Origin of the sequence: Pseudomonas helmanticensis (assembly GCF_900182985.1) — a bacterium.
GTDB lineage: Bacteria > Pseudomonadota > Gammaproteobacteria > Pseudomonadales > Pseudomonadaceae > Aquipseudomonas > Aquipseudomonas helmanticensis.
The window spans coordinates 1-914,099 of the sequence record NZ_FXUY01000001.1; the positions used below are offsets into that span (position 1 = coordinate 1).

Consider the following 914,099-nt stretch of genomic DNA (forward strand, 5'->3'; position numbering starts at 1 on the left):
AGCTAGTCTAACCTTCGGGAGGACGGTTACCACGGTGTGATTCATGACTGGGGTGAAGTCGTAACAAGGTAGCCGTAGGGGAACCTGCGGCTGGATCACCTCCTTAATCGACGACATCAGCTGCTCCATAAGTTCCCACACGAATTGCTTGATTCATTGAAGAAGACGATAGAAGCAGCTTTAAGCTCCAAGCTGATAGCTCCAAGCTAACAGTTACGCGCTCGAAATTGGGTCTGTAGCTCAGTTGGTTAGAGCGCACCCCTGATAAGGGTGAGGTCGGCAGTTCGAATCTGCCCAGACCCACCAATTTTGTTATGGGGCCATAGCTCAGCTGGGAGAGCGCCTGCCTTGCACGCAGGAGGTCAACGGTTCGATCCCGTTTGGCTCCACCATATAACTGCTTCTGAAAGTTTAGAAATGAGTATTCCCTTGAGAATATTGATTTCTAGTCTTTTGATTAGATCGTTCTTTAAAAATTTGGGTATGTGATAGAAAGATAGACTGAACGTTACTTTCACTGGTAACGGATCAGGCTAAGGTAAAATTTGTGAGTTCTCTTAATTGAGAAATTCGAATTTTCGGCGAATGTCGTCTTCACAGTATAACCAGATTGCTTGGGGTTATATGGTCAAGTGAAGAAGCGCATACGGTGGATGCCTTGGCAGTCAGAGGCGATGAAAGACGTGGTAGCCTGCGAAAAGCTTCGGGGAGTCGGCAAACAGACTTTGATCCGGAGATGTCTGAATGGGGGAACCCAGCCATCATAAGATGGTTATCTTGTACTGAATACATAGGTGCAAGAGGCGAACCAGGGGAACTGAAACATCTAAGTACCCTGAGGAAAAGAAATCAACCGAGATTCCCTTAGTAGTGGCGAGCGAACGGGGACTAGCCCTTAAGTGGCTTTGAGATTAGCGGAACGCTCTGGAAAGTGCGGCCATAGTGGGTGATAGCCCTGTACGCGAAAATCTCTTAGTCATGAAATCGAGTAGGACGGAGCACGAGAAACTTTGTCTGAATATGGGGGGACCATCCTCCAAGGCTAAATACTACTGACTGACCGATAGTGAACTAGTACCGTGAGGGAAAGGCGAAAAGAACCCCGGAGAGGGGAGTGAAATAGATCCTGAAACCGTATGCGTACAAGCAGTGGGAGCCCACTTTGTTGGGTGACTGCGTACCTTTTGTATAATGGGTCAGCGACTTATTTTCAGTGGCGAGCTTAACCGAATAGGGGAGGCGTAGCGAAAGCGAGTCTTAATAGGGCGTCTAGTCGCTGGGAATAGACCCGAAACCGGGCGATCTATCCATGGGCAGGTTGAAGGTTGGGTAACACTAACTGGAGGACCGAACCGACTACCGTTGAAAAGTTAGCGGATGACCTGTGGATCGGAGTGAAAGGCTAATCAAGCTCGGAGATAGCTGGTTCTCCTCGAAAGCTATTTAGGTAGCGCCTCATGTATCACTGTAGGGGGTAGAGCACTGTTTCGGCTAGGGGGTCATCCCGACTTACCAAACCGATGCAAACTCCGAATACCTACAAGTGCCGAGCATGGGAGACACACGGCGGGTGCTAACGTCCGTCGTGAAAAGGGAAACAACCCAGACCGTCAGCTAAGGTCCCAAAGTTATGGTTAAGTGGGAAACGATGTGGGAAGGCTTAGACAGCTAGGAGGTTGGCTTAGAAGCAGCCACCCTTTAAAGAAAGCGTAATAGCTCACTAGTCGAGTCGGCCTGCGCGGAAGATGTAACGGGGCTCAAACCATACACCGAAGCTACGGGTATCACCTTCGGGTGATGCGGTAGAGGAGCGTTCTGTAAGCCTGTGAAGGTGAGTTGAGAAGCTTGCTGGAGGTATCAGAAGTGCGAATGCTGACATGAGTAACGACAATGGGTGTGAAAAACACCCACGCCGAAAGACCAAGGTTTCCTGCGCAACGTTAATCGACGCAGGGTTAGTCGGTCCCTAAGGCGAGGCTGAAAAGCGTAGTCGATGGAAAACAGGTTAATATTCCTGTACTTCTGGTTATTGCGATGGAGGGACGGAGAAGGCTAGGCCAGCTTGGCGTTGGTTGTCCAAGTTTAAGGTGGTAGGCTGAGATCTTAGGTAAATCCGGGATCTTAAGGCCGAGAGCTGATGACGAGTGTTCTTTTAGAACACGAAGTGGTTGATGCCATGCTTCCAAGAAAAGCTTCTAAGCTTCAGGTAACCAGGAACCGTACCCCAAACCGACACAGGTGGTTGGGTAGAGAATACCAAGGCGCTTGAGAGAACTCGGGTGAAGGAACTAGGCAAAATGGCACCGTAACTTCGGGAGAAGGTGCGCCGGTGAGGGTGAAGGACTTGCTCCGTAAGCTCATGCCGGTCGAAGATACCAGGCCGCTGCGACTGTTTATTAAAAACACAGCACTCTGCAAACACGAAAGTGGACGTATAGGGTGTGACGCCTGCCCGGTGCCGGAAGGTTAATTGATGGGGTTAGCTAACGCGAAGCTCTTGATCGAAGCCCCGGTAAACGGCGGCCGTAACTATAACGGTCCTAAGGTAGCGAAATTCCTTGTCGGGTAAGTTCCGACCTGCACGAATGGCGTAACGATGGCGGCGCTGTCTCCACCCGAGACTCAGTGAAATTGAAATCGCTGTGAAGATGCAGTGTATCCGCGGCTAGACGGAAAGACCCCGTGAACCTTTACTATAGCTTTGCACTGGACTTTGAATTTGCTTGTGTAGGATAGGTGGGAGGCTTTGAAGCGTGGACGCCAGTTCGCGTGGAGCCAACCTTGAAATACCACCCTGGCAACTTTGAGGTTCTAACTCAGGTCCGTTATCCGGATCGAGGACAGTGTATGGTGGGTAGTTTGACTGGGGCGGTCTCCTCCTAAAGAGTAACGGAGGAGTACGAAGGTGCGCTCAGACCGGTCGGAAATCGGTCGTAGAGTATAAAGGCAAAAGCGCGCTTGACTGCGAGACAGACACGTCGAGCAGGTACGAAAGTAGGTCTTAGTGATCCGGTGGTTCTGTATGGAAGGGCCATCGCTCAACGGATAAAAGGTACTCCGGGGATAACAGGCTGATACCGCCCAAGAGTTCATATCGACGGCGGTGTTTGGCACCTCGATGTCGGCTCATCACATCCTGGGGCTGAAGCCGGTCCCAAGGGTATGGCTGTTCGCCATTTAAAGTGGTACGCGAGCTGGGTTTAGAACGTCGTGAGACAGTTCGGTCCCTATCTGCCGTGGACGTTTGAGATTTGAGAGGGGCTGCTCCTAGTACGAGAGGACCGGAGTGGACGAACCTCTGGTGTTCCGGTTGTCACGCCAGTGGCATTGCCGGGTAGCTATGTTCGGGAAAGATAACCGCTGAAAGCATCTAAGCGGGAAACTTGCCTCAAGATGAGATCTCACTGGAACCTTGAGTTCCCTGAAGGGCCGTCGAAGACTACGACGTTGATAGGTTGGGTGTGTAAGCGCTGTGAGGCGTTGAGCTAACCAATACTAATTGCCCGTGAGGCTTGACCATATAACACCCAAGCAATTTGCATGCTCCGAGCTGAAAAGCGAGAGAGACCAGATTGCGGTGTGTGAAGACGAAACGAACCGAAAGTTCGATGTTTACAAACACCGAAAGCTGTCACATACCCAATTTGCTGAAGCGAGGCCATCTGGCCACGATTCGGTACCCGAATTTCTTGACGACCATAGAGCGTTGGAACCACCTGATCCCATCCCGAACTCAGCAGTGAAACGATGCATCGCCGATGGTAGTGTGGGGTTTCCCCATGTGAGAGTAGGTCATCGTCAAGATTAAATTGCAAAACCCCAATTGCGAAAGCAGTTGGGGTTTTGTTTTGCCTGCGAAAAAGTTTTTGAACACTTGCGGACCATCCCAACCGTCGCAAGAGCGGCCATTGGGGAAAAACCTTCTGAAGTGACCGGGCAGTTTTTGGTATGGTGCAGCTCGTTTTTTAATGGACTGATGTCATGCCCACGGATCGGCACTCATTTATGTCAAAGAGTTGCTGTAGAAATGCCTGAACCAATCCCGATCAAGGATCACGAAAAAGAGACGCGCCTGGTCAACAAGCGGTTGATCGCCTGCGCCTTGTTCGTCTTCGCCGTCAGCTGTGCGCTGGTGGTGCGCCTGTACATCCTGCAAGTGGTGGAATTCGACTACCACTCGACCATCTCCGAAAATAACCGTGTTCATGTCCTGCCTATTGCGCCGACACGTGGGCTGATCTACGACCGCAATGGCGTGTTGCTGGCCGATAACCGTCCCAGTTACAACCTGATCTTCACCCGTGAACGAGCGACTGACGTCAATCAGGAGCTGGACGAGGTGATCAATCTGCTGCATTTACCCGCAGAAGATCGCACAGTCTTCGATAAAGCGATGAAGCAGTCTCGCCATCCGTTCACGCCAGTCACGCTGTTCTACGAGCTGACGGAAGAGCAGATCGCCGTCCTCGCGGTCAACGAGTTCCGCTTGCCCGGCCTCGATGTCGAACCCCAATTCGTTCGCCACTATCCGCTGGGCGCACATTTCGCTCACTCGATCGGCTACGTCGGCCGGATCAACGAAAAAGAATCCAAGAGCCTCGATTCGGTTGAATACCGCGGCACGCAATCCATCGGCAAAACCGGTATCGAACGTTTCTACGAGGCGCAGTTGCACGGCCACGTCGGATATGAAGAGGTCGAGACCAACGCCCAAGGTCGTGTACTGCGTGTGCTCAAACACACCGATCCGGTACCCGGCAAGAACATCGTCCTGAGCCTCGACGTCAAACTGCAGGAAGCGGCGGAGGCGGCACTCGGTGATCGTCGCGGTTCGGTGGTCGCGCTCGATCCGTCTACCGGCGAAGTGCTGGCGATGGTCAGCAACCCGAGTTTCGACCCGAACCTGTTCGTCACCGGCATCAGCTCCAAGGAGTATTCGGCGCTACGCGACTCGATTGACCGGCCGCTGTTCAACCGCGTCTTGCGTGGCCTCTACGCACCGGGTTCGACAATCAAGCCGGAGGTTGCGATTGCTGGTCTCGATGCCGGTGTTGTAACGCCGCAGACTCGCGTCTTCGACCCGGGTTACTACCAACTGCCGGACTTCGATCACAAGTACCGCAACTGGAACCACAGTGGCGACGGCTGGGTAGATATGGACGCAGCGATCATGCGATCCAACGACACATACTTCTATGACCTCGCGCACAAGCTCGGCATCGATCGCCTGCACGACTACATGGCGATGTTCGGCCTCGGTGAGAAAGTCTCGCTGGACATGTTCGAAGAGTCACCCGGCCTGATGCCATCTCAGGCGTGGAAACGTGCCACGCGTCGACAGGCCTGGTTCCCGGGCGAAACCGTGATTCTCGGTATTGGCCAAGGCTACATGCAGGTCACGCCGCTGCAACTGGCCCAGGCCACCGCACTGATCGCCAACAAAGGTGTGTGGAACCGTCCGCACCTGGCCAAGACGGTCGACGGCATAGCTCCGGTTGATGAGAATCCGATGCCGAATATCCTCCTCAAGGATCCGCGCGATTGGGAGCAGGTCAACCATGGCATGCAGATGGTGATGCATGACGCGCGTGGTATTGCCCGCGCGGCAGCGGTGGGTGCGCAATATCGCATCGCCGGCAAGAGCGGCACGGCGCAAGTGGTGGCGATCAAGCAGGGCGAGCGTTACAACCGCGAGAAAACCCTGGAACGGCACCGCGACAACGCCTTGTTCGTCGGTTTCGCTCCGGCGGAGCATCCAAAGATCGCGATTTCGGTAATGATCGAAAACGGTGAGGCCGGTGGCCGTGTTGCCGGTCCGGTGGTGCGGCAGATCATGGACGCCTGGTTACTCGATCAGGACGGCCATCTCAAGCCGCAATACGCGGCGCCGACCAAAGCGCCGGGTGACCCGCACGTTTAATCGTCAACAGCTTTCCAGCACCGGCTCATGCAAGCTCGGCCGGTGCTGTGAAATGCCTATTTGCAACGATAACCCTCGGGCATCGTGACGGTGTAGGTGCGCTGCACACGGTCCTCGAAGTTCAGGTTCTGCAAGCCTTGCTCCACCAGAAAGGCTTCGACCCTGGCTGCCTGGCAGTCTTCGTTATAGGACGACGCGCGAAGCAGGTAGACCGGGCGCTTGCTGACTTCATCCCGGGCGGTGGCAATGAACGTACTGAGCGTGGTGTAACCGGTGCGCTCCGAGCTACCTATCGGGCCATAGGTCGTGTTGGGTGTACTCGTGCAGTTCAGCCGGTCGTCTTTTTTCTTGCTGTTCTTGCACACGGTAGAGGTGCTGGTCGGCACCTGCCCATAATCGGTAGCGGTATAGCGGTAGGTCACTTGTCGACTACCAATGTCGAGGCTGATGGTCATTTTTATCGGCGCGTGGTTCTTCGGCAGACTGACATCGGTATAGACCTGCTGGTAGCCCATGTCTTTCAGTGCACTCACCATGTCGCGGAGATAGTAGCGAGCGTTAAGTGCGTTTTCGTCGCTGCCACCCGCAGACGTCACGAGTACCGTCGCCTTTCGGTCAAAATGATAATCCGGATCAGGTGTGGCATTCAGCGCTACGTCCATTTGCGTGGCGCAGCCGCTGATCAACGCGGTCAGTAAAAACAGCGCGGAGAATAAAAACCGGGTCATGAAAAAGCCGCCTTGCAACTAAGGATTGAATAAGAGTTAAACGCTGGGGACTGGCGACAATTAACTCGCGCTGCTGCGCAAGGTTCAGTCTTTCTGGTATTCCAGCAGATCGCCAGGCTGGCAATCGAGTGCTGCACAGAGTTTGTCCAGCGTGGCCATCTTCACGCCCTTGACCTTGCCATTCTTCAGTAACGACAGGTTGGCCTCGGTGATGCCCAGCAGGCTGGCTAACTCTTTCGAGCGAATTTTTTGCGTGGCCATGACAACGTCAAGGCGGACGATAATGGTCATTGTATTGTTCTATATGTATTGGCTTTGCTCATCGCTGAGTACTTTTGCATCGCGCATGATAATTGAAAATAAACAGAGCAATACGCCTTTGACAATCTCGTATGCAGAAGAGGAAGACAGGCCGATCGAGAATTGAAAAATGCGATCCCCGGGCGGCAGATCGATAGACAGGGTCAAACCCTGCAAAGTCTCCACCAGTGGGTAGGCCGCCGGAGAAATGATGCACAGAATCCCTACTCGCCACAGAACCTTGATATTGCGCTCGGTCCAAGTTTCACCGCGGGACAAGCGCAGAAAAAACAACCCGGTCAGGCAAAGTACGTAAGTCGAAAGTAGAACGGGCAGGAAATCCAACACCACCAGCAATGCAATGACCAGTGGCGACAGCCATGTGTCGGGTGCAAGCAGCGCACCTTCGACAAACGGGTCAAGCAGTTGCGGTGAGTTTTCCGCAAAGGCGTAGAGCAGCGCCGCGAGCATTTCATCGGTTTTGAAGAACCAGATCGAAGCGGTACTGCCGACCTCGGTGACCGCTAGGACCCAGACCAGAAGCGCCGCCAACAATCCCACCCAATGCATGCGTTGCAGTGCCAATCCGTTGATACGAGTACTCATGAAAATTCCTTGCGGTGTCATTGGGAGTGACGGATTCTCGATGTTTAATTATCGAATGGCAATAATAAATTGTTCTTGTTTTGTGAAGGTCCCCGTCGGCATCGAGGTGCTGGGGCCATAGAATGATTCTTCAATTCAATCGATTTTCGGGGATTTGCAATGTCGACAGGCTCTCGGATTCGTAGCAAGTCGAGAGCAGGGAGGGACGCGAGCCACTGGGGGGGCGCCGGTATCGGTGACGGGTTCAGGGAATGATGGGAGCGGGGGACACACACCACAGGCATGCTTCAGTCCCCCCGCTCTGATAAGGCTTATTTGATCTCGGTGACGAAGTTTTCCCGCGAGCGACGAACCTTCTTCAAGTTCACCAGCCAGTCACCTTCAGCGGCTCGATGGCCCAATGGCAGAATCACCACGCTACGCAAGTTGCGAGCCGCGAGGCCGAGGATTTCGTCGATGGCAGCCGGGTCGAAGCCTTCCATAGGTGTCGCATCGACTTCTTCAAATGCTGCGGCAATCAGCGCCGAGCCAAGACCAATATAAGCCTGTCGCGCCGCCGCCTGGTAGTTGGCTTCCTTGCCACGTGCAGCGACGATGCCCAAGAGCATTTGACGGTAGTTTTCCCATCCTTCGTTAACGCTGCCGCGCACTTGGTTAGTCAGGTCGAACATCATGTTGACCCGCTCCGCCGTGATGTCGTCCCACGCGGCGAACACCAGCAAATGCGAGCAGTCGGTGACCTGCTCCTGATTCCAGCTGACAGCTTTGATCTTTTCGCGAACCTCGGCATTGGTCACTACGAGCAATTCAAAGGGCTGCAACCCACTGGATGTTGGCGTTAACCGGACCGCTTCCAGGATGCGTTCAATTTTCTCATCGGCCACAGTCCTGGCAGAATCGAACTTCTTCGTTGCGTAGCGCCATTTCAGCAGTTCTGTCAGTTTGCTCATCATTAAATTCCGTAAAGGTGAAAGATGTTCAGGTGGGTCAATAACGACTGGCTGTCGTGCTGAACCTGGGCTTATGCTAATGATTAAAGCCAACTTTAAGGTCAAGCACTTTTTATGAAGATCGGAGAGGTTTCCAAGCGCACAGGTGTTGCCGCGTCGGCGATACGCTATTACGAGGAGCAAGGTTTGGTTGAGCCTTCTACCCGTGACGCCAATGGATATCGGCACTATGGCGAGGCGGCTGTTGCGCGATTGATCCTGGTGCGCGATGCCCAGCGACTGGGTTTTTCTCTCGACACCATTCGCGGTCTGTTCCTGCAGGATGGCAGTTGTTCGAAATCGCTGACCATTGCGCAAATCGATATCCGCCTGGATGAGATTCGGCAGATCGAGGCCAACCTGGCGCTGCAAAGTCAGGGGCTGCTGAGGCTGCGGCATACACTTGAAGAAAGTCTGCGCACCGGCGTTCCTCCCGTTTGCGCGAGCGGGCACCGGGCCGAATCGTATCGGCATGAACAGAGCCTCGCCCCGCGAAGCGCATTGCCTGAGCAGCCGGCCAGTAGGTGATAGCGCCCTACGGTGCTTGCCATCGCCCTGACGTTAACGTAAAGATTGCCGTCAGGGCGCTGAAATACTGAAAGCGCCAAGCGGACCGCTGCGGAGCGCTTGATGACTCTTATAAAAACAACTGATCCCAAGTCACCCCACGAAGCCCGGCTCGCCCGGGAAAAGTTGCACCAGGAAGGGCAAGTGCCCGACGGTGTGCTGCGTGCGGAAATCGATGCTTCTTGGCGACGCAGTCTCAGCCACGGCGTGCTCTTCAACGGCAAACACGAGCTGATGCTGGAATCGAGCGCCAGCCTCGACGTGCTGCTGGCGAGTAATCGCCTGCTGATCGACGCCGCGATGCCCGCCATCGATTACCTTGCCGAACGTCAGGGCAAGGAAGGCTTGATCATCCTCGCCAACTCCGACGCAACCATTCTCGCCGTCGAGGGCCGCGCTGACCGGCTCAAGGGCAGTGGCCTGCAGGACATCACCCTTGGCGCCTGCTGGAGCGAGGCCGCCCGAGGCACCAATGCCCTCGGCACCGCACTGGTTGAAGCCCGGCCGACGCTGATCGATTGCGGCGAACATTACCTCGATCGCCTGACTGATTTTTCCTGCACCTCGGTGCCAATCCATTGCCCGCAAGGCGAGATTCTCGGTGTCCTCGATCTGACCCGCGAAGGCCCGCTCGGTCGGGTGCATGACAGCACCGCGCTATTGAGCATGGCGGTCAGTCAGATCGAAAGCCGGGTGTTCAATAACAGTTTCCCTGATCAGATCGTCCTGGCGTTTCACAGTCGCCGGCAGTATCTGGAATCGCCGTGGCAGGGCTTGCTCGCAGTCAGTCTCGGCGGACAGATCCTCGCGGTCAGCGCGCAAGCCTGTCAGTTGCTGCGGGCCGAACGTTCGGCCTTGGTCGGACGCCGCTGCGAAGAGTTTCTCGGTGTCGATGGCGTGCAACTGCTCAGTCGTTTGCAGCAGGGCGGCGTCGGCAGTCTGCAAACCGCCAAGGGCGAGTTTTTCTACAAAACCCTGCGTGCGCCGGCGCGCTCGGTCAACGTTGGCGGCGCGCCACGCAGTGTGGCGAAAACCCTTAAAGCGCCAGCGGATCTCGATGCACTGGCCGGCAGCAATGCCCGCTATGCCCGCGCCTTGCGCATGGCAAGGCAAGGTCTGGCCAATGAGCTGCCGGTGTTGCTGCTCGGCGAAACCGGCACCGGCAAGGAAGTCATCGCCCGCGCCTTGCACATGGCCGGCAGCCGTTGCGACAAACCCTTTGTCGCGGTGAACTGCGCGGCCATTCCCGAAGGTCTGATCGAATCGGAACTGTTCGGCTACCGCGAAGGCGCGTTCACCGGATCACGGCGTGGCGGCATGATCGGCCGCTTGCAACAGGCCCATGGCGGCACACTATTTCTCGATGAAATCGGCGACATGCCACTGGCGTTGCAAGCGCGCCTATTGCGGGTGTTGCAGGATCGCAAAGTCGCGCCGCTCGGTGCCGGTGAAGAGCAGGACATCGACGTCGCACTGATCTGCGCCACCCATCGCGACCTGAAAATCCTGGTCGCCGACAAGCAGTTTCGCGAAGACCTGTTCTATCGCGTCAACGGCATCAGCGTGATGCTGCCGGCGCTGCGCGAGCGTGATGATTTCGCCGCGCTGGTGGCAAGACTTTTAAGCAAGCTCGAAGCGCCGAACGTAGTGCTGCATGACGACCTCGACCGCTTGCTCGCCGGCTATCACTGGCCGGGTAATATCCGCCAATTGGAAATGGTCCTGCGCACCGCGCTTGCCATGCGCGAACCGGGCGACAGCGTGCTGACCCTCGAGCACTTGCCTGACAGCATGCTCGACGATCTGAGCGCCAGTGAAAAACCGCCGGCTGGCAGTATTCGCGAGAATGAATTGGAGATGATCCGCCAGTCCCTTGATAGCCATCAGGGCAACGTCTCGGCTGCTGCCGACGCCTTGGGTATCAGCCGCGCGACCCTGTATCGCAAACTCAAACAGTTGCGCTCGTGATGTTGCGTTTTATTGTTCGGCTGATCGACAGCCGTGACCCTGCCGCGCTGCAAGCGGCGTTGCGCTGGCTGTATGGCTTCGTCCGCCCGCAACGTCTGGCGATTGCCGGTTTGCTCGGACTGTCGGTGTGCGCCTCGTCGCTGGTGCTGGTGCAGCCATGGCTGGTCAAGCTGCTGATCGACGATGGTCTGCTGGCGCGTAATTTTCCGATGCTGGTGCTGATCGCGGTGCTGATGATCATCGCCGGATTGCTCGGTACCGCGTTATCAGGGATCAACCGTTATCTGCACACGCGCTTGTCCGGGCGGATTCTGTTCGCCCTGCGCGATGACCTCTATCGGCATTTGCAAACCTTGTCGCCGAGCTTCTATGGGCAGCGGCGGATTGGCGATCTGATGTCGCGGCTCGATGGCGATGTCGCGGAGATTCAGCGCTTTGCCGTGGACTCGCTGTTCTCCGCCGTCTCCAGTGTGATTGGTCTGGTGGTCGCAATCGCGATGCTCTTGACCTTGTCTTGGAAGCTGTCGTTGCTGGCGCTGGTGCTGATTCCCCTCGATGTGTTGTGGCTGCGCTGGATGCGGCGCAAGGTCGAGCGTGATGTGCGGCAGTTGCGCGAGCGTTCGGCAGACATGTCGTCGTTCATGGTCGAGACGCTGCCGGTGATGAAATTCATCCAGGCCGCCGGGCAGCAACAGCGAGAAGCGCGGCGCCTGGAGAACCTCGGCCAGGGTTACATGAATCAGTTGCTGCGGCTGCAAATCACCGAGTTTTTCACCCAGGCAGTGCCCGGCACGTTGACCTCGTTGTCCCGCGCTTGCGCGTTTTTGATCGGCGGTTATTGGGTGGTGCAGGGCACTTGGCAGCTCGGCGCATTGATCGCGTTTTCCACCTATCTGGGCATGGCGGTTGGCCCGGTGCAGAGCCTGTTGGGATTGTATGTGGCGATTCAACGGATGACTGTCAGCCTCGGTCGGGTGATGGAATTGCGCGGCGAAGAACCTACCGTGCGCTCGCCGCTTGCGCCGCAACCTTTGCCGGCCTCGGGCGAGCTGCGTTTTGACAATGTGCACTTCAGTCATCCTGGCCGGCCGAGCACCTTGAGCGGCATTGAAGCGACGATTCCCTACGGTTTGAAAGTCGCCCTGAGCGGTGGCTCCGGCGTTGGCAAATCGACCTTGATCGACCTGTTGCAACGTCATCACGATCCGCAATCGGGGCGGGTGCTGCTTGGCGAAGTCGATCTGCGCGAACTCGATCTGTTCGAGCTGCGTCGACGCATTGCGGTGGTCAGTCAGGACATCGTGCTGTTTCGTGGCAGCCTCGCCGACAACCTTGCCTATGCAGTGCCGGACGCCAGTCGCGAATCAATTGCCGAAGTGGCGCGGCTGGCGCAGCTCGACAGCCTGATCGGCTCACTACCCGAAGGGCTCGACAGTCCGTTGGGCGAGCGCGGCCAGCAGTTGTCCGGCGGGCAGAAACAACGCATCGCGATTGCCCGGGCGCTGTTGCAGGATCCCTTGATTCTGGTGCTCGACGAAGCCACGTCGGCTGTCGACGAAGCCACCGAGCGCGATGTGATCGAAGCCATCGACCGCTTGTTTGCCGGGCGTACGCGCATCCTCATCAGCCACCGGCCGTCGACCCTGGCCGATGCCGATCTGCGCTTCGAATTGCTCGACGGCGTGCTGACCTCGAAAACGGTGCTGCATGAAGCCTGAGTTGCGGATCGGCGTGGTCGACAGCGGGCACTCGGCGGCGCAACGGGTGCAGGTGATTGCCGGGCAGCGGTTCTCGTTGCTGGAGGACGGCCTGGCGCAGAGTGATTTGCGCGAGGATCCGCTGGGGCATGGCAGCGCGGTGATCGAAGCGATCAGTCGTCGTGCGCCGGCCGCGCAGATTTGCGTGGCGCAGGTGTTTGATCAGCGTGGCGTGACCAGTGCTTTGCAGATTGCCACGGCGATTGATTGGCTGGTGACGCAGGACGTTCGCTTGATCAATTTGAGTCTGGGATTACGCCAGGATCGCAGCCTGTTGCGCGAGGCTTGTGCGACAGCGGTAGCGCGTGGCGTGTTGCTCTGCGCGTCGAGTCCGGCGCAGGGCGCGGCGGTGTTTCCGGCGAGTTATCCGCAGGTGCTGCGGGTGACAGGAGATGCACGTTGCACCGAGGAGCAATGGTCTTGGCTCGACAGTGCACAGGCCGATTTTGCCGCGTGCGTGCACGGGACGTATCCGGGGCAATCCGGCGCGAGTCTCGGCTGCGCGGCGTTGAGCGGGCATATCGCCGGGTTTCTGCTGGAACATCCGCAGGCGAGCAACCATGAAGTTATCGAGTGGTTAAAACACAACGCGGGTTATCGCGGCCCTGAACGGCGGCTTGGGCCATGACTGCCATTGTGATTCTCGGTGCCGGCCCGGCAGGTGCCGCAGTGGCGTTGGGGCTGCGGCGGCTGGGCTACGACGTGACACTGGTCAGCGAGTGGCGACGTTTTTCTGCCCTCGAAGGCGTCTCGCAGCGGGTACTGGAAGCCTTGCATGGTGCGGGCCTGCACCAGGCGCTGGCGCAGGCGATATTGCCTTCGCAACGGCAGGTGAGCTGGAACGGACAGCAGCATGCGCAGAACATCGAATTTCTCCTCGATCGGCCGACCTTCGATCGCGGTTTGCGTGGGGCCTTGCACGCCGCCGGAGTGGTGCTGATCGAAAAACGCGTGCTCAACGTACAGGCTTCAGTAAGCCCCCATCGAATCGAACTGGATGGCGGTGCGACGTTGCACGCCGATTTTCTGGTGGAAGCACGCGGGCGCCAGGCGCCGACGCTCGGCAAAGGCTTGCGCGGGCCAGAGACCGTCAGTTTGCTCAACCGCTGGCAAGGCGCGCCGGGCACGACCGCCAGCGCGGTGGAAAGCCTTGCGAACGGTTGGGCGTGGATGGCACGCCGGGCCGATGGGCAATGCTACTGGCAATGGACGGTGGACGTGGCCAGCGCTGATCTGCCGGCCAAGGCCCAGTTGCTCGATTACTGCCGTCAACGGCGACACGCCTCGGCTTTCGCTCGGAGTTTTTTTGCCGATGCAACCGAAACCGGACTGCAACTGCACGCGCGCAGCAGTACGGCGATTCTTTCAAGCCAGGTGTGTGGCGGTAACTGGATTCGGGTCGGCGATGCCGCAATGGCGGTGGATCCGCTGTCAGGCAACGGGATTTTTCAGTCGCTGTCCTCGGCGTTGCAGGCGCCGATGGTGATCAACACTTTGCTGCGCAAACCCGAGCGAGCGGCATTGGCGCAACGCTTTCATCAGCAACGGGTGGAGCAATTGTTTTTGCGCTTTGCGCGGATCGGCCGGGACTTTTATGCCGACGAGCAACGTTGGGCTGAACAGCCATTCTGGCGGGTGCGGCGGCAGTGGCCGGATGCTCAGGTCGCGCATGCTGAGGCGGATTTTGCAGCGTTGCGGATCGAGCGTATGCCAGTGCTGCGTGACGGTTTTGTCGATGAGGCTGAGGTGGTGATTAGCGCGGATCAGCCGTTGGGGATCTGGCATGTGCAGGGTGTCGAGGTGGCGCCGCTGGTGCGGCGGTTGCACACGGAATCGGCGGAGCAGGTGTTGGCGGGGTTGAGTGAAGAACAGGGCAGGGTGATCCGGGGGTGGTTGCTGGCTCAGGGGTTCAGCCCTTGACTGGGCTGACGCCTTCGCGAGCAAGCCCGCTCCCACTTTGGAATCCGATCAACTGTGGGAGCGGGCTTGTTCGCGAAGGCGGCCTGAAGGTTGCCGCTATTACAACTTGATCAACACCGACTTCAGCTCGGTGTAATGCTCAATCGCCGCATACCCCATCTCCCGCCCGACCCCGGACATTTTGTACCCGCCAAACGGCAGTGCCGGATCCAGCGCGCTGTGGCAGTTGACCCACACCGAGCCTGACTTGATCCGCGGAATCATCCGGTGCACCGCCGCCAGATCATTCGACCAGATGCTCGCGCCCAGGCCGTAAGGGCTGTCGTTGGCCATGCGCAATGCATCAGCTTCGTCATCAAACGGAATCGCCACCAGTACCGGGCCAAAAATCTCTTCCTGCACCAGCGAATGCTTTTGATCGACGTCGACAATCACCGTCGGTTTGACGAAAAATCCTGGCCCGAACTGTTCACCACCGCAAGCGATGGTTGCGCCGCTCTCACGACCCATCTCGATGTAGTTGTAGACACGCTCTTGCTGGCGCGCGGAAATCAGCGGGCCCATTTCCACGCTTGGGTCGAGGCCGTTGCCCATCTTCATCGCGTTGGCGATATCGCTGATATCGGCGACGACATTGTCGAAATGTTTGCGCTGCACATACAGCCGCGAACCTGCGCAGCAGACCTGGCCTTGGTTGAAGAAAATCGCACTGGCCGCGCCGGCTGCGGCGGATTTCAGATCAGCGTCGGCCATCACGATGGTCGGCGATTTGCCGCCCAGTTCAAGGGTCACGCGGGTCATCGAATCCATGGCGATCTTGCCGATCTGCTTGCCGACAGCGGTGGATCCAGTGAAGGTCAGTTTGTCGACCAACGGGTTGTGCGTCAGCGCAGAACCGGCAGTGATCCCGGTGCCGGTGACCACATTGAACACGCCTTCCGGGTAACCGGCTTCGAGTACCAGCTCCGCCAGTTTCAGTGCAGTCAGTGGGGTTTCATCCGCAGGCTTGAGCACCACGGTGCAACCGGTGGCCAGCGCCGGGCCGAGTTTCCAGCAGGCCAGCAACAACGGAAAGTTCCAGGCAACGATGGCGCCGACCACGCCGACGGCTTCGCGGCGAATGAAACTGTGGAACTGCTCATTCGGCATCAACGGCAGTGACACCTCGACGCTGGATCCTTCGATTTTTGTCGCCCAACCGGCCATGTAACGCAGAAAGTCGATGGCCAGTTGCACGTCCATCACCTGCGCCACTGCTGCGCTCTTGCCGTTGTTCAGGCATTCCAGTTGCGCGAGCATTTCAGCATCGCGCTGCATCAGCTCGGCGAGTTTCCACAACAGATTCTGCCGCTCGCGCGGGCGGGTGCGGCTCCAGGCGGAATCGTCGAAGGCCTGACGTGCGGCGAGCACCGCGCGGTCGACATCGTCCGGCGTGGCGCGTGGCACCACGCACAGCACTTCACCAGTGGCCGGATTGTGTAATGGCATGGTCTGACCGTCGGCGGCCTCGACCCAATCGCCGCCAATCAACATACGTGGCTTGCGCTGGATGAAGGCAGAAGTGGCAGGGAGCAAATACGGGAGGGACATGGCACAGCCTCTTGTTGTTCGTTGTCGTTCAGAGGGCTTTCGCAATGGCTGTGCCAAATGCTTCAGGAAGGCTTGCGAGCCTGTTGTGCTAGGCGTGAGAGGTGGACGTTGAGGCGTGCGGTACGGTGAATTTGTCGCAAAAAGCGACAGTCGTTGAGATGCAAGATACGGATCGGAGTAGTGCTGGCGGACTCCGGACAAAACGGTGACCGAACTGCTGTAGGAAGAGTCGCTAAGCTGCCGGTTTACGTTGGCTGGTGGATTGAAGAGGTTCGAGCTAAGTTCTTTATCCAGCGGCGTATCGAAAGTGGATAGGCAGTATTCGGCACCGAGGGCGGAATTATCGCAGCCGTTTTTCAGTTTTCCTGCCATGGAATCGGCAGGCTCAGTTCTTCACAAGGATGTCGATGAACAACAAAAGCATTCGATGGATAACCAGTTTAATGATGGGCATCGGTACTGGATTTATGGTGACAGGGGGAGCTTCGCTGGTGATTGGCGACGGAAGCGATGCCAATACGATTCGGGCAAGTGCAGTGATGGCTGTCAGTAGCTTTTTCGTACTTGTTGCCTCTTATGCTGTTGCTTTGTTCGAGGAGAAATCATGAGTTTTTATATCATCATGGGTCTATGGTCACTCAGCATGATTTTGCTGATAGCGTTTGCGTTTTGGTGGGGTAATCGGCTCGAAATTGCTTCGCGAAAATCCAAGGAGTTAGCGGCCAGAGATTACGCTCAACGTACGTGCCCAATGTGTTGCCAGTCTTGCGGGCGATACCCTATTCAGCCGGACAATTCCGTTCGCTGACCCATTCTCTTCATCCCGCGACAACTATGCTTGTCTCACACTGCAACAGTTGTCGCGAAATTGGACGCCAGTCGACCTCCCCGTCACTCCTGCAACGCAGTGATCTTCACGTAAATGCTTGATTGAAAAGCTTATCCGCAAGCTGGCACGCTCCGTGTATTGCTCATCACAGACGTTTCTCTTGCCTCCGTCGGCGTGACACCGCCGACGGCAGAAACCATAAAAACGATAAGCGACAACAATAAGAAAGCACCGTGCGAGGTTCGACGTTGATGAAGAGAAGACTCCGATCAGGCATGAGCGCCAGCCTGCTGGCCGTTGCCGCTTGCGTGGCGTTGCATTCGCCGCATAGCCTGGCTGCCCGCGATGCCCAGACCATCCTGAAAGAAACCTGTCAGGGCTGTCACACCCCCGAGGCTGATAATGCCTTGAGCCGCATCAGCCACCAGCGCAAGACCCCGGAAGGCTGGCTGATGAGCATCGCCCGCATGCAGACCATGCACGGTTTGCAGATCAGCGATGACGACCGTCGCACCCTGGTCAAATACCTGGCTGACACCCAAGGTCTGGCGCCGAGCGAAACCGATGGCGTGCGTTATGCGCTGGAACGCCGGTTGAACACGGTCGAGCAGTTCGATGAGAAAACCAGTCAGATGTGCGGCCGCTGCCACTCCGGCGCGCGGGTTGCGCTGCAACGGCGTCCGGCGCAGGAGTGGGAGCGTTTGGTCAACTTCCACCTCGGCCAATGGCCGTCGCTGGAGTATCAGGCGCTGGCGCGTGATCGCGACTGGTTCGATATCGCTCGTAAAGAGATGGTGCCGTTGTTGGCCAAGCGTTATCCGCTGGACAATCCGGCGTGGCAGCAATGGCTGAAAACTGCGCCGAAAGCCGCAGCGCTGGTTGGCGACTGGAGTTTCAGCGGCCACCTGCCGGGCAAAGGTGAACTGGCCGGCGTGATGAGCGTGACCGCCGATGGCAACGACACCTTCAAGGTCAGCGTCAAAGGTCAATACGCCGATGGCAGCGCATTCAACGGCGACGGCAGCGCAATCCTCTACAGCGGCTACGAATGGCGCGGCAACGTCACCGTCGATGGCGTGACCATGCGCCAGGTATTCGCCGCGCAGGGTAATGCCATGCAAGGGCGCATGTTCGACGCCGAGCACGATGAACGCGGTCTCGATTTCGTCGCCGCCAAACAAGGCTCGCAGCGTTTGCTCGCCGTGCAGCCCGGTTACGTGAAGTCCGGCAGCGAAACCGAAGTGACCCTGATTGGCACAGGTCTGAGCGGTAAACCGAACTTCGGCAAAGGCGTGGAAGTCGTCGAAGTGCTTGAGCAAAACGCCAAGCGGATCAAGGTCAAAGTCAAAGCCGCCGCCAATGCCCAGCCGGGTCTGCGCGCCGTCAGCGTCGGTGAGTTGAAAGGCCCGAGCCTGTCGGTTTACAACAGCATCGCCTCGGTCAAAGTCGTGCCGGAATTCTCCGTGGCGCGGATCGGCGAGGGCGGTGGTTCGACGCCGAAAGTCCAGGGCCGTTTCGACGCCGAAGCCTGGGGCAAGGGCGCCGATGGCAAGCCGTATCGCATTGGCGTGTTCCCGGCGCAGTGGAAGGTCGAAGCCTTCGACGATCGCGCCAAAGCGGACGAAGACGTCAAGTTCGCCGGCACCATGCAGGCCGACGCGGGTGTGTTCACCCCGGGCGATGCCGGGCCGAATCCGGCGCGCAAAATGTCCACCAACAATGCCGGCAATCTCAAGGTGATTGCCGCCGTCGACGATGCAGGGAAATCCCTCACCGGCGAAGGCCACCTGATCGTCACCGTGCAACGCTGGAACAATCCACCCATTCCTTGAGTTGCCTTGAACGCACACGCTTCAGACACTTTTCGGAATGACCGCAAGCCTCGCCAAGCGGGGCCTGCACAGGAGGTTTGCAATGGGCGCTATCTTGAATCTGGTCGAACGCAATCTGCACGAAGTGCACGTCGACGCCGACCGCATGCTGTTTCACATTCCCAGCAGTTCGCTGTTTGCCAGCGATGAGCTGACCGGCACCATCATCGACACCTTGCGCGGTCCCGGCTGCTCCTCTGAAGACTTGATCGAGCGCCTCGCCGCCCGCTTCAATGGCGAGGAAATCAACGAGACCCTGCGCGAGCTGATCTCGCTGGAACTGGTCAGCGACGGCTCGCCACTGACTCCGGATATCGCGGTCAAACGCGTCGAGCGCACGGCGATCAATACCGTGGTGCTCAACGTCAATACCGGCTGCAACCTGAGCTGTACCTATTGCTACAAGGAAGACCTCGACAAGCCATCGGCCGGGAAGAAGATGGACGTCGAAACCGCCATCGCTTCAGTGGAAATGCTTTTGCGTGAATCGCCGGATGAAGAGCGTTTCACCGTGGTGTTTTTCGGTGGCGAACCGCTGAGCAATCGCAAGCTGATCGAGTACATGGTCGACTACTGCGAGAAGCGTTTCAGCGAGGCTGGCAAGTTTGTCGAATTCGTCATGACCACCAACGCCACGCTGCTGACCGAAGACACCGTCGACTACCTCAACGCCCACCGCTTTGGTTTGTCAGTGAGTATCGACGGGCCAAAAACTGTGCACGACCGCAACCGCATTACCGTGGGCGGGCAGGGCACTTACGACGTGGTGCGGCGCAAGGCCGAAATGCTCCTGTCGCGCTACAACAGTCGTCCGGTCGGTGCGCGCGTGACGCTGACCACCGGCGTCACCGATGTCGAAACCATCTGGGATCACCTGTTCAATGAACTGGGTTTCGCCGAGGTCGGTTTCGCCCCGGTGACCTCGGGCGATATCAGCAGCTTCAACCTCAGCAGCGACGAACTGATCGAAGTGTTCGCCAGCATGAAACGCCTCGGTCGGCGTTATCTGCAAGCGGCGCTGGAGCACCGCAACATCGGTTTCTCCAATCTGCACCAACTGATCACTGACATCCACGAAGGCCACAAAAAGGCCCTGCCGTGCGGCGCCGGGCTGAAGATGCTGGCGGTCGATCACAAGGGCGAACTGAACCTGTGCCACCGCTTCACCGGTTCAACGCTGCCGACTTTCGGCAACGTGCACAGCGGCGTGAAGCAGGTCGAATTGAACGACTTTCTGTCGCAGCGTCTGGATCGCACCAACACCGGTTGTGAGGATTGCCAGATACGCAATCTGTGCTCCGGCGGCTGCTACCACGAGAGCTACGCGCGCTACGGCGACCCGACTCACCCGACCTATCACTACTGCGAACTGATGCGTGACTGGGTCGACTTCGGCATCGAGGTCTACACCCGGATCATGGCCAATAACCCTGCGTTTATCAGCAGCTACATCACTCCGCGCAAGGCTCACTGATATGAAACATCTCAAGGCAATCAATAACAAAGCGTTGAAGCTCGATCAGGCCGCGGCGGAAAACCGCATCGAAGAAGTGGTGGCGATGAGTTCGGTGGCGGGCTGTGCATCGACTACCGATCCGGGCTGGGAGATCGATGCGTTTGGCGGCGTGTCATCGCTGTGCCAGCCGATGGAAGCTGACCTGTACGGCTGCTCCGACCCGTGCTGGTGGCCGGCGCAGGTGCCGGACATGATGAGCACCTATCCGGACTGGAACAAGGATGCCCAGGCGTCCAATGACAACTGGCGCAACCTCGGTACGGTCTTCCCGAAAGACAAGTGATCGCCCCGGACAAGAAGAAGGATTCCAGTATGCGTAGCATAAAAGCCTGCGGCCTGGCCGCGTTCGCCGCGCTGAGCGTCTGCTCGTTCAGTGTTCTGGCCGATGAAAACACCGCGCTGCAAGACGGTCACGAGTACATGGTGACCACCAATTATCCGAATAACCTGCACGTCCTCGATCTGGCCACCGACAGCCTGTACAAGACCTGCAAGATGCCTGATGCGTTTGGCCCCGGCACAGTGCAGTTGTCGCCGGATCGCAAAACCGCCTATGTGCTGAACAATCATTACGCCGATGTCTACGGTGTCGAACTCGACACCTGCAAACAGGTGTTCCACGCCAGCATCACCCAGCAACCGGGCGAGAAGGCGCGCTCGATGTTTGCGTTTACTGTCAGCCACAACGGCAAAGAGCTGTACACCATCGCCAACCCGACGCAGATGCTCAACGACCGTTATGAGGTGAAACAGCCGCGTCTGGATGTCTACGCGACGGATGCCGGGATGAACGCCAAGCCTGTGCGCAGTTTTCCCGCGCCACGGCAACTGACGATCATGCAAAGTGGCGATGACGGCACGCTCTATGTGGCGGGCGCCGATGTATACAAGGTCGATGTGCAGGGCGGCAAGTTCGACGTGCTGATCCCCAGCCGCCATTGGAAACGCGCGAACTACAGCGCGCCCGACGTTCTGTATGTGTGGAATCAGCAGACCTTCCGCCATGATTTTTCGCTGCTCTATACCACGGCGAAATTCAAGGACAAGAAGCAGGATCCAGCGACCGCCGAATATCTGTACGGGCTGTTCAGCATTGACCTGAAAACCGGCAAGACCGAAACCACCGACTTCGGCCCGTTGACCGAAATCTACTTCAGCGGCATGCGCTCGCCGAAGGACCCGAACCTGATGTTTGGCGTGCTCAACCGGCTGGCCAAGTACGACATCAAGCAGAAGAAACTGATCCAAGCGGCGACGCTGGAGCATTCCTACTACTGCATTTCGTTCAACAAGGAGGGCAGCAAGATCTATCTGGCCGGGACGTTTAATGATGTGGCGATTTTTGATGCCGAGACGATGAAGCAGACGGGGAGCATCAAGTTGCCTGGGGGAGATATGGCGATTACCACGGCGCAGATATTTGTCCGGTAATTTGTGGCGTCCGGACTGACGCCATCGCTGGCAAGCCAGCTCCCACAGGGTCTCGGGGGGTTCACACAATCGGTGAATCACTGAAATCCTGTGGGAGCTGGCTTGCCAGCGATGAGGCCCTTGAAATCACTAAAAGATTCAGGCCCCCGGCACCGGGCAACTCATGTCACCTTCCTCACACTTCAAATACTCCTTCAGCGCTTCGACCCGCACCTTGGTCACCCCAGTCAGGCAATTGCTGTAAATCAACGGATAAACACTCCCGCCCGTTACCCCGGATGCAGAAAACTTGCACTCGGCATCACGAAACCCCACCCACGCCCGCTGCGCGCTGACCAAAAGCTTCTTCGCATCAGGGTTGTCCTTCAAGCGTCCGGTAATCTGCTGATACACCGCATTCAGTTCTTTATCCGCCGCTTTGAAATCCTGCCCGGCGCACTGGTTCATCGTCGCCTGATCGCTGGCGTTGGCGCAGTCGACGGCGGCGTGGGCGAGGGGAGTGAACAGAAAAGGGGTCAGGGCCAGGAGCAAACGTGGGGACATGGTCAGGTCTCGCAGTGAATGTCGGAAATAGCAGCCATTGTAGCGAGCAGGTTCAACTGCCGCTGTAGCCGCGCAGGCGCATGCAGTCATTGGTCAGGTCAATCTGTTTCTCGGCTACCACGATGCCATCACCGACTCCGGCGCCGACGGCCGCTGACATGCTTTTGTCCGACGGCGTGCTGTTGTAGCTGGCGGTTGCCGACTTGGCTTGATACTGGCACTCGGCTTTGTCGTGATCGATCGTCGCCTGGCTCGCACCGGGCTTGTTCCAGTGATCGACGGAGGTGACGCAAGCGGACAGCGTCAGCAGTGCTGCCCACAGACCGAGGTTCGATAGCCGCATGTCTTTCTCCCACCGCCCATTGGATTGACCCTTGAGTCTAGACGCAACTTCTTCTGTTGCGGACGACCAAATAGCTCCTTGATACAACTTCACATTGGACATGTGGTCATACAGGCCTAGTGTTCAGAACAGGAGGTGACGTATGAAACCAGTACCCAATAGTTTCGAACGCAAAATCACGCTCAAGGCGCCGCGTTCTCATGTCTGGCGTGCATTGGTCGATGCCGAGGCGTTTGGCCAGTGGTTTGGTGTGGCGCTGGAGGGCAGGCGGTTCATTGCCGGTGAATGGACGCAAGGGCAGGTCACGTATCCGGGCTATGAACATGTGTTGTGGAATGTGCTGATCGAGCGGGTCGAGCCGCAGCAGTTGTTCTCGTTCCGTTGGCATCCATATGCGGTCAATCCGAAGATCGACTATTCCCAGGAACCGACGACGCTGGTCAGGTTCGAGCTGCAGGATTACGAGGACGGTACGCTGCTCAAGGTTTCCGAGTCGGGTTTCGCGCATATCCCCGATGTGCGTCAGAAAGAGGCGTATTTCATGGACAGTCGCGGCTGGGAAGAACAGTTGAGCCGGCTCGAACAGTTTCTCGCCGAAAGCGCCAAGGCTCGCGAGCGTGACGGTGGCTGAGCGCTTTGAACCGTGGCTGAAACGCTGGTCATTGATAGCGGACGGCGCGCCGATCATCACCCCGGGCAGCCGTTTGCTGCCGGTGCGCATGGGTGACACCCCGGCCATGCTGAAGCTGGCGGAAGATGCCGAGGAAAAGTACGGCAACCTGCTGATGACGTGGTGGGACGGCGAGGGTGCTGCGCGGGTGTTGGCGCACCACGGCGATGGGCTCCTGATGGAGCGAGCCATGGGTCAACGTTCGCTGATGCACATGGCGCTCAATGGCGAAGATGATGAGGCCAGCCGCATTTTGTGCACGGCGCTGAAGCGGCTGCACACCCCGCGTGCAACGCCACCACCGCCATTGGTGGAATTGGCGCCATGGTTTGCCTCGCTACGAAGCGCTGCCGCCCAACATGCCGGACTCTATGCACTTTGCCTGCAAACCGCCGAAGCCTTGCTCGCTACCCCGCAGGACGTGGTGGTGCTGCACGGCGACATGCATCACGACAATGTTCTGGATTTCGGCGTGCGCGGCTGGCTGGCGATTGATCCCAAACGGGTGAGGGGAGAGCGTGGTTACGACTACGCCAATCTGATTTGTAACCCGGATTTGCCAACGGCGACGGATCCCAAGCGTTTGCGTCGCCAGCTTGAAGTGATCAGCGACGCTGCCGGCCTGGATCGTCAACGATTGCTGCAATGGGTGCTGGCGTTCGCCGGTTTGTCGGCTGCATGGTTTCTGGAGGATGACGCTCTGGAACAAGCCTCAGGGCAGCTGAAAGTCGCGCAGATCGCGGCTTCCATGCTTGATGGCTGAAACGTCTAAGGGTTTTCGGAAGGGCAGGTATAGCGAATGTCTTACACGCGTTGGTAGCTTTTACGACTTTTGTCGATTGGATCCACTGCGTAATCTACACCCATCAACTGAGACACAGGGAGTGTTTCAGGATCAAGGATGATCGACCATTTGCAAGGATCGCTGCCGACAGGGAGTCGATAATGGTCTTGGGAAAAACCCGCTTCGGCGGGTTTTTTTTCGCCCCCGGAAAAGCACAATGCCCCTGTAGGAGCTGCCGCAGGCTGCGATCTTTTGATCCAGATCCGGGTTTAAAAAAACAAGATCAAAAGATCGCAGCCTGCGGCAGCTCCTACAGGGGGCATGCGTTACGAGGCGATCAGCTGGCGCAGGACGTAATGCAGGATCCCGCCCGACTTGAAGTACTCCACCTCGTTCAACGTATCGATCCGGCACAGCACCTCGATTTTCTCCTGGCGGCCATCCTCACGAGTGATCACCAGCGGCAAGTTCATCCGCGGCGTCAGTTCGACGCCGGTCAGACCCTGGATCTCAAAAGTCTCCTTGCCCGTCAGGTTGAGGCTCTTGCGGTTCTGATCGAGCTTGAACTGCAATGGCAGCACGCCCATGCCCACCAGGTTGGAACGGTGGATCCGCTCGAAGCTTTCCGCGATCACCGCTTTCACCCCCAGCAGGTTAGTGCCCTTGGCCGCCCAGTCGCGACTGGAGCCGGTTCCGTATTCTTGGCCGGCAATCACCACCAGCGGCGTATCCGAGGCCTGATATTTCATCGCCGCGTCGTAGATCGCCAGTTTTTCGCCGGTCGGAATATAGATCGTGTTGCCGCCTTCTTCGCCCCCGAGCATTTCATTGCGGATACGGATGTTGGCGAAGGTGCCGCGCATCATCACTTCGTGGTTGCCACGGCGAGAGCCGTAGGAGTTGAAGTCTCGCGGCTCAACACCTTTTTCACGCAGATAACGCCCGGCCGGGCTGTCGGCCTTGATGTTGCCGGCGGGGGAGATGTGGTCGGTGGTCACCGAATCGCCGAGCAAGGCCAGCACCCGCGCGCCTTTGACGTCTTTGATTTCCGGCAGCGGTCCGGAAATATCGTCGAAGAACGGCGGATGCTGGATGTAGGTCGAATCGTCCTGCCACACGTAAGTCGCCGCTTGCGGCACCTCGATGGCCTGCCATTGTTCATCACCGGCAAACACTTCGGCGTATTCCTTGTGGAACATCGCCGTGTTGACCTGACTCACCGCGTCGGCGATCTCTTTGCTCGAAGGCCAGATATCCCGTAAATACACCGGATTGCCTTGCTGATCCTCGCCCAGCGGTTCGCTGCTGATATCGCTGCGCACGCTGCCGGCCAGGGCATAGGCGACCACCAGCGGCGGCGAGGCCAGCCAATTGGTTTTCACCAGTGGATGCACGCGACCTTCAAAGTTGCGATTGCCGGACAGGACCGAAGCGACGGTGAGATCAGCTTTCTGAATGGCTTTCTCGATGGGCTCGGGCAACGGACCGGAGTTGCCGATGCAGGTGGTGCAGCCGTAACCGACCAGCGAAAACCCGAGCTGGTCGAGGTACTGCGTCAGCCCCGCAGCCTTGTAATAGTCTGTGACCACTTTCGAGCCCGGGGCCAGCGAGCTCTTCACCCACGGCTTGCGGGTCAGGCCTTTCTCAACGGCTTTTTTCGCCAGCAACCCGGCCGCCATCATCACGCTCGGGTTGGAGGTGTTGGTGCAGGAAGTGATCGCAGCAATGACCACGGCGCCGTTTTTCAGGCGATAAGTGTGGCCTTCGTATTCGTAATCGGTTTCGCCGACCAGATCGGCATTGCCCACCGCGACGCCACCACCGCCTTCACTTTCCAGGCGTCCTTCTTCTTTGCTGGTGGGTTTGAATTGCAGATCGATGAAGTCGCTGAAGGCCTGCGGCACATTCGGCAGCGATACGCGATCCTGTGGGCGTTTTGGCCCGGCGAGGCTCGCTTCGACGCTGCCCATGTCCAGCGCCAGACTGTCGGTAAACACCGGCTCCTGACCGGGCAAGCGCCACAGGCCTTGCGCCTTGGTGTAGGCCTCGACCAGTTTCACCGTTTCCGGTGGACGACCGGACAGACGCAGGTATTCCAGCGTCACGTCATCGACCGGGAAGAAACCGCACGTCGCGCCGTATTCCGGAGCCATGTTGGCGATGGTCGCGCGGTCGGCCAGCGGCAGGTCGGCGAGACCGTCACCGTAGAATTCGACGAATTTGCCCACCACGCCTTTTTTGCGCAGCATCTGCGTGACCGTCAGCACCAGGTCGGTGGCGGTGATGCCCTCCTTGAGCTTGCCAGTGAGTTTAAAACCGATCACTTCTGGAATCAGCATCGACACCGGTTGCCCGAGCATCGCTGCTTCCGCCTCGATCCCGCCGACACCCCAGCCGAGTACGCCGAGGCCGTTGATCATGGTGGTGTGGGAGTCGGTGCCGACCAGAGTGTCAGGGAAGGCATAGATGCGGCCGTCTTCCTCTTTGGTCCACACGGTGCGGCCGAGGTATTCAAGGTTGACCTGGTGGCAGATGCCGGTGCCCGGCGGCACTACGCTGAAGTTGTCGAAGGCGCTTTGGCCCCAGCGTAAAAATGCATAACGCTCGCCGTTGCGCTGCATTTCGATGTCGACGTTCTGCTCGAACGCACTGGCTGTGGCGAACTTGTCGACCATTACCGAGTGGTCGATCACCAGATCCACCGGCGACAACGGATTGATTCGCTGCGGATCGCCGCCGGCCTTGGCCATTGCTGCGCGCATGGCAGCAAGGTCGACCACGGCGGGGACGCCGGTAAAGTCCTGCATCAGGACGCGGGCCGGGCGGTATTGGATTTCCCGGTCGGAGCGACGCTCCTTGAGCCAGGCGGCAAGCGCTTTGAGGTCGGCGCCGGTGACAGTTTTTTCATCTTCCCAGCGCAGCAGGTTTTCCAGCAGGACTTTCAGCGACATCGGCAGCTTGTCGAGGTCGCCCAGGCTTTTGGCGGCATCCGGCAGGCTGAAATAGTGGTAGGTCTTTTGGTCTATCTGCAGTGTTTTGAGGGTCTTCAGGCTATCGAGGGACGGCATTACGATCACTCCTTTGAATCCGCACGGCTACGGATCGGGGGACGAATAGAGCTTTAAACCTAGCCCTGTTTCAGGTAGCTGGCTAATAACTGGACTCTATGAGCGGAACCAAGGTTCCGACATCGGCTATCATGCGCCGGTTTTCGTGACAGGCTTTGCTGCAACCCAAAGTCTGGACATCGCGCAGGGGCCGAATGATCGCCCGCTGCCCAGGAGTAAGAATGAACACCCTATTCATGCATTGCCGGCCAGGTTTCGAAGGCGAAGTCTGTTCGGAAATTTCCGATCTCGCCGCCCAACTCAACGTGGCCGGTTACGCCAAGGCCAAAGCGGCCACCGCGTGCGCCGAGTTTGTCTGCACCGAAGAAGACGGCGCCGAGCGCCTGATGCGCGGCCAGCGTTTCGCCGAGCTGATCTTCCCGCGCCAATGGGCGCGTGGCGTCTTCATCGATCTGCCGGAAAACGATCGCATCAGCGTGATCCTCGCGCACATGGCGGATTTCCCGGTGTGCGGCAGCCTGTGGCTGGAAGTCGTCGACACCAATGACGGCAAGGAATTGTCGAATTTCTGCAAGAAATTCGAAGGCCCGCTGCGCAAGGCGTTGACCGGCGCCGGCAAACTGGTGGAGGACGCCAGCAAGCCGCGTCTGCTGCTGACATTCAAAAGTGGTCGTGAAGTGTTTCTCGGTATGGCCGATGCCGGTAACTCGGCGATGTGGCCGATGGGCATTCCGCGCCTGAAGTTTCCGCGCGAGGCACCGAGCCGCTCGACCTTGAAGCTGGAAGAGGCGTGGCACCATTTCATCCCGCGTGATCAGTGGGATGATCGCCTGCACAGCGACATGACGGGCGTCGACCTTGGCGCCGCGCCGGGCGGCTGGACCTGGCAACTGGTCAACCGCGGCATGCTGGTGACCGCCATCGACAACGGCCCGATGGCCGAAAGCCTGATGGACACCGGGTTGGTGCAGCATTTGATGGCGGATGGTTTTACCTTCAAACCGCGTCAGCCGGTGGACTGGATGGTCTGCGACATCGTCGAGAAACCGGCGCGCAACGCCGCGATGCTCGAAGAGTGGATCGGCGAGGGGCATTGCCGCGAAGCGGTGGTCAACCTGAAGTTGCCGATGAAGCAGCGCTATGCCGAAGTGAAGCGCCTGCTCGAACGCATTGCCGATGGCTTCAAGGCACGCGGGATCAAGGTCGATATCGGCTGCAAGCAGCTCTATCACGATCGCGAGGAAGTGACCTGCCACCTGCGCCGTCACGATATCAAAAAAACAAAATCCCGCTAAAGCACCGCAATACCCTGTAGGAGCTGCCGCAGGCTGCAATCTTTTGATGTTGTCTTTCTGAAAGATCAAGATCAAAAGATTGCAGCCTGCGGCAGCTCCTACAGGGGAGTGTGGTGTAACGCCCCGGCAATGCGCGACAATGCCGGCCAGTTTCAGGAGTGAATCATGAGTGAAATGATCGATACCCCGGTCGACGGCACGCTCGATGCCACCGGCCTCAATTGCCCGGAACCGGTGATGATGCTGCACCAGCACATCCGTGACCTGGTGCCCGGTGGCCTGCTCAAGGTGATCGCCACCGACCCGTCGACCAAGCGCGATATCCCCAAATTCTGTGGGTTTCTCGACCACGAACTGGTGGGCCAGCACGAAGAGGCCGGTACATACCTGTACTGGATCCGCAAGAAACACGCGTAATCGCGGCTATACATAAAACAACTGTGGGAGCGAGCTTGCTCGCGAAAGCGGAATGTCAGTCACTGTAAATGTCGACTGAATCACCGCATTCGCGAGCAGGCTCGCTCCCACATTTTTTTGTCCTGTGTAAAACCTTCAGCCCGCCGAGCGACTCATCCGAATACGCTTGCGCGCACTGCGCGTCAAGCGGATCGACAACATGAACGCCGCGCAGCTCAAACCAACGATCAAGCCCTGCCACAGGCCGCTCGGGCCGCGTGGCGCGCCGAGCCAATCGGTCAGGCCGAGGGCGTAACCCACCGGCAGGCCGATGCCCCAATACGCGAACAGGGTCAGGATCATCGTCACCCGAGTGTCCTGATAACCACGCAGCGCACCCGCGGCGGTAACCTGAATCGCGTCAGAAAACTGGAACAGCGCCGAGTACACAATCAGCATCGCCGCAATGTGAATCACCGTCGGGTCAGCGGTATAGATCGCCGCAATCGGTTCACGCAGCAACAACATCATGCTTGCCGACAGGCAAGCGTAAGCCAGCGCAGTGCCCATGCCGACGCCGGCCGCAAAACGTGCCTCGCGCGGTTCTTCACGGCCCAGTGCCTGACCGACGCGCACGGTCACTGCCATGCCCAGCGAATACGGAATCATGAACACCAGCGAGCTGACGTTCAGTGCAATCTGGTGCCCGGCGACCACGGTGGCGCCGAGGCTGCCGATCAGCAGAGCGATCACCGCGAAAATGCTCGACTCGGCAAACACCGCGATGCCAATCGGCAGGCCGATCGCCAGCAGCCGCTTGATCACCGCCCATTGTGGCCAGTCGAAACGGCTGAAAATCTCGCTCGAACGATAGGCCGGGGCCCAGCGCTCATAACCGGCCAGGCCCAGCGCCATCACCCACATGACGATCGCCGTGGCCCAACCGCAACCGACGCCGCCCATGGCCGGCACGCCGAAGTGGCCATAAATGAAGATGTAGTTCAGCGGAATATTCAGCGCCAGACCGCACAGGCCCAGGACCATCGCCGGGCGGGTGCGGCCGATGCCGTCACTGGTGCAGCGCAGCACGTGATAGAACGCTACTGCCGGCAAGCCGCTGGCGATGCCGTGCAAGTACTGCATGCACGGGCCGATCAGTTCGGGATCGACCTTCATCAAGTGCAGCACCGGTTCGGCGGCGACCAGCATCGCGGTCGCAATCAGACCGACCACCAGCGCCAGCCACAATGCCTGACGCACGATCGGGCCGATTTCGCTGTGGGTGCCGGCGCCGAAACGCTGGGCGACTTTCGGTGTGGTTGCCAGCAACGTGCCGGTCATCAACAGAAACACCGGCACCCAGATCGAGTTGCCCAGTGCCACTGCCGCAAGATCTTTTGGCCCGACGCGCCCGGCCATCACCGCATCGACGAAGCCCATGGCCGTGGTCGCCAGCTGCGCGATGATGATCGGCAGCGCGAGGGCGAGCAGGTTCTTGAACTCCAGTCGAATCCGCGCAGGGCGGGTCAGGGAGACGGCGACAGGTTGGTCAGTTACGGAATTCACAGGCAAAGCGTCCACAGAGATTGATGCGCAGGGCGGCGCATTCTACGCCGCTGACGCCTTGGTCAGGAAAAATCCTCTGTTGCGGATTTGTAATCTGGAGCTGCCGCCGGCTGCGATCTTTTTGCTGGTGATTGTTAAAAACAAGATCAAAAGATCGCAGCCTGCGGCACCTCCTACAGTTAGACTGCCGATTCGCCAAAGGAGCCCCCTATGCTGATTGTTGCTGACGAAAATATCCCGCTGCTGGATGCTTTTTTTGCCGGTTTCGGCGAGATTCGCCGGGTGCCGGGCCGTTCCATCGACCGTGCGACGGTCGAGCAGGCCGACGTGTTGCTGGTGCGTTCGGTGACCAACGTCAACCGCGCATTGCTCGAAGGCAGCAAGGTGCGCTTTGTCGGGACCTGCACCATCGGTACTGATCATCTGGATCTCGACTATTTCAACGAGGCGGGTATCACCTGGTCCAGCGCCCCCGGCTGCAACGCCCGAGGCGTGGTCGATTATGTGCTGGGCAGCCTGATGACCCTCGCTGAAATCGAGGGTGTCGATCTGCCCCAGCGTACTTTCGGCGTTGTCGGCGCCGGCGAAGTGGGCGGTCGACTGATCAAGGTTTTGAAGGGCCTGGGCTGGAACGTGAAAGTCTGCGATCCGCCGCGTCAGGCTGCCGAGGGCGGCGATTACGTCAGCCTCGAACAGATCATCGAGCAGTGTGATGTGATCAGTCTGCACACGCCGTTGACTCGCCACGGCGATGGCGCGACCTGGCATCTGTTCGATCAGCAGCGCTTGCAGCAACTCAAGCCCGGCGCGTGGCTGATCAACGCGGCGCGTGGTCCGGTAGTGGATAACGCCGCGCTGCGCAATGTGCTGCTGGAGCGTGAAGACCTGCAAGCAGTGCTCGATGTCTGGGAAGCCGAGCCGGAAGTCGATGTCGCACTGGCTGAACTCTGTGTGTTGGCGACCCCGCACATTGCCGGTTACAGCCTCGACGGCAAACAGCGCGGGACGGCGCAGATCTATCAGGCGTACTGCGAATTCATCGGGCAACCCGCGAGTATCCAGCTCAGTGACTTGCTGCCGGCGCCGTGGTTGTCGGCAGTTTCCCTGCATGCCGACAGCGATCCAGCCTGGGCGCTGGCGATGTTGTGCCGAGGCGTGTACGACCCGCGCCGCGACGATGCGGATTTTCGTCGCAGTCTTGTAGGCAATGTCGGCGAGCAGCGTGCGGCGTTCGATGTGTTGCGCAAGCAGTATCCGGTGCGTCGTGAGATTGAAGGACTGAAGGTGCGGATTGAAGTGGAGTCGCCGGCGTTGCAGCAGATTGTGGCGGCGCTGGGTGCAATCGCAATCCCGTAACCACACAACCCCGTGTAGGAGCTGCCGCAGGCTGCGGTCTTTTGATGTTGTTTTTTACAAGCAAGATCAAAAGATCGCAGCCTTCGGCAGCTCCTACACGGTTACTCGGCGAATTACGGACAGAAAAAACCCGGCCAAAAAGAGCCGGGTCAGGAAGACGGTGGCTATATCACTCTTGTTCGGCAGGCTTGACCAATCGCTTTTCCAGTTCGCGGCAAGCGTCCTGGATCATGTCTTCAGTGATCGGTACTTCGCGCCCATCCTTATCGATAATCGAGCAACCCAGAGTCTGGCCGGGCTTGGTGCGGATCACTTCAATCTTGTCATCGCTGCTGTGTTGCAAGGACATGGCCTGTCTCCTCATCAGGTTGTACGCCTACGTTAAAACCGCCACGTGACCGGGCTGTGACAACTCCCTGCGGTCTGTCGATGGTGGCAACTCCACTCAACCAGAAATGACCGCTCGTCTCAACCCGGACATTAGACCAATAGCAACTATGGCCTAGTCTTTGGGGGCATAGTTAACCTGACTCATTGTGATTTACAGAGTTCCACCCCATAGAAGGTTTACGCTAACCCTTTCATCAACACGGATGTGTACCTGAATGACCCCGAAGCTTTCCTCAAGGCACCGTCGCGCCTTGCGTCTGACCAGTCGATTTCTGGCCCCTTACCGCTGGCAAGTCATCGGTGCGCTGCTGGCGTTGATCGTCACCGCTGCCGTCACTTTGTCGATGGGGCAGGGGATCAAGCTGCTGGTCGACCGCGGATTCATGACCCAGTCGCCGCACCAGCTCAACCAGAGCATCGGCATCTTCATGTTGATGGTGTTGGGCCTGGCGGTGGGCACGTTCGCGCGATTTTACTGGGTATCGTGGATTGGCGAGCGCTGCGTCGCGGATATTCGCCGCGAGGTGTTCAACCATCTGGTGTATCTGCACCCCGGCTTCTACGAGAACAACCGCAGTTCGGAGATTCAGTCGCGGCTGACGGCCGATACCACCTTGCTGCAATCGGTGATCGGCTCGTCGCTGTCGATGTTCCTGCGCAATCTGTTGATGGTCATCGGCGGCGTCATTCTGCTGTTCGTCACCAATGCCAAACTCACCAGCATCGTGGTGATTGCCTTGCCGTTCGTGGTCGCCCCGATCCTGATTTTCGGCCGGCGGGTGCGCAATCTTTCGCGGTTGAGCCAGGATCGGGTCGCCGATATCGGCAGCTATGTCTCCGAAACCCTTGGCCAGATCAAAACCGTGCAGGCCTACAACCATCAGGTGCAGGATGAGCGACGTTTTGCGGCAACGGTCGAGGAGGCTTTCGACACCGCGCGCAAACGCATCTTCCAGCGCTCGTGGATGATCACCATGGTGATTGTGCTGGTACTGGGCGCCGTGGCGGTGATGTTGTGGGTCGGCGGCATGGACGTGATCGCCGGGCGCATCACCGGGGGTGAACTGGCTGCGTTTGTCTTTTACAGCCTCATCGTCGGCAGCGCCATTGGCACCTTGAGCGAGGTCATCGGCGAATTGCAGCGTGCTGCAGGCGCGGCGGAGCGAATTGCGGAGCTGCTTGGTTCGCAAAATATCATCCAGCCGCCAAGCACGGGGCTGATGACCCTGCCGGAGCGCGTCAGAGGTGAACTGCAATTGCAGGATGTGCGCTTCTCCTATCCATCGCGCCCGGAAAGCTATGCGGTAAACGGCCTGAATCTGACCATCAGGCCCGGTGAAACACTGGCATTGGTGGGGCCGTCCGGCGCTGGCAAGTCCACAGTCTATGATCTGTTGCTGCGTTTTTACGACCCGCAGGAAGGGCAGATTCTCATTGATGGAGTGCCGCTGACCCGCCTCGATCCGCTGGATCTGCGCCGCCACTTTGCGTTGGTATCACAATCGCCGGCGCTGTTTTTCGGCAGCGTTGAAGAGAATATTCGCTACGGCAATCCAGAGGCGACGCTGGCGCAAGTGATGGACGCCGCGAAAATTGCGCATGCCCACGACTTCATCGAAAAAATGCCCAACGGCTACCAGACTCATCTGGGCGACGGCGGCCTGGGACTCTCGGGCGGCCAGCGCCAACGCCTGGCGATAGCTCGCGCGTTGCTGGTTGACGCACCGATCCTGCTGCTCGACGAAGCCACCAGCGCCCTCGATGCACAGAGCGAACACCTGATTCAGGAAGCCCTGCCGAGCCTGATGCAGAACCGCACCACGCTGGTGATTGCACATCGTCTGGCCACGGTGAAAAACGCCGACCGCATCGCGGTGATGGATCAGGGCCAACTCGTCGCGATTGGCACCCATCAGGAACTGATTGCGAGCAATCCGCTGTATGCGCGGCTGGCGGCGTTGCAGTTCAATGATGGCAAAGTCACGGCTGATCAACACTGATGGGCAGTGCTCGCATCGGGCATGAGTCGCTAGCGGTCGCTCAGCTATAGGCACCTGTAGGAACTGCCGAAGGCTGCGATCTTTTGATCTAAAAATGCCCGCATGAAAATGCGGGCATTTTATTTGGAGCAAGATCAAAAGATCGCAGCCGGCGGCAGCTCCAGGTCATTGGTCGTCGAAGTAGCGCTCATGCCAATCCACCAGCGGTTGCGGCGAGTTGAGTTTCTGGCCGTAGATCACCGAATACGACAGCACGTTCTGCACGTACTGACGGGTTTCGTCGAACGGGATGCTTTCTACCCACACGTCGAAGCTCAGGTGATCGGCGCCACGTAGCCATTGGCGCACGCGACCGGGGCCAGCGTTGTAGGCGGCGGAGGCGAGGACGCGGTTGCCGTTGAACTGGCTGTGCACCTGGCTCAGGTAAGCGGCGCCGAGCTGGATGTTCTTGTCCGGATCGAGCACTTGTTGTGGCGAGGCCAGTGGAATGCTGAACTTGCGTGCGGTTTCCTTGGCGGTGCCGGGCATCAGTTGCATCAGGCCGCTGGCGCCGACGCCGGAGCGGGCATCGTCCATGAAGGCGCTTTCCTGACGGGTGATGGCAAACACCCAGCTCGAGTGCAGGCCGCGAACCTTGGCTTCACGCACGAGGGTGTCGCGGTGGGCCATCGGGAAACGAATATCCAGGTCGTCCCAATACTGCGCCTGGCTAATGGTGCGGATCGCCGGGAAGTACCATTTCAGTTCGTAGGCCAGTTTGGCTTGGGCGACCATTTCGTCGCGGTTGAAATGCCGGCTGACGTGATACCACTCGCGGCGACCGTCGACGATCTGCCCGCGCGCATGGAATTCCAGCGCACGACGTACGCCCGGTGTGTTACGCACTTTGTTGATAGTTGCCTGGCTGAGTACCAGCGGTCTGTTCACCAGCGAGTAAGGCGACTGGGAACGGTCGGCAGCGAGAAAGCCGTAGAAATCACGTTCGCGCGCAAGGCTCTTGTACAGCGTCTGCGCTTCCGGGTTCTGCGGTTGTGCCAGTTCGAGGCTGCGCGCCTGCCAGTAGCGCCAACGGTTGGTGGTGGCGAGGTCTTGCGGCAGACGTTTGGTCAGTTGATAAGCGTCGTCCCAACGGGCCAGACGCAACAACAGGCGCAGGCGCCATTCGGAAACCGTGTTATCACGCAGCTCCGGGTCGTATTTGGTCATCACGTCCAGCGCGCGGCTGTCGAAACGCCGAGCCAGAGTCAGGCCGATTTCCCGGGCGATCGCGACTTTCTCATCGCGGGAGAAATGCATGCTGCTGGCGTAACCGTCGAGCAGGGCCATGGCCTTGTCCGGATCCTGACGGGCGAGGCGGCGCAGGCCGAGGCTGACCACGTCGGACATCGGCTCATCCGCCGGAGTGAAGCGCGACGGTTGGTTGAGCAGTTCAGGTTTCTGTGCGACATCGACCAGCAACCGACCACGCGGGGCGAGGGTGGTCAGGCCGTTGACCAGGCTGTTGGCCAGCGGATAGTTGCGCGCCTGAGCGGCGAGTTTGGTGCGCTCCCAGCGTTTCTGTTCGGTGAGCTGGCCATCAGCGGCCCAAATGCCGAACAGCGCGTCACACGCGGCGGGCTGCGATTTACCGGTCAGCCAGAGCTTTTCGGTGTTGGCGTAACCCTCGGCTTTCTTGTCGTGGGTGATCTGGTATTGCGCATTCAGGCAGTCCAGTTCGGTGAAGTTGAGTTTCGGGTCGTAATACTTGACGAAAGTTGCCCAGTCGCCACGGTCGGCGAGCCAGCGCAACCAGCGCAGCTTCATCCAGTTGGCTTGGGGCAGGTCACCGTGTTCGGCGAGAAATTTCTCGATTTCCGGGTTGCTCGCGGACTTCAGGCGCGCGGTCAGCTCGTCGTAAGCCAGGTACGGCTCCAGCGGATAATCGGCCAAGGCCTGGCTGTAACGGAAATACGGGCCGGTATCGCCTTTGGCCAGCGCGCGCTTGGCCTCATCGTAATACTGGCGTTGGGTGGACAGGTCCACCGCCTGGGCGGATTGAACGGCAGCGGCGGTAAGTAGCAAACAGGACAAAACACTGAAAAGGCGACTGCGCATGAGACATCCGGGCAGAGAAATCATGACAAGTACCGACCTCGGTCAGCACTGAATTGTCTGTAGCTTAGCCTTTTGCCAGCAAGGGGCGAAAGCTTTGCCGGCCTTGCAGCACAAGTTCGCAACAAATGTTGTGCAGAGTGCTTCGACAGACAAATTGCCGGCCTGCTCAAGCCCTAACTCAGGTAGAATGCGCGCCCGGTTTTTGGAGAAGCTCATGACCCTGCTCAAATTCAGCGATGTGTCCCTTGCGTTCGGCGCTATGCCGTTGTTGGACAAGGTGTCCTGGCAGATCGCCCGTGGTGAGCGGGTGTGCATCATCGGCCGCAACGGCACTGGCAAGTCCAGCATGATGAAACTGGTCAAGGGCGACCAGAAGCCCGATGACGGCTCGGTGTGGCGTGCCCCCGGTCTGAAAATCGGCGAGCTGCCGCAGGAATTGCCAGTGGCCGACGATCGGACGGTGTTCGACGTGGTCGCTGAAGGCCTTGATGGTGTAGGCGCGTTGCTCGCCGAGTACCATCACCTGGCGCAGAACTGCGTCACTGAAGAAGACCTGAACAAGCTGATGCACGTTCAGCAAGACCTCGAAGCCCGTGACGGCTGGCGCTTGCAGACTCTGGTCGACAGCACCCTGAGCCGCCTGCAACTGCCGGCCGACAAGACCCTCGCCCAGTTGTCTGGCGGCTGGCGTCGTCGCGTGCTGCTGGCGCAGGCGCTGGTGTCCGAGCCGGATCTGCTGCTGCTCGACGAACCAACCAACCACCTGGACATCGGTGCGATTGCCTGGCTCGAAGAAGCGCTGAAAGATTTCCAGGGCGCTGTGCTGTTCATCACGCACGACCGTTCCTTCCTGCAAAACCTTGCCACGCGCATCCTCGAACTGGACCGCGGCGGCCTGATCGACTGGAACGGCGACTACGCCAGTTTCCTCGTGCACAAAGAAGCTGCGCTGGCCGCTGAAGAAACCGCCAACGCGCTGTTCGACAAGAAACTGGCCCAGGAAGAAGTCTGGATTCGCCAGGGCATCAAGGCGCGCCGTACCCGTAACGAAGGCCGCGTCCGTGCGCTGAAAGCCCTGCGCGTTGAGCGTAGCGAGCGTCGCGAGCGTACCGGCAAAGCCAACATTCAGCTGGACACAGCCGACAAGTCCGGCAAGCAGGTGATGGTGCTCGAGAACGTGAGTTTCGCTCACCCGGGCGGCCCGTTCCTGATCAAGGATTTCTCGATGGTGCTGACGCGCGGTGACCGTATTGGTCTGCTCGGCGCTAACGGTACCGGCAAGACCACTCTGCTGAAACTGATGCTCAGCGGTCTGCAACCGACCAGCGGCAAAGTGGAAGAGGGCACGCGCATCGACGTGGCCTACTTCGACCAGTTACGTCATCAGCTCGATCTGGAAAAAACCGTGATCGATAACGTCGCCGAAGGTCGCGACTTCATCGATATCGACGGCCAGAGCCGCCACGTCCTCAGCTACCTCGGCGACTTCCTGTTCAGCCCGCAGCGTGCCCGCACGCCGGTCAAGGCGCTGTCGGGTGGTGAGCGTGCGCGTCTGTTGCTGGCCAAGTTGTTCAGCAAGCCAGCAAACCTGCTGGTCCTCGACGAACCGACCAACGACCTCGACGTGGAAACGCTGGAGTTGCTTGAAGAAGTGCTGCTGACTTTCAACGGCACTGTGCTGATGGTCAGTCACGACCGGGCATTCCTCGACAACGTGGTGACCAGCACGCTGGTCTTCGAAGGCGAAGGCAAGGTCCGTGAGTACGTCGGCGGCTATCAGGACTGGATCCGCCAGGGCGGTTCGCCGCGCCTGCTGGGCGTGACTGAAAGCAAATCCGGTAAAGCAGACCTGAATTCGGCTGTAGTGACCGCTGAGCCGGCTGTGGTGGCTGAACCTGCCGTTGCCGCCCCGGCGGCCAAAAAGAAGCTGAGCTACAAGCTGCAGCGCGAGCTGGAAGCGTTGCCGGGTGACATCGATGCCAAGGAACAGCAGATCGCTGCCGTGGAAGCCGAAATGGCTGACGCCGGCTTCTATCAGCGTCCAGCGGCTGAGACTGCCAAGGTGATTGCATCGCTTGAGCAGTTGCAGGCTGAACTGGATGTTTTGATGGAGCGTTGGGCTGAGCTGGATGCCTGATTGATCCGGCAATAAAAAAGCCCGGCCTCATTTGCGTGAGGCCGGGCTTTTTGTAGGAGCTGCCGAAGGCTGCGATATTTTGACTTTGTTTTAAAAGAACAAGATCAAAAGATCGCAGCCTTCGGCAGCTCCTACGCGGGTTAGCGTTTGACCAGGTGGACAGCGAGCACATCGCACGGCGCGCCGTGCAGTACGTCATTGGCAGTCGAGCCGAGCAACAGCGCCAGACCATGACGACCATGGCTGCCAACCACAATCAGATCGCATTGCTGTTCTTTGGCGAAGTGATGGATTTCCTGACGTGGCTGGCCGTAGGTCAGGTGGCAGTTGGCGCCTTCGAGCTCGGAGTACTTGAGCTTCAGACGCTCCAGGCGTTCCTTGGCCTGATCGAACTGCTGTTGTTGCAGTTGTGACAGATCCATCGGCACGTCGCCGCCGAACGCCATGGCCATCGGCTCGACGATATGCACCAGCGACAGCTTGGCGCCGTTGCTCACCGACAGCTCTCGGGCGCGGTGTATGACAGGGTCGCACTCTTCGGTCAGATCTACAGCGACCAGGATGTGGTGGTAGGGCATGAGGTGCTCCTCGTGACGGTTCAATATTGGTAAGTATGGCTGGTTTCAAGCGCATTGGTTCCAAAGTGACACAATGCGCTCATCAAAAAACGGGAGTACTGATATGACGGTCTGGTTGGTGGTGTCAATCCTGCTGGTGGTTTTGAGTCCGCTGGCATGGTTGCGTCCATCGCGTGCGCAAAGTGGCCGAATCGCCCTGCGCATGGAGGCGCGGCGCATTGGCCTGGCCATGCAGCTGGCGCCTCAGGAGTGGCCGCACTGGCTGGCGCAAGAGCCGCCGAGTCCGTGCGCGCAGTACCATCGACCGCGCCGCAGCAGTAAACCGCTGTGCTGGACCTACTGGCAGAAATCACCGGGCGTGTGGGTCAATCAGTGGCAGGAAGTCTGTGAGGATCGGGCGCTGCTCAATCATTTCGAGAGGTTGCCGGACAACGTCTTCAAGATTGAGGCCGACAAGCAGATGATCGCCTTGTATTGGGGCGAGAAAGGCGAAGCGACAGTGCTGTTGGATATCGACGCGACACTGAAAGCTCTGGCATGACGCGCGGATTTTTCCCACTGCAACGGTGGGGGACGTCCGGCAGACGCGCAATAAAAAGCCCGACATGATTCATCGGGCTGGGTTGGCCAGGCAGGCCGGTAAACTTTTCCACTGATCAGGCTTCGAATGGTCGGTGCCTTTCCCTGTAGTCCAGCCAGCGTAGCCCGTTAAACAAGGCTCGACGCGAATTAGGGCGAATTTTCTAACTATTGATTCTATGAATGGCTTTGCATGCAGGCGCGTGTTGCAGGTCTGCGTGTTACGGAAATGACCGCAAAGTCGTATTTCAACCCGTATTTTGGGCGATTGACAATTGTCGGAAATTCCGTGAAGGTGACGTACCCAAATCAAACGGGCGTATGAATTGAGCGTTTGTCTTACTGACCGCTCCTACAGAATCCCGACTATCGCGTTGGCGGGTGTGCCGGGTGGATTGGCGTTAGCATCGACGAAAAAGCGTCCTGCCGAGCCATTCGCCTGCGTCCGACGTGTACTGTTCAGCTTCCATATCGTGGAGATCAGTTGATGATTTACGAAGGTAAAGCCATCACGGTTAAAGCTCTTGAAAGTGGCATCGTCGAATTGAAATTCGACCTCAAGGGTGAGTCCGTCAACAAGTTCAACCGTCTAACCCTGAACGAACTGCGTCAGGCCGTAGACACCATCAAGGCAGATGCTTCGATCAAGGGCGTGATCGTCAGCAGTGGCAAGGACGTCTTCATCGTCGGCGCCGACATCACCGAATTTGTCGAGAACTTCAAGCTGCCGGATGCCGAGCTGGTTGCTGGCAATCTCGAAGCCAACAAGATCTTCAGCGATTTCGAAGACCTCAACGTTCCGACCGTAGCGGCCATCAACGGCATCGCCCTGGGCGGCGGTCTGGAAATGTGCCTCGCAGCTGACTATCGCGTCATGTCCACCAAGGCCAAGATCGGTCTGCCGGAAGTCAAACTGGGCATCTACCCAGGCTTCGGCGGCACCGTGCGTCTGCCGCGCCTGATCGGTGTCGACAACGCTATCGAGTGGATTGCCTCCGGCAAGGAAAACCGCCCTGAAGACGCGCTGAAAGTAAGCGCCGTCGACGCTGTGGTCGCTCCAGAGAAGCTCCAGGAAGCTGCCCTTGAACTGATCAAACGCGCCATCTCCGGCGAGTTCGATTACAAGGCCAAGCGTCAGCCGAAACTTGAAAAAATCAAGTTGAACGCCATTGAACAAATGATGGCTTTCGAAACCGCCAAAGGTTTCGTTGCAGGGCAAGCTGGCCCGAACTACCCGGCGCCGGTTGAAGCGATCAAGACCATCCAGAAAGCCGCGAACTTCGGTCGTGACAAGGCGCTGGAAGTGGAAGCCGCCGGTTTCGTCAAACTGGCCAAGACCTCTGCCGCGCAGAGCTTGATCGGTCTGTTCCTGAACGATCAGGAACTGAAGAAAAAGGCCAAGGCCTACGACGAAATCGCCAAAGACGTGAAGCAGGCTGCCGTACTCGGCGCCGGCATCATGGGTGGCGGTATCGCTTATCAGTCGGCTTCCAAAGGCACGCCGATCCTGATGAAGGACATCAACGAGCACGGTATCGAGCAGGGTCTGGCCGAAGCCGCCAAACTGCTGGTTGGCCGCGTTGATAAAGGTCGCATGACCGCCGCGAAAATGGCTGAAGTGCTCAACGCCATTCGTCCAACCCTGTCGTACGGCGACTTCGGTCACGTTGATCTGGTGGTCGAAGCTGTCGTCGAGAACCCGAAGGTCAAGCAAGCCGTATTGGCGGAAGTTGAAGGCCAGGTCAAAGAGGACACCATCCTCGCGTCCAACACTTCGACCATTTCCATCAGCCTGCTGGCGAAAGCCCTCAAGCGTCCGGAAAACTTCGTCGGCATGCACTTCTTCAACCCGGTGCACATGATGCCGCTGGTGGAAGTGATCCGTGGCGAGAAGTCGAGTGAGCTGGCGGTTGCCACCACCGTTGCCTACGCCAAGAAAATGGGCAAGAACCCGATCGTCGTCAACGACTGCCCGGGCTTCCTGGTCAACCGCGTACTGTTCCCGTACTTCGGCGGTTTCGCCAAGCTGGTCAGCGCCGGTGTGGACTTCGTCCGTATCGACAAGGTCATGGAAAAATTCGGCTGGCCGATGGGCCCGGCGTACCTGATGGACGTGGTCGGCATCGACACCGGTCACCACGGTCGTGACGTGATGGCTGAAGGTTTCCCGGACCGCATGAAGGATGACCGTCGTTCGGCCATTGACGTACTGTACGAAGCCAAGCGCCTGGGTCAGAAGAACGGCAAGGGCTTCTACGCCTACGAGGCCGACAAGAAAGGCAAGCAGAAGAAAGTCGCCGATCCGTCGGTACTCGAAGTGCTCAAGCCGATCGTTTACGAGCAGCGCGAAGTCACTGACGAAGACATCATCAACTGGATGATGATCCCGCTGTGCCTGGAAACCGTGCGTTGCCTGGAAGACGGCATCGTTGAAACCGCCGCTGAAGCCGACATGGGTCTGGTCTACGGTATCGGTTTCCCTCCATTCCGTGGCGGTGCGCTGCGCTACATCGACTCGATCGGTGTTGCCGAGTTCGTTGCCCTGGCTGACCAGTACGCTGATTTGGGCGCGCTGTACCACCCGACCGCGAAACTGCGTGAAATGGCCAAAACCGGCCAACGGTTCTTCGGTTAAGCGTCCCAACTTTTGAGCGAGAGTGAAATTTTATGAGCTTGAATCCAAGAGACGTCGTGATTGTCGACTTCGGTCGTACTCCGATGGGCCGCTCCAAGGGCGGCATGCACCGCAACACCCGCGCTGAAGACATGTCGGCGCACCTGATCAGCAAACTGCTGGAACGCAACGTCAAGGTTGACCCGAACGAAGTCGAAGACGTGATCTGGGGCTGCGTAAACCAGACCCTGGAGCAGGGCTGGAACATCGCGCGCATGGCGTCGCTGATGACCCAGATCCCGCACACTGCTGCCGGCCAGACCGTCAGCCGCCTGTGTGGCTCGTCGATGAGCGCGCTGCACACTGCTGCGCAAGCGATCATGACCGGTAACGGTGACGTGTTCGTGGTTGGCGGCGTCGAGCATATGGGTCACGTGAGCATGATGCACGGTGTCGATCCGAACCCGCACATGTCGCTGTATGCGGCGAAAGCCTCGGGCATGATGGGTCTGACCGCTGAAATGCTCGGCAAAATGCACGGCATCACTCGCGAACAGCAGGACGCTTTCGGCGTGCGTTCCCACCAGTTGGCCCACAAGGCAACCGTGGAAGGCAAGTTCAAAAACGAAATCATCCCGATGCAGGGCTACGACGAGAACGGTTTCCTGAAACTGTTCGACTACGATGAAACCATTCGTCCGGAAACCACCCTGGAAAGTCTGGCGGCCCTCAAGCCTGCCTTCAATCCAAAGGGCGGCACCGTGACTGCCGGTACTTCGTCGCAGATCACTGACGGTGCTTCGTGCATGATCGTGATGTCGGCGCAGCGCGCACAGGACCTGGGTATCCAGCCAATGGCGGTTATCCGTTCGATGGCAGTGGCGGGTGTGGATCCGGCGATCATGGGCTATGGTCCAGTTCCGGCGACACAAAAAGCGCTGAAACGCGCGGGTCTTGGCATCAACGATATCGACTTCTTCGAGCTCAACGAAGCTTTCGCTGCACAGGCCCTGCCAGTGCTGAAAGATCTGAAAGTACTCGACAAGATGAACGAGAAGGTTAACCTGCACGGCGGCGCGATCGCCCTGGGTCACCCGTTCGGTTGCTCCGGTGCCCGTATTTCCGGCACCTTGCTGAACGTGATGAAGCAGAATAGCGGCACCCTCGGGGTGGCCACTATGTGCATTGGTCTCGGCCAAGGCATCTCCACCGTCTTCGAACGCGTTTAAGCGTCTCGTCGATGGAAGCCGGGGCCAAGTGCCCCGGTTTTTGTTTTTGTGGATTTATTTTGTTTTTATTTTGAAAAAATTTGAGTGAGGGCCAAAGCATGCCGATACAACCTGGGCTCTATCAACATTACAAAGGTCCGCAGTACCGCGTATTCAGTGTTGCGCGGCATTCCGAGACCGAAGAAGAAGTGGTCTTTTACCAAGCCCTGTATGGGGATTACGGCTTTTGGGTGCGCCCTCTGAGCATGTTTCTCGAGTCGGTCGAGGTTGACGGCGAGCAGGTGCCACGCTTTGCTTTGGTGCAAGCCGAACCGAGCCTTTTTTCCAAGGCGTAAGGGGAGTGCGCACAGAACCCTGTGCTTGACCTCACCTTGTATCAACTATATATAGCGGTGCCGCGTCAGGCGCCAACCGCCTTTCACTTCTAGAATTCAGGAATTTTCTGATCCATGGGCAAATCGCTGGTCATTGTGGAATCCCCGGCTAAGGCCAAGACCATCAACAAGTATCTGGGTAACCAATACGTGGTGAAGTCGAGTATCGGCCATATCCGAGACCTGCCCACCAGCGGTTCGGCTAGCGCCAGCAAAGAGCCCGCCGCCAAGCGCGGCAAGGCTGCTGCGGGCGAAGGTCCGGTGCTCACGCCGAAAGAGAAAGCGCGCAAGCAGCTGGTCTCGCGTATGGGTGTCGATCCCGATCATGGCTGGAAAGCCAAGTACGAGATCCTCCCGGGCAAAGAGAAAGTCATCGAAGAGCTGCGCCGGCTCGCCAAAGATGCTGACACCATCTATCTCGCAACCGACTTGGATCGCGAGGGGGAAGCCATTGCCTGGCACCTGCGCGAAGCCATCGGTGGTGACGACAGCCGCTACAAGCGCGTGGTGTTCAACGAAATCACCAAGAAGGCGATTCAGGAAGCGTTCTCCAAGCCGGGCGAGCTGGACATCGATCGTGTCAACGCTCAACAGGCGCGTCGCTTCCTCGACCGCGTTGTTGGCTACATGGTTTCGCCGCTGCTGTGGGCAAAGATCGCCCGTGGCCTGTCCGCCGGTCGCGTGCAATCGGTTGCCGTGAAACTGGTAGTGGAGCGTGAGCGCGAAATTCGTGCGTTCAACCCGGAAGAATACTGGGAAGTGCATGCCGATCTCGGCACCACCAAAGGCTCGACCGTGCGTTTCGAAGTGGCTCGCGAGAAAGGCGAAGCTTTCAAGCCGCTTAATGAAACCCAGGCCATGGCGGCGCTGGAGAAGCTCAAGTCTTCCAGCTACAGCATCGTCAAGCGCGAAGACAAACCGACCAGCAGCAAGCCGTCGGCACCGTTCATCACCTCGACCCTGCAACAGGCTGCCAGTAACCGCCTGGGCTTCGGCGTGAAGAAAACCATGATGATGGCCCAGCGTCTGTACGAAGCCGGCTACATCACTTATATGCGTACCGACTCGACCAACCTCTCGGCTGATGCCGTGACGATGGCGCGTGCCTATATTGAAGACGAGTTCGGCAAGAAGTACCTGCCGGAAACGCCGAACGTCTACAGCAGTAAGGAAGGCGCACAAGAGGCTCACGAAGCGATTCGTCCGTCCGACGCCAATACCATTCCAAGCAAGCTGGCGGGCATGGAGCGCGATGCAGAGCGTCTCTACGAGCTGATCTGGCGCCAGTTCCTCGCTTGCCAGATGCTGCCGGCACAATATCTGTCGACCACTGTCAGCGTCGGCGCTGGCGATTTCGAGCTGCGCGCCAAGGGCCGCATCCTCAAGTTCGACGGTTACACCCGTGTCATGCCGCAGATCGCCAAACCAGGCGATGACGACGTTCTGCCAGATATGGCGCAGGGCGACGTGATGAAGCTGATCAAGCTTGATCCGTCCCAGCATTTCACCAAGCCGCCGGCGCGTTATTCGGAAGCGAGCCTGGTTAAAGAAATGGAAAAACGCGGCATCGGTCGTCCTTCGACGTACGCCGCGATCATTTCGACCATTCAGGATCGCGGTTACGTGACCCTGCACAACCGTCGTTTCTATTCGGAAAAGATGGGCGATATCGTTACCGAGCGTCTGTCTGAAAGCTTCTCGAACCTGATGGATTACGGCTTCACCGCCGGCATGGAAGAGAACCTCGATGACGTGGCTCAGGGCGAGCGCGACTGGAAAAACGTGCTGGACGAGTTCTACGGCGACTTCAAAAAGAAACTCGAAGTGGCCGAAAATCCGGACAGCGGCATGCGTGCCAACCAGCCGGTCATGACTGATATTCCGTGCACCACTTGCGGCCGTCCGATGCAGATTCGTACCGCATCGACCGGCGTGTTCCTCGGTTGCTCGGGCTACAGCCTGCCACCGAAAGAGCGCTGCAAGGCCACCGTCAATCTGGTGCCGGGCGATGAAATCGCTGCTGATGATGAGGGCGAATCGGAATCGCTGGTGCTGCGCGGCAAGCATCGCTGCCCGATCTGCAGCACGGCGATGGACGCTTATCTGCTCGACGAGAAACGCAAGCTGCACATCTGCGGTAACAATCCGGACTGCGCCGGCTACGAAATCGAAGAGGGTAGCTATCGCATCAAAGGCTACGAAGGTCCGAGCCTGGAATGCGACAAGTGCGGCAGCGAGATGCAACTCAAGACCGGCCGCTTTGGCAAGTTCTTCGGCTGCACCAACCCGACCTGCAAGAACACCCGCAAACTGCTGAAGAGCGGTGACGCGGCGCCGCCGAAGATGGACCCGGTGAAGATGCCTGAGCTGAAATGCGAAAAGGTCAACGACACCTACATCCTGCGCGACGGTGCCTCCGGCCTGTTCCTGGCGGCCAGCCAGTTCCCGAAAAACCGCGAGACCCGTGCTCCGCTGGTGATCGAGATTGTGCCGCACAAGGACGAAATCGATCCGAAGTACCACTTCCTCTGCGACGCTCCGAAGAAGGATCCTGACGGTCTGCCAGCGGTCATCCGCTACAGCCGCAAGACCAAGGAGCAATACGTGCAGACCGAAGTCGACGGCAAGCCTACCGGTTGGAAGGCTTTCTACGACGGCGGCAAGTGGACGGTTGAAGACAAACGTACAAAGGCCAAGGCCGAGTAAGCGTTAGTCCGATACTGCAAAGGCCGCATGAGAACCCTCGGGTTTTCATGCGGCCTTTTTGTTTTGTGCTTGCGGTTGGATCAACTGATCCACGACACTGTCCGGCCTGTATGAAGCAATTATTTCGTTGTGGAGACTGCCTTCATGGCCCACGAACTCTATACCCGTACCAACCAGAAGATCTATTTCGCCGGCCTTTCGCTGGAAGCCTTGGCTCGCGCTGAAGAAGGGCGGGCAATGAATTCTCTGGCGCTGATTCAGGCTGGTCGTGAATCGGCGTTGTTTCACCTCTACGGCGCGCTGTTGGGGCTGTGTCATGAGATTGCCGGCTTCTATCGCCTGCCTCAGGCTAGCGCGCCACGAGCGGAGGCGTTATTGACGCGTGAAGTGCTGGAGTCGATCGCGATTCCCGAACTGGCTGAAATGGTCGAGTTGGCGGGTAATCCGGAAACCTGGCTGGCGAAGCTGTTGGCGGCACACTCGGCGCTGTTCCAGCCACCACGGGTCCCGCACAAGCCCAAGGGTGATGTGACACAGCCGTTGATTCAGGCGGTTAATCTGGATGAAGCAGAGCCGCCGCAGGAATTGAGCCGGGAAGAGCTGGAGAGCTGGCGGCAGAACCTCAAGGGGCTGGCCATCCGGTTTCGCGAAGGTTTGAACGAGTGCTGACAGGGATTGACTCGGTGGCAATCTGAAACATGCTGCTGGTCAAGATCCCGAGCGAAGCCTGAATGATGTCTATATAATCCCTGCCTTTCGTGGAGAACAGACCTATATGCCAACGTCCTTTCTAGAAATTGTCGAGTTACCAGACGGCCGAATCGAACTGCGCAGGGCTGAGGACGAAGGTTCTCTGGTGACTCTGGATTTCTCCGAGGATGCCAAGACCTTCCTGCAGGGCCAGCACGTGGAAATCGCCAAGGCGATGTTGAGCGTCGGCGTGCAGATGGCAGGTCGAATGATTGAAGGCGAATTTGATAAGGACGAGGGGCCGCGGGTTCTTCATTGATCCCCGCCTGTTTTCAGCTTTTTGTCATTGCCGCTTCAGATCGGCTTCTCTGTCCCTGGAGAAGCCCTGCGCTTCACACAGCGCTTTTTAATCGCTAATCAGCCCAAACGAATATTCAGGCTTTGAGCGTCGCCCGTACGTGCAGCGCTGATCAGCTGTTGCCGCGAACTGCTGTTCAACGGATTCAGCCAGGTGACCACTGTGTGGCTGCGGCCCAGGCGCAATGCTTCGCACGCCAGTTGCTGGGCGCTCTGAGTGCCTCGCGGTTGCAGCAGCAGAATGCGTTCACGATTCAGGCCGGCATCTCGCAGCCAGGTTTGCGTCAGGCTCGCTGGCGGTGCAATCAGCGTCAGCCAGCGGGCGTCCTGATCTTCGCTCAGTTCGCGAAGGATCGGGGCAAGCAGGTTCAGACAGTTCCCGGCCGCACCGCGCAGTGACAGCTCACTGAATACTTCAGGTTCGGCATTCCACGGGCGCTCGACCACTTCTTTGAGGGTCGGTGCCATCGGTTGCGCCAGAAACGCTTCGAATAAAGGCAGTTGTGTTTGCTGAGGTATGTGTGGGAACTGCATAAAGCCTCCTTTAGCGGCGGATTACGCCGACACTCAAGCCTTCGATCACCAGTTCCTGATCTTTCAGGTCGACTTCGATAGGGGCGAACTCAGGGTTTTCGGCCATCAGCCAGACCTTGCTGCCTTCACGCTTGAAGCGTTTGACGGTCACTTCATCGCCAATGCGGGCGACGACAACCTGGCCATTGCGCGCTTCGCGAGTAGTGTGGACGGCCAGCAGGTCACCATCGAAAATGCCGATGTCCTTCATGCTCATACCGTGCACGCGCAACAGATAGTCGGCACGCGGGTGGAAGAAGGCGGGATTGATGTTGCAGGATTCTTCGATGTGCTGCTGAGCGAGGATCGGCGCGCCGGCAGCGACACGGCCAATGATCGGCAGGGTAGAGTCGTCAGCCTTGGCTTCGAAGCCAGGAATGCGAATGCCTCGCGAGGCGCCCGGGGTCATCTCGATGGCGCCTTTGCGGGCCAGTGCCTTGAGGTGTTCTTCTGCCGCGTTCGGCGACTTGAAGCCCAGTTCCTGAGCGATTTCCGCACGGGTTGGCGGATAGCCATTGTCTTCGAGGCAACGTTTGATAAAGGCCAGAATCTCGGCTTGGCGTGGCGTCAGCTTTAGCATAATGATCGCTCTGTCTTTTTATACAGTGACTGGGATTATATACAGTGAAACGGTCTTGGCAATGCCCGTTTTTTTGCCCGCCGCCGGACGGTCGGCAGCCGCGCTTATTAATGCGTGGGCCTTGTGTGGTTAAATAGCTGACCGACCATTCCCAAAACGAACCGGCAGGCTTGACAACGCACAGGCTGAAACGTATGTTTCAAACAAGTGTTTGTCAGGCGGAGTAGCCATGGCCCAGTCGGAAACCGTTGAACGCATTCTTGATGCTGCCGAGCAGTTGTTCGCGGAGAAAGGTTTCGCTGAAACCTCATTGCGTTTGATCACCAGCAAGGCTGGCGTCAACCTGGCAGCAGTCAACTATCATTTCGGCTCGAAAAAAGCCCTGATTCAGGCGGTGTTCTCGCGCTTCCTCGGGCCGTTCTGCATCAGCCTCGACAAAGAGCTGGAGCGTCGCCAGGCCAAGCCTGAAAACAAGCCGACGCTCGAAGAACTGCTGGAAATCCTCGTCGAGCAGGCCCTCGTGGTTCAGCCTCGCAGCGGCAACGATCTGTCGATCTTCATGCGCTTGCTCGGCCTCGCATTCAGCCAGAGCCAGGGCCACTTGCGCCGTTATCTGGAAGACATGTACGGCAAGGTGTTCCGCCGCTACATGCTACTGGTCAACGAAGCCGCGCCACGTATTCCTCCGATCGAGCTGTTCTGGCGTGTGCACTTCATGCTCGGCGCCGCCGCGTTCAGCATGTCCGGCATCAAGGCCTTGCGCGCAATCGCCGAGACCGATTTCGGCGTCAACACCTCCATCGAACAAGTGATGCGCCTGATGGTGCCGTTCCTCGCCGCTGGTATGCGCGCAGAAACCGGTGTCACTGACACTGCCATGGCCACCGCACAACTGCGTCCGCGCAGCAAATCAACGCCGGTCGCCGCCAAGGTTTAACCGCGCACGGGTGGGCGCGGCAGCTGGTATCCGCTAAGCTAGCCGCCCATGCCGACTCTCGTTCTGAACCCGATCCAAACAGAAATTGCCGACCTGCCGAGCATTGCTCACGGTAGCGATTTTCTGCGCATCGGTTTTTTCGTTTTCAAGGAATCTCTATGACTGCTGGCCTGCAAGGCTCGTTGATGGTGGACGTCGCCGGTACCTGGCTGACGGCTGAAGATCGCCAATTGTTGCGTCAGCCCGAAGTGGGCGGCCTGATCATTTTTGCGCGCAACATTGAGCATCCGCGTCAGGTGCGCGAGCTCAGCGCAGCGATTCGCGCGATTCGCCCGGATTTGCTGTTGGCCGTCGATCAAGAGGGCGGTCGCGTGCAGCGCCTGCGCCAAGGCTTCGTACGCCTGCCAGCGATGCGCGCCATTGCCGACAACCCGAATGCCGAATACCTCGCCGAGCAATGCGGCTGGATCATGGCCACCGAAGTGCTGGCCGTCGGCCTAGACCTGAGCTTTGCCCCAGTGCTTGATCTGGATTACCAGCGCAGCGCCGTGGTCGGCACCCGTTCATTTGAAGGTGACCCCGAGCGTGCCGCACTGCTCGCCGGTGCATTCATTCGCGGCATGAACAGCGCGGGCATGGCGGCCACCGGCAAGCACTTCCCCGGTCATGGCTGGGCCGAAGCCGATTCCCACGTCGCGATCCCGAATGATGAGCGCAGCCTCGACGAGATTCGCGCCAACGACCTTGTGCCTTTCGCCAAACTCAGCAAGCAACTGGCCGCAATCATGCCGGCGCACGTCATCTATCCGCAGGTCGATTCACAGCCTGCCGGCTTCTCCCGGCGTTGGTTGCAGGACATCCTGCGCGGCGAATTGCAGTTCGACGGTGTGATCTTCAGCGATGACCTGTCGATGGCCGGTGCGCACGTGGTCGGCGACGCCGCGAGCCGCATCGAGGCCGCGCTCACCGCCGGTTGCGACATGGGCTTGGTGTGCAACGACCGCGCCGCTGCCGAACTGGCCCTCAGCGCGGCGCAGCGCATGAAGGTCAAGCCATCGGCCCGAATCGCGCGGATGCGCGGTCAGGCATTCGCCAGCACCGATTATCGCCAGGATCCGCGCTGGCTCACCGCTATCGGCGCGCTCAAAGACGCTCAACTGATCGATTAAGGATTTTTCGCTATGACCGTTTACGCAATCATCGGTGGCACCGGCCTGACCCAGCTCGAAGGCCTGAGCATTCGTCAGTCGCTGGCAGTCGACACGCCCTACGGCGCACCCTCAGCCGAAGTACAGATCGGCGAATACGCTGGCAAGGAAGTGCTGTTCCTCGCCCGTCACGGCCACCCGCACCGCTTTCCGCCGCACAAGGTCAACTACCGCGCCAATCTGTGGGCGTTGAAGCAGGCGGGTGCCGAGGCGATCATCGCGGTCAACGCCGTGGGCGGGATTCATTCGGCGATGGGCACCGGGCATTTCTGCGTGCCGCATCAGATCGTCGACTACACCAGCGGGCGTGAACACACCTATTTCGCGGATGATCTGGAGCACGTCACCCACATTGACTTCAGCTTTCCTTACAGCGAGCCACTGCGTCAGCAATTGATCGCTGCTGTAGCCGCCGAAGGTTGCGAGTACAGCGATCAGGGCGTGTATGCCTGCACTCAAGGCCCGCGTCTGGAGACCGTGGCCGAGATCGTGCGTCTGGAACGTGATGGCTGCGACATCGTCGGCATGACCGGTATGCCGGAAGCGGCGCTGGCACGTGAGCTGGAGCTGGATTACGCCTGTCTAGCGCTGGTGGTGAACCCTGCTGCGGGCAAGACCACTGAAGTGATTACCATGGCCGAGATCGAGCAGGCTTTGCATGACGGCATGGGCAAGGTGAAGTCGGCGTTGGCGCGGGTACTCAAGGGCTGAGTCCGGCCGAGACCGAGTTGACCCCATCGCTGGCAAGCCAGCTTCCACAAGAATCGAGTTGAATCACATTTTTGTGTACGACTCGTAACCCAGTGGGAGCGGGCTTGCTCGCGAAAGCTATCTAACAGACGAAAAAGATCTCAACGCTTCTCGAGCTTGTCCGGCAACGGCGCAAACAACGCTTCAATATCATCACTCTGCAACTTCCAGTCCCCGGCCTTGCGCCCATCCAGCACGCCCGCCGCCAAGTCGGATTTTTCCTTCTGCAGATGCTGAATCTTCTCTTCCACCGTGCCCCGGGCAATCATCTTGTAGACGAACACCGGTTTCTCCTGACCGATCCGGTAAGCGCGGTCCGTCGCCTGATTCTCGGTCGCCGGGTTCCACCACGGGTCGTAGTGAATCACCGTATCCGCTTCGGTGAGGTTCAGGCCAACACCACCGGCCTTCAGACTGATCAGAAATATCTGACGCTTGCCGCTCTGGAATTCCTTCACCGGCGTACGACGATCGCGGGTTTGGCCGGTCAGCAGCGCGTAGGAGACATTGCGCTTTTTCAGCTCGTCTTCAATCAATGACAGCATCGAGGTGAACTGCGAAAACAGCAGAATCCTTCGGCCTTCCTCGAACAACTCTTCCAGCATCTCCATCAAACTGTCGAGCTTGCCGGATGTACTGCCGCGCGCGGGCAGGGTGGCGTCGTTGACCAGGCGCAGATCGCAGCAAACCTGACGCAGTTTCAACAGCGCTTCAAGAATGATGATCTGGCTGCGCGCGACACCCTTGCGGGTGATCTCGTCGCGGACTTTCTTGTCCATCGCCAGGCGCATGGTTTCGTACACATCGCGCTGCGCTTCGTTGAGATCGACCCAGTGGATGATTTCCGTCTTCGGCGGCAACTCGGTAGCGACCTGTTCCTTGGTGCGACGTAGCAGAAACGGTTTGATTCGGCCGTTGAGGTGCTGAAGCCGGACTTCGCTGCCGCGCTTTTCAATCGGCACGCGGTAATCGGCGTTGAAGCTTTTTACGTCGCCAAGCCAGCCCGGCAGCAGGAAGTGAAACAGCGACCACAGCTCGCCCAGGTGGTTTTCCAGCGGTGTACCACTCAGGCACAGGCGCTGACGCGCATTCAGCTCGCGCGCTGCCTGCGCCGCTTTGCTGTTCGGGTTCTTGATGTACTGCGCCTCATCCAGCACCAGCACATGCAGCGGCTGCTTTGCCAAACGTTCGACGTCCTTGGGCAGCAGCGCGTAGGTGGTGAGAATCAGGTCAAAATCCGCCAGATTGTCGAAGTGCTTCTTGCGAGTGGCGCCGTACAGCGCGACCACGTTCAACTGCGGTGTGAAATGCGCCGCTTCATCCAGCCAGTTCGGAATCAGACTGGTCGGCATCACCACCATGCACGGGCGATCGAGGCGACCGGCGATTTTCTCACTGAGAATATGCGCCAGGGTCTGTAGGGTTTTGCCCAGACCCATGTCATCCGCGAGAATCCCGCCGACTTCCAATTGCCGCAGCGACTGCATCCAGCTCAAGCCTTCAAGCTGATACGGGCGCAGCGTCGCATTCAAGCCTTCCGGCGCTTCAACGCTGAAATCACGAATGTCGCGCAGGCGTTGGGCGAAGGTGCGAATCTGCTCGCCACCCTCCCACAGGAGCGGAATGCCTTCCAGCGAGTTCAGGCGTATGGCGTCGGCCTTGCTCAGGCGCAAAGTGGTTTCGCCCGGCTCCTGCAAATAGAACTCGCCGAGGGTCATCAGCACCGGTTTCAACCGGCCCAACGGCAATGCCACCTGCAATGGCCCGTGCTCGCTGTTGCGTTGCGGGACGTTGACCAGAATCAGCTCGTCATCACGACGGCGCGCAAGACGTTCCGGGTTGAGAATCTCCGCGTGCGAGCGCATCAGGTTGAGCAGGATCGGCAGCAAACTCAGGCGTTCACCGTTGACGATGATCCCCAACTCCAGATCGAACCAGTCACGTTCCGGTGCCTGTTCGACTGTGGCGTACCAGTCATCCACAGCGGTCAGGTCAAAGCCGAACTCTTCGTCAATCTGCAATTCCCAGCCTTGGGTGCGCAGCTTCGGCAGATCGTTGAGAGTGAACGTCAGCCACGCGCTGTCGTTGACCATCTCATACAGCTCGCCGGCACTTTCCGGCAGAGCTTTGCTCTGTCGCGTAGCGATGCGAAAGCCGAGGATTCGTAACTGTTCGCGGTAGGACTGTTCGACATCCGGGTGACGTTTTATCCGCAGCGTCTGGGTTTCCTGGCGGATCAGGATGTCACTGTTCTTCTGCCCGCTGACGTATTCGTCCAGATAACTGAACGACAGCGCCGCACGATGCTGGATGTAGCGCTGCATCTTGCCGTTGCGCGGTTCGAAAGCGCTGAACTCGACACTGGCCAGCCACAGGCGCGGCATTGGCTGAACGTTATCGACCAGCACTTGCGGCGGTGCTTTCGGGCCGCGGTTTTCCAGCACAGCCTGGAGTTTTTCCAGCAGTTCGGCGTCTTTGGCGGCGGCGGGGTAGTCGAGGGTTTCCTGAACTTTCAGCAACACCGCTGCGCAGTGTTTGCAATTGGTGCGAACCGGGCAGGTGCAACCGGCATCGACCAGCAGCAGAGTGCCTTTGGCTGACTCGCGCAGGTGAATGGTCTGGCGGTAAACGTTGCCGCCAGAGCCTTCGCAACTGGCGGTGATGGTTGCATCGCCGACCTGGGCGATGCGTACCCGGTTTTCCAGGGCGTAGCGGCGGCCACGCTCCAGGCTCTGTTCCTTGAATCGGCTGACCCAGGAGGGTGCCAACGGTTTACTCAGCGGCGGGTTCATAAGGACTTCGATCAGTCCGGAATCGCTTCAGGCGCTTCCCGTGGCGCAGGTGCAGTCAGGGAAGTGATCTTGATCAGCAACGCCAGGTGGCCGTTGTCGAGGTAGTTGAGCTGGCCGTTTTTGGTGTGGCTGTCCTGTTTCAGGCGTTCACTGGCGGTGACCAGGCCATTGGCGTCGAGCTGATTGACCCAGAAGTCGGCGGCGACATCGGTGAAGCGTCCGAGCTTCAGCTCCAGCGTGCCTTCGATCGGGAACTGGCCGAACTGCTCCTTGCCGTCACTGACCGCGACTTTCGCCGGTGCTTCGCCGAGGGTCTGTTGCCAGGCCTTGTGCATCAGCACGCTGTACTCGCCGCTGGCGGTGAGTTTGCTGGCGACATCATTGAGCGCCGGTGTCCGCGTGCTGTTCTCAGCCAAGCGCTGGGCGCCGGCGGCCCAGTCTTCCGGTGCTGCGCGGCTGACAATCGCCGGCACAGCGTTCTGGCGCACCAGAATCATCTCGACCTGATACAGGTCATCGGCAAACGCCGTAGGTGCTACCAAAGTCAGTAGCAAAGTCAGTGAGCGAAACAGGCGCATGCGGCGTCCTTCAAACAGTTTTCGGGATGAGGCGCTCGAACAGCGCCTCTACAGTATTAAAGCGCTCTTCCGGGCGTTCCATCGGCACCTGGAATTTAAACATCGTGGCGCCTTCGAATTTGTAGCGTTTTGGCTGGCTCTGGATCAGTTTGATCAGGGTCATCGGGTCGACCGGCGTCTGCGCCGCGAACTCGATTCGTCCACCTTGCGGCCCTCCGTCGACCTTCTTGATACCGAGCTGTTCAGCCTGCAACTTCAATGCAGTGATGCGTACCAGGTTTTTGGTCGGTTCCGGCAGCAGGCCGAAACGGTCGATCATCTCGACTTGCAGATCCTTCAGGCCTTCCTCGTCGGTGGCCGAAGCGATGCGCTTGTACAGGATCAGGCGCGCGTGAACGTCCGGCAGATAGTCTTCCGGAATCAGTGCCGGCACCCGCAGGTTGACTTCCGGACCACCGCCGAGCGGCTGGTCGAGGTTCGGCTGCTCGCCCTTACGGATTGATTTCACCGCGCGTTCGAGCATTTCCATGTACAGCGTGAAGCCCACAGCCTGAATCTGACCGCTCTGGCCATCGCCGAGCAGTTCGCCGGCGCCACGGATTTCCAGGTCGTTGGTCGCGAGCACGAAACCCGCCCCGAGATCCTGGGTATTGGCGATCGCCTCCAGACGTTTTTCTGCGTCCGAAGTGATTTGCTGGCGCGGCGGCGTCAGCAGGTAGGCGTATGCCTGGTGGTGACTGCGGCCGACACGGCCACGCAACTGGTGCAGTTGTGCCAGGCCAAACTTGTCGGCGCGCTCGATGATGATGGTATTGGCGCTCGGCACGTCGATGCCGGTCTCGATGATGGTCGAGGCGATCAGCACGTTGAAACGCTTGTGATAGAAGTCGCTCATCACCTGTTCGAGTTCGCGTTCGCGCATCTGTCCGTGACCGATGCCGATGCGGGCTTCCGGCACCAGTTCGGCGAGATCGGCGGCGCATTTCTCGATGGTTTTCACATCGTTGTGCAAGTAGTAAACCTGACCGCCGCGCAGCAGTTCGCGGAGCAGAGCCTCTTTGACCGTGCTCTTGTTCTGCTCCATGACGAAAGTGCGCACCGACAGGCGTCGCGCTGGCGGCGTGGCAATGATCGACAGATCGCGCATGCCCGACACCGCCATGTTGAGCGTGCGCGGAATCGGTGTGGCGGTCAGAGTCAGAATGTCGACTTCGCTGCGCAGGGCCTTGAGCTGTTCTTTCTGACGCACACCGAAGCGGTGTTCTTCGTCGATGATCACCAGCCCGAGGTTTTTGATTTTTACGTCGTCGGACAACAGCTTGTGCGTGCCGATGACGATGTCGATCTTGCCTTCCGCCAGGTCGGCGATCGCCGCGTTGACCTCCTTGGTCGACTTGAAGCGGCTCATCACTTCGACAGTCACCGGCCAGTCGGCGAAGCGGTCGCGGAAACTGTTGTAGTGCTGCTGAGCGAGCAGGGTGGTCGGCACCAGAATCGCTACCTGACGACCACCGTGCACGGCGATGAACGCCGCGCGCATGGCCACTTCGGTCTTGCCGAAACCGACGTCGCCGCAGACCAGTCGATCCATTGGTTTCGGCGCGAGCATGTCGGCGCGCACGGCTTCGATAGTGGTTTGTTGATCCGGGGTTTCTTCGAACGGGAAACCAGCGCTGAACGTTGCGTAATCGGCTTTCGGGTCGGCGAACGCATAACCTTCGCGAGCGGCACGACGGGCATAGATGTCGAGCAGTTCAGCGGCAACGTCACGCACTTGTTCGGCGGCTTTGCGCTTGGCTTTCTGCCAGGTCTCGGAGCCGAGGCGGTGCAGCGGCGCCAGTGCATCGTCGCTGCCGGTGTAGCGCGCAATCAGATGCAGGTTGGCCACCGGCACATAGAGCTTGGCGTTCTCGGCGTATTCGAGGGTGAGGAATTCGGCGGCCTGATCGTCGATTTCCAGAATGGTCAGGCCGAGGTAGCGGCCGACGCCGTGATCGATATGCACCACCGGCGCGCCTTCGCGCAACTCGGTCAGGTTCTTGATCACCGCATCGTTGTTGCCATCGGCACGCTTCTCGCGGCGGCGACGCTGCATCACGCGCTGGCCGAACAGCGGACTTTCGGCGACCAGTGCCAGCGCCGGATCGTCGAGCATCAGGCCTTCGTCGAGCGGCGCAATAGTGATCGCCAGACGATCCTTGCTCGCAACGAAGTCTGGCCAGCTGTCGACGGTTTTCGGCCGCAGCTTCAGGCGTTCGAGCAACTCCAGCAGCACTTCGCGACGCCCCGCGGATTCGGCGGTGAACAGCACGCGCCCGGGGAATTCGTCGAGGAATCCGGCCAGTGCCGCCAGCGGTTGCGTGGCTTTGGCTTCGATCGCCAGATTCGGCAGGGCTTGCGCCGGAAAGCGCTCGCGCCCGGCACCGCTTTCGACGTCCTGTTGGCTGGCGACCACGCGCGGCCAGCTCTTCAGGCGCGCGAAGCAGTCTTCCACCGGCAGGAACAATTCAGCGGGTGGCAATAAAGGACGCGATGGATCGACGCGGCGCTCTTCATAGCGATTACGCACATCGTTCCAGAAGTTTTCGGCCGCTTGCTCGATGCCCGGCAGCGAGAACACTTGCGTGTCCTGCGGCAGGTAATCGAACAGGGTCGAAGTTTCGTCGAAGAACAGCGGCAGGTAGTACTCGATGCCGGCCGGGGTAATCCCGCTGCTCAGATCCTGAAAGATCGGGCAGCGCCGGAAGTCGACGTCGAAACGCTCGCGGAAACGTGCCTTGAAACGGGTGACTGCGTCTTTCTGCAACGGAAATTCGCGTGCCGGTAGCAGCTTGACCGATTCGACCTTGTCGATCGAGCGCTGGTTTTCCGGATCGAATGTACGCAGGGTTTCGATTTCGTCATCGAACAGGTCGATGCGATAGGGCAGTTTGCTGCCCATCGGGAACAGGTCGATCAGCGCGCCGCGCACGGTGAATTCGCCGTGCTCATAAACCGTGTCGACGTAGCGATAACCGCTGGCTTCGAGCCGCGAGCGCATCTGTTCAACGTCGAGCTTCTGGCCGACATCGAGTACCAGGCTGCTGCCGAGCAGAAATTTGGTCGGCGCCAGGCGATGCAGGGCCGTGGTGATCGGCACCACCAGCACGCCATGCGCCAGTTCCGGCAGCCTATATAAGCTGGCGATGCGCTGGGAAATGATGTCCTGGTGCGGCGAGAACAGGTCGTACGGCAGGGTTTCCCAGTCGGGGAAATGCAGGACGGGCAAATCCGGGGCGAAGAAACTCAGCTCCTGTTCCAGTCGTTCAGCGCTCTGGCTGTCGGCGGTCAGTAGCAGGGTGAAGCGCTTGGCAGCGCTGGCAGCCTCGGCAATCGCCAGACTGAGGGCAGCACCGGGCAAATTGCCCCAATGCTGTTTACCTGCCTCGGCAGGGAGTAGCGGTAGACGCAGAACGGGCACGGAAGGTTGAGCTCCAGGCTTTGCGACAAAGTCGGTAATTGTAGCGGCGTCCGGTGTCACCTGTCAGTTGCAGACTGTGTCTATCTTCGCTGTTTCGGCGAAATGTAGTGGTAACCATAAAAAGCAGGCGTTTTTTAGCGATTATGTAGTGCCGAAATTGGCTCGTGTTACGGAGGGTTACAGACATCGTCTAACAGTCGACGAAAAATTGACTGCGCTGGAAGCCGCGTATTTACTGGGCTGGCGCGAGGCGTGATTTTTTTGAAAGGAATTTTGTTACCGATTTCGCGACAAGCGCGCATTGCTGAATGAGGTTGTGGGCGGCATAATGTAGCCCCTTTTTTCTGCCCCTACATGTGGAAGGTTACCGTGACTCAGAAGCCCGACCAGTGTCTTGGTGAATGGATCGACCGTGAAGCTCTCGCAGAAGCGATGATTCCGCTTATCGGTCAGCTCTACCGCAATAACAACGTGGTGAGCTCGATCTATGGCCGCAGCCTGATCAACCAGTCTGTCATCGCGATTCTCAAAGCTCACCGCTTTGCGCGTCACCGTTCTTCCGACGACAGCGAACTCTCCGTCCACGAAACATTCCCGCTGCTTAAAGCCATGAGCGAGCTCAAGCTCGGCGCGGCTTCGGTAGATCTGGGCAAGTTGGCGTTCAAATTCCGCAACGAAGGCAACGGCCGTACCGCCGAGCAGTTCGTGCGTGAAGAAATGGCTGACGTGGTTGGCCAGCAAAACGCTTCGGCCCGTAAAGGCACCGACGTTGTGCTGTACGGCTTCGGTCGTATCGGTCGTCTGCTGGCGCGTATCCTGATCGAGAAAACCGGTGGTGGCGACGGTCTGCGTCTGCGTGCCATCGTCGTGCGCAAAGGCGCCGACAACGACCTGACCAAGCGCGCCAGCCTGCTGCGTCGCGATTCGGTGCATGGTTCGTTCAACGGCACCATCACCATCGACGAAGAAAACAACACCATCACCGCCAACGGTAACCTGATCCAGGTGATCTACGCCAAGAACCCGACTGAAGTGGATTACACCCAGTACGGCATCAAAGACGCGCTGCTGGTGGACAACACCGGTGTATGGCGTGACGCCGATGGCCTGGGCCAGCACTTGCAGTGCCCGGGTATCGACCGCGTTGTTCTGACCGCGCCAGGCAAAGGCAAGCTGAAGAACATCGTTCACGGTATCAACCACAGCGAAATCACCGCTGACGACAAGATCGTGTCCGCCGCTTCCTGCACCACCAACGCCATCGTGCCGGTGCTGAAAGCTGTGAATGACAAGTTCGGCATCATCAACGGTCACGTCGAAACCGTTCACTCGTACACCAACGACCAGAACCTGATCGACAACTTCCACAAGGGCGATCGCCGTGGTCGTAGCGCTGCGCTGAACATGGTAATCACCGAGACCGGTGCTGCCACCGCTGCTGCCAAGGCCCTGCCTGAGCTGGCCGGCAAGCTGACCGGTAACGCGATCCGTGTGCCGACGCCAAACGTGTCGATGGCCATTCTCAACCTCAACCTTGAGAAAGCCGCTACCCGTGAAGAGATGAACGAGTACCTGCGCTACATGGCGCTGCACTCCGATCTGCACAAGCAAATCGACTTCGTTAACTCGCAGGAAGTGGTTTCGACCGACTTCGTTGGTTCGCGCCACGCCGGTGTGGTCGACGCTGAAGCGACCATCACCCAGGATAACCGCGTTGTTCTGTACGTCTGGTACGACAACGAGTTCGGTTACAGCTGCCAGGTGATCCGCGTGATGGAAGACATGGCCGGGGTAAACCCGCCAGCGTTCCCGCGCTAAGCGATAGCTGCACATGAAAACGCCCCGACTTTGGTCGGGGCGTTTTTGTTTGTGTGCCTTTTAGAGCTGTGTTGTCAGTACCGGCCTCTTCGCGAGCAGGCTCGCTCCCACACTGGATCTGTGTCGCTCAGAAAATTCCCTGTGGGAGCGAGCCTGCTCGCGAAAGCGTTCTATCGAGCGCCGCCGGGTATGGCCGCTTGCGCGGTGCGCAGTTCATGCTTATTGCCGCGGAACAACACCAGCGTCGCAATCAACCCCAACACCGCCGCGCCACTCAGCCAGATCCCCGGCGCAGCCTTGTTATCCAGCACATGGATCAGATAAGTACACGCCGCCGGCGTAAACCCGCCGAAGGTTGCCGTCGCCAGGCTATAGGCCAGCGAGAACCCGGTCGTTCGCACTTCCACCGGCATGATCTCGGTCAGTGCCACCACCATCGCGCCGTTGTACGAGCCGTAGAGGAACGACAGCCATAACTCGACGATCAGTAAATGGCTGAAGCTCGGATTCGCCACCAGCCACGACAGCGCCGGGTAAGCGGTAAGAATCGCCAGAATCGTCGCCGCCAGCAGTAGGGGTTTGCGCCCGATCTTGTCGGACACTGCGCCCATCACCGGCAGCCAGAAGAAGTTCGACAGGCCGATACACACAGTCACCAGCAACGCATCGAAGTCCGACAAGTGCAGCTCAGCCTTGCCGAACGTCGGGGTGTACGCGGTAATCAAGTAGAAGGACACCGTGGTCATCACCACCAGCGCCATGCCGGCGATGACGATGCCAAAGTTCTGACCGATCGAACGGACAATTTCCCGCAGGGTAGGGCGATGTTTCCGCGCCTGAAATTCCGGGGTTTCTTCCAGCGAACGGCGAATAACGAAGATCACCGGCACAATCATGCAGCCGATCAGGAACGGCACGCGCCAGCCCCAGTCGCCCATCTGTTCCGGACTCAGCCAATGGTTGAGACCGACCCCGAGCAATCCGGCGAAAACCACGGCCGCTTGCTGGCTGGCGGACTGCCAACTGACAAAGAAGCCCTTGCGTCCTGGTGTGGCGATCTCTGCCAGGTACACCGACACGCCGCCCAGCTCCACGCCCGCCGAGAAACCTTGCAGCAAGCGGCCAAACAGTACGATCAGCGGTGCGGCCACACCGAGAGTGGCGTAGCCCGGAACGCAGGCGATCAGCACCGTGCCGGCAGCCATCAACGCCAGAGTAATGATCAGGCCTTGGCGACGGCCATGACGGTCAATGTAGGCGCCGAGGAAAATTGCCCCCAGCGGCCGCATCAGGAAGCCGGCGCCGAAAGTGGCCAGCGAAAGCATCAGGGAAGCGAAGGCGCTGTCGGCCGGGAAGAAGGTCTTGGCAATGGCCGTGGCGTAGAAGCCGTAGACCATGAAGTCGAACATTTCGAGGAAGTTGCCGCTGACAACGCGAAAAATCGCTTTGCCTTTGCCCGTGGTGGTGGACATGTTCAGTTACTCATTATTGGATTTTTATAAACGCGTAGCATCCGTTGGGAGCGAGCGGGCCCTTTAATCCATAATGGCCGTCGTGGTTTTGCAGGGAGATGAATAATTGTTCACTGGACGTTGGCTGAGTGTTGTGATGCTGGTCGCCGTATTGTCCGGCTGCGGCAACGGCGATTCGATGGAAAGTTTTGGTGGCCCGACCATGGGCAGCACGTGGTCGATCAAATACGTGCGCCACGCCGGTCTAGCTGATTCGGCGCAAGTTCGCGGCGAAGTGGAGGGTATCCTCGCTGAAGTAGACCGTCAGATGTCGACTTACCGCAACGATTCGGATATCGAGCGCTTCAACGCCCTGCCCGCCAACAGCTGTCAGATCATGCCCGCCTCGGTGCTCGAATTGGTCCGCGTCGGCGAACAGCTGTCCGTGAAAAGTGAAGGTTCCTACGATCTCACCGTCGAACCGCTGATGAATCTGTGGGGGTTTGGGCCGCAAGGGCGCGAAGAAAAAGTCCCGAGCGCCGCCGCACTGGCCGCGGTGCTGCAGCGAGTCGGTCATGAGCATCTGCACATCGATGGCAGTCAACTGTGCAAGGACGCCGCCGTCGAAGTCGATTTCAACAGCATCGCCGCCGGTTATGCCGTCGATACCATTGCCGCCCGGCTCGACGCACTGGGCATCCACGATTACCTCGCCGAAGCCACCGGCGAATTGAAGGCCAAGGGCCGAAAGCTCGACGGTTCAGCGTGGCGTATCGCCCTGGAAGAGCCCCGTGATGATCAACAGGTCGCCGAACGCATCATTAATGTCGACGGCTACGGCGTCTCCACCTCCGGCGATTACCGCAACTATTTCCTGCAGGATGGCCGACGCTATTCCCACACCTTCGATGCCCGCACCGGTGCACCTGTCCTACACGACCTGGCGTCAGTCACGGTGATTCATCCTTCAGCGTTGATGGCCGATGGACTATCGACGCTGCTGATGATTCTCGGGCCGGAAAGGGCGTGGGACTACGCCGAAAAACATGACATTGGTGCATTCTTTGTGATTCGTGCCGATACAGGTTTTGTGATCCGCACCAGTGCGGCTTTCGCACGCCTCAGTGGCGCAAAAACTGACTGAGAACAATACGAAAGCTGGCGTTGTAGTGCAGGCAAAAGTAGCCTACGACGCGACCAAGGGTTAATGTGCGCGGCGTTGACGCTTCTATAGACTGTGTCCGGGTTCTTGATTGACCCCCAATTGTTCCTTCGCGCCGCCGTTCGGCGTGATTTAGCCGCCGGTGCTGCTGGCACCGCGGCCTGTTCTGAGGAGTACGCATGGCTGTCTACAACTACGACGTGGTGGTGCTGGGTTCCGGCCCGGCGGGAGAAGGCGCGGCAATGAACGCCGCCAAAGCAGGGCGCAAGGTCGCGATGGTCGACAGCCGTCGCCAGGTCGGCGGCAACTGCACCCACCTCGGCACCATTCCGTCCAAGGCACTGCGTCACTCGGTGCGGCAGATCATGCAGTTCAACACCAACCCAATGTTCCGGGCGATCGGCGAGCCGCGCTGGTTTTCCTTCCCGGACGTGTTGAAAAGCGCCGAGAAAGTCATTTCCAAACAAGTCGCTTCGCGCACCGGCTACTACGCCCGTAACCGTGTCGACGTGTTCTTCGGCACCGGCAGCTTCGCCGACGAGCAAACCATCGAAGTGGTCTGCGCCAACGGCGTGGTCGAAAAACTGGTGGCCAAGCACATCATCATCGCCACCGGCTCGCGCCCGTATCGCCCGGCGGACATCGATTTCCACCACCCGCGTATCTACGATAGCGACACCATCCTCAGCCTCGGCCACACCCCGCGTAAACTGATCGTTTACGGCGCTGGCGTGATCGGTTGCGAATACGCCTCGATCTTCAGTGGTCTGGGTGTACTGGTTGAGCTGGTCGATAACCGTGGTCAGTTGCTGAGCTTCCTCGACTCGGAAATCTCCCAGGCGTTGAGCTACCACTTCAGCAACAACAACATCACCGTGCGCCACAACGAAGATTACGATCGCGTTGAAGGCGTCGACAACGGTGTGATCCTGCACCTGAAGTCCGGCAAGAAGATCAAGGCCGATGCCTTGCTCTGGTGCAACGGTCGTACCGGTAACACCGACCAGTTGGGTCTGGAAAACATCGGCGTCAAGGTCAACAGCCGCGGCCAGATCGAAGTCGACGAGGCTTACCGCACCTGCGTACCGAACATCTACGGTGCCGGTGACGTGATTGGCTGGCCAAGCCTGGCCAGTGCCGCCCACGACCAGGGTCGTTCGGCCGCTGGCAGCATTGTCGATAACGGTAGCTGGCGCTTTGTGAATGACGTGCCGACCGGCATTTACACCATTCCGGAGATCAGCTCGATCGGCAAGAACGAGCAGGAGCTGACCCAGGCCAAAGTGCCGTACGAAGTCGGCAAAGCGTTCTTCAAGAGCATGGCGCGTGCGCAGATCGCCGGCGAGCCGCAAGGCATGCTGAAGATCCTGTTCCACCGTGAAACCCTGGAAGTGCTGGGCGTTCACTGCTTCGGTTATCAGGCGTCGGAGATCGTGCACATCGGTCAGGCGATCATGAGCCAGCCGGGCGAGCTGAACACGCTGAAGTACTTCGTCAACACCACGTTCAACTACCCGACCATGGCTGAAGCCTATCGGGTAGCGGCGTACGACGGCCTCAACCGGCTTTTTTGACGGGCTCCGGCCGGTGGCCTGAGCCGGCCGGGGAGACCGATTTCAGCAATTCTCGAGCGTGGCAGTGGCCAAACCGGGAAAGTCTGTAATCAGGCTGTCAACGCCGAAGTCGGCGAGTCTGCGCATCAGCGCAGGCTCGTTGACGGTCCACACCGACACATGCAGCCCCTGACGCTGCGCCTTCTGCAGGCGTTCCGGCGTACACAGGGTCCAGTTCAGCGCGAGAATCTCACAGCCATAACTGGCCGCGACCTTCAACGGGTCGAGCCAGGCATATTCGGCGACCAGTCCGCGCGACACATCCGGCACCAGATCCAGCGCCGCTTTCAATACTTCCCGTGAACTCGAGGTGATTGTCACCTTGTCGAGCAGGCCATGCCGCTGGGCCATTTCACGAATCGCCAGCACCGTGGTGGCGGCGCGGGTGCGTGAAGTGCTTTTGACTTCCAGTTGCCAGTGCTCGAAATCACACTTCTCGAACAACTCTTCCAGCGTCGGAATCGGACACGGCTTGATCCAGCCCGGGCCACCCTTGCGCGCGTCGTAGGTCACCAGATCGGCGGCGGTGTGCTCAACGACTTTGCCACGGCGGTCGGTGGTGCGCTTGAGGGTCGGGTCGTGGATGACCATCAACTCGCCGTCCTTGGACAGGTGCAGATCGAGTTCGCAACGGCGCACGCCGTGCTTGAGACATTCCTGAAAGCTGCTCAGGGTATTTTCCGGTGCTTCGCCCTTGGCGCCGCGGTGGCCGTAGATGAGGGTCACGGTTCTTCCTTAAATTAAATGCCTGATTCGTTTTGTTCGCGGGCCAGGCGTCGTTCCTGGGCCTGCTTCTGCAAGATATAGCGGGCGAGCAACTGACGCTGGGCATCGGTCAGGTGTTCGAACTCGGTGCCGACGTCATAACCGTCGCCCTTGCGGTCGCAATGGGTCACGCGCGCGCGCAGCAACAGGCCCAGCGCTTGCGGCATCAGCACCAGTTTCACCGACAGGTGTGCGCCGGTGGCAATCGGCGTCGGGTGCTGGAAGTCGATCCCGCCCTCGGAGATGATCACCGGTTGTGGCTCGCCGATCTGGCCGAGCACGGTCAGGGCGACCACCTGGCTGAGCAGGTCGATGCGTTTGTTCTGCGATTTCAGGAACGCGGCGATAGCCCGGTCGCGCTCGCTGATCTGGCGCAACAGGTGCTGCGACTCGAATTCGCTCAGGTGCAGTTCGCTGAGCAGGTTGAACAGCGGGGAAGCATCCTGCAACACTTCCTGGCCTGCGGCTTCGGGAGCAGACAGGGGCCGAATTTCCAGTGCGATCGTGTCCTCGATACGGTAGTATTCGCGGCGATCTTCTTCATCTAATGTCGACATGGCGAACCCATGGTAGCGGCGGTGGTCTGAGTGTAAAGCTGGTTATCGACCCCCGCCACAAGGACGTTCCTTTTCCCTCCGAACAAGCCCCGACATGTTCAGACCTCTCTTCGTATTTATCGGCACGCGTTATACCCGTGCAAAGCGTCGCAATCATTTTGTGTCATTCATTTCCCTGACTTCGATGATCGGGCTCGCCCTTGGCGTGGTCGTGATGATCGTCGTGCTGTCGGTGATGAATGGCTTCGATCATGAGATGCGCACCCGCGTGTTGGGCATGGTGCCCCACGCGACCATTGAATCCACTGAGCCGATCAACGATTGGCAAAGCCTGGCCACCAAGGTCAAGCAGAACCCGCAGGTGACGGCCGTTGCGCCGTTCACCCAGATGCAGGGGCTGCTGACCAACAACGGTCAGGTCTCCAAGGTGTTGCTCAATGCCATCGACCCTGCGCTCGAACGCAATGTGTCGATCATCGACAACTTCATGAAGCAGGGCAAACTCGACGATTTGACGCCGGGCAGTTTCGGCATCGTCATCGGCGACAAGGCCGCGACCAAGCTCGGTGTCGGCATTGGTGACAAGGTCACCTTCGTCGCGCCGGAGGTCAGCGTGACCCCGGCCGGGATGTTCCCGCGCATGAAGCGCTTCACCGTGGTCGGCATTTTCCATGTCGGCGCTGGCGAACTCGACGGCTATCTGGGCGTGACCAATCTGCAGGATCTGGCGAAGATGCACCGCTGGAAGCCTGATCAGGTGCAGGGCATCCGCCTGAAGTTCGATGACTTGTTCCAGGCGCCGCGCGTGGCATGGAACATCGCCCAGCAACTTGGCGAAGACCATTATTACGCCCGCGACTGGACGCGCACCCACGGCAATCTGTATCAGGCGATCCGCATGGAAAAAGCCATGATCGGCCTGCTGTTGCTGCTGATCGTTGCTGTTGCCGCGTTCAACATCATTTCCACGCTGGTGATGGTGGTCAACGACAAGAAGGGCGACATCGCCATTCTGCGTACGTTGGGCGCAACGCCGGGCACGATCATGCGCACGTTCATGGTGCAAGGCACGGTGATCGGCGTGGTCGGCACGGCCATCGGTGCGGTGGTCGGGATTTTCGCCGCGCTTAACGTCAGCGCAGCCATCGCGGCATTGGAAGGCCTGATCGGCCATAAATTCCTTAATGCTGACGTGTATTTCATTGATTATCTTCCGTCGCAGGTGCAGAGCCAGGATGTGGTCATGGTCTGCGCAGCGGCGTTGGTCCTGAGTTTCCTCGCCACCCTGTATCCAGCCTGGCGTGCCGCGCGCACCCAGCCGGCGGAGGCGTTACGTTATGAGTGAGTCGGGCATGAGTGAACAAGCAATCTTGAGCTGCCGCAACCTGGGCAAATCCTACGAGGAAGGCCCGGAATCGGTAGAAGTACTGGCCGGCCTGCAACTGGAGTTGCACCCGGGTGAGCGCGTGGCAATCGTTGGCACCTCGGGTTCGGGCAAAAGTACTTTGCTCAATCTGCTCGGTGGTCTCGATACGCCCACCAAGGGCAGTGTCTGGCTCGACGGCGAAGAGTTGTCGGCGCTGAGCGAAAAGAAGCGTGGCCTGCTGCGTAACCGTTCGCTCGGTTTCGTTTACCAGTTCCACCATTTGCTGCCGGAATTCACTGCGCTGGAAAATGTGTGCATGCCGCTGCTGATCGGCAAGACGCCGATCCCTGAAGCGCGTCAGCGTGCGACTGCTTTGCTGGAACGAGTCGGCCTCGGCCATCGCCTTGAGCACAAGCCATCCGAACTGTCCGGTGGTGAGCGTCAGCGTGTCGCCATCGCCCGCGCGCTGGTGAACAAGCCAGGCCTGGTGATGCTCGACGAGCCGACCGGCAACCTCGACTCCCACACCGCGCAAGGCATTCAGGATTTGATGCTGGAACTCAGCACCTCAATGCGCACCGCGTTTCTGGTGGTGACTCACGACATGAACCTGGCCCGCCAGATGGACCGCGTGCTGCACCTGCAAGAAGGTTGCCTCACGCCTGTCTGATTGGCTGCAACCCGACGTCTGCAAAGGCGTCGGGTCTTTTATTTTTATACGGTGCCCCAGCGAATGTTCAGACCGTTATCGATCTTTATCGGCACGCGCTATACCCGCGCCAAGCGCCGCAATCGCTTTGTTTCGTTCATTTCGATGACCTCGATGATCGGTCTCGCCCTCGGCGTGCTGGCGATGATCGTGGTGTTGTCGGTAATGAACGGCTTCCAGCGCGAGATGAGCTCGCGCATCCTCGGCATGGTGCCGCACGCGACCATCGTTGGCGTAAAGCCGATCGATGACTGGCAGCCGGTTGCCGCCGCCGCGATGAAGAATCCCGAAGTGACCGCCGCCGTCCCGTTCACTGAAATGGAAGGCATGCTCTCCTATAAAGGGTTGATGCAGCCGATCCAGATCAGCGGCGTTGATCCCGCCCAGGAAGGCAAGGTGTCGATCGTTGCCCAACACATTGTGCAGGGCCGTCTCGATGACTTGAAACCGGGCGAGTTCGGTGTGGTGATCGGTGAGATTACTGCGCGTCGTTTCCGTCTCAACGTCGGCGACAAAATCACCCTGATCGTCCCGGAAGTCAGCACCGCACCGGGTGGCATCACCCCGCGTATGCAGCGGCTGAACGTGGTGGGCGTGTTCAAGGTCGGCGCCGAACTGGACGGCTCGATGGGCCTGATCCACGTGGCTGACGCCGCGACCATGCAGCACTGGCAGCCGAATCAGGTGCAGAGCGTGCGTCTGGCGGTCAAGGATCTGTATGCCGCGCCGAAGGTGTCCTCGGACATCGCCGCCAGTTTGGGCGCGGAGTTCAAGGCTGACGACTGGACTCACACCCAAGGCAGTCTGTTCAGCGCGATGAAGATGGAAAAAACCATGATCGGCCTGCTGTTGCTGATGATCGTCGCGGTGGCGGCGTTCAACATCATCGCGACGCTGATCATGGTGGTGAACGACAAGGGCGCGGACATCGCGATTCTCCGTACCATCGGCGCCACGCCACGGCAGATCATGGCGATCTTCATGGTGCAAGGCACGGTGATTGGCATTGTCGGCACCATTATTGGCGGCGTACTGGGCGTGATTGCTGCGCTGAATGTCAGCGAGATGGTTGGCTGGATCGAGCGCGTGAGCGGGCAGCATATCTTCAGTTCTGACGTGTACTTCGTCAGCAATCTGCCGTCGGAATTGCAGGCTGGGGATGTGCTGTTGATCTGCTCGGCGGGGTTCATTCTAAGCTTCTTGGCAACGGTGTACCCGGCGTGGCGAGCGGCGAAGATCGAGCCAGCTCACGCCCTGAGATATTCGTAAGCGACCTCCATGCTCGTTCCCACGCTCTGCGTGGGAATGCCTCAACGGACGCTCCGCGTTCGGCTCTGCAGGGGACGCGGAGCGTCCCGGGCGGCATTCCCACGCAGAGCGTGGGAACGATCAGGTTCGAGGCAACTCGATCACAAAGCGCGTCCACCCCAACTCTGATTCGCAATGAATCTGCCCACCATGGGCCCGGACGATCGACTGTGTAATCGCCAACCCCAGCCCCGCATGCTCACTGCTGCCTTCCTGTCGCGCCGGGTCGGCCCGATAAAACCGGTCAAACAATCGCGGTAACAATTCTGTTGAAATCCCTTTTCCACTGTTTTCAACCGAAATACGCACAGCGCCCGGTTGATCAACGATCCGCACGCTCAAATCACCCCCAGCCGGGGTAAACCGCAGCGCGTTATCGAGCAAATTCGACAAAGCGCGGCGCAACATGTTGCGGTCACCTTCGATCCGCGCATGACCCTCACGTGTCAACGTCACTCCGGCGTCCTCCGCCAGCGGCGCAAAAAACTCCAGCAACACATCAGCCTCATCCTTCAGTTCCAGCGGTTCACGCTTGGGCATCAGCAAACCGTGGTCAGCTTTGGCCAGGTACAGCATGTCGTTGACCAGTTGCGCCATCCATTGCAGCTCTTCGAGGTTGCTGTGCAGCGCTTCGCGGTAATCCTCGATCGGCCTTGGACGGGTGAGGGTGACTTGCGTGTGGGTCAGCAGGTTCGACAGTGGCGTGCGCAATTCATGGGCAATGTCAGCAGAGAACGCCGAGAGGCGCTGAAACGAGTCGTCGAGTCGTGCGAGCATGGCGTTGAAGCTGTGGGCCATTTCCGCAAGCTCTGGCGGCATTTGCTCTTGCGACAGGCGGGCATTCAGCGACTGTGCGGAAATCCCACGGGCCACCGCGCTCATGCGCCGCAACGGGCGCAAACCGCTGCGTGCCGCCCAGGCACCGAGCAGCGCCGTCGCCAATGCCGAGAGCCCGACCGTGAGCCAGATCAAGTGCTGCATGCGTTGCAGGAAGTGTTGGTGATGGGTGATGTCGAGCAGCAGGCTCAGTTGTGGCGAATCGGTTTTATCGGGATAGAGCGGGGCGTTGAGCACGCGGTAATCGGTGCCGTCATTGCTGATCGTCGACAAGCCGGTTTGTTGGGGGAAATTCCTGGGAATCTGCGTCGAACTGTCATACCAGCGCTGGCCATCAGCGCCGGTGATACGTAGCGACAAATCGGCTTGACGACTGAGCTCATCCGCGAGTCGCACTTCACGCTGAGCAGGCTGAAGATCCTGCAGGGCGCGGCGCAGGCCAATCAGTTTGCCATCCAGTTGTTGCTGGTCGAGTTCGATGAAATGCGCCTCGCTGGCACGGTTGAACAACACCCCGGCGAACAACGAAACCACGGCGGTGCAAGCGGCAAACAACAAGGCCAGGCGTGAACTCAAGGACAGTCGGCGCATCAGACTGCGCGCTCTTCAAGCACATAGCCCATGCCGCGTACGGTGTGGATCAGTTTGTTGGGGAAGTCGTCGTCGATCTTCAGACGCAAGCGGCGAATTGCCACTTCGATGACATTGGTGTCGCTGTCGAAATTCATGTCCCAGACCTGCGAGGCGATCAGCGATTTCGGCAGCACTTCGCCCTGGCGACGCAAGAGCATTTCCAACAGGGCGAATTCCTTGGCGGTCAGGTCGATGCGCTGGCCACTGCGTTCGACCCGGCGACGGATCAGATCCAGGCGCAGATCGGCCAGTTGCAGACTGGTTTCCTGCGGCGTGCCGCTGCCGCGACGCAACAGGCTGCGTACCCGCGCCAGCAGTTCGGAGAAGGCGAACGGTTTGACCAGATAATCGTCGGCACCCAGTTCGAGGCCGTGAACCCTGTCCTCCACTGCGTCTTTGGCGGTCAGAAAAAGTACCGGCGTATCCAGCCCGGCACTGCGCACCGCGTGCAGAATCTGCCAGCCATTGCGCCCCGGCAACATCACATCGAGGATCAACAGCGCATACTCACCGCTCAAGGCCAATTGCTGGCCGCTGTTGCCGTCGGCCACCAGCTCGGTGTTGAACCCGGCCTCAGTCAGGCCCTGGCGCAGGTATTGGCCGGTTTTTGCTTGGTCTTCGACGATCAACAGTTTCATGGGCGACTCGGGTTGTCCGGGGTGATTCGGGTTCTGGTAACGAAAGCTTTATAGCGTGACAGCAGACGACAGGCGCCAACCTGACAAAGTTGTAATCTGCCTGTCAGCTTGATGCCAGCGCAGGCCGGCTAAAGTTTCCCACAAGCTGAACCTTATCTTGTTGGAGTACGACCATGTTTTTGCGTAAATCCCTGGCCTTGTGTTTGTTGGCGTTGAGTTCGCCGGTGTGGGCAGCCCCCGCGCACACCTACGACTTCGGCCAGCCGGCGCCCGCCGCCCAAGCCACGCGCAGCGTTGAAGTGGTGCTGAACGACATGTCGTTCGACCCGAAGGCGATTCAGGTCAAGGCCGGTGAGACCGTGCGTTTTGTGCTGGTGAATAAAGGCCAGTTGTTGCACGAGTTCAACCTGGGTGACGCGGCAATGCACGCCAAACACCAGCAGGAAATGTTGCAGATGCAGCAAAGCGGCATGCTCACGCCTACTGGCATGAAGGAAATGTCCCACGACATGGCGGGCATGGATCACGCCGCAATGGGCCACACCATGAAACACGATGACCCGAACAGTGTGCTGGTCGAACCGGGCAAGTCCGCCGAGCTGACCTGGACGTTCAGCAAGGCCACGAGCCTGGAATTCGCCTGCAATATTCCCGGGCATTACCAGGCGGGCATGGTCGGCAAATTGACTGTCAGTCAGTAAGCACTCAAAGGCGCGCGCAAAGGCTGGTAGAATCCGCTGATTCTTCAGTCAGGTTTCCGCCATGCATCCCGCAGCCGAACACTCGCCGCTGGGCAAATCCAGCGAATACATCGCCACGTACACGCCGTCCCTGCTGTTCCCGATTCCGCGCACCGCGAAATGGGCCGAACTGGGCCTGACCGCCGAAACCCTGCCGTATAAAGGCGTGGATTTCTGGAACTGCTTCGAGCTGTCGTGGCTGCTGCCTTCCGGCAAACCGGTGGTGGCGATCGCTGAATTCAGCATCCCGGCGGATTCGCCGAACATCATCGAATCGAAGTCGTTCAAGCTGTACCTGAACTCGCTGAACCAGACGCCGTTTGCCGACGTTGGCACGTTGGAAGCGACGCTGGTCAAGGATTTGTCGGCCGCCGCCGGCAAACCGGTGGGCGTGCGCGTGCGTAGTCTGAAGGATGTAGAAGCGGAAGGCGTCGTGGCATTGCCGGGCGTGTGCATCGACGATCTGGATATCAGCGTCAGCAACTATGAGCATCCGCGCCCGGAACTGCTGCGTTGCGATGACTCGCGGATCGTCGAGGAGACGGTTTACAGCCATTTGCTCAAATCCAACTGCCCGGTGACCAGTCAGCCGGACTGGGGCAGTGTCGTGGTGGAATATCGCGGATCGGCGCTGGATCATGCGAGCTTGCTCGAATACATCGTCAGCTTCCGCCAGCACTCAGATTTCCATGAGCAGTGTGTGGAGCGGATTTTCCTTGATCTGCAGCGCCTGCTGAAACCGGAAAAGCTGACCGTGTTTGCACGTTACGTGCGTCGCGGAGGGTTGGACATCAACCCGTACCGCAGCACCGAAAGCGTACAGCTGCCGAATCACCGGCTCGTGCGTCAATAAAGATCAACTGTAGGAGTGAGCCTGCTCGCGATAGCGGTGAGTCAGTTGACGATGATGTTAACTGACACACCGCTATCGCGAGCAGGCTCACTCCTACAGGGGATTGCATTGCCAGTCCGGAAGTGAAAAAGCCCTGCCAGTGATGGCAGGGCTTTTTTGTATGGCTGGGGAATCAGATCCCCATGCTACCCAGCGCGTTGACGATATTGCGCAGGGTGCCGGCAATGGCCGGGTGTTCGACTTCAAACCGTTCGACCGCAAGGTTCACGCCGTCGGCAATGCTGGCGTCCTGAGTAGCATTCTCCAGTTGAATTTCCGATTCGATCTGCGCCATCAGCGCGTGCAAATCTTCCCGTTCGACTTCCGACAGCGGCGGATTCTGTTCCAGCTGCTCGCGCAGGGTTTCGAGCTGTTTTTGCAGTTCTTGGGCGGGCATGGTGTTTTCCTTTTATCGAGAGGCACTGGCATTGACCGCAGCCGCGCGCCAAAGGTCTATGGCTGACCTTTAGATTAATCCACTCTCGTCAGGTGTGCATGATCCCGATCAGGGCTTTTCGCCTTTGAGGCGGCGCAGGCGGATGTCGGCGAGACAGTTGTCGAGCTCGCCCAGGTGATCGATCACCGAATGTACGCCGAGCCCGAACAGCTGCATCGTGGCCTTGCCGCGCAGTTGCTCGCGTTCTTTCTGGCTCAGGGCCTGCCACTCGTTTGGCGCCAGGCCGCACAGCGAACCGCACGACGCCAGGCCAATGGTCCACAGCCCGGCATTCAGGCCCGATTGCAGCAGGCGCGGTTCGCCGCTGACCAAGACGCAGCCATCGAGACTGCTGACGTTGAGATCCATCAAGGCTTGCCAGCAGGCGTTGGGCGCCGGCCATGGATTGATTGTTGCCGAATGTTGCGGTGATTTGATCCAGGCCGGCAGCGCAGCCGACAGCGGTTGTGCGAGGGTAGGGGGCAAGTCATCGAGCCAGGCACAGGGAATCTGCTGCCGCTGCAAGCTGTGCAAGCTTTCGAGCGCACCCGGTGTGGCATCGGCGTGTGCGGACGCGGCGGGAGTCTGTTGCCGGGCGCGGGCGCCGAAATCCACCAAGCAACCGCTGAGTCCGAACAGCACGGCGGTCAGACTGGGCGCAGCGATAGGCAAGGTTTCGGCATGTGACATGGCAACGTCCCTGAAATAGCCACAAGGCTAGGGTTTGTCGGTGACAGTTGGATGACAGCCGCGTGAAAGGGCGTGCAGGAAATGTCCTACAAGTCAGTGCATTCCCGGACTGCCCAAATGGGCTTTTGCGCTTATACTAGCGGCCTTAATGCGTGAGCCCAGTTGCCCGCGACAGTACAAATCCAAGGAGTTTTTCTATGCGCTGGAGCCATCCGCTCGCTCAGCTTTGTGTCTATGCCGGCCTGTTGCTGGCGCCGTTCGCCACTCAGGCCGCAACGGAAGAAGACCCTTGGGAAAGCGTCAACCGTCCGATCTTCCAGTTCAACGACTTCGTTGATACCTACGCGCTGAAGCCTCTGGCGCAGGGTTATGAGTTTGTCACGCCGCAGTTTGTCGAAGACGGCATCCACAACATGTTCCGCAACGTCGGTGATGTCACCAACCTGGCGAACAACGTTCTGCAGGGCAAACCGGCCGCCGCTGGCGTCGACACGGCACGCCTGATCTTCAACACCACTTTCGGTCTGCTCGGTTTCTTCGACGTCGGCACCAAAATGGGCCTGAACCGCAGCGATGAAGACTTCGGTCAGACCCTCGGCTACTGGGGTGTCGGCAGCGGTCCGTACGTGATGCTGCCATTGCTCGGCCCAAGCACCCTGCGTGATGCACCGTCGAAATACGTCGACAGCTACACCGGCATGTACCGCTACATCAACGATGTGCCAGCGCGTAACTCGATCTTCGGCCTGAACATCGTCGACACCCGCGCCAGCCTGCTGTCGAGCGAGAAACTGATCAGCGGCGACAAATACACCTTCATCCGCAATGCCTACCTGCAGAACCGCGAGTTCAAGGTGAAGGATGGCCAGGTCGAAGACGATTTTTAATCTCGACCGGTAAAAACAAAGGCGACCTCAGGGTCGCCTTTTTTGTGTGCAGCTATTTCATCGCAAGAATGCTCAGCCCGAGCCTCTGGCTGTCGCCATCCTGCGCCTTGACCCAGACCACTTCGGTCTCCGCTTCGAGGCCGCTGAGCGCCGCGTGATCGGAGTCGATGCGCACCCGCAAACGGTCGCCAACCGTGAACTGTCGCGGTGCTTCGACCTGCATGCCGCTGCTGGACAGATCGATGCAGGTCGCTGAAACCTGATCGCCTGCATGAATCAACACGACATCGGCATCGACCCGCATGCGGATGAAATCGCGCTTTTCGCTGTAGTCCCGACCGGTTTGACTCATGCTTGCGTCCTTCCATTGGGTTACGGTTTGAGCTGTTCTTATAACTCTCGGTGATTTGACAAGTAAAGTCGTCAAGCGACCATCGGCGCATGCTTGAAACGCTCTGCGGATGGGAGTACCGTCTGCGCCTTAGAAGGGCACCTCTGGTGTAACCGTGTGCAGGGCGAACGCTCGAAAGCGGTGCAACAGAGTGGCTAGAAAGCGAATCCAGTAGTCTGCGCAGGGCCAAAATGCCCAGCCAACTACGCCAACCTAATTCTGGCGCCGTTTGCCCACATGCCAAAAACCAGTGCCACGCTGCTGATAATCGATGATGACGAAGTAGTGCGCGCGAGTCTCGCGGCCTATTTGGAAGACAGTGGTTTCAGTGTCCTGCAGGCCAGCAACGGCCAACAGGGTCTTCAGGTATTCGAGCAAGACAAGCCCGACTTGGTCATCTGCGATCTGCGCATGCCGCAGATGGGCGGTCTCGAACTCATCCGTCAGGTCACCGAGCTGTCGCCGCAAACGCCGGTGATCGTGGTTTCGGGTGCCGGCGTGATGAACGACGCGGTCGAGGCCCTGCGCCTGGGCGCGGCGGACTACCTGATCAAGCCTCTCGAAGATCTGGCCGTGCTCGAGCACTCCGTGCGCCGGGCCCTGGATCGTGCGCGCCTGCTGCTGGAAAACCAGCGCTACCGCGAGAAGCTGGAAAAGGCCAATCGCGAGCTTGAGGCGAGCCTGAACCTGCTCCAGGAAGACCAGAACGCCGGTCGCCAGGTGCAGATGAACATGCTGCCGGAAAGCCCGTGGAGCATCGACGAGTTCAAGTTTGCGCACCAGATCATCCCGTCGTTGTATCTGTCGGGTGATTTTGTCGACTATTTCCGTGTCGACGAGCGCCGGGTCGCGTTCTACCTGGCGGATGTATCCGGTCATGGCGCCTCTTCGGCCTTTGTCACCGTGCTGCTGAAGTTCATGACCACGCGCTTGCTGTTCGAATCCAAGCGCAACGGCACTTTGCCGGAATTCAAGCCTTCGGAAGTCCTTGGTCATATCAACCGGGGGCTGATCAGTTGTAAGCTGGGTAAACACGTCACAATGGTCGGTGGAGTCATCGACGAGGAGACCGGTTTGTTGACCTATAGCATCGGCGGCCATCTGCCGTTGCCTGTGTTGTACACGCCTGACAGTGTTCGTTATCTCGAAGGACGCGGTCTGCCGGTTGGCCTCTTCAATGAAGCCACCTACGAAGATCACGTGCTTGAGCTGCCGCCGACGTTCAGCCTGACGCTGATGTCGGATGGCATTCTGGATCTTTTGCCAGAACCTACGCTCAAAGAAAAAGAAGCCGCTTTGCCTCAACGGGTGAAGTCGGCGGGCGGCAGCCTGGATGGTCTGCGGCAAGTGTTTGGATTGGCCACGCTAGGGGAGATGCCGGATGATATCGCCCTGTTGGTGTTGAGCAGGAATCTTTAATGAGTACCGGTAGAATCCAGTTCGCCGAGCAGGACGGCACCTTCGTCCTGAAGTTCGTCGGTGAAGTTCGCCTGACCCTGTGTTCGGCGTTGGATGCGACTATTGAGAAAATCTTCACCGCGTTGAATTTCAACGCGATCGTGATCGATTTGACCGAAACCCGCAGCATCGACAGCACGACGTTGGGCCTGTTGGCCAAACTGTCGATCCTGTCGCGGCAGAAGGTCGGCTTGTTGCCGACCGTCGTCACCACCCACGATGACATCACCCGTCTGCTGCAATCGATGGGCTTCGAGCAGGTGTTCAACATCGTCAATCACCCGGTGCCATGCCCCGAGTGCCTGGACGACCTGCCGGATCAGGACCAGTCGGAAGAAGTGGTGCGGATCAAGGTGCTCGAAGCACACAAGATCCTCATGGGGCTGAACGATTCCAATCGTGAAGCGTTCCATGATCTGGTGAATGCCCTCGAAAGACATTGATGGTCTGAAATGGGGTAGGGGCTGCTGGCCCTATCGCGAGCAGGCTCACTCCTACAGGTTCTTCATTAGCCACATAATCGCAATCGCTCCACAGATCCCCTGTAGGAGCGAGCCTGCTCGCGAAAGCGGCCGCAAGATCACCACGAATTTCCCCGCAGGCACAAAAAAGGGCGAACCTTAACAGGTTCGCCCTTTTTGCATTTCGCCAGCTCAGATCACAGCTTGGCCTGCAACAACGCCTCAAGCTTCTCCTGGTCGCGGGCAAACTGACGAATACCCTCAGCCAGTTTCTCGGTAGCCATCGCGTCTTCGTTGGACAACCAGCGGAATTGCGCTTCGTTGAGGTTCAGACGCGCTTCACCGGCGTGGCCCGGAGCCAATTTGCGCTCCAGCTTGCCCGTGTCGGCTGCCAGCTTGTCGATCAGGTCCGGGCTGATGGTCAGGCGGTCGCAGCCCGCCAACTGCTCGATCTGATTCAGGTTGCGGAAGCTCGCGCCCATGACCACAGTCTTGTAGTCATTGGCCTTGTAGTAGTTGTAGATGCGCGTTACCGACTGTACGCCCGGATCATCAGCGCCGGTGTAGTCGTTGCCGTTGGCCTTTTTGTACCAGTCGTAGATGCGGCCCACGAACGGCGAAATCAGGAACACCCCGGCGTCAGCGCATGCGGCTGCCTGGGCGAAGGAGAACAGCAGGGTCAGGTTGGTCTGGATGCCTTCCTTTTCCAACACTTCGGCGGCGCGGATGCCTTCCCAGGTCGAGGCGATCTTGATCAGGACGCGGTCGCGGCCAACGCCGGCCTTGTCATACAGCTCGATCAGGCGATGCGCGCGTTTCAGCACGGCATCCTTGTCGAACGACAGGCGCGCATCCACTTCGGTGGAAATACGGCCCGGGATCACTTTGAGAATTTCCTGGCCGACCGCAACGCCGAAACGGTCGCTGGCCAGGCCGACATCACCCTTGCAGTCGCTGACACAAGCATTCAGCAGCTCGGCATACGCCGGAATGGCCGCGGCCTTGAGCAGGAGCGAAGGGTTGGTGGTGGCGTCTACCGGCTTGACCCGGGCGATCGCTTCGAAGTCGCCAGTGTCGGCAACCACGGTGGTGAACTGTTTGAGTTGTTCCAGCTTGGAAGTCATGGGCGTGCTCTATCCTATGGGTCTGATGACATTACCCGAGCGCTGACAGTCACTCAAGGGCGCGTGCGTGTATCGATGGCCCCTGCGGCAACAACCTGAAAACGATTGTTTGAAAGGTCGGGGCGGCTATCGATGAATACGATGCCAAAACAGCCAACAGGTTCAAAGCAACCGACCTGCGTACAGGTCGGTTGTGCGGGCGCTATTGGGCGTTCAACAGGGCTTCGACCGACATGCGCGCCGGTTTCGGTTGCCCGTCGGACGTCAGCAGGCCGAAGTTCTTCTCGCGTTCATTGCTGCCCGTTTCACTGTTCTTCCATTCATAGATGGAGGTCAGCGGGATGTTGAGTCTTTTGACATCGCCGATAAACGCGTTGATCTTGCTCGCTTGCCCTTCAGGCCCGCCATTGGAGGCGAGTGCCGAGATGCCCCATTCACTGATGACCCCCGGCAGATGGAAGTTCTGCTGGATAAACGCCTGCGCATTGCTGATCTGCGTGGCCGTCATGCCATAGGGGTGATAGGACACCGCGCTCAGGCATTTCGGGTATTCGCTGACGATACGATTAAGCGCCACGGTAGAGGCCGAGCCTGCGCTGGGTGGCCGGGCGAAGCCGTAACCGATTACCGGCGTCGAAGGCGGTTGCCCTTGCAGCGTCTTGCACACGGCGCTCATGAACGGCACAAACGTGGTGTCGAACTTGCCCGTCGGCCAGTAAGTTTCCAGATCCGGCTCGTTCCATAACTCAATCGCGACCATTTGCGAGCCGTACGTCTGTTCCAGGCCGGTCACCGCTTTGGCGAAGCCTTCACCGGCGCTGGTCAGTTCGGCGTTCGATGTGGCGGGCAATGGCTTGATCGCCCGCACCGTCAGCAAGACTTCCAGCCCTGCCGACTTGGCCGCCGCAAAAGCGTCGCTGACTTGTTGTTGATAAGCCTTGGCAGTCAGGCTATCGCTCCACACGCCGAAGCGGACAAAACCGAAGCCTGCCGTTTTGATCTGCGCGGCGTCGGCTGCCGTGAAGTTCTGGATTTTCACCTGAACGCCGATGTTCTTGGCTGGAAGGTTAGGGAACAGTTCGCTGGCGTGAACCTGAGTGGCACCCAGCATCAGTAGCGCCAGGGCGCCGAGTTTTTTGAGATGTACGGATTTCATGTCTGCTCTCCCGAAGAGAAGTGACAACAGCGAATATTTATCTCGTTTCTCAATTTTCGATAAGGATGATGGCACTTAGTGCGCGAATGTTATTTTTTGTCGGAAATCAATCGGCTGAAAATCACAGTTATTTTTAGTCCGCTAATTGTGGTTGGGGCGCTATAAAACGCTGTGGTACTTAATGCTCCGGTACTAACACGGCGAGTCTATTTCTGAGTGCAGAAAGATCTAGAGGGTTCACTAAAGTTCTCTCGCATGTTGGCCGTTTGACATTACACGGGAAAGTAAAACCTTGTTCAGAAAGATCCTAGTTGTCTGCGTGGGCAATATTTGCCGGAGTCCGACGGCAGAACTGTTGCTGCGTAACGCGCTGGCCTCTTCAGCGATCACCGTGTCCTCTGCGGGCTTGTCCGCCAGGGTCGGCGAAGGCGTCGAGCCTTCGGCCCGCGAGGTCCTGGAAAACCATGGGCACAGTGCCGAAGCGTTCAAGGCGCGGCAACTGACTTCGGACATCGTCAACGAATCAGACTTGATTCTGGTGATGGAAAAACAGCATGTAAATCAAGTACTGAAGATTGCCGCTCACGCGAGGGGCAAAGTGTTTCTACTCGGCAAATGGCAGAGCGAGCGCGAAATACAAGACCCGTATCGTCAAGGCCAGGCCGCTTTTATTCATGCTCATGCATTGATTGAAGATGCTGTTAGTTCATGGGCGCAGCGCCTCGGGCATTGATCAATATTCTTCAGAACAGTGAATGGTAAGAACAGACTTATGCAGTTACCGTCAGTAATCGGCACCCGTGACAACGATCAAGACAGTATTGATCTGCTCGGCATATTCGGCAGCCTGATCGACCAGAAATGGCTGATCGGTGCGCTTACCGGTGCCTTCATGGTCACCGGCGTGGCCTATGCGGTTCTGGCCACCCCGGTGTACCTGGCGAATGCGCTGGTGCAGGTCGAGCCGAAAAAGAACGACATGCTCGGCTTCTCCGACCTCAACAGCATGCTCGGTGGGCAATCGCCGTCAGTGACCGAAATCGGCATCATCAAGTCCCGCGCGGTGATCGGCAAAACCGTTGACGATCTGCGTCTGGATATCGATGTCACGCCGAATAACTTCCCGGTGATTGGCGGTTTTCTTGCCCGTCGTTATCGCGGCGAGACCGAGACCAGCGTCGCTGCGCCGCGTTTCGGATTGAACAGTTACGCCTGGGGCGGCGAGCGCCTGGAGTTTGCCCGGCTCAATCTGCCGAAAGAGCTGCTCGGCAAGAAACTCACCCTCATCGCTGGTGAACAAAAGCGCTTCCGGTTGCTCGATGACAACGACAACCTGCTGGTCGACGGCGTTGCCGGTGAAGCCTTCGCGCAGGACGGTGTGGAAGGGCAGATCACGCAACTGCAGGCCAACCCCGGCACGCGTTTCGAAGTGGTGCGCAATCCACGTATCGTGACCATCCAGGGTTATCAGGATGCGTTGGATATCTCCGAGCAGGGCAAGGAATCGGGGATTATCAAACTGGCGCTGGCCAGCAGCGACGCGGCTGAAGCGGTGAAAATCCTCAACAAGATCGCTGCGCTGTACGTCGATCAAAACGTCCGTCGTACTTCGGCGGAAGCGGCGCAAAGCCTGGCATTCCTGCAAAGCCAGTTGCCCCAGGTCAAGCGTGATCTGGCCAAGGCCAGCGACGCGCTGAACGCCTATCAGACCCACGGCAAAACCGTGAACATCTCGCTGGAAACGCAATCGGTGCTCGGTCAGTCCGTCGCGCTCGAAACGCGGATTTCCGAGCTGAAAATGCAGCAGGCGGAGATGGACCGCAAGTTCACCAAACAACACCCGGCCTATCGCGCGTTGATGAGCCAGATCGGCGAACTGACCCAGCAACAGAAGTCGCTGGAAGGCAAGGTCGGCGATCTGCCCGCGACCCAACAAGAGCTGCTCAACCTGACCCGCGATGTCGAAGTGGCCTCGCAGATCTACACGCAGTTGCTGAACAAATCCCAAGAGCTGGACATCGTTCGCGCCGGTGCCGTGGGTAACGTGCGTCTGGTCGATGCGGCGGATGTCGACCTGACCAGCCCGGTCAAGCCGAAAAAAGCCCTGATCGTTATCATCGCCACATTCCTCGGTGCCTTCGTCGGCGTGGTGCTGGTGCTGCTGCGTAAATCCCTCAGTCGTGGTCTGGAAGGTCCCGAAGCCATCGAGCAGCTTGGCCTGCCGGTGTACGCATCGATTCCCTACAGCGCCTTGCAGCAGGAAGAGGACAGCAAAAAAGGTCGTGCGCGCGACGGCGTCGATAAGCCTGCTTACCTGTTGGCCTTGCGCAACCCGACCGATCTGTCGATCGAATCGATTCGCAGCCTGCGCACCTGTCTGCACTTCGCCGGCCTCGATTCAACCAACAACCGCATCATGATTTCCGGGCCGAGCCCGCAGGTCGGCAAAACCTTCGTCTCGTCCAACCTCGCTGCCGTCATGGCGCTGAGCGGCCAGCGCGTGGTGCTGATCGATGCCGACATGCGCAAAGGGCATCTGCACAAAACCCTTAACACACCGATCACCAATGGCCTCTCGGACCTGCTGGTCAAACGCTGCAGCATCGAGCAGGCGATCAACCGGGTCGAAGTCGACAACTTGCACTTCATCAGTCGCGGCCAGGTGCCGCCGAATCCTTCGGAACTGTTGATGCACGCCAACTTCCGCGAGCTGCTCGCCGAACTGAGCGAGCGCTACGACCTGGTGATCATCGATACGCCGCCGCTGCTGGCTGTGACCGATGCGGCAATTGTCGGCCGTGAAGCCGGGATCAGTCTGATCGTCACGCGCTTCGGGGTGAACCCGGCCAAAGAGATCGAACTGACCATTCGCCGTTTCGCACAGAACGGTATCGAGTTGAAGGGCGCGGTATTCAACGGTGTCGAGAAGCGCGCGGCCAGTTACTACGGCAACGGCGGCTACGGCTATTACAACTACGAATACGCGTCCGACAAATCCTGACTGTCAGCGATTGTTCTTTCCTGTTTGAAGTGGGTGAGTTGTGAAGAAAATACTGCACGTGGCAGAGACGATCAAAGGTGGCGTCGCGACCGTTATCCGCACGATTTCGGCATCCCCCGAGGATGATGCGGCGAACTACGAGCTGGTGTATCTGGTGCCGGACGATCAGGCAAAAGAGCTGCACGGGATCGGCGCAGAACAGATTCGCACGTTCGCTCGTACCGGCCGCAATGGGCCGTCGTTGCTGCGCTTCGCCTGGCGCCTTAGCCAGGTGCTGCTCAAGGAAAAACCCGATGTGGTGCATTTGCACAGCACCTTTTCCGGGGTGATCGGCCGTTGCGTGTGCGTGCTGTTGCGACCGTGGCGCAAGCCGAAAATCGTCTACTGCCCGCATGCGTTTTCGTTCCTGATGGAAAGCTCGCCGATCAAACAGAAAGTCTATGCGTGGATCGAGCGGGTGCTGCAAAAGGTCACCGACGTGATCATTTGCGTCAGCCAGTACGAACTGGATAAAGCCGCGCGCTTCGGCATTGAACGCAAACGGATGAAGCTCATCTACAACGGCATTCATCACAAGGACGAGGCACCGAAAGCGGCGAGTCCCGAGCCGATTCACCTGCTGTTCGTCGGCCGTCTCGACTACCAGAAAGGCTTTGATGTGCTGCTCAAGGCCTTCGCCAAGGTGCAGCGCAATGACCTGAAACTGACGGTGGTCGGCAGCGCGGTGAACGAGGACTCGGTCGAGTGCCCGCCGATGGACGCCGTCGAATATTTACCTTGGGTCACCCCGGGCGAAGTGCAGGCGCTGTATCAAAAAGCCGATGCGCTGATCGTGCCGAGTCGCTGGGAAGGGTTTGCCATGGTGCCGCTGGAAGGCATGGCGATGGGGCTGCCGGTGATTGCGAGCAATTGCACCTCGCTGCCGGAACTGGTTACGCACGGCGTGTCGGGCTACGTGTTTCCGTCCGGTGATCACCAGGCGTTGGCCGATGTGCTGGCGCAAATCCAGAAGCCGCGGTTACTCGACCTCGGCACCGAAGGGCGCAGCATTGTCCGTGAGCGCTTCAGCGCCGCGTTGATGATCCGCCAGACCTACGACGTGTATTGCGCTCCCACTTATTAAGTAGAACTCAGCTTATGAACGTAACGATTTTGCATGGCTACAGTGCGTCCAACTCCGGTGACGGCCTGCTCGTCGATCTGGCCATTGCCCTGGTGCAGCGCAACTTTGGCGATGACACCGCGATCAGTGTGGTGGCGTCCGACCCGGACTCTTTCAGCTACTTACCGCACCCGCGTTTCGATGCGCCGGTGATGGCGGCCAAGGGCCTGGGCCGGGTCAAGCAGGCAGTGTTTCTCAACCAGTCCTACGCGGGGCTGGCGGACCTGTTGCGCAAAACCGATCTGATCGTCGGCGTCGGTGGCGGCTACATGCGCTCGAAAAGCGCTTTCGAACACATCAAGTTGAAGCTCGGCCACGCCAAGCAATTGGAAACCGCGATCCTCAGCAAAGTGCCGTCGGTGTACCTGCCGCAAAGCATCGGCCCGTTCCACGGCGAGAGCAGCCAGATCGTCGAGCATTACGCCAGCGCCGACGCGGTGTTCGTGCGCGATAACCGTTCCTCAGCGATCTTCGACGCCTGTGAAAACGTCTACCGCGCGCCGGATCTGGCAGTGCAGTCGCTGGCGAGCAAAATCCTCCAACAGCCGAAGTTCACCCGCTGCGCTGCTTCGCCCGCCACCGTCTGTGTGGTGCTGCGCAAGCCGCCGGAGTGGAGCAAGGAAAAGAAAGTCGCTTACGTGGCCAATCTGAAGTTGCTGCTGCAGCGCCTGAAGAACAAAAGCAAAGTGGTTTGCGCCGTACAGAGCGCGGTGCGTGGCAACGATGACGGTGCGTTCTATCGCGAGCTGGGCATTACTGAAGACTTGCTGTCGCTGAAGGCGACGATCGCCAAATATCAGCCGGACCTGGTGATTTCCGTGCGCTTGCACGGCGCCATCGAATCGCTGCTCTCTGGCGTGCCGGCGTACCACATCAGCTATGAGCGCAAAGGCTTTGGCGCCTATCAGGACATGGGCGTGGAAGACTGGGTGATCAATGGCGGCGACATCGATGTCGATAAGATCATCGACACGGTTTACGCCCCGGACGCGCTGACTAATTTCGGCAAGCGCCTGACCGACACCTGCCGTGAAATCGAAGCGAAAACCGTGGCCATGGACGACATCATCAAGGGTGTCGTTCGATGATATTTCGGCTGCTGCTTCGCGGCGGAGCCTTGGGCGCGAAGTTTTTGCTGGTATTGGCGCTTACCCATTACCTCGGTTACGAGGCGCTGGGTTTTTACGGCGTGGTGGTTGCCGCGTCGTTGATCGCGTCGAAGTTCTACAGCGTCGGTTTCAGTTCCGAGATCAATCGGCTGATCAGCGTCGGCGGCAGCTCGCGTCGTGTCGTCGACAAAGTGCTGTTGCTGTACCTGACCGTCGGGCTGCTGTTGTCGGTGGTGACGGTGCTGATCTATTCACTGTTCCAGCAGGTTGAAGCGACGGCTGCGCTGATCCTCTGTGTGACCCTGGTGTTGCTCACCGAACACCTGTCGTTCGAGATCAACTCTTTCGTGTTTTCTGCGCAGAAAGCCACGGCCGGCGCGTTGCTGTTCTTCATCAAGACCGGTTTGTGGGCGATGTTGGCCGTAGCCGGAATGATGTTCGGCTGGGTGTCGAGCGTCGCCAGTGTCTTGTGGTTGTGGGTGGCGGCCAACGTGTTGGTGATCATCGCCGGTTACCTGATTGTGGTGAACGTGCACAAGGGCCGAGTCGCCGGGACCTTGGCCACGGCGACGGTGTGGAAGGCCGGCTTGCCGTTCTATCTCGGCACCGGTCTGATCGCGTTGAGCCAATACGCCGAACGCTTTCTGATCATCGATCTGGAGCCCTACGCCAGCCTCGGTAAATACGTCTACGCGTGGTCGGCGGCCAACACCTTGCAAGCCTTGTCGTATGCGGTGGTGGCGGTGGTCGGGATTCCCGTGTTGGCCAAGCGTTTTCAGGCCGACCAGCAGGCATTCACGGTCAAGCAATTGTTCGTCAACAAGTGGGTCATGCGTTCGCTGGTGGTGTCGGCGGCGGTGGCGGTGGCGATTTATCTGTTCTTCAACGTGGTGCTCGATTACGTCGCCACCCGTGTGCCGCGTCCGGACAATGCGATCCTCGGCGTGTTGATCTTCTCCTTTGCCTTGCGTGCGATTGGCGACATCGTCTGGGGTGGTTTGATCGCCTCGAAAAACAGTCGTGTCTCGCTCGCCAGTGCGGCGATCTGCCTGCTGGTTTCGGTGCCGGTCAGCTATGTGCTGATCAAGCATTACTCGATCTATGGCGCCGCGTGGGGCAACGTTTTTGCGATCGTCGTGCAGCTCGGCGTGATTGCTTTGCTGACCCGCGTGACCGCTGCGAAAAAGGCTGCGTTGTCATGGGCCTGAAGTTGCCGTGCATCGAGTTTCGCGGCAAGAAACTCGACTCTTCGCTGTCGTTCCTGATCCTCTTCACCGGGCTGTTTCTGTCGGTGGCCATGCCGTTGTTGATTCCTCGCGATCCGGGGCCGGATGCGATGACGTTATGGTCGTCCTACGCGCGGGCCGACAACTGCAATTTCTGGAACCCGTTCTCACCGGATCGCTCGTCCTACGAGTGTTCGGCGTTCCTGTTGCGGCCCACCGGGATCAACCTGACCAATGCCTGGGCCTACGGCATGTTCTGCAATTTTTTCCTCACGGCGATTCCAGTGGTGGTGTTCCGCCGCATGCCGTTGGCGATCTTCGGCACCCTCTGTCTGTGGGGGATCGTGCGCTCGTTCTTTCTGGAAAACCTGACCAAGGAAATCATCGTCTCGGTGGCGGTGTTGAGCATTTTGCTCAGCTCGTTATCGCGCAAATACCGTGGCGGTTTTTTCCTCTCGGCGGTGATCTACGGCGTGCTGATTCGGCCTTACTGGATCCTGTTTTCGCTGTCGTGGGTCGGTGTCTGCGTGATGAAAAAGTACGTGTCGCGCACGACCTTCTTCCTGATGCTGTTCCTGTTCTATCTGGCCGTGGCGATGTCGATCCAGCTTGCGCTGGGCTTCCCGGTGTCGTCGATTCGTGCCAGCAACAACGAACTGCGCACGGCGGGCGAGGAGGGCTCGAAGTCGTTGATCGTCTCGTGGCTCAGCGGCAGCGATTTCGTCTCGCAAGCGCTGGACTCGATGATCATTTTCTTCCGGCTGTCGTTCCCGGTGGAGCTGATTCTGCTGTCCGGACCAGGCCAGGTGATCTTCGTCGCGTTGATGATCATGACTGCGTTGCTGCTGTTCAAAGTCATCACCTCGACCGATTACAAGGGCGCGCCGATCCAGACCAAGCCCAAGGAACTGATCGCGATCCCGCTGGCGTTTCTGCTGGTGCAAGGTTTGTTCGAACCGGACTTCGGCTCCTTCGCCCGGCACTTTTCAATGGTGGTACCAGTGTTGTTCGTCGGCCTCGGATTGATGCTGCGGGCAAACAAACCGGTGCAGGTTGAATCAAGAATTCTGAATTGAGGCGGGTGCTTTATGTCGAGCAAGAAAAAGTCCCTGGAGATCGAAACCCTGCGTGGCCTGGCGTGCCTGCTGCTGGTGCTCTATCACGTCATCGGGCCATTGGGTGGCGGGTTGAAGATCGACATCGGCTCGCCGTTCCGGGTGATTGCCGATTCGATGGTGTATGTGCGCATGCCGCTGTTCACGTTCATTTCCGGGTACATCTATTCCATCTACAAAATTCGCGGCAATGACTTTTCGGCGTTTTTCTCCGGCAAGGTGCGCCGCTTGATCGTGCCGCTGTTTTGCGTCGGCGTGCCGTTCTCGGTGCTGCAAGCGGTCGGGCCTGGGGTGAACAAGGACGTCGGGGTGATCGACGCGTTGTTGTCGTTCTGGGTACCGATCAACCACTTCTGGTTCTTGCAGGCGGTGTTCATCATTTTCATGTTCGTCGGGCTGCTGGAATGGCGCGGGATGTTGCGTTCGGCGACGCGCTTGTATGGGTTGTTCGCGTTTGCCGCCGTATTGTTTTTACTGCCGCCGTTCACGTTCGATGCATTCGGGATTAACGGCGCGATTTACCTGCTGCCGTTTTTCGTCGCGGGGATGATTGGCCAAGAGAACGTCGATGCGTTGAAGCAGCGCTTCAAGGTGATCGGGCCGCTGGTGTTTGTGCTGATCTCGCTGACGCTGCTGTATGTGGCGGCGATTGATCGTGAGTTGATTGTTGATCGTCGTAGCCTGGTGGGTCTGACTGTGGGTTGCGTGTCGTGTATCGCTTTGCTGTCGAGTGATATGCGCTCGAAGGCGCTGACGTGGTTGGGCGGTTATTCCTATGCGATCTTCCTGTTCCATGTGCTGTTCGCGGCGACTTCGCGTTTTGTGCTGGGGCGCTTGGGGATTAAGGATGAGGGCTTGCTGGTGCTGGGTGGCTTGAGCTTTGGCTTGCTCGGTCCGGTGGTGTTGTCGATGATTTTCAGTCGGTTCAATTTCACTTCCGTGCTGTTCCTTGGCGAGCGTGCGGCGAAGAAGAAACCATTGGCACCGATCACCCCAGTGCCGCAAACCTGATCCGTAGGAGCTGCGGCACGCTGCGATCTTTTGATCTTGTCTTTGAATGTCAGGATCAAAAGATCGCAGCCTCGTTTCACTCGACCGCTCCTACATGGATCTTTGCCAGCCGCACAATCCCTGTGGAAGATGCAGCGTCATTGCCAGAGCCACCGCCATCGCTGGCAAGCCAGCTCCCACAATTTTCCCTGTGCACAAGGGTTTCGCCGATGACCACAATCCCTGTGGGAGCGAGCCTGCTCGCGAAGGGCCATTCCAGACTGTAGGAAATTTGTATGTTGGCAGTGAATGACGCGCAACCCGCAGCAGCAGCGGTGGTTGAGGTGGGCGATGCCCGCGAGCGTTTTGCGCAGTGGCGCGAAGGCAAGGCCGGCGCGGTGTTGTCGGTCTCGGTGATCGGCGATAGCTACAGTGCCGGGCAGGATTTTTATCTGAACAAACTGGTGCAACGCGTGGCCGGGGAGGTGGGTTTTGCCGGGCCGGGTTATGTCGGCTTCAACCACGGCGCGGCGCTCGGCGGGACGCATTTCAAGTACACCCGCAGCAGTGAAAAGTATTTTGGCGGAGACTGGAAGGTGTCAGACCTGGGGCAGGCCAGCCCGGACAGCCGCACCGTGACGGGTAAACCGGGCGCATGGTTGCAGGTCGATGCAAGCCCGTCGCCGGCAATTAATACGGCGGTTACCCAAGCGAAATTGCTCTATCTGGGCAACGGCGAAGCCAGCGAAATCCGGTACCGCTGGGCGCCATCGCAAGACTGGCAACCGTTGAAGCTTGAGGGTTCGGGCGTTCAGGAAGTGCCACTGACAGGCCTCTCGGCAGCGAAAGACTGGTCCTTCAAACTGGAAGTTGTGAAGGGCGCGCCGACGTTGTTCGGCTTATGGATGAGCAACGATCAGAAAGGCGTTCGGGTGTCGAAACTGGCGGCATCGGGTGCGGCTTCTGCGGATTTCTATCACCAGGATCCGCAATGGCAGGTGCAGTGGAAAGCCGCTGTGTCGAAGATTCCTGCGGATGTTTATCTGATCATGCTCGGTGGCAACGATCAGGGTTTCGGCGTGAAACCGGCGCAGTATCTGCAGAATGTTCAGGGCTTGGTGGGGATGCTGCGCGAGATCCAACCGCAGGCGAGCATCAACCTGATCATGCGTCAGGACACCACACGCTCGAGCGCTTATCCGATGTCGGCGTATGCGCAGGTACTTGAGCCGTGGGCACGCGAGCAGCATCTGGGTTACACCAACCTGCAATGCGCATTCGGCCCCGACGTCAAACGCTACGCGGCGGCGATGATCGGCCCGGACAAGATTCACCCCGTGCCGGCCACGGGCGGCAAGGTGATTGCCGATTACTTCTACGCCTGGATCACCGGCACCAAGGACCGCTGCGACGCCTCCATGAAATAACGCGCAAACCCCGGCGCGATGATCGTTCCCACGCTCCGCGTGGGAATGCATCCTGTGACGCTCTGCGTCACTCAGCGAAGGGACGCGGAGCGTCCCGGGCGGCATTCCCACGCGGAGCGTGGGAACGATCAGGCGTCCGGTGTGAAACTGTCGACCTGGCTCAACAACTCTGCAATCTTCTGCGGCATCAATCGCGTATCGCATCGAGTCTCAACGTTAATGATGATCGCCGGATCGTTGCAGCAAATCCGCACCCGGAAGCGCCAGTCACCGAAGATCACTTTCAGCCCGTCACTGTCATCCATTTCCAGCGCCTGCTCGCCATACAGCTTTTTCAGATGAGCGAGCAGGGGATAGGGATCGCGCATCGGCCGGCGGATATCGCCGGACGCGGGAAACACGCCAATGCGTTCGACCAGCAAGATCGTCCCCAGCCAGGTTTCATTGGCGCTGGGCAATGGCTGATGGCGTGACAACCAGCTCATCACCCCGAGGTTACCCACCTCGCGTTCAATCTCTACGGAATGTTGTGCAATGTTCATGGTGGCCTGCCTGAAGTGAAGAGTGGGCGTGGGGTGGCGTCGGGGCCGTCTCAGCGGCCCTTGAGGTAAACGTTCTCGTAGCAGAAGTTGGTCGCCTGCAAATAACCCTCGGCGTCGCCGCAATCAAAGCGCATGCCTTTGAATTTGTAGGCCAGCACGCAACCGTTCTGCGTCTGTTTCATCAGCGCGTCGGTGATCTGGATTTCGCCGCCCTTGCCCGGTTCGGTATCGGCGATGAGGTCGAAAATATCCGGCGTGAGGATGTAGCGGCCGATGATCGCCAGGTTCGATGGCGCGTCTTGTGGTGCCGGTTTTTCCACCATGTTGTTGACCCGGTAGATGCCGTCGGATATCAGCTCGCCGGCGATCACTCCGTACTTGTGCGTCTGATCGGCCGGGACTTCCTGGATGGCGACGATCGAGCAGCGGAATTTCTTGTACAGCTGGATCATCTGCGTGAGCACGCCGTCACCTTCCAGGTTCAGGCACAGGTCATCGGCCAGCACCACGGCAAACGGCTCGTCGCCGATCAACGGACGGCCGCTGAGGATCGCGTGGCCGAGGCCTTTCATTTCGACCTGACGGGTGTAGGAGAAGGTGCAGGTGTCGATCAGCTCGCGGGTGCCGGCGAGGAACTTCTCTTTCTCGGTACCGCGGATCTGATGTTCCAGCTCGTAACTGATGTCGAAATGGTCTTCCAGCGCGCGTTTGCCCCGGCCGGTGACGATGGCCATGTGTTGCAGGCCGGCGTCCCGTGCTTCTTCAACGGCGTATTCGATCAAAGGCTTGTTGACGATCGGTAACATTTCCTTGGGCATCGCTTTAGTTGCCGGCAAGAAACGTGTGCCATAGCCGGCAGCGGGGAACAAACATTTACGAATCATAAAAGTATCCTGGACAGTCATGGAACACAGGCGACGAATGCGCGCACTCATGCAAGTGGGCAAGTTTCAATAGTATTGAACGATTGCTTTAATACCTGAGTCAGGTTGTTCATGGCAATTAATCGTGAGGGTAAAACATGACAATGTTATGAGATGTCGGTTAGAGCCTTTTTAGTTATTTTTAGTCGGTATCCGTTGATAGTGATGGGTGCACTTGAAGTGCTAATAAGTACCTGGCAATACAGTTTGAACTGGAAAAATATTTATTGCCAGTCGTTGAACTAATTTTGTTCGAGGTTGTTGTCGGCTTGTTTATGTGGATTGCAGCACAACTCCGATAAATCAGGCTTGACACGCTACCGGGTACTTATCCATTGACGGACCGCGCTATGAAGATTCTGGTAACGGGTGGTGCTGGCTATATCGGCTCGCACACCACACTTGCATTGCTTGAAGCAGGTTATCAAGTTGTCGTACTGGATAATCTTTGTAACAGCAGCGATGCGGCATTGCACGCCGTTGAAGCCATCTGCGGCAAGAGCGCGCAGATGATTCGTGGCGATGTCTGCGATCGCGCTTTGCTCGACCGGATTTTCCGCGAGCACAGCATCGAAGCCGTCCTGCATTTCGCCGGGCTGAAAGCGGTGGGCGAGAGCGTGCGCAAGCCGCTTGAGTACTACGAAACCAACGTCAGCGGCAGCATCACGCTGTGTCAGGCGATGGCAGCGGCGGGGGTGTTCCGGCTGGTGTTCAGCTCGTCGGCGACGGTGTATGGCGAGCCTGAGCAGATGCCGATTCGCGAGGATTTCCCCACCGGCACGCCGACCAATCCTTACGGCCAGTCGAAACTGATCGTCGAAAACGTGCTGCGCGACCTGTGTCAGTCCGAGCCGCGCTGGAGCATCGCTTTGCTGCGCTACTTCAACCCGATTGGCGCGCACGACAGCGGGCATATGGGCGAAGATCCCAATGGCATCCCCAACAATCTGCTGCCTTACATCAGCCAGGTCGCGGTGGGCAGCCTGCAAGAGCTGTCGATCTTTGGCGATGATTATCCAACCGTGGACGGCACCGGCGTGCGCGATTACATCCATGTCGTCGATCTGGCGGACGGCCATTTAAAGGCGTTGCAGTCGATCAGCGGGCGCACCGGCATCCACACCTGGAATCTCGGCACTGGCGATGGCTACAGCGTGCTGCAAGTCCTGCGCGCCTTCGAACAGGCTTGCGGGCAGCCGGTGCCGTATCGGGTGATGCCGCGTCGTTCCGGGGATATCGCCGAGAGTTGGGCGGATGCTTCCAAGGCGGCGCGAGAACTTGGCTGGACGGCCACGCGCAACTTGCAGGACATGGTCACCGATACTTGGCGCTGGCAGTCGAATCATCCCAAAGGCTATCTGCAATGATGGCCATTTAGTCCAATGTTATTTTCAGTCAGGTTGTTAGATTACGTCGGGAAATTACACTGGCAATGCCTTTTGCAAGTCCGTAGATATAAACCTGCCGTTCGACTTTTATCAGTTGGGTAAGACTGTGAAAGAACAACGGATCTTGTTCGCGCTTTTTGCGGGCTTGAACTCTACCACCGCTAACACAGACCGGTTTTTTAACAGGTCGAATGTTAGAAAGGAGTTGATATGAAGAAAGTGATGGCAATTGCCCTGTTGACGATGTTGAGCAACTGGGCTGCCGCTGCTGAAGCGCCGCTGACAGCGGTAACCAATGTAGGTGGCAATGTAGCGGCTTCTCAAGCGCCTGCAGCCAGTACTGCAATGGTTGCCAGTGCTGTAGCGGCGTCCAACAGTGGTGGCAGTGCCAACGGCGGTACCACCGGTACGACGGGTACCACCGGTACAACCGGCACGCATAACTAACAGGAAGTTCTGTTAGTGCAGTACAAGGTCGCCCGACGCAAGTCGGGTGACTTTGTTTTTGGATTCGCCCTTGAATAGCGTAGTGCCATTATGACTCGTAGTGTTTATCTTTTAATGTTGGCAAGTCTCGCTTTGCAAGGTTGCATGTTTTCCCCCGGTCAGTACCTGAGCACCGGCAGCATCACTCGCCAAGGCGCCAGTGAAAGCAGCCGGGTCGAGTTGATCCCGATCACCCCCAAACTGATCTCCATGAACCGTGCCACGCAAAAGCGTGAGTCAGTGCCTGCGGAACTGTTGGCGACACCCGCCGAATACCGCATCGGCAACAACGATGTTCTGTACATCACCGTGTGGGATCACCCGGAGCTGACGGCCCCGTCCGGCGCGCAGCAACAGATCGATGCCAACGGCCGCCTGGTGCGCTCCGACGGCACGCTCTATTACCCGTTCATCAAGGAAGTCCAGGCCACCGGCCGGACCATTCAGCAACTGCGCTCTGACATTGAACAGCGGCTCTCGGCGTTCATCGCCGAGCCGCAAGTGGATGTCGCGGTGTTGCGTTTCGCCAGTCAGAAAGTCGTGGTCACCGGCGCGGTGACCAAGGCTGGTCCACAAGCGATTTCGACCAATCCGCTGAGCGTGGTCGAAGCCTTGGGTTCGGCCGGCATCGACACCAATAACGCCGATTTGTCCGGACTGCTGCTGACCCGCAAGGGACGGGTTTATCCGCTGAACCTGGACTCGCTCAACCAACCGGATTCCGAGTTGCAGAACGTCTACCTCAAGGGCGGCGATCAGCTGTACCTGCCATACAACGACAACAAACGCATCTACGTCATGGGCGAAGTCAACCAGCCGCGTGCATTGAGCTTCAAGACGGCGACGATGAACCTGTCCGACGTACTCGGTTCGGTCGGTGGCTTGAGCCAGACCACTTCCAATGGCAATGCGGTGTACGTGATTCGCGGCGTGGAAAACCTCGATGTCGAGCCGGCGAAAATCTATCAACTGGAAGCCGAATCGCCGACCGCCATGGCGCTCGCTTCGCACTTCGAAGTGCGTCCTCAGGACGTCGTCTATGTCGGGCCTGCCAACGTGACTCGCTGGAACCGCTTCATCAGTCAGTTGGTGCCGTCGGCATCAATTGTCGGTACAGGCGCTTCCGCTGCGAAGAACTGGAGCGAATTCAGTAACAACAGCAAATAAGGTTGCCGACTTTGAACATCTTGAAAGTTGGCGTCTGCCTGATGGCGGCCTCGTTGCTCTGTGGCTGTAACCCGTTGATGAGCGCTTCGTTGAACAACCTGAAGGCAGCGGTCGTCGGCCCGGATGAGGTGGACGTTACGGCGGCCGAAGTGGCTGCGGTCAACTACCCGCAACTGAAACTGACCACGCCGTCCGGTTCCGGTGTGCTGGCGCTGATGCGCGAGCGCGAGGACCTGCAGTTCTGGGTCGCTTCCGGCAAACAGGTATTGCTCCTGCGCGATGGCCTCGCCGTACGCAGTGTCGGCCTCGGGCTGGAAGGCGACCTGGATGGCACGCGGCTGGCCGATGACGCGCCGTTCAAGCAAGGTCTGCATCGGGTCGCCGATGGTTTCACCACGCGGCGCTGGATCGATCTGTACAAGGGCCAGGAAGTCGGGGTGATCGTCAACAGTCGGTTCTCGCGGCGATCGGAACAAACCCTGCAGATTCTCGACAAGCAATACACCGTGCTGCGTGTCGATGAACAGATTGACGCGCCGGCCATCGGCTTGAACGCGACGAATCGTTACTGGGTCGATCCGCGTGACGGTTTCATCTTGCAGAGCGAGCAGCAACTGACTTCGCAACTGCGCGTGAAAATTGTGCAGCTGACTCCTGATCGCAGGCACCTGCCGTGACGCGCCGGGGTTTGCTATCGGCGTGCCTGATGCTGATCGCTGGCATGAGCCACGCAGCCGTCACTGTCACCGGTGACGTGGCCAATCCGGGTCCCGTTGAACTGCCGCCGGGCGGGCGTTTGCTCGATGTGATCAGCGTTGCGGTGCCGAATGCGCAAGGCTATTGGCTGGCGGGCGGATTGCTGCGTCAGTCGCTGGTTGAGGAGCAGACACGGCTGAAGGTCGGCGTGCTGTTCGATCTGGACGTGCTGCAGCGCATGTCGATGCTTTTCGACCGGCCGAGTCGTGCGGCGCTGGCGCAGCGCATGGCTGAAGAAGTGCGGCAGATGCCGGTCACCGGACGGCAGATCGCCGATCTCGATCCGGTCGCACTGGAAGTCGGCTTCGCACGCAACATTCGTCTCGGCGATGGCGATCGCCTGATCTACCCGAAACGCGTCGATGAAGTGCAAGTAATCGGTGCCGTCGCCGAGCCGTGCCACTTGCCGTATCAGCCGTTGCTGGAGGCGCGTGAATACCTGCAAGGCTGCACAATTCTGAGTGACGCCGAGGCCGATTACCTGTGGCTGATCCAGCCCAACGGCGCTTCGCAGCGCGTCGGCATTGCCCACTGGAATCGCGAGAGCGGGCACTTTCCCGTGGCTGGCAGCAAGATTCTGGTGCCGGTTAAAAATGACGATCTTGATCCGCCTATCCCTGAGCTGAATCAGCAGTTGGCTGAATTTATTGCCACGCAGCTGGCCGAGGTGGTTCGTTGAAGTTACGTTTTGCAGCTGTGTTGTTATTGCCGTGTGGTTTGGTTCATGCAGAGCCGCGCATTACCCAGAATGACTTCGGTGGCACCGGTCTGTTGCAGACGCCAACGGCGCGCATGGCCCCGGCCGGCGAGTTGAGCGTCAACGCCAACCGCACCGAACCGTACAGTCGCTACAGCGTTTCGTTGCAGCCGCTGGATTGGCTCGAAGGCTCGTTTCGCTACACCGCGATCACCAACCGGCCTTACGGCTCGGAGGCCCTTAGCGGCAGCCAAAGCTATAAGGATAAGGCGGTCGACGTCAAAGTCCGGCTGTGGCAGGAAAGCCACTGGCTGCCCGACGTGGCGCTGGGCTTCCGAGACGTCGGCGGTACAGGTTTGTTCTCCAGTGAATTTTTCGTCGCCAACAAACGCTACGACAACTTCGATTTCAGCGCCGGGATTGCCTGGGGCTACCTCGGTAATCGCGGCGATATCGACAACCCGTTGGGCTACGTCAGCGATCGTTTCGATACCCGGCCAGCTCTTGAAGGCACCGGTGACGTCAACTCGGGCTCATACTTTCGTGGCCGGCCGTCGTTTTTCGGTGGCGTGAGCTATCAGACGCCGTGGGATCGCCTCAGCCTGAAACTCGAATTCGAAGGCAACGACTACAAGCACGAGCCGAAGGACAACGAGATCAAGCAGGACTCGCCGATCAACCTTGGCGCGGTGTTCAAGGTCACCGATTCGATCGACCTCAGCGCAGCGTGGGAACGCGGCAACACGGCGATGTTTGGTGTGACGTTGCATACCAATTTCGTCAGTCGCAAGGCGCCGGCCAAGACCTACGACCCGACACCGGAACCGCTGCCGGCGAAGGTGCCGACCGCGTCGATGGAACAGGTCGATTGGGCCAACGTCTCGCAGCGCCTGCAGCAGAATGCCGGCTATAAAGTCGAGCGTATTGCCCAGCGTGATTCCGAGCTGATCGTCTATGGCGAGCAGCAGCGTTACTTCCATTCTTCGAAGGCAGTCGGGCGGGCGAGCCGGATTCTCGACAACAGCGTCAATGACGATATCAACTGGTTCACTGTGGTCAACAAGCGCTATGACTTGCCCCTGGAAGAAACCAGTGTGCCGCGCCAGACTTTCCGCGAAGTGATCAACAACGAGGAACCGTTGCAGTCACTGCACCGCACCACCGAGATCAACCCGGCGATGCCGCACAACGAGAAAACCCTCTACACCGAAGCGCCGCAGCATTTCAGTTATGGCGTCGGGCTGGGCTTCAAACAGAACGTCGGCGGCCCAGATGGTTTGCTCTATCAATTCACTGCCGATGCGGACGCCGAATATCGCTTCAATCGCAACACCTGGTGGAACGGTTTGCTCAGCGCCAACCTGGTGAACAACTTCGACAAATTCACCTACGATGCGCCGAGCGGTTTGCCGCGCGTGCGCACGGATTTGCGTCAGTACCTGACCACGTCCAACACGACGATGCCGCTGTTCCAGGTCAGCCATGCCGAGCAGTTGGATAAAGACCTGTATGGCATGGTTTACGGCGGCTATCTGGAGTCGATGTTTGCCGGTGTGGGCGGTGAGGTGTTGTTCCGTCCGACGGGCGAGCGCTGGTCGGTGGGCGCGGATATCAACTGGGTGCGCCAGCGTGATTTCGATCAGGGTTTTGCCCTGCGTGATTACTCGGTGGTGACCGGGCATATCACCGGGTATACGGATTTGCCGTTCGATACGTTGGCGGCTGTCAGCGTTGGTCGTTATCTGGCTGGGGATTGGGGTGGCACGTTGGATATCTCGCGGGAGTTTTTCAACGGTGTGCGCTTTGGTGCGTGGGCGACGATCACCACCGCGAGCAGTGCCGAGTATGGCGAGGGTAGTTTCGACAAGGGCCTCTACCTGTCGATTCCGTTCGACGAAATGATGAGCATGTCGACCATGCGCCGCGCCAACCTGGTCTGGGCGCCGCTGACCCGTGACGGTGGTGCACGACTCAACCGCAGCTTCCAGCTGCACTCGATGACCGATAGCCGGGAAGGGGACGTGTTTTATCGGAATTTCGAGAAGATCACGGAGTAAGCGCGGATCTCCCGAACACCCTGGAACCTGTAGGAGCGAGCCTGCTCGCGATAGCGCTCGCATAGTCGACATCTTGTTGCCTGACACACCGCCATCGCGAGCAGGCTCACTCCTACATTGGATATTTACTACGCCACAGATCCCGAGCCAACCACAAATCCCCGGTAGGCCTTCGCCTGCTCGCGATAGCGCCCGTACAGTCGACATCCCTGTTGCCTGACCCACCGCCATCGCGAGCAGGCTCACTCCCACATTGGTTATTTGTCATGCCACAAATCCCGAGCCAACTACAAATCCCTGTGGGAGCGAGCTTGCTCGCGAAGGCGCCCGTACAGTCGACATCCCTGTTGCCTGACCCACCGCTTTCGCGAGCAAGCTCGCTCCCACAGTTTTTGCATTCCTCTGCAATCCACTCACGCCGGCAAATCCCGCGCACAAAAAAGGGGACTTTCGTCCCCTTGCGGTGTGCATCGTTGAATCTCAGTAAATATCCTTCGACAGCAACGTAAACGGTGTCTTCACCAGGATCTTCAGATCCAGCCACAACGACCAACTGTTGATGTACTGCAGGTCAATCTCCACGCGCTTCTGCATCTTGTCGAGGGTGTCCGTCTCACCGCGGCAGCCGCTGATTTGCGCGAGCCCGGTGATGCCCGGTTTAATCCGGTGGCGCGCCATGTAGGCGAGGATTTTCCCCGAGTAGAAATGGTTGTGCGCGACAGCGTGCGGGCGCGGGCCAACCAGGGCCATATGCCCTTGCAGCACGTTGAACAATTGCGGCAACTCGTCCAGCGAAGTGCGACGGATAAAGCGCCCGACCGATGTAATGCGCGAGTCATTGCGGCTGGCCTGTTTCACATCGCGGTCATCGTGCACGCTCATCGAGCGAAACTTCCAGACCTTGATCACCTTGCCGTTCCAGCCATGGCGATCCTGCTTGAAGAACACCGGCCCCGGCGAGTTGAATTTCACCGCCAGAGCGATGATCAACAGGATCGGACTCAGCGCGATGATCGCCAGCAACGCAACGGTTTTCTCCACCAGACTCTTGCTCAAGGCAGCGGTCGGGCGACTGGTCAGCGGGCTCTCGTTCAGGTAGATCGCCGGCAGGCCATCCACGACTTTCACCGAGTGATTGAGCAGCGTCAGCGCGTTCAGATCCGGCACCCAGACCACATCGACGTTGGCCCCGAGCAAATCGACATACATCGCTTCGATCTTCGCCGCTTCGCACAGTGGCAGGGTGATGTACAAACGGCGGATGTCGTGTGCTTCGATCAGCTCCAGCAACTGTTCCTGAGCGCCCACTACGCGCGGTGCATCTTTACCTAGCGCGGACACGTCGCCGTTGCTGACCAGGCCCACCAGCGGCAGATTCTCCAGCTGGCTGAGCTTCTTCGCCAGACCCAACGCCAGTTCACCGGTGCCGACAATCAGCGTCTTGTGCTCACTTTTGCGCGAGCGCTGATAGAACTTCGAAAACGCATGCAGCGGCGCATACAAAAACGCCTGGCCGAGGAAGCCATACACCGCCCAGCTCAGGATCACCTGCCGCGAAAACAGCTCATCGGCCTGGCAGATAAACGCAATGCAAGCCAGCGCCGCCATCGTCATCGACCAACCCATGAACAGCCGGCCCAGCCCGGTCAGGTAGTTGTCACGCTTGCGATAAACACCGCTGAAGGTATACGCCGGCACCGAAGCCAGCACCGCCAGCGTTGCACACATACGGTAGTAAAACGCGACCGTCCCGGTGTGCTGCTCGGCGAGGATAAACAACAGCGTTACAACAAAGCCCTGCGCCAGCGCCCATTGGCCCCAAAAGGTCAGTCCCTTGAGGCCTGCGCTTCGATTGATACTAAGAGAAAGATCCATACGATATCCCCAAAAGACGTCCATTCAGGTTTCAACAGTTGAAAGCCGAGTTGTTATGCAGACTTATTGTTTTTGTTCTAGCGAGTGTCTTGAGATAACAACATCGATATGCCGAACTGTCGTCAGTCAATAGACTAAGTTATCGACGGAAATGGTGTCTGACGAGTTCTAACAAGATGGCACAGTGCCAACTTTTTAATAATTAAATAGAAGAGTGTTAGAAAAGGTCGCAGAGCAGGGGGTGAATAAGTGTTGTCGTATTTGTTACTGTTGGAGGGGTGGAGGCAGGGAGTTTCTATTATCAAAGGGAGGTGAACCCAAACAGAGTGCTCTTGTTGTTTTTGTAATCGCACTTGAATCTGTTTGTTTTGTTCGCGGTGTCGGTTGCGCGTTTAAGCGACGATTTCCTGAATGAGGCAATAACCGCGATTTCTTACGGCACGAAACAGGCGCTCGCCATTACTGGCGCTTTTGAATTTGTCTTGAAGGCGACTCAGGCACATTTCCAGGCCGCGATATTGCTCCGGCTCTCGACCGATACTGAGGATCAACTCGTCTCGGCTGACAACGCGCTCTTCATGATTGAGCATTTTCCTGACCAGTGCTGTTTCCAGGCCAGTCAGACTGATCTCGATACCGTCCTTGACCAGTGCACCTTGATCGTTGTCGAGATGCCAGGTTTCGCTGCAAGGCAGATCGCCTTCGATGGCCGGTGGCATATTGCTGCTTTCGCCGGTCAATGCCGGGATACTTTGAAAAGGATTGGCGGTTTGCGCTGCCAGCCATTCGGACTCAAGAGTCGCGAGAATTCGCTGGGTGTCATGTTCAATGCTGCGAGCAACATTCTTTCGACTAACGCTTGGATATGTGAACTCCATCACCATTGGCGCGGAGGAGGGCGACGCAACACCTTCAGAGTTGCCAAACGAATTGAAGCGTTCGCTGGCGAGGATACTCTCGAGTTCACGTTGCGACGTTGTGCTGTGAGTCACGACAACAAAATATTTCCTTGGGAGGGTTGTACTAGTTTCCATGTCTCTCTCCTAAATACACACCAAAATTGGCTAAAAGATAAATCGGCAGGCGAGCAATGACTTCCTTGGAAGTAATCGATAGGCAGGGTCTGGGCCCAATAATGGCCCTCGATAAGTTCCACTCGAACTGCTGCTATGTTATGGAGTTTTATTTTTATGGGTCGTGTTGCCGCGCTCATTCAATTGCTTGATTTCTAATAGGCGTGAGATGCAGATAGAACGATATGGTTGCATTGGACGATCCTTCGTACGTTGCAAAAGGGATTGGCTGCCCGTGACTCAGGCAGTCGATATCAGACCCCGCAGCAGGCGATAGCCATAGCCGCGAATGCTCTGAATCGCGTTTGTACCATACATGTCCTTGATTTTTCCACGCAAGCGGCTGATCGATTTTTCCAGCGCTCGAGGGTCGTAGAAATTGCTGTTCAGGCCCATGATGCTGGCGATTTCATCATGGCTGAGAATGTGGTTGCTGGTTTGCGCAAAGGCTTCCAGGATCTTCATCTCGGCGAACGAGATGTCGAGTTTCTTGCTGGTGTCCATCAGGCAGATCCGCGTCGGATCAAGCGTGAGATTGGTATCGCGCTGCCACTCTTCACTGCTGAAGAATTCGCTGAGCAAGTCGGCGCCATCGTCGGCAAGGGTATTGAGCTTGATACAAGCGTCCGCGCCGGCAAGATAATATTTGATCTTGTTGAAGGCGCCGCGACCGGTGATGACCGCGCAAATGATCGGTTTCAAATTACCCGAGCGCAGGTTCTGCACCAGCGCCAGATTGTCTTCAAGCGCCTGTGGATTGTCGATGACCAGGAAGATGGCCCGATAAGAGCCGCAATATTCATTTAGCTGATAAGAACTAGTGTAGGAACTAGCCTCAAGTGCCATATCGGTGTGCACATGCTTGGCGACCAGCGCACTAAAATGTTCAGCCACGCAACGGGTACGACCCAGAGTGAGAACACCAGGTTCGTCATTTGTCGGGCGCGGGCTTCTAGTCGCTAAGTTCCCTGAGAGCATCATGCATTGACTCGAATTAGTGCTGACATCGGGATGTTAAAGCACCGGTTCTCATCTGTGACTGACAATTGGTAACATTTGCGCGGATTTTAGACGTGTCTCGCGAGTTTTCTAACAATAAATAAGCTTTTCAAGCTTTTAGTTGATTTTCGCGGAGCTGTGAACTAGTGATTAGATAGTGGCGATATGCAATGGTGCCACTATTTTGAGTCTATTGCGATGGCTTTGTCTATGTCCTTTTGCCACTGTCTGGCCATCTCGGGATTGTGTGATATTGATCACACTTTGTTGGTTGGGCAAGTTTTTTTCCAGGGAGGGCTTAAATATTTTCCTCTTAGTTCGTCGGCCGACGATTACTAACATGGCTTGAGTGTGGCAATTCATAAGACCTATTCTTCAAGAGCAAAAGATCGCAGCCTGCGGCAGCTCCTACATTGCATACGTTCCCCCTGTAGGAGCTGCCGCAGGTTCGGGCCGCGATCGGACGATCTTTTGCTCTTCAAACAAACCAATTGTGTAACTTCAGATACTCAACCCCTGAGTGTTACTACCCGGTCGCTCATCAAGAGCGCTCTGACGGAGGATTAATGGATTTCTGGACCCTTTTCCAGGTGTTGATATTAGGTGCGGTAGAAGGTCTGACTGAATTCCTGCCAATCTCAAGTACCGGCCACCAAATCATCGTAGCCGACTTGCTCGATTTCGGCGGCGAACGCGCCATGGCGTTCAACATCATTATTCAACTGGGTGCCATTCTTGCCGTCGTCTGGGAGTTTCGACCGAAGATCTTCGATATCGTCAAAGGCCTGCCCACCCAACGCAACGCACAACGCTTCACCCTCAATCTGCTGATTGCGTTTCTGCCAGCCGTGGTACTCGGCGTACTGTTTGCTGACAAAATCCACCAATACCTGTTCAACCCGATCACCGTCGCCGTGGCATTGGTGGTGGGCGGCGTCATCATGTTGTGGGCCGAACAGCGCAATCACGTGATCAGCGTCGAGCACGTCGACGACATGCGCTGGTCTCACGCACTGAAGATAGGTTTCGTACAATGCCTGGCGATGATTCCGGGCACCTCGCGCTCCGGCTCGACCATCATCGGCGGTCTGCTCTTCGGCCTGTCGCGCAAAGCCGCTACTGAGTTCTCGTTCTTCCTCGCCATGCCGACCATGGTCGGCGCCGCCGTCTACTCCGGCTACAAATACCGCGACCTGTTCCAGCCCAACGACCTGCCAGTCTTCGCCTTAGGCTTCGTCACCGCATTCATCTTCGCGATGATCGCCGTGCGTGGGCTGCTGAAGTTTATCGCCAACCACAGCTACGCCGCGTTCGCGTGGTATCGGATCGGCTTTGGTTTGTTGATTCTGGCGACGTGGGTATTTGGCTGGGTCAATTGGACCGCAGCAGCGGCCGCCTGATCACTGGCTGCTGATCAACGCCGCAATGGCCAGATCGTTTAGCGCCGAATCCGGCGACTCCTGGCGAAAGCGCTGCAAGGCCGACGTGAAATACGCGGCCTGCAGCATGCCGTCGCTGGCCAGATAGAGTCGCGCGTCTTCCTGTTCTTCAACAGAGTAAACACGCTTGTGACTGTCGGTCGTTTCCTGGCTAGACGAAATAGGTGCGAGGATTAAAGACACCAAAGTGAAGCCGGAAAACTGCGTCACCTCCCACGGCGTATCGGTACGGCCCATGCAAAAGCCATCGCAGTGCGCATAAACGTCGCAAGTGAAGCTGAACAAGGCGAGGAGGGTGAAACGCTTGAAAGCAGAAAAAGTAAACGCGGGCATAAACAAAAGACATCCTGTCGGTACAACAAAACAACGGGCAACGCTCATGCGTCGCCCGCACACTCAAAATTTCAATCAACGACCTTCAAGCAACTCAGCCGCCTGATCCAGCAACGCCAGCGGATCCTTTGCCTTGTGAATATCCACCGACAACAGTTGACGGAATTTCCGCGCCCCCGGGAACCCCGTGCCCAAGCCCAGCACATGGCGCGTGATGTGATGCATCGCACCTCCGGCCAACAAATGCTCGGCTATATAAGGACGCAACTGCGCCAACGCCTCAGCCCGACTGATCACCGGCGCCGAACTGCCAAACAACTGCTGATCCACCTCCGCCAGCACATACGGATTGTGATAAGCCTCACGCCCCAACATCACACCGTCGAACGTCTGCAAATGCTCATGACAAGCCTCCATCGTCTTGATCCCGCCGTTCAGCACAATCTCCAACTCCGGAAAATCCGCCTTCAGCTGCGCCGCCACGTCATAGCGCAACGGCGGAATGTCACGATTCTCCTTCGGCGACAACCCCTCCAGAATCGCAATCCGCGCATGCACGGTGAAACTGGTGCACCCGGCATCGCGCACGGTGCCGACGAAATCACACAGCTCCGCGTAACTGTCCCGACCGTTGATGCCGATGCGATGCTTCACCGTCACCGGAATCGACACCGCGTCTTGCATTGCCTTCACACAATCCGCCACCAGTTGCGGGTGACCCATCAGGCACGCGCCGATCATGTTGTTCTGCACACGATCGCTTGGGCAGCCGACGTTCAAGTTCACTTCGTCGTAGCCATGCTCCTGGGCCATGCGTGCGCAGGCGGCCAGATCGAGCGGAACGCTACCGCCTAACTGCAGCGCGAGAGGGTGCTCGGCTTCGTTGTGACGAAGGAAGCGTTCGTGATCGCCGTTGAGTAGCGCGCCGGTGGTGACCATTTCGGTGTAGAGGAGGGCGTTCTTCGATAGGAGGCGTAGGAAGAAACGGCAATGGCGGTCGGTCCAATCCATCATCGGCGCCACACTGAAGCGGCGAGACGGCTCGGAACGGATAGGGCTACTGTTTACGGGCGCTTCAGCTTTTTCGAAATTCATTGGTACTGATCTTTTATACAGCGGTTTTTACCCATTTTTCCTTGTTTTCTGAGGTCGGTTGCTACAATGTAGCAAGCGAATTCAGCAATGTAGCAACTGGAAATGGGCACGATCACATCACGCAAGCGCAAGGACAATTCGACTGCCTACACGGCGCAGATACGGATCAATCGAGACGGGCGCACAGTTTATCAGGAAAGCCAAACCTTCGACCGCAAGCAGGTTGCCCAGGCCTGGATCAAACGGCGGGAGACGGAGCTGGCCGAGCCTGGTGCGATTGAGCGCGCTAACCGTAAGGGTGTGACGATCAGGAAGATGATCGAGCAGTACCTGGACGAGTACGAAAAGATCCGGCCGTTGGGTAAGACAAAGAACGCCACACTCAATGCGATCAAAGATACCTGGTTGGGCGACCTTGATGACTCGGCACTGACCAGCCAGAAGCTGGTGGAGTTTGCGCAGTGGCGTATGGGTAAGGAAGGCGGCGGCGTCCAGGCGCAGACGGTTGGCAATGATCTCTCGCACCTAGGCGCAGTGCTATCCGTGGCGAGACCAGCATGGGGCTACGAAGTGGATCCGCTGGCCATGCCTGACGCACGCAAGGTCTTGCGCAAACTAGGTATGGTGAGCAAGAGCAAAGAGCGTAACCGCCGGCCGACGCTCGAGGAGTTGGACAAGCTCATGGCGCATTTCTTCGAAATGCAGGAGCGCCGCAAGGCTCAGATCGACATGCCGAAGGTGATCGCTTTCGCGCTCTTTTCGACACGTCGGCAGGAAGAAATTACAAGGATTCGCTGGGATGATCTCGACGATTCGCGACAGGCTGTACTGGTGCGCGATATGAAGAATCCCGGTCAGAAGATCGGCAATGACGTGTGGTGTCATCTACCGGATGAGGCTTGGGCAATTCTGCAGAGCATGCCCAAGGTCGAACGAGAGATCTTTCCCTACAACGCAAAGTCGGTCTCCGCCTCTTTCACCAGGGCGTGCCCTATGCTCGGCATTGAGGATCTGCATTTCCATGATTTGCGGCATGAAGGGGTGAGCCGGCTGTTTGAAATGGACTGGGATATTCCGAGGGTGTCAAGCGTGTCTGGCCATCGAGATTGGAACTCACTTCGTCGCTACACGCATATGAGAGGTCGCGGGGACATATATAAAAGCTGGGCATATCTTGAGCGAGTCCTGTCGGGCAAGAGGAAGGCAAGAGTTCCCATCTCCTCCCTCACGGTCGATAGTCATGATCAAGTATAAAAAGATTGACATGTTTTCGTTTTGAAGTGATATCGTAATGATGTCATTGAGCTGCGCATCTCGTCTCAAAGTTTGATGGCGCTGGAGGAAATCTTGCTAAACTGCGAGGTTGGCGGCGCTGTTTATGAGTAACGCCCGTTTTTAGGGGCTTGAGATGGGTCTGAAAGGTAAGCATGAGATGTTGAGTACCAAGGACGCTGCGAAAATTTTCAGCAGCAAAGGTATAAATGATGTTGCTCATGGCGACTTTGATTTTGTATTAAAGGTTGCAAACGCATTTGGTGATGCTTTGGGGGACGTTTTCAGTGTTGAAGACGTATTTCAAGAGTGCTATCGGCGGCTAAAAAGTAGCTATAAGTTTGAGTACTACATAAAGAATATAATCGCCGAGAAAATTTTACTTGGGCGGTACTCCATGAATACGGCAACTCTCTTAAATGAGTTTCGTGTTGGAGAAAGTAAGGCTGATAGTGTGATTCTAAATGGCATTAGCACCTGTTATGAGATTAAGTCTGAGTACGACAGCCTTAATCGGCTAGAGCTTCAGTTATCTTCTTACTTGAAAATATTTGACAAGGTTAACGTTGTCACTACAGAAGCCCACCTTGGCAAGGTTGAGAAGATCGCTCCTGAATCTGTAGGGATATTGCGTTTAGGTAAAAATGATGTATTGACTCCGATTAGACCTGCATTACTTTCTTCAGAGCCCATGGATGTAGATATTCTCATGGCCTCATTGCGGCGTAATGAGTATCTTTCGTTGGTCTATGAGTTGTGTGGGCAGATTCCCGCCTCAACAAATACGGGGATTTATGATGAATGCCGCACGCTCTTGCGTACCGTGGATTCCTCTAAGTTGAGACCGGCATTTTGCCGCATCGTCAAAAAGTCGCGCAAAATCGACAAGGGTTATGTCGAATGTTTGCCAAAAAGTTTATTGGTTGCGGGTATCGAGTATCGCGTTCCGGTCGCCAATAAGGCTCAGTTGCTGCAGAACTTGAAAATACATTTCAGTAAGGAAGCTCTATGTACTACCCCATACTCAAGGCGAAGCGTCACGAACTGAACACTTTATTCGATCTCGCTCCGATTTTGCCTGCAGCGAAATACAGGCCCGTAATTGAGCCAGTGAATGCGAAGTATAAACCACTTATCGCAACCATTGAGCAATTACACAGTAACTCTGTATCACCTCTTGTAGTGATCAATCCATCGCAGGGGAATTTTGCAAAGAATACCTCTGCTGGCCTTTTTGGTCAGCTGCAGGCGGATCCTAAGTCTGCAAACAAATTTGTTCCCTGTATTAAAGTAAAGGATGCTGCGGATAGTGCAGCACTAAGTTTGCTCGCGTCCTATCCTAATGCCGCCATATACCTAGAGAACGATATCAGTGTCGGCTCTTTAAGTATTTTGAATAGTGCATCTTGTGTGTTGCTTAATCAGCAAAAGGTTGATGACAGTATCGTTGATCAACTGAATAACGTAGTAGTGTATTCGGACAGTTTTGCGAAAAAGAAGCGCAACGCCGACTATACGTCGAAATCCTTTTACTCTGGATTGCATGTTTCTTATAAGAAAAAAAGCAATGTATCTGGATTTGGCGACTTTACTATAATGGGTGAAGAGTATTTAGATTCAGGCGGCCCGGCGTATGTCGTGGCTATACACGTGTCATATATTGATAATGCTGCTCCGAATTCAATGCACGTACATCATTACTGTTCGACGGTTGATGATAAGCTTCCTACGAACGCCGGCAGTAAGTACAAAGAAGCGTTGGTAAAAATGTTTACATTCATCGCTGCCAATCCAACGGTGTATGACAATACATTAGGATTGGGCGAGTTTCGTGCGTCTCATTCTGTGATGCATTTTCCGGGACTGGGGTTGGTCAAGGAAATGTCTATGAAGCATCACATCGAAAGCCTTTGTAATTATATTTAAAAATGTAGGAGGCGTTTATATAACGCCTCCTTGTTATCTAACTGCGGTTCATTAGTTTATTCTGTTCCGTAGTGGCCAGTTCACGCTGTCGATCGATATAAATTGCCAAGTCGTTTAAGTGGATTCCGAGCGCTGCCTTCTGGGATTTAGTGCCCAGGCGCATTAGCGGGATATCAATATCGCCACTCAGTCTCTTGAGCTTAAACTTCTCCACGGTAAGATGCAGGTAGTCTCGACAGACTACCTCAATCGGGATTACAGCCTGTCCGCTGTATTGAGCCATCAGAAGAAAAAGTGTGTTCATGGTTTTGTCTGCTTTGTCCGTTTTCAGTTTGACTGTAGGCAGGTGTATCAGCAGCGTGGAGTATCTAGTGCATCCAACGCTTCTTGAATTGTGTTTCCATATGCTTTATCACAAGGTTCGTCACTATCCCAATAACGCCAAATGTGACAACCTCCTTCGTACTCCCACGTCAGACATATGCGCTCAGTCTGGATTTTATGAATGAGATCGATTGTTCCTTTACCTTGTGTTGAAGGTTCTTCTTTTATGCTCTTAGAGCGGCCATCAATTTTCCCAGTACGATAGCCCGACCAATAAATCAGGCCTGAGAGCAAGAAGAGCGCAATCAACGCGCCTATCTGTATTGCTGTCATATTTTTTACTCCTCATATATCCCGCAGCGGTAAAGTTGGTTGCCCCCCCTGTTGAGGGGGGGGGCTTAAGTTCAGTCAAGCCGCTACCTTCGTTGCTTGGGCGTCGAGATACTCGGCCAGGTTATGCAAGTACACCACCGGCTTTGCACGTGTAGAACAGTGCAGGCGCGTTACTACCAAGGCTATGCGCCCGGCCTTAATCTCAGCTAGCAAGTAACGGTCGGTACGGATGTGTGCGAAGTACTGCTCGCGTACTGCCGACAACGTTGGGCACGGGGTGGTGAACTGTTTACGTAGTTGATCAAGGGTATGGCTCACGCTGCGTTCTCCCCGAACCCCTCCGAAGGGGGCAGCAACTTGAGACGAATTAACTCGGCGAGGCCTTCCTTACTTTTGCCCATTGCAGCCGCGCAGATGTTGCCCTTGGCATCAGCCACCACCGCGCCGAATGGGAACTCAGGCGAGTTGGTCGGCGTAACGTAGGCGACTTGCCCTTCAAGGATCACGTTGTTAATGCAGCGAAATACTTCGGCCAGCTCGGTGCTTAGTACAGGCATGCTTTCCAGCAATTGAATGGCTTCCGTCGAAGCGCCAATGAGCGTTGAGCGACTGACTACCCCCGGGCAGTTCAAGTAGATCGGGATTAGTTTCAGGGCGCCGAGGGCTTGCGTGTAGGCATTGAGGTTGTTTGTTTTCATGCAGCGGCGTCCTTTTTGGTGATGATGATTCCCAGTTTCTTGGCCAGCCATTCAATCCCTTCTTCCTTCACCATCACCACGGAGTAATGACGGCACTTGTTGAGGGATGGAATCAGGGTGCTGCGCGGATCCGAATACAGATAGCCGCGATCACGGTGCTGGCTGGCTAGATCGCCACTGCTGTTGAGAATGCCCAGCTCGCGCAACCTGGCGCGGAAGGCGCGGGGCTTGAGTCCGAGCAATGCGGCTGTTTCGTCCAGGGTGCGGTTCGTCATTGTGCGATCCTCAGACGACTGCTGCGCGTGTGTGTAGCGTGTCCACAATCTCGTTGAGATTGATTTGAAGGGCTTCAATGGTCCCGTCATTCGGTAGGAACCAGTCGCCCTCGGTACCCCAGATGCCGCCTTCGCTACGATGCGGCGCCACGGCATCTGCTGCGGTGCGCTGGATATGGATCACAATTCCGCCGCGCTGGCGGATGAATGACGCTTCATTCTCGAATCGCAGGTCGCTGACTACGAAGCCGCGAGCGGTGTCGTAGGTACGGGCCATTAGGTCGAGATTTTGCGAAGCCAGTAGCAGCCATAACTCGGGGTGCACTTTGTCACGGCCCCACTCGGTGCCGAGTGTCTGCATCAGGTAGCGTGGAGAGCGACCCAGCCACGGTAGAACTCGTTCCTTTTGCTCTCCTTCGAAATCGCACGGACTCAAGTTGAGGATATTCATCAAGCCGTCACGGAGCGGGTCGGCGAATGCGTAGGACTGGAACCCATGATGGTTGACCAGATGCTGCGCGGCTGTGTCTTTGCCAGAACGAGCAACGCCAGCGAGGCCTATTAATAGAGGCTTCATGCTGCATCACCCCCGAATGGTTCGGGTTTGTGAGCGACGACATTTGCTTTCGAAGGTGCCAAGCGAGTGCCCGGCGGCGTGACAATTACCAGTAGGCCGGTGTGCTTTTGAATCGCTTCAACGGCTGCTGGGCTAGTGCAAGCTGCTGGGTGTATGTACACCGGGCAGCGAGTGTTGCTGTGCTGTGTGGTTCGCATGATCGTACTCTTTGGTGAGAGATTTACGATGCAAACGATACAAATACGTATTGATTGAGTCAATACGTATTTGAATTGATTTTTGCTTGTACCAAAAAAAACCCGCATCGCTGCGGGGCTTTTTTTGTGGAATGTATTAGAAAATTTCGAGCTTCGAGAATACTACGCCGCAAATTATGGCGTCGGGCCCTAACTCAATGATTGGCTCCGGCCATGCTGGATTCAACGGTTTTAGAAACCGGCGGCTGCCCTCCATGACTAACTGCTTGAATGTTGCTTCTTGGCTATCCAAGAGTTTTGCAATCACGAGAGAACCATTTTCCGCATCTTTCGCGGGATCAACAAAAATGATGTCTCCGTCTCGGAAGGACCTCCGTTCATGTTGATTGAACATGGAAAGTCCGCGTACTCGAAGGGCATAGCTTTGGCTGCTGTGGGAAGCGGCGCATGGCAGCCATAACTCTGCATCATCAAGGGTTCTAACGTCCTCAATCTCACACCATGCGCCGGCTTGAACCCATGAAATTAGAGGGACGTAGCCTTTAATTGCTGGCCCAGGTTCGACGTTAGTTTCATTCGCAGATGGAGCGCCCTGATCAATAATCGGGTCTTTGTGTTCGCCTCCCTTCCAAAGCCAGTTGCTACTGACCTTCAAGGCTCTGCTGATCTTTTCGATATTTTCATGGCGTGGACTGGCTACCGCGTTCGTCACAATTCTATGAATTGTCGGTTGCGGAACACCGGAGCGTCGGCCGAGTTCGCCTTCTGACAGCCCCAATTCCTGCATGCGTTGGGCGATGCGGTCTCCGATCACTTTTTCTATGCCTTGATTCAAAAACGTATCGGCAAGTGTATTGAATCATTCAATACGTTTGTGCATTGTTGCGGTCAATGCGAAAGCGCATCGGTGAACGATATGACTATCCAAGAAATGCTTGCGGAGCTGCTGCGGTCTGGTTTGTCCCAGAGAGTTATTGCAGATCGCGTAGGAACAACACAGCCGACTATCAATCGCGCCGCGAAAGGTGCAGATGTTCGATACGTAACGGGTAAGGCAATCGAATGCCTATACACCCAAGAGAAAGAAGCGGCCGATCTTAAGTCGGCTGCTTAAAAGGTGCTGAGCTGGGGCCTCTCACCAAAGAATCCCCCAGCCCAGCTACGACGATACACAGCACATGCACATCGGTCGTGGTCGTAGGATAGGGTTTACCTTGGGCTATGGCTACACCGTAAACAGGGGATTTACGGTTATGAGTCGCACAGATCTTTTGCCGGACGCTGGTCCGGTCCTGCCACTACGCCAAGCGATTTATCGCGCTGGTCGTGACTACAAGGGCGGAATCACCGCCCTTGCCTTTGAAATGGTGTTGGACAACGACACCCTCCAGAAGAAACTCAAGCTCGATGAAGAACGCCGCTGGCTGAATCCAGATGAGCTTGAGGAAGTGATCAGGCTGACCGCTGATCCACGCTTGCTGGACGCATTGATGCGTCCAGCAAGTGCGGTTTGGTACCGGCCCGTGCCCGTACCGGCAACCCGTGATGCCTTGAAAGCGGTTGGTAAGCTACTCGGAGAAACCGGTGAATTCGTGGCCAAGATGCACGACGGCGCGGCGGACAACGTCTGGGAGCTTCATGAAGTCGTGGATCTCGAAAAGCACGGAATGGATGTGATACGCGAAGTCCTTGGAATCATGGCGGGCGCTCGTCAGGCGATGGAGGATCGCATCAATGGCTGATGATATCGACCGCGCAAACGAGCAGGCGCAATACCTGCTTGATGTTGCTATTCATCGCAGTCGCCGCGTGCCATCGAGCCGCCCTAGCGCGCAGTTCTGTGACGACTGCGACGAACCAATCCCGTTGCTTCGACAGCAGAAGGTTGAAGGTTGCGAGACCTGCGTCTCTTGTCAGGAGTTGCGGGAGGCCCGGCGATGAGTGAATCGGGCAAAGGAACAGCCATCGCTATATGGGCAAAGCGTTACATCAGTACTTTTGACTTGGCACTCGTATCGATTGATCCAGGTGAAAAGGCTCCGAAAGGCCTAGGGTGGAATAAGCCCGGAGGCTATATCACCGACGCCGACATGGCCGAGGCGTTCTGGCAACGAAACCCAAATCACAACCTTGGCGTCGTGCTGGGGCCGAGCCGCGTTTGTTCACTGGATGTTGATGACGTTCAATGGACGCGACATGTTCTGTATGAACTGTTGGGGCTTGACCTTGATGCGATGGCAGTAGTGTTCCCGACTATCGTCGGGAATCCGCTGCGATTCCGGGTGGTGTTCAAGGTGCCGGAAGGCATCGAACTCACGCGTCATTCACTTTCATGGCCGAATGAAAAAGACCCGGACGGTTCGATTTTCAAAGGGTTGATGGACAAGGCTAAGGTTGCGAAAGAACAGGGTGATCTTGCCGCAGAAGCTGCTGCACGAACCGAAGCCGAGCCGTTCAAACGCTTCACGGTCTTTGAACTACGTGCGGGATTGGTGCAAGACGTATTTCCACCATCAATTCATCCCGGTACCGGCAAACCTTACATCTGGAAAACTGCTCCAAGTGCTACTGACGGGCTGCCGACACTGACCAACGAGCTGCTTACCATTTGGCAGAATTGGGAGTTTTTTAAGCGAGATGCTGAAGCTGCGTGTCCATGGGCGGTTGCGCCACCAAAGCCACCGGTCAAAGCCCAAAAGCGTCCTGCACTCGGTGGCGGCAAACAGCCCTCGGTAATTGATGAATTCAACCGTTGTCACGATGTTGCGGAGCTTCTTCGTGCCCATGGATACATCAAGCGAGGCAATAAGTGGCTGTACCCTCAAAGCAGCACCGGTCTGCCAGGGGTGACGATCAGTGAGGACAAGGTTTATTCGCACCACGGTGCTGACCCTCTCGCGAACGGGCATCAGAACGACGCCTTTGAAGTGTTCTGCTTACTCGAGCACGGTGGCGACCAGTCGAAGGCTGTGAAGGATGCTGCGCGAATGTTGGGCATGCAATACGCCGCCCGTCCAGATCCGAATGATCTTCCCCCGACCCCATCCGGAGAATTGAGCGGGCCGATCTCCGACGAAACATGCCCGTCCAGCGAGGCCGCTCCTGCTCCTGACGGGGGGGCGGGGGAGGTCATAACGTTGGATCACATTCTGCGTCGTTTTGCGTTGGTCGAGGGCACCACGCACGTGTGGGACTGCGACCAATCGAAGGTAATGAAGAAGTCCGCCTTCGAAGCTCGCGTGGGCAAGCCTCTAGCTAAAGCCTGGTTGGACGACACCGGAAAGAGGCTGATTTCTGACGACCATGTTCGCGACATCGAGCAGGCGCGCCGCATGGCCGGGAAGAAGGGCGGCGCATTCGGGATGTCTCCAACCGATCGATACGTTTACATCGATGGCACCAAAGACGTTTGGGATCGCGAAAAGAAGCGGCGCATAGCCGAGGGCGCGGTGAAGATGGCTCTGGGAGACACTTATCCGTTGTGGTTGAACAGCAGCGAGCGCCGCACCGTCGATGTTGAGCACATCGTGTTTGATCCGACCATGACGAAGGATCCTGCGGTGTACATCAATACCTTTGACGGGTTGCCGCTTGAGCCAGTCAGGGATGATGCAGCGTGTGCCAACCTGCGTTGGCTGATCTCATTTCTTTGTAACCATGATGAGGCGGCAACCGATTGGTTAACTCGCTGGCTGGCGTATCCGCTTCAGCACTTGGGCGCCAAGATGGATACCGCTGTGTTGATGCATTCGATCATGGAAGGTTCGGGCAAGAGCCTTTTGTTCGCTGACGCGCTCGGCATGCTTTACGGCCAATATGCGGCGACTGTTGGTCAAACGCAGTTAGAAAGCAGTTTCAACGCTTGGCAAAGCCGAAAATTGTGGTCGGTCTTTGAAGAAGTCGTCAGTCGCGATCAACGTTACAACCAGGTGGGCAAGATCAAGCACCTGATCACTGGTAAAACTGTGCGGATGGAGTCGAAATTCATTAATGGCTGGGAAGAAGCCAATCACATGAACGCGGTGTTTCTCAGTAACGAGATTCTTCCGTGGCCAATCAGCGACAGTGATCGACGAATGCTGGTCATGTGGCCTATGGAGACCCTGCCAGCCGCAAGGCAAAAGGCGATTGGTCGTGAACTGGAGCAGGGTGGGGTGGCGGCGCTCTATGGTTGGTTATTGTCGGTCGATCTCGGGGACTTCAACCAGCGCACGCGGCCGCCATCGACCGAGGCGCGTGAGCGTTTGGTGGCCTTGAGCCGGGCCGGCTGGCAAACATTCTTGCATCTGTGGAAGTACAGCGAGCTGGGGCATGGGCTTTGGGCGCCGTGTCTTTCGACCGACCTCTATTCGTTGTTTCTCGAATGGTGCCAGCGCAACAAAGAGCACGTGATGAGTCAGACCAAGTTCTCTCTATTCATCAGTTCCGAGGTGGATAAAACGCGGGCGATACCCTGGACTGACGGCAATAACCGTCGCTTCGGCGCGTTTTTCTTTCCCGTGGATCTGGATGCTTCCCCGCCCCCATCACTCAAGGCGGCAGAGCTGGGCAAGCAGGTGGAGAACTGGCGGGCGAAGGCCAAGCTGGCGGGCTGGCACGTGGACAGCTGGGATCACATCAAGGCGCTTGCAGCATGACTATTTTCAAAAGTGTGTTGGGTGTGTTGAGTGTGTGTCGAGTTGATTTTGAATACCCCACACAATTTGAGTGCCCTAATTACATGCCTTCGCGGGTGTTGTGTGGGGTGTGTTGGGTTTTGTGTCGCGCACGCGCATGCAAGACGTTCTTTGCAACGAATTCAACGGAAGGAATTTTTTCTTATGCGAAGACTGATAAACCCAACAAACCCAACACACTCAACTCAAGTTTGATTGAAGCATTGAATTTAAAGGGATTTATCTGTGTTGGGTTTGTGTCAGGTTGCGGTTTTTCTGTGTTGGGTTCGGTTTTTCGGGGGGAGGAGCAATGATCGATGACATTGAAAGCCTGATGCGGCACTGGGGGGAGCAGCAAGCCCGGTTCGGCCATGAGGCCAGCTTGGGCAGTCAAATGGGCGTCATCATGGATTGGAAGGGGAGTGCACCACGCGGAACACTTGGCCCCCGCCCGCTTCTCGGGGGCGGTACCGGCATGGACTACGCGGCCGCGGAGGTCGACGCGGCTATTGCTGAGATGGAGAGTGGTGCAGGGCGTGGGCCAGCCTTGGCGAAGTTAGCTCGGTTTCGATACCACTACGGGGTATCAGTGCGTGAGCAGATGCGTGAAGTTGGTTTGTCCGAAGGCGCTGACCGGACTTACCGAAACTGGGTGCAGGCACTGCACCAGAAGGTGATGGTGATCTTGATGGCGCGTATGGGCGTTGCTCATGGCTATACCGTTCGTCGGCGTAATTTACCTCAGAGTTGCGTCAAGGTTGCGTCAAAGTCGCGTCGAGGCGGATGACCGAAAATAGCCTCTTTTCGGTTTTTCCGGAGGCGGGTAAAAAGTCACCACGATATGGAATTTGCGCCTCGGCGCTGACCTCGCACGTGCTGTGCAGCTTCACTCGGCCTTCCCTGTGCCGGTCACCCAACCCCGCTTCGGTGGGGTTTTTTATGCCCGACTCATTTTGCTCAACAATTCTTCACGCAGATATTTTTTGAGCACCAACGCCACGAGGAACAGTACGAGTAAACCAATGGCGGCTAGGTTCAATGCGGCATACCGCACCCAGAACTCCATCTGACTATTTGTGAAAAGCAAATAGATGCTGTGAATGTGGCTCGTAATCAGCACCAGTAGTCCGGTCCAGATGACACAGACTTTGAAGTCCACGAGCCGCTCTCCACTGATCGTGAAGTAACCAATTACAAGTGGGAGGAATAGTTGAGCTGCTTCGATTTTAGTCATTGCGACACCGTGCTGGAGTTGAGTTGAGTGCTCAGCTTAAGGCCACTCACGAGCGCCAACAAATCAAAATACAGGCCATAAATTCACCCCAGTTCAAACTAACTATCGAATGCAAAAATTGGTTTAGGAGGAGTAATGACAAGCGAGCAGCATGCGTTGGCAGAGATGCCTATTTGGCTGGTGATCGTGCTGGCCTTGGTCGGAGGCGTATCGGGGGAGATGTGGCGAGCCGACAAGGATGGGGCGCGGGGTTGGGCGTTGTTGCGCCGTCTCGCGCTTCGGTCCGGGGCCTGCATTGTCTGCGGTGTGTCGGCGATGATGTTGATGATCGCCGCGGGCATGACGATCTGGACGGCGGGCGCCTTGGGTTGCCTCACGGCAATGGCCGGCGCGGATGTGGCCATCGGATTGTACGAACGCTGGGCCGCCAAGCGGCTTGGCCTTTCCGAGTCGGCATCGACCGACCGAACCTAGGTGCGGGGCCGACCGGGGGAGGCGATTTTTCCGGGTCCTCCCCGAGGGTCGCCCCCTACACGGGTTACGGAACTCACGATCAAGCGCGGGCTAGGATGTACCAGGGCTGTCTGACTTATTTTCGAGGACGACCTAGTTTTGTTGGCAGGTGTAACTGAATTGAGCGGATGGTCTGGAGATCTTCGTGAGTCTCAGTGTGCAGGTATCGTCCAAGATATTTACGGACTTGTAGTTACCAATATTCAGCCTGACAGTCTCGTTGTTGATATTCCCAACCACCCATGTTGGATAGATGTCCTCAACGCCGAATGTGATGTGATTCTTCACGAGTTCAGCGCTTGACCCAGCGGTCAGCACAAGCTCCTGCGGAGTAATCGAGACTTGCTTCAGCTGTTCGGTGAGCAGCTTTGACTTCGCGCGAAGGTCATCGTTTTCGGCTTTCGCTGTATTGAGCTTCTCAGTTAGCTGATCGTTGTTTTTCTCAAGCTCTTCGTTTTCATTTCCGAGCTTGACAAGGTCGCCTTGAGTCTGGAGTTGCTTATCTAGCTTCTCGCTCACGGAATTCAGCTGCTTCAACGTTTCTGGGAGTTTCCATGTGCTGGACTTCTCATACGCCTTTATCTGGTTGTTAAGGTCGTTGATATGGTTTTGAGTCGAGCTTTGGTTGTGCTGGTCTAGCCAAACTCCCAAGGGAATCAGAACGAGGAGTGCCGCCCCAGTTCGTTGCCACGTAATGTTGATCTGCATCGCTTCTCAATTCTGTGAAAAAGGCCGGAATATACTATGAAACCTGATAGGAAAGTATTGGTTGCAGCACCGCGTTCGTGGGGACCCTGGCAAGTTACGTCAGGTACGGGGTCGGAAACCCGCGGGACTGTGTTAGCGGACGGTTCACCAGCTTAGTGAACTGAGGTGAACAGGTGAACTCGCGGGGTGAACTGGAGAATTAATCATGACAATCATCAGCAAAACGGAGTTTGCGGCCCGGCGCGGTTGGGCCAAATCCTATGTCTCAAAATTGGCCAGTCAGGATCGGCTGGTGCTTACCGAGAACGGCAAAATCGACCTTGAAGCCACCGAGGCGCTGCTTGATAAAACCAGCGATCCCAGCAAGGTCGCCGTTGCCGAACGTCACCAGCAAGACCGGATTCAGCGTGACGTATACAGTCAACTGTCCCACGTCAGCGAGCCGACCTCCACGGCTGCGCCGCCGCAACTGATACCCGTGGACGGCAAGCACCCTGACTACCAGCGGTCCCGCGCACTGCGCGAGCACAACATGGCCAAACTAGCCGAAATCGAGCTGGGCAAGGCGCAGGGTTCGTTGGTGTCCAGGGAGGCAGTCGAGACCGGTGCCTACGACGCAGGCAGATTGTTGCGCGACCAGTTGTTTGGGCCGCTTCCGCAGCTGTCCTATGATTTGGCGGCGATGACGGATCCTTGGCAAATCGAAAAACACCTGACGGCAACGATCCGTCGGACGCTGGAAGAGGCAGAGCGCCTCTCTTCGGCGGATCTTGAACATGCCATGACAGCGGATTGACCCCATGCACACGGAATTTTCTGACGGTGCAAAGGTGTACCGTGAGAACTACTTCCGTGGACTGCGCCCTGACCCCGATCTCTGGATTGATGAATGGGCCGATGAGTACATGCGAATCCCGCGAGACACCGGCGCACCTGAGCCAGGCCAGTACCGCACCTCACGCACACCTTATGCCCGAGAGCCGATGCGCTGCCTGTCGCCGGCTCACCCCTGCAGGCGCGTGGTCACCATGATGGCCTCGCAGTTGATGAAGACCCAGATCGCTCTCAACTGGATGGGCGGACTGATCCACATGGCACCGTCGAACATCTTGGCCTTGCTGCCCAGTCTTGGATTGTCCAAGCGGGTTTCGGGGCGGATCAGCAAGACCATCAAGGCCACCCCGGTGTTACGCGAGCGCGTGGCAACGAGCCGCTCACGGGACGCGCGCAATACGATGGACACCAAGGAATTCGAAGGTGGTTCGCTGTACGTCACAACTGCAGGTTCTGCGGCCAACCTTTCGGAGCTGTCGGCACGTTACATCTACGGCGACGAAGTCGATCGCTGGGAGAACGATGTTGGCCAGGAGGGTGATCCCATCCGGCTGGCCGAAACTCGGGCAACCAACTTCGGTCGCAACGCCAAGATCTATTTTTCCAGCTCGCCGACAATCAAAGGCGCTTCGCGTATCGCAGATTTGTTCGAATCCAGCGACCAGCGTCACTACTACGTGCCATGTCCTACGTGCGGTCATATGCAGGTACTGGAGTGGGAACGGCTGCACTACAGCGCGGACTACGCCACCGTGCATTACGAGTGCGCCGCCCCTGAGTGCGACGTGCTGATCGAGGAGCACCACAAAAGCGACATGCTCGCCCGAGGTGAATGGCGTGCGCATGGTCGTGGCGATGGTAAGACCGTCGGGTTTCATCTCAGTGCGTTGTATTCGCCGACCGGCTGGATGGATTGGGCCTCGCTCGCCGTCGAGTTCGAGGACGCGAAAAAAGCCCAGGCGCAAGGCGATACCAGTCTCATGCAGGTGTTCTACAACACCCGACTGGCCAAGGTATGGGACAGCGCGCTCGAACAGACCAAGGCGGAAGTGTTGATCGCTCGGGCGCGTTTGGAAAAATACACCCTCGGCGCTATGCCGCTGGGCGTGCTGATGCTGACCGGCGCCGTCGACGTTCAGGCCAACCGCCTTGAACTGATGGTGATGGGCTTCGGCGTCGGCATGGAGCGCTGGGTGGTGGATCACCAGATCATATGGGGCGACCCGGCGGATGAGCGCACCTGGGCAGTGCTGGACGAAAAACTCAAGGCGCGGTACCGGCATCCCTGCGGTGTCGGCTTGGGGATTCTCGCCACTGGTGTCGACTCCGGCGGTCATCACACCGACGAGGTTTACCAGTTCTGCCGCGCCCGTCGTTGGCGTAACGTCTTCGCCATCAAGGGTGCGAGCAAGCCGGGTAGGCCGGTGATCGCTCAGCGCCCGTCCATGGTCGACGTGACCTGGAAGGGCCAGACCGAACGCAACGGCGCCGAGCTGTGGTTCGTCGGTACCGACACCGCCAAAGACTGGATCTACAACCGCTACCCGTTCCCGGATGGGCCGGGATCGCTGCACTTTGCCAACGACCTGCCGGATGAGTTCTTCGCTCAATGCGTGGCCGAACGTAAGGTCGCCCGTTACGTGCGCGGTCACAAGCGTATCGAGTGGGTCAAGGGCAAGGCGGAGCGCAACGAAGCGCTCGACCTGATGGTGTACTGCCTGGCCATGGCCCATTACTTGGGTATCAACCGGTATCAGGAACACGATTGGGAGCGGGTCCGACAGTCACTGTCACAGGCCGGTTTGTTTGATGACACCGCAGCTATAAAACCCGTTCAAAGCGAACGTATTGCCATCGCATTGCAGCAGTCATCTAGCAATGCGAAAGCGGCACTCGTACCCGCACCGCAACCCGCTGCACCGGTCGCAACGCCGCGACCGGTAGCCGCACCCCCTCAACGCCGCAGCTCTGCCAGCGGCTATCTGAAGAGACGCTGATATGTCCTTTACAAAAAAGCACCTCGACGCGGTTGAGGCGGCCATTGCTCGCGGTGAGAAAACTGTGCGCTACACCGACCGTACCGTGGAGTACCGCACGGTCGATGAACTGCTCAAGGCGCGCGAGGAAATACGATCGTCGTTGGCAAGTGCAGCTGGGCCACGTTCGCGCGTGGTCCGGCTGTACCATGCAGGGAAGGGGGTCTGATGGCTCGACACTTCCCAACGCTGACCCGTAACGGATTCGTCCTGCCGTCCAACATCAAGGCCAGTTACGAAGGCGCTGGAGAAGGGCGCCGCTCCGCTGGCTGGGACGCTCCCGACAACGGGATCAACAGCATCAATACTCCGGCTCTGCGCAATTTGCGGTCGCGCTCCCGGGCGGCGGTTCGCAACGACCCTTACGCCTTCAACGTCATCGACAAGCGCGTCAGCAACCTGATCGGCACCGGCATCACGCCTAGGCCAACGACCGATGATGATGCCTTGCGCAAACTGCTCCAGGAGCTGTGGGGAGATTGGGTCGATGAATCCGATGCAGATGACCGTACCGACTTCTACGGCCAGCAGGCACTGGTGGCGCGTACGGTGGAAACCTCGGGCGAATGCTTTGTTCGCTTGCGGCCACGCGGTCTGGATGAAGGCTTAGCAGTTCCGCTGCAGCTCCAGATCCTCGCACCGGAATTCGTGCCGCACGACAAATTCGAGAGCACCAAGAACGGCAACGTCATCCGTGCCGGCATTGAGTTCACGCCCGGCGGCAAGCGGGTGGCGTACTGGATGTATCTGGCGCATCCGCGCGATGCAGCCTCGCTGAACGCCGGCTACAACCAGCTAGTGCGCGTGCCGGCGGCTCAAGTGCTGCACATCTTCGAACCGGTTGAGCCAGGACAACTGCGCGGTGTGCCGAGACTGTCGCCGGTGCTAAAGCGCCTGCGCAGTTTGGACAACTACGACGACGCGGTGTTGTTCCGCCAAGAGGTGGCCAACCTGTTTGCCGGATTCATCAAGCGTCCCGCACCGGAGTCGGGACCGGTTCCACGCGATCCCGTCACCGGCCAATTGCTTGATCTGGATCGCGACGGCTTCACGCCGATGGTCGCGCTTGAACCCGGCACCATGCAGGAGCTGGGCGCGGGCGAAGAGGTGGAGTTCTCCAAACCGCCAGACGCCGGCAACAACTACCCGGACTTTATGCGACAGCAATTGATGGCTGCTGCAGCGGGGTCGGGTACGCCTTACGAAATCCTCACCGGCGACATGCGTGGGATCAACGATCGAGCGCTGCGAGTGGTGCTCAACGAGTTTCGGCGCCGCCTGGAACAACTGCAATTCAGCGTGTACGTCCATCAACTTTGCCGCCCCGTGCGGGCCGCGTGGATGGACATGGCGGTGCTGTCGGGTGTTCTGGTGCTGGACGATTACGCACAGAAGCGCCGCCAGTACCTTCGCACTCGCTGGGTTCCACAAGGCTGGGCCTATATCCAGCCGGTTCAGGACGTGCAAGCACGAGCGATGGAGGTGAGAGCCGGTTTTTCGTCGCGCAGCGAGATGGTCCTGCGTACCGGCTACGACGCCGAAACGGTTGATCTGGAAAACGCCGCCGATCTGGCGCGCGCCACCTTATTGGGCCTCAACTACAACACCCTTGATGCCGTCGAAGACACCGACGACAAGGAGCAACCATGAGCAAGAGCGCGAAACCGCGTATTTACAACCGCGCCGGCAAACGCGTCGAGGTCAAGGACAAGACCTGGTACGCCGTTCATGCCAGCGGCGAGGCCACCGAGCGAGTGATCGAAGTCTTCGTCTATGGCGAGATCGGCGCGTGGGGTATCACTGCCAATCAGTTCGTGCAGGATCTGCGCGCCATGGATGATGGTGTGTCGCCGGTGGTCGCCGCGTTCAACAGTATCGGCGGTGACCTGTTCGACGGTCTGGCCATGCACAACGCGCTGTCGCGGCTGGGCGAGCGCTGCACCGGCCGGATCGATGCACTGGCCGCGAGTGCGGCCAGTGTGGCCGTGTGCGGCGCACACCGCGTGGTCATCGCTTCCAACGCGATGTTGATGATCCATAACCCATGGACTTACGCCGCCGGTGATGCGGAGAACTTCCGCAAGGTGGCCGACGTTCTCGACCAGACCATGGAAGCGATCATCTCGGCGTACAAGGCCAAGGCGCCCGACATTGATGAGGTGGAACTGCGGCGTTTGGTTGCGGCTGAAACCTGGCTGACCGCCAACGAAGCGGTGGCATTGGGGCTGGCCGATGAAGTGGGCGACGGCGTCAAGGTCAAAGCCTGTCTCGGTCAAGGCGCGGTGCTGCAACGATTCCAGAACGCACCGGCTGATTTGCTGGCCCAGCTCGACGAGGCACCCGAACCGGATCCGGATCTTGAGCCTGTCGAACCGCCGCTGGTACCGCCTGTAGTCGACTCGGCCAAGTTGGCATTGATGGTCACACAGCGCTGCACGGCGGCGGGCATCAGCAACCTGATCGAGCCGCTGCTGAAGTCCACCCAGCTTGAAAGTGAAGAGATCGTTTTGGCGGGTCTGGCACGCGCCAAGGCGATTAACGACCTCTGCGTGGCCGCGCGGCTGCCGGAATTCAGCGCCGAGTATGTCGCTGCAGGTCTGGATGGGCCGGCGGTGCGGGGGCGTCTGTTCGACAAGATTGTCACCAGCGGTAAGGGCTTTGAAATCGACAACAGTCTGCCGCTGGCGGACGACCTAGCGCCCAAGGTGCTGGCCAAACAACCTGATCCCAACTCGATTTGGGCCGCTCGCCAAGCGGCCCAAACTGGAACCGCGCAAAGCGCAAAAGGAGCACGAGCATGACCATCAAACAGGAACCGATGCACGCAGGTGAATTCCTGCTGTCCGAAGGCGCGGGCAATATTTCGCGTGAAGCGATCAACGTCGCGGCCGGCCCAGCGTTGTGGCCCGGGCAAATTCTCGGACTGGTGACCGCCTCCGGCGAATTTGCACCCTACGAACCGACTGCCGAGGACGGCACCGAAAACGCTGTCGCCATTCTCTACGGCCCGCTTGGCGAATCCGATGTGGTGCGTCGCGGTCGTGCCGTGGTGCGGTTGGCCGAAGTCAGCGAAGCGCATTTGACCGGTCTGGATCTGGCCGCCGAGAAAGCACTCGCCACTCATTTCGTGATCGTTCGTTAAGTCGATCCTTTTTTTGTATGCATCCCGCCGCGTGCGGGATTTTTCGTTTCTGGAGAGTACCCATGGCCGATATCGCCATTTTTGAAGACGAAGCGTTTACCGTTACCTCGCTGACCGCTGCACTCAATGATCAACCCTACCTGCCGGGCCGCATCAGCGCCTTGGGCCTGTTCCGCGAGGAAGGCATTACCACCCTGACCGTACAGATTGAAAAGGACGGTGACACTTTGGCACTGGTGCCGGCCGGTGAGCGCGGTGGTTCTGGCCTGGTGGTTGCTGCGAGCAAGCGTAACTTGATCCCGTTCAACACCGTGCACCTGCCGGAGCGTTTCACCATCAAGGCGGATGAGATCCAAGGCATCCGCGCCTTCGGCACTCGCACTGAGTTGCAGGCGGTGCAGGACGTGGTCAATGCACGTCTGGCCAAGGCGCGTCGTCAGTTGGATGCGACGCATGAGTTCCAGCGCATGGGCGCACTCAACGGCCAGATCCTCGACGCTGATGGTTCGACGGTGCTGCTGGACTTGTATGAGCGCTTCGGTGTGCAGCGTCAGAAGTTGTCTATGGGGCTGACTGAGGCCGGTACCGAGCTGCGGGTCAAGTGCGGTGAGGCGCTGGACATGCAGGAGGATGCGCTGGGCAGCGTGACCAGTACCGGCTCGCGCGCTTTTTGCGGCAAGAACTTCTGGAACAAGCTGATTGTTCATAAATCGGTCAAAGAAACCTACCTTAACAGTCAGCAAGCGGCGGCCTTGCGTGGTGATGCACGCGAAAGTTTCGAGTTCGGCGGCATCATCTGGGAGCGTTACCGTGGCAAGGTCGCCGGCGTTTCTTTCGTCCATGACGACAAGGCGCTGCTGGTTCCGGAAGGCGTGCCCGATCTGTACATCTCCGTGTTTGCACCGGCCGACTACATGGAAACGGTCAACACCCAGGGCATCCCGTACTACAGCATGATCGAGCCGCTGCCCTTCAACAAAGGCATGGCCGGTGAAGCACAGTCCAACCCGCTGCACCTGTGCACTCGACCGCGCGCCCAGATCCTGCTGGAACTCTGACCATGGGCTTTCGCGATCTGATCGCCGAAGTCGACGCGGTGGTGTTCGAAACGCTGGGCGATACCGCACGGATCGAAGGTCGCGAAGAGCCAGTGTTCGGCATGTTTGCCGCGCCCTGGCTGCAACCCAAGTTCGGCAAGCTCAACACCGGGTTGCGCGAGCCGCGCTTCGAAATCCGTGTCAGCGATTCGCAAGGTCTGGAACAGGGCATGTTGGTCAGCGTCGACTTGCCTGCTTTGGATGGCGGCGGTGACTACGATCTGCTGCAACTGGAGCCGAGCGGAGACGGTTTGGTCGCTTTGATCTTGAGGATGCGAGCATGAGCGTCGGCAGTTATTACAAGTCCTCGGCAAGCGGCGGGATGCTGACGATTCAGTCTTCGGCGGCAGATTTGCAAGCCTTTGAAGGTTTCGCTGCATTGGTGCCGAAAGCTGCCGCTGCTGCTCAGCGTCGAGCCATCAACAAAACGTTAGGGTGGCTGCGCACTCACATTGCGCGTGCGGTGGGCCGGCAGGAGCGCATTGCCGTAGCAGCGGTGCGTCAGCGCTTGCGCAGCTACCCGGTCGCCGGCAGAGCCGCAAGCGGTAAATTGTGGTTTGGACTGAACTCCATTGAGTCCAGCCGGATCGGTCGCGCACGGCAAAACGGCGGCGGCGTGTCGGTGGCGGGGCGCCGTTATCAAGGCGCTTTCCTCAAACAGGTCTACGGCAACAAGCCCGACATCTGGATCCGTACCGCAAGCAAGCACTTCAATTCGAACGACTACCCCGATACGACAGCGTCGGCGAGGGGCGGTGCCAGTTCTGGATGGGTCGCGGAGAACGGCAGTCGCTTTCCACTGGCAAAGGCCAAAGTTTCGCTTGAGGGAGCCCGTCCGCACTTCGACGAGTGGGTCAAGCGCGCCCATGGCCGTTTGCTGGAAATCCTGCAGCAGGAGCTGAACTTTGAGTTTCAAAAGTACCTGAAGGGGGCGGCCAATGTCTGACGAACCATTCACCCTTGATGAGCTTTATCAGGCAATCGAACGGCAGCTATCAACCCATCTGCCAGGTGTCAAAGCAGTCACCGCATGGCCCAACATCAAGGATCGCATTGCGCTGCCTGCAGTGTTCATTGAAATGGCAGAAATGGAACCCGGTACTGACATCGGTACCGGGCAGACATCTCTGATCTGCAGGTTTGAAGCGCGGATCATCGTCGATCCGATTCGTGCGCAGCATTGTCAGCAGGCCGCACACTTAGCCGCCCAACTGGCGGTGCTGTTGCGCCTGCAAACGTGGGGCGTTGCGGTCGAGCCTGCCGAGTTCGTTCAGGCCATGCAGGACTGGACCAAGCCGGAGCTGGATGGCTACACCGTATGGGTCGTTGAATGGACCCATAAGCTGTATTTGGGTGCGGAGGATTGGCCTTGGTCAGATGATCCCGAAGTGGTTCCCGAGAACGGCGGCTTTCCGGTGGAAATTGTGTTGGCACCGGAGGACTTGCCATGAGTTACGCCAGTGCAGAGCATGACCGCATGATCGCGGCCATGCTGATGCCGTGCGTAGTGGTGGGGGTCGATCTACCGGCAGGAACTGTGCGGGTGTCGAGTGGCGAATGGACAAGTGCCTGGGTGCGCTGGCACAGCCTCGCCGCCGGCAAGGCGCGGCACTGGCGCGCACCGAGTCCTGGTGAGCAGGGGGTGCTGTTCAACCCAAGCGGTCAGGCCGGCATGGGCACTTTCATTCCGGGGCTGTACGGCAATGCCGGCGCCCAGCCAGACAACCGCGACCACGTTGAGGTCTGGCGTTTTGATGATGGCGGTTCGCTGGTCTACGACTGGCAGGCCAAGAGCTACACCATAACCCTGCCGACCGGCACGGTGACGATCAAAGTCGGCAGTACAGAACTCGTCGTTACGGATAACGCGGTGACAGTGAAGTCGGGAACGATCGATGTTGAGGGCGCTGTGAACATCAAGGGGCCGGTCAATATCGACGGTACGTTACACGTCACCGGTAACATCGACGGCGACGCGAACATCATGGCCGTCGGCAGTAGCGACAATCACCACAAGCATTAATCACCCATCCAGCCCGCTCAGTGCGGGCTTTTTTATGCCCGGAGGAAACCCATGGCCAAGAACAATGAGCAAGCGATCGATGAGCCACTACCGTCACCGATTCGTCAATCAGTGACCTCTCAACTTCAAACGCCGGATCTGCTGTTGAAGTTCCGCGATACGGTCTTCACCTCGCGCACCTTGTGCATCCCTGGAACGAATCGAACGCTGTCGGTGGTCAAGGCCACTGTCGAGGTGTCGGCGTCCGATGAACAGGCGTTCACCTACCTGAAATCCCATCCCGAAATTGAACCCCTGGAGTGACGTAGATGATCGGAATGGATCGCCACACCGGCCAGCCCATTGCCGATTTGCCGAGCGTCATTCAGTCCATCGGCGACATCCTCAGCACGCCGATCGGCAGCCGCCGGGTGCGTCCTGAATATGGCAGCAAGGTGCGTAGTTACGTGGACTTGCCGGTTAACGCCGGGTGGAAAAGCTCGGTTCAAGCCGAGGCCGCACGCGCGATTGAGCGTTGGGAGCCGCGCGTGCAGCTTGGGAGCGTCCGCGTGAAAGCGGTGCTGGGCGGGAAGATTGATTTTGTTGTTGCCGGCAAGTACCTGGGCAACGACTTCGTGGCCGAGGTGAGTACATGAGTGTCTTGGATCTGTCCGCCCTGCCGGCGCCGGACGTGCTGGAACCGCTGGATTATGAGCTGACCTATCAAGATTGCCTCAGCACCTTTCGGGTCGACCTGGGCGACAACTGGACGGCCAACATGGAATCCGATCCGGTGGTCAAGCTGCTGGAGACGGGGGCCTATATCAAGCTGGGCAACCGCGCCCGGGTCAACGACGCGGCTAAGGCGCTGCTGTTGGCCTACGCGATCAAGAGTGATCTTGATCAGCTTGGGGGCAACGTCAATCTGCCGCGCCTGGTGATTCAAGCCGAAGATCTGACCGTCACGCCGCCGGTGCCTGAAGTGCTGGAGGAAGACGACCCGTACCGCGAGCGCATCCAGTTGGCTTACGAGGGGTTGACCACGGCGGGGCCGCGTAACAGCTACATCCTGCACACACGCAACGCCTCGGGGCTGGTGGCTGACGCCTCGGCTGAAAGTCCATCACCGTGCAACGTTACGGTAACGGTGCTTAGCACTGAGGGAAAAGGCGAGGCCAGCGCCGAGCTGCTGGACGTGGTGCGGTTGGCAGTGAATGACGAAGACGTTCGGCCGCTCGCCGATCGGGTCACGGTGCAAAGCGCGGAAATCCTCGACTACAGCATTGATGCCATTTTGCACATGAGCAGTGCGGGGCCTGAGGGCGAAGCCAGCCGGGCGGAAGCCGAGCGACGACTGGCGGCATGGATCAATCCACGCAAACGGCTGGGGGTTGAGGTGGCCCGGTCGGCGGTGGATGCGCAGTTGCACATTGCCGGCGTCTCGCGGGTTGAGCTGATCGGATGGGTCGATCTGGCCCCCACGAAGGCGCAGGCGGCGTTCTGTACGGGTTACGCGGTGAAGCTGGCGGGGGAAGCATGAAGAGCCTTCTGCCGAGCAATAGCACGCCACTGGAGCGGGCAATCGAGGCGGCTTTCTACGAGCGCACAATTGTCCCGCTGCGCACGCTGTACGACCCCGACACTTGCCCGGCTCAGCTGTTGCCGCATCTGGCGTGGGCGTGGTCTGTCGATCGCTGGGATTACCGATGGTCTGAGGCAACCAAGCGCGCGGCCATCAAGGCGTCTTTCTACATCCACAAGCACAAGGGCACGATCGGCGCGCTGCGCCGGGTCGTCGAGCCGCTGGGCTATCTGATCGAGATTGTCGAGTGGTTCAACACCATGCCCGAGGGTGTGCCGGGCACCTTCGCGCTGAAGGTCGGTGTTCTCGACACCGGCATCACCGAAGAAATGTATCAGGAGCTAGTGCGCCTGATTGACGACGCCAAGCCCGTCACGCGGCATCTGACCGGGCTGGCGATCAGCCTGGAAACACAAGGCGATTTGAATATTGCCGTGTCCCTTTACGAAGGCGACGAAATCGACGTTTACCCGCCCGTTATGCGTGACATCGAGGTCACCGGCAGCTTCGGCGTGGTCGGTCGCGAACACACCATAGACACCCTGGACGTTTATTATGATTGATGCGAATTCGCAGTTTTTCGCGATCCTCACGAACGTGGGGATGGCCAAGCAGGCGAACGCCGACGCGCTCGGCATTCCCTGGCTGATCACGCAAATGGGCGTGGGTGATGCCAACCCAAACGGGCTGGCTGATCCGCCCAACCCGGTGCCGGCGGCCGGACAAACCAAGTTGCTCAACGAGTGGCGCCGCAAGCCGCTCAACCAACTGAAGATCGACCCGGTCAACCCGGCCGTGATCATCGCCGAGCAGATCATTCCCGCCGATGAGGGCGGTAAGTGGATCCGCGAAATAGGTCTGTATGACGCGGACGGGGATCTGGTGGCGGTGGCCAACTGCGCGCCGAGCTTCAAGCCGCTGCTGTCGCAGGGTTCGGGGCGCACGCAAATCGTGCGCATGAATTTCATCGTAACCAGTACCGGCAGCATTCAGCTCAAGATTGACCCAGCGATCGTGCTGGCCTCGCGGGCCTACGTCGATGCGGCCATTCTGGAAGTGCTGCCGAAGAACAAGACGCCGGGACAGTGGACGCGGATCAAGACCAACGATCGGGGAATTGTGGTGTCGGGTGATAACCCGGAAACGCTCGCCGGCATGGGCATTAAAGACACTTACACCAAGACCGAGATCGAGGCGATGATTGCCCAGGCCTCGGCGTTGCCAGTGGGCGCCACAGTAGCGTTTCCGCTGGACAAGGTCGCGCCCGGCTTTCTGGAGCTGGATGGCAGTGTCAAGAGCATTGCTGTCTATCCCGATCTGGCGGCGTTCCTCGGAACGGCCTTCAACAAGAGTAATGAAGGGGCTGGCAATTTCCGCCTTCCGGAGTCGCGCGGCGAGTTTCTGCGTGGCTGGGATCACGGGCGTGGTGTCGATGCGGGCCGTGCGATTGGTAGCTGGCAAAAGGCATCCGAACACGTCTTTGACATAGGCACTGCGATATCGACAGTCTCGGACAGGAACGCCGCCACGTCACCGGACACGGCGTTGTCTGATATGGGATACGACGCGGTAAATGCTGCGGACTATCCGGGCGCCCAGTACACCGTGTCGACTATCAATGCCAGCTCGCCAATTATTAACAGCGATCAATTAGCCTTTGGCGGAACACGTCCGCGCAACTTGACAGTGATCTGGTGCATTAAGGCCTGGAATGCGCCGATCAATCAGGGAAACATTGATATCGCCGCGCTCGCGGCGCTGGCTACGCAGGCGACCGAAATCAAGCTCGGCACGGCCAAGATCGCAACGCAGGCACTGACAGACGCGGGTGTCGATGACGCCACGATCGTCACGCCGAAAAAACTGCGATTCGGCTTCTCCGTGAATCGGGGGGCCAATGGGTATATCGCGTTTCCGAGCTGGCTCGGCGGACTGATCATTCAGTGGGGTGTGAAGGCGACGTCGACGACTGTGGGTAACAACCCGGTGGTGTTTTACACGGCGTTCCCTAATGCGTGCCTGGGCGTGACTCTGGGGTTCTGGCTGACCTCTCCAGCCAACTATTACATGACGGGCGTGAATACGCAGACGCTGAGCGGGTTCAACATCTACAACCCGCAGGCCGCCCCATTGGTGCACAACTGGCTTGCCATCGGCTACTAAGGGGTAGGTATGTATTCTTCGAAGCAAAAACGCGGGTTCTATGATCCCGCAGTGCACGCCGTCATGCCGGCGGACGTGATTGAAATCTCGGCCAAGTATCACGCCGAGCTGCTCGCTGGGCAGGGTCAGGGCAAGGTTATTGAGTGGGGAGACGATGGCGTCCCCGTGCTGGCTGATCCGCAATTGCCTGCCCCTGATGAGTTGGTCGCTGCTGAGCGTATGTGGCGTGATGTTCAATTGGCTTTGACTGATCCGCTGGTGGCCCGCAATCGCGACGAGATCGAGCAGGGTGATCCGACCTCGATCACTGCCGAGCAATATGCCGAGATGCAAGCGTATCGCCGGCAGTTGCGCGACTGGCCACAAGGGGAGCAATTCCCGCTCGCTGATCATCGGCCGATTGCCCCGCTCTGGATGACCGAGCCGCTTCAATAAACGCCCCGCACTGACGGGGCGTTTTCTTTTCCGTTACGCGTAACACGAACACCCTCACAGCCTCGCTAATGCGGGGCTTTTTCGTTTCTGGAGATTGACCCTTATGAGTGGTTTTTTTCACGGCGTCACGACCACGCTGATTGACACCGGTGCGCGCACTATCTCGCTGCCGTCGTCCTCGATCATTGGTCTGTGCGACACCTTTACCCCGGGCGTTCTCGGCGGCGGCACGGCCAAGGCCGGCGAGCTGATGCTGATCACGACCGTGCGCGAGGCGATCGCGGCCTTCGGTGCTGACTCGGCGATCACCAAGGCCTGTCAGGCGATCTATGTGCGGGCCAAAGCGGTGATCGTCGCCATCGGCGTGCCCAAGCTGGAAGACGCCGCGCTGCAAACCTCGGCGATCATCGGCGGCGTGCTGGCCTCGGGTCAGCGTACCGGCCTGCAAGCGCTGCTCGATGGCAAGAGCAAGCACAACGCGCAACCCAAGCTGCTGATCGCCCCGAAGCATTCGGCAACCCAAGCGATCGCGACGGCCATGGATGCATTGGCCGGCAAGCTGCGCGCGATCGCGATCATCGACGGCCCGAACACGACTGACGAAGCGGTCATTGAGTACGCCGAAAACTTCGGCAGTAAGCGCCTGTATCTGGTCGATCCGGGTGTGCAGTTCTGGGACACGGTCATCAGTGCAACGATCGACGCGCCGGGTTCGGCGTGGGTTGCGGGGCTGTTCGCCTGGACTGACGAGACTTACGGCTATTGGGCCTCGCCATCGAACAAGGAATTTGTCGGTATCACCGGCACCTCGCGCCCGGTCGAGTACCTGGACGGCGACGCCACTTGCCGGGCGAACCTGCTTAATAACGCCAATATCACCACGATCATTCGCGACGGCGGTTATCGCCTGTGGGGCAACCGCACGCTGTCGAGCGATTCGAAATGGGCGTTCGTCACCCGTGTGCGTACCTGCGACATCCTGATGGATGCGATTCAGGCGGGGCACAAGTGGGCGGTCGACCGCTCGATCACCAAGACCTACGTCAAGGACGTGACCGAAGGCCTGCAAGCGTTCATGCGCGACCAGAAGAACGCCGGCGCGATCATCAACTTTGAGGTGTACGCGGACACCGAGCAGAACACGGCCAGCCAGATCGAGCAGGGCAAAGTGTATTGGCGTATCCGCTTCACCGACGTGCCGCCGGCGGAAAACCCGAATTTCATGATCGAGGTCACTAACGAGTGGCTGACCGAAGTGCTTGAAGCCTAAGGGGGCTTATCAATGATTCCTCAAGTTCTGAAGAACATGAACCTGTTTGTCGACGGTGTCAGCTTCTCCGGCGACGTGCCGACGCTGTCGCTGCCCAAGCTGACCCAAAAAGTCGAGGACTACCAAGGCGGCGGCATGTTCGCCCCGATCGAGTTCGCTGTGGGTCTGGAAAAAATCGAGTCGTCCTTTACCACCAATGGCGTGCGCCGCGAGGCGCTGAAGTTCTTCGGTCTGGCTGACCAGACGGCGGCCAATCTGGTGTTCCGTGGCGCCTTCGCGGATCTGAAAGGCCGCGTGACGCCGGTGATCGTCACCATGCGCGGCGGTTTGAAAGAAGTGGACATGGGCGACTGGAAGCCGTCGACCGTGGGTGAAATCAAGCACGGCGTGAAGATCACCTATTACAAGCTCGAAATCGACGGGCGTGTGATGTTCGAAGTTGATCCGCTCGCCGTGATTTTTGTGGTGGATGGCGTTGATCAATTGGCTGCCGAACGTTCGGCCCTGGGCATGTAAGGAATTAGAAAATGACTGAAGTAAACGCAAAAAAACCTGCTCCATCGTGGCTGTCTGTGTCCGACGAAGGGGCGGTTATCACCTTCAAAGGCGCTGTCGAATTCGGCGGCGTCAAGGTCGAAAAAATGACCATGCGCGCGCCGACCGTGCGCGATCAGCGTGCCGCTTCGGCGGGCGCGAAGGGCGACTATGAGCAGCTCGAAATCAACATGTTCTGTAGCCTGATGCAGGCGACCGAGGCCGAGATTGCGGCACTGACTACGCGCAACTACAACCGCCTGCAGGCCGGCTATTTTCGCTTGGTCGAAGAGGATGAGCTTTAACGCCGAGACCCAACGGGTAGCGGCCAAGACTTTGGCGAGAGAGACGGGTTTCTCTGCTGCCGAGATCGAGGCCATGCCCTTTGACCGGATGCTGTGGTGGCTCAGGGATTGAGCCGCTTTCGACTGAGCAAGGTAGGGCACGCACATGAGCAATAAACTTGCGCTCGGGCTGGTCATTGGCGGGGCGGTCAGTTCCACGGTGGGAGCGGCGTTCAAGGACGTCACCGGCCGCATCAAGAAACTTGAGGAAACCGGCAAGCGCGCCCGGGTTCTTGAAAAGACCATCGGCGACACCATGCGTCTGCGTGACGAGTGGCGCAAGGCGCATTTGGCGGGTGAGAAGGGTGCCGATGCCCTGCGCAAAAAGCTGGAAGCCAATCTCGCCGCGCTGAAGAAAGAAGGCGTCGAAGTCCGCAATCTGAGCAAGGCTTACACTCAGATGGGCAGGACGGCGCGCGGGGCCGAGCTGAAAGCCAAAGGGCACATGCAGCTCGACGAAGGCAAGAAGCAGATGCGCAGCAGCGTCGGGCAGGCTGTCGCCGCGTCGGCCGCGATGGCGATTCCGGCCAAGATCAGCGCGGACTATGGCGCGATCATTCGTGACATTGCGATCAAGGCCAACATTGCCAACACGCCCGGAGAGGCGACGCTTTCCAAGACCGTGATCGACACGTCGCGCGATACGGGCATGGCGCGCAATCAGGTGGCTGAGGTGGTGAACGCCCTGGTGGGCGCCGGTATGGAGCTGGACAAGGCCATGTCTTACGCGCCGACGGCGGCGAAGTTCGCCGTGGGTCAGGGTTCGGACGGTACTGAAACCGCGCGGATGATCAACGCTCTGGGGCAGAACGCCAAGATCACCGACCCGGCGATGATGCAGAAGGCTCTGGAGGCGATCGCCTACCAAGGTCAGGCGGGTAGCTTTGAAGCGGCCGACATGGCGCGCTGGTTCCCCGAACTGCTTGCCGGCATGGGCAAGCTGGGCATTACCGGCATGGACTCGGTGACGCAACTGGGGTCGATGCTGCAAGTGCAGATGAAGACCGCCGGCGGCTCGGACGAGGCGGCGAACAACCTCAAGAACTGGATGGAGAAAATCGGCTCCGGCGAAACCGTCGCGGCCTACAAAAAGGCCGGCATCGACTATCAAGGTTCGATGAATACCGGATTGCAAAGCGGCAAGTCCACTTTGGAATCCAGCTTTGCGCTGGCCCAAAAGTACATCGAAGCGACCGACCCCAAAAAGGCCGCCGAGATGGCCAAAGCCACGGCTGCGATCAGCCAGGAATCTGATCCCGAAAAAGCCAAGGCCATGATCGCCTCGCTGGAATCGGCATTGCGCACCGGTGACCTGTTTGCTGACATGCAGGTCAAGGGCGCCTTGACCGCGTTCATGCAGAACAAGGATCTGTACGAGAAGCTGAAAAAGGAGTCGGTCAGCGCGACCGGGATTCTGGATAAGAACCTGGAAGAGCGCCGGCAGTCTTCGGCGCAAAAGCAGTCGGAAATGGTGCAGAACCTTGACGACTCGATGCGCGCGATCGGCGACGCCATGCGTCCGGTGACGGATGCCGTGACGGAGGGGATCGGCTCTGTGGCTGGCAAGTTGGCCAGGTTGGCCGACGAGTCGCCGCGACTGGTATCGGGTATCGGTCTGGCCACTGCCGGCTTGATTGGTCTGTCGACGGCGATGAGCGGTCTCAAGATGGCCAAGGGGCTGCTGAACATCGGCCGTGGCTCGCTGATGGGCAATCCGAACATTCCGCAAAAGGTGATCGTGACCAACATGGGCGCCGGTGGCGTTGGCGGTGGTGGGCTGGATGCGGGCGACTTGGATGCGGGCGACGGCAAAAAAGACAAGAAAGGCAAAAAAGGCGGGAAGGGCGGCAAAGGCGGCGGCAAAAGTTTCAATGCCGGCGGTGGCGGTGTCGGCGAGTTTGGCAAGGTCATGAAGGGAACGGCGGTGGTCGCGGTGGTTGACGCGGGCTTCAAGGCCTATGACACCTATCAGAACGCCGAGACTCAGGACGAGAAAGCCGAGGGGTATGGGGCGGCCGCCGGTGGTTTGGCGGGCACGCTGGCCGGCGCGGCCGCCGGTGCGGCAATTGGCTCGGCCATTCCTATCATCGGCACAATCGTTGGCGGCTTGATCGGTGGTTACCTAGGCAGCCAGGGCGGGGATGCCCTCGGCGGTTTCATGGGCAAGAAGATGTTCGGCACGCCCGAGGAGCTGAAGAAAATCCCGGACGCCGGGCCGTTGATGATGACCGATGCCGGCAAGAACATGGCGCCGAAGTTGGGCGATACCTCGTTGGGCGCTACGGCCAAGGCGTTCGCGCCGGCGGCCACTGGTCCCTTGATGCTGACCAATCCCGGCAAGGGGCTGGATGTCGGTGCGACGATGGCGCCGACCGTTCCGGAGGCGCCGCCGGTGTCGTATGACCCGCACGACCTGAATTCGAAAGACGCCATGCTGTTGCCGCACTTTGCCAACAAGGTGCGCTTTCCGGGTTCGGAGTTGCGGCGACCGAAGGTGATCCGCTCCGGACTGGAGGAGCCTGCGCCACCGCCGCAGATCGGTTTGGCGGCTAAAGACATGATGATGCCACCGGCCAGCGCAGACGCGGCGGCGGGGGCATTGGTCAAGCCGATGGCGGCAGCGCCGGCGGCGCCAAAAGTCGAATCCAACGTGGCGATTCAGGCGCCTTTTTCGCTGGTGGTCAACGGCGACGTGAAGGATGGCAATCAGCTTTTTGCGCAGATCAAGCCAATGCTCGATCAGCACTATCGCGACATGGCCAAGCAGATGGGGGGCAATCAGCTCTATGACACGCCACACGTTTGATAAGGGGGGCACATGGAAGCATTGGGGCAGTTGCAATCGGGGCTGAAGTATTTGGCCACGGCGGGCGAGACCGGCCGGCGCAGCCTGGACGGAATGCTGTCACCGGTGAATGGCGCGATCGGCGAAATCACCGGCGCCGCGTCCGAGCTGGAAAGCCTGCCCTTTGTCGGGCAGGCGATCGGGGAAAAGCTGCAGCGGGCCATGCGCGGGATCAACGCCGCGCAGGCGCAAGTGGGGCGGGTGGTGGCCATGTACGGCACGGCCACCCGCGCGGTCGCCCAGGTGGAGGAACGTTTGGGCGTATTGAAGGAACAGGCCGGCAAGGCCGCCACGGCCATTAACAAGATCGCCGGCAAGATCAGTCCGTCACTGGCCAACATCGTGCCCACCGGCGCCTTTGCCACGGATCAGACGCCGGCGCCGGAAGCGGTGAAGCCGTTCCCGCACCTGCTGATCATTCAGCCGCAAGACCCCAAAGCGCAGCCGTATTTCTTCAATCTGGACACGGCAGCGTTTGATGAGCTGCGCCGATCGACCAAGTTTCGCTGGGCCTCGCAAGAGCGCCTGTCGCGGCGACCGGCGCAGCAGGGTGTGGGCATCGGTGACGAGAAAATCACCCTCAAGGGCGTGATCCTGCCGGGCCTGAAAGGCGGGTTAAAGCAACTCGACACCTTGCGCGCGATTGGCGGACACCTTCAGCCACTGACCCTGACCACCGGTTATGGCGACGTGCTGGGGACGTGGTGCCTTGAAAGCGTCGATGAAGAACAGAGCGCGCTGATGCAAGGCGGCATCCCGCGCAAACAGGCCTTTACCTTGGAATTGGTACGCTATGGCGATGACATGCAGAACATCTGACGGGGATCTGCTCGATACCATCTGTCACAACTATTACGGCCATCTGAATGGCTGCGTCGAGGCGGTGCTGGATGCCAATCAGGGGCTGGCCGATGAAGAGCAGCCCTACCGCGCCGGTGTGGTGATCGTGTTGCCGGATCTGCCGCAGCCGGTGACCGAGGCGATTACCTTGTGGAACTGACCCCGTCCGGAGTCCTCGCCGGCGAATCTTTGCGTTACGCGTAACGCTCCGCTTATTTGGCCCGCCTTGTGCGGGCTTTCTTTTGGGAAAAATTCATGACGCCGCGTTTTCGTATTGTGGTCGACGGGGTCGACATCACGGCCCTGTTGAATGACCGCCTGATTCAGTTGAGTGTCACCGACAAGGCCGGTATGGAGTCCGACGAATTCGAACTACGCATTGACGATCGGGACGGGCTGGTGACGTTGCCGAGCAAAGGCGTGGGCATCGAGATCTATCTGGGCTATCAGGAGACGTCGCTGGTCCGGTTGGGCCGCTATGTGGTCGACGGGGTCGCGGTGTCTGGCCCGCCGGATACGATCGTGATCAAGGGCAAGGCGAGCGACATGCGCGGCAGTGGCAAGACCGTGCGCAGCGGCAGTTGGGAGGACGTGCCGCTGTCGGCGATCGTTGGCGATATCGCCGCGCGCAACGGCTGGTCGCCGGCGTGTCCGGTCGGCACGAAGGTCGCGCGGGCCGATCAGCTCAACGAATCCGACTTCAATTTCGTCACGCGCCTGGCTAAGCAATACGACTGCACGGCGAAGGTTGCCGACGGCAAGTTGTTGGTCATGCCGCGTCAAGGCGGGCAGAGCGCAAGCGGCAAGGTGCTGCCGCCGATCGTGATCAACAAAAGCGACGTCAGCCGCTGGCAATTCAACTTTGAGGATCGCGATTCGCACAAGGCGGTCGGGGCCAAGCATCAAGACAAAAAGACCGGTGCGCTGGCTGTGGTGTCGCTGGAGAACGACGACGCCCCGGCCGGGCTGCCAGCGGTGCATACCGATCGGCATATCTACCCGAACAAGACCGCCGCCCAGGCAGCAGCTCGGGCGCGCTTGGCGGCGTTCAATCGCTCTACCGCCGGCGTGCGGCTGGAAATGGCCGGGCGTACAGATCTGTTTGCGGAATGCCTGATCATCGCTCAGGGCTTCAAGGTCGGGCTTGATGGCGAGTTTCTAGCCGAATCGGTGCAGCAGACGTACACCCAATCCGGCTGGTCGACCACCGTTGAATGTAACGGCGGCAAGAAGGGCAAGGCTAACGCCAAGGGCAAGAAGGGGAAAAAGCCGGCCAAGCCGGTCAAGGTCGTCAGCCTCGCATAAAGCGCTTAGTCGCATCCATCCGCCGCCTTGAGCGGCTTTTTCATGTCTGGAGTTTGTATGTCAATTACGGAGCAACAGCTGCAACGCATCATGCCCAACGCCCGACGCCAAACGGGCGTGTTTGTATCCGCCCTCAACGCAGCCATGGCCCACCGGCAGATCAACACCCCAAAGCGCCAAGCCGCGTTTCTGGCGCAAGTCGGTCATGAGTCGGGCCAGCTACAGTACGTCCGGGAGTTGGGTGGCGATCAATACCTAAGCAAATACGACACCGGCAGCCTGGCTGCGAAACTGGGCAACACACCGGCAGCGGATGGTGATGGCCAGCGCTATCGGGGTCGCGGCCTGATCCAGGTCACTGGCCACGACAACTACTTGCGCTGCAGCTTGGCGCTGTTCGGCGACGAGCGATTGCTGCGTACGCCTGAGCTGCTGGAGCTGCCGCAGTGGGCCGCCGAGTCGGCCGCATGGTTTTGGTCTGTGAATGGGCTGAACGCGCTGGCCGATCAAAACGAATTCAACACGATCACCCGCAGGATCAACGGTGGCCTCAATGGCCTGCAGGATCGGCTGGAGTTATGGGGGCGGGCGAGGGCGGTGCTATGCGTCTCAGCGAACTGATCCCGACGCCGTATCGGCTGCTGGCCAAAGGCATGCTGCTGGCCATTTTAGCCGGTGCCTCCGCCGCCATCGCATGGCAATTACAGGATTGGCGCTACGGCAAACAGCTCGCAGAGCAGGCCCGACTGCACACCGAAACCTTTAACCAGTTGGCCCTGGCCACGGTTGCGCAGCAGCGTGCCGAACAGGACAAACGCCTTGCGCTCGAGCAGCGCCTGGCTACCAGCGAACAAAACCATTACCGAGCCTTGAGTGATGCCCAACGTGATCAAGGTCGCCTGCGCGACCGCCTTGCCACTGCTGATCTGCGCCTGTCAGTCCTACTCGACGCCACCACCGGCGCCGGCAACGGAACGCTGTCAGCCACCACCGCCACCGGCGGCGTGGTTCATGGCCCCACAAGAGCCGAACTTGACCCAGCGCATGCTCAACGAATTATCGGCGTCACCGATGACGGTGACCGGGGGCTGATAGCCCTCGCGGCCTGTCAGGCATACGCAAAAGAAGTCTCAACACCGAAGTGAAAAAGAGCGGCCGGTCCGGATGCGTCAACATCCAGATCGACCGCCTTCCCTGCAGATGGTCCCTGCAAGTCCAGCCAAGGCTCTTGCTCCGTGCACAAAGCGCGGCGAGCCTAGCACCTGTTCATCCATACAGTAAAGGTCTTGCTATCAATGTCTACACCCATCATCCCTTGGATGGGCGGCAAACGCCGCCTGGCCGACCGCCTCATTCCGCTTTTTCCGCCACACGAATGCTACGTTGAAGTCTTTGCCGGCGGTGCCGCGCTGTACTTCATGAAGCCCCAGTCATCGCCGGTCGAAGTCCTCAACGACATCAACGGCGACCTGGTCACGCTTTACCGCGTCGTGCAGAACCATCTCGAAGAATTCGTACGCCAGTTCAAATGGGCGCTCAGTTCGCGACAGGTGTTCGAATGGCAGAAGATGGCCCGCCCTGAAACCCTTACCGACATCCAGCGCGCCGCCCGATTCTTCTACCTGCAGCACCATGCCTTCGCCGGCAAGGTCTCCGGTCAGACGTTCGGTACGGCGACCACCGCACCGGCCATCAACCTGCTACGCATCGAAGAAAACCTCTCGGCCGCGTGGCAGCGCCTGTCCGGCACCTACGTCGAAAATCTCCCTTGGCTTGAATGCGCAGAGCGCTACGATCGCGCTCACACCTTTCACTACATGGATCCGCCTTATTGGCAGACCGCCGGCTACGGCGTGGACTTCCCGTGCGAGAACTACGAACGGATGGCGGACTTCATGCGCCGCAGCAAAGGCAAAGTGATGGTCAGCATCAACGACCATCCCGACATCCGTCGCGTTTTCGAAGGCTTCCACTTCGAAACTTTGGACATCCGCTACAGCAACACCAACCAGCGGCAAGGGAAGGCTGAAGTCAGTGGCGAGCTGGTGATCATGAATTGGGAGCCGATAGCGTTGGGCGGATTGTTTTAACTGTCACCATGCCCTCGCGTGATGTTTTCAGCGTAGAACTGCTAGCGCTGGCTTTTTTACAAAGCCTTTTCCCTCGCAAGTTGGGCAGTCATCACGTGCACCGAAGCGATCGAGGCAGGCAGAGCAAATGCAGAAAGCTGCCGACTCGATGTAAGGTCGTACTTTTTCGAAGGCGCGCAGATCGCGCTCTTCTTGAGCGACCTGCGCTGTATCTATTAACGCCCGGTAAGTGTCAGCATCAGAAAGCGGGTGGTGGGTGACGCCAGCGATCATTCGTTCAGTCTCAACCAACTGGTAACGGCGACCATTCATTTCCATTACCAAACCGGAGATCGTCCCGACCTTCCGTGAAAGACCGAGCGTTAGTCTTATTCCGTCCGAATCTGAGTAAATTTTTCCGTCATAGGCGAATGACGCTCCTAGCGGTTGGTCATTGGCAAAATTGAAGATGGATCGGCTGATCGTGCCTAGTAGTTTCCCATTATCGATCTGTACAACGTCGTACGTCGATGCACCGCGGTAGTGACCTGGCGAATTCTGCAGCTCTTCGACGGCGTGCCAATAGGCGGCGTTTGCCCTGTCGTTCAAGTCGAACTGTTCCAGTTGGTCGATCAGACCTTCATCGAGTAGCGCCGCCGACATTTCGTGAAGTGTTTGCCGATGGCCTTCCGGGTTTTGCATACGGAAGTCCTGATCGTTGAGTGTCGTGCGCCAACGCTGGAGTCGGAGAATTTTAGCTTGGTCGAAATTCATAAAGCGGGATTCGCTGCGAGTGTGCTGTATATGCATACAGTAAAGGAGCTAGTGCTACCTGGCGACAGGCAGGCGACGAGTTGCTTTGTCGGGGCTGTTTCGGTGCGGAATTCGAGACTTCCAAAAGCGTCATTGATCTTCGTACGCCCTACGATGACCAGGCTTCCGTGTACCGAACTCTCCATGAGGGCTCACATCCATATGACTCAGACCTCGCCATGGCCGAAGCGCTGACATACATTCTGCATAACCAACATGCCCTAGGCGCGGCCATAGAAGAGGTCAGCAAATGGGGCAGGGGACAATGCCGTTCATGCGACAACGGCGATGGAACTCTTGGCCAAATTGCAGCGGTCCTCACAGAGGCGATCAGGAAACGACGTAGGCTGTAAATTCTTCTCTGATTTTCACGCCACGACCCGCTGGTCTCATAATCGATGATGACTGTGACCCTATCAAAGCGGCGAAGGTGATCTGCTGCGAATAGATCGTCGGACAATTTCTTTGAATTTTTTTCTGCAGCGGAAATCACTTGAACATGAGGAATAGGAGGGCTCATGAAGCAAGTGGATTTGTATGTGATCGATTACCGGTTGCACGGTAAACCGAAGAGCTTTGTCATCAGGACTAAGCTGATGAACAATGTAGAAGCTTGGCAATGGGCGAGCTGTGACGCTGGCCTTACACCCATCCCAAAGCCTGGTCGCCCTCCCTTAAAGCGGTTCTCAAAACCTATGGCCGAACGTTTTGGAGTGACAGATGTGCAATGGAGAGAATCGGCGTCGCTCGCCTGGGAGGAGGAACAAGCTACATGAATAACGAGGGGGGGCCGTCGTAAAGGCGTTTTCCGTGCAGGTGAATTCGAATCTCTCCTTCACCGCCACATTCAGTAAACGCAAACCCCTGATTTTCCTAGAGAAAGTCGGGGGTTTGTGGTTTTTGACGTCCGAAAAAAGGCCATATGGGACTGAGATGGGACTGGTGCATTGTTTTGGTGCAGAAATGGCGCCTGCCGAATGTGTGGCTGAGTTTCGCCGGTGATGCCATGAGCTAAGCTTTGCGAACCCAACTCAAAGGATGAATTCCATGCCATATGATTCTGACTCCAACATTGCCACGGCTGATGCTCTGACTTTGATTCTGCAGAACCAGCATGCCTTGGGGGCGGCGATAGAAGAGGTCACCAAATGGTTTTCAGAGAATGGCGTGGAGAATGTGGCTGCTAACGCGGTTACGGCTATGGAAACCTTGGACGCAAACGCGAAAGCGCTTACAGCTGCGATTATGCGACTAAGGCGGTTATAGGAGTTTGGTTGACCTTCCAGCAAATGTGAGCGACAGAAGTTACATGCAGAGTTTGCAAGCCTAGGTCAAGGAGTTTTATGAAAGCACCTGGAAGAAATGAACCATGTTGGTGCAATTCAGGAAAGAAGTATAAGCACTGCCACCGAGATATTGAAAGTAAACCTCCTGTAGAGTTTCATGCTGTAATCCAAGCTCTCAAATCCTTCGAAAAAAGTATGAAGAAGTGCAGCGTCCCGATATCACTGTTGCACGAATGTTCCAGTAAGATAATTAATGCACATACTGTTTCGAAGAGTTCGTCCTTAAAGGCGATATCTAAAGATGGGCATGTGCTAGAAACATCCGTGGATTCTAAGACTAGTGCCGCCTCTAAAATAGTAATTAAAGAAATTGGGATTAATAAAGCTTCGGTGTTTTCCGGGTTTTGTTCCGTTCATGACAAAAATTTATTTGCGCCAATTGAGGATGGACCGTTTAGAGTTATACCGCTGCATTGCTTTTTAGTAACATATCGTGGAATTTCAAAAGAGTTTTTCAGTAAGAACTATGCTTCAAAAGTGTTTGAGTTGATGAAAACCCTCGATAGAGGAAAAAGCTTACATCACCAGATAGCTATTCAAGCCGAGGCTGGCCGGCTTGGTACTAATAACGATCTAACTACAAACGATCTAAAGTACATAAAATCAAAGCTCGATGACATGTTGATTTCAAATGATTATTCGGGTCTGAATTATGCTGTATTTACGCTTGATTCTCCTCCTCCAATTATGGGGAGTGCTATCGTTGGGCCGACGTTCGATTTTAACGGAAATGAAGCTCAAAAAATTTCGAGTTCTCCAAGTCAAATTCCAGATTATATGGCTATCAATTCTTTTTCTAGTGAGGGTGACGGATATGTAGTTTTGTCTTGGTTGTCAGAACACTCTAAAACCTGCAATAAATTAATGGCGCAGTTTTTGGAGAAAAAGTTGACGGCGGATAGTCTTGCGGTTTTTATGATACTTCTGATTGAAAACTTTTATATCTCTCCGAGTTGGTGGCGCTCGCTTGATGACGAAACGCAAAGCCTAATAATAAGCCTTTATGCGCAAGGGGTTGAGGATGATACGTACGGCGACTCGATAGAAAATCGTCGCCCCCTAAATTTCCCTTCTATTAAAAATATTCTAATGTCGCCAATGATCTAGGCCGCGTCTGTCAAAAGATGCATGTCTGCCGCAGAGCCCAACGAATTTTTTATTCAAATTTCTCAGCACATTGAGAATGCTTAGGTGTTTCCATAATTCCAGCCTATGTTCAATCGGCCCCCACACCTCGCCCAGGTGTGGGGGCCTTTTTTTCGCCGCGTGGCAACCAGGCCCCAGGGGGCTGGTCTACCATTACCTGACCTCTTGGTTTTCCCATCGACGCCTACTGACTCGCTTAGGAACTCGACTCATGTCTCACGTCTTTGAAGGCTTGGCCACCGTTGCCGTGATTGCCCGCTACGAAGGGCGTCCGCCCGCCGAGTTAACGACGCTCGAGTGCCCGGTGCGCTTGAGCAAAATTGCCCCCGATCGCACCCGTGTCGAACTGGCGCATTTTCTGGAAGGCCCCAAGGACGCCAACATGCTGCGGGTGATCCTGCCTGACGGGCTGATGGTGCAGGGGCTGATCGTTGGTGGCAGCAACCAACCGCTGGGCGGCTGGCTGCTAATCGATGTGGAATCGGGCGAGTTGGGGTTTGCGCCGCCGGTGAACGGCGCTGAGTCGAACGAGGGGCAGCATGGATAAGGCACTGTCCGCATTGAACCTGCCGAACGCGGTGGAGGTGCAAACCCTGAAACTGCTGCACCAAATCGAGCTGGCGCACACGGCGGACGATCTGTTTCGCGCCAGTGATCGCGCCGAAGGTTTTGTCTTGGGCTTGGAGACGGTCAAGGTACTGAACGCGGCCAGTATCGAAGGTTTGTACAAGACCTTCGAGGCGGCCGCCACGGCGCGGCGCCTGGAGCACGCACAGTGATCGGCGAAGGCATTCACGAAGAAGTGTTGCGCGCCCTGGTCGAACAACACGCGGTGCGCGAATGCCTGGTGGCCAGGATCGACGGTGGCCCCGACTGGGGCCTATCGATACGCCTCGGCGGCAGCGGCGCACGCTGGGTGCCGGTGCGCTCGCGACGTGAGTCACTGCGCACCTGGGCCAGCTTGACCGCCGTGGGACGTTTTGCCGACAGCGTGGGCCTCAGTGGATTCAAGGTGGAGTTGTAAAGGATTTCAGCGTCAGCCGAAACATCATAAGCGAGTGGCTGCTTTCGGCCAAAAGCGGACGCTCATTCCCATTTGAGTGTCTACACACTCATTGGCGTGCTGCAACTCCCCGACAAGCGATATCTAGGGACGAGTGCCGAGCATATCGTAGCCCACCAGTACCTCAGGATTAAACGTATCAAACTGCCAGCGAGGCAGTTGAGACTGCGGACCCTTGAAATTAAGCAGCAGCGCACCAAGCTCTCGCTTATCCGCAACTCCTATTAGGGGTTTGACAGAATCAAAATATTTCTGCGACATCGATCGTGCGAATATTTCGAAAGGACCATACGACCTGCTTGCATACAACAGTGTATTAGGGAACCAACGCTCACCATCTTGAGTCCCCCTCAAGAAAAGCACCAGGTCAGCCTGCATAAGCTGATTGAAGTCCAGGCCCGATGACTGTGAACGGTCCTTCAGCAGGTCTGCTGCCAGTGATAGTCGGCCGAGACTTAAACGTTGGCTACGATAATCGAGCGTCCGGACGTACTCGTAAAACGCCTGATATCCAAACGCCCCTGTTTGCCCATTCCTACTTCTTTCATGAATATAGTAAGGCGTAGACAGCAACATTTGTATCGAATCAAATCTTTCGTACTTCAAGAAAACTGCAACGACATATAAAAATATTTCATTAATTAAAAATTTAAAATTATCGAAGTCACCTTCTCTGTACTGGGTGATATGTGCAGGTCTATCAACATACGGCAACAATGACTCCAAGAATCGATGAATTTTTTGATCCATATTTGGCAGCGCATTGTATTGTGCAATCGCAACAATCAAGGAAACTATTTCATTACGATAAGGAATGAAGGCTTCAATGTTTTCAACAAGCTGGTCATCGAACTCTTTTTCGTTTTCTTTCTGAATCCTAATCTTTTCAAATCCTTCCGAGACCGCGCGAAAGTATTCGTCAACAGCGCCGGCTGCAAACGGCTTGCCTTGCTTTACCGCATCCAATGCTCGCCGATAAGCGGCACTCGCTCCCAAGTTGATAGCGGTTGACTCTGACAAAAACGCTGGAAGCGCGCCGATTTCTGGTTTGACATGTAGCGGTTTATCAAAGATCCATCTAAGCAGCATTTCAAAGTTTTTTGCGTAGTCTTCAGCTTCGCTTAGGTCTATATATTTACGCTTTCCATAGAACGTTGGCAAACAAGCTTTACCGTCCTCTTTTTCAGCAATCACGGCTACAAACTTATCTTGCTTCGCCGTCTCATACACTTTTGCTGATATGATCTGAGTCTCTGTGCCCACCCCTCCTGCACGTCCATCGGCTTTCTGAGCGTACATTTTATCCGAAACCATAATAACTTTTGTGACAGTCTCATCAGTCACCATTGATTCCATAAATTGGATCGAATCGTGCCCGTCTTTAAGGTCCCATTTATCGAGTATCACATCAACGCCAGACTCCCTGAGTTCAGTAGCTAATGCCATCACCCACACTTCATGATCCGGTGTAGACCAACTGTATGAGATGAATAGCTTCGGTGATTGCGCGTCACTCATGAATTAATCCTTCTTGTAGCGGTGGGTTTTCTGGCTGTACGTTATACCAGTCTCCCGAAATTATCAGATAGCCACTACGGATTGGTAGAGAATACACGTTATTTTTTACACCCCTCCAATTGCTCTTCAGAAAAGGGTACCGAGAGAGTAGATATCGACGACCAGCCCCGAGGCCGCCGTATATTTTCCACAAGGCCGAACGACTACCGCAGCGCTTTGAATCGTCAATGCTGCGTGTGACCAATCAGGTCGTCACGGGGTGGCAAGCGTGTCAGACAAACCCTGTCTGCTGTTCACTGAGAAATTACGGAATAATCTTTAGGACAACGATGGGGTAGTTTAAGGGATAGGTTCAGATATTAGCCGCCCCCTGCGAAAGTTCTCTATGGACCGCTAGCAACTCGAGATTGAGCGACCGCTTCTGGCCGAAAGGAGTCACTCCTGTTAACCCAAGTGAATCATCGACGCTTGTGGTTTAGGGCAGAATTAGGGCAAACGAAGGGCCGTCGTAGACCGTCACACGCCACTGAGGAGTAGAGGAAAAGCTTTATTTACTGGTCGTGAGCGGCCTATGTCTGCATTGGAAGGGGTTCGAATCCCTTAGCCATTCATTTCTGCCGGAGCGTCTAATTTGCCCTCTGATATTTTGGGAGAGACGCTAAGGGGCCAAACGGGGCAAGCCATAAGTCATTCAACGCAGATGAACTGTCCGTAAATTGTAAAAACACCAGCAGTCCTGTTGCTCACGGGAATCGTTACTTATTTCAATTCGCTCGTCGTAGAGGACGGATTAGCTGAGATCTTTTCCATGGCTGTTTCTCAAATAGGTGTTAGCGCTTTGAGCAGTTTCATGAAAGAGCTGGCTTAAAACGGCGCTTAAAAGCGTAATTGCGCTTGTCGATTCTCATATTTGCCTGACACAATAAGGGTAATGCCGGCTTCGGTAGTCATTGAAAATTCGAATATTATTTTTGGGAATATGCCTCTCTATGGAAATTTTTGCGACTTGCATCGAATGTATGCAAACGAAAGGTAAGCCACTGTTTAAGCCATTTAACGCGCCATATTTCGACGGCCGTGTTTCCATCGTAACGTGTGAATTTGGGCATGAAATGGCCATAGTTCTTAAGGCGCAAAAATTTGAGCTGCTTCTAGAATCCGGAGCAAATGCATTAATTGCAAATTTCACTCTGGAAGCATCAGCAAGTTTTTCAGCATCGCTCGAGAGATTTTTCGAGTTTTGTATAAGAGTTATGCTGAACCACCTTAGGGTTAGTGATGAACTCTTCGATTCTATGTTTTCTGAAATGTCTCGGCAGTCAGAGCGTCAAACTGGAGCTTTCTTAGCTCTTTACGCACTTGTATTTGGGGTGTCATATAAGCCCAACAGAAAATTAACGGAGTTTAGAAATTCTGTCATTCATAAAGGCACCATTCCAGATGTTGAAAAGGCTCATTCGTTTTGTGAAAGCGTTTATAAGGAGATATTCTGTATTTCTGAGTTGTTGAGAGAGTTTTGTTCTAATGCTGTTGACGAGGTTTTGAATAATGATTTTGAATGCCGAGTTAATAAAGTTCCTGCGGGGGTAAGGGTGCATAGCGCGCAAACCAACTCGATATTTTCAATCAGTTTTGATAAAAACAAAACTACATTTGCTGAGTCTCTTGAAAATTATAAAGAATTCAAAGCGAAGCTGGTGGAGATGTCTGATGTTTTTCAAAAGATGCTAGCGGAGTTAGGTAAGCAGGAGGGATTTACAACAATACTTGATAGTATACGTCCAAAGTAACGGTTGCTACTTGAGGTCGGCAAAAGTTTACGATCATTCTCTAGCCGACCCTGCCATTTTGTAGGAGAGGATTGGCCGTGTTGAAAAGAGTGTTTCTACAACTGACACATCCTTCTACGATCTAGGCGGTTCTCTGCCCTGTAGCCTGGCCAACCCCTGCTTGATGTGGCCGGAATTCTCGCCAATTATCCATAGTGCACCACGTACGTTTTCACCTATCTCGGTCAACCCTTCCTTTTCAGCAAGAAGCGTCAGCTCCATCAAGGCGGCCTCCAGCCCAAGCTGATTCTGGTACATCCTCTTCAACACATCTGATAACGAATACTCGTCCGACATTGCGCCGACTCCTTTCGGGAAATTACAAGCATAGTAGCAATAGTGCCTTGGGCAGAAGTAATTGCAGCCTGCTTAAAAATTGCTACACAGCGGAAAAAATTAAGCAGATGAGCCAGTCAACATGGGGTGTCGGCGGAGCTCTGCGCCCAATCCATCATCGCAACGACAGACAGCACTTGAAAAAGCAATGCTTCCTGCAATTGGCGGCTGTTTTTGGTTCGATCACTAAACTCGTCGAGCTTGTTCTAAACGCAGAAATCTGGAGGTGTTTAAACGTAGTCTGTTTTTGCAGTCCTTGGCCTACACCTCCTTGCGCCACCCCCTACACCTAAGACAGAATCCGCCGGCTTGTGCGTCTAGCTAGCGGGTTCTATCGTTCCTGGGTCACTGAAAACCAGTGATCGGGTTTGGTAGACCCGCAGCACTGATGCATCGCGTCACCCCATGCAGTCGCATTTTTGCGCCTGGATTATGGTGGCCATGCTCAGGGCTTCTTCGGAAGCGCCGGTTCCAGTGCTCCGGTCTACCAACCTGTGTATGGTCACCACCCTTCGTTTGGTAGCGAGAGTGGATGGCTCCCATTCTTTAGTGCTGGAGTTCCATCTATGTTCAAAGTAACGCCCAACCCACCAGAAACCGATCCCGCATCCCCCTACGAATCCCTCAACCCCAAAAAACTCCACGAAGCCGCCGAGCGCGCGCTCGATCACTACCTCCTGCCCGCCGGCCACATCATGTCCAGCGTCAACGAACCCGAGCGCATGTACCTCGCCAACCCCAAGTACGACTCGGAATCCCTGCTGGCCAACACCAGTGAGACGCTAAGTTCCGCCTCGGAAATGCTCAACAACTTCGCCGCAGTGCTCGACCCCTCGCACCGCAAAACCGCGCTGGGTATTGCGCAGGTGGTGATGTTGGGGGAGTTGGCGGTGAATCAGGCGTTGGATAACGTTGAGGTGAAGGCGTAAAGCCTGTCCCGCCGTGGGCAGGTGAGATGCTCGTTCACTGATAATAAAAAGCCGTCACTTCCAAGTGACGGCTTTCGCTTGCAGCTCTAGCCAAACTGCCCCGCCGACTCAACCGCAGATTTCGGCCTCCTCAACCGCGTCAACTGATAAGCAATCCCCAGCCAAACAAACCACCCCGGCATCACCATCAGCGCAGTCCGCGTGTCAGGCCGCAACGCCAGCAACCCCAGCACAAACCCCAAAAACGCCAACGAAAACCAAGCCATCGGCACGCCGCCGGGCATCTTGTAAGCCGACTTCGCATGCAGATCCGGGCGCTTTTTCCTGTAGGCGATGTAAGACGCGAGGATGGTCGACCAGGTGAAGATCACCAGAATCGCCGACACGGTGGAGACGATGGTGAATGCGGTCATGACTTCCGGCACGATGAACAGCACCAGCACGCCGACCAGCATCAACAGTGTGGTAAACGCCAGGCTCAGCAGCGGCACGCTGTTGGTCGACAGTCGGCGGAATAGGCCGGGGGCGTTGTCCTGATTGGCCAGTCCGAACAGCATGCGGCTCGATGAGAACACGCCGCTGTTGGCCGAGGAGGCCGCTGACGTCAGGACCACGAAGTTGACGATACCGGCCGCTGCGGGAAATCCGGCGACGAGGAACAGTTCGACAAACGGGCTTTTGACGGGGGAAACCTGTTGCCAGGAGGTCACGGCGATAATGCAGGTCAGCGCGAGGACGTAGAACAGGATGATCCGCAGCGGAATGGAGTTGATCGCTTTGGGCAGGGTCTTTTCTGGCGAGCGGGTTTCGGCGGCGGCGGTGCCGATCAGCTCGGTGCCGGCGAAGGAGAAGATCGCCATTTGAAATCCGGCGAAGAAGCCGAACAAGCCGTTGGGGAAAGCCGCCTGTTTGTCCACCAGGTGACTCAGAGACGCGGTGACGCCACTGGGCGAGACGAAGGAGCTGGCGATCAGCACGGTGCTGACGCCGATCAGGGTCACGACGGCAATGATCTTGATGATCGCGAACCAGAATTCCACTTCACCGAACAGCCTGACGGTCAGCACGTTGAGGGCGAAGAGGGTCGCCAGCATGCCGACGGCGGGTATCCACGCCGGTACGTCGGGGAACCAGTACTGGAAGAATCCGCCCACCACGACGGCATCGCCGATCACCGCCACGCTCCAGCTCAGCCAGTACGACCAGCCGAGGAAGAACGCCGCGCGCGGGCCGAGGTAGGCGCCGGCGAAATCGGCGAAGGTTTTGAAGTTGAGGTTGGACAGGAGCATTTCGCCCATGGCGCGCATGACGAAAAACACGAACAGGCCGATGATCATGTAGATGAGGATGATCGACGTTCCGGAGAGGGCGATGATCTTCCCGGAGCCCATGAACAGGCCGGTTCCGATGGCACCGCCCATGGCCATTAACTGGATGTGACGATTGCTGAGCGTGCGCTGCAGCGCGGGCTGTTCAGGCAGCCCGGAAGGGGTCGATTTCATTGCAAAACCTCTTGATTTTATGTTTTTGAGTTTTGGCAGAAAGTAGGTGTCGAGCGTTCTTGTTAGTGGTGCAGCGGCTGATCACAAGGTGAATCGCCCCCTGTGGTTTGGGGGCGGCGATTACCGATCAACTGACGGTGCGCAGACACGAGGCTTTGGCCGGTTGCGGATCCAGCAGTTGGAAGAGGTTTTTGATGTTGGCCGGCGTCGGCACCAGGTGGATGCGCTGGCCGATTTGCTGTGCCTGAGCCAGGTCTTTCAGGTAGCGCAGGGAGGAAAAGTCTTCCAGAGCAAAACCCACCGAATCGAACACCGTGACCTGCGCATTGTTTTCGCGTCCGGCGACTTCGCCCTGCACAATCCGGAAAAACTCGATCACCGGGGAATCGGCGTCCAGTTGCTGAATGTCGCCTTCAATACGGGTTTGCGGCTCGAACTCGACGATGACCCGGGCGTTGCGCAGGATGTCGGCGTGCAGCTCGGTTTTACCCGGGCAGTCACCGCCGACCGCATTGATGTGCATGCCGGGCTCGATCATCTCCGGCGTCAGAATCGTTGCGTAGGCTTTGTCGGCGGTGACCGTGGTGACGATGTCCGCGCCCTTGACCGCGTCCTTCACCGAGCTGGCCAGAATCACTTCGATGTCCGGGAACGCGGCGAGGTTGTGCTTCAACTTGAGTGACGCGTCGCGATCAATATCGAAAATGCGGATTTCACTGATGCCCAACATTTCATGAAAGGCCAGTGCCTGAAATTCACTTTGCGCACCGTTGCCGATCAGGGCCATCGAAGTCGCACCCGGACGAGCCAGCGATTGCGCGACCAGCGCGGAGGTTGCGGCGGTGCGTACGGCGGTGGTCAAGGTCAGTTCGCTGAGCAGGGTGGGATAGCCACTCTGCACATCGGCCAGCAGACCGAAGGCCATGACCGTGAGCAAATTCTGCTGGCCGTTGTTCGGGTGGCCGTTGACGTATTTGAACGAGTACTGCTGGCCGTCGTCGGTGGGCATCAATTCGATCACGCCGTCTGCCGAGTGATTGGCCGTGCGCGGCGATTTATCAAACTGCGCCCAGCGTGCGTAGTCCGCTTCGATGTAGCCGGCCATTTCGCGAATGGCGCGGCGGATACCGACCTGGGTGAACAGGCGTGCAGCATCATCGACATCAATAAAAAGCGTCATGGTCTTGTTCTCCGATCCAGTCATTGAAAGGTTTTAAAGCGGGTGCGGTTCAGCTGCGTTTGCTCTCGAAACCGTGCAGCACGTTGACGGCATTGATGCCGATCTCATCGACCATGTAGCCGCCCTCCATGACGAACAGGGTCGGGCAGCCGACGCTGGCGATCAGTTCACCGATGCCAATGAAGTCATCGCTTTCGAGCAGGAAGTGGCTGATGGGGTCGTCCTTGAACGTGTCGACACCGAGGGAAATCACCAGCACTTCAGGTGCGAACTGCTGGAGTTTTTTGCAGGCGTGGAGCAGGGCGTTGCGATAGCTCTCCCAGGTGGTGTTTTTCGGCAGCGGATAGTTGAGGTTGTAACCCTCGCCGAGACCCGCGCCGACTTCGTGGCTGTAGCCCGAGAAGTACGGATAGGACACCGCCGGCTTACCGTGCAGCGACACGAACATGACGTCGCTGCGCTGGTAAAAAATGTTCTGCGTGCCGTTGCCGTGGTGGAAGTCGACGTCCAGCACCGCGACACGTTTGGCGCCCTGAGTGATGGCTTGTTGTGCGGCGATGGCGGCGTTGTTGAGGTAGCAATAACCGCCCATGTATTCGCGCGCGGCGTGATGGCCGGGCGGGCGGCACAAGGCGAAGGCGCTGTCGTGGCCTTCATCGATCAATGCCAGGCCGGTGAGGGCGATATCGGCGCTGGTTTTCACCGCTTGCCAGGTCGTCGCGGTGATTGGCGAGCCGGCATCCATCGCATAGAAGCCGAGCTTGCCGTCGATGAACGTCGGCACCTCTTCGCCGGCCAGATCGCGCACCGGCCAGACCAGCGGCAAGGCGTCGAGAGTGCGACCGGTGGCGCACCATTCGCTCCAGGCCGTTTCGAGAAAACTGACGTAGCGCTCGCTGTGTGCGTTCACGTAGCACGAGCGATCAAATGCGCGCGGTTCGACGATCTGCCCGAGGCCGACCTGTTTGACGCGGTTGTGCACGGTGTCGGCCCGACTCGGTTGTTCGAACGACGGTTTGAGCACGCCGTCTTTCAATTCGGTGCCGTGGTGCAAACGGTGGGAATCACTGAAAACTGTAAACATTCTGCGCATCCGTTATTGTTAGCCAGTGCAAATATTCTGTTCCGGCTGGGCTGCGCTTTCTTTGCTTTGTGTTCGTGATTCAGTCGATTATTCGGGTGTTTTTACTCAGGAATGGCGTTATGCAGAAAAAAATATCCAAACGCATCAGCCTCGACGAGACCGACCTGGCGATTCTCGAGTTATTGCAGGAAGACGCCAGCATTTCCAACGCTGAACTCAGCGAGCGACTGTCGCTGAGCCTTACGCCGTGCTGGCGGCGGCGCAAGCGCATGGAGGAGGCGGGGGTGATCAAGGGCTATCAGGCCAACCTTGATCGGCGAATGCTCGGGCTGGATATCATGGCGTTTGTGCACATTCGTTTTTCCACCCACGCCGACCACGCCCCTGATGCCTTCGAGGCAGTGATTGCGCAATTGCCGCAGGTGGTGGCCTGCCACAAGATCACCGGCGATGCCGATTATGTGTTGCAGGTGTTGGCGGAAGATCTTGATAGTTACAGCGACTTTATCGAGCAGGTGCTCAGGCGTCAGGTGGGGATTGCGTCTATTCAGTCCAGCCTGGCGTTGCGCGAGGTCAAGACGGGTAGCCGTATTGCGATCCCCAAACCCGGCAAATACTGAGAGGGCTGGCGTCTTTTCAGCTTGCAGTGATCCGCTCGATCACAGGCGCCAAAGCAGGGCGCTTGTGTTGCCATTCGTCTTTGGTAATACCTAGCAGAACAACATCTATCCGCGCTCCATCCCTGAAGATGTTCTGCCGTCGCACACCTTCAATCTCAAACCCAAACTTCTGATGCATCTTCACCACCGCCGAATTCATCGCCAGCACTTCACAATTCAGCTTCTCCAGCCCCACCACGCCAAACGCGTAATCGAGCATCCAGAACTCGACCACACTGCCCAAGCCCTTACCCTGCAACCCCACGTCCAGATAAAACGCCCAATCCGCGCTCTTGTGCAAAAAGTTGATCGCATTCAACGAAACAACCCCCACCGCTTGCTCATCCTTGATCACCACAAACACTTGCTGGCGTGGATTGCCCTTTAACGAGTTCAGCCAGTTCGCATGTTCCTGCTCGGAGATTTCGTGCGAGGTGTACATGTATTTGCGCACGTCGGGCTGGTTTCGCAGGGTGCGGACGTAAGCCTGAATGGCGGGGCTGGCGTCGGTGAGAGGGAGCAATTGCATGGGATGTCGTTGTCTGGCAGGGAGGCGATTCTGAACCCGCGCTGTCGATCCGCAAAGTTTCATGTTGCCGCGTGCGGGGCGGGCCTAGGATGTTGGCACAAGATCGTCGCTTTTCATCCCGAGGGGTATCGTGCCATGAGCGCCAGTGTCGTCAAAGTGCTGTTGATTGCTGCAGCTGTATCGGTGTTGAGTGCTTGTTCGGGGGCGGGTGGGCTAACGACTACGAGTTGTTTTTCCTCGGATTGTCAGTCGCAGGAAGGGCGTAGTAATGCCAATACGCTGAAGTTTGGCGGGAACAGTATTGGCAGCAGCTTGAATCAGTACAGCTCTGGCATGTTGCATGAGGATTGATCACACATGACCTGTGGCGAGGGAGCTTGCTCCCGCTGGGTCGCGAAGCGGCCCTTTCTTTTGCCTTGAAAGATTGGGCCTGCTGCGCAGTCCAGCGGGAGCAAGCTCCCTCGCCACAGGGTTATTGGGCGGTAGGTACGGCAATCCATTCGCTTAGCGTTTGCTGATATTTGCCGGTGGCCTTGCTCAGGTGCAGCCACTGATCAACGTACAGTTTCCAGCTGATGTCATCGCGCGGCAGCAAGTAAGCCTTCTCCCCATACTGCATGAACTGATGCGGATTCACCGCGCACAGCCCCGGTTTGAGTTTCTGCTGATACAGCGCTTCCGAGGCGTCGGTGATCATCACGTCGGCTTGGTTGTCGAGCAGTTGCTGGAAGATCGTCACGTTGTCGTGCAAGGCCAGTTGCGCCTTGGGCAGGAAGGCGTGGACGAAGGCTTCGTTGGTGCCACCGGCGGGTTCGACCAGGCGCACGTTGGACTGGTTGATTTGCTCGACGCTCTGGTACTTGCTGACGTCGGCGCAGCGCACCAGCGGGATCTTGCCGTCGGTGTCGAGGGTGTTGCTGAAGTAGGCTTTTTTCTGTCGCTCCAGCGTCACCGAAATACCGCCCATGCCGATGTCGCATTTGCCGGCCTGCATGTCCGGCATCAGGGTTTTCCAGGTGGTCTGCACCCATTCGACCTTGACCCCGAGGCTGTCGGCCAGCGAACGGGCCATGGCGATGTCGATGCCTTCGAAGTCGCCGTCGGTACGTTTGAAGGTGTAGGGCTTGTAGTCGCCGGTGGTGCAGACGCGCAACTGGCCTTGTTGCTGGATGCTGTCGAGGTGTGAAGTGCTTTCCTGCGCCTGAACGGCGGTGGCCAAAGTGAGCGCACCGCAGAGGATCATCGTGCTTTTTAGAATTGTCATTGCGATCGGGTTTCCGAGAAGGAAGGTGGCCCAGTGTAGTGAAAGGCTTTTGTGGGTGTCACCCGGCCCGCGCGAGACGATCAGCCAGATCCCGCGCCTGTTGTGAGGCGAGCAGTCGCGAATCGCGGTCGAGGTCTTCACCGAGAATGGTCTTTTCGACGATCAACGCGTGCACATCGGTGATCCCGACAAAGTCGAGCCACGCTTCCACGTACGGTTTCTGAAAGTCGAACCGCTCGGCGGGCGTGGTCGATTGCGCCGAAAAATCCAGGCCACGGGCATACGCGACCACAGCAGTTTTGCCGTGCAGCAAACCTTGCGGGCCACGCTCGGGGTCGAAGCTGAAGAGGATGTCTTTCTGCGACACCAGGTCAATGTAGTGCTTGAGTTTGTAGGGAATGCTGTAATTCCACAGCGGCACTGACATCACCAGAATATCGGCACGATGCAAGTGGGCGGCGAGTGTCTCGAGTTCTTCCCAGGCCGATTGTTGGGCCGCTGTACGCGCTATTCCGCTGAGGCCTGCGTACTTGGCATTCATCGCCTCTTCACCGAACTCCGGCAGCTGCAGGCTCCACAGATCGAGGGTTTCGACGTGCGTCTGCGGATGGTGCTGGAGATGACGATCGATAAAGCTGCGGGCCACTTGCAGGGACGCGGAGCGTTGTTTGCGCGGTGAGCATTCGATGTGCAGAAGGGTGGTCACGCTAAGCCTCGACAGTTCGGGTGGACAGTGCGAGGCATTGCAACATAGCGCGCATCAAACTATAAATCGTGAATAAATCCACCATTGATCACGTATCTCACTATGTTTGACGCACTGCTGCTCAAGACGTTTGTCACGGTTGTCGATGAGGACGGCTTCAGTCGTGCCGCCGAAAAACTGCACCTGACCCAATCGGCGGTCAGCGGTCATCTGCGCAGGCTGGAAGAGCAAGTCGGCAAACCTCTGCTCAAGCGCACCACGCGCTCGCAACAGCTCACGGCTGACGGCGAGCGCCTGATCGCTTATGCGCGGACGATTCTGGCGTTGCACCGCGATGCCTGGACGCAACTCACGCGCACGCCGTTTCAGGGGCGGGTGCGAATTGGGGTTTCCGAGGATTTTGTCGAGGCGCGGTTGTTGCGCGCATTGCAGGATTGCGCGGCGCAGCACCCGGGAATGGAGATCGATGTGCAGGTGAGCATTCCGGGGACTTTGCTCAGCCAGATGCAGCAGGGCAACCTGGAAATGGTCATCGGCTCGCTGTGTGAAACCGGCGAGTCGGGGCGCTTGCTCTGGCAGGAGCCGCTGGTGTGGGCGTGGGCCGCGCAACCGCTTACGCAACTGCCGACGCCATTGCCGCTGGCGTTGTTCCCTGAGCCGTGTCCGTATCGTGAAGCGGCGCTGACCCGTTTGGCCCAGTCCGGAATCGCGCAGCGCACCGCCATGCTCTGCTCCAGCAATGCCGGTTTGCGCGCAGCGGCGCTGGCGGGATTTGCCGTGGCACCGATGCCATTGAGTCAATTGGGCCAAGGGCTGGCGGCGCTGGATGCGGAACATGGCTTGCCGGCGTTGCCGGATGCGCAGTTCCGCTTGTTCACCGCGGCTGATGCCGATCCGCAGATGATCGAAGCGGTGTCTCAGGCGATCTTCGATTTCTGTGCGGCGCGGCGGCAATAGTCGGCGCTACAGGCCGAGACCTTCCTGTACCGCCAGCAAAAGATTGTTTTCCGTCAGCGCGATGGCGTCCAGCTGCTGCCCGGTTTCAATCGACTGCATCCACCAATGGCTTTCGCCATGCTCATCCACGGTACGTAGCAAATAGGTGTCCGTGGCTGACGGATTGATCTGTACCCGTCCGGCGCCATCCTCGGTAAACCGGGCAATGGGATCAAATGTCAGGCTTTGATGATTGGCCTCGATCACCAACTGGTCGATGGCGTAATCGTGACTTTCGCCATCGGGCGAGGTTTCGCAAACGTGGGTCGGATTACGCCGAATTTTCAGGCCGACCTCGGTGACCGGTTGCAGCCACGCCTCGATGCGGTGATACAGGTCGTAGACCTGCGCCGGCCAACAATCGATCTCCAGCGCCGCATCCGCGTGGGTGTGCCGGGTTTGCTTGAGTTTGGCGGCGAGTTCGTCTGCTTTACTCATTTCGGATCCCTTGGTTTGATGTCTGCCTGTTAATCGTAGACCTTTCAACGGCGTACGGCCTTGCCTTGCGTCATGCGCTTGCAACACAAGCGTGTCGAAATCAGCACTGGCCAAGTCTGGCCAGGATCGAAAACCACGGACGCAGGCGTCCCAAGGAGCGGGTAGATGAAAAAGCTGTTTACAATTTTGGCAGTGATTGCGCTGACAGCCGGTAGCATCGGCTTGAGTTCGGCGCGTCAGTCGCAATCGAGCAAGGTGCAGGCAGAAGCAGTGGCGGGGGTGTTCGATTACTACCTGCTGACGTTGTCCTGGTCGCCGACGTTCTGCTTGACCCACAAGGATGATTCACAGTGCACCGGCAAGGGTTACGGCTTCGTGCTGCACGGTCTGTGGCCGCAATACGCCAACGGCGGCTGGCCGGAATCCTGCCCGCCGCTGACGACATTGTCGGCGGCAGAAACCGCTAAAGGCCTGACACTGTTCCCGACGAAAAAACTGCTCGATCACGAATGGTCCAAGCACGGCACTTGCAGCGGCCTCGGTGCGATGGGCTATCTGGATGAAGCGGATAAAGCCGTCGCGGCAGTGAAGGTCCCGGACGAACTGCAACCGCTCAGCTCCTCGTATTACTTCGAAGCCCAAGAGATCGCCGACCTGTTCCGCAAGGCCAATCCCGGGATTCCGGCAAACGGCATTGCGGTGATTTGCAGCGGCCCGGAACTGTCGGAAGTGCGCGTGTGCATGGGCAAGGATCTGCAGTTTGGCGCGTGTGGCAAGGGCGTGAAGACGCAATGCCGGGCGGGGGATATTCGGGTGCCGCCGTCGCGCTGATGTGAGCGGTTTCCACGTATAGAGAAGGCGCCCAATCGGGCGCCTTTTTTCTGTAGGTTTGAAGCCCCCGGCGAATTCACGCATGCTTGCGCACCTGAAAGGATAATCACGCAACATTGCAAGGAGCCTACTCATGAGCGGAAAGCCCGCCGCCCGCGTCACCGATCCGACCGCCTGCCCGCTGCCGGGACATGGCACCAATCCCATTGTCAGTGGCTCTCCAAATGTAAATTTCGACGGTCTGGCGGCTGCAAGAATGACTGACAAATCCGCCTGCGGCAGCCCGATCACGGGCGCTGTTGCGTCGACGGTGTTCATCAATGGCTTGAACGCCGCGACGTTGGACAGTACCGGGGGACACGGCAGCGTCGTCATCGGCGGTTCAGGCACTGTCATCATCGGTGACACAGTGACATCGGCTCCCTTCAGTGGCTTGCTGCCGATGCCGGTACATTTCACCGACAGGTTGAAACTGGTAAATGACGTGACCGGAGATCCCATGCCCAATCATCCTTACGTTATCCAGCGCGCTGACGGGCGCCTGGAACATGGGGAGTCTGACGCTAACGGATTTACCCACGAAGTCAGCTCGCACCTGCCTGAAACCATCAAGTTGTTTTTGGAGGAGTGAGGGATGGCTGCTGAAACGGTAACGTGCGCGAAGGGTAATAATTACAAACTTCACAAGGAGCATGCGCTGACGGATAAGAAAGATGTCAGTGACAAGTCTGTTCTGGTGGAGAGTACCAAGGCGATTGTTGTTCAGGAAAACAGGATATTCAGCGGCATGTCCTCAGTCTGATTCCCTACAAGAGCTGTCCTGTCTACATCGTCGGTCATAGCCTCGGCGGGTGGAATGGTGCGCATCTGACAAAAATCATGTCGGAATGGGGTTACAGGGTTCAGATGCTGATTACCCTTGATCCTGTTGGGGAAGGGGCTTTGGTCTGGTTAGGTTCGGATATATATCGCGAGCGTCCCGATCCGGTGACTGCGGACTGGGTCAACATCAAGGCGATGCCTACCAAAAAAGATTCCTCAGATGGGGTGGCTGAATTTGGTGAGAAGTGGCTCATCTCCTGCGGCCCTTCGTTGAATGTCAATGTAGACGCAAATCATGCAAATGCATTGGGGTTGTTTACTGCTCGTATCGCCGGGAGCAAATCGGCAGGCGATATGCTTTTTGACTCAATCATGAGGGAGTTTCCTTGATGTACAGGTTACTTCTTTGCGGGTTACTCACTATTTGCTCTGGTTGTGCGAAAGATCACGTTAAGCCTCCGGCAAACCTGAGTTTCGAATCTGTTGAAAGGGAAAACTCCTCGCTATATGTTATCCGGTATCAGTCGGATGTTGATGTGCTGGATCTTTTTGATCGCGGAGAACGAGTCGGGATGATTTCGGGCATGCTTCATTGTTCCTTGGCGGATGATCATGATTTTTCCGTGGGCAAAGCCATTCAGTTCTCTGCATTTGGCTTGATAAGATCGGAAAAAAATGAAGACGCCACAGCAAAATTTTCCTATCTCACTCGTGCATTCCTGAGTGAAACCTCCAACGACCGAAGTTCGGAAAGAGATCTGTCAGTAACAGAGCTGAACCACTTTCTCTCCGACAAACAACAAGTCCCCTGCAAAGTCGTCGTCACTGCCTACGGATACAAACCCTACTATTCAAACATCATGAATATCCCCGTCGCGGATCTACTACGGGAAATCAATAAACCCCGGTAACAGAGGCCGAGGATGTCAGGCAAATCCCCCGGCATCCACACCCAACTCCCCACGCAAAAACTCCACTAACCCCCGCTGCAACCCACTCACGGCTGACCAGCGCCAACTCCGTCGGCGCCAGTTCAGGCAAGTCCGTACACACTTGATGCTCCGGCAATACCGCCGAAGCCGGCAACACCGAACCCCCCAATCCTGAAGCCACCGCCGCTTGAATCCCGGCCAAACTGTGGCTGCCAAACGCCACCCGCCACGGCCGTTGCGCAACATCGAGCAAGCGGATCGCCCGCTGCCGATACAGGCAACCTTGCGGAAACAGCGCCAGCGGCAGCACGCCACTGGACGAATCGAAATCCGCGCCTTTGACCCTACACCAGCCGTTCCGGCCAGGTCGCCCACGCCGGGCCGCTGTCCGGTTCGCGTTTGATCAGGGCGACGTCGATGTCGCCAGCATCGAGCCGTTGGCGCAGGTGCAGGCTCATGCCGCTGATGGTTTCCAGGCGTGCGTGCGGGTGGTTGCGGGTGAAGCCGGCGAGGATCAGCGCCATGCGGCGGGCATCGAAGTCTTCCGGCATGCCGATGCGCAGGATTGCCAGATCGAAGTCGCTGGCCAGCGCTTCACGGCACAGTGCGATGCGCCGGCTGGCACTTCACAACGGACTAACCGCAAAGAACAATCGAAAATAAATCTGCGAACAGCGATCATCGAAACTCGCTGTGCGCCGATACTACTAGGCGGGACCAGGGCGTTTGCCCGGTGTATCCCGGTGGGCTACGCTCACCAACACAAGGGTTTCGGGCGTTTGCCCCTGTCGTAACTGCCCAGGACACGCTTTTGCCAATCCCCATTCACGATCCTCATCAGGCTCCCGGCGCACTCAAACGATTGCCGCTGCGCAAAGCGGCGGCGCTGTTTATCGTTGCGATATGCCTGTGCCTGTTCGGTTTGTTGTATCTGCAACTGGAGCAGTCGCACCGCCAGGATCTGGCGATGGCGAAGATGGCGTCGAGCAACCTGACCCGCGCCATGGCGCAACAGGCCGAGGACACCTTTCTGGCCGCTGATCTGGTGCTGACCAGCCTGGTCGACTGGATCGAGGACGATGGCTACGGTGCCGGCCAGAAGCCGCGTTTGCAGAAAACCTTTGCCCGACGGGTGCAGCAACTGGATCAACTGCACGGCATGTTCCTGTTCGATCGCGACGGTCAGTGGGTGATCACCTCGTTTACCGATCTGCCACGTGGCAACGGCGTGGCGGATCGCGAGTATTTCAAGTTCCACCAGCAGAACGCCTCGACGCTGGCGCACATCGGCCCGGCGATTCGCAGCCGCGAGAATGGCGAATGGATCATCCCCATCTCGAAACGCATCAACGACCGCGCCGGCAACTTCCAGGGCGTGTTGATGGCCGGGATCAAGATGTCGTACTTCGACAAGTTCTTCGAAAGCTTCAGCCTGGACAACAACGGCATCATGTTCCTCGGCCTGACTGACGGCACGCTGTTGGCGCGTCGACCTTTCGATGAGGGCCTGATCGGCTCTTCGCTGGCGCAGGGCCGGATTTACAAGACGTTGATGCCTGAGGCTTCAGCCGGTACGGCGATGATCAACTCGGTGGTCGATGGCGTCGTGCGTTTGTATGGCTACCGGCAACTGGCGTCGTATCCGTTGGTGGTGGCGGCAGCGACGTCGCGTGACGCAATTCTCAAAGGTTGGTACGAGCGCGCGTTTCAGTCCAGTGTGATCATCGCGTTGGTGATTCTCGGCGTTGGTTTGTTCGGCTGGGTGTTCATCCATCAAGTGCGCGACGGCGAACGGATCGAGAAGAACCTGCTCCGGGCGCAACGGGCACTGGAGCAGATCGCCACCCATGACAGCCTTACCGGGTTGGCCAACCGGCGGTTGTTCGAACGCTCGCTGGAAATCGAGTTTGCCCGAGGTGCGCGGCAGTCGAGTCCGGTCAGCCTGATCATGCTCGACATCGATTTTTTCAAGCGCTACAACGACGCCTATGGCCATGTCGCGGGAGATCATTGCCTGACTCAGGTGGCGCAGGTGGTGAAGAGTTGCTGTCAGCGCAAGGCTGATCTGGCCGTGCGTTATGGCGGTGAGGAATTTGCCGTATTGCTGCCGGACACCGACATCAATGGCGCACTGGCGATTGCCGGGCAAATCCGCCGTAGCGTGATGGACAAGCGCATCGCCCACAGCGGATCACCTTCGGAATATCTCACTGTGAGCCTTGGCTGCTACTCGTTCATTCCGCTGGGCAATGACAGCCCCGAGATGTTTATTCAGCGTGCCGATGCGGCGCTGTATCAGGCGAAAAACGCCGGACGCAATCGCGCCGCCGTGTTGTCGATGGACACCGTGTTCGGGGAGCTGATGCGCTCGGATCGTTGATCAGCGCGCAAACAAACAGGCCATGGCGCTTACCATGGCCTGCTCTTGTTCGTTCAGCCGCCAGTGCCACCACCCGCGCCGCCGGTGCCGCCGCCCGCTGCTCCGGTGCCACCGCCGGCACCTGAGCCCGAGCCGCTGGCGCCACCGTTAGTGCCGGTGCCGGACCCCGAAACGGAGCCGTCATTGCCATTGCCGGTGCTGCCGGAAGGTGCGCCGGGCGTACTGTTGGGCGGCATGTTCGTACCGCTGGTGGCGCCGGATTTGGTGCCGGTAGCGTCCGCGCCATCGTTGGCGGCGAAGGCTGCGGCGGAAGTGGCTGCCAGCAGGCCGGCGAGCACGAGTGAAGTCAGGGTGCGGGTAGTCATGGTAGGTCTCCAGAATAGGGCTGGTTACCTGACGTTGGTCTGAGACGCGCCACACTTGGTGCCTGCCGGGTGACGAGCGGTCGCTTCAGCCGTACGCCGCCAACTTGTGCTCAAGGCGCTGACGCACCTGGGGCCACTCGTCATCGATGATGCTGAAGCGCACCGAGTTGCGCTTGCGGCCATCCGGCATGATCCGTTCATGGCGGACGATGCCTTCCTGTTGCGCGCCGAGACGCAGGATCGCGTTTCGTGATTTCTGATTGTTCTCATCGGTGGTGAACTGCACGCGCACGCAGTCGAGTACGTCGAAGGCATGACGCAGCATCAGGTATTTGGCTTCAGTGTTGACGAAGGATTTCTGCCAGCGCGCGGCGATCCAGCTGCTGCCGATTTCCAGTTTGCGATTGAGCGGATCGATCTTCCAGAACCGCGTTGAGCCGATCACTTCGCCGCTGTCCTTCAAGACGATGACAAACGGCATGACCGTGCCGGCGTCGCGGCCATCGAGGGCTTTTTTCAGGTAATTGTCGATGGTGCCAGGCGACGGCACGACGGTGACGGTGAGGTTCCACAATTCGCCGTCAGCGGCGGCGTGGAGGAGGGCGTCGGCGTCGGCATACTGAAGCGGGCGCAGAACGATGCGCTGGCCTTGCAGCGTGGTGGGCATGGATTCGGTTCTCGGCAGTGCGGGCGAATGACGAGCGCCTATTACGCCGCAGCGGGCCGATCCGATGCAACCGGCGCGAGTATCGTGGGGTCAGAATTTTTACAGCCCATGGGCAGGAGCCTCAGCCGATGAAAAACCTGCGGATCGCCACCTACAACGTCAACGGTTTGCGCGCCCGATTGCCAAACCTGCTCGAGTGGCTCAAACGCGAGCAACCGGACATCGCTTGCCTGCAAGAACTCAAGTCACTCGACAGTGCCTTCCCCGCTGCCGAACTGGAAGCCGCCGGTTACGGGGCGATCTGGCAAGGGCAGGCGGCTTGGAACGGGGTGGCGATTCTGGCCCGTGATGCGCAACCGCTGGAGAGTCGGCGCGGGCTCCCCGGCGACCCTGATGACAAACACAGCCGTTATCTGGAAGCGGCGGTGCACGGGGTGTTGGTTGGCTGCCTGTACCTGCCCAATGGCAATCCGCAGCCGGGACCGAAGTTCGATTACAAACTGGCCTGGTTCGAACGGCTGATCAGCTACGCGAAAGATCTGCAACAGAGCGATCACCCGGTGGTGCTGGCCGGTGACTACAACGTCGTGCCCACTGACATGGACATCTACAACACCCGTTCCTGGCTCAAGGACGCGTTGCTGCAACCCGAGAGCCGCGAGTGTTACCAGCGTTTGCTGGATCAGGGCTGGACCGATTCATTGCGCCATCTGTACCCCGAGGATCGCCTCTACACCTTCTGGGATTACTTTCGTCAGCATTGGCAAACCAACTCCGGTTTGCGCATCGATCATCTGCTGCTCAATCCGGCACTGAGTCCGTATTTGCATGAGGCCGGGGTAGACGCCTGGGTGCGCAACGAGCCGCATGCCAGCGATCATGCGCCGACCTGGATTCGTATCGCTTCGCGCAAGAAGCGCTAACGGGCGATTGGCGAAATCAATTATCGAAACAGCTGCTCGATCCCGTATACATGGCGACCATCAACGCAGTGACCTGCGGCCCCATGCATAAGGATCGAGCAATGAGTGAGCCCCGCCTGAACGATGTGAAACTGTATCTGCAACGCCTCGGTTTCGCTGAGCCGCCGGCGCCGACCCTGGCCACCCTGCGCGAATTGCAATGGCGTCACACCAATGCCTTTACCTTCGAAAACCTCTCGACCATTACTGGCGCGCCGGTACTGATCGATCTGCCGTCCATCGAGCAGAAAGTCCTGCATGACGGGCGTGGCGGTTACTGCTACGAACTCAATCACCTGTTTTTTGCCCTGTTGCTCGAACTGGGCTTCGACGCGCGTGCCATCAGCGGTCGAGTGGTCATGAACCAGCCCGAAGGCACCTGGACCACGCGCACTCACCGTTTGAGTCTGGTGACCATCGATGATGTGCGTTACATCACTGACGTCGGGTTTGGCGGCATGGTGCCGACCGCACCGTTGCTGCTCGATTCCGAAGCCGAGCAAATCACCCCCCACGAACCCTATCGCATCGAAAAGCAGGTCGATGGCTACATGCTGCGCGCCAAGGTCGCCGGCGAGTGGCGGTCGATGTACCTGTTCGATCTGCAGCGCCAGGAAGACACCGACTACACCGTCGGTAACTGGTACGTCTCGACTCACCCGGAATCTCCTTTCGCCAAGCGCCTGATGGCTGCGCGCACTGGCGACGGCTGGCGCAAAACCTTGAACAACGGCAGTTTCGCCCTGCATCGCATGGGCGGTGACAGTGAGCGCCGGGAAGTCTGCGACGTCGATGAGCTGATCGAAGTGCTGCAACAGGAATTCGGTTTGCGCCTGCCGGATCAGCCACATGTGCGCCAGTCGCTGGCGCGAATGCTTGTGCCTGTCTGACGGTCAGGGTTTTGCGTCCGGCTCGAGTACGCGGCGGATTTCACCGACGGCCGCCGACAGCTTTTTCTCGAGGCTCTTGAGGTCGGCGGCGGTAATGCCTTGTTTGAACTGCCCGGAAATGGCCGGGTCATCGGCCGGCTTTCCGGCACCCTCCAGCAACACCTGGCGCAGCGTGTTGTTGATCACTGTCTGATAGCCGAAACCTTCGTTTTCCGCGACGTTGCGCGCCGCCTCGATGACGGCGTCGTCGAGCATGATGGTGATGCGGGTTTTACCCTTGGCCGGCGCCAGTGCGCCGCGTTTGCCTTGGGAGAAGTCATATTCATCTTTCATCGATCAAGCCTCTGGAAAGTACGCGCAACGTTCGCTCGGTGTGGCGACACGTGCAGAAATGATTCGTACGACATTCGCGCCGCGATAACTGTAAGCAACGACCAGCAAACGTCCCTTGCCGTCGAGACCAAGGGTGATCCAGCGTTGTTCATCGTGATCGTTGTCCTCGATCGTCAGTGCTCGTTCGTCGTGAAAGACCGGTTCGGTCTCGGCGAGGCTGACGCCTTTGTGCTTGAGTTTGTTGGCTGCGTTCTTGCTTTTGTCGTACTGAATGTCCAATGACTTCATTATGCATACTTTATATGTATAAAAAACGATGCGACCGTACCGTCGGTCGCCATGAACAGTTCAGCCTAGTGGGGGCGAGCGAAGACGCAGGAAGGGATGTGTTGCCGGATTTGTGGGGGATACAAGCCGCGGGCTAGAAGGTTGGGTGGCTACCTATCCATTATGTGACTGATAAGTTGTATACAACTCTATGGACATTTGTCCCGAGTATTGAATACAGTGTGCGCATAACAAAAACCAGGGAACCCCCCACCATGAAAACGCCCCATGTTTCACACCAACGGCCCGAGGACGAAAATCTCGGGGTCGGCGCGAATATGGCTTACGGCCTGCAACATGTTCTGACCATGTACGGCGGTATCGTTGCGGTGCCACTGATCATCGGCCAGGCGGCCGGCCTGTCGCCGGCAGACATTGGTTTGCTGATTGCTGCTTCATTGTTTGCGGGGGGGCTGGCAACACTGCTGCAAACCCTGGGTCTGCCGTTTTTTGGCTGTCAGTTGCCGCTGGTACAGGGCGTGTCGTTCTCCGGCGTAGCGACCATGGTCGCGATCGTCAGCAGTGGCGGGGAGGGCGGCTTCCAGTCGGTGCTGGGCGCAGTGATTGCCGCATCATTGATCGGCTTGCTGATTACGCCGGTGTTCTCGCGAATCACCAAGTTCTTCCCGCCGCTGGTCACCGGCATTGTGATCACCACCATCGGCCTGACGCTGATGCCGGTGGCCGCACGCTGGGCCATGGGTGGCAATAGCCACGCGCCGGACTTCGGCAGCATGCAGAACATCGGTCTGGCGGCGGTCACGCTGGTGCTGGTGTTGCTGCTGAGCAAGGTCGGCAGCTCGACCATCTCGCGTCTGTCGATCCTGTTGGCCATGGTGATCGGTACGGTGCTGGCGGTGTTCCTCGGCATGGCGGACTTCTCCAGTGTCACCACTGGCCCGATGTTCGGCTTCCCGACACCGTTCCACTTCGGCATGCCGACATTCCACTTCGCCGCGATCCTGTCGATGTGCATCGTGGTCATGGTGACGCTGGTGGAAACCTCGGCGGATATCCTGGCGGTCGGTGAAATCATCGGCACCAAGGTTGATTCCAAGCGTCTGGGCAACGGCCTGCGTGCCGACATGCTGTCGAGCATGTTCGCGCCGATCTTCGGTTCTTTCACCCAGAGCGCCTTCGCCCAGAACGTCGGGCTGGTGGCAGTGACCGGGATCAAGAGCCGCTTCGTGGTCGCCACTGGCGGTGTGTTCCTGGTGATCCTAGGCCTGCTGCCATTCATGGGGCGGGTTATTGCAGCGGTGCCGACTTCGGTGCTCGGCGGCGCCGGTATCGTGCTGTTCGGCACGGTTGCCGCGAGTGGGATTCGTACACTGTCGAAGGTTGATTACCGCAACAACGTCAACCTGATCATCGTGGCGACGTCGATCGGTTTCGGCATGATCCCGATTGCTGCGCCGAACTTCTACGATCACTTCCCGAGCTGGTTCGCGACCATTTTCCACTCGGGCATCAGCTCGTCGGCGATCATGGCGATCCTGCTCAACCTCGCGTTCAACCACTTCACCACCGGTAACTCCGATCAGCAGTCGGTGTTTGCGGCAGCGGAAGAGCGCACCCTGCGTTATCGCGATCTGGATGCGTTGCGCGAAGGCGACTACTTCAGCGACGGCAAACTGCATGACTGCGATGGCAAGGAAGTGCCGGTGATCGAGCCGGATGATCACGACCACGGACATGGCGCGCCGAAAGCGCAGGCGAAGAGCAGCGAGCATGTCTGACCGCTGTGCCTGAATAGAAAAGGGCCGATCTGTTTTGAACAGATCGGCCCTTTTTCATGTGAAGATCAAAGGATCGCAGCCTTCGGCAGCTCCTACAGGGATCGGTGGTCTGCGATCTTTTGATCTTTTCGGCCGCCCACAAAAAAGCCCCTGAATCTTTCGATTCAGGGGCTTTGCTATTTGGCTCCACAACCTGGACTCGAACCAGGGACCCAATGATTAACAGTCATTTGCTCTACCAACTGAGCTATTGCGGAATTGGTGTGTATGTTACTGATTCAAAAAGAGAAGTCAAGCGCGAGGTGGAAAAAACTGAAATTCATCAGGACAGACGGTGGTTTGTCAGCGATTGGCGGTTACCAGAACCGTAGCAGAGGTCTACCATGGCCGCCCGGAAGTGGTAACACGCGCTGCCGGCCATTCGCCGAAAAGGTACGCGCCATGAACCAGACAACCCGCAAAAACCAGGTGTTCGCATGAGCATCGCGCAAATCAGCCTGCCGAAAGGGGTAGGGCCTCACGCCGAGAAACTCTTCGACGCGATCACTCAGGCCAGCACCGCTGAAGAATTGAACCGTGCCGGCGGTAAGGCCGAGGGTTTTGTCCTTGGGCTTGAAAGCGCCAAGGCGATCAAGAGTCAGATCGCCGAATCGCTCTACGTCGCCTATGACGATGCGGCCAGTCAGCGCGCGAGTGAACTGGCTTAACTGCCGAAGGTGATCGTGCCGAGCAGCAATTTGGCGTAGGCCGCAGTCGCCGCCAGTTGCACCAGCCACAAGGCCAGGCCACCGAGAAACACCCCGGCGGCAACTTGCAGCACCAGGCTTTTTTCGCGTTTGGCCGATGCGCGAGGGATGAAGTCATCCAGATCGTCACGGTCGGCGCGCAGGTTGTCGTTTTTCATTTGGTTTCTCGCAGAATTCTCGGATGTACACAAACCCTGTAGGAGTGAGCCTGCTCGCGATAGCGGTGTGTCAGGCAGTGAAGCGTCAACTGATCCGACGCTATCGCGAGCAGGCTCACTCCTACAGTTTTGATTTGTGTGCAGTTTAGAGGGAATGTTGCATTCCTTCGGACAAATAAAAAACGGGAAGCCCAAGGCTTCCCGTTTTTCATCACGCAGCGAAATCAGATGACCTGAACGATCGCATCCGTCACAGCCTTGATGTTGCTCTGGTTCAGTGCGGCCACGCAGATGCGACCGGTGTCCAGGGCGTAGATGCCGAACTCGTTACGCAGACGATGCACTTGTTCAGTGGTCAGGCCCGAGTAGGAGAACATCCCGCGCTGACGACCGACGAAGCTGAAGTCGCGGCCCGGTGCTTTTTCCGCCAGCAGGGCAACCATCTGCTCGCGCATGCCGCGAATGCGCAGACGCATTTCGGCCAGCTCGGCTTCCCACTGCGCACGCAGTTGCGGGCTGTTCAACACCGCAGCGACGATGCTTGCACCGTGGGTCGGCGGGTTGGAGTAGTTGGTGCGGATCACGCGTTTGACTTGCGACAGTACGCGCGCGCTTTCTTCTTTCGATTCGCTGATGATCGACAGCGCACCCACGCGCTCGCCGTACAGCGAGAACGACTTGGAGAACGAGCTCGAAACGAAGAAGGTCAGGCCGGACTCAGCGAACAGGCGCACGGCAGCGGCGTCTTCGTCGATACCGTCGCCGAAACCCTGGTAAGCCATGTCGAGGAACGGCACATGACCTTTGGCCTTGACCGCTTCCAGCACGTTGTTCCAGTCCGCCGGGGTCAGGTCGACGCCGGTCGGGTTGTGGCAGCAAGCGTGGAGGATAACGATCGAGCCGTTCGGCAGGGCGTTGAGGTCTTCGAGCATGCCGGCACGGTTAACGTCGTGAGTGGCGGCGTCGTAGTAGCGATAGTTCTGCACCGGGAAACCGGCGGTTTCGAACAGCGCACGGTGGTTTTCCCAGCTCGGGTCGCTGATCGCGACGACGGCGTTCGGCAGCAGTTGCTTGAGGAAGTCGGCACCGATTTTCAGGGCGCCGGTCCCGCCGACGGCCTGCGTGGTGATGACGCGACCGGCGCTGATCAGCGGCGAGTCGTTACCGAACAGCAACTTTTGCACGGCCTGGTCGTAGGCAGCGATGCCATCGATCGGCAGGTAACCGCGCGAAGCGTGTTGAGCGACGCGAATCGTCTCGGCTTCGATAACGGCGCGCAAAAGTGGAATTCGCCCCTCTTCGTTGCAGTAAACACCCACGCCCAGGTTGACCTTGTCGGTCCGGGTATCGGCGTTGAATGCTTCGTTGAGGCCCAGGATTGGATCGCGGGGTGCCATTTCGACAGCGGAGAACAGGCTCATTATTACGGCGGCTCTGAATGGATAGTGGAGGGACGTGTGGCGCTCCAGCCGAATGCACTAGAGCGGTGCACAAACGGGGAGCTAGTATAGAGGCCATCTGCGAGCAATGGCGACAGGCGAATCGGCTTTTCAGGTAAGTTTTTCCGATTATTTCTCGACCGTTAGTCGATTGGCCGTGTCAGAGTCTTTACCGGATGTAGGACGTTTGCCTTGAAAGGTGAGGCAATCGCCACCACATTGAGCACAATCCAGGTTTTTTTTTGCGCGACACCGGTCGTTTGCGGTCGTCCCCGTGGTGTTCCGCTTTGCTCGGAGTACCGCGATCCCAGAGGTGTATATGTCCGAATTCCAGCTCGTCACCCGCTTCGAGCCCGCCGGCGATCAGCCGGAAGCCATTCGCCAACTGGTCGAGGGTATCGAAGCCGGGCTGGCGCACCAGACGCTGCTCGGTGTGACCGGCTCGGGCAAGACCTTCAGCATCGCCAATGTCATCTCGCAGATCCAGCGCCCGACGCTGGTGCTGGCGCCGAACAAAACCCTCGCTGCGCAGTTGTACGGCGAGTTCAAGGCGTTCTTCCCGAACAACGCCGTCGAATATTTCGTTTCCTACTACGACTACTATCAGCCCGAAGCCTACGTGCCGTCGTCCGACACCTTCATCGAGAAGGATGCGTCGATCAACGACCACATCGAACAAATGCGTCTGTCCGCGACCAAAGCGCTGTTGGAGCGCAAGGACGCGATCATCGTCACCACGGTGTCGTGCATCTACGGTCTGGGTAGTCCGGAAACCTATTTGAAGATGGTCCTGCACGTCGATCGCGGCGACAAGCTCGATCAGCGTGCACTGCTGCGCCGTCTGGCCGACCTGCAATACACCCGCAACGACATGGATTTTGCCCGCGCGACCTTCCGCGTGCGTGGTGATGTGATCGACATTTACCCGGCGGAATCCGATCTTGAAGCGATCCGCATCGAGTTGTTCGATGACGAAGTCGAAAGCATTTCCGCATTCGACCCGCTGACCGGCGAAGTCATCCGCAAGATGCCGCGTTTCACTTTCTACCCGAAGAGCCACTATGTGACGCCACGGGAAACCCTGCTCGATGCCATCGAACACATCAAGGTCGAATTGCAGGAGCGTCTCGAATACCTGCGCAGCAACAACAAACTGGTCGAGGCTCAGCGTCTGGAGCAGCGCACGCGTTTCGACCTGGAAATGATCCTCGAACTGGGTTACTGCAACGGCATCGAAAACTACTCACGTTATCTGTCCGGACGTCCGGCCGGCGCGGCGCCGCCTACGCTTTACGATTACCTGCCGGCGGATGCCTTGCTGGTGATCGACGAGTCCCACGTCAGCGTGCCGCAGGTCGGCGCGATGTATAAGGGCGACCGTTCGCGCAAGGAAACCCTGGTTGAATACGGCTTCCGCCTGCCGTCGGCGCTGGATAACCGGCCGATGCGTTTTGACGAGTGGGAAGGGGTTAGCCCGCAGACCATTTTTGTCTCGGCGACACCAGGTAACTACGAAGCCGAACATGCCGGGCGCGTGGTCGAGCAACTGGTGCGTCCGACCGGTCTGGTCGACCCACAGATTGAAGTGCGCCCGGCGCTGACGCAGGTCGACGATCTGCTGTCGGAAATCTCCAAGCGCGTGGCAATCGAAGAGCGCGTGCTGGTCACCACGCTGACCAAGCGCATGGCCGAAGACCTCACTGATTACCTCGCCGACCACGGCGTGCGTGTGCGTTATCTGCACTCGGACATCGACACCGTTGAGCGCGTGGAGATTATCCGTGACCTGCGTCTCGGCACGTTCGATGTGCTGGTCGGGATCAACCTGCTGCGTGAAGGTCTGGACATGCCGGAAGTGTCGCTGGTGGCGATTCTCGACGCCGACAAGGAAGGTTTCCTGCGTTCCGAACGCTCGCTGATCCAGACCATTGGCCGGGCGGCGCGTAACCTCAATGGCCGGGCGATTCTCTACGCCGATCGCATGACCGGTTCGATGGAGCGGGCGATTGGCGAGACCGAGCGTCGTCGCGACAAGCAGATAGCTTTCAACCTGGAAAACGGCATCATCCCGAAAGGCGTGTTCAAGGATGTCGCCGACATCATGGAAGGCGCCACCGTGCCGGGCTCGCGCAGCAAGAAGCGCAAGGGCATGGCCAAGGCCGCCGAAGAGAACGCCAAGTACGAAGCCGAATTGCGTTCGCCGAGCGAGATCACCAAACGCATTCGTGCGCTGGAAGAGAAGATGTATCAGCTGGCGCGGGATCTGGAGTTTGAAGCAGCGGCGCAGATGCGCGATGAGATTGCCAAATTGCGCGAACGCCTTTTGGCTGTGTAAGGATGATCGTTCCCACGCTCTGCGTGGGAATGCAGCCCCGGACGCTCCGCGTCCGCTGTGACGCAGAGCGTCACCGGAGTCATTCCCACGCGGAGCATGGGAACGATCAGTTGCAGTTAGTGGGATTCCCCAGCCTTCAATCCTTGTGGCAATTTCTTGGTCAACAAAATCGCCAGCATGCTCACCCCCAGCGCAATCCCGACAAAGTGAAACGCATCGTTGTAAGCCATGATCGCCGCCTGCTGATGGACGATCTCACTCAACTTGCCCAGCGCCGCCGTATCACTGCCAAACCGATCCGTCATCGACGCCAGTCGCTCCGCCACCTGCGGATTGGTCGGCACTACCGCTTCACGCAAATAATCAAAATAAGTCTTGGTGCGCGCATCCAGTAATGTCGCGAGCAAGGCAATACCGATCGCTCCGCCCAGGTTGCGCAGGATATTAAAGAGGCTCGACGCCGAGCCCGCATCCTGCGGCAGGATGTACGCCGTGGCGATCAGCGAAATGGTCACCATGATCAATGGCTGCCCCAGCGCCCGAATAATCTGGATCTGATTGAACTGTGGCCCGGCGAAGTCCGGGTTGAGCACCCCCGACGAAAAACTCGCCAGACCAAACAATCCGAACCCGAGCGTGCACAGCCATTTCGGCGAGACGAACTTCATCAGCTTCGGCACCAGCGGAATCAGGAACAACTGCGGCACGCCCATCCACATGATCACTTCGCCGATCTGCAGGGCGTTGTAGTTCTGGATCTGCGCAAGGTACAGCGGCAACAGGTAGATCGAGCCGTACAACCCGACACCCATGCCCAGGCTGGAAATACTCGATAAGCCGAAGTTGCGGTTACGCAGAATGCCGAGGTTGATCAGCGGATTCGGTTTGGAGATCTGCACGATCACAAAGGTGATCAGACTCACCAGCGCAATGCTGCCCAGCGTCACGATCAGGCTCGATTCGAGCCAGTCCTTGCGATGGCCTTCTTCCAGAAATACCTGCAAGCAACCGAGGCCAATCCCTAGCGTGAGGATGCCGGTGTAGTCGGTGCTTTTGAGCAATTCCCAGTGCGCTTCTTTCTTCTCCAGCCCGTACATCAGGCCGGCGATCATGATCAGGCCCGGCGGGATGTTGATGTAGAAGATGTATTCCCAACCCCAGTTTTCCGTAAGCCAGCCGCCCAGCGTCGGGCCGATGGACGGCGCAAAAGTGGCGGTCATGGCAAACATCGCCATGCCTTTGGCGCGGTGATGTTCAGGGAGTTTGATCAGGGTCAGGGTGAACGCCAGCGGGATCAGCGCGCCGCCGGTGAATCCCTGCATGGCGCGAAAGACGATCATGCTCTCCAGGCTCCAGGCCATCGAACACAGCAGCGAAGACACCAGAAACCCCAGCGACACCCACACCGCCAAGCGCCGCGCCGAGAGCAGCTGCACCAGCCACGCGGTCAACGGGATCATGATGATTTCCGCGACCAGATAAGAGGTGGAAATCCACGAGCCTTCTTCCAGCGTCGCCGACAACGCACCCTGAATGTCTTTGAGCGATGAGTTGGTGATCTGGATGTCGAGCACGGCCATGAAGGCGCCGAGCATCACGCTCATCACCGCAATCCAATCGCGCCGGGTCGGTTCGCCGACCGGGCGGATCAGCGAATCACCGGCCATTGTCCGGGGCGTCTTTGATGTTCACGGTGGCGGTGGCGGACATGCCCGGGCGGATTTTGCCGTGCAACGGGTTGTCGGCCTTGAAGGTCAGTTTCACCGGAATCCGCTGCACGACTTTGGTGAAGTTGCCGGTGGCGTTGTCTGGCGGCAGCAGGCTGAACTGTGCGCCGGACGCGGCGAACAGACTGTCGACCCGCGCTTCGATCGGCGTGTCGCCGTACGCGTCGAAGGTCAGCTCGGCTTTTTGCCCGGGCTGCATGTGACCGATCTGGGTTTCTTTGAAGTTGGCCTGCACCCAGATGTCTTCGTCCGGAACGATCGACAACAGGTAAGCGCCGGCCTGCACCACTTGGCCGTTGCGCGCGGCACGCTGGCCGACGAGGCCGCTGATCGGCGCGTGGATTTCGCTGCGGGTCAGGTTGAGTTCGGCTTGCGCGAGATCGGCGCGGGCGTTGGCGATCTGTGCATCGAGGCGTTTGATTTCCGCGTTCAAGGCGTTGACCTGTTGGCGCTGACCTTGCGCATCAGCCTGCGCCTTGGCCACTTGCGAGCGGGCAATGTGAGTGTCGGCGGAGAGGGTGGTCACGCGTTCCTCAGAGACATAACCGGGTTTGCGCAGGGTTTCCGCCCGCGACAAATCCATTTGCGAACGGCCCAGCGTCGCTTGTGTGGTCGCCACTTGCGCATCGCTGGCGGCGATCAGGCTCGATTGCTGGGTGAGTTTGCTTTGCGCTTGCAAGCGTTCGGCTTCGCGGGTGGCGAGGGCGGCATTGGCGCGGTCCACGGCCAGATGGAAATCGTTCGGCTCAAGGCGTACCAGCAATTGGCCTTTTTCGACGTGTTGATTGTCCTGCACCAGCACTTCATCGATGCGCGCGCTCAGTTGGCTCGACACACGGGTGATTTCGCCCTGGACATAGGCGTTGTCGGTGCTTTCAAAAAAGCGTCCCTTGAAAAACCAATGAGCGAAAAAGCCCCCGGCAATCAGCAGGACGAGCAGCAGGAAAATCAACAGGCGACGCTTGAGTTGGGCAGGCATGGGCAAACTGTAGTCGAGGAATTGTAAGGAAAGTTATCAGCGGCTGAATCTCGCATACAGCCGATAAACGGTAAATGCCCACGGTTGATATTCGGCCATTCACTGCGGCTTACGCGCGTTACAGACGCAAACTTGGCTTAAATGCCCTGTCTGCTGGAGCGGGGCGGGTGTCGCCTGTTACCATTCGCCGCTTGATTGTTTTGCTTTTCATTCTTTTCGAGACATGCCATGACCACCGTCCGCACTCGCATCGCGCCATCGCCTACCGGGGATCCCCACGTAGGTACCGCTTACATCGCATTGTTCAACTACTGCTTTGCCAAGCAGCATGGTGGTGAGTTCATCCTGCGGATCGAAGACACCGACCAGTTGCGTTCGACCCGCGAGTCCGAACAGCAGATCTTCGACGCCCTGCGCTGGTTGGGTATCGACTGGAGCGAAGGCCCGGACGTTGGCGGCCCGCACGGCCCGTATCGCCAGAGCGAGCGCGGCGACATTTACCAGAAGTATTGCCAGCAACTGGTTGAAATGGGCCACGCGTTCCCATGCTTCTGCACCGCTGAAGAGCTGGATCAGATGCGCGCCGAGCAAATGGCTCGCGGCGAAACCCCACGCTACGACGGTCGCGCACTGCTGTTGTCGAAAGAAGAAGTCGCGGCCCGTCTGGCGGCTGGCGAACCGCACGTGATCCGCATGAAAGTGCCAAGCGAAGGCGTCTGCGTGGTGCCGGACATGCTCCGTGGCGACGTCGAGATCCCGTGGGATCGCATGGACATGCAAGTGCTGATGAAGACCGACGGCCTGCCGACGTACTTCCTCGCCAACGTGGTCGATGACCACCTCATGGGAATCACCCACGTATTGCGTGGCGAAGAATGGCTGCCATCGGCGCCGAAACTGATTCTGTTGTACGAATACTTCGGCTGGGAACAACCGGAGCTGTGCTACATGCCGCTGCTGCGTAACCCGGACAAGAGCAAGCTGTCCAAGCGCAAGAACCCGACTTCGGTAACGTTCTACGAGCGCATGGGCTTCATGCCGGAAGCGATGCTCAACTACCTCGGTCGCATGGGCTGGTCGATGCCGGATGAGCGCGAGAAGTTCTCGCTGCAGGAAATGGTCGACAACTTCGACCTCAAGCGTGTCTCGCTCGGCGGGCCGATCTTCGACATCGAGAAGCTCTCGTGGCTTAACGGTCAGTGGCTGCGTGATCTGCCGGTGGAAGAATTCGCCAGCCGCTTGCAGACCTGGGCGCTGAACCCGGAATACATGATGAAGATCGCACCGCTGGTGCAGGGTCGCGTTGAAACCTTCAGCCAGGTTGCTCCGCTGGGCGGGTTCTTCTTCGCTGGCGGCGTCAATCCGGATGCCAAGCTGTTCGAATCGAAAAAGCTTTCGGGCGATCAGGTTCGCCAGTTGATGCAGTTGATCCTGTGGAAGCTGGAAAGCCTGCGTCAGTGGGAGAAGGACAACATCACCGCAACGATTCAGGCGGTGGTTGAATCGCTGGAGCTGAAACTGCGTGATGCCATGCCGCTGATGTTTGCTTCGATAACCGGTCAGGCAAGCTCGGTGTCGGTGCTCGATGCGATGGAAATCATCGGCCCGGATCTGACCCGTTTCCGCCTGCGTCAGGCGATCGACCTGTTGGGCGGCGTGTCGAAGAAAGAAAACAAAGAGTGGGAAAAGCTGCTGGCCGCTATCGCCTGATAGCTTAACCCCCCTGTAGGAGCTGCCGAAGGCTGCGATCTTTTGATGTTGATCTTTAAACGGCAACGTCAAAAGATCGCAGCCTGCGGCAGCTCCTACAGGGGCATGCTTTATCCCAAGTCCCGGATTTTCGGGAGGAGGGCGGTAAGTGGTTGTTATGCCGACGAAAAGTTTTGATTTTTTTCAAAAATAAGTTTGACAGGCTTTCGATACACCCTTAAGATTCGCCCCGTCCTCAGCGATGACATCAACGATGAGGGGCTATAGCTCAGCTGGGAGAGCGCCTGCATGGCATGCAGGAGGTCAACGGTTCGATCCCGTTTAGCTCCACCAATTTTACACTTCGAGGTCTGGCCACACCGGCCTTGAAGCGATCAACACTCAGCGTTGATCAGTTGTATAGAAGGGTTTGCGTCCCCTTCGTCTAGTGGCCTAGGACACCGCCCTTTCACGGCGGTAACAGGGGTTCGAGTCCCCTAGGGGACGCCAGTTTTACAGAAGTGATGTTGCAAGATGTCACTCCGCCGCGAGGCGAAAAATCCGGGGCTTTAGCTCAGCTGGGAGAGCGCCTGCATGGCATGCAGGAGGTCAGCGGTTCGATCCCGCTAAGCTCCACCAATTTTACAAGTTCAAGGTCTGGCCACACCGGCCTTGAATCGATCAGCTCTCAGCACTGATCAGTTGTATAGAAGGTTTGTGTCCCCTTCGTCTAGTGGCCTAGGACACCGCCCTTTCACGGCGGTAACAGGGGTTCGAGTCCCCTAGGGGACGCCACGATTACCCGCTCTGCGGGATTTATAAGGGTCATTCAATTATTGAATGGCCCTTTTGTTTGTCTGGCGTTTGGCCAACTCTCCTTTTTCCTTACACTGTGCTTCAGACCAGCGGTCATATTCTTGACTTGCGGAATATTATTATGCGAATAATATTCTAGTCGTAATATTCGGAGGCAACGATGAACGATAAAAAAGCTCAAACCCGCGAACGCATCCTCAAGGCTGCCAGCTCCGCACTGATTCAGCGCGGCCCGGCAGACCCTAGCGTGGGCGAAGTGATGGGCGCGGCCGGCCTCACCGTCGGTGGCTTCTATGCGCACTTCGAAAGCAAGGACGCGATGATGCTTGAAGCGTTCAAGCAATTGCTCGGTCGCCGCCGCGACCTGATTGCCGACATGGACAGCGAACTGACTGGTGAAGAACGCCGCGCGCTGGTCGCTGCGTTCTACCTGTCGCGCAAGCACCGCGACTCCAGCGAGGCGGCGTGCCCGATTCCTGCTTCCATCGGCGAACTGGGGCGTTTGCCGGATTCGTTCCGCCTCGCGCTGAACGAACACCTGGAGTTGATGGTTGCGCAGTTGGCGGCCAGTCCTGAGGACACCGATAAAGCTCTGGCCGACATGGCCTTGATGGTGGGTGGTCTGGCCCTCGCAAGAGCGCTGGGCCCGGGAGATTTATCCGATCGATTGCTGCGCGCTGCCAAGTCGGCGGTGCGTTGACCTGAAGGCAACAGGCCTGAGGAGAGAGCGATGAGCACGTTGAAATGGGTTCGTGGCGTTAATGGCACCTTGGGCTGGATTGCACCGAAGCGGGTAGCGAGCAAGATGCGTTCGGTATTCATGACGCCGCGCGCGCTGCCGTTGCGCGATTGGGAATTGCCGCTGTTGGCCAATTCCGAGCGGATTACCCTGCGCTTCGGCCTGTCGGCGCTGCGCTGGGGCCAAGGTCCGACCGTGCTGCTGATGCACGGCTGGGAAGGCCGGCCGACTCAATTCGCGTCATTGATCACCGCGCTGGTCGAAGCCGGCTACACCGTCGTCGCACTCGATGGTCCGGCCCACGGTCGCTCGCCGGGGCGTGAGGCCAATGTCGTGCTGTTCGCTCGGGCGATGCTCGAAGCGGCGGCCGAGTTACCGCCACTGCAAGCCGTTATCGGCCACTCCATGGGCGGTGCCAGTGCCATGCTCGCCGTGCAATTGGGCTTGCGCACCGAAACCCTCGTGAGTATCGCCGCACCGGCGCGCATTCTGGGTGTGCTACGCGGATTCGCCCGCTACATGGGCATGCCGCCGCGAGCGCGCTCCGCGTTCATTCGTCAGGTCGAGCAGGATGTCGGCATGCGTGCCGCCACGCTGGACGTTGCGCACTATCAACTGGATATGCCCGGGCTGATCGTGCATGCCGAGGACGATACCTTCGTCTCGGTCAAAGAGTCACAGCTGATCCACGAATCCTGGTTCGACAGCCGCTTGTTGCGCCTTGAAGGCGGCGGTCATCAGCGCGTACTCGCCGACCCTCGGGTGATTGATGGAGTGTTATCACTGCTGGCCGGCCGCAGCCTTCAGGCGCGCCAATCGGCGTGAGCTCCGTTACACTGCCCCGGTTGAATACATTGACCGGGAGTGGGGCATGGGCTGGGATCGGGCAACGCCGTTTACCATTGATCTGCAAGTAGGCGCCGAAGACATCGACGGTCTGGGCCACGCGAACAACGCGGTGTACGTGACCTGGCTCGAACGCTGCGCCTGGCGCCACTCGCAGCGTCTGGGGCTGGACCTGGTCGAATATCGGCGGCTGGACCGGGCGATGGCCGTGGTCCGCCATGAAATCGATTATCTGGCGGCGGCCTATGAAGGCGACGAACTGCAATTGGCGACCTGGATCGTCGATTGGGATCAGCGCCTGAAAATGACCCGGCATTTCCAGCTCAAGCGTCCGAGCGACAACACCACGCTGTTGCGCGCGCAGACCACGTTCGTCTGCATCGAACTGTCCACTGGCAGGCCCAAGCGCATGCCGGCCGAGTTTATCGAAGGCTACGGCCCGGCGATCCAAATCCCCGCCTGACCCGATCCCTGTAGGAGCTGCCGCAGGCTGCGATCTTTTGATCTTGATCTTTAAAAAACAACATCAAAAGATCGCAGCCTGCGGCAGCTCCTACAGGGGTTACCGCTTTGTGGCTGCAATCCAGTAAACTGCGGCACGTTTTTTCTTCAAGTAGTGTTTCCCCATGCAAATTGCTCTGGCGCCCATGGAGGGGTTGGTCGACGACATCCTCCGCGACGTGTTGACCCGCGTTGGCGGCATCGACTGGTGCGTGACCGAATTCATTCGGGTCAACGACCAGTTGCTCACGCCGGCGTACTTCCACAAGTTCGGCCCGGAGCTGCTCAACGGCGCCCGTACCGCATCCGGCGTGCCATTGCGCGTGCAATTGCTCGGTTCCGACCCGGTCTGTCTGGCGGAAAACGCGGCACTGGCCTGCGAACTCGGCTCTGAAGTGATCGACCTCAACTTCGGTTGCCCGGCCAAGACCGTGAACAAATCCCGTGGCGGGGCGGTGCTGCTCAAGGAGCCTGAACTGCTCAACCAGATCGTCGAGCATGTGCGTCGCGCAGTACCGGCGCACATTCCGGTCACCGCGAAGATGCGCCTCGGTTTCGACAGCCCGGATGGCTCGCTGGTCTGCGCCACGGCGTTGGCCGAAGGCGGCGCCGAACACATCGTGGTTCACGCCCGTACGAAAATGGACGGCTACAAACCGCCCGCACATTGGGAGTGGATTCCGCGCGTACAAGACGTGGTCAAAGTCCCGGTGTTCGCCAACGGCGATATCTGGAGCGTCGAAGACTGGCGCCGTTGCCGCGAAATCAGCGGTGTCGAAGACATCATGCTCGGTCGCGGTCTGGTGTCGCGCCCGGATCTGGCCAGACAGATTGCCACTGCCCGCGCCGGCGAAGAAGTCATTGAGATGAGCTGGGCCGAGCTGATGCCGTTGATTCAGGACTTCTGGCTGCAAGCCAAGGCGCAGATGACCGCGCGGCAATCGCCGGGCCGTTTGAAGCAATGGCTGGCGATGCTGACGCGCAATTATCCCGAAGCGACCGAGCTGTTCACGGTGTTGCGCCGTGAAACCGAACCCGATCATGTCTCGCGCTTGCTCGGTCTACCGGTCGCTGAAGCGGCCTGAAAAAATCTGTAAATCCGCTGCAAAGAAAGGACGCCAATGGCGTCCTTTTTTATGCTCGCTATTCCAGCATCAATTTCAGATCTTCCAGCGCCATCGGTCGACTGTGCAGATAACCCTGATACAAATGGCAGCCCAAACCTTGCAGGAATGCCAGTTGCTCCGGCGTTTCCACGCCTTCGGCAATCACCTCAAGTTCCAGGCTGCGCGCCATGGCAACGATGGCGCGGATGATTTCGGCATCGTTCGGATCAGTCGTCGCATCGCGAATAAACGACTGATCGATTTTCAGCGTGTCCACTGGCAGGCGCTTGAGGTAGGTCAGCGATGAGTAACCGGTGCCGAAATCGTCCATGGCAAAACTCACGCCGAGCTTTTTCAAACGACGCATTTTGCTGATGGTGTCTTCGAGGTTCTGGATGACGATGCCTTCGGTGATTTCCAGTTTCAGCAGCGAGCAGGGCAGGCCGTGGCTGGTCATGCTGTGTTCGATGCGTTCGACGAAGTCGTTCTGGCGGAACTGCCGTGGGCTGATGTTGACGCACAGGCTGAAGTTGAACGGATCGACCAGTTTCAGGGCGATCAGTTGTTTGAATGCTTCGCAGGCTTCATCGAGGATCCACGTGCCGACTTCAAGAATCAGCCCGCTGTCTTCCAGCACTTTGATGAACTCGGTGGGCGATTGCGCGCCGAGCTCTGGGTGATTCCAGCGCACCAGCGCTTCGGCGCCGATGATGCGATTATCCCGCGCGTCGATCTGCGGCTGGAAGTGCACATTGAATTCGCCGCGTGACAACGCCAGGCGCAAGTCGGTCTCCATGCGCAGCCGTTCGCTGGCGGCCTTCTGCATGGTGTTGTGGTACATCTGCGTAGTGTTGCGCCCGGAATCCTTGGCCCGGTACAGGGCAATGTCGGCGCGTTTGAGCAGGTCGGTCGGGGTCGAGCCGTGGTCGGGAATCAGTGCCACGCCGATGCTCGGGGTCACTTGCAGGCGCTGGCCGTCGAGGAACATCGGCTCCGAGAGCAATTCACGCAGGGTGTCGGCCAGCGAGCGGACTTGCGCGCTGACTTCGTTGCGCGAACCTTCGAGGCCACTGAGCAGCACCACGAATTCATCGCCGCCGAGGCGCGCCACCGTGTCTTCCATGCGCACGCTGGCTTCGAGCCGCGCGGTGATGATCTTCAGCACCGTGTCGCCGACCGGATGGCCGAGCGAATCGTTGATGTGCTTGAAGTGATCGAGGTCGAGAAACAGCAGCGCGCCGCGCAGGTTGTGGCGTTTGAGCAGGGCGATCTGCTGGCTCAGGCGATCCATCAGCAGGGCGCGATTCGGCAGGTTGGTCAGCGGGTCGTGGTACGCCAAGTGACGGATCTGCGCTTCGGCGTTTTTCAGCAGGCTGACGTCCCGCGCCGTCAGCAGCAGGCAGGCGGTTTCATTGAGGGTGATCGGCTCGACCGAGACTTCCACGGTCAGCAGTTCGCCGCGTTTGTTGCGCCCGAGCATTTCCTGATGATGCACGCGGCCCTTGATCTGCAACTCGGCGAGTAACGCCGAACGCTGTTTCTCTTCGGCCCAGATACCTACCTGATAAACCGTTTTGCCGACGACATCTTCAGCGCGATAGCCGGTGAGGCGGCAGAAGCCGTCGTTGACCTCAAGATAACGTCCGGTGTCGCGCTCGGTGATGGTGATCGCGTCGGGGCTGGAGTGGAATGCTTTGGCGAATTTCTCCTCGCTGGCCTTGAGCGCCGCTTCCGAACGCTGCTGCTGGGTAATGTCGCGCAGGGTGGTGACGATGCACGGCTGATCGCCGACGCTGATCTGCCGACTGGAAATCACGCAGGTCAGCGACTGGCCGTCCTTGTGCTGAACGATGATCGCGACGTTGCTCAAACCTTGTTCGCGAATCACCCGTTCAATGCGTTGCAGGCTTTTCGCCGAGGCGTCCCACAGGCCGATTTCTTCAGCGGTGTGGCCGATGACGTCGGCGGCGCTCCAGCCGAAGGTCTGACTAAAACTGGAATTGATCTCGATGAATTCGCCGCTGTCCTGGCGCGTGACGCAAATCGGGTCGGGGCTGACCTGGAACAGCGTGGCGAATTTTTCTTCCGAGGCCACCAGGCGTTGTTCGCGCTCGACCTGGTCGGTGATGTCGAGCAGCGTGCCGGCCATGCGCAACGGTGCGCCGCTTTCATCGCGGTAGAGGCGGGCGCGGCTTTCCAGATAACGTGAGCTGCCGTCCGGCAGTTGCACGCGATAGGTCAGTTGATAATTGCCTGCCGGGCCTTCGCGCAGGCTGCGGTAGGCGTCGCGCATGCTGTCGCGCTCTTCGCCGGGCACGCCTTCGAAAAACTCGTCGAACGACTCGTGGAACGGTTTTGGCTCCAGCCCGTGCAATTGCGCGGCCCGCGCCGAGCCGTAGAGCATGCCGCTGGGAATATGCCAGTCCCACGTGCCGAGTTGCGCCGAGTCCAGCGCCAGATCGAGACGTTCCTGGCTGTCCTTCAATGCATGTTCGGCGGCTTTGCGTTCGGTGGTGTCGAGGAAGGTGCTGAGCAGATACGGCTGACCTTCGAGTTCGACCTTCTGTGCGCTGAGTATGCCGTCGTGAATCTGCCCATTGCTGGCGCGAAACTGCACCTCCATGCTGATCAGTTCACCCTTGGCCTTGGTTTTCTTGACCAGTTCGGCGCGTTGCTCCGGGTGCACCCACAGCCCCAGCTCCAGCGTGGTGCGGCCAATCGCGCTCTGCACCGGCCAGCCGAAGAGGCTTTCAAAATACTGGTTGGCTTCACTGATCAGGCCGTCTTCCTGACGGGTCAGCAGAACCATGTTCGGGCACAGATGAAACAGTGTGGCGAAACGTTTCTCCGAGCTGCTCAGGGCTTGCTCGCGCTGACGCTGGTGGGTGATTTCACGAATCACCCCGATCATTCGGGGGCGGCCGTTCTTGTCGGGTAACAGGCTGCCATTGATCTCCAGCCAGTGCAGGCTGCCATCCGGCCAGCGAATGCGGTGGTGCATCGCCTGTTCCAGCGGGGCGCCGGCGATGACGGCGTGGAAGGCGCGGACGGTTTTTGCGCGGTCTTCCGGCGGCAACAGGTCGAGGTATTCGAGGTCTTCGGGCAACGGTTGGCGCGGATCGAAGCCGAACAAGGCCTGGGTGCCCCGTGACCAACTGATCTGCCCGCGCTCAATGTCCCAATACCAGGCGCCGAGCCGCGCGCCGTTGAGCGCGGCGAGCAATTGCGGCGCACTCTCCCAGCTCTGCTCGGATCGTCGCGGGTCAATGGCCTGAATACGCGGCATCGGCGGAATTCGGTCAACAGATTTCGGCATCGTTAACAGGCCTTGAGCTGATGGTGGCATTAGGCACAGGGGCAGCGGCTCTATAGGAGTAGCACAAGTTGGCCTTATGTCCCTGGCAGATCGATTTGTGCATCCAGCAAGGCCATAAACGCTCTTGCCGCATTCGATAGCGTCCGTTCAGTGTGCAAGATATAGCCTAGCTGGCGACTGAGCTGTATGCCCGGCAATACGATGCTCGCCACTTGATCGTCGAGCATGGTGCGCGGCAAAACGCTCCAGGCCAGGCCGATCGAGACCATCATCTTGATGGTTTCCAGGTAGTTGGTGCTCATGGCGATGTTCGGCGTCAGCCCCTGAGCTTCGAACAAGCGTTGGACAATATGGTGGGTGAAGGTGTTGCCGCCGGGGAAAACCGCCGGATGACCGGCAATGTCGGCCAGACTGACGGCGCCGTTATTGATCAGCGAATGCTCCGGGGCGACCACGAAATCCAGCGGGTCATCCCACACCGGCGTGGCTTTGACCAGCGCGTGAGGTTCCGGCGCGAGGGTAATGACCGCCAGTTCAGCGCGGCCATGGAGAATTTCCTCGTAGGCCACTTCCGAATCGAGGAACTGAATATCCAGCGCGACCTGTGGGTAACGGCGGGTGAACTCCCGTAACAGCGGCGGCAAACGGTGCAAACCGATGTGGTGACTGGTGGCCAGGGTCAGGCGACCGCTGACTTCACCGGTCAGGTTGGTCAGCGCGCGGCGGGTGTCATCCAGCACATTGAGAATCTGATATGCCCGTGGCAGCAGGGCGCGGCCGGCCTCGGTCAAACCGACTTCACGGCCGAGCCTGTCGAACAGCCGTACCTTCAATTGTTGCTCCAGCCCGGCGATGCGCTTGCTGATTGCCGGCTGTGTCAGGTGCAAGCGTTCGCCGGCATTGGAGAAGCTACCGGTCTCGGCAATCGCGATAAAAGCGTTGAGGTTGGCCAGATCCATGTTCGTATTCCATTTGGTTATCCAAAGCATAAAAAATATGAATTTGAGTTATTTAATCTAACCCCATAGGATCGGCCTCACAAGCCAAAGGGTTATTGAAAAGCCCAGGGCATAGAAACAAGCTGATGAGGAACCGTCTGATGGCCGGCAAAACGCTCTACGACAAGCTCTGGGATTCGCATTTGGTCAAGCAGCGCGACGATGGCTCGGCGCTGATCTACATCGATCGTCACATCATTCACGAAGTGACCTCGCCGCAAGCCTTTGAAGGTCTGCGTCTGGCCGGGCGCAAGCCTTGGCGCATCGATGCCAACATCGCGACCCCGGACCACAACGTACCAACGACTCCAGAGCGCAAGGGCGGCATCGAAGCCATTGCCGATCAGGTCTCGCGTTTGCAGGTTCAGACCCTCGACGACAACTGCGATGAATACGGCATCGTCGAGTTCAAGATGAACGACGTGCGCCAAGGCATCGTCCACGTGATCAGCCCGGAGCAGGGCGCGACCTTGCCGGGCATGACCGTGGTCTGCGGCGACTCGCACACCTCGACCCACGGCGCGTTCGGTGCCTTGGCCCACGGTATCGGCACTTCCGAGGTCGAGCACGTGCTCGCCACCCAGTGCCTGGTCGCCAAGAAAATGAAGAACATGCTGGTGCGCGTTGAAGGGCAATTGCCGTTCGGCGTGACCGCCAAGGACATCGTCCTCGCGGTGATCGGCAAGATCGGCACCGCCGGCGGTAACGGCCATGCCATCGAATTCGCTGGCAGCGCGATCCGCGACTTGTCCGTCGAAGGCCGCATGACCATCTGCAACATGTCCATCGAAGCCGGCGCCCGTGTTGGCCTGGTGGCTGCGGATCAGAAGACCGTCGATTACGTGAAAGGCCGTCCGTTTGCACCGAAAGGCGCGGAATGGGACATGGCCGTCGAGTCCTGGAAAGACCTGGTCTCCGACGCCGACGCCAAGTTCGACACCGTGGTTGAACTCGACGCTGCGCAGATCAAGCCACAAGTCAGTTGGGGCACTTCGCCCGAGATGGTCTTGGCCGTTGACCAAAACGTGCCGGATCCAGCCAAAGAAATGGATCTGGTCAAGCGCGACTCGATCGTCCGTGCCCTGAAATACATGGGTTTGACCGCCAATCAGGCGATCACCGACATTCAGTTGGATCGCGTGTTCATCGGTTCCTGCACCAACTCGCGGATCGAAGATTTGCGCGCTGCGGCGGTGATCGCCAAGGGCCGTAAAGTCGCTTCGACCATCAAGCAGGCGATCGTGGTGCCGGGTTCGGGTCTGGTCAAGGCGCAGGCTGAAGCTGAAGGTCTCGACAAGATTTTCCTCGAAGCCGGTTTCGAATGGCGTGAGCCGGGTTGCTCGATGTGCCTGGCGATGAACCCGGACCGTTTAGAGTCAGGCGAGCATTGCGCCTCGACCTCCAACCGTAACTTCGAAGGCCGTCAGGGCGCTGGTGGCCGTACCCACCTCGTCAGCCCGGCCATGGCGGCGGCGGCAGCGGTGAACGGTCGTTTCATCGACGTTCGCGAATTGATTTAAGGAGCGCAGCATGAAAGCTTTTACCCAGCACACTGGTCTTGTCGCGCCTTTGGATCGTGCCAACGTCGACACCGACCAGATCATTCCGAAGCAATTCTTGAAGTCGATCAAACGCACCGGTTTTGGTCCGAACCTGTTCGACGAATGGCGTTATCTGGATGTCGGCCAGCCGTATCAGGACAACTCCAAGCGTCCGCTGAACAAGGACTTCGTCCTCAACGCCGAGCGTTATCAAGGCGCCAGCGTGTTGCTGGCTCGCGAGAACTTCGGTTGCGGCTCCAGCCGTGAACACGCGCCGTGGGCGCTGGAAGAATACGGTTTTCGCAGCATCATCGCGCCGAGCTACGCCGACATCTTCTTCAACAACAGCTTCAAGAACGGCTTGCTGCCGATCATCTTGAGCGACGCTGAAGTTGATGAGTTATTCAAGCAGGTCGAGGCTGAGCCGGGTTATCAATTGCAGGTCGATCTGCAAGCGCAGACCGTGACGCGTCCGGATGGCAAGGTTTACAGCTTTGAGATCGATGCGTTTCGCAAGCATTGCCTGTTGAACGGTCTGGACGATATCGGTTTGACCTTGCAGGACGGTGATGCGATTGCGACGTTTGAGGCCAAGCATCGGGTTAGCCAGCCGTGGTTGTTCCGCGACGCATAATTTGCGTATGGCGAATGGCGCCATCGCGAGCAGGCTCACTCCTACAGGGGAGCGCATTCCAAATGTAGGAGTGAGCCTGCTCGCGATGAGGCCCTCAAAAGCACCACAAGACTCACCCTAAAAAGGAAGTCCCATGACCAGTACCGCCCAACACACCCAGGTCGTACAAAAGCAATTCGGTGAACAGGCCGCCGCCTACCTGAGCAGCGCCGTTCACGCTCAAGGCACCGAATTCGCGCTGCTACAGGCTCAACTGGCCGGGCAGGGCGAGGCTCGCGTGCTGGACTTGGGTTGCGGCGCCGGTCACGTCAGTTTTCATGTGGCATCGCTGGTCAAGGAAGTGGTCGCTTACGACCTGTCGCAGCAAATGCTCGATGTGGTTGCCGCCGCTGCCGTTGATCGCAACATCTGCAACATCGCCACGGTCAACGGCGCCGCCGAGCGTCTGCCGTTTGCCGATGGCGAGTTCGACTTCGTGTTCAGCCGTTATTCGGCGCATCACTGGAGCGATCTCGGTGTGGCCTTGCGCGAAGTGCGTCGGGTGCTGAAACCGGGCGGTGTGGCGGCGTTCGTTGATGTGTTGTCACCGGGCAGTCCGTTGTTCGACACTTACCTGCAAAGCGTCGAAGTGCTGCGCGACACCAGCCACGTGCGCGATTATTCAGGCGCTGAATGGTTGCGTCAGGTCAGCGAGGCCGGTTTGCATGTGCGCAGTACCACGCGCCAGCGCCTGCGTCTGGAATACACAAGCTGGGTTGAACGCATGCGCACGCCTGAAGTGATGCGCGCGGCGATCCGCCAGTTGCAGCAGTCGATGGGCAACGAAGTGCGCGAATATTTTGAGATTGATGCCGACGGCTCGTTCAGTACAGATGTGATCGTACTGATGGCTGAGTGCTAAGAATTTTTCCGGGCGCGCCTAAGATGGCGCACCGACTGAAGACACGAGGAAAGCATGAGCAAGCAGATTCTGATTCTCCCAGGTGACGGTATTGGTCCTGAAATCATGGCCGAAGCGGTCAAGGTGCTGGAGCTGGCCAACGACAAGTACAGCCTGGGTTTCGAGCTGAGCCATGACCTGATCGGTGGCGCTGCCATCGACAAGCACGGCGTGCCGCTGGCCGACGAAACCCTCGACCGCGCCCGCGCTGCCGACGCTGTTCTGCTGGGCGCCGTCGGTGGTCCGAAATGGGACACCATCGAACGTGACATCCGCCCTGAGCGCGGCCTGCTGAAAATCCGTGCGCAACTGGGCCTGTTCGGCAACCTGCGTCCGGCGATTCTGTACCCGCAACTGGCCGAGGCTTCGAGCCTGAAGCCGGAAATCGTTGCCGGTCTGGATATCCTGATCGTCCGTGAGCTGACCGGTGGCATCTACTTCGGCGCACCGCGCGGCACCCGCACCCTGGAGAACGGCGAGCGTCAGTCCTACGACACGCTGCCGTACAGCGAAAGCGAAATCCGCCGCATCGCTCGCGTCGGTTTTGACATGGCCATGGTGCGTGGCAAGAAGCTCTGCTCGGTGGACAAGGCCAACGTGCTGGCGTCCAGCCAACTGTGGCGTGAAATCGTTGAAGAAGTGGGCAAGGATTACCCGCAAGTCGAACTGAGCCACATGTACGTCGATAACGCCGCCATGCAGCTGGTGCGCGCACCGAAGCAGTTCGACGTGATCGTCACCGACAACATGTTCGGCGACATTCTGTCCGACCAGGCGTCGATGCTCACCGGTTCCATCGGCATGCTGCCGTCGGCCTCGCTGGACACCAACAACAAGGGCATGTACGAGCCTTGCCACGGTTCGGCGCCGGACATTGCCGGTAAAGGCATCGCCAACCCGTTGGCGACCATTCTGTCGGTATCGATGATGCTGCGTTACAGCTTCAATCTGCAGGACGCCGCCGATGCCATCGAAAAAGCCGTCAGCGTCGTGCTCGATCAAGGGCTGCGCACCGGTGATATCTATTCGGCCGGTTGCACCAAAGTCGGTACGCAGGAAATGGGCGACGCAGTAGTCGCCGCGCTGCGGAATCTGTAATCTCTCGGGCCCGCTGCGAAATTCAATACAAAGCAGCGGCCCACTTTTCAAGAAGGTGTAGTTGCGATGAAACGTGTAGGTCTGATCGGTTGGCGCGGGATGGTCGGTTCCGTGCTCATGCAGCGGATGCTGGAAGAGCAGGATTTCGATCTAATCGAGCCGGTGTTTTTCACCACTTCCAATGTCGGTGGCCAAGGCCCGTCCGTGGGCAAGGACATTGCTCCGCTCAAGGATGCTTACAGCATTGACGAGCTGAAGACCCTCGACGTGATTCTGACCTGCCAGGGTGGCGACTACACCAGCGAAGTGTTCCCGAAGCTGCGCGAAGCCGGCTGGCAGGGTTACTGGATCGACGCGGCCTCCAGCCTGCGCATGAACGATGACGCAGTGATCATTCTCGATCCGGTCAACCGCAAGGTTATCGACCAGCAGCTCGACGCGGGCACCAAGAACTACATCGGCGGCAACTGCACCGTCAGCCTGATGCTGATGGGCCTGGGCGGTCTGTTCGAAGCGGGTCTGGTCGAATGGATGAGCGCCATGACCTATCAGGCGGCCTCCGGTGCCGGCGCGCAGAACATGCGTGAGCTGATCAAGCAAATGGGCGCGACCCACGCTGCTGTCGCCGATCAACTGGCCGATCCGGCCAGCGCGATCCTCGACATCGACCGTCGCGTGGCCGACGCCATGCGCAGCGACGCGTACCCGACCGAAAACTTCGGCGTACCGTTGGCTGGCAGCCTGATCCCGTGGATCGACAAGGAACTGCCGAACGGCCAAAGCCGCGAAGAGTGGAAGGCCCAGGCCGAGACCAACAAGATTCTCGGTCGCTTCAAGAGCCCGATCCCGGTCGACGGCATCTGCGTGCGCATCGGTGCCATGCGTTGCCACAGCCAGGCGCTGACCATCAAGTTGAACAAAGACGTGCCGATCGCCGACATCGAAGGGCTGATCAGCCAGCACAACCCTTGGGTCAAACTGGTGCCGAACCAGCGCGATATCAGCATGCAGGAGCTGAGCCCGACCAAGGTCACCGGCACCCTGAATGTTCCGGTCGGTCGTCTGCGCAAACTGAACATGGGCTCGCAGTTCCTCGGCGCGTTCACTGTTGGCGACCAGCTACTGTGGGGCGCGGCCGAGCCGCTGCGTCGCATGCTGCGGATTTTGCTTGAGCGTTGATCGTTTGATGCAATGAAAGAGCCCGCGCCTTGAAAGAGGTGCGGGTTTTTTTATGCCTTGGATTTCTCGGTTGCCTAGTCTGGCCTCTTCGCGAGCAGGCTCGCTCCCACAGGGGTTATGCATTTTAAATGTGGGAGCGAGCCTGCTCGCGAAGGGGCCGGTGCAAGCACCGCAAATCCCCGGCAGAAATTGCCTGTGCGGCGGTCACCCGGTAAAGTGCCGCTCCCCCCGTTTCGCCAGAGGCTCGCACCATGACCCAGACCCTAGATATTGCCGTAATCGGCGCCACCGGTACTGTCGGCGAAACCCTCGTACAGATTCTCGAAGAGCGCGACTTCCCGGTCGGTAATCTGCACCTGCTGGCGAGCAGCGAATCCGCCGGCAGTTCGCTGCTGTTCCGCAACAAGAACGTGCGCGTTCGCGAAGTCGACGAGTTCGATTTCAGCAAGGTCAAACTGGTGTTTTTCGCCGCCGGCCCGGCGATCACTCTGAGCTATGCCGCCCGCGTGCAGGCTGCCGGTTGCTCGCTGATCGACCTGTCTGGCGCGCTGCCGGCCGATCAGGCGCCACAAATCGTTCCGGAGGCCAATGCCGCCCGGCTCGCCGGTTTGAAGGCGCCGTTCCAGGTCAGCAGCCCAAGCCCGTCGGCCACTTCGCTGGCTGTGGTGCTGGCGCCGCTGCTCGATCTGCTCGACCTGCAATCGGTGCATGTCACCGCCAATCTGGCCGTTTCCGCCCAAGGCCGCGAAGCCGTTACCGAACTCGCGCGGCAAACCGCCGAGTTGCTGAACATGCGTCCGCTGGAGCCAACCTTCTTCGATCGGCAGATGGCTTTCAACGTGCTGGCACAGGTCGGTACGCCTGACGCGCAGGGCCACACGCTGCTGGAAAAACGTCTGGTGCGCGAGTTGCGCCAGGTGCTGGCGCTGCCTTCATTAAAGATTTCCGCAACTTGCGTTCAAGCCCCGGTGTTTTTTGGCGATAGCTTTAGCGTGACCTTGCAGTCAACGCAGGCTGTCGACCTGGTAAAGGTCAACGCCGCTCTCGAAGATGCGCCGGGTATCGAGCTGGTCGAGGCCGGTGATTATCCGACAGCGGTCGGTGACGCAGTGGGTCAGGATGTTGTCTACGTCGGGCGCGTGCGCAGTGGCGTCGACGACCCGGCGGAACTTAATCTGTGGCTGACGTCAGATAACGTACGCAAAGGTGCAGCCCTTAACGCTGTGCAGGTGGCTGAATTGTTGATAAAAGACCTGCTGTAAAAGATACTTGGCAACAATTTGTCGACTGATTCTAGGTGAGCGCTATGCTTGCCCGGAGCGCTTGATAACGTGTCACCCTCCGGGACTTTCCGGGGCATCAAAGAAATGATCGCGCGCGACATCTGTCGTCGTCGCGCGCAATGCCTTACGGCAGCGACAATCAATATCTTCTCGCTGGCCGAGGAACGTTCAAACAAAGGATGAGGCTATGGTTCAAGTTCGCAAACTGGTGTTAGCAATAGCGGCCGCCTCGGCGCTGTCCTCCGGTATGGCGCATGCCCTCGGGCTCGGGGAGCTGACCCTGAAGTCGACCCTGAACCAGCCGCTGGTGGCTGAAATCGAGCTGCTCGACGTCAAGGATCTCACCGCTGCCGAAGTGGTACCGAGCCTGGCTTCAGCCGAAGATTTTGCCAAGGCCGGCGTTGATCGCCAGGCCTTCCTCAACGATCTGACCTTCACCCCGGTGCTCAACGCCAGCGGCAAAAGCGTGCTGCGCGTGACGTCGAGCAAGCCGCTGTCGGAACCGATGGTGAAATTCCTCGTCCAGGTGATGTGGCCGAACGGCCGTCTGCTGCGCGACTACAGCGTGCTGCTCGATCCGTCGAAGTTCTCGCCGCAGACCGCTGATGCCGCCGCGCAACCGGCACCATCGCAGACCATCGCTGCGCCGACCACTGGCGCCACGCACCCGACGCAATACACCACCACGCCGCGCGATACCCTCTGGGAAATCGCCGCGAAGGCGCGCACCGGTGGTTCGGTGCAGCAGACCATGCTGGCGATTCAGGCGCTGAACCCGGACGCGTTCATCGGCGGCAACATCAACCGTCTGAAAACCGGTCAGGTTTTGCGACTGCCGGACGCGGTGCAAAGTACCGCGTTGCCGCAGAACAAAGCGATCGCCGAAGTGGCGGCGCAGAACGAAGCCTGGCGTCAGGGCCGTCGTTATGTGGCCAAGCCGGGCAGCGGCCAGCAGCAGCTCGATGCGACCAATCGCGGCCGGGCGAACACTGGTGCTGCATCAAACGCTCAGGACAACCTCAGCCTGGTCTCTGCCGAAAGCGCTAAAGGTCGCGGTAAAGGCCCGGCGGGCGACGCCAAGGCGTTGAGCAACAAACTGGCGGTCACCCAGGAAAGCCTCGACACGACCCGTCGTGACAACGAGGAACTGAAAAGCCGCATGACCGATCTGCAGAGTCAGTTGGACAAACTGCAAAAGCTGATCGAGCTGAAAAACAATCAACTGGCGAAGTTGCAGGCCGAAGGTTCGGGCGCAGCGCCAGCGGCGAATGGTGCGGCAGCAGCGGTTCCGGCGATCACCGCCGAATTGGCTGCCACGCCACCTGCGACGCCGACAGACGCTGCGGCGGCATCGCCGACGCCTGAATCGGCGATCGCACCACCGGTCGAGACACCGGCCGAACCGGTGGTCGCGCCGACACCTGCGGTCGATGACGAGAAGACGTTCAACGAACTGCTGACCAATCCGATCCTGCTGGGGCTGATCGGTGGCGGTGCGGTGGTCCTGCTGCTCCTGCTGTTGTTGCTGGCACGTCGCCGCAAAGCTCAGCAGGAAGCCGAGAAGCACGTGCGCATGGCGCGTGCGCTGGCCGAAGAGCAAGAGTTCTCCGCCGAACAGGATCTGCCGGAAAGCAGCTTCGAAGGTCTGGAAACACCTGCCGCCAGCGTCAAGCTGAATACTCCGGCGCCAACCCCGGCTCCGGCTCCTGCACCAGTCGTGGCGCCCGTGGTAATGGCCGAACCGATTGCTGCGCCGCTGGTGGCACCGGCCGCCGAGCGTTCCGATGACGTGCTCGACAAGGCGCAGTCGCACATCAATGCCGGTCGCCTGAATCAGGCTGCGGCGTTGCTGGAGGAGGGCGTCAGCCTAGAGCCACAACGTAGTGACCTGCGCCTGAAACTGATGGAAGTCTATGGTCAGCAGGGCGATCGCGATGCGTTCGTCGGCCAGGAGCGTCAGTTGGTGGCCAACGGCGACAACTTTGCCAAGGTCGAAGAACTGAAAAGCCGCTTCCCGGCCATGGCCGTCGTCGCTGCTGCCGGTCTGGCGGCTGCCGCCGTCGCTGCCGAGCTGGACGCGCAATACGTCAAGGACTTGCTGCTGGATGAGCCTGAAGCACCGGCGCCGGCGCCAGTGGAAGACGATCTCGACAGCGCGTTTGACCTGAGCCTGGACGATCTCGACAACATCACGCCGGTAGAACCCGCGCCGGTTGTTGAGCCTGAGGCGCCGGTCGAGCTGGACGAATTTCCGTCGGACGACGACCTGAGCTTCGAGTCGGTGCTGCAACAGCAGACCGAGATCAAAGAGAACCTCGACGATTTGTCGGACTTCGACCTCGATCTGGACCTCGGTGCTGATCCGGCTCCAGCTCCAGCGGTTGACCTGGCGGACGACGATTTCCTCTTGGATCTGGACGAGGGCGTGAAAGACCTGTCGCCGGTAGAACCACCGGTCGTGGCCGACTTGCCGCAGGATGATCTGGAATTGCCGGCTGATTTCGACCTGTCGCTGGCAGACGAAATGGACAGTAACCCGGCGGCTGAGCCTGATGCCTTCTCAGCGGAGCTGGATGACGTCAATGCTGAGCTCGATCGCCTGTCGCAATCGGTTGCCGAGCCGACCTTCACCGAAGCCGATGCAGCGATGGGTGGCGATCTGGGCGAAGACGATTTCGACTTCCTTGCCGGCACCGATGAAGCCGCGACCAAGCTCGATCTGGCTCAGGCCTACATCGACATGGGCGACAGCGACGGTGCGCGTGACATCCTCAACGAAGTGTTGACCGAGGGTGACGAGAAGCAGCGTGGCGAGGCCAAGGAAATGCTCTCGAGCTTGTAATCAGTCCAGCGGTAAACGAAACGGCAGCCCACAAAGGCTGCCGTTTTTTTTGGTTTTCAAGGTCAAAAGATCGCAGCCTTCGGCAGCTCCTACAGGGGAATGCGGATTTCTGTGTAGGAGCTGCCGAAGGCTGCGATCTTTTGATCCTGAGGCCTTATAATGCCCGCCTTTGCAAAAACAGCAGGCTGTCCCACCTTGGCAAACATAGATAACCCGGTCGCCGAACTGGCCCCCGACGGCTTTTACCGCGTTGCACTGGGCGTTGAGTACAAAGGCTCGCGCTACAGCGGCTGGCAGCGTCAGCTGACGGGTGTGAAGACGGTGCAGGAAGAGCTCGAAAAAGCCTTGTCAAAAGTCGCCAACTCGCCGGTTTCGTTGCAGTGCGCCGGGCGCACTGACGCCGGCGTGCATGCCTGTGGGCAAGTGGTGCATTTCGACACTCAGGTCGATCGTTCGCTGAAAGCCTGGGTGATGGGCGCCAATATCAATCTGCCCCATGACATCAGCGTCAGTTGGGCGCGGGTGATGCCGGCGCATTTCCATGCGCGGTTCAAAGCCATCGCCCGGCGTTATCGCTACGTGATTTACAACGATCAGATCCGCCCGGCGCATCTCAACGAAGAAATTACCTGGAACCACCGCCCGCTCGATGTCGAGCGCATGGCCGAGGCGGCGCAGCACCTGATCGGTACTCACGATTTCAGTGCGTTCCGCGCCGGTCAGTGCCAGGCCAAGTCGCCGATCAAGAAAATGCATCACCTGCGCGTGACCCGTCACGGCAAGATGATCGTGCTCGATATCCGCGCCAATGCCTTCCTGCACCACATGGTGCGCAACATCGCCGGTGTGTTGATGACCATTGGCGCGGGTGAGCGTCCGGTCGAGTGGATGAAGGAAGTCCTCGAAAGCCGTGAGCGCCGCTCCGGTGGGGTGACCGCGCATCCGTACGGCTTGTATCTGGTGCAGGTCGAGTATCACGATGAGTTCCCGTTGCCCGAGCGTTTTGTCGGGCCACATTTCCTTACGGGTTTCTCCGAACTGGACGGCTGACGCCCTCGAACGCTTTTGTTACCATCCGGGACTTTCCCGGATTTTGCCTTGGAGTTTTTCTCGACATGTCAGCCGTTCGCAGCAAGATCTGCGGGATTACCCGCATGGAAGATGCGCTGGCCGCCGTCGAGGCCGGGGCGGATGCGATCGGATTCGTGTTTTACGCCAAGAGCCCGCGCGCAGTGTCGGTGCAACAGGCGCGGGCGATCATCAAGGCGCTGCCGCCGTTCGTGACCACGGTGGGCCTGTTCGTCAATGCCAGCCGCTGCGAGCTGGGGGAAATCCTCGACGCCGTGCCGCTGGACTTGCTGCAGTTCCATGGTGACGAGACCGCCGAAGAGTGTGAGGGCTGGCATCGTCCGTACATCAAGGCGCTGCGGGTCAAGGCTGGCGATGATATCGCTGCTGCCGTCGATGCTTACCCGAGCGCCAGTGGCGTTTTGCTCGATACCTACGTTGAAGGCGTGCCCGGCGGAACCGGTGAGGCGTTCGACTGGTCATTGATTCCGCAAGGCTTGAGCAAACCGCTGATTCTGGCGGGTGGTCTGACGCCGGAAAATGTCGCAGGCGCCGTGGCGCGGGTAAAACCTTACGCGGTAGATGTCAGCGGCGGGGTAGAGGCGAGCAAGGGCATCAAGGATCACGCAAAGATTCGCGCATTCATTTACGCCGTAAAAGGAATATAGGGACCTGCCGGTTCCGATATTGATGTGACGGCTGGCAGTCTGCCGCCGTCCATCAATGCACTTGCACAAAGCAGGCGCGGCTGAGGGTTTCTGGAGGGCACGCAGGTCATGTTTCGCGCTGACCGTGGTCACCCAGGCACCATCGCCACACACATGAATTTAGCTGAAGGGCATACGCGGGGTTGCGAACCAGAGCGTTCGAACCGCCGGTACTGGAGAAAGAAAGCATGAGCAACTGGCTAGTAGACAAACTGATCCCTTCGATCATGCGTTCCGAGGTCAAAAAGAGCTCGGTGCCTGAAGGTCTGTGGCACAAATGCCCGTCTTGCGAGGCTGTGCTGTATCGCCCGGAGCTGGAAAAGACCCTGGACGTTTGCCCTAAGTGCAACCACCATATGCGCATCGGCGCACGTGCGCGTATCGACATTTTCCTCGATGCCGAAGGTCGCAACGAACTGGGCGCCGATCTGGAGCCGGTTGACCGTCTGAAATTCCGCGACGGCAAGAAGTACAAGGATCGCCTGGTCGCTGCACAGAAGCAGACCGGCGAAAAAGATGCGCTGATCTCCGTCAGCGGCACCTTGCTGGGTATGCCGGTTGTGGTTTCGGCCTTTGAATTCGCCTTCATGGGCGGTTCGATGGGTGCCATCGTCGGTGAGCGCTTCGTACGTGCTGCCAACTACGCGCTGGAAAACCGTTGCCCGATGATCTGCTTCGCCGCTTCCGGCGGTGCACGCATGCAGGAAGCACTGATCTCGCTGATGCAGATGGCCAAGACCTCGGCTGTACTGGCGCGTCTGCGTGAGGAAGGCATTCCGTTCATCTCCGTGCTGACCGACCCGGTCTACGGCGGCGTTTCCGCCAGTCTGGCGATGCTCGGCGACGTGATCGTCGGCGAGCCGAAAGCCCTGATCGGTTTCGCCGGTCCGCGTGTGATCGAGCAAACCGTACGTGAAAAACTGCCGGAAGGCTTCCAGCGCAGCGAATTCCTGCTGGAGCACGGCGCGATCGACATGATCATCCACCGTCAGGAACTGCGCCCGCGTCTGGGTAACCTGCTGGCACAGATGACTGGCAAGCCGACGCCGAAATTCGTCGCGGCGCCAATCGAACCGATCGTGGTTCCGCCGGTACCTGCTGGCCTATGACCGAGCGCACCCTTGGCGAATGGCTCGCCTACCTTGAGCAGTTGCATCCGTCGGCCATCGACATGGGCCTGGAGCGTTCGCAACAGGTAGCGTCCCGTATGTGGCTGGGCCAGCCGGCGCCTCGGGTGATTACGGTCACCGGCACCAACGGCAAAGGTTCGACCTGCGCATTCGTGGCTTCCTTGCTACGCGCGCAGGGCCTGAGCGTTGGTGTCTACAATTCTCCGCACCTGCTGCGTTACAACGAGCGGGTGCAGCTCAATGGCGTCGAAGCCACTGACGCACAGCTGTGCCAAGCCTTTGCTGCGGTCGAGGCCGGCCGCGGCGACACTTCCCTGACTTACTTCGAAATGGGCACCTTGGCGGCGTTCTGGCTGTTTCAACAGGCAAAACTTGACGCAGTGGTGCTCGAAGTCGGTCTGGGCGGGCGTCTGGATACGGTCAATGTGGTCGATGCCGACATCGCGCTGGTCACCAGTATTGGCGTCGATCACGCCGATTACCTGGGCGACACCCGTGAATCCGTGGCTTTCGAAAAGGCCGGGATCTTCCGTCAGGGCAAGCCTGCGCTGTGTAGCGATCTGAATCCTCCGCAACCGTTGCTCGACAAGGCGCATGAGCTGGCCTGTCCATTCTTCCTGCGCGGGCGAGATTTCGACCTCGGCATCACTGATCAGTATTGGCAATGGCGTGGCACCGATGCGCAGGGCCAAGCGGTTGAACTGCATGACTTGCCGCTGCTGGATCTGCCGATGGAAAACGCCGCGCTGGCGTTGCAGGCCTATCTGCTGCTTGGTTTGCCATGGGATGCGCAGCAGATCGTCGCGGCGTTGCAAGCGACGCGTGTGGTCGGACGTCTCGATCGCCGCGGGTTCGACTGGAACGGCAAGCGCCTGAATTTGTTGCTGGATGTTGGGCACAATCCGCATGCGGCCGAATATCTGGCCCGTCGTCTGGCCTCGCGGCCACCGGTCGGCAAGCGCCTGGCGGTGTTCGGGCTGCTGGCGGACAAGGATCTCGATGGTGTTGTCGGCGAGTTGAATGCTAGTGTCGAGCACTGGGCCGTGGCGCCACTGGATTCGCCGCGTGCGCGCCCGGTGAGTGAGTTGCATGCGGCCCTGCACAACCTTGGCGCGTCCGTCACGTCTTACGACAGTGTCGCCGACGCGCTGGAAGGGCAGTGTGCAGTAGCTACCAGCGACGACGAGATTCTGTTGTTCGGATCATTTTATTGTGTCGCCGAGGCCCTTGAATGGCTGGCCCGGCACTCCACGGAGGAAGCGGCAAATGGCTTTGCTGGATAAAGCGTACAAGCAGCGCATGGTTGGCGCTTTGGTGCTGGTGGCGCTGGCAGTGATTTTCCTGCCGATGCTGTTTTCCCGTCAGGATGAGCAGCGTCAAGTGACTGTCGAAGCCCCGGCCGCACCACAGGCGCCCGTTGTGCCGCAGGTGCAAATGGAAACGGTGGCCGTGCCTGAACCGCAAGCCTTGCCGCAAGAGCCAGTGCCAACGGATGAAGAAGTCGCCGAAGACACGGCGCCTGCTGCGCCCGTTGCAGCAACGCCGACGGCGCCCATCATGATCACCAAGCCTGCTGCGCCGCCTGCGGTGGCCAAGTCGATTCCGGCGCCTGCCCAGCCGATCGCGGCTGCGTCGAGCAAGCCTGATACCACGCAAAGCCGCGTCGATGCCAACGGCCTGTCGGTGAGTTGGTCGGTGCAACTGGCGAGCCTGTCGAGCCGTGCCAGTGCCGAGAGCTTGCAGAAAACCCTGCGCAGCCAAGGCTATAACGCGTATATCCGTTCGGCCGACGGCAAGAATCGGGTGTTTGTCGGGCCGCTGATCGAGCGCTCCGAAGCCGATCGTCTGCGTGATCTGTTGGGTCGTCAGCAGAACCTCAAGGGTTTCGTCGTGCGCTTCCAGCCTGAGCGTGGCTGAAAACTATCGCCTCGATTGAAATGCACTGACAATCGCAGCTTACCGAGAGGCATGCGCTCTGCTAAAATGCGCCGCCTTATCCGTCTGTAGGCTGCACTGTGCCATTTACCTGGGTTGACTGGGCGATCGTTGCAATCATCGCCATCTCCGCTTTGATCAGTTTGAGCCGCGGCTTCGTCAAGGAAGCATTATCGCTGGTGACCTGGATCATCGCAGGAGTCGTCGCCTGGATGTTCGGTGGCTCATTGTCCGAGTACCTCGCCGGATACATCGAAACCCCATCGGCTCGCGTGATCGCGGGCTGTGCCATCATGTTTGTCGCCACACTGATCGTGGGCGCAATGATCAATTATCTTATCGGCGAGTTGGTTCGCGTCACCGGGTTGTCCGGGACCGATCGATTCCTCGGCATGGCCTTCGGCGCAGCGCGTGGCGTGTTGCTGGTGGTCGTGGCGGTCGGGCTGTTGAGCCTGGGGCCGGTACAGCAGGACGGGTGGTGGAAAGAATCACAGCTCGTACCAAAATTTCTATTGGTCGCCGATTGGTCCAAAAACCTGATCCTTGGGTGGAGCAGTCAGTGGCTTGCCAGCGGAATCAGCGTACCCGCTGATATTCCGTTCAAGGAGCAGCTCTTGCCGTCGGCGAAAACGCCTCAGTGAGTGTTGTTCAGTTCAGATCCATTAAGTAGGGGTTGCGTCGCATGTGTGGCATCGTCGGTATCGTCGGTAAGTCGAACGTCAATCAGGCGCTGTATGACGCGCTAACCGTGCTCCAGCACCGCGGCCAGGACGCTGCCGGTATCGTGACCAGCCATGATGGCCGGTTGTTCCTGCGCAAGGACAATGGCCTGGTGCGTGACGTGTTTCAACAGCGTCACATGCAGCGTCTGGTCGGCCACATGGGTATCGGCCACGTCCGTTACCCGACTGCGGGCAGCTCGACTTCGGCCGAAGCCCAACCGTTTTACGTCAACTCGCCTTACGGCATCACTTTGGCGCACAACGGTAACCTGACCAACGTTGAACAGTTGGCCAAAGAGATCTACGAATCCGACCTGCGTCACGTCAACACCAGTTCCGACTCGGAAGTGTTGCTCAACGTGTTCGCTCACGAGCTGGCCCAGCGCGGCAAGCTGCAGCCGACCGAAGAAGACGTGTTTGCCGCCGTGACCGACGTGCACAACCGTTGCGTGGGTGGCTACGCGGTTGTGGCGATGGTCACCGGTTACGGCATCGTCGGTTTCCGCGACCCGCACGGCATCCGCCCGATCGTGTTCGGCCAGCGTCACACTGACGAAGGCGTCGAGTACATGATCGCCTCGGAAAGCGTTTCGCTGGACGTGCTCGGTTTCACCCTGATTCGCGACCTGGCGCCGGGCGAAGCGGTCTACATCACTGAAGACGGCAAGCTGCACACCCGTCAGTGCGCGACCAACCCGTCCCTGACCCCATGCATTTTCGAACACGTCTACCTGGCGCGTCCGGATTCGATCATCGACGGCGTTTCGGTGTACAAGGCGCGTCTGCGCATGGGTGAAAAACTCGCCGAGAAGATCCTGCGCGAGCGTCCAGAGCACGATATCGACGTGGTCATCCCGATTCCGGACACCAGCCGCACCGCTGCGCTGGAGCTGGCGAACCACCTGGGCGTGAAATTCCGCGAAGGTTTCGTCAAGAACCGTTACATCGGCCGGACCTTCATCATGCCGGGCCAGGCGGCTCGCAAGAAGTCGGTTCGCCAGAAGCTCAACGCCATCGAGCTGGAATTCCGCGGCAAGAACGTGATGCTGGTCGATGACTCGATCGTGCGTGGCACCACGTGCAAGCAGATCATCCAGATGGCTCGTGAAGCCGGCGCGAAAAACGTCTACTTCTGCTCGGCGGCGCCGGCTGTGCGTTTCCCGAACGTCTACGGCATCGACATGCCAAGCGCGCATGAACTGATCGCACACAACCGTTCGACCCAGGACGTGGCGGATCTGATCGGCGCTGACTGGCTGATCTATCAGGACCTGCCTGACTTGATCGAAGCGGTTGGTGGCGGCAAGATCAAGATCGAGAACTTCGATTGCGCAGTGTTCGACGGCAAGTACGTCACCGGCGACGTCGACGAGGCGTACCTGAACAAGATCGAACAGGCGCGTAACGACTCCTCGAAGATCAAGACTCAAGCGGTCAGTGCGATCATCGATCTGTACAACAACTGAGTTTCTACCGGCCCTGAGGGGCCGGTTTTGTATCTGAATTTCAATTTTTGCGAACAGGGCAAGGAGTGACAGCATGAGTCAGGAATGGGATGCCGGTCGGCTGGACAGCGACCTTGAAGGCGTAGCGTTCGATACCCTGGCCGTACGTGCCGGTCAGCACCGTACGCCGGAAGGTGAACACGGTGATCCGATGTTCTTCACTTCCAGCTACGTGTTCCGCACCGCCGCCGACGCGGCTGCGCGGTTTGCCGGGGAGGTGCCGGGCAACGTTTACTCGCGTTACACCAACCCGACCGTGCGCGCGTTCGAAGAACGTATTGCTGCGCTGGAAAGCGCCGAGCAGGCCGTTGCGACCGCAACCGGTATGGCGGCGATCATGGCGGTGGTGATGAGCCTGTGCAGTGCCGGTGATCACGTGCTGGTCTCGCGCAGCGTATTCGGCTCGACCATCAGCTTGTTCGAGAAGTACTTCAAGCGTTTCGGCGTGGAAGTCGACTACGTGCCACTGGCTGACCTTTCGGGTTGGGATGCGGCGATCAAGTCGAATACCAAGCTGCTGTTCGTCGAATCGCCATCCAACCCTCTGGCCGAACTGGTCGATATCGCCGCGCTGGCGGAAATCGCTCACGCCAAAGGCGCGATGCTGGTGGTCGACAACTGCTTCTGCACACCAGCGTTGCAGCAGCCGCTGAAAATGGGCGCGGACATCGTCGTGCACTCGGCGACCAAGTTCATCGACGGCCAGGGCCGTTGCATGGGCGGTGTGGTAGCCGGTCGCAGCGAGCAGATGAAAGAAATCGTCGGCTTCCTGCGCACCGCCGGGCCGACCCTGAGCCCGTTCAACGCGTGGATCTTCCTCAAAGGCCTGGAAACCCTCAACCTGCGGATGAAGGCGCATTGTGCCAACGCCCAGCAACTGGCCGAATGGCTGGAGCAACAGGACGGTATCGAGAAAGTCCATTACGCCGGTCTCAAGAGCCATCCGCAGCACGAGCTGGCCCAGCGTCAGCAGAAGGGCTTCGGGGCGGTCGTAAGCTTTGAGGTCAAGGGTGGCAAAGAGGGCGCCTGGCGCTTTATCGATGCCACTCGCCTGATCTCGATCACCGCTAACCTTGGCGACAGCAAAACCACCATCACCCATCCGAGCACCACCTCCCACGGCCGTCTGGCGCCGCAGGAGCGTGAGGCGGCGGGTATTCGCGATAGCCTGATCCGCATCGCGGTAGGTCTGGAAGACGTTGCTGACCTGCAAGCCGACCTGGCGCGCGGTCTGGCAGCGCTGTGATCGAGTTGTCGACGCCGAAAGCCGGTACCCATGGCCGCGTTGCGCTGGTCACGGGTGCCGCGCGCGGTATCGGTCTGGGGATCGCGGCGTGGTTGATCAGCGAAGGCTGGCAAGTCGTGCTGACCGATCTGGATCGTGCGCGCGGTTCGAAAGTGGCGAAGGTGCTGGGCGAAAACGCCTGGTTCATCGCCATGGACGTTGCCGATGAGGGCCAGGTTGCGTTGGGTGTTGCCGAGGTGTTGGGGCAGTTTGGTCGTCTCGATGCACTGGTGTGCAACGCGGCGGTGGCTGATCCGCACAACATCACCCTGGAAAGCCTTGATCTGGCTTACTGGAATCGCGTGTTGGCGGTGAACCTCAGTGGGCCGATGTTGCTCGCCAAGCATTGTGCGCCGTATCTGCGCGCGCATAACGGTTCTATCGTCAATCTGGCTTCGACCCGTGCGCGGCAGTCGGAGGCCGATTCCGAGGCGTATGCGGCGAGCAAGGGCGGGTTACTGGCGCTGACGCATGCGCTGGCGATCAGCCTGGGGCCGGAGATTCGCGTCAACGCCGTCAGTCCGGGCTGGATCGATGCGCGCGATCCTTCTGCGCGTCGAGCCGAGCCTTTGGCCGATGCCGATCATGCTCAGCATCCGGCGGGCAGGGTAGGGACGGTCGAAGATGTGGCTGCGATGGTCGCCTGGTTGTTGTCGAGGAATGCCGGGTTTGTTACCGGGCAGGAATTCGTCGTCGACGGCGGCATGACCAAGAAGATGATTTACAGCGAATAGCAACCGAAGCGGCGATCTCCTGTAGGAGTGAGCCTGCTCGCGATAGCGGTCTGACGGTTGATGGTATCTGGAGGAATGAAGCAATTTCGTCTTTTTTAGAAAAACTTCAATCCTGCTATTGACTTAGGTTCGCTACCTGCGTAAATTTCGCGGCCTCGGAGATGCAAACGGGTGATTAGCTCAGCTGGGAGAGCGTCTGCCTTACAAGCAGAATGTCGGCGGTTCGATCCCGTCATCACCCACCACTCCCCGAGAACTTGCTTAAGCAAGAACGTAGGCTGAAAGTGCCTGCACCGACGCGCAGCGGTAGTTCAGTCGGTTAGAATACCGGCCTGTCACGCCGGGGGTCGCGGGTTCGAGTCCCGTCCGCTGCGCCATATTTAACGAATCAGATTTATCTGGTTCGCGATTGCCAAGCACCGAAGCTAGCAGTCAACGAGTTACTTGAGCGCAAGCTCAAAGCGATACGCAGCGGTAGTTCAGTCGGTTAGAATACCGGCCTGTCACGCCGGGGGTCGCGGGTTCGAGTCCCGTCCGCTGCGCCATATCTGCTTCAAGGACCACTGAACGCCTTGAAGCACCGAAAACAACCTTTGGTTGATTCGGAATCGATAGCAAAGACCCTGGTCGAAAGACCGGGGTTTTTTGTGTCTGAAATTTGACCTCCACTCCCATCACGCAACCCGGCTCCTGTAGGAGCTGCGGCACGCTGCGATCTTTGATCTTGATCGGTAAAAGCAAGATCAAAAGATCGCAGCCTCGTTTCACTCGACAGCTCCTACAACAGCTCCTGTAACAGCTGCTGCAGGGGGAGTTGCGTTTGTATTTTCGGGTGTGTGGCGGGTGTGTCAATTGACCTCATGCGCTACCACGTCGCATTGTCTTTTTTGATTCTTTAGTCAGAAATTTGTATCTGGTTGTTTGCTGCGAGCGCAGAAACCTTTAAAGTTAACCTTTCGGTCAGCTTTGCACTGTCATCACGCCTTTCGTTTAGCCAAGAAGGGCTTCTGCAAGACTCGAGATTCCCCAGTAGATAACCAGAAGGGCGGACGTATAACCGCCCAGAGGATGATCCATGTCCAACCGTGATATATCCCGGCGCTCGTTCCTCCAGGGCGGGCTGGTGGCGGGTGTGAGCGTCACGCTCACGCCGCTCAGCAGTCAGGCGCTGGCTGCCTTGATGGAAAACAGCGTCACCGTGCCGTCCGAGAAATGGCTCGGCAACAACGGCAAGGCGCGTCAGCGTAACGATGCACTGTCCAAGGTCTGCGGCAGCAAGGTCTTTGCCCGCGACATCCGCTCCAAGGACATGCCGGGCTGGCCTGAGCAGCAAGGCCACGCCATGTTGCTGAAAACCATCAAGGCTGACCGCATCTACGACGGCTACGACCTGTCGTGGCTCGGCGCCGAGTTGCAGCCGGACCGTATCGTCACCGCCGCTGATCTGGACAAGGACGGCATCGTCTTCCCGGAAGAGCACGCGCCGGATCCGCTGCTGCCGGAAGGCAAAGTGCCGATGTTCATCGGTCACCCGGTGGCGATCCTGATCTGGAACGATTTCGAGCGTTTTCGTCAGGCCAAGAACAAACTCAAATTCAATGACAAGGCGATTCGTTACGGTGCACAAGTGCCGTTCTACGAAGGCGACCCCTATGGCAGTTTCCGCTACGTGCGTGTGGGTGGTGCGACCTCGGCCGACGAAGATGAGTTCGCCAGCCTGAAGGACTCGATCCTCTTTCCGATGCTGAAAAACCGTCGCCCGGTGTGGAATTCCCAGCCCAACCTGCACGGCAACCTGACCGAGCGCGGCCTGTTCTACGCCGACCGCATGAAGAAAGAGATCGATACCCCGCCAGACAACTGGCTGGTGTTCGACGAACGCTACAAAACCCCGTCGATCGAACCGGCCGCGATGGAGCCGGACAACGGCAACGGCTGGTACGACCCGAAAACCAAGACCCTGCACTTCGTCGTGGCCACCCAGTGCCCATTGGAAGCTGCGACCGAGACCGCGAAAATGATCGCGCCGTCGCGCTTCGGCCTCGACAACCTGAACATGCACCCGGGTTATACCGTGGGCTACGGTTCCAAAGACCACAACATCTTCGTCTACTACGCAGCCCTTGCCGCGCTGTACGGCGCCGGTGTGCCGGTACGCTTGGCGAACGACCGCTACGAGCAGTTCCAGAGCGGCATCAAGCGTCACCCGTTCGACATCCGCTACCAATTGGCCGTGGACAAGAACGACTACAGCTTCAAGATTTTCCGCGCGGAAATGAGCGTCGACGGTGGTGGCCGGATCAACTACAGCCCGTCGGTGGCTGCGGTTGGCGCCACCGCTGCGCAGTCGATCTACTACATGCCGCAGAACGATTTGCAAGTTACCGCCTATCACTCGCGTGGCGTTGAAGCCGGTTCGATGCGCGGTTACGGCACTCTGCAAAGCATGGCGTCGACCGAAATGATGGTCGACGAAATTGCTGATCGTCTCGGTGTCGATGCGATCGACCTGCGTCGCAAAAACGCCCTGCGTTCGGGCATGAAAAACACCCAGGGCGCGATCCCGGCCGGTGCCCTGCGCCTGCACGAGATTCTCGACAAAGCCTCGGTGCACGAAGTCTGGAAAAACCGCGACGCGATCAAGAAACAACGCGAAGCCGCAGACCCGGACAACTGGTACGGCGTTGGTTTCGCCATTTGCCAGAAAGACTTCGGCACCGGCTCCGAAGCGCCGATGGCCAGCATCGAATTCACCGCCGACGGTCGCATCAGCCTGCGCCACATCGGTATCGAAATCGGCACCGGCATGTCCACCTCGCAGGCCTTGGTCGTTGCCGATTTCCTCGGCAGCCCGGCGCACGAAGTGAAGACTGGCGAAACCGAATGGAAGGAAATGCAGCTGATCACCAGCGGCAACCCTTACATCATGAGCCAGGCCGAACAGGACAACTTCCTGCGCAACCCGCGTTGGGTCGGCAAATTGGCTTCGGCCTCGTCGGCGACCAACTCTGCGTACTACTTCAGTCACGCCACCCGTGAAGCGGCGCGCGTGCTGTTCAACCACGGTTTGTGGCCGGCGGCGCTGGAGATCTGGCGTCAGGGCCCGTTCGGCGGCCAGGCCAACCCTTACGTGGTGCGTCGCGAAGATGCGCATTGGGTCGACGGCAAACTGACTGCCAACGGCATGCAGCCGTTGAGCTTCGAAGAGCTGGCCAAACGCGCTCACGAGCGGGGTCTGGTCACCGCTGCCACCGTCCACGGTTTCAACCGCTGGAGTTGGGCCGAAGCTGAATACAGCATCGACGGCGTGCGCGAGCGTCTGCCGCTCGACGGTCTGGCGGTGAAGTACGGCGATGGTGCCCCGAAAGCCAAGCAAGCGCTGATGAGCACGGCCGGTTTCCACCTGCTCGATCGCCAGAACATCAGCTACCCGGCGACTCAGTTGAACAACGCTGCCGTGACTTACTACAGCCCGGTCGCCACGCTGGTCGAGCTGAAGGTCAACAAGGGTTCTGCTGAAGTTGAAGTGCTCAACCACCATTCGTGGGTGGAGTGCGGTCGTGTGCTGGTCGAAGAGTTGGTCAAGGGCCAGATGGAAGGCGGTATCGCCATGGGCATCGGTCACGCACTGATGGAAGAGATGCCGTTGTACGAGGGCGGGCCGGGGGAGGGTGACTGGAACTTCAACCGTTACCGTCTGCCGATGGCGCGTCACGTTGCCGTGTGGAAACAGACGTCGGAAATTCTCCCGGCGCTGTCGCCAAGCGATCCGTCCAAAGGCATCGCCGAAGTGGTGATGATCCCGATTGTCGGTGCCATCGGTAACGCCGTGGCGCATGCCATCGGTAAACGTGTTCGCGATCTGCCTATCACTCCAGCGCGCATCAAGGAGGCCCTCAATGGCTAACCGTCCGTTTCAACTGACCCTCAATGGTCAATCCGTCGGTCCGGTGGACATCCCTGATGACCTGCCGATGATCGACTACCTGCACGAATACAAAAACCTCACCGGTTCGCGTCTGGGCTGCGGCCAGGGCATCTGCCACGCTTGCGTGGTGATCGTCGACAACCCGGACGGCACCAGCGAAGAGGTACGCACCTGCATCACCGGCGCGCATTACTTCGAAGGCAAGAAAGTCCGCACCATCGAATCCCACGCCAAGCGTGACGAGAGCGGCCAGGTCACCGAGCTGAACCCGATCCAACAACGCTTCGTCGACGAGTTCGCTTTCCAGTGCAGCTACTGCGCACCCGGTTTCGTCAACGCCGCGACCGTGTTGGTGGAGAAACTGCAGCGCCAGCCGATCGTCAAAAGTCAGCTGGAAAAAGTCATCGAGGACAGCCTCGGTCATCACATCTGCCGTTGCACCGGGTACGTGCGTTACTACAACGCCACCCGCAACGTGCTGACCGATCTCGGCTTGGTCAAGGAGGGTTAAGCATGAAGCTTTTTCTGACCCGCCTGACCCTAGCGGTCGGCCTTGCTGCGCCGGTGTTGTTCGCTCACGCCGATGATCAGGTCAAGCGCGGCGAGTATCTCGCTCGCGCCGCCGATTGCATGGCTTGCCACACCGCTCCCGGTGGCGCGCCGTTTGCGGGCGGCCTGCCGATTGTCTCGCCGTTCGGCACGATTTACGGCACCAACATCACCCCGAGCAAAGAGCACGGTATCGGTTTGTACAACGATGACGAGTTCTTTGCTGCGCTGACCGAAGGCAAGCGTCGCGACGGCGCGAATCTTTATCCGGCAATGCCGTACACCTCGTATCACCTGATGCCGCGTGAAGATTCGGACGCGATCCATGCTTACCTGAAAACCATCGAACCAATCGAGCGCGCAGCACCGGTCACCAGCCTGAGCTTTCCGTTCAACGTGCGTCCGGGCCTGATCGGCTGGAACATGATGTACGGCAAAGACCTGAAACTGCAGCCGGCCGAAGGCAAAAGTGAAGCGTGGAAGCGCGGCCAGTACATGGTCGAAGTCCTTGGTCACTGCGGCGAATGCCACACGCCACGCGGCCTGCCGGGCGCGATGCAGTTGGATAAACGCCTCACCGGCGGCATTCTCAATGGTTACCTGGCGCCGAGCCTGCTGGCCACCGACCTGGCTGCTCGCGGCTGGAACGAGCAGGATCTGGGCACGTTCCTCAAGCACGGCATGAGTGCGCAGGGGACGATGTTCAACGAGATGTTCCCGGTGTTCCACAACAGCACGCAAGGCCTGAGCGATACCGATCTGGCGGCGATGGCAACGTTCCTGCTCGGCGACAAGCCGCCAGCAGCCAAAGCGCTGGTTGAAGTGCCAGTCGAGAAACTCAGCGCCAGTGCCCAGCGCGGTCAGCAGGCATATCTGAACGTCTGCGCCGGTTGCCATGCGGTCGGTGGCGAAGGCAAACCGCACATCGCGGTGGCCATGCGCGGCAACACCACGTTGCGTCTGGAAGACCCACGCAACCTGTTGCGCGTGATCGAAGATGGTATCGGCGAGCAGAAGTTTTCCGGGTTCGAGCGCATGCAGCCGATGCCGGGTTTCGCCGACAAGCTCAGTCCTGATCAGCTGACCGATCTGCTCAACTACCTGCGCCAAGGTTGGGGTGGGCAGTCCGCCGAGCTGGCAGTGAGTGAGGTGCAAAAGCTGCAAGCTGACGCACCGTCCATCGAGCACAAGGCCCACTGACATGCAGCATCTCGATCTACAAGTGGTGCGAAGGGCGCTGGAGTGGTCGGTGGTGGGGCAGCGCATCTGGCTCTGCACCGTGCTGACGACTTACGGCTCGGCACCGCGTGCGCCAGGTTCGCTGCTGGCGGTGAACGATGGCGGACAGTGGATCGGCTCGCTGTCGGGTGGCTGCGTCGAGGAGGATTTTCTCGAGCGCGTCGCCGAGGGGGCGTTTCTCGATGCGGTCAACGTCGTGCGCTACGGCGAGGGTGACGATCCGCGTTCGCGGGTCAGCCTGCCCTGTGGCGGCATTCTCGATGTGCTGGTAGAGAAATTTGACGCCGACTGCGAAGTGCAGGCGCATCTGCGTGAACTGGAATCGGCGTTGCTCGGTCAGCGTCGGCTGATTCGCGAAGTCGATCTGGCCAGCGGTGCACGCAGTCTGTTCGCTGATCGCGAGCAGGGTGCGCGGATCGAACGCGAGATTGATCGGGTACGCATCCGCGTTGGCGCGGCGCAGCGTCTGTTGCTCGCCGGGTATTCCAGCGTGGCGCAGGCGTGTGCCGAGTTTGCTGTCGGCCTCGGGTTTGAAGTGATTCTCTGCGATCCGCGTGATGAAGTGCTAGAAGGCGTGGTGCTGGATGGCGTGGAGATTCGTCGGCAATTGCCTTCGGTGTTTATCGCCGATGGCGGCTGCCACCGCGATACCGCCGTTGTCGCGTTGACCCATGATCCACGCATCGACGATCTGGCGATGATGGAAGCGGTGCGCACCGAGGCGTTCTACATTGGCGTGATGGGTTCGCTGCAGACCTCGCAGAAGCGCTTCGAACGCCTGCGGCGGATTGGTGGGCTGGGGGAGAGTGAGCTGGCGCGGATTCATGCGCCAATCGGTCTGAACCTGGGCAGCAAGACGCCGGCAGAAATTGCCTTGGCGGTGCTTGCGGATATTCTGCGGATCCGCAGCGGCATTGCTCGCGATCAGCTCTGATTAAGTGGTAGATGCATTTGTGGCGAGGGGATTTAGCGAAACGTCGCACCGCCCCGTTGGGGTGCGAAGCGCCCCCTCTTATATAGAAGGGGACTGCTACGCAGCCCAACGGGGATAAATCCCCTCGCCACATTGGTTCCTATAGCTCGAATTTAAAAACCGTACTTATCTCGCAACCCGTAATACCAGGCCCCCAACGCCGCAAACGGCGTGCGCAACATCTGCCCGCCCGGGAACGGGTAATGCGGCAAATCGGCAAACGCATCAAAACGCTCGGCCTGACCGCGCAACGCCTCCGCCAACACCTTGCCTGCCAAATGCGTGTACGTCACGCCATGGCCGCTGCAGCCCTGCGAGTAATAAATGTTGTCGCCCAGGCGCCCAACCTGCGGCAAGCGCGACAAGGTCAGCAGGAAATTTCCTGTCCAGGCGTAATCAATCTTCACGTCTTTAAGCTGCGGGAACGCCTTGAGCATTTTCGGGCGGATGATCGCCTCGATGTTCGCCGGATCGCGCGCGCCGTAAACGACACCGCCGCCGAAGATCAGACGCTTGTCGCCCGTCAGGCGGTAATAGTCGAGCAGGTAGTTGCAGTCTTCGACGCAATAATCCTGCGGCAGCAACGCTTTCGCCAACTCGTCACCCAGCGGCTCGGTGGTGATCACCTGCGTGCCGCACGGCATCGATTTGGCCGCCAGTTCCGGCACCAGATTACCGAGGTAAGCGTTGCCGGCGACAATGATGAACTTGGCCCTGACCTTGCCTTGCGGCGTATGCACGACCGGGTTGGCGCCGCGCTCAATGCGCACGGCAGACGATTGCTCATAGATAGTGCCGCCGAGGGACTCAACCGCAGCCGCTTCGCCCAGCGCCAGGTTCAGCGGATGTATATGGCCGCCGCTCATATCGAGCATGCCGCCGACATACTGATCGCACCCGACCACTTCGCGGATGCGGCGCTGATCGAGCAGTTCCAGTTGCGTATGACCAAAACGCTCCCAGAGACGCTTCTGCGATTCCAGGTGCCCCATTTGCTTGGCAGTCAGGGCAGCAAACACGCCACCATCTTTCAGATCGCACTGGATATTGTATTTGGCCACCCGCTCGCGAATGATCCGGCCGCCCTCGAAAGCCATCTGCCCGAGCAACTGCGCCTGCTTCGGCCCAACGGAGCGTTCGATCACGTCGATGTCACGGCTATAACTGTTAACAATCTGCCCGCCATTACGCCCGGAAGCGCCGAAACCGACCTTGGCCGCTTCCAGTACCGTCACCCGAAAACCGTTCTCCAGCAGAAACAGGGCAGACGACAAACCGGTATACCCGGCGCCGATCACACAGACGTCCGTCTCCACATCATCCTGCAAGGCAGGGCGGGGCGGTACGGCGTTGGCCGACGCAGCGTAATAAGACTCTGGGTAAGGGGTGTTCGCCATCCTGCAGCCTCTGTTTAATATATTTTACGAGTGCACCGATCCTACCCGAGTTGAAAAACCTCCGCCAGCCACCGGAAAATCTTCCTCAGCGACCCGAAATTAAATATTTTGCATATTCATAGGCTTAGGTGAAAAAAAGGTGTTGACACCCCTCCGGAATTCCGTAGAATGCCGCCTCACAGCAGGCACGTAGCTCAGTTGGTTAGAGCACCACCTTGACATGGTGGGGGTCGTTGGTTCGAGTCCAATCGCGCCTACCAAACAAAATCCGCTCTGCTGGGCGGTCTGGAAGGGCTCACCGAAAGGTGGGCCCTTTTTTGTTGTCTGCGATTTGTGCGGAGCGCTCAAAAGGTCTCGGGTGTGTTCACTTGGACGGTGTGGGCGATTGTGTCTGGAAGGATTATTGGCATTCAAAATCCCAGGCATCAATGATCAGGTCTTCTACCTCTTCTTCTGTCGTCGTGAGGCCCAGGCATTCGTTGTCTTTTTTGTAATGGAATTCGCAGTACTGCACTCCTTGGGTGCACCGCTCGATTTCTACAATTCCAATGTTTTCAAGTTCCAGTGCCGTGCCAACCGGCTGCATCTCTTTCGCCGCACTTGGCTTCCAGTCGTGCTGGAGTAATACGCTCCGTGCCGCTAAGAATGGCATGCCTTGCTTGATTGGAAGATCTGAAGCGCAGGCAATGGCGCTGGAGAAATAAAACAACATGCAAGCACAAGGGGCGAATCTCATCGTGAGTCGCCCTTAATCGGTGTCAGGGCATTTGAAGCCCCAATTGTTGATTCTCATGTCTTTGACCTTTTCGCCTGTTGTACTGACGACCAGGCATTCGTTGTTCTTTCTATAGTCGAACTCGCAGTATTGAACGCCTTCCGTGCATCGCTGCACTTCGCTGACCCCCATATTTCTAAGTGTTTTCATTAGGCCGTCGGGGTTCATTTCATCCGTCAAGTTTGGTTGCCAGCCTTGCTTGAGCAGCGCTTTTCGTGCGCTCAGAAACGGCATTCCCTGTGTAATGGGTAACTCGGCTGCACAGGCAAAAAAACTGAAGCAGCCAAAGATGCTCAAGACGTTGGCAAAATGAATCATGGCAACGCGCGGCTTACGGAAAAGGCTCAATCCGGTTCAGTCTGATTTTTTGGCGCCACTGAAGCTTCTGCAGCTGGCTAACCCTTCCTCCGCAATCAAGTCTTCTGTTCCGGGGGCGAAGTCGGGCTCAGGGTGCGTGGCGCATGGAATGCGCAGGCATTCACGACGAATAGGGGGGAGAGCTGGCTGTCCATGGGCGAGAATTTTCCAATTGTTACTGTCCGTCTAAATTTGCGCTCGAACAATCCTCCGGAGCAGAGGTATTGATCAACAATTCTTAGAGTGCCGGGATGGTTGATTTTTGACCGTCCGTCGCCAGCATCCTTTAAAATAGTGTGGATATTTAACGACTTACGATGATTTTTAACCGACCGGTTATCAAAAATAAGTTGTTAGGTGCAGCATGATTCAGTAAGATCCGCCCCGCGTTCACCACCACGGTTTATGCATTTTTAAATCCCAAGCTTCCATCAGCTGCTTGGGATTTTTTTTGCCTGCGATTTGCCTCTGCCGGCTGAGTTTTCTTCTGTCAATCTCTCCTGTATGCCTGGCGACACCCTCCGCGGGCAAATCCTTGCTTTTTCAACTACTACTGACTGGCCAATTTTCAACTCTTTCTGATGAGGGTTTATCGATGCTGGTTCATTGGTTTCTTGCAGCTGTTCATCTGCTGGCATTTGCCTTGGGTTTTTGGGCGGTACTGACGCGTGGAACGGCGTTCAGTCGCCTGGCGGCCGGGACCGGGGAGGCGGGACGGGTTCTGCTGGCTGACAATGTCTGGGGGATGTGCGCGCTGATCTTGTTGATCACAGGCGGAATGCGTGCCTTTGGCGGCTACGAAAAAGGCACTGACTATTATCTTCATCAGCCGCTGTTTCATCTGAAGATGACGCTGTTCGTGCTGATTCTGCTGATAGAGCTTGCGCCGATGATCACTCTGATCAAATGGCGGATCGCCAAGGCGCGGGGGGTGGTACTCGATACCGGGCGAGCAAAGCTGTTCGCACGCATCAGTCACGTCGAGGCGTTGCTGCTGGTGCTGATGATGGTTGCTGCCACTGGCATGGCGCGAGGTGTGACGTTCGGATAGGAAGGCGAATTCCCTGTGCTCTATCGGAAATGTCCGACAGCCAGCCTTGAGAATGCTCGGTAGTATCGATCAGCAGAAAGGGCGGGAGGTTAACGCGGCGGGGGCATGTGTCAGGCGCCGTACCCAAGGAGCTTGGGAAGCGGATGGCAAAACGGCGCGTGAATCTTTAGCCAGTCATTGCGTGCAGGCAAACGAACTGGCTACTGACTGCGATGCGTCTCAGGGAGTTTGTGGCTTGTCCGGGGCGGTCAGGCCTGCCTGAATGCGCTGGTAAATCTCCTCGCGGTGCACGGCAACGTTTTTCGGAGCATTGATACCGATGCGAACCTGTTGGCCGCTTACGCCCAGAATGGTGATAGTGATGTCATCACCAATGTTTATGCTTTCACCGACTTTGCGGGTGAGTATCAGCATGGTCTTCTCCTTGATTGCTTTGTAGGGCACCTGATTCAGACAGTGCAGAGGTCGGTGGTACGTATAGATTAGTGCGAAGTCTCACGGTTTGGGTGCCTCTTTCTGACGCGCAGATGCGGCATTAATTCCCAGGGCGTAACTATACAGAGGCTGCAATCATCAATCTCGTTGTTTTGTGCCCATTTTGCGGGGCTCGCGAAGTATTTATGAATGTTAAGATCGCCGCTTTGAGAATTCCGAGGGAAGCGTTGTGCGCAAATTGGTCTGGTTGGTCGCGGCACTGGCACTGGCAGGGTGTGGTGAAGGCAAGAGTGTAGACGAGCAAAAGCCGAAAACGGTGGTCGCGACAGCTCCTGCCGCGGCATCTGCTCCGCAGTGGGATCTCGAAGTCCGTGGCGAAACGCCTCAGGCCGTCAGCGATCTGAGCGGCTGGTTGATCGAACACGCTTTTGTTCCAACAGTTGTCAGGGACAGCAGCGGCAAAACGCGCATTCTGATTGGCCCGTTCAATTCCCAGGCCGAAGCTGAAGCCCGTAAGGTGCAGGTAGATGCGGCGTTGGTGAAAGCCAAAAAACAAAACATTGAATCGGTCATCATCGAGCATCCGATCACGCCGTAACACGCTCCATTCGGCGGAGCTGCCTAAAGGTCATCAAGCGCGATTCGTTCCTTTGTAATCGCCGAAGATTTCCAGAAGGAGCTCCCCATGGCCTCCGCCAATCCTTACAAATTGTTCGATGTCACCTTGCAGCGCAAAACCCGATTGAGTCCGCACATGATGCGCCTCACTCTGGCGGGCCCGCCCGTTACCGAAATGGCCACGTGGGCGCCGGATCAACGGGTAAAGCTGTTTTTCCCTGCTGCTGACGGTTCGCACTCAAAGCTTGCCCAGGACGAAGGTTGGTACGCGCGCTTCAAGTCGATGCTGGTCGATCGACGCCCCGCGATGCGCACCTACACCATTCGCCACCTGCGCGCCGAGCAGGGCGAAGTGGATATCGATTTCGTTCTGCACGGTGAAACCGGTCCGGCATCGCGTTGGGCCTTGCGCGCGCAGCCAGGCGATTCGATGCAGATTCTTGCCCCTGACAAGCGTTTTTCAGCGCAGGAAACCGGCGGGTTCGAGTGGAAACCTCCGCAAGCGCTGAAGCAATTGCTACTCGTCGCCGATTCCACGGCGTTGCCGGCGGCCATGGGCATTCTCGACGAACTGGCGGTCCTCGCCGAGCCACCACAAACCCAGGCTTTCTTCGAAGTCGACAGTGCGCAAGACATGCTCGCCGTGCCCGACTGGCCTGGGTTGTCGGTGCAATGGTTGATCCGTGATGAGGCCAATGCTGAGGTCGCCGGTGCACTGATGGTCGATGCCGTGCGGCAAGCGACCTTGCCCGTGCATAAATCTTCAGAGGGGCAGGCCGTGGAGCTGGCGGATGTCGATATCGATAAAGACATTCTCTGGGAAGTCGCCGACACTGCACCAGCTGGTTTCTATGGCTGGATTGCAGGAGAGAGTGCGGCGGTCATGAGCTTGCGCAAATACCTGATCAAGGAGTGCGACATCCCACGCGAAGCGCTCAACCTGATGGGTTACTGGCGCTACAACAAGTCTGGCAGCTAGGCATGAAAAAAGGCCTCGAACATAACGTTCGAGGCCCTTTTTGTATTGCATGGCCGATTAACCGCAGGCTTTCAGATTGACTGGCCCGACAAACTCATTGCCGCGTCCCATCACGCACGCCACGCTTTGATTGCGCTGGCGCTCCCAGTCCTGCACGGGATAGGTCTTGTCCCACGCCTCGTACAATTGCCGATCCTGTTTCGACAGACGCAAGCCATATTGCTTGCTCATGTAGAAATAGGTGCGGGCGATCATGCCGCGAATCGACGGGCGGGGCATGACCTTCTTCGCCTTGAAGTCGACCTGGGTCAGGCACGAGCCGTACTGGCCGGATTGCACCGGTAGCCAACCGTAACTGAAGTTGCTGCGGTCACCATTGACCTCGCCGATGCTCGGCACCAGGTTGTGCAGGTCGGCCTCGGCTTTCTGGTAGGACGGGTCATAGCGTGTGCAGTTCTTGCGTCCGCCTTCCTGCCAGCATTGGCGCTGATGGCCAAACTGCCAGGCCGGCACGATGTGCTCCCACTCGATGCGCGAAGCGCGTTTGGCGTTTTTGCGCGGTACGTAACCGCAAGCTTTCAAATCGACCTTGTTGCCGGTGTATTTGCATCCGCAGTAGAACTCGGTGGACTGCGGCGCATACAGCTTCCAGGCGACCTTTTTGGCTTCGGTGAATGTGCGGGGTGCGCCGGCCTGGGCCCCCATGGCGACGAACAACAACAGCAAAGCGAAACAGCGGACACTCATTGAATCAATCTTCCTTCGGCACAACCCAAAAAATCTGCACGCCGCCATCGTCTCGGTAGGCGAGGGTGACGTTGTCGTTCTCGTCGATTTCCTCGAGCAGGCGCTCCCACTCATCCATCGGCTCATCCGGCAAACGGAAGATCAGCGCGGCTTTGGCTTTTTGTGCGGTGGGGGAGTTGATTATTTTCTGAACGCGCATACCCATGCGTTCGTAAGCGTCAGGAGCATCAGGAGAGGTGGCCACGAGGTTATCCTTATTAAGCTGTACGTGCATACAGTATTTAACTGTAAGCATTTTCGCAACTGCTTAAAATTCAAGAAAATCCTCTGACAGCGGTTTTCTGAATTTGGTGTAGGTCGTGTCGAATTTTTTGTAGGAAAAATGCAGAAGGGTTGTAAGCAGTGCACCACCCGCCAGGCAGGCGAGTGGTGAACCGAGTGCCCGATCGAGAATCGACCGGGCGAAGGTCAATCAGTATTCCCAGAACATCCGTTGCAGCTCTTTGCTGTCGTTGGTTTTGGTCAACGCGACCATCGCCAGGATACGGGCTTTTTGCGGGTTCAGGTCGTGCGCGACGACCCAGTCGTACTTGTCATCAGGCTGTTCGGCGTTACGCAGGACAAAACCGCCGGCGTTGACGTGGGACGAACGAATGATCTGTACGCCATCCTTGCGCAGGGCTTGCAGGGTTGGCACCACGCGGGAGGACACCGAACCGTTGCCAGTACCGGCGTGGATAATCGCTTTGGCGCCGGATTGGGCCAGTGCTTTGTAGGCGGTATCGCTTACGTTGCCGTAGGAATAGGCGATTTCTACGTCAGGCAGGCTCTTGATGTTCTTGATGTCGAATTCGGAATCCATGGTGTGGCGCTTGGCTGGCAAGCGGAACCAGTAGGATTTGCCTTCGACCACCATACCCAATGGACCCCAGGCGCTTTTGAATGCCTCGGTCTTGATGTTGATCATTTTGCTGACGTCGCGACCGGACTGGATTTCATCGTTCATGGTCACCAGTACGCCTTTGCCGCGAGCGTCTTTGCTGCTGGCGACAGCGACGGCGTTGTACAGATTGAGCATGCCATCTGCCGACATGGCAGTGCCCGGACGCATCGAGCCAACGACGATGATCGGCTTGTCGGTCTTCTCGACCAGATTGAGGAAGTAGGCGGTCTCTTCCAGAGTGTCGGTGCCGTGGGTGATCACGATGCCGTCGACGTCTTTGCTGTCAGCCAGTTCGGCGACACGACGACCCAGTTGCAGCAGGTTGTCGTTGGTGATGCTTTCCGAAGCAATCTGCATGACCTGTTCGCCGCGCACATTGGCCAGTTTGTTCAGCTCGGGAATACCGGCAATCAATTGCTCGATGCCAACTTTGGCAGCCTGGTAGGTGGCGCTGTTGGCAGCGCTCGCGCCGGCACCGGCAATGGTGCCGCCTGTGGCAAGGACCACGACGTTGGCGAGTTTGGCCTGGGTTTCGACTTCTTTTGCCTGAAGGGCGGTGGGCAGGAGCAGGAGAAGGGCCAAAGCGCCCGGAACCAAAGTGTTAAAAGCAGATTTCATTATTTTTCTCTCTAGTAGTGAGACGGTGCTGGTGCAGGTTCATCTAGATGCGCTCCGGGCTGATCTGAATGCCTGGAGTGCTATGGGAAGAGCAGGATCTGTACCAGCCGTACTTTGCTTTAGAGAAATGTTTAACCTGATGATTTAAATCAAGTTTTTATGATTGAGTAAAAGGTGATGCAAAGCGCTTGTCCGGGTTTCCGAACAATGGAGACTTTCGCGTTCGGTTCACCGAAAAGGACTACCGATCCTGTCGAACGTATCCGCTTGCCGGATTCGATTGTTCTGCTAAAGAAACCCTCACTCAGGCCGATGCTGGTTCAAGGAAACTAAAATGTAGGGAGTCCACATGTCACTGACGATCGGTTTGGCAAACCCCGGTGCCGTCACCATCGGCGGCAAAACCGCAGCAACCATCAATGCCTTGAGCGAGGGGCAGACAGACGCGTCCGCTGAGGCGTTGGGTACTGACAAGGGTGAAAACAACCAGGTCAGAACCGGCGGCGCCGCACCAGCAGACAGCAAGACTGAAAGCAGCGATAACCTGAGCGTCACGGTCAAAATGCTTCTGAAGCGCATGCAGGAATTGCAGAAGCAGCTTCAGGAGCAGCAACAGCGCTTGGCTGCGGCCCAGGCCCAGAGTTATCCGACGCCGGAAGCGAAGTCGCAGGCGGTGATGTCCATTCAGGGGCAGATGGCGCAAACCAGCGGTGAGATGATGGAGGTCGCGGCGGCACTGCTCAAGGAAATGACCAAGGATTCCACCAGCGGTAACCTGGTCAGCACCACAGCGTAAACAGCGAGGGGCGAGTCAGCAGATTCGCCCTACAACAAATGACGATTTCTGATTGTTGACAAATGTCGGCGGGATTCGCATAGTTCGGTCTACGCAAACGTTTGCGCGGCTTTCCCGATGCACTGTCTCTCGGCTGAAAGCGACGTAGCTTACGCCAGCGCAAGCGTTGCTCACAATAATCATAAGATCGGAGTGAACCCATGAAGCTGCCATTTGCTGGACGTCTTCTCGCTGTCGCTATGCTGGCCGCCGCCGCTGCCACGCTCCCTGTCTCTTCGGCGTTCGCCGAATCCCCTGAAAAACCCAAAGTCGCGCTGGTCATGAAGTCTCTGGCCAACGAATTCTTCCTGACCATGGAAGACGGCGCCAAGGCTTATCAAAAAGAACATTCCGCCGATTTCGATCTGATCTCCAACGGCATCAAGGACGAGACCGACACCGCTGGCCAAACGCGGATCGTCGAGCAAATGATCCTCGCCAAGGTCAATGCCCTGGTCATCGCGCCATCTGATTCCAAGGCCATGGTGCCGGTGATCAAGAAGGCCGTCGACGCCGGTATTACCGTGATCAACATCGACAACCAGCTCGATCCGCAAATCGTCAAAAGCAAGAACATCAGTGTGCCATTCGTAGGCCCGGATAACCGTAAAGGCGCACGTCTGGTCGGTGAATACCTGGCCAAGCAGCTCAAGGCCGGCGATCAGGTCGGCATCATCGAAGGCGTGTCGACCACGACCAACGCCCAGCAGCGTACCGCTGGCTTCAAGGACGCGATGGACGCGGCGCAGATCAAGGTCGTTTCCCTGCAATCCGGTGATTGGGAAATCGACAAAGGCAACAAGGTTGCCGCTTCGATCCTCAGCGAATACCCGGACGTCAAGGCTCTGCTGGCCGGTAACGACAGTATGGCTGTAGGCGCCGTTTCCGCCGTGCGCGCCGCCGGCAAGGCCGGTCAGGTGCAAGTTGTCGGTTACGACAACATCAACGCCATCAAGCCAATGCTCAAAGACGGTCGCGTGCTGGCGACTGCCGATCAGTTCGCCGCCAGGCAGGCTGTGTTCGGTATCGAAACTGCGCTGAAAATCATCAAGGGCGAGAAGGTCGACAGCGGTGCCAACGGCGTGATCGAAACACCGGTCGAGCTGGTCACCAAGTAAGTCTTCTGGCGACACAACGGCGCTCGTCCGTCCGGGCGAGCGCATGGAGAGTTTTTTATGTCAGTTTCCGCCCCGAACGCCGTCCTCTCGGTCAGCGGTATCGGTAAGACCTATGCGCAACCGGTGCTCACCGGCATCGATTTGACGCTGATGCGCGGTGAAGTGCTGGCGCTGACCGGCGAGAATGGCGCCGGTAAAAGCACCCTTTCGAAGATCATTGGTGGGCTGGTTACGCCGACCACCGGCCAGATGCAATTTCAGGGCAAGGAATATCGCCCTGGCAGTCGCACCCAGGCAGAAGACCTCGGCGTGCGCATGGTCATGCAAGAACTCAATCTGTTACCGACGCTGTCGGTGGCGGAGAACCTGTTTCTCGATAACCTGCCAAGCAACGGTGGCTGGATCAGCCGCAAGCAATTGCGCAAAGCGGCGATCGAAGCCATGGCGCAAGTCGGGCTCGACGCGATCGATCCGGACACGCTGGTCGGCGAGTTGGGTATCGGCCATCAGCAGATGGTCGAAATCGCCCGCAACCTGATCGGTGATTGCCATGTGCTGATTCTCGACGAGCCGACCGCGATGCTGACGGCGCGTGAAGTCGAAATGCTCTTCGAGCAGATCACTCGTCTGCAGGCGCGTGGCGTTTCGATCATTTACATCTCTCACCGTCTCGAAGAACTGGCGCGCGTTGCCCAGCGCATTGCCGTGCTGCGTGACGGTAACCTGGTGTGCGTCGAGCCGATGGCCAACTACAACAGCGAGCAACTGGTGACGCTGATGGTCGGTCGCGAGTTGGGCGAACACATTGACATGGGGCCGCGCAAGATTGGCGCTCCGGCGTTGACGGTCAAAGGCCTGAGCCGTTCGGACAAAGTGCGCGATGTTTCCTTTGAAGTGCGCGCCGGTGAGATCTTCGGGATCTCCGGGCTGATCGGGGCAGGGCGTACGGAGCTGCTGCGGCTGATCTTTGGTGCAGACGTTGCCGACAGCGGCACGATTGCCCTTGGCTCGCCTGCGCAAGTGGTCAGCGTGCGTTCGCCCGTCGATGCGGTGCGCAATGGCATCGCCTTGATCACCGAAGACCGCAAGGGCGAGGGCCTGCTGCTCAGTCAGTCGATCAGTGCGAATATCGCGCTGGGCAACATGCCGGAAATTTCCAGTGGCGGCATCGTCAACAGCAACGATGAGAACTCCCTGGCGCAGCGGCAGATCGATGCCATGCGTATCCGCAGCTCGAGTCCGACACAACTGGTTTCCGAGTTGTCTGGCGGTAACCAGCAAAAAGTCGTGATCGGCCGCTGGCTCGAGCGTGATTGTTCGGTGCTGCTGTTCGATGAACCCACGCGTGGCATCGACGTTGGCGCCAAGTTCGACATCTATGGTTTGCTCGGCGAATTGACGCGCCAGGGCAAAGCGCTGGTGGTGGTGTCCAGTGACTTGCGTGAACTGATGCTGATCTGCGACCGGATCGGCGTGTTGTCGGCAGGGCGCCTGATCGACACCTTCGAGCGCGACAGCTGGACCCAGGATGATTTGCTTGCCGCCGCGTTCGCCGGCTACCAAAAACGTGATGCGTTGCTCAACGAAGCGGCGCCTAGGGATCTCCCATGAAAACTGCATCTCCTGCCGGCAAACGTAGTGGCAACTTCTACGGCCTCGGCACTTATCTGGGCCTGGCCGGTGCCTTGTTGGCGATGGTTGCGCTGTTCTCGGTCTTGAGCAGCCACTTTCTCTCCTATAACACCTTCAGCACCCTGGCCAACCAGATTCCCGACCTGATGGTGCTGGCGGTCGGCATGACCTTCGTGCTGATCATCGGCGGTATCGATCTGTCCGTGGGTTCGGTTCTGGCTTTGGCAGCATCGACGGTCAGCGTCGCCATGCTCGGCTGGGGCTGGGGCGTGTTGCCGGCGGCGTTGCTCGGCATGGCGGTGGCGGCACTGGCCGGCACCGTTACCGGTTCGATCACTGTGGCATGGCGAATTCCTTCATTTATCGTTTCCCTCGGTGTGCTGGAAATGGCCCGGGGGCTGGCGTACCAGATGACGGGGTCGCGCACGGCCTACATCGGTGATTCATTTGCCTGGCTGTCAAACCCGATCGCGTTCGGTATTTCGCCGTCGTTCATCATTGCCTTGCTGGTGATTTTCATTGCTCAGGCGGTTTTGACCCGCACGGTGTTCGGCCGCTACCTGATCGGTATCGGCACCAACGAAGAAGCGGTGCGCCTGGCCGGGATCAACCCGAAACCCTACAAGATTCTGGTGTTCAGCCTGATGGGCTTGCTGGCCGGGATCGCCGCGCTGTTTCAGATTTCCCGTCTTGAAGCTGCCGACCCGAACGCCGGCTCCGGCCTTGAACTGCAAGTGATCGCCGCGGTGGTGATCGGCGGTACCAGCCTGATGGGCGGGCGCGGCTCGGTGATCAGTACGTTCTTTGGCGTGTTGATCATTTCCGTACTGGCGGCCGGTCTGGCGCAGATTGGTGCGACCGAACCGACCAAGCGCATCATCACCGGTGCGGTCATTGTGATTGCCGTGGTGCTCGACACTTATCGCAGTCAACGCGCCAGTCGACGGGGCTGATATACCAATATGGCAACGATCAAGGATGTAGCGGCGCTTGCAGGCATTTCCTACACGACCGTGTCGCATGTGGTGAACAACACGCGGCCGGTCAGTCAGGAAGTGCGCCTGAAAGTCGAAGCGGCAATCAAGAGTCTCGATTATGTGCCGAGTGCGGTGGCGCGCTCGCTGAAAGCCAAGACCACCGCAACCATCGGTCTGCTGGTGCCGAACAGTCTCAACCCGTACTTCGCCGAACTCGCGCGGGGCATCGAGGATTATTGCGAGCGCAACGGCTACTGCGTGATTCTCTGTAACTCCGACGATAACCCGGAAAAACAGCGCAGCTATTTACGTGTTCTGCTGGAAAAACGCATCGACGGTTTGATCGTTGCCTCGGCCGGCGGTGACAGCGGTCTGGCGCAAGGGCTGGCAGGTGTGAAGACGCCGATGGTCATTGTCGACCGCGGTCTGGAAGGTGTGGACGCCGATCTGGTGCGCATCGATCACGAATACGGCGCGTATCTCGCCACTCGACATTTGCTCGAGTTGGGTCACCGCGACATCGCCACCATCGGCGGCCCGGCCAGTACCAGCGTGGCGCAGATGCGTCAGGCCGGATATTGTCGGGCGCTGCAAGAGGCGGGTATCGAAGTGCGTCAGGCGCGCATGCTGGAAAGCGATTTCACCAGCACCGGCGGTTACAACGCGGCGGCGGTTCTGCTGGAAAGCAATCCGCCGAGCGCGATCTTTGCCGGTAACGACATGATTGGCATCGGTGTGCTGCGCGCGGCGGCCGAGCGCAATGTGCGGGTGCCGAGCGAGCTGTCGGTGATCGGCTTCGACGATATCCAGATGAGCCGTTACGTGTATCCGGCGCTGACCACTGTCGGCCAGTCGATTCTGCAACTGGGCGAGATGGCGGCCGAAGTGCTGCTGCGAAGGATTGCTACACCGGATCTGGGCACCGATCAACGCATCGTGACCCCGAGTATTGTCTTGCGCGAATCGACCGCGCCGCTGTCCGGCGTGTTCACCGAATACCGCTGAAACCGAATTGACGAGTAGTGATGTATGCCAGCAAATGTAGTGGTAATAGGCAGCCTGAACATGGATCTGGTCACCCGCGCGCCACGGCTGCCGCGGGGCGGTGAAACGCTGATCGGTCATTCCTTTGCCACCGTTTCTGGTGGCAAGGGCGCCAATCAGGCGGTGGCGGCTGCACGTCTGGGCGCACAGGTCGCGATGGTCGGCTGCGTCGGCAACGACGACTATGGTGTGCAACTGCGTGACGCGTTGCTGGCCGAGCAGATCGACTGCCAGGCGGTGAGTACCGTCGAGGACTCCAGTGGTGTGGCGCTGATCGTGGTCGATGACAACAGTCAGAACGCCATCGTCATTGTCGCGGGTGCCAACGGTGCAATGACGCCGGCAGTGATCGACCGCTTTGATGCGGTGTTGCAAGCCGCCGACGTGGTGATTTGCCAGCTCGAGATCCCGGATGCAACCGTAGGCCACGCACTCAAGCGTGCACGCGCGTTGGGCAAGACCGTGATCCTCAATCCGGCGCCGGCCAGTCGGCCGCTTCCGGCAGACTGGTTCGCCGCGATTGATTATCTGATTCCCAACGAGAGCGAAGCGGCCGCATTGAGCGGGCTGCCGGTCGATTCGCCGCAAACGGCGGAAAATGCTGCCAGTCATCTGATCGCCATGGGCGCGGGCAAAGTGATCATTACCCTCGGTGCTGAAGGTTCGCTGTTCGCCAGTGGCAAGGGCTTTGAGCACTTTCCCGCGCCGAAGGTGAAAGCAGTCGACACCACTGCCGCCGGGGACACCTTCGTCGGTGGTTTTGCAGCTGCGCTGGCGGGCGGCAAATCCGAAGCCGAGGCCATTCGCTACGGGCAGATCGCCGCGGCGCTGTCGGTTACTCGCGCCGGCGCGCAACCGTCCATTCCAACCATGTCCGACGTACAGGCTTTTAAACCCGCATGAAAAAGACTCCTTTGCTCAACGTCGCGCTATCGCGACTGATCGCCTCCCTGGGCCATGGCGACATGGTCGTCATCGGTGATGCCGGATTGCCGGTACCGCCCGGTGTCGAGCTGATCGATCTGGCGCTGACCCACGGTGTCCCTGATTTCGTCAGCACGCTGAAAGTCGTGCTAAGCGAGATGCAAGTGGAAAGCCATGCGCTGGCCAATGAAATCTTCGACAAGCAACCGACGGCGCTGATCACGCTGGAGGCGCTGAATGATGAAGGCGAACTGGGTCGTCGCGACCTGCTCAGTCATGAGCAATTCAAGGTCCTCAGCCGCCAGGCACGGGCGATTGTGCGTACAGGCGAATGTCAGCCGTACTGCAACATCGTGCTGGTTGCCGGGGTTACGTTCTAAATTTCGATGTCTACCTGCACAAGGAATGCGCCATGCAACGCTATGCTCACAAACTGCATCAATTAATCCGGGGTCTGCTGCTTTTGTCCGTGATAACTGCGACCGGCGCTCAGGCGGCGGAAAAAATCGACCTGATCATCGACACCGATCCGGGCGCAGACGACGTGGTCGCCTTGCTGTTCGCCCTGGCCTCGCCCGATGAACTGAATATTCGTGCACTGACCACCGTGGCCGGCAACGTGCGTCTCGACAAGACATCGCGTAACGCGCGGCTGGCTCGCGAGTGGGCAGGGCGCGAGGACGTTCCGGTCTACGCCGGTGCGCCGAAGCCGCTGATGCGCACACCGATCTACGCCGAGAACATTCATGGCAAGGAAGGCCTGTCGGGTGTTACCGTGCATGAGCCGAAAAAAGGTCTGGCAGAGGGCAATGCGGTCAATTACCTGATCGATACCCTGAAAAAAGCCAAGCCACACAGCATCACCATCGCCATGCTCGGTCCGCAGACCAACCTGGCGCTGGCACTCATCCAGGAGCCGGAGATTGTTCAGGGCATCAAGGAAGTATTGATCATGGGTGGCGCGCACTTCAACGGCGGCAACATCACCCCAGTGGCTGAATTCAACCTGTTTGCCGACCCGCAAGCGGCTGAAGTGGTGCTCAAGAGCGGCGTGAAACTGACGTATCTGCCGCTGGACGTGACGCACAAGATTCTCACCAGTGATGCACGCCTGAAGCAGATTGCCTCGCTCAATAACAATGCAGGCAAGATCGTTGGTGACATCCTCAACGAATACGTCAAGGGCGATATGGAGCACTACGGTATTCCGGGTGGTCCGGTGCATGACGCCACCGTCGTGGCTTACCTGCTCAAGCCTGAGCTGTTCACCGGTCGTTCGGTGAATGTCGTAGTAGATAGTCGTGAAGGGCCGACTTTCGGTCAGACCATCGTCGACTGGTATGACGGCCTCAAAGCACCGAAGAATGCATTCTGGGTGGAAAATGGCGATGCTCAGGGCTTCTTCGATTTGCTCACCGAACGCCTGAAGCGTTTGAAGTAAACAGCCCGCCCGCAGGTGCCAGCCTGCGGGTTTTACCCCTTCTGCGCATGCTCGTGCTCGAACTGTTCGGTCGGGTAACGCTCAAAAATCTGCTTGATGAATTGTTGGGCGGCTTCGGTGCCCAGCTCTTTGACCAATAAATCGATACCAATCAGCGCCAGCTCTTCGGTGGTCCCCGGGCTGTAGGAGCTGTGTCCGTCTGCCCATTTGGCTTTGATGTCGGCATCGATGCTGATGGTGGTCATGAGAGCGCTCGAAAAGTCGGGAAGTCTGAGTTTCGAGTTAACCATTTTGTCGGGCGTTTGGCACTGCGACTTAGGCATGAATGGAACGCTATGCGACACTTGGTCTTTTCCGGCGAACCAGGGAACGTACTGTGCAGATTGATTTGAATACCCCCGACGGCCTCACGCTCGACGCTGTGCGCCAATTGCTGGCTTCGGCCAGTGATGACGAGCACACGCAATTGCGCGTGACCAAGGGCGGTATTGCCTATATTTCTTCGGGCATCACTGGCGGGCAGGACATCGACGGCCTGCAGTTTCGCCTTGAGACTTGGGCCAAGGGTTCGGGTTATGTGGGAAATGTCGCAGCCAGCGACGAGGTGTGGGTGATGCAGATTTTCAACGCACTGAAGGACAACTGGCCGAATCCGCCGTTTGACTACATCGACGTCTACTGAGCATTGTTAATATTCAGTCACGATTGATTGCGCAGGGGAGCGCCACGCTCAGGCAAACTCGGCGTTTTTCCGATGGTGCGGCAAGGTGATGGCATCTGCCATGAAACCAAACGCCGGATTGGCGGTCGCACAATCTCAGCTTAACTATTTGAAAACAAGGAGGCTTCATGCCTTTGAAGTTCGCGACACTGGGTGCACTCTTGGCCGCTGCGATGTTGGCCGGTTGCAGTACGAACTCCAGCGAGTCGGCAAAGGATGCAGTGGCGACCGAGTCCGGTCACAGCCGCTGTGAAGCGACGGCAGCGGAATTCGCCATCGGCAAGAAAGCATCTCCGGAGCTGCTTGAGCAAGCGCGAGCCAAGGCCGGTGCGCAGAACGCCCGCTTCCTCAAGCCAACCGACATGATCACCCTGGAATACCGTTCGGATCGCCTGAACCTGAACACTGATACCAACCTGGTCGTCACTCGCGTCAACTGCGGCTGATCGCAGAACGCTTTTGCCGCAGGCATAAAAAACCCCGTCACATGGACGGGGTTTTTTTAGTGCGCCGAGAAATTACTCTGGGCGAACCTGTGCAGCTTGCATACCCTTTTGGCCTTTCTCAGCCACGAAGGAGACAGTCTGGCCTTCTTTCAGGCTTTTGAAACCGTCGGATTCGATAGCTTTGAAGTGTACGAACAGGTCGTCACCGCCACCTTGAGGAGTGATGAAGCCGAAGCCTTTTTCATCGTTGAACCATTTAACGGTGCCGGTTTGGCGATTAGACATGGTGTATCTCCAAGAAACATATATTTTCAGTAGTACTGTGCTGCTCAGGCCAACTGGGCACACCGGAGTATCATAGTCGAAATGTTCGCTTTGGTAGCCCCCCGGACGTGCTGTTTGCCAATCAGTCGTGTTTTCTTTACTGCCAATTTCGGCTGGAGGCCCCGGTTTAAAAGGCTTTGAGCGAAAAGTAAAGACAGTAAAAAAACCTGTAAAACCTGCATAAATCGTCTGAAAAGGCTCATTTCTGGCACTTTTTTCCAGCCTTTAGCCGATCATGAAGGCCTTTTTCATCACTTTTTAGCCGGGGTATTCGCCTTGCATTTGGCGATTTGGCCCAGGGCTTTCTGCTGCAGTTCAGGCGTCGCCTTGTTGTCCATCAATGCCTGAATGTCGCTCGCTGGATAAGACTTGATTGCATCCGCGCCACAGGCACAGTGGGATTTCGCCGCTGCGGCGCCAATCTGTGGGGTAGCCGCCTGGGTGCACTGGGCCATGTACTTGTCACGCTCGCCCTTCGGCCAATCGGCGTGAGCGCTCAGTGGCAGCAGCAGGACAATGGGGGCGACTACGGCGAATAAAGTGTTCAGACGCATGCGAGGATGCTCCTTGTGGGTCAATGTCTTGTTATCTGAGGGCTGAAGGGCCGATCAAGTTCAGCACTCTGGCATAAAAACGGACGATTTGCCTTCTGGCGAAACAGAGGCATAAGTGACCGCTCATCTGTGCTAGCATGCCGGGCTCAAGCGTTCTCAGGCTCCGGTGACCTTCAGTCCCGGCAGCGGTCAGCGTGTGAATATTTCGATTTGAATCCCAGTCACTCTGGTTCGGTTTTCCGGTTGGCCGCAAGGCTCCTGCCGCTGTAAGGCAGGCGTTCGTCATTGAATGGCCTGGATCGGATCTTGTACTGGCTCATCCCAACCCACGTGACCTTTGGTAGGGGTCACCACTAGGAGAGGAGGCGCCATGCCAACTATTACTCTTCCCGACGGCAGTCAACGTTCATTCGATCACCCGGTTTCCGTAGCCGAGGTCGCTGCATCCATTGGTGCAGGTCTGGCCAAGGCCACCCTGGCCGGCAAGGTCAATGGCCAACTGGTCGACGCCAGCGACATCATCAGCAGCGACGCGACCCTGCAAATCATCACGCCAAAGGATGAAGAGGGGCTGGAGATCATTCGCCACTCTTGCGCTCACCTGGTTGGCCACGCGGTCAAGCAGCTGTACCCGACTGCGAAAATGGTCATCGGGCCGGTCATCGATGAAGGCTTCTATTACGACATCGCCTTCGAACGTCCTTTTACTCCGGACGACATGGCTGCGATCGAACAGCGCATGCAACAGCTGATCGAAAAAGATTACGACGTGATCAAGAAAGTCACTCCGCGCGCCGAAGTGATTGAAGTGTTCAAGGCTCGCGGCGAAGACTACAAGCTGCGTCTGGTCGAAGACATGCCGAACGAGCAGGCCATGGGTCTGTACTATCACGAAGAATACGTCGACATGTGCCGCGGTCCGCACGTGCCGAATACGCGCTTCCTGAAATCCTTCAAGCTGACCAAGCTGTCCGGTGCCTACTGGCGCGGCGACGCCAAGAACGAGCAACTGCAGCGCGTTTACGGCACTGCCTGGGCAGACAAGAAGCAGCTGGCGGCTTACATCCAGCGCATCGAAGAAGCTGAAAAGCGCGATCACCGCAAGATCGGCAAGCGTCTGGGCCTGTTCCACACCCAGGAAGAATCCCCGGGGATGGTGTTCTGGCATCCGAACGGCTGGACTCTGTACCAGGTGCTCGAGCAGTACATGCGCAAGATCCAGCGCGACAACGGCTATCTTGAGATCAAGACCCCTCAAGTCGTTGACCGCAGCCTGTGGGAGAAATCCGGGCACTGGGCCAACTACGCCGACAACATGTTCACCACGCAGTCGGAAAACCGCGACTACGCCATCAAGCCAATGAACTGCCCATGCCACGTGCAGGTGTTCAACCAGGGCCTGAAGAGCTACCGCGAGTTGCCGATGCGTCTGGCCGAGTTCGGTGCCTGCCACCGTAACGAGCCGTCGGGTGCGCTGCACGGCATCATGCGTGTACGTGCGTTCACTCAGGACGACGCCCACATCTTCTGTACCGAAGAGCAGATGCAGGCCGAATCAGCAGCGTTCATCAAGCTGACCATGGACGTTTATCGTGACTTCGGCTTCACCGATGTCGAGATGAAGCTGTCCACTCGTCCGGAAAAACGCGTCGGTTCCGACGAGTTGTGGGATCGCGCCGAAGCAGCATTGGCTGCAGCCCTTGATTCTGCGGGCTTGCCGTACGATCTGCAGCCGGGGGAGGGTGCGTTCTACGGTCCGAAGATCGAATTTTCGCTGAAAGATTGCCTCGGTCGCGTCTGGCAGTGTGGTACCTTGCAGCTCGATTTTAACCTGCCTGTCCGTTTGGGCGCTGAATACGTCTCTGAAGACAACAGCCGCAAACACCCGGTGATGTTGCACCGTGCGATCCTCGGTTCCTTCGAGCGTTTCGTCGGAATCCTGATCGAGCACTACGAAGGTGCGTTCCCTGCCTGGCTGGCGCCAACCCAGGCGGTGATCATGAATATCACTGATAAACAGGCAGATTTTGTTGCAGAAGTTGAAAAAACTCTCAACGAAAGCGGATTTCGTGCCAAGTCCGACTTGAGAAATGAAAAGATCGGCTTTAAAATCCGCGAGCATACTTTGCTCAAGGTTCCCTATCTCTTGGTTATCGGAGATAAGGAAGTCGAGATGCAGACTGTCGCTGTGCGTACTCGTGAAGGTGCTGACCTGGGCTCGATGCCCGTCGCCCAGTTCGCTGAGTTTCTCGCGCAAGCGGTTTCCCGGCGTGGTCGCCCAGATTCGGAGTAATTATTATTAAGCGTGAAATGAGACAAGATAAACGAGCTGCACCGAAAGCCCCGATCAACGAGAATATCTCGGCACGCGAGGTTCGGTTAATTGGTGCTGAAGGTGAACAGCTTGGGATTGTGTCAATTGAAGACGCGCTTCTTAAGGCTGAAGAGGCCAAACTGGATCTGGTGGAAATTTCCGCCGATGCAGTACCACCTGTTTGCAAACTGATGGACTACGGCAAATCGATCTTCGAAAAGAAGAAGCAGGTTGCCGCAGCCAAGAAAAACCAGAAGCAGATTCAGGTTAAAGAAATCAAGTTTCGTCCAGGGACGGAGGAAGGGGATTACCAGGTAAAACTGCGCAACCTGGTACGTTTCCTGAGTGATGGGGACAGGGCCAAGGTATCCTTGCGATTCCGCGGCCGTGAGATGGCCCACCAGGAGCTGGGGATGGAACTCCTCAAGCGGGTTGAAGCTGACCTGCTCGAGTACGGTTCGGTCGAACAGCATCCTAAGATGGAAGGACGCCAGCTGATCATGGTCATCGCCCCGAAAAAGAAGAAGTAATCAACAGGGCACGGCAGGCCTTCTGATTATGTTTATCAACTGAATGCGGAGTATCCGAACATGCCAAAAATGAAAACCAAAAGTGGTGCTGCTAAGCGGTTTCTGAAAACTGCTAACGGTATCAAGCACAAGCACGCTTTCAAGAGCCACATCCTGACTAAAATGTCGACCAAGCGTAAGCGTCAACTGCGCGGTAGCAGCTTGCTGCATCCGTCTGACGTGGCAAAAGTCGAGCGCATGCTGCGCCTTCGTTAATTTTAGTCAAGAATAGAGGAAGTAACTCATGGCTCGTGTAAAGCGTGGCGTCATTGCCCGTAAGCGTCACAAAAAAATTCTGAAACTTGCTAAAGGCTACTACGGTGCACGTTCGCGCGTATTCCGTGTTGCCAAGCAAGCGGTAATCAAGGCAGGCCAATACGCCTACCGTGACCGTCGTCAGAAAAAACGTCAGTTCCGCGCTCTGTGGATCGCTCGTATCAACGCTGGTGCTCGTGTTAACGGTCTGTCCTACAGCCGTTTCATCGCTGGCCTGAAAAAAGCGTCCATCGAGATCGACCGTAAGGTTCTGGCTGATCTGGCAGTGAACGAAAAAGCGGTGTTTGCTGCGATTGTCGAGAAAGCTAAAGCCACCTTGGCTTAAGTACCCCCGACAATCACCCGGCCTCACTTCCGTGGGGCCAGGTGGTAAACGTCTTAAATAGGGGAAGAGCCTTCAAGCTCTTCCCCTATTTTGTATCTGGAGTCTGTACATGGAAAACCTGGATGCGCTGGTCTCTCAAGCACTAGAGGCTGTGCAAAGCGCTGAAGATATCAATGCCCTGGAGCAAATCCGGGTTCAATACCTTGGTAAAAAGGGCGAATTGACTCAGGTGATGAAGACCCTGGGGAATTTGCCGGCAGAAGAGCGTCCGCAAGTCGGCGCGCTGATCAACGTTGCCAAGGAACGTGTAACAGGCGTTCTCAATGCGCGCATGGCTCTGTTTGAGGAAGCCGAACTGGCTGCCAAACTGTCTGCCGAATCCATTGACGTGACGTTGCCGGGCCGTGGCCAGACCTCCGGTGGTCTGCATCCGGTTACCCGGACTCTGGAACGTGTTGAACAGTTCTTCACCCGCATCGGCTACGGCATTGCCGAAGGCCCTGAGGTCGAAGACGACTACCACAACTTCGAAGCGCTCAACATCCCAGGCCATCACCCGGCCCGGTCGATGCATGACACCTTCTATTTCAATGCCAACATGTTGTTGCGCACCCATACCTCGCCGGTACAGGTCCGCACCATGGAATCGAAACAGCCGCCGATCCGCATCGTCTGCCCAGGCCGTGTGTACCGCAGCGACTCCGATATCACCCACTCGCCTATGTTCCACCAGGTCGAAGGCCTGCTGGTCGATCGCGACATCAATTTTGCCGATCTCAAAGGCACCATCGAAGAATTCCTGCGGGTGTTCTTCGAGAAAGAACTGGCCGTACGTTTCCGTCCTTCGTACTTCCCGTTCACCGAGCCATCCGCCGAAGTCGATATGGAATGCGTGATGTGCAGCGGTAAAGGCTGCCGCGTCTGCAAGCAGACCGGCTGGCTGGAAGTGATGGGCTGCGGCATGGTTCACCCGAACGTGTTGCGCATGTCCGGCATCGACCCGGAAGAATTCTCCGGCTTTGCCTTCGGCATGGGCGTCGAGCGTCTGGCCATGCTCCGTTACGGCGTGAACGACTTGCGTCTGTTCTTCGACAACGACTTGCGGTTCCTCGCGCAATTTCGCTAGTCGTAACGAATTCTTAGGAGAGCAGGATGAAATTCAGTGAACAATGGCTGCGTGGCTGGGTTAGCCCGCAGGTAAATCGCGACGAGCTGGTTGCTCGCCTGTCGATGGCCGGTCTTGAGGTCGATAGCGTTACGCCGGCCGCCGGCGTATTCAGTGGCGTAGTGGTGGGCGAGGTGCTGAGCACCGAGCAACACCCTGATGCCGACAAGTTGCGCGTGTGCCAGGTCAGCAATGGCGCGGAAACCTTTCAGGTCGTGTGCGGAGCGCCAAACGTGCGCCCGGGCCTGAAGATTCCGTTTGCCATGATCGGTGCCGAACTGCCGGGCGACTTCAAGATCAAGAAAGCCAAGCTGCGTGGCGTCGAGTCCAACGGCATGCTGTGCTCGCAAGCCGAGCTGCAGGTCGGTGAAGGCAACGACGGTCTGATGGAGCTGCCAGCCGATGCGCCGGTGGGCGAAGATTTCCGCGTGTATCTGGATCTGGAAGACGCCAGCATCGAGGTTGACCTGACCCCGAACCGTGGCGATTGCCTGTCCCTGGCCGGTCTGGCCCGTGAAGTCGGCGCGCTGTACGACGCGCCGGTCACTCGTCCGGTGATCATGAGCATTCCTGCCGTGCACGATGAAGTGCGTTCGGTAGAAGTGCTGGCCCCATCGGCATGCCCGCGTTACTTGGGTCGAGTGATCCGTAACGTTGACCTGTCCAAGCCGACCCCGTTGTGGATGGTTGAGCGTCTGCGCCGCGGCGACGTGCGCAGCATCGACGCTGCCGTCGACATCACCAACTACGTGATGCTTGAGCTCGGTCAGCCGCTGCACGCCTTCGATCTCGCCGAAATCAATGGCGGCATCCGTGTGCGCATGGCAGAAGAGGGCGAGAAGCTGGTGCTGCTCGACGGTCAGGAAGTCAGCCTGCGTAGCGATACGCTGGTGATCGCCGACCACACTCGCGCTCTGGCAATTGCCGGTGTGATGGGTGGCGAGCACAGCGGTGTGTCCGCAACCACTCGCGACGTTTTCCTTGAGTCTGCGTTTTTCGACCAGATCGCTGTTGCTGGCAAGGCTCGTTCCTACGGTCTGCACACCGATGCCTCGCACCGCTACGAGCGTGGCGTTGACTGGCAACTGGCCCGTGAAGCCATGGAGCGCGCCACTGGCCTGCTGCTGGAAATCACTGGTGGCGAAGCCGGTCCGATCATCGAGACCGTCAGCGAGCAACATTTGCCGTCGATCGCGCCGATCACCCTGCGTGCCCAGCGCATCACCCAGATGCTTGGGATGGAAATGGACTCCGCTCAGATCGAGCGTCTGCTCGGCGGCCTGGGTCTGGGCATTACCGCCGACGGGGCAGGGCAGTGGCGCGTAGAAGTGCCAAGCCATCGCTTCGACATCAGCCTGGAAGTCGATCTGATCGAAGAACTGGCGCGTTTGTACGGCTACAACCGTCTGCCGGTTCGTTACCCGCAGGCGCGCCTCGCGCCGCAAGCCAAGGCTGAAGCGCGTAGCGATCTGCCTGAACTGCGTCGCCTGCTGGTGGCCCGTGGTTATCAGGAAGCGATCACTTACAGCTTCATTGATCCGCGCCAGTTCGAACTGTTCAATCCGGGCGTCGAGCCGCTGTTGCTGGCCAATCCGATCTCCAACGACATGGCTGCCATGCGCTCGTCGCTGTGGCCGGGTCTGGTCAAGGCGCTGCAGCACAACCTCAACCGTCAGCAGGATCGCGTGCGTCTGTTCGAAAGCGGTCTGCGCTTCGTCGGTCAACTCGAAGGCCTGAAGCAAGAGCCGATGCTGTCGGGTGTTGTCTGCGGCAGCCGCCTGCCGGAAGGTTGGGCGCAGGGTCGCGATACCGTGGACTTCTTCGACGTCAAGGCTGACGTGGAAGCGGTACTGGGCTTTGCCGGTGCACTGGATTCCTTCACTTTCGCTCCGGGCAAACATCCGGCGCTGCACCCGGGTCAAACCGCGCGCATCGAACGCGAAGGGCGTGAAGTCGGTTTCATCGGCGCCATTCACCCGGAATTGTCGAAAGCCTTGGGTCTGGATCGTCCGGTCTTCGTTTTCGAGCTGGTTCTGGCTGAAGTGGCACTCGGTAAAATGCCGAAATTCCACGAGTTGTCGCGCTTTCCTGAAGTGCGTCGTGACCTTGCACTGATCGCGCACAAAGACGTCGCAGCCTCGGCTGTACTGGACGTAATCCGTGAAAATGCAGGCGAATGGCTCACAGATCTCAGGCTGTTTGACGTATATCAGGGTAAAGGCATTGATCCTGATAGAAAAAGCCTTGCAGTTGGCTTGACCTGGCAGCATCCATCGCGCACTCTTAATGACGATGAGGTGAATTCGACGACGCAAAATATCCTCACCTCGCTCGAACAAAGGTTGAACGCCACGTTAAGGAAGTGACGTATGGGGGCTTTGACGAAAGCTGAGATGGCGGAACGTCTGTATGAAGAGCTGGGCCTGAACAAGCGGGAAGCCAAGGAATTGGTAGAACTGTTTTTCGAGGAAATCAGGCACGCTCTTGAAGACAACGAGCAGGTCAAATTGTCCGGTTTCGGCAATTTCGACCTTCGGGACAAACGCCAGCGGCCTGGCCGCAACCCGAAAACGGGGGAAGAAATCCCGATCACGGCTCGCCGTGTGGTCACCTTTCGTCCAGGGCAGAAGTTGAAGGCCCGAGTTGAGGCTTATGCTGGAACCAAGTCATAACGACGAACTACCCGTCATCCCGGGCAAACGCTACTTCACCATTGGTGAAGTCAGCGAGCTGTGTGCCGTAAAGCCACACGTGCTGCGCTACTGGGAGCAGGAGTTTCCTCAACTCAACCCCGTCAAACGCCGCGGAAACCGCCGGTATTATCAGCGCCAGGACGTGCTGATGATCCGGCAGATCCGCGCGCTACTTTACGATCAAGGTTTCACCATCGGCGGCGCACGCCTGCGCCTGTCCGGCGACGAAGCCAAAGACGACACCACCCAATACAAACAAATGATCCGGCAGATGATTGCCGAGTTGGAAGACGTGTTGGTGGTTCTCAAGAAATAAAAAGCTGCTTTTGAATACTTCCAGTTTTCAAAAGCTTGCGCTATATTCTTGAGCGCTCTTCGAGGTGAAGAGCGAGTTGAAAGACCAGTCGGGGCGTAGCGCAGTCCGGTAGCGCACTAGCATGGGGTGCTAGGGGTCGAGTGTTCGAATCACTCCGTCCCGACCATATTTTTCAATGACTTAGCCCAACTCTAGCCAGTTGGGCTTTTTCATTGGTGGGGAGTTTTTCGGGACTTCATCCAATTTTCCTTTTCAAAATCGTCAGCACCACCAGGCGCTCGTCGCCATTCTTCACGCCAGACCGTTCGTGTCTGCCGCCAATGTCCGCCGGGATCAGGAACACACTGGTGCCGAGCTCCGGCACCGAAATCTCCCAGTCCCACCTCAGCTTGCAAGCTTCCTGCTCGCGACAGCCGGTTTTCACCTTGAAAAGCGCCATCGTTTGCAGGTGAGTCGGCAACTCCCCGAAAAGAGTCGACTGACGCACAGCGAAGCACTTGATGCAGAGCTTCATCGATGGGCTTGCAACTATCTATAACGCTGCCTTTGGATAGTGATAAATTGCTGCGATCAATTTAGAGAGGTGAGTATTGGAAATGTTGGACATCGGAATGGCTATAGTTCTCCTCTTCTTGATGATCGCCACATATTTTTTGCCTTCATTCAATGCTTTCAGTCGAAAGCACCCGGAAAGATGGCCTATTTTTATGCTGGATCTTTTTCTCGGCTGGACCATCATTGGCTGGGTTGTTTCCCTCGTTTGGTCCGTCTCCTCAACACAATCTGCAGACACGATCCATGTTCAGCCTCAGCCTCAGCCTCAGCCTCAGTCTGAAGAAGACAAATATCAGAAGCTCGAAAGAATCGGTAGCCTGAAGGAAAAGGGCCTGCTCACTGAGAGTGAATTTGAGGCTGAAAAGGCCAAACTCCTGCAAAGCTAGAATAGAGTGAAAAGATCTCGTTCTTTTTCTTTACTTTTAGTGAGTTGCCGCTTTAGCAGCTATCAAATTCATATGAGGGAGAGGTATCGTTGCGGCCTTTAAAAAATGGAGGTGTGACGTGGTCGTACACGGAGTCGAATATCGGTTTTGCTGCGCTTCAAGCGTCGTTGAAGGACACGATGGCCTTGCGCTTGAATGCTGGAGAGGTAACGACGGCCTGTTATTTGAGATCTTTCGAAACGACGAGACACTCCGCTTTGAGGTGACCCTGTTCGTGCAGGACGTTCCCCTTGAGCTGCTTGAATACGCCGTACCGATCGCCCGAGAACGATTAGGGGATTTTGTTCCTTATCCCTGACACTTCGACCTTGCCGCTATAGCGGCTGCCTTTGAAGGGGGGGAAAGAGTTGTTGTGCTTTATTGATGCATTCAGTGCCAGCGCTCGCAAGCACCAAAGGACGCTCAGAGTTGATCAGATACTTCCTGTTTATAGGGGCGTTGCCCTTTACAAGGGTTTTTTCTGACCCCGTAAAACGATTGGAATACTGGAAACAAAAGCAGGACTGATCAGTCTGCAATCTCCATTGCTACCAGCGTTTTTTAAGCCGGAGCGGGAATAGCCGATTCGAGTCATAACTGTGCGCATTGCAAATACCTCCATGGGTGATCCAACAAAATTCGAATGCACTCATCCGCTCAGCTGGTTGCCGTTGGGCGTGGAGGGGAGCGCATTCGGGTGGTGTCGGGGAAGGTGACTAACTTTCCATGATGGCGTCTACAGATCACACAATGGAAAAGTGATAAGGAAGTTACGTGCTACGGAAGCTAATTTTGATGTTGGTCATTTCGCAGTTGAGTGGCTGCGCTTGGCTTGGCGCAGTTACCAATCGGAACAGCTCGTATGATTGCTATGACGGCGTCAAGGATGAATATGTGCTCGCGCAGTTTCTCGGTCCGCTTGTAATCATTGACCTACCATTCACCTTCATAGCTGACACTGTCTCGCTGCCTTTTTGCGCGCTTTGACGCTTGTCCCTATTCATCGATTCGACACTTGCGTCGTTGCAGGCGGACACTTAACCATGTCGTCCTCCAACGATCCAGAAACAGCCGCTGTCACGGTAAAATTCCATGACGTCAGCGCACTGCACCTGAAATGCTTCGGCGGTGGACTCACTCAATTCATGGACCTGATCGCGACTCGAATCGACAATGGTCTCGACAGAATAAGATATGAGCTGAGGGATGTTGAAGAAGAAAAAATCTCGTTCTACTTTTTCAGCTTCTGCACAACTGTTCAAAAGGTATGAACATGCGGAATTTAACAGGATCCTCGCGCCAACTGCAGGCGCGCATTCAGCGACGATTCACGCCCGCCACCGACGCATTGTCGGTATTGCGCTGCTCGTTGGCTGGGCTGTCGGGATGGTGGTCCATCCCGGCCAATATCTGCTTTATCCCGCTATATGCGGGATCATCACCTTGTTCAGCATCATGGATAGCGCATCGAAATAAACGACTTTTCCAGCGCCTTCGCTGATGCGCCGGCAGGGGCCATTTCACCGTTGAGGTCTAGCGACTTGATCGCCTGACTCACAAAAAAACCCGCCTCGGCGGGTTTTTTCTGTCTATTGTTCCGCATCACCCCTCAGGTAGTTTTGCCCTAGGTCTTTTGCGCGGCATCGATGCAGAGCGAGTAATACGTCTTCTGAAATTCAGCGACCAAGCCCTGTTGCATCTTGGCGTCGGGCTGCTGCGGGAATTCGTAGGCCTTTCCGATCAAACTTTTGTACAAACTGCCTACGTATTCACTTTCTTTTCCGGCGGCGTCGGCCATTTCCAGCACGGTCGTAAGGGGCACGCCTCCTTGTCTGGCATTCATGATTACTCTAGCCGCGTTTTCTACTCGTTTGCACTCTTCCAACAGTTCGTTGGACAGATTGGCGCTGTTAGCCGCAAGGCTGGTGAACATTAGCGTTACTGCTACAAAAACTCGTTTGATCATGACGCGCCATCCCTGATTTAGAGCCTGAACTTTACCATTCATGGCTCAGCGCCACCACTTGCCGAGTTTGCTCAAGTTAACGCCCAGAGAAGATTCATTGCCCGGACTTTTTTACATCTTTTGAATCACTCGAGCTGTCGGCATCCTTCTGCGTCTCATGCGACTCAGCCCCTGAGTTGGAACCCGAAGCTTCTTCTCCCTTTTTGTCCGCTTTTTCTTCTTTCGACTCCGACCCGCCCTGATTCACCCCCGGAATAGCGGTCGGCGGTACCGAGGATCCGCCGGTTTTTTCCACGGCAAGGGCGAACTGCGGGCAGATCGAAATCAGGCCAGCCAGCCCGATTACAGCCATTTTATTGTTCATGAGAGGGTCTTCCGAGCAAAGGCATGTACTGCATTGGAAGAACCCAAAAGCTGATCGTGCGAGTCATCAGACCGGCGGCATCCCCGATCTGACTATTCAGGCACGCAACGCGCAGCATTCGCCAAGGCATGCCCCCGCCGAGCTGGCGGCGCAAGTATTTGCGGCCATCGCCGCGAAACGCTTTTTGGGTGTTGTCGCACAAGGGCTTTGAAGCGGCACTGCCGCTTCGTGTACAAAGCATCCTCGAAGAATCCAACCCACAATTTCAAATGTTCGATGTTAAGGAAGACGTCCATGCCAGTCGATAAACAGATCGCCCCGATCCTCCAGCAATTCAGCGAGCTGCCGGCACCCGATTACAGCCAGCTCGATGCCGCGCAATACCGACAGTTTTTCGACGACATGCAGCCGGTCATTCCTGGTGAACCGATGAGCGAGGTGCGCAATCTGCGCGTCGCCGGCACCGTCGGTGAACTCGATGCGCGACTGTATCGACCTTCGCAAGAACACAATTTACCGCTGTTGGTGTATTTCCACGGTGGCGGTTTTGTCGTTGGCAACCTCGATACCCACGACAATCTTTGCCGCTCGCTGGCGCGCCAGACCGAAGCGGTGGTGGTGTCGGTGGCTTATCGTCTGGCGCCGGAGCATCCATTCCCGGCAGCACCGCTGGACTGCTATCAGGCGACATGCTGGCTGGTTGAACACGCGGCCGAACTGGGCGTCGATGGCAGCCGTCTCGCTTTGGCCGGGGACAGCGCGGGCGGCAACATGGCGCTCGCGGTCAGTCAATTGGCGGCGCAGCACCAACGGCCGAAAATCAGCTACCAGTGCCTGTTTTATCCGGTGACCGATGCACGTAATGACAGTCCGTCCTATGCGGAATTTGCCGAAGGGTTTTTCCTCACGGCGAACATGATGGACTGGTTCTGGCAGCAATATCTGCCAGAGGCCGGGCAGGGGGATGATCCGCTGGCCTCGCCGTTGCGCGCTGCAAGCCTGGCGCAGATGCCGCCGACCACGTTGATCACTGCCGAATTCGATCCGCTGCGCGATCAGGGCGAGGCGTTTGCCCGGCGCTTGCGCGAGGCTGGCGTGAGCGTCCGTGAACAGCGTTGCGACGGCATGATTCACGGGTTCATCAGCATGGCGCCGGTGGTCGAGCGCGCCGCGCAAGTGCTGTCCGAGGCTGCCGCCGATTTGCGTCGGGCGCTCATCTGACGCACTTCAACTGGCAAAACGAAACCAGTGCAGGAGCAAAGCTTGCTCGCGAAAGCGTTCGTTCAGCCAATGATGAATTGACTGAACTGACGCCTTCGCGAGCAAGCCCGCTCCCACAGGTTTGCAGGGTGTACTCAATTCCTGTGTTCACAACAAAACTCTGTGGGAGCGGGCTTGCTCGCGAAGGCTTCAGGTCAGTCGGCAAAGATCTTGCGGGCTTAATTGCTTGCTTTCGTGAGCAAGCCCACTCCCACCCGGAGCCCTTGTCCGTGACGGAATGTTTAAAACTTGTTTCAAATTTGTCGAACCTTCCCACAATGTTTTCAGGTTGTCCGTCGGACGTGCGGCCTCTAGCCTGTGTTCGTCGCTGCCAAATCAGCGATCGGGCATGGAAACCCGAGTAACTACAGAGCGCACAAGCGCCACTCATAACGTATCCTTGCGCACCCTACGGTATGCACTTTGTTATGGCGGCTGTGCGTGGGAGACCTCGTGTCTGCCGGGTTGCCTCTGTCCCGGGTTTCCAGCCTGCGTACAGCTGCCACCTATTCGCTTGGAAACCGAATGGGGGCCAGCTATAACCGTCATACAGGGTAAATAATTGTGAAAAAACCAACACCCAACCCCCCAGAATCAGACGCCGACTCCACATCCCCCTACGCCTCAGTCGACAGCAAAAAACTCCACGAAGCCGCCGACCGCGCCCTCGATTTCTACCTCAATCCCGCCGCCCGCATCATGTCCAGCCGCAACGAGCCGGAGCCCATGTACCTCGCCAATCCCAGGTACAACACCGAATCCCTGCTCGCCAACGCCAGCGAAACCCTCGGCTCGGCCAGCGAAATGCTGATCAACTTCGCTGCCTCGCTGGAAACCTCACAGCGCAAAACTGCACTGGGCATCGCACAAGTCGTCATGTTGGGCGAACTGGCGGTGAATCAAGCGCTGGATCACGTCGAGTTGAAGGATGGCTGATTGATCGTTCCCACGCGCAGCAAAGGAATGCAGCCCTTGAAGCTCTGCGACAAATTCGCGAGCTGGAACGCGGAGCGTCCCGAGAGGCATTCCCACGCAGAGCGTGGGAACGATCAAGATACAAAAAAACCGTACCTCCACCGGAAGCACGGTTTCTTGTGTTGAGACGAGGAAGAGTTCTTAACCGGGGTCGCGTCGAGGGTACTCCTGACGCGCATGCAAGATGCTCACAATCTCAATGTGGTCCGCCACTTGATAAACGACGAGATAGTTCGGGCGGGCACAGTGGGTCGATCAAGGACGGGTCGATCATAGAACCTCCGGGTTTGGTGCCTCGAAGTCTATTCGTTAACGGTATCGCTGTCGTCGCTGTCTGGATGAATTGCATGTAGGCCAAGCTCCATGAAGATCAAGTTGTCCCGGTAAATCCTAGAGCCTGCACTTCCGACGGCCAACCGCCAGAACTTGTCAGAAAACTCCCCGAATTTCTGAAAATGTTCCGTTTTCCGTAGGACGCAACTCAAGCGTCAGCGCAAAAAAAACCGCGATCCCCTTCACCAGAGAATCGCGGCCCATCAACACCCAACCCCTACTGCTGCAAAACCGTCGCCTGGTTAGCCGAGCCAAATTGCTGAATATTCGCCGTTTGCGTCATCCCGCTCTGATCGACATTGGCAATGTTCCCCGTCCCGCCTTGGGTCACGTACGCCACGTTCATCGTATCCGCCTGTTTCACCGTGATCATGTTGTCGCTGCCATACAACTGCGCGGTGTACGCCTGGTTGCCGGATCCCGACTGATCAAACTCGGCGCTGTTGCCCGTGCCGTTCGATGAACCCTGCACCAGGTTGCCGGTGCCGCGCTGATCGGAGATCAAGAGGTTGTCGCTACCGTTCTGATCAAAATACAGCTCGTTATACGACTCAGCCTGACTCACGGTGGTTTTGTTGCCCGTGCCGGTCTGATGCGTGGTCATCACGTGCCCGACGCCATCCTGAGTGAAGCTGGCAACGTTGCCATTCCCCGCCTGAGTCACCGTCGCACGCTGGTTGCTGCCGAACTGGCCGCCCGATTGCGGGCCTTTCCAGTTGCTCGCGTAGACCTTGTTGTCGTTGCCCACGGAGGTGGCGCTGAGCACGTGGCCGTCGCCACTTTGATAGGTGTAGTGCACGTTGCCGTTGCCCACCTGGTATAGCGCCAGCGTCGAGTTGACCGATTCGAACTGGTCGGCGTAGATCGCGTTAGTGTTGCCGACCTGGGTGACGGCGGCGTTATTGTTTTCGCCGAAGCTTTGGTCGACCACGGTTTCGTTGCTGTCGCCGTATTGGTTGACGGTGGCCTGGCTGGCGAGTTGGCTGTCTTGCCAGATTTCACTGCCGTTGAGGTTGCCGAACTGGTTGATGGTGATGTTGCCGCCGGTGCCGTTGCGCTGGTCGCCGTAGGCGTAGTTGTTTTCGCCGGCCTGGTTGATGCCGATCTGCCCGCCGTTATGAGTGACCTGTTCGGCGGTGCCGTAGTTGGCGGTGCCGTATTGGGTGATCACCGAGCTGTTGCCGCTGCCTTCATAGAGTTGTTCGATGTTGGCTTCGTTGCTGTCGCCGAACTGGAAGGTTTTGCCTTCGCTGCCGTTCTGCGAGTCCTGATAGATGAACGAGAAGTTGCCGCTGCCTTGCTGCTGTTGCAGCGCACTGTTTGGTGCGCCGAAACCCAGCGACTGGCTGGCGTGGGCGGTGTTGAAGGCGCCGACCTGTTGCTGGGTGATGGTGGCGTTGTCTTCGTAAAGCTGTTCGGCGTAACCGGCGTTGTAGTCGCCGACCGCGTCCTGGGTGATCACGCTGCTGGCGTGGTCTTGCACGGCGGCGGCGTCGTTGCCCTGGCCCAGTTGGGTCTGGGTGGCGGTGCTGAACGGCGCTTGGGTCTGCTTCACGTCCGCGATGTTGGCGGTACCGGCCTGACTCTGGTTGGACAGGCTGTCGTCGGCCATGGCCTGGGCACTGATCATGACCAGGAGGGCGGCGGTGAGGGGCGTCAGTTTGAACATGATGATCTCTCCGATGATTTTCAGTGTTTAGCGATATTGCTTGACCGAAACGCTCATGCCGTTGCCCGACTGGGTCACGGCGCTTTGCAGCCCCGTACCGGCCTGCTCGATGCTGGCGTCGTTGTTGTTGCCGTTTTGCGAAATCTGCGCGCGGTTGTGGCTGCCGTTCTGGATGATCGAGGCGGCGTTGCCGGAACCGTTCTGGTTGATCAGCGCCATCAGGTCGCTGCCCTGTTGCAGGATGTACGCCTCCTGATTGCTGCCCGACTGCACGATCTGCCCGAGCAGCGACTGACCGTTCTGTTGCAGCAGGGCGACGTTGGCCTGGCCGAGCTGATCGATCAGGGCTTGCTGACCCACGGGTGGGGGCAGTTCGCCGAGGTCGCTGCTGGTCGGGGCCAGGTCGTCGTTGTCCATCAGGTCGTCGGCGCGCACGCCCGCGCTGCTGCACAGCAGAAGCAGGCAAAGCAGGGCGGCGGTCGGCGTGTTCATGGCTCAAATCCTGTCAGGCGTTAACCGGTTCGAAGTCGGTTCCGGCCACCCGAAAGTGGCCGGGGATCAGGCTTACAGCGTGGTCACCGAGACCGTGCGCACGGTGCCCTGGGAGGAGCGGATCGTCGCGGTCGGGTTGGCCGATGGCACTACCGTCGTGTTGTTCAGCGTCAGCCGCCAGCGACCGGTCACCGGTACGGTGGTGGTGCCGAGGGTGACCAGCCCGGTCGGGGTGGTGACCTGCACAGTGATAGTGTTGCCGGTGGTCACTGACGAGGTGCCAGTGAAGTCCCAGTTGAAGCGCCCGCCGGAGCGTGCTTGCACCGTCGACGCGGTGACGGCGAAGGTTTCCGCCGCTGGCCGTGGCGACACTTGCACCGTGACCGTGGCCGGCGTCGACAGGGCGCCGAAGCTGTCCCGGGCGATGTAGGTGAAGGTCGTGGTGAACGCCGTGGTCACGGTGGCCGGTGGGGTGTAGGTGATCACCGTGCCGTCAGTGCTGACCGTGCCGCGGCCGGCGGCCGGTTGGGTCAGACTGGCGACGCCGAGCGGCACGTTGCCTTCCGGATCGGTGTCGTTGGCCAGGACGTTGATCGGAATCGCCACACCCAACGTGGCGACGCTGTCGGCGACGGCGGTCGGTGACCGGTTTGGCGCGACGCTGATCGTCACGGTGGCCGGCGTGGTCGAGGCCAGGCCTTTGGCGTCCTGCGCTTTGTAGGTGAAAGTGGTGGTCAGTGGCGCGTTGACCACCGCTGGCGGCGTGTAGACCACGGCGGCGGTGCCGCTGAGGGCGACCGTGCCTTGGCCGGCAGCCGGTTGGGTCAACGCGGTGATGCTCAGCGGCGTGTTGCCGTCGGGATCGCTGTCGTTGGTCAGCAGGCTGAGGGTAATCGGCACGCCAAAGCTGGTGCTGCCGGTGTCGGCATTGCTGATCGGTGCCTGGTTTTCCCCGGTGTCGGGCGCGGTGCCGAGCACGACGACGGCCTCGGTGTCACTGCCGCCGGCGGCGGATTTCACCGTCACCGTGGCCGGTGGTTGGGTCAGGTCGGCAACGGTGATGCGTTGCAACGTGCCGGTTTTCGACAGGCGTCCGTAACCCTGGGCAACCATGTCCGGGATCGCCACTTCATCGGTCGATGTCGCTTCGATCAACAGGCTGTGATTGGCCCAGCTGTAGCGTGCGGTCTGGATTTTCACCACATCGGTGAGCTTGGCCGAAACGGCGGTCGGCCGCGTGGTGCCGGCCGGATTGGTCGCGGTCACGACGACGACCGAAGGCAGCGTACCGTTGCCCAGGCGCTGACCGAAAAACAGACCAGTATTGTCACCCGTCAGGCTGGTCTGGCACGGCGTTGGTGGCGGGCCGGGCAGCAGCGCGACGGTTTCGCGAAAGCACAGCGTCGAACTGGTGTCAGCCTTGGCGAACACTTCGGCACGCACACCGGCCGAGGTCCGGCGATAGGTGGCGCGGTCGATGTCGACATGGGTTTGCTGACGGCTGTCGAGCACCTTGCCGGCGACCGTGAACAGGGTGGTCTGAATGGTCCCGGCGCCGGACGGCCCGACGATGCGCACGAAGTTAGTGTTGAACGGGCTGCCGGTCACCGCTTCGGTGAGGTTCGGGTCGCCGACGAAAGTTTCGACCCCGCCGGTGTCCGGGTTCACTTCGGTGTAGGGGCCGTTGAGGCTGCGCAGGAACGGGCCGATGGCGCCGTTGAGCGTGCCGCTGAAATCGCCCGGCGCACCGATGCCGATGTCCTTGGTGATGTTGATCGCGCGCCGTCCCGGGGTGGTGACATTGACGGTTTCGACGCCATACGGGTGGGTGATGACGTAGGTGCCAGCCACGGGAACGTTCACCCGAATGCGGATCCGCGCGAAGCTTTGCTGATCGCCATCCACCGGGTTTTCCGAGGCAAACGCCGCTTCGATCCCGGCAACATAAGCGTCCATGCCATAACCGGCGCCGTTGTTGGGGATATTGGTTTCGGCGAGGAACCAGAAGGCTTCCGGCGGCCAGTTGTCGGGGAACACCATCGGCAGGCTGTCGTCGTAGATGCCCGGTTCTGCCAGCAGGGTGCACATGTAGGCGGGTGGCGTGGTGACGCCGACGCGCGAACTGGCGGCGCGCGACTGGCACAGCTCCATCGACAGGTTATTGCTGTCCTGGTACCACATCGGGAATTTCCCGGTGGCAAAGGTGTAGGGGCCGGGGTCGACGGCGGCGAGTTGCGCATAGGCACTGCCGGTCAGCGAGAGAGCGAGCCCGAGCGCGTTGAGCGCAAAGCGTGGCCACTTGTTCATGATGCCTCCTGATGCGGATCTGGGCATGTGAGCGTTCATTGCACGATGACCACTTCTTCGGTGTCGCTGCCGCCGTTGGACGACGTCACGCGCACCTTGGCCGGTGGTATCGGCGAGATCCCGGTGGCGAGGCTTTTCACCGCGCCGTCGCCACTCAGCGCACCAATCGCGGCGCCGCTGATCGAGGTGGCGGTGAGTACCGGCGGCGAGGTTTCGTCACTGGTCGAAGCCACCAGCGTCAGTTGCCCGGAGCTGAGGCTGTATTCGGCGCGCGAAATCACCACCAGGTCGGTCAGGGTCATGGGCAGGGTGGTCGGCGTGCTGCTGGCGATGGCCAGGTGGTTGTCGGCGGTCACCTGCAGGACGCTCGGTACGGTCGGGTTGGCCGACGATTGCGCGTACCAGGCACCGGTGGAGTTGGCTTCGGTCATGTTCAGCACCGGGGTGAAACTGGTCACGGCGACGGTGCCCGGGGCTGGCGGTGCGAGGACGAACACGTCCTGCTGGGCGACCGGCGCGCTAGTCCCGGCTTTACGCGAGTAGGTGCTGCGCTGGGTGATCATTGGCGTTGGCCGGACCACGGTCGAGAGCTTGCCGGAGACGGCAAACGCAGTCGTACGCAAGTCAATCCCGCCGGGGCCTTCGATGCGCACGTAGTTGGTGTTGAACGGGCTGCCGGTGACCGCCTCGCTGAGGTTCGGGTCGCCGACAAATTGTTCGGCGGCACCGGTCACCGGGTTGGTCTCGGTGTAAGGGCCGTTGACGCTGCGCAGGAACGGGCCGATGTCACCCTTAAGCGCGCCGTCGTAGGTTTTCGGCGTGCCGATGCCAATGTCGCGGGTCATGTTGATCGCGCGGCGGCCGGGGGTGTCGATATTGAACACGTCGACACCGTACGGGTGGGTGATGACGTAGGTGCCGGCGGTGGGCACGTCGACGCGAATGCGGATACGCGCGAAGCTGACTTGATCGCCTTCGACCGGTTCTTCGGCGGCGAACGCGGCTTCGACGGCGCTGACATAAGTCAGGTCGATCCCGCGTGCAGCATCGACGAGGGTGGTTTCGCCGGTGAACCAGAACGCTTCATCGGGGAAGTTGCTCGGGAAGGCAATCGGCTGGGTGTCGTCGAACACGCCGGGGGTCGGCAGCAGCGAGCACATGTACGAAGGTGCGCCCGGAGCGCTGGGCACGCGAGAGCTGAGGGCTTTGGACAGGCACAGATCGAGGGTGCGACCGTGGGTGTCCTGATACCAATTGGCGAAACCGCCATTGGCCGGCGTATACGGACCTGGATCAACAGCAAACAAAGCGGCCTGGGCAATGCCCTGGGCCAAGGCGCTCACGACCAGGACAGTCGCGGTTTTGGACAGTAAAGGGTGCATGAGTTAATCCCTCTATCAAAGTACCTGCCCCTTGGGGATGGGTCAGTTGCAGAGGGCCTGTACACCTTCCATGCCAAGGTGCGGTGAACGGGCGGGAGAGAGCCGGGATAGAGTGCTTTCGCCGTTGCGAAGTGCTGAGCGCGACAGGCGGGAAAAGGGCGCAATTCCCCAGAATCGGGGACGATGGGGATGAACACAGAACCTCTGTAGGAGCTGCCGAAGGCTGCGATCTTTTGATCTTGATTTAAAAACAGGATCAAAAGATCGCAGCCTTCGGCAGCTCCTACAGGGATTTGGGGTGGGTTTGGGATGGGTGCATCGGGTCGATATCCCCGCAACCGGGCAAACACCCAACCGTGGGCTATAACCCTATAGGGACGTATCGGGAAGTCGCCGCCATGAACATACAGTCGAAATCGCTTGCGCTCGAGGAGGGCAATCTACGGTTGAGCTCGCGCAAGCAATCGTTCAATCTGCTGCGCTGGTTTTCGCTGATCAGCATGGCGGTGATCGGCACGGTGGCGGTGGCGCTCGGGGCGGTGTCGACACGATTCGTGATCGAGGAAAGCGTGCAGCGCGATGCCTTGCTCACGGCGCAGTTCATTCAGGCCATCGCTTCCGCCGAAGTGCGCCATGTGTCCATTCCCAACATCCGCACGATGGGCGAACTGCTCGATCCACGTCAGGACAAGGATTTTCCCGATGTCGATCCGCAGGCCCGGGCGGGCGCGAGGGGTGAATTTCTCGACCACATCGAACACCTGCCGGACGTGATCCTCGCCAATATTTATGCCCCCGACCGCCAAGTGGTCTGGTCGACCAACCCGGTTCTGATCGGTACCAGCATTCATGCCGACGAAGACCTCGATCGCGCCTTCAACGAAAAAATCCCGGTGTCGGCCAGCTACCACGACGTCGACAAGGCGCGTGAAGAACAGAAGTTCATCATCCCGCCGGATTACATTTTCATCGAGAACTACATCCCGCTGTTCGACGCCGACGGCAAAAACGTCACCGCGATGGTCGAGATCTACAAGGAACCGAAAGACTTGATCGCCCGGATGGAACGCGGGCTGACGCTGATCTGGCTGGCCACCGCGCTCGGCGGCGGCCTGATTTATCTGGGGCTGTACTGGATCGTCCGGCGCGCGGCGATTCTGCTTGCAGCCCAGCAAAAACAACTGATCGCCAATGAAACCTATGTTGCGCTGGGCGAGATGTCCTCTGCCGTGGCACACAGCCTGCGCAATCCGCTGGCGACCATTCGCTCCAGCGCCGAGTTGGCACTGGAGTTCGATGCCGGCCCGGCCGAGAAGAACATCAAAGACATCATCGGTCAGGTTGACCGCATGTCGAAGTGGGTGCGCGAGCTGCTGCAGTCCCTGCGTCCGCTCAACGATGATCCGGAACCGGTCAACCTCGTCGCGACACTGCACGAAAGTCTTGTCGCCTTCGAACAACAGATCGCCAGGGCCGGGGTGCAAGTGGTGTTCCACCCGCAGCACACACCGATGGTGCTCAGTCAGCCGGTGCAACTGACGCAGATCCTCAACAGCCTGCTGGCCAATGCGCTGGAAGCGATGGACAAGGGCGGCACATTGACCGTCAGCCTTGAGCCAGCGGCTGACGGCGGTGTTTGCGTGGCGCTCAGCGACACCGGCAAAGGCATGAACGAAGAACAGCGGACCATGGCCTTCCGGCCGTTTTTCACCACCAAGGCCGGCGGACTTGGCGTCGGCCTGGTGCTGGTCAAACGCATCATGGAACGCTTCGGCGGCGGCGTGACGCTCGACAGCCGCGAAGGCGAGGGCACCACCGTGCGCCTGGCCTTCCAGCTAGTCCCCTGAGCCACATTTCCCATCTGACATTCCACCACTCCCTGTAGGAGCTGCCGAAGGCTGCGATCTTTTGATCTTGAAAACAGAATCAAAAGATCGCAGCCTTCGGCAGCTCCTACATCGGCCTTATAAGCTGAAAAAAATTGTGAACTTCCCCCATCACTGGGTGTCAAGCCCCGGTCACCGGGGAGTGGGGGACACCACAGGCATCGCAAGTCACTGTTACAACTCGAAATGATTTCTTGGCGCGCTAGTTGCAAAACACCATCACCCCTTCCTTGATGAGGCGGCTGGTGATGGACAGAACAACGCGTGACCCAAGCAAAACCTTTCTGCTGACGCCCTTGAGCGTGTTTCTGATGTTGACCCTCGGCACGATGGCCGGCGTTCGCGCCAGCCCCATCGATGATGAGCGTCAGCCAGAAACCTCCGATCCATCGGCGTACTACGACGAACCGACGGACGAGGCGACGGCGCTCAACGCTATCCTGACCATGCCCGAGGCCAACGAAGATTCCTTCGATTTGCCCGACGGTGTGAAAGGCTCGCGTGATACCACTCGCGCAGAAAACATCCTGCCGCCGACCGTGCAGACCAGTTTCAACTACCCCACCAACGGCAAGCCGAGCCCGCTCTATGGCGCACAGCCGTTCACCCAGCAGTTGACCCTGTTCGAAGAGTTCGGCCCGGAAAAACTCGACCCGACCACCCCGGCCGCGCCGCTGCCATTCCCGCCGGCAGCGATTGGCCCGGCGCCGGCGCAAGACCCGAACAACGTCGCGCGCAGTGCGCCACCCGGCACTGCGCTTGATGCGTTCTTGCGGCAGCCTGGGCTGACACCATTCCCTAGTCAGTTTTCCAACGTGGTCGACCGCAACCCGTGGCAGGCGCAGATCGAAGTGTTCCTCAACCGCCATATCGGCTCGTCCGCTGAAGGGCGGCCGCCAGGAAAAGGCTGGGCGCACCAGCGCTGGAACGAGTTCTACCCGCAAGTCGCCTACAAAACCGCGCAGACTGGCGCGCGGCTCAATGGTGGCCTGCGTGACAGCGTGCAGATGCACCATTACGCAGTGGGCGAATTCGGCGCCGGCGGCCTGTACCACAACGTCGCGGGTGTACCGCTGACGGACGGCACGGCCAAAGGCGTCGATGCGCGCTTCCACCCGAACATGCCGGTGCAGAACCACAACGCGGTGTGGACCTTCGACGGCACGCTGCCGCCGAAACTGTTGATGGTGCGTTACGGCCAGCCGGTGATGATGCGTCACTACAACGGCCTGCCGATCGATCCCGCGGCCAACCGTGGTTTTGGCCTGCACACGATCAGCACCCACGAACACAACGGCCACGCGCCGGCGGAAAGCGATGGCTATGCCAACGCATTTTTCTTTCCGGGGCAGTTCTACGATTATCGCTGGCCGATCCAGCTCGCCGGTTACGACAGCATCAACACCAAGGCCGAAGATCCGCGCGCGGCATTTCCTTGCGCACCGGGCGAAACCCTGTGGGTCAACGACCTGGCGCCGGCGAAAAAGACCTGCGACCACGGCACCATCAAGATCCGTGGCGACTGGCGCGAAACCATGAGCACCCACTGGTTCCACGACCACATGCTCGATTTCACCGCGCAGAACGTCTACAAGGGCAACGCGGCGATGATGAACTATTACAGCGCCCTCGATCGCGGTAACGAGTCGGTGAACGACGGCGTCAACCTGCGCCTGCCCAGCGGCAGTGCGCTGCCGTGGGGTAACCGCGACTATGACGTCAACCTGGTGTTCGCCGACAAGGCCTGGGATCAGGAGGGGCAGCTGTGGTTCAACCCGTTCAACACCGATGGCTTCCTTGGCGATCAGGTGTTGGTCAACTGGCAGTGGAAACCGACGCTGGACGTGCGCGCACGCAGCTACCGTTTCCGTATCCTCAACGGCTCGGTGTCGCGTTACTTCAAACTGGCGCTGGTGCGTGAAATCAAAGGCAGCGGCGGCGAGTTCCAGGGGCCGAAAAACTCCGGCGTGTCGTACAGCCGTGTACCGTTCCACATGATCGCCAACGACGGCAACATCATGGAGCACAGCGTACCGTTCGACGGCACGATGGACCTGGACGCCGATGGCGATAAACAGAACCACAACGCGATTCTGCCGACCCAGGGCATCGCCGAGCGCTTCGACATCATCGTCAACTTCGGCAAAAACGGCATCAAGCCTGGCGACAAGGTGTTCTTCCTCAACCTGCAGGCCCACGACGACGGCAAAGGCCCGAAAGAAGTGATCTCGCTGGCCGACGTGCTCTCCGAGAAATACCTCGCGGTGATCAAGCAGAGCAGCAAAGGCCCGCAGTGGGACAAGGGCGATCCGGCGGTGGGCAAGGTCTTGCAGCTCAACGTGAAGGCCTACACCGGCCAGGATCTGGCCATGGACCCGGCAGCCTACGAACCGGCCAAACCGGGCAAGGCGGAAGGGCTGGTGATGATCCCGCTGAAGATCCATCGCGACAACGCTGCCGATAAAGCCCTGCTGGCCAACGCCCGTCACCGCACCTTCACCTTCGGCCGTTCCGACGGCACCGATGAAGCGCCGTGGACGGTCAAGACCGATGGCGGTTTCGGCTTCCACATGGACCCGCGTCGCCTGAATGCTTCGACGCAACTGTCCAGCGGCCCGACCGATGCCGGGGTCACCGGATTCGGCACCCTCGAAGTGTGGAACATCAAGGCTGGCGGCAAGGGCTGGAGCCATCCGGTGCACGTGCACTTCGAAGAGGGGATCATCCTCAGTCGCGGCGGCAAGGCACCGCCAGAATGGGAAAAATGGGCGCGCAAGGACGTCTATCGCATCGGTTCGGAAAACGATGGGCTGGACAGCGTCGAGATGGCGATCAACTTCCGCGAGTTCGCCGGGACCTACATGGAGCACTGTCACAACACCCAGCATGAGGACAACTCGATGCTGCTGCGTTGGGACCTTGAGAAGCCCGGGCAATTGCAGTTGATGCCGACGCCTTTGCCAAGCTGGGACGGTGTGCGCTACGTCAACTCCGCCGCGCTGCCAACCTTCCGCAACGGCGATGGCTTCGGCCCGCAAGTGACCGTGAAAAAATGAACCGCGAGCGCGCCGTCATGCCAACACAAACTCCGCGTTCCCGCGCGCTGGGCATGCACCTGGTGCTGATTCTGGTGGTCTGTGTGCTCGGCAGCCGCGTGCTGCTGGCGCACCAGGCCAGTGTCGGTGAACCGCCAGCGGCCAGTGAATCCGCCACCCCGTGGGGTGGCGACTACTTCCCCAACACTTTGCTGACCGATCAGGACGGTCAGCAGGTGCATTTCTTCGATGACCTGATCAAAGACAAAGTGGTGGTGATCAACTTCATCTTCACCTCGTGCAGCGACTCCTGCCCACTGGAAACCGCACGCTTGCGCCAAGTGCAGAAACTGCTCGGCGATCGCGTCGGCCAAGACATCTTTTTCTACTCGATCAGCATCGATCCGCTCAGCGATACGCCCGAAGTGCTCAAGGCCTATGCGCAGCGCTTCAAGGTCGGTCCCGGCTGGAAATTTCTCACCGGTGAATTCGAAGACGTCACCGACCTGCGCAAGAAGCTCGGGCTGTTCATCGAAGGCGTCGACAACGGTCGCAGCAAAGACCACAACCTCAGCCTGATCGTCGGCAACCAGAGCACCGGGCGCTGGATGAAAGCCTCGCCGTTCGAGAACCCGTGGATCCTCGCCGATCAACTGGCCAACACCCTGCAAAACTGGAAACAGCCCAGCGTCGAAGAAAGCTACGCCAACGCCCCGGACATCCGCCCGCCGAGCAATGGCGAAGAGTTGTTCCGCACCCGTTGCGCGTCGTGCCACAGCCTCGGCCCGCAGGACGGTCAGGGCATCGGCATGCGCAGCATCGGCCCCGACCTGATCGGCGTAACGCGCAATCGCGATCCGCAATGGCTGAATCGCTGGATTCGCGAACCGGATCGCCTGCTCGCGGAAAAAGACCCGATTGCCCTAAAACTGTATGAACAATTCGAGCGAATCCCGATGCCCAACCTGCGCCTCGACGAAGCGTCGGCGCAGTCGATCATCGACTTCCTCAGTGACGAAACCGAGCGTCAGCAAACGGCCGCCAAAGCCATGGCCGACGGCGGCTTGACGCCAGTAACACCGGGCGATAGCGCCGCGACAGTGAGTCGGATGCAGTAGCGGCGAAAGAGCATCATTGAACCGTGTGTCGCGGTCAGAGCCACCTACACTGATGGCTGTAACCGGCTCGATACAAATACTCCAGGGCACTCCCATGCAGCGACTGGAAGCACAAAAAACACCTGCGCCGCACGCACCGGCAGCAGTCAGCAAGGGATGGCGCGAGCAGTTCAATCTGCTGCGCTGGTTCTCGCTCGCAAGTTTTTTCATCATCGCGGCCGTGGCGCTGGGGCTCGGTTACATCTCCACGCGTTTTGTCGTCACTGAAAGCGTCGAGCGCGATGCGCTGCTGACCGCGCAATTCGTCCAGGCCATCGGCGAAGCGGAAATGCGCCACGCCGGCATCAACCCGGCGCGCACCATGGGTGAAATGCTCGATATGCGTCAGGACGGCAAATACCCCGATGTCGATCCCGAAGCGCATGCGGCGGCGCGCAGCGAGTTTCTCGATCACGTCGAACATCTGCCGGATATTTTGCTGGCCACCGTGTATGCGCTGGATCGCACGGTGATCTGGTCGACCAATGCCGAGCTGATCGGCGTGCACATCGAGGACGACGACGAGCTCGACGAGTCGTTCGAAATGAGAGTGCCGGTCTCCTCCAGCTATCACAAAATCGACGACGAACGCCCCGAGCAACGTCTGCTGCGCGAACCGAAATACCTGTTCATCGAGAACTACATCCCGATGTTCAACGCCGACAAAAGCAAAGTCATCGCCATGGTCGAAATCTACAAGGAACCGGCGGATCTGGTTGATCGTATCGACCGTGGTTTCGCTTCGATCTGGGCGGCGACGTTTTTTGGTGGTGCGGCGATCTTTCTCGCCTTGTTCTGGATCGTCCGCCGTGCGGCGACATTGCTGCAGAGCCAGCAGCAACAACTGATCAGCAACGAAACCTTTGTCGCCCTCGGCGAAATGTCCTCGGCGGTGGCGCACAGCCTGCGCAATCCGCTGGCGACCATTCGCTCCAGCGCCGAACTGGCCCAGGAAGTGGCCAGCTCCGGCGCGCAACGCAACATCGGCGACATCATCAGCCAGGTCGACCGCATGTCGCGCTGGGTGCGAGAACTGCTGGTGTCGCTGCGGCCAATGAATGACGACGGCGAGGCGGTCGATCTGGTGCTGGCGGTCGAGGACACCTTGGAAGCCTTCGATGCGTTGATCCAGCGCAGCCGCGTCGAGGTGCGATTCAATCCGCAAATCTGCCCGCCAGTGGTCAGTCAGAAAGTGCTGCTCACGCAAATCCTCAATAGCCTGTTTGCCAACGCCCTGGAAGCCATGCCCAAGGGCGGTGTGCTCAGCGTCGAATTCGCCACGCCGCAGCCAGACTGCGTACGCATGACCCTGAGCGACACCGGCAAGGGCATGAGCGCGCCGCAGCAACTGCTGGTGTTCAAACCGTTTTTCACCACCAAACAGGGCGGCCTCGGGGTCGGCCTGGCGTTGGTCAAAAGAATCATGGAGCGTTTCGCAGGTTCGGTCGTGCTGACCAGTCGCGAGCAGGAAGGAACCCGCGTCAGTCTCAACTTCAAAGTGGCATCGGGAGGGGAATATGGAGCACAGCATTCTGCTGGTCGAAGATGACGAACTGCTGGCCGAAAATATTCAGACCTACCTGGAGCGCAAGGACTTCGAGGTGACGGTCTGCCATTCGGCCGAAGACGCACTGGAGCAGTTGGGCAGCTTCATGCCTGACATCGTGCTGACCGACAACTCGCTGCCGGGCATGAGCGGTCATGACCTGATCCAGAAGCTGCGCATCAGCGCGCCGGATCTGAAAGTGATCATGATGACCGGTTACGGCAACGTCGAAGATGCGGTGGTGGCGATGAAGGAGGGCGCCTTTCATTACGTGACCAAACCGGTGGCGTTGGCGGAACTGAAACTGCTGCTCGACAAGGCGTTGGCCACCGAGCGCATGGAGCGCACGCTGTCGTTCTATCAGGAACGCGAGGCGCAGAAATCCGGGGTGCAGGCGCTGATCGGCGACTCGGCGCCGATGCAGTATCTGAAAAACACCATCGGCCAATTGCTCGATGCCGAGCGGCGCATGGCCAACACCGATTTGCCGCCGGTTCTGGTCGAAGGCGAGACCGGCACCGGTAAAGAATTGGTGGCCCGTGCGCTGCACTTCGACGGCCCGCGCAGCAAAGGCCCGTTCATTGAATTCAACTGCGCGTCGATCCCCTCGAATCTGGTCGAGTCGGAGCTGTTCGGTCATGAGAAAGGCGCGTTTACCGACGCCAAGGATCGCCGTGTCGGACTGGTGGAAGCGGCGGATGGCGGCACGCTGTTTCTTGACGAGATCGGCGAGATGGACCTGCTGTTGCAGGCGAAGATTTTGAAGTTGCTCGAGGATCGAACGATTCGCCGGGTCGGTTCCGTGAAGGAGCGCAAGGTCAACCTGCGGGTGATCAGCGCGACCAACTGCAACCTTGAACAGATGGTGCAGCAGGGCAAATTCCGCCGCGATCTGTTTTTCCGGCTGCGGATCATTTCGATCAAAGTGCCGCGTTTGTATGCCCGGGGCGAGGATATTTTGCTGTTGGCGCGGCACTTCCTTGCCAGCCATGGCAAACGCTACGGCAAACCGAACCTGCATTTCAGCCAGCAGGCTGAGGAGCTGCTGCTCAGCTACACCTGGCCGGGCAACGTGCGCGAACTGCGCAACATGCTTGAGCAGACCGTGTTGCTGGCGCCGAGCGACACCATCGCCGCACATCAGTTGAACGTGTGCATGAGCCTGGTCGATGAACCGCCGATGCATTTGCACGAAACCCCGCTGCATTACGAACCACGGCCGGCGAGCAATACCGAATCGATGAACCTGCCGGAAGTCGAACGCGACATGGTGCGCAAGATGCTCGACAAGACCGACTGGAACGTCACCAAATCCGCGCGCCTGCTGGGCCTGAGCCGCGACATGCTGCGCTACCGCATCGAAAAACTCGGCCTCGCCCGCCCCGACAAACGCCAGTGGTAACGGGCGTACACGACAATGTAGGAGCTGCCGCAGGCTGCGATCTTTTGATCTCGTTTTTAAGATCAAGATCAAAAGATCGCAGCCTGCGACAGCTCCTACAGTAGGCGTTCGGTATTCAGTGTTGCTGCTGCCGGCTCAGACACTCCAGCAAACACCCCGGATCCAGTACCTCGTCATTCACATATATCCCGCGCTCGGCATCGTACGTGCGGATAAACACCCGCACCGTCGCATCCGCCACCGTCGGCAATTGCGAATCGGAGAACTCGTGGTCACCCGGGATCACCACAAAATCCTGCGGCGCCGTATCGTCATAAGGCTTGGGCGGCGTGGAACTCAGCGAATACGGGGCAGGGTGAGCGAAGGGCTGGTTCGGCCCGTAGTAAACAAAATTGCTGTCCAGCGCTTGCGCCTGACTGGCAGCAAGCAGACAACCCATCAACAGCAGCCGATCGAGCCTATACATGGCGGCACCTGCAAATACGGTTTTCCCCAAGGCTATTAACTATAGCTGCCCCCACGAAACCGATGTAGGAGCTGCCGAAGGCTGCGATCTTTTGATCTTTTGATCTTTTGATCTTTTGATCTTGAAAAGAAAGATCCAAAGATCGTCCGAACGCGGCCCGAGCCTCCGGCAGCTCCTACACTCAGGAAATCGGGTGGCTCACGTGCCCCGGCTGTGCGTAAAGATCGATGCCAAGGGCATGAATAACTTTCAAAACCGTGTCGAAGCGCGGTTTTGCACCCGGTGCGAACGCCTTGTACAGACTCTCGCGACCCATGCCAGAAATTTTGGCTATCTGCGTCATCCCGCGCGCCTTGAGCACGTAGCCGATTGCGCGAAGAAACTCTTCGTTATCCCCGTCTGCGAGTACCTGAGACAGGTATTCGCTGATGGCTTCGTCACTGTCCAGCAGTGCTGCCATGTCGAAATTCGTCAACGTCTGGCTCATGGTTAAACCTCCTTAGCCATTTTTTGTGCGCGTCGGATGTCTGCGTTTTGTGAAGATTTGTCGCCTCCAGCCAAAAGAACGATGACTGCACCGTTACGCATCGCGAAATACACCCGAAAGCCCGCACCCACATCTACGCGCATTTCAGAGACGCCATCACCCACCGATCTGACGTCGCCGAGATTTCCTGTTGAAGCCCGATCAATGCGGCGGGCGATGGCCACCTTGGCCCGCAGGTCTCGAACCGATTGGTGCCAAGCCTGAAATACCGCTGTTTGTCGAATAAGATAATTCATTGCCCGACTGTATCCAAGTAGATACAGGCGAGCAGTCAGCCAAGTCTTCTATCAAACCTTGAAAAATCGTCGGCATTTGTAGGCAACGATCGCTTCATTTGTAGGAGCTGCCGAAGGCTGCGATCTTTTGATCTTGATCTTAAAAACAAGATCAAAAGATCGCAGCCTGCGGCAGCTCCTACAGGGGGGTGGTTTACAAGTTTGTAACAACCGGGATTGGCGGGCTGAACTAGACTCGGATCCGCTCAATCACGAGCATCGTCCGGAGTGCGCCATGGAAGTGCCCAACAATAAAACCGCCATCGACAGCAATCGACAGGCGTGGAACGATTCCGCCCGCCATCACCAGGATTCGCCTGACTGGCGGGCATTACTCGGCGAAGTTGCGCAGGCGGATTTTTCTTGCCTCGATGAGACGTTGAGCGGGTTGCTTGAGGTCGACGGCAAGGATGTGATTCAACTGGGCTGCAACAACGGTCGCGAGAGTCTTTCGTTGTTCGCGCTCGGCGCGCGCAGTGTGGTCGGTGTCGACCAGTCGGCGGCGTTTCTCGAACAGGCGCGGGAGCTGAACAAGCGTTCGCCGCACAACGCCGAGTTCATCGAAAGCGATATCCATCACCTGCCAGCGTCCTTGCACAATCGCTTCGACGTGGCGCTGATCACCATCGGTGTTCTCAACTGGATGCCCGATATCGGCGAGTTCTTCGGCCACGTTGCGAAGACCCTGAAACCGGGCGGCAAACTGGTGATCTACGAAACTCATCCGTTCCTGGAAATGGTCGACCCCGATGGCGAAGATCCGTACCGACTCGCCAGCTCGTACTTCCGCGCCGAGCCGTTTGTGCAGGAAGAGCCGATTGTCTACGTCGGCAAGGTCGAGCAGCAGGCGGCGAAGTCGTATTGGTTTGTGCATAACCTTGGCGCCATCTTCAGCGGTGCGATTGCGGCCGGGCTGAACATCGCGCACTTCAAGGAGTATGCGCATTCGAATCGGGAAGAGGTGTATGACCGCTATTTAAATCAGGAAGCGCAGTTGCCGATGTGTTTTACCCTGGTCGCCACTAAAATCTGAAACCTGTAGGAGCTGCCGCAGGCTGCGATCTTTTGATCTTCAAAGTCAAAAGATCGCAGCCTGCGGCAGCTCCTACAAGGGTCTCCGGCGCACAGCAGCACCCTTGTGGGAGCTGAGCTTGCTCGCGAAGAGGCCTCATGATCGCCCCAACATTTCAGATCTGAATCAAGCCCGCGCCGCCGCACTCACCACCGGCCGCCCCGGTTTGCGCAACGGTTCCAGCCGCGAACCCTCATACCGCGTCTCCCGGAAAAACTTCCAGCGGCCGAACAGGCAGTAGACGTTCATCACACGCCCCTGCTCGTGATAGCCCATGCGGATATGCAGCTTCAGCGCCGGAATATTGTGCGTCTCGCAAACATCCACCACCTTGTTGCAGCCTTTGGCCGCCATCGCTTCCCACAATGCCACCTGCACATCTACCGACAGGCTGCTGCCGAAATACGCGCGGGTCATTTCACCGCCAAACTCAAAGAATTCCCCGGGCTTTACCGCGAATGTGCAGCCGTAATAATGACGGTCGTGATAATCACGCAGACTGCCCCAGATAAACCCCACCGCATGCCCATCCGCATCGAGGTACATGTGCCCGGTGTGACCCTCGGCCGCCAGCTCCGCCATGGTCTCCACGCGATCACCAAAATGTTTGGCGAACGCCCCGGCATTTTCCGTGGTGATGTCGACTTTGCGCAGCCCATCGTAAGGGCGCAGTTTGTGCGGCGGCACCGGGCTGACCAGGTCGCGTTCCATCCACAACAGTTCCCAATGGAAGAACACGTAGCGTTTCCACAGCGTGCCGAAAGTGCGGCCCAAGCCTTTTTGCCGGATGCGTTCTTGTAGTTTTTCGATGACGCTCATGATGCCCTCCGTGGCCGTAGCCCGGGTGTTGTGGATGGTGCTTTGAGGGTATAGATCACCTGTGCAAATTCATTTCAAAGTGCCATCTTCGAAAGTATTGCAAGGTATGTAACTCAATCGAGTGCTGCGGCACCGCGTAGAAAATCCTTGTTCAGATCGGTGTAGGAAACCCGTGCAACCCCGGCCAGCCGCTGCTCTAGCACGCGGCTCAGGGATTCGTCGGGATTGAGATAGGCATCACCAAAATCGCTGCCGAGCTGAGTCGGATGAGCGACGATTTCCAGCACGCCGTCGGTCGGCGAAGTGTCGTTGCGCAGGTCAATCGGCGTGCACACATAGTCGGCCGTCACACCGGCCAGATTCTGCAAGCGCCAATTGAGCAAACCCTTGAAGACGCGCTTGGGCAGGCTGAGGTTGCGCCCCAGATTGCGTGCCAGGCGAATCGGTACACCCTGATGCGCGGCGAAGCGCGCGACGATCTCGCCAATCGGCCAGATGTTGTGCACGTGCTGGTGAGAGTCGATATGGCTGGGGCGCATGCCGTGATCGACGCAACGCTGCCACTGCGCCTGCAACTCTTCGCGCACCGCTTCACGATCCTCGCGGCCCAGCCAGAAGCTGTGGCGCGGCAGGCTCAGGTCGAACACACCGAAGTCATCGCAGAAGGTGCGACGTGCCAGAATCGCTTGGCTCAAGGGGCGACCGTAGGTCAGGTTGAAGTGCAGGCCAACCCGGCCTTGCAGGCTCGGATGGCGGGCCATCGCGCAGGCTGCTTCAAACGCCGGCATGTTGGCCATGGCCGTGGCGGAGCTGATGACCCCGGCCTGAAACGCAGCGAGGATCACCGCGTTTTCGTTTGGGCTGAGGCCGAAATCGTCAGCGTTGACTATGACTTGGCGAGGCATGTTCGCCCTCCGTGGTGACTGCGACAGGTTTCAGTGTGGGTTTCGCATGCTCGGCACGGCGCGCGCGCCAGGCTTGCACGTGCGGTTTCAGTCGATGCCACAGGCGCAGGCCCAGACCGAGGACGATGCCGCCCGGACGCCAGGAATAAAAACTCCAGCGCCAGTGTTCCAGTTGTCCGCTCATGCGTTCGTGCAGTTGATGGCTGGAGTTTTCCAGACTGACGCGTGAAGCGTCGATCCAGCGCCAGTGGTCATCCAGGCCCCAGCGAATCCACTCTTCCAGCAACACCCGACCGCTGCCCAGATCGGCGTATTGCGGCAGGAAGGCGAGGTTGTAATCGTAGAGCCGACCCTGTTCGAGCAGACCGAGGCGATAGCTGATGCAACGCCCGTTCAACTCCAGCGTCACCACGCGCACCAGACCTTGGCCGGCGAGGGCGGTGAAGGCGCGTTCGATCAATTGTCGACTGCGTTCACCGGCGAAAATCCCCACACCTTCATCACCTTTCCAGCTCACTGCTTCGACTTCGCTGATGACCTGCAGCAGCGGCCCCATGCTCATCGCATCGGGAATGATCCGGTGCACTTCGGCACCACACGCGGCAATTCGCTTGCGCGCCCGCCGCAGCTTGTAGCGTGGGTCACCGGAGACTTCCTGATGATCGGTCTCACTGATCAGGTGCACCGGCACCCGACAACTCAGCCTTCGTTCACCGGTCGAGCTGCGCGCCATCCATTCGGTCAGCGCACTTTCTTCACCGACAGGTTCGGACAGCTCATTGAGTTGCAGCATTGCGTGGGGCAGACGTTGGCGAATCAACACCAGCGCCTTGCCCATGTCTTCGCTGCCCAGCAAAGACAACAGCGCCAGGCGATCCGCCAGCGGATAGCCCAAGTGATGCAAGACCCGAAACGGCACGCCAGCAAAGCGCTCGCGACTCGCCACCAGCGGCAGGCACAGGCGTAATTCGTCCGCCTCCCAACTCAGCAGGATGTGCAGACGCTCACCCTCGCCAAGGGCCTGCTCGGCCGCACACAACCAGCCAAGGTTGTTGAACGGCGTGTGATCCGTCACCTGCAGGCGCAGCGCTTCATACGCAGTTGCCGGGAAGTCGGCGGCGCACAGCGAAGTGCGCCATTCGAATCGCGTCAGCATAGGCTCAGGCCGCCGTGGCTGTTACGGGTGGACGGGACGGTTTGCGCAGCGCATCGAGGCGTGAGCCGCTGTAGCGGCTTTCACGGTAGAAGCGCCAGCGGCCGAACAGGGTGTACACATTCATGATGCGGTTCTGCTCGGTATAGCCCATGCGCAAATGCAGCTTGAGCGCCGGAATGTTGTGAAATTCGCAGACGTCGACGACCTTGTCGCAGCCTTGCGCGGCCATGGCTTTCCACAGCTCCAGTTGCAGATCCACCGACAGCTCGGTGCCCCAATAGGCGCGTGTCAGTTCACCGCCAAACTCGAAGAACTCGCCGGGTTTCACCGGGAACATGCAGCCGTAGTAATGCCGGTCGAAATAGTCCCGCGAGCTGCCCCAGATGAACGCCACGGCATCGCCCTGATCGTCCAGGTGCATGTGCCCGGTGTGGCCCTCGTTGGCCAGTTCGGCCATGGTGCCGACGCGGTCGCCGAAGTAGCGCGCGAAGGCACTGGCGTTGTCCGGTGTGATTTTCACCACCCGCAGCGGCGGGTAGGGTTTGAGGCTGTGCGGTGGCACCGGGCTGACCAGATCGCGCTCCATCCACAGCAATTCCTGATGGGAAAAGATGTAGTGCTTCCACGCTTTCGCGAGGGTCGCGCGCAGGCCTTTTTGCTTGATGTGTTCGTTGAGTTTGCTGACGATGCCCATGGTGTGTGCTCCTGAACCTTTCGGCGCAGCGACCCCAATTGTTGAGAGAACTCCTGTGGCGAGGGGATTTATCCCCGTTGGGCTGCGAAGCGGCCCCGCTTTAACAGGATAAGAAGCGACGACTGCTGCGCAGCCGAACGGGGATAAATCCCCTCGCCACAAAAGCTCAATCACATCGGGGTTAAAGTTCGCCTGGCCTTTCTCATGAATGTTCGCAATTGGCTTCATGACGCGATCCAGCTGAGTGCAAACAGGGTTTGTCCCGGCAACTCAAAGCTCACGCGTCCATCGCGGCAGGTAAACGGCGCGTCGCGACTGCGGTTGTCGGCGCCGAAGTAGCGCAGGGCGCCGTTGTTCAGCGGGCATTTGGCGCCGCTCAAATCGACACGTTGCAGACGCGTGCCTTTGTTCACCCCGAGCAAGCCGCGTTGATCGTCGCCGGCCATCGCCAGAACATCGACTTCGAACGCATCGTTTTCCAGCCACAGCACCTGATGCAGCCAGTGCTGTGCGATGAATTGCTGGGCCAGACCGACCGGTTTCAACTCGAAATGGTCGTCGCCCACAACCCGCAACATCCCCTTGGGATACTGTGGCTCATCGGCGGCCTGGAACCAGTTGAGCATGCTCAGCAAGCCATCCTGCGAAGCGTTGATCACCACCGATGCCCACCACAGCGAAGCGTAGTGGGTTTCCTGATCGTAGGGGCTGAGGCTGGAGCCGCTGGACATATTGGTCTGGTCGAGCAGCAAGGCTTTGCGCGGCTGACCCTTGGCGTCGAGGCCGACCAGTTCGGCGGCGCGATGCACGCTGTCGCGGTAGACGCGGGTGGCGAGCAGGTCGCGAATCATCCATTCGTGCCACGCCAGCGCATCGACCTGATCGCCCGATTCGCTGAGCAACCGCCGCGCCCAATCAATGCCGCGCTTGCTAGCCGCGTTATCGGCGAACGGCCCGTTGACCAAGCGCGAACTGGCCGGCATGGCGATGCGTACGCCAGCCTTGGCATTCGCCAGATCGCTGCGCACCTGGCGGGCCATGCTGGTGAAAATCGCCTGATATTGCGCGTAGCTGGAATAGTTGAGGTTCGGCTCATCGGCAAAGCCGATGTAGTGCGTACCTTTGCCACCGAGCGCACGAGTGCCGGCCAGCCACGCATCGAGGCCGCTGTTGCTTTGCACATCGGCACGCAAATCGGCCTGACGCTGACTGCCGGCCAGCAGGGTAATGTCCTGCTTGATGCCGAAACGATCCTGATACACCCGACGAAACGCATCTTCGAAATGTGCATTCTTCGCCATCACATCGACAAAACTGTAGTAACTCGCCGCCGTCGGTTTCAGCGTATCCAGCGCAGCATGACTGGCTGGCGGCGGCATCACGTAGGGCAGGGCGATGCCGAGATCCGGCGTGCGCCCGAGAACTTTATCGTGCAGGGTCAAGCGGGTCTGCCCGGCGTCTTCACGCAGCGCTTTCAGTTGCTGCGGATTCTGCGCAAACAGATTGGCCGTGCCATCGAGCCAAAAAGCCGCTTTGCCGCTGCCTTGCAGGCGCAGGCGCCAGATCTGTTCGCGTTCGCTGACCGGCAGGGCAAGTTGATCGAACTGCCAATAGGCGCGATAGGGTTTCAGCGCCAGCGTCAGTTGCTGATCATCGCCGACCCGCTGCGCCTGCAAACCACTGACGCCGCCATGAAACTTGCCCGCCAGCACCGCGTATTCACCCGGCGCGACCTTGAAATACAACTCGTCGCCATTGTGCGTGTCGGCGCTGAAATGCACTTTTGCCGGGGCGAACAACGCCACCGTGCGCTCGTCGTGTTCGACGCGGTAATTGCGGAAGCTGTAGCCAGGAATCTCCAGCCGATAACTGGCCGCGCCGGGCAGCAACGGCCAGCTCTGACTGCCACGCACTTCGCTGGCCTTTATAAAGCGATCACCCGCCAGTTTGCCCTGACCATCGAGCAGATACAGATGCTCTTCATTGGCCTCGGCCTGCCACGCCGGCGTCCAGCGTACGGTCACCGTGTCCGGCCGATCGGCTTGCAGATACAGACTGCCGTCGCGGATCTCGCCCCAGCGCATCGACGCCGCAAAGGCGTCCAGCGACAGGCCGAGACCGAGCAGCAGGGCCAGGCCTTTCATGCGGTTTTCCGTTGCAGCATCAGCCACATCGGCATGACGTCGCGCGGCAGAATGATCAGCGTTTGCCAGAACGGCACGCCGCTCAAACGGCAATAAAGCACCAGCATCGCCACGGTCACCGCCAGATAGGCAATCGACGAAGCCGCCGCCGCACCGACAATCCCGTAAGCCGGAATCATCACCAGGTTCAGCGCCAGATTCAGCAGCGCGCCCAGGCCCATCAGCAACGACACCGTGCCGGGACGATTCTTGCCGAGCAAATCGAGACGCAGGATGCTCGCGTAGCACAGACCCAACAGCCCCGGTAGCAAGGCGAGCAGCGCCGGATACGCCGGTTGATAAGCCGCACCGAACAGCGTGACGATCAGCCATTCGCCAATCACTGCCATGGTCAGGCAGGCGCCGAGCATCACCGTCGCAGTCAAGCGCAGAGCCAGCGGCGTGACCTTGTCCATGCCTTCGTCCTGTTGCAGCAGGCGTTTCATCAGTGGTGTGGTCACCGCTTCCGGGACGATCAGCAGCAATTCGGCGGCAGCGCTGGCCATCGCATAATGACCGAGCGCGGTACTGCCGAGCAGGGCGCCGATAAACAGGTAATCCGAACGCAGGATCACTTGCTGGAAGAGCAGATCCGGATGACTGCGCGCGCTGTAGCGCAGCAGTTCTTTCTGGCTGGCGCGGTCCCATTGCAACTGCAACGGCTGCGCACGTTTGAGCCAGACCCAACCGACCAGCACCACCAGACTGATGCCGGCCAGCCAACTGATCAGCGCCGCTTCGAGGGCAGCGCTTTTCCACATCCAGAACAGCGCAAGAAACAGCAGCAGCGGCGCCAGCGACTCGACCAGACGCAAGGCATTGAACGCCACCACGCCGCCGGAGGCGTTGTGCAGTGTCAGCAAACCACTTTTCAATACGGTCAGCGGCACCGCCAGCAGCAACAGCCAGGCGAGCAAGCCAAGCTGCATCGTTATATCCAGTTCAGTGCCGAATTCGCGCACCAACGCCACTACCAGCAAGGTCAGCAACGCCGCCAGCAAACAACCGAACACCAACACCTGACTGAGCAGCAAACCCATCGGACGTTGCTTGGCCGCTTGATAGCCGACCGCCGAATTCAAGCCGCCACTGGTGGCCGCGCTGATCAGATCCGGCAAGGTGCTGAGCAACGCAAACAGCCCGCGCTCACTCGGCCCGAGAATCCGCGCCAGCAGCACATTGCGCAGCAAGCGCAGGGCGATCATCGCCAGTTTGGTGCCCATGCTCAGCGCCAGATGCCTGAGGTAGTTGCCTCGGCTCATGGCCGCGCCCCGCGAAATATCCGCCACGACAGCAGTTCGGGATTGCGCGCGGTGCGCTGGCTGACACCGAAACGCGGCAGGTTCAGCGGATCGCCTTCGCCGCGATAAATGCCGGTGCCGGTGCCCAACGCAAACGCATAGTCATGGCTGGCGATCTGTTGGCGTACGCGTTCGTCGTTGTCGCCATTGGGGTAGCAATACACCGGCAATGGCCGGTTGCAGCCGTTGTACAGGGCATCGCGGCTGCGAGTGATTTCTTCGTCCAAACGCACATCGTCGAGGCCGGTGAGGATCGCGTGGCTGGCACCGTGCGGGCCGAAGCGCACCAGACCCGAAGCCTCCAGCGCGCGCACTTGATGCCAATCCAGCGCTTGCGGTTGCGACTCCTGTGGGCATTCATCGGTCAGCCGTTCCAGTTCCTGCGGGTCAATCGACTTCAACCCTTGCAGGTAATGCAGCAGCGCCAGGCTGCGCCGGTCGACGTCGATGTCATCAAGCAATACCGGCAACGGGTGATGCAGGCTGTGCAGGCATTCGATCAAATGCATCCGCGCCTTGTCGCCGTGGCTGCCCCAGAGGGTTTCGCCGAGGCTTTCCCACCAGAAACGCTGACGGCTGCCAATGAAATCGGTGGAGAGAAAAATGCTCGCCGGCACCTGATGTTTTTGCAGTAACGGGAAGGCATTGACCGCATTGTCGCGCCAACCGTCGTCGAAGGTCAGCGCCACCCGTGGGCGCTCGGTACGCAGCGAGTTGGGCTGGAGGATTTCCATCAGCGGCACGCAATCGAAATGTTTGCGCAGCCACACCAGCAAATGCTCGAAGGCTTTCGGCCCGACGCACAATTCGTTGCGATGCGGCAGGTCGGCGGCGCGGTCGTTGGCCAGCACCCGGTGCAGCATCAGAATCACCCCGGCGCCGTGCAACTGGTTGCGGCCCACGGATGAGTTGAGATAGAGCCAGCCACTGGTGCGTTTTATCAGTTGTTTGATCGCCATGGCTTCGGTCCTCTTAACGGTTCTGTTCAGGATTCCACTGGGCATACCGCTGGCCGCGCAGGAACTGCCACAGGCCGAGACTCATCCCGGCAAGGGTGACCAGCAGAAACGCGGCGAGGCGGAAGGGTTTCGGCAAACGGTGTTGCGAATCCAGCAGCCCGGCAATCGCGATGGCGTAGCCGAACAGTTGCGCGATCAGGGCGAGGCGATAGAAACCGTGGTCGTCCCACAGCCAGAAGTTGCTCAGCAGCAGCGGCAGCAACAGGATCGGTGCGAGTCGGCGGATCAGTTTGTGGCTGATCAAGGCAATCGAATACAGGCCATATTTCAACGGATTGAGCAGCTCGCGACGCTGGGCGATGCTTTGCAGACCGCCGACGGTGACGCGCTGACGGCGACGGAATTGCTTGTCCGCTTCATCGACGCCGTGATCGATCACTTGCGCTTCGGGCACGTAGACGATGCGTTTGTGCGCCACCGGTGCGCAGGTGCTGATGAAGAAATCGTCGTTGACCTCGGCCGGCACGTTCTGGAACAACTCGCGGCGCAGGGCGAGCAGGGCGCCATCGGCGGAGACCATGCAACCGGTGCGGTTCTCGACCCGGCGCAGCCAGCCTTCGTAATGCCGATAGAGACTGTCGCCGACGCTCAAGCCACCGCCAGTGACCGGGATGACCATGTGCCCGGCGCAACCGCCGACCTGCGGATCATTCAGCGGCGCAAGCAAGTAGCCGAGGGTTTCGCGCGACCATTGGTTGTCGGCGTCGGTGAACACCAGAATGTCGCCAGTGCTCAGCGCTACGCCGGCATTCAACGTCGCCGCTTTGCCCTGGCGCGGCAGGTCGAGGACGGTGATGCGCGGGTCAACGACGTTGTGCGCGCAAGCCACGGTGTCATCGGTTGAACCGTCGCTGGCGAGAATGATTTGCAGGGTTGCTGGCTGATAATCCTGCGCCAACAACGTGCGTAATTTGTGCTCGATATGCCGCGCCTCGTTGTGCGCGGCAATCACGATGCTGACATTCAGCGGCGGCGCCGGGGTGTGGCGCCAGGCCGGGAACAGCGGCGCCACCAGCGTCAGCAGCAGTGGATAGCCGACGTAGGCGTAGACCGGCAGCAACAGGCACATCCAGAAAATGAACTCAGCCACGGGCAGGCCTCCTGGCGTTCCAATGACACAGACTCAAGATGAATGCAGCCCCGGCCAGATGCAGACGCACCCAGTGCAGGCCCCACAGTTGCAGAGTCAGGCCGATATCGTGGTGTTTGGCGCTCTGGCGCAGGCTGAGCACCAGCCCCGGCAAACTGGTGATCGCGACCATGATCACCGCGTGATGCGGAAAGCCATTGAATAACGCCGAAATCGCCAGAAAATCCAGCAACCAGACCAGCAGCGACAGCATCGGGAAACGCAGCAGGCGCAGGCTGAAGCCATGGGTGCGCAGCAGTTGCAGATGACTGCCCTGACGCCACAATTCCTTGCCCATCCACTCGCGCCAGTTCATTTCGTAGCCCCAGTGCAGGGCGACGCTGTTGTTGATCGACAGCAGCCGCGCGCCTTGTTCGTGCAGGCGCAGGGTGAACTCTTTGTCTTCGCCGGTGCGCAGGGTTTCGTTGAAACCGCCGACCTTGTCGAACCAGCGGCGGCGCATCAGCAGGTTGGCGCTGGGCAGCCAGTCGACGACGTGCGAGGTCTGTGACGATACGCGCAAGGTCCGGCGCTGCCATGCGGTGGCGTACCACGGCGCTTCGGCGGGGGTGTGCAGATCCAGGGCGAAAACATCGGCCTGACCGCTGGCCTCCAGTTCGAACAGCGACTTGAGCCAGTCTTCGGGCATTTCGATGTCGGCATCGATGAACGCCAGCCACTCACCGCTGGCGATGGCCGTGCCGCGATTGCGCAGCGCGCCGATCAACAACCCCGGCAGTTCCAGCACCTGCGCGCCGAACTGGCGGGCAATGTGCGGGCCGTCATCGCTTGAGCCGTTATCGACGACGATCAGCTCGCACTCGACATTGGCGGCGAACGCGGCTTTTTGCGCGGCGAGCAAGGTCCGGCCAATGTGCCGGGCCTCGTTGAACATCGGGATGACGATGCTGATCCGGCTCATGCCTTCGCCTCCGTGGTCAGCGGTGCCTGCTCGGCTTTCAGGCGCAGCACGCTGGTCAGCGCGAGCATGATCCACACGTATTTCTGGTTCGGCGCGCTGAGGAACATCAGGAACAGCGTCAACGACAGGAAGCTCACACCGAGGTGGGTCATCAGATCCGCCTGATACGAATCGCGGCGCAACATCCACGCCGCCCGTGCGCGAATCAGGTTGTACAAACCGAGGCCGAGCATGCCGACGAACAACAGCCCGGCAGGAACGCCCAGCTCACTGAAAATTTCCAGATAAGTGTTGTGCGCGCGGCGGTACAAGTCGCCGATCTTGCGGTTGGCGGAAAACGCCTTGGCGTAGCCAGTGGTCGCGTAATGCAGCGGGAAGGTGCCGGGGCCAGAGCCGAGCAGAGGGTTCTCGCGGATCATCTGACTGCCGACGACGATGTACGACGCACGGCGGCCGAGGGATTCGTCATCGTGACCCTTGGCGCCAGCGCTCAACACACTCAGCGACTGGATACGCGCGAGGTAACCGGCGGGCATCGCGTAAATCGCCAGCGGAATCACGATGGCCGCGCCGAGCATGGCAAAGCCCAAATGCCGTGGGCGAATCCGCGTCAGTTGCGTGCGGTAATGCCAGCAGCCGATCAACAGGCTCAAGGCCAACACCACCAGACCCGAGCGCGATTCGGTCTTGGTCATGCCGCCGAGCAACAGCAGGCAGCAACCGCCCCAGAACAAGCGGTGCAGCAGGTTCGGGCTGCGAATCACCAGCAGCAGGCCCATCGGCACGGCAAAAGCGATCAGCAGGGCGAAGGCGTTGGGGTCTTCGAGCAGGCCGGCGGCGCGGCCCTGATCCTGGAATTTGGTCGAGAACATCGCCATCGCACAGGTGGTACTGACGGCGAGGGTGACGAGGCGGGCGAACAGGTCGAGGTTGAGCTCGCGGCCGATCAGCAGGGTGATGACAAACAGAATCAGGCCGACGCTGAGCTCACGCAGATGCCCGAGCGACATGCCCATGTCATCGGTATTGAGCAGGCTGAGAAAGTACAGAACCATGAACCAGATGAGGTAGCGCCAGATATTGCTGCGCAGACGCTCCGACGGAATCTGGTGCAGCGCCAGTTGCAGCATCAGGATCACCGCCAACCCTGCACCGAGCAATTTGCTCCCGGAAAACGAACTGTCCTTGAAGAAGCCTTCGAACGGCACCAGTGCGGCAATGCCCAGCAGGCCCCAGGTCGGTTTGCGATACAGCACAGCAAAACCCACCAGGCCGAGCACCACTCCCGGCGCCAGATACGGATAAGGGCTGGCCAGCAGGGCGATGCAGACCAGACCGAGCAAACTGACGATCGAGAGCGGGAAAATCATGCGCGTGCCTCCCGTGCCGTGCGGATGTACAGCTGCGACCAGCGTTCGGCCAAGGCCTTGAGGTCGTAGCGATCCTGTTGCGTGCGTTTTGCGTTGTCGCGCAGCTGTGCGGCCAGCTTCGGCTCGGTCAGCAGCGTGTCGAGCTGCCGGGCGAGGGCGGCGGTGTCGGTCGGTGCGGCGAGCAGACCGTTGTGGCGGTCTTGCAGCACGTCGGGAATCCCGCCGACAGCGAACGCCACCACCGGCACTCCGGCCTGCATGGCTTCGAGCAAAATCATCGGTGTACCTTCGGTGCGCGAGCTGATCACCAGCGCATCGAGTTGCTGCCACCACGGTTGCATGGCGATCTGGTAACCGGGCAAACGAATCCTTTCGTGCAGACCGGCGTTGTCGATTCGCGCCTGCAACGCCTCACGCTCCGGGCCATCGCCGAGCATCACCGCGTCCAGTTGCGGGTGTTGATGACACAGCGCGATCAACGCATCGAGAAACAGATCCGGGCCTTTCTCGCTGCTCAAGCGGCCGACATAGCCGGCCAGCCAGCGTTGCCGATCGGCATCCGGCACCAGCGCCGCAGCCGCCGGCAAGCCGTTGGGGATCACCTGTAACTTGTCCGCCCGGACGCTGGCCTGACGGTGCAGCGTGGCGATGCTTTCCGCCACGCAGACCACCCGATCCACCGACGCCGTGCGACACAGTTGCAGGCTCAGCCAGGTGTAGAACTTCTGCTTGCGACTGCGCGGGGTAAAACCGTGCTGAGTAATCACCAGCGGCAGGCGCCACAGCGTCGCGCCCACCCAGCCGAACAGCAGACCTTTGAAGTTGTGCGTATTGATCAGCGGCTTTTCACCGCGACGCTGACGCAAGTGCCGCAGCAACTCCCCAAGCCCGGCACAGCCGCGACAGTCCACCCCGGCCTCGCGAAAGCGCTGGATCAATTCTCGCGGCGCGTCGAGGAACAGCACCTGATGCTGCCCCGGCGTCGCCAGGCAATGATCCAGCAACATCCGCTCGGCCCCATAGAAACCGCCGCTGCTGAGCAAATGAATGATCGGCAGCGCGGCAACAGGGGTTGGCGCGGTGTTCAATTGCGCACCCAGTGCAGGAAGCTCGGCACTGTCCAGTTCTTGTGCGGATTGCTTGGCAGCACGTTCTGATCGTTGATCACCAACAGCACCGGTACGCCCAGCTCGTGGCTGATTTGCGCCGGGTGTTTGAAACGGTGATCGAAGAACTCACGCACGTAGACCAGGGCAATCGCCAGCAACAACCCGGTGAACAAGCCGAACGGAATGATCAGGCCCGGTTTCGGGAACGCCGCTTCGGTCGGTTCGAACGGTGGGCTGAGCACCCGCGCGTTGGACAGATCGTCGCTGAGCGAGCGGGTGGTGCTGCTTTCCGCGAAGCGCTGGGCGTAGGTCGAGAACGCGGCGTGCATCGCATCGATCTCGGTGTCCATCTGCCGCAGTTTGCTCTGGGTCTGCTGCAACTCGTGGATGCGGTTCTTGAACTCAGTGATGCGCGCGGTTTTCTGATCGATCACCTGTTGCACCACGGCCAGATCGTTGGTGCGTTCCTGAATGCGGTTGCTCACCACTTTGAGGAACTGGCCACGGGTGCGGGCAATCTGTTCACGGGTCAGCAGCATCGGCTCACTGCTTGGCTGGAACACCGCCAGATCATTCATGTAGCGGCTGACCTGGGTGGTCAGTTGTTCGCCCATTTGCTTGATCTCACGATCCTCGAACGCGACGTTGTCGACGGTGGTGGTGAAGGTGTAGGGAAAGGTGTAGTCGTTGAGCTTGTTAGTGCTCGCAGCGGCCAGCGCGGTTTTCAGGTATTCGAGCCAGCGCTGGCTTTGCAGCAGGCGATCGCGGTAGAGGTTCAGCGCTTGTTCTTCGGTATTGATCGCGTTGAGGCGGAAGGTGATTTCTTCCTTCGGATCCGACGCGCCGACACTTTCCAGCAAGGCCTGACGATTACCTTCCAGACCATCGATGCGCACTTGATACAGATGCTTTTTGGTCTCGTAGAAGGACTGCGGCAAGTCGATCGATTGCAGCGCCTGACGGCTGACCAGATAGTTCTGCAGCAGCGCACTGACAAACGTCGTGCCCTGATGCGGATCGGGGAAGCTGTAGACGATCGAGATCACGTTGGAGCCGGGCAGGGTCTCGATTTTCAGGCTGTCGATGGCTTGTTGGGTGAGGGCGTCGAGCGCCGTGTCACGCACAGGATCGGTCTCCAGCCCAAGCACGCTGCGCACTGGATTGATCACATACTGGCGTAGCGGCGAACTGATGTAGCGCTTGAACGGTTCGGCCACCAGTTTGCTGAAGATACCCGGCGAAGGTGTGTATTCACCCTTAGCGCGCAGTTCACTGATGGTCTGGCGGATCAACGCTGGGGAACGGAGGATGTTGCTTTCCGTTTCCATGTCCGCCAGCGACGGCGGAATGAACGTGGCGTTGTCCACCGTGAGCGACGTGGTGGCGTCACCCTGGGAGAGTTTTTTCGACTGCACGATGACCTGCGCGGTGATATCGAAGCTCTGTTTGAGCACCAGCGGCAGGAGCAGGGCGATCACTGCAAAGATCAGGAAGACACGCTTCACCAGTTGCTTGTTGGCAAAGAAGATCCTGAAGAACTCATGCAGGTAGTTTTCCTTTGGATTCATGTCGGTCACCTGAGAGTCAGTTGCTGTTGTCGTCTTTGTTGTCCAGGCGATAGCCGAAACTCAGGCCAACACCCTGGAACAACACAACGTCTGCCAATTGCCGGGCGAGTTCGCCGGCGCTGGCCAGTTTGGTTTTCGGCACGTAGAGCATGTCGTCCGGTTGCAGGTAGGCGATTTGCGGCGCCTCGCCCGACAGAGCCTTCTCGACGTCATAACGCACCGCCTGCACCTGATTGCCGTTGCGGCGCATGATCACCACCGAATCGAGCCGCGCCTTGGCATTGGTGCCACGCGCCAGCGTCAGTGCTTCAAGCACCGAGACCGGCCGGCGGATCGGGTAGGAACCCGGTTGGCCGACTTCGCCGAGCACATAGATTTCGTTGCCAGCGGTGGATTTCAGCAGCACGTCCACGGTCATCCGACCGGGCAGTTGCGCGTACTTCTTGTTGAGGAAGGTTTCCAGTTGATTGACAGTCATGCCTTGCAGCGGCACGGCGCCGATTTCCGGGAAACTCGCATAGCCGTCAGTGCCGACGGTGATCTCGCGGCTCATGCCGGTGGCCGGGTGGTTCAGCGCGCTTTTCAGGTTCTGCTCATTGGTCAGCGGGCTGATAATCTGCACGGTCAGCTGATTGCGGTTGGGCTGGAACAGTTGTTTGCGCTGATAGGCGCGCTGGATTTCCTCGCGCGCCTGATCACTGGTCAGCCCGGCAATTTTCACCGAAGTGTTGGCGCCCGGCAGTTCGATGGTGCCGTCGGGCAGCACCAGTTGATTGCCGTTGAGCTGGCTGGCAGCGGTAAAGTTGAGGCCGATCTGGTCACCCGACTGCACGCGATAAGCGTCCGAGCCGCTGGTGCTGATATGGAAGATCACATCCAGCACATCCTGCGGGCGCAGGGTCTGCTCGATCTTCGGCATATCGGTGGCCTGGGCGTTGGCCGGGGTGGCGGTGAGGATATTCACCGGCATGTTCTGGGTTTCGGAATTGCTGGAGCAACCTGCAAGCGGCAGCATCAGCAGCACAAGAATCTTGGCGTTCATGGCGTCATCCTTCGCGTTCGCTTAGAGGTTTTTGTAAAGCCATTTGGGCATGTAGTACTTGCGCCGGTTGAACACGCTGCCGACCACTTTTGCCCCGGCCTGAGTCAGGCGTTGCACGGCGGCCTGGGCGACTTCCCAGCGGGTGTCCTCGGCGCGCACGACAAACACCACGCCATCGACCTGGGTGCTGATGACCAGCGTGTCAGCGGCGGAATACACCGCGTCGCCGTCAATCACCACGAAGCGGTACTGGCTGCCCAACTGGTCGAGCAACGGGCTCAGGCGCTCGGCGGTCAGGTGTTCCATGGTGCGGATCGGCCGACCATTGGGCAGCACGTGGAAGGGCAGGCTCGACACCTGCACCACGCAGTCCTGCAACAGCGGCGGGTTGTCCGGGTTGAACAGCAAATCGCGCAGGCCGCGCTCCTTGCTCAGGTTCAGTTGCTGGGTGAGGTTGCTCGCCGACTGGCTGGCATCGACCAACAGCACTTGGCCGCTGCTCATTTGCGCCAGTTGGCTGGCCAGCGCCAGCGCACTGGTGGTGGTACCCGCGCCGGGGTTGGCGGCGGTCAGGAACAGGATCCGCAGATCGAGATCCAGCACGGTCGAGGTCAGGTTCGATTCGCTGGGATTGGCAATGCTCAGGCTTTTATTCGTTGAACCGTCCATTAGCTTGCTCCGTGGCCGCTGAATACTTTGAAAGGGGTTTTCAACAGGATCTTCAGATCAAGCAAAAGGCTCTGCTCGGCGATGTAGCTGAGGTCCAACTCAACGCGCTGGTCGAAGTCGATGTTGCTGCGCCCGGAGATCTGCCAGAGGCCGGTCATGCCGGGGTAAATCGCCAAACGGGCGAGGTGGCTGTCCTTGTAGCGGTAGGCGTTGAACGAGGTCGGACGCGGGCCGACCAGGCGCATGTCGCCGGTCACTACATTGATCAGGTTGGGCAGTTCGTCGAGGCTGGTGCGCCGCAAAAAACCGCCGATGCCGGTGATGCGTGGGTCCTGGTCAATCTTGAAGTCGATGGCGTCGGCACCGTGTTTGTTCAGGTGACGCAGCGACTCTTTCAATTCTTCGGCGTTGGCGACCATGGTGCGGAATTTGTACATGCCGAATTTGCGGCCGCGGTAGCCGGTGCGTTTCTGCACGAACATCACCGGGCCTTTGCTGGAGTATTTGATGGCCAGCGCGAGGCCCAGCAGCAGCGGCGAAATCAGCAGCAGAATCATCAGCGCACCGAGGCAGGCGACCACGCGGTTGGTGCGTGACAGTTGCCATGGGCGACCGCCATCGCGGCCCGTGAACCAACCGCGACCCTGGCGATGAATCGCTGCGTCGAGGCGCATTCGCTGCTCAGGATCCATGCGCTTGTCGCGCTGCAGTTGTTGGATCGGTACACCTTTTTCATGTCCAGTCATGGAGTCCTCCGCTGATGTTCAGCCGCGAGCGGCGCGTGGGCGATAGGCAGTCGGGTAGTAGTCGCGAAACCATGCGATGAAGCGTCCAAGTCCTTCATCCAGCTCTATGCGTGGCTGGAATCCGGTGGCCTGGGCCAGATCGTCGGTCTCGGCACAGGTGTTGAGCACGTCGCCCGGTTGCAGTGGCAACAGCTCGACAAGGGCTTTCTGGCCGAGGTGTTTCTCCATCAGCGCCAGATAGGTTTTCAGTTCCACCGGGTGGTGGCCGCCAATGTTGAACAGGCACCACGGCGCCATGCTGGTGCCCGCATCGGGATGTTCGCGGTCCCATTCCGGATGGGCGTGCGGCGCATGTTCGACAAGGCGGGCGATGCTTTCGACGATGTCGTCGATGTAGGTGAAGTCGCGTTGGTGTTCGCCGTAATTGAACAGCTTCAGTGGCGTGCCGTCGGTGATCGCCCGGGCGAACTGGATCGGCGACATGTCCGGCCGGCCCCATGGCCCGTACACGGTGAAAAAGCGCAGCCCGGTGCTGGGAATGCCGAACAGGTGGCTGTAACTGTGCGCCATCAGTTCATTGGCTTTTTTCGTCGCCGCGTACAGCGACAGCGGGTGATTGACGCCGTCCTTTACCGAGTAAGGCGTGTGCTGGTTGGCGCCGTACACCGAACTCGACGAGGCGTAGATCAGATGCTCGACCGGGTGATGCCGGCAGCTTTCCAGAATATTCAGGAAGCCGCTGAGGTTGCTGTCCAGATACGCCCGTGGATTTTCCAGCGAATAACGCACGCCGGCCTGCGCCGCGAGGTGAATCACCACTTGCGGGCGTTCGCGGACAAACAGCGCTTCGATGGCCGAGGCATCGGCCAGGTCAACCGTGGCGAGCGGGAAATCGCCAACCTGCTCGCGCACCCATTGCACGCGATCATGCTTGAGTTGCGGGTCGTAGTAGGCGTTGAAATTATCCAGGCCGACCACCGCGTGGCCATCGCGCATCAGCCGCAACACGCAATGGGCACCAATGAAACCGGCCGCACCGGTGACCAGAATTTTCATGGCCGCAGCCCTTCGGGAGCGATGTGGCGCAGGCCGATGCCGCTGTAGTGCAGGCCAGCGGCGGCCACTTGTTCGGGGTTGTAGAGGTTGCGGCCGTCGATGATCACCTTCGAGCGCAGCTTTTGCGCGAGCAGTTCGAAATCGACCACGCGGAAGTTTTTCCATTCGGTGCAGATCACCAGCGCATCGGCGTCTTCGAGGGTGTCGTCGCGGGTCGCGCACAGATGCAGGTCATTGCGGTAGCCGTAGAGGCGTCGGCATTCGGACATGGCTTCCGGGTCGTAGGCCTGCACGCTGGCGCCCTCGGCCCAGAGCGCATCCATCAGATAACGGCTGGGGGCTTCGCGCATGTCGTCGGTGTTCGGTTTGAACGCCAGGCCCCAGACCGCAATGGACTTGCCGGCCAGGCCTTGGGGAAATTGCGCTTTCAGTTTGCTGAACAGGATGTGCCGCTGGCTGTCATTGACGTCGGTGACGCTGCGCAGCAATTTCAACGGCATGCCGTTGTGTTCGGCGGTGTGCAGCAGGGCGCGCAGGTCTTTGGGAAAGCACGAGCCACCGAAGCCGCAGCCCGGATAGATGAAGTGGTAGCCGATGCGCGGGTCGGAACCGATGCCTTTACGCACCGCTTCGATGTCGGCGCCAAGCAGTTCGGTGAGGTTGGCCAGCTCGTTCATGAAGCTGATGCGCGTGGCGAGCATCGCGTTAGCCGCGTACTTGGTCAGCTCGGCGCTGCGGTTGTCCATGAACATCAGTTTTTCGTGGTTGCGGCAGAACGGCGCGTACAGCTCGCTCATCTGCTCGCGGGCCTCGTCGTCGCGGGTGCCGACGATGATCCGGTCCGGGCGCATGCAATCGGCGAGGGCGCTGCCTTCCTTGAGGAATTCCGGGTTGGAAACCACACGCACGGTCAGCTCGGTTTTGCCGCGACGCAGCAGTTCGCTGGTGGCCGTGGCCAGCACCTGATCGGCCGTGCCGACCGGCACCGTGGATTTGATGATCAGCGTGCGATCCGCTTCCATGTGCGAGGCGATCTGGCGAGCAACGTTGAGCACGTGGCTGAGGTCGGCAGAGCCATCCTCGTCGGCCGGCGTGCCCACGGCGATGAAGATCAGCTCGGCGTGCTCGACGGCATCACTGGCCTGGGTGCTGAACAACAAACGCCCGGCTTTAATGTTTTCTTCCAGGGTGCTGGATAATCCCGGTTCACTGATTGGTGGAACTGCTTGTTGCAGTTGCTTGATTTTATTCGGGTCTATATCCACGCAAAGAACACGATGTCCAACATCGGCAAGTGCCGCTGCTTGTATCAGGCCAACATAGCCCGTACCAAATACGCTCACGTCCATATTGGCGTGCCTCGTAAGACGGTGGAAAGAGTTCGAAATGAGACTGTCAAAAGGGGTATAGCGCAGGGTGGGAAAAGCGTGTCAGCAAAATGACATGTTGCACCTGTATAACAGCCCCAATTTTGGGGGCGATTGGCCATCAAGTACTTGCTATTGCTGGATTTGTCCCGTCCTTGACGCTTTTTTCACATTTAAAAGAAAGCGATAAACGGTCGAATCCCGCGAAATTAAAGGCTTTCAGCAACTTGAGTGTGTCAGATTTGAGTCATCGGTTTTTTGACGCTTTTACGAAAAGTCAGCCATTTCTTGCGCTTTGATGGCCGGGTGCTAGTGTCAGATTTTGACCGACAATCTCTTGACCCTCTGCCGTTTTTGCGCGAGCGGAATGCCATGTTTCGATATTTGAAAGAACTGCTTTTAGTTATTTATTTGCTGCTTTATTGCGAATATTACATTGATCGGTTAAATGCTATCGGCTTCGGTTTTGCTGCACTTCTTTTTGGCGCAATGTTTTTGGCGCTGACTTTAGCGTTATATCTAACGGCGTATATACGGCAGACACTCATTCGGCATTTATTCGCATTGGCGATGTTTGTCTCAGCAGTGTTTTTTGATGTCTATACGCGGGTCACGGCCGATTACCTCAGCTATAGCAGCTTCGTCTCGCTGGTCTACTCCGGTGGCTTCATCCAGGAAGCGGCGTATCAGTACCGTGACGCGATCCTGCACGGTGCGCTCAGCGGTTTGTTGCTGTTGTTGGGCATTGGCCTCAAACCGCGGCATGCACTGGTGGTGCCCAATGCCCTGCGCGTAGCGGCGCCGGTGTGTGGCGTGCTGCTGCTCAGCGCGGTGCTGTTTTTGCGGGCGGGCGAGGGCGCCCGTGGCCTGCCGATCATGTACACGCCGCTGGCCTATCTGAACCTGTTTGCCTACGAAGCGCTGCACAACACCGTCGGCCCGCGTGAGCCGGTGACGCTGGCGCGCGCTTCGACGGCGGTCGGGCATGACATCGTGCTGATCATCGACGAAAGCATCTCCGGCAATTACCTCGATATCAACGCGCCGTTCGGTGTGCACAGCAACCTCAACCAGGCGCACCCCGGCGTCGCCATTTTCAACTACGGCTATGCGGCATCCATCGCCAATTGCAGCGCCGACACCAACGTCACGCTGCGCTACGGCGGTACTCGCGCCGACTACATGCGCATCAACAGCACGCTGCCGTCGATCTGGCAGTACGCGAAAAAGGCCGGGCTGCGCACGGTGTACATCGATGCCCAACGCACCGGCGGCAATCTGCAGAATCTGATGACCGATACCGAGAAGAAGGACATCGATGAGTTCGTGCAATTCGACCAGACCAGCGTGCGCGATCGCGACATGGCGGCTGCGGCGAAGCTGATCCAACTGCTCAACGACGACCAGCCGGAACTGGTGGTGATCAACAAGGTTGGCGCGCATTTTCCGGTGCACGATAAATACCCGGATGCGTTCATGGCCTACCGCCCGACCTTGCCGCGCGGGCAGTTCACCGAAGTCGCCGACACGGGCGAACGCACCGGTTTCAATGGCCAGCCGGATGACTGGGTGCTGTATCGCAACGCCTACAAGAACACCGTGTTATGGAACGTCGGCGAATTCTTTGCGCGGGTGTTTGCCCAAGCCCATCTGAATAATGCGTTGCTGATCTACACCTCCGATCATGGTCAGGATCTGCATGAACGCGGTAATCCCGGGCTCAATACCCATTGCGGTGGCGACCCGGTGGAAGAGGAAGGGCTGGTGCCATTGGTGGTGATTCAGGGCAATGATCTGAAGACACTGGACTGGTCGGCGCAACTGCCGGCGAACAAGGACCGCTCCAGTCACTACAACATCTTCCCGACGCTGTTGCAGTTGATGGGTTATGACCTGGCGGGGATCGAGGCGGTATACGGCAAACCGCTGAGCGTGCCGACGGCGGATGAGTTCACTTTCAACTATCGCTTCAATGCTCGGCTCGGGGCTAAACCTGAGTGGAAGCACATTGATCTGGGCAGTATTGTCACGCCGACGCAGGCGCCCGCCAGTGTGGCGGCGGGAGAGTAGATTTTGAGTTGGCTGGGCTGACGCTTTCGCGAGCAGGCTCGCTCCCACAGGTTGCCTGTATTCCAAATGTGGGAGCGAGCCTGCTCGCGAAGAGGTCGTGTGATTCACCGCAAGATTCTGGTCTGTCATCGGCATCCGCTATCCTTGCCTCACTCTGACCGATCAGGTGGCGGCATGCTTCGCGTTGAAAACGTCTTCAAAAGCTACGTTACACCCCAAGGCTCGCTGCCGGTGCTGCAAGGCGTCGACCTGACGCTGCAAGCCGGCAGCAGCCTGGCGCTGATGGGCGAATCCGGCAGCGGCAAAAGCACCTTGTTGCACTTGGTCGCCGGCCTGGACAAGGTCGATCGCGGCAGCATCAGCAGCGGTGAGCATCGGCTGGAAGAGATGAACGAGGCGCAACTGGCCAATTGGCGGCGTACGGAAATCGGTCTGGTGTTTCAGCAGTTCAACCTGATCGGCAGTTTGCGCGTCGAGGACAATCTGGCGTTTCAGGCGCGCCTGGCCGGGCGTCATGAGCCGCGTTGGCAGGCGCATCTGGTGCAGCGCCTGGGGCTGGGTGATTTGCTCAAGCGTTATCCGGAACAGCTTTCCGGTGGTCAGCAACAGCGGGTTGCATTGGGCCGGGCGCTGGCGTCGCAACCGAAACTGTTGCTGGCTGATGAACCCACCGGCAGCCTCGACGAAGCGACCAGTGATGAAGTGCTGCGTCTGTTGCTGGAATTGCTCGATGACACGTCGACCACTTTGCTGATGGTCACCCACAGCCAACGGGTGGCGGCGCGGTTGGCGCAACGGCTGGTGCTGTCGAAAGGGCGGCTGACGTGAACGTTTTCCGCCAGACCCTGCGCGCGTTGCTCAGCCATTGGCGACGTCATCCCGTGCAGTTTTTCAGTGTGTTGACCGGGTTGTGGCTGGCGACCAGCCTGCTCACCGGCGTCGAAGCGCTGAACAGTCAGGCTCGCGACAGCTACGCCCGCGCCAGCCAGATGATCGGCGGCGAACCGCAGGCCAGTCTGAGTACGCCAAACGGTGCGACGTTCAGCCAACAGTGGTTTGTCGATCTGCGTCGACAGGGCTGGCCGGTGTCGCCGCTGTTGCAGGGCCGTTTGCTCCTCAAGGGTGAGGAAAACCAGCGGCTGCAATTGATCGGTATCGAACCGGTGTCGTTGCCGGCGGACTCTGCTGTGGCCGGGCAGGCGATGCCGATCGAGCGCATCGTCGAATTCTTCACGCCGCCGGGCACTACCTGGGTTTCCCCGGAAACCTTGCAGGCCTTGAACCTCGCCGAGGGCGCCACACCGCAGACTATCAATGGGCTGACGTTGCCACCGTTGCGCGTGCAAAAGGACATGGCGCCGGGTGTCTTGCTGGTCGATATCGGCGTGGCGCAAACCTTGCTCGAACAACCCGGACAATTGTCGCGGCTGTTGCTGCCCAAGGATTTTCACCAGCCGCTGCCGTCGGCGTTCATAGGCCAGTTGCAGTTGAAAAGCAGCGGCGAGGAAAACAATCTGGCGCGGCTGACCGAGAGCTTTCATCTCAATCTCGATGCCTTGGGTTTTCTCTCGTTTGTGGTGGGATTGTTCATCGTCCATGCCGCCATCGGCCTCGCATTGGAACAGCGCCGAGGCTTGCTGCGCACCCTGCGGGCCTGTGGTGTCAGCGCGCGGATGCTGATTTTTTGCCTGATTGTCGAATTAGGTGTGCTGGCGCTGATTGGCGGATTGTTCGGTGTGATCAGCGGCTACTGGCTGGCCAGCGTGCTGTTGCCGGACGTCGCCGCCAGCCTGCGCGGTTTGTACGGCGCGGAAGTGGCGGGGCAGTTGCGGCTGAGCCCTTGGTGGTGGTTCAGCGGCATTGGTTTGAGCCTGCTCGGCGCCTTGCTCGCCGGGGCCAACAGTTTGCTGCGCGCGGCGAAGTTGCCACTGCTGGCGGTGGCGGACCCGCAAGCCTGGCACCAGCAATATGCGCTGTGGCTGCGCCGCCAATACTGGCTTGCCTTGCTGTTGGGAGCGCTGGCACTGGCTGCACTGGTGTGGGGCGACAGCCTGGCCAGCGGATTTGTGCTGATGGCCGGGTTGCTGCTCGGCGCCGCGCTGGCGCTGCCGGTGTTGCTCAGCGCTATCTTGAATCAGTTGCTGGGGCACAGTCGCTCGGTGCTCGGGCAGTGGTTTCTCGCCGATTGCCGTCAACAATTGCCGGCGTTGAGTCTGGCGCTGATGGCGTTGCTGTTGGCCCTCGCCGCGAACATCGGCGCGGGCAGCATGACCGCCGGTTTTCGCCAGACCTTCAATGACTGGCTCGAACAACGCCTGAGCGCCGAGCTGTACATCAACCCGAGCAATCCGGCGCAGGCGCGCGAGATGTACAGCTGGCTCAGGCAGCAACCGAACGTCGCGGCGGTGCTGCCCAACTGGCAAGTGTCGGTAACGCTGCAAGGTTGGCCCGCCGAAGTGTTCGGGGTGATCGATCACCCGCATTATCGCCAACACTGGCCGTTGCTCGATGCCAGTGGCGGCGACCCGTGGGGGCACCTGGCGACCGACGATGCGGTGATGCTCAGCGAACAACTCGCCCGGCGCCTGAAGGTGCGCGCGGGTGACCACCTGACCATTCCCACACCCAACGGCGCATGGTCGCCGCGCATCGTCGGCATCTACGCCGATTACGGCAATCCCAAGGGACACTTGCTGGCCAACGTCAATCACCTGCTGCGCGGCTGGCCGCAACTGACGCCGAACCGTTTTAACCTGCGCATCGACCCAGCGAATATCCCGCCGTTGTTGAGCGCGTTGCAGGCGCGTTTTCAGCTGGATGACAGCCGTATCGTCGATCAGGCCCGCCTCAAGGGCTGGTCGGTGCAGGTTTTCGAACGCACCTTTGCCGCGACGGCAGCGTTGAACAGCCTGACCTTGGCCGTCGCCGGTGTGGCGCTGTTTATCAGCCTGCTCACGCAGAGCCAGAGCCGTCTCGGACAGCTCGCGCCGCTGTGGGCGTTGGGCGTGACGCGCAAACAATTGATGCTGCTCAATCTCGGTCAAACCTGGCTGTTGGCAGTGCTGACGCTGGTCTTGGCGCTGCCATTGGGAATCGCATTGGCGTGGTGCCTGGATGCGGTAATCAATGTGCAGGCATTTGGCTGGCGTCTGCCGTTGCGGGTATTCCCTTGGCAGCTTTTGCAGTTGATGGGTTTGGCATTGTTGGCGACATTGTTGGCTTCGGCGTGGCCGCTGTATTCGCTGTACCGCACGCAACCGACGGACTTGCTCAGGACGTTTGCCCATGAGGATTGACGCCGTTGTATTGCTGCTGGTTGTGTTGCTACTCGTTGGCTGCGATCAATCGGCGCCGGAGCAGAAGGGCTTTGCCGGGATGGGCGATCAGGCTTTGGCGTTCACCCCGGTGGTGCCCGGGCGAGTGTTCAGCTTCCCGGCGGATCATGGCGCGCATGCCGGTTTTCGCATCGAATGGTGGTACGTCACGGCCAATCTGAAGGATCAGCAGGGCAATCAATTCGGTGTGCAGTGGACGTTGTTTCGCAGTGCCCTGAAACCTGTGGCAGAGCAGGCCGGCTGGGCCAATCAGACGATCTGGCTGGGGCATGCGGCGGTGACCTCCGCTGGCGTACATCACGCCGCCGAACGTTATGCCCGCGGTGGCATAGGGCAAGCGGGTGTGCGCGTGGCGCTGTTCGAGGCGTGGATCGACGATTGGCGTTTCGCCAGCGAGGCACCGGATCCTTTGAGCGATCTGCAATTGAGCGCCCGCGACAAAGACTTCGCCTATCAACTGCACCTCACCTCCAGCCGTCCGCTGGTGCTGCAAGGTGATAACGGTTTCAGCCGCAAATCCGCAGAGGGGCAGGCGTCGTATTACTACAGTCAGCCGTTTTTTCAGGCCAGCGGCACCTTGCAGATCGACGGCCAGAGCTACACCGTCAGCGGCCCGGCATGGCTCGATCGCGAGTGGAGCAGCCAGCCGCTGAGCGCCAACCAGACCGGCTGGGACTGGCTGTCGCTGCACCTCGACAGCGGCGAAAAGGTCATGCTCTTCCGCACCCGGCAGAAGGACGGCGTGCCGTACCTCACCGGCACCTGGATTGCCGCCGACGGCCAGACGCAAACCCTGCGCAGCGAGCAGATCACACTGACTCCGCAAGATACCGCCACGGTCGCCGGCCGCTCGATGCCGGTGAAATGGTCGATCAGTATTCCCGACAAACACTTCGACATTCAGCTCAACGCCCTCAATCCCAACGCCTGGATGAACCTGCGCATCCCCTACTGGGAAGGCCCGGTGCGCATCACCGGCAGCCATCCCGGCCAGGGCTACCTGGAAATGACCGGCTACTAACCCCCCCCTCTGTGTAGGAGTTGCCGAAAGCTGCGATCTTTTGATCGTGTTTTTTCAGGGCAAGATCGAAAGATCGCAGCCTCGTTGCACTCGGTAGCCCCTACAAGGATCGGTTTGAACTTGGGCTGCGGTGTTGTCCTCTACAGGGAAACCTGTCGAGAATTTGCCATGAGCGACGACCTGCAACCCCCGGATCTCAACACCTGGCAGCGTTTGTTCGACGACGAAAGCTACTGGCAGCAATCGCCCGACGCGCATTACTTCGATCTGCAGCGCATCGCCGACGACCTGCTCGGCCAAGGCGCCATCGACCTCGAACAATGGCAGATCCTGCGTGCCAAGGCCGCTGATCTGCACAAGGATTCCCCCGCCATCAACGTCGCCCGTGAACTCGACGATCCCGAAGCCTGAGGACTACCGCCATGAAACCGATCACCCAAGGTGAACACCCCGATGAACCCCGGCCACCGGGCGAAACCGAACGCGACAACGATGCCCTGCGCCCCACTGATCCCAAACAGCGTGAAAACAGTGGCAAAGGCACGCCCAGTGGCGAATCAACTGCGCAAGACACCGCCAAGCAACACACCTCGCCGTCACAAAACAAAGCCAAGCCCTGAACAGCGTCTATGCTCAGTGGCACGTCCGCCGCCAAGCCACGTTGGCGCCGGGCGCTGCCATTCATCACAGGGAAAGTATTGCTTATGAAGCTCGACGCACTGGCCAAGGCCATCACCCTCGCAACCTTACTGTCCGCCACCAGCTTCGGCGCCCTGGCTGCCGATATCCCGTTGTCCGCCACGGTTGAGGCGGATCAGGTCACCACCAAAGTGTTGTCCGTCGATGCGGCCAATCATCAGGTGGTTCTGGAAGGCGCCGAAGGTAAGCCGGTTCACGTACAGCTCAGCGACAAAGCGAAAAACCTCGCCAATCTGAAGGTCGGCGATCAGGTCAACATCGAAGTGCAGCGTTCGGTCGCCGCTTATCTCGATACCGATGTGGATAAAGGTTTGCCTGGCTCCACCGAGCGAACCGGTGAGCTGCGCAAGGCGCAAGGCAGCGATAACCCCGGCGGCGAAGCATTCCGTCAGGTTCAGGTGCAACTGAAAATCACCAAAATTGATTTGAAGAAGAATCAGGTGACCCTGGAAAACCCGGCCGGCGTATCGAAAACCCTCGACGTGAAAAAGCCTGAAATTCAAGCCAAATTGAAAGATTTGAAAGAAGGGCAGAGCGTCATCGTCACTTACACCGATATCTTGAAAGTGACCAGTCAACACGAAAGTTGAGCATTAACTCTACAGGGTGATTGTTCTTGTACAGGTTTAGGTATGAGAACAATCATATAAAAGTGTGTTGTCGGAAGTTTCTCGGTAAATATCGGCGATACACACTTTTTAACTTTCTAGTACATAAAATTCATCATTATCAATGACGACATAACCGCCAACTTCTATTAAAATCCCTCTCGTTCGCCCAGTGTCAGGGCTCTTTACCGGTGCATGGATTGCCAGGCCATTACACTGGGCGAACACCTCTTTGGAGGTTGTATACAATATTTGAAAACAAAAAGGGCGACTCTAGAGTCGCCCTTTTTTGTTCACCCTTGATTTAAGCAGTGCCCGGCTACGCTTGCTGTGCCTGAATGCGCTTGAGCGTCGCCTGATACATTTTCGTGCGGCGGTGATCCTTGCCGTACGTGCCTGCCGCCGCGACCGTGCCGGACTGGATGTGATCCAGATAATGAAAGATCTTGCGCGGAGAAAGGAACTTGATGCCGTAGCCCAACGCCGACATCCGGTCCTGCAGCGTATAACCCGGCACTCGATCATCCATACAAAAGTGCAGTCCTTGCGACTTCATCAACCGCGCATTCCACAACGTACAGAAACTCTTCAGATGGGTTTCCCTATACGGTTTCGGCTCTTTGGTTTTTAGTCCCAACTGCGTCTTTGCCCGGCGAACATAGTGTTTGCAGAAGCGCGAAGTTAAACGCCAGGTATCTCGCACAACCCCACGATTGATTTGCTCGACACAACCGACCGCAGCGATATCCGGCGTTTTCGTGCACTCGCGCATCATCATGGCAAACACTTCCTTGTCGTAGACAAAAGTGTCGGTGTGCAGCAGAAACAGGTAATCGGTGGCAACTTGGTCCAGCGCCAGATCCAGCGCTTTGCCGTGGGCAATATGCCCGGCCTCTTTGCCCGGCGAAGGCCGTTCGATCAAGTTGATCCAGTCCAGCGAGCGCAAGTAATCGAGACTGGCATCCGCCGAATCGTTGTCCACCACCCACACGGGAATTTGCCGCTCCTGAACGTGCTCGCGCAAAAGCTCCAGGCACATTCGGGTGAGATCCGCAGTTTTGTAATTTACCAAGACAAGGCTGAAGTTCGACGCTGGCTGGGTTGGTAAATCAAACGATTTCATGTCAGAAGGACTCATCTGCGATTCAAGGGCGACAGGGTTTCGTGGCCGTGATCGTAGCGAGGCAACCTTAGGCGAACCTTAATTTGCGGATTGGGTGGCCGGCAGAGTGTGTCGAATTGAGACCGCTGGTGGTATGAAATGCCTGCGGTGCTGCCGGTCATTACCGGATAAAATGCGCGCAACTCTCACTGTTCAAGGAAGAAACGGCGCACGCCGTTGTGTCACGGATGAAACCACTCTCCCTCTACCACCCAGCCTTGTATTGGCTGCGCGTGTGGCAAAAAAGACTGTTCCGCCAAATTGCCTGGCGCTGTTCCAGCAAACGCTACGCACGCCCCGTTGCTATGGCCGAGCGCCTGCCATTTCGCTACCTCAAACACACCTCGAAACTCATCCGCAAACTCGGCGACTCCGACCTCGCCCTGCAACACAACAAAGTCATCAACCTCAAACTCGCCGTCGCCGCGATCGACGGTGTGATCATCGCCCCCGGCGAACACTTCTCCTTCTGCCGCCTGGTCGGCCGCCCGACGTTGAAGCGCGGCTACGTTGAAGGCATGGAACTGTCTTTCGGCGAGGCACGACGCGGGGTAGGCGGTGGTATTTGCCAACTGAGCAACCTAATTCACTGGATGGCGATTCACTCACCGCTGGTGGTGGTCGAGCGCTCCAACCACAGTTTCGATCCATTCCCGGATGAAGGACGGGTGCTGCCGTTCGGGTCCGGGGCGGCGATTTTCTACAACTACGTTGATTTGGTGCTGCATAACCCGACGGATCGGATTTTTCAGCTGAAGTTGAACGTCGGCGAGACACAACTCGAAGGGGAGTTGTTGTGTGATCGGGTGAGGGCGTATCGGTATCACGTGTTTCAGGAAGGGCACCGGTTTGTGCGAGAGGGGGAGCGGGTGTATCGGGAGAATGAGATCTGGCGGGAGGTGAGGGAGAAGGGGCAGGTTGGGGAATTGGTGGAGCGGGTGAGGTTGTATCGGAATCGGGTGGTGGTTAAGTACGAGGTGATGGAAGAGTTGATCGGGTAGGGCGCACAAACAGCTTCGTCGCTGGCGGTATTAACGGACGTTTGCAAGCTCGTTTAAATTACACAAACCGTTACGCCACAAAGGCTACAACGCCTTGCGCCGTTGCCTACGCGTACTCCAGAATCCGCCGGCATACGCGCCTATAGGGCGGGCTATATCGTTTTCCTGTCACTGCAAAACAGTGAACGGGTTTGGTAGCCCGCTTCGGTATGGCCGTATGGTGCCACCTTATTCAGCCTCTTTTTTGCGGCTGCGTTTTAATGGTGGGCATGCGTGGGGCTCATTCGTGAGCGCCGGGTTCCGTATCGACCGGTCTACCAACCCGCGCATGGCCGCCACCCATCGTTTGGTAGCGAGAGTGATGGCTTCTATTTTCTTGATACGGAGCTTCATCAATGTTCAAACCAACGCCAAACCCACCGGACGCCGATCCGATCCCGTACGACCCATCGCTAGAACCCCAAAAGATAAAAGAGGCGACCGACCGCGCCATCAACTTCTATCTCAACCCCGGCTCACTGAAGCTCTTAATCCCGATCCGCAAAACCAGCAGCCGTCATCGCCGAACTCGATTTTCTTCAGCAACTGGCCGTTGAGGTCGTACTCGTAGGCAGTGCGTCGACCGTCAAAACCAGTTTCCTGCTGGATCAGGCTATTCGAGTAGTAGTCGAGTTGGTAGCGTTCGCCACGCTCGTTCTCGATCTCGGTGAGGTTGAGTTGCGAGTTGTCGTAGCGATAACGCAGTTGGCTGCCGTAAAATTAATCAGGGACGGACCACGTTTAAAGTGCGAAACGGAAAAATATAGCCTGTCTCCTATTGCGCGGAGCTCGCAAGTGAAAAAGTTGCTCATATATCGTTTTTGATTTTATTCTGTATCAATGAGTTTTTTGTATCGGTTGAATATAGTTATGCAGGCTCGATCTTCGTTAACTAGGTTCTCATAAAAACTGTCGTCTTCAGCCCATTCTGGAAAAACAAATTGAGTCTTGTTTTTGTTGTTGTGAGTTTCTTTGGATTTCAAAATCCAGTGAGATGAAAGCTTCTTTTCAGAAATTTCAAAAAAATCAAGGGCAAACGGTTTTGGGTACTCGTCATAAGGCTCTGTGCAAATGTAAAGCCAAGGGCAGTTATCCCAAAGCTCAATGCCATAAACTACATATTCTTTTCCAATTTCGATTTCCAGTTCATCGTCGCCAATTGAAATGTAGCACTTTAGTCTTGATGCTGTTTCTGTCGAGAAGTTTTCGCCTATCTTGTTTGTTTTGCATGTGACTTTCACTTTTTGTCTCCAGGTGGAACGCTTGGATCGTTACCCCGTAGAAAATAAATCTGTCCCTTTTTAGTTTTTTTAGTTTTTTTAGTTTTTTTAGTTCTTTTTAGTCTGCTTTTTAGCCTAACGTTTTCGGGAGTGGTGTTTTTTACGAAGGGTCTATTTTACGCCTGCGTAAAGATTAAGGTTTTTTTATTTTATTCAGAGTGTGATCTAACGCTATTTCAAGTTCAGTCCAAGTTTTCGCGCTTTCGCTGTGTGTGGGCGACTCCCAGTTTTGATCTGTAATTAGCGAGATTCTAAAGGAGCCTTTTTCGCTGAATTCTGGGTACCATCCAATATCAATTATTTGTTCGAGTGGCAGTGATGCCTGTAATAGATCTTCTTTTAAATCGTCGGTAATAAGTTTGATGTCGCTTCCAACTAATGTGGAGAGTTCATCGAAAGTAATTGTTCCGCCGAGCGTTATTATTTTATTAATGTTCATCGCTTATTTTTTCTTCTTGGTTAGTTTTTTGAAGGCTTCTTCAGATATCGGATGTCCATGTATGGTGTTCGCACTCAATTCCACCCTCATGTACCGGGTTTCTTTTCCGTCGTTAGCGCCGATAGTTTTTCCCATATCAATGACTTTCCATGGTTTTCCATTATTGACATCTTGTCCGTTTGCAAAAGCGTGCCGTTCTAATGCTTCTATATCTGTGCCCGGCACATATTTCGCTGCACCTCCATTGGCAGTGGATTTTACGACAGAAGGCCAAGGAGCCTTAGGGGCCACATGTTTATTTCCATGGTTTGTCCACTGAACGTCTGGAGGAGGCGGGGATCCATCGCTAACCTTGGCTTTTTGCTCTGGAGGTTCGGCACCTTGGCCAGGAATGCATTTATCCCCACCAGGGCAAGTGTTTAGACCAAGCGGATCCACCCACCCCGTAGGGTTAGGCACATACTGGTAGCTATTCAACCCACCCGCAAGCTTGATCGGATCCGGCGTCAAAAACCGTCCAGTACTCGGATTGTAGTAGCGGTGTCGGTTGTAATGAAACCCTGTCTCGGCATCGAAATATTGACCCTGAAACCGCAACGGGTTATCGATCTCGCTGACGTCCAGCTCGGCGAGATTACCGTAGGCTCGGTACTTCGCCGACCACATGATTTCACCGCTGTAGTCGGTGAGCTCCTGCGGTGTGCCGAGGTGGTCGAGTTGGTAATAGAACGGCGTTGCTTTACGTGGGCCTTCGCCATCTAGCATCGCCAATGGGCGGAAGCTGCCCGGTTCGTAGATGTAGCTGCGGTAGCGGTTTTCGGCGCTTTCCGCAATCAGGCGTTCGCCTTGCCAAAGGAATTCGGTGATGTGGCCGTCGACGGTTTTTTCAAAACGTCGACCGAATGCATCGTACTTGTAGGTTGCGGTGCTGCCACCCGGCAGGCTTACGCCGATCAAGCGGTGTTGGCAGTCGTAGCGATATTCGGTGACGAGTTTCTGCCTGGTACCACGGCGTTCGCGACTCAGGTTGCCGTACGCGTCGTACTCGTAGTGACGATCACCCTGCATCAGCAGGCGGTTACCTTTGACGTTGGCGAGGTTGGCAGTGCCTTCGTTACTTTGGCCCAGCAGGTTGCCGGCCGGATCGTGGGCGAAGCTTTCTGGGATAGCGCCACGCACGCTGATCAATCGATCGAGCGGGTCATAGTGGTAGCTGCGATTGCCTTTGCGGCTGTCATCAATGCCAGCGAGGTTGCCGTTGGCATCGTAATTATAACTACGCTGGAACAGGTTCTTGTCTCGCTAGCCAACAGTGTGGGCTTGCAGGCGGCCTTGTTCGTCGTACTGGTATTGGCTGAGCAGCAAACCTTGCTGACGTTTTTGTTCGCGCCCAGCACTGAACTGGTGAGAGGTCAGGCGTGAGCCGTTGAGGTCGATGCTGCTCAGTTGCCCGCCCGGTTGGTGACGGTAATCGAGTTTGCTGCCGTCAGGCAGGCGGCAGTGTTTTAGTTGGCCGACGCTGTCGTACTCGTATCGCAGGGTGCCCCAACCTTGGTGTTCTTCGATGAGGCGGTCTTGCAGGTCGTATTTGTAGGCGAGCGGCCAATGACCGTCGTCGACGTTGACGAGGCGACCGAGGGCGTCGTAGCCGTAGTGGATTTCTTCGCCATCGGCCAGGGTTTTCACCAGTAGTCGGCCAGCAGCGTCACGCTGATATTCAGTGACCCGTTCGCTGCCGTCGTCGCCGAACTCGGTTTTCTTCAGCAGTTGGCCGTTGAGGTCATATTCATAGGCCGTACGACGACCGTCGAAGCCGGTTTCCTGCTGGAGCAGGCCGTTGGCGTAGTAGTCGAGGTGGTATTGCTCGCCGCGCTCCTTTTCGATTTCAGTCAGCAGCAGGCGCGAGTTGTCATAGAGTGGAGAAAAGGGAAAAGATTTATTTTCAATGCGTAGAAAATAAAACTGAAAATCCCTTCATTAGCATATGGAAATGAAGATTGCTCTGGAGAGGCCTAGTCGGAAAATTTGCCAAAGTCCAAGTATAACTCTGGAATACTTACGCTAAATAGTTTTTCTACTTGAGAAGTTTTATTGGTTTCCACTGAGAATCTCTGTTCAATCCCAAAGGAACTCCATTCAAAAATTCATATCCACCCTCCGTGGAAAATAAATCCTTCCCCGGTTTTGCCACTTTTTACCTACTTTGTTTTCTATGTTTTCTGAACTGGATACGTTTCGCCCGTGATTGTAATTGATGTTCCATCTGATTTTATGTTTTCGATGCTGTTTATAACTATCTTGAGTTCTTTTGAGTTTGGGAATAGAAAGTAAAAAAGCTCGAAATAAAGATAGTCTTTTATAAGGCTTGCAGCCAAATTGTGATAGTTGTTTAAAATTTCATCAAAGGTTGGGTATTCTATTTTTTCTAGTTCGGGAATGTCCGCATAGCCTTGCTCAGAGTCATCAATTTTGCATTCGGCAATAAATGAATTTGCATGGCTGATAAATTGTTCCGGAAACTCATCGTTGTTTATCGTCATTTCGTATTTTTTTGTTTCAAGAATTGACTTTTCTCCGAAGCCAAGGCTCCTGTAGGTGACCGTGTTTAGATTGATTTCCGTGCCGGCTGATCTAAATATCATGGAAGTTCTCCCGGTGGTATGAGCGTGATCGTACCATCCTCTTTAAGCGTTATTGAACCTGATGGTCTGTACGCTTCACCTGCTTTCTGATCCTGCTCTGAACGTTTACCTGAGCGTTGGAAAAATTCTTCTGGAGATTTTATTTCTTCAATGGATGCAGTTCTGTTGCCAGGCGCGATTTTAGTTTCTTCGAGCGACAAAAAAGAAAAGGGGACAAATTTATTTTCAGTGTTTAGAAAATAAATCTGTCCCCTTTTTGTTGGCTGTTCAGGGTAGATATGGACTGTCCCCACTTACCGTTGTTCTATTGTTTGTATACTCGATAACCCGCATCAAAATCGCTAACGGTGTGCATATTGCTGTAGGTTGTGTCGAATATTCCCTGGATTGGAGGTTGGACACGATTTGCTTGTAAATTTAAGAGTTTTACTGAATTTTGGAGTTCTTCGTATGTTGCTATATAAGTAAGGTTCGAAGGGGTGAACTCGATAGTTACTTTTTTTGGTGAGATTATGGCAAGATTGATCAATAACTGTGGTGTTGAGAATGATCTCCCTCCGACGTCGTAGATTTTATCTTCGTTCGCTAATTTGGGGCCGTAAGACTCGTGCGTCAAGTAACCTTCATCTTGATTTAATAGGCGTATTAGTTTTTCATGACCCTTCATCTTCTCAAATGTAATGATTGCTTTCTTGAGTATTAGGAAACCGTCCTCGTCCATGTTGTCTAGGAATTTTGAATTCTGAAGTTTTATTGAAGAGACTACTGGTTCGTCTATTAGGTTAAGAACGACATTAAAAATTTCGAGTTGAAAGCTATTATGAATGTTTTCAGTTGGAGGAATATTTATATAGGATATGACTCCGCCGGCATTGTCGAAATCGATAGCGCCAAAGGATTTTGTAATGTCAATTAAAAAATTCATTTTGCTCTCTCGATTATAAATTGATCAAGTTGTTTTGATTCTATTTGATTGCCATCAATGGTTTTAAAACCTTTTGGGTCGACTTTTGTTTGCGAGACTATTCTTCGAGAAAAGGGGGGCAGGTTTATTTTCGGTTTGTAGAAAATAAATTTGTCCCACTTTTTATGTTTTATGTTTTATGTTTTATGTTTTTCTTAGATTGCGCCATCATTGTTGTATGCTTTGATGTTGTTTATAAATATGCCACTGGCTTTGCACGTAATATTGCATAGAGAGTTGATTGTCGCCTTTATTTCGAATTCACTGTTGTTTTTGTTGATATTTAGTTCTAGTGGGCCGCAGAGGTTGAAGTTTTTAACCTCTAATGTTGTTGCATTGTTAATGATTAGGTCAAAGGAAAACTCATTATATTCATTTTTTATCCACTTATCTGGGTAGCTGTTGTCTTTCATGCGGCTGAATAGTTTTAAAGTTATCGCATTGTCTCTAAGTATGGCGTGGGAGATGTTTAAGTCCGTTGGCGCGTAGCCATTTCCAAAAATGGCTAGCCATTGTTTTTTGTCTGAAATGTAGTTTGTCCACATTTTATTTTTCACTCGAAAACATAATGGGTAGAAACACTTTTAAGGTGGAAAGTTCTATTGCGGTCAGCATTGCCTGTTTCCGGATCATACTCTCTTACATTGAAATGCGGTTTGTGCGAAGCATGGTCGCTTGGGAAGTCTTCATGCCCATATGAGTGCTCTTGAATTACTACGCGCTCATTGTCAATGTTTTTGTAGTGGTATTCTCTAGTGTAGACAATGTTGCCATCCGCATCGAGAACGTTTTGTTTTCCTACTCCATGCTCACCCGCTTTTGTGAGGGCAACTTGGTTTACTTCCAATGGTTCAGCTGACTTGGGTATTCTTGCATCACGTTTTGCATCTTGAAAGGCAGCTCTGCGAGAGCCATAAAATTTATCATTTCGGGTAAATTTCTTTTGTCCCGGACACCCATTCAACCCCAACGGATCCACCCATCCCGTAGGATTAGGCACGTACTGGTAGTTATTCAACCCCCCAGCAAGCTTGATCGGATCCGGCGTCAAAAACCGTCCAGTCCCCGGATTGTAGTAGCGGTGTCGGTTGTAATGTAACCCCGTCTCGGCATCGAAATACTGACCCTGGAACCGCAACGGGTTATCGATTTCGCTGACATCGAGTGCCGCCAGGTTGCCATAAGCTCGGTATCTGGCCGACCACATAATCTCGCCGCTGTAATCGGTGAGTTCCTGCGGTGTGCCCAAGTGATCGAGTTGGTAATAGAACGGCGTGGCTTTACGTGGGCCTTCGCCGTCGAGCATAGCCAACGGACGGAAGCTGCCCGGTTCGTAGATGTAACTGCGATAGCGATTTTCGGCGCTTTCAGCGATCAAGCGCTCGCCTTGCCACAGGAATTCAGTGGTGTGGCCGTCGACGGTTTTTTCTATACGACGGCCGAAGGCGTCGTATTTGTAAGTTGCAGTGCTGCCGCCCGGCAGGCTGACGCCGATCAGACGATGCTGGCAGTCGTAGCGATATTCGGTGACGAGTTTCTGGCCGGCGCCACGACGTTCACGGCTCAAATTACCGTAAGCGTCGTAGTCATAATGGCGGTCGCCCTGCATCAGTAGGCGGTTGCCTTTGACGTTAGCCAAATTGGCTACGGGCAGGTCATTCTGACCGAGGAGGTTGCCTGCTGGATCGTGGGCGAAGCTTTCCGGTGTTGCACCACGCACACTGATCAGTCGATCCAATGGATCGTAGTGATAGCTGCGATTACCTTTGCGGGTGTCATCTACGCCGGCTAGGTTGCCATTCGCGTCGTAGTTATAGCGTCGCTGGAACAGGTTTTTGTCGCGTTGGCTGACGCTATGCGCTTGCAGGCGACCTTGTTCGTCGTACTGGTATTGGCTTAGGAGCAAACCCTGTTGTCGCTGTTGCTCGCGACCGGCACTGAACTGGTGAGAGGTCAGGCGTGAGCCGTTCAGGTCGATGTTGCTCAGGCGTCCGCCGGGTAGATGACGGTAATCGAGCGTGCTGCCATCTGGAAGACGGCAGTGGCTCAGTTGGCCAACGCTGTCGTACTCATAACGTGTGGTGCCCCAACCCTGATGCTCGGTGACAAGCCGATCCTGCACGTCGTATTCGTAGGCGAGCGGCCAGTTACCGTCGTCGACGTTTACCAGACGCCCCAATGCGTCGTAGCTGTAGTGGATTTCTTCGCCGTCTGGCAAGGTTTTGACCAGCAGACGTCCGGACGCATCACGTTGGTATTCGCTGACCAGTTCGCTGCCGTCATCGCCGAACTCGATTTTCTTAAGCAACTGACCGTTGAGGTCGTACTCGTAGGCAGTGCGGCGACCGTCAAAACCAGTTTCCTGTTGGATCAGGCCATTCGAGTAGTAGTCGAGTTGGTAGCGTTCGCCGCGCTCGTTCTCGATCTCGGTGAGGTTAAGTTGCGAGTTATCGTAGCGATAACGCAGTTGGCTGCCGTCAGGATTGATGCGGCGGCTGACCAAGTGCAGGTTGTCGGCGTACTCGTAACGAGTGATACGCCCAAGCTCGTCGCGTTCGGCGGTGACGCGGCCATATGGGTTGTAGGTGAACGCGCGAGTGGCGCCGCCGGGCAGGGTTACTTGGGTCAGACGATCAACTGCATCCCATTGGTATTGGGTGATAGCACCGAATTCGTCCTGACGGGTAATTTGTCGACCTAGCGCGTCATAGCGGTATTTGCGCTGACCGCCATCTGGCAGGCGCTCTTCCAGCAACTGACCTAGGTTGTTCCAGCCGAGTTGATGACGACTACCATCGGGATGACGAATTTCCAGCAGTCGGCCCTGACGGTCATAGCTGTAATGGGTTTCGTTGCCATCCGGATCGCTTTGTTGGGTAATGTCACCCTGACGATTGCGCTCGTATTTCCAGCGGGCTTTGCCGCGCTGGACATCAATGAGTTGACCATTAAAGTAGTTGTAGCGGGTCGGAATACCCTCTGGCGGGATAACGACGATCAAGCGCCCAGCTTCGCTGTACTGATACTCAGTGATCGCGCCCATCGGATCTTTTACGGCGACCAGACGTCCCTGATCGTCGTACGCGTTCTGCGTTTCACCGCCGTCGGGCGCGGTCTCGCTGACCAGCCGCGCATTTTCGTCATGCACATAGACAAGTTGGCTGCCGTCAGCGTTATGGACGGTGACCGAGCCTTTGTCATCCCACTCGTAACGCGCTTCCATTTGCACGTAGTTGGCCCAGTGGCGTATGCAGCGGGAGTGTTTGCCTTCACGTTCCCATTCCCAGAAGAAACTGGCGCCGCCGGCCATCTGTCGTTCGAGGATGACATGCTGATCGTTGTAACGGTAATGCTCGGTTTCGCCTGCCGCATTGGTAGAAGAAATCAGTTGATTGCGTGCGTTGTATTGGTAGGTGACGAGCGTTTGAATGGTCAGCCATGGATCCTGACGTTCACCGCGGTCATTGTATTCCTGGCGTTGTTGCTGCTGATCGACGGCCACAATGTGTCGGTCGTCGTAACGCATTAGCAGGGCACGGCCTGCACCGTTATCGATGCGCTGGATACGGTCAACGAAGTCATAACTGATATGTAACCGGTTTTCGTAGGCGTCGCTAATCGTGGTTAGGCGACCGGCTCGGAAATGGTAGAAGCGTGTTTTTGCCCCGGCCTGAGTCAGGACAAGTTCACCGGGAGCATCACCTAGATAAATTGCGGCCTGTGCCAGACTATTGGTGATGGCGGGGCGCTGGTCGGTCGGCATCGGGAATCGGGTCTGCCGATTCTCGTTGTCTGTCCACAGCACACCTTCATCGTCGATTTGCAAGCGATGGGACAGTGAATGGCTCCAGCCATGGCCGAGACGGCTGTCGAAATCAACCGCACTGCTTCGGTATAGGCGGGTCCACTCGAAGGGCAGCAAACCACCCATTTCACCATCGGTCAGCGTGAGTAATTCCTCACCGGTCACCATCGACACGGGGTCGCCACCAGAGCATGTATCGTCAACACACTGTGCGGGTTTGTCGGCCGGGTTTTTCGATTGATCTGGCGCGTTGTCGACGTGTTCTACCTGTTCGACACGCGAGGCGGGCTCATCTTTTTTACGTGCTTGAATCTGCGCATCGGACTCCACTTTTCCGCCGCTGACCGGTGGCTTGTTTTTCGGTGCTGTCGCGGTTTCGGCAGGTTTGGGTGCCGCAATCTGCACATCCGCTTTACGTGCCGGATTGAACTTCGAATCGCCATTTAGCAACAAAGGCTTCGACGCTTCGGTGTGTGGCGTGGCCTTGGATTTGCTGACCTTCATCAGCATGCCAGTGAAATCTTCGATCAGTTTTATGACCTTGCCGCTACTCTGGACTCCCTTGATTGCCTTTGTCCCCACGCGAACGGCCAAGCCGAGGCCTCCAGTCAGGACGACGCCCACCAGAATGTTCAGCAGGAACTCTGTGGACATTTGGGCCAGCACTTCCGTGCAGGTCTGCGGAGGCAGCATTTGCACCCAGGCCATGATTGCCGCGACATAGATCCACATCAGCGGCTCATCGCTGGCAATTAGCAAAGCTGTGTGAATGGCTTCGGCTGAAGCGTCGTAAATCTTCTTGATCTGCTCTTCGGTGAAAAACTTTTTCAGTTTTTCGTAGTTTTCGCGAGGGTGAGCGACGAGGTCGTAGAGGCTCTTGATATCGCCCCACAAGCCCATGATCGCCTTCATGAAGCCTTCCCACGCAGCTTCCAGCTCCTGCAGGGCACGACCGCCCAGTGATGCATCAGTGTGTGCCTGCCACAACGGCAGGAAACTTGTGCTCCATTCGGTTTGCAACCAGCCACCGAGTTCACCGATCACGCCTTGGTAGGAGTTGAACAGGCTATCGATCTGGGCAGGAGTTGGATTAGGGAAAAATGTAATTTTGTACTGCTGATTGGGTGTGAGGCCGGAGACTTCCAGAATTCCGGTCGAATCGATGGTTTTGTTAATCGTCGGACCGACTTCGTTCTTGCCGATGAAGCGGCCATCGACTACCGGAGTCAGTCGAACCGGCGTATTGCCAATTGGCACGAAGCGCGCGGATTCGAAGCTGTGAACGAGCACGAGTTTGCCGTTAGCGGGGCAGTTGGCATAAAGGGTGTTTTCCTTTTTGATGTCCTTGTCTGCCGTGCCGACTTCGTCCCCGACCTTGAACTGCTGCTCGGCATCCAGAATGCCGCCATACCAGGCTTCGGCATGCTCACGGTAGTCTTTCAGACACTTCTTGAAGTCGGCAATGATCGCCTGAGCATCAGGTTGTTTTGCCGTGAGGCCACCAACGATCCCACCCATCAAAACGCTCATACAACCACCTCATTTTCCAAATAGGCCTTCAACAGACCGGCAAAATTTTCTTCCGTGAGCGGCGTGCGCTTTACGAAGCGCGCCACTTTTTGTTTCAAGTTTGATTCTGGGAACGAGAAGTACAGATCGGCATGTTCGTCCAATAGCCACTGCATCATGTTGCCGATCACGGTCGACGGGTTCTCGGCCATCAAGCTGTCTAGCAGATCTTTCGGCACCTCCCACCACGGCCAATCCTTCGCCTTCGGCACCACCCGCGGCCCGACCTCCAGGCTCCGCCCGTTGATCAGGTAACGCTGAAACACCGGCAACACTTCCCCAGCCGTCTCACCCAACCCTTCAAGAATCGGGTAGATATGCCGTCCATCCCAAAACCGGAAAAACACCTCGGTCCCGTCCGGCATCTTCACCTGTGTCAGGCTGCGCAGATGCTCGAACACTTCGTTCGGTTCCGAGCGCGATACCGCCAGCCAACCCCAATCGAGGGCGTCCGTTTCGGCGATCCATGGCAAGAATGCCGAGTTGCCCTTCAGTTCGGTGACGTAGGGCATCACCGGTTGCCAAGTGGAGTAGGGCGTGTCGCCCCAGATCGGCAAGAGTTGGGCGGTGGGTTCGGTGAGGTAGAGGTTTTTCAGCGCGTCGGAATCACTCGCCGCGCTGATGATCAAGTACAGGCGCTCGCCAGTCTGCAACGGCTGTTGCGCCAGCCAATCCTTGGGCGTAATTCGATCAGATGGCACAGGCACCTGCCTTGCATTTTTCGCATTCTTCGCAGAATGGCGCGTTACGTTTGAGGGTGTTGATCTGGGCCGGGGTGAGGACCTGGCCGGCTTTGTCAGCGTCGGCCTGTTTCAGCACGCCGGGTATCAATGGCGCCGCACCGGTGCCGCTGCCCGGCCCACCGCCGGAGTTCATGTTGATCACCGGCCCGCTCATGGTCACGCCACCGGCATCGATCTTGATGAAGCTGCCGCCGCCGATCAGCGTCAGTTCGGCGCCAGCCTCCATCACCACTTTCATGCCGCTGCTGAGATGGATTTCCTGCCCCGCGTCGATGAACTGCCCAGTGCCGATCTTGACGTGCTGGTTCACGCCCACAGTCAGGTGGTCGTTGGCGCGGGCTTCGACTTTGCGGTCTTCGTAGACGGTGTGGTGTTCTTCGGCTTTGAATTCGCTGTAGCTGTTTTTTTCGACGGTGTCGTGGCGTTCGTTGCCGACGCGGATCTTCTGGTCGTGCTCGATGTTTTCGTCCCAGTCGCGCTGGGCGTGCAGGTAGATCTGCTCCTGACCTTTTTTATCTTCGATGCGCAGTTCGTTGTAGCCGCCACCGCCCATGGAGCTGAGGGTCTTGAAGGTGCTGCGGGTCTTGTTCGCCGGCAGTGGATAGGGGACGGTGTTTTCCTTGTGGTACAGGCAGCCGCTGATCAATGGCTGGTCGGGGTCGCCTTCAAGGAAGGTGACGAGCACTTCCATGCCGATGCGCGGGATGGCGATGCCGCCGTACTGGGCGCCGGCCCAGGCGCTGGAGACGCGTAGCCAGCAACTGGTCTTGTCGTCGGCCTGGCCTTCGCGGTCCCAGTGAAACTGGACTTTGACGCGGCCGTATTCGTCGCAGTGGATTTCTTCGCCTTTGGGGCCGGTGACCACGGCGCTCTGGCTGCCGAGGATGCGCGGTTTCGGGTGGCGCAGGGGCGGGCGGTTTGGCACGTCCCATGGCGTGGCCTGGAAACGGTTGCGGTAGCCCTGATGGAAATCGTCTTTCAGCGCGGTGGTGTCGCTGGTCACCGACTCTTCCAGCACTTGCGGCTGCTTGCCTTCATGGTGGACTTCGGTCAGCAACCAGAGGTCGTTCCATTTGGCTTTCGGGTGCGCGGTGAGGGCGAGGAAATGGCCGCTGACCAGCAGTGGCTGATCGCTCTTGCCTTCGGCGAGCTGGAAGTCGCTGCGATGGCGTTCGAGGGCGCGCTTGGCCAGGTGTTTGCCGCGCTCGCGGTCGATGAAACGACCTGGGTAATCGTAATCCTCAAGGTCGGGCAGAGCGTCGCCACGGTTTTCGCTTTCGAGGGTGATGCGCGGTTTTTCGAAGTCGTAATCGCGGCGGGTGGTGCGGCTGGTGCGGGTTTCCAGGCGCAGGTCGAAGCGCTTGATCACCGGGTCGCTGGCGACCATGCCGGAGTCTTGTTGATAGGCCACGGGCGTCAGCTTCGGGAACACCGTCTGGTCATCGCCGAAAATCAGTTTGTGCGCCGTGGCGGTGTGTTCGAAGTGGTAGTGGATACCTTCTTCTTCGCACAGGCGCTGGATGAAATGCAGGTCCGACTCATCGTATTGCACGCAGTAAACGCGCTCGGGATAAATCGAACCGGTCTTGAATTCGTAGGCGTTGCTTTGAATGCCGTGTTCTTCGAGGACCTTGCCGATGATTTTCGGCACCGTGAGGTTTTGGAAGATGCGTTGGTTGATGCGGTGCGCGAGGTACGCCAGTTGCGGGCGCAGGGTCAGCGAATAGCGCGTCAGGCGTTTGCCCGAATCGCCTTGAGCGGCGCGATAGATCTGGCCGTGGATGCCGCTGCCGTCGGGCGACAGTTGCAGGAAGGCCGGTTTGTGCAGCAGGGTTTCGAGGTCCAGCGACGGCTGCTCACTGACCAGCTCCACCTCAAAGACAAAAGGCTGGCTGATGGCTTCCCGGCCTTGCAGGGTAAACACCTGAAAGTCAGCAGAAAGACCTTCGATGGTCAGGGCAAAGTGGGTTTCATTGGCCGGCGCGAACATCCGTTGTTCCTCGTGCTGTCACAAAAATCTGGAGTTGCGAAAACAACATCGACCAGCAGAGCTGGCCGATGCTTGTAACGATCAGCCGTAATTAAACGACTGGAGCACGCCAGTCATCGGAACCCGAAGTACCGGATACTTCGTGGGTCCAGGTGATTTTGCGGTAGGTGAACTGCACTTCTTCCAGGTGGGTGAAGTGCGAGTTGCCTGGATCCTGGCAGTTGTGCATTTTGTTGTTGATGGCGACGATGATCGCGTCTTCCAGTTTGGTGGTGTAGTAGTGCTCTTGGGTACCTTGAGCAGAAGTACGGAACCACTGGATAACGATTTCGCTCATGCGCTCGCCGGAGGTCAGAGCGGCTTGCAGCAGAGGCGAAGCCTTGTCGTAGACCTTGGTGATCACAACTGGCTTGTGAACGCGCTGACCGGTTGGCTGACCGGATTGCGGGTCACGCGGGATGATCACGTCGTGGCTGAAAGCCTGAACCATGACCTGGTCTTCGTGGCCTTCCTGGTAGGTGTTGCCTACGGAGTCAGCGGTGAATGCGCCTGCAGTGATCAGGCCTTGTTTTTCGCCGGTAACCGACATGTACGCTGGTGTTGCCATGGGGTGCTCTCCTTGCGGATAAATTTAGGGTGCCCGGGAGGCGAAATCGCCCGGTGGGTGCCTGACTGTTATCAAGGAACGTGCCAACAAATGCGGCGCCCTTATGGATCAAGGGGATAGCGGTTTTTTGCCGGCGATTCTGCGAAAAAAGCAGGGAGGCGAAGTTAAAAGTGCGCAAGAAGTTGCGCAGTACTGCGCAACTTCTTGCGCACTTGGCTGCAGGCCACGTCTGGCGAGGATTCCAGCGTGTTTCGCCGGGTTTTTTTGAAAACAAGTGCGCAACTTCTTGCGCAGTTGGCCAGAGGCCAGCTTTGATCCGGTTGAAACGATCCGTCGCTCCTCAGGGTCAATCACTGACACCCGCGCCATTGGCGTCTGCACACCCCCCAAATCGAGTGAGAACGACATGAAAATCCTGATGGTTCTGACGTCCCACGATCAACTGGGCAATACCGGCAAGAAAACCGGCTTCTGGCTGGAGGAATTCGCCGCGCCATATTACGTGTTCAAGGATGCTGGCGCGCAACTGACATTGGCGTCGCCCAAGGGCGGTCAACCGCCGCTGGATCCGAAGAGTGACGAGCCGGACGCGCAAACCGCCGCCACCGAACGTTTTCGCCAAGACTCGGCGGCTCAATCGGCTTTGGCTGCGACGGTCAAACTGGATTCGGTAAAAGCTGCGGATTTCGATGCGGTGTTCTATCCAGGCGGGCACGGCCCGCTGTGGGATCTGGCCGAGGATCGCCATTCGATCGCGTTGATCGAGGCTTTCTACAACAGTGGCAAACCGGTCGCGGCGGTGTGCCATGCGCCGGGTGTGCTGCGCCATGCCAAGAGTGCGGACGGTCAGCCGTTGGTCAAAGGCAAACAGGTGACCGGGTTTACCAACAGCGAGGAAGAGGCGGTGCAGTTGACTAAAGTCGTGCCGTTTCTGGTGGAAGATGAGCTCAAGGCCAAGGGCGGGATTTTCTCGAAAGGTGCGGATTGGTCGAGTTATACCCGTGAAGATGGGTTGCTGCTGACGGGGCAGAATCCGGCTTCTTCTGAAGAGACGGCGTTGGCGTTGTTGTCGCGGTTGCGTTGATGGCGATTAAAAGATCGCAGCCTGCGGCAGCTCCTGCAGGAGGCGGTTGGCTGCGATCTATGTGGTGGTTATTTTGAAATCGCGGCAAGGCATTCGTTGAGTGAGCGTTGTTGTGTTTCGGCATACAACTGAAGCTCATCAATAGTTGTTCGTCCCAGAGCTTGTTCGAAGGCTTGGCGGTTGGAGTGTTCGCCATAGTGTGTTTGGGCAGCGTCGCCGAGGTTTGATTGAAAAATCCCTGCTGCGCTGACCGGCAGGAAATCTTCGTACACCAGCGGCTCCGCTTTCACATGACCATCGCGGAGCAAATACTCCAGCGAGGTCTGCGCAAGACTACCTGCCGCGAGGCCTTTTTCCGTGGCGAAATAGCGAAAATACGCCAGCCCTTGCTCGCGCATGCCTTCGATGCTGTCAGGGAATTCGCCAAAGTGCTGCGTCATCAGCGCGTTGTAGCGTGCGGCGTTGCCTTCGTTGGGGAAGTCTCCCAGCTCATCTCGCGCGGCATTCAGCAAACGGTCGTACAACGCGCGACCCTTGGGCGTCAGCGCCGCGCCGCGTTGTTCGATTTCGCCGAAGCGCGCGCTGTGACTGCCACGGGTCTGGTTCTGGTCGGTGAAGGCGATGGGCTCCTCCAGCGCCTTGAAACTGGTCTGGCGCAACAGGATCGGGCACTGCCGACGCGGCGGGCCTTCGATGACTGCTTTCGGCGTAATGCCATGCGCCGGCATCTGTGCCTGGACGATGTCGATGTCGAGGGTGCGCGGCGTCAGGTGGTTGATGTGCGGGCCTTTGAACGCCACCACGTCGGCGATCAAGCGGTGCTGGGCACTCAGCGTCTGATACTGCGCAGCGCTGACCGTTGCGCTGTGATGCCAGCGAAAGGTCTCCAGTGCCTGTAGGACAAACTCCTCAGACTCGTCAGCGTTTAAGCCTCCGATGGTTTCGGCGCGCTCGATCAGTTGCAGCGCGGCGGGGGTGAAGATCGTTCGCTTGGCCAGCACCGATTCGGCGAAGGCGCGCAGCTCAGGGTCTTCAATCAATTCCAGGCGCAGTAACGAGGTAAACACTCGAAATGGACTGATTTGCAGCGCGTCCTCATGCACCGCGCGAAATGCCGTGGAATGCACCGGCACACCCGCTGGCGTGAGGTCGTAATAACCCACCGGTTGCATGCCCATCACGGCAAACAGGCGGGCGAGGGTGGCCAGTTCACTGGCGGTGCCGACGCGAATCGCGCCATGGCGTTCCATGTCCAGCCGTTCGATTTCCCCGCTGTTGTGCAGTTGCGCGGCGATCTGCGGCTCGCGTTCGAGCACGTCGTGATTGGTCTGCTCGACCAGTTGCAGTAGCGCGCCATACAGCGGCACTTCTTCGCGGTACATGTCGGACATCGCTTTGGAGAAGCGTTGGCGGATCAGGTCAGGGCTGACGAAAGGCTGCACGGTCATGAAAAAAATTCCTGCCACGGTCACGTAAAGGATGCTGGAAAAGATCGCAGCCTTCGCTGACGTCGGCAAACGAAGAATCCTACGAACTTCATTCTGCCAATGACTGATCCCGCGTTCTGTCAGTGCACCTGTTGCCCGAGAAACTGCCGATACAGGCGCGCAGTGCTGGCCGGATGTTCGACCATCGGCATGTGGCCCACGCCTTCCCAGACTTCCACCTGCAGATTGGCGATGCCTTTGCTCCAGATCGGCACACTGCTGACGTCGATCAAGCGGTCTTTGCGCCCCCAGAGCAGGAGTGCCGGGCATTTGATGTCGGCCAGTTTCGGCTCCATCGGCGGGCTGGCGCGAAAATCGCGGAAGATTTCTTCGAGATCATCGCGTTGTTGTTCGTAACGCTGGGCGATGGCGTCCAGCACCAGTCCAGGCACCCATGGCGGCGACGCCATGGTCATCGCATAAAAACGCCGGAATTCTTCGCGGGAGTTGATCAGGAACGGGTTATGCCCGCGTGCCAGATGGCGCTCCATGTCGCTGACTTCCGGCGCCGTGACGCCGGCCGGGTCGATCAATGCCACCGAGGCAATCCGCTCCGGGTAAGTCGCCGCCAGCCATGCGGCGATGTAGCCGCCCATCGAGTTGCCGATGACATGGACTTTGTCCACGCCGCAGACGTCGAGCAGTTGAATCATGCGCTTGGCCTGCAGCGGAATGTCGTAGCCGCCGCCGGCCTTGAAGCCGGTTTCACCGTGGCCGGCGAGGTCCGGGATGATCACCCGATACTGGCGGACAAAATGCCGCGAGAAGCGCAGCCAGAGGTTTTTTTCGGCGCTGTAACCGTGCAGCATCAGGATCGCGCTGGCGGCTTCGTAAGGCCCGCCTTGCCAGGTCGAGACAGTCATTTCGGCGATCGGCACTTCGATCTTGTGCAATTTGTACAGCTTGGCCTCGACGGCCATGTTCAGGTCATACAGCCAATGACCGACCGCCGGATAACTCAACCAGCTCCAGGCCACGAAAACCGCGAGGGCAACAAACAGCAAAAGCATCGACGTCTTCCTTTTACGTGTTCAGGAGAAAATGTGGTCGGCCGGTTTCAGCGCCCGGGTCAACCGGTGATAACTGAAACTGAAGCCGGGAAACATTGCGATCACATGACCGCTCTTGCTTTGGTACCAACTGTGGCAGCCGCCGGACTTCCAGACCGTGCGCTGCATTTCCCGATGAATCATTGCAGTGTAGGTACGTTCCGCTTCGGGGCGTACTTCGATGCTGCGCAGACCTTTGGCCTGCACGGTGCGAATGCAGTCGAGGATGTAGTTCATCTGCGATTCGATGATGAACAGCGCCGAAGTGTGGCCAATGCCGGTGTTGGGACCGGTGATGAAAAACAGATTGGGAAAATCCGGCAGGCTGGTGCCGAGGTAAGCACGCGGATACTCGGCCCAGACGTCCCTGAGTTGCACGGCGTTTTTTCCGCTGACCGGGTAGGAAATTACCCCGTCAGTGGCGTTGTAACCGGTCGACCAGACGATCAGGTCAACATCGATGTGCTGGCCATCCGTGGTGTTGATTCCACTTTCATCGAGCGACGCGATGCCCTGTTCGCGGGTATGCAGCATCACATTGGCGCGGGTCAGCGCCGGGTAATAGGTGTTCGAGAGCAGGACCCGTTTGCAGCCGATGGTGAAGTCCGGCGTGAGTTTGGCCCGCATCACCGGATCCGGTACCTGACGTTCAAGCAGGCGCATGGCCTGGCGTTGCACCATGTGGATCGCTGGTCGCGAATATTTGAAGGCGATCACCCGGGTTTCGAATTGCCAGTAGATCAACCAGCGCAGCAGTTTGTAGGCCGGTTTCAAACCAAGCAGCCAACGCTGGAACGCGCCGAAGCGGCGGTCGGCACGCGGCAACAGCCAATGCGGGGTGCGCTGGAACACGTGCAACTGCTCGACCTGCGGCGCAATCGTCGGAATGACCTGCACGGCGCTGGCGCCGCTGCCGACAATCGCCACGCGTTTACCGCGGTAGTCGTAGCTGTGATCCCAATTGTTGGTATGAAATGTCCTGCCCTGGAAGCGATCCTGGCCAGGAATCTGTGGGATGACCGGCTGACTCAGCGGCCCGCTGGCATTGATCAGGAACTGCGCGTAGAACGTGCCTTTGCTGGCGGTGTGCACGGCCCAGCGTTTTTCCGTGTCGTCCCATTCGACGCGCTCGACGTTGGCTTGCAGTTCCACGCGCTCACGCAGGTTGAATTGCTCGATCACATGTTCGGTGTAGCGGTGCAGTTCGGCCTGCTCGGCAAACATCTGCGACCAGCGGTATGGCGCGAACGACAGCGAATACAGCGGCGACGGCACGTCTACGGCGGCGCCGGGGTAGGTGTTCTGGCACCAGGTGCCGCCGAAGAAGTCCCTGCGCTCGAGCAGGCGAAAATCCTCGATCCCGGCCTTGAGCAGGTTGACCGCCGCGCACTGGCCGCCAAATCCACTGCCGATGATCAACACTTGGTAGGTCTGCATGGGCCTCCTTCTTATAGTTGTTTTTCCGTTTTAGTCCTTTCATGTATAGCCAAATATTCGCCCTGTAGGAGCTGACGAGTGAAACGAGGCTGCGATCTTTTGATTTGGATTTTGAAGATCAAAAGATCGCAGCCTCGTTTCACTCGACAGCTCCTACGGGACAGGGGAGGTTGTTAAGGGGGCGCTGGCCGGTGATGGCTATTTAACGTCGCCCTGATAGACTTCCAACACATCCGTCCTACGGTGCGCAGGTTCCGTCGAGTGTCGAGGCCCTTATGGGAAACACGGGAGGAAAGGGACTTTCATTGGCCAGGAGGCTTTATACATCGCGGACCCTCGGGCTGGCTCTGGGGCTCATGTGCGTGAGCGTGGCGATGTACCCGCTCGATCCGCCGCCGTGGGTGTGGGCACTGATGCTGTTCAACGGTCTGGTGTGGCCGCATCTGGCCTTTCAATGGGCGCGCCGCTCAAGCGTGCCTTACCACGCCGAACACCGAAACCTGTTGGTCGACTCCTTTCTCGGTGGCTTCTGGGTCGCCGCCATGCATTTCAATCCACTGCCCAGTGCCACGACTGTGTCGATGATGGCGATGAACAACGTTGCCATCGGCGGGTTGCGTTTTCTCTTGGCCGGCGCGGCGGCGCAGATTCTCGGCGTCGGTGTCGGGCTGGTGGTGTTTGCCCCGGCATTCATCCCGCAGACCTCGCCCTTGCAGCTGTATGCCTGCCTTCCGTTACTGATGCTGTATCCGCTGGCATTGGGCTGGATCTGCTTTCGTCAGGCCTACACCCTTGGCCAGCATAAGCGTGAATTGCTGGCGTTGAGCCGTACCGACAGCCTCACCGGTTTGCTCAATCATGGCGCCTGGAAGGATCAGCTGGAGATCGCTTTCCAGCGCTGCAAACGGCAGCAGCAGGGCGCGGCGATTGCTTTGATCGACATTGATCACTTCAAGTCGATCAACGACACCTACGGCCACGTCGCCGGCGATATTGTGTTGCGACAGCTGAGCAAGATGCTCCGGCAGAACCTGCGCGCCACCGATGTGGCCGGGCGTTATGGCGGTGATGAATTCTGCGTGATTCTTCCAGAGCTGCCGCTGTTCAATGCTGCCCAGGCGATGGAGGCGTTGCGCGAGCGTTTTGCCACGCTGGGTTATGAGCAGAATCCAGCGTTGAAAGTCAGTTTGAGCATTGGTCTGGCGGCTTACGATCCGTCGCACGCCGATGCGACGCGCTGGCTCAACGATGCCGATCAGGCATTGTATGAAGCGAAGGCGAGCGGCCGTAACCGGGTGATCTGCAATTGCGACAAACCCCGACGCGAACTGCTCGACTCAGTCTGACCTAATCCCCGCTGTAGGAGCTGCCGCAGGCTGCGATCTTTTCGCTCTTTTTAAAAAACAAGATCAAAAGATCGCAGCCTGCGGCAGCTCCTACGGTGTTTGGTGTTTGGTGTTTGGTGTTTGGTGTTCGTTTTGGGTTTTGGGAGTGTCGTATTCGGTGTGGAGCCTTGCGTCGATGTCGGGTACGGTTCAAGTCCCCCGACGCGAAACAAGGATCGATTCATGACGTTTGCATTCTCTCGCTCTCTTCTCGCCGCCAGCCTCGGTCTTGCCCTTGCTCTGTCAGCCGCCAATGCCTTCGCCGAACCGCACAAACAAGTCCTCGCCGACGCCGAGCAATACCAACCCGAAGCCTTGAAGCTGCTGGAGCGCCTGGTCAACATCGACTCCGGTTCCGGTTATGAACCGGGCCTCAAGCAGGTCAGCGAAATCGCCATTGACGAGTTGAAGAAGCTCGGTGCAACCATCGAGCTGGTGCCCAATACGCCGGAAAAATCCAACCATGTACTGGCCACGTTCAAAGGCACCGGCAAGGCGAAAATCCTGCTGATGGCGCACATGGACACGGTATTCAAGGAAGGCTCCGCCGCCGAACGGCCATTCCACATCAAGGACGGCCGCGCCTACGGGCCGGGGGTGATGGACGACAAGGGCGGTATCGTCGCCGGGATCTATGCGCTGAAAGTCCTGAAAAATCTCGACTTCAAGAATTACGCACAAATCACCTTCCTGTTGGATGCCAGCGAGGAAACCGGCTCGGAGGTCGCCACCGACCTGATCAAGAAAACCGCCAAACTGCACGACGTCACCCTCAACCTTGAGCCGGGCCGTCCCGCCGATGGTCTGGTGGTGTGGCGCAAGGGCAGCGCGACCGCGCTGGTCGAGGTCAAGGGCAAGGCCGCTCACGCCGGCGTCGCCCCGGAGCTTGGGCGCAATGCGGCGATGGAAGTTGCGCACCAGATTCTGCAACTGGGCAAACTCGGCGACGAAGAAAAGAAAACCACGATCAATTTCACCGTGCTCAAGGCGGGGGATCGTACCAACGTGATTCCGGATCAAGCCACGGCCAAGGCTGATGTGCGCGCGGCGGTGCCGGAAGAATTCGACCGGATCGAAAAAGATCTGGCGCGAGTTTCCCAGGACAAACTGATTGCCGATACCGAAGTGAAGACGTCTTTACAGCGCGGTCTGCCGCCGATGCCGCAAACGCCCGAATCGGATCGGTTGATGGCAATGGCGCAGGGGATTTACGGTGAAATTGGCCGCAAGTTGACTGAAGAGGGCAGCGGTGGCGCTGCGGATGCCAGCCTGTCTGCCGGAGTGGGCACGCCGACGCTGGATGGTTTCGGGATTGTCGGCGGCAATATCCATACGCCTGAGGAATACGCCGAAGTGGCGAGTGTGGCACCACGCATCTATCTGCTCTCGCGGATGATCATGGAGTTGGCAGGCAAGTAAGCGTTGAACCATTCATGCTCGCAACGAAGGCGGCAGACCCATGGGGTCTGCCGCCGATGTCGCTTGGGCTGAGCAGGACTCAGGCTGCTTGTGGCACGCTCCAGAGTTGTTTGATCTCGTGAATGTTGCCCACGTTGTAACGGGGTATGAAGCCGGCGCACGGTGATGCAGCGGTCGTCTTCACAGGTGTGTTGATGACATTGGTGCTGGCACGCAGCAGAGGGGTTTGGTTCCAGTTGTTCAGTTGCTGATTCATACAGATTTCCTTTCTGATTGAACGGGCAGTGAAGTCTGCCCGTGTTGTAAACGCGACAGCATGCTTTCAAATAGCGCTGTCTCGGGTGCGGCGATGCCGGGATAAGTCGGCATCAAATTGTCATCGAAGCACCAGGCTTCTTCGGTTTTACTTTCTTGTGGCGGATGTATAAGCAAACTCAGCGACGCGGACATGGTTTCAGGCGGAAGTTGCTTGTGTATTTCTCGTAGCGCCAGCATGTGTATCACTGCGCCCGGTTCAAGTTTGAAAACCAGTTCCTCACCGAGCGCAGGAACTTTCCCTGCTTGTATTGGGGTGTCTTGCAATATCTTTCGCGTGACAGTGGTGTAACCATCACCGCTGTAACCCACGCAATAGAGTTCGAAGTCATGACTGTGATAAAGGTCATAGATGAACGTTTCACGCTCATCCTGTGAGCTGACCGGAGACCAGAACCCCAAACGTACGGTAAAAAGGTCGTTGGAGTGCAATACGAAAGCATAAGCGCTGTACAAGCTGTTTTTGCTACTGAAGCCGTCTCGCTGAATCGTTGTGTATAGGTGCTCGCTCAACAATGTACGGTTGGTCGCCAGTTGCCGCAGATCTGCTACGATTTTTAGCGTGTCTCGCGTTAAATCGTAAGTGGCCATTTGTGCAATGAAAGTTTCCAGTTTCATGCCGCTTGACTCTGTTCGAGTAGAAAATCCAAGCGTCTGTTCTGTAGGTTTTTCAACAGTGGTACATATTCCGAGGCGGTGCGCTGATCAGTGTTTCTGATCAGCTGAAAAGCTTTCCAGGCAACGGCGGGATGGTAGTGATAAATCAATTCTTTGGCCACTTTGATAGCGTCCGGATCCGCAGTAGCTTCCAGCAACTCAAGACTCACCATATACCGTGCCGCGCTGTCGTCATGCGGGAACCATGCGACTTTGCTCAATGTCTCGCGGTCGAACACGCTGATGTCCGCACTCCTGACTGGCAGGTTGACGCTACCAATAAACGCCGGATGCCCGTCCCCGGTTGGATTGCTGTCGAACAACACTTTCGTACCATCAATGAACAAAGGGTTGGCGGCATCGACCATGACTCGCTCTGCAAGTACCAAATGCTCATCGTCCAGTTCATAAAGCTGGATGGGAAAAGACTCCGAATTGATTGCGAAAAGAACGCTGTTGCCGGGTACAGAATAAAGCTGTGCTGACGGCGGTGCAGTATCCGGAACCTTTAGGCTGATGTTTCCATGTTCGTTACAGTGCAAAGTCAATGTGCCTGTATGAGTGTTTGTCAGGCTCATGATCGCAGCGCGGTAAGCAGGGTCGAAAACGTTCGCGGTTTGTTTGGAGTTGAGGTTCGCCAGATTTTTTATTTCGGCACTCATGTTGAGTGTCTTGATAGAGTTTGTAAGTTGTGATGGTGTCAGGTCAGGGTTGAGCAGGTTGTTTATCATGGCGAACTCGATGTTGTTGTTTTGTTGGTTGGCAGGGTGGTTTCCGCTTGCCGACTGAAAATATTATATGGTTTGTTTTGTTGTTGTTTGTTTTTTGTTTGAAAGTGCGGATTTTGTGTTGCGCACTCGTTGTTCAGTGGATTGAACTTATAGTGGGCAGGGTTGGGTGGCAACTAACGAGTTGTTAGTTGATGTTGGAGTGTGTTTATTCATGTGTAAGGCGGGGCGTATCAATACAATGCTACTCGCAACTCGACCGGCGACATTGCGTCTGCCGGTCGAGTTTCAAGTTTAAGTCGGGCGTTGATTATTCTTTTACGCTCATGAACTCTTCAGCCCAGCGAATATATTCTTCCGGCTGGGTGTAGGTGTGCGTCAGTTCAGTTGCATTCAAGTCCGCAGCCTGAGTGAAAATCTGCCGCTGTTCGCGCAGGCTGTCATAGGTCGCCTTGATCGCCGCAAAGTACGCGCCGTGGCCATCGATGGTGACGCGCACGCCCAGTTCCGCCAGGCGTTTGTCGTCACGCAGCAGCGGGTTGCCATAGGTCACCAGCATCAGCGGCACGTTGAGGTTTTCGGCAATCTGTTCGAGGTGATCGAAGTCGCGTACGCCGACCATGCAGATGCCGTCTGCCCCGGCATTCTGGTACTGCAGGGTACGGCTGATGATTTCCTGCGTCGGCAGAATGCCGGCGTTGGTTCGGGCAATGATCGCCATTTCCGTATCGACGCGGGCTTCCAGCGCTGCGCGGATCTTGCCGACGCCTTCGGCGACCGTGATCAGATCGGTGGATTTGCGGCCGAACTGGGCGGGCAGCAAGGTGTCTTCGATGGTCAGCGCGGCGACGCCGGCGCGTTCCAGTTCGACGATGGTACGCATCACGTTGAGGGCGTTGCCGTACCCGTGGTCGGCATCGGCAATCACCGGCAGTTGGGCGACGCGGCCGATGCGGGTGGCCTGTTCGGCGAACTCGCTGAGGGTGATCAAGGCAAAATCCGGTGCGCCCAGTACCTGCAACGAAGCGACGGAGCCGCCGAGAATCCCCACTTCAAAACCCAGGTCAGCGGCGATGCGGGCGGACATCGGGTCGAACACCGAAGCGGTGTGATAGCAGGTGTCGGATGCCAGTAGCTGACGGAAACTACGGCGCAAATCTTGATGAGAAAGCCTGGTCATACGAGTTCCACCAATACAAAGGAATGGAAAGGCTTGAGCAAATGTGTCAACGCCGAAGAATGAAAAGGCTATCACGCGAATGGGTCAAGGATCATGACGAATTTGCAAGGCGGGTGTTTGCCGGTGAACGCTTTGCTGAAAGGATTAATCTGAACGGGCGAAATTTAGCTGTATCAAGAAGACACAGCCTGGCTGCACAGGTTGAGGCGGGGCGGTCACTCAGGCCGCCACCGCCTGTCGCTGTTGATTGGGCAGCATCACCGCGCGCACCGAATTGCCCGGCTGCAATTGCAGGCGTTGGGCAGTAGCACGGTCGATTGCCAGGCTGCTGCCGACGCGACGGGCGCGGGCGACGGTGATGCGGCAGTTTTCCAGGCGACGGTTGTGAATCAGCCACAGCGGCGCCTGTTCATCCGGGGTGCCGAGGCTCAGGGTCAGTTCGAGGCTGTCGCGCACGGTGCGGATACTGCGCAGCGGCGCTTCAATGACTGGTCCGCCGTCAAAAATGTCGATGTAGCCCTTGTGGGCAAAGCCTTCGGCCTGAAGAATCTTCAGCGCCGGTTCGGTATTCGGATGCGTCTGACCGATGGCCGCCTGGGCCTGTTCGGTGAGCAGGCAGGTATACAGCGGCTGACGCGGCATCAACTCGGCGATGAACGACTTGTTGCCCAGGCCTGAGAGATGATCGGCATGGCTGAAATCCATCTGGAAGAAATGCCGGCCGAGGCTGTCCCAGAATGGCGAGCAACCTTTTTCATCGGCACTGCCGCGCAGTTCAGCGATCATCTTCTCGCCAAACAGCTGCGGGAACTCGGCAGCGAACAGCAAACGCCCGAGCGACAACAGGCGGCCGTTGCTGCCGGTGCGTTGATCGTGGCGCAGGAACAGCGAACAGAGTTCGGATTGCCCGGTCAGTTCGTTGTTGAGGAACAGCGTAGGGATCTGCCGTTGAATGCCCAGATCCGGCGCCGAACTCACCGTCAGTCCGACCCGATAGTTGTACCAGGGCTCGCGCAAGCCAACCGCGCCGGCCAACGCACTGACACCGACCACGTGTGTGTCATCGTCTTCGAGGACGAACAGATAATCGGCGTCAGCACGCTCCACTTGCTCGGCGAATGCACGTTGCGCCCAGCGCACGCGATGGGCCAGGCGATCTTCGTTGGCCGGCAGGGTGGTGAACCCCGGGCCGGCTTGTTGGACCAGCGTCATCAATGCTGGCAGGTCGCTGACGTTGACCGGGCGGACAATCATGCTGTAACTCCTTTTGCGCGCCTGTTCGGGCACTGTCGTTGGCGGCGGAACCGGGCGCGGTTCAAAGGGCAATCAGCCGGATCTGGCTGCCATCGGTCACGTTCAACGCCGCACACATTGCAGGCGTGAGGGACAGCGGTTGATCGGGTTGGTAATCCAGTTCGGCAACGATGGCCCGGTAGCCACGCCACGCGTCGTTGCTCAGCAGGTAGCGGCCACGCGCATCGATCTCCGGCAATTGCTGCACCGGAGCAGTCTGGCTACGCACAATCGAGCGGATATTCGCGGTGCGCGCGTACAGGGTCGGGCCAGCATCGAACAGATCGATGTAGCTGTTGGTTTCAAAGCCTTCGCGCTCAAGGATATCGAACGCCTCTTGCCCGTCCGGGTGAATGCGCCCGATGCATTCCTGTGCGGCCAGCGGCAGCATCGGCACGTAAATCGGGTATTGCGGCATCAGTTCGGCGAGGAATGAGCGGCTCTGCAAGCCGCATAGACGCTCGGCTTCAACGTACGGCAGATCGAAGAAGTGCTTGCCCAGCGCATCCCAGAACGGCGAATGCCCTTCTTCATCGCTGTAGCCGACGATTTCGGTAATCACCGCTTCGGCGAAACGTGGCGCGTGGGCGGCAATGAACAGCAGCCGCGCCCGCGAGAGCAGTTCCGAGAACGGCGTGCGCACCAGCGCCTTGTCGATGTGAAAGCCGCGCAGCAACGTGTGGTCGTTGAGGTCATGGCACAGCGATAACGCCGGTACACCGTGCTCGATGTTCAGCTCGCGCGAGGCGCTGGTGAAGTGACGATTGCGCAGGCTGTAGAACGGTTCTTTATAGCCTGCGGTCGCAAGAATTTCCGAGCAACCGACTAGCCGTTGCGCAATGCAATCTTCCAGCACGAAAAAATAGTTTTCCGGCCCCTGCGTCTGCGCCTCGCTGTCGAATGAGGCGCAGGACGCGGCGATTTTGTCGCACAGGCGCTCGCTGTCATCCGGCAGCGAGGTCACACCGACCATGCTGTCGCGGGCCAGTTGTTGCAATTGCGGCAGGTCGGTTGGCTCGACTGGGCGTAAGACCAGCATGGATGCACTCCTGTATCAAAGGGTTCGGCGAATTCACGAACCTGACTATCACTGTCGGTTTCCACGCGTTAAATCGGCGGTCGCCTGATTTGTTGTCAGACGCCGCTCTTTTTCTTGTCAGCCATTGCTCGGGTCAGGCAACGCGGTACTGGCGCCGAGCTTGTTGAGAAAGAACAGGTACACCAGGCCCAGAACGATCCAGATCAGGCCGAGTTTCTGCGCATCGACGCCCATGTTGTACATGATGGCCGCCACGATGATGAAGCCTATGACCGGGCAGATCAGGTGACGCACAACCTGACCGGACTTTTGCCGACGCCAGTAGTAGTTGATCACGGTCAGGTGCAGCAGCATGAAACCGCTGAGTGCGCCGAAGTTGACCAGCGACGTCAGGGTGTCGACCGAGTTGATGAACAGGTAGCAGATGATCAGTGACAGCACCGCCACCAGATAAATGCTCAGATACGGCGTGTTGTGTTTCGGGTGAACCTTAGCCAGCACTTTTGGCAGTTTGCCGTCGCGGGCCATGCCGAACAGCAGGCGCGAAACTGCGGCTTGTGAAGTGATCGCCACGGCGACACCCCAGGCCAGGGCGGTGGCGACAGCGGTCAGCGTGGCCAGCCAGCTACCAGCAGCGATTTCGGCAATTTCATAGAACGCGGTATCGGCGGATTTGAAGCCCATGCCCGCTGCCAGATCGGTGGCAATCCAGGTTTGTACGACGAAAATCACACCCATCACCACCAGGGTGATCAATGCGGCTTTGCCGACGCTGCGACCCGGGTCGCCTTTGATTTCTTCGGCGAGGGTAGAAATGGCATCGAAACCGAGGAACGACAGCACCGCAATCGATACCGCTTGCATCAGCAGGGCGAAGTTGAAGGTTTCCGGGTGATACAGCGGCGCGAGTGTCAGCTCGCCATTACCGCCACCGTTATGGAGGGCGTTCCATGCATAGAACAGGAAGATCCCCAGTACCACCAGTTGCGCCAGCAGGAAGATGATGTTCATCCGCGCAGTGAAAGTGATGCCGCGCAGGTTGACGAAGGTGGCGCTGACAAGGAACGCGAGAATGAAACCGACCTTCGGAATGTCCGGATACAGATGGTTGAGAGCCATGGCGGCGTACACGTAAAGCAACGGCGGAATCAGCAGGTAATCGAGCAGCATCAGCCAACCGGCGATGAAACCGACGTGTGGATTCAGGCCGCGTTGTGCGTAGGAATACACCGAGCCGGCAATCGGAAAGGCGCGGGCCATGCTGCCGTAGCTCAATGCGGTAAACAGCATTGCCACCATGCCAATGATGTACGCCAGCGGCACCATCCCCGGTGCCTCGGCATTGACGTAGCCATACACACCGAACGGGGCGATGGGGATCATGAAGATCATCCCGTAGACCACCAGGTCGGTGAGCGTCAGGCTACGTTTCAACTCCTGCTTGTAGCCGAATTCTTCAATTTCCATGAAGCGCAACTCCTTGTCAGCCAATCGTTGTTTTAGTTGTTATGTCGGTCCATCGTTTACAGCGTCAGCAGTCGATAAAGCAGTGATTACAGCAATGGCGCGAGGTATCCGGCCCAGCGCGAAACCGCTTGCGGGCTGCGCAGCAAATCGTTGCGCACCTCGACCAGCACCGAGTCCAGGCCCCGGGCATCGCCATGCACCGGCACGGTCATGTCGCCCAGCGGGTCGATCTTGTACGGCTGATTGCCGGCCACTTGCAACGGGTGTTCGCCGAGACCGTCGAGCAACCTTTGCGCGTACGCCTTCGCCTGACCGAACAGCACGCCAACCTCCAGTGTTCGCGGCTGGCCGTAATACACTGGAGTGAAACTGTGAATCCCCACCACCCGTACCGCCTGACCCTTGGCCAGGCGTTCGTCGATCAATGTCTGCAAGCGCGCATGGAACGGCTTGAACAGTGTCTGGCGGCGGTACTCGCGAGTGGCTTCGTCCAGCTCGCGGTTGCCCGGTATCTGATAGATCTCGCTCTGTGCCGGAATGCTGTCGGGCGCATGCCGTGGGCGATTCAGGTCGATCAGCAGCCGCGAATAGTTGGCGCTCAACAACGTTGCGCCAAGTTTTTCCGACAACTGTTCGGCCAGTTGCAGCGCGCCGATGTCCCAGGCGATGTGTTCACCGGCAGCGGCATCGTCCAGACCCAGATTGTCGAGGGCCTCGGGGATGTAGCGGCTGGCGTGTTCGCACACGAGGATCAACGGATTTGTCGAGTCCTCGCGGCTCAGGTTGTAGACCGGTCGGGTGTACAACCCAAGCTCGGCGGATTCAGTACAGGCGTGCATAGTGCTCACACAGGTCAGCGGGCGAGAGCTGTTCCGTCAGCGCCAGTTCCTCGGTTTTAAGGGCGTGATAGGTGTCGAGCAACGGCTTGGGCAGCCATTCGTTGAAGGCGCCACTGTCGCGCAGGCAATCCAGTGCCTGGGCCAGCGAGGCGGGCAGGGCGACGATGCCCCGGGCCTTGCGTTGCTCGTCGTTGAGTGAATCGGGAACTTCATCGGTGATCGCGTTCAGCGCCAGGCGCTGTTCGATGCCCAGACGCCCGGCGATCAACAGCGCGGCCATGGCCAGATGCGGCGAGGCCGTGGCATCCATGGCGCGGAATTCCAGGTTGAACTGCGTCGCCACGGATTTGCCGCCGAGGGTCACCGTCGGGCAGATGCGCAGCGCCGCTTCACGGTTCTGTTGACCCAGGCACGCGTAAGACGCGCTCCAGTGGTGCGGCTGCAAGCGCTCGTACGACACTGGCGTCGGCGCAGTGAACGCGCACAGCGCCGGCAAATAATGGAGAATCCCGGCTGCCCAATGCTGGCCGAGGCTCGACAGGCCATTACTCGTGCCAGCGTCGTAAAGCATCGGCTGGCCGGCCAGATCGAGCAGGCTGACGTGCAGGTGCACGCCGTTGCACACAGCATCGGCGGCGGTCTTCGGCGCGAAGCTGAGGTCGAGGCCCATCTGCCGGGCGATCTCGCGGGTGATTTCGCGCACGTTGACCGCGCGGTCGGCTGCGGCGACACCGAGCGTCGGCCGACAGGTTATTTCGTATTGGTGCTTGCCGTATTCGGGGAGGAACATTTCCGGCTCGACACCGCCGGCGCGCAACGCACTGAGCAACCAGCCGCCGAATTCTGCGCCTTGGCGCTGGGCCTCCAGCGAAAACGCCAGATGCTCGGCGAAACCGGCGTGCAGGTTGAATTCGTGTTCGAACGCCGCGTTGACCTGCAAGCCCAGTTCGTCGCGATAACGTTCGATTTCATCGCGCAGCAAGGTGCGTGGGCAGGCGCCCCACGGACGGCCATCGGTTTCACGAATATCGCCGTGGATGAAGTCCAGCGCCGGCGCGTCGGCATCCGGGCCGTTGGGCACGGTGACGCGGCTGGCCAGATCCGGAATCAGGCGCAGATCGCCGTAGGCGCCCCACGGATTGCTCGAGGCAATGATGTCTTGCGGGGTCAACGCGCTGTTGGCCGGCACCCAGCCACAACCGGCCGCCTGATAATGCTCAAGTTCATCGGTGGGAAACGAACGGCCGCGAGTGATACCGATCAGGTCGGTGGTGACGATGGTGGTCATCGGCAGCGGCATCAGGCGCGAAGTCATGCCTGCATCTCCCGCAAGCGGCCGAGCACGGTAGCGGTGTCGGTGATCCAGCAATAACCCTTGATCGCGTTGAGGCAGGCCTGATGACGTTCGGCGCTGTAGGTGGCGCAGGCGTCTTCGACCAGAGTCACCAGATAACCACGGTCGGCAGCGTCGCGCACGGCCATGTCGACGCATTGGTCGGTGACGATACCGGCGATGATCAGATGACGGGTTTCGAGGTTACGCAGCACGTAATCGATAGTGGTCGAGTTGAATACGCCAGACGAAGTTTTCGGCAGGACGATTTCGTTTTCGCCCGGGGTCAGTTCGGCGATCACTTGTGCCTGCGGACTGCCCTTGGGCAGGTGCATGTCGGACAGCTTATGGTCGAGCGAGCGATCGCGACCATCGGCGGTGAGGCTTTCGATCAGGGTATGCAGGACATTTTGCCCGGCCTCGCGAAAAGCACTGAGCAGCCGTTGCTGGTTGGGCACCACCTGCGTGCGCGCGCGGTTGAGGAAATACTCGGCGTCCGGGCCACTGAGGTGCGGATCGAACTGCGGTTCGAGCCAGGCGCGCTGCATGTCCACCAACAGCAACGCGGTGTGGTCGGTGACAAACGGCAAGTCCCGCGGCGAGCGGTGGGGAAGGCTGAACATCCTTATTTGTCCTCCAGCAGATGAGTGGCGAAGTCGTTGCGCAGGGCATCGATGCCCTCAAGACGATCGGCCAGATCCGGGCTGCGCAGGGTCAGGCAGGCAATCAGCGCCTCGACCTGAGCCAGCGCCGGGACCATGGTGTCGAACGGCGAGGCCGATTCGACCGGAGCGCTGATGATCAGGTCGGCCATTTCGCGCAACGGCGAGGCATAGATGTCGGTGAAAAGGACCACGCGGGCATTGTTGTTTTTCGCCGCCGTGGCGACACGCAGTGCCTGGGTCTGATAACGACGGTAATCGAATACGAGGACGACGTCCTGACGTTGCAGGTCGAACAGGCGGTCGGGCAGCAGCGCGTTGTCTTCCAGAGCAAAACAGCCGGGGCGCAGCAGGCGCAAGTGATTGAGTAGGTAAGTCGCCATCAGGCTGCTGAAACGGCCACCGAAGCAGTACACCTGATGCCGGGCATCGAGCAACCAGTCGGTGAGGATTCGCACGTCTTCGGGCTGGGTCAGTGATTGCGTGTCGACCAGCAGGCGATGGCTGTCAGCGAGGTAATGGGCCCAAGCGTCGTCCTTGTTTTGCTGCGCGCGTGGCTGCAATAGTGTGCGCGGCGAACGCAAGCGGTGGTCCATGTCGCTGAGCAGGGCTTCCTGGAATTCGGCATAACCGCCGAAACCGAGTTTTTTCACCAGGCGCACAATCGTCGGATCGCTGACGCCGGCATGTTCAGCCAGGCGCGCCATCGGTCCAAGACCATTGCGCGGATACTGATCGAGCAAAGCGCGAACGACTTTGCGCTCCGACGGCGTGAGTTCCAGGCCGGGATCGGTGATCAGGTCTCTAAGAGGGGGCATCCGGGCTCCTGCTGGATGGGGGGGGGGTGTCGAATTCGCTTCATAATCCGTTAAAACAGTATTTATGTAACTGACGCTACATGTCTAGTGAATTTTTCGTCGTGTTTAAAAGGCGCCAAAATGGCGCAGGACGCCCGTGTCATAAGGGCTACACGGAAGTCGACAAGCCTTGTAGTCCATTGCCCATAGCTGTGTCAGATATCACCGCTTTTCTAACATTCACCGTTGGCGCAGCAATGCATCGATACACCCGGCAACCCTCGGTTTACGGCACAATTGCCTGCAACCCGGCGCGACGCCGTTGCTGTTCATGACCTTCGGCAGAGTGATTCATCGTGCAGACCACCCGCTTGACACTGATTTGCCACGCGCGAACCGTCGCACAGAAATTGGCGCGTTTTCCTACGAATGAGCCTGTTGAAAATAGTGCTTTGGCGCCTGACAGCTTGGCGGCTCGCTTCGCTGCGGCTCGACGTTTGATCTGCGGCCCCGAATTGCGCACCCGGCAGACGGCGGCCTGGTTCGGCGCGGATGCTCAGGTTGACGAGGCATTGCGTGATTGCGACTGGGGGGATTGGCACGGGCGTTCGATCAAGGACTTGCAAACGACGCAAGCGCAGGCTTTGCAGGCATGGCTGACAGATCCGCACGCAGCGCCCCACGGCGGCGAATCAGTCACGGACCTGGCCACGCGAGTCGCGGCATGGCTGCAAGGTTTGCAGGCGACGCCGGGGCATGTGCTGGCGATCACTCACCCGTACGTCGTGCGGGCCGCGCTGATGCAGGTGGTGCAAGGCGCGGCGTTCAATGCAATCGACGTTGAACCGCTGTCTGTCATCGAGTTGCGCTTCAACGGGATCTGGCGGCTACGCTTGCCGGGCATCGACATCGAGGGAGCACACTGATGAAACAACTGCTGGTGATCGGCATCGGTGCCGGTAATCCGGACTACATCACGATGCAGGCGGTCAAGGCGCTGAACCGCGTCGATGTGTTCTTTCTGCTGGATAAGGGCCACAGCAAGGACAAACTGCTCGATCTGCGCCGCGAGATCTGCGAACGCTACATCCCCGATCCCGCCTACCGTTTCGCCGAAGCCGCGAGCCCGGAGCGTGAGCGCGGTGATGTCGACTACGGCGCCAGCGTTGATGAACTGAACCGCGCCAAGCAAGCGACCTTCGAGCGGCTGATCAATGACGAATTGTCTGACGGCCAGTGCGGCGGTTTTCTGGTGTGGGGCGACCCGGCGTTGTACGACAGCACTGTGCGTATTCTTCAGGCGATTCTGGATTCGGGTCGTTGTCATTTCGAATTTGAGGTCATCCCCGGCATCACCAGCGTTCAGGCGCTGACGGCGCGGCATAAAGTGCCGTTGAACAGTATTGGCCGCTCCGTCGAGATCACCACGGGCCGGCGTCTGGCGGCGGGGCAGGTGAGTGATGCCGACAGCGTGGTGGTGATGCTCGATGCCGAGGATTCCTACCACCACGTGGCCGACCCGCAAACTGCGATTTACTGGGGCGCGTACCTGGGCACGGCGGATGAGATTTTGATCAGCGGCAAGCTTGGCGATGTCGCCGATGAGATCGAGCGGGTGCGCAAGGCTGCCCGGGCCGAGCATGGCTGGATCATGGACACCTATCTGTTACGCAAGCCCTAGATTTTCGCTGCCCTCATCGCAGCAAGGCGTTCATAAAAAAACCTGTGGGAGCGGGCTTGCCAGTGATGAGGCCCTGGAGAAAACCTCAAGACCTGGCAATGGTCCCACGCCCGAACCGCTCCCGATACACCGACGGCGGCACGCCCACCACGCCACGAAACGCCACGCGAAAACTCTCCACCGAGCGATAGCCGCAACGCTGCGCAATCTGTTCGGTGTTGTCCGCCGTGCTCTCCAGCAACTCCCGCGCCCGCGCCAGTCGCTCATGCTGCAACCACGCCTTGGGCGACTGCCCGCTGGCTTCCCTGAAACGCCGCAAGAACGTTCGCTCGCTCATCGCCGCTTCGCTGGCCAGTTCGCGCACCTCCAGCGGTTCATGCAGGCGTTCGCGCGCCCATTGCATGACCCGTGACAGATCGTTGCGCGGCGTCGGGCTGACCGGCGTCGGAATGAATTGCGCCTGACCGCCGGTGCGCTGCGGCGACATCACCAGTCGCCGCGCCACCGTGTTGGCAACCTGAGTGCCGAAGTCTCGGGCCACCAAGTGCAGGCAGGCATCGATCCCGGCAGCACTACCCGCCGAGGTGATCAACTGTCCCGCGTCGACGTACAGCACATCGGCGTCGACGGCAATCATCGGGAAGCGTTGCGCCAGTTCTGCCGCGTAGCGCCAATGCGTGGTTGCAGCATGGCCGTCGAGCAGACCGCTGGCGGCCAGCACAAACACCCCGGAACAGATCGACAACAGCCGCGCACCCCGGGCGTGAGCCTGGCGCAGGGCGTCAAGCAACGCTGGCGGCACCTCGGCGTTACGGTCGCGCCAACCGGGAATGATGATGGTGCGTGCCTCGGCGAGCAGTTCCAGACCGCCATCGGCCAATACCTGAATGCCGCCCATGGCGCGCATCGGGCCTTGATCGACCGCAGCAATCGCGTGCTCGTACCACGGGAACTCGAACTCCGGGCGCGCCAGGCCGAAGATTTCCACGGCAATGCCGAACTCGAAGGTGCAGAGGCCGTCGTAGGCCAGAATCGCGACCAATCCTGGTGAAGTGGGCATTTGGCGGAAAATTCCCGATGAGTGTCTTGTGCGCCACTGTAGCGATTCGCGGTGCCTCGATAAAGTCTGTTCATTCCCCTCAAGACGTAGGAGCAACACCCCATGCCGAGCCTGGTTCGCGAAATTCCTGCCGCCCCTTCGGCGATTGCGCTGATGCATTTCAGCAATCGTCTGACCTTCGAAACCGATTGTTCCGACGTGTTCAGCAGCCAGCAGGGCGGCGAGATCGACTTTGTGCTGGTGGACGTACGCGGACCACTGGCGTTTGAACGCGGCCATGTACCCGGCGCGATCAATATTCCCGGACGGTTGCTGACGGCAGAAGGCTTGGCTGGCTACCCAAAGAGCGCTCTATTCGTGGTCTATTGCGCCGGCCCGCACTGCAACGGCGCGAACAAGGCTGCGGTGAAACTGGCGGCGCTGGGTTATCCAGTCAAAGAGATGATCGGCGGCATCACCGGCTGGCTGGATGAAGGCTTCGAACTCAACGTGCCCAAAACTGCAAACACCCCCATCAACTGCGCCTGCTGATCACCTGTAGGAGCTGCCGCAGGCTGCGCTCTTTTGCCGTTGTTTTCAAAAAAGCACCAGATCGCAGCCCCCGCGCAGGGCTTGTCCTACAGCCTTTGCACCACGACGGAGCAGCCCTTGACCCCGGTCAATGGTTGCGCCGAATTTCTGTAAGTATTTGTCGCTTAAACACAATTTACCCTGTGCGCGCCGCCATAGACTGCCGGCCACTTCGGTATTTGCCGCTAAATGGCCATGACCGAACGCTGAATCGAAGCTGCCAATAAAAGCCTCCGCACACAGGAGTTATAAATGAACAAGCTAGTGATGTTCGGTGCCCTGGCACTGTCGATGTTGTCCCTGACCGCTGTGGCCGAAGACGCCAAGCCGATCCGCATCGGTATCGAAGCCGGTTACCCGCCATTCTCGATGAAAACCCCTGACGGCAAGCTGACCGGTTTCGACGTCGATATCGGCGATGCGCTGTGTGAGCAGATGAAAGTCAAATGTACCTGGGTCGAGCAGGAATTCGACGGCCTGATCCCAGCGCTGAAAGTGAAGAAAATCGACGCGATCCTGTCCTCGATGACCATCACCGACGATCGCAAAAAGAACGTTGATTTCACCATCAAGTACTACCACACCCCGGCGCGCTTCGTAATGAAGGCAGGCTCGGGCGTGAAAGACCCGTTGACCGAGCTCAAAGGCAAGAAAGTCGGCGTGCTGCGTGCCAGTACCCACGACCGTTATGCCACCGAGGTGCTGGTTCCGGCCGGGATCGAACTGGTGCGTTACGGCTCGCAACAGGAAGCCAACCTGGACATGGTCTCCGGGCGTATCGACGCGATGCTGGCCGACTCGGTCAACCTCAGCGACGGTTTCCTGAAAACCGACGCCGGCAAAGGTTTTGAATTCGTCGGCCCGACCTACGAAGACGCCAAATACTTCGGCGGCGGCGCCGGCATCGCGGTGCGCAAGGGCGATACCGCGCTGGCCGAGCAATTCAACCAGGCCATCACCGAGATCCGCGCGAACGGCAAGTACAAGCAAGTGCAGGACAAATACTTCGACTTTGACGTCTACGGCCATTAATACGCCGTAATAAAAGTGGCCCTGTGTACGCGGTGGCCACTTTTTTTACGCCCATGATTTATCCTGCCGACACACATCCCAATGTAGGAGCTGCCGCAGGCTGCGATCTTTTGATCTTGTTTTTGGTATCAAGATCAAAAGATCGTCCGAACGCGGCCCGAACCTGCACCAGCTCCTACAGAAATAGCGGAGTTCTCTCATGCAACGTATCGACCATGTTCTACCCTGGAGCCACTTGGGCAGCGAGCGCTCTCTCAGCGTCTTCCGCTATGGCGCTGGTGACCGCAAGGTGTACATCCAGGCCAGCCTGCACGCTGATGAGCTGCCGGGCATGCGCACCGCATGGGAGCTCAAGCAACGCCTCAACGACCTCGAACAGCAGGGCCGCCTGCATGGCGTGATCGAGCTGGTGCCGGTGGCCAATCCGATCGGGATGGACCAGCACCTGCAAGGCAATCACATGGGCCGCTTCGAAATGGGCAGCGGCAAGAACTTCAACCGCGCGTTCGTCGAACTCAGTGCGCCGGTAGCCGCCATGATCGGTGCGCAGCTGGGGGCCGATGCCGAGACCAACATCGCCCTGATCCGTCAGGCCATGGCCCAGGTGTTCGAACAACTGCCGGCGCCGGCCTCGCAACTGGAAGCACTGCATCGACTGCTGCTGCGCCATGCCTGCGACGCCGATATCACCCTCGATCTGCATTGTGATTTCGACGCGGCGATTCATCTTTATGCGCTGCCGCAACACTGGCCGCAGTGGCAATCTCTGGCGGCGCGTTTGCAGGCTGGCGTGGCGCTGCTGTGCGAGGATTCCGGCGGTAGCTCGTTCGATGAATCCTGTTCGACGCCCTGGCTGCGTCTGGCGCGGGCCTTTCCCGCTGCGGCGATTCCGCCGGCGAACCTCGCCACGACGCTGGAACTGGGGAGCATGGGCGACACCCGCGTCGATCAGGCTCAGGCCAATTGCGAGGCGATTCTCGGTTTTCTCGCCGAGCAGGGTTTCATCAGCGGTGAATGGCCGGCGGCACCGAGCGAATGCTGCGAAGGCATGCCGTTCGAAGGCACCGAATACCTGTTCGCGCCGCACCATGGCGTGGTGAGTTTTCTGCGCCACGCCGGCGAATGGGTAGAAAAGGGCGATGCCTTGTTTGAAGTGGTTGATCCGTTGCAGGATCGCCTGAGCACTGTGCACGCCGGCACCAGTGGCGTGTTGTTCGCGATTGATCGCGGGCGCTACACCGAACCCGGGATCTGGCAGGCGAAAGTGGCGGGACGCGTGCCATTTCGCACGGGCAAGCTGACGAACGACTGATCAGCGCCGAGGCTTTTTTAGCGGCAGCAGTACCGTACGCACCGAGTGTTCGACGACTTCACGCAGAACAATCCGGGCAATGCGGTAAACACTGCGCCGCTGTTTCGCCTGCCATGCCGGCAGATCTTTGTAAAAAGCGGCAAATTGCTGGCCCCCAACCCGCGTTTTCATCGGCAAAATCGCCTTTTTTCAAAAGGTTAGGTTGGCTATATGCGGACGATTGTCATAACCGTTGCAACGCTTTCCCTGGCTGTTCTTGCCTCGGGAGTTCAGGCGAAAGAGTTAAGCAAGAGTCACCGGTTTGCCTGCACCTGGGGTTCCGATATGGCCGCCGGTGCACAGCAATCGAAACTGTCGGGCATTTCCCTGTATGGCGCGCGCAAGCAATTGCAGGTGCGCAAATTCCAGCAGCCGTGGATGCGCATGACCGCAATGGGCATCACTGAGCAAACCTACAACAGCACCTCGAAGCTCAAGCCTGCGGCGGTCAAGCAGACGTACTACGAGCAATGCGTCAGGCACGAACTGGCGCAGCGTTGAAATGCCCAAGCCCAACCCGTAACGGTTGGGCTTTTTTTCGCCCGAGGAAATCTCAAGGCTATTTTTCACTCTCGCAATTGACCATCCACGACACGCCGAAACGATCCACCAGCATGCCGAAACGCGCGGCCCAGAACGTCGCTTCCAGCGGCATGTCGACGCGGCCGGCCTTCGCCAATGCATTGAACAGCCGTTCGGCCTCGGCAATGCTGTCGACGTTCAGCGAGATCGAGCAGCCGCTCATGCCTTGGGTCGGCCGGTCGGGCGTGGTGTCCGAGGCCATGATCATTTGATCGCCGACTTTCAGGCAGGTGTGAATGACCAGGTGGTGATGCTCTTTCGGCACATGCTCGGCGGCGGGGGTTTCGCCGAAGGTCATCATCGCCTCGAGTTTTCCCTGCAAGGCTTGCTCATAAAAAGTGAAAGCCTCGCGGCAGTCACCGTTGAAGATCAGGTACGGGCTGATTCTCATGTCTCTGCTCCTGGCAGTCAGGCGCGGAGCGTGGCGGGTGTTCGCCGGGTTCCGCGTTCGGCGGTTAAAACATAGCAGAGCGTTGGACGTCGCAAGGGCTGGAGTTCTCCAGACGTTTTACTTCTAAAAAGCTTCGTGCCTACTACTGAACAGGCCTTCTTGAATGAATGCGCCGTGTGAAATTCACTCACGGCGCTGGAGTACCATGAGCCACCGCCATCACCTGCTGAGTCCCGTGCCCCATGCCTGATCTATCGCGTATCACGTCCTTGTTCGATCAGGCGCAGCGAGCCATGCGGCTGGTCTGGGGGACATCGCGCGGCTTGTTTCTGGGGCTGGTGCTGGCGACATTGGTGGCCGGGCTTTTGCCGGCACTGGCGGCTTGGCTGGGGCAACGGATTGTCGATGCCGTGGTGGCAGCGATGCAGTTGCACGCACAAAACGGCAGTGCACCGCTGTGGCCAGTGTTGCGTTATGTGTTGCTGGAAGCCGGGGTGTTGGCGCTGTTGTCGGGCACCCAACGGGCACTCTCGGTGCAGCAGTCGCTGTTGCGGGTGCAACTGGGGCAGAAGGTCAATACGCTGATTTTGCAGAAAGCACAGACCCTCTCGCTGGTGCAGTTCGAGAACTCCGAGTTCTACGACAAGCTGGTGCGTGTGCGTCGCGAGGCGTCGACCCGGCCATTGGCGCTGGTCATGAAGTCGTTGGGCCTGGTTCAGAATCTGATCATGCTGATCAGCTTTGGCGTGTTGCTGGTGCACTTTTCCCCTTGGGCGCTGGTGCTGCTGGTCGTGGGAGCGTTGCCGGTGTTCTTTGCCGAGGCGCATTTTTCCGGTGACGCCTTTCGCTTGTTCACCCGCCGTGCGCCGGAGAGTCGCCAGCAGAGCTACATCGAAACCTTGCTGTCCCACGAAACCTATATCAAAGAGGTCAAGCTGTTCGGCTTCGCCCCGCTGTTGCTGCAACGTTACCGCGACACGTTCGCCAGGCTGTATGCCGAAGACCGGCGCCTGACGTTGCGCCGCGATGGCTGGGGTTTCGGCCACGGCCTGCTCGGTACTGCCGCGTTTTACCTGGCCTATGCCTGGGTGGTGATCGATGCCGTGCATGGCCAGATCAGCCTCGGCCAGATGACCATGTATCTGGTGCTGTTCAAGCAAGGTCAAAGTGCGGTGAGCAGCAGCCTGAGTGCGATCAGCGGTCTCTACGAAGATGGCCTCTACCTGACCAGTCTTTATGAATACCTCGCCGAACCGGTGCAGGCGGATACCGGCCACCTGACGGTTGGCGCCTGCCCGGGCGATGGTTTGCGTTTCGAGAACGTCGGATTCCGCTATCCGGGGGCCAGTCGACCGGCCCTGGAAAACATTGACCTGCAACTGTTGCCAGGCAAGAGCATTGCGTTGGTCGGGGAGAACGGTTCCGGCAAGACCACGCTGATCAAGTTGCTGACCCGGCTCTACCGTCCTGATCAAGGGCGCATTCTGCTCGACGGCAGCGATTTGCAGGATTGGCAGGAAACCGCGTTACGTCGGCGCATTGGCGTGATTTTTCAGGATTACATCCGCTATCAGTTCAGCGTCGGAGAAAACATCGGCGTCGGCGATACCCTGGCGTTCAACGACCCGCAACGCTGGCAGGAAGCCGCTGCCCAAGGCATGGCCGCACCCTTCATCGAAGGTCTCGACAAGGGTTATGCCACGCAGTTGGGGCGCTGGTTTGCCGGTGGCCAGGAATTGTCCGGTGGGCAGTGGCAGAAGATTGCCTTGTCGCGCGCGTACATGCGCCGTGATGCCGACATTCTGATCCTCGATGAGCCGACTTCGGCCCTCGACCCGGCGGCCGAGGCGGCGGTGTTCGAGCATTTCAGCCAGCATACTGAAGGGCGCATGACGCTGCTGATCTCCCACCGGTTTTCCAGCGTGCGCAACGCCGACCACATCATCGTGCTGCAACAGGGGCGGATTCTCGAGCAGGGTGCTCACGAGCAACTGATCGCCGCTGGCGGGCATTACGCGCAACTGTTCGACTTGCAGGCGCGCGGTTACCGCTAGGTGTCGCGCCCGCTGCGCACGGTCGCCGGCCCGGCCACCCTTGGGGCGGGTTTGCTCTGCATCAGGCTGTCGAGTGCCTTGCGGTAGTTTTGCCCGCCGAGCGCCATGCTGTTGTTGTGCGTGGCGCCCGGCACCAGCAACAGGCGTTTGGGCTGTTGGGCGGCGTTGAACAGTTGCTCGCTGAAACGCGGCGGCACGAACGCATCGGCCAAACCATGCACCACCAGCAGCGGCATATGGATGTCGGCGATCTTGTCGATCGAATCGAATTTCTGCGACAGCAGCCAGCGCACTGGCAGCGAAGTATTGGCCACGGCAGCGGCGACGTCGGCGAGCGAGGTGAAGGTCGATTCGATCACCAGCCCGCGCACCGGTAACGGCGTGTGCTCGCGAGCCGCGTCCTGGCCGAGTTCAGCGGCGAGATCGATGGCGACGGCGCCACCAAGTGAATGCCCATAGATCAGGCGCTTGTCCGGATCCGGTTGCAGCAGCTTGAAACGTTCCCACGCTACCCGTGCGTCTTCATAAACACTGCCTTCCGACGGCAGATCGCCGTGACTCTGGCCGAAGCCGCGATAGTCGATGGCCAAAACCGAATAACCCGCTGCGCGCAGTTGTTCGATGCGGAACAACTGCCCGGTGAGATTCCAGCGCACGCCATGCAGATAGAGGATGGCCGGGGCATTGGCTTTCTCGGCCGGCCACCACCAGGCGTGGATGTTTTGCCCGGCCTTGAAGCTTTTCGGTTGCAGATCGAGTTCCTGCACGCTGCTCGGCAAGCCGTGGTACCAGCCAGCCGTTCCCGGTTCGATGCGAAACAGCAATTTGCGTTCGGTGTGTTCGAGTACGGCACAACTCGTCGGCACGCCGATGATCAGCGCGGTCATGCAGGCGAACGCCAGACGGCGGCGTCGCAGGCGAGTCATGAAGGCAAGGAACATTAAACGTTTCACCAAGGCGCAGACAAAGAATGCTTTTTAACAGATGCCTTGCGTTGCGCGCGACATATTCGACCAACGTGCCCGCGCAACGATTACAAAATGCTGCAACGACTCAGTCGACGCGCAGCACGATCTTGCCGATGTGGTCGCCGGCCTCCATGTGCGCATGGGCCAGGGCGGCGTCGGCCAGCGCGTAAACCTTGTCGATGATCGGCAGGCAACGGCCGGCGGCCAGCACCGGCCAGACGTGTTCGCGCAGTTGCTCGGCGATTTCGGCTTTTTCCGCCGCCGTGCGGGCGCGCAGCAGTGATCCAGTGATGACCGCGCGTTTGGCCATCATCGCCAGCAGATCGAACTCATTGGCCTTGGCGCCGCCAAGGAAACCGAGCATCACCACGCGGCCATCCATCGCCAGGGCGCGCACATTATTGTTGAGGTACGAACCGCCCATGATATCGAGCACCACGTTCACCCCTTGGCCGCCAGTTTTCTCGGCGATGACGCCGGCGAAATCCTCTTCACGATAATTGATCGGCTGGCCACCCAGCTCGCGGATTGCTGCACATTTGTCAGGGCTTCCGGCAGTGGCAAAGGCTTCGATGCCGAATTCATTGCAGAGCATCAGCGCGGTGGTGCCGATGCCGCTGGTGCCGCCGTGAATCAGCGCGCGTTGGCCGCGGCTGGCGCCCCCGAGGCCGAACAGGTTGGCCCACACGGTGAAGAAGGTTTCCGGGATGGCAGCGGCCTGAATCCAGTCAATTCCCTCGGGAATCGGCAGGGTCTGGCCGGCCGGGACGTTGCAGTATTCGGCATAACCGCCGCCATTGGTCAGCGCACAGACTCGATCGCCAATGGCGAACTGACTGACGCCTTTGCCAAGCGCGACGACTTCGCCAGCCACTTCCAGGCCAGGAATCGGGTTCATCCCGGGTTTCATCGGGTATTTCCCGGCGCGCTGCAATGCGTCGGGCCGATTGATACCGGCGGCGTGTACGCGGATCAGCACTTCGCCTTCAGCTGCGGCCGGCAACGGCACACGTCTGGCTTGCAGAACTTCGGGGCCGCCGGGTTCGGTGATTTCGATGCGGGTCATTTCGTTGGGCAGGGACATGTTGGTTCCTCCTGATAAGGGTGTGTGTAGATGGGAGTCGTGCATCGCTCGATAAATTCAGGACAATCGCTGTGGGAGCGGGCTTGCTCGCGAAGGCGTCGGGTCAGGCAGTGCAGCGTTGGCGGATAAAGCGCTATCGCGAGCAGGCTCACTCCAGGGGGATGCGTGATTCCATAAAATCATCGCTTGCTCCAGCAGCAGCGCCACCCCAATCGCGCCCGCTGCAATCACGAACAACAGCGCGTGATGGCCGCCCGAGGCATTGAACAGTGCCGAATACGCAAATCCGGCCAACGCCTGAAACGTCGCAAACGATACTGTCGCGCGGCTCCAGGCAGTTTGCTGGCGATGATGCTCCGGCACCAGTTCATGCACCCGGGCCAGCGCCAGCGGCACGATGCCTGGCGGGAATGAGCCGAGAATCACCGCGAGCAACGCCAGCGCAATAAAGGAATGGCACACCGCCAGCAAGCCAAGCGTGATCGCCTGCACCACCAGCACCAGACGAATGCTCCAGAGCGCGCCGAAGCGATCCGCCAGAACGCCATAGCTGACCGGCCCGACAATCGCGCCCAGGCCATACATCACCCACACCAGCGCACCGACATGCGCCCCGGCGCCGAGTCCGCGCGCCACGTAATCGACCAGAAACACCATGGCTGGCACCAGACCGGCGGCCATGAACGCATATTGGGCGAACAACAGATAAACCCCGGGCGGTGTCGGCTGAACCACCGCGCTGTGCTGCGCTGCAACAGGATGCGGCAGATCAACTGGCCAAGCGAACCAGCTCAGCGCCGTCAGTAACAGCGACAACGCGCCGAGCCCCAGCCAGGTGGCAGGCAAACCCAGGCTCAGCAGCGGCGGGACAATCGTCCCGGAACCGGCGATGCCCAGGCCGATGCCGAGAAAGATTGCCCCACTCGCCAGCCCTCGACGAGGCACCGGCACATGCGGCAAAACGGTGGCGGCGACCAATACCATGATCGCGCCGCCGGCGATCCCCGACAGCAACCGCCAGCCGAAGAACCAGCCTACCGAGAGCGGGTAGGCACAGGCGAAAAATGCCGCCGTCACGGCCAGCATCATCAAGCGCAGCGCGGTTTTATTGCCGAGTTGACGCGCCAGCGGTCGACCGAGCAGGGCACCGATCAGATATCCGATCAAATTGGCCGCGCCGAGATAGACCACATCGTTGGCCGCGAACCACTGCGCCTGAATCAGCGCAGGAATCAGCGGTGTGTAAGCAAAGCGCGCCAGGCCGATGCTCACCAGACTGGCGCAGAGCCCGGCGAAGATCGGCAGCCAGATCCTGCTGGATGTTGAGTTACGCATGATTGCGATCCCGTGAATGGTTTATGGCGCCCAGCATATCGGCTATGGTTGCTGCGTTAATGCAGCGATTTGGCATGGTTGTGATGCGTAATTGCATCACTTGGAGGCTGGATGAATTGGGATGATGCACGGGTGTTTCTCGCCGTCTGCCGCGAGTCGACCTTGCGCGGCGCTGCGCGGGTGCTGGGCGTTGATCAGGCAACCGTCGGACGGCGAATCAGTGCGCTGGAAAAATCGCTGGGCGCGACGCTGTTTCTGCGGACTTCCGACGGCTATGCGCTGACGGCGGTCGGCGAAGCGGCGCTGAAAAACGTCGAGAAAATGGAGCATTCAGCGCTTGAGCTGGAGCGGCAGATCCAGGGGCTGGATGATCGTCTGACCGGCACTGTACGGATCAGTACCACCGATTCGCTGGCCATCGACTTTCTGATCCCGGCGATTGCCCACCTGCATGAGCTGCATCCCGATATACGGGTGCAACTGGATGCTTCTACGCAAATCCTCAGCCTGGCCAAGCGCGAAGCCGACATCGCCGTGCGCAATACCCGTCCGGACAATCCCGATCTGATCGCGCGACGCATTGCCCGTTGGCCGGTGGGGTTGTTTGCTTCACAGGCCTACATCGACGCCAAAGGTATCCCGCAGCAGGGCGCCGCGTTCGAAGGCCATGATCTGGTGGTCTATCAGCCGTATCTGCAAAGTCAAAAAGACCTGACCCTGGTATGCGAACCGGTGAGTCGCGGGCGAATCGTTGCCAGCCTCGGCTCCAGCCTGTTGCTGCGGCGCTCGATTGCGGCGGGCATCGGTGTAGGAGAAATGACCGTCTATATGGGCGAACGCGACGGTCTGGTCAGGCTCTGGCCGGAGCGAACCCGCCCGCAACCCTACGAAGTGTGGCTGGTGACCCATGCGGATTTACGCCACACCGCGCGGGTGCGAGCGGTGATCGCGCAGATCGTCGAGGCATTTGCGCAGGAGAATGAATAGCCCGATAGTCTGTTTTGACGGGGCTACATCGGCTGACGAAACGGCCTACACACAGGTCGGAATCAGCCGGCTTGTAGACGTTGGAGATGGGTTCTATTGTTTCAGCAGCCCGGTAAAAGGTTTCAGGCTTGCACCGGGGTGATGGACCACGGAAGGTCTCGGTAGACCCAGGAAGGTGTCGAATGAAAGCCACGGAACTCAGTCGGAATCCAGTCAGTGATTTATCGAGCAAAGGTCGGAATACTCAAGCCATGAACGCTATCAGCCGCGAAGAATTCAATGCCAGGATCGAGACCATTGAGGCACGGATGGATGCTCGGGTTGAGGGTGTGTCGGCGAAAATAGATGCCTATATTTCGGTGCAGACCGAGCGTGATAAACGCTACGACCTGATCTCGCTGGATATGCAAAGAATCGCCAAAGGCGCAGAGGAAGCCGCCAGGCAAGGTGCCACTGTCAAAGCTAACGTCTGGGCTGCAACGGCTGTTCAGTTACTTGGTTTGGTCGCCATCGTCGTTGGTGCCTATTACGCGAATCAGGCGAACATGTATGTAGCGATACAAACGAAGCTCGCTGCGGTTCAGGCGGGGAAGGACATCCGTGTACCGAAGCAGTTGCTACTGCCATCGCTTACACCGCCCCAATAGAAAGCGGCCTTCAAGGAAGGCCGCTTTTTTATCGCCGTTGGAAAGCACCACTTCATGGCATCTGCGGCAACTCCTGCGGCCGCAAGTCGAACACCAGCACCTCGGCGTCCACGCCATTGCTCAAGGTCAGTGCCTGCTCTTCACGAACCCGCACGCCATCGCCTTCCTGCAATTGCACGCCATTGAGTTCAACACTGCCACGCGCCACATGCACGTAGGCATAACGGTCGGCCGCCAGTTTCAGCGTGGCGCTTTCCTTACCGTCGAACAGGCCGGCAAACACCCGTGCATCCTGACGTACTTTCAGCGAGCCATCGGAGCCGTCCGGCGAAATGATCAACTGCAGGCGACCACGTTTTTTCTGCGCGCTGAAGTGCTCCTGTTGATAGCGCGGTTTGGCGCCACTGACTTCCGGCACGATCCAGATTTGCAGGAAGTGCACCGGCTTGCTCGCTGAATGGTTGAACTCACTGTGCGCGACGCCGCTGCCGGCGCTCATCAGTTGCACATCGCCGGGGCGGATCACCGAGCCGGTGCCGAGGGTGTCCTTGTGTTCCAGCGCACCCTCAAGCACGTAGGAAAAAATCTCCATGTCGCGATGCGGGTGCTGGCCGAAGCCTTTGCCGGCGGCAACACGGTCATCGTTGATCACCAGCAGGTCGGAGAAACCCTGTTCACGCGGGTCGCGGTAGCTGGCGAAGGAAAACGTGTGGAACGACTTCAACCAGCCATGATTGGCGAGGCCACGATCGGAGGCTTTGCGAAGGGTCAGCATGATGAAATCTCCTTGCGGGACGTGAATTCGTCCGAGTGAGGAGAAGGTTACTGGTTACCGCTCTGCGCAATAAGTAGATGGAAATTGAAATACTGTCCTGATCTGGTTGACAGTATTGTGGCGCCGGTCACGCTTTCTTTTGCAACGGCAACCGACTCTCTGGCCATAATGCGCGGTCTGTTTCCTGCGCAACTTTCTTTGATTTCGTGAAGTCCTCCCATGAAAACCGTGGCAATGGTGCTGTTTCCCGACTTTCTCCTGCTCGACATGGCCGGGCCGCTGGAAGTGTTTTCGGTTGCCAACCGCTTTCTGAAAGCTGAATCGCACTATCAACTGATTACCCTCGGTACCGAGCGCGGGGCACTGCGAGCATCCAACGGCGTATCGGTGCTGCCCGACCGGCACATCGAAGAGGCTTCTGATCGCTATGACCTGTTGCTGGTGCCCGGCGGGCCAGGTGCCTACAACGAAAAATTCCCGGCACTGTTCGCCTGGCTACAAAGCGCGGTGTCACGTGCCGGACAATACGGTTCGATTTGTACCGGTGCCTTTGTGCTGGGCAATGCCGGGCTGCTCGACGGTTATCGGGTCACCACTCACTGGAATTACACCGAGCGGCTGATCAAGGGATTCCCCAAAGCCACTGTTGCGACGGACCAGATCTATGTCGAAGACCGCAACCTGATCACTTCGGGCGGGGTGACTGCCGGCATCGATCTGGCGTTGGCGGTGGTCGCTCGGGATCACGGCAAGAAACTCGCTCAGGATGTGGCGAAAGTCCTGCTGGTGGTGATGAAGCGTCAAGGTGGGCAGGCGCAGTTCAGCCCGTTGATGGCAGCCGTGGCCCCACAGGAGACGCCGATCACCCGCGCGCAGAATTACATCCTCGAACATCTCGACGAGGCGTTCACCATAGAACGCATGGCCGGGTTGGCAAACATGAGCGCGCGGCATTTTGCGCGGGTGTTCACCCGCGACATCAACATGACGCCGATGGAGTTTCTGCAAAGCGCGCGCATCGATTTTGCGCGAAGCCTGCTGGAAACCAGCGACCTGCCGCTGAAAACCGTGGCCTATAAAAGTGGTTTCGGCAGCGTGCGGCACATGCGCTCGGTGTTCGCGCAAAGGCTCGGCCTGACCCCTGCGCAGTACCGCGAACAGTTCAGCTAGAGCGGTTCTGTCCGTACCGCGCACTCCTATGTCCGTGTTGCGCCCTGTGTGGCGGTTGTACCGTCACTCAAGGCTGCCAAGATGTTTGGCATGGATAATCACAACGATTCGAACCCGGCATCGGTGCTGCGTTTCGGCCCGTATGCGTTTCATTTGCGTCAACGCCTGATCCTCGAAGGGGATCGGCAATTGCGCATGGGCGGTCGTGCCCTCGACATTCTGCAGTTGCTGGTAGAACGCGCGGGACGGGTGGTGACAAAGGAGCAGTTGATCGCCTGGGTATGGCCAACGTCGGTGGTCGAGGAGATCAACCTGCGCGTGCACATTGCTGCGCTGCGGCGTGCGTTGCGTGACGGCGAAAACGGTCAGCGCTACATCGTCAATGTGCCGCAATGCGGTTACAGCTTTATCGCCCCGGTGCATCACGACAGCATCGGGCAAGTAGTCTTCGAAAGCCTGCAGGCGCCGCAACACAATTTACCGGCGCGACTGACCCCGGTGACCGGACGTGACGCGCTGGTCGGTGGGCTCGTGCGCCAAATGCCGCTGTGCCGGTTGATGACCGTCACCGGGCCTGCCGGCGTGGGTAAAACCACGGTTGCCCTGCGTGTGGCGGAGCTGTTGCTGGAACACTTTCGCGACGGCGTGTGGCGGGTCGACCTGGCGCTCGTCGACGACACCACGCCGCTGCTCGAACACATCCTCAACACACTGGATGTCGACCTCGCGACATTGACCTCTCGGCACGCGTTGCTGGTGCTCGACAATTGCGAACACTTGCGCGAGCAATGCCGCGCAGTGGTGCGCCGATTGCTGGATGCCGGGCCACGGCTGTCGGTGCTTGCCACCAGCCGCGAGGCTCTGCAACTCGGTCTGGAAACACTGCAACCCTTACGACCTCTGACAGTGCCGAAATCATCGGCACTGCTCAGTGTGCAAGAGGCGATGAGCTATTCGGCGGTGCAGTTGTTCGTCAGCCGCGCGCGCACTCGTCAGCAGGGCTTTACTCTGCGTGAACAAGACCTTGCAGCGGTCTGCGACATTTGCCGAAAACTCGATGGTTTGCCGCTGGCGATTGAACTGGCCGTGACACAGATCGATGCATTGGCGCTGGTCGGGTTACAGGCGCAACTGGGCAATTGCCTGCAACTGTTGAGTCACGGTCGCCGCACCGCCGTGCCGCGTCACCAGACGCTGACAGCGGCGCTGGACTGGAGTTATCAATGCCTGGGGGAGCAGGAGCAACTGGCCTTGCAACGGTTGTCGATGTTCAAGAAGGCTTTCACGCTGGAAGACGCCTTGAGTGCGAGCACCTGCGCGCAATTGCCGGCCTCGGCGTTGGTCGCTGTCATCGCGCAACTCGCGGGCAAATCGTTGCTGGCGGTGGAGCAGGGCAGTGCGCTGGTGCGCTATCGAATGCTCAATACCACCCGCAGCTATGCCAGCGCACAAATAGCCCCCAGCGATTTCGACTATCGCCATGTGCAGTCTGGCAGCCGTGCTTCAAGCGGGCTGCTGGCAGAGCAGTTCGTCGAGTAGCAGGCGCACTTTGCGCAGGTCCGGGGTGGCATAGCCTTCGGTAAAGCGCTGGTAGATCGGCGTGAGCAGGTCCAGCGCTTCGCGATAACGCGACTGGCGCTGCCACAGTTGGGCCAGCGAGGTGGCGCTGCGCAGTTCCCAGGCCAGCGCACCTTGGGCCTTGGCGATGGACAGGGCTTGTTGCAGGGTTTTTTCAGCTTCGAGGAAAATTGCGTTGTCAGCGCGGGCCTCTTCGCGGGCGAGCCCGCTCCCACAGGGTTTCGTGCTGAGTTGAGCTTTTGGATTTAACACAGATTCATTGGGGGAGCTGGCTTGCCAGCGATGGCGGCCTCCAGTCTCACCTGATTCTTCAGCCAGCAAGGCATTTGCCCGCGCGCGCAAAATCTCCGCCGTGCTCCATCCGGCATCACCGCGCCGGGCGCGCTCCAGCAACGCTTCATCAACAAAACGCTCATCCAGCGTGACCATGATTTCCCGGATCAAACCGCTACCATCTGCCGGTATCGGCGCGGCGTTATCGGCATCGATCACCTGCGCGTAATGCCGCGCCCAGTGATGGAACAGCAGCACCGAATGCTTCTGCGATTGCTCAAGCAGCAGATGCAACAACGCCCGGGCATTCTGCCGGTCGCCGTTGTAATGGGCGATCAGGCAACTGGCCAGCGCCAATGTGTAGCAGATCGAAGTGCCGTGATTGATCTGCACGGCAATGTCCAGCGCCTGGCGCGCCGTGCGCCATGCCTGTTCTGGAAAACCCTGCACCCACAACACCCGGGCGAGCACGGTCAGCGAGGCGACGCTTTGGTCGTATTGCACGCCAAAACCATGGGTAAAACGGTTGAGATGACCGCTGTGGGCCATGCGCTCGATGACCTGCTCGGCATGCAGGCGTGCCTGCGGCTGATCACCGGCGTAGTGCAGAGCCAGCACGCGCAAACGGTGGGTACTCAGCGATAACAGCGGGTCGCCGTGCAGGCCGAGGCGATCGAATTGCTCGCTTTGTTCGAGTGCCATCCGGTAATGCCCGCAACTGAGGTTGACCGCCATATGTCCGGACACCGCGCGCAATTGCCCGGCAAGATCGCCGTGCTGTTGCGCGAGCAGACGGGCGTTGACGAAGGCTTCGACAGTTTCCGGGATACCGCCCCAGGTGTGGTAACAAGCGCTGCCGAGCGCCAGATTCAAGGCGATTTGCAGGCGCGGGCAAGGCTTGTCGCTGGTTTCCAGCAGATGCAATGCCTGACGCACATGACCGCCGTATTCGCGCAATAGGGACAGCTCCTGCCATAACGGCGCCGAGGTCGCGGCCAGATCAATCCCCAGTTCGCGGGTTGTGCAGCCGTTCAGGCTCCAGTCCAGAGCGCCGCGCAAATCTTCCAGGCCCCGTGCATAACGCTCGATCCACAAGGTTGTCGGGGTGTCTTCCCACGCTTGCTGTGCTTGCTGCATCAACGTCAGGCAGCGCTCGGCATGACGGCGGCGGGTGTCGTCGAGTTCGGCGGCGAGGTCGAGTTTTTCCAAGGCATAGCGGCGGGTGGTGTCGAGCAGACGGTAAAACACTTCTTCATCGCCGACCTCGACACAGAGCAGCGATTTGGCCACCAATTGGGTGATCGAGGCAAACACCGCGCCGGGTTCGATGTGTTGACCGACGATGACTGCTGCGGCGGATTCCAAGGTAAATCCACCGCGGAACACACCCAGGCGACGCAAGCAGGTTTGCTCGCAGGCCGTGAGCAGATTGAAACTCCAGTCCAGCGTAGCGCGCAGGGTCAGGTGTCGCTCCAGACTGGTTTGATTACCCGCGACTAACGGGGGCAATCGACCCTGCAACTGCGCGAGCAAACCTTCCAGCCCCAGCTCGGTGACCTGCGCCGCCGCGAGTTCCAGTGCCAAGGGCATGCCGTCGAGTCGATGGCAGATTTCAATGGCCTGCGGCAGTTGCGCGTCGCTCAGCTCGAAGTTTTCCTGCGCCGCCAGCGCCCGCTCGAAAAACAACTGCAAGGCAGAAAAACCCAGCGCTTGCTGACGGTCGAGCACCGTTTGCAGCGGCGGATAGTCGAGGGATTCCAGACGCTGGACGAACTCGCCTTCAGCGCGCAGGCTCTCGCGACTGGTGGCGAGGATATGCACCTTCGGCGCACCACGCAAAATGCCTTCGCTGAGTACCGCCACGGCATCGATCAAGTGTTCACAGTTGTCGAGCACCAGCAGCATCTGCCGTTCGCGCAGGCCATTGACCAGGCATGCCAGCGGATCGCCGTCGAGCAACGCCAGATCGAGCAGCGTCGCCAGGTGTGAGCAAATCAGCCGGGGATCGTTGAGCTGCGCCAGGTCCACGAGGCGAATGCCGTCACGGTAGTGGCCGATCAACTGCTCGGCGACGCGCAAGGCCACGGTGGTCTTGCCGATCCCGCCCGGGCCGACCAGAGTGATGCAGCGCTGGCGTGGCAATTGGCTCATCAGGCTGTCGACCAGCGGCTGGCGGCCGATCATGCGCGTGCGCCGCAGCGGCAGGTTGTGCCGGCTCGCGGTAGCGCCCGGCGGACGTTGCTCGATGGATTCGTGCAGCACCGGCGCGACGAAACTGTAGCCGCGTTGCGCCACGGTGATGATATAGCGCTGGCCGGCCTGACCGTCGCCCAGTGCCTTGCGCAACGCCGCCATGTGCACGCGCAGGTTGATGTCTTCGACAACGCTGTCCGGCCAGACCCCGGCCATCAATTGCTGCTTGCTCACCACCTCGCCAGCATGGGCCAGCAGAATCAGCAGGATATCCATCGCCCGTCGGCCCAGTCGCAGCGGCTGGTTGCCCTCAAGCAGCAGCCGTTGCCCGGGATGAATCCGGTAAGGGCCGAAACCGAGGGCCTGATTCGGCGGAAGACTCAACAGCTCACTCCTGCGATGCGACGGCGGACAGGCGGAATTGGAAGCGCGTGCAGGCCTTCTGGTTCGCGGTGTCCGGGCATAATCCTCAGGTTTGAGCATCAGTGCAACGGCTGGCGTGAGCGGCGGATTCAAAATAGCGCGGGCAGTGAGCGGATACTCTTCAGTTCACGCATGACCTGACAGCGCCAGGCAAACGGATTGATGCCTTCGCTGCGGGTGAACATGTGGCAAAAATGCGCTTGATCGCAAAAGCCGCATTCCAGACTGATTTGCGTCAGGCTCAGGTCGGTGTGCTGGATCAGCAGTTTCGCCCGGGCAATCCGCTGGGCGCGGATCCAGTCCTGCGGCGAGAGGCCGGTGCTGCACTTGAAGGCGCGAGAGAAATGGCTGCGCGACAACGAACAGGCGCGGGCCAGTTCGGTGACTTCGAGGCTGTCGCCGAGGCGTTCGAGGATCAGTTGTTTCACTTGCCGTTCGCGCTGCGGACTGAGTCCGCCGATGCCGCTCTTGCGCGGTGCGCTGTCAGGGGCGAGGGCGACGGTTGGTTGTAAGTGAGCCATGGCCAAGGTCCGTGTCGGTGAGGAAGGCGCGCTCGGCACTTTCCCTCTGGTCAAAAAACAACGCTGCGCAGAGGCATTCATTGTTGGCTCGAGGCTTGAAACTGACGAGTTAATCGTTGTTAATTCTGCGGGCCAACCCGCCATCCAGACGCCCCTGATCGCGTATAGTGCAGAGCACTTGCGTCTGCCAGGCTAAAAGGAATCCGTGCCCATGAACCGTAACGATCTGCGTCGCGTCGACATGAACCTGCTGGTGATTTTCGAAGCACTGATGTTCGAGAAGAACCTGACCCGCGTCGCCGAAAAACTGTTCATGGGCCAACCGGCAGTGAGCGCGGCACTCGGTCGCCTGCGTGATCTGTTCGACGATCCATTGTTGCTGCGCAACGGTCGGGGCATGGAGCCGACAGCGCGGGCGCTGGCGATTCTCGAAGAGCTGCAGCCGGCGATGGACGTGATTTCCGGAGCGGTCAGCCGGGCCAAGGAGTTCGACCCGGCAACCAGTTGCGAGGTATTTCGCATCGGCCTGTCGGATGACGCTGAATTCGGCCTGTTTCCGCCATTGCTGCGCCAGCTTCAGGAGGAAGCACCGGGCATTGTCGTGGTCGTCCGTCGCGCCAATTACCTGCTGATGCCGGCATTGCTGGCGTCCGGCGAAATCTCTGTCGGCGTCAGCTACACCACCGATCTGCCGGCCAACGCCAAGCGCAAGAAGCTGCGCGATATTCCGTGCAAAGTTCTGCGTGGTGATGATCGCCCGGGGCCGCTGACCCTCGACGAATACTGCCAGCGCCCGCACGCGATGGTGTCGTTCTCCGGGGATTTGAGCGGCAATATCGACGTCGACCTGGCCAAGGTCGGCCGCTCGCGCCGCGTGGTGCTGGGGGTGCCGCAATTCAGTGGTTTGCGGGCCTTGCTCGCCGGCACCGAGATGATCGCCACCGTGCCGGATTACGCGGCGTGCGCGTTGGTCGAAGGTTGTGCGTTGCGCGCCGAAGACCCGCCGTTCCCGATTGATGCAGCGCAGCTATCGATGGCGTGGAGCGGCGTGCATGACAATGATCCGGCCGAGAAGTGGCTCAGATCGCGGATTGCGCAATTCATGTCGGCTGCGCTGGATATCGAGCAGAAATGAGGCTGTGCATAGTCCCCGGATCAACCTGCGCTGTTCGTCGGGAGCATACCTTGACCTGTAACTTCTGACAGTAGCGCCAATGCACATTCCAGTGTGTGATGAGGTGGTGTCCTTTGGGGCCATATCAATCATGCAAGGAGTGAATGATGAACCGTCCATTGGCCACGATCACCACTGACGACTTGCCACCACCTTTCGTTCGGGAGAGCTCGGCTCCCGCCCTCTTGAATCCGGCGCATGCCAGGTATTCGCTGACGATCGTCGTGGAAGCTGTCCTCGAGTCCACCGACAGAATCAGTGTCAAATGGCAGGGCGCACCGGGTACTCCCGCCGAGGGCTCATACACCTCGGGCTTTTCGGAAGTGGGCGACAGACGCCCGGTAGAGCAAAGTTTTTCGTTTTCGTTGGTGTCTATCAACCAAGGCAGGACGGTCACGCTGACCTACGACATCATTCGCGGCAACGCCGCGCCAGTCACGTCTCAACCGCTGATTCTGTACGTGTTGCCGTTGGCACAGAGTGATCTGCCCAGGCCGTTTATCGAGCAGGCAGAACACGCCGGTGAGGGACAGCTGCTGTTTGTGCACGACCTGAGCCTGTTTGCGTTGAGAATCAATGCGTGGCTGCTGATCAGGCGAGATCTTTTTTTCTGGGCCTGGCTCAAAGGCACCAACGCCAACGGCAGCGTATTTGAACAACGTTACTGGTTTGCTCCCGACAACCTGGTCGGCCAGGACTTCTTCCGCTTTGGCTTTTTCAGGCAAAACTTCCCCGCTGATCCGCTTAAGGGACTCAAGGATGGCAGTGTGCTGACTGTCGAGTTCAGTGTTTCGTTCGATGGTAGTCAGGTCGAGGCTGATGCAATCCGCTTCGCACCGCGCCACTACATTGTCAGAACCCGTGCGTCTCCCACTCCGGGAAAACCCGCCATCCTCTCGGTTAAAGATGCCGCCGGCCAAGACATTGCCAATGGTGGCGAGACGACCGATACCGGGATAACAATCAGCGGCAGCGCGACGGCCGGCGAACAAGTGGAGGTTTTTGACAGGAGTGACTCCAAGGGCATGGTTCGCGCCGATTCCGGTATTTGGCAGCTTCCCTTGTCTCCTCTGAGTGTCGGTCCGCACCCGTTAAAGGCACAGGCATTGTATGGCGATGGAGAGATCTCCGACCTATGGACGATCACCGTCAAGCAGGTTCAACGTGGTGAGCTGTCCATTCAGGAGTCTGCCGATAGCGTCAATCTCGACCCGCTGAATGCCACCGCTTCCCTGACCGCAGTGCTGGATTACGACCAGCAACCCACCGATATGGTTTCTGTCACGGTGAAGGCCGCTGACGGTACCCCTGCTGCGGGTTCACATACCTCCACGCCGATTGCGGCGGGCACTACAACACCTTTGAAGATCAATTTGCCGGTGTCGCTGGTGGCATTCAGCATCGGAAAAATAATGGAGGTGACCTTCACCTATACCCGAGGCGCTTCTGCCCCGGTGACTTCGCAACCTCTACGCCTCAACGTCTTGCCGATTGCCCGTGATCGACTCACGGCGCCACTGATCACTCAGGCCAACGGCACCGATATTCTCGATCTGAAAGACGTTCAATCCGGCGCAAATCTGTTGTTTGGTGCCTGGCCGCACATTTCTGTGAGTCAACGTATCTGGCTTGATCTGGAAGGACAGAAAGACACCGGGACGCACAACCTGCGGATGTGGGCGGGGACGACGAACATGGTGCATCGAGCCTGGGCTACCAATGGCAGCTACAGTTCGCTGATATCGGCTAATTATCTGCGGCTGCTGAGGGATGGCAGCAAGCTGGTCATTCGCTTCAGGGTCAATCTGGATCAGGTTGCGAACCTCGATACGGCAGCGATCTTTCAAACGCGTGAGTACACGATTCGTGCTGTGCCTTAGCCAATTCGAAACCTGTCCGTTCTACTGTGTGATGAGCCGGGGAGATTTGTCTTTCCAGACGATACCGTTCGTCTTGAGTAGGCACACAACTGTCAGAACTGTCAGGTGCGCAATGCACTGAATCGCGTTCTGCTAGGACCTGTCCACACCTCACTGCACAGGAACCAGGCACATGAGTACTTCGCGATCCAATGACGCCGGCGTATTGGTAATTTATCCACCCGACATTCCTCAGGCAGTCCACTCGGTGGTGGGCGCAGACGTTGGCATATCGTTGAAAATATCCGATCAGGTCGCCGACGGGCTCGGGGCAACGGTCCGCGTTGACCCGATTGCAAGTGGTACGGTAACTCCAGGCGACGTCATTCAACTGTTTCGCGTGGGGGAGTCGGCATTGCTGGACAGTCAAATCATCTATGATGTCAATGCGGTGATTTTTCTGCGCATTCCGAATGGACGGCTGTCTTTCGACCTGGTCAATCAGCTGTTCTTCAATATCGTGCGCGGTAGTCAGAACATCGCCAGATCGCTGGATCTGACTGCGCTGTACAACAAGATTCGTCCAGGACTCAAAGACAAACAGCCTACGGTCGAAGGCCATAGCGAACTGAACTTGTTGTTACCCGATGAAATTCTCAAAGGCGTTGGCGCGGACTTTTCCAGTGCTCAGGTTTGCGTCAGTTATCCGTATTGCCGGGCTCACGACGTGATCACCTTGAAGTGCAACGCCAGCCTTCTGCACTACACCGTCAAGCCGACTGAGGCGCCACCGCCACCCAATCCGGGATCGGCCGTTCCCATCACCGTTTGTTTCCTCGTGACCCGGGCCTTTCTCGACAGCGCCAAGCGGGCGGACCAGACATTGGAGTTCGTTTTTACCGTCACCGATCAACTTGGCAACACCGTGGATCCCGACGCACTCTGGTCGGCTTCGCAGATCGTCGACGAGAATCTGGATGGCACCCGGTTCGCGCCCCTGATCTTTCGGGAGAACCAGACGGACAGCGGCGATGTCTCGGAAATTGTCGACCTGGAAAAACTCGGTAAAAACCCGCTGCTGTTGATTGTATTCACCACCGATAATCGTCTGCGCTCAGGCGACATCATTCGGGCGACTTTTCTTTCCGAGGTTGCAGGTCAGCCGAACGTGGTGGTCGAGGGCAAGATCGAAGCCGACGATTTCGGCCAGCTCAAGCCCGTCATCTTGCCAGTGGCCAATGAAAAAGTGATTTCCGGTGATGCGGTAAGTGCCAGTTATGAGGTATGGCGCAACGGTGTGCTGATTGGCATTTCCAGCACCGCTACGGCGCGGGTGGTGGGCGAAGGCTTGCCGGAGCTGCAACCGCCGCGATTGCAGAAGTCAGTTGACGGCGTGTTCGATCCAACGGATCCGGCCAACCTTCAAGGGGCGAACGGCCAGGTTGAAGTTCTTGGGTTTCAGCCGGGCGATACGGTTCGGCTGATTGTCGAAGGCGCTCCGGGCGCAGGATCGCCAGTGTTTGAGGCGAAGTCACTGAACGCCAACAGCCGGGCGAACTTTCCTCTGGGTCTGGCCTTTGTCGCAGCGAACAGGGGTAAATCGGTCAAGCTTCATTTCTTGTTACTGCGCAATGGCCGGATATTCGAATCGCCATCGTTGTCGGTTTTCATCAGTGAAGCGCCGAGTCTCGTTGTGCCTCTGGTCATTGGCTCGCGCGGGACCACGGTCAGGTATTGGTCGAATAAAGGCAGTTCGCGGTTTCTCTCGGCGCTTGATCCGGTCAGCCTCCAGCCGCTGGAAACAGTCTGGCAGTACGAAGGCGATAGCCAGCAGTTTCGCGGTCAGCGCTTCGATGATTTACAACCCCAGCGTTTGCTTCGGGTTGGCAGCGCTGGATATCAGGTGGTGTTGCAACGCTCCAATATCTTCGGCAACGGGTGGGGTGATCCCGCTACGCCTCGCGAAGGACATGCGGTGCTTGTCGCCCTGCGGGATTCCGCCAGTCTGGTGGCATGGGGCGATCGCGGCTACGGGGGGATTCTGCCGCCAGCCATTGCTGCGCTGCGCGATATCACTGAGGTGTTCGGTGGTGCACGGGCTATTGCGGCATTGCGCGCTAATGGTTCTGTCGTCGGCTGGGGCGACGCCGGTTTCGGTGGTGTGGTGTCCGCCGAAGTTTCGCGCTTGACCGACGTCATCAAAGTCACCCCTGGCGGCTATGGCTTTGCGGTCATTCGCGCCAACGGTCAGGTGCAGGCATGGGGGGACGCCCGCTTTGGCGGGGCAGTACCAGCGGCCATCGCTGGCCTGCGCAATGTCGTCAGTGTTTTTGCCACGGTCTCCGCTTTTGTGGCGCTATTGGCCAATGGGCAAATTGTCGCTTGGGGCGATGCCCGTTTTGGCGCTGCCTTGCCGGCAGAGATCGCCGCGCTGCGCGATATTGTCGCCGTCACCTGTAACCACAACGCGTGTGTGGCGCTCAGAGCCAATGGCACTGTAGTGGGTTGGGGGAAGGCCGCTCTGGAGGGGATGTGCCCGCCGACATCGCCCGACTCAGCAACATTGTAGACGTGACCAGTTCCGGTTCGTCGTTTGCGGTGCGGCTGTCCAGCGGGCGAGTCGCTGCGTGGGGCAATCCGGCCGCCGGTGGCTTGGTGCCGTCACGCATTTCCGCCTACACCAACGTTATCGAGATCATTGGCGGCGGTTATGGTTTTGCAGTACGCCTGGACACTAACAGGATCGATACGTGGGGCGATCAGGACCAGGGCGGCAGGGTTCCCGATGCAGTGGCGCGGCGTGACGACATTGTGCAAATCGCCAGTACCAATGGCGCCTATGCGGTGCTGTATGCCGACGGCACAGCCGATGCGTTCGGCAATCCGCTCTGGGGGGGCGATGTCCGTTCAGTCGCCAGTCAATTGACCGGCGTCAGGGCAATAATCGGTAACGCCCAGGCATTTGCCTTTCTGACGGCTGACCGCCGAGTGGTGACCGCCGGACTGGCGGGCGGCGGTGGCAATAGTGATGGGGTTCAGAATCAACTGCTCCGGCAGCTTTCCTATCACCTCGGTTAGCCAACAGATTGTTTACGTTGCAGGCACTGCCGAAGCTTTCGGCAGTGCCCGCAGCGGGTCATGGCTTTCACTTTGAAGAGAGCACGTACGTTCAAGTTTTCCCCTCCCGGCCTCGGCATTATTACGTTCGATAATAATTCAAGGGCGTGAGGTCATGAACACTTCGCAACAGGATGAACGGGCGCGCGACCTCGGTCTGCTGTTCCTGCGGGTCAGCGGCGGGCTGTTCCTGTTATGGGTGCACGGCTTGCCCAAGCTGCTGGATTTCAGCGCGCAGCTGCAACTGATCGAAGACCCGTTCCACCTCGGTGCCCACCTCACGTTGATCCTGGCGATCTTCGCCGAAGTCGTCTGTCCGTTACTGATCGTCGCCGGATTACTGGCGCGATTGGCCTGCGTGCCTATTCTCTTTGTGCTGCTGGTGGCGCTGTTGGTCGTGCATCCGCAATGGAGTGTGGCCGAGGGGCAGTTCGGCTGGTTGCTGTTGATCCTGTTTGCCACTGTATTGATCGCCGGGCCGGGACGGCTGGTGATTCCTGTTCGTTTGCCCGGAGCGCTGCGTTATGCCTGAAGTCCTCAATCCACAAGCGCCGGGGGCCGATGAGACGGTCACGCTGATCGTCAAGCACCGGGTCAAGGCCGGTTTCGAGTCGGCGTATGAAGCCTGGCTGCGCAATATCGTGCGGGTGGCGGGGCTGCGGGAAGGGCATCTGGGCGTGGACGTGGTACGCGGCAAACGTGCCGGTCTCGATTTCTATACCTGCGTGCTGCGTTTCTGTTCGACCGAAGCGATGCAGCAATGGCTGGAGTCATCCGAGCGGCAGGCGTTGGTCGACGAAGCTGCGCCAATGCTGGCGGATGGCGACCAGACCGAAATCGCGCCGGTCAACGAATTCTGGTTCTCGCCGCTGGCCGAAGCCGCCTCGCCACCGCCACGCTGGAAACAAGCGGTGATCACGTTGCTGGTGATTCTGCCGCACACCTTGCTGGTGCCGCTGATCTGGGGGCCGCTGCTCAAGCTGCACCCATTGCTTTCCAACTACGTGGTCGCGACGTTCTTGATCACCCTGACCATCGTTGTGTCGGTGGTGTACGTGTTCATGCCTCGCGTAACGCGATTGTTCGCACCCTGGCTTGAAGCCGGTCAGGCCCATGAACACCTCGATTCCCAAGAAACCTCGCCACGCTGAGCGCGCGGGGTTTGCTCCTTTTTACTTTGCTTGAGGAACTGCGATGAGCGCCGATCTGATTCTGTTCAATGGCCAATTTCATACCGTCGACCGCACCAAACCACTGGCGAGTGCGGTGGCAATCACCGACGGCCGCTTCGTCGTCGTCGGCAACGACAATCAGGCCATGGCCCTGCGCGGGCCGAACACGCAAGTGGTCGATATGCATGGCCGCTGCGTCATTCCCGGCCTCAACGACTCGCACTTGCACCTGATCCGTGGCGGTTTGAACTACAACCTCGAACTGCGTTGGGAAGGCGTGCCGTCGCTGGCCGATGCGTTGCGCATGCTCAAGGATCAGGCTGACCGCACGCCGACCCCGCAATGGGTGCGTGTGGTCGGTGGCTGGAACGAATTCCAGTTCGCCGAAAAACGCATGCCGACGCTGGAAGAAATCAACCAGGCCGCGCCGGACACCCCGGTGTTCATCCTGCATTTGTATGACCGCGCGCTGCTCAACCGCGCCGCATTGCGCGTGGCCGGCTACACCCGCGACACGCCGAACCCGCCGGGTGGCGAGATCGTCCGCGACAGCAACGGCAATCCGACCGGCATGCTCGTTGCGCGACCGAACGCGATGATTCTCTACTCGACGCTGGCCAAGGGGCCGAAGCTGCCGCTGGAATATCAGGTCAACTCGACCCGTCAGTTCATGCGCGAACTCAATCGTCTCGGCCTGACCAGTGCGATTGATGCCGGCGGCGGTTTCCAGAATTACCCGGACGATTATCAGGTCATCGAGCAACTGGCCAAGGACGACCAGTTGACCGTGCGTATCGCCTACAACCTGTTCACCCAGAAGCCGAAAGAAGAGCTGAGCGACTTCCAGAACTGGACCGGCAGCGTCAAGTTGCATCAGGGCGACGACTACCTGCGCCACAACGGCGCCGGGGAAATGCTGGTGTTCTCGGCGGCGGACTTCGAAGATTTCCTCGAGCCGCGTCCGGACCTGCCGCAAACCATGGAGCAAGAGCTGGAACCAGTGGTGCGTCACCTGGTTGAACAGCGCTGGCCGTTCCGTTTGCACGCGACTTACAACGAATCGATCAGCCGCATGCTCGACGTGTTCGAGAAGGTCAACCGTGACATTCCGTTCAACGGCTTGCCATGGTTCTTCGACCACGCCGAAACCATCACCCCGCAAAACATCGAACGGGTCAAAGCGCTGGGCGGCGGCATCGCGATCCAGGATCGCATGGCGTTCCAGGGCGAGTACTTCGTCGACCGCTACGGCAAACAAGCCGCCGAGGCGACCCCGCCGATCAAACGCATGCTCGCCGAAGGTGTACCGGTCGGTGCCGGCACCGATGCCACCCGCGTTTCCAGCTACAACCCGTGGACTTCGCTGTACTGGATGGTCAGCGGTCGCACCGTCGGTGGTCTGGCCTTGTACGAAGAAGGTTTGCCACGCACCACCGCGCTGGAACTGTTCACCCACGGCAGTGCCTGGTTCTCATCGGAGCAGGGCAAAAAGGGCCAGATCAAGGTCGGGCAACTGGCGGATCTGGCGGCGTTGAGCGCGGACTTCTTTCATGTCGAAGAAGAAGCGATCAAGTGGATCGAGTCGGTACTGACCGTGGTTGGCGGCAAGATCGTCTACGCCGCCGGCGACTTTGAAGACCTCGGTCCGCGCTCGATTCCAGTGCTGCCGGACTGGTCACCGGTGGTGAAAGTCCCGGGCCACTGGCGGCCGAATTCGCCATTGCAGGCGCAGGTTCACCAATGCAGCGGGCCGTGCGCGGTGCACACCCACAGCCATGAAAAAGCGCGGATGTCGAACGCGCCGGTCAGTGACTTTGCCGGTTTCTGGGGCGCGTTCGGCTGCTCCTGCTTCGCCTTCTGATTTTCCCCAAAGCGCCGGCCATGCGGTCGGCGCTGCACGTTTCAACCATCCGTCCATCCAGGAGTTTTCCCATGAGCGTTCCTTACACACGTCTGAACAAAGATGATGCGGTTGTGCTGCTGGTCGATCACCAGACCGGCCTGATTTCGCTGGTACAGGATTTCACCCCGAACGAATTCAAGAACAACGTGCTGGCGCTGGGCGACATCGCCAAGTTCTTCAAGCTGCCGACCATTCTGACCACCAGTTTCGACGCCGGCCCGAACGGCCCGATCGTGCCTGAATTGCGTGAGCAGTTCCCGGATGCGCCGTTCATTCAGCGTCCAGGCCAGATCAATGCCTGGGACAACGAAGACTTCGTCAAGGCGATCAAGGCCACCGGTCGCAAGCAACTGATCATCGCCGGTGTGGTGACGGACGTTTGCGTAGCGTTCCCGACCCTGTCGGCAATTGCTGAAGGCTATGAAGTGTTTGTCGTGACTGACTCTTCCGGCACTTTCAACACCACCGTGCAGCAAGCGGCGTGGGCGCGGATGTCGGCGGCGGGTGCACACCTGTTGAACTGGTTCTCGGTGGCGTGCGAGCTGCAGGGCGACTGGCGCAACGATATGGAAGGCTTGGCGCATTTGTTGTCGGAGCGTCTGCCTAACTACCGCAACCTGATTAACAGCTATACCAAGTTTACTGCCAAGTAATTTGTGTCAGCTGGAAGAACCCCTCATCGGAACGCCGCCCGCCTAACCCTCTCCCGGAGGGAGAGGGGACTGACCGAGGGGTTCTTTCGAAGTACGCCGACGTGCAGTACCGAGTCGAACTCCGATCTTGAAATACATGGAAATCGGCTCCCTTTCCCCTCGCCCCCCGTGGGGGAGAGGGCTGGGGTGAGGGGGAGGCTTTTGATCTTGATCTTGCCGCTTCAACGCTTTTGCAACCAACCCAGAAACCCACCTTTCCTCACCGCCACCGGTTTGGCCATCAACGCGAGGCGACTGTTCTGCTGACGCACCGCCTGCAACTTGTTCAACGCCCGGCCAATTTCAGTGCGCTGTTCCATGCACTGGCGAGTGAGGTTTTTGTCGAGACGATAAATGATGCTCGACGTCAGCGCCGTGAACGTGGCTTGCGATGGAGTATCGGCGAGAATGCTCTGCTCGCCCATGACTTCGCTCGGTCCCATCCGTCCGGCTTCGATCTTGCTGTCACCGTCCGGCACGGTGGCACTGACCACGCCCGTGGCAATCACGAACAAACTGTCCGGCACTTCGTCCAGATCCAGCACCACCTGGCCCGCTGCGTATTGCTGCGCGACCATCGATTCGGCCAGGCGATCACGTTCGTCGCTACTCAGCGAACGGAAGATTTTCACTTCATCGAGCAACGCACGGGCGCGGGTCGACGGTTCGATCACGCCGTCCGGATGCCGCGAAATACCTGCCGCTTCCAGATGCCGGTGGGCGAGGTCGAACAGCTGATTGCGCACTTCGCTTTTCTTGCCAAGCTCGGCAATGAAACCGCTGGCGACGTATTCGGACATGGTTTCACCGGCCTCTTTCAGCACGGCTTTTGGCGCCGGCGTCAGCAACAGCGAGCTGCTCCCTTGCAGCGTACGATCCAGAGCATCGAGCACCCGACGTGGGCGAATGTGATTGGGTACCTGAATGCTGATCGACACGCCGTGCATGTTGGTCGGACGGCTGAGGTTGACGATCTTCGCCTTCGCCGCCACCGAGTTCGGCACCACGGCCATGGTCCCGGCGCTGGTCAGCAGATGCGTGGCGCGCCAGTCGATGTCGAACACTTTGCCTTCGACGCCGTCGATCATCACCAGATCATCGACCTGATAAGGTTTGGTGGTGTTGAGCACGATCCCGGAAAACACGTCGGCCAGGGTGCTCTGCAGCGCCAGACCGACGACGATCGCGACCACGCCGGAGGTGGCGAGCAAGCCTTTCACCGGCAACTCCAGCACGTAACCGGCGGCGGCAACGATGGCCACCAGAAACACCAGCGCACCGATGACGTCCTGCAACAAACGACCGCTGTGACCGATACGGCGCATCAGCGCCAAGCCAATCACCTCGGTCAACACCCGCGCGGCGTACAGCCACCAGAGAATCCCCAGCGCAGTGGCACCCAGTTGCGCGACGCGATCATCGGCGAACAGCGGTGCTTGCAGCGGGCTGACGCCGGCGTTGATCACCAACGCGGTGAAGGCCAGAAACAGCGCCAGTCGCACAGCCACTCTTGGCGCACGATGGGTGAAAGGCGTGAAGTGCCAGAGCACGGCGTCGAGAAGCAGCAGGGCGGCACTGAGGGACAGCAGGTGGGTGAGGAGGAAGGACATGACAATCTCCGGAGCTGCAGCAGTGTTGAAGAAGTTTCTGGTGGGGAGGAGGTTTTTGTGGCGAGGGGATTTATCCCCGTTCGGCTGCGAAGCAGTCGTCGCTCTTTAGTCTGAAAAAGCGGGGGCCGCTTTGCAGCCCAACGGGGATAAATCCCCTCGCCACAATTTTGGTTGTGGCGAGGGCTTGGGCTCAGTTCAAATGCGTCTTCAGCTCAGCCGCCGCCTGACGCACCGCCGCCTTCACTTCAGGAATCTGACTCAACGGATTGAGCAGACCAAAATCATGAATCATCCCGTTGTAACGCACCGCAGTCACCGCCACCCCGGCCGCATCCAGGTGCCGCGCATAGCCTTCGCCTTCATCACGCAACACGTCGAATTCGGCGGTTTGCACCAGTGCGGCAGGCAGGCCTTTGAGCTGTTCGCTGCTGGCGTTGAGTGGCGAGGCATGGATCTGCGCACGCTCGGCCGGGTTGGTGGTGTAGTTGTCCCAGAACCACTGCATCATGCCTTTGGTGAGGAAATGGCCTTCGGCGAATTGCTGGTACGAGCCGTCGTCGAACTGCGCATTGGTCACCGGCCACATCAACAGCTGGAAACGCAGTGTCGGGGTTTTCTGCTCCTTGGCCATCAACGCCACGACCGCCGCCATGTTGCCGCCGACGCTGTTGCCGGCCACCGCCAGACGCTTGCCGTCGACACCGATGTCCTTGCCGTGCTCGGCCACCCATTTCGTCGCGGCGTAGGCCTGGTTGATCGCGGTCGGGTACTGCGCTTCCGGCGATGGCGTGTAGTCGACGTAGACCGCGACGGCGCCAGAACCCACCACCAAGTCACGGATCAAGCGTTGGTGAGTCGGATAATCACCGAGCACCCAGCCGCCACCGTGGAAGAACATGAACACCGGCAAGTCGCCTTTGACCTTGGCCGGACGCACCACTTTCAGGTTGATCGTCTGGCCGTCGACCTTGATTGCCTTGTCGCTGACTTCAACACCGGACAGGTCGACCTTTACCGAAGCCTGCGCACCGGTCAGCACCGCACGGGCGTCTTTCGGGCTCAGTTGCTCAAGGGGTTTGCCACCGCCGGCGGCGAGGGCATTGAGGAAGGCCTGGGTGTTGTGTTCGACGCCGGAGGTCTCGGCGGCGAAAGCGTTACCGATAGAGAGTGCGAGCAGGGAAGCGGTCAGGGTCTTTTTAATGTTCATGTTCAATTCCATTTTCGAATGTGTGAGGTAGGAGCTGCCGCAGGCTGCGATCTTTTGATCCTGTTTTTGCCTTTACCCGATGTCAGCGCAGATCAAGATCAAGAGATCGCAGCCTGCGGCAGCTCCTACCGGTAAGGGGTTGTTTTCAAACAGTGAACACAGATTAATAGGCTGCTGAAAAGTGAAAAAGCGGCTATAAAGCGTTTAACTGTCTACCAGAGAGTGACAATGAACCCGTTCGAAGACATGCGTATTTTTTGCCAGGTCATGGACTCCGGCAGCTTCACGTCGGCGGCTGATCAGTTGGGGCTGTCCAAGCAGTTCGTCAGCCGTCGGTTGATGCAGCTGGAGGAGCGCCTCGGTGTGCGGTTGTTGAATCGCTCGACCCGGCGCCTCGACGTCACCCCGCTAGGCCAGAGCTATTACGAGTCGGCCTTGCGCCTGCTGGGCGAAGTCGAACAGGTCGAGCAGGGTATCGCCGGGCAGACCGCCGAGCCACGCGGAACGATTCGTCTGAGTGCGCCGTTGTCGTTTGCCGTCGCGCATCTGGGCTGTCTGCTGCCGGTGTTTTTGCAGCGCTATCGCGACGTCACGGTGGAAGTGGATCTGAGTGATCGGCCGGTGGACTTGCTCGGTGAGGGCTACGACCTGGCACTGCGGATCGGTGTGCTGGAAGATTCGACGCTGATTGCCCGGCGCATTGCTTCCATCGAACGGGTGTATTGCGCCAGCCCGGCCTATCTGGCCGAACGCGGCATGCCGCTCAAGCCTGAAGATCTCCACAGCCATGACTGCCTGCCTTACGGGCATGGACGTTCGGTGCAATGGCGATTCAATGCGGGGCAGGGCAAACCGGTGTTGGTGAATGTCACCGGGCGCATGCGCGTGAACAACGGCGAGTTGCTCCGGGACGCGGCGGTGCAGGGGATGGGGATTACTTATCTGCCAACGTTCATAGTCGGCGCGGCGCTGAAGGATGGCCGGCTGGTGCCGGTGCTGGATGATTTGCGCCCGGAGCCGCTGACGTTGTCGGCGGTGTATCCGCAGCATCGGCAGGCCTCAAGGCCGGTGCAGGCGCTGGTCGAATTTCTGCGCGAACGCCTGAACCAGAGCAATGTCGCCCTCTGATTTATACGCAGATCAAATTGTAGGAGTGAGCCTGCTCGCGATAGCGTTTCGTCTGTCACAGCTTCAGTGTCTGAATGACCGCTATCGCGAGCAGGCTCACTCCTACATTGGGATTATGGTTGTCTGCGGAATATGTAAACACCGCAACCCTTTTGGGAGCTGGCAAGCCAGCTCCCAAAAGGGTTGCGGTGTTTTCAGGATTGATCAGTTGGCGCGCTTGTCATCGCCCGGCTCACCGCCGACATGTACACCGCGATCGTCGCCCGGTTCACCTGCTGCGTGCAGGCCCCGGTTATTGCCGACTTCACCGGCGCGGTGGACGCCGTGATCATCGCCGACTTCACCGGCACGATGGACGCCATGGTCATCACCCGGTTCGGCATGGGCGCCGTTGCGGCCGGAGGAGGCGCTGTTGCCGGAGTGCCCCGAGCCATGGTCGCTGCCGCTGTGGCCACTGTTGCCGCCGCCACCGCTGCCGCTATTGCCTCCGCCACCGCTTCCACCACTGCCGCCGCCGTTGCCGCCGCCACCCCCGTTTCCGCCGCTCCCTCCGCCGTTGCCGCCGTGGCTTCCACCACCGCCATTACCGCCACCGCCACCGCTACCACCTCCGCCGCCACTCCCCCCATCCTTGGCGTGAGCACTGGACACTCCGGACAGGCTGTCCGGAATCAATACCGTGGACGCGGACAGAACTGCGCCGATGGCCATTGCGAGCACGAGCTTTTTAATGTGCATATCGTTCTCCGTCTTTGTGGTCTTGTTGGGAACGTCGATGAGCGTTGTGACACAGATCCAACCCGTTCCCGGGGTCAGTGAATACTTGAAGCCAGTTCGAAAATCGGGATGTACATCAGGATCACGATGACCCCGATCAGCAGGCCGATGAAGGTCATCAGCAGCGGCTCGAACAACTTCACGAACCACTCCAGCCAGCGACTGATTTCCTCGTCGTAGAAGTCGGCGCTGCGTTCCATCATCTGCCCGAGGTTGCCGGACTGCTCACCCGCCCGCAGCAGTCGCAGGGACACCGGCGTCACCAGTTCATTGAGTTCCAGCGCGGTGGACAACGATTGTCCCTCGCGCACCCGCTCGCAGGCCTGATCCAGTCGCGTCCGCGAAGCCACGGTGAGCAAGCCACGGACCATGGCCATGGCGGTCACCAGCGGAATCCCGCCTTGCAGCAGAATCCCCAGCGAACGATAAAACCGCGCCAGCTCGTACATGAAAATCCGTTGATGCACCGCCGGCAATTTCTCCACCAGCCGGTCCAGCCCACGGCGAAACGCCGGTTGTTTTTGCAGCACGGCGAGGGCGGTCACCAACGCGACCAGCGCGCCGAAAAACTCTGCCTGATGCGCGTGCAGAAACATGCCGCTGCTCATCAAAACCTGCGACAGCCACGGCAGGTTATTGCCCAGACCTTCAAACACCAGACTGAAACGCGGCACCACGTAACCCATCAAGAACAGCACCACGCCACCGCCGACTATCAGCAACAGCATCGGGTAAATCGAGGCGCTGATGATCTTCTGCCGCACCTCGTCCATGCGCTGGCGATAGCTGACGTAGCGGCCCAGCGCATCGCCGACCGCGCCGGTCTTCTCGCTGGACTGTACCAGCGCCACGTACAACGGCGGGAACACCGCCGACAACTGGCCCAGCGCCTGCGAAAACGATTTGCCCTCGTACAGCAGGCGCACCAGCTCACTCAAGGTTTTCCGGGCAGCGGGGGCGGATTCTTTTTCGGCGAGGCTTTCCAGTGCATCGATCAACGGTAGGCCGGCGTTGAGCAGCGTGGTCAGTTCCTGGCTGAACAACACCAGATTGAACGTCTCGCGCTGACGCCAGCGCAGTGAGCGCCAATGTTTCTCCGCATGCAGGCTGACTACGCGCAACCCCTGATCCTCGGCAATCCGCCGCGCTTCGCTGTCGCCCGGCGCTTCCACGCTCAAGGACACCACGCCAGCCTTGCCGACCGCCTTCAAATGAAATCGCATGGGCTGCGCTCCGCTTACTGCCAGTTGGTCACTTCGGCGTTTTCGCCTTCGCCACCGGGCTGGCCGTCCTTGCCCATCGACAGCAAGTCGTACTCGCTGTTTTCGCCGGGATAACGGTAAGCGTAATTACGCCCCCACGGATCCTGCGGCAGCTTTTTCTGCAAGTACGGGCCGGTCCATTTCGCCTCGTCACTCGGTGCGGTGACCAAGGCCTGCAAGCCCTGTTCGGTGGACGGGTAGTGGCCGACTTCCAGTCGATACAAATCCAGCGCCTTGCTCAGCCCTTCGATCTGCGCCTTGGCCACTTTGACTTCCGAGCGACCGAGTTGAGCGAAGTATTTCGGCGCGACGATCCCGGCCAACAGGCCGAGCACCACCAGCACCACAAGCAATTCGAGCAGGGTAAAACCGCGTTGGCCACGCGGACGAAATTGCAGCTTCATGATGACCTCCCGTGAGTGGCAGCCGTGTCGCCAACAGGGCTTATGCAATTGCCATGCTCAGCCCCGTCGAAAAGCTGATGATTGGCTGCAAGCCTTGTAATACGTGCATCTCACGAGTCGGCACAGTGCTTGCGTATGGCTCAAGCGTGATCGGCCATTGGGGCATTTCCCCCAATTTATCGGGGTCGATCCGGGGAGGCCCGACATGAAATTTCTCGCCAGCGGATTGCTCGGTTGTGTGCTGCTCAGCGGCGCCGCGCAGGCCGATGTATTCATCTCCGTGGACGCCAAGGGCAGCTACGTGCTGTCCAACGTTCACCGGCCCGGCCGCACTTACGAACGGGTGATCCATGAGGCTGAAGCCGCTGTGGTCAGCCTCGATCAGCAGCCGCAGATGATCGCCAACCAGCCCTACGCGGAATTGGTTTCGGCGGCGGCCAAAGTCAACCAATTGCCTGAAGCGCTGCTGCATGCGGTGATCAACGCCGAGTCGCATTACAACCCCGGCGCGACCTCAGCCAAAGGCGCGGGCGGGCTCATGCAATTGATGCCCGACACCGCGCGTGAACTCGGTGTGACCGACGTCTACGACCCCAAGGCCAACATCCAGGGCGGCGCTCGATACCTCAAGCGTCTGATGACCTTGTTCGACAACGACATTGCCCTCGCCGTGGCGGCTTACAACGCCGGGCCCGACGCGGTGCTCAGCCGTGGCCGGGTGATTCCGCCGTTCGCCGAAACCCAGCGTTATGTGCCCAACGTGTTGCGCCAATACCGCCGCCTGCAAGGGCTGGCGGCAGATTCACCGTTGTAGCCCTACACAGGTTTTCCCCACTTTCGGGGTAAACCGGACAGACCCGGAAAGTGGGGAAAACCGGTGGGGAATATCCCCCGGGTTCTCAAGTGGTCGCGGTAACTGATTGAACGCTAATGCAATTTTTTTGTGGCACGCGGATTGCTCCGAGGCATTTGTCGAGAAGTGTTCCCAAGAGCACCCACTACGAGGTTACTGATCATGGTTGGCATTCATCACGCTCCGTCTCTGTTGAACTGGCTGGTGATTCTGGCCTCGATGCTCAGCGTCGAGCTGGCCAGCGCGGCCGTGCGTTGCGAGCGCAACCTGGTAGCCAACGTCGTCGCCTTCGATCAACCGCTGATGTTCAACCGCCTCGGCGCGCAGAACATCAACGGCATGATGTTCGCCCTGCGCCGCGACGTCGTTGATGACCGCAATATGTCGCTGGCCTACGGCGGTTCAGCAGTGCCGGGCAAGGTTTCGCTGCGGCCGGACAAGCGGCCACGGCCATTGGTACTGCGGGTCGCCGCCGGGGATTGCCTGACGATCAATCTGCAGAACCTGCTCGACTATCAGGCCAACCCGAACAAGCACTTCGAGAATGAAGGTGAAGAAGAGGAAGGCGTCGAAAACGCTAACGCTGGCGAAGACTTCAAAGTCGATGAGCAAGTCGCTGACCGCCACGTTGGTTTTCAGGTCAACGGCCTGCAAGCAGTGAACAGCATCGATGACATTTCCTCGTTCACCGGACGTAACGCCAACACCTTGGTACCGCCGGGCGCGAGCCGTTCTTACACCCTGTATGCCGAGCGCGAAGGCGCGTTTGCCGTCAGCAGCCGTGGCGCAACGTTCGGTGGCGAGGGCGCGGCCGGCAACGTCGCCAATGGTTTGTTCGGCCAGGTCGTCGTCCTGCCCAAGGGTGGTCGCAGCTATCGCAACACCCTCACTGAAGAAGAAATGCGCCTGGCCACCACCGGCCGCGCACCCACCGGCCAACCGATCGTTGATTACCAGGCGCGCTACCCGCAACGCGAACCGTGGTTGCGTGAGGGCAAGGCCGGTACGCCGATAATCGGCATGGTCGACGGCAACGAAATCATCTCCAGCGAAAGCGATGCGATTGTCATGGGCAGCAACGCCGATGGCAGCTTCCCGCCCAGCACCTATCCGCTGGAATCGATCGGCAAACGCAACCCGGCGATCCCTAATCGACTGGAAGCGTTCCGCGATTTCGCCTCGCAATTTCAGGACGAAACCGCCGCCACTCAAGCATTCCCGGCCTATTGGGCCGACCCGGTGATGGCCCACGTGCTGGAGCCGACTCGCGACTCGTTCATGATCAACTACGGCTCGGGCGGCATGGGCGCCGAAGTGGTGGCCAACCGTCTGGGCGTCGGGCCGATGCACGATTGTCTGTCCTGCGCCTACGAAGAATTCTTCCTCAGTTCGCACACCGTTGGCGATGTGGCGATGCTGGTCGATGTGCCGGCCAACGCGGGGCTTGAGAACATCGCCCCCGGCCAGATACCGCGCGCCGATCAGATCGGGGTGAAAGCGACCATGGCGCTGTATCCGTCGGAGCCGTCGAACGTCAATCACAGCTACATCGGTGACTTCGTCAAATTCCGCAACACCCACAATGGCCATGAGCAGCACATCTTCCACTTGCACGGCCATCAGTGGCTGTTCAACCCCAACGATGACAACTCCGATTACGTCGACGCCCAGGGCATTGGTCCGGGTGCCGGTTACACCTATGAAATCGCCAATGGCGGTTCGGGTAACCGCAACCGTGTGGCCGGCGATGCGATCTATCACTGCCATTTCTATCCGCACTTTGCCCAAGGCATGTGGGCCATGTGGCGGGTGCACGATGTGTTTGAAGAGGGCACCCGGCTCGACGTTTCCCAGCAGGGCGCCGACGGTTACCACAGCGAACCGTTTGCCCTGCGCAGCGGTAAACCTGCCGCCGGGGCACGCGCCTTGCCGGACGGCGAGATCGTCGCCGGCACACCGATTCCGGCGATTGTGCCGCTGCCGGGCAAAGCCATGACGCCGATGCCGGGCAAAGTCGTGGTCGTGCCGAAAATCGGTGAAACCCTGATCGCCGGTAATGACGACGATGAGGAAGAAGAGGGCGATGACGACGGTGATCACCATGGCGGCAATGCCGGCGGTCAAGCCATCGGTTCGCTGGCGCTGGTCGATCGCAGCGAAGCCAACCGCAATGCCGACGGCAGCCTGAAAAACCCTGGCTATCCATTCTGGATCGGCGGCATGGAAAGCTCGGTCGGCCAACGTCCGCCAACGCCGCCGCTGGACATGCTCGACGCCGCCACCGCGCAGTCGCTCAAGGCCAGCGGCAAAGCGCTGTGGGCCAACCTTGATCCGGCGCAATCCGGTGGTTGGAATGGCGGCTTGCAGCGGCACGCACTGGATGGCGTCGCGGCCGGTGGCGAAGCGCACACCGTGACCACTTCGCTGGACTTCTCCAAGGAAGTCACTCGCGCCAAACCGATTTACCTGCCGGAAGAGGGCACCGAAGTAGAACAAGCGGCGATGGCTTTCCACGCGAAAAAAGATCACCCAAGCTATGCCTTGCTGCCCGGCAATCAAGTGGTGGCCAAGGCGTTCCGCACCAACGGTGCCTTGCCGATGGCCGGTGCGCCGTACTACGAACCGTGCATGGACGACCGGCAAAAACGCTTGACCAGCAGCGCTGGCAGTGGCGAATTCAATAGTGGTGAACGCATCGACGGTCTGTCCTTTGTTGGCGCCTCGAGCTTCACCGCCGACCGCCCACGGATCTACAAAGCCGCCAACATCCAGTTCGATGCGGTGTACAACAAGGTCGGTTATCACTTCCCGCAGGCGCGCATTCTGGCACTGTGGGAAGACGCCTGGCCGGTGATCAGCAAGCAGCGTCCACCAGAGCCGCTGGTGATGCGCATGAACACTTTCGATTGCGTGCAATACCAGCAAACCAACCTGGTGCCGGCCACCTATGAGATGGACGACTATCAGGTGCGCACGCCGACCGATGTGATCGGTCAGCACATCCACTTGCCGAAGTGGGACCTGACCTCGGCGGACGGCTCCTCCAACGGCTGGAACTACGAGGACGGCGTGCTTTCACCCGGCGCCGTGCAGGAACGCATTCACGCGATCCGCGAGTTCAACCAATGCGCCGGCACCGATCCGCGTGACGGCACCCAGACCTGCCCGAAAGCCAAGAACCATCCGTTCTTCGGCCAGTACGGCCGCGCCGACTGGGTCGGTGCGCGCACGGCGATGCAGCGCTGGTTCGTCGATCCGGTGGTCAACGCCAAAGGCGTCGATCGTGGCCTCGGCACCATCTTCACCCACGACCACTTAGGCCCATCGACGCACCAGCAGATCGGTCTGTATGCCACCGTGTTGGCCGAGCCGGCCGGTTCCACCTGGTTCCACGCCGAAACCGGCGAGCCGTTGTACAGCGGCGCGCGGCAGGATGGCGGCCCGACCTCGTGGCAAGCGGTGATCAATACCGGCGACCTCGATGGCGACGGCAAGAACGACAGCTTCCGCGAGTTCTTCCTCGAATACAGTGACTTCCAGCACGCCTATGAAGCCGGCGTCTATGTCGGCGCAGGTCCCAACGGTGTGCCAAATACACAAGCGTTCCCGGCCACCGCCGACAGCTTCCGCTATGCGATCAATCCGCCAGTGCGCAACAACGCCAGCAATCTGCTTGAAGGCGTGCTGGAAGTGCAGGGCGGTCAGGTGCCGGGCTGCCCGAGCCGGCCTTGTCCGCAGGCGATTTCGGTGGATGATCCGGGCATGTTCGTCGTCAACTATCGCAACGAGCCGCTGGCCCTGCGCGTGTACGACCCGAACAAGGTCGGCCCGGACGGCAAGCGCGGGATGCAGGCCGACGGCCTCGGCGGCGATCTCTCGTTCGCCATGCAAAGCCGCACCGACCGGGCGATCCCGGCGATGAACCTGGCGCCGAATCTGCTCACCGCGGCCACCGGCCCAACCGGCGGCACCACGCTGTTCCCGCCGCACATCAACAAGGGCGGCGCTGAACCTGGCGATCCGTTCACGCCGATGCTGCGTACCTACACCGGCGACAACGTGCGGTTGCGGGTGCACGCCGGCGGCCATGAAGAGGAGCACAACGTCACCCTGCACGGTGTGAAATGGCTGCAGAGCGGTTCCGGTTTCGGCAACAGCTCCAACTCTGGCTGGCGTGCTTCGCAGATGATCGGCATTTCCGAGCAGATGGGCTTTATTGCGCCGGTGTCGATGCTCTCCAGTTCGGCGGCGACCACGGGTGATTATCTGTACTCGATGGACGCTTCGATTGAAGGTTACTGGAGCGGTATCTGGGGCGTGATGCGCAACTACACCGCCAAACGCAATGACCTGTTCGCCATCCCCAACAACCCGAATCCGGCGGGCATGCGCAACACTGTGGCGTTCGAGGGCAGTTGCCCACGGATCAGCGCCAACCCCAATGGCATCGGCACCCGGCCGACGGTGCAGCGCAACTATGAAGTGGTTGCGGCGCTGGCCAACGACATTCTCGGCAATGCGCTGGGCCTGACCATCGGCGACCCCGAAGGGCTCGGTCAGCATGTCGGCGGGCCGTTGAATCCGGCGGGCGGCACCCTGGTGCTGAACTCGCGCACGGTGAGCATTCCACAAGTCACCGTGACCGATCCGGAGGATGGCGAAACCATCACCATCGGTGGGCAGAGCGGGCCGCTGCATGATCCGACCGCGATCCTCTATGTGCGTAAATCCGATCTGGATCCGCTCAGCGGCAAGCTCAAACCCGGCATCCCGGTCGAACCGTTGGTGCTGCGCGCCGCAGCGGGGGATTGCCTCAACATCACCCTGGAAAACCGTCTGCCGAGCGTGATGCCGGACCTGACCCAGACCGCTGTGATGCAAGGCATGGTCAAGCGTGATCGCAACAGCGGGCTGGGCTCGACCACCTTCAGCAACAACCTGATGCGGCCGTCCAGCCACGTCGGCCTGCACGCACAACTGCTGGCGTATGACATCACCAAATCCGACGGCGCCAACGTCGGCGCCAACCCGATCCAGACCGTGCCACCGCGCGTCGGCAACAGCGGCGCGTACCCGACCCGTACCTATCAATACTACGCCGGGCACCTGGAACGCGAAGGCAAACCGGTGACTCAACTGGGCCGCAGCGTCGACAACATCAACGCCACGGCGGTCGAGTTCGGCGGTTTGAACATCACTCCGGCGGACGTGATCAAGCAGCCGCAAAAAGGTCTTGGCGGGGCGATGAGCATTCTGCCGATCGGCGCGACCTGGGTCGACGATGCGCGCAAGGTCAACGCCACGGTCACCGCGCCGGGGCAGACCAGCTATCGCGACTTCGCGATGGTCTGGCACAAGGCGCTGAACACCCGTTGGGCCAATGGCCGGCCGGTGGAAGGAATTGCCGCTGAAGGCTTCGGCGTGCCGACCGATCCGCAGGACAACTCGAGCATGGCGATCAACTACAAGACCGAGCCGCTGTGGTACCGCTTCGGCCTTGCCCCGGATGCACCGTTCGGGCATGCCGATGGCGCGGGTTATGGCGACATGACCAATGCGCACATGGCTTACAGCAATGCGCTGGTGGGTGGCGACCCGCAGACGCCGGTGCTTTACGCCAAACCGGGGCAGCCGTTGCGTACGCACATTCTGATGCCGAGCGGTGGCAGTCGCGGCACCACGTTCCAGCTCGACGGGCATGTCTGGTCGGTGAACCCGTTCCAGGCCGAGAAGAGCGATGTCGGTGGTTATCCGATGGGCTCGCCGGGCGTCGGCTCGGTGCGCTTCGGCTACAACCCGATGTCGATGTACATCGGCGCCCACGAAAGCGTCCTGCCGGCCGCGCACTTCAGCTTCATGATCCCAAGCGCCGGCGGCAGCAATGCGATCCCGGGGGATTACCTGTTCCGCGACTACGCCGCCTACGGCAACACCTCCGGGTTATGGGGTTTGCTGCGCGTGACCAACGAACCGGAACCGGCACCGCAGGGGCAATAGGCCCAACGGTAATGCCCCGGCGGATGGAGGTGGCGGGATGAATGCAAATCCCGTGTAGGAGTGAGCCTGCTCGCGATTGGGACAACTCGGTTTCGGACGGTGCGGCGGATGACGCCATCGCGAGCAGGCTCACTCCTACAGGGAATGGGTTTGCAAATCAGGGGAGGGTGGTATGAACAGGATCATCAACATCATTGGTATTTGCTCACTGGCCATGGCCGGGGCGGTGCTGACGCTGAGTGAGATTGCGCTGGCACAGACCGGCAGCGGGCAGACGCTAAGCCGTGATGGCGTTTCGGTGGATTTCAAGCTTCAGCCACTGGCCGCCGACGGCAAACTGCGCGAAGGCGAATTCGCCGATGTGCAGTTTCGCATCAGCGACAGCGCTTCCGGCCAGCCTCTATCTGGTGTGGCGCCGGGCGCCTGGGTCGATCCGCAAACCCTCGCCGCCGATCAGGCGCAAGGCCGCGACAAAAACTGCAAATCCCGCGTCGGCGTGTTCCTCAAATCCAACATCGGCGCGCGGCCATTGCTCGACCTCAACAGCTATTTCCTGCTGGTAATGAACCGCGACGCCAGTATTGCAGTGGTCGATCCATCCGTGTCGGTTGGCGGCATCACCAGCACCCTCGCGCGCATCGAACTCAAGCAACCACCGATGGATTGGGTCACTCCCAAAGACAATAAACGCGTCTTCGTTTCCATGCCGACAGCGGGCGAAGTCGCCGTCATTGACAGCGAACAATTCAAAGTCCTCGATTCGATCAGCGCCGGCAGCCAACCGTTTCGCGTCGCCCTGCAACCCGACGAACGCCTGCTCTGGGTCGGCAACAATGCGAGCAAAGCTGAAGACTCCGGCGTCACGGTGATCGACAGCCAAAGCCTCAAACCCCTCAAACATCTGCAGACCGGACGCGGTCACCACGAAATCACCTTCAGCAAGGACAGCCGCTTCGCCTTCGTCAGCAATCGCGACGACGGTACCGTCAGCGTGGTCGACATCGCCAGCCTGAATATCATTCAGCAGATCAAAACCGGCGCGCATCCGCTGTCAGTCGCCTATTCGCCGCTGTCCGGCGCGGTCTACGTGGCCGATGGCAAGGACGGCACCGTCACCGTGATCGACGCCAGCACCCACGCCATCCGCCGGGTGATCAAGCTGCAACAAGGCCTCGGCCCGATGGGCTTCAGCGCCGACGGCCGTTTCGGCATGGTACTCAACACCGTGGAAAACCGCGCGAGCGTCATCGATGCCGCGACCAACAGCGCGATCCATGATCTGGACGTCAGCGCCGAACCCTACCAGGTGGTGTTCACCCAGGCCTACGCCTACATCCGCGGACTCGCTTCGCCGAAAGTCACCATGATCAACCTGTCCTCGCTGGGCGAAGGCCGCCAGCCGATCAGCCAAAGTTTCGAAGCCGGCCCGCAAGCACCGCGCCTGGCCGGGGATCTGCCGCTGGCCTCAAGCCTCGCGGTTTCACGCGACGACAACGCGGTCTTCGTGGTCAACCCGGTCGACAACACCACCTACTTCTACGCCGAAGGCATGAACGCGCCGATGTCCGGTTACCCCAACCGTGGCCAGATCGCCCGCGCCGCCATGGTCATCGACCGCAGCCTGCGCGAAGTCTCGCCGGGCCTCTACAGCGCCAGAGTGAAACTACCGGCGGCGGGGCGTTTCGACGTGGCGTTCCTGCTCAATCAACCGAACATCATTCACTGCTTCACCGCGCAGATCGATAGCGACGGCAAACCGCAAAAACACCTCGGCCAGCCGAAAGTCGAGTTCCTCCTCGACAAGACTGCCGTGGCGCTCAACGACCCCTACGTCGTGCGTTTTCGCATCGTCCAGGGCAAAGACAAAACCCAGCGTAGCGGCGTCAAAGACGTCCAACTGCGCTACTACCTCGCGCCCACCTCGCATCCGCGTGAAGTGGCGGCGCTGGAAGTCGCCGACGGGGTTTACGAAGCACCCATCACCCTCGACCGCAGCGGCGCCTGGTACCTGCACGTGCGCGCGGCATCGCTGGGCGCCGCTTTCGATGACAAGACCTTTGCCAGTGTCCGGGTAACCCCCGAGCCGATCCGTTGAAGAGGAATGTCGACATGAACCGATTTGCATCCAGTGGCCTGCTGACCCTATGCCTGTTGAGCCTCGGCCTCCAACAAACCCAGGCCCATTCGGCAGACGAACACGCCGGGCACAAGGCGCCGGCGAGCAACACCCAAGAACACACCCAGGTGAAGTTCGCCAACGTGCCGCTGCTCGACCAGACCGGCAAAACCGTGCGCCTCGAACAAGACTTGGTGCAGGGCAAAATCGTCGTCATGAGTTTTATCTACACCAGTTGCACCACGGTGTGCCCGGTGGTCTCGTCGATCATGGGCAAAGTGCAGAAACAACTCGGCGCACGAGTCGGCAGCGAAGTGCAACTGGTGTCGATCAGCATCGACCCGCAACGCGACGACCCGAAACGCCTGCAGGATTACGCGCGCACTTTCCAGCGCGGGCCGGGTTGGAGCTGGCTGACCGGTTCGCCGCAATCGATCAACGAAACCCTCAAAGGCCTCGGCAGTTTCAGCGGTGACTTCAAGAATCATCAGCCGTTGATCCTCGTCGGCGACGGCAACAACCGCCACTGGATGCGCTACTACGGCTTCACCGATCCGGCGCTGCTGGCCAAGGAAGTCGAGAAACTCAGCGGCCTGCGCACCCACGCCAAACACACCGCCATCGCCATGGAGCAACAGCCATGAGACTGCTCGACTGGATCTCCCTGAGCGTGTGTTTCTGGATCTTCAGCACCGTCGCGTTCGCCCACGAAGGCCATGCCCCTGAGGCACCTGCGACGGTTGCCGCCGCGCCGGCCCAAGGTACCCACGACGCAAAAACCTGGTTCACCGACACGCCGTTGCAGGATCAGAACGGCGAGACGCTGCGCTTCTACAGCGATGCGCTGCAAAACCGCATCGTCCTGCTCAACGTGATTTTCACCCGTTGCAACGATGCCTGCCCACTGATCACGCAAAAGCTCAAAGAGGTGCGCGAGCTGTTGGGCGACAAGGCGCAGGACATCACCTTCATTTCCCTTACCAGTGACCCGCTGCGCGATACGCCGGCGGTGCTCAAGGCTTACACCTTGAAGCAGGGTTCCGATGACCCTCATTGGCTTTTTCTTACCGGCGACAAGGCGCAGATGGACCTGGTACTGAGTCGCATCGGCCAGATCGTGCCGACCCCCGAGCAACACTCGACGCAGTTGATCGTCGGCGACGTCGCCAACAAACGCTGGAGCAAAATCCGCCCCGATGCCCCGGCCGCCGCCATTGCCCAGCGCTTGCAGTTGCTGACAATGCCCGTGGCTGGCCGCTGAGCCCGTGCCATGAACCGCTGCCGCGTTTTACTCGCCCTGATCCTGCTCGCTGGCCTCAGCCTTGGCGCGGGTGCTGCGCCGCTGACCCCGGAAGAGGCGGCGGGCAAGCGCCTGTACCGTCAGGGCTTGTCGGCCAGTGGCGAGGCGATCATGGCGCGGGTCGGTGCGGCAGATGTGTTGCTGCCGGCGACCAGCCTGCCGTGCGCCAATTGCCACGGCGCCGATGGCCTCGGGCGACCCGAAGGCGGGGTGCGTCCGCCGCCGTTGAACTGGGCGCGGCTGACCAGCACCTACGGCCAGCAACAGGTCAACGGCCGCAGTTATCCGGCGTACACCGAGAGCAGTCTGGCGACCGTCATCGAGCAAGGACGCGACCCCGGCCACAATCGCCTCGACCCAAGCATGCCGCGCTTTCTGCTGTCGATGAAGGATCAGCGCAACCTCACCGCGTACCTCAAACGCCTGGCCGATGAACGCGACCCGGGCCTTGAGGCGCAAACCTTGCACCTCGGCACCTTGCTGCCCAGTCAAGGCCCGTTGGCGGAGGAGGGCATGACCATCGCGGCAGTTCTTAACGGCAGCGTCGCGCGGATCAATCAGGCCGGTGGTATTCATGGGCGGCAACTGCGCTTGACCGTGATCGATCCCGGCCCGGATCGCGCCAGCGCCGAGCAAGCCCTGCAGCAGTTGATTGAGCAAGAACAAGTGTTCGCCCTGATCGCGCCGCTGGCGCCGGCCCTCGACAGTGAATTGGCAAGCCGTCTGGAACAGTCCGGCGTGCCGCTGATTGGCGCTTTGTCGTTGCTCGGCTCGATGCAGGCCAGCCCGCAGATTTTCGAACCGTTGCCGGGCTTGCGCGAGCAGTTGATCGCGCTGGCCGATTACGCCACAGCAAGCCTGCGCGTGCTGCAGGGGCCGACATTGATCGCGTATCCCGATGACCCGGCACAAACGCTGGCCGCGCAAAACCTCGGCCAGTACTTGCAGGATCACGGCTGGCAGAAAGTTCATCTGCAAGCCTACGACCCGGCGGCGGAGGCACTGCCGTTGGGCTCGCGCTCGGTGTTTTATCTGGGCAATGGCGGTGGTTTTGGTCGATTGGCGACACGCCTGCAAAGCGCCGGGCAAGTGCCGTATCTGTTCGCCGCTTCGAGCCAGGTTGCTGGTGAGTTGCTGCAAGTGCCGGAGGGATTCTCGCGGCGGGTGTTTCTCGCCTATCCGTTTGTGCCCAGCGACTGGACCCAGGCCGGGCGCATGGCCCTGACGTTGCTGCGTGAACACCAAGGTCTCGGCGCCCAGCACGCGGTGCTGCAAGTCGGCGCCTATGCCTCGATGTTGTTGCTCAGCGAAGGCATGAAGCAGGCCGGCCGCGACGCCAGCCGCGAAAAACTGGTGGCGGCGCTGGAAGGCCTGCACGACTTCGACACCGGCCTGACCCCGCGCCTGAGTTTCGGCCCCGGCCGACGCCTGGGCTTGAGCGGCGCCCATGTGGTCACCATGGATTTGCCCGATCAGCGTTTCTATCTGGTCGCGCCCTATAAACCGATTGTTGCCAGCCCCTGAACGGAGGGCCCGATCATGAAGCTCACAAGTCTGATAGTGCTGCTGACCTGCTGGTTTCCGCCGGTCTGGGCCAATAACGAGCCGGCGGTGGCGCGGGTCAATGGCGAGGAAATCTCTGGCTATCGTTTCGAGCGCTTTTTCGCCGAATACCTCGAAGATCAGGGCCGCGCGGTGACGAGCATTCGCAGTCCCAAGGCCTACAAGGAACTGCGTCAGGCGGCGTTGCAAATGCTGATCGACAAAGAATTGCTGTGGCAGGAATCGCAGAAGCGTGGCCGGCACATCGACGAGCAAGCGCTGCGTCAGCAAATCGAGCAAACCCGCATGGCCATCGGCGGCGCGGATAAATTCGTCCGTCGCCTGCAGGATGCCGGTTTCGATGAGGCGTCCTTCACCGAGTACACCCGCCGCGAGCTGGCGGCGCAGCAGATGTTCGCCGAGCTGATCCGCGCTAATACCTTGCAACCCCGCCACCTGTTGATCCGCGTGCCCGCGCAAGCCGATGCAGCCACAGTGGCCGCAGCGCGTCTACGCTTGATGCAGATGCGCGCCTCGATCATCAACGGGGCGACGTTTGCCAGCCAACCGCTGCGTTCACCGTTCGGCTGGCATGTGATTTATTTGCAGAACCACTTGGAGGCCGCCGATGTCCCAGCTGTGCAGGGGCTGGATACAGTCAGGGCACAGCTTGCCCGACAGCAACAGACCCAGGCTCGTCGTCAGGTGCTCGCGCAATTACGGGTGCAGAATAGGATCGAACGAATTGACGACGACTGAAGGTTCCCCCCCAATAGTGGGGAATGGCTTCGATGCCCATTCAGGTGCTTCCCCGTTTCTGGGGAACGGGGTACCGGGACGAGCGGGCATTGTCATTAATTTCAAGGACATGAAGAGATAAAATTACCGGCACTCAGCCTGGCATGAAGTGTGCGTTACCGATGGTAAGGCGCACTCTCAGGGCGGGGTCATCGGACCTGCTGTTTCAAGGAGTCGACCTTGGTTAACAAAGTACTGGTTGTCGAAGACGAACAGCTGCTTGCACAGAACCTTCAGGATTATCTGTCGGCGCAGGGGCTGGACGTCCGGATTGCACATGACGGAGCGACGGCTATCGGTTTGGCCGAAACCTTTGCCCCCGACGTGCTGGTGTTCGATTACCGCTTGCCCGATATGGAAGGTTTTGAGGTGCTCGACGCGGTCCGCCAGAACAGGACGTGCCATTTTGTGCTGATAACGGGTCACCCGACCGCTGAAGTCTGTGAGCGGGCGCGGCAACTGGGGGTCAGCCACATCCTGTTCAAACCGTTTCCCTTGGCGGAACTGGCGCGGGCGGTCTGCGACCTTCTTGGCATCAAGCGCGAAGCGAAACCCGGTGCGAGCCCTTCCGAGGGCTTTGTCGAACGACGCCAGAGCAGGACCGAGAGCTTCCCGTTGCAGTTGTACGATGGCAGTTGGGTGTTGGCGGATCGGCGACGACAGTTGCACGCCATGGCACCGGACGACGATCAAATGCTCACCGGGGAGTAATGGCGCGAACAGACGTTCCGGCACTTGCCGCCAAGGTTTGCCGCGCCGACAGGGCTCTGAGCCCCGGTTGGAGAGCAAGCCATGGAACGTCTGTCCGTTGTCGTCGAACCACTGCCGGCCGAAAGCGCCCCCGCGCGTTTTTCCAGTGAACAGCTTGCCCAGGCCCGGGCGCGGGCCGCCACTTCCGGCGAACGCGTCCTCGATGCTCTCGGCGTGTTGTGCGAACTGGCAGCGATGCCGTTCATTCAAGCCCTCGGCGCCACCCTGCATTACCCGGTGCTCGACACCGACAGCCTGTTCGCCGCGACGCCGGTATTCGACCGGGTCACCCTCGCACAATGCCTCAAACGTGAATTCATCCTGCTGCGCCACAACGACGAAGTCATCGGCGTGTTTGCCGACCCCTTCGACCCGGCGCGCCTGGCCTGGATCGACGATTGCCTGCACGGCGCGCCGCTGTATCTGGTGCACGCCGATGACCTCAAGGCCTATCTGGCCCGCCACGAAGAAAGCTTCCACGCCGTCGAATCGCTGAACGCCCAAGGCGACACTCACCACGAAATCGATACCCTGCAAAGCCTGTCGCTGACCAGCATCAGCGAAGACGCCAGCAGCGTGGTGAAACTGGTCAACTCGACCCTCTACGACGCGCTGAAAATGCACGCCAGCGACATCCATCTCGGCACCACCGGCCACGGTCTGGTGATCAAGTACCGCATCGACGGCGTGCTCAACAACATCAGCAAAGTCCAGGGCAACGAGTTCGCCGAGCAGGTGATCTCGCGGGTCAAGGTCATGGCCGAACTGGACATCGGCGAGAAACGCGTACCGCAGGACGGTCGTTTCAAGATCGGTATCAGTGGCCGGCAGATCGACTTTCGCGTGTCGATCATGCCGAGCATCTTTGGCGAGGACGCCGTGTTGCGGGTGCTGGATAAACAGGACCTCGCCGACAAGGTCTGTGGTGTGCAATTGCAGGCGCTGGGCTTTGAAGACGAAACCCTGCGCCAGTTGCGCCGCCTCGCCGCCGAACCCTACGGCATGGTGCTGGTCACCGGCCCGACCGGCAGCGGCAAGACCACCACGCTGTACGCGATGATCACCGAGATCAACCACGGCGTGGACAAGATCATCACCATCGAAGACCCGGTCGAGTATCAATTGCCGGGGGTGCTGCAAATCCCGGTCAACGAGAAAAAAGGCCTGACCTTCGCCCGGGGTTTGCGCTCGATCCTGCGTCACGACCCGGACAAGATCATGGTCGGCGAAATCCGTGACCCGGACACTGCACAGATCGCCGTGCAATCGGCGCTCACCGGTCACCTGGTGTTCACCACCATCCACGCCAACAACGTCTTCGACGTGATTGGCCGCTTCACCCAAATGGAAATCGACCCCTACAGCCTGGTCTCGGCGCTCAACGCGATTCTCGCCCAGCGCCTGATCCGCCTGGTGTGCGCCAGTTGCAGCGCGCCGGTCAGCCCGAGCGATGAAGAGCTGCGCGCCTCGGGCCTCGATCCACAGAAAGTCGATCACTACCACTTCGTCCACGGCAAAGGCTGCGGGCACTGCCGGGGCAGTGGCTATCGCGGGCGCACGGCGATTGCCGAACTGCTGCACCTCGACGACGAACTGCGCCAGATGATCGTCGAGCGCCAACCCATCACAAAAATCAAAGCCCTGGCCTGCGCCCGTGGTTTGCGCCTGCTGCGCGAATCGGCGCTGGAGCTGGTGGAACAAGGTCGCACCACGCTAGAGGAGATCAATCGTGTCACATTTATCTCGTGAGCGTTTTGTCGCCGTGCTCGGCGCCATCGGTGTTGGCCTCGGCCAGCGGCGCGGCAGCGACACCTTGTGGCTGGGCAGCGTCGGGTACATCGACGAAGGCTTCCAGAGCTACGCGGTGGCGCTGGACACCCTCGACCGCCTGCTCGGTGAACACGCCCGCGCCGGTGGCGAATTGAGCGTGGTCATCTCCGGGCACTTCAGCCGTTTTTGCCTGGTGCCATGGAGCGCGCAGATCAGCAGTCCTGAAGAGCTGCGCGGCTTTGCCCAATTGTGTTTTGAAGACTTGTTTGGCGCGCCGACCCAGCCGTGGAGTCTGGTGCTGTCCGCTGAGCCGGCCGGTTACGACCGCATCGCCAGCGCCTTGCCGCAAGATTTGCTTGATCGCCTGCGCACGCTGGTCAGCGCTCGCGGTTTGCGCCTGCGCTCGGTGCAGCCGTACCTGATGGCGGCATTCAACCGCTTCGATAAAAGCTTCGATGCCGGCGATTTCCTCTTCGTCGTCGCCGAGCCGCAACGCAGTGTGTTGTTGCTGGCGAGGGAAGGGCGCTGGGCCGGCGTGCGCTCGGCGGGCGGTAGCGACAGCGATGCCGCGTTAAATGCCCTGATCGGTCGTGAACGTCAGCTGCAAGCCTCGACCAGCGAACGTGCCTTCAACGTTTATCTGCATGCGCCGGCGCGCCTCGATGCGCATCCGGACGTGGCGGGTGTGCAACTGCGCACCCTTGAAGATGCCTCGATGACCGTGCGTGACGGCTTGTACGTCATGTCCCGGGCGGTGGCCTGAGATGCGCGCGCTCAACCTGGATTTTCAGCCACGGCCACGTTCCGGCCCGTTGGGTTGGAGTTTGCTCGGCGGCGGCGTGCTGCTGGCGCTGCTGTGCTTCGGCGTGCAACAGCACCTCGACGCGCACACCGAACAGCAACAGGGCCACTTGCAAACCACCCAGCGTCAGCTCACCGGCGACAGCGGTGCCAAGTCCACCCTGAGCCCGGCAGAAACCCGCGAGCAAGCAGCAAACCTCGCCGAGATGCGCAAGGTCTCGCAGCAACTGCGCCGGCCGTGGGAACGCCTGTTCGCCATGCTCGAAGCGATGCCGCGCGATGACGTCGCGCTGCTGAGCCTGACCCCGGACGCGCGCAAAGGCCAAGTGCGGATCAGCGCTGAAGCGCGCGATCTGCAAGCGATGCTCGATTTTCACAAACGTCTGGAAGCCAGCGACGAGCTGTCCGACGTGTCGCTGCTCAGCCACGAAATCGTCGTCAAATCGCCGGAGCAACCGGTGCAATTCAACCTGTCGGCGACCTGGGAGATGGGCGATGCGAATCCCTAGACTGATCGTCCACGAATACTTGCAAGGCCTCGGCATTCCGGGCCTGGCCGGGCTGGCACTGCTGCTGATCGCCGTGGCTTGGGCGCTTGGCGGTTTGCTGCCGGGCTGGCAATCGTTGCAGCACCTCAGCCAGCAAACTCAGGAAGCTACCGAATATCTGGCCAAGGTTGAAGACGGCAGCATTGCGCCGCCGGTGGTGCCGCAGCGTCAGCTGGACGACTTCCGCAACAAACTGCCGGCGCAGCCGCAAGCCACGGTCGCCATCGACCGCATCTACGCCCTCGCAGCCCAAGAACACATCACTTTGGCACGCGGCGAATACGCCCTCGGTGTCGACCCGAAAACCCATCTGGCGCGCTATCAGATCCTCCTTCCAGTGCGCGGCAGCTATCCGCAACTGCGGCGTTTCGTACACGCCTTGCTCGGCCAGTTGCCGGCGGTGGTGGTGGAAGACCTCGAGTTGCAACGCAAGAAGATTGGCGACACCGACCTCAATGGCCGGATCCGTTTGACCCTGTACCTGTCGAGGTCGTGATGAATACCAAGCGCGTGACAGGGTGGCTAGCGTTCTTCGGTGTGGCGGCCGCACTGGCGTGGTTGCCGGAGTATTTCTCGCCGGGCGAAGACGCCGATTCCGCTGAAGTGAGCGTGACCGCGCCGGCAAAAAACGCCAACCGTGGCGCGCTACCGGCCAGTAACGCCAAGGCCAAAGAGGCGCCGATCATGGACCTGAGCCCGGCTGGCGATCTGTTTGCCGCCAAGAGCTGGAAGGCCGCGCCAACCCTGGCCACGGTCACCGAAATTGCCGTCAATCCCGCAACAGTGGTGCAAGCCCCGAGCCTGCCACCGGTGCCGTTTCAGTTCGTCGGCCGGCTGCATGACCGCAGCGACCTGCAAGTGTTTTTGCAGAACGGCGAAAAGATCTACGTCGTGCGCAACGGGGATGTGATCGACGACACCTGGAAGATCACCGGCATTTCCGATGTGGAATTGAGCCTGGTCTACCTGCCTTTGCATTTGTCGCAGACCCTGTCTGTGGGGAGTACGCAATGAACCGTTGCCGTTTGCTGATGAGCCTGGGCCTGTGTGCCGGGCTGGCCGCGTGCAGTTCCGCGCAAGTGGCCAACAAGGAAGCCGCCGACCTGATTGATCAGGGTCAGTACGAGGCGGGGCTGGCCCGGATCGAAGATGGCCTGCGCGAGAATCCGCGCGACACCGAATTGCACCTGTTGCTCAACACCGGTCGGGCCAAGGCGATCACTTCGTTGCTGACGGCCGGCGACATCGACCGTTCGCGTCGCGATTTTACTTCGGCGCGCACCGCGTACATGCGCGTGCTGACCATCGAGCCGAACAACCGTCGCGCCCAGGATGCCCTGAAGCAGATGGAATACCTGCGCAGCATGGACGAAAAGCTCGAGTTGGCCCGTGGCGACCTGCGTCGCGGCGACATCTACGGTGCTGATCGTCAGGTCAAGCAGATCCTCGAACTTGATCCGGCCAACGAAGGCGCGCTGGAGCTGCAAGGCAGCATTCGCCTGGTGCAGAGTCGCAACGTCATTGCGTATCCGCAACTGCGCACCAAGCTCGATCGGCCAGTGACTCTGGAATTTCGTGACGCCAACTTGAAGACCATTTTCGAAGTGCTGTCACAGGTCGCCGGGCTGAATTTCATCTTCGACAAAGACCTGCGCCCGGACATGAAAGCCACGATCTTCGTGCGGGACGTGCGCATCGAAGACGCGGTGACCCTGCTGCTGCAACAGAACCAGTTGCACCAGAAAGTGGTGAACGAAAACACCTTGTTGATCTACCCGGATTCGCCACAGAAAGTGAAGGATTACCAGGAACTGGTGATGCGCACGTTCTACCTGACCAGCATCGACGCCAACACCGCGCTGAACATGGTCAAAACCATGCTCAAGACCCGCGACGTGTTCGTCGACGAACGCCTCAATACCCTGACCATGCGCGACACCGAAGACGCCGTGCGCATGGCCGAGAAACTCCTGCAATCGCAAGACCAGTCCAACCCCGAAGTGGTGCTCGAAGTGGAGGTGATGGAAGTCGCCACCCAGCGCATTCTCGACCTTGGCCTGCAATGGCCGAGCACCTTCGGCGTGGTCAACACCGATGGTTCTCCGGTCACGCTGCTCGGCCAACTCAAGGGCATCAATTCCGATCGCATCTCGATCGGGCCATCGCCGCAGGCCAAGATCAACGCGCAGGACAACGACATCAACACCCTCGCCAGCCCGGTGATTCGCGTCAGCAACCGCGAGCAGGCGCGCATCCACATTGGTCAGCGCGTGCCGATCATCAGCGCCACTTCGGTGCCGTCGACACAGGGGCCGGTGATCACCGAAAGCGTGACGTATCTGGATGTCGGTCTGAAGCTCGAAGTGACCCCCACCGTGCACCTGAACAACGAAGTGGCGATCAAGATCGCCTTGGAAGTGAGTAACGCCACGCCGCTGGAACCGACCCGCCAGGGCACGATTCCGGTGCAGGTCGATACCCGCAACGCGCAAACCTCGCTGCGTCTGCACGATGGCGAAACGCAAATCCTCGCCGGGCTGGTGCGCAACGATCACGGCGCCACTGGCAACAAGATTCCCGGCCTCGGTGACATTCCCGGGCTGGGCCGTTTGTTCGGCAGCAACAAAGACACCATCGGCAAATCCGAACTGGTGCTGTCGATCACCCCACGGATCGTGCGCAACCTGCCGTACCAGAGCCCGTCGGACATGGAGTTCTCCACCGGCACCGAAACCAGCATGCACATCCAGGCCCCGGACCGTTCGCAGAGTTACGTGATGCCGTCGCCTGCCGCGCAGCCGCGTGCCGTCGCTGAATCGGCCGTGGCCACCACCCGCGTCACTGTCGAGAAGCCTTGATCATGAACGCCTGCCAACGCGGTTTCACCCTGATCGAAGTCGTGGTGACGCTGGCCCTGATCGGCCTGTTGGCGAGCATGGCTGCGCCACTGACCGAGACCCTGGTGCGGCGTGGCAAGGAGCAGGAGTTGCGCGCCGCGCTGTACCAGATTCGCGATGCCATCGACGCCTACAAACGCGCCTTTGATGCCGGTTACATCGAGAAGTCGCTGAACAGCAGCGGCTATCCGCCGAACCTGAAAGTGCTGGTCGAAGGCGTGCGCGACGTGCGCAGCGCCAAAGGCGCCAAGTTCTACTTTTTGCGTCGTATCCCGCGCGATCCGCTGGTGCCGGCCAAACGTAATGACGAAGGTGGGGGTTGGGGCGTGCGCGCCTACGACAGTTCGGCTCAGAACCCGCGCGATGGCGAGGACGTGTTCGACGTCTATTCCCACGCCCGGGGCAAGGGCCTCAACGGCATCGCCTATCGCGAGTGGTGAACCTCATGCGTCGGGAAAAAGGTTTTACCTTGCTGGAGCTGATGGTGGTGATGGCGATCATCGCCACGCTGATGACCATCGCGCTGCCGCGCTACTTCAACAGCCTCGAAGCGTCGAAGGAAACCACGCTGCGCCAGAGCTTGTCGGCGATGCGTGAGGCGCTGGATCACTTTTACGGCGACACCGGTCGCTACCCGGATTCCATCGAGCAACTGATCGAACAACGTTACCTGCGTAACGCGCCACTCGATCCGATCACCGAACGCAAAGACCAGTGGGTGTTGATCGCGCCACCGGACGGCGTTGCCGGCGGTGTGGCTGACATCAAAAGCGGTGCTACCGGGAGGGCGCGTGATGGCAGCCAGTATTCCGAGTGGTAACCGTGCGCAGCAGGGTGGCTTCACTTACCTGGGCGTGCTGTTCCTGATTGTGGTGATGGGCATGGGCCTGGCCAGTGCCGGCGAGTTGTGGTCGACCGCATCACGCCGCGACCGCGAGCGTCAGTTGCTCTGGATCGGCACCCAATACGCTCAGGCGCTGCGCAGCTATTACCGCAGTTCGCCGGGGTTGGCGCAGTACCCGAAGGAGTTGGTCGATCTGCTCGACGATCAGCGTTTTCCTGAGGCTAAGCATCACTTGCGTCAGCTCTATCCGGATCCGATCGGCCAAGGTGAATGGGCGCTGCAACGCGGTTTCGATGGGCGCATCACGGGTCTCAATAGCCCTTCGACCGAGCTGCCGTTGAAGCAAGCGGACTTCCCGACGCAGTGGTCGGATTTCGAAGGCATGCAGCGTTATTCCGACTGGCAATTCGTCGCCGAGAAAGCATTCCTCGAGGGCAGCAATGGCCCGGCGAAAGGCCAGTCGAATTTGCCGCAGGCGTTGCAGCCATGACTCGCCACTGGTGGTGCGCGTTGGTCCTCACCGTCGTGGCGTGCTGCGCCCATGCCGGTGAAGAAGACGAAATGATGGGCTTCATCGTCGACGACACGATCTCGCACATCGGCCACGACTTTTACTACTCGTTCAGTGAACGCCTGCGCGACACCAGCCCGATGGATTTCAACCTGGTGGTGCGCGAGCGGCCCGACGCGCGCTGGGGCAGCCTGGTGACCGTGGAATATCAGCAACGCCTGGTTTATCGGCGCTTCCTGCCGCCGAACACTGTGGAACTGAAGGACGAGGCCTATGAGGCCGCCGATCTGGTTCGACTGGAGGTTGTCCGGCGCAAGCTGGAAACCATGTTGCAGGACACCACCGACCTTGAGAAGGACGAACTATGAACAGCACAACGTTCTCACGGCGCAGCGGATTCTGGATCTCGGGGTTGTTGATCGGGCTCGCCAGCGCCGCTGCTGTCCAGGCCACTGAACTGGTCTACACGCCGGTCAACCCGTCGTTCGGCGGCAACCCGCTGAACGGCACCTGGCTGCTCAATAACGCCCAGGCACAAAACGACTACGACGATCCCGACCTGAAAAAACGCACCACGGTGGCCGGCACGTCGGCACTCGAACGCTTCACCAGTCAATTGCAATCGCGGCTGCTGGGGCAGTTGCTGGACAACATCTCCACCGGCAACACGGGGAGCCTGTCCACTGACGCTTTTATCGTCAACGTCGTCGACGACTCGGGGGCACTCACCATTGAGGTGACCGACCGAGCGAGCGGCGAAGTTTCGGAAATTCAGGTGAACGGCCTCAACCCATGACGGGCTGACGGTTCCGGGGAGAGACGGACATGAAAAGAATAATCGCGCTAGGGCTGCTGTTGGCGACATTACAAGGGTGCAGTCTGCGTGAGCCGATATCGGCCGAGCAGGACACCGAAACCCCGACCCTGACCCCCAGGGCCTCGACCTATTATGACTTGCTGAAGATGCCACGGCCCAAGGGGCGGCTGATGGCGGTGGTGTACGGCTTCCGTGACCAGACCGGGCAGTACAAACCGACCCCGGCCAGCTCGTTTTCCACCAGCGTGACCCAGGGCGCGGCGTCGATGTTGATGGACGCGATGCAGGCCAGTGGCTGGTTTGTCGTGCTGGAACGCGAAGGGCTGCAGAACCTGTTGACCGAGCGCAAGATCATTCGCGCCTCGCAGAAGAAGCCGAATACGCCAGTGAATATTCAGGGTGAGCTGCCACCGTTGCAGGCGGCGAACATGATGCTCGAAGGCGGGATCATCGCTTATGACACTAACGTGCGCAGCGGTGGGGAAGGGGCGCGGTATCTGGGGATTGATCTGTCGCGTGAATATCGAGTGGATCAGGTGACCGTTAACTTGCGCGCGGTGGATGTACGTAGCGGGCAGGTGTTGGCGAATGTGATGACCAGCAAGACGATTTATTCGGTGGCGCGCAGTGCGGGGATTTTCAAGTTTATCGAGTTCAAGAAGTTGCTTGAGGCTGAGGTTGGGTATACGACGAATGAACCGGCGCAGTTGTGTGTGTTGTCGGCGATCGAGGCGGCGGTGGGGCATATGGTGGCGCAGGGAATTGAGCGGCATTTGTGGCAGGTGGCGGGGGACGCTTCTACGCCTGGGCAGGATGATGTTTTGAATCGGTATTTGACTCAGAACAAGATTGATCCTGAGGCCGAGTGAACGTGGCGGCCTTCGGGCCGACCAGGTTCTGGTTGGGTGGTGAGTTCTGGTTGACTGGGTGCATATCCGTTGCTGCGGTAATGGCTGCTTAGGGTTCCGCCCTTACGGCGGGTCACTTTTTCCAGACGCCGAAAAAGTAACCAAAAAGGCTTGCTCCTACGTGCGGCCCGCTCGCTAAGGCTCGGGGTTCCTTCGCTCCGGGATCGATCCGGGCGCAGCGCCTACGGTTTGCTGCGCTGCACCTCCTCTCGCTGTATTTGGCTGCGCCAAACGGTCGCTGCGCTCCCACCCCCGGATCAATCCCTTCACTCAGCCTTCCGACGTCGCTAGTGGATCAAGATCAAGGGCTGCAGCCGAGCTTGCGCTCATCCTGCGAGTGGGGCGGCTGCGCCGCGAATTCCATGTAGGAGCTGCCGAAGGCTGCGATCTTTTGATCTTGCCTTTGCAGGAGCAAAGCCCGCTCGCGAATGCTACCTGACAGCCAACCCATCCCTGGCTGACCGCTCACGATCCAACTGTAGGAGTGAGCCTGCTCGCGATGGCAACCTGGCAGCCAACCAATCCCTGGAAGATTGACTCAATTGCGTGGGAACCGGCCCGCCAGCAATAACGACCCCCAACCTCCCCAAACATTTGGATCTCCACCCCGGAATGTTAGGCTCCCCCCAATCCCTGCATTCTGTGAAGGAAGGCTTATGTTGAAGGTGTTCGCTCTACTGACGCTGCTGGCGTCTACCGCCGTTCAGGCGCAAACCACGCTGCAATCCGATCTCCCGCTGAAGTACCTCGAGCAGGTTCACCCTGACGCCGAGCCGCGGCCGTTGGTGATTTTTCTGCACGGCTACGGCAGTAACGAAGCGGATCTGATCGGAATGAAATTCCAGCTTCCGGCGCAGTACAACTATCTGTCGGTGCAGGCGCCATTGTCGTTGGGCGAGGATCGCTATCAGTGGTTTCGCAAGAAGGGCGAGGGCGCTTACAACGGCGAGACGGATGATTTGCAGGCCAGCGGGCAGAAGCTGCGCGACTTCATTGCGCAGGCGGCGAAGAAGTATCACGCTGCGCCGGACAAGGTCTACCTGATCGGTTTCAGCCAGGGCGCGATGATGACGTACGAGGTCGGTTTGCGTGCGCCGGTGGCGGTGGGCGGGATTGCGGCGTTGAGTGGGCGTGTGTTGCCGGTGTTGAAAAACGAGTTGAAGGCTGAGCGACAGCCGCTGCCGCTGCACATCTTTATCGGCCACGGTACCGCCGATGATCGTGTGCCGTATCACGACGGCACCGCGGCCAATGACTTGCTGCAAAAGCTTGATTACAAACCCGAGTTCCACGCTTATCCCGGTATCGGCCACAGCATCAGTGCGGCCGAACTGCGGGATTTGAATGGCTGGTTGCAGCAACTCAATCCTTGAGGATGGTTTTAACCACGGCATCGTGACCTTTCTTGTCGCTGGCGCGGGAGATCACCTGAACCAGCGCCATTTTTGTGCCGGAGCCGGCCATCAATGTGGTGTTGAGGGTCTGGCCGCCGCCTTGGGTGGCGGTGCTGTCGACCTGGCGCAGGCCGAGGCCGGTGCCTTTCTGGGTCAGGCTTTTTTCGCTGAGTTTGTTGAAGTCCGGCAGGGCTTTGCGCTGGTCTTCGATGAAGCTCGCGACGCTGCCGTCGAGGAATTCGCCGTCGTTGTCCTTGACGTTCTGGCCTTCGGCGATCTGGTTTTCGGCGGCGATCACCACGGTTTTGGTGGACTCGTTCGTATACATCGTGCCGGTGGCGCCGCCGGGGCTCGCCGGTAACGGATCAGCCACAAAGCCTTTAGGCAGAGTGAACGTGAACTTGCCGCCGAGCAGCGAGACTTGCTCGGTCGTGGTTTTTTCCTTGGCTTTGGCAGCCTGAGCGTTGATGGCGCCGAGACCGGCGACGGCCGCCAGCAACACGATGACGGCTTTCTTGCTCAACAATGACATTCGAATCTCCGAGGGATGGACGCGCTAGGCGGGCGATCATCCCACGCAGCACGCTGTCACTCCAGCGCGGTTCGTCAGGGTTACTGTGCCTGCTGCTGTTTCGCCACCGGCCGGGCCAGCAGTTGCCGGGTCACGCCGAGCATGGCCACGGAGACGGCCACGCCGACCGCGAATCCGCTCAGTCCCAGGGTGGGCAGGGTCAATGCCGCCACCAGGCAGAACGCCGAAAACGAATACATACCCGTCGCGGTTGCCCGTAACAGCACGGCAGTAAACGCCGGGCCACGGGTTTGCTGGGAAAACACCGCCATCACGCTGCCGAGCACCGGGAACACCGCGAGCAGGCCGCTCCAGCGTTCGCCGACGGTGCTGGCCAGCAGGGTCACCAGCAGCGTCAATGCGGCGCCGGCAATCATTCGCCAGATCAGTTTGTCCGACTTCGGCGCCGGGCCACTGAGCACCGGCTGCACGTCGGGAAACAGGTACGGCGCCGCCAGCAGGGCGATCGCTGCGGCGGCTATCGAGAACGGCAGCGACGTCGGAAGCAACGACAATACCAAGGCCAACAGCGCCCAGACCGACAGCGAAATCACCAGCGCCCAAGGCCAGTTTGCCCGTTGCGCGACCTGCGCGTAGGTGATGCAGAAGGCAATCATCGCGAACATCGCCGACAACGCCGCCACGGCCGATTGCGCGGCAAACTGTGGGCCCTGTTCGATGGCAAGGAAAAACAGAATCGGCCCGACCACCACCGGCAATCCCGACAGCCATCCGGCCACGCTGGGTCCCCAGCGCTTGCCAGCGAGGGAAATCAGCAGCAGAAAACCAGGAATCAGCAGCAGTTTGAGAATCAGCACGCGCAAACCTCCGTCGGACGAGTGAGGGCCACGTTAGCATTGCCGCCGGCAGATTGCTGCATTGTCAGACAGAAATTGTATACAAAACTATAGCGATGAAGCCGGCTATGCTCTGATTATCAGGGCTTGCCGGAGTCGCTACCGCGATGAACAGAACACCCAAGGTGTTGCGTGGATGCTGCGGCATCGGCTTGTGGGCCTTGTTGTTGACGCCGACGTGGGCCAATTGGCAGGACGCGGTGCCTGGTGCGCAGATCATCGGTTCCGGCGACTTCAGCGTGTTCGGTTTCGATGTGTACAACGCGCGGCTGTGGAGTGCCGCGCGACCGTTGGCCGAGGGGCAGCCGTTTGCCCTGGAGCTGATTTATCGCCGCAGCATCTCGCGCGAGGACCTGGTGAACGCCAGCGTCGACGAAATCAAACGCTTGGCCGGCGCCAACGTCAGCCCCGCGCAACTGGCCGGCTGGCAGATCCAGATGCAGCAATCGTTCATCGATGTGCAGGCCGGCACGCGGATTACCGGGGTGTATCTGCCGGGGCAGGGCGCGCGGTTTTTTGTCGGTCAGCAGTTGCAGCATGAAATCGATGATCCGTTGTTTGCCCGGGCGTTCTTCAGTATCTGGCTTGATCCGCGCACACGCAGCCCCGAATTGCGGGAGCAGTTGTTGGGTGTGAATCGCTAAGGTCAAAAGATCGTCCGAACGCGGCCCGAGCCTCCGGCAGCTCCTACATTTGAAATGCGTACCCTGTAGGAGCTGCCGCAGGCTGCGATCTTTTGATCTTCTAGCCAGCAACTGAAACGTCTAAGCTGCATCTTTCCGACTTGTTTCTGGATGTGTGCGTGAAATTCAGTTTGCCCAAAATCGCCACCGCGCCGTTTTGTCCGCCGGAAGTGGCCGGCAGCGTCGCGGTGGATCCGAGTGCCCCATTCTTCAAGCGCGTGTTGCGTTTCGCCGGCCCCGGTTTGCTGGTGTCGATCGGCTACATGGATCCGGGCAACTGGGCGACCGCCATCGAAGCCGGTTCGCGTTTCGGTTACAGCCTGTTGTTCGTGGTGTTGCTGGCGAGTCTGGCGGGCATGGTCGTGCAATGTCTGTGTTCGCGCCTGGGCATCGCCACCGGACGCGATCTCGCGCAGCTGTCGCGCGAACGCTACAGCACGCCGGTCGCCCGCTTGCAGTGGGTGTTGGCGGAGATTTCGATCATCGCCACCGACCTTGCCGAAGTGCTCGGTTGTGCGCTGGCGTTTCACTTGTTGCTTGGCTGTTCGCTGACCTTCGGCATTGCCCTGACGGCGTTCGACACCTTGCTGGTACTAGCCCTGCAGAACCGTGGCTTCCGCCGACTGGAAGCGATCATGCTGGTGCTGGTCGCGACCATCGGCGTGTGTTTTTTCGTTGAGCTGATGCTGATCAAACCCTATTGGCCGGACGTCTTTCAAGGTTTCAAACCCTCTCTGTCAGCCATCAGCGATGCCGCGCCGTTGTACCTGGCCATCGGCATTCTCGGCGCGACGGTGATGCCGCATAACCTCTACCTGCACACCTCGATCGTGCAGACGCGCATGATCGGCAAGGATCTGGCCAGCAAGCAGGACGCTGTGAAGCTGGCGCGCATCGACACCATCGGTTCGCTGGCGCTGGCATTGCTGGTCAACGCGGCGATTCTGATTCTCGCGGCAGCGGCGTTTCATCAGTCGGGGCATACCGAGGTGGTCGATATCCAGGACGCCTATCACTTGCTCGATCCGCTGGTTGGTGGGGCATTGGCCAGCGTACTGTTCGGCGTGGCCTTGCTCGCCTCGGGGCAGAGTTCAACCTTCACCGGCACCATCGCCGGCCAGGTGATCATGGAGGGTTACCTCAACCTGCGGATTCCGTGCTGGCAGCGGCGCCTGATCACCCGGGGGCTGGCGCTGATTCCGGCGTTTATCGGCGTGTGGCTGATGGGCGATAACGCGGTGGGCAAGTTGCTGGTGCTGAGTCAGGTGGTGTTGAGTTTGCAGCTGCCGTTCGCGTTGTATCCGCTGATCCGCATGACCAATGACCAACAGCTGATGGGGCCGTTTGTGAATCGGCTGCCGACGCGGGTGTTGGCGTGGGGGTTGTTTGTGGTGATCAGTGGGGCGAATGCGTGGTTGATCCTGCAATTGGCTGACTGAGGTTTTGTGGTGTGAGGGCTGGCCCCATCGCGAGCAGGCTCACTCCTACAGGATCGGGTTCACAAATCCCTTGTAGGAGTGAGCCTGCTCGCGATGGCGTCAAAACATTCAACAAATATTTCGAACAGACAAAAAAATACCCGGGGCAACGCAAGTCGCCCCGGGTTTTTTGTTGCCGAAAAACGGCGGATGTCGTGGATCCGCCGCCCTCCGTTGAACCCTTTGCTTAAGCCCGTTCCAGTGCCAAAGCCACACCCTGACCGCCGCCGATGCACAGGGTCGCCAGACCCTTTTTCGCATCACGCTTGATCATTTCATGCAGCAGCGTCACCAATACACGGCAACCCGACGCACCGATCGGGTGACCCAGTGCGATGGCGCCACCGTTGACGTTGACCTTGTCCAGATCCCATTGCAGATCCTTGGCCACCGCCAGCGATTGCGCGGCGAAAGCTTCGTTGGCTTCGATCAGGTCGAGTTGCTCGATGTTCCAGCCAGCCTTGTCGAGGCAACGGCGGGTCGCCGATACCGGGCCGATGCCCATGATCGCCGGGTCAACGCCCGCGTTGGCGTAAGCAGCGATTTTCGCCAGCACCGGCAAACCGAGGGCTTTGGCTTTTTCCGCGCTCATCAGAATCACGGCGGCGGCGCCGTCGTTCAGCGACGAAGCATTACCGGCGGTGACGCTGCCGTCCTTTTTGAACGCCGGGCGCAGTTTCGCCAGCGATTCGGCGCTGGTGTCACCGCGCGGTTGCTCGTCGACCTTGAACGCAACCGGATCGCCCTTGCGCTGCGGAATCAGGATCGGGGTGATTTCATCGACAAAGCGACCGGCCTCGATGGCGGCGGCGGCTTTCTGCTGCGAGGCGGCAGCGAAGGCGTCCTGCTGCTCGCGGCTGATCTCGTACTTGTCGGCGAGGTTCTCGGCGGTGATGCCCATGTGGTAGTCGTTGAATGCATCCCACAGACCATCGCTGATCATGGTGTCGACGATTTGCGCGTGGCCCATGCGCAAACCGGTGCGGGCGCCCGGCATCACATAGTTGGACAGGCTCATGTTTTCCTGGCCGCCGGCGATGATCACGTCGGCATCGCCGCAGCGGATCGCTTGCGCGCCCAGGTGCAGAGCCTTGAGACCCGAACCGCAGACCTTGTTCAGGGTCATCGCCGGTACCGCGTGGGGCAGGCCAGCCTTGATCGCCGACTGACGCGCCGGGTTCTGACCGGCGCCGGCGGTCAACACCTGGCCCATGATCACTTCATCGACCTGCGCCCCGTCCAGACCGGTCTGCTCAAGCAACTGGCGGATCACCGCCGCGCCCAGATCCACCGCGGAAACGCTGGCCAGGGATCCCTGGAAACTGCCGATCGCGGTACGCGTGGCGGCAACAATTACGACGTCTTGCATTTTCGAATTCCTCACTCGGCAGCGAACTGCATTTCCGGTACGTGATCCGGGACGATCAGTTTACCAGCGGTTTTGGCGACGATTTCCTCGACGCTGACGCCAGGTGCGCGTTCCTTGAGGACAAAAGCGCCATTTTCGATTTCCAGATAGGCGAGGTCGGTCAACACGCGTTTGATGCAACCGGCGCCAGTCAGCGGCAGACTGCATTTGGCCAACAGTTTCGACTCACCGTCCTTGGAGGCGTGGGTCATGATGACGATGATGTTGTCCGCGCCGGCCACCAGATCCATCGCGCCGCCCATGCCCTTGACCAGTTTGCCGGGGATCATCCACGAGGCGATGTTGCCTTCGACGTCGACTTCGAACGCGCCGAGCACGGTCAGGTCGACATGGCCACCGCGGATCATCGCAAAGGATTCGGCGGAGTTGAAAATTGACGCGCCGATGCGTGCGGTCACGGTCTGTTTGCCGGCGTTGATCATGTCGGCATCGATGGTGTCTTCAGTCGGAAACGGACCCATGCCGAGCAGGCCGTTTTCCGATTGCAGCATGACTTCCATGCCTTCGGGAATGTAGTTGGCGACCAGGGTCGGAATGCCGATGCCGAGGTTCACGTAGTAGCCGTCCTGCATTTCGCGGGCGACGCGCTGAGCCATTTGTTCGCGGGAAAGTGCCATGTTTTTATTCTCCGTCAGCCTGAATTATTTGCGGATGGTGCGCTGTTCGATGCGTTTTTCGAACGTGCCGCAAATGACCCGATCGACGTAGATGCCCGGGGTGTGAATGTGCGCCGGGTCGAGTTCGCCGGGTTCGACGATTTCTTCGACTTCAACCACGGTGATCTTGCCGGCGGTGGCGGCCAGCGGATTGAAGTTCTGCGCGGTGTGGCGGTAAACGACGTTGCCGAAGTGGTCGGCTTTCCAGCCTTTGACGATGGCGAAGTCGCCAGTGATGGATTCTTCCATCAGGTACTTGCGACCCTTGAATTCACGTACTTCCTTGCCCTCGGCAACCGGGGTGCCGACGCCGGTGGCGGTGAAGAAGGCGGGGATGCCGGCGCCGCCCGCGCGCATTTTCTCGGCGAGGGTGCCTTGCGGGGTCAGGATGACTTCGATTTCGCCTTTGAGCAGTTGCTCTTCGAACAGCTTGTTTTCGCCGACGTAGGAGGCGATGACTTTGCTGATCTGGCGATCGGTGAGCAGCACGCCGAGGCCAAAGCCGTCGACGCCGCAGTTGTTGGACACGACAGTGAGGTCGCGGGTGCCTTTGCGCTTGATCTCGGCGATCAGGTTTTCCGGAATGCCGCACAGACCGAAGCCGCCGGCGATGACGGTCATGCCGTCCTCAAGCCCGGCCAGGGCTTCCTCATAGGAACTCACGCGCTTGTCGAAACCTGCCATATGCACCTCTTTTATTATTTGCGGGCGGCTGGCTAGCCGAATGGTTGGAGTGTCTCGCTGGCGGATATATTTGTTAAGTTGATTTTTAAGGTTAATTGATAGATAAAACTCAATAGTCGCGTTATGGCGTGCTGCTTTGATCGTTCCCCACGCTCGGCGTGGGAATGCCTCTAGGGACGCTCCGCGTCCAGTGATGCGGAGCGTCACGGGCTGCATTCCCACGCAGGAGCGTGGGAACGATCATAATCAACATCAAAAGATCGCAGCCTGCGGCAGCTCCTACATGGCCCACAGGTATGTCCTGAGGTTTGAGTATATGACCATCAAACAGATCCGCGCCTTTCTCGCCGTCGCGCATAGCCTGAGTTTCGCCGTGGCCTGCGAGCGGTTGCACCTGTCGCAATCGGCCTTGAGCCTGACCATCAAGGCGCTGGAGGAAGGTTTGGGCGGGCGCCTGTTCAGCCGCAACACGCGCAACGTCGCGCTGACCCCGGAAGGCGAGTCGCTGCTGCCATTGGCCCGACGGTTGATCGCCGACTGGGACAACGCCGGAGACGAAATGCGCCAGCGCTTCAGCCTGCAACGCGGGCGGGTGACGCTGGCGGCCATGCCGTCATTTGCCGGTAACCTGCTGCCACCGATTCTGAAAACCTTTCGTGCGCGTTATCCGAACGTCAACGTCACGGTCAACGACGTGATCAATGAGCAGGTGCTGGAAATGGTCCGCGATCGCCAGGTTGAACTCGGCGTGGCGTTCGAACCGATGCAGAACACCTCGATGACGTTTACGCCGTTGTACATGGATCGTTTTGTGGCGGTGGTGCCAAAGGATTCGCCGCTGGCCGGGCGCAACGAGATCGATTGGCAGACCTTGTTGCAGGAACCGTTCATTACCTTGCAACGACCGTCGACGGTGCGGGTGATGCTCGAGGAGCACTTGCAGGCGCGCGGGAAGAAGTTGCCGGTGGAGTTTGAAAGTCATCAATTGGCCACGGTCGGCAGGATGGTTGCCAGCGGGCTTGGGGTCAGCGCGGTGCCAGCGTTGTGCGCCGAACAGATGCTGGAACTCGGCGCGCACTGCCTGATACTCAACGACTCGGTGGAACGGAACATCGGCGTGCTGACCGAACCGGGCAATGAACTCTCGGCAGCGGCGCAAGCGCTGTTCGATATCCTCCAACAGGAACACTACGCCTGAAACACACCCCACCGTGTAGGAGCTGCCGCAGGCTGCGATCTTTTGATGTTGTTGTTCAAGATCAAAAGATCGCAGCCTGCGGCAGCTCCTACAGGGGGACGTTCAGGTGGTGGGCGAGCAGGGGCAAAAGTTGTTCGCAGGAGGCCTCGATTTTCAGGTCGAGCAGCGCATCCGCGCGGGTCTTGCCGAGGTTGATCGCGATCAACGGTTTGCCGCGATCGGCAATCACCCGGCACAGGCGAAATGCTGAATACGCCATCAACGACGAGCCGACCACCAGCATCCCGGCGGCATTCTCGGCCGCAGCCATTGCCCGGGCGGCGGTGGGCTGCGCGACGTTTTCGCCGAAAAACACCACATCCGGTTTCATCCGCTCTCCCGCGCAATAGGGGCAGTGCGGCACTTGAAACCGCGCCTCAAAGGCCGGATCGAGCAACGTATCGCCATCCGGCGCCTGCACGGCATCGACCCCCGCCAGATAGGGATTGTGCATTTCCATCAAGCGTTGAATCGAATCGCGCTCACTGCGTTGACCGCAATCCAGGCATACCACCCGGTGCAGGCTGCCGTGCAATTCGATCACGTCATGGCTGCCGGCCTGATCGTGCAAGGTGTCGACGTTCTGCGTGATCAAGGCGCGCAGCAAGCCATGTCGCTGCAAACCGGCCAGCGCTTCGTGCGCCGCATTCGGTTGCGCCTGGCGCACCCGTGGCCAGCCGAGCATCGCCCGCGCCCAGTAGCGGCGGCGCGATTCGGCGGCAGCGAGGAACTCCTGATACATCATCGGTTGGCGACCACGGCGCACGCCGTCGCTGTCGCGGTAATCAGGTATGCCGGAGGGCGTGCTGATGCCGGCGCCGGTCAGCACGATGAAATCGCCATCGGCCATCGCCTGTTGCAACGTGTCGAGGTGTTTGCGGGTCGGGCTGTCGAGCATGGTCAGCGCTCCGGGGGCGGGATGCCATGCAGATTAGCACTGACCCTGTGGCGAGGGGGCTTGCCCCCGTTGGGTTGCGTAGCGTCCCCAAGTCAGGGGCCTGCTTTGCAGTCCAACGGGGGCAAGCCCCCTCGCCACAGGTTTTTTTGCAGGGCCAAAGGTCTTGCAAAACCACAGGCTTTTGCAGAGTCACTGGTTTTGCAAGACCATGCAAAGCCTCAGGTTTATGCAGGCCTACTTGCGTGCCTCCAGTATCAGGTTGAACGGCGTTTGCGCCGCGCGGCGGAATGTTTTGAAGCCGGCCTCGTTGAAAACTTTGCGCAGGCGCATTTCCCCGGCCTGCGCACCGAGGCCCAGGCCGACTTCCTGTGACAGCGAATTCGGCGTGCAGATGAACGTCGACGCGGCATAAAACAGGCGTCCGACCGGGGTGATGTTGTCGTCCAGTTTATCGTTGGCGAATGGCTCGACCAGCAACACGGTGCCGTCATCCTTCAACGAGTCGAAGGCATGTCGCGCGGCACCGATCGGGTCGCCCATGTCGTGCAGGCAATCGAAATAGCAGATCAGGTCATAGTCATCGCCCGGATAATTTTTCGCTGTGCCCTGGAAGAATTCCGCCCGGCTGCTGACGCCGCCTTCTTCCGCGCGCTGGGTGGCGACGGTGATCGACGGCGCGTGATAATCGAAGCCAACAAAGCGCGAGTTGGGGAACGCCTGCGCCATGATCACGGTCGAGGCGCCATGGCCGCAGCCAATGTCGGCGACTTTGGCACCTTTTCCGAGTTTGTCGACGACGCCCTCCAGCGCCGGCAGCCATTCGGCGATCAGGTGACCTTTGTAGCCCGGACGGAAAAACCGTTCGGTGCCGCTAAACATGCACGGATGGTGATCGCCCCAGGGCAGGGCGCCGTTGCCGCGCATGGCTTTGACCAGTTTGTCCTTGTCATGGAAAAACGACGCCACCACGCCCAGCCCGCCGGCGACGTACACCGGTGAATCTTCCACGGCCAGCGCCAGTGCCTGTTCTTCCGGCAAGCGAAACTGGCCGTCGCGGTGCTCCATGTAGCCGGAGGCGGCGTGCGCGCTGAGCCACTCGCGTACCAGCCGTGGGTTGCAGGTGGTTTTTGCCGCGAGGGCTTCGGGGCTGATCAACTGACTGTCGGCCATCGCCCTGTACAGTCCGAGTTCCTCGCCAACAATGACATTGGCGAGCATCGCCGCACCGCCCATGTCGTTGACCAGTTTGCCCATGAATTGGTTGAGTTTGAGTTCGTCCATGATGATGCTCCTGTGCCTGGATCACGATCCAGAGGTCTTGCTTATCCCAGGCATACACCTCTGGGGTGTGGTCGTCTTGGATTCGAGCGAAAGCCGCGTCCTGCGTGCCATCGCCCCGGTTGTCCTGTGTGTGAACAGGGTACTCAGGAGTTTAGTCGCCCGGGGCAATTCGGGGGCATTTCAAGTGCGCAGTTTGCACTTCCTCTCTAATGGTCACGCCGCCCGTTGGAGCACCACTATAAGAGGCACATTTGTCCGTCCGATACTGTCAACTTTGACAGGTATTAAAAGGTGGCTTTTTATCGCGTTTGCGCTAAATGGCGTCAGCGCCGTGTATCTCCGTGTATATCCATGGGCGGGGGATACGCAATGTGGCAAAAGTCGGTGGGCTGGACACAGCTCCGATACAGCCAGCATTTCTACTGTCGGGGTCAGCCATTACTCGAGGTGCCCCATGTCAAACTTCAAAACATCAATGCACTCATGCGTCGGACTCGGTCTGCGCCGTGGCCTGCTCAAGGATCTGCAAGCCGCCAGCGCAGGTGATTTCGACTTCCTTGAAGTTGCCCCGGAAAACTGGATCGGTGTCGGCGGTGCCCACGGTGCGGCTTTGCGCGAGTTGGCCGAGCGTTATCCGTTGTCCTGCCACGGCTTGTCGCTGTCGCTTGGCGGCTCGGCGCCGCTGGATGTTGGATTCCTTCAGGAAGTCCGCGCGTTTCTCGATCATTATCACGTGCCGCTGTACAGCGAACATCTGAGTTATTGCAGCGATGACGGTCATCTTTATGATCTGCTGCCGTTGCCATTCACCGAAGAAGCCGTGCACCACGTCGCGGCGCGGATTCGTCAGGCTCAGGATATTCTCGGCCGGCGTCTGGCGGTGGAAAACGTCTCCTATTACGCCGCTCCGCGCCAGGACATGGACGAAGTGGTGTTCACCAATGCGGTGTTGCGCGAGGCCGATTGCGACCTGCTGCTGGACGTCAACAACGTCTACGTCAACTCGATCAATCACGGTTTCGATCCGCTGACATTTCTCGCCGGGATCGAGCGCGGCAGGGTGGTCGGCATGCACGTCGCCGGGCACTTCGATGAGTCCGCGACGCTGAAAATCGACACCCACGGTGCTGCGGTGAAACCTGTGGTTTGGGCGTTGCTGGCCGAGGCGTATAGACGTTTTGGTACGCAGCAGACCTTGTTGGAACGGGATTTCAACTTTCCGGCATTTACCGAGCTCGTCGCAGAACTGCAGACCATCCGCCAACTGCAATCCCGGGAGGCCAGCCATGGCTAACCTCTTGCAGCAACAACAGGCGCTGACCCGATATCTGCGCGATCCTGACAACCAGTCCCCGCCGGCCGGGATGAACATGGCGCGGGTCAATGTCTATCGCGATCTGCTGTTGAATAACGTTTCGGCGTTGTTGAGTCCGACCTTTCCGGTGCTGATACGGATCATCGGTGCGGCACGCTGGCAAACGCTGGTGCGCGGGTTTCTGCGCGACTACCGCGCACAGACGCCCAAGTTTGCCGAGATCGCCGAAGAGTTTGTCGGTTTTCTCGCCAGCGCACTCGAGATCTTGCGCACGGGCGAATGGCCGGCATTTGTGCTGGAGCTGGCACATTACGAATGGGTGGAAATGGCCTTGCAGCAGGCCGACGCTAAACCATTACCGGTAGGCGACCCGGAATTTTTACTTCAGCGGCCATTGCAGGTTTCGGCGCTGGCCTGGCCATTGGCTTATGCATGGCCGGTGCAGCTGCTGTCGCCGGATTATCAGCCGTCGATTGCGCCACCACAGCCGACGCTGATTCTGGTGCGGCGAACGGCTGATTTCAGTGTGCAGTTTTCCGAACTCAGCCCGTTGGCCTGGCGCTTGTTGCAGCGCATCACCGAGTTTGCGTCTCTGACCGGGCGTGAGCAGTTGCAGGGAATGGCCGAGGAGGCTGGCGAGGTCGGCAACACCTCGTTCATCGACGCTGGCCTGGCGTTATTACAGCAGCTGCAAGCAGATCAGGTCATCGGCCTGGCAACCTGATCCACTGTAGGAGTGAGCCTGCTCGCGATAGCGTTCCTACAGTCGAATGTATATTGACTGACGGGACGCTATCGCGAGCAGGGTCACTCCTACAGGTTTTGCTGCAGCGGCAATTTCAGCTCGGCGCAGAGGCCGCCACCCTGGCGATTGCTCAAGGTCAACGAGCCGCCCAGCGCCATCGCCAATTGCTGGGCGATGGCCAGGCCAAGCCCTGTGCCGCCAGTGCTGCGATTGCGCGAATTTTCCACGCGATAGAACGGTTCCATCACTTTTGCCAGTTGCGTTTCGGCGATGCCCGGGCCGCGATCCATGACGGTAATCGCCAGGCTGCCCTTGTTCGCTTCGACCCAGACTTCGGCGCTGCCGGCGAATTTCAGCGCGTTGTCGGTGAGATTGACCAACACCCGGCGCAGCGCATGCGGGCGGGTGTCGACCACCACTTCGCTCTTGCCCACCAACTGCACATTCTTGCCCATGTCCTGATAGTCGAACACCAGACTTTCGAGGAATGAATCCATGTTGGTGCGCCGGCTTTCTTCGGTCGAGCCATGAATGCTGCGGGCATAGGCCACGCCTTCGCGCACCAGATGCTCCATCTCGCCGAGGTCATTGCACAGTTTGTCTTTTTCCACTGAGTCGTCCATGAACTCGGCGCGCAGTTTCATCCGCGTGATCGGGGTTTGCAGGTCATGGGAAATCGCTGCCAGCAGTTGCATGCGTTCCTTCAGATACGCGGCGATCCGCGCCTGCATCGCGTTGAACGCACGCGCCGCGTACACCACTTCAGTCGGGCCTTGTTCGTGCAGATTGATCGGATGCGCATTGGGGTCGAGGGTTTCCACCGCATTGGCCAGACGCGTGAGCGGACGGATGGCGATGCGCACCGCCAGCCAGGTGCAGGCAATCATCAACGCCAACTGCCCGAGCAGCACCACCGGCAACCACGGCGACAGCGGCACCATCGCCGGGCGCACATCGATGGTCACCGGGCTGCCGTCGCTCAGGCGCAAATGCCCCTGAAAATGTTTTTGCGCGCCGGCAATATCGCTGAAGGTCAGCGGGTATTGCTCACCGATGGCCTCGGTGATCGAGGTGACGGCAATCGGCACATTGTCTGAGGCAATCGGCGTGCCCGCTTCGCCCTCGCTCAGCAGATAGCCGTAATTGGCCCGCGCCAGACGTTGCAGCCAGGCCGGACGCTCTTCGGCGGGCAAACGGTCGAGGATGGCGATCGAGGTCGAAACGTCGGTTTCGAGGTTGCCGAGCATGGTGTTCTTCGCGCTCTGGTAACGCTCGTAATACTGCGCGCCGAATGACAGCGCCTGGGCGAGGATCAGCCCTATCAGGAAAATCAGCGACAGCCGCGAGGCGAGGGTGCGCGGCCAGTGCAGGTTCAGCTTCATGCCGGGGCACCGAGGATCTCGACCGGCAGCGAAAACACATAACCTTCGCTGCGCACGGTCTTGATATAGGCCGGCTCGCGCGCATCGTCGAGCAGACGCTGACGCAAGCGGCTGACCAGCAAATCGATCGAGCGGTCGAACAGGTCGGCGTCGCGGCCCTGGGTCAGGTTGAGCAACTGATCGCGGCTGAGCACACGTTGCGGATGATCGAGAAACACCCGCAGCAAACGGTATTCGGCGCCACTCAGCGCGACCATGGTGCCGTCCTTGTCGAGCAAATGGCGCGCCGAGGTGTCCAGTTGCCAACGACCGAACGCCAGTAACCGCCCGGCTTCGGTAACCACCAGATTGGGCGGCAGCATGCGCGTGCGCCGAAGCACAGCGTTGATCCGCGCGAGCAGTTCACGGGCGGCGAAGGGTTTGGTCAGATAGTCATCGGCGCCCATTTCCAGACCGATGATGCGATCGGTTTCATCGTTGCGCGCGGTCAGCATCAGCACTGGCGTGGCTTTGTGTTTGCCCACGCGCAATTCCCGGCACAGCTGCAGGCCATCGTCGCCCGGCATCATGATGTCGAGGACGATCAGGTCGACGGTATTGGCTTCGAGAAAACTGCGCATCTGTCGGCCATCGGCGACCACCGTGGTGCGCAGGCCGTTTTTCTTCAGGTAGTTGCCGACCAGCTCGCGGATCTCGCGGTCGTCGTCAACGATGAGAATGTGATCGACATGTTCCATCGCCCAGAACCTCTATCAAAGGGAATGCCGTGCAGTCTACCGAGCCTTTGCCGGCGCGCCTGCCTGCCTTTGTATTGCAGTGTATCTGCGGTGACAACCGATACACGGAAACGCAAATACCTGGTTTTTTCAGGGTTCTGTATCGCTGTGTATCCCCGCTCGGCATGGATACACAGCGATTTACCCGCGCCGTTTGCCGACACATCCGTGATACCTCGCGGGCTTCAAATGAGCGCCATCGAGGCCTCCACCGAGCGCCTCGACTCAACTCCACTGAAGCCTTGAGGAAAACGCCATGAACAAACTCTCACGTTTATTGACCGCCAGCGCTTTTGCCTGCGCCGGTTTTGCCGCCCATGCCAACGCTGCGGTTGAACAGCATAGCTGCCACAGCGGCAGCTGCTTTCAACTGACGCCGCTGGTCAATGCTGATGACCTGGTTGTCGAAAACGGCGCAAGCCGCACGCCGCAGAGCCTTTGGCTGGAAAGCCAGAACGCTTGAAGCCCTGGCCTCAGTCAGACCGTGCCCATTCACCTTGAGTGATCGACCATGTACCTCATCGCATTTCTCGGCGGTCTGCTGACCGTCCTCAGTCCCTGCATCCTGCCGGTGGTGCCGTTCCTGTTTGCCGGCGCCAATCGCAAGCGCTCGGCGATCCTGCTGACCTTGGCCGGCATGGCCCTGACTTTTGCCCTGATTTCCAGCCTGGCCGTGGTCAGCAGCGAGTGGGTGATTCAGGCCAGCAACAGCAGTCGTCACCTCGCGTTGATCGTAATGATGTTGTTTGCCTTGTCGTTGATTTCCGCACGCATCGGTGACTGGTTGACGCGGCCGTTTGTGGCGCTCGGCAACTGTCTCGATGCAGACACGCGCAAAAACGCCGGGCCGCTGACATCGCTCCTGCTCGGCGTCGCCACCGGTCTGCTGTGGGCGCCCTGCGCCGGGCCGATTCTCGGTGTGATCCTGACTGGCGCGATGGTGCATGGCGCCAATGCGCACACCAGCCTGTTGTTGCTGGCTTATGGCGCGGGCAGCGCCTTGTCGTTGGCAACGCTGATTTTTGCCGGTCGCGGCCTGGTCAATCGGCTCAAACCGTCGATCCCGCTTACCGGTTGGTTGCGGCGCGGAGCCGGTGTTGCAGTGCTTGCTGCAGCAGTGCTGATTGCCACGGGAGCGGACAAAACCCTGCTTGCCGGCACCTCTTCGACAGGCGTCGCGACGGTCGAGAGCAGCGTGCTGGAAAACCTGCCGAAAGCGCTCGACTACTTCATCAGCAAAGTGAAGGCCGATTCCATGCCGCACGCAAGCAAGGGGGGGATGCCGCCGCTGTCCGGTGCTGTGCAATGGCTCAATTCGCCCGAACCGAGCGCGCAATCGCTGCGCGGCAAAGTGGTGCTGGTGGATTTTTGGACCTACGACTGCATCAACTGCCAGCACACGCTGCCGTATGTCAAAGACTGGGCGCAGAAGTACCAGAAGGATGGCCTGGTGGTCATCGGCGTGCACACCCCGGAGTACGGCTACGAGCGGATCATCGACAACGTCAGGGATCAGGTCGCGAAACTCGGCATCACCTACCCGGTGGCGATCGATAACAACTACGCGATCTGGCGCAGCTTCGACAACCAGTACTGGCCGGCGCATTACCTGATTGATGCCAAGGGGCAGGTGCGCTACAGCCACTTCGGCGAGGGACGTTATGCAGAGCAGGAACAAATGATCAGGCAACTGCTGCAAGAGGCCAAAGCACCATCCGCCTGATCAAAAGCTCAGAGGTCGCGCACCATGAGCCAATGTTGATTATCCCAGGCGCGGAAGTCTTCCAGCGTCTGCCAGCCGCGTTTGGCGTAGTAGTCCTGTTTGTTCTGCGTGTGCAAATACAGTCGTTTCAGTCCGCGCCTTTGCGCTTCATCGCAGACGCCTTCGATCAACTGTTCCGCCAGACCTTGTCCGCGCGCCTGTGGGTCGACGAAAACGCAGGCCAGCCACGGGCCGAGGTCAGGCCGATGGGCGAGATCATCACGAGCCAGCGCGGCACCGCCGATCAATCGGTCACCGTCGAAGGCGATCAGGCACGACCACTCGCCATTGCTCTGGCCATCGGCAAATTCGCGCTGCCATTCGGCCAACGGTTGATGGGCATATTCGTAGTGGAACTGCTGGTGAATCCAGGCGGCATACGTGTCGCTGTGATGCATGTGGCCGGTGAGCCAGTCGAGTTGCAGTGACATCGGTCGAGTCCGTTGCGTTGGCGAACGCGCATCAAAAACCAATGTCCGGCACTTGGCAATCCCGACGGTGTTGCAGCGGCTTAACAGTTTGCCGCCACTCATCGGCAAAGCCGCTGTTTTGCGCGGTTGCCGGACGATTGGCAGGGACGCCGAGCGGCCTCGGCGCGATAGTGCTGAAGCAGGGTCACTGCCGGCTCTGCCACATAACAAGACTGCGAGGTTGCCATGCCGAAATTCGTGATTGAACGCGAGATTCCAGGGGCCGGAAAGCTGTCGGAAGCAGAACTCCAGGCCGTGTCGCAAACGTCCTGCCAGGCGTTGCGTCAACTTGGCCCACAGGTGCAGTGGCTACAGAGTTACGTCACCGCCGATAAAATCTACTGCGTCTATATCGCCCCTGATGAGGAGCAGGTGCGCGAGCACGCCAGGCTCGGAGGATTCCCGGCCAATAGCGTGGCGCGGGTGATAACGGTCATCGACCCGACCACCGCCGAATGACCATCGTCCCGACTTGCAGCGGAGCTCGACCTCATGAGTACACCGATTGATCTCACTGCCTTGAAGGAACGCCAGAAAGTCGCTTGGGCCAGTGGCGACTACGCCGTGATCGGCACCACGCTGCAAATCGTCGGCGAAAACCTCGCCGAAGCCTGCAACCTGCTGTGCGATGAAGCGGTGCTGGATGTCGCTGCCGGCAATGGCAATGCGACGCTGGCGGCGGCGCGGCGTGGCTGTCTGGTGACCTCGACCGATTACGTCGCAGGCCTGCTGGAAAGGGGCCAGGATCGCGCCCGGGCCGAGCATCTGGACGTGACGTTCCAGGTCGCCGATGCCGAAGCCTTGCCGTTTGCCGATGACAGTTTTGATGCCGTGCTGTCGACATTTGGCGTGATGTTCGCGCCGGATCAGACCAAGGCTGCTGGCGAGTTGGGGCGAGTTTGTCGCCGAGGCGGGCGTATCGGTCTGGCCAACTGGACGCCGGAAGGCTTCGTCGGCCAGATGTTCAAGATCCTCGGCCACCATCTGCCACCGCCCGTCGGTGCGCAACCGCCATCGAACTGGGGCTCGGACGCTTGGCTGCACAAACACTTCGATGACCGCGATTTTCTGGTGCGCGTAACCCGGCGCGAGTTCAACTTCCGCTATCGCTCGGCGGCGCACTTCATCGACATCTTTCGCCATTGGTACGGGCCGGTGCACAAGGCTTTCGCGGTGCTGCCGCCGGAAAGCGCGCAGGCGCTGGAAAGCGATCTGGCGGATTTGCTCAATCGCATGAACCGGGCGGGGGAGGGATCGCTGGTGGTGCCGAGCGAGTATCTGGAGGTGGTGATCAGTAAACGCTAACTCAGAACGCACGAAGATCCCCTGTAGGAGTGAGCCTGCTCGCGATAACGGTCTTTCAGCTGAATATCTTTGATAGACAGACCGCTATCGCGAGCAGGCTCACTCCTACATCTGAATTCAGGTATGGCTGCGAGGTTATTTCACGGGCGGCCGCTCAAACCATTCCAGCGCCGTGCGCCAGATGCAGATCCCGAGGAAATATGCCGACATCAGCAACCACAGCCCCATCACCAGCGGGTTTATCACTGGGTGCTGGAGCACCAGCGACAGGCTGCACAGCAACCAGATCGCCGTCACCGCGATGTTGATCGGCATGAAGCGGCGCACGCGGAAGGGGTGCAGAAATTTCATTTGCGTTACGGTCAGCAGCGCCAGGCCGATCACGGTCAGAAAGGTGATCCACGGCTCCGGGCCGATGATGTACAGGCACAGGGCAACGACATTCCACGCGGCCGGGAACCCGACGAAATAGTTGTCCTTGCTCTTCATGTTGACGTTGCAGAAGCAGAACAGCGACGACACCAGAATCAGCGACACCGTCAGCAGCAGGGTGTAGTCGGGCAGGGGAATGTAGCGATAGATGAACAGCGCCGGAATGAACACGTACGTCAGGTAATCGATCACCAGGTCGAGGATCGAACCGTCGAAACTCGGTAGCACCGATTGCACGTTGACCTTGCGTGCCAACGCACCGTCGAGGCCGTCGACGATCAGCGCGACGCCGAGCCACATCAGGCAGTGGGTCGGCTGGTTTTCCAGCAGGGCGAGGGTGGCCAGGAATGCAGTGACCACGCCAGTCGCAGTAAAACCATGGGCGCCCCATGCTTTGAGCCTGGCGATGTGTACGGTCGATATCACGGGGGCGTTCTCCAGAAAAATGAAGCAGGCCGGGTATCACCCTTGGGCAGCAAGGGCGCCGGCAAACCGGGTCGGGGTTGCAGCTATCGACCGGTTTGGCCGGGATAAGGTTCACCCTCCTTGAATCTTAGCTGGCCACGGAAAAATTACGCGAGGGAAATACCCTGGCGGATTCAGCGTCAGCCCAACGGTGCTGGCGCTCCGGCCGCAGCGGTCTATCGTTGCCAGACGCAGTCACGGCCTTAGCCTGAGGATGACGTCATGAACACCAGCGATTTGCTCGAACAACTGCTGCGAGGCCAGGCCTCGGCGGGACAACAAACCAGCGCCTCGACCGGTGATGGCCTCGGCGGGCTCGGCGGCTTGCTGGGCGGTCTGCTGGGTGGCGCTGACGCCAGCGGCTCGCGCGGTGGTTCTGCGGGCGGTGGGCTTGGCGGTCTGGGTGGTTTGCTCGGCGGCCTGCTGGGTGGTGGTGCTGGCGGGTTGGGCGGCGCCTTGGGTGGCGGAGGCGGTACGCAAAGTCGCTCCGGTGGCAGCAATTACGCGGCGCTGGCATCACTGGGGATGATGGCGTACCAGGCTTATCAAGCCTGGCAACGCAGCCAGGCGAGCGCGGCGCCGCAACAGCTGCCGCAAACGGCCAATCTGCTCGCCGGTCCCGATGTCGAAGAACACAGCCACGCGGTGCTGCGCGCGTTGATTGCGGCAGCCAAGGCGGACGGGCGCATCGATGAAAACGAGAAACACCTGATCAGCAGCGAAATCGGCAAGCACACCGACGACCCGCAGTTGCAGCAATGGCTCGATGCGGAAGTCGCCAAGCCGCTGGACGCGAGCGAAGTGGCTCAGGCAGCGAATGGCGATCCGGCAATCGCCGCTGAGATGTACGCGGCGAGTGTGTTGCTGGTGGATGATCAGCAGGACGCTGAGCGCAGTTATCTGGACGCGTTGGCGGCGGCGTTGCGGATTGATCCTGAGTTACAGGTGCATCTGGAGCAGCAGGCCAAGGGGCAGGCCTGAGGCGAAAGTCAGAAGTCAAAAGATCGCAGCCTTCGGCAGCTCCTACAGGGGGAGCGTGTTCGCGCAAAACGCGGCTGCGATCTTTTGATCTTCAAATCCAAACCGCATCCCAGAGCGGGTAATCCCCCAACCGCTGCACCAGCCCGGCCCGCAAAGGGTTCATGACGATATATCGCGCGACACTCTTGAGATTTTCCTCCCGACGCAACGCCCGTTCGTGATAACCGCGCTGCCATAACCGCCCCTGACTATTGCGTTTGAGATTGATAGAACGGCAACTCCGCGATTTGACCCGGCACATAAGCGCCGCCAATGTGCCTCGTCTCAGTTCAACCAGCCAATGCAGATGATCTGGCATCACAACGAACGCCAGTGACTTGACCATTCCCTCGTCATTGGCCGCACGCATCTGTTCAACCAATAGTCTTCCCAACTTCCAATCTGAAAACACCGACTGACGTTCGTGAACAACTGCAGTGAGCAGATAAATATGTCCAACCTCGCTATATCGTCCTTTGCGCAATCCACACGCTTTTGCCGCTACAGGCATTCCTTTGCCCTCCAAAACCTAACGTCCCTAAACCATAGCCAATCCTCACCTACACACCGATCCAACCCATTGCACGATGTAACCCTGTAGGAGCTGCCGCAGGCTGCGATCTTTTGATCTTGATTCTGATTTTAAAAAACAGGATCAAAAGATCGCAGCCTTCGGCAGCTCCTACAGGGGGAGTTCGGTGGCCGTCCGTCCGGGCAATTTTCACGTCGATTGAATTTTTCGCAGGCGCAGCCTCTCTGCTGCTGTAGAGGCGTGTGAATCAGCGCCCTGCCAACCGACCGAGATCATTGCCATGACTGTCCTGACACGCCTGCAAGCTGCGCCGGCCCAACTGCAATCGATGAATTGCGCGGGGAACATACGGCCGATTTATCAAGCCCTGTTGGACGAGGAAAACCCGCAACCGCTCGCTCAAGCGTTCTTGCAGGAGCACCTGCAACACGCCGCGCAACTGCCCGACCCGCTGCCGCAAGACCCCGCCACGTGGCACGCCTGGGTGACCGCGCATTGCGCTGATGTCGCCGGGCAATACGCCCAATACCTGCAACAACGCAAAGCCGGCGGGCCACGGCAGTTCTTCGCCTGCAAGGCGCAGGCGCTGTATTTTCTGCAAGCCGTGGCGCCGACCAAACTGGTCGACGGCGCGTGGCTTTGCGGCCTGTTGCCACACTGGCAGGATCCACGCTTCGCGGGCTTGCTGTGCACCTATCTGGAAGAATTGGGCGAGGGTAATCCTGCGCAGAATCATGTGGTGATCTACCGCAAACTGCTGGCTGAACACGATTTGCAGGACAGCACTGCGATTGCCGATGAGCGCTACCTGCAAGGTGCGTTGCAATTGGCCCTTGGCGCCTGCGCGGCGGATTATCTGCCGGAGGTGATCGGTTACAACCTCGGCTACGAACAGTTGCCGTTGCACTTGTTGATCAGCAGTTATGAACTCAGTGAGCTGGGCATCGATCCGTATTACTTCACCCTGCATGTGACCATCGACAACGCCAGCACCGGCCACGCGCAAAAGGCCGTGCAGGCGGTACTCGACCTGCTGCCGATCGAGGCGGATCGCGCCGATTTCCTGCGCCGGGTGTCGTTGGGCTATCGACTCAATGACCTGGGGCAGGGCAGCCGCGCGATCATTGAAGGGTTTGATCTCGAACGTGAGCTGCTGGCGATGTTCGAGCGCAAGCGCCCGTTCGGCCAGCACATGCATTCCGACTATTGCCGCTTCGAAGGGCAGACCGTCAATCAATGGCTGAGCGCTCCAGAGCGATTGCCGGGGTTCCTCCAGGCGTTGCAGAACAAGGGCTGGATCAAGCGCAATGAAGACCCGCAAGGCAGCCGCTTCTTCCAACTGATCGACGGCGATGGCGCGGCGATGTTCGGGGTTTTCAGCGCTTATGAAAAGCAACTGATCCACGACTGGATTGCCGCCGACTGGACGAGCCCGAACGCACCGAAAACCGTGCGGCGTCACACCCAGTCTTCGGCGCCATTGCCGGTCTGCGATGAGGATCCGGATGTCCAGCAGCTCAACGCGTCCCTGGAGGGCAAGGACGGAATCGCGCAAATGCCGATCCTGATTCCCTGGCTCGCGCCCGCGCGTCACGCGCATCCGGCCGGGCTGCTCGCCACCCGCCGGTTTATCGAACTGAAATCGCGACTGCCTTAAGGACCTTGCCCATGAATCAGGAAGAACAGCTGTGCGCCAACGATCTTGCGCTGCTGCAATTGGGCCGGCGTTTGCAGGCTGACAACTATCGTTTCATCACCCCGACGCCGCTGACTCATCAGCGCGTCAACCAACGCGCCGAGGGCCAGCCGGCTGACTGCCTGCGTGATGTCTTTGGCTGGTCGCGGCCGTTCGAGCCGGGCTTGTTGTCTGCCGATGAACAACGCCAATTGCAGGACGCGCAGATTCTCGATGCCTGCGAGGGGCGCTTGAAGAGTCGCGTGCGCTGGTCAAGCCTCGATGACTTGCTGTTCGTGCATTCTGCGTTTCCCACCGATGCGGCGGACGCGGTGTTCTTCGGCCCCGACACTTACCGTTTCGCCCAACTCATCCAAGCGCATCTGCAGCAGAACTTCGCAACGATCCGGCGTGCGGTAGACATTGGTTGTGGCGCTGGCGTCGGTGCGATCCTGATTGGCCGTGCCCGCCGCGAGGCGCAAGTGCTGGCGCTGGACATCAATCCCGCCGCGTTGCGCCTGACCACGATCAATGCCGCGCTGGCGGAGGTGGCCAATGTCGAAGCACGCGCCAGCGATCTGTTGCAGGGGGTCGATGGCGAGTTCGACCTGATCGTCGCCAACCCACCGTACATGGCCGATCCGGCAGCTCGCGCCTATCGCCACGGCGGCGGCACGCTGGGCGCAGGGCTGTCGCTGCGCATCGTCGAACAGGCGCTGAATCGGCTGACCCCCGGCGGCTCGCTGCTGCTTTATACCGGGGTGGCAATGGTCGACGGCCGCGATCCGTTTCTCGACACGGTGTTGCCACGGCTGGACGCCAAGCGCTTCGGCTGGACTTACCGTGAACTTGATCCCGATGTGTTCGGCGAGGAGCTGCTCAATCCTGGCTATCAACGGGTCGACCGGATCGCCGTGGTTGCGCTGACCGTAACCCGAATTGGCTGAAGCAAGGCAGGTGCGCGATGAACAGGAACCTCGATGATTACAACCGCATGCGCGATTTTTCAGCGACTTCGGAACCGGCGGCAGTCAAGCGCTCCGGCAGCAAAAGCGCCAAGGATCACGCCTTGCAGTTCTGTATCCAGAAGCACGACGCTTCGCACCTGCACTACGACTTTCGCCTGGAACTCGATGGCGCGCTGAAGAGTTGGGCGGTACCGAAGGGGCCATCGCTCGATCCCAAGGTCAAGCGTCTGGCGGTGCATGTCGAAGACCATCCCCTCGATTACGCGACCTTCGAGGGCTGCATTCCCGAAGGGCATTACGGTGCCGGAGATGTGATCGTCTGGGATCGCGGCGTGTGGATTCCGCAGGAAGATCCGCACAAGGCCTACGCCAAGGGCAAGCTCAAGTTCGAGCTGCAAGGCGAGAAGCTCGGCGGGATCTGGAACCTGGTGCGCACGCACATGCCGGGCAAGAAGGAGCAGTGGTTTCTGATCAAGCATCAGGACAGCGCCGCGCGGCCGCAGGATGACTACGACGTGTTGGTGGCCGAGCCGAACAGTGTGTTGAGTGAGCGCACGATAGTCGGTAAACCCAAACTCGCTGCCGAGCAAAGCAAACCGGCGAAGCAAGTCCCGGCCAAGCCCCGCAAGCAGGCCAGTGGAAAACTGACCGGGGCGCACAAAGCCAAACTGCCCGCGCAGCTCAAACCGGAACTGGCGACGTTGGTCGACAGCGCGCCGCAAGGGCAGTGGAGCTATGAGATCAAGTTCGACGGCTATCGGATCATGGCGCGCATCGATCATGACCAGGTGCAACTGTTCACCCGCAACGGCCACGACTGGACGCATAAACTGCCGCAACAGGCCGAGGCCCTTGCCGCGCTGGGGCTGGAGTCAGCTTGGCTGGACGGCGAAATGGTCGTCGCCAACGAACACGGGGTGCCGGACTTTCAGGCGCTGCAAAACGCCTTCGAAGTCGGGCGTAGCGCTAACATTCTCTACTACCTGTTTGATCTGCCGTATCTCAACGGCGTCGACTTGCGCGAAGTGCCAGTCGAGGAGCGGCGCGCCGCGCTGGCGACCATCCTCGGCACGCAGAAAAATCCGCTGCTGCGCTTCTCCGAAGCTTTTGACGAAACCCCGGACGCCTTGCTCAACAGCGCCTGCCAGATGCAGATGGAGGGCCTGATCGGCAAGCGCCTCGGCTCTCCTTATGTCTCGCGGCGCAGTAGCGACTGGATCAAGCTCAAGTGCAAACATCGGCAAGAATTCGTCGTGGTCGGCTACACCGAACCGAAAGGCTCGCGCAGTGCCTTCGGGGCCTTGTTGCTGGGGCTGCATGATCGCGACAGCGGCGAGCTGCGTTACGCCGGCAAGGTTGGCACCGGGTTCAACGAGGCGACGTTGAAAAGCATCCTCGCCAAACTGAAACCGTTGCAGGCGAAGACAGCGGCAGTGGTCAATCCACCCAGTGGCTTCGAAGCCAAAGGCGTGCACTGGCTGAAGCCGAAGCTCTTGGCAGAAGTGGCGTTTGCCGAGATGACCAAGGACGGCTCGGTACGCCATGCTGTGTTCCATGGTCTGCGTGATGACAAACCGGCCAAGGACATCACTGAGGAGCGAGCGAAGCCCGTGAAGACTTCAGAGAAGAAAACCACCGCGAAAAAACCAGCGAAAGAAGCCCCCGCCAAACAAGCTTCTACGGCTGACACCAGCAATGCGCCGTCGCAACTCGGTGTGGCCAGCGGCAAAGTGCGCATCACCCACCCGGATCGCGTGATCGACGCTGTCAGCGGCATCACCAAAATGCAATTGGCCGAGTATTACGCCAGTGTCGCCGAATGGATTCTGCCGCAGCTCAAAGAGCGCCCGGTGGCGCTGGTGCGCGCTCCGGACGGTATTGCCGGCGAACTGTTTTTCCAGAAAAACGCCGAACGCCTGGCAATCCCCGGCATCACCACCCTGGACAAAGACGTTACCGGTCAACCGGTGATGCTCATCAACAACGCCGAAGCCTTGATCGGCGCCGTGCAGATGAGCACTGTCGAGTTGCACACCTGGAACGCTACGACCGTCGATCTGGATAAGCCAGATCGCTTCGTTCTCGACCTCGACCCGGATCCGGCACTGCCTTGGAAAAGCATGGTTGAAGCCACCGCGCTGACCCTGACCGTGCTGGATGAGTTGGGACTCAAGGCGTTTCTCAAGACCAGTGGCGGCAAGGGCATTCATCTGGTCGTGCCAATCACGCGCAAACTTGGCTGGGATGAGGTCAAGGACTTCAGCCATGCGATTGTCAGCCACATGGCCAAGCTGTTGCCGGAGCGGATTTCGGCGGTGTCCGGGCCGAAAAACCGTGTCGGGCGGATCTTCATCGATTACCTGCGCAACGGTCTTGGCGCCACCACCATTTGTGCTTACTCGGCGCGCACGCGTGAAGGTTTGCCGGTGTCAGTGCCGTTGTTCCGTGAGGAAGTCGCCGAGATCAAGGGCGGTAATCAATGGAACGTGCACAACGTCCATGAGCGCCTGGCTGAAGTCGGTGATGAACCGTGGGCGGACATGAAGAAAACCCGCCAGAGCATCACCGCCGAGATGCGCAAACGGGTCGGCATGAAGAAGTGATCAAGTGTCGCGCAGCAAGTCGTGCGCGTTGAGCAGTTCGAAAGCAATTTGCGGATGATTTTCCAGGCCGCGGCGAATCGCTGCCGGAATCGCCGCGCGGGTCTTGCGACACAATCCTGGCAAGGCGTCGATCTGAATGGCGATGCCGCGCATCGTCCGCACTTCATTGAATCCCGGCGCGACTTCCACGCGAATGCCCAATTGGTCAAACATGCGCTGTTGCAGTCGTTTGAGGTCGTCGAGATCCTTGAGCATTTCCAGACGCGCGAGCAAGCGTTTTTCTTCCTCGCGGGTCAGGCGCAGGATGCGCAAGTCCGCACCGGGCGTCTCCAGCAACGGGTCGCGCCCGCAAATGCAGGCGCCGGGCGGGCAGGGTGAGCGCAATGGCGCAGTGGTCGTCATGGCCTCCATCATAGAGGCCGTCGGACAGTTTTGCCTATGCGCGTTCAGCGGCCGTCCATCGGCTGCCGGGTCCCTGAACGCTACTGATTGAGGCCTTCGTAATGCACCAGAATCGCGTTGGCGAGGTCTTCATCGCTGGCGTTGAGGCCAGGGTTGTCCTGGCGCACCTGCTGCAGCACCGACTCGAGATAAACCCCACGGATGGCCCCGCCACTGGCGACAAATGCAGACAAGTCGTCACGGGCCGGGATCACCATTTTGTGATCCTTGAAGGTCGAGTACAGCGACGCGGAGACACCGGCCGAAGTGGCGACATCGCCCGCGTCGACGCGAGCCAGCGCCGAGCCGACCGGCAGGCATAAGAGTAAAGAAGAAACGAGCACTAACTTGCGCATGACGGTGTTCCTCCACAAGCGCGAAGCAAAAAGGGAAGGACTACATAATGTGAGAGGGGCGCGTTGGAGCGGAGTTCCGTGGCGTGAAAAAGTCCGTGTGATTGCAAAACCGACGCGGGCAACGCCGTTGCGGGTTGCCCGCGTCTTCATCGCGGGGAAATCAGATGACTCCGCAGGCCATGCGATCGCCGCCACCACCCAAAGGTTTTGGCATGTCCGAATGATTGTCGCTACCGGCATGGATCATCAGCGCGTGGCCTTTGACTTCGGAGATTTTCTTCAGGCGCGGCGCCAGCACCGGATAGCTGGCGATGCCGTCAGCGCTGACATAGACCGCCGGCAAGTCACCCAAGTGGCCATCGGCATAAGGGCCGAGGTGTTTGCCGGTTTTCTGCGGGTCGAAGTGCCCGCCGGCAGCCAGTGCGGCGCCTTTGACGCCATCCTTCATGCCGGCTTCGCAACTGCCGTTTTCATGCACATGAAAACCGTGCACGCCGGCCGGCAACGATTTCAGCTCGGGCGTGAACAACAGACCATACGGCGTCTCACTGATGGTGATGGAGCCAATCGCTTGCGGGGCGCCATCGGCGCTGACCAGATTGATGGCAACTTTTTCCGTCGCCGCCTGAGCGGTGCCGATGGCGAAGGTACCGAGCAAACCCAACCACAGTGCGCGTTTCATAAGCGTTTCCTTTTGCTGTAACGAGTTTTTTGAACGGGGGACTTGATAGCCCAGCGGTATTAACCAGCGATGAAGGCATGTCCGGGGGCGTTGCAAAGTGAGACTTGCCGCTCAATCCGAAAGTTTTATGGCGGTTACCGCGTCAGGCGGACATCTGCTGACACGCTCTGGCGCAGCAGACCGGTGCAAATAGGCTTAACTCAAGGTCTGACGAGCGTTTTCGGGCGCACCCCAAGGAGGAAAACACGGTGTCGATCAAACTGCGTTTAGTGTTGCTGATTGTTACCAGCCTGCTCACGGCCTTGATCGTCAGCCTGGTCAGCTACGTCGGCAACCAGCGGATGGCCGCCGCGGTGAGCGACAACGCGGTCAGCATGAGCGCGCTGCGCAACCACATGGAGGCGGACATGATGCACGACGCCCTGCGCGCCGATGTCTACTCGGCGATGCTGGTGGGGTTGGGCAAGAGCACCAGCACGGCGGCAGAAGTGCGCAAGTCGATCGACGAACACGCGGGGCATTTTCGCGAAGTGCTCGACGAAAACCTCAAGTTGCCGATCAATCCTGCGTTGCGCACGGCGCTGGAGCAGATAAAGCCAAGCCTCGACACCTACATCAACGCGGGCGAGCGGATTGTCGGCCTGGCGCTGGACAACCCGGATACCGCGCAGCAGGAACTTGGCACCTTCAATAACGCATTTGGCCAGCTCGAAGAGCAGATGGCGGCTTTGAGTGAGCTGATCGAAACCAATACCCGGCAGACCAGCGCTGGCACTGAAGCCGCGATCCGTAATGCCAACCTCGCGCTCGGTGTGGTGTTGCTTGCCGGGCTGTTGCTGCTATTGATCGAAGGACGCTGGGTGATCCGCAGCATCATGGGGCCACTGAAAACCGCCAGCCGTATCGCCGAAAGCATCGCTCACGGCAACCTCGGCGAAGCGATTATCGAGCCGTCCGGCAAGGATGAGGCGAGCGCGCTGATTCGCACGTTGGCGACCATGCAGCGCGACCTGCGCAACATGATCGACGTGGTGCGCAGCAATGCCCACGGCGTCAGCGGCATGAGTGCACAGCTCAGTCAGGGCTGCCATCAGGTCGCCGACAGCAGCCAGCAACAAAGCGTTGCCGCGAGCACCATGGCCGCGGCCGCCAGCCAGATGACCGCGAGCATCGAGGAAATCACCCGTCACGCCGAGCGCGCCCTGAGCATGGCCAACCAGGCCGAATCCCTGGCGAAAGAGGGCGGAGGGGTGATTCATCAAGTGGTCAGCGACATGGACGACATCGCTCGCTCGGCGCAACAGTCGGCGCAGGTGATTCGCACGCTGGATCAGGAATCGGAAGGCATCTTCAACATCATTCAGGTGATCAAGAGCATTGCCGACCAGACCAACCTGCTGGCGCTCAACGCTGCGATCGAGGCGGCTCGCGCCGGTGAACAGGGTAGGGGCTTTGCGGTGGTGGCGGATGAGGTGCGCAGTCTGGCGGCGCGCACCAGTGCCTCGACGCAAGAGATCGCGGCGATGGTCGCGCGCATTCAAAACAGCACCCGTGAGGCGGTCAGCAGCATGGAGGCGGGGGTGGCACAGGTCGACAAGGGCATGGCGGTGACGGCTGACGTCGAACGCGCGATCCGCGAAATCCTCGAAGCGACCTTGAGCACCACGCAACTGGTCAATGACATTACCCGCACGATTGGCGAGCAGAGTCAGGCCAGTAACGAAATCGCCCATCAGGTGGAAATGATTGCCGGGATGTCCGAGGGCAACAGCCGGGTGATCGGGCAGACGGCGAATACTACCGATGAGCTGTCCAGCCTGGCGGGGCAGTTGGCGCAATCGGTGGACCGGTTTCGGTTGTGACCGGAGATTTGTATTGTCTGGGTGGCCGCCATCGCGAGCAGGCTCACTCCTACAAGGGGCGCGGCGGTACGTATATCCCATACACGCCCCCGATTCCTTGTAGGAGTGAGCCTGCTCGCGATGACGCCAGCCCAGTCAACATCCATTCAGGCCAGATAAATTTCAATCAAAACTTGAACGCCTGCCGCCCCACCAGCAGCCACTTGCCATCCTGCTTCTGCCAGACCTGAAAGTTCTCGATCTCGGTCGGTATCACTTCAGTGCCCTTCAATGCCTGCGCAGAAAAGTGGTGGCGCACCAACGCGGTATCGCCAGACAAGGTGATGGTCTGCTTCTGCATCTCTAGCGTTTTGAACGCACTTTTGCCGGTTTCGATATCTGCGATGAATTCTTTCTTGTCCTGAATCTTGCCGCTGGAATGGCCGTAAGTCAGGTTGGGCGCGGTCAGGGCATTCAGCTCGGCGATGTTCTTGTGCAGCATCGCCTGGGTCAAATGATCGACGGCCTGGGCGACGTCATTCTCCGCCGGAGCAGGGGCGGCCAGGGTGTAACCGCTGAAGGCGCAGAGAAAACCGATCAGGAGGCGGGTGTTATTCATGGAAGGTATTTCCTTGTTGTTATGGGTTTGATGACTGATTGATTCAATATGTGAATTCATCAGTCATCGTACAACTTAGCAGCTTCTTGATTGATTGGGCAGCGTTGCCAGGGGCTTGGACGGCTATAACCACAGCCGCAACGCTGAAAGGCTTCAGTCAGAGCCTGCACCAGGGTCATGTTCGGCGATTGACGGCCGATAAGTCCCTGAGCGGAAAAGGACTCTCAAGTCGGGAACAGACGCGCGGGTTTGCCCTGACGTGATATTCTTCGCGCCAACTTGGTTTGACCTAATTCAGTTTGCTTGCCTTCGGGCGGGCTGACGGAATCCCTGTCGCTCAAGTAGCTGAAGCCAATAATGATAAGAAGTCAGTTCAGAAGGGACATTAACTGAGGTCGATGCAGCACGTCGGCCTTGTGTGCCCACCCGTCAAAATTGAAGTGTGCCGCAATCCCAGACGCTAGCCTGAGCGTCATCAAAGCGGATCGCATACAGATAACAGCGGCGGGCGGAAGGCGTTTTATCATAGGTGCAACAGATGTTTAAAAAAGTGAACACAGCCCTGCTGGGTCTGGCCTTGGCGATGGGGATGACATCCGCCAATGCTGACGAAGCAAAGAAAGTCGACGTTCTGCTGATCGGCGGCGGCATCATGAGCACCACCCTGGGTGTGTGGATCAATGAGCTGGAGCCAAGCTGGTCGATGGAAATGGTCGAGCGCCTCGATGGCGTCGCCCTCGAAAGCTCTAACGGCTGGAACAACGCCGGTACCGGTCACTCGGCTCTGGCTGAGCTGAACTACACCCCGGAAGACGACAAAGGCAACGTGACGATCCCGAAAGCGGTCGAGATCAACGAAGCGTTCCAGGTGTCGCGTCAGTTCTGGGCGTGGCAGGTTCAGCAAGGCGTTCTGAAGAACCCTCGCTCGTTCATCAACACCACTCCGCACATGAGCTTCGTGTGGGGCGATGACAACATCAAGTTCCTGAAAAAGCGCTACGAAGCCCTGCAAGCGAGCCCGCTGTTCGCCGGCATGCAGTACTCCGAAGACCCGGCTGTGATCAAGAAGTGGGTTCCGCTGATGATGGAAGGGCGTGACCCGAACCAGAAAATCGCGGCCACCTGGAGCCCGCTGGGTACCGACATGAACTTCGGCGAAATCACCCGCCAGTTCGCTGCCCACCTGCAAACCAAGCCTAACTTCGATCTGAAACTGTCGAGCGAAGTCGAGGACATCACCAAGAACGCCGACGGCACCTGGCGCGTCAGCTACAAAAACCTGAAAGACGGCACTAAAACCGAAACCGACGCCAAGTTCGTGTTCATCGGCGCTGGCGGCGGTGCACTGCACCTGCTGCAGAAGTCGGGCATTCCTGAAGCCAAGGAATACGCTGGCTTCCCGGTCGGTGGTTCGTTCCTGGTGACCGATAACCCGGCCATCGCTGAACAGCACCTGGCCAAGGCCTACGGTAAAGCTTCGGTTGGCGCACCGCCGATGTCGGTTCCGCACCTGGACACCCGTGTTCTGGACGGCAAGCGCGTGATCCTGTTTGGCCCATTCGCGACCTTCAGCACCAAGTTCCTCAAGGAAGGCTCGTACCTGGACCTGCTGACCAGCACCACCACCCACAACATCTGGCCTATGACCAAGGTCGGCATCAAGGAATACCCGCTGGTCGAGTACCTTGCTGGCCAACTGATGCTGTCGGATGAAGACCGCATGAACGCGCTGAAGGAATACTTCCCGAACGCCAAAGCCGAAGACTGGCGCCTGTGGCAAGCCGGCCAACGCGTGCAAATCATCAAGCGTGATGAAGCCGCTGGCGGCGTCCTGAAACTGGGCACCGAAATCGTTGCCGCGCAAGACGGCTCCATCGCCGGCCTGCTGGGCGCATCGCCAGGCGCGTCGACCGCTGCACCGATCATGCTGAGTGTGCTGCAGAAAGTCTTCAAAGACAAAGTGGCTAGCCCAGAGTGGCAAACCAAGCTGCACCAGATCGTTCCAAGCTACGGCACTCAGCTGAACAGCGATCCAGCCAAAGTGGCTGCAGAATGGGCTTACACCGCCAAAATCCTCGAACTGCCGACGCCTCCGGTGATCGGTCAGGTAGCTGCTCCGGCCGCACCGGCCGCTGGAAAAGCTGAAGCGCCGAAGGAAAACGCTGCACGTGACATGGCTCTGTAACTAGACGCCATTCGCACAAAAGCCCACTGAACCGGTAACGGTCAGTGGGCTTTTTTGTGGGCCAGATTAATGAATGATCTGGATCTTGAACATCATGAAATGGGAAGGTTTCATTGTTTTCTATGGGTAGACAGGATCTGTAACGTACCACTGTGAATAGATTGCCGCCGTTCCTATTCTATCTCCTCTGTCTTTTTTGCAAAGATCGCAAATACAGGTGAATTTGTGTTCCTGTTTAACTGGTTTTTCCGCGAATCGGTTGCTGGATCCGCCTGATTCTTCGACGGGTTGTTTCACGCCTGGGGCTTGTTTCCAAATATCTTCTTCGAAGAATGACATTTTTATTCTCCACGTTATTACGGGCTGAAAAACAGTCGAAGTTCTGGCATGGAATTTTCGACTTAATCTGAGAATATCCAAGTTTGTTTTTTTTACACCTGTCATATTTGACAGGTTTTTATACTGGTTTCATGTGTGAAGGTTTTTTAATGGAATAAGTAATGTGAGAGGCAAAGTGGTCTTTGGTAAAGTTGCGTAGTGTTCAAGCATCAAGTTCACGGAACCGGCGGCGGTCAGGGTTTTGCGTTTGCCAGATACGCACCAAGGCGACGCCCCATTTCTTCGCCGAGGGCCTGCAACCCGCTCAACGGCCGCACCATCACTTCAAACTCGACGATCTTCCCGGCCTCATCAAAGCGAATCATGTCGATGCCCTTCAGCTCCTTCGTCCCGACCTTGGCACTGAATTCCAGAACCACGTTCAGACCATCGGCCGTCACCAGTTCACGGTGGTATTTGAAGTCTTCGAACACGTTGAACACGGTATTGAGGATCATCGACACCACTTGCGCGCCGGAGTAGGGCGTATGGGCCATGGGTGAGCGGAATACCGCATTGGGGTCAAGCAGTTCGGGCAGGGCTTTGAGGTTGCCGGTGCGGATCATCTGGTGCCAGCGGTTCAGGGATTCGGCGACGTTGGCTTGCAGATTGAGGTCGGTCATCTTCACTCCGGTTTTTTTCCAGTTGTTCTCGCGGTGACCAAGACTCTAGAGCAAAGCGCCGACAGGGCAACCTTGTCATGGCAACCTGAATGTCACCCTATGAAAAGCCTATGTAGGAGCTGTCGAGTGAAACGAGGCTGCGATCTTTTGATTTTGTTTTTCAAGATCAAAAGATCGCAGCCTCGTTTCACTCGACAGCTCCTACAGGATCAGATGTGCATCTGATATGTATTTTTCAGTGCGATCTGCCTCTGTAACCGGCGCAGTCATCGGCTCAGAATAGCCCCGTAGTCCGGTCACTCGCGGCAGTCCTTCATCCCGAAGCGTCCGGTGCACCGCAAGCTCGGCATTGAGGAGAGCAATATGAACAAGATGGCGTTTTTTCTGGGTGGATTCCTGACACTGACCATTCTGATCGGCTTGCTCGCGACCATTTCTCCGGTCTGAGCCTTCAACAGTTGAATATCGGGAAATAGCGCTCTTCGCGTTTCTTGAAATGGATCGGCGCGGTGTTGATTTTCTCACCGTTCAGGTACAGCTCGGGCAACGTCAGGATGAAGTCGCCCAGATCACCTTTGCCCAAGGGGCTTCCGGGGTGCTGGACATCGCGTACTTCAGGGGCGCGCGGATCGAAGCCGGTTTTCAGGCGTTCGATACTGAATTGATAGGTTTTTCCGTTGGCCAACTGCACGGTTGCCATCGGCGAAGAGGCGCTGATCCACAGCGGTACTTTGAGTTGTGTCTCGGATTGACCCTGAGGGGGAAGTGCACGGCGAGGCGAATATTCCATATACAGCTGTGTGGAAAGTCGTACCTCGGTTTCCGTCACTGCGGCTCCTGGCGGCCAGGTCTCGCCTCCCGGCAACGAGACGTGAACCAGCAGGAAAACCCAGTTCAGCTCGTTTGATGTCGTTGTGAAACGCATCGCCGTTTGCGGCCCAGGGCAGGTCGGATAAAGGAGCGTCGGGCGACCTGCTGTCGATTCGGGATACATCAGCGGGCCAGCGCTACAGGCGGCGAGCAGCGGAAACAATAGACAGGCGAGACGTTTCAAACGGCCACTCCGTGATGGTTATCTTGCCGCTCGAGGGTTTTCCAGAGCGTATTACCCAACCGCATCAGCCGACGGCCAGCCACTGACTCGCGCCGCTGGCCCGCCGGCGGGATCCGCCGGGTACACAATCAAGGAATTACCCGTATTGGTTTCGGCGATGAGCTTGCTCGCCGGGCCAAACATCGCGGCGCGCTCTTGCGCGGTGCAGGTCGGCAGGTAAACGCGCAGGACTCTGGGGTCGTAGAATCGAAACACCAGAAGGTTGCCATCCGGATCGGTCACCCGCAGCAGCGTGCGAAAGTGGCTGCGCAGGTCGTCCAGCGACACGTGCGCCGGGGCGATGACGAAACTGCCCCAACTCTGCCCCCAGCCTTCCTCGAACAGTCGCCATGTATACGGCTGTTGCGGGTCGAGCTGCAGCAGATAAGGCGCTGCGGCCGACAGGCACGGAGCGAGTTCGCCCGCGTACAGGCAGGAAAATTCCGCGCCGCTGCTGCGCACCAGCGGTTCGATGCGTGGGTCGCGGGCACCGTCCAGCAGGGCATAGACCTTCGGCGTGCCTGGCTGCATACCCTGCGGCCAGAACTCGGCCGTCAACCATTCGTTGAGACTGGGGCGAAACTGGCTCATTGGTTGCAGATCTCGCAGAAGGGCACGCCGCTTTTCGCGGCAGCTACCAGGGTTTGCGCCTGCATGTTCTGTTGGATCAGTCGGGTTTCTGCAGCCGTTGGCGCAGCGGGTGCGGCGCCGGATGACGGTGCGGCGAGCAGCTCCGCAGGCGTCGGCGTGTTGATCGGTGCCGCGCTGAGGAGTTTGCCGGCAGCATCGGCGTCGGCGGGGGTCAAGGCGATCGGCAACTTGATCGCGATTCCGGTGCCCGAGCCTGGCGAACCGCCGGAGTTGGTTTTTACCTCGGCGCCGCTGATGGTCACGCCGCCGGCATCCACCTTCACAAAACTGCCGCCAGCCTTGGCGGTGAGTTCCATGCCACCTTCGATCACGACCTTGGCGCCGGCGTGATAGTGGATCTCGGTGCCAGCCTCGACAAATTGCGCGGTACCGACCTTCAGGTGCCGGGTGGCGCCCACCGTCAGATGGTCATCGACCCGTGTTTCCGTCTTGCGATCGAGATGCGTAATCCGGTGCTCTTCAACCTTGAATTCGCTGAGGGTGTTGGCTTCAACCGTGTCATGCCGTTCATTGCCGACACGAATCTTCTGGTCGTGTTCGATGTTCTCGTCCCAATCGCGTTGGGCATGGATGTAGATCTGCTCGACGCCTTTCTTGTCTTCAATGCGAAACTCGTTGTAGCCCTTGCCGCCCGGTGAACTCAGGGTCTTGAAGGTGCTGCGGGTCTTGTTCGCCGGCAGGTCGTAAGGGACGACGTTTTCCTTGTGGTACAGGCAACCGGTCACCAGCGGCTGGTCGGGATCGCCTTCGAGGAAGGTAACGAGGACTTCCATGCCGACACGCGGGATGGCGAGGCCGCCGTACGCGGCGCCAGCCCAGCCACTGGCGACGCGCATCCAGCAGGTGGTTTTGTCGTTGGACTGGCCTTCGCGATCCCAGTGGAATTGCACTTTGATCCGGCCGTATTGGTCGCAGTGAATCTCTTCACCTGCCGGGCCGGTGACGACGGCGGTCTGGCTGCCGAGGACTTTTGGTTTCGGGTGTTCAAGGGCAGGGCGGTAGTGCGCGTCCCATGGCGTGGCGAGGAAGCTGTTGCGGTAGCCCTGGTGGAAATCGCTTTTGTGGTCGGTGACGTCGCTGGTGACGTTTTCGCCGAGCACTTGCGGTTGTTTGCCTTCGTGGAAGACTTCCAGCAGCAGCCACAGATCGTTCCATTCGGCGCGCGGGTGTTCGGCGAGCGTGAGGAAATGGCCGCTGGTGAGGGTCGGTTCATCACCTTTGCCTTCGGCGAGTTTGTAGTCGCTGCGATGGCGTTCCAGGGCGCGGGTCGAGAGGAATTTGCCGCGCTCGCGGGTGGTGAAACGACCGGGGTAGTCGTAGTCCTCAAGGTCCGGGGCGAAGTCGGATTTGACTGCGCCTTCGGGGAGGATTTTCGGTTTTTCGAAGTCGTAATCACGACGGCTGACGCGGGTGGTGCGGGTTTCCAGACGTAGATTGAAGCGCTTGATCACCGGTTTGTCGGCGCTCATGCCGGAGTCTTGCTGGTAGCTCACGGCTTTGAGTTTGCGGAATACGGTCTGGTCGTCGCCAAACACCAGTTTGTGGCCGCTGCTGCTGTGCTGGAAGTGGAAGTGAATGCCTTCCTCTTCGCACAGACGCTGGATGAAATGCAGGTCGGACTCGTCGTACTGCACGCAGTAGTCGCGTTGCGGGTATTCGGCGCCGAGCTGGAAATCGTAGGCGTCAGCGAGAATGCCGCGATCTTCGAGGACCTGGGCGATGATTTTCGGCACGCTCAATTGCTGGAAAATCTGCTGGTCGTGGTTGTGGCGCAGGTAGGCGAGTTGCGGCACCAGACTGATGCTGTAGCGGGTCAGGGTCTTGCCGGAATCGCCTTGTTCGATGCGATACACCAGGCCATGAATCGTGCCTTCGCCGGTGGCGCCGAAGGTCAGCACGCCGGGTTTGTGCAGGAGTTCTTCGAGCTTCAGGTCGGGGCGGGCGCTGACCAGTTCGAGGTCGAAGCAGAAGGGTTGGTTGATGGCTTCGCGGCCAACAAAACTCAACACATGCAGATCGGCGGAAACGCCTTCGAGCGAAAAGGTAATGTGGGTAGCGTTTGCGTCCAGCATGCCTGACTCCTTCCGTGGAAAAGCTGTGCCGATGGTGCAGGAATACTAAAGTGCTATCAAGGGATTTTAAACGCACATAAACAGCGAAATTAAACTCGATTTCAGCGCTGTACAGCGCAGTGGCCGCGAAGATGAACTCACCATGGACTCGCTGATTACCGCCGCCGGCCGGGCACTCGCTGCTGGCGATCCACTGACCGCGTTGAACTACGTGGCTTTGCGCGAAGACCCACCCGCGCTGGCGCTACGCGGCATTGCCATGGCTCAGCTTGGCGATTTACCGCGCGCGAAAACGTTGCTGCAGAGGGCGGTGAAAGCGTTCGGCGCGAATGAACCGTTGTCGCGAGCACGCTGTGTAGTGGCCGAGGCAGAAGTGGCATTGGCCGTGCGGGAGCTGGGTTGGCCGGTCAAGGCGCTGGAGACCGCGCGGCAGGTTTTACACAGTCATGGTGATTGGTTAAACGCCGCTCACGCGCGTTATCTGCAAATTCGCCGGTTGTTGCTGATCGGTGAGCTGGACGCGGCCGAAGCGCTGCTCGGTGAACAGGATCCGGCGCCGCTGCCGCCGGCATTGCGTGCGGCCCATGAACTGGTATCGGCGGGCATCGCTTTGCGCCGAGTGCAGGCGCGCAAGGCCGAAGCGGCGCTGGCCCGAGCGCAGCAGGCGGCGCAACAGGCCGGCATCGCCTCGCTGACGGCGGAAATCGAACACGCCAGTCAATTGCTCTGCGCGCCCGCAGCCCGCTTGACGTTTGCCGGTCAGTCGCGGGCAGTCACGCTGGCACAGGTCGAGGCACTGTTCACGTCGGACAAATTGCTCGTCGATGCCTGTCGCTACAGCGTGCGTGGCGCCGGCATGACTGTGCCGCTGGCAACCCGGCCGGTGCTGTTCAATCTGCTGCGTACGCTGGCCGAAGCCTGGCCGGCAGAGGTGACTCGCGAAGTGCTGATAGCCAAAGCCTTTCACTTGAAACTCAGCGATGAATCGCACCGCGCGCGTTTGCGCGTCGAAATCGGGCGCTTGCGTGCGGCGTTGCAACCGTTGGCGAAAGTGACTGCGACCCGCCAGGGTTTCGTATTGCAGGCCACGGCTGTGGCGCTGCTGACGCTGCCCGTCGAGGACAAGCACGCCGCGCTGCTGGCGTTGCTCGCTGATGGTGAAGCCTGGTCGAGTTCGGCACTGGCGCTCGCTCTCGGCAGCAGTCAACGCCAGGTGCAGCGGGCGCTGGAAAATCTCGCGGGGCAAGACAAGGTGCAGGCTTTCGGTCTCGGTCGCGCGCGGCGCTGGATGACACCGCCGGTGCCGGGTTTCGCGACGATCTTGTTACTCCCGGTGTCGCTGGGTAATGGCTAGTCTGGCCTCACACACCCATGAGGAAGTCAGCATGAAACAGGCAAAGGCAGAAGTGCTTCGCGAATATGGTCCGTTTGAGCATATAAAAGGCATTCATGGCGTCACGTTCGATGGTCGGCAAGTCTGGTTTGCCAGCGATGGTCAGCTCAACGCACTCGACCCGGCCAGCGGTGAGACTGTGCGCACGCTCAAGGTCGGCGCCGACGGCGGCACCGCGTTCGACGGCAAGCATCTGTTTCAGATCGCCGACCGGCAGATCCACAAGATCGACCCGGCCACCGGGCGTGTATTGCACACGATTCCCGCCCCCGGCGGCGGTGGCGATTCCGGTATGGCCTGGGCCGAGGGCTCGTTATGGGTCGGCCAGTATCGCGAGCGCAAGATTCATCAGATCGACCCGGAGACCGGGAAGATCCTGCGCACGCTGGAATCGAACCGCTTTGTTACCGGCGTGACCTGGGTCGACGGGGCGCTGTGGCATGGCACCTGGGAGGCGGATGAGAGCGAGTTGCGGCGCATCGATCCGCAGGATGGCGAAGTGCTGGAAAGTTTGAAAATGCCCGACGGCATGGGCGTTTCCGGGCTGGAAGCGGACGGCGCTGAGCGGTTTTATTGCGGTGGCGGTGACAGTGGGCGGGTGCGGGCTGTGCGTCGGCCTGAATAAATCACGGTGCCAGATCAGGCCCCATCGCGAGCAGGCTCGCTCCCACAGTGGTTCGGCGTATACCTGAGCCACTGTGGGAGTGAGCCTGCTCGCGAAAATTCATCCGCATCGCCATAAAATCAAGGCGCACCCAACACCATCGTCCAGTAAACCCCTTCATCGCTGCGCGCCTCACTGGCAAACCCCGCGCCGACCTGAGTAAACATCGGGTTCATCAAATTGGCGCAGTGCCCTGGGCTGGCCAGCCAACCCGCCATCGCCATGCCCGGCGAGCTCTGTCCGCCGCGATGTTTTCGCCTACCTGACGCCCTCGATAACCGGCTGCCCGGGCGCGATCCGCGGGCAGGTCGCCGTCGGGATCACGGTGCGCAAAGTAATTGCCGTAAGCCATGGCTTTACTGTGCCCCTGCGCTGCGGCGCCCAACGCTGGATTCCAGCTCAACGGCCGGGCTGCGGCGAAGCGTTGGCGTCCGCACATTCGCGGCCGTGCGCGGGCGGCGTTGACCTCGGCCAGCAGCGCCTTGCCGACACTGCGGTTGTCGCCGACACGGCTGTCGAGCACCGGTTGCGCCAGCACCACTTGCCATTCATTGCGTGCGCGGCTGATGCCGATGTCGGCGTAGCTGGCGTCCAGCAGTGCGCCACAGTAATCACTCTGCAATCGGTCGAACGCTGCCTCGGCATCCTCGGCGCCGACAATGCGAATGCTGCGCACCGCCACCGCTGAATACCCTGAAGCCTTCAAGGCTTCGCGCATTCCGCCGCCATAGCGATAGCCGATCGACAATGCCAGGTTCGATTTCAGCGCCAGCGGTGACAAGCGCTGCGTGGGACGTCGATCACAGCGTTGCGGGTGGGCGCGGTAATCGTTGATGGCGGCCACCAATTGTCGTTCCGCTCCAGCCAGGGCGGTATCGGCGAACAAAGGTGAAAGGATCAGCAGGCACAGCGAAACGAAGCGAGACGAACGAACGGCGTGGCGCATGGGACGGACAGCTCTGAAGAGGGCAGCGCTAAAAGGAGGTGAACCGCAGCGAGCGGCGCGTGTAGGACTGGGTTTTCAGGGCTTGGTTCAAGGCTCGGTGAGGGCTTTTATTGCGGGGCGACGAAGGGCTGGATGAGGCACAAATGATGGTTGAGTTGAATGACGCCATCGCGAGCAGGCTCACTCCTACATTTGAAACGCGCTCCACTGTAGGAGTGAGCCTGCTCGCGATAGCGTCATCGCCCGCCACAACCCCAATAGGCAGAAAAACATCAATGATTCAGCACATCGCCCATCCACTGCAAATACTGCACACGGTCGGAAATCGAGTTATGCCCTGAATCCGGCACCACCTTGAGCACCGCCACGCCTTTGGGGAAATTCTCCAGCAATCGCTGGGTGCTGGCCCGCGCAATCACCTCATCGTCGCTCGCCGCCAGCAGCAAGGTCGGCACGCGGATGTGCGCGGCGTACTTGCCCGACTCGTAGCGGTCTTTCAGTAACCACTGCACCGGCACCCACGGATACTGCCGCGCGGCGATTTCTTCGAGGCTGTTGTAAGGCGTCACCAGAATCAGATTCTGCACCGGCCGCTGGCTGGCCAGGCGCACCGCGACACCGGAGCCAAGGCTGCGGCCGACCACGGCAATCTGCGGATGACGCGCATAGACCTGATCGAACAGCGCCAGCGCATCCTCGGCAATCGCCTCTTCGGACGGCGAACCGCCACTGCCACCAAAGCCCCGGTAATGCAGGAAATACAGTGCGTAATCAGGAAACGCCTCGCTGAACTCCGGCAGATTGCGCGACACATCCTCGGCATTGCCGCCGAAATAGATCAGCGCCCGCTGCCCGACGCGCTCGCGGGTGCTGACCCAGACATCCGCATCCGGCATCGACAGTTTCAACCGTGAGTCCGCCGAATCCAGCGCTGCGGGCTGCGGAAAATAGATCAGCGAACGCTGGAAAACGAACAGCGCGGCGCACAGCACCAGGTAAACGGCGACGATCAAAACGACGAGTGACATCAGGGTTCGGGACATTCGGCTACTTTTAACGGGTAAGCAGGTTCGCTGTCGCAGTGTAGTCCAGCGATTCGGCCAGGCAGCCTGCGCACACAACATGCAACAGATCCATGCAGCAGGGGAACCAGCATGAGCCACACTGAGGGTTACTCCCGTCGCCGATTGCTCTCGCTGGCTGCCGGGGTTTCGGCGGTCTGCACCTTGAACCGGGCGTTGGCCACCACGTCCGCCGTCACGCTGCCCAGTGCCGCAGGAGACCAGACCATGCTGACCCGCGCCATCCCCTCCAGCTCCGAATCGCTGCCCATGGTGGGGCTCGGCACTTATCGCGGTTTCGACGTGGCCCCGGGCGACCCGGTGTACCGCCAATTGCCGGCGGTGCTCGATGAATTGTTTGCCAAGGGCGGCACGGTTATCGACAGCTCGCCGATGTATGGCCGCGCAGAACAGACCACTGGTGAATTGCTGTCGATCCACGAACCCAGCTCTCCGGCATTCCTCGCCACCAAGGTATGGACGCGTGGCCGCGACGAAGGCATCGCGCAAATGGAGCAATCGTTCAGCCTGCTACGCACCGAGCGCATCGACCTGATGCAGATCCACAACCTGCTCGATTGGCAAATTCACCTGCCAACCCTGCGCGAATGGAAAGAGCAAGGGCGCATTCGCTACATCGGCATCACCCATTACACGCCCTCGGCCTATGACGAAGTCGAAGCGGTGTTGAAAGCCGAGCAAGTGGATTTCCTGCAAATCAATTACGCCCTCGATGACCGTGGCGTGGAGAAACGCATTTTGCCGCTGTGCCGCGAGCGCGGGGTGGCGGTGATCTGCAATCGGCCGTTTGGCGGTGGCGGCCTGCTCGGCAGAGTCAAGGGCAAACCGCTGCCGGCGTGGGTCTCGGATGTTCAGGTCAACAGTTGGCCGCAACTGTTATTGAAGTTTCTCCTGACGAATTCGGCGGTAACCTGTGTGATTCCGGGGACGAGTAATCCGCGCTACATGGCCGACAACGTCAAGGCCGGATTCGGGCCGATGCTCACCGATGCGCAGCGGCATCAGTTGATTGCGTTGGTCGGTTGATCGCAAGTTATGTCGGTGAAAGATCGTTACTAGCGATAGCGCAACGCCTCCAGCAACAACGCAAACGCCGGGGCCGCCTGACGCCGGCTCGGGTAATACAGGTGATAACCGGCAAACGTCGGGCTCCAGTCCTCCAGCACTTGCAGCAAGCGACCATCGGGCAGATACGGTGCGACGATGTTTTCCGGAATGTAGCTCAGACCGAAACCATCCAGCGCTGCATCCAGTAACGGATAGACGCCGCTCAAGGTGACTTGCCCGGTCACGCGCACTTTCAGGCGTTCGCCATCCTTCTCGAACTCCCAGCTATAGAGTCCGCCATTGGTGGGCAGGCGCAGGTTGTTGCAGGCGTGCGCGGTGAGGTCGCGCGGGGTTTGCGGGGCAGGACGGCGGGCGAAATAGGCTGGCGAGCCGACCACGGCCATGCGCAGGTCCGGGCCGATGCGGGTGGCGATCATGCCTTGCGCGACGTCTTCGCCCAGGCGCACGCCAGCGTCAAAGCCTTGCCCGGCGATGTCGACGAAACCGTAATCGCAACAGACTTCGACGGCGATGTCCGGGTACTTGGGCAGGAATTGCTTGAGCACCGGGCGTAGCAACCAGTCCAGCGAATGGTCGGTGGCGCTGATGCGAATTTTGCCTGCCGGGGTTTCGCGCAGATTGCTCAGGGCTTGCAGTTCCAGCTCGATCTCTTCGAAACGCGGGCCAATGGTTTGCAACAAGTGTTCGCCGGCCTCGGTGGGGGAAACGCTGCGAGTGGTGCGGGTCAGCAGACGCAGGCCAAGGCGCGCTTCCAGTGCCCGAATGGTATGGCTCAGCGCCGATTGCGAAACGCCGAGCCTGGCCGCCGCTTTGGTGAAACTGCGTTCGCGCGCCACGGCAAGGAAGGCGAGCAGGTCGGTGGCGTTTTCCCGGAGCATTGATGATTTTCCTGCATAAGTTTTTTCGAATTCTAGTCGAATATCCGCAGAGCGATTAACCCACCCCTGTAGGAGCTGCCGCAGGCTGCGATCTTTTGATCTTGAAAACAGAATCAAAAGATCGCAGCCTGCGGCAGCTCCTACAGGGGAGATGTTTAGAGCATCGGGGGTAGGGAGGAGAGGATTTTGTCGAGGGTGATCGGGTAGTCGCGAACCCGTGCGCCGGTGGCGTTGTAGATCGCATTGGCGACGGCCGCACTGACGCCGCAAATGCCCAGCTCGCCGACACCCTTGGCCTTCATTGGCGAAGAGATCGGGTCGGTCTCATCGAGGAAAATCACCTCCTGATGCGGAATGTCGGCGTGCACCGGCACTTCGTATCCGGCCAGGTCATGGTTGACGAAAAAGCCGAGCTTTTTGTCCACCGCCAGTTCTTCCATCAACGCCGCACCAACGCCCATGGTCATCGCGCCGATGACCTGGCTGCGCGCCGCTTTCGGATTGAGAATCCGCCCGGCTGCACACACCGCCAACATTCGCCGCACCCGCACTTCTCCAGTCGCCGCATCTACGGCGACTTCGACGAAATGCGCGCCGAATGTCGACTGCTGATACTGCTTGGCGAGGTCGGCGAATTCGATACTGTCCTCCGCCGTTACTGCGCCGTTTTGCGCCGCGTTGCGCATCGGCAGGCTTTTGTTGCCTACCCGCACCTGACCGTCGACAAACTCGGCCTGATCAGCCGCCATGCCCAACTTGCTGGCCACCGCTTCGCGCAATTTCATGCACGCGGCGTACACCCCAGCAGTCGAGCAATTGGCACCGAATTGGCCACCAGATCCGGAGGACACCGGAAAGCTCGAATCGCCCAGATACACCGTCACCTCTTTCAGGCTCACGCCCATCATTTCGGCGGCGGTCTGGGCGATGATCGTGTAGCTACCAGTGCCGATATCGGTCATATCGGTTTCGACGGTGATCTTGCCGTCACGCTCCAGGCGCACGCGCGCAGCGGATTTCACCAGCAGGTTGTTGCGGATCGCCGCCGCCACGCCCATGCCGATCAGCCAGCGACCTTCACGGCGAGAACCGGGCTGCGCATTGCGTTTGTCCCAGCCAAACTTGTCGGCGCCGGTTTGCAGGCATTCGATCAGCCGTCGCTGGGAAAACGGCCGCTCGGTTTTCACCGGGTCGACCTGAGTGTCGTTGAGGATGCGCAACTGCACCGGATCAAGCTTGAGCTGCTCGGCCATTTCGTCCATGGCGATTTCCAGCACCATCAGCCCCGGGGTTTCACCGGGCGCGCGCATGGCGTTGCCTTCCGGCAAATCCAGCGGTGCGAGGCGCATGCTCACCAGGCGATTTTCGGCGGCGTACAACAGCTGACTGGGTTGCGCGGCGACTTCGACTTTGCCTTCAGCGAGGTTGCCCGACCAGCCTTCATGGGCAATCGCAGTGAGCTTGCCGTCCGCCGTCGCGCCCATGCGAATGCGCTGGATCGTTGCCGGGCGATGGGTGGTGTTGTTGGCGATCTGCGGGCGGGCGAGGGCGACTTTCACCGGTCTGCCGGCCATGCGTGCGCCGAGGGCGGCGAGGATCGCGTCGGCGCGCACGAACAGCTTGCCGCCAAAGCCGCCGCCAATGTACGGCGAGATCAGGCGGACTTTTTCCTTGGGCAGGCCGAGGGTGGTGGCGATGTCGGCAACGCTCCAGGCGATCATCTGGTTCGACGTCCACAGGGTCAACTGATCGCCTTTCCAAGCGGCCAGTGTCGCGTGCGGCTCCATCATTGCGTGGGACTGATCCGGCGTGGTGTAGGTCTGATCGAACTGCACTGGCGCGGCGGCGAAGGCTTTGGCGAAATCGCCGTGTTTGACATCGGGCAACTCGTCTTTCGGTTCTACGCCTTTGTCACGCACGCTGGCCAGATCGAACTCGCCCTTGTCAGCGAGATAATCGACCTTGACCATTTGCGCAGCAGCACGGGCCTGTTCGAAGGTCTCGGCGACCACCAGCGCGACGGCCTGGTGATAGTGCTGAATCTCTGGCCCCGCCAACAAATGTGCGGCGTTGTACTTGCCCTTGCCGAGTTTGCCGGCGTTGGCGGCGGTGACGATCGCCAACACGCCGGGCGCGGCTTTGGCGGCCGCCAGATCGATGTTGTTGATCCGCCCCTTGGCGATGGCTGAACCGACCATGAAGCCGTAAGCCTGATTGGCCACCGCTTCATGTTGCTCGTAAGCGTACGGCGCCTGGCCACTGGTTTTCAGTGAGCCTTCGACGCGGTCGGTGGGTTTGCCGATGACTTTCAACTGGTCGATCGGGTTGGTGGTGGCGGGCGTGTCGAATTTCATGCTTCGTCCCTCGCTTGCGCCAACACTGAACCGAGCGTGCGCTCGACCAGGGTCAGTTTGAATTGGTTATCGTGCGTCGGCGTGGCACCGTCGAGCAGGCGTTCGCTGACGGCTTTGGCGCCTTTGGGCAGCAGCGCTTCGGCGGCTTCGACGCGCCAGGGTTTCGGCGCGATACCGCCGACGGCGATGCGCCCGCTGCCGTCTTTTTGCAGAATCAGACCCACCGAGACCAGCGCAAAGGCGTACGACGATCGATCACGAACCTTGTGATAGACGTGCGTGCCGCCAAGCGGTGCGGGCAAGGTCACCGCCGTGATGAACTCGCCTGGCGTCAGGCTGGTTTCGATGTTCGGCGTGGTGCCCGGCAGCTGGTGGAAATCCGCGATTGCGATGCTGCGCGTGCTGCCGTCGGGTTTCACCGTTTCAATCTGTGCATCGAGTGCGCGCATGGCAATCGCCATGTCGCTCGGATGGGTGGCGATGCAGGCATCGCTGACGCCGATGATGCCCAGTTGCCGACTGACGCCGCCAATCGCTGCGCAGCCGCTGCCGGGATTACGTTTGTTGCAGGCTTGATGGGTGTCGTAGAAATACGGGCAACGCGTGCGTTGCAGCAGGTTGCCGGCGGTGCTGGCCATGTTGCGTAATTGCCCGGAAGCCCCGGCAAGCAGTGCGCGCGAGAGCAGGGCGTAATCCTTTCTGATGCGTGCGTCGGCAGCCAGATCGGTGTTGCGCACCAGCGCGCCGATGCGCAGTCCGCCTTCAGGCGTGGCTTCGATCTGGTCCAGTCCGAGGTGATTGACGTCGATCAGGTGCAGCGGGGTTTCGATGTCGAGTTTCATCAGGTCGAGCAGGTTGGTGCCACCGGCGATGAACCTTGCGCCTTCGACTTGAGCGGCTTGCGCAGCAGCGGCGGCAGGCGAGTCGGCGCGGCTGTAATTGAACGGTCTCATGCCGGCACCTCCGCGATTTCAGTGATGGCTTCGATGATGTTCGAGTAGGCGCCGCAACGGCAGATATTGCCGCTCATGCGCTCCTGAAATTCCGCCGCGATCAGTTGCGGCGGTTCGGTCAGGCTGGCACTGGCGTGGCTGGGGATGCCGTCGCGAATTTCCTTGATGACGGCGACCGCCGAGCAAATCTGCCCCGGCGTGCAATAACCGCACTGGTAACCGTCGTGTTTGATGAACGCCGCTTGCATCGGATGCAGGTTGTCCGGCATGCCGAGGCCTTCGATGGTGGTGATTTCACTGCCTTCGTGCATCACCGCCAGGGTCAGGCAGGAATTGATTCGGCGGCCATCGGCGATCACCGTGCAGGCGCCGCACTGGCCGTGGTCGCAGCCTTTTTTACTGCCGGTCAGGTGCAGGTGTTCACGCAGCGCATCGAGCAGGGTCGTGCGCGTATCGACATCCAGTTCACGCGGTTTGCCGTTGACGTTGATCGTTACTTTGCTCATGGCCGGTTGCTCCAGGTTGGCCGCGTAGGCCTTGAGGCTGATAAACGGCGGCATGGCGAACGCCGTCGCGGTGACGGCGCCAAGGATCAGAAATCTGCGTCGGGAAATCGTCATGGTTCGATTCCTTTTTTCTCAATCAGGGCAGCAGGGTCAAATGGCCCAAACGGGCGTGCCGGCGTGAGCGCCGGTCTCGTTAAGGAGTGACTGCTGGAGAGAGGAAAAGGTTTTTGCGGATTTGCGCTATAGAGTTATGTGTTTTGCTCATCAATCGGGTGTTGGAGGGGGAAGATCAAGAGATCGCAGCCTTCGGCAGCTCCTACACGAATCCCTGTAGGAGCTGCCGAAGGCTGCGATCTCTTGATCTTGAAATTGCAAAAAAAAACGGCACCCGAAGGTGCCGTTTTCATGTGTAGCCAGCCGAGCAATCAGCCCGCCAGACCCGCCTGCTGAACCAGTGTCAGCAATGGCTGCGGGTACACACCCAGGAAGAATGCGACCAGGGCGATGGCCAGCAGCATTACGCCGCCTGCCTTCTGTTCCCAGTGCAACTGGGCGTCGTGGCGACGCAGGTTTGGCTCGATCAGGTACAGAGTGACCATCACGCGCAGGTAGTAGAAAACGCCGATGGCGCTGCCCAGCACCAGCGAACCGACCAGCCACCATTGGTGCGATTCAACACCGGTAGCGATGATGTAGAACTTGCCGATGAAGCCAGCAGTCAGCGGGATACCCGCCAGCGACAACATCATCACGGTCAGTACGGCGGTCAGGTACGGACGGCGCCAGAACAGGCCGCGGTATTCGTACAAGGCATCAGCGTCACGACCGTTATACGGCGAGGACATCAGGGTGATCACGCCGAAAGCGCCGAGGCTGGTGATCACGTAGGTGACCAGGTACACGCCGATGGCTTCCACCGCCAGACCCTTGCTTGCCACCAGCGCGATCAGCAGGTAGCCGAAGTGCGCGATGGACGAGTAACCGAGCAGACGCTTGAGGTTGCTCTGGGTCAGGGCCAGCAGGTTACCGAACAGTATCGAGGCGATGGCGATAACGGTCAGCACGTCGCTCAGTACACCACTGCTGGCGGCAGGGGAGATCTGGAACAGACGCACCATCACCGCAAACACCGCAACCTTCGACGCGGTCGCGAGGAACGCAGCCACTGGAGCCGGAGCACCTTCGTAGACGTCCGGCGTCCACAGGTGGAACGGTACCAGCGACAGCTTGAACGCCAGACCGATCAGCATCATGCCCAGGCCCAGTTGCGCCAGCGAGCTAGGCAGGCCAGTAGCAGCCAGAGCCTGACCGATACCGACGAAGCTCAGCGAACCGGAGTCTGCGTAGAGCAGCGCCATACCGAACAACAGGAACGCGGAACCTGCGGCCGACAGCACCATGTATTTGATGCCGGCTTCCAGCGAACGCTTGTTGAAGAAGGCGTAAGCCACCAGACCGTAAACCGGTACCGAGAGCAGTTCCAGACCGATGAACAAACCGGCCAGGTGCTGCGCGCTGACCAGAACCAGGCCACCAGCGGCGGCCATCAGGATCAGCAGGTAAAGTTCTTCACGGTTGCCCGGGTAACCCGTACCGCCATCACCCAAATAGGCGTGGGCGAGGGTGACGCAAGCGAGGGTGGCGACCAGGATCAGCGCCATGTACAGGCAGGCAAAGGAGTCGATCTGCAGCAGTGGAGTCACGGCCAGAGGCGCGACTTTCAAGGCCGGCAGGATCGACAGCAAGGCCAGGTTCAGACCGGCGACCGAGATCAGGAAGGTCTGCGAGTGGTTGCGGCGCCAGGCGATTGCCAGCATCACCACGATAATGGTGAGGCTGGTGATCAACAGTGGCGCAAGCGCAATAAAGTGTTGAATCGTGAATTCCATAGCGCTCTTACCGGGCCGAAGCGAGTTGAGTGAAGGCGGTGCCGAGCCACTGCTGTACGCCATGCATCGTGGCGGCAGACGTGTCGAGGAACGGTTGCGGGTACACGCCGAGGTAAATCAGCAGCACCGCAAGGCCCAGCACCATGATCAGTTCGCGAGCGTCCATACCGTGCAGGATCGAATCCGATTTCGACGGACCGAAGTAGGCACGGTGGATCATGATCAGCGAGTAGACCGAACCGAACACCAGACCGGAGGTAGCAATCGCGGTGATCCATGGCGCGCTGGCGAACGTACCGATCAGGATCAGGAACTCACCGACAAAGTTACCGGTACCCGGCAAACCCAAGGACGCGGCCGCAAAGAACAGGCTGATCGCCGGCAGGTAAGCGATATGCGACCACAGACCGCCCATCTCACGCATGTCACGAGTGTGCAGACGCTCGTACAACTGACCGCTGAGAATAAACAGTGCCGCCGCCGAAACACCGTGCGCCAACATCTGGATCACTGCACCTTGCAGGGCCAGTTGGCTGCCGGAGTAGATGCCGATCAACACGAAGCCCATGTGGGAAACGGAGGAGAAGGCGATCAGGCGCTTGATGTCGGTTTGCGCGAACGCGAGGAACGCACCGTAGAAGATCCCGATCAGACCGAGGGTCATGGCGATCGGCGCGAACTCGGCCGAAGCATTCGGGAACAACGGCAGGGCGAAACGCAGCAGACCGTAGGCAGCGGTTTTCAGCAGAATACCGGCGAGGTCGACGGAACCTGCAGTCGGCGCCTGGGCGTGGGCATCAGGCAACCACGAGTGGAACGGTACGACCGGCAGCTTGACCGCGAAAGCGATGAAGAAGCCGAGCATCAGGATGTACTCGGTGGTCATCGACATCTTGGTTTTCAACAGGTCGGCGTAGTTGAAAGTAATCACGCCCGTGTTGTTGAAGTTGACCAGCACCAGACCGAGGATCGCCACCAGCATGATCAGGCCGGAAGCCTGAGTGAAGATGAAGAACTTGGTCGCCGCGTAGATCCGGGTTTTCTTGCCGTCCGAAGAACTGTGACCCCAGAGCGCGATGAGGAAGTACATCGGCACCAGCATCATTTCCCAGAAGAAGAAGAACATGAACAGGTCGAGGGCGAGGAACACGCCGACAACGCCGCCCAGGATCCACATCAGGTTCAGGTGGAAGAAGCCAACGTGACGTTGAATCTCTTTCCACGAGCAGAGTACCGAGAGGATACCCAGCAGACCGGTCAGCAGGATCATCAACAGCGACAGGCCGTCGAGGGCCAGGTGCACGTTGATGCCGAAGCGCTGGATCCAGACATGCTTGAACTCAAGCGCCCAGGTCGGATCGGCGCCAGGCGCCGGAGCAAATGAATAGTCACCGTGGGCCCACAGCCAGAGGCCGAGGGCGAGTTCCAGGGTCATGGTCAACAGCGCAATCCAGCGGGGGAGGGTAGCGCCGAAGCGCTCACCCATCCAGCACAGCAGGCCGCCGATGAAGGGGATCAGGATTAGCCAAGGCAGAATCATGACGGGCTCGTTTCCTTTCGCAAATTCGCAAGGTTCATATCAGACCGCTACCAGCACGATGGCGCCAATAACCAGCACGGCACCAGCAGCCATCGAAGCAGCGTACCAACGCAGTTGACCGGTCTCGGTGCGGCTCAGGGCAGTGTGACCACCCTTGGCCATACGCGGGATCAGACCGATGGTCTGGTCGAGCGGGTCTTTGCGCAGTACGTGGCTGATCGCCAGGTAAGGCTTGACGAACAGTTTGTCGTAGATCCAGTCGAAGCCCCAGGCAGCGAACCACCAGGCCGAAAGGAAACGGCCGATGCCGCTGTTGGCTATCGCCGTGACGAAGCGACGCTTGCCGAGGAACAGCAGCGCTGCCAGCAGGATACCGGCCAGTGCAATAGCACCCGAGGCGATTTCCAGACTGTGCTTGGCTTCGCCGCCAGCATGGCCAACGCTTTCTGGCAGAACGCCGTGCAGCGGTGGAACGATCATCGCGCCGACGAAGGTCGACAGCACGATCAGTACCGACAGCGGCAGCCAGTGAGCGATGCCGTGACCGGCGTGGGCTTCAGTCTTGGCTTCACCGTGGAACGTGATGAAGATCAGGCGGAAGGTGTACAGCGACGTCATGAATGCGCCGACCAGACCTGCGTAAAGCAGACCGTGGTTGCCGCTGGCGAACGCTTCCCAAAGGATTTCGTCCTTGGAGTAGAAGCCTGCGGTGACCAGTGGCAGGGCCGACAGTGCCGCGCCGCCGACGATGAAGCTGGCGTAGGCCAGTGGCAGTTTTTTCCACAGACCGCCCATCTTGAAGATGTTCTGCTCGTGGTGGCAGGCAACGATCACCGCACCGGAAGCAAGGAACAGCAGGGCCTTGAAGAAGGCGTGGGTCATCAGGTGGAAAATCGCGCCATCCCAGGCGCCAACGCCCAGCGCCAGGAACATGTAGCCGATCTGGCTCATGGTCGAGTAGGCGAGGATACGTTTGATGTCGGTCTGTACCAGTGCGGCGAAACCTGCCAGTACCAGGGTCACACCACCGACGATGCCGACCAGGTGCAGGATGTCCGGCGCCAGGGTGAACAGGCCGTGGGTACGGGCGATCAGGTAAACACCCGCAGTAACCATCGTTGCAGCGTGGATCAGTGCCGAAACCGGGGTCGGGCCGGCCATCGCGTCCGCGAGCCAGGTTTGCAGCGGCAGTTGCGCCGATTTACCGACCGCACCACCCAGCAGCATCAGGGTTGCCAGGGTGATCCAGAAGTCGCCGACCTGGAATTTCTGCGGTGCCAGCACCAGCAGTTCCTGGATGTTCAGCGTGCCCACTTGCTGGAACAGGATGAACAGGCCGATGGCCATGAACACGTCGCCGATCCGGGTCACGATGAACGCCTTGAGTGCGGCGTTACCGTTGTTGCGGTTGCTGTAATAGAAACCGATCAACAGGTACGAGCACAGGCCCACGCCTTCCCAGCCGAAGTACAGGAACAACAGGTTATCGCCGAGCACCAGGAACAGCATGCTGGCGATAAACAGGTTGGTGTACGAGAAGAAGCGCGAGTAACCCGCTTCGCCGCGCATGTACCAGGACGCGAACAGGTGGATCAGGAAACCGACGCCAACCACCACGCCGAGCATGGTGATCGACAAGCCGTCGATGTAGAGGGCGAAGTCAGGCTTGAAGCCTTCGACCGCCATCCACTGCCACAGCACCAGGGTGTAGTGACCGCCTTCCGGTGGCGCGACGTTGAATTGCCAGATGATGTAGGCGGTGACAATCGCCGACAAGCCAATGGAACCCACGCCGATCAGCGCCGAGAGGTTTTCCGACCAGCGTCCACGGGAGAACGACAGCAGCAGAAAACCGAGCAGAGGGAATACGAAAGTCAGAAAGATCAGGTTCATCCGCGCATCTCACTGGCAGCGTCGATATCGAGCGTGTGGAAGCGGCGATACAGTTGCAGCAGGATCGCCAGACCAATACTGGCCTCGGCAGCTGCAAGGCTGATCACCAGGATGAACATGATCTGTCCATCCGGCTGGCCCCAACGGGCGCCCGCGACAATGAACGCCAGTGCAGAGGCGTTCATCATCACTTCCAGACTCATCAACACGAACAAAATGTTGCGGCGGACCATCAGGCCGACCAGACCAAGGCAGAACAGGATGCCGGCAACGGCAAGTCCATGTTCGAGAGGGATAGCAGGCATGACTTACTCCTTCGCCTCGTTACGGCCCAAATGGAACGCCGTGACGGCTGCAGCGAGCAGCAGCATCGAGGCGAGTTCGACCACCAGCAGGTACGGGCCGAACAGGCTGATGCCCACGGCTTTTGCGTCTACGGTGGTGTGGCCGATGGCCTGGCCGCTCTGGTGAGCGAACAGCACATACAGCAGTTCGGCCAGCAGCAGCGCGCCGAGAATCACCGGCCCGGCCCAGATGCCGGGCTTGAGCCAGGCGCGTTCTTGCTGAACCGCGGCGGGGCCGAGGTTGAGCATCATCACCACGAACACGAACAGCACCATGATGGCGCCGGCGTAGGCGATCACTTCCAGCACGCCGGCGAACGGGGCGCCGAGTGCGAAGAAGGTCATGGCCACGGCGATCAACGAGATGATCAGGTAGAGCAGGGCGTGCACAGGGTTGGTGTTGGTGACCACACGTAGCGTGGCCACAACAGCGATACCCGATGCGAAATAGAAAGCGAATTCCATCGTTCTTCCTTAAGGCAGCAAGCTCTTCACGTTGATCGGTTCGGCTTCGTTCTGTGCGGAGCCTTTCGGCTTGCCAGCGATTGCCATACCTGCAACACGATAGAAGTTGTAATCAGGGTTTTTGCCGGGGCCGGAGATCAGCAGATCTTCTTTCTCGTACACCAGGTCCTGACGTTTGAACTCGGCCATCTCGAAATCCGGTGTCAGCTGGATTGCGGTGGTCGGACAGGCTTCCTCGCAGAGACCGCAGAAAATGCAGCGCGAGAAGTTGATACGGAAGAAGTCGGGGTACCAGCGACCGTCTTCGGTTTCAGCTTTCTGCAGCGAGATGCAACCTACCGGGCAAGCCACGGCGCACAGGTTGCAGGCAACGCAACGCTCTTCGCCATCGGGGTCGCGGGTCAGGACGATGCGACCACGGTAGCGTGGTGGCAGGTAGACCGCTTCTTCCGGGTATTGCAGGGTGTCGCGCTTGCGAAAGCCATGGCCGAAGACCATGACCAGGCTGCGCAACTGGGTACCGGTACCCTTAATGATGTCGCCAATATATTTGAACATGGGTCAAATCCTCACTGAACCGCGACTGCAGGCGTGTTCAACAACACGACCGCAGCGGTCACCAGCAAATTGATCAGGGTCAGTGGCAGGCAGAATTTCCAGCTGAAATCCATCACCTGGTCATAACGCGGACGCGGGATAGACGCGCGCAGCAGGATGAACAGCATGATGAAGAACGCGGTCTTCAGTGCGAACCAGAGGAAAGCCAGTTGCGGCAAGATGCCGAACGGACCGTGCCAGCCACCGAAGAACAGGGTGACCAGCAGCGCCGAGATCAAGATGATGCCGATGTATTCACCGACGAAGAACATGCCCCATTTCATACCGGCGTATTCAATGTGGTAACCGTCGGCCAGTTCCTGTTCCGCTTCCGGCTGGTCGAACGGGTGACGGTGAGTCACGGCGACGCCAGCGATGAAGAAGGTACAGAAGCCGAAGAACTGCGGAATGATGAACCACAGGTTCTGCGCCTGGTACTCGACGATGTCGCGCATGTTGAACGAGCCAACCTGGACCACGATGCCCATCAGGGCCAGGCCCATGAACACTTCGTAGGACACGGTCTGCGCCGAAGCACGCAACGCGCCGAGCAGGGCGAACTTGTTGTTACTCGACCAGCCGGCGAACAACACCGCGTAGACCGACAGACCGGCCATGGCGAAGAAGAACAGCAAGCCGATGTTCAGGTCCGCGACGCCCCAGGTCGGGGTGATCGGGATGATCGCAAACGCGACCAGCAAGGCGGACATGGCCACCACCGGTGCCAAAGTGAAGATCACTTTGTCGGCAAACGGCGGGGTCCAGTCTTCCTTGAAGAACATCTTCAGCATGTCGGCGGCGATCTGGAACATACCGAACGGGCCAACGCGGTTCGGACCGTAGCGGTCCTGCCACCAGCCCAGCAGGCGACGTTCGACAAAGCTGAGCAACGCGCCTGCAACCACCACGGCCAACAGAATCACGATGGCTTTGACGACCGAGAGGATCACATCGATCACTTCAGGGGTGAACCAGGTCATTGCGCTGCCTCCTGCAGACCGTCGACGGATACGCCGGCGAATGCCGGTGGAATGCCGGCGATGCCCGCAGGCAATGCCACCAGACCTGCGCCCAGTTCTTCATTGATGCGCAGCGGCAGACGCAGGGTCTGGCCGGCCACGTTGAGGCTCAGCAGGGCACCGTCGTTGACGCCCAGACGATCCGCTTCGGATTTCGCCAGTGCCACGTAAGCCGCCGGAATACGCTCTTGAACCGGTGCGGCTTTCGAAGAGTTTTCTTCGCTGCCGAACAGGTGGAAGAACGGCACGGCTTGCCAGGTACCCGGCGCCGGGTTGAACGCACGCGGTGCTGCAGCGAACCAGTTCAGCGAATCGCCAGTGCTTTCGATCAGGCGGGTGCCCGGGTCGCCAGCACGGATGTGACCACCGACTTCGTCCTGGAACTTGTTCCACGCTTGTGGCGAGTTCCAGCCCGGCGACCAGGCGAATGGCACCTGCTGACGCGGTTCAACCGAACCCGAGTAACCTTCCATGGAGAAGGCGAACGCGGTGTCTTTGTCTTGCGGGGTGCGTGGTTCGTGAACGCTGATGTCGGCGCGCATCGCGGTGCGACCGGAATAACGCAGCGGCTCACGCGCCAGTTTCAGACCCTTGATGCGGAACGCCGCCGACGGTGCAGCGTCGACGATACGCGCCAGTTGCTCGGTGCTCGAAGCAACGGCAGCGGTGACGTGGTCGAGTTGCGTCCAGTCGATCGGCTGGTTCAGCAGGGTCGCGCGCAGGGCGTGCAGCCAGCGCCAGCCTTCGTGAACCAGAATGCTCGCGTCGAGGTATTGCGGATCGAAAACCTGGAAGAAGCGCTGGGCGCGACCTTCCTGGCTGACCAGCGTACCGTCGCCTTCAGCGAAGCTCGCCGCTGGCAGAACCAAGTGCGCGCGGTCGCTGGTAGCGGTCTTCTGATGGTCAGCAACGATCACTACTTGCGCAGCGTTCAGTGCAGCATCGACTTTTTCTTTGGCGGTGCGGGTGTACAGATCGTTTTCCAGCACAACGATCGCGTCAGCCTTACCGTCGATGACGGCTTGCAGCGCCGCGTCGACCGATTCGCCACCGAGCATGGCCAGACCGAGGCTGTTGGCTTCCGGCACGATCAGGCTGATCGAACCGTTCTTCTCGCGCAGCTTCAGTGCCTTGGCGATGTTCGCGGCGGCTTCGATCAGGGCTTTGGAGCCCAGCGAAGTACCGGCGATGATCAGCGGACGTTTGGCGGCGAGCAGGGCGTCGGCGATGCGCTGAGCCAGTTCCAGTGCTTCGGCGTCCAGACCTTCAACGGCCGGCGCGCTGGCGTCCAGTGCGTGAGCAACGGCGAAACCGATGCGCGCCAGGTCGTCCGGAGCGGCGTGAACGCATTCTTCAGCGATGTCGTCGAGCTTGGTTTCCGCCAGGCTGGCGATGAACAGCGGGTTCAGCGCGTGCTGACCGATGTTCTTCACCGCAGCATCCAGCCAAGGCTGAACGCGCATGGCTTCGGCCATGTCTTCAGCTTTGCCCTTGACCGATTGACGCAGCGACAGCGCCACGCGAGCGGCGGTCTGGGTCAGGTCTTCACCGAGGACGAAGATCGCGTCGTGGTCTTCGATGTCGCGCATGTTCGGCACAGGCAGCGGACTGTCGTTCAGCACTTGCAAGACCAGACGAATGCGCTCCAGTTCGGACGCTTCGATGCCCGAGTAGAAGTGCTCGGCGCCGACCAGTTCGCGCAACGCGTAGTTGCTTTCGAGGCTGGCACGCGGCGAACCGATACCGACGATATTGCGACCGCGCAGCAGGTCAGCGGCTTTATCCAGTGCAGCATCCAGACCGAGCTTGGTGCCGTCGGCCAGCAGCGGCTGACGTGGACGGTCGGTGCGGTTGACGTAGCCATAACCGAAACGGCCACGGTCGCACAGGAAGTACTGGTTCACCGAACCGTTGAAACGGTTTTCGATGCGACGCAGTTCGCCGTAACGCTCGCCCGGGGAGATGTTGCAACCGCTCGAGCAGCCATGGCAGATGCTCGGCGAGAACTGCATGTCCCACTTGCGGTTGTAGCGCTCGGAGTGAGTCTTGTCGGTGAACACACCGGTCGGGCAGACCTCGGTGAGGTTGCCGGAGAACTCGCTTTCGAGGGTGCCGTCTTCAACGCGACCGAAGTACACGTTGTCGTGGGCGCCGAATACACCGAGGTCGGTGCCGCCAGCGTAATCCTTGTAGAAACGCACGCAGCGGTAGCAAGCGATGCAGCGGTTCATTTCGTGGGAAATGAACGGGCCCAGTTGCTGGTTCTGGTGGGTGCGTTTGGTGAAGCGATAACGGCGCTCGTTGTGGCCGGTCATCACTGTCATGTCTTGCAGGTGGCAATGACCGCCTTCTTCGCACACAGGGCAGTCGTGCGGGTGGTTGGTCATCAGCCATTCGACAACACTGGCGCGGAACGCCTTGGATTCTTCATCTTCGATGGAGATCCAGGTGTTGTCGGTGGCAGGCGTCATGCAGGACATGACGATGCGACCACGGGTGTCGTTCTCGTCGGTGTACTGCTTGACCGCGCACTGGCGGCATGCCCCGACGCTACCGAGCGCGGGGTGCCAGCAGAAATATGGAATGTCGAGGCCCAGCGACAGACATGCCTGTAACAGGTTGTCTGCCCCGTCGACTTCGAGCGCTTTGCCGTCTACGTGGATAGTGGCCATGGTTCAAAGGTCTTCGTTGGCCCGGTGTCAGCGGGCGTGGCTAATGGAATCTTGTTATCCGTGCGAATCAAACCAGCCTCGAAAGGCGTCATCGCAGGAGGCGAAGGGCCCGGGCCCTTCACCTTTTAAGCGTTTACGCGCCGATTACGATCGGCCTTGCCAGAGGCGGGACGGCGGCGCTGACTGGCGCGATACCGGCTTCGAACTCTGGACGGAAGTATTTGATGGCGCTGCCCAACGGTTCCACGGCACCCGGTGCGTGAGCACAGAAGGTCTTGCCCGGGCCGAGGAAGTTGACCAGACCCAGCAGGGTCTCGATGTCGCCTGGCTGACCGCGGCCTTCTTCGATGGCCATCAAGAGCTTGACGCTCCATGGCAAACCATCACGGCACGGGGTGCAGAAGCCGCACGACTCACGAGCGAAGAACTGCTCCATGTTGCGCAGCAACGAGACCATGTTGACGCTGTCATCCACCGCCATGGCCAGGCCGGTACCCATACGGGTGCCCACTTTGGCGATGCCGCCGGCGTACATTTGTGCGTCGAGGTGCTCAGGCAGAAGGAAACCGGTACCGGCGCCACCTGGCTGCCAGGCCTTGAGCTTGAAGCCGTCGCGCATGCCGCCGGCGTAGTCTTCGAACAACTCGCGACCGGTGACGCCGAAAGGCAGTTCCCACAGGCCCGGGTTCTTGACCTTGCCGGAGAAGCCCATGAGCTTGGTGCCCATGTCTTCGCTGCCTTCGCGAGCCAACGATTTGTACCAGTCAACGCCGTCGGCAATGATCGCCGGCACGTTGCACAGGGTTTCAACGTTGTTCACGCAGGTCGGCTTGCCCCACACGCCAACAGCGGCAGGGAAGGGCGGCTTGGAGCGCGGGTTGGCCCGGCGACCTTCGAGGGAATTGATCAGTGCGGTTTCTTCACCGCAGATGTAACGCCCGGCGCCGGTGTGGACGAACAGCTCGAAATCGAAGCCGCTGCCGAGGATGTTTTTACCCAGCAGGCCCGCAGCCTTGGCTTCTTCCACGGCACGGTTGAGGTGCTTGGCGGCGGTGGTGTATTCGCCACGCAGGAAGATGTAGCCACGGTAGGTTTTCAGCGCGCGAGCACTGATCAGCATGCCTTCGATCAGCAGATGGGGCAGTTGCTCCATCAGCATGCGGTCTTTCCAGGTATTCGGCTCCATCTCATCCGCGTTGCACAGCAAGTAGCGGATGTTGATGGATTCGTCTTTGGGCATCAGGCCCCACTTCACGCCCGTGGGGAAGCCTGCACCGCCGCGACCTTTCAAGCCTGCGTCTTTCACGGTCTGGACGATGGCGTCCTGATCCATGTCGGCGAAAGCTTTGCGCGCAGCGGCGTAACCGTTCTTGGCCTGGTACTCGTCGAGCCACACGGCTTCGCCGTCATCACGCAGACGCCAGGTCAGCGGGTGAGTCTCGGCCGAACGCTGAATGCGGTTGGCAGGACCAAAAGATGTCAGGGTCATACGTAGCCCTCGAGCAGTTTGGCGACGCCAGCAGGCTGTACATCACCAAAGGTGTCGTCGTCGATCATCAGCGCCGGTGCCTTGTCGCAGTTGCCGAGGCAGCAGACCGGCAGCAGGGTGAAACGACCGTCGGTGGTGGTCTGACCCAGGCCGATGCCCAGCTTGTTCTGGATTTCGCTGACCACCGACTCGTGGCCGCCGATGTAGCAGACCATGCTGTCGCAGACGCGAATGATGTGACGGCCAACCGGCTGACGGAAAATCTGGCTATAGAACGTCGCCACACCTTCAACGTCGCTGGCCGGGATGCCGAGGATCTCGCCGATCGCGTACAAGGCGCCATCCGGCACCCAGCCACGTTCTTTCTGAACGATCTTCAGGGCTTCGATCGACGCCGCGCGCGGGTCTTCGTAGTGATGCAGCTCGTGCTCGATGGCCGAGCGCTCGGTTTCACTGAGGGTGAAACGGTCTGTCTGGATAAGCGTGCTGTTCATGCTTAGCGGTCCACGTCGGCCATAACGAAATCGATACTACCCAGGTACGCAATCATGTCCGCGACCATGCTGCCTTTGATCACCGAAGGGATCTGTTGCAGATGCGGGAAGCTTGGAGTGCGGATCCGGGTACGGTAGCTCATGGTGCCGCCGTCGCTCGTCAGGTAATAACTGTTGATGCCCTTGGTCGCTTCGATCATCTGGAAGGATTCGTTGGCCGGCATCACCGGGCCCCACGAAACTTGCAGGAAGTGCGTGATCAAGGTTTCGATGTGCTGCAGCGTGCGCTCTTTCGGCGGCGGCGTGGTCAGCGGGTGATCCGCCTTGTACGGGCCTTCCGGCATATTGCGCATGCACTGATCGATGATCTTGATGCTCTGGCGCATTTCTTCAACGCGGACCATGCAGCGGTCGTAAGCATCGCCATTGGCGGCCAGCGGCACTTCGAACTCGAAGTTCTCGTAGCCGGAGTACGGACGCGCTTTACGCAGGTCGAAGTCGCAACCGGTCGAACGCAGGCCGGCACCAGTGACGCCCCATTCCAGGGCCTCTTTGGTGTTGTATTGGGCGACGCCGATGGTACGGCCCTTGAGGATGCTGTTCTGCAGGGCAGCCTTGGTGTATTCGTCGAGGCGTTTTGGCAGCCATTCAACGAAGTCTTTCACCAGTTTTTCCCAGCCGCGCGGCAGGTCGTGGGCAACGCCACCGATGCGGTACCAGGCCGGGTGCAGACGGAAACCGGTAATGGCTTCAATCACCGTGTACGCCTTCTGGCGGTCGGTGAAGGTGAAGAACACCGGAGTCATCGCGCCGACGTCCTGGATGTAAGTCCCGAGGAACAGCAGGTGGCTGGTGATCCGGAAGAACTCGGCCATCATGATGCGGATGACGTCGACCTTCTCGGGCACCTTGATGCCGGCCAGCTTCTCGACCGAGAGCACGTACGGCAGGTTGTTCATCACGCCGCCGAGGTAATCGATACGATCGGTGTACGGGATGAAGCTGTGCCACGACTGACGCTCGGCCATCTTCTCGGCACCACGGTGGTGGTAACCGATGTCCGGCACGCAGTCGACGATCTCTTCACCGTCCAGCTGCAGAATGATGCGGAACGCACCGTGCGCAGAAGGGTGGTTCGGGCCGAGGTTGAGGAACATGTAGTCCTCGTTCGTCCCGGAGCGCTTCATGCCCCAGTCTTCAGGACGGAAGCGCGCGGCTTCTTCCTCGAGCTGTTGCTTGGCGAGGTTGAGGCTGTATGGATCGAATTCGGTGGCGCGCGCCGGGAAGTCCTTGCGCAGCGGGTGACCTTCCCAGGTCGGCGGCATCATGATGCGCGACAGGTGCGGGTGACCTTTGAAGTCGATGCCGAACATGTCCCAGACTTCACGCTCGTACCAGTTGGCGTTCGGCCAGATGCCGGTGACGGTCGGCAAGCTGAGGTCGCTCTCGGACAAGGCGACCTTGATCATCACGTCACTATTACGCTCCAGCGACATGAGGTGATAGAACACGGTGAACTCGGCGTCGCTCGGCAACCCTTGACGCTTGGTGCGCAGGCGCTCGTCCACGCCGTGCAGGTCATAGAGCACGACGTACGGCTTGGGCAGGTTGCGCAGGAAGGTCAGGACTTCGACGAGTTTGGCGCGAGCGACCCACAGCACCGGCATGCCGGTGCGGGTCGACTGAGCGGTGAACGCTTCGGCGCCAAAACGGTTGTTCAATTCAACGACCACATCCTGGTCGTCTGCCTTATAAGGCGGGATGTACAGAGCACTGCCTGTAGTCATGGTTATTTTTTCGCTTTCGGTCAACGTAAAGAATGAAGCCAGCTTCTCGTTTCTTTGTCAGAACAGATCTGGATCAGACTTCGTCAGGGCTGCGCAGGTTGGTGACTGCGATTCGCTGTTCGCGGCGCTGTTCCTTCTGCGAAGGCATGTCGGCGCGATAAACGCCTTGATCACCAACGACCCAGGAAAGCGGACGACGCTCCTGTCCAATCGATTCCTGCAACAGCATCAAGCCTTGCAGAAAAGCTTCTGGACGAGGCGGGCAGCCAGGTACGTAGACGTCCACAGGCAGGAACTTGTCCACCCCTTGAACCACCGAGTAGATGTCGTACATGCCGCCGGAGTTAGCGCACGAACCCATGGATATAACCCACTTCGGCTCGAGCATTTGCTCGTAGAGACGCTGGATGATCGGCGCCATCTTGATGAAGCAGGTACCGGCGATAACCATGAAGTCGGCCTGACGCGGCGATGCCCGGATAACCTCGGCGCCAAAGCGCGCGATGTCGTGGGGCGCCGTGAAGGCGGTGGTCATTTCCACGTAGCAGCACGACAGGCCGAAGTTGTACGGCCACAGGGAGTTCTTACGTCCCCAGTTGACCGCGCCACTCAGCACGTCTTCCAGCTTGCCCATGAAAATGTTTTTGTGGACTTGATCTTCTAACGGATCGGAAACGGTTTCCCGTTCGCCAATCGGATACTGCTCGTTAGGAGCATCGGGGTCGATCCTGGTGAGATTGTATTGCATTGCCAAAGCCTCATTGTTTCAGCTTCGCCTGCCGCTTGCGACGAGCTTCCGGAGCCCAGTCAAGGGCGCCCACTCGGAACAGGTAGACAAGACCTGCCAACAGAATTGCTATGAAAACGAGAGCTTCGACGAATCCGGTCCAGCCGCTTTCGCGGACGGACACAGACCATGCAAAGAGAAAGAGGGCTTCGATATCGAAGATCACGAAGAGCATCGCGACCAGATAGAATTTGGCTGAGAGCCGCAAGCGGGCGCCACCGGTAGGTAGCATGCCCGACTCGAACGGTTCGTTTTTGCTGCGGCCCCAGGCTTTTGACCCAAGGAGGCTGGAGACGCCAAGCATGAAGGCACACAGGCCGACTACACCCAGAAGGAAAATGGCAAAGCCCCAGTTGTGGGCCATGAGTCCTGTCGCTTCGGGCATGCTGGTAATCCTTAACAGAGAGCAAAGGTCTCTGAGCTTGATAAAGAAATAAGGCAGTGACGATATGTCGCAGCAATCAATCGCGCTGATTTTATGGCTAAACACCCTGCAAGTAAAATTCCTATAGCGAAATTATTTATTGGAATAAGCACATAGCGCATCTCCAATGCCCTGCAGCCCATGCGTAGCGGGCATTAGGCGGTTTTCTGCGAATAATGTTTTGTAGGGAATGTAACGAACATAGTTGCGGCTAAATGATAATTGATATCGTTTGAGGTGGTTTTGTAACTGTTTAACGGGGTGCCAGTTGGGAAGTTGTCTTACTTGCACGTTACTGCAAGTAGCGACGGCGCCCGTTTTAGCCGATTTTTCTGATGCGTGTACCGCTCTGGATCAATGTTTTTGTCCGGGCGACGCCGATCCCTGTAGGAGTGAGCCTGCTCGCGATAGCGGTGGATCAGCTTGCACATGCGGAGACTGACCCAACGCTATCGCGAGCAGGCTCACTCCTACAGGGATTTGTGGTGTTCATCAAATCCTGGGCAAAAAAACGCCCCGAACCAGTCGGGGCGTCAGTTTTGCGGCTCTGCGGTTAGCTTTCTATCCGATCCGCAGGGGCCGTTTGCTCAGGCGAATCAGATCAGTGGAACTGTTCTTCTTCGGTCGAACCGGTCAGTGCGGTTACCGAGGACGAGCCACCTTGAATCACAGTGGTCATGTCGTCGAAGTAGCCGGTGCCCACTTCCTGCTGGTGAGCCACGAAGGTGTAACCCTTGGCGGCGTCAGCGAATTCCTGCTCTTGCAGCTTCACGTAGGCAGTCATGTCGTTGCGGGCGTAGTCGTGCGCCAGGTTGAACATGCTGTGCCACATGTTGTGAATGCCGGCCAGGGTGATGAACTGGTGCTTGTAACCCATGGCGGACAGTTCGCGCTGGAATTTGGCAATGGTCGCGTCGTCGAGGTTTTTCTTCCAGTTGAAGGAAGGCGAGCAGTTGTACGACAGCAGTTGGTCCGGGTATTCCTTTTTGATCGCTTCGGCGAAGCGACGAGCCTCGTCCAGATCCGGCTTGGCGGTTTCGCACCAGATCAGGTCGGCGTATGGCGCGTAAGCCAGGCCACGGGCAATGGCCTGGTCCAGACCGGCACGTACCTTGTAGAAACCTTCCTGAGTGCGCTCGCCAGTCACGAACGGCTGGTCGTACGGGTCGCAATCGGAGGTCAGCAGGTCAGCGGCGTTCGCGTCGGTACGGGCCAGAATGATGGTCGGGGTACCGGCAACGTCGGCAGCCAGACGTGCAGCGGTCAGCTTCTGTACGGCTTCCTGAGTTGGAACCAGTACTTTACCGCCCATGTGACCGCATTTTTTCACGGAAGCCAGTTGGTCTTCGAAGTGAACGCCGGCGGCGCCTGCTTCGATCATGCTCTTCATCAGCTCGTAGGCGTTCAGTACGCCACCGAAACCGGCTTCAGCGTCAGCCACGATCGGCGCGAAGTAGTCGATGTAGCCTTCGTCGCCCGGGCCTTTGCCGGCTTTCCATTGGATCTGGTCAGCACGACGGAACGAGTTGTTGATGCGCTTTACAACGGTTGGAACCGAATCCACCGGGTACAGCGACTGGTCCGGGTACATCGATTCGGCGGAGTTGTTGTCCGCAGCCACCTGCCAGCCCGACAGGTAGATCGCCTGGATGCCGGCTTTGACTTGTTGCACAGCCTGGCCGCCGGTCAGGGCGCCCATGCAGTTGACGAAATCTTTCTCAGGACGGAAGGACGGCTTGGCACCCTGGGTGACCAGGTTCCACAGCTTCTCGGCGCCCAGTTTTGCAAAAGTGTGCTCAGGTTGAACCGAGCCACGCAGGCGGACGACGTCAGCAGCGGAGTAAGCGCGTGTCACGCCTTTCCAGCGCGGGTTTTCAGCCCAGTCTTTTTCGAGGGCTGCAATTTGCTGTTCGCGTGTCAGTGCCATGGAGATAAACCTCGTCGCGTCTTTATGAAAAGTTGTTCTGCGGTGGAAAATTCCTGCGCTCGCTGACCAGAAGCTTAGGTGGTCAAGTCGGATTCGGCGGGGTAGGCGACGGGATGAACGATGGGCTCGAGGGGAAGTGAGCAGGTAGTGGCGGACTGCGGGCGCATTCGGGCGTCGTGGGCCTCTATACGTTCTACAGTGTGGAGCCGGGTTACCTAATTACGCTTCCGTCCCTCGGGACAACTTCGTTCCAGTCGGCAACCTCGTCAAACACACCTTGTGGGCGGTACAGACACGAAGCGGTTCGCGGGGTAGGTGCGAACATCGCTTCGAAGGCCCTTGCCAGGGCCTCTGATTAGCGGGAGCGAGGCCATCATGCCTTCGCTTTTTTGCCTCGTCAAACGTTTTGTAGTGCTTTTTTTCAGGCACTACATCTTTCGTCTAATACGACTAATCAGTCAGTTTTCGGTGCTTTAGTCCAGCGTGTCGACTTTGACCCGCAAGGTCATGTCATCCCGGCCTTGAGTCGAGTAGCTGCGGGCCAGGCCCTGTTTATCGGCCTGCGTCTGGCTGTTGACGCCGGCGAGAGTGATCCATTCACCGAGGCGCCCGCTGACCGTTGTGTCGGTGCTTTGCACGTTCACTACATCGGGACGTTCCTGGCTCATGCGGTCATGGTTGGTACTGATCGCCAGGTGAACGATGTCGCCGGTGACGCTGGCGGTGACATAGAAACCCTGGGTGACGTTGCGGTATTGAGTCTGGCTGCTGTAATCGCCGTAGGAATTGCTCTGGCTGCTGGTGATCGGCACGCTTTGCCCGACTTGAATCAGCGCCGGCATGCCTTCGCTGGCCTGAACCTGCTGGACGCCGCCTTCGCGGCTGGTGGTGCTGCGGCTGATGATGCGGGTCTGGTTCGGCTGAGCGCCGTTGACCGAATAACCTTCGTCGCCACGGCCATTGTTTTCATTGGTGTCGACGGTGATCAGCAAGCGCTTGGGCGCAGTGTCCAGTTGGATGATCAGCGCCTTGAGTTCCTGAATCTTGTCCGGCTCGGCTTTGATGATCAGTTGGTTGCCATAGGCGCTGACCTGACCGTCCTTGCCGAGGAAGTCTTGCGCCATCGGCAGCATGTCAGTGCTGGTGCGGTAATTGAGAGGCACGATTTCTGTGGCTGCCATCACCGAAAAACTGCAGCCGAGCAGCAGGGTGGTGAGCAGGGTGCGTAGGGACATGTCCGTTATCTCCGCTTTCGAAAGGCTTGATATTGCCAGTTTGTCGGCCTGGGGTGGGGCAAGTTGAATCGTAGACAGCAAAACGCCCCGGCATCGGAAGATGGCGGGGCGTGATCGTTCCCACGCTCGGCGTGGGAATGCAGCCAGTGACGCTCTGCGTCACATGCCGCAAGGGACGCGGAGCGTCCCAAGAGGCATTCCCACGCAGAGCGTGGGAACGATCAGGGCAGGGTTCAGGCCGAATGACGAACCATATCGACATGCGGAATCCCTGCTTCCAGGAACTCCTCACTGACCAGGCTGAAACCCAGGCGCTCGTAGAACGCCGTGGCCTGCACTTGCGCGCTGAGCATCTGCTGCTTCAGGCCGCGCGCTTCTGCTTCAGCGATAACCGCTTGCATCAGCGCATCACCGACCTTCATCCCGCGCCAGTCTTTCAGCACCGAAACCCGGCCGATGTGCCCATCCGGCAGCAGGCGTGCAGTGCCGATCGGAAAGTCGCCTTCAAACGCCAGGAAATGCACGGCGGTCGCGTCATCCGCGTCCCATTCAAGCTCGGGTGGCACCGATTGTTCGGCGATGAACACCGTTTCACGAATGCGCCGGATTTCGGCGATGTCCTTCTGCCAATCTGCGACACGTACGCGAATCTTATTCATCCGCGAACCCCAGGCTGCCTTGCTTGACCAGCTCGCACAGCAGGCCGCGACCGTCTTCGTCGTTCAGCCACTCACCGAGGTTATCGGTGTGCAGGGCGTCAGCGGCGCAGATCAGTTTCAGCAGCTCGCGCAGTTTGCCCGGCAGGTAACGGCTCTGGCCGCTGGCGAACAGCAGCAGGTCGTCATCGACTTCCGACCAGGCCAGGCGCGCGCTCGGGTTGCGGATCAAGATCGCGCCATCCTGCAGAGCGCTGAGGAAGTCTTCTTCTTCGACTTCTTCCGGGCCAACCACCAGCTCCGGATAGCGCGGCTCGGTCATGTACTGGCCGAACCAGGTCAGCAGCAGGCGCTCGTCGCTCATGTGTTCGGCGAGCAGGCTTTTCAGGCGGTCCAGCGCATCGTGCTGAATCTGATGCGGATCGGCTGCCGGTTGCGCGTCGGCATCGGTGTAGCGCTCTTCGTCAGTCAGGAACTGGCTGAGGAAGTCGGTGAAGTGGGTCAGCACTTCGGAAGCGCTCGGCGCACGGAAACCGACCGAGTAGGTCATGCAATTGTCGACCGCGACACCGCAGTGAGCCAGGCGCGGCGGCAGGTAGAGCATGTCGCCCGGTTCCAGCACCCACTCTTCGGTCTCGTGGAATTCAGCGAGGATGCGCAGATCGGCGTGTTGCAGCAGCGGGCTCTCGGAATCGCACATCTGGCCGATTTTCCAGTTGCGCTTGCCGTGGCCTTGCAGCAGGAACACGTCGTAGTTGTCGAAGTGCGGACCGACGCTGCCACCCGGGGCGGCGAAGCTGATCATCACGTCGTCGACGCGCCAGCTCGGCAGGAAGCGGAAGTTTTCCAGCAGCTCGCTGACTTCCGGGACGAATTGGTCAACCGCTTGTACCAGCAGGGTCCACTCTTTTTCTGGCAGTTTGCTGAACTCGTCTTCAGCGAACGGGCCGCGACGCAGTTCCCATGGGCGCTCGCCGTGCTCGATCACCAGACGCGATTCGACTTCTTCTTCCAGGGCCAGGCCGGCCAGTTCGTCGGCGTCGATCGGGCTTTCGAAGTCAGGAATTGCCTGACGGATCAACAGTGGCTTTTTCTGCCAGTAGTCGCGCAGGAATTCGCGCGCCGTGATGCCGCCCAGAAGTTGAAGAGGAATATCGGAATTCATATGTAACCTATTGAAAAAAAGCACTTTTCAGACGGGAATAAAAACGCCCGGCGCGGCCGGGCGTCTCAAACGGGTCAAACGGTCGATCAGATACGTTTGGCTTGCGCTACAGCGTTGCCGATGTAGTTGGCCGGGGTCAGTTGCTTGAGCTCGGCTTTCGCTTCGGCAGGCATGTCCAGACCATCGATGAAAGTCTGCAACGCTTCAGGGCTGATGCCCTTGCCGCGAGTCAGTTCTTTCAGCTTCTCGTACGGGTTTTCGATGTTGTAACGGCGCATCACGGTCTGGATCGGCTCAGCCAATACTTCCCAGCAAGCGTCGAGGTCGGCAGCAATCTTCTGAGCGTTCAGCTCAAGCTTGCTGATGCCTTTGAGGCTGGCTTCGTACGCGATAACGCTGTGGGCGAAGCCGACACCGAGGTTGCGCAGTACGGTGGAGTCGGTCAGGTCGCGCTGCCAGCGGGAGATTGGCAGTTTGCTCGCCAGGTGCTGGAACAGTGCGTTGGCGATGCCCAGATTGCCTTCGGAGTTTTCGAAGTCGATCGGGTTGACCTTGTGCGGCATGGTCGACGAACCGATTTCGCCAGCGATGGTGCGCTGCTTGAAATAACCCAGGGAGATGTAGCCCCAGATGTCGCGGTCGAAGTCGATCAGGATGGTGTTGAAGCGCGCGATCGCGTCGAACAGCTCGGCGATGTAGTCGTGCGGTTCGATCTGCGTGGTGTACGGGTTGAAGCCCAGGCCCAGCTCGTCTTCGATGAAGGCGCGGGCGTTGGCTTCCCAGTCGATCTGCGGGTAGGCCGACAGGTGTGCGTTGTAGTTGCCGACAGCGCCGTTGATCTTGCCCAGCAGCGGAACGGCAGCGACTTGAGCAATTTGACGCTCAAGACGGTAAACCACGTTCGCCAGCTCTTTGCCCAGAGTGGTCGGCGAGGCTGGTTGGCCGTGAGTGCGCGACAGCATCGGCACGTCAGCGAAACGGATCGCCAGTTCGCGGATGGCTTCGGCAGTCTGGCGCATCAGCGGCAGCATCACGTCGTCACGGCCTTCGCGCAGCATCAGGGCGTGGGACAGGTTGTTGATGTCTTCGCTGGTGCAGGCAAAGTGGATGAACTCGCTGACATTGGCCAGCTCCGGCAGCTTGGCCGCCTGCTCTTTGAGCAGGTATTCGATCGCCTTGACGTCGTGGTTGGTGGTGCGCTCGATCTCTTTGACGCGCTCGGCGTGCTCCAGCGAGAAGTTTTCAGCCAGTTCATTGAGAACGGCGTTGGCCTCGGCGGAGAAGGCTGGCACTTCAGGGATACCAGCGTGGGCGGCCAGACGCTGGAGCCAGCGCACTTCAACCAGAACACGGGCACGGATCAGGCCGTACTCGCTGAAAATCGGGCGCAGGGCCTGGGTTTTGCCGGCGTAGCGGCCGTCAACAGGGGAAACCGCAGTGAGCGAAGAAAGCTGCATGGGGTGTTCTCGGACAGTCGGGCAACGAAATGGGGCGCGTATCATACATGAAAAAATCCGCCGATCCGTTGCCAACTGACCGGCGTATTACGCGTTACAGACTACAAAGCTTTTATTGCGCGGCGTTTACTCGCTGCGCATCAACGGATACAGCTCTTTGAGCAGCTTGCGCCGGCTGATCACCAACTGCCAGCGATGGCCGCCGAGCTGCCGCCACAGGCGCGCCGAACGAATGCCGGCGAGGAGCAGGGCGCGAATTTTCGAGGCGTTGCTCGGTTGCTGCAGGTTGCGCATGTCGCCGTGCACCTGAATGCGTTGGCGCAGGGTACTCAGGGTGTCCTGATACAGAGCTCCGCAAGCCGCAACCACGTTTTCATGGGCCGGGCCGAAATGCTCGACCTGCGACTGAATCTGCGGCAGACGTTTGCCGATGGTGTCGAGCATGTCGTTGCGCTTGGCCAGTTGCCGCTCGAGGCCGAGCATCGACAGGGCGTAGCGCAGTGGCTCGCGCTGCAGAGTGCTCGGGTCGCGTTCCAGTGCCCCGATCAGCGCGCGGTAACCCTCGCGCAGATTGAGGTCATCGCCGCCATAGACGTCCAGCGTGTCTTTCGGGTCGCGCACCAGCAGGCTGCCGAGCATGCAGGTCAGGCCGGCTTCGCTGGTCTGCCCGGTCTTGGCGATCCGGTCGACCAGCACGGCGGCGAGAAATACCCCGCCGAGCGCCGTCAGTTGTTCCTGAGTCGGGCTCATGCCTGGCCGCTCCACGGCTCGGCGACTTCGATCACGCCGCCGCCGAGGCAGATTTCACCGTCATAGAACACCACGGACTGGCCCGGCGTCACCGCGCGTTGCGGCTCGTCGAACACAGCGCGGTAGCCGCTGGCGGTTTTTTCCAGAATGCAGGCCTGATCGCTCTGGCGATAGCGAACCTTGGCAGTGAGGCGCAGCGGCTGGCTCAGGTCGATCGGGTTGACCCAATAGATTTCCGAAGCGAGCAGGGCACCGGAGAACAACCACGGATGGTTGTTGCCTTGGCCGACGATCAGCTCGTTGGTGTCGAGATCCTTGCGCAGCACGTACCACGGCTCATCGCCAGCGTCTTTCAAACCGCCGATGCCGAGGCCCTGACGCTGGCCGATGGTGTGGTACATCAAACCGTGGTGACGGCCGATGACTTCGCCTTCGGTGGTTTTGATCTCGCCCGGTTGTGCCGGCAGGTATTGCTTGAGGAAGTCGCTGAAACGACGTTCGCCGATAAAGCAGATCCCGGTGGAATCCTTCTTCTTGGCGGTCGCCAGTTCGTATTTTTCGGCAATTTTGCGAACTTCGGGCTTTTCCAGTTCGCCGACCGGGAACAGGGTCTTGGCGATCTGTTCGCCGCCGACGGCGTGCAGGAAGTAGCTCTGATCCTTGTTCGGGTCGAGGCCTTTGAGCAGTTCGGTACGGCCGTCGATGTCACGGCGGCGCACGTAATGGCCGGTGGCGATCAGGTCGGCGCCGAGCATCATGGCGTAGTCGAGGAACGCCTTGAACTTGATTTCGCGGTTACACAGGATGTCCGGGTTCGGCGTGCGCCCGGCCTTGTATTCGGCCAGGAAGTGCTCGAACACGTTGTCCCAGTACTCGGCGGCAAAGTTGGCGGTGTGCAGCTTGATGCCGATTTTGTCGCAGACAGCCTGGGCATCCGCCAGGTCGTCCATGGCGGTGCAGTATTCCGTTCCGTCGTCTTCTTCCCAGTTCTTCATGAACAGGCCTTCCACCTCGTAACCCTGCTCGATCAGCAGGAGAGCGGAAACGGAAGAGTCCACGCCGCCGGACATGCCGACAATGACGCGCTTCTTGGATGTGTCAGAAGGGGCTGGATCACGCATAGGGATTCAATGAGTGTCTTGAAAAAGGACGCGATTCTATCAGGCTCACGGCCTCAAGGCTAAAGAGAAGGGCGGATCAGTTCGAGGCCGAAGTGATTGCCCGCCAGATAATCGTCGATGCAACGGATGATCAGCTCACTGCGCCAGTGGTCGCGCTGGGCGATTAATTCGTCGCGGGTCAGCCACTTGGCGCCGACGATGCCGTCGTCGAGCTGGTAATCCGGGTGATGTTTGACGGCTTTGGCGCTGAAACACACGCGCTGGTAGGTCACGCCGTTGCTCGGTGCGGTGTACAGGTAAATGCCGATGACGCCGGTGGGTTCGACGTCCCAGCCGGTTTCTTCGAGGGTTTCACGCACGGCAGCTTCGATCAGGGTTTCGTCCGGGTCGAGATGGCCGGCGGGTTGGTTGAGCACGTTACGCCCGGCCTTGTGTTCTTCGACCATCAGGAAACGACCGTTGTCCTCGACGATGGTGGCAACGGTGATGTGGGGGAGCCAATCCATAAAACCTTCCTCAATTCTGGGATTGAAATGCAATCCCTGTAGGAGTGAGCCTGCTCGCGATAGCGCAATGTCAGTCACCATAATTGTTGAATGGTATACCGCTATCGCGAGCAGGCTCACTCCTACAAGGGAATTGTGTGAGCTCTGGAAACACAAACCCCGGCACAGGGCCGGGGTTTGTTTACCGCGCTACAACCTTAAACCAGCGCAGCAATCGCCGCGTTGAGGGTTGCGCTTGGGCGCATGGCCTTGCTGATCAGCTCGGCATTGGCGTGGTAGTAACCGCCGATGTCGACTGGCTTGCCCTGAACGGCGTTGAGCTCGGCAACGATGGTTGCCTCGTTCTCGGTCAGGGTTTTTGCCAGCGTCGCGAACTGCGCTTGCAGTGCAGCGTCTTCAGTCTGGGCGGCCAAAGCCTGAGCCCAGTACATTGCCAGATAGAAGTGGCTGCCGCGGTTGTCGATGTTGCCGACTTTGCGGGATGGCGACTTGTTGTTGTCGAGGAACTGGCCAGTGGCCTGATCCAGAGTCTTCGACAGCACCAGTGCTTTCGGGTTGTTGTAGTTCACGCCCAAGTGCTCAAGGGACGCTGCCAGTGCGAGGAACTCGCCCAGCGAATCCCAGCGCAGGAAGTTCTCTTCAACCAGTTGCTGCACGTGCTTCGGAGCCGAACCGCCGGCGCCGGTTTCGAACAGGCCGCCGCCGTTCATCAGCGGCACGATCGACAGCATTTTGGCGCTGGTGCCCAGTTCCATGATCGGGAACAGGTCAGTCAGGTAGTCGCGCAGTACGTTGCCGGTCACCGAAATGGTGTCCTTGCCTTCGCGGGTGCGCTGCAGGGTGAACTTCATTGCGTCGACCGGCGCCATGATCTGGATGTCCAGACCGGCCGTGTCGTGATCCTTCAGGTACGCCTGAACTTTCTCGATCACTACGCCGTCGTGAGCGCGCATCGGGTCGAGCCAGAAGATCGCTGGCGTGCTGCTGGCGCGAGCACGGTTGACGGCCAGTTTGACCCAGTCCTGGATCGGCGCGTCTTTGGTCTGGCACATGCGGAAGATGTCGCCGGCTTCAACAGCCTGTTCCATCAGCAGGGTGCCTTTGCTGTCGGTCACGCGAACCACGCCGTCAGCCTTGATCTGGAAGGTCTTGTCGTGCGAGCCGTACTCTTCGGCTTTCTTCGCCATCAGGCCAACGTTTGGCACGCTGCCCATGGTGGTCGGGTCGAAAGCGCCATTGGCTTTGCAGTCTTCGATCACCGCCTGGTAGATGGTTGCGTAGCAACGATCCGGGATCACAGCCTTGGTGTCGTGCAGCTGACCGTCGGTGCCCCACATTTTGCCGGAGTCACGGATCATCGCTGGCATCGAGGCGTCGACGATAACGTCGCTCGGCACGTGCAGGTTGGTGATGCCTTTGTCGGAGTTGACCATCGCCAGCGATGGGCGAGCAGCATAGACCGCCGCCATGTCAGCTTCGATCTGCGCTTGCTGCTCGGCCGGCAGGGCCTTGATGCGCGCGTACAGATCGCCGATGCCGTTGTTCAGGTTGAAGCCGATCTCGGCCAGCACGGCTGCGTGCTTGGTCAGAGCGTCTTTATAGAACTCGGCAACGATCTGGCCGAACATGATCGGGTCGGAGACCTTCATCATGGTCGCTTTCAAGTGAACCGACAGCAACACGCCTTGGGCCTTGGCGCTGTCGATTTCAGCAGCGATGAACGCGCGCAGGGCGTTTTTGCTCATCACGGCGCAGTCGAGGATCTCGCCAGCCTGAACGGTGGTTTTTTCTTTCAGAACGGTCGCAGTGCCGTCTTTGGCGATCAGCTCGATCTTCACAGCGTCAGCGGCGTCGATCAGGGCAGCTTTTTCGCTGCCGTAGAAATCGCCGGTGCTCATGTGAGCGACGTGGGACTTGGAGTCTTTGGCCCAGGCGCCCATTTTGTGCGGGTGCTTGCGCGCGTAGTTCTTCACCGACAGCGGTGCACGACGGTCGGAGTTGCCTTCGCGCAGAACCGGGTTCACGGCGCTGCCCTTGATCTTGTCGTAACGCGCCTTGGCGTCTTTGTCGGCGTCGCTGGTTACGGTTTCCGGGTAGTCCGGCAGGTTGTAACCCTGAGCTTGCAGCTCTTTGATCGCGGCTTGCAGCTGTGGAACCGAAGCGCTGATGTTCGGCAGCTTGATGATGTTGGCTTCAGGCGTAACGGCCAGGTCGCCCAGTTCGGCGAGGTGGTCGGCAACGGCTTTGTCGCCCAGTTGCTCGGGGAAGCTTGCCAGGATGCGTGCTGCAAGAGAGATATCGCGGGTTTCCACGGCGATATCGGCCGAGGCGGTGTAAGCCTCGATGATCGGCAGCAGGGAATAGGTGGCGAGGGCAGGAGCTTCGTCGGTGAAGGTATAGATGATCTTCGAGCGGGTGGGCATATTCGGATTAACTCTCTCTTCTTTGCTAAAGCGTGCGCAGAAACTCGAGGGGCGCCGGGTAAGCGCGTTCGTTCAAAGTCATCCATGAACCGAATGTCGAGATTCTTCGCGGTGATGTTGGGTGCATCAGTAGAGCGTCAAGCAGTCAGGCTGCGGTAACAACCCGACCAATCAGGCGGAAAGTCTCGTACTAGAGAGGCCAGCCGTCGTGACCCTGTGGTCAGCGGGCGGCATTATACATAGGTAGCTGGCAATCTGCCGATGGTTCATATGCAACCAATCTCGTCCATTGGTCTAAAGGTCGCAGGGCAGGGTGGCGCGTAGAGTCGTTGCGAATGCTTGAGTTTGGCGCTTTTCCCTTTGCTTTCAGGCTTGTACGAAACGAGTTGTGCGATTGCCGGGAACAGAGGGTTTGCGTGTTGATTTAACTGGGTTACGCTCGAACCAAGCCAGATGTTCAATCCAAACAATGGAGTTCAGCATGGGTTACAAGAAGATTCAGGTTCCAGCCGTCGGCGACAAAATCACCGTCAATGCAGACCATTCTCTCAATGTTCCTGATAACCCGATCATCCCCTTCATCGAAGGTGACGGCATTGGTGTCGACATCAGCCCGGTGATGATCAAGGTTGTCGATGCTGCAGTTCAAAAGGCATACGGCGGTAAACGCAAGATTTCCTGGATGGAAGTCTACGCCGGGGAAAAAGCCACTCAGGTTTACGATCAGGACACCTGGCTGCCGCAGGAAACCCTCGACGCAGTCAAGGATTACGTGGTTTCCATCAAAGGCCCGCTGACCACGCCGGTCGGTGGCGGCATTCGTTCGCTGAACGTGGCCCTGCGTCAGCAACTCGACCTGTACGTCTGCCTGCGCCCGGTGCGCTGGTTCGAAGGCGTGCCGAGCCCGGTGAAAAAGCCTGGCGACGTCGACATGACCATCTTCCGCGAGAACTCCGAAGACATCTATGCCGGCATTGAGTGGAAGGCCGGTTCGCCGGAAGCCACCAAGGTCATCAAATTCCTTAAAGAAGAAATGGGCGTCACCAAGATCCGTTTCGACGAAAACTGCGGCATCGGTGTCAAGCCGGTTTCGCTGGAAGGCACCAAGCGCCTGGCACGCAAGGCCCTGCAATATGTGGTCGACAATGACCGCGATTCACTGACCATCGTGCACAAAGGCAACATCATGAAGTTCACCGAAGGTGCCTTCAAAGAGTGGGCCTACGAAGTGGCCGCCGAAGAATTCGGCGCGACCCTGCTCGACGGCGGCCCGTGGATGCAGTTCAAGAACCCGAAAACCGGCAAGAATGTTGTGGTCAAGGATGCCATCGCCGACGCCATGCTCCAGCAGATCCTGCTGCGCCCGGCCGAATACGATGTGATCGCCACCCTCAACCTGAACGGCGATTATCTTTCTGACGCCTTGGCCGCAGAAGTGGGCGGTATCGGTATCGCGCCGGGCGCCAACCTGTCCGATACCGTGGCCATGTTCGAAGCGACCCACGGTACCGCGCCGAAGTACGCCGGCAAGGATCAGGTCAACCCGGGTTCGCTGATTCTCTCGGCAGAAATGATGCTGCGCCACATGGGCTGGACGGAAGCGGCGGATCTGATCATCAAGGGCACCAACGGCGCGATCTCGGCCAAGACAGTGACCTATGACTTCGAACGTCTGATGGACGGCGCCAAACTGGTTTCCTCTTCAGGCTTCGGCGATGCGCTGATCTCGCACATGTAAAACGCAGGCACACAAAAACCGCCTGACTCGATGAATTGAGTCAGGCGGTTTTTTTATTGCCGGTATTCAGAGGTAAATCAGTCAGCTCATCGCTTTGGCAGTCGCGGCAGCGGCAGCAGCAGCGGCGCCGACAGCCGCGCCTTCAGCGGCACTGGATGGTTTCTCGATGACAGCATTGATGCCGACCGCATGCAGTCCTTTGGGGCCTTGAACAATATTGAAAACCACGGCTTGTCCTGCCTTGAGGGTTTTATACCCGTCCATTTCAATGGCGGAGTAATGGGCAAAGAAGTCGATCTCTTTCCCGTCCTCGTCGCGGCCTTCGCGGGCGTCGGTATTGATAAAGCCGAATCCCTTGGCATTGTTGAACCATTTCACCTTGCCGACAGCCATGCTCAAATCCCTCTGCAACAGACTCCATCGCTGGAGTATCATCCAAGTCATCCGCAATCTAATCCGTTAAAAGGATTGACTCCGCGGATCTTTTTTACCCACTGTGGGCTCTATTGGTTGTAACACCGTTTTCCCGATAGTCAAGGTGACCGGGCAGTCGGAGTTGAAAACGTGGACAACCGCCCCCACCACTGTATTTGCACAACTGACGAACCTTTCTTTCCATGCATGCAATCAGCCAGATTCGACTAACATTCAATCAGGATCGCCCGACTCTCCAAAAGGATCACCCGGAGGAACACGACGACGATTCGGCGGGCGTTGCTGTTCAGGAAGCAAAGCCTGCATTACAGGCGCCGCCGATGTACAAGGTGGTTTTGTTCAACGATGACTACACACCGATGGATTTCGTCGTCGAAGTGCTCGAGGTGTTTTTTAACCTGAATCGCGAGCTGGCGACCAAGGTCATGCTGGCCGTCCACACAGAAGGACGGGCAGTATGTGGAGTGTTTACCCGCGACATCGCCGAGACAAAGGCCATGCAGGTCAACCAGTACGCCAGGGAAAGCCAGCATCCGCTACTCTGTGAAATCGAGAAGGACGGTTAATCGCCGACCACTTGGGTATGAGGTGAAGCTATGTTAAACCGCGAGCTCGAAGTCACCCTCAATCTTGCCTTCAAGGAGGCTCGTTCGAAGCGTCATGAATTCATGACCGTCGAACACCTTTTGCTGGCCTTATTGGACAATGAGGCTGCCGCCACCGTTTTGCGTGCCTGCGGCGCGAACCTCGACAAACTCAAGCATGACCTGCAGGAGTTCATCGACTCCACCACGCCACTGATCCCCGTTCATGACGAAGATCGCGAAACCCAGCCAACCCTGGGCTTCCAGCGTGTACTGCAACGTGCTGTTTTCCACGTACAGAGCTCGGGCAAACGCGAAGTAACTGGCGCCAACGTGCTGGTTGCAATCTTCAGTGAGCAAGAGAGTCAGGCAGTGTTCCTGCTGAAACAGCAGAGCGTTGCGCGCATCGATGTCGTCAACTACATCGCTCACGGCATTTCCAAAGTGCCTGGGCATGGCGATCACTCTGAAGGTGAACAAGATATGCAGGACGACGAGGGCGGTGAGTCTTCTTCTTCAGGCAATCCTCTGGATGCTTATGCCAGCAACCTCAACGAACTCGCACGCCAGGGTCGCATCGATCCGCTGGTAGGCCGCGAATCGGAAGTCGAGCGTGTCGCGCAGATTCTCGCGCGTCGACGCAAGAACAATCCGCTGCTGGTCGGTGAAGCAGGCGTGGGTAAAACCGCGATTGCCGAAGGCCTGGCCAAGCGTATTGTCGACAACCAGGTGCCGGATCTGCTGGCCGGTAGCGTAGTTTATTCGCTTGATCTCGGTGCTCTGCTCGCGGGCACCAAGTATCGCGGTGATTTCGAGAAGCGCTTCAAAGCGCTGCTCAATGAACTGAAAAAACGTCCGCAAGCCATTCTCTTCATCGACGAGATCCACACCATTATTGGTGCGGGCGCTGCGTCGGGCGGGGTCATGGACGCTTCGAATCTGCTCAAGCCGCTGCTGTCGTCTGGCGACATTCGCTGCATCGGTTCGACCACGTTCCAGGAGTTTCGCGGAATCTTCGAGAAGGATCGTGCCCTGGCGCGTCGCTTCCAGAAGGTCGATGTCGTCGAGCCATCGGTGGAAGACACCATTGGTATCCTGCGCGGCCTGAAAGGGCGTTTCGAGCAGCACCACAACATCGAATACAGCGACGAAGCGCTGCGTGCCGCTGCTGAACTGGCATCGCGCTACATCAATGACCGGCACATGCCGGACAAGGCCATTGATGTGATTGACGAGGCGGGCGCCTATCAGCGTCTGCAACCGGTCGAGAAGCGCGCCAAGCGTATCGAAGTGCCGCACGTCGAAGACATCGTCGCGAAAATCGCGCGGATTCCGCCGAAGCACGTCACCAGTTCCGACAAGGAACTGCTGCGTAACCTGGAGCGAGACCTGAAGCTGACGGTGTTTGGACAGGACGCCGCGATCGATTCGCTGTCGACTGCAATCAAGCTGTCGCGTGCCGGGCTTAAATCGCCTGACAAGCCAGTCGGATCGTTCCTGTTCGCAGGGCCGACCGGTGTCGGTAAAACCGAAGCCGCGCGGCAACTGGCCAAGGCGTTGGGGATCGAGCTGGTACGTTTCGACATGTCCGAGTACATGGAGCGTCACACCGTATCGCGTCTGATCGGTGCGCCTCCGGGCTATGTCGGTTTCGATCAGGGCGGTCTGTTGACCGAAGCGATCACCAAGCAGCCGCACTGCGTATTGTTGCTCGATGAAATCGAGAAGGCGCATCCGGAAGTCTTCAACCTGCTGTTGCAGGTCATGGACCACGGTACGCTGACCGACAACAACGGGCGCAAGGCGGACTTCCGCAACGTGATCGTGATCATGACCACCAACGCCGGTGCCGAAACGGCGGCGCGTGCTTCGATCGGTTTCACCCATCAGGACCACTCGTCCGATGCGATGGAAGTGATCAAGAAGAGCTTCACGCCGGAATTCCGTAACCGTCTGGACACCATTATCCAGTTTGGTCGCCTCAGTCATGAGGTCATCAAAAGTGTGGTGGACAAGTTCCTTACCGAGCTTCAGGCGCAACTGGAAGACAAGCGTGTGTTGCTGGAGGTTACCGACGCGGCGCGCAGTTGGCTCGCGGCCGGTGGTTACGACTCGGCAATGGGCGCACGTCCAATGGCGCGTCTGATCCAGGACAAGATCAAGCGTCCGCTGGCAGAGGAAATTCTGTTTGGCGAGCTGGCCGAGCATGGCGGTGTGGTGCACATCGACATCAAGGATGGCGAGTTGACGTTTGACTTCGAGACCACCGCAGAGATGGCCTGATGGTTTTTGGCTGATGCTGTAAAGCTAAAGGCGCCTTCGGGTGCCTTTTTGCTTTTGGGTATATATCCGTTGCTGCGGCAACGGCTGCTTAGGGTTCCGCCCTTACGGCGGGTCACCTTTTCCAAACGCCGAAAAGGTAACCCAAAAGGCTTGCTCCTACGTTCGGCCCGCTCGCTGGAACTCGGGGTTCCTTCGCTGCGGGATCGATCCGGGCGCAGCGCCTACGGTTTGCTTCGCTGCACCTCCTCTCGCTGTGTTTGGCTGCGCCAAACGGTCGCTGCGCTCCCACCCCCGGATCAATCCCTCCACTCAGCCTTCCGACGTCGCCTTACAGATCAAAAGCTGCAGCCGAGCTAACGCTCATCCTGTTGAGTGGTGAGGGGTACAGCGTGGTCGGCTTTGGATTTGCGTTGGAGCTGCCCCTCATCGGAACGCCGCCCGCCCAGCCCTCTCCCGAGGGAGAGGGAGCCGATTTTTGGGCCTTTCAAAATCTGAGTTCAACGCGGTATCGCACGTCAGCGTACCTCTCCCAAACCACTCGGTCAGTCCCCTCTCCCTACGGGCGGTCCGACGTTTCGGGAGGGCTAGGGTGAGGGGCTATTGATCTGGCTTTTGATCTGGCTTTGGCTTTTGATTTTTTGCCCCATCGGCAGGCCGAGCGTAGGTGTCCATCCGGGGGTTAGGCGCGCAGCGCCGTGCGGCGCAGCCGCATTCATCGAGAGGAGGTGCAGCGAAGCAAACCGTAGGCGATGCCCCCGGATGGACATCGTAGCGAGGGAACACTGAGCCTCGGCGAAGTGCCGTACGCCGGGGCAAAGCCTTTTGGGTTACCTTTTCGGCGTTTGGAAAAGGTGACTCGCTGTAAGAGCGAAACCGCCAGCGGCAGCACCCGAAAAAACGGATATGCCCCCAACTCCAACTCCAAGCCTAACCCCCAAAACGCAGACACAAAAACGCCCGGCATAAACCGGGCGTTCTGTATTGACTTGATTAACGAGCGCGGTAAGTAATGCGCCCTTTGCTCAAGTCATAGGGCGTCAGCTCGACGCGCACTTTGTCACCGGTAAGAATACGAATGTAGTTCTTGCGCATCTTGCCGGAAATATGCGCGGTTACGACGTGCCCATTTTCCAACTCCACACGAAACATGGTGTTGGGCAGGGTGTCGACGACAGTGCCTTCCATTTCGAAGCTGTCTTCTTTCGACATGCAGTAAAGCCCTCGGTATCCAATGAATGGCCCGGTGCAACTGCGCCAGGCAAAAGCGGCGTGCATTGTGCCCGAAAAATGGGGTTTACGCCAAGGGGTTTAGGGTGCGGGTTTAGTTGAGGATGACCCAGCGCTGATTAATCAGCAATTCGATGGGCCGATATTGCGTCTTGTAGTTCATCTTTTTGCAGTTCTTGATCCAGTAACCCAGGTAAACCGCTTCAAGCCCGAGACGCTGGCTCTCGCCGATCTGCCACAGGATCGCGAAACGCCCGAGGCTGCGCCGCTCTTCGTCAGGTTCGTAGAAGGTGTACACCGCCGACAAACCGTTGGGCAGCAAATCGGTCACCGCCACAGCCAGCAACCGTCCGTCGAGTCGGAACTCGTAAAAGCGCGAGAAGGGCAGGTCGCGCACCAGAAACGTCGAGAATTGATCACGGCTCGGCGGGTACATATCGCCGTCGGCATGGCGTTGTTCGATGTAGCGCTGGTACAGATCGAAATATTCTTCGCTGAACTGCGGCTTGGCCGGGCGCACTTGCAAATCGGCATTGCGTTTGAAAATGCGTTTCTGCTGACGATTGGGGGTGAACTGCGCGACCGGAATGCGCGCAGGCACGCACGCATTGCAATTCTGGCAATGCGGCCGGTACAGATGATCGCCGCTGCGACGAAAGCCCATTTCCGACAGGTCTGCGTAGACGTGCACATCCATGGGCTGACTCGGGTCGAGAAACAGGGTCGTGGCCTGCTCCTCGGGCAGATAACTGCAAGAGTGAGGCTGAGTGGCATAGAACTTCAAACGCGCCAACTCGGTCATGATCAACCCTCGGGATAAGCTGGTGAATTAAGTGTAAGCCACGCGCGCAAAAGTCGCTCAGCAAACCCAGGTGGCGCGACTGGGTTGATCCAGGTGGCGGGCCAGATAATCAGCGAATTCGTCGCGGGGAATGGCCCGGGCGCCGAGACTGTGCAGATGATCGGTCGGCATCTGGCAATCGATCAGCACGAATCCCGCGTCTTTCAGGTGCTGTACCAGCGTGGCAAAGCCATATTTCGAGGCATTGTCGGCGCGGCTGAACATCGACTCGCCGAAAAACAGTCGGCCCATCGCCAGTCCATACAGGCCACCGACCAATTCGCCCTGATCCCAAACCTCGACCGAGTGGGCAAAGCCGCGGCGGTGCAGTTCAATGTAAGCGTCTTGCATCGCCTCCGTGATCCAGGTGCCGTCGGCGTAATCGCGGGGCGCGGCGCAGGCGCGGATCACCGCATCGAAGTCCTGATCGAACGTCACTTGATAGCGTTGCTGGCGCAACAGTTTACCGAGGCTGCGCGAGACATGCAGTTCGTCGGGAAACAACACGGTGCGCGGGTCCGGCGACCACCAGAGAATCGGCTGGCCTTCGGAAAACCACGGAAAACAGCCGTGGCGATACGCTTGGATCAAACGATCGGCAGACAGATCTCCGCCAGCGGCGAGCAGTCCGTTGGGGTCGCGCATGGCCTTTTCCAGTGGCGGAAAAGTCAGGGAATTGCGTTGTAACCAAGTCAGCATGGCATCCAGGCTTGCAGAAGGGGAGGGCAGTGCGGACCGTTCGGCCCGCGATAAAGTGTGCCGTTAAATGACAGGAATGTCGTCCAGATACTTCTCGGCATCAAGCGCGGCCATGCAGCCGGCGCCGGCTGAGGTGACGGCCTGGCGATAAACATGGTCAGCGACATCGCCGGCGGCAAACACACCGGGGATGGCGGTGGCGGTGGCATCGCCGTCGCTGCCGCCCTTGACCTGCAAATAACCGTCACGCATCGGCAGTTGGCCTTGAAACAGGTCGGTGTTGGGTTTGTGGCCAATCGCGATGAACACGCCGGCCAGCGCCAGCTCGCGGGTTTCGCCGGTGTGGCTGTCGCGCAGACGAGCGCCGGTCACACCGCTGGCATCACCGAGCACTTCGTCGAGATTCTGGTTCCAGTGCAGGCGCACATTGCCGTTGGCGGCTTTTTCGAAGAGTTTGTCCTGGAGGATTTTCTCTGAGCGCAACTTGTCGCGACGATGGACCAAATGCACTTCTTTTGGCGATGTTCGACAAGTACAGCGCTTCCTCCACGGCAGTGTTGCCACCACCAATGACCGCGACCACCTGATTGCGATAAAAGAATCCGTCACAGGTCGCACAGGCGGAAACACCCTTGCCGGCGAAGGCCTCTTCCGACGGCAGGCCCAGATACTGCGCCGAGGCGCCGGTGGCAATGATCAGCGTGTCGCAGGTGTAGGTGCCGCTGTCGCCGACAAGCTCAAACGGGCGCTGCTGCAACTTGGCGGTGTGGATGTGGTCGTAAACGATCTCTGTGGCAAAGCGTTCGGCGTGTTTCTGCATGCGCTCCATCAGCACCGGCCCAGTGAGGCCTTCGACGTCGCCGGGCCAGTTGTCGACTTCGACCGTGGTGGTGAGCTGGCCACCGGCCTGCAGACCGGTAATCACCACCGGTTTGAGGTTGGCGCGGGCGGCGTATACGGCGGCGCTGTAACCGGCCGGGCCGGAGCCGAGGATGATCAGGCGTGAATGCTTCGCTGCGTTCATCAAATACACCTCATAAGCCTTTGTCACAAAAGGTAATGCATGCTCAAATTGGCCCACAGGTTTGTGTGCTTGACTATGCTTTACCCTGGGGTTTGAAGCATGGCATCGCACGTACAAACCCGTACAATGCCGGGCTGTTACAGAATATTCGCGTTGTGCCGTGTTTTTAAAAGCCTCGGCGCAGTGTTAAAAGTAGTCCCAGTTGCGCTCGCTCACTTTGTTACCTGCCTGGATTGGGCAGTTTTTTATCGTCATTCAATAGATGGACGCGCCTCGGGCGCAGGAAAAGTAGCGTTTTGAAGAAATCCACCGCAGCACCTAAAACAGTCGTTCCGCTCTGGCGCCAACAGTTGCACTACCGGCTCAAGGAAGGTGCATTGATCGCCATTGGCGCCTTGTGCCTGTTCCTGATGATGGCCTTGCTGACCTACGGCAAGGACGATCCGGGCTGGAGCCACAACAGCAAGATCGACGACGTACAGAATTTCGGCGGCCCGGCGGGCTCCTACAGCGCCGACATCCTGTTTATGGTGCTCGGCTATTTCGCCTATATCTTCCCGTTGCTGCTGGCAATCAAGGCTTATCAGATTTTTCGTCAGCGTCACGAGCCGTGGCAGTGGAGCGGCTGGCTGTTCTCCTGGCGCCTGATCGGTCTGGTGTTTCTGGTGCTGTCCGGCGCTGCGCTGGCGCATTTGCACTTTCACGCGGCGTCGGGTCTGCCGGCGGGTGCGGGCGGTGCGCTGGGCGAAAGCCTCGGCAATCTGGCGAAGAACGCGCTGAACATTCAAGGCAGCACACTGCTGTTCATTGCCCTGTTCCTGTTCGGCCTGACCGTGTTCACCGACCTGTCGTGGTTCAAGGTGATGGACATCACCGGCAAGATCACCCTCGACCTGTTCGAACTGTTCCAGGGCGCACTCAACCGCTGGTGGTCGGCGCGTACCGAGCGCAAACAACTGGTCGCGCAGCTGCGTGAAGTCGACGATCGCGTGCATGATGTGGTCGCGCCAACGGTCACCGACAAGCGCGAGCAAGCCAAAGTCAAAGAACGCCTGATCGAACGTGAGCAAGCCCTGAGCAAGCACATGTCCGACCGCGAGAAACAGGTGCCGCCAGTGATTGCCCCGGCGCCGGTCAAGGCCCCAGAGCCAAGCAAGCGCGTACAGAAAGAGAAACAGGTGCCGTTGTTCGTCGACAGCGCCGTGGAAGGCACCTTGCCGCCGATCTCGATCCTCGATCCTGCGGAAAAGAAACAACTCAATTATTCGCCGGAATCCCTGGCAGCGGTCGGCCACTTGCTGGAGATCAAGCTCAAGGAGTTCGGCGTCGAAGTCACGGTGGATTCGATCCATCCTGGCCCGGTGATTACCCGTTACGAAATCCAGCCGGCTGCTGGCGTCAAAGTCAGCCGCATTGCCAACCTGGCGAAAGACCTTGCGCGTTCGCTGGCCGTGACCAGTGTGCGGGTGGTCGAGGTGATTCCGGGCAAGACCACCGTCGGTATCGAGATTCCCAACGAAGACCGGCAGATCGTGCGCTTCTCCGAAGTGCTGTCGACGCCCGAGTACGACAACTTCAAATCGCCGGTTACCCTGGCGCTGGGCCACGATATCGGTGGCAAGCCGGTGATCACTGACCTGGCGAAGATGCCGCACTTGCTGGTGGCCGGTACCACCGGTTCCGGTAAATCGGTGGGTGTCAACGCGATGATCCTGTCGATCCTGTTCAAGTCCGGCCCGGAAGACGCCAAGCTGATCATGATCGACCCGAAGATGCTGGAATTGTCGATCTACGAAGGCATTCCGCACCTGCTCTGCCCGGTCGTGACCGACATGAAGGACGCTGCCAACGCTTTGCGCTGGAGCGTTGCCGAGATGGAGCGCCGCTACAAGCTGATGGCGAAAATGGGCGTGCGTAACCTGTCCGGCTTCAACGCCAAGGTCAAGGAAGCCCAGGACGCCGGCGAGCCGTTGAGCGATCCGCTGTACAAGCGCGAAAGCATCCACGACGAAGCGCCGCTGTTGCAGAAGCTGCCAACCATCGTTGTGGTCGTCGACGAATTCGCTGACATGATGATGATCGTCGGCAAGAAGGTTGAAGAACTGATCGCCCGTATCGCGCAGAAGGCGCGTGCGGCGGGTATCCACTTGATCCTCGCGACCCAGCGACCGTCGGTGGACGTGATCACCGGTCTGATCAAGGCCAACATTCCGACGCGTATGGCGTTCCAGGTGTCGAGCAAGATCGACTCGCGGACCATCATCGACCAGGGCGGCGCCGAACAACTGCTCGGCCACGGTGACATGCTCTATATGCCGCCGGGCACCAGCCTGCCGATCCGGGTTCACGGCGCGTTCGTTTCCGACGAAGAAGTCCACCGTGTGGTGGAGGCGTGGAAACTGCGCGGCGCCCCGGAATACAACGACGACATCCTCAACGGTGTCGAAGAGGCCGGCAGCGGCTTCGAAGGCAGCAGCGGAGGCGGCGATGGCGATGATCCGGAAACCGACGCGCTGTATGACGAAGCCGTGCAGTTCGTTCTCGAAAGCCGTCGTGCATCGATTTCTGCGGTACAGCGCAAGCTGAAGATCGGTTACAACCGCGCTGCGCGGATGATCGAAGCCATGGAAATGGCCGGCGTCGTCACCTCCATGAACACCAACGGTTCGCGTGAAGTCCTGGCCCCGGGCCCGGTTCGCGACTGATTGCAAAAGCAAGAGGCGGGACAATGATGTTCCGCCGCTCTCCCACGAGTATTCAAGAGGACTCCCATGCGTCTTATCCGCATGCTGTTGCCAGTACTGGCGTTGACCACCCTCACGGCTCACGCCGATGACAAGGACGTGGCACGTCTGACCCAATTGCTGGAAACATCCAAGACCCTGAGCGCGAACTTTTCGCAGCTGACCCTCGACGGCGGCGGCACGCAGTTGCAGGAAACCACTGGCGACATGACCCTGCAGCGTCCGGGCCTGTTCTACTGGCACACCAATGCGCCGGCCGAGCAGACCATGGTTTCCGATGGCAAGAAGGTAACGCTGTGGGATCCGGACCTGGAACAGGCCACCATCAAGAAGCTCGACGAACGCCTGACCCAGACCCCGGCGCTGCTGCTGTCCGGTGACGTGTCGAAAATCAGCCAGAGCTTCGACATCAGCGCGAAAGAAGCGGGCGGCGTGATCGACTTCACCCTCAAGCCGAAAACCAAGGACACCCTGTTCGACAACCTGCGTCTGTCATTCCGCAACGGTCTGCTTAACGACATGCAACTGATCGACAGCGTCGGCCAGCGCACCAACATCCTGTTCACCGGGGTCAAGGCCAACGAGCCAGTGCCAGCCTCGAAATTCAAGTTCGACATCCCCAAGGGTGCGGACGTCATCCAGGAATAAATTCAGGCCCCTTGTGTCAGGGCCTTTGTGGTGAGGGCCTGCTGTTGAGGGGCTTTTGTGGCGAGGGGATTTATCCCCGTTCGGCTGCGCAGCAGTCGTCGCTTTTGGGGCAGCTTCGCAGCCCAACGGGGATAAATCCCCTCGCCACACGGTTTCACACAGTATTCGAAAAAATAGAGGTTTCAACGCTACGTGATGGATCTGTTTCGCAGTGCACCGATTGCCCAGCCACTGGCCGCGCGTTTGCGGGCGACCAATCTGGATGAGTACGTCGGCCAGGAACACCTGCTCGCTCGCGGCAAGCCTCTGCGTGAGGCGCTGGAGCAGGGTGCCCTGCATTCGATGATCTTCTGGGGCCCGCCCGGCGTGGGCAAAACCACCCTGGCGCGATTGCTCGCGGAAGTCTCCGATGCGCACTTCGAAACGGTCTCGGCGGTGCTCGCCGGGGTCAAGGAGATCCGTCAGGCGGTTGAAATCGCCAAGCAGCAAGCCGGCCAGTACGGCAAGCGCACGATTCTGTTTGTCGATGAAGTGCACCGCTTCAACAAATCCCAGCAGGACGCGTTCCTGCCCTACGTTGAAGACGGCACGCTGATCTTCATCGGCGCCACCACCGAAAACCCTTCGTTCGAACTCAATAACGCCTTGTTGTCCCGCGCGCGCGTCTACGTGCTGAAAAGCCTCGACGAAGCAGCGCTGCGCAAACTGGTGCAGCGCGCACTCAGCGAAGAGCGCGGCCTGGGCAAGCGCAACCTGACGCTTAACGATGAAGGTTTCCAGATGCTGCTGTCCGCCGCCGATGGCGATGGTCGGCGCCTGCTTAATCTGCTGGAAAACGCCTCGGATCTGGCCGAAGACGACAGCGAGATTGGCACCGAGCTGCTGCAAAGCCTGCTCGGCGACACCCGTCGACGCTTCGACAAAGGCGGCGAAGCGTTCTACGACCAGATCTCGGCGCTGCACAAATCGGTACGCGGCTCCAATCCCGACGGCGCGTTGTACTGGTTTGCGCGGATGATCGACGGCGGTTGCGATCCGTTGTATCTGGCCCGGCGCGTGGTGCGCATGGCCAGCGAAGACATCGGCAACGCCGACCCGCGCGCACTGAGCCTGTGCCTCGCGGCGTGGGAAGTGCAGGAACGCCTCGGCAGCCCGGAAGGCGAGTTGGCGGTAGCGCAAGCCATCACTTATCTGGCGTGTGCGCCAAAAAGCAACGCGGTGTACATGGGTTTCAAAACCGCCCTGCGTGCCGCCGCCGAACACGGCTCGCTGGAAGTGCCGCTGCATTTGCGCAACGCGCCGACCAAGCTGATGAAACAGTTGGGTTATGGCGACGAATACCGCTACGCCCACGACGAACCGGATGCCTACGCTGCCGGCGAAGATTATTTCCCGGAAGAACTCGAGCCGATTGCGTTCTATCAACCGGTGCCTCGCGGCCTGGAATTGAAGATCGGCGAGAAGCTCAACCACCTCGCCCAACTCGATCGTTTAAGCCCTAGGCAGCGGAGAAAATAGTGGTTCCACTGATTATTGCAGTCTCCGTCGGCGGCATGGCCGGCACCTTGTTGCGCTTCGCCACCGGCAATTGGATCAGCGCCAATTGGCCGCGGCACTTCTATACCGCGACGCTGGCCGTTAATATCGTGGGCTGTCTGTTGATTGGCGTGTTGTACGGCCTGTTTTTGATACGCCCGGAAGTGCCGATCGAGGTGCGCGCCGGGTTGATGGTCGGCTTCCTCGGGGGCCTGACGACTTTTTCATCCTTTTCACTGGATACGGTGCGCCTGCTGGAAAGCGGGCAAGTACCGCTGGCCCTGGGCTATGCGGCACTCAGCGTATTCGGCGGGCTGCTCGCAACGTGGGCTGGCCTGTCTTTGACCAAACTTTGATAACGAGAAACCGACATGCTCGATTCCAAACTGTTACGTAGCAACCTTCAGGACGTAGCGGACCGCCTGGCTTCCCGTGGCTTTGCCCTGGATACCGCGCGCATCGAAGCGCTGGAAGAACAGCGCAAGACCGTCCAGACCCGCACCGAAGCACTGCAGGCTGAGCGTAACGCGCGTTCCAAATCCATCGGTCAGGCCAAGCAGCGCGGCGAAGACATTGCTCCGTTGATGGCGGACGTCGAGCGCATGGCGGGCGAACTGAGCGCCGGTAAAGTCGAGCTGGACGCGATCCAGACCGAGCTGGACTCGATCGTGCTGGGTATTCCTAACCTGCCACACGAATCCGTGCCGGTCGGCAAAGACGAAGACGACAACGTCGAAGTGCGCCGCTGGGGCACGCCGACGGCCTTCGATTTCGAAGTGAAAGACCACGTTGCCCTGGGCGAGAAGTTCGGCTGGCTGGATTTCGAAACCGCCGCCAAGCTGTCCGGCGCCCGTTTCGCCCTGCTGCGTGGCCCGATCGCCCGTCTGCACCGCGCACTGGCGCAGTTCATGATCAACCTGCACGTCAACGAGCACGGCTACGAAGAGGCTTACACGCCTTATCTGGTTCAGGCGCCGGCACTGCAAGGTACCGGTCAACTGCCGAAGTTCGAAGAAGACCTGTTCAAGATCGCCCGCGAAGGCGAAGCCGATCTGTACCTGATCCCGACCGCCGAAGTGTCGCTGACCAACATCGTTGCCGGCGAAATCGTCGATTCGAAACTGCTGCCGATCAAGTTCGTCGCTCACACCCCGTGCTTCCGCAGTGAAGCCGGTGCGTCGGGTCGCGATACGCGCGGCATGATCCGTCAACACCAGTTCGACAAAGTTGAAATGGTCCAGATCGTTGAGCCGTCGACCTCGATGGAGGCGCTGGAAGGCCTGACCGCCAACGCCGAAAAAGTCCTGCAACTGCTTGGTCTGCCTTACCGCACCCTGGCCCTGTGCACCGGCGACATGGGCTTCAGCGCGGTCAAGACTTACGACCTCGAAGTGTGGATCCCGAGCCAGGACAAGTACCGCGAAATTTCCTCGTGCTCGAACTGCGGCGACTTCCAGGCCCGCCGCATGCAAGCGCGTTTCCGCAACCCGGAAACCGGCAAGCCTGAGCTGGTGCACACCCTGAACGGTTCGGGTCTGGCGGTCGGTCGTACGCTGGTGGCCGTGCTGGAAAACTACCAGCAGGCCGACGGTTCGATCCGCGTACCGGACGTGCTGAAGCCGTACATGGGTGGCCTTGAGGTCATCGGCTAAATGAAATATCTGCCGCTGTTTCACAACCTGCGCGGCAGTCGTGTGTTGGTCGTCGGTGGGGGGGAAATTGCCTTGCGCAAATCCCGCCTGCTGGCCGACGCCGGTGCGCTGCTGCGGGTGGTCGCACCTGAAATCGAAGCGCAACTGCGCGAACTGGTCACAGCCTCTGCTGGCGAGTGCCTGTTGCGCGGTTACGTTGAAGCGGATCTGGACGGTTGCGGGCTGATCATCGCCGCCACCGACGACGAAACGCTGAACGCACAAGTCTCTACCGATGCTCATCGGCGCTGCGTGCCGGTCAACGTGGTCGACGCGCCTGCCTTGTGCAGCGTGATCTTCCCGGCGATCGTCGATCGCTCGCCGCTGATCATCGCAGTGTCCAGTGGCGGCGATGCGCCGGTGCTTGCGCGGTTGATTCGCGCCAAGATCGAAACCTGGATTCCATCGACCTACGGCCATCTGGCCGGGCTCGCGGCACGTTTCCGTAATCAGGTGAAAACCTTGTTTCCGGATGTGCAGCAGCGCCGTGGCTTCTGGGAAGACGTGTTCCAGGGCCCGATTGCCGATCGGCAACTGGCCGGGCAGGGCGCCGAAGCCGAGCGTTTGCTACAGGCGAAGATCGATGGCGAATCCACGGTCACCACTGGTGAAGTGTATTTGGTCGGGGCAGGGCCGGGCGATCCGGATCTGCTGACCTTCAAGGCCTTGCGTCTGATGCAGCAAGCCGATGTGGTGCTGTACGACCGCTTGGTCGCGCCGGCGATACTTGAACTGTGCCGTCGCGATGCCGAGCGCATTTATGTCGGCAAGCGTCGTGCTGATCACGCCGTGCCGCAGGATCAGATCAACCAGCAACTGGTCGATCTGGCCAAGGCCGGTAAACGTGTGGTGCGTTTGAAGGGCGGTGATCCGTTTATCTTCGGCCGTGGGGGCGAAGAGATCGAAGAACTGGCCGCCCACGGTATACCGTTCCAGGTCGTGCCGGGCATCACCGCGGCCAGCGGTTGCGCGGCGTATGCCGGAATTCCGCTGACCCATCGTGATTACGCGCAGTCAGTGCGTTTTGTTACCGGGCATTTGAAGGACGGTTCCACCGATCTGCCGTGGGCCGACCTCGTCGCGCCGGCGCAGACGCTGGTGTTCTACATGGGCCTGGTGGGGTTGCCGGTGATCTGCGAACAACTGATCAAGCACGGTCGCTCGGCGCATACCCCGGCGGCGTTGATTCAGCAGGGCACCACGGTCAATCAGCGGGTCTTTACCGGCACGCTGGCTGATCTGCCGCGATTGGTGGCGGAGCATGAAGTGCATGCGCCGACACTGGTGATCGTTGGGGAAGTGGTGCAACTGCGCGAGAAACTGGCGTGGTTTGAGGGGGCTCAGGCGCAGGTCTGAAGCAGATCAAAAGATCGCAGCCTTCGGCAGCTCCTACATGAGAATGCGCTCTCCTGTAGGAGCTGCCGAAGGCTGCGATCTTTTGCTGTTAGCCCTTCAACCAAACCCCTTTGCCAGCCAACCGCGCCCGATCATGGGCCACGGTGAAATCCTGTTCCGGCCCCTTCGGCACAACCCCTGTCGGGTTGATGGTCTTGTGGCTACCGTAGTAGTGATTTTTGATGTGCTGAAAATCCACCGTCTCGCCAATCCCCGGCAACTGATACAACTCACGCAACCAGTTCGACAGATTCGGGTAATCGGCAATCCGCCGCAGGTTGCACTTGAAGTGCCCGTGGTACACCGCGTCAAACCGAATCATGGTGGTGAACAGACGCACGTCCGCTTCAGTCAGGTATTCCCCGCTCAGATAACGGTTGGCGCCTAACACGCGCTCCAGATGATCGAGTTCGGCAAACACCTCATCGAACGCTTCTTCATAAGCCTGTTGCGACGTGGCGAACCCTGCGCGATACACGCCATTGTTCACCGCCGGATAAATCCGCTCGTTCAGCGCATCGATTTCACCGCGCAACGGCGCCGGGTAGAAGTCCAGATCGTTGCCGGTCAAGCCATCGAACGCGCTGTTGAACATGCGGATAATCTCCGCCGATTCGTTGCTGACGATGCGCTTGAGCTTTTTGTCCCACAGCACCGGCACGGTCACACGCCCGGTGTAGTCGGCGGTATCGGCGGTGTAGCGTTGGTGCATGAAGTCAAAGCCATCGAGTTTGTCGCCGGTCGAGCCGTGCGACTTGTCGAAGGTCCAGCCGTTTTCCAGCATCAACCAACTGACTACCGAAACGTCGATGAGACTTTCCAGGCCTTTGAGTTTGCGCAGGATCAGCGTGCGATGCGCCCATGGACAAGCGAGCGAAACGTAGAGGTGATAACGCCCGGCTTCGGCGGCGAAGCCACCTTCACCGCTCGGGCCGGGCTGGCCGTCTGCGGTCACCCAGTTGCGGCGCTTGGCCTGTTCGCGCTGGAACGCGCCGTCCTTGCTGCTTTCGTACCACTTGTCCTGCCAGTGGCCGTCGACGAGTAAACCCATGATCAAGACTCCGTAAACCAATAATAATCGTTGGAGTCGAGTCTATTCCGATGAGTTCGAACAAAAAGCGCAAAGATCGGGCGTGAATGATCGGTTAAATCGATTTGTCCCGAGCGGCCCAATATTGCTCGGCGGTGGCGAAAGCCTGTTCACGGTTTTGACCGAGACCGCGCAATGCCAGGGCCATGGTCGCAATCAGGGCCATTTGCGGGTAGCTGTCGACCACGTCGCCGCGCCACACGGCCTTCAGGTGTTCGACCTCCAGCGAGGCCGGTTTGACGTGACGTTGCGCCGACAGTTGCGGCCATTCCTCGTCCCAGCTCTCGCCGCCGGTAGTACCGTAAAGGTGACTGTCGGCATCCGGGTTGATCTCGATTTCGCCGCCGTCGCCCTTGACCACAATCGCCGTGTCGCCAAGCAGACCGCTGGCATCGCGGTGCACAGCCTGATAGCCGGGGTGGAAGATGCTTTGCAGCCCGCAACGTGCGCCCAGCGGATTGAGAATCCGCGCCAGCGAATGAATCGGTGAGCGCAGGCCCAGCGTATTGCGCAGGTCGATCATCTTTTGCAGCTGCGGCGCCCAGTCCACCAGCGGCATGAACGCCAGACCACCGTTATCCAGCGCCGTGCCAACCTGCTGCCAATTGCGGCACAACGCAATGTTCAGCTCGCCGAGCAGTTGTTCGCTATACAGACGCCCGGCGGTGTGTGCGCCGCCGCCATGCATGAAAATGCGCAGGCCGTTCTGCGCCAGGCACTTGGCCGCCAGCAGATACCACGGCAGATGGCGCTTCTTGCCGGCATAGGTCGGCCAGTCCAGATCGACATTCAAGGCCGGCGCCTGCAAACGTGCGCGCAGGGCTTCGGTGAAACCGGCCATTTCCTCGGCGCTTTCTTCCTTGTGCCGCAGCAACATCAGAAAGGCGCCGAGCTGGGTGTCTTCGACCTTGTCGTCGAGGATCATGCCCATCGCCTCGCGAGCCTCTTCGCGGGTCAGGTCGCGAGCGCCGCGTTTACCCTTGCCGAGAATGCGCACGAATTGGGCGAACGGGTGCTCGACGGGTGTTTCGAGGGTCAGCGCTGGAAAGTCGGTCATAAGCAATTCGTCGGTTTGGGCAGGCCCGCCAGTTTCGCGGCGAGTTTGGCAGGGGTGCCTTTGAACAGTCGGTTCAGGTGCAGGCTGTTGCCTTTGTCCGGGCCGAGTTTCAGCGCGGTGTACTTGATCAGCGGACGTGTGGCCGGCGACAGCTGGAACTCTGCATAGAAGCTGCGCAGCAGTTCGAGGACTTCCCAGTGTTCAGGCGTCAACTCGATCTCTTCTGCGGCGGCGAGGGCGCTGGCGACGTCGGCCGACCAGTCGCTCAAGTCGACCAGGAAACCGTCCTTGTCCAGTTCGATGGCGCGGGCGCCGACGGTGATCGAATTCATAGCCAGCTATTGACCTTGTCGTGGTGGATCGACAGCTCGACGAAGGCCGGGTAATCGATGGCTTCGGCCCAGTCCGGGATCTCGATGGCGCGGGCCTGCGCGTCTTCCGTGAGGATGAACAGCTTCACCTGACGGCTTTGCAGCGCATTAAACGGCGCAGTGCCGGGTTGCAACGCATAAGCCGCGTCGCCGGACAGCAGCAACGCGTCTGCATTGCCGATGATACGCAGGCAACTGTTCAAGCGATCGTCGCCGAACGGGGAATGAGACAACACGTGCAAAGTCGACATCAGAGGGTGATCACTTGGTCGTAACGGTCAATAAGGGCGGTGATTTGCTCGGCGGCCAGCGCCTGCGCTTCGTCCAGCGACAACTGGTCGAGGCCACGGGCGCTGGCGCTGTCGGCGCAGTAGAACAACTCTTCTACACCAAACATCGGCAGCGCTTGCAGGTTGGCGCTGAGGTCTTTCTGTTGCAGGGCCTTGGCGTTCTGCCCGGCAGCGAGTTGCAACACACCGTCATCGAGAAACAGCAGACCGATCGGCAGATCGAAGGCACCACCGGCGAGGACGATGTCCAGCGCTTCGCGGGCAGCCGGGCCGGACCATGGCGATTGGCGGCTGATGAGCAGCAGGGATTTGGCCATGTTACGCACCTCCGAAGCAGATCAGACGGTCGGCGTCTTGCACCGCGTCGTGCAACTGACCGAGACCGGACAACTCCCACGGCGCGCTGACTGAGACCGCTTCACGCTGATAACGCTGGGCTTCCTCATTATTCAACACGCCACGACGCAGGGCAGCGGCGATACACACCACGCCGTCGAGCTTTTGCTCACTGATGAATGCGCGCCACTGCTTGGGCAGGTCGAGTTCGTCCTGCGGCGTGACCACCGCGTCCGAGGCGTTGTAGACGCCGTCCTGATAGAAAAACAGCCGGACAATTTCATGCCCACCGGCCAGCGCAGCCTGAGCAAACAGCAGGGCGCGGCGCGAGGAGGGCGCGTGGGCGGCGGAAAACAGCGCGATGGCGAACTTCATGACGGACTCGATCAGCAAAACTGCGGCCATGATAAAGCATTGCGGCCGCCAAAGGATCGCGCAAACCCGATCCCTGTAGGCACTGCGGCACGCTGCGATCTGTTGATCTTGATTTTAAAAAACCAGATCAAAAGATCGCAACCTCGTTTCACTCGTCAGCGCCTACAGGGGATTTGCGGTTAGCGGGGCATGTAGCCGAGTTGCCAGCGCCGCGGGATTTTCAGCGAGAGCAGCCCGATCATCGCGGCCAGTAAACCGCTGGCAAACATCGCCTTGAGTCCGAAATGATGTTCCAGCACCGCTCCCAGAATCGCGCCGATGAACATCCCGCTCCACGGCACCAACTGCACCCGCCAGCCGCTGCGCCGTTCGCCAAGCATCCAGCGGCCCAGTCCGCGTCCGAATCGCGACAACGCGCCGGTGACATAGGTGAGTCCGACCGGTAAACCATTCACTTCTTCGACCGACGCGTTGAGCATGCCCATCGCAATGATCGCTGCGAGCAATGCCGGCAGTTGCGTGTCATACGGCCAGGCTGCCGCCGCACAGAGCAGGGTGGCGATGCACAGCAAAAGCGGCAGCGCGCGTCGTCCGGCCAGACGCGCCACGACAACCCCCAAGGCGTTACCGACCACGAACGTGGTGACAAGAATCACCAGGCGCATGGTCAGTCCGATGTCACCAACGCTGATTGCCACGGCCAGTCGGGTAGTGTTTCCGCTCATGAACGAGACGAAGTCGCCGCTGGCCATGAAGCCGATGGCATCGGTCATTCCGGCCAGTACCGACAGGCTCGCCACCAGTGCCAGACCCACGCGGCCGCGCCACTTTTGCGTGTGCAGATGGCCAGGGCTGGCGCGATGAGTCGAGGCGGATGGCAGCATCGGTGCAGGTGTCCTTGAGCGGCAGTTACGGTTCTATCCCATACAAATCGCAATATTCCAGCCAATCCATCCCGGCCATTTCTGCGACTTCACGATGCACTTCCAAACGTTGCACCTGATATTCCTCGGGCGAATCAGCCGTCAATTGCAAGGTCAATTCCCAGGCAAACAGTCCGAGATTTTCCGCCTCGGCCTCAAACGCTTCATGCAGGCGCTCTTCGCGATACTGTGCCTGGGTTTCGCCCTTGGCCTGGGCCAGCAACGGGTTGAGATGATCGAGACTTTCGCGCAGCTCGGGGCGGGCATCGAGAAATATTTTCAGGGCGTGTTCATGTCGTTGGTCGGTAGGCGCCATGGGTTTTCCTTGTGAGGCTGATGTCCTTAGGTTGCCGCAGCGGCGGGCAGGTGTCGCGCTATAAATGCAGTAAAGCAGAACGATTTCCCGCGTTGCAGTGATACAGTCCGCTTTTTTCTGAATGAGCGAATGCAATGCGAATTCTGATGGTAGCGCTGGCCGCGACGATGCTGGCCGGTTGCGCGGGTTCGGCGATGGACGATGCTCGCACTCAAGCCCCTTACAAAGTACTGACCTCGGACAAAGCCGAGAAAGTCGTGGCCCAGTGCGTGCAATTCGGCTGGCAGGACGAGGCGGTGTTCGGTGTCGATGCGGCGGCTTATCTGGAGCCACGCAAGCTTGGCGGGACAACGGTCTATACGCGTTCGGCGGAGTCGTTTGTCGACGTGATCACCGAGGCGTCGGGCACGACGTTGAATTACTACGCGCAGAAGGATGATTTTGTTGCCAAGCGGCGCCTGGCGGCGTTGGCGACTTGCCTTTGATCGTGCGGTGATGCTAAAGCCGCCATCGCGAGCAGGCTCACTCCCACATTGTCCGTGTCGTGCACAAATCCAATGTAGGAGTGAGCCTGCTCGCGATGGGGCCGCTTCATTCAACCGATAAGCCGCTTCTGAAAGAAATGCCGCTTATGCCCCAGCGGATAATCGACAATCTCGCCACACTCGCTAAATCCCACCTTGCGGTAAAACTCCGGCGCCTGAAACGAAAAGGTGTCGAGCCAGATCCCGACGCAATCGTTGTCCCGGGCAAAATCCTCGGCCATCTGCATCAACTTTGATCCGATGCCCTGGCCGCGCCCTTGCTCCGGCACTGCCAGCAGCTCAATGAATAACCAGCGATAGAACGTGTGGCCATACAGGCCGCCGAGAATCGCGTCGTGCTCGTCGCGCACCAACAGCGCCAGCGGCTCCTTCTTCGAGGCGCCGGCCTGGGCGATGTTATGCGCGCGCAGCGGCGCCAGAATCGCGTTGCGTTGTTCTTCGTTGGGGTTCTGCGACAACTCGATACGCAAGTTCATGCATGACTTCCTTGTGGTCTGAATCAACAGCCTATCCTGCCCGACGGCCATCTTCCAAACGCTTCTTCAACTCGGTGGAACTGCCGCTCTCACGCCGGGGTCTAGCCTTTACAGCGTCATTCCAGCACGCGGTTGATGAGGACATCCCATGAACATTTTCGAAGCCCTTCGCGAAAGCCACGACCGCCAGCGCAGCTACGCCAAAACCCTGATCGAGACCAGCGGTGACACGCCGGAACGGGTCGAGGCCTACAAACAGCTCAAGGCTGAACTGCAAGCTCATGAAACCGCCGAAGAACGGCACTTCTACATCCCGTTGATGGAGTTCGACAACGGCGTCGATCTCAGCCGTCACGCGATTTCCGAACACCATGAAATGGACGAGATGATGGAAGAACTCGACGAGACCGAGATGTCCAGCCCCGCGTGGCTGGCCACGGCGAAAAAACTCTCGGACAAGGTTCATCATCATCTCAAGGAAGAAGAGCAGAAGTTCTTCCAGATGGCCGGCAAACTGCTCAACGAAAAGCAGAAAGAGCAGCTGGCCGGGCAATACGAAAAGGAGTTCAAGGCGCAATTGCCGTGATGGGTGAATGCAAGATTTCGTAACATCGACGTGTACGCCTTTGGCTACACGTCAGGTACGAATCGTTGCAATGAACTGTTTATCCATCCAGTATTTTCGCCGTTTCAGTGGTTTTCGACGTCAGGCTGCGACAAAAGCGCCGATGGACAAAAAATACCCCTCCGTTAGCTTGAAGGCCTCTCCTCGGACAGGAGAGTTCTTAAATCAACGGAGTGAAAAACATGAATCAACCACAAGCACAAACCCAACTGCGACACGGTCGTGTCATTTCCCCTGCCAGCCGCGGTGCGGTTGCCATCGAGCAAGGATTGCTCGGTGCCTGGCAGGTCAACGAGATGGAAGGTGGCAAGAACTTCCCGGCACTGACGGCGGGGCCTTTCCCGGCGCCGTATCAGACCGACTCTGACAGTGTCACGCCGCCAGCCGACGGTTACATCCTCAGCGGTGGCAAGACCGATGCCCGCGACTGCGTGAACTTCACCAGCGAGGAAATGAGCAAGAAACTCGCTCGTCCGTTCACTTGGCCGCTGCTTAACGTCACCCCGGGGCAGACCCTCGAAATCAAATGGGAATACACCGCGCCGCACACCACTCGCGGCTATCGCTGGCTGATCACCAAGGATGGCTGGGACCCGAAACAACGCATCACCCGCGCGCAACTGGAAACCCAACCGTTCTTCGAGGATTTCTACCCGCAGGTGCCTTACTACAGCTATCCGAACGAGCTTAAGGCCAAGGTCAATCACGCGGTGAAACTACCGGCCAATAAAAAGGGTCATCACGTTATCGTGCTGATGTGGATCGTCGCCAACACTGGCAACGCTTTCTATCAGGCTTTTGACGTCGACTTCAAATAGCGTTCGTAACGCCAAATCCACACGTTCTGAAGGATTAGAACATGTCAAACATCGATTTTTCTTTAATGCACAACGCGGCGAGCGATGCTGCCTCGCTGATGCCGGACATTGCCGGCAAGAAGATCCTCATGGGCTTCTGGCACAACTGGTCGGCGGGGCCTAGCGATGGTTATCGCCAAGGCCGTTTCGCCAGCCTCGCGCTCGAAGAGGTGCCCAAGGAGTACAACGTGGTTGCGGTGGCCTTCATGAAGGGCAGCGGGATTCCGACCTTCAAACCGTTCAATGTCTCCGATGCCGAGTTTCGCCGCCAGGTCGGTGTGCTCAACAGTCAGGGGCGGGCGGTGCTGATTTCCCTCGGCGGTGCCGATGCGCACATCGAGCTGCGCGCCGGCCAGGAACAACCGCTGGCCAACGAGATCATCCGGCTGGTGGAAACCTACGGCTTCGATGGTCTGGACATCGATCTTGAACAGAGCGCGATTGATTTCGCTGCCAACAAGACTGTCCTGCCGGCTGCGCTGAAACTGGTCAAGGATCATTACGCCGGCCAGGGCAAGCACTTCATCATCAGCATGGCCCCGGAGTTTCCCTACCTGACCAGTAACGGCAAATACGTCGGTTACCTGCAGGCACTGGAAGGCTACTACGACTTCATCGCGCCGCAGTTCTACAACCAGGGTGGCGACGGCGTCTGGGTGCCTGAAGCGAATAACGGTGCGGGCGCGTGGATCGCGCAAAACAACGATGCGCTGAAGGAGGACTTCCTCTATTACCTGACCGAAAGTCTGGTAACCGGCACGCGTGGCTTCACCAAAATCCCGGCGGACAAGTTCGTCATCGGTCTGCCAGCGAACAATGATGCGGCTGCCACCGGTTACGTGATCGATAACACCGTGGTCGGCAATGCGCTGAAGCGTCTGGCGATCAAGGGACATCCGATCAAAGGCTTGATGACCTGGTCGGTCAACTGGGACAACGGCGTCAGCAAGGATCGCGTGCCGTACAACTGGGAATTCAGCCGGCGTTATGGGCCGCTGATTCATGGGGCGCGGTTGTCTGATCAGGCGTTTGATGCGCTCGTGGAGGGTATTGCTCATCAGCGGTAAGTGAACAAAAAGCCCGGTAGCGCTGCCGGGCTTTTTTGTGGGTTGGTGAAGATCAAAAGATCGCAGCCTGCGGCAGCTCCTACATTTAGAAGCCTTCCAAACGTCCGGTGGTTCCTGGCCACTGCCCACCTTCAAGCACCAACAGCCGCTCTTTTGCCTCAAGGCCTCCGGCAAATCCGGTCAGTTTTCCGGATGCGCCAATCACCCGATGACACGGCGCGACGATGGAGATCGGATTACGCCCGTTCGCCGCACCCACCGCTCTTACCGCTGCAGGATTGCCGATCTGCTCGGCGATCTGGCTGTAGGTGCGTGTTTGGCCAAACGGAATGGTCAGCAATGCGGCCCAGACCTGTTTCTGAAACGCCGTGCCGGCGAAGTCCAGTTCAAGATCGAAGCAATCGCGCGTACCGGCAAAATATTCTTCGAGCTGCCGGGCGGTTTTCAGCAGGATCGGATTGTCCGGCGCTGCGCTCATCGGCCCGAGGGGCACGCGGTTCGGTTTGTCGTTTTCCCAGAGGATGGCCACCAGTCGTGCGCCGTTCGCGACCAGCTTCAGCTCGCCGACCGGCGAGGGCAGGGTGATGAACGTGTAGGGCATGACGACAGGCTCCGGCGCAAAGTGTGAACGGCGTCCAGCATAGCGCCCGTGCAGGGAGGCGCAATACGCAAAGCCGACCATACTGCTTGTTGCTCTTGAAGCGTTCCCCTGGGTTTTGCCCAACTCCTAAAAACAAAAAAAGAGATCGACTCATGAAGTACGAACCTTTGGCCAAATCGCTGATAGCGACCTCACTGGCACTCAGCTGCCTCATGGCTCACGCCGCCTCGGTGGCACCGGTTGCCGCCGAAAACGGCATGGTGGTCACCGCGCAACACCTCGCCACTCACGTTGGCGTCGACGTCTTGAAGAGCGGCGGGAATGCCGTGGATGCCGCTGTTGCAGTGGGTTATGCGCTGGCGGTGGTGTATCCCGCCGCCGGTAACCTGGGCGGTGGCGGTTTCATGACCATTCAATTGGCGGACGGGCGCAAGACCTTCCTCGACTTCCGCGAAAAAGCTCCGCTGGCAGCGACCGCCAACATGTATCTCGACAAGGACGGCAACGTCGTCCCGGATCTGAGTACGCGTGGCCATCTGGCCGTCGGCGTGCCGGGCACCGTGTCCGGCATGGAGCTGGCCCTGAGCAAGTACGGCACCAAACCGCGCAAGGAAATGATCGCGCCGGCCATCAAACTGGCTGAAGACGGTTTTGAACTGGAGCAGGGCGACGTCGAACTGCTGGACTACGCCACCGATGTGTTCAAAAAGGACATGCGCGATTCCGGTTCGATTTTCCTGCACAACGGCGAGCCGATGCAGGTCGGGCAGAAACTGGTGCAAAAGGATCTCGGTAAAACCCTGCGGACGATTTCCGAAAAAGGCGCCGACGGGTTCTACAAAGGCTGGGTGGCCGATGCCATCGTGACCTCCAGCCAGGCCAACAAGGGCATCATCACCCAGGCCGACCTCGACAAGTACAAGACCCGCGAACTGGCGCCAGTGGAGTGCGATTACCGTGGCTATCACGTGGTCTCCGCGCCACCGCCAAGCTCCGGCGGTGTGGTGATCTGCCAGATCATGAACATTCTTGAAGGCTATCCGATGAAGGATCTGGGCTTCCATTCGGCCCAGGGCATGCACTACCAGATCGAAGCGATGCGCCACGCTTACGTGGATCGCAACAGCTACCTCGGCGATCCGGATTTCGTCAAGAACCCGATCGAGCACCTGCTCGACAAGAACTACGCGACCAAACTGCGCGACGCCATCCAGCCACAGAAGGCCGGTGTGTCGGCTGAGCTGAAACCCGGCGTCGCACCGCATGAAGGCAGCAACACCACGCACTATTCGATCGTCGACAAGTGGGGCAACGCAGTCTCGGTCACCTACACCCTCAATGACTGGTTCGGCGCCGGCGTGATGGCAAGCAAAACCGGGGTGATCCTCAACGACGAAATGGACGACTTCACCTCCAAGGTCGGCGTGCCGAACATGTACGGCCTGGTGCAGGGCGAAGCCAACGCCATCGCCCCGGGCAAGGCGCCGCTGTCGTCGATGAGCCCGACCATCGTCACCAAGGACGGCAAAGTGGTGATGGTGGTGGGCACACCGGGTGGCAGCCGGATCATCACCGCGACCTTGCTGACCATGCTCAACGTCATCGACTACGGCATGGGCTTGCAGGAAGCGGTCGATGCGCCACGCTTCCACCAGCAGTGGATGCCGGAAGAAACCAACCTCGAAGACTTCGCCGCCAGCCCGGATACGAAGAAGATCCTCGAAAGTTGGGGGCACAAGTTTGCAGGTCCCCAGGATGCCAACCACATCGCCGCGATTCTGGTCGGCGCGCCGTCACTGGGCGGTAAACCGGTCGGCAAAAACCGCTTCTACGGCGCCAACGATCCACGGCGCAACACCGGGTTGTCACTGGGTTACTGAGGGGCGTAAAAAGGGGGCGGAGTCATATCCGCCCCTGTCTCAAGGACTGATCAAGGAAGGCACACCATGACCACCGCATTGCTGATCATCGACGTCCAGCGCGCCCTCTGCTCGGGCGAATACCAGTGTTTCGACATTCACCGCGTGATCAATACGATCAATGACCTCAGCGGCCGTGCGCGCAAAGCCGGCGTGCCGGTGGTGTTGATTCAGCACGAAGAAAAGGGCAGCCCGCTGGCCCATGGTGCTGACGGCTGGCAATTGGCCGAAGGCCTTGAAACAAGTGCGAAAGACCTGCGCGTGCGCAAGACCACCCCGGATTCGTTCTACCAGACTGATTTGCGCAAGCTGCTGCCCGGCGAAGATTTCGAGCAACTGGTCATCTGCGGCCTGCAAACCGATTACTGCGTCAATGCCACCGTGCGACAGGCCCATCAACTGGGTTATGACGTGGTGCTCGCCGCCGATGCGCATTCGACCATCAACAACGGCAACACCAGCGCCGAAGACATCATCGCCGAACACAACAAGGACCTCGCCCACCTGACCGGCTCCGTGGCCCGAATCGACGTAAAACCCGCCGCCGCCATCACCTTCAAATAACCTCCCGAGCCACTGCAGGAGCAACGCGTGCTCGCGAAACCGGTGTGCCTGTAACGCATGTGTTGGCTGACACGACGCCTTCGCGAGCAAGCCCGCTCCCACAATAAATGGGGTATTCACTGATTCCTGTGCCCGGCCTAAGCCCACTCCCACAACAATGGGGGTGTTTACAGATTCCTGTGCCCAGCATAACTCCCCTGTGGGAGCGGGCTTGCTCGCGAAAGCGGTATGCCTGTAGCGCATGTTTTGGCTGACACGACGCCTTCGCGAGCAAGCCCACTCCCACAACAATGGGGGTGTTTACAGATTCCTGTGCCCGGCAAAACTCCCCTGTGGGAGCGAGCCTGCTCGCGAAGGCGGCAGCACTGACAACACTCCGCTGGCATAATGCCGCCGCCCCGAAGAATGGAATCTGTCGATGTTGTCTTGCAAACTCTGCTACGTAGCGTCGAAACAGTCGCTGTCGATTGATTACGACCTGCTCAGCCTAGGCGTGGCGCGGACTGAGCAGGAAAACGAGCTACCGCACACGCTGCTCAAAGGCGATTATCAGACGTTGTTGCAAAAACGGACGGTGAAACTTTGCCGCTGGATTTCATGCCCTGACACCCTGCGGCGAGGTACTTGGCGAACATCCTTGGGGCTGCCTCGCAGCCCCGCGTCATTCACGTCGCAAACAACCATCCACGTGCACTCTCCACGGGTTCCGACACCACCCCCTCCAGCACCATTCGCGTAATCGTCTCCGCCGCCGTCTGGTAATCCTCATCCTGCGGATCGGGTCGACCGGTGATGCAGCCCATCTGCCAGCCGATGTTGGTGTACGTGCGCGTCGCCGACCAGATGAACAGCATCAAATGTTGCGGATCCACCGGCGCGAGCAAGCCGCGCTCGATCCAGCTGCGCAGGCATTCGACATTGCGCCGCGCTTCGGCGTGCAACAGGTCGCGACATTCGTCGGGCAATTGTCGGCCACCGAGCAACAGTTCGCCGCTGAACACCTTGGCAATCGCCGGATGTTCCCGGGCGATGCGAATCCGCGCCGCCACGTAGGCACGCAGACCAATCAGCGGATCATCGCTTTCACGTAGCACCGCCGAAGCTTCCAGCAGCGGTTCGACAAAACCCAGCAGCACTTTGCCGTAGAGGTTTTCCTTGGTCTGGAAGTAGTAATACAGGTTGGCCTTGGGCACCCCGGCACGGGCCGCGATGTCGCGAGTCTGGGTGGCGTCGAAGCCTTTGGCGGCGAATTCTTCGCTGGCGGCGGCGAGGATCAACTGCTCGTTACGTACGCGTATGGCACTCATGGAGACACGAATTGATTGGACGGCATGGAAAGCTTCTGGCGATTTCGGTTTCGCAATATACAAAACTATATAGCGGTGAATCCAGCATACTCGACGCGCAGCGCTATGCTGGTTCGATCATTGATGTAAAAAAGGAGGGGAAATGGCCATTCAGGCATTGCGCGCGGGCGCTGCACAGCTGGACGCGGTGGCGCAGTTATTCGACGCCTATCGAGGTTTTTACCAGCAACCGCCGAATCTTGAGCAATCACGCGCGTTCATCGCCGAGCGCATGGCCGGCAATGAATCAGCGATTTTTCTGGTGCAGGATGAGTCCGGCGCGGCGCTGGGATTTGTGCAGTTGTACCCGACGTTTTCGTCGATCGACGCCCATCGCACCTGGTTGCTCAGCGATCTGTTCACCACGCCCGCTGCCCGTGGTCGCGGGATAGGTCGCTTGCTGATGAACACGGCGCGAGAGTTTGCACTGCAGACCGGCGCCAAAGGCCTGATGCTGGAAACCGCCACCGATAACGTCACGGCGCAGGGTTTGTACGAGTCGCTGGGGTACGTGCGCGACAGCGGTTACTACACCTACCTGCTCGATTTGCGTCAGGGTTGAGTGGCTTCGCGCAGTAACGTTTCGATCTGCGCCAATTCCCAGGTGCTAAGCAAACTCACCGGATCGGTGCCGTAACGCTGCCAAGTGTCGAATGCGCCATGCCTGCCATCGCCAGTGCGGGCGTGTTCACAGTGATGTAATCGGCCATCTGCAAAATCCAGCAGCAGAGACCAGCCGTCGATGTCGACCGCGACCATCCCGGCCGCGTTCGGCCGCTCGCAGACGTTGAACGCCAGCACGCCGAGCGCAGCGTCACGCAAACGCTGGCACACTTCGCGGGCGGTAATAAAAGAGCCCATGTTTCAACTCGACGAACAGAAGAGCGCGCCAGCATAAAGCCGAAGTCGACAAGTGTCAGCGATCACTGGCCCGATCCCGGACATTTCCGTAACATCCGCACCCCTCAAATCCCGCGAACATCTGCGGCCGCGCACGGCGGCCGCTCAGTCAGGTACAGCATGAAACCGATTCGTCTGCGCGCCGATGTCCTGGCCGGACTCACCACCTCGTTTGCCCTGTTGCCCGAATGCATTGCGTTCGCGCTGGTGGCGCACCTCAATCCGTTGATGGGCCTGTACGGCGCCTTCATCATTTGTACATTGACCGCGTTGTTCGGCGGACGGCCGGGCATGGTCTCCGGCGCGGCCGGTTCGATGGCGGTGGTGATCGTTGCGCTGGTGGTCCAGCACGGCGTGCAATATCTGCTGGCGACGGTGCTGCTCGGCGGCTTGATCATGATGGCGTTCGGACTGTTGCGCCTGGGCAAACTGGTGCGGATGGTGCCGCACCCGGTGATGCTCGGCTTCGTCAACGGCCTGGCGATCATTATCGCGCTGGCGCAACTGGAGCATTTCAAAAGCGGCGAAGCGTGGCTCAGCGGTACGCCGTTGTACTGGATGACCGGGTTGGTGGCGCTGACCATGGCCATCGTTTACGTCCTGCCGCGCCTGACCAAAGCGGTGCCGCCGGCGCTGGTGGCGATCCTCGGCGTCGGTCTGCTGGTCTACCTGTTCGGCCTTCCGACGCGCACCCTCGGTGACATGGCGCACATTGCCGGCGGCTTGCCGACGTTGGCCTTGCCGGACATCCCGTTGACCTTCGAGACCCTGCGCATCATCGCCCCGTACGCGATTCTGATGGCGCTGGTCGGCCTGCTGGAAACCCTGCTGACGCTTAATCTCACCGACGAAATCACCGAAACCCGTGGCTACCCGGACCGCGAATGCGTGGCGCTGGGCGCGGCGAACATGGTCTCGGGTGCATTCGGTGGCATGGGTGGTTGCGCGATGATCGGCCAGACCGTGATCAACCTCAGCTCGGGCGGGCGCGGGCGTCTGTCCGGGGTGGTCGCGGGCGTGCTGATTCTGTTGTTCATCCTGTTTCTGTCACCGCTGATCGAGCGCATTCCGCTGGCGGCGTTGGTCGGTGTGATGTTCGTGGTGTCGCAGCAGACCTTCGCCTGGGCGTCGTTGCGCGTGATCAACAAAGTCCCGCTCAACGATGTGCTGGTGATCATCGCGGTGACTACCATCACCGTGTTCACCGATCTGGCCACCGCCGTGCTGTGCGGGATCATCATTGCCGCACTGAATTTCGCCTGGCAGCAGGCCCGCGAGCTGTACGCCGATGAACATCTGGAGGCGGACGGCAGCAAGCTCTATCGCCTGCATGGCACGCTGTTCTTTGCCTCGACCACGCCGTTTCTCCACCAGTTCGACCCGGCCAACGACCCGCAAAAGGTCACGCTGGATTGCCGGCATCTGAGCTTCGTCGATTACTCGGCGATTGCCGCACTGAAAACCCTGCGCGAGCGCTACGCCAAGGCCGGCAAGCACCTGCAAGTGTTTCACCTCTCGGAACGCTGCAAAAAACTGCTGAAACGCGCCGACATCCATCACGACTGACACACCCCGTGTAGGAGCTGCCGCAGGCTGCGATCTGTTGATCTGGTCTTTAAAAACCAAGTCAAAAGATCGCAGCGTGCCGCAGCTCCTACAGGGAGTGGGTTAGATGGCGGGGAAGTCGATGTCCGTCAGCGCGGGGTGGTTTGGATGGCGGGTAAATCGATGTCCGTCAGCGCGGGGTGGTTTAGATGGCGGGGAAATCAATGTCTGTCAGGGCGCTGTTGTTCAGGTAGTTGGTCAGCGTCTGCACCGCCACCAGCGCGATCACTTCAATGATTTTCACGTCGTCGATCCCGGCAGCGCGGGCGGCGGCGATCTGCTCGTCGCTCAAGTGCCCGCGCGTCTCGGTCAGTTGCTGGGCGAGGGCTGCGTAGGCGTTCAATTCGCCCTGACGCGCCGCGCCGATCTCCTGCGCCGACAGCCCGGCCTTGCCGGCAAACAGGGTGTGCGCCGCCAGGCAATAATCGCAGCCGTTGACCTGGGAGGTGGCGAGGTACACGGCTTCTTTTTCCTTGGCGCTCAATGAGGTCTTGCCGAGGATCGCCGAGGCTTGCACGTACGTTTCCAGCGCGACTGGGGCCTTGGCCAGGGTCGTGAAGACGTTGGGCAGGAAGCCGATTTTCTTCTTCACACCCTCCAGCACTGGACGGCTGGCGTCGGTGGCGTTTTCGAGGCTGATGGCGGTGATGCGGCTCATGGTGATTCTCCGAAAGTCCGGCGCGAAATGCGCCGGCGATGGAGAGGATGTTAGGGATCGCGGATGGTGCTTTGGCGGCAAATCGTCGAGGATATGCGACAGATCGTCCAGAAATGCCCGCGCACTGATAAATTTATGCTGACATGGCGGACGCCTTCGCGAGCAAGCCCGCTCCCACAGGGGAAATGCGTTTCAAATGTGGGAGGGGGCTTGCTCGCGAAGATCGCGCCACGGTATCGGCGGTGAAACTACACAAGCAGCAGCCAGATACAGCCGGAGTCGACCATGGATCGCCTGTCTACGTTACTCAGCCACTTCGGCGTCAATGCCGGCACCTTCCACAGCGGCGCGTTTTGCGGTGTCGCCGTGCATGAAGGCGAGCCGGCCGGCCATGTGCATCTGTTGCAGTCCGGTGAGTTGCTGCTCAAACCCGGCAATGGGCGTGAGATCAAACTCAACGAGCCTTCACTGATTTTCTTCCCTAGACCGTTTCCCCATCGAATGTTTGCCGACGAAGCCACGAACACCCAAGTGGTCTGCGCCACGCTGACGTTTGACGGTGGTTCAGGCAATGCGCTGGCGTCGGCGCTGCCGGATTATCTGGTGCTGAAGCTCACTGAAATCCCAGAGCTGGGCGGCACCCTCGAATGGTTGTTCAAAGAAGCCTTCGAAGGCCATTGCGGGCGTGTCGCGGTGATGGACCGGCTGTTTGAATTACTGGTGATTCTGCTGTTGCGCCACCTGATCGGCAGTCGTGATCAGCAGCCGGGAATGATGGCCGGGCTGGCCGATCCACGGTTGTCGCGCGCCTTGAGCCTGATGCACGAGCAACCGCAAAAGCCGTGGAGCGTGGCCGATCTCGCGACCGCGGCCAACCTGTCGCGCGCAGGTTTTGCCGAGCATTTTCGCCGTGTAGTCGGGCAGACTCCGGCGGATTATCTGCTGAGCTGGCGGGTCAGCCTCGCGCAAAAGCGTCTGCGCGAGGGCAAGCCGATTGCGCTGATTGCCGAAGAGGTCGGCTATGAAAGTCCCTCGGCGCTGGCCCGGGCGTTTCGTCGCAAGACCGGGCTCAGCCCACGCGAGTGGAAGGCTGGCGCCTGAGTGCTTATCGGGCGAATTTCTTCGCCCCGGCCACACACAGAATCACCCCCAGCGTCACGGCGAGCATGCTGAGGCTGACCTGCTCGTGCAGCAATGTCGCCGCCAGCGCCAGGCCAAAAAACGGTTGCAGTAACTGCAATTGCCCGACAGCGGCGATCCCGCCCTGAGCGAGTCCGCGATACCAGAACACGAAGCCGATCAGCATGCTGAACAGCGAGACGTAAGCCAGACACAGCCACGCCGACAGGCTGATGTGGCTGAACGAGGCGGGCGCCAGCCACAGGCTGAGCAGCGCCATCAATGGCAACGACAGCACCAGCGCCCAACAAATCACCTGCCAGCCGCCAAGGGTTCGCGACAGTTTTGCGCCTTCGGCGTAACCGAGGCCACAGGCCACAATGGCCGCGAGCATCAGCAGATCACCGGTGGGCGAGGCAGTCAGTCCCTGCGACAGAGCGAAGCCGACCACCAGGGCACTGCCAAGCAGCGAAAACAGCCAGAACACTGACCGTGGGCGTTCGCCGCCACGCAGCACGGCGAAAATCGCCGTCGCCAGCGGCAGCAGGCCGACAAACACAATCGAATGCGCCGATGTCACGTGTTGCAGGGCCAGCGCGGTCAACAGCGGAAAGCCGAGCACCACGCCCATCGCCACGATAAACAGTGACAACCATTGCTGGCGCGCCGGGCGGCGTTGGCGAAACAACCACAACAGCGCCACCGCGAGGACGCCGGCGATGGCCGCACGCATCACCGTGAGAAACACCGGATCGAACTCCAGCACCGCCAGGCGCGTGGCCGGCAGCGAGCCGCTGAAGATCACCACGCCGATGAAGCCATTGATCCAGCCGCTGGTTTTTTCCAGCGCCGGGGTAGTCAGATGGGTGGTTCGTTCCATACGAGGTCGCGCTCAGAGGTGGGTTGCATTGGCGCAATCCTATGGCTGAGAATCAGCACAATCAAAGAATTGTCATGGATACATCCCGGCATGCCGCGCTCCCGCTACAAGACCCTCGTTGACACCTTTGCGGCAGATATTCGTTCGGGGCAACTGGCGCCAGGAACGCGCTTGCCGACGCATCGCCAATTGGCCACGCAGGAGGGCCTGGCGCTGGTCACCGCTTCCCGGGTTTACGCCGAGCTGGAAGCGATGGGCCTGGTCAGCGGCGAAACCGGGCGCGGCACCTTCGTGCGCGAAACGTCGCTGGCGCCGGGGCAGGGCATCGATCAGAAAGACGTGGCGGTCGGCATGATCGACCTCAATTTCAATTACCCGTCATTGCCCGGTCAGGCCGACCTGTTGCGCACGGCGTTGCGCCAACTGGCGTTGTCCGGTGACCTCGAAGCCTTGTTGCGTTATCAACCGCATGCCGGCCGCTCGCACGAGCGCGCCTCGGTGGCGCGCCATCTGCTGAGCCGTGGCGTCAACGTCGACGCCGAGCAGGTGCTGATCGTCAACGGCGCCCAGCAAGGGTTGGCGGTAACGCTGATGGCGCTGCTCAAGCCTGGCGATGTGATTGCGGCGGATGCGCTGACTTATTCCGGGTTCAAGGTGCTGGCCGAAGCGCTGCATCTGGAAGTCGTGGCGATCCCGATCAACGATCAGGGACCGGATCTCGCCGCGCTGGACAAGCTCTGCCACAGTCGCTCGGTACGTGCCGTCTACAGCATGCCGACGCTGCACAATCCGTTGGGTTGGGTGATGCCATTGGCGCAACGCGAGCAACTGGTGGCGATTGCCCGTCGGCATGATCTGATCCTCATTGAGGACGCGGCCTACGCGTTTCTGGTCGACAACCCGCCAGCCGCGCTGATCGACCTGGCACCGGAGCGCACCCTGTACGTCTCGGGGCTGTCGAAAAACATCGCCACCGGCCTGCGCGTCGGCTTCATCGCCGCGCCGGCGCAGAAGGTGCCGGCGCTGGAGCGGATCATTCGTGCCACGACCTGGAACACCCCAGGTGTGATGACGGCGATCGCTTGCGGCTGGCTGGATGACGGCACTGTCACCGCGCTCGAAGAGCAAAAGCGCAACGACGCCAGGGCGCGGCAGGCGTTGGCTGCAAAACTGCTGAAAGGATTGAAAGTCATCGGCCATCCGGCCTCGTACTTCGTGTGGCTGCCGCTCCCGGAAGACGTGCGTGCTGATCAGATCGTCGTCGAGTTGATGCACGCACAGATTTCGGTGACCAGCGCCGAACCGTTTTCAGTGTCGGCGCATGTGCCGCATGCGATACGTCTGGCGCTGGGCTCGGTGGACATGGAGGTTTTACGTCAGGCGTTGATCACGGTCAGAAAAGTCATCGGCGCTTATTTGTAAAAACCGCTCTAGCCCGAGAGCAAGCGCCCTCGCCACAAAATGGTAGCCTTGGCACAATTGCATGACACCGTTCTGGATGGCCCGATGAAAAACACCGCGTCACTGTTCCTTACCCTGATGTTCAGCGCAGGCCTGTTCAGCAGCATCGCCCAGGCTGCGGGCGATCCCGAAGCCGGTGCGAAAATCTTCCCGCGCCTGTGCGGCGGCTGCCATCAGGTCGGCGAATCCGCGCGTCCGGGGTTCGGCCCGCAACTCAACGGCATCTTCGGCCGACCCGCCGGCACATCGGCGAACTACGTGTATTCCGAGGCGATGAAAAATTCCGGGGTGACCTGGGACCGGGACACGCTGACGGCCTATCTGAAAGATCCCAAAGGCGTGGTGCCGGGCACGCGCATGATTTTCTGGGGCCTCAGCGACGAAGAGAAACTCGATAATCTGTTGGCCTATCTGCAAACCTTCCCGGCACAACTGTAGGAGCTGCCGCAGGCTGCGATCTTTTGATCTTGTCTTTAAAAACAAAATCAACAGATCGCAGCCTGCGGCAGCGCCTACAGGGGGATTTTGGTTGTGGCTTGGTTGGCAAACCATTGCATGACCAGCGCGCAGGCCGGATGCGATGCAGCTTCCGGTTGCAGGCACAACGCATAAACGCCGCCAGTGCGCAGCGGTTCACCGAATGGCACGACCAGCAAACCGCGTTCGATCGACTCCGCCGCCAAGGTCATGTCCGTCACCGCCACGCCCAATCCCCGCGCCGCCGCATCCAGAGCCAGCTCATCGAGGTTGAACGGGATGTGCCGGTATTCCTCCAGCGGTTTTCCCTCGTTTGCTGCCAGCCATTCGATCCATGCCTGACGATCCGCCGAGCGATGCAGTAATGGAAAGCGCCGCAGTTCTTCCACCGATCGAGGCGCGTCTGCCAGGTTCGGTGAACACACCGGCACCAGCGTTTCTTCGAACAGCGTCAGGCAATCGGGATCGCTGGACGGCTGCGGCAGATAGACGATGTAGGCGTCACTGTCGCTCGCCGGCTCGACCACCTCGGTGGCGACGGTTTCAATCGCCAGTGACACCTCGGGATGGCGCAGGTAAAAGTCGCTGAGTTTCGGCAGCAGCCAGCGCACCGCGAGCGACACATGCATGCGAATGCGCAACGGGCGCTTTTGCGGGGCGAGGCGTTCTTCCAGGGTTTTCAGTTGGTCAAGGATGCTGCGGGCGCTGGCCAGTACCTGTTCGCCTTCCGTGGTCAGGCGCAGGCTGCGACTGGTGCGGATGAACAATGGCACATTGAAGTGATTTTCCAGTTGCTGGATCTGCCGGCTTACCGCGCTTTGCGTCAGGCAAAGGCTTTGTGCCGCGCTGGTAAAACTGCCGCAGCGGGCGACTTCGACCAAGGCTTGCAGGGCTTGCAGTGAGGGCACGTGGCGGATTTTATCCATGCGTTTTCCGAATGGCTCGATGATTTTATAACGTTGGTTTGGGCGACGAAGACCTTATAGATTTTAGCTCTGGCGGCAATCTTCTCAAGCAGCTCATGCGATTCACGCATGGCCGGTGTGCAGAAGCAAGCCGCAGAACGACAGTCGAATGAGGTGGTGCATGGAAAACGTATGTGGCTGGATCGCGCAGGCTGGCAGCTCGCCGGAACGTGGTCGCCTGAGTGGTGCGCAGAAGGCCGACTGGCTGGTAATCGGTGGCGGCATCACCGGCCTCAGCGCCGCGCATACCCTTGCCGAAATGCATCCGCAGGCGCGCATCGTCGTGGTTGATCGGCAGCGGGCGGCGCAAGGCGCATCGGCACGCAACTCGGGATTCGTCGTTGCCCATGAGCATCCGGCGCACAGCGAACTGATGGGCGCGCCTGGCTTCGCCGGGTTTGAAATCGACACGAGAATTTCCCGCGCTGCCAGCGAGGAAGTGCGCCAACGCATCGCCCGCCACGGCATCGAATGCGACTTTCGCGACAGCGGTTATTACTTTGCCGTCAACGATCGGGCCAAGCTCGACCAGGTCGACGCCAAACTGGCGACCCTGCGCGCCCTCGGCGCCCGTGCGGAATTTCTGCAAGGCGCGGCATTGGCGCAAAAGCTCGGCACTTGCCACTACGAGGCGGCGATCTGCTGTGGCAATGGCAACGCGTTGTTGCAGCCAGCCAAGTACGTGAAGGGCTTGCTCAATGCCTTGCCGGGCAGCATCACCGTGTACGAAAACACCGACATCAGCGGTCTTGAACGCCTGAGCCAGGGGCGTCTGCGCGCCAATGCCGTAGAGGGCAGCATCGAAGCGAAAAAAGTCCTGGTGTGCCTCAACGCTTTTATTCCCCGGGTCGGAATCGCTGACAGCGCCACGTTCCCGATGGAACTGAGTGCCAGCCTGACGCGGCCCCTCACCGATCAGGAGTTCCAGGCCATCGGCGCCGTCGAGCCTTGGGGCGTGCTGTCGACGCGGCCGCTCGGGGCCACGGTGCGGTTGACCCCGGATCGTCGGGTGATGATCCGCAACACCGCCGAATACCGTACGCGCGATCTCTCCAACAGCGAACTGGCGGTGCGCCGTCAACACCACGTTCGCGGCTTGCAGCGACGTTTTCCGTTCCTCGGCGAACAAGACATCGACTACTCCTGGACCGGTCACTTGAGCGCGAGCCGCAGCGGCCAGGCGTTTTTCGATCGGGTCGAGGAGGGCGTGTTTGCCGTGGCCGGCTGCAATGGTTCCGGCGTTGCGCGCGGCACGTTGTGGGGCCGCCTGTTGGCGGAGCTGGCGTCGGGCGTCGACTCGCCACTGTTGCAATCAGTGATGCAGCGGGCCGAACCGGGCTGGCTGCCGCCACGTCCTTTTTTCGATATCGGTGCCATGCTTCGCATGCGCGTGGAGGCGGTCAGGGCCAGAACAGAAATCTGAATTTCCGCCTATCACACAAGAACAAAAGCCATTCCCTACAGGTGACAGAACATGCGCATCCACCGACTTTCTCTGGCAATCGCCCTCGCCGCAACGACAGCGAGCGCTTGCGCCGACGAAACCGTGAACATCTCCAACTGGAACAGCTACATCGCCCCTGACACGTTGGCCAATTTCACCCAGGCCACCGGCATCAAGACCACTTATGACATCCACGACAGCAACGAAGTGCTGGAGTCGAAGTTGATGACCGGCAACACCGGCTACGACGTGGTCAGCCCGTCGAACCATTTTCTCTCGCGGTTGATCAAGGCCGGAGCGATCCAGAAACTCGACAAGTCGCAGTTACCCAACTGGAAAAACCTCGATCCGGTATTGATGCAGAAACTTGAAGTGAACGACCCCGGCAACCAGTACGGCTATCCGTATATGTGGGGCACTGCCGGCATCGGCTACAACGTCGAGAAGATCAAGGCGATCTTCGGCAACACCGATGTCACGCATTCCTGGAAGATGTTTTTCGCCGAAGAAAACATCAAGAAACTCAGCCAGTGCGGCGTTGCGATCATTGACAACCCGACGCAGGTGTTGCCGATCACCCTTAATTATCTCGGCTTGCCGCCGCACAGCCACGAACCGGACGATTACAAAAAGGCCGAACAGGCATTGCTGAAGATCCGTCCGTACATTCAGTACTTCCACGCCTCGAAATACATCAGCGACCTGGCCAACGGCAACGTCTGTGCGGTGATTGGTTTCAACGGCGACATCGTTCAGGCAGCGGCGAGCGCCAAGGAAGCGAAAAACGGCATCGACATCGCTTATTCGATTCCCGACGAAGGCACGACCTTGTGGTTCGACATGCTGGTGATGCCAAAAAGCGCACCGCATGAGCACAATGGCTACGCCTATATGAATTACCTGCTTGAACCGAAAGTGATCGCCAACATCAGCAACAGCATTCACTACGCCAACCCTAACGCGGCGGCCAATGAGTTCCTCAACCCGGACGTGAAGGAGGACGCGGCGATCTACCCGCCGAAAAGCGTGATGGAGAAACTGTTCACCGTGGAAGAATTGCCGGCGAAGATCGCACGCCTGTCGACGCGGTTGTGGACCAAGCTGAAAACCAATACCTGAGCCAATTCAATCCAACCCAACCTGATGCGACCTGACGCGACGTTACCTGTAGGAGCTGCCGCAGGCTGCGATCTTTTGATCTTGTTTTTTACAATCAAAAAATCGCAGCCTGCGGCAGCTCCTACAGGGTCGTGGATGTGGATGTGGATGTGGGCGTGGTGTTGTGGCTGGCGACTTGATTGCGGCCCGCCGCTTTTGCCTGATACAGCTGTTGATCGGCGCGTTTGATCAGCGCCGTGTGGCTGTTGTCTGCCGGGTCCGCCAGAGCGACGCCGATACTCACCGTCACATGCCCGACCTCCGGGAAGTGCGCCGCCGCAATCGCCGTGCGAATCTTCTCGGCGACCACTTCAGGGGTATCGGGCTGGGCAATTTCCGGCAGCAGCACCGCGAACTCTTCGCCGCCGTAACGGGCGACGAAATCGGTGGTGCGCAGGCTGCTCTCAATCAATTGCGCCAACTGCTGCAAAACCTCATCGCCGATGGCATGGCCGTACGTGTCATTGATGCGTTTGAAATGGTCGGCATCGATCAACAGCAGGGCAAACGGGCGCCCGGTCCGGCGCGACAGCAGCGTGTATTCGCTGATCTTTTCGTCGAAACGCCGGCGGTTGTAGACGCCGCTCAAGGCATCGTGCGTTGCCAGGCTCAACAGTTCGGCGTTGGCCTGAGTCAGTGCGGCGGTGCGCTGCGCCACGGTCGCCTCCAGCGAAGCATTGGCTTCCTGCAACTCGCGCTCCTTGCCGAGCAGCGATTGCGTCATCGCATCGATGGATTGGCCGAGCTGGGCAATTTCCCGCACCGGATGCTGCAACGGGAAATGCGCGCCGGGCTGGTTGTCCTGCACCTGCTTGGCCGAGCGCGCGAGCTGCTCGATCGGCCGGCTCAGGTACAGCGCCAGATAATAGGCAACGAGGCCGAACACCACAGCCGCCAAGACACCGGCGATCAGCAACTTATACAGCAGCAGACGCGCCGGTTGCAGCGCGGTTTCCAGTGGCTGGCGCACGGCAATCGACCAGGACAATTGCGTGCTTGACGGAGTCGGCACGGTGACCATGCTGGTCAGATAACCGTTGCCCACCGTCCAGCCCGGCGACTTTGCATCACTCACCGGTAATTGCTGGCCCATCAAGGCCTCGGGGTACAGCACTTTACCGTCGTGATCGATGATCAACGCCTCGATATCCGGCGCCGAACTCTTATGCGAAAACGTCGCCGATTCGACAATGTGCGTGACCCAGTTCCAGTGCGCGTGCGCGCCCAGTACGCCAATAACCTGGCCGTCGGCGTTACGAATCGGTGCGGCGAAATCGATAAAACGCAGGGGTTCGCCATTCGGCAAACCCGGCAGCAGTTTGGCCAACAACACGGCTTCGTGCGGATCGCCGGTGTATTCGCCACGCAGTCCGGCCTGGAACCATGGGCGCTGCTGCACCGATTGACCGACCAGCAAACCGTTCACCGCTTGATGCACCTGGCCTTCGGCATCGGTCACGCCCATCCACGCATATTCGGCGCGGGCCTGCGTGCGCAATTGCATCGACTTGAGAATCGCCGGGTTATCCAGATCGCCGCGCTCAAGATGTGGCGCGCGGCTGAGCAGATAAACCTCCAGCTGCCGCTCACGCAATTGTTCGCCGAGCAACGCCGCTGCCGAGCGCGCGGTATTGAGCAACGCATTGCCGCTGGCCTGCTTCATCTGTTCGGTGGCGATATGGCCGACATAGAAGCCCACGCTCAACAACGTCAGCAGGGACAAACCGGCAAACCAAAGGGTGAGATGGCTACGCAGACTGGCTTTGAACATGGGCAATGGCTGTCTTGATTGGCGTGGCGCCATGGTATGCGACATCGCCAACGGGCTGCCAGCGAAGCGCTAGATGAAACTTTCCCAGGTTGATACCAATGAGCCACTATTTTGGGTAAGGTGTGCGCCGCTCGAGAGACGGATCCCGGGCGTTTTCCATGGAGTTCTACAGTGAAGTATCTCAGCAAAGTAGTCGCCGCCGCCCTGTTCGGTGCGGTTCTGGCAGGTTGCACCGGCACCCCGATGAACACCCAGCATTACGACAGCAGCCAATACACCGTGGTTGGTCACAGTGAAGCCACCGCCACCGGTCTGCTGCTGTTCGGCGTGATCCCGATCCAGCAGAACAACCGCTTCGTCCGCGCCCAGACTGCCGCGATCAAAGCCAAGGGCGGCGACGCCATGATCAATACCCAAGTCCAGGAAAACTGGTTCTGGGCATGGGTCCTGACCGGCTACACCACCAAGATTTCCGGTGACGTGGTCAAGCTGAAGACCGTGCAATAAGCCACGGTTGAACGCAAAAAAGCCCGGCTGATCAGGCCGGGCTTTTTTGTGGGTGTTGCGGTAGAACGATTGATTCAGGCAACACGGCGTTCGAGCAGACGATCAGAGCCGCCTTCGGCAACACGGCGTTCGAGCAGACGATCGGAGCCACCTTCAGCAACACGGCGTTCGAGCAGACGATCAGAGCCACCTTCAGCAACACGGCGTTCGAGCAGACGGTCGGAGCCACCTTCAGCAACACGGCGTTCGAGCAGACGATCAGAGCCACCTTCAGCAACACGGCGTTCGAGCAGACGATCAGAGCCACCTTCAGCAACGCGGCGTTCGAGCAGACGGTCGGAGCCACCTTCGGCAACGCGGCGTTCGAGCAGACGGTCGGAGCCACCTTCTGCAACACGACTTTCAATCAGCTTGTCCGAACCGCCTTCGGCGATCATGGTGTGGGCCGGGGTAGCGGCAAAAGCGTTAACTGCGAAAACCGAGAAAGCGATGCTGAGAAGGGTTTGGCGTTTCATGATCGTGTGCTCCAGAAGTTGTTTGTTTGTCTGGAGCCGATCTTACGCCGAGGATTTTTTATGAGAACTTCATTGACGTGATGGTGACTATCGACGCCAGCGATGGTTGACCCAGCCCCGATTTACGGGGCCTTCGCGCGAATACACAACTCACCGGTGGCACGCGTCAGCGCCAGTTCATGCAACGCATCCTTGGTCAGGCCGCTGCGTGCCTTGGCCAGCCACGCCGGGCAGTTCGGGTCTTGGCGATACGGTAGGAAAGCGGCGTATTGCTGCAGCAGCCGGGTTTGCAATTCGTCGAGCCGTGGACGAATCTGCTGACCGAGATCCGGGCGCGGCGTATCCGGTGCGGCACCGGCCGCCTGCCATTGTGCGAGCAGACCGTACTGCACCAGTTTATTTGCCTCCATCTGCGCCCCGATCAACTGCGCGACATCCTCCGCGTCGAGCTTGCGCTCGGCGGCCAGCGTGCGCGCATTGGCGATGACCTGCGCCTCGCGCGGGCTGTCCTGGATGGGTTTGCCGCTGTCCCATTTAGTCAGCGCAACGAGGTCGCCGGTGTTCAGGCGTTCGTTCAGGGTTTCCAGCAACGGCTTTAACGATTCCGGGGGCGCTGCGGCGGTGGCGGCGTGCGCACCGCTGGCCAATAAAGCGAGGAGGGAGCAGCTCAGCAGGTGGCGAACGTGGGGCATTAATCAGGCCTCGATCAGTAAAAAATGCAAGGCGTGTTGTTTATCACAGCTGCCGCTCCGCACCTACCGGCCCTTACCGAAAAAACAAGCAATGGAGCAGCCAGTCGACACCGATTTGAAATGTTAATTGCGCCCCGCGAGCAAGTCACCGAAGCTATCCTGTCATAGCCCTCCCGCCGTCGAGATGGACCTCCATTCAATGCAAACCGCCACTGCCGTCAAACCCCTCTGGCACACCTACCTGCTGTTCCTGGCCCCCATGGTGCTGTCCAACTTCCTGCAATCGATGTCGGGCACGGTCAACAGCATCTACATCGGCCAGATGCTCGGTACCCAGGCGCTGGCGGCGGTGTCCGGGATGTTTCCCATCGTGTTCTTTTTCATTGCCCTGGTGATCGGCCTTGGTGCCGGCGCGGGCGTGTTGATCGGTCAGGCGTGGGGCGCGCGCGAACCGCACATGGTCAAGGCAATTGCCGGGGCGACGCTGTTGCTCGGGGTGTTGATCGGTCTGGTGGCGGCGGTGTTCGGCAGTGTGTTTGCGCGCCAGGCGTTGAGCGGGCTGGGGACGCCGGCGGATGTGCTCGACGATGCGGTGGCGTATGCCCATGTGATGATGTGGATTCTGCCGTCGTTGCTGGTGTTCGTGTTGTTCACGCAGTTGCTGCGCGGGGTCAGCGACACGCTGTCGCCGTTGCTGGCGCTGATTGTGTCGACCTCGGTCGGCCTGGCGCTGACGCCGGCGCTGATTCGCGGCTGGTTCGGCCTGCCGCAATTGGGCATTCAGAGTGCGGCGTATGCCGGTCTGGCCGGTAACCTCGCGGCGATGGCGTGGTTGGCGTGGCGGTTGATTCGCAAGGGCCATCCGCTGGCGCCGGACCGCGAGTTCTTTGCCGCACTGCGACTCAACGGAGCGATTCTCGGCAAGGTGTTGCGCATCGGCCTGCCGACCGGGGTGCAGATGATTGTGCTGTCGTTGTCGGAGCTGGTGATTCTCGCGCTGGTCAACCAGCACGGCTCGCAAGCGACGGCGGCGTATGGTGCGGTGACACAGATCGTCAACTACGTGCAGTTCCCGGCGTTGTCGATTGCGATCACCGCGTCGATCCTTGGCGCGCAAGCCATCGGTGCCGGACGCCTGGAACGCATGGGACCGATTCTGCGCACCGGGCTATTGATCAACGTGTGCCTGACCGGCGGTCTGATCGTGCTGGGCTATCTGCTCTCGCATTGGCTGCTCGGGCTGTTCCTCACCGAGGACTCGACCCGGTTGATGGCCGAGCATCTGCTGCAAATCATGTTGTGGAGCCTGTTGGTGTTCGGTTTCCAGGCGATCATCGGCGGGATCATGCGTGCCAGCGGTACGGTGCTGGTGCCGGTGGCCATCGCGATTATCTGCGTGGTCGGCGTGCAATTGCCGGCGGCCTACTGGCTGGATGCGCAATATGGTTTGCCGGGTGTGTGGATGGCGTTTCCGGTGGCGTATCTGGGGATGCTGATCTTGCAGACGCTGTATTACAAACTGGTCTGGCAACACCAGAAGATCGAACGACTGGTGTAGGAGCTGCCGCAGGCTGCGATCTTTTGATCTTTTGATCTTGCGCCGGCGTAATAAAAACAAGATCAACGGATCGCAGCCTGCGGCAGCTCCTACAGGGATGGATATTTTGCTGTTGTCCGGGGAGAAAGCATCGTAGGTTACGCGCCATAACGATAAGGACGTTTGAGGGTGTAAATGGGGGCTTTTCGACTGCTGTTGGCGGTGCTGGTTGCCGTTTCGCATATGGGCGTAACGTTCTCCGGGCTCAATCCCGGTGTGGTGGCGGTGATTTCTTTTCTGATCATCAGCGGTTTCGTCATGACTTCGCTGATCGAGCGTAACTACAGCTCGACCGGTAAAATCGCCTCGTTCTATCTCGACCGGGCCTTGCGCCTGTATCCGCAGTTTTTGTTCTACTTCATCGCGTCGTGCATCGTCGTGCACGTGCTGATGCCCGGTTCGGCGCCTGACCTCGAACTGACGGTGCCGCGCGTGGCCGCGAGCCTGTCCATGGTGCCGCTGGGTTTCTATATGTTCGGGGTTTCGAGCCTGTGGATTCTGCCGCCCGCGTGGTCGCTGGGGCTGGAGATGTGTTTTTACCTGGTGATTCCCTTTCTGCTTATCTTCAAGTGGCGCGGCGCGGCGTTCGCCTTGTCTGTCGGCGTATTTGTGCTGGCGTGTTTCGGCTACATCAACACCGATTACTACGGCTATCGCTTGTTGCCGGGCGTTCTGTTCATGTTTCTGTGCGGCAGCTATCTGTACAAAGCCAACAGCAGAGGAATGGCAGTGGTGGCCGCGACAACGATCGGCGCAGGGTTGCTGTTCGCGGCGATCATGGCGGGCGTGATCGAGCGTCAGCCCTACAACGCCGAGGTGACGTTGGGCACCGCATTGGGAATTCCAGCGGTGTATTGGCTGAGCCGGCTCAAGTATCACCGGGTCGACGAGTTTCTCGGCAACCTCAGTTATGGCGTGTTTCTCAATCACTTTGTGCTGATTTACGCGCTGCACGGTTTCTGGTCGGGGACGTACGACGCCGCAATCATTCTGGGCGTGTTGCTGGTCGCCTTTTCGCTCAGCTACCTGACTTACTACTGCATCGAACGGCCGGCGTTGAAATTGCGCCATCGGCTTCGGGCAGGCGTGCGAGCGGGAGCAACTGAAACGCGCAGCGCTGAAGCGCTGCTCTGATCCCAGGCGCGCCACGGTGGCAACTGGCGTAACCGGTGGATGTTTGCTTAAGTCAATCGAGGCCCATGACGTCTAGCGCTGTCCGGAGAATCCCATGTCGTTGCGATTGCTGCCAGCCGCTGCGTTTGTCCTGTGCGCCATTCCCGCTGCGCAAGCCGTCGAATACACACGGGTCAACACCCACGCCAGTCAGATCAGCTTCACCTACAACCAGATGGGTTCGCGGATGTACGGCACCTTCGGCAAGTTCGAGGCGACGCTGGATTTCGACAGCGAGCATCTCGACCGCGCCCACACCACCTTGCACATCGATCTGGCGAGCATCGATGCCGGTAGCGAGGATGCCAATACCGAACTGGTGAAACCGGCGTGGTTCGACACGGAAAAATTCCCCATGGCCGTGTTCGAATCGAGCCACTTCACCGAGGTCGCGCAAAACCGCTACCTGATTGCCGGCCAACTGACCCTCAAAGGCATTACCCGCGAGGTGCAAGTGCCGGTGGAATTGAAACCGGACAACGCGATCGGCATCTTTGACGGCGAACTGTTGCTCAAACGCGACGAGTTCGGCCTCGGCGCGGGGGAGTGGGCGGACACCGTGGTGTCCAAGGACATCGCGATCAAGTTCAAGGTGGTGGCGCCACAGCAGTGACGCCACGCGCGCCCATCAATACGCGCGCCAGTGCCCTGGCATCCAGCGCCACTGATTACCGGCCCAACGATAGTGGCCGCCGATCCAGTGATAACCCGGCGCCGGCATCACCGTTACCACTTCCACTGGCGGCGGAGGCCGATGTGGGCGGGCCGGCGCGACGACGCAACCGGACAGGGTGATTGCCACCAGCGTGGCGCCTAGCAGTGCTTTCAGATTTCTCGGCATAGAGGTTTCCCGGCAGATGAGGTGAGCAGGCGCTGGGGCAAATCAACGCACCCAATGCCCTTCGATCCAGAACCAGTTCGGCCCTCGAGCCTGCCAGTGGCCCGGTTTCCAGCGGGCGCCATAGCGCACCGGTTGCCAGTGCCCGGGCATCCACACATAACCGCGTCCTTGCCAACGCCAATGGCCCTGATCCCAGACATAACCGGGACGCGCGCCGGGCATCACTTCCATGCGCATTGGCGGCGGGGCTTGCTGGACGATCACCACCGGTTGCGCAAACACCGGCGCGCTGCTCAGCGCGGCAAGCGTCAACGGCACCAGCAACAGGGATTTCCGCCATTTCGACAGGGAACGCAACACGCTCATGACAACTCCTCGAGGCCTGCGTCGAAAAGTGAACGCAGCTGAGCAATTGGACGCTGAATCGGCGAAAGATCGCGTCTGGCGCGGATGAAATTTTTGTCAGGGACGCAGTGCGTGTGATTTAGGTTTTATGCCGGGCGGTTCGAAGTAAAAAAACTTCGGTTATTCGCGAGCAAACGCTGGTCCCGTCACCACAGTTACAAGCTCAGTTGACCCACAAGGTATGATGTCGCGGTTTTCCGTCGGAGCTCACCCACCATGCCACGCATCACCCACTTCAAATCCCCATGCCCCGAAGGCGTCAACAGCCAGATTCTGCAAATGGTCGTCGATTACCTGACCGACATCAGCGCGGTCGGTCTCGGCCCGAGCAATCTGCTGTACAACGTCTATCAATACGCGGTCGGCTATGAGGTGCATCTGTATCTGGAAGCGCTGAGCGGCGAGAAGGGCACTGAGGTGGAATTGTTGGTCGCCACGGCTGAGAAAGACCCGGAACAGGTCACCGGTTTCCTCTTGTACCTGCCAGTGCAGGGCGATTGGGAGGCGTGCAGCGTTGCCTACATGGCGGTGCGCGAAGGGCATCGGCGTCAGGGCGTGGCGCGGGCGCTGATCAGCGAAATGGTCGGGCGTTATCCGCATGCCGAACTGGCCTGCACGGTCGGCAAAGTGCCGTATTTCGAAGCGATGGGCTTCGAAGTGATCGGCTCGCGCGAGACGCAGGTGCTGATGAGCACCCGGCATTACCGCAGTAACGGCTTGCGCGGTTTTATCGACACCACGCCGATCTACCGCTCGCTGGAAGTGCAGCAGATACACACCTATCTGCTGCAAAAGAACGGCAAGCGCGCCATGCTCGATGCCGAGAAACAGCGCGACCGGCATCTGGACCAGACCACCCGCCACGCCGAAGAATTCGTTCGTCAGCGCCTGACGGTGCACTGATTCGCGCACCCAAAAAAGCCATTCCCCCCCCCTATTCATACATCCCTTGTAGGAGCTGACGAGTGAAACGAGGCTGCGATCTTTTGATGTTGTTTTTCAAGAAAGATCGCAGCCTCGTTTCACTCGTCAGCTCCTAAAGTTCAATTGAGGTAGTTGAGGCAGGCAGGGCTTAACGCGAGCCCGGCCAGCCAGCCTTGTCCAGTGCGGCAAGCAGCGTTTGCGCATCCAGCCCCGGCACCGAATGCCCGTTGCCTGCGGTGCTTTCACTGGCCAGCAAGGCATTGATGATCGCTTCTTCAACCGCCTCGGTCGCCGCCAGAAACAGCTCGCTGATGTGGTCGTTGTTGACCATGCGCAAGCCCTCGCAGGTCGGCGCGCCTTTGCCTTCATAAGCGGCGGGCGGCACCTGATTACCGGTGGCGAACGCGATGAAAATATCGCCGCTGTGGTCCTCGTTACCGCCCCCGGTACGCGCCAGCCCTAGGCTCGCGCGCTGCGCCAGACGCGTGCATTGATGCGGCAACAGCGGCGCATCGGTGGCCAGGCAGACGACGATCGAACCCATGCCCGGATGCGGTAACGATGCGCGCAAAAACGGCGAGTCCTTCTGCTCCATATAGCGTCCGACCGGATAACCATCGACGCGCAATTCGCTGCGAATGCCGTGATTCGCCTGGACGATTGCGCCCACCGTCCAACCGCCCTGAGCGCTGCTCAAACGGCGCGACGCGGTGCCGATGCCACCCTTGAATTCATGGCAGATCATGCCGCTGCCACCACCGACCGCACCTTCCTCTACCGCGCCGTCGACCGCGTTGCTCAGGGCTTCGGCGACATGCGCGGGCTGGACATGAAAGCCGTTGATGTCGTTGAGCAGACCGTCGAAAGTTTCCAGCACCACCGGCATGTTCCAGTAGAGGCGACCGTCGTCCGGTTGCTGCTCACGGTCCAGCGCCACCAGTGCATCGCGCACCACGCCGAGGCTGTGGGTATTGGTGAAAGCGATCGGGCTGGTGAGCAGACCGGCTTCACGAATCCACTCGAGTCCGGTGGCGTCACCGTTGCCGTTGAGCACATGCACGCCGGCGAAACACGGTTGCTGATTGGTTGAACCACGGCGCGGTTCGATCACGGTGACGCCGGTGCAGATATCGCGCCCGGCGCTGCTGCGGCCACGCACATTGCTATGGCCGACGCGCACGCCGGGCACATCGGTGATCGCATTGAGCGGGCCGGGCAGCATCTGGCCGATGCGGATATTGAGGTCACGGGCACGGGGTTTCATGGTTTGTCTCTCTATAAAAGGGCAGAAATGAATGGGCGGGTTTTGTGTTGTCTGCGAGTGGGGTTACTGGCCGTTCTTGACCTTGCTCCACACCCGCGTCCGTACGCGTTCGGTGGCTTTGGGCAGCGGTTCGAGGGTGTACAGCGTGGCCATCGCCGTAGCGGAGGGGTACACCGCCGGATTGTCGCGGGTGGCTTCGGCCACCAGCGGCGTCGCCGCACGATTGCCGTTCGGGTACGACAGATGATCGCTGACCGGCGCAATCACTTCGGGGCGCAGCAGGTAGTCGATAAAGGCCAGGCCCTGGGTCGGGTTCGGCGCGTCCTTGAGCAGCACCAGCGTGTCGAACCACACCGGCGCGCCTTCCTTCGGCAGGCTGTAGGCGATCTTCACGCCGTTGTTGGCCTGCTCGGCATTGGTCTTGGCTTCGAGCATGGCGCCGGACCAGCCGACCGCCACGCAGATGTTGCCGTTGGACAGATCGCTGATGAACTTCGACGAGTTGAAGTAGGCAATGTGCGGGCGCAGTTTCAGCAGCAGCGCCTCGGCTTTTTTATAGTCTTCGGGATCGGTGCTGTTCGGTGGCAAACCGAGATAGTGCAAGGCGACCGGGAGCATTTCCGACGGCGAATCGAGCATCGCCACACCGCACTGGCCGAGCTTGGCGAGGTTGTCTTCGTTGAACACCAGGTCCCACGAATCCACCGGCGCCTTATCGCCGAGCGCGGCGCGAACCTTGTCGACGTTGTAGCCGATGCCGTTGGTGCCCCACAGATACGGCACTGCGTATTGATTGCCGGGATCATTGTTGGCGAGTTTTTTCAGCAGATCGCTATCGAGGTTGTTCCAGCCCGACAACTGCGCCCGGGGCAGCGGGGCGAGGGCGCCGGCCTTGATCAGCGTCGGCAGGCTGAAATTGCTCGCCACCACCACGTCATAGCCGCTGTGGCTGGTCATCAATTTGCCTTCGAGTACTTCGGCACTGTCGAAGGTGTCGTAGACCGGTTGAATGCCACTGTCGCGCTGAAAATCGTGGAGGGTGGTCGGGCCGATGTAGTCGTACCAATTGTAGACATGCACGCTCGGCGCATCGCCGGCCATGACGGTCGCGGCGGCGCCAATACTGGCGAGCAGGCCGAGGTTGATGCCCAGGTTGATATAGCCACGGTGACGACGCATGATGCGGCACTCCAGGCCTGTGCAGGCCGGTGATGAACAGGAGTGGTCAGCCTATCGGGCCGGTCGCGCCGGACCCATTCCCATCATGGGTTACTCAAAAGGGGTAGTGCGTGGACGCGTTGTTGCAGGAAATGCCGGTGCATCAAAGTCTCGCGCGGGTGTTTGCCGGCGTCGGGCAGGAGGGTTTCTGGCGGGCGCTGGTCGACACCTTGCGCTTGCTGGTGCCGCTGGATAACGCACTGGTGGCGCTGATGAAAGCGGGGCAGGCGCCACAATTGCTGATCGACTTCGACAGCAAAGGCCGATCCGACGAGCAGGAAGAATTGGCCAGCTACACGGCCGGGATGTACCTGCTCGACCCGTTCTATCAGAGCGCGTCCAGCGGCATTGCCGATGGCTTGCACAGCCTCGCCAGCGTGGCGCCGGACCAGTTTCTGCACAGCGAGTATTACCTGAGCTACTTCCGTTCGGTGGTGGGCGAAGACGAGTTGCAGTTTATGATCAACGTTGAGGGCGGCGTGCTCGGTTTGTCACTGGGACGCTCGACGACATTCGCCATGGCCGAGCAAGGCCGCTTGCTGTGCGTGCGCGATTGGGTGTTGGCGGCGATGCGTCGACATGTGCAGTTGTTGCCGCCGCAAGGGCCGGCAGCGGATGGGGTGGCGGGGGATCTGGCGACCTTGCTGGATCGCTTCGATGCGCGGCTGACGGTGCGCGAAGTCGACACGGCACGGCTGATTCTGCAGGGCTTTTCGAGCAAGGCGATGGCCCAGCAAATGGGCATTTCGCCGGAGACGGTCAAAGTCCATCGGCGCAATCTGTATCACAAGCTCAACGTCACCGGGCATGGCGAACTGTTCGCCCTGGTCCTGCGCCCGAACTGACATCCAAGGCCTGTGTAGGAGCTGCCGCAGGCTGCGATCTTTTGATGTTGTTTTTTAAAAGACAAGATCAACAGATCGCAGCCTGCGGCAGTTCCTACAGGGCTGCCTTTAGATTGTGCGTTGGAAGACCAGTGCCTTGAGGCCGCTTTGCGGGTCGATATCCGGGAACTCCGGTGGGTTTTCCAGCCGCTGCTCAAAGCGCAACTCCGGCGCCTCCTGGGTCACGCCATCAATCAGGAATGCCGAACCGAACGCCGGATCATTCATGCACGCCAGCACCGTCCCCTCGGCGGTCAGCAGTTCCGGCAAGCGGCGCAGCACGCGCTGGTAATCCTTGGTCAGCAGGAAACTGCCTTTCTGGAACGACGGTGGATCGATGATCACCAGATCGTACGGGCCGCTGTTGATCACTTTGCCCCAGGACTTGAACAGGTCATGCCCGAGGAAGCTGACTTTGCTCAGGTCGTGGCCGTTCAAACGGTGATTGTCGCGGCCACGACTCAGCGCCGCGCGTGACATGTCCAGATTGACCACGTGGCTGGCACCACCCTCGATCGCCGCCACGGAAAAACCGCAGGTGTAGGCGAACAGATTCAGCACGCGCTTGCCATTGGCCTGTTCACGAACCCAGTCACGGCCGTAGCGCATGTCGAGAAACAGCCCGGTATTCTGCTTGCGACCCAGATCGACAAGGTAGTGCAAACCGCCCTCGACGATGGTCATTTCGTCGATCTCGTCACCGAGCAGCCATTCGGCGGTGCTCTGCGGCAGATAGCGATGCTGGATCAGCAAGGTGTGTGCACCGGACTGCTGCCATTCATTCGAAATGCTGATGTCCAGCAGCAATTCCTTGAGATTTTCCAGTTGCTCAGGCGCCGGTTCCTTGAACAGCGACACCAGCACCACGCCTTGCAGCCAGTCCACGGTCAACTGCTCCAGGCCCGGCCAGCAACGTCCGCGCCCGTGAAACAGGCGACGGGTTTCGCTCGGCGCCGCCGCGAGCGCGGGCAGCAGATGGGCATGGAGGGTGGCGAGGGCTTCAGGGTTCATCGGTCAGGGTCGGCAAGCAAAAGGGCCGGCATTTTAACCACAAATAGACCGTTGCGAACGCTTGCCACAGCAATGCAAAAAAAGCCTTTTGGAAAAGACCTGTATCAAAAATGAATTTCTGCAGGGCGTACTGCTCATACCAGATAAGCAGCGGATTCAAGCCGCTAAATCGTTAATGCAAAAACCGGGAGTGCCAGTTCATGTGCCCAACACCTACGGCGAGCGCGCACCTTCCTGGCGGGTTGATTCTGGTCGTTGAAGATGATCCGTTGATTCTGGAGTTTCTCTGCGAAATTCTTCAGGAGGAAGGTTTCAAGGTCGAGCCGCATATCAGCGCCGACGCCGCATCACTTTATCTTGAGCAGCACGCGCCGGAAGTTGCGCTGCTGCTCACCGACATCACCATGCCCGGCACCTTGAATGGCGCCGACCTGGCCAACCTGGTCGGCGAGCGCTGGCCGGAAAAACCGGTGATGGTCATGTCCGGTTATGAAACGCCCGAGACCTCGGGGGTCAAGCATTCGGTGGCGTTCATCAAAAAGCCGTGGGCCATCGGTCAGTTGCTCGATTGCGTCGACAGTGCGTTCAAATCCAAGGCCCCGCGCCTGCACTGACGTTGGGTGGATCGGCCGGGCAAGTGCTACATTGCCGGCCCGGTCTTTTGCCAGAGGATGCAAACCTTTGTCTGCTAACGAAACTGTTTTTGCGCGCGCGTTCGGCGCGTTTCTGTTCGACATGGACGGCACTGTCCTCAATTCCATTGCTGCCGCCGAGCGAATCTGGTCTGCCTGGGCGGTGCGCCATGGCGTTGATGTCGAAAAGTTTTTGCCGACCATTCATGGCGCGCGGGCCATCGACACCATCAATCGTCTGAACCTGCCAGGGGTGGACGCCGAGGCCCAAGCCGCGTTCATCACTGAGGCGGAGATCGAAGACGTTGAAGGCATCGTCGAGATCCCCGGTGCGGCGGCGTTTCTCGATAGCCTGCCGAAAGATCGCTGGGCGATGGTGACCTCGGCGCCGCGGGATCTGGCGTTGCGGCGGATGGCGGCGGCGGGTATTCCGGCGCCAGCGGTGATGATTACTGCAGAAGACGTGAAGGCGGGCAAGCCTGATCCGGCCGGGTATATTCTCGCGGCCAAACGCTTGGGGCTTGAGCCGCGTGATTGTCTGATCTTCGAAGATGCCACCGTCGGTATCCAGGCTGCACAAGCTGCTGGCGCGCCGCTGATGATCATCACCACGACGCATCAGCACCCGCTGCAAACGAGCCACGCGACGCTGGCGAGTTACACCGACATCAGCGTCAAGATCGACAGCACCGGCCAACTGCACCTGCAACCCAACTGACGTCCTGTAGGAGCTGCCGCAGGCTGCGATCTTTTGATGTTGTTTTTAACAAGACAAGATCAAAAGATCGCAGCCTGCGGCAGCTCCTACAGGGATTGTGGTCAGTAGATGCCTGGCAACAAGCGCCAGCTGCGGGCGCAATAGGCGTCGTATTCGGCGCCGAACTGGGTGCGCAGCAAGGCTTCTTCGGAATGAATGCGGGCGATCAGCGGGATCAACGTCAGTGCCGCGAGCAACAGGCCGACCGTGGATCGGAACGCCAGCGCCCAGCCCACCGCGTTGATCACCAGCCCCAGATAACTCGGGTTGCGCAGCCGTTGATAGATGCCATCGGTGACCAACCGATGCCCCGGTTGAATCGCCACCAACCCGCTGAAGCGTCGGCCCAGCACAAACACCGGCCACAACCGCAGCGCGCCACCGACGATAAACAGTAACGCCCCGAGCCAGCGCACGCCTTCGCCACCGAACGTCCAGACATTCACCCGGTCGCAGTAGGCCGGCAGAAAACCACTGATCAAGCCGATGACCCCGAACGCCGGAAGCACCCAGCGATTGGCCCGGTCTTCGCGTTCACCGGAACTGAGATTGACCTCGGTAAACAGTGAAGCCACGACCATCGCCACGGTGGCCAGCGCCACCAGCACCAGCGAACCGTGAGAGAAAAAAATCGCCACCCCGCCAATGCCCCACACCGCCAGGCCCAGATAGGCGAGGGTGGCGAGCACCGCGACGACGGTCATTTGCGCAGACATTCTCATGGCAATCTCACGACAGATGGCTGATCCGTTCAGTGTAGATCGCCACAAACCCTGTGGGAGCGAGCCTGCTCGCGATAGCGGTGTATCAGCCAACAAAGATAGCGACTGACACGACGCCATCGCGAGCAGGCTCACTCCTACACAGGGAGCCTGGCTTGGCAGGAGATCTTGGGCGCAACACACATAACCCCTGTGGGAGCGGGCTTGCTCGCGAAGGGGCCGTTTCAGTCAGCGCAAATTTCGCCGTCGGTGAGCACTTTCCTGAACGTTTCCACCAACGGTCGCAAATTGATCCGGTGCCATGCTGCCCACAGCGGGGTGGTGAATGCCAGCCACGGCACTTCGCGCAGCACCACGCCCGGTGGCGCGTTATGGCTCAAGCCTTTCTGAATCATCGCAATCCCCAGCCCCGAGGCCACCAGCCCCAGCGCGGTAAACGGTTCGGTCGCCTGCATGCGCACATCCGGGGTAAACCCCGCGCGGATGCACGCACTGACAAACTCATCGCCGGCGTCCTGGCGCGGCTGTACGCCAATCCACTCCTGATCCGCCAGGTCCTGCGGACTCAACACCGCCTGCTGCGCCAACCGATGCTGTTCCGGCAGCGCCAGCAACATCGGGTCATCCAGCACCTGGAAACCCAGCAAATCCGGATCGTCATCGGTCGGCGGCTCACTCACAAGTGCAATATCGAGACTACGCTGTCGCAGGCCTTCGAGTTGTTCAGCGGAACTGAGGTTGTACAAGGCGACGTGGACATTCGGCCGATCCGCGCGCAATACGCGCAAGGCATTCGGCAGCACCCCGGCATGCATGGCGTTCTCGATATAACCGATGCACAAGCCGCCTTCTTCGCCACGGCCGAGACGTTTGCCAAGCGATTCCAGGCGATTGGCGTGCGTGAGCAGGGCACGGGTTTCGGCGAGAAACGTCTGTCCGTCGCGGGTCAGGCGAATGCGTTGCTGGCTGCGTTCGAACAGGGTCAGACCCAGACGCTCTTCAAGCTGGGCGATCTGCCGGCTCAGTGGCGATTGGGAAATGTGCAGGCGTTCGGCAGCGCGGCCGACGTGTTCTTCTTCGGCGACTACCACGAAGTAGCGCAATTGGCGGATGTCGATCATGTCAGACCTGTAAGGACTCAAGTGCTGCACATTATGTCTTGGACGGTCTAAGCGTCGCAATCTAGGATCTGCTCAACGGTCACACAGACCCAGAACGAATGAGGACAATCCGATGAGCTTGAAAGACAAACTGCCCGGCCAACTGGGCTTCGGCACCGCACCACTGGGCAACATGTTCCGCGCCATCCCGGAAGCCGAAGCGCAAGCCACCGTGCATGCCGCATGGGATGCCGGCGTACGCTACTTCGACACCGCGCCGTTCTACGGTTCGGGCCTGTCGGAAATCCGCCTCGGGGAAGCATTGAAACAGTACAAGCGCGACGACTACGTGCTCAGCAGCAAAGTCGGGCGGGTGATTCTCGACGAAGTCGAAGACGCCGCCGCCCGCGATCTTGGTGAAAAAAGCGGCGTGTTCGAACACGGCCGGCCGAACAAGATCGTCAACGACTACAGCGCCGACGCCACCCTGCGCTCCATCGAAGATAGCCTCAAGCGCCTGCAAACCGATCGCCTCGACATTGTCTGGGTGCATGACATCGCTCAGGATTTCTACGGCGATCAATGGCTGGAATACTTCAATCAGGCGCGCACCGGCGCTTTCAAGGTGCTGACCCGTTTGCGTGAAGAAGGCGTGATCAAGGCCTGGGGCCTGGGCGTGAACAAAGTCGAGCCGTGCGAACTGACTCTGGATCTGGCTGAGGCGCAGCCTGACGGCTTTCTCCTCGCAGGGCGCTACACGCTGCTCGACCACGAACGTCCGCTGCAACGTCTGATGGATGCGGCGCTGGCACAGAATGTTGAAATCGTCGTCGGCGGTCCGTACAGCTCAGGCATTCTGGCCGGTGGTTCGCACTTCGAATACCAGAAAGCCAGCCCTGAGATCATCGCAAGGGTGGAACAGATCAAGCGCATCGCCGCGGCCTACAACGTTGATGTAAAAGCCGCCGCGCTGCAGTTTTCGCTGGCCAACCCAGCGGTCGCGGCGGTGATTCCGGGCGCGAGCAAGCCGGGGCGGATTGCTGAAGATGTCGCGGCGTTGTCGGCGGTCATTCCTGCCGGTTTCTGGCAGGCACTGCGTGAAGCGAAACTGGTTTCTGAACGGGCGCCGTTGCCGGATCAAAAGATCGCAGCCTTCGGCAGCTCCTACATGGGAGGTGTGTAATGAAGATTGACTTGGGTGGCAAACTGGCGATTGTCAGTGGCAGTACGGCGGGCATTGGCTTGGGCATCAGCCAGTCATTGGCTGAGGCGGGGGCCACGGTGGTTGTCATTGGCCGTGACGCCGGCAAGGTCGAACAGGCGCTGGCGAGCATCCGGGAGAAAGTGCCGGGTGCACAATTGCGCGGTTTGACCGCAGACTTGGGCACAGCGGAGGGCGCGCAGAAACTGTTTGCCGCCGAGCCACGTGCGGACATTCTGGTGAACAACCTCGGCATCTTCGACGCTGTCGATTTTTTCGAAGCGCCGGACAGCGAGTGGACGCGCTTCTACGAGGTCAACGTGATTTCCGGCGTGCGCCTGGCGCGGCACTATGTGCCGGCGATGGTCGAGCAGGGCTGGGGCCGGGTGATTTTCCTGTCTTCGGAATCCGGCGTGGCAACCCCGGCAGACATGATCAACTATGGCGTGACCAAAAGTGCCAATCTGGCGGTGTCCCACGGTTTGGCCAAACGTCTGGCTGGCACCGGCGTGACGGTCAATGCGATTCTGCCGGGGCCGACCTTCACCGATGGCCTGCAAGACATGCTCAAGGATGCGGCCGCCGAATCCGGGCGCAACCTGCGTGATGAGGCCGACGCCTTTGTGCTTAAGGCCCGCCCGACCTCGATCATCCAGCGTGTCGCGGATGTCGAAGAGGTCGCGCATCTGGTCACCTACATCGCTTCGCCGTTGTCCTCGGCCACCACGGGCGCCGCTTTGCGCGTCGATGGCGGCGTGGTCGACAGCCTGACAATCTGAGTATCTGGAGAACTGTTTTTTATGCCAACAGCATCAGCAACCATCGACATCCCGGCTTCGGCCGATCAGGTCTGGCAATTGATCGGCGGCTTCAACACGCTGCCCGATTGGCTACCCTTCATTCCCAACAGCGAACTGAGCGACGGTGGCCGTGTGCGCACCTTGCAGACCGCTGATGGCGGCGTGGTGATCGAGCGTCTGCAGGCGTTCGATAACACAGCGAAGACCTACAGCTATTCGATCGAGCAAGCGCCGTTCCCGGCCACGGATTATCTGGCGACGATCAAGGTCGAAGCCCTGGGGCAGGGCGCACGGGTGACGTGGTCGGGGCGTTTCACCGCCAAAGGCGTAAGCGATGAGGAAGTGGTGGCGCTGTTCAGCGGCATCTACCAGGGCGGCCTCGAAGCGTTGCGCGCCAATTACCCAACCTGAAGAACACCACGATCCACTGTAGGAGTGAGCCTGCTCGCGATAGCAATCTGTCAGTAACGAGTAAGTTGACTGACACACCGCTATCGCGAGCAGGCTCACTCCTACAGGGGTTGCATTCCAAGGGGGAGGTCAGGAGTTTTCGATCAGGCTCTGCCGGCAATCGAGCAGCAGTTTCGCCCCGCCCAGATCGCTGCTGCCGACTTCCAGGCTGAAGCCGTGCAGACTGACAATCGCAGCCACTATCGACAAGCCCAGACCAAAGCCACTTTGCGGCTGCCCACCTTCAGCACGATAGAAGCGCTGGAACACCGCCTCACGTTCCGATTCGGGAATCCCCGGCCCTGAGTCGTGCACTTCGATCCGCGTCTGCCCACCGGCATTCACCCCGCGCAACATTACCGTGCCGCCGGGCGGGGTGAACTTGATCGAGTTGCTCAGCAGGTTCGCCAACGCCTCGAACAACAACGCCCGATCACCATTGAGCGGCGGTAATGTCTCCGGCATGTTCAGCTCGAAACACAGCTCGCCTTCCTCGGCCAACGGCAGGTAGAACTCATGCAATTCTTCCAGCAGTTGCACCGGATCCAGCTCGACGAACCCTGAACGCCGCTGCCGATCCTCCAGCTCGGAAATCCGCAGCAATCCGCGAAAACGCGCCATCAACGTGTCCGCTTCCGCCAGCACCAGATCCAGTTGCGCCGCCTCCTGCGTGCCTTCGCCGGCCTGTTGCTGCATGCGATACAACTGCGCGCGCAGGCGCGTCAGCGGGGTGCGCAAATCGTGGGCGATGTTGTCGCAGACGCCTTTGACCTCATTCATCAAGCGCTCGATACGTTCGAGCATGGCGTTGACGATGGCCGCGAGCATGTCCAGTTCATCGCGGCGGTTGGACAGCGGCAAACGGTGCGTCAGGTCACCGGCAACAATCGACTGCGCGCTGGCCTGAATCGCCCGAATCCGCCGCAACGGGCGGCGCCGCAGCAAATGCCAACCGGCAATCCCCGGCAGAATCGTCAGCGACACACCCCAGAACAGCGCATGCAAAATGATCCGCGTCACCGCGAACAGCGAGCCGTTGTCGCGCAGCAATACCAGCCAGCGCCCATCGCGGGTTTGCGTGGCGACGGCATCGCAGCTGTCATTGGGCAGGGTCGGGTCATCGGAGTCGGCGCAATCGGCGAGCATGTGGATCTTGCCGTCCAGCGGCAGGCCTTCGGGGATCTGCTGCAAGGCGCCGCCGAGGTAGACGCCCTGCGCATCGAACAGACCGTAGGCGTCGATGCCGCGAATGTCGAAGGTCATGCTCGCGGCGAGGGCTTCTTCCAGTTGTTCACCGCGAAAGTGCGAGAACAGATGCTGACGTTGCATCAACGAATGTTTGGCGAGGTTGTCGAGGTAACCGGAGACTTCGTAATACATGACCCCCATGAGGATCGCGCTCCACGCCACGAACAGCGAACTGTACAGCGCCAGCAAACGGCTGCTGGAGGAGCGCCAACCGTCAGACGGGTTCGGCAATGACATAACCCGAGCCTCGTACCGTGCGGATCAGCGGAACGTTGCCCACTGCGTCGATCTTCTTGCGCAGACGGCCGATGTGCACGTCGATCAGGTTGGTGCCCGGGTCGAAGTGATAACCCCAGACTTCTTCGAAAATCATCATCCGCGAAAGGATCTGGCCACTGTTGCGCATGAGGAATTCGAGCAGTTTGTATTCGGTCGGCAGCAGCGTCAGTACCTGTTCGGCACGTCGCGCTTCGTGGCTGATCAGGTCCAGCTCAAGGTCGGCGACCTGCAAGGTGGTGGCCTGAGTCGCGCCGCTGTTCTGCCGACGCAGCAACACTTCGACCCGCGCTGCCATTTCATCGGTGGCGAACGGTTTGGTCAGATAATCATCGCCGCCGGCACGCAAGCCGCGCACGCGTTCATCGACATCGGAGAGGGCGCTGATCATCAGAATCGGCGTGGCCACGCCCATGGTGCGCAGCGTGGTGACGATGGCCAGGCCATCGAGTTCGGGGAGCATGCGATCGAGGGTGATCAAATCGTAGTTGCCGCTTACGGCGCGGTCGAGGCCTTCACGGCCATTGTCGACCCAGTCTACGTCCAGCCCGTGGCTGCTCAGTTCGGCGACGATTTCCCGAGCGGTCACGGCGTCGTCTTCGATGGTCAAGATACGAGTCATAGGCAGGCCTGCTGATCGGTTCAAACGGAATGGCAGCATTTTGCCAAGAAAATCCGCTGACGCTTTAAATTAACTTTCATGTTGTAGCTGTCATTTGCGCGCCTTGGCGATTAATTTGCGAGAACGTTGATATCATCTGGCCATAAATTCAATCAGGAGCGGTCCTGTGCGTATCTCCATTCGCCGTGGCTGGATGCCAATCACCGGGTTCTTATTGTTGCTGTTCAGCGCTTCAACCTGGGCGGCCAACACCCCGTGTTCCGGGAAAAAGGGCGGCATTGCTCGCTGCGATGGCGACCTGTTCCTGTGCAATGACGGCTCGATCAGCGGTTCGAAGAAAAGCTGCGCGGCCATGTTTGGCGAGCGCCAGCAGGCCCGACCGCAAAACTTCCTGCAGAGCGACGATGGCTGCGCCTGCGGCAGCGGATCGTTCTGCACTGGCCCACGCGGTGGCGTGTATTGCCTGACGCCCAGCGGTCACAAAAGCTACAAACGCAAATAGCTGGCATTTGTGCCAATGCATAAAACCCGCTGTTATCCGGCTGTTGTTGCAATTTGCATGGTCCTGGGAAGTTCATTCTTTATAACTGATTGAAAACAAACGATTTATTTAATTTCTGCGACTGGCACGGTCACTGCAATTCCTCTGATGACGAGTTGTAACACCATTTTTCATGCCTGGAGCAGAACAACAATGAATAGATCCTCTGATGGGTTATATCCTGCCTTCGAAGAGTCGAGCAGCGTTTCGGGCGTGTCCTGGGGCGCGATTTTCGCAGGTGCTGCGGCAGCCGCTGCCCTGTCGATGATTTTGGTCCTGCTCGGTTTCGGTTTGGGTTTCTCTGCCGTTTCACCGTGGGCCGGAGAGGGCGTCAGCGCCAAGGGCCTGGGTATTTCAACTATTGTCTGGCTGGCGGCGACGCAAATCATCGCTTCCGGCATGGGCGGTTACATCGCCGGTCGCCTGCGGGTGAAGTGGGCGAACATGCACGGCGATGAGGTGTATTTCCGCGACACCGCGCACGGTTTCCTTGCCTGGTGTGTGGCGACGTTGGTCACCGCGGTTTTGGTGGTTGGCTCGGTCAGCAGCGTCATCAGTGGCGGTGTCCAGGCCGGTGCCAGTGTCGCTGGCGGTGCAGCCAGTGCCATGACTCAGGCAGCAGGTTCCGCTGCGGCGAACACCGACAGCAACCAGTACGGCTACTACATCGATAGCCTGTTTCGCGATGACCGTCCGGCCTCCGTCAGCGATGACGCCGCGCATGGCGCAGTAGCCCGCATCTTCGCGCAAAGCCTGGCCAACGGTCAGCTCAGCGCCGAAGACCGCACCTACCTCGCACAACTGGTGGCCCAGCGGACCAACCTGACGCAGGCCGATGCCGAACGTCGTGTTGACGAGATCTACGCCCGTACCCAGAAAGCCCTGGCCGATGCCAAGTTGAAAGCTCAACAAGCCGCCGACACCGCTGCCAAAGTCGCCGCCTGGACTTCGCTGTGGATGTTCATCTCGCTGCTGGCCGGTGCGTTCTTTGCCAGTTTCGCGGCTACTTTCGGCGGTCGCCGTCGCGATGCAGTCGAATACGTTGAAGTCGATACCTACACCACGACCACTCCAGTCCGTTAAACAAGGAGCATGACCATGCGCTCATTACTGCTGTTTTTCCTCGGCGTACCGATCCCGATCATCATTCTGATTGCTCTGTTCGTGCACTGATTGCTCCATTGAGGCCCATGCCTCGGCCGCTTCCACCTTCGGGTGGAAGCGGCTTTTTGCTTTCTGCGGAAACAGCGGCGAGAATCGGCGCCGGAAGTGGATTGGCCGCTTTTAACTCTCTTTAAGGATGAACACGTTGGACAAGAAGGAAACCAGGCGCCAGTTGGTTGAAATGCTCGAAGGCGGGCGCTCGAAAACTGAAACCTTCAAGGCGTTGTCGGGTGGTGCGGTTAAAGATCGCGTATTAGCGGCCTGGATTGCGGGTCGTCCGGATCCGGCACTGAGGGATAAGCATTCACTCAAAGTCACCCTGCTGGTTGTGTTGACCTGCATCCAGGCATTTATCGGCTCAGTCGCCGGCTTCTTCCTGTTCTATGACGCGAGCGCCGGCCTGGCATTGACCATGCTGTTGATCGCTGGTGGCATTCCGTTGTTGTTTGCATGGTGCTTTTACAAGAACGTGGCGGCGGCTTATACCGTCTACATTATCCTGACCATCAGTCAGGTTTCACGCATGTTCAAGGGTTATGAAGAAGATCCGGTATCGACCGTGATTGGCGTCGTCATCACCCTGGCCATGGTGTTCTACGCTGCCTGGGTCAAATCGCTGCTGTTCCCGGACCTTGCGTTGATCGGCCCGAAAAAGATCAAGGGGCAGTTCGTCTTCTCCAATTGATCGTTGGACAATCCGACCGCTTTCACTGGCCTGGATCAATATTTCCCGCGGCGATATCCCCTAACTTAAAAGATCCAAGCCCTTGCCGCGGGATCGACTACATTACCTGCACGCGCACCAGGTTGCGCTGACGGAGTACCGTAGTCCGACCTTCAAAATGCATTAGAAAAACGGGTCGACACGGTGTAGTGCAGCAAGGAGCTGGCGCAAAACTCCACTAAATTTTCACGGAAGATCATTGCAATGCACTGCCTAGAAAGAACCTTCGATATCCAGCCCTTGGCGCAGGCGGATATGACCGTCCACATCAACGGCCAAGCGGTCACCGCTGCAATCGGCGAAACCGTCCTCAGCGTCATTCAATCCCTCGGCGTACGCCAGATCGCGCGTAACGATCATGACCAGATCAGCGGCGCTTACTGCGGCATGGGCGTGTGCCAGTGCTGCCTGGTGAAAATCAATGGCCGACACAAGCGCCGCGCCTGCCAGACCGTGGTGCGCGACGGCATGCAGATCGAAACCCAGGTCAACCGCATCACTGCGCAGGAGGTCGTATGAACCTGCAACCGGTGATCGTCGGCGGTGGTCCGGCGGGAATGGCGGCGGCCATCGAACTGGCTCGTCATGGTGTGCGCTGCACCTTGCTTGAAGAGGCCTCGCGCCTCGGCGGCGTGGTCTATCGCGGGCCGCTGCGGGACGGTGTGCAACTGGATTACCTGGGGCCGCGCTACTCCGAAGCACTGGGCAAACTGCACGGTGAATTTCAGGAACAGTCCGGGCTGATCGACGTGCGCCTCAACCATCGTGTGGTCGGCGCCGAAGGCAGCCGCGCCTTGGTGGTGCTGGACGCCGACGAGCAACTGCACGAGATCGCGTATCCGCAGCTGCTGCTGGCGGCCGGTTGCCACGAACGCAGCGTGCCGTTTCCCGGCTGGACCTTGCCGGGAGTGATCATGCTCGGCGGTCTGCAACTGCAAATCAAAAGTGGCGTGGTCAAGCCGCAAGGGCCGGTGATCATCGCCGGCACCGGGCCGTTGCTGCCACTGGTGGCGACGCAGTTGCATGCTTCCGGCGTCAGTGTCGCCGGCGTGTATGAGGCCTGCGCATTCGGCAAGATTGCCCGCGAGAGCCTGGCATTGCTGAACAAACCGCAGCTGTTCCTCGATGGCTTGAGCATGCTGGCGTACCTGAAACTGCACGGCATCCCGATGAACTACGGCTGGGGCGTAGTCGAAGCGCATGGCGAAGGCGAGCTGAAAAGCGTCAGCGTCGCGCCGTACTCGGCGACGTGGGAGCCTGATCTGAGCCGGGTCGAGCGCTTCGAAGCGAAGACGCTGGCGGTCGGTTACGGCTTTATTCCGCGTACCCAGCTCAGCCAGCAAATGGGCCTCGATCACGGCTTCAGCGATGACGGATATCTGCGCGCCAATTCGAATGTCTGGCAGCAAAGCAATGAACCTCACGTGCATTTGGCCGGCGACATGGGCGGGATTCGCGGCGGTGAAGCGGCGATGCTGGCGGGCAAGATCGCGGCGACTTCGATCCTCCTGCAACGCGGTGTCCTCGAAGAAGAACTGGCCGGCGTGCGCCGCGACCGCTACCTGAGCAAACTCCGTGCGATCGTGCGGTTCCGCGCCGCCGTCGATCGCTACACCGAACGTGGCGTCGGCCAGACCGCTTTGCCGGCCGCCGACACGGTGATCTGCCGTTGCGAACACGCCACCCGTGCCGACATCGATCTGGCGCTGGAGCAGGGCGTGCAAGACATCGCCAGCCTGAAAATGCGCACCCGCGTAAGCATGGGCGATTGCCAGGGGCGCATGTGCGTCGGCTATTGCAGCGACCGGTTACGCCAGGCCACCGGGCGCAAGGACGTCGGTTGGTTGCGCCCGCGATTCCCGATTGATCCGATTCCTTTTTCCGCGTTCCAGTCCGTCGGCACGGAGGCCGCTTCCCATGAGTAAGTTCTATGACGTGATCATCGCCGGTGGCGGCGTGATCGGGGCGTCCTGCGCCTACCAGTTATCCAAGCGCAAAAACCTCAAAGTGGCGCTGATCGATGCCAAGCGCCCAGGCAACGCTACCCGCGCTTCGGCCGGCGGCTTGTGGGCGATCGGTGAGTCGGTCGGCCTCGGCTGCGGGGTGATTTTCTTCCGCATGATGTCGGCCAACCGCAAGCGCGAAACCCAGGGCGCGGCGGTGGCGGTGGACGCGAGCACGCCGCATATTCTGCCGGAGTCATTCTTTGATTTTGCCCTGCAGTCCAACGCCCTGTACCCGGCGCTGCACCGCGAACTCAAAGACAACCACGGGATGGATTTCAAGTTCGAAAAGACCGGGCTGAAGTTCGTTATTTATGACGATGAGGATCGACTCTATGCCGAACACATCGTCAGCTGCATTCCGCACCTGGCCGATCAGGTGCGCTGGCTCGATCAGGCGGCGCTGCGCGAGGCCGAACCGAGCGTCAGCCATGAAGCGCGCGGGGCGCTGGAGTTTCTCTGCGACCATCAGGTCAGCCCGTTCCGCCTCGCCGATGCCTATGCCGAAGGTGCCCGGCAAAATGGCGTCGACTTCTACGTCAACACCAACGTCACCGGCGTGCTGCATCACGGCTCGCGCGTGACCGGCGTGCAGACAGCCGAGGAGGGCGTGTTCCACTGCAAGACCCTGATCAACGCGGCGGGCGCCTGGGCGGCGGATCTGAGTGAATGGGCCAGCGGCATTCGTATCCCGGTGAAACCGGTGAAGGGCCAGATCCTGCTGACCGAACGCATGCCGAAAATCCTCAACGGCTGCCTGACCACCAGCGATTGTTACGTCGCGCAAAAGGACAATGGCGAGATCCTGATCGGCAGCACCACCGAAGACAAAGGCTTCGACGTGACCACCACCTACCCGGAAATCGCCGGACTGGTGCAGGGTGCGGTGCGCTGTCTGCCGGAGCTGAAGGACGTCAACCTCAAACGCACCTGGGCGGGATTACGTCCGGGTTCGCCGGATGAGCTGCCGATCCTCGGGCCGATGCGTGGCGTGGAGGGTTATCTGAATGCCTGCGGACATTTCCGCACTGGCATCCTGACCTCGGCGATCACGGGCGTGCTGCTCGACAAACTGGTCAACGACGAGCCGCTACCGCTGGACATCACGCCGTTCCTGGCGGACCGCTTTGAAGCGGCCCCGATCCGACCAGCGCCCGAGCTCGAGCTGGCCTGACCCAATCCCCCGTAGGAGCTGCCGAAGGCTGCGATCTTTTGATCTGGTTTTTAAGATCAAGATCAAAAGATCGCAGCCTTCGGCAGCTCCTACAGGGTTCCGGGTCGTGTACAGAATATGGGTACGACTCGACCACTGTGGGAGCGGGCTTGCCCGCGAAGGCGCCAGTCCGGCCAACCTCATATTTGGATCTGTGCAAAGACGTCAGGTGTTGCGGGATTCTTCTTCGAGTTGATCCGACTCAAACAACCGCGCCAGTTCTGCCCGGGCTTCCTGGGCAGTTTGCAGGACTTTCGCCGCGTCGTCGTAGACCGCGTGTTGCGCCTCCAGCACCTGTTCGTCGTGATGCTTGAAGCGCTTGATCCGCGCATCGGCCTGAGCTTGTGTCAGACCGAGGCCGACCAGCGTGCGCCGGCTCATTTCCAGACTTGAGTAATAAGTCTCGCGAATCGCTTCCGCGCCGACATCGACCAAGCGGTGCACGTGCTGACGGTTACGTGCCCGGGCGATGATCTTCATGTGCGGATAGAGCTTGCGCACCACCTCGGCCGTCTTGATGTTGGTCTCCGGATCGTCCGTGGCAATCACGAAATACTCCGCCTCGCCGGCCTTGGCCGCATTGAGGATCTCCGGGCGCATCGGGTCGCCGTAGAACACCGGTACACCGCCAAAACTGCGTGACAGTTCGATAGTTTCCACCGAGGTGTCCAGCGCGACGAACTTGATGTTCTGCGCCCGCAGGATACGCGCGACGATCTGCCCCATCCGGCCCATGCCGGCAATTACCACGCGTGGCGTTTGCGTATCGATCTGGCGGAATTTTTCCGGCACTTCCACCGGTTGCACTTTCGGGCTGACCAGCCGCGCGCAGATCAACAGCAGCAGCGGCGTTACCGCCATCGACAGGGTAATCGTCAGCACCAAGAGGTCGTACAAACGTGGTTCGAACAGACCCTGATCGCGACCGATCTTGAACACCACAAAGGCAAATTCACCACCCGCCGCTAGAACGATGCCGAGGCGGATCGCACTGATCTTGTTCAACCCACCAGCCAGACGCCCGACCACAAACAGCAGCGGCAACTTCAGACCGATCAACAGCAGCGTCAGGCCCAACACCGTAATCGGCGCGCTGAGCAGCAGGCCGAGATTGGCACCCATGCCGACACTGATGAAAAACAGCCCGAGCAGCAGGCCCTTGAACGGCTCGATCTGCGCTTCCAGCTCATGGCGATATTCCGAGTCCGCCAGCAGCAGCCCGGCCAGAAACGCCCCGAGCGCCATCGACACACCAACCAGATCCATCAACCATGCCGTACCGATCACCACCAGCAACGCGGTGGCCGTGGACACCTCCGGCAGACCGGTTTTTGCCACCACGCGAAACACCGGACGCAACAGATAACGCCCGCCGACCACCACCACGGCAATACCGCCAAGCACCTGCAAGCCGTGATTCAGACTTTGCGCATTGCTGCTGTCATGGGTGCCGCCCGCCAGCATCGGCACCAGCGCGATCAGCGGGATCGCGGCGATGTCCTGGAACAGCAGAATGGCAAACGCCAGCCGCCCGTGGGGGCTGGTCAGTTCCTTGCGCTCGGCAAGGCTTTGCAGGCCGAACGCGGTAGACGACAGCGCCAGGCCGAGACCCAGCACAATCGCACTGTTCAACGGTTGGCCGAACACCGACAGCGCCAGCACGCCGATCACCGAAGCGGTCAGCAACACCTGCGCCAGCCCGACGCCGAACACCGATTTGCGCATCACCCACAACCGTCGCGGCGACAACTCAAGGCCGATGATAAACAGCAACAACACCACGCCCAGCTCGGAGATATGCGCAACGCTTTGCGGATTACCGATCAGGCCCAACACCGACGGGCCGATGATCACCCCGGCAAACAGATAACCGAGCACCGCGCCCAGTTGCAGACGTTTGGCCAAAGGCACGGTGAGCACGGCCGCGAACAGAAACACGACAGCGGCTTGCAACAGATTGCCTTCATGGGGCATGGAATGACTCCTGACAACGGTACGGCGGGGGGTGACAAGGATAAGGGCTGAATCGATTCCAGATCCACCGAAGATCTCCTTGTAGGAGCTGACGAGTGCAACGAGGCTGCGATCTTTTGATCTTGTTTTTGATTGCAAAGAATCAAGATCAAAAGATCGCAGCCTGCGGCAGCTCCTACAGGGGATTTTCATCGTTTCTGTGATAATTGGCATCAATTGGTTACATTCATAACCTCTGCGTATCAATCTCTAGAGTCCGCCATGGCCATCAACTTCGACCTCAACGACCTGCAAGCCTTTCGCGCCGTGGTCGAGCAGGGCAGTTTTCGCAAGGCCGCTGACACCGTGCGCCTGTCGCAACCGGCCTTGAGCCGACGCATCGAAAAACTCGAAGACGCCCTCGGCGTGAAGCTGTTCGAGCGCACCACGCGCAAGGTCAGCCTGACGCAGGCCGGGCGCGCCTTCATGCCGAGTGTCGAGCGTTTGCTGGATGATCTGGACGTGGCGTTGCTGGGCATCAGCGAGGTGGCCTCGACGCGTCTGGGCCATGTCACCGTGGCTTGCGTGCCGTCTGCGGCGTACTACTTCATGCCGCGCGTGGTCGCCCGCTATCACCAGCAATTCCCGCGCATCAAAGTCAAAGTCCTCGATTCCAGCGCCCACGATGTGCTCAGTGCGGTGGTCAATGGCGAGGCGGATTTCGGTTTGAGTTTTCTTGGCACGCAGGATGCCAAAGTCGACTTCGAAGCGCTTGTGCAGGAGTGCTACGTGGTCGCCTGCCGACGCGATCACCCGTTGGCCGGACGCAGCAGCGTGACGTGGGACGAGTTCTATCAGCAGGATTACATCTCGCTGGACAAGACTTCGGGCAATCGCTTCTTGCTCGATCAGGCCTTGAGCAGTGTGGTGCCGCAGCGTCAGAGCATCTGCGAAACCAAACATGTGACAACGATGATTGGTCTGGTCGAGGCTGGATTAGGCGTTGCGGCGGTGCCATTGATGGCGATGCCGGGGCCGGATCATCCGATCCTGACGCGGATACCGCTGACCGATCCGCAAGTGATGCGCAGTGTCGGCATCATCAAGCGCCGGGATCGCACGTTGACCCCGGCGGCATTGGAGCTGGAGCGGCTGGTGGTGGAAATGAAAGTCCAGCCGCCCACCATCAACGCTTGACCGAATCCAGCCCGGTGGCCTGCACATCCGCTTGTGCGGCAGGCGCGGCGAGGTAGGCGAGCAGGGCTTTCGCCTCTTGCGGATGTTGCGCACCGACGGGGATGCCGGCAGCAAAACGCGTCACCGACTGCACCGATTCCGGAATCTTCGCGACAAAACTCACCCCAGGCACCGGCAGCAATTCACTGACCTGCTGGAAGCCCAGTTGATAGTCGCCGGTGGCAACCACCGAGCCCACCGGGATTTTCGCGATCATCTTCGCCTTCGGTTTCAGCTGATCTTCGATGCCGAGTTTTTTGAACAACTGCTCTTCGATGTACACGCCGCTGGCGCTGTCGGAGTAGGCCACCGACTGTGCGTCGAGCAGGGTTTGCTTCAGGCCATCGACGCTGCTGATGTCCGGTTTCGGCGCGCCTTCACGCACCACCAGACCGATCCGTGAATCCGCCAGTTCGACGCGAGACGCCGGGTCGACCTTGCCTTGCTTGATCAGGTCATCGAGGGCGTAACCGACCATGATCACCACGTCGGCGTGCTCACCGCGCGCGAGACGATTGGGGATTGCCTCCGGTGCCTTGCCCATCGACGGGCCGAGTTGGGTGTCGAGGGTATTGCCGGTGGCGGCGGCGAATTTCGGGCCGAGAATTTTATAGGCGGCAGTGAAGCCGCCCGACGTCATCACGTTCAGTTGTTCTGCGTGTGCCAGAGCGCTGAAAGCGAAGAGGGCGATGGCAGTTAAGCTGAAAAGTTTTTTCATGGTTATCGCTCCTTATGCCGCCACTGGTTGCAGTCGACCGCCCGCGCGGCGATAAAGGTACAGCGTCGCGCACAACGCGCACAACGCGCCGATGCTCATCCAGTAACCTGGCGCGGCTTTGTCGCCGGTGTACTGAATCAGGAAGGTCGACATCGCCGGGGTGAACCCGCCGAAAATCGCCGTCGCCAGGCTGTAGGCGAGGGAGAAACCGGCGACGCGCACTTCGACCGGCATGATCTCGGTCAACGCCGGAATCATTGCGCCGTTGTACATGCCATAGATGAACGACAGCCACAGCAGCGACAGCAACATGTGGCTGAAACTCGGTGCCTGCACCAGGTACGACAGCGCCGGATAGGTGGTGGCCAGCGCCAGCAACGACATCGCAATCAGCACCGGACGACGACCGATACGATCCGACAACATGCCGCCAATCGGCAGCCAGAAGAAGTTCGACACGCCGACCAGCAGCGTCACCAGCAACGCATCGGAGGTGCTCAGGTGCAGCACGGTTTTGCCGAAGGTCGGTGCGTACACGGTGATCAGGTAAAACGCAGTGGTGGTCAGGGCGACCATCAGCATTCCGCCGAGCACCACGACCCAATTCTGGCCGAGGGTGCGGAACACTTCGCCCATGCTCGGACGGTGTTTGCGCGCAGCGAACTCTTCGGTTTCCGCCAGGTTACGGCGCAGCAGAAAGATGAACGGCACGATCATGCAGCCGACGAAAAACGGAATCCGCCAGCCCCACGCGGCAATCACCTCCGGCGCCATCCACGCGTTCAGGGCAAAGCCCAGCGCCGCAGCAACGATGATCGCCACTTGTTGACTGGCCGACTGCCAAGCGGTGAAGAAACCTTTGCGGCCCGGCGTGGCGATCTCGGACAAATACACCGAAACCCCGCCCAGTTCCGCACCGGCGGAGAAGCCCTGCAACAAGCGCCCGAGCAACACCAGCGCCGGCGCGAACAGACCGATACTTTCGTATCCGGGCACCAGCACAATCAATATCGTGCCACTGGCCATGATCGACAACGTGACGATCAAACCCTTGCGGCGACCGACGTCATCGATGTACGCACCGAGCACGATGGCCCCAGCGGGCGCATCAAAAAGCCTGCGCCGAACACTGCAAACGTCATCATCAGAGAGGCGAATTCACTGCTCGCCGGAAAGAACACCGACGCGATCTGCGTGGCATAGAAGCCGAACAGAAAGAAGTCGAACTGTTCGAGGAAATTGCCCGAGGTCACCCGGAAAATGGCGCCGGCCCGCGAGCCGCCGTGTGGGATTGAGGCTGTCATAGCAAAGGACTCCACCGCTTTTATGACGTGCGCCACGGAGAGTCAGCGCACGGATGTTATTGAGGCGGATGGTGGCCTAGGTGTAACAGGATGTTAATTGCATTATTGGCATGGATTGATGTGCAAAGCCGATCAATGTTCAAATCCCAACCAACTCACTAACCCTGTGGGAGCGAGCCTGCTCGCGAAAGCGGTGAATCAGGCGATGAAATGTCGATTGTGCTGGCCCATTCGCGAGCAGGCTCGCTCCCACAGGTTTTCGGGGTGCCTGCAACCTTCGCTAACACCCTGGCCCCTTGTGGGAGCTGGCTTGCCAGCGATGGCGGCCCGACTGGCGACTACAATCCCCGAGCCCTCCCAGGCAAAAAACACGGAATGATTGCCGAACTGTGCAGTCCGAGTTCAGGTATCACACATCAATGGAGGTTCACCGATGAACAGCAAAACCCTAATCGCCAGCCTGGCCCTCGTTGCCGGCATCGCTGGGATCAGCCCACTCGTTCAAGCGGCGCAAACCTCAAGCGAACCCTCCGTTCAATCGCCCGTCAGTGAACGCGAGTTGAAGGTCAACGACCGCGCCCCGGATATTTACCAACGCAGTGAAAAAGCGATCGACTGGAAAACCAAAGGCCTGAAGCAACCGGTCGATCAGGCGCAGTGGGTGCAGATCAATGACCAGTACGTCATGGTGATGATCACCAACGGGACCATTGTCGAGATGAAGCCGGTTCCGCGTTGAGTCTCCAGCAATAATTGGCCATGGAAGGCTGATTGCAATCGAGCGCCGTTCAGGTAAAACCCTTGAGGCGTTTCGAGTGACTGGAAGTCAGGAGCAATTGGTTGGACAAGAAACCTCTTTACCGCAAAGTAAACACGACCGCCCATAACGTCTGGCGTAACAATCCGGGTGGGCACTATCGATATGAGCGCAACACCAAGGCTGAAATCAACAGCCAGGCGTTGCGCGGTTCGATGCATGGCATCAAACATCACGGTTACGACTACACGCCGCTATTTCGTTTCCTGCTATCGCGAGTTGGCGGTAACTGGGATGAGATCTACAGCGAGGCCATTTCTCGACTGGATCGGCCAGATCCGGTGTACTGGCTGGTCGCGCAACATGAACATGAACGCCGGGATATCGTGGGAGTGGGGGAGTCTAGTTGTTTCAGCGGCTTATACATTGATGAACAAAAACGCCTGCAAATCGTTAATCCCACACTGAAAGCCGAGGACATGACGCCGACTTGTACCTGCTGTACGCATACCTTCAACGGTGTTGTGATCGGCAAACCTAAAGCCTGATTTCACTCCACGCGGCTATGGCTCATGGTCTGCCCACCACCCAACCGATACTGATTATTGCCACTGCGCTTGGCCTCATACATCGCCAGATCGGCAATGTGCAGTAATCGGTCCATCGCGGTCGCATGATCCGGAAACACTGCAACCCCAAGACTGGTGCCAATGTGGCGCTGGTCATTGCCGATGCTGATCGGTGGCGATAGCTCGATGAAAATCTTCTGGCAGATGCGCCGGGCTTCGTCCTGCAGATTGAGGCCAGGTGCCAGGCCTTGCAGGATGACCACGAATTCGTCGCCGCCGATTCGGGCAACGGTGTCGGTGCTGCGCAGGATGCGTTTCAGTCGCGACGCCATGGTGATCAGCACCCGGTCGCCGGCGGCGTGGCCATAATGATCGTTGATGGTTTTGAAACTGTTGAGATCAACGAACACCAGCGCAACCCGCGTGCTGCTTTGGCGCGCTTGATCCAGAGCCTCCGACAGCCGTTCTTCCAGCACCAGACGATTCGGCAACCCGGTCAGCGGGTCGAAATGGGCGAGGTGCTTGAGGTAGCTGGCCGAGGCTTTTTCTTCGGTGATGTCGCGCACCACCCCCATCATTTTGATCACCGCGTCGTGATCGTTACGCACCACGTTGCCGGTCTCGCGCAGCCAGCGGATCGTGCCGTCAGGCCAGACCACGCGATATTCCTCGTCGTGGTTTTCGCCGGTTTCCAGACAACGCAGTTCACCATCGCGCACCCTGACGCGATCGTCCGGGTGCACGCAGGAGCAGAAGAGTGCATAGGACGGCGTGATTTCCCCGATTTTGAACCCGAACATGCCGTAGATCGCGTCCGACCAATACAGCCGATCGGTGTCAACTTCCCAGTCCCAGGTACCGATGCGCGCGAAATACTGGCTGCGCTTGAAGCGCTCGGCGTCGCCGTCCTGATGGATGTTCCGGCCTTCAGCGGAGCGATTCAATAAGTCGCGGTATTCGGCGAGCTGGCGGCGCAAACCGCGTTCGCGCCAGATCAGCAAAGCAATCACGGCCAGCATGGTCATGCCAATGGCAAGGACGATCCAGAGCTGAATCATTCGGGCGCTGCCAGCATGGCGAATCGATCCGTGAAGTAATGGCGGTTGGCTATCTTAATTCTTCATCACTCGATTCGGATACAGCGTTGATCTGCGCGTGCGGGTTGCCAATAACCGCCATTTCTGGGAAAACGGCGGCCTGCTGAACAATAGAGTGATTGTTATGAATGATGAATTGCAGGTAATCGATCTCCAGGTAGGCGAGGGCAAAGCCGCCGTAAAAGGCGCGCTGATCACCACGCAATACACTGGCTGGCTGGAAGACGGTAGCGAGTTCGATTCTTCCTACAGCCGTGGCAAACCTTTTCAGTGCGTGATTGGCACCGGCCGGGTCATCAAGGGGTGGGATCAGGGGCTGAAGGGCATGCAGGTGGGCGGCAAACGTAAATTGCTGGTGCCGGCGCATCTTGGCTATGGCGAGCGGACGATGGGCAAGATTCCGCCGAATTCGAATCTGGTGTTCGAGATTGAGTTGCTGGAAGTTTTGACGCGGGATGATTGATTACCAGAGTATCGTTCGGGAGTCGGATAAATGGATGTTGATCAGATTATTTACAAGGCAGTCGCGTGGCTGAGTCTTGAGCATGAAGGGCGGCGAGGGCCGATTCACAACATAGAAATCCTGTTGATGGGCGCCGGCTGTATTTTCGCAATGTTCGTATCGAAAAGTGCCCTGGCAAAACGCAAAGCCTTCACGGCCAGCACTGCGCAAGTTTTAAAAACGGCAGTCCTGACGGCGATGTCCTTTACCGAGAAAAATGGACAGCAGGTCAAAGTTTCAGGCGTTTTGCTTGAGGAAGGTGGCGCTTACATCGTCAAGGTGTCGCACGACGATGAAGAGGGTAAAACCCAATCCAGTGATTTACTCCCTACGCTGGAGGACGTCGAAGCTTATCTCAGGGCCCACACTCCGTTCATCCTGGCGGATTTTCGGCGGTGAATGCGCCGATATCGTCAAGTGTGTCCTCGATAGACCCGACCAGAGAGGGGAATTTCCCCTTGGTTATTTCGAGCGCTGGCAGAACCTCGTCGGTATCCAATTCGCCATGTCGGCGAGCGATGTGGCCAAGAGCGGTAATGGCAGAGGCAACGATTGCTTCGGTTTCGTTGAACAGGTGTTTCAGGCAGAGGTCCTGAGCCCAGACTCTGTCCACTTCATTCAGGCCGATAGAAGTCAGCGCAGCAACCACGTTTGCGGTTGCGCCGTTGGCCAGAAGTCTTAGAACCTCGTCTTGGCTTAATGATGGGTCTTGATAAATGAGGCTCATTGGCGAAGTTACCCCCTGATGCCGATAAAAAGATCGAGTTCCGATGGTAACTGTTGGTTAATCGCCAAGCCGATTTTTAGAACTTGGTCGGGAGTCAGCAAGTACTCGCCCTCAGGACTTTTACCAAGGTTTTTCCAGCCCATTGCAGCCAGGACTGCGGATTCAAATTCCAGCCCAACTGTCAGTTCGTATTTTAAGGTGTCGTCTTCGTCGTCACCTTTTAAGAAACCGCTAATCCATAAAAACATCTGAAGCCTCCTGTTTAAGAACGCTTTCGCGAGCAGGCTCGCTCCCACATTGGCATGGCGGTGTACTCAAATGTTGTGAGCCACCGCGAAACTGTGGGAGCGAGCCTGCTCGCGAAGAACGCTTACGCGGTCGATCAGGCTGCGTGCGCCATCTCGGCCAGTGTGTCGGCCACGGTCCTTTGCAGTGATGGGAGTCGTCGAGTCACGCGGCGCAGTGCGGGTAGCACAGCGTCGACTTCCAGTTCATCGAGTTGGCCGGAGGCGTTGACGGCGCAGGCGACGATGGTTTCTTGCTCACTTTCGCACAGCACCAGGCAGGCGTTTTGCGCCCAGCGTCCGTCTCGTTCGTTGAAGCCTATGGCCATCAATACCGCGACAACCTGTGCATCTGTTTTGTTGGCCATGGTCATTGCCTCAGGTCCGGCTCCAGGTTGTCGAGCGCGCGGTTGACCGCGAGTTCGCCAAGCATGACCACTTGCTGAATGCCCAGCAGGGTGTTGCGGTAAGGCGTTTCGAGCATGGCGGCGAAGTCGCTGAGCATGATGCTGGCCGAGGCCATGGATTCGCAGGCGTGGGCCAGCAGGGATTCGGTGTCCATGTCCGGGGCGACGAGGAACATGGTGCTGGGTGTTCGCTGGGGCGGGGCGTGAGGTTTGAGGTAGTGATCGAGGGCGCGTTCGGCGGCGTCGTTGAGTTTTGTCGGGTCGAGCGTGGAGTAGGGGGATGTTGGATCTGATTCGGGTATGGCATCCGCTTCTGGCGGATTTGGCGTTACTTTTAACATTTCGGAGGTTTCCAAAGTGATGCTGACACCACCTCGCGACTAAACCAGAAGGTGGCAGCTATGCACAGGTTAGTCGACCGGAAACCCACCCAAACCGGCGCACCCGAAGGCGCCCTGCGCACAGCTACCATTGAGTGAGGTATCGAGATACCTACTGTCTGGAACGTTGTGCAGTTTGAATGGATTACCGAGCGACTAAACCCGATCACTGAACATTCAGTGACGCGAACCAAGCTACCGGCAGCCCCCAAGCCGCACAAGCCGGCGGATTCTGGCGTAGTTGTAGGCAAAGGCGCAAGGCGCTGTAGCCTCCCCGATGATGCCGAAATGATGCTGCGTTTTTCAGCCCGCCATCGCCAGCAGGCTGGCTCCCACAGGGGATTTGTGTCGGGCACAAAATCTGGCAATAGCACGGATCAATGTGGGAACGGGCTTGCTCGCGAAGAGGCCGGTACATCCAGCATCTATTCAGTCAGGTACACCGCCTTCGCGAGCAAGCCCGCTCCCACAGGGTGATTTGTGTCGGGCATAAAACCTGACAACACGGCCAACCCAATGTAGGAGTGAGCCTGCTCGCGATGAGGTTGGCACATGCAATATCGACCTGCACGTCTGGCAGGTCGGCCCGCAAGCGCGGGCGGCGATCGCCAGCGTGGTGGTGGCGGCGGGCGTAACGGCAGAGGCGATTCGTGAGCGGCTGGCGCCAGTGCATGAGCTGGCGCATCTGACCATCGAGCTGCGTAGCGCCTAAGGTGTGGCCTCGGTGAACACTGGCATGCGCCCGTTGAAAGAAGGGCGGTAATGCCAGTGCAACGGGTCCAGGTCGACGCCGTGAGCGAGGATTTCGCTGACCGTGGCGCTGGCGATGCTCATCGCCAGCAACTGCCCCGGACACTGATGCCGACCACCGCCAAAACTGAAACTGCGCCGATTCGGGCGCTCGAGTAAAAACGCGTCAGGCCGTTCGTTGAGCGCCGGATCGCGATTGGCTGAGGCGAGTAACAACAGAATGACCTCTCCGGCCTCGACACGCACACCGTCAATCTCGCACGCGGCGGCGACAAATCGCCGAGTATTCTGCACCGATGGATCGAAGCGTTGCACTTCGGCCAACAGCGCCGGCATCGACGCAGTGCGCAACTCAGGCTGACGGCGCAACGTCAGCAACGCATTGCCAATCAAACCGCCGCTGGCCTCGTAAGTCTGTGAACAGAGGCCGATCAGATTGGCGATCAACCGCTGTTCATCACCTTCGAATCGCCGCCGAATACGCCTCAGCATTTCGCTGTCCGACTCGGCCAGCAACTCGATGAAATATCCGCGCAACTGCTCAGCCGCCGCGTGTGCCGCTGCCAATTGCAGGTCATTGCTCAAGGGTGACAGGCACGCGACGAAATCAGCGGTCAGTTCACTGATCGCCCGCCCCTGCGCGGGGGTAAACCCAAGCAGTGCGGCGACCACGCACACCGGGCCGCAAAACATCGCTTTGTACAACCCTTCGGCGTCTACCGTGATCAGTCGCGCGGCCACCAATGCGTTCACCGCAGCAACATCGATCAGCGCCAGTTCCGGCTCGATCGCCGAGCGCGGGCAACGCTGATGTTCGCCTTCATTCATCCGCATCAATTGCCCGAACACCTCGCCAGCCAAGCCTGAAGCAATCGCTTTGGGCACTGGTTCCTGCAGCGGGCGCACCCGACAATCGACGTGAGCCAACACCGCACACACCGCGCGCGCACTGCTGGCGACCCACAGTTTCAACTCGTGATGGAAGGTCAATCCGCCCTGAGCCCGCAGTTCGGCGTAATAAGGGTAGGGATCGGCAGCAGTCGCAGCGTTGATCGGGTCCATGGTTCGCAGCCTTGTCGTCGTGAAAGTGATGCGAGTATCTTCAGTCCACAGCGACGATGATTCGTCGGGGAGCGAAATATGTACGCAGAACATCAAGACATCGGCGTCTCGCAAGTGGCGGCGGCCATCGCGGAGCCGGCGCGAACCAAAATGCTCTGCTCGCTGATGGACGGCCATGCGCGTACCAGCACCGAATTGGCGGCCATTGCCGAGGTCAGCGCCTCCACCGCCAGCGCTCATTTGGCCAAACTCAAGGATCTGGCGCTGGTGCGCCTGCACGTGCAGGGCCGCCATCGTTATTACAGCCTGGCCGACAAGCGCGTGGCGCAGGCGCTGGAAGCATTGATGGTGATTGGGCAGAACACCGCGCCGACGTTCAAGCCGCACACCCCGGATCGCCTCCAATTCGCGCGCACTTGCTACGACCACATGGCCGGGACGCTGGCGGTGTTGCTGCATGACCGTTTGCTTGACGCGGGGTGGTTGCTGGAGACCGACGAGCAGGTGTATCGCTTGAGTGACAGTGGCGCGGCGTTGTTCGAAGCATTGGGTATTGAGGTGGAGGATTTGAGCACGATGCGGCGCAAATTTGCCTGCCCGTGCCTGGACTGGAGCATGCGTCGGCCGCATCTCGGTGGGTCGCTGGGGGCGGCATTGTTGCAAGCGGCGTTGAAACGTAAATGGGTGACGCAGGATCTGGACAGTCGGGCGCTGGCGTTGACGGTGGTGGGGCGCAAGGAAATCGCTGCGCGGTTTGGAGTTGTGTTGGCGAGTGAAAATGGCCAGATCAAAAGATCGCAGCGTTCCGCAGCTCCTACAGGGAGTTTGATCACCGGATAAATCCCGACTTTACCGAATCCATGTAGGAGCTGCGGAACGCTGCGATCTTTTGATCTTGAGCTTCCGCCCGACGAGGTGCGCATCTGCCACCTTGTAACCCCGCATCCGACTCTATACTGTATATCCAAACAGTAAAGAGCCCGCGCCATGCAAATCATCGACAAGCTCAGCATCCTCGCCGACGCCGCCAAGTACGACGCCTCCTGCGCAAGCAGCGGCGCGCCCAAGCGCAGCTCCGAGGGCAAGAGTGGCTTGGGCTCGACTGATGGCATGGGCATCTGCCACAGCTACACGCCGGACGGGCGTTGCGTGTCGTTGTTGAAAGTCCTGCTGACCAATTTCTGCCTTTACGATTGCCAGTACTGCGTTAATCGCCGCTCCAGCGACGTCCCCCGCGCGCGCTTCACCCCCGAAGAAGTGGTGGCGTTGACCCTGGATTTCTACCGGCGCAACTGCGTCAGCGGGCTGTTCCTCAGCTCCGGGATCATCCGTTCGGCGGACTACACCATGGAGCAATTGGTGCGGGTGGCGAAGCTGTTGCGTGAAGTGCATGAATTTCGCGGCTACATCCACCTCAAGACCATTCCCGACGCCGATCCGGCGCTGATCGAGGAAGCGGGGCGCTACGCCGATCGCCTGAGCGTGAACATCGAACTGCCCACCGATGCCAGCCTGCAAACCCTGGCGCCGGAGAAAGATATTGGCTCGATCAAGCAGGCGATGAACACCATCTACACCGGTGTGCAAACGGTGCTTAACGAACCCCGTTCGGCGAAGTTCGCGCCCGCCGGGCAGAGTACGCAAATGATCGTCGGCGCCGATGACACCGACGACAGCACAATCTTGCACAGCGCTCAGTCGCTGTACGGCAACTACCGCTTGCGCCGCGTTTACTATTCCGCGTTCAGCCCGATCCCCGACAGCCCGAAAAGCGTGCCGCTGGCCGCGCCGCCGCTGATGCGCGAACACCGTTTGTACCAGGCCGATTTTCTCCTGCGCAGCTACGGGTACCGCGCCGACGAGTTGCTCAAGGGGCCGGGCAATCTGGCCTTGGACATCGACCCGAAGCTGGCGTGGGCGTTGCAGAATCGCGAGGTTTTTCCACTGGATTTGAACCGCGCCGAAGCGTCGCTGATCGCGCGTATCCCCGGCATCGGCCTGCGCACCACCGAACGTCTGGTCGAGCTGCGCCGGCAACGAAAGATCCGCTATGAAGATGTCGCGCGCATGCGCTGCGTACTGGCCAAGGCCAAACCGTTCATCATCACCAGCGACTACCATCCGCAGCAGGCCGAAGTCACCAGCCATTTGCTCTATCAGCAATTGCGTGACCGGCCGACGCCGCAGCAGATGGGGCTGTGGGGATGATCAATCTCGATTGCGACGACCTGTTCGACAACTGGCGCCAACAGGCGCGCTGGCTACTCAGCCATGAAGTCGATCCAAGCCTGGTCAGTTGGGCCTCGGAAGGCGTGGGCGATCTGTTCGCCAGTGATGATGATCCGGTGCCTGAAGGGCAGGGGCCGTTTATGGCGAAGATCCCACGCGTGTTGCTCGATACATTGGAGCAAGCGGCGCAATATCGAGGCGATCAACGCTGGAGTCTGCTTTACGAAGTGTTGTGGCGCGTCAGCCACGGCGATCACACGGCAATGATGGCCGGTGACAAACTGGGCAGCGAGTTGCAGCGGCGGATCAAACAAGTCAACCGTGAAGCGCATCACCTGCATGCCTTTGTGCGTTTCATCGAGCGCCCGTCATCCAGTGCCGGCCCGCAATATGTCGCGTGGCACGAACCGGCCCACGACATCCTGCGCAGCGCCAGCGAGCATTTCGTCGGGCGCATGGGCCAGCATCGCTGGCTGATCGCCACGCCGCGTGACGGGGTTTATTACGATGGCGAACAACTGATCCATCAGCGCCAATGCCCGCTGGAATGGCAACAGTTGGCGCAGAACGTCGACGATCCGCATGGCGAACTGTGGCTGACCTATTACAGCCACATCTTCAACCCGGCGCGGTTGAACGAGAAGGTGATGCAAGGGCATTTGCCGGTGCGGTTCTGGAAGAATCTGCCGGAGGGGGAGTTGATTCCGGGGTTGATTACGCAGGCGCGGATGGGCAAGCAGCAGAATGGGCAGGCGAGTGGGATTGCTGAACGACTTGGTAAACGGATAACGCTGAAAAGCCCCTCACCCTAACCCTCTCCCGGAGGGAGAGGGGACTGACCGGGGCGTTCTCGCGTATTACATCGACCTGAACTATCGAGCCGAACTCACATCTCGAATACCACAAAGATCGGCCCCCTTTCCCCCTCGCCCCCCTGGGGGAGAGGGCTGGGGTGAGGGGGAAAAAATCTCAAGCCCTACCCACCAAACGCAAAAAAAGCCCCCCACCAATCACTCGGTGGAGGGCTTTTCTACATCAGCAGCCGTCAGTTCAAACCTTGACGATCCAGCCCGCTGGCGCTTCGATGTCGCCGGTCTGCACGCCCGTCAGCTCTTTGTAGAGCTTCTGGGTTACAGGACCGACTTCGGTCTCGCTATGGAACACATGCAGATGGTCGTTGTAGCTGATGCCACCGATCGGAGTGATCACCGCCGCAGTACCACAGGCACCGGCTTCCTTGAAGTCCGACAGCTTGTCGATCAGCACGTCGCCTTCAACCACTTCCAGGCCCAGACGCGATTTCGCCAGTTCGATCAGCGACAGGCGGGTGATGCCTGGCAGAACGGACGGCGAGTTCGGGGTGATGAACTTGTTGTCGTGGGTGATCCCGAAGAAGTTGGCCGAGCCAACTTCCTCGATCTTGGTGTGGGTCATCGGGTCCAGGTAGATTGCGTCGGCGAAGTTGGCTTTCTTGGCTTTCGAGCCCGGCATCAGGCTGGCCGCGTAGTTGCCACCGACCTTGGCCGCGCCGGTGCCCTGTGGGGCCGCGCGGTCGTAGCTGGAGATCTGGAAGTTGTGCGGGGTCAGGCCGCCCTTGAAGTAGGCGCCAACCGGAATGCAGAAGATCGAGAAGATGAACTCGGGTGCAGTGCGCACGCCAATGTTGTCACCGACGCCGATCACGAACGGGCGCAGGTACAGCGCGCCGCCAGTGCCGTATGGCGGAATGAAGCGCTCGTTGGCACGCACCACTTCCTTACAGGCTTCGATGAACTGCTCGGTGTCGACTGTCGGCATCAGCAGACGCGCGCAGCTGCGTTGCATACGCAGGGCGTTCTGGTCCGGGCGGAACAGGTTGATCGAGCCGTCCTTGCAACGATAGGCCTTCATGCCTTCGAAGCACTGCTGGCCATAGTGAAGGGCAGTCGAGCCTTCGCTGATGTGCAGCACGTTGTCTTCGGTCAGGGTGCCTTTGTCCCACTCGCCATCGCGAAAGTACGACAGATAGCGTTTGTCGGTCTTGATGTAGTCAAAACCCAGCTTGTCCCAATTGATGCTTTCGTTACCCATGACACCCTCTATCACTGAACAACCGTCGAAACGGTTCAAGGCTTCTGACGTTTTTTGGATGGGCACAACAATACTTCATTCTTGAGCGGTTTCGCAGCCCGGACTATCGGATGACAGACAGATAGTTCGTGTTGACCTCAAGAATTCGCGAGCAGGCTCGCTCCCACAGGGAAGTGCATTTCAAATGTGGGAGCGAGCCTGCTCGCGAAGGGGCCTACAGGTGCAACGCATGCCCGAGAGCACGCAACGCTGCTTCCAGCACCGCTTCACCCAAGGTTGGATGCGCATGAATGGTGCCGCCGATGTCTTCCAGCCGCGCGCCCATTTCGAGGCTTTGCGCAAACGCCGTGGACAATTCGGAAACCCCGACGCCCACCGCCTGCCAACCGACAATCACATGGTTATCCCGACGAGCGACCACGCGCACGAAGCCGCTTTTCGACTCCAGCGTCATCGCCCGGCCATTGGCGGCGAACGGGAAACTGGAAACGATGCAGTCCAGCCCCGCAGCCTTGGCCTCGTCCGGGGTCTTGCCGACCACCACCAGTTCCGGATCGGTAAAGCACACCGCAGCAATCGCCGTCGGGCTGAATTCGCGGGTTTTGCCGCTGATCAACTCGGCAACCATCTCGCCCTGAGCCATCGCACGGTGGGCCAGCATCGGCTCGCCGCTCAAGTCGCCGATGGCGTAGACGTTGCGCATGCTAGTCTGGCAGCGGCTGTCGATCTTGATCGCCGAACCGTTCATGTCCAGACTCAGTGCTTCGAGGTTCCAGCCCTGGGTATTCGGTTTGCGACCCACGGCGACCAGCACCTGATCAGTTTCCAGGTTCAGGGTTTCGCCCTCAGGGTCGCGCACCTGCAACGTGCCGTTGAACCCCAGCACGCTGTGTTTCAAATAGAGCTTCACGCCGAGTTGTTTCAGCGCGTCATGCACCGGTTGCGTCAGTTCGGCATCGTAGGCTGGCAGGATACGATCCTGCGCCTCGACCACACTGACGTCGGCGCCGAGCTTGCGATACGCGATACCCAGTTCCAGACCAATGTAACCACCGCCCACCACTACCAGACGTTTCGGCACGGATGTCGGCGCCAGCGCTTCGGTGGAGGAGATCACCGGCCCGCCAATCGGCAGAATCGGCAGATTGACGCTGGTCGACCCGGTTGCGAGCACCAAGTGCTCGCACTGAATGCGCGTGTCGCCGACATCCACGGTCTTGCCGTCGATGACTTTCGCCCAGCCATTGATGACCTGAACTTTGTTCTTCTTCAGCAGGGCAGCCACGCCAGTGGTCAGGCGATCAACGATGCCGTCCTTCCACTCGACACTTTTAGTGATGTCGAGGGTCGGCGCGGAAACGCTGATGCCCAGCGCCGAATGCTGACTGTGATGCTGGGTCTGGTGAAACTGTTCAGCGACATGAATAAGCGCTTTCGACGGGATGCAGCCGATGTTCAGGCACGTACCGCCCAGCGATTGGCCTTCGACCAGAATCGTCGGAATGCCCAGTTGCCCGGCGCGAATCGCCGTTACATAACCGCCGGGGCCGCCGCCAATGATCAGCAGCGTAGTGTTCAGAGATTGCATGCGAGCCTTACTCCACAAACAAAGTGGCAGGTTGTTCGATCAAGCCGCGAATGGCCTGGATGAAGAGTGCCGCGTCCATGCCGTCGACCACGCGGTGATCGAAGGAGCTGGAGAGGTTCATCATCTTGCGGATCACCACCTGGCCTTTGACGACCATTGGCCGTTCGACGATTTTGTTGACGCCGACGATCGCCACTTCCGGCAGGTTCAGCACCGGCGTGCTGACAATGCCGCCGAGTGCACCGAGGCTGGTCAGGGTGATGGTCGAACCGGACAACTCATCGCGGCTGGCCTTGCCATTGCGCGCGGCGTTGGCCAAACGCGAGATCTCGGCGGCGTTGTCCCACAAGCTGCGCGCTTCGGCGTGACGCACCACCGGCACCATCAGGCCGACATCGCTTTGCGTGGCGACGCCGACATGCACGGCGCCGAGGCGAGTGATGACCTGGTCTTCGTCGTCGTAACGGGCGTTCATCTGCGGGAAGTCGCGCAGGGCGACGACCAAGGCGCGGACGAGGAACGGCAGCAAGGTCAACTTGCCACGGCTGGCACCGTGTTTTTCGTTCAGGTGCGCACGCAGCTCTTCAATCGCGGTGACGTCGATTTCCTCGACATAACTGAAGTGTGCGGCGCGCTGGGTCGCGTCCTGCATGCGCTGGGCGATCTTGCGGCGCATGCCGATCACTTGAATCTGTTCTTCGTCATTACGCTGGGCGTAAGCAGCAGCAACCGGCGCCGAAGCGTTCGACTGACCTTGCGCCAGATAGGCTTCAAGGTCGTCATGCAGCACACGACCGGCCGGGCCGGAACCGCGCACCAGACGTAATTGAATGCCCAGATCCAGCGCATGTTTGCGCACGGCCGGGGAGGCGAGTGGGCGTTCGTCTGCTTCGCGAGCAACCATCGGGCCTTGGCAAACGGCAGCCGGGCGCGGGGCGGCAGCAGCAGATTTGCTCTCAACAACGGTTTCAACTTTCGGCGCAGCCGGCGCTTCTTTGACGGCAGCCGGCGCAGCGGATTCTTTCAGATTGCCAGCACCTTCAACCTCAATGCTGATCAGCACACTGCCAACCGCCATCACTTCACCCGGCTGACCGCCGAGGGCAATCACCTTGCCGTGTACCGGCGACGGAATATCGACCATTGCCTTGTCGGTCATCACGTCCGCCAGCACCTGATCTTCAACCACCAGATCGCCGACCTTGACGTGCCATTGCGACAGTTCTACTTCTGCGATGCCTTCGCCGATGTCCGGCATCTTGATAACGTGCGTGCCCATTCAGACCTCCATAACCCGTTTCAACGCCGCGCCCACTCGGGACGGCCCTGGGAAATACGCCCACTCCTGCGCGTGCGGGTAGGGAGTGTCCCAACCGGTGACGCGTTCGATCGGCGCTTCCAGGTGATGGAAGCAATGCTCTTGCACCAGCGACACCAGTTCGGCGCCGAAACCGCAGGTGCGAGTGGCTTCGTGTACCACTACGCAACGGCCGGTTTTCTTCACCGATTTGACGATGGTTTCCAGGTCCAGCGGCCACAGGCTGCGCAGGTCGATGACTTCAGCGTCAACGCCGCTTTCTTCGGCAGCGACTTGCGAGACATACACGGTGGTGCCGTAAGTCAGCACCGTCACGTCTTTGCCCGGACGGGTGATCGCGGCAACGTCCAGCGGCACGGTGTAGTAGCCGTCCGGAACCTGGGCTTGCGGGTGTTTCGACCACGGGGTTACCGGGCGGTCGTGGTGGCCGTCGAACGGGCCGTTGTACAGGCGCTTTGGCTCGAGGAAGATCACCGGATCATCGTTTTCGATGGAGGCGATCAGCAGGCCTTTGGCGTCGTACGGGTTGGACGGCATTACGGTGCGCAAGCCGCACACCTGAGTGAACATCGCCTCGATGCTCTGGCTGTGCGTCTGACCGCCGTAGATGCCGCCGCCGCAAGGCATGCGCAGGGTCATCGGTGCGGTGAACTCGCCGGCCGAGCGATAGCGCAGGCGCGCCGCTTCGGAAATGATCTGGTCGGACGCCGGGTAAACGTAGTCAGCGAACTGGATCTCGGCGACCGGACGCAGGCCGTAGGCACCCATGCCCACGGCGACGCCGACGATGCCGCTTTCCGAGATCGGCGCATCGAACACACGCGAGGCGCCGTACTTGGTTTGCAGGCCTTCGGTGCAACGGAACACGCCGCCGAAGTAGCCGACGTCCTGACCGAACACCACCACGTTGTCGTCACGCTCAAGCATCACATCCATGGCCGAGCGCAGGGCCTGGATCATGGTCATGGTGGTCGTGGTCATGGCGGTTTCCAGCTGAATATTGTTGTTGTGATCGTTCATGTCAGATCCCCAACTGCTGACGCTGGCGCTTCAAGTGCTCCGGCATCTCTTTGTAGACGTCTTCGAACATGGTTGCGGCGCTTGGAATCTGGCCGCCGGCGAGGGTGCCGTACTGTTCGGCCTGTTTCTGCGCGGCAATCACTTCGGCTTCGAGTTCGGCGCTGACGGCGGTGTGTTCTTCTTCCGACCAGTGACCAACCTTGATCAGGTGCTGTTTCAGGCGCGCGATCGGGTCGCCGAGCGGGAAGTGGCTCCAGTCATCGGCCGGACGGTATTTCGACGGATCGTCGGAGGTCGAGTGCGGGCCGGCGCGGTAGGTGACCCATTCGATCATGGTCGGGCCGAGGTTGCGGCGGGCGCGTTCGGCAGCCCAGGCAGAAGCGGCGTAGACCGCGTAGAAGTCGTTGCCATCAACCCGCAGCGAAGCGATGCCGCAACCGACGCCGCGTCCGGCGAAAGTGGTGGCTTCACCGCCGGCAATCGCCTGGAAGGTCGAAATTGCCCATTGGTTGTTGACCACGTTGAGGATCACCGGCGCGCGATAAACGTGGGCGAAGGTGAGGGCGGTGTGGAAGTCCGATTCGGCGGTGGCGCCGTCACCAATCCACGCCGAGGCGATTTTGGTGTCGCCCTTGATCGCCGACGCCATGCCCCAGCCGACTGCCTGAATGAACTGGGTCGCGAGGTTGCCGGAAATGGTGAAAAAACCTGCTTCCTTGACCGAGTACATGATCGGCAACTGGCGACCCTTGAGCGGATCGCGCTCGTTGGACAGCAGTTGGCAGATCAGGTCGACCAGTGGCACTTCGCGAGCCATCAGGATGCTTTGCTGACGGTAGGTCGGAAAGCACATGTCGTCGATGTTCAAGGCCAACGCCTGGGCGCTGCCGATGGCTTCTTCGCCGAGGCTCTGCATGTAGAACGACATTTTTTTCTGACGCTGGGCAACGACCATACGGTTGTCGTAGATGCGCGTCTTGAGCATGGCGCGCATGCCTTTACGCAGAATCTCGACCGGCACGTTCTCGGCCCATGGGCCGAGGGCGTTGCCCTGATCGTCGAGCACACGAATAAGCCCACGCGCCAGGTCGGCGGTGTCGGCAGGTTCGACGTCGATGGAAGGTTTGCGCACCGTACCCGCATCGGTCAGATGCAGGTAGGAAAAATCGGTTTTGCAGCCTGGACGGCCCGAGGGTTCAGGGACGTGCAGACGCAGCGGTTCATACGCTTGGGTCATGGCTTCTACGCTCGATCTTGTGAATTTCTTGTAGTGAGCTGGCAGTCATTCCTCGGTAGAGGAAATCTTGTCCTACAACAATCATAGGCCCGGGCAAGAAGAATATTTATCTCTGTTTCGTTGCGCTGGAGACGATTTGCAGATAGAAATTCTGCATAAACATAAAAAACAGGTGGTTTTGTCTCATGCGCAAACTGGACCGTACCGACATCGGCATTCTCAACAGCCTTCAGGAGAACGCACGCATCACCAACGCCGACCTCGCACGCTCGGTGAATCTGTCGCCGACGCCGTGCTTCAATCGGGTTAAAGCGATGGAAGAATTAGGCCTGATTCGCGAGCAGGTGACGCTGCTGGACGCCGATCTGCTTGGGCTGCATGTGAACGTGTTCATTCACGTCAGCCTGGAGAAACAGGTGGAGGAGGCGTTGCAGCATTTCGAGGAAGCGATTTCCGATCGTCCCGAGGTGATGGAGTGCTATCTGATGGCTGGCGACCCGGATTATCTGATACGGGTGCTGGTGCCGACGATTCAGTCGCTGGAGCGGTTCATGATGGATTTTTTGACCAAAGTGCCGGGGGTGGCGAATATCCGCTCAAGCTTTGCGCTCAAGCAGGTGCGCTATAAAACTGCGCTGCCGTTGCCGGCGAATGGGTTGACGCTGGGGACGTGAAGATCAAAAGATCGCAGCCTGCGGCAGCGCCTAAGTGCTGATCGTTCCCACGCTCCGCGTGGTAATGCAGCCCGTGACGCTCTGCGTCACTTCCCGAAGCGGAACGCGGAGCGTCCCCGGGGGCATTCCCACGCAGAGCGTGGGAACGATCAATTTCTCCTGTAGGAGCTGCCGCAGGCTGCGATCTTTTGACGTTAAAGCTTGTTGATCGGAATCTTCAGATAAACCACGCCATTGTCTTCAGCCGCCGGCAAATTCCCCGCCCGCACATTCACCTGAATCGCCGGCAACAACAACGTCGGCATGCCCAACCCGGCGTCACGCTGGGTACGCATCTCGACGAACGCCGCTTCATCAACCCCGTCATGCACATGAATATTGCTTTTACGCTGCTCGCCAACCGTGCTCTGGCACTGCGACTCGCGGCCCTCTGGCGGATAGTCGTGGCAGACGTAAAGCTTCACGCTCGCCGGAAAAGCCAACAGCTTCTGGATCGAGTTGAACAGTTGATGCGCATTACCACCGGGGAAATCACAGCGTGCCGTACCCACGTCGGGCATGAACAGCGTGTCGCCCACCAGAATCTGCTCGCCATCGATCAAATAAGCCATGTCCGCCGGCGTATGCCCCGGCATATGCAGGGCCGTGGCCTTGAGGTTACCGATGCGGAATGACTCGTTCGGCGCAAACAGATGATCGAACTGCGAGCCGTCGACGCAGAATTCCGGCTCGAGATTGAACAGGACCTTGAACACGTTCTGCACTTTGCTGATCGACTCGCCAATGGCGATCTTGCCGCCCAGTTCCCTGCGCAGGTACGGCGCGGCGGACAGGTGATCGGCGTGGGCGTGGGTTTCCAGCAGCCACTGCACTTGCAGATTGTGTTGGCGCACGAAGGCGATGATCTTGTCGGCCTGCGCGGTACAGGTGCGGCCGGCGGCGCCGTCGTAATCGAGTACGGGATCGACAATTGCGCATTGCCCGCCGTCGGCTTCATAGACCACATAGCTGTAGGTCGAGGAGGCGGGGTCGAGGAACGATTCAATCTGCGCGGGCATGGACACCAACCTGAACAAGGGAAATGGGTTGCAACACTTTATCTAAAAACATAATGTTCGCAGCTTAAGTGACGTTGAAGGCATCGTGCAAATGCAATCCAGTCTGACCGAATGTGAAGTCGCCCAACTGCGCGCCTCGGCCTCCAAGGCCTGTGCGTTGCTCAAGGCGTTGGCCAATGAAGATCGCCTGTTGATTCTGTGTCAACTGACCCAGGGCGAACGCAATGTCGGCGAACTGGAAAAGATGACCGGCGTACGTCAGCCGACGCTGTCACAGCAACTGGGCATCCTGCGCGACGAAGGCATGGTCGCCACTCGCCGCGAAGGCAAATACATTTTTTATGGGCTGGCCAGCCCGGAAGTGATTCAGGTGATGAAGACCCTGTCGGGGCTTTATTGCGGGGCGGTGCTCAAGAGCTGGGAACAGCCGTAAATGCCAGCCAGTACACCAATCCCCCTGTAGGAGTGAGCCTGCTCGCGATAGCGGTGTACCAGTTGATAAAGATATTGGCTGACCCACCGCGATCGCGAGCAGGCTCACTCCTACAATGGATCTGTGTGATGGCTGAAATCCTTGCGTGCAGCAAAAGGAACAAGCAATGAACGATCAACACTGGGGCCCATCCATCAGTGCAGACATCGTGGTCATCGGCGGCGGTACCGCCGGTATCGGCTTCGTCGCCAGTCTGCTCAAGCGCGATCCGGACCTGAAAATCACCGTGATCGAACCAAGTTCACAGCACTATTACCAACCGGCGTGGACACTGGTCGGCGGTGGTGCGTACGACGTCAAGGACACCGTCAGGCCGATGGCCAAGGTGATGCCGCGCCAGGTCAATTGGGTGCAGGCCGCCGTCGCCGCGATTGACCCGGACGCACGCCAGTTGACCCTCAACGATCAACGCACGGTCAGCTACCAGAATCTGATCGTCTGTCCCGGCCTGCGTCTGGCCTGGGAGAAAATCGAAGGCTTGCAGGAAAGCCTTGGCCAACATGGCGTGACCTCCAACTACAGCTACCAGCACGCGCAATACACTTGGGATCAGGTGCAGAAACTGCGCGGCGGCAAAGCCCTGTTCACCCAGCCGGCGATGCCGATCAAATGCGCCGGCGCGCCGCAAAAGGCCTTGTATCTGTCCTGCGATCACTGGCTCAAAACCGCTGTGCTGAACAATATCAATGTTGAGTTCAACCTCGCCGGCGCCGCACTGTTCGGCGTGGCGACGTTCGTGCCGCCACTGATGAAGTACATCGAAAAATACAACGCGCAACTGGCGTTCAACTCGAACCTGGTCAAGGTCGACGGCCCGGCGCAAACCGCCTGGTTCGAGACCAGGGACGCCGACGGCAACGTCACCCGCGAGGCGAAAACCTTCGATCTGCTGCACGTCGTGCCGCCGCAGGTTTCACCGGATTTCATTGCACAAAGCCGGCTGGCCGACGCCGCCGGCTGGTGCGAAGTCAATCCGCACAGCCTGCAACATCCGGGTTATCCCGACGTGTTCGCGCTCGGTGATATCTGCGGCACCAGCAACGCAAAAACCGCCGCTGCGGTGCGCAAGCAAGTCGTGGTGGTGGCGGAAAACCTGTTGGCGTTGCGCAAGCAACAACCGCTGCCATTGAAGTACGACGGCTACGGCTCGTGCCCGTTGACGGTGGAGAAGGGCAAAGTGATCCTTGCCGAGTTCGGTTACGCCGGCAAGTTGCTGCCGACCTTTCCACTCGACCCGACCGTGGCGCGGCGTTCGGCGTGGTTTCTCAAGGCGACGCTGCTGCCGTGGTTCTACTGGAACGGCATGCTCAAGGGTCGCGAGTGGCTGACCAGCCTGTCCAAGGTCGACTGAGAAAACCCTATGTTGCTGGCAAGTCTGTTTGGCGTGGTGATGGGGTTGGTCCTCGGTTTGACCGGGGCCGGTGGCGGCATTCTGGCGGTGCCGGCGCTGGTGCTTGGGCTTGGCTGGACGATGACGCAAGCGGCGCCAGTGGCGCTGTTTGCCGTCGGCAGTGCGGCGGCAGTCGGGGCCATCGACGGTTTGCGTCATGGTCTGGTGCGTTATCGTGCGGCGCTGTTGATTGCCGCGTTGGGCGCGGTGTTCTCGCCGTTGGGCATCTACTTCGCGCATCAGTTGCCGGAGAAGATCCTGATGATTCTGTTCAGCCTGCTGATGGTCATGGTCGCCTGGCGCATGCTGCGGCGTGAGCGTCAGGAAGCAGGCCCGAGCGATCATGGTCACGGCAGTTGGGGCCAGAAAAACTGCATGCTCGATGCAGAAACCGGGCGCTTCGACTGGACCGCCAAATGCACCGCGACCCTCGCCGCATTGGGCGCGGTCACAGGGGTCGTGTCGGGGTTGCTGGGGGTGGGTGGCGGCTTTTTGATCGTGCCGGCGTTCAAGCAACTGACCGATGTGCAGATGCGCGGGATTGTCGCGACGTCGTTGATGGTGATCAGCCTGATTTCGGTGATCGGGGTGATCGGCTCGTTTCACGCTGGTGTGCGGATTGACGGGCAGGGCGGTGCGTTCATCGTTGCCAGCATTGTTGGCATGATCATCGGGCGCAAGCTGTGCGCGCGGGTGCCGGCGCGGGCGTTGCAGGTGGGGTTTGCCAGTGTGTGTCTGGTGGTGGCGGGGTATATGTTGTTGCGGGCTTGATTATTTGAAGATCAAAAGATCGCAGCCTCGTTTCACTCGACAGCTCCTACATGGGAATGCGATTTCTGTAGGAGCTGCCGAAGGCTGCGATCTTTTAAGTTGTTACAACACCAGATGCGGCAACCACAGCGAAATCGCCGGAACGTACGTCACCAGCATCAACACCAGAAACAGCACTGCGTAAAACGGCATGAGCGCCTTCACCGTGCTTTCAATACTCACCTTGCCCACCGCCGAACCGACAAACAGCACCGCACCTACCGGCGGTGTTATCAATCCGATCCCCAGGTTCACCAGCATGATCATGCCGAACTGCACCGGGTCTACGCCAATGCCGAGAATCACCGGCATCAGAATCGGTGTGAGGATCAGGATCAGCGGCGCCATGTCCATCACCGTGCCGAGCAACAGCAGCATGACGTTGATGCACATCAGGATCACGTAGCGGTTGTCCGACAGGGTCAGGAACAGCGTGGTGATTTTCGCCGGGATCTGCATCAGGGTCATGATGTAGCCGAAGCTCGCGGCGAAACCGATCAGGATCATCACGATCGAAATCGTCCGCACCGTGCGGTGCATCAGTTTTGGCAGTTCGCTCCACTTGTAATCGCGGTAGATGAACATGGTGACGAAGAACGCCCAGAGCACGGCAATCGCCGCCGACTCGGTCGCGGTAAAAATCCCCGAGAGAATGCCGCCGAGAATGATCACCATCGCCATCATGCCCCACAGCGCTTCGCCGCAGATTTTCAGCGCCTCACGCAGCGGAATGACGTCGCCTTTCGGGTAATCGCGTTTGCGCGCGAAGATCAGGCACAGCACCATCAGGCACGCGCTCATCAACAGGCCCGGCACCACGCCGGCCATGAACAGCGATGCAATGGACACCGTGCCACCGGCTGCCAATGAATACAGCACCGAGTTGTGGCTTGGCGGTGTCAGCAAGGCCTGCACCGAACCGCTGACGGTCACCGCTGTAGAGAACTCGCGCGGATAACCCTTGCGTTCCATCTCTGGAATCAACACCGAGCCTACCGAAGCCGTGTCGGCTACCGATGAACCGGAGATCGCGCCAAAAAACGTCGAGGCCATGATGTTGACCAGCGACAGGCCGCCGCGCACGAAGCCGACCAGCACCCCGGCAAACGCCACCAGCCGCCGCGACATGCCGCCCTCGGCCATGATCGCCCCGGCCAGGACAAAGAACGGAATCGCCAGCAGCGAGAACTTGTTGACCCCGCCGGCGACCTGAATCATCAAGGCCTGAAACGGAATGTCGATCCACCACGCGCCGATCAGTGCCGACAGCCCGAGGGCGTAGGCGACCGGCATGCCGATCAGAATCAATACGATAAAACTGCCCAGCAGAATCAATGCGTCCATCAGGCAGCCCCTTCGTTTTCTTCAACCAGATCGAACCGCACAACCCGACGGTTGCTCTGGTCGCCCAAAAACAGTTTTTCCAGTACGAACACCAGCGTCAGCGCGCCGCCAATCGGGATCGGCATATAGGTGATACCGACGCGCAAGGTCGGCAGCGCGCTCATGAACTGGTTCCACGTCGAAGCGCACAGCTTGGCGCCCCAGATCGCCATGAACAGGCAGATGGTGCCCATCAACAATTGGGAAATGATGCTCATGGTTCTGCGCAGATTCGGTGGCAAGCGGTCGGTGACCATCGCCACGGCCATGTGCGCGCCGGCACGATAACTGGCAGCTGCACCGATGAAGGTAAAGACCATCATCAGCAGGATCGCAGTGGGCTCCGGCCAGCTCGAACCGGTGCCAAGGGCATAGCGGGCGAACACGCCCCAGGGAATGATCAGGGCGATGGCCAGTACCGACAGGCCGGCGACCCAGATGCAGGTCATGTACAGCTTGTCATTGAGGCGCAGCAGCGAATTCTTCATCGGGTTCCACCGTAACCGGGCAGTCGCAAACGTCTTCGGACGCCAGCGCTGCCGGGCCTTTCATTGAGGGCTAAAAAAGTTATTGCACGGCTTCGATGCGCTTGATCAGGTCGGCATAAGGTGCGCCGTATTTCTCGCGAACCGAGGCAGTGGCCTCGTAGAAGGGTTTCTTGTCGACGGTGATGAACTCGACGCCGGCAGCCTTGAGTTTCTCTTCGCTGCTGGCGGACTTGGCATCCCACAACTTGCGCTCTTCAAGCTGTGCATCCTTGGCGGCTTTTTTCACCAGCGTCTGTTGGTCTGGGGTGAGTTTTTCCCAGGTGATTTTCGACATCACGATTGGCTCGGGCAGGATCAGGTGCCCGGTCAGGCTGTAGAACTTGGCGTTCTGGAAATGGTTGTGTTCGAGCAGGGTCGGCGGGTTGTTTTCCGCGCCGTCGATGACCCCGGTCTGCAGCGCGCTGAAGATTTCCCCGGTATCCATGGCTATGCCGTTGCCGCCCATGGCGTTGATGGTCTCGATGAACATCGGGTTGCCCTGCACGCGGATTTTCATGCCTTTGAGGTCTTCGAGTTTACGCACCGGTTTCTTGGTGTAGATGTTGCGCGTGCCGCCGTCCATCCAGGCCAGCGCGACCAGGCCGAATTCGGAATTGGTGATCTTGTCGAGGATCGCATCGCCGACTTCACCATCGATCACTGCGCGCATGTGCGCCTGGTCACGGAAAATGAACGGCATGTTGAACACGTTCACATCCGGCACCACCGGACCGACGATGCCGAGGCTGACGCGGGTCATCTGGATCGCGCCGACCTGTGCCTGTTCGATGACTTCTTTCTCCGAACCGAGCACGCCGCCCGGGAAGTATTTGAAGGTGAGTTCGCCATTGGTTTCCTTGGTCAGGGTTTTGCCCATGCTTTCTTCAGCGACCACGGTCGGATAACCGGCGGGGTGAATATCAGCGAACTTGATTTCCAGTGCCTGCGCGGCACCGGCGAAGGTGAACATCAGCGGGAGTGCAGCGGCGAGCAAGGTGCGTTTGAAGTCCATTGGGGGTGTCTCCAGTCTTGTTATTGTTGTGTTCAAGGCGCAGCGGTGCAGCAGAGGCGGGTTACAGCAAAGCGTCGAATAACGGTTCCGGCAGGCCTTTGACTCCGGGGTTCAGGGCGAACACGCCGCCGGCCAGGGAGCGCGGATCATGGTCGTCACCGGGGCGGATCGAGGCGACGAACAAGGTGTCCATCGCGCTGCCACCGAAGGCACACATGGTCGGTTTTTTTACCGGGACTTCGAGCGAAAAATCGAGTCTGCCGTCCGGTGCGAAACGGTGGATGAGGCCGGCGTCATTGGCGCAGATCCAGTAAAAACCTTCAGCGTCCACGGCCGCGCCATCAGGGCGACCGGGGAAGTGGTTCATGTCGACGAAAACGCGTCGGTTCGACGGTGTGCCGCTGTCAGTGTCGTAATCGAACGCCCAGATCAACTGCACGTCGGGATGCGAGTCGGACAGGTACATCGTTTTACCGTCGGGGCTGAAGCCGAGGCCGTTGGGCACGATGAAACCGTCGAGTTGCGCATCAACCACGCCAGACTGCCCGGCACCGTAGCGATAGAGCCGGCCCTCGGGCGCATTCAGGCCCATGTTCAAGACCATGCTGCCGGCCCAGAACCGGCCCTGACGGTCGCAGCGACCATCGTTGAGACGCATGTCTTTGCGGCTGTGTGCGACGCTGGCCAGCAGCTCACTGTCGAGGCTGCCGTCGGCGTGCGGCTGCAGATGAAAGAAACCGCTTTCCATGCCGGCGATCCAGCCGCCACGGCTGTGGCGAACGATGCAGGCGAGCATTTCCGGGGTTTTCCAGGTCTGTACATGCCCAGTGTCGGCGCTCCAGCGTTGCAGGCTGCCGTTGGGAATATCGACCCAGTACAACGCGTTTTCCTCTGGCACCCAGACCGGGCTTTCGCCCACGGCGTTGCGAGCATCGACGATCAATTCGGCTTGCATACTCAATCCCTTGTGTCGTTGTCAGAGTGTTCAGTCGCCAAACGGACCGGCGGCGACGAAGGCACCGCCCTGGTATATCCGCGCCGGGTCATCGGCGGCCGGCAGCGGCTGGGCTTCGACTTTTTCGCGGAATATTTCGGAGCTGTCCTTGGCGGCAAAACCGAGGTGGCTGGCGAAGCGGTTGTCCCACCACACGTCCTTGTTGGCGGACATGCCATAGACTACGGTGTGGCCGACGTTGGGCGTGTACAGCGAGTGTTCGAGCAATTGCGTGAGGTCGTCGAAGCTCAGCCAGGTGTGCATCATTCGGCGGTTTTGCGGCTCGGGGAACGAGGAGCCGATGCGGATGCTGACCGTCTCGATGCCGTAGCGATCGAAGTAGAAACTGGCCATGTCTTCGCCATAGGACTTGGACAAACCGTAGTAGCCATCGGGGCGGCGCGCGGAGCTGGCGTCGAGGTGTTCGTCCTGTTTGTAGAAGCCGATGACATGGTTGGAGCTGGCGAAGATCACCCGCTTCACACCATGCCGGCGCGCGGCTTCGTAGATATGGAAGACGCCGCAGATGTTGGCGCCGAGGATCTCTTCAAAGGGACGTTCAACGGAGACGCCGCCGAAGTGCAGGATCGCGTCGACGCCCTCGACCAGTTGGTGCACGGCGTGTTTGTCGGCGAGGTCGCAGAGCATCACTTCTTCGCGATCATCGACGGCCGGGGCGAGGGCGGCGATATCGGACAGGCGCAACACATTGGCGTACGGGCGCAAGCGTTCGCGCAGGACTTTGCCGAGGCCACCGGCAGCGCCGGTCAGCAGCAGGCGATTGAAAGGGGCGCGGGGAGTAGAGGTAGACGTCATGGCAATCCCTGGACACATTGTTATTAGGTTTGTTGTAGGTTGTCGTATGACTGCGCTGAAGTATCGGTAGGGTTTCAGGAACTTGTCAACGCGACTTTCGGTGTAGATGACGGAAGGTGAAACAGTTTTTCTTTTCAGCGATCTCGCCTTGCAATGCATCACCTTGTAGGAGTGAGCCTGCTCGCGATGGCGGTGTATCAGTCCAGGAAGATATCGGCCGACACACCGCCATCGCGAGCAGGCTCACTCCTACAGAGGGCTTGCTCCCCGACGGCTTACAACAACGAAATCGGATAACTGATAAAGATCCGGTTCTCGTCAAACTCGTTGGTGCTGAAGTCCCGGCGCATGGTCGCGTTGCGCCATCTCACGTTGAGGTTCTTCAACGCTCCGCTCTGTACGGTGTAAGCCAGCTCCGACTCGCGGCCCCATTCCTTGCCGTCGGTGATGGTCCCGGTGTGCACGTTATCGCCGCTTATGTAGCGGTTCATCAGGGTCAGACCGGGAATGCCGAGGGCGACGAAGTTGTAGTCGTGACGCAGTTGCCAGGAGCGCTCCCTGGCGTTGTCATAACTGGCGTTGTAACTGTCGTTGGCCAAGGTGCCGCCGCTGGTACCGTTGACCCGCATCCAGGCATCGTCGCCGCTGAGTTTTTGCAGGCCGACGTAGAAGGTGTTGCCACCGTATTTGGCCGAGAGCATGGCGAACGCAGTTTTGTTGTCGAGGTCGCCGGCCTGGGCGCTGCCGTCTTCCTTGCCGGTGAAGAAACCGAGGTTGGCGCCCAGCGTCCAGTCGCCCAACGGCTGGCTGTGGCTGAGGTTGAAATACTGCTGCTGGTAGATGTCGCTGAGTTCGGCGTACCACACGCCAATCAGGGTGCGCTTGTCATTGAAGGTGTATTCACCGCCGCCGAAGTTGAAGCGGTCCGAGGTGAACGCGCCGCGACCATTCATCGACATGTCTTCCATGCTGGCGTCGTTGCGCGGGCTGTTGCCGCGAAACTGGCCGCCGTAGACGGTCAGGCCATTGATCTCGGTGGAAGTGATCTGGCCGCCGCGAAAGGTCTGCGGCAGGGAGCGGCCATCGTCGGAACGCAGGATCGGCAGCACCGGCATCCATTCACCGACCTTCAGTTCAGTCTTCGACACCTTGGCCTTCAGCGCGACACCAAGGCGCCCGAAGTTGTCCGCCGGACGTCCGTCATCGTGGATCGGCAACAGTTGCGTGCCGCCGCTGCCTTTGCCGCCATCAAGCTTTTGCGAATACAGCCCCAGCACATCAAGACCGAAACCGACGGTGCCCTGAGTGAATCCGGATTTGGCATCGAGAATGAAGTTCTGCGTCCACTCTTCGGCCTTGCCCTGGGCATTGGCCGGGTTGACGAAGTTGCGATTGAAGTAGGCATTGCGCAGGTTCAGCGTGGCTTTGCTGTCTTCGAGAAAGCCTTCGGCATCGGCGCTCATCGGTAGGGCGAGGGCCAGGCTGCTGCAGCCAATCAGGCTCAGGGTGGAACGCGGGCGAATAACGGAAAAACGCGAAGGGCGAACGGAATTGCGGACGAGTGTGCTCACTGTGACGCTCCCTGTTTCATTTGTTGTTTTTATTATTTGTCATACGTCGTCGTACAACATGGTTGCGGATATTTCCTGCGTTTCCCGGGAATGTCAACTCAAAGTTATACGATGACCTTTGTAGGAGCTGCGGCACGCTGCGATCTTTTGATCTGGCTTTAAAATCAAAAGATCGCAGCCTCGTTTCACTCGACAGCTCCTACAGGGGTTTGTGTTGTCCATGGGATGTGTGTTGCCGGTGAATTTGCGGCAAACTTCATCCACCTTCCGCACAAGGCCTTTCAATGGATCAATACGCCCCGCGCAACTGGCAGCCCCACGAGAAGCCCAGTCTGCCCGGTTCCCCCTCGACGCCGTTGCACTCCAACCGCAAGCGCCTGGCCTATGCGCTGGTCGGTTTGCTGGTGGCGTTGACCGGTGGTCTGGGCAACTCGCTGGTGGTCGCCAACCTGCCTTATCTGCAAGGTGCGCTCGGCGCGACCACAGCCGAAATGGCCTGGTTGCCGGCGGCGTACGTGATGACCAACGTGTCGATGAACCTGCTGCTGGTGAAGTTTCGTCAGCAGTTCGGTTTGCGCGCGTTCACCGAGGTGTTCCTGGTGCTGTATGCGCTGGTGACCTTCGGCCATTTGTTCGTCAATGACCTGAATTCGGCCGTGGCGGTGCGTGCGGCGCACGGCATGGTCGGTGCGGCGTTGAGTTCTCTGGGCCTGTATTACATGGTCCAGGCATTCCCGGCGAAGTGGCGGATGAAGGCGCTGGTGCTCGGTCTTGGCACCTCACAACTGGCCTTACCGCTGGCGCGGTTGTTCTCTGAAGACTTGCTGCAAATCGCCGAATGGCGTGGCTTGTACCTGTTCGAATTGGGCATGGCGCTGCTGTCGCTGGGCTGCGTGCTGATGCTCAAGTTGCCGCCGGGCGACCGCTTCAAAACCTTCGAAAAACTCGACTTCCTGACCTTCGCGATTCTCGCTACCGGCGTGGCGTTATTGTGCGCGGTGTTGTCGTTGGGGCGGATCGATTGGTGGCTGGAAGCCGACTGGATCGGTGTTGCCCTGGCTTCGTCCATCGCGCTGATTCTCGCCGGCCTGGCCATCGAGCATAACCGCAGCAACCCGATGCTGATGACCCGTTGGCTTGGCAGCGGAACGATGATTCGCCTGGCGCTGGCGGTGACCCTGATTCGTATGGTTACCTCGGAGCAGTCCACCGGGGCGGTGGGTTTCATGCAGAACCTGAACATGGGTTATGAGCAGTTGCACAGCCTGTACGTGGTGATGCTGATCGGCAGCGTCGCGGGGTTGTTGACCAGCGCGCTGACGATCGACCCCAAACACCTGCTGATGCCGTTGATCATCTCGCTGGGGCTGATGGCCACCGGGTCGGTGATGGACAGTTTTTCCAACAACCTGACCCGCCCGCAAAACCTCTATTTCAGTCAGTTCCTGCTGGCCTTCGGCAGCACGTTTTTTCTCGGCCCGACCATGGTTCTAGGCACGCGCAACGTGCTGACCAATCCGCGCAACCTGGTGAGTTTTTCCGTGCTGTTCGGGATCTGCAATAACCTCGGCGGCCTGCTTGGCGCGGCGCTTCTGGGCACCTTTCAGATCGTCCGCGAGAAATTCCACTCCAGCCAGATCGTCGAGCATCTGGTGATGTCCGATCCATTGGTGGCCGCGCGGGTACAGAGTGGCGGATCGGCGTACGGTTCGCTGCTCGCCGACCCGAGCCTGCGCAACCTGGCGGGTATTCGTAGCCTGTCCAACGCCGCCACGCGTGAGGCCAACGTGCTGGCCTATAACGACGTGTTCATGCTGATCGCCGTTATTGCGGTGCTGACCATGATCTGGCTGTCCATTCGCGCACTGTGGCTGATGAGCACCACCAAAGCCGTCGCCCCAGCGCCATCCACACCTTCCAGCGGTGCCACTTCTTCATGACCGAACCGACCACCACAACCACCAATGCCATCGCCGCCACGCCTGAGGGTGTGGCGCCGCCGTCATCGCCGAACACCGAGCCGCGCTCGCTGCGGGTGCGCATCATCTCTTCAATGGGCTTTGCCGCGATTGCCATTGTTGGTGTGTTGATCGTGCTCTACGCCTGGCAATTACCGCCGTTCAGCAGCGCGGTCGAGACCACCGAGAATGCGCTGATTCGCGGGCAGGTGACGATCATCGGCCCGCAGCTCGCCGGTTATGTCTACGAAGTGCCGGTGCAGGATTTCCAGTACGTGAAGGCTGGGGATTTGCTGGTGCGTCTGGATGATCGGATCTATCAGCAACGCCTCGACCAGTCGCTGGCGCAATTGGCAGTGCAAAAAGCCGCATTGGCCAACGTCGTGCAGCAACGCAACAGCGCCGAAGCGACAATCAAGTTGCGCCAAGCGGTGCAGGCTGACAGCGAAGCGCAATTGCGCAAGAGCGAGGCGGATTTGCGTCGCAACAAGGAATTGGTCAGTGACGGTTCGGTGTCCAAGCGTGAAATGGACGTAGCGCTGGCGGCCAATGCGCAAAGCGTTGCAGCGGTGGCGCAGGCCAAGGCCAATCTGGAAATCGCCCGGCAGGATCTGCAAACAGTAATCGTCAATCGTGGCTCGCTGGAAGCGGCGGTGGCCAGCGCCGAAGCGGCGGTGCAACTGGCGCGAATCGACCTGTCGAATACGCGCATCGTTGCCCCGCGCGACGGCCAGCTCGGGCAAATTGGCGTGCGCCTCGGCGCCTACGTCAACTCGGGGGCGCAGTTGATGGCGTTGGTGCCGAACCAGAAATGGGTGATCGCCAACATGAAGGAAACGCAGATGGACAATGTGCGGGTCGGGCAGCCGGTGCGCTTCAGCGTCGATGCGTTGAACCACCGTAAATTTACCGGGCATGTGCAGCATATTTCGCCGGGGACCGGGTCGGAATTTGCTTTGTTGCAGGCGGACAATGCCACCGGCAACTTCGTCAAAATCGCTCAGCGGGTGCCGGTGCGGATCACGATTGATGCGGATCAGCAGGAGGAGGAGCGGTTGCGTCCGGGGATGTCGGTGGTGGTCAGCATCGATACTGCAGCGGGTGATACCCAGCACCATTAAGATCAAAAGATCGCAGCCTTCGGCAGCTCCTACATGGGTAATCTGTAGGAGCTGCCGAAGGCTGCGATCTTTTGTTTTTCAGGCGGTGATCATCGGGGGCAGGGTGCCGAGTAGCGAGACGGCGGCTACGGCGCCAATGCCGAGCAACCACTCCAGCATCACGCTGCGCCGCAGGGTGCCCATGCGTTGTTCGCAGTCATCGATGCGCAAGCGGTTGAACAATGCCAATCCGAGCATGGCCAACACCAGCATTGCCTTGATCAACAGAATCAGTGCAAACCCGCTGAACAGTGGCGTCGGCCACCACTGCCCGGTCAACACGCGCACGTTGATCAAACCCGTGATCAGCAGCCCCGCGACCAACGCATAACCCACTCCACTGAAACGCCGCAGAACCACCGACATCGGTTCCGTTGGCTGACGCAGAATCATCACCAGCAACAACAGCCCGCCAAGCCACGCGGCGACGCAGGTCAGATGAACGATCTGATTGAGAATCAGCAGTTGCCCGCTCAGACCATCCAGCATCGCGCCGTGTCCGACCGGTGCCAGCGTCGCCAAAAGCAAGCCACTCAAGCCCAGGCGCAAAGGCATGCTTGAGCGCCAAGGCGTAAACAGCAAGGCCAACAGCGCGGCATTGAGCAGCAGGTGCCAGCGCCATACCTGACCAAAAAACGTGTTGCCCAGCACCAGCGCAACCGTGTCCGGATCAAACGCTGCCGCAGCCGAACCGGCCATGCTTGCCGTGATCAACAGCGCCCAGGCAATCCCGCTGACCAGCGCAACGGCAACCAACCAACGCGCCAGTCGCGCCAGCTGCCGGTCCACTTGCAGCGCTTCATCCTTGAGCAGCAACGGCCTGAACAGCCAGGCCCCGAACAACATCAACACCACGATGAAATGCACAAAGCGGCACAGCACCAGCGCTTCACTCATGAATTATTGGCCAACCTTGAACTGATAGGCGCCTTCGCTCTTGTGCGTGTCGACCGACACCGCGTGCCATTCGACTTTGTATTCACCGGCCGTCAGTGGTGCGGCCGGGGTGACGATGAGGGTTTTCTTGTCGCCTTCGGTGGTCAGCGCCTTGACGGCGACCGGCGCGCCATCGCGGGTCAGGGTGACTTTGGTGAAACTGGCTTCGACGCCTTCGGAGAAGGTCAGGCGCAAATCGGCCGGAGCAGCGACAGTGCTGTCGGCCGCCGGGGTCTGGCTTTTCAGGTGGGCGTGGGCAAATACCGAGGAAGCGGCGAACAGCGAGGCGAGCAGGGCAGTGGTGGTCATGACGTTCTTGAACAGCATCGCGGATACCTCTGGGGCAGGATCAAAGAATCGTCAGTTTAGCCATCCGCTCGCCGCTGTACGAAGTTTTGTTTGCAGCGGTCGCCCGCGCACCAGAGCGGATGCTAGTCTTGGGCAACGCTGTTGTCAGGGAGCCCACATGGGCAATCACAAGATCGAAATTCGCCGCAATAACGTCGAGAAAATTCTGCTCGCGGCGGAAAAAGTCTTCGCCGAAAAAGGCTTCGGCAGCACCGCGATGGCCGACATCGCCGCCGAAGTGCAACTGCCGCGTTCCAATCTGCATTATTACTTCAGCACCAAGAGTGAGTTGTACAGCGCGGTACTGTTCGACCTGCTGGAAGTGTGGAAGCAGGACGCGTTGTGCTTCGAGATGTTCGACGACCCGCGCGTGGTGCTGAGCAGCTACATCCGCGCCAAGATGAACCACTCGCGCAGTCGCCCTTACGGCTCGAAAGTCTGGGCCAACGAGATCATCCATGGCGCGCCGACACTGGGCGAGGCGCTGGATGTCAGCCTGTATGACTGGGCGAAGATGAAGGAAGCGAAGATTCGCCAGTGGGTCGAGGACAAGCGGATTCTGCCGGTGGAACCGTCGAGCCTGCTGTACATGATCTGGGCGTCGACGCAGCACTATGCCGACTTTGATCATCAGGTGAATATCCTCAACGAGCATCAGCCGTTGTCGGACATGCAGTTCGAGCGGGCGGTGCAGACGGTGACGAGTGTGATATTGCGCGGGATTGGCCTGGAACCCTAAAGCAGACCCTCACCCCAGCCCTCTCCCGGAGGGAGAGGGGGCCGACCGAGGTGTCTCTCGAGGTACATCGACCTGAAGAACCGAGTCGATTGCGGATTCAAAGCAAATCGTTCAGGTCGGTGGATTTCTGAAGCATCCCCCAATCAGTCCCCTCTCCCTTTGGGAGAGGGTTAGGGTGAGGGCCTTTCAGGATCATCCCCCAATTCAGACCGCAACGTGATACGGATTCCTCGGATCATGATTCCAGTCCAGAAACGGCTTCCCAGTTTCCATCGCCACCATCTCGATACAGTCCGCCACCGGACAAGTGATACATGATCGTTCCCACGCTCTGCGTGGGAATGCCTCTAGGGACGCTCCGCGTTCCAATGGGACGCAGAGCGTCCCGGGCTGCATTCCCACGCAGAACGTGGGAACGATCAGTCAAACCGCAACATGGTAGGGATTGCGCGGATCATGATTCCAGTCCAGAAACGGCTTCCCAGTTTCCATCGGCACCATCTCGATGCAATCCGCCACAGGGCAGGTGATCTGGCACAGATTGCAGCCCACGCACTCCTCATCGATCACTTCGTATTTATGTGTGCCATCCGCCTGCTTCAAACTGCTGATCGCCTGGTGTGACGTGTCCTCGCAAGCAATGTGACAACGCCCGCAACCAATGCATGCGTCCTGATCAATCTTCGCAATGACTTGATAGTTGATATCGAGGTACTTCCAGTCGGTGGTATTGCCCACCGCGCGCCCGGCAAACTCGCTGATATTGGCGTAACCCTGGCTGTCCATCCACCGCGACAGGCCGTCCTTCATCTCCTCGACAATCCGGAAACCATGCAGCATCGCCGCCGTGCACACCTGCACCGCGCCGCTGCCCAGCGCCATGAATTCCGCCGCATCGCGCCAACCGCCGATGCCGCCAATGCCGCAAATCGGCAGGCCCTGGGTCTGCGGATCGCGGGCGATTTCGGCGACCATGTTCAGCGCAATCGGCTTCACCGCCGAGCCACAGTAACCGCCGTGGGTGCTTTTGCTGCCGACCGTGGGCAGGGCGACCATGTGTTCCAGGTCGACGCTGGTGATCGAGTTGATCGTATTGATCAGCGACACCGCATCCGCACCACCGCGATGCGCCGCGCGGGCAGCGACGCGGATGTCGGTGATATTCGGCGTCAATTTGACGATCACCGGCAGCGAGCAATAGGTTTTGCACCAGCGCGTGACCTGCTCGACGTACTCTGGCACCTGACCGACCGCCGCGCCCATGCCGCGCTCGGGCATGCCGTGCGGGCAGCCGAAATTCAGCTCGATACCGTCAGCGCCGGTGGCTTCGACCAGCGGCAGAATGTGTTTCCACGACTCCTCGACGCACGGCACCATCAGCGACACGATCAACGCGCGATCCGGCCAGTCCTTCTTCACCTGAGTGATTTCACGCAGGTTGATCTCCAGCGAACGGTCGGTGATCAGCTCGATGTTGTTGATCCCGAGGACTTCGCGGTTGTTGCCGTAATGCGCCGAGTAACGCGACGAAACGTTGACCGCCGCCGGGTCCTCACCGAGGGTTTTCCAGACCACACCGCCCCAGCCTGCTTCAAAGGCACGGACGACGTTATAGGCTTTGTCAGTCGGCGGCGCGGAGGCCAGCCAGAACGGATTCGGTGCTTTGATGCCGGCGAAGACAATCGAAAGATCGGCCATTTACGCAGCCTCCACGTTGAGCATCAGTTGAGCGTTGATCGCCTCGGCGGCGCATTTGCCGTGCTGCACGGCTTGCACGGTGAGGTCCTGATCGAGGCTGGTGCAGTCGCCGCCGGCATACACGCCGGGGATGCTGGTGCGCAGGTTTTCGTCGACCTGAATGCGTTCGCCCTGGCGCTTGAGTTCGCGGGCCAACGGGTCGGCGAGGGCGTTGCTGTCGAAGGACTGGCCGATGGCTTTGAAGATCGCGTCGGCCGCCAGTTCGAAGGTTTCGCCGGTGGTTTGCAGGCGCCCGTCGACCAGATCGGTGCGGGCGAAACGCATGCCGCGCACCTGGCCCTGAGCGTCGAGCAAGACTTCTTCCGGTTGCGCCCAGGTCAGCAGGCGTACCTGATTGGCTTTGGCGATGTCTTGTTCATGACCGGTGGCGCCCATGTCGGCGGCGCCTCGACGGTAAACAAGGTTGACGTCGCGAGCACCGAGACGAGCCATTTGCACAGCCATGTCGATCGCCGTGTTGCCGGCGCCAAGGACGATGCAGCGCTCGGCCAGCGGCAGTTGCGTGAGGTCATCGGCCTGGCGCAATTCGCGGATGTAATCGGTGGCGGCGAGCAGGCCCGGCGCATCTTCGTGGGCCAAACCAAGTTGTTTGCTGGCATTCAGGCCGAGGCCGAGGAACACCGCGTCGAACTGCTGATGCAGTTCGCTGAGGGTCAGATTCTCACCGAGCTTCTGCCCGTGGCGAATCTCGATGCCGCCGATCTGCAGGAGGAAATCCAGTTCCTTCTGCGCGTAATCGTCGACCAGTTTGTATTTGGCGATCCCGTACTCGTTGAGTCCGCCAGCCTTCTCCCGCGCTTCGAAAATCACCACCTCATGCCCATGCATGGCACTGCGATGCGCACAGGACAAACCGGCCGGCCCGGCACCGACCACGGCGATGCGTTTACCGCTGGCGGCGGCGCGCTGGAACGGGTGCTCGGTGAAGTGCGCGTTGTCGACGGCATAGCGTTGCAGCAGGCCGATCAGCACCGGCGCGCATTCGTGGGCGTTGTTGCGCACGCAGGCTTGCTGGCAGAGGATTTCGGTGGGGCAGACCCGCGCGCAACTGCCGCCGAGGATGTTTGCCGAAAGGATCTTCTGAGCGGCACCGGGCACGTTGTCCTGATGGATATTGCGGATGAACGAAGGGATGTCGATTTCGCTCGGGCACGCATTCACGCACGGCGCGTCGTAGCAATACAGGCAGCGCGAGGCTTCCAAGTGCGCCTGTCGGTCGTTGAGCGGCGGCGCCAGATCGGTGAAATGGCCGGCGAGGGCGGCCGCGCTTTCGTGCGGGTGGGGGAGATGGTTCAGGGTCTCGATCACGGTTTTTTGCCTCACGGTAACTGCCTCTATCGGGCATTGGCCAAATCCCCGTGTAGGAGCTGCCGAAGGCTGCGATCTGTTGATCTTGATCTTAAAAAACAAGATCAACAGATCGCAGCCTTCGGCAGCTCCTACAGGGGAATACATTTCAAATGTGGGAGCGGGCTTGCTCGCGAAGGCCGAAGGCCTCGATGTCAGCGTTTCACAGCAACAGGTTTATGCAACTCAGCCCGCTTGCTCAGCAAATCAAACACCGCCGGATACGCCGGCCGTTCGATGTAGCGCCCGGCACCACGCTCGGCGCGCAGATCGCCATCGGCCCAGACCACGCGGCCCTGGCTGACGGTATGGCTCGGTACGCCGCGCACGGTCTTGCCTTCGAAGATGTTGAAGTCCACCTGCTGATGGTGGGTCTTGGCGGAAATGGTGCGGCTGCCTTGCGGATCCCACAGCACCAGATCGGCATCGGCGCCGACGCGGATCGCACCTTTACGCGGATAGAGATTGAAGATCTTCGCGGTGTTGGTGGACGTGAGGGCGACAAAATCCTGCATCGACAAGCGACCGGAGTTGACCCCTTCATCCCACAGCACCGCCATGCGGTCTTCGATGCCGGCGGTGCCATTGGGAATCTTGCTGAAATCATCACGCCCGGCGGCTTTCTGCTCAGCGCAGAAACAGCAATGGTCAGTGGCGGTGGTGTGCAGATTGCCGTTTTGCAATCCGTGCCACAGCGCCTCCTGATGACCGCGCGGACGAAACGGCGGGCTCATCACGTAACCGGCAGCGGTCTGCCAATCCGGGTGTTGGTAAACGCTGTCGTCGAGCAGCAAATGCCCGGCCAGCACTTCGCCGTAAACCGGCTGGCCCTTGCTCCGTGCATAGGTGATTTCGTCGAGGGCTTCCTTGGTCGAGACGTGCACCAGGTACAACGGCGTACCAATGGTTTCGGCGATACGAATCGCCCGGCTCGCCGCTTCCCCTTCAACCTGCGAAGGCCGCGACAGCGGATGCGCTTCCGGCCCGGTGATGCCCTGGGCCATCAACTTGCGTTGCAGGTGATAGACCAGTTCGCCGTTTTCCGCATGCACGGTCGGCACCGCGCCGAGTTCCAGGCAACGCTCGAAACTCGCTACCAACGTGTCGTCGGCGGCCATGATCGCGTTCTTGTAGGCCATGAAATGCTTGAAGCTGTTGATCCCGTGATGGCTGACCAGCTCGGCCATTTCCTCACGCACCTGCTCGCTCCACCAGGTGATCGCAACGTGGAAGCCATAGTCCGACGCAGACTTTTCTGCCCAACCGCGCCATTGATGAAACGCTTCCATCAACGACTGCTGCGGATTGGGAATCACGAAGTCGATGATCGACGTGGTGCCTCCGGCCAGACCAGCCGCCGTGCCGCTGTAGAAATCTTCACTGGCGACGGTGCCCATGAACGGCAGTTGCATGTGCGTGTGCGGATCGATGCCGCCGGGCATCAGGTATTGGCCGCTGCCGTCGAGCACTTCGGCGCCGGCGGGAATATCCAGGTTTTCACCGATGGCTTTGATCACGCCGTCGGCGCAATAGACGTCGGCGCGATAACTTTCATCATGGGTAACAACGGTGGCGCCACGGATCAACAGAGACATTCCGAGTTCCTCGCAGGCATGACCGACTTGTGCCGGTTCTAGATGTTTTATTGATGTACAGCGTTGCAGGGTGTATTCCTGTCAGTGCTGTCAGGAATAGAAGCTAGTCGCAGATTTACAATAGATCAAGATTATTTTTTATAAGCTTATTACTGTTTTAAGTGTATGAAAAATAACGATAAAAAACGAAAATCACCAAAATGGTGAGGCTGTTCACCATTTTGACGCACTTGACAGGATGGAAATATGAGCAAGATTTCCTATGTGAAATCAGCCGCTTGAAGTTGAGCTGCGGTCGCACGTTCACAATGAAAATAAATGCAGTGCACCAGTTTGAGTCCTGTCTGTTCGGACAACTTGCCAGGTGTTTAGCCTGAGCACCCAGACAAGTTTCCGCGAACTCATCCGGTGAATAATTAAAACTGATGAATATCAGAAAGTTGCAAAGCGTTTAACCCTCGGCCCGATGCGTAAGCGGGGCACCCGGCACGTTTATTGATGCCGCCGCTGACACCATGGCCGGTGCACGAAAGTTGTCAGTTCCTCCGGCCATCGTCCGGTTCGCGCCTCGTGTGCAAGCCGCCTGATGAGCAAAAAAATAATCAGAAGAACAGTGGAGCGGCCATGCAACAGAACAGATCGCAAGTGACCGAGCGCGACGGCTTGTTCGAACTCGAAGCCGGCAGCGACGTCCTCGACAGTCCCCGTTACAACCACGACATGGCACCGACCAAGGTGCGCGAACGAACCTGGAACAAATGGCACATCACCGCGCTGTGGGTCGGCATGTCGATCTGCGTGCCGACCTACACCCTCGGCGGTGTACTGACGGCGTACTTCGGTTTGAGCGTTGGCGAAGCGCTGCTGGCGATTCTCTTCGCCAACGTCATCGTGCTGATTCCGCTGACACTTAACGCCTTTCCCGGCACCAAATACGGTATTCCGTTTCCCGTTCTACTGCGCTCATCGTTCGGCATTCTCGGCTCCAACGTGCCGTGCCTGATCCGCGCGTTGGTAGCGTGTGGCTGGTTCGGCATCCAGACGATGTTTGGCGGATTGGCGATTCACCTGTTTCTCGGCTCGGTGTTCGACGGCTGGAAATCCCTCGGTGGCACGGGGGAGGTGATCGGTTTCATGATCTTTTGGGCGCTCAACCTGTGGGTGGTGATTCGCGGCGCCGAGTCGATCAAGTGGCTGGAAACCTTGTCGGCGCCGTTGCTGGTGGCGGTCGGCGTGGGGTTACTGGTGTGGGCGATGCCCAATGTGTCGATGACAGAGCTGATGGCAATTCCAGCCAAACGTCCGGAAGGCGCGAGCGTGTACGGCTACTTCGCCGCCGGGCTGACGGCGATGGTCGGTTTCTGGGCCACCTTGTCGTTGAATATTCCCGACTTCAGCCGCTACGCCAAGAGCCAGAAGGATCAGATCCTCGGGCAGATTATCGGCCTGCCGCTGACCATGTTCCTGTTCGCCGCGCTGGGCGTAGTGATGACCGCCGCCTCGGTGAAACTGGTGGGTGTTACGGTGTCTGACCCGGTCACGCTGATCGGCCACATCCAGAGCCCGGTGTGGGTCGCGGTGGCCATGGCGCTGATCATCATCGCCACGCTGTCGACCAATACCGCTGCCAACATCGTGTCGCCGACCAACGATTTCCAGAACATCGCGCCGAAGGTCATCAACCGCACCAAAGCGGTGTTGCTGACCGGGTTGGTCGGGCTGATATTGATGGCCCATGAACTGCTGAAAAAACTCGGCTGGATCGTTTCCGACGTGAGTCTGGAAAGCGTCTATTCCAACTGGTTGCTCGGTTATTCGAGCCTGCTCGGGCCGATTGCCGGGATCATGGTGGTGGATTATTTCCTGATCAAGAAACAGCAACTTGACCTGGCCGGGCTGTACCGCGACGACGTGTATCCAGCGTGGAACTGGGCCGGGTTTCTCGCGTTTGGCGTGCCAGTGGTGCTGACGTTGTTGTCGTTGGGCAGCGATGCGTTCAGCTGGTTTTACAGCTACGGCTGGTTCACTGGTTCGGCGTTGGGCGGGATTATTTATTACGGGTTGTGCGTGATGCGCGCACAGCCTTCTGCCGTGAAAACAGCGGTGTAAGTCATGATCGTTCCCACGCCCTGCGTGGGAATGCAGCCCGGGACGCTCTGCGTCCCAACAGCGGACGCAGAGCGTCCATGGATGAGTTTCCACGCAGAGCGTGGGAACTATCGGTATCAACACTGAGGAGATCCCCATGAACGCAGCCGTAGACGTTCTGCAATCAACCCATCAGCACATCAACCGCGATCGCCTGTGGGCCTCGCTCATGGAACTGGCCAAGCTCGGCGCCACGGTCAAGGGCGGCGTCTGTCGCCTGGCCCTGACCGACCTCGACCGCCAGGCCCGCGACCTGTTCGTGCAATGGTGCAAGGACGCCGGATGCAGCGTCACGGTCGATGAAGTCGGCAACATTTTCGCCCGTCGCCCGGGACGCAATCCCGACCTGCCGCCAGTGATGACCGGCAGCCACATCGACACGCAACCCACCGGCGGCAAGTTCGACGGCTGCTTCGGCGTACTCGCCGGTGTCGAAGTGCTGCGCACCCTCAACGACCTCAAAGTGGAAACCGAAGCACCGCTGGAAGTGGTGGTCTGGACGAATGAAGAAGGCTCACGCTTCGCCCCGTGCATGATGGGCTCGGGCGTGTTCGCCGAGAAATTCACCCTCGCAGAAACCCTGGCCAAGGTCGATGCCGAGGGCATCACCGTTGGCGAAGCGTTGAATGCCATCGGCTACGCCGGGCCGCGCAAGGTCAGCGGGCACAAGGTCGGTGCCTACTTCGAAGCGCACATCGAGCAAGGCCCGATCCTTGAAGACGAACAGAAAACCATCGGCGTGGTGCTCGGCGCGCTGGGGCAGAAGTGGTTCGACCTCAAGCTGCGCGGCGTCGAGGCCCATGCCGGCCCCACCCCGATGCACCTGCGCAAGGACGCACTGGTTGGCGCCTCGGTGATCGTCGGTGCAGTCAATCGCGCCGCCCTCGGCCATCAACCACACGCCTGCGGCACGGTCGGCTGTCTGCAAGCCTATCCCGGCTCGCGCAACGTCATCCCCGGCGAAGTGCGCATGACCCTCGATTTTCGTCATCTGGAACCGGCGCGGCTCAACTCGATGATTGCTGAGGTGAAGCAAGTCATCGAAGCCACCTGTGAGGAACACGGCCTGACCTACGAGCTAACGCCGACCGCCGACTTCCCGCCGCTGTACTTTGAAAAAGGCTGTGTGGAAGCGGTGCGCGGCGCGGCGAAAGGGTTGGGGTTGTCGCACATGGACATCGTCAGTGGCGCGGGGCATGACGCGATTTTCCTCGCCGAACTGGGCCCGGCCGGGATGATCTTCGTGCCGTGCGAAGGCGGCATCAGCCACAACGAAATCGAAAACGCCGCGCCGGATGATCTGGCAGCGGGGTGTGCGGTGTTGTTGCGGGCGATGCTGGCGGCTTCGGCGATGGTGGCGAAGGGTCAGGTAGCCGCTTAGGTTTAATGGTGACGGCAGCCTGTAGCAACTCCAGAAAGAGTGCGTCGTCAAATGGATTGACTACAGGCTGCCTCAATAAGCTCAGGATCAATTGTCCTCATCACGGAAGTAGGCACTCTTCAAGCCGTAATATGCACTCATAAGATGTGTGAGCAATTGGCGATATTGTTCGTTTAAATACTCGCGCGCATACGCTTCGAAGCGTTCATTGAGGTCGTGAATAAGATGTTTCGGGTTGGACGCTTTCAGTTTTCCTCTCGGCCCAAGTTCTTTATCACGTTTGCTTCTGAAAACACTGTCGTGAAAATTTCCGTCGTTGTCTCTTGCAAGCATGGTGTAGTCCCGGGAGTAGTCGGGAGACTCCATTTCGGCATTGATGTCATCATGCTCGAGTTCATTTATGTATTCATCAGGTGTCAGTAATCGATAACGATCAATGATTGCGTCGATGTCATCAAAAAGTGATTCGTTTCTTGAGAATTCGAGCAAGGAGTCCGGGGCTTCCAGGATGTGCTCATACAGCGCTGTGAAACTTTCTAGTTCGGAGAAGTATGCGCTGTCGACTTCTGATGCCAACGCTTCAGTGATAAATAAGGTTTCGTATGTTTCGTTAGTGAATACTGCTGAAAACGGATCATGAGAATAAAGTACTTCCAAGAGTTCCAAGAGGTATGAGGAAGATCTCTTTTTGTACATGTTCTTGAGCGTTGTAAAAAGCGCCTCGGTGTCTTGCAAAAGGACCGAAAGTTTGATTTCGCTGATAAGCGCTTCGGAGGTTTTTACGTGATTCTTGATTTTTTCTGCCAGTTCTCGATGCTCTTTGCTTCGCTGAAGATCGTGATCCCAGCGCAGGCGTTCAACTGATCTTTCTATGGATTTCTTGTCTTTTTCGTCCTTTGAAAGTTTCAGGAAGAATGCAGGGTCAGACAAGAGTTCATCTGTTAATCGTATCGCGCATTCCTGGTGGGTATCTTCAAACTCTACAAGTGCTTCATGAAGGCGATAGTGGCCGGCATTTCGCTTAAGGTTTTTTGTGTAGGAGAGTGACCCGTACGAGAGGTTTTGTGAACCAAGGATGGTCAAGTCATCGTGGCTCAGCATTTTTACGTGACAGGCCGAGTGAATATAGACCTCGGTGGTCGTCTTCATCCGGTCAATGATGAATATTATCCCGTCAATCAGCATGTCCGAGTCGATATCGGAAATGCCAATAATTATTTTGGCTCTGTCGGATTTTTTAATGAAATGTTGATTGAGGAAAATATAAGTTCTGAAGAGTCCGCCGGCTGAACAGTAAGTCGAAATGTAGCTGTTTCTCAGTTTTTTTTGTTGCATTGATTTTTTGAATGCATCGTCTGAAAAATGCTTGTGAAAAACAGTGCCGTGAATATTGCCGATTTTTTTCATGGAAATTCCATTTCATCATTGTGATCAAGTTGAAACGCCAGCGTCGTTGGGCCTCGGGTGATGCCGGCCCAGCGCCATCGTCTCAGAATTTTTGAAGCGTGACATGAAACGAGACTGCCATTTTTTCTAGTCATAAACCTGTGAGAGGGTGTCGCCCTGAAAAAACGCCACGGATGCACAATGAAAATCATCACCTCCGGCGCGTCCTATCTGGACATCGACGCCTACGCCTGCTGCATCGCCTACGCGGAGTTGCTGAACCTGCAAGGCATTCCCGCCCGTGCCGTCAGTAGCGCAAAACCCAACAGCAGCGTTTCGCCAACTGTTCTGAGTTGGAGCGCTGCTTTTCAGCGTTACACGCCTCAAGCAAACGACGCATTCGTGCTGGTCGATGTGTCCGACTATCACCACTTCGATCCGCTGGTGGTGCTCGATCAGGTGGTGGAGGTTATCGACCATCATCCCGGTTATGAGCAGTACTGGGCTGAACGACTGGGTTGCGCCGCCGATATCCGCCCGATTGGTGCGGCAGCGACGCTGGTTTTTCAGCGCTGGCAAGCGGCCGGCCTGCTCTCGCGAATGAGCGAGCAAAGTGCGGCATTGCTGGCCACGGCGATTCTCGACAACACGCTCAACTTCACCGGGCAGATGACCACAGAGCTGGATGTTCGGGCTTATGACCTTTTGGCCCAGCGGGCGAATCTAGCGGCGAACTGGCCCGAGCGGTATTTCCTCGAATGTCAGGCCGCCATCGAAGCAGACCTGCAGGCCGCGTTGGCGGCGGATCTGAAACGCTTCAAACCGGACAGCAACCTGCCGCAGGTTTTCGCGCAGATGACGGTGTGGGACGCCGATGGGTTGCTTCACAACCATTGCAACGAGATCTGCGCCTGGATGGCCGGGCAGGGCGATGACTGGCTGCTCAACGTCATCAGCATCAGTGACGGCAAGAGTTGTTTGCTGGCGGAGCCTGAGGCCAGCCAGCAGACGTTGAATCGGTTGCTGCCGCTGCAATGGCAGGCGGCGATGGCAATTGTGAAACCGTCGATGCTGCGTAAAGAATTGCTGATGCTGGGGCTGAACCTCAACGCTGTCTGATGTGCTGATCAACCTGGGCGGTCATTTCCGCTCGCAGTGCCTTGGCGCCGCTCAGCGCCATCCGGGTTGCCGGTGTCCAGCAACCTTCTTTCCACCAGAACATTCTCCAGCGCCTGACGCTCGACCGGCGCCATTTGGTGTTCGCGCTTTTTCAGCTCCAGCAGGATGGGGCTGGACCAGGTGCGATAAGTCTGTTCAATGTTGCGACGCGACGTCATCAGCCTCTCCTTGATCAAGAGCCCGGTTTTGCTGGCAGGGGCTCAGTCCGATGAGGGATTAACCTTAGTCGAGAAAATCAAGACGCGCGAGTCACTCGATCTTGAAAGGTGCATCCTCAGCCCAATTCATGATTAATAACACAATCTGGAATATATTATCGTTCTAAGGAACAAAAAGATCTTGAGTGTTTGAGTGGTGATGGTTTTTAACTAGAGTGAATAATGATTTCATTGATTTTGGATTTTTAATGGATCTGATTAAAGTGGTTCGGTGGTTGTGGTAGTTTGTTTGGCTTTTGATGGTTGGAAAACTAAAGTTCTGTTGTGGTGGCTTCAGTTTATCTTTTTCGAGATCTGTTCCAGAAGTGGAGGTATGTCGTCGTGCTCTTCATACCAAATAATGTTTACGCCAAGCTCTTTCAGGACCTCTTCGTTTAAGGAATGGTGTCTATCAAGGAAAGTTTTTATTGTGCTGATAGGTGCGTTTATTATTTTTTTGTCGTTGTATTTGCTAAAGTGCTCAATGTTGATTCTTTGCATGAAAGCGTAGTGTTTGGGTTTTTCAATGGATCTTGCTGCAATTTCAAGAAGTCGTCTTAAATTCGGATCGCTCATTGAGAGACCAATCATTACGCAAGTCGATTCTTTGAGTGAGTTTAGTTGGATTAGATTAGACCAGTGATAAGGTTCGTTATAGATTTTGTGGTATCCCTCTTCCGAGAAAACAAGTGTACTTCGGTCTAGGTTTGAATAATTTGATCGGTCTTCTGGTAGAAATCCATGAACATGATATATGGGTAATTCGTCGGTATTGGGGATCTCAATTTCTTCGAAAATACTTCTAAATTGAATTTCACGGTTGCAAAGTTGGCGTTCCAGCAAGTCGTCGAAATTGTAAGTTATTACGGATTTTACTTTTGCTCCCGTTCTACTTGGAGTGCACATGGAGGCAATTGATTTTATTAATTTTGATTCTACGTTTTTGCGTTTGTCACGCAGTTCGTAAAGTTGTTTTGTAACGGTATTCACAAAAAGGGTTTGCTCACTGCTTCCATTGGTCGACATGCCTTTTCGGATATATCTGGCAGACATTAGGGCGGAGGGGCCGTCAACTTCTCTTAATCGCCTAACTATGCTAGATATCTCCATGCTGTCAATTGTTTTATCTTTTCCAAGTTCTGAAGTAAGCAGAGCGACGAATAGTGAATTTAGTAAAGTGTTCCAGTCTGGAAGCCCAGCGCTGCTTGAAACACCTGCTCCGAGCAATAATGAGAACTGCCCAGACTTATACTCGCTCTTAATGCGCTCTACGATTTCATTGCGTTCGTCTTTCCAGTTCTCTTGCTGTTTGGAGAATGCTGTCTCCAATCTTATTGTGAATATGTTTTCGATTAGTTTGTTGGCTTGTTCTGGGTATTTTTCAATTAAAGAGGATATTTTGTCAGGTCCCCATATGTGAAATGGGGAGCCGGGTTTTGAATGGAACGTTATATGATTTTTGAGGATGTCTTGATTGGGTTTTTTGGTTGTGATTATTAGTACAGAAGTGTTTTCCATAAAAGGAAAATTTTTCTGCATTTTTTCAATGTCGAGTAATATTTTCTTGGGGTGAGATGATAGCGTTATTTGGATAAAGGTTGGGCCGTCAAACTCGTCAAAACCTTCGGGTGCGAAAGCATCAAATCCATAATCAGGTGTGCTTATCTGCAGTTTTAAGGGCTTGTCTTGGGCCTGTAGGTGTGTTTTCAGTAGGCCTAAAAGCAGGGCTTCTACTAGGTAGTAGCCGCGAGTCCCTTGGTTGTCAATGTTCTCTAGTATTTTTTCAAATTCCATGTTGAAGCTCTAGGAGTTGTTGGTTAGGTCATGCAGGATGCTACGTTTTTTATCTATGGAATGTCCATGCCCAATGAGTGGGTGGCTTACAGTAGGGTTTGCAGGGGTGAATTCTGGAGCCGGGTGAGGCGGATTTCATGTGGATGCTAAATATGGGCCATTGACTTATGAAGTCGTTAAATATTGAGGTGGTTCTCGGTTTGTAGCTGTAGCGGTTATAAAGCACGTTGAATTTTTTAGATGTTCAGTAGAGGTTGCTCGCGAAAGTGGTGGGTCAATTAAATTATTGTGATTGTCCGCCGGTTTTCGCGAGCAGGCTCACTCCTATAAAGGTTGCTCGTCGACCTTCATCATCGCCTGCACACCTTCCCACGCCTCGGCGCGCATGCGTTCGATGTCGAGGCCCGGGATCACGCCGTTGTCGACGACGATTCTGCCGCCGACCAGGCTGTATTTCACGCTGATCGGTTCGCCCGCGACCACCGGGGCGACGGCGCTGTCGTGGAAGCCGTAGAAGCGAGGATGATCGAGGCTGTAGACCACCAGATCCGCCGCTTGCCCGACTTCGAGTGTGCCGACGGCGCCAAGGCCCAATACCTGCGCGCCACCCGCCGTACCCCAGTGAATGACATCTTCAGCGGTAGTCGCCGAGGCGCCTTGTTCGGCGCGGTGGATCAGCCACGCGGTGTTGGCTTCGCCGACCATGCTCCCGGATTCATTCGACGCCACGCCGTCCACACCCAGGGAAATCGGCACGCCGGCCTCATACATCTGCGGCACCGGTGCGACGCCGCTGCCCAGCCGGGCGTTGCTCACCGGGCAATGGGAGATGCCGGTGCCGGTTTGCGCCAGCATGCGGATTTCGCCCGGTTGCAGGTGCACGGCGTGGGCGAACCAGACGTCGGGGCCGAGCCATTCGTGTTCGGCGACGAACTCCACCGGCAGGCAGTTGTATTTTTCGCGGCAGAAATTCACGTAGTTCTGCGTTTCCGACAGGTGCGTGTGCAGGCGCAGACCGAGGCTGCGTGCGATGTGCGCCAGTTCGCGCAGCAGCGTTGGCGGTAGCGAGAACGTCGGCGTGGTCGGGGCGACGACCACGCGGCGCATCGCGTCCGGGGTGTCCTGGTGATACAGCGATTTCAGCCGTTCGATGTCACCGACCATCTGCTCGAGGCTTTCCGGTTGCAGCGCGGTTTTCGAGAAGCCCGGATGCGCGCTCGCCGATTCCAGTGCGCCGCCACGGCACAGCACAAACCGCAGACCAAATTCATCAGCCATATCAAACAACAGGTCGCCGGTCTCGGTGCTGCCGTGGGCGTGGTAAAGGTAGTGGTGATCAGCGCAGGTGGTGACGCCGGACAGCAGCAACTCGACCATGCCCAGCCGTGCGGCGATCCGCGCCAGTTGCGGGGTAAAGCGATTTAGGCGCGGGTAGGGCACGCTCGCCAGCCAGCCTTGCAGATCCTGATTCAACCCTTCGGGTACGGCTTTGAGCAGGTTCTGGAACAGGTGATGGTGAGTGTTGATCCAGCCCGGATAGACCACGCAATTGCGCGCGTCGATCAGCCGTTCGCCGGGTTGTGGTTCAAGGTTTGCGGCCATTTCGGCGATGCGACCGTTGACCACGCGGATGTCCACAGCGCCGGCCCGAGCGCGAGGGCCGCGCAGGCCGGTCATCACCGCGACCGGGTGCTTGATCAGGATGTTCTGAAGTTGAGTCATGGGCAGCTCCAAACTAAAGGATGTGCGAGGCGGATTTGCTGGCGGTGGTTTCCGCCACGCTGACGCCATTCAGCGCGGCGTTGAGCAGTACCGACACCAGGCAGGCGATGACCACGCTGCTGTGCAGGAACGGCTGCGACCACTCGGGAAGTTGTTTGAACAGGGTGGGGGCGAGCACCGGCACCAGCGCGGCGGCGATGGTGAAACCGACGATCAGCACGTTGTAGCGATTGCGCTCGTAATCGACCTTGGCGAGGGTCTGAATACCCGCCGCCGCGACCACGCCGAACATCGCAATGCCAGCGCCACCAAGGGCGGCGGTCGGCATCGAGGCGATGATCGCGCCGGCCTTCGGCACCAAGGCAATCGAGCACATCAGCAAACCGCTGACCGCGACCACCCAACGGCTGCGCACGCCGGTGAGGATCACCAGGCCGACGTTTTCCATGAAGGCGATAAACGGGAACGCCGCGAACATCCCGGCGATGGTGCTGGCCAGACCATTGGCGCGCAGACCGTTGATGACTTGTTTGTCCTCGACCGGTTTTTCGACGATGTCGCCGATGGCCACGAACAGCCCCATCGACTCGACCATCTGCACGATCATCACCACCACCATGGTTGCGATGGGGATCAGGCTGAAGGTCGGCAAACCGAAATAGAACGGGTAGGGCACGGTCAGCCACGGCGCTTCTTCAACGCTGTGAAAACTGCCCATCCCGAGGCCATACGCCAGACCGGCGCCGATCAGCATGCCGATCAACACCGCCATGTTGCGCAGCAGCGGGCTGCCATAACGGTTGACCAGCAGAATCGTCAGCAACACCACCACGGCCACGCCGAGGAATGCCGGCGCGCCAAAGTTGCTCGCGTTGCGCCCGCCGCCGACCCATTCATAGGCAATCGGGAACAGCTGCAAACCGATCACAGTGACGATGCAACCGGTCACTACGGGCGGAAAGAAGCGCCGTAATCGACCGACGAAAGGCGCCATCAGCATGGTGAAGATCCCCGCGCCGATCACTGCCCCGCACACTCCGGCAAACCCTACGTCCGGGTTGCTGCCGATGGCGATCACCGGGCCGACGCTGCTGAACGCCACGCCTTGCAGAATCGGCAGGCGCACGCCGAATTTCCAGAAACCGACGGTTTGCAGGAGGGTGGCGATGCCGGAGCAGAACAGCGTGGTGCTGATCAACACCACCGTATCGGCATGGGACATTTTTAAGGCGCTGGCGACAATCAACGGCACGGCGATGGCGCCGATGTACGAGACGGCCATGTGCTGCAGGCCGAGGGTGAGCATCTGGCGCACCGGCAGAATGCGATCGACGGGATGCACGGTGGATGCGGCTTTTGCTGGGGATGTGGCTGACGACATGGGGAAACACCTCTGGCTGTTTTTATGCGGTAGAGAGGGGTATTCGTCTGATGCCTGCTGCAGATTCCCTGTAGGAGTGAGCCTGCTCGCGATAGCGGTGAATCAGTCACCATCATTGCTCAATGACACACCGCTATCGCGAGCAGGCTCACTCCTACAGGTTATGTGGCATCAGTCATTCGTACACATGTGCCCGAAGCCGCCATCCACCGGCTTCGATGCCTTGTTTCAGCCTGCCAGGCAGGCGGCGAAGCCCTGGTTCAGCGCCGCGCGGTCCAGGTCGCGGCCGATGAAGACGATCTTGCTTGAGCGCGGCTCCGTGCCCCACGCGGTCGAGGCGCGGAATTCGACCAGGCTGTGCACGCCTTGCAGCACGTAGCGCTGGTCCTCGTTAGCCACAGCGAGCACGCCTTTCATGCGATAGAGGTTGTCGGCCTGGGACGAGCGCAGTTCGCTGATCCAGCGATGGAACGCCATCAGGTTGACCGCGCCGTCGACGGCGATGCCTACCGATGACACGCTTGGATCGTGTTGGTGATCCTGCTCTTCAATAGAGTGCTCAGCGTGATGCTCATGGTCGTGATGATCGTGATCGTGCTGCTCCGCGCCGATTTCCATGAGCTTCTGCGTGCATTCAAATGCGCCGATACCGAGGATTTTCGTCAGGTCGATTTGCGCATGGGTCGAGATCACCAGTTCCGCTGTGGCATTCAAGCCACGGATCTTGCTGCGCAGGGTTTCCACTTCGGCGCTGCTGACCAGATCGACCTTGTTGATGACGATCCGGTCGGCGCAGACGATCTGATCCACCGCCTGATTATCGACCCCGTCGAGTTGCAGATCCTCCAGGTGCTGGGCGATGTGCTTGGCGTCGACCATGGTCACGATCGCGTCGAGTTCGACTTCATCGGCGATCGGATCATTGATGAAAAAGCTCTGCGCCACCGGGTATGGATCGGCCAGGCCGCTGGTTTCGATGAGGATGTGATCGAGGCGCACCGGGCGCGCCACCAGCTCACGGACGATGCGCACCAGATCCTCGCGAACCTCGGCGGTGCAGCACACGCAGCCGTTGACCATCTCGTAGATTTCTTCGGTTTCCGAGCTGAGGACGAGGTCGCCGTCGATGCCGACTTCACCGAATTCGTTTTCGATCACGGCGATTTTGCGGCCGTGGTTTTCCTTGAGAATGTAATTGAGCAGGGTGGTTTTACCGGCACCGAGGAAACCGGTGAGGATGGTCACGGGGATTTTGGTGTTGCGCGTTGGGGCGTTGAAGGGGGTGTTCATGGTGAGGCTCCTTTGATTGACCGGTGCACACTGAATTCGGTTGACGCTGCTTTTTTGTAGGAGTGAGCCTGCTCGCGATAGCGGTGTGTCAGTCGACATTTACGTTACTGACACGCCGCCATCGCGAGCAGGCTCACTCCTACAAGGGGATAGGGGTTCTTGCCATCGTTGAGCGACGCCGGCATCAAGGCCGAACAGGTCGAGCACGCGGCCGAGGCTGTGGTCGACCATTTGCGCGAGGTTTTCCGGCCGGGCGTAGAAGGCCGGCACCGGCGGGGCGATGATCCCGCCCATCTCGGTGACGGCAGTCATGTTGCGCAGGTGGGCGAGGGTCAGCGGGGTTTCGCGGGCCATCAGCACCAGCGTGCGGCGTTCCTTGAGGGTGACGTCGGCGGCGCGGCCGATCAGCCCCGATGAGGTGCCAGTGGCAATCTCCGCCAGCGTCCTCATCGAACACGGCGCCACCACCATCCCGAGGCAGCGAAATGAGCCGCTGGCAATCCCGGCGGCAACGTCATCGGCGCGGTGGTAATGAGTGGCCAGCGCGGTGACGTCGGCGAGTTTGTAATCCGTCTCGTGGGCCATGGTCAGCAGCGCGGCGCGGCTGATGATCAGGTGGCTTTCGATGTCCAGCTCGGCGAGCAATTGCAGCAGGCGCACGCCGTAGATGAAGCCGGACGCGCCGCTGATGCCGACCACCATCCGTTGCCGGTTCACGACTCAAGCCCTTTGAGCAGAGCCCGGGCGCGCTCCAGAACTTCCTGATCGAGCTGCGCCTTGATCCCGTCAAAGCCTGAACCGCGTGTGGCATCCAGGCCCATCCGCGATGTCGTGCCATTGACCGAGGACGACGGATCCAGTGGACTGCCGGGCAAACCGTCAATGATGAAAATATCCAGATGCGGCTGGAAGTGCGTGGCCAGTGCCCACAACACCTGGCTGTCGTCAGTGATGTCGATATCGCTGTCCACCGCAATCACGGTTTTCAGGTACGGATCCCAACCGAGCAGGGCCAGCATGATCTGCCGCGCCTCGCCATCGCGGCTCTGGTCCAGCGCCACATAGCAGTGAAAATGCGTGCCGGAATTCGGGTAGTGCACGGCGGTGACGGCGGGGAACCGTGCCTTGAGTTTTTCGTTCATTTCGGCTTCGCGGGGCAGGCGGGCGAGGGTCAGGTGTTCGGCGTAGCGGCCACCCATCACGTCGACCAGCCAGGCGTCTTTGCGCTTCAACAGGGTGTCGACGCGCAGCACATTGTTGGTCGAACGATCCGAGGAATAACCGCTGAATTCGCCGAATGGGCCTTCCTCGGCGTAGGCCGCCGGGTCAATCGCGCCTTCGAGAACGAACTCGGCGTACGCCGGTACACCGATGCCGTAGCGCGGGGTTTTCACCAGTTCCAGCGGCGCACCAAACAGCCCGCCAGCGACGGCGCGTTCATCGGCGCCATAGGGCAAGCGTGCAGCGGCGGCGAGCATGAACAGCGGATGCGCTCCGACGACCATTGCCACGCGCAATTCTTCACCACGTTCGCGCGCGGTTTGCAGCATCCGCCACAGGTGTCCGCGTGAGTGCAGACTGGTGGCGAGGGCTTGGCGGGCGTGGCGCATCGAGCGGTGATAGCTCATGTTGGCGATGCCGGTCAGCGGGTCTTCGGCGATGATGATCGCGTTGGTGATGTACGGGCCGCGATCGCTGTCGAAATGCTTGAGCATCGGCAACAGCGCCAGATCCAGCGCTTCGCCTTCGAAGACTTCATCGAGGATCGGGCCGCTCTCCACGTAACGCGGTGCGATCGGATTATTGGCGCGGGTCTGGAAGGTTTCGTGCAGCTGCGCCGGCGTTACGCCGAACAGCCGGGCGATGCGGGTCCGCGAGGCGAACATATTGCTTGCCACCGGCACGCCGAGGTGGCCGACGTTTTCGCAGATCAGCAGAGGATCGCGGCCCTGGGCGGCGAGGGCATCGACCAGGGCGGTGACGTCCTGATCGGCAGAAATGGCTTGGGTGATGGTCAGCACATCGTCCGGGTACTCACGGCGATAGGCGTCGATGAACACGTGAAAGTCCTGAGAATCGCCGAGCGTCGAACGGGTCATGGTTTCACCTCGTAAAAAGCAGGCACGCAGGGGTGATAGAGCGTTCGCGCGGCCAGCCGTTGGCCTGCCGGTCGAGCGAAACGCCGGGTCATCTTCGTGCCTGTAAAGTCGCTGTGTGTCGGTCGTAACACTGACCCCTGTGGGAGCGAGCCTGCTCGCGAATGCGGTATGTCATTCAACGTTAATGGCGACTGATCCACCGCTTTCGCGAGCAGGCTCGCTCCCACATTGGGTTTTGTGTGTGGCTACAGGTAGGTGGTGGTCAGGCGTATGTCGGCCTCGGCCAGGTCTTTGGGCGGTGGCGTCGGTTCGATCCCGCACAACCTTGCGATGTTGTTGCCCAGGTAATCCTCGAGATGATCCTCATCAATCCCCAAGCCCTGCGGTGCCGGCGAGCACAGCACCTCCAGCTCGCGCAGCCACATCCCCGGCTCATTCGGCGGCGAATCCGTGCCGAAGACGATCTTGTTACGCGGCAGTTCCTTGGCGAACTCGACGATCCGCGACTGGAAGCACCAGCCCGATTCGCAGTACACGTTCGGCGTGTCCATGGCCATCCAGAACGCTTCGAACGAGTAGTTGCCGCCGGTCTGGATACCGAAATGGCCGATGATGAAATTGACCATCGGGAACTCGCGGATGATCGGGTAGAACATCGTCGGAATCGTGTACGGGCCGTCGCCGGTGTGGATCAGCACAACGATGTTGTACTTGGCGCAGACCTTCATTGCCGGACGCAGCCAGTCGAGTGCGCGATCCGGGCGATAGCCGTGCATGTTGGCGTGCAGCTTGAGCATCTTGAAACCGTATTCCTTGATGTGGAATTCCAGCTCCGCCGCACCGTTTTCCGGTCCCCAGCGCGGGTTGAAGTTGAAGTTGCCGATGAAGCGATCCGGGTACTTCATGCACAGTTCGGCGATGTACGACATGTAGTCGCGCACGCCTTCGCGGCCCCGGCGGTTGCCGTCGCGATAACCGGTGTTGCCCGGTGGCGGCTGGATGAAACCCATGTCGATGCGACGTGGTTTACCGTTGATCATGTACGGGCCGTCCATCAACTTGAGCATGCGCTCGCCAGTGAACGGTTCGCCGGTGTGGCGCCAGGCCTCGTCGACCAGATTTGTTGGGTGCAGATGGGTGTCGATGATCATCGGTTCAGCTCCTGGCCAGTTGAGTGGTGACGGGACGCTTGAGTTGCGCCTCTGCTTCGGAAACGGAACGGGGTGGCGGGGTCGGTTCGAGGCCGATCATCCGCGCGGTGTTGTTGCCCAAATAGTCTTCGAGGGTGTCCTCGTCGAGATTCAGGCCTTGTGGCGGCTCGTGGCAGAGCACTTCGAGTAGGCGCAGCCACATGCCCGGTTCGTTCGGCGGCGTGTCGGTGCCGAAGAGGATCTTGTGCGTCGGCAAGACCTTGGCAAATTCGACGATCCGCGATTGCAGGCACCAGCCGGATTCGCAGTAGACGTTGGGCAATTCCATCGCCCATTGCATCGGTTCGAACACGTAGACGCCGCCGGTCTGCACACCGAAATGGGCCATGATGAAATTGACGTTGGGGAATTCCTTGATCATCGGCACCCATTCCGACGGGATGCTGTACGGCCCGTCGCCGGTGTGCAGCTTGACCGGAATGCCCAGCTCGGCGCATTTCTCGAAGCATGGGCGTACCCAGTCGAGCGCACGGTCAGGACGGTAGGCGTGCATGTTGGCCTGCATCTGCACCATGCCGAAACCGTGTTCCTTGACGTAGCGCTCGATCGCTTCGACGCCGTTTTCCACGCCGCAGCGCGGGTTGTAGACGAAGCAGCCGATGAAGCGATCCGGGTAGGTCTGGACCATTTTCAGGGTGTAGGCCATGTAAGCGTCGATGGATTCACGGCCGGTGAGGTCGCCGTCGGTCCAGGTGTAAATCGTGTTGCCTTGCGGCGGCTGGATGAAGGCTTTGTCAATGCGGCGAGGCTTGCCGTTGACCATGTACGGGCCATCCATCATCTCCAGCAGACGCTCGCCGGTGAACGGGTCACCGTCATGCCTCCAGGCGAGGTCCACGAGATCCGTGGGATAGCAGCTGATATCGATGATCATTGCAGTCGATCTCCTGATAGCGGGGAAGGGAGCCTTGCGGCTCTCGGCATCCACGTCCCGGGCAATCGGCCGTTGCTATGCGCAAGACACGCGCATTCCCTCGCCTGTTCGCATCCGGCCCGGGTGGGTGGCTGCTGAGGGCGAGTATTGGAAGGCGGGGTTGGGTTCGTACAATATTAATTGGGCGGGGTGGTGATATGCGTTCGATATGGGCAGATCAGGAGCTACCCTCACCCCAGCCCTCTCCCGGAGGGAGAGGGGGCCGACCGAGGTGTTTTTCGCGATGCATCGACCTGAGAAACCGAGTCGATTATGGATTCGGTGAGGCAGATTCAGGTCGACGATTTTCTGAAGCATCCCCCTCTCAGATCGAGTCGATTATAGATTCACAGCTGATCTCTCAAGTCGGTGTAACTCTTCAATATCCCCCAATCAGTCCCCTCTACCTCTGGGAGAGGGTTAGGGTGAGGGCTGGATTTCAAGCGTACACAAAGCCAACTGTTTGATGATTTCAACCACCGGCGCCACACGTTCAGCCTGCCCATGTGGCCACACGGCGTAGAGGTTGTAATGCGCGGCAATCTGCGCCTCGTTCAACGCCACCAACCGCCCACTGCGCAACGCATCGGCCGCCAATAATCCGCGCACCAGCCCCGCTCCAACGCCAGCCTCTGCAGCGGCGATAAGGTTGGCAGCATTATCAAAAATCACCCGCGCCGGCGGCTCGGTCGGCGTCATCCCGGCCGCATCCAGCCACGGAATCCACGACCGCCGCGTATACCCCAACAACGGCAACTGAAGAATCTGCGCCGGACTCAACGGCACCTGCAAACCATAGCGCTCCAGCAATTCCGGCGAGGCCACCGCCAACACTCGGTCGCCACAAATCTGCGTCATCTCGCAGTCATCCCAATCGCCATAGCCGTAGCGCAACGCCAGATCAACCCGCTCAAACGAGCTGCGATCACTGCGCGGCATCGACAGCAGCGTCACCTCGTAATCCGGCAGCCCGTCAAGCAACTGCGGCAAGCGCGGATTGAGCCAGCTCTGCGCCAGTTCGCTGTCCACGTCGAGGGTCAAACGCTGCGCCACGCTGCGGTTTTTCACCGAGGAAATCGCCCGGTCAATCTGCGCCAGACCATCCGACAAGACACTGGCAAACAACTGCCCGGCATCGGTCAGATTGCTGCCGCCGCCTTCACGCACGAACAGCGGCTGGCCGATGAAATCTTCCAGCGCGCGGATCTGCTGACTGATCGCACTGTGGGTCAGATCAAGTTTGCGCGCGGCGCTGGAAAAACTGCCGCTGCGCGCGGCGTGGATAAACGCGCTCATGGACTGCACCGACGGGTATCGCTTGTACATGTTGTTAGTCCTGCTTACAGCGGTTGGCAGAAATCGTCGCTGGCCGGGTTTTGCTCGGGGTTCCAATAATCGGTGACCAGGCCCGCACAAAGACGGGCCGCTCTTTTGGAGCCTGACAATGATTGCATTCACGGTTAACGGCGAACGACGCGAGCTGGATGAAGCGTCCTCCTCCATGCCCTTGTTATGGGTCTTGCGTGATCAACTGAAACTCACCGGCACCAAGTTCGGCTGCGGGATGGGCCTGTGCGGTGCCTGCACCGTGCACCTGGACGGCGTTGCGGTGCGTTCCTGCCAACTGCCAGCGGCCGCCGTCGCGGGCCATAGCATCACCACGATCGAGGGGTTGTCGCCGACACAAAACCATCCGCTGCAACTGGCCTGGGTCGCCGAAGATGTGCCGCAATGCGGCTACTGTCAATCCGGGCAGATCATGTCCGCTGCCTCGTTGCTCAACACCGGTGCGGCGGTGACTGACGATTCGATCCGCAATGCGATGTTCGGAAATATCTGCCGTTGCGGCACTTACGGGCGCATCAACAAAGCCATCAAACGCGCGGCGAATACGCCGAAGGAGGCCTGATGAGCCTCATCGACGACACCCGCCTCGAACTGCCGCGCCGGGTATTTCTCAAGCAAGCGGCGACCGTGGCTTCAGGCCTGGCGATTGCCCTGTACCTGCCGAGCGGTATTGCCGCCAGCGACCCGAAAGCCCCGGCACCGGCCAGCGAATTCGAGCCGAATGCCTGGGTGCGCATCTTCCCCGACGGCACGGTGAAACTGGTCGTACACAAGCACGATTCCGGCACCGGCACACAAACGGCATTGGCTGCGTGCGTGGCCGAAGAGCTCGACGTCAACCCGATGACCGTGCAGGTGATCACCCCGGAAGATCCATTCTTCGAAACCTACATTCATCCGATCTGGAAAGTCTTCTCGACTGGCGGCAGCACCAGCGTTTCCCTCGAATACGATCGCTTGCGCATGGCCGGCGCCACAGCGCGGGCGCTATTGATTACAGCAGCGGCGCAACAGTGGAAAGTCAGCCCCGACAGTTGCACCACCGAGGACGGTCGGGTGGTGCACGCGTCGAGCAAACGCAGCCTCGGCTACGGCGAACTGGTCGGCGTGGCGGCGCATCTGCCGGCGCCGACCCACGTCACCCTGAAAGACCCGACGCAGTTCAAATACATCGGCAAGCTGCGCCACAAGCGTGACGCAGCCGCCAAGGTCTGCGGGCGCTTCAAGTACAGCATCGACGTGCAACTGCCGGACATGCTGGTCGCAGTGATTCAACGTGCGCCAGTGGTCGGTGCAAAAGTGCTCAGCGTCGATTCAGCAGCCGCTCTGCAAGTGCCGGGCGTGCGTAAAGTGCTGACGATTCCGGGGCGTCCCGATGTGCTCGGCGGCAATCTGGAAGGCGTCGCGGTGTTGGCAGATACCTTCTGGGCGGCGCAGCAGGGCCGCAAAGTGCTGGAGATCAAGTGGAGCGATTCGCTGCTGGCCGGTTTTGACAGTGAACAGTTGTCCAGCGCTCAAGCCAAAGCCATCGGCGATCCTGCATCGCAAACCGTCAAAGCCATGACCCACGGTGATGTCGCCGGGCAATGGGTGGGCGCGGCGAAGCTGATCGAAGCCGATTACACCATGCCCTACAAAGTACAAAACCCGCTGGAACCGATCTGCATCACCGCGCAGGTCAAGGACCGCGCGATCACTTACTGGGGCGGCGTGCAGGTGCCGTCTTCAGCGCTGGAAGCTGCGCAGACCGTGTGCGGGATCGACAAGGCCAACGTGACCATTCATGAGTTGGTCTCTGGCGGCAGCTTCGGTGCGCGGGAGGCCAAATACTGGTTGTTCGAGGTCGCGTATCTGGCGCAGAAAACCGGCGTACCGGTGAAGTTGCTCAACAGTCGCGAAGACGAAATGCATGCGCTGTTCAATCACCCGGCGACCTTGCATCGGGTCAAAGGCGCGCTCGACGCTCAAGGCAAATTCACCGCGCTGCAACTGCACGCGGTGTCGCCAGCCTCGCCGGAGCAGTGGGAGCCGGGTTATTTCGAACGTCCAGACAAGATGGATTACAGCACCACCGAAGCGATCACCGCGTGGGACTTCGCCTATCGTCCGCCGCACCTGGAACTGAACTGGGTCAAGCACGAAAGCGATGTGCCGAGCGGTTGGTATCGCTCGGTGAGTTTCATCCCCAACGTGTTTGCCGTGGAAAGTTTCATGGATGAGCTGGCCCATGCGGCGGGCGAGGATCCATTGGCGTTCCGGCTGGCCAATATGCACGAGCGGCCTCGCCATGTCGCGGTGCTCAAACAGGCTGCCGAGCGCGCCGGATGGGGTCAGCCGTTGCCAGCGGGCACGGCGCTGGGGATCGCGACCAATCAGGGTTACACCAGTTTTATCGCGGTAGTCGCGCGGGTCGCGACGGTGGATGGCAAGCCGAAAATCGAGAAACTCACCTGCGTGGTCGATTGCGGTTTGGCCGTGTCGCCGGGCGGTGTCGAAGAGCAGATCTACGGCGGCCTGATGTGGGGCTTTGGTCATGCGTTGTTCGATCGACTCGAGATCAAACAGGGCAGGGTGGTGCAGAGCAATTTCCACGACTATCGCGTCACGCGCATGTCCGATATGCCGGCCACCGACATCCTGGTGCTTGACGGTGAACCGAGCAAACCCGGCGGCGTTGGCGAGTTGGGCAGCCCTTCGGTGGTGCCGGCCATCGCCAATGCCTTGTTCGCGCTGACCGGCGTGCGCCAGCGTTCGACGCCACTGAGCCTGGGATAAATCGCCATGGACTTGCGCCTGTTGCGGTACTTCATGGCGTTGGCCGATGAGTTGCACTTCGGTCGCGCTGCCGAGCGCTTGCACATCTGCCAGCCGCCGCTGAGTCAGCAGATTCGTTTGCTGGAGGAGGAACTCGGCACGCCGCTGTTCGAGCGCAGCCATCATCGGGTCGAGCTGACGGCGGCGGGGCAGATGCTCAAGGAGCAGGCGCCGCTGGTTTTCGAGCAGCTCGAGCGGGCGCTGGATCTGACGCGGCAGACCGGACGGGGTCAGCTCGGTGAACTGGAAATCGGCATGATCAGTTCGGTGATGGTCGGCGTGCTACCGCGAGCCTTGCACCTGTTTCGCGAGCGCTACCCGCAGGTCAACTGGCGCTTGCACGAGATGACCCCGGCGGCGCAGGTCAAGGCGTTGAAGGAGAAACGCATCGATGCCTGCGTGTTTCGCGTCGGTTATGACGACCCGCTGTTGCGCAATGAACTGCTGATCTATGAACCGATTCATGTGGTGATGCCGGCGGATCATCCATTGGCTGAGCGGGAAGTGCTGGCGCCGGCGGACCTGGCGCAGGAGCCGTTTGTCGCGCTGGAGCTGAAACAGTCGCGGTTCGCCAATTTTCTCTATCAATGCTGCATTCAGGCCGGGTTTACGCCGCAGATCCGCCAGCAGGTGATCGAGGTGCAGACCTTGCTCAGCCTGGTGCGCGCAGGTTTTGGCGTGGCGCTGTTGCCGGCGTCCATCGAGCAATTGGCGCCGGCAGGACTGGTATTCCGCCGCCTGACCCCGGCATTGCCGGAAGTGCCGCTGTACGCGACGTACCGCGCGGATGATGCCTCGGCAGTCCTGAAACTGTTCCTCGACACCCTCCGCGAACTCAACGGCAACCCCCAACCCCTGTAGGAGCTGCCGAAGGCTGCGATCTTTTGATGTTGTTTTTAAAAGACAAGATCAAAAGATCGCAGCCTTCGGCAGCTCCTACAGGGGGATGTGTTGTGTGTGAATAGAGATGCACGATCGCGATTGGCTGCGGTCGTAGTCTTCACATGGGCGTATCACTTGTGGAGATCCAATGAGCCAGGAAGTCCTGACCACCGAAACCAATCGCCGCCAGTTGCAGCAAATCATCGCCGGGCTGTCGGACGGGGTGATTTTGCTGGAGCTGGACCAGAGCATTCTTTGGGCCAACGAAGCCGCGCTGGCCATGCACGGTGTCAGCCGGATTACTGACCTGGGCCACAATGCCGATGAATACGCCAAACAGTTCAACCTGCGCTATCGCAACAATCACTCGATCACCGCTGAAAACTACCCGATCAGCCGCGTGGCGCGCTGTGAGAGTTTTAATGACGTGCTGATCGAAGTGTCGCCAACCGATGATCCGGAGCGTATCTGGGTACACAGCGTGCGCAGCATGATCCTCACCGATCGCGAAGGGCAGCCCGAATCGCTGGTGCTGATCATGAGCGACGTCACCGACTGGGCCAACGCCGAGCAGCGCTTCGAAAAGACCTTCAACGCCAATCCGGCGCCGGCAGTGATCTGCCGTCTCAGCGACCTGCGCTACATCAAGGTCAATCCGGGGTTTCTGGAAATGACCGGCTACACCCGTGATCAAGTGATCGGCACCTCGGCCTATGAGATCGATATTTTTGAGCGAGCCGAGAAAAAAGATTTGGCGATCCAGCGTCTGCGCGACGTTTCGACCATTCCGCAAATGCAGGCCGAACTGCGCTTGCCCGATGGCAGCAGCAAGCAAGTGATCGTCGCCGGGCAACCGCTGACGCTCAACGATGAGGATTGCATGCTGTTTTCCTTCGTCGACATGGAATTGCGCCACAAGGCCGAAGTGGCGTTGCGCCAAAGCGAAGAGCGCTTTGCCAAGGCGTTCCGTCTGACGCCTGTGCCGATCCTGATTTGCAGCGCTGACGAGCAGCAGATCATCGACGTCAATCAGGCCTTCCTCGAAACCCTCGCCTACGACGGCAGCGAGGTGCTCGGCAGGACCGTGACGCAGCTGGATTTCATCGATGACAACGGCGCACGCACGCGGTTGCTGGCAGCGCTGGAGAAAAATGGCCGGGTTGATCGGGTCGATGTGCGCGTGCGCAAGAAGGACGCCGAACTGCTCGAGTGCGCGCTGTCTGCCGACACTGTGAATATCCTGGACATTCCCTGTTACTTGCTGGTGTTGATGGACATCACCGAGCGCAAGCGCACCGAGCTTGAGCTGGTGGCAGCGATTGAAGAGGTGATGAAAGACGCTTCGTGGTTCAGCCGTACGCTGATCGAAAAGCTGGCCAATGTGAAGAGGGTCAACTCGCCGCAGCTGCCGAGCGTGTCGTTCACTGACCTGACGGCACGTGAACGCGATGTGCTCGGGTTGATCTGCGAAGGGCTGGCGGACAAGGAGATCGCCGCACGGTTGAAACTCGCACCGAATACCGTGCGCAATCATGTCGCGACGGTGTATTCCAAGCTCGATGTGCACAGCCGCAGCGAGGCGATTGTCTGGGCGCGGGAGCGTGGTCTGTTTGCCGGCGACTGGGCCGGTAAGGGCCAGCGATGAGGTGCAAATGCACTAGTGCGAGGGGTGCAAATTGAGGTGTCTTGACGAGGCCGCTGTTCCTAGTCTGGTGGGGTGCGATACGAGCCTTTTCAGGCTTGGGATCGTGTCCCGTCGAAGCCGTCAAAGGAACAACTCAATGATGAACCTTGCGCAATTGCGCGCACAGCTTGAGCGCAGTTTTTCGCCGCTGGCGTGTGAATGTCTGGTGGATGGTGATCATTCGCTGACCGTGAAGTTATATCACCCGGAGTCGGGGCAGGTGGACCTGGTGATCAGTGGGCTGAAACTCGACGCGCTGCGTACGCCTGAGTCGGTAGAGGCGTTGATCGAAGAATTGCGCTACGAACTCGAAAGCAACTCCCTGCGCGCCTCACGCGACCCCGACCTGGCATAACCCATGTAGGAGCTGCCGCAGGCTGCGATCTGTTGATCTTGATCTTGATCTTGATCTTGCATCTGAACACCAAGATCAAAAGATCGCAGCCTGCGGCAGCTCCTACAGGGGGCGAACGCAAATCAGATTGTCAGCGCGAGATCAGGGTGTGAACGCAAATCAGGTTGTCAGCGCGAGATCAGGGTGTGAACGCAAATCCGGTTGTCTGCGCGAGATCAAGGTGCGTACGCAACACCGGGTTGTCAGCGCAAAACCGGGTTGTGCGCGCGAAATCGACAGCCCGCGCAGGCTGATCTGGCGCCTTTACTGGCGCTTGCGGTGGCCTCGGCTATAAAGAATGAGTGGTCAGGTCTTGCGTGGCCGGTTGGGTCGCGCAAGTTTGTCTTCCATTTATCGCGGGTCGTCCTATGAACAATCCTGGGAAACGCGTGTTGCCGTTGGCTTTTTTTGCCGTGCTGCTGGCAGGCTGTGCCAGTCCGCCGCCACCGCCTCCTGTTGCTCCACCCCCACCGCCGGAACGTACATGCCAGGTCCTCGAAAACACTGAGGTTGCCGGCGACATGTATGTCGACGGGCAAGTGACTCGACACACCACCACCACCCGTTGCGTCACTCAATAACGCCGGCGGGGCACAAGTCCCGGGTTGAGCGGATTGTACTGGTGGCCGATCTGCTCGGCACGGCGGTGTTTGCCGTGGAAGGCGCCATTGCGGCGATGCGCAGTCAGCTCGACTTGCTCGGGGTGATGGTCATCGCGTTTATTGTCGCGCTCGGCGGTGGCGTGACGCGTGACTTGCTGATTGGCGCCACGCCACCCAACGCGGTGGCCGATTGGCGCTATCCGGCGCTGGCGTTTTTCATGGGCGGGCTGGCGTTCGTGTTCCATGAACACGTGCTGAGCTGGTCCGGTTCGACCCTGATTGTGCTGGACGCCGCCGGGTTGGCGCTGTTTGCCGTAGCCGGCGCGCAGAAGGCTTTGAATTTCGCGATTACGCCATTTGTGGCGATGCTGATGGGCACGATTACCGGCGTCGGCGGCGGGGTGATCCGGGACATCGTGCTGGCGCGGATACCCGTGGTGCTGCAGGCGGATCTGTATGCCAGTTCGGCGTTTACCGGTGCGGCGGTGTTGATCATCGCGCGGCGCTGCGGTGTGTCGCCGGTGGCAGCAGCGTTGCTGGAAGGCGCAGCGTGTCTGCTGCTGCGCCTGTTGTCAGTGCATTTCGGCTGGCAGTTACCGAAGGTCATTGACGCCTGAATCTCAAACCTCTTCCAGGCTGACCCAACGCTGCTCGCGCGCAGCGAGGCGAATCGCCGTGGCCAGACGCTCGACCGCCCAGGCCTGTTCGAAGTCGGTGCCACCCTGATGGTTGCCGGCCAGCGCCATCAGCACGTCATGCACCTCCAGCGTCTTCAGTTCGTTGTAGCCCAATTGATGACCCGGGGCTGGGCTGAATGCGGCGTAGCCCGGCAGGTTGGGGCCGGCGAGCAGGCGCTGGAAGCCGTCCTGCCCGGCGCGGAACAGACGCAGTTCATTCAAACGCTCCTGATCGAACGTCAGGGTGCCGCGCGTGCCACTGATTTCAAAGCTCAGGTGATTTTTGTAGCCGTGCTTGAGCCAACTGCTGCTGAACGTGCCTCGGGCGCCGTTGGCGAAACGCAGCAGGGCGTGCACTTGATCGTCGACGTTGATCGGTTTTTGCGTGGTGCCGGCCGGGCGTTGGGTGTGCACGGTGTGAGTGTCGGCACAAACGGCTTCAACGTCGCCGACCAGATAGCGCGCCATCGACAGCAAGTGACTGCCGAGATCGGCCAGTGCACCGCCGGCATGCGCCGGATCGCAGCGCCATGACCACGGCGAATCGGGGTCGGCCATGAAGTCTTCGCTGAATTCGCCCTGAAAGCTGATGATCTCGCCGAGTTCGCCGTCGCGAATCAGGTCATGCGCCAAGGTGATCATCGGGTTGTGCTGATAGTTGTAGCCGACCCGCGTGACCACACCGGCGTCTCTCGCCGCCTGACGCATCGCGCTGGCTTGTTCGAGGCTCACCGCCAGGGGCTTTTCGCAGTAAACCGCTTTGCCGGCAGCCAGGGCGGCCATGGCCATTGGATAGTGCAGGTGATTAGGGGTGGTGATGGCGACCAGATTGACTTTGGGGTCATTGATCAAGTGTTGCCAGTCGCTGTGATGGGCGGCAAATCCCCAGGCTTCGGCACACTGGCGGGCACGCTGTGGATCGGCGTCGGTGAGGGCGGCGAGGTTGAGTTTGAATGGCAGTTCGAAGACTGCACTGACATTGCGAAACGCCAAGGCATGGGCACGGCCCATGAAACCTGTGCCGATGAGACCGATACCGAGTTCGCGCATAGCCTTCTTCCTTTGGATTTTTATTTTCAGGAAGGCTATTTATGGAATAAAAATTCCCTTAATGCAAATTTCAGAATAATTATTCAATCCATGTAGGAGCTGCCGCAGGCTGCGATGTTGTTTTAAAGACAAGATCAAAAGATCGCAGCCTGCGGCAGCTCCTACATGGGTCAGTCGATCAGTACATGGGGTGGCTGGAGGTCAGGACAGGAAACCACCGTCCACATTCAGCGCAACGCCGGTGGTGTAGCTCGACGCATCACTCGCCAGGTACAACACCGCACCGGCCATTTCACTCGGATCGGCCACGCGTTTGAGCGGGATCTGCGTCAGCGCCTGCTTGAGGATCGCGTCGTTCTTCACCAGCGCCGAGGCGAACTTGGTGTCGGTCAGACCCGGCAACAGGGCGTTGCAACGGATGCCGAACTGCGCGCATTCCTTGGCGAAGACCTTGGTCATGTTGATCACCGCCGCCTTGGTCACCGAGTAGATGCCCTGGAAAATGCCCGGCGAGATACCGTTGATAGACGCCACGTTGATGATGCTGCCACCACCGTTTTCGCGCATCAGCTTGCCGGCTTCGACGGACATGAAGAAGTAGCCGCGAATGTTCACGTCAACGGTTTTCTGGAAGGCACTCAGATCAGTGTCCAGCACGTTGCAGAATTGCGGGTTGGTCGCGGCGTTGTTGACCAGAATGTCGAGGCGGCCGAACTGTTCCTTGATCCCGGCGAACACCTGGGCAATCTGCTCCATTTCACCGATGTGGCAGGCCACCGCAGTGGCTTTGCCGCCAGCCGCGATGATCGCATCGGCGACGTGCTGGCAGCCGTCGAGTTTGCGGCTCGAGACGATGACGTGGGCGCCTTGCTGGGCCAACAGTTTGGCGATCGCTTCACCGATGCCACGGCTGGCGCCGGAAACGAAAGCGATTTTACCGTCGAGGTCGAACAACTGAGTCTTGGACATAAGGGTTCCTGGGTGTGGGCCGTCAGAGGCTCGATTTCGCAATGACTTGCAGGCTCATCTGCTCCAGCAGTTTGTTCATGTGAATGAACTGCGCGAAGCGTTTGTCCTGGGTCTGGCCATGGTAGAAGCGGTAGTAGATCTGCTGCACGATGCCGGCCAGGCGGAACAGGCCGTAGGTGTAGTAGAAGTCGAAATTGTCGATCTGGATGCCCGAACGCTCGGCGTAGTAATCGACGAACTCGCGGCGCGTGAGCATGCCCGGCGCGTGGCTCGGCTGGCGGCGCATCAGTTGCACCGGCGCCGGATCGTCGGCCTGAATCCAATAGGCGAGGGTGTTGCCCAGGTCCATCAGCGGATCGCCGAGGGTGGTCAGTTCCCAGTCGAGCACGCCGATGATCTGCATCGGGTTGTGCGGGTCGAGGATGACGTTGTCGAAGCGGTAATCGTTATGAACGATGCTTGAGGTCGGATGATCGGCCGGCATCTTGTCGTTGAGCCAGGCTTTCACCGCTTGCCAGTGCGGCGCGTCCGGGGTCAGGGCCTTTTCGTAGCGCTCGCTCCAGCCTTTGATCTGGCGGGCGACGTAGCCTTCGGGTTTACCCAGATCGCCGAGGCCGCAAGCGTTGTAGTCAACGCGGTGCAGTTCGACGAAACGGTCGATGAAGCTTTTGCACAGTGCCTCGGTTTTCGCCGAATCGAGGCCCAGTTCCGGCGGCAGTTCCGAGCGCAGAATGATCCCGTTGACGCGTTCCATCACGTAGAACTCGGCGCCGATCACCGAATCGTCGGTGCAGTGCACGTAGGCTTTCGGGCAATACGGAAAGCCGTCGCGCAGCTGATTGAGAATGCGGAATTCGCGGCCCATGTCGTGGGCGGATTTGGCCTTGTGGCCGAATGGCGGACGGCGCAGGACGAATTCCTGCTCCGGGTATTCGAGCAGGTAGGTCAGGTTCGACGCACCGCCGGGGAACTGGCTGATCGCAGGTGTGCCGCTGAGGCCCGGAATGTGCGCCTTGAGGTACGGATCGATCAGGCTGGCATCGAGTTCTTCGCCAGAGCGGATACGGGTGGACTGGTCAGTAAGCGCCATGCTTATCCCTTCTGCTTATTTTGGAGGCCAGACATCATTGGCTAATCTAATGGTGCGCTCGGGCGGTCACAAGCGCGGGTCGGTCTTATAGGTTAGCGTGTTGCCGGATAATCACCTTTGGGAATGTGCGCGCCGGGCCATCGCAGGCTAAGGTTTAGCGGGTATGCCGTGTTCGCCAAGGAGGCTTGAGATGGGCTGTCCGCAAGTCTGTGCCAGTGCCACATTGCAATGCAGTTTTGGCGCCGCGCCGTCGATGCTCAACGTGCTGCCGCTGAATCGCACGCTGACCGGCGGCATGCCGGCGGCGAACATCATGGACCACATCCCGTTGGTCAACATCCTGCCGTTCGGGGTATGCATGAGCCTGGCCAATCCGATGGTCGCCGCAGCGACGGCTGCCGCGCTTGGCGTGTTGACGCCGATGCCGTGCATCCCGGCGACCGCAGCGCCATGGATCCCCGGTGGAGCGCCGACGCTGTTGCTGGGCGGGATGCCGGCGATCGACGCCAACAGCACGCTGATGTGCACGTGGGCGGGAGTGATCAAGATTGTCATGCCGGGGCAGATGCAGATGCTCATCCCCTGAACCCCCTGTAGGAGCTGCCGAAGGCTGCGATCTTGATGATCGCTCCCACGCTCCGCGTGGGAGCGCAGCCCGGGACGCTCTGCGTTCCATCCAGAGCCGAACGCGGAGCGTCCGTTGAGGCGTTCCCACGCAGAGCGTGGGAACGATCATAAAATCAAAAGATCGCAGCCTTCGGTAGCTCCTACAGGGGGGCGGTGGGGTTCGACAAATTCTGTGGGAGCGGGCTTGCGTCGATACAGCCGGAAAACTTCAGGCCTGCTGCGGATCGGCCCACTGGCGATACCACCAGCGCACCCGCGAAATCGGCTTGCCATCGGCGCCCAGCGGTCGACCGTCCTCGGCATAACCCTGCTCCGGCTCGATCAACTGCCCATTCAGATACCGAGCTTCCAGCGCCGGTTTGCCATTGGCATGAAAGCGCTGATAACGCCCCTCACGTACGCCATCGCGATAAAACTCCGCCTCCGCCACTTGCCCGTCCGGGAAGTAATTGAACGCCTCGCCATGCAACAATCCCCGCCGATAGGTCGCCTTGCGCTGGAGAAACCCCTCTGGTGCGTAAAAACTCGCGACCCCTTGCAGCTTGTCGCGCACGAACGGCATTTGCGCCGAGACCTTGCCATTCGGGTGATACAGCAGTGACGTGCCCTGCAACTCACCCTCGCGGTAATGCAGATCGGCCTGCTTGCGCCCGTCATCCTTGATGTTCAGCGGCCCGTCGAGCTGACCGTCCTGCAAACGTCCCTTGAGCTGCTTGTCCGCCTGCTGCAGATCCAGCGGTGTGATCGCCATGGCTTGTCCTTCAGTTGACCTGCACCAGGCCGCCCTTGATGGTCAGCATGCCGCCACCGTCGACGGTCTGCGAGGCCGCGCCCTTGTTGGTCAGGCTGATGCCGGCGTCGTTGGTCAGCGTCGTGCCGGCCTTGTTGTCCAGCGAAGTGCCGGCCTGATTGGTCAGCGCCGTGCCGGCCTTCTGCGTGATCGAAGTGCTGGCCGACGTCGCCAGATCGGCGCCGCTCTTGATGGTGAAACTGCCGCCGCTTTGCAGGGTGAGGGTGCCGCTGACCTTGATGGTCAGGTTGCCGTCCACGGTCAGGCTGTAATCGCCGGTGACCTTGTCGGTGTAGTTGCCGCCGGTGCTGTGGTTCTGATCGGCGCCGACTTTCACCGTTCGGCTGTCTTTCACATCGAGGCTGTCGCTGCCGGTCTGAATCGTGACGCTGCGTTTGCCCTTTTCCAGCGTGACGGTTTCGTCACCGTCCTTCACCGTGTGCGTGCGCGCGTTTTGTACCGTGAGGGTTTCGTCGTGGCCGACGGTGGCGGTGGTGTCGTTGAGCACGTTGATGTTCAGATCTTTCTGCGCCTGCAAGAACACTTCTTCGGCGTCTTTCTTGTCCTCGAAGCGCAATTCATTGAAGCCGCCACCACCCTTGGACGACTGGGTCTTGATCCCCGACTGGGTCTGATTGGCCGGCAGCGCGTAGGGCAGGGCGTTGTCGCCGTTGTAGACGCAACCGGTCACCAGTGGCCGATCCGGATCGCCGTCGATAAAGGTCACGATGACCTCCTGGCCGATGCGCGGCACAAACTGCATACCGAAACCCTTGCCGCTCCACGGCAGTACCACGCGCACCCAGCAGGAACTGGTCTCGTCGTTCTTGCCGTCGCGATCCCAAGGGAACTGCAACTTGATCCGCCCGTATTCGTCAGTCCAGATTTCCTCGCCGGATTTGCCAACGACGATCGCTGTTTGCGCATGCATGCGTGGTTTCGGTGTGGTGCGCTGCGGGCGAAACGTGGTGCTTTTGGGGATCGCTTCGAAGCGGTTGCGATAGCTTTCGTGAGTGGCGTCATGGGTGACCCGCGTCACCACCCAATCGATGTTCAGACTGCTGTCGTCATGCCCGTCGAGGGTGAACCAGTGCCCGGGAATCAGCCAGCGACAGTCACTCTCACCGACAAAGCGTTTCTCTTCACTGCGCAAACCGTCGACGCGCTGCTTGGTCAGCGCATCACCTTGGGCTTTGGCGTTGTAACCGCCCGGATGTTCATAGACTGACAGCGGGCCGGCTACTGCTTCAGCCTGGCCATACAGCGAGGTGGTCGGCGTGGTGAATTCGTAATCGGTGGCCCGATAGACCCCGGCCACCGCCTGCAAACACACCTGCCCTGAACGGATCCCGTGCAACTCGCGCAGCCCCAGGCCTTGCCCCAGATAGCTGACCTTCGGCCCGTTGGGAATCTGCACGAAGGCGTCGTTGCTGTCGCCCAAAACCAATGTGTGCTTACCGGCGTCGTGGGTGAAAAACCAGAAGATGCCATCCTCTTCGAGCAGCCGGGAGACGAAGGCGAAATCGCTCTCGCCGTACTGCACACAGTATTCGCGCGGCGTGTAGCTGCCGGTCAGCGACAGTTTGAAATCGGTAAAACCGTACGCCTTGAAAATCGTCGTGACGATGTCGGAGGTGGCAAGGTTTTGGAAAATACGATTGTTGCTTCCGAGTGTCAGCCACCACAGCCACGGCCTCAGCAATAGCTGATAGCGCTCAGCAGTAGCATCGGCGGGGAGCTGGCGGATCTCGGCGACCAGCGCATCGAACGGGCGGACCAGGGCATCGTTGTGCAACGTCGTGGTGACGTGGCTGGCGACAGCGCTGGTAAGGGTGAGCGCGGTGCCGTCATTGAGGCCGTTGAGGATTTGTGAGCCGAGGGCATTGAGCGCTTCTTCGCCGGACAGCGATTCAGGGAAAAGCGCCGACAGTGAGGTGGCGGTGAGGGAGAGCGAAGTATTGCTGTCGACGGAACGCGGCATCGAAAATCCTCAAAGTCAGCGGAAATTGAACTTCAACCGGTGACGTCAAAAAGAATCGGCCGGTGATCCGGGCCAGACATGTCGAAGATATGCGCCAGCCCGGTGATGTCGACGACGTTGACGGTCACGTCCGCCGACGCCAGGACCCAGTCGAGAATCCCGCCTTTGGCTTGTGTCTGCTGCCCGCCCCAGCAATCGTAGGCAAGGCCTGCGGTGTCGAGTTGGCCGACGTTGGCGTAATCCAGATTGAGATCGCCGGTGGCGACCCATCGACCGCCCAGCGCGGTGCAGGATTTAAGTTGGCTTCGGGTCAGTCCGGTCTGCCCGGATTTGAAGTGCGCGAGAAACACATAGCCGGTATAGCCGTTGACCCCACTGGCCTCCACGGCAATCAGATCTCGGTTCAGGCCATGCAGGCTTCCCTGACTACAGACTTGAAGCCTTTCGAAGCTTTTGACCATGACGATGTAAGCGTTCGAATAACCACCGGTGAAAGAGTAGACCGTGTAGTTCTGATAGATGTCAGCGAGATTGCTGCGGTAATTAACGATCTGCGCCGAATGGATCTCGCATAAAAAGACAATGTCGGCATCCCAGGCATTACTTGAACAGCAGTTGTGCAGAAAAAAATCGACTTGGGTCTGTTTAACCTGTGAGGAGGATTTACCGTTTTTTTCGACGTTGAAACTCCCGATTCTCATGCCTCACCTTTCCTTATTCAATGTAGGCGTTGGCCACCTGCAGACAACTGCTGCAGGGCGCAAGGAATTGTTCATCGGCTTTGGCGACGGCCACGTAAGCGTGTAGAACCCGGGTGTCTTCGATGTCCGGGTGGCCGGCCAGCGATAGCTCGACGATGACATCCCCCCAGTGGTGTATCGCGCTGATGATTTTTTTCTCCGCACAGCCTGGGTTCCAGTACTGCGAGCTGATTTGCGGCAGCGTCGTTGTGCAGGCGCAGATTCCCTGCTCGTGGTTGTATGGCGTTGCGTCTATTGCCTGGCGAGTTGCGTGGTAGAGCCAGTTCGAGACGCCAAAACCGCCGGTGATCGCCCTGATGTTTCGCTGTATGTCCGGAGAAACGGCGGTGTACCAGTAGCCTTGTGCAGACCAGCAAACGGCAATGACGCCTGGAGCATTTATCCCTCGCCAAGTGAGAAAGTCCGAGAGCGTCTGTGCAACGGTATAGGTCCTCTCGTCCGGGCCTGGAATGTTGCCGAAGTGTCCGGCCAATAAATGCTTTGTCGTCCTGTCAAGGCTCATATCCAACTCCCTGTAATTCAGTCATCGAATTGGCCCAGTGCATAAGGCACTCGGTCTTTCACCTGCCATGCATCAGCGTTGACCCGGATGATTGCCGATCCGTAAACGTGCCAATACGCGCCTCTTTTGATGCAAATGACGGTGTGTTCATATCCACCCGTGTTGTCCTTGTCCGGGCCGAAATAACGGCGGCAACGCTCCTGAGTTGTGTTGTCAGGGCCTGAATAGTCATTGTTGGTCACGCGGATCTTTTGTGCGCCCACGACCAGGCCACCCATGGCGTTGCCATCGGAATCATGAAAAAAACGATTGCCCGTGGCGGTGGCATGAACCGAAAGCGCGCAGCCGTTCATGGGATAGGTCACCACCAGGGTGCCATCGGGTTGACCGCTGGGTACGTCGCAATAACGTGCTTCTCCCTGACTGAACGGGATGTACCAGTCCGGACCGCCGGCTACCACGTCTATCCGGTAGATACTTGACTGGTTATAGCGCGTGCAGGTCAGCGTGCATGCGCCTCCGACCGCGTCGCGGAGGGCATCGCCGCGTACGATGAACCCCCAGGCACTGATCGCGACACCAGGCTGGTTGCGTAGCAAAGCGAGTACTTCGTTACCGGGTTTCATGATCGGCGTGTCCATGTCTTGATCGGGGGCGATGGAGATCTACAGCCAACAGATTTTTTCTATGGTCCTTTTTGCTCTTCCTCTGCGACGGCGGCCGCCGCGCTGTCTTTGTTCTTTTTGTAAAAAATCAAAGTTTCGAGCTTGGTGTCTCGTTCAAGGGCAGAGGTATGCGAAGGGTAGTGGAGGAGTATTTTCTGGCCCATTTCCAGGATCCAGTTGTCAGGCGCCGCTGTTGGGGAATAGTTGTTTTCCAGGGCCGTACTGGAAAAAGAGTTTTTTGCCAGGATGTATTTGTTTTTTTTGTTACCCGTGATCAGGACGATTCCGCCTACTTTTAAACAGCGGTCGGTGTCTGCGTCGATTAACGAAAAACCATGCGGCGACACACCGATTATCAGATCCAGGCTTTTGGGCGTGAGGGTCGAATAGAAATTCGCAGAATGGCTGTAGTTGAAGAGAGGCTCAGGTGCACTCACCATCCCGGCAAATATCCCCAGCATCACCCCGTCCAGCACATTTTTTACTGAGGTCAGTGGGTCATAATTCAGAACTTCGCACTCTACGGAGAAATCATCCGCAGCCATCGGCAGCAAGCCAGCCGCTACATTAAGTACCTTCTTCATGTCGCCTCCCTTGAATTGATCCGTCTCGGCTTGTCCGTGCGAAGGCGGGCCGCTGAACTCAGAACTATTTTTTTGCAGGTTCCGGGATTCCGAAATAAGGACACCACCGTACCGGGCCCCAGACAGTAATCTTGTGCGTTTGGCCAATTCGACTGTGGTAGGGCGAATTGGGGTTTTCCGCGTTATTTCCTGCGACGCCCAATCCACCGTTCTTGATGATGCAGAATGCATGGCCGACAGAACTCGGACTTTCATTGAACCCATTGATACCGGTGTTGACCGCCAGGTATCGACCATCCAGATCTTTTGCCATCAATGTCTTGAGCTCTCCCCATGGCTTGTCGCTGTATATCTTCTTCATGCGTAGGTGGCCGGCAATCGATTCAACAATCGTGTCGTTCTCGAGTTTTCTGGCTGATTCGATCCAGCCCTTCTGTAAAAAGAAATTGATAGCGGCGTGTGCATTGATTCCCAGCACTTTGGAAAATGACATGGCCACGCAGTTTTTATCTTCCGCCAACCTGTCCTTTGGGGTTTTGCTGTCCAGGTCGTCAATTTGAAAAGGGTTATAAGGCATTGGCTCACTCCGGTTCTTTGACAAAGGTTGGCGTTCTCGCCCAGTAGGCAAAAGGGGGTTATTCCAACACCCACTCCGCCAACTTCCCCGTCACCTGCGTCATCAACACATTCTCGACATCCCGCGCGCCCGCTGCGCTGCACTTGGCGAGCACCGCTTTAACAATCCCTGAATCAAATTCGAACTGTTTGCCGGTCGCCGCCTTGTAGCGGCCACGCAATTTCTCCAGCTTGGCCAACACGATGCCTTCCAGCGTCGCCTCGTCCAGTGGCCGATACGCGACCACGGTCATGCGCGCCAGAAACGCCGGGCGGAAGGCTTGCAGGAGGACTTTGTGCAGCGCTTCGTTAAAGGCATCGCTGCCGAGTTGCGCGACCGGGGTGTCGAGCAACAACTCAGCGCCGACATTGCTGGTGGCGAGCATTACGGTGTTCTTGAAATCCACCACCAACCCGGTACCGTCCTCCATCAAGCCTTTATCGAAGACGTTGTAGAAGGCTTCGAGAACATCCGGGTGGGCCTTCTCGATTTCGTCCAGTAACACCACCGAATAGGGCTTGCGCCGTACCGCTTCGGTCAGCACGCCGCCGCTGCCGTAGCCGACATAACCGGGCGGCGCACCTTTGAGCTGGCTGACGGTGTGGGCTTCCTGGTACTCGGAAAGATTGATGCTGATCAGGTTGCGCTCGCCGCCATACAAGGCGTCGGCCAGCGCATAGGCGGTTTCGGTTTTGCCGACGCCGGTGGGGCCGACCAGCAGGAACACCCCGACCGGTTTTTGCGGGTCGGTGAGGCCGGCGCGGTAGGCTTGCAAGCGCTGCGCGATGGTGTTGAGCGCGGTGCTCTGGCCCATGACGCGCTGGCTCATCCGCGTGCCAAGAGTGCGCACGGCGTGGGCTTCGTCGGCGAGCATCTTGCCGACGGGAATGCCGGTCCAGCCGGCGATAACGGCGGCGACGGTTTTCGCGTCAACCTGTTCCGGCACCAGCGGATCGTCCTGGCGGATCGCATCCAGTCCAGCCTCAAGCCGCAGCAATTCGGCGGCCAGATGATCGATGCGGCTGTCGGTGGCCTCATCGGGTTTGTCGCTGTCGGCGCGCTCACTCAAATCGAGCAATTCGCGGCGGGTCACGAGCAGTTCGCGCACGGCCACACGTTCCTCGCCCCAGCGGGTTTCCAGTTCACGAATCGCTTGCACATTGGTTTTCGATTCATCTTCCAGCAGGGTGATGCGCTCACGGTGATCGAGGCCTGTGGCCTGTTCGCGGCGCAGGCGTTCGACTTCGTCTTTCAGGCTGTTCTGCCGGTGGCGCAGGCTTTCCAGTGGCGGCGGCACGTCGTGCTGGCCGAGGGCGACGCGGGCGCAGGCAGTGTCGAGGACGCTGATGGCTTTGTCCGGTAACTGGCGGCCGGAGATGTAGCGGTGCGAGAGTTTTACCGCTTCGTGAATCGCTGCATCGAGTACCTGCACGCCGTGGTGCTGCTCGAGTTTGGCGGCGACGCCACGGAGCATTTCCACGGCGGTGATTTCGTCCGGCTCTTCAACCTGCACCAGTTGAAAACGCCGGGCGAGGGCCGGGTCTTTCTCGAAGTATTTTTTATATTCCATCCAGGTCGTGGCGGCGAGGGTGCGCAACTCACCTCGGGCCAGCGCCGGTTTCAGCAGGTTGGCGGCATCGCTGCCACCCTCGGCACCGCCCGCGCCGATCAGCGTGTGGGCTTCGTCGATGAACAGGATGATCGGTTTGTCGGCGTTGCGTACCGCGTCGATCACGCCTTTCAAACGTTGCTCGAATTCGCCTTTGACCCCGGCGCCGGCCTGCAACAAACCGAGGTCGAGCACGCGCAGGCTGACGTCTTGCAATGACGGCGGCACATCGCCGGCGGCGATGCGCAAGGCCAGGCCTTCGACCACGGCGGTTTTACCGACCCCGGGAGCGCCGACCAGAATCGGGTTGTTCTGCCGGCGCCTCAACAGAATGTCGATGCACTGACGGATCTCGCCGTCGCGCCCGACAATCGGATCGATGCGTCCGGCGTGGGCGTCGGCGGTCAGATCCTGAGTGTATTGATCGAACACCGAGTCTTGCCGTGGCGCAGGATGACCGGCGGATGCGTTTCGCGCACCGACATGTTCGCGCGAGTTTTCCGTCCACTCCAACAGGTTGGCGCGCAGGGCTTCCTTGGGGATACGCAGCAACGACGACGCACTGTTGAGCAGCAGGCTGCGGCGTTCATCGCGATCAATCAAGGCCAGCAACAGCAACCCGGAACGAATACTGTCGATGCCCAGCACGCTGGCCTGCACCACCGCGTCTTCCAGCAACCCGAGCGTGTGCCCCGACAAGGCTGGCGTGCGGGTACTGCCAGCCTTGAACAGGTCCAGTGCCTTGTTGATTTCCGCCGTCAGCGCATCACGTTCCAGACCAAAACGCGGCAACAGAAAAGCCAGGTCGCCGCCCTCGATGTCGAGCAGTTCCAGCAGTAAATGCTCAATCTCGACAAAGTGATGCCCGCGTTGCAAACACCGTTGCGCCGCACGTTCGAGCGCCCGGCGATTGTCCGGGTTGAGGCGTCCGATCAGGCTGGCCAGTTCCATTTCAGGTGATCTCCAGCTGACGAAGACGGGTTTCAATGGTTTGCACCGCGAGGCTGGCCTGGCGTTGCAAACCGCCGTTCCAGCTGAGTAGCGCTGGCGCCTGACGTCCAAGCTTCATTGGACCGGCGCCACGCACCAGCAACACCAGCCTGACGTCGAGGTCCGGGCCGAAATACAACGCGGCGAGGCTGGCCAGGGCCGGATGCGCTTCGCCGTCCGGCAAAAAACGCCCGGCTTGCGTCGCGGGCAGCGGCCCCAGCGTCAAGCGGATGCCGGCGTGTTCATCCCAGACCCGAGTCCCCGCCACGGCGGTGCGACCGAGCTGCAGATTGCGTCCGCCAGCCTTGATCAAACTGCGACTGGCCAGCGGGATTTCGCGCCACGCACCTTCGTAGGCAGTCAGCTCAACCGGCACGGCGAATTGCTCGCGAACGATCGCCGCAAACCCGGCCAGCGAACGTCGGCCATCGGCAAACAGCGCGGTACAGGCCAGCACTGCACAATCGGGAACGGCTTGGCGTTCCTGCAAGGATTTCGGTAGCAACCCGGTCAGTGCGCGCAGTTGTGCCTGCACGGGCGAAGCACCGGGGGTGACAAAACCCAGGGCGATCCGGTGTTTGCGCATCACCTTGTAGAGCAGGCTGAGCAGGCGATGCTGGAACAGATCCAGAAACGCCGCCGGCGCATGATCCTTGGCCCGCGCCCGCTGTTGCAGCCATTCCTGGTAGGCATAGGGCAGGGGGCCGTCCGGCCCGCCAAGACCGAAGACCGGTGTGTCGATGGTCAACGGCTCACCGGGTTCTTCGCGCAGATCTTCGATCTGGCTGGCGGCAAACATCGGCGTCAACGGCCCGCGCAGTTTCAGCGCTTCCGCTTGGGGCGCTGTGCCGCTGCCGAGGGATTCGGCTTGCGGTTGTTCGCGCTCCAGCAACAGCAACGCCTGCAACAATTCAAACGCCTGCGGATCGCGGCGCAGACGCTGGCTCAGGGTCAGAGCGACAGCGGCATGCCGGCTTGGGGTTGCCATGCCTTGACCTCCTTGTCAGCCTGCATGAGCACCGTGCGCACAAAGCGATTGGCCGTGGCGTACACCGAGAAGAACTGCGCCAGCACGGCGGAAAACAACACCGCGCTACTGCCGACAAAATGCTGTGGATCGAGCTGCAGTTGCACCTCCAGACCATTACGCCAACCACGCCAGGCATCGGCGCCGACATGGCCGATCACCCGCTCGCAACTGAGGCTCAGCAGGCCTTCGATCTGGCGGATTGCGCTGGCCTCATCGCGCAGGTTGTGCAGGTGCAGAATCTCCTTCAGCGCATCCAGCGCCTGCGGGCCTTCGACCAGCGACAAGTGATTGAGGGTCAGTTGCGACACCAGCCGCCAGCGCGAATCACCGTCCAGTCGCGGCAGGCTCTGCGCGCTCGGCGGATTGCGCAGGCGTGCCCAGGCCACCGGCCCGGGACGCTCGAAACCCAGCGGGGTGCCGGCGGGCAAACTCTGCGCCAGATGACGATTGGTGCAGAGCAATTCGGCGGTGAGGCTGTAATCGGGCAGATCGGTCAGTGGGTCGAAGCGGGTGTCGACCACGCTGAGCAAGATATCGCTGCCGAGGCGGTTCGGGGTCATCCCGCTGACGCGCCGCGCATGCCAGTAACGCTGCTGATCGCCGCCGCTGTGCTGGCTGCCGTAATACGCCGGTAGCCGTTGCACGCCGGCGCTGGAACTGGCGCGCACGCTGCGAATGCTGTGGATCTCGACACTGTTTTCGCGGTGGCTGTCGGCGATCAGGCGGTATTCGCTGCGCGTGCCGTCGGGGCGCAGTGGTTCCGACGTGCGCGGGAACAGGTTGATCACCGGCGCGCAGCCGAGGGCGATATCACTGGCCTGCAAATGCACGCGACTGGTGGGTGCACGGTCGAAGACGATGTACAGATACAAGGTCTGGCTGTCGCTGCTGACGCCGCTCAGCGGCAGGTCGAAGAAATGGAATTTGTCCGGGAAGGCAAAGTACTCGGCCAACAGACGCATGCCCGGGTGCACGCCATCTTCATCCGGCAACAGCACTTCGTCATCGCTGAAACCGACGACTTTCGGTAAACCCTGTACCGTCGCCGGCACGCTGCCGGGTGATCCCGCGAGCACCTGCACGGCATGCGCACCGAGCAAGTCGTACAGGCAGGCATTGATCACCGGCGAGGCGGCCAGATGAATGCGCAGTTGTTGAATGCCCAGCTCGGACCACTGGCTTTCACCCAGGCAGCTCAGGCTCAGGCGCAATGCCGAACGTGATTGCGCCACGCCGGTCAACGCCTGCGCTTCATCGCTGCCGAGCAACAGCGCTTCGGTCACTGCAACCGGCCACAGGCACACGGCGGCAGAGGTGCGAAAGTGCAGGCTTTCACCCTTGTGAGTGGTGACGAACAGCGGCGTGTCGCGGGGCAGGGGATAGCCTTCGTCGAGGTTGCCTTTGCTCGGGTCCGGCTCGAACTGGACGATGGCGCAGGACGGCAGGGGGCGCATCGCCAGCGGATAGAGTTGTTCGAGCAGGGCATCGCTGAACTCGGCGTAGTCGTCATCCAGACGCCGTTGCAGGCGTGCGGCGAGCAGCGCAAAACCTTCGAGCAAACGCTCGACATGCGGGTCGGGGCATTCGCCGGGCGACAGTTCCAGGCGCCGCGCGACTTTCGGATAACGCTCAGCGAACTGGCCGCCGGCGTGTCGTAGCCAGGTCAGTTCGCGTTGGTAATAGTCGAGCAGTTGCGGGTCAATCGAGTCGCTCATGGCGCACCTCCAGTCCTTGTCCGCCGGGCTCGATGACAAACGCTACCGGCCAGTGCTGCTGGCCGCTGCGCAACTCGCCGATCAGGCGAATGCTCATCTGCTGCGGTTGCTCGGGCACGGGATTGACCTGAACTTCGCCCAGACGCAGGCGCGGTTCGAAGTGGTTGATGGCTTCGCGGATGTCCCGCGCCAGTCGCCGCCGGTCATCGCTGCGCTGCTGTTGCAGAGCGCTCCAGTCGGCGATGCCGTAGTCGATCACGCTGGGAGGCTGGGTCAGCGTGCGCGGGCCACGGCGGGTATTGAACAGGCGCCCGAGCTCGGCGTGTACCGAGTCGAGCAGATCCTGCCGATCGAACTCCCGCGCACCGTCCGCCTCGCTGGAAGCGAGGCGTTCGAACAACGGTGGGAGGATGCCGGTGCCTGCCATGGCCGCGACGCCGGGTTAACTGACAAGCTTGTTGGCGGCCATGTCCCAGGTCGACGCGGCGGTGCCTTCCTTGGTGCCATCGTCTTTCTGCGCGGTGAGTTCCCATTTGATCTTGGTGAAGTTCAGCGACAGGGTTTCCACCGGTTTGCCGCCGGTACCGCCGCTGACGCTGACGTTGGAAATCACCACGTTGGTCAGGGTGTAGACGATAAACGGCATCAATTGCCCGCTGCCCTCGGCGGCGTTGCGGCCGATGGTGATGATGGCTTCGGGAATCGGTTTGCCGGCGCAGCAGTATTCGTTGAGGGACGGCGTCGAGCTGTCGACGAATTTGGTCAGGGTGAACTCGCCGACGTGCGGTTTGCCGGAGGTGCGCTCCGAGTTGCTGACGTCGTTGGTGACTTGCATGGCGACGTTGTGGCTGTAGGACATGACTTCGATCTTGTCCGCAAAACCTTCGAGCAGGCTGTCGCCTTTGATATCGCCGCCGAGGTCGAGAATGATTGCATCCATCGCTTGAAACTCCTGAAGAAATTCGAATTTGGCTGATCACTGACCTGTGGCGAGGGGGCAAGCCCCCTCGCCACTAGGTTTTTTCTTGAGCTTTAAGCGGCAACCGGTGGCGGCAACGTCGCCACCAGGCGGATCGACGCCGTCAGCTCCTCAAGCTGGAAGTGCGGCCGCAGAAACACCGTCGCGCGATAGGCGCCCGGCTTGCCGGCCACTTCGGTGACGTCCACGCGCGCCTCGCGCAACGGGTACTGCGCCTTGATTTCCTGCGGCGCGTTGTCGTTGATCAGCACGTAATCGGCGATCCAGTTGTTGAGGTAGGTCTGCACGTTGTCGCGGGTCATGAAGCTGCCGACCTTGTCGCGCATGATCACCTTCAGGTAATGCGCGAACCGCGATGCCGCGAGCACGTACGGCAACATCGCCGATATGCGCGCGTTGGCGTTGGCCTCGTTGGTGTTGTAGACCTTGGATTTGTTGGTGGTCTGGCCGCCGAAGAACACCGCGACGTCGCTGTTCTTCTTGTGGCACAGGGCGATGAAACCGAGGTCGTTGAGCTCCTTCTCGCGGCGGTCGGTGATCGCCACTTCGGTCGGGCACTTCAACGACAGGTCGCCGGAACTGGTACGGAAGGTATGCGCCGGCAAACCTTCCACCGCACCACCGCCTTCAGCGCCACGAATCGCCGCGCACCAGCCGTACTTGGCAAACGCTTCGGTGATGCGTTGCGACAGCGCCCATGCGGCGTTGCCCCACAGGTATTTACTGTGATCGGTGCCGTTGACGTCTTCGACGTAATTGATGCCTTCCACCGGCGATGTGTCCGGGCCATACGGCAGGCGCAGGAGGAAGTGCGGCAGCACCAGCGAGACGTAGCGTGAGTCTTCGCTTTCGCGGAACGAGCGCCACTTGATCAGCTCCTGGCTCTCGAAGACTTTCGACAAATCACGCGGCACTGCCAGTTCGGTGAAGCTGTTCATGTCGAACAGGCGTGGGCTGGCGGCGGCAATGAACGGTGCGTGCGCGGCAGCGGCAACGTTCGAGAGTTTTTCCAGCAGACCGATGTCCTGCGGGTGGCGGCCGAAGGTGTAGTCACCGACCAGTAAGCTGAAAGGGTGGCCACCGAAGGTGCCGTATTCCTCTTCATAGATCTTCTTGAACAGCGCGCTCTGGTCGAATTCGACGGCTTTTTCCAGGTCGTTCTGCAGCTCTTTCTGTGTGACGTTGAGCAGACGCAGTTTCAGCCGGGTGCTGGTTTCGGTGTTCTGCACCAGCATGTGCAGGCCCCGCCACGAGGCTTCGAGTTTCTGCAGGTCGGGATGGTGCAGCACTTCGTTGAGCTGGGCGCTGATCAGCTCGTCGATCTGGCTGATGCGGTCGTTGATCATCGCCACCGTGTCCTTGTCGATGGCCATGCCTTCGTCAAGCACCTGCGTGGCGAATTCCGCGAGCATGTCGCGGGCGTAATCCTGCTGACTGTCATCGTGGGCCATGCGGCCGTCGAGAATGATCTGGTCGAGCAGGGACAGTGTCTCGGTCGTACTGTCGCTGGCTTGTTTCTGAGCAGAAGCGGGCATGACGAATTCTCCCTCGAATCAGGTGGATGATCAGGCTTGCGGTTCGGCCGGCGCCTCGGCATCAGCTGCCGGGGTAGCGGTGTCTGGGCGGGCCGATTTGATCTCTTGCAAGCCTTCGGTGTTGGCGATGACATCGCGCAACAGCTTGTCCAGATCATCGTTGCCGTCGAGCTTGGTCAGCAGATCGCGCAGACGCTGGCGGGCCTCGAACAAACGGCGCAGCGGGGTGACTTGCTCCACCACCTTGACCGGGTCGAAGTCGTCGATGTGTTTGAAATTGAGTTCGATATTGAGCTTGCTGTCGTCGCCGCTGAGGGTGTTGTTGACTTGCAGCGTGGCGCGCGGGCTGATCGAGGCGAGTACTTCGTTGAAGTTGTCGCGATCGATTTCGGTAAAACGCCGTTCAGTCAGTTTTGCCAATGGTTCAAGCGGCTTGCCGGAGAGGTCGGCGAGAATCCCGACCACCAGCGGCAGTTCCTTTTTCTCGATGGCGTTGCCGATTTCGACGTCGTAGGTGATTTGCACTCGGGGCGGGCGCACCCGGTCGAGCTTGTGCTGAGTACTTTCTGCCATGTCGGCGGACTCCGATGCGATGGGCGGGCGCAATGCATCGGGGAGGCCCGTTCATCGCTTTCCCTTACTGGACCGTAGGTTAGAAAGGGGAGCAGATGACCTGTCGTTCCTTTGACAAACCTTCCTCATTCGGCAGTGCCTGCCGAACTACCCAAGACGCTAGAACAGGTCTATAAAAATGCAAGCGAAAACATTTTTGGACAGGCTCGGGAAAAGGAAAATTCATTTTGTACGGACGATTTTTTGTAGCGTTTCTGTTTGCGCTGCTGGCGGGCTGTTCCTTTTTCGGGCCGAAGGTCGACCTCGACAGCCTGACCCTCGATGTCGCGCCCAAGGCCAACGACGACACGCCGATCGCCGTGGATTTCATTGCGGTCGCCGACCCCGATCTGCTCAAGCAGTTGTCGGCGATCAGTGCCAGCCAGTGGTTTGCCGGGCGCGAGCAGTATCAGCGCGACTATCGTCAACTGATGAGCGTGTGGGGACTGGAGCTGGTACCGGGACAATTCATCGACCGGCAACCGTTCCCTTTGGGGGGCAAGAAGGCCGCTGGACTTTTGGTCTTCGCCAGCTATAACACTCCCGGAGCGCACCGCTTGCGGCTCGATGATCAGAGCGAAGCGTGGTTGAAGTTCGACAGCCGCGAGATGAGTCTGGTCAACGCCGACGAGCACTGAAATGCCACCGCTGCCGCCGGATCGCGGCTTGGTCGAAGGGAGTCGTATGAGTCTGCTACCTGACGCGGTTTGCTGGCACGAAGGCATGCAATTGCTGCCACAGCATTTTCAGTTGCAAGGGCTGCGTGCCGAAGCGCTCGGTGCGCATCTGGCGCTGGCATGCAACCCGTGGTTCTGGGGCGTCAGCCACATGGAGATCGATCCTTCGGCGTTGAGCGCCGGGGTGGTGCGGGTGTTGTCGCTGCAAGGGACAATGCCCGACGGTTTGCCGGTGGACCTGCAGGCCGGCATTGGCCCGACCCTGGAGCTGGATGTCGGTGCGGCGATCGATGTCAGCGACGATGCGACGGTCACCGTGTACCTGGCGATCAGCCCGATGTGGCGTGCCGGTCAGTTGCTGCCGCTCAAGGGCCGCTTGCAGTCGGTTGTCGGCGAGGCGCTGCCGGATCTCACCAGCGGCGAATTCCCGGAGTCGATCACTGTCTGGCGTCCCAATCCACGGTTATGCACGCAACTGAACAAAGCCGATTCGATTTGCTTGCCGCTGCTGAAAATCCGCAAGGAGGGCGGCGGTTTTCTGCCGTTGTCCTACACGCCGCCAACACCGCTGCTGCTACCGGAATCGCCGCTTGGTCGGCGCATCGCCGGACTGTGCGCGCGGGCGCGGGAGAAGTGCCTGTTTCTTGGTGGTCGTTTGCGTCAGGCGCAGCAGGCCGGCAATCAGGACGATGCGCTGGAAATCCGTCGTCAGTTGACCGCGTTGTGGCTGCGTCTGCCGGAAATCGAAGGCCTGCTGAACAGCCGCATCGCGCAGCCGCAGATCCTCTACGTGCACTTGCTCGGCCTGGCCGGCGCATGGTCGGCGCTCGATCCGCTGGCCGGCGTGCCGGCGTTTGCAGCGCTGGATTTTCTCGAATTGCAGCGTGGTTACGACGCCGTGCTGCAATGGCTGGAAACAACCCTTGAACTGATCCGCGCCGGCTACCGCAGCCTGGCCTTCGAACGCGGTGAACAGAGCTTCTCGATTCAGTTGCCGGACGAGCAACCGAGCCAGCGTCTGGTCATCGGTTTGCGCATGCCCAACGGTGCCAGCGAGCAGGCGGCGAACGACTGGCTGCGCGGCGCGATCATCGCCTCGGCGCCGCACATCGCGCTGCTCAGCCGTCAGCGCATGAGCGGTTTGAGCCATCAGGCCATGAGCCGCAGCGAGCAGGTGGCCTACAGCGTCGGCGACGACACGCGGCTGTTTGTGATCACTGCCGAAGGTGCCTGGTTCGATGCGCAACTGCCGCTGATGATCGCTGCCCCGGCGGCGAATTTGACCAGCAGTCCGTGGCAAGTGGTGCTGTTTATTGCCCAGAACAGTGAAAGTGCCTGATCACACAAGGAACGCCGTATGTCGCAAGGAAGTGCCGCAAGCCTGGGGTTGCAGGACGCACCGTTGAGCAGCGCGTTCCGCGAGGCATGGCAGCAATGGCAACACGACTGGGTGCATTTGCCCAAGGACAGCGAGGACGAAACAGCGCTGGTCGAGACCGTGGTCGAGTTGTCGACGCAGGCTTCGCAACGGTTGTGGCGCACGGCGTATTCGCGGGTTGGCGATTCGGCGACCGAGCAGGTCAAGGCGCTGGTTTACGCCTTCGTCGCCTTGATTGATGAAACCCTGTTGTTCGAACCCTGGCCGGGGCAGGCGGCGTGGCAGGACAAACCGCTGGAATCGCGGCTTTATGCCAGTCGTCAGGCCGGCGAGCAGGTGCCGGCGGCAATTCAAAGTCTGCTCGATGATCAGCAACCGCTCACACGCGACCTGGCCAACGTCTATTTGCAATGCTTGATTCTGGGTTTCCATGGACGCCTGCGCGGTGAGCACAGCCTCGCGCAATTGGCGAAGTGGCGGCTGGCGCTGTTCAACTTTGCCTGGCAGGACGAAGCCACGTATGACGATGTCAGCCGGCGGCTGATGCAGCCTTCGCTCGCGACGCCATTGCAGTTGCCGGTGCGCACGGCGCTGCCGGACGGCTTTCGCCTGGCCTTGGGGATTCTGGCGATGCTGCTGTTGCTGACGGGTCTCGGTCATTGGTTGTGGCGCGATATCGCTCAGGAGTTGCAACCGGTATTGCAAACCAGCGATGTGGTCGCCGCACCGGAGCAAGGCTCATGAGCCCGCTGGCGATTGTCGCGTGGGTGGTTGCGCTGTTACTGCTGCTGGTGATCATCGCCGTGGCGGTGTGGTGGTTGCGCACCCAGAGCGGCGCGGCGATCCGCAGTTTTTATGCGTCGGTGCGCCAAATGGAGCAGGAGCAGGGCAGTCAGGATCGTTATGAGATGCCGTGGCTGCTGATGCTTGGCGATGAAAACCAGGGCACGCAACTGGTCAGCGAATGGCGCTTGCAGCCGACCGACAAACCCGCCTGGTTCGGCCGCTGGTGGTCGGACCCCGAAGGCGCGGTGCTGGTGGTGCCGCAAGCGCTGTTCCTGCCGGATGACGGCATGCATCTGCAACGCGGCGGCTGGTGGCGACTGCTCGGCTTGATCCTGCGCCTGCGCAGCAAACGGCCGCTGGACGCAGTGATCTGGACGGTGCCGGCCAGTCGCCTGAGCAATCTCGAACAGGCCACCAGCCTTGGTTTGGCCGCGCGCCGCCGCTTCATTGATCTGCTGCAACGCTTCGGCCTGAGTGTGCCGGTGTATGTGATTGTCACCGGCCTGGAAGATTTGCCGGGGTTTCAGGAGTTGATCGCCGCGCTGCCGGAAGAGGCGCGCGAACGCACTTTGGGCTGGTCGTCACCGTACCCGCGTGACGCCGTCTGGCAAGGGCAATGGAGTGATCAGGCGCTGGATCGCCTGCATCGGGCGGTGGCGGAAGCGGTGATCGAGATCGGCACGTTGTCCGGGCAATTGAGTGCGGATCTATACGCCTTGCCGGATCGTCTGGAGACATTGCGGCGTGGTTTGCAGAATGTTCTCGAACCGGTTTTTCAGGGTAACGCACAGGGCGAAGCGCCGTGTTTTCGCGGCGTGTATTTCACTGCCAACATTGCCGGCGAAGATGCGCAGGACGGTTTTTCCGCCGACGACAGCGGCCTGCAGCGCAGTGCGTTTGCGCGGCAGTTGTGGCGGCAGCGACTGGTCGGTGAGCGCGGATTGGCGCAAAGCGTGCCGCGCCTGTTGCGTCTGCGCCAGCGCTGGCAACGGCTGACTGCCGGCGTGGCCTTGGTGATCGGGGTGGTCTGGGCGGTGGCGATGGTCTGGGCCTGGCATGTCTCGGTCAGGGACGCGCACGAGCTGGCGCGGCTGATGCAAAACGCGCAGAAAAGCTATGTCGCGGTCACCGATGACGCGCATCGCATCGAACCGACCCGGCGCAACGTCCAGTCTTTTTGGCGGGTGCTGGAAAAGGCTCCGCACTGGAACTATGTCTCGCTGGCGTTTCCGACCTCATGGTTTTCTTCGCTCGATACGCAACTTGAGCAAGAGGTCTTTCAGTCGACGCAACGGCATATTCTCTTGCCTCTGCATCAATTGCTGATCTCCGATCTGGCGAAAATCAAAGCGATCCGCAGCACCGACCGGCGCAGCAGCATCGAGAGCGAAGACCCGGCGCAGTGGCAGAATTATCAAAAAGCTACCGATCTGGTCGATCGCGCGTTGCGGCTGGAACAACAGAACCAATTGTTCAATCAGGTGCAAACCGATCAGCGCGCGCCGCTGGATGATCTGGTGCAGTTGAGCAACAGCGCGCTGTCGCTGAACCTCAACAGCGCGATCTTGCCCTACGCGCCGTTCTACAACCGATTGCTGGTAGCCGGTAACAGCGACGGCGACAATTTGCAGGCTCTCGACCTGAGCGTCGACCGCCCGCAGATCGTCAGCAATTTCTCCGGACTGATGCAGCGCTGGCTCGATCAGTACTTTCTCGCCGACAATTTTGTCAGTCGCGCCGGTTACCTGAAACTGCACCTGGATCAACTGCAAGCCGGCAGCGGCAATAGCCTGCGCGAGCTGGAAGACCTCAGCGCGCTGATCCACGATCTGCAAGCGGCGATTGCCCTGACCAATTCCACCTGGAGTCGCGGCAAGGGGCAGGAACTGGTGCCGGGCTATCGCGACTTTATCGACAAGGTGCGCAAGAGCTCGTTGTTGGGGCAGCAGGTCGGACAAGACCTCGACACCCAGGCGGCGCAGTTGCAGCAGAGCTTTCGCGATCAATGGATCGCCCAGGTCGGCTCGCGCGACAATTTGCTGGTGCAACAGGCCAGCGGGCAACTGGCGTTGCAAGAGCAGGTAGTGAAGCTGCACAACGCGATTCAGGCGTTGTTCAAACGTGATTTTGTCTCGGTGGCCCTGCGGGCCAGCCAGGACAACGTCAATATGCAAGGGCAGACAGTGGACGGCGATGACCTCAATGAGTCGCTGAAATACTTCGCCGATTACAACAGTTACGTCGCCGAAGAGCTGCCGCGCATTCCGCCGGATTATCGCAGTGCGTTGATGAAAACCGCCGAGAGCGCCGCCGCCCAGGCCATGTGGTTGAGCCTCAAGGATCTCAACGACCAAGCGCATCCTTACGCCGTGTTCAATGTCCGCGCCGAACAAGCCATGGACCTGCAAAAGGCTTTTGTCGAAGTTCATCGCACGGACCTGGCGACGCGCCTGCAAACCGCGCTCAACCGCCGTGCCATGGCGCAGATCATCAATGGCCTGGATGAAATTACCGCGCAACCGTTGTTCGGCGGGCGTACTGAAATCAGCCAGTGGGACGGCTCGAAAAACCTCGGCTTGCAATTGTTCGGCACCAACGATGTGCAGGACCTGAAACTGAGCCTCAAGCAGCAGTTCAACACCATGCTCGGCATCACCGAGCGACGGGCGACATCGTTGCAGTGGTTGATGACGCAGCAGGCCAATCTGTCCGCGCTCGATTACGAACGCGTGACGCAGTTCAGTGCGCTCAACGACGAATTGCTCAAGTACAAGGAGGCCAATCCGGCCAGTTCACCGGCGCAGATCGAGCAACTGGTCAGCCGCGATTTCGTCGAGATGGACACCGATACCTGCTTGCAGATGCTGCAGACCGCCAATCTGTCTGGCGGCCGTGGAACCCTGGCGATGCGCGCACTGGAGCTGCAACAGACGGCCATGCAACGCTGCCAGATGCTCCAGGTGCAGCAAGCGGCGGCAGCGTGGAATGAGCTGGCTAACTACTTCAATCAATACCTCGCGGATCGGTTTCCCTTTGCCAACGGTGTGCAGGCGCAAGATGCCGACCCGGCGCGGGTCCAGTATTTACTGGAGCTGATCGACAAACGCTTGCCGGTGGCGCAGGCGGGACTGGCCACCAATCAGACCCCGGAGCGTGTCGCCGCAGCAGACTTTCTCAATCGGCTGAAACAGGCCAGTACCTGGCTGGCGCCGCTGTTCGTGCGCGACAAGAGCGGCATTCTCGGCGTCGAACTCGACGTGCGTTGGCGCACTGACCGCGATGACGAGAAGGGCGCCGATCAAGTGATCGCCGGGGGCCTGCTGGCCGGTAACCAGCAGATCAATTATCCGGTGCCCGGCGAGCAGGCCAATCTGCGCTGGATGGTTGGTCAGCCGATTCGCCTGACTCTGCGTTGGGCGCGCAATGGCAAGGAGCGCCCGGTCAACGATCCGCTGCAACCGAATCTGGTCGTACGTGATCTGGAGGCCGGTTGGGAGTACGGCGGCCCTTGGTCATTGCTGCGGATGATGCGTGCGCACTTTTCCGTGCAGCGTCAGCCGAGCATGGATTACACCGAGTTTCCACTGGCCTTGCGCCTGCCGGTGACCGCATCCAGCGACAGCGTTACCAGTGAGTTCACGCGGATGTTTGTGCGCCTATCGCTGATGAGCCAAGGCTCGAAACTGCCGCTGTCGATTGCGCCGTTGCCGACCCGCGCACCGCGCTCGCCGTTTCAGTTGAGCAGTAGCACCGCCGCCATTGAATCGCAGAAGGAGGGCTTGTGAGCCTGCCATCGACCACACTGCCGGACCTGATTGAGCAGTTGCTCGCGCCAATCAGCGCGGACGCGCCCTGTGGCGTCGATTTGCGTTACGAGCGCGAGTTCGACCAATTGCGCGACCTGCGCCGCGAGGACGACGCCAGTCTGCCGACCGGGGTCTGGCAGTCGACGTTGAAACGGGCGAGCTGGCCCGAAGTCGAGAAACTCACCACCACGCTGTTGCTCGAACGCAGCAAGGACCTGATGCTCAGCGCCTGGCTGGGCGAAGCCTGGCTGCACCTGCAAGCGCTGGACGGACTGCCCGGCAGCCTGGCGCTGATCGCCGGATTGTGCGAGCGCTTTCCCGAGCATTTGCACCCGCAGGCCGAGGATGGCGATCAGTCGTGGCGGGTGATTCCGCTGGAATGGCTGGTGCGTCGCTACAGTGAAATATTGCTCACGCGAGTGCCGCTGTTCGGTGCGCGCAACAGCGATTTCGAGGCTTGCACCCTGGAAGTCTGGCGCCGTTTGCAGATTCAGCAAGTGCAGGCCAACGACAGTAAAAATGCCAAGACCTCGGCAGAAACCGCGCGCAGTGAACAGAAGAAAATCAACGAGCAGATTCGCGCGACGCCCTTGGCATTCTGGTTACGCACGCAGGGCAATCTGTTGTTGAGCCTGCAACACCTGCAACGGCTGGACCGCTGGAGCGATGCCTTCCTGGGCGATCAGGCACCGGGATTGCGTCCGTTGCAGGAAACCATTCAAGCGCTGCTGACACTGGTTCAGGAGTTTATCGCCATGCACCCACAACAACCGGCGCCGCCCCCGCCCGTGATCGAAACGCCTGTGCTGGTGACGCAGCCTGAACAACAAGCACCAGCCGCAGCGGTGTTTCGCGAGCCGGCCAACCGTGAAGAGGCTTATCGGCAATTGTTGTCGATCGCCGAATACCTGGCCCGCACCGAACCCCACAGCCCGGTGCCGTATCTGATCCGCCGCGGCGTCGAATGGGGCAATAAACCGCTGAGCGAACTGCTCGGAGAGTTGATCTCCGCCGACGCTGAATCGCGCCGCTTGTGGACGCTGCTCGGGGTGCTTTAGTGCACCCGCTGGTTGCTGATTTTAGGCGGCAGGGCGATGGGCGTCAGTACCGGTTGCCCGGAGAAGAACGCGGTCAGGTTTTTCCCGACCAGCTCCACCGTACCTTGCGTGGCTTCCGGTGAAAGGCCGGCGACGTGCGGGGTGAGCAGCACATTGCCGAGCGCTTTCAGGGCATCCGGCACTTGCGGTTCGTGGTCGAATACATCGAGTGCGGCGCCGGCAATGCGGCGTTGTTCAAGGGCGGTGATCAGATCCGCCGTGGCGATCACACTGGCGCGGGCAATGTTGACGATAAACCCGTTCGGGCCGAGCGCGTCGAGCACCGGACGCGTTACCAGCGACTGCGTGCCGATCCCGCCGGGCGTGGCGACGATCAGAAAGTCCGAAGCGCGGGCCAGCTCGGTCGGCGTCGAGCAGAACGCGTAGGGCACATCGTTGCGCAGTTGACGGTTGTGATAGCTGATCTGCATGTCGAAACCGAGGGCTGCCCGCTTGGCGATGGCCATGCCCACCGCACCCAAGCCAAGAATCCCCAAGCGTTTTCCGGCCAGCGACGGACGCATGATTTTCGGCCATTCGCCCCGACGCACGGCAGCATCGCAACGCGGAATATCACGCACCAACGCCAGCAGCATGGCCATTGCATGGTCGGCCACCGACGAAGCGTTGACCCCGGCGCCGTTGGTCACGGTAATCCCGCGATCACTGGCCGCCTGCAGGTCGACGTGTTCGTAGCCGGCACCGATCACGGTGATGATTTTCAGCGCGGGCAGGGCAGCGATTTCGTCAGCGGTCAGGCCCAACGGGCCACGGGTCAATACCGCATCGATGCGACTGCCGTGGCTGGCGATGGCTTGTGCACGTTCGGCCGGCGTTGGCGCGAGGATCAGGTGAAAGCCCTGATGTTCGAGAATCGGCAAATAATCGTTGATGGTTTCAACCAGTACCAGAACGGTTGCGGGCATTGCGCGGCTCCTGTGATCGTCGGCGAGTTGGTCGCGAAAGTCGTTTCAGATTGCTGAATCCGCGCCGACTTGGCAATCGTTGTCATTCGCGCAGTGGTGCTTTGATTCTGGACGGCTTCGGGCAAGAAGCAAGGGTAGGCAGCACACCGGTGATCCGGTGTGCTGTCGACATCATTGGGCCGCTTGGGCTTTGGCTTGTTCAGCCAAGGCAATCGGCTTGAAATCGTAGGTCGGATAGAACTCGGTGCGATAACTGCCCCACGCGGTGTTTTCCAGGGCGAGGTTCACTTCCGCCAGACGCGTGACAGGAAAGCGCACGGTAACGACTTGGCCTATACCCATCATGATGTTCCAGCTCACCACTTCGACCCCGGCCGGGGGAAACGTTTTATGGAAACCCTGTTTCGCGAGCTGAGCCTTGAGTTCACTTAACGGTCGGGTTTGATCATGTTTCAGAAACACAGTCAGCATCATTGCGTTGTCGGCAGTGGTGACGACATTGTTTGCGGGTTGGGTAGCGGCTTGCGCGCTGACCCCGGCGCAATAGACGGAAGACATCAGTAACGTCGACATCAGCAGGTTTTTTAGTGACTTTTGCATATTGAACTCCTGTTTATTGCTTAATGGCGGACTTGGTTTCTATCGTTCCGGTATAGGGCGCGTGAACGACATGAATGCGAACGAGAGGATTGTTGTCGACCATGTCGCGGGGGACTTCCCGAGAATAAGTGAATTCACGGTTGTTCAATGTTTCCAAGCGCCTGACCCATGTTTTGGTCGGGCCGATATCCGGTACAAGAATGTGCTGCTGCTGATCGCCGGTGACAAAGAAGTAACCACCACCGCCGTTGTTGTACTTTGATTCGCCTGTATCGGTGTAAAAGAACTCGTATCGATTACGCTCGGGATCCCACGTCGATATGCCAACTACGCCGGGGTACCTGGCTTTGACGTCGGTTTCAGGGGCGCCGTCGATATAGACCTTGGTGGTCAGCCATCGCGGCGAAGAAGCCAGCTCGCGGACATCGGCGTGGGCGTTGGCGACCGGCGCAAGCAGTGCGGCCAACAACAGTCCGGTCATCATGTTCTTTTGCATGTTGTGTCCTCTTGATCACACTTTAATTATCAGTTTTCGAATTCGGGGCGATAAAAATATTGACCTGCCATGGAATAATGTTCAATGGCTGGGTAGTCGCTTGTAACAAATGGCTGGTATTCGATTTTAAGTAATGTTTTGTTGTAAGTGTTTTTGGCTGTGTAACTTGTAGGGTTGTTCTGCAGGGTTGTTGGTTGATTCATTTATTTGTTGGCGTTTTCTGTGGTTAACGTTGCTGGCGCCATTAACTAATTACACGATGCTGTAGGACAAGAGATGCCGTAACAAATCTCTGGTTGACGCAACCGCAGCAAGTGAAGTTGCGTCTATTTCGGGACGCTTGCTTAGAACCTCACTGCAGCGCTGTCGATTAACCGTGCGAAAGCGGCACCGAGGGTCGCGTTGTGATGGTTGATGATCACTTCGGCCGATAGCGTAGCGGTGTCCATGCAAGTGTGGGCGTCGCTGAGCAGCAGTGGTCTGAAGCCCAGATCGGCAGCGCTGCGACAGGTGCTGTCGATGCAGAACTGGCTTTTCATGCCGACCACATAGAGGTCTTCGATCTGTGCGGCTTTGAGTTGCTGCGCTAGGTCAGTGCCATGGAAAGCATTGGGGCGGGATTTGTCGAAGAGGGTGTCGATTTCAGCGTCCAGTTCAAGCGCGGGCAACAATTGCCAGAATGGACTGCCAGCGGCAATCGGTGAGCCGTCCGGGCCGGTGTGGCGCACGGCGAAGATTGGCACTTGATTCACGCGGGCCTGAGCGACCAGACGCTGGATGTTGGCCAGAACCTGTTCGCCTCGGTAGGGCTTTTCCTGGCCATGGAACAGGCCGACCTGCATATCGATGATCAACAGTGCTGCGGGCATGGTGGTTCTCCTTGAGTGCTGCGGATGCCGCACGGACGGGAGAAACAACAAGGCCCCGTCCATTGCTGGCGGGGCCTTGGGGTTGCTGCGCTGGAGTTAACTCACACAGAAACACCACGACCCGCCATTGGCGGTCGTGGTGGTACGGGTGAGGTGCAGCGCGCGAAGGTTCATCGGCCGATCATGCGGGTGGCATCGACGGGCTGTCAACCGGCGTATTGGGCGATGCCGTTGCCGAACGACCAGTTCTCTTTTTTCACTTCGACCAGATTGATGAACACGTCTTCCAGGCGCACGGACAGGTGCGTGTTGAGATTTTGCGCGATGGTCTGGTACAGGGCTTTTTTCTGCTCCAGGGTGCGGCCTTCGTTGAGGGTGATCTGGATGATCACCAGTTGGTCGCTGCGCTGGATGCCCAGATATTGCGGGTCGAAGATGAAGTGCTCGGCATCGTGCTCATTGAGAATCTGGAAATTGTCGTGCTCCGGCACATTGATGGCGCTGCGCATGGCGGCGTAGATCTGCTCGCCGATGCGTTTGGCGAAGGTGGGGTCGGGGTGTTTTTTGATTTCGACGCGGACGAGCGGCATGAGTAATGACTCCATGGGGCAGGGGACTGGTATCACGCTAGATCATGTGCGCGAAATTGAAAGCTTATGCCCCTCGTTACCCAACCCTGAATCCTGAACCCCTGTAGGAGCTGTCGAGTGCAACGAGGCTGCGATCTTTTGATCCTGACCCTGAAGATCAAAAGATCGCAGCGTGCCGCAGCTCCTACAGGGATGCCGGATTTTGCCTACGAACTTGAAAGATCCATCTGCTATCCGGCAGGCGATGAATGCGAAATCATCAGGGCACAAGGCAGCTTGGGCGAGTCGCGGGTGTTTTTTTCAAGTTCTGAACAGGTGTTCGACAACCATCAAATCGATGACCCAGAGAGGAATCAGCATGAACACATTTGACCGCAAGGCCATGATGGAACAATCAGATCGCGAGCACGATGAATGGGTCGAAAAAATGCGTATCCAGGGCAAAGGCGATATGTACCCCATCTGGGGGATGCTGGCTTTCGGCATCTTTTGCATGTCATTGGGATTCATATTGGCTCGATCGATCTGATCCGGTTATTCCGCTCAGGTTCGACGCTGGAGGCTGTCGGAAAACGACATTGTACGTATCCGTAGCCGACAGCCATTTTCCCGAAAACGACACCCCGTTGATCTGCACCGCATAACCATTCCTCAGCTAAGTCTTTGCTTCTGAACATTTATCACGGAGAATCGCGCCCCTGTTTCGGCCGGAGCATGTCTGTCGGTTTTTTCCGACGCGTCCTGACCGAGTGGCAAGTGACCGGAATGCGGAGATCCGACCGGATGAATGATCAGGCCAATAGCGTCGAAGAGCGCTTTGATGCAGCAGCACCCGCTGAACTTTCGAGCTGGAATCGCCAGGACACCACCTGGATGTTGGGACTGTTTGGGACGGCCATCGGCGCCGGCACCCTGTTTCTGCCAATCAATGCCGGGCTCGGTGGCTTCTGGCCGCTGGTGATCCTGACGCTGCTGGCGTTCCCGATGACGTTCTACGCGCACCGTGGCCTGACCCGCTTTGTGCTGTCCGGTCGCGAAGGCGCCGACATCACTGAAGTGGTCGAGCAGCATTTCGGCATCAAGGCCGGTGCGTTGATCACCTTGCTGTACTTCTTCGCGATCTTCCCGATCCTGCTGATCTACAGCGTCGGCCTGACTAACACGGTCGCCAGTTTCCTCGAACATCAACTGCACATCACGCCGCCACCGCGCGCGCTGCTGTCGTTCGTGCTGATCCTCGGTTTGCTGGCGGTGGTGCGTTGCGGCGAGCAGGCAATCGTCAAGGCGATGAGCCTGATGGTCTATCCATTCATCGTCGCGCTGCTGTTCCTCGCGGTGTACCTGATTCCGCACTGGAACGGCGGCATTCTCACCACCGTTTCGCAGGTGCCCGCGCCGTCCGCGCTGCTGCACACGCTGTGGCTGGCGATTCCGGTGATGGTGTTCTCGTTCAACCACTCGCCGATCATCTCGGCGTTTGCAGTGGATCAGAAGCGTCGTTATGGCGTGAATGCCGATGAGCGCAGCTCGCAGATCCTGTTGCGCGCCCATGCACTGATGGTGCTGATGGTGATGTTCTTCGTGTTCAGTTGCGTACTGACCCTGTCACCCGCGCAATTGGCTGAAGCGAAAGATCAGAATCTGTCGATCCTGTCTTACCTGGCCAACCACTTCAACAATCCGACCATCGAATTTGCCGCTCCGCTGATTGCGTTCGTGGCGATTTCCAAGTCGTTCCTCGGTCACTACATCGGTGCCAGCGAAGGCCTCAAAGGCCTGATCATCAAGAGCGGCAAGCGTCCGAGCGCCAAGGCACTGGATCGCATCGTTGCAGCGTTGATGCTGGTGGTCTGCTGGATTATCGCGACCCTGAACCCAAGCATTCTCGGCATGATCGAAACCGTCGGTGGCCCGGTCATCGCAGCGATCCTGTTCCTGATGCCGATGTACGCGATTCGCAAGATTCCGGCGATGGCGCGTTATCGTGGCCAGGCGTCGAACGTTTTCGTCGCGGCGGTTGGCCTGGTGGCGATTTCGGCGCTGGTTTACAAGCTGGCCGTTTAAAGACCAATAGATCGCATAGCTCCGTGCGGGAGCCGCCGCAGGCTGCGATCTTTGGCTTTTAAGCTACAGTACGCCGCTACGCATCCCTGATGCGTAGCGGCTTTTTTTCGTCTGGAGACAGTGGATTGTCGAGCGCCCCGCCAACTGTGGAACAACCCAATCGCTGGCAGGACGTCCTCGCGGGCCTGTCGATCGCCGGCCTGTTGCTGCCTGAAGCCGTGGCGTACTCGACCATCGCCGCACTGGCGCCTCAGGCCGGGGTCATCGCCTTGTTTGCCGGGTTGCTGTGTTACGGGCTGTTCGGCACCAGTCGCTTCGCCATTGTGTCGGCGACGTCATCGTCAGCGGCGGTGCTCGCGGCAGCCACGGCGACCTTGGCCAATGGTGATCCGCAACTGCGCTCGACGCTGGCGGTCGGGCTGGTGCTGGTCACCGGCGCGTTGTTTCTGCTGGCCGGGATCTTTCGCCTCGGCAGCGTCACCTCGTTTATCGCCAAACCGGTCTTGCGCGGGTTTGCCTTCGGTCTGGCGCTGACGATCATTCTCAAGCAAGTTGCCAGTGTGGTCGGGGTGCATCTGACCGACGCCAATCTGGTGCGCTTCGCTCCGCAACTGCTGGAGCAATTGCCACAGTGGAACTGGCCGGCAGCGGCTGTCGCTGCCGTGGCGCTGGTGTTGCTCGGCGTGTTTGCGCGATTCCCGCGAGTGCCCGGCGGATTGCTGGTGGTGGTGATCGGCATCCTCGCCGGGCAATGGCTTCACTTGCCGGCGTATGGCGTGAAGTTGATCGGGGTGATCGATCTGAGCCTGGAGGTGCCGAATTTACCGGCCTTGCCGTTCGCCGACTGGCTGCGGTTAGGGGAGGTGGGGTTTGCGCTGGTGATGATTCTGTACGCGGAGTCCTACGGCTCGATCAGTTCGTATGCACTCAAGCATGGCGACCGTGTGACCTCGAACCGCGACTTGCTGGCACTCGGTGCGGCGAATCTGCTGTCCGGGTTGTTCCATGGCATGCCGGCGGGAGCGGGGTATTCGGCAACCTCGGCGAATGAGGCCGCGGGGGCTACTTCACGGATGGCTGGCGCGGTGGCGGCGCTGGTGGTGCTGGCCATCGTGCTGACCGTTTTGCCATGGATCGCGCTGACGCCGGAGCCAATCCTCGCCGCTATTGTCATGCATGCGTTGGGGCGGGGTTTGAGTTTGCAGCCGCTGTGGCGTTATTTCGTCTGGCGCCGGGATCGGGTGCTGGTGATTTGTGCGGTGGCGGCGGTGTTGGTGCTTGGCGTGCTGGACGGCTTGCTGGTAGCGGTGGCGATCAGTGTCTTGTTGATGCTCAAACAGATGTCGGCGGCGGACATCCAGGTGTTGGGGCGGATCGACGGCGGGCACGATTTTGTCGATATGCAGCGCCATCCCATTGCGCAGACGGAACCCGGCATTTTGATCATTCGGCCGGGCGAGGCGTTGTTCTTTGCCAACGTCGAACGGATTCTGGGGGCGGCGTTGCGCTTGGTGCGGCATTCGCAGGTACCGGTGCACACGGTGATTCTCAGTCTGGAAGAAACGCCGGATCTGGATGGCACCAGCATTGAGGCGTTGCAGGAGTTTTTCCTGCGGGTGCATCTGGACGGCAAACGATTGATTCTGGCGCGGCTCAAGCACGAGGCGCTGAGCGCGTTGGCGGAACTGCCAGAGGTGCCGGCCAATGATGTGATCCTCAGTGGCCTGAGCGTCGACGGTGCTGTCCAGCAAGCCCTCAACCTCAACCCGATACTGTAGGAGCTGCCGGGCCGAAGGTATGTGAACACAGGTCCCCGTGTTTTTCAGGGATAAAAAAACGCCGCACATCTCTCGATGGGCGGCGTTTTTCATTGCGTTGCAGCGTTAGGCTTGAACGACCGGAATGTTGGCGTTCGCAGCAGCTTCACGGAACTCGGCGATCTGGTCGAAGGACAGGTAGCGGTAGATATCGGCCGCCATGCTGTCGATCTTGCCAGCGTATTCCATGTACTCCTCGACGGTCGGCAGGCGACCCAGGATCGAAGCGACGGACGCCAACTCGGCCGAAGCCAGGTAGACGTTCGCGCCGTCGCCCAGACGGTTCGGGAAGTTACGGGTCGACGTCGACACCACGGTCGCGTTCGGCTCTACACGTGCCTGGTTACCCATGCACAGCGAGCAGCCCGGCATTTCCATGCGCGCGCCAGCCTTGCCGTAGATGCCGTAGTAGCCTTCTTCGGTCAGCTGGTGAGCGTCCATCTTGGTCGGCGGCGACAGCCACAGACGGGTTGGCAGCTGACCCTTGACCTGATCCAGCAATTTACCGGCAGCGCGGAAGTGACCGATGTTGGTCATGCACGAACCGATGAACACTTCGTCGATCTTCTCGCCAGCAACGCTGGACAGCAGACGGGCGTCGTCCGGATCGTTCGGCGCGCACAGTACAGGCTCGCTGATGTCGGCCAGATCGATTTCGATGATTTCGGCGTATTCGGCGTCGGCATCGGCTTCCATCAGTTCCGGGTTGGCAACCCAGGCTTCCATCGCTTGAGCACGGCGTTCCAGAGTACGCGCATCGCCGTAGCCTTCGCCGATCATCCAGCGCAGCAGGGTGATGTTGGAGTTCAGGTACTCGGTGATCGACTCTTTCGACAGCTTGATGGTGCAACCGGCAGCCGAACGTTCGGCCGAGGCGTCGGACAGTTCGAACGCCTGCTCCAGGGTCAGACCTTCCAGACCTTCGATTTCCAGGATGCGGCCGGAGAAGGCGTTTTTCTTGCCTTTCTTCTCGACGGTCAGCAGACCGTTCTGGATAGCGAAGTAAGGAATCGCATGAACCAGGTCACGCAGGGTGATGCCAGGTTTCATTTTGCCTTTGAAGCGCACCAGAATCGATTCCGGCATGTCCAGCGGCATGACGCCGGTGGCCGCAGCAAACGCAACCAGACCGGAACCGGCCGGGAACGAAATGCCCATCGGGAAACGGGTGTGCGAGTCACCACCGGTGCCGACGGTGTCTGGCAGCAGCATGCGGTTCAGCCACGAGTGGATGATGCCGTCGCCCGGACGCAGGGAAACGCCGCCGCGGGTCATGATGAAGTCAGGCAGGGTGTGGTGGGTGGTCACGTCGATCGGCTTTGGATAGGCTGCGGTGTGGCAGAACGACTGCATTACCAGATCAGCGGAGAAGCCCAGGCACGCCAGGTCTTTCAGTTCGTCACGGGTCATTGGACCGGTGGTGTCCTGAGAACCCACGGTGGTCATTTTCGGTTCGCAGTAGGTGCCAGGACGGATGCCTTTGCCTTCTGCCAGACCGCAAGCCTTGCCGACCATTTTCTGCGCCAGGGTGTAACCCTTGGTGCTTTCGATCGGTGCATCAGGCTTCTTGAACAGGTCGAACGCCGGCAGACCCAGTTCGGCGCGAGCCTTCTCGGTCAGGCCGCGGCCAATGATCAGCGGGATACGGCCGCCAGCACGGACTTCGTCCAACAGAACCGGGGTCTTCATTTCGAAGGTGGTCAGGACTTCGTCGGTGCCGTGTTTGCAGACTTTGCCAGCATGCGGGTACAGGTCGATCACGTCGCCCATGTTCATGTTGGAAACGTCGAACTCGATTGGCAGTGCGCCGGCATCTTCCATGGTGTTGTAGAAGATTGGAGCGATTTTGCTGCCGAAGCAGAAACCGCCAGCGCGCTTGTTCGGCACGTAAGGAACGTCATCGCCGAAGAACCACAGTACCGAGTTGGTAGCGGATTTACGCGAAGAACCGGTACCGACCACATCACCGACGTAGGCGATCGGGAAGCCTTCACCGCGCATTTGTTCGATCTGCTTCATCGGGCCGATGGCGCCCTGCTGATCAGGAACGATGCCGTCGCGGGCCATTTTCAGCATGGCCAGGGCGTGCAGCGGGATGTCTGGACGCGACCAGGCATCAGGAGCAGGGGAGAGGTCGTCGGTGTTGGTTTCGCCGGTAACCTTGAATACACGCAGGCTGATCTTGTCGGCCAGGGTCGGACGGTTCTTGAACCACTCGCCGTCAGCCCAGGATTGCAGCACGGCTTGAGCGTGAGCGTTGCCGTTCTTGGCTTTTTCCGCGACGTCGTGGAACGCATCGAACATCAGCAGGGTGTGCTTGAGTTGCGCGGCAGCGACTGGCGCCAGCTCGGCGTCGTCCAGCAGGTCAACCAGAGTGACGATGTTGTAGCCGCCCTGCATGGTGCCGAGCAGTTCTACAGCGCGCTTTTTGTCCAGCAGCGGGGAGGAAACTTCGCCCTTGGCCAGAGCAGACAGGAAACCGGCTTTTACATAGGCCGCTTCGTCCACGCCTGGTGGAATGCGATTGGTGATCAGGTCAACGAGAAATTCTTCTTCGCCAGCCGGAGGGTTTTTCAGCAGCTCGACCAGGCCTGCTGTTTGTTCGGCGTTAAGCGGCTGGGGAACGATACCCAGGGCTGCACGCTCTTCGATATGTTTGCGGTAGGCTTCAAGCACAGTTATTACCCTCATCAGTGGTCCCAAATGGGTGTCCGGGACGCTCATCCCGAAATGGTCGTACTCATGCGCTGCGTGGCGTTGTGGGCCACTTAGCCAGAATTACCGACCATTCCTTACAGAAGCTGCTTTCAAAGTTTTACGCCTGCAGAACGGGGAGCTGATGAGGGTTGGCGATGGGCTTTTCCCCGCTGGAAAAACCGCTCGCCAACACCGCTCTGAAGGAACGACTGTGCTCGTGACGCTTTGAAAACAGCTTCTAACGGACATTGGCGCCTTAAAAGGCTGGCTGATTCTACGGCAAAAAAAAATTAAACGTAAGTTCGTCCCTGAAGTTTGAGGGGTGATGAATGTTAGACAAAGGGCTAACATGCCGACCTGTTCCGCGTTTCAGTGCCTTTGCCTACTTTATGCCCAATCAGACCATCAAGACCCCCTGCGTCGGCCTCTGCTCCACTGTTTACGGTGATCTGGTGTGCCGTGGCTGCAAGCGTTTCCACCACGAAGTGATCCATTGGAATGGTTACAACGAGGAGGAAAAACGCGCGGTGTGGCTGCGTCTGGAACAATTGCTGTCACAAGTGATGGCGGGCAAGGTCGAGATTTTCGATTCGGCGCGCCTGCGCGAGCAGCTCGAACAGCGCAAGATCCGCTTCGTGCCGCATCAATCGGAATATTGCTGGGCGTATCAACTGATCGCTCGTGGTGCGCGGGTGATCATTAATCTGGAAGCGTACGGGATGGTGTTGCTGCCGGAGTTTCGCGAGTGGAACCTGCCGGAATTGCGCGATGCCATTGATCGGGAATTCTTCCTGCTGTCGGAAGCGCATTATCAGCGCTACATCGCCCCCGGATTCCTCAAAGACGCCTTTGGCGCCTGAACCTCAAAAGATCGCAGCGTGCCGCAGCTCCTACAGGTTTGTGTGACGTCGGGCGCCCGCAATACCTGTAGGAGCTGCCGCAGGCTGCGATCTTTTGATCTTTAATGTTTCACCGCCAACTCCACCAGATGATCCTCGACCTCCTGCGGCTTGAGCACCAGAACGTCGCTTTCCAGCTCGTCCAGCACCACTTCTGCGGTATTGCCGATCAACGCTCCTGACAAACCGGTTCGCGCCACCGTGCCGATCACGGTCACCGCCGCCTGCAGCTTGTGCGCCATAAACGGGATCAGCACATCTGCCGGGCCTTCCTCGATGTGCAAATGTTCGTCATCGACATCAAATTCCGCCTGAAACGCCCGACACTGCTCGCGATAGCGCGCTTCGATGGTTTCGCTCAGTTGGAAAGTCGGATCCGCCGCCGACAGCATCGGTGAAGGATGCGCCGCAATCACATGCAGGTGCGCCTTGGCCAGACTGGCAATGTCATAGCCGTGATCAATGATCGTGGTGTGCAGATGCCGGTGTTCGCCATCGGCATTGCCGACATCGACGGCGGCCAGGATCACGCGGTCCTTCCAGGACGTGGATGTTTTCACCAACAGCACCGGGGTCGGGCAGTGGCGCAAGAGTTTCCAGTCCACCGGCGTCAGCAGGGCCTTTTTCAGCGGACTGTCGGGGAAATGCTGTTTGACCACCAGCCCGCAACCCTCGGCCTGCTGCACATCAATGATGGTTTCGTGCAGGCTCTCGTTCCACGCCTGTTCGGTCGTCACGCTGTAACCATCGGCTAACAGCGCGGCCTTGAGTACGCCGAGCATGCCGGCGTGGTCGTGCTTCTTGTCACACACCAGCAGGTGCAGATGGGCCTGGGTCACGCCTGCGATCAGCTTGGCGCGCTTGAGCGCCAGGCTTTCCGAATGTTCGGGTTCGATGACCACCAGAATGCTGCGAATGGCTTGCATGAGCGGAGTCTCCAGCAAAGAAAAGGCACGGCGTTGCACAACTATAGTTGCTGCTCATGCGCCTGCGACTTGATGCATATCAACGCGGGCGGCTGGTGGTCTGCGGGCAGGCCGGTATAATCGGCGCCCTTCGCTCGAACACCTTTACCGTGAGCCCCATGATCCTTCCCGAAATCCACGAATTCCTTGGCTGCCGCACCCCTGACGCCTGGGTCCAGGCCGCACTGGCCGATCAGGAAACCCTGCTGATCGACCACAAGAACTGCGAGTTCAAGGCTGCCAGCACCGCGCTGAGCCTGATAGCCAAGTACCATTCCCACGTCGACCTGATCAACATGATGTCGCGTCTGGCCCGGGAAGAACTGGTGCACCACGAGCAGGTCATGCGCCTGATGAAACGCCGCAAGATCGAGCTGCGCCAGCTGCATGCCGGCCGTTACGCGTCGAGCCTGCGCAAGGTGGTGCGTAGCCACGAGCCGGTGAAACTGGTCGATACGCTGGTGGTCGGGGCGTTTATCGAAGCGCGCAGTTGCGAGCGGTTCGAAGCGCTGGTGCCGCATCTGGATGAAGAACTCGGCAAGTTCTACTTTGGCCTGCTGAAAAGCGAGGCGCGGCATTTTCAGGGTTATCTGAAGCTCGCTTATCAGTACGGCGATGCCAAGGATGTTGCGCAGGTGATCGAGCGAGTCCGCGCTGCCGAGCAAGAGCTGATTGAATCGCCGGATGAAGAATTCCGCTTTCACAGCGGTGTGCCTGTAAACCGTTAAGATCAAAAGATCGCAGCCTTCGGCAGCTCCTACAGGGAAATGCATTCAAGATGTAGCAGCTGCCGAAGGCTGCGATCTTTGCGCGTGTGATTGTTAAAAACTCTTAAGAGTATGAAACATCAGCGCAAAACGGCCCTCGCCCACGAATGTCGCCATAATGTCGGCCCTTACACATGGGTTGGCACACGGTCGATATGGATAATCTGGGTTTTGGCAAAGTCCTGCTGGTGGAAGACGACGAGCGTCTTGCCGCGCTGATCGCCCACTTCCTCGAACAACACGGCTACGAAGTCCGCTCGGTGCATCGCGGCGATCTGGCGGTGGCCGCGTTTCTCGAATTCAAGCCGAAAGTAGTGGTGCTCGACCTGATGCTGCCGGGGCAGAGTGGCCTGCACGTGTGCCGCGAAATTCGCAGCGTGTCGGATACGCCGATCGTGATTCTGACCGCCAAGGAAGACGACCTCGACCACATTCTCGGCCTGGAATCGGGTGCCGATGACTACGTGATCAAACCGATCAAACCGCCGGTATTGCTGGCCCGCCTGCGCGCGTTGCAACGGCGGCAGGTGCCGGACAGCAATGTGGTCAGCCTGCTCGAGTTCGGCCATTTGAGGATCGACCGCAGTTGCCGCGAAGTGCGCCTGGCCGGGGAAGTCATCGAAATGACCACCATGGAGTTCGAGCTGTTGTGGCTGCTCGCCAGTGCGGCGGGCAAGACGCTCTCGCGCGACGACATTCTCAACCGCATGCGCGGCATTGCCTTCGACGGGCTCAATCGCAGCGTCGACGTGTACATCAGCAAATTGCGTAACAAACTCAAGGACAACCCTCGCGAGCCGGTGTGCATCAAGACCGTGTGGGGCAAAGGTTATCTGTTCAATCCGTTCGCCTGGGAGCTGTAGATGCTGCGGTTATTTTTCGGGCTGTTTCTGGTCATGACGGTGGGGCTGGTGTTGGCGTTGCAGACGGTTGAACACACGTTCGATGCGCTGCTCGATTATCAGCAACGCGACTACAACCGTGAAGCCGTGCGCGGTCAGGCCTGGACGCTCACTCAGCAGTTACGTGAACTCGATGGCCCTGCGCGGGAAAACCAGTTGCAATCGATACGCCCGCACTACGGGCTGGGGCTGACGCTGGTCGATGCCGGCCAACTGAACCTGACCGACGAGGAAAAAACCGAGCTGGCCGATGGCTTGCTGGTCATCCGCGACAAATACAGCCAATACATTTCCGCCATCGATGGCGGCCCGCAGTTGCTGAGTATTCGCCTGCCCGCCGAACCGAGCCTGATGCCTTTCTACATCGTCGCGGCGTACCTGATGATTGCCGTGGTGATCGGTATCGTCCTGTTCTTCTGGGTGCGTCCGCACTGGCGTGATCTGGAAAAACTGCGGCTGGCCGCCGAGCGTTTTGGCGGCAATGACTTGTCGTCGCGCATTCAATTGTCGAAACGCTCGAACATCCGCGACCTGGCCGAGCACTTCAATTTGATGGCGGCGCGTATCGAAGGTTTGATCGCCAATCAGCGCGAACTGACCAACGCTGTGTCCCATGAACTGCGCACGCCGATTGCGCGGTTGTCGTTTGAGCTCGACCAACTCAAGCAACAACCGGACGCCAGCCAGAACCGCGAGCTGATTGCCGATATGTATGCCGATCTCGGCGAGCTGGAAGAGATGGTCTCCGAACTGTTGACCTACGCCAGCCTTGAGCGCGGCGCGACGGTGATCAAGCGCGAAAACATCCAGGCCGCCAACTGGCTCGACAGCGTCGTCGGCAGCGTGGCGCTGGAAGCGGAAGCGGCGGGGGTGCAGTTGCTGATTGGCGATTGCCGGCTCGACACCGTGCGCATCGAACCGCGGTTCATGGCGCGGGCGGTCATCAATCTGCTGCGCAATGCCATTCGTTATGCCGAGCAGCGCGTGGAGGTGACGCTGGAGCGCAATGGCGAATACTACGAGGTGCGGGTCAACGACGACGGGCCGGGAGTGCCGCTGGATGGGCGCGAGAAGATTTTCGAGCCATTCTCGCGGCTGGATGCCAGCCGCGATCGGCGTACCGGCGGGTTTGGTTTGGGCCTGGCGCTGGTGCGACGAGTGTCGCAGTCGCATGGCGGGCAGGTCGAAGTCGGTGAATCGGCATGGGGCGGGGCATCGTTTCGGATGACCTGGGCGCATCTGGATTGATCTGCGTTGCCAGTCCCGGCCTGCTCGCGAAGAGGCCATCAATCACACCACAATTCCCCACTCATCTGAGCAACCCCAACCGCTCATGCCACTGCGCAATTGACTCTTGGGGATAAACCTCAAACTGCTTGTCTGCGGGCTTTGCGTTCACCTCAACCCACGAAGCCTTCGAACCGAGCATCAAGTGCGTGTGCTCCGGCGGCACCGGCAACGGCGTGTCGATGGCCGAGGCGAAGGGGTGGATCAGCTCCGGCCACTCCGGGCTGAACAGCCATAAACCGCTGCCGCACAGTGAGCAGAAATGCCGTTCGGCGGTGCTGCGGTGTGCACGTTTGTCGCCTTCGTCCTTCATCTTCGCGTGGTAGATCGAAATGTGTTTGCGCCCCTGAACCTTGAGGCTGGCCGAGTCGCCGCCGAGGTTGATCGCATAGCCACCACCGCCCTGGGTCTTGCGGCAGATCGAGCAGTAGCAGCGTTGATAAGGGTAGGGGTGGGCGCTGGTCAGGCTGAAGGTGACGGCGCCGCAGTGGCAGGAGCCTTCGAGGTGCATGAGGGGCCTCCGGTGGGCTGGATGGGTTCGGTTCAGCCTAGAAGAGTTGTGGTGAATGCGCTGCCGCCATCGCTGGCAAGCGTTTCCCCTGTAGGAGCTGCCGCAGGCTGCGATCTTTTGATCTGGCCCTTCAAAATACACCATCAAGAGATCGTAGCCTGCGGCAGCTCCTACTGGACTCGTGCGACAGGTGCGGTCAGCATGTCGTCCTAAAAACAGGGATCCCAACCCATGCGTAGACTGCCCTCACTGGCCGCCCTGCGAACCTTCGAATGCGCCGCCCGTCACGCGCATTTCGGCCGGGCCGCCGCTGAACTGTGCGTCACCGACAGCGCCGTCAGCCACCAGATCCGCCAGCTCGAAGAGCAACTTGGCGTGTCGCTGTTCATCCGCGAAGGCCGGCAGATTCGCCCGACCATCGCCGCCGGACGGCTGATGCAGAGCCTGCAACAAGCCTTCGAACTGATCGGCGATGCCTGCGATGAACTGCGCGATCCGTCCTCGCTGGCGGTCTTGCGTTTGGCCGTCACCGCCGAACTCGCGCAAAAGTGGTTGATGAGCCGTCTCAGCGATTTCTACGCGCGCTATCCGCACATCACCTTGCACCTCTACGAACAGCCGATCGACGCCAGCGCCCCCGGCGAAGACATCGACCTGGCAATCACCTACGGCACCGGCCCGGTCGACAGCAGCGCCTATTTCGTCCGACCGTTGCCGGCGCTGCAATTCTTCCCGGTGTGCAGCCCCGGCCTGTTCAACCAAGGCACGCTGAAGACGCCGAAGGATCTGGCCCGCCATTGTCTGCTGCACGACGATCAGGACGGCAAGACCTGGACCGCATGGCTCACCAGCCACGCCGGCGATCTGCGCCCGCAGCGCCAGTTGTATTTCGCCCACGCCGGGCTGGCGCTGGAAGCGGCGGCGCAAGGGCAGGGCGTTGCGATGGGCGACAACCTCACTGCGCAGGAAGATTTGCAGAACGGTCGGCTGGTGCGGCCATTCGCCTCGAGCATGACCGCCCTCGGCCAATACGCGCTGGTCTGTGAACGGCTGCGCATGGAGCGTCCGGCAGTCGCGCAAATGCTCGAATGGTTCAACGATCAACTGACGGATTGATGAGTTGAATTCAACTGTTCCGCAATAATCATCGTTGGCGGGGGCTCTGCCTGCGACCGTAGCCTGTGGTCATTCCCATCGCGAACAACGAGGTTTGACCATGGCACGTTTGCTCGACTCCACCCCCAAACACGACGGCTTCCGTCTGCCCGGCGAATTCGAAAGCAAGTCCGGCTGCTGGCTCGGCTGGCCGGAGCGCACCGACGTCTGGCGCAACGGCGCCAAGCCTGCGCAGAAAGTCTGGGTGCAGATCGTCACCGCGATCTCCCACAGCGAACCGGTCACCGTTTGCGCCTCGGCCGCGCAATTCGCCACCGCGCGCCGGCAGTTGCCGCCGCAAGTACGCGTCGTGGAAATGACCTGCAACGACACCTGGTTTCGCGACAGCGGCCCGTGCTTTGTGGTCAATGACCAGAGCGGCGAAGTGCGCGGCGTCGACTTCGAATTCAATGCTTATGGCGGTCTCGACGGCGGCCTCTACTACCCGTGGGACAAGGACGATCAGATCGCCAGCAAGATCCTTGAAATCGAGCGTTTCGACCGCTACCGCGCGCCGTTGATTGCCGAACTCGGCGGTATCCAGAGCGACGGCCAGGGCAGCATCCTCACCACCGAACAGTGCCTGCTCAATCGCAATCGCAACCAGCATCTGGGCAAGGATGAAGTCACCCGCAGGCTCACCGATTACCTCGGCGCCGAACAAGTGATCTGGCTGCCGCGCGGCTGCAAGTTCGACGAAACCGATGGCCACGTCGATGACCTCGCCTGTTTCGTCCGTCCCGGCGAAGTGGTGCTGCAATGGACCGACAATCGCGACGATCCGCAATGGGAAATCTATCAGGAGGCCTACGATATTCTGCGCAGCACCCGTGACAGCCGTGGCCGCGAGCTGATCGTGCACAAACTGCCGCAACCGGATGTGCTGGAGTGGACCGCCGAAGAAGCCGAAGGCCTCGATCAGCAGGACAGCACCCACACCCGCCAGGCCGGCACTAAAATCTGCGCGTCGTACATCAACTATTACGCCGGCAACAGCTCGATCGTAGTGCCGCTGTTTGGCGATCGTCAGGATCAGGCCGCACTGGCGACGCTCGCCGAACTGTTTCCGCAGCACAAAATCGTCGGCATCGAAAACTCCCGGGAAATCCTCCTCGGTGGCGGCAACGTCGCGTGCATCACCATGCCGCAATACGCCGGCACGCCCGACCACAAGAAGGGAGCCTGACCATGCGCCTGCACAAACTGACTCAAGCGTTATTGCTGGTGCTTGCACCCTTGTGTGTGCAGGCCGCCGACACCGCGAAACCGGTGGTCAACCTGTACATCTGGGGCGAGTACCTGGCCCCGGACACCTTGAAGAATTTCGAGGCGAAAACCGGCATTCATGTGGTCGCCGATCACTTCGACTCGCTGGAAACCGTCGAGACCAAACTACTTACCGGGCGCAGCGGCTACGACCTGGTGCTGACCGCCGGCCAGCATCTGTCGCGGGCCATTGAAAGCGGCGCGATCCAGCCGCTGGACAAGGCCCGGGTGCCACACTTTGCCGGGGTTGGCGAGGAGTTTCGTCAGCACATGGCGGTGTTTGATCCGGGCAATCGTTTCGCCGGCATCTACGCTTGGGGTACCACTGGCTTGGGGTATCAGGAGGAGGCGATCAAGCAACGTCTGCCTGATGCGCCGACGGACAGTTGGGCGATGCTGTTCGATCCGGCGGTGGTTTCGAAATTTGCCGACTGCGGGGTGAGTTTGCTTAATGACCCGAACGAAGTGTTCGCCGCGGTCATGAAGTACATGGGCCTGGACATCAACCGGCAGAACCTCGATGACCTGAAACTCGCCGAGCAGCAATTGGCGAAGATCCGCCCGTACATCCGCTACTTCGACAATGATCTGAATATCAGCGATCTGGCCAACGGCAACACCTGCGTGGCGATGTCGTGGAACGGCAACGTGGCGATTGCGGCGGGACAGGCGCAGGCGGCGAACAAGCCATTCAAGCTCAGTTACCGGATTCCGAAAGAGGGCACATTGATCTGGTTTGACGCGATGGTCATTCCCAAGGACGCCCCGCACCCTCAGGCCGGATTGGCGTTGATGGATTATTTAATGACGCCGGAAGTGATGGCGCCGATCACCGACACCATTCATTACGCCAATGCGATCACGGCGGCGGATGGCTTGGTCGATGCATCGATCCGCAATGATCCGGGCACCTACCCCTCGGCCGACGTCAGGGCCACGCTGTACAGCAAAAACGATAACGGCAAAGCCTTCAATCGCGCCTTGATCCGCGCATTCAGCCGCCTGAAATCCGGCCTCTGACCCCGCAAATCCCCCTGTAGGAGCTGCCGCAGGCTGCGATCTTTTGATCCTGTTTTTTAAAATAAAAATCAAAAGATCGCAGCCTGCGGCAGCTCCTACAGGGATTTGTGTTGTACAGAGACAGATCATTGTGGGAGCGGACTTGCTCGCGAAGAACGATAACGCGGTCTATCTCTTGGCCACACGCCACAAATACCACGCAGCCACCGTTCGATAAGGGCTCCACGCCAGGCCGATTTCGATCATTTGCTTGCGCGTCGGTTGCACTTCCAGTCCCATCAACCGCCGATAGCCCTCACGTACGCCAAAGTCATCGGCCGGCAGAATGTCCATGCGCTCCAGGCTGTAGATCAGCAGCATCTCCACGGTCCAGCGGCCCACTCCGCGCAGGCTGATCAAGCGTTCGATCAACGCTTCATCGTCCATCGCCAGCGCCGTGGCGTAATCCGGCACCACGCCATCCAGCGTTGCCTGGGCAATGCCCTGAATCGTCGCAATCTTGCCGGCGGAAAATCCGCAACTGCGCATCCGTTCGAAATCGGTCGCAAGGATTTGTTCCGGGCGGGGGAATGACTGCCCGGGAAACAATCCGACCAACCGTCCGATGATCGCGTCGCCGGCCTTGGCATGCAGTTGCTGGTAGCCGATCGCCCGTACCAGCGACTCGTAAGGATCGCGCGCCGGATGCGGCTGATGCAGGCACGGGCCGACAGCGGCAATGTGCTGCTGCCAGTGCGGGTCGAGCGCAGCGAGGAATTCGCTCGCTGCCTGATAGTGCTCGGGCATGTTATTTCAGCAAGCCGTTGACTTCGCCATACGTGAAGGCCTTGAGGTCGTGGGTGTCGAGTTTGCCGCTGGCGAGGAAGCTTTTCACCAGCCCGCCCATCGCCCCGTAAAGGAATTCGGCGATGCCGGAGCCAGCGCTCAAGCGGCGCACGCCCAGCGCTTGCAGTTCTTCGGGCGAGGGCAGGCAGGCGAAGCCGAGTACGTTGACCGGCAGCGTCGTGCCTTTGCAGATCGCTTCGATCTCGTAGGCCGAGGTGACACCGGCGGCAAACAAGCCATCGGCACCGGCCGCCTGATACAACGCGGCGCGCCGCAGGGTTTCGGCGACGCGATCTTCAGCCGGCACCAGGCTTTTCAGATAGACATCGGTGCGCGCATTGATGAACAGCTTGACCGAACGTTTGTCGGCGATTTGCCGCGCCACCTCGATCTTGCGCGCGAGCAACTCCGGCGCGTTGGAACCGTCCTCGATATTGATCCCGACGGCACCCGCCGCAATGACCGCTTCAAGCACCTCGGCGACACGCCCGAGGTCATCGGAATAACCGGCCTCGACGTCCACGGTCAACGGCACGCTGATCACCCGGGCAATCGATTCCACCGTGGATACCAGGCGTTCGAGGGGCAAGGTGTTGCCGTCCGGATAACCGTGGGCCCAGGCCACCGCCGCACTGCTGGTGGCGACGGCCTGGCCACCGAGCTGTTCGACCAGTCGCGCGCCAGTGGCGTCGGCGACGTTGGTCAGGATCAACAGGCCTTGCTGATGCAACTGGTGAAAGCGGGTGTCAAGCGTGCTCATCGAAATTCCTTGTTGTTGATGGTGCAAAATTTGTCAGAAAGCCAACGGTTGGGTGAGCTGCAGCGCGGCGTTTTCCAGCCTCAGCAAGAATGCCTTGCGCGGTTGTCCTCCACCATAGCCGGTCAGCGAGCCATCCGCGCCAATCACCCGATGACAAGGCACGACAATCGACAGCCGATTGTGCCCGTTGGCCAACCCGACCGCGCGACTCGCGCCGGGTTTGCCCAACCCTGCGGCGATGGTGCCGTAGGTGCTGGTGTGACCGTAAGGAATTTGCAGCAGGGCCGCCCAGACCTGTCGGGAAAATTCGCTGCCGGGCAAATGCAACGGCACCGTGAATACGTTCAGTTTGCCGGCGAAGTAGGCCGCCAGTTCCTCTTCGATCTGCTGCAAGTGTGCGTTATGCCCCGGCGCGACCGCGTAGCCGTAGCGGTTCTGCAACGCTTCAACTTCGCCGGTCAGCGCCGGTCGATCAAGAAACTCCAGCAACACCAATCCACGGCGTTCGGCCATGGCGATCATCGGCCCCAGTGGCGTGGTCAGCCGGGTGAACAGCAGCGGCTCGCTCTGTTCGGCGCGGCCCGGTGTGATGTGGAAGGACTTCTGGAAAGCGTCACGAAAACCGCTGAGCGATTCGTAACCCGAGTCGAACGCGGCATGATCAATCGAGGTGCCTTGTCTGATCCCGCCCAATGCCATGCCCAACCGCCGAGTACGTAGCCAAGCGTGGAAAGTCATGCCGAAATGCTGCTTGAACCAGCGCCGCAACTTCAACGGTTCGATGCCTGCGGCGAGCAGTTGCGCATCGCTCCAGCGCAGCTCAGGGGCGGCTTCCACGGCAGTGAGCAGGCGCTGCACCCAGTCTGGCGCAATGGCTGCGGCGTCCAGTGGCTTGCAGCGCAGGCAGGCGCGATAACCGGCGGTCAGGCATTCATCGGCGTGCGCGAAGAACTCGACGTTTTGCGGTTTCGGCTTGCGCGCCGTGCAACTGGGGCGGCAGAAAATTCCGGTGGTTTTCACGGCCGTGAAGAACACGCCTTCATAGGCAGTGTCGCGTTCGAGCATGGCGCGAACCATCTCGGCGTGGGGCGGCAGGACAGCGGTCTGTATGTTCATGGCATGACTGTAAAAGCAGATTCTCGATGGCTCCACCGAAAAATCGACAGTGAATTTTCCGTCTGCTGATCTACTGTGTAGGAGCTGCCGCAGGCTGCGATCTTTTGATGATCGTTCCCACGCTCTGCGTGGGAATGCACCCGGGGACGCTCCGCGTCCGGTAATCAAAAGATCGCAGCCTGCGGCAGCTCCTACAGAGATTGTGAGGTGTTGGTTTATGCATCCGTTTTCCATTCAACATATTGATCACATTGTGCTGCGCGTAAAAGACCTGCAACGCAGCATCGATTTCTACGCTCGGGTGTTCGGCGCCGAGGTGGTCAGGCACAACGAACCGCTGGGGCTGGTGCACTTGCGTGCCGGCACCTCAATGATCGATCTCGTCGACCTGGCCGGTGAACTCGGGCGCAAGGGCGGCGGGGCGGCCGGTGCCGAGCGGCGCAATGTCGATCACTTCTGTCTGCGCATCGAGCCGTTCGACGAACAAGCGTTGACGGCGCACCTGCAATCGGCCGGACTGACCGTGGAAAAAGCCGCTCGACGCTTTGGCGCTGAAGGTTATGGCCTGTCTTTGTATTGCTTCGATCCGGACGGCAATCAGGTCGAACTCAAAGGCCCGTCCGAAGCGTAAGCCTCACGCGCGTTTGGCCAGCAACAGCACTGAAGCCGCCGCCGACAGCAGCCCCGCGCAGCAGCGGTTGAACATCCGCTTGCCGCGCGGCTCGGCGAACCAGCGGCGCATGCGCAGGCCCATCCAGGCATACGCAGCGATGGCGATCCATTCCAGCAACAGAAACAGCGCGCCGAGCACGGCAAATTGCGCCGGCACCGGGCGCGCTGGATCAACAAACTGCGGCAGGAATGCGGTGAACAGCAGAATCGCCTTGGGATTGCCGGCGGCCACCAGAAACTCCTGACGTGCCAGCCTGAACAAGCCCACCGACGCTCCCGCCACGTGCTGTTCGGCCTCGGGATTGGCGCGCCACAATTGCCAGGCCAGATACAGCAGATACCCCGCGCCAATAATCTTGATCGCATGAAACAGCCATTCGGACGTTTGCAGCACCACCGACAACCCGGCGCCGGCCAGTGCGATCATCCCGGCGAACGCCAGAATCCGTCCGATACCGGCGGCGAAGGCACGGCGATAGCCATAGCGCGTGGCGTTGCTGACCGACAACAGGTTGTTCGGGCCGGGAGCCATGTTCAGGGCGAAACAGGCGGGGAGAAACAGCGAGAGGGTGGCGAGGTCCATGACGGCGCTCCAGAAACGAGTGCGCCATTTTTATCACAGCCCACACGCCGTCAGACCCATACAGTCAGGCGGCGCTGTCGCGGTACAGCCCGGCCATGCTGGACAACGCGGTCGAACTTTTTGCACAAGCTGCAACTCTGAAACCCTCAGAGGGCGATGGTTTCGGCAAAAAAACTCTCCGGTCGATCAACAAACGACGGTTGCCGTGCAAGACTTGCCCCCCTTGTTTCACCCACCCCGCACGGCCCCAGGCGGCCCTATCAAGAGCGATCTACATGCAAGCAAAGGCCCGTGAAGTTTATGTGCCACCGGTGCTGCAAGATCTGCGAGCCGGCACTGCCGAACTGCACATCGCACTGGAAAAACGCCTTCCGTTTTTCTCCGATACCCTCGATAAACACGCTTTTGTGCGGTTGATGCAGGCCTATTACGGCTTCTATCTGCCGCTGGAAAACGCCTTGCGAAACAGCGGTTCGATCCCCTGCGACTTTGATCTGCAGCCACGTCTCAAGGCACCAACCTTGCGCGCCGACCTGCAAGCGTTGGGCATGGACGCCGAAGCGCTGCAACGTCTGCCGCAATGCGAGCAACTGCCCGTCATCGACTCCGGCGCCACCTGCCTCGGCGCGCTCTACGTACTTGAAGGCGCGACACTCGGCGGGCAGATCCTGCGCCGCGAGATCGCCACGCGACTGGGCCTGGAAGCCGACAATGGCGCGGCGTTTCTCGATATCTATGGCGCCGCCACTGGTCGCCGCTGGCGCGACTTCATCGAATATCTGGGCAATCGCCCGATCAGCGCCGACGAACGCACCGCCGTCGTCACAGCGGCACAAACCACATTCAGCTGTTTCGAGCGCTGGCTCGAAAGCCGGGAGGTATTGGCATGACCCCACAAGACAAAGAAGCCTTTGAAGAGCTGCTGGCGAACTGTGCCGACGAGCCGATCCGTTTCCCCGGCGCGATCCAGCCGCACGGCTTGCTGCTGACCCTGAGCGAGCCTGCGCTGGAGATCGTTCAGGTCAGCGCCAACGTTGCAACCCTGCTGGACCGTGAGCCGCTCGGCCTGATCGGCCAGCCACTGGTGCAACTGATCGGCGACGCCGAGGCCGCGCAAGTGCGCGAGGCCATGCTGCAACCGGCATTGTCCGACACGCCGCCGCTGCACTTTCGCCTCAATGGCACGGCGTTCGATGGCTTGCTGCACCGGCATCAGGGCGTGCTGATTCTGGAGCTGGAAATCCACGTCGAAAACTTCCAGCCGCGCAATGTCGCCGGCAACCAGACCCATTTGGGGCGCATGCTCCAGCGTCTGCACGCGGCTACCTCGTTGCAGGCGCTGTACGACATCAGCGTCAAGGAAATCCAGGCCATGACCGGTTACGACCGGGTGCTGATCTATCGCTTCGAAGAGGAAGGACACGGCCAGGTCATCGCCGAAGCGTCCGACCCGTCGATGGAAGTGTTCAACGGTCTGTTCTTCCCGGCCTCGGACATTCCCGAGCAGGCCCGCGAGTTGTATCGGACCAATTGGCTGCGGATCATCCCCAATGCCGATTACCAGCCGGTGCCGTTGCTGCCGAAGCTGCGTCCGGACACCGACACCCCGCTGGATTTGAGTTTTGCCACCCTGCGCAGCGTGTCGCCGATCCACTGTCAGTACATGAAAAACATGGGCGTGCTGTCGTCAATGAGTATCTCGCTGCTCAAGGGCGACAAGCTCTGGGGTCTGATCAGTTGCGGCAACCGTCAGCCGCTGCACGTGCCGCATGAATTGCGCGCGGCGTGCCAGACCATCGGCCAGGTACTGTCGTTGCAGATCAGCGCGATGGAAGCGCTGGAAATCAGCCGTCAGCGTGAAGAAAAAGTCGAGGCGCTGGCTCTGCTCAATCAAGCGATGATCGATTCGCCGCAAAACGTTTTCGATGGCCTGGCCAACCAGCCGCAAGTGCTCATGGCGCTGAACAACGCCGGCGGTATCGCGATCATTGAAGACAACCAATTGCACCGTTACGGCAACTGCCCGGAGCCTGCGCAGATCCGCGCCCTGCACAAGTGGCTGCAGGACAGCGGCGAGCCGGTGTTCGCCAGTCATAATCTGGCCAGCGTGTATCCACCGGCCGCGGAGTATCAGCAAGTGGCCAGTGGCGTGCTTGCCATGAGCCTGCCCAAACCGGTCGACAACGGCGTGCTGTGGTTCCGCCCGGAGGTCAAAGAAAACATCAATTGGAGCGGTGATCCGCGCAAGCCGCTGGACCTGGAAAACTCCGACGCCGGCCTGCGCCTGCGACCGCGTACCTCGTTCGAAATCTGGAAGGTCGAAATGGCGGGCATCTCCGCCAAATGGAGCCACGGCGATCTGTTTGCCGCCAACGACCTGCGTCGTTCGGCGCTGGAAAACGATCTGGCCCGGCAGGTCCGTCGCGAACAGGAAGCGGTGCGCGCCCGTGACGAGCTAGTGGCGGTGGTTTCCCACGACCTGCGCAATCCGATGACCGTGATCTCGATGCTCTGCGGCATGCTGCACAAAGCGTTCAGCTCCGATGGGCCGCACACCTCGCGGCGCATCTCGACGGCGATCGATACCATGCAGCAAGCCGCCGGGCGCATGAACACGCTGCTGGAGGATTTGCTCGACACCTCGAAAATCGATGCCGGGCGCTACAGCATTGCCCCGCAGATTCTGGATGTCGGGCAGATGTTCGAGGAAACCCAGTCGTTGCTAGGCCCGCTGGCGCTGGACAAGGACATCAGCATCTCGTTCGAAACCGACCCCGACCTGAAAATCCATGCCGACCCGGAGCGCTTGTTCCAGGTGCTGTCGAACCTGATCGGCAACGCGATCAAATTCACCCCGCGCAAAGGTTCGGTGGGCGTGCTGGCGAAGTCGGTGGGTGAGGAAATCGTGTTTACCGTGCGCGATACCGGCGAAGGCATTCCCAAGGAAAACCTGGCACGGGTGTTTGATCGTTACTGGACGGTGAAGGAGGGTAATCCCACCGGAACCGGATTGGGTCTGTACATCACGCAGGGCATCGTTGAAGCCCATGGTGGGCGGATCGAGGCCAGCAGCGAGCCGGGGCAGGGGACGGAGTTCCGGTTTACCGTGCCGGTGATGGCCGTGTGCGACTGACAGGCGCGGATCCTCACCACAACAGCCCGGCAGGTGTATGCCGGCCGGGCTGATTGCTTATCCAGCGTTACGGTTTTGCTGCGGTTCAGTCCAGGCCATGGAGCGCGCTGAACGCGTCTTTCGACAGCGGATTGAACCGGTCAGCTCTTATTTCGCTGATCGCATACAACGCACGGCCCGTACGACCGTTACCGTCACCAAAGCCGTGGAAGCCAACCACCGCTCCCAACAGCTGCTTGCTGAAATGTTCGTGCGCGGTGTCCAGAGTTTTCAGGTGATCCTGCATCACGGCAAAACCAGAGATGCTGCTGGCATATTTCTTGTCACTGACACCCACGCGAACGATGTCCGAGGTGGCCGGTGCGATGCTGACATGCAACTGTCTGATCACATCCGGGTCGGTCAGTGATTTATTGCTGGCGGCGTACTCGCGCAAGATAGTGACAATGTTGTCGAGGTCGTTGCCGGGTGAGTTCGAGGCATGAACGATCCAGGCACCGGCTCGCTCGGCGTTATCGGTGAAGGCTCCAGCATTGTAGTGCGACTCGGGCAGTACACCGTTGTAAGGTGCTGCCCCCAGATCCTGTTTCAGCAAATTCTGCTGATGGCTTTTCATGTAGTTGACCTTGCGCGCCTCGATCTCGCTGACCGTTTCCAGCAGGTCGGAATAACCGCTGCCTGCCGAACGGGCGGAATTGTAATCGAGACCATTTTTGGACAGGACAGTCGTCAACAGATCGTCGAGTGCCGATTTGCCGATCAGCGCCTCAAGCTCCTGAGCTTTTTGCAGTTTTCGCGTGGCATCGATGACGGCATTGTTGAACAAGTGTTCCAGCTCCCAGGGGCTGGCAGTCTTCGGCAACGCAATGGTCTTGTCCGTCAGGCGAGTAAGGATCTGGGCCGCAGTTTCAAGGGTATCGTCCTTGAACAGTGCACGCGCGTGCGCCACCGTCGGCAATGTCATGCGGATCTCGGCGGCGGCTCCGGTTTTTCCCAATGCCTTGACCAGGTCATAGGAGCCACTACTGGCGGTGGTCAGGCGACGCAGTTGACGGGTTCCGGCTTTAGTGATCGAACTGCCGTAGTGACCGAGTTTCAACACGCCTTTGCCCGCCAGTTTGCCGGCGCCGACAATCAGTTGCGGCACCCCGTCGAGCGGATTGAAGAGCGACACCAGAACGCTGCCGGCCACTCGACCGAGACTCAACAGCCGGGTGCTGCTGGCCACTGCCTTGGCCAGGGCCCCGAAAGCCCCGATAAAGACAAAGGCCACGGCGAGTGTATCGATAACGCAACTGAACGCTGCCCCGCTGCGTTGATCGGGATCGTCCGAGCTGAGTTCTTGAATACAGCCTCTGAACGGAATGAAGATATTCAGAATGATGTTGGCAATGCGTTCGTACGCTTCTTGCCTTTCTTCGTATTCCGTCTGGTCATAGCCCATCCGGTAATATTCGTCATACGTGATGGTCGGGTTCTTCTGTGCAATGAAATCGGCAATGCTCTTGAGTCTGGGCGATTGATAACTTTGCATGGGTGAGGTGTACCAGCCTGAAGCCTGGTCGTACTCGGCAAACTCACCCAATCGATCAAGCAACATGCCGAACTCGCGGATATGTGCATACTCCTCCAGTTGCCAGTGATGGCGCGGCAATAATGTGTTGATGCCGGCCTGTTCGCTCTGATGCGGCGCTTCTCCCTTGAAGTAGGCTTCGTGCTCGGTAACGATATTTTCCAGGTAGGTCAGGCGCGGAAAATTTCCGGTTTCCGCGTTGGTCGTGTCGTCGAAGCTTCCGGTGTTTTCGTTAAACGCAGATGCCTTTGCGTATGCCTCGGCCAGGCGATCGCTTTTGCGGCATACACCCTGTAAGGGGAACAGTTCGAAACAATGATTCTGCTTCTTGTAACGGCACAGGATGACCACCCCGTGCGGGGAGAAGTGGTCCGCGCTGTGACCTTGAATATTGCGGTTTCCGCGTACCAGGTAGATGGTTGACGCGCCCTGTGTCAGGGCTTCGCGATCACTCATGCCGAGGTTGGAAAATGCCAGCCGGATCATTGTGCTGAGCCCGGACCTGAAGTTTTCGTGCTGTGGCTTGAGTTTTTCGCCATACAACTGATTGATTGGCGCGAGTGCCGCCAGGCCTGGATGCACATCGTGAAGATTGCGGCCGCTCGCTTGGCTGATGAGATTTTTGCGCTGTAGCTGGTTGGCGAGATAAAGATTGATCACTGTGTCGGTAATACGATTCCCTTTGTTCTTCGGTGAAAAGAACACCTCCCCATGTTTATCGATGCCAGCATCGAACAGCGTTTTTCTGGCCAGTTGCCGTCGGCTGACCGGGGCAGCGGTTACCGCCTTCAGCGCAGCCTCGAGTTCATTGGCGTAGGTGCTGTAGTGATTCATTGCCGCTGTGGCAACTTGTTCTACCGATAACGCTGCGTTTTCACGCGGCATCAGTTCGTTGATGCTTGCCCACTCCATCACGCACTGCAGATTGAGGATTTGATGCAGTGTTCGTTGGGCATCGCTGAGCGGGGCAAGCGCGGCAAACTTCATCAGTTGGTCGTAAGACAATTTGCGCGATAGTCCGGGTGCGATCCTTTCAGTGAGCAGGACCGACTTGCGCAACATTACCCAGCCGGGCGAGCTGATCTGCAGTGTTGCGGGTGTGACGACCAGAAACTCCGGGGATTGCCCGGCCAGCACCAATTCCACGGCCAGCAGTGCGGCGAACGGACTGGCACGGTTGATCTGCTCAAAATGGGCTCTGAGACGAACGCGCGCCTGCGCCGCGTTTTCGTGTACGTAGAGCGATGCATAGCGCAAACCACGGTGCGTCTCGACCCGTTCCTCCGAGCCCATGTCCAGATCCAGCACAATGGCGGCCAGGAGTAGCCGGCTACGAGTGATCTCGGTGATTGTCTGTTTCGTTTCATCTGTCGGCAGCGCGTCGAAACAGCTCTGCGCAAACCTCTGCGCCTCGCTCGTTTGCACCAGGTGTTCCCACGCCAATAGTGGATCCTCCTGCACCATCGCGCCGCTCCACTTCTGCAACAGCACATCGGTCAGGTAGTTGATCAGCGGCTCGGTGTGCCGGCCCGCATCGGTCATCAACTGTCGGGTTTTCTGCAGGATCAGTGGGTATTGCTCTGGCTCGACTATCAGCGCGACATCCTGGGTTTCCTCGGAAATACCCCAGTAGTTGCCGAACTTTGGCGCTGTTGGCATGTTGAAGTTCAGGCAGTCGATCAGGTTCGCGATGTCTGCCTGGTCTTGCGGTGTATCGATTTCGTGAAAGGCCAGCCAGTGACGCAGAGGTATTGTGTTGCCAGAACATACAATGCCGCCTGTGCGCCACGCTGTAGCAGACAGAAGTTCAATGTCGGCCCGCAACGATTCAACTTCATAAAGTTCGTCAGTGATGATTGTGGAGTGAATGTAAATGCCTGTGGCGTCAATTTCTTCAGAACTTATGTAAACCTCCCCATTGCTTTTTACCATGACGAAGTGGTCGTCCGGGAGGGCGAGAGTGGCAGTGAATCTGATGAAGTCCGCCTGTTTGCATAATGTCTTCAGGAGCAGTTTTCCAGCGAGGTGTTCATTGTCGAATTGGCTTTGCGAAACCACCTCCGTGGCAAGTTGCATGAAGTCTTCGTCAACACGAAAAGTCTGCCTGAGAAATTGTCGGTTTTCCAGCGCTCTGGCAATACTGAAGCGCTCTTTCGCGTCAGCGGATGCAGGGGGAGAGGCAAACAGGTTGCGGCTAATGTCCATATCGGTTTCTTCTGTTTTTGGATTGATATAACGCAACTCACAGTCAACGTTAAGTGGCTACTCGTTAAGTGGTCGGGAATATAAATCATGCAACTTTGGTGGGTGTTGGTTTTAGGTTTCAGGCTGTTGTTAAAAGTGTCGAGATGTATAAGGGTTGTATGAAGCGTCAGAATTTTTTTTGCTGAAGCAGGGGCGACGACCTCAACTTGCAGGGCGACGGTGGTGGGTGATTTTGTTCAATACACCAGCGTGCGGTGGTGGCTACCTTTGGCGCCTTGTTCCCCGATTTGAAGCAGGTGTGCGATGAGTCTGATGATGTCGATGGCGGCGTTTGCCCTGGTGGCGTCGATTACCCCTGGACCGGTGAATATCGTCGCGTTGAGCTCCGGGGCGCAGTTCGGCTTCCGGGCCAGCCAGCGGCATGTGGCGGGGGCCACACTGGGTTTTGTGCTGTTGCTGGTGCTGATGGGGCTGGGGTTGCATGAGGTACTGAAACTGTGGCCATCGCTGACCCGGGTGGTGCAACTGGCCGGGGTGGCATTTCTGCTGTTCATGGCCTGGAAACTGGCCAGCGATGACGGGCAGTTGCACGCAAAGGATTCTGCGCGGGCGCCATCGATGCTTTATGGCGCAGTGATGCAGTGGCTCAATCCGAAAGCCTGGCTGGCCTGTGTGGCGGGAATGGGTGCGTTTGTGGCGGATGGCGAGGCGTGGCTGGTCTGGCAGTTTGCAGCGGTATATCTGGTGATCTGTTATCTGTCGGTGGGCTGCTGGGTGTATGCCGGGACGTTTTTGCGTGGGTATCTGAGCAACGCGGCGGGAATGCGCTGGTTCAATCGGAGCATGGCGCTGTTGCTGGCTGTCAGTGCGATCTACCTGCTGTTCACCTGACCCTGCCACAACCTTTGTGGCGGATCGGTCAGCCGCGATATTGCCCAGGTGTTGCGGCCAGATGCTGTTTGAAGGCCCGCTGAAAGTGCGCCTGATCGGCAAACCCGGCCTCCAGCGCGACGTGGGCAATCAACTGACCGCTGCGCAAACGCTCGCGGGCGAACTGGATGCGCTGATTGACCAGAAACGCATGCGGGGTCATACCGTAATGCTGCTTGAACGCGCGGATCAGGTACGACGGTGACAGCTGCGCCGCGGCGCAGATGGCGTCGAGGCTGAGCAGGTCGGTGCAATGTTCGCGGATGAACTCTGCGGCGCGCTCAAGTTTGAAATTCGGTTCGCGCAACGCTTGCCCGGCAGGATTCAGGCGCAGTTGCAGATCGCTGAAAAACTCCACCGCCGTGCTCTGCTTACGCAGCACATCCTGCTGCTCGTCGACCAGCACTTGGTAAAGCGCGGTCAAGTCGCGAAACAGCTCGGCATCGTGCAAGTGCGTGGCCGAGAACCGTCGGAATTCCACATCCTCGGCAAAGCCCAACTGATGCTGCAAATCCGTCAGCCATGGCGTCTCGACATACAACATCACGTACGACCACGGCTGATCATCGATGGGGTTGCAGGCGTGCACATCGCCGGGATTCATCAACACCACCGTGCCCGCCGCCACCTCGAATTGCGCCTGCTCATGCACGTAAGTACTGCGCCCGGCGGTGATCGCACCGATCGAGAAATGCGCGTGGGAATGCCGGGCGTAACAGACTTCGCGGCCATCGGCGATGGCCCGCGCTTCGATGAAGGGCAGGGTGTCGTCGCGCCAGAAGCGCGGGGCTTTTTCAGGGTTTTTGGCGGCAGCGTGTTTCATTGTGATTATTCCCGGCAGGCCAGTGCCCGAGTGTATTAGCTCTGGCCGGCAAAGGCTCGTTCCAGTTCGGCGATGTCGAGTTTTTTCATCTTGAACATGGCCTGCATCGCCCGCTGTGACTTGGCGGTGTCCGGGTCCAGCATCATGTGCATAAAGGCCACTGGCACGATCTGCCACGACACGCCGAACTTGTCCTTGAGCCAGCCGCATTGCTGGGCTTCGACGGGGCCGCCCTCGGACAGCTTCCCCCAGAAATGGTCGACTTCTTCCTGATTCTGGCAGTTGACCTGAAACGAAATTGCCTCGCTGAATTTGAACATCGGCCCACCGTTGAGCCCGGTAAACGTCTGGCCATCCAGCTCGAAACTGACGGTCATCACCGCACCTTCCGGCTTGCCGTGAAATTCCTGACCGACCTTGCTGTAGTGGGTCAGGCTGGTGATTTTCGAGTGATCGAAGATCGAGCAGTAGAACTTCGCCGCCGCTTCGGCCTGATCATCGAACCACAGGCAGGGCGTGAGCTTTTGAAAGCGTTGCATGGCAGTCATCCTCGGCAGGTTAGACACGCAGGATTTACAGCGTAGTCAGTCCTTGGTCGATTGCCGGTGCCGTAGATCGACAATTGCCGAGCATTGGAAATCCCGACGACGGAGACACCGGGCCGCAGACCGGCTTTTCCTTTCGGGCCTTGATGTAGTCGTAATGACAAGGTTTCAGGTCGAATTGACTATGTCCGGCTTGTGTCAAATTGACCTGTTATCGTGCAACCAGCTGAATCTATTGAATTAAAAATCTGGCACGAGACTTGATGTACTCAGCTGACCTAAACGAACCGCTCAGGAGTACGCCACCATGCTCACTTTCTTTGAAAGCCCGCTGAACGTTCTGCACCTTTCGAGCAAAATCCTCGTCGCTGGTCTGCTCATGCTGTTGGCCGGCATCTACGGCGCGTATCTCTACAACGGCCACATGCCGATTGCACTGCTGGTGGCGATGCATGCCCTGACCATCCTCGGCCCGACCCTGATCAAGATCGGCTACGTCATGCGCCTGCTGGCGCAATACCGCATCCGTGGTCCGCAGATGATCCCGCAAACCGCGTAATCCCTGTGGGAGCGAGCCTGCTCGCGAAGGCGTCAGCACAGTCGGAGTCTATGTTGCCTGACACACCGCTTTCGCGAGCAGGCTCGCTCCCACAATGGCAGCAGGGTTTCCAGAATCTGCAGTCAACGCAAAATCCTGGGGGAACGGTGTTACTGAAATTTCAGCGTCGTTCAGCCACCATCAACAATGACTGCGGCACCGGGCTTTGCGGGTGTTGTGGCTCCTGCATGCCGACCAAGCGGAATCCGGCCATGTCCAGCGCATTGAACCAGCTCGACAACGTGCGCAAATACCACGGCATCGGCTGCCACTGGCCTTTGAACCCGGCGAAGGATTCTTCGCGCCAGCCGTCCTGGTAATCGCCTGCCGCTGCCGCCCACGGATGCAATGTCTGAATCACCAGCGCACCGCCGGGAACCAGTAGCACATTCATCGCGGCCAGTAGAGGAATAATGTCCTGATGCAGCAGCGCGAAATTCGCGCAGATCAAATCGAAGTCACAACCGATATCAACCTTGGCTTCGACCAGCGCGTCGTAGTCGGCGACGTGCACGGTGGGAGAACCAGCCAAACGCGCTGCTTCAGCCAGCTTCGCATCACCGTCCACGCCCACCGCGGCAATGCCCAGGTCCGCCAGCGCCCGCAACAACCAGCCTTCGCCGCAGCCCAGATCAAGCACACGCTGCGGCTGGCGGCCCATGATCGCCAGCAGAATTGCCTGATTGGTCACCTGTTGACGGCTTTCGATGCCGCCGCTGCGGATCACTTCGATCCAGGCATCGGCGTTGTCGTGCCAGCTCTGCAAAAGGCTGGATTCGGGGGAGGGCATGGCGGTGTCCGTACTATTGAAAACCCACAGTATGGACGCCACCGCGCGCGTTCGCTGAATTCAAATCCGCGCTGCAGGCGACGGCGAACAACAGCGGTTACTCCTTCAAGCTGACGTTATCCAATGCCTGATTCACCGCCAGTTCCCCCAGCATCACCACTTGGGCAATGCCCAGCAGCGTATTGCGATTGGGGCCGTCCAGCGATCCCGCAAAATCGCCAAGCATGACCGTTGCCGAGGCCAAAGACTCGCACGCATTCGCCAGTAACGATTCGGTATCGGTTTTCGGGTTGACCATGAACATGCTGCTGGGGCAGTAAGGCGTGGCCATGATCTGCGCGGGCGCAAGGTAATGATCGAGGGCGCGTTCGGCGGCGGCGTAAAGCTTCTTCGAATCGAATGATTCGTAGGGTGAAGCCGGATCTGTGACCAGCGGTTTTGTGGTTTCTGACATCAACTGAAACTCCTCGAGGCACTGCGAAAGAATGACACCCGGTAGGAGCTGCCGCAGGCTGCGATCTTTTGATCTTGCCTTTGATTGTTAAAAAACAGATCAAAGGATCGCAGCCTGCGGCAGCTCCTACAGGGGGACTTCGGCGAGTTTGCTAGTGCGGCAAGCGGCGGCTGTCCAGGACTCGATTGACCATCAGCTCACTCAGCATGATCACCTGATGCAGCATCAGCATGGCCCGGCGTTGTGTGTTGTCGACGACATCGCCGATATCGCGGGCCATGTCGCTGGCAGCGGCTAACGATTCGCAGGCCTCTACGAGCAGAGTTTCTTCGTCCACGGCGGGGTCGATGAGGAAGATCTTGCTGGTCTTGCGGGAAGGGATTGAGAGCTTCAGTGAGCCGGGGTTGAGATAGAAGTTGATGGCGCGGTCAGTCGCTTCTTTTATCTTTTGAGGTTCGAGAGTTGGGTCGTACGGGATCGGATCGACGTCCGGTGGGTTTGGTGTTGGTTTGAACATTGATGGAACTCCAATTTGAACAGTTGGAGCCATCACCCTCGCTACCAAACGGCGGGTGGCGGCCATGCGCAGGTTGGTAGACCGGTCAAATCGGGAAACCCGGCGCTCACGAATGAGCCCCACGCATGCCCACCATACAAAGCGATGCCTTAAAAACATCGTATGACGGTGTCGCAATAACCACAATTTAAGACGGGCTACCAAACCCGATCACTGTTTTGCAGTGACAGGGAAACGATATAGCCCGCACCAAAGCGCGTATGCCGGCGGATTCTGGCGTAAGCGTAGGTAACGGCGCAAGGCGTTGTAGGGCTTGTGGCGTAACGGTTTGTGTAATTTAAACGTGCGTGCAAAGTTGTGTTTATTTACGCTAAACATAGGAAAAAGGAGGTGCACCATGAAACCAGTCACCGGCGGCTGTCTGTGTGGCAACGTCCGTTTCGAACTCTCCGGCCAACCTTACCGCGTCGGCATCTGCCACTGCCTCGACTGCCGCAAACGCCACGGCGCGCTGTTCGGCACCTCGGCCATATTTCCCGAGGATGCGTTGAAGGTCACCGGTGAAGCCCGCGACTACAACGGGCGCTTTTTCTGCCCGCGCTGCGGCTCACCGGTGTTCACGCGTTCGGAAGATGAAGTAGAGGTCAACGTCGGATCGCTCGATGAGCCGAATCAGTTCAAACCCACTTACGAACTCTGGACCATCCGCCGCGAATCGTGGCTACCGTCGCTGCCATTGGCTCACCACTACGAGCGTGATCGTGAAAGCACGGGACGCACAGAGGAATGATGGACGTGAGCCCAATCACATCCCCCTTGTGGGAGCGAGCCTGCTCGCGAAAGCGGTGGGTCATTCAGCTCAAGTTCAACTGACAGATCGCATTCGCGAGCAGGCTCGCTCCCACAGGGGGGATGTGTACGGCTGCCAATGATCTCAGCCGCGAATAAAGGCCAGCAGATCCGCGTTGATCGTCTCGGCCTCCGTTGTCGGCATCCCGTGCGGAAACCCCGGATACGACTTCAACGTGCCGTTCGGCAGCAACTTCGCCGACAACGGCGCCGAGTCCGCATACGGCACAATCTGGTCATCCTCGCCATGCATCACCAGCACCGGCACGGTGACCTTCTTCAAGTCCTCAGTAAAATCCGTCTGCGAAAACGCGACAATCCCGTCGTAATGCGCCTTCGCCCCACCGATCATGCCCTGACGCCACCAGTTGGCAATAATCCCCTCTGAAGGTGTAGCCCCTGGCCGGTTGTAGCCATAAAACGGCCCGCTCGGAATATCCCGATAAAACTGCGCGCGATTCGCCGCCAAATTCGCCTGAAACTCATCGAACACCGATTTTGGCAGCCCACCCGGATTGCTCTCGGTCTGCACCATCAGCGGCGGCACCGCACTGATCAGCACGCCTTTGGCGACGTTGTCCTGACCATGCCGGGCGATGTAATGGATCACCTCACCGCCACCGGTCGAATGGCCGACATGTACGACGTTCTTCAGACCCAGATGATTGACCACTGCCAGCGTGTCGTCGGCGTAATGATCCATGTCGTGGCCATCCCAGACCTGACTCGAACGCCCATGCCCACGCCGATCATGGGCAACCACCCGGAAGCCTTTGCCGAGGAAAAACAGCATCTGCGCATCCCAATCGTCCGAGCTGAGCGGCCAGCCGTGGTGGAAGTGGATCACCGGCGCGTCTTTCGGGCCCCAGTCCTTGTAGAAAATCTCGACGCCGTCTTTGGTGGTGACAAATCCCATGTTCGCTACTCCAGACCAATGTGATGGATAACCCGCGTGGTGGGCGCGGACCGGTTTCGCTGATGACGTGGCTTCTAATGGCTCGGGTGCGAGCCGTTATCAACTGTAGGATTAAAGTCGACATCTGCATGACCGGTGGTCGCAACGTCTGGCTTCAGGCGCAAATTAGGCTTTGCTGAAAGGGATAAGCCGAGGCGCGCGTAGGCATTGATGGCCACAGCGACGCCCCTTCAGAACACCGTGAGTCTGAGGAAATTTCCCGATGCTGACCTTGAATATCAATGGCAAGGATCAGGAGCTCGATGTCCCCGCGGACATGCCGTTGCTCTGGGTCCTGCGCGATGTCGCGCACCTGACCGGTTCCAAATTCGGCTGCGGCATGGCCCAGTGCGGGGCCTGCACCGTGCATGTCGACGGGGCGCCGTTGCGCGCCTGCATCACGCCCGCGACCGCCGTGGCCCACGGGCAGAAAATCCTCACCATCGAAGGCCTCTCCACCGACGGTTCGCACCCGGTGCAGCAAGCCTGGGCCGAACTCGACGTGGTGCAGTGCGGTTACTGCCAGTCGGGGCAGATCATGTCGGCCGCCGCCTTGCTGGCGAAAATCCCCAAACCCACCGACAGCGATATCGATCAGGCGCTCTCCGGCAATATCTGCCGCTGCGGCACCTATCCACGGATCCGCGCGGCTGTGAAGCGTGCGTCGGAAATCGGCTGATTTTGCGGGGAGATAGACGATGAACAGTCCTGTATCGCGTCGGGGTTTTCTCAAGGGCAGCGCCGTGTTGGGCGGCGGCTTGGTGGTGGCGTTTGTCGTCCCCGGTGGCCACAAGTTTGCCTATGCGGCGGAAAATGAAGGCAAGGTCTTTGCACCGAATGCCTTTTTGCGCATTGCCGCGGACAACAGTGTGACGGTGCTGCTCGGGCATTCGGAGATGGGGCAGGGCATCTGGACCGGCCTGACCATGTTGATTGCCGAGGAGCTGGATGCCGATTGGTCGAAAATCCGCGTTGAACATTCACCGGCATCCGCGGCGGATTACGGCATGCCGGGATTTGGCGGCATGCAGATTACCGGCGGGTCGACGTCGACCTGGATGGAGTTTGACCGTTATCGGCTGGCGGGCGCGACGGCCCGGCAGATGTTGGTCGAGGCGGCGGCGAAACGTTTTGAAGTGGCGCCGTCGGCGATTCGCACCGAATCCGGTGTGGTGATTGTTGGCGATAAACGTGCGACTTACGGCGAGTTGGCGGATGCCGCCGGGCAACTGCCGGTGCCGGATCCGAAGTCGATCACCTTCAAGGAAGCCAAGGACTGGAAAGTCATCGGCAAACCGACCAAACGCCTCGACACGCCGGAGAAAATCACCGGCCGCGCGAAGTTCGGCATGGACGTGCAGTTTGAAGGCTTGATGACGGCCATGGTCGCGCGCGCGCCGGTGTTCGGTGCCAGCGTTAAATCCTTCGAAGGGGCTGAAGCGCTGGCGGTGCCGGGCGTGCACAAGGTGGTGCAAGTGCCGACGGGCGTGGCGGTGATTGCCGATCATTATTGGGCGGCGAAACTGGGCCGCGATGCGCTGAAGATCGATTGGGATCTGGGCCCGCATGCGGATCTGAGCAGCGAGAAATTGCTGGCGAGTTTCCGCAAACTGGCCGCCACGCAAGGCACCTCAGCCAGTCAGGCCGGGGATGCCAAGGGCGGTTTCGGCAAAGCCGCGAAGAAAATCGACGTCGAGTACAGCGTGCCGTATCTGGCTCACGCGCCGATGGAACCGCTCAATTGCACGGTAAAGATCAGCGCTGAAAAATGCGAAATCTGGACCGGCACGCAGTTTCAGACGCTCGATCAAATGGTCGCCGGCAAGATCACCGGGCTGAAACCGGAACAGGTGGAAATCCACACTGAATTCCTCGGCGGTGGTTTTGGTCGTCGCGCCAACCCGACCTCAGATTTCGTCGCCGAAGCGGTGCAAGTGGCGAAGGCCGCCGCGATGCCGGTGAAAACCGTGTGGTCGCGCGAAGACGATATTCGTGGCGGTTATTACCGTTCGATGTTCCTGCATCAGGCGAAAATCGGCTTGGGCGCTGATGGGTTGCCGTCGAGCTGGCAACACGTGCTGGTCGGGCAGTCGATCATGACCGGCACACTGATGGAGGCGACGATGGTCAAGAACGGCATCGACCCGACTTCGGTCGAAGGCGTTGCCGATAGCCCTTACGTCAAAGGCCTGGCCAATCATCAGGTCGATCTGCATTCGCCGCAGACCGGGATCAATGTGCTGTGGCTGCGCTCGGTGGGCCATAGCCACACCGGTTTCGTCATGGAATCGCTGATCGATGAAATGGCCACGGCGGCGGGCAAGGATCCGGTCGAATACCGACGCACCTTGCTCAAGGATCATCCTCGGCATTTGGGCGTACTCAATCTGGCGGTAGAGAAGGCTGACTGGAAAGCGCCACTGCCGGACGGTCATGCGCTCGGCGTCGCCGTACACGAATCTTTTGGCAGCTACGTGGCGCAGGTCGCCGAAGTGTCGCAGGACAATCTGGCGATTCGTGTGCATCGCGTGGTTTGCGCGGTGGACTGCGGGATTGCGGTGAACCCGCAGAGCATCGCTGCGCAGATGGAGTCGTGCATCACCTTCGGCCTGGGCATGGCGCTGCACAGCAAACTGACGCTCAAGGATGGCGCGGTGGTGCAGTCCAATTATCACGATTATCAGGTGTTGCGGCTCAACGAGATGCCGGTGGTGGAAGTGCACATCGTGCCCAGCAGCGACAAACCTGGCGGCATCGGCGAGGCCGGTGTGCCGCCGACCGCGCCGGCGGTGGCCAACGCGGTGTTCGCCCTGACCGGGCAGCGTCTGCGCGAGTTGCCGTTGCAACTGTCGGGGGTGTGAGATGAAACGACATCTGTTGTTGGGTGGGGTGATTCTGTTGGGGCTGGGCGGCTATGCCTCGGACTTGTTCGCGGATGATCAGGAAGCGTTGAAGGCATTCGGCACGGTGCAGAAAGTCTTCCAGAGCCCGCGCTGCCAGAACTGTCACATTCCCGGTGATTCGCCGTTGCAGTTCGATGCGGGCATCCCGCACGCAATGAACGTGGTGCGCGGCATGGATGGCAAGGGTGCGGCCGGTTTGCCGTGCGCAACCTGTCACGCCGAAGGCAATCCGCCGGCCAGTTACGGCCCGCATGCGCCACCGGGTGCGCCGCACTGGAGCCTGCCGCCAGCGTCGCACAAAATGGCCTGGATCGGCCTGCCGCCGGACAAGCTCTGCGCGCTGATCAAAGATCGCTCGAGTAACGGCGACCGTGATTTCGCCGCACTGCTCAAGCATGTCAATGAAGACAAACTGGTGTTGTGGGGCTGGAATCCCGGGGCAGGGCGCGCGCCGGTGCCGGTGCCGCACGATATTTTTGTCGCGCAATTCAAGCTCTGGGCCGATGCGGGCGGGCCGTGTCCGGTGGCAGGCCTTTGATCGGGTGAACGCTTGCCGAATTAACGCTACGCTTACAAGCATTGTTGCCAATGGAGTGTGCTGATGCTGGTTCCAGGAAAACCCGCCAATGAAACCGTGCGGCTTGAAGTGCTGCACGGTCTTAACCTTCTCGACTCGGCGCCGGAGGAGCGTTTCGACCGGCTGACGCGGCTGGCCAAACGCCTGTTCAATGTGCCGATTGCCCTGGTCACGCTGGTGGACAAGGATCGGCAGTGGTTCAAGTCCTGCGTGGGCCTGGACGCCACTGAAACGCCGAGGGATGTGTCGTTCTGCGGTCACGCGATCCTGCAAAACGATTTGTTGCTGGTGCCCGATGCCCGCGAGGACGTGCGTTTCCATGACAATCCGCTGGTCACAGGAGCACCGAATATTCGCTTCTACGCCGGCTACCCGCTGACGGTGCCGAATGGCAATAAGATGGGCACGTTGTGCCTGATCGACACCAAGCCGCGTGAACTCGACGACGAGGAGCGCGCGCTGCTGCGCGATCTGGCGGAGATGGCCGAGCAAGAGTTGACCGCCGTGCAGATGGCGAGCATGGACGAGCTGACGTTGCTGTCCAACCGACGCGGCTTCAAACAACTGGCGCAACATGCGCTGGACGCCTGCGCCCGCCTGGAGCGGCCGGCGACGTTGCTGTTTTTTGACCTGAATGATTTCAAGCAGATCAATGATCTATATGGGCATGCCGAAGGCGACAGTGCGCTGAAGACTTTTGCCGACGTGCTGCGCATTGCTTTTCGCGAGAGTGATGTGGTCGGGCGGCTGGGCGGGGATGAGTTTGTCGCGTTGCTGACGGGATCGAGCCATATCGAAACCAACGCGATCATGGCGCGGCTCAAGGAAATTCTTGAAGAGCGCAATGCCACGTTGCACCGTGGGTATGCGATTCGCTTCAGCGTCGGCCAGATCGAATACGACGTCAAACGCCATGAGACCGTGGATCGCTTGCTCGCCGACGCTGATGGGGCAATGTATGCGCACAAGCAGGCCCTGAAGCGTTGTTAGTGAATGCACCGCAGATCCCCTGTAGGAGTGAGCCTGCTCGCGATGGCGCCCGCCCATTCAATATCTTCATCGGCTGACCCACCGCTTTCGTGAGCAAGCTCACTCCCACAGGTGACAGTGTTGCAGGCATAAAAAAACCCGCCAGATCGGCGGGTTTTTTTAGGGGCTAACCGAAGATCACTCTTCGATGTTGCCCATGGCGGTGGTGTTGAAGCCGCCGTCGACGTACATGATTTCGCCGCTGATGCCCGACGCCAGGTCGGAGCACAGGAAAGCGCCGGCGTTGCCGACTTCGTCGATGGTGACGTTGCGACGCAGCGGAGTTTGCGCTTCGTTGGCGGCCAGCATTTTACGGAAGTTCTTGATACCCGACGCTGCCAGGGTACGGATCGGACCAGCCGATACGCAGTTGACGCGGGTGCCGTCCGGGCCCAGGGAGCCGGCCAGGTAACGTACGCCAGCTTCCAGCGAAGCCTTGGCCATGCCCATTACGTTGTAGTTCGGCATGGTGCGCTCGGCGCCCAGGTACGACAGGGTCAGCAGGCTGCCGTTGCGGCCTTTCATCATTTCGCGGCCGGCTTTGGCCAGGGCGACGAAGCTGTAGGCGCTGATGTCGTGAGCGATGCGGAAACCGTCACGGGTGGTGGCTTCGGTGAAGTCGCCGTCCAGTTGGTCGCCCGGGGCGAAACCAACGGAGTGCACGATGCAGTCCAGGCCGTCCCACTTCTTGCTCAGTGCTTCGAAGACCTTGGCGATTTCTTCATCGCTGGCCACGTCGCACGGGAAGCACAGCTCAGGGCTCGAACCCCAGCCTTGGGCGAATTCTTCAACACGACCTTTCAGTTTGTCGTTCTGATAAGTGAAGGCAAGCTCAGCGCCCTCGCGATGCATGGCGGCAGCGATGCCGGATGCGATGGACAGCTTGCTGGCGACACCGACGATCAGTACGCGCTTACCGGCGAGAAAACCCATGTGTTGCTCCTCTTTCAGGTTATTGCGCAGTGGCTGGTGCCAAAAAAGCGGCTTCCAGCAACTGCTGTGTATACGGATGTTGGGGGGCGGCAAAAATACTTTGCGCGTCTCCCTGTTCGACCACTTGGCCATGCTTGACCACCATCAACTGGTGGCTCAGCGCTTTGACGACAGCCAGGTCATGGCTGATAAACAAATACGTCAGGTTGTACTTGGCTTGCAGTGAACGCAACAGCTCCACCACTTGCCGCTGCACCGTCCGGTCGAGCGCCGAAGTCGGCTCGTCCAGCAGGATCAGCGCCGGTTTCAGCACCAAAGCCCGGGCAATGGCGATTCGTTGCCGTTGCCCACCGGAAAATTCGTGGGGGTAGCGGTGCCGGGTTTCCGGATCCAGACCTACCTCCTTCAATGCCGCAATAATCGCCGCCTGTTGCTCCTCAGCGGTGCCCATCTTGTGAATCCGCAGGCCTTCGCCAACGATATCGCTGACACACATGCGCGGGCTCAGGCTGCCAAACGGGTCCTGAAACACCACCTGCATCTCCCGACGCAACGGGCGAACCTCGTTCTGCGTCAGGCAGTCTAGCTGCTTGCCTTCAAAGCGGATCGCACCTTTGCTGCCAATCAGCCGCAAAATCGCCAGACCCAACGTGGATTTGCCGGAACCGCTTTCCCCGACAATCCCCAGAGTCTGACCCTGAGGCAGGCTGAAATTGATGCCGTCCACTGCCTTGACGTGATCCACCGTGCGTTTGAGCAGGCCTTTCTTGATCGGGAACCAGACTTTCAAGTCCTCGACCTCAAGCAGCGGCGCACCGATTTTATTGCTCGCCGGGCCTCCGCTGGGCTCCGCGCCGAGCAATTCCCGAGTGTACGGATGCTGCGGCGAACGGAACAGCTCTTCGCACGATGCCTGTTCGACGATGCAACCGCGCTGCATGACACATACACGATGCGCAATTCTTCGCACCAGGTTCAAATCGTGACTGATCAGTAACAGCGACATGCCCAAGCGGGCCTGCAATTCCTTGAGCAAATCGAGGATTTTCAGCTGAACGGTCACGTCCAAAGCGGTGGTCGGCTCGTCGGCAATCAGCAGTTCCGGCTCATTGGCCAAAGCCATGGCGATCATCACGCGCTGGCGCTGGCCGCCGGACAATTCGTGGGGCAGGGCCTTGAGGCGCTTGTGCGGCTCGGGGATGCCGACCATCTCCAGCAGCTCCAGCGTGCGCTTGGTCGCGACTTTGCCGGTCAGGCCCTTGTGGATGCCGAGGACTTCGTTGATCTGCTTCTCGATCGAGTGCAGCGGGTTCAGCGAGGTCATCGGCTCCTGAAAAATCATCGCGATGCGGTTGCCACGAATATGGCGGATGGTCTTTTCGCTCAGGCCCAGCAGGTTTTGCCCGGCGTAATTGATGCTGCCGGCCGGATGACGGGCCATCGGGTAGGGCAGCAGGCGCAGGATCGAGTGTGCGGTTACCGATTTGCCCGAGCCGGATTCGCCGACCAACGCCAGGGTTTCGCCACGCTTGATGTCGAAACTCACGCCTTCGACGACCCGGTGCACGCGCTCGCCGAAACCGAATTCGACGGCGAGGTCGCGCACTTCGATCAGATTGTCCTGATTCATTTCACTTCCTCGGGTCGAAGGCATCGCGAGCGGACTCGCCGATAAACACCAGCAAACTCAACATCAACGCCAGCACAGCAAAGGCACTCATGCCCAGCCACGGCGCTTGCAGGTTGGATTTGCCCTGAGCGACCAGTTCACCCAGCGACGGACTGCCGGCCGGCAAGCCGAAACCGAGGAAGTCGAGCGCGGTGAGGGTGCCGATGGCGCCGGTGAGGATGAACGGCATGAACGTCATGGTCGAGACCATCGCGTTGGGCAGGATATGGCGGAACATGATCGCGCCGTTCTGCATGCCCAGCGCCCGTGCTGCTCGGACGTATTCGAGGTTGCGGCCACGGAGGAACTCGGCGCGCACCACGTCGACCAGGCTCATCCACGAGAACAGCAGCATGATCCCCAGCAGCCACCAGAAATTCGGCTGCACGAAACTGGCGAGAATGATCAGCAGATACAGCACCGGCAACCCCGACCAGATCTCCAGGAAACGCTGCCCGGCCAGATCGACCCAGCCGCCATAAAATCCCTGCAACGCGCCGGCAATCACGCCAATGATCGAACTCAACACGGTCAGCGTCAGCGCAAACAGCACCGAAATGCGGAAACCGTAAATCACCCGCGCCAACACATCACGGCCCTGATCGTCAGTGCCCAGCAGGTTGTCCGCCGACGGCGGCGCCGGGGCCGGGACTTTCAGGTCGTAGTTGATGCTTTGGTAGCTATAGGGAATCGGCGCCCACAGCACCCATGCATCCTTGGCCTTGAGCAGTTCGCGGATATACGGACTCTTGTAGTTGGCTTCCAGCGGGAATTCGCCGCCGAAGGCGGTTTCCGGGTAGCGCTTGATCGCCGGGAAGTACCAGTTGTTGTCGTAATGCACCACCAGCGGTTTGTCGTTGGCGATCAGCTCGGCGCCGAGGCTTGCGCCGAACAGGATCAGAAACAGCCACAGCGACCACCAGCCACGCTTGTTGGCCTTGAACAGTTCGAAGCGGCGGCGGTTGAGAGGGGACAGGTTCATCTCAATGCTCCCGGCTTTCGAAGTCGATGCGCGGATCGACCAGGGTGTAGGTGAGGTCGCCGATCAGTTTCACCACCAGCCCGAGCAGGGTGAAGATGAACAGGGTGCCGAACACCACCGGGTAGTCGCGGTTGATCGCTGCTTCAAAGCTCATCAGGCCGAGGCCGTCGAGGGAGAAGATCACTTCCACCAGCAACGAGCCGGTGAAAAAGATGCCGATGAACGCCGACGGGAACCCGGCAATCACCAGCAGCATGGCGTTGCGGAACACGTGGCCGTAGAGCACGCGATGGCGGGTCAGGCCTTTGGCCTTGGCGGTGACCACGTATTGTTTGTTGATCTCGTCGAGGAAGCTGTTTTTGGTCAGCAGGGTCATGGTCGCGAAGTTGCCGATCACCAGCGCGGTCACCGGCAGCGCCAGGTGCCAGAAGTAATCGAGGATCTTGCCGCCGAAGCTCAGTTCATCGAAGTTGTTCGAGGTCAGGCCTCTCAGCGGGAACCAGTCGAGATAACTGCCGCCGGCAAACACCACGATCAGCAGGATTGCAAAGAGGAACGCCGGAATCGCATAACCGACGATGATCGCCGAACTGGTCCACACATCGAAGTGGCTGCCGTGCCGCGTGGCCTTGGCGATCCCCAGCGGGATCGACACCAGGTACATGATCAGCGTGCTCCACAGCCCGAGCGAGATCGACACCGGCATCTTTTCCTTGATCAGGTCGATGACCTTGGCGTCGCGGAAAAAACTGTCGCCGAAATCCAGCGTCGCGTAGTTCTTGACCATGATCCACAGGCGTTCCGGGGCCGATTTGTCGAACCCGTACATGTGCTCGATTTCCTTGATCAGCGCCGGGTCCAGCCCTTGAGCGCCGCGATACGACGAGCCGGCGACCGACACTTCGGCACCGCCGCCGGCAATCCGGCTGGTGGCGCCTTCGAAGCCTTCGAGCTTGGCGATCATCTGTTCCACCGGACCGCCGGGCGCGGCCTGGATGATCACGAAGTTGATCAGCAGGATGCCGAACAGGGTCGGGATGATCAGCAGCAGTCGCCGAAAAATATACGCCAGCATCTGATTACTCCGTGCCCACAGGGTCGGCTAGCAGTTTGGTTTCGACTTCTACCGCAGGTTTCGCGTCAGGCTTGACCCACCAGGTGCTGATGCCGATGTCGTATTTGGGTGAGACCTTTGGGTGACCGATGTGATTCCAGTAAGCCACACGCCAGGTCTTGATGTGCCAGTTGGGAACCACGTAGTAACCCCATTGCAATACGCGATCCAGCGCGCGGGCATGGGCCACCAGGCTTACGCGCGACTCGGCGTTGATCAGGTTCTCGACCAGTTGATCGACGGTCGGATCCTTCAAACCCATGGTGTTGCGGCTGCTCGGTTTATCGGCGGCGGCGCTCATCCAGTATTCGCGCTGTTCGTTACCCGGCGAGTTGGACTGCGGAAAGCTGCCGACCATCATGTCGAAATCCCGCGAACGCACGCGGTTGATGTACTGCGAGACGTCAACGCGGCGGATCACCAGATCGATGCCAAGGTCGCTGAGGTTGCGCTTGAACGGCAGAAGCACGCGTTCGAATTCGGTCTGCGCGAGCAGGAATTCGATCACTACCGGTTTGCCGGTGGCGTCGACCATTTTGTCATCGACGATCTTCCAGCCAGCCTCTTGCAGCAGTTGATAGGCCTCGCGCTGCTGGGTGCGGATCATGCCGCTGGCGTCGGTCTTGGGATTGTCGAACGCTTCACTGAACACCTGCGCCGGCAGTTTGCTGCGGAACGGCTCGAGGATCGCCCGTTGATCGGCGTCGGGCAGGCCGGTGGCGGCCATTTCCGAGTTCTCGAAATAACTGCGGGTGCGGAAGTAAGCGCCGTTGAACAGTTGCTTGTTGGTCCATTCGAAATCGAACAGCAGACCGAGCGCCTGACGCACCCGCACGTCCTGGAACACCGGACGGCGCAGGTTATAAACGAAACCCTGCATGCCGGTCGGGTTGCTGTTGGCGATCTGTTCCTTGATCAGGCGACCTTCGGTGACGGCCGGAATGTTGTAGGCGTTGGCCCAGTTTTTCGCGGTCATTTCCAGCCAGTAATCGAACTGGCCAGCCTTCAACGCTTCGAGGGCGACGGTGTTGTCGCGGTAGTAATCGGTGGTCATCGTGTCGAAGTTGTAGAAGCCACGATTGACCGGCAGGTCTTTGCCCCAGTAGTCCTTGACCCGCTCGTAGCGCACCGAGCGGCCGGCCTTCACTTGGGCGACCTTGTACGGGCCGCTGCCCAGCGGAATCTCCAGGTTGCCCTTGCTGAAATCGCGATGGGCCCACCAGTGTTTCGGCAGCACCGGCAACTGCCCGAGGATCAACGGCAACTCGCGGTTGTTGCTGTGCTTGAACTTGAACAGCACCTTGAGCGGGTCTTCGGCGATCGCTTCGGACACGTCGCTGTAGTAGCCGCGAAACAGTGGCGAGCCTTCTTTGGTCAGCGTGTCGAAACTGAACACGACGTCTTCGGCGCGTACTGGATGGCCATCGTGGAAACGCGCTTCCGGGCGCAGGTAGAAACGCACCCAGCTGTTGTCCGGGGCCTTTTCGATCCTGGCGGCGATCAGGCCGTATTCGGTGAACGGTTCGTCGAGGCTGTGCTTGGTCAGGGTGTCGTAGATCTGCCCGATGTCATCGGCCGGCACGCCTTTGCTGATGAACGGGTTGAGGCTGTCGAAGCCGCCGAAACCAGCCTGACGGAAAATCCCGCCCTTCGGCGCGTCGGGGTTCACGTAGTCGAATTGCTTGAAATCGGCCGGGTATTTCGGCGGCTCGTTGTACAGGGTCACGGCGTGTTGCGGGGCGGCACAGGCCAGCCCGGCGAACAGCAAGCCGCTGGCCTGGACGAGCAGGGCGCGGATGGGCGTCATTGATCTTTCTCCGAAGACTTCAGCCACCATGCGCTCAGGCCCAGGGTGTAGGGCGGCGTGGTGACAAAGGCCAACCGGTTGCGGTAGGCCAGGCGGTGATAATTGAGGTACCAGTTGGGAATGCTGTAGTGCTGCCAGAGCAACACGCGGTCGAGAGCCTTACCGGCGGCGACCTGTTCGTCGCGGGTGCGCGCGGCGAGCAATTGTTCGAGCAGGTGATCGACCACCGGGTTGGCGATGCCCGCGTAATTCTTGCTGCCCTTGACCGCGACCTGGCTGGAGTGGAAGTACTGCCACTGCTCAAGGCCTGGGCTGAGGGTCTGGTTGAGCGTCATCAGGATCATGTCGAAATCGAATTGATCGAGGCGTTGTTTGTACTGCGCACGATCGACCGTGCGCAGGCGCGCGTCGATGCCGATGCTGTTGAGGTTCTCGATGTACGGCTGGAGGATGCGCTCCAGATTCGGGTTGACCAGCAACAGTTCGAAGCTCAGCGGCTGGCCATTGGCGTTCTGCAGGCGCTGGCCGTTGAGCTTCCAGCCGGCCTCGTTGAGCAGCGCCAGGGCCTTGCGCATGGTCTCGCGAGGAATACCGCGTCCATCGGTTTGCGGCAAGGTGAACGGCTCGGTAAAGAGCTTCGCCGGTAACTGGTCTTTATACGGCTTGAGCATCAGCCATTCGTGGCCGACTGGCAGGCCGCTGGCGCTGAATTCGCTGTTGGGGTAATAGCTGGTCGTGCGTTTGTAGGCATCGCTGAACAGTGCGCGGTTGGTCCACTCGAAGTCGAACATCAGGCCCAGCGCTTCGCGGGTCTTGACGTCAGCGAAGGTGGCGCGGCGGATGTTCATGAACAGGCCCTGACTCTGCGTCGGGATCTGATGCGGGATCTGTGCCTTGATCACATCGCCACGGCGTATGGCCGGAAAGTTGTAGCCGTTGGCCCAGTTCTTCGCCTGATGCTCGATGTAGATGTCGAACTCGCCGGCCTTGAACGCTTCGAAGGCGACATCGCTGTCGCGGTAGAACTCGACTTCCATGCGGTCGAAGTTGTACTTGCCGCGATTGACCGCCAGATCCTTGCCCCAGTAATCCTTGACCCGCTCGAAGATCAACTGCCGGCCCGGCGTCACTGCGGTGATGCGGTAAGGGCCGCTGCCCAGCGGCGGTTCGAAGGTGGTGGCCTTGAAGTCGCGGTCTTTCCAGTAATGCTGCGGCAGCACCGGTAATTCACCAAGGCGCAGGATCAGCAGCGGATTGCCCGAGCGCTTGAGCACGAAGCGAATTCGCTGCTTGTTGAGGATGTCGACCCGCAATACTTCCTGCAGCGCGGTGCGGTATAGCGGATGACCTTCCTTGAGCAACAGGCGATAGGAGAACGCGACGTCGTAGGCGGTGATCGGCGTGCCATCGTGAAAACGTGCCTCGGGGCGCAGATTGAACACCACCCAGCTGCGATCTTCGCTGTATTCCACCGATTGTGCGATCAAGCCGTAACTCGACGCCGGCTCGTCACCGGATGGCGAATACTGACCGGTGCCGACCATCAACGGCTCGTTCAGCTCGTTGATGCCGTACTGGAGGAAATTCGGCGTGGTCACCGGGCTGGTACCCTTGAAGGTGTACGGGTTGACCGTATCGAAGGTGCCGAACGCCATCACCCGCAACGTACCGCCCTTGGGCGCTTGCGGGTTGACCCAGTCGAAGTGGGTAAATCTGGCCGGGTACTTGAGCGTGCCGAACTGCGCATAACCGTGACTTTCGGTAATCGTCGCGCTTGCGGTTGAGCTCAAGGCCAGGCTGATCAGGAGCAGGAGGAGGGGACGCTTCAAGTCAGATCCGATCCAGGCGGCTTGGGCTTTGTGGGCCGTACAGTAACAGCTTGTCTGGACAGGAAAAAGATGCGGGTTAAAGAGCCCCTCACCCTGACCCTCTCCCGGGGGGAGAGGGGACTGACCGAGTTGTTTCTTCGAGCTACGCCGACCTGAACTGTCGAGTCGAACTCACGTTTTGAAAAGCCCCCGATCGGCTCCCTTTCCCCCTCGCCCCCCCCGTGGGGGAGAGGGCTGGGGTGAGGGGGATCGATCTAAAGCACGCCACAAAATCCGAAACAAAAAAAAGCCCCCGAAAATTCAGGGGCTCTTCTGTCAGTGCGGCTGATAAACCGTGAGCATCTGCCCCGGCTTCAAAGCCTTGCCCGCACCCGGATTCCAGCGCTTGAGATGCTGCATCTCAACGTTGAATCGCTTGGCCACGACGTACAGCGTGTCGCCGCGCTTGACCTTGTACTGGGTCTGCTGCGCGCTGTCGTCCTTGCTTTTGGTCTTGCTGTTCGACGCAATCACCGTATTGACGCGCCCTGACTTGCGCGCCGGAGCGCGCTTGGTAGCGTCCTGCATGACCAGGGTCTGGCCGACCTTGAGGTTCTTGCCGGTGAGCTTGTTCCAGCGTTGCAGATCCTTGACTTCGACCTTGTTGGCCTTGGCGATGGAACCGAGGTTGTCGCCACGCTTGACGCGATAGGCGCGCTTGAGCTGCGCCACTTCAGACGGATCGGAACCTTCGAACACCGGTTTCAGCGAACGCGGGCTGATCAACTCTTCCGGCCGCATGGTCTGCAAGCTGGCGGTCAGCAATTGCGCCTTGGACGTCGGCACCAGCAGATGCTGGGGACCGTCGATGGTGGTGCGCTGCTTGAACGCCGGGTTGAGCTGGAACAGTTCGTCTTCGTCGATGTTCGCCACCGCAGCGACCTTGGACAGGTCCATGCGCTGGTTGATTTCGACGACCTGGAAGTACGGTTCGTTGGCGATCGGGCTGAGGTTCACGCCATAGGCTTCTGGCGCGAGTACCACTTGCGACAGCGCCAGCAGTTTCGGCACGTACGCCTGGGTCTCTGCCGGCAGCGGCAGGTTCCAGTAGTCGGTAGGCAAACCGAGTTTTTCGTTACGTTCGATGGCGCGGCTGACCGTACCTTCGCCGGCGTTGTACGCGGCCAAGGCCAGCAACCAGTCACCGTTGAACATATCGTGCAGACGGGTCAGGTAGTCCATCGCGGCGGTGGTCGAAGCGGTGATATCGCGGCGGCCATCGTAGAAACGGGTCTGGCGCAGGTTGAAGTAACGCCCGGTGGAAGGAATGAATTGCCACAGACCCACAGCATCGGCCCGCGAATAGGCCATCGGGTTGTAGGCGCTTTCAATCACTGGCAGCAGGGCCAGTTCCAGCGGCATGTTGCGTTCTTCGAGGCGTTCGACGATGTAGTGAATATAGAGACTGCCGCGTTCACCGGCGTTCTCGAGGAAAGAGGGATTGCTGGCGAACCACAGGCGCTGTTGTTCGATGCGCGGGTTCACGCCCAGGCCTTCCTGCAACTGGAAGCCCTGGCGCATGCGTTCCCAGATATCCTGGGGAACCTGTGGGGTGGGCTTCTCGCTCAGCCAGATCGGCTTCTGCTTGGCTCGCGCAGCAATGTTCGGCGTATGGGTCGCTTCAGTCTGCGGAGCATGGCTGGAACAGCCCGCCAGCGTGGCGGACACAGCCACCGCGATGGCTTGCGCCAAGCGGGTCAATGCGTCTGAATTGACGGACTTACGTATGGATGACGACATTGGCTGGAAGTAAGTTCCGGGCAAAAATGTCGGGCGATTCTAGAAAGCGCACCCCTTGCGGTCAACCATTCAGAATTTTTGTACCAAGCAGAGGGGGGCTTAGAACTTATCTTTCCATGCCCGCAGAGCCGCAAAAACCTCACTCGGCGCCCGGTTTTGAGCGCCTGCCCGTTCGTCCACTTTTTGTGTAACTAATGTTTCACCGGTGCGCAAAAACGGATTGGTGAGCTTTTCCAGAGCCAGCGTCGAAGGCAAAGTCATGACGCCGTTCTGCCGTTGCTGGGTGACTTTTTCCAGACGGGCGGCAATGTCCGGGTTCGTCGGTTCGACGGCGGCGGCGAACTTGAGATTGCTCAGGGTGTATTCGTGAGTGCAGTAGACCAGCGTATCTTCCGGTAACGCGGCGAGACGGCTGAGCGAGTGATGCATCTGTTCCGGCGTGCCTTCGAACAAACGGCCGCAACCGGCGGCGAACAGGGTGTCGCCGCAGAACAGCAGGCCGTGATGGTAATAGGCGATGTGGCCGAGAGTGTGACCGGGCACCGCATAGACGTCGAAGTCCCAGCCGAGCACGCTGACGCTATCGTTGTCCTTGAGGGCCACATCGCGGCCCGGAATGTTTTCGCTGGCCGGGCCGTAGACTTTCGCGCCGCTCAGCGCTTTCAGGCGCTCGACGCCACCGACGTGATCATGGTGGTGGTGAGTGATCAGGATATCGCTCAAGACCCAGCCCGGATGGGCCTCGAGCCATGTCATTACGGGCGCGGCATCGCCCGGATCGACCACCGCGCAGCGCTGGGTGCGGTGATCCTGTAACAACCAGATGTAGTTGTCGGTGAACGCGGGCAGGGCACTGATCTGTATCATCGTCGGAATTCGCCAAGCGGAAAACATTGGCGCATCTTAGTAGTTCCTGGCGCGTTGGAGAATGACATGACCGATAAAGCGTTCGCTCAGGCTGATCCGGACTGGCTGGCGTTGATCAGCGCCGCTCGTGAATGGCTGTCGGGGCCGCTCGGGCAATTTCTGCTGGATGAAGAGCGGCGCATGCTCGACGACGAGCTGGGTCGGTTCTTTGGCGGCTATCTGGTGCATTACGGGCCGTCGGCCGAAACCCCGCCGTCGGCGCCGCAGGTGCAGCGCAATGTGCGTCTGGGCGCGCCGCTGCCCGGGGTCGAGATTGTCTGCGAGGAACAAGCCTGGCCGTTGAGCGAACACGCAGCCGACGTGGTGGTGATGCAGCACGGTCTGGATTTCTGCCTGTCGCCCCACGGTTTGCTGCGTGAAGCGGCGAGCAGTGTGCGCCCCGGCGGGCATCTGTTGATCATCGGCATCAATCCTTGGAGCACCTGGGGATTGCGGCATGTCTTCGCCCACGATGCCTTGCGCCAGGCGCGCTGCATCTCGCCATCACGGGTCGCCGACTGGCTCAATTTGCTGGGCTTTGCGCTGGAGAAACGCCGCTTCGGGTGCTATCGTCCGCCGCTCGCGTCGCCCAAGTGGCAGGCCCGACTGGCCGGCTGGGAACGCAAGGCCGGTGACTGGCAATTGTCGGGCGGCGGCTTCTATTTATTGGTGGCGCGCAAGATCGTGGTGGGCCTGCGGCCATTGCGTCAGGAGCGCCGCGAGCCAATGGGCAAGCTGATTCCGCTGCCGATGGCCAAGGTCAATCGCCGCCGCATCGAACCGTAAACCTTGTTTTATTTGTGGCCGGGTATGTCCCGGCCCGGGCCATCGTCGATCCGTGATCGGCGAGGCAGGCATTTATTCTGGATAGAGTGGCATGAGCGAAAGCGTTGAAAGCGTCGACACCGTAGAACTGTTCACCGACGGCGCCTGCAAAGGCAACCCCGGCCCGGGCGGCTGGGGCGCCTTGCTGGTGTGCAAGGGCGTTGAAAAGGAGTTGTGGGGCGGCGAAGCCAACACCACCAACAACCGCATGGAACTGCTCGGCGCGATTCGCGGCCTCGAAGCCTTGAAGCGGCCGTGCGAAGTGCTGCTGGTAACCGACTCGCAGTATGTGATGAAGGGCATCAACGAGTGGATGGTCAACTGGAAGAAGCGCGGCTGGAAAACCGCCGCGAAAGAGCCGGTGAAGAACGCTGACCTGTGGAAAGAACTCGACGAGCAGGTCAACCGCCACAAGGTCAAGTGGAAGTGGGTGCGCGGGCACATTGGTCATCACGGTAATGAGCGAGCTGACCAGTTGGCCAACCGTGGCGTCGATGAAGTGCGCGGTTACAAGCAGACCTGATTTCCAATACGTCCCCCTGTAGGAGCTGCCGCAGGCTGCGATCTTTTGATCTTGATTTTAAAAACCAACATCAAAAGATCGCAGCCTTCGGCAGCTCACAGGGTGGCGGGGTGTCATTCAAGCCGGCGCGCGCGATGCGAACCGTGGGCGTGTTAACATCCGCGTTTTTGCCCGATTGACCCGTTGAGAGCTGAGCACTGATGGCCACCAGATCCGTTGTACTCGATACCGAAACCACCGGCATGCCGGTGACCGATGGTCACCGGATCATTGAAATCGGTTGTGTCGAACTGATCGGTCGGCGCCTCACGGGCCGGCATTTTCACGTCTACCTGCAACCGGATCGCGAGAGTGATGAAGGCGCCATCGGCGTTCACGGCATCACCAACGAATTCCTCGTCGGCAAGCCACGTTTCAACGAAGTTGCCGATGAATTCTTTGAATTTATCAAAGGCGCACAGCTGATCATCCACAACGCGGCGTTCGACGTTGGTTTCATCAACAACGAATTCGCCTTGATGGGGCAGAAGGATCGCGCCGACATCACGCAACACTGCTCGATCCTCGACACCCTGATGATGGCCCGGGAACGTCACCCGGGTCAGCGCAACAGCCTCGATGCGTTGTGCAAACGTTATGGCGTCGACAACTCCGGCCGTGAACTGCACGGCGCCTTGCTCGACTCGGAGATTCTCGCCGACGTCTACCTGACCATGACCGGTGGCCAGACCAGCCTGTCGCTGGCCGGCAATGCCTCTGACGGTAATGGCTCGGGCGAGGGCGCGGACAACTCGGCGACCGAGATTCGTCGTTTCCCGGCGGATCGTCAGCCCGCGCGGATCATTCGTGCGACTGAAGATGAACTGGCGGCGCATCTGGTGCGGTTGGAGATTATTGCCAAGTCGGCGGGCGGGCCGGCGATGTGGACACAGATCGCAGAAGCTGACGCTCAGGGTTGAAGATCAAAAGATCGCAGCCTACGGCAGCTCCTACAGAGGATCGCATTCCAATGTAGGAGCTGCCGAAGGCTGCGATCTTTTGCTTCTGACGTCATGAAGCCAAGTGGCCACCCTCGCCACTTTGCCTGCAACCCTCTACCCTGAGTGCATTGGCAGTTGCAAACCTGCCGCCTCAGGACACTGAGCCCCATGTACAAAGATTTGAAGTTTCCGGTATTGATCGTCCATCGCGACATCAAGGCCGACACGGTCGCCGGTGACCGTATCCGTGGCATCGCCCGGGAGTTGGAGCAGGAAGGTTTCAGTATTGTTTCGGCCACCGACTACGCCGAAGGCCGGTTGGTCGCGTCGACCCATCACGGCCTCGCGTGCATGCTGATTGCCGCCGAAGACGCCAGCACGAATTCTCACCTGTTGCAGAACATGGCCGAACTGATCGGCCTGGCACGGGTGCGCGCGCCGGAACTGCCGATCTTTGCCTTGGGCGAGCAAGTCACCCTGGAAAACGCGCCGGCCGATGCCATGGCTGAACTCAACCAACTGCGCGGCATTCTCTATCTGTTCGAAGACACCGTGCCGTTTCTCGCCCGACAAGTTGCGCGGGCCGCGCGTAAATACCTCGATGGTCTGCTGCCACCGTTCTTCAAGGCACTCGTGCAGCACACGGCTGATTCCAATTACTCCTGGCACACGCCGGGCCATGGCGGCGGTGTGGCGTATCACAAAAGTCCGGTAGGCCAGGCGTTTCACCAGTTCTTTGGTGAAAACACCCTGCGTTCGGACTTGTCGGTCTCGGTGCCGGAACTCGGTTCGCTGCTTGATCACACCGGGCCGCTGGCCGAAGCCGAGGCGCGGGCCGCGCGTAATTTCGGTGCCGATCACACCTTTTTCGTGATCAATGGCACCTCGACCGCCAACAAGATTGTCTGGCATTCGATGGTCGCGCGTGATGACCTGGTGCTGGTCGATCGCAACTGCCACAAGTCGGTGCTGCACGCGATCATCATGACCGGCGCGATCCCGCTGTACCTGTGCCCGGAGCGCAATGAGCTGGGCATCATCGGGCCGATCCCGTTGAGTGAATTCAGTCGCGAGTCGATCCGGGCGAAGATCGACGCCAGCCCGTTGACCAAGGGCCGCGCGCCGAAAGTCAAACTCGCCGTGGTGACCAATTCGACCTACGACGGCCTCTGTTACAACGCCGAACTGATCAAGCAAAGCCTCGGCAATAGCGTCGAAGTGCTGCATTTCGACGAGGCCTGGTATGCCTACGCGGCGTTTCACGAGTTCTTCGCCGGGCGCTATGGCATGGCCACCTCGCGCAGCGAAGACAGCCCGCTGGTGTTCACCACGCATTCCACGCACAAACTGCTCGCGGCGTTCAGTCAGGCATCGATGATTCATGTGCAGGACGGCGGCGCGCGGCAGCTGGATCGCGATCGTTTCAACGAAGCGTTCATGATGCACATCTCGACTTCACCGCAATACAGCATCATCGCCTCGCTGGACGTTGCCTCGGCAATGATGGAAGGCCCGGCCGGGCGTTCGCTGTTGCAGGAAACCTTCGATGAAGCGCTGAGCTTCCGCCGTGCGCTGGCCAATCTGCGCCAGCACATTGCTGCCGATGACTGGTGGTTTTCGATCTGGCAGCCGCCGGGCGTCGAAGGCATCGATCGCGTGCAAACCGAAGACTGGTTGCTCAAGCCCGAGGCTGACTGGCACGGCTTCGGCGAGGTCAGTGACGACTACGTGTTGCTCGACCCGATCAAGGTCACGCTGGTGATGCCGGGCTTGAATGCCGGTGGTGCGCTGAGCGACAAGGGCATCCCGGCGGCGGTGGTCAGCAAGTTTCTCTGGGAGCGCGGATTGGTGGTCGAGAAGACCGGTCTGTATTCATTTCTGGTGCTGTTCTCGATGGGCATCACCAAGGGCAAATGGAGCACGCTGCTGACCGAACTGCTCGAGTTCAAGCGCAGCTACGACGCCAACGTGCGTCTGGACAGCTGTCTGCCCTGCGTCGCCCAAGAAGATGCCGGGCGCTATCGCGGCATGGGTCTGCGCGATCTGTGCGATCAACTGCACGCCTGTTACCGCAGCAATGCTACGGCCAAACACCTTAAACGCATGTACACCGTGCTCCCCGAGATCGCCATGAAACCCGCACATGCTTACGATCATCTGGTGCGCGGCGAAGTCGAGGCGGTGCCGATCGATGCGCTGGAAGGGCGGATTGCTGCGGTGATGCTGGTGCCGTATCCGCCGGGCATTCCGTTGATCATGCCTGGCGAACGTTTTACCGAGGCGACCCGCTCGATCATCGATTACCTGAAATTTGCCCGCACGTTCGATAGCAGCTTTCCCGGTTTTGTCGCTGATGTGCATGGACTGCAACATGAAGACGAAGGCAATGGGCGGCACTACACCGTCGATTGCGTCAAGGAATGAGGACTTTTCCGAGTATGCAACCGGTCATGAATCCAAAATACCCAGGGCTGTCGGTGCGTGTCGCCGATGAAGGTTTTGCGCCTTATATCTGGGGCAGCGACTTCAGCTTCGAAGTCGCTGCGTACGGCGCGGCAGTGATCGGCAAAGCGGTCGAGCACTGGCCGGTGACGCCGATCGTGCCGTATCGCAAGTGCTACGGCATCGATCCCGAGGAGTTCAGCAGTTTCCGTGATGCGGCTGACAGCGCGATTTTCATGGCCTATCTCGACGACGAGCCGGTCGGCCATCTGGTGATCAGTACCAACTGGAACGGCTTCGCGCATATCGATGAACTGGCGGTGCACGCGCCGGCGCGGCGGCATGGCGTGGCCAAGGCGTTGCTGGATGTCGCGCAGTTCTGGAGTCGCAAGAAAAAACTCCCGGGGATCATGCTCGAAACCCAGAACAACAACCTCGGTGCCTGTCGATTGTATGAGCGCTGCGGTTACGTGATCGGCGGTATCGACCAGTTACGTTATCGCGGCATCGACCCGAACACCGCTGAAGTGGCGTTGTTCTGGTATCGATTGTTCGATAACCCGCTGGAAAATCCACTCAGCTCGACAGCATCGCCGCGGCTTGTTCCGTGATGATCGCCAGCAAGCTTTGAATCGCCGCTGACGGCGCGGCGTGCTTGAAGGTCAGGGCGTAGAGGCTGATCGGCACCGCTGGCGACAACGGGCAGACATCCAGCCCGCCGGCGCGCGCGCCCAGTGCGGTGAACGGGTCGACGATGGCCAGACCTTCGCCGGCCTCGACCATGCTGCGCATCATCTGGTGGGTTTGTACGCGGGTCTGGATGCTCGGTGCCGGGCGCAATGCCTGCAGTTTGTTTTCCAGCGCCGGGCTCAGCGGGTCCTGGCCTTCGAGGCCGAGCATCGCCTGACCGGCGAGATCCTGCAGGGAAATGTATTTCTGTTTCGGTTGCAGCCAGCCGTGGGGCGCGAGCAATTGCAGTTTGCCTTGGGCCAGCGGCTGGCAATCGATGTCGGCATGTTCGGGGTCGTGCAGGCTCAAGCCGAGATCGCTTTCACGCAATAACAGGCTGCGAACGATGTCGCGAGTCGGTGCGCTGAGCAGGCTGCAAGGGGCGTCGGGCAAGCGTCGGCGCAGGGCGGCAAGGCTTTGTGGCAATAATTGTTGCGCCAGCGGCGGGGTGCCGATGATGCGCAAGGGCGGGGCGAGGTATTGCTTGAGGCTGCTGGCCAGACGTTGCACCGGCTCCAGCGCCTCATAAACGTGAGCGATTTCGACTTGCAGCGCCCGCGCTTCGGCAGTTGATTGCAGGCGCCCGCGAACGCTGGCAAAGAGCATGAACCCCAACTGACTTTCGGCTTCGCGCAAACGTTCTTCGACCTCGGTCACCGGCAACTGCAACCATTCGGCGGCGGTGCCCAGGTGACCGGTCTGCAAGAGCGCCTGAATCACTTCGATATGACGTAAACGCATGCGTGAAGTCCATGTTCAGCAGGTGGGGTCAGAGGCTGAATCCTACCCCAACTCTGCGCATATGACTTCTGCTCATAACGCACGGTTATGAAGCGACGGTTGGCTCAGGTTCGCGCGTCAGGGTGATGCCTGACTGAACGAGTTCGAACGTTTGCTCATCGATCTTTCTGATGCGATCGCCGATGGCCAGTTTGTAAACGGGCTCCGAGCCGGTGATACCGTCTACCGACGGGTTGGATTCCTGGAACTCATGCACGGAATAAACGCGGCCTTCCGCATCTCTTGCATGGAACTGACCGACGAGTACTGCTGCCATCTGCTTAGAACCTCTGGAGATAAAACACTTGATTTCGGCTTGGTAGACCGTCATCGAGCGCTGTAAGTTTTCCTACAGGAAAAAAATAATCAGCACGCGGGAATTTCCCTCGCCTGCTGGTGGAATCGTCACCGGATCATCTATAACTACAGGCTCCCCCCCACGGACAGTCGAGAGTCTTCCATGAGCAATGTCTACAACGTCGCCGTAGTAGTCGGTAGCCTGCGCAAAGCATCGATCAATCGCAAAGTCGCCCTGGCACTGGCGGAGCTGGCCCCGGCGAACCTCAAGCTGGAAATTGTCGAGATTGGCGACCTGCCACTTTATAACGAAGACATCGACGGTGATTCACCGCCGGCAGCCTACAGCACTTTCCGGCAAAAAGTGGGTTCATCCGACGCGGTGCTGTTTGTAACACCGGAGTACAACCGTTCGGTGCCGGCGCCATTGAAGAATGCCATCGACGTTGGCTCGCGGCCTTACGGTAAAAGCGTCTGGGGCGGCAAGCCTGGCGCGGTGATCAGCGTGTCGCCGGGCGCCATCGGTGGTTTCGGCGCGAACCAGCACCTGCGGCAGTCGTTCGTGTTTCTCAATGTGCCGTGCATGCAGCAGCCGGAGGCGTATCTGGGTGGCGCGGGCTCGGCGTTTGACGAGGCGGGCAAGTTGAGCGAGACGGTGAAACCTTTCCTGCAAAGCTTTATCAATGCTTACGGACAATTCGTCGAGCAACACAAAAAATAATTTCTCCCGATAACTCCTGTGGCGAGGGGATTTATCCCCGTTCGGCTGCGAAGCAGTCGCAAAACCTGCTAGCTCGGTATGACTGACGAACGCAGGGGGTCGCTTCGCAACCCAACGGGGATAAATCCCCTCGCCACAAGTAATCTATTCGCTCTCGAAAACTACTCTTGAACAAGGCTGTTGCGGATGCTTGCTGCGTCACTGATTTTCCTGCTGACCATCACCCTTGTCATCTGGCAGCCCAAAGGCCTCGGCGTCGGCTGGAGTGCAACGCTTGGCGCCGTACTCGCGCTGATCTTCGGCGTCGTCCACCTCAGCGACATCCCGCTGGTGTGGCAGATTATCTGGAACGCCACCGGCACTTTCGTTGCGCTGATCATCATCAGCCTGTTGCTCGACGAAGCCGGATTCTTCAACTGGGCTGCGCTGCATGTCGCGCGTTGGGGGCGTGGCAACGGCCGCAAGTTGTTCGCCTTCATGGTGCTGCTCGGCGCGCTGGTTTCAGCGTTGTTCGCCAATGACGGTGCGGCGCTGATCCTCACGCCGATCGTGATTTCGATGTTGCTGGCGCTGCGCTTTTCCCCGGCGGCGACGTTGGCATTCGTGATGGGCGCGGGATTCATTGCCGACACCGCGAGCCTGCCGCTGGTGGTGTCGAACCTGGTCAACATCGTTTCCGCAGACTTCTTCCACATCGGCTTCAACCGGTATGCGGCGGTGATGGTGCCGGTGAACGTCGTCAGCGTGGCGGCGACGCTGGGCATGTTGCTGTGGTTCTTTCGCCGTGACATTCCCAAGGCCTACGCCCCCGAACAGCTTGAGCATCCACAAACCGCGATCCACGACAAAGCCACGTTCTATGCCGGCTGGGCGGTGTTGGCGATCCTGTTGATCGGCTGTTTCGCGCTGGAACCGTTGGGCATTCCGATCAGTGCGATTTCCGCTGTGTGTGCCGCGTTATTGCTGGGCATCGCCGCGCGCGGCCACAAGATTTCCACACGCAAGGTGATGAAAGAAGCGCCGTGGCAGATCGTGATTTTCTCGTTGGGCATGTACCTGGTGGTCTACGGTCTGCGCAATGCCGGGCTGACCGGATATCTGGCCGGTTGGCTGGACGTTTTCGCCGGTCACGGTGTGTGGGGCGCGGCACTGGGCACCGGCGTGCTGACCGCGTTGCTGTCGTCGATCATGAATAACTTGCCGACGGTGCTGATCGGCTTGCTGTCGATTGATGCGAGCCAGGCGAGTGGGGTGGTCAAGGAGGCGATGATCTACGCCAACGTGATCGGCAGCGATCTGGGGCCGAAGATCACGCCGATTGGCAGTCTGGCGACGTTGCTGTGGCTGCATGTGCTGGAGCGCAAGGGGATTCATATTGGCTGGGGGTATTACTTCCGGGTCGGGATTGTGCTGACGGTGCCGGTGTTGTTGGTGACATTGGCGGCATTGGCTTTGCGGCTTTCACTCTAGACCGAGTCGGCCCCTTCGCGAGCAGGCTCACTCCTACAGGGGAATGTATCGCCTTCCCCAATTTGAAATGCAGTCCAAATGTGGGAGCGAGCCTGCTCGCGAAGAGGCCGGGTCCGGCACTGAAATTCTCAGGGCTGGCCCGGGACATTCGGCCAAAGGTCCGAGACCAGAAACAAGCGCTCGGCCTCTTCCCATTCTCCCCGCGCATTCTCGGTCAGGCGCACCATCAGCTGTGCCGGGGCCAGCGGTTCCAAATCCTCCAGCCACATCCGCAGATGCTCTGAAGTCCAGGTCTGATCCGCCGGATAATGCGCCGGCGCCAGCCAGGCATGGCGGGGCAGCGGTTGCCAGCGCCCGGCCGGACGTTGCGCGACGAACGCAGGCCAGTCCTTCTGATGCAACCAGCTACCGCGCAAATGCTGCGGGTGCGCGCCGCTTGGCGATTGCGCCTGGCCGGGCCATGGATACAGCAGATAACCGCCCAGCCACAGTTGTGCGCTGAACACCTCGATATCCAGCGCCGCCAATACCTCGCGGCTTTCCGGGCGCGCCGATATCGGCAATTGATGCTCGGCCAGATGCGCCAGTTTACGGTCCAGTCGATCATGACAACCCGGCCCCAACCACTGCGCCGAATCACGACCATCGCCATCCTGCGGGCCGAGGTAAAGTTTGATCGCCAGCTCCAGGTGATGCACGCCATCGCGATCACGCAGGAGCATGTCCAGCTCGCCAAGGGTGTGGCCCTCGCGACGGATCGGCAGATTGGCCGCAAGCAGTTCAATGCCCGGCGCATGCTGTACGGCGAACTGCCACAGCCGCTCGTAATACAGCCCCAGACGCCGCGTGCGGGCCTGCGACAGCCAGTGCAGCAAGCCATAACTGTCACGATCGAGTTGACGCAGCCAGTGTTCCAGACGTTGAGGGTCAGCCACCCAATCGCTGCCGGCCAGCGGATGGCGCTGCGGCCACGGCGTGGTGGCGAGCATCGGCGGGGCGAGGATCACCCACGCCAGATCCCGCACTTCCGGATGGCGCAACTGGTGGGGCAACTGCAGCAAGTCAGGAAATAGGATCATCTTGCGAGCATAGCTGTAAACACGAGCACACCCTTGAGGCTGAAAGGATTTTGTCTAACCGGCGCTTTCGCCCATAATCGTCCTTTTCGCGTTTTCGATTGTCCGCAGAGGTCCCATGGAGCAATTTCGTAATATCGGCATCATCGGTCGCCTGGGCAGTTCCCAGGTGCTGGATACCGTCCGCCGACTGAAACGGTTTCTGCTCGATCGTCACCTGCATGTGATCCTCGAAGACACCATCGCCGAAGTCCTGCCGGGCCACGGCCTGCAAACCTCGTCGCGCAAGATGCTCGGCGAAGTCTGTGACATGGTCATTGTCGTCGGCGGTGACGGCAGCCTGCTCGGCGCTGCGCGAGCGCTGGCCAAACACAATATTCCGGTGCTGGGCATCAACCGTGGCAGCCTCGGTTTTCTGACAGACATTCGCCCGGACGAGCTGGAAGTCGAAGTCGCCAAGGTGCTCGACGGCCACTATCTGGTGGAAAACCGCTTCCTGCTGCAAGCCGAAGTTCGCCGCCACGCTGAGGCCATCGGCCAGGGCGATGCGCTCAACGACGTGGTCCTGCACCCCGGCAAATCGACACGAATGATCGAGTTCGAGCTGTACATCGACGGCCAGTTCGTCTGCAGCCAGAAGGCCGACGGCCTGATCGTCGCGACCCCGACCGGTTCCACCGCGTACGCGCTGTCTGCCGGCGGGCCGATCATGCATCCCAAGCTCGATGCCATTGTGATCGTGCCGATGTACCCCCATATGTTGTCCAGTAGGCCAATTGTGGTCGATGGCAACAGTGAGCTGAAAATCGTCGTGTCGAAAAACATGCAGATTTACCCGCAAGTCTCCTGTGACGGGCAGAACCATTTCACCTGCGCGCCGGGCGACACCATCACCGTCAGCAAGAAAGCCCAGAAGCTGCGACTGATTCACCCGCTCGACCACAACTATTACGAAGTCTGCCGCACCAAGCTCGGCTGGGGCAGCAAGCTGGGCGGTGGAGGCGACTGATGCTCGATCCCGCGCGCAGTTATGACCTGATTGGTGACGTGCACGGATGCGCCCTGACCCTCGAACACTTGCTTGACCGACTCGGTTATCACAAGCAGGGCGGGGTCTGGCGGCATCCATCGCGCATGGCCGTGTTCGTCGGCGACATCATCGACCGTGGCCCGCGCATCCGCGAGGCGCTGCACATCGTCCACGACATGGTCGAGGCCGGTCAGGCCTTGTGCATCATGGGCAACCACGAATTCAACGCCCTCGGTTGGAGCACGCCAGCACTACCGGGCAGCGGCAAGCAGTTCGTCCGTGAACACACGCCGCGTCATGCGCGCCTGCTGCATGAAACCCTGACCCAGTTCGAAGACCATCCTGGCGACTGGCACGATTTCCAGCGCTGGTTCTATGAGCTGCCGCTGTTTGTCGATGCCGGACGCTTCCGCGTCGTGCATGCCTGTTGGGATGCCGGCTTGATCGAACCGTTGCGCGCGCAATTTGCGAATGGCTGCATTGACGAACACTTTCTTCAGGCGTCCGCCGTGCCCGGCAGTTTCGCCTGCACCGTGTTCGATCGTCTGTTGCGCGGCACCGACATGCGCCTGCCGGATGGTTTGACCATGACCAGCGGCGATGGCCTGGTGCGCTCGTTCTTCCGCACCAAGTTCTGGGAAGACGACCCGAAAACCTACGGCGATATCGTCTTCCAGCCTGATGCACTGCCGGAACCGGTGGCGCAGAAGCCGCTGACCTCCAGCGAAAAAAACAATCTGCTGCGCTACGGCGTCGACGAACCCTTGTTGTTCGTCGGCCACTACTGGCGCAGCGGCAAACCGTCGCCGATCCGCCCGAACCTCGCGTGCCTGGATTACAGCGCGGTGCTCTACGGCAAACTCGTCGCCTATCGTCTGGATCAGGAAACACGTCTGGATCCGCATAAATTTGTCTGGGTCGATGTCGAGCGGCCGGAGGTGCTGCAATGAGTGCGGTAGCGGTATTGCGTCTGCCATTGGCGGTGGACTTGAGCGGTTTCGTCAAACTGCTGCAACGCATGCAGGTCCCGCATCGGGTCAGCGAAGAGGCCGGCGAACAGGTGTTGTGGGCGCCGGCGGAGATCAGCGAGGACGTGCGCTCCCTGTACGAACGCTTCCCCGCGGGCGACCCCGACCAGCAAATGGACATCCCCGTCGCACCAACCTTCAAGCGCCCGAGCTTCGCCGAACAGCTGAAACACGCCAAGGCCACCGGGTTCATTTTGCTGCTGTGCCTGATCGTTGGCGGCCTGACTTACCTCGGTGAAAACCTGCAAACCTTGCGCTGGCTGACCTTCCTCGATTTCCAGGTGGTCGGCGAGTACATCCATTTCACGCCATTGGCCGACAGCCTGGCGGCGGGGCAGTGGTGGCGTCTGGTCACGCCGATGCTGATTCACTTCGGCATCCTGCATCTGGCCATGAACGGCATGTGGTACTGGGAGCTGGGCCGGCGCATCGAGTCGCGTCAGGGCAGCATCAACCTGATCGGCCTGACGCTGTTGTTCAGCCTGGTGTCGAACTACGCGCAGTTTGCATGGAGCGGCGCGACCTTGTTCGGTGGTCTGTCCGGCGTACTTTACGGTTTGCTCGGGCATTGCTGGATCTTCCAGCTGCTGGCACCGAACCCGGCCTATCGCCTGCCGCGCGGCGTGCTGGTGATGATGCTGGTGTGGTTGCTGGTGTGCATGTCCGGGCTGATCTCGATGATCGGTTTCGGCGAAATCGCCAACGCCGCCCACGTCGGCGGGTTACTCATCGGATGCTTCACCGGTTTGTTGGGCGGTTTGTATAACCGCCGTAAACTGGCCGCCTGACATTTTTCAGTAGATAAAGAGCACGGAGACCCTGATGTCCTCTTTTAACGACATGATCAACAACATTACCCCGGACATCTACGAGAGCCTGAAACTGGCTGTCGAAATCGGCAAATGGTCCGACGGTGGCAAACTCACCGCCGAGCAGCGCGAGCTGTCGTTGCAGGCGATGATCGCCTGGGAAATCCAGAACCTGCCTGAAGACCAGCGCACCGGTTACATGGGCCCGCAGGAATGTGCATCGAAGTCGATCGAAGTGCCGAACATCCTGTTCAAGTCGGATGCCATCCATTGATCGAGATTGGCCGTGGTGCAATCAGCAAAATGTCGGCGCGCCTGGACGGGCCGAACGTGCAATACGCGTTTCGTCTGGATGACGTCGAGGTGCCGGTCAACCCGTTGATCGGCACCACGGTGCGTCTGGAATACCTCGGGGCGATCCACTGCACCCATTGCGGGCGCAAGACCAAAACCAGTTTCAGTCAGGGTTATTGCTACCCGTGCATGACCAAACTGGCGCAGTGCGACCTGTGCATCATGAGCCCGGAGCGCTGCCACTTTGATGCCGGCACTTGCCGCGATCCGCTGTGGGGCGAGCAGTTCTGCATGACCGACCACGTGGTTTACCTGGCCAATTCGTCGGGGATCAAGGTTGGCATCACCCGTGCTACGCAATTGCCGACGCGTTGGCTCGATCAGGGCGCCAGTCAGGCGTTGCCGATCGTGCGCGTGGCCACGCGGCAGCAGTCGGGTTTCGTCGAAGACCTGTTCCGCAGCCAGGTAGCAGACAAGACCAACTGGCGCGCATTGCTCAAGGGCGATGCCGTGGCGGTGGATCTTGCGCAGGTGCGCGAGCAGTTGTTCGACAGCTGCGCCGAAGGCTTGCTCGGTTTGCAGGAGCGATTCGGCCTACAGGCAATTCAGAAAATTACCGATGTAGAACCGCTGGAGATCCGCTATCCAGTCGAGCAATACCCGGCCAAGATTGTCAGCTTCAACCTGGACAAGAACCCGATTGCCGAAGGCACGCTGTTGGGGATCAAGGGCCAGTACCTGATCTTCGACACCGGCGTGATCAACATTCGTAAATACACGGCTTACCAGCTCGCCGTGCATCAATAAGGACTTCAGCATGCGCACCGAACAACCGAAGATGATTTACCTGAAGGACTATCAGGCGCCCGAGTACCTGATCGACGAAACACACCTGACCTTCGAGTTGTTCGAGGATCACAGCCTGGTGCACGCGCAGCTGGTGATGCGCCGCAACCCGGCGCGTGGCCCGGGCCTGCCGCCGCTGGTACTCGATGGCCAGCAGCTGGAATTGCTCTCGGTGACCCTGGCCGATAAAGAGCTTGATGCCGCTGATTATCAATTGTCCGAGAACCACCTGACCCTGCAGCCGACCGACGCAACCTTCACGGTCGACACCAGCGTCAAGATCCACCCGGAAACCAATACCGCGCTGGAAGGCCTTTACAAATCCGGCACGATGTTCTGCACCCAGTGCGAGGCCGAAGGTTTCCGCAAGATCACCTATTACCTCGACCGCCCGGACGTGATGAGCAAGTTCACCACCACCGTGGTCGCCGAACAGCACAGCTATCCGGTGTTGCTCTCCAACGGCAACCCGATTGCCTCGGGCCCGGGCGAAGACGGCCGGCACTGGGCGACGTGGGAAGATCCGTTCATGAAACCGGCGTACCTGTTTGCACTGGTGGCCGGTGATTTGTGGTGCGTTGAAGACACCTTCACCACCATGACTGAACGCAACGTCGCGCTGCGCATTTACGTCGAGCCGGAAAACATCGACAAGTGCCAGCACGCGATGACCAGCCTGAAGAAGTCGATGCGCTGGGACGAAGAGGTCTACGGTCGCGAGTACGATCTGGACATCTTCATGATCGTCGCCGTGAATGACTTCAACATGGGCGCGATGGAGAACAAGGGCCTCAACATCTTCAACTCCAGCGCCGTGCTCGCTCGCGCCGAAACCGCGACCGACGCCGCGCACCAGCGTGTCGAGGCGATCGTCGCTCACGAATACTTCCACAACTGGTCGGGCAACCGCGTGACCTGCCGCGACTGGTTCCAGTTGTCGCTGAAGGAAGGCTTCACGGTGTTCCGTGACTCCGGCTTCTCCGCCGACATGAACTCGGCCACGGTCAAGCGCATTCAGGACGTGGCTTATCTGCGTACCCACCAGTTCGCCGAAGATGCCGGGCCGATGGCCCACGCCGTGCGCCCGGACAGCTTCATCGAGATTTCCAACTTCTACACCCTGACCGTGTATGAGAAGGGCTCGGAAGTTGTTGGCATGATCCACACCTTGCTCGGCGCCGAAGGCTTCCGTAAGGGCAGCGATCTGTACTTCGAACGCCACGATGGTCAGGCAGTGACTTGCGATGACTTCATCAAGGCCATGGAAGATGCTAACGGCGTCGACCTGACCCAGTTCAAGCGCTGGTACAGTCAGGCCGGTACACCGCGTCTGGCGGTGAGCGAGTCTTACGACGCGGCCGCGAAAACCTATAGCCTGACCTTCCGCCAGAGCTGCCCGGAAACCCCGGACAAAGTTGAAAAACTGCCGTTCGTGATCCCGGTCGAACTCGGCCTGCTCGACAGCAAAGGCAACGAAATTGCCCTGCGTCTGGCTGGCGAAGCGTCGGCGCAAGGTACCACCCGCGTGATTTCGGTGACCGAAGCCGAGCAGACCTTCACTTTCGTCGACGTCGCTGAACAGCCGCTGCCATCGTTGCTGCGCGGCTTCTCGGCGCCGGTGAAACTGAGCTTCCCGTACAACCGCGATCAGTTGATGTTCCTGATGCAGCACGACAGCGACGGTTTCAACCGCTGGGATGCCGGGCAGCAACTGTCGGTACAAGTCCTGCAAGAACTGATCGGCCAGCAGCAGAAGGGCGAGAGTCTGAAGCTTGACCCGCGTCTGGTATCGGCGCTGCGCACGGTGCTGTCGGATGAGTCGCTGGATCAGGCAATGGTCGCGGAAATGCTTTCGCTGCCAGGTGAGGCGTACCTCACCGAAATCAGCGAAGTGGCTGACGTCGATGCGATCCATATCGCCCGTGAGTTCGCCCGCAAGCAACTGGCCGAAGGCTTGTTCGAGGCGCTGTGGCTGCGTTATCAGGCCAACCGTGACCTGTCGAAGAAAACCCCGTACGTCGCCGAAGCCGAGCATTTCGCCCGTCGCGCGCTGCAGAACATTGCGCTGTCGTACCTGATGCTCAGCGGCAAGCCGGAAGTGCTGGCCGCGGCGCTGGAGCAGTTCGAAGCGGCCGACAACATGACCGAGCGCCTGACTGCGCTGGCGGTGTTGGTCAATTCGCCATTCGAAGAGCAGAAGGCGGCGGCGCTGGCGAGTTTCGCCGAACACTTCAAGGACAATCCGCTGGTCATGGATCAATGGTTCAGCGTGCAGGCTGGCAGCACTTTGCCCGGCGGTCTGGAACGCGTGAAAGCGTTGATGCAGCACCCGGCGTTCAACATCAAGAATCCGAACAAGGTGCGTGCGCTGGTCGGCGCGTTTGCCGGGCAGAACCTGATCAACTTCCACGCGGCAGATGGCTCCGGCTATCGCTTCCTCGCGGATCTGGTGATCGAGCTGAACGGCTTCAACCCGCAGATCGCTTCGCGCCAACTGGCGCCGCTGACGCGCTGGCGCAAATACGACAGCGCCCGTCAGGCGTTGATGAAGGCTGAGCTGGAGCGGATTCGGGCGTCGGGGCAGTTATCGAGTGATGTGTATGAGGTGGTGAGCAAGAGCCTGGCTTGATGGTGTGTTGAAGTCGGTGTTCCAGCTGTGGACCCGCCCTCACCCTAACCCTCTCCCAGTGGGAGAGGGGACTGACCGGGGTGGATGTTCGAGTTACACCGACCTGAAAGTCCGGAGTCGAACTCAGGTTTTGAACAGCACGAAGATCGGCTCCCTTTCCCCCTCGCCCCCTGGGGGAGAGGGCTGGGGTGAGGGGGTAAGATGTAAGCCTCACTACAAAGCCCAAGCCATATACATAAAAAACGCCGCATTAATCAATGCGGCGTTTTTTATTGACTAAAAGTTACTTCAGGTCGAAACGGTCCAGGTTGGTGACCTTCGTCCACGCAGCAACGAAGTCCTTAACAAACTGCTCCTTGGCATCCGCACTGGCATACACCTCGGCCAACGCCCTCAACTGCGCGTTGGAACCAAACACCAGATCAACCCGCGTCGCCGTCCACTTCACGCTGCCGGTTTTACGGTCGCGCCCCTCGAACTCATCCGCATCCCTCGAAGTTGGCTTCCACTCCACGCCCATGTCCAGAAGGTTGGTGAAGAAGTCATTGGTCAGCGCTTCAGTTTGCGAGGTGAACACGCCATGGCGGGTTTGCCCGACATTGGTGTTCAACACCCGCAAGCCACCCAGCAACACGGTCATCTCCGGCGCGGTGAGCGTCAGCAGTTGCGCCTTGTCGATCAACAGTGCTTCGGCCGAAACGGTGTATTTGCCTTTGCTGTAGTTGCGGAAACCATCGGCAATCGGTTCGAGGAAGCCAAAGGAATCAACGTCGGTTTGCTCTTGCGAGGCGTCCGTACGGCCCGGTGTGAACGGTACTGACACGGAATGGCCAGCGTTTTTCGCCGCCTGTTCGACTCCGGCATTACCTGCCAGCACGATCAGATCCGCCAACGAGACTTGCTTGCCGGCGGCGGCGCCATTGAACTCGTTCTGAACCCCCTCGAGCGTTTGCAGGACCTTGGCCAATTGTTCCGGCTGATTGGCTTGCCAGGAACGCTGTGGCTCCAGGCGCAGACGACCACCGTTGGCGCCACCGCGTTTGTCCGAACCACGGAACGTTGAAACCGCCGCCCACGCGGTCGAGACCAATTGCGCTACCGACAATCCAGAGGCGAGGATTTTGCTTTTCAGTGCTGCAGCGTCGTTGTTGTCGATCAGTGCATGCGTGACCTGGGGAATCGGGTCTTGCCACAGCAATTCTTCGTTGGGCAGTTCCGGGCCGAGGTAGCGCGACAACGGGCCCATGTCACGGTGAATGAGTTTGTACCAGGCGCGGGCAAAGGCATCGGCCAGTTGATCCGGATTAGCCAGGAAGCGCCGCGAAATCTGCTCGTACGCCGGATCGAAACGCAGCGCCAGGTCAGAGGTCAGCATGGTTGGCGACAGTTTCTTGCTCGGGTCGTGGGCGTGGGGGACGGTGCCGGCACCGCCGCCATTTTTCGGTATCCACTGATGCGCGCCGGCCGGGCTTTTGCTCAGCTCCCACTCGAAACCGAAGAGGTTTTCCAGGTAGTTGTTGCTCCAGCGGGTGGGCGTTGTAGTCCAGGTCACTTCGAGGCCGCTGGTGATGGTGTCGCCACCCTTGCCGGTACCAAAGGCGTTGCGCCAGCCCAGACCCTGTTCTTCAAGTCCGGCAGCTTCCGGCTCAGGCCCGACGTTGTCGGCGGGGCCGGCGCCGTGGGTTTTACCGAAGGCGTGGCCGCCTGCGATCAGGGCCACGGTTTCTTCATCGTTCATGGCCATGCGGCCGAAGGTTTCGCGGATATCCAGCGCCGAGGCCACGGGATCCGGATTGCCTTCCGGGCCTTCAGGATTCACATAGATCAGGCCCATCTGCACCGCCGCGAGCGGGTTTTCCAGATTGCGTTCGCCCTGATCGGTGCGGCTTTCTTCCTTGCCGTGCAGATCCGGTTCAGCGACCAACGTGCCGTCGCCGGGTTCCTGCATGGCGGACTTGTCTTTGCCGTAGCGGCTGTCACCGCCCAGCCATTCATGTTCCGAACCCCAATAGACATCTTCGTCCGGCTCCCACACATCCGGCCGGCCGCCAGAGAAACCGAAAGTCTTGAAGCCCATCGATTCCAGCGCGACGTTTCCGGTGAGGACAATCAGGTCGGCCCAGGAAATGTTGCGACCGTATTTCTGTTTGATCGGCCACAGGAGACGGCGGGCCTTGTCGAGGCTGACGTTGTCCGGCCAGCTGTTTAGCGGAGCAAACCGTTGCTGGCCGGAACCGGCGCCACCGCGGCCGTCCGCGGTTCGATAGGTGCCGGCGCTGTGCCAGGCCATGCGGATGAAGAGGGGGCCGTAGTGGCCGAAGTCTGCTGGCCACCAGTCCTGAGAATCGGTCATCAACGCCGTGAGGTCTTGTTTCAGCGCTTGAAAATCGAGGCTTTTGAAGGCTTTGGCGTAGTCGAAATCCTTGCCCAGCGGATCGGACTTGGGCGAATGCTGGCTGAGGATTTTCAGGTTGAGTTGATTCGGCCACCAGTCACGGTTCGTCGTACCACCACCGGCGGCGTGGTTGAACGGGCATTTCGATTCGTTTGCCATGTTCGGGTCCTTATCAGGTCTGCTACGGCCGGCTCGTGCCGACTTCGGACTAGTAAGGCTAGACCCGACTTGGAGATGCAGCTAATAGGCCGACTATTGGGCGCCGATAGGTAAAGTCTTTTAGCGCTTTCACCGTGCGGTGCGGGTCTCGCCGCAGAACCGATGCCAGCCCGAAAGCCACGTCCTTGAGCAGCTGTTGTGATGAGTGAAGGAAGAAACGGGATGACAGAAAGAAATGTTATTGTATAACATTAAATCGGTTTCATTTTGTTTCTGCCGCCGTTATCTGCAAGCGCTGGCAGCGATCTTCACTTTTCAGCTCATGGAAGTTCTGCAATGCCTGCCCGTTCCCACCCCCTGCAACGACGCCTGAATCCGTTGGCCGCCGCGCTGCTTTTTGCCGCGCCGGTGTTCGCCGCCGACGCCCTCGAACTGCAACCCCAAGTCATCACCGGCAATCCGCTCGGCAGCCAGACACTCGCCTCGCCCTCAACCGTGCTGAGCGGCGACGAGCTGACGTTTCAGCAAAAGGGCAGCCTCGGCGAAACCCTGAACAAGCAACCCGGCGTGTCGTCATCGTATTTCGGCCCGGGCGCGAGCCGGCCGATCATTCGCGGGCAGGACGGTGACCGCATTCGTATTCTGCGTAACGGTGTCGGCGCACTGGACGCGTCATCGCTGTCTTACGATCACGCCGTGCCACTCGACCCGGTCAACGTCGAGCGCATTGAAATCGTGCGCGGCCCGGCAGCCTTGCTGTATGGCGGCAGCGCCATCGGCGGGGTGGTCAACACCTTTGATAATCGCATTCCGACCGAGGCCATCGACGGTATCCACGGTGCCGGCGAATTGCGTTATGGCGGTGCCGACACCACGCGCAGCAGCGCAGGCAAACTTGAGGCCGGCAACGGCGAATTCGCTTTGCACCTGGACGCCAGCGCCCGCGAATTCAATGATCTGAAGATCCCCGGATATGCGAAAACCGCTCGCGAACGTACAGACGACGACGGCGATTCGAAAAAACATCGCCTGGCCAACAGCGATGGGCGTCAGGACGGCGGTGCGGTGGGTGGCTCCTACACCTGGGATGATGGTTATGCCGGGCTGTCCTACAGCAATTACGATTCGAATTACGGCTCGCCGGCCGAAGACGATGTGCGTATTCGCATGCAACAGGAGCATTACGCTTTCGCGTCCGAGATGCGCAATCTCGACGGGCCGTTCAGCTCGATCAAGCTGGATGCCGGTTACACCGATTACCAGCACCGCGAAATCGAAGGCGGCGAGGTCGGCACGACGTTCAAGAACAAGGGCTACGAGGCGCGAATCGAGGCGCGGCACCAGCCGTTGGGGCCGTTCAATGGAGTGATCGGCGCGCAGGTCAGCCGCAACGAATTCTCGGCACTGGGCGAAGAAGCGTTTGTGCCGCAGACCGATACCGACGCCGGTGCACTGTTCATTCTTGAAGAGCTGCGAGCCACCGATCGATTGCTGTTCACCCTCGGCGGACGTCTGGAACACACCACGGTCGATCCCGACGCCAAAGGCAACGAACGGTTCGCCAACGCTGAGCGCTCCAGCAGTTTCACCGCCGGCAGTCTTTCCTCCGGTGCGGTGTACACGCTGACGCCAATCTGGTCGGTAGCGGCGACGCTGGGCTACACCGAACGCGCACCAACCTTCTACGAGCTGTACGCCAACGGTGCCCACGTCGCGACCGGCACCTATGAGGTCGGTGATGCCGGACTGTCGAAAGAAAAAGCCGTGTCCAGCGACCTCGCGCTGCGATTCGACAACGGCACGCACAAGGGCAGCTTCGGCGTGTTCTACAGCCATTTCTCCAATTACATCGGCTTGCTCGGCACCGGCCGCACGTTGAATGACGAAGGTGAGGAGGACGCCAACGGCATCCCTGAATACACCTACTCCGGCGTACGTGCACGCTTCAGCGGTATCGAAGCGCAGGATCGCTGGACGCTTGGCGAAAATGCCTACGGCAAGTTTGCCCTGGAGCTGTCCGGCGACTACACCCGTGCCAAGAACCTCGACACCGGCGAAGACTTGCCACGCATCGCGCCGTTGCGCTTGAACAGCGGGTTGTTGTGGGAACTGGACAAATGGCAGGCGCGGATCGATGTCGAGCACGCCAGTTCACAACATCGCGTGCCGGCCAATGAAAGCAGCACCGATGGCTACACCACGCTGGGTGCCAATCTCGGTTATCACTTCGACGTCGGCCAGAGCAAATGGCTGGCCTTCGTCAATGCCGAGAACCTGACCAATCAAACCGTGCGTTACGCCAGTTCGATCCTGCGCGACATTGCGCCGGCAGAAGGACGCAGCATTCAGGTCGGGTTGCGCACAACGTTCTGACCACCATCCCTGTAGGAGCTGCCACAGGCTGCGATCTGTTGATGTTGTTTTTAGAAAGACAAGATCAACAGATCGCAGCCTGCGGCAGCTCCTACAGGTGGATGATCAGGTGGATGATCAGATGGGTGATCAAGTGGATTGCGTGGTGTCGTCGTCCGGCACGTCGTCGAGCATGTCCTCTTGCCCCGGCAGTTCAGTGATCACGCTGAAGTCCGTGACCTCGACGGCGCCCAAGCCATAACCCAGCAAATGAAAGGAAAACGCTTTGCGCTCTTGCGGGTTGTCGAAGCTGAAATTCATTTGCAGCGGCTGGTCGGCAGTTGCCACCATTTCTGCTGGCAGACCGATCTGCACGTCCTGTTCAAACTCCTTGGCCTTGAGTTGAATGTACGCCGCCTGCTGCGGATCAACCGAACGCACGGTCAGGCGCACGCGGGTGTGCGAGCCCTTGGGCATTTCCAGATACTGCGCGCCAATCAGGTTGTCGGCCCAGTCATCCTTGATCTGCGCTTGCAGCGGGATGACGTTGGTGCTGCCGAACTGATAGCGATGATTGAGCGGCGTGCGCAGCAACGACAGGTCCAGCGCGTTGGCGCGAGCGGCAATCTGCCGGGCGGGGTGACCGCTGTAGGTGCCTTTGTACGTGGCGTTTTCGGCGATGAAGCCGGCGCTTTGGTAATAACGACAGCGGCGCGGCATGTCGCATTCGGAAAAGATTCCCTGGCCATTGTGGTAGCGCAGTTTGCCGTTGGTGAACGACATGATCTCGCGCCCGGTATCGTAATCGCGGAATAACGAACGACCGCTCAGCGCGGAAGGCACCGGCAGGTCGAAATAATCGAGGATCGAAGTGCTCAGATCGACGTGGCCATACACGCCTTTGTTCAGCCGTGGCAGCTGTTCGTGCTCCGGCGCCAGCGTCAGATTGAACCCCCACGACGAGGCCAGTCGCACGCCGTCGATGCCGTGGGATTCATCCGAAGTGATCACCACCAGCGTGTCTTTCAACACGCCTTGGCGTTCCAGCCCGCTGAGGAACTGCTCCAGCGCATCGTCGAGATAACCGACGGCGGCTTGCTTGGGCGTTTCATAGCGCTGCAGATAGTCTTCCGGTGCGGAGTAGGGCTGGTGAGTGCCGACGGTCAACAGCGTCAGCATCCACGGTTGTTTTTGCTTCTTCAGTTGGCCGACATAATCCAGCGCACCCTCGAAAAACGCCTTGTCATCCTTGCCCCAGGGGAATTCCAGATAGTTGCTGTTGGTGAACCATTCCAGGCCATGGGTCGCATCGAAACCAATGTGCGGCATGATCTTGTCTTTGGCCATGAAGCGCAGGCCGGCACCTTGCAGGTAGTGCGTGCTGAAGCCGTGTTCGCGCAGTTGCGCCGGCAGACAAGCCTGATTGCGTTCGTTAAGGGTCAGCATCTCCACACCTTTCGGCGTGCCGTTGTTGAGCTTGTCGTAATCGCCGCAGAGCATCGCGTACAGACCGCGAATGGTCTGGTGTGTGTGCAGCACGTAATCCGGAGTGTTCATGCCGCGCTCGGCCCAGCGGCTGAGGTTGGGCATCAGGTCTTCCTGATAATGGCTGCCGATGGCTTCGCGGTTGGCGCGGATGTAGGCACCGGGAATGCCTTCCAGGGCGATGATCAAGACGTTGCGCGCCTGACCCGGCGCGGCCAGCAGTTTTTGCCCGTTGAGATCGACGTCAGTCAGCCCGGCAATGGCCGGCGCCGGTTCTTCGACATCGCCGTCCAGCCATTCCTCGGCGCGGATCTGCAGGTCCGCGACCTCGCTGGCCATCAGTTGATGCGGCAGGTTGTAGGCACGCCATGGATCAGCCTCGCTCGGCCACAGGTTCTGCATTGCCCAATGTGCGGCGAACAGCACCAGCGGCGCGCTCCAGACCACGCGGGGCAGGGCTGGGCGCGATGTACCACGTGCAGTGAATTGCGTCAGCAGCCAGAACAGCAGCGCCAGCAGCAGGGTGATGGCCAACGCCGGATGCGCGAGGCCACCGCCGGTGGAGTTTTCGACGAATTGCGGGTCGATCAGGTAATGAATGTCCGAAGGTGTCGGCAAGCGGCCGACGGCGCTGACCAGTTCGGCAGTCGCCACTGCCAGCAGGCCGCAGAACAGCAGCAGCGGCAGCGCCAGCCACCACGCCCGGCGATGCAACAGCACGACCAGCAGGCTGCCGATGGCCAGATCCGACAGATAACCCAACGGGGTCGACCAGCCCAGCGCCGCGCGCAGGCACAGCGGCACGATCAGCGTGAGAAAGATCAGCGAAAAGAGGCGGGCAGAGGGCTGCCGTAACCGGTTAAAAAGAGCGCTCACAAAAAAAGACCTTCCAGCCATTAAAACGTCATAAAAGTGTGCGCGATGATACCAAGGGTGGGCTGTCTGATCGCTCTTTTAAACGCTCAACTGATGCGCCGACGTAGCGGCTTCCGACACCGATGAAATACCTGTAACCCCGGCCAGCCCTCGCGTCGCCGGGTAATCAGCGATATTGCCGACGGCGGATTTATTGTTTCAGGCTGTTTAGCCGGCACCGGATCCCTGTAGGAGCTGCGGCACGCTGCGATCTTTTGATCCTGATTTTTTAAAAAACACGATCAAAAGATCGCAGCCTCGTTGCACTCGTCAGCGCCTACAGGGGATTGGTGTTGAACGGGCCTTTGATCTGTTAAAGCTGCATTTGCGAAACGCTGCGATTTACAATGGCCGACCTCTGATGGAGATCAGCCTTCTTGGATGTTCTCGAACAACTCTATGTTCACCTTGATCGGTGGATCATTGCCCCGGTCAGCGGGCAGTTCCTCGGTCTGTTCGATCTGAATGGGCGCCTCGGCGTGGGGTTTATCGTCGCCTCCTACAGCGTCGCCTACGTGCTGTTTCGCTATCGTAAATCCCGGCACCTCACGGCAGCGCCGTCGTTCTGGCAATTCATCGGCGGCAACCGCGTGTTCGGGCATCGCTCGGCGTGGCTGGATTATCGCTATTACTTCATCAAGGCCATTCTCAAAGTCATCTGGGTGCTGCCGATCGTCGCGCTGGTCGATCCGTGGATCCTGCGTTCCGGCGACTATCAGCAGTTTTTCAGCCATCTGTGGGGCGCGCGCGAACAAGTGCCGAATCACCCCTTCATCGCACTGTTCTACGGCGTCGGCGTATTTCTGCTCAAGGACTTCCTGCATTACTGGATTCATCGCGCCTTTCATTCGCGCTACCTGTGGGAGTTTCACAAGGTGCATCATTCGGCGCCGGTGCTGGTGCCCGCCACGGCGAGCCGGATTCATATTGTCGAAACCCTGGTCGAGCGGTTGGTGATGACCGTCGGCATCGCTGCGTTTGCCGGAGCGGTCTGGTACTACTGTGGTGGCGAAATCAGCCGCTACACCTTGTTCGGCGTGACCTGGCTGGTGCTGATCCTCAACAGCCTGGCGTCGAACCTGCGCCACAGTCATGTCTGGCTGTCGTTCGGCCCGGCGATCGAACACGTACTGAATAGCCCGGCGCAGCACCAGATCCATCACAGTGACGCCGCGCGCCACCGCAACAGGAACTTCGCCACCAATCTGTCGGTGTGGGACTGGATGTTTGGCACCTTATACGTCACCACCTCAACACCGGAGCCATTGCGCTTCGGCACCGGTGAGGCGGATCGCGAACGCTACCTGACGCTGTACAGCCTGATCGTCACGCCCTTTGTCGATACCGCCCGACGCTTTCTGCCCGCTAAGCAGCCGCGTGCTATCGATATGCAATAAAGGTATTTAATGTAAGTTTTTTATAGCGATACAGTCCGGCCTTTCAGCAAATCACTTCCCTGCTGCGAGGTTGTCATGGCCACACCGTTGAAACGTTCCGCGCTGACTCTGTTGGCTGCATCCTTGGCGGCCACTGCGCTGTTCAGCACTGGCGTCCACGCCGAAGGCAAGATCAGCATCGCCCAACAATTCGGCATTGGTTACCTGATTCTTGATGTGGTGCGTGATCAGCAGCTGATCGAAAAACACGGTAAGGAGCAGGGCCTCGACATCAAGGTCGACTGGAACAGCATCTCTGGCGCCACCGCGATGAACGAAGCGCTGCTGACCGGTTCGCTCGATGTGGTCTCGGCTGGCGTGCCGCCGATGCTCACCGTGTGGGACCGCACCAAAGGCAAACAGAACGTCAAAGCCATCGCCGCGCTCGGTTCGATGCCCAACTATTTGCTGACCAACAACCCGAACATCAAGACACTCAAGGACTTTAGCGACAAGGACCGGATCGCCGTGCCGGCGGCCGGCGTGGGTTTCCAGTCACGCACCTTGCAGATCGAAACCGCCAAGGAATTCGGCGACGCCCAGTACAAGAAATTCGACGACATCTCGGTCAGCCTGCCGCACCCCGACGCCACCGCCGCGTTGATTGCCGGCGGCTCGGAAATCAACTCGCACTTCTCCAGCCCGCCGTTCCAGTATCAGGCGCTGCAGAATCCCAACGTGCACAAAGTGCTGAGTTCCTACGACATCCTTGGCGGCCAAGCGACATTCAACGTGCTGTACACCACGGAAAAATTCCACGACGAAAACCCGAAGACCTACAAGGCGTTCTACGCCGCACTGGCTGAAGCCGAGAAAATCATCAAGGCTGACAAACCCGCTGCTGCACAGGCGTACATTCGTGTCGAACAGTCGAAATTGCCGCTGGCCCTGGTCGAGCAAATCGTCAAAGACCCGGAAATCGATTTCACCGTGGTGCCGCAGCGCACCTTTATCTATGCCGAGAAATTGCAGGAGCTGGGCGTGCTGAAGAACAAGGCAGGGAGTTGGAAGGATTACTTCTTTGAAGAGGCGCATGAGGGGGCGGGGAGCTGATACACGCAATACATCGAGCTGTGCGCCGCCCAGTAATCACTGTAACAAGTAGCCCGATGATGGGACTTTCCGGAATGAGATAACCTGTGGCGAGGGGATTTATCCCCGTTGGGTCGCGCAGCGGTCCCTCTTTTGATTCATAAAAGGATGGGCCTGCTGCGCAAGCCAACGGGGATAAATCCCCTCGCCACAGGGGGCGGTGTTAACTCTCTTTGTCGTCGAAGATGTCTTCAATGGGCATTTCGAACGCGCGGGCAATCTGGAATGCCAGCGGCAAGCTTGGGTCGTAGCGCTCATTCTCGATCGCATTGATGGTCTGGCGCGACACGTTCAGGCGTTCCGCCAGATCAACCTGTGACCACTTACGCTCGGCGCGCAGTTCCTTCAGGCGATTTTTCATTGGTAGCGGCGTCGTGCAATCTGCAGACCAACAATCCACATCAGACCCATCACCGGCCACACGCACGTCCACGGAATGTGCGGCGCGCCGACGTTTTCCAGAAAGCCATAACTGAAGGTCAGCAGTGCCGAGGCGGCGAAGGCAAAACCCAGGGCTTCGAACTGGATGCGCAGATGCATTTCATCCATGCGGCGCATGTTGCGCACGATTGTCCAGCACATCAGGCCTGCCGGAAGGACCGGGGTCAGAGCCACCAAGGATCGCAGAAGAATGTTGGCGTCCAGCAGGGATTGGCTGGCGATCAGGGAAAGGCTCAACACCAGCACATAGAGAACCAATGCGGCGCCCATTTCGAGGTAGTAGCGGTTCATGCTTCACTTCCTATGTAAAAGACCCTTTACATCCTCGCCGAAGAATTTTCCGATGTAAAGCACGCTTTCCATCAGCGCAAAAAAAACGGGGCGGCATGATCGTTAATCAGGCCGCCCCGCAGGTGTTTCAGTCAGTCAGATCAATGCATCTTGCTGTGATCGTGACCTTCCATGTTGGTCAGCGCACGAACCGGCGCTTTGACCTCGATGGTTTCTTTCTCGCCCTTGGCGTTTTCCACGGTCAGGGTCAGCGGCACTGTTTCGCCTTCTTTCAGCTGACCGCTGAGGCCCATCAGCATCACGTGGTAGCCGTTCGGATCAAGCTTGACGGCTTTGCCGGCCGGCAGTTCGACGAACTTCACCGGGCCCATGCTCATGACGTCGTTCTTCATGGTCATTTCGTGGATCTGCACGTCTTTGGCCACTGGTGTGGCGACGCTGAGCAGTTTGCTGTCGCTGTCGGCGGTGAGGGTCATGAACGCGCCGCTGGCGGTCTGGGTCGGCACGGTGGCGCGGACCCAGGCGTCGTCGACTTGGGTCTGTGCCGACGCCTGGAACGCCAGGCCCATCAGCGACAGGGTCAGCGCGGCGCGTTTGATGTGGTTCAGAACGGGTTGCATCAGCAAACCTCCATAACAGTAAGCAAATCTTCCGTGCATTGTTCTGCCGAAAGCGATGTGGACAGACCCAGGCGCAGACCGCCATTGGAGTCGTAAACGTAACTGGTGGCAGTGTGCGAGATGGTGTAGGTGTCGCCGGCCGGGACTTTCTCGTAGAACACGTCGAATTCCTTGGCCGTGGCCGCGGTTTCCTCAAGCGTGCCGTACAGCGCAACGAACGTCGGGTCGAAGGCTTTCATGTAGGCGTCGAGGATTTCCGGGGTGTCGCGTTCGGGATCGAGGCTGATGAAAATCACCTGCAAGCGGTCGCCATCGGCGCCCATCAGCTTCTTGATTTTCGCCGCGCGGGCGAGGGTGGTCGGGCAGACTGCCGGGCACTGGGTGAAACCGAAGAACACCATCGGCATCATGCCGCGAAAGCTCGACAGCGTCATGGTTTCGCCGTCGGTGTTCTTCAGTTTGAAGGTGCGTCCCATGATCTTGTTACTCAGATCCTTGCCGTACTTGTACGACAGTTGGCCGCGGGTGTCGCAGCCGGCGAGCAGGCCGAGCCCGAGTACGCCCATTCCCGCAAGCACCTTGCGGCGAGTCAACAAAGCCGTCATCTAATACCGCCTTTTGCAGCCCGTCAGTCGACAGGACTGGCGGGGGGTTAACCGTAAAAGCGGCGCATGATACCAAACTGAGACCAGACGACGGCTGCGGATCGCCGCGCGGTGTGGGATCTGGCGACAAAAGGTGTAAGAAAAAGTGACGAGTGCTTACTGCGCTTGCGCCGCATCGGCCCGCCAGCCGCCGCCCAGCGCGGTGTACAGGTTGACCTCGGCGACCAGTTGCGCGAGGCGGTCGGTGATCAATCCTTGCTGCGAACTGAACAGCGAACGCTGCGCATCGAGGAACGTCAGGCTGCTGTCGACACCGTTCTTGTAACGATTCTGCGCGAGGTTGTAATAGGTTTGCGTGGCCTCGACCAGATCGCGTTGCGCCTGCAATTGCTGCTGATAGGTGGCGCGCGCGGCGAGTCCGTCGGCGACTTCCTGAAACGCCGTTTGAATCGATTTTTCGTATTCGGCGACGGCGACGTCTTTCTGCAATTTCGAATAATCGAGGCTTGCGCGCAGGCTGCCGGCGTTGAAGATCGGCAGGTTGATTTGCGGTTGAAAGGTCCACGCGCCGGAACCACCGCCAAACAATCCGGACAGATCGCGGCTGGAAGTGCCGGCATTGGCGGTCAGGCTGACACTGGGGAAAAACGCCGCCCGCGCTGCGCCGATATTGGCGTTGGCGGCTTTCAGTTTGTATTCGGCCTGGAGAATGTCCGGGCGCCGTTGCAGCAAGTCCGAGGGCAAGCCGGCCGGCAGTTGCTCGACCAGATCACTGGCCAGCGGTTGTCCGGGCAAGGACGCCGGCACCGGCGTGCCGACCAGCAAGGTCAGGCTGTTCAGGTCCTGTGCGACCTGGCGCTGGTAGCGCGCCAGACTGGCTCGCGAACTATCGACGCTGGTTTGCGCCTGCGCCTGCTCCAGCGCCGAGGATTTGCCGGCATCGCGATTGCGCGTGGTCAGGTGCAGGCTCTGCTCGTCGGCGGCGAGGGTGTCGCGGGTCAGTTCGAGCAGTTCCTGATCGGCGCGCCAGGTCAGGTAGGCATTGGCGACGTTGGCCACCAGACTCAACTGCGCGCTGCGCCGTGCCTGTTCGGTCGCCAGCCAGGTTTGCAGCGCCTGCTCGCTGAGGCTGCGCACCCGGCCGAAGAAGTCCAGTTCGTAGGCGCTGATACCGAGGTTGACCGCGTAGGTCGAGTTGATCAGTGCCTTGCCTTGGGTCACGCTTGGCGGCATGCGCTGGCGTGATTCGCTGGCATTGGCCGACACCGCCGGGTACAGGTCGGCACGCTGGATGCGGTATTGCGCCTGAAACGCTTCGACGTTGAGCGCCGCGACGCGCAGGTCGCGGTTGTTGACCAGGGCGCTTGCGATGAGTTGTTGCAGCGCCGGATCGTTGAACAGTGTGCGCCAGTCTTCGCTGGACGTGGCGGCCTGCGTTGGCAGCGGATATTGCGTTGCAACCGGTGAGGCGGGCCGCTGGTAGTCGGGAATCAAGGAGCAGCCGGCCATCAGCATGGCCATGGACAGCAGAGAAAATCGCAACGTCGACATCAAACAGCCTCGTTCATGAAAGAGCAGATGCTTGTAGTGAATAACCTAAGCCAGACACTCCCCCCGTAGGAGCTGCGGCACGCTGCGATCTTTTGATCTTGTTTTTAAACAAAGCAGAATCAAAAGATCGCAGCGTGCCGCAGCTCCTACAGGGGGGGAAGTCAGTTGAACCGGCTCAGGCCCCGGCCATCCATTTCGCCAGCCCATGCCGGCCACTGACCCCCAGTTTCGCCGTGGCGCGCTTGAGATAAGTCTCGATCGAGCTGTTCTTGACCCTCAGCCGTTCTGCCATTTGCGGCACCGTGCCGCCGGTCAACAGGCCCAGGCACACCTCCTTTTCGCGTGCCGAAAGAACGATGCCGCTCAGTCCCAGGCGTTCATCGAATACCTGCGCCAGCGGGGCCTGATCCAGTTCGGCCAAGGGCTGGCGCGGTTGTCTGGCGAGGAGTTGCCGACTGATCTGCGCATGGCGCTCGATCAGCGGCAGCAAGGTGTCGGAAAGGCTCTTGAGAAATGACAGTTCCGGCAGGGAAAACACGCGTTGGGTGTGCGGTCGGTAAAACGAGATGACGCATCGGCGGTTCGAGGTGCGCGAGACCAGATTGCACTGGTGGGCGCTGTGCTGCGGGTGGCGTGGCTGGAGCGAGGCTTTCAGTTGGATCAACAGCGAGTCGTTCATCTCGATCATCTTCTGTAGCAACGGATGATCGTCCGGTCGCTGCAACGGGTCGGGCGGCGGGAAAGTCTGCGCCTGCCCGGCGCTGCCCAGCGGCTTGATCTCGACCACGCTGGCCTGACGCTCATCCAGCGTCCATTCACTCAGATCGACGCGGTTGACCGGCACCAGGTTGTCGACCAACTGGAACATGTTGGTGGCGAAGTGATCGTCGCCCGTGCTTGCAATCAGCTCCCCCAGTTGCCAGTAAAAGTGCGGGTTTTCCATGTTGCGAATGCTGCCGGTCAGATTCATATCCTTGTCATCCCTGTTTCAGAGCCATCACTGAATCGTCTGCCGTCTATGTAAAAGCCGCCCACGCAGTCATTTCTCCTTGAATGATCCGGTGGGGGATTTAAGCCTATGGATTTGTCCTACGTCTGTAGGGGAAAACAGGGACACAAAGTGCCACTATTTCTGAATCTTGGCGCCGGGGTTCTGGCGGGGCGCAACACCAGCGAGGCGTCGCAAGTGACTGTTCAGTCATGCCAAGACCCTGAAAACCGGGATAATGCTTTTGGCTTATCGGCGGTGCTCAGGCAAATGGCGGCGCTGCTATGTGGTTCTTTTCCTACAAGCTTTTCAGAATTTCCTCTCCGAACTTCTAGGCGGTGCCTACGCTAGCCACGCCAGAACGGCCAAACAGCCGCGTGCAGGCGACGTGGTTGTCCGGGTTTCAGGTGTCATGTCGGTGTCGGGGCCGATGCTTGAATACCCGGCAAATTACATGAGATGGATCTTATGCCGCCTATTTCTGCCAACGTGGCGGACGATCAGTCCGCGCCTGTCGAGACGTTCCCTCTGACTGCCGCCCAACGGGATATCTGGCTGGACCAACTGAGTCGCGGAGATTCGCCGCTGTACAACATTGGCGGTTACGTTGAACTGAGCGGGCCGCTGGATCCGCAGGTGCTGCAAGCGGCACTAGAGAGACTGGTTGCAGGCCACGATGCCTTGCGCACGGTGCTGCTCGCCGAGGTCGGTGACGACGGCCTGCCGCTGCAGGGATTTGCCCGGCAGTTGCCGGTGGCCATGCCGCTGCATGATGTCAGCGAGCATTCAGCACCACAGTCAGCGGCACAGGCGTTGATCGAAAAACAGATGGCGCAGGGATGCCTGTTGAGCGGCCAAGCATTGTTTCGCTTCAGCCTCATTCGCCTTGATCGGCACCGTCACTGGCTGGCGGCGCAGGCGCACCACTTGATCATCGATGGCTGGGGTTTCGGGCTGTTGTTCAAATCGCTGGGGGAAATCTACAGCGCGTTGTGCCGTGGCGAGCAGCCAGCCGTGGCAGCGCCGTCCTATGTCGGCTTCATCGACGATGACGCGCGCTACCGGCAGTCATCGCGCTACGAACTCGATCAACGCTACTGGCTGGACAAGTACCGCAGTATTCCCGAACCCTTGCTGACGCCGCGTCATCACGAACCCCTCGACCCTGAAACGGCGCCCAGCCTGATCCATGTCGAGGCTTTTCCGACGCTGTTGCACGAGCGCATGAAAGACACCGCACGGCAGCTCGGCGGCTCGGCGTTTCATGTGCTGCTGGCAGCGCTGCACGTGTATTTCAGTCGCACCGCGCAACGTGACGAGTGGGTGGTCGGCTTGCCGATCCTCAATCGCTCCGGGGCCATTTTCAAAAGCACCTTGGGCCTGTTCACCCAGGTCAGCGCGATGCGCTTGGGCTTTGGTCGAACACTGTCATTTGCCGAATTGATCAAGGCGATCGGCGCTGGCCTGAAGCAGGATTTCCGTCATCAGCGCTACCCGCTGAGCGAGATGAACCGCGCGCTGGGCCTGTTGCGCGAAGACCGTTCGCAGCTGTTCGAATTGTCGGTGTCCTACGAGCAGGATGACCATGACTACCGTTACGGTGAGGCGCCGGGGCACGTGGTCAAGGTCTCCAACCAGCACGAAGCGACACCGCTGGCCATTCACCTGCGCAGCAACCGTTACAACGACAAGGCCTGGTTGCATCTGGTGTATTCGCCGGCGTATTTCACGGCGGACGAGATCGCCTCGTTCACTGAGCGCTTGTTGCTGATCCTAGAACAAGGACTGGAATCTCCCGAACGGGCGATCGCCGATTTCGACCTGAGCACGCCGGCAGAAATCGCCCGGATCAATGAGTGGAACGACACTGGGGTCGGTTATTCGCAAGGTCAGATGATTCATCAGCGGTTCGAGTCGCGGGCAGCCGAACAGCCGGACGCGGTGGTCGCCACTTATCAGGGACGGACGCTGAGCTACGCCGAACTGAATCGGCAAGCCAATGCGCTGGCCCATCATCTGCTGGGCCTTGGCGTACGGCCTGATGAGCGGGTTGCGATTATTGCGCGCAGAGGCCTGGAAACACTGGTCGGGCTGCTGGCGACGCTCAAGGCTGGCGCCGCTTATGTGCCGATTGACCCGGCGCATCCGCCCGAGCGCCTGAGTTATCTGCTCAGCGACTGCGCTCCCGTGGTGGTGCTGACGCAAAGCGCTGTGCGCGAGCGCTTGCCCGCCACAGCGTTGCCAGTGATCGAGCTTGATCGACGTGAATGGTCTCTCGACAACATCACTAATCTCGACGTACCCGGGCTGAACACCGGCAACCTCGCCTATGTGATTTACACCTCCGGCTCGACCGGGCTGCCCAAGGGTGTGATGGTCGAACACCGCACGCTGGCCAATCTGGTCGATTGGCACTGCGCGGCATTCGCTCTTGGCGCCGGGCAGCACACGTCGAGCCTCGCCGGGTTCGGTTTCGACGCGATGGCGTGGGAGATCTGGCCCGCGCTCTGTGCCGGGGCGACGGTGCATTTTTCACCCGCGAGCGAAGGCAACGAAGACATCGACGCACTGCTCGCCTGGTGGCGTGCGCAACCGCTGGACGTCAGCTTCCTGCCAACACCGATTGCCGAATATGCCTTCAGTAAACAACTCGATCACCCGACCTTGCGCACCTTGCTGATCGGCGGTGATCGCCTGCGTCAGTTCAATCGTGCGCAGGGTTTTGCGGTGGTCAACAACTATGGCCCGACCGAAGCCTCGGTGGTCGCCACTTCAGGCCTGATCACGCCGGGGCAGGCGTTGCACATCGGCAAACCGGTGAGCAATGCCACGGCTTACTTGCTCGACGAGCAGCAGCGCCCGGTGCCGCTCGGCATCATCGGCGAGTTGTATGTCGGCGGCGCCGGTGTCGCGCGGGGTTATCTGAACCGTCCGCAATTGACCGCCGAACGCTTCCTTGACGACCCGTTCAGCACGCAGCCGGATGCGCGCATGTACCGCACCGGCGATCTCGCCCGTTGGCGCGGCGATGGTAATCTTGAGTACATCGGCCGTAACGACGATCAGGTCAAAGTTCGCGGTGTACGTGTCGAGCCGGGCGAAATCGAAGCCGCTCTCGCCAGCCATGCGGCGGTGCAGGAGGCCGTGGTGCTGGTGCGCGACGGCCAACTGTTGGCGTGGTTCACCGAGCGTGAAGCGCTGGACATTCTGCAATTGCACGCGCACCTGACCTCGCGCTTGCCGGCCGCCATGCTGCCGGCCGCTTACGTACGTTTGGCGACGTTACCGCTGACGGCCAATGGCAAGCTCGACCGCCAGGCCCTGCCGGCACCGGGGCCGGAAGCGTTGATCCGACGTCAGTACGAGGCGCCACAGGGTGACGTCGAAATCGCTTTGGCGCAGATCTGGGCCGAGGTCTTGCAGGTCGAGCGGGTAGGGCGTCACGACCATTTCTTTGAGCTGGGCGGCCACTCGTTGTTGGCCGTCGGCCTGATCGAACGCATGCGCCAGATCGGCATGAGCAGCGATGTGCGGGTGCTGTTCAACCAGCCGACACTGGCAGCGCTGGCAGCGGCGGAGGGCAGTGGTCGCGAAGTCGAGGTGCCGGCCAACCGCATTCCCGCCGATTGCACGCACATCACGCCTGACCTGCTGCCTCTGGTGCAACTGGATCAGGCGATGATCGAACGTATCGTCGCGACAGTGCCGGGCGGCGCCGCCAACGTTCAGGACATCTACCCGTTGGCGCCGTTGCAGGAAGGCATTCTCTATCACCACATCACCGCCGCGCAGGGCGATCCGTATCTGCTGCAATCGCTGTTGGCGTTCGACAGCATCGAGCGGGTCGAGGCCTTCGCCGTTGCATTGCACCAGGTCATGGCACGCCACGACATCCTGCGCACGGCCGTGGTCTGGGAAGGGCTGACGTCACCGGTGCAAGTGGTTTGGCGTGAGGCCATTTTGCCGGTGCAGGAGGTTGAACTTGACCCTGTCCACGGCGCGATCATCGATCAATTGCACGAGCGCTTCGACGCGCGGCGCTATCGCCTCGACGTCAGTCAGGCACCGCTGTTGCGTCTGATGTTTGCCCGTGATCCCTTGCATAACCGCGTGGTCGGCATCTTGCTGTTCCATCATTTGGTGATGGATCACATCGCGCTGGAGGCGATGCGCGAAGAAATCCACGCCTGCCTATCGGGTAGCGCCGAACCGCTGGCGGCACCGGTGCCATACCGCAACTATGTGGCGCAGACGCGTCTGGGTGTCAGTGAGCAGGAACATGAAACGTTCTTTCGGCAGATGCTCGGCGACATCGACGAGCCGACCTTGCCGTTCGCCTTGCACAACGTTCAGGGCGATGGCAGCAACATCGAAGAAGCCGAACAAGCTGTGGCGCCCGATCTCTATCAACGCATGCAGCAGCAGGCACGCTTGGCCGGCGTGAGTGTCGCCAGCCTGATCCACCTCGCTTACGCGCAGGTGCTGGCGGCGACATCCGCTCAGCAAAGTGTGGTGTTCGGCACGGTGTTGATGGGCCGCATGCAGGGTGGCGCTGGGGCCGATCGCGCGCTGGGGGTGTTCATCAACACCTTGCCGCTACGGGTCGATGTCGGTGAAGGCGCGCGCGCAGCGGTGAAGTCCACCCACGCACGGCTGAGCGCTTTGCTCGGCCATGAACATGCCTCGTTGGCGCTGGCCCAGCGTTGCAGTGGCGTCGCCGCGCCAGCGCCGCTGTTCAGCGCCTTGCTCAACTACCGGCACAGCGATGATGTCGAGCAAAAAACCTCCCGGCAAACCTGGGAGGGCATCGAGACGTTGGCCAACGAGGAACGCACCAATTACCCGTTTACCTTGAGTGTCGATGACTTCGGCACGGGCTTGCGCCTGACCAGCAGAACCTTGTCGAACATTGGCGCGCAGCGGATTTGCGCTTACGTGCAGGCGGCTTTGAACGGTTTGGTCGAGGCGTTGGAGACTACGCCGCAACGGCCGTTGAACAGTCTGGCGTTGCTGCCGCAAGAAGAACTGCACCAGCTGTTGGTCGAGTTCAACGATACGGCCGTCGATTGCCCGATGGACCAGCCGCTGCAGGCGCTGTTCGAGCAACAGGTGCTGCGCAAGCCGGATGCGATTGCGGTGCAATTTGCCGAGCAGCGCCTGACCTATCGCGAGTTGAACGAACAGGCCAACCGTCTGGCCCATCATCTGCGCGGACTCGGCGTACAAGCGGATTCGCGGGTAGCGATCTGCGTCGAACGCGGCCCTGAACTGGTGATCGGTCTGCTGGGCATTCTCAAGGCTGGCGGTGCTTACGTGCCGCTCGATCCGGATTACCCGCTGCAACGGCTCAACTACATGTTGCAGGACAGCGCACCGGTCGCGCTGCTGGTGCATGCGGCGACGCGCGATCTGCTCGGCGAACCCGGCGTGCCGTTGATCGATCTCGACCTCGGTTTATGGCAGGACCAGCCGCACGACAACCCGCAGGTGCCGGATCTCGGCGCGACGAATCTGGCCTACATGATCTACACCTCCGGCTCCACCGGTACGCCGAAAGGCGTGATGATCGAGCACCGCAGCGCTTGCAACATGGTGCATTGGGGCTCGCAACTGGCGCCGCCCACCGAACACGGCGCGTTGCTGCAAAAGGCCCCGTACAGTTTCGACAGTTCGGTGTGGGAAATTTTCTGGCCGCTGTGCTCGGGCATGCGCCTGGTGCTGGCGCGGGCCGACGGCAATCGCGATTCGGCCTATGTGACGCAAGTGATCCGCGAGCAGAACATTACCGTGGTCAAGTTCGTGCCGGCGTTGTTGCAGCAGTTCATCGAACAGGACGACGTCAGCCAGTGCACCAGTCTCACCGATGTGCTCAACGGTGGCGGCGAATTGACCGTTGCGCTGGCCCGGCAAGTGCGCGAGCGCCTGCCGTGGGTGCGCCTGCACAACGTCTATGGGCCGACCGAAACCACGGTCGATAGCAGCGGCTGGACATTGGAACCCGGTGAACCTGTGCCGCCGACATGGGTGCCGATCGGCAAGGCGCTGAGCAACACGCGGCTGTATGTCCTCGATGGCTGCGATCAACCGGTGCCGCTTGGCGTCAGCGGTCATCTGCACATTGGTGGGGCGGGCGTGGCGCGCGGCTATCTGGGGCTGCCGCAATTGCAGGCCGAACGCTTTATCGACAACCCGTTCGTGGCCGGTGATCGCCTCTATCGCACCGGTGATCTGGTGCGTTACGGCGCTGATGGCAATCTCGAGTTTCTCGGGCGCAATGATTTTCAGGTCAAGCTGCGCGGGGTTCGTCTTGAGCTGGGCGAGATTGAAGCGCGTCTGCTGGAGCATCCGGCCATTCGTGAGGCGGTGGTGCTGGTACGCGATGAGCGACTGGTGGCTTATTACAGCGTGCGTGCCGAGTCGGCTGCTCCGACACTTGAAGCGTTGCGCGCGCATGTGTTGGCGCGGTTGCCGGAGTTCATGGTGCCCGGCGCCTACGTACTGCTGGCGGCGCTGCCCCTGACGCCCAACGACAAAATTGATCGCAGGGCGTTACCGGAACCGGGGGCGGAGGCGCTGCTCAGCCGGCCTTATGCCGCGCCCGAAGGCGACGTGGAAACGGCCCTGGCGCAGATCTGGGCGCAGGTGCTCAAGGTCGAGCAGGTGGGGCGCGATGACAATTTCTTCGAACTGGGTGGGCACTCGTTGCTGGCGGTCAGTCTGGTCGCGCGCATGCGCCTGGCCGGGTTGCATGTCGACGCGCGCACGCTGTTCAGCCAGCCGACACTGGCCGCGCTGGCGGCACAGACCTCGCGACAGGCGAAGCAGGTCGAGATCGCCCCGACCACCATCCCCAACCTCAACCGCAAACGCCGCCTCTGACCTCTCCCTGTAGGAGCTGCCGCAGGCTGCGATCTTTTGATCTGCCTTTTTAAGAACAAGATCAACAGGTCGCAGCCTGCGGCAGCTCCTACACAGGCGAGTAGCGGGAGGGCGGCTTGTCCCCGCTTCCCATGTCAGACACCCACGGCTCGATGTTTTAGTTTTTCCAGGCTGCGCGCCGCGTGCACGGACTCGCTGCTGCGCGCTCCTTTTTTCCGCATTTACAGCAGGTTACCTCATGCATTTCAGCGAACTGATGGCTGTTATTTCCACCCATGCGATCCGCCTTCAACAGGAAGATGAAGACCTGGTCATTCTGGGCAGCGACGACGCGCTGGACGACGCGTTGTGGGACAGCCTCTCGGCGCACAAGGCGCAACTGCTGGAACTGGTCGCCGAACACGGCGGCGACTGGCTGAGCCCGGCCTTTCGCATCACCCCGGACATGCTGCCGCTGGTGCAGCTCAGTCAAGACACCCTTGACCGCATCGTCGCCACGGTGCCGGGCGGCGCTGCCAACGTGCAGGACATCTATCCGTTGTCGGCGTTGCAGGAAGGCATGCTTTATCACCATCTCTCGGCCGTCGCCGGCGATCCCTACATCTCTCAGGCGCGCTTCGTGTTCGACAGCCCGCAACGGCTGGAGGCTTTTGCCGAGGCGTTGCGCTGGGTGGTCAAGCGCCACGACATCCTGCGCACCTCGTTCGTCTGGGAATACCTCGACGAAGCGGTGCAAGTGGTCTGGCGCGAGGCGCCGCTGGTGTGTGAAGACATCAGCGTCGACAGCGACCGCGATGTGCTCACACAACTGCTCGAACGCCACGACCCGCAGCACTTCCGCCTCGACATGCAGCAAGCACCGCTGCTGCGCATGGTTTACGCGCAGGATCCCGCTCAGGACCGCGTGGTTGCACTGTTGCTGTTTCATCACATGATCATGGACCACGTGGCGCTGGATGTACTGCGCCGGGAGATCCAGGCCTTCCTGCTCGGGCAGACCGCGCAAGTGCCGGCGCCGGTGCCGTATCGCGATCACCTGGCGATGGCGCGCAGGGCCGGCAACGAGCAGGCGCAGGAAGCGTTTTTCCGCGAGATGCTCGCCGACATCGACGAGCCGACGCTGCCGTGTGGTTTGCAGGATGTGCAGGGCGACGGCCACGCCATCGAGGAAGCCGCGTTGCTGCTCGACAGTCGCTTGAGCCGGCAGTTGCGCGAGCAGGCGCGGCAGCTCGGCGTGAGTGTCGCGAGCCTGACGCACCTGGCGCTGGCGCGCGTATTGGGGCAATTGTCCGGGCGCACGGCGGTGGTGTTCGGCACTGTGCTGCTCGGGCGGATGGACGCGGGCGAGGGTGGTGAGCAGGCGCTGGGGATGTTCATCAACACCTTGCCGCTGCGCGTTGATGTCGGCGAGCAAAGCGTGCGTGCCGGCGTGCTGGCGACCCATCGACGCCTGACTGCGTTGCTGGCGCACGAGCAAGCTTCGCTGGCCCTGGCGCAACGCTGCAGCGCCGTGGCGGTGCCGGCGCCGCTGTTCAGCGCGATCCTCAATTACCGGCACAGCAGCGTCGAAGAAGTCGCGGACGTGGTCGATATCGCCCCCGGTGTGCAGGTGCTCGGCGCCCGCGAGCGCACCAACTATCCGCTGACCATCAACATCGATGACCTCGGCGTGGATTTGCGCATCACCGCGCTGGCGGATGCGGCGCTGGGTGCTGAGCGCATGGCGAGCTATCTGAAAACGGCGCTGGAGAGTTTGGCGGCGGCCCTGCGATCCAGCGCCGATGTGCCGCTGCAAACGCTGAAAATCCTCCCGGCCAGCGAACGCGAACACCTGCTGCACGGCAGCAATTTGCCGCTGGCGCAGTTCCCTGAAACGCCGTTGATCCACCAGCAATTCGAAGCCCATGCCCAGGCCTGGCCTGACGCCACAGCTTTGATTTTCGAAGGGCAGACGCTTAGCTACGGCGAACTCAACCGTCGCGCCAATCAGGTCGCCCACCATTTGCTGGCGCTGAACATACGCCCTGACGACCGCGTCGCCATCTGCGTCGAGCGCGGCCCGCAAATGATCATCGGCCTGCTCGGCGTACTCAAGGCCGGCGCTGGTTATGTGCCGATTGATCCGGCTTATCCGCTCGACAGAATCACTTTCACCATGCAGGACAGCGTCCCGGTGGCGGTACTCATGCAGGCGGCGACGCGCGATCGCCTGGCCGATCTCGACGTGCCGCAGATCGACCTCGACAGCGGCCAACTCAAAGCCGAACTCGACAGCAATCCGCAGACTCCCGAGCTGACCCCGGCGCATCTGGCGTACGTGATCTACACCTCCGGCTCCACCGGTTTGCCCAAAGGCGTGATGGTCGAGCACCGCAATGTGGCGCGGCTGTTCTCCGCCACCCATGACGGGTTCCAGTTCAATCAGCAGGACACCTGGGCGCTGTTCCATTCTTTCGCCTTCGACTTCTCGGTGTGGGAAATCTGGGGCGCGCTGGCGTTCGGCGGGCAATTGCTGCTGGTCCCGCAAGCCGTCAGCCGCGCGCCGGACGACTGCTATGCACTGCTCTGCCAAACCGGCGTGACCGTGCTCAACCAGACGCCGAGCGCGTTCCGCCAACTGATCGCCGCGCAGGGTCGCAGTCAGTTGCAGCATTCCCTGCGCGAAGTGATTTTCGGTGGCGAAGCCTTGGAGCCGGGCTTGCTCAAACCGTGGTATGCGCGGGTTGGCAACGCCGGCACACGGCTGGTGAACATGTACGGCATCACCGAAACCACGGTGCACGTGACCTATCGGCCGCTGCAAGCCGCCGATGCGCAATTGCTTGGCGTCAGCCCGATAGGCGTGCGCATTCCCGACCTGCAACTGTATGTCCTCGATGCGCAGCGTGAACCGGTGCCGGTCGGCGTGATTGGCGAGTTGTACGTCGGCGGCGCCGGCGTGGCGCGCGGTTATCTGAATCGCGCAGCGCTGACGGCCGAACGCTTTATCAATGATCCGTTCAGTGAAAACGCCGAGGCACGTTTGTATAAAACCGGCGACCTTGCTCGCTGGGCCGCTGACGGCAGCCTCGAATACCTGGGCCGCAATGACGATCAGGTGAAAATTCGCGGTTTCCGCATCGAGTTGGGCGAGATCGAGGCACGGCTGTGCGCCTGCGCAGGTGTGCGCGAAGCCGTGGTGATCGCTCGTGAGGACAGCCCCGGTGATCAGCGTCTGGTTGCTTATTGGCTGGCCGACGCAGGTGCGGCGCCGGACGTGGCGCAATTGCGCGATCAATTGCTGGTTTCGCTGGCGGAATACATGGTGCCGAGCGCTTTCGTCCGTCTGGACGCTTTGCCGCTGACCAGCAACGGCAAGCTCGACCGCAAAGCCCTGCCTGCGCCGGACAGCGAGGCCTTCGCCCATCGTGGTTTCGAAGCGCCGGTCGGTGCCGTGGAAAACCTGATCGCCGGGCTCTGGCAGACGTTACTCGGTGTCGAACAGGTCGGCCGCCATGACAACTTCTTCGAACTTGGCGGTCATTCGCTGCTGGCGGTGAAGCTGATCGAGCGCATGCGCCAACAGGATCTGCATTGCGACGTGCGTGTGCTGTTCGGTCAGCCGAGTGTGGCGGCGCTGGCGGCAACCTTGGGCAGCGAACGCGCGATTATCGTCCCGCAAAACCGTATCGAACCGGGTTGCACGCGCATTACCCCGGCCATGTTGCCGCTGACCAATCTCGATCAGGCCGCTATCGACCGTGTCGTCGCCAGCGTGCCGGACGGCGTCGCCAATGTGCAGGACATCTATGGCCTGGCGCCGTTGCAGGCGGGGATTCTCTATCACCATCTGGCAACCCGCGCCGGTGATCCGTATGTGTTGCAGGCGCAATTTGCCTTCGACGGTCTGGCGCAGATCAAAACCTTCGTTCGCGCCTTGAACGGCGTGATCGCACGCCATGACATTCTGCGCACCGGCATCGTCTGGGAAGGCCTGGAAGAGGCGGTGCAAGTGGTCTGGCGCAAGGCGCCACTGGCGCTGGAACGCGTCGATGCCGACGAACTCGACGGCGACGTGCTGGAGCAGATGCAGGCGCGTTTCGATCCGCGCCACTATCGCCTCGACCTCAATCGCGCGCCGCTGATGCGTTTCGCCTACACCGAAGATCAGCCAAACAAGCGCTGGATCGGCATGCTCCTGCTGCACCACATCGTCCTCGATCATACGGCGCTGGAAGTGCTGATCGCGGAAATGAACGACGTCATGCTCGGTCGCAGCAGCGACTTGCCGCCGCCGGTGCAATACCGCCAGTTTGTCGCGCAGGCGCGGCTCGGCGCCGATGATCAGGCGCATGAGACGTTCTTCCGCGAGATGCTCAGCGACATCAACGAACCGACCGTGGCCTTTGGGTTGCAGGACGTGCACGGCGATGGCAGCGATATCCTCGACAGCCAATCAGACCTCGATGCCGACCTTGGCCAACGTCTGCGCGAGCAGGCTCGGCGATTGGGGATCAGCGTCGCCAGCCTGGTGCATCAAGCCTGGGCTCAGGTTCTGGCGCAGGTCTCCGGTCAGCAAGACGTGGTGTTCGGCACGGTGCTGCTCGGGCGCATGCAGGGCGGTGAGGGCGCCGATCGGGCGCTGGGCATGTTCATCAACACCTTGCCGTTACGCGTCAGCGTCGGTGCCGATTCGGTAGAGCATGGCGTGCGTGCCACCCATGCGCGGCTGGCGCAGTTGCTCGGCCATGAGCAGGCGTCGCTGGCGCTGGCCCAGCGTTGCAGCGGTGTTGCCGGTTCGCAGGCGCTGTTCAGCACCTTGCTCAACTACCGTCACAGTGCGCCGGAGTCGGCCGCTGTCACCTGGGACGGCGTGCAGATTCTCAGCTCGCGCGAGCGCAGCAATTATCCGCTGGTGGTCAGTGTCGATGACCTCGGCGAAGGTTTCCGTTTGAGCGTGCAAGCCGTGCCGCAAGTGGACGGCGCGCGGGTCTGCGATTACTTGCAAACCGCCTTGCACAGTCTGGTCACGGCGCTGGAATACACGCCGACGACGCCATTGCAGCAACTGACGATCGTGTCGCCAAGCGAGCGGCAACGGGTGCTGGTCGGCTTCAACATCAGTGGTCGTGAGTATCCGCCTGCGCAGACAGTGCCGCGCCTCCTTGAAGCGCAAGTCCTGGCGCATCCCGAGGCGTTGGCGGTGGTGCAGGGCGAGCACCAACTGAACTATGGCGAATTGAACAAAAGCGCCAATCGCCTCGCGCATCACTTGATCGGCCTTGGCGTGCAAGCCGATGACCGTGTCGCGCTGTGCCTGCGTCGCGGCCCGGACATGCTCGTTGCGATGCTGGCGATTCTCAAGGCCGGCGCCGGTTACGTGCCGATCGATGCGGAGTATCCGCCAGAGCGCATCGCCTATCTGTTGCAGGACAGCGATCCGGTCGCGGTAGTGGCGCAGGCGTCGACGCGCGACTTGCTCGGCGCTGTTCCGGTGATCGATCTGGACGCCAGCGACTGGCGGCACCTGCCGGACACCAACCCACAACGGCCGGAATTGACCCCGGAAAATCTCGCCTACGTGATCTACACCTCGGGTTCTACCGGGCAACCGAAAGGCGTGATGGTCGAGCACCGCACCCTGGAAAACCTCGTGCACTGGCACGCCGAAGCCTTCGATCTGCACGCCGGCAGCCACACCGCCAGCGTTGCCGGTTGCGGCTTCGACGCCATGGCCTGGGAAGTCTGGCCGGCGCTGTGCGTCGGCGCGACCGTGCATCTGCCACCGTCTTCGATCAAAAACGAACACCTCGATGAACTGCTCGAATGGTGGCGCGCGCAGCCGTTGCAGGTGAGCTTTCTGCCGACCCCGGTGGCCGAATACGCGTTCAGTCGCGGGCTGGGTCATCCGACCCTGCGCACACTGCTGATCGGTGGCGACAAGTTGCGCCAGTTTCCGCGTGCTCAGACCTTCGATGTGATCAACAACTATGGCCCGACCGAAGCCACGGTGGTCGCGACGTCCGCGCGCATCGAAACGGGTCGGGTTCTGCACATTGGCCGGCCGATTGCCAATGCCAAAGTCTATCTGCTGGACCGTCAGCAACAGCCAGTGCCGACCGGTGTGCAGGGCGAGGTGTATGTCGGTGGCGCCGGGGTTGCGCGCGGCTATCTGAATCGCCCGGAACTGACCGCTGCGCAGTTCCTCGACGACCCGTTCAGCGACGAGCCGCACGCGCGGATGTACCGCACGGGTGACCTCGCGCGCTGGCTGGCCGACGGCAATATCGAATACCTGGGGCGCAACGACGATCAGGTGAAACTGCGTGGTGTACGCATTGAGCTGGGTGAAATCGAAGCCGCGCTGAACGCTCATGATTCGGTCCAGGAATGCGTGGTGCTGGTGCGTGACGGACGCTTGGTCGCCTGGTTTACCGAAATCAGATCGGTCGACATCGGCGATCTGCACCGACATCTGCAAGCGCGACTGCCGGACACATTGGTACCGGCCGCGTACGTGCGACTCGATAGCCTGCCGCTGACCGCCCACGGCAAACTCGACCGCAAGGCCTTGCCCGAACCGGATCAGGACGCCTGGCTCAGCCGTGAATATGAGGCGCCGCGAGGCCCGGTCGAAATCGCGTTGGCGCAGATCTGGGCCGACGTCCTCAACATCGAACAGATCGGCCGCCACGACAACTTCTTCGAACTCGGCGGCCATTCGCTGTTGGCGGTGAGCCTGATCGAGCGCATGCGTCAGGTCGGTTTGAGCGCCGATGTGCGCGTGCTGTTCAATCAGCCGAGCCTGGCTGCTTTGGCGCGCGCGTTGGGCAGTGGCCGGGAAATCGAGGTGCCGGACAACCTGATTCCAGCCGGTTGCACGCACATCACCCCCGACATGCTGACGCTGGCGACACTCGATCAGGCCAGCATCGAGCGCATCGTCGCCACGGTGCCGGGCGGCGCGGCCAATGTGCAGGATATCTATCCGCTGGCCCCCTTGCAGGAAGGCATTCTTTATCACCACCTCAGTGCTGAACAGGGCGATCCGTACTTGCTGCAATCGCGTCTGGCCTTCGACAGTCTCGAACGGTTACAGACCTTCGCCGAGCACTTGCAGCAGGTCATCGCCCGTCACGACATTCTGCGCACCAGCGTGGTCTGGGAAGGCTTGCCCAACCCGCAGCAAGTGGTCTGGCGCGAGGCGCAGATGGTCGTCCAGCAAGTGCTGCTGGATGCGCAGGACGGCGACATTCTCGAACAGTTGCACGCACGTTTCGATGCACGGCATTACCGCCTCGATCTGACCCTCGCACCGTTGATCCGCATGGTCTACGCCGAGGATTCGTTGCAACAGCGAGTCGTCGCCATCGTGCTGTTCCATCACTCGATTCTCGACCACACCGCGATGGAGGTGATCGGTCGGGAAATGCACGCGTTGATGTTCGATCAGCTCGACACGCTGACGCCACCGATGCCTTACCGCAACTATGTGGCGCAGGCACGCTTGGGCGCCGACGAGCAGGAACATGAAGCGTTCTTCCGCGAGATGCTCGGCGATATCGACGAGCCGACCTTGCCCTTCGGTCTGCAGGATGTGCAGGGCGACGGGCGTGGCATCGAAGAAGCGCTGCAACCGGTCGATGCCGCGCTCAATCTGCGCCTGCGCGAACAGGCCAGGCAGTTGGGCGTCAGCCCGGCGAGCCTGATGCACATGGCGTGGGCGCAGGTGCTGGGCGTGGTCTCCGGGCGCCGCGACGTGGTCTTCGGCACGGTGCTGATGGGGCGGATGCAGGGCGGCGAGGGCGCCGACCGCACGCTGGGGGTGTTCATCAATACCTTGCCGCTGCGCGTCGATCTCGCTGAAGGTGTGCGCGCCGGGGTGAAAACCGCCCATGCACGGCTGACGGCGCTGCTCGGCCATGAACACGCTTCGTTGGCGCTGGCCCAGCGTTGCACGGCCATGGCCGGTTCGGCGCCGCTGTTCAGCGCTTTGCTCAACTACCGGCACAGCGCTGCTGCACAGCAGCCGCGCGACGGCCAAGGCATTTGGCAGGGCGTGCGCATGCTTGGCGGCGAGGAGCGCAGCAATTATCCGCTGACGTTGTCGGTGGATGATCTGGGCGAAGCTTTTGCCCTCAACGTACTCGCGGTCGCCGAGATCGGTGCGCAACGGATCTGCCGTTACATGCACACCGCACTCGAACATCTGGTGACAGCACTGGAACAGGCGCCGCAACGTCCGCTCAACCGCTTGCCGGTGCTTTCGGTGGCGGAATACGAGCATCTGCTGGTGGGCTTCAACCCGCATTGCGCGGCCTATCCGCGTGGCGCAACGATTCAGCGCTTGGTCGAGGTTCAGGCCGAGCAGCAGCCAGATGCGCTGGCAGTGGTTCAGGGCGCTCAGCATCTGACCTACGCCCAGCTCAATCAGCGCGCCAATCGCCTGGCTCATCACTTGCTCGGGCTCGGCGTGCAGCCCGATGACCGTATCGCCGTGTGCCTGCGCCGCAGCCCGGACATGCTCGTCGCGTTGCTGGCGATCCTCAAGGCCGGCGCCGGTTATGTGCCGGTCGACCCGGCGTATCCGGCAGAACGCATCGCCTATCTGTTGCAGGACAGCGCGCCGATGGCGGTGCTGGCGCAGGCTTCAACGGCTGATTTGCTAGGAAGCGTGCCGCTGATTGATCTCGACAATCCGACCTGGCAACAGCTCTCCGAGAGCAATCCGCAATTGCCGACGCTGACCCCGGCGCATCTGGCCTACGTGATCTACACCTCCGGCTCCACCGGCCAGCCAAAAGGCGTGATGGTCGAACACGCGACGCTGGAGAACCTTGTGCACTGGCACTGCGAGGCCTTCGACCTGCGCGCCGGCAGCCACACGTCGAGTGTCGCCGGCTGCGGTTTTGATGCGATGGCGTGGGAAGTCTGGCCGGCGTTGTGCGTGGGCGCGACCCTGCACCTGCCGCCGGAGCCGGTGCGCAACGAACACCTCGACGAGTTGCTGCAATGGTGGCGTGCGCAGCCGTTACAGGTGAGTTTCCTGCCGACGCCGGTTGCCGAATACGCCTTCAGTCGTGACCTCGGTCATCCGACCTTGCGCACGCTGTTGATCGGTGGCGACAAACTGCGGCAGTTCCCCCGTCAGCAGACTTTCACGGTGATCAATAACTACGGCCCGACCGAAGCCACGGTGGTTGCCACCTCCGGCGCGGTCGAGGCCGGGCAAGTGCTGCACATCGGTCGGCCGATGGCCAACGCGAAGATCTACCTGCTCGACGACCAGCAGCGCCCGGTACCGGTCGGCGTAGCGGGCGAGTTGTATGTCGGCGGTGCCGGTGTCGCGCGCGGTTATCTGCATCGCCCCGAGCTGACGGCCGAACGCTTCCTCGACGACCCGTTCAGCGACGAACCGCAGGCGCGCATGTACCGCACCGGCGACCTCGCACGCTGGCTCGCGGATGGTACCGTCGAATACCTGGGGCGCAACGACGATCAGGTCAAACTGCGCGGCGTGCGCGTCGAGCTGGGGGAAATCGAAGCGGCGTTAAGCAGTCACGAGGCCGTGCAGGATTGCGTGGTGCTGGTGCGCGACGGGCAGTTGCTGGCGTGGTTTACCGAACGCCTGAACGTCGACATCGAAGATCTGCGCAAGCATCTGCAAGTGCAGTTGCCACAAGCCTTGGTGCCCTCCGCTTACGTGCGCCTGCCAGCACTGCCGCTGACCGCCAACGGCAAACTCGACCGCAAGGCGTTGCCGGAGCCTGATCAGAACGCCTGGCTGAGCCGCGAATATGCCGCACCGCAAGGTTCGGTGGAAATCGTGCTGGCGCAGATCTGGGCGGACGTCCTCAAGGTCGAACAGGTCGGTCGTCACGATAATTTCTTCGAACTGGGCGGGCATTCCTTGCTGGCGGTGACGCTGATCGAGCGCATGCGGCAGGTCGATCTGAGCACCGACGTGCGTGTGCTGTTCAGCCAACCGACGTTGGCTGCGTTGGCCGCTGCAGTGGGCAGCGGTCGCGAGGTCAGCGTGCCGGACAATCTGATTCCTGCCGATTGCACGCACATCACAGCGGACATGCTGCCGCTGGTGCAACTGGATCAGGCCAGTGTCGAGCGCATCGTTGCGACGGTGCCGGGCGGCGCGGCCAACGTACAGGATATTTACCCGCTGGCGCCGTTGCAGGAAGGGATTCTGTATCACTACATCACCGCCGAACGCGGCGATCCGTACTTGCTGCACTCGCAATTGGCGTTCGACAGCGTCGAGCGTATGCAACGTTTTATCGAGGCGTTTCAGCGGGTGATCGAGCGTCACGACATACTGCGCACGGGCGTGGCCTGGGAAGGCTTGAGTCAGCCGGTACAGGTGGTCTGGCGTCGGGCGCAACTGTCCGTGCAGGAGGTTGTTCTGGAACCGGTAGACGGCGACGTCAGAGCGCACTTGCAGGATCGTTTCGATGCCCGGCATTACCGGATCGACATCAGCCAGGCGCCGCTTATCCAGTTGATGTACGCGCAGGATCCGCAGCATCAGCGTGTGGTCGCGGTGTTGCTGTTTCACCACGTCGCCCTGGATCACACCGCGTTTGATGTGGTGCGTCAGGAAATGCAGGCGTACTTGCTCGGACAAACCGAACTGCCGAGCGTAGCGATGCCGTACCGCAATTACGTCGCGCAAGCGCTGCTGGGGGTCAGCGAGCAGGAACATGAGGCGTTTTTCCGTGAAATGCTGGCTGACATTGACGAGCCCACGCTACCGTTCGGCTTGCAGGACGTGCAGGGGGATGGCAGCGCTATCGAGGAGTATCGGCTGCAGTTGCCCGATGAATTAAGCCGACGGCTGCGCGCGCAGGCGCGCACGCTCGGTGTCAGTGCGGCCAGTCTGTTTCACCTCGGCTGGGCCCAACTGCTGGCTGGCACGACAGGTCGCCACAGCGTGGTTTTTGGCACCGTACTGGTCGGGCGCCTGCAGGGCGGCGAGGGCGCGGATCGGGCGCTGGGTGTGTTCATCAACACCTTACCGTTGCGGGTCGATGTCGATGGGCAGGGTGTGCGCGCCGCCGTGCGCAACACCCATAAGCGATTGAGCGCATTGCTCGGGCATGAGCATGCCTCGCTGGCGCTGGCGCAACGTTGCAGTGGTGTTGGAACGCCGCTGCCGTTGTTCAGCTCGATCCTCAACTTCCGCCATAGTGACAGACGTGCGCCAAACGAGTTGCTTGAGCAGGCTTGGCAAGGCATCGAGACGCTGAACCATGACGGTCGCACCAATTATCCCTTGACGCTCAATGTAGACGATTTGGGTGACGGCTTCAGCGTGATGGCGCTGACCGAACCCCGGGTGGGTGCTGCGCGGGTTTGCGACATGATGTTGACGACCCTATCGGGATTGGTGACGGCGCTGGAGCAAAACCCGCAGTCAGCGTTGAACCTTCTGCCAATCCTGCCTAAGCAGGAACGCAGGACTCTGTTGTTTGACTTCAACGCAACCAACGTCCAGTACCACCTGGAACAGACGATCCATGGCTTGTTCGAAGCGCAGGCCAAGCGTTCGCCGCACGCCATCGCAGTGGTCGCCGGCGAACATCGCCTGAGCTATGCCGAGTTGAACCAGCAGGCCAATCGGCTGGCACATCACCTGTGCGCGTTGGGCGTGCAGCCGGATCAACGGGTAGCAATCTGCGTCGAACGCAGCCTGGAGATGGTCATCGGCCTGCTGGCGATCAACAAGGCGGGTGCCGGTTATGTGCCGCTGGATCCGGCCTATCCGCCGGAACGCCTCGCCTACATGCTCGAAGACAGCGCGCCGGCCGTGGTGTTGGTGCACGGGGCGACCCGCGAGTTGCTGGCAGGCATCTCGGCACCGATGATTGTTCTCGACCAGAACACCTGGCAATCCCTGTCCGCCGACAATCCGCAAATCCCGGCGCTGACCCCACAACACACTGCCTACGTGATCTACACCTCCGGCTCGACCGGCCAACCGAAAGGCGTGGTCAACGAGCATGCCGGTGTGGTCAACCGTTTGCTGTGGATGCAGGACGCCTATCGCCTGACGGCTGCCGACACGGTGTTGCAGAAAACCCCGTTCAGCTTCGACGTGTCGGTGTGGGAGTTCTTCTGGCCGTTGATGACCGGTGCACGACTGGTCATGGCACGACCGGACGGGCACAAGGACCCGCAATACCTCGCGCAAGTGATCGAAGCCGAAAACATCACCACGCTGCACTTTGTGCCATCGATGCTCGACGTGTTCCTCGCCAACAGCGACACCGCGCGCTGCAGCGGTCTGCGTCAGGTGATGTGCAGCGGCGAGGCGTTGCCGGGCAGTCTGGTGCGGCGCTTCAAACTGCAATTGCCGTGCAGCGGTTTGCACAACCTGTACGGCCCGACCGAAGCGGCCGTCGATGTCACCGCGTGGGACTGCGCCGGACCGATCGAGCAAACCGCGGACAACACGCCAATCGGCAAACCGATTGCCAACACCCGCATGTACATCCTCGATGCGCAACAGCAACCGGTGCCGCAAGGCGTGATTGGCGAGCTGTACATCGCTGGCGTGCAGGTGGCGCGCGGTTATCTGAACCGGCCTGAGCTGAGTGCCGAACGTTTCCTCGATGATCCTTTCCATCCGAACGGGCGGATGTATCGCACCGGCGACGTCGCCCGCTATCTGGCGGACGGCAACATCGAATACCTGGGACGCAACGATGATCAGGTGAAGATCCGTGGCTTGCGCATTGAACTGGGTGAAATCCAGGCACGCCTGACCCGGATCGACGGCGTGCAGGAGGCTGCGGTGCTGGCGCGTGAAGACGTGCCGGGCGACAAACGCCTGGTCGCGTATTACACCGGTGAGCGCCTGGAAATAGACGTACTGCGCGCCCATCTGCTGGAAAATTTGCCGGACTACATGGTGCCCGCCGTGTTCGTGCATCTCGACGCTTTGCCGCTGAGCCCCAATGGCAAGCTCGACCGCAAGGCGCTGCCGGCGCCGGATCAGCAATCGCTGCAAACACGCGAATACGAAGCCCCGGTCGGCGACGTCGAGATCACCCTCGCACGGCTCTGGGCCGAGCTGCTCAACGTCGAGCGGGTAGGGCGCCACGACCATTTCTTTGAACTGGGCGGTCACTCGCTGCTGGCGGTCAGTCTGATCGGCCGGTTGCGTCAGGAAGGCATGGAAGCCGACGTCAGGGCGTTGTTCGAACAACCGACCCTGGCCGGCTACGCCGCAATTACCGAAAGAATGGAGATCGTCCTGTGAATGTGCTCGAACTGTTGGCAACCCTGAAGGCAAAAGACATTCAGTTGGCGGTGACCGATGAACAATTGCGCGTCAATGGCAACAAACAGGCGTTGAGCGATCCGGCGCTGCTGGCGGCGCTGCGCGAGCACAAACCGGCACTGATCGAACTGATCAAGGCCGGCCAATACTCGGCCAATCGCGCGGGCCAGATCGACGTTCCGGCCAACGGCATTCTTCCCGGCACCATGCACATCACGCCAGCGATGGTGACCTTGGCTGAAGTCGATCAGCCGACCCTTGACCGCTTGATCGCCGATGTACCCGGCGGCGCCGCCAATGTCCAGGATATCTACCCACTGGCGCCGTTGCAGGAAGGCATTCTCTATCACCACGCGAGCAACGAGCAGGGCGATCCGTACGTCATGCAATCGTACTTTGCGTTCAGCAGCCGTGAGCGCTTGCAGGATTTCGCCCAGGCCTTGCAAAAGGTCATCGATCGCCACGACATTTTGCGCACGGCGGTGCATTGGGAAGGGCTGGACGTGCCGCTGCAAGTGGTCTGGCGTCAAGCGCAGTTGCCGGAGGAAGAAGTCGCGGTGGACGACAGCGAACGCGCTGTACTGCAGCAATTGCACGAGCGCTTCGATGCGCGGCATTACCGTCTCGACGTCAAGTACGCACCGATGATGCGACTGGCCTACGCGTGGGATGAGGATGGCCAGCGCGTGGTTGCGACGTTGTTGTTCCATCACATGGCGCTGGATCACTCGGCGCTCGACGTGGTGCGTCACGAACTGCTCGCCTGCCTTACCGGCCAGGATCAATCGCTCGGGCGCCCGGTGCCGTTTCGCAATTACGTGGCGCAAGCGCGGCTGGGCATCAGCGAAGCCGAGCACGAGGCGTTTTTCCGCGAGATGCTCGGTGACATTGCCGAGCCGACGCTGCCGTACGGTTTACAGGACGTGCAGGGCGACGGCCTCGGCATCGCCGAGCTGAGCCTGCCGATCAACCCGCTGCTCGGTCAACGTCTGCGCGCGCAGGCGCGGCAGCTCGGCGTGAGTGCCGCGAGCCTGTTTCATCTGGGTTGGGCGCAGGTATTGGCGGTGCTCACCGGCAAGCACAACGTGGTCTTCGGCACGGTGTTGATGGGGCGCATGCAGGGCGCCGAAGCCACTGAGCGTGCACTGGGGATTTTCATCAACACCTTGCCGTTGCGGGTCGATGTCGATGCGCAGGGCGTGCGTGCGGCGGTGGAGGCGACCCACAAACGCCTGACCACGCTGATGCGCCACGAACACGCGCCACTGGCGTTGGCCCAGCGTTGCAGCGGCGTGGTCGCGCCGACGCCGTTGTTCAGTGCCTTGCTCAATTACCGTCACAGCCACACGGCGGCAACCGCGAGCGCCGAGACCCTCGCCGCGTGGCAAGGCATCAGCACGATCAGCTCCGAAGAACGCACCAACTACCCGCTGACCCTGAGCGTCGATGATTTCGGCGATGCCTTCAGCCTGACGCTGCTGGCGACCACCGAAGTCGATCCACAGCGCCTCTGCGATTACCTGCATTGCGCGCTGGAAAGTCTGGTGCTGGCGCTGGAGCAGGCGCCCGATACCGCGATCAACCAATTGCCGATTCTGCCGGCGGCCGAGCGCGAGCAAGTGTTGTTGGCGTTCAATGCCAGCCACGCCGACTTCCCGGCAACGTTGACCATCGCCCAGCGTTTCGAGGCGCAAGCGGCGCAGCGACCAGAAGCGCTGGCAGCACAGTTTTTGGCTGAGCAACTGAGCTATGGTGAGCTCAACCGGCAGGCCAACGTCTTGGCTCATCATCTGATCGCGCTGGGAGTGAAGCCCGACGATCGCGTCGCCATCGTCGCCCGCCGAGGCCTCGATACGCTGGTCGGGCTGGTGGCGATTCTCAAGGCGGGCGCCGGTTATGTACCGGTCGACCCGGCGCACCCGGCCGAGCGTCTGCACTACTTGCTCAGCGACAGCGCGCCGGTTGCCGTGCTCACCCAGAACACTCTGCGTGAGCGCTTGCCGGCGTTGCAGGTGCCGGTGATCGATCTCGATCCACTGAGCTGGCCGCTCAGCGAAGCCGATGATCCGCACGTCCCGGGCCTGACTGCCGCGCACCTGGCCTACGTGATCTACACCTCCGGTTCCACCGGCCTGCCCAAAGGGGTGATGGTCGAACACCGCACCTTGTCGAATCTGGTCGACTGGCATTGCAGCGCATTTGACCTGTGCGCCGGTCGCCACACTTCAAGTCTTGCCGGCTTCGGTTTCGACGCCATGGCCTGGGAAGTCTGGCCGGCGTTGTGTGCCGGCGCGACCCTGCACCTGGCCCCGACTCACGAGGGCACCGAGGACATCGATGCACTGCTCGACTGGTGGCGCGCGCAGCCGCTGGACGTGAGTTTTCTGCCGACGCCCGTCGCCGAATACGCCTTCAGCCAAAACCTCGAACACCCGACGTTGCGCACGCTGCTGATCGGTGGCGACCGCCTGCGCCAGTTCAGCCGCAATCAGCAATTTGATGTGATCAACAACTACGGCCCGACCGAAGCCACCGTGGTCGCGACCTCTGGTCGAATCGAGGCGGGCGACGCCTTGCACATCGGCAAACCGGTGGCCAACGCCACGGTGTACCTGCTCGATGAACAGCAGCGTCCGGTACCGATTGGCGTCATGGGCGAGTTGTACGTCGGCGGCGCCGGGGTGGCGCGCGGCTATTTGAATCGCGCCGAGCTGAGCGCCGAACGCTTCCTGCATGACCCGTTCAGCCCCTCGCCGAATGCGCGCATGTATCGTACCGGCGACCTCGCACGCTGGCGCGCCGACGGCACCATTGACTACCTGGGGCGTAACGACGATCAGGTGAAAATCCGTGGCGTGCGCATCGAACTCGGCGAAATCGAAACTCGCCTCAATCAGTTGCCCGGCATTCAGGAAGCCGTGCTGCTGGCGCGCGAAGATCAACCCGGGCAACCACGCCTGGTGGCCTATTTCACCGAGCAGAGCCAGGTCGAACCGCTGGCCGTGGCCGAGTTGCGCGCGCACTTGCTGACCCAGTTGCCGGAGTACATGGTGCCGGTGGCCTTCGTCCGCCTCGACGCACTGCCGTTGACCGCCAACGGCAAGGTCGACCGCAAGGCGTTGCCGAAACCCGAGCGTACGGCGCTGTTCACCCGCGAATACGAGGCCCCGCACAACGAACTGGAAAGTGCCTTGGCGCAGATCTGGGCGCAGGTGCTGCAAGTCGAGCGAGTCGGTCGTCAGGATCACTTCTTCGAACTCGGTGGCCATTCACTGTTGGCCATGCGCATGGTGTCCCAGGTTCGCCAGCGCCTTGGCGTCGAACTGGCGCTGGGTGATTTGTTTGCCAACGCCGAACTGGCGGCGGTCGCCGAGGCCGTGGCGCAGGCCGGGCGCAGTACGCAACCGGAGATTGTCGCAGTGGCCCGTGACGGCGCCTTGCCGCTGTCATTCGCGCAGCAACGCTTGTGGTTTCTGGCGCAAATGGAGGGCGCCAACACCGCGTACAACATTCCCATCGGCCTGCGTCTGCGCGGCCAACTGAATGAGCCTGCGCTGCAACAAGCCTTGGCGCGCATCGTCGCGCGGCATGAAACCCTGCGCAGCCGTTTCGCCCAGTTCAATGATCAAGCGCAAGTGCTGATCGCCCCGCTCGACAGCGGTCTGCTGCTGCGCGTCGAGGACCTGCGCCAGCATCCGCAACCCGACGAAACCTTGCAGGCGCTGATTCAGGGCGAGGCTTCAGGGCCGTTCGATTTGCAGGACGATGCGCTGATTCGCGGTCGCTTGGTGCGGCTCGCCGACGATCATCATGTGCTGTTGCTGACCCTGCACCACATCATCTCCGATGGCTGGTCGATGGGGATTCTGACCCGCGAACTGATGGCGTTGTATCAAGCGTTCAGCCATGGCCAGCCGGATCCGCTACCGCCGCTGGCGCTGCAATACACCGACTACGCGGTGTGGCAGCGGCGCTGGCTCAGTGGCGAGGTGTTGCAGCGCCAAAGTGAATATTGGCAACAGACCCTGGCCGGCGCGCCGGCACTGTTGACGCTGCCGACCGACCGCATGCGCCCGGCACAGCAGGATTACGCCGGCAGCACCGTCGACGTGGTGCTCGACGAACGCCTGAGTGCCGGACTCAAGGCTTTGGCCCAGCGTCACGGTGTGACGATGTACATGCTCATGCTCAGTGCCTGGGCGAGTCTGTTGAGTCGGTTGTCGGGGCAAGCCGAAGTGGTCATCGGTTCGCCCGTGGCCAACCGCACTCGTGCCGAGATCGAAGGCCTGATCGGCATGTTCGTCAACACCCTGGCCCTGCGTATCGATACGTCGGGCGAGTTGAGCAGCGAAGCGCTGCTGGCGCGGGTCAAGGCGCAAACGCTGCAAGCGCAGGCGCATCAGGACCTGCCGTTCGAACAAGTGGTGGAAATCACCAAACCTGCGCGGAGCATGGCGCACAGCCCGTTGTTTCAGGTGATGTTCAGTTGGGACAGCGGCCATGGCGCCAGTCTGAGTCTCGGCGACCTGACCCTGGAAAGCGTCGCCGAACCGAGCCACTTCGCCAAATTCGATCTGTCGCTGACTTTGGCAGACGCGCCGGGCGGGATTCGCGGTGTGTTGGAGTACGCGATTGCCTTGTTCGATGAGTCGACGATTCAGCGTTATGTCGGTTACTTCCAGCGACTGTTGCAGGCGATGGTCAGCAACGATCAGGCGGTACTGGATCAGGTGGCGTTGTTGGCGGACGACGAGCGTCAGCATCTGCTGTTCGAGCTGAACGCAACCGCCGTCAGCCACGACTTTGAGCAGACCGTTCATGGCCGCTTCGAGGCGCAGGTGTTGCGCACGCCAGAGGCTGATGCTGTGGTAGCCGGTGAGCTGCGCTTGAGTTACGCCGAGTTGAACCGCCGCGCCAACCGACTCGCCCATCACCTGCGCCAGTGCGGTGTAGATCGCGATGCGCGGGTGGCGATCTGCGTCGAGCGCGGGCCGCAACTGCTGGTCGGTTTGCTGGCGATTCTCAAGGCCGGCGGCGCTTATGTGCCGCTGGACCCGGGTTATCCCGCCGAGCGTCTGGCGTACATGCTCGAGGACAGCGCGCCCGTGGCGGCGCTGGTGCATGCGCCGACGCGCGTGTTGATCGGCGAGTGGGCCGGCGTGTTGGTCGATTTCGACCAGTGCACCTGGCAAGACCTTGCGCAAAGCAATCCGCAGGTGCCGGACCTGAGCGCCGCGAACCTGGCTTATGTGATTTACACCTCCGGTTCCACCGGCACCCCGAAAGGCGTGATGGTCGAGCATCGTAATCTGGGCAATCTTCTGCACTGGAGCGCCAGCCTGTGCCCGCTGGCGAGCGGTGCTGCGCTGTTGCAGAAAACCCCGTTGAGTTTCGATGCCTCGGTGTGGGAGCTGTTCTGGCCGTTGAGCTGCGGCATGCGCCTGGTTCTCGCCGGCCCGAATGATCACCGCGATCCGGCCGCGCTGGTGCAGCTGATTCGTCAGCAACAGGTCAATGTCATCCAGTTCGTACCGGCGCTGTTGCAGCAGTTCCTTGAAGAGCAAGCAGTCGGTGAATGCCGCAGCCTGACCGATGTGTTCTGTGGTGGCGGTGAGCTGACAGCCGCGTTGGTGCGCAGCGTGCGCGAGCGTCTGCCGCAGGTGCGCCTGCACAACGTTTATGGCCCGACTGAAGCTACCGTTGACAGCACGGTGTGGACGCTGGAGCCCGATTCGCCGGTACCGGAAGGCACGCCGCCGATCGGCAAACCGCTGTGCAATACCCGCGTGTTTATCCTCGATGCTCATCAGCAACCGGTGCCATTCGGCGTGGTCGGTGAGATGTATCTGGGCGGCGTGCAGGTGGCGCGGGGTTATCTGCATCGGCCTGAGCTGACGGCCGAACGCTTCCTCGACGATCCATTCAATGATCAGCCCGGCGCGCGTCTGTACCGCACCGGCGACGTCGCGCGTTACCTGGCCGATGGCAACATCGAGTACCTGGGGCGCAATGACGATCAGGTCAAGATCCGTGGTTTGCGCATCGAACTGGGCGAGATCCAGGCGCATCTGGCGCACATCGACGGCGTGCGCGAAGCGGCGGTGCTGGCCCGTGAAGATGTGCCGGGTGATCAGCGTCTGGTCGCGTACTACAGCGGCGAGCCACTGGAAATCGATCAGATGCGCAGTCAACTGCTCAAGCATTTGCCGGACTACATGGTGCCTGCGCTGTTTGTGCATCTGCCGGCCTTGCCACTGAGCCCCAACGGCAAACTCGATCGCCTAGCCTTGCCGGCCCCTGATCCGTCGGCGCTGCTGACCCGCGCGTACGAAGCCCCGGTCGGTGAAGTCGAGACCGTGATTGCCGGGATCTGGGCCGAGTTGCTCAAGGTCGAGCGAGTAGGGCGCTTCGATCATTTCTTCGAACTGGGCGGCCATTCGTTGCTGGCGGTCAATCTGGTCGCGCGCATGCGCCGGGCCGGCTTGTCGGCGGATATTCGCGTGCTGTTCGGTCAACCGACGCTGGCCGCGCTGGCGGCGGCAGTGGGCGGAGAGCCTGAAGCGGCGGTGCCGGCAAACCTGATTCCGGCCGATTGCCCGCGCATCACCCCCGAACTGTTGCCGCTGGTGGCGCTGGATCAAGCGACGATCGACCGGATCGTTGCGAGTGTTCCCGGCGGTGCGCGCAACGTGCAGGACATCTATCCGCTGGCGCCGTTGCAGACCGGCATCCTGTTCCATCATCTGTCAGCCGCGCAGGGCGATCCGTACGTGTTGCAGGCGCAGTTTGCCTTCGCCGATGAACAGCGTTTGCAAGCCTTCACCGACGCCCTGCAACGGGTGATCGAGCGCCACGACATTCTGCGTACTTCGCTGTTCTGGGAAGGTCTCGACGAGCCGGTGCAAGTGGTCTGGCGTCAGGCTTCGCTGAGCTGCGAGGCATTGCACCTGGACGCCGAAGCAGGCGATGCACTGAGCCGGTTGCATGCGCGATTCACCGTCGATACCTACCGTATGCCGGTTACCGAAGCACCGCTGATGCGCATGGTCTACAGCCGCGATGCCGCCAATCAGCGTGTGGTGGCGTTGCTGCTGTTCCATCATCTGGTGATGGATCACGTCGCGCTCGAAGTGTTGCAGCACGAGATGCAGGCATTTCTGCTGGGCAACGCCGGGCAACTGAGCGAGCCGGTGCCCTATCGCAATTACGTGGCGCACACCCGCTCTGGGCTGAGTGAACAAGAACACCAAAGCTTCTTCGGCGAGATGCTCGGCGCTGTCGATGAGCCGACTTTGCCCTACGGCCACAACCGGGTGGATGACGCGCCAGCGCAAGAGGCGCAACTGACGCTACCAAATTCACTCAGCCACAGCGTGCGCCAACAGGCACGGCGCTTGGGTGTCAGCGCCGCCAGCCTGATGCACCTCGCCTGGGCGCAGGTGCTGGGGCAATTGTCCGGGCGCGACGCCGTGGTATTCGGCACGGTGTTGCTCGGCCGATTGCAGGGTGGTGAAGGCTCGGAGCGTGCGCTTGGGGTGTTCATCAACACCTTGCCGTTGTGCATCGAACTCAATGCGCACAGCGTCAAAGGCGCCGCGTTGGCGACCCATGAACGCCTTAGTCAGTTGCTCGCCCACGAACATGCGCAACTGGCACAGGTGCAACAGTGCAGCGCCATGCCGACGGGCACGCCGCTGTTCAGCACGCTGCTCAATTATCGTCACAGCACCCCGGTCGGGCCGATATCCGCCGAGGTGCAAGCAGCGTGGCACGGCATGCAACTGCTCGATGCCGAGGAACACAGCAACTATCGCCTGACTCTCAGCGTTGATGATCTCGGTGAAGACTTCCGCCTGAAGGTATTGGCCGGGGCTGGCATTGATGCGCAGCGTATCTGCGGCTACATGCAGGCTGCGTTGATGACTTTGCTGGAGGCGCTGGAGCATACGCCGCACGCAGGCTTTGATCGCTTGTCGATCCTGCCGGCAGCAGAGCGCGAACAGTTGCTGGTGCGCTTCAATGCAACCGAGGCCGATTTCCCGCGTGGGCTGACGATTGCCCAGCGCTTCGAGTCGCAGGTCGCCGAGCGTCCGCAGGCCGTGGCGGCGGTGTTTGGCGGACAGCCACTGACTTACTTGCAGCTCAATCGCCAGGCCAATGCGTTGGCGCATCACTTGATCGAATTGGGCGTAAAACCGGATGACCGCGTGGCCATCGTCGCCCGTCGGGGGCTGGACACCTTGGTCGGTCTGGTGGCCATTCTCAAGGCCGGCGCCGGCTATGTGCCGATCGATCCGGCGCATCCCGCCGAGCGGATCAGCTATTTGTTGAACGACAGCGCACCGGTCGCGGTGCTCACGCAAAGCGATCTGCACCAGAGACTGCCGCTGCTGAGCGTGCCAGTGATCGATGTCGACCTGTGCGCATGGCCGGCGCAGGCGCAGCACAACCCTTCGGTAGCAGACTTGACGGTCAAGCATCTGGCGTACGTGATCTACACCTCCGGTTCGACCGGCCTGCCCAAAGGGGTCATGGTCGAGCATCAGACCCTGTCCAACCTGATCGATTGGCACTGCGAAGCGTTCGATTTACGCGCCGGTAGCCACACCTCGAGCCTTGCTGGCTTTGGCTTCGATGCGATGGCGTGGGAAGTGTGGCCGACCTTGTGCGCGGGTGCGACCTTGCACCTGGCACCGACCCATGACGGCGCTGAAGACGTCGATGCGTTGCTCGACTGGTGGCGCGCGCAACCGCTGGACGTGAGCTTTTTGCCGACCCCGGTCGCCGAATACGCGTTCAACCAGAACCGCGATCATCCGACCTTGCGCACTTTGTTGATCGGTGGCGATCGCTTGCGCCAGTTCAGCCGTGAGCAGCGTTTCGCGGTGATCAACAACTACGGCCCGACCGAGGCCACGGTGGTCGCCACTTCCGGGCGCATTGACGTTGGCGCGGCGTTGCACATCGGCACGCCAGTGGCGAACGCGGCGGTTTACTTGCTCGACGAACAGCAACGGCCTGTGCCAATGGGGGGCATGGGCGAGTTGTACGTCGGTGGCGCGGGCGTGGCCCGGGGTTATCTGAACCGTGCCGACCTGACCGCCGAACGTTTCCTGCACGACCCGTTCAGCCGCGCGCCGAATGCGCGCATGTACCGCACCGGTGACCTTGCCCGCTGGCGCGAAGACGGCTCGCTCGACTATCTGGGGCGTAACGACGATCAGGTAAAAATCCGTGGCATGCGCATCGAGTTGGGCGAAATCGAGACCCGCCTCAATCAGCTCCCCGGTATCAACGAAGCGGTGCTGCTGGCCCGCGAGGACCAACCCGGTCAGCCGCGACTGGTGGCGTATTTCACCGAACAGGCGGGGGCCGAGCCACTGGCAGTGGGCAACTTGCGCGAGCATCTGCTGGCGCAGTTGCCGGACTACATGGTGCCGGCGGCGTTTGTCCGGCTCGAAGCTTTGCCGCTGACCGCCAATGGCAAGGTCGACCGCAAGGCTTTACCGAAGCCGGATCTGGCCGCGCTGCCGACCCGTGAATACGTGGCGCCGCAAGGCGAGCTGGAAACCGCGCTGGCGCAGATCTGGGCCGAAGTGCTGCAAGTCGGGCAGGTCGGCCGTCACGATCACTTTTTTGAACTTGGCGGTCATTCGCTGTTGGCGATGCGCATGGTCTCGCTGATCCGTCAGCGCCTCGGCGTCGAACTGGCGCTGAGTGAGCTGTTTGCCGACGCCCAATTGAGTGCCGTCGCCGCAGTATTGAACCGTGCCGGGCGCAGCACGCTAGCGGACATTGTGCCGGCACCGCGCGATCAAGCGCTGCCGATGTCTTTCGCCCAACAACGCCTGTGGTTCCTGGCGCAGATGGCCGGTGGCAACTCGGCGTACAACATCCCTGTCGCCTTGCGCTTGCGCGGGCACCTCGACGTCGATGCCCTGCAAGCGGCGCTGGCGCAGATCGTGGCCCGCCACGAAACCCTGCGCAGCCGTTTCATCCGCATCGACGATACCGCGCAGGTGTCGATTGCCCCGGTCGACAGCGGTTTGCTCTTGCGCATGGAAGACCTGCGCCAAGACTTGCAAGGCGAACTCACCTTGCAGGGATTGATGGCGCAAGAAGCCTCGGCAGCGTTCGATCTGCAGAACGATCAACTGATTCGCGGACAACTGGTGCGTCTGGCCGACGAGCATCATGTACTGCTGTTGACCGTGCATCACATCGTCGCCGATGGCTGGTCGATGGGCGTACTGACCGCTGAGCTGATGGCGTTGTATCAAGCGTTCAGCCAGGGTCAGCCTGACCCGCTGCCAGCCCTGACCCTGCAATACGGCGACTACGCCGTGTGGCAGCGGCGCTGGCTCAGCGGTGAAATATTGCAACGGCAAAGCCATTACTGGCAGCAGACCCTCGACGGCGCGCCGGCCTTGTTGACGCTGCCCACCGATCGTCCGCGACCGGCGCAACAGGATTACACCGGCGGCAACGTCGACGTGCTGCTGGACCCGCGCCTGAGTGCAGGGCTCAAGGCCTTGAGCCAACGTCACGGCGTGACCCTGTTCATGACTGTGATGAGCGCCTGGGCATCGCTGATGAGTCGCCTGTCCGGGCAGACCGATGTGCTGATCGGTGCGCCGGTGGCCAACCGCAGCCGCGCTGAACTCGAAGGCTTGATCGGCATGTTCGTCAACACGCTGGCCTTGCGCATCGACACCTCGGGCGCGGTGAGCGTCGAAGCGCTGTTGGCGCAGGTCAAGGCGCGGACACTGGCGGCGCAGGCGCATCAGGATCTGCCGTTCGAACAAGTGGTGGAAATCGCCCGACCGCTGCGCAGTCTGGCGCACAGCCCGCTGTTCCAGACCACACTGAACTGGGACGGCAGCGTCGGCCCGCAACTGGCGCTCGGCGAGCTGACACTGGAGGGCGTCGCCGGGCCGGGCGATGTCGCCAAGTTCGACCTGACGCTGACACTGGGCGAGGTCAACGGGGTGATTCGCGGCTCGCTGAACTACGCCACGGTGCTGTTCGATGCATCGACGATCGAGCGCTACATCGGCTACTTGCAGTGCTTGCTTGAGGCGATGATCAGCAGTGATCAAACGGTGTTGGAGCAGGTGCCGTTGCTGGCAGCGGATGAGCGCAAGCGCTTGCTGCGTGACTTCAACGCCACGGCGCGCGATTACCCGCAAACGTTGACCGTGCACGGGGTTTTCCAGCAGCAGGCTGCGGCGCATCCAAAAGCCGTGGCGGCGGTGCAGGGTGCGCATTCGCTGAGCTACTTCGAGCTGAACGCGCAGGCCAACCGCCTGGCCCATCACCTGATCGCACACGGCGTACAACCGGGAGACCACGTGGCGATCCTGCTGCCGCGTTCGCTGGAACTGCTGGTGGCGCAACTGGCCATTGCCAAGTGCGCGGCGGCCTATGTGCCGCTGGACATCAATGCGCCGAGCGAGCGTCAGGCGTTCATGGTCGAGGACTGTCAGGCGCTGGCGCTGCTGACCTTGAGTAGCGAAGTCATCGACTACGCCGCGCCGCGCATCGATCTCGACACGCTGACTCTCAACGGTCAGCCGACGCATAACCCCAATCTGGTGCAGTCTTCCGAAACACTGGCGTACATCATGTACACCTCCGGTTCCACCGGCACGCCGAAAGGGGTGATGGTGCCGCACCGGGGCATTGGCCGCTTGGTGCTCAACAACGGTTACGCCGATTTCAATGCGCAGGATCGCGTCGTGTTCGCCTCGAACCCGGCGTTCGATGCGAGCACCATGGACATCTGGGGGCCGCTGCTCAATGGCGGTCGCGTGGTGATCATCGACCATCAAACCCTGCTCGATCCGAATGCCTTCGGCCGTGAACTGAGCGCCAGTGGCGCGACGATCCTGTTCGTCACCACCGCGCTGTTCAACCAGTACGTGCAACTGATCCCGCAGGCGCTCAAAGGCCTGCGGATTCTGCTGTGCGGCGGTGAGCGTGGCGATCCGGCGGCGTTCCGGCGTCTGCTGGCCGAGGCCCCCGCATTGCGCATCGTGCATTGCTACGGCCCGACCGAAACCACCACCTACGCAACAACCTTTGCCGTGTGCGAAGTGGCGGAACACGCCGAGAGCGTGCCGATTGGCGGGCCGATCGGCAACACCCAGGTCTACGTACTCGACGCATACCAGCAACCGGTGCCGATGGGCGTGACCGGCGAGCTGTACATCGGCGGCCAGGGCGTGGCACTGGGTTACCTGAACCGACCGGATCTGACCGCCGAGAAATTCCTCCGCGATCCGTTCAGCGATAAGCCTGGCGCGTTGCTCTACCGCACCGGCGACCTCGCACGCTGGCTGGCGCCGGGGCAACTCGACTGCATCGGCCGCAACGACGATCAGGTGAAGATCCGTGGCTTCCGCATCGAACTGGGCGAAATCGAGAATCGCCTGCTGAACTGCCCGGGGATCAAAGAGGCGGTGGTGCTGGCGCGTCGTGACGGTCAGGACGCCACGCGTCTGGTGGCTTACTACACCGCGCACGATGGCGTCTTGGACAGCGCCGAACTGCACGCACAGTTGCACGCACGACTGCCGGAATACATGGTGCCGACGGCGTGGGTGCAACTCGATGTGTTGCCGTTGAACAACAACGGCAAGGTCGACCGCAAGGCACTGCCGGCACCGACGCAGGAGGCGCTGCTCAGTAGGGTTTACGAGGCGCCGGCCAATCCACTGGAAATCAGCCTCGCACAGGTCTGGGCCGAGGTGTTGCAGGTCGAACAGGTCGGCCGCCACGACAACTTCTTCGACCTCGGCGGCCACTCGTTGCTGGCGATGCGCATGCAGTCCCAGGTGCGCGAGCAATTGGGTGTGGAACTGGCGCTGGCCGATCTGTTCGCCAATCCGCAGCTGGCGGCGGTCGCCGAGGTCTTGGGTCAGGCCGAACGCAGCAGCTTGCCGCCGATTCTGCCGGCGCCGCGTGATCAGGCGTTGCCGCTGTCGTTCGCCCAGCAACGTTTGTGGTTCCTCGCGCAGATGGACGGCGGCAACACCGCCTACAACATTCCTCTGGGCCTGCACCTGCGTGGCCGACTCGACGCCGTGGCCCTGCAACGGGCACTGGCGCGGATCGTCGCGCGCCACGAAACCCTGCGCAGCCGTTTCGCGCAATTCAACGACGAAGCACAGGTGCTGATTGCCCCGGTCGACAGTGGCTTGCCGCTGATTGAGGAAGATTGGCGCCAACACCCGCAGAGCGACGAGGCCTTGCGCACACTGCTCGACACGGAAGCACGCGGGCCTTTCAATTTGCAGGATGAACCGCTGATTCGTGGCCGTCTGGTACGTCTGGCCGATGATCACCATGTGCTGTTGCTGACGATGCACCACATCATCTCCGACGGCTGGTCGATGGGCGTGCTGACCCGCGAATTGATGGCGCTGTATCAGGCGTTCAGCCACGGCGAGGACGATCCGCTGCCGCCGTTGGCCCTGCAATACGCCGACTACGCGGTGTGGCAGAGGCGCTGGCTGAGCGGCGAGGTGTTGCAACGCCAGAGCGATTACTGGCAGCAGACGCTGGCCGGAGCGCCAGCCTTGTTGAGCCTGCCGACTGACCATCCGCGTCCGGCACAACAGGAACACCACGGTGGCAGTGTCGAAATCGTGCTGGACGAACAGACCAGCGCTGCTCTCAAGGCGCTGTGTCAGCGTCACGCCGTGACGCCGTACATGGTCATCATGAGCGCCTGGGCGATGTTGCTCGCTCGCCTGTCCGGACAGTCCGATGTGGTGGTCGGCACGCCGGTGGCCAACCGCACCCGCGCCGAGATCGAAGGCTTGATCGGTATGTTCGTCAATACGCTGGCGCTGCGCATTGATACCTCGGGCGATCTGAACGGCGCGGCGCTGCTGGCGCGGGTCAAGGCGCAGACTTTGGCGGCGCAGGCGCATCAGGATCTGCCGTTCGAGCACGTGGTGGAAATCACCCGGCCGCTGCGCAGCCTCGCCCACACACCGTTGTTCCAGACGCTGCTGAGCTGGGACAGTAGCGTCGCGCCCGCCCTGGCACTGGGTGGCCTGACGCTGGAAGGTGTCGCTGGGGAAAATCACTTCGTGAAGTTCGACCTGTCGCTGAGCCTCGGTGAAACTGCGCAAGGCGTCCGCGGCTCGCTGCGCTACGCCACGGCGTTGTTCGATGAGTCGACGGTGCGGCGTTTTGTCGGTTACTTCCGGCGCTTGCTGGCGGCGCTGGTCAGCGATGACCAGGCGAAACTGGCGCAGGTCAATCTGCTGGCGGCGGATGAGCAGCAGCGCCTGCTCGGCGAGTTCAATGCGACTGCGCTCGATTGCCCGGTCGAGCAGCCGATTCAAAGCCTGTTCGAAGCACAGGTGCAGCGTCAGCCAGACGCCATCGCCGTGCAAGCTGGCGAACTCTGCCTGACGTATCGCCAACTGAATGCCCGCGCCAATCGACTCGCGCATCATCTGCGCGAGCAAGGCGTTGGGCCGGATGCGCGGGTGGCGCTGTGTGTCGAGCGTGGGCTAGATCTGGTGGCGGGGTTGCTTGGCATTCTCAAGGCCGGTGGCGCGTATGTGCCGCTGGATCCGGCTTATCCGGCGGAGCGCATCGATTTCATGCTCAGGGACTGCGCGCCGACGGCGGTATTGGTACACACCGCCACCCGATCGCTGTTCGCCGCGACCGATGCGCTGTTGATCGATTTCGACCAATGCAGCTGGCATGACCAGTCGGAAAACAATCCGCAAGTTCCCGGCCTGAGTGCTTCGAATCTGGCCTACATGATCTACACCTCGGGTTCGACCGGCACGCCAAAAGGCGTGATGCTCGAGCATCGTGGCCTGTGCAATCTGGTGCATTGGGGCTCGCAGATTTCCCCGCCGACCACAGACGGCGCGCTGTTGCAGAAGGCGCCTTTCAGTTTCGACGGTTCGGTGTGGGAGTTCTTCTGGCCGCTGACGGCGGGTGTGCGTCTGGTATTGGCACGGCCGGGCGGCCACCGTGAACCGGCGTATCTGGCGCAAGTGATTCGTCAGCAACGGGTTACGGTGGTCAAGTTTGTGCCGGCACTGTTGCAGCAATTTCTTGAACTGCAGGAGGTCAGTGAATGCACCAGCCTCACCGATGTGTTTTGTGGTGGCGGCGAACTGACGGCGGCGCTGGCCGCTGCTGTGCGCCAGCACCTGCCGTGGGTGCGCCTGCATAACGTCTATGGCCCGACCGAAGCCACGGTCGACAGCACGGCATGGACGCTGGAACCGCACATGGCCGTGCCGACATCGGAGTTGCCGATCGGTAAAGCCATCTGCAACACCCGCCTGTATGTACTCGATGCGCATGATCAGGTTGTGCCACTTGGCGTCGTCGGCCAGTTGCACATCGGCGGGGTCGGCGTGGCGCGAGGGTATATGGGACTGCCGCAGATGCAGGCCGAGCGCTTTATCGACAGTCCGTTCGTGGCCGGTGATCGCTTGTACCGCACCGGCGATCTGGTGCGTTACCGCGCGGACGGTAACCTCGAGTTCCTCGGGCGCAATGACTTCCAGGTCAAGCTGCATGGCTTGCGCCTGGAACTCGGTGAAATCGAAGCGCGGTTGATCCAGCACCCGGATGTGCGCGAGGTGGTGGTGTTGATGCGTGACGAGCGTCTGGTCGCCTATTTCACTACGGTTAATGGCAGTGCTGTACCGGCGATCGACACGCTGCGCGCGTTCATCCTCGAACAATTGCCCGAGTACATGGTGCCGGGCGCGTTTGTCGCGCTCGACGTTTTGCCGTTGAGTCCCAACGGCAAGATCGACCGTCAGGCGCTGCCGGCACCGGGCCTCGACGCGGTGCTCAGCCGCCACTACGAAGCGCCCCAAGGCGAGGTCGAAACCGTGCTGGCGCGCATTTGGGGCGAGGTACTGAATGTCGAGCAGGTCGGACGTCACGACAATTTCTTTGAATTGGGCGGGCATTCATTGCTGGCGATTCGTCTGGTCAACCTGTTGCAGCGTGCAGGGCAGCAGGTGACGCTGGCGGAGCTGTTCCAGCGGCCGAACATCGAATCACTGGCGGCGCTGATCAGTCAGCGCAATGGCGTTCCCGAGCAACCGGAAGGACTGGTCGTGGTGCGACCGGGAGAGGGCGGTCATGCGCTGTTCCTGATCCATGAGTTCAGCGGCCGCGATGTGTATTTCCCGGCATTGGGTTTGCACATCGACGGGCAGTTCCCGATTTACGGCTTGCCCGGTGTGCCGCTGAGGCAGCCGCAACTGCGCACCCTTGAATGCATGGCCGCGCGGATGGTCGGGATCATCCGCTCGGTGCAGCCGCAGGGGCCGTATCGTCTGGCCGGGTGGTCGTTTGGTGGCTTGCTGGCCTATGAAATCGCGCAGCAACTGCTCGGTCTCGATGAGGCCGTGGCGTTTGTCGGCCTGCTCGATACTTACGCGCCGCACCCGGTCAGCCAGGATAAAACCCGCTGGAGTGGCGAGCATCGCGACAAACGTCAATTGCTCGAACATTGCCGTGCGCGTTCGCAGATGCGCGGTGCAGAAGGGCAACAAGCGTTGACTGAGGTAGAGACGCTGGAGGCGGAAGTCGAACTTATTGCCTTCGACGATTTGTTTCGGCGCTGCTGCGAACAGCAATTGCCGGACCCGGAACTGGCTGCACTGAGCGCAGCGGAATCCTGGAGTTACTTTGATCGTGAGGCCGCCCATGGCCTGGCGCTGGCGCATTACCGGCTCGCCCCGGCCAGTCAGCCGGTGCACCTGTTCCGGGCTCAGGGGCTGATGCCGGGGCAGGCACAACCGAGTCCGACCCGAGGCTGGGAGACCAAGGTCGCCCCAGGTTTGCTGCACTGCATCGATGTACCGGGTGACCACCGTAGCATGATGAAAACCCCGGATATCGAGGCACTCGGCCATGCCCTGAGTCAGGCCATGGCGGCGGCGCAGGCTCCGCAGCCACAGGCCTATCAGCCACTGTTGACGATCCAGAGCGGGCACCCCGGGCATGCGCCGATCTTCTGCGTGCCGGGGGCGGGCGACAGTGTCACCGGCTTCATTCACCTGACCGAAGCACTCGGCCCGGAATGGCCGATTTTCGGTCTGCAACCGCGCGGGCTCGATGGCAGCGGCGTGCCGCACAGTCAGGTCGAGGCGGCGGCGCGGTGTTATCTGCACGCCGTCGAGCAGTTGTATCCGCAAGGCGCGGTGCACCTGATCGGCCATTCGTTCGGCGGCTGGGTCGTGCATGCCATGGCCGCGCAGTTGCAGGCGGCCGGACGTGAAGTGGCGTCGTTGACCCTGATCGACAGCGAAGCCCCCGGTGGCAACGGCACGGCGGGCAAACCGTACACGACGACCGCCGCGCTGCAACGTTTGATCGAGACGTTGCAGCTGTCCAGCGGCAAGTCTCTGGGCATCGATCCGCAAGCGTTTGCCGAGGCTGACGAGTCTGCGCAAATGCGCCTGTTGCACCAAGGCATGGTGCGCGCCGGTGTGTTGTCGGCGCGGTCATCGGAGCAGGCGATGCACGGCCCGGTCCGCACTTTCGCCACGGCACTGCGCACGGTCTATCAACCGCAATTGGCCTACACCGGGCCGGTGCGGCTGGCGCTGGTCGATGACCCGACGCTGGATGCGTGGGGCAATCAGCGCGAGCAAGCGGCGATGGTTGAGGGTTGGCAGCGCCAGGTCGCGGATCTGGCGGTGTGGTACGGGCCGGGCAACCATTTCACGATTCTCAAGGCGCCCAACGTCTTCAGTTTCGCGGCGTGGTGGCATGACGGACGGAAAGTGCCGGCGGGCGAAATATTGTCCTGATTGTTGTTTATCTAGCAGAGCCCGGCGTCGCGCCGGGCTCGATCCTGAACGGACTTGTGGGCATTTATGGAAAAGTCGAAGTGGCGCAAAGTCGGTATGGGTTTGGCGTTGGCGGTGGTGGCGGGGTTGGTGTTCTACACGGTGCAGGCGCCGGCGGAGGCGCCGCAGTACCTGACCGCCACGGTCGCGCGCGATGACATCGAGAACGCGGTGCTGGCCACCGGCGTACTCGAAGGGATCAAGCAGGTTGACGTCGGTGCGCAGGTCTCGGGTCAGCTGAAGTCGCTGAAGGTCAAGGTCGGCGACAAGGTGAAAAAAGGCCAGTGGCTGGCGGAGATCGATCCGCTGGTGCTGCAGAACACCCTGCGCCAGGCTCAGGTCGATGAGGAAAATCTGCAGGCGCAGAAACGCGCCACGCAGGCCCAGCTCAAACAGACCAAGGCGATTTACGAGCGCTATCAGAACCTGCAGGAGGATGCGTCGATCTCGCGCCAGGATTTCGAAACCGCCGAGTCGAACTATCAGGTGCAGCAGGCCAACCTGATGTCGCTGGATGCGCAGATCAAAAGTGCGCACATCCAGATCGACACCGCCAAGGTCAATCTGGCCTACACACGGATTGTCGCGCCGATCGATGGCGACGTGGTCGGCGTGGTCACTCAGGAAGGCCAGACAGTCATCGCCAGCCAACTGGCGCCGGTCCTGCTGAAACTGGCGGATCTGGACACCATGACGGTCAAGGCGCAGGTCTCGGAGGCCGATGTGATTCATATCGCGCCGGGGCAGGAGGTGTATTTCACTATTCTCGGCGAGGACAAACGCTACTACGCGAAACTGCGCGGCACCGATCCTGCGCCACAGAACTTTCTCGAAACGCCGCCCGCCGGCACGCCGAAGCAAAGCAGCGCAGTGTTCTACAACGCCTTGTTCGAGGTGCCAAACCCTGACCATCGCCTGCGTATTTCGATGACCGCGCAGGTGCGTATCGTCCTCGACACCGCCAAGGCTGTGCTGACCGTGCCGGTGGCGGCGCTCGGCCCGCGCAATGCCGATGGCAGTTTCCCGGTGCGCGTACTCGACGCCAAGGGCCACGCGCAGTCGCGCAATGTGCAGACCGGGATCAACAACAACGTCAAAGTGCAGATCAATGGCGGTCTGGCTGAAGGCGATCGGGTGGTGATCGGTGATCCGCTGACCAACGTGGCGGGAGCCTGAACATGACTGAGCCACTGTTACAGCTCACCGGCATCACCCGCAGTTTCACCGCTGGTGACCGTGAATTTCTCGCGCTGAACAACATCAACCTGACGATCCATGCCGGGGAAATGGTCGCGATCATTGGCGCTTCCGGCTCTGGCAAGTCAACGCTGATGAACATCCTCGGTTGCCTCGATTACGCCACCGCCGGCAGCTACAAAATCAATGGTCAGGAAACCCGCGACCTGGACAATCAGGCGCTGGCCGAACTGCGCCGCGACTACTTCGGCTTCATCTTCCAGCGCTACCATTTGCTGCCGCACCTGAGTGCGATGCACAACGTCGAGATGCCGGCGATTTATGCCGGTACGCCACAGTTGCAACGCCATGCCCGCGCCCGCGAGCTGTTGGCGCGGCTGGGCCTGGAAGGCCACCTGACGCATCGGCCGAGCCAGTTGTCCGGTGGCCAGCAGCAGCGGGTGAGTATCGCCCGAGCGTTGATGAATGGCGGCGAAGTGATCCTCGCCGACGAGCCCACCGGCGCGCTCGACACGGCCAGCGGCAAAGAGGTGATGCGCATCCTGCTGGAGCTGCACGCGGCCGGGCACACGGTGATTCTGGTGACCCACGACCCGAAAGTCGCGGCCAACGCCGAGCGCATCATCGAAGTCAGCGACGGTGAAATCCTCAGCGACCGCGCCAACGAACGCGACACCACGCACTTGCTCAGCGATGAGCCGGTGGCGCCGAAAGCCACCGCTTCACGGCGTCTGGTCGCCAGCCTCGGCCTGTTCAAGGAAGCTTTCAGCATGGCCTGGGTCGCGTTGATCTCGCACCGCATGCGCACCTTGCTGACGATGCTCGGCATTGTCATCGGCATCACCTCGGTGGTGTCGATCTCGGCGGTCGGCGAGGGCGCCAAGAACTACGTGCTCAAGGACATCGCGGCGATTGGCAGCAACACCATCGATGTCTATCCCGGTAGCAGTTACGGTGACAAGCGTGCAGCGGCCATCGAAACCCTGACGCCGGCCGATGTCACAGCCCTGAATCAGCTGTATTACGTCGACAGCGCCACGCCGATGATCGGCCGCAGTCTGTTGCTGCGCTACCGCAATATCGATCTGGATGCGCAGGTCAACGGGGTCAGCGATCAGTATTTCAAGGTGCGCGGGATCAAGATGGCGGCGGGCATTGCGTTCAGCGAAAGCGATGCGCGACGCCAGGCGCAAGTCGTGGTGATCGATCACAACACCCGTCAGCGCTTGTTCGGGCAGGATGTCGATCCGCTGGGCCAGGTGATCCTGATCGGCAACCTGCCGTGCACGGTGATCGGCGTCGCGGCGCCGGATAAAAGCCTGTTTGCCTCGGGCAAGACCCTTAACGTCTGGGTGCCTTACGAAACGGCCGCCGGGCGGGTGTTGGGCCAGCGTTATCTGGACAGTATCAGCGTGCGCATGAAGGACGGCCAGCCGAGCAAGGTGGTTGAAGAACATGTCACGCAGCTGTTGTTGCAACGCCACGGCAGCAAGGATTTCTTCACCAACAACCTCGACAGCGTGTTGCAGACGGTGCAGAAAACCAGTCGTTCGCTGGCCTTGCTGTTGTCGTTGATTGCGGTGATTTCGCTGGTGGTCGGCGGTATCGGGGTGATGAACATCATGCTGGTTTCGGTAACCGAGCGTACGCGGGAGATCGGCATTCGCATGGCGGTGGGGGCGCGGCAGTCGGATATTCGTCAGCAGTTTCTGGTCGAGGCGGTGATGGTCTGCCTGTTGGGCGGGGCGATCGGCATTTCGCTGTCGTATGCCATCGGGCATCTGTTTTCGCTGTTTATCAAGGAGTGGGAGATGGTTTTCTCGCTGACCTCGGTGCTCACGGCGGTGATCTGCTCGACGCTGATCGGCATCGTCTTCGGCTTCGTCCCGGCGCGCAACGCCTCGCGCCTCGACCCGATCGAAGCGCTCGCCCGCGACTGATAGCCCGCGCTTGTTGTTGATCGTTCCCACGCTCTGCGTTGATCGTTCCCACGCTCCGCGTGGGAATGCCTCTAGGGACGCTCTGCGTCCAGTGACGCGAAGCGTCACGGGCTGCATTCCCACGCGGAGCGTGGGAACGATCAATAGCGGCGTTATCAAACAGCGATTTTTGCAGGGTTATCAGGCCGCGCTCGATGCCGAGGTTTCCTGCGGTGAATACATCCAGCGCATCAGCGAATGTCGGCCACTGATGCCCAATTTGATCGCTGCCCGCTTGAGATAGCTTTCCACCGTGTTGACCTTCAGTTGCAACTGCTCGGCCAGTTCCGGGGCCGTGCGCCCGGCGAGCAGGCCGATGCACACCTCGGTTTCACGATTCGACAGGCCCAGGCCCAATTGCTGCAAGCGCTCGCTGAAGCGCAGGCGCAGGGTTTCCAGGCCGGTGCCCTCTGGGGGTTCACTGGGGCTTTCGGCGTCAGGGCTGGCGGGTTGTACGGCGTTGATGTGTTTCTCGACCATCGGCAGCAGCACCGGGGAGATGTCCTGTAACAGGCTGCGCTCCTGCGCGGAAAAACGTTGCGACTGGCCGTTGCGGTACACCGAAATCACGTAGCGAAAACCGTCTTTGCGGCGGCTCAGGTGCAGTTGCGAGGCATCGGAGACGCTGGCTGACTCCGGCGGCGGCAGATCGTGACTGGCCGCCGCGCTGTGTTCGGAGAACAGGGTTTCGGCGAGCAAGGCTGGCTCTTTCAGCGGTTCCGGGCCGCTGCGATGGGCTGCGCGGCTGACCGGCTCGACGCGCATCTGGCGGATGTGCGTGGCGTCCACCGCCAGTTGAGTGAGGATCAGGTCGTGCAGCATGCGCGGAAAATGCCGGCTGCCGGTGCTGGCAATGACTTTGCCAATCTGCGGGAACAGGTGTGAGTTCATGTCATTCATCCATGAGTTGCAATGGGCGGCTCGTGTCCCGCAGGCGCCGGGGTGAAGCTCCTTGACCGGTAAAAACGCCTCGGGAATTGGATCCTATCCTAGTACAACGTTTCAGCGATCGCTTAATGAAGAGGTTATTAGTTCATAACAGACGCACACCTCGCCTTGCCGACGGCCGTTTACTTGCGCAGCGCCACGTAGGATTTGCCCAGATCGCCGGCCCAGCCGTCCAGCACGACCTTGACGTCATCGGCGCTAAGCACCTGTTTATCGTTCTCCAGCGGCACGCCGGTGCCCTTGCGAATCACTTCGGCAACCACCTCACCGGTCGAACCATCCTCGAATGACACTTCCGTGGCGATTTCGCTGTCCTGGTCGCGAATGCCGGCGGCAGTGCTCACGCCCGCAGCGACCAGGGTGACCGGCAGCCATTCAAAAAAACGCAAACCCTGGGTGCGGGTGGCGACCCGGGTAATCGCCGGGCGCACGATCAGCGTATTCGGTCCGGGTGACGATACCAGCCGCATGACTTTGCCCAGTTCCTGCCTGAGCGCCGCGTCGTAATACTCGGTCACGCCAGACAACGTGCTCAGCGGAATCCGCGCGGTCGGCGCAACGCTCGGGTAGAACTGGCTCGGCGCCAGATAGGCTTGGGTATAACGGCCTCGGGCCAATGCCGGGCTGACCCAGCCAAGTACCGGCTGCCCCGACGGCGACTGGCGTTCGCTCAACACGCTGTAGTCATGCAGAAATCCGCTGTACAACTTCGGTTCGACGGTTTTACTGCTGCAGGCCGGCAAGCTCAAGGTGGCGGAAAGCACCAGCGACCTGGAGAAATTACTGAGCATCAATGGCTTTCCTTGTGGGCTGGCGCTGTGTTGTCCGAGCACTCGATGTGCAACTGGCCGTGGCGCATGATCCAGTTCACCAGGTCGGCGACCGGGATCGAATGCACGTATTCGACCCAGTGCGCGCTGTCCGGGCTGAATTGTTCGAAGTAGCGGCGCAGGACGATGCGCTCCTGATTGCCGGTCAGGCCCAGGCATGCCTCCTGAAACAGAATCGGCGTACCGTGCCCGGGTGCCGTGGTGCGCTGGCTGAGGATCAATGGACGATGGCTGGCGCGGCCCTCGGCGGTGTGCCTCTGATTGAATTCCTTCATGGGAGCCCCCTGCGATGAATTACCCGCAGAGTGCCCGAGGAGGATTGCCGGGGAATGTCCGATTGTTGTCGGCGCGGTAGGAATGTTGCGCGATTGAAATAAATGACCGGGACGGCGAAATGGTTTTAGATGCGCTCTTTTCTGGCCTTTGGATCTTGTGACCGTGAGCAGATTGCTGTTCGTCGATGACGACGTGGAAGTGCTGTCCCTGCTGAAGAAGTTCTTCGTTCAGCACGCCTACGAGGTCGATGTCGCGCCCGATGGCGTGGCAATGTGGGCGGCCATCGCGCAGCAGCGTCCGGACACGATCATCCTTGACGTCATGCTGCCCGGCGAAGGCGGCCTGAGCCTGTGCCAGAAAATCCGTGCACAGATGGGCATTCCGATCATCATGCTCACGGCCATGGCCGAGCTCAGCGATCGCATCGTCGGCCTGGAACTTGGCGCCGACGATTACCTGGCCAAGCCTTTCGCACCGCGCGAATTGCTCGCCCGGGTGCGCGCCTTGCAACGGCGGGCCGGCGAGCAGCCAAGTCCGCCCAGTGAACGCCCGCGACCGGTGATTGCCTTCGCCGGTTGGCACCTGGATATCACCTGTCGCGAGTTACGCTCGCCGGAGCAGGTGATGATCCCGTTGTCCGCTGGTGAGTTCGACCTGTTGGTGGTATTTCTCGACCATCCGCAACGCATTCTCACCCGCGAACAATTGATCGACCTGACGCATGGCGAAGGCCACGACGCGTTTGATCGCAGCATCGATGTCCAGGTCAGTCGCCTGCGGCGCAAGATCGAACCCGACAGCAAACGCCCGGACCTGATCCGCACCGTGCGCAATGGCGGCTACATGTTCACCGCCAAGGTCAGCCGCTCGTGATCCGCCGTCTGTTGCGTCGCGACACCCTGCGCCGGCGAATAGCCCTGACCATTCTTGCGGCGATGCTGGCGTCACTGGCGCTCAATGCCTTATTCGTGCAGGTCGCCGGGATCTGGGCGCGCCCGCCGATTGAACGCACCGGCCTGCTCGAACAGATTGCCGTGACCACGCGGCTGATCGAAGCCGCCCCGACGGCGCTGCGCCCGCAACTGGCCAGCGCAGCCAGCAACTCGATGCTGAAGGTGGTCTGGAACGCCCGGCGCACCGACTTCGACCTGCCTGCGATTGGCACGCAAATCGAAGCGGGCAGAGGGCCGGTGATGCAACAACAGCTCGGCGACGACCGTGAGATCGAAGTGTTCAGCCCCGATGACTTTCCGCGCGACAGCCCGCGCGCGCATTACGTTGCGCTGGTGCAGTTGGTCGATGGCAGCTGGTTGTCGTTCACGCCGCCGCAACGCAGTTGGGGCCTCGACGTTGGCACGCGAATCGCGGTGGTCATCGCCCTCGGATTGATCGCCACCTTGCTGGTGGCATGGTTCGCTACGCGCCAGTTGGCCACTCCGCTGCAGCGTTTTGCCAGCGCCGCCCGGCGTTTCGGCAGCGACTTGCGGGCGCCGCCGATCCACGTCGAAGGGCCGGACGAAATACGTCAGGCGATCATCGCCTTCAACACCATGCAGGCGCAGATCCAGCATTTCATCGCCGAGCGCACGCACATGCTCGCGGCCATTTCCCACGATCTGCGCGCGCCGCTGACCCGCATGCGCTTGCGCAGCGAGTTCATGGAAGACCTCGATCATCAGCACAAACTGATCCGAGATGTCGAAGAAATGCAGTCGATGATCAACGCCGCGCTGGCGTTCTTTCGCGAGGACACTCACCGCGAGCAGCCCACCGCGTTCGACCTGTCGGAGTTGCTGCAAACCATCATCGACGATTACCGCGACCAGCATCTGACAGTCGACTTCAGTGGCCCCGCGCATCTGGTGTATGAGGGACGACCGCTGGGCATCAAACGGGTGATCGTCAATTTGCTGGAAAACGCCGCCAAATACGCGCAGCAACCGAGCATCGCGCTGAGCGGCGACGACCATACGATCCGCATCGAGGTGCGCGATCAAGGGCCGGGGATTCCCGAATCAGCGTTGCAACGGGTGTTCGATCCGTTCTATCGCCTTGAAGCCTCGCGCAATCGTGATACCGGCGGCGTCGGGCTGGGCCTTTCGGCTGCGCAGGCGATCGTGCGCGAGCAGGGCGGTGAGCTGACCTTGCGCAATCGCAGTGGCGGTGGCCTGGTGGCGCGGGTCGAGCTGCCTCGCGACCTGTTCGATTGAGGCGGTCAGCGACCATTGGCTGATGGAGCCACGGTGCAGAAGCACGTACTCTTGGCGCCACGCATTTCAATACAAGAACAACAACAGGAGTTACCGATGCAACCGATCCGTCTCGGTCTGGTGGGTTACGGCAAGATTGCCCAGGATCAACACGTGCCTGCCATTCTCGCCAATCCGGCGTTCCAGTTGGTGTCTGTCGCCACCCAGGGCAAGCCCTGCGCCGGGGTGGAAAACTTCCAGTCGCTGAGCGAGTTGCTGGCTAACGGCCCGGCGGTCGATGCGATTGCGTTTTGCACCCCTCCGCAAGGGCGTTTTGCGCTGGTGCAAGAAGCGCTGGCGGCCGGCAAACATGTGCTGGTGGAAAAACCGCCCTGTGCAACGCTGGGCGAAGCCATGGCGCTGGTTGATCAGGTGGCGGCGCAAGGCGTCAGCGGCTTGTTTGCCTGGCATTCGCGTTATGCGCCGGGCATCGCCGCCGCTCGTGACTGGCTCGCCTCGCGCACTTTGCAAAGCGTGCAGATCGACTGGAAGGAAGACGTGCGCAAATGGCACCCGGGCCAGGCCTGGATCTGGCAACCCGGCGGCCTCGGCGTGTTCGATCCGGGCATCAACGCCTTGTCGATCGCCACGCACCTGCTGGCGCTGCCGCTGTTTGTCGAATCCGCCGAACTGCGCGTGCCCGGCAATTGCCAGTCGCCGATTGCTGCGTCGATCAAGATGTCCGACGCGCGTCAGCTAGAGGTGCGCGCCGAATTCGATTTCGACCACGGTCACGACGAACTCTGGAGCATCGAGATTCGTTGCGTTGAAGGCGTTTTGCGCCTGGACAATGGTGGTGCACTGTTGAGCATCGACGGCGTGCCGCAAGCTGTCTCGGAGGAGGGCGAATACGCGGCGGTGTACCGGCACTTCCAACAGCTGATCGGCGACCGCGCCAGTGACCTCGACCTGCAACCCTTGCGCTTGGTCGCGGACAGCTTTTTTGTCGGCAGTCGCGAAGCGGTCGAACCGTTCTACGACTAGCCTTGCAGCGCGAGGACCGCAGCCTTGGCAATCTGCGCGTCCTGCGCGGATTTGACCCCGGACACACCCACCGCGCCGATCACTTGTCCATCGACAATGATCGGCACGCCGCCTTCAAGCGAGGTCAGCAGCGGCACCGAGAGAAACGCGTGACGGCCGTTGTTGACCATCTCTTCATAGACATTCGATTCACGACGGCCGAGGGCTGAAGTGCGGGCCTTTTCCATGCAGATGTAAGCGCCAATCGGCGCACAACCGTCGAGGCGCTCAAGCGCCAATAAATGCCCGCCATCGTCGACCACGGCAATGCTCACCGGCCATTGGTTGCGCTGCGCTTCGGTGCGCCCGGCGGCGAGGATCAGCGCCACTTCTTTCTGGCTCAAGACGAATTTGCTGTTCATGCTTTTTCCTGCGCGTGAAGGGACTCTTCAACCACTTCGATCCAGTGCCTGACCGGCGTGCGGCCAGCGCTGTCGAGGTGAACCTGGCAACCAATGTTGGCGGTGACGATAAGGCTCGGTGAAGCGCTTTCCAGTGCATTGATCTTGTTGTCGCGCAATTGCCGCGAAAGTGCCGGCTGGGTGATCGAATAGGTACCGGCGGAACCACAGCACAAATGACTGTCGGGCACTGGTGTGAGATGAAATCCCAGCCGGGTCAAAACACTTTCCACCGCGCCACCGAGTTTCAGCGCGTGCTGAAGCGTGCACGGACAATGGAACGCCAGACGCTGATCGTTATGCGCTACAAGCAGTTGTTCCAGTGGTTCGGCCAGCAGAATCTCCACCAGATCCTTGCTGATCGCACTGACTTTGGCGGCTTTCATCGCGTAGGCCGGATCATGTTCGAGCAGGTGCGCGTAGTCCTTGATGAACGCGCCGCAACCGCTGGCGGTCTGCACGATCGCCTCGGCACCGCTTGCGATCGCCGGCCACCACGCATCGATATTGCGCCGCGCGCGCTGCAGTCCGGCCTGTTGGGCGTCGAGGTGATAGTCGATCGCGCCGCAGCAACCGGCCTCGCTGATCGGCGTGATGCTGATGCCCAGACGGTCGAGCACCCGCGCGGCCGCGGCGTTGGTGTTCGGCGACAGGCTGGTTTGTACGCAGCCTTCAAGCATCAGCATGCGGCGGGCTTGCGTTCGTGTCGGCCTCGGTCTGGCCGGCGCAAGGTGTCGCGGCAACTTCATTTGCAGGGTCTGTGGCAACAATGGACGCAGTTGTTCGCCGAGGCTCAGCAACGGTTTGAACAACCACGGGTTGGGCAGCACGCTGCGCAAACCCTGGCGCAACAGACGCTGGCCGGTACTGCGCGGTGCCGCTGCATCGACCAGCGCACGGCCGATGTCGAGCAGGTTGTGATAGTCGACACCGGACGGGCAGGTGGTCTCGCAATTGCGGCAGGACAGGCAGCGGTCGAGATGTTGTTGGGTGGTGGCGCTGACGGCATTGCCTTCGAGCACTTGCTTGATCAGGTAAATCCGCCCGCGCGGGCCATCCAGCTCATCGCCGAGCAGTTGGTAGGTCGGGCACGTGGCATTGCAGAAACCGCAATGCACGCAGCTGCGCAGAATGCTTTCGGCTTCTGCGGCGCGTGCCAGGCGCAGGGATTGTTCGCTCAGGGTGGTTTGCATGATCAGATCTCTGCGTACATTCGGCCCGGGTTGAAAATCCCTTGCGGGTCCAATTGCGTCTTCAGCGCTTGCTGATAGCGCAGTAACGCCGGTGCGAGCGGCTGGAACGGTTGTGCGCAGTTTGCATGGCAACTGGCGTGACCGCCGGCCTGGGTGGCGATGGCGCGGATCGTCGTGGCGTCGGCAGCGGATTTCAGCCAGCGCTGCGCTCCGGCCCAATCGATCAGTTGTTCACCGGGCAGGCTCAACGGGCCCGTGTGAGTCGGCACTGACAGGCGCCAGAGCGGCCGTGGATCGGCAAAAAAGGCCAGGCGCTGAGCATTCAGATCGGCCCAGTACGCCGCGTCCAAAAGTTCACCCCCGAGGCGGTCATGCGCCGCCGTCACCGAACCCTCACCGCCTTCCAGACGCAGATGCAAGCGTTGCCCGTCGTGGCTGGCGGCGCTGATCGGAATCGGTTGCTGGCCCCATTCGGCGAGTTTGAGCAGCGCGCGTTCGCTGCTGATGTCCAGGGCAATGCTCAGGCTGTGACGCGGTTTCGGCAGCACTTTCAGCGAGACTTCGGTGAGCAATCCCAAACAACCAAAACTGCCGGCCATCAGCCGCGAGACATCGTAGCCGGCGACGTTTTTCATCACTTCGCCGCCAAAACGCAGATGTTTGCCGTGGCCGGTAATGACCCGCGTCCCCAGTACGTAATCGCGCACCGAGCCGGCCCAGGGACGGCGCGGCCCGGACAACCCGGCAGCGAGCATGCCGCCGACAGTGGCGCCGTCCTCGCTGTGTGGCGGCTCGCATGGCAGCATTTGCCCGGCGGCGTCGAGGGCGGCATTCAGTTCGGCCAACGGCGTGCCGGCGCGTGCGGTGATCACCAGTTCAGTCGGGTCGTAGCTGACGATGCCGCGATGCACACGAGTATCGAGCAACTCGCCGTGGCTCTCGCGGCCCAGACGGGATTTGCTGTTGCCGCCCTGGATGCGCAACGCAAGGTTGTCATGCAGCGCCTGCTCCACCTGTTGCAGCAGCTCGGCGGCAGCGTCGTGGCCATGTTCACTGATCATCAGAAACGCTCCAGATCGGGGAAGGGCAACTGACCGTGGTGGACATGCATCGCACCGAATTCGGCGCAGCGGTGCAGGGTCGGAATATTCTTCCCGGGATTGAGCAGGCCGCCGGGGTCGAATGCTGCTTTGACGGCATGGAACAGGGTCAATTCATCGCTGCTGAACTGCGCGCACATCTGGTTGATTTTCTCGCGGCCGACACCGTGTTCGCCGGTGATGCTGCCGCCGACCTTGACGCACAATTCGAGGATCTTGCCGCCGAGGGCTTCCGCGCGATCCAGCTCGCCGGGCTGGTTGGCATCAAACAGAATCAGCGGATGCATGTTGCCGTCACCGGCATGGAAAACGTTGGCCACGCGCAAAGCGTATTCGGCGGACAAGTCGGCAATCGCCTGCAGCACACCGGGCAGCTCGCGGCGCGGGATGGTGCCGTCCATGCAGTAATAATCCGGCGACAGGCGGCCGACAGCAGGGAAGGCATTCTTGCGTCCGGCCCAGAAACGCACGCGCTCGGCCTCGTCCCTGGCCTGACGCAGTTCGGTGGCGCCGGCGTGTTGCAGCACCTGACGCACGCGCTGGCAGTCGTCGTCGACATCGGCTTCGACGCCATCCAGTTCGCACAGCAGGATTGCTGCGGCGTCGACCGGATATCCGGCATGGATAAAGTCCTCGGCGGCGCGGATGGCGAGGTTGTCCATCATCTCCAGGCCGCCCGGAATGATCCCGGCGGCAATGATGTCAGCGACCGCGCGTCCGGCGTTTTCCACCGAGTCGAACGCTGCGAGCAGGACTTTTGCGGTTTGCGGTTTCGGCAGCAGTTTGACCGTGACTTCGGTGATCACCCCGAGCATGCCTTCGGAGCCGGTGAACAGTGCGAGCAGATCGAAACCGGGTGAGTCCAGTGCGTCGGAACCGAGCGTCAGGCACTCGCCATCGACCGTTAGCATTTCGACCTTGAGCAGATTGTGCACGGTCAGACCGTATTTCAGGCAGTGCACGCCACCGGCGTTTTCCGCGACATTGCCGCCGATGGAACAGGCGATCTGCGAAGACGGATCCGGCGCGTAATACAAACCATGCGGTGCGGCCGCCTGGGAAATCGCCAGGTTGCGCACGCCGGGCTGCACGCGGGCAAATCGTCCAGCGGGGTTGATTTCGAGAATCCGGTTGAAGCGCGCCATCACCAGCAGCACGCCTTTCTCCAGGGGCAGGGCACCACCGGACAGACCGGTGCCGGCGCCGCGCGGCACCACCGGCACGCGTTGTTGATGACAGATCTTGAGGATGGTCGCGACTTGTTCGATTTCGCGTGGCAGCACCACCAGCATTGGCGTCGTGCGGTAGGCCGACAAACCGTCGCATTCGTACGGTTTCAACTGTTCCTCGCTGTCGAGGATTTCCAGCTCCGGCATTTGCGCCCGCAGCGCACTGAGCAATGCGGGTTTATCGGAGGCCGGAAGCACGCCATCAACGCGTTCGTCGTAGAGAATATTCATCGCGGGCAGGCAACCCTTGGTTATTGTTTTTGACAGGCCGACGCCAAATGGGCGTGCTTGCATCATTGGGCGCACGGGCAATACTGTCCAGTTGTCCGGCACTGGTCGAACCAGTTCTTTTCGCCGGGTTTTTCGTACAAGGCCTTTCTGGGCTTTTAAAACAACAAGATGCGATGCTATTGCTAACCATGGAGGTGACGGGTTATGGCTGGTCATACCAGTGAAGGGCGGGCTGTGCAGGTGGCGGATGTGGTTTGTGAGCGCATCGAGCGCTTGATCGTCGACGGTGTGTTGAAGACCGGGCAACTGTTGCCCTCTGAACGGCGGCTGACGGAAAAGCTCGGTGTCTCGCGCACCGCGTTGCGTGAAGGCCTGAAACTGCTCCGCGCCCGCGGGATCATCAACACCGAGCAAGGCAAAGGCTCATTCGTCGCCGACCTTTCCGGGCAGAACGCCGCATCGCCTCTGATGCACTTGTTCAGCTCGCAACCGCGCACCCTGTACGACCTGTTCGAAGTGCGCAGCTTGCTGGAAGGTGAGTCGGCGCGGCTGGCGGCGTTGCGCGGCACTGAAGCGGATTTTGTCCTGATCACTCGCAGCTATCAGGCCTTGCTCGACGCGCGTGGCCAGGAGCTGCAAGCACCCGAACATGCGCGGCTCGACCACGCATTCCATCTGGCGATCTGCGAGGCTTCGCACAACCCGGTGCTGGTGCAGACGCTGCGCTCGTTGACTGATCTGCTGCTGAACACGGTGTTCGCCTCGGTCAACAACCTCTATCACCGCGAACCGCAAAAACGCCAGATCGACCGCCAACACGCGCGCCTCTACAACGCCGTGACCGGGCGCCTGCCGGAACAGGCGCGCAAGGCCGCTGTCGCGCATATCCAGAGCATCAGTGACAACCTCAAGGAGATCGAAAGCGAAGAGCAGCGGCTGGTGCGCGCGACGATGCGCCTGGAGGGCTGGACGTGAGGTCAGGCGATTGTCCTGTTGAAGTTGACGGTGAAACACTTTTCAGCCGATTTATCCCTTTTCAATGCGTCAGTAATCTGTACCCAACTTGAACGCAACAACAATTTCAAAACTCAAAAGGGACGCAGACCATGACCACTCCAACCTACAACCGCCTGAACAAAGACGACGCCATCGTGCTGCTGGTCGATCACCAGACCGGGCTGATTTCGCTGGTGCAGGACTTCTCGCCGAACGAGTTCAAGAACAACGTTTTGGCCCTGGCCGATCTGGCCAAGTTCTTCAACCTGCCGACCATCCTCACCACCAGTTTCGAACAAGGCCCGAACGGCCCGCTGGTCCCTGAGTTGAAAGAGATGTTCCCGGACGCGCCGTACATCGCTCGCCCTGGCCAGATCAACGCCTGGGACAACGAAGATTTCGTCAAGGCGATCAAGGCGACTGGTCGCAAGCAGATCATCATCGCCGGTGTGGTCACCGATGTGTGCGTAGCGTTCCCGACCTTGTCGGCGCTGGCAGAAGGCTTTGAGGTGTTTGTGGTAACCGATGCTTCCGGCACCTTCAACACCACCGTGCAACAAGCCGCATGGAGCCGCATGACCCAGGCCGGTGCGCAACTGATGAACTGGTTCTCGGTGGCGTGTGAGCTGCACCGCGACTGGCGCAACGACATTGAAGGCTTGGGTAATCTGTTGTCGCAGCGGATTCCCAACTACCGCAACCTCATGAACAGCTACTCGGCGCTGACGGCGTTGCAGAAGTAAGTCGATACGGCGAAAACGCAAAGCCTGCCCTGAAAAGCAGGCTTTTTTATTGAGTTTGAATCAGAGTCTCGACAGCGGCGTGGCCGCAAGCGCGATGTTCACTCGAGGGGCTGCGCTCTATACGCTTTATAGAGCTGCTGGACTTCAGGATTATCGAGGTTCGCGTAGGTAATGCCTTCCTTGTCCAGCCCATCCAGGCCCTTGATGCCGCCAATCATCCCGGGCCATTCGTCTCGGTTTGAAATGTCGATGACGAAGGGCTTCAAATAACTGTCCAGATGGCCTTTGAACGGATTGCGGATTTCGTCACTGAGGGCATTGAGATAGTCGTCCTTGCTGGTTTTTGACCAATCGACGGCAAACCGGGTCCGAAAGCACAACTCCATGTAGATGAGCAGTATGGTGCGGCCATTGCCATCCAAAAACGGGTGAGCTGAAGCCAATTGCCCCATCACCTCGCCGGGCCGATCGCGGAAGCGTTTCTTGTTTGACGCCAGTTCAAGGGCGTATTCGATGGACCTTTTGATCAGGTCAGGGCGTTCGAATATCGTGTGGTGAGGATCATCTTTCGATCCCTTGAAAACCGCCAGATGAGGGATCAGTTCGTTCCGGTCTTTTCCCGCCCAGGGATAAAAGCCGGAGAAGAGGATTTCGTGTGTCTTGAGGACAGCTTTGTAGTCGATGGATCTTTTCTTCGCCAGAAAGGCCAGGGCATCTTCGATACTGGCTTCGAAGGAAAGATGTTCGGATTCTTTTACTTCAACGGGGTCTTTCAGTTTGAGCGAGTTTTGAAGATAGCCTTCAGTCTCGAAATCGCCGAAAGGGTCGAAAGTCATGCGCTAAGCTGCTTTTTCGAACGCCTTTTTTCCTGAAGATAGCGCCCTTGCAGCGCCATGATTTCTGCCTTGTTCAGCACGCCCTTTCTTTTCAGATTGACCAGCAGTTGCTCAACGCCGTCCAGCTCAACGACATCGCCCGCCAAACGTGTGATGGTCACCGCCATGCAGCTCAGGCTGTCACGGTCAGCGCTGATCTGGTGTTCTGCGGCGAGCTTGCGAACTTCGCTCGCAACGCTGTCAGTGGCTGATCTGCTCATTTGAAACCCCTGGTTTTCTTCCTGAAGAGCATAGCATGCGTCGATTCTGTAAATATTCGGCGGGCGCTCCTATGTGCGCATCGATCTTGCCACTGTCCTGTTGAAGTTGACGGTGAAACACTTTTCAGCCGATTTATCCCTTTTCAATGCGTCAGTAATCTGTACCCAACTTGAACGCAACAACAATTTCAAAACTCAAAAGGGACGCAGACCATGACCACTCCAACCTACAACCGCCTGAACAAAGACAACGCCATCGTGCTGCTGGTCGATCACCAGACCGGGCTGATTTCGCTGGTGCAGGACTTCTCGCCGAACGAGTTCAAGAACAACGTTTTGGCCTTGGCCGATCTGGCCAAGTTCTTCAACCTGCCGACCATCCTCACCACCAGTTTCGAACAAGGCCCGAACGGCCCGCTGGTTCCGGAGCTGAAAGAAATGTTCCCGGACGCGCCGTACATCGCTCGCCCTGGCCAGATCAACGCCTGGGACAACGAAGACTTCGTCAAGGCAATCAAGGCGACTGGTCGCAAGCAGATCATCATCGCTGGTGTGGTCACCGATGTGTGCGTAGCGTTCCCGACCTTGTCGGCGCTGGCAGAAGGCTTTGAGGTGTTTGTGGTAACCGACGCTTCCGGCACCTTCAACACCACCGTGCAACAAGCCGCATGGAGCCGCATGACCCAGGCCGGTGCGCAACTGATGAACTGGTTCTCGGTGGCGTGTGAGCTGCACCGCGACTGGCGCAACGATATCGAAGGGCTGGGTAATCTGCTGTCACAGCGGATTCCCAACTATCGCAACCTGATGAACAGCTACTCGGCGCTGACGGCGTTGCAGAAGTAAGTCGATACGGCGAAAACGCAAAGCCTGCCCTGAGAAGCAGGCTTTCGTTTTGTATGAATTTTATGCCGAACGCGGGAGGCTTCAGATCTCGGGCGTGTACTTGATGGACAGCAGGCCACTGACACGTGAAACCAGTGTGTCGACCGCAAAGGGTTTGGTCAGCACCTGCATTCTCGGCCCGAGTTGGCCGCTGCCGAGCACCGAGCTTTCGGCATACCCGGTAATGAACAAGGTCTTCAGCTTCGGTCTTATTTGCCGGCCCGCATCGGCCATCTGCCGGCCATTCATGCCACCGGGCAAGCCGACATCGGTGATCAGCAAATCGATGTGCGCGCTGGAACGCAATGCTTCGAGCCCTTCAACGCTGTCGCTTGCTTCGAGCACGTGGTAGCCGAGGTCACTCAGCACATCTTTGAGCAGCAAGCGAACGGTGGGCTCGTCGTCGACAATCAGGATGGTCTCGCCTGCTTTTGCATCAGGCGAGGTCGTACTTTGCGCGTCATCGTGATTGTGCTGCGCCTCGCCGCAGTAACGCGGCAGGTAAATCAACATCGTGGTGCCGTGTCCCACAGTCGATTGCACCCGCACCTGCCCCCCGGATTGCTTGGTAAAACCGTAAATCATCGAAAGCCCCAGCCCCGTGCCCTGGCCCAGCGGCTTGGTGGTGAAAAACGGGTCGAAGGCTTTGGCGATCACTTCAGCGCTCATACCCGTGCCGGTGTCAGTGACAGCCAGGCACAGGTATTGCCCTTCGGGCATGTCCAGTGCGTGCGCCAACTCGCCCTCGACCGCGCGATTCGCTGTCTCGACGGTGATGCTGCCGCCCTCGGGCATCGCATCGCGGGCGTTGATGCACAGGTTCAGCAGAGCGTTTTCCAGTTGGCTGGCATCCACCAGCGCAGGCCAAAGGTCGGCTGCAGTGACGGTCTTCAGGCGAATGCCGGGGCCGACGGTGCGCTGGATCAGTTCGGTCATGCCGGCAATCAGCGCGTTGACTTCGGTCGGCCGCGGATCGAGTGTCTGTCGCCGGGAGAAGGCCAGCAGGCGATGGGTCAGGGCGGTAGCGCGTTTGGCCGCGTCCTGGGCGATCAGCATGTATTTGTCGAGGTCGTTGAAACGGCCTTGGGCGGTGCGCTTTTCCATCAACTCAAGGGCTGCGCAGATGCCCGCCAGAAGGTTGTTGAAGTCATGCGCCAGACCGCCGGTGAGTTGCCCGACCGCTTCCATTTTCTGCGATTGACGTAACTTTTCCTCGGCTTGCATCAAGTCCGCCGTTCGCGCCGACACCCGCTGTTCCAGTGTGTCATTAAGCGCCTTTAAAGCAGCTGTCACGCGGTCTCGCTCGGCTTCGACATTGCGCCGGTCTTCGACATCGATGAGCACGCCGGGGAAGCGCAAAGGCGTGCCGTCTTCGGCGCATTCGACGCGTCCGTTTGCCTCAATCCAGGTGTATTGGCCATCCGCACCGCGTACTCGGTACTGGTGTGAATAGGGGCCGCCCCGGGCGATGACTTCATTGATGGCCGCGGTGAGTCCTTCGCGGTCCTCGGGATGCACGGTCATCGCCACTTGCTCAAGGCTCAGACCGTCTCGGCCCAAGGCAGGATCAAGGTTGAAAACCCTTGCGAAGGCTTCGTCGACGCTGAAACGATCGGTGGGCAAGTGCCAATGCCAGGTGCCGATGATGGCGCCAGCCGCCAGGGCGAGTTGCACGCGCTCGATGTTCTCCCGGGCGACCGCCTCGCTGACGCGCAAGCGTTCCTGCGCGTCGCGGCGCTCGGTGACGTCGCTGAAGAAGATCGCAATCTGCCGTTCGGCCGGGTCGCCGACACGCACGGCGCGCACGTCGAACCAGCGTTCGAACGTGTTGGCGTAGTTCTCGAAGTTGGCTGGCTCGCCGGTCTTGGCGACATGGCCGTAGGTCTCGAACCAGAAACTCTCCAGGTTGGGAGCGAACTCGGTCACCCACTTGCCACGCAGGTTGACGCCAGCCTGACGTTCGAACGCCGGGTTGGCTTCAACGAAGCAATAATCGATAGGACGGTCGTCGGCGTCGAATTTGACCTTGACGATGGCAAACGCCGCCTCGATGGTTTGCAAAATGGTGCTGAAGCGTTCTTCGCTCCGGCGCAGTGCCGTTTCGGCACTGCGCGAGCGGGTCAGGTCGAGCATCGCCCCGATCATGCGTTCTGCCTGGCCATCGGCGTTACGGATCAGATGGCCGCGGTCGAGCACCTCAGCGTAGGAACCGTCCTCGCAGCGAAACCGGTACTCAGCACTCCAAGTGGTGCCAGAGCCATCAATCGCAGCGCGAATCGAGGTTTCGACCCGTGCGCGATCCTGCGCGTGGATCTGCGCAAAGCGCCAGTCACACGTTGGCTCGATGGCTGCTGACGCATAGCCATACGCCTGTTGCAGCGAATCGTTCCAGATAACCTGGCTGGTTTTCAGATCCCAGTCCCAGACGGCATCGCAGGTTGCCTTGACGGCCAGACGCAGGCGCGTGACCTCGGACTCGAGCTCCTCGCGAGTAAGCTGTTTCAGGATGTCCACTCCTCATGCCTTATTTGCTATCTGCTAAGCATTCAATTGGCGCGTTTAACACGAACACCCATGCGCTTTGTCACCCATTGACACGGGGCGGCATATTTAAGTTGCACTCAGGCCAGGCGCGCCGGTGTTTTCAAAGCGCCTCGCCGTTATCCAGCCTGTCCAGCAGACGCTGCCCGCGTTGCCACAGTGCCTGCTGCTTTTCTTGCGGCATGCGATCAAGGTTTTTGTACATCATGCCCATGCGCTGATTGCCACGCAGGAGATCACCGTGGCGCATCAGAAAATGCCAGTACAAGGCATTGAAAGGGCAAGCGTTGTCAGCCGTGGTTTCGCGCACCGCGTAAACACAGTCGCGACAATAGTCGGACATCCGGTTGATGTACTGGCCGCTGGCGCAGTAAGGCTTGGAACCGAGGTAACCGCCATCGGCGTGCATGACCATGCCGAGGGTGTTGGGCAGCTCGACCCAATCGAAAGCGTCCATATAAATGGCCAGATACCACTCACAGATCTGGCTCGGCGCAATACCGGCGAGCAGGGCGAAATTGCCGGTCACCATCAGCCGCTGGATGTGATGGGCGTAGGCGTGTTTCAAACTTTGGCCGATGGCTTGGCGCATGCAGTTCATCTGCGTTGCGCCGGTCCAGTAGAACTCAGGCAGACGCCGCGTGTTTGCGAACGCATTGCCCTCGGCGTACTCAGGCATTTTCAGCCAGTAAACGCCACGGACATATTCACGCCAGCCGATCAGTTGACGGATGAAGCCTTCGGCCGCATTCAATGCAATGCTGCCGGACCAATAGGCCGCCTCGACATCACTGCACAGCTGACGCAGGTCGAGTAAACCGATGTTCAGCGCGGCGCTGATGCGTGCATGGAACAGGAAGGGTTCATCGCTGGCCATGGCGTCCTGATAATCGCCGAAGCCCGCCAGGCCATAGTCGAGAAAGTACGCCCACAATGCCTGGGCGTCGGCGTGGGTCACCGGATAGTTGAAATCATCCAGACTGCCGTAGTGACTGGCGAAGCGTTCTTTGACCAGTGCGAGCACGTCGAGGGTGATTGCATCGTTGGCAAAACCAACCGGGTAGGGCGCCTTTACGTGTTTAGGCAAGGTTTTGCGATTGTCTTCATCGAAGTTCCACGCACCGCCGACCGGCGTGCCGTCACCGTTGAGCAACAGGCGACTTTTGCGGCGCATCTCGCGATAGAAGAACTCCATGCGCAACTGCTTTTTGCCAGCAGCCCACGCGCGGAATTCGTCGCGACCGCACAGGAAACGGTTGTCGGCATGCCAGTGGATCGGCAAGCCACACTCCTTGAGCGACTGCTCCAGACGCCAGTCGCCGCACTCGGTGACGTGCAACGCGTGCGCCTGTAGCAACGCCTGCCAACGCCTTAACTCGCCGGGCACCGAACCGCTGTTCTGCGGGTCGTCGAGGGCGACGTAATGCACTCGCATGCCCTTTTTTCTCAGCGCCTGAGCGAAGTGCCGCATGGCGCTGAAGATCAGGGCGATCTTTTGCGGATGATGGGCAACGTGGCTGGCTTCCTCCATGACCTCGACCAGCAGCACACTGTCGTGCGCGCAATCCAGATCTGCCAATGAAGCCAGATCAAAAGACAACTGGTCACCCAGGACCAGGCACAGCCGATTGGTTTTGTTCATTTGCACGGATTCAGCGTAATAAGCGGCAGCAGGCTACCGGTGGACAATTGAGCGTTAAGTCCAGATAGTTGTACAGATTGTAGTTTGTGTATAGGTTTTTTGTGTGCGCTTGATCGAAAGCCAGCGCATGGGCCAATCGCGCTCCTGATGTTTCAGAAGCGCTTCGCGGTTGCTGGAATGATGTTTAACGGTTAGCCACGATAAACCGGGTAATCGACATAGCCGTTGGCGTCACCGCCATACACCGTAGCCGGATTCAACGCATTCAGCGGCCAGTCATTGGCGATACGTGCGGGCAGGTCGGGGTTGGCCATGAACGGGCGGCCGAACGCGACAAAGTCGGCCAATCCGCAATCGAGCAATTGCGCGCCGGATTCGGCGGTGTAGCGTCCGGCATAAATAATCGCACCGCTGAAGGTATCGCGCACGGCCTGACGAAACGTGTGCGGCATCGCCGGCGCGTTGTCCCAATCGGCTTCGGCGATGGACAGATAAGCAATGCCGACATCCTCAAGCACTTTGATCGCTTCGATGTAAGTGGTGTGCGGATCTTCCTCGACCATGCCCAGGTAAGTCCGTGCTTCATCGGTGGTGGTGAACAGTGGCGCAAAGCGCACGCCGACTTTTTCCTTGCCGATGCATTCGGCGACGCCCGCCACCACTTCACGCAGAAAACGCAGGCGATTGTGCAACGAGCCGCCGTATTGATCGTCGCGCAGGTTGCTGTGGGCAGAGATGAACTGGTTGACCAGATAACCATTGGCGCAGTGCAGTTCGATACCGTCGAAGCCCGCTTCCATGGCATTGCGTGCAGCCTGGATGTAGAGCTGGACCAGTTCTTCGACTTCAACGGTGCCCAGCGCGCGAGGAGCGGACGGGGCAACCAGTTCACCTGCGCCGGGTTCGGTTTCGATGAACACGCTGACCCGATCGGTGGCTACGGCGGAGGCGGATACGGGCGCTGCGCCGTCGGGTTGCAAGGCGGTATGCGAGACCCGACCGACGTGCCACAGCTGGGCGAAAATCACGCCGTCGACGGCATGCACGGCGTCAGTGACTTTGCGCCAGCCAGCGATTTGTTCAGCGGTATGAATGCCCGGCGTCCAGGCGTAACCCTGGCCGCGAGGTTCGATCTGTGTGCCTTCGGTGACCAACAGGCCGGCGCCGGCACGTTGCTGGTAATACTCGGCCATCAGTTCGTTGGCGATGTTGCCCGGTTGTGTACTGCGCTGACGGGTGAGGGGCGGCAGGACGATGCGGTTTTTCAGGGTGTGATGACCGAGTGTGGCGGGTTTGAAGAAACTACTGTGATTCATGGGTTACCTTGTCTTTTGGCTTATTAGACCAGTCGACTAATAGTCGAATGTAAAAAAAACGCCGGCACCCCGTGCGCGGCGTTGGTATGAGTTGCGATGCAGTTTCAGCCCAACATTTTCAGCAGCTGTTCGGCGACAGCGGCGGAACTCGCCGGGTTCTGGCCAGTGACCAGTTGCCCGTCAACCACCACATGCACCTGCCAGTCAGCGACTTTCGAGTAATGCCCGCCGAGACGCTGGAACTCGTCCTCGATCAGGAACGGCACCACGTCGGTCAGGCCGACTGCAGCTTCTTCGGCGTTGGTGAAACCGGTGACCTGGCGATGCTGGATCAGCGGTTTGCCGTCAGCCGCGAGGACGTGACGGAGCACGCCGGGCGCATGGCAGACAAAACCGTGGGGCTTGTTACTGCGGTCAAAGGCTTCGATCAAGGCGATCGAGTGCTGGTCTTCGGCCAGATCCCACAGCGGGCCGTGCCCACCTGGATAAAACACCGCATCGAAATCATCAGCGCTGACGTTGGCTAGAAGTCCGGTGTTGGCCAGTGCCTGTTGCGCGGTCGGGTCGTTGCGAAAGCGCTCGGTCTCGGCGGTCTGGGCATCGGGCTCATCGCTTTTCGGGTCCAGCGGCGGCTGACCGCCAGCCGGGGACACCAGTGTGATCTCGGCACCAGCGTCCTTGAAGGCGTAGTAGGGAGCGGCGAATTCTTCCAGCCAGAAGCCGGTTTTCTTGCCGGTGTTGCCGAGTTGATCGTGAGAAGTCAGAACCATCAAGATTTTCATAGCGCACCCTGGATTGTTCGAGTGGCGTCGCGGCACAAGGAATTTGCCCGGCGACGACACCCGGTGGAAAGGTTGTCGGGGCGCAGCATAGTTTCCAATTAGACCAGTCGTCTAGTAATTTTTTTCGACGCAGGTTTTTCCTCGCCGGCTGTGGCAAACTCCTCATCCTCTGAAATATACGACTGGTCTATTGTCTGGTACTTTGCGCCCCATGAAACCGACTTACGACGACACCCGCCAACACTTGCTCGACACCGGCCACCGGATGATGGCCGAGAAGGGCTTCACCAGTGTCGGCCTCAACGAAATCCTGCAAACCGCCGGCGTGCCCAAGGGCTCGTTCTATCACTACTTCAAGTCCAAAGAGCTGTATGGCCAAGCCTTGCTCGCGGATTACTTTGTCGGCTATCTCGCCGACATGGAGCGGCGCCTGACCCTGCCTGAGCTGAATGCGTATGAGCGGTTGATGGATTATTGGCAGGGCTGGCTGAACCGCTGCACCCTCGAAGGGCACGGTGATGAGTGTCTGGTAGTGAAGCTCAGTGCCGAGGTCGCCGATCTGTCCGAATCGATGCGCCTCACCTTGCGTGACGGCGCCGAGCAAGTGGTGTCGCGTATCGCTGTCTGCATCGAAGAAGGCCAGGCGCAACAGAGCTTGCCCGAGGGCGATGCCCGGCAACTGGCGGAGACGCTGTATCAATTGTGGCTGGGCGCCAGTTTGCTGAACAAATTGCAGCGTACCGGGCAATCGCTCGACACCTCGATGGCAATGACCAAGCGACTGCTGAGCGTTTAAGCCGTCGCTGACAAGTGGGTGTCACTGGCCTGCCGCCCACTCATCCCGATACTCCAGCAGAAAATCGACAAACGCCCGCACCCGTTGCGGCACATAGCGACCGTGCGGATACAGCAAGGTGTACGGCCGCGAGCGCCCGCCATAAGGCTGTAGCACCTCGACCAGACTGCCATCGGCCAACTCTTTTTCGACGATGAATTTGTACGTCTGAAAAACTCCCGCAGCGTGTTTCGCCAACGTCACGCCACCCAAGACATCGTCGGAACAGGAATAGCCGCCGTCCGAAATCACCTCGCGATCGCGGCCATTTTCCTCAAATAACCATGAGATCCGTCGCCCGCTGCTGGGCAGTTCGAACTGGATGCATTCATGGTCGAGCAGATCTTCCAGTGTCTGCGGTGTTCCGGCCTTTTTCAGGTATTCGGGGGAGGCGACCACCACCAGTTTCGCGTCTTCGAGCAGGCGCGCAATCAGCGTCGAGTCCGGTTGGGCGCGAACGCGGATTGCCAGGTCGTAGCCTTCTTCGACGAAGTCGATATTGCGATTGCCCAAGTGGATATCGACGCTGACCTCAGGGTACAGCGCACGAAATTTTGGCAGCAGCGGCAAAATCCGATGGTGCCCGTAAGTGGTCGGCAGGCTGATGCGCAAGCGTCCCGACGGTGTGGTCTGCGCGCCCATCACTTGTTGTTGGGCTTCAACCAATTGCGTCAGGGCCTGACTGCACTGTTGGAAAAATATTCTGCCCGCGTCGGTCAAGCGGATGCTGCGCGTGGTGCGCGCAAACAGTCGCGAGCCCAGGCGTTTTTCCAGGCGCAGAATCGAGCGGCTGACGGCGGCCGGTGTCACCCCGGCGAGCTGAGCGGCGGCGGTAAAACTGCCCGCTTCGGCGGCGAGGCAAAACAGTTCGATACTGCCCAATTGCAAGTCTTCAAAGTGACGCTTCATTTTGGCTGACACCGAGGATCATTCATCCTGATGTTTACCACAGGAAACGACACCGCCGGTACACACCGGCGGTGCAGTGGCGCAAAGATCAGTGACCGGCGCTCTGGCCACCGTCGACGTGCAGGATCTCGCCGGTGACGAATTTCGCGCTGTCGAGGTAGAGAATCGCTTGCACGATGTCATCGATCTCGCCCATGTGACCCAGCGGGTGCAGGTTGCCAAGCGCTGCGTGGGTGTCCTCGCCGTGCATCGGGGTTTTGATGATGCCGGGGGAGACCGCGTTGACCCGAATCCCGCGTTTTGCGTACTCGATGGCGAGCGATTTGGTCGCTGCGTTGATGCCGCCCTTGGTCAGCGAAGCCAGCACCGATGGCACGCCATCAATCGCATGGTCGACCAGACTGGTGGTAACGCTGACCACGTGTCCGCTGCCGTGCTTCTGCATTTCAGCAATCGCCAATTGCGAGATGTGAAAGAAGCCACTCATATTGGTCGCCACGACCAGGGCATAGTCTTCCTGGCTGTAAGCAGTGAACGGTTTGGCGAGAAAAATCCCCGCATTGTTCACCAGCGTATCGACTCGGCCAAAACGTTCGACGGCTTGACGAATCACCCGCTCGGCGGTTTGCGGGTCGGCGATGTCGCCGGGCACGCTCAGGATATCCGGATCATCCGACGGTTTGATGGAACGGGACGTCGCCACCACTTGATGACCAAGTGCGCGAAAGCCTTCGACCAGGCCAGCGCCGATGCCTTGCGAGGCGCCAGTGATCACTACAACTTTTTTCGATGTGTTCATGATGATTTCCTCAGGGATCCGAAATTACTGGCTGGACAACTGTTTGCGGTAGTCGGTGGTGGTCATGCCCGCATAACCCCAGTTATCCGTATCGACTTCCTCGATGACGATGTGCGTGAGCTTCGGATCCTTGTTGAGCACGCGTTGCATGGTCTCGGTGATTTCCTTGATCACCTGGGCTTTCTGCTCTCGGGTCACGCCGTCGCGGGTGATGCGTACGCTGATGAAAGGCATTGGGGGTTCTCTCCGCTCGCTAACCCGTCGGAATGAAAGGTTGCTGTTGGAGTGGACTTTAAGAAGTTGCGGGAGATTGATAAATGAGGGCTGAGGTACTTCATTTGTGATCTGGTGTAACTAATCGCTAGTGCGAAGAAACGTACTCCGAAGGTGTCGACGGCGCTGGCAGCGCATAAGTCGCCTTCATCCACTCGATCTCCGCTTGCGGTGTGCGGCCAAAAAAGCGTTTGAATTCGCGGCTGAATTGCGAGGCGCTGGCATAGCCGACGTTGAACGCTGCGGTCGATGCGCTCATGGCCTGGCGCAGCATCAGCAATCGCGCCTGATGCAGGCGAGTCGACTTCAGGTATTGCATGGGAGAGGTGTCGGTGACGCTGCGAAAGTGCAAGTGGAAACTCGGTACGCTCATGCGCGCTTCTTCGGCCAGTTGCTCGACGTCGAGGCGCTGCTGGTAGCTGTTGTGGATCTTGCGGATCGCACGGCTGACTTTGCCGAAATGCCCCTGGCGATTCAGTGCGGCACGCAGCGAGCCGCCTTGCGCGCCCGTGAGAATCCGGTAATAGATCTCGCGTATCAGCGCCGGCCCGAGGATCTGCGCTTCGCCAGCGATGCTCATGGCCTGGAGAAAACGCAACGTCGTCGCGCGCAACGGCTCGTCCATCGGCGAAGCGTACATGCCTTTCGGTTGCGCATCGCTGGCGCCGTGCACCTCATCCACTTGCAGCATCAACTCGCTGGCCAGCTGCAAGTCGAGGTGCATGTAGATTGCGAGCATCGGCTCGGCCTCGGTGGCGTCGGTCTCCATGGTGAAGGGGATCGGCACCGACACCACCAGATAATGCTGGGCGTCATAGACGTAGGTGTCTGCGCCGAGATAACCGCGCTTGCGGCCCTGACAGAGAATGACGATGCCGGGGTCATACAGCACCGGCGTGCGGCTCAGCGGCCGATTCGAGCGCAGGAAGCGCACACCGTCGAGCGCACTGAGGTTGTAGCCCTCAACCGGAGCGAGAACCTCCATGAGCTGGACCATGTGCGCGGTGGTTGCATCGGCCTGGGTCATCGCATCCTCTCTCAATGATCGGTGGAGCGGGTCAACGCTTGCCACTGATCAACCTCGGCGAGTGCGCGTTGCAGCCTGTCACGGACCAACTGCAAAGCATCGCTGCCGAGCAGAAGATGGGCTGGAGGCGTCGGGCTGGCGATGATCTGCAGCATCGCCCGCGCAGCCTTTTGCGGATCACCGAGCTGCTTGCCGCTCTTTTCTTCGCGCGCTTTGCGGAGCGGATCGAAACTGGCGTCGTAATCGGCAATGCTGCGCGCGGTGCGCTGCATCGAGCGACCGGCCCAGTCGGTACGAAACGACCCCGGCGCCACCGCGGTGACGAAGACATCAAACGGGCGCAGCTCTTTGCTGAGGGTATCGGAGATCCCTTCAAGGGCAAATTTGCTCCCACAGTAATAGGCGATCCCGGGCATGGTGATCGTGCCGCCCATGGACGTGATGTTGAGAATATGGCCCGCACGCCGCTGGCGAAAAAACGGCAGGAAGGCCTTGATGACGGCGACTGCGCCGAAGACGTTGACGTCGAATTGCCGGCGCATCTCTTCCAGCGGAGATTCTTCGAAAATGCCTTCGTGGCCGTAGCCAGCATTGTTAACCAGCACGTCGACCGGGCCGTGAGTGGCTTCAACCTCCGCGACGACGCTGTCGATCCGCCCGAAGTCAGTGACGTCGAGCATCACCCCGTAAGCGTTTTCCGCGGACAGTGACTGCAAGGCTTGCAGATCGGCCTGATTGCGTACAGTGCCGATGACGCGGTGGCCGGCGGCAAGCGCTTCCTTGGCCAGCGCGTGGCCGAAGCCGCTGCTGACACCGGTGATGAACAGGGTTTTCGACATGACGAACTCCAGGGCTTGGGTGTTCAACCATGGTAGCTAGCGACAACGAGTCTACCTATGCCGGTTCGTCTTCGAGCATTGCCTGTTCCTATGAGCGCACGCATCGCATTCCAAATGAAAACGTATACGGAAGCTACCCGGGATGGAAAAAACACGCAGACGATTCTCAATGAAGGGTGAATGATGGCAGTATGCCCTTTGCCGAAATCGCTAAATATCGGTTTTAAAAGGAATGGTAAATGGTAAAGGAATACGCTGAGTACGAAGTGCAACGTGCGCTACACCGTGTGTGCTCTGCAGAAAGTTTCAAGCAAGCCCTGGAGCGTTTTCAGGATGAAATCGAACTGCTCGGTGAGTGGCGCATCCTGTATGCGGCAGAGGAATCGGGTGGGCCGTTTGGTCTGGAGCGGCAGCTATTCTCGGAAAAAGGTTTTGTTTCCACCATGCTTCGTGGGAAATCTGTCTGGGTTTTGGACAAAACCTTTGCCTTGTCTGAGACGCGGGTGGGCTACACGCTGGGAGGCTCGCTTTTTCTGGATTCCAATGCAGCCAGTTACATCCGAAAAATGTCCTACGCGCAGCATATATCTCCCGAGCTCGAGGTTGTGCGTGCAGATCTGCAGCGAACGTTTTCTTTCGACGATCTCGGAAGATTGAACTGTTACATTTATCTATGTGAAGCACAGAAAAACTGGTCGCCTGAAACGCGTCAGTTCTGCAAGGAAACATTAGCCGCTACGTACGCATTGTCACTTGATGCCACTCCCCTGAGTGCAGGCTGGGGAGAGCGGTATCGCAGCCTCTATCGAGAGCAGTCAGAAGCATTTGCCGAGGATCGGATCAAAGAGTTTTCGCGTAGTTTGGAGAGTGGTTTAGGTGTCGCGCTGGCTCAGCAAGCTGCGGCGGTTGAATGCATGATCCTGCGGGCCAAGATTCTGGAAAGCAGCTCAACCGCATCACCCGAAGCGAAGATGGGGGCGCTGCTCAGCTTCATGCACGACGAGTTACATATCTTCATGTTGCGAGAACTGATTGTTTGCGCAGACATTCTCTTCCATACCCAGAGAACGACGCTTTCGAAGAAGCTCAACTCGGTTCTGGACAAAAAAGACCCTCTGCGAATTATCAATAACTGCGCTTGGGATTTATACATACTCCGAATCATCGAATCGTTTTCCAATCCTCAGCGTTGGCAAGGAGTGGATTTCTGCCTGGATCGATTGATCACTTTCGATGAAGATCTGACGGATATCATCTGTTTGACTGAGCTGCGTGCAGTTGCGATTCATCTCGGTTCACATCGGGCTTATCCCTTCTTTAATAGTGAGTTGACGGGCTGGCTGGCGGGCTTGATCGGGGACAAACGAATGGCGAATTTTTCCGGGAATTTGCAGGAAGACGCCTTTAACCAGCGCGCTGATCAAAGAAGCTTGGAGAATGTGCAGAGAATTTTGGTAGAAGACCGACGCCACCTCATGGGGCTGGCCAGAAAGTCGAGATGATTTATCAATAGAGGCAATGTGAGCATTCTCCCTGCTCAATTTTTTAGTGTTCTTGCAGTGTGCTTGAATTTCTCGTTCTCATTAAAACATTGGCTGTTGGAAAAAATATGTACCAAGAATTTCACTGGTTCAAGGCCGATTTCCAAGTCCAGACTCCTGAAGACGGCAGGCACCGGAACGATGCAGATTTGCGTCTCGGTAATCTTCGCCGGCCGAGGATCAATGGTGAGCTGAACGCAGGTGAGTTAATCAGCAAAGCCAGAACCTTCCTGCGACGATGCTATGAGCTTGAGCTGCAGATTATCGGGATTACTGACCATAATTTTTCCGCTATAGAAGATCCGCAGGACTGGTTTTTGACCCAGCTGGTCCAGCAGAACAAATCCGTCGATTTTGATCATGGCGTCTGAAGCGTTCATTGAGCTAGTGGCAGAATATCTAATTCATGGTGGGAATAAAGAGGAAGTCATGAAGTCAGTAAGGGCTGGTTTTTTTTTGATGATGACGTCCGTTCCTTCTGCTGGTTACTGATGGGCATGGTTGGGTTAAGTGTTATGAGGCATAAATCTACAAATAAAAGTGGCTTGGTGTTTTGACTAAAATTTAAGGATGGACTATGTCAGAGTATATTGACTTGGATGAAGATTTTGATTTCGACTCAGACGAATCAATGAAAGAGCTTGATGCTCTTGAAGCGGAGCTCGAAGAATTAATTCGACTTGATGAAATACAAAGCGAAGCATACGAAAAGGCATTTGCATGGTTCGATGTGCTGTTTGATTTTCCGGCAAAAATTGAGATTTACAAATCAAATGTTGCGTCGCTGGAAAAACTTTTGTCATCGCTTGATGATGAACCTGAGGATAGATTTTCTCGAGGCACACTACTGGTGGGGATGTTGTCAGCATATGAAGGTTTGGTTCATGATCTGCTGCTATTGTGCTGCCAGTCGCAGGTGCTCGTCAGCAAGGCAATCAAGAATTTGGAGAGGTTGGGTGGCCGTGATAGAAGTTATCTGGGTTTAAAGAAGAATCCAGTAGGTGAGGATCTTGTTGCCAAGCTTAAGGCTAAAACGCTTCACGATCCAGCCCAAGTTGTACGAATGTGTAATGTGTTATTTGAGTTGCCTCTTCCCGGGCCTCATGATAAGGAAGTTAAGTTCTATGAGGCCTTGCTAAGTGCCAGGAATTGCTACGCTCATGTAGGCGGATATCAGGCCGGTAAGGAGTACAAAGTTTCGATTAAGACACTTCGTTTCTCCTTTGGCTATTTTCACAGGCTGGTTGATACGTATGCCTTATATGTAAGCGAGTGTGCGCATGCAGCATCAAAGGAAGCTGATGAAACGTAATGATGAAGCGTGTTGTTGATTAATGTAAAGAACGATAACTTAAGACGTGATTTTTCGGGTTCTTGGCCAAAAATAGTCATCCTGGTTTTGCTGATCGTTTGTGCTGACTGTTGAGTGGTTTTACAGTCCACGAACACATAAATCTGGCGATAGATCGCGTCTTGAGTACCGCCATCGCAAACGACTTGCACAAAATCAAATCAACAGTTCGTTAATCCACCGTACTTGCCGGGCAAGGCTCTCCACCCTTTCCTGCGGCAAGGCCCGTTCGGCACGAGTGATCTGGCTCAGGGTCTTCTGCTTGTGGCGAAGTTTGTGCTGCCACTTGATCAGAAACTCAGGGCTGCGGGCCTGCATCTGCAAGGGGCCGAAGTACAGTTCCTTATCGGTATAAGTCACCGGCCCGACGTGTTCGGCAACGATGATTTCGTAGTCGAAACGGCTTTCGCGCAGCACTTCCTCGCTGAGAATACGGTAGCCATTTTCCATCAACCACAGGCGCAGCGGTTGTTCGCCACCATTGGGTTGCAGGATCAGGCGTTCGCCGCCGCTGAGGTGGGCCTTGCCGTGTTCGAGGATGTCGCGGATGGTTTCGCCGCCCATGCCGCAGATGCTGATTGCGCTAATCCGGTCTTCAGGCTTGATCGCCGCCAGCCCGTTGGCCTGGCGCACGGTGATGTGCGCGTCGAGGTGGTTCTCGCGAACGGTACGTTGGGCTGCATGAAACGGCGTCAGCGCCACTTCGCCAGCCACCGCCACGGTGATTGCGCCACGGCGCATCAGTGCCACCGGCAGGTAGCCATGATCCGAGCCGATATCGGCCAGGCGCGCGCCATTGGGTATGTGAGTGGCGACGCGCTCCAGGCGCATGGACAACGTGTTCTGGTTCAACGACAACCCCTGTTCGCCACAACCGTGCGGCATGTTTGGTTGGAAAAGGGGTGCGACTCTGGCGAGCAACGTCCGGCCTGTCAAATCCCGGCGACGGAATTGCCCAGGCCCATTGGCAACCGATGGCTGCCAATGGGCCTGCGCGTTAGCCGGCCAACGTCGCGTTATCGATCACGAAGCGATACTTCACATCGCCCTTGAGCATCCGCTCGTAAGACGCGTTGATCTGATCGGCGCTGATCAGTTCGATGTCGGAAACGATGCCGTGCTCGGCACAGAAATCGAGCATTTCCTGAGTCTCGGGAATGCCGCCGATCATCGAGCCGGCAATCGTGCGGCGCTTCATGATCAGGTTGAAGACGTTCGGCGACGGGTGTGGCGAGGCGGGCGCACCGACCAGCGTCAACGCACCATCGCGCTTGAGCAACACCAGGAATGCATCGAGATCGTGCGGCGCCGCCACGGTGTTGAGGATGAGGTCGAAGCTCTTGGTGTGCGCAGCCATTTCCTCGGCATTGCGCGACACCACCACCTCATCGGCGCCAAGCGCTTTTGCCGCTTCGCGCTTGGACTCGGAAGTGGTGAAGGCGACGACATGCGCGCCCATCGCGTGGGCGAGTTTGATGCCCATGTGGCCCAAACCACCGATGCCGACCACGCCGACTTTCTTGCCGGGGCCGGCGTGCCATTGGCGCAGCGGCGAGTAAGTGGTGATGCCCGCGCACAGCAGCGGCGCGACGGCGGCCAGTTGCGCTTCGGGATGACGGATGCGCAAGACGTAGCGTTCGTGCACGACGATATTTTGCGCGTAGCCGCCGAGCGTCCAGCCCGGTGCATCCGGGGTCGGAAAATTGTAGGTGCCGATCATGCCGTCGCAGTAGTTTTCCAGGCCGGTTTCGCAGTCGTCGCAATGTTTGCAGCTGTCGACGATGCAGCCGACACCGACCAGATCGCCGACCTTGTAATCGGCGACATGCGCGCCGACGGCCGCAACGCGACCAACGATCTCGTGCCCCGGTACACAAGGAAACTGCGTGCCTGCCCACTCGGCACGCACCTGGTGCAGGTCCGAATGGCAGATGCCGCAGAAAGCGATATCGATCTGCACGTCATGCGCTGCCGGCGCGCGGCGCTCGATCTGCATCGGCTCCAGGGGTTTGTCGCCAGCGTGGGCACCATAGGCTTTTACAAGCATGGGAACATCCTCAATCGGTGTGTCGGATGGCCATTCTTGCGGTTATTCAGGATCGGGGAGTAGTGCAATCCTGTGTAATGCTTGCCTGATCCTGTGAGAAGTCGCCGTCAAAAGCGATCCAGCGTATACGGTTTGTGGTCAGGGAGATCATCGGGCTGACTGCGCGGCGAAGCCATCTGCACAATCATCTCTGCCGTCACCGCCGCCTGCGTCAGCCCCAGATGCTGATGCCCGAACGCGAGCAGCACCTTGCCGTCGCACACCTGATCGATCACCGGAAGCGAGTCCGGCAATGACGGCCGAAAACCCATCCACGGTGTGGCGTTGTCAGCACTCAGGTCCTTGCGGAACAAACCCTGACTCAATCGATGCAGTTGCCACGCGCGCTCCATGCTCGGCGGCTTCTGCAGTCCGGCGAACTCGACAGTGCCAGCCAGTCTCAGCCCTTCGCTCATCGGCGTCATGATGAACTTGCGTTCCAGCGAGGTGACGGGGAAGGGCAAGCGGTTGTGTTCGTGCGGCAACATCAGGTGATAACCGCGCTCGGTGTCCAGCGGCACTTTTTTGCCGGTGAGTGCGGCGATAAGTTTCGCCGAATGCGCACCGCAGGCGATCAGTACGCGGCGCGCTTTGAAACCTCCGCTGCCGGTGATCAACGACACGCCGTGTTCCTGCACATAACCGCCCTGGACCTGCTGTTTGACGAAACTGACGCCGCTGGCCTTGGCCGCTTCGACCAGTTCGGTCACCACGCGATACGGATCGATGAAATGCCCGGTGCGCGGGAAGAACAGGCCGCCCTGAATCCGCTCGCTGAGTTGCGGCGCGGTTTCATGCACCGCCGCGGCCTGCCAGAAATCTACGGGCACTTGTTGTTGATGCAGGCGCGTCTGGAGTGCTGCGATGGCCTGACGCGATTCGGGCTTTTCGAACACCAGCAACGAGCCGTCGACTTTCAACAGATCGGGCCGCGAGATGTCAGCGAGCAGGCGCTGCCAGGCCGCCAGACTGCTTTCATTGAGTGCGCGCAAGCCGGCGACGGTTTTGCCAAAGGGTTCTGAACGCAAATTCAGCAACAGCCGGGTGAACCAGGGCAGGGCGCGTGGCAGGTATTTCCAGTCCAGTCGCAACGGCCCCATCGGGTCCATCAGCATCGCCGGCAAGCGCTTGAGAATCGACACGTCGGCAATCGGAAAAACCTGCTCGGTCGCCAGATGCCCGGCGTTGCCGAACGAGGCGCCGTGGCCCGGTTGCTGTTGGTCGATCACCACCACGCGCAGTCCCTGGCGTGCGAGGCGCAAGGCGCAGGAAACGCCGATGATCCCGGCACCGACTACGGCGATGTCATGAGCGTTATTCGGCATGTGCAAGTGCTTCCCTGTGCCCATCGAGCAGGCGGCTCAAGTGCAGCGGATTGGCCTGTTGCAGCGCGCTGGGCAGCAGGCTGTCGGGGAAGTCCTGATAGCAGACCGGGCGCAGGAAACGCAGGATCGCCGCCGTACCGACCGACGTTGTGCGCGCATCTGACGTCGCCGGGAAAGGTCCACCGTGAACCATCGCATTGCAGACTTCCACGCCCGTAGGCCAACCGTTGACCAGCAGCCGTCCGGCTTTGCGCTCCAGTATCGGCAACAGTGCGCGGGCCTGCTCAAGGTCGGCGTCATCAAGGTGCAGGGTGGCGGTCAACTGGCCTTCCAGTTGCTCGGTGACCTGACGGATTTCATCATCGCTGGCGCATTGCACAATCAACGCCGCCGCACCAAAAGTCTCGGCTTGCAGGTTGTGATCGGCGAGGAAATCGGCGGCATCAGTGACGAATAGATGCGCCTGACCCTGGTTCGGGCCGCTGCCGATCTGCCCCTGCGCGGCAATGTGCGCAGCGCTGTTTTCGGTCAGCGTATTCACTGCCGATTCGTAGGCCTTGAAGATCCCCGGGGTGAGCATCGTCTGCGCTGCTTGACGTTTTATCTGCTCAGCGGTGGCCTCAATGAAACTGTCCAGCGCAGGCCCCTTGCATGCAATCACCAAGCCCGGATTGGTACAGAACTGCCCTGCACCCAACGTCAGCGAGCCAACAAATCCTTCGGCCAGTGCCCGCGCACGGTTGTGCAACGCCGCCGGGAACAGCAGCACCGGATTGATCGAACTCATTTCCGCGTACACGGGAATTGGTTCGGCCCGAACCTGCGCCGCTTGCAGCAACGCCAGACCACCACTGCGCGAACCGGTGAAGCCCACGGCTTTGATGCGCGGGTCGCTGACCAGCGCAATACCGACTTCACGCCCGGAACCGTACAGCAACGAAAACACGCCTTCCGGCAAACCGCAGGCCTTGATCGCCCGGGCGATTGCGCCACCGACCAGCTCGCTGGTGCCGGGATGCGCGCTGTGTGCCTTGACCACAACCGGGCAACCGGCAGCCAATGCCGAAGCGGTATCGCCTCCGGCCACCGAAAACGCCAGGGGGAAATTGCTCGCGCCAAATACGGCCACCGGTCCCAGGGGAATCTGCCGTTGGCGCAAGTCCGAACGTGGCAGCGGCTGCCGTTGCGGTTGCGCAGTGTCGACGCGCACGTCCAGCCATTCACCGGCACGCACGGTGCGCGCGAACAGGCGCAATTGCTGGCACGTGCGGCGACGTTCACCCTGCAAGCGCGGGCGTGGCAGGCCGGTTTCGGCGTGGGCACGCTCGATCAATTCATCGCCGAGGGCTTCGATTTCCTCGGCAATGCTTTGCAGAAATTCGGCACGGCCACTGAGGGTTGTTTCGCGGTAAGCGTCGAGCGCCGCCGAAGCCAGCGCGCAAGCCTGTTCGACATGCTCGGCCGATCCACCGGCATACGCCGGCTCCAACACAGCGTCGGTGGCCGGGTCGATCCCTCGAATGGCTGCGCGATTGCCCGCGACAGTGTGCTGCCCGATCAACATATGGCCCGTCAGAGTCATGGTCTGTTCCTGATAAAAGAAGTGATGCCTGCCGTGAGGTAATTACCTCGCGGCAGGCGAAAGCATGGTTCAGGCGAAGTTCTGCTCGGCTGACCAGTTCTCGTACCAGTGACGGAACAGCGAATACTGCTTCTCGGCATAACGTCGTTGCGAATCGCTCAGCGCATCGGTTTCGTTGAAGTGCAGGGTGTATTCCTTGTCGCCGTTGAGCACCATCAGATGCTTGTAATACAGCACCAGATCGCAGCCTTCATCGAACGACGACAGCACGACCAGTGCCGACTCCAACTCACGCGCCTGACGTCGTGCCTTCGCATCACCCTGGGCCGCTTTCTTGCTCAGTGCTACCAGTTGCAGCACTTCGCGGGGCAGGGCGTTGCCGATCCCGGTGATCGCGCCGGTGGCGTTGCAGTTGACGAAACCGTGCACCACTTGCGTATCGACGCCGACCATCAAGGTCACGCTATCGTCCTTGGAGGTGATGTTTTCAGCGGCGTAACGCAGGTCGGCGCCACCGCCGAATTCCTTGAAACCAATCAGGTTCGGGTATTCGCGACGCAGTTCGAAAAACAGCTCGGCGCGGGTGGCGAAGCCGTAGTAAGGGCTGTTGTAGATCACCGCCGGCAAGTTCGGCGCCGCTTGCAGGATCGCCGCGAAGTGGGCTTTCTGCGCAGCCGCCGAAGCACCCCGGGACAGTACGCGGGGAATCACCATCAGACCCTGCGCGCCGACTTCTGCCGCGTGCGCTGCATGGGCGACCGCTTCGCGAGTGTTGACTGCGCCGGTCCCGACAATCGTTGGAATCCCCGCCGCGACCAAGCGCGCCACGCCTTCCTGACGCTCGGCTTCGGTAAGCAGCGGCCAGTCACCCATGGAGCCGCAATAGACCACGGCACTCATGCCGATATCGATCAGCTCGCGACCCTTGGCCACCAGCGCATCGAAGTCCGGTTTGCGCTGGGCGGTGCACGGGGTCATCAGGGCCGGCATGCAACCGGTGAAGATGTTGTCGCTCATTGTTTTAACTCCTTGGCACATCATTCAAATTGAGGTGAAAAGTCCGCGCGGCAGCTCAGATGCCCCACGCGAACGGATCTGCTTCGTCGATCAGCAAGGTGCTGTCGGCGGTCATGTAGGCGCGGCCGGTGATGAACGGCCGGATGCGCTCGCCTTGCCATTCGTAGCGACCTTCGAACTGGCTGCCGGTGATGCTTGCCTGCACCCAGCGTGCGCCGGCTTGCAGCTTGTCGTCGGCGGCGAGGCAGGCGAGTTTGGCGCTGGTGCCGGTGCCGCACGGGGAGCGGTCGTAGGCTTTGCCGGGGCACATGACGAAGTTGCGGCTGTCGGCGTTGGCGTCATCGGCGAACAGTTCGATGTGGTCGATAACGGCGCCGTCTTCACCATGGATGCCTTGGTCTTCGAGGGCTTTGAGCATCGCCCAGGTGTAGGCGGTGAGGTGCTCGACGTTGTCCATGGAAAGCGTCTGGCCGTGCTCGGAGACGAGGAAAAACCAGTTGCCGCCGTAGGCGATATCACCGAATACCCGGCCGAATCCCGGAACATCCACCGGCACCTGTTTGCGGTGCCGATAAGCCGGGACGTTGCCCAGCGTGACGGATCCGTCGTCATGCAACGTGGCGCTGACCGCGCCGACCGGGGTGTCGATCTTGTGGGTGCCCGGGGCGATTTTCCCCAGATACTGCAGCGAGTTGATCAGGCCGATGGTGCCGTGGCCGCACATGCCCAGATAACCGGCGTTGTTGAAGAAGATCACTCCGCACGTGGCATCCGCCGAGACCGGCTCGCAATACAGCGCACCGACCAGCACGTCGTTGCCGCGCGGTTCCAGCAGGCAGGCGCGGCGCCAGGCGTCATGCTGATTGCGCAGGGCATCGCGCTTTTCCACCATGCTGTTGCCGGGCAGATCGGGGAAACCATTCATTACCAGGCGCGTGGGTTCACCGCCGGTGTGGGAATCAATGACGTGTACGCGTTTCATGAGTGTGTCCCGTTGGGTGATTTCAGTAGGCGCCGGCAGGGCGCGCAGACACGGTCGAGGCGGGGGCGGCGACTTCGCTTTCTTCATCGTCCTCCTCCAGACGTACCAGGTGCGCCGGCACTCCAGTCGCGGCGCCCCAGTAATAGATGCCGGTTGCGCAAGCAGCGACGACGATTGTGTCGAACGGATGAGCGAGGATGCCCAGGCCACCGAAAGTGCCGAGTTTCGACAGCACGATGGTCACCGCGTAGAAGGCGATCAGCCACGCCGAGGAGCGCACCTGGCTGAGCAGATTGAGGTGAGCAGTCGGCACGAAACGACCGCAGAGCAGGTACACGACGAACATCAGGATTTGCAGGCCGAGCAACCACGACACCGTGCTCCAGCCCGACCAGTAAACGATCAGCGCGGCGATGATGAACGACACCGGCCCGAGCACGCCCATGCACTTGACCCGGAACGGGCGCGGCATGTTCGGTGCATTGCGGCGCAACGCGGCCACGGAAACCGGCGCTACGGCGTAGCTCAATACCAGTGCGGCGGAAACCACATTGATCAACGCTTCCCACGACGGGAACGGCAGGGTCCAGAACACCGACAGGGCGAAGGTCAGCCACAGCGCCGGACGCGGGATGCCGGACTTCTCATCGATGTGGGTAAAGACTTTGAAGAAGGTTCCGGTCTGCGCCCAGCCGTAGATCACGCGCGGGGTGGCGTTCATGTAGATGTTGCCGCAACCGCTCGGCGAGATCACTGCGTCGGCGACGACCAGATACGCCAGCCAGCCGACGCCCAGCGCCAGCGCGATGTCGCGATACGGCAGGGCAAATTCCTTGCTGATGCCAGCCCAGCCGTTGGCGAGCATTTCCGTCGGAATGCTGCCGAGGAACGCCATTTGCAGCAGCACGTAGATCAGGGTCGAGAGCAGCACCGAAAGGATCAGCGCGATGGGAATGGTGCGCTGCGGATTTTTCACTTCGCTGGCCACCGAGATGATCGGCGTCAGGCCCAGATACGCGAAAATGACGCCACCTGCCGACACTGCCATCTCCACACCGGACAAGCCGAACGGCGCGAAACCTTGCACCTGGAAGTTAGCCGGTTTGAAGAAGGTGAACAGCACACCAATCACCAGCAGCGGCACGATGAACTTGAACACGCTGATCAGGTTGTTGGCCTTGGCGAAGGTCTTCACGCTGCGATAATTGAGCAGGAAAAACACACAAAGCAGGGCGAACTGGAGCATCCAGCCGAGCATGGTCGGGTCGCCGCTGCCAGCCTTGGTCAGGCCGGGAAACCACGCTGCTGCGTATTGGCGCGAGGCAACCACTTCGATCGCCACCAGACTGGAAAAGGCGATCAGCGTGATGAAACCCATCAGGTAACCCAGCAGCGGCCCGTGCGAGTAGACCGGGTAACGCACCACGCCGCCGGCACGTGGCAATGCCGCGCCCAGTTCGCAGTAGACAATGCCCAGCAACAACACGGCAAAACCGCCCAGCAGCCAGGAGAGAATTCCCGCCGGCCCGGCAATCGCGGACACATGACTGGCCGCGAACAACCAGCCGGAACCGAAAATCGCTCCTAGCCCGATAAATGTGAGGTCGATCAGTGAAAGCTGTTTTTTGAACTTGCCTTGGCCTGACATGGCATCGCCTTCTTGTGAGTTATTGGATAGGCAGTTGTGTCACTGGGACGGCCAGACTTTGAACCGATCGCCAGGTCGGCGATTGATGTTTTGCTTCGGGATCGATGACGAAATCAGCACAATTGCGTAGAACAAACGTGCCGCTCGACAGGCCTTTGACGATGCTGCAATCTGCACGCGACGGCCGCAGCGCGGACACTTGGCCGATTGATCAGCAGGGGAGACTTTCGATGCAAAGCGCGTTTTCGATCCTGGCCCAGGGTCATGACGGTCATCGTCCTCAGACGCTTGCAGAGCTGTTGGCCGGCGCAGCGCTGCTGTTGCCGATGCTCGACGTGATCCCCAATGCGGCGATTTTCATCAAGGACATGCAGGCACGTTATGTGTTGGCCAACCGCACGCTGGTGCAGCGTTGCGGCCTGAAGGACTTGCGCCCGTTGCTCGGCAAAACCAGCGCGCAGGTGTTCCCGGCGCAACTGGGGCCTGGTTACACCGAGCAGGATCGCAAGGTGCTGGAGGAAGGGTTTGTGCTGGAGGATCAGCTTGAACTGCACCTGTATGGCAGCCGTGAGCCCGGCTGGTGCCTGACTCATAAACAGCCGCTGTACAACCGCGATGGCGAGATCATCGGCCTCGCAGGCATTTCGGTCGATCTGCAATCGGCCAGTGAAACCCACCCGGCGTTCCAGCGACTGGCTGCTGTCGACGAGCACATTCGCGCGCATTTCAATCGGCGCGTGACCCTCGGCGAGCTGACTAAAATCGCCGGTATTTCAGTCGCGCAACTGGAGCGCTACTGCAAGCGCGTGTTTCACCTGACGCCACGGCAGATGATCCAGAAAGTGCGCCTGGAGCACGCCCATCGCCTGCTGCACACCGACCTGCCGATCACCGACGTTGCATTGCAGTGCGGCTACACCGATCACAGTGCCTTCACTCGCCAGTTCAAGGCCTCGACCGGCTTCACCCCCCGCCAATATCGCCAAGCCACCTCACCCCTGTAGGAGCTGCCGCAGGCTGCGATCTTTTGATCTGTCTTTTTAAAAACAACATCAAAAGATCGCAGCCTGCGGCAGCTCCTACAGGGGATATTCAGGCGAGGATGGTGAGCCATGCCGACAGCAGCAGTAACAGCGCCAGGACTGCGTTCATGCGCTTGAACGCTTGCGGTGTTCCGATCAATCGTCTGCTGCCCACGCCAAGCAGCGCCCAGAGCGTCATGCACGGCAAAGACACCAACAGGAACGCCAGTGACAACACCAACAACTGCAGCGTCTTGTCGCCGCCGCCGAGAAATACGCTGACCACCGCCACGGCCATCATCCACACCTTGGGGTTGACCAGTTGCAGCATGGCCGCACCGACAACGCTGATGCCTTTTTCTTGCGTATCCGCCGGGTTCAGCGATGGCGGTGCACTGCGAAAGATCTGCCATGCCAGCCAACTCAACCAGAGCACACCGCCCCAGGCCATGGCTTGCTGCACACGTGGAAAGCGCAGCAATGTTTCGCCGGCGCCGAGACCCACCACCAGAACGATCAATGCAGCTGCCGCGCACGCACCAAAAATAATCGGTAGCGTGGCGAGCAAACCTTGGCGCGAGCTGTGGCTCAACACGAGGATGTTGGTCGGCCCCGGCGTGATCGAAGCAACGAAAGCAAACAGCAGGAAGGGCAACAATGACGCCATGATTCGGATTCCCTGAGAGTCAAAACAGGAAGCCATGATCGTCAGTTGGCGGGCGTCAGTCTGGAAGGTTTGAGCAGCGCTTGCGGTAGTCCGCCGGTGTCAGTTGGTAAGCGCGGCGAAACCAGCGGCCCAAGTGACTTTGATCGGCAAAACCGAGCACGCTGGCAACCTGCGCCGGTGTTTCACCGCGTGCCAGCAACTGCCGTGCCTTGGCCAAACGAAGCTGGATCAGGTAAGCGTGCGGCGCGAGACCGAAAGCTGCCTTGAAGGCACGGCTCAGACGAAAACGATCCACCCCGCAAACGCGCGCGAGGTCATCGAGACCAATGTCTTCATAGGTATGCGCATGCAGATAATCCCGCGCCACTTGGGCCACCATCGGCAGACGCGGATCGAAATCCTGACGCCTGCGCCAGGCGAGATGGCCAGTGAGCGAGCCCAGCAGGCCATCGATGGCGGTTTGGCGAACGATGCGCAAGTCGCCGTCATGCAGTGCGTGGAAGGCCTGATGAATGGCGGTGGCCAGACGCGAGTCCTGGCTCAAGGTGTCGGCAAAACCGGGCTGGCTGTCGGACGGCGCGTCTTCGAACAGTGCGTGCATTTCGCGCTCCAGCCAATGCGGGTCGAGGTACAGCATCGAATAGGTAAAGCCGTCCTCGGTTGGCGCATGGCCATCGTGAATCTCTCCCGGTTCCAGCAAGATTGCCTGGCCTGGCGTACTGCGATGGCGCACGCGGCGGCAATTGAACTGCTGAACGCCTTGCTCAGTCACTCCGACGAGAAAGCTGTCATGCCAATGCGGGTCGTAGGCATGCCCTTCAAAGTGAGCGCGAATCGATTCAATCCCGGTATCGACATCCTGGGACAGATCGATCCAGTTGCGTTTATCCACGGAAGGCTCCAGGGCTCGGCTTTGAAAAATGCGGCCTCATAAAATACCGCGCAATGCAGGTGGACGTTTAGAAGATTTGTGCAGAAAGGCCAGGGCAAACGGCTAGACTCAACGGCACACGACCCTTTAGCGACAGGTGCAACACAATGATCGACCGACGCTCGCTCTGGGTCCTGTATACCCTGATCACCCTTAGCCTGACGCTGACCGCAGGCTGCTCGAACCGTAAGCATTATCCACCCTCAGGCGTCGGCGACAGCTGTTATGCCAAAGCGTTGCCGACTGTGGGCGAGGGTGGTCTGGCATGGGGCTCCAGCCTGAACATGGCGCGACAGAAATCGATGAACAACTGCATCCGCTACGCCGGACGCTCCGGAGGCACGCCGAATACCTGTCAAGTGGTGTTGGCCAAGTGCAAATAGCCTGATCCACAAAGTCCCTTCGCCCACCGACGCCCGCGCGGCCCAGTTGCACCTGACTGATCTGGGCCGCGAGATTCTCGCCCCGCTGGAAAAAGCTTCCCGCGAACAGATTGTCGCCATGCTCGAACGCTTGCCCGAGCCACAGCAAAAACAACTGCTTGGCGCCATGACCCAGGCCTGGGCGCGGACGTTGTGATCTTTCCTTAACCCTGCTGCGTGAACAGAAAGCGCGGAATTGCAGGCGAAAAAAAACCGCCTTTGCGGGGCGGTTCTTTTTGTAAACCTCGGTTTGCGGCCGGGGTTTGGAGCTTCACTAGCTGCTCCGACGTGCACTTATGGTATGAGCCTTTGTGCGTTCTTGCAATGAAGAATTTGTTTTCAACTGGTTTATTTGTTGTGAGTTAATCGAAAGAAAAGCTGACGGAAATAACATTTTACAATGGCTGGGAATTACTCTGCCTAGAACCTGGGATTTGAGAGGTATGATGACGCCGCTCTCATGTTTGTGTATCGGTGAGGTTTGGCTGGCACTTAACGATTTCATGCCCTCTGACACGGTTTTGCACCCGTGCCGGAATGATGGGTCGGAGGGGATCCAACCGGCCGCCTCACTAGCTGCTCCGACGTGCAGCCGAAAGCAGGCATGATCCGGTAAGTCTGCTGGAGGTTTGGCCCCCTAGCCTGGAGGCCAAAACGTATGAAGCATTTGCTGCGTACGCTGAGCCTCGTATGGAGATCGTTTAAAGCATTGAGCTTTTACGAATTCCTGCGAGACCACTTTGACGATCTGAAGTAACGAACGTCCCAGTGGGGAAAACCCGTTTCAGTCTTATGCTGAAACGGGTTTTTTTGTTGTGTAAAACTGTCAAAAGTAGGAATTGTCTTTTTCGCAGTCTTTGCCAGCGCCGAACAGCGCAGCCAACGCCCCCGCGCCTGACCCTCCCTGTAGGAGCTGCCGCAGGCTGCGATCTTTTGATGTTGTTTTTAAAAAGACAGGATCAAAAGATCGCAGCCTGCGGCAGCTCCTACAGGGATCGGCTTAAGCTAATGCGAAAAAGATATTGGATTGGTTTTTTTAAGATCGTTTAGTTTTGTCGCAACGACGAATCAACGCATCAAACCGATAGACCCCCGATTGCCATGACGGCACACGCTGAATCGATCACAGGTTCTTCAGGTTTGATTCACACGGGAGTGAATCATGCCGCATGCCCTCGATATCACCACGTTGCCGACGCTCGACCTTTCGTTGTTCGACGGCACCGCGCAACAGCGCTACGAATTTCTTGAAAACCTGCGCCACGCCGCTCGCGATGTCGGTTTTTTCTATCTGACCGGACATGGCATCGACAGCACATTACTCAAGCAAGTGCAGGATCACGCCCGGCAATTTTTTGCCTTGCCCGACAGCGAGAAAAACGCCGTCGGCATGATCAACTCGCCACACTTTCGCGGCTACAACCGCGCCGCTTCGGAAATCACCCGTGGCCAACCCGATCAACGCGAACAGTTTGATCTGGGCGCCGAACGTGAAGCCTTGCCATTAGACGCGGACAGCCCGTTCTGGGCGCGGTTGCAAGGCCCCAATCAATGGCCGGCGGCATTGCCGGAACTCAAACCCTTGCTGCTCGACTGGCAACAGGCGATGACGCGCATGTCCTTGCATCTGCTGCGCGCCTTCGCTCAGGCACTGTCGTTACGGGCCGATGCGTTTGATCAGTTGTACGGCGACAAACCCAACGAACACATCAAGCTGATGCGTTATCCCGGCCAGTCCGCCGGGGCAAGCCATCAAGGCGTTGGCGCACACAAGGACTCCGGGTTCCTCAGCTTTCTGCTGCAAGACCAGCAGGCCGGTCTGCAAGTCGAGGTCGAAGAGGGGCGCTGGATCGATGCGCTGCCTCGGGAAAACACTTTGGTGGTGAATATTGGCGAATTGCTTGAACTCGCCAGCAACGGCTACTTGCGCGCCACGGTGCATCGGGTGGTTTCACCGCCCGAAGGCAGTGAGCGCCTGTCCATCGCCTTCTTCCTCGGCGCACAACTCGACGCCACAGTGCCGCTGTATCCGCTGCCGACGGCGTTGTTGCGCGAGGCGCGCGGGCCAGCGAGTGATCCGCTCAATCCATTGTTTCGCGATGTCGGCTGGAACTACCTCAAGGGGCGTTTGCGCTCGCATCCGGATGTCGCGCAACGCTTCTATGCCGACGCGCTGCTGCCACCTGTGCCGGTGCGTAAAACCGCCTGATTGATCACTCGCTCAAGGACTCTCGACATGTTGAAACAAGCAGGTTTGACCCTGGCCGTCCTCGGCGCACTGGTGACATCGTTCGGTGCGCAGGCGCTGGAACCGTTGCGCGTGGCTGCCGACCCGGTGCCCCACGCGCAGATACTCGCGTACATCCAGAAAATCGATCCGCAACTCAACCTGAAGATCATCGAAATCCCCAACGGCGTGAACTCCAACGAGCTGCTGGTGCACGGTGATGTCGACGCCAATTACTTCCAGCATCTGCCGTACCTGAAGTCCCAGGAACAGGCCCTCGGTGAGAAACTGGCAGTGGCGGCCACGGTGCATATCGAGCCGCTGGGGATTTACTCACGCCGCTACAAAAGCTTCGCCGAGGTACCGGCAAAAGGCACGGTCGCCGTGCCCAACAACGTCACCAACCTGAGCCGCGCGCTGTATCTGCTGCAGGACAACGGCCTGATCAAGCTCAAACCCGGCTTCAACGATCCGGCCGCCGATCAGGCAACGCCCAAGGACATCGCCGAAAACCCGAAACAGCTGAAGATCCTCGAAATCGAATCGCCGCAGATTCCACGCTCGCTGGACGACGTCGATCTGGCGGTGATCAACGGCAACTACGCGCTTGATGCCGGACTGGTACCGGCCAAGGATGCGCTGGGGCTGGAGAAGGCCGAGCACAATCCTTACGCGAATATTCTGGTGACCACGCCGAAGCTGGAAAACGACCCACGCATCGCGCAACTGGCCAAGGATCTGACCTCGCCGCAAGTGGCGAAGTACATCACCGATAACTTCGCCGGTTCGGTGATTCCGGTGGCGGGCGGCAAGCCATGATCAGCGTCGAGCAGTTGAGCAAGACCTATCCATCGGCGTCGCAACCGGCGCTCGATCAAGTCTCGCTGAGTATTCCCGATGGCGCCGTCTACGGGATTCTCGGGCGCAGCGGGGCGGGTAAATCGACGCTGCTGCGTTGCCTCAATCTGCTCGAACGCCCGGACAGCGGGCGGATTCTGCTGGATGGCGTTGACCTGATGACGCTCTCCGCCAGCGACTTGCGCACGCAACGCCAACGCATCGGCATGATCTTCCAGGGCTTCAACCTGCTGCATTCGCGCAATGTCTTCGACAACATCGCCGTGCCGCTGGAAATCGCCAGTGTCGGCAAACCTTGGCGCCATGTGCGGGTGCGCGAGCTGCTGGAACTGGTCGGCTTGAGCGACAAGGCACAGGCTTTCCCTTCGCAATTGTCCGGCGGCCAGAAACAGCGCGTGGGGATTGCCCGGGCGTTGGCTGCGGAGCCGGCGTATTTGCTGTCGGACGAAGCGACCAGCGCCCTCGACCCGGAAACCACGGCGTCGATTCTCGAGCTGTTGCGCGATATCAATCGGCAACTCGGCCTGACCATTGTGCTGATCACCCATGAACTCGACGTGGTCAAATCGATCTGCGATCACGCCGCGTTCATGGCCAACGGCCGGCTGGTCGAAGCCGGTCCGGTACCGCGTCTGATGGCTGACCCACAATCGAGCCTGGGCAGTTCGCTGCGCCCGACCTGCGGGTTACCGCTGGGGCATGCGGCGCCGGGGCTGAGTTTCCTCAAACAGTACGGCGTACGGGCGGCGCAATCATGAACCGCTCGATCGACTGGCATGAAATCCTCCAACTGGTGCTCAACGCCACCGGTGAAACCCTGTACATGGTGTTGCTCGCCGGGCTGTTCACGCTGCTGATCGGTTTGCCGCTGGGCGTCTTGCTGTTTATCAGTCGGCGCAGCGGGCTTTACCCGATGCCACGTCTGAATGCGGCGCTGAGTGCCTTGGTCAATCTCGGCCGCTCATTGCCGTTCGTGGTGATGTTGATTGCGCTGATCCCGCTGACCCGCTTGGTGGTCGGTACAACCTTGGGCAGTACCGCCGCCGTGGTGCCGATCACCATCGGTGCGTTTCCGTTTTTCGCCCGCATCGTTGAAAACGCCCTGGACGAAGTCGACAAGGGGCGCATCGAAGCGATCCTCGCCATGGGCGGCGACATCGGCCATGTGATCTTCAAAGTGCTGTTGCCCGAAGCACTGCCGGCGTTGCTTGCCGGGATCACGTTGACGCTGGTGATGCTGATCGGATTCTCCTCGATGGCCGGGGTGATCGGTGGCGGTGGGCTCGGTGATCTGGCAATCCGTTACGGCTATCAGCGCTTCAACAATGAAGTCATGGTTGCCACCGTCGTGGTGTTGATCATCCTCGTTCAAGGCGTGCAGAGCCTGGGCGATCGATTGGTGCGTTCGCTGGCTCATCGCCGCTAAGGAAATTTATGAGTGCGCCTGTCGCTGTGGCCTGCGAGCCGCTGATTCGTGTGCGTGAGCTGAGCAAGTCGTTTGCTTCGAATCGGGCGCTGGACGGCGTCAGCCTGGATATTTATCCCGCCGAAGTGGTGGCGTTGCTCGGGGCCAACGGCGCGGGCAAGTCGACTCTGGTGAAAATTCTCGCGGGCAGCCAGACCGCCGATGCTGGCGAGATCAGCGTCGACGGTCAGCCTCGGCATTTCAGCTCGCCGTTGTCAGCGCGCAGGGTCGGCATCGTCGCCGTGCATCAGCAGATCAACGAAGGCATCGCACCGGGTTTGAGTGTGGCGGAGAACCTCCTGCTCGATGAGTTGTGCAAGCCTGGCGCGGATTTCTGGCTCAACCGCAAACGCCTGCTGGCACGCGCCGCGAGCATTGCGGCCGGCCTCGGTCTGACCTTGCCGCTGGAGCAGCCGATCGAACACCTCGGTCAGGCCGAACGGCAATTGGTCGTCCTGGCCCGAGCCTTTGCTTTGCAGCCGCGACTGCTGATTCTCGATGAGCCGACGGCGGCGTTGTCCGATGCCGAAGCGCAGCGCTTGTTCGCCCTGATCGACACCTTGCGCGGTCGTGGCGTGGCGATTGTTTACATTTCTCATCGCCTGTCCGACCTGCAACGTGTGGCGGATCGCGCCATCGTCCTGCGTGATGGACGGCTGGCCGGTGAGTTCACCGCGCGGCAGTTGCCCGAGGCGGTCACCGCCATGCTCGGCCAGGCGCTGCAAGCGCATACCTACACGCCGCGCGTGGCGGGGCAGCAAGTGGTGCAGTTGCACGGACTGAAAGTCCTGCCGCGCACGAAAAGCTTCGATCTGATGCTGCATGAAAACGAAGTCGTGGTGCTGACCGGGTTGTTGGGCGCCGGTAAAACCGAGATCGCCGAAGTCTTGTTCGGTCTGCGTCAAGCGGCGTCGGGCAGGCTGCAAGTGGATGGCGTTGAAGGGTTCGCCAGGTCGCCACGCGAGGCGATTCAGCGCGGTGTGTTCTTTGCCGCCGAAGACCGTGCCAGCCAGTCGCTGGTGCCTGACTTCTCCCTGCGTCGCACGCTGACCTTGCCGTTTCTTGAGCGTTTTACCCGTGGTGGCTTCATCCGCAATCGCGCTGAAGCCGCAGCAGTCGAGGCGCAAGTGGCGTCGCTCGGCATCAAGACCGCCGGCATCGATGTGCCGATGACCGCGCTGTCTGGCGGCAATCAACAAAAAGTCGTGCTCGGCCGGTGGTTGCTCGGCGAGGGGCGGGTATTGATCCTCGATGAGCCGTTCCAGGGCGTCGACGTGCGTGCGCGTCGCGAGATCGGCCAACTGCTGCGCGACAACGCCCACGGCCGCGCGACATTGGTGATTTGCGCCGATGTCGATGAAGCCCTCGAGATTGCCGATCGAATCCTGCTGGTGCGTGATCACGCGGTGGTCGCCGAATACCCGCGCGCGGGCCTCAATCGCGCCGAGCTGGTCAGCGCCCTGGCCGGCAGCGATGTCTTTGAAAAACCCCCTCAAGCCACGCCAAGGAGCAGAGCGAGTGCCTGATTCGAGTTCACTGTTATCGACCCGCGCGGCACCTGCCGAACGTCTGCTGCAAGCGCTGATCCGCTATGGCCTGCTGTGGTTGCTGGCGCTGATCGTGGTGTTTTTCAGTTTTGCCGAGCCTGCCTTCCTGCGCGTCGGCAATCTGTTCAGCATCCTGCAATCGGTGTCGATCGTGGCGCTGCTGGCGCTGGGTGTGACGCTGACCATGGCGGTCGGCGGCCTCGACCTGTCGATTGGCGCGGTGGCGGCGATGAGTCTGATGATCGCCAGTTACGTGATGGTCGTACTCGGCTGGGGCGCCGTGCCGGCGGTGCTGATCAGCCTGGCGGGCGGCGCGCTGGTCGGGCTGCTCAACGGCTGGCTGATCGTCAAACTGCGGGTGCCGGACATTCTCGCGACGCTCGGCAGCATGTTTCTGGTGATCGGTGTGCAGTTGATTCCCACGGGCGGGCGCTCGATTGCGGTGGGCATGACTTTGCCCAACGGTGAAGAAACCGAAGGGACGTTCAGCGCCGCGTTCCTCGCTCTGGGTCGCGGGCGGCTGTGGGACGTGGTGCCGATTCCGGTGCTGATCACCGCTGTGGTGGCTGTTGCGGTGTGGCTGTTTCTCGAACGTACGCGCATTGGCCGGTTGTTCTATGCGATTGGCGGCAACGAGCAGGCGGCGCGGCTGGCCGGTGCGCCGGTACAGCGCTTCAAGTTGCTGGCGTACGTGCTCTCGGCAGTGCTGGCGTCACTCGGTGGGCTGTTGCTCGCGGCGCGCCTGGGCCGTGGCGATGTCAGTTCCGGTAACGGCCTGGTGCTGGATGCACTGGGCGCGGCGCTGATCGGTTTTGCCGTGCTCGGCGCCAAGAAACCCAACGCGTTTGGCACCCTCGTCGGCGCGCTGCTGGTGGCGTCGTTGCTCAATGGCCTGACCATGCTCAACGCGCCGTATTACGCACAGGATTTCGTCAAGGGACTGGTGCTGGTGCTGGCCCTGATGTTCACCTTCGGCCTCGCGCATCGAGCGCGCTGAGCCGCCTCCATTCAAGGAAGTTGTATGCACGGTTCAATCAAACAGTTTGCCCGCCATTGCCTCGCGGCGGCGGTGCTTTCGACGTTGGCGCTGGGCGCGCAAGCCAAGGCATTGCCTGGCGCACCGGCGCCGTTCGATAAAGGTCAGGTGCAGATTGCGCTGGTGGGTTATCTGTTTTCCGGGGACTTTCCCGAGGCGTATCTGCGCGGCGTGGAAAAACAGACTGAAGCGTTGGGTGCGAACTTGCGCGTGTTCGATGCGCGGCAGCAGGCGGCGAGTCAGGGCGAGATGATCGATCAGGCGGCCGATCTCGGTGTCGACGGGATCATCGTGCAATTGGGTCTGGCGGAAACCCTCAAAGGGCCGATTGACCGGGCCATCGCCAAAGGCATCAAGGTCGTCGCCTTCGATGTCGATCTGAACACGCCGCAAGTGACGCAAGTCGAGCAGGATCACCATGCCTTGGCGCGTCTGGCACTGGATCAAGCGGTGAAGGACAACGGCACGCGTTTCGATGCCGGTTATGTGTACATCAGCGGTTTCACGCCGATGGAGCGCCGTGACGAGATCTGGAGTCAGGTCAAGCAGGCCAACCCGGGAATCATCGAGAAGGCACGGTTCGGCACACTGAATCCGCCGATTGCCAACTCGGTGGCGGATCAGGCCAGTGCGGTGCTGCGGGCGAATCCGGGGATCAGCGTGATTTTTGCGCCGTTCGACGAGTTTGCCAAAGGCGCGAAGATTGCCGTGGACGAAGCCGGGCTGGCGCGCAAGGTGAAAATTTACAGCGCCGATATTTCCACGGCCGACATCCAGATCATGAAAGAGCCGGACAGCGCCTGGGCCGCGACGGCAGCGGTCAATCCGCAAGTGGCCGGGGCGATCAGTGTGCGCAGTCTGGCGATGTTGATTGCCGGGGAAAACCCTGGCCATCAGGTGCTGGTGCCGCCGACGTTGATCACTCGCCAGCAACTGCTGGACCTGGACGTGAAAAATGTCCGCGACCTCGCGCAGAAACTCCCGGCCTTCGGCGACACCGCCAACGTCGCGCGGGCGCCATGGATTCCCGTGGCTAACTAAAACAGCACCCTGTGGGAGCTGGCTTGCCAGCGATAGCGGTGTTTCAGCCGATAGAGATATAGACTCGACAGGCCTCATCGCTGGCAAGCCAGCTCCCACAAGGGCGGGTTGAGTCATAGAATTTACGGCTGATTTGCATTGGCGAAATCTGGAGAACACATGCACAACAAGGCTGCGCGCCTGCGCAAAAGCCGTTTGCCGAGTGCCGATCCGCTGTTCGGCGCACGACTGCCGCCGGGGCAAGTGCTGACGGAGCGCTTTCCGATTCTGCACGAAGGCGCAGTGCCGCAATACGATCTTGCTGATTGGTCGCTACGCCTGTTTGGCACGCTCGAACAGTCGATCAAGTTGCGTTATGCCGACCTGCTGGCAATGCCGCAACGGCAGTTGCAATGCGACATTCATTGCGTCACGCGCTGGTCGAAGTTCGACACCCAATGGAGTGGGGTGCATCTGCAGGATCTGTTGCAAGTACTGAAAATCCAGCCCAAGTCAGCCTTCGTCATGGCCCACGCTGACCACGATTACCAGACCAATCTGCGACTCGACGATCTGTTGCACCCGGACAGCCTGTTGGCCACCCATTACCACGGCCAACCGCTGACCGCGCAACACGGCTGGCCGTTGCGTCTGGTGGTCGCCGGCCGGTATTTCTGGAAGAGCGCAAAATGGTTGCGCGGTCTTGAATTTGTCGAGCATGAACAACCGGGTTTCTGGGAGCAGAACGGCTTTCACCTGCACGCCGATCCGTTTGCCGAACAGCGTTTCAGCGGTGATGAACTGGACATTGCCGAAGATGCCTGGCGGGACAAAGAGTTCGACTAAGCGCCCGCCTCGTAATGCGATCAACTGTGGGAGATTCTATGGTTGAGGGGAAGCCCTCAACCTCCCTTCGGCTGGTATTCGCTTTGCCCCTTCAGCAGCGCGAATACCACTCGCGCAAGCTTGCGAGCCAATATCACCAGCGCCTGTGTCGTACTGAACCCACGGTTTCTTTGCTCCTCGTAGAAGCTTTTCCAAGCCGGTGTACGGCTGGCCGACATGGCTGCGTTATGGAGCAGTCGCCGGGCCTCTGGGTCTCCGCGTTTGGTCAGGCTCCGGCGACCGTCCTTTTGTCCTGACTGCGACACGCGCAAATCCATCCCCAAAAACGCAATAAATGCATCCGCGTTTTTGAAGTCGCCCCGCTGAAATGTTGCGATCAAACGGGCTCCGGTCAAAAAACCAATACCTTCAACTTTTGTGCAGCGCTTCAGATCTGCGAGCAGCCCAGCCTCTTTTAATTGATCGTTGATCATCTTCTCGACCAATGTTTCGAGCCTCTGCATTGAGGCCACTTGCTCAGCAAACGCGCTTTTGAGCAGCGGTTCATTCGCCCAGCTTTGCACCAGACCAACCCGTGCCTGAACCAGCGCTGCACGACGGCGGAAAAGGCTCAGAAGGCGGCGATATAAAGGCGATGGCGGGATCCAAGGATGAAGCTCTTCGTATTCGTTTTTTAGATAACGAGCGAGCAGCTTGGCGTCCAGCGCATCGGTTTTGGCGCGAACTTTCACCCCTATTCGGTAATGACTCAACGCGTAGCCATCGACCATGTAAATCGTGCACCCGGCTTCATGGGCCAGATCGGCGAACGCCAGGTGATAGATGTTGGTCGATTCGATAGCCAAATCAACAGGTGCAGGCAAGGCTTTCAGCCATTTTTTGATGGCTGTCTTGTCATTGGAAATAGTCTCGAGCAGATCCAGCTCGGCCTGATAGATGACCAGTTCATTCTTGGCAACATCCACGCCCACAATAGGCTTTACGACAGAAACCGGCATTGCCATTGAACATCCCCCGAGATATGGTTTTGAACACTTGAAGGGGCTCACCCAGGGGCGCAGGCTTGTTCCTATCGTCGGTCCTGGCCAGATGCATTCTTTATCGGCGCTTGGGTGAAAGGAGGAGGGGCGAAATCTCCCACGGATCTGTACTGCGTCAACAGTCAGAATCTGGCTTTGTCCCTCCTCCTCCCTTCAAGTCCCAGCATACAAGCTGGCTTGCCAGCGATGCGGTTCAGCCAGTCACCAGATTCGTTGATTGACACTCCGCTATCGCTGGCAACCCAGCTCTTGCAGAAGGCAGTTTTATAGTTGGATTAGTTTGTTTTTAATGAGCTTTAGTGTTGCCTCAGCAACACTTTTGTTGGACTAAGAACACTCCTTAAGAGCGATCTAACCTAAGCGTTATTGGTTCTTTTGCGCTAAGCATCCGCTCGTCTAGCATCAGGCTCCAAGGGGCAATGACTTACTCTGGGGATCTGCGCGTTACCAATATTCTTCGTTTCAACTGCCTTTAAAAATCAAAACTACAGCAGACATTGCCGCGCATTGATTGCCGACTTCTTATTGTCGGTGACGGCCGGGTATTAACTGCGATTCAAGGAGCTGTTACATGCATTACCGTTCCCGTTCATTACTGGCCGCTGCTGTTGTAACTGCCATCTGGCAACTTCCCGTCAACGCCGAAGAAGCAGCCGCCAGTGCAGAAGACGAATCGCGCCTCGGCACGGTGTTGGTGACCGGCACGCGCGGCACTTCGCGCACGGTGCTCGACTCGCCGGTGCCAGTCGATGTACTCACCGCCGAGGACCTGAAAACCGCCGGCGCCGCTGATGGCGAACTGGGCGCCGCGTTGCAGACGCTGTTGCCGTCCTTCAGCCTGCCGCGTCAATCCAACTCCGGCGGTGCCGACCATGTGCGTGCTGCGCAATTGCGCGGCATGAGCCCGGATCAGGTGCTGGTGCTGGTCAACGGCAAGCGTCGCCACACCTCGGCAGTGGTCAACGATTCGTCGAAAATCGGTCGCGGCACCGCGCCAGTGGATTTCAACTCGATCCCGATCAGCGCCATCAAACGCATCGAAGTGCTGCGGGACGGCGCCGGCGCGCAATACGGCTCCGACGCGATTGCCGGGGTGATCAACATCATCCTCGACGACGCGCCCGAGGGCGGCGAGGTCTCGACCAGTTATGGCGCCTATCACACCCATCAGGACGCGATTGGCAAGACCACCACCGACGGCCAGAACAGCGTGACCACCGCGAAGATCGGCACGCGGCTTGGCGAGGAGGGCGGCTTCATTCGTGGCGGCACCGAATACAAGGATCGCAACCCGACCAACCGCGCCGGTTTCGACGGTTTTGCCGACACCCCCGGCCAGCGCAACTACGTGATGGGCGACGGTCTCGCCCGCGACGTCAACTTATGGTTCAACAGTGAATTGCCGTTGGCGGGCGGCAAGGCTTACAGCTTCGGTACTTACAACCAGCGCCATACCACCGGCGCCGAGTTCTATCGCTATCCGTACGAGCAGCCGCAGTTCTACCCCAACGGCTACTTGCCGCAATCGCTCGGTGACAACAAGGATGTCTCCGCCACGGCCGGTTTCAAAGGCATGATCGGCGATGACTGGGACTTCGATAGCAGCGTCACCCACGGCCGCAACCGCTTCGAGGGTTCGACCCGACGCACCCTCAACGTCAGCCTCGGTGAAGACTCGCCGACCCGGTTCGATACCGGCGACTACGAACTGCGCCAGACCACCAGCAACCTCGATTTCAGCCGTGAACTGCGCCTCGGTGAGCGCTCGTTTGTGCTGGCCGTCGGCGGTGAATACCGCTACGAGAATTACCTGACCTACGCCGGCGACGAGGCCTCCTACATCGGCTCCGGCGCTGACGGCGCCAATGGCTTGCGGCCGAGCGAAGAGTCGGATCTGGACCGCAATGTGTTTGGCACTTACGCCGAATTGTCCGGCGACCTCACCGACCGTTTCTTCGTCGACGGCGCCACGCGCTGGGAGCATTACGACGATGCCGGCAGCAAGCTCACCGGCAAACTCAGCGGCCGCTACAAACTGACCGATCAGTGGGCGTTGCGCGGTGCGGTGTCGAACAACTTCCGTGCACCCTCGCTGGCGCAAAGCGGCTTCCAGAACACCACCAGCAACTTCGGCGATGGCGGCACGCTGACCGATATTCGCGTGCTCTCGGTCAACGACCCGATCGCCCGTGCCTTGGGTGCGGAGAAACTCGATCCGGAAACTTCGAAGAACTTCAGCCTCGGCCTGACTTTCCAGTTGAACGAACGCTTCGACGCGTCGCTGGACGTGTTCCGCATCGACGTCAAAGACCGCATCACCCTGTCGCAACGTATCGGCAGCGATGCCCTGGAAAGCTACATCAACGACAACTTCGGTGTCGCTGGTGTGCACGACGTCAACTTCTTCACCAACGCCGCCGACACCAGCACCCACGGCGCCGAACTGGTGCTCAACTACCATCAGCCGTTCTATGACGGGCAATTGGGCCTGACCACCGCGTACACCTACAACCACACCAAAGTCACCAGCACCAAAGGCACGCCGTCGCAACTGACCGCGCTGGGCATCGGCAATGATGCGCTGGTCGGTGTCGAGGAAACCAACACCCTGACCGACGCTGCACCGAAGGATCGCTTGATCTTTTCCGCCAACTGGGCCAGCGAACATTGGGGCTTGCTCGGGCGTTTGACGCGTCAGGGCGAGACCACCCGCGTGTTCGATTTCGGCGACTCGCAACCTGAGCAAACCTATGGCGCGGTGTGGCAACTGGATGCTGAGGTGAGCTACAAATTCACCCCGAAATTCAATATTGCCGTGGGTGGCAACAACCTTACCGACAACTACCCGGAGCGCTCCGGTTCGGCGATCAACTACGGCGGCAACCTGCCGTATGACGTGCTCTCACCAATCGGCACCAATGGAGCCTATTACTACGCCCGCGCCACTTATGGCTTCTGACGCCGGGCCGGGACGGCATCTGCCGGTGTTTCAGGCGCTATTGATCACGCTGGGCATGGTGATCACCACCGACATCCTGAAAACCGCGCCGACCGTGGCACTTAACGTCGGGCCAGAACATTTCTACCTGGTGTGGGTGCTCGGCGGTGTGGCGTCGATGATCGGCGCGCTGTGTTTTGCCGAGATGGCCACGGCATTTCCGCATCCGGGTGGCGATTATCATTTTCTGCGCATGGCTTACGGCGAACGCATGGGATTCCTGTTCGCCTGGTCGCGGTTTTCGGTGATGCACACCGGATGGATCGCGTTGTCGGCGTTCATGTTTGCCGATTACTTCAACGCGGTGGTGCCGTTGGGGCAGTACGGCTCGGGGTTGTTTGCCGGGGCGATCATTGCCGCCCTGGTGCTGCTCAATCTCACGGGTAAACACATCGGTTTCATCACCCAGACATTGTTGGTGGGCTTGCTCGCGTTGGGTTTTCTGAGCATTGCCAGCGCCGGTGTCTGGCTGCAGTGGCAGGGCATCGAACCACCGGTAGCGGACGTATCGGTTACGCCGGAGCACAGCGGTATGGCCGGATTTTCGGCGGCGATGATTTTCGTGTTTCTGGCCTTTGGTGGCTGGAGCGACGCGGCAACATTATCGGCAGAAGTGCGCGACGGTCGACGGGGCATCTTCATCGCCATGATCGGAGCGCTGGCGGTGCTGATGAGCATCTATCTGGCGCTCAATTGGGCGTTCGTCGCCGGACTGGGATTCGCCGGACTGGCGGCGAGCAACGCGCCGGCAGTTGAGCTGCTGAACCGTGCATTCGGCGCGCCCGGGGTCATGCTGATTCTATTGATGGTCGGTATCGCCGCGATCGCCACTATCAACTCGACGTTGCTGGTCGGCGCCCGGACGACCTACGCAGCCGCCCGCGATGTGCCGCAATTGCGCAGTTTCGGCGACTGGGACGATCGTCACGGGGTGCCGCGCAAAGCCTTGCTCGCGGAAGGCGCGGTGGCGTTGTTGTTGGTGTTGTTCGGCAGTTTCACCCAGAGCGGTTTCAACACCATGGTCGAGTATCTGACCCCGGTGTACTGGCTGTTTCTGAGCTTGAGCAGCGTCGCGTTGATCATTCTGCGGCGGCGCTTTCCCGAGGTGCCGAGGCCGGTGCGGGTGCCGTTGTATCCGCTGTTGCCGCTGCTGTTTTTCGGGTTGTGCCTGTACATGCTGTATTCCAGCGTGACAGTGGTCGGCTATGGCGCGTTTCTGGGGATTGCCGTGTTGCTGGTGGGGGCGCTGATTCTGGCGGGGTTGAGCCGCGTGGCGTCGACGCCTCGGCAAGCTCTTCGACAGACTTCGGACTAGAACGACACCTCGGCCGGTTGCGACAAACGCAGCACCGACAAGTCGCCGGTGATGCGTTTGTACGCCAGGCGAATCGCTTCGATGTCGCTGGAACGCTGCGCGCTATTCTCATGCAGGATCACGATGACCTTGGTGCTCAAGCGTTCGGGCTCTTTCGCGCCTTTATCACGCCATTGTCCATACGCGTCGAGCACACTGAAGCCATCCGGGAAACGCGGCGTGACTTCCTTGTCGAGAAATTCGCGCCAGCGCGCCGGGCTGACCGCACCTTCCTTGCCATCGATCGCACCCACCGAAAAGTACAATTCGGTACGCAGCCATTGCGCCTGCGCCGGACGCGCGGCGTCACCTTGCAGCGTTGAACTGGCGGGATCATGGGTGTGAACGGAAACCGGAGGAGGGCTGGTACAACCGGCGACTGCGACAAACAGTGCCGCCAGTAAAAGACGTTGAGGCATGGAGCATCCTTATTGAGCGGTGGGTGAACCGCTGAAGTATAAGGTTGCCGCTCGACCATCAATAAAGACCTAAAAAGCAGGCTGGCAGGCGTTTCGGGAATAACCCGAAACGCCTGCGGCACTCATTCGACCGCTTCGATCTTGAACTCGCCGTAGCTGCGATTCTGGGTGAGGTCGATCGGCACGAACATCCCGTACGCCTGCAAATAGGCATACATCGCAGTGCTTTCACCGTAGCGGTAGTGTCTGCCTGTACAAGTGATGACTTTGGCGGTGCCCGTCAACGATGGAAAGAACGCACTGGCAGGCTCTTGTGCTTCCACGGCGCAGTCAAACCGTGTGTCCTCAAGTTCAGCGGCTTTCTGGTGGCGGGTGCTGGACCTTTGTTCGGTGTAGCTCAGTAGCGCACCGACTGGCATGTTCGTCCAGTCACCGGTGAATCGCAGGTCGGTGATCGCGTTTTTACGCACGGTGATGCCGTCACTGTCATTCCTGTAATCAATATCGGCGAGGTCGATCAGCCCTCGGAAAGTGATGTTTACCGATTGATAATTTTTACCGTTGTAGCGTTCTGTGAGCTGCTTGCCCGGCTCGTATCCGAGGTAGCGGCTGTCCCTGCCCAAGCGTCCCAGCGCCAGTCGTTCGGGGTTGTTCGAGAGCAGGTACGACATGCCCGCCTCCTGAAGCTGTTTGCGCCGATCAGCCTCGTTGGGATCTTTGAAGATCACGCGCAAGCGTTGAATGTTGTGTTCCGGGACCGGCAATTTCAACGCTTCAATGGATTTCGTCACGGAGGCAGGCAGCACTGGATCAGGCAATACGAATGGCGTTTGCTCTCGGCCGGAGAAAGGTTTCAGTGCCGCCAACACCTGCGGTGTGGCACATGCAGTTGCCAGCAGTTGACGGTGGTCGGCGTTCAGGTTTTTCTCGGCGATGGCGTCAACGCTGATCGCGCCGGCTATCACGCGGTTTTGCTTATCTACGTAGAAGGTACTCAGCGAGGTCAATTGTTGTTGAGCGCAATCAGCGCCCCAGCGCCTACGCTCTTGCGCATACAGGTCATTTCCCCGGGGCCGAAGTGTTTCGCCTGCGGGTACCCGGGCGGACCAGAAGAATATCTGGCCGTCTTTCTGATTCAGGCTGGCACGATCAATCAGCTGCCATTCCTGTAACTCCGGTGCCGAAATGACCCGCCATTGTGCCACCGGGGTCTGAGCACACACCTGTTTGAATTGAGGACTCTGCAGAAACAGCTTTTTCTGTTCGGCAGGCATTTGCTTGTCTTCGGCTGCGCGACTGTTTCGAACAGCCGCAAACTGAAGCATGCCCTTGTTGGTCAAATGCGCCATTTGCGCATCTGGCAGATGACAGTCGGCGGTGAAGTTCGCCAGATGAAGTATTCGCCGGCCCTCAGTGGCAATCACGTAATAGCTGACGTGATCGCCATCGCGCACGATGGTATTCGGGTTGGGTTGACCAAGCATTGCCGCGTCAAACTCCATGCGCCCCAGCGCATCGAAATCGGCACTCGTCTGTTTGGGGGACGGGGGGCTCTGGCATCCGTAGAGGGCGAGGGCAAGCAAAGACAAACAACTGAAACGGCGGATCAAGGCATCCATGCGGAGGGCACACTGTCGGATTAAAAGTGATGGCACATTAACATTTCGGCAGTGACGACAAAGACTTTACCCTCTGTCTGGTACAGCGCATAACCTGTAGGAGCCGACGAGTGCAACGAGGCTGCGATCTTTTGATCTTATTTTTTTTAAGATCAAGATCAAAAGATCGCAGCGTGCCGCAGCTCCTACGGGGGGTGTCAGGGGCTGCTGGGTGGGGGAGTGGCGAGGGCGATTCCCGCTGCGCCGAGGCGCTTGAGAATCTCGAACAGCAAGTCACTCTTGGTCACCCCGACGATTCTCGGGCTGCCGACATAACCGGTCACCGTCAGGGTAATGCCGTCCGGCGACAGTTTGCTGAAACGCACGAACGACGCAGGTTTATCGAGGATGGTTTCGTTCTCGCGATAGGTGTTGAGCAGCAGGTCCTTGACCTCTTCGGGGTCGATGTCCAGCGGGAACATCAACTCCAGCGACGCCACCCCCTGAGCGCTACCGCCGAGGGTGACGTTGCGCAGGTTCTGCGAGATCAGTTGCGAATTCGGCACGATCACGATCGAGCGGTCGCTGAGCTGGATTTCCGTGGCACGCACGTTGATCCGGCGGATGTCGCCCTCGACGCCGCTGATGCTGATCAGATCGCCGACCTTCACCGGGCGCTCGGTCAGCAGAATCAGGCCGGAAACAAAGTTCTTCACGATCTCCTGCAAACCGAAACCGATGCCCACCGACAGCGCACTGACGATCCACGCCAGGTTGGTCCACTGCACGCCTAGCGACGACAGGGTCATGAGGATCACAAAGGCATAACCGATATTGGAAAACAGCGTGCTGAGCGACGCGCACATGCCCGGGTCCATGTCGGTCTTGGGCAGGAACTCGTTGTCGAGCCAGCGGCGCAGGGCGCGGATCAGCCAGATGCCGATCATCAGCGCCAACACCGCATTGAGCAGGTGCGCCGGGACGATATTGAACTTGCGCAAGCCGGCGCCGCCGAGGATCGCCATGATATTGGTCGCCAACTGCCCGAGCGTGGTGCCGATGCCGCCGACAAACAGCGCGATCACCGCCAGCAGCAACAGCGCTGCGCGGCTGAACCCGGACAACAGAATCGAGATCTGCTCGAGTCGTCGATCGCCAATGCCGAGCAATTGCTTGAGTGCTTTGCCGCTCGCATGTTTGGCTGAAAACGCGTACTCGCAGCCGTCCTTGATCACCTGGATCAGCAAGTAGAAACCCGAGAGCACGATGTAGGCCCAGACCACTTCATAGGTGATGAACCGGCTCAGCGAGATATAGCCGGTGAGCAGGGCAATCGCCGAGACCAACATCGAAATACTGGCGATGGTGTACACCACGCCGGAAAACGTACTGCCCGTCGCCGAGGCATCGTTCGCCGCGACCAGTGCCTTGCGCACTTTGCCCACGCGCAACAGCAACGACACGACAATCACCATGACCACAATCGAGATGACGCCGCGCCCGGCCACGACAATCTGGCTGCTCATGCCGGTGGAATTGCTCACCTGCACCAGCGTCACCAGCACCAGCAGCGTGCCGGACAAAATGCGCGGATACGGCTTCATCGCCAGCGCCACGGGGTCGGCAATCGCTGGCAGCCGCCACGACGGATGCTGGGTCGACAACAACGCGCGGCTCAGCCCGGTGATCAGCACACAGGCATAAACGGCTTTTTCGAACTCCTCGGAAAACGTCTCCAGCACCGGCGTCAACGGCTCGTGGCGAGTGCAGGCATAGAACAGCAATTGCAGCGCAAGGCCCGTTGTAACAATCGTTGCCAGCGCCGAAGCAAACGCCAGCGCACTACGACGCAAACGCCCCTCCGGCACGCGATGAATGCATAGCCATGTCAGCCCGCGCTCGGCCAGCCGGCGTCCGAACGTCCAGATAACCAGCGCCAACAACACCAGGAAAGTGGTATAGAAACGCTGCCCCGGCGCCCAGACCGTGGCCCAGGTTTCGCTGATTTGGGCGATGAAAAAACGCCAACGCTGACGATCGTCCGGCGTCGGACTGACCAGCGGCGACCAGAAATGCGGGCTCAACACACTGTGGGTGCCCAGGGTCAACTCGCTCTCGAGCAATGAGCGGCGGATACCGGCGATCTGCGTAATCAGATCCGCCGCGCTTTGCTTGAGCGCCGCCAGACTCTTCAGCGACGCGTCGATCTTGCTCTTCTGTTCCGCCAACGACGCCCGCTGCGCAACGATATCCGCCTGCTCGGCCGCGACCTCAGTTGCCGGCGCCGCGCCCAACACACTCAACTGCACGGCCAACTGCGCCTGCTGCGGCAGCAACGCCGCCGACAATTTATCGACATCGAGAATGAACGCCTGCACCCGATCCTGCGGGCCTTCGAGCTGGTTGTAATTGTTTGCCGAGGAAATTTGCTGCTTGAGGCCGTCGAGGCGCTGCTGCAAGGCTTGCAGGTCGTTTTGTGAAATCACCGGCAGCGGCGCGACCGCGGCCACCGAAGGCGCAGGCAATTCGGCGGCCCACAGCGCCGGACTGCTGCTGATGAGCAAGACGAATACCACTGAAAACAACGACTTCAAGCTGTTGCGCATGGGACGGGCCGACTCTCGATGGACACACAGTCTATGAGGTTAGGTGATCAGGCCGGATGGGGCGGAAAAGTTTCAGCGCCGGTATTCACTGGATCAGCAAAAGCCGGCCCTTCAACATGATGGACAGTCGGCTCTTCGAACAAAATATACCTTCAGACGTCGGCACCCATGCTTCTGGCGAACTCAACGTTGGCTGCGCGCACTGTCGTGAACACTTTCGCGCTCATCGCTTTTGCCAGCAGGATCGGGACAGTGAGTCGGTGGCCAATAACGCTGGCTTAATGCTCAAACGTTTATATCGCGCGCAGTCAGCGCTTTGCGGTGCTGCGAGCTGATTGTTAGTGCCCATTCCGACGGCTACACTCCAACGCCATGAAACGCTATCTGCGGTTGTTCCTCATCTTCGTGCTCAGCCTGGCGCTTCCCCTCAGCGGGATGGCGGGTGTTCAGGCACCGACAGAACCGTGCCCGATGAAGACGCTGGGCATGGCGATGATGGACGATATGGGCATGGACTGTTGCAACGACATGCAAGCCCCGATGGAACATGGCAAACCCTGCAAGCCTGGTCAGGAATGCAAGACCGGTGGCATGTTGCAAGTCTCGATCAGCAAGCCAGCAGTAACCTTGTTCAGCCCCGTAGAACTGTCTTTTTCCAGCGACTCCGTTCCTGTGCCAACCCTGTCCGGGGTATGGCGACCGCCGCGCGCCTGATTCCTGTATCGCCATTGAGCCTCATCCCGTTTTAGCGGGATGGCATAGCTGTGCGCAGGTCTTTTGACGCGCGCAGTGGATCATCACAGGAATCGTAGACATGAACTCCAAGTGCTTTTGCACAGGTTGGTCCCTCGTGGCCGGCCTCGCGGCGAGCATGCTGGCTTTGCCGAGCCTGGCCGCCACGCTGACCCTCGACGAAGCATTACGGCTGGCCGAAAACAATGCGCCGTCGCTGGCCGCACAGGATGCAAAAATTCAGGCCACCAGCAGTGCGGCTATTCCAGCGGGTGAATTACCTGACCCGAAGTTGCTCGCAGGTTTGCAGAATTATCCTATTGGCGGTCCGGATCGCTGGAGCGTCAACGACGACTTCATGACCATGCAGATGGTCGGCGTCCGGCAGGAAATGCCCAACAGTGACAAGCGCAAGGCGCGCATCGAGGTGGCCAGCGCCGTCGTTGATCGCGCTACCGCCGAGCGCCGGGTCGAACGCTTGAACGTGCGCCAATCCACGGCGCTAGCGTGGATCAGCAGCTATTCGGTCGAGCGCAAAGACGCGCTGTTTCAGGATTTCTACGCGGAAAACCGCCTGCTGGCCGATACCGTCCGGGCGCAGATTGCGGGTGGTCGCGCGCAACCGGCCGATGCTGTGACTCCCCGGCAGGAAGCGGCGCAACTGGCAGAGCAGCAGGACGATTTGATTCGCCAGCGCACGCAAGCGCGCGCGGCGTTGAAACGCTGGATCGGTGCCGCTGCCAATCAACAGCCCGTGGGCAGCTTGCCGCAATGGCCGGTCGATCCTGCCAAGCTGTCCCATCAATTACAACACCACCCCGAGTTGGCGGCGTATGGGCCGATGAGCGAGGAGGCGCAAGCCAGGATTCGGGAGGCCGAGGCCGAGAAAAAATCCGACTGGAGTTGGGAGCTGGACTATCAGCACCGTGACCGTCAGTTCGGCGACATGCTCAGCGTGCAGTTTTCCTGGGACCTGCCACTGTTTCCGGACTCCCGCCAAAACCCAAAAATCGCCGCCCGGCAAGCGCAACTCAGCCAGCTGGAGGCCGAGCGCGAAGCCCTGTCACGCGAGCATACCGAGCAACTGGAAAGTCAGCTGGCTGACTACGAGCGCCTGAACCGGGCAGTCCAGCGCAATGCACAAAGTCTGGTGCCGCTGGCCAGGGAAAAAGTCGCACTGAGCATGGCCAGCTACCGCGCCGGTAAAGGCGATGTGAATGCGCTTGTCGTGGCCCGGCGTGAACTCATCGAAGCCCGACTGAAACAGGTCGACGTGGAAGAGCAGCAAGCGCTGACCCGTGCGCGACTCTACTTTGCCTACGGGGAGCCGAGCCAATGAAGCTTGCATGGAATGCAGTATGGCTGGCGAGCGCTGCGCTGGTATTGGGTGTAACCGCTGGTTATTGGTTCGCACAACAACGCCTCGGCAGCGGCGAGGGTGCTGTCATCGAACCAAGCCGCAATGCCCCGGACGCGGGTAAAGCGCTGTACTGGTATGACCCGATGTACCCGCAGCAAAAGTTCGACAAACCGGGCAAATCGCCCTTCATGGACATGCAACTGGTACCCCGTTACGCCAGCGCAACCAGCGACCGCGCAGCGGTGAGCATCGATCCGGGGCTGACGCAGAATCTCGGCCTGCGTTTCGCGACGGTCACGCGTGGGGTGTTTGATTCCAGCCTCGACGTGAGCGGTGTGCTGACTTTCAACGAGCGCGATGTCGCAGTGATCCAGGCGCGCACTCCAGGTTTTGTCGAGCGCGTTTACGCCCACGCCCCCGGCGATGTGCTCAAGGCCAACGCGGCGCTGGCGGATATTCTGGTGCCGGAGTGGGCGGCGGCGCAGACCGAGTTCCTTGCCCTCAAAGGTTTCGGTGATAGCGAATTGTTGGCGGCCGCCCGCCAGCGTTTACGGCGTACAGGCATGCCGGCGGCACTGATTGCTCAGGTCGAGCGCAACGGTAAGGTCCAACCTCATCTGACGCTGACCAGCCCCATTGCCGGCGTGCTGCAAGTGTTGAACGTGCGCACGGGAATGACCGTGGCTGCGGGTGAGACGCTGGCGACTGTCAACGGTTTGAGCTCTGTCTGGCTGGCGGTGGCCGTGCCGGAATCCGAGGCAGGGTCAATCTCTGTCGGGCAAACGGTCGAGGCGCAATTTCCAGCCTTTGCGGGGATAAAGATCAACGGCAAAGTCTCCGCGATTCTGCCGCAAACCAACGCGGATAGCCGCACCCTGCAAGTACGCGTGGAACTGCCCAATCCGGATGAACGCCTGAGGCCCGGTTTGACCGCGCAAGTGCGCTTGCACCCTACAACCGGACCAAGTCAGTTGTGGGTGCCCAGCGAGGCGGTTATCCGCACTGGCCGGCGAACCTTGGTGATGCTTGCCGAAGACGCCGGCCGCTATCGCCCCGTGCAAGTGCAAACCGGGCAGGAAAGCGATGGCAGGACAGCCATCGTGGCAGGTCTGGAGGAGGGCCAGAAAGTGGTGACGTCGGGGCAATTCCTGCTCGACTCGGAGGCCAGACTCAAAGGCATCGTCTCAGGCTCAGAAGAAGAGCCGTCGGGAGTGCAGCCATGATCGCTGCGCTCATTCGCTGGTCAGTCGCCAACCGCTTGCTGGTCTTGCTGGCAACACTGTTCGTCACGGCCTGGGGCATCTGGTCGGTGCAGAACACGCCCATCGATGCGTTGCCGGATCTGTCTGACGTACAGGTCATCATCCGCACGCCCTTCGCCGGACAAGCCCCGCAAATCGTCGAGAACCAGGTGACTTATCCGTTGGCCACCACGATGCTTTCGGTCCCGGGTGCGAAAACCGTACGGGGCTACTCGTTCTTCGGCGACAGCTTTGTATATGTGCTGTTCGAGGACGGGACCGATCTGTACTGGGCGCGCTCACGTGTCCTGGAATACTTGAGCCAGATACAAAGTCGTTTGCCAGCGAGTGCAAAACCGGCTCTGGGGCCGGACGCGACAGGCGTCGGCTGGATCTACCAGTACGCCTTGGTGGACCGCACGGGCGGGCACGATCTGGCGCAACTGCGTGCACTTCAGGACTGGTTTCTCAAGTTCGAACTGAAGACCCTGCCCAATGTGGCGGAGGTGGCGACCGTCGGCGGCATGGTCAAACAATATCAAGTGCAGCTGGATCCGCTGAAAATGGCCAGCCTCGGTATCACTCAGGTGGAGGTCAGCGAGGCCATCGGCAAAGCCAATCAGGAAACCGGTGGCGCCGTACTTGAGATGGCTGAGGCCGAGTACATCGTGCGCGCTTCCGGCTATTTGCGGTCGCTCGATGATTTCCGCTCAATCGCGCTCAAGCTCGGTGCGGGCGGCGTGCCGGTGACCTTGGGAGATGTCGCGACGATCCAGTTGGGGCCGGAAATGCGCCGAGGCATCAGTGAACTCGATGGTGAAGGCGAGACCGTCGGCGGCGTGGTGATATTGCGCAGCGGCAAGAATGCCCGCGAGACCATTGCCGCGGTAAAAAGCAAACTCCAGGAGCTGAAAAACAGCCTGCCGGCCGGCGTGGAAATCGTCACCACTTACGATCGCAGCAAACTGATCGACCGTGCGGTAGACAACCTCAGCCACAAACTGCTTGAAGAGTTCATCGTCGTCGCACTGGTGTGCGGGATCTTCCTCTGGCATTTGCGCTCCTCGCTGGTGGCAATCATTTCGCTGCCTGTGGGCGTGTTGATTGCTTTCATTGTCATGCGCTACCAAGGCATCAACGCCAACATCATGTCTTTGGGCGGGATCGCCATCGCCATCGGTGCCATGGTCGATGCCGCCGTGGTGATGATCGAGAACGCGCACAAGAAAATCGAGGCGTGGCACGCGGCCAATCCTGGGCAGGAACTGACCGGACAGCGGCACTGGCAAGTGATGACCGACGCGGCGGCGGAGGTCGGTCCCGCACTGTTTTTCTGCCTGTTGATCATCACGCTGTCATTCATTCCGGTGTTCACACTGGAGGCACAGGAGGGCCGGTTGTTCGGCCCGCTGGCGTTCACCAAAACCTACGCCATGGCCGCAGCGGCGGGACTCTCGGTGACGCTGGTGCCGGTACTGATGGGGTATTGGATTCGCGGGAAAATTCCGGGTGAACAACAGAACCCGTTGAACCGCTGGCTGATCCGGATCTACCAACCCGCCCTCGATGCGGTGCTGCATCGGCCCAAAGTCACTCTGCTGGTGGCGCTCTTGGTGTTTGTCAGTACGTTGTGGCCACTGTCGCGTTTGGGCGGCGAGTTTCTCCCGCCGCTGGATGAGGGCGATCTGCTCTATATGCCGTCGGCGCTACCGGGACTGTCGACGCAGAAGGCTGCACAATTGCTGCAACAGACCGATCGCCTGATCAAGACCGTGCCTGAAGTCGAGCACGTTTTCGGTAAGGCCGGACGCGCCGAGACCGCCACCGACCCGGCTCCCCTGGAGATGTTTGAAACCACGATTCAGTTCAAGCCCCATGAGCAATGGCGAGCGGGCATGACCGAGGAAAAACTGGTGGAAGAACTGGATCGTGTGGTGCGTGTACCAGGCCTGACCAACATCTGGATTCCGCCGATTCGCAACCGCATCGACATGTTGGCAACCGGCATCAAGAGTCCGATCGGTGTGAAAGTTGCCGGCACGCGGCTGATGGACATCGATGCCGTCACCCAGGCAGTTGAACGCGTGGCCAAAGACGTGCCCGGTGTCAGCTCGGCTTTGGCAGAACGCCTGACGGGCGGGCGTTATATCGACGTGGACATCGACCGTAAGGCTGCTGCCCGTTACGGGATGAACATCGCTGATGTGCAATCGATCGTGGCCGGGGCAATAGGCGGTGAAAACGTCGGTGAAACCATTGAAGGGTTAGCGCGTTTCCCGATCAACGTGCGTTATCCACGCGAGTGGCGCGACTCGCCTGCGGCCCTGGAGCGATTACCCATTTACACCCGCTCAGGCAGCCAGATCACCCTCGGCACTGTTGCGAAAATCAGCATCACCGATGGCCCGCCGATGCTCAAAAGCGAGAATGCCCGGCTTTCCGGCTGGGTGTACATCGATGTGCGCGGGCGGGACATTGCGGCGGTGGTCGCCGATCTGCGCCGGGCCGTCAACGAGCAGGTCACGTTGCAACCGGGCATGAGCCTGAGTTACTCGGGGCAATTCGAGTTTCTCGAACGCGCCAACGCGCGACTCAAACTGGTGGTGCCGGCCACGCTGTTGATCATTTTCGTGCTGCTCTACCTGACTTTTTCGCGGTTGGATGAAGCGCTGCTGATCATGGCCACGCTGCCCTTCGCCCTGACTGGCGGGGCTTGGTTTCTCTACTGGCTGGGCTACAACCTGTCGGTGGCGACCGGTGTCGGTTTCATCGCATTGGCCGGTGTTTCTGCCGAGTTCGGCGTGATCATGCTGCTCTACCTGAAGAATGCCTGGGCCGAACGTGAAGCCCTTGGCGACAGCTCTGAGCGCGGACTGGTGGCCGCCATTCGTGAAGGCGCGGTACAGCGGGTTCGCCCCAAGGCCATGACGGTGGCCGTGATCATCGCCGGTCTCTTGCCCATTCTTTTGGGCAGTGGCACGGGCAGCGAAGTGATGAGTCGCATCGCCGCGCCCATGGTCGGCGGTATGGTCACGGCGCCGTTGCTGTCCCTGTTCGTCATCCCGGCGGCTTATCGCTTGATGCGCCGCCGATGACCATGGCCTTTTCTGCGTCGGCAGATCAGTTGACAGGGTTTGAGGCAGGCGACCGCGTGACGTTTTTTTCCAGATGGAGGGCGGCAAAGCGACGATTGTTTCGATGAAGAAATAAGGCACTGATGGTGTTGAACCCCGGCCCGCAGGAGCGTGCCGGGATTTTTGTTGTCGCAGGCAGCCCTTTGGAACCGCAGAGTGAGCAACGACGGAAAATGCTGCCAAACTGTTCTATATCAGCTGGAACCCGGACTTGGCGTCGGTGTTGCGTTCGCAGACTGAACAGGCGTAATTCCTGCTATTTGTCTGTGCGGCTCTTGTTTAGCCAATGATTGCAAGGAGCTTTCAGAATGGATTACCTGATTCGCACCGCGACCCCGGCAGATGCTTCGGCGATCAGCCGGACCATCATCAATACCCTTCGCCAGTCCAACGCGCTGGACTACTCATCCGACATCATTGATCAGGTTGAGCAGAGTTTTTCGCCACGGGCGGTTCTGGATTTGCTGGCCCGGCGTCAGGTACTCGTAACCACGGTCGACGATCACATCGTGGCAACCGCGAGCCTTGATCACGACGTGGTTCGCAGCGTGTTCGTCGACCCACGCCATCAAGGGCTGGGTGTCGGAAGACACTTGATGGAGCAGATTCAAGCAGTCGCCTCGAGCGCGGGTATTGACTCGCTGCGTGTTCCCTCATCCATTACCGCCGAAGGCTTTTACGCAGCACTTGGCTTCAAGAAAGTCCGGGATGAATACCATCATGCGGAGCGCACGATCATCATGGCGAAGGCGCTGGATCAGTAGAAAGGTCGTCATGGGATTTGGGCAGTAGCCCGCAGGCCCCCGCGCCAGATAACCTTCAAGGCAGAAGCTGGATGAGCTGCGGCTCCAGAGTATCAACGCCCACGTCTAACAGGGCGAGAGTAACCGGAAGTTTGAAACGCCGACGTCCGGCGCTGCCAGGGTTTATGTAGAGCCGATCGCCGCGCCATTCGATCAAGGGCTTGTGGGAATGGCCGGTGATGATCAGTTTGATGGAGCTGTCGAGGAGGGCGGCGACGTCGGCGATGTCGTGGGTCAGCAGGGCTGGCCAGCCATTGAGGTCGAGGGTGAGGTGGTCCGGGAGGTCGGCGGCCCAAGGGAGATTTAGATCGTTGTTGCCTCGCACTGCCTGTACCGGCGCGACTTCGGCCAGTTGCGCGAGGATTTCGGCGGCACCGATGTCGCCGGCGTGGATGATCAGGTCGACGCCTTGAACGGCGGTCAGGGCCTCGGGGCGGAGGAGGCCGTGGGTGTCGGAGATGATGGCTATTTTCATGGGGGAGAGATTAGCAGGGTTGGTCTGCATGGCAGCGGTCAGCCAGTGAGCATTGACCTTGATAAGAGATACCGCCGGTATACTGCTCGATCAAACAGACGCGCACGTTGCCGAGGCAATCCGCGACCGGGTTCAAAAAGCCTGAGATGCCGCTTCCCCCTGATGATCTTCCAAGGAACTTGCAATGCCTGCAGGCAAACGTGAACTGGCGCGCATGGAGCGCCGGCTGATCACCACGCTGACCGACGCGTGCGAAACAGCGAAAACTGAAATCAAAGGCTTCACCTGGCTCACCCACACGGCTGACCTGAGCGCACTGGCTGAAACCCTGAGCGTGATCTGGGTGTTCGAAACCCTCGCGGATAGAAAGCTCGCTCAAGTTGAGGCGAAAGTGCGCATCTTCGAACTGACGGCTGTAGCGTTGAGTGAGGCCGGTATCGAGCTGAAGCTTACCGATCGCAATGTCCGCTTCGACTCGGAGCAAGAGTGTCAAAACATTCATGGCGGCGATTGGGGGAAGCGACTGAAGGGCATGTCCACTCGTCAGAACTAATCGAGTGTTAAGTCCTTGTGTAGCAGCAAAAGAATTTGAACCGCTCTTGGACACGCTCGCCTAATGATTAGCCTATGGGTATTCCCACAGGCGATGTGCCAATACCGGCATGCTCCGAGAGGTGATCAACGTGGCTAAAGACGAGAAGAAAAGCAAAGGTGAAGCTTCCAAAGCCAGCAAAGAGTTGAAAGACAAAAAGGCATCACCGACGAAGAAAGCTGCGGCGGCCTCGGCGCTTTCGAAATCCTCTGACAAGGACAAGAAAGACAAGAAAAAAGACCCTGAACCGAAGAAATCCGCGAAGAAAGCTGACAGCAAGCCCGAAAAAGCCAAGAAATCAGACAAGGCAGAAAAGGCTGCGAAAAAGAAAAAGTAGTCTCTGCTGCCTGCCAGGGCTTTGCGCCCTGGCGACTTCCGACAGTGGTTTGAGCGCGGATGTCATTCAAATCTATATCGCGTTTGCTGAGCCACTTCCAAGCCATGGCGAACGCTCTGAAGAACGCCCGCCCAGGCGTTAGAAATCAATTCGGCATCAGCACCGTATCGATGACATGAATCACACCGTTGGATTGCATGACGTCTGCGATAGTGATTGCAGCCTTGCCACCTTTTGCATCCACCAACCACAGTTTGCCGTCGTGCAACATGACGGTCAGCGATTCGCCCTGAACGGTTTTCAGCATCACTTTGCCGCTGTGCATTTTCGCGTCATCCATCAACTGCTTGGCGGTGTGGGTGCCGGCGACGACGTGGTAGGTCAGGATCTTCGTCAGGTCTGCTTTGTGTTCCGGTTTGACCAGCGTATCGACAGTCCCGGCGGGCAGTTTGGCGAAGGCCTCATTGGTGGGGGCGAAGACGGTAAAGGGGCCTTTACTGTTGAGCGTATCAACCAGTCCGGCAGCTTTGACTGCGGCAACGAGCGTGGTGTGATCTTTGGAGTTGACCGCGTTCTCGACGATGGTTTTCGTCGGATACATGGCGGCGCCACCCACCATGACGGTGTCGGCGGCGAAACCGAGTCCAGCGCCAAGGCTCAGCACTGTGAGGCAGGTAAGGGCAATGCGTTTGATGAGCGTGTGCATGATGCATCTCCTGAATTCTTCGACCCTTCGAGTGAGGGTGATGAATTTACGGAGCAGGGGCGGGAATGGATGCAGCGTGGGGGAAAAGTTTTTATTTTGATCGCGGTTTTTGGTTGGCGTAGGGCGTTTTTGGATGGCTGCTGGGCCAGAAGCTGACGTTCAAGCCGATCAAGCGTCACTCCACCAAACTTGAGCTATCTTTCTGCGACTCACCAGCAAAAGGTGATCCCGCAAGTAAGGATGCTTTTATGAATCAATCGCCCCATCGCCTGAACCTGTTCGCACTGACGCTGCTCGGTGCACTGGCAACCACATCCCTGCTGGTGCCACCCAGCTACGCTGGCGAAGCTTCCGTTGCCGGGCCTGTCGCCAACACCAAGGTCACTGAGCCCTACGTGCGGATGATGGCCCGTGAGGCGTATTTCTGGGGTTGGCCGATGGCCAATATTTTTAACCGTCGCCAAGCGTTCAAGGATTTGCCTGAACCGGGCTTGATGGGCGGAATTGTTCCGGTCGCGCCAATCAATCGCCTATCGATGCTCAGCGATTACATTGATCCGGCCGAGCGCCTCGTGGCCTGCCCGAATCAGGACGTGGTCTACGGCGCGGGCAGCATCGCGCTGGATCTGGAACCGGTGGTGTTGCAGGTGCCGGATTTCGGCAGCCGTTTCTGGGTGTACCAAGTGGTGGATTTGCGTTCCGACAGCTTTGCCGAACTCGGCAAGATGTATGACACCAAGCCCGGTTTCTATCTGCTGGTGGGCCCTGACTGGAAGGGCGAAGTCCCGGCCGGGATCACCAAAGTCTTCCGCTCGCGCACCAACACCGGTTTCGTGATTCCCCGGGTGTTCCAGGATGATACCGCAGCCGACCGCACAGCCATTCAAGCGTCGCTGTCGGGCGTGGACATGTACCCGTTGTCGCAATACGACGGCAAGGTCAAACACCGGGACTGGGCGAAACTGCCGAAACTCCCGGCGCAGGCGGCGGGCAGCGGCGAAACCAAATGGGTGATGCCGGAGAAATTCTTCGACGAGTTGCCGGCGCTACTCAAGGACGCCAAACCGTTGCCGGGCGAAGAAGCCCGCTACGCGCAGATGGCCACTCTCGCGGCCATCGCCAAGGCTGATCCCCAACTGAAGGCGGCGATGATCGATGAAGCGAAAAAAGCCGACAGCGAAGTCATCGACCCGCTGTTGCAGTTTCGTAACTACGGCCTGCAACTGCCGGATCACTGGAGCACCATCAGCAACGGCGCGGCATTCGGCACCGACTATTTCAGCCGTACCGCCGTGGCGCGCTCGAATATTTTCGTCAACCAGCAGAAAGAGACCAAATACTTCTATCAGGACTTGGACAAGTCCGGTACGCGTCTCAATGGGCAAAACGGCTACACCGTGACCTTCGCCAAAGGGCAGTTGCCGCCGGTCAAAGGCTTCTGGTCGCTGACGCTGTACAACGAACAGCACTTCTTCTCGCCAAACGACCTCAAGCGCTATTCCATCGGCACCAAAAACAAATCCCTGCAAGCCAATGCTGACGGCTCGCTAACGATTTACGCGCAGAGTGAATCGCCGGGCAAGAACAAGGAAACCAACTGGCTGCCGACGCCCAAAGGTGCTGATTTCTCGCTCTACATTCGCGCGTACTGGCCTGAGCCGGCCGCGCTGAACGGCCAATGGGTACCGCCCGCTGTGGTCAAAGCCAATTGAACGAGACAAGGGCGTTTACGATGAACACCTTTGCAAAATCACTGGCAGCGCTAAGGAGTGACAGTGTCGGTGACCAGCTTTCTGGTACTTCCAGAGATTCTAGCGTACAGCGACATAATCGCTGTCGTGCCGCGTCGATTGGCAGTGAACAACATCGGGCTCACATCAGTAGAGCCGCCTGTTGAAATTCTAGGCTTCAGAAAAATCTTGGCCTGGCATGAACGAACTCAGCGAGACGCAGGCCATCGCTGGGTGCGTTCACTTATCGTTGAAACACTACGGACACTCGATTGAAGCAAACGAGGTGGCCAAACATGCAAAGTCGTCGTGGCAGCTGCGGTTTAGCAAAATAAGGGGACGGATTTATTTTTTCTGAAAATAAATCCGTCCCCATTTTTGCGGCAACGCGACGTTTACCGCCGACACGTTCAACTACATCGACCCGCGCACCGGCCTCTTCACTAACGCCTATTCCGCCAGCCCGGGCATGGCCGTGAACATGGAAAACGTCGGCGCCAAGTACCCGGCCACGTTCGTCGATGCCAAGGGTGAATTCCTCTCCGGCAGCAATAGCTACACGCTGAACCTGCCCAAAGGTATTCCCGCTGCACTGTTCTGGTCGGTCACCGCGTACGACTCGATCACCGCGTCCGGCCTGGACAATGGCCAGCCGTTTCCATCGATCAATACCATGGACAAACCTGTCGCCAATGCCGATGGTTCGATCGATGTGCATTTCGGCCCGGACTCACCCGGCGCCGGTAAAAACTGGGTCAAAACCCTGCCGGGCGAAGGCTACTTCGTGATTCTGCGTTTGTACGGCCGTAGTTCATAACGCCCAGTCCACCAGTTGCTCAGCATTCAAAATAACATTTTCCACGGTAGGTATAAGGATCTTGTCTCCCGCCACAATTGTGAAGCTGAATCGATATTCCTTCTCTGCCAAGAAAGAGGGGGGCTTTACAAACGCCATATCCCAGATTTTGCGCATGAAGTGATCTGCGGTAAACACGCTTGTATCTGAAATGTGAATCTCGCGACCAAGGTAAGACACTGGTTCATGCCGACAGTAAATTGACAAGTTCTCTAGTGAGATGTGTGGATCAACTATGTGATTACCTGAATGACGCCCTGAGGTAATGCGATCCCGTAGCAGTGCTGAAAGCGTTACTCCTAAGTTATGCGCTTTTGATTTGGTCATGTACCAACAGTCATCGTAGTCGGGAAATAATCCTACAGCGTCTCGAAACCTCCTAACTTGAGACATGCAAAAAATGAATCCGTTTAGTGCTTCTCGATGAATGCTCGCACTTGAATCTCGCACTCTAATGATCTGTTCGTTCCCGCCAACCATCTCCAGTTTATGAATAGCTGCGCTCATAGTTCCTGGAATTCGTGGGTGATGCTCATCGTCACCTAAGCCGATTGCGCCTTGAAACATGACGCTGAACCAGCGTCGTTCAATCTCTACTGTTCCGTCAAACTTTAGTAAAAAAGAGTACTTGCCTTCACCGTTATCGACAATCTGGGCACTCTCGATTTTTCTATATTCATACAAAGTGCCCAGCTTTATAGTTTTTCTAGTTTTCAGGTTGTCCTTTGTGAAGCAGTTCTTTGCGAGGAGCATTTGTATACCTATTTTTCTTATTGAGGGGGGCTACCTACCCCCCCCCCACCTATCCTGTGAGGGCTCTTTGATATCACAAAACTCAGTTACTGTTCACTGGATGTCTACAGACATCTGCTTTTATTCAAGCCGGCGGACGTCCTCATGGGTCGAAAACGGCCGCTCACGAATGACTGCTATTGGCCGAAAGCAGCCATTCGCAAGCGCTCAAAAGAATCTGATCCGATCAGTGGCGACGGCCAAATCGCCACTGAATGCAATGACCTAGTCTGTAATTTCAACCCTGTCCAAAGCCCTATTCACCGCCAACTCCCCAAACATTACCACCTGCGCAATGCCCAGCAACGTCTTGCGAATCGGTCCATCCACCAACCCCGCAACATCCCCCAGCATGATGGAGGCCGAGGCCAGCGATTCGCACGCGTTAACCAGCAATGACTCGGTATCTGTTTCCGGGTTAACCAGAAACATCGTGCTCGCCTGATACGGCGTAGCCATGATCGCGGCAGCGGGATTTAGGTAATGATCGAGCGCACGCTCAGCCGCGTCGTGCATTTTTCTTGAATCAAGCGATTCATAAGGTGAGGCCGGATCGGTTTCTGGAGGGTTCGGCGTTATCTTGCACATGTTCTTCTTTTTCCTGTTATGTGGCCGCCGCGCCGAGCTACTAAACAGGGGGTGGCAGCGGTGCGCAGGTTAGTAGACCGGGGAAAAGAAGAAAGCCGGCGCGCCCGAGGGCGCCCTACGCACAGCCGCCATCAAATGCAGGTACGTGAATACCTTTTTGACAGACGCTTGTGCACTTTCATTTACCTCGGGCTACTAAACCCGGTCACTGCGAACAGTGACGCGAATCAAGTTACCGATGGCACTCCAGGCGCACAAGTCGGCGGATTCTGGCGTAGTCGTAGGCAACGGCGCAAGGCGTCGTAGCCTTTCGGACGTAACGCCAAGTGTCCTTAAACACAACGCAAAAAACGTTAAACAATCATGGCCTTCAGCGATGCGACCGCGCCGATGGTGACGTGCAACTCAGCCGCAGCCGCAGCCAGACTGCCCAGGCATCCTTTGATCTTGTCGCGTTAAAAATAATTTTGTACTGCAGAAACTTAGTTTTCGAAACTCAGTCTGTATAGATAATGGCATGCGGCCACTTTTGAACAAGGAGTTTCATCCACCTTATCCTTCATGAGTTATCTCGTCCTTTATCTCTCAAGCGTGCCTGCACGGTAACGCTAACTAATGTCTTTTAAGTGATGTCGAGTTTTCTTCAAGGAGTTTTCATGAAGCTCAAGGTTGCTTTGCTGGGTTCGGTTCTGTTCGCCATGCCGTTGTATCAAGCCCTGGCAGACGATTGCAGTGCCAACAGCTACGGTGGTTTCAATTGCCGATACGACGATGGAACAAGCTCTACCAGCAGCAAGAATATTTATGGTGGACAAGACACCAGCTATAGCAATGGCATCACTTCGAAAAGCAGCGCGAACCCTTACGGTGGCCAAGACACAAGCTATAGCGATGGCCGTAAATCGCAAAGTACAAAGAATATTTATGGCGGAGTCGATACGCATAATAGTGATGGCAGTACTTCGCAAAGCAGTTCAAATATCTATGGTGGTTACGATACAACTTACAGTAATAAAGGCACATCGCGTAGCAGTGCCAATATTTACGGTGGGCTGGATACGAGCAACTAAGGATTTGACTTGGGTGCTGCTCGCAAAGCGTCAAGGTTAAAGAAACAGGCCGGATCTATCAAACAATAGATCCGGCCTTTTTTATGCGACCGCTAAACGTGTTGCTCGACGACATAACGGCTCGGCACTTCCCCCAGTAATTGCTTGAACACTGTGGCAAACGCGCTGGAACTGCTATATCCCAAGGTCATCGCGACTTGGGTGACTGGCTGACCTTTGCCCAGCATCACCACCGCTGCGAGCAGACAAGCCTGTTGCCGCCACTCGATAAAACTGATCCCGGTATGCAGCCGAAAATGTCGGGTAAAGGTGCGCCGGCTCATTCCCGCACGTACGGCCATCTCATCGATACCCACTTCCAGCGAAGGCAGGTTCAGGAACTCGCGACACACCGACGCCAGACGCGGTTCTGCCGGCAGTGGCGCATTCAGCGACAGTGCGGGCATCGCGGCAATCTCGTGCAGCAGCAGACTCATCAAATGACCGTCGCGCCCTTGGCTGGAATAGCGCGCCGGCACGTCGATGGCTTTCAACAGCAACTGCCGCAGCAATGGCGACACATCGAGCACCTGGCATTGGCCCGACAACCCCAGTCGCTGCGCCGCCTGTTTGCGGATATAGGTGTTGTGCAGGGTCACCGGCCCACGCATTTGCATGGAGTGGGGGAGTTGCGCGGGCACCCAGATGCCACGCTGGGGCGGAACGACCCAGTTGCCATCGTCGGTGAACACGGTGATGACGCCGCTGGCGGCATACGCGAACTGACCCCGTTGATGATCGTGCAGCGGGAATAACGTGCCGTCCGCGTAATCAACGGCGGTCACGACTGCATCGCGGAGTATGTTCTGGTAAGGATGACCGGTGATTGTGCGCATGGCCCGATTCTATCGAAAGATGGCCTGTGACTGAAAGCGGGCCAGCTCGATAGCTTGCATATTCTCCCCGCACGAGCACTTCCGCTCGGCGATGGGAACGATCGATCATGCACAAGAAACATCTCCTACTTGCGATCATGGTAACAGCGGTGTGGGGACTGAATTTTCCCGTGACCAAACTGGGTCTGGTCGACATCGATGCGCTGTTGCTGACCGCGTTGCGTTTCGCGCTGGCTGCGTTGCCCTGGGTGTTTTTCGTCGAGCGCCCACGAATAGCGTTTCGATGGTTAGCCGCTTACGGACTGATCTTCGGCGTCGCGATGTGGGCGTTGATCAATCAGGGCATCGCGTGGGGAGTGCCGCCCGGCACCGCATCACTGCTGATCCAGTGCAGTGCATTTTTCACCTTGGGCTGGGGCGTGATTTTTTTTCGCGAACGTCTCGGGCGCCCGCAATTGCTCGGCGCGCTGTTGGCGGCCGCAGGGTTACTGGGCATCGTCTTGTGCAGCCCCGGCGACGCGTCGAGGGCAGGGCTGGCACTGGTGATTGGCAGCGCAATGGCCTGGAGCGTCGGCAACGTCATCATCAAGGTATCGAAGGTGCGCGAGATCTTCGCGTTCGTGGTGTGGGCCAGCCTGTTTCCGCCGATCCCGCTGATGTTGCTGACGTGGACACTGCACGGCTCGGCACCTTTCATCGCACTGCCTGCGCAGCTCAATACGATGACCCTGGTTTCACTCGCGTTCCAGGTGTATGCAGCGACGCACTTCAGTTATTGGGGCTGGAACCTGCTATTGCGCGAATACCCGATCTCGCGCGTGGCCCCGCTGTCGCTGTTGATTCCGGTGTTTGGCATCTTCAGTTCGATGGCGATTCTTGGCCAACATCCGAGTCCTGCGGAGTGGGGATTGATCCTGTTGGTGCTGGCTGCGATCGTATTGGGTTCAGGGTATTTGCAGGGTTTGTTGTCACGCCGTCGTGCGCGAATCGCCTGAGCATTGGCCCGACCCTGACGTGCCGGACACTCTTTAATACATAACCCAGCCCGCCACTGCCGTCCCGAGCACAACCAGCCACGGTGGCAGCTTCCAGAACATCAAGGCAATCAGGGCGAGCAATGCCAAAACCAAGTCTTGCGGCACGAGAATGGCACTGGTCCAGACAGGGTGATAAAGCGCGGCCAACAGCAAGCCGACCACCGCAGCATTCACCCCGGCCAAAGCGGCCTGTGCACGGGTATTGCGGCGCAGCTGCTGCCAGAATGGCAAGGCTCCCACGACCAGCAAAAACGAAGGGGCAAAAATCGCCAGTAAACAGATTACGCCACCCAGCCAGCCTGAGGGCGTAACGGTCATCGAGGCACCGAGAAACGCGGCAAACGTGAACAAAGGCCCCGGCACGGCTTGCGCTGCACCGTAGCCGGCGAGAAACGTTTCGTTGCCGACCCAGCCCGCAGGCACAACCTCGGCCTGCAGCAGGGGGAGAACGACATGGCCACCGCCAAATACCAAGGCGCCCGCGCGGTAGAACGCGTCCACCAGCGCCACGCTTTGGTAGGGGAGCCGTTCGGCCACGAATGGCAGGCCCACGAGTAGCACAAGGAAAAGTATTAGGCAGATTGCTCCGCTTCGTTGGCTGATCGTGATCGGCAGGGCGTCAGGTTCGACACGTTGCCTGGGTTTGAACAGCACCAGGCCAGCCAGGGCGGCAATGACAATCACGCCTACCTGTCCCCATGCCGACGGTGCAAGCAACGCGACAAAGGCGGCAATCACCATCAGGGCCACCCGCGGCCCGTCGGTACAAAGGTTGCGCGCCATGCTCCACACGGCTTGCGCCACCACTGCGACAGCGACCACTTTGAGGCCATGCAAGGCACCGGGCGAAATCGCGCTGCCATAACGTGCGATGCCGAGGGCAAACGCAATCAGGATGGTGGCCGACGGCAGGGTAAAACCCGCCCATGCTGCCAGCGCACCGCGATATCCCGCTCGCGAAAGACCCAAGGCCATGCCGACCTGACTACTTGCCGGTCCCGGCAGAAATTGGCAGAGCGCGACCAGATCCGCATAACTGTGTTCGCTCAGCCAGCGCCGTCGCGTGACGAATTCGTTGTGGAAGTACCCCAAGTGCGCAATCGGCCCTCCGAATGAGGTCAACCCAAGGCGCAGAAAGATCAGAAACACCGACCAGGCACTGTTTTGCTCAGCGGTATGAGGTTCTGTCATCTACCGGCGTTCCTGCTTCAATAATCGGATTACGATAGCGTACTCCCGTAAAGCGAAATGCTTCGCTCGGGATTTTCTACCTTGGAATTTCCGGATACGCCCTCATTACAATGCCTACAGCCAATGCATACCGAGAGGAAGCACAGATCATGACCCGTCAAACCGAAACTGCCATTCTCGCCGGCGGCTGCTTCTGGGGCATGCAGGACTTGTTGCGCCGTTATCCCGGCGTGCTGCAAACCCGCGTCGGCTACACCGGCGGCGATGTGCCGAATGCCACATACCGCAACCATGGCAATCACGCCGAAGCCATCGAGATCGTCTTCGATCCGGCGGTGATCAGCTATCGGCGGATCCTCGAGTTCTTCTTCCAGATCCACGATCCGAGCACGCCCAACCGTCAGGGCAATGACCAGGGCCCAAGCTATCGTTCGGCAATTTATTACCTCAGTGAAGCGCAACGCGATATCGCCGAGGACACCGCCGCCGACGTCGACGCATCACACCTGTGGCCAGGCCGAGTGGTGACCGAAATCGAACCGGCGGGACCGTTCTGGGAAGCGGAACCGGAGCATCAGGATTACCTCGAACGTATCCCGAATGGCTACACCTGCCACTTCATCCGGCCAGACTGGAAACTGCCGAAGCGCTGAGAGACTTCAGCAGGGCGCGTTTACTGCGCCGCAAAACAAAAAGCCCCTGAGATCAGGGGCTTTTTCGTTGTAGCTCATAGGGGTTTTCTTTCAGCGTAACGAATGACAGCCAGCAGAAAGTCCTTGATCGACCACGCCCAGACACCCGACAGCATGCAGATAACCAGATAAGTAAAGTAATGATGAAAGTCCGTTTTGGGCACTTTGTACGTGGTTAATCCAACCAGTCCGAGCGTCAGCAGGCTGATCGAAAATGAACCCAGGCACCATAAGGCGCGAGTGCAAAGATCTCTGATCCTGATCGCGGACACCCAGCGACTTGCTGACGCTGAAGAACAAACCGAGCAGAACAGATGGAACAGGCTTGCGTAGATAAAGCTCAGGCTTAACCGTTGTGCTGTGTCAACGCCGGAGCCCATCGAAAACCACGAATAGAGACTGTCGAGAGCAACACCGACCGGGCGTAAAAACTCGATGAAAGGAAACAGCGCAATCCCTCCGGCGAGATAGATAGCGACGACAGCGATCATTTTCATCACGCACTCCATTGCTTTATTTGACGGCCCTGCGCTTAAGGCGCCTCGATATTGGACTCGATCCTTTTACCCATGCTGATGCGTGGTTCGGTCACGTAGCCCAGCGATTGATAGAAGGCTTCGACGCTTGCATTGGTACTGACGATTTGCAGGTTGATCTTCATGCAACCCCGTTCGGTCAAGGCTGCTTCGGCATGTTGCACAAGCCTTGCGCCCAAGCCCTTTCTACGAAACGCTGGGTGCACCGCAACCGAGTACAGCCAGCCACGATGGCCGTCGTATCCGGCGAGAACGGTCCCGACAACTTCATTTCCTGCCAATGCGACAAAAAACAGCTCGTCGTTGACGGCCAGTTTCTTGTCGATAGCAAGGCCAGGACTGTTATGCGCGGTTTCGTAACCGAAAACAGCTTCCCACAGCGCCATCACAGAGGTTCGATGGTGTTGATCCGAGTAGTGGGTAATCACATCCATGGCGCAGCCTCCGATTTGAGTGGCTGACGCTATCGCGCTGTGCCGGTGGTTGTCCACTTTCCTGCGTTCTTGTCATAACCCGGCAACTCAATCGCATCAGCCTTCGGCGACAGAATTTTCCCGAACACTTTCTTTAACCACGGCGCCGTCTAATCGCAAGCTTGCGGCTGATTCAGCGACACAACATAAGCGCTGAACATGTCTGCCAGCGCGTCGGCAAACACGCTGATTTCCTGCTCGCTGCGTGGGCTGGAGGAAAAGTCTTTTCCGGTAGAACTGAGCGTGGTCAGGATCAAATCGCAGGCCGCTGTGCGAATCGCGTCAGTGACTAGCGGCAACAGTTCGAACATGAAGCTGGCGAAGATCTGCCGTCCTGCCGCGCGTACCTCATGGGCTTCGGGCGCATCGCGATAGAGCGGCGCGGCATCGTTGAGCGCACCGCGCATCTGCGCTTCCTCGCACTCCGAACGAATGAAAACCTGCACCAGCGTGCGCAGGCGATCCAGTGGTGGTTGTTCCTGCTGCAAAATGCGCTGGAGCATTTGTGTGGTGTGCAGCCACTCATCACTCTGCAAGCGGAACAGAATCGCCGCTTTGTTGGGGAAATACTGGTACAGCGAACCGATGCTCACGCCGGCCTTTTCGGCGACGCGGGCGGTGGTGAATCGGGTGGCGCCATGCTCGGTCAAAACCTGAATAGCCGCCTGCAAAATCGCTGCGACCAGATCCGCCGAACGGGCCTGTTGCGGCTGTTTTCGCGAGGAAATACGGGCGGTCTGGCGGTCGGTCATGGGCGGTCTCGGAGGTCCTGGGGAATGCGAATAGCGGAGGAGGCGAATCACTCGCATCATTTAAACGCGACGAATCACTCGCATTTTAGTCCCCAACTGACGGAAAACAATCATGACCACCCTGACCTCTGAACCAATGGCGAGCCTGATCGAACGCCTTTACAGCCAAGCCAGCGCCGCCACCAGCCCCGCGCTGAACGACGTGTCTGGCGAAGAACGCGACCGCCTGATCCACAGCAAAACCGACTACCTGAAACTCTATGGATTGCTCAAAGACTTGTGGCTGCCGGTCTCCCGCGACACCGGCAAGCTTCTCTACATGCTCGCGCGCAATACCCAGGCCAAGGCGATTGTCGAGTTCGGCACATCGTTCGGGCTGTCTACCTTGCATCTGGCCGCCGCGCTGCGCGACAACGGCGGCGGAGTGCTGATCGGCAGCGAATTCGAGCCGGCGAAAATCCACTTGGCGCGCCAGCATTTCGTTGCCGGCGGTGTCAGCGATCTGGTGGAAATTCGCGAGGGCGATGCGCTGATCACCTTGGCCAGTGATCTCCCGGAATCTGTCGACCTGCTCCTGCTCGATGGCGCCAAGGCCTTGTATGGCGATGTCTTGAACCTGCTCGAAAAGCACCTGAAACCCGGCGCACTGGTGGTGGCTGACAACACCGACTACTGCCCGGAATACCTGGCGTACGTGCGTGCACCGGAGAACGGTTACCTGTCCGTGCCGTTTGCCGACGACATCGAGCTGTCAATGCGCCTGGGCTAAAACCGACCGTTTCAGGGACCACCGATGGGTGGTCCCTGAGGGCCGTAATCAAGGCGTGCGCCGGATCGAAGTTAACGCCGGTGACGGTTGTCCGGCCGCTCCAGCCCCAGATGATCGCGCAGGGTGGTGCCGCTGTATTCATGGCGGAACAGCCCGCGCTGTTGCAACAACGGCACCACGCCATCGACGAACTCATCCAGACCTTCAGGCAGGAACGGCGGCATGATGTTGAAGCCATCGGCGGCCTGTTCGACGAACCATTGTTCGAGCGTGTCGGCGATGGTTTTCGGCGTGCCGATCACCGTGTGATGGCCGCGCGCGCCGGCGACTTTCAGGTACAGCTGGCGAATGCTGAGGTTCTCGCGCCGCGCCAGATCGATGAACAAGGCCTGACGACTCTGCATCGAATTGCTCGGTGGCAGCTCCGGCAACGGGCCGTCCAGATCATATTCAGACAGGTCAAAACCGCCAGCCATGCCTGCCAGCATCGCCAGCCCGACACGCGGCTCGACCAGATCCTGCAGTTGTTGGTATTTATCTTCCGCCTCGCTTTGCGTGCGGCCGATGACTGGCGAAATCCCCGGCATGACTTTCAAATGTTCAGGGCGGCGTCCATAGCCGGCCAGACGACCTTTGACGTCGGCATAAAAGGCCTGGGCGTTGGCCAGCGTCTGCTGTGCGGTGAACACCACTTCGGCGGTGCGTGCGGCGAGTGCCTTGCCCGGCTCCGACGAGCCGGCCTGGATCAGCACCGGATAACCCTGTGGCGTGCGAGGAATGTTCAGTGGCCCGCGCACCCGGTAGTTGTCGCCGTGGTGATTGAGCACATGCAATTTGTCCGGCTGAAAAAACACCCCGCTGGTTTTGTCGCGGACGAAGGCGTCGTCTTCAAAGCTGTCCCACAGACCGGTGACGACATCGATGAATTCTTCCGCGCGCTGATAACGGTCACCGTGCTCGAAATGTTTTTCGCGGCCAAAGTTCAGCGCTTCCAGATCGGTCGCTGAGGTCACCAGATTCCAGCCGCTGCGCCCGCCGCTCAAATGGTCGAGTGAAGCGAATTTGCGCGCCAGCAGATAGGGTTCGTTGTAGCTGGTCGACACCGTTGAAACGAGGCCGATGCGTTCGGTCACTGCGGCCAGCCCGGAAAGCAGCACCAACGGGTCGAAGACGTCGCCGGCCGTGGTGAACTGGCCGAGTTCCGGCGAGCCCATCAGGGCCAGATTGTCGGCGAAGAATATCGCGTCGAACTTGCCGCGCTCGGCGGTGGTGGCGAGTTTCCTGAAATGCTGGAAATCCAGGCCACCGCCCGACCATGCGCGCGGATGGCGCCACGCGGCGAGGTGATGGCCGCTGCTCATGAGAAACGCGCCAAGGCTCATTTGTGCTGTTTTCATAGTGTCCTCAGAAGTCATAACGCAAGGTCACGCCGGCGGTGCGCGGCTGGCCTGGCGAGGCGGTGTAAAGGCCATTGGAGCCACTGCCAACAGCCAGGTAATACTCACGATCAAAAGCGTTTTTGACCCACAGCGAGGCGTCGAGCAGACCGTCGCCATAGTCCACCCGTGCGCCGAGCGAGAAGTTGGCGAGGCCGTAGCCATCGATTTTCGCCAGGTCGGAATTGTCCAGCGTGCCTTCGCTGTCGGAGCGGTAGGCATAGCTGCCGGTGACGTAGGGTTCGATGCCGTCAATGCGCGGCCATTTGTATTCGCCGTTGACGTTGCCGATCCAGCGCGAGGCGCCGGCTACGCGCTGGCCGCTGAGGTCGCAGTTGGTTTGCCCGGGATTTTCCGAAGGGCAGGGCGCGTCTTTGAATGACAGGTAAGTCACGTCGTTGAACGAGCCGTTAACGTTTAACGTCAGGCCGCGCACCGGAACGGTGGTCGCCTCGAACTCGACGCCACGCGAGCGCACGGTGCCGGCGTTGGTCAGCAACTGGTAACCGGTCAAAGAACCGGGCGGCTGGTAATAAGTGGTGGCTTGATAGCCATTCACCCCGGTCCAGAACACGTTTGCGTTGAGTTGCAAACGGTGGTCGAACAACTGGCTTTTAATGCCCAGCTCAGCATCGTTCGCACGCTCCGGGCCAACCAATAACGACTCGGCACCAGCGCTCGGCGCCGAACCGACGGCGAGGTTGACGCCACCGGATTTCTCGCCGTGGGACAGCGAGGTGTAGCCCAGCACGTCATCGCTGAAGTGATAGCTCAAACTGGTCAGGAACGATGGCGCCGCGTTGTGCATGTGCAGGTCGCCAGTGTCATAGGCGCCGACCTGACTTGCGCGCACTGCGTTGCCATTAACGACTCCCGGAATCACCACGGGCGCGCCACCGCCTTCGGGGGCGAAGCGTTGCACGTTGGCGTCTTTTTCTTCATAGGTGCCACGGATGCCGGCGCTGAAATCCAGTCGCTCGTTCAAGTGCCAGGTGCCTTGGGCAAACAGCGCGTAGCTCTCGGTGTCGATCTTGCCGTTGACCTTGCTGTTGACGTTGTTCAGCGCATTGAGATTGGCGCCGATCAGGTTGAGATCGGCCAGCGGCCCGAGATGGGTAAAGATCCGATTTCCGAGGTCTTGCTTGAAGGCATAGGCGCCGACGACGTAGTCGAAAAACTCGCCCTTGGGCGAAGCCAGACGCACTTCCTGGGAGAATTGCCGATCATGAACTTCGTAGCCGAAGTCGTTGATCACCGGGACGTCCAGTTGGTCGGCGTCGTTGGCCGGGTTGAAGTGCCAGCTACGATAGGCGCTGATCGACGTCAGGGTATAACCGCCGGCGAGGTTCCAGTTGGCTTCGACGGAACTGGCGTTCTGGTGGACGCTGACATTCTGTCGCCCGTCGATGTTGCTTTCGCCTACTTGAGGATTAGCCCCGACCAATGCCGCCCGGCGCCAGAACAGTGGGCCGGCACCATAGATCACGCTGCTGCCGCTGCTGGAGTTTTCCGTGTTGTATTCGTTGATCCAGCGCAGGCTGAAATCATCGTTGGGTTTGAACAGCAACTGCCCGCGCAGGCCTTCGCGTTCACCGCCGAGCAACGTGCGATCGTCATGCCGGTTGTTCAAGTAGCCGTCGTCGCGGGTGCGGTAGAACGACAGGCGCGCGGCGAGGGTGTCGGTCAACGGCCCGGACACCGTGCCTTTACCCTGAAAATAGCCGTCCTGCCCACCCGACACCTCGAGGCTGCGTTCGGGCGTAAAGGTCGGGCCGCGCGTGGTGATGTTGAGCACACCGGCCGTGGTGTTCTTGCCGAACAACGTGCCTTGCGGCCCGCGTAACAGCTCCAGTTGCTCAACGTCGAGCATGTCGAACGCGGCCATGCCGGGACGGCCCAGATAGACGTTATCCAGATAAATCCCGGCGCTGCCTTCCAGTCCATCGCTGGCCAGGTTATTGCCGATCCCGCGCACCGCGAAGCTGGAAACCCGTGCGTGAACGTAAGCGACGTTGACGCTGGGCAACGCCTGTTGCAGGTCCTGAATCTTGTAGATGCGCTGGCTTTCCAGATTGGCGCCGCTGAGGGTGGTGATCGGCGTCGGTACGTCCTGCGACTGTTCTTCGCGGCGCCGCGCGGTCACGGTGACCTGTTCAAGCCGTGGGGCGGCGTCGTCGGCGTTGGCCGTTGGATTTTCGCGTTGATCGGCGGCAACGCCCACGGTCGAGCAAAGGACAGCGGGCAGCGCCAGCCATAAGGAAAAACCCAGGGGCTTGAGGCGATGGGCCGTGGTGGCCGGGTAACGTAACAGCATGGACGCAAAGCTCCTTGTTTTGCCGCGCGACGCTATCGGTCGGGCTCGGTAGGAGGGCCATGCTAGAGCGTGTGAAGAGGGGAAAAGGGGCCTGCGCGGACAACCTGTGGTCCGCCGCAGACAAGTGACTCAAACGGCTATCGAGATCGCCCGCCCGGAGGCTGAAGCAGGCGGTGGTGGCACATAACGTTCCGGCAATGACGGCACATCGTCGCGGCGCCATTTGCCGGGGCTTTCGCCGGTCCAGCGACGGAACGCGCGATTGAAACTGCTCGGCTCATTGAAGCCCAGTCGATAGCAGATTTCGTTGATCGAGCAGTCGGTCTGCCGCAGGTAACTGAACGCCAGTTGTCGACGGCAATCGTCGAGCAATGCCTTGAAACTGCTGTCGTGCTTGAGCAAGTGTCGATGCAGGTTGCGCACGCTCATGCCGAGTTCATCGGCGACTCGACTTTGCTGCACTTCGCCCAGCGGCAAGTAGCGAATAATCGCACCGCGCACGCGCTCCGGCAGGTTCAGGCGGCGCTGGCGTTCAAGGTAAGCGTTGAGCACGCTGTCCAGTCCCTGGGCCACCGCGTGATTGCCCGTGGTCAGCGGTGCATCCAGCCAGCGATTGCTGTATTCGATGGCGTTTTCGCCGGCATTGAAGCGGATCGGACAACCGAGCAATCGCGTCCAGCGCTGCGGATCCTGTGGCGCCGGGCGAGCCAGGCGCACGCCGTGCACGATGGGCAGATCGACCCAGGTCTGGCGGGTGAAGCGTACCGCGCAGGCAATCGACGCTTCGGTGGCGATCTGCTCCACCTCGGCGCCGACGGCCACCCCGTAAACCATGCGCGTGGTGTGCGGGCCGCGCACCAGACTCATCGCCGCCGACGTGGTGATCACCGGCGCAAAACGCACGCCGCGCTGCAATGCCTCGATCACCGTCGAGCTGCTTTGAGCGGCGAAAAACAGCCCATGGAAGTCGGTCGGATAACTGTGCTGCGCCACCTGCAGGCCAAAGCATTCGTCATCACTGACGCGCCGCGCCGCCCGCCAGAATGCACTCATGACGGGGAGGGCGATGCGCTGGTCGGGATCATGCAGATGACAACGACTGATACCGGCCTCGCGCAGCAGCGGGGCAGCGTCGATGCCCTGTGCTTCCAGCGTGCGGGCGATGACTTGGGCCCAGGTGGCAATGGTATCGGTGCCTGGCATGCTGTTTCTCCGGTTAGCTCGGTTATCTGTCCTCGGGGTGACTCAGGCGAGGCCTTCGGCAGCCAGTGTCTGCACCACCGATTCGCGTGCACGGAAGCGCCCGAGCGCGGCTTGCAGCGCAGGGAAGTCGCCCAACACACCGACGCGGGCGCTCCAGCCGAGGAACACGCCGAGGTAGGCGTCCGCCACGGTAAAACGATTGCCGATCAGATAATCCGCCTGCGCCAGATGCGCCTCAATCGGCTTCAGTGCGTTTGCCAGTTGTTGCAACGCGCGCTCGCGGATCCCGGGGAATGCCGCCTCATCGGCGCTGTAACGCTCGGGCCGATTGATCGGGCGAAACGCGGCGACGTGCACCTCGGTCGCCACGTAACCGAGCCAGCCTTGAATCTGCGCACGCTCGACTGAACCCGCCGGCGCAAACAATTCCGTGCCGGGTTTCAGGTCGGCGAGATAAGGCAGAATCGCGGTGTTTTCAGTCAGCAGGGTTTTGTTATCGAGCAATAGCGCGGGCACACGACCGGTCGGGTTGATCTGTCGGTATGGCGAATCCGGGTCGCCGAACGTCACCCGCTCGACGCTGATCGGCAGTTGCAATTCGTGAATCACCACATGGGCGGCGAACGAGCAGGCACCAGGAAAAATGAACAGGGTGGTCATGGGTAATCCTTGTTTTTAACGGCTGGCTTGTGGGGTTTGCGAAGCGGCGTCGGTTGATTGCAGTGCGGCATTGATGAAGCTCGGTTGAGCCCAGTTCTTCACCTCGAAACCTTTGCGGATCAGTTTCGCGTTGAGCGCCAGATCCACACTGCGCTGCAAGTTGTCGAGGAACGGTGCGTCGAGCTGCGGCGCGAAGATTTTCACCAGCGACTGATCTTTGGCATCGGTGGTGAGAATGTCTGCGGGGAAACTGGCCAGTTTCGACACGAGATTAATGTAGTCCTGTTTGTGCTCGTCGTTGCGCAACCAGGTGATCGCCGGTTGCTGTGCCTTGATCAATCGCCCGACCAGTTCCGGATGCGCGTCGACAAACGCGCCGCGCCCCAACAGCACGGCTTGCATGCTGCCGGCGCCATCGAGGTCGACAGTGGTCAGCGGCAGCTCGGCGAGGCCGCGTGCCTTGAGCGCAATCACCCCGGCTCCGGACCAGGTCGCGTCGATTTGTTTGGCCGCCAGCGCCGCGTTGGCGGCGTTGTAGTCGAGGTTGACCACCTTGTAGTCGCTCTCTTGCAAACCTTGATGGGCCAGCGCCGAAGCAAACGACAATTGGGTGGCGGTGCCGCGAAAGATCGCCACACGCTTGCCCTTCAACGCTTCGAGCGTGGTGATGCCCGAACCCGGCTGCACCGCCAGATAAAGCTTCACGTCACGGGCGGTTGCACTGAGCAAACGCGTGTCGAGACCACCGGCCTTGCCGATGATTGCCGGCAAATCGCCGAGGTAAGCGAAGTCTTCCTGATTGTTGGCCAACGCTTCATTGATCGCCGGCCCTGCGCCTTTGAAGAAGTCCCAGCGAATCTTGATGCCGTCCTTCTCAAACTCTTTCTCCAGCGTTTGCCGATCACGCAACACATCGACGATCCCGGCGCCACTGGGCGTCGGGCCAGCACTGATGTCCGGCACGGCGATGCGGATTTCTTTGACCGGTTCGGCCATTGCCAGGCTGGAGACCAGTAGTGCGGCGAGAGTGAGCGCCGCTCTCGGGAAGGATAACGAAGGGGTTCGAATCACGCGTCTGCTCCTGCAAATGCCGGCGTGGTGCCGGATCGAAGACGCAGGTATAGCGGCGTGTTGATGCAGAAATAAAATACTTAAAAATATGCTGTTTATTCGTTTGTGGCATATGGCCGATGGATCAACGGCTGCGAGGACGATGCCTGGAAGGCATAAAAAATATGCGTCGAAGCGTGCAAGCTGACCTAGTGTTGCGCCAGCAGGCGCTTCAGATATTCTCGTTCCGCCGCACCCGGCAACCCGCCTGTGGTTGTCGCCTGCAGCACGATAACGCCTTCTTCATTGATCACGCTGACCTCGGCTTTCATAGAGATCCTCCGCAGTGGAAATATCTGCCTGACAGCATAGGTCAGGCACACAGTTGTTCGATCAACAGTGCCAACGCAATGATGATCATCAGTCCGCCAGACCATTGACTGACCCGGCGCGCAGCGGCAGGGCGCGCTCGCAACACCACTTGCGAGCCGAAGCCGACCAGCAGGTAAATCACCGCGCAGCTCACGGTATGCACCAGCCCGAGCGCAACCATCTGCAAGGGCACCGGCCACGCTGCGTGGGTGTCGGCAAATTGCGGCAGCAATGCGAGAAACAGCAGAAAGACTTTCGGGTTCAGGCCGCTGACGCAAAATCCCTTGAAGGCCCAGCGTGTCCAGGCGTCGCTGGCCTGACTGGTGTCGGCATGCGGCGTAGTAGGGCGGGCCAGCAGATTGGCGCCCAGCCACAGCAGATAACCCGCGCCAGTCACGGTCAGTACCGCCAATGCTACTGGATGGCTGGCGACTAACGTGCCGACGCCAGCGGCAACGATCAGGGTCGCCAGTAAATGACCGGATAACAATCCGCCCACGGCGGGCAGAACCACACGATGCTTCAAACCTGCGGAAATTGCATAGGCCCAATCCGCGCCAGGGGTGATGACGAACAATATCGATACCGCCCAGAACGCAGCCAGTGTGCTGAAGCTCATGGCGTAACCCTTGGTCGGCGATTTATCGTGGCTGGTTTGAACATGTCTTTCCCCGGTCAGTGTTTGATAAGGGAAGAATAATGAAAGTCCGCTAGAATCTTCTTTCAAAGATTGTCGTTATGGCACCTGAAATTGGAAGGTTTTACTGAATGGATAGAATTGACCGGAATATTCTTGCCGAGCTGCAAAAGGACGGCCGCTTGTCCGTCACGGAACTGGCGGAGCGCGTGGGCTTGAGCCTGTCGCCCTGTCATCGTCGGGTGCGGGCACTGGAAGACTCCGGGGTGTTGCTCGGCTATCGCGCGCAACTGGACCCGGTTGCGCTGGGGCTGAATTTCTCGGCGATGGTGTTTGCCACCCTGCGCGAAGGTGATCATGCGGCGGTCGAGGCTTTTGAAGCGGCGCTGGTGCAGATCCCGCAAATCGTCGACGCTCAGCGATTGTTTGGCGAACCGGATTACCTGTTGCACGTGATTACCCAGGATCTGCCGGCGTTTCAGCGGCTCTACGACGACAGCCTTTCGACCTTGCCCAATGTGCAACGACTGACGTCGACGCTGGTGATGAAACGCGTGGTGCAGGATCGGCTGCTGCCCTTGTAAAAAGCTACGGGTTTATTCCGAACAGCCGATGCACATCCCGCCAGATTCCTGCCTATTGAACCTCCTTTGGCACTACATTATCGAATGCCTGCTTCACCGCCAGCGCCCCTGCCTCACTCTTGGGCAATGCCGAGCAAGGGGGGGCGGTCCTTCAAGCGTTCCGATCAATCTCGCGGAGCCTGGGCAGTCGAATGTCCCACGCTCGCGAGAAAAGTGCCGGTATCTCGATTAGACCGCAGACAAACCACGCGACAAGCTGTTGGCGCTGTTGCCACCAGTTGCTGCATCTTTTCTCGCGCTGATTTTTTCGTCCGCCACATGAATTTAAAAAACTCCGGAAGGTTCGCCAGTCGCTCGGGGCAGTTCTCAGGCAAATCGGGCCGAGATTGACCGCGTTGGAGCAGCGTTCTACGTAGTACTCGCAGGAATCGAAGCGTCGCCGAACGATCAATCCAGATCAAAAGATCAGCACGGGCCATCCGGTTGTCCCAAGTGGCTGAATGTCCACCTTCGAATATCCAGAAATCTTGGGCCTCTACATCCAGACAAAGCTGCGTCTTCTCGTCCCGGCTTCGTTCGATCCACCCTGGCTGCCAGTGGATGGTGTCGATATGAACGACCGGCAAGCCCGTGCGCTGACCTAGCTCACGTGCCAAAGTGCTTTTGCCTGACCCAGGTTGACCGACAATCATCACCCGTTGCATCGAAGCTCCTTCTCGCCATGCAAGCTGATTTTTGGGGGTGGCGATTTTACGTCAATGTCTATCTCGGTCAACAACAAGTGGTCAGTACGACAGGCAACTTTCGCCCAGAATGAATGGCAAACTGCAGGTCGAGAGAAGTCAGCGGTAAACACCGCATCTGGCCGAAAGCTGCCGGTCACGAATGGCAGCACATCTGGCATTATGTTTTTTGACAAGCCTGTCCTGAATTCATCACACAATTGAATCGGCGAGTACTTTCATCCCATGAGCAAAGGTCTGAATGATGCCAACCTGGATTACGTACTTGCGGTCATTGAAAATGCACCAAACACGGAATTAAGTGTGATGTGTGAACAGTTGCAAATCGACAGTCGCGATCTTCTGAATCAATTGGCGATCTCAGTAGCCAGACTGTTTCTTACTGGTACTCGCGATTTTCATTACTGTGATGAGGTGATGAATATTGTCATCGGCGATATCGTCGACTAGTCCATGCACACGGATATGCCCCAGCCGGCATTTTCTATCTACCAAGCATTTGATGCAGGCGAGTATTGGCACAGCGACGATGACCGGGATGTATTTCCTTGGGAGAAGTGGACGCGGCCTGAACTCGAGAGAATTTTGTGTGAGGTCGACGACGGCGCACGCGGCCTTTCGAAGTAGGTTCGGCTTGAGCCCTCAAAGGACCGCACTTGACCGATCGCTGCCGCCCACGGAACGAACGATTCGATGAATCACGCAATGAAACTGCGAAACTCGCCGAGCTCATAAAGCGAAATACATGATGGGGTGCAGTCATCAAACTACGTTATTCAAAGGGCGCAGGCCTGCCGCCGACGCATCTGACTTTGATCAGCTCCGTAGACTCCGTTACTGGCATCCTGATGTTTGCCTGTACTGAAGTCGGGGAGTGCAGAGTTCAGTACACATCACGTGCCGAGTTGTTGTGCATGCTCAACAGCCTTTTGCGTCAGCGCGTGCCCATTGCTGTCGGCGGCATGCTCCCGGGACCTGCCGACGAAGTCGACATGTTAATAGCGAACGCAGTACTTGAAGGCCCCTACATAGCACTGTCCTGGTCGGGCCCCGAGCAATGGACTCTGCGCGAGATCGACTCCAGCATTGCTGAGTGGCAGCCAGTGCCTGATGCTCAAAGTATGGCCAATGTGTCATTCGATCCGAGGTCCCTGAAACGCTCGGGCTGAATTGGCTAATAAATTAATGCAAGTCCGGGTGGTTCATCGCTTCTGGCAGTAGTCGCATACGCCCGCGACAGGCAGCGGACGGCTCGGCTCAGATTCAGCGTGATCAAGCCGGTCTCTCATTCAACCGCTCTACCAAACTGACGAGATACCCGTCGGGGTCCTTGACGATGAATTCGCGCTGGCCACTTCTACATCATTGGCCCGACTCCACCACCAGCCCCTCAGCCTCCATCTTCGCCCGCTCAGCCTTACTAATGTACTTCGGCTTCTTCGGCGCCAATTTCGCGCTGGCCTTCTTGGCCTTTTCCTTGAACAACTGCTTCAATTTCTTCTGACGATTCATCTACGTTACTCAGTAAGCAAACTTAAAAACCGACTATCGAAGGGCGTAAACGCAGGCTTCCATGACCGAACCATCAGCCAACGTCACCTGCGTCAAAACACGCTGATACTCAGCCCCTTCAAACTCATCAAGCGCCGCCCAATGAGCGTGAAAATTCCCGGAAGAAAACACGAAGCCCTCAATCACATCGCCATCGTCGGCCAACACCAGCCCCGGAAAGCCCATTTGCGCGCCCCAGCCCGCTTGCGCCAGACGACCCTTGAGCGAAGCCGATTGCCAGGTGCCGCCGATGTTCAACATGACGTGCTCATTCGGTCGCCCCGGCCCCAGGGTTCCATAAACGAATAGATGCTCCACGTGTGTTCCTTCCGATCAAAAGGGGCGAATCCTGACGCATGGATCGGGTTCAGGCAACGTCAATTGCTCACATCGCGATAAAGTCGCGTACGGCCTTGATGGTTGGGGTCGGTGCTTCTTCCATCAGCCAGTGTCCGGCGGCCGGGATCACCACTTCGGTGACGTTGTCGGCGGCGTTGCGCATGACGATGGCTTCGTTGTTGCCGAAGGACTTCTCACCGCCGACAGCCAGCACCGGCATGGTCAGTTTCTGTTGCAGAACCGGCGCGTTGTCGATGGCGTCCTGACGGATGCTGCGGAACTGGGCGAACGCGGCGTGCATCGCTCCGGGGCGGGCGTAGAGTTTGGCGTAGTGCTGACGGGTGCCTTCGTCGACCTTGGCGGGGGTGCCGGCGAACTCGTTCCAGAAGCGGTCGAGGTAGATGCGCTCGCGCCCGGCTACCAAACGCTCCATGTCGGCGCCGCCGAAGTCGAAGTGCCAGAGCATCGGCGAGCGGACGATGTCGTTCCACGGCGTGATGCCGGGCACGGGCGCGTCCATCACCACCAGCCGATCGGTGAGTTGCGGATAGCGCGCGGCATAGGCGAAGGCGACCATGGTGCCGATGTCGTGACCGATCACCACTGAGTGTTCGATTTTCAGCGCGCTCAACACCCCGCGAATGTCAGCGGCCTGAGTCTTTTTGTCGTAACCATCCTGCGCAATCGACGACAAACCCATGCCGCGCAGATCCGGCACTACCACCGTGTGGTCACGCGCCAGATCCGCCGCCAGCGGTGCCCACATGTCGCCGGTGTCGCCGAAACCATGCAACAGCACCACGGCAGGGCCTTTACCGCCGACGCGGACGTGCATTGTTGCGCCTTCGACTTTGATGTCCTGGGTTTTGAAAGATGAAGGAAATGGTGTGACGTCTGCGTGGGCTTGAATACTCAAGACGAGCAGAGCAACAGCGGTCAGCAAGCGACGGGGCATGGTTACGTCTCCGGACGGTGCGAGGGCGATGGGTTTCGTTCGATGGCTCGACAAACTCTCGGCGGCGCAAAACACGGGCGACAGGCTGCCGGTGAGGTTTCGACAGAATCAGCGTAGACGCATTATGGGGGGGTGAGGATTTTCGGGTGCTCACTGGCCGTTTCGTAATAGGCGCAGGCTTTTTCGAGGTTGCTGACCAGTACGTCGATAGGGTTGAACTTCAAGTCCATGGGAAGTCCCTTGGCAGAAGGGTCGTATCGCGGCAACTGGGCGGGACGGCGGCTGTTTTTTCCTGCCGCCGTCCCCGCGCAATCCACTTTGATCAGACGATTTTCAACGCACTGAGAATAATCAGCGATTGCTCGGCAAAGGCCTGGGCCTGTTCGATCAGCTCGGCGATGTTTTCTTCGGCCGTGGTCAGCGTTTTGCCGTCCTTGATCAGCACTTCGTTCTGTTCGGCGATGACGCTCCACACCAACTGCGCCCACTCTGACGGGTGCTGTTTGCCCTGCCGGATCGAAATCAGGAACAGTTGCTGGAAGCGGCTGACCGTGACGCCACCGCCGGTGACCGGGCTGCTCAGCACTTGAATGTTGGCGTTGTACAGCGAGCGTTTGCACAGTTGCAGGTTGAACGCGGCGCAGCGTTCGTACACCCGCGCCTCGATGGCTTCGCTCTGGCAGGGGGCTACCGCGCCCATGCCGACCAGAATGGCGAGGGCTTGCTCGAGATCGTCATAGGCCATCGGCGCCACCGCGGCGAGCAACTGCTGCATGGTTTTGGCTTCATACATCTGCGCCGCCAGTGCGTCGAGCAGCGGGCCGTAGATTTCTGGCTGCAGTGACGCTTCGCCCGCCGGGCCGGTGACGCTGGACGCGACGCTTTCTGCCGGGCGCAACAGGATAAACCGCGTATCGAGCATGCGCGAGCGGCGCTCGACGGTGCTAAGCCGGTTGGCGCCGCGCACATACAGATCGCGACGGAAAGACTGGTTGACGAAGTAGTCCCGCGCTTGCTCACGCATCAGCGGATGCTCGATGCCTTCAAGAAAGGCCAGGCCTTCGGCGCTCAGGTTGAGTGCATCGACCGAGTCCAGCGGCGTCGCCGTCGTAGCGTAATCGAGCTTGGCCGGGGCCAACGCGTCGGCCATGTCGGCGAAATACATGCAATTCCAGTCACGATTGAAATATTCGTGGGCGACGTACTGGCGATCCTGGCCTTTGATGGTCTGCAACCTGGCGCCCAGATGCGGTGCAGCAATGGCGTATTTCGGGTTGGCCGCCAGCAGCGCTTCGGAAAATTGCAGCGCGGCATCGATGCGCTGATCGGCGCGCGTCGAGTGATTGGCAAAGCGGTCGTGCAGACTGAACAGTTGGCGCAACGGCGCTGAAGGCGACCAGCCCGGAAACGCGTTGTAGCTGACGTACAGATGACCACCCGGCTTGAGGTGACGCCGGGCGAACTCGACAATCAGCTTCTGATTGTCACGGCTGACCCAGGTCCAGATGCCATGCAGGCTGATGCTGTCGAACTGCGGCAGATCATCGCGCGCCAGCAGTTGCTCGAAGCTGTCGTCGTACAGCTGCGCACCGTTGTTGCCGAGGTTTGCCAGCTCAACGGCATGGGCGGCCTGGCCCGGATGGAAGTCGGTGCCGACAAAGCCGCCCGGATTGGCCGTGGCGTGGATATTGATCGACACGCCCTGACCAAAACCGAGTTCGCAGTGATAACCGTCGGCACTGTCCAGACTGGCAAAACCACGCAACAACAAGCAGTAGCGCTGGAACACCGGATTGATCTCCCGGCTATAGCTGTAGGTGTAGCCTTCGTCGGTGAAATAGCCTTCGTTCCAGGCGTTGCTCATGGTTGCAGACTCTTGTATTGGAAGTGAAAGTCGCTCTTATAAGGGGTTGTGGCTGCGCACGACAAGCAGAAAATCTGCGCCTGTGCAGTCAGCGGTCAGTGGGCAGACCCGTTCACGCCAGACGCATGCCCATCTCGAATGCACGCGTCTCGAAGCCGAACTCGGTATAAATGCGTGCCGCGCGTTCGTTGAACGGCCAGACGGTCAGGCGCAAATCGCTGGCCCCGTGCTCGACGGCCCAGTCTTTCACCCGCTGAATCAGCGCCAGACCGATGCCCTGGCCCCAGAACTGTTCCGCGACACACACCGAGCCAATACGCACGACGTTCTGCGGCTGCATCAACGGCCCGACACTGGCCGACAGATTCGCAGTAATGAACGCCGCTGCCCGCTCGCCGACATGGGCGATGAACGCCACGCTCCCCGGCTTCTCGAAAATTCCCGACCAGTGTGGCAAGTCACGGGAAAAATCTTCGGTGGCGGCGGCGTAGATGTCGGGGCGGGCGGCGTGGTGGACCGAATTGAGCAATTGGCCCAGCTCGCACATCGACAGCGCATCTTCGACGGTGGCGGTTCGGTAGGTAATGACTTCATCCATGACGGGTAACGCTCCTTGGGCAATGTAGGGGATTCGTTCACTAGGGCAGGGGGCTTGTGTCGTATTCAAGCTGTTTTATTGGCAGCACTTTAGCAAGGTTGCAAGTCAGCAGGTACAGACGCGCGGTGACCTGCACCTGGGTTGCTTTTTCAGGCCAATCTGTACATTGAATCCTGCTGCGATAAACCAATAATCGAGCGCTCGAATTCTTGGATATTGGGCACTGTATGGACACTCTACGCATTGATCGCGAATCACAGGCAATCGACTTCGGGAGGCGCGCATGAGCCTTCATTTGCGCACCAAGCGCCTGACCGTGCCGCAATTGGTGGCGATGAAAGGCCAGGAGAAAATCGTTTCCCTGACGGCGTATTCCAGCGCGATCGCCAAGCTGATCGATCCCATCGTCGACTTTATTCTGGTCGGTGATTCCACGGCCATGGTCGGTTACGGCCGTCCCTCGACGTTGAGCATGCAGCTTGAGGAAATCATCGGCCACACCCGCGCGGTGGTCGATAGCACGCGGCTGGCCTGCGTGATTGCCGACATGCCGTTTGGCAGTTATCAGGAATCCCATGAGCAGGCGTTTCGCAATTGTGCGCAGGTGCTGGCCCGCACCGGTTGCGATGCGGTCAAGCTGGAAGCCAACAAGGCCTTGGCGTCGACCGTCGAATTTCTCGTGGCGCGCGGTATTCCGGTGATGGCGCACGTCGGGTTGATGCCGCAATTCGTCAACGTCATGGGCGGCTTCAAGGCGCAGGGCCTGACCGCTGAAACCGGCGCACTGATTGCCGAAGACGCCCGGGCCAATCTCGATGCCGGCGCCTTCAGTCTGGTGCTCGAAGGCGTGGCTGAAGGGGTAGCCCGGCAGATCACTCTGGAGTCGAAAATGCCCACCATCGGCATTGGCGCCTCGCCAGCCTGCGACGGGCAGGTGCTGGTCACCGAAGATGTCCTCGGCCTGAGCGGTGAGCAGCCGCCGCGCTTCGTCAAACAATACGCCGATGTCGGCGCGGTGATTCGGGATGCGTGCGCGCGTTTTGCCGACGATGTGCGCGATGGCCGGTTTCCGGAGGCGCGGCATTGTTATGGGTTGTGAGCGCGGCTAGGTTGCTGCGTCGATAGCCTGAGCCAGTGCTGTCAGCGCCTGGGCAATGTCCTTGTCCCAGTCGAGGGTGTAGCTCAGGCGCAGGTGCTGCTGCCACGCCCCTTGCTGGCTGAAGATTTCCCCGGGGGCGATGACGATGCGCTCGGCCAGCAAACGCTCGAACACTTGCCGCATTTTTATCGGGGGCAACACCTTGAGCCAGAAACTGGCACCGCCGTGCGGGACGACCATTTGCCAGCGGCCATTGGCGTGTTGCTCAAGCAACGCCTGCATCTGTTGCATGCGCTGCAGCAATAGCGTCTGCAGCGTTTTCAGGTGTGGGTCGATGCGTTTGGACAGGTAGAGCCTGGCGATGGCTTTCTGTCGGATCGTCGAGAGACGAAAGCCGCGTTCAAGAAAGGATCGTTGCAATTGCGCCCGTTGCTGGCGGCACAGGACATAGCCGTAAGGGGCTTCGGCGCCGATGATCTTATCGAAGGTCGAGAACACCAACAGCCTGTCCGGATCGGCAAAATCGCGATAGCGCGCGGCTGAGGGGGAGAAGCAGAATTCTCCCCAGGTGTCGTTTTCAAACAGCCAGATCTCGCGCTCGGCCAGCCAGCGACAGATCTGCTGTTTATCCTCTGCCGGCATCAGCCCGCCCTGGGGGATATTTACCGTCGATGAGAGTACGGCGAGGCGCACCGGTTCGCGCGTGAGCACTTCGTTGAGTGCGGGCAGGTCAAAGCGCCCGTCGTCGCCGAGAGGGATTTCGATCACACGAATTTTCGCGGCCTGCAACTGACGCAAAATCGCCCACGAGCAGGGCGATTCCACCAGTGCGACGCTGCCATTGAGATCCAACGCAGTCAGCGACAATTCGAACACACTGCGCAAATCCGCGCCGATGTACACCTGCTCGGCCTGCCAGAAATTTTTAGCGGAGCGGGTGTAGCGTTCGGCCACGGCAGCGCGCAATTCGGCTTCGCCGAATGGCTGATAAAGCGGCGCGTGAGACTGCGGGTATTGGCGAGTCAGTTCGCGCTCGATCATCAACAGTGGGCTCTGCAGCGACAGCAGCATCGCCGGGGCATCGCTGCTCAGCGCGAGCATGCCAGGCTGCCGGGCGCTGGCGAACACGCTGTCGAGCAGGCTGGCCGAGGTGGCACTTAGCGGCGCTGACGCTACTGCGCGGGTGAAATAGCCGAACTTGGCTTTGGCGTAAATCCGTCCCTCGTCTTCGAGGAGCGCATAGGCGTACTTGGTCGTCGACACCGAAACACCCAGGCGCAACGCCAGTTGGCGCAAAGACGGCAGTTTCTGCTCGCCGGCACCGGTGGCGGCCTCGATCAGACCGATGAGGTAGTGATAGACCGCCTGATAGGCGAAAGAAGCGTCCTTGCGTGTCGTCACGCTGTGATCCTTGAGGGTCGAGTCGGTCAGAATTCTACTGGCATTGGGCAAATACCAGAAACGTCACTTCCGGCACCGAGATTCGAAGTCGGCTATACCCTAACGGGGTATGGCGCAGTGCCATATCCGTGCAAGTTACAAGCATGGAGCGTGAATATGCGAAATCAACTGCTGGTAGCCGTTTCGTTGCTGGCGTTAGGGGGGTGTCAGTCAATAAAGATTCTGATGACCGATACCGTGGAGCCTGCCAGCGGCGAAGGCGAGAAAACCCGGGTTATTCCGATTGAAGAAAAAACGTTTAAAGGAAAAAATTCGCAGTGGGAGCAACTGTTCGGAACCGCTGATCAATACGCATGGGCAGAAAAGTGCCATGTGTCATCGACTAAGCCAACCGAAGAGGCGGTGAGCGGGACCGCAGCGCTATTAACGGCGGTCGGGGGTGTCGTGTGGGGGCTGGCCGTTGATGCGGTCAACTCCAAAATAGATGAAATACAAGAGCGATCCGTCAAGTCCTGGGCAGCGACATGGACGGGAACCAGAGGTGGCTTGAAAGTCCCGCAATGCTTTGCGGTGGTGCGCGTCAGTGCCGAACAGGTGCCGAAAGCGCAGATGGCGATCCTGTTCGAAATCAAGGGCGTCAATACCGGTAACGCAAACGCGCCAGCAGTTCAGTGGGCGCCGTTATTGATTGCGTCGCGAACCAGTCTGGCGCTGACCAAGCGCGAAGGGCAGGTCGGCACCATCGGACTGTCGCTGTCAGTAGCGGCGAAATCTTTCAAGGAGGGTGAGTTCACGGTCAAGGTGAGTGACCCGATCAGTGTCAGCGGCATTGTTGTGTCTACGCCAGGAGAGAATGCGCCGCTTCACGTCAAGTCAGTGACGGATGACCAATATTCGGACCCTTTGCAGTTTTACGCGAAAGACGATGCGGCGAGTGTCTATCTGAAGTTTGCCATTGTCGAAAGCGGTTCGATGGCCGGCCTGAACACCAAAGCCAAGGCCGAGTTCAAGGCGTGGACCGACGCACTTGGACCGGTTGCAGCGGATGCCTGGAAGAAAAAACTGACTAAAGCGGATGATGAGTGATTCTCAGGTTGTAGCGATGTTTTTCAAGAGGCTGGCGGTCACCGCGAAAGGGGATCGTCAGTTATTTTTTGGCGGGTGCGATTTCATTGTGCTATTACCATAGGACCTCATCCGCAGTGCCCTTTGGTAAAGACGCCTACGCAAGTATTAGCGCCGCAGTAGGGAAGGATCCGAGAAACACTGGACCAGGGCCTCGCCGAAGTCTCGCGTCTCGCCCTGCCTGATTGCTTTCCTGCGCGCTGGAGGCTAGACGTGAGATGCCTGTCCCGGATGATTTCTCAGATCAGTTGAATTTTGACGCTGAAGATCTTGAGCGAATTTTCAATGATCCTGTCGCTTATGCCCAGGCTGTCGAGGTGTTGGCGCAGATGCGGCTGGGGCGAGACGATACCCCAAGCGCCGACGGTCTGAATGCCTGTGTCGATGGCGTCGATGTAGATCGGGCCAGCAACTGGATCGAAGTGCTCAAGCTCAAGGATTGTCTTTCCTCGTTCCTGCTGGGGCTACGCGGGCGAGGTGTCTGGCCTGCACCAGCCGTTGATCCTCCCGTAGACCCCGACGATTCTGCAACGTCATTCGATACTAAAAAGTTAGGTGATTTTCTAGTCCGGCTGGAATCCTTTCGATGCACGATCTGCGTTCAAGGGAATGTGAAAGGCTCCGGCATTCTGGTCGGACCCAGTTCGGTTCTGACCGCTTGGCATGTCATCGCCAAGGCGGGGCAAAAGCCCGAGCAGGAGTTGTTATCGAAAATCGATGTGGTGCTTGCAGACGGGCGCAAGATCGACGTTGCATTGTTGTCGGCCTCATCGCCTTGTGGTGAGGTGGAGTGGCCTCCAGTGGGTGGCCGAGCACCCAAAAATGACAGCGAAGTCGAACATGCGCACGATATCGCGCTGTTACGTCTAAAAAAACCGGCCGGCATTCATCTGACTTACGCGAACCTTGCCGCACCGCCCTATGCGTTCAAGGGGACTCCCGATGTAATGTTGGTTTCCTACCCAGAAGGCCAGTGGGATGGTATTGAGTTCGCCAGACTGCAACGGCTGCGTAATTTGACGGCGCGCTGGGGCTATAGCACGCGCACAAACAAGACAGGCTCGTCGGGCGGTGGTTGCTTCGACAACCAATTCGCTTTGACAGGTATACATCAGGGCCGGGCGCAAGGCCTTGGCCGACTGATCCCATTGATTCGTTTCCATGAGCACGTCAAAGAGGCCATCGCCAACGACGAACTGCCCCCAATGCTCTGGTCGCTAGACGGCACCCCGCAGAGCAATTTGATTGTCGGGCGTGATGACTTTTTCATCGGCTACCAGACCGCCATGCGCGGGTCGCCACGCGCCAGGGGGTTATGGGTTCGCCGGGTCGATCTAGTCAATGATCTGTCCGGTTTGCCTTTCACCTTCCAGATGCTCGAAAGCCTCGTGGCACGCAGCCCGAGCACTCGTTTGATCCGCATCAGTTTCGATACGATCGTCCATGACCTGCCGAACGAAATCGCCCGCCGGGCAACCGACGCCGGGTTGAACGTCCAGCCGCCGATGGCCCAGGCAGGCGCAGGCATCGACCAGACCGAGCCTGAGGCGATGATCGCTGACCGTGCCCGACGCGTGGCGCAATCACTCAATGAACGTGCGCACGAGCAGGGCATTCGCCTTTGGGTCTTCTTCGATCACCCGGCGGTCATGTTCGGCGATGAGCCCCGCTGGGCGTTGACCGCGTTCGTCGATCAGGCTATGCGCCTGGAAAACCTGCGGATTGCCCTGGCAGGTTTTGAAGCCGTGCAGATGCCCGGTGCGCAGTTCGAGTTTCCCGGCGACGCTCTCGGTGAAGGGCCGCCCGGGCTGATGACCGAGTATATGTCACACGTTAATGCCCAAGATCTCCGTAGCCTTATCGACACTGCAACGCGCGACTTGAGACGCCCCATTAGCAGTGAGTTCGCAGAGGAATGGGTGGAGGAAGCACTGGAGGGGCTTGTCCCTGTCAACGGGCAGTACGGCAGCACGTTGCGCACCACGATTGCCGAACGGTTGCAGAAACGCCTGCAAAAACTTTGCAAAAAAGGACCTCGGCCATGAATTCCACCAAGGAGAAGGATGCCTTGCTGTTTGCTGCGCTGTCCGGGCCTTTCAAGCCAGGCCAGGCACTGACGACGCTAAAAGCTGCGAGCGGGCCTGGGGAATTCGCGATGGCGGCGACCCGTTTGGCCGACTTTTGTGACACCCGACCCGCCGATGCAGAAGGCTTCTGGCTCATTCGCACACCCACTCGCCACGCACTTCTCGAAGCCTTGAGCGAGCCGGCATTGGTCGCTGGCGTGGCGAAACGACGTCGGCTCGAGACTGACGAACAAACCCGAGACCTTCTCGCTGTACTGCTGGACGAGCCACCGCTGTCACGCGTACAGATTGAGGAGACTCTGCAAACGGCGCGTGCACGGGAGGCGTTCGAGCGCATCATTCTTGCGCTTGATCGAGCGGGAGCACGTGCGCCGAGTCACGATCTGCTGGCACAGGCGCGCGCGGCGCTGGTCAGGTTTGACCAGGAAAAGAAAATGGCGCAGGTCGCCGAGCGCGGATTCTTCGGCCGTGAAATGGAGTATGCGCGAGTCGCCGCATGGCTGGATTTTCCAGCGCTGGCGCCGCCTGCAAGCTGCCTGTTTCTGACCGGGGCTCCTGGAATCGGCAAGTCAACGCTGTTGGCCGAGTCGGTTCGGCGCATTTACGTCCAACAACGGCCGTTGATCTTGCGCCTTGATTTTGACCGCGCGGGGCTTGATGTCCAGGATTTGCTCGGCCTGACCATGGAGGCCACGCGACAGCTTGCAGACCAGCTGGATATCGGCATCAAGGAGTTGCAAGACGCTCGACTCAAGGCCGGCGAAGTGTTCGACAAGGAAAAGGCCAGCCATTCGACCAATCGTCATGCGCTGCCGACCACCCTTGTCCGTCGATTGGGCGCGGCGGTCGCCTCATCACGGCGCCCGGTGCTGGTGGTTCTTGATACGCTGGAGGTGCTGCGCAGTCGCGGCGAAACCCATCCGGTCAGACTGTTCGATTGGCTTGATAGTTTGCTGGAGCACGGCGTGAAGCCAATGCACGTGCTGGCGGCGGGACGAGGTGACGCGCTCGACAGTGTGCAGCGCATAGCCGACAAACTGTCGAATAGCCGTCCCCGACACCTTGAGCATTTCGAACTGATGGGGCTGGATTTCCATTCGGCCAGTGAGTTTCTGTTCAAACTCGGTGCACCGCAGCGCTACTGGCGTGAATTGCTTGAACTGGCCCAAGGCAACCCGCTCAAGCTGCGCCTGGGGGCAGAAATCTCCAAGCGTACCGGCGACAAACGCTTGCCACGGCGTAAACGGGGCGAAGAGATCAGTTCGGCGTTCCTCTACAGATTGCTCCTGTCACGTATCGACGACCCGCTGCTCAAACGGCTCGCCCATCCGGGCCTGATCGTCAGGCGTATCAATGCCCAAGTGATTCGTGAAGTTCTGGCACCGGCATTGGGCCTTGGCAAGCTGACCATCGAGCACGCGGAAAAGCTCTGGGAGCAATTGGCGACTCAGCATTGGCTGGTCGAGCCTGATCCCGGCGCACCGGGGTTTCTCAAACATCGCAGCGATATGCGCGCGCTGTTGCTGCCTCTGCTTTACAGCACCAGCGCGATCAAATCGGCACGAGTAGATGCGGCGGCACTGCGCTGGTTTGCCAAGCTCGATCAGCCTTGGGCTCAGGTTGAAACGGTGTATCACCAACTGCAACTGACTCGCGTGGGGCATACGCTGCCGAGCGTGCCCAGTCAAATTGCTGCGCAGTTTGATGAGCAGACGCTGGAAGAGTTGCCCCGCCCGGTGGCTGACGGCTTGCGCAGTATTCGCGGCGAGCGCAGTAGCGCGTTGCGTGAGGACTGGTCGACCGGTTCACCGGGGCGCGAGGCGGTGATCGTGCGTGAAAGCCTGACGATCCTCAAACGTCAGGACTGGGTGGAAGGGGCTTATCTGGCGCGCAGCATTGTCAGTGAGGGCGATCTGGATGTTCGCTCCCCGGCGGCGGATGCGGTGCGCATGCTGCTTTGGCGATCGGGGCAGTGGGCTGAGGCGAAGCGCTGGCTGGCGGAGCGCGATCGCTTCACCGACTCAGACGCTGACGTTTATGAGTTGCCAGAAGAGCTGGCATTGGTTCGGCTGGAAATGCGTGCCGAATTCAGCCCGGATCGGCTGCGTCAGCGCTGGCGGGAATGGCAACCGGGCATAGAACGCCTTGCCCAGGCTGCGGATTCGGCGAGTGACGACTGTGCCCATTACGGGGCGCTGGCGTTGTTAATGGACAATCTGCCCACGCCTTGCGAGTTCGCTTCCCGGCAAAAACGCAATGGTAATTTCGCCGCTGCAGCCCGCAACGTCTGGCTTGACGGTTCAGGCAACAGGGTGGCCGGAGCGGTCGATTTTGGTTATCAGCGTATGGCGCGCGTCATTCGGCAGAACTCTACGCAGGAAACCTTCGAGGTCGGCCGGGCGCTCGCCACACTGACGCCGTATGCGTCTTTCGCCAAAAACCTGATGGTAATACCGCAGGATCGCGAGTTACTCGGTGCCGCCGAGCGTTTTGCCGATTTGGTCGGCCGGGCTGGCGGGCTGATTGAACAGTGGCCACCAGAACCTGTACGGATGAACTCCAACGACCCTTTGGGTACGTTGACCGATATAGGTCTTTTTGCCGATTGGGCGCAGGCCTGCGCATTCGTCAGCCGCGACGAAAACCTTTTACTGATTGGCCGCGCCGCCGAGCGCTGGCGACGAACCATGGCCGGTAATTGGTCGATTGGGCGGCGGTTTGGCCGTTGGGAGCAGCGTCCGTTGCTGGATAACACCGTCGAGGCGCGCTTGCGTTTTCTGCTCGGGTCGAAAAATCCTTTGCAACTGGCCCAGGAGCAAATCCGGGTGTGGGATGAAAGCATGCCCTCTGCTGGGCTGTGGTCGTTGTTACGCAAACGGATCAATGCATCACGGGCTGTGCCGAAAGGTCAGTCAGCGGATCCTGAATTACCTCGCGTTATTACCCGTCAACTGCTGTCACGCGCAATCCCCGCAGTATTCGCGCCGGCACTGACAGTCTTGATCCTGCACGGTGAACTGTGAAACAGGGGAGGTTGGCATGACGAACGAAGAACGGATAAACAATTTGAAAGCGAAGCTGACGCCAGAGATGGAAGCGGCGGTTCAAGAGGCTTTCAATAGCGGCCGGCTACCGGAATCGCTATGGAGTGGATTCTCCGGCGCCAGTCTTGAGTCCATAAAAGCTGGTGGTAGCCTTGAGTCGATACTGGGGCAGGGCACTCCGGGTAATTTCGAGGCGATAATCAAACTGGTCGGACGCCCTTCAATGTTGGTCAGTAATGACCGCGTGGAGCTGCAACCTTTGCCGAAATTGCCGCCGCAAACCTCCACGCTGATCCGTGGTGTCGAGCAGTGGATTCCCTCGGTGGGTCGCATCGAATTTCGCAATTATCAAATGGCTTGGGGTGGTACAGGCTGGGTGGTAGAGCATTCCGGGGCGGGCACGCTGGTCGTGACCAATCGTCATGTCGCCAAGCTGGTCGCCCTCCGTAACGCGGATGGCACCGGGGTGTTCCTGCGCAACACCTCCGGTATACGCATGGGCGCCGCCATCGATTTTGGCGAAGAAGTCCACAGCCAGGTCGGCGACCGCAGCCGCACCGCCGCGCTGACCAAGGTTCAGTATCTGGCCGACGATGCCGCCGCCGACGTCGCCTTGCTGTTGATCGAGACGGCAGATTTCGCCCTGCCTACCCCCATGCAACTGATTGAAGACTCTGAGTCTGTTCAGATAGACGAATTGGTCGCTTTGATCGGCTATCCGGCCTACGACTCACGCAATAACGCCGATGCGCAAGCGAACTACTTCGGCCAACTCTATGAGGTCAAGCGCTTCGCTCCGGGTTTGATCATGCAGCCGCCAGGCGCCAATCAGGTACTGTCCTATGACTGCACAAGCCTGGGCGGCAACTCTGGTTCGCCGGTGATCCGCCTGAGCGACGGCAAGGTCGTCGGCTTGCATTTCAGCGGGGCTTACCTGCAGGAGAACAGTGCGGTTCCAGCGGCGCGGATACGGGAACTGGTGCAGGGTCTGCGTCCGGTTTCCGTGCAGTTGCAGGCGCAAGCGCACACGACTGCGCTGGTTGAAGCCGCCGATGGTAGCCACAACGCCGCCTGGTTCAGTCAACGAAAAGGCTTCGATACGGCCTTTCTGAAAACCGCTGAGACGACGCAGACGCTAAAAACCCCTTGGCCCGTATTGAGCGCAGATCTGGTGCTTGCTCTTGCCGTGCCAAGTGACTCCCCCGAGCAACCCAATGAACTGCGCTACACCCATTTCGGCGTCAAGTATTCAGCCACCCACAAACTGCCATTGATCACTGCCGTGAACATCGATGGCGCGGCAGCCGTGCGGATCAAGCGGGGTACCGACAAGTGGTTTGCCGACGAGCGAATTCCCCGGGACATTCAACTGGGCGCGCAAAATTTCCAGGACGAGGAGATCGACCGCGGCCACATGGTTCGACGTGAAGACCCGAACTGGGGTAGCCAGCAGGAAGCCGAGCAGGCCAACTTCGACACCTTTCACTACGTTAATGCCGCCGCCCAACACTCGCGGTTGAATCAGGGCAAGGCGCTCTGGCAGGGCCTGGAAAACTACATTCTCGACAGCGCCCGCACCCACGGTTTCAAAGCCTGCGTGTTTACCGGCCCGATCCTGCGCAAGCAAGGCTCCGATGAGAAGGAGCTGTGGATTGACGGCGCCATTGCGCCACTGGAATTCTGGAAACTGGTCGCGACCCTCGACGCTGAGGGCAAAGCGTTGCACACCACGGCTTACGTTCTAAGTCAGGGCCAGTTGTTACGCGATCTTCTGGAGAAACGCTCCCGGCACGAGGCGGTGGAAGGAATCGAACTGGGTCCCTACCGTACGTTTCAGGTGGCGATTGTCGATCTGGCGGAGGCGACGGGTTATGACTTCAGTGCCTATGTCGCCAGTGACCCGCTGACTCGCATTCAGGCCGGACAGGAGGCTGTTGCCCACGGCGAGCCAGTGTTCATGCCGATCGCCGAGCTGGGCGAAATCATTCTTTAAGGGGTAAAGGAGCGAGATGCCTGAGTTAAATCAAGCTGTCGACAGCGAAGCCAGTGAACCGCAAAGTCAGCCGCCGCAGCCATTTGCAACCGAGTGCGATCTGGTGATGAAAGGAGGCATCACCAGCGGCATCGTCTACCCATTGGCAATCAAGGAGCTGTCCAGTGCGTTCCGGCTGCGCTCCATTGGCGGTACCAGCGCAGGCGCCATTGCTGCCGCTGCTGCGGCGGCCGCCGAACTGGGGCGTCAGCGCTTCGCGACCGGGCAGGTAGCCGCCGACCCCGAGGGTTTCGTCAAACTGGCCAAGCTGCCTGGTTACCTGGGTTCGTCGTCTGCGGACGGGCGGGGCACAAAACTGTCGGCGCTGTTCAAACCCTTGCCGGCGCTGCGATCAATCTTCGATGTATTGCTGGCCTGTGTTTCTGATCAGCAGCCCGGCGCTCGGATCCTGGCGGTGCTGGCGACTTTGCTGCGTCGTCATTGGTTGGCCGCGGCACTGGCGCTGATCGTGGGAACGCTGCCCCTGTGGTTCAGCGCATCGAGTTGGGCTGTGGCGCTCTGGCTTTTGGGCTTCAGCGCTTTGCTGGTGGCGGGCACCCTGATCTGGCGATCCGCCAGGCTGCTGTTCAAAGAGTTACCGGACAATGGCTTCGGCCTCTGCTCGGGCATGCCCGAAAACGACGATCCGCAGAAAGATGAAGCGCTGACCCAGTGGCTGAGCGGCTACATCGATGATCTGGCGGGCCAGGCACAGGCGTTTCCCGGGCAACAGAAACCACTGACCTTCTCTGATCTTCAGGCGCATGGCATCGACCTGCAGATGATGACCACTTGCCTGACGTTGGGCAGGCCTTTTCGACTGCCATTCGATGATGTCGAGAACGTGCGCGAGAACAAACAGTTCATGTTCAGGCGCTCCGAGTTCGCCAAACTGTTCCCGGCGCACGTCGTCGCCTGGATGGTCGCCAACGCTCGGCCGCCAGCCGATGCTCAGCAGAGCAGGGCGGCTGCCGCGGCAGATGTTGACGATCTGTTCAATCTGCCCAAGCCGGGTGATCTCCCAGTCATTCTGGCCGCGCGCATGAGCCTCAGTTTTCCGTTGTTGCTCAGTGCGGTTCCGTTGTACTGCATCGATTACCGCAAGAAGCTTCAGACGCAGCAGTACGTTGCCCCTGAGCGTTGCTGGTTTACCGACGGTGGCGTGGGCTCGAATTTTCCCATCCATTTTTTCGATATGCCACTGCCGACTCGACCAACCTTCGGCCTTGACCTCGGCGTGGCCGACTCGGCAAGCGATCAGCGAGTAGTGTTCGCGCAGAATAACGGCGATGCACGGCTGACCTACTGGCGCCGTTTTACCGAAGGAGGCGGGGCGGGATCGATCATCGGATTTTTGTCCGCTGCGCTCAGTGTGGCCAAGGACTGGAATCATGAAACCCTTTCACACCTGCCGGGTTTTCGTGACCGCATCGGCCTTGTCCGGCTGACCGCCGACGAAGGCGGGTTGAACCTCGCCATGCCGCAAAGCCGCATCTTGCAACTGAGTGAATATGGCGCGACCGCTGGTCGCGAGTTTGTGGCCCGCTTCGGCGCGCCAGGTAACACCCTTGAAATGAACTGGGAAAACCATCAACTGATCCGTTTGCGGCTGCTGCTCGCATCGCTTGGCGAACAATTGCAGCATCTGGATAAAGGGTTGCAAGTGACAGCTGGCACGACGGGCGATTACAGCAGATTCTTCAGTCAGCCTGTCGGCCCGCAATCCTATCGATTCACCGGTCTTGGCCAATGGTCAGCGGACCCCGCAACAGGCTTGTATAGCAGTCAGGCAGCGCTGGCCAAGTGGACGCTCGAGCAACTGCTGTCAGTGCCGCGCATGGCTGAGGCAAGCCAACAGACAACGCCCGGTACTCGCCTGGACAAGCGTGCCCCCAAACCCCTGCCGGAGTTGAAGTTGCGCCCGCGAATATGACCTGATCCGGCCTGCAAACCGATTAACGCAAACGCCTGTTTCTTCTTCGCAACGCACGTTGAGGAATGCACCGATGGGCCAGCTTGAATTGCTTGAAAAATGGCGCCGCATGGCTGTAAGGCTGCAGATTGAACACGAAGTCAGTGCGCGGGATTTCGAGCGAGTCAGCTGGAAACTGGGCATTCCCTGCGTCGCGCTTTCGGCGGTGGTGAGTGCCAGCGTGTTTAGTTCGATCAACGACCAGTCGCTGATCTGGTTGCGATATGTGGCGGGTTTTCTCTCGATACTGACGTTGGTGCTGAGCTCGGTGCAAACGTTCCTGAATTTCGAGACGCGTTCCACGGCACATCAGGACACGGCGGAGAAACTGGGAGCGCTGGCAAGGGAAATTCAGGAGCAACTGGCCTCTGGCAGTCAGGACGGCACGCTGGGTGCGGTAGTGACCGATATGCGTAAACGCCTGGACACCATTTTGGCCGACGCCCCCACTTTGCCCCAGTCGGCGATTCGCCGACTGGGCGAAGGCGCCACAGACCCTGACAAGCAACTGCCGTCCACTGTTTAAACGTTATAGAAGTTGCCTCCGGTCACGTTGCGCGCTGGCTGACATGCTTGGGCCCCGCCAGCGCCCACGCAATCAACCCGAACAACGGCACAAACACGATCAATACGATCCACACGCCCTTGTTGCTCGATTTCCCCTCGCTCTTGCGCACCCGATTGATGGCCCAAAGTTCGATGAGCAGAAGAACTGCCGCCAGTACGATCCACACGGTTTCGATTTGCATTGGCTACCTCCTGATGGTCTATGCGTTAGGTGGCGTGTGGTGCGACGGGTTCATTTCTTTTTATCCAGTGCCGCGAGTTGGCGCGCCAGGTCGAGGGCGACGCGGCCGCTGTTCAGTGTCGGCAAGAGGTGGGTGAAGGGGATGTCGAGCAGGCGGTTTTCGCGCACGGCGCGCAGTTGGGAGAGGACCGGATCGTGGTTCAGCAGATAGCGTTTGCGGCTGGCGGGCGACCATTCGGCGTCGGCCAGCAGAATCACGTCCGGGTCGCTGACCAACAAGGTTTCGCTGCTGACGGTGACCCGGTATTGATTGATCTCGGCGAACACATTGCGCGCGCCGGCAGCGGCCAGTAACGGCGTGACAAAACCACGCCCGCCTTCCGAGTCGAGGCCTTTGACCTCGCTGTCGAGGTAGAACACCGACAGCGGTTTACCCTGGCCGATCATCGCCTTGGCACTGGCCAGGTCAGTGTCCATGGCATCGATCAATGCTTGGGCTTTTTGCTGTTTTTGCAGCACGGTGCCCAAGGTCAGCAGGTCATTGCGCACATGCCCGAAGTAATCCAGCGAATGCCCGTTGCACGCCGATTCCAGCAAATACGAGCCGACACCGTTACTCGCCAGGCCCGAACGCGAGGTCACGCCGTTACCGAACGCCGTGGCGAAGCCGCCGATCACCAGATCAGGATTCTGCGCGTAAAGCACCTCGCTGGACGGATACTGCCGGGCGATCACCGGCACGCCGACATACTCGGATTGCCGCTGAGCGGAACCGGTGTCATCCAGATACGCGACGCCAACCAGCGACGCGCCGGCGCCTAATGCCAGGACAATGTCCGCCGCATGTTGATTGAGCGCGACGATGCGTGAAGGCTGCTCCGCGCGCCAGACTTCGCCACAATTGCGATAACTCTCGGCGACAACATTTGCCGAGCAGAGCAGGGCGCACAGCAGCAACGCCAACCTGCTCATGGATGCGCCTTGATCAGCAAATCCTCGACCACCTCGCCGCCGACCAGATGCCCGACAACCAGGCGCTGCACGTCGTCCTTGTTGTGCACGCCGTACCAGCATCGTTGCGGATACACCGTGACGATCGGCCCCAGATTGCACGGAAACTGACAGTGGGTGCGCGTCAGCAACACACCGCCCGGCGTTTCAATGCGCTGATGTTCGAGCAGATGACGGCGCAGCGTCTTCCATAATTGCAAGGCGCCGCGCTGGGTGCAGCGCGGGCCGGTGCAGAGAAACACGTGGTGCGCGTGCGCGGGCACCTGCGACCAGTCCGGGTGGCTGTCGACGCCGTCGATGGTTTTGATGTCACTCATCAGAAACGGTACGTGTAGCGCACTTCGGAGGTGAACGGCCGGCCGAGGTTGTCGACGTTGCTTGCGCGGCTGGTGACGTAATCGCGGTCGAACAGGTTCTCGACCAGCAGGCTCACGCGGTGCTGATGCGCGCCGTCGAGGTAGCGATAGGCGTCGGCATCGACCACCGTGTAGTTGCCGTACTCGACCTGTTTCGAGCTGATCACATCGCGGATGTAGCGGATCGCACCGCCGGCACCCCACAGGCGGTTTTCCGATTCGTAGCCGACACGCGAGCGGGCGAAGAAACTCGGAATGTCGTTGAGGGTCACGCCCGTGCGTGATTCGGTGAGGTTGCGGGTCATGTCCGCTTGCAGGCTCCATTGCTCGTTGAGCGTCAGTCTGGCGTCAGCCTCGAAACCGCGCATCTGGATCTGGCCCTGGCCGTTGACCCACTGGATGTCGTCGAGGGTGATCAGATCGTCGATCTTGCGCTTGAACAGCGTCACGCTGGCGTTGAATTCGCGATCGAGCAGCAAGCCTTTGTAGTCGACGCCGAGTTCGGCGTTGCGGCTTTTCTCCGGTTTGAGGTCGCGATTACCGAGCTCGTCGCCCGGCTCGTTGACGAACAATTGTTCGGCGTTCGGCAGCTTGTACGCGGTGCCGTACTGGCCGCGCAGGGCCCAGTGCTCGTTGAGGTCATACAGCGAAGTGAGCATGCCGACCGTGGCGCTGTCGCCACCGGCCATGGCTTCGTGGCGAACGCCGATGCTCGGGTGCCAGTCGGGCAGGGCGTCGATCTGCGGACGCAGTTGGGTATACACGGCGTGGGCTTCGGCCTTGTCGTTGTCGATGATCAACACATCGTCCTGGCCCTTGAACCATTGGTTGTCGGTGCCGAACACCAGCACGTGGCCGCCCGCCAGTTCGGCCTTGCCTTCGGCCTGCACACCCCAATCGGTGAAGCCCCAATAGTCGTTGTGGTTGATGACTTTGGTGCCACCGCCCGCGACGTTGTTGATGCGCGTATAGCGCGTGTCCCAGTCGTTGATATGAGCTTTGACGAAGTAGCTCAGGCGCTCGTTGACGCTCTGTTCGAAGGTCGCCGTGGCGATTTGCTGGACGCGGTCGTTGGTGGTTTTGTGGTTGTCGACCGGGCGGGCGAAATCGAGGTTGGCGTCGGCGTATTGGTAGAACAGTTCCAGCCGCGAATTATCGCCGAACGACTGAATCGCCTTGCCACCCAACGTGGTCACTTCGTAGGCACGGTTCTTCGCAGAATCGTTTTTCATGTCGCGATTGCGAAACGGCTGATAACCGTCGGACACGTTGTGGCTGACATAGGCGAGCAAGCCGAGATCGCCGAAACCATTGCTGAAGATGTTTTCGACCCGCGCATCCTCGGTGGTGCCACCGAAGGTATCCACGCCCATGTTCACTTCGCCGGCGGCTTGGCGAGACTGCGGGCTGCGCGTGACGATGTTGATCACCCCCGACACCGCTTGCGTGCCGAACAGCAGGCTTTGCCCGCCCTTGAGCACTTCGATGCGTTCGATCGCGTTGGCCGGCAGGGTGTCCAGATACAGGCCGCCGTACAGGCGATTGTTCAGGCGCACGCCGTCGAGCAGGATCAGCGTGTCGTCGTTGCGCCCGCCGAGCAGCGAGTAGGTGCCGTAGTCGAACGGACCGTTTTTCGGCGCCACGTACAGACCGGGAATGAACATCTGCATGACACGGCTGACATCGGCGCTGGGGCCGGCGCGCTCGATCTGCTCGCGGGTGACGATGTCGACCTTGCTGCCGAATCTGGCCATGTCGGCGACAGTGGTGGACTCCACCGAGGGCGCGGAAACGATTTGCTGATTGAGTTCCAGAGGGGCGTTGTCGGCCAGCAGCAGAGGGCTGAACAGGCAGCCGAAAAACACAGTTGGAGCATAGGTGTTGAAAGGTCGAATCATTGTCTTCTCGAAAAGAAACTTCGCAGAAGAGCATGCAGGAGAAGGCATCGCGCACACGCCGACACCGGCCCATGCCCGCCCACCGCAGGATTTTGCCAAACAGATATTTCGGGCCGGTCTCCGGGCTCGCGCGTATCGAGGCTTTCACCTTCCCATGGCCGTCTGGCCACAGTGGTGTATCGAAAGCATCACGCGCATACCGTTGCGGGGGCAGCACCGGACTTGTTCGAAAAGAACGTACCGGTTTCCCGTTTCACCCCATGCACGGCGGCATGGGACACCTGAAACTGGGCGGCATCTGAACATTCGAAAGACCGTTCGTCAACTTGCCCGAGAGAACCTCGATAAATCTTGAAAGAACAATCTGCGGCGTTTTTTGTAAGAGCAACTAAGGTCTACAGCGGAGAGCAGTGGTGGTTTTTCGCCAATCAGGGCAGGGGTGTGGGAGGGGATCCGGGATGATTCAAATTTCTGCAAAACAATATGAAGCCCTTACCTTGGCTTCTGATCTGCGTCTGTCGGAGGACATGGAGCAGCATGTTTATGCGCATCTCCCTTCTTATGCAGAGGAACATGGACGAGCCGGCGTGAAGCAAATCGTGCAGGCTGCGATAGCACGTTCCAGGCAGTGGCAGCTGTCGAGGCGTGCCACTTTTCAGATGCTGAATCTATTGTGCCTTTACGGCAATGAGTTCGAGAGCGATGCTCAGTGCCAGTGGCTGGTGGATGTATTGAATGATGAAGCGTTCGGAGATATGTCAGCCAGGATGAACATGGCGCAAAGCGAGGCGCTTGGAAAGCTGGCTATTGATCAGGAAGAATCTTGAAAGGAGTCGGGAATCGTGGGTCGAAAAAGGAAAACAGTGGGTGAGCCGTATCTGGCGTTCTCCGCTGCCGCCGCGCAGGATTCAAACGGCGTTGCGGTTGTGCCGGTTGAGATATGTCCTTATAAAAAAGGAGTGCCGCTAAAGCTCGCATTCTGGAACGTGCAGAATTTCACTGGAGATTTAATCCGGCATGGCAAGAACGTCACCAAGACGCCACTGTCAGCGCCGAGAAATCAGGTGCGAATAGAATTTATCGCCAAAGCGATTAAAACCCTGAACCTGGATGCGTTGGCTCTCATGGAGTTGGGGTCAGACGGTGAGACAGTGATGAGGGGGATTACCGAGAAGTTGAATGCGGAAAAAGAGGGAGTGTGGAACAGTACCTTCAGTCTGGAAAGCGGCGCGAGATTTGATTACCCTGAGTTCATAAAAATCAATATTTATACTTATAAGGATTACGAAAGACAGTTGAGTTCGTTGAGACTGACGCTAAAGCACTACGATGTCACTCATTTCGAGGCTGGTGCGATGGCAGGCTTGGAAATGCGTATTCGTGGGCATAGAGAACTCGATGCTGACTTCAATTCGGAGGTGAGAGAAGCGCTGGAAAGTATCGAGGAAATCGCTAACGGCTGTTCGCCTGATGCTGAAGCGAATGCTATCAAGAAGCTTGAAGAGTTTTTAAAAGACGTTAAGAAAGATAAGCCGTTGCATCAGATGTTGTCCGACATGCTGACCGCGGCCCCATCAAATGTGGGAGATATTCAGCAGAGAATAATCGACTGTGACAGCACGTGCAGTGTCGCCCCTGATACGGCGGTTGCCATTGCAATTGCACATCGTGGAGGAACGCTGGAACTTACGCTGAAAGCGATTCACCCTGTGCCAGAAGAAGGATTGTTTGTCGCGCTCCGATATTTCAAGGTGATTGACGGATATTATGAACGCTATGGATGTGTTTTTCGCACTGAGCTGACTGAGTCGTCAATTAGCCATAAACTGGTTTATTCCGATGTGTGGAAAATAGGCGAAAAGACCAACAGTCGCCAGGCATGGGCTTTCAATCTTTCTGTAGGAGGGAAACAGGTCAGTGCTTATTTGATTCACTCCATGTTTGGTATTGCCACAACTAAAATACGGAGTGAGCCAACTGCCATGGATGATGTGACTGAAGACGTCGAAATGGCACCTGAGCAAGCTCTCGAGGAGGATGAGGGGAAAGTCATCAGTGAAACGCTTAATGAATTGCGTGTCCGGACGTTGATTGCGCAGGCGGATGTCGCCAATAAATCTGAATATCCACCTGTTTTTATTATGGGGGATACTAATATCGCGACCAGTCATTTGGAAGATGCTATCGGAAAGATGAAAGCTGTGGGCTATGGCTATATGTCTGGAGGAGTAAAAACCACACTTAAGGCAGAAACTACCATACTGTATAAGTCTGGTGGCGCCCCTTCCGAATATTTTAATCAGCCATACGATGCGGTTTATCAGCGCAAAGATACCGTCGAGGATTTTCTTACCAGTGTTTCTTATCCATTTGATGAGCAGCTATATGGCATTTTTAATGAGGCTCTGGGCAGTAACGAGCATGTCAAGAACTGGTATTTAGAACTTCTGGTTCTGAAGTTGTCGTGTGTGACCGACTTGTTCAAACTTAGACGTTACAGTGAGTGGGAAAATGTTTTTTTAACTGCCGCTAGTCGTGCAACGTTTTCTCATGAGTTAAAAGGTGATGAATATATTGAAGCGTCCCGGAATTTAAGTGCACAACTGAAGACGGAAAAAATAGAAGACGCCCGATTGAATGGTGCACTTGTTGTCTATCATGAGGTGGTCAGTTGCAAGGCTAAGATTTTCGCGTTATTTCATAGAAAGTTTATCAGTGATCACCGTATTGTGGTGATGGATATGATATTAAAAAATGAAGTTTCCAGCGCGGGCGAATCTCGAAGCAGTAATGCACAAGATGAGTGGGAAGTAATAAAAAAACAACGTAGGGGGTTAGGCACCTGAGCTGTTTTGAATTCCGTAACCCCTTTGACGCACCACGTTCACTGCTTCAGCAGGTTACCGCCAGGGCTTCGACGGCGACAGCCACGGCTATGACGCGATGCTCGGCTTCAAGATCAACTTCTAGCCACGCCGAGCATCGCGGGAGTCACGCTCAGGCGCTCATCAATTGTTTGAGGTGCAGCAACAGGATGATGGTCTTGCCGTCCATGATCCGGCCGTCATTGACCATCGCCAGCGCCTCGTCAAAAGGCAGCTCCAGCACTTCGATGTCTTCGCCTTCTTCGGCCAGGCCACCGCCGGCGCTGATGCGATCTTCGGGATGGTATTCGCCGATGAAAAAGTACAGGCGCTCGGTGACCGAGCCTGGGCTCATGAACGCTTCGTAGACCTTGCGCACTGACCTGACGCGGTAGCCGGTTTCTTCTTCAGCTTCGAGGCGGATACGTTCTTCGGGGCTGGCGTTATCGAGCAGCCCGGCAGCGGTTTCGATCAGATAACCGTCATGACCGTTGACGAAGGCCGGGATGCGAAATTGCCGGGTGAGGATGACCGTGCGTTGCGCCAGGTTGTAGAGCGCGATCGTCGCGCCATTGCCGCGGTCATACACCTCGCGGGTCTGCGTCTGCCAGCTGCCGTCGCGGCGCTGAAGTTCGAAGTCGATCTTTTTCAGGATGTACCAGTTATCCGAGAGCAGATGCTGGGCGACAATTCGCACATTGCGATGGTTCATGGGCAGAGATCCTTATGGGCTATCCGTGGATTATCGTGAATAATCAAAAGCTCGCAACGGCATCGCGGATGTCGGTCAAGTCAGTCAGGGAAGCGTTGCATGGCATTCAGGGTGTTGGTGGTCGGTGGCTACGGTAACTTCGGCAGCATCGTGTCCAGGCATTTGGCGCAAATGGCCAATGTGGCGCTGGTGATCTCGGGCCGCGATCCAGGCAAGTTACAGCGTAAAGTCGATGCATTGAATGGTCAGTCGGGGCGCGTCGTCGAAGGTTGGTGCGGCGATGCCATGGGTAGCGAGTTCGGCTGCGCTTTGCGTTTGCTGAACATTCAACTGGTCATCCACACTGGCGGCCCGTTTCAGGGGCAATCCTATGCGGTGGCCGAGCGCTGCATCGAGGCCGGCGTCAACTACTGCGACCTGTCCGACTGCCGAACGTTCGTCAACGGCATTGGCGTACTCGATGTTCGGGCCAGGCAAGCCGGCGTGGCGATCCTCAGTGGTTGCAGTTCGGTGCCAACGCTGTCGTCGGCAATCATCGACGAACAACGCCAGCGTTTTTCGCGCATCGATTCGATCGAGCATGGCATTTCTTCTTCGGCGAAGATGCCGGGGCTGTCGACCATCGAGGGTGTACTCGCTTACGCCGGCAAGCCGATCAAACAGTTGAAGAACGGCAAGGTGCATGAAGTGCTCGGCTGGCAAGACCTGACCTTGCGCAAGATGCCGCAACTGGGCACGCGTCTGCTGGCCAATGTCGACGTCCCGGACATGGACATCTTTGCCCGCCGCTATGGCGCGCAAACTCTGAGCTTCAAGGCCGGCGCGGGTCTGAAACTCGGCGGTGTCGCCAACGGCTTGCTGGCTCAGGCATTGAAGATTGGTCTGCTGCGCGACCACGTTAGTTGGGCCGCCAGGCTGCATCGGCTAGGGACGTGGTTCGAGCGTTTCGGCGACGGCAAAAGCGCGATGTACATCGACGTTCAGGGCATTGGCGTCGAGGGCAAACCGCTGACGATGACCGCGCAACTGACCGCCCTCAACGACAAAGGCCCGGAGATCCCAAGCTGTGCTGCCGTGGCGCTGGCAGCAAAAATGGCCCAGGGTTATCTGCCGTCAGCCGGCGCGCGACCGTGCGTGGGCGAAGTCAGCGTCGCTGAATACCTGGCGGCGATCAACGATCCCGACAACCTGAGTTTGTCCGTGCAGTTCTCCGACGGGCAGATTTGAAATGCTCTACCTGTGCCTGAAATACCTGCATGTGATCGCCGCGATTTTTCTGTTCGGCTTCGGCATGGGCTCTTATCTGTACTTGATCGCCGCCAGCCGCACAGGCAATCCGCAAGTGATTGCGCACGTGGCGCGCATGGTCGTGCGCTTCGATACGTGGATCACCACACCTGCCGGTTGCGTGCAAATCATCAGCGGCTATTGGCTGATGAGGCTGTCCGGGCTGCCGATGACCACGGAGTGGATACTGACTTCGCTGATCATTTTCTTCTGCGTCGGTTCGTTGTGGCTGCCGGTCTTGCTGCTGCAGAAGCGCCTGCATGTGATGGCGTCGAACGCGGGAGCGGCGGGGACGGGCCTTGATGCGCAATTTCACGACGTGTACCAGAAATGGTTCTGGATGGGCGTTGCCGGGTTTCTCGGGATGTTCGTGATTGTGCTGATGATGGTGACGAAGATGACGCCTGTGCAGTTGTTCGAGTTGTTGCTTTAACGCAATTTCCGAAGCCCGGCGCGTGCGCGCAAGGCCGTTAGCGAGCCTTCAAAAAGCGTTGTTCATGATCAGGACTCGGTAACAGACACGTGTCGTACTTGCCGAACAGCCGATAACGATTCAGCGCAATGCGATCGTAAGCCCAATCGCGCAGCGTACGTGGCAGCAGGCGCAGCAGCTGGAAAGGCTGCCAACGGGCGGGCAATTGGCTGACGACTTCAAGGAATGCATCCGAGCGTTCCCAGTAATTGCGGTCGCGAATCACCGCCATGGTGTCGAACTGATCGATCGGCAAACCTGCCCACGCCAGCAGCGCTTGCCCCTCGGGTGACTGCACCGCCGCCAGGCGTACGCGGTGCTGGTGATCATGCCGGATCAGGAACTTTGCCCAGCCATTACAAAGCTTGCACACGCCATCGAACAACACCACCGTCTCGCCGGGTTTGAGCAGGGGTGCTGGAGAAGGGCGGGTTTGAGCAGCCATGGGCGTGGTTCCGTTGCGGCGGGGTTGTTCACGATCATAGCGGTGGGCTGGCGCAATTGCTCAGCAGATTTTCCTCGCGGGGACGACAACTCGCGCGGGTTTTCGTAGATTGTCGGCAGTTATCTGGTCAAGGATCTGAACGAGTAAATCAGCGTTTGCCCGTGAATCGTCGCGGGGGCATTCATCGCCATTTTGGCAACAGTGTTTGTCCCCTCGGTCGATTTTTCCACGCGGCGTCATCCCATAGCATCGTTCTCAAGCCGCCAGCACTAACGCTGAAGCGGTCACTCAACGAGAACGGTGAACATCATGAGCATGAAAAAAATCGCCTTGGTTTTACTGCTTGGCAGCTTCGGTGCGCAGGCTTATGCGGCTTCTTCGCAAGGCCAGGAAACCCCGGTTGAAACCTACGGCTACTCGAGCAAACTCGACATCGAACATGTGATCTCGATCACCGAGCCGGCCAACGAATGCGCGCCAGTGCCGGTGCAGATGACTTACGAAGATTCGCAGGGCGAACGCCATGTCCTGCAGTATCAAGTGATGGGAACTGGCTGCTCCAGTTGAGCCGTTGCAGACCGTGGAGGGTCGACACTCCGCCTCTGCTGCACTCAGTTTTCTGCGGTTTGCGCAGCACGTTCATCCGATGCCAGTAATTGCGGTATCGACTGTTTCAGAAATTCCACCCAGGTTCTGATTTTCGCATCGACGAACTTGCGCGACGGATAGATCGCGAACAGGTTCAACTCCTCCAGCCGATACTTCGGCAGCACCCGCACCAATGTTCCCGCCCTCAGGCCATCCACGGCCGACGCAATCGGCTGAATACCAATCCCCATGCCTTTTCTGATCGCGATGGTCATGCCGTCGGCCGTGTTGATATGGAACGGCGACAGGGGAATGGTGATGGTTTCCATGCCTTGTGGGCCTTCGAACGTCCAGTGCTCGACCGGCATCACCGTGTTGACGATCCGCAGGCACTCATGTTCGCTAAGCGCTGCGGGAGAATCCGGCATGCCGAGTTTCTGCACATACGCGGGCGAGGCGCAGAGGATGCTGTAGGTCATGCCCAAGCGCTGCGCGACGAAGCCTGAGTCAGGCAGGTCGCGGGCCAGCACGATGGACATGTCGTAACCTTCTTCGAGCAGGTCCGGGACGCGATTGGTCAGGGTGAGGTCGAACATCACCGTCGGATGAATCTCGCGGTAACGCGCAATGGCATCGATCACGTAGTGGTTGCCGATGGCTGACATCGCATGGATTTTCAAACGCCCGACGGGCAGTGTCTGCGCAGTGCCGGCCTCTTCGTCGGCCTCGCGGACGTCATCGACGATTCTTTCACAGCGTTGCAGGTAGCGCAGGCCCGCTTCGGTGAGCGCGAGGCGGCGGGTGGTGCGGTTAATCAAACGTGTGTGCAGGCGGGCTTCGAGAGCAGAAACCGCTTTCGAGACGTTGGTCGTGGTGGTGTCGAGCAGTTCGGCGGCGGCGGTGAAGCTACCGCTCTGAGCGACGGCGATGAAACAACGCATGCTCTGGAAAACGTCCATCGTGGTCGTCTCGGTGTTGAGTCGTTGATGATAAAAAGCGGCCTTGGAGCAGGCCGCTGATGTTTCGCGGGTCATGCTTTTCGGGTCATGGCTTTCGGGCAATAAACCCGGGTACGCCGGTTTCTACCACTGAATTGAAACGGATTCGCGTGCTGATCTCTCCCTTGATCTCAAGCATCGCGCGCTGGGGCAATGTGGCGATAGCAAAGTTTTCCTGAATACGGCTCGGCGTCGCCGAGGTGGTCAGAAATGCCGTACCACGCTGCACCGCCCACGCCAGCGCCACTTGCGCCGGGGTTTTCTGCACGTTCCGGGCAATGCTCGTCAGTACAGCATCTTCGAGTACGTTCGGCTGCATGCCATGCCCCAGCGGGGCGAACGCGAGAAGAATAATCCCGTGCTGTTGGCAAAATTCCAGCATCTCCCATTCTGGCAGATAGGGGTGCGCTTCGATCTGCACCACGGCCGGTTTGATGCGTGCCGCGGCGACAATCTCCTTCAGCGCCTCGAGGGTGATGTCGGACAGGCCGATGGACTTGCAGCGACCTTCATCGACCAGACTTTCGAGGGCACGCCAAGTGTCGAGCAAGCTGATTTCGCCATCGTAGATGACATGGCCGAAGACGTCTCTAGGGTCCTGATCATCGCCCGGCTTGAAGGCGAATGGCGTGTGGATCAGGTAGCAGTCGATGTAGTCGGTTTGCAGGCGCTGGCAACTCGCTTCAAAGGCCGGCCGAACGCGTTCGGGACGATGGTTGGTGTTCCACAGTTTGGTGGTGATGAAGACGTCTTCGCGGCGTATCTTGCCGGCAGCAAAAACCTCCTGGAACGCCACGCCGATCTGCGCTTCGTTACGGTAGCGCTCGGCACAGTCAAAGTGCCGGAAACCGCTTTCCAAGGCGTATTTGACGGCGGCGGTGGTGGTACTCAAATCGCGAAACAGTGTGCCGAAACCAACGGCCGGCATCGAGCCTGCGCCATTGTTCAACGGCCAGCGAGTGTCGCGAAGCTCATCGTGAAAGGCTTCGTAAGTCATGATTTTCTCCAGTGTCGGTGGTTACAGCGGTTGTTGATCAGCGTGTTCGCGCGTGGCGAGTTTCTGCCCGAAAACACCGACGGAATTGCCGCCCAGCGCGACGAACAATTGCACGGTGTCGAGATAACGATCGGTCTTCGCGCGGATCTGCCCGAGCAGCGCCTGTTGGTAGGCACGCTGCGCTTCGAGCACTTGCAACAGGCTGTTTTCGCCTTGGGCGTAAGCCTGTTGGTTGAGCTGCAGGCTGCTGCCGGCGGCGCGCAAGGCGTCGTCCTGCGCGCGGTTTTGCTCAGCACCGTGATTGATCGCCTGCAAGGTGTCCGCCACCTGGCCGAACGACTGAATCACTGTCTGCCGGTAGCGCGCGAGCGAGGCGTTGTAGCCGTCGACCGAGGCTTGGCGTTCAGCCTTGAGCGTGCCGCCATTGAAGATCGGCGCGGTCAAACCTGCCGCCAATCCCCACAGTGCGGCGCCGCCATTGCCTGACGCGGCTTGTGCCAGCGAAGCCGACAATTCGACGCGTGGATAAAGATTGGCGGTCGCGACACCCACCGCCGCGCTGGCCGTGTGCAGCTCGGCTTCGGCCTGGAGGATGTCCGGACGATTGCGGGCCATTTCCGAGGGCAGGCTGACCGGGAGGTTTGCCGGCAAGGCAAATTCCTCTAGGGCAAAATCTGGCGCGATCCAGTCTGCCGGGCCTTTGCCCGCGAGGATCGACAGCGCATGCCGCGCCGCGTCGCGTTGTTGTGCCAGCGGTGGCAGCAGGGTGCGATCCTCGGCGAGGCGGGTTTCGGCGAGGGACACATCGATCCGCGTGGTGCTGCCGCTCTGCTGGGCGCGCTGCACCAGATCAAGGTTTTTCGCGTCGTTGGCCAACAGTGATTGCACCGCTTGAATCTGCGCGTTGGCCGACGCGAGCAACAGCGCCTGGCGAGCGACATCTCCGGTCAGGGTCAGGTAAGCCGCTTCATAGCGGTGCTTCTGCAAGTCGGTCAGCGCCTGTTGCCCTTCGACCTCGCGCTTGAGGCCACCGAAGGCGTCGAGGTCGAACGCCACGCGAGGCCCGATCGCGTAGACATTGGCAATGCTCGGGTCAGCCCCGGTGTGGGTCCGTTGACGACCGGCCGCGGCGGCGAAATCCACCTGCGGAAACAGCGAACCTTCCGCCGCCGCCACAGAGGCGGCAGCTTGGCGGAGGGTTGCGTCGGCGGCCAGCAGTTGCAGATTGCCGTCGATGGCGCGACGCATTACTTGGTCGAGTTTTGCCGAACGCAGGGCCGTCCACCAATCACCGTTGATGCGCTGGCCCATGTCGAAACGCTGTTCGGCGGGCTGACGTTCGGCTTGCTGATCGTAGTGTTGCGACGAGCTCGCGGCGGGCCGTTGAAAGTCCGGGCCGACGGTGCAGGCGCTGAGCATCGCCATTATTGCCAATGCGCTGAGTGCACTGGGGAATGCGGAGCGGGTGAAGCGTGTAGACGTTTTCATTGTGCAGACTCCACGAATATCAGTTGGCCGCAGCAGGTTTGCGCAGGAACAACACCAGCGGGCTCACCACGAGCATCGCCAGCATCAGAATCTTGAATTGCCCCATCACCGCGACGAACGCCGCCTGATGGGTCACCAGATGGTTCAAACCTTCCAGCGCCGGCAGCGAGGTCGGCAGCGCCACGCGATAGGGCGTCAACTGACTGACCAGCGCCGAGTGCATCGCCTGGGTGTTGTTGAAGAAAAACAACTGCACTACTGCCACGCCGAGGGTGCTGCCATAGACGCGCATCAGGTTGAACAGGCCGCTGGCCTCCGGGCGCAGTGTCGGGTTGATGGTGCTGAATGCAGCCTTGCTCAGTGCCGGCATGAGAATGCCGAGGCCGACACCCTGAATGAACCCGGTCACCGCCACGGGCGTCCAGTCCATCAATGGCGAGTAACCGAGCATCAGCCAGTTGGCGTACACCACCAGAGCAATGCCCACTGCTATGAACGCGCGGGTGTCGACCCACGCCGGCGCCCGGCCCATCAACAGAAACGCACCGACCAGGCCGACACCGCGCGGGATGGTCAGCGCGCCTGTGGTGTCGGGTGGATAACCGAGAATCTCGTCGAGCATCGGCGAGGTCAGCGCCATCGTCGACAGCAGCACGAAACCGAGCGCGAAGAACATCACCGTCGACAACATGAAATTGCGGTCGCGCAGCAACGCCTTGCTGATGAAATGCGCCTTGCTGGTCATTCGATGGACCACGAACAGGTACAACCCGAGCACACAGGCCAGCGTCTCGATCCATATTTCCGCCGAGTCGAACCAGTCCAGCCGTTCGCCACGGTCGAGGCACATTTGCAGGCCGATCATGCCGAGGGTGAAGGTGGCGAAACCGAAGAAGTCGTACGGCGGACGTTGATCGGCCTTTTTCTCGCCGAGCAGCAGCGTCACCACCATGAAGATGTACGCGAGCAGTGGCAGGCTGAGGTAGAACATCGGCCGCCAGTCGAAGTATTCGCAGATGACACCGCCGATGCTCGGCCCACTGACGATGCCGAACAGCACCAGCGCCGTCCATTTCGGCGCGAACGCCGGACGTCGCTCGGCGGGCAGCGTTTCCAGCGCAATGGCCATCGACAGCGGCGCCAGTACGCCACTGGCCAGGCCTTGCAGAATGCGCGCAGCGATGAACTCCAGCGGCGTGCTTGCCAGCGTGCCCAGCCAAAGCCCAATGGCGAACGCCAGCAGCGCCAGTTGATAGACTCGCTTCAAACCGAAGCGCGCAGCCAGCCACTGGGCAATCGGCAACGTGATCGCGCTGGCGGCCAGATAGGCGGTGAAGATCCAGCCAGCCTGATCGTCAGTCATCGACAGGCTGCCCTGGATCAACCGCAACGCGGCATTCGGCAACGGCAGGTTGACCGATTGCAGATAGGTCGCCAGCAGGGCAACGGCGTACAACCAGCGTTTGTCAGCGGCGGCGTTCATCACGAATTACCTGCGCTGAGCAACGACTTCAGCGGATACCACCATGGCGTGCGGTGGCCGGTATCGACCTTGACCGTGGCGCTGGTGCCGGAGAACAACGGCAGCGTCGGGTCGGTTTCGTCGAGTTCAAGCCGCACCGGTACGCGCTGCACCACCTTGACCCAGTTCCCGGTGGCGTTTTCCGGCGGCAGCAGGGCGAAATCGGCGCCGGCACCGGGGCTCATGCTGATCACGTGCGCCGGCAACGGCCGATCCGGGTAAGTGTCGAGGGTGATGGTCGCGGACTGGCCCGGGCGCATATGAGTGAGTTGGGTTTCGCGAAAGTTGGCTTCAACCCAGATCTCCCGGTCGGAAATCAATGCGAAGGCCGCGCCGCCGTTGTTGAGGTAGTTGCCGACCTGCAAGTCATCGACCTTGGCGACGATACCGTCGGCCGGCGCGGTGACGGTGGCGTACGACAGATAAAGCTGCGCCTCGTCGAGTTGTGCCTTGGCCTCGCGCACGGTCGGGTGGCGGTCTATGGCGATGTCCGGATTGCCGTTGAGCGCAACCACGGTGCTGGCGATCTGTTGTTCGACCGAGGCGATGCGTTGGCGCGAGACCTTCAAGTCGGTTTCGGCGCGCTCATAAAGGGCACGCGAAACGAACTCGGTGGCGACCAGCGCTTTCTTGCGGGCGAATTCTTTCTGATCGTAATCCGCCGAGGCTTTCGCCGATTGCAGTTCCGCCTGTTGCTGGCGATAGCTTGCCTTGAGCCCGTCGATGCGCAGGCGCGCGTTGCCCAACTGCGCTTCGGCGCGGTCGACGGCAATCTGCAAGGGCTGCGGATCGAGCCGGAACAACAGCTGACCCTTGTGCACGCGTTGATTATCATCGACAGCGATCTCGACCACTTGCCCGGAAATCCGCGCGTTGATCGAAGACTTGGCCACCCGAGCGTAGGCATTGTCGGTGGAGACGAACGGCTCGTTCGCCACGTATTCGCTGTAGCCAATGATGGCGAAGAGCGCGGGAACGCCGCTCATCAATATTGGGCGCAAGCGTTGCTTGAGTGGTTTTTTCGGCGGCGCGTCAGTGAAACCGGGTACTCGCTGGGCGCTCGCTTGTTCTGCGGTGAGATCAATTGGCTGGGTCATGATCTGTTCTTTCCAAATGCTGGAACCTGAACCGGGAATCGGGCCGAGCCGGACAATGACCGGTGACCGCGACGTGATTAATGCTGCAAAAAATCAAATCCGTACGCGGTGGGGGAGGATCGCTCCGTGCCGCTTTTTCTTCGTCGTCACACCCGATTCGAGTGGCGTTACAACAAACCTGCCGATCAAGGAATTTCTGGTTCCTTAATTTTGTGCGATGGTGTAAGAATATGAGCGACGCTCAACCCTTGCAAGGAATTTATACGAGATGGCACAAAATAAACCGACAGCAGCAAAAGGCCGTGGCCGTCCACGCGCCTACGACCCGCAAACAGCGCTGCAACAGGCACTGGGAGTGTTCTGGAATACCGGTTATTCCGGTGCGTCGCTGGACAGCATCGCCAGCGCAGCGGGGATGAATCGTCCGAGCCTGTACGCCGCGTTCGGCGACAAGCACGCGCTCTATATCAAGGCGCTCGATCAATATTGGGCCACCGCGCATGCCGCGATGCAGGCGGCATTGACTGACAGCAGCCTGTCGTTGGCGCAGGCACTGAGCGGTTTTTATGAAGGGCAGTTAGCGATCTATTTTTCCGGTGACGGGCAGCCACGCGGCTGTTTTGCCATCGGCACGGCAACAACCGAAGCCGTCGAGGACCCGGAAATCCGTAATGTGCTGTCAGCCAGGCTGAGCCAGCTCGATGCCGATCTTGAAAAACGCCTGCAAACCGCAATTGATGCCGGCGAGCTGAAAACCGACAGCAATCCTGCGGCGCTGGCGGTGCTGATCTCCTCGCTATTGCACAGCATCTCGATTCGCGCGCGCGCGGGTAAATCCCGTGACGAGTTGGCGGGGCTGGCCGGCGATGCCATCAAGGTTATTTGCGGTTGAGAACGTGTGCGTCGATGCGCGCGGTGATCCACTGGCGACTGTAAGCCAAAACGCTTTCGGCAAACGCCGTCGGAAAGTGGATAAAGCCGTGAGGCGAGGAGGGCAGCAGGTACATCTCGACCGGCGCCGACTGCCGCCAGCGCTCGGCCAGTTCGAGGGTGTCGTCGCGCAACGGATCCAGCTCGCCGGCAAACATCAGCGCGGGCGGGAAGTCGCTGAAATCGCCATACAGCGGCGAAAGTGGGGGCTGCTGGCGCTGCGCGTCACTCAAGTCCGGCGTGAGCAGGCGCAGTGCCGTGACCATGCCGGGGCCGTCCAGCACCAGCGTCTGCGGCGTCGCGGCGTGCACACTTGGCGTGCCGCTCAGATCGTAGACGCCGTAATACAACAGCGCACCGCTGATCCGTTGCAGCAGACCGGGCGATGATTTCAGGGCCAGCAACGTCGCTGCGGCCAGATGCCCGCCCGCCGATTCACCGACGACGATCACCGGCAGATCGGCAAATTCGGCATCGCTCAACAACCCGCGAGCGGCGCACAGGCAATCGTCCAGCAAGCCTTCAATCGGCGTCGACACCGCCAGCCGGTAATCGACCGAGACCACCGTGACCTCGCAGGTATTGACCATGGCAATGTTGAAGTTGTCGTTCATCTGCGCATTGCCGATCACCCAGCCGCCACCGTGAAAATCCAGCACCACACCTTTGGCTTGGCCGTGCGGCCGAATGATCCGCACGGGCACCGCACCGTACATTTTCCGCTCGGCCATCAGCCCATGTTTGCGCAACTTGCCCGCACCGCCGATCTGGCTGGCGCGCAGCAGCGCCTGGATCAGACGAGGCGTGAGGCGATTGCGGATCTTGAAGCGCGGCAGCCAGGCGAGTTTCCGGTTGAATGCGCGCACCTGCGCCAACTCGCGCTCGCCCTGTGGCCACGGTGTTGCGCTACCCCAGTTGGAATCAGTCATCAGCGGTTCTTGAGCAGGATGGAGAAATTCAACGCGGCGGCAACGCACAACCACGCCAGGTACGGAAACAGGATCAGGCCAGTGATCAGGTCCAGTTGCAACGCCAGCACCACCATCGCGGCCACCACCAGCCAAAGCAACGTGAGGATCACCATCGCGGCGAACACCTGATGCGCGCCGAAGAACACCGGCGTCCACAGCGTGTTCAGGGCAATCTGCGCCGCCCATAACGCCAGCACGGTCTGGCTGCCAGGGATCAGGCTCAAGCGATAACCGGCCCACGCCAGCAACAGGTAGATAATCGTCCAGGCCACGGGAAACGCCCAATTCGGCGGGGTGAAGCGCGGTTTTACCAGCGATTCGTACCAAGGCCCCGGTTTGAACATCACGCCAGTGGTGGCCGCCGCAGCGCAGGCCAAAAGGAAAATGAAAAAGGTCATCGCCAGTCCTTAGCTGTGATCAGCTTGTTGGGAGTGTAAGAAGAGGACAGCCAGCCGACGCGAAAAGTTTGCCTCAGCGCCGCGCTTTTCTCTGTTCGGAGCGAGATGCAGTTGAACTAAAAAACTGACTGATGCGTCAGGATAATCAGTTGCCTTCAACTTCAGACCCGGAGAAGACCATGTACAAATACCTGATCGAATACCGCTTCAACAACGAACCGCGCAGCCATCTGCTCGAACTCAAGCAACCACAATTGGCCACGCACGAGGCCGCGATGCATCTGCTGGAGCTGCATCTGGGCGATGCCGAAAACAGCTTGATCATGCCCACAGCGGATTCGACGCCCGAGCAAATCCTCGAACAGGCCGAGCGGGTAGGGCTGACGCAGATTCAGGTGAAAAACCAGGCGCGCTAAGCCGCTGTTGGCACTCGCGCCGCGCAACGCATGCGGTGCGCCTGCGCGCGACCAATGATGGGTTTGCCTGAGTGTTTATGCGCAAGGTGCTGAGTGCTTGATCTGCTTGCCTCAGCAGACCGCCGGTTCCTGCGCATTCTGCTCGCTGAGCACACTCATGCGTTCCCCATGGACGCGTAGAAACTCCTCGGCGGCCATCGGTTTGCCGAACAGCCAACCCTGGCCAAAGTGCACGCCACGCCCGCGCAGATAATCCGCCTGCGCCTCGGTCTCGATGCCTTCGGCGACAATCTGCAGACGCAGGCTCTTGGCCATTTCGATGATGTGCGACGTCACCGAACCGGTCGCGGCATCCTGATCGATGTTGTCGACAAACGACTTGTCGATCTTCAGCACGTCCAGCGGCAGTTGTTGCAAGTGCTGAAGGCTGGAAAAACCGGTGCCGAAATCGTCGATCGCGGCCAGATAACCCAGCGCGCGGGCATGATTGACCGTGGTGCGCGCCGAGTCGATCTCGACAAAACCGCGCTCGGTCGCTTCCAGCCAGATCTGCTTCTGCTGCACATTGGCCTGGCGCAGCGCCGCTTCGAGTTTCGGCAGGAAACGGCCGCTGCTGACGTCCTTGGCCGCCAGGTTGATCGCCACGTGCAGGCTGCGATCCTTGACCAGCAGCGGGCCGAGGTCGCGCATCACCGAATCGATCACTTGGTCGGTGATCGGCAGGATCAAACCGCTGTGTTCCGCCAACGGAATAAAGGTATCCGGGCGCACCAGGCTGCCGTCCGGATGTTGCCAGCGCACCAGTGCTTCCGCGCCGACCCAGGCGCCATCGTCGAGGCTGACGATCGGCTGATAATGAACGACGAACTCGCGATTGCGCACCGCCAGCTTCAGCTCGGCCAGCGGCGACAAACGTTGACGGGTGCGCCGGACGATCATCAACACCAACATCCCGGCGAACAGCCCGCCGATGGGCAGCAAGAGCATTTCGCGGCGCAACAGGCCCTGCATCAATTCATGCCGCGACAGGGCGGCGATGGCCACCCAGTCGCCGCTGTGCACGAGGGTGTAGAGGTAACCGTCCTCCAGCGCCGAATGCGAACCGGAATGCACGCGGCTGAGAAAGTGTTCCGCGCCCGGTCGCGAGACGCTGACCAGTTGGCCGGCAGCGGTGCCGACTGCCAGATGCAGATCATCTTCCAGCATCACGTGCAGAAACTGCTCGGGATCGACCAGTACATTGAACGCCGCGTATTGCAGCGCCATCATCGGTTTCGCCGGGACGATGCGCGACTGCACGCCGAGGGATACGCGCACGCCGTCGGACGTGGTGAAATCCTCGCGCCAAGGCGCCGCGTGTTGACCGACCGGGCCCCACGAACCGCAGGCGTACACCTCTTCTTCGACATAGCCGACCGACTTCACGGAAAAGGTATTGATCGTCAGCAGACGCATCTCGTCGATGCTCGCGGGCGTGCAGGGCGCGAGGTGCGAACCGGCGATGCTTTTCAGCGCCCCGGCAGCTTCCTGAAATGTCCCGTTGGCGCGGCTGGACGCCACGGCTGCAAGGGTTTCCAGACGTTGCTGGGCCGACGCCAGATTCAACATCCAGGCGACATAACCCATCAAAAGTACCGGAAGCAAGACACACGGAAGGCCTAGGAGAATGCTCCCCCAGACAATGCGTTTTTTGTTCATGGCGCCACCTTGGCCAAAAGGCCTGTGACGTGCGCACAGCACGGCTGTTTTCAGCCACACCAGAATAAAGCTGCCCGAATCAGCAAATATTGCCGCAGATCAACATAACTGCCGATCCACGATCCCCTGTAGGAGTGAGTCTGCTCGCGATAGCGGTGGGTCATGTAGCCAACCGTTGCCTGACACAACGCCATCGCTGGCAAGCCAGCTCCCACAGGTTCCTATGTGAAAACCGAGATCTCCAGCAACGCCGAGATCCCTGTGGGAGCGGGCTTGCTCGCGAATGCGGTGGGTCATATAGCCAACCGTTACCTGACACGACGCCATCGCGAGCAGGCTCACTCCTACAGGTTTTGTGTGAGCAACGAGACCTTGGGCCACCCCAAAACTCCTGTAGGAGTGAGCCTGCTCGCGATAGCGGACTGCCAGCCAACACCATCTCAATCTGACCCACCGCACTCGCGAACAAATTCACTCCCAATTGCCAGCCAAATCCCATAGTCCATTCAAACCAGATTCCGCACCCACGCCACCCAGAGGCACATGGACAATTCACGCACCCCACGGCCCATTCGCGCAGGCATTTTCACTCTCTGCGAATTTGTCATATTCAGTCTCAATTCAGTGCAGATAGTAGGCAGCCCAACGCTTACCGAATGAGGCTGCACTGTGTTTCAACGTCTTGTGTGTTCGCTGTCCGTATTGAGCCTGTCCATCGCCGCCGCCCACGCTGCCGAGTCCGTCCCGCTCGACACGCCGCGCCTGAAAGGCATCGACAACTTCCGTGACGTCGCCGGTATCACCACCGCGTATTCCACGGCCCACGACGGCAGCATGCGCGCCGGAGTGTTCTATCGCTCCAACGCGCTGACCCCGACGGCGTCGGATCTGGCCATCCTCAACGGCCTCGGCATCAAAGCCGTCTACGACCTGCGCACGCCCAGCGAAATCGCCGGCACACCAGACACCATGATCACCGGCGCCACCTGGCAGAACATCGACATCATCGGCAGCACCACCTCCGGCGCGAACATCACCACAACCTCTTTCAAAAGCGCCGCTGAAGCCGTCGCGATGATGGAGCAGACCAACCGTGCCTTCGTCAGCGACGCCGGCATGCGCGGCCAGTTCGGCAAGCTGTTCAACGAACTGGCGACCACCGACGGCGCGCAACTGTTCCACTGCACTGCCGGCAAGGACCGCACCGGCTGGACCGCCGCCGTATTGCAGAGCATCGCCGGCGTCGACAACGCGACCATCATGGCCAACTACCTCGCGACCAACGACTACACCGCCGCCCGCGTCGCCGCCACGTTGAAAGCGATGCCCGCCAGCATGGCGTCCGTCTACGGCCCGTTGCTCGGCGTCCAGGCCAGTTACCTGCAAGCCGGCCTCGACGAAGTCACCGCGCAATACGGCAGCATGGACAGCTACCTCAAACAAGGCCTCGGCCTCTCGCAGGAAACCATCTACGTCCTGCGCGGCAAACTCGTCGAATACAACAGCCTGCCAGGCCAGGCCGGACTGATCGGCAACGCCGCCGCCGGCGCCGAGTTGCTTCGCCAATTGCAGAACACCAACCTGTCCGGCACCTACAGCGCCTACAACTACTACCTGCAATCGGCCATCGACGCCGGCACCCTCGGCGGCGTCGAATCTCAGGTCGGCGGCCAGGTTCACGCCGACGCCGCCAGCTACCTGCTGCGCCAGAACGCGATGATCGAACAAGCCGCCGCACCGTTCGCCAGCGGCAGCGACCTCAAAGTCGGTCAATACCGCCTCTGGACCACCGCGCTCGCCGGCTACCTCGGCACCGACGGCTCATCCCACGCCGACAGCAGCAACGAACACAGCGAAGGCCTGATGGTCGGCATCACCCAACGCTTCAGCGAACAACTCAGCGCACGCGGCGGCTTTGGCTACAGCAAAGGCACTGTTGGCGGCGCGGGTGGCGAAGCCGACACCGACTTCACCTTCCTCAACGTCGGCGCCCGCTACGGCTTCACCAGCCTCGATCAAGGCCTGTTCCTCGACGCCAACGCCAGCGCCGGCTACATCGACTACGACAGCAAACGTGACCTCGGCGGCGGCCTCGGCACCGCCAAAGGCGACACCCACGGCAACCTCACCGGCGCCACCGTCGCCCTCGGCTACCGCGCCCCGGTCAACGGCATGACCTTCGAGCCAAGCCTCGGCGTGCGCGTCAGCCACCTCGACCTCAACGGCTTCAAAGAGAAGGGCAGCGAACTCTCACTCGACGTCGACGACAACAGCGCCACCCGCCGCAGCGCCGTCGCCAACCTCAACGTCGCCTTCGCCCCGGTGGCGATGGGCGCCTGGCAACTGGTGCCGGGCGTACAAGTGGGCTACGAACGCACGTTGGGCGACAACGAAGTCGACAGCCAAAGCCACCTGCTGGGCCTCGACATCGAACAGCGCGCGGCTTTTGATAATCGCGATCAGCTCAGCGGCGGCGTCAACGTCATGGCCAGCCTCGGCGCCCTGAGCCTGGGCGCAGAAGTCGGCGCCAATGGCGGCGGTGACAGCCACGGCTTCAACGGCGGCCTAAAAGCCAGCTACGCCTTCTAAGAAACACACGGGGTCAAGGAAGACCCCAATCCAACAAACACCCCAAAACCCAAATCAAAAACCCCTCACCCTAACCCTCTCCCGAAGGGAGAGGGGACTGACCGAGGCGTCTTGCGTCATGCATCGACCTGAAAGATCGAGGCGATTATGGATTCAAAGCAAGACGCTCAGGTCGGTGTAGATCTTCAATATCCCCGGCTCGGTTCCCTCTCCTTAGGGAGAGGGCTAGGGTGAGGGGAAAGCAGTTACCGCAAAATCAACTGGCCAACTCGGTCAAACGCCTCCGCGCCCACTCCTCGATCAACCGCGCCGGCGTGCCATCCCCACGCTTAGCAACCCATCGGCGCGGTGCGACGTTTAGCTAAATTTTCTCACCACAAGTTACCTAGCACTGTTACCCAATCACCCCCGAGCCCGAAACTCCGCCGGACTCACCCCAAAAGCCCCCTGAAAATACTGACAAAACCGCCCCACATTACTAAACCCAAACCGCAACGCCACCTCCGTCACCGACCCCGAACCCCGCTGTTTCAACACCTCATAAGCCCGCTCCAGCCGCACCTGCCGCTGATACGCCACAATCGACATCCCGACAAACCGCCGAAACCCCTCCTGCAACGCCCGCTGACTGACATTGCTCAACCGCGCCAGATCCACACCGCTCACCAACTGCTCCGGATGCGCCTGAATAAACTCCACCGCCAACTTCACATGCCTTGGCGCAACCATCGCCGTCGGCCGCCGCAACGCCTCGGAAAAGTTATGCGGCCACGCCTCCAGCACCGCATCAATCAACATCTCCCGCAACCGCGACGGCATCAGCGTCCCGCTATTGATCAACAAATCAAACTCGGTGCCGGTAGCCAGATCAATCAACGCCTTGATCCCCTGAAACGCCGCCGAACTCAAATCCACACTCGGCTCAAACACAATCCTTTCCAGAATCGGTTTACCCAACAGCGCCGCCAACCGCTCAGTGAGCTGATGCCGATTGATCGACATCCCGTGATGCGCGTGGCCATCAAAAAACCGCATCGAACGGATGTCAGCCTTATCAATCGCCAAACCAACTTGCGTCACACCCACCGATTCAGTCGCATGGTTAAAAACAATCTTGCCCGCCGTAGGAATAACAAACGTGATCTCATCCTGCGGATCGGGAAAGGCAACCGTGAAATCCCCGCGATAATGCATCCGCCGAAAACTCACACCCTCATGCCGCCCATAAACCCCACCAATGATGATGTTCGCCGGCAGCGGCGGATTGTCCGCATAGCGATTACCAAACAACTTCGAAAAAAGTGCACCGAAGTCGTCCGAACGAAGATTGTCGGAGCGCAGAATGATTTGCTGGCGAACAGGAGACGGAAACACCTTGGCGGCACCTTCGGTTGGGGGCTCTAGGACAGGGGTGTGGGGCAGGGCGCCGAGAAGACTAGCAGAGGAAATATGACGCGTTTGTGACAGCCTGAAACATGCCGTAACAGCGCCGCGCCACGTTTAAGCAAAGGACACTCGGCAGGCCATTGCCGACATGGCAACCTGCTCGCCACTGTACTCAGCGAGCAAACAAGGGCCCCGCGCCAAGCCCCAGGCCCTGTTTGACCCGCCCTGAAAGTCCTGAAGATCATTGGAGCGGCAATGCAAGCCAACACGCAAACACTCCCCATCACCCTGACCCCGGAACTCGACTTCGACCAAAACGCCGCCAGCGCTTTCGGCGAATCGCTGACCCACGAGTACACCCAGGCCACGCCATTCCCGCACATCGTCATCGACAACTTCCTGCAAGCGGACGTCATCGCCAGCATCCGCGAACACTTCCCGGTCGAACCGACCAACAACGAACAAATCTACGAACGCGGCTACAAAGGCCAACTCAAACGCCAGATCAGCCCCAACGCCTGCAGCCCGTACCTGAAGAACGTGTTCAACACCTTCAACTCCGCACCGATGCTGGAATTCCTCGAAAAACTCACCGGCATCCAAGGGCTGATTCCAGACCCTTATTTCGCGGGTGGCGGCTTACACGAAACCAAAACCGGCGGCTTCCTCGGCGTGCACTCGGATTTTCGGCTGAACAAAAAGCTCAACGTTGAGCGTCGGTTGAACGTGATCATTTACCTGACCGAGGACTGGCAGGAAGCGTACGGCGGCAACCTGGAGCTTTGGGATGTGGGCATGAAGAAATGCCTGAAGAAGGTGCTGCCGATTTATAACCGCTGTGTGATTTTCAATACGGACAAGGACAGCAACCATGGGCATCCGGAGCCGTTGACTACGCCGGAAGGCATCACTCGGCGGTCGATTGCGCTTTATTACTACACGGCGAGTGGGGTGGGTGGGGAGCCGGGGCAGAGGAATAAAACGCACTATAAGCCGCGGCCGAAGGATCGGTGGAGCGTCAAGTACTACGTGAATAAATTGTTGAAGAAAAAGCAGTGAGGGATTATTTTCGTTCGATGAAGTAGATGATTCTTTATACGTCGACTCGTATTGGGAGTTGGGAGGGCGGAACAGTTGGGGCAGGTACTCATCTTGGTAGCCCTATTGTAATGCGAAAAATAACGTTTTTGAAATTAGCCCGGTAAGGATTTATATGTGGCCGTACTAGTTATGTTTCGGCGGGTTAGTCCACAAAGAACTCACCTGTTGATGCTTTTCCCTGGATTTTTCCATCGAAATGCTCAGTCATGGTAGAAGAGAATATTTGCGCGACCGTATCAGCGTTAAATTTTTCATCGTGCTGGAATAGTACGGCGTCATGCATTGGTACTTTTATTTGAATGTTGGCTTCGTTTCTGAGGTTCAAAAGTGACTTTTTAAATATGAGGGATGCGGTGCCTTGTACTATTTGGCTCACGGAAGATCTCTTCTCTTGCTCTGATAAAGGCCCGATAATTTCTCGTCTCATATGGTTTCCTAAGGAGGTTTTGACATAGCCCTGTTGTTGAAATTCTGAATGTATAGTGACTTTCCATTTTTCAAAAATGCAAAATTTGTTAAAGAAATCCTTGGCTGCTTGCCTGTTTGCACCATAGTTTGATGCTGCGTCGTAAAGGCTTTGTTTTCGCATTCCATAAGCGTATGAGAGAAATAGTCTTTTTGCCTCCTTTCGATTGGCTTTGTTACCGAACAGTTCCTCTGCGACGGTTTCGTAAAGATCGCCGCTGGCATAAAGTCTCAGGATTTCGCTATCGCCGGATAGTACTCCCATTATTCCTGCCTCATATTGATCAAAGTCGACATAGGAAAATAGCTTTCCTTCATCTGGTAAGAGTATGTTTCTATGTTGTTTTGCTAGATTTTGTAATGATGGGTCTTTGAAGTATATTCGAGATGTGACTGAGCCGAAAACATCTGTAATCGGATAGATTCTTCTCTGGCTTAAGGGTATTAAATTGAGTACTTTTCTTGATTTTGCAATTTTCATGAGTTGTAAAAGATCTATAGCAAAATCGTCCTGCATAGGTACAAATTTCAAAACGTACTCCACATTTACTCCGGAAAAATCATAACCTTTTGGTTCTAGGTAGTTGATGATTTCAGTGTCTGTGGGTGTTTCTAATGGTAGATTGTATTTTGCAGAGAAGGCTTTAAGAGCCATATAGTATTCAAATTCAATGTTTTTCTTGTGCAGGCGAAGTTTGTCTTCGTTTATTGCGATGCCTTTGGCTGCTGATTTTATTAATTGCTCTGTTATTGGTCGCTCTATCTTGATAAATCGATCCCATTCATCAAGTTGTTTTGCTGAAGTTTCTATCTCTTCTGACAGTGTTAGCAAAGCTTGACCTACTGTAGCGAGGATACTTTCATCTATAGCGCATTTTCGGTGGAAAATGGCAAGGTACTTTTTGATTGTGTCTGCCTCAACCAGTTCTTTTAAAGACTGAGCTACGTCAATTTTTTCTTTTAGTTCTCTGTCGGTCTTTTGGCCAGATGTTGAGATTCGGAGTTCTTCGATGTCAGTAATGATTTTTGGTAATTGCTGGGTTGCTTCATATATTGCAGGTGCTATTAGCCAATAGTCATGGCAAATGATCTCTGCACTATCCGCGACGAGTTTTTCGGCTGATACCTCTTCAATCTGGGTTGCATCCCATAGATAGAATAAATCATTGCCCTGCTCAGTGTAGTCGTGGATGAAAAGTAGTGCTTTTTTATTGTTACTCATAAGGACTTATTTCCTCGTAGATGCTTAGTGCACTGGCAGGTTCTCTATCAATTAACGGGATTCCGTTATCGAAGTAAGGTTTGGCGCGTAAGCCAGTCCACATAAGTTTTGTGCCGATTTTTGGTACTAATTCGGCGACATCCTCTTTGGAGAATTCACTAATGGCGAGAAGAAAGTTTCTTTGATGGTAGAAAGGCCAATCATCGCGGAACTCTTGAATAAGTGGGCGAAGATGATCAGTCTCATCGATGCAGCGTAAATAGATGAATATGGCAGAGCATTCGGAGTGAAGTACGTTTTCTGTAATTTTTCTTTTGGCAAAGTTTATGGCTTCACTGTTTTTGTATTTTGCTCTTGCGAGTAGTAGCCATAAGTGAAAATTTTGCCAGGAGTAAATAGAGCGGTCGTGATCTTGGAGGTAATTAGATATTTTTTCAAGTTCGTCTGGAGATGGTTTTAATGCCCATAATATTCGGCAGTACTGGTCTGTGGAGGCTGCATGGTCTTCTAAGGTTTCAATAAGTAAGTGCTTGAGATCTATGGCTATGTCTGTTTGTATGTCGAATAAGTTGGCTTCCGTAAGTTGGATTAGTCGATTGATGGCGAAACGGAACTGTCGGGATTGAGATTGTTTTTCTGTAATGCATTCGCGAAGTAGTTGGTGAATATATTTCGCGGATCTAGCTATAACTCTTCTGCTTCTAGATCGCCACATACTGTCAATTGTTTGGCTGCGGTCGTCTGTTGTTGGAAAGCTTTCGCTAATTTCTTGGGTAGGGCTATTGTTTGTCAGGATGTTGGTTTTTGCAGAGTTGATGTTCATTCCGACCTTTCGGAGCTGATTGATCAATTCAGTTAGCGCGATTTTAGCTGCTTGTGGGGAATTGCATATGATTCTAATGTCGTCAACGTATCTGTAGTAATCGTACTTGAGAGCTACCATGGTTTGATCAACAGAGTTCAATACAACATTAGCAATAAATGACGACGCATCTCGATTCTGTGGTAGACCATGTTTTTCATTAAACCCCCAGCGACACAAGAGTTCACAGAGTGTATTTATTGAGTTTCGTATCATTAGTTTTTTTGGTCCGCTTGCCGCTATTTTGTCTATGCTCTCCTCAAAGGCTGATCTTATTGAATCAATTGATATGTTTTCAAAGTAATTTATGAGATCTGTTACTAATAGCGCTTGGTTGTTTTGAATCGCGGTTTTGGTCACGCCTTCGAAAGTGGTCCAAAGTTCTATGCGGCTTTTGAATATGTATCGCTCAGACGTTCTGTTTTTATTGTATCTGTGCCCAAGTACTCTGTGTGATAGCAATGGGTCGTAATATGGAATAAGAAATGAGCAGATTGCTTGGTAAATAAATCTATCATAAAAGTCTGTTTCGAGAGAGTATCTTAACCCAATGCTTTTTTTGGGGATGTCGTAGACTGTCCTCATAGCTCCTTGATATTTTCCGTTACCATCCAATATTAAGCTCTGAAGATTTTCGTGCAAATATTTTTTGTTTTCTATTAAATCTCGATGCTGGAGAACATCGAAAAACCAATCATCTCTCATGTCTTGAGTTAAATGTTGCAGTACTGCATCTATGTCTATGTCAAATGCTAGTAGATCGATGGCCTTTTTGGGAGTGTCTTCTTTTAGAATGCCATAAGCGAGGCATGTTTCTATAAAATGGTGAAGTTTTTTTTTGACTTTTTTTGTTTTTAAGGTTGGGTCGTTATTTTTAATCAGATCTATAATTGAATTTAGGTCGTGCTTTACTTTTTCCGCTTTTGAAAGTACTTCGGGATCTAAGTGAGGTCGGATTTTTTGTGCTTCGCTTCCAAGTTCTTCCGACATATCTAAAATCCTTTAGCGGTTATCTGGGTTGTTTTTTAGATAAATAACACTGATATTGATTTTGGGGTTGAATTACAAAGAGCGCGCAGCGTCAAAAATCCCCTTAAGACTCTAGCACTTCTTTCAATGTGTGCCATGTTGGGGGCGTGTGGCGCATGGTGGTGCGCTGATGAGACGGGCCATACTATTTTGCAGGAAAGCGCCGTAATCGCCATGGTGTTTCCATCGCTTAAACGTAACCCCGCATAGACGTTTAAATTACACAAATCGTTACGCCACAAAGGCTACAACGCCTTGCGCCGTTGCCTACGCCTACTACAGAATCCCCCGGCATACGCGCTATAGGGGCGGGCTATATCGTTGCCCGGTCACTGCAAAACAGTGATCGGGTTTGGTAGCCCGCTTCTTGATAGCCGTATGACGACACCTTATGCAGTCTCGATTTTGAGGCTCAGCTTTTATGGTGGCCATGCGTGGGGCTCATTCGTGAGCGCCGGGGTTTGCTATCTTGACCGGTCTACCAACCCACGCATGGCCGCCACCCATCGTTTGGTAGCGAGAGTGACGGCTCTTTATTTCTTATAAGGTAGCGAGTCCTCTATGTTCAAACCAACGCCAAACCCACCGGACACCGATCCGATCCCGTACGACCCAACCCTCGAACCTCAAAAGATAAAAGAGGCGACCGACCGCGCCATCAACTTCTATCTCAACCCCGGCTCACTGAAACTCTCAATCCCTTCCCGCAAAACCAGCAAGATCTTCCTCATCGATCCCGCCGTGGACGAAGAAACTCTACTCCTCGAAGCCTGCGAGTCGTTGGCCGCCGCCAGTGACATGGCACGTGACATGAGCGATGTCGTCGACAACTCACAACGACGAACCCTGCTGATGCTGCATCAGGTGATCATGCTGAGTGAGCTGATGGTGAATCGAGTCCTGGATGGACGCCGCTTGCCGCACTAGTTGCGGCTTGATGCACGGTTGCACCGCGAACGCCGTGTAGGAGCTGCCGTAGGCTGCGATCTTTTGATTTTGATTGTTGAAGAGCAGATCAAAAGATCGCAGCCTGCGGCAGCTCCTACAGGGGGCATTTTGCGGTGGTTATTTCTTTTAAAGTGCCTTGATGGGTGCTTGCTGGAGTTTCAGTTGATGTTTGAAACCACTAATAGTCCGCCGGGGACAGATCCGGCGTCGCCGTATGAATCATTCGATTCGAAGAAGCTTCACGCGGCGGCAGAGCGGGCGCTCGATCATTATCTTGCGCCTGAGAAGATCATGGCGACGCCGTATAGCCCCAGCACTTTGTTCATGGTCAATCCGCAATCCGACACTGAAACCTTGCTGGTCAATGCCTGTGAGTCGTTGGCCTCGGCGACGGTGATGCTCGGTGATTTTGCCGGGATGCTGGAAGGGCCGAATCGCAATACGCTGTTGGGGATTGCGCAGGTGGTGATGTTGGGGGAGTTGGCGGTGAACAAGGCGTTGGATAACGTCGAGTTGAAGGCGCCGGTCTAGCGTTTGTGCCTGGCTGATTCGGAATAAACGGCCAGGGTGCAAGCTCCCTGGCCGCACAATCACTGCGCCGCTACCAACGTCACCAACGGCTTCGGCGCATCCAGCGTGCTCTGAAACACCGGCACGTATTCATCTTTCATCATTTTCCCCTCCAACGCCCGCTGGTGTTTCGACAAGCTGCCGATCTGGCTATCGGTGATGGCGTAGGTCGCGGCGCTTAAGCCCCGGTCTTACTGACACACCGCATCCGCCACCCGATAACCATCGACCATCGGTGCTTTGCTCACGTCCAGTTCGATGCGGCAGCTCTGTTCGGCTTTTTCGCCCCATTTCATTTGGTAGACCTTGCCTTCACCCACGGACAGCAACACTTGACCGGCCTGGCCGACGACGCCGGCGCTGGCGCCTTTTTCGTTGGTGATGGGGGTGCCGAACGGCGGTTGTTTGCCGTCCTTGAGGCGCACGTTGAGCAGGGCTTTTTCCGAGCGGCTGGCGGCGAAGCTCGCTTTGACCACGGCGCCGCGACGGGGCACGACGTTGGTCACGCCTTCTTCGATGTCGATGTTGTTGTCCAGTTCGCCAGTGTCGAGGGCCACGCGGTTTTTGCGGTACGGCGTGACGTACGGCACGAGGGCGTAGCCCTTGGCGTTGGTCAGGGTGCCGGGGGCGTTGAGGACGCCGACGTCCGGGGTGTCTTTGACTTCGACCAGGGCCACGGTTTCGCCGAGGGTCTGGCCGAATTCGAGGCCATCGCTGTGGCCGAGCACGGAGCCTGCGGCGCTTACCGAGGTCTGGCGGTAGCCGCTGCCGACGCTGACGCCCGCGCCGAGTTGGGCGAACGGTGCGCGGTAGCCGATCAGGGCCGAGCCGTTGTTGCCGCCGTTGTCGGAGCGGTTGGCGTTGACGTTGTAGTTGAGGTTGCCGTCGCGCCCGCTCAGGCCGGCGCGCTGGTCGAGGCTGCCGTCGTTGTTGCGGGTGACGGTGTAGGTCCCGGTGCTGCGCGTCTGGCCGATGGGCATCGACACGGTGAACACCACTTGGTTGTTCTGGCCGAAGTTGTCGGTCAGGGTTTTGCTCGCGTAGATGCCGTAGGTCACGCCCTTGTGTTGGGTGTTGAAGCCCAATTGCATCTGTTTGTCTTCGCGCGAGCTGCCCCAGTAGTTCTGTTTGCTCATGTTCAGGTAGAACGAGCCGTAGCTGTCGAGCGCCTGGTTGATGCTGGCTTCGACTTTGCTGCGCTTGGAGAACGTGTTGAATTCGTTCGGTTCCTGCAGGCTCACCGCTTCATCAAAGTCGCGATAGCCTTCGGTGGAATAGCGATAGCCGGCGAAGCGGACCGAGGTGCCGGTCTCGAAAGCCTTGCCGTAACGCGCGCCAAAACTCTGGCCTTTTTCTTTGCCAGCCGCGACCCCGGAGCCACTCGGCACGTCGGTTTGCGCTTGGGTCACGTCCAGCGACACGGCGCCGAGACTGCCGAGGCTTTTGCCCACGCCGACGACGCCGGCGCGATAGAAGTCGGCGCCCAACAGGCCGCCATACAACGTCAGGTCGAACGGCAAACCGTACGCCAGTGACGCCTGGGCGAAGAGCGGACGCTGGCCGCCGTCGACGGCGTTGTACTCACCGGCGGTGGCGCTGTAACGCCAGGTTTTTTCCCGCAGCATGTTGGCCAGCGTGGCGTACGGCTGGGTGAAACGCCGTTCGCGGCCGTCGGCTTCGGTGATGATCACTTCGAGGTCGCCACTGCCCGACGCCGCGTTGAGGTCGTCGATTTCGAACGCACCGGGCGCCACGTACGTGGTGTACAGCGAGTAGCCGTTCTGGCGCACTTCGACCTTGGCCTGGGTTTCGGCGATGCCGCGAATGATCGGCGCATAACCCTGCATCGAGTCCGGCAGCATGCCCATGTCCGACGCCACTTGGGCGCCGCGAAACGGAATGCTGTCGAACACGTCGCCGGGGGTGAAGCTTTCGCCGAGGGTCAGGGTGCCCTTGATCGCGGTCAGGTCGCGCTGCGCGTAGGTGTTGCTGCGCTGCCAGTCCTGCTGGCCGTCTTCGTCCTGACGGAACGAGGAGCTGGAGCGAAAACGCCAGTCGCCGAGGTTGAATCCGCCGTTGGCGTAGAGGTTGTATTGCGTGCCGCTGCCCCGCGCATCGGACTGCGTATTGGCCGCCGAAAACTGATAGTTGAGCATCGCCGCGTTGATCCCGCGATCCCATTCTTCGGGGGCGACATAACCGGCGGCGTCGCGGCGCAGGGCGATCTGCGGCACGCTGATGTCGAGGGCCAGACGCCCGGCGTCGAAGCTCACCGAGGCGCCTTCGATCAGTTCGGCAAGGTCGATGCACGCGGGGAATGTTTCGCCCGGGGTCAGGAACGCCTCGACCTTGACCCCCAGTTCCTTGAGAAACGCTTCGGACAGACAGGCGCGCACTTCAGCGCTTTTGGCGTCCTTGGCGAAGGTCATGTCGCGGCGGTCGAAAAAGCTCTGGTTCAGGCGGATTACCACCGGATAGGTGCCAGGGCCGATGCTGCCGCTGTTGGCGATGGCGTCCAGATCGAGGTTGGGCCCGGCGCTGGCGCCGCCGAAGGGCTGCATGAAGCTGGCATCAAACTTCGCCGGTTCGTCCGCGCTTGCCGAACTGCCCATCAGCGCCGCGAGAATGGCGACCGACAGATGCAATGGAACAAAAGGCGCGGACTGACGATGACGGTTCAGGGCTTCGATTCGCATGACAATACTCAACACTCGGCCGTCACGCGGCATCGGCAGCGTGCAGGCAGGTTCGCAAGGAAAGGGGTGGCGGTGTTACGGGGCGCTGCTCAGCTCGACTTTTTTCGGCTCGCTGTAACCGCCGTAGTCGTTGATCGCGGAGAACACCACCGCGCCGCTGCGGCCGCTGAAACCCGGCAGCGCATAACGCTGGCTGCTCATTGGCGCGACCATTTTCGGTTCATTGACTTCAACCACTTGCTCACCGGCCTCGACTTTCACGCCGATAAAGGACACGTGAAACGCTGTCGGGTTGTTGACCACCAGCACCGGTTTGCCTTGTTCCTGTTGCAGGCTCCAGCGCAGTTGCGGCGGTGCCTCCATCGCGTTGCCCTTGAGGGTGGGCGGGCGATAGAAGACTTTGATCCGCGTGCGCATGGCGATTTTCAGGGTGTTGGCGTCGGCCTTGCCGGCCAGCGGAATTTCCTGGGCGTTGAAATAGAAAACCGATTCGCGGTCTTGCGGCAGATCGCCGGGGACTTTCTGAATACGCACCATTTGCTCTTTGCGCGGATCGAGGCGAAACAGCGGTGGGGTGGCCACGAACGGCGTGGCAGTGGTGTTGTCGTCGGCCTCGGTGTTGATCCAGGCTTGCACCGCGTAAGGCTCGGGCGTGGTGTTGCTGACCGTGATCGAGGCATCGCGTTTGTTGCCGTCGTACACGATGCGCGTGCCGCCGAGCATCACACCGGCCTGGCTGAAACTGCTGAGCAATGTTGCGCTCAGCAATACGGCCAATACCGATGCGGTTTTGAAGGGGGAAATTGCTGGGTTCATTGCGTTCATCCTCTTGTCGGCACGGCCACAAAAAACCGTGGCAAAGGGAAGGGCCTCCGGCGGCGCCAATCGCCGCCGGAGGCTGACCGGACTTATTGGTAGTCGACGGTAAACGCGGCTTTGGCGTTGGCCGGACCGGAAGTGGCGGCGCCGGTGGCGACGTAGTTGGCGGTGAAGCGCAGCGGCTGGGTCAGGTCCAGATAAGGCGAGGATTCCAGGCCCAGTTGCACGTCTTTACCGGACGCATCCTTGATCTGCACGGCGACGTTGGTGGCCACGCCGGCTTCCGGCAGCAGGCCGATCCACTGGCCGCTGGAACCGGCGTTGCCGCTCAGCGAAAGGAACTTGACCACGGCTTTCTTGCCGGTGACGTTGCAGCCCGGTGCGGTGGTGTCGATGGTCAGGGTGAACGCGCCGCCACCCGCCACTGCGCCGGCCGTGGCGAGGGAGGTGGCCGGCACACTGCCGAGGCCGACGTCGCCGGCACCGGCCGAACCGTTGAGGTCGGACACCACGACCGGGCAGGTGTTGTCGGTCACGCTGCCGACAAAGTTGATTTCACCGTCGGCGGCCATTGCGGCTTGCGAAGCAGCTGCCAGAACCAGGGCCAGGGACAAACCTTTGAGCGCAAAATTTTTCATGATCACTTCCAGATATTGAGTAAATGTCCTTGAGCCCGAAGGCCCTGAGACGGATCGACGTCGCCATCCCGTCTGGGGCAGAGCGTGGCGTCTGAGGCTCATTATCGGGATGCCGATCAGGGCGCTATGTAGGGAAAATCCCTTTGCTTGTAGGAAAATTCCCAGCGCTTGCTTCCGCTAAATCAGCACCGCCATAAAAAACGCTCCCCTTTGGCACCGCGCGGAATCGGCGATGGCAAAGGGGAGCGTGGGAAACTGAAACGGTTTTTTTGGCAGCGGGGCTCAGCGATAAGTCACGGTGAAACTCGCGTGGCCATTGGCGGTGCCGGGTTGCGGCGTCTGGCCATCGCCGGTCTGGATATAACGGGCCTTTAGCGGCACTGAAGTCACGCCGTTGACGATGCGATTCAGGCGCACGGGCTGACCCAGATTCATCGGCGTGCCGTTGTCCTGCAACACCTGGATCGCCACGCCTTGAGCGGTCGAATCGCTCGACAGGCTCAAGACACCGTTGGCCGCGTCGAGGATGGTCGACGTCTTGTCGGCATCGATCTGAATATTGGCGAAGTTGCCGTTGAAGTAGCCGTTGGTGTTCGACGGGTAGTTGTTGCCGGCGATGCACGCGTTGAGGGTAATGGCGAACGGCTGGGCCTGCGTGGTGGAGTTTTTGCCGTTGAATACGCGTTTTTCCCAGGTGCCCATCGGCACGTTGATTTGATTGCCCGGTGCGGCCGGCAAAGAGCAACCGGCCAGGGTTACGGTCGCGGTGAAGGTCAGGTCGAACATTGGACCCATGTCCGAAGTGCCAGTGGCGACCAGTTGATTGATGGTATGGGTGCCGGGCGCGATTTCACCGGTCTTGATTAGCGCGTAACGCATCATCGCCTGGTTCATGTTCGCCTGGCTGGCGGCGGTGCGATTCATGTTGAAGGGAATGAAGCGGTTGGGATTACCCGGCGGCGGAATCCATGCGGCAGCAAAACCAGTCATATAGATGGCCAGGCCGATGCCGGGCACATTGGTCTGCAGCAAGGCATTGGCCGGCACATCCAGCACGTCCACCGGAATGTTTACCGCCACTGGACCGATCAGTGTCGTGTTGTAGGTGGCCGTGCCATAACAAAGCAAGGTGTCACCGAAATTCAGCTGTCGCATGGTGCCGTTGGCGTTCAACGTGGTGCCGATCGGTACGTCTCTCGGTGCGAACACCGCACCACCGGTGAGCGTCAACTGCTTGACCGTATTGTTGCCCGTCGCCCAGGTGCAAGCCGCCATCGCCGGCGCCGCCATCAGCATCAACGCCGACGCGCCAAGCCCGCCCAGCATCCGTGATCCGATCTTCATTGCATGTGCCCTCCCGAAAAGAAAACGGCCATTCAATGCAGGCTGACTGCATCTGGACGTTGTTGGCGTCGGCCAACGAAGGGCTGAATTATCAGGATCACAAGGGTCGCATCGAATAGCCGGCTTCCCGCTGGCTTGTAGGAAATTTCCCAGAGGTTTCGGCAGCAGCGAGATTCAAGGCCAATCCGAGTCGTGATACCCGGAAGCAGGCTGCGATCCTTGATACCCATCATTCGCGGCCAAGGCCGGAACAGCGGTTGCCATGCATGAGCGGACAGCTCACAGTTCTGAATGACAAAGCGCTCGGGTTTGCCGTCTCTCATGACACCGTCAAACAGCGCGAGCACGATGGCGCACGCCTGATCTGCGGTCAGTTTGGCGTTGCGCTCACTCATGCTTAGCCAAAACCAAACAATGAACGCAGCCAGCCTGCCGACTTCCGCTCATAGAAGGCCACGGTTTGTTTGAGGAAGTAATCGCTCAGGCCGGTTTCACCTTCGCTGACGCGGTACAGATCAACAGGCTCGCCATCCGGCGCGGTGTCCCCGGCGACGTTACCGGCTTCGCGCATGACCAATTCAATGTCGCCGTCCGCTTCGATACCGATGATCAGGTGAGGCTTTTGATCCGTCGAGGCATCGTGCATCAAGGCCAGAAACGCACGTTTTACGTTGCGATGTTTGGCGAGCAGTTGCGTGAGCGAGTTGATCATCTGCGTCGGGTATTGCGAAGGCTGGCCGAGCAGCACTTGCGTGTCTTTTTCGACGGTGCGTTGTGTCGGCTTTTGGCCGATCGCATCGGAGAGCAGGTTGCGCACTTCTTCCGGGTAAAACTCTTTGCCATACGGCGACTTTGGGTTGAGGAACAGTTGCGCGCCCAAGGTGATTTCAAACAGCGCTTTGGCCGGGATTTCGATGTAGGACTCTTCGCTGTCGATGGACTTTTGCAGGGTTTGCAGTGAAGAGAAAAACGGGATGACCGGGGACCCGTCGGGTTTTTGCCAATGGGCGATGCTGATGTTGCTGCCCGCCTCAAGGTGGGCCGGGCCTTCGCCGGTGCCAGTGGTGCCGAGCACGTAGATGGTCGAGCTCAGCAGGGCTTTGAAAAACTCGGGTCGGTGCGCGGGCTCGTCTGCCGCCAGGCGCAGTGAGTGTTCGAGGGCGTTTTCTTCCTGGGTATTGGTGATGTCCATCGATCGTTCCATAAAAACAGACAGTAAGTGAATGGCGCAGAGCAGGTCAGTCGCTGCTGCACCCTAGCAGAATCCAGCGCTTGCCTTGAGCGTGTACGTCGGGAACGGCAGTCGAATAAAGCGCAAACGGGTTAAACCTTGGAACCGGGATTGTTTTTGATTGGCGGCAGGGTCAAGTGGCAAGCGAAACAAGCGTGTCGAGGATGTTGATGGGCACGTAGAGCAGAGTAATGGTCGCATAGGCTTTGCGCGAGCGCGCCACAAATGCGCAGATCGGCAAGGCAATCATGATCACGTCGAGCAGGCCCCACAGTGCGAGCGGGTTGGCCTGGAACAGCGTGACATTGACGATCAACCCGAGGCACAGGTAGGTCGACAGCGACAGCAAGGCGTAACGGCCATCCTGTTCGAAGTAGACACGCAAACCGTGCTGTTCGTCCTCGCTGCGGCTGGGCAGCAACAGGGCGGCTGTGACGAACAGCGAGAGCGTCAGCATCACCAGCAGTAGAAATTCAACGAAGCTGAAGGTTTGTTTGACCGACGACAATGCATTGACCGCCCACCAAAATTCCAACTGTGTGGTGAACAATATCACTGCCCAAACCAGCGCAACCCAATCCGGCGCCGCCAAACGGCGGATACGGAATACCGTTAATACACCGAGCAGCAGACGAGTGACGGAGAGCCCGAGGATCATCGAGAGAACGGTGGCGACGATTGGGAAGTTGTTCATCCGGCCTTCCGTGAACGCTGAAAGGGTGCCTTGGGCAGACTAGGTGGGGCCGGGAGGGCCGTCAAACACGACGGTGCGGTTGGGTTGGCAGAATACGGCCGCAAATCCTGCTGCGCTGAGGTAACGGTTGGCTGGAGCTAATGGGGAGTCGAGTTATGTTGAGGTGGTTGCGTAGCGCTCAAGGTTTTGCTCAGCATTGAACGCGTTTTGAGGTTCAATCCTTCGAAAGCGCTTGATGAAAAAGGCGCCATCGACCAATACCGCTGTGGGCATGTTTTCTTCCTGATAACAAAACGCCCAAGGGTTAGGCGCGTCCTGGATGGGTAGGACGGCGTACTGCCTTGGGCGGGATGGGAGCAGATTAGGTGCGGTCGATAGAGGCGTCAACCACTCCTTTTCAGTTTGATCAAGCTTTGTATAGGACCTTGCTTGCCCAACGCTTTCGCTGATGGGCAGTGACGGGGAAACGATAAAACTGAAAGGGAAAGCAGGCAAGCCAGCCAAGTCTGTAAGATTTGTAGGCAAAAGCGCGCTGTGTTGTAGCCTTGATGCGGCGGTACCAAGGTGTCCGCTTCGAGTTTGCATGCTCGCCCGTTTCAGGTAGCAGGCATCGCCATCGTTTTCATGGGCGATGGTGGTGTTGGTGGGCGTCAGGTTTGTGATTGCTGGCCCGCGCGCAGGCATGGTTTCAAGTCCGGAATGTGCGAGGCCGGGCGACCTGCAGTGGCGGGGCGCTGACGAACTCGAATTGGCCGCTGCCGCAAACCGATCGGGTAGGATGCTCGCATACTGGAATAAGCCCTCTCGACCAAGGACGCGACTTTTATGGAAACCCTCTTTTCTCAAGTCAGCGAGCGTTTGCACGATCGTCGATTCGCGGTAGCGGATAACACGCAGGGCCTGTCGGGTAGCGGCACAGTGTTTCATTACTGTGTTGAAGGTTTGGGGATTTCGAGCAGTTATCAGGGTGGTCGGATTCGCGTGGGTCATCAGGTGGGACGTGTGACGGGGCCGGACACGATTGAGCTGTTGTTTCATTGCCTGACGACTGAGGACGAGATTTTGTCTGGTTGGTCGCGTGGCGTTGTTGGTGTGGATGAGGCGGGGCGGACTACTTTGAGTTTTGTGTGGGGATGGTTGTCGGGGGCTAGCGGGGGCGGGGAGTCGAGTTATGTTGAGGTCGTTGCGTGAACAGAAGAGAGGCATTTGATGAGTAGATTGTCAGCACTGATCGCGCAAGCGAGTGCCGGACTTTCCGTGCAGCAAAGTATTTCGGATGAGAAATGGGTGGCCATTGCGCAGCAATGCGGGGACGAAGAAGTCGCTGAAATACGTGATCGAATTGACGCGCTGAAGGCTGAATTGCTGACCGTTGAGGATTGGGACGGCGATACTCAGGATGAGATTCATCTGGCGATTGCTCACTTCACCAGGATGCTGAAGCTTGCGTCTGATTCTGTCTAGCGGTTGGCTGGGCGGACGCCTTCGCTGGCAAGCCAGCTTGTATGCTGGGACTTGAAGGGAGGAGGAGGGACAAAGCCAGATTCTGACTGTTGACGCAGTACAGATCCGTGGGAGATTTCGCCCCTCCTCCTTTCACCCAAGCGCCGATAAAGAATGCATCTGGCCAGGACCGACGATAGGAACAAGCCTGCGCCCCTGGGTGAGCCCCTTCAAGTGTTCAAAACCATATCTCGGGGGATGTTCAATGGCAATGCCGGTTTCTGTCGTAAAGCCTATTGTGGGCGTGGATGTTGCCAAGAATGAACTGGTCATCTATCAGGCCGAGCTGGATCTGCTCGAGACTATTTCCAATGACAAGACAGCCATCAAAAAATGGCTGAAAGCCTTGCCTGCACCTGTTGATTTGGCTATCGAATCGACCAACATCTATCACCTGGCGTTCGCCGATCTGGCCCATGAAGCCGGGTGCACGATTTACATGGTCGATGGCTACGCGTTGAGTCATTACCGAATAGGGGTGAAAGTTCGCGCCAAAACCGATGCGCTGGACGCCAAGCTGCTCGCTCGTTATCTAAAAAACGAATACGAAGAGCTTCATCCTTGGATCCCGCCATCGCCTTTATATCGCCGCCTTCTGAGCCTTTTCCGCCGTCGTGCAGCGCTGGTTCAGGCACGGGTTGGTCTGGTGCAAAGCTGGGCGAATGAACCGCTGCTCAAAAGCGCGTTTGCTGAGCAAGTGGCCTCAATGCAGAGGCTCGAAACATTGGTCGAGAAGATGATCAACGATCAATTAAAAGAGGCTGGGCTGCTCGCAGATCTGAAGCGCTGCACAAAAGTTGAAGGTATTGGTTTTTTGACCGGAGCCCGTTTGATCGCAACATTTCAGCGGGGCGACTTCAAAAACGCGGATGCATTTATTGCGTTTTTGGGGATGGATTTGCGCGTGTCGCAGTCAGGACAAAAGGACGGTCGCCGGAGCCTGACCAAACGCGGAGACCCAGAGGCCCGGCGACTGCTCCATAACGCAGCCATGTCGGCCAGCCGTACACCGGCTTGGAAAAGCTTCTACGAGGAGCAAAGAAACCGTGGGTTCAGTACGACACAGGCGCTGGTGATATTGGCTCGCAAGCTTGCGCGAGTGGTATTCGCGCTGCTGAAGGGGCAAAGCGAATACCAGCCGAAGGGAGGTTGAGGGCTTCCCCTCAACCATAGAATCTCCCACAGTGTCCGCTGCGTGCTTAAAGCCTGGGCAAAAACGCAAACCCCCTGTAGGAGTGAGCCTGCTCGCGATAGCGTCCGTCCAGCCAACCTCTTTTTTGACTGTCCCACCGCTATCGCGAGCAGGCTCACTCCTACAGGGATTTGGGTTGGTTCGGGGTTTGTGGTTCGGCGCAAAAAAGTTTGGGATGTGGGTTAAGGGGGGGTTGCAGGAGTTGGCTGAGGGTTTGCAGTTCGCCTTTTTCTACGTCGGAGACGAGGACGTAGCGCATGTGGTTGGTTTGCCACGAGACAACGTTGAAGCCGCGGATTGATTGGGCTTGCTGCGGTTTGTCAGCGTCAGGGGTCGGCAGGATGAAGACGTTGATGATGTGTTTGGCGTGGCCGTAGCTGAGCGCTGCGGCGGTTTGGTGCTGCAGGTAGTCGAGGCGGCCGCCCAGCAGCGGGAAACCTTGCGCGGCGTAGTCGAACACTGGCGGCGAGAAGTCGAGTTTGCCGGTGAACCACGGTTTGACGGTGTGGCGGTCGGAGGAAACGACGTCGTTGAGGTGTTCGCCCATCAGCGAGCGCACGTGGCTGGCCACGGCTTCGTCCATCAACGGTTGTTCGCTGCCCGGCGTCGCGACGTAAAGCATCACCGCCAACGCTAACGCCGTCGCGGAAAAAGCTGGGGCGAACCATTTGCGCCAGCGTTCCATCAAGCCAATCGGCGGCGCTTCAGGTGCAAAGAGACTGGCGGCCAACGATGCCGGCGCCGGGTAATACGCGGCATGGCGCTTCACGCTGACCTTTAGCGCTTTCACCTCCTCACACACCTGCGCGCATTGCGCACAAGCAGCCAAATGCGCCGCCACCTCCGCAGCCAACGCGGGCTCAAGCTCCTGATCCACATAACCCTGCAACCGCACCCGGCACACCGGGCAATCAAGTTCATTCATGATCGTGCAACTTCAGTAATTCAACTTTGAGCATCGCGCGGGCCCGGGCCAGGCGCGACATGACGGTGCCGATCGGGATGTCGGCGACCAAAGCGATGTCTTTGTAGGGCAGGTCTTCGAGTTCTTTGAGCACGATCACCTCGCGATACGCTGGCGGCAGGGCGCTGAGGGCTTGCTGGAGCAGGGCGGCGTTTTCGCTGTGAATGGCCAGCAGTTCCGGGCTCTGGCTGTGGCTGAGCGCGCCTTCGTGTTCGCCGATGTCGTCGTCAATCGGCACCCAATGCCGGCCGGCCGAGGCTTTGAGCCAGGTGTAGCTTTCGTTGCGCACGATGGTCAGGAACCACGCTTTGGCGTTGCCATCGGCGAAACGCTGCAAAAACCTGAAAGCGCGCAAGGCGCTTTCCTGCACGACGTCGCGCGCGGCGCTGTCGTTGCCGGTCAGCCAGCGCGCGAGGTTGTAGGCGGCGTCCAGATGGGGCGCGATCAGTTCCTCAAATTGCTTCATGGTTGGTTCCGCACCGTCACTCCTCTATAACCGTGCTGCGTGGGCGTTTATTCCCGCGAAATTATTTATTTTTTTGTGCGGAATAAACCGCCGCCGCGCTTGGTTTCCCTCGTGTCAGCTACCTCACTGTAGTTCGCCCGCGAGGACACACCGATGGACATGCATACAAAATCTCAACGCCGCACCGACAGCTTGCTCAACCCGGACCGACGCGCGCTGCTCAAGTGCTCGGCGTGGGTCGGGGCCGGCGTTATCTGGGCTTTGCACGGCGGCATTCCGAAAGCCTTCGCGCTGGATGCGGCGGGCAACGTCAGCGATCCCAAGGCGTTTGCCAGCACTTTTCATTTCGTGCAGATCAGCGATTCGCACATCGGCTTCAACAAGGAAGCCAATCCTGAACCGGTGAAGACCTTGCAGGTGGCGATCGACAAAGTGATCGCACTGCCGAAACGGCCATCGCTGATCCTCCACACCGGCGACATCACCCACCTGTCCAAAGCCGAGGAGTTCGACACGGCGGCGCAGTTGCTCAAGGCGCTGCCGGCCACCGTGCATTACGTCCCCGGCGAGCACGACACCCTCGATGCGGGCGGCGGTGCGCTGTATCTGCAACGCTACGGCAAGGGCACCAAAGGCAACGGCTGGTACAGCTTCGATGACCACGGTGTGCATTTCATTGCGTTGGTGAATGTCTTCAACTTCCAGGCCGGGCGCGAGGCCAATCTCGGCGCCGATCAACTCGCCTGGCTGGCCGATGACTTGCGCGCGGTGTCCAGCAGCACGCCGATCGTGGTGTTCACGCACATTCCGCTGTGGACGATCTATCAGCCGTGGGGCTGGGGCACCGAGGACGGCGATCAGGCGATCGCGATGCTGCGCAAATACGGTTCGGTGACGGTGCTGAACGGGCACATTCATCAGGTGATTCAGAAGGTCGAAGGCAACATCACTTTCCACACCGCCCGTGGCACGGCGTACCCGCAGCCGGCACCGGGCGCGGCACCTTCGCCGGGGCCGATGACCGTGGCGGCGGATCAGTTGCGCAATTATCTGGGGCTGACCGATGTGCGCGCCACACAGGGTGATCACCCGTTGGCGCTGATCGATTCGACATTGGTTTAAGGGGAGGGCGCAACGATGAAAACGCGATTTGCGGCGCTGCTCTGCCTGATGATGTCAACGCCGACATGGGCGCAGGATGTGAAGATCGACATCAAGGAATTCATGTTCGGCCCCAAGGATCTGACCGTGGCCGTGGGCACCAAGGTGACGTGGGTGAACGACGATCAGATCCCGCACACCGTGGCGGAAACCCACAAGGTGTTTCGCTCGGGGGCGCTGGACACCGATGACAGTTTTTCCTGGGTGTTCGATACGCCGGGGGAGTTTGAGTATTTCTGTGCGTTGCATCCGCAGATGATCGGCAAGATTATCGTGACGCAGTGACCCCTGATTTTCATGCCAGTCAGGGTTCACGAAGTTTGCTCAGTTGCCGATATAGAGCGATAACAAATAATTTCGGGATTCATTGATGGCTGATTTGTCATGGAAGCAAACTCTTTCAATTTCACTTCTCACTGCTGCTATTACCCTGGGAGGTACGACCTACCAGCAGGCACATCAAGATCAAAGAGCGGACAAGGTAAGTTTTCTCGACGGTGCACAGACCACTGCACAGGAAACCAGTCGTCTTATGGATAACGGATACAACGCCCTAGCCAAGTTGTTGAAAGGGATGGATCAGAAGGGTTGGGAAGATTTTTCCAAAGGGCCGCTGGATGAATATATGGAGTTTCGCCGAGGGTGGCGCCAGCAGTTGATCGCTGAGCACTTCAAGCTTTCCAGATACTTCGGTAAGGATATGGCAAACGAACTTATTAATATCGATGAGATCGACATTCGGCCTACGGACAATCGATCCTCGTCCAATCCATGCTCGCGCCCTACAAAGTACCAACACTCTGATATCGAAAAGCTGGCCGCAGAGATCGAGTGCCATGCCCGTTTTATGACAGTCAAGCAAGATGCAGTCAATGGCCGATTGGACGCCCAGCAAACGGATGAACTCGTTGAAGCGCTCAATTCAAAAATGGACTTGATGAATGAAACGAAAAACCTGCTTCGGAAATACGATAAAGCTTCGGTCTCCTACTTGAGGAAACTGGACACCCGTTTGACAACGCTAGGCGTCTCGACCGTGACGGCCCTATAAGAAGCCGCCCCCCCCTGTAGGAGCTGCCGAAGGCTGCGATCTTTTGATCTTGATATTGATCTTGAAAAACAAGATCAAAAGATCGCAGCCTGCGGCAGCTCCTACACGTTACGGTCGAGCTCGAGACTTTGACTCAGGATCTTGTCACCACGCCAAAATCTTCTGCAGATCATCCCGCTATCTGTTCGCGGGCTATGTGCGACAGCAGAGCTGCGTCGAGCAGTTGATGCATCTGCACCGCATCGGCAAAGGTACCGGCGCTGTGGGTGCCGTTTTTGATGTCGTCGGCATAAGCGGCATACAGATACGCCAGTTCCAGCACCGCCGACGGCAGCTCGGTGGATTTCAGCGGGTCGTAACCCTCTGGCACTGGCAGCACTTGCAGCGGCAGGTTGTCGCCGTGGGCGCCTTCGATCACGTAGTCGTCACCGATGTCGCCGAACGCTGAGCGGTTGCTGATGCGCAGGTCTCCGGCGTCACCGGTGATATCGATCTGCACGCCGGAGCCGTTGCGCTTGCCGCCTTCGATGTGTACCGACAATACGGCGTTTTCACCGAGCATACCGCTGAGTACCAGTTGATCGGGAGCTTCGCTTTCGAGCTCTTCGCCGGTTTCGCGGATGGTCACCAGCGGAAACTGGTTGACCAGTAAACCGCTGACCTGATGTGGCCAACCGGTGGCGGTCAACAGCATGTCGAGAAAGTGCCCGGCGTAGATCGCGATGACGCTGGAGAAGTTTTCTGCCGGCGCCGTCCAGCGCAGGGCGTTGGGGCGCAGGGCCTGGAAGTAATTCATGCTGACGTGCATGCGCACCGAGCGAGGCTTGCCGACGTAGCCGCTTTGCAGCAGGTCGCGCAGGTAACGATTGTGCGGCGCCAGGCGTCGCTGCAAGCCGACGATGGTGCGCACCCCGGCAGCTTCGGCGAGGCGAAGCAGCTCTTGCGAGGTTGCTGTGCTCGGCGTCAGCGGCCATTCGCAATAGACGTCTTTCTTCGCGGCGATGGCGGCGCGCACCGCCACTTCATGTTGCGGCGCGGTGGTCAGTACGACCACCAGATCGACTTCCGGATGGTTGACCAACTCTTCCAGCGAACCGACGACATGGCGGATGCCGTACTGAGCGGCAGCCTCGCTCGCGGCCGCTTCGCGCTGGGAATAGATCGCGCGGATTTCATACTGTGGCAGCAGTTGCAGAACCCGTACGTGGCCATGCTTGGCCCAGTTGCCGATACCGACCAGACCGACGCGGATACGGGGCGTCGTGGGGGTTGAAGTGTTCATCGCATACCTCGAAAAAGCCGTGATTGGCAGGCAGCGATTGTGCTGAGCGGTGCCCGGCGGAAAAAGGGTGTGGCGTTCGTCACTCTGCGGACTGCGCCGGGGTGAATCGGCAGGCTCGGCGGAACTGCGACTGCGGACAGCGGCGGCACAAGTGAGTGGAAAGCCAGGCTCTTTTTCCGCCGGCGACGCACGCGGATCCTTGGCGCCAGTACCGCAGAGGTCACTGGCTCTAACGTTGGCGCCTGCGGTGTTCCATTCATTTCTGGAGTGATCCCATGTCTTTTCCAACGACTGACTGTGCAGACGCCGACGTGTCTGCTGCCGCCGACTCGGCGCAACCGCTCAATGCGTGGCTGGCGGTGTTTGCCGTGGCCATCAGCGCTATCGTTTTCTGTACCACCGAATTCCTCCCGATTGGTTTGCTGCGCTATATCAGCGCCGGCATGAACGTCAGCGAGGGCACTGCTGGGTTGCTGGTGACTGCGCCCGGTTTGCTCGCCGCACTGGCCGCGCCGTTGTTGGCGATTGGCGTTGGCCGGATCGATCGGCGTTATGTGTTGCTGAGCTTGGCGGCGTTGCTGGTGGTCGCCAATCTGCTGTCGATGCTGGCGAGCAGTTTTGCGGTTTTGCTGATCGGCCGGGTGCTGTTTGGTATCGGCCTAGGGGGGTTCTGGGCGGTGGGCGCGGGCATTGGCAGTCGTCTGGTGCAGGAAGGGTCGGTGGCACGCGCCACGTCGATCATCTTTGCCGGGGTCTCGATTGGTATGTTGCTCGGCGGGTCTGCCGGGGCGTTGATCGGTGAGATGTTCGGTGTGACGGGCGCGTTCGCTTTGGCGCTGGGGTTGTCGGTGCTGAGCTTTGTTGCGCAAGCGTTGTGGCTGCCGAAGTTGCCGGTTGAGCGCGCCATGCCGGCGCGGGATCTGCTCGGTATCGTGCTGACGGGCAACGGTCGTGTCGGTTTGTTGGTGATGTTTTTGGCGCTGTGCGGGCAGTTTGCTGCGTACACCTACGTCACGCCATTTTTGGCCCAGCAGGCGCACTTTGACGCGGCGTCGATCTCGGCGATTTTGTTTGCTTATACGTTGGTGGGGTTGGGCGGCAATTTTATCGTTGGTGGCTTGCAGCGCTTCAGCGTGAAAACGCTGCTAGCGGCAACGATTGGCCTGTTGTTTGGCGCGTTGGGAATGCTGGCGTGGTGGGCGACGTCGCCGGCGTGGGTGCTGCTGTTGATGGCGGTGTGGGGCTTGGCGTACGGCGCGTTGCCGTTGGTGTTGCAGATCTGGATGGCCAAGGCTGCACCGGATGCCCAAGAGGGTGGGATGGCGTTGTTTGTCGCCAACTTTCAGATCTCGATTGCGCTGGGATCATTGGGCGGCGGGTTGTTGGTGGATGGGTTAGGCGTGAGTCAGGCCCTGGGGTATTGCGTGGTCGCCGGTATTGCCGCGTTGCTAGTGTTAGCGGTTAGCACCCGCAAGACCTGAATGTCCACCACCCAATGTAGGAGCTGCCGCAGGCTACGATCTTTTGATCTTGCCTTTGACTCTACAAAAACAGATCAAAAGATCGCAGCCTGCGGCAGCTCCTACAGGGGGTGGGGGCTTCAGGCGCTGAGGCGCATGGTTGGCGCGGCAGGCTTGGCGGCGAGCAAGTGGGCGGCCATGAAATCAACAAACGCCCGCAGCTTCGGCGAGCGATACGGGTTGGCCGGCCACACCGCGCGAAAGGTGCCGGTGTGTTCGGTGTACTCGCCCAAGACCTGCACCAGCGTCCCGGCAGCGAGTTGCTGACGACAGGCGAAATCTGGAATGCAGACTATGCCGAGGCCAGCTTCGGCCAAGGCAATCAGCGGTTCAACCGTGCTGGACGTGGTCGCCACCGGAACCACCACATCCTCGCTGTCGACCGGCGCAATCAACGGCCAACGCTCCAGTTTTCCGTTGGTGGGAAAACGATGATGCAGGCAGCTGTGATCAATCAGATCCGCCGGTTTCAACGGCGTACCCGCGCGTTTCAGGTAAGCCGGTGAGGCCACCAGTTTCAGGTGATAGTTGCCCAGGCTACGAGCGATGAGCCGCGAATCTGAAGCATCCCCTGTGCGCACCACCACATCAAAACCATCATTGATGATGTCGACCAGATTGTCGGAAAAATGCAGGTCCAGTTCGATCTCCGGATACGCCTGCATAAACGCAGTCAGCGTCGGTGTCATCAACATCCCGGCCAGCGGCAAACTCACGCGCAGACGACCATGCGGCGCCGATCGAGTCAGCGCGAGGCCTGCTTCCATGGCTTCCATCTCGTCGAAAATCCGTCGACAGCCGTCGAGAAATTGCAGGCCTTCTTCGGTCAATTGAATGCTGCGCGTGCTGCGATGAAACAGGCGCACACCCAAACGTTGTTCCAGCCGCGCAATCGCCTTGCCGACCGCCGAGGCCGACAGGCTCAGTTGATTGCCGGCCTCGGTGAAGCTACGGGTTTCAGCCGCGCGGGAGAAGATCTTCAGCGAACTGAGGTTGTCGAGGTTATGCATGCGGAAACGCTCCGGGTCGGGCAGCCCACATCGCTGTAGGCTGCCGGGGGATTTACTGGGCGTAGAGTTCAACCAGTTGGCTGTTGAACGCGGTGACAAAGGCGTGTTCATCCGGCCCGGCATTGGCGCGCAGAGGCTTGGCCCGTTCGACGAGGATTTCGACAGCGTCGGTGCCCAGCGCGGCGATCGTTTCGGCGATGAACTCGTCCAGCGGCATGGCCAGTTCCGCTTCCGAGCTGTCCATCAGTTCGGTGCGCACCCATGGCGGCGCGATTTCCAGCACGTTGACCGAGGTGTCGCGCAGCATGAAGCGTTGCGACAGGGCGTAAGAATGCAGGGCCGCTTTTGTTGCCGAATACACGGCGGTCAAGGCCATCGGCACAAATCCCAACACCGAAGAGGTGTAGGCCACGTAGGCGTTATCGGCTTGCTTGAGATGCTCGATCAGCGCCGAGGTCAGGCGAATCGGCCCCATCAGGTTGGTGGTGATGGTCGACACCAGCAATTCATCGTCAATAACGCTGGCGGCGCTGTCGGGCAGCATGATCCCGGCATTGTTGATCAGCACATTGAGCTGCGGAAAGTCGCGGATCAGTTGCTCGGCGACCTTGGCGATGCTCGCCGGGTCGGTGATGTCCAGCTCGACCGCGTGCATGCCCGGATTAGCGGCGACGACTGCGGCGAGATGGGCCTGGCGGCGGCCGGAAATGATCACCTGGTTGCCCAGTTTGTGCAGCGCTTCAGCCAGACCACGGCCAATGCCTGAACCGCCGCCAGTGATGAAGATAGTGTTTTCAGTCAGTTTCATGATGAGTGCTCGCAAAGGGAATGAAAGAGGATTACTTGGCAGCGCGAATAATCAGTTCGGCGACCGCGTCGGGTTGGGAAATCATCGAGCAGTGACCGGCATCGACGAAGGTGCTGATGGCGCCAATCTTTTTCGCCAACAGTTCTTGCAGCGCCGGTGGAATCGCGTTGTCGAGGGTGCCGACCAAATACCAGCTCGGCTTGTTGCGCCAAGCGGCGCGGGTGAGCGGGGCGGTCAGGGCGGCGGCGGAAGTCGGGCGCTGATGGCTGAACAGCTGATGCTTTTCGGCGTCGCTGACGTCTTGTGCAAAGCCTTGGTAGACGCCGTTGTAGGTCAGGCTCAGGTTGCCGGCGTCGTCGCCACGGATCTCTGCGCTCATCAGCGAAGGCTCGACCCGTTCGGTCAGGCCCAACGCCGATTCACCGATGTCCGGGGTGAAAGCGTTGATGTAGACGAGACCGGCAACGTTGCGGTGTTCACCTGCCTCGCTGATGACTGCGCCGCCGTACGAATGGCCGACCAGCAGCGCTGGGCCGGGGCTGGCGGCGATGACTTCGGCGACGGCGGCGGCATCGGCGGCCAGCGAGGTCAGGGGTAGTTCGACGGTGCTGCTGCTCAGGCCGGCGGCGGTCAGTTCAGCGCGGACCTTGTGCCAGGACGTGCTGTCGGCCCAGGCGCCGTGGACGAGGATGACGTGTTGGATGCTGCTCATGCTTGATCTCCTGTGTCAGCAGCGGGCGGGTTGCCCGTGCGGTGACTTCAGGAACAATGCTATGCGTGAGCAGGGCGGCGGATGGGCCGTAAAACCGACGTTTCCGGCCAAAGCCGTTTGGCCGCAAATGCAGGTTGGCGATTCACACGGGCAGCGATTCTTCCAGCGGTTCGACGGCGCTGCGCAGCGATTGCGGCGATTGCCCGAAAGCACGCAGAAACGCCCGGCGCATGCGGTCGCGGTCGCCGAAGCCGGTTTCCGTGGCGATGTTGTCGAGCGAGTGCCGACCCTGTTCCACCAACAGCCGAGCGCTTTCCAGACGCAGGTTTTCGATGGCTTTGGCCGGTGAGGTGCCGGTTTCGGTGCGGAACACCCGGCTGAACTGGCGCGGGCTCAGGCACGCGGCGTTGGCCAGATCTTCGCTGCGCAGGTCTTTGCGCAGGTTGCGCCGGGCATAGTCGAGGGCTTGCTGGACGCGGTTGGACGTCGGGTTGAGCGCGACCAGTTGCGAGTGCTGCGACTGCCCGCCGGCGCGGCGGTGATAGAGCACCAGACTCTGCGCGACGCTACGGGCGAGGGCGGCGCCGTGGTCCTTTTCGACCATGCCGAGCGTCAAATCGAGCGCGGCGGTCATGCCGGCGGAGGTCCAGATTTTGCCGTCGACGATAAAAATCCGGTCTTCATCGACGGTGATCTGCGGAAAGTCGCGGCGCAACTCCGCCGCACGCCGCCAGTGCACGGTCGCCCGCCGACCACTGAGCAAACCGGCTTCGGCCAGGGCAAACGCGCCGACACACAGCGCCCCAACCCGACGCGCACGCGGTTCGACTTCGCGCAAAAACGCGACAACGCCCGCCGGCGTCGATGAGCGATCCATCGCGCCCGCCACCAGAATCGTGTCGTACACGGCATTGCTGAACGGTTCGGTGTGCACCGAGGCAAACAGCGAACTGGCGACAGGCCCGCCATGTTCGGACAACACATGAATGTCGTAGAGCGGCTCGCCAGCACTGCGGTTGGCAAACTCGAAGGCAGACAACGCGGCCAGGCTCATCACCTGGAAATCCTCGCGTATCACTAAGGCCACTTTCTGCACGGTGCAACACTCCTCAACGATCGGATGACAGCGGTGATTGCGGACAACCAGTCCGCAAAGAACGGCCCCGCAGGCCGTTTTTCCCTGCCGACGGTTTGCCTACAGTGCGCTTCATCCCGCACCCCGTACAAGCCGAAACGGCTTAGATGAGCGATGCAGGCAAACCTTCTTCCTTCAAGCGAGTCACGATCATGTCCTCACTGTTTTCGGCAATCCATCTTGGGCCTTACACCTTGTCTCACCGCGTTGTCATGGCGCCGCTGACGCGCATGCGTTCCGAAGCGGGCGATCGCCCCGGTGAACTGATGCAAACCTATTATTCGCAACGCGCTTCGCTGGGCGGCTTTATCGTCTCCGAAGCCACCGTGGTGTCGCCGACTGGCAACGGTTATCTGGGTTCGCCGGGCCTGTACAACGACGAACAGATCCCCGGCTGGAAAGCCATCACCGAAGCCGTGCACGCCAAGGGCGGGACGATTTTTCTGCAACTGTTCCATGCCGGCCGACAATCGCATCAGGACATGCAGCCCAACGGCGGGTTGCCCGTCGCACCTTCCGAAGTGGCTTATAACGGCGTGGCTTACACCGCCGACGGTTGGGTCACCAGCAGCCCGCATCGCGCTTTGACGGAGACCGAAATCAAGGCATTGGTCGAAGACTTTCGCAGCGCCTCTGCACGGGCACTGCAAGCCGGGTTCGACGGCGTGGAAATTCATGGCGCCAACGGTTATCTGATCGACCAGTTCCTGCAGGACGGCAGCAATCAGCGCACCGATGGCTACGGTGGCAGCATCGAAAACCGCGCGCGGTTTTTACTGGAGATCACCGAAGCTGCGATTTCCGTGTGGGGCAGTCAGCGAGTGGCGGTGCGCGTGGGGCCGAGCGGCACCTTCGGCGACATGAAGGACAGCGATCCAAAGGCCTTGTTTACCTACGTGGTGCAAAGGCTGGATAGCCTCGACCTGGCTTATCTGCACTTGATCGAACCGCGCGTACTGGGCAACGTCATCGATGACAGCAAGGACCAGGCTCCGGTCGCGTCGCAGCTGATGCGCCAGCACTATCGCGGGTTGATTATTGCAGCGGGTGGTTTTACCGCGCAGTCAGCAGAGGCGATCCTGCAAGCCGGGGACGCCGATATGGTGGCGTTTGGTCGGGACTTTATTGCTAACCCGGATTTGCCTGAGCGTTTGCGTCGTGAGTGGCCGCTCAATGACTACGACCGCGACACCTTCTACGGCGGTACTGCGCGCGGCTACACGGACTATCCGACTTTTGTGCCAGAACGGGCCAAGGGCGTTACCGCTGAGGCTTAAGCAATGAGAGCGTGGGCATGCTGTCGTCGAGAGGGCATGCCCACCGTTTCAGGATGAAAACTGTCGAATACCGTGGCGATTGCCGCAGCGTTGATCGCTTGCGGCAGTTGCCCCTCACTCACACAAGTGCTCAATCGATAATCCTGAAGGGCCAGTCACAGGCCCTTCAGGCACGGCGCCATTCCGCGCGCTGGCGACTTGGTCTCAGCCCTGCGCTTCATCCTTCAAATCATCCAGCGCGTCGATGATTGCCTCATCGCTGTCCGCCATCGCTTCTTGCATGTCTTTGGTGATGGTGGTCTGGATGGTCATGACTTTTTCAGCCAGATCGCGACCTTTTTTCGAGGTCAGGATGATCGCCATGGCCTGCTCGGGATGCTGGTTGGCGCGAATCATCAGGTCGAGTTCGTCGTTGTCGAAGTGGTCGGCGTAGATCTCGACGACCTTGTCCTTCAAGTCTTCGGGATCGATGTTTTCGCGCACGACGTTGCGAATCTGCTCGCGCTCAAGCATCGGGTAGCGCGAGGCGTAAGCGGTGGAGACCATCTCGACCATGCTGCCATATTGCTTGGTCATGCCACTGGCCTCGACCAGTTCCTGCGCCTTGTCCTTACTGCCACCACAGCCGGCCAGCGCCGTTGCCAGCAACACGGCCAGGGTGATTTTTTTCATGCTCATGAGCATTGGTCCTTGAAAGATTTTGAAGTGCAGAAGGCTTAGCGGCGACTCAGCGCGTAGGCGCCGGCGATGATCACCAGTACGACACCGCCGATGAATGCGCCGAGCGCCGGGAACATCGCCGCTGGCCACATCAGGCCCCGGCCGAGGTTGTAGAAGAAGCCTGCGTGGGAGTAGATGGAGCTGAACAGCCAGGAGTAGAGCGCGTAGATCAAGCCGATGACCAGATAACCGGAGATTATCTTTCCTTTGAGCGACATGACGTCTTCCTTGTGCGGGGGTGAAGCTGGGGATGGATTTTGAGTAACATACTATTTCAGTAGTGGCACATCAATGGCATTGCTGCACTCATCCGCTCAGCTTCACTCACACAAGCACTTGATAAACCGGTTGTTCCTGTCTGCAAAAGCCTCGCTGTCAGCGCTTCGCCAGATTGTCTTGCTGCTTCCAGGCCTGCTGCAAGAACTCGTTGATCAACGTTGCAACCTGCTGCTGGATAACCCCCCGAGGACGCGCAGCCTCGCCATCTCCACAAATGATTCCATCGCCAGGCACGTCTTCTTCAAGCAGTGCCACGGCACCCGGTTTGCACATGGCCAAAAAGGTGAAATGGCTGGCATCGCGGATCTCGACATACTGCGTTGACGCCTGTGGCAGGCGTTTGGCGAGGTCGGCTGACTCCAGTTGCGCAGGCAGGTCTTGCGATGGCGCACCGGCAGCGATCACCAGCGCCGGCACCGGCAGCGCTGCCAGGCTTTCACTGGTCATCCCGCGCGAAAAACCGAGGTCAAGGGAAACCACGGCGGTGACGCGTTTGTCGCGCAAGTCGCTGGCCAATTGAGTTTTCAGTGCGGGCGTGCTGGCCGGATTGATCTTGTCGTAATTGATGCAACTGGCCAGTTGCGGATGAACCTTGCAGTCACGCGCAAACAGCTCCGGATCGAACCGCGCACCGGCGATTTCAATGGCCGTCCAGCCACCGAGCGAATGGCCCACCACAGCAATCTGGCGCGGTGCGACGGCGCCAAACTTCTGCGGCTGCGAGGTCACCGCCGCAATCGCCCGGCTCAGGTCGCCCGGCCGCTGCCACAACTGCTCGGCAGCTTGCGGGGTACGGTCATGGGTGGTGGTGCCGGGGTGGTTGACCGCCGCGACGATGTAACCCTGCTGGGCCAACGCACTCGCCAGCCAGCCCTGATTGCTCCAGTTGCCCCGATAACCGTGGGAAAGCACCACCAGTGGATGCTCGCCTGCGGTGGGCGGCGCGTCGCGCACGGCGGCATTGCCGACAAACACCACGTCATCGGCGATCAATTGGGGTGTGACAGTGGTTTTACCCGGATACCAGACGACCATCTCCAGCGCACGCTCATTGTGCGGGTCGAGGGTCGAGGACTGGAAACCGATAGCGTTGACGTCAGCGAGCGCGCTGGTGGTCAGGCAGGTTAGAAGCAGGGCACCGAGAGCTGGTTTCAATGAGTGGATCTTCCATGATTGGGGGGAGGGGTTAGCAATTTGCAACCCGCTGGCAGTGTGCAACACAGTTTGCACACTGCGCTGTAGCTTGCTTACGTTGCCAGCGATAGATAAATCGCCAGCGCTCCCAGCAGGCAAGCCACCAGCGTCGGTGCATAGTGGATGGCTCGCGCCTTTGTGGTTCGCGACGAACTATCGATAGCTTCCAGTGACGACAGCCGCTGTTCAACGGCGCGAAGCAGAGTTTTCTGCTCAATATTAACCTGCTGCAGCAGACTGATCGTTGCAGATTGCTGCGTTAGTGCAGCCTCCGCCGTCTTGGTGCGGTCGGTCAATAGGTGCATCTGCCTGGCCAAGTCAGCACGCTCAGCTTCCAGAACATCCACACGGCCGGCAAGTACGCGATTGCAATTGTCGAGCGCTGGCAGTTGCTGTGAGAAGGCCCCCGTCTTCAGCGCCAGTTCAGTTATCCGTGCATCATCAAGGGTTCGATGCTGTGCGAGTCGACCTGTCTGATCGGTAAGAACTTTAACGTTGCCTTCCAGTTCCTGGGTGCGCGAAGTTGCCGATTGTTGACTTTGCTCATGCCTGGTCAACTGCGCATTGACAAACTGTTCATGGATTTCTTTTTCTTCGCGCCATGCTTCACAGTCAATCATGCGCAGTTCCAGACTATCGACCATGTCTTGCTGTTGTAACTGGTCGCAGACCTGCTGCTGCAATTGGTCAAGGAAAGCTTTGACCACGGCTCTCTGATTGCCATCGAGGGTTTTTGTATCTGCCGTGACCATCGCGATTTTGTTGACCAGTGCCTCATTGAATCCCTGCAGCACCTGGTTTTTCTGGGTCATGACCTTCAACATGACTTGCAGCACTTTCTGGGTGACCACGAGACTGGCGCCCAGTCCCTGAACCAGAATGGCAAGCTCTTTATCGGTGTTACCTGACAACCCCGAGGTGAGCTGGCCCCACCAGTTCCGGCTCTCCAGACTGTTCATTAGTGAGCTAGCCTGGTCTTTGACTTCTAAACTCTGGCGTGATGCCCGTTCTATGTCCAGAACCGCCTCTTCAAGGGCTCGCGTGAAGTCCCTGATCTCTTGGTGGTTGGCGGCTGTCAGGATACCGTCGGCACGTCGCATTACAGCAGGAAGCCTGGCGGGGGTGTTATGCATGTTCATAGGCGTGCTTCTCGAATCAGGAGCGGATAATACGGAGAGTGAGAGGGTCGATCGCGGCAATGGGCTCATGAATCGACAACGTGCGGGTATAAGTTTCCATCTGTCCCAGAACCATCAGCTCTGACTCGATGTAGCCACCCAGATCGCCAAACAGCGCCAGTTCGTTTTCTGCGACGATGATGAGTTGCTCACACGCTGCGCGCTCAGCGTTCAGCACCTCCACTTGCCCGTCCTGGAAGGCGATGACTGCGTTGATAATGCGGGTCATGAAACCTTGCAGGGCATGAGCTGAAATGCCGAAACCCACGGCAGCGACGGCTGCTGAGATGTAAGGCGCGAATGGGGCCAAGGCGCCACCTGTCTGTGCTACCAGCCATTTTTCCAGCATCAGGTCGAGCGAATCCCATATCACCAATGATCCGCTAATGATGACGGTTTCACTGATTTTGCGGACGAGCTCCTCACGGGGCATCGTCTGCGCCCCTTTGTAGAGCTGCCAGCTGTTGTTGGCCAAATCGAAAAGGTTGCGCGCCAGGTTGTAGATCTGGCCGATGGTCTTGGACAGGGCGTTGACGATGAACTCGGCAATACCACGCAAGAGCTGTAGCGGGTTTTCCAATACATTGCGCAATACTGCGAGGATCTTCTTCAACATCCGATCTACGCGCACCTTGATCTTGGCGACGCCTCCACTCAACACGTCTACCAGTTCATCTTTGATGGCTTTGATTGCAGTCGTCGTCAGTCGCTCGAAGATGTCATAACCAACATTCTTGAAAGCCTCGCCGGCTGCACCGGCCGCTAGAGAAATGGTCGCCCCCGATGTGTCTTTGATCTTCTTCGCTTCTTGGTTGCTGCGGGTGCCCTGTTCAGTCGCCAGCTCCTCCTTTCTGTTCCTAAGCCTGCCGTCGGACAATGCCGGCTCTCGTTTGGCATCTTCGTCCGCAGAAGAATTTTTCTCGCTCTTGCTCACGTCCTTGAACTGAGCAAAGTTCTCCCTGATCAGATGGGCTTCCAATGCGGCGGCGGTCTCTTTGGATTCCATATTGATGAACCGGACGGTACAACCGGTTTCCATCACATCGGCGAGTTTGTAAGGCTCTGCTCCAGGTTTCTGCCCCTGCTTGTATTCGTTGAAATGGCCGGCATTCCAGCGCGATTGCATGTTCTCGCTGTCGCCCACATACACAGGCTTATCGTATTTATCGAAGACAACATAGACGCCGGGGGCGTTGGGCATTTTCTGCTTGAAATCATCCGGTCGTTGGCCATTCTCGATCGTGAACTTGCCATCGAACTTCAAGGTTGCCAGCGATGAAATGCCATGCGTCAGGCTCTTCTGAATCATCTCTTTCCACGCCTGGCCGCGGTTTGCGACCTGCATGACGGACTGGGCCGAAGTCGCTTTCAAAGCTTCTTTAGCCTCGGCACTGAAATCGGTGTGGTTGGCGTTCGGAGTGGCGTTGCGTTTGTTGCGGTAGCCTGCCACCAACTTGCGGGTCACGTTATCGATAGCGCGATCAACAATCAGGTTGGCCATGGGTGGCAAGGTCGCCAAGACTGCATCCTGAGGATTCGGGGGCAATATCGTGCTGGAAGGTGCTTGAAGTTCGCTGGCCACGCATTCTGTCCTTGTTAGTGAGGCGTTTTGTTTGATGTTTCACAAGAGAAGTGGAGCCAAATCGCGTGGTGGCAATTAGATGGCTAATACGTGGATGGTGACCGGATACGCCAGGCGCGACAAGCCCCATAAGCAACAGAGACTTCAGGAACGAACGCCCTGAACGAGCGGAACGGTGCCGGGCGCAACCGGGCGCGGGAGGACTTGATAGCAGAGCAAACGCTAGCGATATCAGCAAACGCCGGGATGAGCAGTGCTGAACAGATGGCGGCGGAGGTTAATCACGCTCTGCCGCAAGTGCCCCTGAATATCACTCCACGCACAGTTTCGGGGTAATAAGGATTTCCCCGGAAGCGTTGGCGCTACTTGTCCCATCGACCTTGTGCGCAGGATCTTTACGACCGCTCCATTCGACGGGATACGGCCCGGTCGCGGCCAGTATCGTTTGCATGCGAGTCATGAAATCAGCGTCGCTTCGGGCGTAGAAAACCCACTCTCGACGTTGCTCACCGGTCACGGTGCACACCCACTTCGCCAGGCCGTTTTCCGTTGCGGCCGACGTTAGCAAAGCTTCCATTTCATTCATGCGCACCAGATCGCGAGGTCGCGGCAGGAACTTCCGGGAAGTGTAGTTCCAGCGGACTTTCATCTTGAACGGCAACGCTTGCTGCTCCGCCGCAGAAATTGTGTTGGCAGTGTGGAAGTTCATGGGGCCTGGGATATCCAGGTAGTCGGAATCCTGTAGAGGGTCCTCGCTCGGCTCGACAAGACGTGCTTGTGTATAAAGACCAGGACCAGTGCCAAGAATGGCCTTGAGTGCCGCATCTCTTTCGTCATTACGGTCAACCACACAGTCCTCGTAAGCCGCACTCTGGCTTGGGTCTTCATCCAGGCACGGGTCGCGTTCGACCGGTGGCGGTGGATGGGCGCATCCCGTGTTGAGCAGAACTGTTGATGCCAACAGCAGTAGCAGCGGCAAAGTGCGATTAAGGGTGTTTTGGTTGTTGGATTTAATGCGATTCAAAAACGTGCCTTCCTTGGGGGGCGGGGAATAGTTTGGCGACGAGAGGCGTGCCGGAAATGCCTGATTAATGCCGCTTATCAAATCAGCGACTTTTTGAAATCACGCTACTCATGTATTGATTCAAGTCGCGAAAGTCTTCAACGCTCCAGGCGTGCGGCGCTATTTTTACGCCGTTCTCGCGCAGGGTCCTCGGAATCAAGTCGCCATTGGGGCGAAGGATGATCGAGGAGACGATGACCCCCGGATAATCATTCAGGCGTTTCTTGAAGGCGGTTGTTGTCAGGTCAGGTGCCGGCGGCTGGCTTTTATTTGCCAAGGGGCCTGTTGCCTTGATATCGGCTCCGTGGCACATCGCACATCGCTGCACAAAAAGACTCTTGCCATTGGCGTTATCGGCAACGGACAAAGATGTTTGAACAACCGACAGAATTCCAAGCGCCGCGATAAGCAGTACTTTCATTTTTTCACGTGTCCTTGTGGCGGACCGGACTATCCGGTCCGCATTTTACGATCAGCTCTGGCAGAAGCGGATGCGGTTACCGAAGGGGTCGTACACTTCCAGGACCTTGCCCCAGTCCTGTTGCACAACACTCGGACGTCCGTATCCGTAGCGCTTGTTCAATAATTCTTCGCCGAACGATTCGATGTTATGCATCGGCACAAACACCGTCGAGCCTGGACTTGCATCGCCATGATGTTCGGAAAGATGCAGTTGCAGGCCATTGCGGCTGATCCCCAGGTAGAGCGGTAGATCCGCTTCGAACCGGTGTTCGAATTCGACACTGAAACCGAGAAAGTCGAGGTAGAACTCGCGGGTTTTGGTTTCGTCGAAAATTCGCAGGATCGGAATGGCTTTGTCGAAGGTGATTGCGGATTCGGGTTTTGCCGCAGGCAGCATTGCCGATGCGGTGTTCCAGTCCTTGTAGCCCAATTGCTGCGCGACTGTTTCCAGTGCTGCGCAATGGGTCATCGCTTGATCGCTCGACGCCAGCGCGGCGCGCAGCCGTTTGGCCATCTGCTTGGCTTGTTCGATTGAAAGCATCGTATCTCCTGTGGTCGAGATATTCTGGTGCTCGCGTTGCCAAACCTCGACTTCAAGAAATGCGCAGGGATTTGGGGAAAAGAAGCAATGCTTTCACCTTTCCTTTCGGAAGCGAGCGGCAGGCAGCATCAGCCTGCGCCGATGATACACAGCGGCCCAACACAACGAAAGCCGTCCCCACGCCCCTGTAGGAGCTGCGGCACGCTGCGATCTTTTGATCTTTAAATGCAAAATCAAAAGATCGCAGCGTGCCGCAGCTCCTACAAAGCGTTTGCAAAACCAGACCGGGACGTGCCTTCACTCACCACAGGCGCGCTTCAGCTTCATCGAATTTATCGGCGACTTTCAAAAAAGTATCTGCCCATCCGCTGCTGAGACTGAGCTCTTGAAGCGGTCCAGTAGGAGCGAAAAGCACGGCGATGTGAAGCTTGTCGGGTAGCGCGCCAGCTCTGAGCGAATCAAGCAGCAACTCCAGTTCGGTTTTTGCCGCATCCTCATCCGCCCATGAAGACCAGCTGAAATCATTGTCAGGAAGCGATACCAACTCGATCGAGGCTTCCAGTACCTGAATGAGTAGTTCGCGGGGACTGCTGTGTTGTGGGAGGCCCTGGATCAGCTGTTTTGTGATGTCTGTTTTCATAATGCTTCCATGGAAAACGCTTGTCCAAACCGCTGACTGTCGAACTTCCCTGGGCGCCAGAGGCCGAGAAAAGTCGCATAGATAACACTCTCGATTTCACATCGCAAAGGGTTGTTCATCCAAGTCACAGCCAGTTGAGTAGCCGTCTGAAGGAACTACTCGAAGAAGTGTCAGAGCAAACTCCACGAAACCCCAACATAAACCCCCATCCCTTCACCCGGCGTCGACCGCGCAGCATCCAGGCCTTTGTCGTCATAGCCCGGCGTGACCGTCGCCGCGTAGTGCTTGTTGGTCAAATTACGCATGTCCACCCAGCCTTGCCAGTCGCCCTTCGGCGCGTTGTAGCCTAGCGTTGCACCGAACAGCGCGTAAGGATCGGCGTAGTAACTGTCTGCGTAATCCACTGCAACTTTGGAAACCAACTGGGTATTCACCGCTGCGAAGAAACCCTGCGGCCAGTCATAACGTAATTCGCCCTGGTAGTAGTGCATCGGCAACCCCGGCAAGCGGTTATCGCCGAAGCGCTCATCGTCGCGATAGTGGAAATCGCTGAACGTATACGCCTGGCGCAAGCTCAACTGTCGGCCATCGGCAGCCGACCAGAGTTGGCTGTTCAGGCTGGCTTCGACACCTTGGTGCACGGTCGGGCTGGCATTCAACTCATACGGCGTGACGGCATTGGCATCCGGCAGCACCGACAGCAGCTCATGCCGCACTTGCGCGTAATACCACGCCAGACTCCATTCGCCGACGACACTGTCACCGCGCCCACCGAGTTCCAGTGTGGTCGCTGTCTGGTTTTGCAGTTTGACCGGATCTTTTTGCGTGCCGGTTGCCGCGCCGTTGCCGGCCGGGAAGCGCACGTTGGAGCTGTAGATCAGCGACCACGGGTGCGGTGCTTCGACCGAGCGGCTGAGGTTGCCGAACACTTGCAGGTCTGGCGTGATCTGGTAGCGCAGGCCGAGGCGCGGGGCGTAGTCCCAATCGTTCATGCTGGTTTTGCCGCCGCTATGCGGGTAGGTCACGTCACTTTCGCGGCGGGTGTAGATGGCGGCGAGGCCGGTGGTCAGCCAGAGGTCGTCGGCGATTTCCAGGTCGTTGCCCAAGTGCAGGACGGTGTCCGAACCCTGATAGGTGAAGTTGCGCATGTGCGTGCCCGGCGCGTAGCCGGCGGTGTTGCCGGTGGGGATGCGCACCATTTCGCTGGCGCCGTCGTTGGGCAAATGTTTGGTCACGCGCAGGCCGACATTACTGCGGCTTTCCATGCCAAAAATTGTGTCGCGGCGTTTGTAGTCGAAGGTGCCGCTGACGTCGGTGTAGGCGACTTTCAGGCGGTTCGGGCCTTCGCGCAGGTCCATCGGGTAATCGTGATAGACCAGGCCGGTCTGGATGCTCGAATCGTCGTCGATGTAGAACGTGGTCTTGTTACCGATGAAGGTGCTGCCGGGCTGTTTGCGGCTGTCGTCGCGCGACACGTAGGAAGGGTTGGCGGCGCGAGGATCATGTTCGATGGAATGCTTGGTCACGCGGCCGGCGAGGTCGTTGTCGGTTTCGCGGTAACGGATGTAGAAGCGTGTTTCCAGATTCGGGTTGAAGCGGTAACCGAAGTTGGCAATCAGGCCTTTGCTTTCGCTGGCGGTGTGATCCTGATAACCGTCGGCGTTGGCATCGGTCAGCGACACGTAGTAATCGAAGTCGCCCAGCACTTGTCCGGAACTCACCTGGCGCTGCTGATAACCGTGGCTGCCGGTGGCGTAGCGCACTTGCAGTTTCGGAGCGTTGTAGCCGGTGTGGCTGACGTAATCGATGGCGCCGCCGAGTGCCAGCGAGCCACGGTCAAAGCCATTGGCGCCGCGCAACACTTCAACGTGATCGACCCACAATGGTTCGAGCAATTCATAGGGCGTGCCGCCGGGGCCGGTCAACGGCAGGCCATCGAGCATCGTGTACAGCCCCGAGGCATGGGCGCCCGGCGCACGGTTGATGCCGGAACCACGCACGGAAATCTTCACCCCCTCGTTACCCGCCGACTGCGCGTAAACACCCGGTTGATAGGCCAGCACGTCCTGATTGCTCGCCACGCGGCCCTGCAAAGGCTGGCGCATATCGACGACGTTGGTGGCGCCTGGCACCTGATCGAGCCGGGTCTTGGCTTCTTCGATGCTGGCGTCTGCACCGCCGCGCTCGTCGGCCGAAATCAGCACTTGCCCCAGTTCCATTCCTTGAGTCTCGGCCATCGCCGGGCAGGCAAGGGCCAGGCCCAGCAGGGCAGTGGGCAGGGATTTGGGCGACGGCATCGAGAAACTCCAGCGAACAAGGGGCGGACAATGAACAGTGCGACGTAACAAAGAACGAAGGAAACACATGGCGATTTGGCTTTTTGCCCGTTAATGGCAAACCGCAAGTCGTGGGCTAACCTCACGTGTCTGGTTTGCCGCGTCAATAAACGCTTTGTTTCCGCATTCATTCGTGAGGGCTCGGTCATGGCAAAAGACAAAAAGAAGGCCGTCAAGGCGCCTGAAAGTCCGAAGTTGAAAAACAAGGATTACCTTGAGCAGTTGCGCAAGCTGCACGTTGAGCTGGTCAAGTTGCAGGAGTGGGTGATCGCCAAGGGCGTCAAGGTCTGCATCGTCTTCGAAGGGCGTGATGGCGCGGGCAAGGGCGGGACGATCAAGGCGCTGACCGAACGCGTCAGCCCTCGGATCTTTCGCGTGGTGGCGCTGCCGGCACCGACGGACCGGGAAAAAACCCAGATGCACGTTCAGCGCTACCTGCCTCATTTGCCGGCGGGAGGTGAAGTGGTGATCTTCGACCGCAGTTGGTACAACCGCGCCGGCGTCGAGCGGGTGATGGGCTTTTGCACCGAGGATCAGGCTGACAAATTCCTCAAGTCGATCCCGTGGGTCGAACATGCCATCGTCCAGTCGGGGGTGATCCTGCTCAAGTATTGGCTCGAAGTCAGCCCCGAAGAGCAGACCCGTCGACTTGAAGCGCGGATCAACGACGGCCGCAAGACCTGGAAGCTGACGCCGATGGATCTCAAGTCCTACAGCCGCTGGTACGACTACTCACGGGCGCGGGACGAGATGTTCAAACACACCGACACCGAGCATGCGCCGTGGCTGGTGGCGGACTCGAACGACAAGCGCCGGGCACGGCTGAACATCATCACTGACGTGCTCAGCCGCATTCCGTATGAGGATGTGAAACGCGAGAAGATCGAACTGCCCAAACGGCAGAAACCGGGTAAATACCGCGAGCCGGATTACCCCTATCAACGCGTCGCGCAAAAATTCTGATCCACCAGAACCGCAGGCGCCAAGCTTGCTTGCGAAGGCGCAGTGTCAGCCAACATTTTCGGCACAGACATTACGCTATCGCGAGCAGGCTCACTCCTACAGGTTTCAATCAATCTTGCTGAGTGCGACCTTCCAGAATGTTGAATGCATCGTCCAGCGGCGCGTAGCCGACGATCGCTTTGGTCTGGTCAATGGCAAGGCGCTTGTAGCGGTTGTTCGAGACGCCATGGACCACGTGGTATCCGCTCAGCTCGGCTTCAACGCAGTTGCGCAGTAACGCCACGACATCCCTGACACTGATAAACGCAGCGACGTCCCTGTGGCTGTGAACTTCACCCGGATGGAATTCGTTGACGTTGGCAATGCGCACGGCGATGGTCGTCATCTCACCGTCGTTGGCATACAACGACGCCAACGCTTCCCCGAACGCTTTGCCCACCCCATAAAGATTGCCGGGTCTCGGCGCCATGCATTCGTGAACTTGCACATCCTTCGGATAGCCTTCAATCGCCTGGGCGCTGCTGGCAAAGATAAAGCGCTTGCAGCCCTGCGTCTTCGCGGCGAGCAGCATGTTGTAGGTGCCCACCATATTCACCGGCAGGACAGAGGTCATGAAGTCCGCGTCGGGATTCGGATCCGCCGCGAGGTGAATCACCGTGTCTACGCCTTCACAGGCCGCAAGGCAGCCGGGCAGGTCGGTGATATCGAGAGTGCAGCTTTCCAGCGAATCCGGAAAACGACTGGCGTCGACATCGGCCAAACGCAAGTCCAGTTCATCGCCATAGGCCATCCAGAAAGCGTTGCCGATCTTGCCCGCAGCACCGGTGACCAGGATTTTTCGCGTACTCATTTCCGTGTGTCCTCAGGGTGAGATTCCATTCTGGCCGCTCGGCCAATCCGATGAATATCATCCCCGGATGTTTCACATCAAGGTCTTTGCCGATTCCCGGCAATACCTTGATCAGCCGTGCACGCAGCCCGCAAATAGAAAGCGGCACCTTCATAAAATTCACTGTTTTCGACGCTCAGCGCTTTTGCACACCGTCCGTCAGACACGCGCTGGAACCCATTGAACATACGTTCTTGCCGCTCTGACAGATAAGTCTGAGCAGACGAAATTTCCCCGTCGTCTGGCTAACGGGAGAACACCATGAAAGCAATCGTTTACAACGGCCCGCGTGATGTCAGCGTGCAGAATGTCGCGGATGCCAGAATCGAAAAACCTACCGACGTTCTGGTGCGAATCACCACGACCAATATCTGTGGTTCGGATCTGCACATGTATGAAGGGCGCACCTCGATGGAGACCGGCCGGGTGTTTGGCCACGAGAATCTCGGTGAGGTGATCGAAGTCGGCGCTGGCGTTGATCGGGTCAAGGTCGGTGACCGGGTATGTCTGCCTTTCAACATCGGGTGCGGCTTCTGCGAGAACTGCGAAAAAGGCCTGACCGGTTTTTGCCTGACCGCCAACCCCGGCAGCGCGGGCGCCGCGTATGGTTTCGCCGACATGGGGCCTTATCAGGGCGGCCAGGCTGAATTGCTGCGCGTGCCGTATGCCGACTTCAATTGTCTGGTGCTGCCCGAAGACGCCGAGGAACGCGAGGACGATTACGTCATGCTCTCGGACATCTTCCCGACAGGCTGGCACGCGACTGAACTGGCCGGTCTGCTGCCAGGTGAGAGCATTGCCATTTATGGCGCCGGGCCGGTTGGCTTGATGGCGGCGCACTCGGCGATGATCAAGGGCGCGTCGCAGGTCTTTGTCGTCGACAATCATCCTGACCGTTTGAAACTGGCCGCGCAGTTGGGCGCGACACCGATCAATTCGCTGGAGCAGGAGGCGGTGGATCAGATACTGAATCTGACCCACGGCAAAGGCACCGACCGTGGTTGCGAGTGCGTCGGTTATCAGTGCTGCGATCGCCACGGCCACGAAGCCAATCACCTGACCATGAACAACCTTGTCGCCTCCACCAAAGCTACCGGCGGTATCGGTGTGGTCGGCGTGTTTGTGCCGCAGGATCCGGGCGCTGAAAACGAGCTGGCCAAGCAAGGCAAGATGGCCTTCGATTTCGGCTCGTTCTGGTTCAAGGGCCAGCAGATCCGCACTGGTCAAGCCAACGTCAAACACTACAACCGTCGCCTCGCCGAGCTCATCCATCACGGCCGGGCCAACCCTGCGCAGATCATCTCGCATCGCCTGAAACTGGCCGAAGGGCCGGACGCCTACAAGCATTTCGATGCGCGTGATAACGGCTGGACAAAAGTCGTGCTCAAACCAGCCGCTTGAGTCGTTTGCCAGCGCCGGCGGCACTCCCGCCGGCGCGTTTCTCCAGCGCTTTGCGCAAGCCATACCCATAAGAACAGTCGCTAATCCGTGATTCCATTGCCGAGTGGAGATACCTTTCATGAACGACCTTCCAGCCGTCAGCAGGGCAGTCAGGCCATTGCCGTTCGAGCCTTCTTTTGAGCAGATCCCCGATGACGAAGCGCAGACCAGCGAGGAGTTGGCCAAGGCCCTGCATTCCATTATGGAAACCACCTTCAAGGACAACGGTCACGCGACGCGTAGCGTTCATGCCAAAGCCCATGGCTTGCTGCGCGGGCGGATCACGGAAATGTCTGCGCGTTTTCGCGGTGAGCATAACGGTTGCCCGATTCACGAGCCCCGTTAGGGTCGGGGACGAATCGGCGCTCCACCCGTCGATTGTCCTGAACCACTGCCATCCGGCGACTTTCTACCGGGGGAGTCCTCAAGGAGTAGTCCCTATGTTCGATCAGCGAAAGCAGACAAAACTGGCGGCATGGCGCGAACTGGCGACGCAGTCGCACAAACACCTGGACCCGGAGGAGCAGTACGACGAATTGCTCAAGGCTGCCGATGAAATGGAGGAGCAAGGGCTGATCACCAGCGCCGAATGGCGGCAACTGGTGCGCGATGCGGGGAGTGTGTTCACCGGCGATAACGGGTGAACCCATTGATCACTGTGATCGGAGAAAAATCCCATGTTCAATATCTGTTCATCGGTGCCGACGAGGTGCAGCGTTCGTTCGGGTTTTATCAAGCGATCCGCTGACTTTTACATCGCCTGCCTGCGCGATCCGGTGGGCAACAAAATCGCGGTATTTTTCAGCGGGTGAGTGCCTGCATGGACACGATCGATTCCGCGCTGATGGCGGCCCGTGCACAGTTCGCGATCACGATCAGTTTCCATATCGTGCTGGCGGCGTTGACCATTGGCCTGGCGAATTTCCTCATGGTGCTGGAAGCCTTGTGGCTGAAGACCGGGCGCAAGGTCTATCTGGATGTCTATCGCTACTGGCTGAAGGTGTTTGCCCTGAATATAGCGGTGGGCACCGCCTCGGGACTGATTCTGGAGTACCAGTTCGGTCTGAACTGGTCGCGATTGGCGGTGCAGGCCGGCGATGTGCTTGGCCCGTTAATGTTTTATGAGGTGTTGGCGGCGTTTTTCCTCGAGGCCGGGTTTCTCGGGATCATGCTCTTTGGCAGGAAGAAAGTCGGGCCACGCCTGCACTTTTTTGCAACGTGCGCGGTGGCCACAGGTTCGCTCATCAGCGCGTTCTGGATTCTCTCGGCCAACTCCTGGATGCACACGCCCGCCGGTTTTTCGATTGCTGCTGACGGTCGTTTCATCGCCGAAAACTGGTGGGCAATCATTTTCAATCCGTCGTTTCCTTATCGACTGGCGCACATGACCATCGCTGCATTGCTCGGCAGCGCCGTTTTTGTCGGCGGTATCAGCGCCTGGCAATTGCTCAAGGCTTCGGACAATCCGCGAGCGCGTCTGCAATTCTCGATGGCGCTCTGGGTGATCGTTGTGTTGACGCCGCTGCAGATTCTGGTTGGCGATCTGCATGGCCTGCACACGCTTGAGGTCCAGCCGCAAAAGGTCGCGGCCATCGAGGGCTCATGGACGCGGCCAGCGCCAGGGGCGGGTGAACCATTGCGGCTGTTTGCCTGGCCGGACATGAGCGAGCAGCGTAACCACTGGGAGTTGGCGATTCCACGGATCGGCTCGTTGTACTTGCGCCATGACCTGAGCAGCACGATTGCGGCGCTGGATGAGTTTCCGCGCGCTGACATCCCGCCGGTGGCACCGGTGTTTTTCGCCTTCCGCCTGATGGTCGGGCTGGCAATCCTGATGCTGGTACAAGGCCTTGTCAGCTTGCGCCTGCGCTGGCGACAGCGCCTGTACACGTCACGCGGCTGGCTATGGAGCAACGTATTGCTGGCCCCGGCGGGTTTTCTGGCGATGCTCAGCGGATGGGTCGTTACCGAGGTCGGTCGTCAGCCGTTTACCGTCTATGGCCTGCTGCGCACGGCGGACAGCCTGTCGTCGGTGTCACGGGCGCAAGTAATGGGGGCGACCTGGCTGATCCTGCTGTTTTACTTGCTGATCTTCGGCATCGGCCTGTGGGTATTGTTGCGTCTGCTGCGTGAGCCGCCGCACGAGGATGAGCCTGGGCCACAGCCAACCCTGGCAGATGAAACGGGCCATTCTTGAGGAACTTCAGCAATGGACATCGACTGGATTACCTTGCTGTGTGCCGGTGCCCTGGCGTTCTCGGTAATGAATTACGTATTGCTCGACGGCACCGATCTGGGCGTCGGCGTGCTGATGGGCATGACCCGCGACCCCAAGGAGCGCCGCGCGATGGCGGTGACGATCGTGCCGATCTGGGATGCCAACGAGACGTGGCTGGTGCTCGGCGGCGGTGGGCTGATGGCGTTGTTTCCGTTGGCGTATGCCGTGCTGCTGCCAGCGGTGTATTGGCCTTTTATCCTGATGTTCCTGGCGTTGATTGTCCGCGCGGTTGCCCTGGAGTTTCGTGATCACGCCCCCGGCGAAGCCAGCAAACGCGCGGTCGATGGCTTGTTGCTGTGTGGATCGCTGGTCACCGGCGTGACGCAGGGCATAGTGCTCGGCACGCTGGTGCAGGGTGTTGCGCATCAGGGCGGGCAATACAGCGGTAATGGCAGCGAATGGCTCAGCCCGTTCCCGTTGTTCAGCGGAGTGGTGCTGGTTATCGGCTACACCTGGCTCGGCGCATGTTGGCTGCACTGGCGTTGCGTCGGGCAATTGCAACTGCGCTCGGCATGGCAAGCGCGAGGACTGGCGGTGGCGACCGTGCTGTTGCTGATTGTGCTGGTCGCCTGGACGGCGACGCTACAGCCGCAATATGCGCAGCGGCTCAGCGATCCACGCGTGTGGATGTCGGCGGGCGTCGTGCTTGCGGTGTTGTTGACGGTATTTGCCTTGGGGTTTGGCACACGTCAGCATTTCGTGCCGCTGTTCGCCGCACTCGGCGTGTTCGTGTTGGCTTTTGCCCTGATGCTGGTGGCGCTTTACCCGTTGATTGTCCCACCGGATCTGACCTTGCAGGCGGCAACGTCAAGCCCCAAAAGCCAGTTGTTCATGCTGATCGGTTTCGCCGTACTGATCCCGGTGACGCTGATTTACAACACCTATGGTTTTCGCGTTTTCAGTGGCAAGGTTCGAGTAAGCGGGCAGGCGTGACGGGCCAATCGGCTCAGGTCACGCGACCTTTCTTGTGCTTGGGCTGCGCGCTTCTCGAGCTTTCCAGCAACTGTGCGAACGCGGCCTTGTCGATCGGTCGGCTCATGAAGTAACCCTGCACCTCGTTGCATTGATCCTTGCCGAGAATGTCCAGTTGTTCTTCGGTTTCGACGCCTTCGGCGGTGACGGTCAGGCCCATGGCTTTGCCCAGCCCGATAATGGCTTGTACCACCGCGCGGTCGTTGCTGCCGCTGCTGATCGAGGCGATGAAGCGCTTGTCGATCTTGATGCCGTCGAACGGATAAGCGCGCAGATAGCCGAGGGACGAATAGCCCGTGCCGAAGTCATCCATGTTCAGGCGCACGCCGAGCTCCTTGAGGGCGTTCATGGTGGCCAGCGCACCGTCGGTGTCATTGAGCATGACGTTTTCGGTGATTTCCAGCTCCAGGCGGCTGGCCGGGAAACGTGTTTGCACCAGCACTTCGCGAACATCCTCGACCACGTCGCTGACGGCAAACTGTGCGGGCGACAGGTTCACCGAAAGCAGGATATCCGCCGGCCAGGTCAACGCGGTTTCGCAAGCCTCACGCAGCACCCAACGACCCAGCGGAACGATCAGGTCAGTCTGCTCAGCGAGCGGAATGAACACGTCCGGTGCTAGCAAACCCTGAATCGGATGCTGCCAGCGCACCAGCGCTTCGACGGATACGATGTGCTTGCCATCAACCTTGTAGCGTGGCTGGTAATGCAGGACGAACTCGTTGTGCGTGAGCGCATGGCGCAGGTCATCTTCGAGTTGCCGACGGGTCTGGATCTGATCGCTCATGTGCGCTTCGAAATAGCACCAAGTGTTCTTGCCTTCGGATTTGGCCTTGTACAGCGCGATGTCGGCGTAGCGGATCAGATCGCTGGCGACATAACCGTGGCGGCGGCTGAGGGCGATGCCGATGCTGGCGCCGACGTGCAACGGATGCTGCTCGAACAGCACCGGTTGATGCAGGCTGCCGATCAGCCGCGTGCAGAACTTGTCGATTTCGTTGTGGCTGTCCATGCCATTGAGCACCACCACGAACTCGTCGCCGCCCAGACGCGCGACGATGTCGTGTTCGCGGGTGCACTCGCGCAGGCGTGCAGCGACTTCTTGCAGCACTGCGTCGCCGGCGGGATGGCCGAGGGAATCGTTGATCGGCTTGAAGTTGTCCAGGTCGATCATCAGCAGCGACAGCGCCGGCGCGTGTTCCTTGAGTAGCAGGGCTTCGTCGAGATAACGCGCGAGTTTGTTGCGATTGGGCAGGCCGGTCAGGGCGTCGTGCATCGACAGGTGCTGGATCTGGGCGTGGGCGGCGACCTCGTCGGTGATGTCGCTGGCGGTACCGCGATAACCGATCACCGCGTCCTTGTCGTAGATCGGCCGGGCCGACAAGCGGCAGTGACGTTGCTGGCCCGATTGATCGCGGTAGGTACAGCGCAGATCGCTGGCATTGGCTTCTTCGGTCAGTTTGCGCAGCCACAGTTGCAGCGGCGTGGTGTCGCAAAACAGCAACTGACCAATGTCTTGCCCGAGCCACAGGGTTTGCGGGTAACCGGTCACTTCGCTAAAGCGCGCCGACAGATACGTCAACGCCAAATCGCGGTCGACTTCCCAGATCCAGTCCGAGGCCGCTTCCGCAACGGCGCGAAATCGTTCTTCACTGGCTTCCAGACCACGGTTGACCGACTCCAGCGCGATGTTGGAGGCCTGCATCACGGCGAAGCTTTTATCGACGTATTGCGAGGAGCGCAGGGCATGCCGAAAAAAGTAGGTCGTCAACAGCATCAGCACCAACATCGTTGCGCCAAGGGTCGGCAACAACGACCACAACAGTTGCTGCCCCGGGCGTTCCTGGTCAGCAATGAGGCTGAAACCGGTGCTGTCCAGCGCCACCCGTGGCTGGTCTGGCGCGATGCTTTCATCGGGGGCGAGGGTCAGGTTGCGCAGGCCATAGCCGCTGCCGATCGCACGCAATTTGGTCGGGGTCAGTTTGTCGACGAACACCAGCACCGAGGTTTTCTGCGGATCGCCCAACGGTCGTTCATCGTTGGGCAGGATCGCCGCCGCCGAAACCAGCGCTGGCCAGCCTTCGAACAAGGCGTAAACGCTGACGGGTTTGCTCTGGTCGGCCAGCCCGTGCACCTGATCCACCAGCGCGGCGGCCGGAAGTTGCAAGTACGCAGCGATGTCCGCATCGACTAATTGGCCACGCACCACCGCGTAGCGCGTGCGTTCGCGGTCAAGCACGAACACGCCGTCATAGCCGTCGCTGGTGAACAGGGTTTTGCCGATATTCTGCTCGGTGTACGCCCAGTTTGTGTCGACCGGATCGCCGAGATGCTCATAGGCGGTGGTCCAATAAGCGTAGCTGCTGAGGTAGTTTTTCGAGGCGGTGATGCGGTTTTCCAGGGCGCGGGCCGAGTAAAACCGGGTTTCTTCGATTTCTTCACGGTCGAGGCGGTTGGCAATGCCGAGCAGAGCGATGGTGGCCGCGATGACCCCGGTGACGAACAACGCGCCGACGGCAAAGGCCAGGCGCCGGGTGACGGCACCTTGCCGGGGTGGAAGGGGCGCCGCATAGCTGGAAATGTCCATGTGCTCGTCCTTGATCCGCTGTCTGTTGAATCTAGAACCATGGCGTGGGTGCAATGTTCCGATTCTTCTGCGCGACTGCCCTCAAAAGCGTAGTGAACCCGCTGCAATTTGCCCGTCAAAGGGGCAGTTGCCGATCAGCGGTGAATCCCGAAAGCACAAGACTTCCCGCTGAAAAACCGGATAATGGCGGCCATTCGTTTAGCCGTATTCTGGTAATCCCGCATGGAAATCAAGGTCAACTTTCTCGACAACCTTCGACTTGAAGCCAAGTTCGACGACTTCACGGTGATCGCCGATCAGCCCATTCGCTACAAGGGTGATGGCTCGGCACCGGGGCCGTTCGACTACTTCCTCGCGTCGTCGGCCTTGTGCGCGGCTTACTTTGTGAAGTTGTACTGCGACACCCGCAACATCCCCACGGAAAACATTCGCCTGTCGCAGAACAACATCGT

823 protein-coding genes, 12 tRNA genes, 3 rRNA genes, 17 pseudogenes and 1 riboswitch (1 of these 856 running past the window's edge) are annotated in these 914,099 nt (G+C 59.3%); of the genes and pseudogenes, 440 read left to right on the forward strand and 415 right to left on the reverse strand.

Annotated features, from left to right (window positions below):
• The 6 genes from QOL84_RS00005 to mrdA form a co-directional block, all read left to right on the forward strand.
• Positions 1–106: ribosomal RNA gene (locus tag QOL84_RS00005) — 16S ribosomal RNA — on the forward strand; the annotation flags it as partial.
• A gap of 123 nt (positions 107–229) precedes the next feature.
• A tRNA-Ile gene (locus QOL84_RS00010) sits at positions 230–306 on the forward strand.
• Between the two features lie 10 nt (positions 307–316).
• Positions 317–392 (forward strand) — tRNA-Ala (locus QOL84_RS00015).
• Positions 393–626: 234 nt separating this feature from the next.
• Positions 627–3,520: ribosomal RNA gene (locus QOL84_RS00020) — 23S ribosomal RNA — on the forward strand.
• A 168-nt stretch (positions 3,521–3,688) separates the two neighbouring features.
• A 5S ribosomal RNA gene (gene rrf, locus QOL84_RS00025) occupies positions 3,689–3,804 on the forward strand.
• 223 nt (positions 3,805–4,027) lie between these two features.
• A complete protein-coding gene (mrdA, locus tag QOL84_RS00030) occupies positions 4,028–5,920 on the forward strand; it encodes a penicillin-binding protein 2 (protein WP_129394826.1) in 1,893 nt (630 codons plus the stop codon).
• A gap of 56 nt (positions 5,921–5,976) precedes the next feature.
• Here mrdA and QOL84_RS00035 read toward each other — a convergent pair whose 3' ends face one another.
• From QOL84_RS00035 to QOL84_RS00050, 4 genes are all read right to left on the reverse strand, one after another.
• Positions 5,977–6,648, reverse strand: a complete 672-nt coding sequence (locus tag QOL84_RS00035) for a hypothetical protein (RefSeq protein ID WP_283435706.1) — start codon at positions 6,646–6,648, stop codon at positions 5,977–5,979.
• 84 nt (positions 6,649–6,732) lie between these two features.
• Positions 6,733–6,939: a helix-turn-helix domain-containing protein gene (locus QOL84_RS00040; protein ID WP_007910409.1), complete on the reverse strand. Its 207-nt coding sequence runs from the start codon at positions 6,937–6,939 to the stop codon at positions 6,733–6,735.
• Positions 6,940–6,948: 9 nt separating this feature from the next.
• Positions 6,949–7,554 (reverse strand): hypothetical protein, encoded by a 606-nt coding sequence (locus QOL84_RS00045; protein WP_283435707.1) that lies wholly within the window; start codon positions 7,552–7,554, stop codon positions 6,949–6,951.
• 311 nt (positions 7,555–7,865) lie between these two features.
• A complete protein-coding gene (locus QOL84_RS00050; protein WP_283435708.1) occupies positions 7,866–8,504 on the reverse strand; it encodes an NAD(P)H-dependent oxidoreductase in 639 nt (212 codons plus the stop codon).
• Between the two features lie 114 nt (positions 8,505–8,618).
• On the opposite strand from QOL84_RS00050, the gene QOL84_RS00055 reads away from it, so the two are divergent.
• The 5 genes from QOL84_RS00055 (at position 8,619) to qhpG (ending at position 14,755) form a co-directional block, all read left to right on the forward strand.
• The gene (locus QOL84_RS00055; protein ID WP_129394822.1) at positions 8,619–9,071 is read left to right on the forward strand and encodes a MerR family transcriptional regulator; all 453 of its coding nucleotides are present in this window, start codon (positions 8,619–8,621) and stop codon (positions 9,069–9,071) included.
• A 102-nt stretch (positions 9,072–9,173) separates the two neighbouring features.
• Entirely contained in the window at positions 9,174–11,078 is a 1,905-nt protein-coding gene (locus tag QOL84_RS00060; RefSeq protein ID WP_283435709.1) for a sigma-54-dependent Fis family transcriptional regulator, read from the forward strand.
• A complete protein-coding gene (locus QOL84_RS00065) occupies positions 11,078–12,796 on the forward strand; it encodes an ABC transporter ATP-binding protein (protein ID WP_283435710.1) in 1,719 nt (572 codons plus the stop codon). The genes QOL84_RS00060 and QOL84_RS00065 overlap by 1 nt, the downstream gene beginning before the upstream one ends.
• A complete protein-coding gene (qhpE, locus tag QOL84_RS00070; RefSeq protein ID WP_283435711.1) occupies positions 12,786–13,463 on the forward strand; it encodes a subtilisin-like serine protease QhpE in 678 nt (225 codons plus the stop codon). Before QOL84_RS00065 ends, qhpE begins: the two co-directional genes overlap by 11 nt.
• Complete coding sequence (gene qhpG, locus QOL84_RS00075; protein WP_283435712.1) at positions 13,460–14,755, forward strand: flavin-dependent monooxygenase QhpG; 1,296 nt, start codon at positions 13,460–13,462, stop codon at positions 14,753–14,755. Before qhpE ends, qhpG begins: the two co-directional genes overlap by 4 nt.
• 99 nt (positions 14,756–14,854) lie before the next feature.
• Here the strand turns inward: qhpG and QOL84_RS00080 are convergent, their stop codons facing one another.
• Positions 14,855–16,345, reverse strand: a complete 1,491-nt coding sequence (locus QOL84_RS00080) for an aldehyde dehydrogenase family protein (RefSeq protein WP_283435713.1) — start codon at positions 16,343–16,345, stop codon at positions 14,855–14,857.
• Between the two features lie 407 nt (positions 16,346–16,752).
• On the opposite strand from QOL84_RS00080, the gene QOL84_RS00085 reads away from it, so the two are divergent.
• From QOL84_RS00085 to peaD, 5 genes are all read left to right on the forward strand, one after another.
• The gene (locus QOL84_RS00085; RefSeq protein ID WP_283435714.1) at positions 16,753–16,953 is read left to right on the forward strand and encodes a hypothetical protein; all 201 of its coding nucleotides are present in this window, start codon (positions 16,753–16,755) and stop codon (positions 16,951–16,953) included.
• 472 nt (positions 16,954–17,425) lie between these two features.
• Positions 17,426–19,006, forward strand: coding sequence for a quinohemoprotein amine dehydrogenase subunit alpha (peaA, locus tag QOL84_RS00090; RefSeq protein ID WP_283435715.1), 1,581 nt, complete (start codon positions 17,426–17,428; stop codon positions 19,004–19,006).
• Between the two features lie 82 nt (positions 19,007–19,088).
• Complete coding sequence (gene peaB, locus QOL84_RS00095) at positions 19,089–20,519, forward strand: quinohemoprotein amine dehydrogenase maturation protein (RefSeq protein WP_283435716.1); 1,431 nt, start codon at positions 19,089–19,091, stop codon at positions 20,517–20,519.
• Between the two features lies 1 nt (position 20,520).
• Positions 20,521–20,844, forward strand: a complete 324-nt coding sequence (gene qhpC / locus QOL84_RS00100; RefSeq protein ID WP_123409863.1) for a quinohemoprotein amine dehydrogenase subunit gamma — start codon at positions 20,521–20,523, stop codon at positions 20,842–20,844.
• 29 nt (positions 20,845–20,873) lie between these two features.
• Positions 20,874–21,992, forward strand: coding sequence for a quinohemoprotein amine dehydrogenase subunit beta (peaD, locus tag QOL84_RS00105; protein ID WP_283435717.1), 1,119 nt, complete (start codon positions 20,874–20,876; stop codon positions 21,990–21,992).
• Between the two features lie 138 nt (positions 21,993–22,130).
• Here peaD and QOL84_RS00110 read toward each other — a convergent pair whose 3' ends face one another.
• Positions 22,131–22,535 carry a lysozyme inhibitor LprI family protein gene (locus QOL84_RS00110; protein WP_283435718.1) on the reverse strand — a complete coding sequence of 135 codons (405 nt, stop codon included), beginning with the start codon at positions 22,533–22,535 and terminating at the stop codon, positions 22,131–22,133.
• Positions 22,536–22,587: 52 nt separating this feature from the next.
• Complete coding sequence (locus tag QOL84_RS00115) at positions 22,588–22,878, reverse strand: hypothetical protein (RefSeq protein ID WP_129394811.1); 291 nt, start codon at positions 22,876–22,878, stop codon at positions 22,588–22,590.
• A gap of 142 nt (positions 22,879–23,020) precedes the next feature.
• Here QOL84_RS00115 and QOL84_RS00120 point away from each other — a divergent pair, with 142 nt between their 5' ends.
• Complete coding sequence (locus QOL84_RS00120) at positions 23,021–23,509, forward strand: SRPBCC family protein (RefSeq protein WP_129394810.1); 489 nt, start codon at positions 23,021–23,023, stop codon at positions 23,507–23,509.
• Positions 23,496–24,311, forward strand: a complete 816-nt coding sequence (locus tag QOL84_RS00125) for an aminoglycoside phosphotransferase family protein (RefSeq protein ID WP_283435719.1) — start codon at positions 23,496–23,498, stop codon at positions 24,309–24,311. Before QOL84_RS00120 ends, QOL84_RS00125 begins: the two co-directional genes overlap by 14 nt.
• Before the next feature lie 347 nt (positions 24,312–24,658).
• Here QOL84_RS00125 and acnA read toward each other — a convergent pair whose 3' ends face one another.
• Positions 24,659–27,400: an aconitate hydratase AcnA gene (gene acnA, locus QOL84_RS00130; RefSeq protein WP_129394808.1), complete on the reverse strand. Its 2,742-nt coding sequence runs from the start codon at positions 27,398–27,400 to the stop codon at positions 24,659–24,661.
• 221 nt (positions 27,401–27,621) lie between these two features.
• Between acnA and rlmM the strand changes: the two genes are divergently transcribed.
• Both rlmM and tusA read left to right on the forward strand, forming a co-directional pair.
• Positions 27,622–28,695 carry a 23S rRNA (cytidine(2498)-2'-O)-methyltransferase RlmM gene (gene rlmM, locus QOL84_RS00135; protein ID WP_283435720.1) on the forward strand — a complete coding sequence of 358 codons (1,074 nt, stop codon included), beginning with the start codon at positions 27,622–27,624 and terminating at the stop codon, positions 28,693–28,695.
• Between the two features lie 165 nt (positions 28,696–28,860).
• Entirely contained in the window at positions 28,861–29,112 is a 252-nt protein-coding gene (tusA, locus tag QOL84_RS00140) for a sulfurtransferase TusA (protein WP_122595413.1), read from the forward strand.
• Between the two features lie 135 nt (positions 29,113–29,247).
• Here tusA and QOL84_RS00145 read toward each other — a convergent pair whose 3' ends face one another.
• The gene (locus QOL84_RS00145; RefSeq protein ID WP_283435721.1) at positions 29,248–30,657 is read right to left on the reverse strand and encodes an MATE family efflux transporter; all 1,410 of its coding nucleotides are present in this window, start codon (positions 30,655–30,657) and stop codon (positions 29,248–29,250) included.
• A 210-nt stretch (positions 30,658–30,867) separates the two neighbouring features.
• Between QOL84_RS00145 and pdxB the strand changes: the two genes are divergently transcribed.
• Complete coding sequence (gene pdxB, locus QOL84_RS00150) at positions 30,868–32,013, forward strand: 4-phosphoerythronate dehydrogenase PdxB (RefSeq protein WP_283435722.1); 1,146 nt, start codon at positions 30,868–30,870, stop codon at positions 32,011–32,013.
• Between the two features lie 169 nt (positions 32,014–32,182).
• Here pdxB and QOL84_RS00155 read toward each other — a convergent pair whose 3' ends face one another.
• Positions 32,183–32,362, reverse strand: a complete 180-nt coding sequence (locus QOL84_RS00155; RefSeq protein ID WP_064117840.1) for a PA1571 family protein — start codon at positions 32,360–32,362, stop codon at positions 32,183–32,185.
• 256 nt (positions 32,363–32,618) lie between these two features.
• Here QOL84_RS00155 and QOL84_RS00160 point away from each other — a divergent pair, with 256 nt between their 5' ends.
• Positions 32,619–34,403, forward strand: coding sequence for an ABC transporter transmembrane domain-containing protein (locus QOL84_RS00160; protein ID WP_283435723.1), 1,785 nt, complete (start codon positions 32,619–32,621; stop codon positions 34,401–34,403).
• Between the two features lie 165 nt (positions 34,404–34,568).
• On the opposite strand, the gene QOL84_RS00165 is transcribed toward QOL84_RS00160, so the two are convergent.
• Positions 34,569–36,497: a transglycosylase SLT domain-containing protein gene (locus QOL84_RS00165; RefSeq protein ID WP_283435724.1), complete on the reverse strand. Its 1,929-nt coding sequence runs from the start codon at positions 36,495–36,497 to the stop codon at positions 34,569–34,571.
• A gap of 214 nt (positions 36,498–36,711) precedes the next feature.
• Here QOL84_RS00165 and QOL84_RS00170 point away from each other — a divergent pair, with 214 nt between their 5' ends.
• Positions 36,712–38,634: an ATP-binding cassette domain-containing protein gene (locus QOL84_RS00170; protein ID WP_283435725.1), complete on the forward strand. Its 1,923-nt coding sequence runs from the start codon at positions 36,712–36,714 to the stop codon at positions 38,632–38,634.
• A 140-nt stretch (positions 38,635–38,774) separates the two neighbouring features.
• Here the strand turns inward: QOL84_RS00170 and QOL84_RS00175 are convergent, their stop codons facing one another.
• Positions 38,775–39,212, reverse strand: coding sequence for a universal stress protein (locus QOL84_RS00175; RefSeq protein WP_093433662.1), 438 nt, complete (start codon positions 39,210–39,212; stop codon positions 38,775–38,777).
• Positions 39,213–39,315: 103 nt separating this feature from the next.
• On the opposite strand from QOL84_RS00175, the gene QOL84_RS00180 reads away from it, so the two are divergent.
• The 7 genes from QOL84_RS00180 (at position 39,316) to QOL84_RS00210 (ending at position 47,723) form a co-directional block, all read left to right on the forward strand.
• Entirely contained in the window at positions 39,316–39,753 is a 438-nt protein-coding gene (locus QOL84_RS00180; protein WP_283435726.1) for a hypothetical protein, read from the forward strand.
• Positions 39,754–40,278: 525 nt separating this feature from the next.
• Positions 40,279–42,426, forward strand: coding sequence for a fatty acid oxidation complex subunit alpha FadB (gene fadB / locus QOL84_RS00185; RefSeq protein WP_129394799.1), 2,148 nt, complete (start codon positions 40,279–40,281; stop codon positions 42,424–42,426).
• Between the two features lie 32 nt (positions 42,427–42,458).
• On the forward strand, positions 42,459–43,634 hold the full coding sequence (gene fadA / locus QOL84_RS00190; protein ID WP_283435727.1) for an acetyl-CoA C-acyltransferase FadA: 1,176 nt from the start codon (positions 42,459–42,461) through the stop codon (positions 43,632–43,634).
• Positions 43,635–43,732: 98 nt separating this feature from the next.
• Entirely contained in the window at positions 43,733–43,969 is a 237-nt protein-coding gene (locus QOL84_RS00195; RefSeq protein ID WP_007910467.1) for a DUF1653 domain-containing protein, read from the forward strand.
• 114 nt (positions 43,970–44,083) lie between these two features.
• Positions 44,084–46,714: a type I DNA topoisomerase gene (gene topA / locus QOL84_RS00200; RefSeq protein ID WP_129394798.1), complete on the forward strand. Its 2,631-nt coding sequence runs from the start codon at positions 44,084–44,086 to the stop codon at positions 46,712–46,714.
• 144 nt (positions 46,715–46,858) lie between these two features.
• Entirely contained in the window at positions 46,859–47,383 is a 525-nt protein-coding gene (locus QOL84_RS00205; protein WP_283435728.1) for a DUF6586 family protein, read from the forward strand.
• Between the two features lie 106 nt (positions 47,384–47,489).
• Positions 47,490–47,723, forward strand: a complete 234-nt coding sequence (locus tag QOL84_RS00210; RefSeq protein ID WP_064392830.1) for a hypothetical protein — start codon at positions 47,490–47,492, stop codon at positions 47,721–47,723.
• A 98-nt stretch (positions 47,724–47,821) separates the two neighbouring features.
• Here the strand turns inward: QOL84_RS00210 and sulA are convergent, their stop codons facing one another.
• Positions 47,822–48,295: an SOS-induced cell division inhibitor SulA gene (gene sulA, locus QOL84_RS00215; RefSeq protein ID WP_129394796.1), complete on the reverse strand. Its 474-nt coding sequence runs from the start codon at positions 48,293–48,295 to the stop codon at positions 47,822–47,824.
• A 10-nt stretch (positions 48,296–48,305) separates the two neighbouring features.
• Positions 48,306–48,914, reverse strand: coding sequence for a transcriptional repressor LexA (gene lexA / locus QOL84_RS00220; RefSeq protein WP_042560165.1), 609 nt, complete (start codon positions 48,912–48,914; stop codon positions 48,306–48,308).
• Positions 48,915–49,143: 229 nt separating this feature from the next.
• Between lexA and QOL84_RS00225 the strand changes: the two genes are divergently transcribed.
• From QOL84_RS00225 to QOL84_RS00235, 3 genes are all read left to right on the forward strand, one after another.
• Entirely contained in the window at positions 49,144–49,851 is a 708-nt protein-coding gene (locus tag QOL84_RS00225) for a TetR/AcrR family transcriptional regulator (RefSeq protein ID WP_016986747.1), read from the forward strand.
• 158 nt (positions 49,852–50,009) lie between these two features.
• Entirely contained in the window at positions 50,010–51,020 is a 1,011-nt protein-coding gene (gene nagZ / locus QOL84_RS00230; RefSeq protein WP_064117851.1) for a beta-N-acetylhexosaminidase, read from the forward strand.
• A 12-nt stretch (positions 51,021–51,032) separates the two neighbouring features.
• On the forward strand, positions 51,033–51,770 hold the full coding sequence (locus tag QOL84_RS00235) for an S-methyl-5'-thioinosine phosphorylase (protein ID WP_129394795.1): 738 nt from the start codon (positions 51,033–51,035) through the stop codon (positions 51,768–51,770).
• A 140-nt stretch (positions 51,771–51,910) separates the two neighbouring features.
• On the opposite strand, the gene QOL84_RS00240 is transcribed toward QOL84_RS00235, so the two are convergent.
• The 3 genes from QOL84_RS00240 to mfd are packed head-to-tail and all read right to left on the reverse strand — an operon-like array spanning position 51,911 to position 58,639.
• Positions 51,911–54,601 carry a DEAD/DEAH box helicase gene (locus tag QOL84_RS00240; protein ID WP_129394794.1) on the reverse strand — a complete coding sequence of 897 codons (2,691 nt, stop codon included), beginning with the start codon at positions 54,599–54,601 and terminating at the stop codon, positions 51,911–51,913.
• 11 nt (positions 54,602–54,612) lie between these two features.
• Positions 54,613–55,179, reverse strand: a complete 567-nt coding sequence (locus QOL84_RS00245; RefSeq protein ID WP_283435729.1) for a CsiV family protein — start codon at positions 55,177–55,179, stop codon at positions 54,613–54,615.
• Positions 55,180–55,189: 10 nt separating this feature from the next.
• A complete protein-coding gene (gene mfd / locus QOL84_RS00250; RefSeq protein WP_283435730.1) occupies positions 55,190–58,639 on the reverse strand; it encodes a transcription-repair coupling factor in 3,450 nt (1,149 codons plus the stop codon).
• A gap of 354 nt (positions 58,640–58,993) precedes the next feature.
• Here mfd and QOL84_RS00255 point away from each other — a divergent pair, with 354 nt between their 5' ends.
• A complete protein-coding gene (locus tag QOL84_RS00255; RefSeq protein ID WP_129394791.1) occupies positions 58,994–60,457 on the forward strand; it encodes a glyceraldehyde-3-phosphate dehydrogenase in 1,464 nt (487 codons plus the stop codon).
• Between the two features lie 170 nt (positions 60,458–60,627).
• On the opposite strand, the gene tcuC (QOL84_RS00260) is transcribed toward QOL84_RS00255, so the two are convergent.
• Positions 60,628–61,929, reverse strand: coding sequence for an MFS transporter (gene tcuC, locus QOL84_RS00260; RefSeq protein ID WP_283435731.1), 1,302 nt, complete (start codon positions 61,927–61,929; stop codon positions 60,628–60,630).
• A gap of 136 nt (positions 61,930–62,065) precedes the next feature.
• Here tcuC (QOL84_RS00260) and QOL84_RS00265 point away from each other — a divergent pair, with 136 nt between their 5' ends.
• Together QOL84_RS00265 and sthA are read left to right on the forward strand one after the other, a co-directional pair.
• Positions 62,066–63,052: an FAD:protein FMN transferase gene (locus QOL84_RS00265; protein ID WP_283438605.1), complete on the forward strand. Its 987-nt coding sequence runs from the start codon at positions 62,066–62,068 to the stop codon at positions 63,050–63,052.
• Between the two features lie 197 nt (positions 63,053–63,249).
• Entirely contained in the window at positions 63,250–64,644 is a 1,395-nt protein-coding gene (sthA, locus tag QOL84_RS00270; protein ID WP_064117858.1) for a Si-specific NAD(P)(+) transhydrogenase, read from the forward strand.
• A gap of 42 nt (positions 64,645–64,686) precedes the next feature.
• Here sthA and QOL84_RS00275 read toward each other — a convergent pair whose 3' ends face one another.
• Entirely contained in the window at positions 64,687–65,409 is a 723-nt protein-coding gene (locus QOL84_RS00275; protein WP_283435732.1) for a glycerophosphodiester phosphodiesterase, read from the reverse strand.
• A 14-nt stretch (positions 65,410–65,423) separates the two neighbouring features.
• Complete coding sequence (locus QOL84_RS00280; protein WP_129394787.1) at positions 65,424–66,005, reverse strand: PilZ domain-containing protein; 582 nt, start codon at positions 66,003–66,005, stop codon at positions 65,424–65,426.
• A 94-nt stretch (positions 66,006–66,099) separates the two neighbouring features.
• Here QOL84_RS00280 and QOL84_RS00285 point away from each other — a divergent pair, with 94 nt between their 5' ends.
• The 3 genes from QOL84_RS00285 (at position 66,100) to QOL84_RS00295 (ending at position 69,349) form a co-directional block, all read left to right on the forward strand.
• Positions 66,100–67,350 (forward strand): lipoprotein-releasing ABC transporter permease subunit, encoded by a 1,251-nt coding sequence (locus tag QOL84_RS00285; protein ID WP_283435733.1) that lies wholly within the window; start codon positions 66,100–66,102, stop codon positions 67,348–67,350.
• Positions 67,343–68,041 carry a lipoprotein-releasing ABC transporter ATP-binding protein LolD gene (gene lolD / locus QOL84_RS00290; RefSeq protein WP_129394785.1) on the forward strand — a complete coding sequence of 233 codons (699 nt, stop codon included), beginning with the start codon at positions 67,343–67,345 and terminating at the stop codon, positions 68,039–68,041. Before QOL84_RS00285 ends, lolD begins: the two co-directional genes overlap by 8 nt.
• A 63-nt stretch (positions 68,042–68,104) precedes the next feature.
• Positions 68,105–69,349, forward strand: coding sequence for a lipoprotein-releasing ABC transporter permease subunit (locus tag QOL84_RS00295; RefSeq protein ID WP_283435734.1), 1,245 nt, complete (start codon positions 68,105–68,107; stop codon positions 69,347–69,349).
• A 120-nt stretch (positions 69,350–69,469) separates the two neighbouring features.
• Here the strand turns inward: QOL84_RS00295 and QOL84_RS00300 are convergent, their stop codons facing one another.
• Together QOL84_RS00300 and QOL84_RS00305 are read right to left on the reverse strand one after the other, a co-directional pair.
• Positions 69,470–70,816, reverse strand: a complete 1,347-nt coding sequence (locus tag QOL84_RS00300) for a heavy metal sensor histidine kinase (RefSeq protein ID WP_283435735.1) — start codon at positions 70,814–70,816, stop codon at positions 69,470–69,472.
• The gene (locus tag QOL84_RS00305; RefSeq protein ID WP_129394782.1) at positions 70,816–71,496 is read right to left on the reverse strand and encodes a heavy metal response regulator transcription factor; all 681 of its coding nucleotides are present in this window, start codon (positions 71,494–71,496) and stop codon (positions 70,816–70,818) included. The genes QOL84_RS00300 and QOL84_RS00305 overlap by 1 nt, the downstream gene beginning before the upstream one ends.
• A 173-nt stretch (positions 71,497–71,669) precedes the next feature.
• Here QOL84_RS00305 and copI point away from each other — a divergent pair, with 173 nt between their 5' ends.
• Positions 71,670–72,197, forward strand: a complete 528-nt coding sequence (gene copI, locus QOL84_RS00310; RefSeq protein ID WP_283435736.1) for a copper-resistant cuproprotein CopI — start codon at positions 71,670–71,672, stop codon at positions 72,195–72,197.
• Positions 72,198–72,258: 61 nt separating this feature from the next.
• Entirely contained in the window at positions 72,259–73,089 is an 831-nt protein-coding gene (gene queF, locus QOL84_RS00315; RefSeq protein WP_283435737.1) for an NADPH-dependent 7-cyano-7-deazaguanine reductase QueF, read from the forward strand.
• Positions 73,090–73,261: 172 nt separating this feature from the next.
• On the opposite strand, the gene QOL84_RS00320 is transcribed toward queF, so the two are convergent.
• Positions 73,262–73,525, reverse strand: coding sequence for a DUF4404 family protein (locus tag QOL84_RS00320; protein ID WP_283435738.1), 264 nt, complete (start codon positions 73,523–73,525; stop codon positions 73,262–73,264).
• A gap of 108 nt (positions 73,526–73,633) precedes the next feature.
• A complete protein-coding gene (gene pcrP / locus QOL84_RS00325) occupies positions 73,634–74,254 on the reverse strand; it encodes an HAD superfamily inactivated hydrolase PcrP (RefSeq protein ID WP_283435739.1) in 621 nt (206 codons plus the stop codon).
• Positions 74,255–74,451: 197 nt separating this feature from the next.
• On the opposite strand from pcrP, the gene QOL84_RS00330 reads away from it, so the two are divergent.
• Positions 74,452–75,141, forward strand: a complete 690-nt coding sequence (locus QOL84_RS00330; RefSeq protein ID WP_283435740.1) for an MlaA family lipoprotein — start codon at positions 74,452–74,454, stop codon at positions 75,139–75,141.
• Between the two features lie 52 nt (positions 75,142–75,193).
• Here QOL84_RS00330 and QOL84_RS00335 read toward each other — a convergent pair whose 3' ends face one another.
• The gene (locus QOL84_RS00335; protein WP_283435741.1) at positions 75,194–75,493 is read right to left on the reverse strand and encodes a PilZ domain-containing protein; all 300 of its coding nucleotides are present in this window, start codon (positions 75,491–75,493) and stop codon (positions 75,194–75,196) included.
• Between the two features lie 276 nt (positions 75,494–75,769).
• Between QOL84_RS00335 and rssB the strand changes: the two genes are divergently transcribed.
• Both rssB and rssC read left to right on the forward strand, forming a co-directional pair.
• Entirely contained in the window at positions 75,770–76,951 is a 1,182-nt protein-coding gene (gene rssB / locus QOL84_RS00340; protein WP_047302218.1) for a two-component system response regulator RssB, read from the forward strand.
• Complete coding sequence (rssC, locus tag QOL84_RS00345; protein ID WP_042560140.1) at positions 76,951–77,433, forward strand: anti-sigma factor antagonist RssC; 483 nt, start codon at positions 76,951–76,953, stop codon at positions 77,431–77,433. The genes rssB and rssC overlap by 1 nt, the downstream gene beginning before the upstream one ends.
• 215 nt (positions 77,434–77,648) lie before the next feature.
• Here rssC and tal read toward each other — a convergent pair whose 3' ends face one another.
• Together tal and QOL84_RS00355 are read right to left on the reverse strand one after the other, a co-directional pair.
• Positions 77,649–78,575 (reverse strand): transaldolase, encoded by a 927-nt coding sequence (gene tal / locus QOL84_RS00350; protein WP_283435742.1) that lies wholly within the window; start codon positions 78,573–78,575, stop codon positions 77,649–77,651.
• Between the two features lie 202 nt (positions 78,576–78,777).
• Entirely contained in the window at positions 78,778–79,731 is a 954-nt protein-coding gene (locus tag QOL84_RS00355; protein WP_283435743.1) for a cellulase family glycosylhydrolase, read from the reverse strand.
• 292 nt (positions 79,732–80,023) lie between these two features.
• Between QOL84_RS00355 and QOL84_RS00360 the strand changes: the two genes are divergently transcribed.
• The 8 genes from QOL84_RS00360 to QOL84_RS00395 all read left to right on the forward strand — a co-directional run bounded on the left by QOL84_RS00360 (position 80,024) and on the right by QOL84_RS00395 (position 89,761).
• On the forward strand, positions 80,024–80,464 hold the full coding sequence (locus tag QOL84_RS00360) for a low molecular weight protein-tyrosine-phosphatase (RefSeq protein ID WP_283435744.1): 441 nt from the start codon (positions 80,024–80,026) through the stop codon (positions 80,462–80,464).
• A 39-nt stretch (positions 80,465–80,503) separates the two neighbouring features.
• Entirely contained in the window at positions 80,504–82,732 is a 2,229-nt protein-coding gene (locus QOL84_RS00365) for a polysaccharide biosynthesis tyrosine autokinase (RefSeq protein ID WP_283435745.1), read from the forward strand.
• 40 nt (positions 82,733–82,772) lie between these two features.
• Positions 82,773–83,855 carry a glycosyltransferase family 4 protein gene (locus QOL84_RS00370; RefSeq protein WP_346772233.1) on the forward strand — a complete coding sequence of 361 codons (1,083 nt, stop codon included), beginning with the start codon at positions 82,773–82,775 and terminating at the stop codon, positions 83,853–83,855.
• A 14-nt stretch (positions 83,856–83,869) separates the two neighbouring features.
• Complete coding sequence (locus QOL84_RS00375; protein WP_129394770.1) at positions 83,870–84,982, forward strand: polysaccharide pyruvyl transferase family protein; 1,113 nt, start codon at positions 83,870–83,872, stop codon at positions 84,980–84,982.
• Positions 84,979–86,211, forward strand: coding sequence for an MATE family efflux transporter (locus tag QOL84_RS00380; protein ID WP_283435747.1), 1,233 nt, complete (start codon positions 84,979–84,981; stop codon positions 86,209–86,211). The genes QOL84_RS00375 and QOL84_RS00380 overlap by 4 nt, the downstream gene beginning before the upstream one ends.
• Positions 86,202–87,305: a hypothetical protein gene (locus tag QOL84_RS00385; protein WP_129394768.1), complete on the forward strand. Its 1,104-nt coding sequence runs from the start codon at positions 86,202–86,204 to the stop codon at positions 87,303–87,305. The genes QOL84_RS00380 and QOL84_RS00385 overlap by 10 nt, the downstream gene beginning before the upstream one ends.
• Positions 87,306–87,317: 12 nt before the next feature.
• Complete coding sequence (locus tag QOL84_RS00390) at positions 87,318–88,355, forward strand: acyltransferase family protein (protein ID WP_283435748.1); 1,038 nt, start codon at positions 87,318–87,320, stop codon at positions 88,353–88,355.
• Between the two features lie 275 nt (positions 88,356–88,630).
• Positions 88,631–89,761, forward strand: a complete 1,131-nt coding sequence (locus tag QOL84_RS00395) for an SGNH/GDSL hydrolase family protein (protein ID WP_283435749.1) — start codon at positions 88,631–88,633, stop codon at positions 89,759–89,761.
• 128 nt (positions 89,762–89,889) lie between these two features.
• Here the strand turns inward: QOL84_RS00395 and QOL84_RS00400 are convergent, their stop codons facing one another.
• Both QOL84_RS00400 and galU read right to left on the reverse strand, forming a co-directional pair.
• Positions 89,890–90,303, reverse strand: a complete 414-nt coding sequence (locus tag QOL84_RS00400) for a phosphohexomutase domain-containing protein (protein WP_283435750.1) — start codon at positions 90,301–90,303, stop codon at positions 89,890–89,892.
• 50 nt (positions 90,304–90,353) lie between these two features.
• Positions 90,354–91,187 carry a UTP--glucose-1-phosphate uridylyltransferase GalU gene (gene galU / locus QOL84_RS00405; RefSeq protein WP_283435751.1) on the reverse strand — a complete coding sequence of 278 codons (834 nt, stop codon included), beginning with the start codon at positions 91,185–91,187 and terminating at the stop codon, positions 90,354–90,356.
• Positions 91,188–91,576: 389 nt separating this feature from the next.
• Between galU and galE the strand changes: the two genes are divergently transcribed.
• The 6 genes from galE to QOL84_RS00435 all read left to right on the forward strand — a co-directional run bounded on the left by galE (position 91,577) and on the right by QOL84_RS00435 (position 97,777).
• On the forward strand, positions 91,577–92,593 hold the full coding sequence (gene galE / locus QOL84_RS00410) for a UDP-glucose 4-epimerase GalE (RefSeq protein WP_283435752.1): 1,017 nt from the start codon (positions 91,577–91,579) through the stop codon (positions 92,591–92,593).
• Between the two features lie 231 nt (positions 92,594–92,824).
• Positions 92,825–93,061, forward strand: coding sequence for a hypothetical protein (locus tag QOL84_RS00415; RefSeq protein WP_129394762.1), 237 nt, complete (start codon positions 92,825–92,827; stop codon positions 93,059–93,061).
• Between the two features lie 90 nt (positions 93,062–93,151).
• Positions 93,152–94,267: a polysaccharide biosynthesis/export family protein gene (locus QOL84_RS00420; protein WP_174823941.1), complete on the forward strand. Its 1,116-nt coding sequence runs from the start codon at positions 93,152–93,154 to the stop codon at positions 94,265–94,267.
• 11 nt (positions 94,268–94,278) lie between these two features.
• On the forward strand, positions 94,279–94,944 hold the full coding sequence (locus tag QOL84_RS00425) for a YjbF family lipoprotein (protein ID WP_283435753.1): 666 nt from the start codon (positions 94,279–94,281) through the stop codon (positions 94,942–94,944).
• 44 nt (positions 94,945–94,988) lie between these two features.
• Entirely contained in the window at positions 94,989–95,702 is a 714-nt protein-coding gene (locus QOL84_RS00430) for a capsule biosynthesis GfcC family protein (RefSeq protein ID WP_283435754.1), read from the forward strand.
• The gene (locus QOL84_RS00435; RefSeq protein ID WP_283435755.1) at positions 95,699–97,777 is read left to right on the forward strand and encodes a YjbH domain-containing protein; all 2,079 of its coding nucleotides are present in this window, start codon (positions 95,699–95,701) and stop codon (positions 97,775–97,777) included. The genes QOL84_RS00430 and QOL84_RS00435 overlap by 4 nt, the downstream gene beginning before the upstream one ends.
• Positions 97,778–98,257: 480 nt before the next feature.
• Here QOL84_RS00435 and QOL84_RS00440 read toward each other — a convergent pair whose 3' ends face one another.
• The 3 genes from QOL84_RS00440 to QOL84_RS00450 form a co-directional block, all read right to left on the reverse strand.
• Positions 98,258–99,652, reverse strand: a complete 1,395-nt coding sequence (locus QOL84_RS00440; RefSeq protein WP_283435756.1) for an undecaprenyl-phosphate glucose phosphotransferase — start codon at positions 99,650–99,652, stop codon at positions 98,258–98,260.
• 392 nt (positions 99,653–100,044) lie between these two features.
• Positions 100,045–100,686 (reverse strand): winged helix-turn-helix domain-containing protein, encoded by a 642-nt coding sequence (locus QOL84_RS00445; RefSeq protein ID WP_283435757.1) that lies wholly within the window; start codon positions 100,684–100,686, stop codon positions 100,045–100,047.
• A 279-nt stretch (positions 100,687–100,965) separates the two neighbouring features.
• On the reverse strand, positions 100,966–101,706 hold the full coding sequence (locus QOL84_RS00450) for a winged helix-turn-helix domain-containing protein (protein ID WP_283435758.1): 741 nt from the start codon (positions 101,704–101,706) through the stop codon (positions 100,966–100,968).
• Between the two features lie 584 nt (positions 101,707–102,290).
• Between QOL84_RS00450 and QOL84_RS00455 the strand changes: the two genes are divergently transcribed.
• Complete coding sequence (locus QOL84_RS00455; RefSeq protein WP_283435759.1) at positions 102,291–103,124, forward strand: undecaprenyl-diphosphate phosphatase; 834 nt, start codon at positions 102,291–102,293, stop codon at positions 103,122–103,124.
• On the opposite strand, the gene QOL84_RS00460 is transcribed toward QOL84_RS00455, so the two are convergent.
• On the reverse strand, positions 103,125–103,544 hold the full coding sequence (locus tag QOL84_RS00460) for a DUF2388 domain-containing protein (protein WP_283435760.1): 420 nt from the start codon (positions 103,542–103,544) through the stop codon (positions 103,125–103,127).
• 27 nt (positions 103,545–103,571) lie between these two features.
• Positions 103,572–104,591: a tRNA dihydrouridine(20/20a) synthase DusA gene (gene dusA / locus QOL84_RS00465; RefSeq protein WP_283435761.1), complete on the reverse strand. Its 1,020-nt coding sequence runs from the start codon at positions 104,589–104,591 to the stop codon at positions 103,572–103,574.
• 102 nt (positions 104,592–104,693) lie between these two features.
• On the opposite strand from dusA, the gene QOL84_RS00470 reads away from it, so the two are divergent.
• The 3 genes from QOL84_RS00470 to QOL84_RS00480 all read left to right on the forward strand — a co-directional run bounded on the left by QOL84_RS00470 (position 104,694) and on the right by QOL84_RS00480 (position 107,789).
• A complete protein-coding gene (locus QOL84_RS00470; protein WP_238344717.1) occupies positions 104,694–105,845 on the forward strand; it encodes a site-specific integrase in 1,152 nt (383 codons plus the stop codon).
• A 154-nt stretch (positions 105,846–105,999) separates the two neighbouring features.
• Positions 106,000–106,911, forward strand: coding sequence for a sce7726 family protein (locus QOL84_RS00475; RefSeq protein WP_186621823.1), 912 nt, complete (start codon positions 106,000–106,002; stop codon positions 106,909–106,911).
• A complete protein-coding gene (locus QOL84_RS00480; RefSeq protein WP_283435762.1) occupies positions 106,872–107,789 on the forward strand; it encodes a sce7725 family protein in 918 nt (305 codons plus the stop codon). Before QOL84_RS00475 ends, QOL84_RS00480 begins: the two co-directional genes overlap by 40 nt.
• 37 nt (positions 107,790–107,826) lie before the next feature.
• On the opposite strand, the gene QOL84_RS00485 is transcribed toward QOL84_RS00480, so the two are convergent.
• The 7 genes from QOL84_RS00485 to QOL84_RS00515 form a co-directional block, all read right to left on the reverse strand.
• Positions 107,827–108,093: a pyocin activator PrtN family protein gene (locus tag QOL84_RS00485; RefSeq protein ID WP_186621821.1), complete on the reverse strand. Its 267-nt coding sequence runs from the start codon at positions 108,091–108,093 to the stop codon at positions 107,827–107,829.
• 47 nt (positions 108,094–108,140) lie between these two features.
• Positions 108,141–108,446: a hypothetical protein gene (locus QOL84_RS00490; RefSeq protein WP_283435763.1), complete on the reverse strand. Its 306-nt coding sequence runs from the start codon at positions 108,444–108,446 to the stop codon at positions 108,141–108,143.
• Positions 108,447–108,521: 75 nt separating this feature from the next.
• Positions 108,522–108,764, reverse strand: coding sequence for a pyocin activator PrtN family protein (locus tag QOL84_RS00495; protein ID WP_105705135.1), 243 nt, complete (start codon positions 108,762–108,764; stop codon positions 108,522–108,524).
• Complete coding sequence (locus QOL84_RS00500; protein ID WP_283435764.1) at positions 108,761–109,144, reverse strand: hypothetical protein; 384 nt, start codon at positions 109,142–109,144, stop codon at positions 108,761–108,763. Before QOL84_RS00500 ends, QOL84_RS00495 begins: the two co-directional genes overlap by 4 nt.
• A complete protein-coding gene (locus tag QOL84_RS00505) occupies positions 109,141–109,419 on the reverse strand; it encodes a hypothetical protein (protein WP_201226567.1) in 279 nt (92 codons plus the stop codon). The genes QOL84_RS00500 and QOL84_RS00505 overlap by 4 nt, the downstream gene beginning before the upstream one ends.
• Before the next feature lie 10 nt (positions 109,420–109,429).
• Positions 109,430–109,996 (reverse strand): deoxynucleotide monophosphate kinase family protein, encoded by a 567-nt coding sequence (locus QOL84_RS00510; RefSeq protein WP_186621815.1) that lies wholly within the window; start codon positions 109,994–109,996, stop codon positions 109,430–109,432.
• A 333-nt stretch (positions 109,997–110,329) separates the two neighbouring features.
• A complete protein-coding gene (locus QOL84_RS00515) occupies positions 110,330–111,028 on the reverse strand; it encodes a LexA family protein (RefSeq protein ID WP_283435765.1) in 699 nt (232 codons plus the stop codon).
• Positions 111,029–111,446: 418 nt separating this feature from the next.
• Here QOL84_RS00515 and QOL84_RS00520 point away from each other — a divergent pair, with 418 nt between their 5' ends.
• Genes QOL84_RS00520 through QOL84_RS00540 form a run of 5 tightly spaced genes read left to right on the forward strand, consistent with a single transcriptional unit; the run spans position 111,447 to position 115,635 of the window.
• Positions 111,447–111,935 carry a phage regulatory CII family protein gene (locus QOL84_RS00520; RefSeq protein WP_186622965.1) on the forward strand — a complete coding sequence of 163 codons (489 nt, stop codon included), beginning with the start codon at positions 111,447–111,449 and terminating at the stop codon, positions 111,933–111,935.
• The gene (locus QOL84_RS00525; protein ID WP_283435766.1) at positions 111,928–112,134 is read left to right on the forward strand and encodes a TraR/DksA C4-type zinc finger protein; all 207 of its coding nucleotides are present in this window, start codon (positions 111,928–111,930) and stop codon (positions 112,132–112,134) included. Before QOL84_RS00520 ends, QOL84_RS00525 begins: the two co-directional genes overlap by 8 nt.
• Positions 112,131–114,830 (forward strand): DUF5906 domain-containing protein, encoded by a 2,700-nt coding sequence (locus QOL84_RS00530; protein WP_283435767.1) that lies wholly within the window; start codon positions 112,131–112,133, stop codon positions 114,828–114,830. Before QOL84_RS00525 ends, QOL84_RS00530 begins: the two co-directional genes overlap by 4 nt.
• Positions 114,827–115,162: a hypothetical protein gene (locus tag QOL84_RS00535; RefSeq protein WP_186622952.1), complete on the forward strand. Its 336-nt coding sequence runs from the start codon at positions 114,827–114,829 to the stop codon at positions 115,160–115,162. The genes QOL84_RS00530 and QOL84_RS00535 overlap by 4 nt, the downstream gene beginning before the upstream one ends.
• On the forward strand, positions 115,159–115,635 hold the full coding sequence (locus QOL84_RS00540; RefSeq protein WP_283435768.1) for a hypothetical protein: 477 nt from the start codon (positions 115,159–115,161) through the stop codon (positions 115,633–115,635). Before QOL84_RS00535 ends, QOL84_RS00540 begins: the two co-directional genes overlap by 4 nt.
• Before the next feature lie 150 nt (positions 115,636–115,785).
• On the opposite strand, the gene QOL84_RS00545 is transcribed toward QOL84_RS00540, so the two are convergent.
• Positions 115,786–116,082, reverse strand: coding sequence for a hypothetical protein (locus QOL84_RS00545; protein WP_186622951.1), 297 nt, complete (start codon positions 116,080–116,082; stop codon positions 115,786–115,788).
• Between the two features lie 135 nt (positions 116,083–116,217).
• Between QOL84_RS00545 and QOL84_RS00550 the strand changes: the two genes are divergently transcribed.
• Positions 116,218–116,556, forward strand: coding sequence for a phage holin family protein (locus tag QOL84_RS00550; RefSeq protein WP_186622950.1), 339 nt, complete (start codon positions 116,218–116,220; stop codon positions 116,554–116,556).
• Between the two features lie 132 nt (positions 116,557–116,688).
• Here the strand turns inward: QOL84_RS00550 and QOL84_RS00555 are convergent, their stop codons facing one another.
• A complete protein-coding gene (locus QOL84_RS00555) occupies positions 116,689–117,303 on the reverse strand; it encodes a hypothetical protein (protein WP_186622949.1) in 615 nt (204 codons plus the stop codon).
• Positions 117,304–117,508: 205 nt separating this feature from the next.
• Here QOL84_RS00555 and QOL84_RS00560 point away from each other — a divergent pair, with 205 nt between their 5' ends.
• The 27 genes from QOL84_RS00560 to QOL84_RS00690 all read left to right on the forward strand — a co-directional run bounded on the left by QOL84_RS00560 (position 117,509) and on the right by QOL84_RS00690 (position 139,822).
• On the forward strand, positions 117,509–118,099 hold the full coding sequence (locus QOL84_RS00560; protein WP_105705121.1) for a terminase small subunit: 591 nt from the start codon (positions 117,509–117,511) through the stop codon (positions 118,097–118,099).
• A gap of 4 nt (positions 118,100–118,103) precedes the next feature.
• Positions 118,104–120,134: a phage terminase large subunit family protein gene (locus QOL84_RS00565; RefSeq protein WP_283435769.1), complete on the forward strand. Its 2,031-nt coding sequence runs from the start codon at positions 118,104–118,106 to the stop codon at positions 120,132–120,134.
• Between the two features lies 1 nt (position 120,135).
• Positions 120,136–120,342: a phage head-tail joining protein gene (locus tag QOL84_RS00570; protein WP_008087653.1), complete on the forward strand. Its 207-nt coding sequence runs from the start codon at positions 120,136–120,138 to the stop codon at positions 120,340–120,342.
• Positions 120,342–121,823 carry a phage portal protein gene (locus QOL84_RS00575; protein WP_283435770.1) on the forward strand — a complete coding sequence of 494 codons (1,482 nt, stop codon included), beginning with the start codon at positions 120,342–120,344 and terminating at the stop codon, positions 121,821–121,823. The genes QOL84_RS00570 and QOL84_RS00575 overlap by 1 nt, the downstream gene beginning before the upstream one ends.
• Positions 121,820–122,974, forward strand: a complete 1,155-nt coding sequence (locus QOL84_RS00580) for a head maturation protease, ClpP-related (RefSeq protein ID WP_283435771.1) — start codon at positions 121,820–121,822, stop codon at positions 122,972–122,974. Before QOL84_RS00575 ends, QOL84_RS00580 begins: the two co-directional genes overlap by 4 nt.
• Positions 122,971–123,315 carry a head decoration protein gene (locus QOL84_RS00585; RefSeq protein ID WP_105705117.1) on the forward strand — a complete coding sequence of 115 codons (345 nt, stop codon included), beginning with the start codon at positions 122,971–122,973 and terminating at the stop codon, positions 123,313–123,315. Before QOL84_RS00580 ends, QOL84_RS00585 begins: the two co-directional genes overlap by 4 nt.
• 62 nt (positions 123,316–123,377) lie before the next feature.
• On the forward strand, positions 123,378–124,373 hold the full coding sequence (locus QOL84_RS00590; protein WP_041481041.1) for a major capsid protein: 996 nt from the start codon (positions 123,378–123,380) through the stop codon (positions 124,371–124,373).
• 2 nt (positions 124,374–124,375) lie between these two features.
• Positions 124,376–124,696 carry a head-tail joining protein gene (locus tag QOL84_RS00595; RefSeq protein ID WP_253485135.1) on the forward strand — a complete coding sequence of 107 codons (321 nt, stop codon included), beginning with the start codon at positions 124,376–124,378 and terminating at the stop codon, positions 124,694–124,696.
• A complete protein-coding gene (locus QOL84_RS00600) occupies positions 124,693–125,358 on the forward strand; it encodes a hypothetical protein (protein ID WP_283435772.1) in 666 nt (221 codons plus the stop codon). Before QOL84_RS00595 ends, QOL84_RS00600 begins: the two co-directional genes overlap by 4 nt.
• Positions 125,351–125,863, forward strand: coding sequence for a hypothetical protein (locus QOL84_RS00605; protein WP_283435773.1), 513 nt, complete (start codon positions 125,351–125,353; stop codon positions 125,861–125,863). The genes QOL84_RS00600 and QOL84_RS00605 overlap by 8 nt, the downstream gene beginning before the upstream one ends.
• Positions 125,860–126,435, forward strand: a complete 576-nt coding sequence (locus QOL84_RS00610) for a phage baseplate assembly protein V (protein ID WP_283435774.1) — start codon at positions 125,860–125,862, stop codon at positions 126,433–126,435. Before QOL84_RS00605 ends, QOL84_RS00610 begins: the two co-directional genes overlap by 4 nt.
• A 51-nt stretch (positions 126,436–126,486) precedes the next feature.
• Complete coding sequence (locus QOL84_RS00615) at positions 126,487–126,738, forward strand: hypothetical protein (protein WP_283435775.1); 252 nt, start codon at positions 126,487–126,489, stop codon at positions 126,736–126,738.
• Between the two features lie 5 nt (positions 126,739–126,743).
• The gene (locus QOL84_RS00620) at positions 126,744–127,070 is read left to right on the forward strand and encodes a GPW/gp25 family protein (protein WP_283435776.1); all 327 of its coding nucleotides are present in this window, start codon (positions 126,744–126,746) and stop codon (positions 127,068–127,070) included.
• Positions 127,067–127,954: a baseplate assembly protein gene (locus QOL84_RS00625; protein WP_283435777.1), complete on the forward strand. Its 888-nt coding sequence runs from the start codon at positions 127,067–127,069 to the stop codon at positions 127,952–127,954. Before QOL84_RS00620 ends, QOL84_RS00625 begins: the two co-directional genes overlap by 4 nt.
• Positions 127,951–128,559: a phage tail protein I gene (locus QOL84_RS00630; protein ID WP_283435778.1), complete on the forward strand. Its 609-nt coding sequence runs from the start codon at positions 127,951–127,953 to the stop codon at positions 128,557–128,559. Before QOL84_RS00625 ends, QOL84_RS00630 begins: the two co-directional genes overlap by 4 nt.
• Positions 128,552–130,159 (forward strand): phage tail-collar fiber domain-containing protein, encoded by a 1,608-nt coding sequence (locus QOL84_RS00635; RefSeq protein WP_283435779.1) that lies wholly within the window; start codon positions 128,552–128,554, stop codon positions 130,157–130,159. The genes QOL84_RS00630 and QOL84_RS00635 overlap by 8 nt, the downstream gene beginning before the upstream one ends.
• 9 nt (positions 130,160–130,168) lie before the next feature.
• The gene (locus QOL84_RS00640) at positions 130,169–130,594 is read left to right on the forward strand and encodes a tail fiber assembly protein (RefSeq protein ID WP_283435780.1); all 426 of its coding nucleotides are present in this window, start codon (positions 130,169–130,171) and stop codon (positions 130,592–130,594) included.
• 103 nt (positions 130,595–130,697) lie between these two features.
• Entirely contained in the window at positions 130,698–131,864 is a 1,167-nt protein-coding gene (locus tag QOL84_RS00645; protein ID WP_283435781.1) for a phage tail sheath family protein, read from the forward strand.
• 12 nt (positions 131,865–131,876) lie between these two features.
• A complete protein-coding gene (locus QOL84_RS00650) occupies positions 131,877–132,380 on the forward strand; it encodes a phage major tail tube protein (protein WP_283435782.1) in 504 nt (167 codons plus the stop codon).
• 11 nt (positions 132,381–132,391) lie between these two features.
• Positions 132,392–132,703, forward strand: coding sequence for a phage tail assembly protein (locus QOL84_RS00655; RefSeq protein WP_283435783.1), 312 nt, complete (start codon positions 132,392–132,394; stop codon positions 132,701–132,703).
• A gap of 145 nt (positions 132,704–132,848) precedes the next feature.
• Positions 132,849–135,548, forward strand: coding sequence for a phage tail tape measure protein (locus QOL84_RS00660; RefSeq protein WP_283435784.1), 2,700 nt, complete (start codon positions 132,849–132,851; stop codon positions 135,546–135,548).
• A gap of 12 nt (positions 135,549–135,560) precedes the next feature.
• Entirely contained in the window at positions 135,561–136,406 is an 846-nt protein-coding gene (locus QOL84_RS00665) for a phage tail protein (protein ID WP_283435785.1), read from the forward strand.
• Complete coding sequence (locus QOL84_RS00670) at positions 136,381–136,587, forward strand: tail protein X (protein WP_283435786.1); 207 nt, start codon at positions 136,381–136,383, stop codon at positions 136,585–136,587. The genes QOL84_RS00665 and QOL84_RS00670 overlap by 26 nt, the downstream gene beginning before the upstream one ends.
• A 95-nt stretch (positions 136,588–136,682) precedes the next feature.
• A complete protein-coding gene (locus QOL84_RS00675) occupies positions 136,683–137,732 on the forward strand; it encodes a phage late control D family protein (protein ID WP_283435787.1) in 1,050 nt (349 codons plus the stop codon).
• 57 nt (positions 137,733–137,789) lie between these two features.
• Positions 137,790–138,353 carry a glycoside hydrolase family 19 protein gene (locus QOL84_RS00680; protein WP_283435788.1) on the forward strand — a complete coding sequence of 188 codons (564 nt, stop codon included), beginning with the start codon at positions 137,790–137,792 and terminating at the stop codon, positions 138,351–138,353.
• Positions 138,335–138,877 (forward strand): lysis system spanin subunit, encoded by a 543-nt coding sequence (locus QOL84_RS00685; protein ID WP_283435789.1) that lies wholly within the window; start codon positions 138,335–138,337, stop codon positions 138,875–138,877. Before QOL84_RS00680 ends, QOL84_RS00685 begins: the two co-directional genes overlap by 19 nt.
• A 150-nt stretch (positions 138,878–139,027) precedes the next feature.
• Positions 139,028–139,822 (forward strand): DNA adenine methylase, encoded by a 795-nt coding sequence (locus QOL84_RS00690; protein WP_283435790.1) that lies wholly within the window; start codon positions 139,028–139,030, stop codon positions 139,820–139,822.
• A gap of 27 nt (positions 139,823–139,849) precedes the next feature.
• Here the strand turns inward: QOL84_RS00690 and QOL84_RS00695 are convergent, their stop codons facing one another.
• Positions 139,850–140,575 (reverse strand): hypothetical protein, encoded by a 726-nt coding sequence (locus QOL84_RS00695; protein ID WP_283435791.1) that lies wholly within the window; start codon positions 140,573–140,575, stop codon positions 139,850–139,852.
• 557 nt (positions 140,576–141,132) lie between these two features.
• Here QOL84_RS00695 and QOL84_RS00700 point away from each other — a divergent pair.
• The 6 genes from QOL84_RS00700 (at position 141,133) to QOL84_RS00725 (ending at position 144,130) form a co-directional block, all read left to right on the forward strand.
• Positions 141,133–141,390: a DUF6555 family protein gene (locus tag QOL84_RS00700; RefSeq protein ID WP_283435792.1), complete on the forward strand. Its 258-nt coding sequence runs from the start codon at positions 141,133–141,135 to the stop codon at positions 141,388–141,390.
• Between the two features lie 271 nt (positions 141,391–141,661).
• Positions 141,662–141,880, forward strand: coding sequence for a hypothetical protein (locus QOL84_RS00705; RefSeq protein WP_283435793.1), 219 nt, complete (start codon positions 141,662–141,664; stop codon positions 141,878–141,880).
• Positions 141,881–141,957: 77 nt separating this feature from the next.
• Positions 141,958–143,067, forward strand: coding sequence for an SEC-C domain-containing protein (locus QOL84_RS00710; protein ID WP_283435794.1), 1,110 nt, complete (start codon positions 141,958–141,960; stop codon positions 143,065–143,067).
• Positions 143,068–143,317: 250 nt separating this feature from the next.
• The gene (locus QOL84_RS00715; RefSeq protein ID WP_283435795.1) at positions 143,318–143,653 is read left to right on the forward strand and encodes a hypothetical protein; all 336 of its coding nucleotides are present in this window, start codon (positions 143,318–143,320) and stop codon (positions 143,651–143,653) included.
• Complete coding sequence (locus tag QOL84_RS00720) at positions 143,646–143,885, forward strand: hypothetical protein (protein WP_116255565.1); 240 nt, start codon at positions 143,646–143,648, stop codon at positions 143,883–143,885. Before QOL84_RS00715 ends, QOL84_RS00720 begins: the two co-directional genes overlap by 8 nt.
• Positions 143,882–144,130, forward strand: coding sequence for a hypothetical protein (locus QOL84_RS00725; protein ID WP_283435796.1), 249 nt, complete (start codon positions 143,882–143,884; stop codon positions 144,128–144,130). The genes QOL84_RS00720 and QOL84_RS00725 overlap by 4 nt, the downstream gene beginning before the upstream one ends.
• Positions 144,131–144,253: 123 nt before the next feature.
• Here QOL84_RS00725 and QOL84_RS00730 read toward each other — a convergent pair whose 3' ends face one another.
• The gene (locus QOL84_RS00730; RefSeq protein WP_283435797.1) at positions 144,254–145,687 is read right to left on the reverse strand and encodes an SEFIR domain-containing protein; all 1,434 of its coding nucleotides are present in this window, start codon (positions 145,685–145,687) and stop codon (positions 144,254–144,256) included.
• Positions 145,688–146,676: 989 nt separating this feature from the next.
• Between QOL84_RS00730 and QOL84_RS00735 the strand changes: the two genes are divergently transcribed.
• Positions 146,677–147,477 carry a hypothetical protein gene (locus QOL84_RS00735; RefSeq protein ID WP_283435798.1) on the forward strand — a complete coding sequence of 267 codons (801 nt, stop codon included), beginning with the start codon at positions 146,677–146,679 and terminating at the stop codon, positions 147,475–147,477.
• Between the two features lie 114 nt (positions 147,478–147,591).
• Here the strand turns inward: QOL84_RS00735 and QOL84_RS00740 are convergent, their stop codons facing one another.
• Positions 147,592–147,813 (reverse strand): hypothetical protein, encoded by a 222-nt coding sequence (locus tag QOL84_RS00740; protein WP_283435799.1) that lies wholly within the window; start codon positions 147,811–147,813, stop codon positions 147,592–147,594.
• Between the two features lie 605 nt (positions 147,814–148,418).
• Here QOL84_RS00740 and QOL84_RS00745 point away from each other — a divergent pair.
• Positions 148,419–148,781, forward strand: a complete 363-nt coding sequence (locus QOL84_RS00745; RefSeq protein WP_283435800.1) for a DUF6124 family protein — start codon at positions 148,419–148,421, stop codon at positions 148,779–148,781.
• Positions 148,782–148,867: 86 nt separating this feature from the next.
• On the opposite strand, the gene QOL84_RS00750 is transcribed toward QOL84_RS00745, so the two are convergent.
• The 3 genes from QOL84_RS00750 to QOL84_RS00760 all read right to left on the reverse strand — a co-directional run bounded on the left by QOL84_RS00750 (position 148,868) and on the right by QOL84_RS00760 (position 152,547).
• Positions 148,868–150,283, reverse strand: a complete 1,416-nt coding sequence (locus QOL84_RS00750) for an amino acid permease (RefSeq protein ID WP_283435801.1) — start codon at positions 150,281–150,283, stop codon at positions 148,868–148,870.
• Positions 150,284–150,410: 127 nt separating this feature from the next.
• On the reverse strand, positions 150,411–151,463 hold the full coding sequence (locus QOL84_RS00755; RefSeq protein WP_283435802.1) for an ornithine cyclodeaminase: 1,053 nt from the start codon (positions 151,461–151,463) through the stop codon (positions 150,411–150,413).
• 49 nt (positions 151,464–151,512) lie between these two features.
• Positions 151,513–152,547 carry a histone deacetylase family protein gene (locus tag QOL84_RS00760; protein WP_283435803.1) on the reverse strand — a complete coding sequence of 345 codons (1,035 nt, stop codon included), beginning with the start codon at positions 152,545–152,547 and terminating at the stop codon, positions 151,513–151,515.
• A gap of 119 nt (positions 152,548–152,666) precedes the next feature.
• Between QOL84_RS00760 and QOL84_RS00765 the strand changes: the two genes are divergently transcribed.
• Complete coding sequence (locus tag QOL84_RS00765; RefSeq protein WP_283435804.1) at positions 152,667–153,167, forward strand: Lrp/AsnC family transcriptional regulator; 501 nt, start codon at positions 152,667–152,669, stop codon at positions 153,165–153,167.
• A gap of 16 nt (positions 153,168–153,183) precedes the next feature.
• Here QOL84_RS00765 and pseH read toward each other — a convergent pair whose 3' ends face one another.
• Complete coding sequence (pseH, locus tag QOL84_RS00770; protein ID WP_283435805.1) at positions 153,184–153,735, reverse strand: UDP-4-amino-4,6-dideoxy-N-acetyl-beta-L-altrosamine N-acetyltransferase; 552 nt, start codon at positions 153,733–153,735, stop codon at positions 153,184–153,186.
• A gap of 135 nt (positions 153,736–153,870) precedes the next feature.
• Between pseH and QOL84_RS00775 the strand changes: the two genes are divergently transcribed.
• Positions 153,871–154,086 (forward strand): hypothetical protein, encoded by a 216-nt coding sequence (locus QOL84_RS00775; RefSeq protein ID WP_283435806.1) that lies wholly within the window; start codon positions 153,871–153,873, stop codon positions 154,084–154,086.
• A 121-nt stretch (positions 154,087–154,207) separates the two neighbouring features.
• On the opposite strand, the gene QOL84_RS00780 is transcribed toward QOL84_RS00775, so the two are convergent.
• The gene (locus tag QOL84_RS00780) at positions 154,208–154,999 is read right to left on the reverse strand and encodes a transporter substrate-binding domain-containing protein (protein ID WP_283435807.1); all 792 of its coding nucleotides are present in this window, start codon (positions 154,997–154,999) and stop codon (positions 154,208–154,210) included.
• A gap of 58 nt (positions 155,000–155,057) precedes the next feature.
• Positions 155,058–155,705 (reverse strand): FMN-dependent NADH-azoreductase, encoded by a 648-nt coding sequence (locus QOL84_RS00785; protein ID WP_283435808.1) that lies wholly within the window; start codon positions 155,703–155,705, stop codon positions 155,058–155,060.
• Positions 155,706–155,807: 102 nt separating this feature from the next.
• On the opposite strand from QOL84_RS00785, the gene QOL84_RS00790 reads away from it, so the two are divergent.
• The gene (locus tag QOL84_RS00790) at positions 155,808–156,662 is read left to right on the forward strand and encodes a LysR substrate-binding domain-containing protein (RefSeq protein ID WP_283435809.1); all 855 of its coding nucleotides are present in this window, start codon (positions 155,808–155,810) and stop codon (positions 156,660–156,662) included.
• A gap of 6 nt (positions 156,663–156,668) precedes the next feature.
• On the opposite strand, the gene QOL84_RS00795 is transcribed toward QOL84_RS00790, so the two are convergent.
• Entirely contained in the window at positions 156,669–157,139 is a 471-nt protein-coding gene (locus tag QOL84_RS00795) for a hypothetical protein (RefSeq protein ID WP_283435810.1), read from the reverse strand.
• Between the two features lie 165 nt (positions 157,140–157,304).
• Between QOL84_RS00795 and QOL84_RS00800 the strand changes: the two genes are divergently transcribed.
• From QOL84_RS00800 to QOL84_RS00820, 5 genes are all read left to right on the forward strand, one after another.
• Positions 157,305–157,970, forward strand: coding sequence for a ribonuclease T2 (locus tag QOL84_RS00800; RefSeq protein ID WP_129394737.1), 666 nt, complete (start codon positions 157,305–157,307; stop codon positions 157,968–157,970).
• 133 nt (positions 157,971–158,103) lie between these two features.
• Positions 158,104–158,601: a PAAR domain-containing protein gene (locus QOL84_RS00805; protein WP_283435811.1), complete on the forward strand. Its 498-nt coding sequence runs from the start codon at positions 158,104–158,106 to the stop codon at positions 158,599–158,601.
• Positions 158,602–158,604: 3 nt separating this feature from the next.
• Positions 158,605–158,772: a hypothetical protein gene (locus QOL84_RS00810; RefSeq protein WP_283435812.1), complete on the forward strand. Its 168-nt coding sequence runs from the start codon at positions 158,605–158,607 to the stop codon at positions 158,770–158,772.
• Positions 158,773–158,876: 104 nt separating this feature from the next.
• Positions 158,877–159,182 (forward strand): hypothetical protein, encoded by a 306-nt coding sequence (locus QOL84_RS00815; protein ID WP_283435813.1) that lies wholly within the window; start codon positions 158,877–158,879, stop codon positions 159,180–159,182.
• The gene (locus QOL84_RS00820; protein WP_283435814.1) at positions 159,182–159,703 is read left to right on the forward strand and encodes a hypothetical protein; all 522 of its coding nucleotides are present in this window, start codon (positions 159,182–159,184) and stop codon (positions 159,701–159,703) included. Before QOL84_RS00815 ends, QOL84_RS00820 begins: the two co-directional genes overlap by 1 nt.
• Before the next feature lie 15 nt (positions 159,704–159,718).
• Here the strand turns inward: QOL84_RS00820 and QOL84_RS29400 are convergent.
• Positions 159,719–160,323: pseudogene (locus QOL84_RS29400) on the reverse strand (LysR substrate-binding domain-containing protein); the annotation flags it as partial.
• A 212-nt stretch (positions 160,324–160,535) separates the two neighbouring features.
• Between QOL84_RS29400 and QOL84_RS00835 the strand changes: the two are divergent.
• Positions 160,536–162,104 (forward strand): sensor domain-containing diguanylate cyclase, encoded by a 1,569-nt coding sequence (locus tag QOL84_RS00835; RefSeq protein WP_283435817.1) that lies wholly within the window; start codon positions 160,536–160,538, stop codon positions 162,102–162,104.
• Positions 162,105–162,157: 53 nt separating this feature from the next.
• On the opposite strand, the gene QOL84_RS00840 is transcribed toward QOL84_RS00835, so the two are convergent.
• Entirely contained in the window at positions 162,158–162,469 is a 312-nt protein-coding gene (locus QOL84_RS00840; protein WP_129394735.1) for a hypothetical protein, read from the reverse strand.
• An 85-nt stretch (positions 162,470–162,554) separates the two neighbouring features.
• Complete coding sequence (locus QOL84_RS00845) at positions 162,555–163,136, reverse strand: GNAT family N-acetyltransferase (RefSeq protein WP_283435818.1); 582 nt, start codon at positions 163,134–163,136, stop codon at positions 162,555–162,557.
• A 128-nt stretch (positions 163,137–163,264) separates the two neighbouring features.
• On the opposite strand from QOL84_RS00845, the gene xth reads away from it, so the two are divergent.
• Together xth and QOL84_RS00855 are read left to right on the forward strand one after the other, a co-directional pair.
• Positions 163,265–164,059, forward strand: coding sequence for an exodeoxyribonuclease III (gene xth, locus QOL84_RS00850; protein WP_129394733.1), 795 nt, complete (start codon positions 163,265–163,267; stop codon positions 164,057–164,059).
• Between the two features lie 101 nt (positions 164,060–164,160).
• Positions 164,161–164,988, forward strand: coding sequence for an arylamine N-acetyltransferase family protein (locus tag QOL84_RS00855; protein ID WP_283435819.1), 828 nt, complete (start codon positions 164,161–164,163; stop codon positions 164,986–164,988).
• A gap of 3 nt (positions 164,989–164,991) precedes the next feature.
• On the opposite strand, the gene QOL84_RS00860 is transcribed toward QOL84_RS00855, so the two are convergent.
• Together QOL84_RS00860 and QOL84_RS00865 are read right to left on the reverse strand one after the other, a co-directional pair.
• Positions 164,992–165,321: a BrnA antitoxin family protein gene (locus QOL84_RS00860; protein WP_283435820.1), complete on the reverse strand. Its 330-nt coding sequence runs from the start codon at positions 165,319–165,321 to the stop codon at positions 164,992–164,994.
• Between the two features lie 3 nt (positions 165,322–165,324).
• Positions 165,325–165,609, reverse strand: a complete 285-nt coding sequence (locus QOL84_RS00865) for a BrnT family toxin (RefSeq protein ID WP_283435821.1) — start codon at positions 165,607–165,609, stop codon at positions 165,325–165,327.
• 254 nt (positions 165,610–165,863) lie between these two features.
• Here QOL84_RS00865 and QOL84_RS00870 point away from each other — a divergent pair, with 254 nt between their 5' ends.
• Entirely contained in the window at positions 165,864–167,387 is a 1,524-nt protein-coding gene (locus QOL84_RS00870; RefSeq protein ID WP_283435822.1) for a nucleobase:cation symporter-2 family protein, read from the forward strand.
• Positions 167,388–167,568: 181 nt separating this feature from the next.
• On the opposite strand, the gene QOL84_RS00875 is transcribed toward QOL84_RS00870, so the two are convergent.
• Positions 167,569–167,644: transfer RNA gene (locus QOL84_RS00875), tRNA-Asn, on the reverse strand.
• Between the two features lie 219 nt (positions 167,645–167,863).
• Between QOL84_RS00875 and QOL84_RS00880 the strand changes: the two genes are divergently transcribed.
• On the forward strand, positions 167,864–168,094 hold the full coding sequence (locus tag QOL84_RS00880; protein WP_129394728.1) for a hypothetical protein: 231 nt from the start codon (positions 167,864–167,866) through the stop codon (positions 168,092–168,094).
• Here QOL84_RS00880 and QOL84_RS00885 read toward each other — a convergent pair.
• Positions 168,091–168,291 carry a hypothetical protein gene (locus QOL84_RS00885; protein WP_102358660.1) on the reverse strand — a complete coding sequence of 67 codons (201 nt, stop codon included), beginning with the start codon at positions 168,289–168,291 and terminating at the stop codon, positions 168,091–168,093. The genes QOL84_RS00880 and QOL84_RS00885 overlap by 4 nt on opposite strands.
• A 224-nt stretch (positions 168,292–168,515) precedes the next feature.
• Complete coding sequence (locus QOL84_RS00890) at positions 168,516–169,712, reverse strand: amino acid aminotransferase (protein WP_283435823.1); 1,197 nt, start codon at positions 169,710–169,712, stop codon at positions 168,516–168,518.
• Positions 169,713–170,049: 337 nt separating this feature from the next.
• Here QOL84_RS00890 and uvrB point away from each other — a divergent pair, with 337 nt between their 5' ends.
• Positions 170,050–172,065, forward strand: coding sequence for an excinuclease ABC subunit UvrB (uvrB, locus tag QOL84_RS00895; RefSeq protein ID WP_283435824.1), 2,016 nt, complete (start codon positions 170,050–170,052; stop codon positions 172,063–172,065).
• Positions 172,066–172,181: 116 nt separating this feature from the next.
• Here the strand turns inward: uvrB and QOL84_RS00900 are convergent, their stop codons facing one another.
• Positions 172,182–173,732 carry an MDR family MFS transporter gene (locus QOL84_RS00900; RefSeq protein WP_488168961.1) on the reverse strand — a complete coding sequence of 517 codons (1,551 nt, stop codon included), beginning with the start codon at positions 173,730–173,732 and terminating at the stop codon, positions 172,182–172,184.
• A complete protein-coding gene (locus QOL84_RS00905) occupies positions 173,722–174,771 on the reverse strand; it encodes an HlyD family secretion protein (protein ID WP_283435825.1) in 1,050 nt (349 codons plus the stop codon). The genes QOL84_RS00900 and QOL84_RS00905 overlap by 11 nt, the downstream gene beginning before the upstream one ends.
• A gap of 228 nt (positions 174,772–174,999) precedes the next feature.
• On the opposite strand from QOL84_RS00905, the gene gltX reads away from it, so the two are divergent.
• The 9 genes from gltX to QOL84_RS00950 all read left to right on the forward strand — a co-directional run bounded on the left by gltX (position 175,000) and on the right by QOL84_RS00950 (position 180,447).
• A complete protein-coding gene (gltX, locus tag QOL84_RS00910; RefSeq protein WP_283435826.1) occupies positions 175,000–176,481 on the forward strand; it encodes a glutamate--tRNA ligase in 1,482 nt (493 codons plus the stop codon).
• Between the two features lie 257 nt (positions 176,482–176,738).
• Positions 176,739–176,814, forward strand: a tRNA-Ala gene (locus QOL84_RS00915).
• 80 nt (positions 176,815–176,894) lie between these two features.
• A tRNA-Glu gene (locus QOL84_RS00920) sits at positions 176,895–176,970 on the forward strand.
• Positions 176,971–177,023: 53 nt separating this feature from the next.
• A tRNA-Ala gene (locus QOL84_RS00925) sits at positions 177,024–177,099 on the forward strand.
• A gap of 80 nt (positions 177,100–177,179) precedes the next feature.
• Positions 177,180–177,255, forward strand: a tRNA-Glu gene (locus tag QOL84_RS00930).
• Positions 177,256–177,436: 181 nt separating this feature from the next.
• Positions 177,437–177,976, forward strand: coding sequence for a TetR/AcrR family transcriptional regulator (locus QOL84_RS00935; RefSeq protein ID WP_129394722.1), 540 nt, complete (start codon positions 177,437–177,439; stop codon positions 177,974–177,976).
• 30 nt (positions 177,977–178,006) lie between these two features.
• Positions 178,007–178,840 carry an alpha/beta fold hydrolase gene (locus QOL84_RS00940; RefSeq protein WP_129394721.1) on the forward strand — a complete coding sequence of 278 codons (834 nt, stop codon included), beginning with the start codon at positions 178,007–178,009 and terminating at the stop codon, positions 178,838–178,840.
• Positions 178,841–178,886: 46 nt separating this feature from the next.
• The gene (locus QOL84_RS00945) at positions 178,887–179,324 is read left to right on the forward strand and encodes an acyl-CoA thioesterase (protein ID WP_129394720.1); all 438 of its coding nucleotides are present in this window, start codon (positions 178,887–178,889) and stop codon (positions 179,322–179,324) included.
• A gap of 163 nt (positions 179,325–179,487) precedes the next feature.
• Positions 179,488–180,447 carry a tRNA dihydrouridine synthase gene (locus tag QOL84_RS00950; protein ID WP_283435827.1) on the forward strand — a complete coding sequence of 320 codons (960 nt, stop codon included), beginning with the start codon at positions 179,488–179,490 and terminating at the stop codon, positions 180,445–180,447.
• Positions 180,448–180,505: 58 nt separating this feature from the next.
• On the opposite strand, the gene QOL84_RS00955 is transcribed toward QOL84_RS00950, so the two are convergent.
• Together QOL84_RS00955 and QOL84_RS00960 are read right to left on the reverse strand one after the other, a co-directional pair.
• Positions 180,506–183,784: a PAS domain S-box protein gene (locus tag QOL84_RS00955; protein WP_129394718.1), complete on the reverse strand. Its 3,279-nt coding sequence runs from the start codon at positions 183,782–183,784 to the stop codon at positions 180,506–180,508.
• Between the two features lie 74 nt (positions 183,785–183,858).
• Positions 183,859–184,743 carry a LysR family transcriptional regulator gene (locus QOL84_RS00960; RefSeq protein ID WP_064389123.1) on the reverse strand — a complete coding sequence of 295 codons (885 nt, stop codon included), beginning with the start codon at positions 184,741–184,743 and terminating at the stop codon, positions 183,859–183,861.
• Between the two features lie 140 nt (positions 184,744–184,883).
• Here QOL84_RS00960 and leuC point away from each other — a divergent pair, with 140 nt between their 5' ends.
• The 23 genes from leuC to QOL84_RS01075 all read left to right on the forward strand — a co-directional run bounded on the left by leuC (position 184,884) and on the right by QOL84_RS01075 (position 210,035).
• On the forward strand, positions 184,884–186,302 hold the full coding sequence (gene leuC / locus QOL84_RS00965) for a 3-isopropylmalate dehydratase large subunit (RefSeq protein ID WP_283435828.1): 1,419 nt from the start codon (positions 184,884–184,886) through the stop codon (positions 186,300–186,302).
• Between the two features lie 10 nt (positions 186,303–186,312).
• Positions 186,313–186,957 carry a 3-isopropylmalate dehydratase small subunit gene (leuD, locus tag QOL84_RS00970; protein WP_007913445.1) on the forward strand — a complete coding sequence of 215 codons (645 nt, stop codon included), beginning with the start codon at positions 186,313–186,315 and terminating at the stop codon, positions 186,955–186,957.
• Positions 186,958–187,090: 133 nt separating this feature from the next.
• Positions 187,091–187,858, forward strand: coding sequence for a class I SAM-dependent methyltransferase (locus QOL84_RS00975; protein ID WP_283435829.1), 768 nt, complete (start codon positions 187,091–187,093; stop codon positions 187,856–187,858).
• 54 nt (positions 187,859–187,912) lie between these two features.
• Complete coding sequence (gene leuB, locus QOL84_RS00980) at positions 187,913–188,995, forward strand: 3-isopropylmalate dehydrogenase (protein ID WP_283435830.1); 1,083 nt, start codon at positions 187,913–187,915, stop codon at positions 188,993–188,995.
• Positions 188,996–189,061: 66 nt separating this feature from the next.
• On the forward strand, positions 189,062–190,174 hold the full coding sequence (gene asd, locus QOL84_RS00985) for an aspartate-semialdehyde dehydrogenase (protein ID WP_129394714.1): 1,113 nt from the start codon (positions 189,062–189,064) through the stop codon (positions 190,172–190,174).
• A gap of 251 nt (positions 190,175–190,425) precedes the next feature.
• A complete protein-coding gene (locus QOL84_RS00990; RefSeq protein ID WP_283435831.1) occupies positions 190,426–191,436 on the forward strand; it encodes an aspartate-semialdehyde dehydrogenase in 1,011 nt (336 codons plus the stop codon).
• Positions 191,437–191,644: 208 nt separating this feature from the next.
• Positions 191,645–194,299, forward strand: coding sequence for a motility hub landmark protein FimV (locus QOL84_RS00995; protein ID WP_283435832.1), 2,655 nt, complete (start codon positions 191,645–191,647; stop codon positions 194,297–194,299).
• Positions 194,300–194,458: 159 nt separating this feature from the next.
• Entirely contained in the window at positions 194,459–195,349 is an 891-nt protein-coding gene (gene truA, locus QOL84_RS01000) for a tRNA pseudouridine(38-40) synthase TruA (protein WP_372238451.1), read from the forward strand.
• Between the two features lie 65 nt (positions 195,350–195,414).
• Positions 195,415–196,035 (forward strand): phosphoribosylanthranilate isomerase, encoded by a 621-nt coding sequence (locus tag QOL84_RS01005; protein ID WP_283435833.1) that lies wholly within the window; start codon positions 195,415–195,417, stop codon positions 196,033–196,035.
• A gap of 227 nt (positions 196,036–196,262) precedes the next feature.
• Complete coding sequence (gene accD / locus QOL84_RS01010; RefSeq protein WP_283435834.1) at positions 196,263–197,183, forward strand: acetyl-CoA carboxylase, carboxyltransferase subunit beta; 921 nt, start codon at positions 196,263–196,265, stop codon at positions 197,181–197,183.
• Entirely contained in the window at positions 197,180–198,487 is a 1,308-nt protein-coding gene (gene folC, locus QOL84_RS01015) for a bifunctional tetrahydrofolate synthase/dihydrofolate synthase (protein ID WP_283435835.1), read from the forward strand. The genes accD and folC overlap by 4 nt, the downstream gene beginning before the upstream one ends.
• On the forward strand, positions 198,471–199,121 hold the full coding sequence (locus QOL84_RS01020; RefSeq protein ID WP_129394707.1) for an SPOR domain-containing protein: 651 nt from the start codon (positions 198,471–198,473) through the stop codon (positions 199,119–199,121). The genes folC and QOL84_RS01020 overlap by 17 nt, the downstream gene beginning before the upstream one ends.
• Before the next feature lie 98 nt (positions 199,122–199,219).
• Positions 199,220–199,780: a CvpA family protein gene (locus QOL84_RS01025; RefSeq protein ID WP_007913461.1), complete on the forward strand. Its 561-nt coding sequence runs from the start codon at positions 199,220–199,222 to the stop codon at positions 199,778–199,780.
• A 41-nt stretch (positions 199,781–199,821) separates the two neighbouring features.
• A complete protein-coding gene (purF, locus tag QOL84_RS01030) occupies positions 199,822–201,327 on the forward strand; it encodes an amidophosphoribosyltransferase (protein ID WP_007913462.1) in 1,506 nt (501 codons plus the stop codon).
• 73 nt (positions 201,328–201,400) lie between these two features.
• Positions 201,401–202,612, forward strand: coding sequence for an O-succinylhomoserine sulfhydrylase (locus QOL84_RS01035; protein WP_129394706.1), 1,212 nt, complete (start codon positions 201,401–201,403; stop codon positions 202,610–202,612).
• The gene (locus QOL84_RS01040) at positions 202,609–203,385 is read left to right on the forward strand and encodes an SDR family oxidoreductase (protein WP_077571931.1); all 777 of its coding nucleotides are present in this window, start codon (positions 202,609–202,611) and stop codon (positions 203,383–203,385) included. Before QOL84_RS01035 ends, QOL84_RS01040 begins: the two co-directional genes overlap by 4 nt.
• A 169-nt stretch (positions 203,386–203,554) precedes the next feature.
• A tRNA-Val gene (locus QOL84_RS01045) sits at positions 203,555–203,630 on the forward strand.
• Positions 203,631–203,685: 55 nt separating this feature from the next.
• A tRNA-Asp gene (locus QOL84_RS01050) sits at positions 203,686–203,762 on the forward strand.
• Positions 203,763–203,853: 91 nt separating this feature from the next.
• Positions 203,854–203,930: transfer RNA gene (locus tag QOL84_RS01055), tRNA-Asp, on the forward strand.
• Between the two features lie 530 nt (positions 203,931–204,460).
• A complete protein-coding gene (locus tag QOL84_RS01060) occupies positions 204,461–207,292 on the forward strand; it encodes a xanthine dehydrogenase family protein molybdopterin-binding subunit (protein ID WP_283435836.1) in 2,832 nt (943 codons plus the stop codon).
• Positions 207,285–207,824, forward strand: a complete 540-nt coding sequence (locus tag QOL84_RS01065; RefSeq protein WP_129394703.1) for a (2Fe-2S)-binding protein — start codon at positions 207,285–207,287, stop codon at positions 207,822–207,824. The genes QOL84_RS01060 and QOL84_RS01065 overlap by 8 nt, the downstream gene beginning before the upstream one ends.
• A gap of 2 nt (positions 207,825–207,826) precedes the next feature.
• Positions 207,827–209,062: a c-type cytochrome gene (locus QOL84_RS01070; RefSeq protein ID WP_283435837.1), complete on the forward strand. Its 1,236-nt coding sequence runs from the start codon at positions 207,827–207,829 to the stop codon at positions 209,060–209,062.
• A gap of 1 nt (position 209,063) precedes the next feature.
• Positions 209,064–210,035 (forward strand): XdhC family protein, encoded by a 972-nt coding sequence (locus QOL84_RS01075; RefSeq protein ID WP_283435838.1) that lies wholly within the window; start codon positions 209,064–209,066, stop codon positions 210,033–210,035.
• Positions 210,036–210,187: 152 nt separating this feature from the next.
• Here QOL84_RS01075 and QOL84_RS01080 read toward each other — a convergent pair whose 3' ends face one another.
• A complete protein-coding gene (locus QOL84_RS01080; protein WP_283435839.1) occupies positions 210,188–211,471 on the reverse strand; it encodes an NAD(P)/FAD-dependent oxidoreductase in 1,284 nt (427 codons plus the stop codon).
• Positions 211,472–211,654: 183 nt separating this feature from the next.
• On the opposite strand from QOL84_RS01080, the gene QOL84_RS01085 reads away from it, so the two are divergent.
• Positions 211,655–211,731, forward strand: a tRNA-Val gene (locus tag QOL84_RS01085).
• Positions 211,732–211,871: 140 nt separating this feature from the next.
• Here QOL84_RS01085 and QOL84_RS01090 read toward each other — a convergent pair.
• Positions 211,872–212,207, reverse strand: a complete 336-nt coding sequence (locus tag QOL84_RS01090) for a hypothetical protein (protein WP_283435840.1) — start codon at positions 212,205–212,207, stop codon at positions 211,872–211,874.
• Between the two features lie 12 nt (positions 212,208–212,219).
• Positions 212,220–212,594 carry a hypothetical protein gene (locus tag QOL84_RS01095; RefSeq protein WP_283435841.1) on the reverse strand — a complete coding sequence of 125 codons (375 nt, stop codon included), beginning with the start codon at positions 212,592–212,594 and terminating at the stop codon, positions 212,220–212,222.
• A gap of 604 nt (positions 212,595–213,198) precedes the next feature.
• On the opposite strand from QOL84_RS01095, the gene QOL84_RS01100 reads away from it, so the two are divergent.
• Positions 213,199–213,654: a DUF2214 family protein gene (locus QOL84_RS01100; RefSeq protein WP_283435842.1), complete on the forward strand. Its 456-nt coding sequence runs from the start codon at positions 213,199–213,201 to the stop codon at positions 213,652–213,654.
• A gap of 219 nt (positions 213,655–213,873) precedes the next feature.
• Here the strand turns inward: QOL84_RS01100 and csrA are convergent, their stop codons facing one another.
• Complete coding sequence (gene csrA, locus QOL84_RS01105) at positions 213,874–214,068, reverse strand: carbon storage regulator CsrA (protein ID WP_003179932.1); 195 nt, start codon at positions 214,066–214,068, stop codon at positions 213,874–213,876.
• Positions 214,069–214,318: 250 nt separating this feature from the next.
• On the opposite strand from csrA, the gene QOL84_RS01110 reads away from it, so the two are divergent.
• Both QOL84_RS01110 and QOL84_RS01115 read left to right on the forward strand, forming a co-directional pair.
• Entirely contained in the window at positions 214,319–214,687 is a 369-nt protein-coding gene (locus QOL84_RS01110) for an SPOR domain-containing protein (protein ID WP_283435843.1), read from the forward strand.
• An 87-nt stretch (positions 214,688–214,774) separates the two neighbouring features.
• A complete protein-coding gene (locus QOL84_RS01115) occupies positions 214,775–215,686 on the forward strand; it encodes a siderophore-interacting protein (RefSeq protein WP_283435844.1) in 912 nt (303 codons plus the stop codon).
• Between the two features lie 57 nt (positions 215,687–215,743).
• On the opposite strand, the gene QOL84_RS01120 is transcribed toward QOL84_RS01115, so the two are convergent.
• The 3 genes from QOL84_RS01120 to QOL84_RS01130 form a co-directional block, all read right to left on the reverse strand.
• Complete coding sequence (locus tag QOL84_RS01120) at positions 215,744–216,433, reverse strand: endonuclease (protein WP_283435845.1); 690 nt, start codon at positions 216,431–216,433, stop codon at positions 215,744–215,746.
• Between the two features lie 4 nt (positions 216,434–216,437).
• Positions 216,438–216,707, reverse strand: coding sequence for a DUF1654 domain-containing protein (locus QOL84_RS01125; RefSeq protein WP_166219800.1), 270 nt, complete (start codon positions 216,705–216,707; stop codon positions 216,438–216,440).
• A 198-nt stretch (positions 216,708–216,905) separates the two neighbouring features.
• Positions 216,906–217,994, reverse strand: a complete 1,089-nt coding sequence (locus tag QOL84_RS01130) for an asparaginase (protein WP_129394696.1) — start codon at positions 217,992–217,994, stop codon at positions 216,906–216,908.
• Between the two features lie 349 nt (positions 217,995–218,343).
• Between QOL84_RS01130 and QOL84_RS01135 the strand changes: the two genes are divergently transcribed.
• From QOL84_RS01135 to QOL84_RS01170, 8 genes are all read left to right on the forward strand, one after another.
• On the forward strand, positions 218,344–218,790 hold the full coding sequence (locus QOL84_RS01135; RefSeq protein WP_283435846.1) for a hypothetical protein: 447 nt from the start codon (positions 218,344–218,346) through the stop codon (positions 218,788–218,790).
• Positions 218,791–218,990: 200 nt separating this feature from the next.
• On the forward strand, positions 218,991–219,947 hold the full coding sequence (locus QOL84_RS01140; protein ID WP_129394694.1) for a sugar ABC transporter substrate-binding protein: 957 nt from the start codon (positions 218,991–218,993) through the stop codon (positions 219,945–219,947).
• Between the two features lie 57 nt (positions 219,948–220,004).
• Positions 220,005–221,558: a sugar ABC transporter ATP-binding protein gene (locus QOL84_RS01145; protein ID WP_283435847.1), complete on the forward strand. Its 1,554-nt coding sequence runs from the start codon at positions 220,005–220,007 to the stop codon at positions 221,556–221,558.
• On the forward strand, positions 221,555–222,532 hold the full coding sequence (locus QOL84_RS01150; RefSeq protein ID WP_129394692.1) for an ABC transporter permease: 978 nt from the start codon (positions 221,555–221,557) through the stop codon (positions 222,530–222,532). The genes QOL84_RS01145 and QOL84_RS01150 overlap by 4 nt, the downstream gene beginning before the upstream one ends.
• A 9-nt stretch (positions 222,533–222,541) precedes the next feature.
• On the forward strand, positions 222,542–223,561 hold the full coding sequence (locus QOL84_RS01155; RefSeq protein WP_283435848.1) for a LacI family DNA-binding transcriptional regulator: 1,020 nt from the start codon (positions 222,542–222,544) through the stop codon (positions 223,559–223,561).
• Positions 223,562–223,585: 24 nt separating this feature from the next.
• Positions 223,586–224,503 (forward strand): ribokinase, encoded by a 918-nt coding sequence (gene rbsK / locus QOL84_RS01160; protein WP_283435849.1) that lies wholly within the window; start codon positions 223,586–223,588, stop codon positions 224,501–224,503.
• On the forward strand, positions 224,500–224,904 hold the full coding sequence (gene rbsD, locus QOL84_RS01165; RefSeq protein WP_283435850.1) for a D-ribose pyranase: 405 nt from the start codon (positions 224,500–224,502) through the stop codon (positions 224,902–224,904). The genes rbsK and rbsD overlap by 4 nt, the downstream gene beginning before the upstream one ends.
• Positions 224,905–224,936: 32 nt before the next feature.
• On the forward strand, positions 224,937–225,965 hold the full coding sequence (locus QOL84_RS01170) for a nucleoside hydrolase (protein ID WP_283435851.1): 1,029 nt from the start codon (positions 224,937–224,939) through the stop codon (positions 225,963–225,965).
• 32 nt (positions 225,966–225,997) lie between these two features.
• Here the strand turns inward: QOL84_RS01170 and QOL84_RS01175 are convergent, their stop codons facing one another.
• Entirely contained in the window at positions 225,998–226,210 is a 213-nt protein-coding gene (locus QOL84_RS01175; protein ID WP_283435852.1) for a hypothetical protein, read from the reverse strand.
• Positions 226,211–226,341: 131 nt separating this feature from the next.
• Here QOL84_RS01175 and QOL84_RS01180 point away from each other — a divergent pair, with 131 nt between their 5' ends.
• Both QOL84_RS01180 and QOL84_RS01185 read left to right on the forward strand, forming a co-directional pair.
• On the forward strand, positions 226,342–226,647 hold the full coding sequence (locus tag QOL84_RS01180; RefSeq protein ID WP_283435853.1) for a hypothetical protein: 306 nt from the start codon (positions 226,342–226,344) through the stop codon (positions 226,645–226,647).
• A 167-nt stretch (positions 226,648–226,814) separates the two neighbouring features.
• Positions 226,815–227,132 carry an I78 family peptidase inhibitor gene (locus tag QOL84_RS01185; RefSeq protein WP_283435854.1) on the forward strand — a complete coding sequence of 106 codons (318 nt, stop codon included), beginning with the start codon at positions 226,815–226,817 and terminating at the stop codon, positions 227,130–227,132.
• A gap of 72 nt (positions 227,133–227,204) precedes the next feature.
• Here the strand turns inward: QOL84_RS01185 and QOL84_RS01190 are convergent, their stop codons facing one another.
• Both QOL84_RS01190 and QOL84_RS01195 read right to left on the reverse strand, forming a co-directional pair.
• On the reverse strand, positions 227,205–227,417 hold the full coding sequence (locus QOL84_RS01190) for a cold-shock protein (RefSeq protein ID WP_003179963.1): 213 nt from the start codon (positions 227,415–227,417) through the stop codon (positions 227,205–227,207).
• 290 nt (positions 227,418–227,707) lie between these two features.
• Positions 227,708–228,010, reverse strand: coding sequence for a hypothetical protein (locus QOL84_RS01195; protein ID WP_129394684.1), 303 nt, complete (start codon positions 228,008–228,010; stop codon positions 227,708–227,710).
• 370 nt (positions 228,011–228,380) lie between these two features.
• Between QOL84_RS01195 and thrS the strand changes: the two genes are divergently transcribed.
• The 9 genes from thrS (at position 228,381) to QOL84_RS01240 (ending at position 235,834) form a co-directional block, all read left to right on the forward strand.
• Positions 228,381–230,303 carry a threonine--tRNA ligase gene (gene thrS, locus QOL84_RS01200; protein WP_007913488.1) on the forward strand — a complete coding sequence of 641 codons (1,923 nt, stop codon included), beginning with the start codon at positions 228,381–228,383 and terminating at the stop codon, positions 230,301–230,303.
• Positions 230,303–230,854 (forward strand): translation initiation factor IF-3, encoded by a 552-nt coding sequence (infC, locus tag QOL84_RS01205; protein ID WP_170947229.1) that lies wholly within the window; start codon positions 230,303–230,305, stop codon positions 230,852–230,854. Before thrS ends, infC begins: the two co-directional genes overlap by 1 nt.
• A 60-nt stretch (positions 230,855–230,914) precedes the next feature.
• Positions 230,915–231,109, forward strand: a complete 195-nt coding sequence (rpmI, locus tag QOL84_RS01210) for a 50S ribosomal protein L35 (protein WP_002553160.1) — start codon at positions 230,915–230,917, stop codon at positions 231,107–231,109.
• 28 nt (positions 231,110–231,137) lie between these two features.
• Positions 231,138–231,494, forward strand: a complete 357-nt coding sequence (gene rplT / locus QOL84_RS01215) for a 50S ribosomal protein L20 (RefSeq protein ID WP_007913489.1) — start codon at positions 231,138–231,140, stop codon at positions 231,492–231,494.
• A 109-nt stretch (positions 231,495–231,603) separates the two neighbouring features.
• Positions 231,604–232,620, forward strand: a complete 1,017-nt coding sequence (gene pheS / locus QOL84_RS01220; RefSeq protein ID WP_003226365.1) for a phenylalanine--tRNA ligase subunit alpha — start codon at positions 231,604–231,606, stop codon at positions 232,618–232,620.
• A gap of 26 nt (positions 232,621–232,646) precedes the next feature.
• Entirely contained in the window at positions 232,647–235,025 is a 2,379-nt protein-coding gene (pheT, locus tag QOL84_RS01225) for a phenylalanine--tRNA ligase subunit beta (protein WP_283435855.1), read from the forward strand.
• Positions 235,026–235,028: 3 nt separating this feature from the next.
• Complete coding sequence (gene ihfA / locus QOL84_RS01230; RefSeq protein ID WP_002553164.1) at positions 235,029–235,331, forward strand: integration host factor subunit alpha; 303 nt, start codon at positions 235,029–235,031, stop codon at positions 235,329–235,331.
• Positions 235,312–235,668, forward strand: a complete 357-nt coding sequence (locus QOL84_RS01235; RefSeq protein ID WP_003179985.1) for a MerR family transcriptional regulator — start codon at positions 235,312–235,314, stop codon at positions 235,666–235,668. Before ihfA ends, QOL84_RS01235 begins: the two co-directional genes overlap by 20 nt.
• A gap of 89 nt (positions 235,669–235,757) precedes the next feature.
• Positions 235,758–235,834 (forward strand) — tRNA-Pro (locus QOL84_RS01240).
• Between the two features lie 75 nt (positions 235,835–235,909).
• Here the strand turns inward: QOL84_RS01240 and QOL84_RS01245 are convergent.
• Positions 235,910–236,149: pseudogene (locus QOL84_RS01245) on the reverse strand (tyrosine-type recombinase/integrase); the annotation flags it as partial.
• Between the two features lie 115 nt (positions 236,150–236,264).
• On the opposite strand from QOL84_RS01245, the gene QOL84_RS01250 reads away from it, so the two are divergent.
• From QOL84_RS01250 to QOL84_RS01260, 3 genes are all read left to right on the forward strand, one after another.
• Positions 236,265–236,609 carry a superinfection immunity protein gene (locus tag QOL84_RS01250; protein ID WP_283438606.1) on the forward strand — a complete coding sequence of 115 codons (345 nt, stop codon included), beginning with the start codon at positions 236,265–236,267 and terminating at the stop codon, positions 236,607–236,609.
• Positions 236,610–237,443: 834 nt separating this feature from the next.
• Positions 237,444–237,635: a YceK/YidQ family lipoprotein gene (locus QOL84_RS01255; RefSeq protein WP_283435856.1), complete on the forward strand. Its 192-nt coding sequence runs from the start codon at positions 237,444–237,446 to the stop codon at positions 237,633–237,635.
• A 219-nt stretch (positions 237,636–237,854) separates the two neighbouring features.
• Positions 237,855–238,124 (forward strand): hypothetical protein, encoded by a 270-nt coding sequence (locus QOL84_RS01260; protein ID WP_283435857.1) that lies wholly within the window; start codon positions 237,855–237,857, stop codon positions 238,122–238,124.
• 148 nt (positions 238,125–238,272) lie between these two features.
• Here QOL84_RS01260 and QOL84_RS01265 read toward each other — a convergent pair whose 3' ends face one another.
• Positions 238,273–238,656, reverse strand: coding sequence for a hypothetical protein (locus QOL84_RS01265; RefSeq protein WP_283435858.1), 384 nt, complete (start codon positions 238,654–238,656; stop codon positions 238,273–238,275).
• A 52-nt stretch (positions 238,657–238,708) separates the two neighbouring features.
• Positions 238,709–238,978: a hypothetical protein gene (locus QOL84_RS01270; protein ID WP_283435859.1), complete on the reverse strand. Its 270-nt coding sequence runs from the start codon at positions 238,976–238,978 to the stop codon at positions 238,709–238,711.
• Positions 238,979–239,272: 294 nt separating this feature from the next.
• Between QOL84_RS01270 and QOL84_RS01275 the strand changes: the two genes are divergently transcribed.
• Entirely contained in the window at positions 239,273–240,199 is a 927-nt protein-coding gene (locus QOL84_RS01275; RefSeq protein ID WP_283435860.1) for an alpha/beta hydrolase, read from the forward strand.
• Between the two features lie 603 nt (positions 240,200–240,802).
• Positions 240,803–241,174, forward strand: a complete 372-nt coding sequence (locus QOL84_RS01280) for a DUF6124 family protein (protein ID WP_283435861.1) — start codon at positions 240,803–240,805, stop codon at positions 241,172–241,174.
• Between the two features lie 589 nt (positions 241,175–241,763).
• Here QOL84_RS01280 and QOL84_RS01285 read toward each other — a convergent pair.
• The 4 genes from QOL84_RS01285 to QOL84_RS01300 all read right to left on the reverse strand — a co-directional run bounded on the left by QOL84_RS01285 (position 241,764) and on the right by QOL84_RS01300 (position 247,396).
• Entirely contained in the window at positions 241,764–243,215 is a 1,452-nt protein-coding gene (locus tag QOL84_RS01285) for a curlin (protein ID WP_129394674.1), read from the reverse strand.
• Positions 243,216–243,242: 27 nt separating this feature from the next.
• Positions 243,243–243,707, reverse strand: a complete 465-nt coding sequence (locus tag QOL84_RS01290) for a curlin (RefSeq protein WP_283435862.1) — start codon at positions 243,705–243,707, stop codon at positions 243,243–243,245.
• Positions 243,708–243,779: 72 nt separating this feature from the next.
• Complete coding sequence (locus QOL84_RS01295) at positions 243,780–246,014, reverse strand: Ig-like domain-containing protein (RefSeq protein ID WP_283435863.1); 2,235 nt, start codon at positions 246,012–246,014, stop codon at positions 243,780–243,782.
• A gap of 35 nt (positions 246,015–246,049) precedes the next feature.
• Positions 246,050–247,396, reverse strand: coding sequence for a hypothetical protein (locus tag QOL84_RS01300; RefSeq protein WP_283435864.1), 1,347 nt, complete (start codon positions 247,394–247,396; stop codon positions 246,050–246,052).
• A gap of 398 nt (positions 247,397–247,794) precedes the next feature.
• On the opposite strand from QOL84_RS01300, the gene QOL84_RS01305 reads away from it, so the two are divergent.
• The 5 genes from QOL84_RS01305 to QOL84_RS01325 all read left to right on the forward strand — a co-directional run bounded on the left by QOL84_RS01305 (position 247,795) and on the right by QOL84_RS01325 (position 256,422).
• Complete coding sequence (locus QOL84_RS01305; RefSeq protein ID WP_283435865.1) at positions 247,795–249,243, forward strand: sensor histidine kinase; 1,449 nt, start codon at positions 247,795–247,797, stop codon at positions 249,241–249,243.
• Between the two features lie 287 nt (positions 249,244–249,530).
• Positions 249,531–252,338, forward strand: coding sequence for a multicopper oxidase domain-containing protein (locus QOL84_RS01310; RefSeq protein WP_283435866.1), 2,808 nt, complete (start codon positions 249,531–249,533; stop codon positions 252,336–252,338).
• Between the two features lie 17 nt (positions 252,339–252,355).
• Complete coding sequence (locus QOL84_RS01315; protein WP_283435867.1) at positions 252,356–253,435, forward strand: SCO family protein; 1,080 nt, start codon at positions 252,356–252,358, stop codon at positions 253,433–253,435.
• 94 nt (positions 253,436–253,529) lie between these two features.
• Positions 253,530–255,023 (forward strand): sensor histidine kinase, encoded by a 1,494-nt coding sequence (locus QOL84_RS01320; RefSeq protein ID WP_283435868.1) that lies wholly within the window; start codon positions 253,530–253,532, stop codon positions 255,021–255,023.
• Positions 254,992–256,422: a sigma-54-dependent transcriptional regulator gene (locus QOL84_RS01325; RefSeq protein WP_129394667.1), complete on the forward strand. Its 1,431-nt coding sequence runs from the start codon at positions 254,992–254,994 to the stop codon at positions 256,420–256,422. The genes QOL84_RS01320 and QOL84_RS01325 overlap by 32 nt, the downstream gene beginning before the upstream one ends.
• 115 nt (positions 256,423–256,537) lie before the next feature.
• On the opposite strand, the gene QOL84_RS01330 is transcribed toward QOL84_RS01325, so the two are convergent.
• The 3 genes from QOL84_RS01330 to QOL84_RS01340 all read right to left on the reverse strand — a co-directional run bounded on the left by QOL84_RS01330 (position 256,538) and on the right by QOL84_RS01340 (position 257,671).
• Positions 256,538–256,888 carry a hypothetical protein gene (locus QOL84_RS01330; protein ID WP_283435869.1) on the reverse strand — a complete coding sequence of 117 codons (351 nt, stop codon included), beginning with the start codon at positions 256,886–256,888 and terminating at the stop codon, positions 256,538–256,540.
• A gap of 181 nt (positions 256,889–257,069) precedes the next feature.
• Positions 257,070–257,375 carry an addiction module antidote protein gene (locus QOL84_RS01335; protein ID WP_283435870.1) on the reverse strand — a complete coding sequence of 102 codons (306 nt, stop codon included), beginning with the start codon at positions 257,373–257,375 and terminating at the stop codon, positions 257,070–257,072.
• Between the two features lie 2 nt (positions 257,376–257,377).
• Positions 257,378–257,671, reverse strand: coding sequence for a type II toxin-antitoxin system RelE/ParE family toxin (locus tag QOL84_RS01340; RefSeq protein WP_283435871.1), 294 nt, complete (start codon positions 257,669–257,671; stop codon positions 257,378–257,380).
• A gap of 274 nt (positions 257,672–257,945) precedes the next feature.
• On the opposite strand from QOL84_RS01340, the gene QOL84_RS01345 reads away from it, so the two are divergent.
• Complete coding sequence (locus tag QOL84_RS01345) at positions 257,946–258,743, forward strand: class I SAM-dependent methyltransferase (protein WP_283435872.1); 798 nt, start codon at positions 257,946–257,948, stop codon at positions 258,741–258,743.
• Positions 258,744–258,908: 165 nt separating this feature from the next.
• On the opposite strand, the gene QOL84_RS01350 is transcribed toward QOL84_RS01345, so the two are convergent.
• The 17 genes from QOL84_RS01350 to QOL84_RS01430 form a co-directional block, all read right to left on the reverse strand.
• A complete protein-coding gene (locus QOL84_RS01350) occupies positions 258,909–259,601 on the reverse strand; it encodes a GNAT family N-acetyltransferase (protein WP_129394662.1) in 693 nt (230 codons plus the stop codon).
• A gap of 113 nt (positions 259,602–259,714) precedes the next feature.
• Positions 259,715–260,506: a ChbG/HpnK family deacetylase gene (locus QOL84_RS01355; RefSeq protein WP_283435873.1), complete on the reverse strand. Its 792-nt coding sequence runs from the start codon at positions 260,504–260,506 to the stop codon at positions 259,715–259,717.
• Positions 260,478–261,662 (reverse strand): GNAT family N-acetyltransferase, encoded by a 1,185-nt coding sequence (locus tag QOL84_RS01360; RefSeq protein ID WP_283435874.1) that lies wholly within the window; start codon positions 261,660–261,662, stop codon positions 260,478–260,480. Before QOL84_RS01360 ends, QOL84_RS01355 begins: the two co-directional genes overlap by 29 nt.
• Before the next feature lie 4 nt (positions 261,663–261,666).
• Positions 261,667–262,356 carry a GNAT family N-acetyltransferase gene (locus QOL84_RS01365; protein ID WP_129394659.1) on the reverse strand — a complete coding sequence of 230 codons (690 nt, stop codon included), beginning with the start codon at positions 262,354–262,356 and terminating at the stop codon, positions 261,667–261,669.
• A 224-nt stretch (positions 262,357–262,580) separates the two neighbouring features.
• A complete protein-coding gene (locus tag QOL84_RS01370; RefSeq protein ID WP_283435875.1) occupies positions 262,581–264,500 on the reverse strand; it encodes a hypothetical protein in 1,920 nt (639 codons plus the stop codon).
• Positions 264,497–265,801, reverse strand: a complete 1,305-nt coding sequence (locus QOL84_RS01375; protein ID WP_283435876.1) for a lipopolysaccharide biosynthesis protein — start codon at positions 265,799–265,801, stop codon at positions 264,497–264,499. Before QOL84_RS01375 ends, QOL84_RS01370 begins: the two co-directional genes overlap by 4 nt.
• Complete coding sequence (locus QOL84_RS01380) at positions 265,798–266,799, reverse strand: polysaccharide deacetylase family protein (protein WP_283435877.1); 1,002 nt, start codon at positions 266,797–266,799, stop codon at positions 265,798–265,800. The genes QOL84_RS01375 and QOL84_RS01380 overlap by 4 nt, the downstream gene beginning before the upstream one ends.
• A gap of 13 nt (positions 266,800–266,812) precedes the next feature.
• Positions 266,813–267,949 (reverse strand): glycosyltransferase, encoded by a 1,137-nt coding sequence (locus tag QOL84_RS01385; RefSeq protein ID WP_283435878.1) that lies wholly within the window; start codon positions 267,947–267,949, stop codon positions 266,813–266,815.
• Positions 267,942–268,910: a glycosyltransferase gene (locus tag QOL84_RS01390; RefSeq protein ID WP_283435879.1), complete on the reverse strand. Its 969-nt coding sequence runs from the start codon at positions 268,908–268,910 to the stop codon at positions 267,942–267,944. The genes QOL84_RS01385 and QOL84_RS01390 overlap by 8 nt, the downstream gene beginning before the upstream one ends.
• Complete coding sequence (locus tag QOL84_RS01395) at positions 268,907–270,280, reverse strand: O-antigen ligase family protein (protein ID WP_283435880.1); 1,374 nt, start codon at positions 270,278–270,280, stop codon at positions 268,907–268,909. Before QOL84_RS01395 ends, QOL84_RS01390 begins: the two co-directional genes overlap by 4 nt.
• Positions 270,277–271,368, reverse strand: coding sequence for a glycosyltransferase family 4 protein (locus QOL84_RS01400; protein WP_283435881.1), 1,092 nt, complete (start codon positions 271,366–271,368; stop codon positions 270,277–270,279). Before QOL84_RS01400 ends, QOL84_RS01395 begins: the two co-directional genes overlap by 4 nt.
• Positions 271,365–272,957: a GumC family protein gene (locus QOL84_RS01405; RefSeq protein ID WP_283435882.1), complete on the reverse strand. Its 1,593-nt coding sequence runs from the start codon at positions 272,955–272,957 to the stop codon at positions 271,365–271,367. The genes QOL84_RS01400 and QOL84_RS01405 overlap by 4 nt, the downstream gene beginning before the upstream one ends.
• A gap of 16 nt (positions 272,958–272,973) precedes the next feature.
• On the reverse strand, positions 272,974–273,999 hold the full coding sequence (locus QOL84_RS01410) for a polysaccharide biosynthesis/export family protein (protein WP_129394650.1): 1,026 nt from the start codon (positions 273,997–273,999) through the stop codon (positions 272,974–272,976).
• Between the two features lie 21 nt (positions 274,000–274,020).
• Positions 274,021–274,668 carry a CpsD/CapB family tyrosine-protein kinase gene (locus QOL84_RS01415; RefSeq protein WP_008084477.1) on the reverse strand — a complete coding sequence of 216 codons (648 nt, stop codon included), beginning with the start codon at positions 274,666–274,668 and terminating at the stop codon, positions 274,021–274,023.
• Positions 274,668–275,414 carry a sugar transferase gene (locus tag QOL84_RS01420; RefSeq protein WP_053119140.1) on the reverse strand — a complete coding sequence of 249 codons (747 nt, stop codon included), beginning with the start codon at positions 275,412–275,414 and terminating at the stop codon, positions 274,668–274,670. The genes QOL84_RS01415 and QOL84_RS01420 overlap by 1 nt, the downstream gene beginning before the upstream one ends.
• Before the next feature lie 18 nt (positions 275,415–275,432).
• Positions 275,433–276,470, reverse strand: coding sequence for an NAD-dependent epimerase (locus QOL84_RS01425; protein ID WP_283435883.1), 1,038 nt, complete (start codon positions 276,468–276,470; stop codon positions 275,433–275,435).
• A complete protein-coding gene (locus QOL84_RS01430; RefSeq protein WP_283435884.1) occupies positions 276,467–277,819 on the reverse strand; it encodes a UDP-glucose dehydrogenase family protein in 1,353 nt (450 codons plus the stop codon). The genes QOL84_RS01425 and QOL84_RS01430 overlap by 4 nt, the downstream gene beginning before the upstream one ends.
• 390 nt (positions 277,820–278,209) lie before the next feature.
• On the opposite strand from QOL84_RS01430, the gene QOL84_RS01435 reads away from it, so the two are divergent.
• The 7 genes from QOL84_RS01435 to QOL84_RS01465 all read left to right on the forward strand — a co-directional run bounded on the left by QOL84_RS01435 (position 278,210) and on the right by QOL84_RS01465 (position 285,552).
• Positions 278,210–279,907 carry a sulfatase-like hydrolase/transferase gene (locus QOL84_RS01435; RefSeq protein WP_283435885.1) on the forward strand — a complete coding sequence of 566 codons (1,698 nt, stop codon included), beginning with the start codon at positions 278,210–278,212 and terminating at the stop codon, positions 279,905–279,907.
• A 174-nt stretch (positions 279,908–280,081) separates the two neighbouring features.
• Complete coding sequence (locus QOL84_RS01440) at positions 280,082–280,735, forward strand: ABC transporter ATP-binding protein (protein WP_283435886.1); 654 nt, start codon at positions 280,082–280,084, stop codon at positions 280,733–280,735.
• Positions 280,732–283,203, forward strand: coding sequence for an ABC transporter permease (locus tag QOL84_RS01445; protein ID WP_283435887.1), 2,472 nt, complete (start codon positions 280,732–280,734; stop codon positions 283,201–283,203). Before QOL84_RS01440 ends, QOL84_RS01445 begins: the two co-directional genes overlap by 4 nt.
• The gene (locus tag QOL84_RS01450; RefSeq protein ID WP_283435888.1) at positions 283,193–284,263 is read left to right on the forward strand and encodes a lipocalin-like domain-containing protein; all 1,071 of its coding nucleotides are present in this window, start codon (positions 283,193–283,195) and stop codon (positions 284,261–284,263) included. Before QOL84_RS01445 ends, QOL84_RS01450 begins: the two co-directional genes overlap by 11 nt.
• A 168-nt stretch (positions 284,264–284,431) precedes the next feature.
• On the forward strand, positions 284,432–284,674 hold the full coding sequence (locus tag QOL84_RS01455) for a hypothetical protein (protein WP_129394643.1): 243 nt from the start codon (positions 284,432–284,434) through the stop codon (positions 284,672–284,674).
• 11 nt (positions 284,675–284,685) lie between these two features.
• Entirely contained in the window at positions 284,686–284,883 is a 198-nt protein-coding gene (locus QOL84_RS01460) for a hypothetical protein (protein ID WP_283435889.1), read from the forward strand.
• 84 nt (positions 284,884–284,967) lie between these two features.
• Positions 284,968–285,552: a hypothetical protein gene (locus tag QOL84_RS01465; RefSeq protein WP_283435890.1), complete on the forward strand. Its 585-nt coding sequence runs from the start codon at positions 284,968–284,970 to the stop codon at positions 285,550–285,552.
• Between the two features lie 337 nt (positions 285,553–285,889).
• On the opposite strand, the gene QOL84_RS01470 is transcribed toward QOL84_RS01465, so the two are convergent.
• Complete coding sequence (locus QOL84_RS01470; RefSeq protein ID WP_283435891.1) at positions 285,890–286,693, reverse strand: glycosyltransferase family 2 protein; 804 nt, start codon at positions 286,691–286,693, stop codon at positions 285,890–285,892.
• Positions 286,694–286,920: 227 nt separating this feature from the next.
• On the opposite strand from QOL84_RS01470, the gene QOL84_RS01475 reads away from it, so the two are divergent.
• Positions 286,921–287,733: a VanW family protein gene (locus tag QOL84_RS01475; protein WP_283435892.1), complete on the forward strand. Its 813-nt coding sequence runs from the start codon at positions 286,921–286,923 to the stop codon at positions 287,731–287,733.
• 395 nt (positions 287,734–288,128) lie between these two features.
• A pseudogene (locus tag QOL84_RS01480) lies at positions 288,129–288,281 on the forward strand (DUF6124 family protein); the annotation flags it as partial.
• Between the two features lie 4 nt (positions 288,282–288,285).
• Here the strand turns inward: QOL84_RS01480 and QOL84_RS29440 are convergent.
• From QOL84_RS29440 to QOL84_RS01550, 12 genes and pseudogenes are all read right to left on the reverse strand, one after another.
• Positions 288,286–288,486: pseudogene (locus tag QOL84_RS29440) on the reverse strand (hypothetical protein); the annotation flags it as partial.
• A 113-nt stretch (positions 288,487–288,599) separates the two neighbouring features.
• Positions 288,600–289,013, reverse strand: a complete 414-nt coding sequence (locus QOL84_RS01485; protein WP_283435893.1) for a hypothetical protein — start codon at positions 289,011–289,013, stop codon at positions 288,600–288,602.
• A 172-nt stretch (positions 289,014–289,185) separates the two neighbouring features.
• The gene (locus QOL84_RS01490; RefSeq protein WP_283435894.1) at positions 289,186–289,491 is read right to left on the reverse strand and encodes a hypothetical protein; all 306 of its coding nucleotides are present in this window, start codon (positions 289,489–289,491) and stop codon (positions 289,186–289,188) included.
• Positions 289,492–289,494: 3 nt separating this feature from the next.
• Positions 289,495–291,405, reverse strand: a pseudogene (locus QOL84_RS01495) (RHS repeat domain-containing protein); the annotation flags it as partial.
• Positions 291,406–291,701: 296 nt separating this feature from the next.
• On the reverse strand, positions 291,702–292,133 hold the full coding sequence (locus QOL84_RS01500; protein WP_283435895.1) for a hypothetical protein: 432 nt from the start codon (positions 292,131–292,133) through the stop codon (positions 291,702–291,704).
• The gene (locus tag QOL84_RS01505; RefSeq protein ID WP_283435896.1) at positions 292,130–292,426 is read right to left on the reverse strand and encodes a hypothetical protein; all 297 of its coding nucleotides are present in this window, start codon (positions 292,424–292,426) and stop codon (positions 292,130–292,132) included. Before QOL84_RS01505 ends, QOL84_RS01500 begins: the two co-directional genes overlap by 4 nt.
• A gap of 11 nt (positions 292,427–292,437) precedes the next feature.
• Positions 292,438–293,058 carry a hypothetical protein gene (locus QOL84_RS01510; RefSeq protein WP_283435897.1) on the reverse strand — a complete coding sequence of 207 codons (621 nt, stop codon included), beginning with the start codon at positions 293,056–293,058 and terminating at the stop codon, positions 292,438–292,440.
• A 194-nt stretch (positions 293,059–293,252) separates the two neighbouring features.
• Positions 293,253–293,642, reverse strand: coding sequence for an Imm50 family immunity protein (locus tag QOL84_RS01515; RefSeq protein ID WP_283435898.1), 390 nt, complete (start codon positions 293,640–293,642; stop codon positions 293,253–293,255).
• An 8-nt stretch (positions 293,643–293,650) separates the two neighbouring features.
• Positions 293,651–298,432 carry an RHS repeat-associated core domain-containing protein gene (locus QOL84_RS29405; RefSeq protein ID WP_346772234.1) on the reverse strand — a complete coding sequence of 1,594 codons (4,782 nt, stop codon included), beginning with the start codon at positions 298,430–298,432 and terminating at the stop codon, positions 293,651–293,653.
• A complete protein-coding gene (locus QOL84_RS01540; RefSeq protein ID WP_283435899.1) occupies positions 298,429–299,172 on the reverse strand; it encodes a DUF4123 domain-containing protein in 744 nt (247 codons plus the stop codon). Before QOL84_RS01540 ends, QOL84_RS29405 begins: the two co-directional genes overlap by 4 nt.
• Positions 299,162–301,204 carry a type VI secretion system Vgr family protein gene (locus QOL84_RS01545; RefSeq protein WP_283435900.1) on the reverse strand — a complete coding sequence of 681 codons (2,043 nt, stop codon included), beginning with the start codon at positions 301,202–301,204 and terminating at the stop codon, positions 299,162–299,164. The genes QOL84_RS01540 and QOL84_RS01545 overlap by 11 nt, the downstream gene beginning before the upstream one ends.
• Positions 301,205–301,295: 91 nt before the next feature.
• On the reverse strand, positions 301,296–301,811 hold the full coding sequence (locus QOL84_RS01550; protein WP_007919523.1) for an Hcp family type VI secretion system effector: 516 nt from the start codon (positions 301,809–301,811) through the stop codon (positions 301,296–301,298).
• Positions 301,812–302,217: 406 nt separating this feature from the next.
• On the opposite strand from QOL84_RS01550, the gene QOL84_RS01555 reads away from it, so the two are divergent.
• Positions 302,218–302,895, forward strand: coding sequence for a type 1 glutamine amidotransferase domain-containing protein (locus QOL84_RS01555; RefSeq protein ID WP_283435901.1), 678 nt, complete (start codon positions 302,218–302,220; stop codon positions 302,893–302,895).
• Between the two features lie 68 nt (positions 302,896–302,963).
• Here QOL84_RS01555 and hglS read toward each other — a convergent pair whose 3' ends face one another.
• From hglS to QOL84_RS01570, 3 genes are all read right to left on the reverse strand, one after another.
• Complete coding sequence (hglS, locus tag QOL84_RS01560; RefSeq protein ID WP_283435902.1) at positions 302,964–304,343, reverse strand: 2-oxoadipate dioxygenase/decarboxylase HglS; 1,380 nt, start codon at positions 304,341–304,343, stop codon at positions 302,964–302,966.
• Positions 304,344–304,462: 119 nt separating this feature from the next.
• Positions 304,463–305,392: an alpha/beta fold hydrolase gene (locus QOL84_RS01565; RefSeq protein ID WP_283435903.1), complete on the reverse strand. Its 930-nt coding sequence runs from the start codon at positions 305,390–305,392 to the stop codon at positions 304,463–304,465.
• Positions 305,393–305,413: 21 nt separating this feature from the next.
• Positions 305,414–306,868, reverse strand: a complete 1,455-nt coding sequence (locus QOL84_RS01570; RefSeq protein ID WP_283435904.1) for a flavin-containing monooxygenase — start codon at positions 306,866–306,868, stop codon at positions 305,414–305,416.
• A gap of 275 nt (positions 306,869–307,143) precedes the next feature.
• Between QOL84_RS01570 and QOL84_RS01575 the strand changes: the two genes are divergently transcribed.
• The gene (locus QOL84_RS01575; RefSeq protein WP_283435905.1) at positions 307,144–308,214 is read left to right on the forward strand and encodes a diguanylate cyclase; all 1,071 of its coding nucleotides are present in this window, start codon (positions 307,144–307,146) and stop codon (positions 308,212–308,214) included.
• Between the two features lie 222 nt (positions 308,215–308,436).
• Positions 308,437–309,672 carry a M20/M25/M40 family metallo-hydrolase gene (locus QOL84_RS01580; protein ID WP_283435906.1) on the forward strand — a complete coding sequence of 412 codons (1,236 nt, stop codon included), beginning with the start codon at positions 308,437–308,439 and terminating at the stop codon, positions 309,670–309,672.
• A gap of 79 nt (positions 309,673–309,751) precedes the next feature.
• Here the strand turns inward: QOL84_RS01580 and QOL84_RS01585 are convergent, their stop codons facing one another.
• The 11 genes from QOL84_RS01585 to QOL84_RS01635 form a co-directional block, all read right to left on the reverse strand.
• Complete coding sequence (locus QOL84_RS01585; RefSeq protein ID WP_283435907.1) at positions 309,752–309,928, reverse strand: hypothetical protein; 177 nt, start codon at positions 309,926–309,928, stop codon at positions 309,752–309,754.
• A complete protein-coding gene (locus QOL84_RS01590) occupies positions 309,925–310,605 on the reverse strand; it encodes a transposase (protein ID WP_283435908.1) in 681 nt (226 codons plus the stop codon). Before QOL84_RS01590 ends, QOL84_RS01585 begins: the two co-directional genes overlap by 4 nt.
• Complete coding sequence (locus tag QOL84_RS01595; protein WP_283435909.1) at positions 310,602–311,375, reverse strand: hypothetical protein; 774 nt, start codon at positions 311,373–311,375, stop codon at positions 310,602–310,604. The genes QOL84_RS01590 and QOL84_RS01595 overlap by 4 nt, the downstream gene beginning before the upstream one ends.
• Positions 311,376–311,682: 307 nt before the next feature.
• Entirely contained in the window at positions 311,683–312,552 is an 870-nt protein-coding gene (locus QOL84_RS01600; protein WP_129394625.1) for an isocitrate lyase/PEP mutase family protein, read from the reverse strand.
• A 219-nt stretch (positions 312,553–312,771) separates the two neighbouring features.
• Complete coding sequence (gene astA, locus QOL84_RS01605; protein WP_129394624.1) at positions 312,772–313,806, reverse strand: arginine N-succinyltransferase; 1,035 nt, start codon at positions 313,804–313,806, stop codon at positions 312,772–312,774.
• 61 nt (positions 313,807–313,867) lie between these two features.
• A complete protein-coding gene (locus QOL84_RS01610) occupies positions 313,868–314,884 on the reverse strand; it encodes an arginine N-succinyltransferase (RefSeq protein WP_283435910.1) in 1,017 nt (338 codons plus the stop codon).
• Between the two features lie 117 nt (positions 314,885–315,001).
• Positions 315,002–316,351 (reverse strand): APC family permease, encoded by a 1,350-nt coding sequence (locus tag QOL84_RS01615; protein WP_283435911.1) that lies wholly within the window; start codon positions 316,349–316,351, stop codon positions 315,002–315,004.
• A gap of 86 nt (positions 316,352–316,437) precedes the next feature.
• Positions 316,438–317,190: an N-formylglutamate amidohydrolase gene (locus QOL84_RS01620; RefSeq protein WP_283435912.1), complete on the reverse strand. Its 753-nt coding sequence runs from the start codon at positions 317,188–317,190 to the stop codon at positions 316,438–316,440.
• Positions 317,174–318,505, reverse strand: a complete 1,332-nt coding sequence (locus QOL84_RS01625; protein ID WP_283435913.1) for a type I glutamate--ammonia ligase — start codon at positions 318,503–318,505, stop codon at positions 317,174–317,176. Before QOL84_RS01625 ends, QOL84_RS01620 begins: the two co-directional genes overlap by 17 nt.
• Complete coding sequence (locus QOL84_RS01630) at positions 318,502–319,146, reverse strand: cysteine hydrolase family protein (protein WP_283435914.1); 645 nt, start codon at positions 319,144–319,146, stop codon at positions 318,502–318,504. The genes QOL84_RS01625 and QOL84_RS01630 overlap by 4 nt, the downstream gene beginning before the upstream one ends.
• Before the next feature lie 2 nt (positions 319,147–319,148).
• Positions 319,149–320,003 (reverse strand): MurR/RpiR family transcriptional regulator, encoded by an 855-nt coding sequence (locus tag QOL84_RS01635; RefSeq protein ID WP_129394618.1) that lies wholly within the window; start codon positions 320,001–320,003, stop codon positions 319,149–319,151.
• A gap of 335 nt (positions 320,004–320,338) precedes the next feature.
• Between QOL84_RS01635 and QOL84_RS01640 the strand changes: the two genes are divergently transcribed.
• Positions 320,339–320,908, forward strand: coding sequence for a histidine phosphatase family protein (locus tag QOL84_RS01640; protein WP_283435915.1), 570 nt, complete (start codon positions 320,339–320,341; stop codon positions 320,906–320,908).
• Entirely contained in the window at positions 320,908–321,663 is a 756-nt protein-coding gene (gene cobF, locus QOL84_RS01645) for a precorrin-6A synthase (deacetylating) (protein WP_283435916.1), read from the forward strand. Before QOL84_RS01640 ends, cobF begins: the two co-directional genes overlap by 1 nt.
• A gap of 85 nt (positions 321,664–321,748) precedes the next feature.
• Here the strand turns inward: cobF and ftrA are convergent, their stop codons facing one another.
• A complete protein-coding gene (ftrA, locus tag QOL84_RS01650) occupies positions 321,749–322,723 on the reverse strand; it encodes a transcriptional regulator FtrA (protein ID WP_283435917.1) in 975 nt (324 codons plus the stop codon).
• A 102-nt stretch (positions 322,724–322,825) separates the two neighbouring features.
• On the opposite strand from ftrA, the gene QOL84_RS01655 reads away from it, so the two are divergent.
• The 3 genes from QOL84_RS01655 (at position 322,826) to QOL84_RS01665 (ending at position 325,637) form a co-directional block, all read left to right on the forward strand.
• Positions 322,826–323,254 carry a rhodanese-like domain-containing protein gene (locus QOL84_RS01655; protein WP_283435918.1) on the forward strand — a complete coding sequence of 143 codons (429 nt, stop codon included), beginning with the start codon at positions 322,826–322,828 and terminating at the stop codon, positions 323,252–323,254.
• Between the two features lie 291 nt (positions 323,255–323,545).
• Positions 323,546–324,325 carry an ABC transporter substrate-binding protein gene (locus QOL84_RS01660; protein ID WP_129394613.1) on the forward strand — a complete coding sequence of 260 codons (780 nt, stop codon included), beginning with the start codon at positions 323,546–323,548 and terminating at the stop codon, positions 324,323–324,325.
• Positions 324,326–324,524: 199 nt separating this feature from the next.
• Positions 324,525–325,637 (forward strand): succinylglutamate desuccinylase/aspartoacylase family protein, encoded by a 1,113-nt coding sequence (locus QOL84_RS01665; protein ID WP_283435919.1) that lies wholly within the window; start codon positions 324,525–324,527, stop codon positions 325,635–325,637.
• On the opposite strand, the gene QOL84_RS01670 is transcribed toward QOL84_RS01665, so the two are convergent.
• On the reverse strand, positions 325,638–325,808 hold the full coding sequence (locus tag QOL84_RS01670) for a hypothetical protein (protein ID WP_283435920.1): 171 nt from the start codon (positions 325,806–325,808) through the stop codon (positions 325,638–325,640).
• Positions 325,809–325,847: 39 nt separating this feature from the next.
• Between QOL84_RS01670 and QOL84_RS01675 the strand changes: the two genes are divergently transcribed.
• Positions 325,848–326,177, forward strand: coding sequence for a hypothetical protein (locus tag QOL84_RS01675; RefSeq protein ID WP_129394611.1), 330 nt, complete (start codon positions 325,848–325,850; stop codon positions 326,175–326,177).
• 58 nt (positions 326,178–326,235) lie between these two features.
• On the opposite strand, the gene QOL84_RS01680 is transcribed toward QOL84_RS01675, so the two are convergent.
• Positions 326,236–326,649: a VOC family protein gene (locus QOL84_RS01680; protein WP_283435921.1), complete on the reverse strand. Its 414-nt coding sequence runs from the start codon at positions 326,647–326,649 to the stop codon at positions 326,236–326,238.
• A gap of 242 nt (positions 326,650–326,891) precedes the next feature.
• Between QOL84_RS01680 and QOL84_RS01685 the strand changes: the two genes are divergently transcribed.
• Positions 326,892–328,703, forward strand: a complete 1,812-nt coding sequence (locus QOL84_RS01685) for an ABC transporter ATP-binding protein (RefSeq protein ID WP_283435922.1) — start codon at positions 326,892–326,894, stop codon at positions 328,701–328,703.
• On the opposite strand, the gene QOL84_RS01690 is transcribed toward QOL84_RS01685, so the two are convergent.
• The 3 genes from QOL84_RS01690 to QOL84_RS01700 form a co-directional block, all read right to left on the reverse strand.
• Entirely contained in the window at positions 328,700–329,644 is a 945-nt protein-coding gene (locus tag QOL84_RS01690) for an alpha/beta hydrolase (RefSeq protein WP_283435923.1), read from the reverse strand. The two genes, QOL84_RS01685 and QOL84_RS01690, sit on opposite strands and share 4 nt — an antisense overlap.
• A 112-nt stretch (positions 329,645–329,756) precedes the next feature.
• Positions 329,757–330,755: an NAD(P)H-quinone oxidoreductase gene (locus tag QOL84_RS01695; protein ID WP_283435924.1), complete on the reverse strand. Its 999-nt coding sequence runs from the start codon at positions 330,753–330,755 to the stop codon at positions 329,757–329,759.
• Positions 330,756–330,812: 57 nt separating this feature from the next.
• On the reverse strand, positions 330,813–332,090 hold the full coding sequence (locus QOL84_RS01700; RefSeq protein WP_283435925.1) for a YbfB/YjiJ family MFS transporter: 1,278 nt from the start codon (positions 332,088–332,090) through the stop codon (positions 330,813–330,815).
• 111 nt (positions 332,091–332,201) lie between these two features.
• On the opposite strand from QOL84_RS01700, the gene QOL84_RS01705 reads away from it, so the two are divergent.
• Complete coding sequence (locus QOL84_RS01705) at positions 332,202–333,077, forward strand: LysR family transcriptional regulator (protein ID WP_129394605.1); 876 nt, start codon at positions 332,202–332,204, stop codon at positions 333,075–333,077.
• 182 nt (positions 333,078–333,259) lie between these two features.
• Positions 333,260–333,724, forward strand: coding sequence for a hypothetical protein (locus QOL84_RS01710; protein ID WP_283435926.1), 465 nt, complete (start codon positions 333,260–333,262; stop codon positions 333,722–333,724).
• A gap of 52 nt (positions 333,725–333,776) precedes the next feature.
• Here the strand turns inward: QOL84_RS01710 and QOL84_RS01715 are convergent, their stop codons facing one another.
• Positions 333,777–334,499 carry a pirin family protein gene (locus QOL84_RS01715; protein ID WP_129394604.1) on the reverse strand — a complete coding sequence of 241 codons (723 nt, stop codon included), beginning with the start codon at positions 334,497–334,499 and terminating at the stop codon, positions 333,777–333,779.
• Between the two features lie 219 nt (positions 334,500–334,718).
• Between QOL84_RS01715 and QOL84_RS01720 the strand changes: the two genes are divergently transcribed.
• Together QOL84_RS01720 and QOL84_RS01725 are read left to right on the forward strand one after the other, a co-directional pair.
• Positions 334,719–335,669: a GlxA family transcriptional regulator gene (locus QOL84_RS01720; protein WP_129394603.1), complete on the forward strand. Its 951-nt coding sequence runs from the start codon at positions 334,719–334,721 to the stop codon at positions 335,667–335,669.
• A gap of 90 nt (positions 335,670–335,759) precedes the next feature.
• The gene (locus QOL84_RS01725; RefSeq protein WP_283435927.1) at positions 335,760–337,208 is read left to right on the forward strand and encodes an ATP-binding protein; all 1,449 of its coding nucleotides are present in this window, start codon (positions 335,760–335,762) and stop codon (positions 337,206–337,208) included.
• Here the strand turns inward: QOL84_RS01725 and QOL84_RS01730 are convergent.
• Together QOL84_RS01730 and QOL84_RS01735 are read right to left on the reverse strand one after the other, a co-directional pair.
• On the reverse strand, positions 337,173–340,097 hold the full coding sequence (locus QOL84_RS01730; RefSeq protein ID WP_283435928.1) for an ATP-binding protein: 2,925 nt from the start codon (positions 340,095–340,097) through the stop codon (positions 337,173–337,175). The two genes, QOL84_RS01725 and QOL84_RS01730, sit on opposite strands and share 36 nt — an antisense overlap.
• 128 nt (positions 340,098–340,225) lie before the next feature.
• Entirely contained in the window at positions 340,226–340,657 is a 432-nt protein-coding gene (locus QOL84_RS01735) for a helix-turn-helix domain-containing protein (RefSeq protein WP_283435929.1), read from the reverse strand.
• Positions 340,658–340,868: 211 nt separating this feature from the next.
• Between QOL84_RS01735 and QOL84_RS01740 the strand changes: the two genes are divergently transcribed.
• From QOL84_RS01740 to ycaC (QOL84_RS01775), 8 genes are all read left to right on the forward strand, one after another.
• Positions 340,869–341,792: a LysR family transcriptional regulator gene (locus QOL84_RS01740; RefSeq protein ID WP_283435930.1), complete on the forward strand. Its 924-nt coding sequence runs from the start codon at positions 340,869–340,871 to the stop codon at positions 341,790–341,792.
• Positions 341,793–341,938: 146 nt separating this feature from the next.
• Positions 341,939–343,711 carry a hypothetical protein gene (locus QOL84_RS01745; protein ID WP_283435931.1) on the forward strand — a complete coding sequence of 591 codons (1,773 nt, stop codon included), beginning with the start codon at positions 341,939–341,941 and terminating at the stop codon, positions 343,709–343,711.
• A gap of 172 nt (positions 343,712–343,883) precedes the next feature.
• Complete coding sequence (locus QOL84_RS01750) at positions 343,884–346,259, forward strand: RCC1 domain-containing protein (protein WP_283435932.1); 2,376 nt, start codon at positions 343,884–343,886, stop codon at positions 346,257–346,259.
• Between the two features lie 2 nt (positions 346,260–346,261).
• Positions 346,262–346,768: an RCC1 domain-containing protein gene (locus QOL84_RS01755; RefSeq protein WP_283435933.1), complete on the forward strand. Its 507-nt coding sequence runs from the start codon at positions 346,262–346,264 to the stop codon at positions 346,766–346,768.
• Between the two features lie 154 nt (positions 346,769–346,922).
• Positions 346,923–347,339: a DoxX family protein gene (locus tag QOL84_RS01760; protein WP_283435934.1), complete on the forward strand. Its 417-nt coding sequence runs from the start codon at positions 346,923–346,925 to the stop codon at positions 347,337–347,339.
• The gene (locus QOL84_RS01765) at positions 347,332–347,958 is read left to right on the forward strand and encodes an antibiotic biosynthesis monooxygenase (RefSeq protein ID WP_283435935.1); all 627 of its coding nucleotides are present in this window, start codon (positions 347,332–347,334) and stop codon (positions 347,956–347,958) included. Before QOL84_RS01760 ends, QOL84_RS01765 begins: the two co-directional genes overlap by 8 nt.
• A 43-nt stretch (positions 347,959–348,001) precedes the next feature.
• Positions 348,002–349,840, forward strand: a complete 1,839-nt coding sequence (locus QOL84_RS01770; RefSeq protein WP_283435936.1) for an amidohydrolase — start codon at positions 348,002–348,004, stop codon at positions 349,838–349,840.
• 71 nt (positions 349,841–349,911) lie between these two features.
• Positions 349,912–350,535 (forward strand): isochorismate family cysteine hydrolase YcaC, encoded by a 624-nt coding sequence (gene ycaC / locus QOL84_RS01775; RefSeq protein WP_007913541.1) that lies wholly within the window; start codon positions 349,912–349,914, stop codon positions 350,533–350,535.
• A gap of 221 nt (positions 350,536–350,756) precedes the next feature.
• On the opposite strand, the gene QOL84_RS01780 is transcribed toward ycaC (QOL84_RS01775), so the two are convergent.
• Positions 350,757–352,184, reverse strand: a complete 1,428-nt coding sequence (locus QOL84_RS01780) for a mechanosensitive ion channel family protein (protein ID WP_129394594.1) — start codon at positions 352,182–352,184, stop codon at positions 350,757–350,759.
• Positions 352,185–352,374: 190 nt separating this feature from the next.
• Positions 352,375–353,391 (reverse strand): alpha/beta hydrolase, encoded by a 1,017-nt coding sequence (locus tag QOL84_RS01785; protein WP_283435937.1) that lies wholly within the window; start codon positions 353,389–353,391, stop codon positions 352,375–352,377.
• Positions 353,392–353,619: 228 nt separating this feature from the next.
• Between QOL84_RS01785 and QOL84_RS01790 the strand changes: the two genes are divergently transcribed.
• On the forward strand, positions 353,620–354,519 hold the full coding sequence (locus QOL84_RS01790) for a LysR family transcriptional regulator (RefSeq protein ID WP_283435938.1): 900 nt from the start codon (positions 353,620–353,622) through the stop codon (positions 354,517–354,519).
• Positions 354,520–354,723: 204 nt separating this feature from the next.
• Here QOL84_RS01790 and QOL84_RS01795 read toward each other — a convergent pair whose 3' ends face one another.
• From QOL84_RS01795 to gspG, 3 genes are all read right to left on the reverse strand, one after another.
• Positions 354,724–355,257: a hypothetical protein gene (locus tag QOL84_RS01795; protein ID WP_283435939.1), complete on the reverse strand. Its 534-nt coding sequence runs from the start codon at positions 355,255–355,257 to the stop codon at positions 354,724–354,726.
• A gap of 74 nt (positions 355,258–355,331) precedes the next feature.
• Positions 355,332–356,519, reverse strand: coding sequence for a type II secretion system F family protein (locus tag QOL84_RS01800; protein WP_283435940.1), 1,188 nt, complete (start codon positions 356,517–356,519; stop codon positions 355,332–355,334).
• A gap of 14 nt (positions 356,520–356,533) precedes the next feature.
• Complete coding sequence (gene gspG / locus QOL84_RS01805) at positions 356,534–356,962, reverse strand: type II secretion system major pseudopilin GspG (protein ID WP_129394590.1); 429 nt, start codon at positions 356,960–356,962, stop codon at positions 356,534–356,536.
• A gap of 205 nt (positions 356,963–357,167) precedes the next feature.
• Here gspG and QOL84_RS01810 point away from each other — a divergent pair, with 205 nt between their 5' ends.
• The 21 genes from QOL84_RS01810 (at position 357,168) to QOL84_RS01910 (ending at position 380,787) form a co-directional block, all read left to right on the forward strand.
• Positions 357,168–357,776 carry a lytic transglycosylase domain-containing protein gene (locus QOL84_RS01810; protein ID WP_129394589.1) on the forward strand — a complete coding sequence of 203 codons (609 nt, stop codon included), beginning with the start codon at positions 357,168–357,170 and terminating at the stop codon, positions 357,774–357,776.
• A gap of 201 nt (positions 357,777–357,977) precedes the next feature.
• Positions 357,978–363,812: a manganese-oxidizing multicopper oxidase MnxG gene (gene mnxG, locus QOL84_RS01815; RefSeq protein WP_283435941.1), complete on the forward strand. Its 5,835-nt coding sequence runs from the start codon at positions 357,978–357,980 to the stop codon at positions 363,810–363,812.
• A 172-nt stretch (positions 363,813–363,984) separates the two neighbouring features.
• Positions 363,985–365,907, forward strand: a complete 1,923-nt coding sequence (locus QOL84_RS01820; RefSeq protein WP_283435942.1) for a YncE family protein — start codon at positions 363,985–363,987, stop codon at positions 365,905–365,907.
• A 14-nt stretch (positions 365,908–365,921) separates the two neighbouring features.
• On the forward strand, positions 365,922–366,572 hold the full coding sequence (locus tag QOL84_RS01825) for an SCO family protein (RefSeq protein WP_283435943.1): 651 nt from the start codon (positions 365,922–365,924) through the stop codon (positions 366,570–366,572).
• Positions 366,569–367,189, forward strand: coding sequence for an SCO family protein (locus QOL84_RS01830; protein ID WP_283435944.1), 621 nt, complete (start codon positions 366,569–366,571; stop codon positions 367,187–367,189). The genes QOL84_RS01825 and QOL84_RS01830 overlap by 4 nt, the downstream gene beginning before the upstream one ends.
• Positions 367,190–367,198: 9 nt before the next feature.
• Positions 367,199–368,752: a cytochrome c/ABC transporter substrate-binding protein gene (locus QOL84_RS01835; RefSeq protein WP_283435945.1), complete on the forward strand. Its 1,554-nt coding sequence runs from the start codon at positions 367,199–367,201 to the stop codon at positions 368,750–368,752.
• Between the two features lie 15 nt (positions 368,753–368,767).
• Positions 368,768–369,529, forward strand: coding sequence for a peptidylprolyl isomerase (locus QOL84_RS01840; protein WP_283435946.1), 762 nt, complete (start codon positions 368,768–368,770; stop codon positions 369,527–369,529).
• Between the two features lie 219 nt (positions 369,530–369,748).
• Complete coding sequence (locus tag QOL84_RS01845) at positions 369,749–370,279, forward strand: response regulator (protein WP_008086646.1); 531 nt, start codon at positions 369,749–369,751, stop codon at positions 370,277–370,279.
• 81 nt (positions 370,280–370,360) lie between these two features.
• Positions 370,361–372,067, forward strand: a complete 1,707-nt coding sequence (locus QOL84_RS01850; RefSeq protein ID WP_283435947.1) for a GspE/PulE family protein — start codon at positions 370,361–370,363, stop codon at positions 372,065–372,067.
• A complete protein-coding gene (locus tag QOL84_RS01855; RefSeq protein WP_283435948.1) occupies positions 372,048–372,851 on the forward strand; it encodes a hypothetical protein in 804 nt (267 codons plus the stop codon). Before QOL84_RS01850 ends, QOL84_RS01855 begins: the two co-directional genes overlap by 20 nt.
• Position 372,852: 1 nt before the next feature.
• Positions 372,853–373,398, forward strand: a complete 546-nt coding sequence (locus QOL84_RS01860) for a PilN domain-containing protein (protein WP_016987882.1) — start codon at positions 372,853–372,855, stop codon at positions 373,396–373,398.
• Positions 373,385–373,933 carry a GspMb/PilO family protein gene (locus QOL84_RS01865; RefSeq protein WP_283435949.1) on the forward strand — a complete coding sequence of 183 codons (549 nt, stop codon included), beginning with the start codon at positions 373,385–373,387 and terminating at the stop codon, positions 373,931–373,933. The genes QOL84_RS01860 and QOL84_RS01865 overlap by 14 nt, the downstream gene beginning before the upstream one ends.
• The gene (locus tag QOL84_RS01870; protein ID WP_283435950.1) at positions 373,933–374,451 is read left to right on the forward strand and encodes a hypothetical protein; all 519 of its coding nucleotides are present in this window, start codon (positions 373,933–373,935) and stop codon (positions 374,449–374,451) included. Before QOL84_RS01865 ends, QOL84_RS01870 begins: the two co-directional genes overlap by 1 nt.
• Positions 374,448–376,295: a secretin N-terminal domain-containing protein gene (locus QOL84_RS01875; RefSeq protein WP_129394577.1), complete on the forward strand. Its 1,848-nt coding sequence runs from the start codon at positions 374,448–374,450 to the stop codon at positions 376,293–376,295. Before QOL84_RS01870 ends, QOL84_RS01875 begins: the two co-directional genes overlap by 4 nt.
• Before the next feature lie 2 nt (positions 376,296–376,297).
• The gene (locus QOL84_RS01880) at positions 376,298–376,774 is read left to right on the forward strand and encodes a type II secretion system protein (protein WP_129394576.1); all 477 of its coding nucleotides are present in this window, start codon (positions 376,298–376,300) and stop codon (positions 376,772–376,774) included.
• A 5-nt stretch (positions 376,775–376,779) separates the two neighbouring features.
• The gene (locus tag QOL84_RS01885; protein WP_007919395.1) at positions 376,780–377,154 is read left to right on the forward strand and encodes a type II secretion system protein; all 375 of its coding nucleotides are present in this window, start codon (positions 376,780–376,782) and stop codon (positions 377,152–377,154) included.
• Positions 377,129–377,668, forward strand: coding sequence for a type II secretion system protein (locus tag QOL84_RS01890; RefSeq protein WP_283435951.1), 540 nt, complete (start codon positions 377,129–377,131; stop codon positions 377,666–377,668). The genes QOL84_RS01885 and QOL84_RS01890 overlap by 26 nt, the downstream gene beginning before the upstream one ends.
• Positions 377,665–378,057 carry a curli production assembly/transport protein CsgE gene (gene csgE / locus QOL84_RS01895; RefSeq protein ID WP_283435952.1) on the forward strand — a complete coding sequence of 131 codons (393 nt, stop codon included), beginning with the start codon at positions 377,665–377,667 and terminating at the stop codon, positions 378,055–378,057. The genes QOL84_RS01890 and csgE overlap by 4 nt, the downstream gene beginning before the upstream one ends.
• Positions 378,054–378,485 carry a curli assembly protein CsgF gene (locus tag QOL84_RS01900; protein WP_034152593.1) on the forward strand — a complete coding sequence of 144 codons (432 nt, stop codon included), beginning with the start codon at positions 378,054–378,056 and terminating at the stop codon, positions 378,483–378,485. Before csgE ends, QOL84_RS01900 begins: the two co-directional genes overlap by 4 nt.
• A gap of 29 nt (positions 378,486–378,514) precedes the next feature.
• Positions 378,515–379,375 (forward strand): CsgG/HfaB family protein, encoded by an 861-nt coding sequence (locus QOL84_RS01905; protein WP_283435953.1) that lies wholly within the window; start codon positions 378,515–378,517, stop codon positions 379,373–379,375.
• 695 nt (positions 379,376–380,070) lie between these two features.
• Positions 380,071–380,787 carry an alpha/beta hydrolase gene (locus QOL84_RS01910; protein WP_283435954.1) on the forward strand — a complete coding sequence of 239 codons (717 nt, stop codon included), beginning with the start codon at positions 380,071–380,073 and terminating at the stop codon, positions 380,785–380,787.
• Here QOL84_RS01910 and QOL84_RS01915 read toward each other — a convergent pair.
• A complete protein-coding gene (locus QOL84_RS01915; protein WP_283435955.1) occupies positions 380,777–381,340 on the reverse strand; it encodes a DcrB/PsbP domain-containing protein in 564 nt (187 codons plus the stop codon). The genes QOL84_RS01910 and QOL84_RS01915 overlap by 11 nt on opposite strands.
• An 80-nt stretch (positions 381,341–381,420) precedes the next feature.
• The gene (locus QOL84_RS01920; protein WP_283435956.1) at positions 381,421–382,197 is read right to left on the reverse strand and encodes a hypothetical protein; all 777 of its coding nucleotides are present in this window, start codon (positions 382,195–382,197) and stop codon (positions 381,421–381,423) included.
• Between the two features lie 146 nt (positions 382,198–382,343).
• Here QOL84_RS01920 and QOL84_RS01925 point away from each other — a divergent pair, with 146 nt between their 5' ends.
• Entirely contained in the window at positions 382,344–382,880 is a 537-nt protein-coding gene (locus QOL84_RS01925) for a chalcone isomerase family protein (protein ID WP_283435957.1), read from the forward strand.
• Between the two features lie 158 nt (positions 382,881–383,038).
• Complete coding sequence (locus tag QOL84_RS01930) at positions 383,039–384,358, forward strand: Nramp family divalent metal transporter (RefSeq protein WP_283435958.1); 1,320 nt, start codon at positions 383,039–383,041, stop codon at positions 384,356–384,358.
• Between the two features lie 226 nt (positions 384,359–384,584).
• On the opposite strand, the gene QOL84_RS01935 is transcribed toward QOL84_RS01930, so the two are convergent.
• The 3 genes from QOL84_RS01935 to QOL84_RS01945 are packed head-to-tail and all read right to left on the reverse strand — an operon-like array spanning position 384,585 to position 387,166.
• Entirely contained in the window at positions 384,585–385,766 is a 1,182-nt protein-coding gene (locus QOL84_RS01935) for an acetyl-CoA C-acetyltransferase (protein WP_283435959.1), read from the reverse strand.
• Positions 385,767–385,777: 11 nt separating this feature from the next.
• Positions 385,778–386,443, reverse strand: a complete 666-nt coding sequence (locus tag QOL84_RS01940) for a CoA transferase subunit B (protein ID WP_129394565.1) — start codon at positions 386,441–386,443, stop codon at positions 385,778–385,780.
• Between the two features lie 24 nt (positions 386,444–386,467).
• Positions 386,468–387,166, reverse strand: a complete 699-nt coding sequence (locus QOL84_RS01945) for a CoA transferase subunit A (protein WP_283435960.1) — start codon at positions 387,164–387,166, stop codon at positions 386,468–386,470.
• A gap of 316 nt (positions 387,167–387,482) precedes the next feature.
• Here QOL84_RS01945 and QOL84_RS01950 point away from each other — a divergent pair, with 316 nt between their 5' ends.
• Positions 387,483–388,364 carry a LysR family transcriptional regulator gene (locus QOL84_RS01950; RefSeq protein ID WP_283435961.1) on the forward strand — a complete coding sequence of 294 codons (882 nt, stop codon included), beginning with the start codon at positions 387,483–387,485 and terminating at the stop codon, positions 388,362–388,364.
• Between the two features lie 88 nt (positions 388,365–388,452).
• Here QOL84_RS01950 and QOL84_RS01955 read toward each other — a convergent pair whose 3' ends face one another.
• Positions 388,453–389,301, reverse strand: a complete 849-nt coding sequence (locus QOL84_RS01955) for an NAD-dependent protein deacetylase (protein WP_283435962.1) — start codon at positions 389,299–389,301, stop codon at positions 388,453–388,455.
• Positions 389,302–389,535: 234 nt separating this feature from the next.
• Positions 389,536–390,582, reverse strand: coding sequence for a class I SAM-dependent methyltransferase (locus tag QOL84_RS01960; RefSeq protein ID WP_283435963.1), 1,047 nt, complete (start codon positions 390,580–390,582; stop codon positions 389,536–389,538).
• 454 nt (positions 390,583–391,036) lie between these two features.
• Between QOL84_RS01960 and QOL84_RS01965 the strand changes: the two genes are divergently transcribed.
• Together QOL84_RS01965 and QOL84_RS01970 are read left to right on the forward strand one after the other, a co-directional pair.
• Positions 391,037–391,876: an HvfB family MNIO-type RiPP peptide maturase gene (locus QOL84_RS01965; protein ID WP_283435964.1), complete on the forward strand. Its 840-nt coding sequence runs from the start codon at positions 391,037–391,039 to the stop codon at positions 391,874–391,876.
• Entirely contained in the window at positions 391,869–392,621 is a 753-nt protein-coding gene (locus tag QOL84_RS01970; protein WP_283435965.1) for an HvfC family RiPP maturation protein, read from the forward strand. Before QOL84_RS01965 ends, QOL84_RS01970 begins: the two co-directional genes overlap by 8 nt.
• Positions 392,622–392,710: 89 nt before the next feature.
• Here the strand turns inward: QOL84_RS01970 and QOL84_RS01975 are convergent, their stop codons facing one another.
• The gene (locus QOL84_RS01975) at positions 392,711–394,024 is read right to left on the reverse strand and encodes an ATP-binding protein (protein ID WP_283435966.1); all 1,314 of its coding nucleotides are present in this window, start codon (positions 394,022–394,024) and stop codon (positions 392,711–392,713) included.
• Entirely contained in the window at positions 394,021–394,761 is a 741-nt protein-coding gene (locus QOL84_RS01980; protein ID WP_064392669.1) for a response regulator, read from the reverse strand. The genes QOL84_RS01975 and QOL84_RS01980 overlap by 4 nt, the downstream gene beginning before the upstream one ends.
• 295 nt (positions 394,762–395,056) lie before the next feature.
• Between QOL84_RS01980 and QOL84_RS01985 the strand changes: the two genes are divergently transcribed.
• Complete coding sequence (locus QOL84_RS01985) at positions 395,057–395,263, forward strand: hypothetical protein (RefSeq protein WP_283435967.1); 207 nt, start codon at positions 395,057–395,059, stop codon at positions 395,261–395,263.
• 48 nt (positions 395,264–395,311) lie between these two features.
• Positions 395,312–396,523 carry a cytochrome c biogenesis protein DipZ gene (locus tag QOL84_RS01990; RefSeq protein WP_283435968.1) on the forward strand — a complete coding sequence of 404 codons (1,212 nt, stop codon included), beginning with the start codon at positions 395,312–395,314 and terminating at the stop codon, positions 396,521–396,523.
• An 8-nt stretch (positions 396,524–396,531) separates the two neighbouring features.
• On the opposite strand, the gene QOL84_RS01995 is transcribed toward QOL84_RS01990, so the two are convergent.
• Positions 396,532–396,993 carry a GNAT family N-acetyltransferase gene (locus tag QOL84_RS01995; protein ID WP_283435969.1) on the reverse strand — a complete coding sequence of 154 codons (462 nt, stop codon included), beginning with the start codon at positions 396,991–396,993 and terminating at the stop codon, positions 396,532–396,534.
• A gap of 225 nt (positions 396,994–397,218) precedes the next feature.
• Between QOL84_RS01995 and QOL84_RS02000 the strand changes: the two genes are divergently transcribed.
• Positions 397,219–397,491, forward strand: coding sequence for a DUF4242 domain-containing protein (locus QOL84_RS02000; RefSeq protein WP_129394553.1), 273 nt, complete (start codon positions 397,219–397,221; stop codon positions 397,489–397,491).
• Between the two features lie 33 nt (positions 397,492–397,524).
• Positions 397,525–398,337, forward strand: a complete 813-nt coding sequence (locus QOL84_RS02005) for a class I SAM-dependent methyltransferase (RefSeq protein ID WP_283435970.1) — start codon at positions 397,525–397,527, stop codon at positions 398,335–398,337.
• A gap of 135 nt (positions 398,338–398,472) precedes the next feature.
• Here the strand turns inward: QOL84_RS02005 and pcsA are convergent, their stop codons facing one another.
• Positions 398,473–399,195, reverse strand: coding sequence for a phosphatidylcholine synthase (pcsA, locus tag QOL84_RS02010; protein WP_283435971.1), 723 nt, complete (start codon positions 399,193–399,195; stop codon positions 398,473–398,475).
• A gap of 261 nt (positions 399,196–399,456) precedes the next feature.
• On the opposite strand from pcsA, the gene QOL84_RS02015 reads away from it, so the two are divergent.
• Positions 399,457–400,215: a tellurite resistance TerB family protein gene (locus QOL84_RS02015; protein ID WP_283435972.1), complete on the forward strand. Its 759-nt coding sequence runs from the start codon at positions 399,457–399,459 to the stop codon at positions 400,213–400,215.
• Between the two features lie 91 nt (positions 400,216–400,306).
• Here the strand turns inward: QOL84_RS02015 and QOL84_RS02020 are convergent, their stop codons facing one another.
• Entirely contained in the window at positions 400,307–400,765 is a 459-nt protein-coding gene (locus QOL84_RS02020) for an REP-associated tyrosine transposase (protein ID WP_283435973.1), read from the reverse strand.
• Between the two features lie 301 nt (positions 400,766–401,066).
• Between QOL84_RS02020 and QOL84_RS02025 the strand changes: the two genes are divergently transcribed.
• From QOL84_RS02025 to ligD, 3 genes are read left to right on the forward strand one after another with little or no spacing between them, the layout of a single operon-like run.
• Positions 401,067–402,443, forward strand: coding sequence for an iron-containing redox enzyme family protein (locus tag QOL84_RS02025; protein WP_283435974.1), 1,377 nt, complete (start codon positions 401,067–401,069; stop codon positions 402,441–402,443).
• An 11-nt stretch (positions 402,444–402,454) separates the two neighbouring features.
• On the forward strand, positions 402,455–403,408 hold the full coding sequence (locus tag QOL84_RS02030; RefSeq protein WP_283435975.1) for a methyltransferase: 954 nt from the start codon (positions 402,455–402,457) through the stop codon (positions 403,406–403,408).
• Between the two features lie 17 nt (positions 403,409–403,425).
• Positions 403,426–406,032 (forward strand): DNA ligase D, encoded by a 2,607-nt coding sequence (ligD, locus tag QOL84_RS02035; RefSeq protein ID WP_283435976.1) that lies wholly within the window; start codon positions 403,426–403,428, stop codon positions 406,030–406,032.
• Here the strand turns inward: ligD and QOL84_RS02040 are convergent, their stop codons facing one another.
• The 3 genes from QOL84_RS02040 to sodC all read right to left on the reverse strand — a co-directional run bounded on the left by QOL84_RS02040 (position 406,033) and on the right by sodC (position 407,511).
• The gene (locus tag QOL84_RS02040) at positions 406,033–406,434 is read right to left on the reverse strand and encodes a hypothetical protein (protein WP_283435977.1); all 402 of its coding nucleotides are present in this window, start codon (positions 406,432–406,434) and stop codon (positions 406,033–406,035) included.
• Positions 406,435–406,514: 80 nt separating this feature from the next.
• Positions 406,515–406,829, reverse strand: coding sequence for a DUF2388 domain-containing protein (locus QOL84_RS02045; RefSeq protein ID WP_122594408.1), 315 nt, complete (start codon positions 406,827–406,829; stop codon positions 406,515–406,517).
• 160 nt (positions 406,830–406,989) lie between these two features.
• On the reverse strand, positions 406,990–407,511 hold the full coding sequence (sodC, locus tag QOL84_RS02050; RefSeq protein ID WP_283435978.1) for a superoxide dismutase [Cu-Zn] SodC: 522 nt from the start codon (positions 407,509–407,511) through the stop codon (positions 406,990–406,992).
• Positions 407,512–407,759: 248 nt separating this feature from the next.
• On the opposite strand from sodC, the pseudogene QOL84_RS29445 reads away from it, so the two are divergent.
• Both QOL84_RS29445 and QOL84_RS29450 read left to right on the forward strand, forming a co-directional pair.
• Positions 407,760–408,515: pseudogene (locus QOL84_RS29445) on the forward strand (MCP four helix bundle domain-containing protein); the annotation flags it as partial.
• A gap of 132 nt (positions 408,516–408,647) precedes the next feature.
• Positions 408,648–409,373 carry a methyl-accepting chemotaxis protein gene (locus tag QOL84_RS29450; RefSeq protein ID WP_400774242.1) on the forward strand — a complete coding sequence of 242 codons (726 nt, stop codon included), beginning with the start codon at positions 408,648–408,650 and terminating at the stop codon, positions 409,371–409,373.
• A gap of 166 nt (positions 409,374–409,539) precedes the next feature.
• Here QOL84_RS29450 and QOL84_RS02060 read toward each other — a convergent pair whose 3' ends face one another.
• Entirely contained in the window at positions 409,540–409,971 is a 432-nt protein-coding gene (locus tag QOL84_RS02060; RefSeq protein WP_283435980.1) for a nuclear transport factor 2 family protein, read from the reverse strand.
• Between the two features lie 538 nt (positions 409,972–410,509).
• Here QOL84_RS02060 and mqo point away from each other — a divergent pair.
• Positions 410,510–412,156 (forward strand): malate dehydrogenase (quinone), encoded by a 1,647-nt coding sequence (mqo, locus tag QOL84_RS02065; RefSeq protein ID WP_129394541.1) that lies wholly within the window; start codon positions 410,510–410,512, stop codon positions 412,154–412,156.
• Positions 412,157–412,728: 572 nt separating this feature from the next.
• Here mqo and QOL84_RS02070 read toward each other — a convergent pair.
• The 4 genes from QOL84_RS02070 to QOL84_RS02085 form a co-directional block, all read right to left on the reverse strand.
• The gene (locus tag QOL84_RS02070; protein WP_283435981.1) at positions 412,729–413,157 is read right to left on the reverse strand and encodes a nuclear transport factor 2 family protein; all 429 of its coding nucleotides are present in this window, start codon (positions 413,155–413,157) and stop codon (positions 412,729–412,731) included.
• A gap of 451 nt (positions 413,158–413,608) precedes the next feature.
• Complete coding sequence (locus tag QOL84_RS02075) at positions 413,609–414,211, reverse strand: hypothetical protein (RefSeq protein WP_283435982.1); 603 nt, start codon at positions 414,209–414,211, stop codon at positions 413,609–413,611.
• A gap of 51 nt (positions 414,212–414,262) precedes the next feature.
• Positions 414,263–414,841, reverse strand: coding sequence for a DUF4123 domain-containing protein (locus QOL84_RS02080; protein ID WP_283435983.1), 579 nt, complete (start codon positions 414,839–414,841; stop codon positions 414,263–414,265).
• Entirely contained in the window at positions 414,838–416,973 is a 2,136-nt protein-coding gene (locus tag QOL84_RS02085; protein ID WP_283435984.1) for a type VI secretion system Vgr family protein, read from the reverse strand. Before QOL84_RS02085 ends, QOL84_RS02080 begins: the two co-directional genes overlap by 4 nt.
• A 142-nt stretch (positions 416,974–417,115) precedes the next feature.
• Here QOL84_RS02085 and QOL84_RS02090 point away from each other — a divergent pair, with 142 nt between their 5' ends.
• Positions 417,116–418,327 (forward strand): helix-turn-helix domain-containing protein, encoded by a 1,212-nt coding sequence (locus QOL84_RS02090; RefSeq protein WP_283435985.1) that lies wholly within the window; start codon positions 417,116–417,118, stop codon positions 418,325–418,327.
• A gap of 31 nt (positions 418,328–418,358) precedes the next feature.
• Positions 418,359–418,991 (forward strand): Vgb family protein, encoded by a 633-nt coding sequence (locus QOL84_RS02095; protein ID WP_283435986.1) that lies wholly within the window; start codon positions 418,359–418,361, stop codon positions 418,989–418,991.
• A 119-nt stretch (positions 418,992–419,110) separates the two neighbouring features.
• Here QOL84_RS02095 and QOL84_RS29410 read toward each other — a convergent pair.
• Together QOL84_RS29410 and QOL84_RS02110 are read right to left on the reverse strand one after the other, a co-directional pair.
• A pseudogene (locus QOL84_RS29410) lies at positions 419,111–419,976 on the reverse strand (CAP domain-containing protein).
• A 272-nt stretch (positions 419,977–420,248) separates the two neighbouring features.
• Positions 420,249–421,019: an alpha/beta hydrolase gene (locus QOL84_RS02110; RefSeq protein WP_283435987.1), complete on the reverse strand. Its 771-nt coding sequence runs from the start codon at positions 421,017–421,019 to the stop codon at positions 420,249–420,251.
• 111 nt (positions 421,020–421,130) lie between these two features.
• Between QOL84_RS02110 and QOL84_RS02115 the strand changes: the two genes are divergently transcribed.
• Entirely contained in the window at positions 421,131–422,084 is a 954-nt protein-coding gene (locus QOL84_RS02115; RefSeq protein WP_283435988.1) for an aldo/keto reductase, read from the forward strand.
• A 29-nt stretch (positions 422,085–422,113) separates the two neighbouring features.
• On the opposite strand, the gene QOL84_RS02120 is transcribed toward QOL84_RS02115, so the two are convergent.
• The 26 genes from QOL84_RS02120 to QOL84_RS02245 all read right to left on the reverse strand — a co-directional run bounded on the left by QOL84_RS02120 (position 422,114) and on the right by QOL84_RS02245 (position 453,457).
• A complete protein-coding gene (locus QOL84_RS02120; protein ID WP_283435989.1) occupies positions 422,114–423,004 on the reverse strand; it encodes a LysR family transcriptional regulator in 891 nt (296 codons plus the stop codon).
• A gap of 155 nt (positions 423,005–423,159) precedes the next feature.
• Positions 423,160–425,358 carry an aldehyde oxidoreductase molybdenum-binding subunit PaoC gene (gene paoC, locus QOL84_RS02125; RefSeq protein ID WP_283435990.1) on the reverse strand — a complete coding sequence of 733 codons (2,199 nt, stop codon included), beginning with the start codon at positions 425,356–425,358 and terminating at the stop codon, positions 423,160–423,162.
• Complete coding sequence (locus QOL84_RS02130; protein ID WP_283435991.1) at positions 425,355–426,311, reverse strand: FAD binding domain-containing protein; 957 nt, start codon at positions 426,309–426,311, stop codon at positions 425,355–425,357. The genes paoC and QOL84_RS02130 overlap by 4 nt, the downstream gene beginning before the upstream one ends.
• Complete coding sequence (paoA, locus tag QOL84_RS02135) at positions 426,308–426,931, reverse strand: aldehyde dehydrogenase iron-sulfur subunit PaoA (protein ID WP_283435992.1); 624 nt, start codon at positions 426,929–426,931, stop codon at positions 426,308–426,310. The genes QOL84_RS02130 and paoA overlap by 4 nt, the downstream gene beginning before the upstream one ends.
• A 311-nt stretch (positions 426,932–427,242) precedes the next feature.
• Positions 427,243–428,706 (reverse strand): NADH-quinone oxidoreductase subunit NuoN, encoded by a 1,464-nt coding sequence (nuoN, locus tag QOL84_RS02140; protein ID WP_064117786.1) that lies wholly within the window; start codon positions 428,704–428,706, stop codon positions 427,243–427,245.
• A gap of 7 nt (positions 428,707–428,713) precedes the next feature.
• Complete coding sequence (gene nuoM, locus QOL84_RS02145; RefSeq protein WP_283435993.1) at positions 428,714–430,246, reverse strand: NADH-quinone oxidoreductase subunit M; 1,533 nt, start codon at positions 430,244–430,246, stop codon at positions 428,714–428,716.
• A 39-nt stretch (positions 430,247–430,285) separates the two neighbouring features.
• The gene (gene nuoL, locus QOL84_RS02150; RefSeq protein WP_283435994.1) at positions 430,286–432,139 is read right to left on the reverse strand and encodes an NADH-quinone oxidoreductase subunit L; all 1,854 of its coding nucleotides are present in this window, start codon (positions 432,137–432,139) and stop codon (positions 430,286–430,288) included.
• A complete protein-coding gene (nuoK, locus tag QOL84_RS02155; RefSeq protein WP_003223790.1) occupies positions 432,136–432,444 on the reverse strand; it encodes an NADH-quinone oxidoreductase subunit NuoK in 309 nt (102 codons plus the stop codon). Before nuoK ends, nuoL begins: the two co-directional genes overlap by 4 nt.
• Before the next feature lie 3 nt (positions 432,445–432,447).
• Positions 432,448–432,948: an NADH-quinone oxidoreductase subunit J gene (gene nuoJ, locus QOL84_RS02160; protein ID WP_236431036.1), complete on the reverse strand. Its 501-nt coding sequence runs from the start codon at positions 432,946–432,948 to the stop codon at positions 432,448–432,450.
• Positions 432,949–432,957: 9 nt separating this feature from the next.
• Positions 432,958–433,506 (reverse strand): NADH-quinone oxidoreductase subunit NuoI, encoded by a 549-nt coding sequence (gene nuoI, locus QOL84_RS02165; RefSeq protein ID WP_236431037.1) that lies wholly within the window; start codon positions 433,504–433,506, stop codon positions 432,958–432,960.
• 11 nt (positions 433,507–433,517) lie between these two features.
• Complete coding sequence (nuoH, locus tag QOL84_RS02170; protein ID WP_129394526.1) at positions 433,518–434,525, reverse strand: NADH-quinone oxidoreductase subunit NuoH; 1,008 nt, start codon at positions 434,523–434,525, stop codon at positions 433,518–433,520.
• The gene (gene nuoG, locus QOL84_RS02175) at positions 434,522–437,236 is read right to left on the reverse strand and encodes an NADH-quinone oxidoreductase subunit NuoG (RefSeq protein ID WP_283435995.1); all 2,715 of its coding nucleotides are present in this window, start codon (positions 437,234–437,236) and stop codon (positions 434,522–434,524) included. Before nuoG ends, nuoH begins: the two co-directional genes overlap by 4 nt.
• Positions 437,237–437,369: 133 nt before the next feature.
• Complete coding sequence (gene nuoF / locus QOL84_RS02180) at positions 437,370–438,725, reverse strand: NADH-quinone oxidoreductase subunit NuoF (protein ID WP_008082856.1); 1,356 nt, start codon at positions 438,723–438,725, stop codon at positions 437,370–437,372.
• Entirely contained in the window at positions 438,722–439,219 is a 498-nt protein-coding gene (nuoE, locus tag QOL84_RS02185; protein ID WP_129394523.1) for an NADH-quinone oxidoreductase subunit NuoE, read from the reverse strand. Before nuoE ends, nuoF begins: the two co-directional genes overlap by 4 nt.
• A 2-nt stretch (positions 439,220–439,221) precedes the next feature.
• Positions 439,222–441,006 (reverse strand): NADH-quinone oxidoreductase subunit C/D, encoded by a 1,785-nt coding sequence (gene nuoC / locus QOL84_RS02190; RefSeq protein WP_283435996.1) that lies wholly within the window; start codon positions 441,004–441,006, stop codon positions 439,222–439,224.
• A gap of 73 nt (positions 441,007–441,079) precedes the next feature.
• Positions 441,080–441,754, reverse strand: coding sequence for a NuoB/complex I 20 kDa subunit family protein (locus QOL84_RS02195; RefSeq protein WP_003223809.1), 675 nt, complete (start codon positions 441,752–441,754; stop codon positions 441,080–441,082).
• 10 nt (positions 441,755–441,764) lie between these two features.
• The gene (locus tag QOL84_RS02200) at positions 441,765–442,178 is read right to left on the reverse strand and encodes an NADH-quinone oxidoreductase subunit A (protein ID WP_003223812.1); all 414 of its coding nucleotides are present in this window, start codon (positions 442,176–442,178) and stop codon (positions 441,765–441,767) included.
• A gap of 640 nt (positions 442,179–442,818) precedes the next feature.
• Entirely contained in the window at positions 442,819–444,144 is a 1,326-nt protein-coding gene (gene aceA, locus QOL84_RS02205; protein WP_008032724.1) for an isocitrate lyase, read from the reverse strand.
• 473 nt (positions 444,145–444,617) lie between these two features.
• A complete protein-coding gene (locus QOL84_RS02210; protein ID WP_283435997.1) occupies positions 444,618–445,379 on the reverse strand; it encodes a secretin N-terminal domain-containing protein in 762 nt (253 codons plus the stop codon).
• A 233-nt stretch (positions 445,380–445,612) separates the two neighbouring features.
• Positions 445,613–446,038: a GNAT family N-acetyltransferase gene (locus QOL84_RS02215; protein ID WP_025108996.1), complete on the reverse strand. Its 426-nt coding sequence runs from the start codon at positions 446,036–446,038 to the stop codon at positions 445,613–445,615.
• Positions 446,031–447,200, reverse strand: coding sequence for a ribosomal protein uL16 3-hydroxylase (locus tag QOL84_RS02220; protein WP_129394519.1), 1,170 nt, complete (start codon positions 447,198–447,200; stop codon positions 446,031–446,033). Before QOL84_RS02220 ends, QOL84_RS02215 begins: the two co-directional genes overlap by 8 nt.
• An 86-nt stretch (positions 447,201–447,286) precedes the next feature.
• Entirely contained in the window at positions 447,287–448,657 is a 1,371-nt protein-coding gene (purB, locus tag QOL84_RS02225) for an adenylosuccinate lyase (protein ID WP_159813879.1), read from the reverse strand.
• 126 nt (positions 448,658–448,783) lie between these two features.
• A complete protein-coding gene (gene hflD, locus QOL84_RS02230) occupies positions 448,784–449,407 on the reverse strand; it encodes a high frequency lysogenization protein HflD (RefSeq protein ID WP_038362633.1) in 624 nt (207 codons plus the stop codon).
• Positions 449,404–450,528 (reverse strand): tRNA 2-thiouridine(34) synthase MnmA, encoded by a 1,125-nt coding sequence (gene mnmA, locus QOL84_RS02235; protein ID WP_129394517.1) that lies wholly within the window; start codon positions 450,526–450,528, stop codon positions 449,404–449,406. The genes hflD and mnmA overlap by 4 nt, the downstream gene beginning before the upstream one ends.
• Before the next feature lie 59 nt (positions 450,529–450,587).
• Entirely contained in the window at positions 450,588–451,034 is a 447-nt protein-coding gene (locus tag QOL84_RS02240) for an NUDIX hydrolase (RefSeq protein ID WP_283435998.1), read from the reverse strand.
• A 197-nt stretch (positions 451,035–451,231) separates the two neighbouring features.
• Entirely contained in the window at positions 451,232–453,457 is a 2,226-nt protein-coding gene (locus QOL84_RS02245; protein ID WP_283435999.1) for an NADP-dependent isocitrate dehydrogenase, read from the reverse strand.
• 481 nt (positions 453,458–453,938) lie between these two features.
• Between QOL84_RS02245 and icd the strand changes: the two genes are divergently transcribed.
• Positions 453,939–455,195, forward strand: a complete 1,257-nt coding sequence (icd, locus tag QOL84_RS02250; RefSeq protein WP_007920207.1) for an NADP-dependent isocitrate dehydrogenase — start codon at positions 453,939–453,941, stop codon at positions 455,193–455,195.
• A gap of 81 nt (positions 455,196–455,276) precedes the next feature.
• On the opposite strand, the gene QOL84_RS02255 is transcribed toward icd, so the two are convergent.
• The gene (locus QOL84_RS02255; protein WP_129394513.1) at positions 455,277–455,588 is read right to left on the reverse strand and encodes a cold shock domain-containing protein; all 312 of its coding nucleotides are present in this window, start codon (positions 455,586–455,588) and stop codon (positions 455,277–455,279) included.
• A 224-nt stretch (positions 455,589–455,812) separates the two neighbouring features.
• Between QOL84_RS02255 and clpS the strand changes: the two genes are divergently transcribed.
• Together clpS and clpA are read left to right on the forward strand one after the other, a co-directional pair.
• Positions 455,813–456,196, forward strand: coding sequence for an ATP-dependent Clp protease adapter ClpS (gene clpS / locus QOL84_RS02260; protein ID WP_129394512.1), 384 nt, complete (start codon positions 455,813–455,815; stop codon positions 456,194–456,196).
• A gap of 30 nt (positions 456,197–456,226) precedes the next feature.
• Positions 456,227–458,497 carry an ATP-dependent Clp protease ATP-binding subunit ClpA gene (gene clpA / locus QOL84_RS02265; RefSeq protein WP_007920210.1) on the forward strand — a complete coding sequence of 757 codons (2,271 nt, stop codon included), beginning with the start codon at positions 456,227–456,229 and terminating at the stop codon, positions 458,495–458,497.
• A 990-nt stretch (positions 458,498–459,487) separates the two neighbouring features.
• Here clpA and infA read toward each other — a convergent pair.
• From infA to trxB, 4 genes and pseudogenes are all read right to left on the reverse strand, one after another.
• Positions 459,488–459,706, reverse strand: a complete 219-nt coding sequence (gene infA / locus QOL84_RS02270; RefSeq protein ID WP_002553999.1) for a translation initiation factor IF-1 — start codon at positions 459,704–459,706, stop codon at positions 459,488–459,490.
• Positions 459,707–459,818: 112 nt separating this feature from the next.
• Complete coding sequence (locus QOL84_RS02275; protein ID WP_129394511.1) at positions 459,819–460,526, reverse strand: arginyltransferase; 708 nt, start codon at positions 460,524–460,526, stop codon at positions 459,819–459,821.
• Positions 460,527–460,583: 57 nt separating this feature from the next.
• Positions 460,584–461,264, reverse strand: coding sequence for a leucyl/phenylalanyl-tRNA--protein transferase (gene aat, locus QOL84_RS02280; protein ID WP_283436000.1), 681 nt, complete (start codon positions 461,262–461,264; stop codon positions 460,584–460,586).
• A gap of 63 nt (positions 461,265–461,327) precedes the next feature.
• Positions 461,328–462,288 (reverse strand): annotated as a pseudogene (gene trxB / locus QOL84_RS02285) (thioredoxin-disulfide reductase).
• Between the two features lie 296 nt (positions 462,289–462,584).
• On the opposite strand from trxB, the gene QOL84_RS02290 reads away from it, so the two are divergent.
• From QOL84_RS02290 to cysG, 6 genes are all read left to right on the forward strand, one after another.
• Entirely contained in the window at positions 462,585–464,993 is a 2,409-nt protein-coding gene (locus QOL84_RS02290; protein ID WP_129394507.1) for a DNA translocase FtsK, read from the forward strand.
• A 66-nt stretch (positions 464,994–465,059) separates the two neighbouring features.
• On the forward strand, positions 465,060–465,680 hold the full coding sequence (lolA, locus tag QOL84_RS02295) for an outer membrane lipoprotein periplasmic chaperone LolA (RefSeq protein ID WP_129394506.1): 621 nt from the start codon (positions 465,060–465,062) through the stop codon (positions 465,678–465,680).
• A 195-nt stretch (positions 465,681–465,875) separates the two neighbouring features.
• Positions 465,876–467,198, forward strand: a complete 1,323-nt coding sequence (locus QOL84_RS02300) for a replication-associated recombination protein A (RefSeq protein ID WP_283436001.1) — start codon at positions 465,876–465,878, stop codon at positions 467,196–467,198.
• Positions 467,198–467,572, forward strand: a complete 375-nt coding sequence (gene crcB / locus QOL84_RS02305; RefSeq protein WP_093100589.1) for a fluoride efflux transporter CrcB — start codon at positions 467,198–467,200, stop codon at positions 467,570–467,572. Before QOL84_RS02300 ends, crcB begins: the two co-directional genes overlap by 1 nt.
• 15 nt (positions 467,573–467,587) lie before the next feature.
• Positions 467,588–468,868 (forward strand): serine--tRNA ligase, encoded by a 1,281-nt coding sequence (gene serS, locus QOL84_RS02310; RefSeq protein ID WP_053121586.1) that lies wholly within the window; start codon positions 467,588–467,590, stop codon positions 468,866–468,868.
• Positions 468,869–470,263 carry a siroheme synthase CysG gene (gene cysG, locus QOL84_RS02315; protein WP_283436002.1) on the forward strand — a complete coding sequence of 465 codons (1,395 nt, stop codon included), beginning with the start codon at positions 468,869–468,871 and terminating at the stop codon, positions 470,261–470,263.
• Positions 470,264–470,351: 88 nt separating this feature from the next.
• Here cysG and QOL84_RS02320 read toward each other — a convergent pair whose 3' ends face one another.
• The 8 genes from QOL84_RS02320 to QOL84_RS02355 form a co-directional block, all read right to left on the reverse strand.
• Complete coding sequence (locus QOL84_RS02320) at positions 470,352–471,353, reverse strand: glutathione S-transferase family protein (RefSeq protein WP_283436003.1); 1,002 nt, start codon at positions 471,351–471,353, stop codon at positions 470,352–470,354.
• A gap of 94 nt (positions 471,354–471,447) precedes the next feature.
• Positions 471,448–472,449: a glycosyl transferase family protein gene (locus QOL84_RS02325; protein WP_283436004.1), complete on the reverse strand. Its 1,002-nt coding sequence runs from the start codon at positions 472,447–472,449 to the stop codon at positions 471,448–471,450.
• Positions 472,446–472,781 (reverse strand): TusE/DsrC/DsvC family sulfur relay protein, encoded by a 336-nt coding sequence (locus QOL84_RS02330; RefSeq protein WP_283436005.1) that lies wholly within the window; start codon positions 472,779–472,781, stop codon positions 472,446–472,448. The genes QOL84_RS02325 and QOL84_RS02330 overlap by 4 nt, the downstream gene beginning before the upstream one ends.
• Positions 472,778–473,071: a sulfurtransferase complex subunit TusB gene (tusB, locus tag QOL84_RS02335; RefSeq protein WP_283436006.1), complete on the reverse strand. Its 294-nt coding sequence runs from the start codon at positions 473,069–473,071 to the stop codon at positions 472,778–472,780. The genes QOL84_RS02330 and tusB overlap by 4 nt, the downstream gene beginning before the upstream one ends.
• Positions 473,071–473,427 carry a sulfurtransferase complex subunit TusC gene (gene tusC, locus QOL84_RS02340; protein ID WP_129394497.1) on the reverse strand — a complete coding sequence of 119 codons (357 nt, stop codon included), beginning with the start codon at positions 473,425–473,427 and terminating at the stop codon, positions 473,071–473,073. The genes tusB and tusC overlap by 1 nt, the downstream gene beginning before the upstream one ends.
• 1 nt (position 473,428) lies before the next feature.
• On the reverse strand, positions 473,429–473,821 hold the full coding sequence (gene tusD, locus QOL84_RS02345; RefSeq protein ID WP_283436007.1) for a sulfurtransferase complex subunit TusD: 393 nt from the start codon (positions 473,819–473,821) through the stop codon (positions 473,429–473,431).
• A 179-nt stretch (positions 473,822–474,000) separates the two neighbouring features.
• On the reverse strand, positions 474,001–474,705 hold the full coding sequence (locus QOL84_RS02350; protein ID WP_283436008.1) for a YoaK family protein: 705 nt from the start codon (positions 474,703–474,705) through the stop codon (positions 474,001–474,003).
• Positions 474,706–474,730: 25 nt separating this feature from the next.
• Positions 474,731–475,060 (reverse strand): DUF6388 family protein, encoded by a 330-nt coding sequence (locus QOL84_RS02355; protein WP_283436009.1) that lies wholly within the window; start codon positions 475,058–475,060, stop codon positions 474,731–474,733.
• A gap of 134 nt (positions 475,061–475,194) precedes the next feature.
• On the opposite strand from QOL84_RS02355, the gene QOL84_RS02360 reads away from it, so the two are divergent.
• Complete coding sequence (locus tag QOL84_RS02360) at positions 475,195–475,545, forward strand: hypothetical protein (RefSeq protein ID WP_283436010.1); 351 nt, start codon at positions 475,195–475,197, stop codon at positions 475,543–475,545.
• 110 nt (positions 475,546–475,655) lie between these two features.
• Here QOL84_RS02360 and QOL84_RS02365 read toward each other — a convergent pair whose 3' ends face one another.
• Positions 475,656–476,081 (reverse strand): GNAT family N-acetyltransferase, encoded by a 426-nt coding sequence (locus QOL84_RS02365; protein WP_283436011.1) that lies wholly within the window; start codon positions 476,079–476,081, stop codon positions 475,656–475,658.
• A 148-nt stretch (positions 476,082–476,229) separates the two neighbouring features.
• Between QOL84_RS02365 and QOL84_RS02370 the strand changes: the two genes are divergently transcribed.
• The 3 genes and pseudogenes from QOL84_RS02370 to QOL84_RS02380 form a co-directional block, all read left to right on the forward strand.
• Complete coding sequence (locus tag QOL84_RS02370) at positions 476,230–476,667, forward strand: hemerythrin domain-containing protein (protein ID WP_283436012.1); 438 nt, start codon at positions 476,230–476,232, stop codon at positions 476,665–476,667.
• A 221-nt stretch (positions 476,668–476,888) separates the two neighbouring features.
• On the forward strand, positions 476,889–477,524 hold the full coding sequence (locus QOL84_RS02375) for a lytic polysaccharide monooxygenase auxiliary activity family 9 protein (RefSeq protein WP_283436013.1): 636 nt from the start codon (positions 476,889–476,891) through the stop codon (positions 477,522–477,524).
• Between the two features lie 41 nt (positions 477,525–477,565).
• Positions 477,566–478,588, forward strand: a pseudogene (locus QOL84_RS02380) (chitinase); the annotation flags it as partial.
• Between the two features lie 127 nt (positions 478,589–478,715).
• Here the strand turns inward: QOL84_RS02380 and QOL84_RS02385 are convergent.
• Entirely contained in the window at positions 478,716–479,231 is a 516-nt protein-coding gene (locus QOL84_RS02385; RefSeq protein WP_283436014.1) for a methylated-DNA--[protein]-cysteine S-methyltransferase, read from the reverse strand.
• 152 nt (positions 479,232–479,383) lie between these two features.
• On the opposite strand from QOL84_RS02385, the gene ggt reads away from it, so the two are divergent.
• Both ggt and QOL84_RS02395 read left to right on the forward strand, forming a co-directional pair.
• Positions 479,384–481,111: a gamma-glutamyltransferase gene (gene ggt, locus QOL84_RS02390; RefSeq protein WP_283436015.1), complete on the forward strand. Its 1,728-nt coding sequence runs from the start codon at positions 479,384–479,386 to the stop codon at positions 481,109–481,111.
• A 66-nt stretch (positions 481,112–481,177) separates the two neighbouring features.
• Positions 481,178–481,714 (forward strand): cysteine hydrolase family protein, encoded by a 537-nt coding sequence (locus QOL84_RS02395; RefSeq protein ID WP_283436016.1) that lies wholly within the window; start codon positions 481,178–481,180, stop codon positions 481,712–481,714.
• 665 nt (positions 481,715–482,379) lie between these two features.
• Here the strand turns inward: QOL84_RS02395 and QOL84_RS02400 are convergent.
• A complete protein-coding gene (locus tag QOL84_RS02400; RefSeq protein ID WP_283436017.1) occupies positions 482,380–483,021 on the reverse strand; it encodes a TetR/AcrR family transcriptional regulator in 642 nt (213 codons plus the stop codon).
• 142 nt (positions 483,022–483,163) lie between these two features.
• On the opposite strand from QOL84_RS02400, the gene QOL84_RS02405 reads away from it, so the two are divergent.
• Positions 483,164–483,622, forward strand: coding sequence for a GNAT family N-acetyltransferase (locus QOL84_RS02405; protein ID WP_283436018.1), 459 nt, complete (start codon positions 483,164–483,166; stop codon positions 483,620–483,622).
• Here QOL84_RS02405 and QOL84_RS02410 read toward each other — a convergent pair.
• Complete coding sequence (locus tag QOL84_RS02410) at positions 483,613–483,921, reverse strand: DUF7693 family protein (RefSeq protein WP_283436019.1); 309 nt, start codon at positions 483,919–483,921, stop codon at positions 483,613–483,615. The genes QOL84_RS02405 and QOL84_RS02410 overlap by 10 nt on opposite strands.
• 159 nt (positions 483,922–484,080) lie before the next feature.
• On the opposite strand from QOL84_RS02410, the gene QOL84_RS02415 reads away from it, so the two are divergent.
• Positions 484,081–485,526, forward strand: a complete 1,446-nt coding sequence (locus tag QOL84_RS02415) for a SulP family inorganic anion transporter (protein WP_283436020.1) — start codon at positions 484,081–484,083, stop codon at positions 485,524–485,526.
• 184 nt (positions 485,527–485,710) lie between these two features.
• Here the strand turns inward: QOL84_RS02415 and QOL84_RS02420 are convergent, their stop codons facing one another.
• A complete protein-coding gene (locus QOL84_RS02420; protein ID WP_283436021.1) occupies positions 485,711–486,223 on the reverse strand; it encodes a carboxymuconolactone decarboxylase family protein in 513 nt (170 codons plus the stop codon).
• Between the two features lie 285 nt (positions 486,224–486,508).
• Here QOL84_RS02420 and QOL84_RS02425 point away from each other — a divergent pair, with 285 nt between their 5' ends.
• Positions 486,509–487,324: an AraC family transcriptional regulator gene (locus QOL84_RS02425; RefSeq protein ID WP_283436022.1), complete on the forward strand. Its 816-nt coding sequence runs from the start codon at positions 486,509–486,511 to the stop codon at positions 487,322–487,324.
• A gap of 4 nt (positions 487,325–487,328) precedes the next feature.
• On the opposite strand, the gene QOL84_RS02430 is transcribed toward QOL84_RS02425, so the two are convergent.
• Positions 487,329–488,222 carry a DMT family transporter gene (locus tag QOL84_RS02430; protein WP_283436023.1) on the reverse strand — a complete coding sequence of 298 codons (894 nt, stop codon included), beginning with the start codon at positions 488,220–488,222 and terminating at the stop codon, positions 487,329–487,331.
• Between the two features lie 90 nt (positions 488,223–488,312).
• Between QOL84_RS02430 and QOL84_RS02435 the strand changes: the two genes are divergently transcribed.
• A complete protein-coding gene (locus tag QOL84_RS02435; protein WP_283436024.1) occupies positions 488,313–489,644 on the forward strand; it encodes an aminotransferase-like domain-containing protein in 1,332 nt (443 codons plus the stop codon).
• A gap of 84 nt (positions 489,645–489,728) precedes the next feature.
• Positions 489,729–490,121: a c-type cytochrome gene (locus QOL84_RS02440; protein ID WP_283436025.1), complete on the forward strand. Its 393-nt coding sequence runs from the start codon at positions 489,729–489,731 to the stop codon at positions 490,119–490,121.
• A gap of 74 nt (positions 490,122–490,195) precedes the next feature.
• Here QOL84_RS02440 and QOL84_RS02445 read toward each other — a convergent pair whose 3' ends face one another.
• Entirely contained in the window at positions 490,196–491,086 is an 891-nt protein-coding gene (locus QOL84_RS02445; RefSeq protein WP_283436026.1) for a LysR substrate-binding domain-containing protein, read from the reverse strand.
• Positions 491,087–491,246: 160 nt separating this feature from the next.
• On the opposite strand from QOL84_RS02445, the gene QOL84_RS02450 reads away from it, so the two are divergent.
• Together QOL84_RS02450 and QOL84_RS02455 are read left to right on the forward strand one after the other, a co-directional pair.
• Positions 491,247–492,548, forward strand: a complete 1,302-nt coding sequence (locus tag QOL84_RS02450) for an NAD(P)/FAD-dependent oxidoreductase (protein WP_283436027.1) — start codon at positions 491,247–491,249, stop codon at positions 492,546–492,548.
• 51 nt (positions 492,549–492,599) lie between these two features.
• Positions 492,600–493,688 (forward strand): polyamine ABC transporter substrate-binding protein, encoded by a 1,089-nt coding sequence (locus QOL84_RS02455; protein ID WP_283436028.1) that lies wholly within the window; start codon positions 492,600–492,602, stop codon positions 493,686–493,688.
• 121 nt (positions 493,689–493,809) lie between these two features.
• Here QOL84_RS02455 and QOL84_RS02460 read toward each other — a convergent pair whose 3' ends face one another.
• Positions 493,810–495,498 carry a sensor domain-containing diguanylate cyclase gene (locus QOL84_RS02460; RefSeq protein ID WP_283436029.1) on the reverse strand — a complete coding sequence of 563 codons (1,689 nt, stop codon included), beginning with the start codon at positions 495,496–495,498 and terminating at the stop codon, positions 493,810–493,812.
• 171 nt (positions 495,499–495,669) lie between these two features.
• On the opposite strand from QOL84_RS02460, the gene QOL84_RS02465 reads away from it, so the two are divergent.
• Complete coding sequence (locus tag QOL84_RS02465) at positions 495,670–496,005, forward strand: hypothetical protein (protein ID WP_129394472.1); 336 nt, start codon at positions 495,670–495,672, stop codon at positions 496,003–496,005.
• A 74-nt stretch (positions 496,006–496,079) separates the two neighbouring features.
• Here the strand turns inward: QOL84_RS02465 and QOL84_RS02470 are convergent, their stop codons facing one another.
• Together QOL84_RS02470 and QOL84_RS02475 are read right to left on the reverse strand one after the other, a co-directional pair.
• On the reverse strand, positions 496,080–496,520 hold the full coding sequence (locus QOL84_RS02470; protein ID WP_283436030.1) for a phage infection protein: 441 nt from the start codon (positions 496,518–496,520) through the stop codon (positions 496,080–496,082).
• A 122-nt stretch (positions 496,521–496,642) separates the two neighbouring features.
• Complete coding sequence (locus QOL84_RS02475; protein WP_283436031.1) at positions 496,643–497,212, reverse strand: chorismate mutase; 570 nt, start codon at positions 497,210–497,212, stop codon at positions 496,643–496,645.
• Positions 497,213–497,411: 199 nt separating this feature from the next.
• Here QOL84_RS02475 and QOL84_RS02480 point away from each other — a divergent pair, with 199 nt between their 5' ends.
• The 3 genes from QOL84_RS02480 (at position 497,412) to QOL84_RS02490 (ending at position 500,595) form a co-directional block, all read left to right on the forward strand.
• A complete protein-coding gene (locus QOL84_RS02480) occupies positions 497,412–498,770 on the forward strand; it encodes an MATE family efflux transporter (RefSeq protein ID WP_283436032.1) in 1,359 nt (452 codons plus the stop codon).
• Positions 498,771–498,944: 174 nt separating this feature from the next.
• The gene (locus QOL84_RS02485) at positions 498,945–499,943 is read left to right on the forward strand and encodes an acyltransferase family protein (RefSeq protein ID WP_283436033.1); all 999 of its coding nucleotides are present in this window, start codon (positions 498,945–498,947) and stop codon (positions 499,941–499,943) included.
• 94 nt (positions 499,944–500,037) lie between these two features.
• Positions 500,038–500,595 carry a YceI family protein gene (locus QOL84_RS02490; RefSeq protein ID WP_283436034.1) on the forward strand — a complete coding sequence of 186 codons (558 nt, stop codon included), beginning with the start codon at positions 500,038–500,040 and terminating at the stop codon, positions 500,593–500,595.
• Between the two features lie 15 nt (positions 500,596–500,610).
• Here QOL84_RS02490 and QOL84_RS02495 read toward each other — a convergent pair whose 3' ends face one another.
• Together QOL84_RS02495 and QOL84_RS02500 are read right to left on the reverse strand one after the other, a co-directional pair.
• Positions 500,611–500,823: a YXWGXW repeat-containing protein gene (locus QOL84_RS02495; protein WP_283436035.1), complete on the reverse strand. Its 213-nt coding sequence runs from the start codon at positions 500,821–500,823 to the stop codon at positions 500,611–500,613.
• Positions 500,824–500,865: 42 nt separating this feature from the next.
• Positions 500,866–501,189, reverse strand: a complete 324-nt coding sequence (locus tag QOL84_RS02500; RefSeq protein WP_129394465.1) for a YXWGXW repeat-containing protein — start codon at positions 501,187–501,189, stop codon at positions 500,866–500,868.
• 255 nt (positions 501,190–501,444) lie between these two features.
• On the opposite strand from QOL84_RS02500, the gene QOL84_RS02505 reads away from it, so the two are divergent.
• Entirely contained in the window at positions 501,445–502,131 is a 687-nt protein-coding gene (locus QOL84_RS02505) for a GNAT family N-acetyltransferase (protein WP_283436036.1), read from the forward strand.
• A 169-nt stretch (positions 502,132–502,300) separates the two neighbouring features.
• Here QOL84_RS02505 and QOL84_RS02510 read toward each other — a convergent pair whose 3' ends face one another.
• Both QOL84_RS02510 and QOL84_RS02515 read right to left on the reverse strand, forming a co-directional pair.
• Positions 502,301–503,416 (reverse strand): DmpA family aminopeptidase, encoded by a 1,116-nt coding sequence (locus QOL84_RS02510; RefSeq protein WP_129394463.1) that lies wholly within the window; start codon positions 503,414–503,416, stop codon positions 502,301–502,303.
• 63 nt (positions 503,417–503,479) lie between these two features.
• Complete coding sequence (locus QOL84_RS02515; protein WP_283436037.1) at positions 503,480–504,595, reverse strand: polyamine ABC transporter substrate-binding protein; 1,116 nt, start codon at positions 504,593–504,595, stop codon at positions 503,480–503,482.
• A 110-nt stretch (positions 504,596–504,705) separates the two neighbouring features.
• On the opposite strand from QOL84_RS02515, the gene QOL84_RS02520 reads away from it, so the two are divergent.
• Positions 504,706–505,479, forward strand: a complete 774-nt coding sequence (locus QOL84_RS02520; protein ID WP_283436038.1) for a helix-turn-helix transcriptional regulator — start codon at positions 504,706–504,708, stop codon at positions 505,477–505,479.
• Between the two features lie 108 nt (positions 505,480–505,587).
• Here the strand turns inward: QOL84_RS02520 and QOL84_RS02525 are convergent, their stop codons facing one another.
• On the reverse strand, positions 505,588–506,529 hold the full coding sequence (locus QOL84_RS02525; protein ID WP_283436039.1) for a class I SAM-dependent methyltransferase: 942 nt from the start codon (positions 506,527–506,529) through the stop codon (positions 505,588–505,590).
• Positions 506,530–506,729: 200 nt separating this feature from the next.
• Here QOL84_RS02525 and QOL84_RS02530 point away from each other — a divergent pair, with 200 nt between their 5' ends.
• Positions 506,730–507,143, forward strand: a complete 414-nt coding sequence (locus QOL84_RS02530) for a response regulator (protein ID WP_283436040.1) — start codon at positions 506,730–506,732, stop codon at positions 507,141–507,143.
• 67 nt (positions 507,144–507,210) lie between these two features.
• Positions 507,211–507,879, forward strand: a complete 669-nt coding sequence (locus QOL84_RS02535) for an HAD-IA family hydrolase (RefSeq protein WP_283436041.1) — start codon at positions 507,211–507,213, stop codon at positions 507,877–507,879.
• Positions 507,880–507,980: 101 nt separating this feature from the next.
• On the opposite strand, the gene QOL84_RS02540 is transcribed toward QOL84_RS02535, so the two are convergent.
• On the reverse strand, positions 507,981–508,640 hold the full coding sequence (locus QOL84_RS02540) for a methyltransferase family protein (RefSeq protein WP_129394458.1): 660 nt from the start codon (positions 508,638–508,640) through the stop codon (positions 507,981–507,983).
• A 224-nt stretch (positions 508,641–508,864) separates the two neighbouring features.
• Entirely contained in the window at positions 508,865–509,761 is an 897-nt protein-coding gene (locus QOL84_RS02545) for a LysR substrate-binding domain-containing protein (protein ID WP_283436042.1), read from the reverse strand.
• 112 nt (positions 509,762–509,873) lie between these two features.
• Here QOL84_RS02545 and QOL84_RS02550 point away from each other — a divergent pair, with 112 nt between their 5' ends.
• Genes QOL84_RS02550 through QOL84_RS02560 form a run of 3 tightly spaced genes read left to right on the forward strand, consistent with a single transcriptional unit; the run spans position 509,874 to position 512,152 of the window.
• Positions 509,874–510,923, forward strand: coding sequence for an aldo/keto reductase (locus QOL84_RS02550; protein WP_283436043.1), 1,050 nt, complete (start codon positions 509,874–509,876; stop codon positions 510,921–510,923).
• A complete protein-coding gene (locus QOL84_RS02555; protein ID WP_283436044.1) occupies positions 510,923–511,720 on the forward strand; it encodes an SDR family NAD(P)-dependent oxidoreductase in 798 nt (265 codons plus the stop codon). Before QOL84_RS02550 ends, QOL84_RS02555 begins: the two co-directional genes overlap by 1 nt.
• Before the next feature lie 21 nt (positions 511,721–511,741).
• Positions 511,742–512,152 (forward strand): SRPBCC family protein, encoded by a 411-nt coding sequence (locus tag QOL84_RS02560; protein ID WP_283436045.1) that lies wholly within the window; start codon positions 511,742–511,744, stop codon positions 512,150–512,152.
• A 129-nt stretch (positions 512,153–512,281) separates the two neighbouring features.
• Here QOL84_RS02560 and QOL84_RS02565 read toward each other — a convergent pair whose 3' ends face one another.
• Both QOL84_RS02565 and QOL84_RS02570 read right to left on the reverse strand, forming a co-directional pair.
• A complete protein-coding gene (locus tag QOL84_RS02565; protein ID WP_283436046.1) occupies positions 512,282–513,676 on the reverse strand; it encodes a sensor histidine kinase in 1,395 nt (464 codons plus the stop codon).
• Positions 513,654–514,337 carry a response regulator transcription factor gene (locus QOL84_RS02570; protein ID WP_129394452.1) on the reverse strand — a complete coding sequence of 228 codons (684 nt, stop codon included), beginning with the start codon at positions 514,335–514,337 and terminating at the stop codon, positions 513,654–513,656. The genes QOL84_RS02565 and QOL84_RS02570 overlap by 23 nt, the downstream gene beginning before the upstream one ends.
• Positions 514,338–514,530: 193 nt before the next feature.
• Between QOL84_RS02570 and QOL84_RS02575 the strand changes: the two genes are divergently transcribed.
• The 6 genes from QOL84_RS02575 to hcnC all read left to right on the forward strand — a co-directional run bounded on the left by QOL84_RS02575 (position 514,531) and on the right by hcnC (position 519,943).
• Positions 514,531–514,839 (forward strand): YdcA family protein, encoded by a 309-nt coding sequence (locus QOL84_RS02575; protein ID WP_283438609.1) that lies wholly within the window; start codon positions 514,531–514,533, stop codon positions 514,837–514,839.
• A 192-nt stretch (positions 514,840–515,031) separates the two neighbouring features.
• A complete protein-coding gene (locus QOL84_RS02580) occupies positions 515,032–515,961 on the forward strand; it encodes a hypothetical protein (protein WP_283436047.1) in 930 nt (309 codons plus the stop codon).
• Positions 515,962–516,187: 226 nt separating this feature from the next.
• Positions 516,188–516,727, forward strand: a complete 540-nt coding sequence (locus QOL84_RS02585) for a hypothetical protein (RefSeq protein ID WP_283436048.1) — start codon at positions 516,188–516,190, stop codon at positions 516,725–516,727.
• 243 nt (positions 516,728–516,970) lie between these two features.
• A complete protein-coding gene (locus tag QOL84_RS02590; RefSeq protein WP_129394448.1) occupies positions 516,971–517,285 on the forward strand; it encodes a (2Fe-2S)-binding protein in 315 nt (104 codons plus the stop codon).
• A complete protein-coding gene (gene hcnB, locus QOL84_RS02595; protein ID WP_283436049.1) occupies positions 517,282–518,691 on the forward strand; it encodes a cyanide-forming glycine dehydrogenase subunit HcnB in 1,410 nt (469 codons plus the stop codon). Before QOL84_RS02590 ends, hcnB begins: the two co-directional genes overlap by 4 nt.
• Positions 518,684–519,943, forward strand: a complete 1,260-nt coding sequence (hcnC, locus tag QOL84_RS02600; protein ID WP_283436050.1) for a cyanide-forming glycine dehydrogenase subunit HcnC — start codon at positions 518,684–518,686, stop codon at positions 519,941–519,943. Before hcnB ends, hcnC begins: the two co-directional genes overlap by 8 nt.
• Positions 519,944–520,147: 204 nt before the next feature.
• Here the strand turns inward: hcnC and QOL84_RS02605 are convergent, their stop codons facing one another.
• On the reverse strand, positions 520,148–521,956 hold the full coding sequence (locus QOL84_RS02605; protein ID WP_283436051.1) for a monovalent cation:proton antiporter-2 (CPA2) family protein: 1,809 nt from the start codon (positions 521,954–521,956) through the stop codon (positions 520,148–520,150).
• A gap of 261 nt (positions 521,957–522,217) precedes the next feature.
• Between QOL84_RS02605 and QOL84_RS02610 the strand changes: the two genes are divergently transcribed.
• The gene (locus tag QOL84_RS02610) at positions 522,218–523,132 is read left to right on the forward strand and encodes a LysR family transcriptional regulator (protein ID WP_283436052.1); all 915 of its coding nucleotides are present in this window, start codon (positions 522,218–522,220) and stop codon (positions 523,130–523,132) included.
• On the opposite strand, the gene QOL84_RS02615 is transcribed toward QOL84_RS02610, so the two are convergent.
• Together QOL84_RS02615 and tcuC (QOL84_RS02620) are read right to left on the reverse strand one after the other, a co-directional pair.
• Entirely contained in the window at positions 523,122–523,889 is a 768-nt protein-coding gene (locus tag QOL84_RS02615; RefSeq protein ID WP_283436053.1) for a substrate-binding domain-containing protein, read from the reverse strand. The genes QOL84_RS02610 and QOL84_RS02615 overlap by 11 nt on opposite strands.
• 12 nt (positions 523,890–523,901) lie before the next feature.
• Positions 523,902–525,193, reverse strand: a pseudogene (tcuC, locus tag QOL84_RS02620) (tricarballylate/proton symporter TcuC).
• A 433-nt stretch (positions 525,194–525,626) separates the two neighbouring features.
• On the opposite strand from tcuC (QOL84_RS02620), the gene QOL84_RS02625 reads away from it, so the two are divergent.
• Together QOL84_RS02625 and QOL84_RS02630 are read left to right on the forward strand one after the other, a co-directional pair.
• Positions 525,627–525,932 (forward strand): RcnB family protein, encoded by a 306-nt coding sequence (locus QOL84_RS02625; protein WP_129394441.1) that lies wholly within the window; start codon positions 525,627–525,629, stop codon positions 525,930–525,932.
• Between the two features lie 101 nt (positions 525,933–526,033).
• Positions 526,034–526,498 carry a hypothetical protein gene (locus QOL84_RS02630; protein WP_283436054.1) on the forward strand — a complete coding sequence of 155 codons (465 nt, stop codon included), beginning with the start codon at positions 526,034–526,036 and terminating at the stop codon, positions 526,496–526,498.
• A 2-nt stretch (positions 526,499–526,500) separates the two neighbouring features.
• On the opposite strand, the gene QOL84_RS02635 is transcribed toward QOL84_RS02630, so the two are convergent.
• Positions 526,501–527,577 carry a sensor domain-containing diguanylate cyclase gene (locus QOL84_RS02635; RefSeq protein ID WP_283436055.1) on the reverse strand — a complete coding sequence of 359 codons (1,077 nt, stop codon included), beginning with the start codon at positions 527,575–527,577 and terminating at the stop codon, positions 526,501–526,503.
• Positions 527,578–527,740: 163 nt separating this feature from the next.
• Here QOL84_RS02635 and QOL84_RS02640 point away from each other — a divergent pair, with 163 nt between their 5' ends.
• Together QOL84_RS02640 and QOL84_RS02645 are read left to right on the forward strand one after the other, a co-directional pair.
• Positions 527,741–528,079 (forward strand): FKBP-type peptidyl-prolyl cis-trans isomerase, encoded by a 339-nt coding sequence (locus QOL84_RS02640; RefSeq protein WP_283438610.1) that lies wholly within the window; start codon positions 527,741–527,743, stop codon positions 528,077–528,079.
• A 30-nt stretch (positions 528,080–528,109) separates the two neighbouring features.
• Complete coding sequence (locus QOL84_RS02645; RefSeq protein WP_283436056.1) at positions 528,110–528,517, forward strand: hypothetical protein; 408 nt, start codon at positions 528,110–528,112, stop codon at positions 528,515–528,517.
• On the opposite strand, the gene QOL84_RS02650 is transcribed toward QOL84_RS02645, so the two are convergent.
• From QOL84_RS02650 to QOL84_RS02665, 4 genes are all read right to left on the reverse strand, one after another.
• Positions 528,492–528,845 (reverse strand): hypothetical protein, encoded by a 354-nt coding sequence (locus QOL84_RS02650; protein WP_283436057.1) that lies wholly within the window; start codon positions 528,843–528,845, stop codon positions 528,492–528,494. The genes QOL84_RS02645 and QOL84_RS02650 overlap by 26 nt on opposite strands.
• Before the next feature lie 8 nt (positions 528,846–528,853).
• Positions 528,854–529,093 (reverse strand): pyocin S6 family toxin immunity protein, encoded by a 240-nt coding sequence (locus QOL84_RS02655; protein WP_283436058.1) that lies wholly within the window; start codon positions 529,091–529,093, stop codon positions 528,854–528,856.
• 134 nt (positions 529,094–529,227) lie between these two features.
• Positions 529,228–529,497 (reverse strand): hypothetical protein, encoded by a 270-nt coding sequence (locus QOL84_RS02660; protein WP_283436059.1) that lies wholly within the window; start codon positions 529,495–529,497, stop codon positions 529,228–529,230.
• A gap of 2 nt (positions 529,498–529,499) precedes the next feature.
• On the reverse strand, positions 529,500–529,877 hold the full coding sequence (locus tag QOL84_RS02665; RefSeq protein WP_283436060.1) for a DUF6124 family protein: 378 nt from the start codon (positions 529,875–529,877) through the stop codon (positions 529,500–529,502).
• 601 nt (positions 529,878–530,478) lie between these two features.
• On the opposite strand from QOL84_RS02665, the pseudogene QOL84_RS02670 reads away from it, so the two are divergent.
• Positions 530,479–530,628, forward strand: a pseudogene (locus QOL84_RS02670) (cation transporter); the annotation flags it as partial.
• On the opposite strand, the gene QOL84_RS02675 reads toward QOL84_RS02670, so the two are convergent.
• The gene (locus tag QOL84_RS02675; protein ID WP_283436061.1) at positions 530,625–531,728 is read right to left on the reverse strand and encodes a cytochrome P450; all 1,104 of its coding nucleotides are present in this window, start codon (positions 531,726–531,728) and stop codon (positions 530,625–530,627) included. The pseudogene QOL84_RS02670 and the gene QOL84_RS02675 sit on opposite strands and share 4 nt — an antisense overlap.
• A 78-nt stretch (positions 531,729–531,806) precedes the next feature.
• On the opposite strand from QOL84_RS02675, the gene QOL84_RS02680 reads away from it, so the two are divergent.
• The 3 genes from QOL84_RS02680 (at position 531,807) to QOL84_RS02690 (ending at position 534,769) form a co-directional block, all read left to right on the forward strand.
• Entirely contained in the window at positions 531,807–532,568 is a 762-nt protein-coding gene (locus QOL84_RS02680; RefSeq protein ID WP_283436062.1) for an ArsR/SmtB family transcription factor, read from the forward strand.
• A gap of 147 nt (positions 532,569–532,715) precedes the next feature.
• Positions 532,716–533,936, forward strand: a complete 1,221-nt coding sequence (locus QOL84_RS02685; protein ID WP_283436063.1) for a putative DNA modification/repair radical SAM protein — start codon at positions 532,716–532,718, stop codon at positions 533,934–533,936.
• Complete coding sequence (locus tag QOL84_RS02690) at positions 533,933–534,769, forward strand: TIGR03915 family putative DNA repair protein (protein WP_283436064.1); 837 nt, start codon at positions 533,933–533,935, stop codon at positions 534,767–534,769. The genes QOL84_RS02685 and QOL84_RS02690 overlap by 4 nt, the downstream gene beginning before the upstream one ends.
• Positions 534,770–535,007: 238 nt before the next feature.
• Here the strand turns inward: QOL84_RS02690 and QOL84_RS02695 are convergent, their stop codons facing one another.
• The 5 genes from QOL84_RS02695 to QOL84_RS02715 form a co-directional block, all read right to left on the reverse strand.
• The gene (locus QOL84_RS02695; protein ID WP_053121443.1) at positions 535,008–536,027 is read right to left on the reverse strand and encodes a branched-chain amino acid aminotransferase; all 1,020 of its coding nucleotides are present in this window, start codon (positions 536,025–536,027) and stop codon (positions 535,008–535,010) included.
• Positions 536,028–536,241: 214 nt separating this feature from the next.
• Positions 536,242–537,615 (reverse strand): dihydrolipoyl dehydrogenase, encoded by a 1,374-nt coding sequence (lpdA, locus tag QOL84_RS02700; protein WP_283436065.1) that lies wholly within the window; start codon positions 537,613–537,615, stop codon positions 536,242–536,244.
• A gap of 7 nt (positions 537,616–537,622) precedes the next feature.
• Complete coding sequence (locus QOL84_RS02705; protein ID WP_283436066.1) at positions 537,623–538,894, reverse strand: dihydrolipoamide acetyltransferase family protein; 1,272 nt, start codon at positions 538,892–538,894, stop codon at positions 537,623–537,625.
• Positions 538,895–539,953: an alpha-ketoacid dehydrogenase subunit beta gene (locus tag QOL84_RS02710; RefSeq protein WP_008086973.1), complete on the reverse strand. Its 1,059-nt coding sequence runs from the start codon at positions 539,951–539,953 to the stop codon at positions 538,895–538,897. It abuts the gene before it with no gap.
• Position 539,954: 1 nt separating this feature from the next.
• Positions 539,955–541,190: a 3-methyl-2-oxobutanoate dehydrogenase (2-methylpropanoyl-transferring) subunit alpha gene (locus QOL84_RS02715; protein ID WP_102899278.1), complete on the reverse strand. Its 1,236-nt coding sequence runs from the start codon at positions 541,188–541,190 to the stop codon at positions 539,955–539,957.
• 185 nt (positions 541,191–541,375) lie between these two features.
• On the opposite strand from QOL84_RS02715, the gene bkdR reads away from it, so the two are divergent.
• Entirely contained in the window at positions 541,376–541,864 is a 489-nt protein-coding gene (gene bkdR / locus QOL84_RS02720) for a Bkd operon transcriptional regulator BkdR (protein WP_008059350.1), read from the forward strand.
• Between the two features lie 194 nt (positions 541,865–542,058).
• Here the strand turns inward: bkdR and QOL84_RS02725 are convergent, their stop codons facing one another.
• Complete coding sequence (locus QOL84_RS02725) at positions 542,059–542,922, reverse strand: MBL fold metallo-hydrolase (protein ID WP_283436067.1); 864 nt, start codon at positions 542,920–542,922, stop codon at positions 542,059–542,061.
• Between the two features lie 91 nt (positions 542,923–543,013).
• On the opposite strand from QOL84_RS02725, the gene QOL84_RS02730 reads away from it, so the two are divergent.
• From QOL84_RS02730 to QOL84_RS02740, 3 genes are all read left to right on the forward strand, one after another.
• A complete protein-coding gene (locus QOL84_RS02730) occupies positions 543,014–543,355 on the forward strand; it encodes an ArsR/SmtB family transcription factor (protein ID WP_283436068.1) in 342 nt (113 codons plus the stop codon).
• 166 nt (positions 543,356–543,521) lie between these two features.
• Positions 543,522–544,766: an NAD(P)/FAD-dependent oxidoreductase gene (locus tag QOL84_RS02735; RefSeq protein WP_283436069.1), complete on the forward strand. Its 1,245-nt coding sequence runs from the start codon at positions 543,522–543,524 to the stop codon at positions 544,764–544,766.
• Between the two features lie 9 nt (positions 544,767–544,775).
• A complete protein-coding gene (locus tag QOL84_RS02740) occupies positions 544,776–545,576 on the forward strand; it encodes a sulfite exporter TauE/SafE family protein (protein WP_283436070.1) in 801 nt (266 codons plus the stop codon).
• Between the two features lie 102 nt (positions 545,577–545,678).
• Here the strand turns inward: QOL84_RS02740 and QOL84_RS02745 are convergent, their stop codons facing one another.
• The 6 genes from QOL84_RS02745 to QOL84_RS02770 all read right to left on the reverse strand — a co-directional run bounded on the left by QOL84_RS02745 (position 545,679) and on the right by QOL84_RS02770 (position 551,918).
• Positions 545,679–546,959 (reverse strand): TRAP transporter large permease, encoded by a 1,281-nt coding sequence (locus QOL84_RS02745; protein ID WP_129394423.1) that lies wholly within the window; start codon positions 546,957–546,959, stop codon positions 545,679–545,681.
• A complete protein-coding gene (locus QOL84_RS02750; RefSeq protein ID WP_283436071.1) occupies positions 546,959–547,486 on the reverse strand; it encodes a TRAP transporter small permease in 528 nt (175 codons plus the stop codon). The genes QOL84_RS02745 and QOL84_RS02750 overlap by 1 nt, the downstream gene beginning before the upstream one ends.
• Positions 547,487–547,565: 79 nt before the next feature.
• Positions 547,566–548,537, reverse strand: a complete 972-nt coding sequence (locus QOL84_RS02755) for a TRAP transporter substrate-binding protein (protein WP_283436072.1) — start codon at positions 548,535–548,537, stop codon at positions 547,566–547,568.
• Positions 548,538–548,598: 61 nt separating this feature from the next.
• On the reverse strand, positions 548,599–549,492 hold the full coding sequence (locus tag QOL84_RS02760) for an SMP-30/gluconolactonase/LRE family protein (protein WP_283436073.1): 894 nt from the start codon (positions 549,490–549,492) through the stop codon (positions 548,599–548,601).
• Positions 549,493–549,522: 30 nt separating this feature from the next.
• Positions 549,523–550,347 (reverse strand): NAD-dependent epimerase/dehydratase family protein, encoded by an 825-nt coding sequence (locus QOL84_RS02765; protein ID WP_283436074.1) that lies wholly within the window; start codon positions 550,345–550,347, stop codon positions 549,523–549,525.
• Between the two features lie 275 nt (positions 550,348–550,622).
• Positions 550,623–551,918, reverse strand: coding sequence for an OprD family porin (locus QOL84_RS02770; protein ID WP_129394417.1), 1,296 nt, complete (start codon positions 551,916–551,918; stop codon positions 550,623–550,625).
• A 284-nt stretch (positions 551,919–552,202) separates the two neighbouring features.
• On the opposite strand from QOL84_RS02770, the gene QOL84_RS02775 reads away from it, so the two are divergent.
• Both QOL84_RS02775 and QOL84_RS02780 read left to right on the forward strand, forming a co-directional pair.
• The gene (locus QOL84_RS02775; RefSeq protein WP_283436075.1) at positions 552,203–553,858 is read left to right on the forward strand and encodes an MFS transporter; all 1,656 of its coding nucleotides are present in this window, start codon (positions 552,203–552,205) and stop codon (positions 553,856–553,858) included.
• Positions 553,855–554,997: an HlyD family secretion protein gene (locus tag QOL84_RS02780; protein ID WP_283436076.1), complete on the forward strand. Its 1,143-nt coding sequence runs from the start codon at positions 553,855–553,857 to the stop codon at positions 554,995–554,997. Before QOL84_RS02775 ends, QOL84_RS02780 begins: the two co-directional genes overlap by 4 nt.
• Before the next feature lie 78 nt (positions 554,998–555,075).
• Here QOL84_RS02780 and copD read toward each other — a convergent pair whose 3' ends face one another.
• Positions 555,076–555,933 carry a copper homeostasis membrane protein CopD gene (gene copD, locus QOL84_RS02785; RefSeq protein WP_283436077.1) on the reverse strand — a complete coding sequence of 286 codons (858 nt, stop codon included), beginning with the start codon at positions 555,931–555,933 and terminating at the stop codon, positions 555,076–555,078.
• 3 nt (positions 555,934–555,936) lie between these two features.
• Positions 555,937–556,299 (reverse strand): copper homeostasis periplasmic binding protein CopC, encoded by a 363-nt coding sequence (gene copC, locus QOL84_RS02790; RefSeq protein WP_283436078.1) that lies wholly within the window; start codon positions 556,297–556,299, stop codon positions 555,937–555,939.
• 139 nt (positions 556,300–556,438) lie between these two features.
• Between copC and QOL84_RS02795 the strand changes: the two genes are divergently transcribed.
• Positions 556,439–557,059 (forward strand): TetR/AcrR family transcriptional regulator, encoded by a 621-nt coding sequence (locus QOL84_RS02795; protein ID WP_129394412.1) that lies wholly within the window; start codon positions 556,439–556,441, stop codon positions 557,057–557,059.
• 423 nt (positions 557,060–557,482) lie between these two features.
• Here QOL84_RS02795 and preA read toward each other — a convergent pair whose 3' ends face one another.
• From preA to hydA, 3 genes are all read right to left on the reverse strand, one after another.
• Positions 557,483–558,757, reverse strand: coding sequence for an NAD-dependent dihydropyrimidine dehydrogenase subunit PreA (gene preA / locus QOL84_RS02800; RefSeq protein ID WP_283436079.1), 1,275 nt, complete (start codon positions 558,755–558,757; stop codon positions 557,483–557,485).
• Entirely contained in the window at positions 558,758–560,125 is a 1,368-nt protein-coding gene (locus QOL84_RS02805) for an NAD(P)-dependent oxidoreductase (RefSeq protein ID WP_283438611.1), read from the reverse strand. It lies immediately after the preceding gene.
• A 194-nt stretch (positions 560,126–560,319) separates the two neighbouring features.
• Complete coding sequence (gene hydA / locus QOL84_RS02810; protein ID WP_283436080.1) at positions 560,320–561,759, reverse strand: dihydropyrimidinase; 1,440 nt, start codon at positions 561,757–561,759, stop codon at positions 560,320–560,322.
• A 624-nt stretch (positions 561,760–562,383) separates the two neighbouring features.
• On the opposite strand from hydA, the gene QOL84_RS02815 reads away from it, so the two are divergent.
• Entirely contained in the window at positions 562,384–563,868 is a 1,485-nt protein-coding gene (locus QOL84_RS02815) for an NCS1 family nucleobase:cation symporter-1 (protein ID WP_283436081.1), read from the forward strand.
• Between the two features lie 136 nt (positions 563,869–564,004).
• The gene (locus QOL84_RS02820) at positions 564,005–565,288 is read left to right on the forward strand and encodes a Zn-dependent hydrolase (RefSeq protein WP_283436082.1); all 1,284 of its coding nucleotides are present in this window, start codon (positions 564,005–564,007) and stop codon (positions 565,286–565,288) included.
• Positions 565,289–565,375: 87 nt separating this feature from the next.
• On the opposite strand, the gene QOL84_RS02825 is transcribed toward QOL84_RS02820, so the two are convergent.
• On the reverse strand, positions 565,376–566,695 hold the full coding sequence (locus QOL84_RS02825; protein ID WP_283436083.1) for a hypothetical protein: 1,320 nt from the start codon (positions 566,693–566,695) through the stop codon (positions 565,376–565,378).
• A gap of 180 nt (positions 566,696–566,875) precedes the next feature.
• Here QOL84_RS02825 and QOL84_RS02830 point away from each other — a divergent pair, with 180 nt between their 5' ends.
• The gene (locus QOL84_RS02830; RefSeq protein WP_283436084.1) at positions 566,876–567,793 is read left to right on the forward strand and encodes a DHH family phosphoesterase; all 918 of its coding nucleotides are present in this window, start codon (positions 566,876–566,878) and stop codon (positions 567,791–567,793) included.
• Positions 567,794–567,801: 8 nt separating this feature from the next.
• Here the strand turns inward: QOL84_RS02830 and QOL84_RS02835 are convergent, their stop codons facing one another.
• The 10 genes from QOL84_RS02835 to QOL84_RS02880 form a co-directional block, all read right to left on the reverse strand.
• Positions 567,802–568,011, reverse strand: a complete 210-nt coding sequence (locus QOL84_RS02835; RefSeq protein ID WP_283436085.1) for a hypothetical protein — start codon at positions 568,009–568,011, stop codon at positions 567,802–567,804.
• Positions 568,012–568,344: 333 nt separating this feature from the next.
• The gene (locus tag QOL84_RS02840; RefSeq protein WP_283436086.1) at positions 568,345–569,844 is read right to left on the reverse strand and encodes an SIR2 family protein; all 1,500 of its coding nucleotides are present in this window, start codon (positions 569,842–569,844) and stop codon (positions 568,345–568,347) included.
• Positions 569,845–570,168: 324 nt separating this feature from the next.
• Complete coding sequence (locus QOL84_RS02845; RefSeq protein WP_283436087.1) at positions 570,169–571,566, reverse strand: amidohydrolase family protein; 1,398 nt, start codon at positions 571,564–571,566, stop codon at positions 570,169–570,171.
• Positions 571,567–571,579: 13 nt separating this feature from the next.
• Entirely contained in the window at positions 571,580–572,947 is a 1,368-nt protein-coding gene (locus QOL84_RS02850) for a nucleobase:cation symporter-2 family protein (RefSeq protein WP_283436088.1), read from the reverse strand.
• Between the two features lie 228 nt (positions 572,948–573,175).
• Positions 573,176–574,237, reverse strand: coding sequence for a CobW family GTP-binding protein (locus QOL84_RS02855; protein WP_283436089.1), 1,062 nt, complete (start codon positions 574,235–574,237; stop codon positions 573,176–573,178).
• Between the two features lie 99 nt (positions 574,238–574,336).
• Positions 574,337–574,939, reverse strand: a complete 603-nt coding sequence (locus tag QOL84_RS02860; protein WP_283438612.1) for a UbiX family flavin prenyltransferase — start codon at positions 574,937–574,939, stop codon at positions 574,337–574,339.
• Between the two features lie 11 nt (positions 574,940–574,950).
• The gene (locus tag QOL84_RS02865) at positions 574,951–576,336 is read right to left on the reverse strand and encodes a UbiD family decarboxylase (protein ID WP_283436090.1); all 1,386 of its coding nucleotides are present in this window, start codon (positions 576,334–576,336) and stop codon (positions 574,951–574,953) included.
• A 245-nt stretch (positions 576,337–576,581) separates the two neighbouring features.
• Positions 576,582–577,487 (reverse strand): amidohydrolase family protein, encoded by a 906-nt coding sequence (locus QOL84_RS02870; RefSeq protein WP_008081961.1) that lies wholly within the window; start codon positions 577,485–577,487, stop codon positions 576,582–576,584.
• Between the two features lie 4 nt (positions 577,488–577,491).
• Positions 577,492–578,421: an amidohydrolase family protein gene (locus tag QOL84_RS02875; protein WP_008081962.1), complete on the reverse strand. Its 930-nt coding sequence runs from the start codon at positions 578,419–578,421 to the stop codon at positions 577,492–577,494.
• Between the two features lie 459 nt (positions 578,422–578,880).
• Positions 578,881–579,786 (reverse strand): LysR substrate-binding domain-containing protein, encoded by a 906-nt coding sequence (locus QOL84_RS02880; RefSeq protein ID WP_283436091.1) that lies wholly within the window; start codon positions 579,784–579,786, stop codon positions 578,881–578,883.
• A gap of 118 nt (positions 579,787–579,904) precedes the next feature.
• Between QOL84_RS02880 and QOL84_RS02885 the strand changes: the two genes are divergently transcribed.
• From QOL84_RS02885 to QOL84_RS02910, 6 genes are all read left to right on the forward strand, one after another.
• Positions 579,905–580,369 carry a (2Fe-2S)-binding protein gene (locus QOL84_RS02885; protein WP_283436092.1) on the forward strand — a complete coding sequence of 155 codons (465 nt, stop codon included), beginning with the start codon at positions 579,905–579,907 and terminating at the stop codon, positions 580,367–580,369.
• Positions 580,369–582,582: a xanthine dehydrogenase family protein molybdopterin-binding subunit gene (locus tag QOL84_RS02890; protein ID WP_283436093.1), complete on the forward strand. Its 2,214-nt coding sequence runs from the start codon at positions 580,369–580,371 to the stop codon at positions 582,580–582,582. The genes QOL84_RS02885 and QOL84_RS02890 overlap by 1 nt, the downstream gene beginning before the upstream one ends.
• A 6-nt stretch (positions 582,583–582,588) precedes the next feature.
• The gene (locus tag QOL84_RS02895) at positions 582,589–583,482 is read left to right on the forward strand and encodes a LysR substrate-binding domain-containing protein (protein ID WP_283436094.1); all 894 of its coding nucleotides are present in this window, start codon (positions 582,589–582,591) and stop codon (positions 583,480–583,482) included.
• A 169-nt stretch (positions 583,483–583,651) separates the two neighbouring features.
• The gene (locus QOL84_RS02900; protein ID WP_283436095.1) at positions 583,652–585,148 is read left to right on the forward strand and encodes a helix-turn-helix transcriptional regulator; all 1,497 of its coding nucleotides are present in this window, start codon (positions 583,652–583,654) and stop codon (positions 585,146–585,148) included.
• A gap of 136 nt (positions 585,149–585,284) precedes the next feature.
• Positions 585,285–585,542 (forward strand): DUF1652 domain-containing protein, encoded by a 258-nt coding sequence (locus tag QOL84_RS02905; protein ID WP_129394393.1) that lies wholly within the window; start codon positions 585,285–585,287, stop codon positions 585,540–585,542.
• Positions 585,543–586,203: 661 nt separating this feature from the next.
• Complete coding sequence (locus tag QOL84_RS02910) at positions 586,204–586,800, forward strand: trimeric intracellular cation channel family protein (protein ID WP_283436096.1); 597 nt, start codon at positions 586,204–586,206, stop codon at positions 586,798–586,800.
• 3 nt (positions 586,801–586,803) lie between these two features.
• Here the strand turns inward: QOL84_RS02910 and QOL84_RS02915 are convergent, their stop codons facing one another.
• The 3 genes from QOL84_RS02915 to QOL84_RS02925 all read right to left on the reverse strand — a co-directional run bounded on the left by QOL84_RS02915 (position 586,804) and on the right by QOL84_RS02925 (position 589,969).
• The gene (locus QOL84_RS02915; protein WP_283436097.1) at positions 586,804–587,910 is read right to left on the reverse strand and encodes a Gfo/Idh/MocA family protein; all 1,107 of its coding nucleotides are present in this window, start codon (positions 587,908–587,910) and stop codon (positions 586,804–586,806) included.
• 201 nt (positions 587,911–588,111) lie between these two features.
• On the reverse strand, positions 588,112–588,879 hold the full coding sequence (locus tag QOL84_RS02920) for an SDR family oxidoreductase (protein WP_016985259.1): 768 nt from the start codon (positions 588,877–588,879) through the stop codon (positions 588,112–588,114).
• 22 nt (positions 588,880–588,901) lie between these two features.
• The gene (locus QOL84_RS02925; RefSeq protein WP_283436098.1) at positions 588,902–589,969 is read right to left on the reverse strand and encodes a phosphotransferase family protein; all 1,068 of its coding nucleotides are present in this window, start codon (positions 589,967–589,969) and stop codon (positions 588,902–588,904) included.
• A gap of 190 nt (positions 589,970–590,159) precedes the next feature.
• Between QOL84_RS02925 and QOL84_RS02930 the strand changes: the two genes are divergently transcribed.
• Positions 590,160–590,555, forward strand: a complete 396-nt coding sequence (locus tag QOL84_RS02930) for a DUF4280 domain-containing protein (RefSeq protein WP_283436099.1) — start codon at positions 590,160–590,162, stop codon at positions 590,553–590,555.
• 249 nt (positions 590,556–590,804) lie between these two features.
• On the opposite strand, the gene QOL84_RS02935 is transcribed toward QOL84_RS02930, so the two are convergent.
• From QOL84_RS02935 to tssB, 14 genes are all read right to left on the reverse strand, one after another.
• Positions 590,805–591,347 carry a toxin-antitoxin system YwqK family antitoxin gene (locus QOL84_RS02935; RefSeq protein WP_283436100.1) on the reverse strand — a complete coding sequence of 181 codons (543 nt, stop codon included), beginning with the start codon at positions 591,345–591,347 and terminating at the stop codon, positions 590,805–590,807.
• A gap of 10 nt (positions 591,348–591,357) precedes the next feature.
• Positions 591,358–593,367, reverse strand: coding sequence for a type VI secretion system Vgr family protein (locus tag QOL84_RS02940; protein ID WP_283436101.1), 2,010 nt, complete (start codon positions 593,365–593,367; stop codon positions 591,358–591,360).
• Between the two features lie 32 nt (positions 593,368–593,399).
• Positions 593,400–594,068, reverse strand: a complete 669-nt coding sequence (locus QOL84_RS02945) for an endonuclease/exonuclease/phosphatase family protein (protein WP_283436102.1) — start codon at positions 594,066–594,068, stop codon at positions 593,400–593,402.
• Between the two features lie 13 nt (positions 594,069–594,081).
• Entirely contained in the window at positions 594,082–594,630 is a 549-nt protein-coding gene (locus QOL84_RS02950) for a hypothetical protein (RefSeq protein ID WP_283436103.1), read from the reverse strand.
• A gap of 17 nt (positions 594,631–594,647) precedes the next feature.
• A complete protein-coding gene (locus QOL84_RS02955) occupies positions 594,648–595,271 on the reverse strand; it encodes a hypothetical protein (RefSeq protein ID WP_283436104.1) in 624 nt (207 codons plus the stop codon).
• A gap of 44 nt (positions 595,272–595,315) precedes the next feature.
• Entirely contained in the window at positions 595,316–595,879 is a 564-nt protein-coding gene (locus tag QOL84_RS02960) for a hypothetical protein (RefSeq protein ID WP_283436105.1), read from the reverse strand.
• Between the two features lie 64 nt (positions 595,880–595,943).
• Positions 595,944–596,456: a hypothetical protein gene (locus tag QOL84_RS02965; RefSeq protein WP_283436106.1), complete on the reverse strand. Its 513-nt coding sequence runs from the start codon at positions 596,454–596,456 to the stop codon at positions 595,944–595,946.
• A 58-nt stretch (positions 596,457–596,514) separates the two neighbouring features.
• On the reverse strand, positions 596,515–599,055 hold the full coding sequence (tssH, locus tag QOL84_RS02970) for a type VI secretion system ATPase TssH (RefSeq protein WP_283436107.1): 2,541 nt from the start codon (positions 599,053–599,055) through the stop codon (positions 596,515–596,517).
• A 1-nt stretch (position 599,056) separates the two neighbouring features.
• Complete coding sequence (tssG, locus tag QOL84_RS02975) at positions 599,057–600,082, reverse strand: type VI secretion system baseplate subunit TssG (protein ID WP_283436108.1); 1,026 nt, start codon at positions 600,080–600,082, stop codon at positions 599,057–599,059.
• Positions 600,046–601,839, reverse strand: a complete 1,794-nt coding sequence (gene tssF, locus QOL84_RS02980; RefSeq protein ID WP_283436109.1) for a type VI secretion system baseplate subunit TssF — start codon at positions 601,837–601,839, stop codon at positions 600,046–600,048. The genes tssG and tssF overlap by 37 nt, the downstream gene beginning before the upstream one ends.
• Positions 601,823–602,266: a type VI secretion system baseplate subunit TssE gene (gene tssE / locus QOL84_RS02985; protein ID WP_129394381.1), complete on the reverse strand. Its 444-nt coding sequence runs from the start codon at positions 602,264–602,266 to the stop codon at positions 601,823–601,825. The genes tssF and tssE overlap by 17 nt, the downstream gene beginning before the upstream one ends.
• Positions 602,267–602,281: 15 nt before the next feature.
• Positions 602,282–602,779 (reverse strand): Hcp family type VI secretion system effector, encoded by a 498-nt coding sequence (locus QOL84_RS02990; RefSeq protein WP_129394380.1) that lies wholly within the window; start codon positions 602,777–602,779, stop codon positions 602,282–602,284.
• A 92-nt stretch (positions 602,780–602,871) separates the two neighbouring features.
• Entirely contained in the window at positions 602,872–604,353 is a 1,482-nt protein-coding gene (gene tssC / locus QOL84_RS02995; RefSeq protein WP_129394379.1) for a type VI secretion system contractile sheath large subunit, read from the reverse strand.
• 30 nt (positions 604,354–604,383) lie between these two features.
• Positions 604,384–604,926: a type VI secretion system contractile sheath small subunit gene (tssB, locus tag QOL84_RS03000; RefSeq protein WP_064390536.1), complete on the reverse strand. Its 543-nt coding sequence runs from the start codon at positions 604,924–604,926 to the stop codon at positions 604,384–604,386.
• A gap of 227 nt (positions 604,927–605,153) precedes the next feature.
• On the opposite strand from tssB, the gene QOL84_RS03005 reads away from it, so the two are divergent.
• The 5 genes from QOL84_RS03005 to tssA are packed head-to-tail and all read left to right on the forward strand — an operon-like array spanning position 605,154 to position 612,670.
• Complete coding sequence (locus QOL84_RS03005; protein ID WP_129394378.1) at positions 605,154–605,603, forward strand: type VI secretion protein; 450 nt, start codon at positions 605,154–605,156, stop codon at positions 605,601–605,603.
• A gap of 46 nt (positions 605,604–605,649) precedes the next feature.
• Positions 605,650–606,981, forward strand: coding sequence for a type VI secretion system baseplate subunit TssK (gene tssK / locus QOL84_RS03010; protein WP_283436110.1), 1,332 nt, complete (start codon positions 605,650–605,652; stop codon positions 606,979–606,981).
• Between the two features lie 18 nt (positions 606,982–606,999).
• A complete protein-coding gene (locus QOL84_RS03015; RefSeq protein WP_283436111.1) occupies positions 607,000–607,764 on the forward strand; it encodes a DotU/TssL family secretion system protein in 765 nt (254 codons plus the stop codon).
• Positions 607,761–611,591, forward strand: a complete 3,831-nt coding sequence (locus tag QOL84_RS03020) for a type VI secretion system protein (protein ID WP_283436112.1) — start codon at positions 607,761–607,763, stop codon at positions 611,589–611,591. The genes QOL84_RS03015 and QOL84_RS03020 overlap by 4 nt, the downstream gene beginning before the upstream one ends.
• Positions 611,588–612,670 (forward strand): type VI secretion system protein TssA, encoded by a 1,083-nt coding sequence (tssA, locus tag QOL84_RS03025; protein ID WP_283436113.1) that lies wholly within the window; start codon positions 611,588–611,590, stop codon positions 612,668–612,670. The genes QOL84_RS03020 and tssA overlap by 4 nt, the downstream gene beginning before the upstream one ends.
• Here the strand turns inward: tssA and QOL84_RS03030 are convergent.
• From QOL84_RS03030 to QOL84_RS03050, 5 genes are all read right to left on the reverse strand, one after another.
• The gene (locus QOL84_RS03030) at positions 612,667–613,635 is read right to left on the reverse strand and encodes a 2-hydroxyacid dehydrogenase (protein ID WP_129394373.1); all 969 of its coding nucleotides are present in this window, start codon (positions 613,633–613,635) and stop codon (positions 612,667–612,669) included. The genes tssA and QOL84_RS03030 overlap by 4 nt on opposite strands.
• 171 nt (positions 613,636–613,806) lie before the next feature.
• On the reverse strand, positions 613,807–614,235 hold the full coding sequence (locus QOL84_RS03035; protein WP_283436114.1) for a hypothetical protein: 429 nt from the start codon (positions 614,233–614,235) through the stop codon (positions 613,807–613,809).
• A gap of 13 nt (positions 614,236–614,248) precedes the next feature.
• Entirely contained in the window at positions 614,249–614,731 is a 483-nt protein-coding gene (locus tag QOL84_RS03040; RefSeq protein ID WP_283436115.1) for a DUF4822 domain-containing protein, read from the reverse strand.
• Between the two features lie 344 nt (positions 614,732–615,075).
• Positions 615,076–615,600: a cysteine hydrolase family protein gene (locus tag QOL84_RS03045; RefSeq protein WP_283436116.1), complete on the reverse strand. Its 525-nt coding sequence runs from the start codon at positions 615,598–615,600 to the stop codon at positions 615,076–615,078.
• A 206-nt stretch (positions 615,601–615,806) separates the two neighbouring features.
• Positions 615,807–616,190: a tautomerase family protein gene (locus tag QOL84_RS03050; RefSeq protein ID WP_129394369.1), complete on the reverse strand. Its 384-nt coding sequence runs from the start codon at positions 616,188–616,190 to the stop codon at positions 615,807–615,809.
• 117 nt (positions 616,191–616,307) lie between these two features.
• Between QOL84_RS03050 and QOL84_RS03055 the strand changes: the two genes are divergently transcribed.
• The 4 genes from QOL84_RS03055 (at position 616,308) to QOL84_RS03070 (ending at position 620,032) form a co-directional block, all read left to right on the forward strand.
• Positions 616,308–616,562: a hypothetical protein gene (locus tag QOL84_RS03055; RefSeq protein WP_129394368.1), complete on the forward strand. Its 255-nt coding sequence runs from the start codon at positions 616,308–616,310 to the stop codon at positions 616,560–616,562.
• Positions 616,549–616,719 (forward strand): hypothetical protein, encoded by a 171-nt coding sequence (locus tag QOL84_RS03060; RefSeq protein WP_164979437.1) that lies wholly within the window; start codon positions 616,549–616,551, stop codon positions 616,717–616,719. The genes QOL84_RS03055 and QOL84_RS03060 overlap by 14 nt, the downstream gene beginning before the upstream one ends.
• A 254-nt stretch (positions 616,720–616,973) precedes the next feature.
• Positions 616,974–618,254, forward strand: coding sequence for a serine/threonine transporter (locus QOL84_RS03065; RefSeq protein WP_283436117.1), 1,281 nt, complete (start codon positions 616,974–616,976; stop codon positions 618,252–618,254).
• Positions 618,255–618,379: 125 nt separating this feature from the next.
• Complete coding sequence (locus QOL84_RS03070) at positions 618,380–620,032, forward strand: SulP family inorganic anion transporter (protein WP_283436118.1); 1,653 nt, start codon at positions 618,380–618,382, stop codon at positions 620,030–620,032.
• A 105-nt stretch (positions 620,033–620,137) separates the two neighbouring features.
• Here the strand turns inward: QOL84_RS03070 and acnB are convergent, their stop codons facing one another.
• The gene (gene acnB / locus QOL84_RS03075; RefSeq protein ID WP_129396147.1) at positions 620,138–622,747 is read right to left on the reverse strand and encodes a bifunctional aconitate hydratase 2/2-methylisocitrate dehydratase; all 2,610 of its coding nucleotides are present in this window, start codon (positions 622,745–622,747) and stop codon (positions 620,138–620,140) included.
• Positions 622,748–623,157: 410 nt separating this feature from the next.
• Here acnB and QOL84_RS03080 point away from each other — a divergent pair, with 410 nt between their 5' ends.
• On the forward strand, positions 623,158–623,628 hold the full coding sequence (locus tag QOL84_RS03080) for a DUF1289 domain-containing protein (protein ID WP_045123298.1): 471 nt from the start codon (positions 623,158–623,160) through the stop codon (positions 623,626–623,628).
• Between the two features lie 101 nt (positions 623,629–623,729).
• On the opposite strand, the gene QOL84_RS03085 is transcribed toward QOL84_RS03080, so the two are convergent.
• Entirely contained in the window at positions 623,730–624,593 is an 864-nt protein-coding gene (locus QOL84_RS03085) for a universal stress protein (RefSeq protein WP_283436119.1), read from the reverse strand.
• A gap of 158 nt (positions 624,594–624,751) precedes the next feature.
• On the opposite strand from QOL84_RS03085, the gene QOL84_RS03090 reads away from it, so the two are divergent.
• The 3 genes from QOL84_RS03090 (at position 624,752) to QOL84_RS03100 (ending at position 627,549) form a co-directional block, all read left to right on the forward strand.
• Positions 624,752–625,360, forward strand: a complete 609-nt coding sequence (locus tag QOL84_RS03090) for a MiaE family protein (protein ID WP_283436120.1) — start codon at positions 624,752–624,754, stop codon at positions 625,358–625,360.
• 194 nt (positions 625,361–625,554) lie between these two features.
• Complete coding sequence (locus tag QOL84_RS03095) at positions 625,555–626,262, forward strand: response regulator (protein ID WP_129396146.1); 708 nt, start codon at positions 625,555–625,557, stop codon at positions 626,260–626,262.
• Positions 626,263–627,549, forward strand: a complete 1,287-nt coding sequence (locus QOL84_RS03100) for an ATP-binding protein (RefSeq protein WP_283436121.1) — start codon at positions 626,263–626,265, stop codon at positions 627,547–627,549. It begins immediately after the preceding gene.
• Positions 627,550–627,610: 61 nt separating this feature from the next.
• Here the strand turns inward: QOL84_RS03100 and QOL84_RS03105 are convergent, their stop codons facing one another.
• On the reverse strand, positions 627,611–628,099 hold the full coding sequence (locus QOL84_RS03105; protein ID WP_283436122.1) for a GFA family protein: 489 nt from the start codon (positions 628,097–628,099) through the stop codon (positions 627,611–627,613).
• 231 nt (positions 628,100–628,330) lie between these two features.
• Between QOL84_RS03105 and QOL84_RS03110 the strand changes: the two genes are divergently transcribed.
• The 3 genes from QOL84_RS03110 (at position 628,331) to QOL84_RS03120 (ending at position 631,540) form a co-directional block, all read left to right on the forward strand.
• Positions 628,331–629,215, forward strand: coding sequence for a LysR substrate-binding domain-containing protein (locus QOL84_RS03110; RefSeq protein ID WP_283436123.1), 885 nt, complete (start codon positions 628,331–628,333; stop codon positions 629,213–629,215).
• Positions 629,216–629,315: 100 nt separating this feature from the next.
• The gene (gene aguA, locus QOL84_RS03115) at positions 629,316–630,440 is read left to right on the forward strand and encodes an agmatine deiminase (protein WP_283436124.1); all 1,125 of its coding nucleotides are present in this window, start codon (positions 629,316–629,318) and stop codon (positions 630,438–630,440) included.
• 2 nt (positions 630,441–630,442) lie between these two features.
• Complete coding sequence (locus QOL84_RS03120) at positions 630,443–631,540, forward strand: extracellular solute-binding protein (protein WP_283436125.1); 1,098 nt, start codon at positions 630,443–630,445, stop codon at positions 631,538–631,540.
• A 168-nt stretch (positions 631,541–631,708) separates the two neighbouring features.
• Here the strand turns inward: QOL84_RS03120 and QOL84_RS03125 are convergent, their stop codons facing one another.
• From QOL84_RS03125 to QOL84_RS03135, 3 genes are read right to left on the reverse strand one after another with little or no spacing between them, the layout of a single operon-like run.
• The gene (locus QOL84_RS03125; RefSeq protein ID WP_283436126.1) at positions 631,709–632,326 is read right to left on the reverse strand and encodes a DNA-3-methyladenine glycosylase family protein; all 618 of its coding nucleotides are present in this window, start codon (positions 632,324–632,326) and stop codon (positions 631,709–631,711) included.
• A gap of 1 nt (position 632,327) precedes the next feature.
• Positions 632,328–633,125 carry an isocitrate lyase/PEP mutase family protein gene (locus QOL84_RS03130; RefSeq protein ID WP_283436127.1) on the reverse strand — a complete coding sequence of 266 codons (798 nt, stop codon included), beginning with the start codon at positions 633,123–633,125 and terminating at the stop codon, positions 632,328–632,330.
• A gap of 33 nt (positions 633,126–633,158) precedes the next feature.
• Positions 633,159–634,241, reverse strand: a complete 1,083-nt coding sequence (locus tag QOL84_RS03135) for a bifunctional transcriptional activator/DNA repair enzyme AdaA (protein WP_283436128.1) — start codon at positions 634,239–634,241, stop codon at positions 633,159–633,161.
• A 217-nt stretch (positions 634,242–634,458) separates the two neighbouring features.
• On the opposite strand from QOL84_RS03135, the gene QOL84_RS03140 reads away from it, so the two are divergent.
• Positions 634,459–634,872 (forward strand): VOC family protein, encoded by a 414-nt coding sequence (locus tag QOL84_RS03140; RefSeq protein ID WP_283436129.1) that lies wholly within the window; start codon positions 634,459–634,461, stop codon positions 634,870–634,872.
• A 3-nt stretch (positions 634,873–634,875) separates the two neighbouring features.
• Here the strand turns inward: QOL84_RS03140 and QOL84_RS03145 are convergent, their stop codons facing one another.
• Entirely contained in the window at positions 634,876–635,496 is a 621-nt protein-coding gene (locus tag QOL84_RS03145; protein ID WP_283436130.1) for a LysE family translocator, read from the reverse strand.
• Between the two features lie 275 nt (positions 635,497–635,771).
• Here QOL84_RS03145 and QOL84_RS03150 point away from each other — a divergent pair, with 275 nt between their 5' ends.
• Together QOL84_RS03150 and QOL84_RS03155 are read left to right on the forward strand one after the other, a co-directional pair.
• Complete coding sequence (locus tag QOL84_RS03150; RefSeq protein ID WP_283436131.1) at positions 635,772–636,386, forward strand: biliverdin-producing heme oxygenase; 615 nt, start codon at positions 635,772–635,774, stop codon at positions 636,384–636,386.
• A complete protein-coding gene (locus QOL84_RS03155) occupies positions 636,383–638,629 on the forward strand; it encodes an ATP-binding protein (RefSeq protein ID WP_283436132.1) in 2,247 nt (748 codons plus the stop codon). Before QOL84_RS03150 ends, QOL84_RS03155 begins: the two co-directional genes overlap by 4 nt.
• 85 nt (positions 638,630–638,714) lie before the next feature.
• On the opposite strand, the gene QOL84_RS03160 is transcribed toward QOL84_RS03155, so the two are convergent.
• The gene (locus QOL84_RS03160) at positions 638,715–642,443 is read right to left on the reverse strand and encodes a hypothetical protein (protein WP_283436133.1); all 3,729 of its coding nucleotides are present in this window, start codon (positions 642,441–642,443) and stop codon (positions 638,715–638,717) included.
• Positions 642,444–642,710: 267 nt separating this feature from the next.
• Between QOL84_RS03160 and QOL84_RS03165 the strand changes: the two genes are divergently transcribed.
• A complete protein-coding gene (locus QOL84_RS03165; protein WP_283436134.1) occupies positions 642,711–643,298 on the forward strand; it encodes a LysE family translocator in 588 nt (195 codons plus the stop codon).
• A 28-nt stretch (positions 643,299–643,326) separates the two neighbouring features.
• Here the strand turns inward: QOL84_RS03165 and QOL84_RS03170 are convergent, their stop codons facing one another.
• Both QOL84_RS03170 and QOL84_RS03175 read right to left on the reverse strand, forming a co-directional pair.
• Positions 643,327–644,160: an AraC family transcriptional regulator gene (locus QOL84_RS03170; protein ID WP_283436135.1), complete on the reverse strand. Its 834-nt coding sequence runs from the start codon at positions 644,158–644,160 to the stop codon at positions 643,327–643,329.
• A 35-nt stretch (positions 644,161–644,195) separates the two neighbouring features.
• Positions 644,196–644,699 carry a VOC family protein gene (locus QOL84_RS03175; protein WP_283436136.1) on the reverse strand — a complete coding sequence of 168 codons (504 nt, stop codon included), beginning with the start codon at positions 644,697–644,699 and terminating at the stop codon, positions 644,196–644,198.
• Between the two features lie 313 nt (positions 644,700–645,012).
• On the opposite strand from QOL84_RS03175, the gene QOL84_RS03180 reads away from it, so the two are divergent.
• Complete coding sequence (locus QOL84_RS03180) at positions 645,013–645,264, forward strand: transmembrane sensor/regulator PpyR (RefSeq protein WP_283436137.1); 252 nt, start codon at positions 645,013–645,015, stop codon at positions 645,262–645,264.
• A gap of 160 nt (positions 645,265–645,424) precedes the next feature.
• Here the strand turns inward: QOL84_RS03180 and QOL84_RS03185 are convergent, their stop codons facing one another.
• From QOL84_RS03185 to QOL84_RS03195, 3 genes are all read right to left on the reverse strand, one after another.
• Entirely contained in the window at positions 645,425–646,093 is a 669-nt protein-coding gene (locus QOL84_RS03185; RefSeq protein WP_283436138.1) for a class I SAM-dependent methyltransferase, read from the reverse strand.
• Between the two features lie 97 nt (positions 646,094–646,190).
• A complete protein-coding gene (locus QOL84_RS03190) occupies positions 646,191–646,547 on the reverse strand; it encodes a DUF6124 family protein (RefSeq protein WP_283436139.1) in 357 nt (118 codons plus the stop codon).
• Between the two features lie 151 nt (positions 646,548–646,698).
• Positions 646,699–647,064 carry a DUF6124 family protein gene (locus tag QOL84_RS03195; protein ID WP_283436140.1) on the reverse strand — a complete coding sequence of 122 codons (366 nt, stop codon included), beginning with the start codon at positions 647,062–647,064 and terminating at the stop codon, positions 646,699–646,701.
• 397 nt (positions 647,065–647,461) lie between these two features.
• Between QOL84_RS03195 and QOL84_RS03200 the strand changes: the two genes are divergently transcribed.
• Positions 647,462–647,854: a GFA family protein gene (locus QOL84_RS03200; protein ID WP_283436141.1), complete on the forward strand. Its 393-nt coding sequence runs from the start codon at positions 647,462–647,464 to the stop codon at positions 647,852–647,854.
• A 144-nt stretch (positions 647,855–647,998) separates the two neighbouring features.
• On the opposite strand, the gene QOL84_RS03205 is transcribed toward QOL84_RS03200, so the two are convergent.
• A complete protein-coding gene (locus tag QOL84_RS03205) occupies positions 647,999–648,829 on the reverse strand; it encodes an alpha/beta fold hydrolase (RefSeq protein WP_283436142.1) in 831 nt (276 codons plus the stop codon).
• A 262-nt stretch (positions 648,830–649,091) separates the two neighbouring features.
• On the opposite strand from QOL84_RS03205, the gene QOL84_RS03210 reads away from it, so the two are divergent.
• From QOL84_RS03210 to QOL84_RS03225, 4 genes are all read left to right on the forward strand, one after another.
• Positions 649,092–649,547, forward strand: coding sequence for a (2Fe-2S)-binding protein (locus QOL84_RS03210; RefSeq protein ID WP_283436143.1), 456 nt, complete (start codon positions 649,092–649,094; stop codon positions 649,545–649,547).
• Between the two features lie 19 nt (positions 649,548–649,566).
• Positions 649,567–651,729, forward strand: a complete 2,163-nt coding sequence (locus tag QOL84_RS03215; RefSeq protein ID WP_283436144.1) for a xanthine dehydrogenase family protein molybdopterin-binding subunit — start codon at positions 649,567–649,569, stop codon at positions 651,727–651,729.
• Between the two features lies 1 nt (position 651,730).
• Positions 651,731–652,309 (forward strand): hypothetical protein, encoded by a 579-nt coding sequence (locus tag QOL84_RS03220; RefSeq protein WP_283436145.1) that lies wholly within the window; start codon positions 651,731–651,733, stop codon positions 652,307–652,309.
• A 63-nt stretch (positions 652,310–652,372) separates the two neighbouring features.
• Complete coding sequence (locus tag QOL84_RS03225; RefSeq protein WP_283436146.1) at positions 652,373–653,338, forward strand: sensor domain-containing diguanylate cyclase; 966 nt, start codon at positions 652,373–652,375, stop codon at positions 653,336–653,338.
• A gap of 177 nt (positions 653,339–653,515) precedes the next feature.
• Here QOL84_RS03225 and fabI read toward each other — a convergent pair whose 3' ends face one another.
• From fabI to gloB, 8 genes are all read right to left on the reverse strand, one after another.
• Positions 653,516–654,310, reverse strand: a complete 795-nt coding sequence (gene fabI / locus QOL84_RS03230; protein ID WP_007910591.1) for an enoyl-ACP reductase FabI — start codon at positions 654,308–654,310, stop codon at positions 653,516–653,518.
• A 19-nt stretch (positions 654,311–654,329) separates the two neighbouring features.
• Positions 654,330–655,940 carry an ABC transporter ATP-binding protein gene (locus QOL84_RS03235; RefSeq protein WP_150650479.1) on the reverse strand — a complete coding sequence of 537 codons (1,611 nt, stop codon included), beginning with the start codon at positions 655,938–655,940 and terminating at the stop codon, positions 654,330–654,332.
• A 1-nt stretch (position 655,941) separates the two neighbouring features.
• The gene (locus QOL84_RS03240) at positions 655,942–656,961 is read right to left on the reverse strand and encodes an ABC transporter permease (protein WP_016987120.1); all 1,020 of its coding nucleotides are present in this window, start codon (positions 656,959–656,961) and stop codon (positions 655,942–655,944) included.
• 1 nt (position 656,962) lies between these two features.
• Positions 656,963–658,036 (reverse strand): microcin C ABC transporter permease YejB, encoded by a 1,074-nt coding sequence (locus tag QOL84_RS03245; RefSeq protein ID WP_016987121.1) that lies wholly within the window; start codon positions 658,034–658,036, stop codon positions 656,963–656,965.
• A 4-nt stretch (positions 658,037–658,040) separates the two neighbouring features.
• Positions 658,041–659,882 carry an extracellular solute-binding protein gene (locus tag QOL84_RS03250; protein WP_283436147.1) on the reverse strand — a complete coding sequence of 614 codons (1,842 nt, stop codon included), beginning with the start codon at positions 659,880–659,882 and terminating at the stop codon, positions 658,041–658,043.
• Positions 659,879–661,711: an extracellular solute-binding protein gene (locus tag QOL84_RS03255; protein ID WP_283436148.1), complete on the reverse strand. Its 1,833-nt coding sequence runs from the start codon at positions 661,709–661,711 to the stop codon at positions 659,879–659,881. Before QOL84_RS03255 ends, QOL84_RS03250 begins: the two co-directional genes overlap by 4 nt.
• 315 nt (positions 661,712–662,026) lie before the next feature.
• Positions 662,027–663,490 (reverse strand): transglycosylase SLT domain-containing protein, encoded by a 1,464-nt coding sequence (locus QOL84_RS03260; protein ID WP_283436149.1) that lies wholly within the window; start codon positions 663,488–663,490, stop codon positions 662,027–662,029.
• A gap of 99 nt (positions 663,491–663,589) precedes the next feature.
• Positions 663,590–664,357, reverse strand: a complete 768-nt coding sequence (gloB, locus tag QOL84_RS03265; protein WP_283436150.1) for a hydroxyacylglutathione hydrolase — start codon at positions 664,355–664,357, stop codon at positions 663,590–663,592.
• 66 nt (positions 664,358–664,423) lie between these two features.
• Between gloB and QOL84_RS03270 the strand changes: the two genes are divergently transcribed.
• From QOL84_RS03270 to QOL84_RS03290, 5 genes are all read left to right on the forward strand, one after another.
• On the forward strand, positions 664,424–665,182 hold the full coding sequence (locus tag QOL84_RS03270) for a class I SAM-dependent methyltransferase (RefSeq protein ID WP_122594331.1): 759 nt from the start codon (positions 664,424–664,426) through the stop codon (positions 665,180–665,182).
• A gap of 91 nt (positions 665,183–665,273) precedes the next feature.
• Entirely contained in the window at positions 665,274–665,744 is a 471-nt protein-coding gene (rnhA, locus tag QOL84_RS03275; RefSeq protein ID WP_283436151.1) for a ribonuclease HI, read from the forward strand.
• Between the two features lie 200 nt (positions 665,745–665,944).
• A complete protein-coding gene (dnaQ, locus tag QOL84_RS03280; protein ID WP_283436152.1) occupies positions 665,945–666,703 on the forward strand; it encodes a DNA polymerase III subunit epsilon in 759 nt (252 codons plus the stop codon).
• Between the two features lie 189 nt (positions 666,704–666,892).
• Positions 666,893–669,148 carry an Orn/Lys/Arg family decarboxylase gene (locus QOL84_RS03285; RefSeq protein ID WP_283436153.1) on the forward strand — a complete coding sequence of 752 codons (2,256 nt, stop codon included), beginning with the start codon at positions 666,893–666,895 and terminating at the stop codon, positions 669,146–669,148.
• A 14-nt stretch (positions 669,149–669,162) separates the two neighbouring features.
• Positions 669,163–669,777 (forward strand): GNAT family N-acetyltransferase, encoded by a 615-nt coding sequence (locus QOL84_RS03290; RefSeq protein ID WP_129394328.1) that lies wholly within the window; start codon positions 669,163–669,165, stop codon positions 669,775–669,777.
• On the opposite strand, the gene QOL84_RS03295 is transcribed toward QOL84_RS03290, so the two are convergent.
• Positions 669,743–670,636, reverse strand: a complete 894-nt coding sequence (locus QOL84_RS03295; protein ID WP_283436154.1) for a LysR family transcriptional regulator — start codon at positions 670,634–670,636, stop codon at positions 669,743–669,745. The two genes, QOL84_RS03290 and QOL84_RS03295, sit on opposite strands and share 35 nt — an antisense overlap.
• Positions 670,637–670,721: 85 nt before the next feature.
• Entirely contained in the window at positions 670,722–670,952 is a 231-nt protein-coding gene (locus QOL84_RS03300; RefSeq protein WP_129394326.1) for a hypothetical protein, read from the reverse strand.
• Between the two features lie 183 nt (positions 670,953–671,135).
• Between QOL84_RS03300 and QOL84_RS03305 the strand changes: the two genes are divergently transcribed.
• Positions 671,136–671,693 carry an NADPH-dependent FMN reductase gene (locus QOL84_RS03305; RefSeq protein WP_283436155.1) on the forward strand — a complete coding sequence of 186 codons (558 nt, stop codon included), beginning with the start codon at positions 671,136–671,138 and terminating at the stop codon, positions 671,691–671,693.
• A 186-nt stretch (positions 671,694–671,879) separates the two neighbouring features.
• Complete coding sequence (locus QOL84_RS03310; protein WP_283436156.1) at positions 671,880–673,163, forward strand: arsenic transporter; 1,284 nt, start codon at positions 671,880–671,882, stop codon at positions 673,161–673,163.
• A gap of 128 nt (positions 673,164–673,291) precedes the next feature.
• On the opposite strand, the gene QOL84_RS03315 is transcribed toward QOL84_RS03310, so the two are convergent.
• Positions 673,292–674,242, reverse strand: coding sequence for a DUF1853 family protein (locus tag QOL84_RS03315; protein WP_283436157.1), 951 nt, complete (start codon positions 674,240–674,242; stop codon positions 673,292–673,294).
• Positions 674,243–674,357: 115 nt separating this feature from the next.
• Here QOL84_RS03315 and QOL84_RS03320 point away from each other — a divergent pair, with 115 nt between their 5' ends.
• The 6 genes from QOL84_RS03320 to pepN are packed head-to-tail and all read left to right on the forward strand — an operon-like array spanning position 674,358 to position 680,875.
• On the forward strand, positions 674,358–675,248 hold the full coding sequence (locus tag QOL84_RS03320) for an NAD(+) kinase (protein WP_003224174.1): 891 nt from the start codon (positions 674,358–674,360) through the stop codon (positions 675,246–675,248).
• The gene (locus QOL84_RS03325; protein ID WP_283436158.1) at positions 675,248–676,219 is read left to right on the forward strand and encodes a metallophosphoesterase; all 972 of its coding nucleotides are present in this window, start codon (positions 675,248–675,250) and stop codon (positions 676,217–676,219) included. Before QOL84_RS03320 ends, QOL84_RS03325 begins: the two co-directional genes overlap by 1 nt.
• Positions 676,216–677,085, forward strand: coding sequence for a rhomboid family intramembrane serine protease (locus QOL84_RS03330; RefSeq protein WP_283436159.1), 870 nt, complete (start codon positions 676,216–676,218; stop codon positions 677,083–677,085). The genes QOL84_RS03325 and QOL84_RS03330 overlap by 4 nt, the downstream gene beginning before the upstream one ends.
• Positions 677,086–677,119: 34 nt before the next feature.
• The gene (locus tag QOL84_RS03335) at positions 677,120–677,380 is read left to right on the forward strand and encodes a YeaC family protein (protein WP_007919229.1); all 261 of its coding nucleotides are present in this window, start codon (positions 677,120–677,122) and stop codon (positions 677,378–677,380) included.
• Positions 677,377–678,207, forward strand: a complete 831-nt coding sequence (locus QOL84_RS03340; protein WP_283436160.1) for a DUF2797 domain-containing protein — start codon at positions 677,377–677,379, stop codon at positions 678,205–678,207. Before QOL84_RS03335 ends, QOL84_RS03340 begins: the two co-directional genes overlap by 4 nt.
• 10 nt (positions 678,208–678,217) lie before the next feature.
• Positions 678,218–680,875: an aminopeptidase N gene (pepN, locus tag QOL84_RS03345; protein ID WP_283436161.1), complete on the forward strand. Its 2,658-nt coding sequence runs from the start codon at positions 678,218–678,220 to the stop codon at positions 680,873–680,875.
• Positions 680,876–681,158: 283 nt separating this feature from the next.
• Here the strand turns inward: pepN and katG are convergent, their stop codons facing one another.
• Positions 681,159–683,429: a catalase/peroxidase HPI gene (gene katG, locus QOL84_RS03350; protein ID WP_283436162.1), complete on the reverse strand. Its 2,271-nt coding sequence runs from the start codon at positions 683,427–683,429 to the stop codon at positions 681,159–681,161.
• A 336-nt stretch (positions 683,430–683,765) separates the two neighbouring features.
• On the opposite strand from katG, the gene QOL84_RS03355 reads away from it, so the two are divergent.
• Positions 683,766–685,802, forward strand: coding sequence for a TonB-dependent receptor (locus tag QOL84_RS03355; protein ID WP_283436163.1), 2,037 nt, complete (start codon positions 683,766–683,768; stop codon positions 685,800–685,802).
• Positions 685,803–685,931: 129 nt separating this feature from the next.
• Here the strand turns inward: QOL84_RS03355 and QOL84_RS03360 are convergent, their stop codons facing one another.
• Positions 685,932–688,142: an LTA synthase family protein gene (locus QOL84_RS03360; protein WP_283436164.1), complete on the reverse strand. Its 2,211-nt coding sequence runs from the start codon at positions 688,140–688,142 to the stop codon at positions 685,932–685,934.
• A gap of 416 nt (positions 688,143–688,558) precedes the next feature.
• Here QOL84_RS03360 and QOL84_RS03365 point away from each other — a divergent pair, with 416 nt between their 5' ends.
• Both QOL84_RS03365 and QOL84_RS03370 read left to right on the forward strand, forming a co-directional pair.
• Positions 688,559–689,578 carry a sterol desaturase family protein gene (locus tag QOL84_RS03365; protein ID WP_283436165.1) on the forward strand — a complete coding sequence of 340 codons (1,020 nt, stop codon included), beginning with the start codon at positions 688,559–688,561 and terminating at the stop codon, positions 689,576–689,578.
• Positions 689,579–689,653: 75 nt separating this feature from the next.
• A complete protein-coding gene (locus QOL84_RS03370) occupies positions 689,654–690,670 on the forward strand; it encodes an ABC transporter substrate-binding protein (RefSeq protein WP_283436166.1) in 1,017 nt (338 codons plus the stop codon).
• 202 nt (positions 690,671–690,872) lie between these two features.
• On the opposite strand, the gene QOL84_RS03375 is transcribed toward QOL84_RS03370, so the two are convergent.
• The 6 genes from QOL84_RS03375 to QOL84_RS03400 form a co-directional block, all read right to left on the reverse strand.
• The gene (locus tag QOL84_RS03375; protein WP_283436167.1) at positions 690,873–691,070 is read right to left on the reverse strand and encodes a helix-turn-helix transcriptional regulator; all 198 of its coding nucleotides are present in this window, start codon (positions 691,068–691,070) and stop codon (positions 690,873–690,875) included.
• Positions 691,067–691,441: a hypothetical protein gene (locus QOL84_RS03380; protein ID WP_283436168.1), complete on the reverse strand. Its 375-nt coding sequence runs from the start codon at positions 691,439–691,441 to the stop codon at positions 691,067–691,069. The genes QOL84_RS03375 and QOL84_RS03380 overlap by 4 nt, the downstream gene beginning before the upstream one ends.
• Positions 691,442–691,581: 140 nt before the next feature.
• A complete protein-coding gene (locus QOL84_RS03385) occupies positions 691,582–692,061 on the reverse strand; it encodes a copper chaperone PCu(A)C (protein ID WP_283436169.1) in 480 nt (159 codons plus the stop codon).
• On the reverse strand, positions 692,061–692,666 hold the full coding sequence (locus tag QOL84_RS03390; protein WP_008079652.1) for an SCO family protein: 606 nt from the start codon (positions 692,664–692,666) through the stop codon (positions 692,061–692,063). Before QOL84_RS03390 ends, QOL84_RS03385 begins: the two co-directional genes overlap by 1 nt.
• A gap of 156 nt (positions 692,667–692,822) precedes the next feature.
• Positions 692,823–694,217, reverse strand: coding sequence for an efflux transporter outer membrane subunit (locus tag QOL84_RS03395; RefSeq protein WP_283436170.1), 1,395 nt, complete (start codon positions 694,215–694,217; stop codon positions 692,823–692,825).
• 175 nt (positions 694,218–694,392) lie between these two features.
• Positions 694,393–695,187: a helix-turn-helix transcriptional regulator gene (locus QOL84_RS03400; protein ID WP_283436171.1), complete on the reverse strand. Its 795-nt coding sequence runs from the start codon at positions 695,185–695,187 to the stop codon at positions 694,393–694,395.
• 486 nt (positions 695,188–695,673) lie between these two features.
• On the opposite strand from QOL84_RS03400, the gene QOL84_RS03405 reads away from it, so the two are divergent.
• The 5 genes from QOL84_RS03405 (at position 695,674) to QOL84_RS03425 (ending at position 736,355) form a co-directional block, all read left to right on the forward strand.
• Positions 695,674–702,084: a non-ribosomal peptide synthetase gene (locus QOL84_RS03405; protein ID WP_283436172.1), complete on the forward strand. Its 6,411-nt coding sequence runs from the start codon at positions 695,674–695,676 to the stop codon at positions 702,082–702,084.
• 238 nt (positions 702,085–702,322) lie between these two features.
• Entirely contained in the window at positions 702,323–715,339 is a 13,017-nt protein-coding gene (locus QOL84_RS03410; protein WP_283436173.1) for a non-ribosomal peptide synthetase, read from the forward strand.
• Complete coding sequence (locus tag QOL84_RS03415) at positions 715,336–733,179, forward strand: non-ribosomal peptide synthase/polyketide synthase (RefSeq protein WP_283436174.1); 17,844 nt, start codon at positions 715,336–715,338, stop codon at positions 733,177–733,179. Before QOL84_RS03410 ends, QOL84_RS03415 begins: the two co-directional genes overlap by 4 nt.
• Before the next feature lie 66 nt (positions 733,180–733,245).
• Positions 733,246–734,394 carry a macrolide transporter subunit MacA gene (macA, locus tag QOL84_RS03420; protein WP_129394307.1) on the forward strand — a complete coding sequence of 383 codons (1,149 nt, stop codon included), beginning with the start codon at positions 733,246–733,248 and terminating at the stop codon, positions 734,392–734,394.
• Between the two features lie 2 nt (positions 734,395–734,396).
• On the forward strand, positions 734,397–736,355 hold the full coding sequence (locus QOL84_RS03425) for a MacB family efflux pump subunit (protein WP_283436175.1): 1,959 nt from the start codon (positions 734,397–734,399) through the stop codon (positions 736,353–736,355).
• Between the two features lie 180 nt (positions 736,356–736,535).
• On the opposite strand, the gene QOL84_RS03430 is transcribed toward QOL84_RS03425, so the two are convergent.
• From QOL84_RS03430 to QOL84_RS03440, 3 genes are all read right to left on the reverse strand, one after another.
• Entirely contained in the window at positions 736,536–737,285 is a 750-nt protein-coding gene (locus QOL84_RS03430) for a helix-turn-helix transcriptional regulator (protein ID WP_283436176.1), read from the reverse strand.
• A 179-nt stretch (positions 737,286–737,464) separates the two neighbouring features.
• On the reverse strand, positions 737,465–738,133 hold the full coding sequence (locus QOL84_RS03435; RefSeq protein WP_283436177.1) for a DUF3313 domain-containing protein: 669 nt from the start codon (positions 738,131–738,133) through the stop codon (positions 737,465–737,467).
• Positions 738,133–738,447 carry a hypothetical protein gene (locus QOL84_RS03440; protein ID WP_283436178.1) on the reverse strand — a complete coding sequence of 105 codons (315 nt, stop codon included), beginning with the start codon at positions 738,445–738,447 and terminating at the stop codon, positions 738,133–738,135. Before QOL84_RS03440 ends, QOL84_RS03435 begins: the two co-directional genes overlap by 1 nt.
• 163 nt (positions 738,448–738,610) lie before the next feature.
• On the opposite strand from QOL84_RS03440, the gene QOL84_RS03445 reads away from it, so the two are divergent.
• From QOL84_RS03445 to QOL84_RS03455, 3 genes are all read left to right on the forward strand, one after another.
• A complete protein-coding gene (locus QOL84_RS03445) occupies positions 738,611–739,321 on the forward strand; it encodes a response regulator (RefSeq protein ID WP_283436179.1) in 711 nt (236 codons plus the stop codon).
• On the forward strand, positions 739,318–740,658 hold the full coding sequence (locus QOL84_RS03450) for an ATP-binding protein (RefSeq protein WP_283436180.1): 1,341 nt from the start codon (positions 739,318–739,320) through the stop codon (positions 740,656–740,658). Before QOL84_RS03445 ends, QOL84_RS03450 begins: the two co-directional genes overlap by 4 nt.
• A 96-nt stretch (positions 740,659–740,754) precedes the next feature.
• On the forward strand, positions 740,755–741,681 hold the full coding sequence (locus tag QOL84_RS03455) for a Gfo/Idh/MocA family protein (RefSeq protein WP_283436181.1): 927 nt from the start codon (positions 740,755–740,757) through the stop codon (positions 741,679–741,681).
• Here QOL84_RS03455 and QOL84_RS03460 read toward each other — a convergent pair.
• Genes QOL84_RS03460 through glcD form a run of 4 tightly spaced genes read right to left on the reverse strand, consistent with a single transcriptional unit; the run spans position 741,678 to position 745,874 of the window.
• A complete protein-coding gene (locus tag QOL84_RS03460; protein WP_283436182.1) occupies positions 741,678–742,082 on the reverse strand; it encodes a heme-binding protein in 405 nt (134 codons plus the stop codon). The two genes, QOL84_RS03455 and QOL84_RS03460, sit on opposite strands and share 4 nt — an antisense overlap.
• Positions 742,079–743,314: a glycolate oxidase subunit GlcF gene (gene glcF / locus QOL84_RS03465; protein WP_283436183.1), complete on the reverse strand. Its 1,236-nt coding sequence runs from the start codon at positions 743,312–743,314 to the stop codon at positions 742,079–742,081. Before glcF ends, QOL84_RS03460 begins: the two co-directional genes overlap by 4 nt.
• A 2-nt stretch (positions 743,315–743,316) precedes the next feature.
• Positions 743,317–744,375: a glycolate oxidase subunit GlcE gene (glcE, locus tag QOL84_RS03470; protein ID WP_430458705.1), complete on the reverse strand. Its 1,059-nt coding sequence runs from the start codon at positions 744,373–744,375 to the stop codon at positions 743,317–743,319.
• Positions 744,375–745,874, reverse strand: coding sequence for a glycolate oxidase subunit GlcD (gene glcD, locus QOL84_RS03475; RefSeq protein ID WP_283436184.1), 1,500 nt, complete (start codon positions 745,872–745,874; stop codon positions 744,375–744,377). The genes glcE and glcD overlap by 1 nt, the downstream gene beginning before the upstream one ends.
• A gap of 204 nt (positions 745,875–746,078) precedes the next feature.
• Between glcD and glcC the strand changes: the two genes are divergently transcribed.
• Both glcC and ycaC (QOL84_RS03485) read left to right on the forward strand, forming a co-directional pair.
• Positions 746,079–746,849, forward strand: coding sequence for a transcriptional regulator GlcC (glcC, locus tag QOL84_RS03480; RefSeq protein WP_283436185.1), 771 nt, complete (start codon positions 746,079–746,081; stop codon positions 746,847–746,849).
• Between the two features lie 131 nt (positions 746,850–746,980).
• Positions 746,981–747,613, forward strand: a complete 633-nt coding sequence (gene ycaC, locus QOL84_RS03485) for an isochorismate family cysteine hydrolase YcaC (RefSeq protein ID WP_129394295.1) — start codon at positions 746,981–746,983, stop codon at positions 747,611–747,613.
• 98 nt (positions 747,614–747,711) lie between these two features.
• Here the strand turns inward: ycaC (QOL84_RS03485) and QOL84_RS03490 are convergent, their stop codons facing one another.
• Together QOL84_RS03490 and QOL84_RS03495 are read right to left on the reverse strand one after the other, a co-directional pair.
• The gene (locus QOL84_RS03490) at positions 747,712–748,449 is read right to left on the reverse strand and encodes a Fic family protein (protein WP_283436186.1); all 738 of its coding nucleotides are present in this window, start codon (positions 748,447–748,449) and stop codon (positions 747,712–747,714) included.
• Positions 748,446–748,709, reverse strand: coding sequence for a hypothetical protein (locus tag QOL84_RS03495; protein WP_283436187.1), 264 nt, complete (start codon positions 748,707–748,709; stop codon positions 748,446–748,448). Before QOL84_RS03495 ends, QOL84_RS03490 begins: the two co-directional genes overlap by 4 nt.
• Before the next feature lie 213 nt (positions 748,710–748,922).
• Here QOL84_RS03495 and ycaC (QOL84_RS03500) point away from each other — a divergent pair, with 213 nt between their 5' ends.
• A complete protein-coding gene (gene ycaC, locus QOL84_RS03500) occupies positions 748,923–749,555 on the forward strand; it encodes an isochorismate family cysteine hydrolase YcaC (protein WP_283436188.1) in 633 nt (210 codons plus the stop codon).
• Between the two features lie 81 nt (positions 749,556–749,636).
• Here ycaC (QOL84_RS03500) and QOL84_RS03505 read toward each other — a convergent pair whose 3' ends face one another.
• The 4 genes from QOL84_RS03505 to QOL84_RS03520 form a co-directional block, all read right to left on the reverse strand.
• Entirely contained in the window at positions 749,637–752,108 is a 2,472-nt protein-coding gene (locus QOL84_RS03505) for a PAS domain-containing protein (RefSeq protein WP_283436189.1), read from the reverse strand.
• A 130-nt stretch (positions 752,109–752,238) separates the two neighbouring features.
• Positions 752,239–753,777 (reverse strand): cryptochrome/photolyase family protein, encoded by a 1,539-nt coding sequence (locus QOL84_RS03510; RefSeq protein WP_283436190.1) that lies wholly within the window; start codon positions 753,775–753,777, stop codon positions 752,239–752,241.
• 191 nt (positions 753,778–753,968) lie between these two features.
• Positions 753,969–755,093, reverse strand: a complete 1,125-nt coding sequence (locus QOL84_RS03515) for an alkene reductase (RefSeq protein ID WP_283436191.1) — start codon at positions 755,091–755,093, stop codon at positions 753,969–753,971.
• Positions 755,094–755,197: 104 nt separating this feature from the next.
• On the reverse strand, positions 755,198–755,875 hold the full coding sequence (locus QOL84_RS03520) for a type 1 glutamine amidotransferase domain-containing protein (protein ID WP_283436192.1): 678 nt from the start codon (positions 755,873–755,875) through the stop codon (positions 755,198–755,200).
• 211 nt (positions 755,876–756,086) lie between these two features.
• Here QOL84_RS03520 and QOL84_RS03525 point away from each other — a divergent pair, with 211 nt between their 5' ends.
• Complete coding sequence (locus QOL84_RS03525; protein WP_129394290.1) at positions 756,087–756,671, forward strand: TetR/AcrR family transcriptional regulator; 585 nt, start codon at positions 756,087–756,089, stop codon at positions 756,669–756,671.
• A 21-nt stretch (positions 756,672–756,692) separates the two neighbouring features.
• Here QOL84_RS03525 and QOL84_RS03530 read toward each other — a convergent pair whose 3' ends face one another.
• From QOL84_RS03530 to QOL84_RS03550, 5 genes are all read right to left on the reverse strand, one after another.
• A complete protein-coding gene (locus QOL84_RS03530) occupies positions 756,693–757,619 on the reverse strand; it encodes a LysR family transcriptional regulator (protein WP_283436193.1) in 927 nt (308 codons plus the stop codon).
• 88 nt (positions 757,620–757,707) lie between these two features.
• Positions 757,708–758,418 (reverse strand): SDR family NAD(P)-dependent oxidoreductase, encoded by a 711-nt coding sequence (locus QOL84_RS03535; protein WP_283436194.1) that lies wholly within the window; start codon positions 758,416–758,418, stop codon positions 757,708–757,710.
• A 24-nt stretch (positions 758,419–758,442) separates the two neighbouring features.
• Positions 758,443–758,652, reverse strand: a complete 210-nt coding sequence (locus tag QOL84_RS03540) for a tautomerase family protein (RefSeq protein ID WP_129394287.1) — start codon at positions 758,650–758,652, stop codon at positions 758,443–758,445.
• A 127-nt stretch (positions 758,653–758,779) separates the two neighbouring features.
• Positions 758,780–759,718 (reverse strand): AraC family transcriptional regulator, encoded by a 939-nt coding sequence (locus QOL84_RS03545; protein ID WP_283436195.1) that lies wholly within the window; start codon positions 759,716–759,718, stop codon positions 758,780–758,782.
• A gap of 11 nt (positions 759,719–759,729) precedes the next feature.
• Positions 759,730–760,557 carry an oxidoreductase gene (locus QOL84_RS03550; RefSeq protein ID WP_283436196.1) on the reverse strand — a complete coding sequence of 276 codons (828 nt, stop codon included), beginning with the start codon at positions 760,555–760,557 and terminating at the stop codon, positions 759,730–759,732.
• 239 nt (positions 760,558–760,796) lie between these two features.
• Between QOL84_RS03550 and QOL84_RS03555 the strand changes: the two genes are divergently transcribed.
• From QOL84_RS03555 to QOL84_RS03565, 3 genes and pseudogenes are all read left to right on the forward strand, one after another.
• Positions 760,797–762,059, forward strand: coding sequence for a hypothetical protein (locus QOL84_RS03555; RefSeq protein WP_283436197.1), 1,263 nt, complete (start codon positions 760,797–760,799; stop codon positions 762,057–762,059).
• A 107-nt stretch (positions 762,060–762,166) separates the two neighbouring features.
• Positions 762,167–762,448: pseudogene (locus QOL84_RS03560) on the forward strand (hypothetical protein); the annotation flags it as partial.
• Positions 762,449–762,675: 227 nt separating this feature from the next.
• Complete coding sequence (locus tag QOL84_RS03565) at positions 762,676–763,410, forward strand: hypothetical protein (RefSeq protein ID WP_283436199.1); 735 nt, start codon at positions 762,676–762,678, stop codon at positions 763,408–763,410.
• A 195-nt stretch (positions 763,411–763,605) separates the two neighbouring features.
• Here QOL84_RS03565 and QOL84_RS03570 read toward each other — a convergent pair whose 3' ends face one another.
• From QOL84_RS03570 to QOL84_RS03600, 7 genes are all read right to left on the reverse strand, one after another.
• Complete coding sequence (locus QOL84_RS03570) at positions 763,606–764,301, reverse strand: tRNA (adenine(22)-N(1))-methyltransferase (RefSeq protein WP_283436200.1); 696 nt, start codon at positions 764,299–764,301, stop codon at positions 763,606–763,608.
• A gap of 145 nt (positions 764,302–764,446) precedes the next feature.
• Positions 764,447–765,496, reverse strand: coding sequence for an NAD(P)-dependent alcohol dehydrogenase (locus tag QOL84_RS03575; RefSeq protein ID WP_283436201.1), 1,050 nt, complete (start codon positions 765,494–765,496; stop codon positions 764,447–764,449).
• A 107-nt stretch (positions 765,497–765,603) separates the two neighbouring features.
• Positions 765,604–766,860, reverse strand: a complete 1,257-nt coding sequence (locus tag QOL84_RS03580; RefSeq protein WP_283436202.1) for an NAD(P)/FAD-dependent oxidoreductase — start codon at positions 766,858–766,860, stop codon at positions 765,604–765,606.
• Complete coding sequence (locus tag QOL84_RS03585) at positions 766,850–768,442, reverse strand: aldehyde dehydrogenase (NADP(+)) (RefSeq protein ID WP_283436203.1); 1,593 nt, start codon at positions 768,440–768,442, stop codon at positions 766,850–766,852. Before QOL84_RS03585 ends, QOL84_RS03580 begins: the two co-directional genes overlap by 11 nt.
• Positions 768,443–768,511: 69 nt before the next feature.
• A complete protein-coding gene (locus QOL84_RS03590; protein WP_283436204.1) occupies positions 768,512–769,459 on the reverse strand; it encodes a dihydrodipicolinate synthase family protein in 948 nt (315 codons plus the stop codon).
• 55 nt (positions 769,460–769,514) lie between these two features.
• On the reverse strand, positions 769,515–770,441 hold the full coding sequence (locus QOL84_RS03595) for a 4-hydroxyproline epimerase (RefSeq protein WP_283436205.1): 927 nt from the start codon (positions 770,439–770,441) through the stop codon (positions 769,515–769,517).
• Between the two features lie 22 nt (positions 770,442–770,463).
• Positions 770,464–772,089 carry an APC family permease gene (locus QOL84_RS03600; RefSeq protein ID WP_283436206.1) on the reverse strand — a complete coding sequence of 542 codons (1,626 nt, stop codon included), beginning with the start codon at positions 772,087–772,089 and terminating at the stop codon, positions 770,464–770,466.
• A 230-nt stretch (positions 772,090–772,319) separates the two neighbouring features.
• Between QOL84_RS03600 and QOL84_RS03605 the strand changes: the two genes are divergently transcribed.
• Positions 772,320–773,093: an AraC family transcriptional regulator gene (locus tag QOL84_RS03605; RefSeq protein WP_283436207.1), complete on the forward strand. Its 774-nt coding sequence runs from the start codon at positions 772,320–772,322 to the stop codon at positions 773,091–773,093.
• Between the two features lie 88 nt (positions 773,094–773,181).
• On the opposite strand, the gene QOL84_RS03610 is transcribed toward QOL84_RS03605, so the two are convergent.
• Together QOL84_RS03610 and QOL84_RS03615 are read right to left on the reverse strand one after the other, a co-directional pair.
• Positions 773,182–773,778, reverse strand: coding sequence for a LysE family translocator (locus tag QOL84_RS03610; RefSeq protein WP_283436208.1), 597 nt, complete (start codon positions 773,776–773,778; stop codon positions 773,182–773,184).
• A gap of 55 nt (positions 773,779–773,833) precedes the next feature.
• Positions 773,834–774,670, reverse strand: coding sequence for an AraC family transcriptional regulator (locus tag QOL84_RS03615; protein ID WP_283436209.1), 837 nt, complete (start codon positions 774,668–774,670; stop codon positions 773,834–773,836).
• A gap of 146 nt (positions 774,671–774,816) precedes the next feature.
• Between QOL84_RS03615 and QOL84_RS03620 the strand changes: the two genes are divergently transcribed.
• The 10 genes from QOL84_RS03620 to QOL84_RS03665 all read left to right on the forward strand — a co-directional run bounded on the left by QOL84_RS03620 (position 774,817) and on the right by QOL84_RS03665 (position 784,130).
• A complete protein-coding gene (locus QOL84_RS03620; RefSeq protein WP_283436210.1) occupies positions 774,817–775,092 on the forward strand; it encodes a hypothetical protein in 276 nt (91 codons plus the stop codon).
• 46 nt (positions 775,093–775,138) lie between these two features.
• Positions 775,139–775,288: a hypothetical protein gene (locus QOL84_RS03625; RefSeq protein WP_400770409.1), complete on the forward strand. Its 150-nt coding sequence runs from the start codon at positions 775,139–775,141 to the stop codon at positions 775,286–775,288.
• A 1,005-nt stretch (positions 775,289–776,293) separates the two neighbouring features.
• Positions 776,294–777,340, forward strand: a complete 1,047-nt coding sequence (locus QOL84_RS03630; protein ID WP_283436211.1) for an isopenicillin N synthase family dioxygenase — start codon at positions 776,294–776,296, stop codon at positions 777,338–777,340.
• A gap of 27 nt (positions 777,341–777,367) precedes the next feature.
• The gene (locus QOL84_RS03635; protein WP_283436212.1) at positions 777,368–778,177 is read left to right on the forward strand and encodes a MetQ/NlpA family ABC transporter substrate-binding protein; all 810 of its coding nucleotides are present in this window, start codon (positions 777,368–777,370) and stop codon (positions 778,175–778,177) included.
• Complete coding sequence (locus tag QOL84_RS03640) at positions 778,174–778,974, forward strand: methionine ABC transporter ATP-binding protein (protein WP_283436213.1); 801 nt, start codon at positions 778,174–778,176, stop codon at positions 778,972–778,974. Before QOL84_RS03635 ends, QOL84_RS03640 begins: the two co-directional genes overlap by 4 nt.
• A complete protein-coding gene (locus QOL84_RS03645) occupies positions 778,971–779,642 on the forward strand; it encodes a methionine ABC transporter permease (protein WP_346772235.1) in 672 nt (223 codons plus the stop codon). The genes QOL84_RS03640 and QOL84_RS03645 overlap by 4 nt, the downstream gene beginning before the upstream one ends.
• An 8-nt stretch (positions 779,643–779,650) precedes the next feature.
• Entirely contained in the window at positions 779,651–781,207 is a 1,557-nt protein-coding gene (locus QOL84_RS03650) for a sugar ABC transporter ATP-binding protein (protein ID WP_283436214.1), read from the forward strand.
• On the forward strand, positions 781,200–782,225 hold the full coding sequence (locus QOL84_RS03655; RefSeq protein ID WP_283436215.1) for an ABC transporter permease: 1,026 nt from the start codon (positions 781,200–781,202) through the stop codon (positions 782,223–782,225). Before QOL84_RS03650 ends, QOL84_RS03655 begins: the two co-directional genes overlap by 8 nt.
• A 24-nt stretch (positions 782,226–782,249) precedes the next feature.
• Positions 782,250–783,305: a substrate-binding domain-containing protein gene (locus QOL84_RS03660; protein ID WP_283436216.1), complete on the forward strand. Its 1,056-nt coding sequence runs from the start codon at positions 782,250–782,252 to the stop codon at positions 783,303–783,305.
• 159 nt (positions 783,306–783,464) lie between these two features.
• Positions 783,465–784,130 carry a sulfite oxidase-like oxidoreductase gene (locus tag QOL84_RS03665; protein ID WP_283436217.1) on the forward strand — a complete coding sequence of 222 codons (666 nt, stop codon included), beginning with the start codon at positions 783,465–783,467 and terminating at the stop codon, positions 784,128–784,130.
• Positions 784,131–784,186: 56 nt separating this feature from the next.
• Here QOL84_RS03665 and QOL84_RS03670 read toward each other — a convergent pair whose 3' ends face one another.
• Positions 784,187–785,134: a transposase gene (locus tag QOL84_RS03670; protein WP_129388636.1), complete on the reverse strand. Its 948-nt coding sequence runs from the start codon at positions 785,132–785,134 to the stop codon at positions 784,187–784,189.
• Positions 785,135–785,741: 607 nt separating this feature from the next.
• Here QOL84_RS03670 and QOL84_RS03675 point away from each other — a divergent pair.
• Together QOL84_RS03675 and QOL84_RS03680 are read left to right on the forward strand one after the other, a co-directional pair.
• Positions 785,742–788,129 (forward strand): TonB-dependent receptor plug domain-containing protein, encoded by a 2,388-nt coding sequence (locus tag QOL84_RS03675; RefSeq protein WP_283436218.1) that lies wholly within the window; start codon positions 785,742–785,744, stop codon positions 788,127–788,129.
• Positions 788,119–789,483, forward strand: coding sequence for an APC family permease (locus tag QOL84_RS03680; RefSeq protein ID WP_283436219.1), 1,365 nt, complete (start codon positions 788,119–788,121; stop codon positions 789,481–789,483). The genes QOL84_RS03675 and QOL84_RS03680 overlap by 11 nt, the downstream gene beginning before the upstream one ends.
• On the opposite strand, the gene QOL84_RS03685 is transcribed toward QOL84_RS03680, so the two are convergent.
• The 4 genes and pseudogenes from QOL84_RS03685 to QOL84_RS03700 all read right to left on the reverse strand — a co-directional run.
• A complete protein-coding gene (locus QOL84_RS03685) occupies positions 789,480–789,941 on the reverse strand; it encodes a DUF3574 domain-containing protein (protein WP_283436220.1) in 462 nt (153 codons plus the stop codon). The genes QOL84_RS03680 and QOL84_RS03685 overlap by 4 nt on opposite strands.
• 122 nt (positions 789,942–790,063) lie before the next feature.
• A complete protein-coding gene (locus QOL84_RS03690) occupies positions 790,064–791,560 on the reverse strand; it encodes a hypothetical protein (RefSeq protein ID WP_283436221.1) in 1,497 nt (498 codons plus the stop codon).
• Between the two features lie 197 nt (positions 791,561–791,757).
• Positions 791,758–794,145, reverse strand: a complete 2,388-nt coding sequence (locus QOL84_RS03695; protein WP_283436222.1) for a DUF3772 domain-containing protein — start codon at positions 794,143–794,145, stop codon at positions 791,758–791,760.
• Positions 794,146–794,300: 155 nt separating this feature from the next.
• Positions 794,301–794,396, reverse strand: a pseudogene (locus QOL84_RS03700) (NADPH:quinone oxidoreductase); the annotation flags it as partial.
• Positions 794,397–794,517: 121 nt separating this feature from the next.
• On the opposite strand from QOL84_RS03700, the gene QOL84_RS03705 reads away from it, so the two are divergent.
• From QOL84_RS03705 to QOL84_RS03730, 6 genes and pseudogenes are all read left to right on the forward strand, one after another.
• The gene (locus QOL84_RS03705; protein WP_129394259.1) at positions 794,518–794,859 is read left to right on the forward strand and encodes a hypothetical protein; all 342 of its coding nucleotides are present in this window, start codon (positions 794,518–794,520) and stop codon (positions 794,857–794,859) included.
• Positions 794,860–794,959: 100 nt separating this feature from the next.
• Complete coding sequence (locus QOL84_RS03710) at positions 794,960–796,216, forward strand: TolC family protein (protein WP_283436223.1); 1,257 nt, start codon at positions 794,960–794,962, stop codon at positions 796,214–796,216.
• On the forward strand, positions 796,213–797,460 hold the full coding sequence (locus QOL84_RS03715; protein WP_283436224.1) for an efflux RND transporter periplasmic adaptor subunit: 1,248 nt from the start codon (positions 796,213–796,215) through the stop codon (positions 797,458–797,460). The genes QOL84_RS03710 and QOL84_RS03715 overlap by 4 nt, the downstream gene beginning before the upstream one ends.
• Complete coding sequence (locus QOL84_RS03720; RefSeq protein ID WP_129394256.1) at positions 797,457–800,573, forward strand: efflux RND transporter permease subunit; 3,117 nt, start codon at positions 797,457–797,459, stop codon at positions 800,571–800,573. The genes QOL84_RS03715 and QOL84_RS03720 overlap by 4 nt, the downstream gene beginning before the upstream one ends.
• Positions 800,561–800,688, forward strand: a pseudogene (locus tag QOL84_RS03725) (copper-binding protein); the annotation flags it as partial. The gene QOL84_RS03720 and the pseudogene QOL84_RS03725, both read left to right, overlap by 13 nt.
• A 232-nt stretch (positions 800,689–800,920) precedes the next feature.
• Positions 800,921–801,376 carry a GNAT family N-acetyltransferase gene (locus QOL84_RS03730; protein ID WP_283436225.1) on the forward strand — a complete coding sequence of 152 codons (456 nt, stop codon included), beginning with the start codon at positions 800,921–800,923 and terminating at the stop codon, positions 801,374–801,376.
• 55 nt (positions 801,377–801,431) lie between these two features.
• Here the strand turns inward: QOL84_RS03730 and QOL84_RS03735 are convergent, their stop codons facing one another.
• On the reverse strand, positions 801,432–801,890 hold the full coding sequence (locus tag QOL84_RS03735) for a metallophosphoesterase family protein (RefSeq protein WP_129396143.1): 459 nt from the start codon (positions 801,888–801,890) through the stop codon (positions 801,432–801,434).
• A 184-nt stretch (positions 801,891–802,074) separates the two neighbouring features.
• Between QOL84_RS03735 and QOL84_RS03745 the strand changes: the two genes are divergently transcribed.
• Together QOL84_RS03745 and QOL84_RS03750 are read left to right on the forward strand one after the other, a co-directional pair.
• A complete protein-coding gene (locus QOL84_RS03745) occupies positions 802,075–802,443 on the forward strand; it encodes a hypothetical protein (protein WP_129394254.1) in 369 nt (122 codons plus the stop codon).
• Positions 802,444–802,564: 121 nt separating this feature from the next.
• The gene (locus QOL84_RS03750) at positions 802,565–802,819 is read left to right on the forward strand and encodes a hypothetical protein (protein ID WP_283436226.1); all 255 of its coding nucleotides are present in this window, start codon (positions 802,565–802,567) and stop codon (positions 802,817–802,819) included.
• A gap of 145 nt (positions 802,820–802,964) precedes the next feature.
• On the opposite strand, the gene QOL84_RS03755 is transcribed toward QOL84_RS03750, so the two are convergent.
• Entirely contained in the window at positions 802,965–803,525 is a 561-nt protein-coding gene (locus tag QOL84_RS03755; RefSeq protein WP_283436227.1) for a fasciclin domain-containing protein, read from the reverse strand.
• A 248-nt stretch (positions 803,526–803,773) separates the two neighbouring features.
• On the opposite strand from QOL84_RS03755, the gene QOL84_RS03760 reads away from it, so the two are divergent.
• Both QOL84_RS03760 and QOL84_RS03765 read left to right on the forward strand, forming a co-directional pair.
• Positions 803,774–805,237, forward strand: coding sequence for a DUF1254 domain-containing protein (locus QOL84_RS03760; RefSeq protein WP_283436228.1), 1,464 nt, complete (start codon positions 803,774–803,776; stop codon positions 805,235–805,237).
• A gap of 451 nt (positions 805,238–805,688) precedes the next feature.
• Positions 805,689–806,072, forward strand: a pseudogene (locus tag QOL84_RS03765) (DUF1214 domain-containing protein); the annotation flags it as partial.
• Here QOL84_RS03765 and QOL84_RS03770 read toward each other — a convergent pair.
• Positions 806,067–806,864: a hypothetical protein gene (locus tag QOL84_RS03770; RefSeq protein WP_283436229.1), complete on the reverse strand. Its 798-nt coding sequence runs from the start codon at positions 806,862–806,864 to the stop codon at positions 806,067–806,069. The pseudogene QOL84_RS03765 and the gene QOL84_RS03770 overlap by 6 nt on opposite strands.
• Before the next feature lie 264 nt (positions 806,865–807,128).
• Positions 807,129–807,491 (reverse strand): DUF6124 family protein, encoded by a 363-nt coding sequence (locus tag QOL84_RS03775; protein ID WP_283436230.1) that lies wholly within the window; start codon positions 807,489–807,491, stop codon positions 807,129–807,131.
• Positions 807,492–808,147: 656 nt separating this feature from the next.
• Between QOL84_RS03775 and QOL84_RS03780 the strand changes: the two genes are divergently transcribed.
• Positions 808,148–808,561 carry a hypothetical protein gene (locus QOL84_RS03780; RefSeq protein ID WP_283436231.1) on the forward strand — a complete coding sequence of 138 codons (414 nt, stop codon included), beginning with the start codon at positions 808,148–808,150 and terminating at the stop codon, positions 808,559–808,561.
• 92 nt (positions 808,562–808,653) lie between these two features.
• Here the strand turns inward: QOL84_RS03780 and QOL84_RS03785 are convergent, their stop codons facing one another.
• The gene (locus QOL84_RS03785) at positions 808,654–809,436 is read right to left on the reverse strand and encodes an AraC family transcriptional regulator (RefSeq protein WP_283436232.1); all 783 of its coding nucleotides are present in this window, start codon (positions 809,434–809,436) and stop codon (positions 808,654–808,656) included.
• Between the two features lie 107 nt (positions 809,437–809,543).
• On the opposite strand from QOL84_RS03785, the gene QOL84_RS03790 reads away from it, so the two are divergent.
• Positions 809,544–810,431 (forward strand): EamA family transporter, encoded by an 888-nt coding sequence (locus QOL84_RS03790; protein ID WP_283436233.1) that lies wholly within the window; start codon positions 809,544–809,546, stop codon positions 810,429–810,431.
• A 33-nt stretch (positions 810,432–810,464) separates the two neighbouring features.
• On the opposite strand, the gene chrA is transcribed toward QOL84_RS03790, so the two are convergent.
• Positions 810,465–811,664 carry a chromate efflux transporter gene (gene chrA / locus QOL84_RS03795; protein WP_283436234.1) on the reverse strand — a complete coding sequence of 400 codons (1,200 nt, stop codon included), beginning with the start codon at positions 811,662–811,664 and terminating at the stop codon, positions 810,465–810,467.
• Positions 811,665–811,813: 149 nt separating this feature from the next.
• On the opposite strand from chrA, the gene msrA reads away from it, so the two are divergent.
• Positions 811,814–812,317 (forward strand): peptide-methionine (S)-S-oxide reductase MsrA, encoded by a 504-nt coding sequence (msrA, locus tag QOL84_RS03800; RefSeq protein ID WP_283436235.1) that lies wholly within the window; start codon positions 811,814–811,816, stop codon positions 812,315–812,317.
• A gap of 74 nt (positions 812,318–812,391) precedes the next feature.
• Here msrA and QOL84_RS03805 read toward each other — a convergent pair whose 3' ends face one another.
• The 3 genes from QOL84_RS03805 to QOL84_RS03815 form a co-directional block, all read right to left on the reverse strand.
• On the reverse strand, positions 812,392–812,853 hold the full coding sequence (locus QOL84_RS03805; RefSeq protein ID WP_283436236.1) for a hypothetical protein: 462 nt from the start codon (positions 812,851–812,853) through the stop codon (positions 812,392–812,394).
• Between the two features lie 35 nt (positions 812,854–812,888).
• Positions 812,889–813,326 carry a GNAT family acetyltransferase gene (locus QOL84_RS03810; protein ID WP_283436237.1) on the reverse strand — a complete coding sequence of 146 codons (438 nt, stop codon included), beginning with the start codon at positions 813,324–813,326 and terminating at the stop codon, positions 812,889–812,891.
• Positions 813,327–813,475: 149 nt separating this feature from the next.
• On the reverse strand, positions 813,476–814,117 hold the full coding sequence (locus tag QOL84_RS03815) for a TetR/AcrR family transcriptional regulator (protein WP_283436238.1): 642 nt from the start codon (positions 814,115–814,117) through the stop codon (positions 813,476–813,478).
• Positions 814,118–814,229: 112 nt separating this feature from the next.
• Between QOL84_RS03815 and QOL84_RS03820 the strand changes: the two genes are divergently transcribed.
• A complete protein-coding gene (locus QOL84_RS03820; protein ID WP_283436239.1) occupies positions 814,230–814,886 on the forward strand; it encodes an O-methyltransferase in 657 nt (218 codons plus the stop codon).
• Positions 814,887–814,957: 71 nt separating this feature from the next.
• Here QOL84_RS03820 and QOL84_RS03825 read toward each other — a convergent pair whose 3' ends face one another.
• From QOL84_RS03825 to QOL84_RS03855, 7 genes are all read right to left on the reverse strand, one after another.
• A complete protein-coding gene (locus tag QOL84_RS03825; protein ID WP_283436240.1) occupies positions 814,958–816,283 on the reverse strand; it encodes an LLM class flavin-dependent oxidoreductase in 1,326 nt (441 codons plus the stop codon).
• A 7-nt stretch (positions 816,284–816,290) separates the two neighbouring features.
• A complete protein-coding gene (locus tag QOL84_RS03830) occupies positions 816,291–818,636 on the reverse strand; it encodes a TonB-dependent receptor (protein ID WP_283436241.1) in 2,346 nt (781 codons plus the stop codon).
• Between the two features lie 129 nt (positions 818,637–818,765).
• Positions 818,766–819,839, reverse strand: a complete 1,074-nt coding sequence (locus QOL84_RS03835; RefSeq protein WP_283436242.1) for an AraC family transcriptional regulator — start codon at positions 819,837–819,839, stop codon at positions 818,766–818,768.
• Positions 819,840–819,881: 42 nt separating this feature from the next.
• Positions 819,882–820,499, reverse strand: a complete 618-nt coding sequence (locus tag QOL84_RS03840; protein ID WP_283436243.1) for a glutathione S-transferase C-terminal domain-containing protein — start codon at positions 820,497–820,499, stop codon at positions 819,882–819,884.
• A 15-nt stretch (positions 820,500–820,514) separates the two neighbouring features.
• A complete protein-coding gene (locus QOL84_RS03845; protein WP_283438615.1) occupies positions 820,515–821,495 on the reverse strand; it encodes an ABC transporter substrate-binding protein in 981 nt (326 codons plus the stop codon).
• A 263-nt stretch (positions 821,496–821,758) separates the two neighbouring features.
• Positions 821,759–821,881 carry a hypothetical protein gene (locus tag QOL84_RS03850; protein ID WP_283436244.1) on the reverse strand — a complete coding sequence of 41 codons (123 nt, stop codon included), beginning with the start codon at positions 821,879–821,881 and terminating at the stop codon, positions 821,759–821,761.
• Between the two features lie 41 nt (positions 821,882–821,922).
• Positions 821,923–822,540, reverse strand: a complete 618-nt coding sequence (locus QOL84_RS03855; RefSeq protein ID WP_129394229.1) for a LysE family translocator — start codon at positions 822,538–822,540, stop codon at positions 821,923–821,925.
• A gap of 149 nt (positions 822,541–822,689) precedes the next feature.
• On the opposite strand from QOL84_RS03855, the gene QOL84_RS03860 reads away from it, so the two are divergent.
• A complete protein-coding gene (locus QOL84_RS03860; protein WP_129394228.1) occupies positions 822,690–823,142 on the forward strand; it encodes an Lrp/AsnC family transcriptional regulator in 453 nt (150 codons plus the stop codon).
• Between the two features lie 164 nt (positions 823,143–823,306).
• Here QOL84_RS03860 and QOL84_RS03865 read toward each other — a convergent pair whose 3' ends face one another.
• The gene (locus QOL84_RS03865; protein ID WP_283436245.1) at positions 823,307–823,846 is read right to left on the reverse strand and encodes a P-loop NTPase family protein; all 540 of its coding nucleotides are present in this window, start codon (positions 823,844–823,846) and stop codon (positions 823,307–823,309) included.
• Between the two features lie 264 nt (positions 823,847–824,110).
• Here QOL84_RS03865 and QOL84_RS03870 point away from each other — a divergent pair, with 264 nt between their 5' ends.
• Positions 824,111–824,335 (forward strand): hypothetical protein, encoded by a 225-nt coding sequence (locus tag QOL84_RS03870; protein ID WP_283436246.1) that lies wholly within the window; start codon positions 824,111–824,113, stop codon positions 824,333–824,335.
• A gap of 822 nt (positions 824,336–825,157) precedes the next feature.
• Here the strand turns inward: QOL84_RS03870 and QOL84_RS03875 are convergent.
• The 6 genes and pseudogenes from QOL84_RS03875 to QOL84_RS03900 form a co-directional block, all read right to left on the reverse strand.
• Positions 825,158–825,264 (reverse strand): annotated as a pseudogene (locus tag QOL84_RS03875) (VOC family protein); the annotation flags it as partial.
• Positions 825,248–825,397, reverse strand: a complete 150-nt coding sequence (locus QOL84_RS03880; protein WP_129394224.1) for a DUF2986 domain-containing protein — start codon at positions 825,395–825,397, stop codon at positions 825,248–825,250. The gene QOL84_RS03880 and the pseudogene QOL84_RS03875, both read right to left, overlap by 17 nt.
• Positions 825,398–825,430: 33 nt before the next feature.
• Positions 825,431–825,754, reverse strand: a complete 324-nt coding sequence (locus QOL84_RS03885; protein WP_283436247.1) for a gamma-glutamylcyclotransferase family protein — start codon at positions 825,752–825,754, stop codon at positions 825,431–825,433.
• A 67-nt stretch (positions 825,755–825,821) separates the two neighbouring features.
• Positions 825,822–826,730 carry an alpha/beta fold hydrolase gene (locus tag QOL84_RS03890; protein WP_283436248.1) on the reverse strand — a complete coding sequence of 303 codons (909 nt, stop codon included), beginning with the start codon at positions 826,728–826,730 and terminating at the stop codon, positions 825,822–825,824.
• A gap of 322 nt (positions 826,731–827,052) precedes the next feature.
• Positions 827,053–828,594 carry a methyltransferase regulatory domain-containing protein gene (locus QOL84_RS03895; RefSeq protein WP_283436249.1) on the reverse strand — a complete coding sequence of 514 codons (1,542 nt, stop codon included), beginning with the start codon at positions 828,592–828,594 and terminating at the stop codon, positions 827,053–827,055.
• Between the two features lie 112 nt (positions 828,595–828,706).
• Positions 828,707–829,192 (reverse strand): GNAT family N-acetyltransferase, encoded by a 486-nt coding sequence (locus tag QOL84_RS03900; RefSeq protein ID WP_283436250.1) that lies wholly within the window; start codon positions 829,190–829,192, stop codon positions 828,707–828,709.
• 283 nt (positions 829,193–829,475) lie between these two features.
• Here QOL84_RS03900 and panB point away from each other — a divergent pair, with 283 nt between their 5' ends.
• Positions 829,476–830,291: a 3-methyl-2-oxobutanoate hydroxymethyltransferase gene (gene panB, locus QOL84_RS03905; RefSeq protein WP_129394219.1), complete on the forward strand. Its 816-nt coding sequence runs from the start codon at positions 829,476–829,478 to the stop codon at positions 830,289–830,291.
• A gap of 6 nt (positions 830,292–830,297) precedes the next feature.
• Here panB and QOL84_RS03910 read toward each other — a convergent pair whose 3' ends face one another.
• On the reverse strand, positions 830,298–831,692 hold the full coding sequence (locus tag QOL84_RS03910) for an aminotransferase-like domain-containing protein (protein WP_283436251.1): 1,395 nt from the start codon (positions 831,690–831,692) through the stop codon (positions 830,298–830,300).
• Between the two features lie 156 nt (positions 831,693–831,848).
• Between QOL84_RS03910 and QOL84_RS03915 the strand changes: the two genes are divergently transcribed.
• The 6 genes from QOL84_RS03915 to QOL84_RS03940 all read left to right on the forward strand — a co-directional run bounded on the left by QOL84_RS03915 (position 831,849) and on the right by QOL84_RS03940 (position 842,478).
• Complete coding sequence (locus QOL84_RS03915; protein ID WP_283436252.1) at positions 831,849–832,778, forward strand: hypothetical protein; 930 nt, start codon at positions 831,849–831,851, stop codon at positions 832,776–832,778.
• A gap of 257 nt (positions 832,779–833,035) precedes the next feature.
• Positions 833,036–834,862: a S1 family peptidase gene (locus QOL84_RS03920; RefSeq protein WP_283436253.1), complete on the forward strand. Its 1,827-nt coding sequence runs from the start codon at positions 833,036–833,038 to the stop codon at positions 834,860–834,862.
• Positions 834,859–837,927 carry an ATP-binding protein gene (locus QOL84_RS03925; protein WP_283436254.1) on the forward strand — a complete coding sequence of 1,023 codons (3,069 nt, stop codon included), beginning with the start codon at positions 834,859–834,861 and terminating at the stop codon, positions 837,925–837,927. Before QOL84_RS03920 ends, QOL84_RS03925 begins: the two co-directional genes overlap by 4 nt.
• Positions 837,928–837,943: 16 nt before the next feature.
• On the forward strand, positions 837,944–839,941 hold the full coding sequence (locus QOL84_RS03930) for a DNA/RNA non-specific endonuclease (protein WP_283436255.1): 1,998 nt from the start codon (positions 837,944–837,946) through the stop codon (positions 839,939–839,941).
• A gap of 16 nt (positions 839,942–839,957) precedes the next feature.
• Positions 839,958–841,913 carry a patatin-like phospholipase family protein gene (locus tag QOL84_RS03935; RefSeq protein ID WP_283436256.1) on the forward strand — a complete coding sequence of 652 codons (1,956 nt, stop codon included), beginning with the start codon at positions 839,958–839,960 and terminating at the stop codon, positions 841,911–841,913.
• A gap of 73 nt (positions 841,914–841,986) precedes the next feature.
• Entirely contained in the window at positions 841,987–842,478 is a 492-nt protein-coding gene (locus tag QOL84_RS03940) for an SLATT domain-containing protein (RefSeq protein ID WP_283436257.1), read from the forward strand.
• Positions 842,479–842,500: 22 nt separating this feature from the next.
• On the opposite strand, the gene QOL84_RS03945 is transcribed toward QOL84_RS03940, so the two are convergent.
• The 4 genes from QOL84_RS03945 to QOL84_RS03960 are packed head-to-tail and all read right to left on the reverse strand — an operon-like array spanning position 842,501 to position 845,965.
• The gene (locus QOL84_RS03945) at positions 842,501–842,701 is read right to left on the reverse strand and encodes a PLDc N-terminal domain-containing protein (protein WP_064390357.1); all 201 of its coding nucleotides are present in this window, start codon (positions 842,699–842,701) and stop codon (positions 842,501–842,503) included.
• A gap of 50 nt (positions 842,702–842,751) precedes the next feature.
• The gene (locus tag QOL84_RS03950; RefSeq protein WP_283436258.1) at positions 842,752–843,672 is read right to left on the reverse strand and encodes an ABC transporter substrate-binding protein; all 921 of its coding nucleotides are present in this window, start codon (positions 843,670–843,672) and stop codon (positions 842,752–842,754) included.
• Positions 843,669–844,028, reverse strand: coding sequence for a (2Fe-2S) ferredoxin domain-containing protein (locus QOL84_RS03955; protein ID WP_129394214.1), 360 nt, complete (start codon positions 844,026–844,028; stop codon positions 843,669–843,671). Before QOL84_RS03955 ends, QOL84_RS03950 begins: the two co-directional genes overlap by 4 nt.
• On the reverse strand, positions 844,028–845,965 hold the full coding sequence (locus QOL84_RS03960; RefSeq protein WP_283436259.1) for a TonB-dependent receptor plug domain-containing protein: 1,938 nt from the start codon (positions 845,963–845,965) through the stop codon (positions 844,028–844,030). The genes QOL84_RS03955 and QOL84_RS03960 overlap by 1 nt, the downstream gene beginning before the upstream one ends.
• Positions 845,966–846,059: 94 nt before the next feature.
• A riboswitch (cobalamin riboswitch) is annotated at positions 846,060–846,265 on the reverse strand.
• Positions 846,266–846,423: 158 nt separating this feature from the next.
• On the opposite strand from QOL84_RS03960, the gene QOL84_RS03965 reads away from it, so the two are divergent.
• A complete protein-coding gene (locus QOL84_RS03965) occupies positions 846,424–846,792 on the forward strand; it encodes a hypothetical protein (RefSeq protein WP_283436260.1) in 369 nt (122 codons plus the stop codon).
• A gap of 36 nt (positions 846,793–846,828) precedes the next feature.
• A complete protein-coding gene (locus QOL84_RS03970; protein WP_283436261.1) occupies positions 846,829–848,811 on the forward strand; it encodes a hypothetical protein in 1,983 nt (660 codons plus the stop codon).
• A gap of 151 nt (positions 848,812–848,962) precedes the next feature.
• Here the strand turns inward: QOL84_RS03970 and QOL84_RS03975 are convergent, their stop codons facing one another.
• Positions 848,963–849,541, reverse strand: coding sequence for an NUDIX hydrolase (locus QOL84_RS03975; protein WP_283436262.1), 579 nt, complete (start codon positions 849,539–849,541; stop codon positions 848,963–848,965).
• 99 nt (positions 849,542–849,640) lie between these two features.
• Here QOL84_RS03975 and QOL84_RS03980 point away from each other — a divergent pair, with 99 nt between their 5' ends.
• Positions 849,641–850,768 (forward strand): saccharopine dehydrogenase family protein, encoded by a 1,128-nt coding sequence (locus tag QOL84_RS03980; RefSeq protein WP_283436263.1) that lies wholly within the window; start codon positions 849,641–849,643, stop codon positions 850,766–850,768.
• Position 850,769: 1 nt separating this feature from the next.
• Positions 850,770–851,261 (forward strand): DUF2269 family protein, encoded by a 492-nt coding sequence (locus QOL84_RS03985; RefSeq protein WP_283436264.1) that lies wholly within the window; start codon positions 850,770–850,772, stop codon positions 851,259–851,261.
• Positions 851,262–851,298: 37 nt separating this feature from the next.
• Here QOL84_RS03985 and QOL84_RS03990 read toward each other — a convergent pair whose 3' ends face one another.
• A complete protein-coding gene (locus tag QOL84_RS03990) occupies positions 851,299–851,745 on the reverse strand; it encodes a thiol-disulfide oxidoreductase DCC family protein (RefSeq protein ID WP_283436265.1) in 447 nt (148 codons plus the stop codon).
• 309 nt (positions 851,746–852,054) lie between these two features.
• On the opposite strand from QOL84_RS03990, the gene QOL84_RS03995 reads away from it, so the two are divergent.
• Positions 852,055–852,312, forward strand: coding sequence for a DUF2790 domain-containing protein (locus tag QOL84_RS03995; protein WP_283436266.1), 258 nt, complete (start codon positions 852,055–852,057; stop codon positions 852,310–852,312).
• A gap of 44 nt (positions 852,313–852,356) precedes the next feature.
• Here QOL84_RS03995 and QOL84_RS04000 read toward each other — a convergent pair whose 3' ends face one another.
• From QOL84_RS04000 to QOL84_RS04020, 5 genes are all read right to left on the reverse strand, one after another.
• On the reverse strand, positions 852,357–853,292 hold the full coding sequence (locus QOL84_RS04000) for a LysR family transcriptional regulator (protein WP_283438616.1): 936 nt from the start codon (positions 853,290–853,292) through the stop codon (positions 852,357–852,359).
• An 85-nt stretch (positions 853,293–853,377) separates the two neighbouring features.
• Positions 853,378–854,328 (reverse strand): aldo/keto reductase, encoded by a 951-nt coding sequence (locus tag QOL84_RS04005; protein ID WP_283436267.1) that lies wholly within the window; start codon positions 854,326–854,328, stop codon positions 853,378–853,380.
• Between the two features lie 21 nt (positions 854,329–854,349).
• Positions 854,350–855,816 carry an efflux transporter outer membrane subunit gene (locus QOL84_RS04010; RefSeq protein WP_283436268.1) on the reverse strand — a complete coding sequence of 489 codons (1,467 nt, stop codon included), beginning with the start codon at positions 855,814–855,816 and terminating at the stop codon, positions 854,350–854,352.
• Positions 855,817–855,835: 19 nt separating this feature from the next.
• Positions 855,836–857,299, reverse strand: coding sequence for a DHA2 family efflux MFS transporter permease subunit (locus QOL84_RS04015; protein ID WP_283436269.1), 1,464 nt, complete (start codon positions 857,297–857,299; stop codon positions 855,836–855,838).
• Entirely contained in the window at positions 857,299–858,435 is a 1,137-nt protein-coding gene (locus tag QOL84_RS04020; RefSeq protein WP_283436270.1) for an HlyD family secretion protein, read from the reverse strand. The genes QOL84_RS04015 and QOL84_RS04020 overlap by 1 nt, the downstream gene beginning before the upstream one ends.
• Positions 858,436–858,703: 268 nt before the next feature.
• On the opposite strand from QOL84_RS04020, the gene QOL84_RS04025 reads away from it, so the two are divergent.
• Positions 858,704–859,327 carry a TetR/AcrR family transcriptional regulator gene (locus QOL84_RS04025; RefSeq protein ID WP_283436271.1) on the forward strand — a complete coding sequence of 208 codons (624 nt, stop codon included), beginning with the start codon at positions 858,704–858,706 and terminating at the stop codon, positions 859,325–859,327.
• Here the strand turns inward: QOL84_RS04025 and QOL84_RS04030 are convergent.
• Together QOL84_RS04030 and tspO are read right to left on the reverse strand one after the other, a co-directional pair.
• A complete protein-coding gene (locus QOL84_RS04030) occupies positions 859,314–860,294 on the reverse strand; it encodes an alpha/beta hydrolase (protein ID WP_283436272.1) in 981 nt (326 codons plus the stop codon). The two genes, QOL84_RS04025 and QOL84_RS04030, sit on opposite strands and share 14 nt — an antisense overlap.
• Positions 860,294–860,734 carry a tryptophan-rich sensory protein TspO gene (tspO, locus tag QOL84_RS04035; RefSeq protein ID WP_129394199.1) on the reverse strand — a complete coding sequence of 147 codons (441 nt, stop codon included), beginning with the start codon at positions 860,732–860,734 and terminating at the stop codon, positions 860,294–860,296. The genes QOL84_RS04030 and tspO overlap by 1 nt, the downstream gene beginning before the upstream one ends.
• Positions 860,735–860,913: 179 nt before the next feature.
• Here tspO and QOL84_RS04040 point away from each other — a divergent pair, with 179 nt between their 5' ends.
• Complete coding sequence (locus tag QOL84_RS04040; protein WP_283438617.1) at positions 860,914–861,150, forward strand: hypothetical protein; 237 nt, start codon at positions 860,914–860,916, stop codon at positions 861,148–861,150.
• 111 nt (positions 861,151–861,261) lie between these two features.
• Here QOL84_RS04040 and QOL84_RS04045 read toward each other — a convergent pair whose 3' ends face one another.
• Positions 861,262–862,776 carry an EAL domain-containing protein gene (locus tag QOL84_RS04045; protein ID WP_283436273.1) on the reverse strand — a complete coding sequence of 505 codons (1,515 nt, stop codon included), beginning with the start codon at positions 862,774–862,776 and terminating at the stop codon, positions 861,262–861,264.
• A gap of 741 nt (positions 862,777–863,517) precedes the next feature.
• On the opposite strand from QOL84_RS04045, the gene QOL84_RS04050 reads away from it, so the two are divergent.
• Positions 863,518–865,437, forward strand: coding sequence for a tyrosine-protein phosphatase (locus QOL84_RS04050; protein WP_283436274.1), 1,920 nt, complete (start codon positions 863,518–863,520; stop codon positions 865,435–865,437).
• Positions 865,438–865,839: 402 nt separating this feature from the next.
• Here the strand turns inward: QOL84_RS04050 and QOL84_RS04055 are convergent, their stop codons facing one another.
• Entirely contained in the window at positions 865,840–866,811 is a 972-nt protein-coding gene (locus tag QOL84_RS04055; protein ID WP_283436275.1) for an AraC family transcriptional regulator, read from the reverse strand.
• Between the two features lie 267 nt (positions 866,812–867,078).
• On the opposite strand from QOL84_RS04055, the gene QOL84_RS04060 reads away from it, so the two are divergent.
• Positions 867,079–867,882 carry a 2OG-Fe(II) oxygenase gene (locus QOL84_RS04060; protein WP_283436276.1) on the forward strand — a complete coding sequence of 268 codons (804 nt, stop codon included), beginning with the start codon at positions 867,079–867,081 and terminating at the stop codon, positions 867,880–867,882.
• 184 nt (positions 867,883–868,066) lie between these two features.
• On the opposite strand, the gene QOL84_RS04065 is transcribed toward QOL84_RS04060, so the two are convergent.
• Entirely contained in the window at positions 868,067–869,611 is a 1,545-nt protein-coding gene (locus QOL84_RS04065; protein ID WP_283436277.1) for a DNA polymerase, read from the reverse strand.
• On the reverse strand, positions 869,604–871,463 hold the full coding sequence (locus QOL84_RS04070) for an RNA-directed DNA polymerase (protein ID WP_283436278.1): 1,860 nt from the start codon (positions 871,461–871,463) through the stop codon (positions 869,604–869,606). Before QOL84_RS04070 ends, QOL84_RS04065 begins: the two co-directional genes overlap by 8 nt.
• Before the next feature lie 600 nt (positions 871,464–872,063).
• Between QOL84_RS04070 and QOL84_RS04075 the strand changes: the two genes are divergently transcribed.
• On the forward strand, positions 872,064–872,429 hold the full coding sequence (locus QOL84_RS04075) for a DUF6124 family protein (protein ID WP_283436279.1): 366 nt from the start codon (positions 872,064–872,066) through the stop codon (positions 872,427–872,429).
• A gap of 186 nt (positions 872,430–872,615) precedes the next feature.
• Positions 872,616–872,981 (forward strand): DUF6124 family protein, encoded by a 366-nt coding sequence (locus tag QOL84_RS04080; protein ID WP_283436280.1) that lies wholly within the window; start codon positions 872,616–872,618, stop codon positions 872,979–872,981.
• A 230-nt stretch (positions 872,982–873,211) separates the two neighbouring features.
• Here QOL84_RS04080 and QOL84_RS04085 read toward each other — a convergent pair whose 3' ends face one another.
• The 8 genes from QOL84_RS04085 to QOL84_RS04120 all read right to left on the reverse strand — a co-directional run bounded on the left by QOL84_RS04085 (position 873,212) and on the right by QOL84_RS04120 (position 881,126).
• Positions 873,212–875,716: a fimbria/pilus outer membrane usher protein gene (locus QOL84_RS04085; RefSeq protein ID WP_283436281.1), complete on the reverse strand. Its 2,505-nt coding sequence runs from the start codon at positions 875,714–875,716 to the stop codon at positions 873,212–873,214.
• Between the two features lie 75 nt (positions 875,717–875,791).
• On the reverse strand, positions 875,792–876,532 hold the full coding sequence (locus QOL84_RS04090) for a fimbrial biogenesis chaperone (RefSeq protein WP_283436282.1): 741 nt from the start codon (positions 876,530–876,532) through the stop codon (positions 875,792–875,794).
• Between the two features lie 92 nt (positions 876,533–876,624).
• Positions 876,625–877,173, reverse strand: coding sequence for a fimbrial protein (locus QOL84_RS04095; protein ID WP_093433268.1), 549 nt, complete (start codon positions 877,171–877,173; stop codon positions 876,625–876,627).
• A gap of 282 nt (positions 877,174–877,455) precedes the next feature.
• Positions 877,456–878,517 carry a fimbrial protein gene (locus tag QOL84_RS04100; RefSeq protein ID WP_283436283.1) on the reverse strand — a complete coding sequence of 354 codons (1,062 nt, stop codon included), beginning with the start codon at positions 878,515–878,517 and terminating at the stop codon, positions 877,456–877,458.
• 32 nt (positions 878,518–878,549) lie between these two features.
• The gene (locus tag QOL84_RS04105; protein ID WP_283436284.1) at positions 878,550–878,912 is read right to left on the reverse strand and encodes a hypothetical protein; all 363 of its coding nucleotides are present in this window, start codon (positions 878,910–878,912) and stop codon (positions 878,550–878,552) included.
• Between the two features lie 2 nt (positions 878,913–878,914).
• Positions 878,915–879,709 (reverse strand): enhanced serine sensitivity protein SseB, encoded by a 795-nt coding sequence (gene sseB, locus QOL84_RS04110; RefSeq protein WP_283436285.1) that lies wholly within the window; start codon positions 879,707–879,709, stop codon positions 878,915–878,917.
• 172 nt (positions 879,710–879,881) lie between these two features.
• On the reverse strand, positions 879,882–880,442 hold the full coding sequence (locus QOL84_RS04115) for a hypothetical protein (protein WP_283436286.1): 561 nt from the start codon (positions 880,440–880,442) through the stop codon (positions 879,882–879,884).
• A gap of 153 nt (positions 880,443–880,595) precedes the next feature.
• Positions 880,596–881,126 carry a hypothetical protein gene (locus QOL84_RS04120; RefSeq protein ID WP_283436287.1) on the reverse strand — a complete coding sequence of 177 codons (531 nt, stop codon included), beginning with the start codon at positions 881,124–881,126 and terminating at the stop codon, positions 880,596–880,598.
• Positions 881,127–881,267: 141 nt separating this feature from the next.
• On the opposite strand from QOL84_RS04120, the gene QOL84_RS04125 reads away from it, so the two are divergent.
• The 3 genes from QOL84_RS04125 to QOL84_RS04135 all read left to right on the forward strand — a co-directional run bounded on the left by QOL84_RS04125 (position 881,268) and on the right by QOL84_RS04135 (position 883,098).
• The gene (locus QOL84_RS04125) at positions 881,268–881,633 is read left to right on the forward strand and encodes an avidin-fold protein (protein ID WP_283436288.1); all 366 of its coding nucleotides are present in this window, start codon (positions 881,268–881,270) and stop codon (positions 881,631–881,633) included.
• 18 nt (positions 881,634–881,651) lie between these two features.
• Positions 881,652–881,906: a hypothetical protein gene (locus tag QOL84_RS04130; RefSeq protein ID WP_283436289.1), complete on the forward strand. Its 255-nt coding sequence runs from the start codon at positions 881,652–881,654 to the stop codon at positions 881,904–881,906.
• 244 nt (positions 881,907–882,150) lie between these two features.
• Positions 882,151–883,098 carry a transposase gene (locus QOL84_RS04135; protein WP_129388636.1) on the forward strand — a complete coding sequence of 316 codons (948 nt, stop codon included), beginning with the start codon at positions 882,151–882,153 and terminating at the stop codon, positions 883,096–883,098.
• Positions 883,099–883,258: 160 nt separating this feature from the next.
• Here QOL84_RS04135 and QOL84_RS04140 read toward each other — a convergent pair whose 3' ends face one another.
• On the reverse strand, positions 883,259–884,062 hold the full coding sequence (locus QOL84_RS04140) for an anti-sigma factor family protein (protein ID WP_283436290.1): 804 nt from the start codon (positions 884,060–884,062) through the stop codon (positions 883,259–883,261).
• Complete coding sequence (locus QOL84_RS04145) at positions 884,055–884,567, reverse strand: sigma-70 family RNA polymerase sigma factor (protein WP_283436291.1); 513 nt, start codon at positions 884,565–884,567, stop codon at positions 884,055–884,057. Before QOL84_RS04145 ends, QOL84_RS04140 begins: the two co-directional genes overlap by 8 nt.
• A 153-nt stretch (positions 884,568–884,720) precedes the next feature.
• Between QOL84_RS04145 and QOL84_RS04150 the strand changes: the two genes are divergently transcribed.
• From QOL84_RS04150 to QOL84_RS04160, 3 genes are all read left to right on the forward strand, one after another.
• Complete coding sequence (locus QOL84_RS04150; RefSeq protein ID WP_283436292.1) at positions 884,721–885,689, forward strand: metallophosphoesterase family protein; 969 nt, start codon at positions 884,721–884,723, stop codon at positions 885,687–885,689.
• Positions 885,690–885,704: 15 nt separating this feature from the next.
• Positions 885,705–886,013, forward strand: a complete 309-nt coding sequence (locus tag QOL84_RS04155) for a cupredoxin domain-containing protein (protein WP_283436293.1) — start codon at positions 885,705–885,707, stop codon at positions 886,011–886,013.
• A gap of 85 nt (positions 886,014–886,098) precedes the next feature.
• Positions 886,099–886,779: a hypothetical protein gene (locus tag QOL84_RS04160; RefSeq protein WP_283436294.1), complete on the forward strand. Its 681-nt coding sequence runs from the start codon at positions 886,099–886,101 to the stop codon at positions 886,777–886,779.
• 169 nt (positions 886,780–886,948) lie between these two features.
• On the opposite strand, the gene QOL84_RS04165 is transcribed toward QOL84_RS04160, so the two are convergent.
• Positions 886,949–888,061, reverse strand: a complete 1,113-nt coding sequence (locus QOL84_RS04165) for a Gfo/Idh/MocA family protein (RefSeq protein ID WP_283436295.1) — start codon at positions 888,059–888,061, stop codon at positions 886,949–886,951.
• Between the two features lie 275 nt (positions 888,062–888,336).
• Here QOL84_RS04165 and QOL84_RS04170 point away from each other — a divergent pair, with 275 nt between their 5' ends.
• Positions 888,337–889,542: an MFS transporter gene (locus QOL84_RS04170; protein ID WP_283436296.1), complete on the forward strand. Its 1,206-nt coding sequence runs from the start codon at positions 888,337–888,339 to the stop codon at positions 889,540–889,542.
• 119 nt (positions 889,543–889,661) lie between these two features.
• On the opposite strand, the gene QOL84_RS04175 is transcribed toward QOL84_RS04170, so the two are convergent.
• From QOL84_RS04175 to QOL84_RS04190, 4 genes are all read right to left on the reverse strand, one after another.
• On the reverse strand, positions 889,662–890,591 hold the full coding sequence (locus tag QOL84_RS04175) for a LysR family transcriptional regulator (RefSeq protein WP_129394189.1): 930 nt from the start codon (positions 890,589–890,591) through the stop codon (positions 889,662–889,664).
• 52 nt (positions 890,592–890,643) lie between these two features.
• Complete coding sequence (locus QOL84_RS04180) at positions 890,644–891,399, reverse strand: SDR family oxidoreductase (RefSeq protein ID WP_283436297.1); 756 nt, start codon at positions 891,397–891,399, stop codon at positions 890,644–890,646.
• Between the two features lie 31 nt (positions 891,400–891,430).
• Entirely contained in the window at positions 891,431–892,111 is a 681-nt protein-coding gene (locus QOL84_RS04185; RefSeq protein ID WP_129394187.1) for an alpha/beta hydrolase, read from the reverse strand.
• A gap of 142 nt (positions 892,112–892,253) precedes the next feature.
• Positions 892,254–893,207, reverse strand: coding sequence for a GlxA family transcriptional regulator (locus QOL84_RS04190; RefSeq protein ID WP_283436298.1), 954 nt, complete (start codon positions 893,205–893,207; stop codon positions 892,254–892,256).
• Positions 893,208–893,398: 191 nt separating this feature from the next.
• Here QOL84_RS04190 and QOL84_RS04195 point away from each other — a divergent pair, with 191 nt between their 5' ends.
• On the forward strand, positions 893,399–894,523 hold the full coding sequence (locus tag QOL84_RS04195) for an alkene reductase (protein WP_283436299.1): 1,125 nt from the start codon (positions 893,399–893,401) through the stop codon (positions 894,521–894,523).
• A 204-nt stretch (positions 894,524–894,727) separates the two neighbouring features.
• On the opposite strand, the gene QOL84_RS04200 is transcribed toward QOL84_RS04195, so the two are convergent.
• From QOL84_RS04200 to QOL84_RS04245, 10 genes are all read right to left on the reverse strand, one after another.
• Positions 894,728–895,201, reverse strand: a complete 474-nt coding sequence (locus QOL84_RS04200; protein WP_283436300.1) for a DUF2059 domain-containing protein — start codon at positions 895,199–895,201, stop codon at positions 894,728–894,730.
• A gap of 38 nt (positions 895,202–895,239) precedes the next feature.
• A complete protein-coding gene (locus tag QOL84_RS04205; RefSeq protein WP_064390312.1) occupies positions 895,240–895,461 on the reverse strand; it encodes a hypothetical protein in 222 nt (73 codons plus the stop codon).
• Between the two features lie 157 nt (positions 895,462–895,618).
• Positions 895,619–896,677, reverse strand: coding sequence for an alpha/beta hydrolase family protein (locus tag QOL84_RS04210; protein ID WP_283436301.1), 1,059 nt, complete (start codon positions 896,675–896,677; stop codon positions 895,619–895,621).
• Between the two features lie 92 nt (positions 896,678–896,769).
• Complete coding sequence (locus QOL84_RS04215; RefSeq protein ID WP_283436302.1) at positions 896,770–897,855, reverse strand: hypothetical protein; 1,086 nt, start codon at positions 897,853–897,855, stop codon at positions 896,770–896,772.
• 16 nt (positions 897,856–897,871) lie between these two features.
• Complete coding sequence (locus QOL84_RS04220; RefSeq protein WP_283436303.1) at positions 897,872–899,476, reverse strand: GIY-YIG nuclease family protein; 1,605 nt, start codon at positions 899,474–899,476, stop codon at positions 897,872–897,874.
• 310 nt (positions 899,477–899,786) lie between these two features.
• Positions 899,787–900,500, reverse strand: a complete 714-nt coding sequence (locus QOL84_RS04225) for a DUF695 domain-containing protein (RefSeq protein WP_283436304.1) — start codon at positions 900,498–900,500, stop codon at positions 899,787–899,789.
• Positions 900,501–900,582: 82 nt separating this feature from the next.
• Complete coding sequence (locus tag QOL84_RS04230; RefSeq protein ID WP_283436305.1) at positions 900,583–900,960, reverse strand: c-type cytochrome; 378 nt, start codon at positions 900,958–900,960, stop codon at positions 900,583–900,585.
• 51 nt (positions 900,961–901,011) lie between these two features.
• On the reverse strand, positions 901,012–901,542 hold the full coding sequence (locus QOL84_RS04235) for a glyoxalase superfamily protein (RefSeq protein WP_283436306.1): 531 nt from the start codon (positions 901,540–901,542) through the stop codon (positions 901,012–901,014).
• Positions 901,543–901,843: 301 nt separating this feature from the next.
• The gene (locus tag QOL84_RS04240; protein WP_283436307.1) at positions 901,844–902,182 is read right to left on the reverse strand and encodes a hypothetical protein; all 339 of its coding nucleotides are present in this window, start codon (positions 902,180–902,182) and stop codon (positions 901,844–901,846) included.
• A gap of 170 nt (positions 902,183–902,352) precedes the next feature.
• Positions 902,353–904,479, reverse strand: a complete 2,127-nt coding sequence (locus tag QOL84_RS04245) for a TonB-dependent receptor family protein (protein WP_283436308.1) — start codon at positions 904,477–904,479, stop codon at positions 902,353–902,355.
• A 186-nt stretch (positions 904,480–904,665) separates the two neighbouring features.
• On the opposite strand from QOL84_RS04245, the gene ppk2 reads away from it, so the two are divergent.
• Positions 904,666–905,481, forward strand: coding sequence for a polyphosphate kinase 2 (gene ppk2 / locus QOL84_RS04250; RefSeq protein WP_283436309.1), 816 nt, complete (start codon positions 904,666–904,668; stop codon positions 905,479–905,481).
• 109 nt (positions 905,482–905,590) lie between these two features.
• On the opposite strand, the gene QOL84_RS04255 is transcribed toward ppk2, so the two are convergent.
• The gene (locus tag QOL84_RS04255) at positions 905,591–906,331 is read right to left on the reverse strand and encodes an NAD-dependent epimerase/dehydratase family protein (protein ID WP_283436310.1); all 741 of its coding nucleotides are present in this window, start codon (positions 906,329–906,331) and stop codon (positions 905,591–905,593) included.
• A gap of 300 nt (positions 906,332–906,631) precedes the next feature.
• Between QOL84_RS04255 and QOL84_RS04260 the strand changes: the two genes are divergently transcribed.
• From QOL84_RS04260 to cydB, 6 genes and pseudogenes are all read left to right on the forward strand, one after another.
• The gene (locus QOL84_RS04260; RefSeq protein ID WP_283436311.1) at positions 906,632–907,771 is read left to right on the forward strand and encodes a glutathione-independent formaldehyde dehydrogenase; all 1,140 of its coding nucleotides are present in this window, start codon (positions 906,632–906,634) and stop codon (positions 907,769–907,771) included.
• A gap of 118 nt (positions 907,772–907,889) precedes the next feature.
• Positions 907,890–908,093, forward strand: a pseudogene (locus QOL84_RS04265) (catalase); the annotation flags it as partial.
• A 157-nt stretch (positions 908,094–908,250) separates the two neighbouring features.
• A complete protein-coding gene (locus QOL84_RS04270) occupies positions 908,251–908,454 on the forward strand; it encodes a hypothetical protein (protein WP_283436312.1) in 204 nt (67 codons plus the stop codon).
• A gap of 33 nt (positions 908,455–908,487) precedes the next feature.
• Entirely contained in the window at positions 908,488–908,622 is a 135-nt protein-coding gene (locus tag QOL84_RS04275) for a hypothetical protein (RefSeq protein WP_283436313.1), read from the forward strand.
• Positions 908,623–908,630: 8 nt separating this feature from the next.
• Positions 908,631–910,007, forward strand: coding sequence for a cytochrome ubiquinol oxidase subunit I (locus QOL84_RS04280; protein ID WP_283436314.1), 1,377 nt, complete (start codon positions 908,631–908,633; stop codon positions 910,005–910,007).
• 12 nt (positions 910,008–910,019) lie between these two features.
• Complete coding sequence (gene cydB / locus QOL84_RS04285; RefSeq protein ID WP_283436315.1) at positions 910,020–911,021, forward strand: cytochrome d ubiquinol oxidase subunit II; 1,002 nt, start codon at positions 910,020–910,022, stop codon at positions 911,019–911,021.
• A gap of 13 nt (positions 911,022–911,034) precedes the next feature.
• On the opposite strand, the gene QOL84_RS04290 is transcribed toward cydB, so the two are convergent.
• The gene (locus QOL84_RS04290; protein ID WP_283436316.1) at positions 911,035–913,647 is read right to left on the reverse strand and encodes a bifunctional diguanylate cyclase/phosphodiesterase; all 2,613 of its coding nucleotides are present in this window, start codon (positions 913,645–913,647) and stop codon (positions 911,035–911,037) included.
• A 222-nt stretch (positions 913,648–913,869) separates the two neighbouring features.
• Here QOL84_RS04290 and QOL84_RS04295 point away from each other — a divergent pair, with 222 nt between their 5' ends.
• Positions 913,870–914,099: the 5' end (the start) of an OsmC domain/YcaO domain-containing protein gene (locus QOL84_RS04295; RefSeq protein ID WP_283436317.1), read on the forward strand. 1,969 nt of this gene lie beyond the right edge of the window; 230 of the gene's 2,199 nt are visible here — the first part of the coding sequence; it begins with the start codon at positions 913,870–913,872; its stop codon lies off the right edge, out of view.

Excerpts from the sequence above, each read along its gene's own strand:
- QOL84_RS00610 (WP_283435774.1), top strand. The coding sequence starts at position 125,860 with ATGAGTTACGCCAGTGCAGAGCATGACCGCATGATCGCGGCCATGCTG.
- QOL84_RS01810 (WP_129394589.1), top strand. The coding sequence starts at position 357,168 with ATGAAATTTCTCGCCAGCGGATTGCTCGGTTGTGTGCTGCTCAGCGGC.
- QOL84_RS03825 (WP_283436240.1), bottom strand. The coding sequence starts at position 816,283 with ATGAAAACAGCACAAATGAGCCTTGGCGCGTTTCTCATGAGCAGCGGC.
- QOL84_RS01745 (WP_283435931.1), top strand. The coding sequence starts at position 341,939 with ATGAACCGTCCATTGGCCACGATCACCACTGACGACTTGCCACCACCT.
- QOL84_RS00860 (WP_283435820.1), bottom strand. The coding sequence starts at position 165,321 with ATGAAAGATGAATATGACTTCTCCCAAGGCAAACGCGGCGCACTGGCG.
- QOL84_RS02755 (WP_283436072.1), bottom strand. The coding sequence starts at position 548,537 with ATGGACTTCAAACGCACCTTGCTCGCCGCTGCACTCCCGCTGATGTTC.
- QOL84_RS01635 (WP_129394618.1), bottom strand. The coding sequence starts at position 320,003 with ATGCCCCCTCTTAGAGACCTGATCACCGATCCCGGCCTGGAACTCACG.
- rnhA (WP_283436151.1), top strand. The coding sequence starts at position 665,274 with ATGAGCGAAAGCGTTGAAAGCGTCGACACCGTAGAACTGTTCACCGAC.
- QOL84_RS03775 (WP_283436230.1), bottom strand. The coding sequence starts at position 807,491 with ATGTGCAAGATAACGCCGAACCCTCCAGAAACCGATCCGGCCTCACCT.
- QOL84_RS00730 (WP_283435797.1), bottom strand. The coding sequence starts at position 145,687 with ATGAGTGACGCGCAATCACCGAAGCTATTCATCTCATACAGTTGGTCT.
- QOL84_RS01720 (WP_129394603.1), top strand. The coding sequence starts at position 334,719 with ATGAAAACCGTGGCAATGGTGCTGTTTCCCGACTTTCTCCTGCTCGAC.
- QOL84_RS02195 (WP_003223809.1), bottom strand. The coding sequence starts at position 441,754 with ATGCAATACAATCTCACCAGGATCGACCCCGATGCTCCTAACGAGCAG.
- QOL84_RS02780 (WP_283436076.1), top strand. The coding sequence starts at position 553,855 with ATGACCGAACCGACCACCACAACCACCAATGCCATCGCCGCCACGCCT.
- QOL84_RS00055 (WP_129394822.1), top strand. The coding sequence starts at position 8,619 with ATGAAGATCGGAGAGGTTTCCAAGCGCACAGGTGTTGCCGCGTCGGCG.
- QOL84_RS01115 (WP_283435844.1), top strand. The coding sequence starts at position 214,775 with ATGGCCTCCGCCAATCCTTACAAATTGTTCGATGTCACCTTGCAGCGC.
- QOL84_RS00365 (WP_283435745.1), top strand. The coding sequence starts at position 80,504 with ATGCAGTTACCGTCAGTAATCGGCACCCGTGACAACGATCAAGACAGT.
- QOL84_RS02095 (WP_283435986.1), top strand. The coding sequence starts at position 418,359 with ATGAAACAGGCAAAGGCAGAAGTGCTTCGCGAATATGGTCCGTTTGAG.
- QOL84_RS03035 (WP_283436114.1), bottom strand. The coding sequence starts at position 614,235 with ATGCAAAAGTCACTAAAAAACCTGCTGATGTCGACGTTACTGATGTCT.
- QOL84_RS04270 (WP_283436312.1), top strand. The coding sequence starts at position 908,251 with ATGTTCGATCAGCGAAAGCAGACAAAACTGGCGGCATGGCGCGAACTG.
- QOL84_RS02015 (WP_283435972.1), top strand. The coding sequence starts at position 399,457 with ATGAACACCAGCGATTTGCTCGAACAACTGCTGCGAGGCCAGGCCTCG.
- QOL84_RS02120 (WP_283435989.1), bottom strand. The coding sequence starts at position 423,004 with ATGCTCCGGGAAAACGCCACCGACCTGCTCGCCTTCCTTGCCGTGGCG.
- QOL84_RS04230 (WP_283436305.1), bottom strand. The coding sequence starts at position 900,960 with ATGAAAGTACTGCTTATCGCGGCGCTTGGAATTCTGTCGGTTGTTCAA.
- QOL84_RS02300 (WP_283436001.1), top strand. The coding sequence starts at position 465,876 with ATGGATCTGTTTCGCAGTGCACCGATTGCCCAGCCACTGGCCGCGCGT.
- QOL84_RS02840 (WP_283436086.1), bottom strand. The coding sequence starts at position 569,844 with ATGGAATTTGAAAAAATACTAGAGAACATTGACAACCAAGGGACTCGC.
- QOL84_RS04010 (WP_283436268.1), bottom strand. The coding sequence starts at position 855,816 with ATGAAAACGTCTACACGCTTCACCCGCTCCGCATTCCCCAGTGCACTC.
- QOL84_RS01410 (WP_129394650.1), bottom strand. The coding sequence starts at position 273,999 with ATGAACGCCAAGATTCTTGTGCTGCTGATGCTGCCGCTTGCAGGTTGC.
- QOL84_RS02735 (WP_283436069.1), top strand. The coding sequence starts at position 543,522 with ATGAACGATCAACACTGGGGCCCATCCATCAGTGCAGACATCGTGGTC.
- QOL84_RS00035 (WP_283435706.1), bottom strand. The coding sequence starts at position 6,648 with ATGACCCGGTTTTTATTCTCCGCGCTGTTTTTACTGACCGCGTTGATC.
- peaA (WP_283435715.1), top strand. The coding sequence starts at position 17,426 with ATGAAGAGAAGACTCCGATCAGGCATGAGCGCCAGCCTGCTGGCCGTT.
- hglS (WP_283435902.1), bottom strand. The coding sequence starts at position 304,343 with ATGACCGTGCAGCCTTTCGTCAGCCCTGACCTGATCCGCCAACGCTTC.
- QOL84_RS04065 (WP_283436277.1), bottom strand. The coding sequence starts at position 869,611 with ATGAGTAACAATAAAAAAGCACTACTTTTCATCCACGACTACACTGAG.
- QOL84_RS04000 (WP_283438616.1), bottom strand. The coding sequence starts at position 853,292 with ATGGACGTTTTCCAGAGCATGCGTTGTTTCATCGCCGTCGCTCAGAGC.
- QOL84_RS00120 (WP_129394810.1), top strand. The coding sequence starts at position 23,021 with ATGAAACCAGTACCCAATAGTTTCGAACGCAAAATCACGCTCAAGGCG.
- QOL84_RS03590 (WP_283436204.1), bottom strand. The coding sequence starts at position 769,459 with ATGAGCGACAACATCTTCACCGGTTGCATGCCGGCCCTGATGACCCCG.
- QOL84_RS03935 (WP_283436256.1), top strand. The coding sequence starts at position 839,958 with ATGCCTGAGTTAAATCAAGCTGTCGACAGCGAAGCCAGTGAACCGCAA.
- QOL84_RS01570 (WP_283435904.1), bottom strand. The coding sequence starts at position 306,868 with ATGCAGACCTACCAAGTGTTGATCATCGGCAGTGGATTTGGCGGCCAG.
- QOL84_RS02825 (WP_283436083.1), bottom strand. The coding sequence starts at position 566,695 with ATGAAAAAAATCGGCAATATTCACGGCACTGTTTTTCACAAGCATTTT.
- QOL84_RS01090 (WP_283435840.1), bottom strand. The coding sequence starts at position 212,207 with ATGAGATTCGCCCCTTGTGCTTGCATGTTGTTTTATTTCTCCAGCGCC.
- fadA (WP_283435727.1), top strand. The coding sequence starts at position 42,459 with ATGAGCTTGAATCCAAGAGACGTCGTGATTGTCGACTTCGGTCGTACT.
- QOL84_RS00065 (WP_283435710.1), top strand. The coding sequence starts at position 11,078 with ATGTTGCGTTTTATTGTTCGGCTGATCGACAGCCGTGACCCTGCCGCG.
- msrA (WP_283436235.1), top strand. The coding sequence starts at position 811,814 with ATGACCCGTCAAACCGAAACTGCCATTCTCGCCGGCGGCTGCTTCTGG.
- QOL84_RS02565 (WP_283436046.1), bottom strand. The coding sequence starts at position 513,676 with ATGTCATTGCCGAACCCGTCTGACGGTTGGCGCTCCTCCAGCAGCCGT.
- QOL84_RS00705 (WP_283435793.1), top strand. The coding sequence starts at position 141,662 with ATGCCATATGATTCTGACTCCAACATTGCCACGGCTGATGCTCTGACT.
- QOL84_RS04095 (WP_093433268.1), bottom strand. The coding sequence starts at position 877,173 with ATGAAAAATTTTGCGCTCAAAGGTTTGTCCCTGGCCCTGGTTCTGGCA.
- QOL84_RS04105 (WP_283436284.1), bottom strand. The coding sequence starts at position 878,912 with ATGAGTGAGCGCAACGCCAAACTGACCGCAGATCAGGCGTGCGCCATC.
- QOL84_RS04045 (WP_283436273.1), bottom strand. The coding sequence starts at position 862,776 with ATGGGTTATGTCGCCTGGATGTTGAATCTGGCGTCGGCCCAGCAACGT.
- QOL84_RS03930 (WP_283436255.1), top strand. The coding sequence starts at position 837,944 with ATGACGAACGAAGAACGGATAAACAATTTGAAAGCGAAGCTGACGCCA.
- QOL84_RS02115 (WP_283435988.1), top strand. The coding sequence starts at position 421,131 with ATGAGCCACACTGAGGGTTACTCCCGTCGCCGATTGCTCTCGCTGGCT.
- QOL84_RS02880 (WP_283436091.1), bottom strand. The coding sequence starts at position 579,786 with ATGTACAAGCGATACCCGTCGGTGCAGTCCATGAGCGCGTTTATCCAC.
- QOL84_RS01305 (WP_283435865.1), top strand. The coding sequence starts at position 247,795 with ATGAACATACAGTCGAAATCGCTTGCGCTCGAGGAGGGCAATCTACGG.
- QOL84_RS03810 (WP_283436237.1), bottom strand. The coding sequence starts at position 813,326 with ATGGATGTGATTACCCACTACTCGGATCAACACCATCGAACCTCTGTG.
- QOL84_RS01550 (WP_007919523.1), bottom strand. The coding sequence starts at position 301,811 with ATGGCAACACCAGCGTACATGTCGGTTACCGGCGAAAAACAAGGCCTG.
- QOL84_RS00685 (WP_283435789.1), top strand. The coding sequence starts at position 138,335 with ATGCGTCTCAGCGAACTGATCCCGACGCCGTATCGGCTGCTGGCCAAA.
- QOL84_RS00160 (WP_283435723.1), top strand. The coding sequence starts at position 32,619 with ATGACCCCGAAGCTTTCCTCAAGGCACCGTCGCGCCTTGCGTCTGACC.
- QOL84_RS01790 (WP_283435938.1), top strand. The coding sequence starts at position 353,620 with ATGAACCCGTTCGAAGACATGCGTATTTTTTGCCAGGTCATGGACTCC.
- QOL84_RS02245 (WP_283435999.1), bottom strand. The coding sequence starts at position 453,457 with ATGCCCACCCGCTCGAAGATCATCTATACCTTCACCGACGAAGCTCCT.
- QOL84_RS02060 (WP_283435980.1), bottom strand. The coding sequence starts at position 409,971 with ATGAATAACACCCGCCTCCTGATCGGTTTTCTCTGCGCCTTCAGCGGT.
- QOL84_RS01250 (WP_283438606.1), top strand. The coding sequence starts at position 236,265 with ATGTTGGACATCGGAATGGCTATAGTTCTCCTCTTCTTGATGATCGCC.
- QOL84_RS01910 (WP_283435954.1), top strand. The coding sequence starts at position 380,071 with ATGTTGAAGGTGTTCGCTCTACTGACGCTGCTGGCGTCTACCGCCGTT.
- QOL84_RS03995 (WP_283436266.1), top strand. The coding sequence starts at position 852,055 with ATGAGCATGAAAAAAATCGCCTTGGTTTTACTGCTTGGCAGCTTCGGT.
- QOL84_RS00155 (WP_064117840.1), bottom strand. The coding sequence starts at position 32,362 with ATGTCCTTGCAACACAGCAGCGATGACAAGATTGAAGTGATCCGCACC.
- QOL84_RS02705 (WP_283436066.1), bottom strand. The coding sequence starts at position 538,894 with ATGGGCACGCACGTTATCAAGATGCCGGACATCGGCGAAGGCATCGCA.
- QOL84_RS02930 (WP_283436099.1), top strand. The coding sequence starts at position 590,160 with ATGGGCTGTCCGCAAGTCTGTGCCAGTGCCACATTGCAATGCAGTTTT.
- QOL84_RS02760 (WP_283436073.1), bottom strand. The coding sequence starts at position 549,492 with ATGCAAGCCGAATTGATCGTCGATGCTCGCAACGCCGTGGGCGAAAGC.
- nuoL (WP_283435994.1), bottom strand. The coding sequence starts at position 432,139 with ATGAACCTGATCTTTCTGACTTTCGTATTCCCTCTGCTCGGTTTTCTG.
- QOL84_RS02545 (WP_283436042.1), bottom strand. The coding sequence starts at position 509,761 with ATGATCGACATCCGCCAATTGCGCTACTTCGTGGTAGTCGCCGAAGAA.
- QOL84_RS02505 (WP_283436036.1), top strand. The coding sequence starts at position 501,445 with ATGCCACGCATCACCCACTTCAAATCCCCATGCCCCGAAGGCGTCAAC.
- nuoM (WP_283435993.1), bottom strand. The coding sequence starts at position 430,246 with ATGATTCTGCCTTGGCTAATCCTGATCCCCTTCATCGGCGGCCTGCTG.
- aguA (WP_283436124.1), top strand. The coding sequence starts at position 629,316 with ATGGCACGTTTGCTCGACTCCACCCCCAAACACGACGGCTTCCGTCTG.
- QOL84_RS00960 (WP_064389123.1), bottom strand. The coding sequence starts at position 184,743 with ATGGATCTGGCCAACCTCAACGCTTTTATCGCGATTGCCGAGACCGGT.
- QOL84_RS00210 (WP_064392830.1), top strand. The coding sequence starts at position 47,490 with ATGCCAACGTCCTTTCTAGAAATTGTCGAGTTACCAGACGGCCGAATC.
- QOL84_RS00660 (WP_283435784.1), top strand. The coding sequence starts at position 132,849 with ATGAGCAATAAACTTGCGCTCGGGCTGGTCATTGGCGGGGCGGTCAGT.
- QOL84_RS04185 (WP_129394187.1), bottom strand. The coding sequence starts at position 892,111 with ATGAGCAGCATCCAACACGTCATCCTCGTCCACGGCGCCTGGGCCGAC.
- QOL84_RS00555 (WP_186622949.1), bottom strand. The coding sequence starts at position 117,303 with ATGCAGATCAACATTACGTGGCAACGAACTGGGGCGGCACTCCTCGTT.
- QOL84_RS00305 (WP_129394782.1), bottom strand. The coding sequence starts at position 71,496 with ATGAAACTGTTGATCGTCGAAGACCAAGCAAAAACCGGCCAATACCTG.
- QOL84_RS01500 (WP_283435895.1), bottom strand. The coding sequence starts at position 292,133 with ATGATATTTAGATCAGCCGGCACGGAAATCAATCTAAACACGGTCACC.
- QOL84_RS00385 (WP_129394768.1), top strand. The coding sequence starts at position 86,202 with ATGGGCCTGAAGTTGCCGTGCATCGAGTTTCGCGGCAAGAAACTCGAC.
- QOL84_RS03605 (WP_283436207.1), top strand. The coding sequence starts at position 772,320 with ATGCAAAGCGCGTTTTCGATCCTGGCCCAGGGTCATGACGGTCATCGT.
- QOL84_RS00255 (WP_129394791.1), top strand. The coding sequence starts at position 58,994 with ATGTGGAAGGTTACCGTGACTCAGAAGCCCGACCAGTGTCTTGGTGAA.
- QOL84_RS03495 (WP_283436187.1), bottom strand. The coding sequence starts at position 748,709 with ATGAGCAGATCAGCCACTGACAGCGTTGCGAGCGAAGTTCGCAAGCTC.
- QOL84_RS03315 (WP_283436157.1), bottom strand. The coding sequence starts at position 674,242 with ATGATCCTATTTCCTGACTTGCTGCAGTTGCCCCACCAGTTGCGCCAT.
- QOL84_RS00620 (WP_283435776.1), top strand. The coding sequence starts at position 126,744 with ATGATCGGAATGGATCGCCACACCGGCCAGCCCATTGCCGATTTGCCG.
- QOL84_RS03250 (WP_283436147.1), bottom strand. The coding sequence starts at position 659,882 with ATGACGCCCATCCGCGCCCTGCTCGTCCAGGCCAGCGGCTTGCTGTTC.
- QOL84_RS03335 (WP_007919229.1), top strand. The coding sequence starts at position 677,120 with ATGTCCTCTTTTAACGACATGATCAACAACATTACCCCGGACATCTAC.
- QOL84_RS03105 (WP_283436122.1), bottom strand. The coding sequence starts at position 628,099 with ATGCACCTCGAAGGCTCCTGCCACTGCGGCGCCGTCACCTTCAGCCTG.
- QOL84_RS03330 (WP_283436159.1), top strand. The coding sequence starts at position 676,216 with ATGAGTGCGGTAGCGGTATTGCGTCTGCCATTGGCGGTGGACTTGAGC.
- QOL84_RS03270 (WP_122594331.1), top strand. The coding sequence starts at position 664,424 with ATGACCGATAAAGCGTTCGCTCAGGCTGATCCGGACTGGCTGGCGTTG.
- QOL84_RS00245 (WP_283435729.1), bottom strand. The coding sequence starts at position 55,179 with ATGCGCCTGTTTCGCTCACTGACTTTGCTACTGACTTTGGTAGCACCT.
- fadB (WP_129394799.1), top strand. The coding sequence starts at position 40,279 with ATGATTTACGAAGGTAAAGCCATCACGGTTAAAGCTCTTGAAAGTGGC.
- tspO (WP_129394199.1), bottom strand. The coding sequence starts at position 860,734 with ATGACCTTTTTCATTTTCCTTTTGGCCTGCGCTGCGGCGGCCACCACT.
- QOL84_RS03305 (WP_283436155.1), top strand. The coding sequence starts at position 671,136 with ATGAGCAATGTCTACAACGTCGCCGTAGTAGTCGGTAGCCTGCGCAAA.
- QOL84_RS00790 (WP_283435809.1), top strand. The coding sequence starts at position 155,808 with ATGTTTGACGCACTGCTGCTCAAGACGTTTGTCACGGTTGTCGATGAG.
- QOL84_RS02490 (WP_283436034.1), top strand. The coding sequence starts at position 500,038 with ATGTCGTTGCGATTGCTGCCAGCCGCTGCGTTTGTCCTGTGCGCCATT.
- QOL84_RS03530 (WP_283436193.1), bottom strand. The coding sequence starts at position 757,619 with ATGAAGCGTCACTTTGAAGACTTGCAATTGGGCAGTATCGAACTGTTT.
- QOL84_RS00585 (WP_105705117.1), top strand. The coding sequence starts at position 122,971 with ATGACCATCAAACAGGAACCGATGCACGCAGGTGAATTCCTGCTGTCC.
- copD (WP_283436077.1), bottom strand. The coding sequence starts at position 555,933 with ATGAGTGAAGCGCTGGTGCTGTGCCGCTTTGTGCATTTCATCGTGGTG.
- QOL84_RS01195 (WP_129394684.1), bottom strand. The coding sequence starts at position 228,010 with ATGCGTCTGAACACTTTATTCGCCGTAGTCGCCCCCATTGTCCTGCTG.
- QOL84_RS04215 (WP_283436302.1), bottom strand. The coding sequence starts at position 897,855 with ATGAACATGCATAACACCCCCGCCAGGCTTCCTGCTGTAATGCGACGT.
- QOL84_RS01770 (WP_283435936.1), top strand. The coding sequence starts at position 348,002 with ATGAGCGCCGATCTGATTCTGTTCAATGGCCAATTTCATACCGTCGAC.
- QOL84_RS00945 (WP_129394720.1), top strand. The coding sequence starts at position 178,887 with ATGGGCTGGGATCGGGCAACGCCGTTTACCATTGATCTGCAAGTAGGC.
- QOL84_RS00565 (WP_283435769.1), top strand. The coding sequence starts at position 118,104 with ATGCACACGGAATTTTCTGACGGTGCAAAGGTGTACCGTGAGAACTAC.
- QOL84_RS03640 (WP_283436213.1), top strand. The coding sequence starts at position 778,174 with ATGATCAGCGTCGAGCAGTTGAGCAAGACCTATCCATCGGCGTCGCAA.
- QOL84_RS02255 (WP_129394513.1), bottom strand. The coding sequence starts at position 455,588 with ATGGCTGTCGGCAAGGTGAAATGGTTCAACAATGCCAAGGGATTCGGC.
- QOL84_RS03960 (WP_283436259.1), bottom strand. The coding sequence starts at position 845,965 with ATGATTCGACCTTTCAACACCTATGCTCCAACTGTGTTTTTCGGCTGC.
- nuoC (WP_283435996.1), bottom strand. The coding sequence starts at position 441,006 with ATGACTACAGGCAGTGCTCTGTACATCCCGCCTTATAAGGCAGACGAC.
- QOL84_RS02960 (WP_283436105.1), bottom strand. The coding sequence starts at position 595,879 with ATGAAGAAGGTACTTAATGTAGCGGCTGGCTTGCTGCCGATGGCTGCG.
- tusD (WP_283436007.1), bottom strand. The coding sequence starts at position 473,821 with ATGAAGTTCGCCATCGCGCTGTTTTCCGCCGCCCACGCGCCCTCCTCG.
- QOL84_RS01565 (WP_283435903.1), bottom strand. The coding sequence starts at position 305,392 with ATGCTTTTGCTGTTTGTTGCCCTCGCGGTTTTCGTGGCCTGGAGCTGG.
- QOL84_RS00990 (WP_283435831.1), top strand. The coding sequence starts at position 190,426 with ATGACCCAGACCCTAGATATTGCCGTAATCGGCGCCACCGGTACTGTC.
- QOL84_RS03950 (WP_283436258.1), bottom strand. The coding sequence starts at position 843,672 with ATGAGCAGGTTGGCGTTGCTGCTGTGCGCCCTGCTCTGCTCGGCAAAT.
- QOL84_RS00570 (WP_008087653.1), top strand. The coding sequence starts at position 120,136 with ATGTCCTTTACAAAAAAGCACCTCGACGCGGTTGAGGCGGCCATTGCT.
- QOL84_RS00630 (WP_283435778.1), top strand. The coding sequence starts at position 127,951 with ATGAAGAGCCTTCTGCCGAGCAATAGCACGCCACTGGAGCGGGCAATC.
- QOL84_RS03890 (WP_283436248.1), bottom strand. The coding sequence starts at position 826,730 with ATGCCCCGTCGCTTGCTGACCGCTGTTGCTCTGCTCGTCTTGAGTATT.
- QOL84_RS01975 (WP_283435966.1), bottom strand. The coding sequence starts at position 394,024 with ATGAAGCTGAACCTGCACTGGCCGCGCACCCTCGCCTCGCGGCTGTCG.
- QOL84_RS01420 (WP_053119140.1), bottom strand. The coding sequence starts at position 275,414 with ATGACTGGACATGAAAAAGGTGTACCGATCCAACAACTGCAGCGCGAC.
- QOL84_RS00635 (WP_283435779.1), top strand. The coding sequence starts at position 128,552 with ATGATTGATGCGAATTCGCAGTTTTTCGCGATCCTCACGAACGTGGGG.
- QOL84_RS03425 (WP_283436175.1), top strand. The coding sequence starts at position 734,397 with ATGACTGAGCCACTGTTACAGCTCACCGGCATCACCCGCAGTTTCACC.
- QOL84_RS00815 (WP_283435813.1), top strand. The coding sequence starts at position 158,877 with ATGCTGATTACCCTTGATCCTGTTGGGGAAGGGGCTTTGGTCTGGTTA.
- QOL84_RS03220 (WP_283436145.1), top strand. The coding sequence starts at position 651,731 with ATGAAACGACATCTGTTGTTGGGTGGGGTGATTCTGTTGGGGCTGGGC.
- QOL84_RS04090 (WP_283436282.1), bottom strand. The coding sequence starts at position 876,532 with ATGAACCCAGCAATTTCCCCCTTCAAAACCGCATCGGTATTGGCCGTA.
- QOL84_RS03045 (WP_283436116.1), bottom strand. The coding sequence starts at position 615,600 with ATGCCCGCAGCACTGTTGATCATCGATATGCAGGTCGGCCTGTTCCAT.
- qhpG (WP_283435712.1), top strand. The coding sequence starts at position 13,460 with ATGACTGCCATTGTGATTCTCGGTGCCGGCCCGGCAGGTGCCGCAGTG.
- mrdA (WP_129394826.1), top strand. The coding sequence starts at position 4,028 with ATGCCTGAACCAATCCCGATCAAGGATCACGAAAAAGAGACGCGCCTG.
- QOL84_RS03120 (WP_283436125.1), top strand. The coding sequence starts at position 630,443 with ATGCGCCTGCACAAACTGACTCAAGCGTTATTGCTGGTGCTTGCACCC.
- sthA (WP_064117858.1), top strand. The coding sequence starts at position 63,250 with ATGGCTGTCTACAACTACGACGTGGTGGTGCTGGGTTCCGGCCCGGCG.
- QOL84_RS03705 (WP_129394259.1), top strand. The coding sequence starts at position 794,518 with ATGAAACGCTATCTGCGGTTGTTCCTCATCTTCGTGCTCAGCCTGGCG.
- QOL84_RS04100 (WP_283436283.1), bottom strand. The coding sequence starts at position 878,517 with ATGAAGATCGGATCACGGATGCTGGGCGGGCTTGGCGCGTCGGCGTTG.
- QOL84_RS00510 (WP_186621815.1), bottom strand. The coding sequence starts at position 109,996 with ATGAAGCCTCTATTAATAGGCCTCGCTGGCGTTGCTCGTTCTGGCAAA.
- QOL84_RS03180 (WP_283436137.1), top strand. The coding sequence starts at position 645,013 with ATGCTCACTTTCTTTGAAAGCCCGCTGAACGTTCTGCACCTTTCGAGC.
- QOL84_RS01340 (WP_283435871.1), bottom strand. The coding sequence starts at position 257,671 with ATGAATTATCTTATTCGACAAACAGCGGTATTTCAGGCTTGGCACCAA.
- QOL84_RS01860 (WP_016987882.1), top strand. The coding sequence starts at position 372,853 with ATGCGCGCGCTCAACCTGGATTTTCAGCCACGGCCACGTTCCGGCCCG.
- QOL84_RS03285 (WP_283436153.1), top strand. The coding sequence starts at position 666,893 with ATGTACAAAGATTTGAAGTTTCCGGTATTGATCGTCCATCGCGACATC.
- QOL84_RS03895 (WP_283436249.1), bottom strand. The coding sequence starts at position 828,594 with ATGAGCAACGCCTGGAACGAAGGCTATTTCACCGACGAAGGCTACACC.
- glcE (WP_430458705.1), bottom strand. The coding sequence starts at position 744,375 with ATGATCAGTGAACATGGCCACGACGCTGCCGCCGAGCTGCTGCAACAG.
- QOL84_RS01890 (WP_283435951.1), top strand. The coding sequence starts at position 377,129 with ATGGCAGCCAGTATTCCGAGTGGTAACCGTGCGCAGCAGGGTGGCTTC.
- QOL84_RS01580 (WP_283435906.1), top strand. The coding sequence starts at position 308,437 with ATGACGTTTGCATTCTCTCGCTCTCTTCTCGCCGCCAGCCTCGGTCTT.
- QOL84_RS01135 (WP_283435846.1), top strand. The coding sequence starts at position 218,344 with ATGTCACTGACGATCGGTTTGGCAAACCCCGGTGCCGTCACCATCGGC.
- QOL84_RS03300 (WP_129394326.1), bottom strand. The coding sequence starts at position 670,952 with ATGGCAGCAGTACTCGTCGGTCAGTTCCATGCAAGAGATGCGGAAGGC.
- ycaC (WP_283436188.1), top strand. The coding sequence starts at position 748,923 with ATGACCACTCCAACCTACAACCGCCTGAACAAAGACAACGCCATCGTG.
- aat (WP_283436000.1), bottom strand. The coding sequence starts at position 461,264 with ATGCTGACTTGGTTACAACGCAATTCCCTGACTTTTCCGCCACTGGAA.
- QOL84_RS00675 (WP_283435787.1), top strand. The coding sequence starts at position 136,683 with ATGACGCCGCGTTTTCGTATTGTGGTCGACGGGGTCGACATCACGGCC.
- QOL84_RS02965 (WP_283436106.1), bottom strand. The coding sequence starts at position 596,456 with ATGCCTTATAACCCTTTTCAAATTGACGACCTGGACAGCAAAACCCCA.
- uvrB (WP_283435824.1), top strand. The coding sequence starts at position 170,050 with ATGTCCGAATTCCAGCTCGTCACCCGCTTCGAGCCCGCCGGCGATCAG.
- QOL84_RS02990 (WP_129394380.1), bottom strand. The coding sequence starts at position 602,779 with ATGGATGCAATCATTCTCGACCTCGGCGGCGATATCAAAGGCGACAGC.
- QOL84_RS01125 (WP_166219800.1), bottom strand. The coding sequence starts at position 216,707 with ATGCACGTACAGCTTAATAAGGATAACCTCGTGGCCACCTCTCCTGAT.
- clpA (WP_007920210.1), top strand. The coding sequence starts at position 456,227 with ATGTTAAACCGCGAGCTCGAAGTCACCCTCAATCTTGCCTTCAAGGAG.
- QOL84_RS00490 (WP_283435763.1), bottom strand. The coding sequence starts at position 108,446 with ATGACAGCAATACAGATAGGCGCGTTGATTGCGCTCTTCTTGCTCTCA.
- hcnC (WP_283436050.1), top strand. The coding sequence starts at position 518,684 with ATGAGTAAGTTCTATGACGTGATCATCGCCGGTGGCGGCGTGATCGGG.
- QOL84_RS01660 (WP_129394613.1), top strand. The coding sequence starts at position 323,546 with ATGAACAAGCTAGTGATGTTCGGTGCCCTGGCACTGTCGATGTTGTCC.
- lolD (WP_129394785.1), top strand. The coding sequence starts at position 67,343 with ATGAGTGAGTCGGGCATGAGTGAACAAGCAATCTTGAGCTGCCGCAAC.
- QOL84_RS01140 (WP_129394694.1), top strand. The coding sequence starts at position 218,991 with ATGAAGCTGCCATTTGCTGGACGTCTTCTCGCTGTCGCTATGCTGGCC.
- QOL84_RS04145 (WP_283436291.1), bottom strand. The coding sequence starts at position 884,567 with ATGAAGCAATTTGAGGAACTGATCGCGCCCCATCTGGACGCCGCCTAC.
- QOL84_RS00060 (WP_283435709.1), top strand. The coding sequence starts at position 9,174 with ATGACTCTTATAAAAACAACTGATCCCAAGTCACCCCACGAAGCCCGG.
- QOL84_RS00085 (WP_283435714.1), top strand. The coding sequence starts at position 16,753 with ATGAACAACAAAAGCATTCGATGGATAACCAGTTTAATGATGGGCATC.
- QOL84_RS02275 (WP_129394511.1), bottom strand. The coding sequence starts at position 460,526 with ATGACCGAGTTGGCGCGTTTGAAGTTCTATGCCACTCAGCCTCACTCT.
- peaD (WP_283435717.1), top strand. The coding sequence starts at position 20,874 with ATGCGTAGCATAAAAGCCTGCGGCCTGGCCGCGTTCGCCGCGCTGAGC.
- QOL84_RS02350 (WP_283436008.1), bottom strand. The coding sequence starts at position 474,705 with ATGCTGCCATCCGCCTCGACTCATCGCGCCAGCCCTGGCCATCTGCAC.
- QOL84_RS02920 (WP_016985259.1), bottom strand. The coding sequence starts at position 588,879 with ATGTCCAAGACTCAGTTGTTCGACCTCGACGGTAAAATCGCTTTCGTT.
- QOL84_RS00530 (WP_283435767.1), top strand. The coding sequence starts at position 112,131 with ATGAGTGAATCGGGCAAAGGAACAGCCATCGCTATATGGGCAAAGCGT.
- QOL84_RS02030 (WP_283435975.1), top strand. The coding sequence starts at position 402,455 with ATGAATCAGGAAGAACAGCTGTGCGCCAACGATCTTGCGCTGCTGCAA.
- purF (WP_007913462.1), top strand. The coding sequence starts at position 199,822 with ATGTGTGGCATCGTCGGTATCGTCGGTAAGTCGAACGTCAATCAGGCG.
- QOL84_RS01740 (WP_283435930.1), top strand. The coding sequence starts at position 340,869 with ATGAACCGTAACGATCTGCGTCGCGTCGACATGAACCTGCTGGTGATT.
- mnxG (WP_283435941.1), top strand. The coding sequence starts at position 357,978 with ATGGTTGGCATTCATCACGCTCCGTCTCTGTTGAACTGGCTGGTGATT.
- clpS (WP_129394512.1), top strand. The coding sequence starts at position 455,813 with ATGCATGCAATCAGCCAGATTCGACTAACATTCAATCAGGATCGCCCG.
- lolA (WP_129394506.1), top strand. The coding sequence starts at position 465,060 with ATGCGTCTTATCCGCATGCTGTTGCCAGTACTGGCGTTGACCACCCTC.
- QOL84_RS00870 (WP_283435822.1), top strand. The coding sequence starts at position 165,864 with ATGAAAACGCCCCATGTTTCACACCAACGGCCCGAGGACGAAAATCTC.
- gltX (WP_283435826.1), top strand. The coding sequence starts at position 175,000 with ATGACCACCGTCCGCACTCGCATCGCGCCATCGCCTACCGGGGATCCC.
- QOL84_RS00175 (WP_093433662.1), bottom strand. The coding sequence starts at position 39,212 with ATGCCCTACCACCACATCCTGGTCGCTGTAGATCTGACCGAAGAGTGC.
- QOL84_RS01370 (WP_283435875.1), bottom strand. The coding sequence starts at position 264,500 with ATGAAAGGCCTGGCCCTGCTGCTCGGTCTCGGCCTGTCGCTGGACGCC.
- QOL84_RS02000 (WP_129394553.1), top strand. The coding sequence starts at position 397,219 with ATGCCGAAATTCGTGATTGAACGCGAGATTCCAGGGGCCGGAAAGCTG.
- QOL84_RS04290 (WP_283436316.1), bottom strand. The coding sequence starts at position 913,647 with ATGGACATTTCCAGCTATGCGGCGCCCCTTCCACCCCGGCAAGGTGCC.
- QOL84_RS00420 (WP_174823941.1), top strand. The coding sequence starts at position 93,152 with ATGACTCGTAGTGTTTATCTTTTAATGTTGGCAAGTCTCGCTTTGCAA.
- QOL84_RS02045 (WP_122594408.1), bottom strand. The coding sequence starts at position 406,829 with ATGCGCAAGTTAGTGCTCGTTTCTTCTTTACTCTTATGCCTGCCGGTC.
- QOL84_RS02580 (WP_283436047.1), top strand. The coding sequence starts at position 515,032 with ATGAATAGATCCTCTGATGGGTTATATCCTGCCTTCGAAGAGTCGAGC.
- chrA (WP_283436234.1), bottom strand. The coding sequence starts at position 811,664 with ATGACAGAACCTCATACCGCTGAGCAAAACAGTGCCTGGTCGGTGTTT.
- QOL84_RS00110 (WP_283435718.1), bottom strand. The coding sequence starts at position 22,535 with ATGTCCCCACGTTTGCTCCTGGCCCTGACCCCTTTTCTGTTCACTCCC.
- accD (WP_283435834.1), top strand. The coding sequence starts at position 196,263 with ATGAGCAACTGGCTAGTAGACAAACTGATCCCTTCGATCATGCGTTCC.
- QOL84_RS03050 (WP_129394369.1), bottom strand. The coding sequence starts at position 616,190 with ATGCCGCTCGTCCGCGTCGAAATCAAAAAACACCCCGACCCCACCTTC.
- QOL84_RS03845 (WP_283438615.1), bottom strand. The coding sequence starts at position 821,495 with ATGGCCGAACCGGTCAAAGAAATCCGCATCGCCGTGCCGGACATCAGT.
- QOL84_RS00595 (WP_253485135.1), top strand. The coding sequence starts at position 124,376 with ATGGGCTTTCGCGATCTGATCGCCGAAGTCGACGCGGTGGTGTTCGAA.
- QOL84_RS03175 (WP_283436136.1), bottom strand. The coding sequence starts at position 644,699 with ATGCAACGCTTTCAAAAGCTCACGCCCTGCCTGTGGTTCGATGATCAG.
- QOL84_RS04280 (WP_283436314.1), top strand. The coding sequence starts at position 908,631 with ATGGACACGATCGATTCCGCGCTGATGGCGGCCCGTGCACAGTTCGCG.
- QOL84_RS03380 (WP_283436168.1), bottom strand. The coding sequence starts at position 691,441 with ATGAACCGCTACTACCTCGAAATGGGCGCCGCATTGGTTCTCTATGTG.
- QOL84_RS02625 (WP_129394441.1), top strand. The coding sequence starts at position 525,627 with ATGAACAGCAAAACCCTAATCGCCAGCCTGGCCCTCGTTGCCGGCATC.
- galU (WP_283435751.1), bottom strand. The coding sequence starts at position 91,187 with ATGATTCGTAAATGTTTGTTCCCCGCTGCCGGCTATGGCACACGTTTC.
- QOL84_RS03650 (WP_283436214.1), top strand. The coding sequence starts at position 779,651 with ATGAGTGCGCCTGTCGCTGTGGCCTGCGAGCCGCTGATTCGTGTGCGT.
- QOL84_RS01515 (WP_283435898.1), bottom strand. The coding sequence starts at position 293,642 with ATGTGGACAAACTACATTTCAGACAAAAAACAATGGCTAGCCATTTTT.
- QOL84_RS01470 (WP_283435891.1), bottom strand. The coding sequence starts at position 286,693 with ATGAAATCGTTTGATTTACCAACCCAGCCAGCGTCGAACTTCAGCCTT.
- tssG (WP_283436108.1), bottom strand. The coding sequence starts at position 600,082 with ATGGCAACCCCAAGCCGGCATGCCGCTGTCGCTCTGACCCTGAGCCAG.
- QOL84_RS00750 (WP_283435801.1), bottom strand. The coding sequence starts at position 150,283 with ATGAAATCGACCCCTTCCGGGCTGCCTGAACAGCCCGCGCTGCAGCGC.
- leuC (WP_283435828.1), top strand. The coding sequence starts at position 184,884 with ATGGCCGGCAAAACGCTCTACGACAAGCTCTGGGATTCGCATTTGGTC.
- QOL84_RS04075 (WP_283436279.1), top strand. The coding sequence starts at position 872,064 with ATGTTCAAACCAACGCCAAACCCACCGGACACCGATCCGATCCCGTAC.
- thrS (WP_007913488.1), top strand. The coding sequence starts at position 228,381 with ATGCCAACTATTACTCTTCCCGACGGCAGTCAACGTTCATTCGATCAC.
- QOL84_RS02395 (WP_283436016.1), top strand. The coding sequence starts at position 481,178 with ATGACCACCGCATTGCTGATCATCGACGTCCAGCGCGCCCTCTGCTCG.
- macA (WP_129394307.1), top strand. The coding sequence starts at position 733,246 with ATGGAAAAGTCGAAGTGGCGCAAAGTCGGTATGGGTTTGGCGTTGGCG.
- QOL84_RS01940 (WP_129394565.1), bottom strand. The coding sequence starts at position 386,443 with ATGGCACTTTCCCGCGAACAAATGGCTCAGCGCGTCGCCCGCGAAATG.
- sseB (WP_283436285.1), bottom strand. The coding sequence starts at position 879,709 with ATGGACATCACCAATACCCAGGAAGAAAACGCCCTCGAACACTCACTG.
- QOL84_RS04030 (WP_283436272.1), bottom strand. The coding sequence starts at position 860,294 with ATGACTGATTCCAACTGGGGTAGCGCAACACCGTGGCCACAGGGCGAG.
- QOL84_RS02850 (WP_283436088.1), bottom strand. The coding sequence starts at position 572,947 with ATGTCGTCAGCCACATCCCCAGCAAAAGCCGCATCCACCGTGCATCCC.
- QOL84_RS02875 (WP_008081962.1), bottom strand. The coding sequence starts at position 578,421 with ATGATCATCGATATCAGCTGCTATCCCACGGATCTCGTGGACCTCGCC.
- icd (WP_007920207.1), top strand. The coding sequence starts at position 453,939 with ATGGGTTACAAGAAGATTCAGGTTCCAGCCGTCGGCGACAAAATCACC.
- topA (WP_129394798.1), top strand. The coding sequence starts at position 44,084 with ATGGGCAAATCGCTGGTCATTGTGGAATCCCCGGCTAAGGCCAAGACC.
- QOL84_RS00355 (WP_283435743.1), bottom strand. The coding sequence starts at position 79,731 with ATGAAATCCGTACATCTCAAAAAACTCGGCGCCCTGGCGCTACTGATG.
- QOL84_RS03815 (WP_283436238.1), bottom strand. The coding sequence starts at position 814,117 with ATGACCGACCGCCAGACCGCCCGTATTTCCTCGCGAAAACAGCCGCAA.
- tssE (WP_129394381.1), bottom strand. The coding sequence starts at position 602,266 with ATGGCAGGCACCGGCATCCTCCCACCGTTGTTCGAACGCCTCGCTTCC.
- QOL84_RS00080 (WP_283435713.1), bottom strand. The coding sequence starts at position 16,345 with ATGTCCCTCCCGTATTTGCTCCCTGCCACTTCTGCCTTCATCCAGCGC.
- QOL84_RS04115 (WP_283436286.1), bottom strand. The coding sequence starts at position 880,442 with ATGAACAACTTCCCAATCGTCGCCACCGTTCTCTCGATGATCCTCGGG.
- QOL84_RS02220 (WP_129394519.1), bottom strand. The coding sequence starts at position 447,200 with ATGAATTCCGATATTCCTCTTCAACTTCTGGGCGGCATCACGGCGCGC.
- QOL84_RS01820 (WP_283435942.1), top strand. The coding sequence starts at position 363,985 with ATGAACAGGATCATCAACATCATTGGTATTTGCTCACTGGCCATGGCC.
- QOL84_RS00935 (WP_129394722.1), top strand. The coding sequence starts at position 177,437 with ATGAACGATAAAAAAGCTCAAACCCGCGAACGCATCCTCAAGGCTGCC.
- QOL84_RS03090 (WP_283436120.1), top strand. The coding sequence starts at position 624,752 with ATGATCCTTCCCGAAATCCACGAATTCCTTGGCTGCCGCACCCCTGAC.
- sodC (WP_283435978.1), bottom strand. The coding sequence starts at position 407,511 with ATGAAACGCGCACTGTGGTTGGGTTTGCTCGGTACCTTCGCCATCGGC.
- csrA (WP_003179932.1), bottom strand. The coding sequence starts at position 214,068 with ATGCTGATACTCACCCGCAAAGTCGGTGAAAGCATAAACATTGGTGAT.
- QOL84_RS02495 (WP_283436035.1), bottom strand. The coding sequence starts at position 500,823 with ATGCCGAGAAATCTGAAAGCACTGCTAGGCGCCACGCTGGTGGCAATC.
- tssK (WP_283436110.1), top strand. The coding sequence starts at position 605,650 with ATGAGTCTGCTACCTGACGCGGTTTGCTGGCACGAAGGCATGCAATTG.
- nagZ (WP_064117851.1), top strand. The coding sequence starts at position 50,010 with ATGACTGCTGGCCTGCAAGGCTCGTTGATGGTGGACGTCGCCGGTACC.
- QOL84_RS03020 (WP_283436112.1), top strand. The coding sequence starts at position 607,761 with ATGAGCCCGCTGGCGATTGTCGCGTGGGTGGTTGCGCTGTTACTGCTG.
- QOL84_RS02355 (WP_283436009.1), bottom strand. The coding sequence starts at position 475,060 with ATGGCGCCTACCGACCAACGACATGAACACGCCCTGAAAATATTTCTC.
- QOL84_RS00540 (WP_283435768.1), top strand. The coding sequence starts at position 115,159 with ATGATCGATGACATTGAAAGCCTGATGCGGCACTGGGGGGAGCAGCAA.
- QOL84_RS00225 (WP_016986747.1), top strand. The coding sequence starts at position 49,144 with ATGGCCCAGTCGGAAACCGTTGAACGCATTCTTGATGCTGCCGAGCAG.
- QOL84_RS03720 (WP_129394256.1), top strand. The coding sequence starts at position 797,457 with ATGATCGCTGCGCTCATTCGCTGGTCAGTCGCCAACCGCTTGCTGGTC.
- QOL84_RS01155 (WP_283435848.1), top strand. The coding sequence starts at position 222,542 with ATGGCAACGATCAAGGATGTAGCGGCGCTTGCAGGCATTTCCTACACG.
- QOL84_RS01255 (WP_283435856.1), top strand. The coding sequence starts at position 237,444 with ATGTTGGTCATTTCGCAGTTGAGTGGCTGCGCTTGGCTTGGCGCAGTT.
- infA (WP_002553999.1), bottom strand. The coding sequence starts at position 459,706 with ATGTCGAAAGAAGACAGCTTCGAAATGGAAGGCACTGTCGTCGACACC.
- QOL84_RS02550 (WP_283436043.1), top strand. The coding sequence starts at position 509,874 with ATGAGCTTGAAAGACAAACTGCCCGGCCAACTGGGCTTCGGCACCGCA.
- QOL84_RS00765 (WP_283435804.1), top strand. The coding sequence starts at position 152,667 with ATGCAGAAAAAAATATCCAAACGCATCAGCCTCGACGAGACCGACCTG.
- serS (WP_053121586.1), top strand. The coding sequence starts at position 467,588 with ATGCTCGATTCCAAACTGTTACGTAGCAACCTTCAGGACGTAGCGGAC.
- aceA (WP_008032724.1), bottom strand. The coding sequence starts at position 444,144 with ATGGCACTGACACGCGAACAGCAAATTGCAGCCCTCGAAAAAGACTGG.
- QOL84_RS00905 (WP_283435825.1), bottom strand. The coding sequence starts at position 174,771 with ATGCCTGCCCAACTCAAGCGTCGCCTGTTGATTTTCCTGCTGCTCGTC.
- QOL84_RS00600 (WP_283435772.1), top strand. The coding sequence starts at position 124,693 with ATGAGCGTCGGCAGTTATTACAAGTCCTCGGCAAGCGGCGGGATGCTG.
- QOL84_RS01935 (WP_283435959.1), bottom strand. The coding sequence starts at position 385,766 with ATGCAAGACGTCGTAATTGTTGCCGCCACGCGTACCGCGATCGGCAGT.
- peaB (WP_283435716.1), top strand. The coding sequence starts at position 19,089 with ATGGGCGCTATCTTGAATCTGGTCGAACGCAATCTGCACGAAGTGCAC.
- leuD (WP_007913445.1), top strand. The coding sequence starts at position 186,313 with ATGAAAGCTTTTACCCAGCACACTGGTCTTGTCGCGCCTTTGGATCGT.
- QOL84_RS02475 (WP_283436031.1), bottom strand. The coding sequence starts at position 497,212 with ATGCCCCACGTTCGCCACCTGCTGAGCTGCTCCCTCCTCGCTTTATTG.
- QOL84_RS01970 (WP_283435965.1), top strand. The coding sequence starts at position 391,869 with ATGGCTAACCTCTTGCAGCAACAACAGGCGCTGACCCGATATCTGCGC.
- QOL84_RS01990 (WP_283435968.1), top strand. The coding sequence starts at position 395,312 with ATGTACCTCATCGCATTTCTCGGCGGTCTGCTGACCGTCCTCAGTCCC.
- nuoK (WP_003223790.1), bottom strand. The coding sequence starts at position 432,444 with ATGCCTGCTATCCCTCTCGAACATGGACTTGCCGTTGCCGGCATCCTG.
- QOL84_RS00615 (WP_283435775.1), top strand. The coding sequence starts at position 126,487 with ATGGCCAAGAACAATGAGCAAGCGATCGATGAGCCACTACCGTCACCG.
- QOL84_RS04020 (WP_283436270.1), bottom strand. The coding sequence starts at position 858,435 with ATGACCCAGCCAATTGATCTCACCGCAGAACAAGCGAGCGCCCAGCGA.
- QOL84_RS01870 (WP_283435950.1), top strand. The coding sequence starts at position 373,933 with ATGAATACCAAGCGCGTGACAGGGTGGCTAGCGTTCTTCGGTGTGGCG.
- QOL84_RS01315 (WP_283435867.1), top strand. The coding sequence starts at position 252,356 with ATGCCAACACAAACTCCGCGTTCCCGCGCGCTGGGCATGCACCTGGTG.
- QOL84_RS01005 (WP_283435833.1), top strand. The coding sequence starts at position 195,415 with ATGTCAGCCGTTCGCAGCAAGATCTGCGGGATTACCCGCATGGAAGAT.
- QOL84_RS00680 (WP_283435788.1), top strand. The coding sequence starts at position 137,790 with ATGTCAATTACGGAGCAACAGCTGCAACGCATCATGCCCAACGCCCGA.
- QOL84_RS02795 (WP_129394412.1), top strand. The coding sequence starts at position 556,439 with ATGGGCAATCACAAGATCGAAATTCGCCGCAATAACGTCGAGAAAATT.
- QOL84_RS01360 (WP_283435874.1), bottom strand. The coding sequence starts at position 261,662 with ATGCTGACGCGATTCGAATGGCGCACTTCGCTGTGCGCCGCCGACTTC.
- QOL84_RS02605 (WP_283436051.1), bottom strand. The coding sequence starts at position 521,956 with ATGCCCCATGAAGGCAATCTGTTGCAAGCCGCTGTCGTGTTTCTGTTC.
- QOL84_RS03355 (WP_283436163.1), top strand. The coding sequence starts at position 683,766 with ATGCCTGCCCGTTCCCACCCCCTGCAACGACGCCTGAATCCGTTGGCC.
- QOL84_RS02445 (WP_283436026.1), bottom strand. The coding sequence starts at position 491,086 with ATGGATAAAATCCGCCACGTGCCCTCACTGCAAGCCCTGCAAGCCTTG.
- QOL84_RS02330 (WP_283436005.1), bottom strand. The coding sequence starts at position 472,781 with ATGAATTCGATCACCGTCGGCGCCCGCGCCATCGAACTGGACAAGGAC.
- QOL84_RS02615 (WP_283436053.1), bottom strand. The coding sequence starts at position 523,889 with ATGAAAAAACTTTTCAGCTTAACTGCCATCGCCCTCTTCGCTTTCAGC.
- QOL84_RS01915 (WP_283435955.1), bottom strand. The coding sequence starts at position 381,340 with ATGTCATTGTTGAGCAAGAAAGCCGTCATCGTGTTGCTGGCGGCCGTC.
- QOL84_RS01465 (WP_283435890.1), top strand. The coding sequence starts at position 284,968 with ATGAAGCTCGACGCACTGGCCAAGGCCATCACCCTCGCAACCTTACTG.
- QOL84_RS02500 (WP_129394465.1), bottom strand. The coding sequence starts at position 501,189 with ATGAGCGTGTTGCGTTCCCTGTCGAAATGGCGGAAATCCCTGTTGCTG.
- ppk2 (WP_283436309.1), top strand. The coding sequence starts at position 904,666 with ATGGCAAAAGACAAAAAGAAGGCCGTCAAGGCGCCTGAAAGTCCGAAG.
- QOL84_RS01835 (WP_283435945.1), top strand. The coding sequence starts at position 367,199 with ATGAACCGCTGCCGCGTTTTACTCGCCCTGATCCTGCTCGCTGGCCTC.
- fabI (WP_007910591.1), bottom strand. The coding sequence starts at position 654,310 with ATGGGTTTTCTCGCCGGTAAGCGCGTACTGATCGTCGGTGTCGCCAGC.
- QOL84_RS02815 (WP_283436081.1), top strand. The coding sequence starts at position 562,384 with ATGCAACAGAACAGATCGCAAGTGACCGAGCGCGACGGCTTGTTCGAA.
- queF (WP_283435737.1), top strand. The coding sequence starts at position 72,259 with ATGCATCCCGCAGCCGAACACTCGCCGCTGGGCAAATCCAGCGAATAC.
- dnaQ (WP_283436152.1), top strand. The coding sequence starts at position 665,945 with ATGGCCACCAGATCCGTTGTACTCGATACCGAAACCACCGGCATGCCG.
- bkdR (WP_008059350.1), top strand. The coding sequence starts at position 541,376 with ATGCGCAAACTGGACCGTACCGACATCGGCATTCTCAACAGCCTTCAG.
- QOL84_RS04240 (WP_283436307.1), bottom strand. The coding sequence starts at position 902,182 with ATGAAAACAGACATCACAAAACAGCTGATCCAGGGCCTCCCACAACAC.
- QOL84_RS01880 (WP_129394576.1), top strand. The coding sequence starts at position 376,298 with ATGAACGCCTGCCAACGCGGTTTCACCCTGATCGAAGTCGTGGTGACG.
- QOL84_RS01945 (WP_283435960.1), bottom strand. The coding sequence starts at position 387,166 with ATGGCAGGTTTCGACAAGCGCGTGAGTTCCTATGAGGAAGCCCTGGCC.
- QOL84_RS03430 (WP_283436176.1), bottom strand. The coding sequence starts at position 737,285 with ATGAACTCACACCTGTTCCCGCAGATTGGCAAAGTCATTGCCAGCACC.
- QOL84_RS00955 (WP_129394718.1), bottom strand. The coding sequence starts at position 183,784 with ATGCCGAAATCTGTTGACCGAATTCCGCCGATGCCGCGTATTCAGGCC.
- QOL84_RS04235 (WP_283436306.1), bottom strand. The coding sequence starts at position 901,542 with ATGCTTTCAATCGAACAAGCCAAGCAGATGGCCAAACGGCTGCGCGCC.
- rbsK (WP_283435849.1), top strand. The coding sequence starts at position 223,586 with ATGCCAGCAAATGTAGTGGTAATAGGCAGCCTGAACATGGATCTGGTC.
- QOL84_RS04170 (WP_283436296.1), top strand. The coding sequence starts at position 888,337 with ATGTCTTTTCCAACGACTGACTGTGCAGACGCCGACGTGTCTGCTGCC.
- QOL84_RS02425 (WP_283436022.1), top strand. The coding sequence starts at position 486,509 with ATGGATCGCCTGTCTACGTTACTCAGCCACTTCGGCGTCAATGCCGGC.
- tssH (WP_283436107.1), bottom strand. The coding sequence starts at position 599,055 with ATGGAACTGGCCAGCCTGATCGGACGCCTCAACCCGGACAATCGCCGG.
- QOL84_RS02405 (WP_283436018.1), top strand. The coding sequence starts at position 483,164 with ATGGCCATTCAGGCATTGCGCGCGGGCGCTGCACAGCTGGACGCGGTG.
- QOL84_RS01575 (WP_283435905.1), top strand. The coding sequence starts at position 307,144 with ATGGGAAACACGGGAGGAAAGGGACTTTCATTGGCCAGGAGGCTTTAT.
- QOL84_RS03490 (WP_283436186.1), bottom strand. The coding sequence starts at position 748,449 with ATGACTTTCGACCCTTTCGGCGATTTCGAGACTGAAGGCTATCTTCAA.
- rssC (WP_042560140.1), top strand. The coding sequence starts at position 76,951 with ATGAGTACCGGTAGAATCCAGTTCGCCGAGCAGGACGGCACCTTCGTC.
- QOL84_RS00050 (WP_283435708.1), bottom strand. The coding sequence starts at position 8,504 with ATGAGCAAACTGACAGAACTGCTGAAATGGCGCTACGCAACGAAGAAG.
- QOL84_RS03870 (WP_283436246.1), top strand. The coding sequence starts at position 824,111 with ATGAGCAAAGGTCTGAATGATGCCAACCTGGATTACGTACTTGCGGTC.
- QOL84_RS01310 (WP_283435866.1), top strand. The coding sequence starts at position 249,531 with ATGGACAGAACAACGCGTGACCCAAGCAAAACCTTTCTGCTGACGCCC.
- gspG (WP_129394590.1), bottom strand. The coding sequence starts at position 356,962 with ATGAAGCTGCAATTTCGTCCGCGTGGCCAACGCGGTTTTACCCTGCTC.
- QOL84_RS01885 (WP_007919395.1), top strand. The coding sequence starts at position 376,780 with ATGCGTCGGGAAAAAGGTTTTACCTTGCTGGAGCTGATGGTGGTGATG.
- nuoN (WP_064117786.1), bottom strand. The coding sequence starts at position 428,706 with ATGGAATTCACGATTCAACACTTTATTGCGCTTGCGCCACTGTTGATC.
- QOL84_RS01350 (WP_129394662.1), bottom strand. The coding sequence starts at position 259,601 with ATGAGCGTCATCGAAAAACTACAAGAACGCATCCGGCAAAAAGGCTTG.
- QOL84_RS03840 (WP_283436243.1), bottom strand. The coding sequence starts at position 820,499 with ATGACCACCCTGTTCATTTTTCCTGGTGCCTGCTCGTTCGCCGCCCAT.
- leuB (WP_283435830.1), top strand. The coding sequence starts at position 187,913 with ATGAGCAAGCAGATTCTGATTCTCCCAGGTGACGGTATTGGTCCTGAA.
- QOL84_RS03710 (WP_283436223.1), top strand. The coding sequence starts at position 794,960 with ATGAACTCCAAGTGCTTTTGCACAGGTTGGTCCCTCGTGGCCGGCCTC.
- QOL84_RS01065 (WP_129394703.1), top strand. The coding sequence starts at position 207,285 with ATGGCTAACCGTCCGTTTCAACTGACCCTCAATGGTCAATCCGTCGGT.
- QOL84_RS00700 (WP_283435792.1), top strand. The coding sequence starts at position 141,133 with ATGAAGCAAGTGGATTTGTATGTGATCGATTACCGGTTGCACGGTAAA.
- pdxB (WP_283435722.1), top strand. The coding sequence starts at position 30,868 with ATGCTGATTGTTGCTGACGAAAATATCCCGCTGCTGGATGCTTTTTTT.
- QOL84_RS01615 (WP_283435911.1), bottom strand. The coding sequence starts at position 316,351 with ATGGAAATTGAAGAATTCGGCTACAAGCAGGAGTTGAAACGTAGCCTG.
- QOL84_RS01555 (WP_283435901.1), top strand. The coding sequence starts at position 302,218 with ATGAAAATCCTGATGGTTCTGACGTCCCACGATCAACTGGGCAATACC.
- QOL84_RS02725 (WP_283436067.1), bottom strand. The coding sequence starts at position 542,922 with ATGCCCGCGCAGATTGAATCGTTCCTCGACCCCGCCTCCTCGACCTAC.
- QOL84_RS01620 (WP_283435912.1), bottom strand. The coding sequence starts at position 317,190 with ATGCACGCCTGTACTGAATCCGCCGAGCTTGGGTTGTACACCCGACCG.
- QOL84_RS00590 (WP_041481041.1), top strand. The coding sequence starts at position 123,378 with ATGGCCGATATCGCCATTTTTGAAGACGAAGCGTTTACCGTTACCTCG.
- QOL84_RS00820 (WP_283435814.1), top strand. The coding sequence starts at position 159,182 with ATGTACAGGTTACTTCTTTGCGGGTTACTCACTATTTGCTCTGGTTGT.
- QOL84_RS01705 (WP_129394605.1), top strand. The coding sequence starts at position 332,202 with ATGAATTGGGATGATGCACGGGTGTTTCTCGCCGTCTGCCGCGAGTCG.
- QOL84_RS03830 (WP_283436241.1), bottom strand. The coding sequence starts at position 818,636 with ATGCTGTTACGTTACCCGGCCACCACGGCCCATCGCCTCAAGCCCCTG.
- rssB (WP_047302218.1), top strand. The coding sequence starts at position 75,770 with ATGCCAAAAACCAGTGCCACGCTGCTGATAATCGATGATGACGAAGTA.
- QOL84_RS01610 (WP_283435910.1), bottom strand. The coding sequence starts at position 314,884 with ATGCTGGTCTTACGCCCAGTCGAGCCAACCGACCTGCCGCAATTGCAA.
- QOL84_RS01840 (WP_283435946.1), top strand. The coding sequence starts at position 368,768 with ATGAAGCTCACAAGTCTGATAGTGCTGCTGACCTGCTGGTTTCCGCCG.
- lpdA (WP_283436065.1), bottom strand. The coding sequence starts at position 537,615 with ATGCAATCTCTGAACACTACGCTGCTGATCATTGGCGGCGGCCCCGGC.
- QOL84_RS01120 (WP_283435845.1), bottom strand. The coding sequence starts at position 216,433 with ATGAGTGTCCGCTGTTTCGCTTTGCTGTTGTTGTTCGTCGCCATGGGG.
- asd (WP_129394714.1), top strand. The coding sequence starts at position 189,062 with ATGAAACGTGTAGGTCTGATCGGTTGGCGCGGGATGGTCGGTTCCGTG.
- QOL84_RS01450 (WP_283435888.1), top strand. The coding sequence starts at position 283,193 with ATGAGGATTGACGCCGTTGTATTGCTGCTGGTTGTGTTGCTACTCGTT.
- QOL84_RS04130 (WP_283436289.1), top strand. The coding sequence starts at position 881,652 with ATGAGTAGATTGTCAGCACTGATCGCGCAAGCGAGTGCCGGACTTTCC.
- QOL84_RS02750 (WP_283436071.1), bottom strand. The coding sequence starts at position 547,486 with ATGAAGAATTCGCTGCTGCGCCTCAATGACAAGCTGTACATGACCTGC.
- QOL84_RS02575 (WP_283438609.1), top strand. The coding sequence starts at position 514,531 with ATGCCAATCACCGGGTTCTTATTGTTGCTGTTCAGCGCTTCAACCTGG.
- QOL84_RS03685 (WP_283436220.1), bottom strand. The coding sequence starts at position 789,941 with ATGCCTCAACGTCTTTTACTGGCGGCACTGTTTGTCGCAGTCGCCGGT.
- QOL84_RS03030 (WP_129394373.1), bottom strand. The coding sequence starts at position 613,635 with ATGCCCGCAACCGTTCTGGTACTGGTTGAAACCATCAACGATTATTTG.
- QOL84_RS00625 (WP_283435777.1), top strand. The coding sequence starts at position 127,067 with ATGAGTGTCTTGGATCTGTCCGCCCTGCCGGCGCCGGACGTGCTGGAA.
- QOL84_RS02645 (WP_283436056.1), top strand. The coding sequence starts at position 528,110 with ATGGATGTTGATCAGATTATTTACAAGGCAGTCGCGTGGCTGAGTCTT.
- tssB (WP_064390536.1), bottom strand. The coding sequence starts at position 604,926 with ATGGCAGAAAGTACTCAGCACAAGCTCGACCGGGTGCGCCCGCCCCGA.
- astA (WP_129394624.1), bottom strand. The coding sequence starts at position 313,806 with ATGATTGTCCGCCCGGTCAACGTCAGCGACCTGCCAGCATTGATGACG.
- cydB (WP_283436315.1), top strand. The coding sequence starts at position 910,020 with ATGGACATCGACTGGATTACCTTGCTGTGTGCCGGTGCCCTGGCGTTC.
- QOL84_RS00485 (WP_186621821.1), bottom strand. The coding sequence starts at position 108,093 with ATGAACACACTTTTTCTTCTGATGGCTCAATACAGCGGACAGGCTGTA.
- QOL84_RS01700 (WP_283435925.1), bottom strand. The coding sequence starts at position 332,090 with ATGCGTAACTCAACATCCAGCAGGATCTGGCTGCCGATCTTCGCCGGG.
- QOL84_RS00665 (WP_283435785.1), top strand. The coding sequence starts at position 135,561 with ATGGAAGCATTGGGGCAGTTGCAATCGGGGCTGAAGTATTTGGCCACG.
- QOL84_RS02765 (WP_283436074.1), bottom strand. The coding sequence starts at position 550,347 with ATGACGTCTACCTCTACTCCCCGCGCCCCTTTCAATCGCCTGCTGCTG.
- QOL84_RS03085 (WP_283436119.1), bottom strand. The coding sequence starts at position 624,593 with ATGCAAGCCATTCGCAGCATTCTGGTGGTCATCGAACCCGAACATTCG.
- QOL84_RS01390 (WP_283435879.1), bottom strand. The coding sequence starts at position 268,910 with ATGAGCCGGATCAGCATCGTCATCCCGATGTTCAACGAGGCCCGGCAC.
- QOL84_RS02470 (WP_283436030.1), bottom strand. The coding sequence starts at position 496,520 with ATGAAACGCCAAACCCTTCTCAGCATCGCTTTCTCGGTTTTCGCAGTT.
- QOL84_RS01300 (WP_283435864.1), bottom strand. The coding sequence starts at position 247,396 with ATGCACCCTTTACTGTCCAAAACCGCGACTGTCCTGGTCGTGAGCGCC.
- nuoE (WP_129394523.1), bottom strand. The coding sequence starts at position 439,219 with ATGAACAGCACGCTTATCCAGACAGACCGTTTCACCCTCAGTGAAACC.
- QOL84_RS04125 (WP_283436288.1), top strand. The coding sequence starts at position 881,268 with ATGGAAACCCTCTTTTCTCAAGTCAGCGAGCGTTTGCACGATCGTCGA.
- QOL84_RS01800 (WP_283435940.1), bottom strand. The coding sequence starts at position 356,519 with ATGCGATTTCATTTGAAGGCGGTCGGCAAGGCTGGCGTGGTGTCCTTG.
- QOL84_RS03645 (WP_346772235.1), top strand. The coding sequence starts at position 778,971 with ATGAACCGCTCGATCGACTGGCATGAAATCCTCCAACTGGTGCTCAAC.
- QOL84_RS03735 (WP_129396143.1), bottom strand. The coding sequence starts at position 801,890 with ATGAAAATAGCCATCATCTCCGACACCCACGGCCTCCTCCGCCCCGAG.
- xth (WP_129394733.1), top strand. The coding sequence starts at position 163,265 with ATGAAAAACCTGCGGATCGCCACCTACAACGTCAACGGTTTGCGCGCC.
- QOL84_RS00760 (WP_283435803.1), bottom strand. The coding sequence starts at position 152,547 with ATGTTTACAGTTTTCAGTGATTCCCACCGTTTGCACCACGGCACCGAA.
- QOL84_RS04005 (WP_283436267.1), bottom strand. The coding sequence starts at position 854,328 with ATGACTTACGAAGCCTTTCACGATGAGCTTCGCGACACTCGCTGGCCG.
- QOL84_RS01875 (WP_129394577.1), top strand. The coding sequence starts at position 374,448 with ATGAACCGTTGCCGTTTGCTGATGAGCCTGGGCCTGTGTGCCGGGCTG.
- QOL84_RS00865 (WP_283435821.1), bottom strand. The coding sequence starts at position 165,609 with ATGAAGTCATTGGACATTCAGTACGACAAAAGCAAGAACGCAGCCAAC.
- QOL84_RS02740 (WP_283436070.1), top strand. The coding sequence starts at position 544,776 with ATGTTGCTGGCAAGTCTGTTTGGCGTGGTGATGGGGTTGGTCCTCGGT.
- QOL84_RS03190 (WP_283436139.1), bottom strand. The coding sequence starts at position 646,547 with ATGTCAGAAACCACAAAACCGCTGGTCACAGATCCGGCTTCACCCTAC.
- QOL84_RS00950 (WP_283435827.1), top strand. The coding sequence starts at position 179,488 with ATGCAAATTGCTCTGGCGCCCATGGAGGGGTTGGTCGACGACATCCTC.
- QOL84_RS01905 (WP_283435953.1), top strand. The coding sequence starts at position 378,515 with ATGAAAAGAATAATCGCGCTAGGGCTGCTGTTGGCGACATTACAAGGG.
- QOL84_RS01100 (WP_283435842.1), top strand. The coding sequence starts at position 213,199 with ATGCTGGTTCATTGGTTTCTTGCAGCTGTTCATCTGCTGGCATTTGCC.
- QOL84_RS01190 (WP_003179963.1), bottom strand. The coding sequence starts at position 227,417 with ATGTCTAATCGCCAAACCGGCACCGTTAAATGGTTCAACGATGAAAAA.
- nuoG (WP_283435995.1), bottom strand. The coding sequence starts at position 437,236 with ATGGCCACTATCCACGTAGACGGCAAAGCGCTCGAAGTCGACGGGGCA.
- QOL84_RS02860 (WP_283438612.1), bottom strand. The coding sequence starts at position 574,939 with ATGGTGGTCGGCATCAGCGGCGCGTCCGGCTTCATCTACGGCGTGCGC.
- QOL84_RS03060 (WP_164979437.1), top strand. The coding sequence starts at position 616,549 with ATGAACACATTTGACCGCAAGGCCATGATGGAACAATCAGATCGCGAG.
- QOL84_RS01595 (WP_283435909.1), bottom strand. The coding sequence starts at position 311,375 with ATGATAAACAACCTGCTCAACCCTGACCTGACACCATCACAACTTACA.
- QOL84_RS00525 (WP_283435766.1), top strand. The coding sequence starts at position 111,928 with ATGGCTGATGATATCGACCGCGCAAACGAGCAGGCGCAATACCTGCTT.
- QOL84_RS03040 (WP_283436115.1), bottom strand. The coding sequence starts at position 614,731 with ATGCAAAAGAACATGATGACCGGACTGTTGTTGGCCGCACTGCTTGCG.
- QOL84_RS00395 (WP_283435749.1), top strand. The coding sequence starts at position 88,631 with ATGTTGGCAGTGAATGACGCGCAACCCGCAGCAGCAGCGGTGGTTGAG.
- QOL84_RS02610 (WP_283436052.1), top strand. The coding sequence starts at position 522,218 with ATGGCCATCAACTTCGACCTCAACGACCTGCAAGCCTTTCGCGCCGTG.
- QOL84_RS00265 (WP_283438605.1), top strand. The coding sequence starts at position 62,066 with ATGCTGGTCGCCGTATTGTCCGGCTGCGGCAACGGCGATTCGATGGAA.
- QOL84_RS03150 (WP_283436131.1), top strand. The coding sequence starts at position 635,772 with ATGCAAGCAAAGGCCCGTGAAGTTTATGTGCCACCGGTGCTGCAAGAT.
- QOL84_RS02005 (WP_283435970.1), top strand. The coding sequence starts at position 397,525 with ATGAGTACACCGATTGATCTCACTGCCTTGAAGGAACGCCAGAAAGTC.
- QOL84_RS03865 (WP_283436245.1), bottom strand. The coding sequence starts at position 823,846 with ATGCAACGGGTGATGATTGTCGGTCAACCTGGGTCAGGCAAAAGCACT.
- QOL84_RS00165 (WP_283435724.1), bottom strand. The coding sequence starts at position 36,497 with ATGCGCAGTCGCCTTTTCAGTGTTTTGTCCTGTTTGCTACTTACCGCC.
- QOL84_RS03375 (WP_283436167.1), bottom strand. The coding sequence starts at position 691,070 with ATGAAAAATCGCCTGAAGGAACTGCGCGCCGAGCGTAAGTGGTCACAG.
- QOL84_RS01365 (WP_129394659.1), bottom strand. The coding sequence starts at position 262,356 with ATGGGCATCGTCAGCAAACTCAACGAACACATCAAGCAAAAAGGCCTG.
- QOL84_RS00450 (WP_283435758.1), bottom strand. The coding sequence starts at position 101,706 with ATGATGCTCTCAGGGAACTTAGCGACTAGAAGCCCGCGCCCGACAAAT.
- QOL84_RS01170 (WP_283435851.1), top strand. The coding sequence starts at position 224,937 with ATGCAACGCTATGCTCACAAACTGCATCAATTAATCCGGGGTCTGCTG.
- QOL84_RS00735 (WP_283435798.1), top strand. The coding sequence starts at position 146,677 with ATGGAAATTTTTGCGACTTGCATCGAATGTATGCAAACGAAAGGTAAG.
- QOL84_RS00840 (WP_129394735.1), bottom strand. The coding sequence starts at position 162,469 with ATGACTACCCGCACCCTGACTTCACTCGTGCTCGCCGGCCTGCTGGCA.
- QOL84_RS03660 (WP_283436216.1), top strand. The coding sequence starts at position 782,250 with ATGCACGGTTCAATCAAACAGTTTGCCCGCCATTGCCTCGCGGCGGCG.
- glcD (WP_283436184.1), bottom strand. The coding sequence starts at position 745,874 with ATGAATATTCTCTACGACGAACGCGTTGATGGCGTGCTTCCGGCCTCC.
- QOL84_RS02590 (WP_129394448.1), top strand. The coding sequence starts at position 516,971 with ATGCACTGCCTAGAAAGAACCTTCGATATCCAGCCCTTGGCGCAGGCG.
- QOL84_RS03525 (WP_129394290.1), top strand. The coding sequence starts at position 756,087 with ATGAAACCGACTTACGACGACACCCGCCAACACTTGCTCGACACCGGC.
- katG (WP_283436162.1), bottom strand. The coding sequence starts at position 683,429 with ATGGCAAACGAATCGAAATGCCCGTTCAACCACGCCGCCGGTGGTGGT.
- QOL84_RS02070 (WP_283435981.1), bottom strand. The coding sequence starts at position 413,157 with ATGACCGACCTCAATCTGCAAGCCAACGTCGCCGAATCCCTGAACCGC.
- QOL84_RS02540 (WP_129394458.1), bottom strand. The coding sequence starts at position 508,640 with ATGAGAATGTCTGCGCAAATGACCGTCGTCGCGGTGCTCGCCACCCTC.
- QOL84_RS02410 (WP_283436019.1), bottom strand. The coding sequence starts at position 483,921 with ATGGGCTCTTTTATTACCGCCCGCGAAGTGTGCCAGCGTTTGCGTGAC.
- QOL84_RS00115 (WP_129394811.1), bottom strand. The coding sequence starts at position 22,878 with ATGCGGCTATCGAACCTCGGTCTGTGGGCAGCACTGCTGACGCTGTCC.
- QOL84_RS01330 (WP_283435869.1), bottom strand. The coding sequence starts at position 256,888 with ATGTATAGGCTCGATCGGCTGCTGTTGATGGGTTGTCTGCTTGCTGCC.
- QOL84_RS02650 (WP_283436057.1), bottom strand. The coding sequence starts at position 528,845 with ATGAGCCTCATTTATCAAGACCCATCATTAAGCCAAGACGAGGTTCTA.
- QOL84_RS00045 (WP_283435707.1), bottom strand. The coding sequence starts at position 7,554 with ATGAGTACTCGTATCAACGGATTGGCACTGCAACGCATGCATTGGGTG.
- QOL84_RS00460 (WP_283435760.1), bottom strand. The coding sequence starts at position 103,544 with ATGAGCGTTGCCCGTTGTTTTGTTGTACCGACAGGATGTCTTTTGTTT.
- QOL84_RS03145 (WP_283436130.1), bottom strand. The coding sequence starts at position 635,496 with ATGGACCTCGCCACCCTCTCGCTGTTTCTCCCCGCCTGTTTCGCCCTG.
- QOL84_RS00550 (WP_186622950.1), top strand. The coding sequence starts at position 116,218 with ATGACAAGCGAGCAGCATGCGTTGGCAGAGATGCCTATTTGGCTGGTG.
- QOL84_RS04205 (WP_064390312.1), bottom strand. The coding sequence starts at position 895,461 with ATGTCGCTCAAAGGAAAGATAATCTCCGGTTATCTGGTCATCGGCTTG.
- QOL84_RS02940 (WP_283436101.1), bottom strand. The coding sequence starts at position 593,367 with ATGCCGCGTTCCGTCGACAGCAATACTTCGCTCTCCCTCACCGCCACC.
- QOL84_RS01825 (WP_283435943.1), top strand. The coding sequence starts at position 365,922 with ATGAACCGATTTGCATCCAGTGGCCTGCTGACCCTATGCCTGTTGAGC.
- QOL84_RS00445 (WP_283435757.1), bottom strand. The coding sequence starts at position 100,686 with ATGGAAACTAGTACAACCCTCCCAAGGAAATATTTTGTTGTCGTGACT.
- QOL84_RS02450 (WP_283436027.1), top strand. The coding sequence starts at position 491,247 with ATGGAAAACGTATGTGGCTGGATCGCGCAGGCTGGCAGCTCGCCGGAA.
- QOL84_RS01460 (WP_283435889.1), top strand. The coding sequence starts at position 284,686 with ATGAAACCGATCACCCAAGGTGAACACCCCGATGAACCCCGGCCACCG.
- qhpC (WP_123409863.1), top strand. The coding sequence starts at position 20,521 with ATGAAACATCTCAAGGCAATCAATAACAAAGCGTTGAAGCTCGATCAG.
- QOL84_RS00500 (WP_283435764.1), bottom strand. The coding sequence starts at position 109,144 with ATGAAAACAAACAACCTCAATGCCTACACGCAAGCCCTCGGCGCCCTG.
- QOL84_RS01675 (WP_129394611.1), top strand. The coding sequence starts at position 325,848 with ATGCGGACGATTGTCATAACCGTTGCAACGCTTTCCCTGGCTGTTCTT.
- QOL84_RS03225 (WP_283436146.1), top strand. The coding sequence starts at position 652,373 with ATGCTGGTTCCAGGAAAACCCGCCAATGAAACCGTGCGGCTTGAAGTG.
- QOL84_RS04070 (WP_283436278.1), bottom strand. The coding sequence starts at position 871,463 with ATGTCGGAAGAACTTGGAAGCGAAGCACAAAAAATCCGACCTCACTTA.
- QOL84_RS02900 (WP_283436095.1), top strand. The coding sequence starts at position 583,652 with ATGAGCCAGGAAGTCCTGACCACCGAAACCAATCGCCGCCAGTTGCAG.
- QOL84_RS03925 (WP_283436254.1), top strand. The coding sequence starts at position 834,859 with ATGAATTCCACCAAGGAGAAGGATGCCTTGCTGTTTGCTGCGCTGTCC.
- QOL84_RS01060 (WP_283435836.1), top strand. The coding sequence starts at position 204,461 with ATGTCCAACCGTGATATATCCCGGCGCTCGTTCCTCCAGGGCGGGCTG.
- QOL84_RS03755 (WP_283436227.1), bottom strand. The coding sequence starts at position 803,525 with ATGCACACGCTCATCAAACGCATTGCCCTTACCTGCCTCACAGTGCTG.
- QOL84_RS03965 (WP_283436260.1), top strand. The coding sequence starts at position 846,424 with ATGATTCAAATTTCTGCAAAACAATATGAAGCCCTTACCTTGGCTTCT.
- QOL84_RS03785 (WP_283436232.1), bottom strand. The coding sequence starts at position 809,436 with ATGCGCACAATCACCGGTCATCCTTACCAGAACATACTCCGCGATGCA.
- QOL84_RS03850 (WP_283436244.1), bottom strand. The coding sequence starts at position 821,881 with ATGAAAGCCGAGGTCAGCGTGATCAATGAAGAAGGCGTTATCGTGCTG.
- QOL84_RS03985 (WP_283436264.1), top strand. The coding sequence starts at position 850,770 with ATGCTCTACCTGTGCCTGAAATACCTGCATGTGATCGCCGCGATTTTT.
- ggt (WP_283436015.1), top strand. The coding sequence starts at position 479,384 with ATGAAGTACGAACCTTTGGCCAAATCGCTGATAGCGACCTCACTGGCA.
- QOL84_RS01545 (WP_283435900.1), bottom strand. The coding sequence starts at position 301,204 with ATGTTCGCGCCGGCCAATGAAACCCACTTTGCCCTGACCATCGAAGGT.
- QOL84_RS03635 (WP_283436212.1), top strand. The coding sequence starts at position 777,368 with ATGTTGAAACAAGCAGGTTTGACCCTGGCCGTCCTCGGCGCACTGGTG.
- QOL84_RS00430 (WP_283435754.1), top strand. The coding sequence starts at position 94,989 with ATGAGCCACGCAGCCGTCACTGTCACCGGTGACGTGGCCAATCCGGGT.
- QOL84_RS03015 (WP_283436111.1), top strand. The coding sequence starts at position 607,000 with ATGTCGCAAGGAAGTGCCGCAAGCCTGGGGTTGCAGGACGCACCGTTG.
- QOL84_RS02945 (WP_283436102.1), bottom strand. The coding sequence starts at position 594,068 with ATGAGAATCGGGAGTTTCAACGTCGAAAAAAACGGTAAATCCTCCTCA.
- QOL84_RS03080 (WP_045123298.1), top strand. The coding sequence starts at position 623,158 with ATGCCCAATCAGACCATCAAGACCCCCTGCGTCGGCCTCTGCTCCACT.
- QOL84_RS00240 (WP_129394794.1), bottom strand. The coding sequence starts at position 54,601 with ATGAACCCGCCGCTGAGTAAACCGTTGGCACCCTCCTGGGTCAGCCGA.
- QOL84_RS02110 (WP_283435987.1), bottom strand. The coding sequence starts at position 421,019 with ATGTCCCGAACCCTGATGTCACTCGTCGTTTTGATCGTCGCCGTTTAC.
- QOL84_RS00880 (WP_129394728.1), top strand. The coding sequence starts at position 167,864 with ATGAGCATCGCGCAAATCAGCCTGCCGAAAGGGGTAGGGCCTCACGCC.
- QOL84_RS00995 (WP_283435832.1), top strand. The coding sequence starts at position 191,645 with ATGGTTCAAGTTCGCAAACTGGTGTTAGCAATAGCGGCCGCCTCGGCG.
- qhpE (WP_283435711.1), top strand. The coding sequence starts at position 12,786 with ATGAAGCCTGAGTTGCGGATCGGCGTGGTCGACAGCGGGCACTCGGCG.
- QOL84_RS00335 (WP_283435741.1), bottom strand. The coding sequence starts at position 75,493 with ATGAGTCAAACCGGTCGGGACTACAGCGAAAAGCGCGATTTCATCCGC.
- QOL84_RS02635 (WP_283436055.1), bottom strand. The coding sequence starts at position 527,577 with ATGATTCAGCTCTGGATCGTCCTTGCCATTGGCATGACCATGCTGGCC.
- QOL84_RS03170 (WP_283436135.1), bottom strand. The coding sequence starts at position 644,160 with ATGAAACACGCTGCCGCCAAAAACCCTGAAAAAGCCCCGCGCTTCTGG.
- QOL84_RS01355 (WP_283435873.1), bottom strand. The coding sequence starts at position 260,506 with ATGCCTCGCCAAGTCATAGTCAACGCTGACGATTTCGGCCTCAGCCCA.
- QOL84_RS01260 (WP_283435857.1), top strand. The coding sequence starts at position 237,855 with ATGTTGAAGAAGAAAAAATCTCGTTCTACTTTTTCAGCTTCTGCACAA.
- tusA (WP_122595413.1), top strand. The coding sequence starts at position 28,861 with ATGAGTGAAATGATCGATACCCCGGTCGACGGCACGCTCGATGCCACC.
- copI (WP_283435736.1), top strand. The coding sequence starts at position 71,670 with ATGTTTTTGCGTAAATCCCTGGCCTTGTGTTTGTTGGCGTTGAGTTCG.
- QOL84_RS01395 (WP_283435880.1), bottom strand. The coding sequence starts at position 270,280 with ATGATTTTCCCGCTCTCGATCGTCAGTTTGCTCGGTCTGGTCTGCATC.
- QOL84_RS03805 (WP_283436236.1), bottom strand. The coding sequence starts at position 812,853 with ATGAAAATGATCGCTGTCGTCGCTATCTATCTCGCCGGAGGGATTGCG.
- QOL84_RS02950 (WP_283436103.1), bottom strand. The coding sequence starts at position 594,630 with ATGAGCCTTGACAGGACGACAAAGCATTTATTGGCCGGACACTTCGGC.
- hcnB (WP_283436049.1), top strand. The coding sequence starts at position 517,282 with ATGAACCTGCAACCGGTGATCGTCGGCGGTGGTCCGGCGGGAATGGCG.
- QOL84_RS03515 (WP_283436191.1), bottom strand. The coding sequence starts at position 755,093 with ATGAATCACAGTAGTTTCTTCAAACCCGCCACACTCGGTCATCACACC.
- QOL84_RS03095 (WP_129396146.1), top strand. The coding sequence starts at position 625,555 with ATGGATAATCTGGGTTTTGGCAAAGTCCTGCTGGTGGAAGACGACGAG.
- QOL84_RS01585 (WP_283435907.1), bottom strand. The coding sequence starts at position 309,928 with ATGAATCAGCAACTGAACAACTGGAACCAAACCCCTCTGCTGCGTGCC.
- QOL84_RS00545 (WP_186622951.1), bottom strand. The coding sequence starts at position 116,082 with ATGACTAAAATCGAAGCAGCTCAACTATTCCTCCCACTTGTAATTGGT.
- QOL84_RS04255 (WP_283436310.1), bottom strand. The coding sequence starts at position 906,331 with ATGAGTACGCGAAAAATCCTGGTCACCGGTGCTGCGGGCAAGATCGGC.
- QOL84_RS00480 (WP_283435762.1), top strand. The coding sequence starts at position 106,872 with ATGTACTACCCCATACTCAAGGCGAAGCGTCACGAACTGAACACTTTA.
- tusC (WP_129394497.1), bottom strand. The coding sequence starts at position 473,427 with ATGGCCAAATCCCTGCTGCTCATCAGCCGCCAATCGCCATGGTCCGGC.
- QOL84_RS00855 (WP_283435819.1), top strand. The coding sequence starts at position 164,161 with ATGAGTGAGCCCCGCCTGAACGATGTGAAACTGTATCTGCAACGCCTC.
- QOL84_RS01695 (WP_283435924.1), bottom strand. The coding sequence starts at position 330,755 with ATGTCCCTGCCCAACGAAATGACCCGCATCGAAATCACCGAACCCGGC.
- QOL84_RS02370 (WP_283436012.1), top strand. The coding sequence starts at position 476,230 with ATGAACATTTTCGAAGCCCTTCGCGAAAGCCACGACCGCCAGCGCAGC.
- tusB (WP_283436006.1), bottom strand. The coding sequence starts at position 473,071 with ATGTCGACTTTGCACGTGTTGTCTCATTCCCCGTTCGGCGACGATCGC.
- QOL84_RS00390 (WP_283435748.1), top strand. The coding sequence starts at position 87,318 with ATGTCGAGCAAGAAAAAGTCCCTGGAGATCGAAACCCTGCGTGGCCTG.
- QOL84_RS02730 (WP_283436068.1), top strand. The coding sequence starts at position 543,014 with ATGCAATCCAGTCTGACCGAATGTGAAGTCGCCCAACTGCGCGCCTCG.
- QOL84_RS00280 (WP_129394787.1), bottom strand. The coding sequence starts at position 66,005 with ATGTCGACATTAGATGAAGAAGATCGCCGCGAATACTACCGTATCGAG.
- QOL84_RS03760 (WP_283436228.1), top strand. The coding sequence starts at position 803,774 with ATGAATCAATCGCCCCATCGCCTGAACCTGTTCGCACTGACGCTGCTC.
- QOL84_RS01415 (WP_008084477.1), bottom strand. The coding sequence starts at position 274,668 with ATGGACGGTTCAACGAATAAAAGCCTGAGCATTGCCAATCCCAGCGAA.
- QOL84_RS00885 (WP_102358660.1), bottom strand. The coding sequence starts at position 168,291 with ATGAAAAACGACAACCTGCGCGCCGACCGTGACGATCTGGATGACTTC.
- QOL84_RS03565 (WP_283436199.1), top strand. The coding sequence starts at position 762,676 with ATGTCAGAGTATATTGACTTGGATGAAGATTTTGATTTCGACTCAGAC.
- QOL84_RS01780 (WP_129394594.1), bottom strand. The coding sequence starts at position 352,184 with ATGTCCTTCCTCCTCACCCACCTGCTGTCCCTCAGTGCCGCCCTGCTG.
- QOL84_RS03880 (WP_129394224.1), bottom strand. The coding sequence starts at position 825,397 with ATGAATCGTCAGAAGAAATTGAAGCAGTTGTTCAAGGAAAAGGCCAAG.
- QOL84_RS01670 (WP_283435920.1), bottom strand. The coding sequence starts at position 325,808 with ATGAAAACGCGGGTTGGGGGCCAGCAATTTGCCGCTTTTTACAAAGAT.
- QOL84_RS00575 (WP_283435770.1), top strand. The coding sequence starts at position 120,342 with ATGGCTCGACACTTCCCAACGCTGACCCGTAACGGATTCGTCCTGCCG.
- QOL84_RS00845 (WP_283435818.1), bottom strand. The coding sequence starts at position 163,136 with ATGCCCACCACGCTGCAAGGCCAGCGCATCGTTCTGCGCCCGCTTCAG.
- QOL84_RS01850 (WP_283435947.1), top strand. The coding sequence starts at position 370,361 with ATGGAACGTCTGTCCGTTGTCGTCGAACCACTGCCGGCCGAAAGCGCC.
- QOL84_RS02905 (WP_129394393.1), top strand. The coding sequence starts at position 585,285 with ATGATGAACCTTGCGCAATTGCGCGCACAGCTTGAGCGCAGTTTTTCG.
- QOL84_RS02020 (WP_283435973.1), bottom strand. The coding sequence starts at position 400,765 with ATGCCTGTAGCGGCAAAAGCGTGTGGATTGCGCAAAGGACGATATAGC.
- QOL84_RS03385 (WP_283436169.1), bottom strand. The coding sequence starts at position 692,061 with ATGCAACCCGTTCTGAACCACATCAAACGCGCCGCGCTGACCCTGTCG.
- QOL84_RS04025 (WP_283436271.1), top strand. The coding sequence starts at position 858,704 with ATGGCACAAAATAAACCGACAGCAGCAAAAGGCCGTGGCCGTCCACGC.
- QOL84_RS00900 (WP_488168961.1), bottom strand. The coding sequence starts at position 173,732 with ATGGCCGGTGATTCGCTGATCCGCCCGGTCGGCGAACCGACCCGGCGC.
- QOL84_RS01455 (WP_129394643.1), top strand. The coding sequence starts at position 284,432 with ATGAGCGACGACCTGCAACCCCCGGATCTCAACACCTGGCAGCGTTTG.
- QOL84_RS03165 (WP_283436134.1), top strand. The coding sequence starts at position 642,711 with ATGAGTCTGATGATGTCGATGGCGGCGTTTGCCCTGGTGGCGTCGATT.
- QOL84_RS02090 (WP_283435985.1), top strand. The coding sequence starts at position 417,116 with ATGGACTCGCTGATTACCGCCGCCGGCCGGGCACTCGCTGCTGGCGAT.
- QOL84_RS02525 (WP_283436039.1), bottom strand. The coding sequence starts at position 506,529 with ATGAACCCTGAAGCCCTCGCCACCCTCCATGCCCATCTGCTGCCCGCG.
- QOL84_RS03325 (WP_283436158.1), top strand. The coding sequence starts at position 675,248 with ATGCTCGATCCCGCGCGCAGTTATGACCTGATTGGTGACGTGCACGGA.
- QOL84_RS00780 (WP_283435807.1), bottom strand. The coding sequence starts at position 154,999 with ATGACAATTCTAAAAAGCACGATGATCCTCTGCGGTGCGCTCACTTTG.
- QOL84_RS01080 (WP_283435839.1), bottom strand. The coding sequence starts at position 211,471 with ATGGCGAACACCCCTTACCCAGAGTCTTATTACGCTGCGTCGGCCAAC.
- QOL84_RS02485 (WP_283436033.1), top strand. The coding sequence starts at position 498,945 with ATGGGGGCTTTTCGACTGCTGTTGGCGGTGCTGGTTGCCGTTTCGCAT.
- QOL84_RS03900 (WP_283436250.1), bottom strand. The coding sequence starts at position 829,192 with ATGGATGAAGTCATTACCTACCGAACCGCCACCGTCGAAGATGCGCTG.
- QOL84_RS04160 (WP_283436294.1), top strand. The coding sequence starts at position 886,099 with ATGGCTGATTTGTCATGGAAGCAAACTCTTTCAATTTCACTTCTCACT.
- QOL84_RS03855 (WP_129394229.1), bottom strand. The coding sequence starts at position 822,540 with ATGAGCTTCAGCACACTGGCTGCGTTCTGGGCGGTATCGATATTGTTC.
- QOL84_RS03545 (WP_283436195.1), bottom strand. The coding sequence starts at position 759,718 with ATGACCCAGGCCGATGCAACCACCGCGCACATGGTCCAGCTCATGGAG.
- QOL84_RS00720 (WP_116255565.1), top strand. The coding sequence starts at position 143,646 with ATGGATAAGGCACTGTCCGCATTGAACCTGCCGAACGCGGTGGAGGTG.
- QOL84_RS04200 (WP_283436300.1), bottom strand. The coding sequence starts at position 895,201 with ATGAGCATGAAAAAAATCACCCTGGCCGTGTTGCTGGCAACGGCGCTG.
- QOL84_RS01925 (WP_283435957.1), top strand. The coding sequence starts at position 382,344 with ATGAACAGAACACCCAAGGTGTTGCGTGGATGCTGCGGCATCGGCTTG.
- QOL84_RS03245 (WP_016987121.1), bottom strand. The coding sequence starts at position 658,036 with ATGCTGGCGTATATTTTTCGGCGACTGCTGCTGATCATCCCGACCCTG.
- QOL84_RS01175 (WP_283435852.1), bottom strand. The coding sequence starts at position 226,210 with ATGACCACCATCAGCATCGATGCCGACATCAAAGCCAAATGGGCAGAC.
- QOL84_RS00195 (WP_007910467.1), top strand. The coding sequence starts at position 43,733 with ATGCCGATACAACCTGGGCTCTATCAACATTACAAAGGTCCGCAGTAC.
- pseH (WP_283435805.1), bottom strand. The coding sequence starts at position 153,735 with ATGCAATTGCTCCCTCTCACCGACGCCAGCCCCGCCATTCAGGCTTAC.
- QOL84_RS01235 (WP_003179985.1), top strand. The coding sequence starts at position 235,312 with ATGCTGGAACCAAGTCATAACGACGAACTACCCGTCATCCCGGGCAAA.
- QOL84_RS01760 (WP_283435934.1), top strand. The coding sequence starts at position 346,923 with ATGAACACTTCGCAACAGGATGAACGGGCGCGCGACCTCGGTCTGCTG.
- QOL84_RS01710 (WP_283435926.1), top strand. The coding sequence starts at position 333,260 with ATGAAAGCCACGGAACTCAGTCGGAATCCAGTCAGTGATTTATCGAGC.
- QOL84_RS01830 (WP_283435944.1), top strand. The coding sequence starts at position 366,569 with ATGAGACTGCTCGACTGGATCTCCCTGAGCGTGTGTTTCTGGATCTTC.
- QOL84_RS03715 (WP_283436224.1), top strand. The coding sequence starts at position 796,213 with ATGAAGCTTGCATGGAATGCAGTATGGCTGGCGAGCGCTGCGCTGGTA.
- QOL84_RS02675 (WP_283436061.1), bottom strand. The coding sequence starts at position 531,728 with ATGGACCCGATCAACGCTGCGACTGCTGCCGATCCCTACCCTTATTAC.
- QOL84_RS02680 (WP_283436062.1), top strand. The coding sequence starts at position 531,807 with ATGTACGCAGAACATCAAGACATCGGCGTCTCGCAAGTGGCGGCGGCC.
- QOL84_RS00650 (WP_283435782.1), top strand. The coding sequence starts at position 131,877 with ATGATTCCTCAAGTTCTGAAGAACATGAACCTGTTTGTCGACGGTGTC.
- QOL84_RS00645 (WP_283435781.1), top strand. The coding sequence starts at position 130,698 with ATGAGTGGTTTTTTTCACGGCGTCACGACCACGCTGATTGACACCGGT.
- ftrA (WP_283435917.1), bottom strand. The coding sequence starts at position 322,723 with ATGCCCACTTCACCAGGATTGGTCGCGATTCTGGCCTACGACGGCCTC.
- QOL84_RS03195 (WP_283436140.1), bottom strand. The coding sequence starts at position 647,064 with ATGTTCAAACCAACACCAAACCCACCGGACGTCGATCCGATCCCGTAC.
- QOL84_RS03975 (WP_283436262.1), bottom strand. The coding sequence starts at position 849,541 with ATGAACCATCGCAATGTGCGAATTGTCGCCCAGCATCTGCTCTCGGAT.
- QOL84_RS03695 (WP_283436222.1), bottom strand. The coding sequence starts at position 794,145 with ATGCGCAACAGCTTGAAGTCGTTGTTTTCAGTGGTATTCGTCTTGCTC.
- QOL84_RS03370 (WP_283436166.1), top strand. The coding sequence starts at position 689,654 with ATGGCCACACCGTTGAAACGTTCCGCGCTGACTCTGTTGGCTGCATCC.
- QOL84_RS02365 (WP_283436011.1), bottom strand. The coding sequence starts at position 476,081 with ATGAACTTGCGTATCGAGTTGTCGCAGAACCCCAACGAAGAACAACGC.
- QOL84_RS00415 (WP_129394762.1), top strand. The coding sequence starts at position 92,825 with ATGAAGAAAGTGATGGCAATTGCCCTGTTGACGATGTTGAGCAACTGG.
- QOL84_RS00520 (WP_186622965.1), top strand. The coding sequence starts at position 111,447 with ATGAGTCGCACAGATCTTTTGCCGGACGCTGGTCCGGTCCTGCCACTA.
- tssF (WP_283436109.1), bottom strand. The coding sequence starts at position 601,839 with ATGAGCGACTCGATTGACCCGCAACTGCTCGACTATTACCAACGCGAA.
- QOL84_RS02955 (WP_283436104.1), bottom strand. The coding sequence starts at position 595,271 with ATGGACACGCCGATCATGAAACCCGGTAACGAAGTACTCGCTTTGCTA.
- QOL84_RS03390 (WP_008079652.1), bottom strand. The coding sequence starts at position 692,666 with ATGACGGCTTTGTTGACTCGCCGCAAGGTGCTTGCGGGAATGGGCGTA.
- QOL84_RS01130 (WP_129394696.1), bottom strand. The coding sequence starts at position 217,994 with ATGAAATCTGCTTTTAACACTTTGGTTCCGGGCGCTTTGGCCCTTCTC.
- QOL84_RS03260 (WP_283436149.1), bottom strand. The coding sequence starts at position 663,490 with ATGTCGTCATCCATACGTAAGTCCGTCAATTCAGACGCATTGACCCGC.
- paoC (WP_283435990.1), bottom strand. The coding sequence starts at position 425,358 with ATGAAATTCGACACGCCCGCCACCACCAACCCGATCGACCAGTTGAAA.
- glcC (WP_283436185.1), top strand. The coding sequence starts at position 746,079 with ATGGCTGGTCATACCAGTGAAGGGCGGGCTGTGCAGGTGGCGGATGTG.
- QOL84_RS03295 (WP_283436154.1), bottom strand. The coding sequence starts at position 670,636 with ATGCGTTTACGTCATATCGAAGTGATTCAGGCGCTCTTGCAGACCGGT.
- QOL84_RS02890 (WP_283436093.1), top strand. The coding sequence starts at position 580,369 with ATGAGCCTCATCGACGACACCCGCCTCGAACTGCCGCGCCGGGTATTT.
- QOL84_RS01150 (WP_129394692.1), top strand. The coding sequence starts at position 221,555 with ATGAAAACTGCATCTCCTGCCGGCAAACGTAGTGGCAACTTCTACGGC.
- QOL84_RS04260 (WP_283436311.1), top strand. The coding sequence starts at position 906,632 with ATGAAAGCAATCGTTTACAACGGCCCGCGTGATGTCAGCGTGCAGAAT.
- QOL84_RS02695 (WP_053121443.1), bottom strand. The coding sequence starts at position 536,027 with ATGGGTAACGAAAGCATCAATTGGGACAAGCTGGGTTTTGACTACATC.
- hflD (WP_038362633.1), bottom strand. The coding sequence starts at position 449,407 with ATGAGCCCGACTCAGGAACAACTGACGGCGCTCGGCGGGGTATTTCTC.
- QOL84_RS02655 (WP_283436058.1), bottom strand. The coding sequence starts at position 529,093 with ATGTTTTTATGGATTAGCGGTTTCTTAAAAGGTGACGACGAAGACGAC.
- nuoJ (WP_236431036.1), bottom strand. The coding sequence starts at position 432,948 with ATGGAATTCGCTTTCTATTTCGCATCGGGTATCGCTGTTGTGGCCACG.
- QOL84_RS02460 (WP_283436029.1), bottom strand. The coding sequence starts at position 495,498 with ATGTTCAAAGCCAGTCTGCGTAGCCATCTCACCCTTTGGTTTGCCGGT.
- QOL84_RS02660 (WP_283436059.1), bottom strand. The coding sequence starts at position 529,497 with ATGGCCAACAAAACAGATGCACAGGTTGTCGCGGTATTGATGGCCATA.
- QOL84_RS04120 (WP_283436287.1), bottom strand. The coding sequence starts at position 881,126 with ATGCCTGCGCGCGGGCCAGCAATCACAAACCTGACGCCCACCAACACC.
- QOL84_RS01985 (WP_283435967.1), top strand. The coding sequence starts at position 395,057 with ATGAACAAACTCTCACGTTTATTGACCGCCAGCGCTTTTGCCTGCGCC.
- QOL84_RS03215 (WP_283436144.1), top strand. The coding sequence starts at position 649,567 with ATGAACAGTCCTGTATCGCGTCGGGGTTTTCTCAAGGGCAGCGCCGTG.
- QOL84_RS00755 (WP_283435802.1), bottom strand. The coding sequence starts at position 151,463 with ATGACGCTTTTTATTGATGTCGATGATGCTGCACGCCTGTTCACCCAG.
- QOL84_RS04175 (WP_129394189.1), bottom strand. The coding sequence starts at position 890,591 with ATGCATAACCTCGACAACCTCAGTTCGCTGAAGATCTTCTCCCGCGCG.
- QOL84_RS02025 (WP_283435974.1), top strand. The coding sequence starts at position 401,067 with ATGACTGTCCTGACACGCCTGCAAGCTGCGCCGGCCCAACTGCAATCG.
- QOL84_RS00690 (WP_283435790.1), top strand. The coding sequence starts at position 139,028 with ATGTCTACACCCATCATCCCTTGGATGGGCGGCAAACGCCGCCTGGCC.
- QOL84_RS03535 (WP_283436194.1), bottom strand. The coding sequence starts at position 758,418 with ATGAACACATCGAAAAAAGTTGTAGTGATCACTGGCGCCTCGCAAGGC.
- QOL84_RS01435 (WP_283435885.1), top strand. The coding sequence starts at position 278,210 with ATGTTTCGATATTTGAAAGAACTGCTTTTAGTTATTTATTTGCTGCTT.
- QOL84_RS02440 (WP_283436025.1), top strand. The coding sequence starts at position 489,729 with ATGAAAAACACCGCGTCACTGTTCCTTACCCTGATGTTCAGCGCAGGC.
- QOL84_RS04150 (WP_283436292.1), top strand. The coding sequence starts at position 884,721 with ATGGACATGCATACAAAATCTCAACGCCGCACCGACAGCTTGCTCAAC.
- QOL84_RS03955 (WP_129394214.1), bottom strand. The coding sequence starts at position 844,028 with ATGAGTGACATCAAAACCATCGACGGCGTCGACAGCCACCCGGACTGG.
- QOL84_RS04015 (WP_283436269.1), bottom strand. The coding sequence starts at position 857,299 with ATGAACGCCGCCGCTGACAAACGCTGGTTGTACGCCGTTGCCCTGCTG.
- QOL84_RS03130 (WP_283436127.1), bottom strand. The coding sequence starts at position 633,125 with ATGAGCACGCTTGACACCCGCTTTCACCAGTTGCATCAGCAAGGCCTG.
- QOL84_RS00580 (WP_283435771.1), top strand. The coding sequence starts at position 121,820 with ATGAGCAAGAGCGCGAAACCGCGTATTTACAACCGCGCCGGCAAACGC.
- QOL84_RS03410 (WP_283436173.1), top strand. The coding sequence starts at position 702,323 with ATGCATTTCAGCGAACTGATGGCTGTTATTTCCACCCATGCGATCCGC.
- nuoF (WP_008082856.1), bottom strand. The coding sequence starts at position 438,725 with ATGACCCTGACATCTTTTGGTCCTGCCAACCGCATTCAGCGTTCGGCC.
- QOL84_RS02455 (WP_283436028.1), top strand. The coding sequence starts at position 492,600 with ATGCGCATCCACCGACTTTCTCTGGCAATCGCCCTCGCCGCAACGACA.
- QOL84_RS01440 (WP_283435886.1), top strand. The coding sequence starts at position 280,082 with ATGCTTCGCGTTGAAAACGTCTTCAAAAGCTACGTTACACCCCAAGGC.
- QOL84_RS00205 (WP_283435728.1), top strand. The coding sequence starts at position 46,859 with ATGGCCCACGAACTCTATACCCGTACCAACCAGAAGATCTATTTCGCC.
- QOL84_RS00380 (WP_283435747.1), top strand. The coding sequence starts at position 84,979 with ATGATATTTCGGCTGCTGCTTCGCGGCGGAGCCTTGGGCGCGAAGTTT.
- lexA (WP_042560165.1), bottom strand. The coding sequence starts at position 48,914 with ATGCTAAAGCTGACGCCACGCCAAGCCGAGATTCTGGCCTTTATCAAA.
- QOL84_RS01375 (WP_283435876.1), bottom strand. The coding sequence starts at position 265,801 with ATGAGCCGAGGCAACTACCTCAGGCATCTGGCGCTGAGCATGGGCACC.
- QOL84_RS03200 (WP_283436141.1), top strand. The coding sequence starts at position 647,462 with ATGAAACCAGTCACCGGCGGCTGTCTGTGTGGCAACGTCCGTTTCGAA.
- QOL84_RS03140 (WP_283436129.1), top strand. The coding sequence starts at position 634,459 with ATGCATCCGTTTTCCATTCAACATATTGATCACATTGTGCTGCGCGTA.
- QOL84_RS02080 (WP_283435983.1), bottom strand. The coding sequence starts at position 414,841 with ATGAGCCAGTTTCGCCCCAGTCTCAACGAATGGTTGACGGCCGAGTTC.
- QOL84_RS03585 (WP_283436203.1), bottom strand. The coding sequence starts at position 768,442 with ATGACTCTGACGGGCCATATGTTGATCGGGCAGCACACTGTCGCGGGC.
- QOL84_RS02415 (WP_283436020.1), top strand. The coding sequence starts at position 484,081 with ATGAAACCGATTCGTCTGCGCGCCGATGTCCTGGCCGGACTCACCACC.
- QOL84_RS03520 (WP_283436192.1), bottom strand. The coding sequence starts at position 755,875 with ATGAAAATCTTGATGGTTCTGACTTCTCACGATCAACTCGGCAACACC.
- QOL84_RS00470 (WP_238344717.1), top strand. The coding sequence starts at position 104,694 with ATGGGCACGATCACATCACGCAAGCGCAAGGACAATTCGACTGCCTAC.
- QOL84_RS04195 (WP_283436299.1), top strand. The coding sequence starts at position 893,399 with ATGTCCTCACTGTTTTCGGCAATCCATCTTGGGCCTTACACCTTGTCT.
- QOL84_RS01690 (WP_283435923.1), bottom strand. The coding sequence starts at position 329,644 with ATGTTCCTTGCCTTCATGACTCGCCTGCGACGCCGCCGTCTGGCGTTC.
- QOL84_RS03540 (WP_129394287.1), bottom strand. The coding sequence starts at position 758,652 with ATGCCTTTCATCAGCGTACGCATCACCCGCGACGGCGTGACCCGAGAG.
- QOL84_RS02570 (WP_129394452.1), bottom strand. The coding sequence starts at position 514,337 with ATGACTCGTATCTTGACCATCGAAGACGACGCCGTGACCGCTCGGGAA.
- dusA (WP_283435761.1), bottom strand. The coding sequence starts at position 104,591 with ATGAATTTCGAAAAAGCTGAAGCGCCCGTAAACAGTAGCCCTATCCGT.
- rplT (WP_007913489.1), top strand. The coding sequence starts at position 231,138 with ATGGCTCGTGTAAAGCGTGGCGTCATTGCCCGTAAGCGTCACAAAAAA.
- QOL84_RS01900 (WP_034152593.1), top strand. The coding sequence starts at position 378,054 with ATGAACAGCACAACGTTCTCACGGCGCAGCGGATTCTGGATCTCGGGG.
- QOL84_RS01325 (WP_129394667.1), top strand. The coding sequence starts at position 254,992 with ATGGAGCACAGCATTCTGCTGGTCGAAGATGACGAACTGCTGGCCGAA.
- QOL84_RS03550 (WP_283436196.1), bottom strand. The coding sequence starts at position 760,557 with ATGTCGAAAACCCTGTTCATCACCGGTGTCAGCAGCGGCTTCGGCCAC.
- QOL84_RS00180 (WP_283435726.1), top strand. The coding sequence starts at position 39,316 with ATGACGGTCTGGTTGGTGGTGTCAATCCTGCTGGTGGTTTTGAGTCCG.
- QOL84_RS04140 (WP_283436290.1), bottom strand. The coding sequence starts at position 884,062 with ATGAATGAACTTGATTGCCCGGTGTGCCGGGTGCGGTTGCAGGGTTAT.
- gloB (WP_283436150.1), bottom strand. The coding sequence starts at position 664,357 with ATGATACAGATCAGTGCCCTGCCCGCGTTCACCGACAACTACATCTGG.
- QOL84_RS03680 (WP_283436219.1), top strand. The coding sequence starts at position 788,119 with ATGGCTTCTGACGCCGGGCCGGGACGGCATCTGCCGGTGTTTCAGGCG.
- QOL84_RS02640 (WP_283438610.1), top strand. The coding sequence starts at position 527,741 with ATGAATGATGAATTGCAGGTAATCGATCTCCAGGTAGGCGAGGGCAAA.
- QOL84_RS03990 (WP_283436265.1), bottom strand. The coding sequence starts at position 851,745 with ATGGCTGCTCAAACCCGCCCTTCTCCAGCACCCCTGCTCAAACCCGGC.
- QOL84_RS01965 (WP_283435964.1), top strand. The coding sequence starts at position 391,037 with ATGTCAAACTTCAAAACATCAATGCACTCATGCGTCGGACTCGGTCTG.
- QOL84_RS00975 (WP_283435829.1), top strand. The coding sequence starts at position 187,091 with ATGACCAGTACCGCCCAACACACCCAGGTCGTACAAAAGCAATTCGGT.
- QOL84_RS01625 (WP_283435913.1), bottom strand. The coding sequence starts at position 318,505 with ATGACTTCGCGCCTGATGCCGCTGCCGATGACCACCATCGTCACCACC.
- QOL84_RS02510 (WP_129394463.1), bottom strand. The coding sequence starts at position 503,416 with ATGAAACCCCGTGCCCGTGACCTCAATATCCGCATCGGCCAGATGCTG.
- QOL84_RS02480 (WP_283436032.1), top strand. The coding sequence starts at position 497,412 with ATGCAAACCGCCACTGCCGTCAAACCCCTCTGGCACACCTACCTGCTG.
- QOL84_RS03820 (WP_283436239.1), top strand. The coding sequence starts at position 814,230 with ATGACCACCCTGACCTCTGAACCAATGGCGAGCCTGATCGAACGCCTT.
- QOL84_RS01655 (WP_283435918.1), top strand. The coding sequence starts at position 322,826 with ATGCCGAGCCTGGTTCGCGAAATTCCTGCCGCCCCTTCGGCGATTGCG.
- QOL84_RS03730 (WP_283436225.1), top strand. The coding sequence starts at position 800,921 with ATGGATTACCTGATTCGCACCGCGACCCCGGCAGATGCTTCGGCGATC.
- QOL84_RS02400 (WP_283436017.1), bottom strand. The coding sequence starts at position 483,021 with ATGAGTGCCATACGCGTACGTAACGAGCAGTTGATCCTCGCCGCCGCC.
- QOL84_RS01145 (WP_283435847.1), top strand. The coding sequence starts at position 220,005 with ATGTCAGTTTCCGCCCCGAACGCCGTCCTCTCGGTCAGCGGTATCGGT.
- QOL84_RS03065 (WP_283436117.1), top strand. The coding sequence starts at position 616,974 with ATGAATGATCAGGCCAATAGCGTCGAAGAGCGCTTTGATGCAGCAGCA.
- QOL84_RS01075 (WP_283435838.1), top strand. The coding sequence starts at position 209,064 with ATGCAGCATCTCGATCTACAAGTGGTGCGAAGGGCGCTGGAGTGGTCG.
- QOL84_RS02885 (WP_283436092.1), top strand. The coding sequence starts at position 579,905 with ATGATTGCATTCACGGTTAACGGCGAACGACGCGAGCTGGATGAAGCG.
- QOL84_RS00505 (WP_201226567.1), bottom strand. The coding sequence starts at position 109,419 with ATGACGAACCGCACCCTGGACGAAACAGCCGCATTGCTCGGACTCAAG.
- folC (WP_283435835.1), top strand. The coding sequence starts at position 197,180 with ATGACCGAGCGCACCCTTGGCGAATGGCTCGCCTACCTTGAGCAGTTG.
- QOL84_RS02925 (WP_283436098.1), bottom strand. The coding sequence starts at position 589,969 with ATGGCGCTTACTGACCAGTCCACCCGTATCCGCTCTGGCGAAGAACTC.
- QOL84_RS02320 (WP_283436003.1), bottom strand. The coding sequence starts at position 471,353 with ATGGGTTTACTCGTCGACGGCCACTGGCAGGACAAGTGGTACGAAAGC.
- rbsD (WP_283435850.1), top strand. The coding sequence starts at position 224,500 with ATGAAAAAGACTCCTTTGCTCAACGTCGCGCTATCGCGACTGATCGCC.
- QOL84_RS00400 (WP_283435750.1), bottom strand. The coding sequence starts at position 90,303 with ATGAACATTGCACAACATTCCGTAGAGATTGAACGCGAGGTGGGTAAC.
- mqo (WP_129394541.1), top strand. The coding sequence starts at position 410,510 with ATGTTTAAAAAAGTGAACACAGCCCTGCTGGGTCTGGCCTTGGCGATG.
- QOL84_RS01785 (WP_283435937.1), bottom strand. The coding sequence starts at position 353,391 with ATGAACATTAAAAAGACCCTGACCGCTTCCCTGCTCGCACTCTCTATC.
- QOL84_RS00890 (WP_283435823.1), bottom strand. The coding sequence starts at position 169,712 with ATGAGCCTGTTCTCCGCTGTCGAAATGGCACCCCGCGATCCAATCCTG.
- hydA (WP_283436080.1), bottom strand. The coding sequence starts at position 561,759 with ATGTCTCTGTTGATCCGTGGCGCCACCGTTGTTACCCATGATGAAAGT.
- QOL84_RS01185 (WP_283435854.1), top strand. The coding sequence starts at position 226,815 with ATGCCTTTGAAGTTCGCGACACTGGGTGCACTCTTGGCCGCTGCGATG.
- QOL84_RS02555 (WP_283436044.1), top strand. The coding sequence starts at position 510,923 with ATGAAGATTGACTTGGGTGGCAAACTGGCGATTGTCAGTGGCAGTACG.
- QOL84_RS01980 (WP_064392669.1), bottom strand. The coding sequence starts at position 394,761 with ATGGAACATGTCGATCACATTCTCATCGTTGACGACGACCGCGAGATC.
- QOL84_RS03290 (WP_129394328.1), top strand. The coding sequence starts at position 669,163 with ATGCAACCGGTCATGAATCCAAAATACCCAGGGCTGTCGGTGCGTGTC.
- QOL84_RS00670 (WP_283435786.1), top strand. The coding sequence starts at position 136,381 with ATGGCGATGACATGCAGAACATCTGACGGGGATCTGCTCGATACCATC.
- QOL84_RS03455 (WP_283436181.1), top strand. The coding sequence starts at position 740,755 with ATGCAACCGATCCGTCTCGGTCTGGTGGGTTACGGCAAGATTGCCCAG.
- QOL84_RS02200 (WP_003223812.1), bottom strand. The coding sequence starts at position 442,178 with ATGCCCGAAGCGACAGGACTCATGGCCCACAACTGGGGCTTTGCCATT.
- glcF (WP_283436183.1), bottom strand. The coding sequence starts at position 743,314 with ATGCAAACCACCCTGAGCGAACAATCCCTGCGCCTGGCACGCGCCGCA.
- QOL84_RS00940 (WP_129394721.1), top strand. The coding sequence starts at position 178,007 with ATGAGCACGTTGAAATGGGTTCGTGGCGTTAATGGCACCTTGGGCTGG.
- QOL84_RS02870 (WP_008081961.1), bottom strand. The coding sequence starts at position 577,487 with ATGATCATCGACACCCATCTGCACCCAACAAATCTGGTCGACGAGGCC.
- QOL84_RS03580 (WP_283436202.1), bottom strand. The coding sequence starts at position 766,860 with ATGCCGAATAACGCTCATGACATCGCCGTAGTCGGTGCCGGGATCATC.
- QOL84_RS01590 (WP_283435908.1), bottom strand. The coding sequence starts at position 310,605 with ATGAAACTGGAAACTTTCATTGCACAAATGGCCACTTACGATTTAACG.
- tcuC (WP_283435731.1), bottom strand. The coding sequence starts at position 61,929 with ATGTCCACCACCACGGGCAAAGGCAAAGCGATTTTTCGCGTTGTCAGC.
- QOL84_RS03920 (WP_283436253.1), top strand. The coding sequence starts at position 833,036 with ATGCCTGTCCCGGATGATTTCTCAGATCAGTTGAATTTTGACGCTGAA.
- sulA (WP_129394796.1), bottom strand. The coding sequence starts at position 48,295 with ATGCAGTTCCCACACATACCTCAGCAAACACAACTGCCTTTATTCGAA.
- QOL84_RS03460 (WP_283436182.1), bottom strand. The coding sequence starts at position 742,082 with ATGAACAGCAAATTCGTCTTGAGCCAGAAAGAAGTGGCGCTGATCCTC.
- QOL84_RS01285 (WP_129394674.1), bottom strand. The coding sequence starts at position 243,215 with ATGTTCAAACTGACGCCCCTCACCGCCGCCCTCCTGGTCATGATCAGT.
- QOL84_RS03435 (WP_283436177.1), bottom strand. The coding sequence starts at position 738,133 with ATGCTCAGTAATTTCTCCAGGTCGCTGGTGCTTTCCGCCACCTTGAGC.
- QOL84_RS03440 (WP_283436178.1), bottom strand. The coding sequence starts at position 738,447 with ATGAAGGAATTCAATCAGAGGCACACCGCCGAGGGCCGCGCCAGCCAT.
- QOL84_RS03620 (WP_283436210.1), top strand. The coding sequence starts at position 774,817 with ATGATCGACCGACGCTCGCTCTGGGTCCTGTATACCCTGATCACCCTT.
- QOL84_RS01430 (WP_283435884.1), bottom strand. The coding sequence starts at position 277,819 with ATGGACGTGAGCGTATTTGGTACGGGCTATGTTGGCCTGATACAAGCA.
- QOL84_RS29405 (WP_346772234.1), bottom strand. The coding sequence starts at position 298,432 with ATGAGCGTTTTGATGGGTGGGATCGTTGGTGGCCTCACGGCAAAACAA.
- QOL84_RS02665 (WP_283436060.1), bottom strand. The coding sequence starts at position 529,877 with ATGTTAAAAGTAACGCCAAATCCGCCAGAAGCGGATGCCATACCCGAA.
- QOL84_RS02855 (WP_283436089.1), bottom strand. The coding sequence starts at position 574,237 with ATGAACACCCCCTTCAACGCCCCAACGCGCAACACCAAAATCCCCGTG.
- QOL84_RS02745 (WP_129394423.1), bottom strand. The coding sequence starts at position 546,959 with ATGGACGCATTGATTCTGCTGGGCAGTTTTATCGTATTGATTCTGATC.
- QOL84_RS01380 (WP_283435877.1), bottom strand. The coding sequence starts at position 266,799 with ATGGCGATCAAACAACTGATAAAACGCACCAGTGGCTGGCTCTATCTC.
- QOL84_RS04155 (WP_283436293.1), top strand. The coding sequence starts at position 885,705 with ATGAAAACGCGATTTGCGGCGCTGCTCTGCCTGATGATGTCAACGCCG.
- rlmM (WP_283435720.1), top strand. The coding sequence starts at position 27,622 with ATGAACACCCTATTCATGCATTGCCGGCCAGGTTTCGAAGGCGAAGTC.
- QOL84_RS03835 (WP_283436242.1), bottom strand. The coding sequence starts at position 819,839 with ATGCCAGGCACCGATACCATTGCCACCTGGGCCCAAGTCATCGCCCGC.
- QOL84_RS02435 (WP_283436024.1), top strand. The coding sequence starts at position 488,313 with ATGCCGCGCTCCCGCTACAAGACCCTCGTTGACACCTTTGCGGCAGAT.
- copC (WP_283436078.1), bottom strand. The coding sequence starts at position 556,299 with ATGCTGTTCAAGAACGTCATGACCACCACTGCCCTGCTCGCCTCGCTG.
- QOL84_RS02690 (WP_283436064.1), top strand. The coding sequence starts at position 533,933 with ATGATCAATCTCGATTGCGACGACCTGTTCGACAACTGGCGCCAACAG.
- QOL84_RS04135 (WP_129388636.1), top strand. The coding sequence starts at position 882,151 with ATGGCAATGCCGGTTTCTGTCGTAAAGCCTATTGTGGGCGTGGATGTT.
- QOL84_RS01425 (WP_283435883.1), bottom strand. The coding sequence starts at position 276,470 with ATGAAAATTCTGGTCACCGGTGCGGCCGGTTTCATTGGTGCCCATTGC.
- QOL84_RS03395 (WP_283436170.1), bottom strand. The coding sequence starts at position 694,217 with ATGTCGACGTTGCGATTTTCTCTGCTGTCCATGGCCATGCTGATGGCC.
- QOL84_RS03310 (WP_283436156.1), top strand. The coding sequence starts at position 671,880 with ATGCTTGCTGCGTCACTGATTTTCCTGCTGACCATCACCCTTGTCATC.
- QOL84_RS00715 (WP_283435795.1), top strand. The coding sequence starts at position 143,318 with ATGTCTCACGTCTTTGAAGGCTTGGCCACCGTTGCCGTGATTGCCCGC.
- QOL84_RS01275 (WP_283435860.1), top strand. The coding sequence starts at position 239,273 with ATGCCAGTCGATAAACAGATCGCCCCGATCCTCCAGCAATTCAGCGAG.
- QOL84_RS00745 (WP_283435800.1), top strand. The coding sequence starts at position 148,419 with ATGTTCAAAGTAACGCCCAACCCACCAGAAACCGATCCCGCATCCCCC.
- preA (WP_283436079.1), bottom strand. The coding sequence starts at position 558,757 with ATGGCCGATCTTTCGATTGTCTTCGCCGGCATCAAAGCACCGAATCCG.
- QOL84_RS01795 (WP_283435939.1), bottom strand. The coding sequence starts at position 355,257 with ATGCACATTAAAAAGCTCGTGCTCGCAATGGCCATCGGCGCAGTTCTG.
- QOL84_RS01490 (WP_283435894.1), bottom strand. The coding sequence starts at position 289,491 with ATGAACATTAATAAAATAATAACGCTCGGCGGAACAATTACTTTCGAT.
- QOL84_RS00330 (WP_283435740.1), top strand. The coding sequence starts at position 74,452 with ATGCGCTGGAGCCATCCGCTCGCTCAGCTTTGTGTCTATGCCGGCCTG.
- QOL84_RS01960 (WP_283435963.1), bottom strand. The coding sequence starts at position 390,582 with ATGGACGAACTCAAACTCAACCAATTCATGGGCAAACTGGTCAACGAC.
- QOL84_RS01685 (WP_283435922.1), top strand. The coding sequence starts at position 326,892 with ATGCCTGATCTATCGCGTATCACGTCCTTGTTCGATCAGGCGCAGCGA.
- QOL84_RS00640 (WP_283435780.1), top strand. The coding sequence starts at position 130,169 with ATGTATTCTTCGAAGCAAAAACGCGGGTTCTATGATCCCGCAGTGCAC.
- QOL84_RS03210 (WP_283436143.1), top strand. The coding sequence starts at position 649,092 with ATGCTGACCTTGAATATCAATGGCAAGGATCAGGAGCTCGATGTCCCC.
- QOL84_RS03595 (WP_283436205.1), bottom strand. The coding sequence starts at position 770,441 with ATGAAACGCGTACACGTCATTGATTCCCACACCGGCGGTGAACCCACG.
- QOL84_RS00560 (WP_105705121.1), top strand. The coding sequence starts at position 117,509 with ATGACAATCATCAGCAAAACGGAGTTTGCGGCCCGGCGCGGTTGGGCC.
- QOL84_RS01735 (WP_283435929.1), bottom strand. The coding sequence starts at position 340,657 with ATGGCTCACTTACAACCAACCGTCGCCCTCGCCCCTGACAGCGCACCG.
- QOL84_RS01070 (WP_283435837.1), top strand. The coding sequence starts at position 207,827 with ATGAAGCTTTTTCTGACCCGCCTGACCCTAGCGGTCGGCCTTGCTGCG.
- QOL84_RS01955 (WP_283435962.1), bottom strand. The coding sequence starts at position 389,301 with ATGCTCGACAGCCCGACCCGCAAACACCTCGACACGTTGCAACAGGCG.
- QOL84_RS01475 (WP_283435892.1), top strand. The coding sequence starts at position 286,921 with ATGAAACCACTCTCCCTCTACCACCCAGCCTTGTATTGGCTGCGCGTG.
- QOL84_RS03665 (WP_283436217.1), top strand. The coding sequence starts at position 783,465 with ATGCACAACAAGGCTGCGCGCCTGCGCAAAAGCCGTTTGCCGAGTGCC.
- QOL84_RS03205 (WP_283436142.1), bottom strand. The coding sequence starts at position 648,829 with ATGGGATTTGTCACCACCAAAGACGGCGTCGAGATTTTCTACAAGGAC.
- nuoH (WP_129394526.1), bottom strand. The coding sequence starts at position 434,525 with ATGACCTGGTTCACCCCTGAAGTGATCGATGTGATCCTCTCGGTCGTC.
- QOL84_RS00605 (WP_283435773.1), top strand. The coding sequence starts at position 125,351 with ATGTCTGACGAACCATTCACCCTTGATGAGCTTTATCAGGCAATCGAA.
- galE (WP_283435752.1), top strand. The coding sequence starts at position 91,577 with ATGAAGATTCTGGTAACGGGTGGTGCTGGCTATATCGGCTCGCACACC.
- QOL84_RS01725 (WP_283435927.1), top strand. The coding sequence starts at position 335,760 with ATGGATAATCACAACGATTCGAACCCGGCATCGGTGCTGCGTTTCGGC.
- QOL84_RS03610 (WP_283436208.1), bottom strand. The coding sequence starts at position 773,778 with ATGGCGTCATTGTTGCCCTTCCTGCTGTTTGCTTTCGTTGCTTCGATC.
- nuoI (WP_236431037.1), bottom strand. The coding sequence starts at position 433,506 with ATGTTCAAATATATTGGCGACATCATTAAGGGTACCGGTACCCAGTTG.
- QOL84_RS01265 (WP_283435858.1), bottom strand. The coding sequence starts at position 238,656 with ATGAATGGTAAAGTTCAGGCTCTAAATCAGGGATGGCGCGTCATGATC.
- QOL84_RS03915 (WP_283436252.1), top strand. The coding sequence starts at position 831,849 with ATGCGAAATCAACTGCTGGTAGCCGTTTCGTTGCTGGCGTTAGGGGGG.
- QOL84_RS02430 (WP_283436023.1), bottom strand. The coding sequence starts at position 488,222 with ATGGAACGAACCACCCATCTGACTACCCCGGCGCTGGAAAAAACCAGC.
- QOL84_RS04080 (WP_283436280.1), top strand. The coding sequence starts at position 872,616 with ATGTTTGAAACCACTAATAGTCCGCCGGGGACAGATCCGGCGTCGCCG.
- QOL84_RS01345 (WP_283435872.1), top strand. The coding sequence starts at position 257,946 with ATGGAAGTGCCCAACAATAAAACCGCCATCGACAGCAATCGACAGGCG.
- cobF (WP_283435916.1), top strand. The coding sequence starts at position 320,908 with ATGAAACAACTGCTGGTGATCGGCATCGGTGCCGGTAATCCGGACTAC.
- QOL84_RS03110 (WP_283436123.1), top strand. The coding sequence starts at position 628,331 with ATGCGTAGACTGCCCTCACTGGCCGCCCTGCGAACCTTCGAATGCGCC.
- QOL84_RS03630 (WP_283436211.1), top strand. The coding sequence starts at position 776,294 with ATGCCGCATGCCCTCGATATCACCACGTTGCCGACGCTCGACCTTTCG.
- QOL84_RS00320 (WP_283435738.1), bottom strand. The coding sequence starts at position 73,525 with ATGCCCGCCCAAGAACTGCAAAAACAGCTCGAAACCCTGCGCGAGCAG.
- QOL84_RS01600 (WP_129394625.1), bottom strand. The coding sequence starts at position 312,552 with ATGACCAGGCTTTCTCATCAAGATTTGCGCCGTAGTTTCCGTCAGCTA.
- QOL84_RS00440 (WP_283435756.1), bottom strand. The coding sequence starts at position 99,652 with ATGGATCTTTCTCTTAGTATCAATCGAAGCGCAGGCCTCAAGGGACTG.
- QOL84_RS01750 (WP_283435932.1), top strand. The coding sequence starts at position 343,884 with ATGAGTACTTCGCGATCCAATGACGCCGGCGTATTGGTAATTTATCCA.
- QOL84_RS01765 (WP_283435935.1), top strand. The coding sequence starts at position 347,332 with ATGCCTGAAGTCCTCAATCCACAAGCGCCGGGGGCCGATGAGACGGTC.
- QOL84_RS01680 (WP_283435921.1), bottom strand. The coding sequence starts at position 326,649 with ATGAGAATCAGCCCGTACCTGATCTTCAACGGTGACTGCCGCGAGGCT.
- QOL84_RS01665 (WP_283435919.1), top strand. The coding sequence starts at position 324,525 with ATGCAACGTATCGACCATGTTCTACCCTGGAGCCACTTGGGCAGCGAG.
- ligD (WP_283435976.1), top strand. The coding sequence starts at position 403,426 with ATGAACAGGAACCTCGATGATTACAACCGCATGCGCGATTTTTCAGCG.
- ihfA (WP_002553164.1), top strand. The coding sequence starts at position 235,029 with ATGGGGGCTTTGACGAAAGCTGAGATGGCGGAACGTCTGTATGAAGAG.
- QOL84_RS04085 (WP_283436281.1), bottom strand. The coding sequence starts at position 875,716 with ATGCGAATCGAAGCCCTGAACCGTCATCGTCAGTCCGCGCCTTTTGTT.
- QOL84_RS03745 (WP_129394254.1), top strand. The coding sequence starts at position 802,075 with ATGCCTGCAGGCAAACGTGAACTGGCGCGCATGGAGCGCCGGCTGATC.
- ycaC (WP_007913541.1), top strand. The coding sequence starts at position 349,912 with ATGAGCGTTCCTTACACACGTCTGAACAAAGATGATGCGGTTGTGCTG.
- QOL84_RS00040 (WP_007910409.1), bottom strand. The coding sequence starts at position 6,939 with ATGACCATTATCGTCCGCCTTGACGTTGTCATGGCCACGCAAAAAATT.
- ycaC (WP_129394295.1), top strand. The coding sequence starts at position 746,981 with ATGACCACTCCAACCTACAACCGCCTGAACAAAGACGACGCCATCGTG.
- QOL84_RS02710 (WP_008086973.1), bottom strand. The coding sequence starts at position 539,953 with ATGAACGATCACAACAACAATATTCAGCTGGAAACCGCCATGACCACG.
- QOL84_RS04040 (WP_283438617.1), top strand. The coding sequence starts at position 860,914 with ATGTACAAATACCTGATCGAATACCGCTTCAACAACGAACCGCGCAGC.
- QOL84_RS01865 (WP_283435949.1), top strand. The coding sequence starts at position 373,385 with ATGCGAATCCCTAGACTGATCGTCCACGAATACTTGCAAGGCCTCGGC.
- purB (WP_159813879.1), bottom strand. The coding sequence starts at position 448,657 with ATGCAGCTTTCTTCGCTCACTGCGGTTTCCCCTGTTGACGGCCGCTAC.
- QOL84_RS02385 (WP_283436014.1), bottom strand. The coding sequence starts at position 479,231 with ATGCCCTACACGTTCATCACCCTGCCCTCGCCGGTCGGCGAGCTGAAG.
- QOL84_RS02775 (WP_283436075.1), top strand. The coding sequence starts at position 552,203 with ATGGATCAATACGCCCCGCGCAACTGGCAGCCCCACGAGAAGCCCAGT.
- QOL84_RS02515 (WP_283436037.1), bottom strand. The coding sequence starts at position 504,595 with ATGCGTCGTCACCGTGGCTATATCAACCTGGGCATCAACCTCGGCCTG.
- QOL84_RS03675 (WP_283436218.1), top strand. The coding sequence starts at position 785,742 with ATGCATTACCGTTCCCGTTCATTACTGGCCGCTGCTGTTGTAACTGCC.
- cysG (WP_283436002.1), top strand. The coding sequence starts at position 468,869 with ATGAAATATCTGCCGCTGTTTCACAACCTGCGCGGCAGTCGTGTGTTG.
- QOL84_RS00795 (WP_283435810.1), bottom strand. The coding sequence starts at position 157,139 with ATGAGTAAAGCAGACGAACTCGCCGCCAAACTCAAGCAAACCCGGCAC.
- QOL84_RS03100 (WP_283436121.1), top strand. The coding sequence starts at position 626,263 with ATGCTGCGGTTATTTTTCGGGCTGTTTCTGGTCATGACGGTGGGGCTG.
- QOL84_RS02895 (WP_283436094.1), top strand. The coding sequence starts at position 582,589 with ATGGACTTGCGCCTGTTGCGGTACTTCATGGCGTTGGCCGATGAGTTG.
- QOL84_RS02420 (WP_283436021.1), bottom strand. The coding sequence starts at position 486,223 with ATGAGCCGCATCACCGCCATCAGCCTCGAAAACGCCACCGACGCCAGC.
- QOL84_RS02530 (WP_283436040.1), top strand. The coding sequence starts at position 506,730 with ATGTGCCCAACACCTACGGCGAGCGCGCACCTTCCTGGCGGGTTGATT.
- QOL84_RS02865 (WP_283436090.1), bottom strand. The coding sequence starts at position 576,336 with ATGACCCGTTCGACGCTCGGCGATTCTCAGGACTTTCACGTGTTCATC.
- QOL84_RS03600 (WP_283436206.1), bottom strand. The coding sequence starts at position 772,089 with ATGTCAGGCCAAGGCAAGTTCAAAAAACAGCTTTCACTGATCGACCTC.
- QOL84_RS01320 (WP_283435868.1), top strand. The coding sequence starts at position 253,530 with ATGCAGCGACTGGAAGCACAAAAAACACCTGCGCCGCACGCACCGGCA.
- QOL84_RS03235 (WP_150650479.1), bottom strand. The coding sequence starts at position 655,940 with ATGAATCAGGACAATCTGATCGAAGTGCGCGACCTCGCCGTCGAATTC.
- QOL84_RS02830 (WP_283436084.1), top strand. The coding sequence starts at position 566,876 with ATGAAAATCATCACCTCCGGCGCGTCCTATCTGGACATCGACGCCTAC.
- QOL84_RS00235 (WP_129394795.1), top strand. The coding sequence starts at position 51,033 with ATGACCGTTTACGCAATCATCGGTGGCACCGGCCTGACCCAGCTCGAA.
- QOL84_RS03575 (WP_283436201.1), bottom strand. The coding sequence starts at position 765,496 with ATGCTTGTAAAAGCCTATGGTGCCCACGCTGGCGACAAACCCCTGGAG.
- pheT (WP_283435855.1), top strand. The coding sequence starts at position 232,647 with ATGAAATTCAGTGAACAATGGCTGCGTGGCTGGGTTAGCCCGCAGGTA.
- QOL84_RS01510 (WP_283435897.1), bottom strand. The coding sequence starts at position 293,058 with ATGAATTTTTTAATTGACATTACAAAATCCTTTGGCGCTATCGATTTC.
- QOL84_RS02085 (WP_283435984.1), bottom strand. The coding sequence starts at position 416,973 with ATGCTGGACGCAAACGCTACCCACATTACCTTTTCGCTCGAAGGCGTT.
- rpmI (WP_002553160.1), top strand. The coding sequence starts at position 230,915 with ATGCCAAAAATGAAAACCAAAAGTGGTGCTGCTAAGCGGTTTCTGAAA.
- QOL84_RS01035 (WP_129394706.1), top strand. The coding sequence starts at position 201,401 with ATGAGTCAGGAATGGGATGCCGGTCGGCTGGACAGCGACCTTGAAGGC.
- QOL84_RS01020 (WP_129394707.1), top strand. The coding sequence starts at position 198,471 with ATGGCTTTGCTGGATAAAGCGTACAAGCAGCGCATGGTTGGCGCTTTG.
- acnA (WP_129394808.1), bottom strand. The coding sequence starts at position 27,400 with ATGCCGTCCCTCGATAGCCTGAAGACCCTCAAAACACTGCAGATAGAC.
- QOL84_RS00655 (WP_283435783.1), top strand. The coding sequence starts at position 132,392 with ATGACTGAAGTAAACGCAAAAAAACCTGCTCCATCGTGGCTGTCTGTG.
- QOL84_RS03790 (WP_283436233.1), top strand. The coding sequence starts at position 809,544 with ATGCACAAGAAACATCTCCTACTTGCGATCATGGTAACAGCGGTGTGG.
- QOL84_RS03510 (WP_283436190.1), bottom strand. The coding sequence starts at position 753,777 with ATGAACAAAACCAATCGGCTGTGCCTGGTCCTGGGTGACCAGTTGTCT.
- tssC (WP_129394379.1), bottom strand. The coding sequence starts at position 604,353 with ATGCCCGCTTCTGCTCAGAAACAAGCCAGCGACAGTACGACCGAGACA.
- QOL84_RS03860 (WP_129394228.1), top strand. The coding sequence starts at position 822,690 with ATGGATAGAATTGACCGGAATATTCTTGCCGAGCTGCAAAAGGACGGC.
- QOL84_RS04165 (WP_283436295.1), bottom strand. The coding sequence starts at position 888,061 with ATGAACACTTCAACCCCCACGACGCCCCGTATCCGCGTCGGTCTGGTC.
- QOL84_RS00775 (WP_283435806.1), top strand. The coding sequence starts at position 153,871 with ATGAGCGCCAGTGTCGTCAAAGTGCTGTTGATTGCTGCAGCTGTATCG.
- QOL84_RS03405 (WP_283436172.1), top strand. The coding sequence starts at position 695,674 with ATGCCGCCTATTTCTGCCAACGTGGCGGACGATCAGTCCGCGCCTGTC.
- QOL84_RS00535 (WP_186622952.1), top strand. The coding sequence starts at position 114,827 with ATGACTATTTTCAAAAGTGTGTTGGGTGTGTTGAGTGTGTGTCGAGTT.
- QOL84_RS00740 (WP_283435799.1), bottom strand. The coding sequence starts at position 147,813 with ATGTCGGACGAGTATTCGTTATCAGATGTGTTGAAGAGGATGTACCAG.
- QOL84_RS02685 (WP_283436063.1), top strand. The coding sequence starts at position 532,716 with ATGCAAATCATCGACAAGCTCAGCATCCTCGCCGACGCCGCCAAGTAC.
- QOL84_RS03240 (WP_016987120.1), bottom strand. The coding sequence starts at position 656,961 with ATGAACCTGTCCCCTCTCAACCGCCGCCGCTTCGAACTGTTCAAGGCC.
- mnmA (WP_129394517.1), bottom strand. The coding sequence starts at position 450,528 with ATGCGTGATCCAGCCCCTTCTGACACATCCAAGAAGCGCGTCATTGTC.
- QOL84_RS04180 (WP_283436297.1), bottom strand. The coding sequence starts at position 891,399 with ATGAAACTGACTGAAAACACTATCTTCATCACTGGCGGCGGTTCAGGC.
- csgE (WP_283435952.1), top strand. The coding sequence starts at position 377,665 with ATGACTCGCCACTGGTGGTGCGCGTTGGTCCTCACCGTCGTGGCGTGC.
- QOL84_RS03135 (WP_283436128.1), bottom strand. The coding sequence starts at position 634,241 with ATGAACATACAGACCGCTGTCCTGCCGCCCCACGCCGAGATGGTTCGC.
- QOL84_RS01715 (WP_129394604.1), bottom strand. The coding sequence starts at position 334,499 with ATGCTGACCCTTCGCAAAGCCTCCGATCGTGGCCTCGCCAATCATGGC.
- pepN (WP_283436161.1), top strand. The coding sequence starts at position 678,218 with ATGCGCACCGAACAACCGAAGATGATTTACCTGAAGGACTATCAGGCG.
- QOL84_RS02835 (WP_283436085.1), bottom strand. The coding sequence starts at position 568,011 with ATGACGTCGCGTCGCAACATTGAACAGACTTATCGCACCTGGTCCAGC.
- QOL84_RS02820 (WP_283436082.1), top strand. The coding sequence starts at position 564,005 with ATGAACGCAGCCGTAGACGTTCTGCAATCAACCCATCAGCACATCAAC.
- QOL84_RS02715 (WP_102899278.1), bottom strand. The coding sequence starts at position 541,190 with ATGACCCAAGCGTATGAACCGCTGCGTCTGCACGTCCCTGAACCCTCG.
- QOL84_RS02845 (WP_283436087.1), bottom strand. The coding sequence starts at position 571,566 with ATGACTCAACTTCAGAACATCCTGATCAAGCACCCGGTCGCGGTGATG.
- QOL84_RS03770 (WP_283436229.1), bottom strand. The coding sequence starts at position 806,864 with ATGCTCCTCGCAAAGAACTGCTTCACAAAGGACAACCTGAAAACTAGA.
- QOL84_RS03670 (WP_129388636.1), bottom strand. The coding sequence starts at position 785,134 with ATGGCAATGCCGGTTTCTGTCGTAAAGCCTATTGTGGGCGTGGATGTT.
- pheS (WP_003226365.1), top strand. The coding sequence starts at position 231,604 with ATGGAAAACCTGGATGCGCTGGTCTCTCAAGCACTAGAGGCTGTGCAA.
- QOL84_RS01405 (WP_283435882.1), bottom strand. The coding sequence starts at position 272,957 with ATGAATCCAAAGGAAAACTACCTGCATGAGTTCTTCAGGATCTTCTTT.
- QOL84_RS01630 (WP_283435914.1), bottom strand. The coding sequence starts at position 319,146 with ATGTTCAGCCTTCCCCACCGCTCGCCGCGGGACTTGCCGTTTGTCACC.
- QOL84_RS02240 (WP_283435998.1), bottom strand. The coding sequence starts at position 451,034 with ATGGATTGGCTCCCCCACATCACCGTTGCCACCATCGTCGAGGACAAC.
- QOL84_RS02935 (WP_283436100.1), bottom strand. The coding sequence starts at position 591,347 with ATGGCGATCACACCGCTGGATCTGCAGCAGGCGGACAAGCAGCTCAAG.
- QOL84_RS03400 (WP_283436171.1), bottom strand. The coding sequence starts at position 695,187 with ATGAATCTGACCGGCAGCATTCGCAACATGGAAAACCCGCACTTTTAC.
- QOL84_RS03320 (WP_003224174.1), top strand. The coding sequence starts at position 674,358 with ATGGAGCAATTTCGTAATATCGGCATCATCGGTCGCCTGGGCAGTTCC.
- QOL84_RS00695 (WP_283435791.1), bottom strand. The coding sequence starts at position 140,575 with ATGAATTTCGACCAAGCTAAAATTCTCCGACTCCAGCGTTGGCGCACG.
- QOL84_RS03945 (WP_064390357.1), bottom strand. The coding sequence starts at position 842,701 with ATGCAAATCGAAACCGTGTGGATCGTACTGGCGGCAGTTCTTCTGCTC.
- QOL84_RS03125 (WP_283436126.1), bottom strand. The coding sequence starts at position 632,326 with ATGCCCGAGCACTATCAGGCAGCGAGCGAATTCCTCGCTGCGCTCGAC.
- QOL84_RS01335 (WP_283435870.1), bottom strand. The coding sequence starts at position 257,375 with ATGAGCCAGACGTTGACGAATTTCGACATGGCAGCACTGCTGGACAGT.
- QOL84_RS01950 (WP_283435961.1), top strand. The coding sequence starts at position 387,483 with ATGACCATCAAACAGATCCGCGCCTTTCTCGCCGTCGCGCATAGCCTG.
- QOL84_RS03185 (WP_283436138.1), bottom strand. The coding sequence starts at position 646,093 with ATGCCCTCCCCCGAATCCAGCCTTTTGCAGAGCTGGCACGACAACGCC.
- paoA (WP_283435992.1), bottom strand. The coding sequence starts at position 426,931 with ATGACGATTTCCCGACGCAGATTTCTGATCCTTGGCGCCGTCACCGCG.
- QOL84_RS02130 (WP_283435991.1), bottom strand. The coding sequence starts at position 426,311 with ATGAGACCGTTCAATTACAGCCGCGCCGACTCGCCTGCCGCCGCTGCT.
- tal (WP_283435742.1), bottom strand. The coding sequence starts at position 78,575 with ATGACTTCCAAGCTGGAACAACTCAAACAGTTCACCACCGTGGTTGCC.
- panB (WP_129394219.1), top strand. The coding sequence starts at position 829,476 with ATGAGCCTTCATTTGCGCACCAAGCGCCTGACCGTGCCGCAATTGGTG.
- QOL84_RS01290 (WP_283435862.1), bottom strand. The coding sequence starts at position 243,707 with ATGAACACGCCGACCGCCGCCCTGCTTTGCCTGCTTCTGCTGTGCAGC.
- QOL84_RS00475 (WP_186621823.1), top strand. The coding sequence starts at position 106,000 with ATGGGTCTGAAAGGTAAGCATGAGATGTTGAGTACCAAGGACGCTGCG.
- QOL84_RS00285 (WP_283435733.1), top strand. The coding sequence starts at position 66,100 with ATGTTCAGACCTCTCTTCGTATTTATCGGCACGCGTTATACCCGTGCA.
- QOL84_RS00805 (WP_283435811.1), top strand. The coding sequence starts at position 158,104 with ATGAGCGGAAAGCCCGCCGCCCGCGTCACCGATCCGACCGCCTGCCCG.
- QOL84_RS02560 (WP_283436045.1), top strand. The coding sequence starts at position 511,742 with ATGCCAACAGCATCAGCAACCATCGACATCCCGGCTTCGGCCGATCAG.
- QOL84_RS00800 (WP_129394737.1), top strand. The coding sequence starts at position 157,305 with ATGAAAAAGCTGTTTACAATTTTGGCAGTGATTGCGCTGACAGCCGGT.
- QOL84_RS04245 (WP_283436308.1), bottom strand. The coding sequence starts at position 904,479 with ATGCCGTCGCCCAAATCCCTGCCCACTGCCCTGCTGGGCCTGGCCCTT.
- QOL84_RS03940 (WP_283436257.1), top strand. The coding sequence starts at position 841,987 with ATGGGCCAGCTTGAATTGCTTGAAAAATGGCGCCGCATGGCTGTAAGG.
- QOL84_RS02375 (WP_283436013.1), top strand. The coding sequence starts at position 476,889 with ATGAATCAACCACAAGCACAAACCCAACTGCGACACGGTCGTGTCATT.
- QOL84_RS02360 (WP_283436010.1), top strand. The coding sequence starts at position 475,195 with ATGCGAATTCTGATGGTAGCGCTGGCCGCGACGATGCTGGCCGGTTGC.
- QOL84_RS00170 (WP_283435725.1), top strand. The coding sequence starts at position 36,712 with ATGACCCTGCTCAAATTCAGCGATGTGTCCCTTGCGTTCGGCGCTATG.
- QOL84_RS02325 (WP_283436004.1), bottom strand. The coding sequence starts at position 472,449 with ATGACCGACTTTCCAGCGCTGACCCTCGAAACACCCGTCGAGCACCCG.
- QOL84_RS03780 (WP_283436231.1), top strand. The coding sequence starts at position 808,148 with ATGAAGCTCAAGGTTGCTTTGCTGGGTTCGGTTCTGTTCGCCATGCCG.
- QOL84_RS00295 (WP_283435734.1), top strand. The coding sequence starts at position 68,105 with ATGTTCAGACCGTTATCGATCTTTATCGGCACGCGCTATACCCGCGCC.
- QOL84_RS00710 (WP_283435794.1), top strand. The coding sequence starts at position 141,958 with ATGAAAGCACCTGGAAGAAATGAACCATGTTGGTGCAATTCAGGAAAG.
- QOL84_RS04060 (WP_283436276.1), top strand. The coding sequence starts at position 867,079 with ATGCAAGCCAACACGCAAACACTCCCCATCACCCTGACCCCGGAACTC.
- QOL84_RS01995 (WP_283435969.1), bottom strand. The coding sequence starts at position 396,993 with ATGTCACTGCAACTCGACTGGCTCACCGGCCACATGCATCACAGCGAC.
- QOL84_RS01270 (WP_283435859.1), bottom strand. The coding sequence starts at position 238,978 with ATGAACAATAAAATGGCTGTAATCGGGCTGGCTGGCCTGATTTCGATC.
- QOL84_RS02215 (WP_025108996.1), bottom strand. The coding sequence starts at position 446,038 with ATGAATAAGATTCGCGTACGTGTCGCAGATTGGCAGAAGGACATCGCC.
- QOL84_RS00375 (WP_129394770.1), top strand. The coding sequence starts at position 83,870 with ATGAACGTAACGATTTTGCATGGCTACAGTGCGTCCAACTCCGGTGAC.
- QOL84_RS03690 (WP_283436221.1), bottom strand. The coding sequence starts at position 791,560 with ATGGATGCCTTGATCCGCCGTTTCAGTTGTTTGTCTTTGCTTGCCCTC.
- QOL84_RS03155 (WP_283436132.1), top strand. The coding sequence starts at position 636,383 with ATGACCCCACAAGACAAAGAAGCCTTTGAAGAGCTGCTGGCGAACTGT.
- QOL84_RS00810 (WP_283435812.1), top strand. The coding sequence starts at position 158,605 with ATGGCTGCTGAAACGGTAACGTGCGCGAAGGGTAATAATTACAAACTT.
- QOL84_RS01295 (WP_283435863.1), bottom strand. The coding sequence starts at position 246,014 with ATGAACAAGTGGCCACGCTTTGCGCTCAACGCGCTCGGGCTCGCTCTC.
- QOL84_RS02040 (WP_283435977.1), bottom strand. The coding sequence starts at position 406,434 with ATGACGACCACTGCGCCATTGCGCTCACCCTGCCCGCCCGGCGCCTGC.
- QOL84_RS03555 (WP_283436197.1), top strand. The coding sequence starts at position 760,797 with ATGGTAAAGGAATACGCTGAGTACGAAGTGCAACGTGCGCTACACCGT.
- QOL84_RS02915 (WP_283436097.1), bottom strand. The coding sequence starts at position 587,910 with ATGCGCGAACTCGGTATCGGTCTCATCGGCACAGGTTTCATGGGCCGT.
- QOL84_RS00455 (WP_283435759.1), top strand. The coding sequence starts at position 102,291 with ATGGATTTCTGGACCCTTTTCCAGGTGTTGATATTAGGTGCGGTAGAA.
- truA (WP_372238451.1), top strand. The coding sequence starts at position 194,459 with ATGCCCGCCTTTGCAAAAACAGCAGGCTGTCCCACCTTGGCAAACATA.
- QOL84_RS03980 (WP_283436263.1), top strand. The coding sequence starts at position 849,641 with ATGGCATTCAGGGTGTTGGTGGTCGGTGGCTACGGTAACTTCGGCAGC.
- pcrP (WP_283435739.1), bottom strand. The coding sequence starts at position 74,254 with ATGTCACATGCCGAAACCTTGCCTATCGCTGCGCCCAGTCTGACCGCC.
- QOL84_RS04275 (WP_283436313.1), top strand. The coding sequence starts at position 908,488 with ATGTTCAATATCTGTTCATCGGTGCCGACGAGGTGCAGCGTTCGTTCG.
- QOL84_RS29450 (WP_400774242.1), top strand. The coding sequence starts at position 408,648 with ATGGCCGCGGCCGCCAGCCAGATGACCGCGAGCATCGAGGAAATCACC.
- QOL84_RS02210 (WP_283435997.1), bottom strand. The coding sequence starts at position 445,379 with ATGTCCCTACGCACCCTGCTCACCACCCTGCTGCTCGGCTGCAGTTTT.
- QOL84_RS00300 (WP_283435735.1), bottom strand. The coding sequence starts at position 70,816 with ATGCGCCGACTGTCCTTGAGTTCACGCCTGGCCTTGTTGTTTGCCGCT.